This is a genomic window from Kitasatospora fiedleri, assembly GCF_948472415.1.
Taxonomy (GTDB): Bacteria; Actinomycetota; Actinomycetes; order Streptomycetales; family Streptomycetaceae; genus Kitasatospora; species Kitasatospora fiedleri.
Window position 1 is genome coordinate 3,530,053 of sequence record NZ_OX419519.1, and the last position, 904,712, is coordinate 4,434,764.

General features: G+C 73.6%; 805 protein-coding genes, 23 tRNA genes, 3 rRNA genes, 1 other RNA gene, 22 pseudogenes and 2 riboswitches (2 of these 856 only partly in view). Of the genes and pseudogenes, 460 read left to right on the forward strand and 394 right to left on the reverse strand.

All coding sequences use genetic code 11. From position 1 onward, the window contains the following. Both sigJ and QMQ26_RS16325 read left to right on the forward strand, forming a co-directional pair. A protein-coding gene (gene sigJ / locus QMQ26_RS16320; RefSeq protein ID WP_282206153.1) for an RNA polymerase sigma factor SigJ crosses the window boundary here: on the forward strand, positions 1-37 show its 3' portion. 869 nt of this gene lie to the left of the window's left edge; only the last 37 of its 906 coding nucleotides appear in the window; its start codon lies beyond the left edge, outside the window; its stop codon occupies positions 35-37. Between the two features lie 61 nt (positions 38-98). Next, on the forward strand, positions 99-911 hold the full coding sequence (locus tag QMQ26_RS16325) for an SDR family oxidoreductase (RefSeq protein ID WP_282206154.1): 813 nt from the start codon (positions 99-101) through the stop codon (positions 909-911). Between the two features lie 54 nt (positions 912-965). Here the strand turns inward: QMQ26_RS16325 and QMQ26_RS16330 are convergent, their stop codons facing one another. Then, positions 966-1,811 carry an NAD(P)H-binding protein gene (locus QMQ26_RS16330; protein ID WP_282206155.1) on the reverse strand — a complete coding sequence of 282 codons (846 nt, stop codon included), beginning with the start codon at positions 1,809-1,811 and terminating at the stop codon, positions 966-968. 245 nt (positions 1,812-2,056) lie between these two features. Between QMQ26_RS16330 and QMQ26_RS16335 the strand changes: the two genes are divergently transcribed. Next, positions 2,057-2,386 carry a winged helix-turn-helix transcriptional regulator gene (locus QMQ26_RS16335; RefSeq protein ID WP_400684204.1) on the forward strand — a complete coding sequence of 110 codons (330 nt, stop codon included), beginning with the start codon at positions 2,057-2,059 and terminating at the stop codon, positions 2,384-2,386. 57 nt (positions 2,387-2,443) lie between these two features. On the opposite strand, the gene QMQ26_RS16340 is transcribed toward QMQ26_RS16335, so the two are convergent. From QMQ26_RS16340 to bldG, 12 genes are all read right to left on the reverse strand, one after another. After that, positions 2,444-2,520: transfer RNA gene (locus QMQ26_RS16340), tRNA-Thr, on the reverse strand. Positions 2,521-2,674: 154 nt separating this feature from the next. Further along, entirely contained in the window at positions 2,675-3,325 is a 651-nt protein-coding gene (leuE, locus tag QMQ26_RS16345) for a leucine efflux protein LeuE (protein WP_282206536.1), read from the reverse strand. A gap of 158 nt (positions 3,326-3,483) precedes the next feature. After that, positions 3,484-5,115, reverse strand: a complete 1,632-nt coding sequence (locus tag QMQ26_RS16350) for an alpha/beta hydrolase (RefSeq protein WP_282206156.1) — start codon at positions 5,113-5,115, stop codon at positions 3,484-3,486. Between the two features lie 384 nt (positions 5,116-5,499). Next, positions 5,500-6,243 carry a hypothetical protein gene (locus QMQ26_RS16355; RefSeq protein ID WP_282206157.1) on the reverse strand — a complete coding sequence of 248 codons (744 nt, stop codon included), beginning with the start codon at positions 6,241-6,243 and terminating at the stop codon, positions 5,500-5,502. 588 nt (positions 6,244-6,831) lie between these two features. Continuing rightward, positions 6,832-8,037: a DNA polymerase III subunit delta' gene (locus tag QMQ26_RS16360; RefSeq protein ID WP_282206158.1), complete on the reverse strand. Its 1,206-nt coding sequence runs from the start codon at positions 8,035-8,037 to the stop codon at positions 6,832-6,834. A gap of 181 nt (positions 8,038-8,218) precedes the next feature. Next, entirely contained in the window at positions 8,219-11,410 is a 3,192-nt protein-coding gene (gene tmk / locus QMQ26_RS16365) for a dTMP kinase (RefSeq protein WP_282206159.1), read from the reverse strand. Between the two features lie 78 nt (positions 11,411-11,488). Continuing rightward, entirely contained in the window at positions 11,489-14,383 is a 2,895-nt protein-coding gene (gene topA, locus QMQ26_RS16370) for a type I DNA topoisomerase (RefSeq protein WP_282206160.1), read from the reverse strand. Positions 14,384-14,846: 463 nt separating this feature from the next. Further along, positions 14,847-15,401, reverse strand: a complete 555-nt coding sequence (locus QMQ26_RS16375; RefSeq protein WP_282206161.1) for a hypothetical protein — start codon at positions 15,399-15,401, stop codon at positions 14,847-14,849. A gap of 200 nt (positions 15,402-15,601) precedes the next feature. After that, the gene (locus tag QMQ26_RS16380; RefSeq protein WP_282206537.1) at positions 15,602-17,095 is read right to left on the reverse strand and encodes a DUF7059 domain-containing protein; all 1,494 of its coding nucleotides are present in this window, start codon (positions 17,093-17,095) and stop codon (positions 15,602-15,604) included. A 176-nt stretch (positions 17,096-17,271) separates the two neighbouring features. After that, on the reverse strand, positions 17,272-17,997 hold the full coding sequence (locus QMQ26_RS16385) for a small secreted protein (RefSeq protein WP_282206162.1): 726 nt from the start codon (positions 17,995-17,997) through the stop codon (positions 17,272-17,274). A 309-nt stretch (positions 17,998-18,306) separates the two neighbouring features. After that, a complete protein-coding gene (locus tag QMQ26_RS16390; protein ID WP_100837541.1) occupies positions 18,307-18,723 on the reverse strand; it encodes an ATP-binding protein in 417 nt (138 codons plus the stop codon). A gap of 171 nt (positions 18,724-18,894) precedes the next feature. Continuing rightward, positions 18,895-19,236 carry an anti-sigma factor antagonist BldG gene (gene bldG, locus QMQ26_RS16395; RefSeq protein WP_100837540.1) on the reverse strand — a complete coding sequence of 114 codons (342 nt, stop codon included), beginning with the start codon at positions 19,234-19,236 and terminating at the stop codon, positions 18,895-18,897. Positions 19,237-19,458: 222 nt separating this feature from the next. Between bldG and QMQ26_RS16400 the strand changes: the two genes are divergently transcribed. After that, on the forward strand, positions 19,459-21,846 hold the full coding sequence (locus QMQ26_RS16400; protein ID WP_282206163.1) for a DEAD/DEAH box helicase: 2,388 nt from the start codon (positions 19,459-19,461) through the stop codon (positions 21,844-21,846). A 198-nt stretch (positions 21,847-22,044) separates the two neighbouring features. On the opposite strand, the pseudogene QMQ26_RS38290 reads toward QMQ26_RS16400, so the two are convergent. The 7 genes and pseudogenes from QMQ26_RS38290 to ssd form a co-directional block, all read right to left on the reverse strand. Next, positions 22,045-22,380, reverse strand: a pseudogene (locus QMQ26_RS38290) (Rv3654c family TadE-like protein); the annotation flags it as partial. 58 nt (positions 22,381-22,438) lie between these two features. Beyond that, entirely contained in the window at positions 22,439-22,774 is a 336-nt protein-coding gene (locus QMQ26_RS16410; protein WP_282206165.1) for a TadE family type IV pilus minor pilin, read from the reverse strand. 82 nt (positions 22,775-22,856) lie between these two features. Continuing rightward, the gene (locus tag QMQ26_RS16415; RefSeq protein WP_282206166.1) at positions 22,857-23,108 is read right to left on the reverse strand and encodes a DUF4244 domain-containing protein; all 252 of its coding nucleotides are present in this window, start codon (positions 23,106-23,108) and stop codon (positions 22,857-22,859) included. A gap of 163 nt (positions 23,109-23,271) precedes the next feature. Then, on the reverse strand, positions 23,272-23,859 hold the full coding sequence (locus QMQ26_RS16420; RefSeq protein ID WP_282206167.1) for a type II secretion system F family protein: 588 nt from the start codon (positions 23,857-23,859) through the stop codon (positions 23,272-23,274). Positions 23,860-24,334: 475 nt separating this feature from the next. Continuing rightward, positions 24,335-24,922, reverse strand: coding sequence for a type II secretion system F family protein (locus tag QMQ26_RS16425; protein WP_282206168.1), 588 nt, complete (start codon positions 24,920-24,922; stop codon positions 24,335-24,337). 585 nt (positions 24,923-25,507) lie between these two features. Beyond that, positions 25,508-26,749 carry a TadA family conjugal transfer-associated ATPase gene (locus QMQ26_RS16430; RefSeq protein ID WP_282206538.1) on the reverse strand — a complete coding sequence of 414 codons (1,242 nt, stop codon included), beginning with the start codon at positions 26,747-26,749 and terminating at the stop codon, positions 25,508-25,510. A 417-nt stretch (positions 26,750-27,166) separates the two neighbouring features. Further along, positions 27,167-28,264: a septum site-determining protein Ssd gene (ssd, locus tag QMQ26_RS16435; RefSeq protein WP_100837535.1), complete on the reverse strand. Its 1,098-nt coding sequence runs from the start codon at positions 28,262-28,264 to the stop codon at positions 27,167-27,169. A 707-nt stretch (positions 28,265-28,971) separates the two neighbouring features. On the opposite strand from ssd, the gene QMQ26_RS16440 reads away from it, so the two are divergent. Then, positions 28,972-29,736: an HAD family hydrolase gene (locus tag QMQ26_RS16440; protein WP_100838621.1), complete on the forward strand. Its 765-nt coding sequence runs from the start codon at positions 28,972-28,974 to the stop codon at positions 29,734-29,736. 465 nt (positions 29,737-30,201) lie between these two features. On the opposite strand, the gene QMQ26_RS16445 is transcribed toward QMQ26_RS16440, so the two are convergent. Next, on the reverse strand, positions 30,202-31,083 hold the full coding sequence (locus QMQ26_RS16445) for a Fic family protein (RefSeq protein WP_100837534.1): 882 nt from the start codon (positions 31,081-31,083) through the stop codon (positions 30,202-30,204). Between the two features lie 204 nt (positions 31,084-31,287). Here QMQ26_RS16445 and QMQ26_RS16450 point away from each other — a divergent pair, with 204 nt between their 5' ends. Both QMQ26_RS16450 and QMQ26_RS16455 read left to right on the forward strand, forming a co-directional pair. Next, on the forward strand, positions 31,288-32,274 hold the full coding sequence (locus QMQ26_RS16450) for an ATP-binding protein (protein ID WP_282206170.1): 987 nt from the start codon (positions 31,288-31,290) through the stop codon (positions 32,272-32,274). A gap of 418 nt (positions 32,275-32,692) precedes the next feature. Beyond that, complete coding sequence (locus QMQ26_RS16455; RefSeq protein WP_282206171.1) at positions 32,693-35,029, forward strand: SulP family inorganic anion transporter; 2,337 nt, start codon at positions 32,693-32,695, stop codon at positions 35,027-35,029. Positions 35,030-35,193: 164 nt separating this feature from the next. Here the strand turns inward: QMQ26_RS16455 and QMQ26_RS16460 are convergent, their stop codons facing one another. Then, positions 35,194-35,700, reverse strand: coding sequence for a C40 family peptidase (locus QMQ26_RS16460; protein WP_282206172.1), 507 nt, complete (start codon positions 35,698-35,700; stop codon positions 35,194-35,196). A 311-nt stretch (positions 35,701-36,011) separates the two neighbouring features. Between QMQ26_RS16460 and acs the strand changes: the two genes are divergently transcribed. Further along, positions 36,012-37,967 carry an acetate--CoA ligase gene (acs, locus tag QMQ26_RS16465; RefSeq protein WP_100837530.1) on the forward strand — a complete coding sequence of 652 codons (1,956 nt, stop codon included), beginning with the start codon at positions 36,012-36,014 and terminating at the stop codon, positions 37,965-37,967. A gap of 91 nt (positions 37,968-38,058) precedes the next feature. Here the strand turns inward: acs and QMQ26_RS16470 are convergent, their stop codons facing one another. Further along, positions 38,059-39,132, reverse strand: a complete 1,074-nt coding sequence (locus QMQ26_RS16470) for a serine hydrolase domain-containing protein (protein ID WP_282206173.1) — start codon at positions 39,130-39,132, stop codon at positions 38,059-38,061. Positions 39,133-39,473: 341 nt separating this feature from the next. On the opposite strand from QMQ26_RS16470, the gene nhaA reads away from it, so the two are divergent. From nhaA to QMQ26_RS16485, 3 genes are all read left to right on the forward strand, one after another. Continuing rightward, on the forward strand, positions 39,474-40,766 hold the full coding sequence (nhaA, locus tag QMQ26_RS16475) for a Na+/H+ antiporter NhaA (RefSeq protein WP_282206174.1): 1,293 nt from the start codon (positions 39,474-39,476) through the stop codon (positions 40,764-40,766). A 125-nt stretch (positions 40,767-40,891) separates the two neighbouring features. Continuing rightward, positions 40,892-41,362, forward strand: a complete 471-nt coding sequence (locus tag QMQ26_RS16480) for a phage holin family protein (protein WP_282206175.1) — start codon at positions 40,892-40,894, stop codon at positions 41,360-41,362. 77 nt (positions 41,363-41,439) lie between these two features. After that, a complete protein-coding gene (locus QMQ26_RS16485) occupies positions 41,440-42,408 on the forward strand; it encodes an alpha/beta fold hydrolase (RefSeq protein WP_404814133.1) in 969 nt (322 codons plus the stop codon). A 402-nt stretch (positions 42,409-42,810) separates the two neighbouring features. Here the strand turns inward: QMQ26_RS16485 and QMQ26_RS16490 are convergent, their stop codons facing one another. Both QMQ26_RS16490 and QMQ26_RS16495 read right to left on the reverse strand, forming a co-directional pair. Beyond that, positions 42,811-43,512: a metal-dependent hydrolase gene (locus tag QMQ26_RS16490; protein WP_282206177.1), complete on the reverse strand. Its 702-nt coding sequence runs from the start codon at positions 43,510-43,512 to the stop codon at positions 42,811-42,813. Positions 43,513-43,638: 126 nt separating this feature from the next. Further along, positions 43,639-44,823, reverse strand: coding sequence for a MarP family serine protease (locus QMQ26_RS16495; protein WP_282206178.1), 1,185 nt, complete (start codon positions 44,821-44,823; stop codon positions 43,639-43,641). Positions 44,824-44,976: 153 nt separating this feature from the next. Here QMQ26_RS16495 and QMQ26_RS16500 point away from each other — a divergent pair, with 153 nt between their 5' ends. Then, positions 44,977-45,768, forward strand: coding sequence for a DUF4389 domain-containing protein (locus tag QMQ26_RS16500; RefSeq protein ID WP_282206179.1), 792 nt, complete (start codon positions 44,977-44,979; stop codon positions 45,766-45,768). 77 nt (positions 45,769-45,845) lie between these two features. On the opposite strand, the gene QMQ26_RS16505 is transcribed toward QMQ26_RS16500, so the two are convergent. Next, a complete protein-coding gene (locus tag QMQ26_RS16505) occupies positions 45,846-46,556 on the reverse strand; it encodes an NUDIX hydrolase (protein WP_282206180.1) in 711 nt (236 codons plus the stop codon). Next, positions 46,553-47,416 (reverse strand): endonuclease III, encoded by an 864-nt coding sequence (nth, locus tag QMQ26_RS16510; protein WP_282206181.1) that lies wholly within the window; start codon positions 47,414-47,416, stop codon positions 46,553-46,555. Before nth ends, QMQ26_RS16505 begins: the two co-directional genes overlap by 4 nt. Positions 47,417-47,575: 159 nt before the next feature. Between nth and QMQ26_RS16515 the strand changes: the two genes are divergently transcribed. The 3 genes from QMQ26_RS16515 (at position 47,576) to QMQ26_RS16525 (ending at position 50,672) form a co-directional block, all read left to right on the forward strand. After that, a complete protein-coding gene (locus tag QMQ26_RS16515; RefSeq protein ID WP_282206182.1) occupies positions 47,576-47,842 on the forward strand; it encodes a heavy-metal-associated domain-containing protein in 267 nt (88 codons plus the stop codon). A 54-nt stretch (positions 47,843-47,896) separates the two neighbouring features. Next, complete coding sequence (locus tag QMQ26_RS16520) at positions 47,897-50,134, forward strand: heavy metal translocating P-type ATPase (protein ID WP_282206183.1); 2,238 nt, start codon at positions 47,897-47,899, stop codon at positions 50,132-50,134. 94 nt (positions 50,135-50,228) lie between these two features. Then, entirely contained in the window at positions 50,229-50,672 is a 444-nt protein-coding gene (locus QMQ26_RS16525; RefSeq protein WP_100837519.1) for an iron chaperone, read from the forward strand. 40 nt (positions 50,673-50,712) lie between these two features. Here the strand turns inward: QMQ26_RS16525 and QMQ26_RS16530 are convergent, their stop codons facing one another. After that, entirely contained in the window at positions 50,713-51,621 is a 909-nt protein-coding gene (locus tag QMQ26_RS16530; protein ID WP_282206184.1) for a hypothetical protein, read from the reverse strand. 136 nt (positions 51,622-51,757) lie between these two features. Here QMQ26_RS16530 and QMQ26_RS16535 point away from each other — a divergent pair, with 136 nt between their 5' ends. The 5 genes from QMQ26_RS16535 to QMQ26_RS16555 all read left to right on the forward strand — a co-directional run bounded on the left by QMQ26_RS16535 (position 51,758) and on the right by QMQ26_RS16555 (position 55,810). After that, on the forward strand, positions 51,758-51,967 hold the full coding sequence (locus tag QMQ26_RS16535) for a DUF4287 domain-containing protein (protein WP_100837517.1): 210 nt from the start codon (positions 51,758-51,760) through the stop codon (positions 51,965-51,967). Continuing rightward, complete coding sequence (locus tag QMQ26_RS16540) at positions 51,964-52,116, forward strand: hypothetical protein (protein ID WP_282206185.1); 153 nt, start codon at positions 51,964-51,966, stop codon at positions 52,114-52,116. Before QMQ26_RS16535 ends, QMQ26_RS16540 begins: the two co-directional genes overlap by 4 nt. A gap of 270 nt (positions 52,117-52,386) precedes the next feature. Next, positions 52,387-53,682, forward strand: coding sequence for a serine--tRNA ligase (gene serS / locus QMQ26_RS16545; protein WP_100837515.1), 1,296 nt, complete (start codon positions 52,387-52,389; stop codon positions 53,680-53,682). A 587-nt stretch (positions 53,683-54,269) separates the two neighbouring features. After that, positions 54,270-55,202 carry a diacylglycerol/lipid kinase family protein gene (locus QMQ26_RS16550; protein ID WP_318552277.1) on the forward strand — a complete coding sequence of 311 codons (933 nt, stop codon included), beginning with the start codon at positions 54,270-54,272 and terminating at the stop codon, positions 55,200-55,202. Then, positions 55,199-55,810: a phosphatase PAP2 family protein gene (locus tag QMQ26_RS16555; RefSeq protein WP_282206186.1), complete on the forward strand. Its 612-nt coding sequence runs from the start codon at positions 55,199-55,201 to the stop codon at positions 55,808-55,810. Before QMQ26_RS16550 ends, QMQ26_RS16555 begins: the two co-directional genes overlap by 4 nt. A 59-nt stretch (positions 55,811-55,869) precedes the next feature. On the opposite strand, the pseudogene QMQ26_RS16560 reads toward QMQ26_RS16555, so the two are convergent. From QMQ26_RS16560 to QMQ26_RS16590, 7 genes and pseudogenes are all read right to left on the reverse strand, one after another. After that, positions 55,870-58,439, reverse strand: a pseudogene (locus tag QMQ26_RS16560) (ATP-binding protein). A 108-nt stretch (positions 58,440-58,547) separates the two neighbouring features. After that, positions 58,548-59,156, reverse strand: coding sequence for a potassium-transporting ATPase subunit KdpC (kdpC, locus tag QMQ26_RS16565; protein ID WP_282206187.1), 609 nt, complete (start codon positions 59,154-59,156; stop codon positions 58,548-58,550). A 14-nt stretch (positions 59,157-59,170) separates the two neighbouring features. Then, entirely contained in the window at positions 59,171-61,258 is a 2,088-nt protein-coding gene (gene kdpB / locus QMQ26_RS16570) for a potassium-transporting ATPase subunit KdpB (protein WP_282206188.1), read from the reverse strand. Beyond that, positions 61,258-62,919: a potassium-transporting ATPase subunit KdpA gene (gene kdpA / locus QMQ26_RS16575; protein ID WP_100837510.1), complete on the reverse strand. Its 1,662-nt coding sequence runs from the start codon at positions 62,917-62,919 to the stop codon at positions 61,258-61,260. Before kdpA ends, kdpB begins: the two co-directional genes overlap by 1 nt. 1 nt (position 62,920) lies before the next feature. Next, a complete protein-coding gene (gene kdpF / locus QMQ26_RS16580) occupies positions 62,921-63,010 on the reverse strand; it encodes a K(+)-transporting ATPase subunit F (protein WP_014136735.1) in 90 nt (29 codons plus the stop codon). 295 nt (positions 63,011-63,305) lie between these two features. Then, positions 63,306-64,148 carry an NAD-dependent protein deacetylase gene (locus QMQ26_RS16585; RefSeq protein WP_282206189.1) on the reverse strand — a complete coding sequence of 281 codons (843 nt, stop codon included), beginning with the start codon at positions 64,146-64,148 and terminating at the stop codon, positions 63,306-63,308. Positions 64,149-64,604: 456 nt separating this feature from the next. After that, entirely contained in the window at positions 64,605-65,168 is a 564-nt protein-coding gene (locus tag QMQ26_RS16590; protein ID WP_282206190.1) for a universal stress protein, read from the reverse strand. A 243-nt stretch (positions 65,169-65,411) separates the two neighbouring features. Here QMQ26_RS16590 and QMQ26_RS16595 point away from each other — a divergent pair, with 243 nt between their 5' ends. Beyond that, positions 65,412-65,915, forward strand: coding sequence for a universal stress protein (locus QMQ26_RS16595; RefSeq protein ID WP_282206191.1), 504 nt, complete (start codon positions 65,412-65,414; stop codon positions 65,913-65,915). 52 nt (positions 65,916-65,967) lie between these two features. Next, entirely contained in the window at positions 65,968-67,206 is a 1,239-nt protein-coding gene (locus tag QMQ26_RS16600) for an amidohydrolase (RefSeq protein ID WP_404814134.1), read from the forward strand. Between the two features lie 153 nt (positions 67,207-67,359). On the opposite strand, the gene QMQ26_RS16605 is transcribed toward QMQ26_RS16600, so the two are convergent. Next, positions 67,360-68,865, reverse strand: coding sequence for an APC family permease (locus tag QMQ26_RS16605; RefSeq protein ID WP_282206193.1), 1,506 nt, complete (start codon positions 68,863-68,865; stop codon positions 67,360-67,362). 69 nt (positions 68,866-68,934) lie between these two features. Next, positions 68,935-70,155, reverse strand: coding sequence for an amidohydrolase (locus tag QMQ26_RS16610; RefSeq protein ID WP_282206194.1), 1,221 nt, complete (start codon positions 70,153-70,155; stop codon positions 68,935-68,937). A gap of 144 nt (positions 70,156-70,299) precedes the next feature. Here QMQ26_RS16610 and QMQ26_RS16615 point away from each other — a divergent pair, with 144 nt between their 5' ends. Both QMQ26_RS16615 and QMQ26_RS16620 read left to right on the forward strand, forming a co-directional pair. After that, entirely contained in the window at positions 70,300-70,956 is a 657-nt protein-coding gene (locus QMQ26_RS16615) for a GntR family transcriptional regulator (RefSeq protein WP_100837503.1), read from the forward strand. A gap of 146 nt (positions 70,957-71,102) precedes the next feature. Then, the gene (locus QMQ26_RS16620; RefSeq protein WP_033220149.1) at positions 71,103-71,777 is read left to right on the forward strand and encodes a Crp/Fnr family transcriptional regulator; all 675 of its coding nucleotides are present in this window, start codon (positions 71,103-71,105) and stop codon (positions 71,775-71,777) included. A gap of 149 nt (positions 71,778-71,926) precedes the next feature. Here the strand turns inward: QMQ26_RS16620 and QMQ26_RS16625 are convergent, their stop codons facing one another. The 5 genes from QMQ26_RS16625 to QMQ26_RS16645 form a co-directional block, all read right to left on the reverse strand. Then, positions 71,927-72,748 carry an MBL fold metallo-hydrolase gene (locus QMQ26_RS16625; protein ID WP_282206195.1) on the reverse strand — a complete coding sequence of 274 codons (822 nt, stop codon included), beginning with the start codon at positions 72,746-72,748 and terminating at the stop codon, positions 71,927-71,929. A 49-nt stretch (positions 72,749-72,797) separates the two neighbouring features. Next, the gene (locus tag QMQ26_RS16630; protein ID WP_100837501.1) at positions 72,798-72,989 is read right to left on the reverse strand and encodes a hypothetical protein; all 192 of its coding nucleotides are present in this window, start codon (positions 72,987-72,989) and stop codon (positions 72,798-72,800) included. Between the two features lie 121 nt (positions 72,990-73,110). After that, on the reverse strand, positions 73,111-73,953 hold the full coding sequence (locus QMQ26_RS16635; protein ID WP_100838618.1) for an NUDIX hydrolase: 843 nt from the start codon (positions 73,951-73,953) through the stop codon (positions 73,111-73,113). Positions 73,954-74,124: 171 nt separating this feature from the next. Beyond that, positions 74,125-74,589 (reverse strand): RidA family protein, encoded by a 465-nt coding sequence (locus QMQ26_RS16640; protein ID WP_100837500.1) that lies wholly within the window; start codon positions 74,587-74,589, stop codon positions 74,125-74,127. A gap of 2 nt (positions 74,590-74,591) precedes the next feature. Then, entirely contained in the window at positions 74,592-74,747 is a 156-nt protein-coding gene (locus QMQ26_RS16645) for a DUF4177 domain-containing protein (RefSeq protein WP_014136749.1), read from the reverse strand. Positions 74,748-75,005: 258 nt separating this feature from the next. Between QMQ26_RS16645 and QMQ26_RS16650 the strand changes: the two genes are divergently transcribed. Next, on the forward strand, positions 75,006-76,016 hold the full coding sequence (locus tag QMQ26_RS16650; RefSeq protein ID WP_282206540.1) for an ArsA-related P-loop ATPase: 1,011 nt from the start codon (positions 75,006-75,008) through the stop codon (positions 76,014-76,016). An 85-nt stretch (positions 76,017-76,101) separates the two neighbouring features. Beyond that, on the forward strand, positions 76,102-77,289 hold the full coding sequence (locus QMQ26_RS16655) for an ArsA family ATPase (protein ID WP_282206196.1): 1,188 nt from the start codon (positions 76,102-76,104) through the stop codon (positions 77,287-77,289). Positions 77,290-77,377: 88 nt separating this feature from the next. Here QMQ26_RS16655 and QMQ26_RS16660 read toward each other — a convergent pair whose 3' ends face one another. Next, positions 77,378-77,701, reverse strand: coding sequence for a WhiB family transcriptional regulator (locus QMQ26_RS16660; RefSeq protein ID WP_030919726.1), 324 nt, complete (start codon positions 77,699-77,701; stop codon positions 77,378-77,380). A 682-nt stretch (positions 77,702-78,383) separates the two neighbouring features. Between QMQ26_RS16660 and QMQ26_RS16665 the strand changes: the two are divergent. Then, positions 78,384-79,934, forward strand: a pseudogene (locus QMQ26_RS16665) (transglycosylase domain-containing protein); the annotation flags it as partial. 635 nt (positions 79,935-80,569) lie between these two features. Here the strand turns inward: QMQ26_RS16665 and QMQ26_RS16670 are convergent. After that, positions 80,570-81,025 (reverse strand): GatB/YqeY domain-containing protein, encoded by a 456-nt coding sequence (locus QMQ26_RS16670; RefSeq protein ID WP_282206541.1) that lies wholly within the window; start codon positions 81,023-81,025, stop codon positions 80,570-80,572. A 299-nt stretch (positions 81,026-81,324) separates the two neighbouring features. On the opposite strand from QMQ26_RS16670, the pseudogene QMQ26_RS38295 reads away from it, so the two are divergent. The 7 genes and pseudogenes from QMQ26_RS38295 to QMQ26_RS16700 all read left to right on the forward strand — a co-directional run. After that, positions 81,325-81,831: pseudogene (locus tag QMQ26_RS38295) on the forward strand (metallophosphoesterase); the annotation flags it as partial. Positions 81,832-82,188: 357 nt separating this feature from the next. Continuing rightward, positions 82,189-82,262, forward strand: a tRNA-Pro gene (locus QMQ26_RS16675). A gap of 132 nt (positions 82,263-82,394) precedes the next feature. Then, entirely contained in the window at positions 82,395-83,780 is a 1,386-nt protein-coding gene (locus QMQ26_RS16680) for a YDG/SRA domain-containing protein (RefSeq protein ID WP_282206197.1), read from the forward strand. A gap of 276 nt (positions 83,781-84,056) precedes the next feature. Further along, the gene (locus QMQ26_RS16685; protein WP_282206198.1) at positions 84,057-85,532 is read left to right on the forward strand and encodes an APC family permease; all 1,476 of its coding nucleotides are present in this window, start codon (positions 84,057-84,059) and stop codon (positions 85,530-85,532) included. Positions 85,533-85,587: 55 nt separating this feature from the next. Beyond that, positions 85,588-86,022: a hypothetical protein gene (locus QMQ26_RS16690; RefSeq protein ID WP_282206199.1), complete on the forward strand. Its 435-nt coding sequence runs from the start codon at positions 85,588-85,590 to the stop codon at positions 86,020-86,022. A gap of 10 nt (positions 86,023-86,032) precedes the next feature. Beyond that, on the forward strand, positions 86,033-87,391 hold the full coding sequence (locus QMQ26_RS16695; protein WP_282206200.1) for a dipeptidase: 1,359 nt from the start codon (positions 86,033-86,035) through the stop codon (positions 87,389-87,391). Positions 87,392-87,468: 77 nt separating this feature from the next. Then, positions 87,469-88,587 carry an aminopeptidase P family protein gene (locus tag QMQ26_RS16700; protein WP_282206201.1) on the forward strand — a complete coding sequence of 373 codons (1,119 nt, stop codon included), beginning with the start codon at positions 87,469-87,471 and terminating at the stop codon, positions 88,585-88,587. A 56-nt stretch (positions 88,588-88,643) separates the two neighbouring features. Here QMQ26_RS16700 and QMQ26_RS16705 read toward each other — a convergent pair whose 3' ends face one another. After that, positions 88,644-89,549: a LysR family transcriptional regulator gene (locus QMQ26_RS16705; RefSeq protein ID WP_282206202.1), complete on the reverse strand. Its 906-nt coding sequence runs from the start codon at positions 89,547-89,549 to the stop codon at positions 88,644-88,646. Positions 89,550-89,683: 134 nt separating this feature from the next. On the opposite strand from QMQ26_RS16705, the gene QMQ26_RS16710 reads away from it, so the two are divergent. Both QMQ26_RS16710 and QMQ26_RS16715 read left to right on the forward strand, forming a co-directional pair. Then, complete coding sequence (locus tag QMQ26_RS16710; RefSeq protein WP_404814182.1) at positions 89,684-90,040, forward strand: YybH family protein; 357 nt, start codon at positions 89,684-89,686, stop codon at positions 90,038-90,040. 193 nt (positions 90,041-90,233) lie between these two features. Next, entirely contained in the window at positions 90,234-91,451 is a 1,218-nt protein-coding gene (locus QMQ26_RS16715) for a L,D-transpeptidase (RefSeq protein WP_282206203.1), read from the forward strand. Between the two features lie 70 nt (positions 91,452-91,521). Here the strand turns inward: QMQ26_RS16715 and QMQ26_RS16720 are convergent, their stop codons facing one another. The 3 genes from QMQ26_RS16720 to QMQ26_RS16730 all read right to left on the reverse strand — a co-directional run bounded on the left by QMQ26_RS16720 (position 91,522) and on the right by QMQ26_RS16730 (position 93,693). Further along, positions 91,522-92,451: a GlxA family transcriptional regulator gene (locus QMQ26_RS16720; RefSeq protein WP_282206204.1), complete on the reverse strand. Its 930-nt coding sequence runs from the start codon at positions 92,449-92,451 to the stop codon at positions 91,522-91,524. 100 nt (positions 92,452-92,551) lie between these two features. Continuing rightward, positions 92,552-93,121: a GNAT family N-acetyltransferase gene (locus QMQ26_RS16725; protein WP_282206205.1), complete on the reverse strand. Its 570-nt coding sequence runs from the start codon at positions 93,119-93,121 to the stop codon at positions 92,552-92,554. Continuing rightward, entirely contained in the window at positions 93,118-93,693 is a 576-nt protein-coding gene (locus QMQ26_RS16730; protein ID WP_282206206.1) for a helix-turn-helix domain-containing protein, read from the reverse strand. The genes QMQ26_RS16725 and QMQ26_RS16730 overlap by 4 nt, the downstream gene beginning before the upstream one ends. A gap of 721 nt (positions 93,694-94,414) precedes the next feature. Here QMQ26_RS16730 and QMQ26_RS16735 point away from each other — a divergent pair. Next, complete coding sequence (locus QMQ26_RS16735) at positions 94,415-95,197, forward strand: SURF1 family protein (RefSeq protein WP_282206207.1); 783 nt, start codon at positions 94,415-94,417, stop codon at positions 95,195-95,197. 22 nt (positions 95,198-95,219) lie between these two features. Here the strand turns inward: QMQ26_RS16735 and QMQ26_RS16740 are convergent, their stop codons facing one another. Both QMQ26_RS16740 and QMQ26_RS16745 read right to left on the reverse strand, forming a co-directional pair. Next, the gene (locus QMQ26_RS16740) at positions 95,220-95,864 is read right to left on the reverse strand and encodes a hypothetical protein (protein ID WP_282206208.1); all 645 of its coding nucleotides are present in this window, start codon (positions 95,862-95,864) and stop codon (positions 95,220-95,222) included. A gap of 31 nt (positions 95,865-95,895) precedes the next feature. Continuing rightward, positions 95,896-97,719, reverse strand: a complete 1,824-nt coding sequence (locus QMQ26_RS16745; RefSeq protein ID WP_282206209.1) for a S9 family peptidase — start codon at positions 97,717-97,719, stop codon at positions 95,896-95,898. A 151-nt stretch (positions 97,720-97,870) separates the two neighbouring features. Between QMQ26_RS16745 and QMQ26_RS16750 the strand changes: the two genes are divergently transcribed. Further along, a complete protein-coding gene (locus QMQ26_RS16750) occupies positions 97,871-98,446 on the forward strand; it encodes a DUF6197 family protein (protein WP_282206210.1) in 576 nt (191 codons plus the stop codon). Positions 98,447-98,516: 70 nt separating this feature from the next. Here the strand turns inward: QMQ26_RS16750 and QMQ26_RS16755 are convergent, their stop codons facing one another. Further along, on the reverse strand, positions 98,517-99,350 hold the full coding sequence (locus tag QMQ26_RS16755) for a helix-turn-helix transcriptional regulator (protein ID WP_282206211.1): 834 nt from the start codon (positions 99,348-99,350) through the stop codon (positions 98,517-98,519). Positions 99,351-99,548: 198 nt separating this feature from the next. Here QMQ26_RS16755 and QMQ26_RS16760 point away from each other — a divergent pair, with 198 nt between their 5' ends. Continuing rightward, positions 99,549-100,307, forward strand: coding sequence for an SDR family oxidoreductase (locus QMQ26_RS16760; protein WP_282206212.1), 759 nt, complete (start codon positions 99,549-99,551; stop codon positions 100,305-100,307). Between the two features lie 75 nt (positions 100,308-100,382). On the opposite strand, the gene QMQ26_RS16765 is transcribed toward QMQ26_RS16760, so the two are convergent. The 9 genes from QMQ26_RS16765 to ffs all read right to left on the reverse strand — a co-directional run bounded on the left by QMQ26_RS16765 (position 100,383) and on the right by ffs (position 108,315). Next, positions 100,383-100,976, reverse strand: coding sequence for a hypothetical protein (locus QMQ26_RS16765; protein ID WP_282206213.1), 594 nt, complete (start codon positions 100,974-100,976; stop codon positions 100,383-100,385). Beyond that, the gene (locus tag QMQ26_RS16770) at positions 100,955-101,557 is read right to left on the reverse strand and encodes a hypothetical protein (protein ID WP_282206214.1); all 603 of its coding nucleotides are present in this window, start codon (positions 101,555-101,557) and stop codon (positions 100,955-100,957) included. Before QMQ26_RS16770 ends, QMQ26_RS16765 begins: the two co-directional genes overlap by 22 nt. Beyond that, positions 101,550-102,077 carry a SigE family RNA polymerase sigma factor gene (locus QMQ26_RS16775; RefSeq protein WP_199847139.1) on the reverse strand — a complete coding sequence of 176 codons (528 nt, stop codon included), beginning with the start codon at positions 102,075-102,077 and terminating at the stop codon, positions 101,550-101,552. Before QMQ26_RS16775 ends, QMQ26_RS16770 begins: the two co-directional genes overlap by 8 nt. A 269-nt stretch (positions 102,078-102,346) precedes the next feature. After that, positions 102,347-103,630 carry an aspartate kinase gene (locus QMQ26_RS16780; RefSeq protein ID WP_100837464.1) on the reverse strand — a complete coding sequence of 428 codons (1,284 nt, stop codon included), beginning with the start codon at positions 103,628-103,630 and terminating at the stop codon, positions 102,347-102,349. Between the two features lie 260 nt (positions 103,631-103,890). Further along, positions 103,891-104,562 carry a DUF5063 domain-containing protein gene (locus tag QMQ26_RS16785; protein ID WP_100837463.1) on the reverse strand — a complete coding sequence of 224 codons (672 nt, stop codon included), beginning with the start codon at positions 104,560-104,562 and terminating at the stop codon, positions 103,891-103,893. Next, positions 104,555-105,154 carry a recombination mediator RecR gene (gene recR / locus QMQ26_RS16790; RefSeq protein WP_100838613.1) on the reverse strand — a complete coding sequence of 200 codons (600 nt, stop codon included), beginning with the start codon at positions 105,152-105,154 and terminating at the stop codon, positions 104,555-104,557. The genes QMQ26_RS16785 and recR overlap by 8 nt, the downstream gene beginning before the upstream one ends. A gap of 282 nt (positions 105,155-105,436) precedes the next feature. Then, positions 105,437-105,751 carry a YbaB/EbfC family nucleoid-associated protein gene (locus QMQ26_RS16795; protein WP_370447598.1) on the reverse strand — a complete coding sequence of 105 codons (315 nt, stop codon included), beginning with the start codon at positions 105,749-105,751 and terminating at the stop codon, positions 105,437-105,439. A gap of 196 nt (positions 105,752-105,947) precedes the next feature. Continuing rightward, entirely contained in the window at positions 105,948-108,155 is a 2,208-nt protein-coding gene (locus QMQ26_RS16800; RefSeq protein ID WP_282206215.1) for a DNA polymerase III subunit gamma and tau, read from the reverse strand. Positions 108,156-108,218: 63 nt separating this feature from the next. Continuing rightward, an RNA gene (gene ffs, locus QMQ26_RS16805) (signal recognition particle sRNA small type) lies at positions 108,219-108,315 on the reverse strand. Positions 108,316-108,444: 129 nt separating this feature from the next. Here ffs and QMQ26_RS16810 point away from each other — a divergent pair. The 5 genes from QMQ26_RS16810 to QMQ26_RS16830 all read left to right on the forward strand — a co-directional run bounded on the left by QMQ26_RS16810 (position 108,445) and on the right by QMQ26_RS16830 (position 112,109). Continuing rightward, positions 108,445-108,529 (forward strand) — tRNA-Ser (locus QMQ26_RS16810). Between the two features lie 100 nt (positions 108,530-108,629). Continuing rightward, positions 108,630-109,193, forward strand: a complete 564-nt coding sequence (locus QMQ26_RS16815; protein WP_282206216.1) for an SMI1/KNR4 family protein — start codon at positions 108,630-108,632, stop codon at positions 109,191-109,193. A gap of 42 nt (positions 109,194-109,235) precedes the next feature. Next, positions 109,236-109,505, forward strand: a complete 270-nt coding sequence (locus tag QMQ26_RS16820; protein WP_449768974.1) for a type II toxin-antitoxin system Phd/YefM family antitoxin — start codon at positions 109,236-109,238, stop codon at positions 109,503-109,505. Next, the gene (locus tag QMQ26_RS16825; RefSeq protein WP_282206217.1) at positions 109,502-109,768 is read left to right on the forward strand and encodes a Txe/YoeB family addiction module toxin; all 267 of its coding nucleotides are present in this window, start codon (positions 109,502-109,504) and stop codon (positions 109,766-109,768) included. Before QMQ26_RS16820 ends, QMQ26_RS16825 begins: the two co-directional genes overlap by 4 nt. A 253-nt stretch (positions 109,769-110,021) precedes the next feature. After that, the gene (locus QMQ26_RS16830) at positions 110,022-112,109 is read left to right on the forward strand and encodes a histidine kinase (protein ID WP_282206218.1); all 2,088 of its coding nucleotides are present in this window, start codon (positions 110,022-110,024) and stop codon (positions 112,107-112,109) included. A 21-nt stretch (positions 112,110-112,130) separates the two neighbouring features. Here QMQ26_RS16830 and QMQ26_RS16835 read toward each other — a convergent pair whose 3' ends face one another. Further along, positions 112,131-112,739 (reverse strand): response regulator transcription factor, encoded by a 609-nt coding sequence (locus QMQ26_RS16835; RefSeq protein ID WP_100837437.1) that lies wholly within the window; start codon positions 112,737-112,739, stop codon positions 112,131-112,133. Positions 112,740-112,824: 85 nt separating this feature from the next. Between QMQ26_RS16835 and QMQ26_RS16840 the strand changes: the two genes are divergently transcribed. The 5 genes from QMQ26_RS16840 (at position 112,825) to QMQ26_RS16855 (ending at position 119,556) form a co-directional block, all read left to right on the forward strand. Beyond that, positions 112,825-113,559 (forward strand): ABC transporter ATP-binding protein, encoded by a 735-nt coding sequence (locus tag QMQ26_RS16840; RefSeq protein ID WP_282206219.1) that lies wholly within the window; start codon positions 112,825-112,827, stop codon positions 113,557-113,559. Continuing rightward, positions 113,559-115,394: an ABC transporter permease gene (locus QMQ26_RS16845; RefSeq protein ID WP_318552246.1), complete on the forward strand. Its 1,836-nt coding sequence runs from the start codon at positions 113,559-113,561 to the stop codon at positions 115,392-115,394. The genes QMQ26_RS16840 and QMQ26_RS16845 overlap by 1 nt, the downstream gene beginning before the upstream one ends. 26 nt (positions 115,395-115,420) lie before the next feature. After that, entirely contained in the window at positions 115,421-116,014 is a 594-nt protein-coding gene (locus QMQ26_RS37475; RefSeq protein WP_318552247.1) for an FtsX-like permease family protein, read from the forward strand. Positions 116,015-116,440: 426 nt separating this feature from the next. Then, positions 116,441-118,894 (forward strand): helicase C-terminal domain-containing protein, encoded by a 2,454-nt coding sequence (locus QMQ26_RS16850; protein ID WP_282206220.1) that lies wholly within the window; start codon positions 116,441-116,443, stop codon positions 118,892-118,894. Positions 118,895-119,148: 254 nt separating this feature from the next. Then, positions 119,149-119,556 carry a carboxymuconolactone decarboxylase family protein gene (locus QMQ26_RS16855; protein WP_282206221.1) on the forward strand — a complete coding sequence of 136 codons (408 nt, stop codon included), beginning with the start codon at positions 119,149-119,151 and terminating at the stop codon, positions 119,554-119,556. 217 nt (positions 119,557-119,773) lie between these two features. On the opposite strand, the gene QMQ26_RS16860 is transcribed toward QMQ26_RS16855, so the two are convergent. The 3 genes from QMQ26_RS16860 to QMQ26_RS16870 all read right to left on the reverse strand — a co-directional run bounded on the left by QMQ26_RS16860 (position 119,774) and on the right by QMQ26_RS16870 (position 121,096). Further along, complete coding sequence (locus QMQ26_RS16860) at positions 119,774-120,055, reverse strand: type II toxin-antitoxin system RelE family toxin (protein WP_282206222.1); 282 nt, start codon at positions 120,053-120,055, stop codon at positions 119,774-119,776. Positions 120,056-120,061: 6 nt separating this feature from the next. Continuing rightward, on the reverse strand, positions 120,062-120,331 hold the full coding sequence (locus QMQ26_RS16865) for a type II toxin-antitoxin system Phd/YefM family antitoxin (RefSeq protein WP_282206542.1): 270 nt from the start codon (positions 120,329-120,331) through the stop codon (positions 120,062-120,064). Between the two features lie 90 nt (positions 120,332-120,421). Further along, positions 120,422-121,096, reverse strand: coding sequence for a hypothetical protein (locus QMQ26_RS16870; RefSeq protein WP_282206223.1), 675 nt, complete (start codon positions 121,094-121,096; stop codon positions 120,422-120,424). Positions 121,097-121,204: 108 nt separating this feature from the next. Here QMQ26_RS16870 and QMQ26_RS16875 point away from each other — a divergent pair, with 108 nt between their 5' ends. Next, positions 121,205-121,840: a TetR/AcrR family transcriptional regulator gene (locus tag QMQ26_RS16875; RefSeq protein ID WP_282206224.1), complete on the forward strand. Its 636-nt coding sequence runs from the start codon at positions 121,205-121,207 to the stop codon at positions 121,838-121,840. A gap of 320 nt (positions 121,841-122,160) precedes the next feature. On the opposite strand, the gene QMQ26_RS16880 is transcribed toward QMQ26_RS16875, so the two are convergent. Beyond that, complete coding sequence (locus QMQ26_RS16880) at positions 122,161-122,382, reverse strand: hypothetical protein (RefSeq protein WP_100837429.1); 222 nt, start codon at positions 122,380-122,382, stop codon at positions 122,161-122,163. A gap of 449 nt (positions 122,383-122,831) precedes the next feature. Between QMQ26_RS16880 and QMQ26_RS16885 the strand changes: the two genes are divergently transcribed. Together QMQ26_RS16885 and QMQ26_RS16890 are read left to right on the forward strand one after the other, a co-directional pair. Further along, positions 122,832-123,035, forward strand: coding sequence for a cold-shock protein (locus QMQ26_RS16885; RefSeq protein WP_030918248.1), 204 nt, complete (start codon positions 122,832-122,834; stop codon positions 123,033-123,035). 315 nt (positions 123,036-123,350) lie between these two features. Then, complete coding sequence (locus tag QMQ26_RS16890) at positions 123,351-124,760, forward strand: DEAD/DEAH box helicase (RefSeq protein WP_282206225.1); 1,410 nt, start codon at positions 123,351-123,353, stop codon at positions 124,758-124,760. Positions 124,761-125,147: 387 nt separating this feature from the next. Here QMQ26_RS16890 and QMQ26_RS16895 read toward each other — a convergent pair whose 3' ends face one another. Continuing rightward, entirely contained in the window at positions 125,148-126,029 is an 882-nt protein-coding gene (locus tag QMQ26_RS16895; protein ID WP_282206226.1) for a ketopantoate reductase family protein, read from the reverse strand. A 199-nt stretch (positions 126,030-126,228) separates the two neighbouring features. On the opposite strand from QMQ26_RS16895, the gene QMQ26_RS16900 reads away from it, so the two are divergent. The 3 genes from QMQ26_RS16900 to QMQ26_RS16910 all read left to right on the forward strand — a co-directional run bounded on the left by QMQ26_RS16900 (position 126,229) and on the right by QMQ26_RS16910 (position 129,839). Continuing rightward, a complete protein-coding gene (locus QMQ26_RS16900) occupies positions 126,229-127,173 on the forward strand; it encodes a LysR family transcriptional regulator (protein ID WP_100837426.1) in 945 nt (314 codons plus the stop codon). A 77-nt stretch (positions 127,174-127,250) separates the two neighbouring features. Then, on the forward strand, positions 127,251-128,441 hold the full coding sequence (locus QMQ26_RS16905) for an LVIVD repeat-containing protein (RefSeq protein ID WP_282206227.1): 1,191 nt from the start codon (positions 127,251-127,253) through the stop codon (positions 128,439-128,441). Between the two features lie 243 nt (positions 128,442-128,684). Beyond that, on the forward strand, positions 128,685-129,839 hold the full coding sequence (locus tag QMQ26_RS16910) for a metallophosphoesterase (protein WP_404814183.1): 1,155 nt from the start codon (positions 128,685-128,687) through the stop codon (positions 129,837-129,839). A gap of 7 nt (positions 129,840-129,846) precedes the next feature. Here the strand turns inward: QMQ26_RS16910 and QMQ26_RS16915 are convergent, their stop codons facing one another. Next, positions 129,847-130,773: a LysR family transcriptional regulator gene (locus tag QMQ26_RS16915; protein WP_282206228.1), complete on the reverse strand. Its 927-nt coding sequence runs from the start codon at positions 130,771-130,773 to the stop codon at positions 129,847-129,849. Positions 130,774-131,050: 277 nt separating this feature from the next. Between QMQ26_RS16915 and QMQ26_RS16920 the strand changes: the two genes are divergently transcribed. After that, entirely contained in the window at positions 131,051-132,988 is a 1,938-nt protein-coding gene (locus tag QMQ26_RS16920) for a lamin tail domain-containing protein (RefSeq protein ID WP_282206229.1), read from the forward strand. Positions 132,989-133,154: 166 nt separating this feature from the next. Then, positions 133,155-133,847 carry a DUF6882 domain-containing protein gene (locus QMQ26_RS16925; protein WP_282206230.1) on the forward strand — a complete coding sequence of 231 codons (693 nt, stop codon included), beginning with the start codon at positions 133,155-133,157 and terminating at the stop codon, positions 133,845-133,847. A gap of 4 nt (positions 133,848-133,851) precedes the next feature. Here the strand turns inward: QMQ26_RS16925 and QMQ26_RS16930 are convergent, their stop codons facing one another. Then, the gene (locus QMQ26_RS16930; protein ID WP_282206231.1) at positions 133,852-134,634 is read right to left on the reverse strand and encodes a helix-turn-helix domain-containing protein; all 783 of its coding nucleotides are present in this window, start codon (positions 134,632-134,634) and stop codon (positions 133,852-133,854) included. Between the two features lie 254 nt (positions 134,635-134,888). On the opposite strand from QMQ26_RS16930, the gene QMQ26_RS16935 reads away from it, so the two are divergent. The 3 genes from QMQ26_RS16935 to QMQ26_RS16945 all read left to right on the forward strand — a co-directional run bounded on the left by QMQ26_RS16935 (position 134,889) and on the right by QMQ26_RS16945 (position 137,426). Beyond that, on the forward strand, positions 134,889-135,557 hold the full coding sequence (locus QMQ26_RS16935; RefSeq protein WP_282206232.1) for a DUF4097 family beta strand repeat-containing protein: 669 nt from the start codon (positions 134,889-134,891) through the stop codon (positions 135,555-135,557). Positions 135,558-135,648: 91 nt separating this feature from the next. Next, positions 135,649-136,653, forward strand: a complete 1,005-nt coding sequence (locus QMQ26_RS16940; RefSeq protein WP_282206233.1) for an ATP-binding cassette domain-containing protein — start codon at positions 135,649-135,651, stop codon at positions 136,651-136,653. After that, positions 136,650-137,426 (forward strand): ABC transporter permease, encoded by a 777-nt coding sequence (locus QMQ26_RS16945; RefSeq protein ID WP_100837418.1) that lies wholly within the window; start codon positions 136,650-136,652, stop codon positions 137,424-137,426. Before QMQ26_RS16940 ends, QMQ26_RS16945 begins: the two co-directional genes overlap by 4 nt. A 497-nt stretch (positions 137,427-137,923) precedes the next feature. Here QMQ26_RS16945 and QMQ26_RS16950 read toward each other — a convergent pair whose 3' ends face one another. Both QMQ26_RS16950 and QMQ26_RS16955 read right to left on the reverse strand, forming a co-directional pair. After that, complete coding sequence (locus QMQ26_RS16950; protein ID WP_282206234.1) at positions 137,924-138,760, reverse strand: hypothetical protein; 837 nt, start codon at positions 138,758-138,760, stop codon at positions 137,924-137,926. After that, positions 138,757-139,347, reverse strand: coding sequence for a SigE family RNA polymerase sigma factor (locus QMQ26_RS16955; protein WP_282206235.1), 591 nt, complete (start codon positions 139,345-139,347; stop codon positions 138,757-138,759). Before QMQ26_RS16955 ends, QMQ26_RS16950 begins: the two co-directional genes overlap by 4 nt. Before the next feature lie 213 nt (positions 139,348-139,560). Between QMQ26_RS16955 and QMQ26_RS16960 the strand changes: the two genes are divergently transcribed. Further along, entirely contained in the window at positions 139,561-140,787 is a 1,227-nt protein-coding gene (locus tag QMQ26_RS16960) for a serine hydrolase domain-containing protein (RefSeq protein WP_282206236.1), read from the forward strand. Positions 140,788-140,940: 153 nt separating this feature from the next. Here the strand turns inward: QMQ26_RS16960 and gap are convergent, their stop codons facing one another. From gap to QMQ26_RS16985, 5 genes are all read right to left on the reverse strand, one after another. After that, positions 140,941-141,939 carry a type I glyceraldehyde-3-phosphate dehydrogenase gene (gene gap / locus QMQ26_RS16965; RefSeq protein WP_100837414.1) on the reverse strand — a complete coding sequence of 333 codons (999 nt, stop codon included), beginning with the start codon at positions 141,937-141,939 and terminating at the stop codon, positions 140,941-140,943. Between the two features lie 138 nt (positions 141,940-142,077). Continuing rightward, complete coding sequence (locus QMQ26_RS16970) at positions 142,078-143,034, reverse strand: GlxA family transcriptional regulator (protein WP_100837413.1); 957 nt, start codon at positions 143,032-143,034, stop codon at positions 142,078-142,080. A gap of 144 nt (positions 143,035-143,178) precedes the next feature. Further along, positions 143,179-143,850, reverse strand: coding sequence for an NAD(P)-dependent oxidoreductase (locus QMQ26_RS16975; protein WP_100837412.1), 672 nt, complete (start codon positions 143,848-143,850; stop codon positions 143,179-143,181). Between the two features lie 36 nt (positions 143,851-143,886). Then, complete coding sequence (locus QMQ26_RS16980; RefSeq protein ID WP_282206237.1) at positions 143,887-144,789, reverse strand: sigma-70 family RNA polymerase sigma factor; 903 nt, start codon at positions 144,787-144,789, stop codon at positions 143,887-143,889. Positions 144,790-144,955: 166 nt separating this feature from the next. Further along, on the reverse strand, positions 144,956-145,570 hold the full coding sequence (locus QMQ26_RS16985; RefSeq protein ID WP_282206238.1) for a DinB family protein: 615 nt from the start codon (positions 145,568-145,570) through the stop codon (positions 144,956-144,958). 168 nt (positions 145,571-145,738) lie between these two features. Between QMQ26_RS16985 and QMQ26_RS16990 the strand changes: the two genes are divergently transcribed. Both QMQ26_RS16990 and QMQ26_RS16995 read left to right on the forward strand, forming a co-directional pair. Continuing rightward, positions 145,739-146,725 (forward strand): helix-turn-helix transcriptional regulator, encoded by a 987-nt coding sequence (locus QMQ26_RS16990; protein ID WP_282206239.1) that lies wholly within the window; start codon positions 145,739-145,741, stop codon positions 146,723-146,725. Beyond that, on the forward strand, positions 146,722-147,102 hold the full coding sequence (locus QMQ26_RS16995; RefSeq protein ID WP_100837408.1) for a MerR family transcriptional regulator: 381 nt from the start codon (positions 146,722-146,724) through the stop codon (positions 147,100-147,102). The genes QMQ26_RS16990 and QMQ26_RS16995 overlap by 4 nt, the downstream gene beginning before the upstream one ends. 57 nt (positions 147,103-147,159) lie before the next feature. On the opposite strand, the gene QMQ26_RS17000 is transcribed toward QMQ26_RS16995, so the two are convergent. Next, positions 147,160-147,735: a TetR/AcrR family transcriptional regulator gene (locus QMQ26_RS17000; RefSeq protein WP_282206240.1), complete on the reverse strand. Its 576-nt coding sequence runs from the start codon at positions 147,733-147,735 to the stop codon at positions 147,160-147,162. 106 nt (positions 147,736-147,841) lie between these two features. On the opposite strand from QMQ26_RS17000, the gene QMQ26_RS17005 reads away from it, so the two are divergent. Further along, positions 147,842-148,816: an NADP-dependent oxidoreductase gene (locus QMQ26_RS17005; RefSeq protein WP_282206241.1), complete on the forward strand. Its 975-nt coding sequence runs from the start codon at positions 147,842-147,844 to the stop codon at positions 148,814-148,816. A 40-nt stretch (positions 148,817-148,856) separates the two neighbouring features. On the opposite strand, the gene QMQ26_RS17010 is transcribed toward QMQ26_RS17005, so the two are convergent. Genes QMQ26_RS17010 through QMQ26_RS17035 form a run of 6 tightly spaced genes read right to left on the reverse strand, consistent with a single transcriptional unit; the run spans position 148,857 to position 152,166 of the window. Continuing rightward, a complete protein-coding gene (locus QMQ26_RS17010) occupies positions 148,857-149,387 on the reverse strand; it encodes a hypothetical protein (protein ID WP_282206242.1) in 531 nt (176 codons plus the stop codon). Then, a complete protein-coding gene (locus tag QMQ26_RS17015; RefSeq protein ID WP_282206243.1) occupies positions 149,372-150,064 on the reverse strand; it encodes a hypothetical protein in 693 nt (230 codons plus the stop codon). Before QMQ26_RS17015 ends, QMQ26_RS17010 begins: the two co-directional genes overlap by 16 nt. Beyond that, positions 150,061-150,354, reverse strand: a complete 294-nt coding sequence (locus QMQ26_RS17020; RefSeq protein WP_199847011.1) for a helix-turn-helix domain-containing protein — start codon at positions 150,352-150,354, stop codon at positions 150,061-150,063. Before QMQ26_RS17020 ends, QMQ26_RS17015 begins: the two co-directional genes overlap by 4 nt. Next, entirely contained in the window at positions 150,351-151,091 is a 741-nt protein-coding gene (locus QMQ26_RS17025; RefSeq protein WP_282206244.1) for a hypothetical protein, read from the reverse strand. The genes QMQ26_RS17020 and QMQ26_RS17025 overlap by 4 nt, the downstream gene beginning before the upstream one ends. After that, entirely contained in the window at positions 151,088-151,378 is a 291-nt protein-coding gene (locus QMQ26_RS17030; RefSeq protein WP_100837403.1) for a hypothetical protein, read from the reverse strand. The genes QMQ26_RS17025 and QMQ26_RS17030 overlap by 4 nt, the downstream gene beginning before the upstream one ends. Beyond that, positions 151,375-152,166 (reverse strand): hypothetical protein, encoded by a 792-nt coding sequence (locus tag QMQ26_RS17035; protein ID WP_282206245.1) that lies wholly within the window; start codon positions 152,164-152,166, stop codon positions 151,375-151,377. The genes QMQ26_RS17030 and QMQ26_RS17035 overlap by 4 nt, the downstream gene beginning before the upstream one ends. A 267-nt stretch (positions 152,167-152,433) precedes the next feature. Here QMQ26_RS17035 and QMQ26_RS17040 point away from each other — a divergent pair, with 267 nt between their 5' ends. Next, complete coding sequence (locus tag QMQ26_RS17040; protein WP_282206246.1) at positions 152,434-153,120, forward strand: cyclic nucleotide-binding domain-containing protein; 687 nt, start codon at positions 152,434-152,436, stop codon at positions 153,118-153,120. A gap of 7 nt (positions 153,121-153,127) precedes the next feature. On the opposite strand, the gene QMQ26_RS17045 is transcribed toward QMQ26_RS17040, so the two are convergent. Continuing rightward, on the reverse strand, positions 153,128-153,604 hold the full coding sequence (locus QMQ26_RS17045) for a DUF3307 domain-containing protein (protein WP_282206247.1): 477 nt from the start codon (positions 153,602-153,604) through the stop codon (positions 153,128-153,130). A gap of 254 nt (positions 153,605-153,858) precedes the next feature. Between QMQ26_RS17045 and QMQ26_RS17050 the strand changes: the two genes are divergently transcribed. Next, a complete protein-coding gene (locus QMQ26_RS17050) occupies positions 153,859-155,358 on the forward strand; it encodes an amidase (protein WP_282206248.1) in 1,500 nt (499 codons plus the stop codon). Between the two features lie 212 nt (positions 155,359-155,570). Then, the gene (locus tag QMQ26_RS17055) at positions 155,571-156,689 is read left to right on the forward strand and encodes a TolB-like translocation protein (protein ID WP_282206249.1); all 1,119 of its coding nucleotides are present in this window, start codon (positions 155,571-155,573) and stop codon (positions 156,687-156,689) included. Positions 156,690-156,779: 90 nt separating this feature from the next. Here QMQ26_RS17055 and QMQ26_RS17060 read toward each other — a convergent pair whose 3' ends face one another. Together QMQ26_RS17060 and QMQ26_RS17065 are read right to left on the reverse strand one after the other, a co-directional pair. Then, positions 156,780-157,373 carry a hypothetical protein gene (locus tag QMQ26_RS17060; protein ID WP_100837398.1) on the reverse strand — a complete coding sequence of 198 codons (594 nt, stop codon included), beginning with the start codon at positions 157,371-157,373 and terminating at the stop codon, positions 156,780-156,782. 28 nt (positions 157,374-157,401) lie between these two features. Then, the gene (locus tag QMQ26_RS17065) at positions 157,402-157,911 is read right to left on the reverse strand and encodes a SixA phosphatase family protein (RefSeq protein ID WP_282206250.1); all 510 of its coding nucleotides are present in this window, start codon (positions 157,909-157,911) and stop codon (positions 157,402-157,404) included. Positions 157,912-158,021: 110 nt separating this feature from the next. On the opposite strand from QMQ26_RS17065, the gene QMQ26_RS17070 reads away from it, so the two are divergent. Beyond that, positions 158,022-158,516, forward strand: coding sequence for an FBP domain-containing protein (locus tag QMQ26_RS17070; RefSeq protein ID WP_282206251.1), 495 nt, complete (start codon positions 158,022-158,024; stop codon positions 158,514-158,516). Between the two features lie 6 nt (positions 158,517-158,522). On the opposite strand, the gene QMQ26_RS17075 is transcribed toward QMQ26_RS17070, so the two are convergent. Together QMQ26_RS17075 and QMQ26_RS17080 are read right to left on the reverse strand one after the other, a co-directional pair. Further along, entirely contained in the window at positions 158,523-159,044 is a 522-nt protein-coding gene (locus QMQ26_RS17075) for a YbhB/YbcL family Raf kinase inhibitor-like protein (RefSeq protein WP_100837395.1), read from the reverse strand. A gap of 251 nt (positions 159,045-159,295) precedes the next feature. Then, a complete protein-coding gene (locus QMQ26_RS17080) occupies positions 159,296-160,141 on the reverse strand; it encodes an alpha/beta hydrolase (RefSeq protein WP_282206252.1) in 846 nt (281 codons plus the stop codon). A gap of 94 nt (positions 160,142-160,235) precedes the next feature. Between QMQ26_RS17080 and QMQ26_RS17085 the strand changes: the two genes are divergently transcribed. The 3 genes from QMQ26_RS17085 to QMQ26_RS17095 all read left to right on the forward strand — a co-directional run bounded on the left by QMQ26_RS17085 (position 160,236) and on the right by QMQ26_RS17095 (position 162,762). Then, complete coding sequence (locus QMQ26_RS17085) at positions 160,236-161,399, forward strand: hypothetical protein (RefSeq protein ID WP_100837393.1); 1,164 nt, start codon at positions 160,236-160,238, stop codon at positions 161,397-161,399. Positions 161,400-161,532: 133 nt separating this feature from the next. Continuing rightward, positions 161,533-161,829 carry a type II toxin-antitoxin system VapB family antitoxin gene (locus QMQ26_RS17090; protein WP_014136828.1) on the forward strand — a complete coding sequence of 99 codons (297 nt, stop codon included), beginning with the start codon at positions 161,533-161,535 and terminating at the stop codon, positions 161,827-161,829. Positions 161,830-162,054: 225 nt separating this feature from the next. Next, the gene (locus tag QMQ26_RS17095) at positions 162,055-162,762 is read left to right on the forward strand and encodes a LytR C-terminal domain-containing protein (RefSeq protein WP_282206253.1); all 708 of its coding nucleotides are present in this window, start codon (positions 162,055-162,057) and stop codon (positions 162,760-162,762) included. A gap of 104 nt (positions 162,763-162,866) precedes the next feature. On the opposite strand, the gene upp is transcribed toward QMQ26_RS17095, so the two are convergent. Beyond that, entirely contained in the window at positions 162,867-163,502 is a 636-nt protein-coding gene (gene upp / locus QMQ26_RS17100; RefSeq protein ID WP_100837391.1) for a uracil phosphoribosyltransferase, read from the reverse strand. 156 nt (positions 163,503-163,658) lie between these two features. Between upp and QMQ26_RS17105 the strand changes: the two genes are divergently transcribed. The 8 genes from QMQ26_RS17105 (at position 163,659) to QMQ26_RS17140 (ending at position 168,749) form a co-directional block, all read left to right on the forward strand. After that, positions 163,659-163,907: a hypothetical protein gene (locus QMQ26_RS17105; RefSeq protein ID WP_100837390.1), complete on the forward strand. Its 249-nt coding sequence runs from the start codon at positions 163,659-163,661 to the stop codon at positions 163,905-163,907. Between the two features lie 283 nt (positions 163,908-164,190). Next, a complete protein-coding gene (locus QMQ26_RS17110) occupies positions 164,191-164,751 on the forward strand; it encodes a tRNA adenosine deaminase-associated protein (RefSeq protein WP_282206254.1) in 561 nt (186 codons plus the stop codon). 29 nt (positions 164,752-164,780) lie between these two features. Further along, positions 164,781-165,329, forward strand: a complete 549-nt coding sequence (tadA, locus tag QMQ26_RS17115) for a tRNA adenosine(34) deaminase TadA (RefSeq protein ID WP_404814136.1) — start codon at positions 164,781-164,783, stop codon at positions 165,327-165,329. Between the two features lie 52 nt (positions 165,330-165,381). Next, positions 165,382-165,471, forward strand: a tRNA-Ser gene (locus tag QMQ26_RS17120). 527 nt (positions 165,472-165,998) lie between these two features. Continuing rightward, positions 165,999-166,139 (forward strand): hypothetical protein, encoded by a 141-nt coding sequence (locus QMQ26_RS17125; RefSeq protein ID WP_282206730.1) that lies wholly within the window; start codon positions 165,999-166,001, stop codon positions 166,137-166,139. Between the two features lie 240 nt (positions 166,140-166,379). Then, the gene (locus tag QMQ26_RS17130) at positions 166,380-166,673 is read left to right on the forward strand and encodes a Dabb family protein (protein ID WP_100837373.1); all 294 of its coding nucleotides are present in this window, start codon (positions 166,380-166,382) and stop codon (positions 166,671-166,673) included. Positions 166,674-166,876: 203 nt separating this feature from the next. Then, a complete protein-coding gene (locus QMQ26_RS17135; protein WP_282206255.1) occupies positions 166,877-167,734 on the forward strand; it encodes an RNA polymerase sigma factor SigF in 858 nt (285 codons plus the stop codon). Positions 167,735-167,888: 154 nt separating this feature from the next. Further along, entirely contained in the window at positions 167,889-168,749 is an 861-nt protein-coding gene (locus QMQ26_RS17140; protein WP_100837371.1) for an RNA polymerase sigma factor SigF, read from the forward strand. A gap of 42 nt (positions 168,750-168,791) precedes the next feature. Here QMQ26_RS17140 and QMQ26_RS17145 read toward each other — a convergent pair whose 3' ends face one another. Then, entirely contained in the window at positions 168,792-169,640 is an 849-nt protein-coding gene (locus tag QMQ26_RS17145) for a tyrosine-protein phosphatase (protein WP_100837370.1), read from the reverse strand. Between the two features lie 104 nt (positions 169,641-169,744). After that, a complete protein-coding gene (locus tag QMQ26_RS17150) occupies positions 169,745-169,945 on the reverse strand; it encodes a hypothetical protein (protein WP_282206256.1) in 201 nt (66 codons plus the stop codon). A gap of 150 nt (positions 169,946-170,095) precedes the next feature. Here QMQ26_RS17150 and QMQ26_RS17155 point away from each other — a divergent pair, with 150 nt between their 5' ends. Continuing rightward, positions 170,096-171,052 (forward strand): aldo/keto reductase, encoded by a 957-nt coding sequence (locus QMQ26_RS17155; RefSeq protein ID WP_282206257.1) that lies wholly within the window; start codon positions 170,096-170,098, stop codon positions 171,050-171,052. A gap of 72 nt (positions 171,053-171,124) precedes the next feature. Here QMQ26_RS17155 and QMQ26_RS17160 read toward each other — a convergent pair whose 3' ends face one another. The 3 genes from QMQ26_RS17160 to QMQ26_RS17170 all read right to left on the reverse strand — a co-directional run bounded on the left by QMQ26_RS17160 (position 171,125) and on the right by QMQ26_RS17170 (position 177,196). Then, positions 171,125-172,087, reverse strand: coding sequence for a C40 family peptidase (locus tag QMQ26_RS17160; RefSeq protein ID WP_282206258.1), 963 nt, complete (start codon positions 172,085-172,087; stop codon positions 171,125-171,127). Then, positions 172,084-173,466 (reverse strand): SPFH domain-containing protein, encoded by a 1,383-nt coding sequence (locus QMQ26_RS17165; protein WP_282206259.1) that lies wholly within the window; start codon positions 173,464-173,466, stop codon positions 172,084-172,086. The genes QMQ26_RS17160 and QMQ26_RS17165 overlap by 4 nt, the downstream gene beginning before the upstream one ends. Before the next feature lie 211 nt (positions 173,467-173,677). Further along, positions 173,678-177,196, reverse strand: coding sequence for an Ig-like domain-containing protein (locus tag QMQ26_RS17170; protein WP_282206260.1), 3,519 nt, complete (start codon positions 177,194-177,196; stop codon positions 173,678-173,680). A 299-nt stretch (positions 177,197-177,495) separates the two neighbouring features. On the opposite strand from QMQ26_RS17170, the gene QMQ26_RS17175 reads away from it, so the two are divergent. Together QMQ26_RS17175 and QMQ26_RS17180 are read left to right on the forward strand one after the other, a co-directional pair. Beyond that, positions 177,496-177,912 (forward strand): globin family protein, encoded by a 417-nt coding sequence (locus QMQ26_RS17175; protein ID WP_159073142.1) that lies wholly within the window; start codon positions 177,496-177,498, stop codon positions 177,910-177,912. A gap of 10 nt (positions 177,913-177,922) precedes the next feature. Next, positions 177,923-179,122: a globin domain-containing protein gene (locus QMQ26_RS17180; RefSeq protein ID WP_282206261.1), complete on the forward strand. Its 1,200-nt coding sequence runs from the start codon at positions 177,923-177,925 to the stop codon at positions 179,120-179,122. Between the two features lie 105 nt (positions 179,123-179,227). On the opposite strand, the gene QMQ26_RS17185 is transcribed toward QMQ26_RS17180, so the two are convergent. The 3 genes from QMQ26_RS17185 to QMQ26_RS17195 form a co-directional block, all read right to left on the reverse strand. Continuing rightward, a tRNA-Arg gene (locus QMQ26_RS17185) sits at positions 179,228-179,303 on the reverse strand. A gap of 34 nt (positions 179,304-179,337) precedes the next feature. After that, a tRNA-Arg gene (locus QMQ26_RS17190) sits at positions 179,338-179,413 on the reverse strand. Between the two features lie 195 nt (positions 179,414-179,608). Beyond that, positions 179,609-179,699 (reverse strand) — tRNA-Ser (locus tag QMQ26_RS17195). 201 nt (positions 179,700-179,900) lie between these two features. Here QMQ26_RS17195 and QMQ26_RS17200 point away from each other — a divergent pair. Continuing rightward, positions 179,901-183,260 carry a PAS domain-containing protein gene (locus QMQ26_RS17200; RefSeq protein WP_282206262.1) on the forward strand — a complete coding sequence of 1,120 codons (3,360 nt, stop codon included), beginning with the start codon at positions 179,901-179,903 and terminating at the stop codon, positions 183,258-183,260. A gap of 7 nt (positions 183,261-183,267) precedes the next feature. Here the strand turns inward: QMQ26_RS17200 and QMQ26_RS17205 are convergent, their stop codons facing one another. Next, positions 183,268-184,821, reverse strand: a complete 1,554-nt coding sequence (locus tag QMQ26_RS17205; RefSeq protein ID WP_282206263.1) for a sensor histidine kinase — start codon at positions 184,819-184,821, stop codon at positions 183,268-183,270. Continuing rightward, positions 184,814-185,491, reverse strand: coding sequence for a response regulator transcription factor (locus QMQ26_RS17210; protein ID WP_282206264.1), 678 nt, complete (start codon positions 185,489-185,491; stop codon positions 184,814-184,816). The genes QMQ26_RS17205 and QMQ26_RS17210 overlap by 8 nt, the downstream gene beginning before the upstream one ends. A gap of 136 nt (positions 185,492-185,627) precedes the next feature. Here QMQ26_RS17210 and QMQ26_RS17215 point away from each other — a divergent pair, with 136 nt between their 5' ends. Continuing rightward, complete coding sequence (locus QMQ26_RS17215; RefSeq protein WP_282206265.1) at positions 185,628-186,401, forward strand: PepSY domain-containing protein; 774 nt, start codon at positions 185,628-185,630, stop codon at positions 186,399-186,401. 27 nt (positions 186,402-186,428) lie between these two features. Here the strand turns inward: QMQ26_RS17215 and QMQ26_RS17220 are convergent, their stop codons facing one another. From QMQ26_RS17220 to QMQ26_RS17230, 3 genes are all read right to left on the reverse strand, one after another. Then, positions 186,429-186,980, reverse strand: a complete 552-nt coding sequence (locus QMQ26_RS17220; RefSeq protein ID WP_282206266.1) for a DUF4396 domain-containing protein — start codon at positions 186,978-186,980, stop codon at positions 186,429-186,431. Positions 186,981-187,122: 142 nt separating this feature from the next. Further along, positions 187,123-188,793 (reverse strand): long-chain fatty acid--CoA ligase, encoded by a 1,671-nt coding sequence (locus QMQ26_RS17225; RefSeq protein ID WP_282206267.1) that lies wholly within the window; start codon positions 188,791-188,793, stop codon positions 187,123-187,125. Positions 188,794-189,019: 226 nt separating this feature from the next. After that, positions 189,020-190,096: a DUF1906 domain-containing protein gene (locus tag QMQ26_RS17230; RefSeq protein WP_282206268.1), complete on the reverse strand. Its 1,077-nt coding sequence runs from the start codon at positions 190,094-190,096 to the stop codon at positions 189,020-189,022. A 281-nt stretch (positions 190,097-190,377) separates the two neighbouring features. Here QMQ26_RS17230 and QMQ26_RS17235 point away from each other — a divergent pair, with 281 nt between their 5' ends. Further along, positions 190,378-191,262 (forward strand): EamA family transporter, encoded by an 885-nt coding sequence (locus tag QMQ26_RS17235; RefSeq protein WP_100837356.1) that lies wholly within the window; start codon positions 190,378-190,380, stop codon positions 191,260-191,262. A 251-nt stretch (positions 191,263-191,513) separates the two neighbouring features. Here QMQ26_RS17235 and QMQ26_RS17240 read toward each other — a convergent pair whose 3' ends face one another. Both QMQ26_RS17240 and QMQ26_RS17245 read right to left on the reverse strand, forming a co-directional pair. Further along, the gene (locus tag QMQ26_RS17240) at positions 191,514-191,846 is read right to left on the reverse strand and encodes a hypothetical protein (RefSeq protein WP_282206269.1); all 333 of its coding nucleotides are present in this window, start codon (positions 191,844-191,846) and stop codon (positions 191,514-191,516) included. A gap of 587 nt (positions 191,847-192,433) precedes the next feature. Beyond that, positions 192,434-193,834, reverse strand: a complete 1,401-nt coding sequence (locus tag QMQ26_RS17245; RefSeq protein ID WP_404814137.1) for an FAD-binding oxidoreductase — start codon at positions 193,832-193,834, stop codon at positions 192,434-192,436. Positions 193,835-193,915: 81 nt separating this feature from the next. Here QMQ26_RS17245 and QMQ26_RS17250 point away from each other — a divergent pair, with 81 nt between their 5' ends. The 6 genes from QMQ26_RS17250 (at position 193,916) to QMQ26_RS17270 (ending at position 200,215) form a co-directional block, all read left to right on the forward strand. Next, positions 193,916-194,137, forward strand: coding sequence for a hypothetical protein (locus tag QMQ26_RS17250; protein ID WP_159073139.1), 222 nt, complete (start codon positions 193,916-193,918; stop codon positions 194,135-194,137). 929 nt (positions 194,138-195,066) lie between these two features. Then, on the forward strand, positions 195,067-195,231 hold the full coding sequence (locus tag QMQ26_RS17255) for a hypothetical protein (RefSeq protein WP_282206270.1): 165 nt from the start codon (positions 195,067-195,069) through the stop codon (positions 195,229-195,231). Positions 195,232-195,235: 4 nt separating this feature from the next. Next, positions 195,236-195,934 carry a helix-turn-helix domain-containing protein gene (locus tag QMQ26_RS17260; RefSeq protein WP_282206271.1) on the forward strand — a complete coding sequence of 233 codons (699 nt, stop codon included), beginning with the start codon at positions 195,236-195,238 and terminating at the stop codon, positions 195,932-195,934. Between the two features lie 162 nt (positions 195,935-196,096). Next, positions 196,097-197,302 carry a response regulator gene (locus QMQ26_RS17265; protein WP_282206272.1) on the forward strand — a complete coding sequence of 402 codons (1,206 nt, stop codon included), beginning with the start codon at positions 196,097-196,099 and terminating at the stop codon, positions 197,300-197,302. Between the two features lie 479 nt (positions 197,303-197,781). Further along, positions 197,782-198,504 carry a TIGR04255 family protein gene (locus QMQ26_RS38300; RefSeq protein WP_404814138.1) on the forward strand — a complete coding sequence of 241 codons (723 nt, stop codon included), beginning with the start codon at positions 197,782-197,784 and terminating at the stop codon, positions 198,502-198,504. Between the two features lie 709 nt (positions 198,505-199,213). After that, positions 199,214-200,215: a hypothetical protein gene (locus QMQ26_RS17270; RefSeq protein WP_282206273.1), complete on the forward strand. Its 1,002-nt coding sequence runs from the start codon at positions 199,214-199,216 to the stop codon at positions 200,213-200,215. Between the two features lie 283 nt (positions 200,216-200,498). On the opposite strand, the gene QMQ26_RS17275 is transcribed toward QMQ26_RS17270, so the two are convergent. Together QMQ26_RS17275 and QMQ26_RS17280 are read right to left on the reverse strand one after the other, a co-directional pair. Further along, on the reverse strand, positions 200,499-201,188 hold the full coding sequence (locus QMQ26_RS17275; RefSeq protein WP_282206274.1) for an HAD family hydrolase: 690 nt from the start codon (positions 201,186-201,188) through the stop codon (positions 200,499-200,501). Beyond that, positions 201,185-201,697: a hypothetical protein gene (locus QMQ26_RS17280; protein WP_282206275.1), complete on the reverse strand. Its 513-nt coding sequence runs from the start codon at positions 201,695-201,697 to the stop codon at positions 201,185-201,187. The genes QMQ26_RS17275 and QMQ26_RS17280 overlap by 4 nt, the downstream gene beginning before the upstream one ends. A gap of 240 nt (positions 201,698-201,937) precedes the next feature. On the opposite strand from QMQ26_RS17280, the gene QMQ26_RS17285 reads away from it, so the two are divergent. Continuing rightward, positions 201,938-202,561: a site-specific integrase gene (locus tag QMQ26_RS17285; protein ID WP_282206276.1), complete on the forward strand. Its 624-nt coding sequence runs from the start codon at positions 201,938-201,940 to the stop codon at positions 202,559-202,561. Positions 202,562-202,664: 103 nt separating this feature from the next. Here the strand turns inward: QMQ26_RS17285 and QMQ26_RS17290 are convergent. Together QMQ26_RS17290 and QMQ26_RS17295 are read right to left on the reverse strand one after the other, a co-directional pair. Next, positions 202,665-202,750: transfer RNA gene (locus QMQ26_RS17290), tRNA-Ser, on the reverse strand. A gap of 61 nt (positions 202,751-202,811) precedes the next feature. Continuing rightward, complete coding sequence (locus tag QMQ26_RS17295) at positions 202,812-204,563, reverse strand: S1C family serine protease (protein WP_282206277.1); 1,752 nt, start codon at positions 204,561-204,563, stop codon at positions 202,812-202,814. A gap of 409 nt (positions 204,564-204,972) precedes the next feature. On the opposite strand from QMQ26_RS17295, the gene QMQ26_RS17300 reads away from it, so the two are divergent. After that, the gene (locus tag QMQ26_RS17300; RefSeq protein ID WP_282206278.1) at positions 204,973-206,325 is read left to right on the forward strand and encodes a purine-cytosine permease family protein; all 1,353 of its coding nucleotides are present in this window, start codon (positions 204,973-204,975) and stop codon (positions 206,323-206,325) included. A 72-nt stretch (positions 206,326-206,397) separates the two neighbouring features. On the opposite strand, the gene QMQ26_RS17305 is transcribed toward QMQ26_RS17300, so the two are convergent. Next, positions 206,398-207,429: a medium chain dehydrogenase/reductase family protein gene (locus QMQ26_RS17305; protein WP_282206279.1), complete on the reverse strand. Its 1,032-nt coding sequence runs from the start codon at positions 207,427-207,429 to the stop codon at positions 206,398-206,400. Positions 207,430-207,685: 256 nt separating this feature from the next. Between QMQ26_RS17305 and QMQ26_RS17310 the strand changes: the two genes are divergently transcribed. The 4 genes from QMQ26_RS17310 to QMQ26_RS17325 all read left to right on the forward strand — a co-directional run bounded on the left by QMQ26_RS17310 (position 207,686) and on the right by QMQ26_RS17325 (position 211,243). After that, entirely contained in the window at positions 207,686-208,342 is a 657-nt protein-coding gene (locus tag QMQ26_RS17310; RefSeq protein ID WP_282206280.1) for a TetR/AcrR family transcriptional regulator, read from the forward strand. A 131-nt stretch (positions 208,343-208,473) separates the two neighbouring features. Next, a complete protein-coding gene (locus tag QMQ26_RS17315) occupies positions 208,474-209,349 on the forward strand; it encodes a glycerophosphodiester phosphodiesterase (protein WP_282206281.1) in 876 nt (291 codons plus the stop codon). A gap of 290 nt (positions 209,350-209,639) precedes the next feature. Beyond that, positions 209,640-210,191 (forward strand): ATP-binding protein, encoded by a 552-nt coding sequence (locus QMQ26_RS17320; RefSeq protein WP_282206546.1) that lies wholly within the window; start codon positions 209,640-209,642, stop codon positions 210,189-210,191. A gap of 74 nt (positions 210,192-210,265) precedes the next feature. Beyond that, positions 210,266-211,243, forward strand: a complete 978-nt coding sequence (locus QMQ26_RS17325; RefSeq protein WP_100837347.1) for a DUF5926 family protein — start codon at positions 210,266-210,268, stop codon at positions 211,241-211,243. 271 nt (positions 211,244-211,514) lie between these two features. Here the strand turns inward: QMQ26_RS17325 and QMQ26_RS17330 are convergent, their stop codons facing one another. Continuing rightward, entirely contained in the window at positions 211,515-212,177 is a 663-nt protein-coding gene (locus QMQ26_RS17330; RefSeq protein ID WP_100837346.1) for a bifunctional DNA primase/polymerase, read from the reverse strand. A 395-nt stretch (positions 212,178-212,572) separates the two neighbouring features. Between QMQ26_RS17330 and QMQ26_RS17335 the strand changes: the two genes are divergently transcribed. Both QMQ26_RS17335 and QMQ26_RS17340 read left to right on the forward strand, forming a co-directional pair. Next, a complete protein-coding gene (locus tag QMQ26_RS17335) occupies positions 212,573-214,087 on the forward strand; it encodes a PP2C family protein-serine/threonine phosphatase (RefSeq protein ID WP_282206282.1) in 1,515 nt (504 codons plus the stop codon). Between the two features lie 193 nt (positions 214,088-214,280). After that, positions 214,281-215,771, forward strand: coding sequence for an aminopeptidase P family protein (locus QMQ26_RS17340; RefSeq protein WP_282206283.1), 1,491 nt, complete (start codon positions 214,281-214,283; stop codon positions 215,769-215,771). A gap of 67 nt (positions 215,772-215,838) precedes the next feature. On the opposite strand, the gene QMQ26_RS17345 is transcribed toward QMQ26_RS17340, so the two are convergent. The 3 genes from QMQ26_RS17345 to QMQ26_RS17355 form a co-directional block, all read right to left on the reverse strand. Next, entirely contained in the window at positions 215,839-217,119 is a 1,281-nt protein-coding gene (locus tag QMQ26_RS17345) for a hypothetical protein (protein ID WP_282206284.1), read from the reverse strand. Next, positions 217,116-217,919 carry a SigE family RNA polymerase sigma factor gene (locus tag QMQ26_RS37480; RefSeq protein WP_318552248.1) on the reverse strand — a complete coding sequence of 268 codons (804 nt, stop codon included), beginning with the start codon at positions 217,917-217,919 and terminating at the stop codon, positions 217,116-217,118. The genes QMQ26_RS17345 and QMQ26_RS37480 overlap by 4 nt, the downstream gene beginning before the upstream one ends. A gap of 98 nt (positions 217,920-218,017) precedes the next feature. Next, positions 218,018-219,262 (reverse strand): hypothetical protein, encoded by a 1,245-nt coding sequence (locus QMQ26_RS17355; RefSeq protein ID WP_282206285.1) that lies wholly within the window; start codon positions 219,260-219,262, stop codon positions 218,018-218,020. Positions 219,263-219,816: 554 nt separating this feature from the next. On the opposite strand from QMQ26_RS17355, the gene QMQ26_RS17360 reads away from it, so the two are divergent. Beyond that, a complete protein-coding gene (locus QMQ26_RS17360) occupies positions 219,817-220,833 on the forward strand; it encodes a helix-turn-helix domain-containing protein (protein WP_100837340.1) in 1,017 nt (338 codons plus the stop codon). 67 nt (positions 220,834-220,900) lie between these two features. On the opposite strand, the gene QMQ26_RS17365 is transcribed toward QMQ26_RS17360, so the two are convergent. From QMQ26_RS17365 to QMQ26_RS17390, 6 genes are all read right to left on the reverse strand, one after another. Beyond that, positions 220,901-221,674 carry a MerR family transcriptional regulator gene (locus QMQ26_RS17365; RefSeq protein ID WP_100837339.1) on the reverse strand — a complete coding sequence of 258 codons (774 nt, stop codon included), beginning with the start codon at positions 221,672-221,674 and terminating at the stop codon, positions 220,901-220,903. Between the two features lie 112 nt (positions 221,675-221,786). Beyond that, positions 221,787-222,203 carry a PPOX class F420-dependent oxidoreductase gene (locus QMQ26_RS17370; protein WP_199847134.1) on the reverse strand — a complete coding sequence of 139 codons (417 nt, stop codon included), beginning with the start codon at positions 222,201-222,203 and terminating at the stop codon, positions 221,787-221,789. A 42-nt stretch (positions 222,204-222,245) separates the two neighbouring features. Then, the gene (locus QMQ26_RS17375) at positions 222,246-222,668 is read right to left on the reverse strand and encodes a MarR family winged helix-turn-helix transcriptional regulator (RefSeq protein ID WP_100837337.1); all 423 of its coding nucleotides are present in this window, start codon (positions 222,666-222,668) and stop codon (positions 222,246-222,248) included. A 53-nt stretch (positions 222,669-222,721) separates the two neighbouring features. Next, positions 222,722-223,828: a YhgE/Pip domain-containing protein gene (locus QMQ26_RS17380; RefSeq protein ID WP_282206286.1), complete on the reverse strand. Its 1,107-nt coding sequence runs from the start codon at positions 223,826-223,828 to the stop codon at positions 222,722-222,724. A 183-nt stretch (positions 223,829-224,011) separates the two neighbouring features. Continuing rightward, positions 224,012-224,335, reverse strand: coding sequence for a thioredoxin family protein (locus QMQ26_RS17385; protein ID WP_282206287.1), 324 nt, complete (start codon positions 224,333-224,335; stop codon positions 224,012-224,014). Between the two features lie 22 nt (positions 224,336-224,357). Continuing rightward, entirely contained in the window at positions 224,358-224,774 is a 417-nt protein-coding gene (locus QMQ26_RS17390; protein WP_282206288.1) for a MerR family transcriptional regulator, read from the reverse strand. Positions 224,775-224,856: 82 nt separating this feature from the next. On the opposite strand from QMQ26_RS17390, the gene QMQ26_RS17395 reads away from it, so the two are divergent. From QMQ26_RS17395 to QMQ26_RS17405, 3 genes are all read left to right on the forward strand, one after another. After that, positions 224,857-225,657 (forward strand): GNAT family N-acetyltransferase, encoded by an 801-nt coding sequence (locus tag QMQ26_RS17395; RefSeq protein ID WP_100837333.1) that lies wholly within the window; start codon positions 224,857-224,859, stop codon positions 225,655-225,657. Positions 225,658-225,863: 206 nt separating this feature from the next. Beyond that, on the forward strand, positions 225,864-226,217 hold the full coding sequence (locus tag QMQ26_RS17400; protein WP_100837332.1) for a YciI family protein: 354 nt from the start codon (positions 225,864-225,866) through the stop codon (positions 226,215-226,217). Next, entirely contained in the window at positions 226,214-227,455 is a 1,242-nt protein-coding gene (locus QMQ26_RS17405; protein ID WP_282206289.1) for an RNA polymerase sigma factor, read from the forward strand. The genes QMQ26_RS17400 and QMQ26_RS17405 overlap by 4 nt, the downstream gene beginning before the upstream one ends. 72 nt (positions 227,456-227,527) lie before the next feature. On the opposite strand, the gene QMQ26_RS17410 is transcribed toward QMQ26_RS17405, so the two are convergent. After that, positions 227,528-228,727, reverse strand: a complete 1,200-nt coding sequence (locus QMQ26_RS17410) for an ROK family transcriptional regulator (protein WP_282206290.1) — start codon at positions 228,725-228,727, stop codon at positions 227,528-227,530. Positions 228,728-228,888: 161 nt separating this feature from the next. Here QMQ26_RS17410 and QMQ26_RS17415 point away from each other — a divergent pair, with 161 nt between their 5' ends. Further along, positions 228,889-229,116: a hypothetical protein gene (locus QMQ26_RS17415; RefSeq protein WP_282206291.1), complete on the forward strand. Its 228-nt coding sequence runs from the start codon at positions 228,889-228,891 to the stop codon at positions 229,114-229,116. Positions 229,117-229,160: 44 nt separating this feature from the next. On the opposite strand, the gene QMQ26_RS17420 is transcribed toward QMQ26_RS17415, so the two are convergent. Genes QMQ26_RS17420 through QMQ26_RS17430 form a run of 3 tightly spaced genes read right to left on the reverse strand, consistent with a single transcriptional unit; the run spans position 229,161 to position 232,395 of the window. Then, positions 229,161-230,429, reverse strand: coding sequence for a sugar ABC transporter permease (locus QMQ26_RS17420; protein ID WP_282206548.1), 1,269 nt, complete (start codon positions 230,427-230,429; stop codon positions 229,161-229,163). Positions 230,430-230,476: 47 nt separating this feature from the next. Beyond that, positions 230,477-231,259: an ATP-binding cassette domain-containing protein gene (locus tag QMQ26_RS17425; RefSeq protein ID WP_100838600.1), complete on the reverse strand. Its 783-nt coding sequence runs from the start codon at positions 231,257-231,259 to the stop codon at positions 230,477-230,479. 32 nt (positions 231,260-231,291) lie between these two features. Then, positions 231,292-232,395, reverse strand: a complete 1,104-nt coding sequence (locus tag QMQ26_RS17430; protein ID WP_282206292.1) for a sugar ABC transporter substrate-binding protein — start codon at positions 232,393-232,395, stop codon at positions 231,292-231,294. A gap of 221 nt (positions 232,396-232,616) precedes the next feature. Between QMQ26_RS17430 and QMQ26_RS17435 the strand changes: the two genes are divergently transcribed. Beyond that, positions 232,617-234,140 (forward strand): LCP family protein, encoded by a 1,524-nt coding sequence (locus QMQ26_RS17435; protein WP_282206293.1) that lies wholly within the window; start codon positions 232,617-232,619, stop codon positions 234,138-234,140. Positions 234,141-234,176: 36 nt separating this feature from the next. Here the strand turns inward: QMQ26_RS17435 and QMQ26_RS17440 are convergent, their stop codons facing one another. Then, positions 234,177-234,722, reverse strand: coding sequence for an RBBP9/YdeN family alpha/beta hydrolase (locus QMQ26_RS17440; protein ID WP_282206294.1), 546 nt, complete (start codon positions 234,720-234,722; stop codon positions 234,177-234,179). Positions 234,723-235,214: 492 nt separating this feature from the next. Between QMQ26_RS17440 and QMQ26_RS17445 the strand changes: the two genes are divergently transcribed. From QMQ26_RS17445 to QMQ26_RS17470, 6 genes are all read left to right on the forward strand, one after another. Beyond that, positions 235,215-236,483 (forward strand): sensor histidine kinase, encoded by a 1,269-nt coding sequence (locus QMQ26_RS17445; protein WP_282206295.1) that lies wholly within the window; start codon positions 235,215-235,217, stop codon positions 236,481-236,483. Beyond that, the gene (locus QMQ26_RS17450; protein WP_033250356.1) at positions 236,480-236,881 is read left to right on the forward strand and encodes a roadblock/LC7 domain-containing protein; all 402 of its coding nucleotides are present in this window, start codon (positions 236,480-236,482) and stop codon (positions 236,879-236,881) included. The genes QMQ26_RS17445 and QMQ26_RS17450 overlap by 4 nt, the downstream gene beginning before the upstream one ends. Beyond that, entirely contained in the window at positions 236,878-237,258 is a 381-nt protein-coding gene (locus tag QMQ26_RS17455; RefSeq protein WP_100837323.1) for a DUF742 domain-containing protein, read from the forward strand. The genes QMQ26_RS17450 and QMQ26_RS17455 overlap by 4 nt, the downstream gene beginning before the upstream one ends. Next, on the forward strand, positions 237,233-237,844 hold the full coding sequence (locus QMQ26_RS17460) for a GTP-binding protein (protein WP_100837322.1): 612 nt from the start codon (positions 237,233-237,235) through the stop codon (positions 237,842-237,844). The genes QMQ26_RS17455 and QMQ26_RS17460 overlap by 26 nt, the downstream gene beginning before the upstream one ends. Positions 237,845-237,859: 15 nt before the next feature. Then, entirely contained in the window at positions 237,860-239,176 is a 1,317-nt protein-coding gene (locus QMQ26_RS17465) for a cytochrome P450 (protein ID WP_282206296.1), read from the forward strand. A 312-nt stretch (positions 239,177-239,488) separates the two neighbouring features. Then, the gene (locus tag QMQ26_RS17470) at positions 239,489-240,508 is read left to right on the forward strand and encodes a tryptophan dimethylallyltransferase family protein (RefSeq protein ID WP_282206297.1); all 1,020 of its coding nucleotides are present in this window, start codon (positions 239,489-239,491) and stop codon (positions 240,506-240,508) included. A 298-nt stretch (positions 240,509-240,806) separates the two neighbouring features. Here QMQ26_RS17470 and QMQ26_RS17475 read toward each other — a convergent pair whose 3' ends face one another. After that, positions 240,807-242,096 (reverse strand): flavin-containing monooxygenase, encoded by a 1,290-nt coding sequence (locus QMQ26_RS17475; RefSeq protein WP_100837319.1) that lies wholly within the window; start codon positions 242,094-242,096, stop codon positions 240,807-240,809. 265 nt (positions 242,097-242,361) lie between these two features. Here QMQ26_RS17475 and QMQ26_RS17480 point away from each other — a divergent pair, with 265 nt between their 5' ends. From QMQ26_RS17480 to QMQ26_RS17495, 4 genes are all read left to right on the forward strand, one after another. Next, positions 242,362-245,688 (forward strand): BTAD domain-containing putative transcriptional regulator, encoded by a 3,327-nt coding sequence (locus QMQ26_RS17480; RefSeq protein ID WP_282206298.1) that lies wholly within the window; start codon positions 242,362-242,364, stop codon positions 245,686-245,688. Positions 245,689-245,845: 157 nt separating this feature from the next. After that, entirely contained in the window at positions 245,846-246,505 is a 660-nt protein-coding gene (locus QMQ26_RS17485) for a pyridoxamine 5'-phosphate oxidase family protein (protein WP_282206299.1), read from the forward strand. 115 nt (positions 246,506-246,620) lie between these two features. Beyond that, complete coding sequence (locus QMQ26_RS17490; protein WP_282206300.1) at positions 246,621-247,877, forward strand: MFS transporter; 1,257 nt, start codon at positions 246,621-246,623, stop codon at positions 247,875-247,877. Positions 247,878-248,014: 137 nt separating this feature from the next. Further along, entirely contained in the window at positions 248,015-249,010 is a 996-nt protein-coding gene (locus QMQ26_RS17495) for a quinone oxidoreductase family protein (protein ID WP_282206301.1), read from the forward strand. Between the two features lie 357 nt (positions 249,011-249,367). On the opposite strand, the gene QMQ26_RS17500 is transcribed toward QMQ26_RS17495, so the two are convergent. The 3 genes from QMQ26_RS17500 to QMQ26_RS17510 all read right to left on the reverse strand — a co-directional run bounded on the left by QMQ26_RS17500 (position 249,368) and on the right by QMQ26_RS17510 (position 254,661). Next, the gene (locus tag QMQ26_RS17500) at positions 249,368-250,117 is read right to left on the reverse strand and encodes a transposase family protein (protein WP_282206302.1); all 750 of its coding nucleotides are present in this window, start codon (positions 250,115-250,117) and stop codon (positions 249,368-249,370) included. 1,217 nt (positions 250,118-251,334) lie between these two features. Continuing rightward, positions 251,335-252,615, reverse strand: coding sequence for an RNA-directed DNA polymerase (locus QMQ26_RS17505; RefSeq protein WP_404814139.1), 1,281 nt, complete (start codon positions 252,613-252,615; stop codon positions 251,335-251,337). A 960-nt stretch (positions 252,616-253,575) separates the two neighbouring features. Beyond that, on the reverse strand, positions 253,576-254,661 hold the full coding sequence (locus QMQ26_RS17510; RefSeq protein ID WP_318552249.1) for a tetratricopeptide repeat protein: 1,086 nt from the start codon (positions 254,659-254,661) through the stop codon (positions 253,576-253,578). A gap of 57 nt (positions 254,662-254,718) precedes the next feature. On the opposite strand from QMQ26_RS17510, the gene QMQ26_RS17520 reads away from it, so the two are divergent. The 7 genes and pseudogenes from QMQ26_RS17520 to QMQ26_RS17550 all read left to right on the forward strand — a co-directional run bounded on the left by QMQ26_RS17520 (position 254,719) and on the right by QMQ26_RS17550 (position 260,291). After that, complete coding sequence (locus QMQ26_RS17520) at positions 254,719-254,889, forward strand: hypothetical protein (RefSeq protein ID WP_318552250.1); 171 nt, start codon at positions 254,719-254,721, stop codon at positions 254,887-254,889. Positions 254,890-254,951: 62 nt separating this feature from the next. Continuing rightward, on the forward strand, positions 254,952-255,620 hold the full coding sequence (locus QMQ26_RS17525) for a DNA cytosine methyltransferase (protein ID WP_282206551.1): 669 nt from the start codon (positions 254,952-254,954) through the stop codon (positions 255,618-255,620). A gap of 56 nt (positions 255,621-255,676) precedes the next feature. Further along, positions 255,677-256,956, forward strand: a pseudogene (locus QMQ26_RS17530) (replication initiator). Continuing rightward, positions 256,949-257,173: an excisionase family DNA-binding protein gene (locus QMQ26_RS17535; protein WP_282206305.1), complete on the forward strand. Its 225-nt coding sequence runs from the start codon at positions 256,949-256,951 to the stop codon at positions 257,171-257,173. Before QMQ26_RS17530 ends, QMQ26_RS17535 begins: the two are co-directional and overlap by 8 nt. Further along, positions 257,173-258,326: pseudogene (locus QMQ26_RS17540) on the forward strand (tyrosine-type recombinase/integrase). The gene QMQ26_RS17535 and the pseudogene QMQ26_RS17540 overlap by 1 nt, the downstream one beginning before the upstream one ends. Before the next feature lie 574 nt (positions 258,327-258,900). Further along, on the forward strand, positions 258,901-259,347 hold the full coding sequence (locus QMQ26_RS17545) for a DUF6932 family protein (RefSeq protein ID WP_404814184.1): 447 nt from the start codon (positions 258,901-258,903) through the stop codon (positions 259,345-259,347). Further along, positions 259,344-260,291 (forward strand): hypothetical protein, encoded by a 948-nt coding sequence (locus QMQ26_RS17550; protein WP_282206307.1) that lies wholly within the window; start codon positions 259,344-259,346, stop codon positions 260,289-260,291. Before QMQ26_RS17545 ends, QMQ26_RS17550 begins: the two co-directional genes overlap by 4 nt. 417 nt (positions 260,292-260,708) lie before the next feature. Here the strand turns inward: QMQ26_RS17550 and QMQ26_RS17555 are convergent, their stop codons facing one another. Together QMQ26_RS17555 and QMQ26_RS17560 are read right to left on the reverse strand one after the other, a co-directional pair. Continuing rightward, complete coding sequence (locus tag QMQ26_RS17555) at positions 260,709-261,467, reverse strand: protein phosphatase 2C domain-containing protein (protein ID WP_282206308.1); 759 nt, start codon at positions 261,465-261,467, stop codon at positions 260,709-260,711. A 7-nt stretch (positions 261,468-261,474) separates the two neighbouring features. After that, positions 261,475-262,242, reverse strand: a complete 768-nt coding sequence (locus QMQ26_RS17560; RefSeq protein WP_282206309.1) for a GntR family transcriptional regulator — start codon at positions 262,240-262,242, stop codon at positions 261,475-261,477. A 197-nt stretch (positions 262,243-262,439) separates the two neighbouring features. Between QMQ26_RS17560 and QMQ26_RS17565 the strand changes: the two genes are divergently transcribed. The 5 genes from QMQ26_RS17565 to QMQ26_RS17585 are packed head-to-tail and all read left to right on the forward strand — an operon-like array spanning position 262,440 to position 265,918. Beyond that, complete coding sequence (locus QMQ26_RS17565) at positions 262,440-262,955, forward strand: hypothetical protein (protein WP_282206310.1); 516 nt, start codon at positions 262,440-262,442, stop codon at positions 262,953-262,955. Next, the gene (locus QMQ26_RS17570) at positions 262,952-263,164 is read left to right on the forward strand and encodes a hypothetical protein (protein WP_282206311.1); all 213 of its coding nucleotides are present in this window, start codon (positions 262,952-262,954) and stop codon (positions 263,162-263,164) included. The genes QMQ26_RS17565 and QMQ26_RS17570 overlap by 4 nt, the downstream gene beginning before the upstream one ends. After that, positions 263,161-264,585 carry a replication initiator protein RepSA gene (repSA, locus tag QMQ26_RS17575; protein ID WP_282206312.1) on the forward strand — a complete coding sequence of 475 codons (1,425 nt, stop codon included), beginning with the start codon at positions 263,161-263,163 and terminating at the stop codon, positions 264,583-264,585. The genes QMQ26_RS17570 and repSA overlap by 4 nt, the downstream gene beginning before the upstream one ends. After that, positions 264,570-264,791: an excisionase family DNA-binding protein gene (locus QMQ26_RS17580; protein ID WP_282206313.1), complete on the forward strand. Its 222-nt coding sequence runs from the start codon at positions 264,570-264,572 to the stop codon at positions 264,789-264,791. The genes repSA and QMQ26_RS17580 overlap by 16 nt, the downstream gene beginning before the upstream one ends. Beyond that, on the forward strand, positions 264,791-265,918 hold the full coding sequence (locus QMQ26_RS17585; RefSeq protein ID WP_282206314.1) for a tyrosine-type recombinase/integrase: 1,128 nt from the start codon (positions 264,791-264,793) through the stop codon (positions 265,916-265,918). The genes QMQ26_RS17580 and QMQ26_RS17585 overlap by 1 nt, the downstream gene beginning before the upstream one ends. Before the next feature lie 78 nt (positions 265,919-265,996). On the opposite strand, the gene QMQ26_RS17590 is transcribed toward QMQ26_RS17585, so the two are convergent. Beyond that, positions 265,997-266,070, reverse strand: a tRNA-Gly gene (locus tag QMQ26_RS17590). A 157-nt stretch (positions 266,071-266,227) separates the two neighbouring features. Here QMQ26_RS17590 and QMQ26_RS17595 point away from each other — a divergent pair. Together QMQ26_RS17595 and dcd are read left to right on the forward strand one after the other, a co-directional pair. Next, complete coding sequence (locus QMQ26_RS17595; protein ID WP_100837305.1) at positions 266,228-266,449, forward strand: hypothetical protein; 222 nt, start codon at positions 266,228-266,230, stop codon at positions 266,447-266,449. A 71-nt stretch (positions 266,450-266,520) separates the two neighbouring features. Further along, positions 266,521-267,096 (forward strand): dCTP deaminase, encoded by a 576-nt coding sequence (gene dcd, locus QMQ26_RS17600; protein ID WP_100837304.1) that lies wholly within the window; start codon positions 266,521-266,523, stop codon positions 267,094-267,096. A gap of 67 nt (positions 267,097-267,163) precedes the next feature. Here dcd and QMQ26_RS17605 read toward each other — a convergent pair whose 3' ends face one another. The 4 genes and pseudogenes from QMQ26_RS17605 to QMQ26_RS17620 form a co-directional block, all read right to left on the reverse strand. Further along, positions 267,164-268,057: an alanyl-tRNA editing protein gene (locus QMQ26_RS17605; RefSeq protein ID WP_282206315.1), complete on the reverse strand. Its 894-nt coding sequence runs from the start codon at positions 268,055-268,057 to the stop codon at positions 267,164-267,166. A 131-nt stretch (positions 268,058-268,188) separates the two neighbouring features. Further along, positions 268,189-268,698: a Yip1 family protein gene (locus tag QMQ26_RS17610; protein ID WP_282206316.1), complete on the reverse strand. Its 510-nt coding sequence runs from the start codon at positions 268,696-268,698 to the stop codon at positions 268,189-268,191. 698 nt (positions 268,699-269,396) lie between these two features. Beyond that, positions 269,397-270,470 (reverse strand): annotated as a pseudogene (locus tag QMQ26_RS17615) (sugar phosphate nucleotidyltransferase); the annotation flags it as partial. 320 nt (positions 270,471-270,790) lie between these two features. Further along, a complete protein-coding gene (locus QMQ26_RS17620) occupies positions 270,791-273,004 on the reverse strand; it encodes a (Fe-S)-binding protein (RefSeq protein ID WP_282206317.1) in 2,214 nt (737 codons plus the stop codon). Between the two features lie 306 nt (positions 273,005-273,310). Between QMQ26_RS17620 and dnaK the strand changes: the two genes are divergently transcribed. The 5 genes from dnaK (at position 273,311) to QMQ26_RS17645 (ending at position 278,773) form a co-directional block, all read left to right on the forward strand. After that, positions 273,311-275,158: a molecular chaperone DnaK gene (dnaK, locus tag QMQ26_RS17625; protein WP_100837299.1), complete on the forward strand. Its 1,848-nt coding sequence runs from the start codon at positions 273,311-273,313 to the stop codon at positions 275,156-275,158. Then, entirely contained in the window at positions 275,155-275,745 is a 591-nt protein-coding gene (gene grpE, locus QMQ26_RS17630; RefSeq protein WP_100837298.1) for a nucleotide exchange factor GrpE, read from the forward strand. The genes dnaK and grpE overlap by 4 nt, the downstream gene beginning before the upstream one ends. Positions 275,746-275,883: 138 nt before the next feature. Further along, complete coding sequence (dnaJ, locus tag QMQ26_RS17635) at positions 275,884-277,032, forward strand: molecular chaperone DnaJ (protein WP_100837297.1); 1,149 nt, start codon at positions 275,884-275,886, stop codon at positions 277,030-277,032. 7 nt (positions 277,033-277,039) lie between these two features. Then, a complete protein-coding gene (locus tag QMQ26_RS17640) occupies positions 277,040-277,564 on the forward strand; it encodes a heat shock protein transcriptional repressor HspR (RefSeq protein ID WP_282206318.1) in 525 nt (174 codons plus the stop codon). A 207-nt stretch (positions 277,565-277,771) separates the two neighbouring features. Next, the gene (locus QMQ26_RS17645) at positions 277,772-278,773 is read left to right on the forward strand and encodes a hypothetical protein (protein WP_159073133.1); all 1,002 of its coding nucleotides are present in this window, start codon (positions 277,772-277,774) and stop codon (positions 278,771-278,773) included. Between the two features lie 26 nt (positions 278,774-278,799). On the opposite strand, the gene QMQ26_RS17650 is transcribed toward QMQ26_RS17645, so the two are convergent. Then, positions 278,800-278,955 carry a hypothetical protein gene (locus QMQ26_RS17650; RefSeq protein WP_159073132.1) on the reverse strand — a complete coding sequence of 52 codons (156 nt, stop codon included), beginning with the start codon at positions 278,953-278,955 and terminating at the stop codon, positions 278,800-278,802. Between the two features lie 405 nt (positions 278,956-279,360). Between QMQ26_RS17650 and QMQ26_RS17655 the strand changes: the two genes are divergently transcribed. Then, positions 279,361-279,969, forward strand: a complete 609-nt coding sequence (locus QMQ26_RS17655) for a hypothetical protein (protein ID WP_030905655.1) — start codon at positions 279,361-279,363, stop codon at positions 279,967-279,969. Between the two features lie 50 nt (positions 279,970-280,019). Here QMQ26_RS17655 and QMQ26_RS17660 read toward each other — a convergent pair whose 3' ends face one another. The 6 genes from QMQ26_RS17660 to QMQ26_RS17685 form a co-directional block, all read right to left on the reverse strand. Then, positions 280,020-280,991 (reverse strand): helix-turn-helix domain-containing protein, encoded by a 972-nt coding sequence (locus QMQ26_RS17660; protein WP_100837295.1) that lies wholly within the window; start codon positions 280,989-280,991, stop codon positions 280,020-280,022. A 15-nt stretch (positions 280,992-281,006) separates the two neighbouring features. Next, entirely contained in the window at positions 281,007-281,999 is a 993-nt protein-coding gene (locus tag QMQ26_RS17665) for a helix-turn-helix domain-containing protein (RefSeq protein ID WP_282206319.1), read from the reverse strand. A 144-nt stretch (positions 282,000-282,143) separates the two neighbouring features. After that, positions 282,144-283,133, reverse strand: coding sequence for a LuxR C-terminal-related transcriptional regulator (locus QMQ26_RS17670; RefSeq protein ID WP_282206320.1), 990 nt, complete (start codon positions 283,131-283,133; stop codon positions 282,144-282,146). Next, positions 283,126-283,962, reverse strand: a complete 837-nt coding sequence (locus QMQ26_RS17675) for a LuxR family transcriptional regulator (protein WP_282206321.1) — start codon at positions 283,960-283,962, stop codon at positions 283,126-283,128. The genes QMQ26_RS17670 and QMQ26_RS17675 overlap by 8 nt, the downstream gene beginning before the upstream one ends. After that, positions 283,947-284,324 carry a hypothetical protein gene (locus QMQ26_RS17680; protein WP_282206322.1) on the reverse strand — a complete coding sequence of 126 codons (378 nt, stop codon included), beginning with the start codon at positions 284,322-284,324 and terminating at the stop codon, positions 283,947-283,949. Before QMQ26_RS17680 ends, QMQ26_RS17675 begins: the two co-directional genes overlap by 16 nt. Before the next feature lie 688 nt (positions 284,325-285,012). Next, positions 285,013-286,113 carry an SLAC1 family transporter gene (locus QMQ26_RS17685; RefSeq protein WP_282206323.1) on the reverse strand — a complete coding sequence of 367 codons (1,101 nt, stop codon included), beginning with the start codon at positions 286,111-286,113 and terminating at the stop codon, positions 285,013-285,015. A gap of 70 nt (positions 286,114-286,183) precedes the next feature. Between QMQ26_RS17685 and QMQ26_RS17690 the strand changes: the two are divergent. From QMQ26_RS17690 to QMQ26_RS17705, 4 genes and pseudogenes are all read left to right on the forward strand, one after another. Beyond that, positions 286,184-287,112, forward strand: a pseudogene (locus QMQ26_RS17690) (LysR family transcriptional regulator). Positions 287,113-287,288: 176 nt separating this feature from the next. Next, positions 287,289-289,892 (forward strand): ATP-dependent chaperone ClpB, encoded by a 2,604-nt coding sequence (gene clpB, locus QMQ26_RS17695; protein WP_282206324.1) that lies wholly within the window; start codon positions 287,289-287,291, stop codon positions 289,890-289,892. Positions 289,893-290,083: 191 nt separating this feature from the next. Continuing rightward, positions 290,084-290,620 (forward strand): annotated as a pseudogene (locus tag QMQ26_RS17700) (YbjN domain-containing protein); the annotation flags it as partial. 155 nt (positions 290,621-290,775) lie between these two features. Next, a complete protein-coding gene (locus tag QMQ26_RS17705) occupies positions 290,776-291,945 on the forward strand; it encodes a pyridoxal phosphate-dependent aminotransferase (protein WP_282206325.1) in 1,170 nt (389 codons plus the stop codon). Between the two features lie 59 nt (positions 291,946-292,004). On the opposite strand, the gene QMQ26_RS17710 is transcribed toward QMQ26_RS17705, so the two are convergent. The 4 genes from QMQ26_RS17710 to QMQ26_RS17725 form a co-directional block, all read right to left on the reverse strand. Next, entirely contained in the window at positions 292,005-292,712 is a 708-nt protein-coding gene (locus QMQ26_RS17710) for a hypothetical protein (RefSeq protein WP_282206326.1), read from the reverse strand. Positions 292,713-292,747: 35 nt separating this feature from the next. Next, on the reverse strand, positions 292,748-293,068 hold the full coding sequence (locus tag QMQ26_RS17715) for a hypothetical protein (RefSeq protein WP_282206327.1): 321 nt from the start codon (positions 293,066-293,068) through the stop codon (positions 292,748-292,750). Positions 293,069-293,133: 65 nt separating this feature from the next. Further along, complete coding sequence (locus tag QMQ26_RS17720; protein WP_282206328.1) at positions 293,134-294,141, reverse strand: hypothetical protein; 1,008 nt, start codon at positions 294,139-294,141, stop codon at positions 293,134-293,136. Continuing rightward, positions 294,138-294,731 (reverse strand): WXG100-like domain-containing protein, encoded by a 594-nt coding sequence (locus QMQ26_RS17725; RefSeq protein ID WP_282206329.1) that lies wholly within the window; start codon positions 294,729-294,731, stop codon positions 294,138-294,140. The genes QMQ26_RS17720 and QMQ26_RS17725 overlap by 4 nt, the downstream gene beginning before the upstream one ends. A 432-nt stretch (positions 294,732-295,163) precedes the next feature. Between QMQ26_RS17725 and QMQ26_RS17730 the strand changes: the two genes are divergently transcribed. The 4 genes from QMQ26_RS17730 (at position 295,164) to pyrE (ending at position 299,189) form a co-directional block, all read left to right on the forward strand. Continuing rightward, a complete protein-coding gene (locus QMQ26_RS17730) occupies positions 295,164-295,811 on the forward strand; it encodes a DUF2617 family protein (protein ID WP_282206330.1) in 648 nt (215 codons plus the stop codon). A gap of 36 nt (positions 295,812-295,847) precedes the next feature. After that, a complete protein-coding gene (locus QMQ26_RS17735; RefSeq protein ID WP_404814140.1) occupies positions 295,848-297,587 on the forward strand; it encodes a spermine/spermidine synthase domain-containing protein in 1,740 nt (579 codons plus the stop codon). A 149-nt stretch (positions 297,588-297,736) separates the two neighbouring features. Next, a complete protein-coding gene (locus QMQ26_RS17740) occupies positions 297,737-298,618 on the forward strand; it encodes a CoxG family protein (protein WP_100837282.1) in 882 nt (293 codons plus the stop codon). A 34-nt stretch (positions 298,619-298,652) separates the two neighbouring features. Beyond that, entirely contained in the window at positions 298,653-299,189 is a 537-nt protein-coding gene (gene pyrE / locus QMQ26_RS17745; protein WP_014136939.1) for an orotate phosphoribosyltransferase, read from the forward strand. Between the two features lie 170 nt (positions 299,190-299,359). On the opposite strand, the gene QMQ26_RS17750 is transcribed toward pyrE, so the two are convergent. Beyond that, a complete protein-coding gene (locus QMQ26_RS17750) occupies positions 299,360-300,082 on the reverse strand; it encodes a DedA family protein (RefSeq protein ID WP_100837280.1) in 723 nt (240 codons plus the stop codon). Positions 300,083-300,349: 267 nt separating this feature from the next. On the opposite strand from QMQ26_RS17750, the gene fbaA reads away from it, so the two are divergent. The 4 genes from fbaA to QMQ26_RS17770 all read left to right on the forward strand — a co-directional run bounded on the left by fbaA (position 300,350) and on the right by QMQ26_RS17770 (position 304,026). Then, positions 300,350-301,372 (forward strand): class II fructose-bisphosphate aldolase, encoded by a 1,023-nt coding sequence (gene fbaA / locus QMQ26_RS17755; protein ID WP_100837279.1) that lies wholly within the window; start codon positions 300,350-300,352, stop codon positions 301,370-301,372. Positions 301,373-301,515: 143 nt separating this feature from the next. Further along, positions 301,516-301,941, forward strand: coding sequence for a DUF3151 domain-containing protein (locus QMQ26_RS17760; RefSeq protein WP_100837278.1), 426 nt, complete (start codon positions 301,516-301,518; stop codon positions 301,939-301,941). A gap of 255 nt (positions 301,942-302,196) precedes the next feature. Then, entirely contained in the window at positions 302,197-303,066 is an 870-nt protein-coding gene (locus QMQ26_RS17765; protein ID WP_282206331.1) for a DUF3152 domain-containing protein, read from the forward strand. Between the two features lie 99 nt (positions 303,067-303,165). Next, on the forward strand, positions 303,166-304,026 hold the full coding sequence (locus tag QMQ26_RS17770; RefSeq protein ID WP_282206332.1) for a nucleic acid/nucleotide deaminase domain-containing protein: 861 nt from the start codon (positions 303,166-303,168) through the stop codon (positions 304,024-304,026). Between the two features lie 4 nt (positions 304,027-304,030). On the opposite strand, the gene QMQ26_RS17775 is transcribed toward QMQ26_RS17770, so the two are convergent. From QMQ26_RS17775 to purS, 4 genes are all read right to left on the reverse strand, one after another. Further along, positions 304,031-304,843 carry a maleylpyruvate isomerase family mycothiol-dependent enzyme gene (locus QMQ26_RS17775; RefSeq protein WP_282206333.1) on the reverse strand — a complete coding sequence of 271 codons (813 nt, stop codon included), beginning with the start codon at positions 304,841-304,843 and terminating at the stop codon, positions 304,031-304,033. A 78-nt stretch (positions 304,844-304,921) separates the two neighbouring features. Next, positions 304,922-307,177, reverse strand: a complete 2,256-nt coding sequence (gene purL, locus QMQ26_RS17780; RefSeq protein ID WP_100837275.1) for a phosphoribosylformylglycinamidine synthase subunit PurL — start codon at positions 307,175-307,177, stop codon at positions 304,922-304,924. Continuing rightward, on the reverse strand, positions 307,177-307,854 hold the full coding sequence (gene purQ, locus QMQ26_RS17785; RefSeq protein WP_100837274.1) for a phosphoribosylformylglycinamidine synthase subunit PurQ: 678 nt from the start codon (positions 307,852-307,854) through the stop codon (positions 307,177-307,179). The genes purL and purQ overlap by 1 nt, the downstream gene beginning before the upstream one ends. After that, positions 307,851-308,108, reverse strand: a complete 258-nt coding sequence (gene purS, locus QMQ26_RS17790) for a phosphoribosylformylglycinamidine synthase subunit PurS (RefSeq protein ID WP_100837273.1) — start codon at positions 308,106-308,108, stop codon at positions 307,851-307,853. Before purS ends, purQ begins: the two co-directional genes overlap by 4 nt. Before the next feature lie 410 nt (positions 308,109-308,518). On the opposite strand from purS, the gene QMQ26_RS17795 reads away from it, so the two are divergent. From QMQ26_RS17795 to QMQ26_RS17825, 7 genes are all read left to right on the forward strand, one after another. Continuing rightward, the gene (locus QMQ26_RS17795; RefSeq protein WP_014136949.1) at positions 308,519-308,836 is read left to right on the forward strand and encodes a histone-like nucleoid-structuring protein Lsr2; all 318 of its coding nucleotides are present in this window, start codon (positions 308,519-308,521) and stop codon (positions 308,834-308,836) included. 151 nt (positions 308,837-308,987) lie between these two features. Then, a tRNA-Gly gene (locus QMQ26_RS17800) sits at positions 308,988-309,060 on the forward strand. A 54-nt stretch (positions 309,061-309,114) separates the two neighbouring features. Next, positions 309,115-309,187: transfer RNA gene (locus QMQ26_RS17805), tRNA-Gly, on the forward strand. 238 nt (positions 309,188-309,425) lie between these two features. Further along, a complete protein-coding gene (locus QMQ26_RS17810; RefSeq protein WP_282206334.1) occupies positions 309,426-310,421 on the forward strand; it encodes an ABC transporter ATP-binding protein in 996 nt (331 codons plus the stop codon). Then, positions 310,418-311,290, forward strand: a complete 873-nt coding sequence (locus QMQ26_RS17815) for an ABC transporter permease (protein WP_282206335.1) — start codon at positions 310,418-310,420, stop codon at positions 311,288-311,290. The genes QMQ26_RS17810 and QMQ26_RS17815 overlap by 4 nt, the downstream gene beginning before the upstream one ends. 36 nt (positions 311,291-311,326) lie before the next feature. Further along, on the forward strand, positions 311,327-312,571 hold the full coding sequence (locus QMQ26_RS17820) for a sensor histidine kinase (RefSeq protein ID WP_282206336.1): 1,245 nt from the start codon (positions 311,327-311,329) through the stop codon (positions 312,569-312,571). After that, positions 312,568-313,182 (forward strand): response regulator transcription factor, encoded by a 615-nt coding sequence (locus QMQ26_RS17825; RefSeq protein ID WP_282206337.1) that lies wholly within the window; start codon positions 312,568-312,570, stop codon positions 313,180-313,182. Before QMQ26_RS17820 ends, QMQ26_RS17825 begins: the two co-directional genes overlap by 4 nt. A gap of 43 nt (positions 313,183-313,225) precedes the next feature. Here the strand turns inward: QMQ26_RS17825 and QMQ26_RS17830 are convergent, their stop codons facing one another. The 4 genes from QMQ26_RS17830 to purD form a co-directional block, all read right to left on the reverse strand. Further along, positions 313,226-314,125, reverse strand: a complete 900-nt coding sequence (locus QMQ26_RS17830) for a phosphoribosylaminoimidazolesuccinocarboxamide synthase (protein ID WP_282206338.1) — start codon at positions 314,123-314,125, stop codon at positions 313,226-313,228. 58 nt (positions 314,126-314,183) lie between these two features. Continuing rightward, complete coding sequence (locus QMQ26_RS17835) at positions 314,184-315,725, reverse strand: N,N-dimethylformamidase beta subunit family domain-containing protein (protein ID WP_111555439.1); 1,542 nt, start codon at positions 315,723-315,725, stop codon at positions 314,184-314,186. 163 nt (positions 315,726-315,888) lie between these two features. After that, a complete protein-coding gene (locus QMQ26_RS17840) occupies positions 315,889-317,388 on the reverse strand; it encodes a hypothetical protein (protein WP_282206339.1) in 1,500 nt (499 codons plus the stop codon). 485 nt (positions 317,389-317,873) lie between these two features. Continuing rightward, a complete protein-coding gene (gene purD / locus QMQ26_RS17845; protein ID WP_100837266.1) occupies positions 317,874-319,118 on the reverse strand; it encodes a phosphoribosylamine--glycine ligase in 1,245 nt (414 codons plus the stop codon). 492 nt (positions 319,119-319,610) lie between these two features. Between purD and QMQ26_RS17850 the strand changes: the two genes are divergently transcribed. Continuing rightward, positions 319,611-320,396: an SLATT domain-containing protein gene (locus QMQ26_RS17850; protein ID WP_400682873.1), complete on the forward strand. Its 786-nt coding sequence runs from the start codon at positions 319,611-319,613 to the stop codon at positions 320,394-320,396. A gap of 61 nt (positions 320,397-320,457) precedes the next feature. On the opposite strand, the gene QMQ26_RS17855 is transcribed toward QMQ26_RS17850, so the two are convergent. The 3 genes from QMQ26_RS17855 to QMQ26_RS17865 all read right to left on the reverse strand — a co-directional run bounded on the left by QMQ26_RS17855 (position 320,458) and on the right by QMQ26_RS17865 (position 322,988). Continuing rightward, complete coding sequence (locus QMQ26_RS17855) at positions 320,458-321,105, reverse strand: hypothetical protein (RefSeq protein ID WP_111555435.1); 648 nt, start codon at positions 321,103-321,105, stop codon at positions 320,458-320,460. A gap of 44 nt (positions 321,106-321,149) precedes the next feature. Beyond that, positions 321,150-322,046 (reverse strand): GntR family transcriptional regulator, encoded by an 897-nt coding sequence (locus QMQ26_RS17860; protein WP_318552251.1) that lies wholly within the window; start codon positions 322,044-322,046, stop codon positions 321,150-321,152. A gap of 144 nt (positions 322,047-322,190) precedes the next feature. Continuing rightward, the gene (locus QMQ26_RS17865; protein ID WP_100837262.1) at positions 322,191-322,988 is read right to left on the reverse strand and encodes a carbon-nitrogen family hydrolase; all 798 of its coding nucleotides are present in this window, start codon (positions 322,986-322,988) and stop codon (positions 322,191-322,193) included. A 159-nt stretch (positions 322,989-323,147) separates the two neighbouring features. Here QMQ26_RS17865 and QMQ26_RS17870 point away from each other — a divergent pair, with 159 nt between their 5' ends. Continuing rightward, positions 323,148-323,975, forward strand: a complete 828-nt coding sequence (locus tag QMQ26_RS17870; RefSeq protein WP_282206340.1) for a maleylpyruvate isomerase family mycothiol-dependent enzyme — start codon at positions 323,148-323,150, stop codon at positions 323,973-323,975. 10 nt (positions 323,976-323,985) lie between these two features. On the opposite strand, the gene QMQ26_RS17875 is transcribed toward QMQ26_RS17870, so the two are convergent. Both QMQ26_RS17875 and QMQ26_RS17880 read right to left on the reverse strand, forming a co-directional pair. After that, a complete protein-coding gene (locus tag QMQ26_RS17875; RefSeq protein ID WP_282206341.1) occupies positions 323,986-325,371 on the reverse strand; it encodes an MFS transporter in 1,386 nt (461 codons plus the stop codon). Positions 325,372-325,436: 65 nt separating this feature from the next. Then, positions 325,437-326,657, reverse strand: coding sequence for a M64 family metallopeptidase (locus QMQ26_RS17880; protein ID WP_282206342.1), 1,221 nt, complete (start codon positions 326,655-326,657; stop codon positions 325,437-325,439). 267 nt (positions 326,658-326,924) lie between these two features. On the opposite strand from QMQ26_RS17880, the gene QMQ26_RS17885 reads away from it, so the two are divergent. Next, the gene (locus QMQ26_RS17885) at positions 326,925-327,188 is read left to right on the forward strand and encodes a helix-turn-helix domain-containing protein (RefSeq protein WP_282206343.1); all 264 of its coding nucleotides are present in this window, start codon (positions 326,925-326,927) and stop codon (positions 327,186-327,188) included. Positions 327,189-327,249: 61 nt separating this feature from the next. On the opposite strand, the gene QMQ26_RS17890 is transcribed toward QMQ26_RS17885, so the two are convergent. The 4 genes from QMQ26_RS17890 to QMQ26_RS17905 form a co-directional block, all read right to left on the reverse strand. After that, complete coding sequence (locus QMQ26_RS17890; RefSeq protein WP_282206344.1) at positions 327,250-328,698, reverse strand: dihydrolipoamide acetyltransferase family protein; 1,449 nt, start codon at positions 328,696-328,698, stop codon at positions 327,250-327,252. Between the two features lie 14 nt (positions 328,699-328,712). Further along, entirely contained in the window at positions 328,713-329,687 is a 975-nt protein-coding gene (locus tag QMQ26_RS17895; RefSeq protein WP_370447637.1) for an alpha-ketoacid dehydrogenase subunit beta, read from the reverse strand. Next, positions 329,687-330,838 carry a pyruvate dehydrogenase (acetyl-transferring) E1 component subunit alpha gene (pdhA, locus tag QMQ26_RS17900; protein ID WP_233533769.1) on the reverse strand — a complete coding sequence of 384 codons (1,152 nt, stop codon included), beginning with the start codon at positions 330,836-330,838 and terminating at the stop codon, positions 329,687-329,689. The genes QMQ26_RS17895 and pdhA (QMQ26_RS17900) overlap by 1 nt, the downstream gene beginning before the upstream one ends. Positions 330,839-331,069: 231 nt before the next feature. Further along, on the reverse strand, positions 331,070-331,195 hold the full coding sequence (locus QMQ26_RS17905; RefSeq protein ID WP_282206731.1) for a hypothetical protein: 126 nt from the start codon (positions 331,193-331,195) through the stop codon (positions 331,070-331,072). On the opposite strand from QMQ26_RS17905, the gene QMQ26_RS17910 reads away from it, so the two are divergent. Together QMQ26_RS17910 and QMQ26_RS17915 are read left to right on the forward strand one after the other, a co-directional pair. Next, on the forward strand, positions 331,151-331,810 hold the full coding sequence (locus tag QMQ26_RS17910; RefSeq protein ID WP_100837255.1) for a response regulator: 660 nt from the start codon (positions 331,151-331,153) through the stop codon (positions 331,808-331,810). The genes QMQ26_RS17905 and QMQ26_RS17910 overlap by 45 nt on opposite strands. 153 nt (positions 331,811-331,963) lie before the next feature. Then, positions 331,964-332,953 (forward strand): phosphotransferase enzyme family protein, encoded by a 990-nt coding sequence (locus tag QMQ26_RS17915; protein WP_282206345.1) that lies wholly within the window; start codon positions 331,964-331,966, stop codon positions 332,951-332,953. Between the two features lie 14 nt (positions 332,954-332,967). Here the strand turns inward: QMQ26_RS17915 and QMQ26_RS17920 are convergent, their stop codons facing one another. The 5 genes from QMQ26_RS17920 to QMQ26_RS17940 all read right to left on the reverse strand — a co-directional run bounded on the left by QMQ26_RS17920 (position 332,968) and on the right by QMQ26_RS17940 (position 339,129). Beyond that, positions 332,968-334,668 carry a protein kinase domain-containing protein gene (locus QMQ26_RS17920; RefSeq protein ID WP_282206346.1) on the reverse strand — a complete coding sequence of 567 codons (1,701 nt, stop codon included), beginning with the start codon at positions 334,666-334,668 and terminating at the stop codon, positions 332,968-332,970. A gap of 180 nt (positions 334,669-334,848) precedes the next feature. After that, positions 334,849-336,171, reverse strand: a complete 1,323-nt coding sequence (locus QMQ26_RS17925) for a protein kinase domain-containing protein (RefSeq protein WP_404814141.1) — start codon at positions 336,169-336,171, stop codon at positions 334,849-334,851. 103 nt (positions 336,172-336,274) lie between these two features. After that, complete coding sequence (locus QMQ26_RS17930) at positions 336,275-336,895, reverse strand: bacterial proteasome activator family protein (protein WP_100837252.1); 621 nt, start codon at positions 336,893-336,895, stop codon at positions 336,275-336,277. A 91-nt stretch (positions 336,896-336,986) separates the two neighbouring features. Next, positions 336,987-338,042: a hypothetical protein gene (locus QMQ26_RS17935; protein ID WP_282206347.1), complete on the reverse strand. Its 1,056-nt coding sequence runs from the start codon at positions 338,040-338,042 to the stop codon at positions 336,987-336,989. Positions 338,043-338,145: 103 nt separating this feature from the next. Further along, positions 338,146-339,129 (reverse strand): NAD(P)H-quinone oxidoreductase, encoded by a 984-nt coding sequence (locus QMQ26_RS17940; RefSeq protein WP_282206348.1) that lies wholly within the window; start codon positions 339,127-339,129, stop codon positions 338,146-338,148. 200 nt (positions 339,130-339,329) lie between these two features. Between QMQ26_RS17940 and QMQ26_RS17945 the strand changes: the two genes are divergently transcribed. Further along, a complete protein-coding gene (locus QMQ26_RS17945) occupies positions 339,330-340,388 on the forward strand; it encodes a potassium channel family protein (RefSeq protein ID WP_404814185.1) in 1,059 nt (352 codons plus the stop codon). Positions 340,389-340,470: 82 nt separating this feature from the next. Here the strand turns inward: QMQ26_RS17945 and QMQ26_RS17950 are convergent, their stop codons facing one another. From QMQ26_RS17950 to QMQ26_RS17965, 4 genes and pseudogenes are all read right to left on the reverse strand, one after another. Next, positions 340,471-341,715: a molybdopterin molybdotransferase MoeA gene (locus tag QMQ26_RS17950; protein WP_282206350.1), complete on the reverse strand. Its 1,245-nt coding sequence runs from the start codon at positions 341,713-341,715 to the stop codon at positions 340,471-340,473. Then, positions 341,712-342,038, reverse strand: coding sequence for a DUF6457 domain-containing protein (locus tag QMQ26_RS17955; RefSeq protein ID WP_318552252.1), 327 nt, complete (start codon positions 342,036-342,038; stop codon positions 341,712-341,714). Before QMQ26_RS17955 ends, QMQ26_RS17950 begins: the two co-directional genes overlap by 4 nt. Before the next feature lie 365 nt (positions 342,039-342,403). After that, positions 342,404-342,994 (reverse strand): annotated as a pseudogene (gene mobA / locus QMQ26_RS17960) (molybdenum cofactor guanylyltransferase); the annotation flags it as partial. A gap of 66 nt (positions 342,995-343,060) precedes the next feature. Beyond that, entirely contained in the window at positions 343,061-343,984 is a 924-nt protein-coding gene (locus tag QMQ26_RS17965) for an MBL fold metallo-hydrolase (protein WP_282206351.1), read from the reverse strand. A 197-nt stretch (positions 343,985-344,181) separates the two neighbouring features. Here QMQ26_RS17965 and manA point away from each other — a divergent pair, with 197 nt between their 5' ends. Continuing rightward, positions 344,182-345,375, forward strand: coding sequence for a mannose-6-phosphate isomerase, class I (gene manA / locus QMQ26_RS17970; RefSeq protein WP_282206352.1), 1,194 nt, complete (start codon positions 344,182-344,184; stop codon positions 345,373-345,375). 73 nt (positions 345,376-345,448) lie between these two features. Here manA and QMQ26_RS17975 read toward each other — a convergent pair whose 3' ends face one another. Continuing rightward, positions 345,449-346,000: an HD domain-containing protein gene (locus tag QMQ26_RS17975; RefSeq protein ID WP_100837247.1), complete on the reverse strand. Its 552-nt coding sequence runs from the start codon at positions 345,998-346,000 to the stop codon at positions 345,449-345,451. A gap of 105 nt (positions 346,001-346,105) precedes the next feature. Here QMQ26_RS17975 and QMQ26_RS17980 point away from each other — a divergent pair, with 105 nt between their 5' ends. Then, a complete protein-coding gene (locus tag QMQ26_RS17980; protein WP_282206553.1) occupies positions 346,106-347,317 on the forward strand; it encodes a GNAT family N-acetyltransferase in 1,212 nt (403 codons plus the stop codon). A gap of 55 nt (positions 347,318-347,372) precedes the next feature. On the opposite strand, the gene QMQ26_RS17985 is transcribed toward QMQ26_RS17980, so the two are convergent. Beyond that, entirely contained in the window at positions 347,373-348,908 is a 1,536-nt protein-coding gene (locus QMQ26_RS17985) for a hypothetical protein (protein WP_100837246.1), read from the reverse strand. Positions 348,909-349,168: 260 nt separating this feature from the next. Further along, the gene (gene dnaB / locus QMQ26_RS17990) at positions 349,169-350,716 is read right to left on the reverse strand and encodes a replicative DNA helicase (protein ID WP_404814186.1); all 1,548 of its coding nucleotides are present in this window, start codon (positions 350,714-350,716) and stop codon (positions 349,169-349,171) included. A gap of 537 nt (positions 350,717-351,253) precedes the next feature. Between dnaB and QMQ26_RS17995 the strand changes: the two genes are divergently transcribed. Then, positions 351,254-352,603, forward strand: a complete 1,350-nt coding sequence (locus tag QMQ26_RS17995; protein WP_282206354.1) for an MATE family efflux transporter — start codon at positions 351,254-351,256, stop codon at positions 352,601-352,603. Positions 352,604-352,740: 137 nt separating this feature from the next. Here the strand turns inward: QMQ26_RS17995 and rplI are convergent, their stop codons facing one another. The 4 genes from rplI to rpsF form a co-directional block, all read right to left on the reverse strand. Continuing rightward, complete coding sequence (gene rplI, locus QMQ26_RS18000; protein WP_100837244.1) at positions 352,741-353,187, reverse strand: 50S ribosomal protein L9; 447 nt, start codon at positions 353,185-353,187, stop codon at positions 352,741-352,743. Positions 353,188-353,204: 17 nt separating this feature from the next. Further along, positions 353,205-353,441, reverse strand: a complete 237-nt coding sequence (rpsR, locus tag QMQ26_RS18005; protein ID WP_033214207.1) for a 30S ribosomal protein S18 — start codon at positions 353,439-353,441, stop codon at positions 353,205-353,207. A gap of 66 nt (positions 353,442-353,507) precedes the next feature. Continuing rightward, entirely contained in the window at positions 353,508-354,110 is a 603-nt protein-coding gene (locus QMQ26_RS18010) for a single-stranded DNA-binding protein (RefSeq protein WP_282206355.1), read from the reverse strand. Positions 354,111-354,211: 101 nt separating this feature from the next. Beyond that, complete coding sequence (gene rpsF / locus QMQ26_RS18015) at positions 354,212-354,502, reverse strand: 30S ribosomal protein S6 (RefSeq protein WP_030457607.1); 291 nt, start codon at positions 354,500-354,502, stop codon at positions 354,212-354,214. Between the two features lie 235 nt (positions 354,503-354,737). Here rpsF and QMQ26_RS18020 point away from each other — a divergent pair, with 235 nt between their 5' ends. From QMQ26_RS18020 to QMQ26_RS18030, 3 genes are all read left to right on the forward strand, one after another. Beyond that, the gene (locus QMQ26_RS18020; RefSeq protein WP_100837242.1) at positions 354,738-355,055 is read left to right on the forward strand and encodes a hypothetical protein; all 318 of its coding nucleotides are present in this window, start codon (positions 354,738-354,740) and stop codon (positions 355,053-355,055) included. 188 nt (positions 355,056-355,243) lie between these two features. Further along, positions 355,244-356,362: a lipid II:glycine glycyltransferase FemX gene (locus QMQ26_RS18025; RefSeq protein WP_100837241.1), complete on the forward strand. Its 1,119-nt coding sequence runs from the start codon at positions 355,244-355,246 to the stop codon at positions 356,360-356,362. Between the two features lie 118 nt (positions 356,363-356,480). Next, positions 356,481-357,512, forward strand: a complete 1,032-nt coding sequence (locus QMQ26_RS18030) for an alanine racemase (RefSeq protein ID WP_282206356.1) — start codon at positions 356,481-356,483, stop codon at positions 357,510-357,512. 134 nt (positions 357,513-357,646) lie between these two features. Here QMQ26_RS18030 and QMQ26_RS18035 read toward each other — a convergent pair whose 3' ends face one another. Both QMQ26_RS18035 and QMQ26_RS18040 read right to left on the reverse strand, forming a co-directional pair. Continuing rightward, positions 357,647-359,209 carry a glycosyltransferase family 87 protein gene (locus QMQ26_RS18035; protein ID WP_100838588.1) on the reverse strand — a complete coding sequence of 521 codons (1,563 nt, stop codon included), beginning with the start codon at positions 359,207-359,209 and terminating at the stop codon, positions 357,647-357,649. 106 nt (positions 359,210-359,315) lie between these two features. Further along, on the reverse strand, positions 359,316-362,063 hold the full coding sequence (locus tag QMQ26_RS18040; RefSeq protein WP_282206357.1) for a transglycosylase domain-containing protein: 2,748 nt from the start codon (positions 362,061-362,063) through the stop codon (positions 359,316-359,318). Positions 362,064-362,359: 296 nt separating this feature from the next. On the opposite strand from QMQ26_RS18040, the pseudogene QMQ26_RS18045 reads away from it, so the two are divergent. Further along, positions 362,360-363,021: pseudogene (locus QMQ26_RS18045) on the forward strand (helix-turn-helix transcriptional regulator). A gap of 145 nt (positions 363,022-363,166) precedes the next feature. Continuing rightward, positions 363,167-364,249, forward strand: a complete 1,083-nt coding sequence (locus tag QMQ26_RS18050; protein ID WP_100837238.1) for an inositol-3-phosphate synthase — start codon at positions 363,167-363,169, stop codon at positions 364,247-364,249. 87 nt (positions 364,250-364,336) lie between these two features. Here the strand turns inward: QMQ26_RS18050 and QMQ26_RS18055 are convergent, their stop codons facing one another. Further along, the gene (locus QMQ26_RS18055) at positions 364,337-366,154 is read right to left on the reverse strand and encodes a peptidoglycan-binding protein (RefSeq protein ID WP_282206358.1); all 1,818 of its coding nucleotides are present in this window, start codon (positions 366,152-366,154) and stop codon (positions 364,337-364,339) included. 164 nt (positions 366,155-366,318) lie between these two features. Between QMQ26_RS18055 and QMQ26_RS18060 the strand changes: the two genes are divergently transcribed. Beyond that, a complete protein-coding gene (locus QMQ26_RS18060; protein ID WP_282206359.1) occupies positions 366,319-367,611 on the forward strand; it encodes an MFS transporter in 1,293 nt (430 codons plus the stop codon). Between the two features lie 93 nt (positions 367,612-367,704). On the opposite strand, the gene QMQ26_RS18065 is transcribed toward QMQ26_RS18060, so the two are convergent. Then, positions 367,705-369,141, reverse strand: coding sequence for a CCA tRNA nucleotidyltransferase (locus QMQ26_RS18065; protein ID WP_404814187.1), 1,437 nt, complete (start codon positions 369,139-369,141; stop codon positions 367,705-367,707). A gap of 262 nt (positions 369,142-369,403) precedes the next feature. Here QMQ26_RS18065 and QMQ26_RS18070 point away from each other — a divergent pair, with 262 nt between their 5' ends. The 7 genes from QMQ26_RS18070 (at position 369,404) to trxA (ending at position 380,286) form a co-directional block, all read left to right on the forward strand. Beyond that, positions 369,404-371,779 (forward strand): DUF6049 family protein, encoded by a 2,376-nt coding sequence (locus tag QMQ26_RS18070; RefSeq protein WP_282206360.1) that lies wholly within the window; start codon positions 369,404-369,406, stop codon positions 371,777-371,779. Between the two features lie 51 nt (positions 371,780-371,830). Further along, positions 371,831-374,317 (forward strand): murein biosynthesis integral membrane protein MurJ, encoded by a 2,487-nt coding sequence (gene murJ, locus QMQ26_RS18075; protein ID WP_282206361.1) that lies wholly within the window; start codon positions 371,831-371,833, stop codon positions 374,315-374,317. Between the two features lie 287 nt (positions 374,318-374,604). Continuing rightward, positions 374,605-376,842, forward strand: coding sequence for a protein kinase family protein (locus tag QMQ26_RS18080; protein WP_282206362.1), 2,238 nt, complete (start codon positions 374,605-374,607; stop codon positions 376,840-376,842). 128 nt (positions 376,843-376,970) lie between these two features. Further along, a complete protein-coding gene (gene sigM / locus QMQ26_RS18085; protein WP_282206363.1) occupies positions 376,971-377,792 on the forward strand; it encodes an RNA polymerase sigma factor SigM in 822 nt (273 codons plus the stop codon). After that, the gene (locus QMQ26_RS18090; RefSeq protein ID WP_282206364.1) at positions 377,789-378,742 is read left to right on the forward strand and encodes a hypothetical protein; all 954 of its coding nucleotides are present in this window, start codon (positions 377,789-377,791) and stop codon (positions 378,740-378,742) included. The genes sigM and QMQ26_RS18090 overlap by 4 nt, the downstream gene beginning before the upstream one ends. 153 nt (positions 378,743-378,895) lie before the next feature. Beyond that, complete coding sequence (trxB, locus tag QMQ26_RS18095) at positions 378,896-379,864, forward strand: thioredoxin-disulfide reductase (RefSeq protein ID WP_100837232.1); 969 nt, start codon at positions 378,896-378,898, stop codon at positions 379,862-379,864. A 95-nt stretch (positions 379,865-379,959) separates the two neighbouring features. Further along, positions 379,960-380,286: a thioredoxin gene (gene trxA, locus QMQ26_RS18100; protein WP_014137010.1), complete on the forward strand. Its 327-nt coding sequence runs from the start codon at positions 379,960-379,962 to the stop codon at positions 380,284-380,286. A 144-nt stretch (positions 380,287-380,430) separates the two neighbouring features. Here trxA and QMQ26_RS18105 read toward each other — a convergent pair whose 3' ends face one another. The 9 genes from QMQ26_RS18105 to rpmH all read right to left on the reverse strand — a co-directional run bounded on the left by QMQ26_RS18105 (position 380,431) and on the right by rpmH (position 387,117). After that, the gene (locus QMQ26_RS18105; protein WP_100837231.1) at positions 380,431-381,048 is read right to left on the reverse strand and encodes a GNAT family N-acetyltransferase; all 618 of its coding nucleotides are present in this window, start codon (positions 381,046-381,048) and stop codon (positions 380,431-380,433) included. Positions 381,049-381,165: 117 nt separating this feature from the next. Next, entirely contained in the window at positions 381,166-382,233 is a 1,068-nt protein-coding gene (locus QMQ26_RS18110) for a ParB/RepB/Spo0J family partition protein (RefSeq protein ID WP_100837230.1), read from the reverse strand. Beyond that, a complete protein-coding gene (locus QMQ26_RS18115; RefSeq protein WP_100837229.1) occupies positions 382,230-383,222 on the reverse strand; it encodes a ParA family protein in 993 nt (330 codons plus the stop codon). Before QMQ26_RS18115 ends, QMQ26_RS18110 begins: the two co-directional genes overlap by 4 nt. Before the next feature lie 309 nt (positions 383,223-383,531). Continuing rightward, positions 383,532-384,308 carry a 16S rRNA (guanine(527)-N(7))-methyltransferase RsmG gene (gene rsmG / locus QMQ26_RS18120; protein WP_100837228.1) on the reverse strand — a complete coding sequence of 259 codons (777 nt, stop codon included), beginning with the start codon at positions 384,306-384,308 and terminating at the stop codon, positions 383,532-383,534. Between the two features lie 139 nt (positions 384,309-384,447). Then, a complete protein-coding gene (locus QMQ26_RS18125) occupies positions 384,448-384,969 on the reverse strand; it encodes a Jag family protein (RefSeq protein WP_100837227.1) in 522 nt (173 codons plus the stop codon). 57 nt (positions 384,970-385,026) lie between these two features. Continuing rightward, positions 385,027-386,217 (reverse strand): membrane protein insertase YidC, encoded by a 1,191-nt coding sequence (gene yidC, locus QMQ26_RS18130; RefSeq protein ID WP_404814142.1) that lies wholly within the window; start codon positions 386,215-386,217, stop codon positions 385,027-385,029. A gap of 3 nt (positions 386,218-386,220) precedes the next feature. Next, complete coding sequence (gene yidD, locus QMQ26_RS18135) at positions 386,221-386,535, reverse strand: membrane protein insertion efficiency factor YidD (protein ID WP_100837226.1); 315 nt, start codon at positions 386,533-386,535, stop codon at positions 386,221-386,223. Beyond that, positions 386,532-386,960, reverse strand: coding sequence for a ribonuclease P protein component (gene rnpA / locus QMQ26_RS18140; RefSeq protein WP_282206366.1), 429 nt, complete (start codon positions 386,958-386,960; stop codon positions 386,532-386,534). The genes yidD and rnpA overlap by 4 nt, the downstream gene beginning before the upstream one ends. Positions 386,961-386,979: 19 nt before the next feature. After that, positions 386,980-387,117 carry a 50S ribosomal protein L34 gene (gene rpmH / locus QMQ26_RS18145; protein ID WP_043915359.1) on the reverse strand — a complete coding sequence of 46 codons (138 nt, stop codon included), beginning with the start codon at positions 387,115-387,117 and terminating at the stop codon, positions 386,980-386,982. A 429-nt stretch (positions 387,118-387,546) separates the two neighbouring features. Between rpmH and dnaA the strand changes: the two genes are divergently transcribed. The 14 genes and pseudogenes from dnaA to QMQ26_RS18215 all read left to right on the forward strand — a co-directional run bounded on the left by dnaA (position 387,547) and on the right by QMQ26_RS18215 (position 404,163). After that, positions 387,547-389,418, forward strand: a complete 1,872-nt coding sequence (dnaA, locus tag QMQ26_RS18150) for a chromosomal replication initiator protein DnaA (protein ID WP_282206367.1) — start codon at positions 387,547-387,549, stop codon at positions 389,416-389,418. A gap of 1,235 nt (positions 389,419-390,653) precedes the next feature. Next, complete coding sequence (gene dnaN, locus QMQ26_RS18155) at positions 390,654-391,784, forward strand: DNA polymerase III subunit beta (protein ID WP_100837223.1); 1,131 nt, start codon at positions 390,654-390,656, stop codon at positions 391,782-391,784. Positions 391,785-391,928: 144 nt separating this feature from the next. Next, positions 391,929-392,804 carry a phosphogluconate dehydrogenase (NAD(+)-dependent, decarboxylating) gene (gene gnd / locus QMQ26_RS18160; protein WP_100837222.1) on the forward strand — a complete coding sequence of 292 codons (876 nt, stop codon included), beginning with the start codon at positions 391,929-391,931 and terminating at the stop codon, positions 392,802-392,804. 36 nt (positions 392,805-392,840) lie between these two features. Further along, a pseudogene (recF, locus tag QMQ26_RS18165) lies at positions 392,841-393,976 on the forward strand (DNA replication/repair protein RecF). 67 nt (positions 393,977-394,043) lie between these two features. After that, positions 394,044-394,556 carry a DUF721 domain-containing protein gene (locus QMQ26_RS18170; protein WP_099901154.1) on the forward strand — a complete coding sequence of 171 codons (513 nt, stop codon included), beginning with the start codon at positions 394,044-394,046 and terminating at the stop codon, positions 394,554-394,556. Positions 394,557-394,829: 273 nt separating this feature from the next. Then, positions 394,830-396,821, forward strand: a complete 1,992-nt coding sequence (gene gyrB / locus QMQ26_RS18175; RefSeq protein WP_282206368.1) for a DNA topoisomerase (ATP-hydrolyzing) subunit B — start codon at positions 394,830-394,832, stop codon at positions 396,819-396,821. 37 nt (positions 396,822-396,858) lie between these two features. Next, on the forward strand, positions 396,859-399,459 hold the full coding sequence (gene gyrA / locus QMQ26_RS18180) for a DNA gyrase subunit A (protein ID WP_100837219.1): 2,601 nt from the start codon (positions 396,859-396,861) through the stop codon (positions 399,457-399,459). Between the two features lie 147 nt (positions 399,460-399,606). Beyond that, positions 399,607-400,254 (forward strand): DUF3566 domain-containing protein, encoded by a 648-nt coding sequence (locus QMQ26_RS18185; protein ID WP_282206369.1) that lies wholly within the window; start codon positions 399,607-399,609, stop codon positions 400,252-400,254. Positions 400,255-400,479: 225 nt separating this feature from the next. Continuing rightward, positions 400,480-401,862, forward strand: a complete 1,383-nt coding sequence (locus tag QMQ26_RS18190; RefSeq protein ID WP_282206370.1) for an SAM-dependent methyltransferase — start codon at positions 400,480-400,482, stop codon at positions 401,860-401,862. A 16-nt stretch (positions 401,863-401,878) separates the two neighbouring features. After that, positions 401,879-401,952, forward strand: a tRNA-Ile gene (locus QMQ26_RS18195). Between the two features lie 284 nt (positions 401,953-402,236). Beyond that, positions 402,237-403,271 carry a hypothetical protein gene (locus tag QMQ26_RS18200; protein WP_282206371.1) on the forward strand — a complete coding sequence of 345 codons (1,035 nt, stop codon included), beginning with the start codon at positions 402,237-402,239 and terminating at the stop codon, positions 403,269-403,271. Between the two features lie 90 nt (positions 403,272-403,361). Further along, entirely contained in the window at positions 403,362-403,751 is a 390-nt protein-coding gene (locus QMQ26_RS18205) for a DUF6191 domain-containing protein (RefSeq protein ID WP_318552253.1), read from the forward strand. A 100-nt stretch (positions 403,752-403,851) separates the two neighbouring features. Next, positions 403,852-403,980, forward strand: coding sequence for a DLW-39 family protein (locus QMQ26_RS18210; protein WP_282206372.1), 129 nt, complete (start codon positions 403,852-403,854; stop codon positions 403,978-403,980). A gap of 110 nt (positions 403,981-404,090) precedes the next feature. Beyond that, positions 404,091-404,163 (forward strand) — tRNA-Ala (locus tag QMQ26_RS18215). Positions 404,164-404,237: 74 nt separating this feature from the next. Here QMQ26_RS18215 and QMQ26_RS18220 read toward each other — a convergent pair. After that, on the reverse strand, positions 404,238-405,161 hold the full coding sequence (locus QMQ26_RS18220) for a DUF5324 family protein (RefSeq protein ID WP_282206373.1): 924 nt from the start codon (positions 405,159-405,161) through the stop codon (positions 404,238-404,240). A 163-nt stretch (positions 405,162-405,324) separates the two neighbouring features. Here QMQ26_RS18220 and QMQ26_RS18225 point away from each other — a divergent pair, with 163 nt between their 5' ends. Next, complete coding sequence (locus QMQ26_RS18225; RefSeq protein WP_100837213.1) at positions 405,325-405,852, forward strand: peptidylprolyl isomerase; 528 nt, start codon at positions 405,325-405,327, stop codon at positions 405,850-405,852. A 226-nt stretch (positions 405,853-406,078) separates the two neighbouring features. Beyond that, positions 406,079-406,885: a rhomboid family intramembrane serine protease gene (locus QMQ26_RS18230; RefSeq protein ID WP_282206374.1), complete on the forward strand. Its 807-nt coding sequence runs from the start codon at positions 406,079-406,081 to the stop codon at positions 406,883-406,885. Between the two features lie 263 nt (positions 406,886-407,148). Here the strand turns inward: QMQ26_RS18230 and crgA are convergent, their stop codons facing one another. Then, positions 407,149-407,403 (reverse strand): cell division protein CrgA, encoded by a 255-nt coding sequence (gene crgA, locus QMQ26_RS18235; protein WP_100837211.1) that lies wholly within the window; start codon positions 407,401-407,403, stop codon positions 407,149-407,151. A 154-nt stretch (positions 407,404-407,557) separates the two neighbouring features. Between crgA and QMQ26_RS18240 the strand changes: the two genes are divergently transcribed. The 5 genes from QMQ26_RS18240 to QMQ26_RS18260 all read left to right on the forward strand — a co-directional run bounded on the left by QMQ26_RS18240 (position 407,558) and on the right by QMQ26_RS18260 (position 411,163). Continuing rightward, positions 407,558-408,328: a DUF881 domain-containing protein gene (locus QMQ26_RS18240; RefSeq protein WP_404814143.1), complete on the forward strand. Its 771-nt coding sequence runs from the start codon at positions 407,558-407,560 to the stop codon at positions 408,326-408,328. Positions 408,329-408,553: 225 nt separating this feature from the next. Then, positions 408,554-408,724, forward strand: a complete 171-nt coding sequence (locus QMQ26_RS18245; protein WP_014137037.1) for a hypothetical protein — start codon at positions 408,554-408,556, stop codon at positions 408,722-408,724. Positions 408,725-408,782: 58 nt separating this feature from the next. Beyond that, positions 408,783-409,445 (forward strand): aminodeoxychorismate/anthranilate synthase component II, encoded by a 663-nt coding sequence (locus QMQ26_RS18250; protein ID WP_100837209.1) that lies wholly within the window; start codon positions 408,783-408,785, stop codon positions 409,443-409,445. 5 nt (positions 409,446-409,450) lie between these two features. Next, on the forward strand, positions 409,451-410,410 hold the full coding sequence (locus QMQ26_RS18255; RefSeq protein ID WP_282206375.1) for a class E sortase: 960 nt from the start codon (positions 409,451-409,453) through the stop codon (positions 410,408-410,410). Between the two features lie 18 nt (positions 410,411-410,428). Beyond that, positions 410,429-411,163, forward strand: a complete 735-nt coding sequence (locus QMQ26_RS18260) for a class E sortase (protein WP_282206376.1) — start codon at positions 410,429-410,431, stop codon at positions 411,161-411,163. A gap of 85 nt (positions 411,164-411,248) precedes the next feature. Here the strand turns inward: QMQ26_RS18260 and pknB are convergent, their stop codons facing one another. The 6 genes from pknB to QMQ26_RS18290 all read right to left on the reverse strand — a co-directional run bounded on the left by pknB (position 411,249) and on the right by QMQ26_RS18290 (position 419,570). Then, positions 411,249-413,285, reverse strand: a complete 2,037-nt coding sequence (gene pknB, locus QMQ26_RS18265) for a Stk1 family PASTA domain-containing Ser/Thr kinase (protein WP_282206377.1) — start codon at positions 413,283-413,285, stop codon at positions 411,249-411,251. Positions 413,286-413,603: 318 nt separating this feature from the next. Beyond that, the gene (locus tag QMQ26_RS18270; protein WP_100837205.1) at positions 413,604-415,061 is read right to left on the reverse strand and encodes a penicillin-binding transpeptidase domain-containing protein; all 1,458 of its coding nucleotides are present in this window, start codon (positions 415,059-415,061) and stop codon (positions 413,604-413,606) included. Next, positions 415,058-416,563, reverse strand: coding sequence for an FtsW/RodA/SpoVE family cell cycle protein (locus tag QMQ26_RS18275; RefSeq protein WP_100837204.1), 1,506 nt, complete (start codon positions 416,561-416,563; stop codon positions 415,058-415,060). Before QMQ26_RS18275 ends, QMQ26_RS18270 begins: the two co-directional genes overlap by 4 nt. Positions 416,564-416,597: 34 nt before the next feature. Continuing rightward, positions 416,598-418,109, reverse strand: a complete 1,512-nt coding sequence (locus tag QMQ26_RS18280) for a PP2C family protein-serine/threonine phosphatase (protein ID WP_282206378.1) — start codon at positions 418,107-418,109, stop codon at positions 416,598-416,600. A 45-nt stretch (positions 418,110-418,154) separates the two neighbouring features. Beyond that, complete coding sequence (locus tag QMQ26_RS18285) at positions 418,155-418,679, reverse strand: FHA domain-containing protein FhaB/FipA (protein ID WP_100837202.1); 525 nt, start codon at positions 418,677-418,679, stop codon at positions 418,155-418,157. A 12-nt stretch (positions 418,680-418,691) separates the two neighbouring features. Then, on the reverse strand, positions 418,692-419,570 hold the full coding sequence (locus QMQ26_RS18290) for an FhaA domain-containing protein (RefSeq protein WP_282206379.1): 879 nt from the start codon (positions 419,568-419,570) through the stop codon (positions 418,692-418,694). Positions 419,571-419,922: 352 nt separating this feature from the next. On the opposite strand from QMQ26_RS18290, the gene QMQ26_RS18295 reads away from it, so the two are divergent. After that, positions 419,923-420,006 (forward strand) — tRNA-Leu (locus QMQ26_RS18295). Positions 420,007-420,142: 136 nt separating this feature from the next. On the opposite strand, the gene QMQ26_RS18300 is transcribed toward QMQ26_RS18295, so the two are convergent. Further along, complete coding sequence (locus QMQ26_RS18300) at positions 420,143-421,384, reverse strand: sensor histidine kinase (protein WP_282206380.1); 1,242 nt, start codon at positions 421,382-421,384, stop codon at positions 420,143-420,145. Next, complete coding sequence (locus QMQ26_RS18305) at positions 421,381-422,049, reverse strand: response regulator (RefSeq protein ID WP_282206381.1); 669 nt, start codon at positions 422,047-422,049, stop codon at positions 421,381-421,383. The genes QMQ26_RS18300 and QMQ26_RS18305 overlap by 4 nt, the downstream gene beginning before the upstream one ends. A gap of 188 nt (positions 422,050-422,237) precedes the next feature. Here QMQ26_RS18305 and QMQ26_RS18310 point away from each other — a divergent pair, with 188 nt between their 5' ends. Both QMQ26_RS18310 and QMQ26_RS18315 read left to right on the forward strand, forming a co-directional pair. Next, the gene (locus QMQ26_RS18310) at positions 422,238-424,019 is read left to right on the forward strand and encodes a phosphatidylglycerol lysyltransferase domain-containing protein (RefSeq protein WP_404814144.1); all 1,782 of its coding nucleotides are present in this window, start codon (positions 422,238-422,240) and stop codon (positions 424,017-424,019) included. A 316-nt stretch (positions 424,020-424,335) separates the two neighbouring features. Then, positions 424,336-424,995, forward strand: coding sequence for a hypothetical protein (locus QMQ26_RS18315; RefSeq protein WP_282206382.1), 660 nt, complete (start codon positions 424,336-424,338; stop codon positions 424,993-424,995). A 19-nt stretch (positions 424,996-425,014) separates the two neighbouring features. Here the strand turns inward: QMQ26_RS18315 and QMQ26_RS18320 are convergent, their stop codons facing one another. Then, complete coding sequence (locus QMQ26_RS18320; RefSeq protein WP_282206383.1) at positions 425,015-427,738, reverse strand: SpoIIE family protein phosphatase; 2,724 nt, start codon at positions 427,736-427,738, stop codon at positions 425,015-425,017. A 216-nt stretch (positions 427,739-427,954) separates the two neighbouring features. On the opposite strand from QMQ26_RS18320, the gene QMQ26_RS18325 reads away from it, so the two are divergent. From QMQ26_RS18325 to QMQ26_RS18345, 5 genes are all read left to right on the forward strand, one after another. Continuing rightward, on the forward strand, positions 427,955-429,076 hold the full coding sequence (locus tag QMQ26_RS18325; protein ID WP_282201996.1) for a rhodanese-like domain-containing protein: 1,122 nt from the start codon (positions 427,955-427,957) through the stop codon (positions 429,074-429,076). A 79-nt stretch (positions 429,077-429,155) separates the two neighbouring features. Next, positions 429,156-429,782 (forward strand): DUF5819 family protein, encoded by a 627-nt coding sequence (locus QMQ26_RS18330; protein WP_159073126.1) that lies wholly within the window; start codon positions 429,156-429,158, stop codon positions 429,780-429,782. Further along, positions 429,779-430,855, forward strand: a complete 1,077-nt coding sequence (locus tag QMQ26_RS18335; RefSeq protein WP_282201997.1) for an HTTM domain-containing protein — start codon at positions 429,779-429,781, stop codon at positions 430,853-430,855. Before QMQ26_RS18330 ends, QMQ26_RS18335 begins: the two co-directional genes overlap by 4 nt. Before the next feature lie 35 nt (positions 430,856-430,890). Then, entirely contained in the window at positions 430,891-433,035 is a 2,145-nt protein-coding gene (locus QMQ26_RS18340) for an FUSC family protein (protein ID WP_282201998.1), read from the forward strand. Continuing rightward, positions 433,032-433,688: a TrmH family RNA methyltransferase gene (locus QMQ26_RS18345; protein WP_282201999.1), complete on the forward strand. Its 657-nt coding sequence runs from the start codon at positions 433,032-433,034 to the stop codon at positions 433,686-433,688. The genes QMQ26_RS18340 and QMQ26_RS18345 overlap by 4 nt, the downstream gene beginning before the upstream one ends. 18 nt (positions 433,689-433,706) lie before the next feature. Here QMQ26_RS18345 and QMQ26_RS18350 read toward each other — a convergent pair whose 3' ends face one another. The 4 genes from QMQ26_RS18350 to QMQ26_RS18365 all read right to left on the reverse strand — a co-directional run bounded on the left by QMQ26_RS18350 (position 433,707) and on the right by QMQ26_RS18365 (position 440,548). Then, a complete protein-coding gene (locus QMQ26_RS18350) occupies positions 433,707-435,050 on the reverse strand; it encodes a peptidoglycan-binding protein (protein ID WP_282202000.1) in 1,344 nt (447 codons plus the stop codon). A 311-nt stretch (positions 435,051-435,361) separates the two neighbouring features. Beyond that, positions 435,362-436,468, reverse strand: coding sequence for a hypothetical protein (locus QMQ26_RS18355; RefSeq protein WP_282202001.1), 1,107 nt, complete (start codon positions 436,466-436,468; stop codon positions 435,362-435,364). Between the two features lie 250 nt (positions 436,469-436,718). Continuing rightward, a complete protein-coding gene (locus QMQ26_RS18360; protein WP_282202002.1) occupies positions 436,719-438,884 on the reverse strand; it encodes a protease pro-enzyme activation domain-containing protein in 2,166 nt (721 codons plus the stop codon). 188 nt (positions 438,885-439,072) lie between these two features. Continuing rightward, the gene (locus QMQ26_RS18365; protein ID WP_282202003.1) at positions 439,073-440,548 is read right to left on the reverse strand and encodes an FAD-dependent oxidoreductase; all 1,476 of its coding nucleotides are present in this window, start codon (positions 440,546-440,548) and stop codon (positions 439,073-439,075) included. A 128-nt stretch (positions 440,549-440,676) separates the two neighbouring features. Here QMQ26_RS18365 and QMQ26_RS18370 point away from each other — a divergent pair, with 128 nt between their 5' ends. Next, positions 440,677-441,924 (forward strand): glycosyltransferase family 2 protein, encoded by a 1,248-nt coding sequence (locus QMQ26_RS18370; protein WP_318551972.1) that lies wholly within the window; start codon positions 440,677-440,679, stop codon positions 441,922-441,924. A gap of 1,618 nt (positions 441,925-443,542) precedes the next feature. Here QMQ26_RS18370 and paaN read toward each other — a convergent pair. Both paaN and QMQ26_RS18380 read right to left on the reverse strand, forming a co-directional pair. Further along, positions 443,543-445,237, reverse strand: coding sequence for a phenylacetic acid degradation protein PaaN (gene paaN, locus QMQ26_RS18375; protein ID WP_100837189.1), 1,695 nt, complete (start codon positions 445,235-445,237; stop codon positions 443,543-443,545). 180 nt (positions 445,238-445,417) lie between these two features. Continuing rightward, the gene (locus QMQ26_RS18380; protein ID WP_100837188.1) at positions 445,418-446,683 is read right to left on the reverse strand and encodes a glycosyltransferase family 39 protein; all 1,266 of its coding nucleotides are present in this window, start codon (positions 446,681-446,683) and stop codon (positions 445,418-445,420) included. 149 nt (positions 446,684-446,832) lie between these two features. Between QMQ26_RS18380 and QMQ26_RS18385 the strand changes: the two genes are divergently transcribed. Both QMQ26_RS18385 and QMQ26_RS18390 read left to right on the forward strand, forming a co-directional pair. Then, the gene (locus tag QMQ26_RS18385) at positions 446,833-447,936 is read left to right on the forward strand and encodes a glycosyltransferase family 2 protein (protein ID WP_282202004.1); all 1,104 of its coding nucleotides are present in this window, start codon (positions 446,833-446,835) and stop codon (positions 447,934-447,936) included. A 47-nt stretch (positions 447,937-447,983) separates the two neighbouring features. Continuing rightward, on the forward strand, positions 447,984-448,568 hold the full coding sequence (locus tag QMQ26_RS18390) for a TetR/AcrR family transcriptional regulator (RefSeq protein ID WP_100837187.1): 585 nt from the start codon (positions 447,984-447,986) through the stop codon (positions 448,566-448,568). 73 nt (positions 448,569-448,641) lie between these two features. Here the strand turns inward: QMQ26_RS18390 and QMQ26_RS18395 are convergent, their stop codons facing one another. After that, complete coding sequence (locus QMQ26_RS18395) at positions 448,642-449,109, reverse strand: Lrp/AsnC family transcriptional regulator (protein ID WP_233533760.1); 468 nt, start codon at positions 449,107-449,109, stop codon at positions 448,642-448,644. A 147-nt stretch (positions 449,110-449,256) separates the two neighbouring features. On the opposite strand from QMQ26_RS18395, the gene pdhA (QMQ26_RS18400) reads away from it, so the two are divergent. The 4 genes from pdhA (QMQ26_RS18400) to QMQ26_RS18415 all read left to right on the forward strand — a co-directional run bounded on the left by pdhA (QMQ26_RS18400) (position 449,257) and on the right by QMQ26_RS18415 (position 454,694). After that, a complete protein-coding gene (pdhA, locus tag QMQ26_RS18400) occupies positions 449,257-450,426 on the forward strand; it encodes a pyruvate dehydrogenase (acetyl-transferring) E1 component subunit alpha (protein ID WP_282202005.1) in 1,170 nt (389 codons plus the stop codon). After that, entirely contained in the window at positions 450,423-451,430 is a 1,008-nt protein-coding gene (locus tag QMQ26_RS18405) for an alpha-ketoacid dehydrogenase subunit beta (RefSeq protein WP_282202006.1), read from the forward strand. Before pdhA (QMQ26_RS18400) ends, QMQ26_RS18405 begins: the two co-directional genes overlap by 4 nt. Continuing rightward, positions 451,430-452,746 carry a dihydrolipoamide acetyltransferase family protein gene (locus QMQ26_RS18410; RefSeq protein WP_404813915.1) on the forward strand — a complete coding sequence of 439 codons (1,317 nt, stop codon included), beginning with the start codon at positions 451,430-451,432 and terminating at the stop codon, positions 452,744-452,746. The genes QMQ26_RS18405 and QMQ26_RS18410 overlap by 1 nt, the downstream gene beginning before the upstream one ends. 241 nt (positions 452,747-452,987) lie before the next feature. Beyond that, positions 452,988-454,694, forward strand: a complete 1,707-nt coding sequence (locus QMQ26_RS18415) for a globin domain-containing protein (RefSeq protein WP_282202007.1) — start codon at positions 452,988-452,990, stop codon at positions 454,692-454,694. A 41-nt stretch (positions 454,695-454,735) separates the two neighbouring features. On the opposite strand, the gene QMQ26_RS18420 is transcribed toward QMQ26_RS18415, so the two are convergent. The 3 genes from QMQ26_RS18420 to QMQ26_RS18430 form a co-directional block, all read right to left on the reverse strand. Next, a complete protein-coding gene (locus QMQ26_RS18420) occupies positions 454,736-455,263 on the reverse strand; it encodes an NUDIX domain-containing protein (RefSeq protein ID WP_100837183.1) in 528 nt (175 codons plus the stop codon). Between the two features lie 269 nt (positions 455,264-455,532). Next, on the reverse strand, positions 455,533-458,514 hold the full coding sequence (locus tag QMQ26_RS18425; protein WP_282202008.1) for a S53 family peptidase: 2,982 nt from the start codon (positions 458,512-458,514) through the stop codon (positions 455,533-455,535). A gap of 271 nt (positions 458,515-458,785) precedes the next feature. Next, complete coding sequence (locus tag QMQ26_RS18430) at positions 458,786-459,160, reverse strand: phage holin family protein (protein ID WP_100837181.1); 375 nt, start codon at positions 459,158-459,160, stop codon at positions 458,786-458,788. A gap of 93 nt (positions 459,161-459,253) precedes the next feature. Here QMQ26_RS18430 and QMQ26_RS18435 point away from each other — a divergent pair, with 93 nt between their 5' ends. From QMQ26_RS18435 to QMQ26_RS18445, 3 genes are all read left to right on the forward strand, one after another. Further along, a complete protein-coding gene (locus QMQ26_RS18435; protein ID WP_030463001.1) occupies positions 459,254-459,571 on the forward strand; it encodes a cupin domain-containing protein in 318 nt (105 codons plus the stop codon). A gap of 56 nt (positions 459,572-459,627) precedes the next feature. Continuing rightward, positions 459,628-460,284, forward strand: coding sequence for a thiaminase II (tenA, locus tag QMQ26_RS18440; RefSeq protein WP_282202009.1), 657 nt, complete (start codon positions 459,628-459,630; stop codon positions 460,282-460,284). A 165-nt stretch (positions 460,285-460,449) separates the two neighbouring features. Beyond that, positions 460,450-460,650, forward strand: a complete 201-nt coding sequence (locus tag QMQ26_RS18445; RefSeq protein WP_100837179.1) for a DUF5326 family protein — start codon at positions 460,450-460,452, stop codon at positions 460,648-460,650. A 52-nt stretch (positions 460,651-460,702) separates the two neighbouring features. Here QMQ26_RS18445 and QMQ26_RS18450 read toward each other — a convergent pair whose 3' ends face one another. The 7 genes from QMQ26_RS18450 to QMQ26_RS18480 form a co-directional block, all read right to left on the reverse strand. Next, a complete protein-coding gene (locus QMQ26_RS18450) occupies positions 460,703-461,596 on the reverse strand; it encodes an NAD-dependent epimerase/dehydratase family protein (protein WP_282202010.1) in 894 nt (297 codons plus the stop codon). A gap of 52 nt (positions 461,597-461,648) precedes the next feature. Further along, positions 461,649-462,692, reverse strand: coding sequence for a cytochrome P450 family protein (locus QMQ26_RS18455; protein ID WP_282202011.1), 1,044 nt, complete (start codon positions 462,690-462,692; stop codon positions 461,649-461,651). 92 nt (positions 462,693-462,784) lie between these two features. Then, complete coding sequence (locus QMQ26_RS18460) at positions 462,785-464,260, reverse strand: AMP-binding protein (RefSeq protein WP_282202012.1); 1,476 nt, start codon at positions 464,258-464,260, stop codon at positions 462,785-462,787. 220 nt (positions 464,261-464,480) lie between these two features. Beyond that, positions 464,481-465,221, reverse strand: a complete 741-nt coding sequence (locus tag QMQ26_RS18465; protein ID WP_282202013.1) for a glycosyltransferase family 2 protein — start codon at positions 465,219-465,221, stop codon at positions 464,481-464,483. Further along, complete coding sequence (locus tag QMQ26_RS18470) at positions 465,218-466,225, reverse strand: 3-oxoacyl-ACP synthase III family protein (RefSeq protein ID WP_282202014.1); 1,008 nt, start codon at positions 466,223-466,225, stop codon at positions 465,218-465,220. Before QMQ26_RS18470 ends, QMQ26_RS18465 begins: the two co-directional genes overlap by 4 nt. A 170-nt stretch (positions 466,226-466,395) precedes the next feature. Continuing rightward, on the reverse strand, positions 466,396-467,907 hold the full coding sequence (locus QMQ26_RS18475; RefSeq protein ID WP_282202015.1) for a flotillin family protein: 1,512 nt from the start codon (positions 467,905-467,907) through the stop codon (positions 466,396-466,398). 185 nt (positions 467,908-468,092) lie between these two features. Beyond that, positions 468,093-468,293: a hypothetical protein gene (locus tag QMQ26_RS18480; protein WP_282202016.1), complete on the reverse strand. Its 201-nt coding sequence runs from the start codon at positions 468,291-468,293 to the stop codon at positions 468,093-468,095. Positions 468,294-468,533: 240 nt separating this feature from the next. Between QMQ26_RS18480 and thiC the strand changes: the two genes are divergently transcribed. Continuing rightward, entirely contained in the window at positions 468,534-470,330 is a 1,797-nt protein-coding gene (gene thiC / locus QMQ26_RS18485) for a phosphomethylpyrimidine synthase ThiC (RefSeq protein WP_282202017.1), read from the forward strand. Between the two features lie 130 nt (positions 470,331-470,460). On the opposite strand, the gene QMQ26_RS18490 is transcribed toward thiC, so the two are convergent. Beyond that, positions 470,461-471,099, reverse strand: coding sequence for a hypothetical protein (locus tag QMQ26_RS18490; protein ID WP_282202018.1), 639 nt, complete (start codon positions 471,097-471,099; stop codon positions 470,461-470,463). Positions 471,100-471,321: 222 nt separating this feature from the next. Between QMQ26_RS18490 and QMQ26_RS18495 the strand changes: the two genes are divergently transcribed. Further along, complete coding sequence (locus QMQ26_RS18495; RefSeq protein WP_282202019.1) at positions 471,322-471,855, forward strand: NUDIX hydrolase; 534 nt, start codon at positions 471,322-471,324, stop codon at positions 471,853-471,855. Here QMQ26_RS18495 and QMQ26_RS18500 read toward each other — a convergent pair whose 3' ends face one another. Continuing rightward, positions 471,856-473,166, reverse strand: a complete 1,311-nt coding sequence (locus QMQ26_RS18500) for a hypothetical protein (protein ID WP_282202020.1) — start codon at positions 473,164-473,166, stop codon at positions 471,856-471,858. Between the two features lie 180 nt (positions 473,167-473,346). Here QMQ26_RS18500 and QMQ26_RS18505 point away from each other — a divergent pair, with 180 nt between their 5' ends. From QMQ26_RS18505 to QMQ26_RS18520, 4 genes are all read left to right on the forward strand, one after another. Next, positions 473,347-473,835, forward strand: a complete 489-nt coding sequence (locus tag QMQ26_RS18505; RefSeq protein ID WP_282206559.1) for an ATP-binding protein — start codon at positions 473,347-473,349, stop codon at positions 473,833-473,835. Between the two features lie 184 nt (positions 473,836-474,019). Further along, the gene (locus QMQ26_RS18510; protein ID WP_282202021.1) at positions 474,020-474,187 is read left to right on the forward strand and encodes a hypothetical protein; all 168 of its coding nucleotides are present in this window, start codon (positions 474,020-474,022) and stop codon (positions 474,185-474,187) included. An 81-nt stretch (positions 474,188-474,268) separates the two neighbouring features. After that, positions 474,269-475,462: a JmjC domain-containing protein gene (locus tag QMQ26_RS18515; RefSeq protein WP_282202022.1), complete on the forward strand. Its 1,194-nt coding sequence runs from the start codon at positions 474,269-474,271 to the stop codon at positions 475,460-475,462. After that, the gene (locus QMQ26_RS18520; RefSeq protein WP_282202023.1) at positions 475,396-476,193 is read left to right on the forward strand and encodes an aldo/keto reductase; all 798 of its coding nucleotides are present in this window, start codon (positions 475,396-475,398) and stop codon (positions 476,191-476,193) included. Before QMQ26_RS18515 ends, QMQ26_RS18520 begins: the two co-directional genes overlap by 67 nt. Here the strand turns inward: QMQ26_RS18520 and QMQ26_RS18525 are convergent. Continuing rightward, positions 476,181-477,008 (reverse strand): hypothetical protein, encoded by an 828-nt coding sequence (locus tag QMQ26_RS18525; protein ID WP_282202024.1) that lies wholly within the window; start codon positions 477,006-477,008, stop codon positions 476,181-476,183. The two genes, QMQ26_RS18520 and QMQ26_RS18525, sit on opposite strands and share 13 nt — an antisense overlap. Positions 477,009-477,386: 378 nt before the next feature. Here QMQ26_RS18525 and QMQ26_RS18530 point away from each other — a divergent pair, with 378 nt between their 5' ends. The 3 genes from QMQ26_RS18530 to QMQ26_RS18540 all read left to right on the forward strand — a co-directional run bounded on the left by QMQ26_RS18530 (position 477,387) and on the right by QMQ26_RS18540 (position 480,148). Continuing rightward, positions 477,387-477,881, forward strand: coding sequence for a hypothetical protein (locus tag QMQ26_RS18530; RefSeq protein ID WP_282202025.1), 495 nt, complete (start codon positions 477,387-477,389; stop codon positions 477,879-477,881). Positions 477,882-478,158: 277 nt separating this feature from the next. Continuing rightward, positions 478,159-478,848, forward strand: coding sequence for a TetR/AcrR family transcriptional regulator (locus tag QMQ26_RS18535; RefSeq protein ID WP_282202026.1), 690 nt, complete (start codon positions 478,159-478,161; stop codon positions 478,846-478,848). Between the two features lie 85 nt (positions 478,849-478,933). Beyond that, entirely contained in the window at positions 478,934-480,148 is a 1,215-nt protein-coding gene (locus QMQ26_RS18540) for a M20 metallopeptidase family protein (protein ID WP_199847002.1), read from the forward strand. Between the two features lie 40 nt (positions 480,149-480,188). Here QMQ26_RS18540 and QMQ26_RS18545 read toward each other — a convergent pair whose 3' ends face one another. Continuing rightward, a complete protein-coding gene (locus QMQ26_RS18545) occupies positions 480,189-481,184 on the reverse strand; it encodes an Lrp/AsnC family transcriptional regulator (protein WP_282202027.1) in 996 nt (331 codons plus the stop codon). Positions 481,185-481,305: 121 nt separating this feature from the next. On the opposite strand from QMQ26_RS18545, the gene QMQ26_RS18550 reads away from it, so the two are divergent. Further along, positions 481,306-482,709 (forward strand): MFS transporter, encoded by a 1,404-nt coding sequence (locus QMQ26_RS18550; protein ID WP_282202028.1) that lies wholly within the window; start codon positions 481,306-481,308, stop codon positions 482,707-482,709. A gap of 25 nt (positions 482,710-482,734) precedes the next feature. Here QMQ26_RS18550 and QMQ26_RS18555 read toward each other — a convergent pair whose 3' ends face one another. From QMQ26_RS18555 to QMQ26_RS18570, 4 genes are all read right to left on the reverse strand, one after another. Next, positions 482,735-483,022 (reverse strand): hypothetical protein, encoded by a 288-nt coding sequence (locus QMQ26_RS18555; RefSeq protein WP_100837169.1) that lies wholly within the window; start codon positions 483,020-483,022, stop codon positions 482,735-482,737. Continuing rightward, positions 483,019-483,183 carry a hypothetical protein gene (locus tag QMQ26_RS18560; RefSeq protein ID WP_282202029.1) on the reverse strand — a complete coding sequence of 55 codons (165 nt, stop codon included), beginning with the start codon at positions 483,181-483,183 and terminating at the stop codon, positions 483,019-483,021. The genes QMQ26_RS18555 and QMQ26_RS18560 overlap by 4 nt, the downstream gene beginning before the upstream one ends. A 333-nt stretch (positions 483,184-483,516) precedes the next feature. Next, the gene (locus QMQ26_RS18565) at positions 483,517-483,714 is read right to left on the reverse strand and encodes a DUF397 domain-containing protein (protein WP_100837167.1); all 198 of its coding nucleotides are present in this window, start codon (positions 483,712-483,714) and stop codon (positions 483,517-483,519) included. Continuing rightward, entirely contained in the window at positions 483,711-484,574 is an 864-nt protein-coding gene (locus QMQ26_RS18570; RefSeq protein WP_282202030.1) for a helix-turn-helix domain-containing protein, read from the reverse strand. Before QMQ26_RS18570 ends, QMQ26_RS18565 begins: the two co-directional genes overlap by 4 nt. 278 nt (positions 484,575-484,852) lie before the next feature. On the opposite strand from QMQ26_RS18570, the gene QMQ26_RS18575 reads away from it, so the two are divergent. Beyond that, positions 484,853-485,257: an ATP-binding protein gene (locus tag QMQ26_RS18575; RefSeq protein WP_282202031.1), complete on the forward strand. Its 405-nt coding sequence runs from the start codon at positions 484,853-484,855 to the stop codon at positions 485,255-485,257. Positions 485,258-485,276: 19 nt separating this feature from the next. Here the strand turns inward: QMQ26_RS18575 and QMQ26_RS18580 are convergent, their stop codons facing one another. The 3 genes from QMQ26_RS18580 to QMQ26_RS18590 all read right to left on the reverse strand — a co-directional run bounded on the left by QMQ26_RS18580 (position 485,277) and on the right by QMQ26_RS18590 (position 488,926). Beyond that, positions 485,277-486,230 (reverse strand): hypothetical protein, encoded by a 954-nt coding sequence (locus QMQ26_RS18580; RefSeq protein ID WP_282202032.1) that lies wholly within the window; start codon positions 486,228-486,230, stop codon positions 485,277-485,279. A 233-nt stretch (positions 486,231-486,463) separates the two neighbouring features. Continuing rightward, the gene (locus QMQ26_RS18585) at positions 486,464-487,612 is read right to left on the reverse strand and encodes a metallophosphoesterase (RefSeq protein ID WP_282202033.1); all 1,149 of its coding nucleotides are present in this window, start codon (positions 487,610-487,612) and stop codon (positions 486,464-486,466) included. Between the two features lie 156 nt (positions 487,613-487,768). Continuing rightward, entirely contained in the window at positions 487,769-488,926 is a 1,158-nt protein-coding gene (locus tag QMQ26_RS18590) for a LacI family DNA-binding transcriptional regulator (RefSeq protein ID WP_100837163.1), read from the reverse strand. A gap of 287 nt (positions 488,927-489,213) precedes the next feature. Here QMQ26_RS18590 and hisC point away from each other — a divergent pair, with 287 nt between their 5' ends. The 12 genes from hisC to QMQ26_RS18650 all read left to right on the forward strand — a co-directional run bounded on the left by hisC (position 489,214) and on the right by QMQ26_RS18650 (position 506,449). Further along, entirely contained in the window at positions 489,214-490,290 is a 1,077-nt protein-coding gene (gene hisC, locus QMQ26_RS18595) for a histidinol-phosphate transaminase (RefSeq protein WP_282202034.1), read from the forward strand. 414 nt (positions 490,291-490,704) lie between these two features. Next, positions 490,705-492,087: an efflux RND transporter periplasmic adaptor subunit gene (locus QMQ26_RS18600; protein WP_282202035.1), complete on the forward strand. Its 1,383-nt coding sequence runs from the start codon at positions 490,705-490,707 to the stop codon at positions 492,085-492,087. Continuing rightward, complete coding sequence (locus tag QMQ26_RS18605; RefSeq protein WP_100837160.1) at positions 492,087-492,869, forward strand: ABC transporter ATP-binding protein; 783 nt, start codon at positions 492,087-492,089, stop codon at positions 492,867-492,869. Before QMQ26_RS18600 ends, QMQ26_RS18605 begins: the two co-directional genes overlap by 1 nt. Next, entirely contained in the window at positions 492,866-494,068 is a 1,203-nt protein-coding gene (locus QMQ26_RS18610) for an ABC transporter permease (protein ID WP_282202036.1), read from the forward strand. The genes QMQ26_RS18605 and QMQ26_RS18610 overlap by 4 nt, the downstream gene beginning before the upstream one ends. Before the next feature lie 32 nt (positions 494,069-494,100). Beyond that, on the forward strand, positions 494,101-494,754 hold the full coding sequence (locus QMQ26_RS18615; protein WP_282202037.1) for a DUF5666 domain-containing protein: 654 nt from the start codon (positions 494,101-494,103) through the stop codon (positions 494,752-494,754). A 147-nt stretch (positions 494,755-494,901) separates the two neighbouring features. Beyond that, entirely contained in the window at positions 494,902-495,663 is a 762-nt protein-coding gene (locus tag QMQ26_RS18620; RefSeq protein ID WP_282202038.1) for a response regulator transcription factor, read from the forward strand. Position 495,664: 1 nt separating this feature from the next. Next, positions 495,665-497,128 (forward strand): sensor histidine kinase, encoded by a 1,464-nt coding sequence (locus QMQ26_RS18625; protein WP_282202039.1) that lies wholly within the window; start codon positions 495,665-495,667, stop codon positions 497,126-497,128. 342 nt (positions 497,129-497,470) lie between these two features. Next, on the forward strand, positions 497,471-499,012 hold the full coding sequence (locus QMQ26_RS18630) for a cytochrome ubiquinol oxidase subunit I (protein ID WP_282202040.1): 1,542 nt from the start codon (positions 497,471-497,473) through the stop codon (positions 499,010-499,012). A gap of 11 nt (positions 499,013-499,023) precedes the next feature. Further along, the gene (cydB, locus tag QMQ26_RS18635) at positions 499,024-500,031 is read left to right on the forward strand and encodes a cytochrome d ubiquinol oxidase subunit II (RefSeq protein WP_100837155.1); all 1,008 of its coding nucleotides are present in this window, start codon (positions 499,024-499,026) and stop codon (positions 500,029-500,031) included. Between the two features lie 35 nt (positions 500,032-500,066). Continuing rightward, the gene (cydD, locus tag QMQ26_RS18640) at positions 500,067-503,561 is read left to right on the forward strand and encodes a thiol reductant ABC exporter subunit CydD (protein ID WP_282206560.1); all 3,495 of its coding nucleotides are present in this window, start codon (positions 500,067-500,069) and stop codon (positions 503,559-503,561) included. Between the two features lie 79 nt (positions 503,562-503,640). Then, positions 503,641-505,431, forward strand: a complete 1,791-nt coding sequence (locus QMQ26_RS18645) for a sensor histidine kinase (protein ID WP_282202041.1) — start codon at positions 503,641-503,643, stop codon at positions 505,429-505,431. An 85-nt stretch (positions 505,432-505,516) separates the two neighbouring features. Next, positions 505,517-506,449, forward strand: a complete 933-nt coding sequence (locus QMQ26_RS18650) for a DUF72 domain-containing protein (protein ID WP_282202042.1) — start codon at positions 505,517-505,519, stop codon at positions 506,447-506,449. 30 nt (positions 506,450-506,479) lie between these two features. Here QMQ26_RS18650 and QMQ26_RS18655 read toward each other — a convergent pair whose 3' ends face one another. Then, complete coding sequence (locus tag QMQ26_RS18655) at positions 506,480-507,292, reverse strand: HAD family hydrolase (RefSeq protein WP_100837152.1); 813 nt, start codon at positions 507,290-507,292, stop codon at positions 506,480-506,482. 95 nt (positions 507,293-507,387) lie between these two features. Next, a pseudogene (locus tag QMQ26_RS18660) lies at positions 507,388-508,068 on the reverse strand (LLM class flavin-dependent oxidoreductase); the annotation flags it as partial. A gap of 636 nt (positions 508,069-508,704) precedes the next feature. On the opposite strand from QMQ26_RS18660, the gene QMQ26_RS18665 reads away from it, so the two are divergent. The 3 genes from QMQ26_RS18665 to QMQ26_RS18675 all read left to right on the forward strand — a co-directional run bounded on the left by QMQ26_RS18665 (position 508,705) and on the right by QMQ26_RS18675 (position 512,995). Further along, the gene (locus tag QMQ26_RS18665) at positions 508,705-509,136 is read left to right on the forward strand and encodes a hypothetical protein (protein ID WP_404813917.1); all 432 of its coding nucleotides are present in this window, start codon (positions 508,705-508,707) and stop codon (positions 509,134-509,136) included. A gap of 330 nt (positions 509,137-509,466) precedes the next feature. Then, positions 509,467-511,902, forward strand: a complete 2,436-nt coding sequence (locus QMQ26_RS18670) for a tetratricopeptide repeat protein (protein WP_404814188.1) — start codon at positions 509,467-509,469, stop codon at positions 511,900-511,902. 205 nt (positions 511,903-512,107) lie between these two features. Then, positions 512,108-512,995, forward strand: a complete 888-nt coding sequence (locus QMQ26_RS18675) for an LLM class flavin-dependent oxidoreductase (protein ID WP_282202044.1) — start codon at positions 512,108-512,110, stop codon at positions 512,993-512,995. A gap of 94 nt (positions 512,996-513,089) precedes the next feature. Here the strand turns inward: QMQ26_RS18675 and QMQ26_RS18680 are convergent, their stop codons facing one another. Next, entirely contained in the window at positions 513,090-514,079 is a 990-nt protein-coding gene (locus QMQ26_RS18680; protein WP_282202045.1) for a hypothetical protein, read from the reverse strand. A gap of 470 nt (positions 514,080-514,549) precedes the next feature. Then, a pseudogene (locus tag QMQ26_RS18685) lies at positions 514,550-514,786 on the reverse strand (LLM class flavin-dependent oxidoreductase); the annotation flags it as partial. Between the two features lie 61 nt (positions 514,787-514,847). Between QMQ26_RS18685 and QMQ26_RS18690 the strand changes: the two are divergent. Both QMQ26_RS18690 and QMQ26_RS18695 read left to right on the forward strand, forming a co-directional pair. Further along, the gene (locus QMQ26_RS18690) at positions 514,848-515,096 is read left to right on the forward strand and encodes a type II toxin-antitoxin system CcdA family antitoxin (RefSeq protein WP_100837150.1); all 249 of its coding nucleotides are present in this window, start codon (positions 514,848-514,850) and stop codon (positions 515,094-515,096) included. Next, a complete protein-coding gene (locus QMQ26_RS18695) occupies positions 515,093-515,494 on the forward strand; it encodes a DNA-binding protein (protein WP_282202046.1) in 402 nt (133 codons plus the stop codon). The genes QMQ26_RS18690 and QMQ26_RS18695 overlap by 4 nt, the downstream gene beginning before the upstream one ends. Before the next feature lie 48 nt (positions 515,495-515,542). Here QMQ26_RS18695 and QMQ26_RS18700 read toward each other — a convergent pair. Next, positions 515,543-515,728: pseudogene (locus tag QMQ26_RS18700) on the reverse strand (LLM class flavin-dependent oxidoreductase); the annotation flags it as partial. Between the two features lie 192 nt (positions 515,729-515,920). On the opposite strand from QMQ26_RS18700, the gene QMQ26_RS18705 reads away from it, so the two are divergent. Both QMQ26_RS18705 and QMQ26_RS18710 read left to right on the forward strand, forming a co-directional pair. Further along, positions 515,921-516,577 carry a DUF433 domain-containing protein gene (locus QMQ26_RS18705; protein WP_282202047.1) on the forward strand — a complete coding sequence of 219 codons (657 nt, stop codon included), beginning with the start codon at positions 515,921-515,923 and terminating at the stop codon, positions 516,575-516,577. Beyond that, positions 516,574-517,035, forward strand: coding sequence for a DUF5615 family PIN-like protein (locus QMQ26_RS18710; protein ID WP_282202048.1), 462 nt, complete (start codon positions 516,574-516,576; stop codon positions 517,033-517,035). The genes QMQ26_RS18705 and QMQ26_RS18710 overlap by 4 nt, the downstream gene beginning before the upstream one ends. 65 nt (positions 517,036-517,100) lie before the next feature. Here the strand turns inward: QMQ26_RS18710 and QMQ26_RS18715 are convergent. After that, a pseudogene (locus QMQ26_RS18715) lies at positions 517,101-517,340 on the reverse strand (LLM class flavin-dependent oxidoreductase); the annotation flags it as partial. A gap of 65 nt (positions 517,341-517,405) precedes the next feature. On the opposite strand from QMQ26_RS18715, the gene QMQ26_RS18720 reads away from it, so the two are divergent. From QMQ26_RS18720 to QMQ26_RS18735, 4 genes and pseudogenes are all read left to right on the forward strand, one after another. Further along, the gene (locus QMQ26_RS18720; RefSeq protein ID WP_282202049.1) at positions 517,406-517,687 is read left to right on the forward strand and encodes a hypothetical protein; all 282 of its coding nucleotides are present in this window, start codon (positions 517,406-517,408) and stop codon (positions 517,685-517,687) included. Beyond that, a complete protein-coding gene (locus QMQ26_RS18725) occupies positions 517,684-518,076 on the forward strand; it encodes a type II toxin-antitoxin system VapC family toxin (protein WP_282202050.1) in 393 nt (130 codons plus the stop codon). The genes QMQ26_RS18720 and QMQ26_RS18725 overlap by 4 nt, the downstream gene beginning before the upstream one ends. Before the next feature lie 330 nt (positions 518,077-518,406). Continuing rightward, positions 518,407-518,574 (forward strand): annotated as a pseudogene (locus QMQ26_RS18730) (IS5/IS1182 family transposase); the annotation flags it as partial. Between the two features lie 238 nt (positions 518,575-518,812). Further along, positions 518,813-520,285: an MFS transporter gene (locus QMQ26_RS18735; RefSeq protein ID WP_282202051.1), complete on the forward strand. Its 1,473-nt coding sequence runs from the start codon at positions 518,813-518,815 to the stop codon at positions 520,283-520,285. Positions 520,286-520,747: 462 nt separating this feature from the next. Here QMQ26_RS18735 and QMQ26_RS18740 read toward each other — a convergent pair whose 3' ends face one another. The 5 genes from QMQ26_RS18740 to QMQ26_RS18760 all read right to left on the reverse strand — a co-directional run bounded on the left by QMQ26_RS18740 (position 520,748) and on the right by QMQ26_RS18760 (position 526,472). Beyond that, the gene (locus tag QMQ26_RS18740; protein WP_159073122.1) at positions 520,748-521,212 is read right to left on the reverse strand and encodes a hypothetical protein; all 465 of its coding nucleotides are present in this window, start codon (positions 521,210-521,212) and stop codon (positions 520,748-520,750) included. Next, a complete protein-coding gene (locus QMQ26_RS18745) occupies positions 521,212-525,039 on the reverse strand; it encodes an RHS repeat-associated core domain-containing protein (RefSeq protein ID WP_282202052.1) in 3,828 nt (1,275 codons plus the stop codon). The genes QMQ26_RS18740 and QMQ26_RS18745 overlap by 1 nt, the downstream gene beginning before the upstream one ends. After that, on the reverse strand, positions 525,036-525,197 hold the full coding sequence (locus tag QMQ26_RS18750; protein WP_282202053.1) for a hypothetical protein: 162 nt from the start codon (positions 525,195-525,197) through the stop codon (positions 525,036-525,038). Before QMQ26_RS18750 ends, QMQ26_RS18745 begins: the two co-directional genes overlap by 4 nt. 142 nt (positions 525,198-525,339) lie before the next feature. Further along, entirely contained in the window at positions 525,340-525,588 is a 249-nt protein-coding gene (locus tag QMQ26_RS18755) for a DUF7683 domain-containing protein (protein WP_282202054.1), read from the reverse strand. A gap of 158 nt (positions 525,589-525,746) precedes the next feature. Continuing rightward, positions 525,747-526,472: a WXG100-like domain-containing protein gene (locus QMQ26_RS18760; RefSeq protein WP_282202055.1), complete on the reverse strand. Its 726-nt coding sequence runs from the start codon at positions 526,470-526,472 to the stop codon at positions 525,747-525,749. Between the two features lie 210 nt (positions 526,473-526,682). Here QMQ26_RS18760 and QMQ26_RS18765 point away from each other — a divergent pair, with 210 nt between their 5' ends. The 12 genes from QMQ26_RS18765 (at position 526,683) to QMQ26_RS18820 (ending at position 537,898) form a co-directional block, all read left to right on the forward strand. Beyond that, complete coding sequence (locus QMQ26_RS18765; protein WP_282202056.1) at positions 526,683-527,543, forward strand: Crp/Fnr family transcriptional regulator; 861 nt, start codon at positions 526,683-526,685, stop codon at positions 527,541-527,543. Positions 527,544-527,889: 346 nt separating this feature from the next. Next, positions 527,890-528,081 (forward strand): hypothetical protein, encoded by a 192-nt coding sequence (locus tag QMQ26_RS18770; RefSeq protein WP_100837137.1) that lies wholly within the window; start codon positions 527,890-527,892, stop codon positions 528,079-528,081. 155 nt (positions 528,082-528,236) lie between these two features. After that, the gene (locus tag QMQ26_RS18775; protein WP_282202057.1) at positions 528,237-528,848 is read left to right on the forward strand and encodes a hypothetical protein; all 612 of its coding nucleotides are present in this window, start codon (positions 528,237-528,239) and stop codon (positions 528,846-528,848) included. A gap of 224 nt (positions 528,849-529,072) precedes the next feature. Then, complete coding sequence (locus QMQ26_RS18780) at positions 529,073-530,236, forward strand: hypothetical protein (protein ID WP_282202058.1); 1,164 nt, start codon at positions 529,073-529,075, stop codon at positions 530,234-530,236. 253 nt (positions 530,237-530,489) lie between these two features. Next, positions 530,490-531,344, forward strand: coding sequence for a hypothetical protein (locus QMQ26_RS18785; RefSeq protein WP_282202059.1), 855 nt, complete (start codon positions 530,490-530,492; stop codon positions 531,342-531,344). Between the two features lie 34 nt (positions 531,345-531,378). Then, positions 531,379-532,275, forward strand: coding sequence for a hypothetical protein (locus tag QMQ26_RS18790; RefSeq protein WP_282202060.1), 897 nt, complete (start codon positions 531,379-531,381; stop codon positions 532,273-532,275). After that, positions 532,272-533,063, forward strand: a complete 792-nt coding sequence (locus QMQ26_RS18795) for a hypothetical protein (protein ID WP_282202061.1) — start codon at positions 532,272-532,274, stop codon at positions 533,061-533,063. The genes QMQ26_RS18790 and QMQ26_RS18795 overlap by 4 nt, the downstream gene beginning before the upstream one ends. After that, positions 533,060-534,115 (forward strand): hypothetical protein, encoded by a 1,056-nt coding sequence (locus tag QMQ26_RS18800; RefSeq protein WP_282202062.1) that lies wholly within the window; start codon positions 533,060-533,062, stop codon positions 534,113-534,115. The genes QMQ26_RS18795 and QMQ26_RS18800 overlap by 4 nt, the downstream gene beginning before the upstream one ends. Positions 534,116-534,321: 206 nt before the next feature. Beyond that, positions 534,322-535,350, forward strand: a complete 1,029-nt coding sequence (locus QMQ26_RS18805; RefSeq protein WP_100838571.1) for an ABC transporter ATP-binding protein — start codon at positions 534,322-534,324, stop codon at positions 535,348-535,350. Then, positions 535,347-536,243, forward strand: a complete 897-nt coding sequence (locus QMQ26_RS18810; protein ID WP_100837129.1) for an ABC transporter permease — start codon at positions 535,347-535,349, stop codon at positions 536,241-536,243. Before QMQ26_RS18805 ends, QMQ26_RS18810 begins: the two co-directional genes overlap by 4 nt. Positions 536,244-536,252: 9 nt before the next feature. Continuing rightward, positions 536,253-537,170 (forward strand): ABC transporter ATP-binding protein, encoded by a 918-nt coding sequence (locus tag QMQ26_RS18815; protein ID WP_282202063.1) that lies wholly within the window; start codon positions 536,253-536,255, stop codon positions 537,168-537,170. A gap of 11 nt (positions 537,171-537,181) precedes the next feature. Continuing rightward, the gene (locus tag QMQ26_RS18820; protein WP_100837127.1) at positions 537,182-537,898 is read left to right on the forward strand and encodes an ABC transporter permease; all 717 of its coding nucleotides are present in this window, start codon (positions 537,182-537,184) and stop codon (positions 537,896-537,898) included. Between the two features lie 86 nt (positions 537,899-537,984). Here QMQ26_RS18820 and QMQ26_RS18825 read toward each other — a convergent pair whose 3' ends face one another. After that, on the reverse strand, positions 537,985-539,241 hold the full coding sequence (locus QMQ26_RS18825; protein ID WP_282202064.1) for a CynX/NimT family MFS transporter: 1,257 nt from the start codon (positions 539,239-539,241) through the stop codon (positions 537,985-537,987). Positions 539,242-539,318: 77 nt separating this feature from the next. Continuing rightward, entirely contained in the window at positions 539,319-540,038 is a 720-nt protein-coding gene (locus tag QMQ26_RS18830; protein ID WP_282202065.1) for a FadR/GntR family transcriptional regulator, read from the reverse strand. 340 nt (positions 540,039-540,378) lie between these two features. Here QMQ26_RS18830 and QMQ26_RS18835 point away from each other — a divergent pair, with 340 nt between their 5' ends. Further along, entirely contained in the window at positions 540,379-542,187 is a 1,809-nt protein-coding gene (locus tag QMQ26_RS18835; RefSeq protein WP_282202066.1) for an LCP family protein, read from the forward strand. Between the two features lie 100 nt (positions 542,188-542,287). Here QMQ26_RS18835 and QMQ26_RS18840 read toward each other — a convergent pair whose 3' ends face one another. From QMQ26_RS18840 to QMQ26_RS18880, 9 genes are all read right to left on the reverse strand, one after another. Then, positions 542,288-543,103: an HAD family hydrolase gene (locus tag QMQ26_RS18840; RefSeq protein ID WP_100837123.1), complete on the reverse strand. Its 816-nt coding sequence runs from the start codon at positions 543,101-543,103 to the stop codon at positions 542,288-542,290. A 28-nt stretch (positions 543,104-543,131) separates the two neighbouring features. Next, on the reverse strand, positions 543,132-544,409 hold the full coding sequence (gene serS / locus QMQ26_RS18845; RefSeq protein ID WP_282202067.1) for a serine--tRNA ligase: 1,278 nt from the start codon (positions 544,407-544,409) through the stop codon (positions 543,132-543,134). Between the two features lie 698 nt (positions 544,410-545,107). Next, positions 545,108-546,043: a prephenate dehydratase gene (pheA, locus tag QMQ26_RS18850; RefSeq protein ID WP_100837121.1), complete on the reverse strand. Its 936-nt coding sequence runs from the start codon at positions 546,041-546,043 to the stop codon at positions 545,108-545,110. A gap of 150 nt (positions 546,044-546,193) precedes the next feature. Then, positions 546,194-547,489: an iron uptake transporter deferrochelatase/peroxidase subunit gene (efeB, locus tag QMQ26_RS18855; RefSeq protein ID WP_404813918.1), complete on the reverse strand. Its 1,296-nt coding sequence runs from the start codon at positions 547,487-547,489 to the stop codon at positions 546,194-546,196. Beyond that, positions 547,486-549,531 (reverse strand): copper resistance CopC/CopD family protein, encoded by a 2,046-nt coding sequence (locus QMQ26_RS18860; protein ID WP_282202068.1) that lies wholly within the window; start codon positions 549,529-549,531, stop codon positions 547,486-547,488. Before QMQ26_RS18860 ends, efeB begins: the two co-directional genes overlap by 4 nt. A 6-nt stretch (positions 549,532-549,537) precedes the next feature. Next, a complete protein-coding gene (locus QMQ26_RS18865; RefSeq protein WP_100837118.1) occupies positions 549,538-550,011 on the reverse strand; it encodes a copper chaperone PCu(A)C in 474 nt (157 codons plus the stop codon). Then, positions 550,008-550,688 carry an SCO family protein gene (locus QMQ26_RS18870; protein WP_282202069.1) on the reverse strand — a complete coding sequence of 227 codons (681 nt, stop codon included), beginning with the start codon at positions 550,686-550,688 and terminating at the stop codon, positions 550,008-550,010. Before QMQ26_RS18870 ends, QMQ26_RS18865 begins: the two co-directional genes overlap by 4 nt. 122 nt (positions 550,689-550,810) lie before the next feature. After that, positions 550,811-551,539 (reverse strand): YcnI family copper-binding membrane protein, encoded by a 729-nt coding sequence (locus tag QMQ26_RS18875; protein ID WP_282202070.1) that lies wholly within the window; start codon positions 551,537-551,539, stop codon positions 550,811-550,813. Positions 551,540-551,679: 140 nt separating this feature from the next. Continuing rightward, the gene (locus QMQ26_RS18880) at positions 551,680-552,507 is read right to left on the reverse strand and encodes a hypothetical protein (RefSeq protein ID WP_282202071.1); all 828 of its coding nucleotides are present in this window, start codon (positions 552,505-552,507) and stop codon (positions 551,680-551,682) included. A 229-nt stretch (positions 552,508-552,736) separates the two neighbouring features. On the opposite strand from QMQ26_RS18880, the gene QMQ26_RS18885 reads away from it, so the two are divergent. The 6 genes from QMQ26_RS18885 (at position 552,737) to QMQ26_RS18910 (ending at position 557,494) form a co-directional block, all read left to right on the forward strand. Further along, entirely contained in the window at positions 552,737-553,417 is a 681-nt protein-coding gene (locus QMQ26_RS18885) for an ATP-binding protein (protein WP_282202072.1), read from the forward strand. Positions 553,418-553,554: 137 nt separating this feature from the next. Further along, entirely contained in the window at positions 553,555-554,793 is a 1,239-nt protein-coding gene (locus QMQ26_RS18890) for an MFS transporter (protein ID WP_100837114.1), read from the forward strand. A 127-nt stretch (positions 554,794-554,920) separates the two neighbouring features. Next, positions 554,921-555,310, forward strand: coding sequence for a YciI family protein (locus tag QMQ26_RS18895; RefSeq protein ID WP_282206563.1), 390 nt, complete (start codon positions 554,921-554,923; stop codon positions 555,308-555,310). A gap of 109 nt (positions 555,311-555,419) precedes the next feature. After that, entirely contained in the window at positions 555,420-555,653 is a 234-nt protein-coding gene (locus QMQ26_RS18900; protein WP_159073119.1) for a hypothetical protein, read from the forward strand. A gap of 124 nt (positions 555,654-555,777) precedes the next feature. After that, positions 555,778-556,419, forward strand: a complete 642-nt coding sequence (locus QMQ26_RS18905; RefSeq protein ID WP_100838569.1) for a TetR/AcrR family transcriptional regulator — start codon at positions 555,778-555,780, stop codon at positions 556,417-556,419. A gap of 160 nt (positions 556,420-556,579) precedes the next feature. Then, complete coding sequence (locus tag QMQ26_RS18910) at positions 556,580-557,494, forward strand: alpha/beta fold hydrolase (protein ID WP_282202073.1); 915 nt, start codon at positions 556,580-556,582, stop codon at positions 557,492-557,494. Positions 557,495-557,689: 195 nt separating this feature from the next. On the opposite strand, the gene QMQ26_RS18915 is transcribed toward QMQ26_RS18910, so the two are convergent. Continuing rightward, on the reverse strand, positions 557,690-557,914 hold the full coding sequence (locus QMQ26_RS18915; RefSeq protein WP_100837110.1) for a DUF5302 domain-containing protein: 225 nt from the start codon (positions 557,912-557,914) through the stop codon (positions 557,690-557,692). Between the two features lie 88 nt (positions 557,915-558,002). After that, positions 558,003-558,134 (reverse strand): hypothetical protein, encoded by a 132-nt coding sequence (locus QMQ26_RS18920; protein WP_282202074.1) that lies wholly within the window; start codon positions 558,132-558,134, stop codon positions 558,003-558,005. Positions 558,135-558,277: 143 nt separating this feature from the next. Here QMQ26_RS18920 and QMQ26_RS18925 point away from each other — a divergent pair, with 143 nt between their 5' ends. Further along, positions 558,278-559,099 carry an integrase gene (locus QMQ26_RS18925; protein WP_282202075.1) on the forward strand — a complete coding sequence of 274 codons (822 nt, stop codon included), beginning with the start codon at positions 558,278-558,280 and terminating at the stop codon, positions 559,097-559,099. 7 nt (positions 559,100-559,106) lie between these two features. On the opposite strand, the gene QMQ26_RS18930 is transcribed toward QMQ26_RS18925, so the two are convergent. From QMQ26_RS18930 to QMQ26_RS18950, 5 genes are all read right to left on the reverse strand, one after another. After that, positions 559,107-559,655 carry a maltokinase N-terminal cap-like domain-containing protein gene (locus QMQ26_RS18930; protein WP_282202076.1) on the reverse strand — a complete coding sequence of 183 codons (549 nt, stop codon included), beginning with the start codon at positions 559,653-559,655 and terminating at the stop codon, positions 559,107-559,109. 75 nt (positions 559,656-559,730) lie between these two features. Then, complete coding sequence (locus QMQ26_RS18935; protein WP_282202077.1) at positions 559,731-560,387, reverse strand: class I SAM-dependent methyltransferase; 657 nt, start codon at positions 560,385-560,387, stop codon at positions 559,731-559,733. A 95-nt stretch (positions 560,388-560,482) separates the two neighbouring features. Then, positions 560,483-561,064, reverse strand: coding sequence for an excalibur calcium-binding domain-containing protein (locus QMQ26_RS18940; protein ID WP_282202078.1), 582 nt, complete (start codon positions 561,062-561,064; stop codon positions 560,483-560,485). Between the two features lie 185 nt (positions 561,065-561,249). After that, positions 561,250-562,209 (reverse strand): pirin family protein, encoded by a 960-nt coding sequence (locus QMQ26_RS18945; RefSeq protein ID WP_282202079.1) that lies wholly within the window; start codon positions 562,207-562,209, stop codon positions 561,250-561,252. A gap of 140 nt (positions 562,210-562,349) precedes the next feature. Further along, positions 562,350-562,838: an SseB family protein gene (locus QMQ26_RS18950; protein ID WP_100837105.1), complete on the reverse strand. Its 489-nt coding sequence runs from the start codon at positions 562,836-562,838 to the stop codon at positions 562,350-562,352. 213 nt (positions 562,839-563,051) lie between these two features. On the opposite strand from QMQ26_RS18950, the gene QMQ26_RS18955 reads away from it, so the two are divergent. Together QMQ26_RS18955 and QMQ26_RS18960 are read left to right on the forward strand one after the other, a co-directional pair. Further along, positions 563,052-564,881: an acyl-CoA dehydrogenase gene (locus QMQ26_RS18955; protein ID WP_100837104.1), complete on the forward strand. Its 1,830-nt coding sequence runs from the start codon at positions 563,052-563,054 to the stop codon at positions 564,879-564,881. 290 nt (positions 564,882-565,171) lie between these two features. Beyond that, positions 565,172-566,473: a M18 family aminopeptidase gene (locus tag QMQ26_RS18960; RefSeq protein WP_282202080.1), complete on the forward strand. Its 1,302-nt coding sequence runs from the start codon at positions 565,172-565,174 to the stop codon at positions 566,471-566,473. Positions 566,474-566,524: 51 nt separating this feature from the next. Here QMQ26_RS18960 and QMQ26_RS18965 read toward each other — a convergent pair whose 3' ends face one another. The 4 genes from QMQ26_RS18965 to QMQ26_RS18975 form a co-directional block, all read right to left on the reverse strand. Then, positions 566,525-568,345: an NHL domain-containing thioredoxin family protein gene (locus tag QMQ26_RS18965; protein WP_282202081.1), complete on the reverse strand. Its 1,821-nt coding sequence runs from the start codon at positions 568,343-568,345 to the stop codon at positions 566,525-566,527. Positions 568,346-568,389: 44 nt separating this feature from the next. Next, entirely contained in the window at positions 568,390-569,391 is a 1,002-nt protein-coding gene (locus QMQ26_RS18970) for a Fic family protein (protein WP_282202082.1), read from the reverse strand. 276 nt (positions 569,392-569,667) lie between these two features. Continuing rightward, positions 569,668-569,919 carry a hypothetical protein gene (locus QMQ26_RS37485; RefSeq protein WP_318551979.1) on the reverse strand — a complete coding sequence of 84 codons (252 nt, stop codon included), beginning with the start codon at positions 569,917-569,919 and terminating at the stop codon, positions 569,668-569,670. Then, the gene (locus QMQ26_RS18975; RefSeq protein ID WP_318551980.1) at positions 569,916-570,413 is read right to left on the reverse strand and encodes a phosphotransferase; all 498 of its coding nucleotides are present in this window, start codon (positions 570,411-570,413) and stop codon (positions 569,916-569,918) included. The genes QMQ26_RS37485 and QMQ26_RS18975 overlap by 4 nt, the downstream gene beginning before the upstream one ends. A 105-nt stretch (positions 570,414-570,518) precedes the next feature. Between QMQ26_RS18975 and QMQ26_RS18980 the strand changes: the two genes are divergently transcribed. From QMQ26_RS18980 to QMQ26_RS18990, 3 genes are all read left to right on the forward strand, one after another. Further along, positions 570,519-571,313: an aminoglycoside 3'-phosphotransferase gene (locus QMQ26_RS18980; protein WP_282202083.1), complete on the forward strand. Its 795-nt coding sequence runs from the start codon at positions 570,519-570,521 to the stop codon at positions 571,311-571,313. A gap of 69 nt (positions 571,314-571,382) precedes the next feature. After that, on the forward strand, positions 571,383-571,874 hold the full coding sequence (locus tag QMQ26_RS18985) for an LURP-one-related/scramblase family protein (protein WP_100837097.1): 492 nt from the start codon (positions 571,383-571,385) through the stop codon (positions 571,872-571,874). Positions 571,875-571,968: 94 nt separating this feature from the next. Beyond that, the gene (locus tag QMQ26_RS18990) at positions 571,969-572,391 is read left to right on the forward strand and encodes a DUF350 domain-containing protein (protein ID WP_100837096.1); all 423 of its coding nucleotides are present in this window, start codon (positions 571,969-571,971) and stop codon (positions 572,389-572,391) included. Between the two features lie 88 nt (positions 572,392-572,479). Here the strand turns inward: QMQ26_RS18990 and QMQ26_RS18995 are convergent, their stop codons facing one another. Both QMQ26_RS18995 and QMQ26_RS19000 read right to left on the reverse strand, forming a co-directional pair. Further along, complete coding sequence (locus tag QMQ26_RS18995; RefSeq protein WP_282202084.1) at positions 572,480-573,763, reverse strand: adenylosuccinate synthase; 1,284 nt, start codon at positions 573,761-573,763, stop codon at positions 572,480-572,482. Between the two features lie 105 nt (positions 573,764-573,868). After that, positions 573,869-574,390 carry a hypothetical protein gene (locus tag QMQ26_RS19000; RefSeq protein ID WP_282202085.1) on the reverse strand — a complete coding sequence of 174 codons (522 nt, stop codon included), beginning with the start codon at positions 574,388-574,390 and terminating at the stop codon, positions 573,869-573,871. Positions 574,391-574,434: 44 nt separating this feature from the next. On the opposite strand from QMQ26_RS19000, the gene QMQ26_RS19005 reads away from it, so the two are divergent. The 3 genes from QMQ26_RS19005 (at position 574,435) to purM (ending at position 577,715) form a co-directional block, all read left to right on the forward strand. Then, the gene (locus tag QMQ26_RS19005) at positions 574,435-574,734 is read left to right on the forward strand and encodes a hypothetical protein (protein WP_282202086.1); all 300 of its coding nucleotides are present in this window, start codon (positions 574,435-574,437) and stop codon (positions 574,732-574,734) included. Between the two features lie 229 nt (positions 574,735-574,963). Continuing rightward, on the forward strand, positions 574,964-576,544 hold the full coding sequence (gene purF / locus QMQ26_RS19010; RefSeq protein ID WP_100837094.1) for an amidophosphoribosyltransferase: 1,581 nt from the start codon (positions 574,964-574,966) through the stop codon (positions 576,542-576,544). A gap of 94 nt (positions 576,545-576,638) precedes the next feature. Beyond that, positions 576,639-577,715, forward strand: a complete 1,077-nt coding sequence (purM, locus tag QMQ26_RS19015; RefSeq protein ID WP_100837093.1) for a phosphoribosylformylglycinamidine cyclo-ligase — start codon at positions 576,639-576,641, stop codon at positions 577,713-577,715. 157 nt (positions 577,716-577,872) lie between these two features. Here purM and QMQ26_RS19020 read toward each other — a convergent pair whose 3' ends face one another. Together QMQ26_RS19020 and QMQ26_RS19025 are read right to left on the reverse strand one after the other, a co-directional pair. Further along, complete coding sequence (locus tag QMQ26_RS19020) at positions 577,873-578,109, reverse strand: DUF3073 domain-containing protein (protein WP_100837092.1); 237 nt, start codon at positions 578,107-578,109, stop codon at positions 577,873-577,875. Between the two features lie 371 nt (positions 578,110-578,480). Then, positions 578,481-579,623, reverse strand: coding sequence for a Glu/Leu/Phe/Val dehydrogenase dimerization domain-containing protein (locus QMQ26_RS19025; protein WP_282202087.1), 1,143 nt, complete (start codon positions 579,621-579,623; stop codon positions 578,481-578,483). 162 nt (positions 579,624-579,785) lie between these two features. On the opposite strand from QMQ26_RS19025, the gene QMQ26_RS19030 reads away from it, so the two are divergent. Next, positions 579,786-580,724, forward strand: coding sequence for a hypothetical protein (locus QMQ26_RS19030; protein WP_282202088.1), 939 nt, complete (start codon positions 579,786-579,788; stop codon positions 580,722-580,724). A gap of 530 nt (positions 580,725-581,254) precedes the next feature. Beyond that, positions 581,255-581,461, forward strand: a complete 207-nt coding sequence (gene bldC, locus QMQ26_RS19035) for a developmental transcriptional regulator BldC (protein WP_030459248.1) — start codon at positions 581,255-581,257, stop codon at positions 581,459-581,461. 395 nt (positions 581,462-581,856) lie between these two features. Here the strand turns inward: bldC and QMQ26_RS19040 are convergent. Continuing rightward, a tRNA-Asp gene (locus QMQ26_RS19040) sits at positions 581,857-581,930 on the reverse strand. Between the two features lie 115 nt (positions 581,931-582,045). Continuing rightward, a complete protein-coding gene (gene hrpA / locus QMQ26_RS19045; RefSeq protein WP_282202089.1) occupies positions 582,046-586,020 on the reverse strand; it encodes an ATP-dependent RNA helicase HrpA in 3,975 nt (1,324 codons plus the stop codon). Positions 586,021-586,294: 274 nt separating this feature from the next. Here hrpA and QMQ26_RS19050 point away from each other — a divergent pair, with 274 nt between their 5' ends. From QMQ26_RS19050 to QMQ26_RS19060, 3 genes are all read left to right on the forward strand, one after another. Continuing rightward, positions 586,295-586,639 (forward strand): WXG100 family type VII secretion target, encoded by a 345-nt coding sequence (locus tag QMQ26_RS19050; protein ID WP_100837088.1) that lies wholly within the window; start codon positions 586,295-586,297, stop codon positions 586,637-586,639. A 79-nt stretch (positions 586,640-586,718) separates the two neighbouring features. Beyond that, positions 586,719-587,855, forward strand: a complete 1,137-nt coding sequence (locus QMQ26_RS19055; protein WP_282202090.1) for an NlpC/P60 family protein — start codon at positions 586,719-586,721, stop codon at positions 587,853-587,855. Between the two features lie 146 nt (positions 587,856-588,001). Beyond that, positions 588,002-588,439, forward strand: coding sequence for a PGPGW domain-containing protein (locus tag QMQ26_RS19060; protein WP_100837086.1), 438 nt, complete (start codon positions 588,002-588,004; stop codon positions 588,437-588,439). Positions 588,440-588,575: 136 nt separating this feature from the next. Here QMQ26_RS19060 and QMQ26_RS19065 read toward each other — a convergent pair whose 3' ends face one another. From QMQ26_RS19065 to QMQ26_RS19080, 4 genes are all read right to left on the reverse strand, one after another. Continuing rightward, complete coding sequence (locus QMQ26_RS19065) at positions 588,576-589,259, reverse strand: oxygenase MpaB family protein (RefSeq protein ID WP_100837085.1); 684 nt, start codon at positions 589,257-589,259, stop codon at positions 588,576-588,578. After that, entirely contained in the window at positions 589,256-590,488 is a 1,233-nt protein-coding gene (locus QMQ26_RS19070; protein ID WP_100837084.1) for an MAB_1171c family putative transporter, read from the reverse strand. Before QMQ26_RS19070 ends, QMQ26_RS19065 begins: the two co-directional genes overlap by 4 nt. Then, complete coding sequence (locus tag QMQ26_RS19075; RefSeq protein ID WP_282202091.1) at positions 590,481-590,957, reverse strand: hypothetical protein; 477 nt, start codon at positions 590,955-590,957, stop codon at positions 590,481-590,483. Before QMQ26_RS19075 ends, QMQ26_RS19070 begins: the two co-directional genes overlap by 8 nt. A gap of 95 nt (positions 590,958-591,052) precedes the next feature. Next, entirely contained in the window at positions 591,053-591,490 is a 438-nt protein-coding gene (locus QMQ26_RS19080) for a helix-turn-helix domain-containing protein (RefSeq protein WP_158585451.1), read from the reverse strand. 483 nt (positions 591,491-591,973) lie between these two features. Here QMQ26_RS19080 and QMQ26_RS19085 point away from each other — a divergent pair, with 483 nt between their 5' ends. After that, on the forward strand, positions 591,974-593,005 hold the full coding sequence (locus tag QMQ26_RS19085; protein WP_100837081.1) for a glycosyltransferase family 2 protein: 1,032 nt from the start codon (positions 591,974-591,976) through the stop codon (positions 593,003-593,005). Between the two features lie 24 nt (positions 593,006-593,029). Here the strand turns inward: QMQ26_RS19085 and QMQ26_RS19090 are convergent, their stop codons facing one another. Beyond that, on the reverse strand, positions 593,030-593,329 hold the full coding sequence (locus QMQ26_RS19090) for a hypothetical protein (RefSeq protein ID WP_282202092.1): 300 nt from the start codon (positions 593,327-593,329) through the stop codon (positions 593,030-593,032). A gap of 175 nt (positions 593,330-593,504) precedes the next feature. Here QMQ26_RS19090 and QMQ26_RS19095 point away from each other — a divergent pair, with 175 nt between their 5' ends. After that, on the forward strand, positions 593,505-594,083 hold the full coding sequence (locus QMQ26_RS19095) for a TetR/AcrR family transcriptional regulator (RefSeq protein ID WP_282202093.1): 579 nt from the start codon (positions 593,505-593,507) through the stop codon (positions 594,081-594,083). Positions 594,084-594,167: 84 nt separating this feature from the next. On the opposite strand, the gene QMQ26_RS19100 is transcribed toward QMQ26_RS19095, so the two are convergent. The 6 genes from QMQ26_RS19100 to QMQ26_RS19130 form a co-directional block, all read right to left on the reverse strand. Beyond that, a complete protein-coding gene (locus tag QMQ26_RS19100) occupies positions 594,168-594,515 on the reverse strand; it encodes a VOC family protein (RefSeq protein WP_282202094.1) in 348 nt (115 codons plus the stop codon). A 190-nt stretch (positions 594,516-594,705) separates the two neighbouring features. Beyond that, a complete protein-coding gene (locus QMQ26_RS19110; protein ID WP_282202095.1) occupies positions 594,706-595,251 on the reverse strand; it encodes a Uma2 family endonuclease in 546 nt (181 codons plus the stop codon). A 161-nt stretch (positions 595,252-595,412) separates the two neighbouring features. Next, positions 595,413-595,486: transfer RNA gene (locus QMQ26_RS19115), tRNA-Phe, on the reverse strand. Between the two features lie 27 nt (positions 595,487-595,513). After that, a tRNA-Asp gene (locus QMQ26_RS19120) sits at positions 595,514-595,587 on the reverse strand. 42 nt (positions 595,588-595,629) lie between these two features. Then, positions 595,630-595,702 (reverse strand) — tRNA-Glu (locus QMQ26_RS19125). Positions 595,703-595,853: 151 nt separating this feature from the next. Beyond that, a complete protein-coding gene (locus tag QMQ26_RS19130) occupies positions 595,854-596,195 on the reverse strand; it encodes a metallopeptidase family protein (protein ID WP_100838566.1) in 342 nt (113 codons plus the stop codon). Positions 596,196-597,240: 1,045 nt separating this feature from the next. Here QMQ26_RS19130 and QMQ26_RS19135 point away from each other — a divergent pair. Together QMQ26_RS19135 and QMQ26_RS19140 are read left to right on the forward strand one after the other, a co-directional pair. After that, positions 597,241-599,598 carry a DEAD/DEAH box helicase gene (locus tag QMQ26_RS19135; RefSeq protein WP_282202096.1) on the forward strand — a complete coding sequence of 786 codons (2,358 nt, stop codon included), beginning with the start codon at positions 597,241-597,243 and terminating at the stop codon, positions 599,596-599,598. A 131-nt stretch (positions 599,599-599,729) separates the two neighbouring features. Continuing rightward, positions 599,730-600,551, forward strand: coding sequence for a TIGR02452 family protein (locus tag QMQ26_RS19140; protein ID WP_282202097.1), 822 nt, complete (start codon positions 599,730-599,732; stop codon positions 600,549-600,551). A gap of 64 nt (positions 600,552-600,615) precedes the next feature. On the opposite strand, the pseudogene QMQ26_RS19145 reads toward QMQ26_RS19140, so the two are convergent. From QMQ26_RS19145 to QMQ26_RS19155, 3 genes and pseudogenes are all read right to left on the reverse strand, one after another. Continuing rightward, positions 600,616-600,913, reverse strand: a pseudogene (locus QMQ26_RS19145) (hypothetical protein). A 256-nt stretch (positions 600,914-601,169) separates the two neighbouring features. Further along, positions 601,170-601,868: a tyrosine-protein phosphatase gene (locus QMQ26_RS19150; protein WP_282202098.1), complete on the reverse strand. Its 699-nt coding sequence runs from the start codon at positions 601,866-601,868 to the stop codon at positions 601,170-601,172. A 179-nt stretch (positions 601,869-602,047) separates the two neighbouring features. Then, a complete protein-coding gene (locus QMQ26_RS19155; RefSeq protein WP_282202099.1) occupies positions 602,048-602,812 on the reverse strand; it encodes an SDR family oxidoreductase in 765 nt (254 codons plus the stop codon). A gap of 136 nt (positions 602,813-602,948) precedes the next feature. On the opposite strand from QMQ26_RS19155, the gene QMQ26_RS19160 reads away from it, so the two are divergent. From QMQ26_RS19160 to QMQ26_RS19170, 3 genes are all read left to right on the forward strand, one after another. Beyond that, positions 602,949-603,563, forward strand: coding sequence for a transglutaminase-like domain-containing protein (locus QMQ26_RS19160; protein WP_282202100.1), 615 nt, complete (start codon positions 602,949-602,951; stop codon positions 603,561-603,563). A gap of 247 nt (positions 603,564-603,810) precedes the next feature. Further along, positions 603,811-604,623: a nucleotidyltransferase domain-containing protein gene (locus QMQ26_RS19165; RefSeq protein WP_282206564.1), complete on the forward strand. Its 813-nt coding sequence runs from the start codon at positions 603,811-603,813 to the stop codon at positions 604,621-604,623. Further along, a tRNA-Lys gene (locus tag QMQ26_RS19170) sits at positions 604,579-604,651 on the forward strand. Before QMQ26_RS19165 ends, QMQ26_RS19170 begins: the two co-directional genes overlap by 45 nt. 693 nt (positions 604,652-605,344) lie before the next feature. Here the strand turns inward: QMQ26_RS19170 and QMQ26_RS19175 are convergent. Beyond that, positions 605,345-606,691 (reverse strand): transcriptional regulator, encoded by a 1,347-nt coding sequence (locus QMQ26_RS19175; protein ID WP_282202101.1) that lies wholly within the window; start codon positions 606,689-606,691, stop codon positions 605,345-605,347. A 161-nt stretch (positions 606,692-606,852) separates the two neighbouring features. On the opposite strand from QMQ26_RS19175, the gene QMQ26_RS19180 reads away from it, so the two are divergent. The 10 genes from QMQ26_RS19180 to QMQ26_RS19225 all read left to right on the forward strand — a co-directional run bounded on the left by QMQ26_RS19180 (position 606,853) and on the right by QMQ26_RS19225 (position 615,888). Further along, positions 606,853-607,068, forward strand: a complete 216-nt coding sequence (locus QMQ26_RS19180) for a hypothetical protein (protein ID WP_282202102.1) — start codon at positions 606,853-606,855, stop codon at positions 607,066-607,068. Positions 607,069-607,197: 129 nt separating this feature from the next. Then, complete coding sequence (locus tag QMQ26_RS19185; protein ID WP_282202103.1) at positions 607,198-608,031, forward strand: aspartyl/asparaginyl beta-hydroxylase domain-containing protein; 834 nt, start codon at positions 607,198-607,200, stop codon at positions 608,029-608,031. Between the two features lie 40 nt (positions 608,032-608,071). Then, entirely contained in the window at positions 608,072-608,944 is an 873-nt protein-coding gene (locus QMQ26_RS19190) for a hypothetical protein (RefSeq protein WP_282202104.1), read from the forward strand. After that, the gene (locus tag QMQ26_RS19195) at positions 608,941-609,540 is read left to right on the forward strand and encodes an SLOG cluster 4 domain-containing protein (RefSeq protein ID WP_282202105.1); all 600 of its coding nucleotides are present in this window, start codon (positions 608,941-608,943) and stop codon (positions 609,538-609,540) included. The genes QMQ26_RS19190 and QMQ26_RS19195 overlap by 4 nt, the downstream gene beginning before the upstream one ends. Further along, positions 609,537-610,088, forward strand: a complete 552-nt coding sequence (locus QMQ26_RS19200) for an orotate phosphoribosyltransferase (protein ID WP_282202106.1) — start codon at positions 609,537-609,539, stop codon at positions 610,086-610,088. The genes QMQ26_RS19195 and QMQ26_RS19200 overlap by 4 nt, the downstream gene beginning before the upstream one ends. Continuing rightward, positions 610,085-610,753: an HAD family hydrolase gene (locus QMQ26_RS19205; RefSeq protein WP_282202107.1), complete on the forward strand. Its 669-nt coding sequence runs from the start codon at positions 610,085-610,087 to the stop codon at positions 610,751-610,753. The genes QMQ26_RS19200 and QMQ26_RS19205 overlap by 4 nt, the downstream gene beginning before the upstream one ends. Before the next feature lie 226 nt (positions 610,754-610,979). Next, positions 610,980-613,670 (forward strand): alanine--tRNA ligase, encoded by a 2,691-nt coding sequence (alaS, locus tag QMQ26_RS19210; protein WP_282202108.1) that lies wholly within the window; start codon positions 610,980-610,982, stop codon positions 613,668-613,670. A 126-nt stretch (positions 613,671-613,796) separates the two neighbouring features. After that, on the forward strand, positions 613,797-614,405 hold the full coding sequence (locus tag QMQ26_RS19215) for a hypothetical protein (RefSeq protein ID WP_282202109.1): 609 nt from the start codon (positions 613,797-613,799) through the stop codon (positions 614,403-614,405). Positions 614,406-614,469: 64 nt separating this feature from the next. Further along, positions 614,470-614,901 (forward strand): hypothetical protein, encoded by a 432-nt coding sequence (locus tag QMQ26_RS19220; protein ID WP_282202110.1) that lies wholly within the window; start codon positions 614,470-614,472, stop codon positions 614,899-614,901. Between the two features lie 126 nt (positions 614,902-615,027). Continuing rightward, positions 615,028-615,888, forward strand: a complete 861-nt coding sequence (locus QMQ26_RS19225; protein WP_282202111.1) for an abortive infection family protein — start codon at positions 615,028-615,030, stop codon at positions 615,886-615,888. 89 nt (positions 615,889-615,977) lie between these two features. Here the strand turns inward: QMQ26_RS19225 and QMQ26_RS19230 are convergent, their stop codons facing one another. Further along, a complete protein-coding gene (locus QMQ26_RS19230; RefSeq protein WP_282202112.1) occupies positions 615,978-616,526 on the reverse strand; it encodes a GNAT family N-acetyltransferase in 549 nt (182 codons plus the stop codon). A 1,070-nt stretch (positions 616,527-617,596) separates the two neighbouring features. Between QMQ26_RS19230 and QMQ26_RS19235 the strand changes: the two genes are divergently transcribed. Together QMQ26_RS19235 and QMQ26_RS19240 are read left to right on the forward strand one after the other, a co-directional pair. Beyond that, the gene (locus QMQ26_RS19235; protein ID WP_282202113.1) at positions 617,597-619,084 is read left to right on the forward strand and encodes a NaeI family type II restriction endonuclease; all 1,488 of its coding nucleotides are present in this window, start codon (positions 617,597-617,599) and stop codon (positions 619,082-619,084) included. 87 nt (positions 619,085-619,171) lie between these two features. After that, positions 619,172-619,282: transfer RNA gene (locus tag QMQ26_RS19240), tRNA-Ser, on the forward strand. A gap of 369 nt (positions 619,283-619,651) precedes the next feature. On the opposite strand, the gene QMQ26_RS19245 is transcribed toward QMQ26_RS19240, so the two are convergent. Then, positions 619,652-620,971 (reverse strand): PP2C family protein-serine/threonine phosphatase, encoded by a 1,320-nt coding sequence (locus tag QMQ26_RS19245; RefSeq protein ID WP_282202114.1) that lies wholly within the window; start codon positions 620,969-620,971, stop codon positions 619,652-619,654. A 217-nt stretch (positions 620,972-621,188) separates the two neighbouring features. On the opposite strand from QMQ26_RS19245, the gene QMQ26_RS19250 reads away from it, so the two are divergent. From QMQ26_RS19250 to QMQ26_RS19270, 5 genes are all read left to right on the forward strand, one after another. Beyond that, complete coding sequence (locus QMQ26_RS19250; protein ID WP_282202115.1) at positions 621,189-621,620, forward strand: ATP-binding protein; 432 nt, start codon at positions 621,189-621,191, stop codon at positions 621,618-621,620. A gap of 139 nt (positions 621,621-621,759) precedes the next feature. Then, positions 621,760-622,188 carry an ATP-binding protein gene (locus tag QMQ26_RS19255; protein WP_282202116.1) on the forward strand — a complete coding sequence of 143 codons (429 nt, stop codon included), beginning with the start codon at positions 621,760-621,762 and terminating at the stop codon, positions 622,186-622,188. Positions 622,189-622,320: 132 nt separating this feature from the next. Next, positions 622,321-622,662 (forward strand): STAS domain-containing protein, encoded by a 342-nt coding sequence (locus QMQ26_RS19260; RefSeq protein ID WP_282202117.1) that lies wholly within the window; start codon positions 622,321-622,323, stop codon positions 622,660-622,662. A gap of 131 nt (positions 622,663-622,793) precedes the next feature. Further along, positions 622,794-624,173, forward strand: a complete 1,380-nt coding sequence (locus QMQ26_RS19265) for a PP2C family protein-serine/threonine phosphatase (protein ID WP_282202118.1) — start codon at positions 622,794-622,796, stop codon at positions 624,171-624,173. Between the two features lie 34 nt (positions 624,174-624,207). Next, a complete protein-coding gene (locus QMQ26_RS19270) occupies positions 624,208-624,516 on the forward strand; it encodes an STAS domain-containing protein (protein WP_282202119.1) in 309 nt (102 codons plus the stop codon). 110 nt (positions 624,517-624,626) lie between these two features. On the opposite strand, the gene QMQ26_RS19275 is transcribed toward QMQ26_RS19270, so the two are convergent. Next, the gene (locus QMQ26_RS19275; protein WP_282202120.1) at positions 624,627-625,238 is read right to left on the reverse strand and encodes an NADPH-dependent F420 reductase; all 612 of its coding nucleotides are present in this window, start codon (positions 625,236-625,238) and stop codon (positions 624,627-624,629) included. Between the two features lie 155 nt (positions 625,239-625,393). Further along, on the reverse strand, positions 625,394-627,010 hold the full coding sequence (locus QMQ26_RS19280) for a hypothetical protein (RefSeq protein ID WP_282202121.1): 1,617 nt from the start codon (positions 627,008-627,010) through the stop codon (positions 625,394-625,396). Between the two features lie 26 nt (positions 627,011-627,036). On the opposite strand from QMQ26_RS19280, the gene QMQ26_RS19285 reads away from it, so the two are divergent. The 3 genes from QMQ26_RS19285 to QMQ26_RS19295 all read left to right on the forward strand — a co-directional run bounded on the left by QMQ26_RS19285 (position 627,037) and on the right by QMQ26_RS19295 (position 629,505). Then, the gene (locus QMQ26_RS19285) at positions 627,037-627,915 is read left to right on the forward strand and encodes a glycosyltransferase family 2 protein (RefSeq protein ID WP_282202122.1); all 879 of its coding nucleotides are present in this window, start codon (positions 627,037-627,039) and stop codon (positions 627,913-627,915) included. Positions 627,916-628,031: 116 nt separating this feature from the next. Continuing rightward, positions 628,032-628,451 carry a (R)-mandelonitrile lyase gene (locus tag QMQ26_RS19290; protein WP_282202123.1) on the forward strand — a complete coding sequence of 140 codons (420 nt, stop codon included), beginning with the start codon at positions 628,032-628,034 and terminating at the stop codon, positions 628,449-628,451. A 250-nt stretch (positions 628,452-628,701) separates the two neighbouring features. Then, entirely contained in the window at positions 628,702-629,505 is an 804-nt protein-coding gene (locus QMQ26_RS19295) for a response regulator transcription factor (protein ID WP_100836957.1), read from the forward strand. 212 nt (positions 629,506-629,717) lie between these two features. On the opposite strand, the gene QMQ26_RS19300 is transcribed toward QMQ26_RS19295, so the two are convergent. The 3 genes from QMQ26_RS19300 to QMQ26_RS19310 all read right to left on the reverse strand — a co-directional run bounded on the left by QMQ26_RS19300 (position 629,718) and on the right by QMQ26_RS19310 (position 632,695). Further along, on the reverse strand, positions 629,718-631,001 hold the full coding sequence (locus QMQ26_RS19300) for an MFS transporter (RefSeq protein ID WP_111555069.1): 1,284 nt from the start codon (positions 630,999-631,001) through the stop codon (positions 629,718-629,720). Between the two features lie 88 nt (positions 631,002-631,089). After that, complete coding sequence (locus QMQ26_RS19305; protein ID WP_100836955.1) at positions 631,090-631,509, reverse strand: cupin domain-containing protein; 420 nt, start codon at positions 631,507-631,509, stop codon at positions 631,090-631,092. Positions 631,510-631,681: 172 nt separating this feature from the next. Beyond that, positions 631,682-632,695, reverse strand: coding sequence for a Fe(II)-2OG oxygenase family protein (locus QMQ26_RS19310; RefSeq protein WP_100836954.1), 1,014 nt, complete (start codon positions 632,693-632,695; stop codon positions 631,682-631,684). Positions 632,696-633,178: 483 nt separating this feature from the next. Between QMQ26_RS19310 and pdhA (QMQ26_RS19315) the strand changes: the two genes are divergently transcribed. From pdhA (QMQ26_RS19315) to QMQ26_RS19325, 3 genes are read left to right on the forward strand one after another with little or no spacing between them, the layout of a single operon-like run. Continuing rightward, the gene (gene pdhA, locus QMQ26_RS19315) at positions 633,179-634,312 is read left to right on the forward strand and encodes a pyruvate dehydrogenase (acetyl-transferring) E1 component subunit alpha (RefSeq protein ID WP_282202124.1); all 1,134 of its coding nucleotides are present in this window, start codon (positions 633,179-633,181) and stop codon (positions 634,310-634,312) included. Between the two features lie 16 nt (positions 634,313-634,328). Further along, entirely contained in the window at positions 634,329-635,294 is a 966-nt protein-coding gene (locus QMQ26_RS19320) for an alpha-ketoacid dehydrogenase subunit beta (RefSeq protein WP_282206565.1), read from the forward strand. Between the two features lie 12 nt (positions 635,295-635,306). After that, positions 635,307-636,665, forward strand: coding sequence for a dihydrolipoamide acetyltransferase family protein (locus tag QMQ26_RS19325; RefSeq protein WP_282202125.1), 1,359 nt, complete (start codon positions 635,307-635,309; stop codon positions 636,663-636,665). A 58-nt stretch (positions 636,666-636,723) separates the two neighbouring features. On the opposite strand, the gene QMQ26_RS19330 is transcribed toward QMQ26_RS19325, so the two are convergent. From QMQ26_RS19330 to QMQ26_RS19345, 4 genes are all read right to left on the reverse strand, one after another. Next, positions 636,724-637,671, reverse strand: coding sequence for a LysR family transcriptional regulator (locus QMQ26_RS19330; RefSeq protein WP_100836951.1), 948 nt, complete (start codon positions 637,669-637,671; stop codon positions 636,724-636,726). 162 nt (positions 637,672-637,833) lie between these two features. Next, a complete protein-coding gene (leuD, locus tag QMQ26_RS19335; protein ID WP_282202126.1) occupies positions 637,834-638,421 on the reverse strand; it encodes a 3-isopropylmalate dehydratase small subunit in 588 nt (195 codons plus the stop codon). A 9-nt stretch (positions 638,422-638,430) separates the two neighbouring features. Continuing rightward, on the reverse strand, positions 638,431-639,831 hold the full coding sequence (gene leuC, locus QMQ26_RS19340; protein WP_100838558.1) for a 3-isopropylmalate dehydratase large subunit: 1,401 nt from the start codon (positions 639,829-639,831) through the stop codon (positions 638,431-638,433). Positions 639,832-639,866: 35 nt separating this feature from the next. Further along, positions 639,867-641,900, reverse strand: a complete 2,034-nt coding sequence (locus QMQ26_RS19345; protein ID WP_282202127.1) for an FAD/NAD(P)-binding protein — start codon at positions 641,898-641,900, stop codon at positions 639,867-639,869. Positions 641,901-642,319: 419 nt separating this feature from the next. Here QMQ26_RS19345 and QMQ26_RS19350 point away from each other — a divergent pair, with 419 nt between their 5' ends. The 5 genes from QMQ26_RS19350 (at position 642,320) to QMQ26_RS19370 (ending at position 648,873) form a co-directional block, all read left to right on the forward strand. Then, entirely contained in the window at positions 642,320-642,937 is a 618-nt protein-coding gene (locus QMQ26_RS19350) for a cysteine hydrolase family protein (protein ID WP_404813921.1), read from the forward strand. 5 nt (positions 642,938-642,942) lie between these two features. Continuing rightward, positions 642,943-644,115, forward strand: a complete 1,173-nt coding sequence (locus QMQ26_RS19355) for a pyridoxal phosphate-dependent aminotransferase (protein ID WP_282202129.1) — start codon at positions 642,943-642,945, stop codon at positions 644,113-644,115. Positions 644,116-644,197: 82 nt separating this feature from the next. Beyond that, complete coding sequence (locus QMQ26_RS19360) at positions 644,198-645,358, forward strand: LeuA family protein (protein ID WP_282202130.1); 1,161 nt, start codon at positions 644,198-644,200, stop codon at positions 645,356-645,358. Between the two features lie 234 nt (positions 645,359-645,592). Then, positions 645,593-646,951 carry a basic amino acid/polyamine antiporter gene (locus tag QMQ26_RS19365; RefSeq protein WP_404814190.1) on the forward strand — a complete coding sequence of 453 codons (1,359 nt, stop codon included), beginning with the start codon at positions 645,593-645,595 and terminating at the stop codon, positions 646,949-646,951. 245 nt (positions 646,952-647,196) lie between these two features. Beyond that, a complete protein-coding gene (locus tag QMQ26_RS19370) occupies positions 647,197-648,873 on the forward strand; it encodes an LCP family protein (RefSeq protein ID WP_282202131.1) in 1,677 nt (558 codons plus the stop codon). A gap of 66 nt (positions 648,874-648,939) precedes the next feature. Here QMQ26_RS19370 and QMQ26_RS19375 read toward each other — a convergent pair whose 3' ends face one another. Together QMQ26_RS19375 and QMQ26_RS19380 are read right to left on the reverse strand one after the other, a co-directional pair. Further along, positions 648,940-649,248, reverse strand: a complete 309-nt coding sequence (locus tag QMQ26_RS19375) for a hypothetical protein (RefSeq protein WP_282202132.1) — start codon at positions 649,246-649,248, stop codon at positions 648,940-648,942. Between the two features lie 180 nt (positions 649,249-649,428). Next, a complete protein-coding gene (locus QMQ26_RS19380; protein ID WP_282202133.1) occupies positions 649,429-649,599 on the reverse strand; it encodes a hypothetical protein in 171 nt (56 codons plus the stop codon). Positions 649,600-649,828: 229 nt separating this feature from the next. On the opposite strand from QMQ26_RS19380, the gene QMQ26_RS19385 reads away from it, so the two are divergent. The 3 genes from QMQ26_RS19385 to QMQ26_RS19395 all read left to right on the forward strand — a co-directional run bounded on the left by QMQ26_RS19385 (position 649,829) and on the right by QMQ26_RS19395 (position 651,194). Beyond that, on the forward strand, positions 649,829-650,686 hold the full coding sequence (locus QMQ26_RS19385; RefSeq protein ID WP_100836944.1) for a helix-turn-helix domain-containing protein: 858 nt from the start codon (positions 649,829-649,831) through the stop codon (positions 650,684-650,686). After that, positions 650,664-650,867, forward strand: a complete 204-nt coding sequence (locus tag QMQ26_RS19390; protein ID WP_282202134.1) for a DUF397 domain-containing protein — start codon at positions 650,664-650,666, stop codon at positions 650,865-650,867. The genes QMQ26_RS19385 and QMQ26_RS19390 overlap by 23 nt, the downstream gene beginning before the upstream one ends. Positions 650,868-650,990: 123 nt before the next feature. Then, positions 650,991-651,194: a DUF397 domain-containing protein gene (locus QMQ26_RS19395; protein WP_282202135.1), complete on the forward strand. Its 204-nt coding sequence runs from the start codon at positions 650,991-650,993 to the stop codon at positions 651,192-651,194. Between the two features lie 430 nt (positions 651,195-651,624). On the opposite strand, the pseudogene QMQ26_RS19400 reads toward QMQ26_RS19395, so the two are convergent. Then, positions 651,625-652,373, reverse strand: a pseudogene (locus tag QMQ26_RS19400) (transposase family protein). A gap of 527 nt (positions 652,374-652,900) precedes the next feature. On the opposite strand from QMQ26_RS19400, the gene QMQ26_RS19405 reads away from it, so the two are divergent. Beyond that, entirely contained in the window at positions 652,901-653,644 is a 744-nt protein-coding gene (locus tag QMQ26_RS19405) for a polysaccharide deacetylase family protein (RefSeq protein ID WP_282202136.1), read from the forward strand. An 81-nt stretch (positions 653,645-653,725) separates the two neighbouring features. Here the strand turns inward: QMQ26_RS19405 and QMQ26_RS19410 are convergent, their stop codons facing one another. Continuing rightward, positions 653,726-654,421, reverse strand: coding sequence for a hypothetical protein (locus tag QMQ26_RS19410; protein ID WP_282202137.1), 696 nt, complete (start codon positions 654,419-654,421; stop codon positions 653,726-653,728). Positions 654,422-654,720: 299 nt separating this feature from the next. Here QMQ26_RS19410 and QMQ26_RS19415 point away from each other — a divergent pair. The 23 genes from QMQ26_RS19415 to QMQ26_RS19525 all read left to right on the forward strand — a co-directional run bounded on the left by QMQ26_RS19415 (position 654,721) and on the right by QMQ26_RS19525 (position 680,850). Continuing rightward, a tRNA-Cys gene (locus QMQ26_RS19415) sits at positions 654,721-654,791 on the forward strand. Positions 654,792-655,126: 335 nt separating this feature from the next. After that, the gene (locus tag QMQ26_RS19420; protein WP_282202138.1) at positions 655,127-655,876 is read left to right on the forward strand and encodes a transposase; all 750 of its coding nucleotides are present in this window, start codon (positions 655,127-655,129) and stop codon (positions 655,874-655,876) included. Positions 655,877-656,405: 529 nt separating this feature from the next. Beyond that, on the forward strand, positions 656,406-656,708 hold the full coding sequence (locus QMQ26_RS19425) for a hypothetical protein (RefSeq protein WP_282202139.1): 303 nt from the start codon (positions 656,406-656,408) through the stop codon (positions 656,706-656,708). Between the two features lie 222 nt (positions 656,709-656,930). Beyond that, on the forward strand, positions 656,931-657,359 hold the full coding sequence (locus QMQ26_RS19430; protein ID WP_282202140.1) for an ATP-binding cassette domain-containing protein: 429 nt from the start codon (positions 656,931-656,933) through the stop codon (positions 657,357-657,359). After that, a complete protein-coding gene (locus QMQ26_RS19435) occupies positions 657,352-658,005 on the forward strand; it encodes a hypothetical protein (protein WP_282202141.1) in 654 nt (217 codons plus the stop codon). The genes QMQ26_RS19430 and QMQ26_RS19435 overlap by 8 nt, the downstream gene beginning before the upstream one ends. 687 nt (positions 658,006-658,692) lie before the next feature. After that, positions 658,693-659,694 (forward strand): ABC transporter ATP-binding protein, encoded by a 1,002-nt coding sequence (locus QMQ26_RS19440; protein WP_282202142.1) that lies wholly within the window; start codon positions 658,693-658,695, stop codon positions 659,692-659,694. Continuing rightward, a complete protein-coding gene (locus QMQ26_RS19445) occupies positions 659,694-660,488 on the forward strand; it encodes an ABC transporter permease (RefSeq protein WP_282202143.1) in 795 nt (264 codons plus the stop codon). Before QMQ26_RS19440 ends, QMQ26_RS19445 begins: the two co-directional genes overlap by 1 nt. A gap of 82 nt (positions 660,489-660,570) precedes the next feature. Further along, positions 660,571-661,518 (forward strand): ACP S-malonyltransferase, encoded by a 948-nt coding sequence (locus QMQ26_RS19450; RefSeq protein WP_282202144.1) that lies wholly within the window; start codon positions 660,571-660,573, stop codon positions 661,516-661,518. After that, complete coding sequence (locus QMQ26_RS19455; RefSeq protein ID WP_282202145.1) at positions 661,505-663,076, forward strand: class I adenylate-forming enzyme family protein; 1,572 nt, start codon at positions 661,505-661,507, stop codon at positions 663,074-663,076. Before QMQ26_RS19450 ends, QMQ26_RS19455 begins: the two co-directional genes overlap by 14 nt. Further along, a complete protein-coding gene (locus QMQ26_RS19460; RefSeq protein ID WP_100836936.1) occupies positions 663,057-663,299 on the forward strand; it encodes an acyl carrier protein in 243 nt (80 codons plus the stop codon). The genes QMQ26_RS19455 and QMQ26_RS19460 overlap by 20 nt, the downstream gene beginning before the upstream one ends. A 13-nt stretch (positions 663,300-663,312) precedes the next feature. Next, entirely contained in the window at positions 663,313-664,518 is a 1,206-nt protein-coding gene (locus QMQ26_RS19465; RefSeq protein WP_282202146.1) for an aminotransferase-like domain-containing protein, read from the forward strand. Beyond that, positions 664,515-666,854, forward strand: a complete 2,340-nt coding sequence (locus QMQ26_RS19470) for a lantibiotic dehydratase (protein ID WP_282202147.1) — start codon at positions 664,515-664,517, stop codon at positions 666,852-666,854. Before QMQ26_RS19465 ends, QMQ26_RS19470 begins: the two co-directional genes overlap by 4 nt. After that, positions 666,851-667,906, forward strand: coding sequence for a 2,3-diaminopropionate biosynthesis protein SbnA (sbnA, locus tag QMQ26_RS19475; RefSeq protein ID WP_282202148.1), 1,056 nt, complete (start codon positions 666,851-666,853; stop codon positions 667,904-667,906). The genes QMQ26_RS19470 and sbnA overlap by 4 nt, the downstream gene beginning before the upstream one ends. After that, positions 667,903-668,934, forward strand: a complete 1,032-nt coding sequence (sbnB, locus tag QMQ26_RS19480) for a 2,3-diaminopropionate biosynthesis protein SbnB (protein ID WP_282202149.1) — start codon at positions 667,903-667,905, stop codon at positions 668,932-668,934. The genes sbnA and sbnB overlap by 4 nt, the downstream gene beginning before the upstream one ends. Then, on the forward strand, positions 668,931-669,683 hold the full coding sequence (fabG, locus tag QMQ26_RS19485) for a 3-oxoacyl-ACP reductase FabG (RefSeq protein WP_100836931.1): 753 nt from the start codon (positions 668,931-668,933) through the stop codon (positions 669,681-669,683). Before sbnB ends, fabG begins: the two co-directional genes overlap by 4 nt. A gap of 61 nt (positions 669,684-669,744) precedes the next feature. Then, on the forward strand, positions 669,745-670,035 hold the full coding sequence (locus tag QMQ26_RS19490) for an acyl carrier protein (RefSeq protein ID WP_035864774.1): 291 nt from the start codon (positions 669,745-669,747) through the stop codon (positions 670,033-670,035). Positions 670,036-670,037: 2 nt separating this feature from the next. Beyond that, positions 670,038-670,580, forward strand: coding sequence for a 3-hydroxyacyl-ACP dehydratase FabZ (fabZ, locus tag QMQ26_RS19495; protein ID WP_233533710.1), 543 nt, complete (start codon positions 670,038-670,040; stop codon positions 670,578-670,580). Positions 670,581-670,624: 44 nt separating this feature from the next. Continuing rightward, positions 670,625-672,646 carry a GNAT family N-acetyltransferase gene (locus QMQ26_RS19500; protein ID WP_282202150.1) on the forward strand — a complete coding sequence of 674 codons (2,022 nt, stop codon included), beginning with the start codon at positions 670,625-670,627 and terminating at the stop codon, positions 672,644-672,646. A 35-nt stretch (positions 672,647-672,681) separates the two neighbouring features. After that, the gene (locus QMQ26_RS19505; RefSeq protein WP_282202151.1) at positions 672,682-673,710 is read left to right on the forward strand and encodes an aminomethyl transferase family protein; all 1,029 of its coding nucleotides are present in this window, start codon (positions 672,682-672,684) and stop codon (positions 673,708-673,710) included. Next, positions 673,710-676,040, forward strand: a complete 2,331-nt coding sequence (locus tag QMQ26_RS19510) for a beta-ketoacyl-[acyl-carrier-protein] synthase family protein (protein ID WP_282202152.1) — start codon at positions 673,710-673,712, stop codon at positions 676,038-676,040. The genes QMQ26_RS19505 and QMQ26_RS19510 overlap by 1 nt, the downstream gene beginning before the upstream one ends. 1,216 nt (positions 676,041-677,256) lie before the next feature. Then, the gene (locus QMQ26_RS19515; protein WP_282202153.1) at positions 677,257-677,856 is read left to right on the forward strand and encodes a 4'-phosphopantetheinyl transferase family protein; all 600 of its coding nucleotides are present in this window, start codon (positions 677,257-677,259) and stop codon (positions 677,854-677,856) included. Further along, positions 677,853-679,025 carry a hypothetical protein gene (locus QMQ26_RS19520; protein ID WP_282202154.1) on the forward strand — a complete coding sequence of 391 codons (1,173 nt, stop codon included), beginning with the start codon at positions 677,853-677,855 and terminating at the stop codon, positions 679,023-679,025. The genes QMQ26_RS19515 and QMQ26_RS19520 overlap by 4 nt, the downstream gene beginning before the upstream one ends. 49 nt (positions 679,026-679,074) lie before the next feature. Next, complete coding sequence (locus QMQ26_RS19525) at positions 679,075-680,850, forward strand: DHA2 family efflux MFS transporter permease subunit (protein WP_282202155.1); 1,776 nt, start codon at positions 679,075-679,077, stop codon at positions 680,848-680,850. Positions 680,851-680,875: 25 nt separating this feature from the next. Here QMQ26_RS19525 and QMQ26_RS19530 read toward each other — a convergent pair whose 3' ends face one another. The 5 genes from QMQ26_RS19530 to QMQ26_RS19550 all read right to left on the reverse strand — a co-directional run bounded on the left by QMQ26_RS19530 (position 680,876) and on the right by QMQ26_RS19550 (position 686,140). After that, positions 680,876-681,871, reverse strand: a complete 996-nt coding sequence (locus tag QMQ26_RS19530; RefSeq protein WP_100836923.1) for a helix-turn-helix domain-containing protein — start codon at positions 681,869-681,871, stop codon at positions 680,876-680,878. A 151-nt stretch (positions 681,872-682,022) separates the two neighbouring features. Next, positions 682,023-683,912 carry an AfsR/SARP family transcriptional regulator gene (locus QMQ26_RS19535; RefSeq protein ID WP_282202156.1) on the reverse strand — a complete coding sequence of 630 codons (1,890 nt, stop codon included), beginning with the start codon at positions 683,910-683,912 and terminating at the stop codon, positions 682,023-682,025. A gap of 173 nt (positions 683,913-684,085) precedes the next feature. Continuing rightward, a complete protein-coding gene (locus tag QMQ26_RS19540; RefSeq protein WP_282202157.1) occupies positions 684,086-684,286 on the reverse strand; it encodes a hypothetical protein in 201 nt (66 codons plus the stop codon). Between the two features lie 166 nt (positions 684,287-684,452). Then, the gene (locus QMQ26_RS19545) at positions 684,453-684,698 is read right to left on the reverse strand and encodes a hypothetical protein (RefSeq protein WP_100836920.1); all 246 of its coding nucleotides are present in this window, start codon (positions 684,696-684,698) and stop codon (positions 684,453-684,455) included. Between the two features lie 206 nt (positions 684,699-684,904). Beyond that, positions 684,905-686,140, reverse strand: coding sequence for an ROK family transcriptional regulator (locus tag QMQ26_RS19550; RefSeq protein WP_282202158.1), 1,236 nt, complete (start codon positions 686,138-686,140; stop codon positions 684,905-684,907). Between the two features lie 143 nt (positions 686,141-686,283). On the opposite strand from QMQ26_RS19550, the gene QMQ26_RS19555 reads away from it, so the two are divergent. The 6 genes from QMQ26_RS19555 (at position 686,284) to QMQ26_RS19580 (ending at position 692,731) form a co-directional block, all read left to right on the forward strand. Beyond that, on the forward strand, positions 686,284-687,594 hold the full coding sequence (locus tag QMQ26_RS19555; protein WP_100836918.1) for an ABC transporter substrate-binding protein: 1,311 nt from the start codon (positions 686,284-686,286) through the stop codon (positions 687,592-687,594). A 13-nt stretch (positions 687,595-687,607) separates the two neighbouring features. Beyond that, positions 687,608-688,588: a carbohydrate ABC transporter permease gene (locus tag QMQ26_RS19560; RefSeq protein ID WP_282202159.1), complete on the forward strand. Its 981-nt coding sequence runs from the start codon at positions 687,608-687,610 to the stop codon at positions 688,586-688,588. Beyond that, positions 688,585-689,427 carry a carbohydrate ABC transporter permease gene (locus tag QMQ26_RS19565; protein ID WP_100836916.1) on the forward strand — a complete coding sequence of 281 codons (843 nt, stop codon included), beginning with the start codon at positions 688,585-688,587 and terminating at the stop codon, positions 689,425-689,427. Before QMQ26_RS19560 ends, QMQ26_RS19565 begins: the two co-directional genes overlap by 4 nt. Positions 689,428-689,525: 98 nt before the next feature. Continuing rightward, positions 689,526-690,869: a GH1 family beta-glucosidase gene (locus QMQ26_RS19570; protein ID WP_282202160.1), complete on the forward strand. Its 1,344-nt coding sequence runs from the start codon at positions 689,526-689,528 to the stop codon at positions 690,867-690,869. Between the two features lie 225 nt (positions 690,870-691,094). Next, on the forward strand, positions 691,095-692,189 hold the full coding sequence (locus tag QMQ26_RS19575; protein WP_282202161.1) for a helix-turn-helix domain-containing protein: 1,095 nt from the start codon (positions 691,095-691,097) through the stop codon (positions 692,187-692,189). Next, a complete protein-coding gene (locus QMQ26_RS19580) occupies positions 692,186-692,731 on the forward strand; it encodes a hypothetical protein (protein WP_282202162.1) in 546 nt (181 codons plus the stop codon). The genes QMQ26_RS19575 and QMQ26_RS19580 overlap by 4 nt, the downstream gene beginning before the upstream one ends. Before the next feature lie 151 nt (positions 692,732-692,882). On the opposite strand, the gene QMQ26_RS38725 is transcribed toward QMQ26_RS19580, so the two are convergent. Further along, on the reverse strand, positions 692,883-694,577 hold the full coding sequence (locus QMQ26_RS38725; RefSeq protein WP_282202163.1) for a carbohydrate binding domain-containing protein: 1,695 nt from the start codon (positions 694,575-694,577) through the stop codon (positions 692,883-692,885). 235 nt (positions 694,578-694,812) lie between these two features. After that, positions 694,813-695,361 carry an RICIN domain-containing protein gene (locus tag QMQ26_RS19590; RefSeq protein ID WP_159073099.1) on the reverse strand — a complete coding sequence of 183 codons (549 nt, stop codon included), beginning with the start codon at positions 695,359-695,361 and terminating at the stop codon, positions 694,813-694,815. Positions 695,362-695,510: 149 nt separating this feature from the next. On the opposite strand from QMQ26_RS19590, the gene QMQ26_RS19595 reads away from it, so the two are divergent. Next, on the forward strand, positions 695,511-696,389 hold the full coding sequence (locus tag QMQ26_RS19595; RefSeq protein ID WP_282202164.1) for a phosphotransferase family protein: 879 nt from the start codon (positions 695,511-695,513) through the stop codon (positions 696,387-696,389). A 34-nt stretch (positions 696,390-696,423) separates the two neighbouring features. Here the strand turns inward: QMQ26_RS19595 and QMQ26_RS19600 are convergent, their stop codons facing one another. Both QMQ26_RS19600 and QMQ26_RS19605 read right to left on the reverse strand, forming a co-directional pair. Then, the gene (locus tag QMQ26_RS19600) at positions 696,424-697,851 is read right to left on the reverse strand and encodes an LCP family protein (RefSeq protein ID WP_282202165.1); all 1,428 of its coding nucleotides are present in this window, start codon (positions 697,849-697,851) and stop codon (positions 696,424-696,426) included. Continuing rightward, positions 697,848-698,360 carry a SigE family RNA polymerase sigma factor gene (locus QMQ26_RS19605; protein ID WP_100836909.1) on the reverse strand — a complete coding sequence of 171 codons (513 nt, stop codon included), beginning with the start codon at positions 698,358-698,360 and terminating at the stop codon, positions 697,848-697,850. Before QMQ26_RS19605 ends, QMQ26_RS19600 begins: the two co-directional genes overlap by 4 nt. Before the next feature lie 221 nt (positions 698,361-698,581). On the opposite strand from QMQ26_RS19605, the gene QMQ26_RS19610 reads away from it, so the two are divergent. Then, the gene (locus QMQ26_RS19610) at positions 698,582-700,348 is read left to right on the forward strand and encodes an ABC transporter ATP-binding protein (RefSeq protein ID WP_282202166.1); all 1,767 of its coding nucleotides are present in this window, start codon (positions 698,582-698,584) and stop codon (positions 700,346-700,348) included. Positions 700,349-700,529: 181 nt separating this feature from the next. On the opposite strand, the gene QMQ26_RS19615 is transcribed toward QMQ26_RS19610, so the two are convergent. From QMQ26_RS19615 to QMQ26_RS19640, 6 genes are all read right to left on the reverse strand, one after another. Beyond that, a complete protein-coding gene (locus tag QMQ26_RS19615; RefSeq protein ID WP_282202167.1) occupies positions 700,530-701,723 on the reverse strand; it encodes a S53 family peptidase in 1,194 nt (397 codons plus the stop codon). Positions 701,724-701,888: 165 nt separating this feature from the next. Continuing rightward, positions 701,889-704,291, reverse strand: coding sequence for a glycoside hydrolase family 65 protein (locus tag QMQ26_RS19620; protein WP_100836906.1), 2,403 nt, complete (start codon positions 704,289-704,291; stop codon positions 701,889-701,891). After that, positions 704,288-705,031 (reverse strand): HAD family hydrolase, encoded by a 744-nt coding sequence (locus QMQ26_RS19625; RefSeq protein WP_100836905.1) that lies wholly within the window; start codon positions 705,029-705,031, stop codon positions 704,288-704,290. The genes QMQ26_RS19620 and QMQ26_RS19625 overlap by 4 nt, the downstream gene beginning before the upstream one ends. Positions 705,032-705,105: 74 nt before the next feature. After that, entirely contained in the window at positions 705,106-705,573 is a 468-nt protein-coding gene (locus QMQ26_RS19630) for an SRPBCC family protein (protein WP_100836904.1), read from the reverse strand. Between the two features lie 56 nt (positions 705,574-705,629). Next, a complete protein-coding gene (locus QMQ26_RS19635; RefSeq protein ID WP_100836903.1) occupies positions 705,630-706,247 on the reverse strand; it encodes an SDR family oxidoreductase in 618 nt (205 codons plus the stop codon). Positions 706,248-706,306: 59 nt separating this feature from the next. Further along, complete coding sequence (locus QMQ26_RS19640) at positions 706,307-706,774, reverse strand: carboxymuconolactone decarboxylase family protein (RefSeq protein WP_282202168.1); 468 nt, start codon at positions 706,772-706,774, stop codon at positions 706,307-706,309. 50 nt (positions 706,775-706,824) lie between these two features. Between QMQ26_RS19640 and pdxR the strand changes: the two genes are divergently transcribed. Continuing rightward, entirely contained in the window at positions 706,825-708,255 is a 1,431-nt protein-coding gene (gene pdxR / locus QMQ26_RS19645) for a MocR-like pyridoxine biosynthesis transcription factor PdxR (RefSeq protein ID WP_282202169.1), read from the forward strand. On the opposite strand, the gene QMQ26_RS19650 is transcribed toward pdxR, so the two are convergent. The 16 genes from QMQ26_RS19650 to QMQ26_RS19725 form a co-directional block, all read right to left on the reverse strand. After that, the gene (locus tag QMQ26_RS19650) at positions 708,243-708,422 is read right to left on the reverse strand and encodes a DUF6126 family protein (protein WP_318551985.1); all 180 of its coding nucleotides are present in this window, start codon (positions 708,420-708,422) and stop codon (positions 708,243-708,245) included. The genes pdxR and QMQ26_RS19650 overlap by 13 nt on opposite strands. Positions 708,423-708,467: 45 nt before the next feature. Next, complete coding sequence (locus QMQ26_RS19655; RefSeq protein ID WP_282202170.1) at positions 708,468-709,073, reverse strand: helix-turn-helix domain-containing protein; 606 nt, start codon at positions 709,071-709,073, stop codon at positions 708,468-708,470. A gap of 241 nt (positions 709,074-709,314) precedes the next feature. Then, positions 709,315-711,027 (reverse strand): pyruvate dehydrogenase, encoded by a 1,713-nt coding sequence (locus tag QMQ26_RS19660; RefSeq protein WP_100838553.1) that lies wholly within the window; start codon positions 711,025-711,027, stop codon positions 709,315-709,317. A 96-nt stretch (positions 711,028-711,123) separates the two neighbouring features. Next, positions 711,124-711,381 carry a hypothetical protein gene (locus QMQ26_RS19665; protein ID WP_282202172.1) on the reverse strand — a complete coding sequence of 86 codons (258 nt, stop codon included), beginning with the start codon at positions 711,379-711,381 and terminating at the stop codon, positions 711,124-711,126. Positions 711,382-711,452: 71 nt separating this feature from the next. Next, positions 711,453-712,553 carry a cytochrome P450 family protein gene (locus tag QMQ26_RS19670; protein WP_282202173.1) on the reverse strand — a complete coding sequence of 367 codons (1,101 nt, stop codon included), beginning with the start codon at positions 712,551-712,553 and terminating at the stop codon, positions 711,453-711,455. Then, positions 712,538-713,953, reverse strand: coding sequence for a cytochrome P450 (locus QMQ26_RS19675; protein WP_282202174.1), 1,416 nt, complete (start codon positions 713,951-713,953; stop codon positions 712,538-712,540). Before QMQ26_RS19675 ends, QMQ26_RS19670 begins: the two co-directional genes overlap by 16 nt. Continuing rightward, entirely contained in the window at positions 713,950-714,546 is a 597-nt protein-coding gene (locus QMQ26_RS19680) for a GTP-binding protein (RefSeq protein ID WP_100836897.1), read from the reverse strand. The genes QMQ26_RS19675 and QMQ26_RS19680 overlap by 4 nt, the downstream gene beginning before the upstream one ends. After that, on the reverse strand, positions 714,524-714,868 hold the full coding sequence (locus QMQ26_RS19685) for a DUF742 domain-containing protein (RefSeq protein WP_282202175.1): 345 nt from the start codon (positions 714,866-714,868) through the stop codon (positions 714,524-714,526). Before QMQ26_RS19685 ends, QMQ26_RS19680 begins: the two co-directional genes overlap by 23 nt. Beyond that, a complete protein-coding gene (locus QMQ26_RS19690; protein ID WP_100836895.1) occupies positions 714,865-715,272 on the reverse strand; it encodes a roadblock/LC7 domain-containing protein in 408 nt (135 codons plus the stop codon). The genes QMQ26_RS19685 and QMQ26_RS19690 overlap by 4 nt, the downstream gene beginning before the upstream one ends. Further along, positions 715,256-716,581, reverse strand: a complete 1,326-nt coding sequence (locus QMQ26_RS19695; protein WP_282202176.1) for a sensor histidine kinase — start codon at positions 716,579-716,581, stop codon at positions 715,256-715,258. Before QMQ26_RS19695 ends, QMQ26_RS19690 begins: the two co-directional genes overlap by 17 nt. Positions 716,582-716,684: 103 nt before the next feature. Next, positions 716,685-718,850, reverse strand: a complete 2,166-nt coding sequence (locus tag QMQ26_RS19700) for a SpoIIE family protein phosphatase (RefSeq protein ID WP_282202177.1) — start codon at positions 718,848-718,850, stop codon at positions 716,685-716,687. Between the two features lie 160 nt (positions 718,851-719,010). Next, positions 719,011-719,235 (reverse strand): hypothetical protein, encoded by a 225-nt coding sequence (locus tag QMQ26_RS19705; RefSeq protein WP_282202178.1) that lies wholly within the window; start codon positions 719,233-719,235, stop codon positions 719,011-719,013. Positions 719,236-719,411: 176 nt separating this feature from the next. Beyond that, on the reverse strand, positions 719,412-719,603 hold the full coding sequence (locus tag QMQ26_RS19710; protein WP_100836891.1) for a hypothetical protein: 192 nt from the start codon (positions 719,601-719,603) through the stop codon (positions 719,412-719,414). Between the two features lie 30 nt (positions 719,604-719,633). Next, on the reverse strand, positions 719,634-720,218 hold the full coding sequence (locus tag QMQ26_RS19715) for a TetR-like C-terminal domain-containing protein (RefSeq protein ID WP_100836890.1): 585 nt from the start codon (positions 720,216-720,218) through the stop codon (positions 719,634-719,636). Continuing rightward, complete coding sequence (locus QMQ26_RS19720) at positions 720,218-721,087, reverse strand: alpha/beta fold hydrolase (RefSeq protein WP_282202179.1); 870 nt, start codon at positions 721,085-721,087, stop codon at positions 720,218-720,220. Before QMQ26_RS19720 ends, QMQ26_RS19715 begins: the two co-directional genes overlap by 1 nt. A gap of 163 nt (positions 721,088-721,250) precedes the next feature. Further along, positions 721,251-721,541, reverse strand: coding sequence for a YiaA/YiaB family inner membrane protein (locus QMQ26_RS19725; protein ID WP_100836888.1), 291 nt, complete (start codon positions 721,539-721,541; stop codon positions 721,251-721,253). Between the two features lie 227 nt (positions 721,542-721,768). After that, positions 721,769-721,932: riboswitch (cyclic di-AMP (ydaO/yuaA leader) on the forward strand. Positions 721,933-721,942: 10 nt separating this feature from the next. Between QMQ26_RS19725 and QMQ26_RS19730 the strand changes: the two genes are divergently transcribed. Next, positions 721,943-722,740 (forward strand): M23 family metallopeptidase, encoded by a 798-nt coding sequence (locus tag QMQ26_RS19730; protein WP_282202180.1) that lies wholly within the window; start codon positions 721,943-721,945, stop codon positions 722,738-722,740. 68 nt (positions 722,741-722,808) lie between these two features. Further along, positions 722,809-724,386, forward strand: coding sequence for an IS1182 family transposase (locus QMQ26_RS19735; protein WP_282206568.1), 1,578 nt, complete (start codon positions 722,809-722,811; stop codon positions 724,384-724,386). A 304-nt stretch (positions 724,387-724,690) separates the two neighbouring features. On the opposite strand, the gene QMQ26_RS19740 is transcribed toward QMQ26_RS19735, so the two are convergent. Continuing rightward, complete coding sequence (locus QMQ26_RS19740; RefSeq protein WP_282202181.1) at positions 724,691-725,503, reverse strand: hypothetical protein; 813 nt, start codon at positions 725,501-725,503, stop codon at positions 724,691-724,693. Positions 725,504-725,553: 50 nt separating this feature from the next. Between QMQ26_RS19740 and QMQ26_RS19745 the strand changes: the two genes are divergently transcribed. The 3 genes from QMQ26_RS19745 to QMQ26_RS19755 all read left to right on the forward strand — a co-directional run bounded on the left by QMQ26_RS19745 (position 725,554) and on the right by QMQ26_RS19755 (position 727,964). Continuing rightward, positions 725,554-726,123, forward strand: coding sequence for a GNAT family N-acetyltransferase (locus QMQ26_RS19745; protein ID WP_282202182.1), 570 nt, complete (start codon positions 725,554-725,556; stop codon positions 726,121-726,123). A gap of 230 nt (positions 726,124-726,353) precedes the next feature. Then, on the forward strand, positions 726,354-727,052 hold the full coding sequence (locus QMQ26_RS19750) for a sensor domain-containing protein (RefSeq protein ID WP_100836884.1): 699 nt from the start codon (positions 726,354-726,356) through the stop codon (positions 727,050-727,052). Between the two features lie 138 nt (positions 727,053-727,190). After that, entirely contained in the window at positions 727,191-727,964 is a 774-nt protein-coding gene (locus QMQ26_RS19755; protein ID WP_282202183.1) for a class I SAM-dependent methyltransferase, read from the forward strand. On the opposite strand, the gene QMQ26_RS19760 is transcribed toward QMQ26_RS19755, so the two are convergent. Next, positions 727,922-728,293 (reverse strand): MerR family transcriptional regulator, encoded by a 372-nt coding sequence (locus tag QMQ26_RS19760; protein ID WP_282202184.1) that lies wholly within the window; start codon positions 728,291-728,293, stop codon positions 727,922-727,924. The two genes, QMQ26_RS19755 and QMQ26_RS19760, sit on opposite strands and share 43 nt — an antisense overlap. A 78-nt stretch (positions 728,294-728,371) precedes the next feature. Here QMQ26_RS19760 and QMQ26_RS19765 point away from each other — a divergent pair, with 78 nt between their 5' ends. Continuing rightward, a complete protein-coding gene (locus QMQ26_RS19765) occupies positions 728,372-729,655 on the forward strand; it encodes an MFS transporter (protein ID WP_282202185.1) in 1,284 nt (427 codons plus the stop codon). A 268-nt stretch (positions 729,656-729,923) separates the two neighbouring features. Here the strand turns inward: QMQ26_RS19765 and QMQ26_RS19770 are convergent. The 3 genes from QMQ26_RS19770 to QMQ26_RS19780 all read right to left on the reverse strand — a co-directional run bounded on the left by QMQ26_RS19770 (position 729,924) and on the right by QMQ26_RS19780 (position 731,585). Further along, positions 729,924-729,997, reverse strand: a tRNA-Met gene (locus tag QMQ26_RS19770). A 141-nt stretch (positions 729,998-730,138) separates the two neighbouring features. After that, positions 730,139-730,212 (reverse strand) — tRNA-Met (locus QMQ26_RS19775). A 134-nt stretch (positions 730,213-730,346) separates the two neighbouring features. After that, the gene (locus QMQ26_RS19780; RefSeq protein ID WP_282202186.1) at positions 730,347-731,585 is read right to left on the reverse strand and encodes a PrsW family intramembrane metalloprotease; all 1,239 of its coding nucleotides are present in this window, start codon (positions 731,583-731,585) and stop codon (positions 730,347-730,349) included. A gap of 235 nt (positions 731,586-731,820) precedes the next feature. On the opposite strand from QMQ26_RS19780, the gene QMQ26_RS19785 reads away from it, so the two are divergent. Beyond that, a complete protein-coding gene (locus QMQ26_RS19785; protein WP_282202187.1) occupies positions 731,821-732,330 on the forward strand; it encodes a hypothetical protein in 510 nt (169 codons plus the stop codon). A 54-nt stretch (positions 732,331-732,384) separates the two neighbouring features. On the opposite strand, the gene trmB is transcribed toward QMQ26_RS19785, so the two are convergent. The 3 genes from trmB to QMQ26_RS19800 all read right to left on the reverse strand — a co-directional run bounded on the left by trmB (position 732,385) and on the right by QMQ26_RS19800 (position 736,068). Continuing rightward, positions 732,385-733,215, reverse strand: a complete 831-nt coding sequence (trmB, locus tag QMQ26_RS19790; RefSeq protein ID WP_100836879.1) for a tRNA (guanosine(46)-N7)-methyltransferase TrmB — start codon at positions 733,213-733,215, stop codon at positions 732,385-732,387. Positions 733,216-733,340: 125 nt separating this feature from the next. After that, positions 733,341-734,573 (reverse strand): L-2-hydroxyglutarate oxidase, encoded by a 1,233-nt coding sequence (gene lhgO, locus QMQ26_RS19795; RefSeq protein WP_282202188.1) that lies wholly within the window; start codon positions 734,571-734,573, stop codon positions 733,341-733,343. Positions 734,574-734,652: 79 nt separating this feature from the next. Continuing rightward, a complete protein-coding gene (locus QMQ26_RS19800; protein ID WP_282202189.1) occupies positions 734,653-736,068 on the reverse strand; it encodes an MFS transporter in 1,416 nt (471 codons plus the stop codon). Positions 736,069-736,733: 665 nt separating this feature from the next. Here QMQ26_RS19800 and QMQ26_RS19805 point away from each other — a divergent pair. From QMQ26_RS19805 to QMQ26_RS19815, 3 genes are all read left to right on the forward strand, one after another. Next, positions 736,734-738,815, forward strand: coding sequence for an asparagine synthase-related protein (locus QMQ26_RS19805; RefSeq protein WP_282202190.1), 2,082 nt, complete (start codon positions 736,734-736,736; stop codon positions 738,813-738,815). Positions 738,816-738,914: 99 nt separating this feature from the next. Beyond that, positions 738,915-739,412: a universal stress protein gene (locus tag QMQ26_RS19810; RefSeq protein ID WP_100836875.1), complete on the forward strand. Its 498-nt coding sequence runs from the start codon at positions 738,915-738,917 to the stop codon at positions 739,410-739,412. Between the two features lie 125 nt (positions 739,413-739,537). Next, complete coding sequence (locus tag QMQ26_RS19815) at positions 739,538-740,233, forward strand: DsbA family oxidoreductase (RefSeq protein WP_282202191.1); 696 nt, start codon at positions 739,538-739,540, stop codon at positions 740,231-740,233. Between the two features lie 182 nt (positions 740,234-740,415). Here QMQ26_RS19815 and QMQ26_RS19820 read toward each other — a convergent pair whose 3' ends face one another. Together QMQ26_RS19820 and QMQ26_RS19825 are read right to left on the reverse strand one after the other, a co-directional pair. Next, positions 740,416-742,413 carry a sigma-70 family RNA polymerase sigma factor gene (locus tag QMQ26_RS19820; protein ID WP_282202192.1) on the reverse strand — a complete coding sequence of 666 codons (1,998 nt, stop codon included), beginning with the start codon at positions 742,411-742,413 and terminating at the stop codon, positions 740,416-740,418. A 353-nt stretch (positions 742,414-742,766) separates the two neighbouring features. Then, on the reverse strand, positions 742,767-743,609 hold the full coding sequence (locus tag QMQ26_RS19825; RefSeq protein ID WP_100836872.1) for a TetR/AcrR family transcriptional regulator: 843 nt from the start codon (positions 743,607-743,609) through the stop codon (positions 742,767-742,769). A gap of 759 nt (positions 743,610-744,368) precedes the next feature. Between QMQ26_RS19825 and QMQ26_RS19830 the strand changes: the two genes are divergently transcribed. The 5 genes and pseudogenes from QMQ26_RS19830 to rrf all read left to right on the forward strand — a co-directional run bounded on the left by QMQ26_RS19830 (position 744,369) and on the right by rrf (position 752,797). Continuing rightward, positions 744,369-745,643, forward strand: a complete 1,275-nt coding sequence (locus QMQ26_RS19830; RefSeq protein WP_282206570.1) for an NAD(P)/FAD-dependent oxidoreductase — start codon at positions 744,369-744,371, stop codon at positions 745,641-745,643. Positions 745,644-745,929: 286 nt separating this feature from the next. After that, positions 745,930-747,153: pseudogene (locus QMQ26_RS19835) on the forward strand (PP2C family protein-serine/threonine phosphatase); the annotation flags it as partial. 546 nt (positions 747,154-747,699) lie between these two features. Continuing rightward, a 16S ribosomal RNA gene (locus tag QMQ26_RS19840) occupies positions 747,700-749,216 on the forward strand. A gap of 278 nt (positions 749,217-749,494) precedes the next feature. Next, positions 749,495-752,604: ribosomal RNA gene (locus QMQ26_RS19845) — 23S ribosomal RNA — on the forward strand. A 76-nt stretch (positions 752,605-752,680) separates the two neighbouring features. Further along, positions 752,681-752,797, forward strand: a 5S ribosomal RNA gene (gene rrf, locus QMQ26_RS19850). The 16S, 23S and 5S rRNA genes sit together here, the layout of an rRNA operon. Positions 752,798-752,878: 81 nt before the next feature. On the opposite strand, the gene QMQ26_RS19855 is transcribed toward rrf, so the two are convergent. Further along, complete coding sequence (locus QMQ26_RS19855) at positions 752,879-754,327, reverse strand: FAD-dependent monooxygenase (protein ID WP_282202193.1); 1,449 nt, start codon at positions 754,325-754,327, stop codon at positions 752,879-752,881. Positions 754,328-754,420: 93 nt separating this feature from the next. On the opposite strand from QMQ26_RS19855, the gene QMQ26_RS19860 reads away from it, so the two are divergent. The 9 genes from QMQ26_RS19860 (at position 754,421) to pstB (ending at position 765,072) form a co-directional block, all read left to right on the forward strand. After that, positions 754,421-755,071, forward strand: a complete 651-nt coding sequence (locus QMQ26_RS19860; RefSeq protein WP_100836868.1) for a TetR/AcrR family transcriptional regulator C-terminal domain-containing protein — start codon at positions 754,421-754,423, stop codon at positions 755,069-755,071. 114 nt (positions 755,072-755,185) lie between these two features. Further along, complete coding sequence (gene mshD / locus QMQ26_RS19865; RefSeq protein ID WP_282202194.1) at positions 755,186-756,106, forward strand: mycothiol synthase; 921 nt, start codon at positions 755,186-755,188, stop codon at positions 756,104-756,106. 285 nt (positions 756,107-756,391) lie between these two features. Next, a complete protein-coding gene (locus QMQ26_RS19870) occupies positions 756,392-758,878 on the forward strand; it encodes an RNA degradosome polyphosphate kinase (RefSeq protein ID WP_282202195.1) in 2,487 nt (828 codons plus the stop codon). A 112-nt stretch (positions 758,879-758,990) separates the two neighbouring features. After that, positions 758,991-760,064, forward strand: a complete 1,074-nt coding sequence (locus QMQ26_RS19875) for a CHAD domain-containing protein (RefSeq protein WP_282202196.1) — start codon at positions 758,991-758,993, stop codon at positions 760,062-760,064. Between the two features lie 53 nt (positions 760,065-760,117). Then, positions 760,118-760,624 carry an NUDIX hydrolase gene (locus QMQ26_RS19880; RefSeq protein WP_100838549.1) on the forward strand — a complete coding sequence of 169 codons (507 nt, stop codon included), beginning with the start codon at positions 760,118-760,120 and terminating at the stop codon, positions 760,622-760,624. A gap of 253 nt (positions 760,625-760,877) precedes the next feature. Next, entirely contained in the window at positions 760,878-762,023 is a 1,146-nt protein-coding gene (gene pstS, locus QMQ26_RS19885; RefSeq protein ID WP_282202197.1) for a phosphate ABC transporter substrate-binding protein PstS, read from the forward strand. A 174-nt stretch (positions 762,024-762,197) separates the two neighbouring features. Further along, positions 762,198-763,181, forward strand: coding sequence for a phosphate ABC transporter permease subunit PstC (gene pstC, locus QMQ26_RS19890; RefSeq protein ID WP_100836864.1), 984 nt, complete (start codon positions 762,198-762,200; stop codon positions 763,179-763,181). Further along, positions 763,178-764,254, forward strand: coding sequence for a phosphate ABC transporter permease PstA (gene pstA / locus QMQ26_RS19895; RefSeq protein ID WP_404813922.1), 1,077 nt, complete (start codon positions 763,178-763,180; stop codon positions 764,252-764,254). Before pstC ends, pstA begins: the two co-directional genes overlap by 4 nt. A gap of 41 nt (positions 764,255-764,295) precedes the next feature. Further along, positions 764,296-765,072 (forward strand): phosphate ABC transporter ATP-binding protein PstB, encoded by a 777-nt coding sequence (pstB, locus tag QMQ26_RS19900; protein WP_111554838.1) that lies wholly within the window; start codon positions 764,296-764,298, stop codon positions 765,070-765,072. A gap of 148 nt (positions 765,073-765,220) precedes the next feature. Here the strand turns inward: pstB and QMQ26_RS19905 are convergent, their stop codons facing one another. Both QMQ26_RS19905 and QMQ26_RS19910 read right to left on the reverse strand, forming a co-directional pair. Then, positions 765,221-766,216 (reverse strand): inorganic phosphate transporter, encoded by a 996-nt coding sequence (locus tag QMQ26_RS19905; RefSeq protein WP_282202198.1) that lies wholly within the window; start codon positions 766,214-766,216, stop codon positions 765,221-765,223. Between the two features lie 5 nt (positions 766,217-766,221). After that, a complete protein-coding gene (locus QMQ26_RS19910; RefSeq protein ID WP_100836861.1) occupies positions 766,222-766,842 on the reverse strand; it encodes a DUF47 domain-containing protein in 621 nt (206 codons plus the stop codon). Between the two features lie 253 nt (positions 766,843-767,095). Between QMQ26_RS19910 and QMQ26_RS19915 the strand changes: the two genes are divergently transcribed. Beyond that, positions 767,096-767,449: a metal-sensitive transcriptional regulator gene (locus QMQ26_RS19915; protein WP_282202199.1), complete on the forward strand. Its 354-nt coding sequence runs from the start codon at positions 767,096-767,098 to the stop codon at positions 767,447-767,449. Positions 767,450-767,519: 70 nt separating this feature from the next. Here the strand turns inward: QMQ26_RS19915 and QMQ26_RS19920 are convergent, their stop codons facing one another. Both QMQ26_RS19920 and QMQ26_RS19925 read right to left on the reverse strand, forming a co-directional pair. Further along, on the reverse strand, positions 767,520-767,777 hold the full coding sequence (locus QMQ26_RS19920; protein ID WP_282202200.1) for a hypothetical protein: 258 nt from the start codon (positions 767,775-767,777) through the stop codon (positions 767,520-767,522). A 138-nt stretch (positions 767,778-767,915) separates the two neighbouring features. Next, entirely contained in the window at positions 767,916-768,746 is an 831-nt protein-coding gene (locus QMQ26_RS19925; protein ID WP_100836859.1) for a LolA-like protein, read from the reverse strand. Between the two features lie 159 nt (positions 768,747-768,905). On the opposite strand from QMQ26_RS19925, the gene QMQ26_RS19930 reads away from it, so the two are divergent. Further along, on the forward strand, positions 768,906-769,106 hold the full coding sequence (locus QMQ26_RS19930; RefSeq protein WP_282206706.1) for a hypothetical protein: 201 nt from the start codon (positions 768,906-768,908) through the stop codon (positions 769,104-769,106). Positions 769,107-769,157: 51 nt separating this feature from the next. On the opposite strand, the gene QMQ26_RS19935 is transcribed toward QMQ26_RS19930, so the two are convergent. Continuing rightward, positions 769,158-769,910, reverse strand: a complete 753-nt coding sequence (locus QMQ26_RS19935) for a phosphatase PAP2 family protein (protein WP_282202201.1) — start codon at positions 769,908-769,910, stop codon at positions 769,158-769,160. 172 nt (positions 769,911-770,082) lie between these two features. Then, positions 770,083-771,141: a C40 family peptidase gene (locus QMQ26_RS19940; protein WP_282202202.1), complete on the reverse strand. Its 1,059-nt coding sequence runs from the start codon at positions 771,139-771,141 to the stop codon at positions 770,083-770,085. Between the two features lie 250 nt (positions 771,142-771,391). On the opposite strand from QMQ26_RS19940, the gene QMQ26_RS19945 reads away from it, so the two are divergent. The 6 genes from QMQ26_RS19945 to QMQ26_RS19970 all read left to right on the forward strand — a co-directional run bounded on the left by QMQ26_RS19945 (position 771,392) and on the right by QMQ26_RS19970 (position 778,864). Then, complete coding sequence (locus QMQ26_RS19945; RefSeq protein WP_014137435.1) at positions 771,392-771,739, forward strand: hypothetical protein; 348 nt, start codon at positions 771,392-771,394, stop codon at positions 771,737-771,739. Between the two features lie 128 nt (positions 771,740-771,867). Further along, positions 771,868-772,686 (forward strand): hypothetical protein, encoded by an 819-nt coding sequence (locus QMQ26_RS19950; protein WP_282202203.1) that lies wholly within the window; start codon positions 771,868-771,870, stop codon positions 772,684-772,686. Then, positions 772,676-773,959 carry a hypothetical protein gene (locus QMQ26_RS19955; RefSeq protein WP_282202204.1) on the forward strand — a complete coding sequence of 428 codons (1,284 nt, stop codon included), beginning with the start codon at positions 772,676-772,678 and terminating at the stop codon, positions 773,957-773,959. Before QMQ26_RS19950 ends, QMQ26_RS19955 begins: the two co-directional genes overlap by 11 nt. Before the next feature lie 7 nt (positions 773,960-773,966). Further along, entirely contained in the window at positions 773,967-775,538 is a 1,572-nt protein-coding gene (locus QMQ26_RS19960) for an SCO6880 family protein (protein WP_100836854.1), read from the forward strand. A 26-nt stretch (positions 775,539-775,564) separates the two neighbouring features. After that, positions 775,565-776,911, forward strand: coding sequence for an ATP-binding protein (locus tag QMQ26_RS19965; protein ID WP_100836853.1), 1,347 nt, complete (start codon positions 775,565-775,567; stop codon positions 776,909-776,911). A gap of 144 nt (positions 776,912-777,055) precedes the next feature. Then, positions 777,056-778,864, forward strand: coding sequence for a bifunctional metallophosphatase/5'-nucleotidase (locus QMQ26_RS19970; RefSeq protein ID WP_404813923.1), 1,809 nt, complete (start codon positions 777,056-777,058; stop codon positions 778,862-778,864). A 77-nt stretch (positions 778,865-778,941) separates the two neighbouring features. Here QMQ26_RS19970 and QMQ26_RS19975 read toward each other — a convergent pair whose 3' ends face one another. From QMQ26_RS19975 to QMQ26_RS19995, 5 genes are all read right to left on the reverse strand, one after another. Next, positions 778,942-780,345, reverse strand: a complete 1,404-nt coding sequence (locus QMQ26_RS19975; RefSeq protein WP_282202205.1) for a sensor histidine kinase — start codon at positions 780,343-780,345, stop codon at positions 778,942-778,944. Between the two features lie 59 nt (positions 780,346-780,404). Then, a complete protein-coding gene (locus QMQ26_RS19980) occupies positions 780,405-781,178 on the reverse strand; it encodes a response regulator transcription factor (RefSeq protein WP_100836852.1) in 774 nt (257 codons plus the stop codon). Between the two features lie 112 nt (positions 781,179-781,290). After that, positions 781,291-782,511, reverse strand: coding sequence for a S1C family serine protease (locus QMQ26_RS19985; RefSeq protein ID WP_282202206.1), 1,221 nt, complete (start codon positions 782,509-782,511; stop codon positions 781,291-781,293). An 89-nt stretch (positions 782,512-782,600) separates the two neighbouring features. Continuing rightward, the gene (locus QMQ26_RS19990; RefSeq protein WP_100836850.1) at positions 782,601-783,653 is read right to left on the reverse strand and encodes a LacI family DNA-binding transcriptional regulator; all 1,053 of its coding nucleotides are present in this window, start codon (positions 783,651-783,653) and stop codon (positions 782,601-782,603) included. Positions 783,654-783,779: 126 nt separating this feature from the next. Next, positions 783,780-784,511: a response regulator transcription factor gene (locus QMQ26_RS19995; protein ID WP_100836849.1), complete on the reverse strand. Its 732-nt coding sequence runs from the start codon at positions 784,509-784,511 to the stop codon at positions 783,780-783,782. A gap of 677 nt (positions 784,512-785,188) precedes the next feature. Here QMQ26_RS19995 and QMQ26_RS20000 point away from each other — a divergent pair. From QMQ26_RS20000 to QMQ26_RS20020, 5 genes are all read left to right on the forward strand, one after another. Beyond that, on the forward strand, positions 785,189-785,434 hold the full coding sequence (locus tag QMQ26_RS20000) for a MoaD/ThiS family protein (RefSeq protein ID WP_100838544.1): 246 nt from the start codon (positions 785,189-785,191) through the stop codon (positions 785,432-785,434). A gap of 123 nt (positions 785,435-785,557) precedes the next feature. Then, positions 785,558-786,229 (forward strand): LmeA family phospholipid-binding protein, encoded by a 672-nt coding sequence (locus QMQ26_RS20005; RefSeq protein WP_282202207.1) that lies wholly within the window; start codon positions 785,558-785,560, stop codon positions 786,227-786,229. A gap of 510 nt (positions 786,230-786,739) precedes the next feature. Continuing rightward, positions 786,740-787,573: a sulfurtransferase gene (locus QMQ26_RS20010; protein WP_100836847.1), complete on the forward strand. Its 834-nt coding sequence runs from the start codon at positions 786,740-786,742 to the stop codon at positions 787,571-787,573. Between the two features lie 39 nt (positions 787,574-787,612). Next, entirely contained in the window at positions 787,613-787,903 is a 291-nt protein-coding gene (locus QMQ26_RS20015) for a DUF1416 domain-containing protein (protein WP_014137449.1), read from the forward strand. Positions 787,904-787,980: 77 nt separating this feature from the next. After that, complete coding sequence (locus tag QMQ26_RS20020) at positions 787,981-788,262, forward strand: DUF3099 domain-containing protein (protein WP_100836846.1); 282 nt, start codon at positions 787,981-787,983, stop codon at positions 788,260-788,262. On the opposite strand, the gene QMQ26_RS20025 is transcribed toward QMQ26_RS20020, so the two are convergent. Beyond that, the gene (locus QMQ26_RS20025) at positions 788,256-788,618 is read right to left on the reverse strand and encodes a DsrE family protein (RefSeq protein WP_100836845.1); all 363 of its coding nucleotides are present in this window, start codon (positions 788,616-788,618) and stop codon (positions 788,256-788,258) included. The two genes, QMQ26_RS20020 and QMQ26_RS20025, sit on opposite strands and share 7 nt — an antisense overlap. 242 nt (positions 788,619-788,860) lie before the next feature. Here QMQ26_RS20025 and QMQ26_RS20030 point away from each other — a divergent pair, with 242 nt between their 5' ends. From QMQ26_RS20030 to ygfZ, 3 genes are all read left to right on the forward strand, one after another. Beyond that, positions 788,861-789,445, forward strand: a complete 585-nt coding sequence (locus QMQ26_RS20030; RefSeq protein WP_100836844.1) for an FABP family protein — start codon at positions 788,861-788,863, stop codon at positions 789,443-789,445. Between the two features lie 85 nt (positions 789,446-789,530). Further along, complete coding sequence (locus QMQ26_RS20035; RefSeq protein WP_100836843.1) at positions 789,531-789,977, forward strand: Fur family transcriptional regulator; 447 nt, start codon at positions 789,531-789,533, stop codon at positions 789,975-789,977. Between the two features lie 10 nt (positions 789,978-789,987). Beyond that, positions 789,988-790,944: a CAF17-like 4Fe-4S cluster assembly/insertion protein YgfZ gene (gene ygfZ / locus QMQ26_RS20040; protein WP_282202208.1), complete on the forward strand. Its 957-nt coding sequence runs from the start codon at positions 789,988-789,990 to the stop codon at positions 790,942-790,944. 138 nt (positions 790,945-791,082) lie between these two features. Here ygfZ and dtd read toward each other — a convergent pair whose 3' ends face one another. Beyond that, positions 791,083-791,514: a D-aminoacyl-tRNA deacylase gene (dtd, locus tag QMQ26_RS20045; RefSeq protein ID WP_282202209.1), complete on the reverse strand. Its 432-nt coding sequence runs from the start codon at positions 791,512-791,514 to the stop codon at positions 791,083-791,085. A 347-nt stretch (positions 791,515-791,861) separates the two neighbouring features. On the opposite strand from dtd, the gene QMQ26_RS20050 reads away from it, so the two are divergent. The 3 genes from QMQ26_RS20050 to QMQ26_RS20060 all read left to right on the forward strand — a co-directional run bounded on the left by QMQ26_RS20050 (position 791,862) and on the right by QMQ26_RS20060 (position 793,764). After that, entirely contained in the window at positions 791,862-792,380 is a 519-nt protein-coding gene (locus tag QMQ26_RS20050; RefSeq protein WP_282202210.1) for an RsiG family protein, read from the forward strand. 60 nt (positions 792,381-792,440) lie between these two features. Beyond that, positions 792,441-793,391, forward strand: coding sequence for an asparaginase (locus tag QMQ26_RS20055; RefSeq protein WP_282202211.1), 951 nt, complete (start codon positions 792,441-792,443; stop codon positions 793,389-793,391). A gap of 151 nt (positions 793,392-793,542) precedes the next feature. Next, positions 793,543-793,764, forward strand: a complete 222-nt coding sequence (locus tag QMQ26_RS20060) for a dodecin (RefSeq protein WP_030458156.1) — start codon at positions 793,543-793,545, stop codon at positions 793,762-793,764. A 159-nt stretch (positions 793,765-793,923) separates the two neighbouring features. On the opposite strand, the gene QMQ26_RS20065 is transcribed toward QMQ26_RS20060, so the two are convergent. Then, entirely contained in the window at positions 793,924-794,415 is a 492-nt protein-coding gene (locus QMQ26_RS20065) for an inorganic diphosphatase (RefSeq protein WP_030458155.1), read from the reverse strand. A gap of 76 nt (positions 794,416-794,491) precedes the next feature. Here QMQ26_RS20065 and dacB point away from each other — a divergent pair, with 76 nt between their 5' ends. The 6 genes from dacB (at position 794,492) to folE (ending at position 802,586) form a co-directional block, all read left to right on the forward strand. After that, positions 794,492-796,102 (forward strand): D-alanyl-D-alanine carboxypeptidase/D-alanyl-D-alanine endopeptidase, encoded by a 1,611-nt coding sequence (gene dacB / locus QMQ26_RS20070; RefSeq protein ID WP_282202212.1) that lies wholly within the window; start codon positions 794,492-794,494, stop codon positions 796,100-796,102. Positions 796,103-796,423: 321 nt separating this feature from the next. Further along, positions 796,424-797,596 (forward strand): zinc-dependent metalloprotease, encoded by a 1,173-nt coding sequence (locus tag QMQ26_RS20075; RefSeq protein WP_100836838.1) that lies wholly within the window; start codon positions 796,424-796,426, stop codon positions 797,594-797,596. Between the two features lie 235 nt (positions 797,597-797,831). Then, positions 797,832-798,959: a tRNA lysidine(34) synthetase TilS gene (tilS, locus tag QMQ26_RS20080; protein WP_282202213.1), complete on the forward strand. Its 1,128-nt coding sequence runs from the start codon at positions 797,832-797,834 to the stop codon at positions 798,957-798,959. 78 nt (positions 798,960-799,037) lie between these two features. Continuing rightward, complete coding sequence (gene hpt, locus QMQ26_RS20085) at positions 799,038-799,577, forward strand: hypoxanthine phosphoribosyltransferase (RefSeq protein WP_100838543.1); 540 nt, start codon at positions 799,038-799,040, stop codon at positions 799,575-799,577. A gap of 223 nt (positions 799,578-799,800) precedes the next feature. Further along, on the forward strand, positions 799,801-801,843 hold the full coding sequence (ftsH, locus tag QMQ26_RS20090; RefSeq protein WP_282202214.1) for an ATP-dependent zinc metalloprotease FtsH: 2,043 nt from the start codon (positions 799,801-799,803) through the stop codon (positions 801,841-801,843). Between the two features lie 134 nt (positions 801,844-801,977). Continuing rightward, a complete protein-coding gene (gene folE / locus QMQ26_RS20095; protein ID WP_100836835.1) occupies positions 801,978-802,586 on the forward strand; it encodes a GTP cyclohydrolase I FolE in 609 nt (202 codons plus the stop codon). An 89-nt stretch (positions 802,587-802,675) separates the two neighbouring features. Here the strand turns inward: folE and QMQ26_RS20100 are convergent, their stop codons facing one another. After that, positions 802,676-803,857 (reverse strand): alpha/beta hydrolase, encoded by a 1,182-nt coding sequence (locus QMQ26_RS20100; RefSeq protein WP_282202215.1) that lies wholly within the window; start codon positions 803,855-803,857, stop codon positions 802,676-802,678. Between the two features lie 391 nt (positions 803,858-804,248). Here QMQ26_RS20100 and QMQ26_RS20105 point away from each other — a divergent pair. The 7 genes and pseudogenes from QMQ26_RS20105 to QMQ26_RS20135 all read left to right on the forward strand — a co-directional run bounded on the left by QMQ26_RS20105 (position 804,249) and on the right by QMQ26_RS20135 (position 810,487). Beyond that, positions 804,249-806,092: pseudogene (locus QMQ26_RS20105) on the forward strand (phosphatidylglycerol lysyltransferase domain-containing protein). 137 nt (positions 806,093-806,229) lie between these two features. Continuing rightward, on the forward strand, positions 806,230-807,096 hold the full coding sequence (folP, locus tag QMQ26_RS20110) for a dihydropteroate synthase (RefSeq protein ID WP_100836832.1): 867 nt from the start codon (positions 806,230-806,232) through the stop codon (positions 807,094-807,096). A gap of 2 nt (positions 807,097-807,098) precedes the next feature. Further along, entirely contained in the window at positions 807,099-807,599 is a 501-nt protein-coding gene (locus QMQ26_RS20115) for a nuclear transport factor 2 family protein (protein WP_282202216.1), read from the forward strand. Between the two features lie 164 nt (positions 807,600-807,763). After that, positions 807,764-808,123: a dihydroneopterin aldolase gene (gene folB / locus QMQ26_RS20120; protein WP_100838542.1), complete on the forward strand. Its 360-nt coding sequence runs from the start codon at positions 807,764-807,766 to the stop codon at positions 808,121-808,123. Positions 808,124-808,158: 35 nt separating this feature from the next. After that, entirely contained in the window at positions 808,159-808,758 is a 600-nt protein-coding gene (gene folK, locus QMQ26_RS20125; RefSeq protein ID WP_282202217.1) for a 2-amino-4-hydroxy-6-hydroxymethyldihydropteridine diphosphokinase, read from the forward strand. A 122-nt stretch (positions 808,759-808,880) separates the two neighbouring features. Next, positions 808,881-809,378 carry a DUF3180 domain-containing protein gene (locus tag QMQ26_RS20130; protein WP_282202218.1) on the forward strand — a complete coding sequence of 166 codons (498 nt, stop codon included), beginning with the start codon at positions 808,881-808,883 and terminating at the stop codon, positions 809,376-809,378. Between the two features lie 104 nt (positions 809,379-809,482). Further along, positions 809,483-810,487 (forward strand): hypothetical protein, encoded by a 1,005-nt coding sequence (locus QMQ26_RS20135; RefSeq protein ID WP_282202219.1) that lies wholly within the window; start codon positions 809,483-809,485, stop codon positions 810,485-810,487. Between the two features lie 63 nt (positions 810,488-810,550). Here the strand turns inward: QMQ26_RS20135 and QMQ26_RS20140 are convergent, their stop codons facing one another. Further along, a complete protein-coding gene (locus QMQ26_RS20140; protein WP_282202220.1) occupies positions 810,551-811,126 on the reverse strand; it encodes a TerD family protein in 576 nt (191 codons plus the stop codon). A gap of 112 nt (positions 811,127-811,238) precedes the next feature. Then, entirely contained in the window at positions 811,239-811,730 is a 492-nt protein-coding gene (locus tag QMQ26_RS20145) for a hypothetical protein (RefSeq protein WP_100838541.1), read from the reverse strand. A gap of 62 nt (positions 811,731-811,792) precedes the next feature. Between QMQ26_RS20145 and arfB the strand changes: the two genes are divergently transcribed. Next, the gene (gene arfB / locus QMQ26_RS20150) at positions 811,793-812,221 is read left to right on the forward strand and encodes an alternative ribosome rescue aminoacyl-tRNA hydrolase ArfB (RefSeq protein WP_100836825.1); all 429 of its coding nucleotides are present in this window, start codon (positions 811,793-811,795) and stop codon (positions 812,219-812,221) included. 7 nt (positions 812,222-812,228) lie between these two features. Here arfB and QMQ26_RS20155 read toward each other — a convergent pair whose 3' ends face one another. After that, on the reverse strand, positions 812,229-812,780 hold the full coding sequence (locus QMQ26_RS20155) for a flavin reductase family protein (protein WP_282202221.1): 552 nt from the start codon (positions 812,778-812,780) through the stop codon (positions 812,229-812,231). A gap of 223 nt (positions 812,781-813,003) precedes the next feature. Here QMQ26_RS20155 and QMQ26_RS20160 point away from each other — a divergent pair, with 223 nt between their 5' ends. Both QMQ26_RS20160 and QMQ26_RS20165 read left to right on the forward strand, forming a co-directional pair. After that, a complete protein-coding gene (locus QMQ26_RS20160; RefSeq protein WP_282202222.1) occupies positions 813,004-814,791 on the forward strand; it encodes a GGDEF domain-containing protein in 1,788 nt (595 codons plus the stop codon). Between the two features lie 77 nt (positions 814,792-814,868). Beyond that, the gene (locus tag QMQ26_RS20165) at positions 814,869-815,846 is read left to right on the forward strand and encodes a carbohydrate-binding protein (RefSeq protein ID WP_100836823.1); all 978 of its coding nucleotides are present in this window, start codon (positions 814,869-814,871) and stop codon (positions 815,844-815,846) included. Between the two features lie 46 nt (positions 815,847-815,892). Here QMQ26_RS20165 and QMQ26_RS20170 read toward each other — a convergent pair whose 3' ends face one another. The 4 genes from QMQ26_RS20170 to QMQ26_RS20185 form a co-directional block, all read right to left on the reverse strand. Next, positions 815,893-816,747 carry a class II fructose-bisphosphate aldolase gene (locus QMQ26_RS20170; protein WP_282202223.1) on the reverse strand — a complete coding sequence of 285 codons (855 nt, stop codon included), beginning with the start codon at positions 816,745-816,747 and terminating at the stop codon, positions 815,893-815,895. A 94-nt stretch (positions 816,748-816,841) separates the two neighbouring features. After that, positions 816,842-818,017, reverse strand: a complete 1,176-nt coding sequence (gene nagA, locus QMQ26_RS20175; RefSeq protein WP_100836821.1) for an N-acetylglucosamine-6-phosphate deacetylase — start codon at positions 818,015-818,017, stop codon at positions 816,842-816,844. Beyond that, entirely contained in the window at positions 818,014-818,946 is a 933-nt protein-coding gene (locus tag QMQ26_RS20180; protein WP_100836820.1) for an ROK family protein, read from the reverse strand. Before QMQ26_RS20180 ends, nagA begins: the two co-directional genes overlap by 4 nt. Before the next feature lie 180 nt (positions 818,947-819,126). Beyond that, positions 819,127-820,050 carry an SIS domain-containing protein gene (locus tag QMQ26_RS20185; protein ID WP_100836819.1) on the reverse strand — a complete coding sequence of 308 codons (924 nt, stop codon included), beginning with the start codon at positions 820,048-820,050 and terminating at the stop codon, positions 819,127-819,129. Positions 820,051-820,218: 168 nt separating this feature from the next. Here QMQ26_RS20185 and QMQ26_RS20190 point away from each other — a divergent pair, with 168 nt between their 5' ends. The 4 genes from QMQ26_RS20190 to otsB all read left to right on the forward strand — a co-directional run bounded on the left by QMQ26_RS20190 (position 820,219) and on the right by otsB (position 823,637). Then, positions 820,219-821,007, forward strand: coding sequence for a DeoR/GlpR family DNA-binding transcription regulator (locus tag QMQ26_RS20190; protein WP_100836818.1), 789 nt, complete (start codon positions 820,219-820,221; stop codon positions 821,005-821,007). A gap of 184 nt (positions 821,008-821,191) precedes the next feature. Then, positions 821,192-822,454 carry an extracellular solute-binding protein gene (locus QMQ26_RS20195; RefSeq protein ID WP_282202224.1) on the forward strand — a complete coding sequence of 421 codons (1,263 nt, stop codon included), beginning with the start codon at positions 821,192-821,194 and terminating at the stop codon, positions 822,452-822,454. 60 nt (positions 822,455-822,514) lie between these two features. Further along, positions 822,515-822,745, forward strand: coding sequence for a DUF3263 domain-containing protein (locus QMQ26_RS20200; RefSeq protein ID WP_100836817.1), 231 nt, complete (start codon positions 822,515-822,517; stop codon positions 822,743-822,745). A 46-nt stretch (positions 822,746-822,791) separates the two neighbouring features. Continuing rightward, positions 822,792-823,637: a trehalose-phosphatase gene (gene otsB, locus QMQ26_RS20205; protein ID WP_282202225.1), complete on the forward strand. Its 846-nt coding sequence runs from the start codon at positions 822,792-822,794 to the stop codon at positions 823,635-823,637. 80 nt (positions 823,638-823,717) lie between these two features. On the opposite strand, the gene QMQ26_RS20210 is transcribed toward otsB, so the two are convergent. Next, on the reverse strand, positions 823,718-825,184 hold the full coding sequence (locus QMQ26_RS20210; RefSeq protein WP_282202226.1) for an alpha,alpha-trehalose-phosphate synthase (UDP-forming): 1,467 nt from the start codon (positions 825,182-825,184) through the stop codon (positions 823,718-823,720). 108 nt (positions 825,185-825,292) lie between these two features. Continuing rightward, a pseudogene (locus tag QMQ26_RS20215) lies at positions 825,293-826,254 on the reverse strand (glucosyl-3-phosphoglycerate synthase). A gap of 174 nt (positions 826,255-826,428) precedes the next feature. Further along, positions 826,429-826,556: riboswitch (SAM riboswitch) on the forward strand. A 17-nt stretch (positions 826,557-826,573) separates the two neighbouring features. On the opposite strand from QMQ26_RS20215, the gene thrC reads away from it, so the two are divergent. The 7 genes from thrC to QMQ26_RS20250 all read left to right on the forward strand — a co-directional run bounded on the left by thrC (position 826,574) and on the right by QMQ26_RS20250 (position 832,262). After that, on the forward strand, positions 826,574-827,854 hold the full coding sequence (gene thrC, locus QMQ26_RS20220) for a threonine synthase (RefSeq protein WP_199846992.1): 1,281 nt from the start codon (positions 826,574-826,576) through the stop codon (positions 827,852-827,854). 40 nt (positions 827,855-827,894) lie between these two features. Then, positions 827,895-828,173, forward strand: a complete 279-nt coding sequence (locus tag QMQ26_RS20225; protein WP_100836812.1) for a MoaD/ThiS family protein — start codon at positions 827,895-827,897, stop codon at positions 828,171-828,173. Positions 828,174-828,755: 582 nt separating this feature from the next. Beyond that, positions 828,756-828,962 (forward strand): cold-shock protein, encoded by a 207-nt coding sequence (locus tag QMQ26_RS20230; protein WP_014137493.1) that lies wholly within the window; start codon positions 828,756-828,758, stop codon positions 828,960-828,962. 323 nt (positions 828,963-829,285) lie between these two features. After that, positions 829,286-830,908, forward strand: coding sequence for a chaperonin GroEL (gene groL / locus QMQ26_RS20235; RefSeq protein ID WP_100836811.1), 1,623 nt, complete (start codon positions 829,286-829,288; stop codon positions 830,906-830,908). 121 nt (positions 830,909-831,029) lie between these two features. Beyond that, positions 831,030-831,680 (forward strand): Uma2 family endonuclease, encoded by a 651-nt coding sequence (locus QMQ26_RS20240; RefSeq protein ID WP_282202227.1) that lies wholly within the window; start codon positions 831,030-831,032, stop codon positions 831,678-831,680. A 22-nt stretch (positions 831,681-831,702) separates the two neighbouring features. After that, the gene (locus QMQ26_RS20245; protein WP_100836809.1) at positions 831,703-832,065 is read left to right on the forward strand and encodes a hypothetical protein; all 363 of its coding nucleotides are present in this window, start codon (positions 831,703-831,705) and stop codon (positions 832,063-832,065) included. After that, positions 832,062-832,262: a DUF4031 domain-containing protein gene (locus QMQ26_RS20250; RefSeq protein WP_404813924.1), complete on the forward strand. Its 201-nt coding sequence runs from the start codon at positions 832,062-832,064 to the stop codon at positions 832,260-832,262. Before QMQ26_RS20245 ends, QMQ26_RS20250 begins: the two co-directional genes overlap by 4 nt. A 116-nt stretch (positions 832,263-832,378) precedes the next feature. On the opposite strand, the gene QMQ26_RS20255 is transcribed toward QMQ26_RS20250, so the two are convergent. After that, positions 832,379-833,008, reverse strand: coding sequence for an HD domain-containing protein (locus QMQ26_RS20255; RefSeq protein WP_282202228.1), 630 nt, complete (start codon positions 833,006-833,008; stop codon positions 832,379-832,381). A 164-nt stretch (positions 833,009-833,172) separates the two neighbouring features. On the opposite strand from QMQ26_RS20255, the gene QMQ26_RS20260 reads away from it, so the two are divergent. The 5 genes from QMQ26_RS20260 (at position 833,173) to QMQ26_RS20280 (ending at position 838,817) form a co-directional block, all read left to right on the forward strand. After that, a complete protein-coding gene (locus QMQ26_RS20260) occupies positions 833,173-833,874 on the forward strand; it encodes an ABC transporter ATP-binding protein (RefSeq protein WP_100836807.1) in 702 nt (233 codons plus the stop codon). Further along, positions 833,871-836,576, forward strand: a complete 2,706-nt coding sequence (locus QMQ26_RS20265) for an FtsX-like permease family protein (RefSeq protein WP_282202229.1) — start codon at positions 833,871-833,873, stop codon at positions 836,574-836,576. Before QMQ26_RS20260 ends, QMQ26_RS20265 begins: the two co-directional genes overlap by 4 nt. A gap of 113 nt (positions 836,577-836,689) precedes the next feature. Continuing rightward, complete coding sequence (locus tag QMQ26_RS20270; protein WP_404813925.1) at positions 836,690-837,019, forward strand: PadR family transcriptional regulator; 330 nt, start codon at positions 836,690-836,692, stop codon at positions 837,017-837,019. Next, complete coding sequence (locus QMQ26_RS20275; protein WP_282202230.1) at positions 837,016-838,017, forward strand: hypothetical protein; 1,002 nt, start codon at positions 837,016-837,018, stop codon at positions 838,015-838,017. Before QMQ26_RS20270 ends, QMQ26_RS20275 begins: the two co-directional genes overlap by 4 nt. A gap of 113 nt (positions 838,018-838,130) precedes the next feature. Further along, the gene (locus tag QMQ26_RS20280; RefSeq protein WP_282202231.1) at positions 838,131-838,817 is read left to right on the forward strand and encodes a copper homeostasis protein CutC; all 687 of its coding nucleotides are present in this window, start codon (positions 838,131-838,133) and stop codon (positions 838,815-838,817) included. Between the two features lie 78 nt (positions 838,818-838,895). On the opposite strand, the gene QMQ26_RS20285 is transcribed toward QMQ26_RS20280, so the two are convergent. Then, a complete protein-coding gene (locus tag QMQ26_RS20285) occupies positions 838,896-841,082 on the reverse strand; it encodes a HelD family protein (protein WP_282202232.1) in 2,187 nt (728 codons plus the stop codon). A 316-nt stretch (positions 841,083-841,398) separates the two neighbouring features. Between QMQ26_RS20285 and QMQ26_RS20290 the strand changes: the two genes are divergently transcribed. Beyond that, positions 841,399-841,563, forward strand: coding sequence for a hypothetical protein (locus tag QMQ26_RS20290; RefSeq protein ID WP_158585433.1), 165 nt, complete (start codon positions 841,399-841,401; stop codon positions 841,561-841,563). 82 nt (positions 841,564-841,645) lie between these two features. Here the strand turns inward: QMQ26_RS20290 and QMQ26_RS20295 are convergent, their stop codons facing one another. Further along, the gene (locus QMQ26_RS20295) at positions 841,646-843,274 is read right to left on the reverse strand and encodes a DNA repair helicase XPB (RefSeq protein ID WP_100836801.1); all 1,629 of its coding nucleotides are present in this window, start codon (positions 843,272-843,274) and stop codon (positions 841,646-841,648) included. 237 nt (positions 843,275-843,511) lie between these two features. Between QMQ26_RS20295 and QMQ26_RS20300 the strand changes: the two genes are divergently transcribed. Beyond that, positions 843,512-843,889 carry a recombinase family protein gene (locus tag QMQ26_RS20300; RefSeq protein WP_404814191.1) on the forward strand — a complete coding sequence of 126 codons (378 nt, stop codon included), beginning with the start codon at positions 843,512-843,514 and terminating at the stop codon, positions 843,887-843,889. Here the strand turns inward: QMQ26_RS20300 and QMQ26_RS20305 are convergent. From QMQ26_RS20305 to QMQ26_RS20315, 3 genes are read right to left on the reverse strand one after another with little or no spacing between them, the layout of a single operon-like run. After that, positions 843,868-844,113 (reverse strand): hypothetical protein, encoded by a 246-nt coding sequence (locus tag QMQ26_RS20305; protein WP_282202233.1) that lies wholly within the window; start codon positions 844,111-844,113, stop codon positions 843,868-843,870. The genes QMQ26_RS20300 and QMQ26_RS20305 overlap by 22 nt on opposite strands. Next, positions 844,110-844,298 carry a hypothetical protein gene (locus QMQ26_RS20310; RefSeq protein WP_282202234.1) on the reverse strand — a complete coding sequence of 63 codons (189 nt, stop codon included), beginning with the start codon at positions 844,296-844,298 and terminating at the stop codon, positions 844,110-844,112. The genes QMQ26_RS20305 and QMQ26_RS20310 overlap by 4 nt, the downstream gene beginning before the upstream one ends. Continuing rightward, positions 844,285-844,473: a hypothetical protein gene (locus QMQ26_RS20315; protein WP_282202235.1), complete on the reverse strand. Its 189-nt coding sequence runs from the start codon at positions 844,471-844,473 to the stop codon at positions 844,285-844,287. The genes QMQ26_RS20310 and QMQ26_RS20315 overlap by 14 nt, the downstream gene beginning before the upstream one ends. Before the next feature lie 336 nt (positions 844,474-844,809). On the opposite strand from QMQ26_RS20315, the gene QMQ26_RS20320 reads away from it, so the two are divergent. Beyond that, positions 844,810-845,367 carry an XRE family transcriptional regulator gene (locus QMQ26_RS20320; RefSeq protein WP_318551991.1) on the forward strand — a complete coding sequence of 186 codons (558 nt, stop codon included), beginning with the start codon at positions 844,810-844,812 and terminating at the stop codon, positions 845,365-845,367. A gap of 458 nt (positions 845,368-845,825) precedes the next feature. On the opposite strand, the gene QMQ26_RS20325 is transcribed toward QMQ26_RS20320, so the two are convergent. Further along, positions 845,826-845,996: a hydrophobic protein gene (locus tag QMQ26_RS20325; protein ID WP_100835002.1), complete on the reverse strand. Its 171-nt coding sequence runs from the start codon at positions 845,994-845,996 to the stop codon at positions 845,826-845,828. A gap of 150 nt (positions 845,997-846,146) precedes the next feature. On the opposite strand from QMQ26_RS20325, the gene QMQ26_RS20330 reads away from it, so the two are divergent. From QMQ26_RS20330 to QMQ26_RS20340, 3 genes are all read left to right on the forward strand, one after another. Further along, positions 846,147-846,320, forward strand: coding sequence for a CsbD family protein (locus tag QMQ26_RS20330; RefSeq protein WP_100836795.1), 174 nt, complete (start codon positions 846,147-846,149; stop codon positions 846,318-846,320). 301 nt (positions 846,321-846,621) lie between these two features. Continuing rightward, positions 846,622-847,158 carry a hypothetical protein gene (locus tag QMQ26_RS20335; RefSeq protein ID WP_282202236.1) on the forward strand — a complete coding sequence of 179 codons (537 nt, stop codon included), beginning with the start codon at positions 846,622-846,624 and terminating at the stop codon, positions 847,156-847,158. 112 nt (positions 847,159-847,270) lie between these two features. Beyond that, positions 847,271-847,552 (forward strand): hypothetical protein, encoded by a 282-nt coding sequence (locus tag QMQ26_RS20340; protein ID WP_033250540.1) that lies wholly within the window; start codon positions 847,271-847,273, stop codon positions 847,550-847,552. A gap of 16 nt (positions 847,553-847,568) precedes the next feature. Here QMQ26_RS20340 and QMQ26_RS20345 read toward each other — a convergent pair whose 3' ends face one another. Continuing rightward, positions 847,569-850,061: a helicase-associated domain-containing protein gene (locus QMQ26_RS20345; protein ID WP_282202237.1), complete on the reverse strand. Its 2,493-nt coding sequence runs from the start codon at positions 850,059-850,061 to the stop codon at positions 847,569-847,571. Positions 850,062-850,291: 230 nt separating this feature from the next. Between QMQ26_RS20345 and QMQ26_RS20350 the strand changes: the two genes are divergently transcribed. After that, complete coding sequence (locus QMQ26_RS20350) at positions 850,292-851,251, forward strand: hypothetical protein (RefSeq protein ID WP_282202238.1); 960 nt, start codon at positions 850,292-850,294, stop codon at positions 851,249-851,251. Positions 851,252-851,348: 97 nt separating this feature from the next. On the opposite strand, the gene QMQ26_RS20355 is transcribed toward QMQ26_RS20350, so the two are convergent. Continuing rightward, a complete protein-coding gene (locus QMQ26_RS20355) occupies positions 851,349-852,386 on the reverse strand; it encodes an ABC transporter substrate-binding protein (protein WP_282202239.1) in 1,038 nt (345 codons plus the stop codon). A gap of 193 nt (positions 852,387-852,579) precedes the next feature. On the opposite strand from QMQ26_RS20355, the gene QMQ26_RS20360 reads away from it, so the two are divergent. After that, positions 852,580-853,185: an HAD family hydrolase gene (locus QMQ26_RS20360; RefSeq protein ID WP_282202240.1), complete on the forward strand. Its 606-nt coding sequence runs from the start codon at positions 852,580-852,582 to the stop codon at positions 853,183-853,185. A gap of 30 nt (positions 853,186-853,215) precedes the next feature. On the opposite strand, the gene QMQ26_RS20365 is transcribed toward QMQ26_RS20360, so the two are convergent. Next, positions 853,216-853,491: a hypothetical protein gene (locus QMQ26_RS20365; RefSeq protein WP_100836789.1), complete on the reverse strand. Its 276-nt coding sequence runs from the start codon at positions 853,489-853,491 to the stop codon at positions 853,216-853,218. A 171-nt stretch (positions 853,492-853,662) separates the two neighbouring features. Here QMQ26_RS20365 and QMQ26_RS20370 point away from each other — a divergent pair, with 171 nt between their 5' ends. Together QMQ26_RS20370 and QMQ26_RS20375 are read left to right on the forward strand one after the other, a co-directional pair. Beyond that, positions 853,663-854,796, forward strand: coding sequence for an alpha/beta hydrolase (locus tag QMQ26_RS20370; protein ID WP_282202241.1), 1,134 nt, complete (start codon positions 853,663-853,665; stop codon positions 854,794-854,796). Positions 854,797-855,121: 325 nt separating this feature from the next. Next, complete coding sequence (locus tag QMQ26_RS20375; protein WP_282202242.1) at positions 855,122-855,505, forward strand: cold-shock protein; 384 nt, start codon at positions 855,122-855,124, stop codon at positions 855,503-855,505. A 7-nt stretch (positions 855,506-855,512) separates the two neighbouring features. On the opposite strand, the gene QMQ26_RS20380 is transcribed toward QMQ26_RS20375, so the two are convergent. From QMQ26_RS20380 to QMQ26_RS20395, 4 genes are all read right to left on the reverse strand, one after another. Beyond that, positions 855,513-856,364 carry a 1,4-dihydroxy-6-naphthoate synthase gene (locus QMQ26_RS20380; RefSeq protein WP_100836786.1) on the reverse strand — a complete coding sequence of 284 codons (852 nt, stop codon included), beginning with the start codon at positions 856,362-856,364 and terminating at the stop codon, positions 855,513-855,515. Position 856,365: 1 nt separating this feature from the next. Further along, entirely contained in the window at positions 856,366-857,046 is a 681-nt protein-coding gene (locus QMQ26_RS20385) for a futalosine hydrolase (RefSeq protein WP_100836785.1), read from the reverse strand. Positions 857,047-857,057: 11 nt separating this feature from the next. After that, on the reverse strand, positions 857,058-857,594 hold the full coding sequence (locus QMQ26_RS20390) for a hypothetical protein (protein WP_282202243.1): 537 nt from the start codon (positions 857,592-857,594) through the stop codon (positions 857,058-857,060). A 130-nt stretch (positions 857,595-857,724) separates the two neighbouring features. Continuing rightward, positions 857,725-859,068, reverse strand: coding sequence for an MFS transporter (locus tag QMQ26_RS20395; protein WP_400682707.1), 1,344 nt, complete (start codon positions 859,066-859,068; stop codon positions 857,725-857,727). Between the two features lie 597 nt (positions 859,069-859,665). Here QMQ26_RS20395 and QMQ26_RS20400 point away from each other — a divergent pair. Both QMQ26_RS20400 and QMQ26_RS20405 read left to right on the forward strand, forming a co-directional pair. After that, positions 859,666-860,541, forward strand: coding sequence for a DUF3027 domain-containing protein (locus QMQ26_RS20400; protein ID WP_100836783.1), 876 nt, complete (start codon positions 859,666-859,668; stop codon positions 860,539-860,541). Between the two features lie 260 nt (positions 860,542-860,801). After that, positions 860,802-864,089, forward strand: coding sequence for a sacsin N-terminal ATP-binding-like domain-containing protein (locus tag QMQ26_RS20405; protein ID WP_404813926.1), 3,288 nt, complete (start codon positions 860,802-860,804; stop codon positions 864,087-864,089). Between the two features lie 38 nt (positions 864,090-864,127). Here the strand turns inward: QMQ26_RS20405 and QMQ26_RS20410 are convergent, their stop codons facing one another. Continuing rightward, complete coding sequence (locus QMQ26_RS20410) at positions 864,128-866,599, reverse strand: HAD-IC family P-type ATPase (RefSeq protein WP_282202245.1); 2,472 nt, start codon at positions 866,597-866,599, stop codon at positions 864,128-864,130. 84 nt (positions 866,600-866,683) lie between these two features. Further along, positions 866,684-867,019: a DUF2530 domain-containing protein gene (locus QMQ26_RS20415; protein ID WP_282202246.1), complete on the reverse strand. Its 336-nt coding sequence runs from the start codon at positions 867,017-867,019 to the stop codon at positions 866,684-866,686. Between the two features lie 218 nt (positions 867,020-867,237). Here QMQ26_RS20415 and QMQ26_RS20420 point away from each other — a divergent pair, with 218 nt between their 5' ends. From QMQ26_RS20420 to QMQ26_RS20430, 3 genes are all read left to right on the forward strand, one after another. After that, positions 867,238-868,701 (forward strand): NCS2 family permease, encoded by a 1,464-nt coding sequence (locus QMQ26_RS20420; protein ID WP_100836780.1) that lies wholly within the window; start codon positions 867,238-867,240, stop codon positions 868,699-868,701. Between the two features lie 121 nt (positions 868,702-868,822). Beyond that, positions 868,823-869,023 (forward strand): type II toxin-antitoxin system VapB family antitoxin, encoded by a 201-nt coding sequence (locus tag QMQ26_RS20425; RefSeq protein ID WP_282202247.1) that lies wholly within the window; start codon positions 868,823-868,825, stop codon positions 869,021-869,023. Next, positions 869,020-869,439 carry a PIN domain nuclease gene (locus QMQ26_RS20430; protein ID WP_282202248.1) on the forward strand — a complete coding sequence of 140 codons (420 nt, stop codon included), beginning with the start codon at positions 869,020-869,022 and terminating at the stop codon, positions 869,437-869,439. The genes QMQ26_RS20425 and QMQ26_RS20430 overlap by 4 nt, the downstream gene beginning before the upstream one ends. A gap of 97 nt (positions 869,440-869,536) precedes the next feature. Here the strand turns inward: QMQ26_RS20430 and QMQ26_RS20435 are convergent, their stop codons facing one another. Genes QMQ26_RS20435 through QMQ26_RS20445 form a run of 3 tightly spaced genes read right to left on the reverse strand, consistent with a single transcriptional unit; the run spans position 869,537 to position 871,284 of the window. Next, positions 869,537-870,055 carry an NUDIX domain-containing protein gene (locus tag QMQ26_RS20435; RefSeq protein ID WP_282202249.1) on the reverse strand — a complete coding sequence of 173 codons (519 nt, stop codon included), beginning with the start codon at positions 870,053-870,055 and terminating at the stop codon, positions 869,537-869,539. 52 nt (positions 870,056-870,107) lie between these two features. Next, positions 870,108-870,575 carry an NUDIX domain-containing protein gene (locus tag QMQ26_RS20440; protein WP_282202250.1) on the reverse strand — a complete coding sequence of 156 codons (468 nt, stop codon included), beginning with the start codon at positions 870,573-870,575 and terminating at the stop codon, positions 870,108-870,110. After that, a complete protein-coding gene (locus tag QMQ26_RS20445) occupies positions 870,562-871,284 on the reverse strand; it encodes a DUF5919 domain-containing protein (protein WP_282202251.1) in 723 nt (240 codons plus the stop codon). The genes QMQ26_RS20440 and QMQ26_RS20445 overlap by 14 nt, the downstream gene beginning before the upstream one ends. A gap of 215 nt (positions 871,285-871,499) precedes the next feature. On the opposite strand from QMQ26_RS20445, the gene QMQ26_RS20450 reads away from it, so the two are divergent. Further along, positions 871,500-871,886, forward strand: coding sequence for a hypothetical protein (locus QMQ26_RS20450; protein WP_282202252.1), 387 nt, complete (start codon positions 871,500-871,502; stop codon positions 871,884-871,886). Positions 871,887-871,981: 95 nt separating this feature from the next. Further along, positions 871,982-872,230 carry a hypothetical protein gene (locus QMQ26_RS20455; protein ID WP_282202253.1) on the forward strand — a complete coding sequence of 83 codons (249 nt, stop codon included), beginning with the start codon at positions 871,982-871,984 and terminating at the stop codon, positions 872,228-872,230. A 115-nt stretch (positions 872,231-872,345) separates the two neighbouring features. Here QMQ26_RS20455 and QMQ26_RS20460 read toward each other — a convergent pair whose 3' ends face one another. Further along, positions 872,346-872,840, reverse strand: coding sequence for a hypothetical protein (locus QMQ26_RS20460; RefSeq protein ID WP_282202254.1), 495 nt, complete (start codon positions 872,838-872,840; stop codon positions 872,346-872,348). A 184-nt stretch (positions 872,841-873,024) separates the two neighbouring features. On the opposite strand from QMQ26_RS20460, the gene QMQ26_RS20465 reads away from it, so the two are divergent. The 3 genes from QMQ26_RS20465 (at position 873,025) to QMQ26_RS20475 (ending at position 875,858) form a co-directional block, all read left to right on the forward strand. Next, positions 873,025-873,570 (forward strand): DUF1707 and FHA domain-containing protein, encoded by a 546-nt coding sequence (locus QMQ26_RS20465; RefSeq protein WP_111554768.1) that lies wholly within the window; start codon positions 873,025-873,027, stop codon positions 873,568-873,570. Positions 873,571-873,719: 149 nt separating this feature from the next. After that, positions 873,720-874,154, forward strand: coding sequence for a MarR family winged helix-turn-helix transcriptional regulator (locus QMQ26_RS20470; RefSeq protein ID WP_100836774.1), 435 nt, complete (start codon positions 873,720-873,722; stop codon positions 874,152-874,154). Between the two features lie 138 nt (positions 874,155-874,292). Beyond that, positions 874,293-875,858 (forward strand): MFS transporter, encoded by a 1,566-nt coding sequence (locus QMQ26_RS20475; RefSeq protein ID WP_449768960.1) that lies wholly within the window; start codon positions 874,293-874,295, stop codon positions 875,856-875,858. A gap of 2,566 nt (positions 875,859-878,424) precedes the next feature. Here the strand turns inward: QMQ26_RS20475 and QMQ26_RS20485 are convergent. Beyond that, on the reverse strand, positions 878,425-879,012 hold the full coding sequence (locus QMQ26_RS20485) for a GNAT family N-acetyltransferase (RefSeq protein WP_282202255.1): 588 nt from the start codon (positions 879,010-879,012) through the stop codon (positions 878,425-878,427). Between the two features lie 62 nt (positions 879,013-879,074). On the opposite strand from QMQ26_RS20485, the gene thpR reads away from it, so the two are divergent. Beyond that, positions 879,075-879,635, forward strand: a complete 561-nt coding sequence (thpR, locus tag QMQ26_RS20490; protein WP_282202256.1) for an RNA 2',3'-cyclic phosphodiesterase — start codon at positions 879,075-879,077, stop codon at positions 879,633-879,635. A 31-nt stretch (positions 879,636-879,666) separates the two neighbouring features. On the opposite strand, the gene QMQ26_RS20495 is transcribed toward thpR, so the two are convergent. Further along, complete coding sequence (locus QMQ26_RS20495) at positions 879,667-881,436, reverse strand: glycoside hydrolase family 35 protein (protein WP_282202257.1); 1,770 nt, start codon at positions 881,434-881,436, stop codon at positions 879,667-879,669. A 667-nt stretch (positions 881,437-882,103) separates the two neighbouring features. Between QMQ26_RS20495 and QMQ26_RS20500 the strand changes: the two genes are divergently transcribed. Both QMQ26_RS20500 and QMQ26_RS20505 read left to right on the forward strand, forming a co-directional pair. Further along, positions 882,104-883,225, forward strand: coding sequence for a ParB N-terminal domain-containing protein (locus QMQ26_RS20500; RefSeq protein WP_282202258.1), 1,122 nt, complete (start codon positions 882,104-882,106; stop codon positions 883,223-883,225). After that, positions 883,218-884,081, forward strand: coding sequence for a DUF6551 family protein (locus QMQ26_RS20505; protein WP_282202259.1), 864 nt, complete (start codon positions 883,218-883,220; stop codon positions 884,079-884,081). The genes QMQ26_RS20500 and QMQ26_RS20505 overlap by 8 nt, the downstream gene beginning before the upstream one ends. A gap of 750 nt (positions 884,082-884,831) precedes the next feature. Here QMQ26_RS20505 and serC read toward each other — a convergent pair. Next, complete coding sequence (gene serC / locus QMQ26_RS20510) at positions 884,832-885,956, reverse strand: phosphoserine transaminase (protein WP_100836769.1); 1,125 nt, start codon at positions 885,954-885,956, stop codon at positions 884,832-884,834. 228 nt (positions 885,957-886,184) lie between these two features. Next, a complete protein-coding gene (locus QMQ26_RS20515) occupies positions 886,185-887,285 on the reverse strand; it encodes a citrate synthase 2 (protein ID WP_100836768.1) in 1,101 nt (366 codons plus the stop codon). 516 nt (positions 887,286-887,801) lie between these two features. On the opposite strand from QMQ26_RS20515, the gene pdxH reads away from it, so the two are divergent. The 6 genes from pdxH to fxsT all read left to right on the forward strand — a co-directional run bounded on the left by pdxH (position 887,802) and on the right by fxsT (position 897,584). Further along, entirely contained in the window at positions 887,802-888,425 is a 624-nt protein-coding gene (pdxH, locus tag QMQ26_RS20520; RefSeq protein ID WP_100838536.1) for a pyridoxamine 5'-phosphate oxidase, read from the forward strand. A 267-nt stretch (positions 888,426-888,692) separates the two neighbouring features. Then, entirely contained in the window at positions 888,693-888,866 is a 174-nt protein-coding gene (fxsA, locus tag QMQ26_RS20525) for an FxSxx-COOH cyclophane-containing RiPP peptide (RefSeq protein ID WP_100836767.1), read from the forward strand. Positions 888,867-888,899: 33 nt separating this feature from the next. Then, the gene (locus QMQ26_RS20530; RefSeq protein WP_282202260.1) at positions 888,900-891,281 is read left to right on the forward strand and encodes an FxsB family cyclophane-forming radical SAM/SPASM peptide maturase; all 2,382 of its coding nucleotides are present in this window, start codon (positions 888,900-888,902) and stop codon (positions 891,279-891,281) included. Next, positions 891,278-892,123, forward strand: a complete 846-nt coding sequence (locus tag QMQ26_RS20535; RefSeq protein ID WP_282202261.1) for an aminoglycoside N(3)-acetyltransferase — start codon at positions 891,278-891,280, stop codon at positions 892,121-892,123. The genes QMQ26_RS20530 and QMQ26_RS20535 overlap by 4 nt, the downstream gene beginning before the upstream one ends. 102 nt (positions 892,124-892,225) lie before the next feature. Beyond that, positions 892,226-893,479, forward strand: coding sequence for a TIR-like protein FxsC (locus QMQ26_RS20540; protein WP_100836765.1), 1,254 nt, complete (start codon positions 892,226-892,228; stop codon positions 893,477-893,479). A 106-nt stretch (positions 893,480-893,585) separates the two neighbouring features. Continuing rightward, positions 893,586-897,584, forward strand: a complete 3,999-nt coding sequence (fxsT, locus tag QMQ26_RS20545) for an FxSxx-COOH system tetratricopeptide repeat protein (RefSeq protein ID WP_282202262.1) — start codon at positions 893,586-893,588, stop codon at positions 897,582-897,584. Positions 897,585-897,644: 60 nt separating this feature from the next. Here the strand turns inward: fxsT and QMQ26_RS20550 are convergent, their stop codons facing one another. The 3 genes from QMQ26_RS20550 to QMQ26_RS20560 form a co-directional block, all read right to left on the reverse strand. Next, positions 897,645-898,514 (reverse strand): alpha/beta fold hydrolase, encoded by an 870-nt coding sequence (locus QMQ26_RS20550; protein ID WP_282202263.1) that lies wholly within the window; start codon positions 898,512-898,514, stop codon positions 897,645-897,647. Between the two features lie 16 nt (positions 898,515-898,530). Next, on the reverse strand, positions 898,531-899,493 hold the full coding sequence (locus QMQ26_RS20555) for a DUF4231 domain-containing protein (RefSeq protein ID WP_100836763.1): 963 nt from the start codon (positions 899,491-899,493) through the stop codon (positions 898,531-898,533). Between the two features lie 189 nt (positions 899,494-899,682). Further along, positions 899,683-900,432, reverse strand: a complete 750-nt coding sequence (locus tag QMQ26_RS20560) for a sugar isomerase domain-containing protein (RefSeq protein WP_100836762.1) — start codon at positions 900,430-900,432, stop codon at positions 899,683-899,685. A 201-nt stretch (positions 900,433-900,633) separates the two neighbouring features. Between QMQ26_RS20560 and QMQ26_RS20565 the strand changes: the two genes are divergently transcribed. Further along, a complete protein-coding gene (locus QMQ26_RS20565) occupies positions 900,634-901,332 on the forward strand; it encodes a metal-dependent transcriptional regulator (protein WP_100836761.1) in 699 nt (232 codons plus the stop codon). Between the two features lie 627 nt (positions 901,333-901,959). Here the strand turns inward: QMQ26_RS20565 and QMQ26_RS20570 are convergent. Then, on the reverse strand, positions 901,960-902,670 hold the full coding sequence (locus QMQ26_RS20570; protein ID WP_282202264.1) for a bifunctional DNA primase/polymerase: 711 nt from the start codon (positions 902,668-902,670) through the stop codon (positions 901,960-901,962). Between the two features lie 255 nt (positions 902,671-902,925). Between QMQ26_RS20570 and QMQ26_RS20575 the strand changes: the two genes are divergently transcribed. Continuing rightward, a complete protein-coding gene (locus QMQ26_RS20575; RefSeq protein WP_030910841.1) occupies positions 902,926-904,302 on the forward strand; it encodes a tetratricopeptide repeat protein in 1,377 nt (458 codons plus the stop codon). A 191-nt stretch (positions 904,303-904,493) separates the two neighbouring features. Continuing rightward, positions 904,494-904,712: the beginning of a hypothetical protein gene (locus tag QMQ26_RS20580; protein ID WP_282202265.1), read on the forward strand. 303 nt of this gene lie beyond the right edge of the window; only the first 219 of its 522 coding nucleotides appear in the window; it begins with the start codon at positions 904,494-904,496; the stop codon falls past the right edge of the window.

Here is a 904,712-nt window from a genome sequence, read left to right on the forward strand (position 1 = left end):
CGCGCGACGGCACCGCGCGCTGTCACAGAACGGCTGACCGCCCGGTTCCTACCAGGGAGAGCCCCACTGCTGCCCCCTCCCCGGAAGGAACCCGGACCATGAACGACCTCGCCACCCCCTCCGCCCCCTCCCCTCTCCCCTCCGCCCCCGACCGGCCGCTGCTGGTGACCGGCGCGACCGGCGTCCTCGGCCGCGAGGTGCTGCGCCACGCCCTCGCCACCGGCCGTCCCGTCCGCGCCCTCACCCGGCGCACCACCCCGCCCACCGACGCCGACACCCACTGGCACACCGGCGACCTGACCGCCGGCACCGGCCTGGACGAGGCGTTCGCCGGCGTCGACGCGGTGATCCACTGCGCCAGCGACCCGCGGCACCCGAAGAACGACCTGCCCGCCTTCCGCCACCTGCTGGCGGCCGCCCGGCGGACCGGCGTCCGGCACGTCGTCAACATCTCGATCGTCGGCGTCGACCGGATTCCGATGGCCTACTACCGGATCAAGCTCCAGGGCGAGCAGCTCCTCGCCGGGTCCGGCCTCGGCTGGACCACCCTGCGCGCCACCCAGTTCCCCCAGCTCCTGGACGGCATGCTCCGCCCGCTCGCCAAGCTCCCCGTCCTCCCGATGCTCTCCCGCACCCCCGTCCAGCCCGTCCACCCCGCCGAGGTCGCCGCCCGCCTCGTCGAACTCGCCCTCGGCGACCCGGCCGGCTCGGCCGCCGACTTCGCCGGACCCGAGATCCACCCCGCCACCGACCTCGCCGCCGACTGGCTCCGCGCCCGCGGCAGCCGCCGCCGCGTCCTGCCCCTGCACCTCCCCGGCCGGGCCGGCCGCCTGCTGCGCGAGGGCGCCCTCACCTCCCCCGGGCACGCCTGCGGCACCCGCACCTGGGCCGAGTACCTGGCCGAACGCTAGCCCCCCAGCCCCTGCCCGCCCTTCCTCTTCTCCCTCCCCCTCCTTCTCCCTCCCTCACCGGAAGGCGGGGCGGGCGTCCGCGGCCCAGGCGGCGAAGCTCCGGGCGGGGCGGCCGAGCACCCGCTCGACGTCCGGGCTGACCCGCTGCTCCTCGGCGAGCGGCGAGCCGAGGACGTCGAGGGTGCCGTCGACCACTTCCTCGGGCATGAAGCGGGCCAGGTGCGCGCGGGCCTGCTGCCGGGTGAGCTCGACGAACGCGACCTCCTCGCCGAGGACTTCGCCGAGCGCCGCCACCTGCTGCCGGGGCGTGACCGCCTCGGGTCCGGTGAGGACGTACACCCGCCCCTGGTGCCCGTCCTCCCGCAGGGCGGCCGCCGCGACCGCCGCCAGGTCCGCGGGGTCGACGACCGGCAGCGCGACGTCCGCGAACGGGGCGTGCACCGTGCGCCGGGCGCGGACGCCGTCGACCCAGGCGTACGCGTTGGAGGCGAACCCCCCGGCCCGCAGGATGGTGTACGCCAACCCGCTCTCCCGGACCGCGAGTTCGAACTCGCGGAGCCGGGCGTGCGAGACCGCCGCCGGCCGGGTCCCGGCGACCTGCGAGGAGAGCAGCACCACCCGCCGCACCCCCGCCGCCCGCACCAGCCCCAACAGCTCGGCGGCCGGCGCACCGGGGCCGTTGAGCTCGCCGGCCAACAGCAGGAACAGCGCGTCCGCCCCCTCCAACGCGGGGGCCAGGCTCCCGAAGTCGGCCAGGTCGGCGGCCCGGTGGACGACCCCGGCCGGGAACCCGCCGTCCGGCACCCGCCGGGAGACCGCGGTGACCCGCTCCCCCGCCGCGGCGAGCAGGCCGACCAGCGGACGGCCGACGTTCCCGGTGGCTCCAGTGACAACGATCATGAACGTGCTCCTCGGTCCGTCAGGGCCCAAGTCCCTTGCTTGAGCGGCCTTTTCGGCCACGACCCGAAGCTAGCACCGGAAAGATACTAGGTACCTAGAGGAAACCGACCCCCTTCGCCCCTCCCCGCCCTACAGTGGGTACCCGCAGCAGAGCGACCGACGAGAGGGCGTACACGGTGGCCACCCGGAACGGACCCACGACGGACCGACCCCCCACCGAACACGGCAGCACCCAGCCCTGCCCGATCACCCCGGTGCTCGACATCGTCTTCAGCCGCTGGACCACGCCGATCCTCTGGACACTCCACCACTTCGGCCGCCAACGCTTCGTCCAACTGAACCGGAACATCGGCCCCATCACCGCGAAGGTCCTCACCCAACGCCTACGCCAACTGGAACGCGACGGCCTCGTCACCCGCACCTACCACCCGGAAGTCCCACCCCGAGTCGAATACGAGATCAGCGAACTCGGCCGCAGCCTGGCCCCCCTCTTCGCCGCCCTCACCGACTGGTCCCACCACCACCTCCCCGAAGTCGAACGCGCCCGCACCGCCTTCGACACGACCACCCCCTGACACCCCGGCCCGCAACGGGAAAAGCCCGGACCGCAGCGAACTGCGATCCGGGCTTCGTGGAGCCGCCTATGGGATTCGAACCCATGACCTACGCATTACGAGTGCGTTGCTCTGGCCAACTGAGCTAAGGCGGCACCGCTGCCGGTAACCCGGCCCGGTGAGGGCAAGGGTCGCATCGGCAACGCGCGCCAGTCTACACAGTTTCCGGGGGTGATCCGTACGCGCCCACCGGGCGGGCGGCCCGGTGGGCGGCCTCGGCCTGCGGCCCCGGCGGGGCGGGGGTCGGGGTCAGGCGGAGGAGGCGGCGAGTTTGGCGGCGAAGCCGGCGAAGAGGACGGCGACGGCGGAGGTGAGGCCGGCGGAGAGGCGCTTGCGGCGGCGGAAGGCGTTGGCGAGCGTGGTGCCGGTGAAGATCAGGAGGGAGAGGTAGAGGAAGGAGAAGGCCTGGAGGATGCCGCCGAGGAGCGCGAAGGAGAGGACGGGGGCGCCGTAGGAGGGGTCGACGAACTGGGTGAAGAAGGAGAGCAGGAAGAGGATGGCCTTCGGGTTGAACAGGCTGACCATCAGCGCCCGGCGGAACGGCCGCTCGGCGTCCTCGGTGGCGCCGTCCTGGTCGGGGGCCGAGGCGAGGGCGCGCTCGCGCCACATCTGGCGGGCGGCCCGCAGCATGCCGTAGCCGATCCACAGCAGGTAGGCGGCGCCGCCGAACCGGACCACCGCGAAGACCGCGGGGTTGGCCCGGAGCAGGGAGGCCGCGCCGAGGGCGGTGAGGCTGATCAGGACGAGGTCGCCGAGGAAGACGCCGCAGGCCGCCCGGTAACCGGTGCGGACGCCCTTGCGGGCAGCGACGGAGAGCACGTAGAGGGAGTTGGGTCCGGGCAGCAGGACGATGGCGAGCGCGCCGAGGACGTAGGTGGCCAGGTCGTGGACTCCGAGCACTGCGGTCTCCAGGGGGCGGGTGAAGCGGACGGGGGCGGGACGCCGAAGGGGCTGCGCCATGGTAGCCGCCAGCCCCTTCACGCGTGGACACTCCTGACGGGCTCCAGCCCGGAGAACGCCCCGCGCCCCGCACCCCGCACCCCGGCTCCACGTCCCGCTCAGTCCTTGCAGACCTTCCCGTTCGCCGGCGCCTCCCCGCCCAGCAGGTAGCCGTTGACCGCGTCGTCGATGCAGGCGTTCTGCCGCTGGTACGCGGTGTGCCCGTCGCCCTCGTAGGTGAGCAGCCGCCCGGCCTCCAGCTGTCCGGCCAGCGACTGCGCCCAGGCGTACGGGGTGGCCGGGTCCCGGGTGGTGCCGACGACCACGATCGGGTCGGACCCGGCGGCCCGGACGGTGTGCGGGGCGCCGGTGGCCCGGTCCGGCCAGTAGCCGCAGCCGAGCGCCATCCAGGCCATGTCGCGGCCGAAGTGCGGGGCGGCCTTCCGGAAGGCGGGGAGGGCGGCGGTGACCGCGGCCGGGTCGGCGAACGGGGCGGGCAGGTCGAGGCAGTTGACGGCCATGTTGGCGTACATCAGGTTCTCGTAGCTGCCGTCGTCGCCGCGCCCGTAGTAGCTGTCGGCGAGCTTGAGCAGCGCGCTGCCGTCGCCGGCCAGGGCGGTGGTCAGGGCCTCACGCAGGTAGGACCAGAGCGATTCGGCGTACATCGCCTCGGCGACGCCGGTGAGCGCCTGGGCCTCGGTCAGCGGGCGGTTCTGCTCGGTCGGCAGCGGCTCGGCGTCGAGCTGCGCGAACAGCGCGTCCAGCTTCCGGCCGGCCTCCTCGGCGCTGTGGCCGACCGGGCAGTCGTCGCGCTTGGCGCAGTCCTCGGCGAACGCCGTCCAGGCGGTCTCGAAGCCGCCGGCCTGGGTGAGGTTGCCGGTGGCGGCGTCCAGCGAGGGGTCCATCGCGCCGTCCAGGACGACCTTGCCGACCTTGCTCGGGAACAGGCCCGCGTACGTCGCGCCCAGGAAGGTGCCGTACGACTTGCCGACGTAGTTGAGCTTCCGGTCGCCGACCAGCGCCCGCAGCACGTCCATGTCGCGGGCCGCCTCCACGGTGGAGACGTGGCCCAGCAGGTCGCCCGCCTGCGCCCGGCAGCCGGCCGCGAACTCCTTGTCGGCGGCCACCAGCGCGTCGGTCTCGCCCTGGTCGTCGGGGGTGAGGTCGGTGGCGGTGTACGCGTCCATCCGCGGGCCGGTCAGGCAGGTGATCGGCGCGGACCGGCCGACCCCGCGTGGGTCGAATCCCACCAGGTCGAAGCTGGAGCGCACGCCCGCGTCGTAGCGCCCCGCGACCCGCTCGGTGTAGTCGATCGCGGAGCCGCCCGGCCCGCCCGGGTTGAGCAGCAGCGAGCCGATCCGGTGCCCCGTGCCGCCCGCGGGCTTGCGGACCGCGGACAGCTCCACGTCGTGCCCGTCGCCGGGGTGCGCGTAGTCCAGCGGCACCTTGAAGGTGGTGCACTCGAACCCGGAGTCGCACGGCTTCCAGCTCAACTGCTGTGCGTAGTACGGGGCCAGCGCGGCCGGCACCTCGACGGGCAGCGGCTCCAGCGGGGTGGCCCCGGGCGTGGGGGCGCCACCCGTCGCACCACCCGTCGCGCCGCCCGCCACGCTGTCCGCCGAGCGGCCCCCGGCACCGGACGGCGTGCCGGACGCGGCCGGGTGCCCGGACGTACAGCCCGCCAGCAGCAGCGACACGGCGGCGGCCAGCGCGACGGCGGCGGCCGGCCGGCGGGTCCGGGCGACTCTCATGACGGTGGGTCCTCTCCCCTGGGAACGGCGCGGCGGCCGGGGCCGACACCGGGAGGCCGAGCCTAGGCCCTGTCCGGTCGATCTTGCCGGATCAGCGCGCGGCGTCGGGGGCCCGGCTGGGAGTGCCGGCGGAACGCCCTCGTACTGGGTGTACTTGGGTGTTTCGCCGGTGCTTCCGAGGGGGCACCTCCCAGCCCCCCTTGGGGCTGGGAGAGGGATGCCCGGCGTCGCGCGCCCGGCAAGATCGGCCGGACAGGGCCTGGCCGCCGGCACCGCCAGGCCCGGCGACTCGCCCACCCACCACCGCGGCCGGCCGATCGCCGCACCGCCGATCGCACCACAGCCCCCCGTCCGACGGCGCGACCCCGCGCCCGCCGCCGACCGCTACTTGGCGAGCTGCTCCGCCAGGTACTGCACCGCGACCCGCACCAGCCGCAGCCGCTCCCGCTCCGGCGTGTAGTCCTGCACCACCTCGGACGTCCGCACCTCGGCCCGCGACCTGGCGTCCCGCAGCGCCGCCTGCACCGCCCGTCCGGACGCCAGCCCGGCCGCGTCCCGCTTCGCCGCGGCCAGCAGCAGCCGCCCGCCCGCCGCCCCGGGCGCCTCCGCCGCCGCCCCGGCCAGCGCCCGGGCGTCGTACCGGCCGGAGACCGCCGCGGCCGCCCCGTACAGGTCGGGACGGGCCAGCCCGGCCGCCGCCGCGCAGGGCGCGCCGCCGTCCACGCCGAGCACGCTCCACGTCGCGGGGCCGGCCGGCAGGGTGCGGAAGGCCGCGCCGACGGCCGCCCGCAGCGCCGCGTCGTCCGCGACCGCCTGCGGGGCGGCGGCCACCAGGTCGCAGGGGTGCCCGGTGCCGCCGGGGGCCTCGGGGGCGACCACCACGAACGGGCGGGCCTTGCCCTGCTGCACCGCCGACGCCACGCCGTCGAACACGTCCGGCAGGTCGGCGTCGGCGGTGTGCCCGGGTGTCCCGGAGTGCAGCACGATCACCGGGAACCGGTCCGCCGGGTTCTTCCCGTACTCGGCGGGCAGCCACACCCGCACCGCCCGCGCCCGCCCGTCCGGACCGGGCACCGCACCCTGCACCAGCTCCCCGCCCGCCACCTTGCCCACCGACGCGAACGCCACCGCGGACGCCGTCGCGGGCGCCGTCGCAGAGGCCGCAGGCGACGGCACCGCCGCGGGGACGACCCGGCCGCCGCCAGATCCACGCTGCCCGCGGGCCGGTCCGCCGCCACCACCGCCACGGCCCGCCCCGCCTCGCCCCGCTCCCCCAGCAGCACCGCCACCCCGAGCGCGCTCACGCACATCAGGCACAGCCCCGCCGCCCCCGCCCGCACCAGCACCGGCCGCACCTCCGCCGCCAGCTCGTACGTCTGCGCGGACCGCAGGTCCCGCCAGCGCACCATCGCCGCACGGGCCAGCCAACTGCCCGCCACCGCGGCCACCAGCAACAACAGGACCAGGAGCGAACGGGGCATGGGGACGCACCACCTCGGGGAAGGACCGGCCGCCGGACGCGAGCGCGTGGTCAGTGCACAGGGTGCAAGACCACGCGTCCCCTCGCCCGAGGGCGGTACGGGCGTCTCCGCACGTTCACTCGAACGAGCGACGGCCGGACGGCCCCACCGCATCCCTTCAGCACCTCATCGGCGCCCCCGCAGCACCCCGCCGCACCCCCCGCAGCACCCCGAGCGCCAAGGCCACCCCGCAGGTTCAGCCCGCCCGCAGCGCCACCGTCATCGCCTCCACCGCCAGCAGCGGGTCCACGTTCCGGTCCAGCGCCCGCCGGCAGGCCAGCACGGCCTCGATCCGGCGCAGCGTGTGCTCCGCCGTGCCCGCCCCCGCGACCCGCTGCAGCGCCGGGCGCTGGTCCTCGTTCGCCAGCTCGCCGACCGCGCCGAACTGCAGGGCCAGCACGTCCCGGTAGAAGCCCAGCAGGTCGCCGAGCGCCACGTTCAGCGTCTCGCGGCGGGTTCGGGTGGCCCGGCTCTTCTGCCGCTTCTCCAGCTCCTTGACCGCCCCGGCCATGCCGCGCGGGGCCCGGCTGCCCTCCGCCGCGCCGTACGCGGCCCGCAGGTCCTCGCTCTCCCGGGTGTCCTGGGTCTCGGCCAGCGCCTCGGCGTCCGCCTTCGCGGTGTCCACCAGCCGCTGGGCGGCGGCCAGGCAGCCGCCCAGGTCGGCGACCTCCAGCGGGATGCGCAGCACCTCGGCCCGCCGCGAGCGGGCCTGCTCGTCCACCGCGAGCCGCCGCGACCGGTCGATGTCGCCCTGCCCGGCCAGCGCGGCCAGCCGGGCCGCCTCCGGCTCCACCCCGTCCCGCCGGACCAGCATGTCGGCGACCGCCTCCGCGGCGGGCGTGCGCAGCACCAGCAGGCGGCAGCGCGAGCGGATCGTCGGCAGCACGTCCTGCACGGACGGCGCGCACAGCAGCCACACCGTCCGCGGCGAGGGCTCCTCGACGCCCTTGAGCAGCGCGTTCGCGGCCGCCTCGGTCAGCCGGTGCGCGGCGTCCACCATGATCACCGACCAGCGGCCGCCGGTCGGGTAGCTCGCCGCCCGCAGCACCAGCTCGCGCATGTCGCCGACGCCGATCGACAGACCGTCCGTCCGCACCTGCTTCACGTCCGCGTGGCTGCCCGACAGGACCGTGTGGCAGCCGTCGCAGAAGCCGCAGCCGGGCGTCCCGCCGAGCTCCAGGTCCGGGCTGGTGCACTGCAGCGCCGCCGCGAACGCCCGCGCCGCCGTCACCTGCCCCGCCCCCGGCGGGCCGGTGAACAGCCAGGCGTGCGTCATCAGCGAGGCGTTGCCCTCCGCGGGCCCGCCCCGCCCCGCCAGCACGCTCGCCCGGGCCGCCCGCGCCGCCGCCTGCAGCTGCTCGACCACCCGGTCCTGGCCGACCAGGTCGTCCCACACACTCACGCCGCGCTCCTCCTCGCCGATCCCGCCCCGCCGAGCCTAACCCCGCCCGCGGACAGCACCGACGCGCCGACCTGGAACCCGGGCCCGGAACGCAGGGGCGCGGGGAACCGCGCGGGGAACGGACCCCGCGCGGTTCCCCGCGCCCCTGCTCGCACCACCGTCCCGTCCACCCGGACGGAACCTAGTCCTTGCGGCGCCGCCAGCCGCCCTTCTTGGGCTGCTGCTCGTCCTGGCCGGGCTCGGGCTCGGCCACCTCCCAGCGGGCCCACTCCTCGCGGGAGCCGAGCAGGCTGTCCGTCAGGCTGGGCAGGTCGTCGAGCGGGGTCTCCTCCGCCCACTCCGGCCGGGGCCGCAGCTCGCGGGTCTGCGCGGAGTCGGGCTCGTCCCGGAACATCCCCCTGGGCGCCTGCCGGGCCGGGTCCGCCACCGGCAGCACCGCCGTCTCCTCGACGCCCCCGACCTTCGGCAGCACCGCGGTCTCGTCCGCCGCCGGCCGCCCGGCCGCCCCGGCCCCAGCCCCCGCGCCGGACCCGGACCCGGAGCCGGAGCCGGAGCCGGACCCGGAACCGGGACGGGAACCCTTCGGGCCGGCCCCCTGCACCCCGGGCTTGGGCAGTTCCCGGGTGGTCTCCACGTCGGACTCCACCTTCGGCAGCACCGCCGTCTCGTCCACCGGAGCCGCAGTCGGAGCAGCCGGAGCGGGCGCAGCCGGAGCCGGGGCCGCCGGGGCCTCCGCCGCCGGCGCGGCAGCCGCCTCCGCCGCCGCGGCCCGCCGCGCGTCCTCCGCCCGCTGCAGCGCCTCCTCGGCGCGCCGCCGCTGCTCCTCCCGCTGCAGCTCGCGTTGGCGCGCGAACTCGGCCCGGGCGGCCTCCTCCGCCGCGGCCTCGCGCGCCGCCGCCTCCGCCGCCTCGGCCCGCGCGGCCTCCGCGGCGCGCCGCTCGGCCTCCTCCCGGGTCCGTCGCGCGGACTCCGCCTCGGCGGCGATCCGGGCGTCCTCGGCGGCCTGGCGCGCGGCCTCGGCCTGGACGCGGGCGGCCTCCTCGGCGGCAAGGCGGTCCTTCTCGGCCTGCTCGGCGCGCAGCTGCTCCAGCAGGGCGAGGCGCTTGCGCTCGGCCTCCTCGGCGGCCTTGCGGGCGGCCTCGGCCTCGGCGGCGCGCCGGGCGGCCTCCTCGCGGGCCTTGCGCTCCTGCTCGGCCTTGGCGGCCTTCTCCTGGCCGGAGAGCGGCAGCTCGCGGTCGAGCCGGTGCCGGATCGCGGTGGTGACGTTGGCGGCGGGCTGGGTGCCGTCGACGACCAGGTAGCGGGCCGGGTCGGCGGCGGCCAGCGCCAGGAAGCCGGAGCGGACCCGCTGGTGGAACTCGGTGGGCTCGGACTCCAGCCGGTCGAGCGCCTCGGTGAAGCGCTCCCGGGCGGCCGTCGGGTCGACGTCCAGGACGACGGTCAGGTCGGGCACCAGCCCGCCGGTGGCCCAGCGGGAGATCCGGGCGACCTCGGTGGCGGCCAGGTCGCGGCCGGCGCCCTGGTAGGCGATGGAGGAGTCCATGTACCGGTCGGTGAGGACGACCGCGCCGCGCTCCAGCGCCGGGCGGATGACGTTCTCGACGTGCTCGGCCCGGTCGGCGGCGTAGATCAGCGCCTCGGCCCGGTGCGACAGGCCGGTGTTGCCGACGTCCAGGACGAGGGCGCGCAGCCGCTGCCCGATCGGGGAGCCGCCGGGCTCGCGGGTCAGGACGACCTCGTGGCCCTTGGCCCGGATCCACTCAGCGAGGGCCTGCGCCTGGGTGGACTTGCCCGCCCCGTCGCCGCCCTCCAGCGCGATGAAGTAGCCCTGGCCGGCGGCCCGGTGCGGGGCGATCTCGGCCCGGCCGCGGACGGCCTGGGCCAGCTCGCGGCCGAACGGGACGACGCCGCGCTGGTCGTCGGTCCTGAGCAGGACGACGGCGGCCAGCGCCAGGGTCAGCAGCCCGGCGGTGGAGACCGCGAGCGCCGCGCCGTCGTGGATGAAGGTGAAGCTGCCGCGGCCGACCTCGCCGAGGGCGACCTGCCCGTACGCGGCGGCCAGCAGCGGCATGCCGATCAGCGCGGCGCCGACCACGGCCCGCAGGACGGCGTACAGGTGCTCGGTGACCTGGCCGAGGCGGATCTCCTCGATCTCCTGGGCGAGCAGCCCGCGTCCGGTGGCGATGACCACACCGGCGGCCAGGCCGGCCAGCACGGTGAACAGCAGCACCAGGACGAAGTCGAGGACCAGCCCGGCCAGGATCAGCGCCACGCCGGAGGTGACCAGGCCGAGCGCGAGCAGCCGGCGGCGGGACAGGCCGGGCAGGGTGGCGCGGCTGAGCCGGATGCCGAGCGCGGGGGTGCCGGCGGCGGCCAGGACGAGCAGGCCGTAGCCGATCGGTCCGGCCAGGTGCTCGCCCGCGGTGAGCAGGCCGAGCGCGGTGACGCCCGCCATCGAGGCGTAGGCGGCGGCGATCGAGAAGGTGAAGTAGGGGGCGGAGCCGGTGCGGCCCTTCTTCAGGGACGGGCCCGGGGTGGCGTCGACGGGCGCGCGCAGGCCCCGGAGCGGGGAGCGCGGCGCGGCGGTGGCCCCGGCCGGGAGCTCCTGGAAGTACAGCAGCGCGGCGTTGGCGACGAACAGGGCGGTGGTGCCGAGCGCGGCGACGGTGAGCTGGTGGTCGCGCAGCCAGTCCAGGCCGAGCGCGGCCAGCACGTTGTTGAGCAGCGTGAAGCCGATCAGCCCGGCGGCGGCCAGCGGCAGGGCGGCCCAGCCGGTGCGCAGGTCGAGGGTGCGGACGGCGTCCAGCGCGGCGGCGGACGGCGGTCCGGGCTGTTCGGGGACGGCCAGCAGGCCGGGGACGGCGGCGGCCTTGCCGATCGTCCAGACCCGTTCGGCGGCGCCGGCCAGGAAGGCGGTGCCGAGTAGCGGCCAGATCGCCGAGCCGGGCGTCCAGACCGCCCACCAGGGGGCGAGTCCGATCAGCAGGGCGCGGGCCAGGTCGGCGCCGAGCAGGCTCCAGCGCCGGTCGAGCTTCCCGCCGACCAAGGCGTGCACCGGGCCGAGCAGGACGGCGCCGACCAGCCCGGTGGCCAGCAGCCGGGCCGCGAACACCGCGGCGACGGCGAGCGCGAGCGCCCGGTAGCCGTGCCCGAACTGGCCGCCGAGCACGGCGGCCAGCACGGTGAGCGGCACCAGCACCAGCAGGGTCAGCCGGTCGGCGGCACCGCCGAGCAGCTGGGTGGTCCACAGCTTCCGGTAGGGCCGGAGCCGGAGCAGCGCACGGGCCCGTTCACCGGGCGTCCCGGCGGGGGCGACCTCCGGGAGGCCGGGGGCGGCGGTGCGTGCGGTGGGGGGCAGCTCCTCGCTCGTCATACGGTCAGCGTAGCGAGTGCGGGTGCCCGTCCTTGACGGGCCCGCCCGAATTCGAACAGGCCCGTTACGGAGTGTCCGTCAGCTCTCCTCGGAACCGGCGTCGGCAGCGGCGGACTTCTCGCCCGCCGCGGCCCTGGCGGTGGTCTTCTTCGCCGCCGTCTTCTTCACCGTCGCGGTCTTCTTCGCGACGGTCTTCTTGGCCGCGGTCTTGGCCGCCGCGGTCTTGGTGGCCGTGGCCTTCTTCGCCGTCGTCGTCTTCTTCGCCGGGGCCTTCTTGGCGGTCTTCTTCACCGGCCCGCGGGCGCGCTTCTCGGCGAGCAGCTCGTACGCCCGCTCGGGGGTGATGGTCTCGACCTCGTCGTCCTTGCGGAGCGTCGCGTTGGTCTCCCCGTCGGTGACGTACGGGCCGAACCGGCCGTCCTTGACCACCACCGGCTTCTCGCTGACCGGGTCGTTGCCGAGCTCCTTGAGCGGCGGCGCGGCGGCGGCCCGCCCGCGCGCCTTGGGCTGGGCGTAGATGGCCAGCGCCTCGTCGAGGGTGATGCTGAACAGCTGGTCCTCGCTGGTGAGCGAGCGCGAGTCGGTGCCGCGCTTGAGGTACGGGCCGTAGCGGCCGTTCTGCGCGGTGATCTCGTTGCCCTCGGCGTCGGCGCCGACCACGCGCGGCAGCGAGAGCAGCTTCAGCGCGTCCTCCAGCGTGACGGTGTCCAGGTCCATCGACGCGAACAGCGAGGCGGTGCGCGGCTTGACGGCGTTCTTGCCGGTCTTCGGGGTGCCCTCGGGCAGCACCTCGGTGACGTACGGGCCGTACCGGCCGGCCTTGGCGACCAGCGGGTTGCCGCTGACCGGGTCGGTGCCGAGCTCGCGCTCGCCGCTGGGCTTGGCGAACAGCTCCTCGGCCAGCTCGACGGTCAGCTCGTCCGGCGGCAGGTCCTCGGGGACGTCGGCGCGCTGGCCGGTCTCGCCCTCGACGGCGGCGGGGCGTTCCACGTACGGGCCGTAGCGACCGACCCGGAGCACGACGCCGTCGCCGACCGGGAAGGAGCTGATCTCCCGGGCGTCGATCGCGCCGAGGTCGGTGACGAGCTCCTTGAGGCCGCCGAGGTGGTCGCCGTCGCCGTTGCCCGCGTCGGCAGCGGCGCCGACCGCACCGACGTCCGCGCCGCCGGCCGCGCCCGCGCCGAAGTAGAAGCGCTTGAGCCACGGCACGGACTCGGCCTGGCCGGCCGCGATCCGGTCGAGGTCGTCCTCCATCTTCGCGGTGAAGTCGTAGTCGACCAGCCGGCCGAAGTGCTTCTCCAGCAGGTTGACCACCGCGAAGGACAGGAAGGACGGCACCAGGGCGGTGCCCTTCTTGAACACGTACTTGCGGTTGATGATCGTGTCGATGATCGAGGCGTAGGTGGACGGGCGGCCGATCTCCCGGTCCTCCAGCTCCTTGACCAGCGAGGCCTCGGTGTAGCGGGCCGGCGGCTTGGTGGCGTGGCCCTCGGGGGTGAGCCTCTCGGCGGCCAGCGGGTCGCCCTCGGCGACCTGCGGCAGGCGGCGCTCGCGGTCGTCCAGCTCGGCGTTCGGGTCGTCGGCGCCCTCGACGTACGCCTTCAGGAAGCCGTGGAAGGTGATGATCTTGCCGGAGGCGGAGAACTCGGCGTCCCGCCCGTCGGCGGCCCGGCCGCCGACCTTCACGGTCACCGACTGGCCGACCGCGTCCTTCATCTGGGAGGCGACGGTGCGCATCCAGATCAGCTCGTACAGCCGGAAGTCGTCGCCGCCCAGCCCGGTCTCGGCGGGCGTGCGGAAGCGGTCCCCGGACGGGCGGATCGCCTCGTGCGCCTCCTGCGCGTTCTTCACCTTGGCGGCGTAGGTGCGCGGCGCGGACGGCAGGTAGTCGGCCCCGTACAGCTGGGTGACCTGGGCGCGGGCCGCGGTGATCGCGGTCTCCGACAGCGTGGTCGAGTCGGTGCGCATGTAGGTGATGAAGCCGTTCTCGTACAGCTTCTGCGCCACCTGCATGGTCCGCTTCGCGCCGAAGCCCAGCTTGCGGCTGGCCTCCTGCTGCAGCGTGGTGGTGCGGAACGGCGCGTACGGGGAGCGGCGGTACGGCTTCGACTCGACGCTGCGGACGCTGAACGCGGTCTGCTGGAGCGCGGCGGCCAGCGTGCGGGCGGCCTGCTCGTCCAGGTGCAGGGTGGTCGCGGCGCTCTTCAGCCGCCCGTCCGGGCCGAAGTCGCGGCCGGTGGCGACCCGCTTGCCGTCGACCGAGACCAGCCGGGCCCCGAAGGACTCCGGGTTGGCCGCGTCGGCGGCGGTGCGGCCGGTGCCGAAGGTGCCGACCAGGTCCCAGTACGAGGCCGAGGTGAAGGCGATCCGCTCGCGCTCGCGCTCGACCACCAGGCGGGTGGCCACCGACTGGACGCGGCCCGCCGAGAGCTTCGGCATGACCTTCTTCCACAGCACGGGGGAGACCTCGTAGCCGTAGAGGCGGTCCAGGATGCGGCGGGTCTCCTGGGCGTCGACCAGGCGCTTGTTCAGGTGCCGCGGGTTGCGCACGGCCTCCTGGATGGCGTCCTTGGTGATCTCGTGGAAGACCATCCGGTGCACCGGCACCTTGGGCTTGAGCACTTCCTGCAGGTGCCACGCGATGGCCTCGCCCTCGCGGTCCTCATCGGTGGCGAGGAAGAGCTCGTCGGACTCCTTGAGCAACGACTTCAGCTTGGTGACCTGGGACCTCTTGTCCGGGTTCACCACGTAGATGGGGGCGAAGTCGTGGTCCACGTCGACGCCGAGGCGGCGCACCTCGCCGGTGTACTCGTCCGGGACCTCGGCGGCCGTGCCGGGCAGGTCACGGATGTGACCGACACTGGCCTCGACGATGTAGCCGGGCCCGAGGTAGCCCTTGATCGTCTTGGCCTTGGCCGGCGACTCGACGATGACGAGTCGCTTGCCGTGCGCGGTCTCGCTGCTCGGGGACACCTTCGCTCTTCTCTCCCGGTCGTTTACCAAAGCTCCTGGGCTGCCGCAGCGCGACAGCTCCCGGGCTGCCGCAGCGCGACGGCCCCACCAGCGGAGTGTGACCGTACCCCGGCCACCCTTGTCAAACGGACGGAACCTGCTTTTTCACCGGCAAGGCCGACCGACGCCACTCGAACGGTAACCCGGCGACCGGCCCCGGGGCATGTCTTTCCCCGGCAACCACGCCTTCCACCGGGTCCGAACGGCCCGCCCCCGAACGGCCGGAACCCACCCCGGAGCGGCCCGATCCGCCCCTCACCCGCCGTCCGGAAACCGCTCGGGAACCGTCCGGGAGTCCGTCGGGAACCCGTCGGGAACCGCCCGGACGGTGCGCGGACACCAAGCGGAAGAGCGCGCTCCGACACCGGCGGGGACGTTCTACGGACAGCCGGCCGGGACGCTCCGCGGAGGCCGGCCGGCAGCGTCAGCGCAGCGCCAGGGCCAGCAGCGTCAGGCCCCCGGCCAGCGCGGACGTGGCGAGCAGCGCCCAGAACAGGTCGGCCGGCAGCGAGGGCAGTTCCTCGTGGGCGGCCAGCACCACCCGGTCCGGACGACGCGGGTCGTAGGCGACCTGGACGGCCGCGCCCGGGATCAGCCGGGCCGGGCGGCGCAGCGGCGTGTTGCCGCGCGGCCGGGCCAGCACCAGGCGGTGCGCCCCGTCCGGCGCGGCGAGCGGACGCAGTTCGTGAACCGTACCCGCACCGGCGTCGGCCACGACCGCGAGGTCGGCCGGGAGATCGGCCGGGAAATCGGCGGCGAGACCGGCCCGGCCGCCGGGCGACGCCACCGGGTAGGACAGCAGCGGGCTGCCGTCCATCGCCGCGGCGGGGTCCGGATCGGCGACCACCTGCGCGGTGGCGGGCACCCCGTACCGACGCAGGCGGTGGCGAAGACGCAGTTCCACGGCGCACCACAGCAGCAGCGCGCTCCCGAAGACCGTCAGGACCGCCCCGCCCACCAGCGTCGTCGGCGTCTCCACCCCGGTCCTCCCCCGCGCGTCCACAGCCTGTGGACAGCACCCTGGCACCCGGTGGACAACCGGCGGCGGACGCCCGGAGTACGCCCGGCCACGGGTGGGGAACGGCGAGGTGAACCCGCCCCGGGTCCGGGACGGGTCTCCGCACGACTCCGTGGGACTCCGCGGGGCGGCGCCGCGACAGCGGGTCGCGGCCCGCGGGCTCAGCGGACCGGCTCGACGAACCCCTGCTCGGTGAGCAGCCGCAGCGACTCGGGCACCCGCTCGCGCAGCTGCGCCGGGTCCTCGCCGAGCAGTTGGGCGATCGCGTCGACGATCTCCCCGGCGGCCAGGGTGCCGTCGCAGACGCCGACGAAGCCCGCGCCGACCGTGTCGACCTTGGTGGCCCGCCGCATGCCCCGGTTGTGCCGGAGCACCACGTGTTCCGGGTCCTCCGAGCCGGGGTCGCCGATCTGCTCCTGGACCACCTCGTCGGCGAGCAGGTAGCGGGCGGCCAGCAGTCCGGCGTCGTCGTGGGCGCGCAGGAAGTCCTGCCGGGCGAACCACTCCTCGATGTGCGGGCCGAGCGGCTGCTCGACGGGGTGCGGCCACTCCTCGATCCGCACCACGGGGTCGGTCGCGCCGGAGGCCCGCAGGGTGATCCAGCCGAAGCCGATGCCCTCGACGCCGGCCGCCTCGAAGTCGTCCAGCCACTCCTCGTACCGGGCGGCGTACTCCTCGCCGCGGTGGTCGCCGCCGTCGCGCAGCCACAGCTCGGCGTACTGGGCGACGTCCTGCACCTCGCGCTGCACCACCCAGGCGTCCAGGCCGGTGCCGGCCACCCAGCCGGCCAACCGGTCGCGCCAGTCCTCGCCCTTGACGTGCTGCCAGTTCGCCAGCAGCTGGCAGTAGCCACCGGGCGCCAGGTGGTCGGCCGCGCCGCGGACCACGCTGCGGCACAGCTCGTCGCCGGCCATCCCGCCGTCCCGGTAGGTGAACCGGCCGGCCGGGGAGATCACGAACGGCGGGTTGGAGACGATCAGGTCGAAGCGGCGCTCGCCGACCGGCTCGTACAGGCTGCCCCCGGCGGTCTCGACCTGGTCGAAGCCGGAGAGCGCGGCGGTCAGCCGGGTGAAGTGCAGGGCGCGCGGGTTGAGGTCGGTGGCGGTGACCCGCTGGGCGTGCCGGGCCGCGTGCAGGGCCTGCACGCCGGAGCCGGAGCCCAGGTCGAGCACCTCGCGGACCGGTCGGCGCACCGTCAGGTTGGCCAGCGTGGTGGACGCCCCGCCCACCCCGAGCACCAGGTCGCGCCGCTCGACCCCGGCGGCCGTCCGGCCCGAGCCGATCCCGCCCGCGCCGCCGACGGCGCAGCCCAGGTCGGAGACCACCCAGGCGTCGGCGCTGGGCAGCCCGGCGACCTCGTCGGCGTACGGCCGCACGTCCACGGTGGCGCGCAGGTCGTCGCCGTCGGCGGTCAGCCAGCCGTCGGCCAGCAGGGCGTCGACCGGCAGCGCGGCGGCGGCCGCGGCCCTGGGCACGGCCCGTTGCAGCAGGAACAGCCGCACCAGGGTCTCCAGCGGCGAGCCGCCGCAGGTCGCCCGCAGCGCGGGGACGGCCTCGCTGCGGGCCAGCGCCGCGTACGCGGTCGGGCCGAGCAGGTCCAGCAGTCCGTCGGCGGTGAAGGAGGCGCTCAGCAGCGCCTCGCGGAACTCCGCCATCCGGCCGGAATCAAGAACGGGGCTGTTCGTCACCCCGCCATTCTCCCCCGTCCCACGCGAGGATCGCCCCGCCCGCCGGTCCGGGTCCGCCGGTCCGGGCACGCCGGTCGGGGCGCGTCGGTCGGGGCGCGTCGGTCGGGGCGCGTCGGTTCGGAGCGGTGCGGACCGACGAGGTGTCAGCTCTTGGCGGGCGAGGGCGAACCGGACGCGGCAGCGGACCCGGACGCGGTCGACCCGGACGCGGCGGACCCGGACGGGCTGCCGGAGGCCGCCGGGTCGGCCGGGGAGGCGCTGTCGCCGGGGGCCGCGGTGCCGGTCGCGCCCGCGCCGCCGGTCGCCGCGGCGGACGGGTCGGCGGACGCGCCCGTTCCGGCGGCACCGGCCTTGCAGCCGGGCTGCTTCTTCATCGCCTCGCCCAGGCCGCCGCTCTGCAGGGTGGCCAGCGCGGAGGTGGACACCTGGGAGAGCTGCTGCACCTGGTCCCCGACGCTGCGCAGGCCGTCCGCGAACTTGGCCTGGTCCGCGCTGGTCAGCCCGTCGAGCTTCTTCTGCGCGTCCAGGTAGCCCTGCGCGACCTGCTTCAGCTCGTTGACGGCGTCCTGCTGGACCTTCGCCCCGTCGTCGATCTTCGGCGCCCCGGCCTTCTGGACCGCGTCGGCCAGCTGCTGGTTGGTGGTGGCGAGCGAGGCAAGGTCGGCCGAGAGGCGTTTCTGCAGGTCGACGGGGGCCTCGCCCTGCTTGACGTCCGCGGTGTCCGCGAGGGCCGCCTTGGACTGCGCGATCGGGTCCTTCGCGCCGTCGCAGACGCTCTTCGCCCAGCCGTCGAGTTTCGCCGACGAATCGTCGGCGGAGCAGCCGACCGCCGCCAGCGCGAACAGCACGCCGAGCACGGGGACGGTCACCAGTCGCTTCTTCACCGGGGCCCTTTCGGTCACTGACACCCGGCTCCGGGCATCGCCAGCGAACCTACACGCCCACCCGGACCGCCCCGGTGGGAAGGCCGCGACCCACGGCATCCGCGCAGCTCAGCACCTGCCCGGGAACGACGAAGCACCGCCTCGCTCGATCTGCCGAGGCGGTACGTACGACGGACCGGACAGCGCCACCTGAACGAACAGCGCTGCCGGAACGGACCGGGCCGTCCGAACGGACCCGGTGGGCGGACGACTCGATGGGCGGACCAGCCGGCGGACCGGCCTCCCGGTCCCCCATCAGACCGAGACGGACACCGGGGTGACCGGCCAGCTCATCCGGATCACACCGCCGTCGGAGCCGTTGCCGACCTCGACGTCCTCGACCAGGCCGGTGATCACCGCGAGGCCGAGCGCGTCCTCGTCCTCCGGGTCACCGCCCCCGGCGGAACCGGCGGCGTGCGCCGGTCCGGCCTCGTCGGCGACCTCGATGAGGAACCGCTTCTCCTGCTCGGTGAGCGCCACCCGGACCGCGCCGCCCATGCCGTTGCGCTGGTGCAGCGCCACCGCGCGCGAGCAGGCCTCACCGACGGCGAGGCGCAACTCGTCGAGCACCGACTCGTCCACCCCCGCGCGTCTGGCCACCGCGGCGGCCACCAGCCGGGCGGTGCGCACGTGCTCGGGAAGCGCGCTGAATCGAAGTTCGACGGTTGCCATGTCTCCCCTCCGGGGTTGCTCCACCGCCGCCGGGCACACCGGCCCGCACGGCGGAGGCGGGGGCGCCGACCACGCCGGCCGGGCAGGGCGACGGGCCCGGCCGACCGGCGACGGTCGATCGAAGTGATGCGGTGGGAGCGGCCGATGGGAACGGCCGACCGACGGGAGACGTCAGTCGGTCGCCGCGACGGCCTCGTCCACCGAGTTGTGGATCGGGAACACCTTGGTCAGACCGGTGATCCGGAAGATCTTCAGGATGCGCTCCTGGTTGCACACCAGGCGCAGCGAACCCTCGTGCGCACGGACCCGCTTCAGGCCACCGACCAGCACGCCGAGACCGGTGGAGTCGAGGAAGTCGACGCCCTCCATGTCCACGACCAAGTGGTAGTTGCCCTCGTTGACGAGCTCGACAAGCTGCTCGCGCAACTTGGGCGCGGTGTACACATCGATCTCGCCGCCAACCTCGACGACCGTGCGATCGCCGACAGTACGGGTCGACAGGGACAGGTCCACGGAACCTCCAGCACCTTGCCTTGCTACGTCATTGCGATCTTCAACCCAGCGGCTGCCACCGCAGGGTCGCAGGACCAGGGCGCGGCGAACCGGCAGGTCGGAGCCTCAGCGTTGCGGCCCTCGGCCATGCGGCCGTCACGGGCCTCATTCAACCACCTGCGGCCACGGCCGCACGATGGTTAACAGCGATTCTCCGTCACGCCGGTGACACACTGGGTCTTCATGCCGCCCCGCCACCACCAGCCCGAGGCCCTGCTCACTGCCCTTTCCCACGGGCGCGGCAGGTCTGACCGCCTCACCCATACGGAGCACCTGCCCGCCCGAGCGGCCCGGTATGCGCCTTGGCCGGAAGGAATCCGGCAGGAAGTCGTCGCGGCGGCCTCCGGGCTCGGCGTGGTGCTGCCCTGGGCGCACCAGGCGGAGGCGATGGACCTGGCCGCCGCCGGGCGGACCACGGTGATCGCCACCGGTACCGCCTCGGGCAAGTCGCTGGGCTATCTGGCCCCGCTGCTGAGCGACCTGCTGACCGGCACCGAGGCCCGCAACGGGCGCGGCGCGACCGCGCTGTACCTGGCCCCGACCAAGGCACTGGCCGCCGACCAGCGCCGGCGCGCCGCCGAACTCGTCCCCGACCGCGTCCGGGTGGCGCTGTACGACGGCGACACCCCGCCGCAGGAGCGCGAGTGGGTCCGCCAGTACGCGTCCTACGTGCTGACCAACCCGGACATGCTGCACCGCGGCATACTCCCGGCCCACCCGCGCTGGTCCTCCTTCCTCAAGGCGCTGCGGTACGTCGTGGTCGACGAGTGCCACACCTACCGCGGCGTGTTCGGCTCGCACGTCGCCCAGGTGCTGCGCCGGCTGCGGCGGCTGTGCGCCCGCTACGGCTCCGAGCCGACCTTCCTGCTGGCCTCCGCGACCACCGCCGAACCGGCCGTCACCGCCGAGCGGCTCACCGGCCTGCCCGCCACCGCCGTCACCGAGGACTGCTCGCCGCGCGGCCCGCTGGTGTTCGCGCTGTGGGAGCCGCCGCTGACCGAGAACGTCGGCGAGCACGGCGCGCCCGTCCGCCGCAGCGCCACCGCCGAGGCCGGGTACCTGCTGACCGACCTGGTGCACGGCGGCACCCGCACGGTGGCCTTCGTCCGTTCCCGGCGGGCCGCCGAACTGGTCGCGCTGCAGGCCCAGGAGCAGCTCGGTCAGCCGCTCGCCGCCCGGGTCGCCGCCTACCGGGGCGGCTACCTGGCCGAGGAGCGCCGGGCCCTGGAGCGCGACCTGCACACCGGCCGGCTGCTCGGCCTGGCCTCCACCTCCGCCCTCGAACTCGGCGTGGACGTCTCGGGCCTGGACGCCGTCCTGCTGGCCGGCTACCCCGGCACCCGGGCCTCGCTGTGGCAGCAGGCCGGGCGGGCGGGCCGGGAGGGCCAGGGGGCGCTGGCGGTGCTGATCGCCCGGGACGACCCGCTGGACACGTACCTCGTCCACCACCCGGAGGCGCTGTTCGCCACCCCGGTGGAGGCCACCGTCCTCGACCCGGACAACCCGCACGTGCTGGCTCCGCACCTGTGCGCGGCCGCCGCCGAACTCCCGCTCACCGACGCCGACCTGGAGTTGTTCGGCCCGTCCACCGCACCGCTGCTGCCGGTGCTGGAGCGGCGCGGCCTGCTGCGGCGGCGCTCGGACGGCTCCTGGTACTGGACCCGCCGCGAGCGCGCCGCCGACGGCGTCGACCTGCGCGGCAGCGGTGGCAGCCCCGTGCAGATCGTCGAGGCCGACACCGGGCGGCTGCTCGGCACCGTGGACGCCGAGGCCGCGCACACCACCGTGCACACCGGGGCGGTCCACCTGCACCGGGGTGCCACCTACCTGGTCCGCGAGTTCGACCTGGAGTCCTCGGTCGCCCTGGTCTCCCCCGCGAACCCGCCGTACACCACCTCCGCCCGGGACGTCACCTCCATCTCGATCCTGTCCACCGACACCGTCGAGGAGTGGGGCGAGGCCCGGCTCGGCTTCGGCTCGGTGGAGGTCACCAACCAGGTCGTCGGCTACCTCCGCAAGCGGATCTCCACCGGCGAGGTCCTCGGCGAGAGCAAGCTCGACCTGCCGCCCCGCACACTGCGCACCCGCGCCGTCTGGTGGACCGTCACCGAGGACCAACTCCTGGACGCACTCGTCCCGTTCGACCAGCTCCCCGGCGCGGCCCACGCCGCCGAGCACGCCTCCATCGGACTCCTCCCGCTGTTCGCCACCTGCGACCGCTGGGACATCGGCGGCGTCTCCGTCCCGCTGCACCCCGACACCGGCCTGCCGACCGTCTTCGTGTACGACGGCCACTCCGGCGGCGCGGGCTTCGCCGAACGCGGCTTCCGGCGCGCCGTCGAGTGGCTGACCGCCACCCGGGACGCCATCGCCGCCTGCGAGTGCGAACGCGGCTGCCCGTCCTGCGTCCAGTCCCCGAAGTGCGGCAACGGCAACGAGCCGCTCGACAAGGCCGCCGCGATCCGCCTGCTCACCGTCCTCCTCGCCGGCGCCCCGACCCGAGTCACCGCCCCGACCCAGGCCACCGCCCCGGACGGCGCCAGCGAGGAGGGACCGGTCGAGAACGGCTGACCTGCCGCCCGCGCGGACGCCCACCTGCACACCTGCCTGAACTCCCGTCACCGTGCTTCCCGGGCGCGCTCGTTGCCGCGACGGTTCCCGTCCTACGGTGAACGCCGCCGCGTCGGCCCCCTCGCCCCAGGCCCAGACCGGACCCGCCCGAGCACGGGCCCGGGCCGGGGGCAGCGGCACCGGGACGCCGTGGATCGGGACCTGGACCACCACCTCCACCGCGTCCTGCCCTGGGAGGACCTGGCAGGAGACCAGTTCGGCCCGCTCCTGGGCCCGGGTCAGTTCCGCGGCCCGTCCGCAGCCGCCGTCCTCGTCGAGCAGCAGCTGGTCGGCGGCGGCCAGGGCCGCGAGATCGGCCGCCGACTCGGCGCGGTGACGGGCGGCCACCACCGTCCCCAGCATCAGGCAGGCCGAGAACACCGCCACCCCGAGCGACCCCAGCGCCACCAGCCACACCGTCGCCGAACCGCGGTCGCCCACCGTTCCCGGTGGCGCGCCGCTCCCTGGCGCTCGTACCCGCACCCTCACCTGCATGAGCCGTCTCCTTCCGTTCGTTGCCGGCTGCCTCCACCGGCGGCCTCCACCGACTGCCTCAGCCGTCGGCCGGCACGTCCTCCCGGGCGCCGACCGCCGTGGCCGTGAGCCGGACCGACAGCAGGGCGGCGAGGCGGCCCGGGCCCGGGCAGGGGGCCTCGACGGTGGCCCGGGCGGTGGTGGCGTCCAGGTCGATGGCGACCTTCGCCCCGCGCGGGGCCGCGGCGGCGGCCTGGGCCAACGCGTCGGTGTCGCCCCGGGCGGCGGCCCGGGCGCCGACCCGGGCCGCGTCCACGCAGCGGATCTGGACACCGGCCGCCACCACGCCCCAGGTCAGCATCGCCGCCAGCAGCACCAGGGCCGGAAGCCCGACCGCGGTCTCCGCCGTGACCATCCCGCTGTCCGCCGGTCTCCGGTCAGTCGGTCTGCGGTCAGTCGGTCTCTGGTCAGTCGGCCTCCGGTCAGTCGGCCTCCGGTCAGACCGCATGCAGGGCCCGTTCGAGGATCTCGGACAGCGCTCCGGAGACCGTGCCGCTGGTCACCACCTTGTAGAGCACGGCGGCGAAGGCGCAGGCGGCAACGGTGCCGATCGCGTACTCCGCGGTGCTCATCCCGGCGTCCGGCGGACCGTCCGCCATCCTCCGGTAGCGGTGCCGGAACCAGCCCCCGCACCTGCGGACGGCGAGCAGCACGGCAGCGGGCCGGGCGGCCTCAACGAGCTTCTTCATGGTGAAATCCCTTTCTCTGACAGTGGATCGGCCGCAGGACCGACCTGGTTCGAACCAGCCGGAGAGCCGCAGAGGGCTCAAGAGCACGACAGGAGCGCGACGGGAGAGCGGCGGGAGGGCGCCGCGAGGGCCCCGGGGAGGCCGCACGCCCGGACGGCGCTGCTCACAGGCGCTGGGAGAAGGCGGCGGTCAGTCCCGTGACCACCGGCACCACCCCGATCAGCACGAACGCGGGCAGGAAGCAGAGCCCGAGCGGTGCGGTCGCCAGCACTCCGGCCCGCCGGACCCTCGCGTGCGCCGCCCGGGCGGCCGCTGCCCGGTGGGACTGGGCCAGACCCGTCAACGTGGCGGCCGGCGGGGTACCGCTGAGGCTGGTGCGGGCCAGGCAGCGGGCGAGCGGCGCCAAGGGCGGGCAGTCCGCCGCCAGTTGCTCCCAGCAGCGCTCCGGCCCCGCCCCGAGCGAGAGTTGGGCGGCGACCGCGGCCAGGCGATCCCGCATCGGGGCCGGCACACTGTCCGCGACGGCGGCGACCGCCCCGGCCGGGGAACCGTTCGACCCGAGGCAGGCCGCCAACAGCTCGGCGGTCAGCGGGAGCTGACGGACCAGCCAGTCCTGCTCCGCCGCCTGCCGGCGCCCGTCCGGCGACCGCACCCGGGGCAGCAGCCGCCAGGCCGCCCCACCGGCCAGCAGACCCACCACCGGGCCCGCCCAGCCGCCGACCAGCGCCCCGGCCGAGATGCCCAGCAGCACCGCCAGCGGCCGATCTCCCGCCAGCCACCCGACCGCCCGCCGTACCCCCGCCGCCGCCCGCCCGCGTCGCCCAGCCCGCCCCGCAGCGGCCGACACCGCCGGAACGCACCGCTCGACCCGCCGACGGACCACTCGCCACCGCACTGCTGCCAGCACCTCCCCGGCCAGCCCGGCAACCGCCGCCGGCGCCAGAACCGCCATCACGTCCACCTCGCCTCCCGCACTCGTCGCCACCCGCACCGAACCCCTGGATCGCCCCGCACCCGCACCACCCCGCGCCGTCCTCGCTCCCTGGCCACGCCCGCCCCTCCCGATCCGCCCGAAGGACTCCCCGCCCCGGTGCCGGCACGGCGACCCAGGGCCGCACCGCGCCATCCGCCGGCCGCCGCCCTCCTCGCCGACCAGCCGTCAACCACCTCGCTGCCGTGGCCCGTCGAAGCCTCCGGCTGAGCCCGAGCCTCCCGTCCGCAGGCCGTCACCACCCGACCGGTCCCGCCGTCGGCGACTGCGGAGCCACAAGCCGGAGGTCGCCGCGCGTCCGGGAGATCCCGCAACTGGCGGTAGCGGGACGGGACGGTCCGGGGCGGGCCGGGGCGTCCTCGGCGGAGCGGACGATCCGGGCCGTCCAGAGGACCCCCGCCGTCTCCAGGGCCGCCCCGACCAGCAGGCCGAGCAGGCCCACCGGGGTGTGCAGCAGGACGTGGACGGGGTCCGCCCCGAGTGCCGCACCCAGACCGAGACCGACGGCTGGCAGGGCGGCGAGGACGGCCATCGTGGTGCGTGGGCCTGCGAGTTCGCCCGCGATCTCCTCGCTGAGGGCCCGTTCGGCCCGCAGCGCGTCCGCGACCTGCTCCAGTCCGTCTGCCAGCCCGGTGCCGCTCTCGGTGCTGACCTGCCAGCAGGCCGCCATGGCCGCCGCGCCCTCCCCGCCCGGCAGTTCGGCCACCAGGCGGAGCGCCGCGGGCAGGTCCGCCCCGTAGCGGCCCGCCGCCAACCGGGCCGCGGGCTCGGCACCGAGGCGGCGGCCCCAGTCGGGGGCGGCCCGGGCGAGGACGGCGTGCATGGCCTGCTCGGGGTGGCACCGCTGCGCAGCTCGGCCGCCAGCCCGGCGGACAGGTCGATCACCGCCGTGGCCCGCCGCCGGGCCGCCCGGGCCGTGCGCCGCCCCGCCCGCCAGCGCCGGAGCGGGAGCACCCCGCAGGCCGCTCCGACCACCGGGAGCACCGAGGAGGTACCGTGCCCCACCACCGCCCCGAGCGGGAGCAGCAGCAGTTCGGGGACCAGCCAGCGCGGTCGCCGACGCCGCCACAGCGCCCGCACCCGCCCCAGCCGGCCCGACGGCCCACCCCGGCCCCGACGCCCGTGCAGCACCCGCCGCACCCGGCCGCCACCGCACACCCGGCGGCGCACCCCGAGCAGCCAGGCCGCCACGAGCACCCCGCCGATCGCCCCGGCGGCCACCCCCAGCAGGGCCGCCGCACGAGCCGCACCACCGGGACGGAACACCCCCGCCAGCACCCCGGACGCTCCGAGTGCCTCGACCGAAACGGTCATCACAGCCTCCTGATCGCGGAGCGCAGCAGGCGCCACGCCACCACCCCGAGCACGCACAGCGCGATCACCCAGACGCACTCCAGCCGACCCGCCGTCATGTCCCCTCCTCCGCAGGCTCGATGGCGGTAGCCTCCGGGCCCGTCCCGCCCCCGGCCCCGGTCCCGGCGGCCTCCGGGTGGGGCGGGAGGTCGAGGCCGCGTTCGGCGCACAGCTCCCGCAGGCGGGGCCAGCCGGGGCCGGGGCGGGCCCGGCCGTCGCGCTCGAAGTGGACGGCGGCGGCGGTGCTGGTCAGGCCGTCGGGCCCGCCGACCAGCAGGTGCAGCCCGGTGACCCGGCGACGGCCGTCGGCGCGGTCCCGGCCGAGGTGGACGACCGCGTCCAGTCCGGCCCGGAGCTGGCTGTGCAGGGAGTGCCGGTCGAGGCCGGCCAGCGAGCCGAGGGCCTCCAGCCGGGCGGGCACGTCGGCGGCGGTGTTGGCGTGGACGGTGCCGCAGCCGCCCTCGTGGCCGGTGTTCAGGGCGGACAGCAGGTCGACCACCTCGGCGCCGCGGACCTCGCCCACCACCAGCCGGTCGGGCCGCATCCGCAGCGCCTGCCGGACCAGGTCGCGCAGGGTCAGCTCGCCCAGCGACTCCTGGTTGGGCGGGCGGGACTGCAACCGGACCACGTGCGGGTGGTCCGGGCGCAGTTCGGCGGAGTCCTCGGCGAGCACGATGCGCTCGTTGCCGGGGACGAGGCCGAGCAGGGCGGCGAGCAGGGTGGTCTTCCCGGTGCCGGTGCCGCCGGAGACCAGCAGGGAGAGCCGGGCCCGCAAGATGGCGGCGAGCAGGTCGGCCCCGGACGGGGGCAGGGCCCCGGCGGCGACCAGTCCGGGGAGGGTGAAGGGCTCGCGACGGCTGGTGCGCAGCGAGATGTGGGTGCAGTCGGCGGCGATCGGCGGGAGGACGGCGTGCAGCCGGGTGCCGTCGGGCAGCCTGGCGTCCACCCAGGGGCGGGCGTCGTCGAGGCGGCGTCCGGCGGCGGTGGCGAGGCGGTGGGCGAGCCGACGGACGGCGTCCGCGTTCGGGAAGCGCACCTGGGGGGCGCGTTCCAGACCGTGGCCGCGGTCGACCCAGACCTGGTCGGGGCCGTTGACCAGGACGTCGGTGACGCCGTTCTCGGCCAGCAGCGGGTCGAGCGGGCCGGCGCCGACGATCTCGGAGCGCAGGCTGCGCACCGCGTTCAGCACGTCGGCCCCGCCGAGCGGGGGCCCGGCGGCGCGCAGCGCGGCGGCGACCGACCCGGCGGTGGGCGGCGCGCCCGCCTCGGCGAGCCGAATCCGGACGGCGTCCACCAGGTCGGCGGCCCCGTCCTGGACCGGTCCGGTGAGTCCCGCGACGGGAACGGTCGGCGGCCCGTCGTCCGCCGGGGCGGTGGGCGGCTTCCGGCGCACCAGGTAGCGCACCGGCGGGGCCGACCGGCCCTCGGGGACGGACCCGCCGTCCCCGGCCGGGAGGACGTCCTCCACGGGCCCTGACGGGGCGCCGACGAGGCTGCGGGGCCGCGGTACGGCGATCCGGCGGTGGGCGCGGGCGATCGGCCGCCGGACGGTCCGCCGACCGCCCTGGTGATCGTCCGGGGCACGGCCGTCCTCGGCACGGACGCCCACGGCATCCAGACCGACGGCGCCCGAGTCGACGGCCCGGGAGTCGATGGCGTCCAGGTCCACGGCGCGGGAGTCGATGGCGTGCAGGCGGTTGGTCATGGTCGCTCCTCAGGCCGCCGCGACGGGCGGCATCGCTTCGGTCAGGAATCGCCCGCAGAACCGGGCGAGCGGCCCGCGCTCCCGCAGGCCGGGCGGGGTGCCCCGTTCGACATCCAGGGCGAGGCCGGGCTCGGGGGCCAGCTCGCCCGCGAGCCGCAGGTGCAGGCCGCGGGCGACGCCGGCGGCGGTGAGTCCGGACGGGCCTGGGGTGCGGACGACAGCCCGCAGGTCGGTGAGCCGTATCCGGACGGCCGCGGCGACCCTGCCGGCGGCTGCCAGGGCGCGCAGTTCGGCGGGGACCACGAGCAGCCCGGTGTCGGACTGTTCGAGGGCCTGGGCGGCGGCCGCGTCGAGTTGTCTGGGCAGGTCGAGGACGACCAGCCCGCCGCGCCTGCGGGCGGCCGCCAGCACGCTGCGCATGGCCTCGGCGGGGATGGCCAGGGTGTCGGACCTGTCCCAGGACAGGGCGCTGAGCCGGTGCGGCTCGGGCAGCGCCTTGGCCAGCTCGGTGCCGCTGATCCGGCCGCGGGAGGCGGCCAGGTCGGGCCAGCGCAGCCCGTCGGCCTGCTCGGCGCCGAGCAGTACGTCGAGCCCGCCGCCGAGCGGGTCGCCGTCGATCAGCATGGTGCGGTGCCCGGCCCGGGCGGCGCAGACCGCGAGGGCGCAGGCCAGGGTGGAGGCGCCGGCGCCGCCGCGCCCGCCGAGCACGGCGACGGTGAGGGCGGGTGGCCCGACGCCCTCGGTGGCGTCGGCGATCCGGTCGAGCAGCCAGGGCTGCGCGTCCGGCAGGAAGAGCACGTGCTCGGCACCGAGCCGGACGGCGCGGACCCAGACCTCCCCGTCGTCGAGGTCGAGGCCGAGCAGCAGGACGCCGGGCCGGCGGGCCAGGCCGGCGCACTGCTCGGCGAGGTCGTCGCCGACCAGCACCAGCGGGGCGTCCGCCCACAGCCGGGCGGGCGGCGGGACGCCGAGCAGCCGCGGTTCGGCCCCGGCGGCGGCGCACAGACGGGTGAGCTGTTCGGCGAGCGCGGCGTCGCCGGTGAGGACGAGCGGCCCGGACGGGGGCTCGGGCGCGGTGGCGTGCGGGTCGGTGACGGAAGCGGACAAGGCGGCCTCCCGTGGTGCGGGGACGGTCTGACGGCGCGTCGGACGCGGTGGCCCGGACGGGCTCCGCGTGGCGGCGCGGACACCACGGTGCAGGACGGCGCGGAATGCGTTAGTCGACTTCCGATTGCCTGTGGATAACTCGCCCCTGTGGATAACCGAGGTCACTCGGACGGGGGCTAAAGCAGTTCGGAATTGACGCTTCGGGTATGTCGATATGACACTCACACAACTACGCAGAGTGACAAAAACTTGGGGTGCGAAGAACCCTCGACAACGGCTCCGGAGCCGCTGGAGCACCCCCCGCAACCACCGGCACCACCACTCCCTGCAGGCTCAACTGCCTACGGAAACGGGCCCGGACATGCGACGACCCCCGCCGGGGGGGAGAGCGGGGGTCGTCTATCCACGGCCCGGCTCGGGGGGGAGGAGCCGGACCGGGTTAGCACGGTCGCGCGAACGATCCGTGACTTCCATGGTGTACCCGACCGGCCAGAAACACAAACCCGCACGCCCGCGGGTCCACCGAATGGCCCTCCCTTTTGTCCGCCCCTCTATCCTCGGTTCCCGTGGACACCACCGAGAACGCCGACTTCGCCGACCGCGACGCCGCTGCCGGGCCCGACGCGGGCGCCGGAACCGGCCACCGCGCGGACCGGGGCGGCCACGACGCGCCCCGCACCGCCGCCTTCTTCGACCTCGACAAGACGATCATCGCCAAGTCCAGCGCGCTCGCGTTCAGCCGCCCCTTCTACCAGGGCGGCCTGATCAACCGCCGCTCGGTGGTGAAGAGCGCCTACACCCAGTTCATCTTCCTGGTCGGCGGCGCGGACCACGACCAGATGGAGAAGATGCGGGCCTACCTGTCCTCGCTCACCCGCGGCTGGAACGTCCAGCAGGTCCGGGAGATCGTCGCGGAGACCCTGCACGGCATGATCGACCCGCTCATCTACGACGAGGCGGCCTCGCTGATCGAGCAGCACCACGCGGCCGGACGGGACGTGGTGATCGTCAGCAGCTCGGGCTCCGAGGTGGTCGAACCGATCGGCCAACTGCTCGGCGCGGACCACGTGATCGCCACCCGGCTGCACGTCGAGGAGGGCCGCTACACCGGCGAGATCGAGTACTACGCGTACGCCGAGAACAAGGCGGCGGCGATCCGGGAGCTGGCCGAGCGGGAGGGCTACGACCTGGCCAACTGCTACGCGTACAGCGACTCCTCGACCGACCTGCCGATGCTGGAGGCCGTCGGCCACCCGGCCGCGGTCAACCCGGACCGGGCGCTGCGCAAGGAGGCGGCGGCCCGCGAGTGGCCGGTGCTGGCGTTCAGCCGGCCGGTCGAACTGACCCGCAGGCTCCCGGAGTTCCACGCGCCGAGCCGCTCGGTGGTGGCCGCGGTGGCGATCGGCACGGCGGTGCTGACGGCCGGGGTGCTCTGGTACAGCGCGCGGCGGCGGCGTCCGGCGGCGGCCTGAACGGCGGCGGGTCCGACCGCCGCCGGGTTCGCCAAATCGGACAAACCTCTACGCAAACCCGTAAAGAACCTGTTTTCGGGTTCCTCTTTCGGCGGATCTGAGGTAGAAATGGGGTACGGCCCGCGAGACCCGGTCAGGACCCCAAGAGGTCGAACCGACAACGCAGTTAAGGCCCCACGGACCGATGTACGGACAACCGGGCACCCACATGCAGCCGACCCGCTGACGGGCCGCCGCACCAGGCGAACGGGCACAGGACCCCGCCTGATGGGCATAGAAACGGTGCATGCACTGGTAACCCGGTCTCCGTACCAGCGGCGACGCCCGGAAGTCTCGGGCGTCGCCGCAACTGCGTTCCGGGACCGGTGGGTTCCGGAACCGACGGATTCCGGCACCGCGCGGGGCCGGCCCGCACCCGGGCAGGACCGCGCCGAGGCAGGACCGACCCGCGTCCGGGCGGGGCCCTCAGACCATGCCGCGCTGCATCGCCTCGCACACCGCGGTGCTCTCGCGCACGCCCAGCCCGAGCCCGGCGGCGCAGTGCACCAGCCAGCGGGACACGCCCTCAGGGGTGCCCTCCAGGTAGCCGAGCAGGGCCTGCCGGTAGGCGGCGGTGCCGAGTTCGGCGAGGCCGACCTCGGCGGGGCAGATCGCCTTCGGGTCGAGGCCCTCTGCGGTCAGCACGATCCGCTGGGCGGCCCGGGCGACCAGCCCGTTGTGGGTGCCGAACGGGCGCAGCGCGAGCAGTTCGCCGTGCACGACGGCGGCGACCACCAGGGCGGGCGCGCCGCCGGTGGGGCGTTCGGTGCGGGCGGTGAGCAGCCCGGCGAGCTGGTCGAGGCGGGCGGCCGTCTCGGCGGGCGGGGGCGGCGGCGGGAGTTCGCCGACCGGGCCGGCCGGGGCCTCGCCCTCGGTGGCGGCGACCTCCCGCGGGAACAGCGGCGCGGCCTCCTCGCCGTCGCGGCGCGGGCGGCCGGCCGCGGGGTCGCCGTCGCCGACGGCGAGCAGGTGGAGCCGGGCCAGCACCTGGAGCGGGGAGGTGCGCCAGACGCTGAGCAGCTGGCCGGCCTCGGCGGACAGGCGGAGCGCGGCGCCGACCGTGCGGGCCTCGGGGTCGGCGCCGAAGTCGGTGCGGCGGCGGACCTCCTCCAGCGGCCAGTCGGCGCCGTCCAGGGCGGCCGAGGCGCGGGCGCCGCGCAGCGCGGACTCGGAGGTCACCTCGCCCGCCCGGCGCCGCATCACGCGGTGCCCGTAGAGGCGGTCGACGTTCTTGCGCACTTCGGCGACGGCCTCGGGGACCCCGGCGAGCTGGGCCAGCGGGGCGAGCGGGTCAGTTCCTGTGGTCACCTACCCGAGAGTAATGAATCCACCGGGCGACCGGGAGGCAACCCCCGGGTCACCCTTTCGTGGCAATCCGCCTTTCCCTCATGTGCGCCACCCCAAACCACCGCTAGCATGTCCACTAATCGGTGACGATAACGGTTTCCAACAAGCGCCGGGGCCGCCAGGCCCCCACGGACACCACAGAGCCAGAGAGTCGGAGACTCAGAGATGAAGATCGCCTTCGTCGGCAAGGGCGGCAGCGGCAAGACCACCCTGTCCGCCCTGTTCATCCGCCACCTGGCCGCCGTCGGCCGCCCGGTGCTCGCCGTCGACGCCGACATCAACCAGCACCTGGGCCCGGCCCTCGGCCTGACGGACGCCCAGGCCGCCGCGCTCCCCTCGCTGGGCGCCCACCTGCCGGAGATCAAGGAGTACCTGCGCGGCGACAACCCGCTGATCCGCTCCGCCGAGGAGATGATCAAGACCACCCCGCCCGGCCCCGGCTCCCGGCTGCTGCGAATCGTCGAGGAGAACCCGGTGTACGAGGCCTGCGCCCGCCCGGTCGCCCTGGACGAGGGCTCGGTCCGGCTGCTGGCGACCGGCGCGTTCACCGAGGAGGACCTCGGGGTGGCCTGCTACCACTCCAAGGTCGGCGCGGTGGAGCTGCTGCTCAACCACCTGCTGGACGGTCCGGACGAGTACCTGGTCACCGACATGACGGCCGGCTCCGACTCCTTCGCCTCCGGCCTGTTCACCCGCTTCGACCTGACCTTCCTGGTCGCCGAACCCACCCGCAAGGGCGTCTCGGTCTACCGCCAGTACAAGGAGTACGCCCAGGACTTCGACGTCCACCTGCGGGTGGTCGGTAACAAGGTGCAGAGCCCGGACGACCTCGCCTTCCTGCGCCGCGAGGTCGGCGAGGACCTGTACGCCTGCTTCGGGCAGTCCGGCTGGGTGCGGCGGCTGGAGCGCGGGGACGAGCCGCCGCTGCGCGAGCTGGAGCCCGCGAACCGGGAGGTGCTGGCCCGGCTGCGGACCGCCGCCGACGCCGCCCACGGGCTGCGCGACCCGCGCCGGTACAGCGCCCAGGCGGCCCGCTTCCACCTGCGCAACGCGGAGAGCTGGGGCAACGCCAAGGTCGGCGCCGACCTGGCCGACCAGGTCGACCCGGACTACGTGCTGGGCGCCGAGCGGGCCAGCACCGCCGGGGTCTGAGCCGGCACCTCGCTCCACCGCCCCGAGGGGCCGGTCCGCCCAGCCCGGCGGACCGGCCCCTCGTGCCTTCCCGCCGGGAAATTCCCGACCGGTCCGGGCGCCACACGATGTGGTGAACGCCCCTATTTGTACTGGCACTCGAAGCACACGCTGTGCAAAGGTTCCATTACTCTCGGTTTACCAACTCTTGAACCACCGGACGCCACGGGCCGTCGCCACCGCGCCCCAGGCCCCGCCGCACCCCGCAACGCCACACCTCGCCGCACCTCGCAACGCGCCGCCACGCACGCTCCACACGGCCGCGCCGCCACCCCGCCGCACCCGCCACACCCGCTGTGACCCACGACAGCCGATCCGACCAGACCCACCGCCGGACCTGACTGCGTTCGTTCCCCCGGAAGAAGACGGGAAGACACCCATGACACTCGACGTCTCCAGCGCCCCCACCGCCTCCGACACCACCGACCACGCCCCGCCGCCGCACGGCGGCACCCCGGGCCGGGTCCGCGTCCTGCTGGCGCACGACCTGCCCGCCTCCCTCGCGGTGTTCCTCATCGCGGTGCCGTTCTCGCTCGGCATCGCGCTGGCCACCGGCGCCCCGCTGACGGCCGGTCTGGTCGCCGCCGCGGTGGGCGGGCTGGTGGCCGGCTTCCTCGGCGGCACCCACCTCCAGGTCAGTGGCCCGTCCGCGGCGCTGACCGTGGTCACCGCCGGGGTGATCGCCCAGTACGGCTGGCCGACCGCCTGCCTGGTCACCGTCGCCGCCGGCCTGCTGCAACTGCTGCTCGGCTCGCTGCGGGTGGCCCGCGCCGCGCTCGCCGTCTCGCCCGCCGTGGTGCACGGCATGCTGGCCGGTGTCGGCGTGACCATCGCGATCGCCCAACTGCACGTCATCCTCGGCGGCACGCCGCACAGTTCGGCCCTGGCCGACCTGCGCGCGCTGCCCGGCGAGCTGGCCGGTCCGCACCTGCCCGCACTGATGGTCGGCCTGCTGGCGCTCGCGATCCTGTACGGCTGGCCCCGGCTCGGCCGACTGCCCGGCGCGGCCGGCCGGATCGGCGCCCGGCTGGCCCGGCTGCCCGCCGCGCTGGTCGCGGTGGCCGCCGCCACCGCGCTGTCGCTGCTGGCCGAGCTGCGGCTGGCCCGGGTCGAGCTCCCGGTCTGGGAGCACCACCAGTTCTTCTCGCTGCCCTCCTCCGCCCTGCTGTCCGACCACTGGGCGGTGCTGCTCGGCCTGGTGCTGACGGTCACCGCGGTGGCCGGCGTGGAGTCGCTGCTGTCCTCCGTCGCGGTCGACCGGATGACCCGCCGCCGCGGCGACCTGGACCGCGAGCTGCGCGCCCAGGGCGCGTCCAACCTGTTCTCCGGGCTGCTCGGCGGCCTCCCGGTGGCCGGCGGCGCCGTCCGCTCCACGGCCAACGTGCAGGCCGGGGCGGCCACCCGGGCCTCCGCGGTGCTGCACGGCTGCTGGGTGCTGGTCGCCGCGCTCGCGCTGACCGCCGGGCTGCGGCGGATTCCGCTGGCCGCGCTGGCCGCGCTGGTGCTGGTGGTCGGCGTGCAGATGGTGAGCTTCGCGCACATCCGCCGGGTGCACCGGCACCGCGAGTTCCCGGTGTACCTGGCCACCGTGCTCGGAGTGGTGCTGCTCGGCGTCCCGCTCGGGGTGGTGCTCGGCGGCGCGGTGGCCATGCTGCTCGCCCTCTACCGGCTGACCCGCGCTCACGTCGACGTGCTGGCCGAGGAGGACGGCTCGTACACCGTCCGCACCCACGGCCCGCTGACCTTCGCCGCCGTCCCCAAGCTGAGCCGGGCGCTGACCCGGATTCCGGCCGGGGCCCGGGTGACGGTCCACCACGACGGCTCGTTCCTGGACCACGCCGCCTACGAGGCGCTGCACGCCTGGCGCACCGGCCACCAGGACTCCGGCGCGCAGGTGGCGATGCTGACCGAGCGCCGGCCGAACGACGTGCTGGACCCGGACGGCACCGTCCGCGCGGGCAGCTCCCCCGGCCCGCACCGCTGCCGGGCCTGGACGCCCTGGGTCGGCCACCACTGCATCGAGCAGAACGAGGACGACCCGCACGTCCGCCTGCTCGACGGCGTCCGCGGCTTCCAGCAGCACACCGCCCCGCTGGTCCGCCAGGAGCTGGCCCGCCTCGCCCGGGACGGCCAGACGCCCTCGCAGCTCTTCCTCACCTGCGCGGACTCCCGGATGGTCACCAGCATGATCACCAGCTCCGGCCCCGGAGACCTCTTCACCGTCCGCAACGTCGGCAACCTGGCCCCCGCCCCGTACGAGCCGGGTGCCGCCGATGACTCGGTGGCCGCCGCCGTCCAGTACGCGGTGGAGGTCCTGGAGGTCGCCTCGATCACGGTCTGCGGGCACTCCGGCTGCGGCGCGATGAAGGCCCTGCTGGACGGCGTCACCGAGGCGTCCGGCCCGCCCACCGCGCTGGCCCGCTGGCTGCGCAACGGCCGCAGCTCGCTGGACCGCCTGCGGCGCGCCCCCGCCGAGTTCGAGGGCCGTCCCGCGGCGGACGTGGTCGAGCAGCTGTGCATCACCAACGTGGTGCAGCAACTCGACCAACTGCTGGCCAACCCGGCGGTGGGGCGCCGGGTCGCGGACGGTTCGCTGCGGCTGGTCGGGATGTACTTCGACTTCGCCACGGCCCAGACCTACGTGCTGGACGCCGCGACCGGCCGGTTCACCCCGGTGCACGCGCGGGTGGAGCCGGAGCAGGACCTGGCCGCGTAGGAGGCGCGAGCCGCCGGTACGAGCCGCACGCTACGCGCCGGACGACGCGTGCGGCCGCGAACGCCCGCAACGACGGAGGCCCGTCACGACGGAGACCCGCAACGACGGAGACCCGTCACGACGGAGGCCCGCGGGAGCGGTCGGCCGCTCCCGCGGGCCCGGCGTCACCGCAGCAGCCGGACCAGATCGGCCGGGGTCACGTAGCCCGGCCAGCGGTGGTCGGTGAAGAGGTGCACGCCGGCGTCCTGGTAGCACTGGTCGACGAGTTGGGAGCAGATCATGTGCCGGGTGGTGGCGACGAAGCGCCGCAGCGGGGGGCCCGCCGGGAGGTGCAGGCGGACGGCGGCGAGGGCGAGGTAGTCGGCGAAGCTGTAGGGGGTGCCGAGGTAGGAGTGGGCGGCCGCGGTGATCGCGGCGCGCTGGCCGTCGGTGAGCGGTATCCGGCCGGTGGACCAGCGCGCGGGGACGCCGTCGTAGCCGGAGAGCGGTTCGAGCCGCGCCCCGCCGGGCTGGGCCTCCAGCAGGCGGTCGTCGCCGAGGTAGACGAAGGCGTGCTCGTAGTCGGCGAATCCGTCGCCGTTGAGGAACTGGCCGATCCGGATCAGGCGGCCGATGGCGCCGTCCATCCGGACGACCGCGAAGTCGCCGGGGAGGGGTGGGGTGGCGGTCATGGTGGTACCTCCATCATGGTTGCTCAGAGTGATGGAGTAGGCACTCTCAGTGGAGTGCCGGTCGACGGGGGCGTCAAGGCGCCGTGCGGGATTGACCGGCGCGAGGGGCGGGAAAACGTGGTGGGGACCGGCGGAAGCGCCGGGGCCGCGCCCACCTGGGGCGGAGTCCTGATCCGGTCAAAGGTCTACACCAATTTCCCGGCAGCACTTGTCAACGGAGCTGTCGGCCTGGTGAGCTGTGCGCTGGGACACACGGGACAATCCCTCCGCACGGGGTTCCCCGGCATTTGAGACTCGATGAGGAGTGCGCGTTGAGCAACGAGAGCCTGGCCAATCTGCTCAAGGAGGAGCGGCGTTTCGCCCCGCCCGCGGAGCTCGCCGCCTCCGCCAACGTCACCGCCGACGCCTACGCCCAGGCCTCCGAGGACCGGCTGGCCTTCTGGGCCGAGCAGGCCCGCCGGCTGAGCTGGGCGGTCGAGCCCACCGAGACCCTGGACTGGTCGAACCCGCCGTTCGCCAAGTGGTTCGCCGACGGCAAGCTGAACGTCGCGTACAACTGCGTGGACCGCCACGTCGAGGCGGGCCACGGCGACCGGGTCGCCATCCACTTCGAGGGCGAGCCCGGCGACAGCCGCGCCATCACCTACGCGCAGCTCAAGGATGAGGTCTCCAAGGCCGCCAACGCCCTGCAGGAGCTCGGCGTGGCCAAGGGCGACCGGGTCGCCGTCTACCTGCCGATGATCCCCGAGGCGGTCGTCGCGATGCTCGCCTGCGCCCGGATCGGCGCGGCGCACTCGGTGGTCTTCGGCGGCTTCTCGGCCGACGCGGTGGCCTCCCGGATCAAGGACGCCGACGCCAAGGTCGTCATCACCGCCGACGGCGGCTACCGCCGCGGCAAGCCCTCCGCGCTCAAGCCGGCCATCGACGAGGCGCTGACCAAGGTCGACGGCGTGCAGAGCGTCCTGGTCGTGCGCCGCACCGGCGAGGAGGTGGCCTGGACCGAGGGCCGCGACGTCTGGTGGCACGAGCTGGTCGACGGCCAGTCCGCCGAGCACACCCCCGAGGCGCACGACGCCGAGCAGCCGCTGTTCATCCTGTACACCTCGGGCACCACCGGGAAGCCCAAGGGCATCCTGCACACCTCGGGCGGCTACCTGACCCAGGCCAGCTTCACCCACAACGCGGTCTTCGACCTCAAGCCGGAGACCGACGTCTACTGGTGCACCGCCGACATCGGCTGGGTCACCGGCCACTCGTACATCGTCTACGGCCCGCTCTCCAACGGCGCCACCCAGGTGATCTACGAGGGCACCCCGGACACCCCGCACCAGGGCCGGATGTTCGAGATCGTGCAGAAGTACGGCGTGACCATCCTCTACACCGCGCCGACGCTGATCCGCACCTGGATGAAGTGGGGCGACAACATCCCCGCCCAGTTCGACCTGTCCAGCCTGCGGGTGCTGGGCTCGGTCGGCGAGCCGATCAACCCCGAGGCGTGGGTCTGGTACCGCGAGCACATCGGCGCGGGCCGGACTCCGATCGTCGACACCTGGTGGCAGACCGAGACCGGCGCGATCATGATCAGCCCGCTGCCGGGCGTCACCGAGACCAAGCCGGGCTCCGCCCAGCGCGCCCTGCCCGGCATCGCCGCCACCGTGGTGGACGACGAGGCCCGCGAGGTGCCCAACGGCTCCGGCGGCTACCTGGTGCTGACCGAGCCGTGGCCGTCCATGCTGCGCACCATCTGGGGCGACGACCAGCGCTACGTCGACACCTACTGGTCGCGCTTCGAGGGCCGCTACTTCGCCGGCGACGGCGCCAAGAAGGACGAGGACGGCGACATCTGGCTGCTCGGCCGGGTGGACGACGTGATGCTGGTCTCCGGCCACAACATCTCCACCACCGAGGTCGAGTCGGCGCTGGTCGGCCACCCGGCGGTCGCCGAGTCCGCGGTGGTCGGCGCGACCGACGCCACCACCGGCCAGGCGATCGTGGCCTTCGTGATCCTGCGCGGCACCGCCACCGACAGCGAGGAGCTGATCGCGGACCTGCGCAACCACGTCGGCCGCACGCTCGGCCCGATCGCCAAGCCGAAGCAGATCAAGGTGGTCTCGGAGCTGCCGAAGACCCGCTCCGGCAAGATCATGCGCCGGCTGCTGCGCGACATCGCCGAGGGCCGCGAGGTGGGCGACACCACCACGCTGGCCGACTCCTCGGTGATGAACCTGATCCAGTCCCAGCTGCCGGCCGCCGGCTCCGAGGGCTGATCCGCCACCGCCCCGACGGGCCGGGCCCCGATCCGCACCGCGCGGATCGGGGCCCGGCCCGTCGGGCATCCGGGACCGGTCGGCCCCGGGGTCAGACCGCCAGCGCCCGCAGCGTGTCGTACGCGGTCTGCGCGAACCGGCGGCGCCCGGTGGCCAGCGGGCCGGCCAGGGCGACCAGACCGGTCTGCGCGGCCCGGTCGAAGCCGACGAAGGCGGTGCAGCGGCCGGTGGAGCCGTTGTGGAAGACCACCTCGGCGTCCTCGGCCGGGCGGTGGTGCCAGCTCAGGCAGACCCGCTGCCCGGAGCCGCGCCGGGAGACCCGGGGCAGGCACACCTCGCGCAGCGCGGTCCGCAGGCTCGCCGCCGCGCCGGTCCGCTCGGGGATCGGCACCGCGTCCACCGCCAGGTGGGCCTGGAGGTAGCGCAGCATGTCGTCGGCGGTGGAGCGCAGGGCCGCCGCGCCGGGCAGCGCCGGGATCTTGAACGAGGGTATCCAGCGGCCGCGCCGGTAGCCGGTGGTCTCGTCCCGGCCGGTGCCGCAGGAGGTGTCGAGCAGGCCGAGCGGTTCGCAGACCCGCCCGGTGAGCAGCTCCTGGTAGCGCTGCCCGGCGGCCCGCTCCAGCACCAGGCCGAGCAGCCCGGCGCCGAGGCTGGAGTAGCGGACCCGGGTGCCGGGGGTGCCGCGCACCGGGGTGCGGGGCAGCGCCCGCAGCAGGTGGGCGGCGCTGAACGTGGCGTACGGGCTGGTGAACCAGCGGGGCACCGCGGCGGGGGCGAGGCCGACCGGCAGCCGGGGCAGTCCGGAGGTGTGGGTGGCCAGGTGCAGCAGGGTGATCGGGCGCTCGTGCGGGTAGCCGGGCAGCGCCTCGGCGGGCAGGTAGCGGTCGATCGGGTCGTCGTAGCCGACTTCGCCGCGGGCGACCATGTCGGCGAGCAGCAGGCCGGTGAAGGTCTTGGTGACCGAGCCGAGCTCGAACCGGGTGTCGGCCCGGACGGGGCGCTCGCCGGCCCGGTCGGCGTAGCCGCGGCAGGCGACGGTGCGCTCGGTGCCGCGGATCACCGCGACGGCCATGCCGCCCTCGGGCGCGCCGGCGGCGAACAGCGGGCGCAGCAGGCGTTCCAGGTCCGGGTCGGCTAACGGAGGCTGGGCGGTGTCGGCGCCCACGGCTCCTCTCGTTTGGGGACCCACGGCCTGCACCGGTATGGGTTCGGCTTCCTGACTGGGCATCGGCTCTCTCCATGACGGGGCGGGCCACCCGGACGGCGGCCCGCTTCTGCGGCCGACCCTAGGAATGCGGCGGGTGGTCCGCATCCGGACGAACCCATCCGGGTCGGCGCGCCGCGGGCCGGCGCCGGACCGGCATACAGTGGGACGAACCGGCGGCCCGCCTGTCACGCGTCGTAGGATGTCAAGGAAACGTCAGGATCTGAGGCGCGCCGGGAAGTCTGGTCGGCACCGCACCACCCGTGTGTCCGCGTGCCGCCCGCCTCAGGAGGTCCCCCGCCGTGACCGGCCCGTCCGACGACCGCCGTCCGTTCCTCGGCCTGCTCTCCCTGCCCGAACGCCGCTACCTCGCCGACGCGCTGCGCACCGAGACGGTCGGCGGCGTGCTGCTGCTGGTGGCCGCGGCCTGCGCGCTGGTCTGGGCGAACGTCTGGCCGCACGGGTACGAGGCGGTGCTGGAGCACACCGTCGGGCCGAGCGGGCCGCTGCACCTGGACCTGCCGCTGGAGGCGTGGGCGCAGGACGGGCTGCTGACGGTCTTCTTCTTCGTGGCGGGCATCGAGCTGAAGCGCGAGTTCGTGGCCGGGGAGCTGCGCACGCCGAGCGCGGCGCTGCTGCCGGTGGTGGCGGCGGCGTCCGGGGTGCTGCTGCCGGCGCTGCTGTTCACGGTGGTCAACGTGGCGGCGCCGAACGGGCACCCGGCGGGCTGGGCGATCCCGACGGCCACCGACATCGCCTTCGCGCTGGGCGTGCTGGCGGTGGTGGGCAGTCACCTGCCGTCCGCGCTGCGGGCGTTCCTGCTGACCCTGGCGGTGGTGGACGACCTGATCGCGATCCTGATCATCGCGGTCTTCTACTCGTCCGGGATCGAGTTCTGGGCGCTGGGGGCGGCGCTGGCGGGCCTGGTGCTGTTCTGGTTCCTGCACCGGCGCGGGGTGCGCGGCTGGTGGCTGTACGTGCCGCTGGCGGTGGTGATCTGGGCGCTGATGCACGAGAGCGGGGTGCACGCGACGGTGGCGGGCGTGGCGATGGGCCTGCTGCTGCGCTGCCACCGCGAGGAGGGCGAGGAGCAGTCGCCGGGCGAGCGGATCGAGCACCTGGTGCGGCCGCTGTCGGCGGGGCTGGCGGTGCCGGTGTTCGCGCTGTTCGCGGCGGGCGTGCCGGTGTCGGGGAAGGTCCTGGGCGAGGTGTTCACCCAGCCGGCGCCGCTGGGCATCGTGATCGGCCTGCTGGTCGGCAAGTCGGTGGGCATCTTCGGCGGCACCTGGCTGGCCGCCCGCTACACCCGGGCCGTCCTGAACCCGCGGCTGACCTGGTCCGACATGGTGGCGCTGGCCACCGTCGCGGGCATCGGCTTCACGGTGTCGCTGCTGATCAGCGACCTGGCCTTCCCGGACGACCCGCACCTGGCCGAGCTGTGCAAGGAGGCCGTGCTGGTCGGTTCGCTGGTCTGCGCGGTGGTCGGCACCCTGCTGTTGAAGCGGCGCAACCGGTACTACCGGCAGCTGTGCGCGGACGAGGACCGGGACGAGGACGGCGACGGAATCCCCGATGTGTACCAACAGCAGGGGTGACACGCCGTCCGGCGGGTACCCGGAGTGGTGCCCGACTCGCCGGTAGGGGCATGATGCTGAGCTGACACACCCGTGTGTGACGCTCGCTCAGGACGCCTCACCAGCCCGTTGAACGGAGACCGCCGATGGCCGCAGGAGCCGCACCCCCGAACGGCCGCACCCCGCACGAGGGCGAGCGGACGATCGGCGAGCTGTTCGCCGACGCCAGCGCCGAGCTGTCCAGCCTGGTGCACGACGAGATCGCGCTGGCCAAGGCGGAGATCAAGGCCGACGTGGTGCGCGGCGGGATCGGCACCGCGGCCGGCGTGGTGGCGGGCGTGGTCGCGCTGGCCTCGATCCCGATGTTCTCCTTCGCCTTCGCCTGGGGCCTGCAGGCGCTGGGCATCACCACCGGCTGGTCGTTCGCCATCGTGGGCGGGGCGTACGTGCTGATCGCGCTGCTGCTGGCGTTCCTGATGGTCCGGTACTTCAAGAAGATCCGGAAGCCGGAGCGGACCATCGCGGGCGCCCAGGCCACCGCCGAGGTGCTGAAGAACGCCAAGCCCCGGCCGGCCACCAAGGAGGAGATCGACCGGGCGCTGGGCCGGACCCAGTGAGCACCGGCCGGTAACGGTTGCGCGCGGGCATGGGCGGCGGGCGGGTACGAGGGGTGCGGATGTGACAGGCTGCGGGTATGTCGTTGGACCAGAAGCCCGTGGATGAGTCCGCTCCCGTTCCCGTACCGCCGGTGCCCGGGGAGCCGTGGAGCGTGCGCTCGGCCGGGCCGTGGACGCACCGGGACGTGGCGGCGAACGGCGCGCGCTTCCACATCGCCGAGGTCGGCGAGGGCCCGCTGGTGCTGCTGGTGCACGGCTGGCCGGAGTACTGGTGGGCGTGGCGGCACCAGCTGACGGCGCTGGCCGCGGCGGGCTTCCGGGCGGTCGCGCTGGACCTGCGCGGCATGGGCGGCTCGGACCGCACCCCGCGCGGCTACGACCCCGGCAACCTGGCGCTGGACGTCACCGGCGTGATCCGCTCGCTGGGCGAGCGGCAGGCGCACCTGGTGGGGCACGCCACCGGCGGCACGCTGGCCTGGGTGGCGGCGGTGATGCGCCCTTCGGTGATCCGCAGCCTGACGGTGGTCTCGGCGGCGCACCCGCGGCACCTGCGCCGGGCGCTGCTGACCGACCGCAAGCAGATCGCCGCGTTCGAGCACGTGCTGGGCTTCCAGCGGCCGTGGATTCCGGAGCGCCGGCTGGTCGCGGACGACGGGGCGCTGGTCGGCGCGTACCTGCGGGAGTGGACCGGGCCGAACATGCTGCCCGCGGAGGCGGTGGCGGCGTACCGCCGGGCGATCCAGGTGCCGAGCACCGCGCACTGCTCGATCGAGCCGTACCGCTGGCTGATGCGGTCGATGGCGCGGCCGGACGGCATCCAGTTCGCCCGCCGGATGAAGAAGCAGATCACCGCGCCGGTGCTGCACGTGCAGGGCGCCTCGGACCCGGTGCTGCTGTCGCGGACGGCGCTGGGGGCGGGCGAGTACGTGTCGGCGCCGTACCGGTGGCGGCTGCTGCCGGGGGTCGGGCACTTCCCGCACGAGGAGGTCCCGGAGGAGTTCACCGCGGAGCTGATCGAGTGGGTCCGCCGGCACGACGGGTCCTGAGCGGCGGCGGCCCAACCGGCCGCCGATCCGGCCCAGTTGGCGACGTTCATATGACAAGCGCATAGGCCAGTCGGCGGTCCCGGAGGCGGTTACTCCGGGCGGCCCAGGGGAATCCCTCCGGTATGACCTGGATGCCCGATCGAGAAGCCCAGCCGCGCCGAGGCCGCCGTGGCAGCAGCAGCTCGCAACAGCACGTCCCGCAGCCGGAGTGGCCCTACGAGTCCGCCGGGCGGACGCCACGCGGAGCGGGGTACCGGCTCGGCATTCCGAAGATCATCGGACGGCGCGCCCGCTGGGTCGGCGCCCGGCTCCGCCGGGAGGGGTGAGCCGCCCCGGAGCACCGCGAACGGCCGGGGCCGGCCCGGAGGGGTCCTCCGGGCCGGCCCCGGCCGTTGCGCGCGCTCAGCTCAGCACGGTCGGCGAGATCGTGGTCGACCAGAGCAGCAGCGCGAACGTCGCCAGCGTCATCACCGGGACGAGCACCTTGGTCTCCACCTTGTTGCCGGTGCGCTTGATCAGCACCACCTCGTAGCGCTCCTTGTGCGGCCACAGCAGCGGCGCGCCCTGCTTGGTCAGGCAGTCGCCGAGCAGGTGCGCCAGCGTGCCGAGGGCCACCGCGTACGGCAGCCAGCCCGGGGCGCTGGGCAGCCACTCGAGCATGCCGAAGGTGCCGAGCGCGGCCAGGCCCATCACGGTGATCCAGGACTGCGGCCCGTCGCCCGGCGGGTGCAGGTGCAGCGACTGGATCGCCATGGCGAGCAGGAAGAACGTCAGGCCGATGGTGAAGTTGCGGCCCAGGTAGGTGATGCCGGCCCAGCTGCCGCCGCCCATCAGTGCCACGAACAGCAGCGAGTGGGTGGCGTGCCGGTGGCCGCCGGAGATCAGCGCGACGAACCGGCACAGCAGCTTGGAGATCGGGCCGAGGAAGTTGGCGATGGTGCCGTCGTGGTGGTCCAGGTCCGGCAGGAGGGCGGCGCCCGCGCACAGCACGGTGCCCATCAGCACGTCGGCCGGCTGGAGGTGCATGTTCAGCACCGGCGGGAGGAACGGCGCGGTGGCCGCGAACAGCAGGGCGCCGCTGACCGCGTGCGAGTGACCCATCATGACGTGTGTCCGACCTCCCGTGGGCTCCCGTCCAAGGCGGCCCGGGATTGGGCCGATCGGGTGAGCTGGGCCGACGCTACCAGGAGCGGCGGACGGACCGTCAGAGTGGTTTCGGCCCCGGAGCGGTCACAGCGCGCAGCCCTCGGTGCTGACCTTTCCGCTGGCGGTGGCACCCTGCGTGACGTCGTCCTTCACCTCGGCGGCGGTCAGCACGTACCCGGTGTCGGAGCTGTCCAGCGACTTGGCGAACACCACCCCGTACACCTGGCCGTCCGGGGTGAGCAGCGGGCCGCCGCTGTTGCCCTGGCGGACCAGCGAGCGCACCGAGTAGACGTCCCGGACGACCTGGCCGCGGTGGTAGATGTCCGGGCCGTTGGCCTGGATGCGGCCGCGGATGCGGGCGGGCTGGACGTTGAACGAGCCGTTCTCGGGGAAGCCCGCGACGATCGCCGAGTCGTTGGAGCGGGCCTCGCCCGCGAAGGACAGCGGCGGGGCGTTCAGCTTCGGGACGTCCAGCACCGCGATGTCGCGCTGCCAGTCGTAGCGGACCACCGTCGCGTCGTACAGCTGGCCGGCGCCGCCGATCTGCACGGTCGGCTCGTCGACGCCGCCCACCACGTGGGCGTTGGTCATCACCCGGTGCGGGGCGAAGACGAAACCGGAGCCCTCCAGCGTCTTGCCGCAGGAGGTGGCGGTGCCCAGCACCTTCACCAGCGAGCCCCTGGCCCGCAGCACGCCCGGGCTGTCGGCCAGCGCCGGGTCGGGCGGCTCGACCTCGGTGATCGGCTCCTGCTCGAACGGGTTGAACACCTGCGGGAAGCCGTTGCGGGCCAGGTCCTGGCTGAGGTCGGAGAACCAGTTCGGGGCGTCGCTGGGCAGCGCCCGCTGCACCGTGCCCAGCACCTTCGAACTGCGCACCTGCTTGGAGACGGTGGGCAGCGAGGTGCCCGCCAGCGCCGAGCCGATCAGCCAGGCCACCAGCAGCATGGACAGCACGTTGACCAGCGCGCCGCCGACCGCGTCCAGGGTCTTCACCTCGGCCCGGCCGATCCGGCCGCGCAGCTTCCACCCGAAGTGCGTGGTGACCGCCTGCCCGACCGCGGCCAGCACGATCACCACCACCACGGCCACCACCGAGGCGGTGGTGCCCGGCGAGAGGTGGCGCAGCAGCAGCGGAAGCAGCTGGACGGCGACCAGTCCGCCACCCAGGAAGCCCAGCACCGACAGCGCGCCGACCACGAACCCCTGCCGATAGCCGGAGACGGCGAAGCCGAGCGCGGCGGCGATCAACAGCAGATCCAGGACGTTCACCCGAATACCCTCCCACGTCCCGCCGGGCGGGGGACACCGGTCCCCGGCCGTCGCCCGATCGGGTCAGTCCGGCGGGCAGCGCGGCCGGAACGGTTGGGACCGTCTGACCATCCGACCTTCCGCGCAGCCGACCAGGGAACAGGGAGCCGAACCATGGAACGACCCAGCTGGGACGTGCCGGTCGTGGACCGCACCGAGTTCCAGCCCGCCCTGGACGTCCCGCCCCCCGGGGCGCAGAACCGGCTCACCGTGCTGCTGCGCCTGCTGCTGCTGGTCCCGCAGTACGTGGTGCTGTGGCTGCTGTCGATCGTCGCCTTCGTGGTGGTGGTGATCGGCTGGTTCGGCGCGCTGTTCGCCGGGCGGCTGCCGCGGTTCGCCGTCGGCTGGCTGAGCGGGTACCTGGCGTACGACACCCGGGTCTACGCCTCGACGCTGCTGATCACCGACCGCTACCCGCCGTTCCGGTTCGACGCCCCCGACTACCCGGTCCGGATCGAACTGCGGGCCGGCGGGCCGCTGAACCGGCTCGCGGTGTTCTTCCGTCTGCTGCTGGCGATCCCCGCCGGGATCGTCCAGGGGCTGCTGCAGAGCGGCTGGTGGGCGGTGTCCTTCATCAGCTGGCTGGTGGTGCTGGTGCTCGGGCGGATGCCGCGGGCGCTGTTCGAGGCCACCGCCGCGGTGCTGCGCTACCGGATGCGGTTCGAGGCGTACCTGATGATGCTCACCGCGGCCTACCCCAAGGCCGTGTTCGGCGACCCGGCCGACTCCGAGCCGGTGCGCTCCGCGACCCGGCCGCTGGTGCTGACCGGGGCCGCGAAGGCGCTGCTGGTGATCTACCTGGTGCTCGGGGTGATCGGGTCGGCGGCGAGCTCGGTGACCACCGACTGGGACTCCTACGAGGACGACGGGGGCACGGTGTCGACCATGGCGCCGCTGCCGCGCTGAGGGGCGCTGCCCGGGGGACCGCCCTTCAGGGGTCCTGGCGCGGCCGGGACCTCAGGGGTCCTGGTGCGGCCGGGACCTCAGGGGTCCTGGCGCGGCCGGGACAGCGCCACGGCCTCGGCGGAGAGCTCCACGGTGCGCTGGGTGTCCCAGGGGCGCTCCAGGCCGCTGAAGTGCAGCACCCGGTCGATCACGCCCGCGGTGAACCCCCACACCAGGCGGCCGGCCACCTGGAAGGCGGGCCCGGTGAAGCCGGACGGGTGCCGCAGCCGGGCCCGGTTGGCCGGGTCGGTCAGCTCGGCCAGCGGCACCCGGAACACCGCGCCGGTCTCCGCCGGGTCGACCACCGCGACCGGCGACTCCTCCCGCCACCAGCCCAGCACCGGCGTCACCACGAAGCCGCTGACCGGGATGTACAGCGCGGGCAGCCGGGCGAACAGCTGCACGCCCGACGCGTCCAGGCCGGTCTCCTCGACGGCCTCGCGCAGCGCCGCCGCGAGCGGGCCGCCGCCCGCCGGGTCGCCGTCCTCCGGGTCCAGCGCGCCGCCCGGGAAGGACGGCTGCCCGGCGTGCGAGCGCAGGCTGCGGGCCCGCTCGATCAGCAGCAGGTCCGGCCCGGCCGAGCCCTCGCCGAACAGCATCAGCACCGCCGACGGGCGACCGCCCTCGGCGGGCGGCAGGAACCGGCTCAACTGCTCGGGCGCCGCCCGCTCGGCGGCCTCCCGCACCGGCAGCAGCCAGGCCGGCAGGCCGTCGCGGACCAGCGCGGGCGGGGTCGGGAAGGTCGTCATGCCCGCCCCCGCGCGGCCGGCCGGGCCTCGGGGTCGGTGTCCGGCAGCGGACGGCCGGCGGCGACCTCGGCGCGGGCCGCGGCCTCGCCCGGGAAGTCCGCCGGGGGGCGCAGGCGCTGGCCGGGCTGACCGGCCAACTCGTACTTGAGCAGCTTGCGGGCCCGCTCCGGGTCGGTCTCCCCGATCCCGTACGACGGGCACAGCGGCGCGATCGGGCACGCCCCGCAGGCGGGCTTGCGGGCGTGGCAGATCCGGCGGCCGTGGAACACCACCCGGTGCGAGAGCATCGTCCACTCCGACTTCGGGAAGATCGCCATCACGTCGGCCTCGACCTTCTCCGGGTCCTCCTCGGCCGTCCAGCCGAAGCGGCGGGCCAGCCGCCCGAAGTGGGTGTCGACGGTGATGCCGGCCCCGCCGAACGCGTTCCCGATCACCACGTTGGCGGTCTTGCGGCCCACGCCCGGCAGCGTGACCAGGTCCTCCAGCGCGCGCGGCACCTCGCCGTCGAAGCGGTCGCGCAGCGCGATCGACAGGCCGATCAGCGACTTCGCCTTGGCCCGGAAGAACCCCGTCGGCCGGACGATCTCCTCCAGTTCCTCGGGGACCGCCGCCGCGAGGTCCTCCGGCGTCGGGTACTTCGCGAACAGCGTCGGGGTGGTCTGGTTCACCCGCAGGTCGGTGGTCTGCGCCGACAGCACGGTCGCCACCAGCAACTGGAACGGCCCGTCGAAGTCCAACTCCGGGTGCGCGTACGGGTACAGCTCCGCCAGCTCACGGTTGATCCTCCGGGCCCTGCGCACCATCCCGAGGTGCGTCTCGGGCTTCTTCCGCGGGGCCTTCGCGGCCTTGCTCTCTGCCATGCACGAAGGCTACGCCGAAGCGGCCGGGCCACGGCCGGGAATCGGCCGCGCCCGGCCGCGGAGGGGGCAATGTTTGCTCTGGATACCCCCCAGGGGTATAACTGGGGGCATGAAGCCGATACCCCCCATGGGTATCGGAGGACCACACCGGAGGTTTCCGTGTCCTGCTGCTCCAGCGAAGGCACCTGTTCGACCACCGCGACCGCGCCGGTCGCCGTCACCACCGTGTTCACCGTCGCCGGGATGAGCTGCGGCCACTGCGAGCGGGCCGTCGGCGCGGCGGTCGGCGCACTGGTGGGGGTCCGGGGCGTGCGGGTCGACGTGGCGGGCGGGGTGGTGAGTGTCGACTGGGACGGCGAACCGGACGAGGCGGCGGTGGGCGCCGCGATCGACGAGGCCGGTTACGAACTGACCGGCCGGGTCTGAGCGACCGGCCGCGAGAGCCCGGCTCCGGCCGGGGAGAGAACACGAGGAGCCCTGATGACCACCCAGACAGCACCCGCCTCCACCCAGGTGGAACTCCGCATCGGCGGCATGACGTGCGCGTCCTGCGCCGCGCGGATCGAGAAGAAGCTCAACCGGATCGACGGCGTGCAGGCCAGCGTCAACTACGCGACCGAGAAGGCGCGGGTGGACTTCGCGGGGCCCGTGGAAGTCGCCGACCTGATCGCCGCCGTCGAGGCCACCGGCTACACCGCCGCGCTCCCCGAGCCCCCGGCGGCGGCCGGCGACGGCGGTGAGCGGGCCGACGAACTGACGCCGCTGCGACAGCGGTTGGTCACGGCCGTCGTGCTGGCGGTGCCGGTGATCGCGATGGCGATGGTGCCCGCGTGGCAGTTCGACGACTGGCAGTGGCTGTCGCTGACCCTGGCCGCGCCGGTGGTGACGTACGCCGCCTGGCCGTTCCACCGGGCCGCCTGGACCAACGCCCGACACGGCGCCGCGACCATGGACACCCTGGTCTCGATCGGCACCGGCGCCGCGTTCCTGTGGTCGGTGTGGGCACTGTTCCTCGGGGACGCGGGCATGGCCGGGATGCGGCACGGCTTCGAGTTCACCGTCGCCCGCTCGGACGGCGCGTCGAACATCTACCTGGAGGCGGCGGCCGGCGTCACCGCGTTCGTCCTGGCCGGACGCTACTTCGAGGCCCGGTCGAAGCGGACCGCGGGCGCCGCGCTGAAGGCGCTGCTGGAGCTGGGTGCGAAGGACGTGGTGGTGCTGCGTGGGGGCCGGGAGGTCCGCGTCCCGGTCGGGCAACTCGCCGTCGGGGACCGCTTCGTGGTGCGCCCCGGCGAGAAGATCGCCACCGACGGCACCGTGATCGAGGGCAGCTCCGCCGTGGACGCCTCCATGCTCACCGGCGAATCCGTGCCCCTCGAGGTCACCGTCGGGGACACCGTCACCGGCGCCACCGTCAACGCGGGCGGCCGACTGGTCGTACAGGCCACCCGCATCGGCGCCGACACCCAACTGGCCCGAACGGCCAGACTCGTCGAGGACGCCCAGAACGGCAAAGCCGCCGCCCAACGCCTGGCCGACCGGATCTCCGCCGTCTTCGTACCCGCCGTCATCGTCCTGGCACTGGCCACCCTGGTCGGCTGGCTCCTGGCCTCCGACAACCCCACCCAGGCGTTCACCGCCGCCGTCGCGGTCCTGATCATCGCCTGCCCCTGCGCCCTGGGCCTGGCCACCCCCACCGCCCTCCTCGTCGGCACCGGACGCGGCGCCCAACTCGGCATCCTCATCAAAGGCCCCGAAGTCCTGGAGAACACCCGCAAAGCCGACACCGTCGTCCTCGACAAGACCGGCACCGTCACCACCGGACAGATGACCCTCCTCACCCTCCACACCACCGAAGACACCACCGAGGACCAGGCACTACGACTGGCCGGCGCCCTGGAACACGCCTCCGAACACCCCATCGCCCGCGCCATCGCCACCGCCGCCCGAGAGCGGTTCGGTGAGCTGCCCGCCGTCGAGGACTTCCAGAACCTCCCCGGCCTGGGCGTGCGGGGCACCGTCGAGGGACACGCGGTGACCGCCGGACGCGCCACCCTCCTCGACACCCCCCTGCCACCCGCCCTCGCCACCGCCAAAACCACCGCCGAACAAGCCGGACGAACCGCCATCACCCTCGCCTGGGACGGCACACCCCACGCCCTGCTGGAAGTCGCCGACGCCGTCAAACCCACCAGCGCCGAAGCCGTCACCCGACTACGCGCCCTGGGCCTACGCCCCATCCTGCTCACCGGCGACAACCAGACCACCGCCGAAGCCGTCGCCGCCCAGATCGGCATCCCCGCCCACGACGTCCACGCCGACGTCCTCCCCCAGGACAAAGCCGCCACCATCCGACACCTCCAACACCAAGGCCACACCGTCGCCATGATCGGCGACGGCGTCAACGACGCCGCCGCCCTCGCCCAAGCCGACCTCGGACTCGCCCTCGGCACCGGCACCGACGCCGCCATCCAAGCCGCCGACCTCACCCTCGTCCACGGCGACCTACGCACCGCCGCCGACGCCATCCGCCTCGCCCGCCACACCCTCACCACCATCAAAGGCAACCTCTTCTGGGCCTTCGCCTACAACACCGCCGCCCTCCCCCTCGCCGCCACCGGCCTCCTCAACCCCATGATCGCCGGAGCCGCCATGGCAAGCTCCTCCCTGTTCGTCATCGCCAACAGCCTGCGACTACGCAAGTTCCGAGCAGCCTGACGGGGCCGGAGCCGATCAGTTTCCGAGAAGCCCCGGCGGCCGTCCCGTCCCTACGATCGAGAGCGACGGAGAACGGGAAACGGGAGGACCGGCCATGGCGGAGAAGCACGAGGGTTTCACGGCGGACGAGCGCGCGGCGATGAAGGAGCGCGCCAAGGAGCTGAAGGCGGAGTCCAAGCGGGCGTCGGCGGCGGCGAAGGCGGCCGAGGCGGAGAAGGACCTGCTGGAGAAGATCGAGGAGATGCCGGAGGCGGACCGGGTGCTCGCCCGGCGCTTCCACCGGATCGTCACCGAGGTCGCGCCGCAGCTGGCTCCGAAGACCTGGTACGGCATGCCCGCGTACAACAACGCGGACGGCAAGCCGGTGTGCTTCTTCCAGAGCGCCGCCAAGTTCAAGTCTCGCTACGCGATGATCGGCTTCAGCGACAACGCCAAGCTGGACGACGGCGCGATGTGGCCGACCTACTTCGCGATCGCCGAGCTGGGCGAGGCGGAGGCGGCCCGGATCGGCGAGCTGGTCGAGCGCGCGGCCTCCTGACCGACCGGCGACGGCGGCGCCGTGGCGCGGGCCCGTCCCGCTACCCCTGGTACGCGCGCAGGGTGCGCAGGGCGGCCAGGGTGACGCCCGGGCGGGCCTCGTTCTCGGTGGCGGCGGACCAGCGGGCCCAGGTGATCGGCCAGCCGCCGTCGGGGAGTTGGGCCGCGGCGAGGTGGTCGAGGCCGCGTTCGGTCTCGGCGTCGGTGAACCAGGCCCGGGCCAGGCTGTCCGGGGTGGGCGCGTAGTCGTGCGGGAGGTGGAACTCGCCGGGCGCGTAGCCGGGGGCGAGCCGGACCTGCTCGGGGCGGTCCGGGTCGAGCAGGACCAGCCGCTGCCGGCGCACCGACTCGCCCAGCCGGGCGGCCTGTTCGGCGGCCCAGGCGCGGTCCGGGGCGGCGTCCAGGAAGCCGACGGCGGTGATCACCTCGTACGGGTGGGTGCGGTCGATCGCCTCGATCGCGCGGCGGCAGAAGTCCGCCGCGCCGGTCAGCCAGGGGTGGCGCAGCCCGGCCCGGAGCAGCGGGGCGGCGATCTGGCCGGTGGCGAGCAGGTCGGCGGGCGGGTCGTCGGCGACCGGCAGGAAGGGCGGGTGCGGGTAGCGGCGCAGGCTGGGCAGGACCGCCGGGACGCCGCCGTCCGGGGTGGTCGACGCGGCGGCCCAGTCGCAGAGTTCGGTGCCGCGCGGGCCGGCCAGGGCGTCCGCCTCGGCGAGGACCCGGGCCGCCGCGCCGGCGGCCAGCGGCTGGGCGGCGGGCCCGCGGACGTCGGGTTCCAGCCCGTACGCCCAGCCGCCGCCGGGGGCGCGGTAGGCGTCCAGGGCGGCGAGGACGCCCGCCGGGTCGGGGGCGTCGCCGAACAGGTGGGCGAAGCGCCGCTGTTCGAGGACCCGGCCGGCCGTCCACAGGTAGCCGGCCGCCCGGTCGATCGTGCCGTCGTCGATGCGTGCCATGGACCGACCGTACGGGGCGGGAGGAACTTCGGCGCGGACCGATGAGTTCCGCCGGTGCGCCCCGTCCGTCCCTGTGACGGCAGCACGCAGCGTGCGGCGCGGCGAGCGCGGCACGCGGAACGGACGGAGCGACGAGATGAGCGTCAAGGGACCGGCCAGCTACTTCCCCTCCATCGAGCAGAAGTACGGGCGTCCGATCGCCGAGTGGCAGCGGTTGATCACCGACTCGCCGCTCACCAGGCACATGGAACTGGTGGCCTGGCTGAAGACCGAGTACGGGCTGGGCCACGGCCACGCCAACGCGCTGGTCGCGCACACCCTCGCCACCGCGGGCGATGAGCGGTGAGCACCCGGCGGGGAGGCGGCACGACCGCGTACGTGGCCTCCGCCGACGGCACCCGGATCGCCCACCGGGCCGTGGGGGACGGCCCGGCCGTGGTCGTCGTGGGCGGGGCGCCGGGGCCGCTGGTGGCCGAGTTCATCGCCCGGGGCTGAGACCGGGGGCGGGGGCCGAGGCAGCGAACTGCGCGCAGAAAGCCGGAGTCGAGGCGGGTCCGGGGCCGGGGTGGGGCGCGAGTCGGCGGGGCGGCCACCGGCTCCGGGAAGTCCTCGGGACCGTCCCCGCGCGGCGGGGCGGGCGCCGCCCGGGGCGGGTCCGAAAGGCGCTGTGACGGTTTCCCCGCCCCTGCTACGGTCGGGGCGAATCCACCCGCTCCACCCGCTCCACCCGTCGCAACCCCCGCAACCAGAGGAGAACCGACTCCGATGCATGATGCCCGCGTCCTGATCGACCTGGGGGACGAAGCCGTCCGGCTCCTGGCACGTCGCGGCTACCGGCTCGACCTGTCCGCGCTGGAGGCGCTGCAGTCCCGCCGCAACAGCGGCATCCAGGCCGGTGACGAGTTGCGGGCCCGCTCGAAGCAGGTCGCCCAGGAGGTGCAGCGCACCGCGAAGCAGGGCGGGGACGTCACCGGGCTGAAGGAGACCGCCCGCGCGCTGAAGGAGCAGGTGCAGCAGAACGAGGCGGAGCTGGAGCAGGTCCAGCAGGAGCTGACCGACCTGCTGCTGACCGTCCCCAACCTGCCCGACGACGAGGCCCCCGACGGCTTCTCCGACGAGGACGCCCGCGAGCTGCGCCGGGTCGGCGAGCCGCAGCGCTTCGACTTCGCGCCCAAGGACCACGTCGACCTCGGCGAGGCCATGGGCATCATGGACTTCGGCCGGGCCACCAAGCTGTCCGGCTCGCGCTTCAGCGTGCTGCGCGGGGCCGGTGCCGCCCTGGAGCGGGCGATCGTCGCCCTGCTGCTGGACGTGCACACCCGCCGGCACGGGTACGTCGAGCACTCGGTGCCGTACCTGGTCAACCGGCGCACCATGACCGGCACCGGGCAGCTGCCGAAGTTCGAGGAGGACCTGTTCCGGACCGGCGTCGCGGACCGGGACCTGTTCCTGATCCCGACCGCCGAGGTCCCGCTGACCAACCTGTACGCGGACGAGATCGTCCCGCCGGCCGAACTGCCGCTGGCGCTCACCGCGCACACCCCGTGCTTCCGCTCGGAGGCCGGCTCGTACGGGCGCGACACCCGCGGGCTGATCCGGCTGCACCAGTTCTCGAAGGTGGAGATGGTGCGGATCTGCGCCGCCGAGCAGGCGCGGGAGCAGATGCTGCTGATGGTCTCGCACGCCGAGTCCTGCCTCCAGGAGCTCGAACTCTCCTACCGCGTCGTCACGTTGGCGGCCGGGGACACCGGTTTCTCGGCGCGCCTGACGTACGACCTGGAGGTGTGGCTGCCCAGCCAGGACACCTACCGGGAGATCTCCTCGGTGTCGGACTTCGGCACCTTCCAGGGCCGCCGGGCCGGCATCCGCACCCGGGACGAGAAGGGCAAGCCGACGCCGGCCGCCACCGTCAACGGCTCGGGCCTGCCGCTGGGCCGGACCATCGCGGCGGTGCTGGAGCAGCACCAGCAGGCCGACGGCTCGGTGCTGCTGCCGAAGGCGCTGCGCCCCTACCTGGGCTTCGCCCGGATCGCGGCCGACGGCACGCCCGTCGAGGAGTAGCAGCACCACGGGGAACGGGGGCACGGGTGGCGCGCGGCGGACTGCCGCGCGCCACCCGTGCGTTCGGGCCCGGCCGCGCGTCCGGGCTCACCCGTGCGGCGTCCGGCGGGTGCTGCCCAGGGATGCGGCGCGCCGGGCGGGGTAGCTGACGTGACGTTACCGTCGGTGGCATGGGAGAGGCGGCGAAGGTGGCGGGGCAGGCGAAGGCGGTGTGGCTGGCGCGGGCGGGGATCGGGTGCGGGCTGGCGGCGGTGCTGCTGCTGGCCGCCGGGGCCGGGCTGCGCGGGGCGCTGGTGGTGGCGGTCGGGGTGGTCGCGCTGGCGCTGATGGCGGTCGGGGTGTGGTGGGCGCTGTCGCGGCGCGGGCCGCTGCGCTGGCTGGGGGTGCTGCTGGCGGTGGCGGCCCCGGTGGGCGCGGTGCTGCTGGTGGTGCTGACCGTGGGCGGCGGCAGCTGGCCGTGGGTGCTGGGCGCGGTGGCGCTGTGGGCGGTGGGCCTGCTGCTGTCCCGGGCGGCGCTGCGCTCGGCCCGGCACACGAGGGAGATGCCGGAGCGGGAGGTCGAGCCGCCGCGCAGGCCGGTGCTGATCATGAACCCGAAGTCCGGCGGCGGGAAGGTGGCGGAGTTCCACCTCGCGGAGCGGGCCCGGGAGCTGGGCGCGGAGGTCGTCCTGCTGGACCCGGAGGACCACCAGGACGTCACCGAGCTGGCCGAACGGGCCGTCGCGGACGGCGCCGACCTGCTGGGCGTGGCGGGCGGTGACGGCACCCAGGCGCTGGTCGCGCAGGTCGCGGCCCGGCACGGGCTGCCGTTCCTGGTGATCTCCGCGGGCACCCGCAACCACTTCGCGCTGGACCTCGGCCTGGACCGCGACGATCCGGCGCGCTGCCTGGACGCGCTGACCGACGGCGTGGAGCTGCGGGTCGACCTCGGCGAGGTCGCGGGCCGGGCCTTCGTCAACAACGTCTCGTTCGGCACCTACGCGGAGATCGTGCAGAACCCCGAGTACCGGGACGCGAAGGCCGCCACCGTCCTGGCGATGCTGCCGGACCTGCTGGTCGGCTACACGGGCGCGAAGCTCGCCGCCGAGGCCGGCGGACAGCGGCTGGAGCGCCCGCAGGCCGTCCTGGTCAGCAACAACCCGTACGACGCGGGCAACCTGATCGACCCCGGGCGGCGCTCCCGGATGGACCGGGGCGCGCTGGGCGTGCTCGGCGTCAAGGTGGACGGCGCGGCCCAGGCCGCCGACCTGGCGCTGCGCGGTACGAACGCGGAGGGGGTGACGGTGCTGGTCGGCCGCGAGGTGCGGGTGACCGCGGACGTGCCGACCATCCCCGTCGCGGTGGACGGCGAGGCCCTGGAACTGGAGGTGCCGGTGCGCTGCGTGATCCGCCCCGGTGCGCTGCGGGTCCGGGTGCCGCGCGACCGGCCGGGCACGGCAGTCCCGGTACCGGCCTTGAAATGGAGCCGGCTGGCGCACCTGGCGTCGGGCCGGACGGATGCGAACGGTGGTGTGCAGTGAAGGCGTTGACGCGGTGGGTGCTGGCGGGACAGCGCGTGGTGGCGGACTTCTCGGCGGTGGACGAGGCGGTGTACGTCGCGGTGGCGGCGACCCCGACACCGACCCTGGACGAGCGGCTGCGGCAGCTGTCCACGGCGGCGAACCACTCCAAGATCTCGATCGCGGTGGCCTGCGGGATGGCCCTGGTGCCGGGGCGCCCGCGCCGGGCCGCGCTGGTCGGCCTCGGCTCGGTGGCGGCGGCCTCGGCGGCGGCGAACCTGCTCGGCAAGTCGCTGGCCCGGCGGCCGCGGCCCGACCGGGTCCGCGGGAAGGTCCCGGAGGCCCGGCACGTGCCGATGCCGGAGTCGGCGTCCTTCCCGTCCGGGCACACCGCCTCCGCGTTCGCCTTCGCCACCGGGGTCTCCTCCCAACTGCCCTGGGCGGCGGCGCCGCTCGGCCTGCTCGCCGCGACGGTCGGCTACTCCCGGGTGCACACGGGCGTCCACTACCCGGGCGACGTGATCGCGGGCGCCCTGTTGGGTACCGTCGCGGGCAGCGTGGTCGCGGGCCTGGACGGGTGGGTCCCGGGGGCGTTCCGGCCCCGCGGGCAGGCGCAACCGCGCGGGTAGACGCAGCCGCGCGGGTAAACGCGTCGCGGCCCGCCGCCCGGTCAGCGGACCGCCCCGGGTCAGCGGGCCGCGGGGAGGGTGAGCAGCACGGTGGTGCCGCCGCCCGGGGTGTCCTCCAGGTCGAGGGTGCCGCCCATCGCCTCGGCGAGGCCCCGGGAGAGGGCCAGACCGAGGCCGGTGCCGGCGGTGTTGTCGGTGTCGCCCAGGCGCTGGAAGGGCAGGAAGACCCGGTCGCGGTCGGCCGGGGGATGCCGGGTCCGCGGTCGACCACCCGGATCTCGACCTGGTCGGCGTGGCTGGAGGCGGCGACCAGGACGGGGACGCCCGGCGGGGTGTGGCGCAGGGCGTTGGCGATGACGTTGCCGAGGACGCGGGCGAGCAGCGGCGGGTCGGCGAGGACCGGTGGGACGCCGTCGGTGGCGGCGGTGACCGGGGCGGGGGCGCCGGGGACGGCGAGCGCGTCGAGGGCGGCGGGCAGGACCTCGTCCAGGCGGGTGGGGCGCAGGTGCGCGGTGAGGGCGCCGGCCCGGAGCCGGCTGAGGTCGAGCAGGTCGTCGACCAGGCGGGCGAGCCGGTGCAGGGACTCGTCGGCGAGGTCCAGCAGTTCGGCCCGGTCCGCCGGGGAGAAGTCGACGTCGGGGCTGCGCAGCGAGCCGACCGAGGCGAGGGCGGCGGCCAGCGGGGTGCGCAGGTCGTGGCCGACGGCGGTGAGCAGGGCGGTGCGCATCCGGTCGGCGGCGCGGATCGGTTCGAGTTCGGCGGCGGCGGTGGCCAGCCGGTCGCGTTCGAGGGCGGCGGCGAGGTGGGCGCCGAACGCGGCGAGGACGCGCTGGTCGGTGTCGGGCAGCCGGCGCCCGGTGAGGACCAGCACGGCGTCCGCGCCGACGCCGAACTCGCTGGCCTCCGCGGCGGTGGCGGGAGCCGCAGCGGTGGCGGGAGCCGCGGTGTCGGGAGCCGCGGTGCCGTCGGCCGCGGTGCCGTCGGCGCGGGCGAGGACCTCGCCGGTGGCGCGGTCGAGCAGGGCGGCGGAGTCCAGGCCGAACGAGGTGCGGGTGCGTTCCAGCAGGTCGGGGACGGCGTCGGTGCCGCGCAGCACGGAGCCGGCCAGGGTGGAGAGCGTCTCGGCCTCGGCGGTGGCGCGGGCCGCCCGGGCGGTCTGCCGTCCGGCGTGGTCGACCACGGTGGAGACGCAGAGCGCGACGGCGGCGAACACGGCGAGTGCGATGAGGTTGTTGGCCTCGCCGATGGTGAAGGTGTGCACCGGCGGGATGAAGTAGTAGTTCAGCAGCAGCGCGGCGGTCAGCGAGGCCAGCAGCGCGGAGAGCGCGCCGCCGAGCAGCGCGACGGCTACCACGCCGAGTTGGAGGGCCAGCGCGTCGGTGGTGAGGTTCAGCGCGGTGTGCGCCCGGGCGAGCCCGGCGGTCAGCAGCGCGGGCACGGCGAGCCCGGCGGCGTACCCGGTGAGGGTGCGGCGGCGGGAGTGGCGGCGGCCCAGCGCGGGCAGCCGGCCGCGGCCGGTGAAGGCGTGGGTGACCAGGTGGACGTCGATGTCGGCGGAGCGGGCGACGGTGGTCTCGCCGATGCCGGGGCCGGTGAGGAAGCGGGCGGTCCGGCCGCGCCGGCTGGTGCCGAGGACGAGCTGGGTGGCGTCCCGGGCCCGGGCGAAGGCCAGCAGCGCCGCGGGGATGTCGTCGCCGACCACCACGTGGTAGCTGCCGCCGAGGGACTCCACCAGCTGCCGCTGCTCGGCGAGCCGGGCCGGGGAGGCGCCGGCCAGGCCGTCGCTGCGGGTGACGTGCACGGCGAGCAGGTCGCCGCCCGCGGCCCGGTCCGCGATCCGGGCGGCGCGGCGGATCAGGGTGACGCCCTCGGGGCCGCCGGTGAGCGCGGCCACGATCCGTTCGCGGGTCTCCCAGACCCGGTCGATGCGGTGGGCGGCGCGGTAGTCGCGCAGTCCCTCGTCGACCCGGTCGGCCAGCCAGAGCAGGGCGAGTTCGCGCAGCGCGGTCAGGTTGCCGACCCGGAAGTAGTGGGCGAGCGCCGCGTCGACCTGCTCGGCCCGGTACACGTTGCCGTGGGCGAGGCGGCGGCGCAGGGCCTGCGGGGCCATGTCGACCAGTTCGATCTGGTCGGCGCGGCGCACCACCGCGTCGGGGACGGTCTCGCGCTGCGGGACGCCGGTGATCCGCTGGACGACGTCGTTGAGCGACTCCAGGTGCTGGATGTTGACGGTGGTGACCACGTCGATGCCCGCCGCGAGCAGTTCCTCGACGTCCTGCCAGCGCTTGGCGTGCCGCCCGCCGGGGACGTTGGTGTGGGCGAGCTCGTCGACGAGGGCGAGTTCGGGGCGGCGGGCCAGCAGCGCGTCCAGGTCGAGTTCGGCGAACTCGGCGCCGCGGTGGCGCCGCACGGCGGGCGGGAGCCGTTCCAGGCCGTCGAGCAGGCGGGCGGTGCGCGGGCGGTCGTGGGTGTCCAGCCAGCCGACCACCACGTCGGTGCCGCGCTCCCGGCGGCGGTGCGCCTCGTCCAGCATCCGGTAGGTCTTGCCGACGCCGGGGGCGGCGCCGAGGTAGACCCGCAGCCGGCCGCGCCGGCGGCCCTCGGGGTGCGGCCCGGGGTCAGCGGTCATGGCGGCTCCTCTCGGCGGCGGGGGGTCGATGGCGGTCGGCGGGGACGCGGCGGGCCGGCCCGGACGGGGGAGCGTCCGGGCCGACCGGTCCAAGAGACTGACGGTTCGTCACTTGACGGCGGCGACCGCCTGGTTGAGCCGGAGGACGTTGACGCCGGGCTGGCCGAGGAAGCCGAGCGAGCGGCCGTCGGTGCACTCGCCGATCAGCTTCCGCAGGGTGTCGGCGGGGACGCCGCGGGCGGCGGCGACCCGGTCGACCTGCTCCTCGGCGTAGGCGACCGAGATATGCGGGTCGAGCCCGGAGCCGGAGGCGGTCAGCGCGTCCGGCGGGACGGTGGCCGGGTCGACGCCGTCGAAGGCGGCGACGGCGGCCCGGCGCTCCTGGACGGCCTTCAGCAGGTCGGCGCTGTTCGGGCCGAGGTTGGACGCGCCGGAGGCGGCCGGGTCGTAGCCGCCGGCGGACGGGCGGGGCTGGAACCACTTCGGGTCCGGCCGGGCCGGGTCGTCCTCGCCCGCCTTCGGCAGGTCGAAGGACTGGCCGAGCAGGCTGGAGCCGACCGGTCTGCCGTCGGACTCGACGATCGAGCCGTTCGCCTTTGCCTGGAAGGCGAGTTGGCTGATGCCGGTGACCAGCAGGGGGTAGGCGAGGCCGAGGATCACGGTCATCACCAGCAGCATCCGCAGTGCGGTGAGGTGGGTGCGCACGATGGTGGGCATGGGTCTGGCCTCTCTCAGCTCAGGCCGGGGATGAACCGGACGATCAGGTCGATCGCCTTGATGCCGACGAAGGGGACGACCAGGCCGCCGATCCCGTAGATCCCGATGTTCCGGGACAGCAGTGAACTCGCGCCGCTGGGGCGGTACGTGACGCCGCGCAGGGCGAGCGGGATCAGGCCGACGATGACCAGGGCGTTGAACACCACCGCCGAGGTGATCGCGGACTGCGGGCTGTGCAGGCCCATGACGTTGAGGCGGCTCAGGCCCGGGTAGACCCCGGCGAACATCGCCGGGATGATCGCGAAGTACTTGGCCACGTCGTTGGCGATCGAGAAGGTCGTCAACGCGCCCCGGGTGATCAGCAGTTGCTTGCCGATCTCGACGATCTCGATCAGCTTGGTGGGGTTGGAGTCGAGGTCCACCATGTTGCCGGCCTCCTTGGCCGCCATGGTGCCGGTGTTCATCGCCACGCCGACGTCGGCCTGGGCGAGCGCCGGGGCGTCGTTGGTGCCGTCGCCGGTCATCGCGACCAGCTTGCCGCCCTCCTGCTCCGCGCGGATCAGGGCCAGCTTGTCCTCGGGCGTGGCCTCGGCGAGGAAGTCGTCCACGCCCGCCTCCTCGGCGATGGCCCGGGCGGTCAGCGGGTTGTCGCCGGTGATCATCACGGTCCTGATGCCCATCCGGCGGAGCTCCTCGAAGCGCTCCCGCATGCCTTCCTTGACCACGTCCTTGAGGTGGATCACGCCGAGCACCCGGGCGGGGGCGGCGCCGGACCTGGTGGCGACGACGAGCGGGGTGCCGCCCGCCGAGGCGATCGCGTCGACCAGCGCGGAGACCTCGGAGCCGACGCCGCCGCCGTTCTCGCGCACCCAGTGGGACACCGCGCCCGCCGCGCCCTTGCGGACCTGGTGGACGCCGTCGGCCTCGGCCAGGTCGACGCCCGACATCCGGGTCCGCGCGGTGAACGGCACCCAGGTGGCGTGCGTCAACTCGCCCTGGGCGCGGGCCCGCAGGCCGTGCGCCGTCTTGGCGAGCACCACGATCGAGCGGCCCTCGGGGGTCTCGTCGGCGAGCGAGGACAGCTGGGCGGCGTCCGCCAGCTCCTCGACCGTCACGCCGGGCGCGGGCCGGAACTCGGCGGCCTGCCGGTTGCCGAGCGTGATGGTGCCGGTCTTGTCCAGCAGCAGCGTGTTGACGTCGCCCGCGGCCTCCACGGCCCGGCCCGACATGGCGAGCACGTTGCGCTGCACCAGGCGGTCCATGCCCGCGATGCCGATCGCCGAGAGCAGCGCGCCGATGGTGGTCGGGATCAGCGCCACGATCAGCGCCACCAGCACGATGGTCGGCTGCGGGGCCCCGGCGTAGGCGGCCATCGGCTGGAGGGTGACCACCGCGATCAGGAAGACGACGGTCAGCGAGGCCAGCAGGATGTTCAGCGCGATCTCGTTCGGCGTCTTCTGCCGGGACGCGCCCTCCACCAGGGCGATCATCCGGTCGATGAAGGTCTTGCCCGGCTCGGCGGAGATCCGCACCACGATCCGGTCGGACAGCACCCGGGTGCCGCCGGTCACCGCGCTGCGGTCGCCGCCGGACTCTCGGATCACCGGCGCGGACTCGCCGGTGATCGCCGACTCGTCCACGGACGCGACGCCCTCCACCACGTCGCCGTCGCCCGGGATGACCTGCCCGGCCTCGACCACCACGTGGTCACCCAACTTCAGTGCGGTGCCCGGGACTTCCTCCTCGGCCCGGACGGCGGGCCAGTCGGTGAGCCGACGCGCCACGGTGCCGGACTTGGCGCGGCGCAGCGTGTCGGCCTGCGCCTTGCCGCGGCCCTCGGCGACCGCCTCCGCCAGGTTGGCGAAGACCGTGGTCAGCCAGAGCCAGCCGGTGATCGCCCAGCCGAAGACGGACGGGTCGGCGATCGCGGCGACGGTGGTGACCACCGAGCCGACCTCGACCACGAACATCACCGGGTTCTTCACCATCACCCGGGGGTCGAGCTTGCGCACCGCGTCGGGCAGCGCGGCGAGCAGCTGTTTCGGATCGAGCAGGCCGGCCGCGGCCCGGTGCGGGGCGGGTTCAACAGTGCTGGTGGACATCAGTGGAGACCTTCTGCGATCGGCCCGAGGGCCAGGGCCGGGAAGTAGGTGAGGCCGACGACGATCAGGATCACGCCCGACAGCAGGCCGACGAACAGCGGCTTGTGCGTGGGCAGCGTGCCCGCACTCGCCGGGACGGGCCGCTGCCTGGCCAGCGAACCGGCCAGCGCGAGGACGAACACCACCGGCAGGAACCGGCCGAACACCATCGCCAGGCCCAGCGCCGTGTCGTACCAGGTGGTGTTCACCGTGATGCCCGCGAACGCCGAACCGTTGTTGTTCGCGGCCGAGGTGAACGCGTACAGCACCTCGGAGAAGCCGTGCGCGCCGTCGTTCAGCATCCCGGCCCGCTCGCCGGGCAGCGCGATCGCGGTGCCCGCGCCGATCAGCACGATCGCCGGGGTGGTGAGGATGTACAGCGAGGCGAACTTCATCTCCCGGCCGCCGAGCTTCTTGCCCAGGTACTCGGGGGTGCGGCCGACCATCAGGCCCGCCACGAACACCGCCACGATCGCCAGCACCAGCATCCCGTACAGGCCGGAGCCGGTGCCGCCGGGCGCGATCTCGCCGAGCATCATGTTGAAGACGGTCAGCCCGCCGCCGAGCGGCGTGAACGAGTCGTGGAAGGAGTTGACCGCGCCGGTCGAGGTGAGCGTGGTGGACGCCGCGAACAGGCCGGAGGCCGCGATGCCGAACCGCTGCTCCTTGCCCTCCATCGCCGCGCCGGCCGCCTGGAGCGCGCTGCCGGAGTGCTGGTGCTCGAAGAAGGTGACCAGGGCCGCCGAGGCCACCCAGAACAGCGCCATCACGGAGACGATCGCGTAGCCCTGGCGGTGGTCGCCGACCATGGTGCCGAAGGTGCGCGGCAGCGCGAAGGCGATCACCAGCAGCAGGAACACCTCGACCAGGTTGGTGAAGCCGGTCGGGTTCTCGAACGGGTGCGCCGAGTTGGCGTTGTAGAAGCCGCCGCCGTTGGTGCCCAGCAGCTTGATGACCTCCTGCGAGGCCACCGGCCCGCCGGGGATCGGCTGCGAGCCGCCGGTGAGGGTGGTCACCTCGTGGAAGCCGTGGAGGTTCTGCACCACGCCGCCGGCCACCAGCACCAGGGCGAAGAGGACCGCGAGCGGCAGCAGCAGCCGCAGCGAGATCCGGGTCAGGTCGACCCAGAAGTTGCCGACCCGGTCGGTGCGGTGGCGGGTGAAGCCGCGGATCAGCGCGGCCACCACCGCGATGCCGACCGCCGCCGAGACGAAGTTCTGCACCGCCAGCCCGGCCATCTGCACCAGGTGGCCCATCGCGGCCTCGCCGCTGTACGACTGCCAGTTGGTGTTGGTGGTGAACGAGACGGCGGTGTTCCACGCCTGGTGCGCGTCCATCCCGGGCACGCCCAGGCTCAGCAGCAGGTGCGTCTGGAGCCGGATCAGCCCGTACAGGAACAGCACCGACAGCACCGAGAACGCCAGCACCGAGCGCAGGTACACCGGCCAGCGCTGGTCGGCGTCGGCGTCGACGCCGACCACCCGGTACAGCGCCTTCTCGGCTCTCAGGTGGCGGGCGGAGGTCAGCAGCCCGGCGATGTGGTCGCCGAGCGGGCGGTAGCACAGGGCCAGCGCGCCGACCAGGGCGATGGCCTGCAGCCACCCGGCAGGAGTGGGGCCCATGTCAGAACTTCTCCGGGTGGATCAGCGCGAGGACGAGGTACCCGACCAGCGCGGCGGCGACGAGGAGACCCGCTATGTGCTCGGCGCTCACAGCTTCTCCACCCCCCGGGCGATCAGGGCGATGACGGCGAACACGGCGGCCGTGACACCGACGTAGAGCAGGTCTGACATGGCATCCACCAGGGTGGCTCGGAACGGTGGCCGGCGCTTTCGCCGACACCCCGAGCCAAGCAGCGGAACCGGCCGTCACCGCCGTTCCTGACGCGCCCCATACGGCCGCCCGGGCCGCCTTGACGCCGCCTTGACGGCTCCCGACCACCCCTGCCGCCGCCTTGACGGCTCCCGGCGCCGCCCGAGCCCGGTGCCTCGCGCCCCGGCGGCCACCGCTACCCCGCGAAGGGCGCCGCCAGCTCGGTGAGGGCCGCGCCGAGCGGGCGGTCGATCCGGATGTCGGCGAGGTCGTCGCCGCGGGTGGTGCCGCGGGTGACGATGGCCACCGGCTTGCCGGTCTTGGCGGCGTGCCGGACGAAGCGCAGGCCGGAGAGCACCGCCAGCGAGGAGCCGAGGACCAGCAGGGCGCGGCCCTCGTCGACCAGGCGGTAGCAGTGCTCGACCCGGTCCTTGGGGACGCTCTCGCCGAAGAACACCACGTCCGGTTTGAGCACGCCGCCGCAGGCGGTGCAGGGCGCGACGGTGAACGAGGCGACCAGGTCGTCCGGCAGCTCGACGTCGCCGTCCGGGTTGATCCGCGAACCGGCGTCCCGGAAGGCGGGGTTGAGCGCGGCGAGGCGCTCGTCGAGGGCGGTGCGGGCGGTGACGGCGCCGCAGTCGAGGCAGATCACGCGGTCGAGGCCGCCGTGCAGTTCGACGGCGTCGGCGGTGCCCGCGGCGCGGTGCAGGCCGTCCACGTTCTGGGTGATCACGGCCGAGACCCGGCCGGTGTCGCGCAGCCGGGCCACCGCGAGGTGCCCGGCGTTCGGGCGGGCCCGGGCGATCACCGCCCGGCCGGCGTGGCTGCGCGCCCAGTAGCGGCGGCGGGCTGGCTCCCCCGCGACGAACTCCTGGTACGTCATCGGCGCCCGGTTCCGGCGGACGCCGTCCGGCCCGCGGTAGTCCGGGATGCCGGACTCGGTGGACAGCCCGGCCCCGCTCAGCACCACCACGTCGCCGCCGGCCAGCAGCCGGGCCAGCGCGGGAAGCCCGTCCTCGTGCACGCTCATGCCGTCCATTGTGGAACGCCCGCGCCGGAACCGGCGGAGAGCGGCGGAGAACGGGGGCGGAACCCGGCGGCCCGGGCAGTACCCCCACGCACCGCCCGGGCCGCCCCGGGTGCGGACGCTCCGGCCCCCACAGCCCGAACTTCCGCTGCCTCCTTTGTACGTCGATCCACCACCCGGACAGAAGAAGCGCACGGACCTTTCTCGGGAGCGCTTCCACGGCCCGCCCGCGCCCCCGCGCGTTCCCGCCCCCCGGACCGGACGCGGCCCGGACAGTGCCCCCACGCACCGTCCGGGCCGCGCCCGCCCCCCGTTCGCGGCGGCCGGGCCCCCACGGCTCCGGCCGCCGCCGCTCGTCGTCCCGCAGCGCTCACGCGGCCCGGCGGAGGGATGCCGACACCGCCGGACCTCCCGCCGCAACCGCCGCAACCGCCGCAACCGCCGGACCCACCGCGTCCGCAACCGCGCTCATCCCCGCCCGCCCCGCCGCCGCCCGGCACCGCCCGCGCACGCGTCCGCGCCGACCAGTCCGCGCAGTTCGGCGTTCACCCGCCGTCGGCTCAACCCGTGCAGCGCCAGGGCGAGTTCGGGCCTGGGCACCACCAGCACCGGGCAGCGGGCCTTCCGCACGCAGCGGGCCGGGAGGGGGCCGCGCAGTCCGCGGTGCCACCAGGAGCCGGCCGGGCCGAGCACCAGCAGGTCGCCGGGCCGGTCCGCGGCGGCGAGCAGGGCGGCGGCGGGTTCGCCGCGCACCGTCCGCGCGGTGAGCGGCACCCCGGGATCGGCCCCGCCGAACGCCTCCGCCAGCGCCGCGGCCAGGTTCTCCTCGGCGGCGGCCCGGACGGCGGACAGCAGCGGCGGGCAGGGCGAGCGCCGGTGCCCGAACTCGCCGCCGGGCGGTTCCCAGGCGTGCAGCGCCAGCAGGTGCGCGTCCGGCCCGGCCCGCCGGGTCTCGGCGACGGCGCGGTGCAGCGCGGCCAGGCTGCCGAGCGACCCGCTGACTCCGACCACGATGCGCACCGGCTGTGCCATCCCGTCCTCCGTTCCCTTCCGGCCCGTCGTCCCGTTCGGTCCGCCGCGGCCGTTCCGCCGGGTGCGCGGGCCCGGCCTTCCGGTCGCCGGGCCCGCGTCCCGGTACCAGCAGACCCGGGCGGACGGGCTCCGGGCCGCGCCTTGACACCTCCCTGACGTCCACCGCCGGTTTCCCGACGCCGCCTTGACGCCCGGCCGCCCCGCCCGGGCGTTCACTGGAGGGAGGACGAGGAGGAGACGGTCATGGCGCAGTGGCGGGAACCGCGGGTGGTGGTTGGCGTGGACGGTTCGCCGGGCAGTCTGGCCGCGCTGCGGCGGGCGGTGCCGGAGGCGGCGGCCCGGGGCGCGGTGCTGGTGCCGCTGCTGGCCGGGCGCCCGCCGGACGACGCGGCGGCCCGGCGGCTGCTGGACGCGGCGCTGCGGCAGGCGGCCGGGGGCTGGCCGGACGGGGTGGTGGTCCGTCCGGTGGTGGCGTCCGGCCCGGCGGGTGCCGCGCTGGTGGCGGCGGTGGGCGGCCCGGGCGACCTGCTGCTGCTCGGCGCGGACGGCCGCCACCACCACCGCCACGGCCTGCCGCACCTGCGCGGCCCCCGTACCGCGCACCACTGCCGGGCCCACGCGCCCTGCCCGGTGCTGACCGTCCCCGCCGACCGCCCGTCGCCGCCGGCCCTGCCGACCCCGCTGCCCGCGCCACCCGGGCCCGGCGCCCCGGACCCCGCCCGGCGGGCCGCCGTCCGGGCAGCATGAATCGTCAACTCGCCTGTGCAGCAAGCGAGTTGACTGACCGCCCGGAAGCGGTTTGATTGGTGCCGGACAGAGCCCTCAGCACCACCCCGGGAGCGCCACCATGCACGTCACGCTGTTCCGCCAGGTCCGCCCGTTCGGCGGACCAGTCACCGACCTGGTCGCCGTGGACGGCGTCCTGGCGGCCGGGCCGCCCGCGGGCGCCCGCCCGGTCGTGGTGGAGGGCGGTGGCCGGATCGCGCTGCCGACCCTGGTGGACGCCCACCTGCACCCGGACAAGACCGGCTGGGGCGAGCCCTGGTACAGCCGCCGCCCGGCGCACGGCCTGCCGGAGTACGTGGCCGGCGACGTCGAGCTGGCCGCGCACCAGCGGTCCCCGGTCGGCGTGCGCGCGCACCGCCTGCTCGCCCACGCGGTGACCCGCGGCACCCGCGCCGTGCGCGCGCACGTGGACGTCGCCCCCGCGTACGGCCTGGCCGGGGCGACCGGCCTGCGCGAGGCCGCCGAGCGGCTGGCCGGGAAGCTGGACGTGCAGTCGGTGGCGTTCCCGCAGCACGGCGTGGTGCGCACCCCGGGCACGGCGGAGCTGCTGACCGCCGCGGCCCGCGAGCGCCTGGTGGACGCGGTCGGCGGCATCGACCCGGCCGGGTTCGACGGCGGCGGCGCGGACGGCCGCGAGCAGTTCGACCTGCTGTTCGGCCTGGCCGAGCGGTACGGCGTGCTGCTGGACGTGCACCTGCACGACCTCGGGGCCACCGGCCTGGGCCCGCTGCGCGCGCTCGCCGCCCGGACGGTCGCCGCCGGGCTGCGCGGCCGGGTGACGGCCAGCCACGCGTTCTGCCTGTCGGAGCTGTCCGCCGCCGAACTCGACCGCACCGCCGACCTGTTGGCGGACGCCGGGATCGCGCTGACCACGGTCGCCCCGTCCGCGCACCAGGTGCTGCCGTTCCGCGCGCTGCGCTCGCGCGGGGTGCGGGTCGGCCTCGGCTCGGACGGCGTCCGGGACTCCTGGAGCCCGTACGGCAACGCCGACATGCTGCACCGGGCGCACCTGCTGGGCTGGACCACCGACGCCCGCACCGACCGGGAGCTGACCGACTGCCTGGAGCTGGCCGCGCACGGCGGCGCCGAGCTGCTGGGCCTGCCCAGGGCCGACCTGGCGCCCGGTTCCCCCGCCGACTTCCTGCTGGTGGACGGCGAGTGCGTCCCGCAGGTGGTGGTCGACCTGCCGCCGCGCGAGCTGGTGGTGAAGGCCGGCCGGGTGGTCGCCGAGCACGGCGCGCTGGTCGCCTGACGCCCGCCGCGACGGCGGTGGCCGCCCGCCCGGGGCCGCCACCGCCCCGCCCGGAGCCGCCGCCGGCGCAGGGGCCGCCGCCGGGACCGGAGCACGCCGCGGCGGCGGTGGCCGCCCCCGCGCCGGGGCCGCCACCGCCGTCCGCCGGCCCGCTCAGTCGCGTTCGACGTCGACCTCGGTCAGCCGGGCGAACCGCTCCGGGTCGGTGCGCCGGATTCGCCGGGCGACCAGCCAGCCGGCCGCCGCGACCACCGGCAGCGGCACCAGCAGCAGCCAGTTGACCAGCCCGGTGCGCCCGGTCAGCAGGTCGAAGTTGAACAGCGCGAGCACGCTGAGCACGGCCAGCCCGGCCGCCGCCAGCAGCGGCGCCCAGACCACCCGGAACGCGGACATCCCGCGCCGGTCGGTGCGGAAGAACGCGAACACCGCGACCGCCGCCAGCGCCTGCATCGCCATGACCCCGAGCACGCCGACGCTGTTCGACCAGAGCAGCACCACCAGGTACGGGTCGACCGCGAGCACCGCGCCCAGCCCGATCACCAGCGCGTTGAACACCGACTGCACCAGCACCGCCGTCCCCGGCGAGCCGGTCCGCGGCGAGACCCGCCCGAGCGGGCGCGGCAGCAGGCCCTCGCGGCCCAGCGCGTACAGGTAGCGGGCGGCGGCGTTGTGGAAGGCCAGCGCGGAGGCGAACGCCGAGACGATGATCAGCACGTGCATGGTGTCCGACAGCCAGAGGCCGACGAAGCGCTCGGCGGCCCGGAAGGTCAGGTCGGGGCCGCCGTCCGCGCGGGCCCGGGCGACCGCGTCGTCGGTGCCGTACGCGCCCATCACGATCCAGGTGCCCAGGGCGTAGAAGACCGCCAGGAAGCCGATCGCGACGAAGGTGGCGCGCGGCACGGTGCGGGCCGGGTCGCGGGCCTCCTCGGCGTAGATCGCGGTCGCCTCGAAGCCGGTGAAGGCGCCGATCACCAGCACGAACATGCCCGCCACCCCGGCCTGGGTGAGCAGCGACGGGTCGAAGGAGACCGGGTCGAGCGCGGCCGTCCCCCGGTCGGCCAGCACCCCGCCCTCCATCAGCAGCAGCGACAGCACCTCCAGCACCAGCGCCACGCCCAGCACCTTCGCCGACAGCGTGACCTTCAGCCAGCCGAGCACGCCGACCACCAGCACGCACGCCCCGGACAGCAGCCACCACGGCACGTGCGCGCCGGTCCGCTGTTCGAGGTGCCCGGCCGCGAAGTAGCCGAACGCGGCGGCCACGCCCGGGGTGATCAGGTTGTAGCTGACCACCGCCACGTAGGCGGTGACCACGCCGAGGGTGCGCCCCAGCCCGCGCGCCACGTACGCGTAGAACGCGCCCGCGTTGCGCACGTACCGGCTCATCGCGGTGAACCCGGCGGCGAACAGCACCAGCAGCGCGCCCGAGATCAGGTACGCGGCCGGCGCGGACGCCCCGCCCACCCCGATCGCGAACGGGGCGATCCCGGCCAGCACGGTCAGCGGCGCGGCGGCGGCGACCACGAAGAACACCAGGTCGGTGGTGCCGATCAGGCCCTTGGCCAACCGGCCGGACGGGTCGGGCGGGCCGGAGGAGCCGGGCGGTCCGGGCGGCTCGGCCGGGGCGGACGCCCGGGCGGCGGAGGAGCTGAGTGTCATGGTGGGGGTTCCTTCCGGGATGCTGCGCAGGTGCGTGGGGGGTGACCGCGGCGTGAGGGGGTGGCCGCGCTACTGCGAGGGGCCGCCGAGGCGGTCCAGGACGGTGCGGCCGCGGTGCAGCACCAGCAGCCGTTCGGGGTGCGCGGCGACGGCCTCGGGCACCGAGCCCGCGGCGACGGCCACCAGGTTCGCGGGCCGCCCGGCGGCGATCCCGTACTCCGCGACGCCCAGCGCCCGGGCGGCGTGGCCGGTGGCGAACTCCGCCGCCAGCGCGAGGTCCTGATCGGTCATCAGCTCGCCCTGGAGCCCGATGACCGTGGTCCGCTCCAGCATGTCGCCGGTGCCGTACGGCCACCACGCGTCGCGGATGTTGTCGGAGCCGGCGAACACCAGCACGCCCAGTTCGTGCAGCAGCTTCACCGGCGGCATGCTCCGGGCCGGGCCGTTGGTCATCACCGCCACCCCGGCCGCCGCCAGCGCCCCGGCGGTCCGGGCCAGCTCGGGCCCGGCCAGCTGCCCCAGGCAGTACGCGTGGCTGACCGCGACCTTCCCGCCCAGGCCCAGCGCCGCCGTCCGGTCGGCGATCGCCCGCAGCTGCGCCGCGCCGGCCCCGCCGCCGTCGTGCAGGTGGATGTCGACGCCCGCGCCGTGCCGCTCGGCCAGGTCGAACACCACGTCCAGCTGGCCGTCCGCGTCCCGGTCGAAGCCGAACGGGTCCAGCCCGCCGATCAGTTCGGCGCCCTCCCGCAGCGCCGCGTCCAGCAGCCGCGCCACCCCGGGCTCGGCCACCACGCCGCTCTGCGGGAACGCCACCAGCTGCACGTCGATCAGCTCCCGGACCCGTTCGCGGGCCTCCAGCACCGCGTGCAGGTGGTCCAGCCCGGTGTCCGGGTCGACGTCCACGTGCGAGCGGACGAAGCCGGTGCCGAGCGCGGCCATCCGGCGGGCCAGTGCCTCCGCCCGGTCGGCCACCGGCGTCCGCCCGGCCACCTCGCGGCGCAGCGCCCGCTCGGCGGCGATCTGCCCGCGCAGGGTGGACGTCGGGCGGTGCGGCTGCCAGGGCGCGCCGAGGAAGGTCTTGTCCAGGTGGGCGTGCCCGTCGACCAGCGCGGGCAGCAGCAGCGCCCCGTCCAGCGCGGCCTCGCCGGCCCCCGGCTCGATCCGCTCGCGCCCGGCCGGGACGGGGGTGAGCGCGGCGATCCGGCCGTCCGCGATCCGCAGGTCGGCCCGGGAGCCGTCCGGGAGGGTGGCGTCCAGCAGCAGCTGCGGCCCCGGGGGGAGGGTGGTCACGGGCAGGCTCCTGGGCTCGTCGGGGGCGGTGAGCGGCCAAGCTATCTGGTATACCGAATACCAGACAAGAGGGGAGCCGGAACCGATCTGGAATGATCTGGTCCACTGCCCGCTCCGTCCGCCCGCTTCCGCCTGGAGCCCCCGATGACCGACACCCTCGGCGACGCCCACCAGTCGCTGGCGGACCTCGTCTACGTCCAGCTGCGCGAGCGGATCATCGAGGGCGAGTACCCCGCCGGGCAGCGCCTGGTCGAGCGCGAACTCGCCGACGGCATGGGCGTTTCGCGGATACCGGTCCGCGAGGCCATGCAGCGCCTCGAACGCGAGGGCTTCCTCACCGTCCAGGCCCGCCGCGGCGCCGTCGTCGCCGACTTCGGCCCCGCCGAGGCCGAGCACTTCTTCGCCGTCCGCGAGTCCCTCGAAGCCCTCGCCGCCAGCCTCGCCGCCCGGCACGCCACCCCCGCCGGCATCCGCGGCCTCGAACGCGTCCTGGCCCGCACCCGCAAGGCCGCCGCGGCCGGCCGGCTGCGCGAGACGGTCAGCCTGAACGCCGACTTCCACCGCGAGATCGTCGAACTCTCCGGCAACCCGCTGCTGCGCGACATGATGGCCCCGCTCGACGGCCGGCTGCGCCGCCTGTTCCGGCTCACCTCCGACGTCGAGACCAGCCTCCCGATGTGCACCGAGCACCAGCAGCTGCTCGACGCCATCAAGGCCCGCGACCCGGAGACCGCCGCCGCCCTCGCCCGCCACCACGTCGCCGGCACCCGCGCCTTCGCCCGCCAGGCCCTCGGCGGGTAGCCCGCCGAGACGGGAAACGCCCACCCGAACTGCGCGAATGGCCGCGTAGGCCCCACCTCGGCACACCCCCTCCTCATATGATCGGAGCGACATGCGTCATCCTTGGTGGTGAGTAGCACTGCCCAGACACCAGCAGGAGGAAGCTCGTGGACGACGTTCTGCGGCGCGCCGCGCTGTTCGCGGCACTCGACGACGACCAGGCTGCCGAGCTCCGCGCTTCCATGACCGAGGTGACGCTCGCCCGCGGCGAGTCGCTGTTCCACGAGGGCGACCCGGGCGACCGGCTCTACGTCGTGGTCGAGGGCAAGGTCAAGCTGCACCGGGCCTCCCCCGACGGCCGCGAGAACATGCTCGCCGTGCTCGGCCCCTCCGAGATGATCGGCGAGCTCTCGCTCTTCGACCCGGGCCCGCGCACCGCCACCGCCACCGCCCTCACCGAGGTCAAGCTCCTCGGCCTCGGCCACGGCGACCTGCTCCCGCTGCTGCACGCCCGCCCCGAGGTCTCCATCGCCCTGCTGCGCGCCATCGCCCGCCGCCTGCGCCGCACCAACGACGTGATGTCCGACCTGGTCTTCTCCGACGTGCCCGGCCGGGTCGCCAAGGCCCTGCTCGACCTCTCCCGCCGCTTCGGCGTCCCGTCCGACGAGGGCATCCACGTCGCGCACGACCTCACCCAGGAGGAGCTCGCCCAGCTGGTCGGCGCCTCCCGCGAGACGGTCAACAAGGCGCTCGCCGACTTCGCCGGCCGCGGCTGGCTCAAGCTGGAGGCCCGCGCGGTCGTCCTGCTCGACGTCGAACGGCTCTCCCGCCGCTCGCGCTAGCCTCGCGCACCCGGACGCACCGCGAGGCCGCGACGGACGGCAGGTTCACCTGCCCCCGTCGCGGCCTCGCTCCGCGTCGGCCCCGGGTTCAGCGGCGCCCGCTGGACGCGGCGCCCGCTGGACGCGGCGCCCGCTGGATGCGGCGCCCGCTAGATCAGGCCCCGGTCCTCCAGGTACATGAGCTGCGCGCGCACCGACAGCTCCGCCGCGGGCCACAGCGCCGGGTCGACGTCGGCGTACACCCGGGCGACCACCTCGGCCGCCGTGCGGCAGCCGTCCTCGACCGCGGTCTCGACCTGGGCGAGCCGGGACGCCCGGTGGGCCAGGTAGTACTCGACGGCGCCCAGCGCGTCCGCGAGCACCGGGCCGTGGCCGGGCAGCACGGTGCGCACGCCGTGCTCGGCGGCCATCGCGTGCAGGCTGCGCAGCGAGTCGAGGTAGTCGCCCAAGCGCCCGTCGGGGTGGGCGACCATCGTGGTGCCGCGGCCCAGGACGGTGTCGCCGGTGAGGATCGCGCCGTCCGCGGGCAGGTGGAAGGTCAGCGAGTCGGAGGTGTGGCCGGGGGTGGCGACCACCCGCAGGTCGAGGCCGCCGACGTCGAGGCGCTGCCCGCCGTGCAGGCCCTCCTCGCCGAACCGCAGCGCCGGGTCGAGGGCGCGGACGGCGGTGCCGGTGAGTTCGGCGAACCGCGCGGCGCCCTCGGCGTGGTCGGGGTGGCCGTGGGTGAGCAGGGTGAGGGCGATCCGCTTGCCCTGCCGCTCGGCGGTGTCGACGATCCGGCGCAGGTGGGTCTCGTCGAGCGGGCCGGGATCGACCACGGCGGCCAGCTCGGAGCCGGGCTCGGAGAGCAGCCAGGTGTTGGTGCCGTCCAGCGTCATCGGGGACGGGTTGGGGGCGAGCACGCACTGGGCGCGCGGGGTGGCGACCCCGCCGACGGTGTCGGCGGGGTCGCCCGGCAGCAGGCCGCTCACGCGGCGTCCTCGGTGGCACGGCGGCCCGGGGCCGCCCGGTGGGGTGCGCTCATACGGCGTCCCTTTCGACGAGGCCGAGCCGGCGCGACGGGAGCGGGCGGTGCAGGGCCCGTCCGGGCAGGTCGCGGGTCAGCAGGCGGGCGGTCTCCGCGGGTGCGCTGCCGTCGCAGGCGGCGGCCCGGGGGGTGACGGTGCGGACGGGGGTGGCCGAGGTCCGGCGAGCCACGTCGTTGTGGGCCATCGGAGTCTCCTTCCGAGGTCGGAGCAGTCGGTGCGGTTGCTGGTCGACGGTACGGGCCGACGCGCGGACGGCCCGGAAGCGGTCCTCCCGGCGGGGCCGGTGATCGCTCCGGGGAAGGTTCTCACGCCGGGAACACGCCGTCGATAGTCAGCTCGTCATACCCGTCCCAGCGCACCGTCATGCGGTCCCCGACCACCTCCGCCCGGCCCAGCACCCGCTCCACCCGCCGCCCCGCCGCCACCGCCGTCGCCTCGGCCGCGGTGCGCAGCGGCAGCAGCTCGCGCAGCACCGTGACGGTCGGCGGCAGCATGCCGAACTCGCCCGCCTCGAACCCGGCCACCGCCTCGGCGGGGGTCAGCCAGGCGACCCGGTCGGCCTCGCCGACGGTGTCCGCGGCGGCCTGCCCGGGCGGCAGCGCGGCGACGAAGAACCAGGCGTCGAAGCGGCGCTCCTCGAACTCCGGGGTCACCCAGCGCGCCCAGGGCGCCAGCAGGTCGCTGCGCAGCACCAGCCGGTGCGCGGTCAGGAACTCGGCCAGCGAGACCTCGTGCCGCTCCAGCGCGGCCCGCTCGGCCGCCCAGTCCCGGGGCTCGACCAGCGTCCGCCCGTCCGGCCCGGCCAGCAGCACCCCGGCCTCCTCGAAGGTCTCCCGGACGGCCGCGCACAGCACCGCGCAGGCGGTCGGCCCGTCCACCCCGAGCCGCTCGGCCCACCGCTCGACGGACGGCCCGGCCCACGGCGGGCGCACCTCCCGGTCGCGCGGGTCGACCCCGCCGCCCGGGTAGGCGTACATCCCGCCGGCGAAGGCCATGGTGGCCCGCCGCCGCAGCAGGTACGCCTCCGGCCCGGCCGGGCCCTCGCGCAGCAGCACTACGGTGGCGGCGGCCCGGGCCGGGACGGGGGTGAGCTCCCCGGCGGCCAGGGCGCGGATTCGGGCGGGCCAGGACGGCGGCATCTCCAGCATGTTCACGGATGTTAACCGCCGCCGCCCCGCCCCGGAACAACCCGCCGCCGCCCGACGGCCGGGCGCCCGGCACCTCGCCGCCCAGGTGCCCGGCGTCCGGCGCCCCCGCCGCCCGGCACGCGAAGGGCCCGCCACCGCGGAAGCGGTGACGGGCCCCGGCCCGCGCCCGGATCAGTCCCGGACCCGGACCGTCAGCTCGACCTCGACCGGCGCGTCCAGCGGCAGCACCGCCACGCCGACGGCGCTGCGGGCGTGCACGCCGCGCTCGCCGAAGACCTTGCCCAGCAGCTCGCTGGTGCCGTTGACCACGCCGGGCTGCCCGGTGAAGTCGGGGGCGGAGGCCACGAAGCCGACCACCTTGACCACCTGTTCGACCCGGTCCAGGTCACCGACCACCGACTTGACCGCGGCCAGCGCGTTCAGCGCGCAGACCTGCGCCAGCTCCTTGGCGTCCTCCGCGGTGACCTCGGCGCCGACCTTGCCGGTCAGCGGGAGCTTCCCCGCGACGAACGGCAGCTGCCCGGAGGTCAGCACGTGCACGCCGTCGCGCACCGCCGGGACGTACGCGGCGACCGGGGCGGCGACCTCGGGCAGCGTCAGCCCGAGCTCGGCGAGCCTCTGCTCGACCTGGCCCATGACTACTCCTTCTCGCGCTTGAGGTACGCGACCAGCTGCTCCGGGTTCGGCCCGGGGACGACCTGGACGAGCTCCCAGCCGTCCTGGCCCCAGGTGTCGAGGATCTGCTTGGTGGCGTGCACGAGCAGCGGCACGGTGACGTATTCCCACTTGGTCATGGGGGTGACTCTAGCCGCCCGGGCCGGTGTGAGGTGGGACACAAAGCGGGCATGATTCGCCGGGGTGCCCGGGATGCTCCCGGCATCCGGAGCGCTCGCTGGTTACCCTCGCGGTGAGGGGTGCCCCGGGGCCCCGACCGAGAGCGACGGACAGCGACGGACAGCGGCGGACGGAGAGCGGGCGTGGCGGGCACCAGCGGTACGGCGGGGCCGACCGAGCAGGCAGCGCCGCGCGAGCCGGACTGGGAGGGCGTCAGGCTGCACGTGGTCAGCGGCAAGGGCGGCACCGGCAAGACCACGCTGGCCGCCGCGCTGGCCCTGGCCCTGGCCGCCGACGGGCGCCGCACCCTGCTGATCGAGGTGGAGGGCCGGCAGGGCATCGCCGAGCTGTTCCAGATCGCCGCGCTGCCGTACGAGGAGCGCCGGGTGGCCACCGTGACGCCCGCCCAGCTCGGCCTGCCCGGCAAGGGCCACGGCGAGGTGCACGCGCTGGCGATCGACACCGAGCAGGCGCTGCTGGAGTACCTGGACATGTTCTACAAGCTGGGCCGGGCCGGGAAGGCCCTGCAGAAGGTCGGCTTCGTGGACTTCGCCACCACCGTCGCCCCGGGCGTGCGCGACGTGCTGCTCACCGGCAAGGCGTGCGAGGCGGCCCGCCGCAAGGGCCCGGACGGCCGCCGCCGCTACGACGCGGTGGTGATGGACGCCCCGCCGACCGGCCGGCTGACCCGCTTCCTGAACGTCAACTCCGAGGTGGCGGGCCTGGCCCGGATAGGGCCGATCCACTCCCAGGCGCAGGCGGTGATGCGGGTGCTGCGCTCCCCCGAGACGGCGGTGCACTTCACCACCCTGCTGGAGGAGATGCCAGTGCAGGAGACCGTGGACGGGATTGCCGACCTGCGCGAGTCCGGCCTGCCGGTCGGCGGCGTGCTGGTCAACATGGTGCGCCCGCCGATACTGGACGCGGCGGCGGTGGCGGCGGCCGACGGCGACCACCGCGAGGAGGTGGCGCTGGCCCTCGGCGAGGTCGGCCTGGGCGGGCGCTCGCGCAAGCCGGAGACCGTCCGGGCGCACGTCGAGCCGCTGCTCGACCCGCTGCTGGAGCAGGCCAGGGAGCACGCCGAGCGGGTCGAACTGGAACGCGCCCAGCGCGCCGACCTCCAGCAACTGCGGCTCCCCACCTACGAGTTGCCGCTGATCGGCGAGGGCATGGACCTGGCCGGGCTGTACCGGCTGGCGGGCGAGCTGAAGCGGCAGGGAGCGGCGTGAGCACGGTGGACGGCACGAGCACGGCGGACGGCACGAGCACGGCGGACGGCACGAGCACGGCGGACGGCGCGAGGCAGGGAGCGGCATGACCGGGCTGGACATCGACACCCTGATCGACGACCCGGAGACCCGGATCGTGGTCTGCTGCGGCTCCGGCGGCGTCGGCAAGACCACCACCGCCGCGGCGATCGGCCTGCGCGCCGCCGAGCGCGGGCGACGCGTCGTGGTGCTGACCATCGACCCGGCCCGCCGGCTGGCCCAGTCGATGGGCCTGAGCGAGCTGGACAACACCCCGCGGGTGGTCAAGGGCACCCGCGGCGAGGGCGAGCTCCAGGCCATGATGTTGGACATGAAGCGGACCTTCGACGAGGTCGTGCTGGCCCACGCGGAGCCCGAACGCGCCAGGGCGATCATGGAGAACCCGTTCTACCAGTCGCTGTCGGCCGGTTTCGCGGGCACCCAGGAGTACATGGCGATGGAGAAGCTCGGCCAGCTCCGGGCCGAGGACCGCTGGGACCTGATCGTCGTCGACACCCCGCCGTCGCGCTCCGCGCTGGACTTCCTGGACGCCCCGAGCCGGCTCGGCTCCTTCCTGGACGGCCGGGTGATCCGGCTGCTGACCGCCCCCGCCAAGGTCGGCGGCCGCTCCGCGATGAAGTTCCTCAACGTCGGCGTGGGGCTGATCAGCGGCACCCTCGGCAAGATCTTCGGCGCCCAGCTGCTCACCGACATCCAGACCTTCGTCTCCGCGACCGACTCGATGTTCGGCGGCTTCCGCGAACGCGCCGACCGCACCTACCAACTGCTCAAGGCCGAGGGGACCGCGTTCCTGGTGGTCGCCGCCCCGGAACGGGACGCGCTGCGCGAGGCCGCCTACTTCGTCGACCGGCTGGCCGCCGACGAGATGCCGCTGGCCGGCCTGGTGCTCAACCGGGTGCACTCCACCGGCGCCCCGCAGCTCACCGCCGAACGCGCGCTGGCCGCCGCCGAGGCCCTGGAGGAGAACGGCACGCCGCACGCCACCGTGGCGGCCGAGACGCTGGCCGCCGGGCTGCTGCGGCTGCACGCCGAACGGATGCAGGTCATGACGAGGGAGCGGCGCACCCGCAACCGCTTCGCCTCGGTCTACCCGGACGTGCCGATCGTCGAGGTGGCCGCCCTCCCCGGCGACGTCCACGACCTGGACGGCCTGCGGGCGGTCGGCGAGCTGCTCGGCACCCCCACCGAACAACCTGCCGAAGCACCCGCCGGACCGCGGGAGCCCACCGGGTGAGCCCGGCCCGAAGCCCGGCCCGCAGCCCGGACCGTCGAGCCTGCCGGGCGGGTCGACGACCCGCCCGCCACGGCCTCCTGACGGAGCCTCAGACCGCCTGGGCGTAGTCCCGCAGGACCACCCCGGTCGCCAGCGACTCCTCGTACTCGGTGCGCGCGGTCTCCAGCAGCCGGCGCCAGGAGTCCACGGTCGGCCGCCGGCGCAGCAGCGCCCGCCGCTCGCGCTCCGTCATCCCGCCCCAGACGCCGAACTCGACCCGGTTGTCGAGCGCGTCCGCGAGACACTCGGTGCGCACGGGGCACCCGCTGCACACCGCCTTGGCGCGGTTCTGCGCCGCCCCCTGCACGAACAGTTCATCCGGATCGCTCGTGCGGCACGCCGCCTGCGCGCTCCAGTCGTCCACCCAGCCCATCCCGGCGCCGTCCTCTCCCGATTCGGGGCTCCCCCACGGCGGCAACGGCATATTCACCGTTGCCAGTTGAGGACGTTACGGAAGAACGGCACAGCGCAACAGCCCCTGTATGCCCAATCTCGAATGACCCAATTGGACTATGGGTGTCCAGCAGCTCACTCGTTGGAGTGATTGCAGGTCGGGGGGCTTGCCGGGGCCGGAAGGGGCGTTTTCGTCACGGTGCGCGACAGCGGCCCGCCGCGCATCCGCCCGGATCACGGACAGAACGCCGCGAATCGGACAAAGCTCATCACTCACAAGAGTGATGACGATGGACAGAGCGAAGCTGTCGCAGTTCTGTGACAAGCGTAGGCGAACACCTGCCCCCCTGTACGGGATTCCGACACGTAGGGTTCTCTCCATGGCACCCACGCGATCCACCGGCTCCCTGATGGACAAGGCAGGCAACGGCGTCAAGTTCCTCGGCGGCTCGATCCTGGCCGGCGTCCTGGTCGCCGGCATGGCGCTGCCCGCCGTCGGAGCGTTCGGCCTGACCGCCAAGGACACCGCCGACTCGTTCGACAACATCCCGGACGACTTCAAGCAGCCCACCCTCTCCCAGGCGTCGATGATCTACGACGCCAAGGGCGGCCTGATCGCCAAGGTGTACGACCGCGACCGCACCATCCTCACCGCCGACCAGATGGCCCCGGTGATGCGCCAGGCCCAGGTCGACATCGAGGACGCCCGGTTCTACGAGCACGGCGCCGTCGACCTCAAGGGCGTGCTCCGCGCGATCACCAAGAACGCCGAGTCCGGCACCACCGCGCAGGGCGCCTCCACGCTCACCCAGCAGTACGTGAAGAACGTCTTCGTCGAGCAGGCCGGCGACGACCAGGCCGCCTTCCTCGAAGCCACCAAGAAGAGCCTGGGCCGCAAGATCCAGGAGCTCAAGTACGCCATCAAGCTGGAAGAGGACCTGAGCAAGGACCAGATCCTCACCAACTACCTGAACATCACGTTCTACGGCCACCAGGCGTACGGCGTCGAGGCCGCCGCCAACCGGTACTTCAGCAAGAGCGCCAAGGACCTCACCGTCCCCGAGGCCGCGATGCTGGCCGGCCTGGTGCAGAACCCCACGGCGTACGACCCGATCGCCCACCCGCAGGCCGCGCAGACCCGCCGCAACACGGTGATCAACAAGCTGCTGGAGTACAAGCACATCACCCCGGAGCAGGCCAAGGCCGCCCTGGACGCGCCGCTCGGCATCAAGTACTCCGAGCCGCAGAACGGCTGCATCACCGCCGACCAGGGCATGGGCTTCTTCTGCGACTACGTGCGCCACGTGGTCAAGCAGGACCCGGCGTTCGGGGCCACCGCGGCGGACCGCCAGAAGCTGTGGTCGCAGGGCGGGTTGAAGATCAACACCACCATCGACCCGGACAAGCAGAAGGCGATGTACAACGCGGTCACCAAGAAGGTCTACGTGACCGACCCGGTGTCCTCGGCCGGCACCATGATCGAACCCGGCACCGGCAAGATCCTCGCCATGGCCCAGACCCGCCCGTACGGCCTGGACACCTCGAAGAACCAGACCGTGCTGAACCTCAACGTCGGCGCGTCCATGGGCGGCGGCAACGGCTTCTCCCCCGGCTCGACCTTCAAGCCGATCGTGGCCGCGGCCGCGCTGGAGTCCGGCGTCCCGATCAGCCAGGAGTACCCCTCGCCCTACAGCATGGAGTACCCCAGGATGACCACCTGCGAGGGCACCACCCACGACCCGCAGACGCTGACCAACGAGTCCACCAGCGAGCACGGCCCGTACAGCCTGCAGATCGCCATGCAGAAGTCGGTCAACACCTACTTCATCCAGCTCGAACAGCAGATCGGCCTGTGCCCGGTGAAGCAGATGACCGACAAGCTCGGCCTCGGCACCCTGGCCAACGGCAGCAAGATCCAGCAGGTCGCCTCGATGACGCTCGGCACCCAGGAGGTCAGCCCGCTGCAGATGGCCACCGCCTACGCCGCGTTCGCCGCCCGGGGCCTCTACTGCTCCCCGGTCGCGATCACCTCGGTGACCAACGGCGAGGGCAAGGAACTCGGCGTCCCCGGTGCCAACTGCACCCAGGCGATGTCCCAGACCACCGCGGACGGCATCAACACCCTGCTGCTCGGCGTGACCGAGAAGGGCACCGGCTCCGCCCTCGGCCTCGACGACGGCCGCCAGATCGCCGGCAAGACCGGCACCACCGACAACCGCTACGCAGCCTGGTTCACCGGCTACACCCCGAACCTGTCCACCTCGGTCTGGCTCGGCGGCGTCGGCGGCAACGTCTCGATGCGCAACATGCGCATCGGCGGCCACCCCTTCAGCGCGGTCTACGGCTCCGACGGCCCCGGCCCGATCTGGCAGATGGCCATGAACGACGCCCTGGACGGCAGCCCCGTGTCCAGCTTCCAGAAGGTCGACATCCCGCAGCCCAGCCAGCCGTCGTCCACCCCCAGCGACACCCCCTCCGCCCCCTCCGGCGACAACGCCACCCAGACCGGCAACACCACCCCCAACACCGGGAACCCCGGCAACCCCGGCAACACCGGCAACACCGGCAACACCGGCCTCCCCGGCTGGCCCACCGGCGGCGCCACCAACGGCGGCATCAGCCTCCCGCCGGGCGTCATCGGGGGAACACCGGCAAGCCCGGCCGCCACTAGCCGCGGCGGCCCCCGGAACGCACCGCCTGTCGCCGGAACGCGCGAACCGCCCGCGAGGAATCCTCCTCGCGGGCGGTTCGGCGTTCACGGCCCCCGTCAGCCCGTCAGCTCTTCAGCTCTTCGGACTGCTCCTCGGGCTGCTCTTCAGACCGCTCCCCCAGGCCCCTCCCCCGGCGCTCAGCCGGCCAGGGCGGCCTTCACGGCGGCGGCCACCCGGCCGCCGTCCGCCTTGCCCTCCACCTGCGGGCGCACCAGCTTCATCACGGCGCCCATGCCCTGCGGGCCGCTCGCCCCGGACTCCGCCACCGCGGCGGCCACCACGGCCGCCAGCTCCTCGTCCGTCAGCTGCTTCGGCAGGAACTCGGCCAGCACCTCGCCCTCGGCCCGCTCCCGCGCCGCCTGCTCGGCCCGGCCGGCGCCCTCGAAGGCGGTCGCCGCCTCCCGGCGCTTCTTCGCCTCCCGGCCGATCACCTGCTGCACCTCGTCGTCGGACAGCGCGCGCTTCTCCTCGCCCGCCACCTCCGCGCTGGTGATCGCGGACAGCGTCAGCCGGAGGGTGGACGAGCGCAGCTCGTCCCGTGCCTTGATCGCAGCCGTGAGGTCCTCCTGCAGCTGCTCCTTGAGCGTCGTCATGCGGTCGATTCTGGCACCTGCCCCGCCCCGCCGCCGCTCCTTTACCCTCCGCCCCGCTCCTGACGCCCCGTCGGACCGCTCCACCCCCGGGTGCCCGTCCGTCCGTTCGGCCCGTCTGCGACCATGGACCGATGCGACCGCTGTACTCCGTCCCGCTCGGTGTCGCCGCCACCGGCGCCGCCTGTCTCGTCTACGCCGCCGGGTACGAGGTCCGCTCGTTCCGCCTGCGCCGCGTCGAGGTCCCGATCCTGCCCGCCGGCGCCCGGCCGGTCCGGGTCCTCCAGGTCTCCGACATCCACATGGTCAACGGCCAGGCCAAGAAGCAGCGCTGGCTGAAGAGCCTGGCCGGCCTCCGCCCCGACCTGGTCGTCAACACCGGGGACAACCTCTCCGACCCGCTCGCGGTCCCCGCCGCCCTGGACGCCCTCGGCCCGCTGATGGACTTCCCCGGCGTCTACGTCTTCGGCTCCAACGACTACTACGGCCCCACCCCCAAGAGCCCCACCCGCTACCTCAAGGCCCTCCGCAGCGGCGTCCACGGCCTCAACAACCCCGACGGCAGCGGCCGCCGCGGCATCAGCGGCGCCGTCCACAACCCCTGGCAGAAGCTCCGCGACGGCTTCGACCAAGCCGGCTGGCTCAACCTCAACAACGCCCGCGGCCGCCTCACCGTCGCCGGCCTCGACATCGAGTTCACCGGCCTCGACGACCCGCACATCCGCCACGACCGCTACGCCGCCGTCGCCGGCGGCCCCTCCCCCGACGCCGACCTCTCCCTCGCCGTCGTCCACGCCCCCTACCTCCGCTCCCTCGACGCCTTCACCGCCGACGGCTATCCCCTGATCCTGGCCGGCCACACCCACGGCGGCCAGCTCTGCATCCCCTTCTACGGCGCCCTGGTCACCAACTGCGACCTCGACACCGACCGCGTCAAGGGCCTCTCCACCCACACCACCCCCCACCACCGCTCCTACCTCCACGTCTCCGCCGGCTGCGGCACCAACCGCTACACCCCCCTCCGCTTCGCCTGCCCCCCGAAGCCACCCTCCTCACCCTCACCCCCGTCCCCCGCTGACCAGCCCCGAAACCGGATTTCGTCTCTGGCCCCACCTCCTGTAGAGTTCTACTCGTTGCGCCGGACACGGAAGGCAACACCGCAGGACCGGGGTATAGCGCAGCTTGGTAGCGCGCTTCGTTCGGGACGAAGAGGCCGTGGGTTCAAATCCCGCTACCCCGACTTCGTAAGTGCAGGTGAGGGCCCCACTGGAGAGATCCGGTGGGGCCCTTCCTCGTTGTGCGCGCTCGCCCGGACGGCTCGGGTTCCGGGCGGCGCCCACCTTCGGGGGACCGAGAGGGGATGCGATACCTGATGGCGAAGCACCTGGACGATGTCCGCTCGGCCGTGGCCGGTCTCCACATCGACCGGTCCTCCGGCCAGCCCGCTCGACACCAGCCGATCACCCTGCTCTGGGCGATGGGCCGGGCAGCAACGGGACGGGCGCGGCTGCTGCCGTGGAAGGACGCCAGCTCCGACCTGAAGCGACTCCTGAAGGAGTACGGTCGCCCTGGGTCCGACCCGGCGCCGCAGTACCCGTTCGTGGCCCTCCGGAACTCGGGCCTGTGGCAACTCGACGGTGTCGTGGGCGAGGTTCCGGTGGCACGGGGCTCGAAGCTGCTGCCCTGGCTGAACTCCCAGAACCCCCGGGGCGGCCTGGAGGGTTGGGTGTACGACCTCCTCGCCGACGACCCGGAGGCGCGGCGTCTGGTGACCGACGATCTGGTGTCCCGGTTCTTCGAGGGCGAGGCCCCGCACGGCCTGCTGCGGGACACCCTGCTGCTGGGTCCGGTGTTCGACGGCTTCGGGCCGGTCCCCGGCGTCAAGGCGGGCACCAGCTTCGCCAACCGTGCGGCGCTTCACCGCGCGCAGGTGCACCGGCCGCTCCAAGGCGGCATCTGCGGGACCGGGGAGAACGGTGCCGAGTCCATCGTCGTGTCGGGTGGGTATGAGGACGACGAGGACCTCGGCGACACGATCATCTACACGGGCCAGGGCGGTCGTGACGAGCGCACCGGACAGCAGGCGTCCGATCAGCAGCTCACCCGGGGGAACGCGGCCCTCGTCACCAGCAGGACGGCGGGACGGCCCGTACGCGTCGTCCGCGGGGCGAGCGGCGATCCACTGCACTCCCCTGCGTCCGGGTACAGGTACGACGGGCTCTACCTCGTCGACGACTACTGGTCCGAACGCGGGCAGTCCGGTCACCTGGTCTGGCGTTACAGGCTGGTCAAGCTGCCCGACGAACCGCTCCTGCCCGGTACGTCCCTCCCCGTTCCGACCCAGCCCGTTCTGCCCCTCCCCGTGCCGGCTGGCCAGGAGACGTTGACGCGCGTCGAGGCGTCGTTCATGCGCATCGTCCGGAGTAGCGCCGTCGCGAACTACGTGAAGCGGGCCCACGATTTCTCCTGCCAGGTGTGCGGCATCCGCCTGGGGACACCGACCGGCGCCTACGCGGAGGCCGCGCACATCCAGGGGCTGGGGCGACCGCACAACGGTCCCGACATCGCCTCGAACGTCCTGTGCCTGTGCCCCAACCACCACAAGCTCTTCGACTTCGGCATGCTGGCCATCGCCGACGACCTGGCGATCACCGACCGGTCCACCGGGCAGGTCATCGGCCGGTTGCGCGAGATTCCTGCCCACCAGATCGAGCGCCGCTTCTTGGCCTACCACCGTGAGCATCACGCCCCGGCCTGAAACCGCTCGCCGACGGGCGAAGCCGCAGTAGGGGCGTGAACGGCAGAGGGGTCCGTCCGGTCGACCGGACGGACCCCTCTGCCGTTCACGGGTCTTGTCCACAAGCTGCGGACAGTGCAAGGACAGGGACGGGTGATGGGGTGTCAGGTGGCGGCATTGGGCCGTTCCGGTGAGGGGGAGGGGGTGGTGACGGGCTATCGGATGCGGGGTGGGGGCGGGGGCCCGAGGGTGGGGGGGCGGGCTCCGGTGGGCGGGGTCGGCGGGAGGAGGCGCTGGATGAGCGCGGCGGATGTGCCGAGTCCGGAGGGGGCGGCGGCGGTTGCGGGGAGGCGGGTGAAGGCGGTGGCGGCGCCCAGGATGACCTGGGTGACGTTGGCGCTGATGACGACCAGTTCGGTGGCGAGCCTGCGGTCGTCGCCGACGATGGCGGTGTACGGGCTGGCGTGCGTGTTCCTGTACGTGGTGCCGGCGATCGTGTTCCTGCTGCCGACGGCGCTGGTCTCGGCGGAGCTGGCGTCGGGCTGGGAGGGCGGGGTCTACAACTGGGTGGCCCAGGGGCTGTCGAAGCCGTTGGGGTTCCTGGCGGTGTGGTGCCAGTTCGCGATGACGATCTTCTACTACCCGAGCCTGCTGGCGTACGTGGCCAGCACGATCGCGTACGTGGTGGACCCGAGTCTGGCCAGCAACGGGCTGTACACCGCGATCGTGATCATGGTGCTGTACTGGACCGGCGTGTGGGTGTCCTCGCGCGGGACGGACGCGGTGGCGGGCCTGGCGTCCTGGGGGCTGATCATCGGGACGCTGATCCCGGGCGCGCTGCTGGTGGTGCTGGGCTTCGTGTTCCTGGGGCAGGGCAACGGCTCGGCGGCGCCGATGTCGGCGGACCACCTGCTGCCGGCCTGGACCGGCCTGGCGAGCCTGGTGCTGATCGTCAACAACTTCCTGAGCTACTCGGGCATGGAGATGAACGCGGTGCACGTCTCCTCGCTGAAGAACCCGGGCCGGGAGTTCCCGCGCTCGATGTTCCTGGCGGTCGGCCTGGTGCTGCTGATCTTCATCCTGCCCGCGCTGGCGATCAGCTGGGTGGTGCCGGCCGACCAGCTGTCGCTGACGGCGGGCGTGATGCAGGCGTTCGACGCGTTCTTCCAGTACTTCCACATCGGCTGGCTGACGCCGCTGATCGCGGTCGGCCTGGTCGCGGCCTCGCTGGGCGGCATGCTGACCTGGCTGGCCGGCCCGTCGAAGGGCCTGCTGATGATCTCCCGGCAGGAGGGCTACCTGCCGCCCTCGCTGCAGAAGCTGAACAGCCACGGGGTGCAGCAGAACATCCTGGTCGCGCAGGGCGTGGTGACCACGGCCATCGCGCTGATGTACGCGCTGATCCCGAACGTCTCCAGCGTGTACTGGATCTTCTCGGTGATCACCACGCAGGTGTACCTGATCGTCTACCTGCTGATGTTCCTGGCGGCGATGCGGCTGCGCCGGCTTCAGCCGGACCACCCGCGCGGCTACCGCGCCCCGGCGCTGGGGGTGCTGTGCGTGGTGGGCCTGCTGGCCTCGGCGGCGGCGATGGTGATCGGGTTCGTGCCGTCCTCGCAGTTCGGCGGCGGCAGTGTCTGGGCGTACATCGGGATCGTCGGCGGCGGTCTGCTGCTGCTGGGCGTGATCGTCCCGTTCGGCTTCCTGAAGGCCAGCAAGCCCGAGTGGCGCGACCCGGCGGCGGCGGCGGCCATCGAGGAGGAGGCGGCGTGAGCGGGCGGAGCGGACGGAGCGTGAGCGGACGGAGCGGACGGAGCGAGGTGGGCGGATGAGCACCCGGATGGCTTCCGAGCACAGGTGGATCTACGTCGGCGCGGTCGTGGTGCTGGTCGCCATGGTGGTGATCGGGCTGCTGACGTTCACCCAGCAGCACGCCACCAACGAGTCGTACCGGAAGGCCGACGAGCTGATCACGAAGCTCCAGGAGAACGACTACCCGACGCCGGACCGCGGCCAGGTCGCCCGCACCCTGGGGACCGACGGCGGCGCGGTGTGCCAGGACCCGGCGAGTGCGCTGAAGACCGGCTTCCAGCGGCTGCAGATGTCGAACGGGGCCGCCGGGCCCGGGCAGCGGCCGGTCATCGTCGCCGCCCGGACGGTGCAGGCGGAGGCGCTGGTGCTGAGCGTCTACTGCCCGGACCGGTTGGCCGACTACCAGGAGAAGATCAAGGACATCAAGACCGATGAAACGGTCCGGAACTGAGGGGGAGCAGATGAGCACCGACACCGAACTCGCCGCCCGGATCGCGGCGTTGATGCCGCGGGCGAAGCGGGACCTGGCCGAGCTGGTCGCCATCCCCTCGGTCGCCGACCCGCGGCAGCAGCCGCCGGAGAAGTGCCGGGAGGCCGCCGAGTGGGTGGCCGCCGCGTTCACCGAGGCCGGCCTGCGGGACGTCCGGCTGGCGGAGACCCCGGACGGCAGCCACGCCGTCCTCGGGCACCGCCCGCCGCCGCCCGGCGCGCCGACCGTGCTGCTGTACTGCCACTACGACGTGCAGCCGCCGCTGGACGACTCCGCCTGGACCACGCCCCCGTTCGAGCTGACCGAGCGGGACGGGCGCTGGTACGGGCGCGGCACCGCGGACTGCAAGGGCAACGTCGTCATGCACCTCACCGCGCTGCGGGCGCTCGGCGACGACCTGCCGGTCGGGATCAAGCTGGTCGCGGAGGGCTCGGAGGAGCAGGGCACCGGCGGCCTGGAGGCGTACGTCCCGCAGCATCCGGAGGACCTGCACGCGGACGTGCTGCTGGTGTGCGACACCGGCAACGCGGCGGTCGGGGTGCCGACCGCGACCACCTCGCTGCGCGGCCTGGCGAACGTCGTGGTGACGGTGCGGACGCTGGCGTCGGACATGCACTCCGGGATGTTCGGCGGCCCCGCCCCGGACGCGCTGGCCGCGCTGATCCGAACCCTCGACTCGCTGCGCGACGCCGAGGGCGGCACCCGGATCGACGGGCTGGAGAACGGCGGGACCTGGGAGGGCGTCGGCTACGACGAGCAGCAGTTCCGCGCGGACGCGGGCGTGCTGGAGGGCGTCGGCCTGACCGGCTCAGGGACGGTCGCGGACCGGCTGTGGGCCCGTCCGGCGGTGACGGTGCTGGGCATCGACTGCGCGCCGGTGGTCGGCTCGGCGGCGGCGATCCCCGGCACCGCCCGGGCCCGGGTCAGTCTGCGGGTACCGCCCGGCATGGACCCGGGCGCCGCGCAGGACGCGCTGACCGCGCACCTGGTGGCGGCGGCGCCGTGGGGCGCGCGGGTCACGGTGGAGCCGGAGTCGAAGGGCTCGCCGTTCAAGGCCGCCACCGACGGCGCGGCGTACGGGGCGCTCGACCGGGCCGCGCGGGAGGTCTACGGGAAGCCGCTGTCCTTCCTCGGGCAGGGCGGGTCGATCCCGCTGTGCAACGTGCTGGCGGCGCAGTACCCGGAGTCGGAGCTCATCCTGATGGGGGTGGAGGAACCGCGCTGCCTGATCCACGCGCCCAACGAGAGCGTGGACCCGTCCGAGATCGAGCACATGGCCCGGGTGGAGGCGCTGTTCCTGCGCCACTACGCGGCCGCCGCCCGCCGCTGACCGCCCGCCGCTGACCGCCCGCCGCCGACCGTCCGCCGCTGACCGCCCACCGCTGACCGCCCACCGAGAGGGAGCACATGCCCGAGCCGTTCACCACCGCCGACTTCCAGGCCCGGATGGCCCGCGCCGCGACCGCCGCCGCGGACGCCGGGCTGGCCGGACTGGTCGTCACCCCGGGCCCCGACCTGGCCTACCTGACCGGCTACCGGCCCACCGCGACGACCGAGCGGCTGACCGCCCTGGTGATCGCGGCCGGAGCCGAACCGGTCCTGCTGGTACCGAAGTTGGAGCGCCCGGACGCCGAGGCGGCACCGGGCGCGGAGGCCGTCCGGATGGCCGACTGGACGGACGGCTCCGACCCGTACGCGGCGCTCGCGCCGAACCTGGACGGCCGCGGCCGGTACGGGATCTCCGACAACGCCTGGGCGATGCACCTGCTCGGACTCCAGCAGGCGCTGCCGGGCAGCTCGTACGCGGCGCTGACCGACGTGCTGCCGATGCTGCGGGCGGTGAAGGACCACGACGAGCTGGAGCGGCTGGCCGCGGCCGGGGCGGCGGCCGACCTGGCGTACGGGGAGATCCTGGGGATGCCCTTCGTCGGGCGGACCGAGAACCAGGTGGCCGCCGACCTGGCCGCGCTGCTGATCAAGCACGGGCACAGCCAGGTCGACTTCACCGTGGTCGGCTCCGGGCCGAACGGGGCGAACCCGCACCACGAGGCCGGGGAGCGGCTGATCCGGCGCGGCGACACCGTGGTGCTGGACTTCGGCGGGCTGAAGGACGGCTACGGCTCCGACACCACCCGCACCGTCTTCGTCGGCACCGAGCCGCCCGCGGAGGTGCTCGCCGTCCACGACCTGGTGCGGCGGGCCCAGCAGGCCGCGTTCGACGCCGTCGCGCCCGGGATGACCTGCCAGGACATCGACCGGGTCGCCCGGAAGGTGATCACCGACGGAGGGTACGGCGAGTACTTCATCCACCGGGTCGGCCACGGCATCGGGCTCACCACCCACGAGCCGCCGTACCTGGTCGAGGGCGAGACCCAGCCGCTGGTGCCCGGGATGTGCTTCTCGATCGAGCCGGGGGTCTACCTGCCGGGGAAGTTCGGCGTCCGGATCGAGGACATCGTGACCGTCACCGAGGACGGCGGGCTGCGGTTCAACGGCACGCCGCACGAACTGGCCTTCGTGAACTGAGGGGCTGAGGGGGGTGGGACGGGAAGGGCCGCCGGAGTGCCTCCGGCGGCCCTTCGTCACGCCGAGAGCTGGAAGGCGCGGCGCAGCGCGGAGAGCAGGGCGCGCAGGGCCGGGGGCGGGGACGGGCGGTTGACCAGGGCGAGCAGCGCCGGGGTGGTCAGGCCGCGGACCGGGACGGGGACCAGGGCCGGGAAGGCCGCGGCCATCGAGCGGCTGAGCACGGCCACGCCCAGGCCCCGGACGGCCAGGTCGGCGATCGCGGTGGCGGCGCCGGCCTCCAGGACGATCCGGGGGGTCAGGCCGCGGGCGGCGCAGTCCCGGTCCAGGACGGCGCGCAGGCCGGTGCCCCGGGGCATGCAGACCAGCGGGTGGGTGAGCAGTTCGGCGAGGGTGGGGCCGTCCTCGCCGCCGTCCCCGTCCCCGCCCCCGTCCAGCAGGGGGTGGCCGGGCGGGACGGCGGCGACCAGGGGTTCGCTGACCACCACGTGCGCGTCCAGGCCGTCGGGCACGGGCGCGGGGCGGCCGATCAGGGCGAGGTCGAGGGCGCCGGAGCGGACGGCCTCGGTGAGGTGCTCGGAGTCGTCCTCCAGCAGGGCGAGTTCGACGCCGGGGTGGGCCCGGTGGAAGGCGGCCAGGCCGTCGAAGAGCGGGGTGAGGGTGCAGCCCGCGACCATGCCCAGGCGCAGGCTGCCGCGGACCAGGTCGGTGACCTCGCCGACCGCCTGCCCCACCGCGCGGGCCGCGGCCAGCGCCTGCCGGGCGTGCTCCAGCGCCGCCTTGCCCGCCACCGTGAGCGTCACCACCCGGGCCGAGCGGTCGAACAGCTCGGCGCCCAACTCCCGTTCCAGCTGCCGGATCTGGGCGCTCACCCCGGACTGGCTGATGTGCACCCGCTCGGCGGCCCGGGTGAAGTTGCGCTCCTCGGCGACCGCGACGAAGTACTCCAGCTGCCTCAGTTCCATGCGTACTGATTCTAGGCGTAATGCTTCTAGTAGCGAGCAGAACCAGCTGTTGGACTTCTGGTACGGGTGGCGGAAGGCTGGAGGCACCGCAGGACGACGACCAGGAGGCAGCGGTGAACGCGTACGAGAAGGCGATGCGGCCCGAGGACCTGACCCGACTGTTCGTGGAGCGCTCCAACGCGGGCGACGCCGCCGGGGTGGCCGCGCTGTACGAGGAGGACGCGGTGATGGCCTACCCGCCCGGGCAGTTGACGGTCGGCCGGGCCGCGATCCAGGCGCTCTGGGAGCGGGTCCTCGCCCACCGGCCGCAGTTCACGCCCGAACCGCCGCTGCCCACGCTGGCCGCGGACGGCATCGCACTGACCGCCACCCCGCCCAAGGACGGCGCCGGGGCCCGCGCCCAGGTGGTGCGGCGGCAGCCGGACGGCAGTTGGCTGCGGCTGCTGGACCAGCCGGAGTTCCAGCGTCCGGACGGCGAGGGCGAGGGCTGACGGCGGGCGGCGGGCGGCAGGCGGCAGGCGGCAGGCGGCAGGCGGCTGGGACTGACGGCGGGTGGCCAGGGCCGGCGGCCGGCGGTCGTGCGGAATCGTGACACTTCTCGGGGCCGGCGGCCGAAACCCGGGTGCCCTTCGGTGCGTGTACCTCTTCCGGAAGACCGGATGGACCGGTTGGAGGGGGGCCGTCGTGCGACGGGTTTCGATGATGGGCGCGGTGCTGAGCGGGGTGCTGCTGCTGGCCGCGTGCAGTGCCGGCGGGGGCGGGGGCGTGGACACCGGTGCCGGGGGTGACTCCGGCGGGGCGGGCCGGGGCGGGGAGAGCGGTTCGGCGCGGGCGAAGGCGTCGGCGGCCGTGCTGTCGATCGAGCCGGGGGACGGCGCGAAGGACGTGGCCCCGGGGGCGGTCAAGGTCTCGGTGGCGACCGGCAAGCTGACCGGCGTCACCGTCACCGACCAGGAGGGCAAGCCGGTCGAGGGCGCCCTCGCCCCCGACGGCCTCACCTGGGCCCCGGTCACCGGCGGCCTCTCGGTCGGCTCGACCTACCGGGTGAACGCCGAGGCCACCGACGCCGACGGCGTGGCCACCGCCGCCACCAGCACCTTCAGCACCCTCGTCCCCAAGAAGACCACCAAGGTCGAGGACAACGTGGTGACCGGCCAGGACTTCGGCGTCGGCATGATCATCTCGGTCGACTTCGGCGGCGTGAAGGTCAAGAACAAGGCGGCGGTCGAGCAGGCCATCGTGGTCGAGGCCTCCGACGGCACCCAGGTCAGGGGCCACTGGTTCGAGAACGACACCCGGCTCGACCTGCGCCCCGCCGAGTACTGGAAGCCCGGCACCACCGTCCAGGTCCACCTGCGCACCAAGAGCGTGGAACTGGCACCCGGCGTGTACGGCGCGACCCAGCGCGACGAGCACTTCACCATCGCCCGCTCCCGGATCAGCGAGGTCGACGCCGCCGCCCACCTGATGGTGGTCAAGGAGGACGGCAAGCCCGACCAGACCATCCCGATCGTCGCCGGCACCGACGACAACCCGTCCTGGAACGGCACCATGGTCATCTCGGCCAAGAGCCGGATGCAGAGGATGACCTCCGAGGGGCAGGTCGGTCTCAAGGGCCCCGGCTACGACACGGTGGACCCGCACGCGATGCGCCTGACCTCCTCCGGCACCTACCTGCACGGCAACCCGGAAGCCCGGGGGGTGGCCGGCCACGGGAACATCAGCCACGGCTGCATCGGCATCCCCGACACCCCGGAGGGCGACGAGAACTCCCCCGCCGGCAAGGTCTACGCCGCCTCGAAGATCGGCGACGTCGTGATCGTCCGGAACTCCGTCAAGAAGCAGCCGCTCGACCCGGCGAACGGCCTCAGCGGCTGGACCCTGCCCTGGTCGCAGTGGTGACCCCGACCCCGGTACAGCGAGCGGCTTGGCGGTAGGCGGCGGTAGGCGTCAGGCAGGCGTCAGGCAGGCGTCAGCGGGTGCGGCGGCGGTAGTCGGCCGGGGTGATGGCCAGGGTGCGGGCGAAGGCCCGGCGCATCGCCTCGGCCGAGCCGTAGCCGCAGGCCCGGGCGATCTGCTCGACGCCGTCCCGGGTGTCCTCCAGGCGGCGGCGGGCCGCCTCCAGCCGGGCGTCGGCCACGTAGCGGCCGGGGGTGACGCCGACGTCCGCGGTGAAGACCCGGGCGAACTGGCGCGGCGACAGCGAGGCGCGGCGGGCCAGCGCCTCCACCGACAGGTCAGCCTCCGGGTGCTCGGTGATCCAGCGCTGCACCTCGCGCACCGGGTCCCGTTCGGAGAGCTGCGCCGACAACTGGACCGAGAACTGGGCCTGGCCCCCGGGGCGGCGCAGGAACACCACCAGCTCCCGGGCCACCGCCAGCGCGACCTCCCGGCCGAGGTCCTCCTCGACCAGGTGCAGCGCCAGGTCGATGCCCGCGGTGACCCCGGCCGAGGACAGGAAGCGACCGTCCCGGACGTAGATCGGCTCCGGGTCGACGGTCAGCTCGGGGTGGCGGGCGGCCAGCGTCGCGCAGTGCCGCCAGTGGGTGGTGACCCGGCGGCCCGCCAGCAGGCCGGCCGCGGCGAGCAGGAAGGTGCCGGTGCAGACCGAGACCACCCGCCGGGCGTCGGCGGCGAGGGCGGCGATCCGGGCGGACAGCTCGGGCGCGACCTCGCCGCGCGCGCCGGCCCCGCCCGGGACCAGCAGGGTGTGCGCGGGGGCGGCCAGGTCGAGGTCGGTGTCGGGCAGCAGGGTGAGACCGCTGCTGGTGCGCACCGGACGGCCGCCCGGCGAGGCGGTGGTGACGCGGTAGCCACCGCCGTGGAACACCTCCAACGGGCCGCTGACGTCGAGGCTCTGCACCCCGTCGAACAGGACGAGCAGCACACTGCGGGTCGGCATGGCCCCATGCTGGCGGGCGGGGGCGGTGGCAGCAAGGACACGTACCCCACCTTTTCTGCCATCGAGCGGCGGGTGCTGGACGCGGGGTGCGGGGTGCGGGTCAGTGGCCGGCGGGGTGGTCGAGGCGCTTGTAGTAGTAGGTGGTGTCGGCGAGCGTTCCGTCCGGGGTGGCGGCGTGGGCGGGGACGGTGCCGAAGGCGGTCCAGCCGGCGGTGCGGTAGAGGTGTTCGGCGGGGCTGCCGGTCTGGGTGTCGAGCAGGAGCAGGGTGGTGCCGGCGTCGCGGGCGGCCCGCTCGGCGTGGGCCAGCAGGCGGCGGCCGAGACCCGCGCCGCGGGCGGTGCGGTGGACCAGGAGCTTGGCGATCTCGGCGCGGTGGCGGCCGTTCGGCTTCTCCTCGCGGATCAACGAGACGGTGCCCAGGACCCGCCCGGCGGCGTCCTCGACCACCCAGAGCAGCCGGGTGCCGGCGGCGACGGACGGACGCAGGCCGTCCCACCAGGCGGCCGCCTCGTGGTGGGCGATGCGGTCCAGGAAGCCGACCGAGGCGCCGCCGGCCACCGCGTCCAGCAGCAGGTCGGCGAGGGCGTCGCGGCGGGCGTCCAGGGCCTCGGGGGTGAGCAGCAGCGGGGTCGGGCTCTGGGTCGGGCTCTGAGTCGGGGGCGGGGTCATGGCAGCACCAGGGCGATCAGGTAGCGGACGGGGTGGGGGCCGGGGCAGTGGAAACCGGAGGTGCCGTGCAGGCGGTAGCGGAGGCAGTCACCCGCGGCGAGGTGGTGCACGGTGCCGTCCAACTCCAGGTGCAGCTCTCCGTCCAGTACCCACAGGTGCTGCTCCAGGCCGGGGACGGGCGGGGCGTCGTAGGAGATGACCGCACCCGGCGGGAGGGTGCCCTCGACCAGCTCGGCACGTAGCCCCGGGTGCGGCGGCGAGACGGAACGCCGGACGAACCCGGTGGCCGGGTCGTGCCAGCGCGGCTGGTCGACGGCGCGCAGCAGACCGGGCGGCTCGGCCTCCACCTCGGCCAGCAGTCGGGAGACGGTACGGCCGTACGCGGCACAGAGCCGGCCGAGCTGGGCGGCCGTGGGGCTGAGCTCGGCACGCTCCAGCCGGGACAGCGTGGAGCGGCTGACGCCACTGCGCCGGGCGAGCTCGTCCAGCGACCAGCCCCGGTCGGCGCGCAGGGCGGCGAGCCGGGCGGCCAGGCGGTGGTCCTCCTCGCCCGGGAGGTCTTCGTTTCTCACATCAGGGAGGATATCTCGGATAGGAGAGGAGGGGTGGGGCGGGGTGGGGTACGCCCGAGGACCGACCGCAGGTCGGCGCGAGACAGGGCGGTGAGCGGGACAGGGCGGTGAGGCGGGACAGGGGGCGGGGCGGACGGTCGACCGAGGCGGGCAGCGCCGGGGTGGTCGGACCGCCGACGGAGGCCCGCGCCGGGGAGGCTGCGGCCACCGGGTGACCGGGCCCGGCCGCGCCGAGGCCCCGAGCGGTCGCGGGCCGCGCGGCGGTGGTGCAAGGCCGGCACGCGGGCCGGCGCGCAGGCCCGGGCCGGGGCGTCCGGCGGCAAGAGGATGACTCTCCCGCCCCGGAAGGCGCCCCGGCGACAGGCGGCAGGGGCCGTGGTGCGGGCCGGCGCGCAGGCCCGGGCCAAAGCGTCCGGCGGCAGGACGGTGGGTCTCCCCTGCTGAAAGATGCCGCCCGGGAAAGGGGCGCGGCAGCGGGCGGCACAGCCGTAGTCGCGGTGCGGGCCCGGGCCGGGACGTCAGACGGCAAGAGGATGACTCTCCCGCCCCGGAAGGGGCCCCGGCGACAGGCGGCAGGGGCCGTGGTGCGGGCCGGCGCGCAGGTCCGGGCCGGGGCGTCCGGCGGCAGGGCGGTGGGTCTTCCCTTCCGGGAGCGTCGCGGCGGAGGGGGTGGTGGTGACCCGCGAGCGGGGGAGATGTCAGGAGTGGTTACCGTGGTGGGGTGTACCGGTTCCTGCTCAGCCCGCGGTGGCTCGTCGGCACGGTCGTCGCGGTGGCGGCGATCGTGGTCTGCCTGATGCTGGGCACCTGGCAGCTGGACCGCTTCGAGTCCCGGGTCTCGACCCATCAGGAGAACGACCGGGCGGCGGCCGCCTCCGCGCGGGCGGACGTGCAGCCGCTGGCGGCGGTGCTGCCGGACGGGGCGGCGAAGGTCGGCACCGACACGGTGGGCCGGGCGGTGCGGGTCACCGGCACGTACGACGGCGCGCACCAACTGCTCGTGCCGGACCGGACGGTGGACGGGCGGCAGGGCTCCTACGTACTGACGCCGCTGGTCACCGACGGGGGCCGGGCGGTGGCGGTGGTGCGCGGTTGGGTGGCGGGCGACCCGGGGGCGGTGCCTGCGGCGCCGGGCGGGCAGGTCAGTGTGACCGGCCGGTTGCAGGCCCCGGAGAACAGCGGCAGCGGTGGCGCGGTGGCGGGCGGCCTGCCCGCCGGGCAGCTCGGCATGATCAGTCCGGCCACCCTGGTGAACGTGCTGCCCTACCCCGTGTACGACGGCTGGGTCGCGGCGGACGACGTCCAGGCCGGGCTGACGGCGGTGCCCACGGTGCAGCCGCAGGGCGGGGACGGACTGAGCCTGCGGGCGTTCCAGAACCTGGGCTACACCCTGGAGTGGTTCGTCTTCGCCGGGTTCGTGGTGTTCATGTGGTTCCGGCTGGTGCGGCGCGAGGCGGAGGCCGCCCAGGACCGGGCCCTCGGACTGGACCCGGTCCTGGACTGACCCGCCGCCGGTCGGTGCCCCGTCAGCGGGACTTCGACGGCGACGGCGCCGCGGCCGGGGGCTTCGACGGCGGCCCGGTCGGCCGCCCCGTCGCGGGGGCGCTCGCGCCCGGGGTGCCGCACGGCACCGGCGGGGCCGCGGCGACCGCCCCGGTGCCGGTGGGCGCGGGCGAGGGCGTGCCGGTGACCGGGGTGGCGCAGTCGTCCTCGAAGTCGCCGCCCACGATGCCCGGCGCGGGCGACGGGTTGCCGCAGTCGTCGACGTAGTCGTCGGTGCGGGTGGAGCCCGTGGTGCGGTGGTGGTAGTGGTGCACCACCGTGCCGCCGCCGCTGTAGTGGGTGACGCCGGAGCCGCTGGAGCCGGTGGTCTTCTTGGAGCCGGAGCTCGTGGAGCCCTTCGAGCCGCGGCTGCTGGAGCCGCCCTTGGAACTGCGGCTGCCACCACCGCTCTTGGCCAGCACGACACTGCCGGTGTCGGCACCGGCGAGCACCAGCCCGCTGCCGGTACCGGTACCGCTGTCCGTGCCCGCGAGCGTGAGCCCGGTGTCGGCGATGACGGCTCCCGCGGCCTGGACGCAGTCGCGGCTCCCGCTGTTCGACGAGCAGCCGGCCGCGGTCAGCAGGACGGCGCCGACCGCGACGACGGCCAGCGCGGCGCGTCCACCCATCAGTTGTCCCCCTCGTCCACCGGGCCGCAGCTCACCGGACGGTGCCGGGCGCCAGGTGGCGCCGGACGAAGTCGATCTCCAACCGGAGCTGCTTGATCCGCTCGTCGACGACCAGCGAACCGTGCCCGGCATCGTAGCGGTACACCTCGTGGACCTTGCCGAGCTCCTCCAGCCTCCGGACGTAGTTGTCGATCTGCCGGATCGGGCAGCGCGGGTCGTTGAGGCCGGCCGAGAGGTAGACCGGGGCCTTGACCTGCTCGACGTAGGTCAGCGGGGAGGAGGCGCGCCAGCGTTCCGGGACCTCCTCGGGGGTGCCGCCGAACAGCGTCCGGTCCAGGGACTTGAGCGCCTCCATCTCGTCGTCGTACGCGGTGAGGTAGTCGGCGACCGGGACGGCGGCCAGGCCGAGCGTCCAGTGGTCGGGCTGGGTGCCGAGGCCGAGCAGGGTGAGGTAGCCGCCCCAGGAGCCGCCGGAGAGCACCAGCCGGTCCGGGTCGGCCAGGCCGGAGGCGACCGCCCAGTCGCGGACCGCGCCGATGTCCTCCAGCTCGATCAGGCCGACGCGCTCGGTGAGGGCGTCGGTCCAGGCCTGCCCGTAGCCGGTGGAGCCGCGGTAGTTGACCCGGACGACGGCGAAGCCGTGGTCGAGCCAGGCGGCGGGCCCGGCCGCGAAGGAGTCGCTGTCGTGGTGGGTCGGGCCGCCGTGCACCTCGAACACCGTGGGGTGCGGGCCCGGGCCGGACGGGCGCTGCACCAGGGCGTGCACCCGGCCGCCGGGGCCGTCCACCCAGACGTCCTCGACCGGCACCGAGCCGGGCGGGACCGGGCCGGGGGCGCGCAGCACCACCGCGCCGGAGGTGGAGCGCACCGCGGACGGCTCGGCGGCCGAGGACCAGAGGAACTCCACCGTGCCGTCGGGGCGGGCGGTGGCCCCGGCGACGGTGCCGCGCGGGGTGTCCAGCCTGGTCAGCTCGCCGGCCGCCAGGTCGTACGAGAACAGCTCCGAGCGGGCCTCGTACTCGTGCTCGATCAGCAGCGAGCGGGCGTCCGGCCGCCACTGCGCGGACAGGTCGCCGGGGAACGGGCGGCCCCGCTCGTCGCGGAGCCGCAGCTCGGTCTCGGTGCCGGCCGCGACGTCCCACAGCATCGGCTCCCAGCGGCCGGTGCGCTGGTGGGCGACCAGCAGCCGGGTGTCGCCGGGGGCGGGCGCGAAGCCCAGGCAGGCGACGCCGCGCGGCTCGGCCCGGCCGGTGACCTCGTCGAGCTCGGCGACGGTGGCGCCGTCCGCCAGGCGCAGCACCCGGATCGCCGAGTGCATCGCGTCGCCGTGCTCGGTGTGGTCGACGGCCAGCAGGGTGCTGTCGTGGGAGAGGTCGCCGACGCCGCCGTACTCGGCGTGGTGGTAGACCACCTCGGGCTCGGCGGCGCCCGGGCGGCGCAGGTACAGGGTGGTGCCCTCGTCGTCGGTGGAGGTGCCGACCACCACGGTGCCGTCGCGGCCGAGCGCCAGGCCCGCCGAGTACGCGGCGGGCACGCCCGGAACCGCCTCCTGGTCGGGGCCGCCCGCGAAGGGCTGGCGGCGCCAGACCCCGAACTCGTCGCCGTCGGTGTCGTCGAACCACCAGATCCACTGCCCGTCGGGGGCGAGTTCGGCGTCGGTGGTGCCGTTGGGCCGGTCGGTGACCCGGCGGTGCTCGTCGGTGGAGCGGTCCCACGCGTACACCTCGTAGGTGCCGGTCGCGTTGGACACGTACAGCGCCCGGTCGGGTGCCTCGTCCGCCCAGTCGGGCAGGGAGACCCGCGCCGCCCGGAACCGCTGCTCCCACTCCGGAACGACGTTCGTCTGCTCGTTCATGTCCTCATCCAACCCGATGCCGGGGGTGATCGGAACGGATCGGCGCGGCGGACGGGATCGGTTCGGACACGAAGCTGGTGCGGTGCGGGGGCTGACGGGCTATCAACGGTACCGTGACAAACACGGACATATCGACCGGAGGAGCCTTCCCGTGACCGTCCCCGCGCCCCCGCTCGACCGGCTCGACGCGCGCGAACTCGCGCGGGAGCTGGGCCTGGTCGAGGAGATCGAGCAGTACCTGGCCGGGCTGCCCGGCCGGTCCGGACCGGTCGTCCCGCCGGTCCCCGGGGCCGCCGCCCCGGCGCCGTACCCGCCCGGCGTCCACGGCAGCGTCCGGCAGCCCTGGAACCACGGGCACCCGCTGCCCCGCCGCTCGCTGCTGGAGCTGCTGGCCCGCCGCCCGGCCCGCCCGGCCGAGGTCACCGTCGCCAGGCACCTGCGGCTGACCTCCCGCTACCTCGCCGAGGCGGGCTGGACGCAGGGCGCGCTCTGGGACGACCGGGGCCGGGTCTGCCTGCTGGGCGCGCAGACCGCCGTCCTGGCGCACGGCTACGGCAGCGCGTACACGGTGCGCCGGGCCCGCGCCCAGGTGATGGAGGTGCTGCACGCCACCGGCCGCCCCGTGCCCTCCCCCGACGTGTGGAACGACCGCCCGGGCCGCCGCCAGGCCGAGGTGCACGCCCTGCTGGAGCGGGCCCGGGCCCGCGCGCACGCCCTCGGGATCTGACCGGCCGCGGCGGGCCCGCCGACAGCCGCGCGGTCAGCGGGCCGGGCCGGGCCGGGCGGTGCGGTCTCGGTCAGCGGCCCGGGCCCGGCCCCGACGGTACGGCCGCGGTGAGCGCCGCCAGCCGCTCGGCGGTCACCGAGCCCGGCTCGACGGTGTAGACGACCAGCAGCAGCCCCGGCTCGCCGGGCGGGGCCAGCGTCTCGTACCCGAAGTCCAGCTCCCCGGCCCGCGAGTGGCGCAGCAGCTTGTGCCCGGACGCCTTCTCCCGGACGCCGTGCCGGGCCCACAGCTCGGCGAACAGTGGACTCCCGGCGGTCAGTTCGGCCAGCAGCGCGGCCAGGTCGGGGTCGTCGGGGTACCGGGCCGCGTCCAGCCGCAGGTGGGCGACGGTCTCGGCGGCGACCCGCTCGAAGTCCCGGTAGAGCCGCCCGCCGGCCTCGGTGAGGAAGGCGTGCCGGGCCATGTTGCGTTCGCCGGGCGGCAGTTCGGAGAACCCGAGCACCGCGTCGGCCGGGGCGTTCCAGGCCGGGACGTCCATGCAGCGGCCGAGCACGAACGCCGGGGTCGCCAGCGCGTCCAGCACCAGCCGCAGCCCCGGCCGGACCTGCCGGGGCGGCCGCCGGGACGACCCGCGCGGCGGGTGCGCCAGGGCGTGCAGGTGGCCGCGCTCGGTGCCGTCCAGCCGCAGCACCCGGGCCACCGCGTCCAGCACCTCCGCGGAGACGCCGCCGCCCCGGCCCTGTTCGAGCCGCACGTAGTAGTCGACGCTCACCCCCGCCAGCTGCGCGACCTCCTCGCGGCGCAGCCCCGGCACCCGGCGGCGCCGCCCCAGCTCCGGCAGGCCCACGTCGGACGGCCGGATACGGCCCCGGCGCTGCCGCAGGAACTCCCCCAGTTCGCTCATGCCCCGACGATACGTCCGGGGCGCCGGCCGCCGCGAAGGTGGTTCTCCCGGGCCCAGGAAGAACAGCGCCCTGGGTGGCCCCGCCGTCCGCGACCAGACTCGTCCCGTCGGCAGGACGACGCGGCCCGCGGCCCCTGAACGCCGCGCACGGGCACGCCGGCACGCCGGCACGGACTCGATTCGAGGAGAGCGATTCCCATGGGTTACCCCGCACTGAACGGTCGGACCGCGGTCGTCACCGGCGCCGCCAGCGGCATCGGCGAGGCGATCGCCCGGCAGCTGGCCGCGGACGGCGTCCGGGTCGCGCTGCTGGCCCGCCGGGCCGACCGGCTGGCCGCGCTGGCCGCCGAACTCGGGCCGCAGGCGCTCGCGGTGGCCGCCGACGTCACCGACCAGGGCTCGGTCGACGCGGCGCGGCGGCTCGTCCACGACGCCTTCGGCCGGGTCGACCTGCTGGTCAACGCGGCCGGCGTGATGCTGCCGAACCCGATCGGCGACGGCCGGGTCGACGAGTGGTCCCGCATGATCGACACCAACCTGACCGGCGCGCTGCGGATGATCCGCGCCTTCGGCCCCGACCTGGTCGCCGCCGCGGCGGCCGGGGCCACCGCCGACCTGGTCGACATCTCCTCGATCGGCGCGGACGTGGTCTTCCCCCACTACGCGGTCTACGGCGCCACCAAGGCCGCGCTGACCCAGCTCTCGGCCGCCCTGCGCAGCGAGTACGGCCCGCGCGACGTGCGGGTCACCAACGTCGAGCCCGGGCTGACCGACACCGAGCTGGGCACCCACATCGACAACCCGGGGCTGGGCCCGGACGGCCAGCTCGGCGAGATGTTCGACGCGATCGGCGCGCTCGCCGCCGCGGACGTCGCCGACCTGGTCGCCTACGCGGCCAGCCGCCCCCGGCACGTGAACCTGCGCCAGCTGGTGGTGCTGCCCACCCGGCAGGCGTGACCGCAGCACACCGGGACGGCCCGGGCGCGCACCGGGACCGGCACTCCGGGCGCGCACCGGGACGGCCCCGGCGCCTCAGGGCGTGGCGCTCGGCGAGGGCTGGCCGGCGGGGCCGGGGGCGGGCTCCGGGCCGGTCCAGTAGACCGTGCCGCCGCAGCCCGCCGGCAGCGTGGTGCCGACGGGGCGGCCCGCGGCGGCGGTGATCGGGTCGGGGGTGTAGCCGAGCGCGAAGGCGGCGGCCGGCGGGGGGCCGGCGGTCGCACCGGAGCTCGGGTCGGCGGTCGGGGTCGGGTCGGCCGCGACGGCGGCCCGGGTCGGCCCGGGGGCCGGGTCGGCGGCGGCGACGGCGGTGTCGGTGCCGCCGCCGGGCAGCGCGCCGCCGCTGGCGGCCGGGGTGGGCTGCGGCGGCCCGGCCGGGCCGGTGGGCGAGTCGGAGGCGGTGGGGCAGCGGGTGGGCACCCAGGCGAAGCGCACCAGGTACGAGCCGCCCGCGCCGAGCAGGACGTCGGCGGGCAGCGCCGCCGGGTCGGGCAGCGAGCCGGCCGGGTCGCCGACGCTGTGCGCGAGCAGGTGGACGCCGCTCGCCCCGGTGCCCAGGGCGAGCGTGCCTGGGCCGGGGAGCCGGCAGGTGCGGGTGCCGGTGTTGGTCAGCCGGAACCATCCGTACACCTTGCCGCTGTCCGGGTCGGCGGCGGCCTGCTGGACGTCGGCCCGGCCGAGGTCGGTGCCGGTGCAGGCCGGTGCGGCGGCGGGCGAGCTGCCGGGCCCGGCGGCGGCGGACGGGTCGGCGGAGGCCCCGGGGCCGGTCGCGGCCGGGTCGGCGGGGGCAGGGCGGCGGTGGTGTGCGGGTGGCCGGGCCGGCTGTCGGGCGTCCTGGTCGGGCTGCTGCCGGGGCCGGGCGCGGCCGGCCCGCCGGTGGAGTCCCCGGACAGGCTGAACGGCTGGGTGGCGTTCACCACCGGCAGCGCGGCGATGGCGGCGGCCAGCACCACGGCCCCGCCCACCGCGCGTCGGCGCACGGCGCGGCGGCGCGGTACGGCGGCGCGCAGCCGGGGCAGCGCGCCGGGTTCGGGTTCGACGGCGGCGACGGCCCGGTGCAGCCGCTCGCGGAGCCGGTCCTCGGTCAGGGCCCCGCTCGGCGCGCCCCCGGGGAGGGTTCCTTCGCTCGGCTCGCCCTCGCTCGGCGCGCCCTCGGAAGGGGCTCCCTCGGGGAGGGCGCCATCGGGGAGGGCGGGCCCGTCCTCAGTCATCGCCCTGCTCCATCCGCACCCGCAGGGCGGCGAGCCCGCGCGACCCGTACGCCTTCACCGAGCCGATGGAAATGCCGAGCACCTCCGCGACCTGAGCCTCCGTCAGGTCCGCGTAGTAGCGCAGCACCAGTACCTCCCGCTGACGGCGTTGCAACCCCCGGAGCGCGGCCTTGAGTTCGTCGCGCTCCAGCGCATCGTAAGCCCCCTCTTCTGCACTGGCCATGTCAGGCATGGGCTTGGGCAGCAGCCGGAGGCCGAGCAGGCGGCGGCGCAGGGTCGACCGGGACAGGTTGACCACGGTCTGCCGCAGGTAGGCGAGCGTCTTCTCGGGGTCGCGGACCCGGCGCCGGGCGGCGTGCACCCGGATGAACGCCTCCTGCACGACGTCCTCGCAGGAGGACAGGTCGTCCAGCAGCAGCGCGGCGAGCCTCAGGAGGGAGCGGTAGTGGGCCCGGTAGGTGTCGGTGAGCTGGTCGACGCTGGCCCCGGTCGCGTCCGCTGCCGCCGCGGCAAAGCCCATCCGACTACCGCCCCGCCGGGCCGCCCCGGGCAGGGCGGCCGCCACCGCCGCCCCGGTCACGTTCATCACGATGGTTGGACACACGATCCCCTGTCCTGGTTGCCCCGGCCCGGGGGCATTCTTGCGGGAAGAGGAATCCCCCTCCCGAGCGCACTGGCTCCGAAGGGGGATTCTGGCAGACCCGGCGGACGGGCCGGGTCCGCTTCACCCGTCCCGCACACAACCGTTGCGGTGTGGGTATCCGGCGAACCCGGACGGGCCGCGCCGTCTCAGCGGCCGGTGCCGCCGTAGACGACCGCCTCGTCGCTCTCGCTGTCCAGGCCGAACGCGGTGTGCACGGCGCGGACCGCCTCCGGCACGTCCTCCGCGCGGGTGACCACCGAGATCCGGATCTCCGAGGTGGAGATCAGCTCGATGTTCACGCCCGCCTCGGAGAGCGCCTCGAAGAACGTCGCCGTGACGCCCGGGTTGGAGCGCATGCCGGCGCCGACCAGCGAGATCTTGCCGATCGCGTCGTCGAAGCGCAGCGACTCGTAGCCGATGCCCTCCTTGACCCGGTTCAGCGCCTCGATGGCCTTCTGCCCCTCGTGGGTGGGCAGCGTGAAGGAGATGTCGGTCAGGCCGGTGGCCGCGGCCGACACGTTCTGCACGACCATGTCGATGTTGACCTCGGCGTCCGCGATCGCGCGGAAGATCCGGGCCGCCTCGCCCGGCTTGTCGGGCACGCCGACGACGGTGACCTTGGCCTCCGACGTGTCGTGGGCGACTCCGGAGATGATGGCCTGCTCCATCTCGCCCCCTTCGGGCTTCTTGTTCGGGTTGGTGCCGCTGACGATCGTCCCCGGGAGACCGGAGAACGACGATCGTACGTGAATCGGGATGTTGTAGCGCCGCGCGTACTCCACGCAGCGGTCGAGCAGCACCTTCGAGCCGGACGAGGCCAGCTCCAGCATGTCCTCGAAGGCGATCCAGTCGATCTTGCGGGCCTTCTTGACCACCCGCGGGTCGGCGGTGAACACGCCGTCCACGTCGGTGTAGATCTCGCAGACCTCGGCGCCCAGCGCGGCCGCCAGCGCCACCGCGGTGGTGTCCGAGCCGCCGCGGCCCAGCGTGGTGATGTCCTTGGAGACCTGCGACACGCCCTGGAAGCCCGCCACGATCGCGATGTTGCCGTCGTCCAGGGCGGCCCGAATCCGGCCCGGCGTCACGTCGATGATGCGCGCCTTGTTGTGGGTCGAGTCGGTGATCACGCCGGCCTGGCTGCCGGTGAACGACTGGGCGTCGAAGCCCAGCGTCCGGATCGCCATGGCCAGCAGCGCCATCGAGATGCGCTCTCCGGCGGTCAGCAGCATGTCGAACTCGCGGCCGGACGGAATAGGGGTCACCTGTTCCGCGAGCTCGATGAGTTCGTCCGTGGTGTCACCCATCGCGGAGACCACGACGACGACCTCGTGGCCGGCCTTCCTGGTGTCCACGATGCGGCGGGCGACGCGCTTGATGCCTTCGGCATCCGCGACGGATGAGCCGCCGTACTTCTGCACGACAAGGCCCACGGGGGCTCCTCGACTTGGGGTGGTAGGTCGCGGCCAGTCTAACGAGCAGGGGTTCTCCGGCCGACGCTTTCCACATCGTGAGATGCGGATATCGAACTCTGGTCACCGCCGACCGGCAGGTCTGCGGGCCCCGGCCGCCCGCCCCGAAGAATCGCCGCCCGGGCACCGCCCGCCACCCGGAATCTTCGCCTCCGGGGTGCCGGTGACAGATGCGTCACACCCGGAACGCCCGGAGGCGGGCCCCCGCGGACCGCGCGGGCCTACAGACCGAGTTCGGCCGCCATCAGGTCGCCGGCCTGCTGCTCCAGCTGCTCGTCCGTCAGCCCGTCGTCGTCGGTGTCCGCGCCGTCCGGCACCGCGCCCAGCGGCGAGTCCAGCCGGACGTGCGCGATCAGCGACTGCAGCGCGCGCAGCACCGCCGAGCAGGTCGAGCCCCAGTTGGACAGGTAGGAGAACTGCCACCACCACAGCGCCTCCGAGACCCGGCCCTCGCGGTAGTGCGTCAGCCCGTGCCGCAGCTCGCTGACCACGCCCGCCAGGTCGTCCGAGATCCGGAACGCGCTCGGCTTCTCCGGCGGACCGTACGGGTCGAACACCTCGTGGTAGACGTCGATCGGCGCCAGCAGCTCGGCGAGCCGCTCGCGCAGCTCCACCCCGTCCGGCTCCGGACCGGTGTCCGGCTCGAAGCGGTCCTCGGGCAGCACGTCCTCGATCGCGCCCAGGCGGCCGCCCGCCAGCAGCAGCTGGGAGACCTCCAGCAGCAGCAGCGAGATCGCACTGCCCGGCTCGTCGCCCTTGGCGACCTCGGTGACGGCCAGCACGAAGCTCTCCACCGAGTCCGCGATCTGCACCGCGAAGTCGTCCGGGGCCTCGGTCCGGCCCAGCGGGCCCGGCAGTCCGGACAGTTCAGAGGTGTCGGTTCGGTCAGACATCGAGCAGTCGTCTCCCTTCGAACGCCCGGCCGAGGGTGACCTCGTCGGCGTACTCCAAGTCCCCGCCGACGGGCAGTCCGCTCGCCAGCCGGGTGACCTTGAGGCCCATCGGCTTGCACAGCCGGGCCAGGTAGGTCGCGGTCGCCTCCCCCTCCAGGTTGGGGTCGGTGGCCAGGATCAGCTCGGTGACCGTGCCGTCCGCGAGCCGGGTCATCAGCTCGCGGATCCGCAGGTCGTCCGGGCCGACCCCCTCGATCGGGCTGATCGCCCCGCCCAGCACGTGGTAGCGGCCGCGGAACTCGCGCGTCCGCTCGATCGCCACCACGTCCTTGGGCTCCTCCACCACGCAGATCACCGCGAGGTCGCGGCGCGGGTCCAGGCAGACCCGGCACCGCTCGGACTCCGCGACGTTGCCGCAGACCGCGCAGAACCGGACCTTCTCCTTGACCTGCTGCAGCGCGTGCGCCAGCCGGCGCACGTCCACCGGATCGGCCTGGAGGATGTGGAAGGCGATCCGCTGGGCGCTCTTCGGACCGACCCCGGGCAGTCTGCCCAGTTCGTCGATCAGGTCCTGCACCACGCCCTCGTACACCGTCACGCCTTCCTTCGACCGGGGTCCGGGGTTCGCACTCCGGTGCCTTCTCCGGTGCCATCATCCAACGAATCGGGCACCGGACACACCGCCCGACGCCCTACTGGCCCATAAATCACACAACCCGTTACCGGGGGTTCCCGGCCGTGCGCCCGGCGTGCACGCCCCGGCGGGTCCGCGGGTCCACAGGTCTGCAGGGAGGGGCGGGTGCCCGTCAGCGGCAGGCGGATACCCTCCGGAACGGACCGAATGCCCTCCGGGGACGAGCAGATGCCCTCGGTGTCAGAACGGCAGGCCGGGGATGCCGCCGCCGCCCAGGCCCTGGGTCAGCGGGCCCATCCGCTCGGCCTGCAGCTTCTGTGCCGCCGCGGCGGCGTCGCGCACCGCGGCCACCACCAGGTCGGCCAGGGTCTCGGTGTCCTCCGGGTCGACCGCCGCCGGGGAGATGGTCAGCGCGACCAGCTCGCCCGCACCGGTCGCCGTCGCCTCCACCAGGCCGCCGCCCGCAGAACCGGACACCCTCGCCTCGGCCAGCTCCTGCTGCGCCCGGGCGAGGTCCTCCTGCATCTTCTGCGCCTGCTTCAACAGCTGCTGCATGTTCGGCTGCCCACCAGGGAACACGGGACTCTCCTCGATCCGTCGACACTGCACACACCGGCGCGCACCCGGCCGAAACCGCCCGCACCGGCACCTCGCCCCCGAGCCTACGCGGCCGTCCGTCGGCCCCACGTCAGTTCTCGTCCGCGGTGCCGTCCGCCGTCCCGCCCGCTGTCCTGCCCGCGCGGGTCGGCGGTCAGTTCGGGCGGTGGTGGATCTCCTCCAGCACCGTCGCGCCCAGCTCGCGGACGATCAGCTCCTGGGCGGAGAAGACGTCCTCGTTCAAGTCCGGGTCGTCCTCCTCCGGGACGTCGTCCTCCGGCGCCACGGCGGGCGGGGCCTGCACCGGCTGCGGCCGCTGCTGCTGCTGTTGCGGCTGCTGCCGCTGCGGCGACGGCGGCTGCGGCTGCGGCTGCACGGGCGGGGCCTGCACCGGGGCGGGCGCCTGCTGGACCGGGGCGGCCGGGGCCGGAGCCGGGGCCTGCGGGGCGGGGGCCGACCACTGCTGCTGCGGCTGCGGTGGCTGCGGCTGGACGGCCGGACGCGGGGCCGGGGCGCCCCAGCCGCCGACCACGGGGGCGGGCGGGGCCGCGGACTGCCCGGCCGGCGGGTTCGTCGCGCCCGACGGGTCGACGATGCACTCCACCCGCCAGTCCACGCCCAGCGCGTCCGTCAGCGCCTGCCGCAGCACCTCGTCGCTGTGGCTGCCGACGAAGCTGTCCCGGGCGCCCGCGTTCACGAACGACACCTGGAGGGTGCTGCCGTCGAACCCGGCCACCTGACCGTTCTGGCTCAGCAGGATCCAGGTGAACCGGCGGCGGTTCTTCACCGCCTCCAGGATCTGCGGCCACATCTGCCGGATCTGGCCCGCGCCCTGCTGCGCCGCCACCGAGGGTTGCACGCCGATCGGCGGCTGGACGGGCACGGGGGCCGGGGCGGGCGCGGGTGTGGGTGCGGGTGCCGCCGGGGCCGGAGCCGGGGCCTGGGCCGTCGGGGCCGGGGCGACGGCCTGGTGCTGCGGCTGCTCACCGGGCGAGAAGCTGCGCGGGATCGGCCAGGCGCCCGGAGCGGGACCGGCCGGCGCGGGGGCCGGCGGGGACTGCGGAGCCGGCGCGGGCTGGACGGCTGCGGGCGCCGGGGCCTGTTGCTGCTGGGGCTGTTGCTGCTGTTGCGGCTGGGACTGGGGCTGGGGTTCCGGCGCGGCGGCCATCGGCTGGAACGCCACCGGGGCGGCGAAACCGCCCGTCGCGGCGCGGCGCTCCAGCTTGTCCAGCCGGGCCTGCACCGAGAGCTCGTCCCCGTACGCGCCGGGCAGCATCACCCGGGCGCAGATCAGCTCCAACTGCAGCCTGGGCGCGGCGTTCCCGCGCATCTCGGTCAGGCCGGTGTTCACCAGGTCCGCGGCGCGGCTCAGCTCGGCCGGGCCGAAGCGGTCGGCCTGCGCCTGCATGATCGCGATCCGGTCGGCCGGGGCGTCGATCAGGCTCTTCTCCCCCGCGTCCGGCACCGTGGCCAGGATCACCAGGTCGCGCAGCCGCTCCAGCAGGTCCGTCACGAACCGCCGCGGGTCGTGCCCGCCCTCGACCACCCGGTCGACCACCTGGAACACCGTCGCGCCGTCCTGCGCCACGAAGGCGTCCACCACCTCGTCCAGCAGCGCCGCGTCCGTGTAGCCCAGCAGCGACGTCGCCATCTGGTACGTCACACCGGCCTCGCCGGCGCCCGCCAGCAGCTGGTCCATCACCGACATCGAGTCGCGCACCGACCCGGCGCCGGCCCGCACCACCAGCGGGAACACCGCGTCCTCGACCTCGATGGCCTCCCGCCCGCACACCTGCGCCAGGTAGTCGCGCAGCGTGCCCGGCGGCACCAGGCGGAACGGGTAGTGGTGGGTGCGGGACCGGATCGTCCCGATCACCTTCTCCGGCTCGGTGGTCGCGAAGATGAACTTCAGGTGCTCCGGCGGCTCCTCCACCACCTTCAGCAGCGCGTTGAAGCCGGCCGAGGTCACCATGTGCGCCTCGTCCAGGATGAAGATCTTGTAGCGGCTGTGCACCGGCGCGAAGAACGCCCGCTCCCGCAGCTCGCGCGCGTCGTCCACACCACCGTGCGAGGCGGCGTCGATCTCGATCACGTCGATCGAACCCGGCCCGCCCGTCGCCAGGTCCTGGCAGGACTGGCACTCCCCGCACGGCTCCGGGGTCGGCCCCCGCTCGCAGTTCAGACAGCGGGCCAGGATGCGGGCGCTCGTCGTCTTCCCGCACCCGCGCGGCCCGCTGAACAGGTACGCGTGGTTGACCCGGTTGTTGCGCAGGGCCTGCTGGAGGGGGGAGGTCACGTGCTCCTGCCCGATGACCTCCGCGAAGGTCTCGGGGCGGTAGCGGCGGTACAGGGCTAGGGACACACCCCCGAAGATATCGGGACCAACCGACAAACGCCGCCGCCCACCCGCCAACACCCCACGAAACGCAAGGACCCCTCGCGCACCCGCCAGAGCCCTCCTACCCTTGCTGCCTTCCGGCCCTGGGGGAGTTCAGAGAGATAGCGCCACGCGAGGGGCTGCCCCAAGAGTAGCGGATCCCGACCCCCACTCCCCCCACCCACCCCCAACTCCGATCCCCAGGCCCACCCCCACCACCCACCTGCGAGACCGTGGTCGCAACCACCCCTCAACGTGTACTAAGCTCTCCCACGGAGGATTCGCCTAGAGGCCTAGGGCGCACGCTTGGAAAGCGTGTTGGGGGCAACCCCTCACGAGTTCGAATCTCGTATCCTCCGCAGGTCAGAGGGCCCGCACCGTTCACCGGTGCGGGCCCTCTGCATTTTTGTCCTCTCCGCGGCCTCTGCCTGTCGCTGCGTAGCGCTGCATTCCGGGCTCATGACAGCGCAGGACGATCGGGACGGCGCACGGGTCGAGGCCGCAGACGACACCTCGACGCTCATCGCGCGCGTCCGGGAACGAGCGCAGCAGGGCAGGGGGGAATTGCCCGCACGGGCCGGGGCCGGTGAGATCGCCGCGGCCGAACGCGAACTCGGCTTCCCGCTGCCGCCGTTGCTGGCACGGCTGTATCAGGAGGTGGCCAACGGCGGCTTCGGCCCTGACTGCTTCCTGTTCCCGCTGATCGGCGAGGGGCGGACGGCGGTCGCCGAGTACCGCCCCTGCGCATACTGGCCGCGGGGCCTGTTGCCGATCCTGGACTGGGGCTGCGGCATGTACGCCGCGGTGGACTGCCAGGACCCCGAGACGCCGGTCCTGCTCTTCGAGCCGAACGCCGACCCTGACGACTGGGCCGAGGCGTGGTTCACGGATTCACCCTCCCTCGCGAAGTGGTTGCGCTCCTGGGTCGACGGCACCGACTGGTGGGAGAAAGAGGTCATGCCGGCTGCAGATGCGCCCGAACCCCAGCCCTGGCCCGACGCCGCGAGACGGTTTTCCTCCTAGCCCGAGCCAGCGGCGTACGTTATTCTGTACGCCATGAAGACGATGAGCGCGACTGAGCTCCGCAGCAACCTCGCCGCCGCCCTCGACTCCGTCGAGGACGACGCCGAGGAGCTCATCATCACCCGAGCCGGCCACGAGCCGCTGGTCGTGGTCTCCCTGGCTGAGTACGCCTCGCTCCGCGAGACCGACTACCTGCTGCGGTCTCCTGCCAACGCCGAGCACCTGCGCCAGTCCCTCCGGGATTACCAGGAAGGCCGGATGCAGAGCCGCGAACTGATCGACCCCGAGGACGTCACCGAGCAGTCCGCGTGAAGATCCGGTTCACTGACGGCGGCTGGGCCGACTACCTCTACTGGCAGGCGAACGACCGCCGCCTGCTCAAGCGCATCAACCAGTTGATCGAGGACATCCGCCGCAACGGCCACGAAGGCATCGGCAAACCCGAACCACTGCGCCACGAACTCGCCGGGGCGTGGTCCCGTCGGATCGACCAGGAACACCGCCTGGTCTACGTCCTCGACGAGCCGGCGGACACCGTGTGCATCATTGCCTGCCGGTACCACTACAGCAAGTAGTCCTGCAGGGCCCGCTGGTCTCAGTTCTGGTCTCATTCATGCCCGTCCACCAGGGTTCATCCGCTTCAGCTACGACCGCTCCGACACAGGCCAGGACGGGTTCGTACCGCACCGAACAGCGGTGAGGAGAATGGGAGAGCGCGTTGGGGGCAACCCCGCACGAGTTCGAATCTCGTATCCTCCGTCGGCCGAAGGCCCGGACCGTTTCGACGGTTCGGGCCTTCGTCGTGTCAGGCCGCGTACGATGCGCCGGGTGGAGGGGGAACGCGGGCTGGTGGGGCGGCGGTTGGTGGGGGCGGTGGCCGTGGCGCTGGTGCTGGCCCATCTGCTGAAGGGGGTCGGGCGGGCCGCTGCGGAGCCGGTGGTGGGGGCGGTGGTGGTGGGGGTCTGCCTCGGGTTGGTGGGGTTGCAGTCGCGGCACACCCGGAAACTTCCCGGGTGGGCCGGGTGGGCGACCGTGGAGGTGGGGGTCGGGTTCCTCGCGGTGGGGCCGCTCGGGGTCTCGGTCGGTCTGCTGTGCCTGCCGGTGGCTTCGTCGCTGTTGGAGCGGCGTCGGGTGCTGCTGGCCCTGCTGGCGGCGGGGGCGGTGCTGGTGGAGGCGGTCCGGGCCCCGGGGGTGCGGGAGGCCGTCGACCTGCTGCTGACGGTCGCCCTGGGCGGCAGCATGCTCTACGCCGTGACGACGTTGGCGCTGCTGGCCGGCCGGGTCCACGACACCCGGCTGGAACTCGCGGCCTCCGCGGTCACCGGCGAGCGGCTGCGCATCGCGGCCACGATGGGGAAGGGGTTGGACCCGGGCATGGCCGCGATCCGGGCGGCCGCGGAGCGCCGGAATCCGGCGGAGCTGGACGGGTTGATCGGCGTGGCCCGCCGGACGCTGGCGGCGGTCCGGGCCGCCGCCGCCGAGCTGCGCAGCCTCTCGCTGGCGCCGGAGGCGGCGAGCGCCCGCGCCCTGCTGGCTTCGGCGGGCGTCGCGGCCGAGCTGCGGATCGGGCACCGCGAGCCGCTGGGCCCGGCCGGGACGGTGCTGGCGACGGTGCTGCGGGAGGCGGTCACCGCGGTGGTGCGGGTCGGGGACGCCCGGCGGTGCGAGGTCTCGACCGAGGAACGGGCCGGGCGGGTGGTGCTGCGGGTGGTCAGCGACGGCGTGCCGACGGCGGCGCTCGGCGCGGACCTGCTCGACGACCTGGCGGGGCGGGTGCGCGCGGTCGGCGGCCGACTGGCGGCGGGGCTGGAGGCCGACGGGCGCTTCGCGGTGGAGGCGTCGGTGCCCGCGACGCCGGCCTCGCCCGCCGTGGACCCGCCGGAGCTGCGGACCGCCCTCGGCCTGTACTGGTTCGTGCTCGCCGTGTTCTGCGCCAGGGCGTTGATGTTCGTCCCCGGCCCCCGGCTGGCCCTCGGGGCGGGATGCGCGGCGGTCTTCTGCGCCTTCCAGGTCCGCTTCTCGATCCGGGACGCGACGCGGCACGCCCGCGCCGCGCTGCTCGCCTCCGCGGTGCTGGCCCTGCTGCCGCTCCCCTGGCTGGGGCGGAACTGGATCGGCGCGGCCGGCATCCTGGCCGGTTCGCTGCTGATCGCCCTGCCGCTGCGCGCGGGCGCGGCGCTGGCCGGCGCGGTGGCGGTGTCCGCCGGGGTCCTCGGTGGCGGCGGCGCGGCCACGGTGCCGCTGACCGCCGTGAGCGTGCTGATCACCTGCGTGGTGGTGTACGCGGTGCTTCGCCTGGTCCGGCTGGTGCGGGAGTTGGAGCGGACGGCGGACGGGCGGGCCCGGGCCGCCGTCGTCGCCGAGCGGCTGCGTGCCGCCCGGGACCTGCACGACCTGCTCGGGCACGGCCTGACCGCGATCCTGCTCAAGGCCGAGCTGGCCCGGCGGCTGGCGGACACCGATCCGGTCCGCTGTCGGGCCGAGCTGTCGGACATCGTGCGGCTGGCCGAGCGCGGCCGGGCCGAGCTGGGGACGGTGGCCGCCGACGGCCCCCGGCTGTCGTTCACCGCCGAACTGGCTTCGGCGGCGGCGGTGCTGGAGGCCGCCGGGATCACCGTGGAGCTGGAGGACGGGCCGGTACCGGACGCGGCGGGGGCCGTGCTGGCCGTGGTGCTGCGCGAGGCCGTCACCAACGTCCTGCGGCACAGCCGGGCCCGGTACGTGCGGATCGCCGTCTCGGCGGCCGGGGAGGTGGTGCGGCTGGAGGTGGAGAACGACGGCGTCGGGGCGGACGTCACCGCGCCCGGCTCCGGGATCGGCGGGCTGACGGTCCGGCTGGCCGGGGCGGGCGGCACCCTGGCCGCCGGGCCGGAGGACGGCTGGTACCTGCTGCGGGCCGAGGTGCCGCCGCGTTGAGCCGCGGGGGGCCGGCGGCGGTCAGAGCCAGCCGGCCTCGCGGGCGATCCGGACGGCGTCCGTGCGGTTGCGGGCGTTCAGCTTGCCGACGACCGCGGTCAGGACGTTGCGCACCGTGCCGGTGGACAGGTGCAGGCGCGCGGCGATCTCGGGCGGTTCGGCGCCACCGGCCAGTTCGCGCAGGACGTCGTTCTCGCGGGGGGTGAGCGGGTTGTCCGCCAGGTCCCAGGCCGCGACGGCCAGGGCCGGGTCCAGCACCCTTCCTCCGGCCGCCACCCGGCGGATGGCCGCGACCAGTTCGGCGGGCGGCGCGGTCTTCAGCAGGAAGCCGTCGACCTTCGCGTCCAGGGCCCGGCGGAGCAGCCCGGGACGGGCCAGCGAGGTCAGCATCAGCGTCCGGCAGGCCGGCAGCTTCTCCTTCAGCGCGGCGGCCGCCTGCAGGCCGTCCGTCCGGCCCGGCATCTCGATGTCCAGGACCGCCACGTCGGGGTGGAAGGCCAGGGCCCGGGACAGCACGTCGTCCGCCGAGTCGGTCTCCGCGACGACCTCCAGGTCGGGTTCCAGCCCGAGGAGGGCCACCAGTGCCCCGCGCACCACGTGCTGGTCCTCGGCCAGCAGGAGTCTGATCATGGCCCGACCCTACCCGTGACGACGTCACGGGTACCGCGTGATCCCTTCCCTGGGAAGGGAGTTCGCGGGCCGGGAGGCTGGAGGCATGAGCGAAGCGATCACGTTGGACGCCGTGAGCAAGGTCTACGGCAAGGGGCGGGGCGCGGTCGCCGCGCTGCGGGAGGTGACGGTGCGGCTGCCGAAGGGCGGTTTCACCGCGGTGATGGGGCCGTCCGGTTCGGGCAAGAGCACCTTCCTGCACTGCGCGGCGGGCCTGGACCGCCCGACCGCCGGGACCGTCCGGCTCGGCGGCACCGACCTGTCCCGGCTGAGCGAGAAGGAACTGACCGAACTGCGGCGCGAGCGCGCGGGGTTCGTGTTCCAGTCGTTCAACCTGGTCTCCGCGCTGACGGTCGAGCAGAACATCACGCTGCCGCTGCGGCTGGCCGGGCGCCGGGCCGACGCCGGACGGCTGGCCGGGCTCGTCCGCCGGGTGGGCCTGCAGGAGCGCACCGGCCACCGGCCGGGCCAGCTGTCCGGCGGCCAGCAGCAGCGGGTGGCGATCGCCCGGGCGCTGGTCTCCGGTCCCGAGGTGGTGTTCGCCGACGAGCCCACCGGCGCGCTGGACACGATGACGGCCCGTGAGGTGCTGGTCCTGCTGCGGCAGACGGTCGACGAGTTCGGCCAGACCCTCGTCATGGTCACCCACGACCCGGTCGCCGCGTCCTACGCCGACGAGGTGCTGTTCCTGGCCGACGGGCGGGTCGCCGACACCATGACCGGGCCGACCGCCGCCAAGGTCGCCGACCGGATGATCCGGCTGGGGGCGTGGAACCGATGATGCTGGGACTCGCCCTCGCCACCCTCCGGCACCGCCGGGCCGGGTTCGCCGGCGCCTTCGTCGCCCTGTTCTGCGCCGCGGCCCTGGTCTGCGGCTGCGGGACGCTGCTGGTCACCGGCCTGGTCGGCACCGTCCGGCCGGAGCGCTACGCGGCGGCGCCGATCGTCGTGTCCGGCGACCAGGAGGTGCACGCCGTCGTGGACAAGGGGAAGGGGAAGACCAAGGAGAAGGCCAAGCCGATCGCGGACCGCGCCTGGGTGCCGGCCGCCCTCGCGGAGCGCGTCGCGGCGCTGCCGTCGGTGCGGGCCGTCGCCACCGAGGTGACCTTCCCGGCGCTGCTGCCCGGCGGCCCGGACCGCGGTTCGTGGGGCCACGGCTGGGAGTCCGCGCCGTTGGCCGGTCTCGCCCTGGCCGCCGGCCGGGCGCCCGCCGCCGACGACGAGGTGGTCCTCGACGCGGACACCGCGGCCCGGGCGCACCTGTCGCCCGGCTCCGCCACGGTCGTCCGGGTTCCCTCGGGAACGCTGGACGTGCGGGTGGTCGGGGTCACCGGGCGGGGCTTCGACAGCCAGGCCGCGGTCTTCTTCACCACCGGCCGGGCCCGTGCGCTCGCCGGCCACGACGGGCTGGTCAGCGCGATCGGCGTCTTCCCGTCCGCGCCGACGGCCGCCGCCGACGTCCGGGCGCTGCTGGCCGGCGTCCCGGGCGCGGTGGTCCGCACCGGCGACGACCGCGGGCGGGCGGAGTTCCCGGACGCCGCCGGGGCCGGGGTGCGCCTGGTCAGCACGGGCGCCGTGCTGGCCGGCACCTCGCTGCTGGTCGCCCTGCTGATCGTGGTCGGCACCTTCGGCCTGTCGATCCAGCAGCGGCAACGGGAGATCGCGGTGCTGCGGGCGGTGGCCGCGACCGGGCGGCAGGTCCGGAAGATGATCGGCGGCGAGGCGCTGGTGCTCGGCCTGTCCGCCGGAATCCCGGGTGCCGCCGCCGGTCTGCCGCTGGGCGGTTGGCTGCACGGCCGGTTCGTCGCCCTCGGCGTCGTCCCGGCGAACCTGCCCGCGGTGTTCTCGCCCTTCCCGGCACTGGCCGCCGCGGCCGTCACGCTGCTGGCGGGCTGGGTGGCGGCCCGGATCTCGGCCCGGCGGGCGACCGCGATCAGGCCGGTCGAGGCGCTCGGCGAGGCGGAGTCGAAGCCGCCGCGCCCGGCCGCGGTCCGGATCGGCTTCGGGGTGCTGGCCACGGCCGGCGCGACCGTGCTGACCGCCCTGCTGACCGTCCTGCACTCCGACCAGGCGTCGACCCCGGTCTGCTTCCTCGCCGTGCTGCTGTGGTGCACGGCGCTCTCGCTGCTCGGTCCGCCGGTGGCCGGGGCCGGGACGGCCGTCCTGTCCCTGCCGCTGCGGGCGTCCCGGATCGGCGGCTGGCTCGCCGTCCAGCACCTGCGGGCCGGGGCGCACCGGCTGGCGTCGGTGGTCGTGCCGCTGACCCTGCTGATCGCGATGGCCTGCACCATCCTGTTCACCCAGGCCACCACCGAGCACGCGGCCGCCGCCCAGCGCGAGCACGGCAACACCGCCGACTTCGTGGTCGGCCCGCACGCTCCGGCCTCCGCCGCCGAGGCGCTCGCCGCAGTGCCGGGCGTCCGGACGGTGACCCGGGTCCTGCACAGTCAGGTCCGGGACGGGCTCACCAAGCGCGGCGTGCAGGCCGTCACCCCGAGCGGCTGGCCGACACGCTGGACCTCGGCGTCACCGCCGGTGACCTCGACCGGCTGGCGGACGACACGGCGGCGGCCGCGGACGGGCTGGGCTACCGGCTCGGCCAGCACATCCGGCTGACCCTCGCCGACGGCACCCCGGCGGAGGTGACGGTGGTCGCGCTCTACGGCCGCGGCCTCGGCTTCGGCGACCTGACCCTCGCGCACCACCTGGTCGCCGCCCACGTCGACGTGCCGCTGGACGACGAACTGCTGGTCAGCGGTGACGGCCTGACCCGGCAGTCGCTCACCGCCGCCCTGCGCGGCGACCCCGGGCTCGGGGTGCTCGACCGGGCCTCCGCCGCCGCGACGAACCGGACCGGCGCGCAGATCGGCTACGTCACGCTCGGGCTGATCGTCACCTTCGTGGCCATCGCCGTCGTCAACACCCTGGCCATGGGCATCGCCGACCGCCGCCACGAGTTCACCGCGCTGGCCCTGGCCGGTGCCACCCGCCGCCAGATCCGGCGGATGCTCGGCTGGGAGACCGCGGTCGCCGTCACCCTCGCCACCGCCCTCGGCCTGGCCGTCGCCCTCGCGGTGCTCAGCACCTACGCCGAGGGCATCACCCGCGGCACCGCCGGGGCGGCCGTCCCCCTCCCCGAACTCGCCCTGGTCCTCCTCGGCGCCACCTCCCTCGCCGCCCTCGGCACCTGGCTCCCCGCCCACACCACCCTGCGCCGACCGCACCACCGGCCCTGAAGGGACCCCGGCGGGCAGCACGAGCCGGTCCGCGGGGCCGGTCCCTGGTCCGGGTTCCGGTCCCGTTCACTGGCGATGCACGGGAGTTCTACCGGAGAACCGAGGTGCCGGTAGGGGATGACCCGCTCGGACTCGGTCGGCCTGGGGCCCTTGGGGGTGACGGCGCTGCGGGGTACGTGGAGGGCGTGGAGATCCGGGTCTGCGCCGGCTCGACGCCGGGCCCCGCTGCCGCCGGGGTGGAGGCACGGCACGGGCCGGGGCGTCGGTGCGCTGGGGGCCGGGCGGGGCGGCCGGGGCGCGGTGGTGGTTCCGGGCTTCGTCGTACTCCGCTCGCGGTGGTGCGCCATGCTTGGGGTCGCGGGCGGGTCCGGGAGGGTGGGGCGGCCCGGTGAGGTGAGGTGTTCCGTCGGTGGGGAGGGTGGGCCGGTGCTGGCCGAGTGGTTGTACGGGCTGGAGACGGCCGGGCTGGAGCGGGTGCTGGTGGCGCGGCCGGATGCCGCGGTGGCGCCGGAGCCGCGGTCGGTGGGGGAGTTGGCGGAACGCCTTGAGCGTCCGGCGTCGGTGGCGTTGGCGTTGGCGCGGCTGACATTGCCTGCTCTGCAGGTGGCGGAGGCCGTCGTCGCGCTGGCGTCCGGGTCGCGGGGGGAGTTGGCCGGGCTGCTGGACGCGGTGGACGGCGACCGCGCCCGCGGACTGGACGCGGTGCTGGAGGAGTTGGCCGACCACGCCCTGGTGTGGCCGGCCGGCGAGGGGCTGTTGCGGACGGCGGCGGCGCTGCGGAACGCGTGGGGTTCGCCCCTGGGACTCGACGCGCCGCTCGGGCGGCTGTTCGCGGGATCGGCCTCCGACGAGCTGGGCCGCGTGCTGGCGAGGCTCGGCGTCCGGCCCTCGGCCGGCCGGAAGGCGGCGCGGCTGGCGGCGCTGGTCGACCACCACAGCGATCCGGCCCGGGTCGTCGCGCTGGTGGCCGGGGCTCCCCCGGTGACCCGGGAGCTGCTCCGGCGGCGGGCGCACGAGGCCGCGGACCGGTCGGGCGCCGTCCTGTTCGGGGGCCCGCCGCCCGGTGCCCGGCCCGGTGAGCGGTGGGCGCTGGAGCGGGGGCTGCTGGTCGAGGACCGCTACCGGTACGGTCCGGCCCGGATGCCCGCGGAGGTGGCGCTCGCGCTGCGCGGCACCGACTGGCACGCCCCGTTCGCTCCCGTCCCGCCCGAGGTGCGGTCGGCGCCGGTCACCGGCTCCGGCGTCGAACGGGAGGCTTCCGCCGCCGCGATGGCGTTCACGGCCGGTGCCGTGGCCGTGCTCGGGACGTGCGCCACCGCGCCGCCTGCCCGGCTCAAGTCCGGTGGGATCGGCGCCCGCGAGCTGTCCCGGATCGGCAGGGCGGCGCGGTGCGAGGAGATCGTGGTGCGCCTCGTGCTGGAGGCGGCGGGCGCGGCCGGCCTGCTGGCCCCGGACGGCGACCGGGTGGCGGCGACCGCGTCCTACGACGCCTGGGCCGAGCAGGACCCGGCCGGCCAACTCGCCGTACTGCTCCGGGCGTGGTGGGCGCTCCCGCGGACCCCCGGCGGGAGCCGCGACGAGGACGGGAAGTCCCTGCCGGCGCTTGCCGGAGCACCGCCCTGCCAGGGCTGCGTCCAGGCCCGGCACGGGCTGCTCGCGGCCGCGGCGCGGCTCCCGGCCGGCGAAGGCGCGGTGCACCCGGCGGACCTGGGGGAACTGCTCGGGTGGCTGCGCCCGCTCGCCGACGGACTCCCCCAGGACGGCACGCCGTTCGCCACCCTGATCCGGGAGGCGGAGCTGCTCGGCGTGCTCGCGCTCGGAGCGGTGTCCCCGCTCGGGGCGGCCCTGCTCGCCGTCACTCCCGGCGCTCCCGAAGCCCTTGACGCCGCCGGAGCCCTCGACGCCCTCGACGCCCTGGCCGACGCCTGCCGGCGGCTGCTGCCCGCCGCCAGCGCGACCGCCCGCTTCGGCAGCGACCTGACGGCCGTGGTCGCCGGCACCCCGACGGCGCGCCTCCGTACGCTGCTGGACTCCGCCGCGGACCGGGAGAGCGCCGGCGCGGCGTCCGTGTGGCGGTTCAGCACCGGGAGCGTCCGCCGGGCCCTCGACGCCGGCCTCAGCGCCGACGTCCTCACCGCCGACCTGTCCGCCGCCGCCGGCGGGCCGCTCCCCCAGCCCCTCTCGTACCTGGTGCACGACACCGCGCGCGGCCACGGCCGGGTGCGCGTCGCCTCCGCCGCCTGCGTGGTCCACGGCGCGGAGCCCGCCCTGCTGGCCGAACTGGCCGCGCACCGCGGGCTCTCCCGGCTCGGCCTGCGGCAGCTGGCGCCGACGGTGCTGCTCAGCCGGACCCCGCCGGACGAGACGCTCGCGGCCCTGCGCGCCGCGGGCTACGCCCCCACCGCCGAGGAGCCCGACGGGTCCGTCCGCATCGAGCGGGCCCGGCGGCAGCGGGCGGCGAGCCCCGTTCCGTCCCCGCGCCCGCCCGGCGGCAGGCCCCGTACCCGGCGTGCGGCCGTCCCCGCCGCGGGCGGCCGGACGGGCGTCGACCTGCCGGCCCTGGCCGCCCGGCTCAAGGACGCCCCGCAGGACGTTCCGGAGCCCGATCCCTGGGACGGCCGCCCGTACCACAGCGACACCGAGGAGATCATCGCCGGGACCGCCCGGAACCTGTCCTTCACCGACGCCCGCCAGCTGGCCCACGCCGTCGACGAAGGGCGGCGGATCACCGTCGAGTACACCGCCACCTCGGGCAGCACGACCGTCCGCACCCTCAGCCGGCTCGAACTCGACGCGCCCTACCTCCGGGCCTGGTGCCACCTGCGGGACGACGAGCGGGTGTTCACCCTCTCCCGCATCCACGGCGTGATGCCCGGGTAGGCCGGGCAGCCCGGGCGGCCCGGGGCGAGGTGGCCGGGGTCGGCGTCAGTCGGGCCGGTTCCGGGCCGTCAGCTGCTCGCGGAAGGTGGGGCAGGTAACGATGTCGGCCCGGACGCGGCGGCTGCCGCGCACCCGGTGGTGGCGGTCGAGGAGAGCGCCGAGGCCGAGATCGCCGCCGCGGCGATCGGCGGGGCCGTGGACTTCCCCGCGGGCGCCCTGGCGGCCGTCCGGGCCTCGATCGCGCGGGTCGCGGCATGACCGACCGCACCTTCGCCGAGCGTTCCGAAGCGCTGCGGGAGCGCTACCGGACGACGTTCGGAGCCGTCCCGCCCGCCGTGGAGGACCGGCCGTGGCCGGCCCGGGACTTCGGGCGGCTCCCCACGGAGGAGGCGTTCACGGCGCTGCGCCACCTCGTCCTGGCCGACAGCCCGCTCGGCGACCGCGTCCAACAGCTGGTCCACTTCGGCCAGTTGCCGGCTCTCTGCCGGGCGGAACCGGCCCGGGTCCACGCCCGGGGCGCACTCCACGCGGGCGCCGGGATCGCCGACCTGATCGGGGTCGCGGAGACGGCGCTGATCACCTCGGGCACGCCGTCCTACGCGCTCGGCCTGGAGATCGCCGCCGAACTCCGGCCGGACGACGACCGCGGGCCGGTCCGCTGACCGCCGCACGCGGGTGAGACGCCCCCTCGGTGATCGGCGGCGCGTCGGTCGAGGGACCGGGAGGGGTTCGCCCTTCGAGGCCGCCGGTGCCCCGGATGCCTATCCTGGCACGGAGGAGGGGGAAGCCCGCCGGGGCGGCCACCCGCAGGTTCGGGTTCCGCCTCCGCCGGCTTCGCCGGGTGGCGCGCCGTTCGGAACCGGCGACACGTGCGGCTGGTCAGGGGAGCTGGCGGTAGATGTCGCTGCGGTGGCCCACGCCCAGGACCCAGATGATCAGTTGGCCGTTCTCCACGGTGTAGACCGCTCGGTGGTCGCCGATCCTGAGACGCCAGCGGGCCGCGTGCCCTTGGAGTGCCTTGACGTCGAACGCCGTCGTGTCACCGAGGTCCATCGCCCGCTGCAGGTCAGCGAGTCGGCGCAGGATGCGCAGGGCGTCGGAGCGCTCGATCTTCAGCAGGTCCCGCTGCGCGCGCGGGGTGAAGCGCGTGACGTGGCCCATCGGACGTCAGCCTTCCTGGCTGCGGAGGAGCGCCGCCATCTCCTCCAGGGAAACGGACCCCTGCAGGCCCTCCGCCTCCGACTCGTCGGCCAGCCGATTCAGCCAGGCATCCTCGGCAGCGTCCGCTATCCGACGGAGACGCCGGTACTCCTCGATGTCGATCACCACGGCCTCCTGCTTGCCGCGCCGGGTGATGATCGTCGGAGTCTCCTCGCGACGCGCCCGGTCGATGACGTCGGCAAGGTGGCTGCGGACCTCGGCCATGGACTCGATCATGGGCTCGCTCATGTAAGAAATGTATCAGGTGTACATCCGGGTGCTCCGCTGGATGCGGTGCCGTCCCCCGACCGGGGCGAGGTCAGGCCGTCAGGTCATCGGGTCGGCGGTCGGGCGGGTCGGGTGGAGCAGGTGGCGGACGGCCCGGATCGCTGCGGCGAGGGCGAAGCCGTAGACGGAGACCAGGCCGTGGCCGTTGTCCTGGGCGAGCCACATCGCGAGGCCGAGCACCGGGACGCCGGCGGCCAGGGCGATCTCCTTGGGCAGGCGGGTGCGGGTGAGGAGGGCGAGGGCCAGGGTGGCGCCCAGGAAGTAGGTGGCGCCGGAGCTCCCGGCGAAGTTGCGGGGGTCGGTGCTGGGGCCGTCGCCGAGGCCGAGCAGGACGTCGACCCGGCCGGGCAGCAGGACGCCCGCGAGGAAGAGGGCGAGGGTGAGCGGGCCGCCCCAGTACCACTGGGCGAGCGCGGCGACGGCGGCCAGGGTGAGGAGGTTCCACAGGCCGCCGAACAGGCCGCCGTTCTGCATGAACACCGAGGTGAGTTCGCGCCACCAGCCGGACTTCGCGGGGTCGGCGTCGAGCGCGTCCATCGCCCCGGACCACGTCAGCTGGAGCAGGACCCCGGCGACGGCGATCGCGGTGAGGGCGACCGCCGCCCAGGGGAGCGGCCGTCCGCGCAGGGTGTCGCGGCCGAGCACCGCGAGGCCGCAGTTGACCATCATGACCATCAGCGCGGCCGTGGTGACGTTGAAGACGATCGCCCCCATGTCCCGTTCCTCCCCCTGTCACGGCGTTTCCAACACCGTTCGAAAACCTGGTGGCGCAAAACTAGCACAGTTTTCGAACGGTGTTGGAAAACCTTGTACGGTGGGCCCATGAAGCTCACCAAGGAGCGCATCGTCGACGCGGGCATGGCCGTCTTCGCCGAGGTCGGCTACCAGAACCTGTCCATGCGCCAGGTCGCCGACCGCCTGGACGCCCACGCGGGCAGCCTCTACTACCACGTGCGCGGGAAGGAGGAACTGCTCGCCCTGATGGCCGACCGGGTCTGCCGCTCCGCCTACGACGCCGGCAGCGCGGCCCTCGCCGCCCTCCCGCCCGCCGCCGGCTGGCAGGACCGGGTCGCGACCCAGGCCACCGCCCTGCGGCTGAGCATCAAGCAGCACCCCGGCGGCGCCCAGCTCCTCGCCGAGAGCCCCGGCACGCTCAGCACCGGTGCCCTCGCCCTGATGGAACGCCTGCTGCGCACCCTCCTCGACGCCGGACTGCCCGCCGACCACTGCGCCGTCTGCGCCGACACGCTGCTCAGCCACGTCACCGGCTTCGTGCTCCAGGAGCAGAACCAGCCCGCCGCGCCGCCGTCCGTCACCGCCGAGCGCTACGCCGAGCTGTGCGAGCGGTTCCCGCTGCTGATGGGCCCGTCGATGCCGCGCCTAGGCCAGGACGAGAAGTTCACCCGGAGCGTGCGGCTGCTCTGCGCCGGTTTCGCCGCACCCGTCCGGGCGGAGTGAAGCCGGGCGGCATGAAACCCGGACGGCGGGAGAGAAGCCCGGGCGGCGGCAGGAAGCGCAGGAAGCCCGGGCGGCGGGAGATCCGGGCGGCGGGAGGCGCGGACCGATTCCCGGACCGTCGACTCCGGCGTCCGGAAAGGTTCGTGGCACGCCTGCGCGTCGGCACCGGTGGTGCTCGGTGCCGACGGTCGGCAGGTGACACCGGGGCCGTCTGGCTGCTCAACCGGCTCCGGCATCACAGGGCGCCTGCCCGTGCCGCGGCGGCCCAACCACGGCCGCCGCGAGGCGGACGGGCGGGCGGGCGGCGCGGGGGCGCCGGGTCAGAGGTTGAACATGCCGGTGAACGGCTGGACGACGCGCTCCTGTCGTGATCCGAAGTCGACCAGCACCGCGGTGTCGCCCTCGACGCCGATGACCCGGCCGAGGCCGTAGGCGTCGTGGGTGACGCGGTCGCCGACGGCGAAGTGCTTGCGCGGTGCTTCGGTCCTGGCTTTGAAGGGGCTGGTGGGCAGGTGCCGGCGGACTGCTTCAGATTTTTTCATCCACTCCAGTATGCGCCGCGGGGAACGGGGTTGGGCCTCCTCGGGCCACCCGAATTCTGCGGAGCCCGAAATTCCGGGTGTGTCGGACGACACTCCCGGGGGGCTCGGGCCCGGGAGCCGGCCGCCGGGGGGCGCCGCCGGGCCGCCCGGCGACCTGTAGTCTTCGCAACTCGACTCGGAGACAGTCCAGTTGACCGGATCGGCGGCCCGGAGGCGGTGACCCCGGGCGACCCGCCGAAAAACTGGCATGGAGATTTCCGCCCGCCGCGGCCCCCGGGCTGCTACAGTCGAGGTAGTTGCAGTAGTGGTTCCCATGAACTTTGTGTGCGCCTGCTCGCGTAGCGGGCGCATTTTTGTTTTCCGGTGTTTTTCCGGGCGGGCGCTCATCGCGGTGACTCGGCTTCCGTAACGTGCGGATGCCGGAAAGTCCCTTGAAGGAGATTTTTTACATGGCTAATGGCACCGTGAAGTGGTTCAACGCGGAAAAGGGCTTCGGCTTCATCGAGCAGGAGGGTGGCGGCCCGGACGTCTTCGCCCACTACTCGAACATCAACGCCAACGGCTTCCGCGAGCTGCTCGAGGGCCAGAAGGTCGAGTTCGACGTCACGCAGGGCCAGAAGGGCCCGCAGGCGGAGAACATTCGCCCGCTGTAGTTCCTACTGCCGCGGCACCCGCCCGGCGGCGAGGGGCCCGCACCGTGTGCATCACGCCCGGTGCGGGCCCTCGCGCGTTTCCACCACCCACCTCCGGCTGTTCCGGCCCGCTCCTGGCCGCCGACGGCCCTCCCGCGCGAACGCGCGGTAACACGCGGTGCCGTGTCCGAACCGGTGCCGCGTCCGAGCCGGTACCGGGCCCCGCGGTCCGGGGTTCACCGGGCCCCTGCGGTCCGGGGTCCGAGGTCTTCCGCTCCCGCCCGTTCGGTGAGCGCCGACCGCACGTCAGGCGCCGTCCAGAGGAAGGCCTCCCGCATGAACCGTTCGACCCGTCCCAGCCGCCCGCCGTTCCAGAACTCCGGCTCCCGGTCCGCCGCGGCGGGCGGTGCCGGACGTGAGTTCGCGATGCCGGTGAGCACCACTCCGGCGCTGCCGCCCGTCGAGTCCTTCGACCAGCTGGACCTGCCGAAGGAGCTGCTGTCGGTGCTGGCCCGGCGGGGCGTCACGGCGCCGTTCCCGATCCAGGGCGCGACGCTGCCGAACGCGCTGGCCGGCCGTGACGTGCTGGGCCGGGGCCGGACCGGCTCCGGCAAGACGCTGGCCTTCGGCCTGGCCGTGCTGGCCCGCACCGCCGGGCGGCAGGCCGAGCCGCGCAGCCCGCTGGCCCTGGTCCTGGTGCCCACCCGCGAGCTGGCCCAGCAGGTCGTCGAGGCGCTCACCCCGTACGCCCAGGCGGTGCGGCTGCGGCTGGCCACCGTGGTGGGCGGGGTGCCGGTCCGCCGGCAGGCGCAGGTGCTGAACCGGGGGGCGGAGATCGTGGTGGCCACGCCCGGCCGGCTGGGGGACCTGATCGAGCGCCGGCTCTGCCGGTTGGACGCGGTCGAGGCCACCGTGCTGGACGAGGCCGACCAGATGGCCGACATGGGCTTCCTGCCGCAGGTCACCGAGTTCCTGGAGCAGGTCGCCGAGGGCGGCCAGACCCTGCTGTTCTCCGCCACGCTGGACCGCAACGTCGACCGCCTGGTGCGGCGCTTCCTGAAGGACCCGGTCACCCACGCGGTGGACCCCTCGGCGGGGGCGGTCAGCACCATGGAGCACCACGTGCTGCACGTGCAGAACGCCGACAAGAACGCCACGATCGCGCACATCGCCGCCCGCGACGGCCGGGTGATCATGTTCATCGACACCAAGCACGGCGCGGACCGCCTGGTCGAGACGCTGCTGGCGAGCGGCGTCAAGGCCGCGGCGCTGCACGGCGGCAAGTCCCAGCCGCAGCGCACCCGGACCCTGGAGCAGTTCCGGTCCGGGCAGGTGGCCGCGCTCGTGGCGACCGACGTCGCCGCCCGTGGCATCCACGTCGACGGCCTCGATCTGGTGGTCAACCTGGACCCGCCCGCCGACCACAAGGACTACCTGCACCGCGGCGGGCGCACCGCCCGGGCCGGCGAGTCCGGCACCGTCGTCACCCTGGTCCTGCCCAACCAGCGCCGCGGGACGGCCCGGATGATGAGCACGGCCGGCATCACCCCCGTCACCACCAGGGTCCGGGCCGGTGACGAGGAGCTCACCCGGATCACCGGCGCCCGCGTCCCCACCGGCGTGCCGGTCGCGATCCCCGACCCCGTGGTCGAACGGCCCCGCAACAACCGGTCGACCGGCCGCAACCGCTACGGGCGCCCCGCCGGCGGAGCGCGCGGCGCCTCGCCCCGGCCGTACAGCGGGTGAAACCCGGCGGCGCCCGCCCCGTGGCGCCCGGGTGGCCGCTCGGCGCCGCTCGATGCGGGAACTCGGCGCCGCTCGATCAGGAACAGCGTGGCGTCCTCGCCGGCGTTGCCCGCCCCGGCGGGCCTTCAGCGCGTGCGAGAGGGTGCGCACCGTGGCCCGCACGCCGGAGCGTGAGCCCTCGGGCCGGCGTCGGCGGGCCCCCGGCCGACCCGCCGCCGGGCGGCGGGACCAGCGCCGACCGGCCGTAGTCCAGCAGCCGTTCCGGCTCCCGGCCGCCCGGCCCGACCGCGCCGCACCCGCCTCTTCGCACCGCCACCGCCACCAGCCCTGGGCCCGGCCGTCGCGTGGCCCTGGGCGCCGGGCGGGGCGGGGCGCCGGGCGGGGTGGTCAGGAGAGGGCGGCGACCAGCTGGGCGGTGGCCGGGGTGGGGACGCGGTGGGCGGCTCCGGCGCGGAGGACGGCTCCGCCGATGGCGTCGAGTTCGAGGGGGCGGCCGGCCTCGGCGTCGCGCTGCATGGAGGACCTCATCGTCGCCGGGAAGCGGTCGAAGAGGGCGAGCAGGTCCTCGGCGTCCGCCGGTGCCCCGGCCGCGCGGGCGACCGCGGCGACCTCGTCGAGGACGGTGAGCAGTTCGGGGCGGTGCCGGTCGCGGACGGTGCCGACGTCGGTGCGGTGCCGGGTGGTCAGCAGGGCGAACGGGGCGAGGAAGGAGAGCTTGTTCCAGAGCACCGTGCTCTCGTCCGGGCCGAGGGCGACGCCCAGTCCGGCCGCGCGCAGCGCCTGCGCGAACGGTTCGAGCCGCTGGTCCGGATCGGCGAGGACCAGGTTGGCGAACGGGCTGGTGTGGGCGATGCGGCCGGGGGCGGTGCGGGTGGCCTCGATCTGGATGGTGCCCGCGACGACCTCGGCGGCCGGGAAGCGGGCCCGGAGCACCACGAGGTGGTCGACGCCGTTGAGGAGCGGGACCACGACCGCCGAACCGAGCAGGTCGGCCGGGACGCGGTCGAGGGCCTCGGCGAGCGAGGTCTGCTTGACCGTCACGAAGAGGGCGTCGACCGGCTCGCGCAGCACGGTGTCGGCCGCCACCGCCGCGGTGAACTCCCCGTACTGCTCGCTGTCGACGTGCAGTCCGTCCGCGCGCAGGACGGCGGCGGTCCGGTCTCCGGCCAGGCAGACGACGCGGTGTCCGGCGCGGGCGAGCAGGGCGGCGAGCAGGCCGCCGACCCCGCCCGGACCGAGGACGGCGACGGTCGGCTTGCTGGTGCTCATGGATGCTCCTGGAAGTGCGGGAAGGGCGAGCGGTGGGGCAGGGGGTGGCGGGTCGACACCCGCCCGTGCCGGGCGCGTCCGGAGCGCGCGGTGGCAGCGGGCGGGTTGCCGCCCTGGGCCCGGAACGATCGTCAAACGTCCGGCGGTGCAAGTCAATCCATGGGTTTGCTGGGAGAGGGGCAAGCCTAGGCTTGGGTCTGTGACTCTTGACGATCTGCGGGTGTTCGGCGCGGTCTGCCGGAGCGGCTCGCTCAGCGGGGCCGCGCGTGACCTGGGGTGCACGCAGTCGGCGGTGAGCCAGCACGTGAAGCGGCTGGAGCGGGAGCTGGGCCTCAGCCTGTTCGAGCGGCAGCCCCGGGGGGTGGCGCCGACCCCGGCGGGGCGGCTGTTGCGGGGCGCGGTGACCGAGGGGCTGGGGCTGATCGACCAGGCGGTGCGGCGGATCGAGGAACTCGCCCGGGCCGAGGGCGGGTCGGTGCGGGTCACCACCGGGGCGACGACGGTGCGGCACTTCATGGCCGCGGCAGTGGTGGACTTCCGGCGCCGGTTCCCGCGGGCCAGCCTGGAGTTCCAGACCGAGACGTCCAGCCGCGGCTGTTTCGACGCGCTCGCCGCCGGGGCGGTCGACCTGGCCTGGATCACCCTGCGGCCGGCCGGCGGGGACGTGGAGCAGCGCGCCGTCGTCCACCTGCCCTGGTCGCTGGCGGTGGCGGCCGGGGACCCGCTGGCGGACCGGGCCCTGGTCGAGCCCGCCGACCTGCAGGACGTCCGGCTGATCGGGCTGCCGGAGAACTCGACCGCGCGCACCCAGCTCGGCGGGTGGCTGGCCGGGTCGGGCATCCGGCCGGTCTTCGACACCAGCGTCACGGACTGGGACACCGCGATCCTGCTGGCCGGACTCGGGCTCGGCCGGGCGGTCGTCCCCACCCTGCCCGAGTGGACCGGCCCGGGCCACCCCGACCTGCGGCTGGTCCCGATCCCGGCGCTGCCCCCGCTCACGGCGGGCTGGGCGGTCCGCCGCTGGGACGCCCTTTCCCCGCTGGCCCGGGCCTTCGCGGACACCGTCGCCGAGCACTGCGCCCGCCGGGACGGCCGGACGACGGGATGGGACGTACCCGTTGCGAACCCGTCGGCGCACGCCTAGCGTGAGGGGCCGTTGATCCGTCCACGGGGGAGAGATTCAACCTGATGGCCATTCAAGTCCAAAACGCCACAAGAGCCTTGATCGCGGCCGGCCTGCTGTTCACCGGCGTGCTCACCGCCGCGCCGCCGGCCACCGCCGCCGGCACCCTGACCGCGCTGACCACGATCCCGGCGTCCGACTTCACCCTCACCGCGGACTACCACCAGTACGACGCGCTCGACGCGGCGCTGGTCTCGACGCTCGGCACGAGCGCCGTGCACACGGTGATGGACAACGCGAACCACGACCGGCAGGGGCTGGCGTCCTCCTTCTCGGTCGCCGGGCTGTCCACCGGTTTCCGGTTCGACGACGGCGACGACGGCGACTGCCAGAGCCTCCCGCAGGGCATCACCACCAGCCGGGACGCGGTGGGCACCGCGAACAGCGGCACCTACGACGGGCACCAGCTGGTGCTGGTCAGCTGGTACACGGCGGACGCCTGCAAGGGCAAGCACCAGCGCAGCCGGATCACCCTGGTCGACTGGGACGCCACCTACCCCAACAAGTACCGCAAGATCCTGCTGGTCGAGCCGACCGGCACCCCGGCCGCGCCCAGCTTCAAGGACATCCCGATCCACGCCGGCGGGGTCTCCTGGTACGGCGACTACCTGTACGTCGCCGACACCGCGGTCGGCATGCGGGTCTTCGACATGCGCAAGATCCTGAACACCGACACCGGCGGCACCGCCGACCAGATCGGCCGCCAGTCCGGGTCGGTCTACTACGCGCACAACTACGCCTACGTGCTGCCCCAGGTCGGCACGGTCACGGCGCACACGTCGTCCTCCGTCACCGCGCTGGCGTGGTCGTCGATCTCGCTGGACCGGGTCAGCAAGTCGATCGTGACGACGGAGTACACCTGCCCGACCACCACGCCCTGCGCGGACTTCCCCGAGCGCGAGCCGCGCGCCGTCCGCTTCCCGTTCGCCCCGGGGGCCACCACCTTCGCCGCGACGACCACCGCGAGCCAGGCGCTCCGGCTGCCCTGGTACCACCTCAACGGCGTGGCCTCGCACAACGGCCGGTGGTGGTTCAACTCCTCGGGCGAGAAGAAGCTCTCCTACTGGACGCCGACCGCCGGGTCCTCCACCTTCGCCTGGGTGGGCGGCGGCGAGAGCCTCTCCTACTGGGAGGACACCACCGGGCCCGACCTGCTCTGGTCCCTCCAGGAGACCACCGGCAACCGCAACGTCTTCGCCGTCACCCAGGCCACCTACGGCGGCGGCTGAGCCTCCCCCGGCCCCCGCGCCGTCCCGGACCGCACCACCGGGCTACCGCCTCCCCCGCGCGTGCGCGAGACTCGGCATCACCCTCCCGCACGGAGCCCGCCCGGATCGTCTGCTGACCGGGCACGTGCCGGAGGGGCACGCACAGGAGGCGGCACGGTGGCGGAGAGCGGGACCCTGGACGGGGCGGACACGGCGGGCGGGACGGACGCCGCAGGCGGTGGCGGGCGGGCCCGGCGGGCGGGGGTGCGGCGGCTGGGCGTGCTGGTGCTGGTCCTGGTGCTGCTCTGCCTGCCGCCGTGGTGGACGCTGCTGGCCGCCGGGACCGACTGGCCGCTGCCGGTGGTGCCGGCGGGTACGGCGGTGCTGCTGGCCTGGATGGTCGGCTTCCCGTTCCTGATGGTCGCGGGCCACCGCTCGCGGGCGCGCGACGACCGGGCGGCCCGGATCGCGGACACCAGCCTGGGCGTGGTGTGGGTGCTGTTCACCTGGTCGGTGCTGGGCGGCCTGGTGGACCTGCTGCTGGCCGGGTTCGGCGTCGGCGGCACCGGCCGGGCCCGGGTGGTCGCGGCGGCCGTCGTCCTGGTGTCGGCCGGGCTGCTGGCCTGGGGGCACCACGAGGCGATGCGGGTGCCCCGGGTGCGGCGGCTGGACGTCCGCCTGCCGCGGCTCGGCGCCGGGCTGGACGGGACCAGGGTGGTGGTGCTGGCCGACACCCACTACGGGCCGATCGACCGGGCGGCCTGGTCGGCGCAGGTCACCGAGGCGGTCAACGCGCTGGCGGCGGACGTGGTGGTGCACGCCGGGGACATCGCGGACGGCACGCCCGCCCAGCGCCGGGAGCAGTCCGCGCCGCTGGGCGCGGTCCGGGCCGCGCTGGCCCGGGTGTACGTGACGGGCAACCACGAGTACGGCGGCGAGGCGCAGGGCTGGCTGGACCGGATGGCGGAGCTGGGCTGGGAGGCGCTGCACAACCGCCACGTGGTGGTGGAGCGCGGCGGGGACGCCCTGGTGCTGGCCGGGGTGGACGACGTCACCGCGGCGTCCTCCGGCGAGGACGGGCACCGGGCCGACCTGTCCGGCGCGCTGGCCGGGGCGGACCCCCGGCTGCCGGTGCTGCTGGTCGCGCACCAGCCCAAGTACGTGCCGCAGGCGGTGGCCGCCGGCGTCGACCTCCAGGTCTCCGGGCACACCCACGGCGGCCAGATCTGGCCGTTCCGGTACCTGGTCCGGCTGGACCAGCCGGTGGTGCAGGGCCTGAGCCGGCACGGGGAGCGCACCCAGCTCTACACCAGCCGGGGCACCGGTTTCTGGGGGCCGCCGTTCCGGGTGTTCGCGCCGAGCGAGATCACCCTGCTGACCCTGCGCGCGGGCGAGGGGACCGCCGGGACCGCCGGCTGACGGCGGTTCAGCGGGCCCAGGACGGGACCCAGGTACCGGCCGGGGCGGTCGTCGCGGCGGCGGCGAGGTGGGCGCGCAGCGCCGGGAGCGCGGGGTGCGGATCGTCCCGGTGGTGCAGCAGGGAGTGCGGGTAGACGGGGACGGGGTCGGTCACCGGGATGCGGCGCAGGCCGTGCCCGGTGGGCCAGACCAGCCGGGTGTCCTCGCCCATGAAGGTGGCCAGGGCGGGGGTGTCGGCGATGGTGTCGAGCAGCGCGTCGGAGCCGAAGTTGGGGCCGGTCGACTCGATGGTCAGCCCGAACTCGCCCGCCAGGGAGGCGTAGTAGGCGCCCCACTCGCTACCGGGGAGGATGCCGGGCATCCAGATCCGGTGTCCGGCCAGGTCGGCGAGCGGCACCGCGCGGGCGGCGGCGAGGGCGTGCCCGGGGCCGGTGAGCAGGTGCAGCGGCTCGTCGACGACCCGGACGGCGGTCAGGTCCTCGGGCAGCGGCCGACCGGGCATGGCGACGGCCCGGAAGGAGGCGTCGACGCTGCCGGAGCGGATCGCGGCGACGGCGCTCTCGATGTCGAGCAGCATCACGATGTCCAACTCGACGTCCGGGTGGGCGCGGTGGAAGTCCCGCATCAGCCGGGAGGCCGCGCCGCGCGAGTTGATCACGTCGACGCGCAGCGGGCGGCGGCCGGTGCGGACGGAGGCGGCGGCCCGGTCGGCGGCCCGCAGCAGTGCGCGGGCGTGCGGCAGGAACGCCTGGCCGTCGATGGTGGGTTCGGCACCGCGCGGGGTGCGGGTGAACAGCCGGACGCCCAGGTCGCGTTCGAGCCCGGCGATCCGCTTGGAGACGGCCTGCTGGGTGATCGCCAGGTCGGTGGCGGCCTTCTGGAACTGGCCCGCCTCCGCGACGGCGACGTAGGTGCGCACGGCTTCGAGGTCCACGGCGGGCCACCCTACCGAACAACGGACGGTTGTGGGCCGGTCGGTCTCCGGCGGTCCGGGCGCGGGTGACGCGGCAGCGGGACCAACCGCCGTTCGTGCGGTGGGCGGCCGGGCGCAGCCGGGGCCGGTGGCCGGTTCCGGGCGGTCCGGCGGCCCCCGAACCTGGCGTTCCGGCGGGGAGCGTCCGGGATTCAGCCGCCGTACACGCGGTCTCCACGTCGGGTCGCCAGAGTTCCGGCCCGTGCCTAACTCACACTCGCGTGTCGGCGTCGCCTCCGTGTGCGCCGCGTCCCTGACGTTCTCCGGGCTGATCGCCACCGGGCTGATCGTCGCGCAGCCCGCCGCGGCGGCCGACCCGTCCGGCTACCAGAACGTGCGCATCAACGAGGTCACCTCCAACGGCAACGACACGGTGGAGCTCTACAACGGCGGCCCGGCGGCGGTGAGCATCAGCGGCTGGAAGATGTCCGACGACGGCTTCTCCCCGCAGTCCTTCAGCCCGTCCGCGAGCAGCATCCCGGCCGGCGGCTTCGTCACCTTCAACTCGCCCAAGGGGCTGGGCGACTCCGACAAGGTGGTGCTCTACACGGCCGGCGGCACGGTGGTCGACCGGGTCGACTGGGCCACCGACAAGGCCAAGCCCGCGATCGCCCGCTGCGGCGGCGACGGCACCGGCGGGTGGGTCACCGCCACCACCGCGGCCACCTTCGGCTCCGCGAACGCCGCGGGCTGCCCGGCCTCCGTGCCCGCCGCGAGCCGCATCCGGATCAACGAGGTCGGCTCGGACGGCTCGGACACCGTCGAGCTGTACAACGGCGGCACCAGCGCCGTCAGCATCGGCTCGTGGAAGTACGTCGACGGCGACACCTCGCACTCCGCCGCCTCGATCTCGTCCTCCTCGCCGAGCGCGACCAGCATCCCCGCGGGCGGCTACGTCACGTTCAACTCCACCATCGGGCTGGGCGACAACGACGCGCTGTTCCTGCTCGACGGCAGCGGCAACACCGTCGACTCGGTCACCTGGGCGACCGGCGGCGCCAAGCCCTCCGACGAGCGCTGCGCCACCGGCTTCCAGACCTCCGCGAACGCGACCTTCGGCGCCGTGAACTCCTGCGCGGGCAGCACCCCCGGCGGCGGCACCGGCGGCACCCCCACCGGCCAACTGCTCGGCGGCGGCGGCTCGCTCACCAGCGGCTGCGCCCCCGAGGCGCCCGGCGGCACCGGCGCCAAGCCCGCCGGCACGCCGGCCTGGCCCGGCGGCCCGGACGTCACCATCGCCGACAACGTCTGTGCGTTCACCACCTCCACCGGCCCCGAGGGCCGGGACGTCAGCGGCCTGGCCTTCGACCCGGCCAACCCGTCCGTGCTGTGGGCCGCCAAGAACAAGAACTGGCTGTACAAGCTGGTCAAGAGCAACGGCAAGTGGGTCCCGGACGCCACCTGGAGCGCGACCGGCAAGCAGATCCGCTTCGCGGGCGGCACCGGCGAGCCGGACTCCGAGGGCCTGACCGTCGGCCCCAACGGGCACCTCTACGTGACCTCCGAGCGCGACAACACCAAGAACACCGCGCCCAAGGACACCGTCCTGGAGTTCGACCCGAACGCCGGCGGCAGCACCCTGACCCCGCTCCACCAGTGGGACATGACCTCGCAGTTCCCGCAGCTCGACACCGGCAGCAAGGACGACGCCAACCTCGGCTTCGAGGGCGTCGGCTACGTCCCGGACAGCTGGCTGACCGCCAACGGCTGGACCGACCCGCTCACCGGCTCCGCCTACAACCCGGCGAACTACCCGCTGCACGGCGCCGGCCTGTTCTTCGCCGGGCTGGAGTACGACGGCACCCTGCACGTCTACGGCCTCAACTCGAACGGCACCTTCACCACCTTCGGCACCGTCTCCACCGGCAAGCCGGGCGTGATGGACGTGACCTTCGACGCCGGCACCCAGCGGATCGTCGCCACCTGCGACAACACCTGCGGCGAGACCCACACCTTCCTGAAGGTCAACGCGAGCGGCGCGATCGTGCCGGACGTGACCTACACCAACCCCGCCGTCATGCCGGTCGACAACCTGGAGGGCTTCGCCCTCGCGCCGACCTCCACCTGCGCCAACGGCTTCCGCGAGGCGGTCTGGAGCGACGACGGCATCTACGGCTTCGGCTCCGGCAGCTCCTCCTACGGGCACGCGCTCTACAGCGGCACCTTCCCCTGCTGAGCACGCCCCGTCCCGAGCGCACCGCCTCCTGAGCACACCGCCCTCCGAGCAGACCGCCTCCTGAGCAGACCGGGCCCCGACCGCGCAGCACGCCGCGGCCGGGGCCCGCCGCCCGTGACCGGGGACCGGGGCCCGCCGCCCGTGACCGGGCCACTAGGGTGTCCGGATGGCCACGACCTTCACCGAGTCCTTCCTGCGCGCCGCCGAGCCGCACGCCGCCTGGGGCGCCGAGCAGTTGGAGGCGCTGGAACGGGCGCTGCCGGCCGCGCCGTGGACGGCCGACCTGAGCGAGTGCGCCTACGAGACCGGCGGCCGGACGCTGCGGGTGGGCCTGCTCGGGACGTACGACCCCGCGGGGCGGTCCTGGCTGTGGGGCTGGGCCAATCCGGGCTTCGGCGGGGCGCCCGTGACGGCCGCCTCCGCCCGGGTCGCGGAGTTCGGACGGGCGTACAGCGTACCGGAGTTGGCCGAACCCGAGGTCGACCTGTCCGGTTTCGCCGACCCGCGGCACGCGGCGGAGGCGCTGGCCTTCACCGGCATGGGCGTGCTCGGCGCGCCCGGTTACATCGGGCAGGAGGCCGGGCCGCAGACCCGGGTGTACTTCGTGCCGGAGGACCCGTCACTGCCGCCGGCGCCGCTCGACCCGGTCACGGTGCCGCGCTTCCTGCTGACCGGCGCGGGGCTGTTCGGGCACGACGCCCGGGCCGTGGTGCGCGGTTACTTCTGGCACCACGGCGTGCCGGTGGCGGAGGGCCCCGACCTGATCACCGCCCGACTGCCCGACGGGCGCGACCTCCGGGTGTCGTTCGACCCGCTGGGCCGGATCGCCTCCGTCGAGGGCTCGGTGGGCGGCCGCTGACGGCTCAACTGCGGCTGCCCGCAGGGCCGTTCGCCGGATCGTCCGCGGGGCCGCCGGCCGGGTCGTCCGGTTCCCGGACGGGCTTGGTGAACAGCACGTCGCGGCCCTGGTCGGCGGCGCGCAGCAGCATCTCGGAGAGGTGGTCGAGGAACCGGGCGATGTTCTCCAGCCGCGTCCCGGCCGGGCTGGTCGAGCCGAGCACGACGACGCCCTGCCGGGCGGTGGCGGCCACCGCGGCGTTGGCGTGGGCGCTGGCCACCGCGGACTGGTACCAGATCTCGTCGTCCACCACGTAGCGCTCGCGGCGGCGCTCGTCGCGCTCCCGGCGGACCATCGACTGCTCGTCCAGGAAGGCCACCGCCTTGGAGACGGACGCCGGGCTGACCTGGAGGCGCTGGGCGAGTTCGGTGGCGGTCAGGCTGCCGGAGTCGGTGAGCAGCAGCGCGGCCAGCACCCGGGCGGGCATCCGGCTCAGGCCGGACTGCATGAAGACGGTGGTGATCGCCTCCTCGAAGGCGTCCACCGCGCCGGGGTCGCGCCCGTCGTCGGGGCGGTCGGCCAGGTGCGGGTCGCGGGGCAGCGCGGCCCGGCGGTGGGTGCGGTGCTCGGTGGCCCGCTGGGCGAGGTCGGCCCGGTAGCCGGCCGGGCCGCCGTTGCGCATGACCTCCCGGGTGACGGTCGAGGTCGGACGGTCGAGCCGGCGGGCGATCTCCGCGTAGGCCAGGTCGTCGGCCAGCCCCAGCGCGATCTGCTGGCGCTCCTGCTGGGTGAGCCTGCCTCCCGGCATCGGGGGCCTCCTTCTGCGGTGCGTGACGTTGCCGCGCCCAGCATAGCGTTCACCGTCATCCCATTGCAACGAACACCACTCCTGACGTTGCGTTATCTCCAGGCCCATTGCAATGATTTTCCCGCTCTCACCTGCACCGATGGCGTTTGATTGCAACAAGCTTGTTGCTAGATCAATGAACGCAACGTAGCGTTTCCAATGTCAGAAACGAAGCGGCGCCGCACCGGTACCGCACCGCGAGCAGGGAGCACACCATGCAGAAGTTCGACACCGCCGCCCCGGTCACCGTCGTCCTGGACGTCCCGGCCGGGTTGGTCCGGTTCATCGCCGCCGACCGCACCGACACCGTGGTCGAGCTGCGCCCCGCCGACCCGGCCAAGGGCCGCGACGCGAAGGCCGTCGAGCACACCGAGGTCGGCTACGCCGACGGCGTGCTGCGGATCGTCACCGACTCCGCCGCGCACCGCCTGCTCGGCCCGTCCGGCGCGCTGGAGGTCACCGTGCAACTGCCCTCCGGCTCCACGGTCGAGGCGAAGAGCGCGGACGCCCGGCTCCGCGGCGTCGGCCGGCTCGGCGCGGTCACCTTCGAGAGCGCCCGGGGCTCGGTCAAGCTCGACGAGGCGTCCGCCGCCCGACTCACCCTCCAGGACGGCGACATCGAGGTCGGCCGCCTCACCGGCCCCGGCGCGTTCAGCACCCAGCGCGGCGACCTGACCGTCACCGAGGCGGTGCGCGGCGCGCTCGAACTGACCACCCGGTCCGGCTCGATCGCGGTCGGCGTGGCCCGCGGCGTCTCCGCCTCGCTGGACGCCGGCACCGGCCACGGCCGGATCGACAACGCGCTGCGCAACGCCGACGACGTCCCGGCGGTCACCATCCGCGCCACCACCGCGCACGGCGACATCTCCGCCCGCACCGTCTGACCCGCCGCCGCGCCGCTCAGCCCAGCCCAGAGCCCAACCCAGCCCAGCACCGCCGTCCCCGCACCGACCCCCACACCCCCAGGAGCACCCCATGACCGGCCTGGCCATCGCGGCGAACGGGCTGCGCAAGTCCTACGGCGACAAGAGCGTCCTGAAGGGCGTCGACCTCGCCGTCCCCACCGGAACGGTCTTCGCCCTGCTCGGCCCGAACGGGGCCGGCAAGACCACCGCCGTCAAGATCCTCTCCACCCTGGTCACCCCCGACGCCGGGGAGATCACCGTCGGTGGCCACGACCTGGCCACCGAGGCCCAGCGGGTCCGCGCCGCGATCGGCGTCACCGGCCAGTTCTCCGCCGTCGACGGCCTGATCACCGGCCGGGAGAACATGCTGCTGATGGCCGACCTGCACCGCCTGCCCAAGGCCGAGGGCCGCCGGGTGGCCACCGAGCTGCTGGCCCGCTTCGACCTCACCGACGCCGCCGACAAGCCCGCCTCCACCTACTCCGGCGGCATGAAGCGCCGCCTGGACATCGCGATGACCCTGGTCGGCGACCCCCGGATCATCTTCCTCGACGAGCCCACCACCGGGCTCGACCCGCGCAGCCGCCACGGCATGTGGCAGATCATCCGGGAACTGGTCGCCGGCGGCACCACCGTCCTGCTCACCACCCAGTACCTGGAGGAGGCCGACCAACTCGCCGACCGGATCGCCGTCCTGCACGACGGCGTGATCGCGGCCGAGGGCACCGCCGAGGAGCTCAAGCGCCTGGTCCCCGGCGGCCACGTCCGGCTCCGGTTCACCGATCCCGCCGCCCACCGCGCCGCGGCCGACGCGCTCGCCGAGGCCGCCCGCGACGACGAGGCGCTCGCCCTGCGCGTGCCCAGCGACGGCAGCCAGCGCGCCCTGCGCTCGGTCCTCGACCGGCTGGACGCCGCCGGCGTCGCGGCCGACGAACTCACCGTCCACACCCCCGACCTCGACGACGTCTTCTTCGCCCTGACCGGCGCCCCCGCCCTCCCGGCCCAGACCGCCGCCCCCGCCGCCCCCACCGCCCAGGCCGCTTCCGCCGCTTCCGCCAAGGAGAACGCACGATGAGCCAGCTCGCCCTCGCCGTCCGCGACTCGTCCACCATGCTGCGGCGCAACCTGCTGCACGCCCGGCGCTACCCGTCGCTCACCCTGAACCTGCTGCTCACCCCGGTGATGCTGCTCCTGCTGTTCGTCTACGTCTTCGGCGGCGCGATGAGCGGCGGCCTGGGCCGCTCCGCCTACGTCACCTACCTGGTGCCCGGCATCCTGATGATGACCATCGGTTCGACCGTGATCGGCACCGCCGTCTCGATGGCGACCGACATGAACGAGGGCATCGTCGCCCGGTTCCGCACCATGGCGATCCACCGCGGCTCGGTGCTGTTCGGGCGGGTGGCCGGCAGCGTGCTGCAGTCGGTGGCCAGCGTGGTGCTGGTCGGCGCGGTCGGGGTGGCGATCGGCTTCCGCTCGCACGACGCGAACCTGCTGGAGTGGCTGGCCGCGTTCGGCCTGCTCGCCCTGGTCGCCCTGGCGCTCACCTGGATCGCCGTCGGCATGGGCCTGGGCAGCCCCAACGCGGAGGCCGCCAGCAACGCCGCGATGCCGCTGATCCTGCTGCCGATGATCTCCAGCGCCTTCGTCCCGCTGCACTCGATGCCCGGCTGGTTCCAGCCGGTCGCCCAGTACCAGCCGTTCACCCCCGCCATCGAGACACTGCGCGGCCTGCTGCTGGGCACCGGCATCGGCAACAACTGGTGGATCGCCCTGCTGTGGTGCGCGGCCCTCACCGTCCTCGGCTACCGCTGGTCCCGCGCCCAGTTCGACCGCGACCCGCGGTAACCACCGCCCGCACCACACCCCCGGAGCCCTTCCGGCGGCACGTCGAACCACCCGCACGGCAACGCGGTCGCCGCGGCGCGGGAAGGTGGATGACGAGCCGTCGGAAGGGCCGTTCCGCGTGCGCGCCCCGCACGCCTGCGGGCCCGTGACCGCCATCGCCGCTGCCGCGTGTGCGGGGGGACGGTGGGAGACGGGTGGCGCGGAGGGCGCTGCGGTGCCGGGGGTCGACCGCCCGGACGCCCGGGGTCCGCGGATCGCGGCGCTGCCGCGTGGTGCGGCGCGGCTGTGGCCGCCGCCGTTCCGGACCTGGTGCGAACTGCGAGGAAACGAACTGCACGAGCTGCGCGAGCTGCACGAGCCACGTGTGGTGCGGGTGCCGACCGGACCTCAGTGGTCGGCCGGGGCGTCGGGCGTCGTCATCCGCCACCGTCGGCGTCCGCTCCCGGTCGGTGGCCCGCCCCGGGGGCGGTGGTCCGCCCCGTTCCGGGTCAGGTGGTTCAGTGTCCGGCGGCCCCCTGCGTCCAGACCGGGTCGAGGACGAGGGCGGTGAGCGCCTCGCCGTTCAGCACCGGCGGCCCGGTGTACAGGTCCTGGCCGTGCCCGGGGAGCGGGACGTTGCCGGACTCGGCCGCGATGACGGTGCCGTCGGTGCGGTACAGGTCGGCCCGCCACACCTGCGGGAGGTCCGCCGGCGCCGGCGCGAGGGAGAGCACCAGGGTGCTGCCGTCCGGCTGCCGGGTGGCGGAGCAGCCCGGCAGGTTGTTGCACGGGTCGGCCAGCTGCCCGGTCCCGTTCGGCAGGTGCATGATGCTGAGCTGCACGGTGCCGGTCTTCGTGCCGTTGGTGACGGTGTACCCCGCGCCGATCGTCTCCGGCAGGGGTCGGCTCGGCGCCGGGGTCCCGCCCTGGAGTTCGGCCAGCCTCTTCCGCTCCTCCGCGTCGGCGCCCGTGCTCCGGCTGTCGACCAGCGTCGGCCGGCCGTCCGCGTGGTACCCGGTCGGGAAGCGGCTGCTGAGCAGGTCGGCGATCTCCGCGGGCGTGGTCGGCCCGGTACGGACGGTCGACGCGGAGAGGGAGGCGGACACGGAGGCCGTGCCCTGGCCGGCCGGGCCCACCGCGGCTGTGCTCGACGGGCCGCCCGCGAGGGCGGTCGCGCCGAACACCGCGACCGCGGCCACCGCGGCGGCGCTGCCCGTGACGGCGGCGAGCCGCAGCCCCCGGCGGCGGCGGCCGCGGTGCAGCAGCTCGGCCACCGGGGCCGGTCCGGCGGTGCCGTGACGGCCCGCCAGGTCCCGCAGCGCGCGGGACATCTCCTGGTCTTCGATGTCGTTCATCGTGTGATGTTCTCCTGCTTCTTCGACTGGATCAGCTGGGTCGCCCGGACCGGCGCCCAGTCCGACGGCCGGTCCGACGGCCGGTCCGACGACCGGTCCGCCGGGCGGACCTCCGACAGGGCGGTGCGCAGCCGGGCCACCGCCCGGAAGTGCTGGCTCTTGACGGTGCCGACCGAGCAGCCGAGGATCGCGGCGGTGTCCTTCTCCGACAGGTCCTCGAAGTGCCGCAGTACGACCACCGCCCTCTGGCGGGGCGGTAGTTCGCGCAGCGCCCGGTACAGCTCGTCCGAAGCCTCCGGCGCCGTCGGACCCCCGTTGGGGGCGTCCGGCGGTTCGGCGATGAGCAGTTCCCTACGACGTCGCCGCCACCAGCTGATGTGGTTGTTGACCAGCATCCGCCGCAGGTAGGCGTGCGGGTCGTCGGTCCGCATCCGGCGCCAGCGCACGTACAGCTTGACCAGGCAGTCCTGGAGGAGTTCCTCCCCCCGGTGCCGGTCACCCGCGATCAGCGTCGCGGTGCGCAGGTGCCGGGGCCAGGCGGTCCCGACGAAATCGGCGTAGGCGTCGTCCTCGGTTTCTCGACTCACACCGACCAGACGTCCGGGCCCGGCGGAAAGGTTGTCAGCCCCGCCGACGAACTGCGGCCCGGGCCGCCACCGTCCCGGGGTCCGGCTCGGGGCCCGGATCGGGGCCGGTTCGGGGTCGGTTCGGGGTCCGTCCCGGATGGCCCGGCGCGGCCCGAGCGGAAGACTCTTTCACGTCAGCGGGCAAGCAGCGCAGGGAAGTTGGGGAGGCCGGGGATGAGCACGAGGATGATGGGACGCGAGCTGGCGGGCACGGCCGCGATCAGCGCGCTGGTGGTGGCGCTCGGCGAGGCCGCCCCGTCCGGTGCCGACCCGTCCGGTCCCGGGGCGTTCGGCGCCGGTCCGACCGGGCTGGACGCCGCCGCGCTGCGGGCCTCGATCGCCGACCCGTCCGGCGCCGGGCTCACCAGCGCCGTGGTGCGGGTCGGCGGCACCGGCGGCCACTGGACGGGCACCGCGGGGACGGGCGACCCGGCCACCGGGCGGCCGGTGCGGGCGGACGGCCGGTTCCGGATCGGCAGCATCTCCAAGGTGTTCACCGCCACCGTGCTCCTGCAACTCGCCGCCGAGCGGCGGATCGACCTGGACGGCACCGTCCAGCGCCACCTCCCCGTGGCGCTGCCGGTCGGCCACCCGCCGGTGACGGTGCGCCAGCTCCTGAACCACACCAGCGGGCTGCCCGGCGGCAGCGAGCCCGGCGGCGGCGACGACGGCAGCGCCGCCTGGTTCGTCGCGCACGCCGCCGACCACTGGACCCCGCAGCAGGTGCTCGACTCGCTGGCCGGCCGGCCGGCGCAGTTCGCCCCCGGCACCGCCCAGCAGTACAACGGCGTCAACTACTTCCTGGCGGGCCTGCTGATCGAGCGGGTCACCGGCCGGAGCTTCGCCCGGGAGGTCACCGACCGGGTGCTGCGCCCGCTGGGCCTGCACCGCACCTCGGTGCCCGACGCGGCCGACACCTCGCTGCCGGACCCGAGCGCGCACGCCGTGCTCGCCGTGCCCCGGCCGGACGGCGGCACCGACCTGGCGGACGTCACCCGGCAGAGTCCGTGGCCGTGGGCCGAGGGTGGCATGGTCTCCACCGCGCCCGACCTGGAGCGCTTCCTCACCGCGCTGCTCGGCGGTCGTCTGCTGCCGCCCGCCCAGCAGGCCGAGCTGTTCACCGTCCCGGACGTGCCGAACTTCCGGGGCCCGGGCCTCGACCTCGGCACCACCGGCGGCCGGGCCTGCCTCAGCGCCGGCCTGATGCGCCTCTCCCCCGCGCCCGGCCTGGTGCTGTGGGGCAAGACCGGCAGCCGCCCGGGCTGGACCAGCGCCGTGTTCGCCACCCGGGACGCCGCCCGGACCCTGGTGTACTCCTTCACCCCGACCTCCCGCCGGGGCGCCCCGTTCACCGCCCAGTACCGGGTCGCCGCCGCCGCGTTCGGCCTGCCCGCGCTGTGAACGGCACCCGGCGGCCGGAGCGCCCGGCGGGCGGGAACGGCGGAGCGCCCCGCGGACGGGAACGGCGGAGCGCCCCGCGGACGGGAACGGCGGACGGGGCCCGCGCCGCCGTCGCGGCGGTACGGGCCCCGTCCGGGGCGGTCAGCGGGCCGGTCAGCCCGCGGCGAGCAGCTCCAGGGTGTCGATGACCCGGTTGGAGAAGCCCCACTCGTTGTCGTACCAGGCGACCACCTTGACGTGGCGGCCGTCGACCCGGGTGAGCGCCGAGTCGAAGATCGAGGAGGCCGGGTTGCCGGTGATGTCGGAGGAGACCAGCGGGTCCTCCGAGTACTCCAGGACGCCCGCCAGCTTGCCCTCGGCGGCCTCGCGGTAGGCGGCGAGCACCTCCTCGCGGGTGACGTCGCGGGCGACGGTGGTGTTCAGCTCGACGATCGAGCCGACCGGGACCGGCACCCGGATCGAGTCGCCGGACAGCTTGCCGTCCAGCTGCGGCAGCACCAGGCCGATCGCCTTGGCGGCGCCGGTGGTGGTCGGGACGATGTTGACGGCGGCGGCGCGGGCCCGGCGCGGGTCGCGGTGCGGGCCGTCCTGGAGGTTCTGCTCCTGGGTGTAGGCGTGCACGGTGGTCATGAACCCGTGCTCGATGCCCGCGAGTTCGTCGAGGACGGCGGCCAGCGGGGCCAGCGCGTTGGTGGTGCAGGAGGCGTTGGAGACGATGGTGTGCGCGGCCGGGTCGTAGGCCCCGGTGTTGACGCCGTAGGCGAGGGTGACGTCGGCGCCGTCGGACGGGGCGGAGACCAGCACCTTCTTGGCCCCGGCGGTCAGGTGGGCGCGGGCGGCCTCGGCGGAGGTGAAGCGGCCGGTGGCCTCCAGCACGATGTCGACGCCGAGTTCGGCCCACGGCAGGTCGGCCGGGTCGCGCTCGGCGAGGACCTTGATCCGGCGGCCGTCGACCACCAGGGTGTCGCCCTCGACGGTGACCGGGCGGCCGAGCCGGCCCGAGGTGGTGTCGTAGGCGAGCAGGCGGCCGAGCGCGGTGGGCTCGGTCAGGTCGTTGACGGCGACGACCTCCAGCTTGCTGTCGCGCTCCAGCAGGGCGCGCAGCACGTTGCGACCGATGCGGCCGAATCCGTTGACGGCGATGCGGGTCATGGGGTGGTGCCCTTCTCTGCGGCTCTCGCCCGCTGTTCCGGCGGGGCTGACCACTCCACTGTCGCTCGCCGGGAGGGGAGGCGGTAGTGGCACCCGTGCCATGGTGCGCAAGGATCGCGCCAAGCCGGGCAGGGGTGCTCACTCGCCCTTGGCGAAGGTCCGCCGGTACTCGCTGGGCGTGGTCCCGAGGATCTGCTGGAAGTGCGCGCGCAGGTTGGCGCCGGTGCCCAGGCCGGTCTCGGCGGCGATCCGCTCGACCCCGTAGTCGGAGCGTTCCAGCAGCTCACGGGCCAGGTCGACGCGGGCCCGCAGCACCCACTGCATCGGCGTGTAGCCGGTGTCCTCGACGAAGCGGCGGGAGAAGGTGCGCGGCGAGACGGCGGCGTGCCGGGCCAGCGCCCGCACGGTCAGCGGCCCGCCCAGCCGGTGCAGCGCCCACTCCCGGGTGGCCGCGAACCGCTCGCCGACCGGCTCGGGCACGCTGCGCGGCACGTACTGGGCCTGGCCGCCGCTGCGGTACGGCGCGGCGACCAGCCGGCGCGCGGTGTGGTTGGACGCGGACACCCCGAGGTCGCTGCGCAGCACGTGCAGGCACAGGTCGATGCCGGACGCGGCGCCCGCCGAGGTGAGCACGCTGCCCTCGTCGACGAACAGCACGTTCTCGTCCACCCGCACCCCGGGGTACTTGGCGGCCAGCGCCCGGGTGTAGTGCCAGTGCGTGGTGGCCCGGCGGCCGTCCAGCAGGCCGGTCGCGGCCAGTGCGAACGCCCCGGTGGAGATCGCCGCCAGCCGCGCGCCGCGGGCGTGCGCGGCGCGCAGCGCGGCCACCACGGCGGGCGGCGGGTCGTCCCGGTCGGGGTGCCGGTAGCCGGGCACGAACACCGACTCGGCCCACTCCAGCGCCTCCAGCCCGTGCGCCACGTGGTACGAGAGGCCGTCCCCGCCCGCGACCAGGCCGGGCGCCGCCCCGCACACCCGCACCTCGTACGGCATGCTGCCGCGGGTGGAGAACACCTGCGCCGGGATTCCGACGTCGAGCGGTTTGGCACCGTCCAGGACCAGCACGGCCACCCGGCGCAGACGAGGAGTCGACACCCGCCCAGGGTAGGCGGGTAGGCGCGTCCCGGCGGCACGGCGGCGACGCGGCGGCGGCACGGCGGCGTCCCGACGGCGTGGGCGAGGCGTGGCGGCGTCCCGACGGCGACGCGGCAGGGTCCCGGCGGGCCGGGAGGCGTCCGGTCAGTCGGCGATCCCGAGGACGCGTCCGACGGTGTCGGGGTCGTCGATGCTGCGCAGCATGCAGTGCGCGACGTCGGCCCGGGAGATCTTCGACCCGCCGCGCAGGTTCCGCCCGTAGGCGATCCGGTAGTCGCGGGTGAGCGGCTTGTCGGTGAGCTGGGGCGGGCGGACCACCGTCCAGTCCAGGCCGCTGGCCAGCACCACGTCCTCCATCCGGGCCAGGTCCGCGTAGTGCGCCCGCAGCACCCGCTTGACCAGCGGCGTCAGCACGTACCGCATCACCGGGCCCTCGCCCGGGTCGTGCCGGGGCGGGTGCGGGCGGCCCGGCGAGGGCACCGTCCCGATCGGTGCGGCGCTCACCACCAGCAGCCGCCGCGCCCCGGTCTCCCGCATCGCGCCGACCAGCGCCCGCGTCCCGCTCTCGGCGACCCCGACGCCGGCCTTCCCCACCGCGCCGAGCCCCGACAGCACCGCGTCCGCGCCCGCCACCGCGTCCCGCAGCTCCGGCGCCCCGGCCGTCGCCAGGTCCGCCCGCACCACCCGCACCCCGGGCCGCTCGCCCAGTTTGGCCGGATCTCGCACCACCGCCGTCACCTCGTGCCCGGCCTCCAGCGCCTGCGCCAGCAGGTGCCGCCCGATCCCGCCGGTGGCGGCCACCACGGTCAGCCTCATCGCCCTCTCCACCTTCCCGATCATCCTGACGTTCCGTCAATTTCCTTCTTGAACACCGGTATTGGCACCGCTCAGCTTGTCCGGGTTGGTCACGAAGTAGATGTCCGTGACCTGCTCGCCGTCCGCCGAGAGGTCCAGCACGAGCACCGCGAACGGCGCCTCCCCGACGAACAGCACCGCCGACGGGTCCCCGTTCGCGGTGGCCCACCGGACCCGGATGCCCTGCGGGGCCCGCGCCGAGCCGCCCACCAGCAGCCGGGCGACCTGCCCCCGGCCGCGCACCGGGCGCGGCCCGGCCGCGGTCGCCTTGCCGCCGCCGTCCGCCCAGAGCGTGACGTCGGGGGCGAGCAGCCGCAGCAGCCCGTCCAGGTCCCCGCCGCCGACCGCGGCCGCGAACCGCTCGGTGGCCTGCCGCCGCAGCGCCGCGTCCGCCCGGTACCGGGGCCGCCGGGCCCGGACGTGCTCGCGGGCCCGGTGGGCGAGCTGGCGGACGGCGGCGGGGCTGCGCCCGAGGATCTCGGCGGTCTCCGGGTGGCCGTAGCCGAACACCTCGTGCAGCACGAACACCGCCCGCTCCAGCGGGGTCAGCGTCTCCAGCACCACCAGCAGCGCGATCGACACCGCCTCGGCCCGCTCCCCCGGGTCTTCCTGCGCCGGGGCGATCAGCGGCTCGGGCAGCCAGGGCCCGAAGTAGCTCTCCCGCCGCCGGCTGATCTCGGCCCGCCGGGCGAGCGCGGTGTTCACGGCGGTGCGCACCAGGTACGCCCGCGGGTGGACCACCGGCCCGGCCTCGGCGGACCGGTACCGGCCGGACCAGGCCAGCCAGGTCTCCTGGAGCACGTCCTCGGTGTCGGCGACCGTCCCCAGCAGGTTGTAGACCATCGAGAACAGCAGCTCCCGGTGCCTGGTGAACACCTCGGTGGCCTCGTCCGTCGTCACGCCCGTCTCCTCTCCGCGGCTGCATCCCGAGAGTGTCAGCACCGCCCGGGTGTGACACGGAGCCGGAAGAAAAACCGGACCGAGTACGGGGACGGGGACGGCCCGCGCCCTGACGTGGTGCCGTCAGCGGCGCGGGCCGTCCCCGCGGCGGGGCCCCGGCGAGGGGTCAGCCCATGCTCTTCTGCCCGTCCAGCGCCTCCCGGATGATGTCGGCGTGCCCGGCGTGCTGCGCGGTCTCGGCGATGACGTGCAGCACGGTGCGCCGGGCCGACCAGCTCGTGCCGGGGGCGAACCAGGGCGCCGCGGGCAGCGGGTGCGAGACGCCCAGGTCGGCCAGCCCGGCCAGCATCTCGTCGGTGCCGCGGGCCGCCGCCTCGTACGCGGTGAGCACGCCGAGCAGGGTCTCGCCGGGCAGCAGCCGGAACTCGTCCGTGCGGGCCTGGATGTCGGCCTCGGTGAAGGAGCTGAAGTCCGGCATCGCCGAGGTGCCCCGGACGATGAACGCGGCCCACTGCCGCTCCACCGAGGTGACGTGCTTGATCAGGCCGCCGATGGTCAGCTCGCTGACGGTGGTGCGGCGGGACGCCTGCTCGTCGTCGAGGCCGCGGGCGGTCAGCCGCAGGAAGTGCCGGATGGCGCGCAGCTCCGCGATCAGGTCGGCGTGCTCGCCGGTCGGGCCCTCGGCGGTGGCGGCGGGGTACTGGCCGACCGCGGTCTCGACGGCCTCGGTGGTCTCGACGGCCTCGGTGGTCTCGGTGGTCTGCGCGGTCTCGGTGCTCATGGTGGTCGCCTCTCCGAAGTGCGGTGCTGTCGCGGTGCCGGTGCGGTGCGGACGGGGTGCGCCCGGGTGCCTCGGGCCGGCTGCCCGGCGCGGTCCCCCTCGCTCCGTGTTCCACGCTACGGAGCATTGCGGTCACCTTCCGTCCGCAATTGCCGGAGGATGGGACCCATGGCCGACACCAGTGCCCGCACCCTGCGCCTGCTCACCCTGCTCCAGTCCCACCGCTACTGGCCGGGCGGGGAGCTCTCCGCCCGGCTCGGCGTCTCCGCCCGCACCCTGCGCCGCGACGTCGACCGGCTGCGCGAGCTCGGCTACCCGGTGGAGGCCCGGCGCGGCGTCGACGGCGGCTACCAGCTGGCCGCGGGCGCCGCACTGCCCCCGCTGGTGATCGACGACGAGGAGGCGGTCGCGCTGGCCGTCGGCCTGCAGGCGGCGGCGGACGGCGCGGTGGAGGGCATCGCGGAGGCTTCGGTACGGGCGCTGGCCAAGGTGGTCCAGGTGATGCCGGCCCGGCTGCGCCGCCGGGTGGAGGCCCTGCGGGCCGTGACCGTCCCGGCGAACTGGCGCGTCGACACCACCGCCCCGATCGACCCGGACGTCCTCACCGCCGTCGCCCTGGCCTGCCGGGACACCGAACGGCTGCGCTTCGGCTACCGGGCCGCCGACGGCACCCCCACCGAACGGCACGCCGAACCCTACGGCCTGGTCCGGCTCGGCCGCCGCTGGTACCTGGTCGCCTACGACCTCACCCGCCAGGCGTGGCGCACCTTCCGCCTCGACCGCCTCTCCGCCCCCGCCGCCACCGGCACCCGCTTCCTGCCGCGCACCCTCCCGGCCGCCGACGCCGCCGATTTCGTCCGGGCCGGGCTGCAGGGCCAGCCCCGCCCGCACCGGGTCGAAGCGGTGGTGGACGCCCCCGCGGCGACGGTCCGGCAGAAGCTCGGCACCTGGGCCGAGATCGAGGAGGTGGACGCCGGGCGCAGCCGGGTGCGGATGGACGCCGACGCCCTGGAGTGGCCCGCGATGGCCCTCGGCTCGCTGGGGGTCGACTTCCGGGTGGCCTCCCCGCCCGAGCTGTCCGCCCTGCTGGCCGCCTGGGGCGAGCGCTTCACCCGCTGCACCGGCGGCAACGAGCAGGCAGAATCGGGGCGGTGACGACACAGCAGCTGCTCACTCCCGCCGAGGCCGCCGAACGCTCGGGGTTCAGCCTGGACACCCTGCGCTACTACGAGCGGATCGGCCTGCTCACCTCCATCACCCGCGCCACCAGCGGCCACCGCCGCTTCAGCCCCGACGACATGGGCTGGCTGGGCATCCTGCGCTGCCTGCGCGACACCGGCATGCCGATCGCCGACATGCGCCGCTACGCCGAACTCGCCCGCGCCGAGGGCCCGGACGGCCTGCGCGGCCGGATCGAACTGCTGGAACGGCACGACACCGCCGTCCACGACCAGATCGCCCTGTTGGAGCGCCAGCGCACCCACCTGCGCGACAAGATCGACTACTACCGCAGCGTCCTCGCCGCCGACTGACGCCCGGGTCGGACCGCTCCCCTCGGACCGACCGCTCCCCTCGGACCGGCAGCCCCCTCAGACCCGGAGCCCGTCCACCACCAGCCCGAACAGGTGCTCGCTTCGCTCGGCCAGTACCGGCGCCTGGTCGGCGATCCAGCTGACGGCGTTGGCCAGCGCGAACAGGTCGGTGCCGGTGACGTCCGCCCGAATCCGCCCGGCCCGCTGGGCGGCGGCCAGCAGCCCGCCCCCGGCCTCCCGCATCGCCGTGCAGCTCGCGTGCAGCGGCGAGGCCGGGTCCCGGAGGGTGGCCAGCAGCGTGCCCGGCAGGTCCCGGTAGGCGCCCGCGCCCGCGCAGAACTCCCGCAGCCAGTCGACCAGCGCCGCCTCCGGGTCGTCCTGGTCCGCCGCCAACTCACCGGCCCGGAGGGCCAGTTCCTCGAAGCGCCGGGCGAGCAGCGCCTCCAGCAGCGCCTCCCGGTTGGGGAAGTGCCGGTAGAGCGTGCCCAGTCCGACCTCGGCCCGCCGGGCGACGTCCCGCAGCGAGGCCCCGGCGCCCTGTTCGACGAGCACCTGCGCGCCGGCCTCCAGCAGCCGGTCCCGGTTGCGCCTGGCGTCCGCGCGCGGCGCCCGGGCGGTCGGCTCAACAGACATGCCACATCCCGTCGTTGACATTCGGAGCGCTGCTCCGTTTAACTTTCCGGAGCAGCGCTCCGTATTCTACGGCAGCGCTCTCCGACCTGCGGAGGGGGAGACACCCATGACGATCGACAGCATGTGGGCGGTACGGCTGCACGCCTTCGGCGAGCCCGAGGTGCTGGTCCGCGAACGGGTGCCGCGCCCGGTGCCCGGCCCCGGCGAGGCCCTGGTCCGGGTGCACGCGGCGGGCGTCAACCCGCCCGACTGGTACGCCCGCCGGAACTTCGACAACATCCCGGCCGAGTTGCGCCCGCCGCTCACCCTCCCGCTGATCCCGGGCAGCGACATCTCCGGCACGGTCGCCGCCACCGGCCCGGGCTCCGGCTGGCAGGTCGGCGAACGCGTCCACGGACTGGTCAACTTCCCCGGCCGGGGCGCCGGTTACGCCGAGTACGCGACCGCCCCGGACGCCCACCTGGCCCGCCTGCCCGACGCCCTGGACCACCCGACCGGCGCCGCCCTCCCGATGGCCGGCCTGACCGCCTACCAGTACCTCACCCAGCTGCTGCGCCCCGCGCCGGGCATCACCGCCGTGGTCAACGGCGCGGCCGGCGGCGTCGGCCACCTCGCCCTGCAACTCCTCCGGGCGGGCGGCGCCGGCCGGCTGATCGCGGTCGCCTCCGGCCGCCACCGGGACTTCCTGCACGAGCTGGGCGCCGACCGCTTCGTCGACTACACCGCCGGGCCGGTCGCGGACACCGTCCGGGACGCCGACCTGCTCCTCGACACCGTCGGCGGCCCGGACGCCCACCGCCTGCTCCCGGTCCTGCGCCGGGGCGGCCGGGTCGCCCCGGTCTTCCTCGGCGACTACCGCCGCGAGCACGCCACCACCGAACTCGGCCTGACCTTCAACGACCGCTTCTGGCAGGTCCGTTCCAGCGGCGAGGACCTCACCGCCCTGGACGCCCTGGTGGCGGCCGGCACCGTCCGGGTCGCCGTCACCGCCGTCTTCCCCCTCGCCGACGCCGCCGCCGCCCACCGCCGCGCCGAACAGGGCCACCTGCGCGGCAAACTGGTCCTGCACGTCGCCGACTGACGCCCGCCCCGGCCCGCCGCAGGTCGGCTACGCAGGCCGGCTACGCGGTCCGGGCGTCCCGCTCCCGGACCGTCACGGCGCCCCGGCGCTCCCAGCCCTCCGCCCGGACCACCACCTCCCCGATCCGGTCGACCGCCCGGGCGATCTCCTGCGCCGGGTGCCGGAGCGGCGCGCTCATCCCGGCCAGCACGGCCAGCAGTGCCCGGAACTGTTCCAGCCCGGCCAGCCCTTCGCGGATCGCCCCGGCCAGGCCCACCAGCTCGCCGAGGAACGCGTCCGCACCCGGCACCTGCCCCGGCACCTCCCCCGGTGTCGACGCGGTGCGGAGCAGGTCCAGCACGGAGCCCACCGCCCGGTCGATCTGCTCCACGTGGACGGCGAACCGGTCCGCCCGCTCCCGCAGTTCACCCGCCGGTGCGGCCAGCGCCGCCGCCATCCGCCCGGTCACCGCGAGGCCGACGGACCCGGGCGCGTCCGGGCTCCACGCGTGCCGGACCTGCGGGCCGAACCGCTCCATCACCTCCGCAAGGTCGTTGATCGAGCGGGTCAGCGCGTTCACGTCCTCGCCCACCACCCCATGTCCGCCTCCACGGCGGCGAACCGCCCGAACCGCCCGGGACCATCCGGACCATCCGAACCGCCCGAACCGCCCGAACCGCCCGAACCGCCCGAACCGCCCGGACCGCCCGGGTCGAGCAAGCCGTCCTCGCCGAGCACCCGCCCGGTACCGCCGAGCACCCCCGCCGGGGCCGGAATCCCGAACCCGGCCCGCAGCCCGGCGCGCAGCGCCCGCTCCAACTCCTCGCGCGCGCCGGCCAGTCCGCTCCGGCTGCGCTCGAACCGGATGGTCCGGATCAGCACGAGGTCGAACGGCGGACGCCCGTGCTCACCGAGTTGGACGGTCGGCCGCCCCAACAGGTGCCGGATGCCCAGCTCGTCCATGACGTGCGGGTCCCCGCCCGTGACGTCGGCGACCACCACGTCGGCGTGCATGACGTACCGGCAGACCTGCTCGGTGGTCCCACCGGGCCGGGCGGTCGGGTCGGCCCGGGTCGGCCGCAGGCCGACGCCGTTGCAGGCGGGCAGCACGACCTGCTCGTAGACCTCCAGCGCCTGCTCGTGGGCGAGGCGCTCCGGGCTCCCGTCCTCCTGGTCGCGGTCGCCGACCGGGCCGATGACGAGGCAGCTCAACGCGGCTGCTCCGGCCCGGGCGGGCCGGGCGGGCTGGGCGGGGCCGGTGACGGTCATCCGCGCCCCTCCGGGTCGGCGTCCCGGGCGGCCGCGTACTGCGCGCCGCGCCGCAGGTCGTCGGCGTGGACCGGGACCTCCTCGATGCCCAGGGCCCGGAGCAGGCCGGCCGTGGGGATGCGGTACTGCCGTCCCGGGCGCAGCACCGGGCAGGGGAAGTCCTGCTCCCTGAGGCGGCGGTATACCGTGGCCGGGCAGAGCCCGAGGACGCGGGCCGCGGTGCGCACGTCGATCGTCAGCGGGAGGTCGAACACCTCGCTGAACCGCATGCCGCCCTGGACACCGCTCATCGCGCCGCTCCGGCCGGGCGCAGCGAGAGGGTGCCGACCACGGGGCCGCGCGGCCGGCGGGCCCGTCCCGCCACCTCGGCCAGGCCCATCCGTTGGGCCAGCGCGCCGAGCCGTTCCCCCTCCCGGACGGCGGCCGAGACGGTGGAACCGAGTTGCGCCGCCGACCGGTCCGGTGGGCTGATCGCCGACTCCCGTTCAGGTTCCCGTAGTTGTGCGTCGGCCGATGTCCCGTCGCGCAGCGCGTACCGGTCGGCGATCGCCGCCGCGTCCCGGCTCGGACGTTCCGGCCGGGCCGATTTCGCGGCGGCCCAGGCCCGGCCGGCGGCCCGGCCGAGCAGTCGGCGGGACGCCTCGGGGTGGTCGGGGTCGACGTCCGGGACGGCTTCCAGCAGGCCGGCGACGGCTTCGGCCTCGACGTCCCTGCGGTCCGCGGCGAGCCGGTCGGAGACCTTCCGGACGGTGCTCCGCAGGGCCGGCGAGAGCAGCCAGACCAGGTAGGTCGACCACTCCCCCTCCGGCCGTTGGGGGCGCTGGGCGAGCCGGATCGCCCGGGCCCACACCGCGCGGCCCTCCTCCGGGCCGGGCCGGTAGGCGAGGTCGCGGGCGGCGGCCGGGTCGAGCAGCCTCCGGTCCCCGGCCGGGCCGGGGACCTCCAGCCGGAGCCGGCGGTCCGGGTCGGGGTGGAGCACCCGGTGGTGGATGCTGTCGAGCAGGCCGGTGAAGGCGAGGGTCGTCATGGGTCGGTTCCTTTCGCTGTGGGCTCGTCGGTCGGACGGCCCGGTGGGGGCACGTGTCGGTCGAGGAGGTCGGCGGTGGCCCGGGTCACCCGGGCGAGCCGGCCCGCCGCCTCGCCCAGCCCGATCCGCACCAGGGCGCCGAGGCCGGGGAGCACCCGCACCTGCCCGATGTAGACGTGCACTTCGCCGATGTCCCCGCCGACCGCGAGGCCGCTGCCGACCTGCTGGTGCCCGCAGTTGACGCAGGCGCCGACGGGTTCGTACGCCGATCCGGGACCGTCGGTCACGGGCGGTGGACGATGGTGAGTCCGCCGTACACGTCCCCGGCGACGGCGGTGCCGTTCCCGACGGTCTGGCTGAGCCGCGCCCGGCGGGGGAAGTGCCACGGACCGTCCGGACCCCCGCCGGCCCCGGTCCCGGTCACCGCCCCGGCCCCGGTCACGGCCCAGGTTCGGGTGCCGGGCCCGCCGCCCGGGCCGCCGCCCGAGGGCGAGGGGACGTGCAGCCAGGCCGTCTGCCGGAACGCCGCCTTCCCGTTGACCGTGGCCTCCACCCGGGTGCACGCTCCCGGCCGCAGCTTGCTGTAGCCGCCGACCAGGACGTCCTGGTACACCCGGTCGGAGAGGACCGCGACCAGGTGGGTGACCGCGGGGTCGGACTCGTCCAGCGCCCGTTTGAGCGGTTCGCTGTCCAGCAGCCGGTGCAGGTCGTTGCGGGCGGTGCCGTTGGCGTCGGGCGGGGTGCCGTCGATCGTGACCGGCCCGAGGTGCAGGCTCATCCGCAGCCGCACCGGCGCGGTGCGGCAGCGGGCGTTGTAGGTGGCGGCCGCCCGGTCCAGGGCGGGGACGAACCAGTCGATCACGGCCGGGAGGTGCCCCGGTGGGAAGCCCATCGCGAGCCCGTCCCCGCGCGGGGCCAGGAACGACCGCTCGTCGAGCACCTGCCGGAGCCCGGCCTCGACGAAGCTCTCGTCGACGAGTTCGGCGATCAGCCGGCTCGCCCCGGGCTGGGCCAGGGACGGCAGTTCGGAGAACCCCTTCGCGTCGAACGCCGCCATCCCCTGGGCATCGGGCATCGGCACGGTGGCGTTTCCGGGGGCGGGTGGTGGGGTCGGCACTGGCACTCTCCTCTGGTCGGCGGAGCGGGGCTCCACACGAGGATGTGCGGCGGGGGCCCCGGCCGTCCGTTCCCGGGATCGAAAAATCCGTGACGCAGCTCACGAATCGCCCGGATGCCCAGATATCGGACGCCTGTCCGGTTGCCAGTCAAACCGCGATCCGGCCCTTAGCCCGTTCGGAAACTCGCGCGCACGGATCGCCCGGGGCCCCATAACCTCCCCCGCATGCACCGGACGCTCCCGCCCTCTCCCTCCTTCGAATTCGGCCCCTGGCGTGCGCTGATCGGCGAACCGGCCTGGCAGGCCGTGACGACGAGGTTCGAACAGGTCCGCAGCCTGCCGGGCCGCCGGCTGCTGACCCAGGGCGAGCCCGGCCCCCACCTCGTGGTGCTGCTGGAGGGCCTGGTCTGGGTCGAGCAGGGCACCCGGCGCGGCGTGCTCTCCTGCCACCTGCGCGGGCCGGGCGACCTGCTCGGCGAGGCTTCGCTGTTCAGCGAACCGCGCACGGCCACGGCCGTGACGCTGACGGAGTGCCGGCTGATCCGGGTCCGGAGCGGCGACCTGTACCGCCTCCTGCACCGCCCCCGGCTCGACACCTCGGTCGCCGCCCTGCTCCACCAGCGCCAGCGGATCGACCAGTTGATGCGGCAGTTCGAGGACCCGCTGACCCGTCTGGCGGTCGGGGTGCACCCGGCGGTGCGGGTGGTCGACGACGCCCGCCGGGAGTTCCGGGCGACCAGGCTGACGCTGAGCACCGCGAAGACCAGCCGCTGGCTGGGGGTCCGGCAGGCGTCCCTCGTCCAGGCCCGCAGCAGGAGCGAGTTCACCCAGAACTTCGCCAGCCACCGCGGGGCGCTGGAGGTGCTGCGCCGGGACTGGATTCTGCGGACCGCGTCCCTGGTGTGCCGCTGACCCGCGCTCACAGCCGGGTGACCAGGACCGCCGCGACCAGCAGCGCGGCCTTGTGCAGCGCCTGGTCCGCCAGGTACATCCCGTTCAGCCCGGCCGTCCGCAGTTCGGCGAAGGCCGCCGAGCCGACGTGCCGCAGCAGCCAGCGCACCGGCCAACGGCGGTCCAGCCAGGCGTGGGTGGTCATCGACCAGGCGAGGGCGGCGACGGTCCCGGTGGGCGACAGCGGCAGCGGGACGAACAGCCGCACCAGCGCCAGCACGGCCGCCATCACCAGGTGGTACTGGACGACGTGGGCCAGGCAGGCCCGCCACCCCCGGCGGGGGTCCGCACCCGCGGCGACCTCCGCCGGGGTCGGCGCGGCCTTGTGCGCCGCCTGGTGGTCGGTCTGCCCGAGGACGTGGTCGGCGAGGGCGTGGCCGGCCGAGAGGACCGCCCACACCGCGCCGAAGACCGCCACCGTCCCGAGCTGCGCGGCCCCGTTCACCGGGCACCGCCACGGCCCCCGCGGGCGGGCGCGCCCGCGGCGGTGTCCCGGACGTCGCGCCCTGTCGTGTCGTGCTCTGTCGTGTCCTGCTCTGTGACGTCGTGCCCTGTCATGTCGTCCCCTGTCATGTCGTCTCCTGTCATGTCGTCTCCTGTCATGTCGTCTCCCGGTGCCGGGACCCGGCACCGGGTCCGGTGTCGGGGTCTGGGCAGCGGAGCTACTCGGCGGTAGGGTCACCGGCACGCTCGGGCTGGGTGATCTCGGAGGTTGCGGTGGAGTACGGCGAGTACCGGCGGCACGACGCGGTGGGGCTGGCCGCGCTGGTGGCGGGCGGGGAGGTGAGCGCCGGGGAGCTGCTGGAGGTGGCGATCGGGCGGGCCGAGCAGGTCGGCGGGCGGCTGAACGCGATCGTGCGGCCGATGCACGAGGTGGCCCGGGAGCGGGCGGCGGGGCCGCTGGCCGGGCCGTTCGCGGGGGTGCCGTTCCTGATCAAGGACCTGATCCAGGACTACGCGGGCCTGCCCACCGGCAGCGGCTGCCGGGCGCTCCAGGACACCCCGGCGACCGCGCACAGCGAGTCGGTGCGGCGCTGGCTGGACGCCGGGCTGGTGGTGTTCGGGAAGACCAACACGCCGGAGTTCGGCAGCAAGGGCGTCACCGAGCCGACGGCCACCGGCCCGGCCCGCAACCCGTGGGACACCGGGCGGACCCCGGGCGGCTCCTCCGGCGGCTCGGCCGCCGCCGTCGCCGCGGGCGTCGTCCCGGTGGCGGGCGCCAACGACGGCGGCGGGTCGATCCGGATACCGGCGGCCTGCTGCGGCCTGTTCGGCCTCAAGCCGGGCCGCGGCGTCGTCCCGGCCGGGCCCGCCGCGGCCGAGCACCTGCACGGCGCCGCCACCGACGGGGTGCTCTCGCGCAGCGTCCGGGACAGCGCCGCGATGCTGGACGTGCTGGCCGGCGCCCCCGACCCGGCCGGCCCGTACCTGCCGCACCGCCCGTCGACCCCGTACGCCGAACTGGCCCGCCGCGCCCCGGGCCCGCTGCGGATCGGCTTCACCACCCGCTCCCCGCTGGGCACCGCGGTGCACCCCGAGGCGGTCGCCGCCGTCGCGGACGCCGCGGCCCTGCTGGAGGGGCTCGGCCACCACGTCGAGGAGACCGACACCGGCATCGACGAACGCGGCCTGGCCCTGGACTTCCTGGCCATGTGGGCCACCGAGACCGCCGCCACGGTGGACGCCGTCAAGCGGCTCACCGGCGCCGGGAACGCGGGCTTCGAACTCGACACCCACGTGCTGGCCGCCGCCGGCCGCCGGATGCGCGCCCCCGCCTCCTACGCAGCCCACCAGCGTTGGAACCTGTACAACCGCCGGCTCGCCGCGTTCCACACCCGGTACGACCTGCTGCTCACCCCCACCCTCGCCCAACCGCCGGTCCGCATCGGCGAGTTGGACACCCCCGCCGCCGTCCGGGCGCTGGCCCGGCTGCTGCTGCCGCTCGGCCTGCTGGGCCTGCTCAGCCGGACCGGGGCGTACGAGGAGGCGGTGATCACCAACCTGGCGCCGGTCCCGTTCACCCAGCTCGCCAACATCACCGGCCGCCCCGCCGCCAGCGTCCCGCTGCACCGCACCCCGGACGGCCTGCCGCTGGGCGTGCAGTTCGTGGCGCCGCTGGGCGGCGAGGGCACCCTGCTCGCCCTCGCCGCCCAACTGGAGTCGGCCCGCCCCTGGGCCCACCTGGAGCCCGCGCTGTGACCGGCCGGAGAGCGGAACGGCCGGGCGGCGGAACGCCCGGCGGCGCACTCGGACGTGTCCGAACGCCTGTTGCCCCGCGGTGACAATTCGCGCACCCCGCGAGGTCATTGGGCGGTGAGACTTGAGTCATCGCCCCGGACGACGGAACGGAAGAACCGGCGGGGGCCGACCCACCGATCACCACCGACCACCGTTCCTGGGGGGAACCATCCATGTCCGTGCGCGCCCGCCTCCGCCGCTCCTCCGCCGTCGCCCTGGTCTCCGCGATCACCGCCGGCTCCGCCCTGCTGCTGACCGCCTGCGACCCGTCCGGCGACAGCACCGGCGCGCAGCCCGCCGGCGCCGCCCCGACCCGCACCGCCTCGACCGCCCCGGCCGGCACCGCGAGCGCCACCCCGACCACCCCGGGCACCCCGGCCAGCGCCACCGCCTCCGCCGCCCCGTCGGCCCCGGCGAGCGCCACCGCGTCCTCCCCCGCCCGGCAGCAGCCGTCCGCCACGCCGACCAAGGCCGCCGCCGTCAACCGCACCAAGGGCACCGGGCTGACCGTCAGCAACGGCACCCGCTACGTCGTGATGGACGGCGAGGTGGTCGACTTCGGCACCGTGGTCCGCGACCTGGCCTGGTCCCCCGACGGCAAGCGCGCCGCCTTCATCGACGGCAACGGCAACCTGGAGACCTCCGACCCGGACGGCGGCCACCAGGTCCTGGTCGCCCGGGCCCCGGCCGGCGTGACCTGGTCCCACCCGACCTGGCAGGTGTTCGTCCCCAGCGAGAACGACGCCGCCATGTACCTGCAGCCCAAGAACAACCTGCAGTTCACCGCCGAGGACCACGGCACCCTGCGGCTGCTCACCGTCCCCGCCAAGGGCGGCACCCCGCAGCAGCTCAGCCTGGGCAACTTCAGCGACGACGGCGCCAAGCCGCTCCCGGACACCGGCAACCTGTGGCCGAACGGCGCCGGGCGCTACGGCTCCTCGACCTACGCCAACCGGAACGACGGCCAGGTGTACCTCCGCGACGACTACCTGCGCCAGCAGGGCGGCGCCGTCACCAAGGGCTCCCAGCCCGACCTGTCCGACGAGGGCGACCTGGTGTTCGTCCGCTCCGTCGACGGCCACGACCACCTGTTCACCAAGACCGGCGGCTACGACGGCCCGGAGCGCGACCTCACCCCGCAGGCCACCGCGGACTACACCGAGCCGGTCTTCTCCCCCGACGGCAAGACCGTCGCCTTCCGCGCCCCCGACGGCATCTACACCGTCCCGGCCAAGGGCGGCGCCCCGGTCAAGATCTCCGACACCGCCGGCCTGCCCGCCTACCGCGGCTGAGCCACCCCCGCCCCCGCCGGGGGGCACCACCGAGCCGTCCCGGTCCACGAATTCAGGGTCCGCGGACCGGGACCTCCACAGGATCGCCCGCTACCGGGCGATCCTGGCCAACTCCTCCTGGAGATTCGGCAGTTGCTGGTCCGCGTCGTCGTGCGGCAGCCACTCGACCGGGTCGAGGAAGCGGAACACCACCCGGCTCGGGGTGATCGCGTACTCGTACTCGGCGAAGCCGACCACCGCGCCCAGCCCGCCCCGCGCGGTCCCCCGCAGCACGTGCGCGGTGAGCTCGTCCGGGGCGTCGCCCTGGACGGCCGACACCCGGCGGCGGGCGTTCGAGCGGGCCAGGTACGGGCAGACCATCGAGGCGTACAGCATGCACGCCCGGTGGCCGGGGCCCTCCATGGTGGGCGCCATGTTCCGGTAGGGCCGGCCGGCCGCCAGCGCCTCGCCGATCGCCGCCGCCTCGGCCCCGCCGACCACCCGCCACACCGTCCCGCGCGGCATCAGCGTGTTGCACACCGAGCACAGCCGCTCCCGGGCGCAGGCCGCGGACCGCTCGTAGTCGGTCAGCGCGAACTGCGGCGTCCCGTCCTCCCACGGGGTGATCGCGGGCACCGGGTAGCCCCGCCCGTCACGCGGGCGGGCCGCCACCGCGGGCGGCTTGGGAACGAGGTCGAAGCGCATGGCCCCATCCCTATCACGCCCCCCGCGCTCACCCGCGGGGCACCGCGTACTCGACCAACTCGGCACCGCCGGGTTCGAGTTGCCCCCACTCCCCGGGCACGTCCAGCACCGCGACCCCGGCCGTGGAGAACTTCTCGCGCACCCGCTCCAGCGCCTCGCCCCCCGGCTCCGCGGCCAGCGCCAGCACCAGCTCCCGCACCTCGGGCCGGTGCCCGACCAGCATCACCGTCCGCACCACCGGGGGCAACTCCCGCAGCAGCTCCACGAGTTCACCCACCTCGGCGCGGTACGCCCGCGGCTCCAGGACGAGTTCGGGCGCGCCGCCGAGCTCCGGCTCGGCCAGCTCCCAGGTCTGCCGGGTGCGCACCGCGGTGGAGCACAGCACCCGGTCCGGCACCAACTCGTGCTCCGCCAGCCACCGTCCGGCCGCCGCCGCGTCGGCCCGGCCGCGCTCGGCCAGCGGCCGCAGCTCGTCCGGGACGTCCGGCCAGTCCGCCTTGGCGTGCCGCAGCACGATCAACCGCCGCTGTTCCGTCATCCCCCAGTGTGACCCGATCCGCGAACCGCACTCCACCGGACGCGCGGGCCGGCCCGGTACCGGCGGAAAACCGGACGACACCCCGACCCCGTCCGGCTGGCGTCGGGGGCATGCGTGCCCTGACCGAGCCCGAGATCCGGGCGTCCTTCGTCAACTGCTCCAAGGGCGAGGCCAAGCGGCTCCCCGTCCCGCGGGGCTTGGCCGAGCTGCGCTGGGACGACCTGGACTTCCTCGGCTGGCGCGACCTCGGCGCCCCCGACCGGGCCTACCTGGTCGCCGAACTCGACAACCGGCCGGTCGGCGTCACCCTCCGCTCGCCGAACGTGAAGCGCAGCCTGACCCGCACCAACGTCTGCTCGGTCTGCATCACCGCGCACGCGGGCAGCGGCGTCTCCCTGCTCACCGCCCCCCGCGCGGGCGCCGCCGGCCGGGACGGCAACTCGGTCGGCACCTACCTCTGCGCCGACCTGGCCTGCTCGCTCTACGTCCGCGGCCTGCGCCGCCCGGCCACGGTCAGCCGCCCGGACGAGTCGCTCCCCCTGGAGGAGCAGATCGCCCGGACGACCGCCAACCTGACGGCGTTCCTCCGCCAGATCCTGGCCTGACCGGCCTCACGGCGCCGACTGGTACTCCACCGTCAGCACGCCCCGTCCGAGCGCGTGCGCGGTCAGGTGGAACCCCACCTGCGCGGCCGGCGTGTCCGGCCCGACCCCCAGCGTCGGCACGTCCAGCGCGTGCACCACGAACACGTACCGGTGCGCCGGCCCGGGCGGCGGCGCCGCACCGTCGTACCGGTGCCCCGGGAAGTCGTTGCGGACGTGGAACGCCCCACCGGGCAGCCCCCCGTCGTCCGCCCCCGCGCCCCGCGCCAGCCCCGTGGTCCCCGCCGGCAGGTCCACCGCCAGCCAGTGCCACCAGCCCGCCGCGGTCGGCGCGTCCGGGTCGTAGCACGTCACCGCGAACGACCGCGTCCCCTCCGGAGCCCCCTCCCAGGACAACTCCGGCGAAACGTTCCCCGCCGCGTGCACGTGCGCGTCCGGCATGACCCCACCGTCCACCAGATCCGCACTGCGCAGCTCGAACGCCGGAACCGGCGGCAGGAAGTCGTACGGAAGCGGAATGCGCCCGGTCATCGTTCACCGTCCTCATCGAAGGTGTGGAAACTCCCCCGGCAGTCTACGGAGCCCCACCCCACCACGGGTGACACCACCTCAACCCGCCGCAGGCGCACCTCCACCCCCTCAAGCCCCCCTCAGCCCCTCAACTCCGCCACAGCGCCTCGACCGCCGCCGCCGCCCAAGCTCCATCTCCACCTTCCCCACCCCGGCACCCCGCCCCCGAGCCCGCCGCAGGCGCACCCCCACCCCCTCAAGCCCCCCACCCCTCAACCCCGCCACAGCGCCTCGACCGCCGCCCCCAGCACCGTCTCCACCTTCCCCAGGTCGAAGACCAGGTCGAAGTGGTTGCGCCCCCCGACCAGCAGCTCGTGCACCGGCACCCCGTTCTCCCGGGCCGTCTCCGCGAACTCCGCCTGCTGCCGCCCGAACTCCCCCGTCTCGTGCTCCCCGAGCGCGAGCACCACCGGCGGCAGCGCCGCCAGCGCGTCCGGCGCGGCGTACAGCGGGCTGAGCCGGCGGGCCCGGTCGAGGTCCAGGCCGAGCGGCTGGTTGACGTAGCTGAGGGTGACGGGTTCCAGGTCGTAGACGCCGCTGAGCAGGGCCGCGCCGCGGATTCGCCCGCGCAGTCGGGGGTCGAGCAGGGCGCTCGCCGCCAGGTGCGCTCCCGCGGAGCTGCCGCTGAGCACGACGCGGGCGGGGTCGGTGCCGAGTTCCGCCGCGTGCTCGACCAGCCAGAGCACCGCGGTGGTGACCTGTTCGGTGATCTGCTCGACCGTCCACTGCGGGGCGAGCCCGTAGCCGACGGCGGCGAACGCGGTGCCGTGCGGGACGAGGTCGAGCGCGGGGAAGACCGAGTCCTCCTTGCCGAGCTCCTGCCAGAAGCCGCCGTGCACGAAGACGTGCAGCGGCGCGCCGGGGCCGGCCGGGAAGAAGTCGAGCCGTTCGGGTCCGGCGGTGCCGTAGCGCAGCTCACGGTGCCCGCCGAGTTCCTGGTAGGCCCGGCGGCTCTGCGCCGCGTACGCCGCGAGTTCGGCGTCGAAGTCCGCGGCCTTGGTGCTGGGCGAGTACTCCCGGTCGAGTTCCCGCTGGTCGAAGCCCCGGTAGACCGTCATGCCGCCGCTCTCCTCACCCAACCAGGTATAGACCAATACGGGAGCGCACGGTTAGCGTGGTCACTCCCCGTACTTCCTTCTCCGGAGTTGCCCCGTGGAGACGTCCGTCCTCGCCTTCGCCACCGACCTGCTCGACGAAGGGGCCGACACCTTCTTCGGCAACCTTACCGACCGGGCGGGCGTCGGCGGCGTCACGCTGGCCTCGGTCTACCACGAGGCGCGCGACGTCTTCCCGCACAACCCGCGCCGGGTGCTGCGCTACCTGGAGCCCGGTGCCGCGTACTTCCGCCCGGACCCGGCCCGCTGGGCCGGCCGCCGGCTCTCCCCGCTGCCGTCCACCGCGATCGGCGCCCGCGACCCGTTCGCCGAGGCCGCCGAGGAGACCCGCCGCCGCGGCCTGAAGCTGCACGCCTGGACGGTCTTCTGCCACAACGACCGGCTCGGCTTCGCGCACCCCGACTGCGCCCCGGCCAACGCCTTCGGCGACCGCCACCTGACCGAGCTGTGCCCGGCCAACCCGGAGGTCCGCGAGTACTGCCGCACCGTGGTCGAGGAGCTGGCCCGGTACGGCGTGGACGCGATCCGGGCCGAGTCGCTGCACTTCCACGGCCTGGCGCACGGCTACCACCACGAGCGCTACTTCGAGGAGCTCGGCCCGGTCACCGAGGCGCTGCTGTCGGTCTGCTTCTGCCCGCACTGCCTGGCCGCCGCGAACGCCGCGGGCGTCCCCGCCGAGCACGTCCGCGACACCGTCCGCACCGAGCTGCGGGCCCGCCTCGCCGACGAGTCGCGCGCCCTGGCGCCCGCCCCGCTGGACGAGCTGGCCGGCGGCGCCTTCGCCGCCTACGTGGACGCCTCCGCCCGCACCGTCACCTCGCTCGCCGCCGAGCTGGCCGCCACCGCCGCCGCGCACGGCATGCGGCTGACCTTCATGGACGGCGGCGGCCCCGGCACCGGCTGGCTGTCCGGCATCGACCTGCCCGCCCTCGCGGGCGCCGCCCACCAGATCGAGACGCTCGGCTACGCGAGGACCCCGGAGGAGGTCCGCGAGAAGGTCGCCGCCTTCGCCCTGCACGGCGTGCGCCCGCAGGACATGGCGGTCATCCTGCGCCCGATGGCCTCCGACTGCGACGGGCCGGCCAACCTCGCTGCCAAGATCGCCGCGCTGCGCGAACTCGGCGTCCCCGAGGTCGAGTTCTACAACTACGGCCTGATGCGGCTGTCCTCGCTGGACCGCATCGGCCAGGCCCTGCGGTGAGGTCCGGCCGCCGCGCCGGACGACCGGAATGCCCGGTTCGCACACCTGAGGACCGTTCCGTCCCCCGGCTCGGTCAACGCACCGTTCGCCCCGCCTGCTGCGCCCGGAGCGTCCCGAACGGTAGGCTTTCCGTGTGATCTTCAAGCGCATCGGCAACGGGCGGCCGTACCCGGATCACGGCCGGACCAGCACCCGCCAGTGGGCGGACGTCGCGCCGCGTCCGGTGCGGCTGGACCAGCTGGTGACCACCAAGGGCCAGTTGGACCTGGAGACCCTCCTCGCGGAGGACTCCACGTTCTACGGGGACTTGTTCGCCCACGTGGTGAAGTGGCGCGGCGACCTGTACCTGGAGGACGGCCTGCACCGCGCCGTCCGGGCCGCCCTCCAGCAGCGGCAGGTCCTGCACGCCCGCGTGCTGGAGATGGACTGACCGCACGCCGTCCGGGAACATCCGGAACCATTCCGGGGCGCGGCGCAACCGGTGTCGGTACCGGTACGTCCTTTCGAGTGCCGTCATCCCCCGGATGATGATCATCCAGTACCTGCGCACCCGTTGTCGGATTAGTCTGCTGACTACAGCGGTTCCGCGGTCCGTTCCCACGGCCGCCCCGCGGTCACCGGCACCCCACCCTGGCACCTATGGGGGAGACAGACCATGAGCATGTTGACTCCCCGGGGTTTGAAGGGGAAGCAGTACCGCGTCACCGGAAACGCCTACCCCAGGCTCAGCCGGCCCCCGCGCCGCGGCCGGAAGGTCGCCATCGCGCTGGGCGGCGTCCTCGCACTGGGCCTGGTCTCGGTCGGCGGCGTCCAGCTCTACGACGTCTTCACCGGCAAGAACGCCAAGAACGCCGCCGCCCAGGCGTGCGCCACCTCCTCCGGCAAGCCGCTGGCCGCCCCGGAGGGCTCCCCGTCGGCCGCCGCTCCCGCTCCCGCCGCCGCGGCCGCCGCCGTCTCCGGCGCCCCGGCGCCCGCCCCGAGCAGCACGGCGGTGCCGCAGCCCGCCGCCGTCACGGTGAACGTCTACAACGCCACCGACAAGGCCGGCCTGGCCGCCCGCACCGCCGACGAGCTCCGCAAGCGCGGCTTCGTGGTCGACAAGGTGGGCAACGCGCCCGCCGCGCTCGACAAGAAGGTCCCCGGCACCGCACAGATCCTCAGCGGCCCCGGCGGCCTCGGCGCGGCCACCCTGCTGTCCTCCCAGGTCGCCGCCGCGACCGCCACCGAGGACACCCGGGCCGACGCCACCGTCGACTTCGTCATCGGCGACACCTTCAGCGCCCTCGCCGACCCGGCCCAGGCCGCCGCCGCCCTCGCCGAACTCACCAAGCCCTCCCCCACCCCGGAGCCCGGCCACTGCTGAGCCCCGGCGCTCCCGCGGCAGCACGGCGGAGGTCCGGCCGGAGGCGGAACCCCCGCCCCGGCCGGACCTCCGCCGTTCCTACCGCCCTACGGCCCGTACCGTCCTCAGCCGGCCGTGCCGTACAGCCGGTCGCCCGCGTCGCCCAGCCCCGGCACGATGTACCCGTGCTCGTTGAGCCGCTCGTCGATCGCCGCGGTGACCACCGTGACCGGCCGCCCGGCCAGCTCGCGCTCCATCACCGCGACGCCTTCGGGCGCGGCCAGCAGTACCACGGCGGTGACGTCGGTGGCGCCCCGGTCGAGCAGCATCCGGATCGCCGCGACCAGGGTGCCGCCGGTGGCGAGCATCGGGTCGAGGACGTAGATCTGCCGCCCGGAGAGGTCGTCCGGCATCCGGGTCGCGTAGGTCGACGCCTCCAGCGTCTCCTCGTTGCGCACCATCCCGAGGAAGCCGACCTCGGCGGTGGGCAGCAGCCGGGTCATGCCGTCGAGCATGCCGAGGCCGGCCCGGAGGATCGGGACGACCAGCGGGCGCGGGTAGGAGAGCCGGGTGCCCCGGGTGACGGCGACCGGGGTGGTGATCTCGACCGTGTCGGTACGGACGTCCCTGGTCGCCTCGTACGCGAGCAGGGTCACCAGCTCGTCGGTGAGCCGCCGGAAGGTCGGCGAGTCCGTGCGCTCGTCGCGCAGGGTGGACAGCTTGTGGGCGACCAGCGGGTGGTCGACGACGTGGAGACGCATGACACCAACGGTAACGGGCGCGAGTACGTGTGTACGACTCCGTACGAACCGGGACGACCGGGATGGCCCGCCGGAACGCCCGCGGTCCGTCCGCGGTCACGGAACTCGGGCCGCTCCTGTGGTATCGGCGGGGCCGATCTGGGAAAGTCGGAACCTATGAAGAGCAACCCGACGCGGGCATCCACCGCCGGCGCGGGCGGGTCAGGCTCGACAGACGAGTCCCGTCCGGAGTCAGAGAACGGCGCGCAGAGCGCCGCGGAGACCGACGCGGAACGGCGCAAGCGCCGGGCCGTGTTCCTCCGCGAGTTGGCCGAGGCCCGGGAGTTGCGGGCCCGGGTGCAGCCGAGGCGGACCAAGGAGCGCCGGATGCGCGAGGCGATGCGGATGCGCACCTTCCGGACCTGACCGCCGGGGGCCGCGCCCCGCACCGGAGTTGCGCCCCGCGCGGCCCCGGACGCCCCCTCCGCGAGGGGCCGGGCGGTCAAGACCCGCGCCCTGAGCGGCCGGAAGCCGACCATTCCGACACGACCTGCGAAGACGCGCTGCCGAACACTCCCCGCAGCGGCGGCCTTTCTGTCACGATGCGGTGGGACGGTCCGAACAGCGGACCTCCTTCTGGCGCGGGGGCGGCCGGACCGCACCCGCCCGAGATCGCCGACAGCCGAGACCAATCTTGGGAGTGTCCCTGGTGGCGTACTTCGCTGCAGTGCTTGCTCGCACCGGTGCCGGGTGGGATGTGAGCGAGACGGAACTCGACGACGTAGAGACCCTGGCCGACCTGACCGACCTGGCCCGCGAAGCGGCCGAGGACGACGACACCGTGCTGGTCTTCATCGAGCAGGAGGACGCGTGGTTCGCGGTCCTGCGCATCGACGGTGAGGACGACCCGCGGATCTTCGTCTCCGACGCGGCGGCCGCGGCGCGCAGTTCGTACGGCGCGGTGCTCACCGACGAGTTGATCGAACAGGACGGGGAGGCCGACTTCGACGACCTCGACGGTCTCGTCGCCGGGCTCGACGACGAGGACGCCGAGGACGGCGCGGTCGCCGAGGACGAGGACGAGGAGCCGGCCGGCGGGCGGGGCGCGAGCCCGATCGGGCCGATCGGCGACCCCGAGCTGCTGACCGAGTTCGGGATGACCGCGGCCGACCTGCTGGAGCTGGCCGGCGAGGGCGCCGCGCCCGGCGACGCGCTGGGCGAGATCGCCGAGGCGCTGGGCTGCGGCGAGGTCCTGGAGGCCGTTCGGTAGCGGCGGGCCCGGTGCCCGACACTGGGTCCATGCAGCCCGTCCCCGCCCCCCTCACCGACCCCGCCGACCCGGGCGAACGGCCGCGGATCGCCCCGCTGCCCGCCCCCGAACGCCCCGACCCGGTCCGCGACCGGTGGCGGGGCCGGATGCGCCTCGCGATCGAGGAGGCCGCACTGGCCACCGCCACCGGTGACGTCCCGGTCGGGGCGTTCGTCCTCGGACCGGACGGCACCGTGCTCGGCCGCGGCCACAACGTCCGCGAGGCGGTGGGTGACCCCACCGGCCACGCCGAGGTGGTGGCGATCCGGCAGGCCGCCCGAACCGTCGGGGAGTGGCGCCTGACCGACTGCACCCTGGTCGTCACCCTGGAGCCCTGCACCATGTGCGCGGGCGCGATCGTCCTCTCCCGCCTCGCCCGCGTCGTCTTCGGCGCCCACGACCCGAAGGCCGGCGCGGCCGGCTCCCTCTTCGACGTGGTCCGCGACAACCGCCTCAACCACCGCCCCGAGGTCGTCGGCGGCGTCCTCGCCGACGAGTGCACCGCCCAACTGCTGGCCTTCTTCGACACCCGGCGCTGAGCCCCCGACAACGGATTTCGCCCCGCCTCGCCGATCCGGTAGAGTTCCCCTCGGTAGCGTGTCCGAGCGGCCAAAGGAGCACGCCTCGAAAGCGTGTGTGGGGGCAACTCCACCGTGGGTTCGAATCCCACCGCTACCGCCACTGAGCAGGAAGAACGAAGGGCCCGACCGGCTTCCGGTCGGGCCCTTCGTCGTGTTGAGGGCGGTTCCGGCCCGAGGGGAAGCGGGCGGAGCGGCGAGAGGCTCCGCACTCCCGGGCGGTTGACCACCGTGCCCATCGGGAGTGCGGAGCCTGGACGGACCTCGCGGTCCGCGGTGGGGGCAGCAGCTCCGGGGGGACGAGCTGCCGCCCCTGGCGGAGGTCCCACAACCGGGTCCGCGTCGGGGGAAGCCGCGGGGCCCGGTCCCACAGCGGGGACCTCCGGATCGCCGTACCGGGGATTCCTGCCAGATCCTCGGTACATCAACCATCCTGCCGCGCCGCCCCGGTGGGGACATCCGGAGAAAGCCCCGTCCGCGCGGGACCTTCGTCCCCGCGGGTGAACACGTCCCTCACCCGTTGCGCCGTCCGGTGGATAAGCTGCCGGGTGGCAGGGCCGTGCGGGGAGAGGACGGCGGCCCGACTCAGGGAGGCAGGCCCGTTCGATGGCTCAGGCGAAGAAGGTGGCCATGTGGATCCTGGTCGTCTTCGTCATCTACACGATCATCACCTCACCGGAGCGCTCGGCGGACCTGGTGAAGTCCGGGTTCGTGGGCATCTCGGACGCCGCCAGGGCGGTCGGCTCGTTCATGACCGGACTGGTGCGCTAGGCCCTGTCCAGCCGATCTTGCCGGGCGCGCGACGCCGGGCATCCCGGCTGGAAGCACCGGCGAAACACCCGAGTACACCCAGTACGAGGGCGTTCCGCCGGCACTCCCAGCCGGGCCCCCGACGCCGCGCGCTGATCCGACAAGATCGGCCGGACAGGGCCTAGTACCGTTGCGGGGTCCGTCCGTCGGGGGCGCGCCCGCGACCTGGCGCGCCCCCTCCCACCCGCGAGGAGCGGCATCGTGATCCGGCACCTGGTCCTGTTCAAGCTGAACGAAGGCGTCACCAAGGAGGACCCGCGGGCCGTCGCGGGCGCCGCGGCGTTCGCCGAGCTCGGCGCGCTGATCCCCGAGCTGCGCGAGTGGGAGTGCGGCTGGAACTTCGCCGAGCGGGACATCGCCCGGGACTTCGCGATCAACAGCCTGGTCGCGGACCGCGCGGCGCTGGCCGCCTACCTGGGCCACCCGGCCCATCAGGCCGCCGCCGCGCAGTGGCGCGAGTTCGCCACCTGGGTGATCGCCGACCTGGAGGTCTGAGCCTCCCCCGCCATCCATCGCACACGCACGACCCGGTGGCCCCCGCTCTCCGCCCGCGGACGGGGGCCGCAGCACACTCCGCCGAATGCTGGACGGTCCGTCAACACGCCTCCATCGGGTGCTTGCCCGGCCACAGAGCGACTTGTGATGCTATGACCGGTTTTGCCGGAAATTGGCGAGGTGGTTGACGAGGGAGGGGTGACGTGTCCGTACGGACGCAGCAGGGCAGTGCTCCGGAGGACCGGACCGAGGACAGGCCGGACCCCGTCGAGCTGGCCTCCCGCCGCCCCGGCACCCGCGGCGCGGTGGACGTCCGCACCCTCACCCGCATCCTGTTCGAACGGCTCGCCGAACTCCCGGCCGACGCCCCCGAGCGCGCCCGGGTCCGCTCCGCCCTGATCGAGATCAACATCCCGCTGGTCCGCTACGCCGCCACCCGCTTCCGCAGCCGCAGCGAGCCGATGGAGGACATCGTCCAGGTCGGCACCATCGGCCTGATCAACGCCATCGACCGCTTCGACCCCGAGCGCGGCGTCCAGTTCCCCACCTACGCGCTGCCCACCATCCTCGGCGAGATCAAGCGCTACTTCCGCGACAACGTCCGCACCATGCACGTCCCGCGCCGGCTCCAGGAGCTCTGGGTGCAGGTCAGCGGCGCCATGGAGGAGCTGACCGTCACCCACGGACGGGTCCCCAAGGTCCCCGAGATCGCCGCCAACCTGCGCATCCCCGAGGAGGACGTCCGGGCCTGCCTGGACGCCGGCCGCGCCTACAACGCCGCCTCCCTGGAGGCCGCCCAGGAGCACGAGGGCGGCCTCGCCCTGCTCGACCGGCTCGGCTACGAGGACTCCGCCCTCACCGACGTCGAGCACCGCGACATGGTCCGCCACCTGCTGGTGCAGCTCCCCGAGCGGGAGCGCCGGATCATCATGCTGCGGTTCTTCGCCAACCTCACCCAGTCGCAGATCTCCACCGAACTCGGCATGTCCCAGATGCACGTCTCCCGGCTGCTGTCCCGAATCCTCTCCCGGCTGCGCACCGGCAACTCCTGGGAGGAGTGAGTCGTCCCTGTTGCCGCGTGTCACCGGCGGGTGACGAGTCGCGACGAACGGGTTTGCCGGGGCCGGTGGGCCGGTATTGAGCAGTCAGACCCGTCAGCCGGGAACCACTGCGCGGTGGCGACCGTTCGACAGCCAGTCACAAGGGGGTGGGCGCGTGTTCACAGAACCGGGCAGTGCGGTCATCGAAGTCGAGGCCGAAACCGTCGCCGTACCGATCCCGGCCCAGGCCGGTCCCGCCGAGGCCCCCGACCGGGCCCTCGACACCCGCACGCTGTCCCGCACGCTGTTCCGCCGGCTCGCCGGGCTGACGGCCGGCAGCGCGGAGCACACCTACGTCCGGGACACCCTGATCGAGCTCAACCTGCCGCTGGTCCGGTACGCGTCCGCGCGCTTCCGCAGCCGCAACGAGCCGATGGAGGACATCGTCCAGGTCGGCACCATCGGCCTGATCAAGGCCATCGACCGCTTCGACCCGGACCGCGGCGTCGAGTTCCCGACCTTCGCCATGCCCACCGTGGTCGGCGAGATCAAGCGCTTCTTCCGGGACACCAGCTGGTCCGTGCGCGTCCCGCGCCGCCTCCAGGAGCTGCGCCTGGCCCTCACCAAGGCCGGCGACGAGCTCTCCCAGCGCCTGGACCGCTCCCCCACCGTCCCCGAACTCGCCGCCTACCTCGGCGTCTCCGAGGACGACGTGGTCGAGGGCCTCGCCGTCGGCAACGCGTACACCGCCAGCTCGCTCGACTCCACCCCCGCCGAGGACGACGGCGGCGACGGCCCGCTCGCCGACCGCCTCGGCTACGAGGACCTCGCCCTCGAAGGCGTCGAGTACCGCGAGTCGCTCAAGCCGCTGCTCGCCAAGCTCCCGCCGCGCGAGCGCCGCATCATCATGCTCCGCTTCTTCGGCAACCTGACGCAGTCCCAGATCGGCGAGGAGATCGGCATCTCCCAGATGCACGTCTCCCGGCTGCTCACCAAGACGCTCGCCCACCTCCGCGAGGGCCTCACCGCCGAATAGGCACCCGGCAGGGGCCTCCGCCGGGCCCCTGCCGGCCCGCCGCTAGACGGTGCAGGCGGCCCGGAGGGCGGCGAGGTGCCGTTCGGTGAGGCCCAGCCCGTCCTGCCAGAAGTGCTCGAAGCCGGACCAGCCCAGGGCCAGTTCCTCGAAGGCCGCCTCCAGGTAGACCGCCTCCGCGCGGGCCAGCGGCTGCATCAGCGGGTCGACCCGGGCGATCAGGGCCGCCGAGCGGTCGTTGGTGAGCAGGTAGTCCGCGAGGACGGTCTCGCGGTCGACGCCGAGCGCGGTGAGCAGCAGCGCCGCCGTCCAGCCGGTGCGGTCCTTGCCGGCGGTGCAGTGGAAGAGCACCGGCGCGCCGTCCGCCTCGGTGATCAGCCGCAGCACGGTGGCGAAGCGGGAGCGGGCGACGGCGTCGGTGACGAACCAGCGGTACATCGAGGTCATCATCGCGGTGCCGCGCCCGTCCCCGAGGACGGCGTGCATCGCCGTCGGGTCGCCGGTGCCCAGCGCCCGGCGCAGTTCCACGTACAGGTCGAAGTCCGCGGAGAACACCGGCAGGTGGTGCAGGGTCGGTCCGAGCCCGTCGGCCGACGGCACGCTCAGGGTGGCCGCGGCGTCCACCGGCAGCACGGCCTCGGCCAGGCCGGGGACGAGGTCGGCGCCCAGGTGGCGGACCTCGTCGAGGCTGCGCAGGTCGATGACGTGCCGCAGCCCGATCGCGCCGAGCAGCGCCCGGTCGGCCTCGCCGAGCCGGCTGAGCGCCTCGGTGCGCAGCAGCGCGCCCGGGCGCACGGTGCGGCCGTCCGCGGTGCGGTAGCCGCCGAGGTCGCGGGCGTTGACGGCGGCGGCCAGGCCGAGGCTTCTGGCGGTCTCGGTGGACGGCGCGGTCACGGGTGCCTCCTCGCGGCGGTGCGGCGGACCCGGTCAGTCTAGGCACGCCGGGCACCGGGGCCGCCGGTGGTGTCCGGTCGGCCCCGGGCGGGCGGGCGCGGGCGCTACTTGACGGCCAGCCAGATCACGGCGGCGACGACCGCCAGGGCCACGATGGCCCCGATGACGATCACCGGGGTGCGGCTCGACGAGGAGCTGCTGCCGTAGGTGGTGACGGTGCCCGGGGCCTGCGGGGCCGGGGCCTCGTCGACGAACGCCCGGAACATCTGGGTCGAGCCGGCGGGGTCGTAGTCGTTGTCAGCCATGGAACGGGACTCTAGCCCTCCGGGGCCGCCCGCCGACACCCCGGTCCCCGTCCCGGGCCCGGTCTGCACGGACCTCTCACCTCGGCCGACCGGGAGGTGAACGCGCGGCCTCCCGGAATCAAGCCGGACCCGGACGGGTTGTCCTCCGTCATGACCAACAGTGAAGCCCCCCGGGTGACCCTCGGCCCCTCCGACCTCGCCGTCTCCCCGCTGGCGCTCGGCGGCAACGTGTTCGGCTGGACGGCCGACGCCGCGCAGTCCTTCGCCGTGCTCGACGCCTACGCGGCGGCGGGCGGCAACTTCATCGACACCGCGGACGTCTACTCGGCCTGGGCGCCGGGCAACTCCGGCGGCGAGTCGGAGACGGTGATCGGCGACTGGCTGCGCAGCCGGGGCAACCGCGAGCAGATCGTGGTCGCCACCAAGGTCGGCTCGCTGCCCGGCCTGGACAACCTGCGGGCCGACACGATCAAGCGCGGCGCGGAGGCTTCGCTGCGCCGGCTCGGCGTCGAGCGGATCGACCTGTTCTACACCCACAAGGACGACCTCGACACCCCGGTGGAGGAGATCGTCACGGCGCTCGACGAGCTGGTCCGCGCGGGCAAGGTGCGCGAGGTCGCCGCGTCCAACATCGGCCCGGAGCGGCTGGCCGCCTCGCTGGAGTTCGCCGGGCGCGAGGGCCTGGCCACGTACGTCGCGGTGCAGCCGCACTACAACCTGGTCTCCCGGGACACCTACGAGGGCCCGCTGGCGGACGTGGTCGCCGCCCACGGCCTGTCGTCCGTCCCGTACTACGCGCTCGCCTCCGGCTTCCTGACCGGCAAGTACCGCCCGGGCACGGTCGTCGACTCCGCCCGCGCCCAGGGCGCCGGCCGCTACCTGGACGACCCGCGCGGCCCCCGGGTGCTCGCCGCCCTGGACGAGGTGGCCGCCGCCCACGGCACGCAGGTCGCGACGGTGGCCCTGGCCTGGCTCGCCGCACAGCCGACGGTGGCCGCCCCGCTGGCCAGCGCCCGCACGCCGGAGCAGCTGCCCCCGCTGCTGGCCGCCGCCTCGCTCCGGCTGACCGACGCCGAACTCAAGCTGCTCTCCGAGGCCTCCGCCTGACCCCCGCCCCGGCACGCACCGGCGCCCCTCCCACCGACGCAGCGGGAGGGGCGCCGGCGTCTTCCCGGGCGCTCAGTAGCGGCCGAGGAAGTCCGGGTAGTAGCCGCTGGTGAGGCGGGAGACCCGGACGTTCGTCCCGGGGCGCGGGGCTTCGACGTACGTGCCGTCGCCGAGGTAGACGGCCACGTGGTGGATGCCGGAGGCCCGGTCGTTGCTGGACCAGAACAGCAGGTCGCCGCGTCGCAGTTGGCCGGAGCCGATCGGGGTGGCGGCCCGGTACTGGTCGGCGGCGACCCGGGGGGTGGAGATCCCGGCCCGGCGGAACGCCTGCTGGACCAGGCCCGAGCAGTCGAACCCGTCGGGTCCGTTGCCGCCCCACACGTACGGTTTGCCGACCTGCGCCAGCGCGTAGGACACCGCCGCCTCGACCCCGCTCGCGGCGGGTCCGTCGGACTGCTCCGCGGACTGCCCGGCGGGGGCTGCGCTGTCGCCGGTCCGGGAGACGTAGACGTCGTAGTGGCTGGTGTAGCGCCACTCGCCGGCCGCGTTCCTGAACCAGTAGACCTTGCCGTCCCAACCCTGCCGGATTCCTCCGGAGGACTGCGCCGGGGCGGACTTCGACGGCTGGGGCTGCGGCTGCGCGCCCTTGGCGCCGCCGGTGCGGTCGAGGTAGACGTCGTACCACTTGGTGTAGCGCCACTCGCCGGCCGCGTTCTTGAACCAGTAGACCTTGCCGTCCCAGCCGGGGCCGGACGGTGCGGGCACGGCCTGCGCGGCGGTCGCGTCGAGGCCGAGACCGGCCGCTCCGGCGCCCGCCAGCACGGTGCCGGCCAGCAGGGTCGAACGCACGGCCCGGTGTATTCGGCCCGCCCGCTCGGCCGCGCCGGACCCGCCGGTGCGGGCCGCCGGCCGGGCGCACGGGGCGCAGCGGCAGGTCGGGGCACCGTCGGATTCGGCGAAGCCCAGCAGCGGGGCCCCGGAGAAGTCCGGAAGGTCGGTGGGGTCGGTGGATATCGAGGCGAGCGCGGTGGTCACGCGGGTTTCCCTTCCTTGCGGTTCGGGCGGGCGGCCGGGGCGGGCACCGAGGCGGTGACCCCGGCCGGGGCGACGAACGCGACCAGCAGCTGCTCCATCAGGGCGCTGCGCGCGCTGTCGTCCAACTCGTGGGCGGTGGCGTGCTCCAGGCGTCGCACCGCGAGCGCCGCGGCCTCCACCGCGTCGTCCACCAGGACGGTCCGCAGCCCGGCGTCCAGGTCGGCGAGCCGGCGGCGGCGCATCGACTCGGCGACCTCCGGCGCGTAGTCCAGGGCCAGCGGCTGCACCGAGTAGACCTCGACCCCGGCCGGGGCGGTCTCGGCGGCCAGCGCCCGGGTCAGCTCGTCGGCGAACCACTGACCGTCGCGCAGCGCGGGGCCCGGCGCGGAGTTGGAGTCGCACGGCAGCAGGGAGGCGGTTCGGGTGAGAACGGCCTGCACCTGCTCGCGCAGATACGTTTCGTGTTCGGCGATGCCCAGCGTCACCCGGGCGGTGTCCTTGACCCGCCAGACGATCAGCAGCCGCACCACCAGCGGCGTCCCGGCCCGGTCGGTGACGTGCACCGGCTCGCTGCGCCAGTGCCGCAGCCGGACGTCCACCCGGCGGCGGCGCAGCAGCGGGTTCACCCAGAGCAGGCCGGTGCGGCGGACGGTGCCCCGGTAGCGGCCCCAGCGGGTCAGCACCCGGGTCTCGCCGCCCGGGTTGGACAGCATCCCGCCGAGCGCGGCCAGCATCACCAGCCCGATCGCGCTGACCGCGGCGACCGTGCCGTCGTCGACCGCGGCCCGCCCGCTGTCCAGCGCGGCCGGGCCGCGTAGGTCGGGCACCCCGGCCAGTCGCGGGAGCGCCCCGGCCCGGGCCAGCACCAGCAGCACCCCGGCCGCCCCGGCCAGCAGCACCAGCAGCGGCAGCCAGCCCGGCAGGGCGAAGGCGCGCCGCTCGCGCAGGGACTGGTCCGCGCGCGGCGGGCGGCGGTGGGTCGCGGCCTCCGCCGCCGGGGGCGCCGGCGGCTGCTTCGCGGTGGCCGCGCTGAGCCGGCGGAGCCCGCCGGGGACCGCGCCGCGCGGACCGGTGGCCGCGGCTGCGGGTTGGGCGGCGGCCGGTTCGGCGGCGGGGCGGGGCGCGGGCGGGAGCACGGACGGCTCGTCCGCGCCGACCGGCACCAGGCGGGCCGGGTCGACGGCCGGGTTCACCACCGGGAGCGGCTGGGTGGCCGCGCATCGGTCGGGGTCGTCCTCGACCGGCGGGGCGGCCGTGATCAGCGGTTTGGCGACGGCCTTGGCGACCGCCTTGGTCAGCTGGGTCGCACCGACCGGGGGCTGGGGTGCGGCGGGGGGCCAGGAGTGGGGTCGCGGCGACGAGTCGCGGGTGACGTCCATGCACGTGTCCTAAGGGTCAGTGTGGCGCGCAACGGGCGGCCCGGATCTGACGGGCAGTGCCAGACTCAGGCTAGGTTGATAAGTCATCAAATGCGACATTTAGCAGGCAGTGTGTCGGTCTGTCCGCTATGCGGATGCGCGTCGGCCCGCCCGCCCTGAACTGCGGGAACGAGCGGGCCGACCGGAGATCGGAACCGGACCGGACGGTCCGTCAGCGACGCCGGGTACCACTCCCCCGGCCGAACACCCGACGAGTCAGCAATCCCACGCCCGCCGCGACCAGCAGCGCCCCGCAGGCCAGCCCGCGCCACCCGGTGGCCGCCGCCCGGTGCGCCGCCGCCACCACGTCCGGCGGCGGCGCGGCCGGCGTCCGCGACTGCGGCGGTGCCTGCACCGCCTCGTCCGCCGGATCGTCCGGGGCCGAGTCCCCGTCGGCCTCCGGCCCCGAACCCGGATCGGGAGCGTGAGCAGGATCGGAAGCGAGGGCTGACGGGGCGTCGGACGACGGGGCCGGCGCCTGGACGGACGGGGACGCCGAGGGCGAGAGCGGCGCGGAGGCGGGAGCGGGCCCGGCCGGGGCCGGGGACGGCGGGGCGGACAGCACCGTCACGTCCGCCGAGGCCCGCCGGGTCGCACTCGGCGCCACCGGCGGCAACGGCGTGCCGACCGGGGGCGTCGCGACCGGCGGCGCAGTCGTCGCGGGCGGTGCGGTCGCGGGCGGCGCGACCCGGCTCGGCGTGGCCGTCGCGGGCTGCACCGGCCGGGCAGGCGCCCCGGGCGGCACGGGCACCGGGGCGACCTGACCACCCGTCGGGTCGGCGGTCGGCGGCACCGCGCCAGCGTGCGCCTCGGACGGCGAGGGCGTGGCCGGGACGCCGGGTGCGCTCGGCACGTCCGGGAGGACGCTCGGCGAGGGCGGGGCGGAAGCGGTCGACGCGTCCGGGGTCGGCACGACGATCGGCACCAGGTCGGACGGCACCGGCAGCGTCAGCTCGGGCTCGACCGCCTTGTCCGCCCCCGGCGCGGACGCGGACGCCGACGCGAAGGCCGACGCGGAGGTCGACGCGCTCGGCGACGGGGCGGACGTGGGCGTCGGGCTCGCGTCCGCACCGGCCGGGACACCCGTCGGCGGGACCACGATCGGCAGCACCTCGGGCGGCACCGGCGCGTCCGGCACCGCCGGGGAGGACGACACCGCGGGCGAGCCGGAGGGCACAGCGCTCGACGGCGCGCCGGACGCGGAGGCCGACGCGCTCGGCGACGGGGCGGACGTGGGCGTCGGGCTCGCGTCCACACCGGCCGGGACGTCCGTCGGCGGGACCACGATCGGCACCGACACGTCCGACGCCGCCGGGGAAGGCGCTGCGCTCGACGGCAGGTCGGACGCCGACACGGACACCGACGCCGACGCGCTCGGCACGTCCGCCGCCGCCGGCGACGCGCTCGCACTCGCACTCGGCTCCGCACTCGGGCTCGGGCTCGCGCTCGCGCCCCCGCCTGCCGTCGCGGCGAGGTGGACCGGGACCGGGTCGCCCGGGGTGCCGTTGCCCGCGGGGTCGGTGGCGGTGGCGAGGAGGGTGAGGTCGCCGGGGGTGAGGTCGCGGGCGGGGGTGCAGGACCAGGTGCCGTCGGCGGCGGTGACGGCGCTGCAGATGGTGGTGCGTTCGTCGCCGTGGCCGGTGGCGGCGGTGACGGTGACGGTGGTGCCGGGCTCGGCGCGGCCGGTGATCCGGGGGCGGGCGGTGTGCAGGAGTTCGCCGCTGCCGGGGGCGGTGAGCTGCGGGCGGTCGGGGGCGGCGGTGTCGACGGTGAGGGCGACCGCCTTGCCGTCGGAGCGGTTGCCGGCGCCGTCGGCGGCCCGCGGGGTGAGCTGGTAGCGGCCGTCGGCGAGGTTCTCGACCGGCAGGCAGGACCAGGTGCCGTCGGCGGCGACGGCGGTGGAGCAGAGTTCGCCGCCGTCCCGGCCGGGGGTGCCCGCGGTGACGGTGACGGTGGAGCCGGGTTCGCCGAGGCCGGTGAGCAGCAGGCCGGGGTCGTTGGTGTAGGCGGGCAGGGTGAGGACGGGGGCGGTGGGCGGCGTGGTCCGGACGGTCAGCCGGAACTCGTCGCCGCGCAGCACCATGCCGCTGCGGGTGGTCTCCACCGGCACCAGGGTGTGGGTGCCCTCGGTGAGCGGCTGGTCGGGGCGGCAGTTCCAGGAGCCGTCGTTGCCGGCCTTGGCGGTGCACAGGGTGGCGCCGTTCTCCTGGACGGCGATGCTCGCCCCGGCGACCGCGCCGTCGCCGCGGAACTCGGGGCGGGGCTCCCGGGTGGTGCTGCCGGGGATGGGCAGGCCGACCTGGGGCTTGGCGGCGCCGATCGCGATGCCGACCTTCTGGTCGACGACCTGCCCGGAGTCGGCGAAGCCGCCGGGGGTGACGACCTGGGCGCCGCTGCGGGCCAGCCGCAGCCGGACCCAGGTGTCGCCGCCGGTGGCCCCGGCCGGGACCTGCCACTCCAGGGCGGTGCGGTCCGCCCCGGCGGGGACCTCGGTCTGCACCCGCTCCAGCGGGTCGAAGCGGCCGTTGTGGTCGAAGTCGATCCAGCCGGCCAGGACGGCGGGGCCGCTGCCCGCGTTGACCGGCACGTCCAGGTGGTAGGAGCGGCCGACGGCGGTCTCGGCGGGGAAGCTCAGCGTGGGGTCGGCGCCCTGGTACTCGGCGCGGCCGGGCTGGAGCAGCGGCGGGGGCGGGCTGGCCCAGGGGCTGCGGCGGCTCTCCCCGCCGTCGATCTCCACGCTGGGGGCGACCGGCCCGGCGTCGGGCGCCGGCGGGGGCGGGCTCGCGGGCGGGCCGGGCTGGAGCGGCCGCTCGACGGTCTGGGCCAGGCCGGGGCGGGCCCGGGTGGCGGTGGTCGCGGCGTCCTGCCCGAGGAACAGGTCGGAGACCAGGTGGGAGACGTTCCCGTAGTCCTGCGGGGCGCTGCCGAGGCCCTCGTCGAGGGTGACGGTGTACGCCTGGCGGAGCGGGGCGGGCGGGGTGGTGGAGCCGTTCTCGGCGGTGGAGCGCTGCTCGACCCGCAGCGACACGGTCGAGACGGTGCCGGCGAGTTCGAGGGTGCCGGTGCCGTCGACGCTGCCGTCCGGCCCGGCGTCGGGGGCGGGGGCGAGCTCGCCGGAGCCGACCGCCCAGCCGCGCCAGCCGGTGCGGCCGACCAGGGCGGGGGCGGCGGGGCTGCCGCCGGTGACGGTCAGCCGGGTGCTGGTGCCGGTGCTGCCGTCCTTCGACGTGGCCTTCCCGGCCAGGCCGCTGACGTGCAGTCGGGGGTTGCGGACCGGGCGGGAGAAGGAGAGCTGGAGGGTGCCGAGGGTGTGCCAGGAGCCGTCGGCGCCGGGGCGGCGCTCGGCGGCCCGGAAGGTCTCGGCCGGATCGCCGGGGCGGATGCCGTCGGTGTAGGGGCTGCCGCTGTCGCCGGGGCGGTCGGCGAGCCGGCCGGGGGCGGTGTCGACGCTCACCCCGGGGACGGCCGCGTAGTCGAACTGGACGGTGAGGCCGGAGGGCAGGACGGCGCGCCGCTCGGCGGACCAGGCGTCCGGGGTCTGCTGGGCGGCCGTCGGCGGGATGCCCAGGCCGGTGAGCAGCCCGGTGGCGATCAGGGCGGCGGTGCGGCGGCCGATGCGGGGGCGGGCCCGGTCACGGTCGGCCGGGCGGACGTCGGGGGCCGGGGCCCGGTGCGGGAACTGTCGGCACATCCGGCTCTCCTCTCGGTGTCGTCGCCCCCCGGAATCGCGGTCCGATCGCCCTGCACCCGAATGGTCATGACGATCCGACAAAAGGTAATCACGATCTGGTTTCGGTCATACCGCGACACCTGCTCATTTCCGCCGACACCACCCGATTGGCGGCCACTCGGTCAGCAGTGTCTGGATACCCGCCCGACTCACCGTCAACTCCCGCGAACGGGAACCAATCGGGCACTACCGCCCACTGGTTGACTTCCCGTCAGCCATCCCTGTTCGAATTGGTGGGTTTATCAGTAGAGTCGGCGGGCGTGACAATCGATCCCACTCTCATCAAGAGCAGCTTCGCCGTCGTCGAGCCCCACGGCAGCGAAGTCACCGCCTACTTCTACACGCACCTGTTCGAGCACAACCCGGATGTCCGCAAGCTCTTCGCCGAGCACATGAACGAGCAGCAGGACCGCCTCTGGGCCGCGATAGGCACCCTGGTCGACCGGCTGGAGGACACCGACACCGTGGTCAACGTGCTCCAGGGCCTGGGCCGCCGGCACGCCGGCTACGGCGCCCTCCCCGAGCACTTCCCGGCCGTCGGCGGCAGCCTGCTCGCCGCGCTCGCGCACTTCGCCGGCGACGCCTGGACCCCGGAGGTCGAAGCCGCGTGGACGGCGCTCTACGGCGTCATCACCGAGGTCATGAGCGCGGCGCTGACCGAAGAAGCCACGGGCTGAGAGCCCCCCGGTGGCCTTCGACCCCGCGGTCATCCGCGCCAGCTTCGCCGTCGTCGAGCGCCGCGCCGATCAGCTGACCAAGTTCTTCTACGCCCACCTGTTCACCAACAACCCCGGTGTCGAAGAGCTCTTCCCGGCCCGGCTCGCCGAACAGCGCGACCGCCTCTTCGCCGCGCTCACCCAACTCGTGCTGCGGCTGGAGGACCCGGAGAAACTCACCGACTACCTGGGGGCGCTCGGACGCGACCACCGGAAGTTCCAGGCCGCCCCCGAGCACTACCCCGCCGTCGGGGCCAGCCTGATCGCCGCGCTCAAGCACTTCTCCGGCCACTACTGGACCCCCGAGATCGAGAAGTCCTGGATCGAGGCCTACACGGCCATCTCCCAGGCCATGATCGACGCCGCCGCGGCCGTCCCGGAGTCCACCCCGCGCTGGTGGAACGCCGAGATCACCGGCCGCCGCCGCGCCGCCCCCGACCTCGCGGTGCTCACCCTGCGGCCCGACCGGCCGTACCCGTACACCGCGGGCCAGTACCTGACGGTCTGCTCCGACCGCCGCCCCCAGGTCTGGCGGCCCTACTCCGTCGCCTGCGCCCCCCGTCCCGACAACACCCTGGAACTGCACGTCCGCCGGGTCCCCGACGGGGCGGTGTCCACCGCGCTGGTCGACGAGGCCCGGCTCGGCGAGCGCCTGCGGATCGGCCCGCCGCTGGGCGACGCCGTGCTCGCCCCCGGCTCCGACCGGCCGCTGCTGATGGTCGCCGCCGGCACCGGCTGGGCCCCGGTCAAGGCCCTGCTGGAACAACTCGCCCAGGACGGCGGGCGGCCCGCCACGGTCTTCGTCGCCGCCCGCGGCGACCAGGACCAGTACGACCTGGACGCCGTGCACGCGATGGTCGGGGAACACGCCTGGCTGCACGCCGTGCTCGCGGCGCCCGGCCCCGGTGCCTCCCGCCACGAGGCCGCCCGGCTGCTGCGCGAGGGCCTGCGCGAGTACGGGGACTGCTCCGGCCACGACATCCACCTGTCCGGCCCGCCCGACCTCGTCCCCGCCGTCGGCGCCCAACTCCTGGAACAGGGCGCCGAACCCGGCCTGCTCCGGCACGACCCCGTCACGCCCACCTTCAACCGCAGCCGCCCGCTCACCCCCGCGGAGTGGTTCCTCGAAGAGCGCGACGTGCCCTGGATCAACCGGACCGAACTCGGCTGACGCCGCTCCCGCCGCCCCCCGGACACCACAGCGGGGGGCGGCGGGACCGGCGGCACCCCCCGCGAGCACGACGAAGGCCCCGGGCGGGAACCCGGGGCCTTCGGCTGGTGCGCTCAGCAGGATTCGAACCTGCAACCTCTTGATCCGTAGTCAAGTGCTCTATCCGTTGAGCTATGAGCGCTCGGACGGCCCCTTGCGGAGCCGCGAGCGGAGTTTGGTGCGCTCAGCAGGATTCGAACCTGCAACCTCTTGATCCGTAGTCAAGTGCTCTATCCGTTGAGCTATGAGCGCTCGCCCCGGCGGACTGGCCTCCTGGGCGGTGCGGGGACAACATTACATGACCGTCGACCTGGGGCGAAATCGATTGCCGACGGCCCGGCGACCCGGCGGCGGGGGCCCCGGACCGCGCCGGCCCCGGACAACGCGCGCAGGACCCGGACAACGCAGGAGCCCCGCCGGTCAGTGACCGACGGGGCTCCCGGTGAGCGGAGGCGGAGGGATTTGAACCCTCGATGGACGGTAAAGCCCAAACCGCATTAGCAGTGCGGCGCCATAGACCGGACTAGGCGACGCCTCCAACAGCCGGACCACCACCGGCACTCCGGCGCGTTCCGTGCGACTGCGATGATGCCACAGCCGACGGCCCCGGCACCAACCACCACAACGATACTGGCCGGGTCGTCCACGGCGCAAAGAAGAATGAGATACTTCCCTCTCCGAGGAGAGCCAGAGCCGCCCGTCGCAGCGGCGGCACGAAGCCGTGAGGAGACCTGTCGACGTGAGCAGCAGGCCGACCCGAGGCGCTGCTCGCCTCGCCGCGATACTCGATGCACTGCCCGACCCGCTGCTGCTGGTGAACAGCAACGGCACCGTGGTCGACGTCAACAAGGCCGCCGTGGAGAGCCTGCAGGCACCCGGCACCTCGCTGGTCGGAATGGGCGTGCTGGACCTGCTGCCGGAGTTCGACCCCAGTCGTATCCCCGGTTCCATGCGGCCCCCCGCGAGCGAGACCGAGAGCCTGGACCGACCGGTCCGAATGACCGCACGGCGCACCGACGGCACCGCCTTCACCGTCGAGGTGTCCGGGAACGACTTCACCGACGAGGGCGGCGGGGAGGCGCACGGCTTCCTGTCCTTCAACACCAACGACCAGGGACTGCTGCTGCTCCTGGTCCGTGACATGTCGGCCCGGCTCGGCGTGGAGTCCGAGCTGCGCCGCCAGCACAAGCAGACCGAGATGATCCTGCGCGCCGCCGCCGAGGGCGTCCTCGGCGTCGACCTGGAGGGCCGCGTGGTGCTGGTCAACCCGGCCGCCGCGCACATCCTGGACTTCCGGGCCAGCGAGCTCGGCGGCCGCGAGCTGCACCCGCTGATCCAGCACTCGCAGCCCGACGGCAGCCCGCTCGCCGCCGAGAGCTCCGCGCTGATGGACACCCTGCACTCCGGCCGCAAGCACCGGATTCGCGACACCGTGCTGTGGCGCAAGGACGGCCGGCCGGTCACCGTCGACCTGACCACCGCCCCCGTCCGGGACGGCGAACAGCTGGTCGGCGCGGTGATGACCTTCACCGACCGCACCCGCGAACTCGCCCTCGCCGCCCGCAACGAGCACCTCACCGCCGTCCTGGAGAGCGAACTCGGCGGGGCGCTCACCGCGCTGCACGGCCGGATCGACGCACTGGCCGCCGACCCCGCCGGACAGCTCTGGCCCGAGGCCAACTGGACGCTGCGCCGGCTCGCCGACGAGTGCCGCCGGTTCGGGAAGCTGATCGACGGCGTGCTGGAGCACCAGCGCTTCGAGGCCGCCGCCGACCGCGGCAAGGCGTCCCTCGACCGCGAGCGGGTCGGCCTGGACGAGGTCGTGCAGCTCGCCGTCGACCGGGCCGGGGAACTCGTCGGGCCCGGCCGGGTCCGCTACTCGGTGCACGCCGCCGCCGTGAAGGTGCTCGCCGACCGCGAGCGGCTCGCCCGGGCGCTCGCCCACCTGGTGGCCGACGTCAGCGGCGTCACGCCCGTCCCCGGGCCGGCCCGGACCGAGGGCGAGGGCCCCGCCGGGGCCTCGTTCGCCGGGCCCGCGCCGGCCGGCGAACAGCCCCCGATGGTGGTGCTGGCCGCCGCCCGGCGCGGCGACGTCGCCCGGATCGAGGTGCGCGGCCCCGCCCGCAGCTCCAGCGCCGTGCACCTGCCGATCGCCCGGGCCGCCGTCCAGCGGCACGGCGGCGTGCTCCAGCGCCACGACCTGCCCGACGGGGGCGGCGCCACCTACGTGGTGGAACTGCCGCTCGACCCCGACGGCGACGCGTCCGGCGGGCCGGACAAGCAGCAGCACGTCCCCAAGGACTCCGACACCGCGATGATCCCGGACCTGCCCGGGCAGGCCGGTCCGGCGGGTCCGGACGCTCCGGCCGAGGGCGGGGCGTCGGGCGGCCCGGCCGCTGCGGGCACCCCGGCGGCCTCGGGCGCCTCGGGCGCCGGGGCGCGCGCCGACGACACCCAGGGCTCCGGCCGCCGCCGGGCCCGGGCCGCCGAGGCGCGCGAGGGCCGGGACGCGCCGGAGCAGCAGGCCCCGCGCGGGCCGATCGCGCTCGGCGCCGGGCCGGCCGCGGACGACACCTCCGGCGGCGGCGCGATCGCCCTCGGACCGGCCGAGGGCCCCGAGGGCGGCGCCCGCCCCGGGCGGCGGGCCCGCCGGGCCGCCGCGCAGGCCGCACCCGGCGACAGCTCCGGGGCGCTGCACATCCCCGGCGTCCCCGACCCCGGGACGCCCGTCTACCCGGGCCTGGAGAACGCGCTGGCGGCCGCCACCCCGGAGCCGGTCACCCCGACCGCCCAGCCCACCGGACGCCGGCGGCGGCTCGCGCTGCCCGCCGACACCGCCCAGAGCGCGGAGGAGGTCACGGCGGTCCTGCCGCCGGTTCCCGCCGCCGACCCGGCCCCGCCGACCGCCCCGGCCGCACCGGCCCCGGGCGCAGGGGTGCCGGACGCCGTGCCGTCGAACGGCGCGCTGGAGGTCGCCCGCCCCGCCGCCGCGGCGCTGCCCGCCGGGGCGGACGCCGCCCCGCAGGCCCCCGAGCCGGTCGGCAGCGGGCTGGGCGAGCTGCTGCCGCCGCGGCCGATGGGCGGTTTCCCGGCCGCGTTCCCCGGCGCTCCGGTGCCGGGCCAGGCACCCGCCCAGAACGCGCTGCCCGCCGGTGGGAGCAGCCCGTCCGCGGTCGACCCCGTCCTGCTGAACGGCCAGCGCCTGGGCGGGACGGCCCCGCAGGGCGGGCCCGGCGAGGGCGGCGGCCCCGGGGCGGCCCTGGCGCTGCCCGGCGGACCGGGCGGCGCCCCCGTCGAGGGGCGCACCCCGCCCCGGCCGATGGCCGAACTCGCCCGGGCCAGGGACCTCCCGCAGGACGGCCCGCGCCCGCTGCTGGTGTGGCCCGAGCCCGACCCGTCCACCCGGGGCGCGCTGGAGACCCGGGGCTTCCGGCCGGTCGTCGTCGCCTCCCGCGAGGAGGTGGACGCGCAGGTGCCGCAGGCCCCCGCCGCGCTGTTCGTCGACCCGCTGACCGGCCCGATCACCCGCACCGCGCTGCAGTCGCTGCGCACCGCCGCGCTGGCCGGGCGGGTGCCGGTGCTGCTGGCCGCCGGCCTCGGCCAGGCCACCCGGGACGCCGCGTACGGCGCCGACCCGGCGGTGCTGCTGCGGGCGCTCGCGCCCCGGGACGGCGAGAACCACGCGGCCCGGGTGCTGCTGGTGGAGTCCGACCCGGAGGTCGCGGCGGCGTTGGTGGCCAGCCTGGAGCGGCGCGGCATGCACGTCGAGCACGCCGCCGACGAGAACGAGGCGGTGGCCCGGGCCAGCAGCCTCCAGCCGAACCTGGTGGTGCTGGACCTCCAGCGGATCGAGCGCCGCAACCTCGGGCTGCTCGACTGGCTGCGCGCCAACGACCGCCTGCACCGCACCCCGCTGGTCGTCTACACCTCGGCCGACCTGGACCCGCAGGCCCGGGCCGGACTGCGCACCGGCGAGAACGTGCTGTTCCTCGCCGAGCGCTCCACCACCGAGGACGTGCAGGGCCGGATCGTCGAACTGCTGGCCAGGATCGGCGCGTTGGGCCAGTTCGCGGGGGCGGGTAGCAGCACCTCCTCCTGACGGAGCGTCAATCGCCTCCTCCGGGCGGCCCGGCCAATGGGAGGCGGGCCACCAGGCGGGCGCCGTGCGGCGATCCGGCGGCGCGCAGGGTGCCACCGTGGTGCTCGGCCAGGTCGCGGGCGATGGCCAACCCCAGCCCGGCGCCGCCGAGTTCGCGGCTGCGGGCGTCGTCGAGCCGGGTGAAGCGCTCGAACACCCGCTCCCGGTCCGACTCCGGGATGCCCGGGCCGTCGTCGCGCACCTCCAGCACCACCTCGTCCGCCGCGACGGACAGCTCGACCTCCACCCGGCCCGCGGCGTAGCGCTGGGCGTTGTCGACCAGGTTGGTGAGCAGCCTGGCCAGCCAGGTGCGGTTTCCCAACACCCTTGCACCAGTCGTTAGTTCTGACTGAATCGGGACGCGGTCGGCCGCCCGGTCGGCCAGCACGTCGGCGAACAGCAGGTCCAGGTCCAGGAGCCGGGTGGCGACCGGGTCGGCGGCGTCCAGCCGGGCGAGCAGCAGCAGGTCCGCGGCCAGGTCCTGGAGGCGGACGGTGTCCTGGAGGGCGTCGGCGAGCAGTTCGGGCCACAGCTCCGGATCGGGGTGGGCCAGGGCGACCTCCAGCTGGGTGCGCAACACCGCGATGGGGCTGCGCAGTTCGTGCGAGGCGTCGGCGATGAAGCGGCGCTGGCGCTGCCCCGCGTCCTCCAGCCGGTCCAGGGTGGAGTTGACGGTGACGGCCAGCCGGGAGACCTCGTCCCCGGTGCGCGGCACCGGCACCCGGCGGTGCAGGTCGTGGCCGGTGATCTCGGCGACCTCGGAGCGGATCGCCTCCACCGGGCGCAGCGCCCGGCCGGTCACCCGCCAGGTCACCAGCGCCACCAGGGCCACCAGCAGCGGCAGCGCGACGGCGAGTGCGACGGCGGCGGTCCGGCCGGCCGCCTCCACGGTGCCGGTCGGGGCGGCCGCGTAGACGGTGAGCTCCCCGTCCGGACCGGTGACGGACACCGAGACCACCTGCTGCTGCGGGTCGCGCACCAGCTCGCCGACGTCCGCCGCGCCGTCCCGGGGCACGCCCCGCGGCCGGTACGGGAAGGGGCCGTCCGGCGGCTGGGGCACCTCGGGCAGCGGGGGCCCGGGCACCGGGCCGCCGAAGGGGACCACCAGGTCGGGTGTGGTGGAGATCAGCCGCCCGTCGGAGTCGACCACTCGGATGGTCCCGCCGGAGCCCACGATGAACTGCGGCAGGTGCTCGTGCTCCGCCAGCGCGGCCACCTTGGACGCCTGCCGGACCGCGGACTGCTGGACGTCGCGGACCAGGTTGCTGTGCAGCACGTCGAGCAGGGCCAGCGCGGTGCCGCCCAGGGCGAGGGCCACCACGGCGGTGGCGGCGAAGGTCGCCCGGGCCCGCACCGAGCGCGGCAGCAGGCGGCGCAGGCCGCGCGGGCAGCGCAGGACACGCGGGCGGCGGAGGACACGCGGGCGGCGGAGGTTGCGCAGGCGGCGCAGGCCGCGCAGGCGGCGCAGGCCGCGCAGGCGGCGCAGGCCGCGCAGGCGGCGGGCCCTCGTCCGGTCAGCCACCGTCCACCGCCAGCCGGTAGCCCGCCCCGCGCACCGTCCCGACCGCGCTGCGGCCGAACGGGGCGTCGATCTTCCGGCGCAGGGCGCTGATGTGCACCTCCACGATGTTGGGGTCGCCGTCGAACGCGGAGTCCCAGACGCTCTCCAGGATCGCCCGCTTGGACACCACCCCGCCGGACGCCCGGGCCAGGCACTCCAGTACCGCGAACTCCCTTGTGGTGAGCCGCACTTCGACGCCCGCCCGGGTGCAGGTGCGGCGAGCCGGGTCGATCGCCAGGTCGCCGAACTCCAGGGTCTGCGGCAGGCGGCGCCCGGTGCGGCGGACCAGGGCGCGCAGCCGGGCGACCAGCACCACGTACGAGAACGGCTTGGAGAGGAAGTCGTCCGCGCCGGTGTCCAGGGCCTCGGCCTCGTCGAGTTCGCCGTCCTTGGCGGTGAGCATCAGGATCGGGGTGTCGTCACCGGCCGCGCGCAGCCGGGCGCAGACCCGGTAGCCGTTCAGCCGGGGCAGCATGATGTCGAGCACGATCACGTCGTAGTCGTGCTCGGTGGCCAGCCACAGCCCCTCCTCGCCGTCGTGGGCGAGGTCCACCGCGAAGCCCTCGGCCCGCAGACCGCGTTGCAGCGTGGCGGCCAGCCGCCGTTCGTCCTCCACCACCAGTACGCGCATGGGGGACAGCGTCGCAGGCGGCCGGCGTAACCGGCCGGGCGGCTTCAGCCTGGCTTCAGGAGGGCGGCGGCATGCTGGGCGCCCGGCCGGACGGGATCGGTTCCCGGCCGCGTTCCCAGGAGGGGGTCCCACCCGCATGTCCGAATCGCAGCCGCAGGCAGAGCAGGTACAGCAGGTCCAGCAACCGGAGCAGGCAGAGGAGTTGGAGCAGCCGCAGCAGTCGGCGCGGACACGGCGGTCGACGGGATCGGAGCCGGTCGACCTGGGCAAGTCGCCCGCACCGGAGCCGGAGCCCGCGCCGGGCCCCGCGCCCGCGCCCCGGCGTCGTCCGCTGCGGCTGCCGCGGCGGCGCGGGGTGCGCCGGGTGCTCGGGGCCGCGGTGGTGGTCGTGCTGGGCGTGGTGGCCGTCGGCGCGGGGGTCGCGCTGGAGCGCCGCCACGAGCGCGGGGTGCCCGTGTTCGACCGCGCCCACGCCGGTCGGGGTCCGGTCCGCGTCCCGGACGTCCCCGGCCTGCCGGACCTGCCGGGCCTGCCGGGCCGGGCCGGGAAGTTGGTGGTCCGCGGCGAGGACGGCTCCGTCCAGGTCATCGGCGGGGACGGGGCGCTGCGGCCGGGCTCCCCGGTCGTCCCGGACGGCGCCGGACCGGACGGCAGCGGCCCGGTCGGCAACGGCCCGGTCGGCCGGCTCGCCCCCGCCGCGCTGCCCGCCGTCCCCGCCGACCAGGCCCTGGCGAAGGCCGTCGCGGCCGTCCCGAACGGCAAGGCGGCCACCCTCGCGGTGGTCCCCCGCGAGGGTGGCGGCAGTTCCTGGTCGGTGGAGGTGCTCGGCCCGGACGGCGTCCGGCACCTGGTGACGGTCGACGGCGCCGACGGGTCGGTCACCGGCAACACCGTCGCCGCCGGGCGCTGAGCGGCCGGGCCCGGCCCGGGGCCGGGGTCAGTGGTAGGCGTGGACCACCGCGTGGCCCCGGCCGCGGCCGATCAGCCAGCGGTTGACCGGGACGGTGACCAGGAAGGCCAGCACCAGGGAGCCGGCCAGCGACGCCCAGAACAGCGCCTGGCCGAGACCCGCGTCCATCGCCCCGGGAACGGTCACCATGACGCCGTTGTCGATCAGCTCCATGACGATGATCGACACGGTGTCGGCGGCCAGCGCGACCTTCAGCGCGGCCCGGAAGGGCAGACCGGCCCTCCGCACGCCCCGCATGGTCAACGCGTAGCCGAACACGAAGGCGAGCGCGGTCGACAGCACCACGGTCGCGCCGTTGTGCAGGCCGAGGCCGACGCCGATCACCTGGCCGAGCACCTCGCCGATGGCGCAGCCGGTGAGGCAGTGCAGGGTCGCCTGCGCGGCGGTGCGCCAGCCGCTGCCGCCGCCACCGCCGTGCCCGGGGTGCGCGCCGTGCCCGGGGTGCGCGCCGTGCCCGGGGTGCCCGGGGTGCGTGTGCGGGGCGTGCTGCGCGTGCCCCTGGTGCGTGCTGTGCTCCATGACGGCCCTCCTGCTCCGAACCGGTGGGTTCCTCCGATCGCAAGGAACGTCATACCCCCAGGGGGTATTCCCCACCGGCCTCCGGAGCATTCCGCGGAGGGCCGTCCGGATGGTCCCGCGGCAGTGCGGCGTCGGTCCGGCGTCAGCCCTTGTCGGCCTTGCCGAGCACCGTCACGTCGAGGCGCTCCGCCGCGTAGTCCGCCCGGATCACCTTCTTGTCGAACTTGCCGACCGAGGTCTTCGGCACCGACTCGATCAGCGACCAGCGCTCCGGCAGCTGCCAGGAGGCGACCCGTTCGGCCAGGAAGGCCCGCAGCTCGGGCAGACCGGCCGTGGCGCCGGGCCGCAGCACCACGGTGGCCAGCGGGCGCTCGCCCCACTTCTCGTCCGGGACGGCCACCACCGCGGCCTCGGCGACCTCGGGGTGCGCCATCAGGTGGTTCTCCAGCGCGACCGAACTGATCCACTCGCCACCGGACTTGATCACGTCCTTGGCCCGGTCGGTGAGGGTCAGGTAGCCGTCGGCGGTGATGGTGCCGACGTCGCCGGTGCGCAGCCAGCCGTCCGGGCTGAACTTGTCCTCGGGGGACTCGGCCTCGTGGCCCGCACCGCCGAAGTACGCGGCGGCGATCCACGGCCCGCGCACCTCCAGTTCGCCCTCGGCGGCGCCGTCGTGCGGCACCGGCTCGCCGCCGGGGCCGATCAGCCGGGCCTGCACGGAGGCCGGGAAGACGCCCTGGGTGACCCGGTACGCCCACTCGTCCTCGCCGGTGACGCCGGCCGGCGGGTGCGCGACGGTGCCCAGCGGGGAGGTCTCGGTCATGCCCCAGGCGTGGATCACCCGGATGCCGTGCCGCTCCTGGAAGGCCCGCATCAGCGCGGGCGGACAGGCCGAGCCGCCGATGACGACGGTCTCCAGGGTGGAGGTGTCGTAGTCGCCGGCGTCCAGCTCGTCCAGCAGACCGGTCCAGATGGTCGGGACGGCCGCGCCGAAGGTCGGCTTGACCCGGTCGATCATCTCGGCGAGCGGCTTGGGCTGCAGGAAGCGGTCCGGCATCAGCAGGCTCGAACCGGTCATGAACGCCGCGTGCGGGATGCCCCAGGCGTTGACGTGGAACATCGGCACGACCGGCAGCACGGTGTCGCGGGCGGTCAGGCCGAAGCTGGAGGCGGCGATGATCTGCATCGAGTGCAGGTAGATCGAGCGGTGGCTGTAGACCACGCCCTTGGGGTCGCCGGTGGTGCCGGAGGTGTAGCAGAGCGCGGCGGCCTGCTTCTCGTCGATGTCGGTCTGCCACGGGTAGTCGGTCGGCCGGCCGGCGATCAGCGCCTCGTACTCGTGCACCGTCCCGTCGAACCCGGCCAGCAGCGCCGGGTCGTACGCCCCGGACACCACGATGTGCTCGACCGTCCCGGCCAGCTGCGGCAGCACGGCGGCCAGCAGCGGGAGCACCGTGCCGTTGACGATGATCACCCGGTCCGCGGCGTGCTTGACGATGTAGACCAGCTGGTGCGCGGGCAGCCGCAGGTTCAGGGTGTGCAGCACCGCGCCCATGGACGGTATGGCCAGGTACGCCTCCTGGTGCTCGGTGTTGTTCCACATCAGCGTCGCCACGACGCTCCCGTCCGTCACCCCGAGCTCGTCGCGGAGGGCGTGGGCGAGCTGTCCGGCCCGGGCACCGATCTCGGCGAAGGTCCGCACCACCGGGCCGTCCTCGGTCCAGGTGGTGACGGTCGACCGGCCGTGGATGGTGGAGCCGTGCTGCAGAATCCGGGCAACCGTGAGCGGAACGTCCTGCATCGTGCTGTACACGCGGGTCCTCCTTGACCGGCCGGCACGTTGCTACCCGCAGGTAGCAAGCGATTTCTCCGATTCTTTCCCCGGTACGCCCCCGCTGTCAGTAGTCGCAACCGAGATGAGACCGACCCCGCAGGTCGCGGGGCGTGCGGGGCGGGTGGCCGTGCGTGCTTCCGGCTGCTTCCGGCTACTTCCGGCCGCCCCTTGCCACCCCCGGCTCCTCAGCGCTGCCCAGCGCTGCTCAGCGGGCGACCGGGGCGTCCACCTGGTTGCGGTCGATGGCCAGTGCGACGCCGCCGTAGCTCTCCTGGGCGTTGCCGTGGTGCTGGTGAATCCGGGAGTGGCCGACCCACAGGTCGTCGCCGAGTCGGCCCGCGCCGTCGGTGGTGGTGGCCCGGTCGTCCCAGTTGGCGTACCAGACCGCGTCCGGCAGCGGGCCGCTGCCGGCCCGGGCGGCGGCGGCCAGGTCGGCCACCCCCGAGTTGGTGGAGGAGTAGAAGCCGGAGCGGAAGCCCGCCCGGTGCAGCGCCTGCGTCCAGGCGACGGTGAAGTCCATCACCGCCTGGCTGCACGCCGGGTTGCCGCTCGGGTACGCCTCGATGTCCAGGTAGATAGGCGTACCGGTGCGCAGCCCGAGGTTCTTCACCGCGCGCACCGCCTCGGCCGCCTCCTCCTTGCCCTGCTGGACCGCCTTCGCCGGGTCGATCCGCTGCGCCTTGTTGCTCGGCGCCATGCACGGGGCCTGCCGTCCGACGTGGGTGGGGATCAGCTGCCAGCCCATCTCGCGGACCTCGCTCACCCAGGCCGCCGTCAGCCGGGACTGGCCGCAGGCCCGCTGCCGTCCGCTGGTGTAGATCCCGACCGCGCCGTACGGGGAGGTGCCCCACCAGGCGCGCATGGTCTCCACCGGCGGCGCGGAGCAGGCGTCGAACCCGGCGCCGGTGAACACCTCGGCGGGCAGCGGTTCCCGGCGCGCGCCCAACGGATCGGCCAGCAGCGTCCGGCGCAACCGGACGGGCGGTGCCGCGGAGGCGGTCCGGGCCTCGGTCCGCGCCTCGGTCCGGGCCTCGGTCAGCGCGGCGGCCTGGTGCGCCACCGCGGGCAGTTGCCGGGTCGGCGGTTGCTGGGCGGCGAGTTCGGGGGCGAGCGGCTGGGGCTGCCGGGGTGCGGAGACTGAGGTGGAGGTGGAGGCGGGGGTGGGAGCGGGGGCGATGGCGGCGGTCGGGCCGGTCGTCGGCATTCCGACGGCCCCCTGGTCGGTGGCGAGCAGCAGGACGAGTGACGCGGCCGTCAGGGCCGCGGGGCCGAGGTAGCGCACCCTCCAGAACTACTGACGGGCCGTCAGCCTGCCCGGCAGGACACGCCGTCGCCGTCGCCCGGTCACCCGGGTGGCTCTGTGGCGACACTCATCGGTAACCGTCTTTGACCATTTCCACTCCTTACGCCAGACTCGATCACATGCCAGGCACGTCCCTCACCGTTGAAAGCACAAGCGAGCTCCCAGGTGTCGCCTCCGTTTCGAAGGTCGACTCCGGTTCCGGCCGGGCACGGGCGGGCGGCCTGCGTCGCCCCGGCGTACGACGACCGGACGTGCGACGGGTGCACGGTGTCCGGCAGCGGCTGGGGCGCGTCCCGGCTCCGGTGCTCTGCCTGGTGTCGATGCTGGCGGTGCAGCTCGGGGTGGCGGCGTCCAAGCCGCTGTTCGGGGTGCTGGGGGTGGCGGGTGCGACCTTCCTGCGGATCTCCTTCGCCGCCGTCGTGCTGCTCGCCGTCACCCGGCCCCGGCTGCGCGGCCGCAGCCGGCGGGACCTGGCGATGGCCGGACTGCTCGGTGTCGCCTCCGCCGGGATGACCCTGCTGTTCGCGGGCGCCGTCGACCGGCTGCCGATGGGCACCGCGGCCACCATCGAGTTCCTCGGCCCGCTGGCCGTCGCCCTGGTCTTCGCCCGCCGCGCCGGGCACGTGCTGTGGGCGGCGCTGGCCGCCGCCGGGGTCGCCCTGCTCACCCTGCTGGGCGGCGAGGGCGGCTCCGGCCCGGGCGGCCTGGACCCGGTCGGCCTGGCCTGCGCGTTCGGCGCGGCCGCCTGCTACGCGGGCTACATCCTGTTCACCGACAAGGTCGGCGCGGCCTTCAAGGGCTTCGAGGGCCTGGCGGTGTCGTTCACCATCGGCACCGTCGTGCTGGCCCCGTTCGGCGCCGCCGAGGCGGTGCGCGGCCTGTCCGGTTCCGACTCCCCCGGTCTGCTGCTGCTCGCCGTCGCGGGGGTCGCGCTGCTCTTCCCGGTGCTGCCGTACGCGCTGGAGATGACCGCGCTGCGCCGGATGTCGCAGCGAGTGTTCAGCGTGATCGTCAGCCTCGACCCGGCGGTCAGCGCCCTGGTCGGCCTACTGGTGCTCGGCCAGGTGCTGGGGCTGCCGCAGGTGCTGGGCATCTGCTGCGTGGTGGCCGCGAGCGTGGGGGCGACGCTGACCGCGCGCCGCTGAGCCGCGCTGGGCCGCCGGGTGGCACTGGACCGCTGAGCCGCCGGGCGGCACGGCCCCGGCCGGACCGGGCCGGGACGCGCCTCGGGGGCGCGGCAGGCGCCGTGTGGCGGTGCCGCGCCCCCGAGGGGTTGCGATCGTCGTCCGTTGTACGCCCCGAGGCGGTGACCCTTTCCACTCCCGGGTGCTCCGGCGGTCCGTGCTCCGTCCGGTCCGGCGCCCCCGCCGGTCCGTGCGCACCTCCCGCCGGGAGGTCAGTACGAGTAGACGGGCGCGAAGACGAAGTTGAAGTTCTTGTTGGACTGGTCGGCGTAGACGACCCCGGTGTTCCCCTTCACCCCGAGGGTGTTGTTCTGGTTCGACGCACCGGCACCGGTCGCCGTCTGCTGGGTGGAGTTGTAGTTGCCGTCGACCGGTCCGAAGATGTTGCCGCTGCCGAAGTCCGAGACCACGCCGCTGTTCGAGCCGTGGCCGGCAGCCGCACCGTTGTCGGCCGCCGCGGCACCCGCCCCGGCCAGCAGCAGACCTGCTGCGAGCGGGACGGACGCGACCAGCGCGGCCAGGCGTGTGGTGCGGAAGCGCGCCATGGGATTCCCTCCGTTGGTTCTTGCGGGTTATTGCGAGCTGGAAAAAGGTGTTCCGGAGTTCGCGGCCAGACGAGGCTCCGGGGGCTGCGACGCCGAGGGACAGACTTCCGCAACAAATCGACAAAGCACCAGCACCACTGAGCCTTTTCCCCCATTAGCGTGACGCGGCGGCATTGGCGCATAATCCCGATCCGATCGGTTCGTCGGCAGACACACCGCCTGTGAAATGGCAATTCGCCCGGACGGCGGGAGCCGTACCGCCGTCCGGGCGGGGGCGCGGCGGCCAGTTTCCGGCGAGTCGCGCGAGCCCCGGGGCGCACGAACGGTCCGGCCACGCCCCGCCGAGGTCGCGTGACCGCACAAAGTCGATATTCAGCCACTGCTGAAATTCCTCATACCATCCGGATGCCACACTATGATGGTCGGGTAAATGGCAGGCGAATTTCCCGACCATCATCTTGTGATGATCGGGAAATTTCCTCTGCGGCTGGGGGTCGGGAGTCGAAGCCGGAACCCGGCCGACCGGACGGACGGCCGAGCGACCGGACGGACGGACGACTGAGCGGACGACCGAGCGGCCGAACGGGTCAGAGCATCTTGCCCGGGTTGAGGATGCCCAGCGGGTCGAACGCCGCCTTGATCTGGCGCTGCAGCTCCAGCCCGACCGGGCCCAGCTCCCGGGCCAGCCACTCGCGCTTCAGCAGGCCGACGCCGTGCTCGCCGGTCACCGTCCCGCCCAGTTCCAGGCCGAGCGCCATGATCTCGTCGAAGGAGCTCCGGGCCCGGGCCGTCTGCTCCTCGTCCTTGGCGTCGAAGATCACCACCGGGTGGGTGTTGCCGTCGCCCGCGTGCGAGACCACGCCGATGGTCAGCCGGTGCCGGTCGGCGATCTCGGCGACGCCGTTCAGCATGGCGGCCAGCGCGCTCCGCGGCACCGCCACGTCGTCGATCATCGTGGTGCCCATCCGCTCCAGCGCGGGCAGCGACAACCGCCTTGCCTGGAGCAGCAGTTCGGACTCCGCCCGGTCCTCGGCCGGCACCACCCCGGTGGCCCCGGCGGCGGTGCACAGCGACTCGACCTCGGCCAGCCGCTCGCGCTGGTCCGGGCCGTCGAAGGCGACCAGCAGCAGGGCCCGGGTCGACTCCGGCAGACCCATCCGCGCCATCTCGTTGACCGCTCGGACGGTGGTGGCGTCCATCAGCTCCATCAGCGAGGGCGCGTGTCCGGCCGCCATCACCTCGCACACCGCCTGTCCGGCGGCGTCCACCGAGTCGAACTCCGCGGCCAGCACCAGCTGCGGCCCCGGTGCGGGGCGCAGCGCCAGCACCGCCTCGACCACCACGCCCAGGGTGCCCTCCGAGCCGACCAGCAGCCGGGTCAGGTCGTACCCGGCGACGCCCTTGGCGGTGCGCCGCCCCGTCCGCAGCAGCCGCCCGTCCGCCAGCACCACGTCCAGGCCGAGCACGTACTCGCTGGTCACCCCGTACTTCACGCAACACAGGCCGCCGGCGCCGGTGCCGATGTTGCCGCCGATGGTGCAGGACTCCCAGCTCGACGGGTCCGGCGGGTAGGACAGGCCCAGGGCCTCGGCGGCGCGGGACAGCTCGGCGTTGACCACGCCCGGCTGCACCACGGCGATCCGGTCGACCGCGTCGAGGTGCAGGATCCGGTTCATCCTGGTCAGCGACAGCAGGATGCAGCCGTCCACCGCGTTCGCCCCGCCCGACAGTCCCGTCCGGGCACCCTGCGGCACCACCGGGACCCGCAGCTCGGTCGCCGTCCGCAGCACGAACCGCACCTGCTCGACCGTCTCCGGGAACACCAGCACCGCCGGTTCACCCGCCGCGCAGAACCCGGCCATGTCCCGCGCGTACGCGGCCGTCACGTCCGGATCCACCGCCACCGCACCGTCCGGCAGCCCCGCGCGCAGCCGTTCGACCAACTCACTCACGGCAAAGACCTCCACTCGCCTCGTCCACACGCCCATCCCACTCCCCCGGCCCCGGCCGGACAACCGCCCCCGCCGCCCCCTGTCGCGCTGTCGGTCGGCTCCGGCACCCTGGTACCCATGCGCGCACCACGGATCCAGTGCCCCGACTGCGACCGACCGGTCGCCCTGATGCCCACCCGCCGTACCGGTTACGGCGTCATCCACGACCACAAGCGCGACCGCCGCTCGCTCAGCCTCTGCACCGGCAGCATGCGCCAGCTCCCGCTCAGCGAGGCCACCCGGTGGCAGGACGCGCTCCCCGGCCTCCCCGTCCCGGACGAGCCGCCGACGCTGTTCTGACCCCGGGCGGCCTCCGGGCGGCCCCCGGGCGGCGGGCGGGTCGTGCCGGGGGGACGGGTCGTGTTGCCGTAGGGCGTTCCCGGGAACACCGGGCCGGGCCGGTCACCTGCCGTACCGGCGGGCGTCCGGGCGGGGCGGTTCGGGAGGGGCCGCGTGGTCGGCCGGAAAAGGCGGCAGGTGGCGCACCTGGCGGCACACCACCTGCGGCGAGCGGGGGCGCGGCAACGCCGTCCGCTCGCAGTCCCCGGAGGTGTCGGTGGAGTCCGCGTACGCCTAGGGAATGTCCAGTGTTGCGCAATGGCAACACCGTGCGGGGGAAGACTCACATGCGACGCTGGCCACCTGCAATCGGGATCTGGACAAGTCCGCATCAACCGGCGGGCAGTGTGTATCTGATGGTTCAAAATGCTAATGTTCCTCCCCCTTCGGGCTCGGGTGTACAGCCGGGACGCGAATCGTGCCTGGTCAGGACATTCAGTGAATGAACATGCCGCCCTTTCCGCCCGGGGTGGCACCCCGGCGGCACCCGGTGTTTCCGCCCCGGCGATCCGGTCGAAACCCGATCCTCAGGCTGCCTGCCGACTGGACGGCCTTGCAACAAAAGCGAGTTGACAACCATCGGCCGTCCGGGCGACCACCGGACGGGGTGGGATGATTCATCCGCCGCCGAATCGGGAGTCGGCAAACTCCCGGTCGATCGACTGCGGCCCGGACCGCGAGGTCCCGGTGGAGTCCGCCCCTTTCGGCTAGGAGAGAACCCCTTGCACCAGCGCATTCCCGCCGTCACCGCCTGCGTGGGGACCGGCGCCCGGCCCGTCGCCGGTTTCGGAAGTCCCGGCGGTTCCGGCAGAGCCGGTTCGTCCGGCGGCTCCGGTGGTTTCCGTGGCTCCGGCTCCTTCGGCGGCTCCGGGATCTCCGGGGTCGAAGCGGTGATCGTCATCGTGCTGACCGTGGCCGTCGTCGTCCTCGTCCGCTCGGGTGCCGCCGCCGAGAGCGTGCTGGCCCTGCTCGGCGGCGTCGGCACCGTCTCGACGGGCGTCATCGTCTCGGTGCGGGCCGGTCGGCGCCCGCGTCTGGTCGCGTTGGAGGGCTGATCCGGTGGGACGCCCCGAGCGGCCCGTCACCGAACGTACGAAGGAGTCCGCGGCGCTGGCGCAGTACCTGCGCCAACTGCGCCGGCGCGCGGGCCTCACCTACTCCCAGCTGGGCGCGGCCACCGGGCTGACCGCCTCCCGGCTCTCCCGGGCCGCGAGCGGCGAAGCGGTGCCGCCGCTGGAGGTGGTGGAGGCGTACGTCCGCGGGTGCGGCGCCGACAAGAAGGAGCTGGCGGCGGTCCGGACCCGCTGGCGGGCCGCCCGCCAGGCCGAGGCGCCGCCGCCGGTGGACCGGCCCCGTGACATCAGACTGGTCGACACCCCGAGCGAGTTGTGGGCCGCGATGGTGCACCTGCACCGCCGGATCGGACGCCCGTCCCTGCGCCAGCTGGAGAAGCGGGCCGGCGGGCTCGGCCAGCTCCCGCGCAGCACGCTCAACCTGGTGCTCCGCCGGGAGATGCCCCCGTCCCCCGTGCTGCTGGACGCCTTCGTCCGGGCCTGCGGCGTCCCGGCGGCGGACGCCGTGCACTGGGCCGGCGCCTGGAGCCGGGCCTACACCCCGCGCAGCTCGGCCGTGATCCACCCGGAGCCGCGGGACGCCCGCTTCCCGCACCCCAGGGGGCCGGCGCCCGCGGCCCGCCGGAGCCCCCTGGCCGCCGCGGACGGGACGGCCCCGCTCGTCGGCTCGCCCCGGCCGGACTGACCGGGGCGCCGCCGCAGGAGCAGCGCGTCGCAGCACGGCACAGCGCGTCCGAGCGCGTCCGAGCGCGTCGCAGTACGTCCGAGCAGAGCAGGTACGAGCACGTCGGAGAACACGGGCAGGCCCGGCACCGACCGGGCCCGGGCCGTGCGGAGGAATGAAGACATGGGCGATCTACAGCCCCTGGACGACAAGCTCAACAAGCAGTGCCGGGAGTTCGCGGAGGCGCTGCGCGAACTGTTCGCCCAGCTCTCGATCTCGCTGCGCCGCTGTGCCGTGCGCTGCTGCGTCAGCCCCGGCACGCTCTCGCGCTACCTGTCGGGCACCCGGATCGCCCCGCAGGACTTCATCGACGACCTGGTCCGCGAGATCGAGCGGGAGCACGGCACCCGGATCGAACCGGCGGCCCTCGAACGGCTGCGCCTGCTGCGCCGGGCCGCCGTCCGGACCACCGACTCGATCAGCCAGGCCGTGCACCAACTGGAGGACCAACTGAAGGCCGCCGACGCCCGGGCCCGCTCCACCTCCGCCCGCCGCGAACGGCTGGACAGCGCGCTGGACGACCAGCGCGGCCTGCTCGCCGACCTGGACCGGCGCCTGAAACGCCTGGAGGCCGACCACCGCGCGGACGGCGGCCCGACCGCGCTCCCCGCCGAACGGGACCTCCCCGCCGAGCGCGACGTCCTGGCCGAGCACGGCCTGCTGACCGAGCACGGCCTGGTCACCGAGCGCGACCTGCTGGCCGAGCGCGACCTGCTCGTCGCCCAAGTAGCCGACTTGATCAGCCAATTGGAGGAGGCCAGGGCCCAGGTCGCGTTCGCCGAGATGCGCTGCGACCTGCTGGAGCGCCAACTCGCCGTGGTCGACACCCAGCGCGGGGCCGCCCTGCCCGGCCCCGAACTGGTCACCCTGGTCGAGCCGCACACCGCCCCGCCGCTGTCCGGCACCACCACCCCGCCCCCGAAGGTCCTGCTGGTCGACGACAAACGCCCCAACCTGCTCGCCCTGGAAGCCGTCCTCGGCACCTCCGGGCACCAGGTGGTCTCCGTCTCCTCCGGCCCCGAGGCTCTCAAGGCCCTGCTGGAGACCGACGTCTCGGACTTCGCGGTGATCATCCTCGACGTCCAGATGCCCGGCATGGACGGCTACGAGACCGCCGCCCACATCAAGCGCCGCGCCCGCACCCGCGACATCCCGATCATCTTCCTCACCGCCGTCGGCAACGACCCCGAGTACTCGATGCGCGGCTACGCGGCCGGCGCCGTCGACTTCATCGTCAAGCCCTTCGACCCCTGGGCCCTGCGCGCCAAGGTCGCCGTGTTCGTCGAGCTCTTCCTGGAACGCCGCCTCTACGCGGCCCCCCGCGACTGACCCCCACCCGCGCGTACCAGCCAGGTCGGACTCGGAAAACACGCCGGGGCGGGTACCGACTGTCCGTTAGTACCCGCCCCGGGCCGGTATGTCATCCACCGCAGCGGAGGGTGTGGGATTTGAACCCACGGTGGCGCGAAGCCACGACAGTTTTCAAGAACGTCCGGACAGCGTTGCGCTACACCCTTCTGAGCAGCGCAAGAGCGTTGCCGGGACAAGAGGAGCAGACACACGTTCCACATATGTTCCAAGAGCCCAAGCCTCGCTCGCCAGAGCGAGGCTCCAGTCGGCGTCTGCGTCCTCTTCGTCCCGAAGCAACTCGGAGGGCCAGAGAGATCCCCATGGCCTAGGGCCGGCCGCGCTACCTCGTAAACCTGGACACAGGGTGAGACTAAAGGGGCGTATGGTACACCCGAGCGGGCGACTAACGCCACCAACCCCCGTGACGAAGGCCGCGAGTGTGAAGTAGAGTGTGAAGCATGGGTACCGAGGGAGTACAGCAGCTGAGCAGTCCGTTTGGGGATGAGCCTTGCGATGACATCCCTCTCCAGGCCGCGCCATTGGTAAGAGTGTTGTGCCAGTTGAGGTTTGATCAGCTTTCAATCCTCACCTCAAATAACGCGGCAGATGAGTTTGCAACGTGCCTCAGCGACAACTACCCCTACATGGAGAGAGCCGTTGAGTTCAATATGCTTGTTGGCGGCGGAAGTGTCGCTCCTCAGGCTACGCAAACTCCCGTGTGGCGCCTCCGCTCGGCCGACAGACTGAAGACAGTCACCCTTATAAATGGCTCCATCTCCTTGGAGACTTCAAAGTACCTGAGTCGAGATAAGTTCATCGGGGAGCTATCTAAAGTCGCGGCCGCCTTGCAGAGGGTGGCCCGAGTGCCAAGCTATTCACGAATTGGCTTCCGATTCACTAATCAAATTATCGGCGATTCATCGCTCGCCGACCTCCCCAATCTCGTGCGCCCAGAAATCCTCGGAATCTCTGGATTCAAGTTCGGTTCGGGCGGATCGCTTGATCACCTACTCTCGCAGGCTGCTTTTACAGTCGGGCCCGGGAGTGGCCTCCTTGTTCAATGGGGGAACTCCCTCCAAACGCTGGGTTTGATCCGACCCTTCAGCTTGTCCCTGAGCGCTCATGGGTTTTTGATATGGACTCCTTTAAGCAGGACGCCAAAATTTCTCCTGCCTCTGTAGATATCGAAACTGAGCTACTAGCTCTCTGGGAACGCGCTTATCGTTTCTTCCGCTGGGCGGTCACTCCGGATTTCCTGGACCGGTTTGGCGCCAAGAAGAATTAGGGGGATATCGTGACCATTATTGATGGCCCGGTCATGGCAATCGAAGTTCCCCAGATGAAACATTCACCGCCAGCAAGTCGGGTTTGGGTTCCAGGGTTGCTTCTGGCCGCCTCTATCACTACGTCGACCTTTATTGGCAGCCCGGCAATTAATGCTGCCTCTATTATTGATCAGACAACGGTTCCTGTTGTTATCGTTGAAGGCAGTTCGCTGACAACAAGTACGACAGTTGCGCCGGCAAACCCTACTGCTGACGCTGCGGACCTCATGCGTGAAATCCACGGTCAGAGCGGCCTAACCTGGGAGCAATTGGGTAAGGCGCTCGGCGTTAGCCGCCGTTCCGTTCATTCATGGGCGTCTGGCGCTCGAATCAATGGACGCCATCTAGAGGCCCTTCGGGAGTTTTCCCAGATTGTCAGGAGCGCACCAAGCCGCACCCCCGAAGCAACCCGCGGATGGCTGTTGGGGATCGGACAGGACGGACCGAGCCCTATCGAGGCATTTCAGGCGAAGCATCGTAGCTCTGCCGCCCCTGTCGTTGGAGTCGGATACAATCCGGCAGAGCTGCTCGGAGGCGCTCAAGCTGACTAGGAGGCGGGCCGCGCATGACCACACAAGCCAGCAAGGGTGTGGACAACGCGCCGGAAAACGATGCGGATGCAAGGCATGTTCCCGACCTGAGCGGATACTCACAAGGTGATGTAGTGAGCTTGCCTGCGCTGCCAGTAATGGAAGATTCCGGTCAAATCACCTCCATTGAAACTCCGCATGGCGCCGTGATCTTGACGCAGACTTGCGACCTCGTGCTAACGGACCGTCCTACAGTCCACCTGGCTCCCGTTGCCCACTTGTCTGAGGGGGCTGCCAAGTTGGCGCGGAGTGGGAGGCAGCCTAGTTTGGTCCATATTCCCGAATTGGGAGAGCATGCCTTTGCGGACCTGACGTTTATTGGAACGCTCAGGAAAGGTGCCATTACTGACCTCCCCAAAACTTCCGGCGTAAAGTCTGATGAAGACGTCAGGAAATTTGGACAGCGTATCGGTAGGCGATTTAGCAGGTTCGCTTTTCCAGACTCCGTGGTGCCATGGATTCGCCCTCTTAGGGCAATTGTTGAGAGTCGACACGGAAAGGCTGCCAGCCCTGCCGGATGGGCCTTGGATCGAGTAGCCACCCTTAGGCTCGAATCGTTTAATGGGTGGATTGAACCACCCTTTGAAATTACTCTATGCATCGTATTGGAGCCCAGAGTATTTCCGACTTTCCCATCCGACTACGAGCCTAAGCTCAGCAAAGAACTTGACATTTGGCTCCACGGGGCCGTCGGTGAGATCGCCCTGAAGCGTAAGCATGGCGAGATCGCTGAGCGGTTGATGAAAGGTGGCGACGCCATCGACCCTGACTCCAGGTGGTGGCTATGGAGCGCTCTCGCGGATGCTTGGGCCAATCTTTGCATCCCGCCCGCCGGATCAGATCCTGAAGTACTTTCCGCCGTCGATGGCGGTGAATTTAGCGCAGATATTCTAAGCGCTGACGAATTTCCCTATTCTCGACTTAGGCGCACAGAAGAAATCGATCTTGATCATCTTTCGCTGCCCCTGCCGATCTAGTAAGACTCTTGCTCGACGCGAGAGGCGGTAATAGCAAGTGGGTAAACTTGTAAAGCCGCGCCGACAGTCTCGGCGGGGTTCTGGGCTCGATTCTCCTCTGTCGTCTGTCCGCAAACGTGGACAGACGACAGAGGAGCGGGGTGAAGGCAGGAGCCGTCGGCGAGCGGCTAGGCCCGTGCGCTGGCATGCCGTGCGCCTTGATGAGGTAGCGAAAGTTGTAACATCCTCGCTGCCCATGGGCTAAGCGTTTGTACAATCCGCAGCGCTGACGATCCCGTTCCTTCTACGCTCCGGCGCTCAGGACACTCGCGATGAAGTCCATGGAATCGACCACCGCGAACGCACCAGCGGCTTCGAGCCGTTCGCGCTTGCCAGGCTTATTGGCGTAGCCGATGGTGCCGACTCCCGCCGCTAGCCCGGCTTCGACGTCGCGCGTCGCGTCACCCACGAAGATAAAGTCTTGGGCCTCGCTGCCACTCATGGCTTCGAGAAGGAGCCGTGGACTTGGCTTCATCGATGCCGGATCGCCCGGTGTGCGACCGACCGTCCGCGTGACGTATCGCGTGAGGTCATGCGCGGCAAGGTAGGACTCAATCGCCGCGGTCGCATTGTTGCTGACGATCGAGACCGCTCGTCCGGACTCGGCGCAGGCCCGGAGTACTGCCTCGCCACCGGGGTTCGGCCGGCCGGACTGCACGGCCCCAGTTTCGAGCAGCTCAAGTCGCCGGTCGGCGGGCGAGACAAGATCCGGGCGGTGCTCCGCGACCAGGCGGAGCAGGGCCAGCGGATCGGTCTCGACCTGACCTTGTTCCGGCATCTTCCACCCGAGAACCTCCAGCCCTTCCTGGAGGCTCTGTGCCACGTCGGGCGCGGGGCAGCCCGCGAACACGGAGCAGACCGGGCCGTCGAAGTCGAGCAGCACGTGCTTGACCGGGCGGAGCAGGTCCGCAAGGGATGCGTTCGTCTCTGTCACGGCTGACGCTCGTACGCGATCGTGGACCAGACGCTGTCGAACCAGGTCTGGGCCTGCTGGACGTACTGGGACCCGAGCGACGAGCCGTCGGGGCCCATGGCGTGGTGGAAGAGGGTGGTGTCCTTCCCCGTGACGTCGAAGAACGTGTGCGAGTCGCCACTGATCGCCACGGTCCGCTCGCGCAGCGGGTAGAAGCCAAAGAACGCCTCGGCCCGGTTCAGGATGTAGAGCTTGAACAGGCTCGACGCCCTGTGCACCTTGACCTCGACGCTGGCGGACTGGACGAGGCCGAGTTCCGCCAGTACCTCGACGGAGTGAGCGATGCCCTTCGCGTTGGTGAGGGCGATGTCCCGGGCCCGCTCGCGGAGGGCCGCCTCGTCCTGGAGGCCGTCGACCAGCACCGGGACGGCCATCGGGGCGGAGGTGTCGGGCAGTAGCAGGCGCACCGCGATGAATTCGGGCGCGAGCCGGCCGCTCCGGACCTTATAGAGCGGGTTCGACCAGGGCATTGTGCAAAGTCTCGCTGGAGAAGCCAGCGAAGTCGAGCATGATGTGCTTCTGCTCGAAGGCGGCTTCGAGGTGCGGCCGGAGGCCGACCGGGAGGGACGTCCGCTCCCTGACGAACGAGCCGCTGCTCTGCCGGGTGACGATGAGCCCTTCCTGCCTGAGCAGGTCGAGAGCCTTGTCGACGGTGCCGCGGGCTAGCCCAAGTCGACGCCGTCGCCACGCTCGGCGTCCGCGGCAGGCACATGTCGACGCTGTACGGAGCCATCAACTGGATCGCCACCCGTCCGTCCGAGGCGGTGAACCTGCGCAAGGAGGACTGCTACCTGCCGGCCGACGGGTGGGGGTCGGCCGTGCTGGCGAAGACCTCGCCGCGGGTCGGTTCGCGGTGGACGGACGACGGCAAGACGTACGGGGAGCGCGGGTTGAAGCACCGGGCCCGGAACTCCACCCGGACGGTGCCGATCCCGCCGATCTACGTGCAGCGGCTGCGCGCGCACATCGAGGAGTTCGGGCTCGGGCTGGACGGGCGGCTGTTCCAGTCGGCGACCGACGGGCTGGTGTCCACCAAGGAGTACTCGGACGTATGGAAGGAAGCCCGGGAGTTGGTCCTGACGCCGCAGCAGGTGGACACCCCGCTCGCCGAGACCGCGGGCAAGCTGCGGGCGACGTGCGTGTCGGGCTGGATCGTCTCCGGGGTCGACCCGGCCGAGGTGGCGTACCGGGCCGGGCACAGCGTGGCGGTGCTGTTCCACTTCTACGCCAAGGTGCTCAACGGCCGGCGGGAGCAGGCCAACGAGCTGATCAAGAAGTTCCTGAGCACCGAGTACGGGCTCGAATCCGGCCCACGGCTGGCCCACGAAGGCTGACCGGAGGCGGCACAGCGGCGGGACAGGCTGGCACGGAACGACTCAGGGCGGGTACCGGAGAAGTTCCGGTACCCGCCCTGAGCTGGGGGTTTACCCACCTGCGCGGAGGGTGTGGGATTTGAACCCACGGTGGCGCGAAGCCACGACAGTTTTCAAGACTGGTCCCTTAGGCCGCTCGGGCAACCCTCCTCGGCGGAGGCCAGCCTAACGGGTCGGGGCCGGTGGGGTGCACCCCGTTTCGGGGTGGGGGTCAGTTGTCGCCCTTGCGTTCGCCGAGGGTGACGGTGGTCTTGGCGGCCTTGCCGTCGCGCTTGTACTCGACCTCGACCTTCTCGCCGGGCTTGTGCGTCCAGATTTCGCTGACCAGGGTCGGGCCGCTGTCGATGGCGATGCCGCCGAGCTTGGTGATGACGTCGCCCGCCTTGAGGCCGGCCTGGTCGGCGGGGCCGCCGGGGGTGACGGCGGGGGTGCCCTGGACGGCGGCGGTGGCGATCTGGGCGCCGTCGCCGGTGTAGGAGTCGTTGCGCAGGACGCCGAGGATCGCGTAGACGGGGGTGCCGTCCTTGATCAGGGTCTGGGCGACCCACTTGGCCTGGTTGATCGGGATGGCGAAGCCGAGGCCGATGGAGCCGGCCCGGCCGTTGCCGCTGGTGTTGGACTGGATCGCCGAGTTGATGCCGATCACCGAGCCGGAGGCGTCGAGCAGCGGGCCGCCGGAGTTGCCCGGGTTGATCGAGGCGTCGGTCTGCAGGGCGTTCATGTAGGACGCCTGGGCGCCGGTCTCGTCGCCGGAGGCCACCGGGCGGTCCTTGGCCGAGATGATGCCGGTGGTGACGGTGCCCTCCAGGCCGTAGGGGGCGCCGATGGCGATGGTGGCGTCGCCGATGGCGACCTTGTCGGAGTCGCCGAGCGGCAGCGGGGTGAGCTTGTCGGTCGGCGGGTTGTCGAGCCGGACCACCGCGACGTCGTAGCCCTCGGCGCGGCCGACCACCGAGGCGCTGTACGAGGAGCCGTCGGAGAACTTGACGGTGAGCTTGCCGCCGCTGGCGGCGGGGGCGACCACGTGGTTGTTGGTCAGGATGTGGCCCTCGGTGTCGAAGACGAAACCGGTGCCGGTGCCGGACTCGCTGGAGCCCTCGGCCTTGATGGTGACGGTGGACGGCAGCGCCTTCGCGGCGATCCCGGCGACCGAGTCGGGGGCCCGGTCGAGGTTCTGGTGGGTGTTGCCGACCGCCACGGTGGTGCTGTTGCGGCTGGCGCTGGAGCCGCCGCCGTTCTTGCCGTTGTCGGCGACGGACGCGCCGATCGCGCCGCCCGCCAGGCCCGCCACCAGGGCGACGGCCGCGACCAGGGCGATCAGCGAACCGCGCTTGCGCTTGCCGGGGCCTCCGGCGCCGGGCTGCGGCGCCCCCCACGGCGCGCCGGGCCCGCCCGCGCCGCCCGCGGTGTCGCCGCCGGACGGGTGGCCCCAGCCGCCGACCGGGTGGCCGGCGCCGAACGGGTGCTGCGAGTGCTGCGGCGCGCCGGGGTCACCGGGCGTGCCCGGGCCACCCGGGGCACCCGGGGCACCCGGGGCACCCGGTGCCTCCTGGAGCAGCGGCACGGGGGCGACGGCCGGGTTGACCGCGGTCTGCGCCTCGTCCGGCCGGCCGTACGGGTTGACCGGCTCGGCGACCGACCCGTACGGGTTCTGGAACGGCGGCGGCGCGTCCACCGGGACGGCGGGCGCGGCGGGCGCGGCGGGCGCGGCCGGGGCGGCGGTCCGCGGCGCGTCGGGCACCTTGCCGAGCTGGATGGTCTGCTCGGCCGGGGCGGGAGCCGGGGCCTGGCCCGGGGCCGGGGCCTGGGGCAGCACCGGCGGCGGGGCGTCCAGGTAGGCGGGGGCGGGTGCGGGGGCGGGTGCGGGGGCGGGCGTACCGGAGCCGGCGGCCACCGCCTCGGTGCCGGCGGGCTCGGCGGCCTTCTCCGGCGGGGTGGTACCACTCGCGTGCTCGGTGCTCACGGACGACCTCCATCGCTGAACAGAACCTTCGGTCGCGAACCGCGGCGCTGGGGGCACGGCTCGCAACCTCGGTGCACAGTTTTTCCTATACCGGATTCGGACACCGTAAGCGGGCCCCTGAAGAAATGATGAGAAGCCTTAGGCGGCTCTGACATGCACATCAATGGTCCCGCGATGCGGACGCCCGTCCCCCCGGTCTTGGCGTTCCCTCGCCCGGAGGCTAGCCTGTCGCTCCTGTAAACCGAAGAACGTCGCGGGAGCTTGGACCAGCCAGGCTGAGAGTGCGCCGGTTCGACCGTAGGGCATGGCGGTGACGCCACCACGGGCGAGGGGGCGCTGACCGCCGGAACCTGTCCGGGTAATGCCGGCGTAGGGAGTATCGGCCATGACGGCTGTTCCGTCTGCCCAGATGTCCGACCGTGCCGCCGAGGCGCGGTCCGAGGCCCCGCTCACCCTCGACACCGCTCCGCCGCGCACCCTGGACTTCCGGGCGCTGTTCGCGCTGTGGGCCAACCTCGGGGTCAGTCTGATCGGCTTCACCAGCGCCGCGACCGTGCTCGGCGAGCCGGGCCACCAGCTGGGCTTCACCGCCGCAGTGACGGCGATCCTCGCGGGCACCACGATCGGCACCGCGATGCTGGCGGTGGCCGCCCTGGTGGGCGCCCGGACGGGTGCCCCGGCGATGGCGGTGCTGCGCGGGCTGTTCGGCACCCGGCTGTCGTACGTGCCGACGGTGCTGAACATCGTGCAGTGCGTCGGCTGGGGCGTGTACGAGCTGACGGTGATCGCCTGGGGCGCGCAGACCGTCTCCGGCACCGAGGGCTGGCGCTGGCTGTTCGTGCTGCTGGCGGGCGTGCTGACCACGGTGCTGACGATCTGGCCGCTGGGCGCGATCGCGGTGCTGCGCAAGTACGTGGCGGTCGCGGTGGGCGTGGCGATGGTCTACTTCACGGTGCAGTTCGCCCGGACGGGCTTCCCGGACCCGGGCGCGGGCAACTGGGACGGCTTCCTGGGCGCGACGGACGCGGTGATCGCGGTGTCGATCTCCTTCGTGCCGCTGGCCGCGGACTACACCCGGCACGCGCGCAGCTCGGCGAAGGCGTTCTGGGGGACGTTCTCCGGCTACACGGTGGCCCAGGTCTGGTGCTACGTGCTGGGCGTGGTGGCGCTGCTGCAGTCCGGCGGCGACGCGAACCGGATCTTCGAGTCGTTCACCGGCGTGGCGGCGGGCTGGGCGTTCCTGCTGGTGCTGGTGCTGCGGGAGACCGACCAGTCGTTCGCGAACGTGTACTCGACGGCGATGTCGATCCACAACCTGTGGCCGCGGGTGGACCGCCGGGTGCTGACCGGCGGGATCGGCGTGCTGGTGACGGTGCTGGCGCTGCGGATCAAGGAGTTCACCGACTCGTACTACGGGTTCCTGGGCCTGATCGGCTCGGTGTTCGTGCCGCTGTTCGCGGTGCTGGCGGTGGACTACTTCCTGGGCGCGGGCCGACGCGGCTGGAACACGGCGCAGGACGCCCCGGCGCGCTGGGTGATGCTGCTGCCGTGGGTGGTGGGCTTCGCGGTGTACCAGTTCCTGGCCCCGTCGAAGATCGGCGGCTGGTGGACCGGCCGGTGGGAGGACCTCCAGCAGTTGGTGCACTTCACCCCGGCGGCGTGGTCCTCGGCCTCGCTGTTCTCCTTCCTGGTGGCGGCGCTGGCCACCCTCGCGGTGACCGCGCTGGAGCGCCCGCGGGCGGCGGCGGAGCCGCGGGGCTGACGCCCGGGCCGGACCTGCCGGGACCGGGCCGGACCTGCCGGGGCCGGGGCGGCGTGGTGCGTCCGGGAGCGGTCAGGGGACCAGCACCACCTTGCCGGTGACGGTGCCGGACTCGGCCAGGCGCAGGGCCTCGGCGGCGGCGGTGAGCGGGAGGCGGGCGGCGAGCGGCGCGGTGAGGTCGCCGCGCCGCAGGGCGTCCAGGACGGCGGTGAGGTCGGCGCGCAGCCGGGCCCGGAAGCGGGCGGGGCGCAGGGAGCGGCCGGCCCAGATGTTGTAGAAGTGCGCGCGGCGGCCGTTCGGCAGGGCGTTCCACCACCAGGTGCGGGCGAGGACCTTGATCACCGGCCACTGCTTGGAGCCGGTGTCGTCGCGGGTGGCGGCGCTGCCGTAGGCCACCAGGGTGCCGCCGGGGGCGAGCAGCCGCCACGAGTCGAGGACGCTGCGGCCGCCGACGTGGTCGAAGACGGCGTCGACCCCGCCGGGGGCGAGGCGGCGGACCTGGGCCGGGACGTCGCCGGTGCGGTAGTCGACGGGGGTGACGCCCAGGGCGCGCAGCGCGTCGTGGTGCCGGACGGAGGCGGTGCCGATCACCCGGGCCCCGGCGGCCAGCGCGAGTTGGGCCAGTAGCTGGCCGACGCCGCCGCCCGCGCCGTGCACGAGGACGGTCTGCCCGGAGCGGACCCGGGCGTGGCGGTGCAGCAGCTGCCAGGCGGTGATGCCGTTGACGACCGCGGTCTCGGCCTCGGCGGGCTCCAGGCCGGCCGGGACGTCGACGGTGTCGGCCGGGTCGAGCAGGACGTGGCTGGCCCAGCCGCCGGTCTTGACCAGGGCCGCGACCCGGCGGCCGACCAGCCCCGGGTCGGTGCCGGGCCCGGTGGCCGCCACCGTGCCGACCAGGTCGTAGCCCGGGACGAAGGGGAACGGCGGCTGGTCGTAGTAGCGGCCGCGGCGCATCTGCTGCTCGGCGAAGGACACGCCGGTGGCTTCGACCGCGACCAGCACCTGCCCGGGGCCGGGCTCCGGCAGCGCGGAGCGGCGGACCTCCAGGCCCTCCGGCTCGACGACGCCGGGCAGGACGATCTCTACGAGCTGTTCGCTTCGCATGGTGGTCTCACTTCCGATAGTGGCAGTTACTAGAGTTACAGGTTCTAACAACAAACGTTGTAGCACTATGCTTCCGCGAGAGTCAACAGCGAACGCGATAGGGTCTAACCAAACGGACAGGGTGAAACCCAGCCGCAGAACACGGGGTCGGTGCGCTGGGCGTGGAGCACAGAGCACTGAGCACTGAGCACGGAGCGCCGAACGAGGGACGCGGAACGTACGCCCCAGCCACCGCCCACCGAACGAGAGGAACCCCATGGAGACCGGCACCCCCCGGGAGCGCTACCGCGCCCAGGTCCGCGAGGAGGTCAAGCGGCACGCCCGCGCGCAGATCGCCGAGGCCGGCGCCTCCGCGCTCTCGCTGAACGCGATCGCCAAGCGGATGGGCATGAGCGGACCGGCGCTCTACCGCTACTTCGCCAACCGCGACGAGCTGATCACCGAGCTGATCACCGACGCCTACCGCAGCCTCGAACAGGCCCTGCGCGGGCCGGCCGAGGCGGGTGCCGACCTGCCCGAGCTGGCGGGCGCCCTGCGGCGGTGGGCGCTGGCCGACCCGCAGCGCTACTTCCTGCTGTACGGCACCCCCGTCCCCGGCTACCACGCGCCGTCGGAGACCACCGCCATCGCCTCCTCGATCATGACCGCGCTGCTGGACGCCGCCGTCCGGCACCAGACCCCGGCGGTCGATCCGAGCCAGGCCGACGCCCGCCTCTACACGCACCTGGCGCACCACCACGCCTGGGCCGGCGACCACCCGGCCCCGTCCCACGCGCTGCGCCGGGCGCTGGTGTTCTGGACCAGGCTGCACGGCGTGCTCTCGCTGGAGCTGGCCGGCCACTTCACCGGCATGGAGCTCGACGCCGAACTGCTCTACACCGCCGAGGCGGAGACCCTCGCCGGACCGCGCTGACCCGCCCGGCCCCCGCACGCCCCCACCCCTGCACCGTCCCGCCCTGCACCACCCGTCGGCGGCCGGTTGTTCACCCGCCCGTCGCCGTGCCGGAGGACGGCCGCCATCCGGTGCCGCGTACGGTGGTTCACGTGGACACCCAGCACAGCACGGCCGGTTCGCCCGCCGTTCCGATCGACCGCACCGCCGTGAAGGTGATCGCCCACCGGGGCTCCTCCGCAGCCCTGCCGGAGCACACCGAGGCGGCCTACCGGCGGGCGCTGGAGGAGGGTGCGGACGGGCTGGAGTGCGACGTCCGGGTCACCGCCGACGGGCAGTTGGTGTGCGTGCACGACCGCACGGTGAGCCGGACCTCGGACGGGCAGGGCGTGGTGTCGGCGATGACGCTGGCTCAGCTGTCCGCGCTGGACTTCGGTTCGTGGAAGCACCCGGAGCGGCCGGAGCCCAGCCCGGTGCTCACCCTGGAGCGGCTGCTGGAACTGGTCGCGGACGCCGGGCGGCGGGTGGAGCTGGCGATCGAGACCAAGCACCCGGTGCGGTACGCGGGCCGGGTGGAGGCCGAACTGCTGCGGATGCTGGGCCGGTTCGGACTGCTCCCGGCCAGCCCGGCCGACCCGGCAGGCGCGAGCGGCCCGGCAGGCGCGACCGACCCGGCAGGCCCGGCAGGCGAGACCGAGTCCGCGGTGCGGGTGATGAGCTTCTCCGAGCTGGCCCTGCACCGGGTCCGGCGGGCCGCCCCGACGGTGCCCCGGGTGTACCTGTGGGAGCGCCGGCTGCCGGTGCTGGGCCGGACCAGGGCGCTGCCGGGCGGCGCGGCGATCGCCGGTCCTGGCATCGAGCTGGTGCGGCGCGACCCGGGTCTGGTGACGGCGCTGCGCCGGGCCGGGCACCGGGTGCACGTGTGGACGGTGGACCGGCCGGAGGACGTCGAACTCTGCCTGGAACTGGGCGTGGAGGCGTTGATCACCAACCGCCCGGCCGAGGTGCTCGCCCAGCTCGGCCGCTGAGCCGGTCCCGGCCCGGGCACAGGCAGAAGCCCAGGCCCAGGCGCAGGCACAGGCACGGGCCAGGTGGCCCCCCGTCGCCAATCGCGTGACAGAAATACCGAACGGGGTATTTCCGGACGTGTTTCCCACAGATCGTCACAACGGAACGTGAGGTCCACCTCACCTTTTGCCCACTGTCCGTGCGGATGTCGTTAATACCGCCATCGGATCGTCGAACGCCCGTTTCCGACGCATTACCTGCGGGCATCCATCCCTCGGCAGAAGCTGAAGGAGGTCCGGGGGTGGCGTTGATGGTGGCGCGAGCTGTGCCAGTTCAGGCCGGGTCGACCTCATCGGCCATGGCGGTTCCGCACGGTCCGGCCAGCGTTTCGGCCGCGCGGCGCAGGCTGCGCGGCGATCTCGGCGACCGGTCGCTACCGGAAGCGGTGATTGACGACGCGGTGTTGATCCTCTCCGAACTGCTCAGCAATTCCTGTCGGCACGCGAGACCGCTGGAACCGGTCCCGGACACCGCCGGCGGCGCCGTCGGGGGCACCAGCGGGGGCACCGTCGGAGGCGCCGGCGCCACCGCCGGGGAGGCCGCGGAGAACGGTACGGTGCTGGTGAGTTGGCAGATGCGCGGCGACGGCCTGCTGACCCTGGAGGTGACGGACGGCGGGGCGAGCACCCGGCCGATCCCGGCCCGGCCCTCGGTGACGGCGCACGGCGGCCGGGGCCTGAGCATCGTGGGCGAGCTGGCGCAGGACTGGGGGGTGCGGCACGCACCCGGTCAGGTGACGGTGTGGGCCCAGCTGTCGGCGTTCGGGCAGGTCGCGGGCGGCGGGCGGCGGCGGAGCGCCTGAGCGGCCCGGGCGGTCGGTTCCCGGCGAAGTAGGCTGCCCGATGCAACGTCCGACGTCTCCGGGAGAGCCGCACCATGGCCAAGAAGGCCGCGAAGAAGCAGCCCAGCCAGTCCACCGCCGTCGAGGGCGAGGTCCCGGTCGTCGGGGCGCGCGAGGCGTGCCCGTGCGGCTCGGGCCGCCGGTACAAGGCCTGCCACGGCCGCCAGGCGGCGCACGCGGTGCAGGAGTTGGTGCACCGCCCGTTCGAGGGCCTGCCGGGCGAGGCCGACTGGGTGGCCCTGCGCGAGCTGGTCCCGGCCGCCACGGTGCCGCTGACGCTGGCCGCCGGGGTGGCGCAGGAGGCCGTCGGCGAGGTCCCGTCGGTGACGCTGGCGACGGTGCTGCCGCTGGCCTGGCCGGCGCTGCGCCGTCCGGACGGGTCGATCCTGCTGGGCCTGCAGACCCAGTCCTCCTCCGGTGACCTGAGCCGCGACCTCGCGGACGCCCTGGAGCTGGCGCTGGCCACCGAGCCGGGCACCCCGGTGCCGGCCCGCCGGACCAACCCGGGCGGCCGCCGCCTGCAGGAACTGCTGGACACCACGGCGGCGTTCGTCCCCGAGGTGCACACCGGCTTCGAGTTCTGGCTGGAGGACGCCGAGGCGGCGACCGGCGAGGTGGCGGCCTCGCTGGAGCGGGCCAACGCCTCCGCGATCCCGACCGAGAAGCTGGCCGGGGTGGACTCCGCGTACTGGTGCGGCACCCCGGACAAGAACCACCTGCGCTGGGTGATGGACGTCCCCGAGGAGCAGTTGCTGGACGCGCTGGCCCGGCTGTCGGCGGCCGGCGACAGCTCGCTGGGCGAGGGCACCAAGCTGGTGGGCTCGTTCCGGGCGCACGGCCTGACCGTCCCGGTGTGGGACCTGCCGCTGGAGATGACCGCGTCCGACGTGGAGAAGCCGGCCGTGGAGTTCGCCGGGAAGCTGGCCGCGGTGCTGGCCGCGCCCGCGCCGCTGACCGCGGAGGAGCGCCGGGCCCGGGCCAACTTGGTGAGCCGTCAGATCACCCTGAACTGACCGGAAGCGCCTCGGAAACGCCCGGCGGCGGCCCCCGGGGCGTCCCGGACACGACCTGAACGCGACCTGAACGCGACCCGGAAGTGACCCGGGTCACATTTCCGCCGCTGTCAAAGTCCTTTCCGCGTGGACAAATTGGCGCGGAGCCGGATCTTTGTTACTGTTTGAACAGTCCGACCGCTGGTGCATCCCCCGTCGCCAGCGGTCGGACATTTCTCGTTCAGGGCCGTACCGCACAGCCTAACTGACGGGACATCATCAAAAAAGCCGGTCAGGGCTGCGGCAGCGCCACCGCGCTGGCCGTGATCAGCCCGCCCAGCAGCGTCCCGACCTCCGGCAGCCAGGGCCGCCCCGGCCCCGGCCGGCGCACCCAGTGCACCGGGCCCGCCGCCGTCCGGGACGGCGGCAGCACCAGGTAGCCGCCCGGCCCGTGGTAGCGCAGCGCGCCCGGCACCCAGGGCCGTTCGGCCAGCAGCCCGCCCAGTTCCGGCAGCGTGTACGGCGCGGTCAGCAGCACGAACCGGTCCGGCGTGCCGAGCACCGGCCCGTACGGGACGCCGATCTCGTCCAGGTGCCGCAGCAGCCACGGTCCGGCCGGCCGCGGCAGGCTCACCGCGCCCAGCGCCCGCCCGGTCGCCGCCAGCACCGGGGCGCCCGGCGCCCGGCGCTCCCACCACCAGCGCACCATCCGCGGATCGGTGGTGGCCGCCTCCAGCGGCGGGTCGTCCGGGTGTCCGCCGGGCACCGCGCAGGACCGGTCGGCGCACGAGCACGGGCCCGGCGCCCCGCGCAGCGCCCGGGCGCCCGGCAGCACCGGCCAGCCGCACCCCTCGGCGGCCCGCAGGGCGGCGGCGAGCGCCAGTGAACGGCTCCGGCGGCCCGGCCACCACCGGCCGACGCGCTCCGGCAGCAGCTCTCGGCGGGGTGGGCGCATGGCGGCTCGTTCCTTTCCGCGTCCATCGGGGCGCACGGCACGGTCGGTGCGATCTTCTGATCGTTCGGATCGGCGTGGTCGGGGTGCGGGCGGTACGTGCGCCGGTACGTGTGCGTCCCGGTTACCCGCCGCTGGAACGAGAATCCCCCATACGTCCGGATGGACGCGGCCGGGCGGGCCCCGGTTCCACCGTACGAGTGAGTGCGCGCGGCCCCGGGTGGCGCCCCGGCGGCCTGCGCATACGATCCCTGGCACGTTCGGCCCCGCACTCCTGGACATGCCCCGATCGGCCTGTGTACAAGTGGGGGAAACATGCCGACTAGTGAGTAAAGACATCATTTCGGTCGGTCTCGGTGGTCCTGCGTGACACGTTCCGGATTGTGGGGAGTTGCGACATGACCGACGTCCACCCGTTGACGTCCCCGGCGCCCGCCGCCACCGCGCTGCCGCCCGCCCCGCCCGCCCCGACCGCTCCGGCGGCCCCGGCGGTCGGCCCGGTGCAGGCGGTCGACCCGACGCGCGCCGCCGGTCCCGTGCAGGCGGTCGGTCCGGCGCGGACGGCCGACCCGGAGAACGCCGTCGACCCGGCGCTGCTGCCGGAGTTCGGCGAGGCGCCCTCCGCCGACCTGCAGGACCGTTTGGCCGGATGGCTGTCCGATTTCACCAGCCTCCAGGAGCACCTGGAGCTGCTGGCCCGGGCCGACGGCCTCACCGGCACCCTCGACGCGCTGCTGGACTCCGGCGCGGCCCTGCTCGGCGCCCGCCGCGGCCTGGTGGTGACGCTGCCGCCCGGCGCGGACCGCCAGCCGGCCCGACCGGTCGGACTCGGCCTGGACCGGGCGATGCTCGGCGCGCTGGAGACCGTCCCGGTCGAGCACGGCCCGTTCGCCGGGCTGCTCGGCCACCCCGGCCCGGACGGCCGCCTGCTGATCGCCGACCTGGCCGCCGACCCCGCCGTCGGCCCCCGCTTCCGCGAGGTCGCCGAGCAGCTCGGCCTCGGCGCCTGCTACGCGCTGCCGCTGGCCACCGGCCCGGCGGGCGCGCTCGGCGCCGCCGCCTGGTTCTACGACGAGCCCGGCAGCCCCGACGAGCGCCGCGAGCACCTGGCGCGCCGCTACTGCGAGTTCGCCGCCCCGCTGCTGGCCCGCCAGCTGGAGGCGGACCGGGCGGTGCGCGCCGCCGAGACGCTGCGCCGCTCGCTGCTGCCCGGCCACCTGCCCGCCCTCGCCGGACTGAAGGTGGCGGCCCGCTGTGTGCCCGCCGCGCTGGAGCGGGCCGCGAACAGCGACTGGTACGACGCGGTCGCGCTGCCCGACGACACCGTCGGGCTGACCGTGGGCAGCGTGCTCGGCGGCGGCCCGGGCGCCGGGCCGGGGGCGGGTGCCGACGCGGCCGCCGCGATGGGCCGGGTGCGGTCCGCGCTGCGCGCCTACGCGGTGCTGGAGGGCGAGGACCCGGTCTCGGTGCTCGGCGACCTGGAACTGCTGCTGAAGACCACCGAGCCGACCCGCTCCGCCACCGCCGTCTACGCCTGCGTCGACCCGGCCGAGCGCCGGATCGCGCTGGCCGGGGCCGCCAACTGCCCGCCGGTGCTGCTCACCCGGTACGGCGCGAACTTCGTGGAGACCTCGCTCTCCGCGCCGCTGGGCATGCTCAGCTGCTGGGAGGCTCCCGGGGTGGAGCTCACCGCGGAGCGCGGCGACGTGCTGGTGCTGTACACCGAGGGCCTGGCCCGCCGCTTCGCCCCGAACCTGCACGCCGGGCAGAGCGCGCTGCGCCGGGTCGCCGCCGACGCCCCGCGCGACGTCCGGCTCGACCCGGACCGGCTCTGCGCCCACCTGCTGGAGCGGGCCGGCGGCGGGGAGCCCGGCGGCGACGACCTGGTGCTGCTGGCGGCCCGCTTCGAGTAGCCCGCCCGACCGGGCCGGACCCCGGCACCCGGACGCACCGGCGGGAACCGCGGAGCGGACGTACCGGCGGGAACCGCGGACCGGACGCCCTTCCTCCGTTCGAACGGCCCTACGTACCATGGGGGCGACATCCGCCCGCACGCCCCGCGACCCGGGGACGGGCGGGCGGCAGCGCGCGCGAGGAGGCGACGTAGTGACCGAGGACCGCAGCCCGGCGGTGGCCGAGAACCCCGAGGGGTCCGCAAAGGGCGAGGAGGAGCCGGTCAAGAGCCGCAAGAACGGCCTGTACGACGGGACCTCCGACGAGCTGGCCGCGTCCATGCGCACCGGCTGGGCGGACACCGAGCTGCGCGGGCTGGCGCCGGACGTCCAGGCCCCGTACGCGGCCGAGCGCCGCGCCAAGCTCTCCGCCGCCTTCCCGGGCGAGCGCCTGGTCGTCCCGGCGGGCAACCTGCGCACCCGCGCCAACGACACCGAGTACGCCTTCCGCGCCGCCAGCGAATACGTGCACCTGACCGGCAACCGGACCGAGGACGCCGTCCTGGTCGGCGAGCCGGTCGACGGCGGCGGCCACGCGTTCGCGCTGTACCTGCTGCCGCGCTCCGACCGGGAGAACGGCGAGTTCTGGCTGAGCGGCCAGGGCGAGCTGTGGGTCGGCCGCCGCCACTCGCTGGCCGAGTCCGAGCAGCTGTACGGCCTGCCGGTGCGGGACGTCCGCACGGCCGCCGAGGAGCTGGCCGCCGTCACCGTGCCGACCCGGATCGTGCGCGGCTACGACGTGGCCCTGGAGGCCGCCCTCGCCGAGCAGCTCGACGAGGCGAAGGACGACGAGCTGAAGGTCTTCCTGTCCTCGCTGCGCCTGGTCAAGGACGAGTGGGAGATCGGCGAGCTGCGCGCCGCCTGCGACGCCACCGTCAAGGGCTTCACCGACGTGGTGCGCGAGCTGGACCGGGCCGTGGCCACCTCCGAGCGCTGGATCGAGGGCACCTTCTGGCGCCGCGCCCGGGTCGAGGGCAACGACGTCGGCTACGGCACGATCGCCGCGGCCGGCCCGCACGCCACCACCCTGCACTGGGTGCGCAACGACGGCGACGTGCGCCCCGGCGAGCTGCTGCTGCTGGACGCGGGCGTGGAGACCCACACCCTCTACACCGCCGACGTCACCCGCACCCTGCCGGTCAACGGTCGGTTCAACCCGCTCCAGCGGAAGATCTACGACGCGGTGTACGAGGCCCAGGAGGCCGGCATCGCCGCGGTGAAGCCGGGCGGGCGGTTCCGCGACTTCCACGACGCCGCGCAGCGGGTGCTCGCCGCCCGCCTGCTGGAGTGGGGCCTGATCGACGCCTCGGTGTACGACCTGGAGAAGGTCCTGGAGCTCGGCCTGCAGCGCCGCTGGACGCTGCACGGCACCGGCCACATGCTCGGCCTGGACGTGCACGACTGCGCGCACGCCCGCCGGGAGGACTACGTGGACGCGGTGCTGGAGCCGGGCGTGGTGCTGACCGTCGAGCCCGGCCTGTACTTCCAGGCCGACGACCTGACCGTCCCCGAGGAGTACCGCGGCATCGGCGTCCGGATCGAGGACGACATCCTGGTCACCGCCGACGGCAACGAGAACCTCTCCGCGGGCCTGCCCCGGCAGGCCGACGAGGTCGAGTCCTGGATGGCCTCGCTGACCTCCTGACGCCCCGCCGCCCTGCGACGGTGCCCCGCCGGAACTCCCCGGCGGGGCACCGTCGTTCCCGGCCCGGTCAGGGCAGCAGCACGTCGAAGCTCTGCGTCCCCACGTCGCCCGGCCCGGCGGCGACGGCCGCCCCGGTCACCGACAGCGGGCCGGAGTCGTCCTCGCCGGCGAAGGTGAGCCGGTAGCGGACGGTGCGGCTCTCGCCCGGGGCCAGCGTGAAGGCCGCGGCGGCCCCGGAGCCGGACGCGTCCGCGGCGAGGCCCGGCAGCTTCGTCCAGCGCTCCCCGTCGAGCCGCTCGGCGACCAGGTCCGCGGCGGCGCCGTGGTACAGCCCGGGGTCGGCGGTCAGCCGCAGCTCCGGCTGCACGGTGTAGGGGACGGCGCCGAAGTCGGTGTAGGTGATGGTGAAGGGCTGCTGGAAGCCGGGCTGCCGCCGGGTGTCGAGCACCTGCGGCAGCGAGACGTCGACCTTGACGTCGTTGGGGTGCGGCCGGCCGGCGCCCGGGGTGAGCGCGCCGATGTCGAGGCTCTGCGCCAGCTCGGTCAGGGCGTCCCGGTAGTCGTCCGCCAGCCCGGCCGCGACCAGGTAGACCTGTTCCGCGTGGAAGCCCCACACGGTGGCGTCGAAGGCGCTGCCGTTGCCGCAGTCGACGTGCCAGGTGACCTGCCGGGCGACCCGGCCGCCGAGCGTCACCACCTTCCGGTCGGCGGCCCGTTGCGGCCCGGCGGCCCCCGTCAGCTCGCCGGGGTGGCCCCAGACCGGGCAGCGCCCCAGGCCCTTCCAGCCGTCCTCCGCGTCGAGCCCGTACTCGGTGGGCCAGGCGGTGCCGTCCCGGCCGCCGCCTGCGGAGACCAGCCGCACCCCGTACGGCAGGCAGTCGCCGGGCTGCTGGGTGGGGCTGCCCGGGCTGAGCAGGCAGAGGCCGTCGGCCGGGTCCTGGTCGGGGACAGTCCAGCCCGCCGGGAGGGTGAAGCCGACGCCGTGGAAGACCCGGTGCCGACCGGTCGGCGGGGCGGCCCCCTGGTCGACGGTGCCGGCGGACGGTTCGGCCGGGGCGCTGGGTGCGGGGGACGGTTCCGGGGAGGCGCTGACCCCGGCCGCCGGGGCGGGGGCGGGGCGGTCCACCGGCCGGTCGGTGCGCAGGCTCAGCCAGCCGGTCAGCGCGGCGGCCAGGGCCAGCGGAAGGGCGACCGTCAGCACCGGCCGCAGGTGGCGGGGTCTGCGGCGGGGCGGCTCGGCGGGGCGCAGGCCCCGGGGGGTGACCTGGGCGGCCCGGGCCGCGAGCGCGGCGCGCAGCAGCTGCTCGACCGGCCGTTCGGGGGTGCGGTCCTTGTCGCTGGTGCTCATCCGGCTTTCTCCAGGTGTCGCTCCAGGGCGTCCAGGGCCCGGCTGGCGGTGGACTTCACGGTGCCCCGGGCCAACCCGAGGGTTTCGGCGATCTGCGTCTCGGACAGGTCCGACCAGTAGCGCAGCACCAGCACCTCGCGCTGCCGGGCGGTGAGTTCGCGGAGCGCGGCGAGCACCCGGCGGTGCTCGTCGTTGAGCACCGCGCGGTCCTCGGCGGACGGCTCGTCCGCCTCGTGCGGCGGGACGTAGGCGCGGGCGGTGCGGCGGCGGCGGAGCACCGAGCGGGCGCCGTTGACCACCGAGGTCCGCAGGTAGCCGAGGGCGTTGTCGAGGTCGTCCATCCGTTCGCCGTACTTGCGGTACAGCTCGGTGAAGGCGTCCTGGACGACGTCCTCGGCGACGTCCTGGTGGTCGACCAGCAGCACCGCCAGCCGGACCAGGGGGAGCCGCTGGGCGTGGTAGAGCTCGGTGAGGGTGGGCCGTTCGCGGTCGTCGCCGCTCCGGCCGCCGGGCAGCGCGCGGAGCGCGGGCGGCTCGGCCGCCGGGCCGGCGGCGGACTCGGCAGCGGTCTCGGTGCGCGGCTGGGCGGTGGGCTCCGCGGCGCTCCCGGCGGCCCCGGCGGGCGGCTCCGCGGCGGGCTCGCGGACGCCGAACAGCGTGGTGCCGGTCAGGGTCTTCCCGGGCGGCGTGGTGCCGGGCAGGGCGTTCCCGGGCAGCGCGGTGCCGGGCAGGGCGCGCAGCAGGGTGCCCAGCAGGCCGCGCGTCGGGCGGCCGATCGGCGGCAGGATCGCGATCGACATCGTGGTGTTCCGTTCCCCCCTCGGAGGCGGCGGGGCGGGGTGCCCCGCCGCCGGTTCGGTCCTGGTGACGTTGTGGCGGCGGCGGGTTCGGTTCAGCCCTACCGGCGGAGCTCGGTCTCGTGCTGCTCGGTGGTGGCGCGGTGGCCGTCGGCGGTGCCGTCGGCGACCACCAGCAGGCGGGTGAGCCGCGGGTCGGCGCCCGGGGCGACGGTGATCCGGAAGGTCGTCGAGCGGCTCTCGCCGGCGCCCAGTGCGGCCGGGAAGTCGTCGGGGGCGAGGCCGACGCCGAGCCGCTCGCCGATGCACGCGTCGACCAGTTCGACCGGTGCCCACGCGCCGCCGTGCAGCCACTCGACCTTCAGGTCGGCGGCGGACGGTTGCGGGCCGTCCCCGGCGGCGTCGAACAGGGCCAGCCCGGCGAGGGCCCGGGCGGCCGGGAGGGCGGAGCCGGTGAGCTTGACGGTGACGTGGAACTGGCCGGGGGCGGGCGCGGGCAGGTCGGCGGGAGCGGTGTCGAAGGCGGCGGCGGGGCGGCGCGGGTCGGTGACCTCGACGTCCTGCACGGCCCGGGCGACCAGGGTGGTGTCGCCGTGGACGGCGTCGGCCTCGACCGGCAGCGTGCCGGGGCCGTCGCCCGCGTCCAGCCGCATCCGGTAGGTGAGGGTGCGGCTGGCGCCGGGGTCCAGGGTGAACCGGGCGTCCTTGCCGGTGGTGGCGTAGTCGGTGCCGGTGCCCTGGGAGAGCGGCAGGTCGGTCCAGCCGGACGGGTCCTGGCGCTGCAGGGTGCCCTCGGCCGTCGGGGCGATGACGGCGCACCGGGCGCCCGGGTAGAACCGGGTGGCGACCACCGGCTGGAGGTCCTGGTAGCTGCGGTCGGTGCCGTTGCGCCAGGTGACGGTGAAGGTGAGCGCCTCGCCGCCGGCCTGGACGGGGTGGCCCGCGAGGCCGTCGAAGGAGATCGACAGCTTCCCGTCGCCCTTCTTCTCCGCCGCGGCCAGGACGCCGGTGCCGTCGGCCCAGGCGGAGTCGCCGTCCGTCCCCGGGTCCGACTCCGGGTCCGCCGGGGTCGGCGCGTCCGCCGCGTCGGCGGTGGCCGGGGCGGTGGGGGTGCCGGTGGCGTCCGGGACCGGCGCGGCGTCGGGCGCGGTGTCCACGGCCGGGGCGGGGGCGGCGGCGCGGGCCGCGGCGGGCGCGGCGCCGTCGTGCCGGACGGGGCCGCAGGCGGCCAGTCCGGCGGCGGTCAGCAGGGTGAGCGGGACGGCGGTCCACCGGCGGTGCTTGCGGCCCCAGCCGGAGTTCAGCCGGACATTCTTCGCAAAACGGATGTCGGTGGACGCGTTCATCTCAGTTCCCCCCGGGGCGGTGACGGTGACGGTGAGCCGGGACGGGAAGCGCCTCTCCCCCGAGCGCGCCCTCCTCACCCCTCACCCTGATGGACGCCCAGCACGGCGGGAGGTTGCGGACGGACGCGAAGTTTTTTCACCGCCGCCGGAGCCGCGCACCGCCCGCGGCGCGCCCGCGGCGAAGCCCCCGGCCGGTCCGTCCGGCGGGGGCTCCGTCGTGCTCAGTGGCGCCGGCCCCAGCCGGAGCGGGCGGCGCGGATCGGGAGTTTCTTCTCATAACGGGCGAAGGAGGACATGGACATCTGACGCTCTCCGGACGTGGTGGTGGAAGAGGACGGGGAACGGCCGCACCGGGCCCCGATGTGATGACTCCTCATCCTCCCGGGAGGTTGTCTCCCGATTCCAAAGGTTTTCCGCCGCCGCCCGCCCCCGTCCGTTCAGCTTCCGCCCCCGTCCGTGCGCACCCGCCCACCCCGCCGCCGCTCCCGGCGCCCCGCCCGGGCGGACGGCTACACTCGGCGCGAGTCCGCCGACGGCCGCCCCGGGAGCACCAGATGGCCGAGCCCGTACCCCTCACGATCGGAAGGCGCCCGGCGCCGGTGCACACCGTCGCGGTGTACGCCTTCGCGGGCATGGCCCCGTTCGAACTCGGCGTGGTGGTCGAGGTGTTCGCGCTGGCCCGGCCCGAGCTGGCCGGGCTGCTGGCCGCTCCCTGGTACGACGTGCGGGTGTGCGCCGAGCGGCCGGGCCACCCGCTGGAGGCGGTCGGCGGGTTCTCGCTGACGCCCCGGTACGGGCTGGAGGAGCTCGCCGCCGCCGACACCGTCGTGGTGGTCGGGGTGCCCGATCCGCTCGGCGACGTCCCGCCCGCCGTGGTCGCCGCGCTGCGCACCGCGCACGCCCGCGGCGCCCGGGTGGTCTCGATCTGCTCCGGCGCCTTCGCGCTGGCCGCCGCCGGGCTGCTGGACGGCCTGCCCGCCACCACCCACTGGCGGTACGCGCCGGAACTGCGCCGCCGCTACCCGGCCGTCCGGGTCGACCCGGACGTGCTGTACGTCGACAACGGCCGGGTGCTGACCAGCGCGGGCAGCGCCGCGGGCATCGACCTGTGCCTGCACCTGGTGCGCCAGGACCACGGCGCGAAGGTCGCCAACACCGTCGCCCGCCGCTTCGTCGTCCCGCCGCACCGGGACGGCGGGCAGGCGCAGTTCATCGAGGCGGCGGTCCGGCCGGTGGACGAGCCGGAGGACGGGGTGGCCCGCTCGATGCGCTGGGCGCTGGACCACCTCGCCCGGCCGCTGACCGTGCCGCTGCTGGCCCGGGCGGCCGGCATGTCCGACCGCTCGTACCTGCGGCACTTCACCGCCCGCAACGGGGTCAGCCCGATGCGGTGGGTGGCGATCCAGCGGATCGCGGCCAGCCTGCCGCTGCTGGAGTCGCCGGAGGGCAGCGTGGAGGAGATCGCCGCGGCGGTGGGCTTCGAGTCGGCGGCGACCTTCCGCCACCACTTCGGCCGCACCATGCGCACCTCGCCGACCGCCTACCGGCGCACCTTCGGCCGGGCCGCCTGACGCCGCGTCAGCCCTCCCCGGCCCCGGACCTCCCCGGCCCGGCCCGGCCCGGTCCCCCCGGTGCGGCTCAGCCCTCCCGCTCCAGCCGGTCCGCGTTGGCGTGGATCGCGTCCCGCAGCCACCGGGCGAGGCCCGGGGCGAGCTTCTCGTACGTCTCGGTGAACCGCGGGTCGGCGAGGTACATGTCGCCGAGGCAGCGGTGCGTCTGCGGGCCGCAGTCGTAGAAGTGCCGGCCGATGTGCCGCCGGTGCTGCTCGGCGACGGCGGTCGCCTGCTCGCCGTCCGGGGCCGCGCCGGCGGTGAACGCCGCCACCAGGGCGTCGTTGATGCCGTCGGCCTCGGCCTTGATCCGCTCCCAGTCCGCCTTGGTGTAGCGGGCGGTGCGCCGCTGGGACTGCTTCCAGGCGTCGGTGGCGCCCCAGCGCTGCTCGGCCTCGCCCTCCCAGTCCTCCTGGTAGTCCGCGCCGAACACCTCGAACTTCTCCTCCGGGGTCAACTGGATTCCCAAGGTCCTCGCCTCCATCGCTCGTTCGACCGCCGCGGCGAGTTCCTCCAGCTTGCGCATCCGGTCGCCGATCAGCTCGCGCTGCCGGCGCAGGTGCTCGCTCGGGCCGACCGTCCGGTCGTCCAGGATCGCCGCGATCTCCTCCAGCGGGAAGCCGAGTTCGCGGTAGAACAGGATCTGCTGCAACCGGTCCAGCTCGGCCTCGCCGTAGCACCGGTAGCCGGCCGGGGTGCGGCCGCCGGGCACCAGCAGGCCGATCCGGTCGTAGTGGTGCAGGGTGCGCACCGTGACCTTGGCGACCGCCGCCAGCCGGCCGACCGAGTAGCCCTCGTCCATCGCGTTCCCTCCTTCCCGCCGCTCGTGCGACCAGCCTGCGGCCTGACGCGACGTGAGGGTCAAGCGCGGTCCGCAGGCGACCGGACGGCGGACGGACGGACGGCCGGCCGGTTCAGTCGGCGATGCCGCTCTGCGCGACGACCTTGCCGATCCGCAGCCGGACCAGCAGCTCGCCCGGGACGCCGTTGCGGGCGGCGTACTCCTCGGCGCGCTGCTCGCCCATGTAGCGGGCGGCGATCCGGCCCGCCCAGTGCCGGACCTGGTCCGGTTCCTCGCTGACCGTCGCCACGCCCTCGACCAGGACGAACGCGAACGGCGGGCGGTCGTCGTCCACGCACAGCGCGGCCCGGCCGTCGCGGAGCAGGGTGCGGCCCTTGACGGTGTCCCGGCCGGTGTTGAAGACCAGGTCGTCGCCGTCGAGCAGGAACCAGATCGGGGCGAGGTGCGGGCGGCCGTCGGCCCGGGTGGTGGCGAGTTTGCCGGTGCGGGTGCCGTGGGCGAGGAAGGCGCGCCACTCGGGCTCGGTCATGGTGGGCATGGCCGCCATCCTCGCAACTCGCCCCGGGGCCGCCTACTCGGACTCGCCGTAGCGGACCAGGTAGGCGGCGAACCGGTCCAGGTCCTCGTCGCCCCAGGAGGTGAAGCGCTCGGTGAAGGCCCGCCGCCGCTGCTCGTACGCCTCCGCCAGCAGCTGTTCGCCGGCCGCCGTCAGGTGCAGCAGCTGGCCGCGCTGGTCGTCCGGGTCGGCCTGGCGGCCCAGCAGCCCGAGCCGCTCCAGCGCGCCGACCTGGCGGCTGACGGTGGACTTGTCGAGCATGAAGTGCGACGCCAGGTCGGCGGCCCGGCAGGAGCCCCGCTCCTTGACCAGGTCGAGCATGCTGTAGGTGACCAGCGAGAGCTCGGGGTGCAGCTGGGCTGCCTTGTGGCGGGCCCGGCGGGCGAACGCGGTGAGCTCGCGCTGGATGGTCTCCAGCGCGGCGTCGCGGTCGGGCATGGCGTGGCTCCTTCGTCGTGCGGTGTTGCCGACCACGGTAGGGGCAGCCGTGCTCAGACGCCGACCGCCTCCTCCATCTCCTCCTCGGCCGGGTCCTCGGCGGACTCGTCGGCGGACTCCTCGGCGGACTTCGCAGTGGGCTCCGCAGCAGGCTCCTGCCCGGCCGGCCGCCCGGTGGCCCGGTCCCGGCGGCGCTCGGTGCGGGCGGCCAGGACGAGCAGCGCCGCGCCGGCCGCGAGCCAGCCGAACAGGGTGGCGACGTGGCCGCCGAGCCCGGCCCGGCCGCCGAAGTAGACGTGGTCGCGGACGCCCTCCAGGAAGCCCGCGCCGTTCCAGAAGGAGTGCAGGGCGCCGTAGAAGCCGTTCTGCAGCTCGGGCTGGAAGATGCCGCCGGAGCTGGTGAAGTTGAGCATCACGAACAGCGCCATCATGGTGAGCGTGGTCCACCGGCCGAGGAAGGTGTGCAGGGCGGTGCCGATGGCGACGATGCCCGCCGAGTACAGCCAGCTCATCGCCCAGACGCCGAGCAGCCCGTGGTCCACCAGGTGGAAGACCGGTCCGGCCAGCGCCGTGCCGAGCAGGCTGACCACCAGCGCCACGCCGAGGCCGAGCAGCGCCCGCACCCGCATCGCCAGCACCGCGCCGGCCGCGCCGAGCACCGCGACCGAGCCGTAGGAGCCGATGCTGAGCGCCACCAGCAGGAAGAACAGGCCCTGCCCGGTCGGGTCGCCGGCCGGCAGCGGGGTCAGTTCCTGGACGGTCAGCGGCTTGCCCTGGTGGGCGGCGACCTGGGTGAACACCTTCTCGGCGGCGGTCGCCGAGGTCTCCGAGCCGGCGGTGGCCACCAGCAGGGTGGGCGCGCCGGCGTCCGGCACGTACGCGGCGGCCAGGTCGCGGTCGAGCAGCCGGTGCCGGGCGGCGTCGGTGTCGGCCACGGTGGTGACGTCCAGTCCGTCGCCGGCCGCGTCCTTCAGGGTCTGCGCCAGCACCTGGGCCTGCGGGCCCTGCCCGACCACCGCGACCGGCAGCTGGTGCGGGGCGGGGGCGTGGAAGGCGGAGAGGTACGCGATCCCCATGCCCAGGCACATCAGCAGCGGTGTGACCAGGTGGGTGAGGACGTGCCGCAGGGCGGGGCGGGGCACCGCTGACAGCGAGGACATCACAGCTCCATGGTTGGCAAGTACAACTAGTATTTGGTTGCACTTTACAACGCAAGTGTGCTTCGCATCCATCCCCCGCCCCGCCCTGTGGCCCACCTCACCCCGGCGCGACGCCCTCCTCACCCCCCGACGCGGCACCCTCCTCACCCCCCGGCGCGGGGCCTCACGGCAGGTCGTCGGGCCTCACAGCAGGTCGTCGAGCTCCCGCAGCAGCCGGCTCTTCGCCCGCGCCCCCACCAGCGACCGCACCGGCTCGCCGTCCCGGAACACCATCAGCGTCGGCATCGACAGCACCCCGTACGCGTTCCGGGTCTCCGGGTTCGCGTCCACGTCCAGCGCCACCACCGCCAGCCGGCCCTCCTGCTCCACCGCCAGCTCCGCCAGCACCGGCGCCAGCTGCCGGCACGGCGGGCACCACTCGGCGGTGAACTCCACCAGCACCGGCCCCGGGGCCGCCAGCACCTGCTCGGCGAAGTCCCGGTCCGTCACACTGCGCACGCCACCCATCACGTCCTCCTGTCGGTCGTCGTCACTCCTCGGTGCGGACCAGCTCGCAGCGCGGCTGCCCGTCGGCCTCTCCGGCCAGCGCGTCGCGGGCCGCCTCGGCCTGCGCCAGCTGTCCCGCCAGCACTTCCCGGACCTCGTTCAACCGGGCCACCACGGCGTCCAGTTCGGCCAGCTTCGCCCGGTACACCTCCAGCGAGGCCGGGCACGAGTCACCCGCCGGATGACCCGCCCGCAGGCACTCCACGAACGGCCGGGTCTCCTCCAGCTCGAACCCGAAGTCCTGGAGCACCCGGATCTGCCGCAGCAGCCGCAGGTCCTCCTCGTCGTACGCCCGGTACCCGTTCCCGCCGCGCCGCGCGGGCAGCAGCCCCCGCGACTCGTAGTACCGCAGCGCCCGGGTGGTGGTCCCCGCCCGCCGTGCCAGCTCGCCGATCCGCATGCCACGACGCTAGACCTTCACCCCGGCGTCAACGCCAGCCCCTTCCGCTGTCGGCCCCCGCGGTGATCGTTACGCTCGCCCGATGACCGAACCGACCACGGCCCTGCTCGCGGCCTACGACGAGCACATGCGCGGCCTCGGCGCCCGCGCCGAGGGCGAGACCCACGAGAGCGACGGCCCGCTGCTGCGCAAGTACGGCGGCTTCCGCGGCTTCGTCACCTCGCCCCGCCCCGACCTCGGCCTGCGCGGCGACGAACTCGACGCACTCATCGCCCGCCAGCGCGAGTTCTTCGCCGCCCGCGGCGAGGCGGTCGAGTGGAAGACCCGCGGCCACGACCTCCCCGCCGACCTCCCGGACCGGCTGGCCGCCGCCGGATTCGTCGCCGAGGAACCGGAGACCGTCCTGATCGGCCTCGCCGCCGAACTCGCCACCCCCACCCCCGCGCCCGAGGGCGTCACCCTGCGCCCGGCCACCACCGCCGCGGACATGCGGCGGATCGCCGCGCTGGAGAGCGAGGTCTGGGGCGAGGACTGGTCCTGGCTGGCCGACGACCTCACCGCCCGCGCGGGCGACGCCGAGGGCTTCCTCGTCCTGGTCGCCGAGACCGATGCGCCCCGCCCCGAGCTGGTCTCGGCCGCCTGGCTCACCCGCACCCCCGGCACCGGGTTCGGCGGCCTGTGGGGCGGCTCCACCCTGGCCGCCTGGCGCGGCCGCGGCATCTACCGCTCGCTGGTCGCCCACCGCGCCCGCTGGGCCCTCGACCACGGCATCCGCCACCTCCAGGTGGACGCCTCCCCCGACAGCACGCCCATCCTGCGCCGCCTGGGCATGCACCCCGTCACGACCACCACCCCGTACGTCTGGACCCCGCCCGCCGCCTGACCCCGCCACCCGCCCACCCACCACCCACCACCCGGCGCGCGGCAGCGGGGGCACCGCGCGCGGCGGGCGGCGGCTCGGCGGCTCGGCGAGCGGCTCGGGAAGATTTCCGCGGAGAAGTTCCGGCAGCATGTAGAGAACCCGCTCCCCCGCTCCGACCACTGGACGCAAGCACGACACCGCACGAACGAACCGAGGAAGTGGTCCCCGTGAAGTACCTGCTGATGACGTACGGAAACCAGGAGAAGTGGGACTCGCTGCCGGCCGAGGGCTGGACCGAGGCGATCGCCCAGCAGGACGCGTTCAACAAGCGCTACCAGGAGAGCGGCGAGCTGATCGGCGCGTACGGGCTGAACGACGCCGCGACCTGCCGGATGGTGGGGCGGAAGGACGGGCTGCCGGTGGTCAGCGACGGCCCCTACCTGGAGACCAAGGAGTACATGGCGAGCTTCTACCTGCTCGACGTCGACAGCGACGAGCGGGCGCTGGAGATCGCCGCCGACATGCCGTGGGCCGACCGGGAGCCGGTGGAGCTGTGGCCGATCCTGCACGAGGCCAAGTGAGTCCGACCGCTCCGGCCGACCAGGACCTGCTGCGCGCGCTCGCGCCGCAGGTCCTGGCGGCGCTGCTGCACCGCCACGCCGGCGCCTTCGACGCCTGCGAGGACGCGGTGCAGGAGGCGCTGCTCGCGGCGGCCGAGCAGTGGCCGCGGGAGGGCCGCCCGGCCAACCCGCGCGGCTGGCTGGTGACGGTGGCCGCGCGCCGGCTGGTGGACCTGGTCCGGGCCGACCGGGCCCGCCGGGAGCGGGAGGAGCGGCTGTTCCTGGCGACCCCGCAGTCCGAGCTGCTGGGCCGCCCGGCGGACGCCGACCCCGACGCGGACCGGGACGACTCGCTGGCCCTGCTGTTCCTGTGCTGCCACCCCGCGCTGACCGCGCCGAGCCGGATCGCGCTGACGCTGCGCGCGGTCGGCGGCCTGAGCACCGCGCAGATCGCGGCGGCGTTCCTGGTGCCGGAGGCGACGATGGCGCAGCGGATCAGCCGCGCCAAGCAGACCATCCGCGCCTCCGGGCTGCCGTTCGCGCTCCCGGCCCCGGCCGAGGCGGACGGGCGGCTGCGCGAGGTGCTCCAGGTGCTCTACCTGGTCTTCAACGAGGGCTACACCGCCACCGCGGGCCGCGACCTGACCTCCCCCCGGCTGTCCGAGGAGGCGATCCGGCTGACCCGGCTGCTGCACCGGCTGCTGCCGCAGGACGCGGAGGTGATGGGCCTGCTGGCGCTGATGCTGCTGACCGACGCCCGGCGCCCGGCCCGGACCGGCCCGGGCGGCGAGCTGGTGCCGCTGGCCGAGCAGGACCGCGGCCGGTGGGACGCGGCGGCGATCGCGGAGGGCACCGCCCTGGTCGAACGGGCCCTGCCGGCCGGCCGGGTGGGCCCGTACCAGTTGCAGGCGGCGATCGCGGCCCTGCACGACGAGGCGCCGGACGTGGCGGCCACCGACTGGCCGCAGATCCTGGCCCTGTACGACCTGCTGCTCCGGGTCGCCCCCGGCCCGGTGCCCGCGCTGAACCGGGCCGTGGCCCTGGCCGAGGTGCACGGACCGGATCTCGCGCTCAAGGAACTCGACCTCCTGGCAAGCGAGTTGGACCGCCACCACCGCTACCACGCGGTCCGCGCCGAACTCCTCGCCCGCACCGGCGACCCCGCCGCGGCCGCCACCGCCTTCCGCCGCGCCGCCGCCCTGGCCCCCACCCTCCCGGAACGCCGCCACCTCAGCGAACGCGCCGGCGCCCTCTCCTGAGCGCTCCGCCGGGGCGTCCCCGCAGCCGGGCGGCCGGGCCGCCCGCCCGGCCGGGTCGCTCAGCCGGGCCGCTCAGCCGCCGACCGCGACGGCGACCGCCGCGTCGATCGCGCCGTAGAGCTCGGAGCGCAGGCCGAGGCGGCTGGTCCGGATGTCGACGGCCTCGGCCACGGCGGGCTGGGCGTAGCGGTCGACGGATTCGCGGATGCCGTGGACGAGGGGGGCGCCGGTCTGGCCGAGTTCGCCGCCGATGACGATGGCGGCGGGGTTGAGGCAGTTGACCAGGTCGGCGAGGACGCGGCCGATGGTGCGGCCGGCTTCGCCGATCACGCGGGCGGCGGCGGGGATGTCGGCGAGCCGGTCGAGCGGCGGGAGGTCGACGTGTTCGCCGGGGCGGGCGCCGGGGGCGAGGACGTGGGCCAGCCGGCGGCGGACCTCGGTGATGGAGACGACGGACTCCAGGCAGCCGCGGTTGCCGCAGCGGCACCAGGTGCCGGTGTCGGGGAGCTGGATGTGGCCGATCTCGCCGGAGATGCCGCTGGCGCCGCGGTAGAGGCGTCCGTCGAGCAGGAGTCCGGCGCCGATGCCGGTGGACGCCTTGACGTAGATCAGGTCGTTGACGGTGCCGCCGGTGCCGTGGGCGCGTTCGCCGCGGGCGCCCATCTCGGCGTCGTTGCCGACGGTGACGGGGCGGCCGAAGACCCGGCCGAGTTCGGCGGCGGGGTCCATGCCGATCCACTGGGAGAGGGTGGAGGGGGCGCGGACCACGTTGGTGCGGGTGTCGAGGGCGCCGGGGATGCCGGCGGCGATCGCGGTGATCCCGTCGAGGCGGTGTCCGGCGGCGTCGAGGGCCTGTCCGGCGAGCGTCTCGGCGGCCTGGAGGACCTCGCGCGGGTGGTTGTCGACGTCGAGGTGGGCGGTGGCCTCGCCGAGGACGGTGCCGGAGGTGTCGGCGACGGCGGCGGTGAGGTGGGTGTGGCCGAAGTCGAAGGCGAGCACCAGGGCGTGCGCGCGGCGCAGGCTGACGGCGGCGGCGCGGCGTCCGCGTCCGGCGGCGGGCGGGCCGGCGGCGGCGGTGGTGGTGGCGTCCTCGCTGACGAGCCCCTCGTCGAGCAGGTCGGTGACGGCGCTGCTGACGGCGGAGCGGGAGAGCCCGGTGAGCCGGCTGATCTCGGCGCGGCTGAGCGTGCCGTGCTCGCCGAGGACGGCGAGCAGGGTGGCCCGGGTGCGCAGGCGGCGGGCCGAGGGGGCCGGGGCGGCGGGGGCTGTCATGCACGGAACGGTAGCGGACTCTCCCCTCAATTTCACCGCTGAACGGATTATTTGACAGCCTGCTCGTCCTCTTGACGGACGAATTGGCCTATACCTATGGTCTAGGGCAGTAGCAACACCTCATGTGCCGGTACGTGGGACGCGCCGGGAGAGGAAGGCCGATGAACGCCATCCAGAGCCGTCATCGCTGGTGCGTCGAGATACCGCACGCCAACGAGATCCGCTCCGGCCGCCACCTGTTCATCGTGGACGCCGCCGCCGAGGAGGACGCCCGCCAGGAGGCGATCGAACGCGCCGAATCGGCCGAGGCCCGCAGACACCGGCGCGACGCCGACCTGGACCTGGCCCAGGTCACCGTGGTCCACCTGGGACTGCTCCGCACGCACTGATCCCCCGACGGCCCGCCGGCCGCCGGGGGATCCGCCGTCGCGCCTCAGGCCCGCCCGGCCGACTTCTGGGTCCGCCGCGCCAGCGAGTCGATCACCACCGCGGCCAGCAGCACCGCACCGGTGATCATGAACTGGATCGCGTTGCTCAGCCCCTGGATGTTCATCCCGGACTGGATCGAGCCGATCACCAGCGCACCGAGCAGCGCCGACCAGGTCGAACCGCGCCCGCCGAACAGGCTGGTGCCGCCGATCACGGCCGCCGCGATGGCGTTCATCAGCAGGTTGCCCCCGCCGGAGGTCTGCGAGGCCGACTGGATCTGCGCGGCCAGGAACAGGCCGCCGATCGCCGCCATGGTGGAACAGATCATGAAGACGGTGATCCGCACCAGGGACACGTTGATGCCGGCCCGCCGGGCGCCCTCGATGTTCCCGCCCAGCGCGAACACCTTCCGCCCGTACGGGGTGCGGCGCAGCACGAACTCCAGCACCACCACGAAGACCACGAAGACCAGCAGCGCCAGCGGCAGCCCCTTGTAGCGGTTGAGCGTCCAGGCCACCAGGAACCCGACCACGGCCAGCGCCGCGCTGCGCACCAGGATGTCGGTGAGCGCCCGGTAGGGGACGCCGGCCGCCCGCCGCCGCCGGGCGTCCAGCAGCGAGGAGCCGAGGAACAGCACCACGCCGGCCGCCGCCAGTCCGTAGGCGGCGATCTGCTGCCCGTAGATGGTGGAATACAGCCGCGAGACGATGTCCTTGCCGGACAGGTTGACGGTGCCGCTGGCGCCCAGGACCTGGAGCATCAGGCCGTTCCAGCCGAGGTTGCCGGCCAGCGTCACGACGAACGCCGGGACGCCGACCTTGGCGAAGAACAGGCCCTGCACCAGGCCGACCACCGCGCCGCCGACGATCGCGGACAGCAGCGCCAGCCACTGGTTGACGCCGTGCGTGACGTTCATGACCGCGAAGATCGCCGCGCACAGGCCGCTGACCGAGCCGACCGACAGGTCGATCTCGCCGAGCAGCAGCACGAACACCACGCCCAGCGCGATCATGCCGGTGCCGACGATCTGCTGGGAGAGGTTGGACAGGTTCTGCGCCGACAGGAAGCTGCTGTTCAGCGAGCCGAACACGGCCCAGATGACGATCAGCGCGACCACCACCGGGGCCGAGCCCAGCTCGCCGCTGGTCAGCCGCCGCCGGAACTCGATCAGGTAGCCCTTGAGGCCCTCCTGCCGGACGATCAGCCGCGGGTCGACGGCCGGGGTGGCCTCCGCGGCCACCGGGACGGGCGCGTTGACGCCGCCGGTCGGCATGGCGTCCTCGGGCAGCCGGTGGTGTTCGGGCTCCGGGGTGTCCCCGCTCATCGCTCGCCTCCCTCACCGCGGGCCTGCCGGCGGGTCACGGCGTTGTCCGTGGCACCGGTGATGGCCGAGATGATCTGCTCCTGGTTGGTGGAGTGCTTGTCGAAGACCCCGTTGTTGCGGCCCAGCCGCAGCACCGCGACGGTGTCCGCGACCGCCATCACGTCGGCCATGTTGTGGCTGATCAGGATCACCCCGAGGCGCTGGTCGCGCAGCCGCTCGACCAGGTCCAGGACCTGCGCGGTCTGCTCGACGCCGAGCGCGGCGGTCGGTTCGTCCAGGATCACCACCTTGGGCGAGCCGATCAGCGCCCGGGCGATCGCCACCACCTGGCGCTGGCCGCCGGAGAGCGAGGCGATCGGGATGCGCACGCTGGGGATGCGGATCGAGAGCGAGTCCAGCAGCTTCCGGGAGCGCTGCTCCATCGCGACCTCGTCCAGGACCAGTCCGAAGTGCTTGATCTCCCGGCCGAGGAACAGGTTGCCGACCACGTCCAGGTTGTCGCAGAGCGCGAGGTCCTGGTAGACGGTGGCGATGCCCAACTGCTGGGCTTCCTGCGGCCGGTGGATGGACACCGGCCGCCCCTCCCACTCGATCACGCCCTCGTCCGGCTGGTTGACCCCGGCGATGGTCTTCACCAGCGTCGACTTGCCGGCGCCGTTGTCGCCGACCAGCGCGAGCACCTCGCCGGCCCGGACCTCCAGTTCGATGCCGGTGAGCGCCTGGACGGCGCCGAACCGCTTCGAGATCCCCCGCAGTGCCAGTACGGTCTCACCCGCCACCGCGACCACCTCCTCTTCCGGTCGGGGGCGGTCTACTGGATTCCGGCGGCCTGGCAGGCCGAGGCGTAGTCCGGGGTGCAGATCTGCTGCGCGGTGTACAGGCCGTCGGCGATCACGGTGGACTTGATGTTGTCCTTGGTGAGCACGACCGGGGCGATCAGCAGCGAGTCGACCTTGGTGCCGCTGCCGTTGGTCGAGGTGGTCGGCTTGAGCGAGGACCCCAGGCTCTGGCCCTGGGCGAACTGCACCGCCATCTCGCCGGCCGCGTCCGCCTCCGGCTTGTACGGCTTGTAGATCGACATCGTCTGGGTTCCCGCCAGAATCCGCTGCACGGCGTCGAGTTGGGCGTCCTGGCCGGTCAGCGGGACGTTCAGGTTGGCGGCCTTGAGGGCGGTGGCGATGCCGGCCGCCATGCCGTCGTTGGCGGAGTAGACGCCCACCACGTTCGGGGCGCCGATCGCGGTGATCGCGGCGGCGGCCTCCTGGTTGGCGGTGTTCGGGTCCCACTGCGGGGTGTCGTACTCCTTGCCGATCTTCAGCTTGCCGTCGATCGCGCTGTGCGCGCCGGCCTTGAAGTCGGCGGCGTTCGGGTCGGTCGGCGAACCGTTGATCATGATGATCTGGCCGCTGCCGGCCTTGTCGCCGACCGCCGTGACCAGCGCCTCGCCCTGGAGCTCGCCGACCTTGTGGTTGTCGAAGGAGACGTAGGCGTCCACCGGGCCCTGGGCGAGCCGGTCGTAGGCGATCACCTTGACGCCCGCGTCGTGCGCCTTCTGCACCGAGGACTGGATCGCCTTGGAGTCCACCGCGTCCAGGATCAGCACCTGGTCGCCCTTGGTCAGCGCGGTGTCCACCTGGGTCTGCTGCTGCGTCGCGTCCTGGTTGGCGTTGTAGTAGTCGATCTGCGCGTTGGGCGCCAGCGACTTGATCTTCGCCTCGATCAGCGGGCGGTCGAACTGCTCGTACCGGGTGGTCTTGGACTCCGGCAGCAGCAGGCCGATCTTCACCGCCTGGTTCGCGCTGCCGGAGGAGCCCGAGGAGCCGGACGACTGCTTGGCGCTGCCGCAGGCCGCCAGGCCCACGGCGAGCGTGGCCGCGGTGGCCGCGACGGCGATCCGACGGAGACCGGTGTGCATGATGCCCTCTTCCTGTCGATGGCGCCCCCGTCACCGAGTGTGAGAACGGTTGGCGTCCACCACGATCGGGGTTGCTCCGAGCGGGTGGCGGGGCCCGCGGCGGGCAAGCGGGGCGGGAGGGCGCGGGCAGGGTGCGACGGCACCCGTCCGGGTTTGTATGCTTCGCTCGGCCTCTACAGCCCTGTAGAAGTTCGGCCGGCGGCAACGGGTGAGGGGGCGTCATGTCCGTACGCAACGAGAGAACCGGCCACGACGGCGGCCGCGGCCGGCGAGGGCGGCGGATCGCCCTGTGGGCCACCGTCGGCACCGTCTCGCTGGCCGTCCTGGCCGGCGGGCTGCTGTACCACCGGCTCAACGGCAACCTGAGCACCTTCGGCGGCGACGGCGTCAGCCGGGACCGGCCGCCCGCCGCCGGCGCCGACGCCGAGGGCCGCACCCCCGTCAACCTGCTGCTGATCGGCTCCGACACCCGCTCGGGCGGCAACCAGGACCTCGGCGGCGGGGAGGACGGCGGCGCCCGCTCGGACACCGCGATCCTGCTGCACGTCTACGCCGACCACCGGCACGCCGTCGGGGTCTCCCTCCCGCGCGACTCGCTGGTCGAGATCCCGCCCTGCCTGCTGCCCGACAAGACCTGGACCCCGGACCGGCCCAGCGCGATGTTCAACAGCGCCTTCTCGGTCGGCGACACCGAACAGGGCAACCCGGCCTGCACCCAGAACACCGTCGAGAAGCTCACCGGCCTGCGGATCGACCACACCCTGGTGATCGACTTCCAGGGCTTCGCCGACATGACCACCGCGGTCGGCGGCGTCGACGTCTGCCTGCCGCAGGCCGTCCACGAGGGCGACCTGGACCCCCACCTCGGGCAGCGCGGCAAGGAACTGTTCAAACAGGGCCACCAGACCGTCTCCGGACAGGCCGCGCTCGACTACGTCCGCATCCGGCACGGCCTCGGCGACGGCTCCGACATCGGCCGCACCAAGCGCCAGCAGGCCTTCCTCGCCGCGCTGATCAGGCAGGTCAAGGCGCAGGGCATGGACCCCACCACCCTGCTGCCGCTGGCCGACGCCGCCACCAAGGCGCTCACCGTGGACGAGGGACTCGGCTCCGCGGGCAAGCTGGTCGACTTCGCGATGTCGCTCAAGGACGTCGACCTGCACGACGTCAAGTTCCTCACCGTCCCCTGGCGCTACCAGGGCGAACGGGTCGCCCTGGTGCACCCCGACGCCGACCAGCTGTGGGCCGCGCTGCGCTCCGACCGCACCCTGGACGGGCAGGACGCCTCCGCCTCGGCCTCTGCTTCCGCCTCCGCTTCGGCCTCCGCCGAACCCGTCTCCGCCGCCTCCGCCGGCCCCGCCGCGGTCGACGGCGCCGGTATCCGGGTCGCGGTCCACAACGGCACCGACACCGCCGGGCTGGCCACCCGGGCCGCCCGGGTCCTGGAGGACTCCGGCTTCACCGTCACCGGCCGGGCCGACGCCGCCTCCCGCACCCACCGCGGCACCCTGGTCGAATACGGGTCCGGCGAGAAGGCCGCCGCCGAGAAGGTCGCCGCCCTGTTCCCCGGCACCACCCTCCAGCCCGGCGACCGCGCCGGGATCACCCTCACCCTGGGCGCCGACTACGCGGGCACCCCCGACCCCACCACCGCCCCACCGGCCCCCACCGGCCCGCTGCCCACCAGCGTCAGCCAGGCCCGCTCCGCCGACGAGGACGCCTGCGCCGACCTCACCTACGGCTGAACCGCCGCCCGCACCGCCGTCGCCGGTGTTCCGGCGTCAGGCGGCGGGCGGGAGCAGGCGGGTGAGCAGGCGGCGGCCTTCGGGCCAGTCGCCGAGGTGGGAGGCGGCGTTGATGTGGCCGAGGTCGCCGGCTTCGACGAGGTCGGCGCCGAGGGCGGTGGCGGTGGCCCGGGCGTGGGCGGGGGTGGCGTAGGGGTCGTCGCCGCTGGCCACCAGGAGGGTGCGGAAGGGGAGCGGGGCCGGGCGCGGGTGGTGGTAGCCGGTGGCTTCGGCAGGGAAGGCGGGGCCGTGCGGGTCGGGGGCGGCGACCAGCAGCGCGCCGGTGACGTCCGGGTCGGCGTGGTCGGCCGCCCATTCGATCAGGGTGGTGCAGCCGAGGCTGTGGGCGACGATCAGCTTGGGGCCGGGGGTGCCGCGCAGGGTGGCGTCCAGGTCGGCGACCCAGGCGTCGCGTTCGGGGTGGTCCCAGGAGTCGTGCTCGACCCAGACGGTGCGGCGGTCGGCGGCGTGCCAGTGGTGCTGCCAGTGCCCGGGGCCGGAGTTGCCGATGCCCGCGAGGTGCACAAAGGTGACGGATTCCATGGAGACCTCGTGCTCGGCGCCGCGGACCGGCGGTCCGGCGGCGCGGGAAGGACCGGGAGTCGGCGCTGACCCCGCGGGAGGAGGGGTGGATCGTGTGTCCGCACCTTAACGGCAGGTTGCGCGGCGTGGCGGTCTCGTGCGGGCGCCGACCGGAGGGCAGTATGAAGCGCTTCTTGACGCGGTGTCGGAAAAACCCGGAAACTCGCGCGTTGCTCCCGCCCCGGAGACCCACCCTGTGGTAAACGGCCCGGTGGGAGGCGGTGGAACGACCGCGGGGGGCCGGTCGGACCGGGTACTGACGATCGATCAGGGTGCTGACCTGGGGTTCCAACTACCCTTGTCCACCCCGGAGCAGACGGGCCTTCACGCCTGGCCGGACGACCGTTCACCTGTTCGCCCGATGATACGATCATCCCGCTTGGGGGAGCGGCGGGTTCACCCTGCGATGACGGGGATTCAGCAGTCGGCCGCCAGTCGCCTGAAGAGAGTCTTATGACGAAATACACAGCGGACCCGTTGCTCTGGGTTCTCTTCCTCGTCCTGGCCGCCGCGGTCCTCATCGTGGTCCGCCAGCGCAAGGCAGCAGCGGCACTCCGACAGGAGATCAACGGGCTCCGGGAGCACTACACCGACCTGGAGCACCACTATACGCAGTCGGTCGCCTCCGCTCAGGAGCAAGCGGACGAGGCAACCAAAACGGTATTGAAGTCCGCCATGCGGACGCTCCAGGGCCTCGCGGCGGAGCAGCAGTTGATCCTCTCCCGGCTGCAGGACAAGTACGGCGAGTCCGTCATGCTGCAGGACCTGCTGGAGGTCGACCACACCAACTCCCAGTTCGGCCGCCGCGCCCAGTCCATCGCCGTCCTGTGCGGCGGCTGGCTCGGCCGCCACCGCGACGTCGCCTCGGTGTACGACGTGGTGCGCTCCGCCCAGGGCCGCATCCGCCACTACCGCCGGGTGGAGATCCTCTCCCAGGTGGACTTCGGCATCTCCAGCCGCGCGGTGGAGCCGGTCGCCCTGGCGCTGGCCGAGCTGCTCGACAACGCGACCTCGTACTCCAGCCCCGACACCGTCGTCGAGATCAACATCCGCACCGTGCCCAAGGGCGTGGTGATCGTGGTGGACGACGCCGGCGTCGGCATGAACGACGAGGAACGGGCCCGCGCCGAACGGCTGCTGACCACCGAGCGGGTCACCGGCGTCAGCGGCCTCGGCAACCCGCCGCAGTTCGGCCTCGCCGTGATCGGCGTGCTCTCCGAGCGCTTCGGCTTCGAGGTCTCGGTGGACTCCACCTCCCCCTACGGCGGTGTCCGCTCCGTGCTGCTGCTGCCGCACGAGCTGCTCACCAACATGCCGGAGCGGCGCGCCCAGCCGCCCGCCCCGACCGTCCAGGCGGCCGTCCAGAGCCAGGCACCCGCCCCGGCCCCGGCGCCCGTCCCCGTGGCGCGACCGGCAGCGCAGCCGGCCGCGCTGCCCGCCGCGGTCCCTCCCGCGGCGACCGAATCCTTCGGCTCCACCGAGGACGGCCTGCCGATCCGCCGCCGCAAGCGGCCGATGGCGATCGTCCCGACGAACGAATCCGCCCCCTACGGCGCGCCCGCAGCGCCCGCCGCCCCCTCGTCCCGTTCCGGGGCGCAGACCGCGGCGATGCTGGGGGCTTTCCAGCGCGGCACCAGGTCCGGTCGCGCCACCCAGCGGGACGACGCGAACCAGACGACCAGCACCCGCGGTGCAAGCAGTGAAGGGCATGAGTTCTCGTGAACGACGATCTGTCTTGGATGCTCGACAGCGCGCTGGAGATCCCCGGGGCCCTGCACGCGGTCCTGATCTCCGCCGACGGCCTGCTGATGGCCCGCACCAGGGACATCGACAAGGACAACGCCGACCGGGTGGCCGCCGCGATGAGCGGCGTCCAGTCGCTCAGCCGCTCGCTCGGCTTCTTCTGCGACAACCCGACGCAGCGCTGGCAGCAGACCCTGGTCGAGTTCGACGGCGGCTGGGTGTTCCTGATCTCCGCCGGTGACGGCGCCTACCTCGGCGTCTCCGCGCTGCCGGACGTCGACATGCAGGACATCACCTTCCGGATGCAGCAACTCGTGGGCCAGCTCGGCAAGTTCCTCGCCGCGCCGCCCCGCGAGGACATCGGGGTCCGCAGGTGAGGGGCGGCGGCGAGGACTTCGAGTTCGAGCCTGCGGATTTAGTCCGCGCCTACATCATCACCAAGGGGCGGGAGCTGCCCGACGAGCAGCAGCTGTCCCTGATCACCCTGGTCACCGCCACCCCGGAGGAAGGCCGCCGCCCCAACCGGCTCACCCCGGAGGAGGAGCGGCTGCTGGACATCTGCTCGGCCGGCTACCTCTCGGTCGCCGAGGTGGCGGGCCACACCCGGCTGCCGCTGGGCGTGGTCCGCATCGTCCTGGCCTCGCTCACCGAGAGCGGCCACCTGATGACCCGTCCGCCGGTCCCGAGGGCCCGGAACGCCGACAAGGACCTTCTGGAGGAGGTGCTCAATGGGCTTCACCGCAAGTTCGGATGACCGGGGCGTGCTGACCACCGACGACTACGTCGCCGGAGGTGCCACCCAGACCGCCGTGAAGATCCTCGTCGTCGGACACTTCGCCGTCGGCAAGACCACCTTCATCGGTTCGATCTCCGAGATCGAACCGCTCTCCACCGAAGAGACCATGACCCAGGCCGCCGAGGCCGTCGACGACCTCAAGGGCGTCAAGGGCAAGACCACCACCACGGTCGCCCTGGACTTCGGCCGCCTCACCCTCAGCGAACGCGTGGTGCTCTACCTGTTCGGCACCCCCGGGCAGACCCGCTTCGTCCAGATGTGGGAGGACATGGCCCGCGGCGCCCTCGGCGCGCTGATCCTGGTCGACCCCGAACGGCTCGCCGACTCCTTCCCCGTGATCGACCTGATCGAGCAGTACGGGCTGGACTACGCCATCGCCGTCAACCACTTCGACGGCAACCCTGAGCGCGCCGAGAAGGCGCTGCGGGAGGCCCTCGACCTGCTCGACGAAACCCCGGTCGTCACCTGCGACGCGCGCAACGAGAAGTCGTCGGCCGCCGCACTCACCACTCTCGTCCGCTATTTGCTGGACCGCGCCAGCTAGGAGCAATACGCAGCCATGGACGCTCACTCTTCCGCCCCGGTACCCCCGCCCGGGTGCCCGGCCCACGGCGGCCGAGTGCCGCTGTACGGAGCCGAGTTCGCCGCCAACCCGCAGTCGTACTACGACTACCTGCGGCACTACGGCCCGACCGCCCCGGTCGAGCTGGCCCCCGGGGTGAACGCCACCCTGGTCACCGAGTACTCGGCCGCCCTGCAGCTGCTGCAGGACTCCGCGACCTTCCGCAAGGACGGGCGGCGGTGGCGCGAGCTCAACGAGGGTGTCGTCCCGATGGACAGCCCGGTGGTCCCGATCCTCATGCACCGGCCCAACGCCATGTTCGCCGACGGCGCCGAGCACCTGCGGCTGCGCCAGGCCATCACCGACACCATGGCCCGGATCGACTCCCGCCGGCTGTCCCGGGTCACCCAGCAGGTCTCCGACTTCCTGATCGCCCAGTTCGGCTACCGGGGCTCGGTCGACCTGGTCGGCGGCTACGCCCGGCAGCTGCCGCTGTTCGTCTTCAACGAACTGTTCGGCTGCCCCGCCGACATCGGCGACCGGGTGCTGTTCGGCATCACCGGCATGTTCGACGGCATCAACGCGGAGCAGGCCGCCGAGGTGCTGTACGGCGCGGTCGGCGAACTCGTCGCGCTCAAGCGCAGCCGTCCCGGCGAGGACGTCGCCTCCTGGCTGATGCAGCACCAGGCGCGGCTCACCGACCAGGAGGCCGTGCACCAGCTCGCCCTGCTGCTGGCCGGCACCGACCCGGAGGGCAACTTCATCGGCTCCACCCTGCACCGGCTGCTCACCCACGACGCGTACGCCCACCAGGGCGGCCTGATCGACGAGGCGATCGACGACACGCTGTGGGAGAACCCGCCGTTCGCGAACCTCGCCCCGCACTACCCGGCGATGGACACCGAGTTCGCCGGCGAGCAGTTCAAGGCCGGCGACCTGATGCTGGTCTCGTTCGCCGCCGCCAACCGCAGCCCGATCCTGGCCGGCGAGCGCCAGGTCGGCAGCCGGGCGCACCTGGCCTGGAGCGCCGGCCCGCACGCCTGCCCCTCCAAGGACTCGGCGCGGCAGATCGCGATGACCGCGATCGAGAACCTGTTCAACAAGCTGCCGGACATCGAACTCGCCGTCCCCGAGGCCAGCCTGAGCTGGCGTCCGGGCCCGTTCAACCGCGGCCTGGTCGCGCTCCCCACCCGGTTCAGCCCGGTCGAGCCGGCCCGTCCGGTGCCCGCCGCCGCGCCGGCCCGGCCGGTGGCGGCCAAGACCCCGGAGAAGACCGGACGGTGGAGCCAGTTCCTCAACTGGCTGTCCAAGTGATCTTCACGACAGTACTCATGTCACTTGCGTCGCATGAATATTGATCGGCTCGGGTATTCAGCAGCGCAATTGCCTCCGCCATATGCGGTTGCCCGCTGACCGAGAACAGGAGGGTGTCGTGGAGAGAGCCTCCAAGGACGCCTGGGCTTCGTACACCGCCCCCTCGCACCCGCCGATACCCGGCGGCCGGGGGGGCGTCGGGCGTCTTCCGTGCCCCCCGGCCGGCGTGACCGGCCTGAACGAACTGCTGCCCCCGCCCAAAGCCGCCACCCGCACCATCGGCTCCCACGCCGCCAGACAGCTGCTCGCCCTGTGCGAACTCGCCGGACTGGACCGCCGGGAGTCCGCCGCCTACACCCGGGCCGTCAACGCCGCCCTCGGGCCGGTCGCCGACCGCTCCCTCGACCTCCCCCCGGCACGCCGTCGTTCCTCTCCGACGACCACACCCCGGTCGAGTTCTCGCTCTCCTTCTCCGCCGACCGCGCCCCCACCCTGCGGGTCCTCTTCGAACCCGCCAGCGGCTTCGGCACCCCCGCCGAGAGCAGCCGCCTCGCCCTGCGCGCCCTGCACGGCCTCGCCGGACACTGGGGCATCTCCACCGAACAGCTCGACACCGTCACCGACCTGTTCCTCCCGGACGAGCCGCAGGGGGCGTTCTCCCTGTGGATCGCCCTGGAGCTGCTCCCCGGCGGCACCCCCCGGATGAAGGCCTACCTCAACCCGGCCGCCAACGGCGCCGCCCACGCCGAACGCACCGTCCGCGCGGCCCTGCGCCGACTCGGCCACCACCACGCCGACAGCGACCTGCCCGAAGGCGACCAGCTGCTCTTCCTCGCCCTCGACCTCGGCGACTGGCCCGAACCCCGGCTCAAGATCTACACCACCCACCACGGACTCACCCCCGCCGCCACCGGCACCCTCGGCCGGATGCCCGGCGGCCCCGGCCCCGCCGAACTCGAGTCCTTCCTGCGCACCGCCGCCGGCATCACCCCCGACACCAACCCCCGGCTCACCCTGCGCCCCGTCCAGACCTGCCACGGCTACACCGACACCACCGGCGTGCCCAGCGCGTTCACCGCGTACGTACCCGTCCGCGACTACGCCCGGCACGACGGCGAGGTGCTCGACCGCGCGGTCGTCCTGCTCGACCGCTACGGCATCGACCCGACCGGACTCCGCAACGCCCTCGGCGCGCTCACCCCCCGCCCGCTGGAGGACGGCGTCGGCCTGATCTCCTACCTCGCCCTGGCCCACCAGCACGGCCGGGCGCCCCGGATCACCGCGTACCTCTCCTCCGAGGCGTACCGGGTCCGACCACCGAACGTGCGCTGACGCGGCCGGCCCGAACCGGCTCCCGGCGGCCGTCCCCTCCCCTGTGACTGCCGCACCGCACCGCGTCCGCGGCCGCTCCGGCGCTCACGCCCACGTTCACGTCCGTACCCGCATCCCCGGCGCCGCTCCTTGCTCTTCCCGTGCTCCTCTTGCTCTTCCCGCTCTTCGTTCCCGCTCTTCGTCCCTGCTCCTGCCACCGCCCGGCGGGGCCGCAGGCGGAACCGCCCGTGGGACCGCACGCCCACGAGCGACTCCGCACCCTCACTGCGGCCTACGCCTCGCGCAGGCCCCGGACTGCCTACGCCTCGCGCAGTTCACGGAGGTACGAGCCGACGTCCACCTGGATCGAGGACCCCGTCGACATGCCGTACCGGCGCTCGATCCCGGCCAGGTGCCCGTCGATCTCCTTCCGCATCACGTCCGCCGCGGGCAGCACCGCCTCCCCCGTCAGCAGCCGCGCCACCCACTGCGCCTGCGCCTCCACCAGCCGGGTGATCGACCCCACCGGGCGGATCAGGCCCAGGAACAGCAGCCCCGGCAGCTCCGGCGCCACCACCCGGCGGTACAGCCGGACCGGACCGGTCGCACCGGCCGGGTGCCCGTCCGGCAGGAACGGGAACCGCCAGTCGAAGCCGGTGCAGAACACGATCGCGTCCGCCTCCGTCCAACTCCCGTCCGTGAAACGGACGGTGGAGCCCTCCAGCGAGGCGATGCCGGGCTTCGGCAGCACCGCGCCGTGCCGAATCCGGCTCAGGATCTCGTCCGAGATGGTCACCGCCGAGGAGAAGATCCGGTGGTCCGGCTCGGGCAGGCCGTAGTCCGACATCCGGCCGCGCGCCACCTCCAGCGCCTGCTCCACGAACTCCCGCTGCTCCTCCAGCGACTTGGCGGTGAACCAGGGTGCCTCGGCGATCAGGTCCACCGATATGCCGTGCAGCTGCTTGGGTATGACGTGCAGGCCGCGGCGGGCCGAGAGCACCGTCCGGGCCGCGTGCCGGGACAGGTCGGCCGCGATGTCCACCCCGGACGCGCCCATGCCCACCACGACCACCCGCTGGCCGGTGAAGTCCCGGCCGTCCATGAAGTCCATCGAGTGCAGCATCGCCCCGGTGAAGGACTCCGCGCCCGGCGGCAGCGGGTTCGGCATCGTCGGCACGTTGTGGTGCCCCGAGGCCACCACCACCTGGTCGAACGTCCGCCGGGTCTCCACCCCCGCGGCACCGCGGCTGACCACCGTCCACACCCCGTACGCGTCCTGACGCACCGACAGCACCTCGGTGCGGAACTCGATGTGCGGCAGCAGCCCCGCCCACTCGGCGAACTCCCGCAGGTACGCCGCCACGTCGCTGTGCCGCGGGTACAGCGGCATCTCGTCGGACATCGGGAAGGCCGCGAACCCGGTCAACTGCTTGGCACTGTTCAGGTGCAGCGCCTGGTACGCCGGACCCGGCTCGCCTGCCGACGGCCGACGCCAGATCCCGCCCACCCCCGGGGAGCGCTCCAGGCAGACGAAGTCCAGCCCGCGCTCGCGCAACGCGTACGCCGCCGCCAACCCCGACAGCCCCGCGCCGATCACACAGACACCCACTGCGACCTCCATGAATCGCTCAGCCGATAACTCGCCGCTCCCCAAACAATCTTGACCCTCCAGCATAAGCAGGGCACACAATGCCCCCAGGGCCGCCACCGGCCCACCACGCGCGCGGCGGGGGACGACGCGGGCTCCGGGGGTGCGGCCCCACCGGGAGGGCACCGCCGGGAGGGCACCGCCGGGACGGCACCGCCGGGTGCGCCTTGCCCGGAGCGGCGGGGCCCCTCCACACTGATCGTCCGGGGACGAGGGGGCGGGCGGCATGGCGGAGCACGGGTCGGCCGACCGGTCCGCCTTCGGTCCGCTGCTGCACGCGCTGCGCACCCGGGCCGGGCTCAGCCAGCAGACCGCCGCCGCCCGCGCCGGACTCAGCACCCGGGCCCTGCGCGACCTCGAACACGGCCGGGTCCGGCAGCCCCGCGAACGCACCCTGCACCGACTCGCCGACGCCCTCGGCCTGACCGCCGCGCAGACCGCCGAACTGCGGTCCGCCGCCACCGACCTGGGCACGAGCACCGGTGCCGGAACCGGCGCAGGAACCGGCACCAGCGCCGGCACCGGCTCCCGCTCCGACTCCGCCGGGAGCGGCCGGACGACGCTGCTGCTGCTCGGCCCGCTCGCCCTACGTCACGGCGGCGCCGACGTCCCGATCGGCAGCCCCGCCCTGCGCCGCCTGCTCGGACTGCTCGCCCTCACCCACCCCGGCGCCGCCACCCGGCAGGAGATCACCGACACCCTGTGGCCGTCCGGACCGCCCGACTCGCAGCAGAGCCTGCTCCACACCCACATCGGCCGACTGCGCCGCCTCCTCGCCCCGAACGCCCCCGACAGCTCCGACAGCCCCGGCAGCTCCGACGACCCCGACCGCCCGGACCGCCCGGACCGCCCCGGCATCGTCCGCACCCCCACCGGCTACCGGCTCGACCTCCCCCGCCACCGCACCGACCTCGGGCGGTTCGACGACCTGCTGGCCCGCACCACCTCCCTGCGGAACGCCCCCGACCCGGACACCGCGCACCGGGACCTCACCCGCGCCCTGCGGTGGTGGCGCGGCCCCGTCCTCGCCGACGCCGACCCGGCCCTGCGCCGCCACCCCGCCGCGGTCGCCGCCAACGAGCGGCGAATCCGCGCCGCCCTGCTGCACGCCGACACCGCCCTGCTGCTGCACCGCGCCGACCAGGCCGTCCACCCGCTCCGGGAGCTGGCCCACCTCGAACCGCTCCACGAGGGCCTGCACGCCCGGCTGATCCTCACCCTCGCCGCGAGCGGCCGCCAGGCCGCCGCCCTCGACACCTACACCCGCCTGCGCACCCGCCTCGACGAGGAGCTCGGCGTCACCCCCGGCCCCGAACTCCACGACGCCCACCTGCGCGTCCTGCGCGGCCAGTTGCCCGCCCGGGCGGCCGCTCCCCCACCGGCCCGGCCCCCGTCCGGCCCGGCGCCCCTCCCCCCGCCGCCCGCCCAACTCCCTTCCGTCCCGGGCCGGTTCGTCGGCCGCCGCCGGTACCTGCGCGAGCTCGACGCCCTGCTCCCGGCCGTCACCGCCACCCCGGCCGGGCCCACCGCCCCGTACCCGCTCGTCACCGTGGTCGGCCCGCCCGGCATCGGCAAGACCGTCCTCGCCACCCACTGGGCGCACGAGCACCGCGACCGCTTCCCGGACGGCCAGCTCTTCGCCGACCTGCACGGCCACTCCACCCGGCCCGCCGCACGCCCCGCCGACCTCCTCGCCCGCTTCCTGCGCGCCCTCGGCACCCCGCCCGACCGGCTGCCCGCCGACCCGGACGAGGCCGCCGCGCTCTACCGCACCCTGCTCGCCGACCGCCGCCTGCTGATCGTCCTCGACGACGCCCGGGACGCCGCACAGGTCCGCCCCCTGCTCCCCGGCACCCGCGGCTGCGCCGTCCTGGTCACCAGCCGCAACCGCCTCACCGGCCTGCTGGTCGGCAACGACGCCCACCGCCTCACCCTCGACGCCCTCGACCCGGCGGAGGGCACCCGGCTGCTCGGCACCGTCCTCGGCGCCCCCCGGATCGCCGCCGAACCGGCCGCCGCCCGCCGCCTCGTCCACGCCTGCGGCGGCCTCCCCCTCGCCCTCCGCCTCGCCGCCGCCCACCTGGCCGCCGCCCCCGACAGCCCCCTCGCCGACCACGCCCCCGCCCAGCCCGACGCCGACCTGCTCGCCCGCCTCGACCTCGCGGACGACCCGCACACCGGCCTGCGCGCCGCCTTCGACCGCTCCTACCGCGCCCTCCCCGCCCCCGCCCGCCACCTCTTCCGCCTCCTCGGCCGGGCCCCCGCCCCCGGCCTCACCACCCAGGCCGCCACCGCCCTCGCCGCCACCACACCCGCCGAGACCGCCGCCCTGCTGGCCCGCCTCACCGACGCCCACCTCGTCCGGGAACAACCCCCCGGCCACTACCGGCTGCCCGGCCTGCTCCACCCGTACGCCGCCGGGCTGCCGGCCGAACGAGGGTCCGACGTCGATCAGTCGGCTGACGCCCACCCGCTGCCCGACCCTCCGAGCCCGGCCGACCCCGATCAGCCGACCGGTCCCGCCCGACCGGCCGACCGCGCCCGGCTGTCCGCCGCCGCCGTCCGGGCCTGCGAAGCCGGACAGCTCACCGCCGCACGGCAGTTGACGGAACGCCTGCTCCCACCCGTCGCGCCGCCCCTCCCCTCGTCCCCGTCCGCCGGGCCGCACCCCGACGACATCACCGTGCTGGGCCTGATCTGCTGGAAGCTCGGCCGCCTGTCCGAGGCCGCCGAGCACTTCGCGCACGCCGCCCGGCTGCTCGGCCCGGCCGCCACCGGCCTCGACGGGCCGGCCGACCGGGAGGCCGTCGCCCGGACCAACCTGGCCGTGGTCCAGCGGGCGCTCGGGCGCCCCGGCGAAGCGATCCGGGTGATCGGCGAGACCCTGCCGGTGCACCGGCGGCACCGCAACCGGTTCAGTGAGGCCGTCGCGCTGACCTGCCTGTCCTCCGCCCACACCGACCTCGGCGACCACGCCACCGGGCAGTTGCTCGCCCACACCGCGCTCGCCACCGCCCGCACCGTGCGCAACCGGGCCCTGGAGGCCAACGCCCACCTCGCCCTCGCCGCCGCGCACGCCCGCGCCCACCGTCCCGCCGAGGCGGCCGCCGGCCACCGCGAGGCCCTGCGCCTGGCCGAGGCCGCGGGCGACCGCCACCCGCAGGCCGCCGCCCTGGCCGGCCTCGCCGCCGCCCTGCTCGCCACCGACCCGCGCGCCGCGCTGCGCACCGCCGAGCACGCCCTCGTCCTCGCCCGGGAAGCCGAGTTCCGGGTGCCCGAGGGCGACGCCCTCACCGTCCTGGCCCGCGTCCGGGTCCGCCTCGGCGACCCGCGGGCCGCCCTCGCCCTCGGCGCCGACGCGCTCGCCCTGCACCGCGCGAGCGGCCACCGCCCCGGCGAGGTCCGGGCCCACCTCACCCTCGCCCTGGCCGCCACCGCGCTCAGCACCGGCACCGGCACCGCCGACGCCGACGCCAGCGCCGCCGACGCGGTCCGGCACCGCCGGGAGGCGCTGCGGATCGTCCGGGCGGCGGGCGGCACTTCCCTCCGCTGAACCGGAAGTTCCGCGAAACTTCCGCCCCGCGCACATCACCGCAGCTGAGCGCCCCGCCCTGCCCGTCCCGCCCTCTGGTCCCGCTCCGGCCGCCCGGACAGCCCGGCTCCTTACGGTGAAAACCCCACCGCACCGGACCGAATCCCGAGGTGACACCTTGAGCCGCTACGACCGACTCGCGTACACCCCCGCCGTACGCCGCCTCCAACAGGAGATGGGCAGCGCCGCCGCGGCCGACCGCCGCCTGCGCGCGCCGGGCGACGGACCCGAGCCGTTCACCGACACCGAGACCTCCTTCGTCCGCGGCATGGACGGCTTCCTGTTCGCGACGGTCAACGAGAACGGCTGGCCGTACCTCCATTTCCGCGGCGGCCCGCCCGGCTTCGTCCACGTCCTGGACCCGCACACCCTCGGCTACCTGGACGTCCGCGGCAACCGGCAGTACCTGACCACCGGCAACCTGCGCGGCGGCGACGGCCGGGTCGCCCTGTTCTTCCTCGACCACGCCCGGCAGGCCCGCCTCAAGGTGTTCGGCCGCGCCACCGCCGTCCCCGCCGACCACGATCCCGCCCTCGCCGCACGCCTCAGCACCCCGCGCACCGACGGCCGGATCGAACAGCTCGTCACCATCCGGGTCGAGGCGCACGCCTGGAACTGCCCCCAGCACATCACCCCGCGCTTCACCGAACACGAACTCGCCGACGCCCTGGCCCCGGTCCGCGACCGCCTCACCCGCATGGAACGGCTGGAACAGGAGAACGCCCTGCTGCGCGCCGAACTCGCCCGCCACACCGCCGCCCCCGCCACCCCTTCCTGACCCGCCACCCCCTCCTGACCCTCCCTCCCTCCTTCCTTTCCCCTCCCTCCCTCCCTCCCTCCTTCCCCCTCCCTCCTCCCTCCTCCCTCCCTCCGATCGAAGGACCGACCCCGCCGTGCCCGCCGTACCTGCCGGCCTGACCGACCGCCCCGCGGCCGTGGCCTCCGCCGAACCCGCCATCTGGTCCCGCAACTTCCGCCGCTACTTCACCGCCCGCAGCGCGGGCCTGCTCAGTTGGGCGATGCTCCCGGTCGCCGTCTCCGCCGGTCTGCTCTCCGCCGGCCACGGCCTGGACACGGCGGGCTACGCGATGGCCTTCCTGGTCGCCCCGTTCGCCGGCCTGGTGCTGTTCGGCGGCGTCCTCGCCGACCGGTTCACCGCCCGCCGGATGATGATCCTCGCCGACCTGGCCAACCTGGCCGCGCACGTCCTGCTCGCCCTGCTCTTCTGGCACGGCATCGACCACCTCTGGCAGCTGTACGCCCTGCTCGCGGTGGCCGGTACCGCGAACGCCCTGTTCCAGCCCGGCGCCTCCTCGACCGTCCCGCTGGTCTCCCGCGACGTCCAGGGCGCCAACGGCGTCCTGCGCACCTCCGAGGCCGCGACCGGCCTGGGCGGCCCCGCGCTGGCCGGCGTGCTGGTCGGCTTCGGCTCCACGGGGTGGGTGATGGCGGTCTCCGCCCTCGCGTACGCCACCAGCGCCGCCTGCCTGTTCGCACTCCGCCTGGGACCCGTCCCCGCCCCGCCCGCCGACCGCTCGCTCTGGCGCAACCTGGCCGTCGGCTGGCACGAGTTCCGCTCCCGCAGCTGGCTCTGGGGCGTCGTCCTGATCTGGATGTGCTACGCCGTCCTGGCCTGGGGCCCCCAACTCTCCCTCGCCGCAGGCATCGTGGTCCCCGCCCACGGCCCCACCGCGTTCGGCCTGATCAACTGCGCCCTCGGCGCGGGCACCGTGGCCGGCGGCCTGCTCGCCATCCGCTACAAGCCCCGCCGCCCCCTGGCCGCCGGCGCGGTCGCCATGTTCGCCTACCCCCTCTACCCCCTCGCCATCCTGCTGCACGCCCCGGTCTGGCTGCTCGCCGCCGCCCAGGTCCTGGTCGGCACCGGCATCGGCGTCTGGGGCGTCATGTGGTCCACCGCCGTCCAGACCCAGGTCCCCGGCGAGGTCCTCAACCGCGTCCACGCCTACGAAGTCGCCGGCTCCGTCGGCCTCTACCCCCTCGGCTCCGCCCTGGTCGGCCCCGCCACCCACGCCTTCGGCACCTCCCACGTCCTCGCCGCCGGCACCCTCGTCGCCGCCCTCACCCCCCTCGCCCTGCTCCTCACCCGCCCCATCCGCACCCTCCCCCGCGTCCCGGACCGCCCGGCCTGACACTTCCACACCACTCTTCCTCAGAGGAGTTGAGCTCCCGTCCGGCAACCCTTTCACCAGGAATACCGGGCTGCCCCACGGGGTTCCCGTCCCCACACGGCCCGCATCGGGGAGGGCCGCGATCGAGGGGGCACCAGGTGCGAGCCGTCGGATTCCGGGTCAACGGAGGCGTCGAAGTACTGGAGGAGCTGGACCTGCCCGAGCCGGTACCGGCCGCCGGCCAGGTCACCGTGCGGGTCGCCTTCGCGGGCGTCAACTTCGCCGAAGTCCAGCACTGCCGGGGCGAGTTCGGCGCACCGGACGGACCGCACGGGGTGGACGTCCCGGGCCTGGAGGTCGCCGGTACGGTCAGCGCGCTCGGCCCGGGCGTGACCGGCCTGTCCGTGGGCGAGCCGGTCGCGGCGTACCTGCCGTCCTTCGGCGGCTACGCCGAACTGGCCGTCGCGGACGCACGGTTCACCAGGTCACTGCAGACCGCCGCCGGCGAGGTCGACCCGGCCCACGCGGCGGCCCTGCCCTGCGTCTACCCCACGGCCTTCGGCATCCTCGACGACGCCGGCCGACTCCGCCCCGACGAGGACGTCCTGATCCACTCCGCCGCCGGCGGCGTCGGCTTCGCCGCCGCCCAACTGGCCCGGGCCCTGGGTGCCCGACGGGTGTTCGGCACGGTCGGCTCGGCCGAGAAGATCCCGTACGCGCTCGGCCTCGGCTACGACGACGTCTTCCTCCGCGACGACTTCACCACCCCCCTGACCCAAGCCACCGAAGGCCGGGGCGTCGACCTGGTCCTCGACCCCGTCGGCGGCCCGGTCCGCGAACAGAGCCTGACGGCACTGGCCCCCTTCGGCCGCCTGGTGGCCTACGGAGACCTCGGCCGCCACGAGAGCTGGACCACCTCCGTCCGAGACCTCTGGAAGTCCAACCGCACCATCGCCGGCTTCAACATCGGCGACCTGGCCCGCCGCTCCCCCCACCGAATCGGCGACCTCCTCACCGAAGCCCTCCACCTCCTCGCCACCGGCCGGATCGACCCCGGCATCACGGAGACCTTCCCCCTGGCAGAAGCCGCCAAGGCCCACCGCCGCCTGGAAACCGGCACCGGAAAGGGCAAACTGCTCCTCGCACTGCACTGACCCCCCCGGGTCGCCGACCCGGGGCCTCCTGCCGAAGCGGGCAACCAGACGAGCCATCCGGCGGTGGCAACCGCCCGCCCCCAGCCCCGGCGGGGTTCTGGGCTCCGCTCCCGCTCTCGGACCTGCCGTGTGCGCGGCTGGGCTACCGCCGACGCCGGACGAGGACCGGCGAGCGGGACCGGAAGATCGCCGACGCCGACGACACGGACGCCGAGACCACCCGGCAGCCCGGCAGAGCCACCGCCGTCCTCGGAGCAGGAAAACGAAGAAGCCCCAGGTCGTTGACCTGGGGCTCTCTGCTGGAGCGGGTGGCGAAAATCGAACTCGCGCTCTAAGCTTGAGAATCAGTGAGCCTTTTCAGCGTTGAAGCTCAAGGGTGAGGACGGCCTTGGCTGCTGACGTCAGCCAGTTCGGGCTGCATCGTGCGTGCTGGAAGATTCGCCAGCGTTTGACTGTGGCTACGCCGCGCTCGACTGGGTGGCGGAGCCGGGCGTGAGCCCGGTTCAACGACCGCTGTGCGGGGCTGAGGTCCTTGCGGGCGGGGCGTCTGGCCGGTATGGCGAAGGTGCCGCCGGCGCCGGTGTACGCCATGTCGGCCAGCGCCGGGATGCGGAGTCGGACGCAGGTCTTCACGATGCGGTGGGTGCGGGCGGCGGTGAGGTCGTGGGTGCGGCCGGGCAGGGCGCGGGAGATCCACACGAGCTTGCCTGTCGGGCCGGTGATGACCTGGTGGTTCACGCCGTGCCGGCGGTGCTTGCCGGAGTAGTTGGCGCGGCCGTCGCCGACGCGGTCGCACTCGGCAAGGGTTCCGTCGACCAGGACGTACTCCGCACCGGCGTCGCGCAGGGCCCGGGTCAGACCGGGCGCCTTCCGGGCCAGCAGGTCGGTGACCTGGTGGACATAGGCGTGGGCGGTGCCGACGCTGATCCGAAAGCCGGCCGCAATCTGCGCAAGTGTGTCGTGCTTGCGCAGGTAGACCAGTGCGATCAGGGCGCGTTGGGAGGGACGGAGTTTGCAGCGGCGGTCACCCTCGCGGGTGACGATGAGCATGGTGACCCACTCGACGAGGGCGTGCGGCAGGTCCAGTGCGGCAGGATAGGTGACCAACGAGGCTTCCTGGCTGGTTGCTTGAGACGTGAGACATCTCGATCAACCGCCTGGGAGCCTCGTTCGTTCTGCTCTCGTTCCCACCGCTGGACCGTCACCCGATCGGCTGCCGCCCTGAAAAGGCTCAGTGGCCCTCAGCGCCGAATCGGCCCTGTGATCTGCGAAAACGAATCCGAACGACCCTGCTGATGCGGCCTGCCCTGACCGCCGTTTACCGGGCCTGACCGCCTGATCTGGTGCGCACCTGGTGCGCTCTGGAACCCGTCAGTGCCAACCCGTCGGGTGGTCAGGAGCAGTCGGCATCCGAGGCATCCCGCTCTGTAGTTCAGCTGCATCCCTGGCTCTGTCTGAGGGCGGCCCGACTTTGAGGTCGGGACCTAGCCGGCAGTCAGGCTCTGCTATCAAGAGTGACACCAGCCTGTCATCTCGGCCGCCCCCAGACGGCCGCAAGTGCCGCGGGCCGAAAGCCAGGCCGGCCCCGCCGGGACACCCTCGACTAGCCGTTCCGTCATGGTGACCACTGCACCCGCGCTAACCGTTTCGAACACCTGACCAGAAAAGCATTGCGGCTGAGCCCGGATTTTCAGCCAGTCATTGAACGAGAAGCTAGCGGGGAAATCCTCGCGTCACCCCGTCCACGGCCAGAATGAACTCCCGACATGCGATGGCACAATCTCTAATGCAATTCCGATAGCAAATTATCTTATTTCCGTTAAATGAATAGCCTTGACTCGATAGCCCTTGAAGCATTTTCTTGACTTCTTGAGAGTTTCTGAGCTGCTTCTCGGTAAATTCGCCGCGCCCATGCGCTGAGGCGTTTCTCAGCGTGATCAAATGCTGGAATGAAAGCCATTCACCTATGGCCCTCAGATCAATCCCGAGGCAGTCCCGCGAGAAGGCAAGGGCATTGGGCCACGTTGAGTCCATATTAGATTTATTTTTTTCGAAAAGGCTTTTGAGCATGGCGCTCCCAGTAGCCTGGACATGCGCCTCGGAAATATCTCGTATTCTACCGAACGTAAAATACTCACATTCGGCAACAATCCGAGATAGGTATGAAAGGGCTTGAGTGCTCGTGGCTGCATCGAGACTATCGCGACTAGTTACTCGCAGATTGCCCTGAATGTCTCGCTCATCAATCGAAACTGCAACAGATTCCCAATCGCCACAGATATTCATTACGGCTCTACAGGCGCTCTCGGCCTCGATAGAGAGACCTACTGGATACATCTCACCCCCCAGTTGCCTGCAAGGATATCGATCTTCGATGTGCGGGCGAACCTTGCCCTATGGGAGTCAGAAATTCCGTCTACGCCAGCAAGCGCGGCAGCAACATAGGGCGCCCCCAGGGACCGAGTGTTCTCATCCGCGGCGGTCCATTGCTCCTTCGAGAGGATCCGATGCCGAGCACACGTCCAGAGAGTGACGCTCCGGACAAACTCCGACCTATCGGAAAGCAAGCCTGTCAAAAACCCAGAAAGAGCAGCGGAGCTTGCGTCCGATGATTTTAGTTCCAGGCTAGGAGCCTGCAGCATCCAGGCGATCCATAGCTGTTGCCACCGATTGGTTGGAGCAGACCTTATTATTTCAGCCGCGGTTTCTCTTACTCCCACTGGATTGCGCACGGCGACGGAATTCATGTATCGACAGACTGACGGGGTGAGCTGCGGCTCTCGGATCAAAACGTCAGAGACATAGGGGAGTCCAGCTTCCTCCTGGAAAAACTCCAGGATATCAACCGACTTGCGAACTAGCTTATGCCTCTCACGAAGCCCGCTATGCTCAAGAATTGCGTCACCCTCCTCCGAAGCATAGTCAGCCAACAACTGAATCGCTGCACCCACGTAAACTTCATCTTCGCCCGGAATATTCAGTTCGTCGTCATCATCATTATCGTCAGAGTAGGGATCCCATGCCGTAAGATTCTCAATCACCGCTGAGCGCGCCGCATTCTCCTCCGCCAATGGCTCATTAAGGAGTTCTGCATATCTCCCCAACGACAGGACGTGAGTCTTCCAGTCGTTTAGGGACAAGCCGAGATTGCGTGATTCCTCATGCATGGCATCGAGGGCCTGTATGCATTCGAGGTGAGATCCGGCGCCAATTCTGAAGTCATCTGCATATCGCCATACTTGAAATCCCCTGCGCACCATGCTGCGATGCAAGTTGTCAACCAGAAGTTCACCAAGTCGCTTACTTGGCTCACTCATCTGGGGGATTCCAACTCCCCTGCCAAATAGAGAGCGCCAGAACCCCGAAAGAACCTGAGATACCTCTCTGCGCCCACTGCGGCTTACTATCTCCCGGGTAATTAGCTCGTGATCGATCGAGGAAAAATAGTTCGCAATATCCACTTTCACTACGAATTCTACTTTTTCTGCATGGATGGGCCCTTCTTCGAAAGAGGTGAAATCCTCTCCACTTCGCTTGTAACTTGGAAGATCATTCACAAGAAGGTCCACGATAGACCGGTAGTAAACCCTCTCCCGGATAGGCATGATGTGAATCGGGCGGCGCCCATGGCGCCACTTGCTGGCCGTAATTAGATCCGCATATGGATCTTCTAGGCCAGCCTGCGTCACACCCTTCAAATAATCCGCATATTCCGCCCCATCATCACATGGGAAAGACTCATCAATCAGCTGCCTTGGAGCCAGGTCAGGCTGCCAACCTCGTTCTTGCGCTAGAGCCGCAGCGAAATCCAGCTCTCGCATCAAAGACTCGGAAGGATTAACCACAAATGCCCCCTGATGTGGGATCTTGGCGAGCTGGACATAGCTTGCGTAGTATAAGAGCGCAAGCTGATCGGCGTCTCACATTTGACTGCGGCCGGGCCCGGTTGGCCTCGCAAACGGAGGATCCTCATCGACGGCTAAGCCAGGCCGCTGAACTTAGCCACTCTCCTCGGGAGAGCGGCGGGTGCGCCCGACCTGCTGCCTGCTAGTCCCAGATGTGCCACGAATCAACCCGGGGGGCCGTCAATCCTGCGGCTCTCCGCTCGATCAGGCACCGCTGGAGGAGACGGACTCTGCCGCCCGCGGCAGCATCCGGCCTGAGCGGGGTGGTTCCCTCCTCGATCGGGCAGCTTCGCCGCACCCGGGTTCTCCAGGGGCCGCCAAGGCTCACGTCCGTGACGCTTGCGCTTGGCCTTGGCGGCCCCTGGAGGTTCCGGGTACGCCCTTGGGTGACCGGTCGAGGAGGGGGCCGTCCCGCGTCCCACACCGATCACCACGACGAAGGTGCACCTTCGATCCCGCCGGCTTCCCCCCCTCCGAGAGAGGGCCCAAGGTTTGGGGCGGAGCCCCAAGGGCTTCACGGCACGATCGCTACAGCCGCGCGCCCGGCGGAGCCGGGCCGGAGCGGGGCGAAGACAGGAGCCTCAGCCCGGCGGTGAGCCGGGGCGCGCGCGGCGAGCGGTAGCGAGCCACCTTGAACCCGTAGAGAAGGTTTTTACTCACTCACCCTCTGGCGTCAGCTCGCTCCGCGAGACTGCGAAGCTCCGGCGTCGCCGACCGGCCCGCAACGAGCAGCAGCTCCTGAACGGTGGCACGAGCCGTAACGTGGGTGTGGATCAGGTCCGGTGACAGCTCCTCAGCCTGGAGCAAGGCACTCAGCGCTTCGCCAAGCTGCCGGCGCTGCGTGTAGGCCCGCCCAAGGTCCAGCAGGAGCCTCGCCTGCCGCTCAGCCGAAAGCCCGGACGCGTCGATCCTCGTGCCGACATCGATGGCCTCGCCGGCGTCCCCGAGGTCGACCGCAATGGAAACGGTCTGGATCTCGACGTTGGTCGGCCCGAACTCCAGGTTGAAGTCGTTGCGGTCCTCACCGAGCTTGCGGGCCATCTTCCGGGCATGGTCAAGCTCCTGGCGAGCACGTGCACGGTCCCCCGAACGCGCACTGGTCAACGCCAGCACAAGGTGAAGCGAGCCTGCGACGGACAGAGCTTCAGGGCCGGCGTCGCTGGTCCGGAGATACCGCTGCAGCGCATGGAGCGCGGTCGTGGCCGCATGGTCGGCCTGGTCGTAGTGCTTCAACCGTACGAACGCTTGGGCCAGGCGGAAGACACCGGCGAACACATCCAAGGGCTGTCCGGACTCTTCCGCCGCCCGGATGGAACGGTCCGCCGCGATCCAGGCGGCATCGCCCTCGTCCTGGCGGACGAAGGCTGCCGAGAGCGCTTGGTAGGTCCGGCTGAGCTGCCCCCAGAGTTGCGGGCGCTGGTCGACCGGGGCCGTGCGGGCAGCACGCTCGATACGTGAAAGCAGCGCGCCCAGGCTCCTGCTCAGTTCGGTGAACTGGTTGTTGTGGGTCAGCTCCCACACCCGATCGACGGCGGCCCGAAGCTCCTCGACGGTGACCGGCGCTTCAGCGGGGTCAACCACCAACAGCACCTCGGGGACCGGGTGACCCGAGATCAGAAGGCGCGCCCCGGCCCGCCTCTGCGGCACCTGCTCCGGCTTCGCCAGCGTCGCCATCGCCACCGGCCTGCGCCTGCCCGACGGCTCCCGCGACACCGCCCCGGTCACCTGCCCCACCTGCGAGGGCACCGGCACAGTCTCGACCCCGGTTCGGCGCGCCCTCACCACCGCCCGGCACTGACAGCCGTGGGCGCCCGCTTCGACTGGTCCGACAAGAAGCACTGGTCCCCACGCGCCGAACCCTGCGGCATCTGCGAGAAGCCGACCAACCTCCGCTCCGACCGCGGCAAGCCCGCGCACAAGGTTTGCGCGGAGAGCTGGACCGACCAGCACAGCAAGCCCGTTCCGCAGTCCTGACCCGCTCCGCCCCGGGACCGTGACCGCACCGGCCCCGGGGCCCCTCGCAGGAGGTGAACCCGATGCTCCACCAACTCCCCGACCGCCCCGCCAACGGCCTGCGCGTCCTCGACCTCTTCTGCTGCCAGGGAGGCGCCGGCATGGGCTACCACCTCGCCGGCTTCGACGTCACCGGTATCGACCTCGCCCCGCAGCCCCGCTACCCCCTGGCCTTCCGCCAGGCCGATGCCCTCGCCTACCTCGCCGAGCACGGAACGGAGTTCGACCTGATCCACGCCTCCCCGCCCTGCCAGCGCTACACCAACGCCCAGAAGATCCGGGGCAACGAGCACCCCGACCTCATGCAGCCCCTGCGGGACCTGCTCACTGCCACCGGCAGGCCGTACGTCATCGAGAACGTCCCCGGCTCACCGCTGCTCGCCCCGGTCGAACTCTGCGGCTCGATGTTCGGCCTCCGGACCTACCGCCACCGCCTCTTCGAGACCTCGTTCCCGGTCGCTGCGCTGCACCACCCCCGCCACCTCGCCCCCAACGCCAAGATGGGCCGCCCCGTCCGCGACGGCGAGTTCATGCACATCGTCGGCAACTTCTCGAACGTCCCCCTCGCCCGCGAAGTGATGGCCATGCCGTGGGCGAGCCGTGACAGCCTCCGCGAAGCCATCCCGCCCGTCTACACCGCCCACATCGCCGCCCAGTACCTCGCAGGCACCCGGACGGCGGTGGCCGCTTGACCGCCCTCACGCCCCCGCCTGTTGCCGATCTGACCGTCTTGGCCTCCCTCGGCACCATGCCCGCCCTGATGCGGCAGCTCGCCGGGCTCGGTGGCTGCGGACGGCCCATCCGCCTCGAGGGCCACCGCACCGAGGTCCACACCGGTACCGGCGAGATCCTGCACCACCTCGACTCGGCCGCCCTGGCCGCCAGCCACCTGCTCGTGCGCTGCAACAACCGCCGCACCACCCGCTGCCCCGCCTGCGCCGAGACCTACCGGCGCGACACCTACCATCTGATCACCGCTGGACTGACCGGCGGCAAGGGCACTCCCACCACGGTCACCGCGCACCCCCGGGTCTTCGCCACCTTCACCGCCCCCGGCTTCGGCCCCGTCCATAACCGCCCCGCCACCGGACGCTGCCGCTGCGGCACCCAGCACCCAGCACCCAGCACCCGGACAGCACAGCCGAGTTGGGCACGCCCCTCGACCCGGACACCTACGACTACCGGGCGGCCGTGCTCTGGAACGCCCACGCCGGAAAGATCTGGGCCCGGTTCTCGATCTACCTGCGCCGGGAAGTCGCCAAGCGTGCCGGCCTGACGCAGCGTGAGTTCCGCAAGCACGCCCGGATCTCCTTCGCCAAGGTCGCCGAGTACCAAAAGCGCGGAGCCGTCCACTTCCACGCCGTCATCCGGCTCGACGGCCCCGAAGGCGGCAACACCCCGCCCCCCGCCTGGGCCACCCCCGATCTCCTCGCCGACTCCATCCAGGCCGCCGCCGCCGTGGTCCCCGGCCCCGTCCTCGACGGCACCGCCTACACCTTCGCTTTCGGCAAGCAACTCGACATCCGCACCATCAAGTCAGCCGACTTCGCCACCGGCACCGCGCTTACCGAACGCGCCGTCGCCGCCTACATCGCCAAGTACGCGACCAAGGGAGCCGAGAGCGCCACCGGCACCCTCAACCGCCCCGTCAAGCTGCTCTCCGAACTCGCCCACCTGGACATCTCCGAGCACGCACGCCGACTCATCCGCACCTGCTGGACCCTCGGCGGACGGCCCGAGCTTGAAGGCCTTCGACTCCGGGCCTGGGCTCACATGCTCGGCTTCCGGGGCCGCTACTCCACCACCCTCGGTGCCCTCCGAGAAGCCCGCGCCGCATGGCGCCGCGCCCAAGCTGCCGCCACCGAACCGCCCATCCCCACCGACACCGACGACCCGACGGCCGAGCCGACCACCCTCGTCCTCGCTCACTGGACCTTCGCCGGCGTCGGACTCACCCCCGGCGAACGCTGGCTCGCCGAAGCCCTCACCCCCGCCCCCGGAACCGAAGGAGAACCCACCCATGCCTGACCAGCTCCTCACCCTGGGGGAGGTGGCCAAGCTGCTCGGGACCTGGGAGACCAGCGGCGAGCGCTTCCCCCGCCGTCTCGTTGCTGAGCGCCGCATCCTCTTCGTCAAGGTCGGCCGCCTCGTCCGTATCCCCGAATCCGCCGTCACCGCCTACATCGCCTCGCGCACGATCCAGCCGATCACCGCGCGCCGCACCGGCCAGAGGCGGGCCGCCTGATGGCCAACAAGAAGGGATACAAGCGGAGCTTCGGCTCGGTTCGCCAGTACCGAGCCGGTCGGTGGACCGCGTCTTACCTGGCACCTGACGGGCTGGAGCAGCGCTCTCCGAAGACCTTCGAGACGAAGAAGGAGGCCGAGACCTGGCTCTCCCAAGTGGAAGCCGACCTGACCCGGGGCGACTGGCGCGACCCGAACGCGGGCAAGGTGGCATTCGAGGAGTACGCGCTCCAGTGGGTCGAGGAACGTGGTCTGGCTGCGACCACGACGGGCCTCTACCAGTAACTTCTGAAGAAGCACATCCTCCCGACCTTCGGGGCCTGGGACCTGGACGAGATCACACCCCCGCGTGTGCGCACCTGGCGGTCCGAACGGCTTGCTGCGACGGGCCCCACCGTGGTGGCCAAGTCGTACCGCCTGGTCAAGGCCATCCTGAAGACTGCGGTCGATGACGAGTTGATCCGGCGGAACCCGTGCCGGATCAAGGGCGCGGGCAAGGAGTCCGCGCCCGAGCGGCCCACCGCGACGATCGAGCAGGTGGACGCCGTGGCTGACGCCATGGGCCGCGCTGGCGTCTGATGGTCTACATCGCCGCCTACGGCCCGGCCCGCCCCGAGGAGTTGGCCGAGATTCGCCGGCACGACGTGGACCTTGAGACGGTCGGCATCCGGGTGCGCCAGGCCGCCCCCGAGCTGACCAACGGCAAGCGCGTCCTCGGAGACACCAAGTCCGACGCGGGCCGGCGGTTCATCGTGCTCCCCGGCTTTCTCCGCATCGAGCTGGAGCGGCACCTGAACTGGTACGCCGAGAAGGAGCCGGACGGGCTGCTGTTCGTTGGCGAGCGGGGTGCCCCGTTCCGGCGCTCGACCTTCGGGCGGAAGTGGCGGGCTGCCCGAGCGAAGGTGGGTCTTCCGTCGGATTTCCGGTTCTACGATCTGCGCCACACGGGGCACACGCTCGCTACCCGCTCCGGGGCAACGCTGAAGGACACCATGGTCCGCGCCGGCCAGTCCTCCGAGCGCGCCGCACTGATGTACCAGCACTCGGACCTCGACCGGCAGAAGGAGATCGCAGACGCCTTGGACGCGCGTGTCCGGGCCCGTCGAGAGGCAGCTCGGGAGGCATCTAGTGCGGATCTGGTGCAGGACTCCTGAATAGGTCTAGACAATGAAGAAGCCCCAGGTCAGTGACCTAGGGCTTTACTACTGGAGCGGGTGACGAGAATCGAACTCGCGCTCTAAGCTTGGGAATCTCGCTGCTCGTCCAAGCCGATAGGTGGTCTTACCTGCAGCTATGGTCTCGCTGGCCCTCGCCGTGGCACCGTGGCTGGGCATCGCTGATGACCGCCATTCACCGCTTCTCCCCGCCCGTTGAGGCACGGTTGGGGCACAGCGGCAGGTGCCGAGACTGCCGCTCGCGGCCAGCCGGGACAGCTGCCGGCCCACTGGAAAACTCTCACAGCCGCTCGGCTCGCCGCGTCGGAGCAACGGCCCAAAGTGCCGGTTGTCACAGGCTGGAGATAGAACGGCATCAGGTCTCCCGCCGCCACCAACGATGCCTCAGTCCATTCACTGCACGGGGGGTTGGCTACGCGGCGTGTCCGACTAGACTCAGTCCCCAATCTGTCGCCGAGGTCCGGGCAGGGCCTGTGGAGAGGGGACCAAGATCCTCACGCTCACCTCCGACGGTCGGCTTCCAGCTGGGCGTCACCCCGCCACTCTCACCGAGATCGAGGACCTGTTCGTCACTCGCGCCCCTCACAGCGAAACGCGCAAGCGGATCTTCGATGCCTTCGCTCTGTACTTCACGCTGGTGCAGGACCTCATCGGGCGCGGGACACTGTGGGTGAACGGAGGCTTCTGCACCCACAAGGAGGAACCGCCCAAAGACATCGACCTTGTGATCATCGCCAATCCCGAAGACATCCAGCACTTCGGACAGGCCGAGGAAGAGCGACTCGTTCAACTGCTGACCCTGCAGGGAGTGAACGTGGGCATGCCGCAAGCCTTCAGCCCTCGCGTTCAGCCCATGGGGGGACTGATTGATGCCTTCTTCATCCTGTCGGAGGATTTTGACGCGGTGAAGATGTGGGACACTCTCTGGTCGAGCGTTAAGGGCGCCGACGGAAATATCATCGAAGGGGCCACGAAGGGATATTTGGAGGTGTCGTGGTGAAAGGCGATCTCCGCAGCATGCATGCTCGGGCAGTGCAGGCAATCCAGGACGACTCCCCCTTGGCGAATATTCGCCGCGCATCCCTCCTTGCGGCCTCATACAGGTTTTCTGAGATTTCTTCTGCCGAAGCCGATACAAGCTCCGTTGTATGCCTTTACCTGGCCGACGAGAACTCTCCCAGTCATGCCGTATCCGCAAACGATGCCTCGAATTACCTCAGGAGGCTGCAGCGCGCGGTAGCGCGGCTCGCTAAGGCCAGGCGGGGCCGGCGGGCGGATGTCTCTCGACTGTTTCCCGCAGACCTCGCCTTGGCTCGGCTGAATGTCGCGGCCGCGACCCTTGGGTCCCTCAACATCGAGCTCACGCCAGACAAGCCTGACGTTGAAGACAACCAGCTCCCGACACCGGGTCCTTCCTGGGCCGAGATTGGCATCGCCGAGCTGATCCACGCTCTCCCTGACCCTGACGAGAGCGAAGCCGCCATCGACTCCCTAATCGGGGCATCCCCTGTTGTTAAGCGGGCGGTTTCCGATTTGGTTGATGGCCTAAATGGCGCCGACATCACCCTCGGAATTTCCCTTCGCAAGGGCGGAAAAATCTCTGCCAGCTCGCGAATCACATCCGAGCAGGCGCGAGAAATTAAGCGCCGCCTGGATCAAGCCCGAGAGGATCGCTATATTGTTCGAATTCTCGGACGGCTGGACGGCCTACGCACTCGGCGCCAGCTCTTCTATTTCGAGACGCGAGCGGGAAGCGAAATTCACGGATTCGTCGAAGAGTCGCTAATTAATGCGGTTAAGCAGAACATCGACAAAGAAGTTGAGATCACCGTTGAAGTGACAATTCAGCTGACTCAATCAGGGAAAGCAAGTCAGCGCCACTACCGTCTTGTCGCAATCGGCGGCGTGGAAGCCGAGCTCCCCGGCTTGGGTCCCGAGCAGTAGATGTGTGGCGGCTGCCCAGCGCTGCGGGTGGTGGAGCGGTTTTGGCCGGTGTCCTGCCTGGTCTGGGTCCGAGCATGATCGGGGGGCCGTAAGCTGTTGCGACTCGGTCAGGGCTCTTTGGGCCTGACCGCAATCTGGCCGAGTGGCCCCCCGGTCTTGCTCGGTGCGGGGCCCGGTCCTGGCAGGTGGGTAAAACCGTGGAACCGCCCGCCCCCAGCCACGGCGGGGTTGGGGGCCTCTGCCCTCGCTCTCGGACTTGCCGCGTGCGCGGCTGGGCCGCCGCCGGAGCGGGGCGAAGACAGGAGCGTCGGCGAGCGGCCAGGCCGCGCGCTGGCGCGCCGTGCGCGCCTTGATGAAGTAGCGAAACTCGATGAAGTAGCGAAACTCGTAACAGCTCTACTACCTCTGCCTTTTGATCTACTCCCCGCCGGGCTCGGGCTGGCCGTAGACGGCTGTGGCGTCGTCGTGGCGCTTGCCCCGGAAAGTGCCCGGCTCGGTGGCCAACTCGGCGTCGCGGATGGCTTGGACGGCCTGTTCGGGGCCCTGCTTGGCGAGCGTGTCCAACAGCCGCTCCCAGGTCCAGCCGTAACGCTCCACGAGCCGCGAGACGCCGTCGGTGACCATGCCGAAGCTCTCGACGTCCGCCAGGGGGAAGCTCGCCGTGACGGCGCGGTCCGCGGCTTCCGGCTTGGTGCTGGCGACCCAGAAGCCTTCGTCCGTGTTGCGCAGGACGCTTAGGGAGTCGCGGTCGTAGGCGGGCAGGTGCGACGTCCGGTCGTCGAACACGGCCGTCACCTCGCCGCCGTGGGTGCGGACCACGATCGGGGAGTCCGCGAGGGTGAAGCAGTCCAACCGCCCGTTGTGCTCGCGCACGATGGCGACCGTGCTGGACGGGCTGTTCGGGTTGGTGAGGTCGCACTCCGCGTGTAGGCCCCTGGTCCGGACGATCCCTTCGCGCAGTACCTCGGTGAGGTCGAGCCCCGGGTTCTCGATCAGTACGCAGGCGAGTTGGCCGCCGAGACGACCCACCAACCACGACACGCTGTGCTCGCACCCGGACGGAAGACCGCTGGCCGTGGCGCCGTCCAGGACGATGACGAACCGCTCGGCGGCAAGGATGAAGTCCTCGTTGGCCTGCACGTCTGGACTCGGCTGGCAGGTGTAGCTGATCTGCACGGTGCTCCTACTCGGGGGCGGGGAACTCGTAGGCGAAGACGTGGCGGTCCGCTGCCATCACGGACTTGAAGACCTCGACGGGGGTCTCCTCAGCAAAGGCGATCCGGTGCAGTTCGGCAACGGGCGTGCCGGGGACGAGACGCAGGGCGGCGCTCTCTTCGGGCGTCGGCATCCGGGCCTCTATCTCCTCGCGGAACTTGGTGAGCCGGTACCCCTTCTCCTCCAGCCGCTTGTAGCTGCCGCCGGGGCCGGTGTTCTCCTCGCGGATGGCCGTCCCCTCCACGTCGTCCAGCCGGAAGTAGCTGTCGGCGAGTTGGGTGGGGTAGTTCTCGATCCAGGTGCGCCGGCGCCGGACGAAGACCAGCGATCCGGGCTCGATGCCGAACCACTCGGCGACCCACTTCGGGGCCTGGACCTCGGCGAGCTCCAGCATCTCCTGGCGCCACTGGAGGCCGGCGGATTCCACCTCGGCCTGGAACGCTGCCTTGCCCGAGTCCCGGTGGTGGCGCGCGAAGCGGTCCGAACCGACTCGGATGATCGGCGGCTTCTCCCGGACGAAGACGCCCTTGCCGCGGACTCCGACAACGAGTCCTTCCGCCTTGAGAAGGGCCACCGCCTGGCGGGCGGTCTGGGGAGCGATCCCGAACTCGGCCACGATCTCGCGCTCGGACGGCAGCGCTGCACCAGGGGCCAGTTCACCACCGGTGATCCGGTCGCGCAGGGAGTCCGCGATCTGCCGCGAGGGCGAGCGAGGGTCAGTGGGATTGATGCTCATGACGTCAGAGTAGCGCAGTTCCCTAGTGAGGTATTGACCCTGAGCGGACAGAGGTCTAACTTCTAATCACTACCTCACTAGTGAGGCAGTGATCTAGACGGCAGGTGGCTGCCGTCATCACGCCATGCTCGGGAGCGGCGCACCTACCGCCAAGCAGAGCCGCCGCTCCCGGCTTCCCTCGAAAGGGAGACACCATCATGCCCGCATCACTGCGCGCCGTGCCCGCCCTCGCCGCCGACCCGCTCGCCGACCTGTGCGTCTCCGAGCTGGGAGTGGCGCTGTACGTGTCCTCGCTCGTGATCGACCGCACGGTTAACACCGACCCCGCCGCGCTCATCGACTACGCGGCCGAAGGGCTGGAGCTGCTGGGCATCGAGCGGGTAACCGAGTGGGGACGACGGCTCACCGGGTTCTTGTGGCTGTACGGGAAGGACTTGGAGACCCCGGCCGTCCTTGCCGACCACCGCTCCCGTTTCCCCTCCATGCGCCGTATCCGCAAGTGCCACAGCCTCGGCTGGCTGGTGGGCCGGTACCTGAATGACCGCCACCCCGAGCGCCTGGAGCCCGGCCACTTCCCGGCCGTGCGGCCCCTGATCAACGCGTGCCCCTGCGAGGGCTCCGGCACCCTGACGCTCACCAGCGGGCACCCCTCCTCCTGCCCCGCGCACGACGGCCCCGCCGCCGTCGCGCCGCTGCTGGCGGTGGCGGCATGAGCGCCCTGCTGTCCTGGTCCGAGCTGGACGAGCCCCACCGCGACCGTTGCCCCCGCTGCTCGGCTCGGGTCCCGGCCTGGCGCTGGGTGCGCGTTGACGGCCTGCGGGTCCTGACCCACGACGGCACCACCCTCTGCCCCGCCGACCCCACCTTCGGCACCCTCACCGGCCCCGACCCCGTCGCCCGTCCGCTGGCGGTGGCCGCGTGACCCGCACGCTGCCCGACGGGGCGGACCGCCTCGCGTTAGCGGACCTGGCCCGCCTCACCTCCCGAGGCGACCTCCCCAAGCTCGCCGAGCAGATCCGCCGCACCGGCGGCTGCGCGAACCCGATCCACCTCAAGGGCTTCCGCACCCTCACCCACGCCCCCACCGGCGCGGTGTGGCACCGCTACTCCACCGACCACGAACCCGGCCACCGACTCAAGGTCGCCTGCGGCAACCGACGCGCCTCCCGCTGCCCGGCCTGCGCCCGCACCTACTCCGCCGACACCTTCCACCTCATCCGCGCCGGACTCGCCGGAGACGACACCAAGGGCGTCCCGGAGACGGTGCGCACCCACCCCCGCGTGTTCGCCACCCTCACCGCCCCCAGCTTCGGGCCCGTCCACAACCGGCCCGACAAGGGCATTTGCCGCTGCGGCTCCGCCCACCCGGCCGCCTCGCCGCTCCTGGGCACCCCGCTCGACCCCGGCACCTACGACTACGCCCACGCCGTCCTGTGGAACAACCACGCCCCCGACCTGTGGCGGCGCTTCACCGTCTACCTGTTCCGCACCCTGGCCAAGATGGCCGGACTCACCCAACGCGACTTCCGGGAACAGGCCAAGGTCTCCTTCGGCAAGGTCGCCGAGTACCAGCGACGCGGCGCCGTCCACTTCCACGCCGTGATCCGCCTCGACGGACCCGACGGCCCCGACACACCCCCGCCCCCCTGGGCCACCGTCGCACTCCTGGATGCCGCGATCCGCGCCGCCGCCCGCCGCGCCGGCGTCCCCGTCGCCGCCGCAGGCAACCAGCCCGCCCGCGTCCTCAAGTGGGGCACGCAGGTGGACGTCCGCCCCATCGGGGTATTCGCCACCGGGGAGATCTCCGAACAAGCCGTCGCCTCCTACGTCGCCAAGTACGCCACCAAGAGCGCCGAGACCACCGAGACCGTAGACCGCCGCATCCTGGAACGCCACGAACTCGACCGGCACCAACTCCCGCCCCACACAAGGCGGTTGATCGAAGCCTGCTGGGACCTCGATGCGCTCTACCCCGAACGCCTCCTCGCCCACTGGTCCCACATGCTCGGCTTCCGGGGCCACTTCTCCTCCAAGTCCCCCACCTACTCGACCACCCTCGGCGCCCTGCGCCAGGTCCGCGCCGACTACCGCGCCGAACAGGCCCGCGCAGACCTCCGCGAACGCCTCCTCGCCCAGGGGCTCCCGGACCTGGACGACCTGCCCGAGGCCGAAACCCTCGTCGTCGCCCACTGGGCCTTCGCCGGAGCAGGCAACTCCCCGGGCGAGTCCATGCTCGCCGCCTCGATCGCCCGGGACCTGAACGAACGCTGCACCACCGACCGACAGGAGCTGCACGCGCAACTCGCGCGAGAGGGGGAGGAACTGGCATGGACCGACTGCTGACGGTCAAGGAGGCCGCCGAGGTGCTGGGCACCTGGGAGACCAGCGGGGAGCGCTTCCCCCGTCGCCTCGTCGCCGAACGGCGGATCGCCTTCGTGAAGGTCGGCCGTCACGTCCGCATCCCCGCGGCTGCCCTCGCCGAGTACATCGTCGCCAACACCGTCCAGCCGGTCACCCGGCGGACCCGACGCATGCGGGCGGTGGCCTGATGGCGGGCAAGCGCCGGCAGTTCGGCCGGATTCGGAAGCTGCCGTCCGGGCGTTTCCAGGCGCGGTACCTCGACCCGAACGGTGTGCTCCGCCCGGCACCCGAGACGTTCGAGACCAAGATGGACGCCGATGACTGGCTGGCCGAAGTGCAGACCTCGATCCGCAAGCAGGACTGGCGCGACCCGGACGCCGGGGCGGTCAACTTCGCCGAGTACGCCGAAGCGTGGATCACCGAGCGCGGGTTGATGCCGACGACGGAGGAGCTGTACCGGCGCCTGCTCCGGCTGCACCTGGTCCCCGCCCTCGGCGCGTGGGACCTGGACGAGATCACGCCCCCGCGCGTCCGGACCTGGCGGGCCGAGCTGCTGACCAGCGGCAAGGCGACCACCACGGCGAAGGCGTACCGGCTGCTCAAGGCCATCATGGCGACGGCGGTCGACGACGAGCTGATCCGCCGCAACCCGTGCCGGATCAAGGGCGCGGGGAAAGAGAGCGCGCCCGAACGCGGCACCGCTTCCATCGAGAAGGTCTACGAGCTGGCCGAACTGGTCGGGTCGCGCTGGCGGTTGATGGTGCTGCTGGGCGCCTTCACCACGCTCCGCCCGGAAGAACTGGCCGAGCTGCGGCGATCGGACCTCGACCTGGTCGCGGGGACGGTCCGCGTCCGGATGGCGGCCCCCGAGCTGAACACCGGCCGCCGCGCCCCGGGCGACACCAAGACGGAGGCGGGCAAGCGGACCATCACGATGCCGGCCGCGATGCTCCCGGACGCCCGGCTGCACCTGGAGCTGTTCGCGGAGAAGGAGCCGGACGGCCTCCTCTTCGTGGGTGAACGTGGGGCCCCCTTCCGACGCACCAGCTTCGGACGCATCTGGCGTGCGGCCCGGGTGAAGGCGGGCCTGCCGGGCTTCCGCTTCTACGACCTGCGGCACACCGGCAACACCCTGGCGGCCTCGACCGGCGCCAGCCTCAAGGAGCTGATGGCCAGGATGGGGCACGCCTCGGTCCGGGCCGCGCTGATCTACCAGCACGCGACCAGCGAGCGGGACCGGAAGATCGCCGACGGCATGGACGCCGAGATCGCCCGGCAGCTCGGCGAGGGCACGGACCCCTCGGAGCGGGCATAGGGCACGCCGGGGACACGTGATCCCGGAATTGGTCCAGACAACGAAGAAGCCCCAGGTCGCTGACCTGGGGCTTTCTCATGGAGCGGGTGACGAGAATCGAACTCGCGCTCTAAGCTTGGGAAGCTCATGTTCTACCATTAAACTACACCCGCAGCCGACGGCCCGTCAGTGACGGCCCGATCAAGGACCACTGTACCCCATGGTGCGGGGCGGTGAGCACAGGGTTCCGGTGGCGGCGAGCCTGGGTGGGTGGTGTCCGGTAGATCCCCTAATGTGACGCTGTCGGCGGAGAGTGCGGGAAGGGGACCGATGGAGCAGCGCACCGTGGTTCGTTGTGTCGAGGGGCACGTGTTCAGTACGGCGGCGTTTCCGATGCAGCATCTGCAGGCGGGGCGGTTGGGGCCGGGGCGGTTGTTGCGGTGTCCCGGGTGCGGGCGGTTGCGGAGTTCGGTGCCAGCGGACGTGTCGGAGCTGTCGGCGGACGAACTGGCGCGCGGGCTGCGGCTGGTGGCGGTGGAGTCGCTGTCGTAGCGGGTGGCCGGAGCGGTCCACGGGGCGGGCGCTTTTGGGGCGCCCGCCCCGTGGCACGTACGCTCGGGGGCGTGCTGCTCTCCGACAACGACATCCGTGCCGAGATCGACAAGGGGCGGGTCGTGATCGACCCGTTCGAGTCGTCGATGGTCCAGCCGTCGAGCATCGACGTTCGACTGGACCGGTTCTTCCGGGTCTTCGAGAACCACCGCTACCCGCACATCGACCCTTCGGAGGAGCAGCCGGACCTGACGCGGCTGGTCGAGCCGGACGGGGACGACGCGTTCATCCTGCACCCGGGCGAGTTCGTGCTGGCGTCCACCTTCGAGGTGATCACGCTGCCGGACGACGTGGCCTCGCGGTTGGAGGGGAAGTCGAGCCTGGGGCGGCTGGGGCTGCTGACGCACTCGACGGCGGGGTTCATCGACCCGGGGTTCAGCGGGCACGTGACGCTGGAGCTGTCGAACGTGGCGACGCTGCCGATCAAGCTGTACCCGGGGATGAAGATCGGGCAGCTGTGCCTGTTCCGGCTCTCCTCGCCGGCCGAGCACCCGTACGGCTCGGCGCGCTACGGCTCGCGGTACCAGGGGCAGCGCGGCCCGACGCCGTCCCGCTCCTACCTGAACTTCCACCGCACCCGGATCTGAACGGACGTGCGGACGAGGGCCGGCCCCGACGGACGGGGCCGGCCCTCGGCGTGTGCGGGGGCGGGCGTCAGGCGCGGACGGGGGTGGTGACGGCGACGAGTTCGGTGCCGTCCGCGGTGAGGGTGAGTGCGGTGCACAGGCCGGTGAGCTGGCCGAGGTGGTGCAGGTGGGTGCCGCCGCAGGCGATGGCGGCGGGGCCCTCGGGGAGTTCGGCGTGCCAGCGGCGGCGGGCGGTGAGTTCGGGGCCGGGGGTGTCGATGCCGACGGGGGCGTCGGCGGCGACCCAGGCGGCGAGCCGGGCGTTGACGTCCGCGGTGAGGGCGGGGAGGGCGTCGGCGAGGGCCGGGAGGGCGTCGGTGGCGTCGACGGTGAAGCCCTTCTTCTTCAGCGACTTGCCGATCCGGTAGGTGTCGGTGCTGGCGGTGGTGTCCATCACCGAGCCGTCCATGGCGAGGCTGTCGAAGTCGGGGTGGCCGAGGGCGTCGGTGCGGCCGGGGTCCTTGCGCCAGCGCGGGGCGAGGGCGGCGTTCAGGGCGAGGGCGAGCAGGTGGCAGCCGGTGTGCGCGGCGGAGAGCGCGGCGCGGCGTCCGGCGTCGACGGCGAGCTGGGCGGTGCGTCCGACGGCCTCGGGTCCGAGCGCGCCGGCGGGCAGCACGTGCAGCACCAGCCAGGACCAGTCCTCGTCGCCGCGCCGGACCGGGATGTCGGCGCCGACCGCGAACTCGCCCGCGGGCCCGGCCGCGCCGGTGAGGCAGTCGACGACGGGGTGCGCGGTGCCGTCGACGGTGAGGGTGCCGTGGTCGGCGGGCTGGTCGGGCCAGGTGTGGTCGACGGGGTGGAACGGGGTCGCCGCGGTGACCACCGCGGTGCGGCCGTCCGGCAGGGCGTGCACGGCGAGGACCGGCGACTCGCCGGTCACCTCCCCGGCCGGAAAGCTGACGTGGGTGGTGGGCAGGCTCATGCGCGGGCTCCGGACGGGGTGCGAGGGTGGGTCGAACACCTCACCCTACAAACCCGGTCGGACCGGGCCGGACGCCCAGCCCGGGGAGGGGGTCCGGCCGAATCCGGGGCTCCGGGCCCGGGCGCTGCGCCTCAGCCCAGGGTCGGCAGCTTGATCAGCACCAGCAGCGCCAGCAGCTGCACCGCCGCCGCGCCGGCCGCCTTGCCCCAGGGCAGGTCGTGAATCCGCCGCACCATGGTGGTCAGCAGGACCGCGCAGCCCACCCAGGTCGCCCAGCCGACCACCTGCACGACCGGGTTGCCGGCCGGCAGGAAGAGGGCGAGCAGCAGCCGCGGGGCGTCGGTGGTCCAGCTGATCAGCGCGGCCAGGCCGACCGTGGACTGCCAGGGGCCGTCGCCGCCGGACTGCCGGGCCAGGACGTAGGTGACCGCGGAGAGCACCCCGCCGGCCAGCGTGAAGGCGACTGCGGCGCCGCCGATCGCCCACAGCGCGACCGCGAAGGTGGAGTGCACCACCTGGTCGTAGGTGGAGTCGAGGGCGAACACCGCGAGCACGCCGTACAGCAGCGACACGCACAGCGCGGGCAGCCACACCTGGTGGTCGCGCATCCGGTCGAAGGTGGCGCCGGGGCTGCGGTACATGCCGACCAGCAGCTGCCGCCAGGGCAGCCGGGGCCCGCCCGCGTGCGGCGCGGCCTGGCCGCCGGCCCGGTAGACGGCGACGTTGTCCGCCGCCCCGGGGGCGTAGCCGCCCGGCTCGGGGCCGTCCGGGTGGTGGCCGTAGCCGTAGCCGTCCTGCCCCGCCGGGTGGCCCGGGTGGCCGCCGTACCCGTCGTCGTAGCCCTGGCCGTCGTAGCCCTGGCTGTCGTAGCCCCGGCCGTAGCCGTCGTCGTACGGGTACGGCTGCTCACCGTAGGGCTGGTCGCCGTAGGGCTGCTCGCCGAGCGCGAAGGCCCTGGTGTGGCCGGGGCCGGTCGCCGGGGCCGGTGGGCCCGGGGTGCGGGGCGGTGAAGTACTCGGGGGCGCCGGTGGGCGCGCCGGGGTACGGGTCGCCCTGGGGGGTGCCCGGTGCGGGTGCCGTCCAGCGCTGCCGGGGATCGGCGCCCCGTCCGTCGTCGTGTCGATTGCCAGCCACGCCTCGACGGTACCCGCAACGGCTGACCCACCGTCGGGTGATCATGGCGGTGGGGCCGGATTGCAGCCGTCCTGTGACGGTGCGCCCGGATTCGGCCCGACGTGTTCCGGCGGAGTCCGAGCGGGAGGGCTCAGCCGGTGACGCCGGCGCCGGGCGCGTGCACCGCGGCGGCGTTGCTGAGGCCGGCCTCGCAGCCGCCGGGGCCCGCCGACAGCCGGACGGCGCCGACCGGGAGCCGGGTGCCGCAGGCGATCCGCAGGCCGGACGGGAGCTCGTTCTCGGCCTCCAGGACGGCGCCGTCGCCGATCACCACGCCGTCCAGCGAGCAGCGCTCACCGACCTCGGCGTAGGCGCCGACGATGGAGTCCCGGACGTACGCGCCGGCCTCGATCCGGGCGCCGGGCAGCACCACGCTGCCCTCGACGATGGCGCCGGCGGCGACCCGGGCGCCCTCGGAGACCACGGTGCCGGAGCTGAGCACGGCGGCCGGGTCGACGTGCGAGCCGGGCAGCAGCAGCGCCTCGCCGGTGGGGCCGGGGACGGCCGGGGAGTCGACCTTGCCGAGCACCAGGTCGGCCGAGCCGCGGACGAAGGCCCCGGGGGTGCCCAGGTCCAGCCAGTAGGAGGTGTCGACGACGCCGCGCAGCAGCGCGCCGGTGGCGAGCAGTTCGGGGAAGGTCTCGCGCTCGACCGAGACCTCGCGGCCGGTCGGGATGCGGTCGATCACCGAGCGGGTGAAGACGTAGCAGCCCGCGTTGATCTGGTCGGTGACGATCTGCTCGGGGGTCTCGGGCTTCTCCAGGAAGGCGAGCACCCGGCCGTCCGGGTCGGTCGGGACGAGGCCGAAGGCGCGCGGATCGGCCACCCGGGTGAGGTGCAGGGTGACGTCGGCGCCGGAGGCGCTGTGCCCGTCGCGCAGGGCGGCGATGTCCAGGCCGGAGAGGATGTCGCCGTTGAAGACCAGCACCGGCTCGTCGGGGCCGCAGGTGAGGCCGGTGGCGGCGTTGCGGATCGCGCCGCCGGTGCCCAGCGGCTCCTCCTCGGTGAGGTAGACCAGTTCGATGCCGTAGGGGCTGCCGTCCTGGAAGTGGTCGACGAAGACCTCGGCGAGGTAGGAGGTGGCGAGCACCACGCGGGTGACGCCGGCGGCGGCGGCCCGGGCGAGCTGGTGCGCGATGAACGGGACGCCCGCCACGGGCAGCATCGGTTTCGGCGTATGGGTGGTCAACGGACGGAGGCGGGTGCCCTTGCCTCCGACCAGCATGATCGCCTGGGTCATGGTGCTGTCTCCCGTGGTCGAATTCCGGCGGCCCGGCACGACAGGGTCCGGTGCGCTCGCTCGGTGAACTGGCCGGGGCGGCGTGCCATGGCCTCCGACGGAACCGGTCCTTCCCGCGGTTCCGTCGCACACTCTATTTGCTCGAACATCGCCTGAGTGCCACCACCCCGGTCGATCGTGCGTGCGGATCGGCGCTCCGGGGCCGGGCCGCGGCCCCGGTGCCGTACTCCGGTCCGGACGCGGCCGGACCCCGGGGCCGCGACGGGCGCCCGGGGTCCGGGTGGTGCGGGGGTGCAGGTGGTGCAGGTGGTGCGGGGGTGTCAGGCCTCGACCGGCTCCGCCTCGGCGGCGGGGGCGGCCTTGACCGACTCCAGCAGCAGCTGGGCGACGTCGACGACCTTGAGGTGCTCCTTGGCCGCGCCCTCGTTCTTCTTGCCGTTGACCGAGTCGGAGAGCATCACCAGGCAGAACGGGCAGGCGGTGGAGACGATGTCCGGGTTCAGCGACAGCGCCTCGTCCACCCGCTCGGTGTTGATCCGCTTGCCGATCCGCTCCTCCATCCACATCCGGGCGCCGCCGGCGCCGCAGCAGAAGCCGCGCTCCTTGTGGCGGTGCATCTCCTCGTTGCGCAGGCCGGGCACCCGGCCGATGATCTCGCGCGGCGGGGTGTAGACCTTGTTGTGCCGGCCGAGGTAGCACGGGTCGTGGTAGGTGATCAGGCCCTCCACCGGGTTCACCGGCAGCAGCTTGCCCTCGTCGATCAGGTGCTGGAGCAGCTGGGTGTGGTGGATGACCTCGAAGTGGCCGCCGAGCTGCGGGTACTCGTTGGCGATGGTGTTGAAGCAGTGCGGGCAGGTGGCGACGATCCGCTTGGTGGGGGCGTCCTCCAGCGCGGCGTTCAGGGTCTCGACGTTCTGCGCGCCGAGCATCTGGAACAGGAACTCGTTGCCGAGGCGGCGCGGGGAGTCACCGGTGCAGGTCTCCTCCTTGCCGAGGATGGCGAACTTCACGCCCGCGGTGTGCAGCAGTTCGGCGAACGCCTTGGTGGTCTTCTTGGCCCGGTCCTCCAGGGCGCCGGCGCAGCCGACCCAGTAGAGGTACTCGACCTCGGCGGGGTCGATGTCCTCGCCGATCACCGGCACCTCGATGCCGGTCTCCTTCTTCAGCTCCTTGACCCAGTCCAGCCGGGCCTTGGTGGCCAGGCCCCACGGGTTGCCCTTGTTCTCCAGGTTCTTGAGCATCGTCCCGGCCTCGGTCGGGAAGCTGCTCTCGATCATCACCTGGTAGCGGCGCATGTCGACGATGTGGTCGATGTGCTCGATGTCGACCGGGCACTGCTCGACGCAGGCGCCGCAGGTGGTGCAGGACCACAGGACGTCCGGGTCGATGACGCCGTTCTCCTCGGCGGTGCCGATCAGCGGGCGCTCGGCCTCGGCCAGGGCGGCGGCGGGGACGCCGGCGAGCTGCTCGGCGGTGGCCTGCTCCTCGCCCTCCATGGACTTGCCGCCGCCGGCCAGCAGGTAGGGCGCCTTGGCGAAGGCGTGCTCGCGCAGGCTCATGATCAGCAGCTTGGGCGAGAGCGGCTTGCCGGTGTTCCAGGCCGGGCACTGCGACTGGCAGCGGCCGCACTCGGTGCAGGTGGAGAAGTCGAGGATGCCCTTCCAGGAGAAGTGCTCGACCTGGGAGACGCCGAACACGGCGTCGTCGGCCGGGTCCTCGAAGTCGATCGGGGCGCCGCCGCTGGTCATCGGGCGCAGCGCGCCGAGCGCGGTGCCGCCGTCGTCCTCGCGCTTGAAGTAGATGTTGAAGAAGGCCAGGAAGCGGTGCCAGGCGACGCCCATCGAGGGGTTGACGCCGATGGTGATCGCCCAGGCGAAGGAGATGCAGATCTTCAGCATCGCGAACAGGTAGACCAGGTTGACCAGGGTGCCGTGCGCGGTGCCGTGGAAGGCGGCGGCGATCGGGTACGAGACCAGGTAGGCCGGGTCGTAGGAGTCGACGCCCTCCAGGGCGCCCTCCAGGCCGCGCAGCATCATGATGCACAGGCCGATGCCGAGGATCGTGTACTCGACGTAGAACGCCTGCCAGGCGATCGAGCCGGCGAACCGGGACTTGCGGCCGGCCCGGGAGGGCAGGCTGAGCAGGCGGATCACCATCAGGGTGAGGATGCCCAGGGTGGTGAGGGTGCCGATCAGCTCGACGAAGATGTTCCACGGCAGCCAGTGGCCGATGACCGGGAGCACGAACTCGGCGTCGAAGAGCTGCCCGAAGGCGTTCACCAGGGTGAGCACCAGCGAGAAGAACCCGACGGCGACGAACCAGTGGGCGACGCCGACGACGCCCCAGCGGTTCATCCGGGTGTGGCCGAGGAACTCCTTGGCCACGGTGGCGACCCGCTGCGCGGGCTGCCCGAATCGGGTGCCGTCGGCGGAGCCGGTGCGCACCACCTTGTAGATGTACAGCGCCGCACGGGCGGCGAGCGCGGTGCCGATCACGAATGTGACCAGCGAGATGACGATCGCTGCTAGCTGCATCGGCTCTCCGTCTCCAGCGGCTCTGGTCCGAGTCTTCCCTTGGGTCCCCCCGCAGATTGTACTGGTCGGTAACTTGCAGGGTCGACGCGCCGGACATTACCGCGCGTTAACACTCCGCCAGAAGATGTTCAAGGTATGGCGGCAGTCACTAAGCCCAGACTCACCCGTCCGGAGCAGCCGCCGGACCCCTCGCGACATAAGCGCTCAGTAAAGTTGAGCGACACGGACTCAAAGCTGTTGACGCCGCCCGATCGGTCGTGCATCCTTGAGTCCGTACTGCTCAACTTCTCCTCGGAGGTATTCACGATGGCACGCGCGGTCGGCATCGACCTCGGTACGACGAACTCCGTCGTCAGTGTTCTTGAGGGCGGTGAGCCCACGGTCATCACCAACGCCGAGGGCGCTCGGACCACGCCGTCCGTCGTCGCCTTCGCCAAGAACGGCGAGGTGCTCGTCGGCGAGGTCGCCAAGCGGCAGGCGGTCACCAACGTCGACCGCACCATCCGCTCGGTGAAGCGCCACATGGGCACCGACTGGAAGATCGGCATCGACGGCAAGGACTTCACGCCGCAGCAGATCTCCGCCTTCGTCCTGCAGAAGCTCAAGCGGGACGCCGAGGCCTACCTGGGCGAGACGGTCACCGACGCCGTCATCACCGTCCCGGCCTACTTCAACGACTCCGAGCGCCAGGCCACCAAGGAGGCCGGCGAGATCGCGGGCCTGAACGTCCTGCGCATCGTCAACGAGCCGACCGCGGCCGCCCTGGCCTACGGCCTGGACAAGGACGACCAGACCATCCTGGTCTTCGACCTCGGCGGCGGCACCTTCGACGTCTCGCTGCTGGAGATCGGCGACGGCGTGGTCGAGGTCAAGGCCACCAACGGCGACAACCACCTCGGCGGCGACGACTGGGACCAGCGGGTCGTCGACCACCTGGTGAAGGTCTTCCACTCCGGCCACGGCGTCGACCTGTCCAAGGACAAGATGGCCGTCCAGCGCCTGCGCGAGGCCGCCGAGAAGGCCAAGATCGAGCTGTCCTCGTCCTCCGAGACCTCGATCAACCTGCCCTACATCACGGCCTCCGCCGAGGGCCCGCTGCACCTGGACGAGAAGCTCACCCGCTCGCAGTTCCAGCAGCTCACCTCGGACCTGCTGGACCGCTGCAAGGTCCCGTTCCACAACGTGATCAAGGACGCCGGCATCCAGCTGTCCGAGATCGACCACGTGGTCCTGGTCGGCGGCTCGACCCGCATGCCGGCCGTCGCCGAGCTCGTCAAGGAGCTGACCGGCGGCAAGGACGCCAACAAGGGCGTCAACCCGGACGAGGTCGTCGCCATCGGCGCCTCCCTGCAGGCCGGTGTCCTCAAGGGCGAGGTCAAGGACGTCCTGCTGCTCGACGTCACCCCGCTGTCCCTCGGCATCGAGACCAAGGGCGGCATCATGACCAAGCTGATCGAGCGCAACACCACGATCCCGACCAAGCGCTCCGAGATCTTCACCACCGCCGAGGACAACCAGCCCTCCGTGCAGATCCAGGTCTACCAGGGCGAGCGCGAGATCGCGGCGTACAACAAGAAGCTCGGCATGTTCGAGCTGACCGGCCTGCCGCCGGCCCCGCGCGGCCTGCCGCAGATCGAGGTCACCTTCGACATCGACGCAAACGGCATCATGCACGTGGCCGCGAAGGACCTCGGCACCGGCAAGGAGCAGAAGATGACCGTCACCGGCGGCTCCTCGCTGCCGAAGGACGAGGTCAACCGCATGCGCGAGGAGGCCGAGCGCTACGCGGAGGAGGACACCAAGCGCCGCGAGGCCGTCGAGACCCGCAACCAGGGCGAGCAGCTCGTCTACTCGACCGAGAAGTTCATCGCGGACAACGCGGACAAGCTCCCGGCGGACGTCAAGACCGAGGTCGAGACCGCCATCGGCGAGCTCAAGGAGACCCTCAAGGGCGAGGACGTCGCGGCCATCCGCACCGCCACCGAGAAGGTCTCCACCACCGCCCAGAAGCTCGGCGCGGCGCTGTACGCGCAGGCCGACGGCGCGGGCGCGGCGGCCGGCGCGGCCGGGGCCGGCGAGGCGGGCGCCAAGGAGGACGACGTGGTCGACGCCGAGATCGTCGACGACGAGAAGCCCAAGGGCGGTGCGGCATGACGGAGAAGCCGCAGGGCGAGCAGCCCGGCGACGACTCCGCCGCCGAGGAGGCCGTGCTCAAGGCAGCCGAGGAGGCCGTCGCGGGTGCGGGTGCCGACGAACTGGCCGCCGCCAAGCGCGAGGCCGGCGAGCGCACCGCCGACCTGCAGCGGCTCCAGGCCGAGTACCAGAACTACCGCAAGCGGGTCGAGCGCGACCGGGCCACCGTCCGGGAGATCGCGGTCTCCAGCATCCTGGAGTCGCTGGTCCCGGTGCTGGACGACATCGGCCGGGCCCGCGAGCACGGCGAGGTGACGGGCGGCTTCAAGTCGGTCGCCGAGTCGCTGGAGACGGTCGTCGCCAAGCTCGGGCTGCAGCAGTTCGGCAAGGAGGGCGAGCCCTTCGACCCGACCATCCACGAGGCGCTGATGCACAGCTACTCGTCGGACGTGACGGAGGACACCTGCGTGCAGATCCTCCAGCCCGGGTACCGGATCGGCGAGCGGATCATCCGCCCGGCGATGGTCGCGGTCGCGGAGCCCCAGCCGGGCACCCAGACCACCGGCGAGCCGGACGGCGACCAGGCTGACGGCCCGTCCGACAGCTGAGTAGAGTCCCCGTGCGCTGCGGAGTCGTACGTCGTCCAGTACGACGGCCGGCTCCGCAGCGCCGTATCACGGCACCGCACCGCGCGGTGCCGGCAGGCAACAGAACTTCGGGATTCCGGGAGGTGGCGGTCAAAGGCCATGAGCGCTAAGGACTACGTGGAGAAGGACTACTACAAGGTCCTCGGCGTGCCCAAGGACGCCACCGCCGCAGAGATCAAGAAGACGTACCGCAAGCTGGCCCGCGAGTTCCACCCGGACGCGAACAAGGGCGACGCCAAGGCCGAGGAGCGCTTCAAGGACATCTCCGAGGCGTACGACGTGCTCTCCGACGAGAAGCGCCGCAAGGAGTACGACGAGGCCCGCTCGCTGTTCGCGGGCGGCGGCTTCCGGCCCGGCGGGGCGGGCGCGGCCGGGGGCTTCGACTTCGGCGACCTCTTCAACGGCGGGAGCGGCTCGGGCGGCGGCGGGATCGGCGACGTGTTCGGCGGCCTGTTCAACCGCGGCGGTCGGCAGACCGCCCAGCCGCGCCGCGGGGCCGACGTCGAGACCGAGGTCACGCTGAACTTCGAGGAGGCCGTGGACGGCGCGACGGTGCCGCTGCGGATGACCTCCCAGGCCGCCTGCCGCGCCTGCGCCGGGACGGGCGCCAAGGCCGGCACCACCCCGCGGGTCTGCCCGACCTGCGTCGGCGCGGGCACCGTCAGCCGGGGCCAGGGCGCCTTCGCGCTCTCCGAGCCCTGCCGGGACTGCAAGGGCCGCGGCATGATCGTCGACGACCCGTGCACCGTCTGCCACGGCAGCGGCCGGGCCTCCTCGGCCCGCACCATGCAGGTGCGCATCCCGGCCGGGGTGCAGGACGGCCAGCGAATCCGGCTCAAGGGCAAGGGCGCCCAGGGCGAGCGCGGTGGCCAGCCCGGAGACCTGTACGTCACGGTGCACGTCGACCCGCACCCGGTGTTCGGGCGCAAGGGCGACAACCTCACGGTGACCGTGCCGGTGAGCTTCCCCGAAGCCGCGCTGGGCGGCACCATCGAGGTGCCGACCCTGAACGGTCCGGCCGTGAAGCTCAAGCTGCCGCCCGGCAGCGCCAACGGCCTGACCATGCGGGCCCGGGGCAAGGGCGCCACCCGCAAGGACGGCACCCGCGGCGACCTGCTGGTCACCGTGGAGGTCTCGGTGCCCAAGCACGTCGACGGAGACGCGCTGACCGCACTGGAGCAGTACCGCGAGGCCACCGCCTCGGACGACCCGCGAGCCGCCCTGTTCAAGGCGGCGGAGGGAGCGTGAGACCCCGATGAGTCCCCATCCCGACAGCAGCCGCGACGGCACCGGCCGGATCGGCCCCGGCCCCGGCCTGGGCGAGGGCCTGCCCGGCGGCGGCCGCCCCCGCGCCGCCGCCCCGCCGTACGTGCTCACCGAGGACACCCCGGTCTACGTCATCTCGGTGGCCGCCGAACTCTCCGGGCTGCACCCGCAGACCCTCCGCCAGTACGACCGCCTCGGCCTGGTCAGCCCCGACCGCACCGCCGGCCGCGGCCGCCGCTACTCCGCCCGGGACATCCAGCAGCTGCGCGAGGTCCAGCGGCTCTCCCAGGACGAGGGCATCAACCTGGCCGGCATCAAGCGGATCATCGAGCTGGAGAACCAGGTCGCCGCCCTGCAGTCGCGCGTCAGCGAACTGGTCGACGCCCTGGAGAGCGCCGCCGCCACCCTCCAGCAGCGCGAGGCCGCCGTGCACGCCTCCTACCGCCGCGACCTGGTCCCCTACCAGCAGGTCCAGCAGTCCAGCGCGCTGGTGGTCTGGCGGCCCAAGCGCTGAGCGCCCGGCACCGAGCCGCCGACACCCCTCCCGTTCGGGGGGTGCCGGCGGCTTCCGCGTCCTGTCAGAGTTCTTTTCCGGAGCGCCGCCCGCCTGTCCGCAGTCCGGTAATCCGAGGGGGATCGGGAGACCTTCGCTCTATGATGCGGGCCGGAGGGCACGCGCCGGATCCACCAAAGGCCCCAGCTCAGGCAAGGAGTCATGGACATGAGCACTGAGCGGAGGAACCCCGCCGCAGCCCCTGGCCTTTCCCCCGAGGCCCGGGCCCTCTACACCCGGGCCGTGCAGAGCGGCGGGAAGCTGACCGGGCGCCACGCCCTCCCCGCCGACCGGGACGACCCCGCGCTGCACGAACTGCTGGACGTCGGGCTCCTGCAGCCCGAGGTGGGCCCGGCCGGGACGTACGCGGTGAAGGACCCCCAGCAGCTGGCCGAGGCATTGTCACTGGGCTTCCAGCTGGAAGCCACCAGAATCCTGCACCGCTCGATGGCGACCACCCAGGCCCTGCAAGAACTCCACCAGGAGTACCTGGCCTACATCGCGCACCCCGAATCCGGCGGCGCCATCGAATACGTCCAGGGCCGGGGGAACATCAACGAAAACCTGGCGGCGATCATGGCCAGTGCGTCGAATGAAATGCTCACGGCACAACCCGGCGGGGGCCGCGGCGAGGACGCCCTGAAGATAGCGATCGCCCGCGATATGGAATTCGTGGAACGCGGCGGGACGATCAGGACCATCTACCAGCCGAGCGCCCGCTATTCGAACCCGACGATCAGCTACGTCCAGGCGGTGACCCAAGAAGGTTGCCAGGTGAGAACACTGGACGAGGCCTTCGCCAAGCTGATCGTGATCGACCGGAAGGTCGCCGTGATAACCGTCGGCGACGAGCAGAACCGGGACCGCGCGGCCTTCGTCCGGGACGACGCCGTCATCGACTACATCGTGGGCGTCTTCCACAGCCAGTGGGAACGCGCCATCCCCTTCACCGGCGGCCACGAAATACCGCCGCAGGTGGTGTCCAGCATGCGCAAGCAAATCATCCGCATGATGCTGGAGGGCATCGCGCACCGCACGATCGCCCGGCGCATCGGCCTCAGCGAGCGCACCCTCGCCCGCCACATCGCCGAAATGCGCGAGGAGTACGGGGTGGAGACGCTCTTCCAGCTCGGGTGGAAGATCGCACAGGCCGAGGGGCCGACGGGCTGAGCTCGGCGGCCCCTCGACGCCGGGGCCTACCAGTGGCTGTCCATGTCCGCCACGAGGGCCTTCTGCACCACAGTGGTCTCGGAGGCGCTCCAGTAGGAGTCCGCGCTCGCCGGGCCGGCTCCGAGAAACACAGTGATGCCCAGCAGAACAGCCGCGATCAGGATACGACGGACCTTCAGCACAACATCACTCCTTTCGGGACAAATCCATCGCGAGCATCGCCCGCTCGAACGATGGTCGCACCAATTTCCGACATATGATTCCCCATCAACCGCCCTCACGTCACCCCACCCCCCTCATCATGCCGAGGATCGGCCGCTGAAATGTGCATGTCGGCGCGCACGAAGGGGGGCCGCGGGCCGAGGTGTCATCTATCCGCCAGGCAGCCAGATGCCACCGTGCGCCAGTGGACTCGTTGACACCCGGCGATGGACGATCAGCTAGTCGTAACCGCAGTAGCACAATCCAGCGCGTCCACCGCACCGGCCGCCGAACCCGGAGCGCGGCAATCTCCGGGTCCTCAACCGCCGTTCCGACGGACAGGGGGCATCGGACCCGACGGCCGAATCACCACACCCGGAGTCGACATGAGTGAGCACCACCTGCAACACCGCGCCGAGGGGCGCCGCGCACGCGTGTTCCTGGCCGCGCCGCTGATGCGGCTGACCGGCCCGGCGGACAGTGTGGTGACGCTGGCCAGCCGGACCAGGCTGACCACGCTGCGCAGCACGCTGCTGGACAGCGGGGCCGCGGTGTACAGCGCGCACCACAGCGACGCGTGGACGGTGGCCGGACGGGCGCCGGAGCAGCGGGTGCCGTCGGACTTCCGGGCGATGCAGAGCGCGGACCTGGTCTTCGCGTACGTGGGCGCCCCGCTGTCGGCCGGGGTGAGCCTGGAGCTCGGGTGGGCGTCGGCGCTGCGCAAGCCGATCGTGCTGCTGGTGGACGAGGCGATCACGCACAACCCGTTGATCGCCACCATCGAGCAGGTCTCGCCGGTGCTGCCGCTGGTCTTCGACGACACCTGGTCGCAGGAGGCGCTGCACCACACCGTGGAGACCGCGCTGGACTGGGCCGGGATGGCGCTGTCGCTGCGCGGCGGCTTCTGGACCGCGCCCGGCGACCAGTTCCCGCGGCCGCGCCGCGAGCACACCGGCCCGTACGGCTTCTGGTCCCCGGAGATCGCCACCGGCTGACGGCCCGCCCGCCCCGCGCCACCGGCCCGCCCGCCCGTCCGCTCCCCCGGTCACCCGGCTCCCCGCATCTGCCAGCCCAGCTGGAAGAGGGTCTCCGCGCCGTGGAGTTCGCGCAGCCGGGAGATGTGCGCGGCGACGGTCCGCTCGCCGAGGCCCAGCCGGGAGGCGACGGCCTTCTGGGTCAGGCCCCGGGCGAGCAGCCGGCCCACCTGCTCGTGGACCGGCACCGCGCTCTCGTCCGCGCCCCCGTGCTCGGCGGAGCGCCACTGGACCCGCTCGGCCCGCTCCCAGTCCCGCTCGAAGGCGGCGACCAGGAACGCGACCACCGCCGGGTCCTCGATGAAGGCGGCACTGGAGTCGTCGGCCGACGCCGGGACGACGGCGATCCGGCGGTCGAAGACCAGCAGCCTGCTGAACGGTTCGCTCAAGGTGCGGAACCGGCCGCCCCAGCCGGTCACCCTCTCCGCCCAGCGCACCGTCGGCCCGTCCAGCAGCGCGGTCGGCTCGTGGACGGTGCGGACGGCCGCCCCGCGCTCCAGGAAGCGGCGGGTGCGCTCCGGCGACCGGTCCAGCAGGGGGGTCGACCCGGTCCCGCCGGGGTGCAGGGACAGTTCCTCCTCGCGCGCCTCGTCCGCCAGCCGCCGGACGCGCTGCCGGATCTGCTCGGTCCGCTCGACGTGCTGCACCACGCTGGAGCGGTCGGCCCGGCGCGGGGTCGCGTCGTAGGCCTGGGTGAGGTCCTCCAGCAGCGCGGGCAGCTCCTCCGCGCGCAGCAGCATCCGGGTGCCCTCGGCGCGCAGTCGGGCGCTGATCCGGTCGCCGACCGCCCGCGGGTCGGCCGCCGTCAGCACCTGCGCGGCGGCGTCGTGCACCAGCAGCCCAAGCTCCAGCAGCCGCAGCACCCCGGCCGGGTCCTGCTCGACCGCCTCCCGGAACGCCACCCGCCCGCCCTGGTCCAGGACCTGCTGGTAGAGCCGCTGCTCCGCCTCGCTCGGCAGGGCGACCGGGTTCGCCTCGCTCACGGGTCCCGCTCCTTCTCAGCCGTCCGCGCGGGGCGCTGCCCCCGGCGGCGCGGCGGGTCGTCCGGACGCCCCGCGCAGCTGCCAGCCCAGCTGGAACAGGGTCTCCGCATCGTAGAACTCCCGCAGCCGGGCGATGTGCCCGGCCACCGTCCGCTCCGAGAGCCCCAGCCGGGAGGCGATCGCCCGCTGGGTCAGGCCCGCGGCTAGCAGGTCGGTGAGTTCGGGCGGCACGCCCGTCCCGCGCGGGCGGCCGGCGGCGGCGTGCCAGTCGACGGTCGCGGCGCGGGCCCAGTCGCGCTCGAAGCGCTCGACCAGCAGGGCGACCAGGACGGGGTCCTCGACGAAGGCGGCGCTGGAGTGGTCGGCGGCGGCCGGGATGACGGCCACCTTGCGGTCGAAGACCAGCAGCCGGGTGAACGGCTCGTCCAGGACCCGGATGCGTTCGCCGAGGTCGGTGACGTCGGCCGCGTAGGAGGCGGTGGGCGGGTCGGCGAGCGCGCCGGGCGCGTACAGGGTGCGCAGGGCGATGCCGGCGTCCAGGTGGGTCCGGGTGAGTTCGAGGGACTGCCGCAGGAACTGCCGCGGACGGGCGCCGCCGGGCTGGGCGGCCAGGATCTCCTCGCGCGTCTCGGACTCGACCTGGAGGATGCCGTGCCGGATCTGCTCCACGTCCCGGACGTGGTGCACCACGCTGGAGCGGTCGTCCCGGCCGAGCGCCGACTCGTAGGCCAGGCTGAGCGGTTCGAGCAGCGCGGGCGTCTCCTCGGCCCGCAGCAGCAGCCCGGCCCCCTCGGCCCGCATCCGGGCGCCGAGCCGGCCGACGGCGGTGCGCGGGCTGACGGCGGTCAGCGACTCGTCGACGGCGTGGTGCACCAGCAGTCCGAACTCGACCAGGCGGTGCACGGCGTCCGCGTCCAGCCGCGCCGCCTCGCGGAACATCATCCGGCCGCCCCGGGCGAGGACTTCGCGGTACAGGGCGCGTTCGGCGTCGCTCAGCAGGGGGTTCACCTCGTTCCCTCCCGCACCGGCCGGCCGGTGGCGGTGCGCGGGTCGACGGCGGTGGGCCGCTCGCTCCCATCGTGCTGGACCGGCGGCCCGGGGGCGAGCAGCCGCGCGGGGAGGGGGGCGGGTCCGGGCCGGGGCGGCGGGGTGTCAGGCACCTGGCTTCTCCCGCCGCATCAGCCAGCCGAGTTGGAAGAGCGTCTCGGCGCCGTGCAGGTCGCGCAGGCGGGAGATGTGGCCGGCGACGGTGCGCTCGGACAGGCCCAGCCGGGAGGCGATCGCCTTCTGGGTCAGGCCGGCGGCCAGCAGGCGGCCGACCTGGGCGGAGGCGGTCCGGGCGGGGTCGCTGTCCAGGAGGCTGTGCCAGGGGACGCGTTCGGCGCGGGCCCAGTCGCGTTCGAAGTTGGCGACGATCATGCCCACGGTGGCGGGGTCGGAGAGCACCGCGGCCCGGGAGAAGTCCTCGGCGGCGGGCACCACGGCGGTGGCCCGGTCGAAGACCAGGGTGCGCTGGAAGGGCTCGTCGAGCAGTCGGACCTCGCCGCCGGCCCTGGTGACGGTGGCGGCGTAGCGGATCACGGCGGGCTCGGTGAGCACGGTCGGCTGGTAGAGGGTGAGGATGCGGCAGCCGCGGCGCAGGACCGGCAGTTCCTGGCGCAGGGACAGTTCCAGGGCGGCGGGCAGCGGCTTCCCGGGCTGCGAGGTCAGGGCCTCCTCCCGGCAGGCGGAGCCGAGTTGGGCGATCCGCTGACGGATGTGCTCGCGTCCGGTGATCTGGAGGTCGGCGGGGACGGGTCCGGCCGGGCGGGGCACGCTGTCGTAGGCGGCGATCAGCGGTTCGAGGTCGGCGGCCAGGCGTTCGGCCCGGTTGAGCAGGCGGGTGGCCTCGGCGTTCATCTCGGTGCCGAGGGTGTCGGCCACGAAGCGGGGGTTGACGGCCAGGTAGGAGCCGTCGTGGCCGTCCAGCATCAGCAGGCCGGTGCGCAGCAGCCCGGCGAGGGCGGGCCGCTGCGGGGCGGGGAGGGCGTCGGCGGCGACCCGGCCGCCGGCTTCCAGGACGTCCAGGTAGAGGCGCCACGCCTGCGCGTCGATCGGCCCGCAGGCCGGAGCGGGGGCGGTGGCGGGGGTCGGGTCAGCCACGTCCGCCGCCGCCTCTCATCAGCCAGCCGAGCTGGAACAGGGTGCCGGCCCCGTACAGGTCGCGCAGGCGGGAGATGTGCCCGGCGACGGTGCGCTCGGACAGGCCCAGGCGGGTGGCGACGGCGCGCTGGGTGAGGCCCTGGGCGAGCAGGCGGCCGACCCGTTCGGTGATGGCGCGGGTCAGGGTGCGGCTGTCGAGGCCGTGCCAGTGGACCTGCTCGGCGCGGGCCCAGTCGCGTTCGAAGCCGGCCACCAGGTAGGCGATCGCGGCGGGGTCCTCGACGAACGCGGCGCGGCTGTGGTCCTCGGCGGCGGGGATCACGGCGATCCGCCGGTCGATGACGATCAGCCGGAGGAACGGCTCGTCCAGGACGCGGAGTTGGGCGCCGTGCTCGGTCATCGTGGTGGCGTGCCGGACGGCGCTGTCCTCGGTGAGCGCGACGGGCTGGTAGAGGGCGCGCAGGGTGGCGCCCCGGCTGAGCATCCGCCGGTCCTGGGTGTGGGCGAGTTCGAGGACGGCGGGCGGGCGCAGCCCGGGCTGGGCGCTGAGCAGTTCGAGGCGGCAGTCCGAGACCAGTTGGGCGATCCGCAGCCGGATGCCCTCCTGGCCGTCGATGTAGACGGCCTGCCTGGTCCGGTCGGCGGGCCGGGGGACGGCGTCGTAGGCGCGGGCGAGCGGGTCGAGCGCGGCGGGCAGCCGGCCGGCGTCGAGCAGCAGGCGGGTGGCGCGGGAGCGCAGGTCGGCGCCGAGGCGTTCGGCGACGGCCCGCGGGCTGACCGCGACGTAGCAGCCGTCGATCCGGTTGGGCAGCATCAGGCCGATCGCCACCAGCTGCTCCAGCAGGGCCTGTTGGCGCTCGGGGGTGAGGTCGGTGCCGAGCGGGGGCGGCGCGTCCAGCGGGATGCGGCCGCCGGCGGCGAGGACGGCCAGGTAGAGCCGGGTGGCGTCCTCCTCGGGCAGTCCGGCGTCCGGGTCGAACGGGGGCCGAAGGACAGGCCGCCGAGGGGGTGTTCGCCGGGGGGCGGGATGTCGGGGGACGGGCCGTCGAGGGAGGCGTCGCCGCAGGCCGGGTCGCCGAGGGACGGGCCGTCCGGCGTGCCGGGGACGCCGGGGGTCACGGGTGGGGCCGACGTCACGGGTGCGCCGGACCGGTCGGTGTCCGGATCGGACTTCGGGTGGTCCGCTGCCACGTCGAGCACTCCCTGCCGTGTTCCTCCGTTTGCGGATGATGATCCCAGAGGGCCGTCGGGCTCGACGGCGGGAGTCACCCCCGCGGGCCGGGCGCGCCCCCCGGGCCGGGTGCCGTCGGCACCCGGACCCCGGAGGACCCGCTCGTGTCACGCCAGCGTCATGGCGCTTCGGCGAGGCGGAGCAGCAACGCCTCGCCGACCCGGTCGGGCAGCCACCACCACACGTGGCGTCCCGGCCGGTGCTCTTCCCCCCGTTGCGCAGATGCGTACGCACCTGTCGCCCCCACGCGAAGAGCAAGTCGCCGACTCGGGCTGCGGCTGCCCCGGACGACTTGGCGTGTCTACACCCTCACAGCGGCGCGCACTCCGAACAAGTGCTCTCCGGCTGCAGGTTCCCGCAAGTGCAGGAACATGCAGCAAACGCCCCGGCCCGGTGCCCGGAATGGCGCTCTCCCCCTATTGCCCCCCTCTCCCGAACAGGCATTCGAAAAGGGGTGGAGAGAGGCCCTGACCGGGGGCGTCGCGGCCGGGCGGAATGTCACTGCCCGGAACGGGAATTCGGCAATCCTCCGCCGAACCCACCGATCCGGAATCCACTGCGTCGAATATCGGCCGGGCCCGAACGTCCCGCCCGGCCCGCCGCTCCGGCCGCCCGCGAGGACCCGGCGGGCCTCAGAGCAGGCGGGCCTCAGAGCAGGCGGCCCGCCCGCAGGCCGCCCGCGGTCCGCGCCAGCGCCACCGCCCAGGCCGCGAGCAGCAGCAGGTAGAGCCCGGCGGCGAGGGCGGTGAATCCGCCGAACCCGGTGTGCCGGGCCAGCGCGGTGGTGCCGGTGACCAGGGTGCCGACCGGGAAGGTGAAGGCCCACCAGGTCATCGCGAACGGCATCCCGGCCCGCAGGGCCCGCAGGTTCGCGGCGAGCGCCACCGCCAGCCAGAGCAGCGCGAACCCCGTCACCGTGACGCCGTACACCTCGGCCAGCGCGCGGGCCGCCGCCCCGGCGCCGGGGCCCGCGCCGGGCAGCGCGAGCGGCAGCGCGTCGGCGAACTGGTGGACGGCGGTGGTGGACTGGCCCAGCGGCCCGAGCACCAGGAACAGCGACGGGGTGAGCACCAGGGCGGGCAGCTTGCTGTGCAGCAGCCCGCCGAGGACCACCGGCAGCAGCGCCAGGGTGGCCAGCAGGCTGGCCCCGAACATCGCCACGCACCCGTACAGCAGCGCCTGCCGGGGCGCCCCCGCGGGCAGGTGCGGCACCAGCGCGGGGCCGAGCGCCGCGGACACCATCGGCGCGACCACCGGCAGCAGCCAGGTCGGGTTGGCCTCCAGCGCGGACAGCCGGTGCCGGGTGACCATCAGGTACGGCAGCCCGGCGGCCACCGCCAGCGCGTACGCGGTGCCCGCCGTCCACAGCAGCGCGTCCAGCGCGAGCGCGGCCGGCTCGCCGAGCACCGGGCCGCCGACGGTGAGCGCGCCGTAGCCGACGGCCAGCAGGGCCATCGGCGGGCAGCCGTAGAAGACGGCGGCGGACGGGTCCGCCAGCAGGGTGTGCCGGGCCTGCTCGCGGTGCCGGGTCAGGTGGACGGCGCGGCCGGCCAGCAGGGCGGCCAGCATCAGCAGCGAGAGCGTCCAGACCGCCTCGGCGAAGGCGGCGCGGCCGGGGACGTCCACCGGCAGCGCGGCGGCGGCGTTGCCGGTGATCGCGGTGCCCATCACGGCGGCGTACCAGTGGGGTCCGAGCCGGGACAGGTCGGGGGTGCGCAGGGTGGTGCGCGGCGCGAGGAGGGTTGCCATGCCTCCACCGTCCCCGCGCGGGCGGGACGGCGGTAGCGAGCCGCCCGCTATGAGGACATAGCCTGGGCCTATGGCCCTCTCCCCGCACGTCCCGGAACTCGGCGCCCTGGAGCTGCTGCTCGCCGTGGCCCGGCTGGGCAGCGTCGGGCGGGCCGCCGCCGAACTGGGCGTCAGCCAGCCCGCCGCCAGCGCCCGGATCAAGGGCATGGAACGGCAGATCGGGGTGCCGCTACTGGAGCGCTCGCCGCGCGGCTCCCGGCCCACCGAGGCGGGCCGGCTGGTGGTCGAGTGGGCCCGGCAGGTGGTCGAGGCCGCCCAGGCGCTGGACGCCGGGATCGACGCGCTGCGCGGCCGCCGGGACGCCCGGCTGCGGGTGGTGGCCAGCCTGACCGTCGCCGAGTACCTGATGCCGGGCTGGCTGCTGGCCCTGAACGAGGCCATCCCGGGCACCGCCGTCACGCTGCGCACCGCGAACTCGCACGACGTCGCCGCCCAGGTGCTGGCCGGCGAGGCCGACCTGGGCTTCGTCGAGGGCACCTCCACCCCGCCCGGCCTGTCCGGCGCGGTGGTGGCCGCCGACCGGCTGGTGGTGGTGGTCTCCCCGAGCACCGCTGGGCCCGCCGCCGCACCCCGGTCACCGGCGCCGAGCTGGCGGCCACCCCGCTGGTGCTGCGCGAGGTCGGCTCGGGCACCCGGGAGGTGCTGGAGGAGGCGCTGGCCCCGTACGGCGGCCCGGCCGCGCCCCGGCTGGAGCTGGCCTCCTCGACGGCGCTGAAGGCGGCCGCGATGACCGGCGCGGACCCGGTCTGCCTGAGCGAGCTGGCGGTGACCGAGGAGCTGGCCACCCGCCGGCTGGTCGCCGTGCCGCTGGCCGGACTGGAGCTGCAGCGCCCGCTGCGCGCGGTCTGGCCGGCCGGCCAGCGCCCGGCCGGGCCGGCCCGTGAGCTGCTGGGGCTGACCCGGGCGCCCGGACCGGGCCGGGCCGTCCGGAAGGGCTGAGCGGGGGGTCGGAAGGGCTGAGCGGGGCCGGAAGGGCTGAGCGGAGCGGCCGGACCGCCCGCCCGGACGGGCTGAGCGGAAACCCTTCGTAAAACCTGAGCGGAATACGCTCAACTTAGTGCATGCTGTACTCAGCAGACTCGTACCAGTCCCGAGACGAGAGGGGTATGCCCGCAGTGGACGCCAGTAAGTTCACCAGCAAGACGCAGGAGGCCCTGTCCTCCGCCATCCGGCAGGCCAGCGCCGCGGGGAACCCGGACGTCAAGCCGGTGCACGTCCTGCTGGCCCTGCTCGACCAGCCGGAGGGCCTGGCCCGCCCGCTGCTGGAGGCCGTCGGGGCGGACGCGGGGCGGATCGCCGCCGCCGCCCGCCAGCAGGCCGCCGCACTCCCGGCCGCCCAGGGCTCCACGGTCGCCGCGCCGAACCTCGCGCGCGACACCCTGGCCGTGCTGGAGGAGGCCGGTCGGCGCGCCACCGACCTGGACGACCAGTACGTCTCCACCGAGCACCTGCTGGTCGGCCTGGCCGCCGAGGGCGGGCAGGCCGCCGAGCCGCTCCGGCAGCAGGGCGCGACGGCGCAGGCGCTGCTGGCCGCGTTCAAGGAGGTCCGGGGCAGCGCCCGGGTCACCTCGCCGGACCCGGAGGGCACCTACAAGGCCCTGGAGAAGTACGGCTCCGACCTGACGCAGGCCGCGCGGGACGGCAAGCTCGACCCGGTGATCGGCCGCGACCAGGAGATCCGCCGGGTGGTGCAGGTGCTCTCCCGGCGGACCAAGAACAACCCGGTGCTGATCGGCGAGCCCGGCGTCGGCAAGACCGCGGTGGTCGAGGGCCTGGCCCAGCGGATCGTCGCGGGCGACGTGCCGGAGTCGCTGCGCGGCAAGCGCCTGGTCGCGCTCGACCTGGCGGCGATGGTCGCGGGCGCGAAGTTCCGCGGCGAGTTCGAGGAGCGGCTCAAGGCCGTCCTGAACGACATCAAGGCCTCCGACGGCCAGGTGATCACCTTCATCGACGAGCTGCACACCATGGTCGGCGCGGGCGCCGGCGGCGACTCCTCGATGGACGCGGGCAACATGCTCAAGCCGATGCTGGCCCGCGGCGAGCTGCGCATGGTCGGCGCCACCACGCTGGACGAGTACCGCGAGCGGATCGAGAAGGACCCGGCCCTGGAGCGCCGCTTCCAGCAGGTGATGGTCGGCGAGCCCAGCGTCGAGGACACCATCGCGATCCTGCGCGGCCTCAAGGGCCGCTACGAGGCGCACCACAAGGTGGAGATCACCGACGCCGCGCTGGTCGCCGCGGCGACGCTGTCCAACCGGTACATCACCGCCCGCTTCCTGCCCGACAAGGCGATCGACCTGGTGGACGAGGCCGCCTCCCGGCTGCGGATGGAGATCGACTCCTCCCCGGTGGAGATCGACGAGCTGCAGCGCGCGGTCGACCGGCTGCGGATGGAGGAGCTGGCGCTGGAGAAGGAGTCCGACCCGGCCTCGGTCGAGCGGCTCGGCCGGCTCCGGCGCGACCTCGCTGACAAGCAGGAGCAGCTGAGCACCCTCAACGCCCGCTGGGAGCAGGAGAAGAAGTCGCTCAACCGGGTCGGCGAGCTCAAGGAGCGCCTGGACGACCTGCGCGGCAGCCTGGACCGCGCCCAGCGCGACGGCGACTTCGAGCGCGCCTCCAAGCTGATGTACGCCGAGATCCCGGCCGCCGAGCGGGAGTTGACCGAGGCGCAGGACCGCGCGGCGGACGAGCCGAACACCAGCATGGTCAAGGAGCAGGTCGGCCCGGACGACGTGGCGGACGTGGTCGCGTCCTGGACGGGCATCCCGGCCGGCCGGCTGCTGGAGGGCGAGAGCGCCAAGCTGCTGCGGATGGAGGAGGAGCTGGGCCGCCGCCTGATCGGCCAGCACGAGGCCGTCCGCGCCGTCTCCGACGCGGTGCGCCGCACCCGCTCCGGCATCGCCGACCCGGACCGCCCGACCGGCTCGTTCCTCTTCCTCGGCCCGACCGGCGTCGGCAAGACCGAGCTGGCCAAGGCCCTGGCGGACTTCCTCTTCGACGACGAGCGCGCCATGGTCCGGATCGACATGAGCGAGTACGGCGAGAAGCACTCGGTCTCCCGCCTGGTCGGCGCCCCGCCCGGGTACGTCGGCTACGAGGAGGGCGGCCAGCTCACCGAGGCGGTCCGCCGCCGCCCGTACAGCGTGGTCCTGCTGGACGAGGTGGAGAAGGCCCACCCCGAGGTGTTCGACGTGCTGCTCCAGGTGCTGGACGACGGCCGCCTCACCGACGGCCAGGGCCGCACGGTGGACTTCCGCAACGCGATCCTGATCCTCACCTCCAACCTGGGCTCCCAGTACCTGGTCAACCCGGCCACGCCCGAGGAGCGCAAGAAGGAGCTGGTGCTGGAGACGGTGCGGCAGTCCTTCAAGCCGGAGTTCCTGAACCGGCTGGACGACATCGTGGTGTTCGACCCGCTGGGCACCGAGGAGCTCAGCCGGATCGTCGACCTCCAGGTCGCCGCGCTCGCCCGCCGGCTGCGCGAGCGCCGGCTCACCCTGGACGTCACCCCGGCCGCCCGGGACTGGCTCTCGCTCACCGGCTACGACCCGGCGTACGGCGCCCGGCCGCTGCGCCGGCTGGTGCAGTCCGCGATCGGCGACCAACTGGCCAAGGAGATCCTCTCCGGCCGGGTGCACGACGGCGAGACGGTGGTGGTCGACCACGACGGTTCCTCCGACCGGCTCAGCGTCGGTCCGCGCGCCTCGCTGGAGAAGTGACGCCCCGTCGGTGGGCGGGGCCCCGCCCGGGCCCCGCCCACCGGCCCGCACCGGCCGCGCCGCGGTCGGCGGGGACATGATCACGCGGCGGAGTGCACCCTGTGCCGCGGGCCCCGAATGAGGCAGGATGGAGACCAGGAGAGGCGGCCCCCCATCGGCAGCCGACCGTGCACCGTGAAAGGGACATCCCCGTGAGCATCGACCCGTCGTCCATCCCGTCCTTCGGCCTGCCGCAGCCGCCGCAGGGCGGCGGCCAGCCCGGTGGCGCTCCGGCCGGGCCGCCGCCGGTGATCGTCCCGAACCAGGACCTGGTCGCCCAGCTGCTCGACCAGATGCAGCTCAAGCACGTGGTGGACGAGGAGGGCGACCTCACCGCCCCCTGGGAGAACTTCCGCGTCTACTACATGTTCCGCGGCGACCACAAGGAGCTGTTCGCGGTCCGCGCGTTCTACGACCGCCCGTTCCCCCTGGAGCAGAAGCCCGAGATCCTCGCCCTGATCGACGAGTGGAACCGGGAGACCCTGTGGCCCAAGGTCTACACCCACACCCACGACGACGGCGTGGTCCGGCTGATCGGTGAGTCCCAGATGATCGTCGGCAACGGCGTCAACCTGGAGTACTTCGTCGGCACCACCGCCAACTGGACCCAGGCCGCGGTCGGCTTCGAGCAGTGGATGGTCGAGCAGCTCGGCGACCAGGCCAAGGACGCCGACGGCGACGCCGCCCCGAGGACGGCCCGGCCGACGAGGGCTGACCCCTCCCCGCAGCGCCCCGGACGGGCCCGCCACCCCCACCCGGGCGGCGGGCCCGTCCGCACGACCGCCCACCCCCGCCGCGGGCCCCTGGATGATGGGGCCCGACCACCGTCTGTGAGGAGCCACCGATGAGCACCAGGCCGCTGCTGAACCGCCGGCTGGCGGGCATGGGGACCACGATCTTCGCCGAGATGTCCGCGCTGGCCACCGCCACCGGCTCGATCAACCTCGGGCAGGGCTTCCCGGACACCGACGGGCCCGAGGAGGTCCGCGAGGCCGCCGTCCGGGCGCTGCGGGAGGGCCACGGCAACCAGTACCCGCCGGGGCCGGGCGTGCCCGAGCTGCGGCAGGCGGTCGCGGAGCACCAGGAGCGGTTCTACGGGCTGGCGTACGACCCGGACACCGAGGTGCTGGTGACCGCCGGGGCCACCGAGGCGATCGCCGCCGCCATGCTCGCGCTGCTGGAGCCCGGCGACGAGGTGATCGCCTTCGAGCCGTTCTACGACTCCTACGCCGCCTGCATCGCGATGGCGGGCGCCGTCCGCGTCCCGCTCACCCTGCGCGCCCCCGCCTTCCGGCCCGACCTGGACGAGCTGCGGGCGCTGATCACCCCGCGCACCCGGCTGCTGCTCGTCAACACCCCGCACAACCCGACCGGCACCGTGCTCACCCCCGAGGAACTGGCCGGGATCGCCGAACTCGCTCTCGAACACGACCTGTTGGTGGTCACCGACGAGGTCTACGAACACCTGGTCTTCGCCGGCGCCCACCACCCGCTGGCCGCCCTGCCCGGCATGCGCGACCGCACCGTGGCGATCTCCTCGGCCGGCAAGACCTTCTCCTTCACCGGCTGGAAGGTCGGCTGGGTGACCGGCGCGCCCGCCCTGGTCTCCGCCGTCCGCACCGCCAAGCAGTACCTCACCTACGTCTCGGCGGGCCCGTTCCAGTACGCCGTCGCCGAGGCCCTGCGGCTGCCCGACGGCTACTACGCGGACTTCCGCGCCGACCTGCACCGCAAGCGCGACCTGCTCGCCCGGGGGCTCGCCGCGGCCGGGTTCCGGGTCTTCGAGCCGCAGGGCACGTACTTCGTCACCACCGACATCACTCCGCTGGGCGAGAAGGACGGCATCGAGTTCTGCCGGGCCCTGCCCGAGCGCTGCGGGGTGGTCGCCATCCCGAACGCCGTCTTCTACGACGACGCCGAGGCCGGGCGCAGCCAGGTCCGGTTCGCCTTCTGCAAGCGGGTGGAGGTGCTCGAAGCGGCGGTCGAGAGGCTGTCCGGCCTGCGCGGGCGCTGAGGGCCGCGCCGGGCGGCACTCCGGTTCCGCCCGCGGCCGCCGGGGCCGCCCCGGCGGGCTCAGGCCGGGGCGAGGGGCATCGCGTCGAAGCCGTCGAAGAGGTACGCGTAGAGCTGCCCGAGGTAGGCCGTCAGTTCCCGCTCGTCCGGGAACGGGACGTAGGTCAGCGCGTACCACTGGCCGACCGTCAGCGGGCGGTTCCTGACCAGGTGCAGCAGGCCGGCCCGGATCACCTCCCGGTAGTCCGGCCACGCCGCGTCGAAGGTCTCGCGCAGTTCGCCGAGGTCGTCGACGGCCTCCACTCCCAGGGCTCCGGCGCAGAAGTGCACGAAGCGGCGGTCCACCCCCGGTACGTCCAGCCCCAGTTCGGCCAGGTCGACCTTGGTCGGGTCGATCCGCCCGCCGGGGTAGGGGTAGACCGTGGTGTTCCACAGGTCGTCCTCCTCCACCGGCCCGGCCGGGCCGGTGCCCGCGGCCGGGCGGTAGACGCCGTACAGCAGGCCGAGCGTCAGGAAGTCGGCGCGGACGTAGTTGATCTCCCCGTCGGGGCCGTAGGGCTCCTGCGGGTCGATGGCGAATGCCGTGGCCTTTCCCGCGCAGTTCAGGAAAGGACCGTAAACGGCCTCGAACGGCAGGATCGGGGAAAGGTCGCGGGTGGCCAGGGCCGTCGCGCGGAGCGCGTCCTCGGCCTGGACCAGTGATTCCTCGGAGTCGAAGCGGCTCGCCCACGGACCGGTGCGGGGCGGCAGCTCGTCACGGAGCGGCATGGGGACAGGACTCCTTCTTTCGGCCCGTCGGGGAGTCAGGGGGCCGGAGCGATCGGCGGTTCGGCGCGGTCACCGTAGAAATACGCGTGGACGTCCGCGAGGAATGCGTAGAGCTCGTCCTCCGACTGGAACGGGTACCGGGTGAGGCTCCACCACTCCTTGATCGACGCGGGCCGTCGTTCCAGGAGGTAGTCGAGGCTCGTGCGCAGCCGGGCCGCGTACGGGCTGCCGTCGCGCGCCGAATCGCGGTACACCGCGATGTCGTCGATCAGTTCCGGGTGGAAGGCGTTCCGGTAGAACTCGCGGAGCCGCTCGTCCTCGTGCCAGCCGGGAATCTCCCAAGCCGTCCAGCTCATCAGAATTCACCGCATTCCACTGGTGCCGCCACTTCGACCGCCGCCACTTTCGACGGGACAGAATATCATAGCCCTTGCCCCCGGTGCCGGTTGTGCTTGAATGCCGGTTCCGGGAACATCGTGTGGAGTTTGTGGCCGCCATTCCCGTCCGGCTCGTAGACCGCCTTGATCTTGGCGTCCTTGAAATTGACGTCCCTGTAGTTGATCGCCCCGTCGTGGGCGATCGGATTCTCCGGGTCGACGTAGTAGCCGCGGAATTTCCCGGTGTGCCCGCCCGGCCCCCACGCCTCGTGCGGGGAGAACTCGATGACCTGGCGGTCGGTGCGGGTGGGGTCGAGCCTGGAACGGGCGTAGTGGTCCGCGTAGACGAAGGACTCCTCGTCCCTGAAGGCCGTGGAGTAGCTGTCGCACTTGTGCTTGTGCGGGGCGCCGCGGTCGCCGTCGTAGTAGAGGTCGGGCGGGGACAGCCTGGTCCTGGCGTCCGGGCCGTGCAGCGGGTCGATCTTGTTGGTCGACTGGACGTAACCGGTCACCCTGTCCTTGGCCACGGTCTGCGCGTGGGCCGGGCCCTGCATGACGGGGGTGCCCAGGCGATCCTTGAGCTGCTGGTCCGTCACCTTCAGGTGGCGGCCCACGCCGTGGCCCTGGCCGTCGAGCTCGTCGACGCGCTCGCCGATCCGGCGGTGGTAGAGCCGGCGCAGCGGCTTCCTGCCCGGTACGGACTGGCCGGGTTCGAGCTTGACCTTCTCCTTGGAGAGCGAACCGCCCGCCTCCTTGAAGCCCTTCTGGACCGCCTTCTCGGCGTCGTCGAGGTTCTTCTTGGTGATCTCCAGGCCGCGGCCGATGGAGCGGTGGCCGCCGGCCATCGCCTTCGACATGTCGCTGATCATCGAGTCGATGACCGGGCGGACCGCCTTGTCCACGACCTGACCGAGCTTGCCGCGCCCGAGGACCCGGCCCCGGGTCCTGGCGTCCAGGTCGCGCGAGTGCCGCTCCACCTGGTTCGCGTGCTCGTGGGCCCGCTTCGCGGCCTGCGCGAGCGCGTCCGGATCGGCCCTGAATCCCCTGCTCACTTGCCGCCTCCCGCGCCGAGCGCCGCCTCGACCCCGTGGAACACCAGACCGGAGACCGCCTTCTCGATGGCCGCCTGGAAGGGCTCGACCGCCATCGAGACCAGCTGTCCGACGACGACGTCCTCGATCTCCTGGATGATCGCGTTGACGATCCGCTTGCCCGCCTCGACGATCGCCGCCTCCGCGGCGGCGGCGATCCCGAAGGTGGCGACCGCCGCCGCCGCTGCCGCCGCCATCTCGGCGGCCATCGCCACCAGCTGGGCGATCACCACGCCCTTGGCGACGATCACGGCCTCGGCGGCGGCCTCCAGGGCCGTCGCCAGTACGCCGCAGCAGTCGATCAGCACGGTCATGTGCCCGGCCGAGGCATGGCTCCAGCGGGTCAGCATGGCCTCGTAGCCCGCGCCCTCGTACGCGCCGCCGAGGTTCTTCAGCAGCACGTCCGTGTCGTCGTGGGACTCCGCCATCCCCTGGCCGAACTCCCGGACGTGCTGAGCCCATTCGCGCAGCTCGTCCTCGTCCACGTCAGGCCAGTTGAGCCCCATCAGGTCCATGATCCAGACGAGTTCCGACGGCAGGTCGATCGACAACGCCCAGCCCCCCGTTCGAACAGACGCTTGCCATGTTCGGTGCCGCCACCGTAGACGCACCTGCCTCCGGTTCGGTTCCGGCCCTCCCCGCCGTCCGGTGCGGGGGGCTCCCCGGGGCGGGTGGTGCGGGAAGTGCACGACCGGCGTGCACGGCTTGCGATACCGGCGCAGAAGCGCACGGTGGGCAGAGTACAACCCGGGACCGATCACACCCAGTCGGGCACGGGCCCCAGAACGGTGAATGAGTGCCAAACATGGGTAAATCCCTGACGGACCCGGAGAATTCGTGCTTCTCTGCTGCTGAATCTCCAGCCGGAATCCTTCCTTCCACGGTCGGCAGCGCCCCGGATCGGACAGTCTCGAACAGCCTCACGGATGAGGGCGGACTCCGGTCACAGGGGGCGCGCACGGAGCTGAAACGCGGAGCCGAGCATGCTCACCACCCTGCAGACCTCCTACACGGACACCCGCGCCGGCGACCTGGCCTGGCAGCTGGGCGGCGAACCGCTGCCCGCGCTGGCCGTCCGCGACCTCAGACTCGACGGCGCCTGCGGTGCCCCGGGCGGCCTCCGGGGCTCCCTCCAGCTGCGGCTGCTGGGCGCCTCGCACCAGGTGGTGCTGGCGGCCGGCCCGGGCGACTGCCTGGAGACGGTGGCCTGCCTGCCGGGCCGCCGCACCCCGCTGCCGGCCCGGGTCGCGGAGCAGGTGGCCGGCTGGGAGTACGAGTTCGCCGCCCGGATCGAGGAGCTGCCGCCGTACGTGTTCGAGGCCCGCGCCCAGGAGCTGCTGGCCCTGGTCGAGGGGCACCCGCGGGCGCTGGCGGGCGTCTTTCCCGGCGATCCGAGCGCGTTCACCGCGCTCGTCGCGCACTGCGAGGACCGCCGGGTGCACTGGCGGACGTGGCACGCCTACCCGCAGGAGGGCCGGCTGGTGTGCACCCGCTCCTCGCTCTCGCTGCCCGGCGACGGCCCGCTCGCGGCGGCGGGAGCGGTGGCGGGAGCAGCGGTGGGGACGACGGCGGGAACCACGGCGGGTGCGCCGGCGGGAGCGGCGGCGGGAGCGGCGCAGGTCGGCTGGTGACCTGGCGTCAATCCGGCACCCCGCCCTGTCCCCCGGATGGGTGCAGCCATTCACCCGGGCTCTCGCCTAGCGTTCATTCATGATCAACCACCCGGTCGGACGACCCGCGCAGCCGGGTCCGGACGCCACCTCGCCGCCGACCCCGACCCCGCCCGCGGCCGATCCCCGGCCCGCCGTCCCCGCGCCACGGGCCCCGGGGGCGCGGTCCGGGCCGGCGGCGCCATACGGCCGGCGCTGGCCCCCCGCCCGGCCCGGGTCCTGGTGCTGCTGGCCGCGTTCGTCTGCGCGGCCTGCGGCCTGGTGTACGAACTCGAACTGGTCGCCCTCGGCGGCTACCTGCTGGGCGACTCGGTCACCCAGACCTCCGTGGTGCTGTCGGTGATGGTGTTCGCGATGGGCGTCGGCTCGCTGCTCGCCAAGGGCCTCACCCGCCGCCCGGCCACCTCCTTCGCCCTGGTCGAGTACGCGCTCTCCCTGGTCGGCGGCCTGTCCGCGCTCGCCCTGTACTGCGGCTGGGCCTGGCTGCACCAGCCGCGCGCCACCCTGGTGGCGCTGATCGCCACCACCGTGCTGATCGGCCTGCTGATCGGCGCGGAGATCCCGCTGCTGATGACGCTGATCCAGCGGATCCGGCAGGAGCACGCCGGCCGCGCCGTCGCCGACCTGTTCGCCGCCGACTACGTGGGCGCGCTGATCGGCGGCCTGGCCTTCCCGTTCGTCCTGCTGCCCGCGCTCGGCCAGGTCGCCGGGGCGCTGCTGACCGGCGCGGTGAACGCGGTGGCGGGCGCCGCCGTGGTGCTCTGGCTGTTCCGCGCCGAGCCCGCCCCGCGCACCCGGCTGCTGCTGTGGACCGGCTGCGGCCTGGTGCTCGCCCTGCTCGCGCTGGCCGCCGCCTGCACCGGGGCGATCGAGCGCGCCGCCCGGCACGCGCTGTACGGCGGCCCGATCCGGTTCGCCGCCCAGAGCCGCTACCAGGAGATCGTGCTGACCGGCGGCGCGGACGCCCCGCCCCGGGTGCCCGCGCAGCGCGCCGCGCCGCCGCTGGAGCTGTTCCTGGACGGCCGGCTGGCGGTCTGCGGCCCCGACGAGTACCGCGACCACGAGGCGCTGGTGCGCCCCGCGCTGGCCGCCGGACCGAGCGGCCGGGTGCTGGTGCTGGGCGGCGACGGCCTGGCGCTGCGCGAGGTGCTGCGGCACCCGGCGGTGCGCAGCGTGCTGGTGGTGGAGCGGGACGCCCAGCTGCCCGCGCTGGCCCGCCGGGACGCCGCGTTCGCCGCGCTCACCGAGCACTCCTTCGACGACCCGCGGGTGCGGCTGGTGCAGGCCGAGCCGATGGGCTGGCTGCGCGGGTCCGCCGAGCGGTTCGACGTGATCGTCTCGGACCTGGACGGCGAGGCCGCGGGCGGCAAGTACCGTTCCCTGGAGTTCTTCGGCCTGGCCGCCGGGCGGCTGGCCCCCGGGGGTCGGCTGGCGGTCCGCGGCGGGGCGCCGGACGCCCCGGCCGGCGGACTGTGGGCGGCCGAGTCCGGGCTGGCCGCGGCGGGCCTGTCGGCCGTCGCCTACCAGGCCGGCGCGCCGTCCGCCGAGGACTGCGGGGGGTCCGGCCCGGCGGCGGCCTTCCTGCTGGCCGCCCGGACCGCCCCCGCGCTGGGCCTGGCCCCGGACGCCCCGGCCCCGCGCTCGCTGACGGTGCCCGGGCTGCGGGCCGCCGAGGCCCGGCTGGCGGCCGGCCGCCCGTCCCCGCTGCCGCCGCCGCACACCCTGCTGGGGCCCTGAACCCGCCCGACCGGCCGGGGAGTTCGCCGCGCGCGCCGGGCGGCGGGGGCGGCCGGGGCCGGGGCGCGGTGCGTCCATTGGCAGGTTGGTCGGCCCGGCTTCGCGTGGAGGGCTCGGCACGGCGGCGGGCGGTCGGTAGGCTCGCCGGTATGGAGCATGAGGTTGTCGTCCCGCTGCCCGCCGAGGTGGTCCGGGAGGCGCTGCTGGACCGCGAGCTGGTGGCCCGCTGCGTGCCGGGGCTGAGCGCGGTCGCGTCGGCGTCCGCGCCCGCGGGGGCCGACAGCCGGCTCAGGATCAGGGTCGCCGGGTCCACCATCACCTTCGCCGGCCGACTGACCGTGGACGGCTGGCGGGACGGCGCGCTCGCCCTGCGGCTGAGCGGCGAGGAGATCCGCGGCGCGGCCCCGGCGGCCGCCGGGCTGCGGATCACCCTGGCCGAGCGCCCCGGCGAGACCGCGATCCGCTTCGCCACCGAGCTGACCGCCTCCGGGCGGCTGGCCGGTTTCGACGCCGAGGCGCTGGAGTCGACCGGCCGCCGGCTGATCGACCGGGCGGTGGCGGCGCTGGTCGCCGAGCTGTCCGAACCCGCCGAGCCGGACGGCGACGAGGCGGACGACGACCCGTCCGACGGCGCGACGGTGGTCTTCCTGGACGACCGCGAGCGCGGCCAGGACCTCGACGACGACCTCTCCGACCTGATCTCCTTCGACGACGCGGACGACCTGCCCGCCCCGGTGCCGGCCGCCTCCCGCCCCGAGCCCGGGTACGACCAGGAGGGCGCCCCGGTGCGGCGCAGCATCGTCGGCCGCTCCGCCGAGGAGGTCGACCACGCCCCGCCGCACGGCCGGTACGCGCCCGCCCCGCCGGCCCACAGCGCCCGGGCCCGGGCGGCCTCCCGCTGGGGCGGCGCCGAGCCGACGCTGCTGCCCGGCGCGGTCGGCGAGCGCAACGCGCTGCCGTGGATGATCGGCGGCGGGGTCGCGCTGATCGGCGGCGCGGTGGTGCTGGTCCGGGCCCTGCGGCGGCGCTGAGCGCCCCGGTGGGCACCCACTAAGCTGGCTGTCCATGAGCAACGACCGCGACGCCCTGCTGGCGCAGATCAAGGACAAGGCCGTCGTGCACGGCAAGGTCACCCTCTCCTCCGGCCGGGAGGCCGACTACTACGTCGACCTGCGCCGGATCACGCTGGACGCCGAGGCGGCGCCGCTGGTCGGCACGGTGATGCTGGACGCGGCGGCGGACCTGGAGTTCGACGCGGTGGGCGGCCTGACCCTGGGCGCCGACCCGGTGGCCGCGGCGATGCTGCACGCGGCGGCGGCCCGCGGCCGCAAGCTGGACGCGTTCGTGGTCCGCAAGGCGGGCAAGGCGCACGGCCTGCAGCGCCGGATCGAGGGCCCGGACGTGAAGGGCCGCCGGGTGCTGGCGGTGGAGGACACCTCGACCACCGGCGGCTCGGTGCTGACCGCCGTGGAGGCGCTCCGCGAGGCGGGCGCCGAGGTGGTCGGCGTCGCGGTGATCGTGGAGCGCGGCGCGGCCCCGGCGATCGCCGAGGCGGGCCTGCCGTACGTCACCGCGTACACCCTGGACGACCTGGGGCTGTGAGCCCCGTTCCGCGTTCCACGTGGAACAACGGCGAGGGCCCCGACCACCGGAAGGTGGTCGGGGCCCTCGCCGTTCGCCGGGGCGGTCGGTCGGCCGTGGCCTCCGCGGCCGGCCGGTCGTCGCCTTCGCAGGCCGGTCGGTCGGGCGGGCGGTCGGGCCGGTCGCCGGGCTCAGTGCTTGCGGTGGCGGCCGGTGGGCACCGGCTCGTGCTCCGGCGCGACGGCGCCCGCGGCCGCGGCGGCCTTCTTCTTCTTCCGCTCGCGGATCACCTCGACGAAGATCGGCGAGACCGAGATCAGGATGATCAGCGCCATCGCCGGCAGCAGGTACTTGTCGATCACCGGGGCGAGCTGGTCGCCGGTGAAGTAGCCGATCAGCAGCATGGTCTCGGTCCACAGCACCGCGCCCACGACGTTCCAGACGAAGAAGGTCTTCGCGGGCATCTGCAGGGTGCCGGCGACCGGGTTGAGGAAGGTCCGCACGATCGGGATGAAGCGGGCCATCACCACGGCCTTGGCCGGGCCGAACTTCTCGAAGTACTCCTCCGCCTTCTCCACGTACTCGGGGCGCAGGATCTTCGAGTTCGGCTTGTCGAACATGCGCGGGCCGACCTTCCGGCCCAGCAGGTGCCCGAGCTGGGCGCCGACGACGGCGCAGATCGGCGCACCGACCAGCAGCAGGGCGATGTTCATCTGGGCGCCTTCGCCGAGCACCTTGTCGGCGGCGCTGGAGGCGGCGACACCGGCCAGGATGAGCAGCGAGTCACCGGGGAAGAAGAACCCGACCAGCAGGCCGGTCTCGGCGAAGATGATCGCCAGGATCCCGATGGCGCCGACGGAGGCGACGAGCGATTTGGCGTCAAGGACGTTGACGGCGAGCTGGATGTGTTCCACGCGCGCAGGATAGCCCGTACCGCTTTGCGAAGCCTTAACCGGCGGCCTCCGGAGCGGGGCGCGGGGGCGTCCGCCCGGTCGGCCGTCCCAAGTGGCGGGCCGCTGGGTGTGTCCCCGGGGGGAGTCTGGGAAGATGGCCGAGGTGTCCGGCCCGCGGTCGAGCTGCCACCCTCATCGCTCGTACCGCATCGATGTCGTGAACCACAGGCGTATCGAGCCTTCGGACAGCGTCGTCCGATCGCCCCACACCGACAGGAGCGGATTCGCATGCCCATCGCAACTCCCGAGGCCTACAACGAGATGCTCGACCGGGCCAAGGCGGGCAAGTTCGCCTACCCGGCCATCAACGTCACCTCGACGCAGACCCTGCACGCCGCCCTGCGCGGCTTCGCCGAGGCCGAGAGCGACGGCATCATCCAGATCTCCACGGGTGGTGCGGAGTTCCTGGGCGGCCAGTACAACAAGGACATGGTGACCGGCGCGGTCGCGCTGGCCGAGTTCGCGCACATCGTCGCGGCCAAGTACGACATCACCGTGGCGCTGCACACCGACCACTGCCCGAAGGACAAGCTGGACGGCTACGTCCGCCCGCTGATCGCGATCTCCGCCGAGCGGGTGGCCCGCGGCGACAACCCGCTGTTCCAGTCGCACATGTGGGACGGCTCGGCCGAGACCCTGGCCGACAACCTGGCCATCGGCCAGGAGCTGCTGGCCCAGGCCGCCGCCGCCAGGATCATCCTGGAGGTCGAGATCACCCCGACCGGCGGCGAGGAGGACGGCGTCTCGCACGAGATCAACGACGAGCTGTACACCACCGTCTCCGACGCGGTGCGCACCGCCGAGGCGCTCGGCCTGGGCGAGAAGGGCCGCTACCTGCTGGCCGCCTCGTTCGGCAACGTGCACGGCGTCTACAAGCCGGGCAACGTGGTGCTGCGTCCGGAGCTGCTCGCCGACCTGCAGGCCGAGATCGGCAAGCAGTACGGCAAGCAGGACCCGTTCGACTTCGTCTTCCACGGCGGCTCCGGCTCCACCGAGCAGGAGATCCTGACCGCGCTGGAGAACGGCGTCGTCAAGATGAACCTCGACACCGACACCCAGTACGCCTTCACCCGCCCCGTCGTGGACCACGTGTTCCGCAACTACGACGGCGTGCTGAAGGTCGACGGCGAGGTCGGCCGGAAGAACACCTACGACCCGCGCACCTGGGGCAAGCTGGCCGAGGCCGGCATGGCCCACCGCGTCACCGAGGCCGCGCAGCAGCTGCGCTCGGCCGGCAAGCGCATGAAGTAAGGCGACCGGGCGCCCGCGCGTCCGGGCGTCCGCCGTCGGAGCCCCCGCCCCGTCCCCGTCCGCGGGGGGGAGCGGGGGCTCCGCCGTTCCGGTCCGGTCCGCCCCGGTCACCCGGCCGGGTCCGGATGGCAGACTGGCACACCATGGAGATGCACAAGAACCTGCTCGACGGCCCCGAGCCGACCCTCCTGCCCGAGGAGGAGCAGCCCTACCGGATGCTCGCCGAGGAGTCGGCCTCGCCGACCCAGGTCGCCGCCGAGTACCCGGCGTTCTGCCTGGCCTGGGCGATGCTCGCGGACGACGCCTTCGCGGCCGGCCGGACGGTGGAGTCCTACGCCTACGCCCGCACCGGCTACCACCGCGGCCTCGACGCCCTGCGCCGCAACGGCTGGCACGGCCACGGCCCCGTCCCGTGGGAGCACCGCGGCAACCGCGGCTTCCTGCGCTGCCTGGCGGCGCTCGCCCGGGCGGCCGGAGCGATCAAGGAGACCGAGGAGGAGGCCCGCTGCTGGCAGTTCCTGAAGGACAGCAGCGCCGAGGCGTACACCGTGCTCAAGCAGGAGCACTAGACGCCCGCACGCCGTCCCGGACGGGCCGTCCCCACCGCGGGGGCGGCCCGTTCCCGTCCGGGGACCGACGGGCCGGTACGCGCCGGTACGCGCCGGGGAGGGTGCGGGAGCGCCGGGCACCGCCGTGGCCGGTCACGGCCGGATCGGGGCGGGGCGGGAACCAAGCGACGCCATACCGCGTATGTAGACGGTACGGCACGGGTGTGCGAACGCACCGCCCGCGCCGCCCCGTCGTCGCCCCGAGGGAACCGCCAGATGCGCGCAGCCCACCGAACGCCACGCCGCCGCGCCCGCCGCCGACCGGCCCTCGCCCTGGGCTGCGCCACGGCCCTGGCCGTCCTGGGCACGGCCGGGTACGCCGCCCTGCGGCTGGACTTCCGGCAGCACCCCGCCGACACCGCGACCACCCAGGCCCGGGCCGTCCCGCCGCTGGCCGCGTCCCCCGCCTCCCCCGCGCCGTCGGCTCCCCCACCCGCCGCCGACCCGCCCCCGACCGACCCGCCACCGACCGACCCGCCACCGACCGACCCGTCCCCGACCGGCGCGCCACCGGGGATCGTCGTCCACGGCGGCGGCGTCTTCACCACGGCCACCGCCACCAGCGGCCGGGTCGGCACCGGAGCGACCCTGCGCCGCTACCGGGTGGAGGTCGAGGACGGCATCGGCATCGACCCGGACGCCGCCGCGGCCACCGTCCAGGCCATCCTGTCCGACCCGCGCGGCTGGACCGCCGACCGGCGCGACAGCTTCCAGCTGGTCTCCTCCGGCAGCTACGACTTCACCGTGAAGATCGCCTCCCCCGACACCGCGGACGCGGTCTGCGCGACCGGCGGCCTCGACACCCGGGGCGAGGTGAACTGCGACGTCGGCAAGCAGGTGGTGGTCAACTCCAAGCGCTGGCTGACCGGTTCGCCGCAGTTCGACGGCGCCCTGGACGACTACCGGGCGCTGATCGTCAACCACGAGGTCGGCCACCGGATCGGCCACGGCCACCAGACCTGCCCCGGCCCGGGCAAGCCCGCCCCCGCGATGATGCAGCAGATCTACGGCCTCAAGGGCTGCGTCGCCAACGCCTGGCCGTACGACGCCCGGGGCACCTACCTCGACGGCCCGTCCGCTCCCTGAACCCCGGCACCCCGCAGTGCCCGCGGGCGGCTCACTAAGCTGGCGGCAGGAGGCCCGCCGGACCCCGTCGGCCCCCGCGACCCGATCGACCGGAGCACCATGACCACCGACCTCGCCCAGCGCCTGCTCGACCGCTTCGGACCGGACGGCCTGCACCGCCCCGACCCCGCCGCGCTCGCCGCCACCGCCGTCCCCGCCGGGGCGGCGGCGCTGCTCTCCGGCGCCGGCCTGCCGCTGCGGGTCGGGCCGTACTTCACCGCCGACCCCGACCGTCCGCTCCGGCTCGCCGACTGGGCCCGCGCGGCCGGGCTGTCCGCGGACGGGCGGCCCGAGGCGGACTGGGCGCGGCTGGGCAGCGACCGCGGCGCCGAGCTGTGCGTGGACGGCGAGGGCCGGGTCCGGGCGGTGTACCTGGCCTTCCGGGGGCCGTCCGTCCCGGTCGACACCGGCCTCGGCGCGTTCCTCGACAACCTGTGCACGCTGGAGGAGAACCTGCGGGCGCTGGCCGGGGCCGAGCGGCCGGACGAGGTCTTCCGGCTGTTCTCGGCGGCGGAGGGCCGGATGCGCGGCACCGACCTGCGCGCCTTCGAGAGCGACGAGCAGTGGTGGCCCCGGGTGCTGGAGGACGTCCGGCACACCCGGGGCGTGCCCGGCTCCGCGGCGTTCACGGTGCGCGGGCCGGACGGCGAGCCGCGGGTCGTCACCGCCCACGGCTCGCTCGCCCGGCACGCCGAGGAGGAGCTGTGGGAGCGGCTGGCCGCGGCCGGGGTCGACCCGCGGGACGTGGTCGAGGTCTACACCGAGCTGCAGTCCTGCGTGCTGCCCGGCCACTACTGCGCGCTGTGGATGGCCCGGACGTTCCCGAACGCCGAGTTCACCCACAGCCACGACTACGGCGACACGGGGGCCGAACGCGAGGCGGGCGTCCGGGAGTTGGCCGCCGCGCTGGCCGAGGGCTGAGCCCTCAGCCGAGCACCGGCAGGTAGCCGCTGAGGTCGCTGCGCTCGCCGCCGGCGGTGAGCGCGGTGTCGACGGCGTCGGCCCAGGCGATCCGGCCGGTGGCGAGCCGGACCCAGGTCAGCGGGTCGGTCTCCACCACGTTCGGCGGGGTGCCCCGGGTGTGCCGGGGGCCCTCGACGGCCTGCACCACCGCGTACGGCGGGATGCGCAACTCGACGGCTCCGCCCGGTACCTGGACGGCGAAGGCGTCGGCGAGCAGCCGGGCCGCGGAGGCCAGCGCGAAGCGGTCGTGCGGGAAGGGGTCGAGGCCGAGGGCGGCGGCCAGGTCGTCGCCGTGCACCACGGTCTCGACCAGCCGGGTGACCAGGAAGTCGGCCAGGGCCATCGGCCCGAACCGCATCGGGATGACCAGGTCGGGCCGCCGCCCGTCCGCGCTGTCCAGGGCCTTCCACAACTCGCCGATCTGCCGGTCGAGTTCGCCGGACACCTGGGCGGCGTCGCCGGAGAACTGCTCGGCCACCAGCTCGACGGCGGTGGCGTTGACGGCGGTGGCCGCGGTCCTGGTCCGGGACGCCCAGTGCAGCGGGGTGATCGGGGCCTGCGGCGGCAGCGGGTCGTGCAGGTGCAGCGGCACCCAGCTGACCACCATGCCGAGGTGGGCGACGAGTTCGCGCACCCGCCACTCCCCCAGCCGGGTGGGCCGGGCGAGCTGCCCGTCGTCCAGGGCGCGGACGGCAGCGGAGATCGCGTCGAGCTGCCCGGTGAGCGCGGCACGCACCTTCACCGGGTCGTAGGTTCGGGTCTTCACGGTGGGCATGCCCCGCAGCGTACAAAACGCCGCGGGGCGGCCGGCCCGGCAGTACCGGACCGGCCGCCCCGCGGGGTTGACGCACCGTCAGGCGAGCAGCGCCTCGATGACGCCGGTGTGGGCGTCGCGCAGCTCGGCCAGGGTGACGGTGAACTGGCCCTGGACCTCCAGCGCCTCGCCGTCGACCACGCCGATCCGGGCGGCGGGCAGGCCGCGGGCGCCGCACATGTCGTTGAACCGGAGCTCCTCGCTGCGCGGGACGGCCACCACGGCACGCCCGGCGGACTCGGAGAACAGGAACACGAACGGGTCGACGCCCTCGGGGACGACGACGCGGGCGCCGTTGCCGCCCTTGAGGCAGCTCTCCACCAGGGCCTGCGCGAGACCGCCGTCGGAGAGGTCGTGCGCGGCGTCGACCATGCCGTCGCGGGAGGCGGCGATCAGGATCTCGCCGAGCAGCCGCTCGCGCTCCAGGTCGACCTTGGGCGGCAGGCCGCCGAGGTGGCCGTGCACGACCTGCGACCAGGCGGAGCCGCCCAGTTCGTCGGCGGTGTCGCCGAGCAGGTAGAGCAGCTGGCCCTCCTCGGCGAAGCCGACCGGGGTGCGCCGGGTGACGTCGTCGATGACGCCGAGCACCGCGACCACCGGGGTCGGGTGGATGGCGACGTCGCCGGTCTGGTTGTACAGCGAGACGTTGCCGCCGGTGACGGGGGTGCCGAGCACCTGGCAGGCGTCGGCCAGGCCGCGGGTGGCCTCGGCGAACTGCCACATCACGTCCGGGTCCTCGGGGGAGCCGAAGTTGAGGCAGTCGGAGACCGCGAGCGGCTTGGCGCCGCCGGCCGCGACGTTGCGGTACGCCTCGGCGAGGGCCAGCTGGGCACCGGTGTACGGGTCCAGCTTGGCGTAGCGGCCGTTGCCGTCGGTGGCGACCGAGACGCCGAGGTTGGTCTCCTCGTCGATCCGGATCATGCCGGAGTCCTCGGGGGTGGCGAGCACCGTGTTGCCCAGCACGTAACGGTCGTACTGGTCGGTGATCCACGCCTTGGACGCCTGGTTCGGCGAGCCGGCGACCTTGAGCAGCGCGTCCTTCAGCCCGGCGCCGTCGGTCGGGCGGGCCAGGCGCTCGGCGGTCGGGGCGTCGGCCTGGAGCGCGTCCTGCCAGGACGGGCGGGCGAACGGGCGGTGGTAGGTCGGGCCCTCGTGGGCGACGGTGCGCGGCGGCACGTCGACCACCAGCTCACCGTGCCAGAAGATCTCCAGCCGCTCGCCGTCGGTCACCTCGCCGATGACGGTGGCGATGACGTCCCACTTCTCGCAGATCTCCAGGAAGCGGTCGACCTTGCCGGGCTCGACGATCGCGCACATGCGCTCCTGCGACTCGCTCATGAGGATCTCCTCCGGCGAGAGCGTGTGGTCGCGCAGCGGCACGGTGTCCAGCTCGATCCGCATGCCGCCGGTGCCGGCCGAGGCCAGCTCCGAGGTGGCGCAGGACAGGCCGGCACCGCCGAGGTCCTGGATGCCCGCGACCAGGTCCTCCTTGAAGATCTCCAGGGTGCACTCGATGAGCAGCTTCTCCTGGAACGGGTCGCCGACCTGGACGGCGGGGCGCTTGGCCGGGCCGGTCGCGTCGAAGGTCTCCGAGGCGAGCACCGAGACGCCGCCGATGCCGTCGCCGCCGGTGCGGGCGCCGTACAGGATGACCTTGTTGCCGGGGCCGGACGCCTGCGCGAGGTGGATGTCCTCGTGCTTCATGACGCCCACGCAGAGCGCGTTGACCAGCGGGTTGCCCTGGTAGCAGGAGTCGAAGACGACCTCGCCGCCGATGTTCGGCAGGCCCAGGCAGTTGCCGTAGCCGCCGATGCCCGCGACGATCCCGGGCAGCACCCGGCGGGTGTCCGGGTGGTCGGCCGCGCCGAAGCGCAGCGGGTCCATCACGGCGACCGGGCGGGCGCCCATCGCCAGGATGTCGCGCACGATGCCGCCGATGCCGGTGGCCGCGCCCTGGTAGGGCTCGATGTACGACGGGTGGTTGTGCGACTCGACCTTGAAGGTGACCGCGTAGCCCTGGCCGACGTCCACGACGCCGGCGTTCTCGCCGATGCCGACCAGCATCGCGTCGTTCTCCGGGGCCTTCTCGCCGAACTGCTTGAGGTGGACCTTGGAGCTCTTGTACGAGCAGTGCTCCGACCACATCACCGAGTACATGGCGAGTTCGGCACCGGTCGGGCGGCGGCCCAGGATCTCCCGGATTCGCGCGTACTCGTCCTGCTTGAGGCCGAGTTCGGCCCAGGGCTGGTCCGCGTCCGGGGTCTGTTCGGCGTTCTTTACCGTGTCGAGGCTCATCAGGCGTTCACCAGCTGCTTCAGGACGGAAGTGAAGAAGCCCAGGCCCTCGGTGGTCGGGCCGGTGAGCGGCTCCACGGCGTGCTCCGGGTGCGGCATCAGGCCGACGACATTGCCGGCCGCGTTGGTGATGCCGGCGATGTCGCGGTACGAACCGTTCGGGTTGACGTCCAGGTAACGGGCCACGATCCGGCCCTCCGCCTCCAGTTCGTCGAGGACGTGCCCGTCGGCGACGAACCGGCCCTCGCCGTTCTTCAGCGGAACGACGATTTCCTGGCCGGCCGAGTAATCCCGGGTCCAGGCGGTGTCGGCGTTCTCGATGCGGAGCTTCTGGTCGCGGCAGATGAAGTGCAGCGAGTCGTTCCGGGTGAGCGCGCCGGGCAGCAGGTGCGATTCGCACAGCACCTGGAAGCCGTTGCAGATACCGAGGACCGGCATTCCGAGCTTCGCCTGCTCGATGACGGTGTCCATCACCGGCGAGAAGCGGGAGATGGCACCGCAGCGCAGATAGTCGCCGTAGGAGAATCCGCCGGGCAGGACGACGGCGTCGACCTGGTGGAGATCCTTGTCACGGTGCCAGAGGGCGACCGGCTCGGCGCCGGCCAGCCGGACCGCGCGCTGGGCGTCGCGGTCGTCGAGGGAGCCGGGGAAAGTGACGACGCCGATACGGGTGGTCACTTGGCGTCCCCGTCCTCGATCCGGACGGTGAAGTCCTCGATCACGGTGTTGGCGAGGAAGGTCTCGGCGGCCTCGCGGATGCGGGCGAGCGCGGCGTCGTCGACCGGCCCCTCCAGCTCCAACTCGAAACGCTTGCCCTGGCGGACGTCGGCGATCCCGGCGAACCCGAGACGCGGCAGTGCACGCTGCACCGCCTGGCCCTGGGGGTCGAGGATCTCCGGCTTGAGCATGACGTCGACTACGACGCGTGCCACTGGCACTCCCGGTGGTGATTGCGTGAAGGCGGGGGAACTCCAGACTACCTGGGCTGCGGGGCCCTCTTGCGGGCCACCAGCGGCAACGCGCGTAGACCAACACCCCTTACGCCCCAAGGGCAACCGGCCCCGGGCGGCTCCGGCGCGCACCCGATTTCGCCGGTTTAATCCCGTCTCCGGCGGGCGGGTATCCGCTCCGGAGGGAAGCACGTGAATATCCAGAAAAAAGGAATCCCCAACTCTACGATTTCACCGGCCTTCGGGTGCAGAATAGGGCGACCGGCAGCCGAACGCGCCGCATCTCGGCGCGGGCTCCCCTGCCCGCCGGCGGATGCCGCGATCCCGGCCCAGCGGACCGGCGGGGCATCCGAGACCCCCGACGGCCGAATTGCCCGAGAGGATTGACACCCATGGCTCAGCGTGTAGTCGTCACGCTCTCCGACGATCTGGACGGCGGCACCGCCGCGGAAACCGTTCACTTCGGCGTGGACGGGAAGTCGTACGAGATCGACCTGTCCGCCGACAACGCGGAAAAGCTGCGTGAGGCCCTCGCCCCGTTCGTCGCCGCCGGTCGCCGGCAGAGCCGGAGCGGAAAGTCCTTCCGCCGCACCGCGCTCACCCCGGACCCGGCCGCCGTGCGCGCCTGGGCCCAGTCGAACGGGCACGAGCTGCCCGCCCGCGGCCGCATCCCGAAGCACGTCTACGAGGCGTTCGCCGAGAGCAACTGACCGTCGCCACGGGCCCGTTCCGGGCCCGCCGGCCTTCCCCGGCCGCACCGCCGGGGAAGGGTGGGGCGAGCAGGCCGATTGATGTTGTAGAGTATTTCTCGTCGCCGCAACCGGGGGAACCCGAGCGGGGCGGCCGGTGCCCAGGCACCGTGCGGACGTGGCTCAGTTGGTAGAGCATCACCTTGCCAAGGTGAGGGTCGCGAGTTCGAATCTCGTCGTCCGCTCGCAGTCAGCGTGAACAGACTGGTGCAGTAACGTGCGGTACAACTCCATATCCTGCGGACGTGGCTCAGTTGGTAGAGCATCACCTTGCCAAGGTGAGGGTCGCGAGTTCGAATCTCGTCGTCCGCTCCGGTTCCGAAGGCCCCCCTCCACCGAGGGGGGCCTTCGGCGTTCCCAGCCCGCTCCCGCTCCCGCTCCCGTCCCCGTCCCCGTCCCCGTCCCCGTCCCCGTCCCCGTCCCCGCTCTCGCTCTCGCTCTCGCTCTCGCGGGCACCCTGACATTTGTCACCGCCGACCCGTGCGGACGCACCGGCGCGCGGTGACGGCCCGCACTACTGCCCGGCCCCGGCCGCCGGGAGGCTGGAGCCATGACCGACACCAGCCGTTCCCGCCCCGCCGTCGAGGCCCGCGGGCTGCACCGCCGCTACGGACCGTCCGGCCCGGCCGGGTTCGAGGCCGTCCGCGGCCTGGACCTCGACGTCGCCCCCGGCGAGCTGTTCGCCCTGCTGGGCACCAACGGCGCGGGCAAGACCTCCACCCTGGAGGTGCTGGAGGGCCTGGCCGCGCCCAGCGGCGGCGAGGTCCGGGTGCTCGGCCTGGACCCGCTGCGCGAGCGGGCCGCGCTGCGCCCGCGGATCGGCGTCATGCTCCAGGAGGGCGGCTTCCCCGGCGAACTGACCGTCGCCGAGACCGGCCGCTGCTGGGCCGGGCTGACCACCGGCGCCCGCGCCGTCGACGAGGCGCTCGACCTGGTCGGCCTGCTGCCCCGGCGCGCGGTGCGGGTCAAGCAGCTGTCCGGCGGCGAGCGCCGCCGACTGGACCTGGCGACGGCCCTGCTCGGCCGCCCCGAGGTGCTGTTCCTGGACGAGCCGTCCACCGGACTGGACCCGGAGGCCCGGGCCGCGGTGTGGCGGCTGATCCGTCAACTGCGGGCGGACGGCACCACGGTGGTGCTCACCACGCACTACCTGGAGGAGGCCGAGGAGCTCGCCGACCGGCTGGCGATCATGCACCACGGCCGGGTGGTCACCGGCGGCACGGTCGCCGAGGTGCTGGCCGCCCACCCGGCCCGGATCAGCTTCGAACTCCCCGAGCGCACCGGCCCGCACGCCTCGCTCGACCTGCCGGTCCTGCCCGGCGCGCGGCCGGAACTCGACGGCCGCCGGGTGCTGCTGCGCACCCCCGACCTCCAGGGCACCCTGACCGAGCTGCTCGGCTGGGCCGCCCGCCACCGGGTCGAGCTGGCCCGGCTGGACGCCCGCAGCGCCTCGCTGGAGGAGGCGTTCCTCGCCGTCGCCGCGTCCGGCGGCCCCGCCCCCGCCGCTGCCCCCGCCCGCCCCGAGACCGCCGGACGTGCCGCATGACCACCGCCGCCCCCACTCCCGCCGTCCCCGCCGGGCGCACCGGCCCCACCGGTCCCACCGGCCCCGCCGCCGCCCGCCGCTCCCCCGCTGCCCGGCTGCTCGCCCTCGGCCGGGCCGAGGTCACCCTGCTGAGCCGCAACCGCACCGCCCTGTTCATGGCCCTGGTGCTGCCGCTGGTCCTGGTCGGTTCGCTCCGCTCGGCGCTGCGGGCCGCCGCCGAGCGCACCGGCGGGCTGGACGTGAACGCCAACCTGGTGACCAGCTCGATGGGCGTCGTCCTGCTGATCGTCGTCTACTGCAACCTGACCACCGCGTACACCGCCCGCCGCACCGACCTGGTGCTGAAGCGGCTGCGCACCGGCGAGGCCGCCGACGCCGAGATCCTGCTCGGCACCGCGCTCCCCTCGATCGGGCTGGCCCTGCTCCAGTGCCTGCTGCTGGCCGTCGGCGGCGCGGCCGCGCTGCACCTGCGCGCCCCCGCGAACCCGCCGCTGGTGCTGCTCGGACTGGTCCTGTCCGCGACCCTGCTGACCGCCCTGGCGGCGCTGTCCAGCGCGGTGACCAGGAGCGTGGAGACGGCCGGTGTCACCACCCTGCCGCTGCTGCTGGTGGCGCAGCTCGGCTCCGGTCTGCTGATCCCGCTGGAGTCGCTGCCGGACGGGCTGGCGGACGCCTGCCGCCTGCTGCCGACCACCCCGGCCCTGCAACTGGTCCGGACCGGCTGGTTCGGCACCGACGGCACCGGCCCGTCCGAGGGCTTCCTCGGCAGCTGGGGCCCGGCCGCGCCGCCGCTGCTGCTCTCCCTGGTCTGGGCCGCCGCCGCGGTCTGGGCGGCCGGCCGCTGGTTCCGCTGGGAGCCGCGCCGCTAGATTCTCCGGAGCCGTCGAGAAACGAGGAACCGAGCCGTGCGGGTCAGCCGACCACGACCGGTCCGCCGCTGGCGGGCCCTGTCCAAGCCGCAGCGCACCGAGCTGTACATGCGCTGGTCGCTGTACGCGGTGGCGGTGCTGCAGGTGTTCGCGGTGTACGGCCTGCTGGGCAGCGCGTACGGGCAGCGGCGGGCCTCGGCCGTCGAGCTGCGGGTCGAGGTGCCGGGCACGCTGCTGGCGGCGGCGCTGAACGTGGTGCTGGTGCGCACCGGGCTGCCCGCCTACCTGGGCCGCCGCCCGCACCCGTACGGCTGGGCGGCGGTGTCGGGCGCGGTGTCGGCGGCGCTGTCGGCGGCGACCCTGCTGCTCGGGCCGCGCCCGCTGGACGGGGCGGAGACGTCCACGCCGGTGGCGGTCGTGACGATGACCTTCTGGATCGCCACCGCGGTCCTGGCCCTGCCGGTGCTCCGGGCGGTGGCGGCGGCGGTGGCCGGCCTGGCCGCGGTGGCGGTGGCGCTGCTGGCGGCGGGCGAGCCCGCCGGGTTCGTGCTGGGCGTGCTGCTCGGCTGCCTGATCGGCTCGGCGACGGCCGGGGCCACCGCCCGCGGCTCGGCGTGGACCGCGAAGGTGGTCTGGGAGCTGGACGGGGCCCGGGAGACCCAGGCCCGGCTGGCGGTCGCCGAGGAGCGGCTGCGCTTCTCCCGGGACCTGCACGACGTACTGGGCCGCAACCTGGCCACCATCGCGCTGAAGAGCGAGCTGGCGGTGCAGCTGGCCCGCCGTCAGCGCCCGGAGGCGGTGGACCAGATGACCGAGGTGCAGCGGATCGCGCAGGACTCGCAGCGCGAGGTCCGCGAGGTGGTGCGCGGCTACCGCACCGTCGAGCTGCACACCGAACTGGCCGGCGCCGCCTCGGTGCTGCGGGCGGCGAACGTCGACTGCCGCACCGAGCTGTCCGGCGCGGACCGCCTGCCCGCCGGGGCGCAGTCGGTGCTGGGCTGGGTGGTGCGGGAGGCGGCGACCAACGTGCTGCGGCACTCGGAGGCCGCGAACTGCCGCTTCCGGCTGCGGGTCTCCGGCGGGACGGCGCTGCTGGAGGTGGAGAACGACGGCGTGCCGGCCGTCCCGCCGCCGCGCGCGGAGGGCGCGGGCAGCGGGCTGCGCGGCCTGGGCGAGCGGCTGGCCGCGCACGGCGGCACCCTGACCGCGGCCGGCAGCGGCCCGGGGCGGTTCCGACTGACCGCCGAACTACCGACCACAGCGGGGGGAACCACGTCATGACCGGTCCGGTGCGGGTGCTGCTCGCGGACGACGAGCACCTGATCCGCGGCGCGCTGGCCGCGCTGCTCGCCCTGGAGGACGACCTGACGGTGGTCGCGGAGGCGGCGTCCGGCCCGGAGGCGCTGGCGATGGCCGCCGCGCACCGCCCGGACGTGGCGGTGCTGGACCTCCAGATGCCGGGCCTGGACGGCCTGGAGGTGGCGGCCGAGCTGCGCCACCGGCTGCCGGAGTGCCGGGTGATGATCGTGACCGGGCACGGCCGTCCCGGGTACCTGAAGCGGGCCCTGGAGGTCGGGGTGCGCGGCTTCCTGCCCAAGACCGTCTCGGCCTCCGACCTGGCCGGCATCATCCGCACCGTCCGGGCGGGCGGCCGCTACGTGGACCCGGAGCTGGCGGCGGAGGCGATCAGCGCGGGCGACTCCCCGCTGACCCCGCGCGAGACGGACGTGCTGGAGCTGGCCGCGGACGGCTCCCCGGTCGCCGAGATCGCCGAGCGGGCCCGGCTCTCCCCCGGCACGGTGCGCAACTACCTGTCCTCGGCCGCGGGCAAGCTCGGCGCGGAGAACCGGCACGCGGCGGTCCGGATCGCCCGCGAGCACGGCTGGCTGTAGGAGGCCCCGGGCGGGGACCCCCACAGCCGGCCGCGGCGGCGGGTCACTTCCAGTCGAGGCCGGTGAGCTTCTCGTACGCGTCGAGGTAGCGCTGCCGGGTGTGCGCGACGACCTCGTCGGGCAGCCGGGGCGGCGGGTTCTCGCTCCGGCGGTCCCAGCCGGAGGCGGGGGAGGTCAGCCAGTCACGGATGATCTGCTTGTCGAAGGACGGCTGGTCCTGGCCGGGCTGCCACGCGTCGGCGGGCCAGAAGCGCGAGGAGTCGGGGGTGAGCACCTCGTCGCCGATCACCAACTCGCCGCCCAACAGGCCGAATTCGAACTTGGTGTCGGCGAGGATCAGGCCGCGCTCGCGGGCGATGTCGCGGGCCCGGGAGTACACCGCGAGGGTGGTCTGGCGCAGGGTGGCGGCGAGTTCGGCGCCGATCCGGCGGGCGGTCTCCTCGTAGGAGACGTTCTCGTCGTGCTCGCCGACCTCGGCCTTGAGCGCGGGGGTGTAGATCGGACCGGGCAGTTCGGAGCCGTTCTCCAGGCCCGCGGGCAGGCCGATGCCGCACACCGTCTGGTCGGCCCGGTACTCCTCCAGCCCGGAGCCCGCCAGGTAGCCGCGGGCGACGCACTCCACCGGCACCATGTCGAGGCTGCGGCAGACCAGGGTGCGCCCGGCCCAGTCGGCGGGGGCGCCCTCGGGCGGCTCGGTGGAGACGACGTGGTGGGGGACGATGTCGGCGATCCGCTCGAACCACCACAGCGAGAGCTGGGTGAGCACGCGGCCCTTGTCGGGGATCTCGTTGGGCAGCACCCAGTCGTACGCGGAGGTCCGGTCGCTGGCCACCATCACCAGGTTGCCGCTGCCGTCCCGGTACAGGTCGCGCACCTTGCCGGTGTGCAGGTGGACCAGGCCGGGCACCTGGACCGGCTCGGGCTTGGTGACGAATCCGCTCACGCTCAGTCAGTCCTCACAGCTGGGGGGCTCTGCGGGCGAGTCTTTCACGCCGGTGCGGTCAGGAGTCGGTTCGCCCCTCCTTGCAGAGGTGGTCCAGCAGGTTGGCGGTGGCCCGCTGGATCCGCTCGTCGGTGTGGCCGGGCCGGTCCAGCGCGGGCGACCAGGCGAACGTCCCGGCGGCGAACACGTAGGCGCCGCTGGGCGCCCGGTAGAGCGAGGTCTCCTGGTGGGTGGCCCGCCCGGCGGCGTCCCGGTACGGGGAGTGGGCGAGCAGGACGCGTTCGGTGTGGGCGGGCAGCGGGACCTTCGGGTAGTAGCGGTCAGCCTCCCCGGCGACCAGGTCGGGCAGTTCGTCGCCGTCCGCCAGCCCGGTGCCCTGCCACAGCCAGTGACCGGTGTTGCGGGCCACCAGCGGCACCGGCGCGGGCACGCTGCCCGCGTACTGGATGCCCAGCAGGTGCTGCTCGGGCTCCCCGGCGTCCCGCCACAGCGCGGACGCCGCGCCCGGCACCCCGGCGGCGGGGTGGTCGGCGGCGACCCGCTGGCGCTTGCGGCAGTTCAGCAGCCGGGACGGTTCGCCGTTCGGCCCGGCCGACAGCTCGACCCGCCAGTACACGGCGTTCGCGGACAGGAAGACCAGCGAGGTGCCGCCGTCCCGGGCCCGCTCGGCGGCCCGCCGCATCGGCTCCGACCAGTACTCGTCGTGCCCGGGGAAGACCAGCGCCTTGTAGCGGGAGGCGTCCACCAGCCCGGCGTGCAGGTCGGTGGCGGTGGCGTAGCCCAGGTCGTAGCCGTAGCGCTCGGCCCAGCGGATGAAGTCGTAGGCGTGCCCGACGTGCAGCGGCAGCCCGGCCCCGGCGTGCGGCCGGTCGAAGGAGACCGTGACGGCCGCCTCGGCCTCCCCCACCAGGTGCCCGGCGCCGTCCCAGGCGTGGTAGAGGCTGGCCCCCAGGTGCCCGTCCTCGGGGAACAGGTTGTACGCCTGCCAGGTCACGTCGGGCAGCACCAGCAGCAGGTCGGCCGGGGCGAAGTCCCGTACGGTGAACGGGATGTGGCTGCGGTGGCCGCCGTCGGCGGTGGTCAGCACGGCGACGTACGCGCCGGAGCGCCAGTCGGCCGGGACCTGCAGCCGCCAGGACTGCCACCAGTGGTGGCAGGAGACGGTGCGGTCGGCGACCATCGGCGCGGGCTGGGCCAGGCCGGAGATCAGCGGGCTGGAGTACACCTGGCGGGCGCCGTCCCCGGCGTCGTGGCCGATCCGGTAGACGTCGACCTGGAACTCCTGCGGCGGGTTGACCGTCACCCGGAAGTCCACCGCGCCGCCGGGGCGCGCGGTGCCCGCCGAGGCGAAGCCCTTGATCTGCCGGCGCACGTCGTCCGCGTTGCGCGGGCCGCTGACCGCCGGGCGGGGCCGGGCCGGGCCGTCCACCGGCCGCTGCCCGGGGGCGTCCACGCTCACGTACCAGGGGACCACGCCCTCGCCGTCGGCCAGGTAGTGGTCGGGGCTGCGCAGCCAGGGCAGCGGGCCCTGCCCGAACGGGTCGGACACCCCGTGCGCCAGCGTGCCGGACTCCCACCGGCGGTTGGATTCCGTCCCCACACGCCCTCCCCACCCCTTCGCCCATCCACCGAGGGTTTGGCAATTGCCATGCGGATGTGCGTGCGGACCAGCACACCACAGTTGGACGGCGAAGCGTCACCCCACCGTAGCAATTGGTACGGATGAAACCCGGTTTCCCGGGACACTCCCGAACCGTCCCGGTTCAGCCCGAAAGTCGGACCGGTCGTTCCAGTCGGACCCCGGCCCGCTCCAGCCAGGCGCGCAGCGGACCGTCCTGCCCGTCCTCGACCGCGCGGGCCACCGCGGGGGCCAGCTCCGCCCGGGGCGCGGCCGGGCAGACCAGGACCGGCCCGTCCAGCCAGTCCAGGCCGGGGGTGGCGGTGCCCGCGTCCACCGCGGCGCAGCAGACGGTGGCGGTCAGGTGCTCGACCAGCAGGTCCCGGCCGCTGCGCACGGGGGGCAGCGGGGGCGCGACCCGGGCGGCGCGCGCCACCTGGCCGGCCAGCGCGGCGGCCAGTTCCTCGGCCTCGCCGGCGGCCAGCCGGGCCAGCAGCTTGTCCAGCGCCGGGCCGGTCTGCGGGCGGTCCTCGCCGAGCGCGGCCTGGAGCGCGGCGGCCTGGGCGCGCCAGCCCCGGTCGACGACCTGCCGCGGGTAGTCCTCCCAGTCGAGCGGCTGCCAGCCGTCGGCCGGCTCCTCGTGCAGCAGTTCGGCGGCCAGCCGGGAGACCCGGGTGTCGACCAGGCCGGGCTCCTCCAGCAGGTCGCAGGCGGGGCGGTCGCCGAGCCGGTTGCCGTAGTCGTCGGCCAGCCGGTCGCGGCGGGAGAGCTCGGTGAGCGCGGAGACCACGCCGGCGTTCAGGTGCGCGGGGTGCAGGCCGAGCCGCCAGGCGGGCAGCGCGACCCGGGTGAGCAGCCGGTCCCAGCCCGCGTAGGCCAGGCCGACCTGGGCCTGGGCGGCGATCCGCGGCCCGTAGTCGACGGCCCGGGCCTGCTCGGAGGCCCAGGCGGCCGCGGCGTGCTCCAGTTCGGCGGAGTGCTCGCGGCAGGCGCCGAGCAGTCGGCGGTCGACCGGGCCGGTCAGTGCGGCGGGGCCGCGGCGGCGCTCGCCCAGTGCGGCGTCCAGGGTGCGCAGCCAGCGGCGGGCGGCGGCGATGTCGGGGTCGGCGGCCGCGGCGGTGCCGGCCACCACGGGGGCCAGCAGGGCGCGCAGTTCGGCGGCCCGCATCCACCACAGGAAGGGGGAGCCGATCACCAGCACCGGTGCGGCGGGGCCGGTGCCGCGGCCGGGCCGGCCGGCCGGGTGCGGCTCCTCCAGCCAGCTGTCGCAGTCGGGGGTGAGCGCGATCGCGGCGGGCGCCGGGACGTCCAGCCGCTCGGCGAGCTCCTCGATCAGCCGGTACAGCTCGGGGGCGTCCGCCCGGGCCAGCGGCACCGCGGGGGTGACCGGTGGGACGGCCCGGCGGTGCGCCGCGGCGACCAGCGCGGCCAGTGCCAGGGTCAGCGCGGCGACCGCGCAGACCGCCCAGCGGATGCCGTCCCAGAGCGGGGCGTCCGGCGACCCGGGGGCGCCTATCCGTCCGGTGAACCGCCCGGCCAACAGCACCACCGCGCAGGCGGCGGGCAGCGCGGCGGCGGCCACGGCCCGTCCGCGCAGACGCAGGACGGCCTGGGCTCGTGCGCGTGCGGTGTCCACTGCAGCCATCGCCGCGGCACCCCCTTCGCAGCCGACTCGACTCGATCAATTCCGGTACGGGAAGCGGCGGATGCCGAACCCGGTGGTGCGACTCGCGTGGCGCTCTCCTGCCAGTCTCGACGCCCCGGTGCGGGCGGGTGTTCCGGAAGTCCGGCGATTCCACCCGTCCTGGTGACACCGTGTCGGGGCGCGCCACCGCTCCCAGCATCCCCCCGGCGCGTCGGCGCGACGAGCCGCGTCCGCGCCGGTGCCCCCGCCCCGGCGCGATGCAGCGCACCCTAAGGCCCGCGCTCGCGCCCCGTCAGCAGGATGCCCGCGCCATCACCCGAAGGGCTGGTTTTCCGGTCGCGGCGCTGACCGCGACGACCTCGGGAAACGCCGCGGGGCGCTGCGTCCGGACGGGTCGGTCCGGGCGCAGCGCCCCGCGGGCGGGTCCGGCCGCCGAGCGGCTGCCGGGACGGCTGCCGGGCGGCAACCGAACGGGTACCGGGCCGCTACCGGGCGGCCTCGGCGGCGATGTCGGTGCGGTGCTGGGCGCCCTTGAAGGAGATCTCGGCGACGCCCGCGTACGCCTTGGCCCGGGCCTCGGCGAGGTCCGCGCCGACGGCGGTCACCGACAGCACCCGGCCGCCCGCGGTCAGCACCTCGCCGGCCGGGCCGGACCTGGTGCCGGCGTGCAGCACGAACGCGTCGCCGCCGGCCTCCGCCGCGGCCAGGCCCTCGATCGCGTCGCCGGTGCGCGGGCTCGCCGGGTAGCCCTCGGAGGCCATCACCACGGTGACCGCGGCCTCCTCGGACCAGCGCAGCGGCTCCAGCTCGCCGAGCGTGCCGTTGGCGGCGGCGAGCAGCACGCCGGCCAGCGGGGTGCGCAGCCGGGCCAGCACGACCTGGGTCTCCGGGTCGCCGAAGCGGGCGTTGAACTCGATCACCCGGGTGCCGCGCGAGGTCAGCGCCAGGCCCGCGTACAGCAGGCCGGAGAACGGGGTGCCGCGGTGGCGCAGCGCGTCCACGGTGGGCTGCAGGACGGTGTCCAGCACCTCCTGGACCAGGCCCTCGGGGGCCCACGGCAGCGGCGAGTAGGCGCCCATGCCGCCGGTGTTGGGGCCCCGGTCGCCGTCCAGCGCGCGCTTGAAGTCCTGCGCGGGGACCAGCGGGAGCACCGTGGTGCCGTCGGTGATCGCGAACAGCGACACCTCGGGGCCGTCCAGGTACTCCTCGATGACGACCCGGTCGCAGGCCGCGGCGTGCTCCAGCGCGGCGGCGCGGTCCTCGGTGACCACGACGCCCTTGCCGGCCGCCAGGCCGTCGTCCTTCACCACGTACGGGGCGCCGAAGGCGTCGAGCGCCGCGGCGGCCTCCTCCGGGGTGGTGCAGACGTAGGAGCGCGCGGTGGGGACGCCGGCCGCGGCCATCACGTCCTTGGCGAACGCCTTGGAGCCCTCCAGCTGGGCGGCCTCCTTGCCGGGGCCGAACACCGGGATGCCGGCCGCCCGCAGCGGCTCGGCGACGCCGGCCACCAGCGGGGCCTCCGGGCCGACGACCACCAGGTCGGCGCCCAGCTCCCGGGCGAGCGCGGTGACCGCGGCGCCGTCCAGCTGGTCGACCGGGTGCACCGCGGCGACCCGCGCGATCCCGGCGTTGCCCGGGGCGCAGTGCAGCTCGGAGACAGCCGGGTCTTGGGACAGTGAGCGGCACAGGGCGTGTTCGCGGGCGCCGGTTCCGATGACGAGGACCTTCACGCCTGCCAAGCCTAGTCGGTGGCCGGTTCCGTCCCGTCGGCGGCACCGGCGGAAGCTCCAGGTGCCGGGCCGGTCGACGCCCGGTGACGCGCGGGAAGCACGAGAGCCGCTCCGGGCAGGCAGTCCGTCACACCGGCGACCCCGGCCCGCCTCGCTCGGACGGGTGAAATCCGGCCGCCCGCCGCAACCCTCCCACCTCGCCTTCCGGAGGTGAAATCACATAACGATCACTGCGGAAGCGCCCCCACGGTAAGCCATTTGGCGGTAAGAAGTGCTGTTGGACCAGGACCCGGCCGCACCGCCGGGCACGGCACCATGGGCGGTTCCCAGACCCGCGCGCGGCGCCACGGGTCCGCACCGCCACGCAACGAACCGCCGGTTCCGCGCGCCGACGGCCCGACCTCCGGGCCGCTCGGGTCCCGTCCCGTCAGTCCCGCCAGTCCCGGTGCCCGCCGGGCCTCCGCAGTCACCCCGCCACAGGGAGCGCCACAGGTGAGCCAGCCGGAAATGCAGCCCGAGGAGAGCCCCTGGGGCAAAGAGGTCGCCGACGACGACCAGTCCGTCCCGGGCTCCGGCGGACGGACCCCCACCCGCCGCCGGGCCGACCTGAGCGCGCGCCAGTTCCCGCTCGGCGACTGGGGCGAGCCCGCCGAGCGCCTGGAGGAGCTCTACCGCTGGTCGGAGGAGCGCGCCGTCGAGGCCATCGACTGGTACCGCCGGGACCGGGTCTGGAAGCGCCGCTGGGCCCGCCTGCTGCGCTTCTCCGCCACGGTGTTCGCGGTCGGCGGCGTCACCGCCCCGCTGGTCTCGCTGACCGGCGAGCTCCCGCACGCCGTGGAGTGGGGCTACACCGGCCTCGCCCTGGCCGCCGCCGCGCTGCTGGCCGACCGCGCCTTCGGCCTCACCTCCGGCTGGATGCGCGACGTCTCCACCTCGCAGGCCCTGCAGCGCCGTCTGGAGGCCTTCCAGTTCGACTGGGCCTCCGAGTGCGTCCGGGAGGTCCTGGGCCCCACCGAGGGCACCGCGGGCGAGGCCGCCGAGCGCTGCCTGGGCGTGCTGCGCCGCTTCTGCGAGGACGTCTCCGACATGGTCCGCAGCGAGACCTCCGAGTGGATGCTGGAGTTCCGGGCCGGCATGAGCCGGCTCCCCACCCAGGCCCCCGGCGCCTGGGGCGGCCGCAGCGAGGGCGGCTCCAACGCCCAGGTCCGCGTCCTGCCGCCGCCGGGCACCCGGCCCACCATGCCGCGCCAGCGTCCCCCGGAGGGCCCCCTGCGGTGAGCCGGGCCGGGGCCCGGGCCCGGGCGCAGGCCCAAACGCACGCTCGGGCTCGGGCTCGGGCTCAGGCGAAGACGATCATCGAGCCCTGGGTGACGCTGCGGGTGGCCGCCGCGTAGAGGCCGGACCAGGCGTGCCGTTCGCGCGCGTAGGGGTGGAAGTCGTCGATCGGCGGCCCGAAGGGCTGCTCCAGCTGGGTGGGGCCGAGCGGGCGGGTGGGCACCGGGGGTTCGAGCGGGTCGATCCCCAACAGCGGTGCGACCGCCTGGAGTTCGCTCAGCAGCCCGTAGGAGGAGCCCAACGGCCCGCCCGCGGCGAGGAGTTCGTCGGCGACCAGCGGGGTCTGGAACTCCATCGGCAGGTAGGCGCCCGCGTGGTCGAAGTGCCAGACCAGGTGCGACTGTTCGGCGGTGGCCTCGAACATCTCCAGCAGCTGCTCGTAGTCGCTGCCGAGCGCGTCCACCGGGGTCACCTCGAACCCGGTGAGCCCCAGCAGGTAGGCGCGGCGCAGGAAGTGGAGCGAGTCGTAGTCGAACGCGGCTATCGCCTCGACGTCCCCGGAGAAGCCCGGGACGTACGGGTGCACCGGGACCGGCGGCAGGCCGTGCTGGGCGAGCACGGCGTCGTAGCGGTCGAGGTCCTCGCGGAACGGGTTCTCGGGGCTGTGGGAGAGCACGTCCACGAGCGGGACGAGCCAGAGGTCGCAGGCCATGGGCCGGCTCATCCTCTCGGGTGGCGGGGCAACGGGCCCCAACCCTACCGGCCCGGGGCGGGCTCCCCGCTGCCCGGGCGGAACGGCCGGGCGAACCGGCCGGGCGGCACGAAGCGGGGCATCGGCACCCGGCCCAACCCGACGGCGGCGGAGGCCGGTTGGGGGGCGGCGCCGGGCGGCCGCTCGACCGTCGCGGCGGGGGCCGGGACCACCGGTTCGCGCAGCAGCCGGAGCACCGCGACGCCGTCGAGCGGCTGGCCGAGCCGCCGGGCCAGCAGTTCGACGGTGAACAGGTTGTAGTCGTTGACGATCCGGTGCGCCCCCTGCCGGTCCCGGGACTCGATCCGGTCGACGAGTTCGCCGTGCCGGTCCCAGCAGACGCCGGCCAGCTCGCCGCCGGCCCGCAGGTGCGGGGCGGCGAACATCCAGGACTGGATTCGCAGCCAGCCCAGGTAGTCGGCGATCCGGTCGTTGCACAGCACCCCGGCGGCCTCCTGCCAGAACCGCAGGTCGCAGCCGACCAGGACGTCGAGCTGTCCGGCCCGGGCGGCCCGGGCGGCGGCGTCGGCCCGGCGGCGCAGCGAGGCCAGCCGGGACCAGTCGTAGCCGTGCGGCCGGCCGGACAGGTGGCGCAGCGCGTTGTCGGTGAGCAGGGTGCGGGCCTCGAATATCTCCAGGAAGTCGTGCCAGGTGAACTCGGGGACGGTGAAGCCGCGGTGCGGTTCGCTGACCAGCAGGCCCTGGGCGGCGAGGTCGACCAGGGCCTCCCGGGCGGGGGTGGCCGAGACGCCGTAGAGCTCGGCGATCTCCTTGACGGTGAAGTTCCGCCCGGCCGGGAGCCGGCCGGCCATCATCTCGTCGCGCAGGGCGTCGGCGATCTGCTCGCGGAGGCTGTTGCGCCGGATCAGGGCGCGCCCGCGCCCGGCTTCCGCAGCGGTCATGGCCGACCCCTCTCCGTGCCGCGCGCCCTCATGCGGCCGGAATCCGGCACACAAAACGCGCACAGAGTACCCCGGAATGGTCAATCCGGACCAAGGGCACGGAGAAATCCGCCCCCTCGGCGGCGGACCGGCGCCGGGGCGGCGTCAGCGCTGCACGGGGGCGGGGATGCCGAGCAGCCGGTCCCGGTGGACCGGGAAGTCGGCGCGGCACTCGGCGACCAGGGCGGGGTCGAAGTCGACGGTGAGCACCTGCTCGTCCGGCCCGGCCTCGGCCAGCACCCGGCCCCAGGGGTCGACCACGATGCTGCGGCCGGCCTGCTCGACCCCGCCGTGGGTGCCGGCGGTGTTGCAGGCGAGCACGAAGGACTGCTCCTCGACCGCCCGGGCGCGGGCCAGCAGGGTCCAGTGCTCGGCCCGCCGGGCCGGCCAGGCGGCGGGGACCACCAGCAGTTCGGCGCCGGCGTCCAGCAGGGCCCGGAACAGCTCGGGGAAGCGCAGGTCGTAGCAGGTGGCCAGGCCCAGCGCGGCGAAGCCGGTGTCGGCGGTGACGATCTCCTGCCCGGCGCCCATCACGACGGCCTCGCCGCGGTCGAAGCCGAAGCGGTGGATCTTGCGGTAGGTGCGGGCGAGCTCGCCGTCGGGGGCGAACAGCAGCGAGGTGTTGTAGATCGGGCCGTCCGGGTCCCGTTCGACGATCGATCCGGCGTGCAGCCAGCAGCCGACGGCCTTCGCGGCGGCGGACATCGCCTCGGCGGTGGGCCCGTCCAGCGGTTCGGCGCCCGTCGGCCAGGCGTCGTACGCGAAGCCGCCGACCGGCCACAGCTCGGGCAGCACCACCAGGTCGGCGCCGTCCTGGGCGCGGACCAGCGCCGCCGCCCTGGCCCGCCGCTCGGCGGCCGGCTCGGCGTCCGACACGGCGAGTTGGATCAATGAAGCGCGCACAGTACCACCGTCCACGACAAGAGTCCTACGATCGTCACCCGAAAGCGCTGCCCTGCTCTCACCCGGCAGCGTAACGTGCCGTATGCGCGTCCGTGCGGAGGTCTCGGCAGCCCGGACGACGTGGGACGACGCAAGCCGACGGAGGGGCCGGAGATACCCGTGACGGACAAGCAGGCCGTGCAGGCGTACACCGACGCGTGGACGCAGTCGATCGAGTCCATATCGGAGCTGCTCGCCCCGTTGCCGACCAACGCCTGGAACCGGGCCACCGAGTGCCCCGGCTGGTCGGTGCGGGACGTCGTCTCGCACGTCATCGGCATCGAGTCCGAGCTGCTCGGCGACCCGCGCCCGATCCACGCGCTGCCGCGCGACCTGCGGCACGTCACCGACGAGTTCACCCGGTACATGGAGCTGCCGGTCGACAAGCGCCGCTGCTGGACGCCGGTGGAGATCACCAGCGAGCTGGAGTACACGGTGATCCGCCGCTCCCGGGCGCTGCGCAACGCCCGCCACGAGCCGAACGACCCGGTGCGCTGGCCGGCCGGCCCGCTGGCCCGGGACGTCCCGTACGCGACGCTGCTGCGGATGCGGGCCTTCGACGTGTGGGTGCACGAGCAGGACCTGCGCCGTGCGCTGCAGACCCCGGGCAACCTGGACTCCCCGGCCGCGGTGGTCACCAGGGACTGGCTGATCGAGTCGCTGCCCAAGCAGGTCGCCAAGGAGGCGGGCGCCCCGATCGGCACCACGGTGGCCTTCGACGTGGCGGGCGCGCTGCCCTTCCACCGCACCGTGCGGGTCGGCCCGGACGGCCGGGGCACCGTGGACGACTCGGTGGTGCTGGCCCCCGAGGTGCGGCTGTCGATGGACTGGCAGACCTTCGTCCGGCTGTGCTGCGGCCGGGTCCGCCCGGAGACCGCGATCGTGAACGTGATCGGCGACCGGGAGCTGGGCGACCGGGTGCTCGCCCACCTGGCGAGCACCCCCTGAGCCGGAGCCGCTACCGGACCAGCTTGCGGCGCAGCCGCAGGATCATCGCGGTTCCGAGCAGCAGCGGCAGCAGCTGGAAGCAGAACGCCAACTGGTAGGCGTGCGCGCTGTAGCTGTCGCTGCCCGGGTCGGCGAGCGCGTCCAGCAGGACGCCGATGCCGAGCAGGGTGATCATCGAGCCGATGAAGCCGCCCATGTTGGCGATGCCGGAGGCGGTGCCCATCCGCTCGGCGGGGTTGTACGCGCGGGCGTAGTCCAGGCCGATCAGCGAGGCCGGGCCGTTGCTGCCCATGACCAGCATCAGCACCACCAGCAGCCAGGTCGGCGGGTGCCCGTGCGGCCAGGCCAGGGTGGCGGTCCAGCAGAGCGCGGTGACGGCGAGCACGGTGAACGCGATCGGCAGCCGGGAGGCGGCGGTGCGGGAGACCAGCCGGCCGAACAGCAGGCCGAACAGCATCCCGCTGAGCACCAGCAGGCTGAGCATGCCGCCCGCCCCGGCCCGGGACATGCCCTGCCCCTCGACCAGGTAGGGCAGCCCCCACAGCAGGCCGAACGCGGAGGCCGGGAACGCCGTGGTGAAGTGCACCCACATCCCGAGCCGGGTGCCGGGCTCGGACCAGGCGGCCCGGATCTGCTGCCCGACCGGCAGCCGCAGGCTCTCGTGCCGCACCGGCGTCGGCGCTCCGGGCGGGGCCTCCTTGAGCAGCACCAGCACGACGGCGAAGACCAGCACGCCAGTCAGCGCGATCGTGCCGAAGGTGGCGCTCCACCCGGCGGTGTGCAGCGCCTGGGCGAGCACCACGGTAGTGACCAGGTTGCCGCCGGTGCCGATCAGGCCGGTGAGCTGGACGACGAACGGGTTCCGGGCGGCCGGGAACCAGCGGGCGGCGACCCGCAGCACGCTGATGAAGGTCATCGCGTCGCCGCAGCCGAGCACCGCGCGGGAGGCCAGCGCGGGCGCGAACGCGGTGGAGAAGGCGAAGGCCAGCTGCCCGGCGCTCATCAGCGCCACGCCCAGCAGCAGCACCCGGCGCGGGCCGATCCGGTCGACCAGCAGGCCGACCGGGACCTGCATCCCGGCGTACACCAGGACCTGCAGGATGGAGAAGGTGGACAGGGCGGAGGCGCCGATGCCGAACCGGGCGGAGGCGTCCAGCCCGGCCACCCCGAGGCTGGTGCGGTGCACCACGGCGAGGACGTAGACGGCGACGCCGAGCGACCAGGCGAACCAGGCGGCGCGTCCGCCCGGCGGGTGGAAGACCTCGTCCGCGGCGGTCCGGGCGGCGGGAGCGCCGGGGACGGCGGCGGCAGCGGCGGTGTCGGCATCGGCGTCGGCGGGTCGGCGGGGAGCGGGTGCGGACAGGGACGGTGCGGTGCGGGCGGGGTCCACGCTCATAGTGCTACCAGGCTAGTCATCCCATGACCTGATCTCTGGCCCGGGGTGGTCCGGGACGTCCGGTTTCAGCCGGTGAGCGTCCAGCTCTCGGTCCGGGTCATGTACCGCTCGCGGAAGCCCTCGTCGCGCACCCAGTCGGTGGTGTCCCGCACGGTCGCGGTGACGGTGTGCCGGCCGCCCGGCTCCAGCGCCAGCTCCCCGGTGTCCAGCCAGGTGCCGTCCGCGGTGCTCGGGTCGACCGGCTTGCCGTCCAGGGTCCAGCTGATCCGCAGCTGCCGCGGGCCGGTCAGCGCCAGCGGACGCACGTGCAGCTTCGGGCGTCCGGAGACCGGGCCGGAGGCGGGCTCGGGCTCGTCGGCCGGCTTCACCCGGCGGTACAGCTGCTCGATGATCGCCTCCCGGGAGGGGAGGTTGTAGGTGCTGCCGAGGGTGCGCATCACCGAGTCGGCGGTCGGTCGGTACAGGCCGTTGGAGCTGCGGTAGGTGCCGATCACCCCGGCACCGTCCGGCGACTCGGCGCCCAGCCAGTGCCACCACTTGGTCTTCTCCCGGAGCATCTCCTCGGCGTCCACCGTGGACAGGTTCGGGTAGTCCGGGTCGTTCGGGGCGGAGTCGTACTCGTCGCCGAGGGTGCCGACGGTGTGGCCGATCTCGTGCTGGATGATCCGCCCGGCGTCCGGGCTGCCGCCGGACAGCGTGGTCACCCCGGTGCCGCCGGCCCCGCCGTACTCGGTGGAGTTGGCCAGCGCGATCAGGTACTGCGGGCCGCCGCCCTGCCCGGCCCAGCGGGCGGTGGCGTCCTCGTCCGCGCAGAGCAGGCGGGCGGTGCCCTCGCACCAGAAGTGCATCCCGAGCGGGGTGGCCGGGTCCTTCCCGGCGCTCTCGGTCTCCGCGATGCCCGCCACCGGGGAGACCACGTCCACCCGCCGTATGTTGAAGAACCCCTGGTAGGTGCGGAACGGCTCGATCTCCAGCAGCGCCCGCCAGGCCCGGTCCGCCTGCTCGTGGAAGAGCTGCTGCTGGGCGGAGGTGTAGCCGTCGCCGAGCAGCACCAGGGTGATCCGGTTGGCCGCGTCGCCGGTCAGCCGCAGGTCCACCGAGGGCGCGCCGGGGGCCCGCAGGTCGGGGCGGGCGGGCGGCGCCGGGCGGTCCGGGCCGGGCGGCGGGCCTATCGCGGTCGAGGGCGCGGGCGAGACCAGCTCCACCGCGGCGGGCAGCACGGCGGCGGCCACCAGCAGCAGGGCGGCGGCGGAACGCATCACGGGGCCGGGAGCACCAGTCGGCATACGCGGGAGTCCTCGCTGCGACGGTCACCCGGCCTGGCTGCGCGGGTGGTTTGATCGCACACACGTACCCGTCCGGGCCGCGGGCCCGGCCCGGGCGGCGCGAAACTCCCTCGGGCGGCCCAATGCGCGACCCGCCCGGAGCGGCCCACCGATTCCCCCAAGTACCGACCAGTGTGCCGGAGTTGGGCAACCGGCCGGTGGCCCGGCCGACCGGCGGACGGGCGGGATACCCTGCCGAACGGGGGAACGACAAGGGGGAAGCACCGCATGGAGACCCAGCAGCGCACCGACCCGCGCGCGGCGTTCGGACGCGCCCTGCGCGGACACCGGCGGGACGCCCGGCTCACCCAGGGCGAACTCTCCGCCAAGGCCGGGCTCGGCGTCCGCACCCTGTCCGACCTGGAGCGCGGCACGTCCGGCCCGCGCCCCGCCACCGCCGCCCTGCTCTGCGCCGCCCTCGGCCTGAGCCACCCGGACGCCGAGCGCTTCCACGCCCTGGCCCGGGCCGGCTGGCGCGCCACCCGGGGCTGACCGGAACGGCCGCGGGCCCCGCTCCGGCGTCCGGAACGGGGCCCGCGGGGGCGGGGGCGGCTCAGCCCCAGGTGATCAGGCGCTTCGGGTGCTCCAGGACGGCGGCGACGTCCGCCAGCACCCTGGAGCCCAGCTCGCCGTCGACCAGCCGGTGGTCGAAGGAGAGCGCCAGCGTGGTGACCTGCCGGGGCACCACCTTGCCCTTGTGCACCCAGGGCAGCTCCCGGACCGCGCCGAAGGCCAGGATGGCGGCCTCGCCGGGGTTGAGGATCGGGGTGCCGGTGTCGACGCCGAACACGCCGACGTTGGTGATGGTGATGGTGCCGCCCGCCATGTCCGCCGGAGAGGTCTTGCCCTGCCGCGCGGTATCCACCAACTCGCCGAGCGCGACCGCCAGTTGGGAGAGGGTGCGGGAGCCGGCGTCCTTGATGTTCGGGACGATCAGGCCGCGCGGGGTGGCCGCGGCGATGCCGAGGTTGACCGCGCCCCAGACGACGATCTCCTGGGCCGCCTCGTCCCAGCTGGCGTTGACCTCCGGGTACCGCTTGACGGCGGTCAGCAGCGCCTTGGCGACCAGCAGCAGCGGGCTGACCCGCACCCCGGCGCCGAGCTCGCCGCTCTCCTTGAGCCGGCGCACCAGCTTCATCGTCCGGGTCACGTCGACCTGGACGAACTCGGTGACGTGCGGCGCGGTGAACGCGGAGGCGACCATCGCCTGCGCGGTGGCCTTGCGCACGCCCTTGACCGGCACCCGGACGTCCCCGGACGCGTCCGGCACCGGCCGCACCGGCGCGGCGACGGCCGGCCCGGTCGGCTGGACCGCCGGGGCCGCCTGGACGGGCGGGTCCGCGACCGGCTCGACGGCCTTCCCGGCGGCGGTGTCCGCCGCGGCGTGCACGTCCTCGCGGGTGATCACGCCGTTCGGGCCGGTCGGCACCACGGCGCGCAGGTCGATCCCGAGGTCCTTGGCGAGCTTGCGCACCGGCGGCTTGGCCAGCGGGCGCTCCCCCTCGACGACGGGAGCGGCGGGCGCGACGGACGCGGCGGCCACCGGCTCGGGAGCCGGGGCGGCGGGCGCGGCCGGCGCGGGCGCGGTCGGCGCGGCCGTGCCGTTGCTGCGGCGGGTCCGGCGCTGCGCCGAGCCGGTGCGCGGCCCGTAGCCGACCAGCACCTCGCGGCGCTCCGGCTCCGACTCGGCCTCCGCGGCGGTCGCGGGCGCGGGCACCACGGGCGCAGCGGCGGCGGGCGCGGCGCCCGCGACCGCCACCGCGATGATCGGGGTGCCGACGTCGACGGTGGCGCCCGCCGGGAAGTGCAGCGCCTCGACCACGCCGGTGAACGGGATCGGCAGTTCGACGGCGGCCTTGGCGGTCTCCACCTCGCAGACCACCTGCCCGTCGGTGACGGCGTCGCCCGGCTTCACGTACCAGGTGAGGATCTCGGCCTCGGTCAGGCCCTCGCCCACGTCGGGCATCTTGAACTCGCGGAGCGAGTGAACACCAGTGGTCATCTTCGCTCCCCGGCTCAGAAGGCGAACGTGCGGTCGACGGCGTCGAGCACGCGGTCCAGGTCGGGGAGGTAGGTCTCCTCGACGCGCGACGGCGGGTACGGGGCGTGGTAGCCGCCGACCCGCAGGATGGGTGCCTCCAGGTGGTAGAAGCAGCGCTCGGTGAGCCGGGCGGCGAGCTCCGCGCCCAGGCCGAGGAAGACCGGGGCCTCGTGCACGACGATGCCGCGGCCGGTGCGCTTGACCGACTCCTCCAGGGTGGCGAAGTCGATCGGCGACAGCGAGCGCAGGTCGACCACCTCCAGCCGGCGGCCGTCCTCCTCGGCGGCCTTCGCGGCCTCCAGGCAGACCTTGACCATCGGCCCGTAGGCGATCAGCGTGGCGTCGGTGCCGGGCCGGGCGATCCGGGCCGCGTGCAGCGGCAGCATCGGGTCCTCGCCGACCTCGCCCTTGTCCCAGTAGCGGCGCTTGGGCTCCAGGAAGACCACCGGGTCGTCCGACTCGATGGCCTGGCGCAGCATCCAGTGCGCGTCGTGCGCGTTGGACGGGCTGACCACCCGCAGGCCGGCGGTGTGCGCGAAGTACGCCTCGTGCGACTCGCTGTGGTGCTCGACCGCGCCGATGCCGCCGCCGAACGGGATGCGCACGGTGACCGGCATCTTCACGTGGCCGAGCGCCCGGGCGTGCATCTTGGCGAGCTGGGTGACGATCTGGTCGAAGGCCGGGTAGACGAAGCCGTCGAACTGGATCTCGACCACCGGGCGGTAGCCGCGCAGCGCGAGGCCGATCGCGGTGCCGACGATGCCGGACTCGGCGAGCGGGGTGTCGATCACCCGGTCCTCGCCGAAGTCCTTCTGCAGGCCGTCGGTGATCCGGAAGACGCCGCCGAGCTTTCCGATGTCCTCGCCCATCAGGACGGTCTTCGGGTCGCTCTCCAGCGACTTGCGCAGCGCCTCGTTGAGCGCCTTGGCGATGCTGAGCTGGCCGGCCATCAGTGGTGCTCCCCACCCTCGAAGGAGGCGGCGTACGCCTCGTACTCGGCGCGTTCCTCGTCCACCAGGGCGTGCGGCTCGCTGTAGACGTGGTCGAAGATCAGGGTCGGGTCGGGGTCGGGCATCGAGCGGACGCCCTCCCGCACGCGCAGGCCCAGCTGCTCGCTCTCGGCCTCGACCCCGGCGAAGAACGCCTCGTCGGCGAGGCCCTGCTTCTCCAGGTGGGCCCGCAGCCGCAGGATCGGGTCCTTGGCCTTCCAGGACTCGGTCTCCTCGGACTGCCGGTAGCGGGTCGGGTCGTCGGAGGTGGTGTGCGCGCCCATCCGGTAGGTGAACGCCTCGACCAGGACCGGGCCCTGGCCGGTGCGGGCGCGGTCCAGCGCCCAGCGGGTGACCGCGAGGACGGCCAGCACGTCGTTGCCGTCGACCCGGACGCCGGGGAAGCCGAAGCCGGCGGCGCGGCGGTAGAGCGGGATGCGGGTCTGCACGGCGGTGGGCTCGGAGATCGCCCACTGGTTGTTCTGGCAGAAGAACACCACCGGCGCGTTGTAGACCGAGGCGAAGGTGAAGGCCTCGTTGACGTCGCCCTGGCTGGAGGCGCCGTCGCCGAAGTAGGCGATCACCGCGTCGTCCGCGCCGTCCTTGGCGATGCCCATCGCGTAGCCGGTGGCGTGCAGGGTCTGCGAGCCGATCACGATGGTGTAGAGGTGGAAGTTCTTCTCGTTCGGGTCCCAGCCGCCGTGGTTCACGCCGCGGAACATGCCGAGCAGGTTCAGCGGGTCGACGTCGCGGCACCAGGCCACGCCGTGCTCGCGGTAGGTGGGGAAGGCGTAGTCGCCGGTGCGCATCGCGCGGCCGGAGCCGACCTGGGCCGCCTCCTGCCCCAACAGCGAGGCCCACAGGCCCAGTTCGCCCTGGCGCTGGAGCGAGGTGGCCTCCGCGTCGAAGCGCCGGACCAGGACCAGGTCCCGGTAGAGCGCGCGCAGCTCCTCGGGCGTCACGGTGAGCGGGAACTCCGGGTCGTCGACCCGGTCGCCCTCCGGGGTGAGCAGCTGGACGAGCTCGGGTTCGGCGGTGGCGCCGGCCCGGGCGGGGTCAGGGACGCCGGGGGCGGCCTTCTTGCGCGCCCTCGACGTGCTTTTGACGGTCACGTTCACTCCTCGGTCTGTCCGGCCACCCGGGGTCGCCGGCGGCCGGTCCGGTCGCCTCCCCGGCTCGCGCGCGTGGGTGTGCGCACCAGTGCGGGCAGGCGGTGTTCCCTTTCCGACGGCGTCCTCACGAGAACGTTACCCAGCGGCGCCCTTTGGCGCGCTTGCGCTAGGACGTCCTAGTTGTTCCCCGGCGGGGGTGACCGCAGGTGTGGCGCGGTCCGCCCGTTCCGGTCAGGACACCAGCGCACGGTATCCGGGCACGGGCCGCTGCGAAAGGGGGTAACCGGCATCGATTTGTGCGACGCTTTGCAAATGACTGATAACGGACATATCAGGGTTTTTCTCCTCGATGATCACGAAGTGGTCCGGCGCGGCGTGCACGACCTGCTCTCGATGGAGGGCGACATCGAGGTGGTCGGCGAGGCGGGGACGGCGGCCGAGGCGCTCAACCGCATTCCGGCGGTCCGTCCGGACGTGGCGGTGCTCGACGTCCGGCTCCCCGACGGCAACGGGGTCGAGGTGTGCCGGGAGATCCGCTCCCAGGACCCTTCGGTGAAGTGCCTGATGCTCACCTCCTTCTCCGACGACGAGGCGCTGTTCGACTCGATCATGGCGGGGGCCTCCGGATACGTCCTGAAAGCGATCCGCGGCACCGACCTGCTCTCCGCGGTGCGCGACGTCGCGGCCGGCAAGTCCCTGCTCGACCCGGTGGCCACCAGCCGGGTGCTGGCCCGGCTGCGGGACGGCGGCGAGAAGGAGGACGAGCGGACCGCCCAGTTGACGAAACAGGAGCGCCGCATCCTCGACCTGATCGGCGAGGGGATGACCAACCGGCAGATCGGCAACGAGCTGCACCTGGCCGAGAAGACGGTGAAGAACTACGTCAGCAGCCTGCTGGCCAAGATGGGCATGGAGCGCCGCACCCAGGCCGCCGCCTACGTCGCCCGCCGGCAGGCCGACCAGCAGCACTGAGAGCAGATTCGCACACGCTGTGTCAAGCACCCATCACGCCGAGTAATAGGCTCTGTGCGTGACGGACGGTCAGACCATCTCCCTCGCGCCGGCCCGCCCGGACGCCACCGCTCCCCCGTCGGAACCCTCAGCCCCCCGGTCGCGCACGCCGCCGTGGCCGGAGTCCTGCGCGCCTACCGCATCCCGCCGCCGCTCGCGGTGGAACCGGTCGCGGAGGGCCTGCTCAACCGGGGCTACCGGATCACCACCGCGGAGGGCGGCTACTTCCTCAAGTGCTACGTCGACCGGGCCACCGCCAACCGGTCCGCGATCACCGCCCAGCACCGCGCCACCACCGCGCTGGCCGCCCGCGGCCTGCCGGTGCCGGCCCCGCTCGCCGACACCGGCGGCCGCACCGTCACCGCGCGCGGCGGACGGCTGTTCGCGCTCTACCCGTGGGTGGCCGGGCACCACCGGCACGGCACCGGCCTCGACCCGGCCCGGTGCGGCGAACTCGGCACCCTGCTGGGGGTGTTGCACGGCACGCTGGCCGAGGTGTGCGCCCCGCTGCGGCAGCCCGCCGGGGTGCTCAGCGCCGAGGTCGAGGAGACCGAGCGGATCGTCGCCGAACTCCGCGCGCTGGCCCGCGCCCACCGCCCCTACGACGCCTTCGACCGGCAGGCCGAACAGCACCTGGCCCAGCGCCTGGACCTGCTCGCCGCCCACCGCCACCGCCGCCCCGGCCCGGCCGACGCCCCGCCCACCGGCTGGACCCACGGCGACTTCCACGGCCTGAACGTGCTCTACCGCGGCGACACCGTCAGCGCCGTCCTGGACTGGGACAAGCTCGCCCCGCACCCGGTCGCCGAGGAGGCCGTCCGGGCCGCCACCCTGCTGTTCAACGACCGCGCCACCGGCGTCCTCGACCTGCCCCGGGTCCGCCACTGGGCCCGCGCCTACCGGGCCACCGGCGCCGCGGACGCCGAACAGGTCGCCCGCGCCGTCCACCGGGTCTGGTGGGAGCGGCTGAACGACCTGTGGATGCTGCAGTGGCACTACCAGCGCCGCGACCACCGCGCCGACCCGCTGTTCCCGGCGGCGGCCGGGCAGCTGGCCTGGTGGTGCGAGGAGTACGAGCAGGTCATCGACGCGTTCGCCAACTGACCTGCCCGCAGCACCTACTGGACGGGTGGCAGCCCTCCGACGGCCACTCCGGTGCTGGACGGGTTCGCGCTGGGCGAGTTGGAGGCGGGGGTGCTGGCCGACTCGCTGGGCTTGGTCCCGGTCGCGCTGGCCGAGGGCGACGCCGACGACGAGCGCGACGGGCTGGCCGAGGGCGACGCCGACGGGCTGGTCGAGGGCGAGGCGGACGGCGAGTACGAGGGGGTCGTGCTCTCCGACCGGCTGCTGCTGCTCGGGGTGCGGCTGGGCGCCTGGGTGGTGGGCTGCTCGCTCGGCTGGTCGGTGGCGTGGGTGCTGGCGCTCTGCACCGGCGCCGTCGGCCGCTGGTCCTGCGGGCCCTGCGGGTGGTCGTCGTTGGCGGTCAGCGCCAGCGCGACCCCGATGGTGGCGGCGAGCACCAGCGCGACCGCGCCCAGCACCCAGCCCCACGGGTTGCGCCGCCGCCCCGGTTCCTCGTCGTCCTCCCGGCTGCTGCCGCCGCCCCCGCCGGCCCCGACCGCCGCCGGGTAGGGCGACGCGGGCGTCCGGTAGGCCGAGGTGACCTGGTAGGGCAGCGCCTCGGTGGCGGCCGTCCCGGCGACCGGGTTCATCGGCTCGGTGAGCGAGGCGGAGCCGGTCGGCGGGGTGGCGTCCCAGGCTCCGGCCCCGGCGGCGGCCGGCCCCGCCGCGGCGGCCGGGTGGCCCGCGCCGGACGCGCCGTGCATCTGCCGCAGCGCGTGCTGCAGGTGGGCGCGGAACTCGTCGGCGCTCTGGAACCGGTCGTCCGGGTTCTTCTCCAGCGCCCGCAGCACCAGCCCGTCCAGCTGCGGCGGCACCCGGTCGTTGGCCCGGGACGGCGGCACCGGCGCGTCCTGGACGTGCTGGTAGACCACCGACAGCGGGGTCTCGCCGACGAACGGCGGCCGCAGGGTGAGCAGTTCGTACAGCATGCAGCCGGCCGCGTACAGGTCGGAGCGGTGGTCGACGGACTTGCCGAGGGCCTGCTCGGGCGAGAGGTACTGCGGGGTGCCCATCACCATGCCGGTCTGCGTCATGGTGGTGGCGCCGCCGGCCAGCGCCCGGGCGATGCCGAAGTCCATCACCTTGACCGCGCCGGTGGTGGTGATGATGACGTTGGCCGGCTTGATGTCCCGGTGCACGATGCCGTGCCGGTGGCTGTAGGCCAGCGCCTCCAGCACCCCGGCGGTGATGATCAGCGCCTGGTCGACCGGCGGCGCCTCCTCGTCCACCAGCAGCTCGCGCACGGTGCGGCCCTCGACCAGCTCCATCACGATGTACGGGGTGGACTCCCCGCCGTGCTGCTCCTCGCCGGTGTCGTAGACCGCGACGATCGAGTGGTGGTTGAGCGCCGCGACGGCGTGCGCCTCGCGGGTGAAGCGCAGCCGGGCGGTGTCGTCCTCGGCGAGCTCCGAGCGCAGCAGCTTGACGGCGACGGTGCGGCCCAGCCGGATGTCCTGGGCGGCGAACACCTCGGCCATCCCGCCGCGGCCCAGCCGCCGGGTCAGCCGGTAGCGGCCCTCGCCGACGGTGGGGAACGGAACGGCGCTGCCGCGTGCGGGAGTTCGGGGGCCGGTCGGGAACACCTCGGTGGGTCCGGTGGCCTCGTCCGGGCGGCCCGCGTCCCCGTCCCGGGCGTCCGCCCCGGGCACCTCCGGCCGCTGGTCCCCGTCGTCGTCCGGTCGTTCGCTCTGACCCATCGCTCCTCGCCCCGGGCACCCGCTCGGCGCGCGCTCGCCCTGTCGGTTCTTCTTCAGCACGCTACCGTCTCGCGCCCTTCGGCGTGGAACGGGACGGCGCACGCGGGGGTGGCTTCGGGTGGCGCGAGCCCGTCAGCACCCCGGTTCGAGTACCGTGTCGGTCGACTGCGCCCGACGCCGTCAGGAGTTGCCGGCGCTGGCCACCACGACCATCAGGACGATGAACGCCAGCATCAGCACGCCGGCGATCACGCAGATCACGACCGCGGCGGTCGAGCAGCCGTTGCGCTCGTTGACCGGCGCCGCCGGGTACGGCATCGGCGGCGGGGTGTGCGCCTGGGCCGGGAAGGGCCCCGGCGTGCTCTGCGGGAACGGCTGCTGGAAGGCCGGCTGCGGGAACGGCGGCGGGGTCTGCGCGGCCTGCGGGAACGGCTGCGGGGTGGGCACCGCGTACGGCGGCGGGGTCTGCGGCCCGGGCGCCGGCCGGTAGGGCTGCTGCACCGACGGTGGACCGGCCTGCGGACCGGGCACCGGCGGGAAGTTGGTCAGCGACGGCGCGGCGTGCACCGAGCGCGGCCCCTCGCCGATCACCAGCGGGGTGGACGCCTGCAGCGGCGTGTTGCCGCCGCCCCGCTCCCCCGCCAGGATGCGCTCCACCTCCTCGCGCATCGCCTCCGCGGTCGGGAACCGGTGCGCCGGGTCCTTGCGCAGCGCCCGCTCCACCAGCGCGTCGATCCCCGGGGTGACCGCCCGGTTCAGCGTGGACGGCGCCGGCGGGGTCTCCTGCACGTGCTTGTACGCGATCGAGAAGGCCGAGTCGCCGTCGAACGGCAGCTGCCCGCTGAGCAGTTCGAACAGCATGCAGCCCACCGAGTACAGGTCGGACCGGGCGTCCACGCTCTTGCCGAGCGCCTGCTCGGGCGAGAGGTACTGCGGGGTGCCGACCACCATGCCGGTCTGCGTCATCGAGGTGACGCCGGACTGCAGGGCGCGCGCGATGCCGAAGTCCATCACCTTGACGACGCCCTTGCCGGACACCATCACGTTGGCCGGCTTGATGTCGCGGTGCACCAGCCCCTGGTCGTGCGAGGCCTCCAGCGCCGCCAGCACCGCGGCGGTGATCTTCAGCGCCTGCTCGTTGGGCATCGCCCCGAGGGTGGTCACCTGCTCGTCCAGCACGTCCTTGAGCGAACGGCCCTCGACGAACTCCATGACGATGTACGGCGTGGTCGACCCGTCCGCCGCGACGTCCTCGCCGGAGTCGAACACCGAGACGATGTTGGTGTGCTGGAGCCGGGCCACCGCCTGCGCCTCGCGCCGGAACCGCTCCTTGAACGAGGCCTCCCGGCCCAGCTCGGTGTGCAGCGTCTTCACCGCGACCTGACGGTCGAGCACCGTGTCGTGGGCCAGGTGGACGGAGGCCATGCCGCCCTGCCCGAGCATCCGCTGCAGCACGTACCGGCCGTGCCCGAGCGAGTACCCCTCGGTGGTGCCCTCAGTCATGGTCCCAGCTCCCCCTCGGCGCGCGGTACTTCCGGACACCGGTCAGGGTAGCGGTTCGGGGCCGCGCCGAAGCGCGGCCCCGACAAGGCCACCGTGGGTAGGGCTACAGGTACGGACCGGAGCGAATCCCGCGGCCCGGGCCGCCCTCCTCCGGGTCGCCCTCCGCGCCCTGCAGGCCCGGGGGCAGCGCCCGCCGCATCTGCTCCAACTGCGCCCGCGCGGCCATCTGCTGGGCGAACAGCGCGGTCTGGATGCCGTGGAACAGGCCCTCCAGCCAGCCCACCAACTGCGCCTGGGCGATCCGCAGTTCGGCCTCGGTCGGGATCGTGTCGTCGGCGAACGGCAGCGACAGCCGCTCCAACTCCTCGACCAGCTCCGGGGCCAGGCCCAGCTCCAGCTCCTTGATCGAGCTGGCGTGGATGTCCTTCAGCCGCGCCCGGCTCGCCTCGTCGAGGGGCGCCGCCCGCACCTCCTCCAGCAGCTGCTTGATCATGCTGCCGATCCGCATCACCTTCGCCGGCTGCTCGACCATCTCGGTCACCGGCAGCTCGCGCGGCTCGTCGTCCCCGTCGCCCCGTCCGAGCCCGCCGGCCGGCGCGGTGCCCACCGCCATCCCGTCCGGCCCGACGATCAGCACCTTCGGACTGTCCTCCGGCCTCCCGTTCGCCGCCTGTGCCGCCAGGAAGGGCTCCTGCTGAGACCGCTCGTTCATCGGGTTGGTCATAGCTCCTTCATATGCTTCGTCCGCTACGGAGGTCAACGAAGCCGGACCGCCGATCGTCCCGCCCCGTCCGCTCCGTCTCACCGCTGTCGGCCTAGCGCCTACGCAGCCTCAGCCCGATCAAACCCAGACCCAGGCCGATCATTCCCAGCCCGGCGCCCAGCGGGAGCAGCCGCAGGGACGGGTCGTCCCAGTGCAGCGGCGGCACGGCCGGCACCACCGGCCCGGCGGCCAGCGCCCCGCCCGCGGCCTCCGAGGGCGTCCCCGGGTCGGCCGTTCCCGCCTCGTCCGGCAGCGCCTCGTCCTCCGCCGGGTCCGCGGCCGGGCCGCTCCGGCCGGGCGGTGCCGCCTCCGGCGCGGGCGCCGCCTGCCGTCCGGCGCCGCTCCCGCCCGGCCGGGTCGGCGGCGCCGGCCGGACCGGGGAGGCCGCCACGGTCGCCGTCCCGCTCGCCTCCGCCGTCCCGCCGTCCGAGGGCTCCGGCGACGGCGGGAGCGGCGGCACCACCGCCTGCTGGTGCCGCCCGTACCCGGGCACGGGCGGGGAGGAAGGGGAGGGAGCGGCGGGCTCGGGCTGCTCCGCGGGGCCGGGGGACGCCGTGGGCGAGGGCGTGGGCACGGCGGACGGTGCGGTGGACGGCGCGGCGGACGAGGGGGCCGGGGCGGCCGGGGCGGCCGGGGCAGCTAGGGACGGCTCCGCCGACTCGACCGGCGCGGCGGGCGCGGCCGGTCCGGCCGGTTCCACCGGGACGGCCGGAGCCGCGGGGACGCCCGGCGCGGCCGGAACGGTGGCGGTGGCGGTGCGGGTGGAGGCGGCGGTCGGGGCGGCCGTCCCGGGGACGGGGGCCGGTGCGGGCGGCCCGGATATCGCGCCGCCCGGCGCCGGGCTCACCGGTAGCGCCGCGGCCCCGGCCGCGAGCCCGGCCACCTGCTCGCGCACCGCGTCCAGCTGCGCCCGGGCCTGTTCCCGGGCCGCGTCCAGCTGGGCCTGCGCCTGCTGCCGCGGCCCGGCCGCCGGGTCGGCGGCCAGGGCCGGGGCGGCCAGCAGCAGCGGGAGCGCCACCCCGGTCAGCGTCGCCCAGCGGCGCAGCGCGGGCGGGCAGGCGGTGGCACGGGCCGGAACGGCGGAGGCGGGGCGGTGGCGAGCGAGCATGGAAAGCAGGTCCTCCCGACGGCCGCCCGCAGCGGGGTGCGGGCGGAGGCGGAACAGCTTGTGACCAGACTCACATACTCGGACAATCCGGGCATGTCGACCGTCAGTCGGTGGCCTCCGGCACCTCCAGGACCACCTTGCCGACCTGGGCGCCGGACTCGACCACCCGGTGGGCCTCGGCGGCCTCGGTGATCGGCAGGACCCGGTCGACCACCGGGCGGACCGCGCCCGCCTCGACCAGCGGCCAGACGTGCTCGCGGACGGCGGCGACGATGGCGGCCTTCTCGCCGAGCGGGCGGCCGCGCAGGTTGGTGGCGACCAGGGCGGCCCGCTTGGCCAGCAGGGTGGAGAGGTTGACCTCGGCCTTGGCGCCGCCCTGCAGCCCGATCACCACCAGGCGGCCGTTGACCGCCAGGGCGTCGATGTTCCGCTCCAGGTACTTGGCGCCGATGATGTCGAGGATCACGTCGGCCCCGCCGAGCGCGGTCAGCTCCGCGGTGAAGTCCTGCCGGTGGTAGTCGATCAGCAGGTCCGCGCCGAGCTCGGCGCAGCGGGCCAGCTTCTCGGGGCTGCCCGCGGTGACCGCGACCCGGGCGCCGACCGCCTTGGCCAGCTGGATCGCCATGGTGCCGATGCCGCTGGCGCCGCCGTGCAGCAGGACGGTCTCGCCGGGGCGCAGGTGGGCGACCTGGAACACGTTGGACCACACCGTGCAGGCCACCTCGGGCAGCGCCGCCGCCTGCTGCGGCGTCAATCCCTTCGGCACGGGCAGCAGTTGGCCCGAGGGGACGGCCACCCGCTGGGCGTAGCCGCCGCCCGCGAGCAGGGCGCACACCTCGTCGCCGACCGCCCAGCCGGCCACCCCGGGGCCGACCTCGACGATCCGGCCCGCGCACTCCAGGCCGGGGTAGGGGGAACTGCCGGGCGGCGGATCGTAGAAGCCCTGGCGCTGTAGCAGGTCGGCCCGGTTGACCGCGGTGGCGGCGACCTCGACCAGCACTTCGCCGGCCGCCGGGACGGGATCGGGTACCTCGGCCCAGACCAGCCGCTCGGGGCCGCCGGGCTCGGGAATCGTGATGGCTCGCATGGCCGCCACGCTACGCCTCCCGCTCCCGCGCACCCCGCCCCCCTCGCCGTCAACGGACAGCCCGTCAGGGCCCCGGGGGCGGACCGGACAGGGTGGCGACACTCCGGCCCCGCCGTCACCCCGGGACGGCCCGACCCCCCATCCTTGTCCCTGTGCCGAAAACCACCCCGCCCCAGGACCCGGGTGCCCGACCGTCCTTCCTGACGCGCAGTCTCTTCCGGGACGCGGGCACCGACGCCACCGACCCCACCCGACGGATCGCCCTCCCGTCCCGGCCCGGCCGGCCGCCGACGCTCCAGGTCGCCCGCCGGCTGCTGCTGGCGCTGGGCGTGCTGGTGGCCACCACGCTGATCGTGTACGCGGACCACGCGGGCTACAACGACAACGCGGACACCTCGGTCAGCCTGCTCGACTCGGCGTACTACGCCACCGTCACCCTCTCCACCACCGGGTACGGCGACATCACCCCGGTGAGCGACGGCGCGCGGCTGGTGAACATCCTCGTGATCACGCCGCTGCGCGTGGTCTTCCTGATCATCCTGGTCGGCACGACTCTCGAAGTGCTCACCGAACGCACCCGCCTGCAGTGGCGGATCGAACGCTGGAGGCACACCGTGCGGGACCACACCGTCGTCATCGGCTACGGCACCAAGGGCCGCAGCGCCGTGGACACCCTGCTGGGGCAGGGCGTCCCGAAGGAGTCCATCGTGGTGGTCGACCCGCAGCTCAAGGCCGTCGAGCAGGCCACCCACGACGGGCTGGTCGGCGTGCTCGGCGACGCCACCCGGGCCGCCACCCTGATCCGGGCCGAACTGCCGCGCGCCGCCCAGGTGGTGGTCGCCCCCGAGCGCGACGACACCGCCGCCCTGGTCACCCTGACCGCCCGCCAGCTGAACAAGGGCGCCACCGTGGTCGCCGCCGTCCGCGAGGACGAGAACGCCCCGCTGCTGCGGCAGAGCGGCGCGGACGTGGTGGTCACCTCCTCCAGCTCGGCGGGCCGGCTGCTGGGCATGTCGATGCTCAGCCCCAACGCGGGCGCGGTGATGGAGGACCTGCTGACCTACGGCAACGGCCTGGACGTCACCGAGCGCCCGGTCACCAAGGCCGAGGCCGGACGCAGCCCGCGCGAGCTGGACGACCTGGTGGTGGCGGTGGTCCGTGGCCGCCGGGTGCTCAACTACACCGAGCCGGAGGCCGCGGTGCTCCAGCTCACCGACCGCCTGATCGTCATCAAGCAGGGCACCCCGGTCACCCACTGACCCGGGGCGTGCGGGAGGGGGCGGTGTTCCACGTGGAACACCGCCCCCTCCTCGCGTCCGCCCGCCCGCCGGATTCCGGGGCTCAGGCCGCGGGCAGCGCCAGCACCTCCGCGTACTCCCCCGCCGCCAGGCCGCCGGGCGGGACGACCGCCAGCGCCTCGGCCCGGGCCAGACCGCGCAGCATCGCCGGGCCGTCGTGCGGCAGCGGGGCCAGCCCGGCGGCGGTCCGGCGCACCGGGTGCAGCCGGGTGTCGACGGGATGGCCGGGCAGCGCGGCGGCCAGCGGCTCGACCGGACCGGCGACCGGCGCGGTCCGGCCGGACAGCGCGTGCAGCAGCGGCAGGGCCAGCGTGACGGTGCCCGCCACCGCGGCCAGCGGGTTGCCGGGCAGCCCCACCAGGTGACGGCCGCCGGGCAGCGCCGCCAGCAGCATCGGGTGCCCGGGCCGCACCGCCACCCCGTCCACCAGCGGGTGCCCGCCGGTGGCCTCCAGCGCGGCGTGCAGGAAGTCCACCGGCCCGGCGGCGGTGCCGCCGGTGGTGAGCACCAGGTCCGCGGGCGAGTGCCGGATCGCGTCCCGCAGCAGCCCGAAGTCGTCCCGGACGTGGCGGCTGCCGAGCAGTTCGGCCCCCGCCCCGGCCAGCCAGGGCGGCAGCAGCGGACCGAGCGCGTCCCGCACCCGGCCCGGGCCGGGCAGCCCCGCCACCAGCAACTCGTCGCCCAGCACCAGCAGTTCGACGGTCGGACGGCGGTGCACGGCCAGCCGGTCGTGCCCGGCCGCCGCGGCCAGCCCGAGCACCGCCGGGGTCACCGGCAGCCCCGCGGGCAGCAGCTCCTCGCCCCGGCCGCACTCCTGCCCGCGCGGCCGGACGTCCTGCCCGGGCACCACCTCGCCACGCAACTGGGCGGTGCCGTCCGGACGTTCGGTGAGCACGCCGTGCTCGCGCCGGAGCACCCCGGTGGCGCCCGGCGGCACCTGGGCACCGGTGGCGATCTCCACCGCCGCGCCGTCCGCCAGCGGCGCGCACGGCTGCCCCGCCAGCACCCGGCCGGACAGCCGCCACGGCCCCGGACCGGCCACCGCCCAGCCGTCCATCGCCGAGGTGTCGAAGGCCGGCAGGTCGGTGAGCGCCGCCAGCGGCTCGGCCAGCGTCCGCCCCGCCGCCGCGGCCAGCTCCACCCGCTCCACCGGCAGCGGCCGGGCCACCGCCGCCCGCGCCGCGTCCCGGGCCGCCCGCCACGGACACCCGCGCAGGGTGGCCGCCACCGAGGTCAACCGGACGTCACCGGCCGGGTCCACCGTCCCCATCCCCGCCGGCCCGCTCATCGCCCGTCCGCGCCGTCGGCCGCCGGGGTCGCCGGGGCAGCCGGGGTCGCCGGGGTCGCCGGGGCGTCGGCGTCGTCAGCGGCAGCCGCCCAGCGCTCGGCCAGCGCCACCGCCTTCGCGTTCGCCTCGGCCACCGCCGCCGCGCCGCCACCGGCCTCGGCCGCCGCGTAGCCGACCAGGAACGCGGTGAGCGGCGCCGCCGGCCGCTCGACCCCGTGCGCGACCACCCGGGTCATGTCCAACAGCCCGCGCACGTCCACCGCCAGGTCCACGCCCAGCTCGGCAGCGGCCGCGGCCATCCACTCGTCCAATGTGCGCTCCATGACGCCCATGCTGCCCGATCCGGGCACTCGCCGACCGCTTCCCCGGTGAGCGCCGCACGTCGTTTCGCTCACCCCCCGCCCCCACCCGCCGTGAGCACTCCGCCGGAGCCGGCCCCGCACCCCGTACGGTCACAGCCCGCAGGCGGCTCCGGCCGACCACCCTTCCCGCACCCGCCACCGGACCCGAACCCGAACCCGCCGAAGCCCGCCGGCGGACCCGGCTCCGCGCTTCTCCCGCCGCCCGACCCCGCATCCCGGACGGCCCCGGGCCGCAGGCGGCTCCGGCCGGGTGCCGCAGGGTCGAGGAGGCCGCCGCCGGTCCCGCCCGTCGTGCGCGGGCCCCGTCCCCCGCCTTCTCAGGACTCCCCGGTCTCCCGCCCCGCCCGGTCGCGGGCCGCGGCCAGCTCCGGCCAGGTGTCGCAGTCGAAGGAGGCGTGCGCCGGGTCGGGCAGGCGGGTCAGGCGGAGCGGGGCGAGCAGGTGGCGGAGCGGGCGGCCGGACGGGTCGCCGAGGGCGGTGAGCGCCGCGCTCAGGGCGCTGGTGCGGTAGGCGGCGGCCAGCGGCTGGTCGCGGCCGTCGGCGTCGACCAGCAGGGCGCCGTCCGGGCCGCCGTCCCCGTCGAGCGCGGCCAGCAGCCGCCCCACCGTCGGCCGGTCCAGGAACGGCAGGTCGGCGGCGAGCAGCAGGACCCGGGGCGCGGTCACCGCGGGCAGCGCGGCGGCCACCGCCGCCAGCGGGCCGCCGCCCGGCGGGTCCTCGCGCAGCCAGCGCACCCCGGCCCGCTCGGTGGGCCGCTCGGGGCCGACCACCAGGACCCCGCGGGCGTCCGCGCAGGCCGCCAGCACCCGGTCCAGCAGCGGGCGCCCGCCGACCGTCAGGGCGGGTTTGTCGATCCCGCCGAGCCGTCGCCCCGCCCCGCCGGCCGCCACCACCGCGTCGTACCCGTTCCGCGTCACCCCCGCAGTATCACTCCCCGGCCGCCGCTCCCCCGGGGCCGCTCCCCCGGCGCCGCCCCCGCGGGATCACTGGTCGTCGCCGTCGACGATCTCCGCGTCCACGATCCCGTTGTCCTCGTGCGGGACCTCCCGCCGCGCGACGTTCGCGGCCGCGCCGTGCTCCAGGATGGCCGGCAGGGTCAGGCCGCCGTAGCGCTCGTTCACCGCGGCGGCCAGCGCCTCCGCGTCCTCGGGGTGGTCGTGCAGCGCCTCGTCGAAGTCGCGCAGGTAGCCGGCGGTGAAGGCGAGCACCCGGTGCGCGGCGTCGTCCATGCCGGGGGCGCGGTGCCCGGCGATCACCCGGTCCACGCCGAGGTCGGCGATCCGGACCAGGTTCTGCGACCACTGGTCGCGGGCGTCCGGGTCGGTGTCGGCCGTCCAGACGTGGGTGCCGTTGTAGACGAAGTCGCCCGCGACCACGGTGCGGATGCTCGGCAGGTGGGTGATGGTGGAGCCCGCGCTGTCGCCCTGGCCCAGCTGCAGGACCCGGATCAGCTGGCCGTCGATCATCAGCGGGCGCGGCAGCAGCGGCGCGGGCAGCAGCGGCTGGTCCGGGACGTCGTCGCCGTACACCGGCTTCCACTGCGCGACCTTCGCCGCCGCGGTCCGCCCGATGCCCTCCACCACCGAGGGCGCGGCCAGCAGCTGCGCGGCCGGGAACAGCCGCAGCACCTCCTCCGCGCCGAAGTAGTGGTCGGGGTGCTGGTGGCTGACCACGATCGCCAGCAGCTCGCGCCCCTTGCCGGCGATCCACTCGGCCAGCTCGCGCCCGGCGCTGCGGGTCAGCTGGGCGTCGACCAGGATCGCCGTGCGCTCGCCCATGATCAGGCTGGAGGTGGCGAAGAACGCGCTCTCCGGGCCGGTGAAGACCTCGACCTCCAACGGGCGGACGGCCGGTGCGGCGTCCATCCGGTGGCCGGGGGCGCTCTCGTCGGACGGTGACGCGGTCACGGCTGCTCCCCTGGTCGGTGCGGCGGCGGGCGCGGGCCGGCCCGTCCCGTCCAGCCTGGCCGGAAGGCCCCCGCGCCGCCGGGTGGGCGCGCCCAGGAGGGTGATCACCGCAACCCCCGGCCCGCCGCGGGCGTCGACTATTGTCGTTGGTCCCCGGCCACCGGGCACCTCGCGCACACACCATTCCGGGAGCACTGATGGACCGGCTCGACAACACCGTCCGCGACTACGCCTGGGGTTCGACCACCGCCGTCCCCGAGCTGCTCGGACGGCCCGCCACCGGTGCGCCCCAGGCCGAGCTGTGGATGGGCGCCCACCCCGGCGCGCCGTCCCTGGTCGACCGCGGCGACGGCCCCGTCCCGCTGGACCGGCTGATCGCCGCCGACCCGGTCGGCGAACTGGGCGCCGCCTCCGTCGAGCGGTTCGGGCCGACGCTGCCGTTCCTGTTCAAGGTGCTCGCCGCCGCCCTGCCGCTCTCCATCCAGGCCCACCCGACCAGGGCGCAGGCCCGGGCCGGGTACGCCGAGGAGGAGGCCCGCGGCATCCCGCTGGACGCCCCGGAGCGGAACTACAAGGACGACAACCACAAGCCCGAACTGATCTGCGCGCTCGACGAGTTCGAGGGCCTGTGCGGCTTCCGCACCCCCGCCGACGCAGCCGCCCTGATGGCCTCGCTCGACGTCCCCGGGCTGGCCCCGCTGATCGACCTGCTGCGCACCGAGCCCGAACCGGAGGCGCTCGCCGGGGCACTCGCCGGGGCGCTCGGCCTGACCGGCGCCGCGGGCCGGGAGACCGTGGCCGCCGTCGCCCGCGCGGTCACCGCCGCCGCCCCCGCCGACCCGACCGGCGAGCTGGCCGGGTACGCCTTCGCCGCCGCCGAGCACCCCGGCGACCCCGGGCTGGTCGCCGCCCTGCTGCTCAACCACGTCCGGCTCCAGCCCGGCGAGGCGCTCTACCTCGGTGCCGGGCTGCCGCACGCCTACCTGCGCGGCACCGGCGTCGAGATCATGGCCAATTCCGACAACGTGCTGCGCTGCGGCTTCACCCCCAAGCACGTGGACGTCCCCGAACTGCTCAGGGTGGTCGACTTCCGCGGCGGCCGCCCGGAGATCCTGCGCCCCGCGCCCGGCCCGGACGGCGAACGGCACTACCCGGTGCCGATCGACGAGTTCCGGCTCTCCCGCTACGAACTCACCGACCGCCCCGCCACCCTGCCCGGCGACGCCCCGCAGATCCTGCTCTGCACCGCAGGAACAGCCGAACTTGCCTCGGGCGGACGGACGTTGACGCTCCACCGGGGCGAGTCCGCGTTCCTGCCGGCCGACGGCGCCGCGACGCTGCTCACCGGCCCCGGCGCGACCGTCTTCCGCAGCACCGTCACGCTCGACTAGCGCGGCCCGGGCCGGGATCGGGCCCGGGACCGGCCCAGCCCCGGACCGGAACCGGACCGGGAGCAGCACCGGCTCAGACCGGGAAACGCCCCTGGTACGCCAGCCGCGCCCCGGCGTCCGCGCCGATCGCGGTGAGCAGCTCGTCCAGGGCCAGGAACCACGTCCAGCGCTCCCCGCCGCCCGCCCGCGCCAGGGCGTCGACCAGCAGGTCCTCCAGCTCCGGGACCCGCTTGTCCTTCCACACCTTGTCGGCCACGCAGACCAGCAGGTCCTCGGCCGTGGAGGACGGGCCCCAGTCGGCGTGCCCGGCCGCGAACCGGGCCAGCTCCGGGGCCACCCCCGCCGCCAGCAGCAGCTCCCGCCCGGCCGGCTCGTGCGCCGAACCCGGGCCGGACAGCTCCGAGCGGTGCACCGCCTTCCCGATGTCGTGGGTGGCCGCCCCGAACAGCACCGCCTCCCGGTCCACCGCCAGCTCCGGGCAGCGCTCCGCCGCCCAGTCCGCCAGCCGCGCCGCCACGTCGTGCACCAGCCGCAGGTGCGCCACCAGCCGCGGCGGCGCCCCCGCCCCGGCCAGCAGCTCGGCCGCCCGGTCCGGCAGCGGCAGCAGTTCCAGGTCATCGTCCATGGCGGGCGACCCTACCCGACCCCGTTTAATCCCTTGACCGTGGACGGGCGAGCGGGCTGCACTGGCCCGGACAGGCGACGGCGACCGCGGAAGGCGGCGGCATTGATCGACATCCGGCCCACCACCGAGCAGGACCTCGATCTCTTCGTCGAGACCATGCACGCCGCGTTCGGGATGTTCGTCGACCCGCCCGACGGGGACGGCGGCGGCGTCTGGTGGTCGGCGTTCGAACCGGAGCGCGGCCTGCTCGCCCACGACGCGGACGGCCGGCCGATCGGCACCGCCGGGGCGTACACCTTCGAACTCACCCTCCCCGGCGGGCGGATCGTCCCGATCTCCGGGGTGACGGCCGTCGGCGTGCTGCCCTCGCACCGGCGGCGGGGCGTGCTCACCGCGATGATGCGCCGCCAACTCGCCGAACTGCGCGGACGCGGCGAGGTGCTGGCCGTGCTGCTCGCCTCCGAGTCGCTGATCTACCGCCGCTTCGGCTACGGGCCCGCCACCTACACCCAGCGCTACACCGTCCCCCGGCAGCGCGCCGCACTCGCCCCCGCCCGGGCCGGGGCCGCCGGGGCCGGGGCGGTCGAACTGCTGCACCGCGACAGGGCGGTGCCGCTGCTGGAGCAGGTCTACGACGACTACCGGCGGCTGCGCCCCGGCTCGGTCTCCCGCCCGCACCGCTGGTGGGAGCGCGGCGCGGGCCAGCCCCCGGTCGCCCGCAAGCCCCGCTACGTCGCCCTGCACCGGGACGCCGCCGGCCGGCCCGACGGGTACGCCAGCTACCGCGTCGAGGAGGGCCGCTCCCTGGTGGCCGACGAGACCGTCGCCGCCACCGACGCCGCGTACGCCGCGCTGGCCCGCTACCTGCTCGGCCACGACCTGGTCGAGCAGGTGGTGTTCCAGCACGTCCCGCCCGACCACCCGCTGCCCTGGCTGCTCGCCGACTACGGCGCCGGCCAGCCCGGCAAGCACACCGACTGGCTCTGGGCCCGGGTGCTGGACGTGCCAGGCGCGCTCACCGCCCGCGGCTGGAGCACCGACGGCACGCTCGTCCTCGACGTCGACGACCCGTTCCTCGGCGAGCACCACCGCCACCTGCTGACCGTCCGCGACGGCGAGGCCACCTGCGTCCCCACCGACCGCGCCCCCGACCTCTCGCTCGACATCAGCGACCTCGGCTCGATCCTGCTCGGCGGCACCGCCCCCAGCACCCTCGCCCGGGCCGGCCACCTCCGCCCCCACCACCCCGAAGCCGCCGCCCGCGCCGACGCCCTGTTCCGCGCCGACCGCGCACCGCACTGCCTGCACTGGTTCTGAGACGCGGCGGAGCCCCCGCGGACGAGGTCCGCGGGGGCTCCTGGCCGATCGGGGATCAGTTCTTGCTGTAGAAGCCGAACATGTCGACGATCAGGTCGGTCTGCGAGTAGGCGACGTTCCAGAAGTCGACCAGCCCGGTGCTGCCGACGCTCGCCTGCACCAGGTTCGGGACGGTCTGCCCGGCCTTCCAGTTCAGGGACGAGGAGTTCGGCACCGACGGCCAGTTGAAGTAGCCGCCCTCGTAGGCCGCGATGGTGTTCGGGTCCTGCGCGACCGACAGGTGGCCGTCGCCGTGGGTGTTGGTGACGGTCGCGTTCAGCGCCCAGCCGGTGATGTTCGGGTCCCAGGAGCCGAGGTCGAGCAGCGCGTAGTCGTAGCCGTAGCTCGCGTTGTACGGGTAGAGCGGAGTCGACTGACGGGTGTCCAGCAGGCGGTCGGGGTCCACCGGGACGTACGCGCTCTGGCTGTTCGCCGTGTAGTAGCCGACCACGTCCACGATCACGTCCGACGCCTTCCAGGCACCGTTCTGGACCTGGATCCTGCCGTCCGGGCCGACCGGCACGATCACCGAGTTGGCCACGGTCTGGCCGGCGGTGAAGTTGACGTTCGAGGCGGTGGGGAGGGACTGCCCGCTCGGGTACACCGTCAGGTGGCCGTCGCTGCCCGGGTTGGTGACGGTGACGTTCAGCGCCACGGCGGTGAACTTGTTGTCCGGCACCTGCGCGTTGGTCGGGATGGTCACCGGCACGGTGCCGTACGCGGCCACCTTGCCGCTGTTGCGGGTGTCCAGCAGGCGCTTCGGGTCGACCGGGGTGTAGCCGGAGGCCTGGCTCTGGGTGAAGTACCCGGTCACGTCGGCGATCAGGTCGACGCTGCCCCAGCCGCCGTTGTACAGGTCGACGTAGCCGTTGGCCCCGACCGGCGCGATCACCAGGTTCGGAACGGTCTGGCCCGGCAGGTAGTTGAGGTTCGACGTGGTCGGCCGGGCGTCGCCGTCCCCGTAGACCGTGACGTGGCCCTCGGTCCCGGGGTTGGTGACGGTGACGTTCAGCACCACCGCGGTGACCCCGGCCGGGATGGAGCCGTTGCCCGCGATCTTGATCTTCGCGGTGCCGTACGCCGGGACCTTGGCGCGCGGAGCGCCGGTGCCGTCCCGGGTGTCCAGCAGACGCGTCGGGCCGTACGCGGTGTACGAGTTGCCCGCGGTCGCGAGGCTGAGGTTGCCGCTGGCGGTGTTGCCGGAGCCGTCGGTCAGCGTGACGCTGATGGCGTAGGCGCCCAGCTTGTCGTAGACGTGCGTCTGGGTGACCGTGGTGGCCGAGTAGACCGCCACCGAGCTGCTCTTGCCGTCGCCCCAGTTGATGGTGGCGGTGAGCGGCCAGCTGTCGCTGGTGGCGGAGATGTCCAGGTCGATGCCGTGGGCGGACGACTGCACGGCGTGCAGCGCGGCGCCCAGCGAGTTGTTCGCGGCGGTCAGCGGACCGGCCTGCGACTGCGCGCCACGCGCCTGCGGCGCGGCGGACTTGCTGCCCGAGACCGACCCGTCGAAGGTCTGGAAGTCGGGCTTGGGCGCCTGAGGCGCGGCGTGCACGCCGGCGGCCTTGGCGGAACGAGCGGGAGAGTCCGAGTCGGCAGCAACGGCCTGGCCCGGAACGAACGCGAGACCGGCGGCAACAGCAGCGGCACCCGCGAGAAAACGGCGATAAGACACCGACACCCCGAAGAAGAAGAAAAGTGAAGATCCGATGAGAGGCTCGCTCAGCGTACAGATCCCACCCTGTTCGAACAATCTCCTTTTTCCCGTTCCCGCACGGGCTTTGGCGGTATGCGGACAAAAAATTCGACGGCCTGTCAGGTCACATCGCGAGTCATGTCGACAAAGCGGGAATAGTGCCCCTGGAAAGCGACGGTAATGGTCGCAGTTGGGCCGTTTCGGTGCTTTGCCACGATCAGGTCGGCTTCACCGGCCCGCGGCGACTCCTTCTCGTACGCGTCCTCGCGGTGCAGCAGGATCACCATGTCGGCGTCCTGCTCGATCGAGCCGGACTCGCGCAGGTCGGAGACCATCGGCTTCTTGTCGGTGCGCTGCTCGGGGCCGCGGTTCAGCTGGGAGAGCGCGATCACCGGAAGCTCCAGCTCCTTCGCCAGCAGCTTCAGGTTCCGGGACATGTCCGAGACCTCCTGCTGCCGGCTCTCCGCCCGTCGCGACCCGCCGGACTGCATCAGCTGCAGGTAGTCGATCACCACCAGCCGCAGGTCGTTGCGCTGCTTGAGCCGCCGGCACTTGGCCCGGATCTCCATCATCGACAGGTTCGGCGAGTCGTCGATGTACAGCGGCGCCGCACTCACCTCGGGCATCCGCCGGGCCACCCGCGTCCAGTCGTCGTCCGTCATGTTCCCCGACCGCATGTGGTGCAGCGCCACCCGTGCCTCCGCCGACAGCAGGCGCATGGCGATCTCGTTGCGGCCCATTTCGAGCGAGAAGATCACGCTCGGCAGGTTGTTGTGGATCGAACAGGCCCGCGCGAAGTCCAGCGCGAGCGTGGACTTGCCCATGGCCGGGCGGGCCGCGATGACGATCATCTGGCCGGGGTGGAGGCCGTTGGTGAGCTGGTCGAAGTCGGCGAAGCCGGTGGGGACGCCGGACATCTGGCCGGAGCGGGAGCCGATGGCCTCGATCTCGTCGAGGGCGCCTTCCATGATGTCGGCGAGGGGGGCGTAGTCCTCGTTGGTGCGCTGTTCGGTGACGGCGTAGATCTCGGCCTGGGCGGCGTTGACGATGTCGTCGACGTCGCCCTCGGCGGCGTAGCCCATGCCGGCGATGCGGGTGCCGGCCTCGACCAGGCGGCGCAGGACGGCGCGTTCGTGGACGATCTCGGCGTAGTACTCGGCGTTGGCCGCGGTGGGGACGGAGTTGACCAGGGTGTGCAGGTAGGAGGGGCCGCCGACGCGGGTGAGCTCGCCGCGCTTGGTGAGTTCGCCGGCCACGGTGATCGGGTCGGCGGGCTCGCCGCGGGCGTAGAGGTCGAGGATCGCGCCGTGGATGAGTTCGTGGGCGGGGCGGTAGTAGTCGGCGGGCTTGAGCACCTCGACGACGTCCGCGATGGCGTCCTTGGAGAGGAGCATGCCGCCGAGCACGGACTGTTCGGCCGCCAGGTCCTGCGGGGGGACGCGTTCGAAGCCCTCGCCGCCGAAGCCGCCCTCGCGGTCGCCGTCCCGGTCGCGGCGCTCGCCCTTGGCCGGGAAGCGGTCGCCGCCCTTGCCGCCGTCCCGCCGCTGGGACCCTCCGCCGGAGCCCCCGGAGCCGCCCGAGCCGCCGGAGCCCTCGCGGCCGGCCGGGGCGCCGGAGCGGCGGGAGACCGGGAGGCGGTCGCCCGGGACGTCGGGGAAGGCGTCCAGCGGGAAGGCGTCGTCGGACGGCTGCCAGTCGTCCTCCGGCGGCGGGGCGTCGTGGTCTTCGTACTGGGGGCCGGTCACGCGTGTTCCCCGATCAGCGAGCGGTGCGAGTTGGTGCGGGCCTGTCCGGTGGGGCGCGTTCCTTCCTACGCCACCGAGCCGACAGTTCCGGCCGTGTGCGGGCGGTGTCGCGCGGCCACCGGGGTCTGGTCCGGAGCCACGGTACGGGGGGTCGGGCGGTTGTTCAAAGGCGGTTATCCACAGGGGGTGTGGATAACTGTCCGCAGGCTGTGGGTAACTCCGCCAAAGCTGTGCACAACCCTGTGGACACCACTGTGGATAACCACACGATCACCCTGGCGGGACATCGCTGACCTGCGGTGACTCTCCGCACAGCCTGTGCATGAGAAATTCTTCACACAGCCGGGGTCCGAGCCGGGGGCCTGTTCGAGAGACCGTTCGAGCCGGGGTCCGTCCACAGGGAAAGTAAGTGTCACAGGACACCTACAACCATTACCTGTGGATGAGTAGGCTGAGCCCATGCCCGTCCGACCGCCCACCGCCCGTCCACCCGCCGCCGACCGTCGCCGCCACGACCGGGAGATCCTCGCCCTGGCCGTCCCGGCCTTCGGCGCCCTGGTCGCCGAACCGCTGTTCCTGATGGCCGACTCGGCGATCGTCGGCCACCTCGGCACCGCCCAGCTGGCCGGCCTGGGCGTCGCCTCGGCCGCGCTCACCACCGTCGTCGGCGTGTTCGCCTTCCTCGCGTACGCCACCACCGCCGCGGTGGCCCGCCGGATCGGGGCGGGCGACCGGCGGGCCGCCGTCCAGCAGGGCATCGACGGGATCTGGCTGGCGCTGGTCCTCTCGGCCGGCCTGGTGGTGCTCATCCTGCTGCTCGCCCCGCAGGCCGCCCGGCTGCTCGGCGCCTCCGCCACCGCCGGACCGCACGCCGTCACCTACCTGCGGATCAGCGCGCTCGGGGTGCCCGCGATGCTGCTGGTGCTGGCCGCCACCGGCGTGCTGCGCGGCTTCCAGGACACCCGCACCCCGCTGCTGGTGGCGATCGGCGGGTTCACCGCCAACCTGCTGCTCAACCTGGGCCTGGTGTACGGCGCCGGCCTCGGGGTGGCCGGCTCCGCCTGGGGCACCGTGATCGCGCAGAACGCGATGGCCGCGGTGTACGTGGCGGTGGTGGTCCGCGGCGCCCGCCGGGAGGGCGCGGCGCTGCGGCCGGACGCCGCCGGCATCCGCGCCTCGGCCCGGGCGGGCGGCCCGCTGCTGGTGCGCACCCTGAGCCTGCGCGCGGTGCTGGTGCTGGCCACCGCGGTGGCCGCGCACCTGGGCGACGCCGAGGTGGCCGCCCACCAGATCACCATGACCGTCTGGTCCTTCGTGGCCTTCGCCCTGGACGCGGTGGCGATCGCCGGGCAGGCGATCATCGGCCGCTACCTGGGCGCCGGCGACCTGCCGGGCACCCGGGCCGCCACCCGGCGGATGGTCGAGTGGGGCCTCGGCGCGGGCGTGCTGTTCGGGCTGCTGATGGTGCTGGGCCGCCCGCTGTACGTCCCGCTGTTCAGCTCCGACCCGGCCGTGCGGGGGCAGCTGTCCACCGCGCTGCTGCTGGCCGCGCTGACCCAGCCGGTGGGCGGGCTGGTGTTCGTCCTGGACGGGGTGCTGATGGGCGCGGGCGACGGCCGCTACCTGGCGTGGGCGATGCTGGCCACCCTGCTGCTGTTCGTCCCGGCGGCGCTGGCCGTCCCGGCGCTGGGCCTGGGGCTGGCCGGGCTGTGGTGGGCGATGAACCTGTTCATGCTGAGCCGGGCCGCGTTCCTGGCCGGCCGGGTGCGCACCGGCCGCTGGATGGTCACCGGCGCGGTCCGGGCCTGAGGACGGCGCCGGGAACCTGGCCCGGCAACGGCCCCGGAACGGCCGGAGGGCCGGACCCCGTGGAACGGGGTCCGGCCCTCCGGGTGCCTCGCGGCGTGCCCTGCGGCACGGGCGCTACGGCACCGCTACGACTGCGTTCAGGCGGCGACGACGTTGACGTCGAGGTTGGCCTGGACGTCACCGTGCAGCTTGACCGAGACCTTGTGGGTGCCCACGGTCTTGATCGGCGAGGCGATCGCGACGGCGCGCTTGTCCACGGCCGGGCCGCTGGCGGCCTTGATGGCCTCCACGACGTCGGCCTGGGTCACGGAGCCGAACAGGCGGCCGGCCTCGCCGGAGCGAACGGCCAGCTTGACCTGCAGGCCCTCGAGCTTGGCCTTGACCTCGTTGGCGGCCTCGAGGGTCTGGATGGCGTGGATCTTCCGGGCGCGACGGATGGCGTCGACGTCCTTCTGACCGCCCTTGGTCCAGCGGATGGCGAAGCCGCGCGGGACCAGGAAGTTACGGGCGTAGCCGTCCTTGACCTCGACGATCTCGCCGGCGCTGCCGAGGCCGGGGACCTCGTGAGTGAGGATGATCTTCATTCTTCGGTCACCCTCTCTTAGCGCGCGGTGGAGGTGTAGGGCAGCAGGGCCATCTCACGGCTGTTCTTCACGGCCGTGGCGACGTCACGCTGGTGCTGGGTGCAGTTGCCGGTGACCCGGCGGGCACGGATCTTGCCGCGGTCGGAAATGAACTTCCGCAGCAGGTTCGTGTCCTTGTAGTCCACGTACGTGGCCTTGTCCTTGCAGAAGACGCAAACCTTCTTCTTCGGCTTGCGAGCAGGCGGCTTCGCCATTGTGTGCTCCGTTAAGTACGAGATCTGTCAGCGTTGGCGGACCCGCGGGGGCCCGCCAAGCACCGCTTAGAACGGGGGTTCTTCCGAGTAGCCGCCGCCGGAGTTTCCACCCCAGCCGCCGCCGCCCTGGTTGGACGCGGGGGCGCTGGACGCCCACGGGTCGTCGGACGGGCCGCCCTGGCTGCCGCCGCCGGGGTTTCCGCCCCAGCTGCCGCCGCCCTGGTTGCCGCCGCCGAAGCCGCCGCCACCCTGCTGGCCGCCGCCGCCGAAGCCGCCGCCACCACCGCCGCCCGGACCGCCGGTCCGGTTGGCGCGGGTGACCTTGGCGGTCGCCGAGCGCAGGCTCGGGCCGACCTCATCGACCTCGACCTCGAAGACCGTCCGCTTCTCGCCTTCCTTGGTCTCGTAAGACCGCTGGCGCAGTCGGCCCTGCACGATCACGCGCATGCCGCGCTGCAGCGACTCGGCCACGTTCTCCGCCGGCTGACGCCAGACGTTGCACGTGAGGAAGAGGCTCTCGCCGTCCTTCCACTCGTTGGTCTGGCGGTCGAAGGTGCGCGGGGTGGACGCGATGCGGAACTTGGCCACCGCGGCACCCGACGGGGTGAAGCGCAGCTCGGGGTCGTCGACGAGGTTGCCGACGAGGGTGATGACGGTCTCGCCTGCCATGTGGTGATGACCTCTCGGAAAGGAGTTCTGCGGTGCTCGTCAGCGGTGTTCCACGTGGAACACCGGACGTGAGCCCTCCGGCGCGGACGCCGGAAGTGGGCTCAGTGGGTGTCCGGGCGCAGGACCTTGGTCCGCAGAACCGACTCGCTCAGGCTGAACTGGCGGTCGAGCTCCTTGACGACCTCGGGCGTGGCCTTGAGGTCGATGACCGAGTAGATGCCCTCGGACTGCTTGTTGATCTCGTACGCCAGGCGACGCCGGCCCCAGGTGTCGACCTTCTCCACCTTGCCGCCGCTGGTGCGGACGACGTTGAGGAAGCTCTCGATCAGGGGGGAGACAGCGCGTTCCTCGACCGAGGGGTCGAGGATGACCATCACCTCGTAGTGACGCATGTGTAACCCACCTCCTTTGGACTCAACGGCCACGGCATTTCCGTGGCAGGAGGGTTGTGCGCGTCGGCACCGGTGGGTCCGGGCATGCGAACACGCCCCTACACCAGTGCAGAGGGGCCAGCCTACCGGGTCAGCCGACCGGCGGACAAAACAGTTGGCCGCAGCGGTTGTCACTTCGGTCACATCGGCCGCAATCTGGACAGAACGAACGTTCCTCTCCCGGGAGGTGGGTCCCATGGCACAGGCCGTCCCCAGGCCGCAGCACCGGTCGCAGTTCACCCTCAACACCGACGGACACCCGCACCCGCGGGAGAACGCCCTGGTCGGTGTGACCGTCCTGCTCGGGGTGATCGCCTTCGTCACCTCGTTCTTCCACCACCTGCACCTCCTGACCTCGTGGACCGGCCTGTTCGGGGTGCTCACCGGACTGGCCGGGCTGTTCCTCTCGGTGACCACCGCCGAGCGCTTCGCGGTCGTCATCGGCACCGGCGCGGCGGCGTTCGGCCTCTTCCTCGGCGTGGCGCACGGCGGCCTGTTCGGGGGCGTGTGGTGACCTCCCCCCGGCGCGGGGCGGGCTGAGTCCGCCTCCCCCCACTGGGCCTCCGATGCCCTCCCGGCGTAGTACCTGTATCAGCGGGTGCCGCCGGGAGGGCATCATCATGTCGGGTCGGTTCCCGGTCGAATCGGACCATTCGGACGATAGGGTCACCATGGGGGGATCCACGAGGAGGAGCACGGAGCATGAGCCTGCGGCTGCGGACGATCACACGCGAGGAACACCTGGCCTTCGTGCAGAGCCGGCCCTCGGCCAGCCACATGCAGGTGCCCTCCTGGGCGGACGTGAAGGCGGAGTGGCGCGCGGAGAGCCTGGGCTGGTTCGACGCCTCCGGCGAGCTGGTCGGCGCCGGGCTGGTCCTCTACCGCCAGCTGCCCAAGGTGAAGCGGTACCTGGCCTACCTGCCGGAGGGGCCGGTGATCGACTGGTTCGACCAGGACCTCGACCGCTGGCTCAAGCCGATGCTGGCGCACCTGAAGTCGCAGGGCGCCTTCTCGGTGAAGATGGGCCCGCCGGTGGTGGTGCGCCGCTGGGAGGCGCCCACCATCAAGGAGGCGATCGCCGGCGACCGGGCCAAGCGGCTGCGCGACGTCGAGCCGGACTTCACCGAGTCCCGCGCCCTGGAGACCGCCGAACGGCTGCGCCGCTCCGGCTGGCTGCAGGGCGAGGACGGCGGCGCCGGCTTCGGCGACGTCCAGCCCCGGTACGTCTTCCAGGTGCCGCTGGGCGGCCGCTCGCTGGACGACGTCCAGCGCGGCTTCAACCAGCTGTGGCGGCGCAACATCAAGAAGGCCGAGAAGAGCGGCGTCGAGGTGGTCCAGGGCGGCTACGAGGACCTCGCGGTCTTCCACAAGCTGTACGTGGTCACCGCCGAGCGGGACCACTTCACGCCCCGGCCGCTCTCCTACTTCCAGCGGATGTGGCAGTCCCTCACCGCCGAGGACCCGAACCGGATGCGGCTCTACCTCGCCTACCACGAGGGCGAGCCGCTGGCCGCCACCACGATGCTGGTGGTCGGCGAGCACGTCTGGTACTCCTACGGCGCCTCGGCCGACCACAAGCGCGAGGTCAAGCCGTCCAACGCGATCCAGTGGCGGATGATCCGGGACTCCTACGCGCTCGGCGCGAGCGTCTACGACCTGCGCGGGATCAGCGACACCCTGGACGAGGACGACCCGCTGTTCGGGCTGATCCAGTTCAAGGTCGGCACCGGCGGCCAGGCCGCGGAGTACCTCGGCGAGTGGGACTTCCCGCTCAACAAGCTCCTGCACAAGGCGCTCGACCTCTACATGTCGCGCCGCTGAGCCGAACGGCCGGGTCGGCGGGCCGCCGCCCGCCGACCCGCCGCCGACCGGTCGCCCGACGGCCGGTCGCCGGTCGCCCGCCGGCGCGCCACCCGAAGAACACCACGGAGAGAACGCGATGACCCTGACGATGTACGTGGACACCGGCCGCTGGCGGGCGCACCAGCGCGGCCTGCTGGCCGAGTTCGACGGGCTCGTCCCGGTCGCCAAGGGCAACGGCTACGGCTTCGGCAACACCCGGCTGGCCGCCGAGGCCGCCCGGCTGGGCGTGCCGACGCTGGCGGTGGGCACCACGGACGAGGCGGCGGCGGTGGCCGGCGACTTCCCCGGCGACCTGCTGGTGCTCACCCCCTACCGGGCGGGCGAGCCCGAGGTCGAGCTGCCCGCCGGGCGGGTGGTGCGCACCGTCGCGCACGCCGAGGCGCTGGCCGCGCTGCCCGGGGGGACCAGGGTGGTGATCGAGTGCATGACCTCGATGCGGCGGCACGGTGTCGCGGCCGGTGAGCTGACCCGGCTGCCGGTGGGGCACCTGGCGGTGGAGGGTTTCGCGCTGCACCTGCCGCTGGACCGGCCGGACGGCAGCGACCCGGTGGACGAGGTGTCCGGCCTGGTCCGGGCGATCGGTGAGGCCGGGCTGCCCACCGGCACCGTCTACCTCAGCCACCTGTCCGCCGCGGACGGGCCGCGGCTGGCCGAGCGGCACCCCGGCACCGCCTTCCGCTCCCGGATCGGCACCCGGCTCTGGCTCGGCGAGGTGGAGGCGCTCTCCTCCCGGGCCACCGTCCTGGACGTCACCCCGGTCTCCCGCGGCGAGCGCTACGGCTACCGGCAGCACAAGGCCCCCTCCGACGGCCACCTGCTGGTCGCCACCGGCGGCACCGCGCACGGCGTCGGCCTGGAGGCCCCCAAGTACGTGCACGGGGTGCTGTCCCGGGCCAAGGGGCTGGCCCGGGCCGGCCTGGCCACCGTCAACCGGACGCTGTCGCCGTACTCCTGGCAGGGCAAGCAGCTGTGGTTCGCCGAGCCGCCGCACATGCAGGTGTCGATCCTCTTCCTGCCCGGCGAGCTCAAGCCGCCCGCGATCGGCGACGAGCTGTCCCTGACCGTCCGGCACACCACCACCCACTTCGACCGGGTGGTCGAGCGCTGAGCCCGCCCCCGGGGCCCGGCCGAACGCCGGAGCCCCGCCCGCCGTGACGGCGGGCGGGGCTTCGGCAGCTCCGGGGCTTCGGCGGCTCCGGGGCCGGGCGGCCGCCCGGAGGACTCACCGGGCCGCCTCCCGGGTCACTTCTCGGGCCGGGGCTCCGCGCCGAGCTCGACGACCGGCTCCGGGTCCTTGCTCAGCCAGTCCGAGCGCGGCGCGTACGCGGCGTAGGTCTCCTCCTCGCGCAGGCCGCGGGCGGTGCCGAGCACGAACCGGTCCGGGGCGCCGTCCAGCACGCCGCCCGACGGGTCGTCGCTGCCGTCCCAGCGGACCGGGTCGTGCTCCGGGTGGAGGATGTCGCGGACCACCAGGTAGCAGAGGTACAGGGTCCCGACCAGGTGCAGGGCGATGGCGAAGTGGTACCACTCCTGGTCGATGCCGTGGTGCTTGCCGTCGCCGTTGTAGGCCAGGAACGACCAGACGCCGAGGAAGTACAGCACCTCGCAGGCCTGCCAGAGCAGGAAGTCGCGCCAGCGCGGCCGGGCCAGCACGGCCAGCGGGATCAGCCAGAGCACGTACTGCGGCGAGTACACCTTGTTGGTCAGCACGAAGGCCGCCACCACCAGGAAGGCCAGCTGGGCGAAGCGCGGGCGGCGCGGGGCGCTGATCGCCAGCCAGCCGACCGCCAGGCAGCTGAGCACCAGCAGGACGGCGATCCAGGTGTTCAGGGTCTCCAGGTTCCGGCCCTTGCGGATGCCCTGCATCAGGATCAGCCAGAACGAGCCGTAGTCCTCCCGGCGGGTCTGGCTGAAGCTGTAGAAGGTCAGCCAGCCCTTCCAGTTGGCCAGCATGATCGGCAGGTTGACCACCAGCCAGGCCCCGGCCGCGCCGCCGAACGCCTGGCCGAACTCCTTCCACCGGCCGGCCCGCAGGCAGAGCACCAGCAGCGGGCCGAGCAGCAGCACCGGGTAGAGCTTGGCGGCGGTCGCCAGGCCGATGAAGACGCCCGCCCAGACCGGCCGGGAGCCCGACCAGTAGGCCATCGCCACCGCGGCCAGGGCCACCGCCAGCAGGTCCCAGTTGATGGTGGCGTTCAGCGCCAGGGCCGGGGCCAGGGCGAACAGCAGCGCGTCCCACGGGCGGCGGCGCTGGGTGCGCGAGGTGGCGACCACCGCGACCACCGCGCAGATCATCAGCATCCCGGCGTTGACCATCCAGAACCACTGCTCACGGCTCATCAGGTCGCCGCTGTGGGTGGTCAGCCAGGCCGCGACCTGCATGAACAGGCCGGTCAGCACCGGGTACTCCAGGTACTGCATGTCCGGCGAGCCCTGCGGGATCGGGTCCAGGTACGGGTGCAGCCCGTCGGCGAAGCCGCGGCCGGAGAACAGGTGCGGGATGTCGCTGTAACAGGCCTTCGTGTACTGGGTGGTGGCGCCGTGGAACCAGCCGTCGTTGTAGCACGGGGCCTTCTGGAACAGGCCCAGCACGTAGACCGCGATCACCGCCAGCGCGAGGAACTTGGCCGGCGTCCACCAGGACACCCCCAGCAGCGCCCGCCGCCCGGGCGGGCCGCCGAACAGCTCGCTGCCGGCCTCCGCGACCGGGTCCTCGTCCGCGGGCACCACCACGGTGTTGGGCAGCGGACCGTCGGCCTGCGCGGGGCCGGGCGGCGAGGTCTCGTCACGAAGGCTGGAGGTCATGGCCGACATACTGCCGCACCGTTCCGCGCAATCGAAGAGGGGCACGGGATCGCCCTCGCGATCCGTGCCCCTCTGCGGTGTTTGTGCCGGGGTTCCGGCGGGCGGCTCAGCCGGTGCCGGTGCCCGGGCCGCCGTTGCGGCCGCTGGTGGTGCCGGTGGTGGTGCCGGTCCCGCCCGCTCCGTTGCCCCCGTTGCCCCCGTTGCCGCCGGTGCCGGTGCCGCCGGCCGCCCCGGAGCTCGGGGAGGAGCTGGGGCAGAAGCCGAGCAGGCAGTCCGGGCTGGAACTCGCGCTGGAGCTGGGCTTGCCGGACGGACGGCCGGTCGGGCGCTGGCTCTCGGTCGGCGACGGGTCGGCGGTCTCGGTGGGCACCTCGGCGGTGGGGCTGGTCTCGGTCGACGGGGAGGTCGAGGGAGAGGCCGAGGCCGAGGCGGTGGCCGGGGCGCCGGAGGAGTCGACCTCCTGGCCCCAGGGGGCCGGGGCGGTGAAGCTCCGCGGGTTGCCCGGGCCGATGATCTTCATGTAGCGGGTGAAGATCTCGGTCGGGAAGTCACCACCGTGGATCTCGCTCTTGCCGCCGGTGCCGTCCAGCGACTCCAGGCCGGTCTGCTTGGCCACGTCCTCGCGCCACATGCTGACCGCGGTGGTCAGGCTCGGGGTGTAGCCGATCCACCAGGCCGACTTGCTCTTGTCGGAGGTGCCGGTCTTGCCGGCCACCGGGAAGCCCAGCTCCGCGGTCTTGTTGCCGGTGCCGTTCTTCGCCACGTTCTGCAGCACGTCGGTGATGTTGTCGGCGACCGCCGGCTCGATGACCGTCTTCAGCACCGGCTTGTCGAAGTTCGGCAGGTCCTTGCCGCGGAACTGCACGCCGGTCACCGAGTACGGGTCGGCCTGCTGGCCGTGCGCCGGGAACACCGAGTAGGCCGCGGCCATCCGGATCGCGCTCGGCGTCGAGGTGCCCAGCGGGAGGGTCAGCGTGTTGGCCGGCGACAGGGTCTTGTCGTCGTGCAGGCCGAACTTGATCGCCATCGCCCGGACCTTGTCGCCGCCGACGTCCTGGCCGAGCTGGACGAACGGCACGTTGTACGACCACTGCATGGCCGTCCGCAGCGTCACGTAGCCCTTCTTGCCCGGGTCGCTGTTGCGCTGGTGGTAGGGCTGGCCGTCGTCGCCGATCGCCTTGCTGCCGTCGGCGCGGTAGATCTGCGCCATGTCGTCGGCCAGGTAGCGGGAGTCCGGGTTGATCTTGGCAGGCTTGCCGTCCGGGCCGTTCTTGGTGAGGACGCCCTCCTGCATCGCGGTGGCCAGCACGATCGGCTTGAAGGTCGAGCCGACCGGGACGCCGGCCGCGTCGGCGTTGTTGGTGAAGTGGCCGTTCTCGATGCCCGGGCCGCCGTAGATGGCCACGATCGCGCCGTCACCGGGCACCACCGAGGCCGCGCCGATCTGGACGTTGCGGTCCAGCTCCTTGTTGGCCGGGTCCAGCCGGGCCGCCTCGAAGTCGTCCACGGCCTTCTTCAGGGCGTCGACCTTGTCCTTCTGGAAGGTGGTGTGGATCTGGTAGCCGCCGCGGTCCAGGGCCGGCGTGGTGATGTCCGGGTCCTTGTTGGTGACGTACTGCTTGGCGGTCTCGACCAGGTAGGAGACCTCGCCGGTGGTCTTGGTGGCGGTCTTCACGTCGATCGGCTCGGGGAAGTCCTTGCACTTGGCCCGGTCGTCCGCGGACAGCGCCTTGGTGGTCACCATCCGGTCCAGGATCCAGTTCCAGCGCCCCACCATGCGCTCGTGGTTGGCCGCGCTCAGGCTCGGGTCGTACAGGCCCGCGCCCTTCAGCAGGCCCGCCAGCATGGCGCCCTGGCAGACGTCGATCTTGCTGGCGTCCACGCCGTAGTACGCCTGCGCGGCCGCCTGGATGCCGGTCGCGCCGCGGCCGAACCAGCTGGTGTTCAGGTAGCCGGTGAGGATCTGGTCCTTGGTCTTCTCGCCGTTGACCTTCAGGGTGATGAAGAATTCCTTGGCCTTGCGGGAGAGCGTCTGGTCCTGCGACAGGTAGACGTTCTTCACGTACTGCTGGGTGATGGTCGAACCGCCCTGGGTCTCGCCGCCGGTGGCCATCTTGTAGACGGCGCGGGCGATGCCCTTCGGGTCGATGCCGGAGTCGGTGCGGAAGGTGTCGTTCTCCGCCGCTATGACCGCGTCCTGGGCCGGGCGGCTGATCTGGGAGAGCTCGACCAGCTGCTGGTTCTCGTTGCCGGTGCGGGCCATCTCGGTGCCGTCGGCCCAGTAGAAGACGTTGCTCTGGATCTGCAGCGGGGTCTTCTCGTCCGGCACCTGGACCAGCGCGTACGCGGCGCCGACCGCGGCCACGCCGCCGCCGAAGAAGACCAGGAACAGGGTCAGCACCTGCTTCCAGGACGGCAGCCAGCGCCGCAGGCCCGACTTGCCGAACCGCGGGTAGTCGATCAGCCGCTTCTTGCCCGGCCGACCGCCCCGACCGGCACCGCGGCCGCCGGGCGGACCGCCCGCGGTGCCGCCACCGCCGCCGCCCTTGCGGGACTGCTTGCGCATCTCCGCCCGGGTCAACCGGGGCTGCTCCGCGGTCTCCCGCGCGGCGCGCCGACCGCCCTGGCCGGGGACCTGCCCGGGCCCGGGGCGCCCGGGGGCGCCGGAACGGTTCGGCCCGGCCGCCCGCCCCGGGGCCGCGGCCCGTCCGGGACCGCCCGCGGGGCCGCCCCGCCCGTACTCGGGTGCGCCCTCGACCGGGTAGCCGTACGCGTACGGCCGTTCGGAGTCCGACCGCCGCGGCGGCGGTTGCTCGCCCCCGGGGTTGGCCGACCTGCGCCGGTGTTCGCTCATCTCTCCGCAGCTCCTCGGTCAGGGTGCACAGGCGAAAGAGTACGGCGCTCCGAAAGCCACCTAATCGGGCATTGGAAGCCAACCCGGACGAACCGACCGCGATTCATTACACGCCCGTTGCCCAACGGCCTTGTGATCCCAGTTACGCGTGCCCCTCTTGCTCCTTCCGTGACCCAGGGTTACTGTTGCCGATATATCGAGCCGATACATCGGCGCGACACATCGGTTCGGCATACACTGCCGGACCGGGGCCCGCATCCGGCGAGCAGGAACCCTCACGGAAGGAGGAAGGCGGCATGAGCCGACGCTCCGGCGTCCTCGAATTCGCCGTCCTCGGCCTGCTCCACGACGCGCCCATGCACGGGTACGAGCTGCGCAAGCGGCTCAACGTCCTGCTGGGCTCGTTCCGGGCCTTCTCGTACGGAACGCTCTACCCCTGCCTGAAGAGCCTGGTCGCCCAGGGCTTCCTGGTGGAGGACAACCCGGACGTCGAGTACGTCCCGGCCACCGCGCTCAACGGCAAGCGGTCGAAGATCGTCTACCGGCTCTCCCCGAGGGCAAGCAGCGCTTCGAGGAACTGCTCGCCGACACCGGGCCGGAGGCCTGGGAGGACGAGCACTTCGGTGTCCGGTTCGCGTTCTTCGGCCAGACCGACCGGGCGGTCCGGATGCGCGTGCTGGAAGGCCGCCGCAGCCGGCTGGAGGAGCGGCTGGAGCGGATGCGCAGCTCCGTCTCCCGCACCCGCGAGCGTTTCGACGACTACACCCTCGAACTCCAGCGCCACGGCCTGGAGTCCGTGGAACGCGAGGTCCGGTGGCTCAACGAGCTGATCGAGACCGAGCGGGCCACCAGAACCGGACGCGGCACCGCGTCCCCGCACACTTCGGACGGCCGTGGTCCGGCCGACGGGTCCTCCGACCCGCCCGGGCCACCGTACGACCGCCCGGGGCGCTCCTGACCGGAGCGCTGCACCACCGCGCCGGCCCCGCCGCCCGCGGCGAGGCGTGGGCGCCCCGTGCGCCCGATCAGACAGTCAGAACAGATGTGGAACGAGGTCGCCGCCACAGCACGGCGGGCCTCATGAGATTCAGGGAGCAACCGGAATGGGTTCGGTTCGCGTAGCCATCGTCGGCGTGGGCAACTGCGCCGCCTCGCTGGTGCAGGGTGTCGAGTACTACAAGGACGCCGACCCGGCCGGTAAGGTCCCCGGCCTGATGCACGTCCAGTTCGGCGACTACCACGTCAAGGACGTCGACTTCGTCGCCGCGTTCGACGTGGACGCCAAGAAGGTCGGCTTCGACCTGGCCGACGCCATCGGCAACAGCGAGAACAACACCATCAAGATCTGCGACGTGCCGCCGACCGGCGTCACCGTGCAGCGCGGCCACACCCTCGACGGCCTGGGCAAGTACTACCGCGAGACCATCGAGGAGTCCGATGAGGCTCCGGTCGACGTCGTGCAGATCCTCAAGGACCGCCAGGTCGACGTCCTGGTCTGCTACCTGCCGGTCGGCTCCGAGGACGCCGCCAAGTTCTACGCCCAGTGCGCCATCGACGCCAAGGTCGCCTTCGTGAACGCCCTCCCGGTGTTCATCGCCGGCACCAAGGAGTGGGCCGACAAGTTCACCGAGGCCGGTGTCCCGATCGTCGGCGACGACATCAAGTCGCAGGTCGGCGCCACCATCACGCACCGCGTGATGGCGAAGCTCTTCGAGGACCGCGGCGTCGTCCTGGAGCGCACCATGCAGCTGAACGTCGGCGGCAACATGGACTTCAAGAACATGCTCGAGCGCGAGCGCCTGGAGTCCAAGAAGATCTCCAAGACCCAGGCCGTCACCTCGCAGATCCGCGACCGTGACCTGGGCGCCAAGAACGTCCACATCGGCCCGTCCGACTACGTCGCGTGGCTCGACGACCGCAAGTGGGCGTACGTCCGCCTCGAGGGCCGCGCGTTCGGCGACGTCCCGCTGAACCTCGAGTACAAGCTCGAGGTCTGGGACTCCCCGAACTCGGCCGGTGTCATCATCGACGCCGTGCGCGCCGCGAAGATCGCCAAGGACCGCGGCATCGGCGGCCCGATCCTCTCCGCGTCCTCGTACTTCATGAAGTCCCCGCCGGTGCAGTACTTCGACGACGAGGCCAAGGAGAACGTCGAGAAGTTCATCCGCGGTGAGGTCGAGCGCTGAGCGCCGAGCGCTGAGCACCGGCTGACGTGACGTCAGGTCCGACCGGAGGGCCGTCCCGCTTCGTGCGGGGCGGCCCTCCGGCGTCGGTCAGGACCAGGCCGCGTTCCAGGTGGCCGGGCCGACGACGCCGTCCACGCCGAGCCCGTGGCGCTGCTGGAAGGACCGGCAGACCTGGGCGGAGGCGGGCCCGTACCAGCCGTCCGCGGTGATCGACCAGCCGCGGTCGGCCAGCCGGCGCTGCCACGTCAGGACGTCGTCCCCGTGCAGCATCGGCGTCTGCACCTTGAGGTACCGGCCGGGCCAGCGCGGCGGGCCGGACGGCGGGGTGGTGGCCTGCCCCGAGGTGCGGGCCGCCGGGACGCCGCCGAGCGCCGGGTCCGCGGAGACGGTCCCCTCCGGGAAGGCCGGGACCCCGTAGCCGTACGGCGAGCCGGGGCCGCGGCGCGGGCGGGACTTGAGGTAGACGCCGTCGCCCTCGGTGGAGCCGCTGTCGTTGGTGTTGTGGGTGGGGATGAAGTCGTCGGTGACGAACAGGCGGGAGGGCGCGGACACCGCGATGCACTGCACCTCTTCGTCGCGCACGTACTCGACGGAGACGACCCGGCGGGCCCACGCGGCGTTCCGCGGGACGAAGCGCTCAACCTTGCGGGGCGTCCTGAACGGGTTGAAGTGCGGCATGTCGACGTTCTGCACGCGGTACGCGTCTTTGGCAGGGGTGCGGTTCGGCTGCCGGGGCGAGGTGTGGTGCGCGTTGCGCTCGACGTTCACCGCGGCCCGGCCGCCGAGCGAGCGGACGAGTTCCTGAACGTCCCTGGCCAGGCGCTCGGAGGCCGAGGTGAACTCGATCCGCCCCCGGGCGTCGATCGTCCCGCCGGTGTCCATCAGTCCTTGCAGGAGCGCCAGCCGGTCCTTGATGCCGGTCCTGCGGTAGCGGGCGGGCAGGAACGCGTGCGGGGCCTCGACGCCCATCAGGCCGAGCGCGCGCAGTTCCTCGATCAGCTGGTTCCCGCCCCGGCCTCCGGTTCCGATGATCCGCCAGTTCCCTTCCACCGCGCGCTCGTTGGCGATGTGCGGAACCAGCCGGTGACCGTCCGGGAGGATCGAGCGCAGTTCGGCGAGGACGTCGGGGTCGGTGTGGGGGAAATGCAGTCCACCGCCGCTGGTGCCGCCGGCCCCGACGAGCAGTCCGAGCAGGTACGGGTCGATCGGGAGCGGCTCACCGGTCTGCCGGTACTCGACGGGTTCGAGAAGGGGGACGCGCACCCGGGAACCCGGACGGGAGACCAGGGCCGCGAGTTCCAGGGTCGTGACCACCCTCGGGCGGGCCCGGCCGTCGATCCCGATCTGCCAGAGGTGCTCCTCGCACGCCTCGGCAGCGGACCCGTCCTGGAGGGTGATCCGGTGCACGGGGCGGATGCCCTTGGGGTGGACGCCGGTGACCCGGGAGGGCCGCCCCTCCGGGTCCACGACGGGGTCTCCGACCCGCAGGTCGCCCATCCTCCGGTAGCCGGTGGGGGTGAGCACCCCGGCGTGCAGCGGGAGGGCGTTCCCCTCCACGGTCCGGATGGTGTCGGCGTCGTAGGCGACCACGACGCCGGTGTGGCTGCCGCCGCCGGGGCCGAGGTAGAAGGGGCCGCCGAGGACCGGGTACTCGGACCAGCGGTGGCGGTCGCGCCACCAGGCCACGGCGGTGAGGCAGGAGGCGGTCATCGGCCAGAGCCCGTCCATGCCGGCCCGGTGGGCGGCCCAGGCCTCGAAGGTGGCGCACCAGGGCTGGCCGTCGGACCACTCCAGGCCGGGGGTCTCGGTGCTGTAGCGCTGTCGGTTGTTCCAGGTGCCGTCGGGGTCTCGGCCCTCGTGGCGGCCGACCTGGCCGAGCAGAAGGGCGGCGAACTCGTCACGCATGGGAGCCTCCCGTTGTTCCGAGGTGGTTCTTCCCTCCCGGGCTGGTCAACGAGCCTGCGACACGCAGGTCATCGGTAGTGCGGAAGCACGCGGGGGCGTCCGGCCGCCGCACTGCCGACGGATGTTTCACGTGGAACCGACGGACCTCGTGGCACCCTTGGCGGGTGATCACCGAACGGCCCCCGCGGGAGGCCCCCCTGCTCGGGCTGCTGCGCGGCCGAGGTTTCCGGCAACTGCTGACCGTCCGGCTGCTCTCGCAGCTCTCGGACGGGGCGTTCCAGGCCGCGCTGGCCGCCTCGGTGGTCTTCTCGCCGGAGAAGCAGTCCTCCCCCGCCGACATCGCCGCGATCGCGGCGGCGACGCTGCTGCCGTTCTCGGTGGTGGGCCCGTTCGCCGGGGTGCTGCTGGACCGCTGGCGGCGCCGGCAGGTGCTGCTGACGGGCAATCTGATCCGCGCGGTGCTCGGCCTGGCGACGGCGGCCCTGCTGCTGGGCGAGGCGCCGAAGTGGGCGTTCATCTCGGCGGCGCTGGTGGTGACGGCGATCAACCGGTTCATCCTGGCGGGCCTCTCGGCCTCGCTGCCCCGGGTGGTGGACCCCGCACGGCTGGTCACCGCCAACGCGGTGTCGCCGACCCTGGGCGCGGTCGCGGCGGCCACCGGTGCGGGCGCCGGTTTCCTGGTGCACCTGGTGGTGCCGGCCGGCCCGCGCGCGGACGCCCTGACGGTGACGCTGTCCGGGCTGCTGTACCTGTCCGCCGCCCTGGCCGCGCAGCGCATCCCGGTCGACCGGCTGGGCCCCGACCAGCTGGACGGACTCCCCCCGCTGCGCGAGACGCTGGCCGCCACCTGGTACGACCTGCTGGCCGGGCTGCGGCACCTGGTGCGGGACTGCCGTCCGGCGGTGCGCGCGCTGGCCGCGGCGACGCTGACCAAGTTCTGCTTCGGCGTGCTGACCGTCGTGGTGCTGATGCTGTCCCGGTACACCTTCAACAGCGCCTCGGACGAGACCGGCGGCCTGGCCAGCCTGGGCTGGGCGGTCGCGATGTCGGCGGCGGGCATGTTCCTGGCCGCGGTGGTCAGCCCGTGGTGCACCCGCAGGCTCGGCCTGAACGGCTGGGTGACGACCTGTCTGGTCGGCTCCGCGGTGCTCGTCCCGGCGCTCGGCCTGCCCTTCCGGGAGGTCCCGGCGATGGCCGCGGCGCTGCTGCTCGGCCTGACCACCCAGAGCACCAAGATCTGCGCCGACACCCTGGTGCAGGAGTCGGTGGAGGACGAGTACCGCGGCCGGGTGTTCGCCGTCTACGACGTCCTGGTGAACGTGGCGTTCGTCGCCGCGGCCGCCGTCACCGCCCTGGTCCTGCCGCTGAACGGCCGTTCGGCGACGGTGATGCTGGGCCTGGCGGCGCTGTACGCGCTCGGCGCGGCGCTGTACTTCCGCTCCTCCCGCCGCCCCTGACGGGGTACCGGCCGCCGGAGCCGGGAGGATCAGGACGCCGCGGTCCTCGGTCGGCCAACCGCCCGCCGGGGAGGGGCGATCGACCGACCGGGGTCAGTCCTGCGGCTGCTCGGCCCACCAGGCGCGCAGCGCGGCCACCGCGTCCTCGTGCGCCATCGGGCCGTGCTCCAGGCGCAGTTCGAGCAGGTGCTTGTAGGCGCGGCCGACCGCCGGGCCGGGGCGCAGGCCGAGCAGTTCCATGATCTCGTTGCCGTCCAGCGCGGGCCGGATCGAGTCCAGCTCCTCCTGGGCCTGGAGGGCGGCGATCCGCTCCTCCAGCGAGTCGTAGGTGCGGGCCAGCGCGGCGGCCTTGCGCTTGTTGCGGGTGGTGCAGTCGGAGCGGGTCAGCTTGTGCAGCCGGGACAGCAGCGGGCCGGCGTCGGTGACGTAGCGGCGCACCGCGGAGTCGGTCCACTCGCCGCCGCCGTAGCCGTGGAAGCGCAGGTGCAGCTCGACCAGCTTGGCCACCTCGTTGACCAGCTCGTTGGAGTACTTGAGCTCGCGCATCCGCTTGCGGGTCATCTTGGCGCCGACCACCTCGTGGTGGTGGAAGGAGACCCGGCCGTCGGACTCGAAGCGGCGGGTGCGCGGCTTGCCGATGTCGTGCAGCAGCGCGGCCAGCCGGAGCACCAGGTCGGGGCCCTCGGTCTCCAGCGCGATGGCCTGCTCCAGCACGGTCAGCGAGTGTTCGTACACGTCCTTGTGTCGGTGGTGCTCGTCGCTCTCCAGGCGCAGCGCCGGCAGCTCGGGCAGCACGAAGTCGGCCAGGCCGGTGTCGACCAGCAGGCGCAGGCCCTTGACCGGGTGCTCGGCGAGCAGCAGCTTGTTCAGCTCGGCCTGGACGCGCTCGGCGGAGACGATGGTGATCCGCTCGGCCATCGCGGTCATCGCGGCGACCACCTCGGGCGCCGGGTCGAAGTCCAGCTGGGCGGCGAACCGGGCGGCGCGCATCATCCGCAGCGGGTCGTCGGAGAAGGACTCCTCGGGGGTGGCGGGGGTGCGCAGCACCCGGGCCTCCAGGTCCTCCAGGCCGCGGTGCGGGTCGACGAACCGCCGGCCGGGCAGGTCGACCGCCATCGCGTTGACGGTGAAGTCGCGGCGCACCAGGTCCTGCTCGATCGAGTCGCCGTAGCTGACCTCGGGCTTGCGCGAGGTGCGGTCGTACGCCTCGCTGCGGTAGGTGGTGATCTCGATCAGGAACGAACCCTCCGGGGTGTCCTTGCGGGCGCCGACGGTGCCGAACGCGATGCCCACGTCCCAGACCGCGTCGGCCCAGCCCTTGACCAGCTTGAGGATCTGCTGCGGGCGGGCGTCGGTGGTGAAGTCGAGGTCGTTGCCGAGCCGGCCGAGCAGGGCGTCCCGGACCGACCCGCCGACCAGCGACAGCCGGTGGCCGGCGTCCTCGAAGCGGCGGGCGATCTCGTCGGCGACCGGGGAGACCCGCAGCAACTCCTGCAGGCCGAGGGTCTGCGCCTCGGTCAGCCCCGGCAGGGCGACCCGGTCGGCGGAGCTGGAATGATTGGCGCTGGACGCATTGGCAGTGGACACGGCTCACAAGGGTACGTGCCCGGCCTGCTCCGCCGCCCTCCCGTTTCGCTCCCCCGGTCCGTCCGGCAGCTCCCGGGCCGCAGCACTGCGGCCCGGACGGCGTCGTTACCATGCCGGTGGACGCTCCCGGTGGGGGACCGCCCGGCCGGGTCGGCCGCGGCGGCGCGCGGAGTGATCGAGACGATCGGGAACGGCGAGGACGCGCGTGGACGAGCGGACCGGGCGGAACGCGGCAGTGGCGGCGCGTCGCGGACGGTGGACGGGCCGGCTGGCCAGGGGCGCCGCCGCCCTGCTGGCGGGCGGACTGGTCGGAGCGCTCTGCGCCGCCCCGGCGGCGGCGGCCCCCGGCCTGCTGCCCGCCGCGGCGGCCGAGTACCCGGCGGTGGTGCGGGTCGACGCGCTGTCGAAGCAGGTCGCGTCCGAGAACTCGACCGTGGTCGTCACCGGCACGCTCACCAACTCCGGCACGTCGACGTTCAAGGCGCCGACCGTGAAGGTGCGCCAGCCGCAGGCCCGGCCGATGAAGACCCGCAGCGAGATCGCCATGGCGGCGTCCCGGACCACCCCGAGCACCCTGGACGGCATCTCGCTGGACAGCCCGGCCCAGGGGCTCCAGGACCTGGAGCCCGGGAAGAGCGAGGACTTCTCGCTGTCGGTGCCGGTCTCCGCGCTGAAGGTCGGGGAGACCGGCACGTACGAGCTGGCGGTGGACGTCTGGGGCAGCACCGGCGACGAGAAGGCCCACCCGCTGGGCATCGCCCGGACCTTCCTGCCCTACCAGGGCAAGGAGTCCGCCCAGCCCTCGCAGCTGGCCGTGGTCTGGCCGCTCACCCACGCCCCGGTGCTGGCCGCGCAGACCATGGCGGACGCCGACCAGACGCCGGTGCTGCGCGACGACACCCTGGCCGCCGAGCTGACCGGCGACGGGCGGCTGAACCGGCTGGTCGGCCTCGGCTCCGAGCTGACCGGGCTGACCTGGGCGATCGACCCGGACCTGCTGGACACCGTGTACGCGATGACCAAGCCGTACCGGGTGCAGAAGCCGGGCACCTCCGGCGAGTCCGCGAGCGAGGAGAACACCGTCCCGGGCACCGGCCGGGACGCGGCGGCGGCCTGGCTGGCGAAGCTGCGCACGGTGCTGGCCAAGCCGAACACCCAGGTGCTGTCGCTGCCGTACGCCGACCCCGACCTGGCCTCGATCGCGCACCACGGCGCGGGGCTGGCCGGGATGGACACCGCGCTGCGCAAGGCGGTGACGGCCGGTCAGATCACCGCCGAGGCCCGGCTGTCGGTGGACGCCGCCTCCGACGTGGCCTGGCCGTACCAGGGCCTGCTGGACCAGCGCACCGCGGCGGTGGCCGGGGCGGCGGGCGGCCGGGTCCTGCTGGTGGACGGCAGGTCGCTGCCGGACTCCGACAAGCTGTACTACACCCCGAACGCGGCCCGCTCGATCGGCAACGGGCAGACCGCGGTGGTCGGCGACTCCGTGCTGTCCTCGCTCTTCCAGTCCGGCCTGGGCTCGGCCGGCGACCGCGCCTCGGCCGTGCAGCACTTCCTCGCCGAGACACTGACCATCGCCCTCCAGGAGCCGGAGCACCCGCGCGGCCTGCTGGTGCTGCCGTCCCGCTCGCTGACCGGCGACGCCGCGCAGGCCCTGCACGACGCGGTGCTGGGCGCGGTCGGCGGCGGCTGGGTGGCGCCGACGGTCCTCCAGAAGGTCGCCGAGCAGAAGCCCGACCCGGCCGCGAACGCGTCCGTCCCGCAGTCGTACCCGGACGAGGCGGCCGGCAGCGAGCTGTCCGCCGACGAGCTGACCGCCACCATGCAGCTCCAGGACGGCGTGGACCAGCTGATGATGATCCTCACCGAGCCGGAGCGGGTGCGCGGTCCGTTCAGCGCCGCGATGGTGCGCGCGATGTCCACCGAGTGGCGCGAGCAGCCGAAGGCCGGCACCGAGTTCCGGAACGGGGTCCGCAGCTACCTGGACAACCTCAAGTCCGCGGTCCGGGTCCCGAAGAAGACCGTGGTGACCCTGCCCGGCGACAACGCGACGCTGCTGGTCAGCGTGCGCAACGGGCTGACCCAGTCGGTCGGCAACCTGGAGCTGAAGATCACCTCGGCGCAGCCGAACCGCCTGCGGGTCGACTACCCGATCCAGCCCGTGGTGATGGACGCCGGCACCAGCCGCACCTTCCGCTTCCCGGCCGAGGCGCAGGTCAACGGCCCGGTCCAGGTGACCGCGCAGCTGTGGACCACCGGCCCGGACGCCCGGCCCTACGGCGAGGCGGTCGAGTTCACCGTCGACGTCACCTCGGTGGCCAGCGGCGTGACGTACGTGATCGCCGGCGGCACCGTGCTGATGGTCCTCGCCGGGGTCCGGTTCTACCTCCAGCGCAAGAAGCGCCGGGCGGCCGGCGAGGTCGACGAGGACCCGGACCGTCCGGCCGAGGGCCCCGCGGACGGCCCCGGCGGCGGCCCCGCGGGCGCGCCGCGGGACGCCGGGCGGCCCTCCGACGCGGACCCCTCGTCCGCCGCCGGTGACACCGATCGGGTCGCCGGTGATGAGAAGGTGGATCACTAGGCCGCCCCACCCCCCGGGCGCCGTCCCCCCTCTCTGACGTGGATTGGTGGCATGAACGAGCGGAGCGAGCGAGCAACCAAGGACCAGGGCGGAGGCCGACCCCAGGACCGGGCGGGCGGCCCCCGCGCCGCCGCCCCCGCGGAGCCGGCCGCCGACTGGTACGTCGCCAACACCTACGCCCACGACCCCTACGCGCCCGGGGCCTTCGGGAGCACCGACCCGTACGGCGCGATCGACCTGCCGGGCGCCGGGCCCGACGAGACGGACACCCCGGAGGGCTCGGCCGCGGTGCCCGGCCAGGGCGGCGGCGACTCCGAGGCCACCCGGCAGCTGACCGCCCCGGCCCCGCGCTGGGCGTCGATCGCCGCCGAGCTCGCGGCGGAGGCGGGCCCGGAGGCCCCTGCGGAGGCCCCCGCCGACGACGCTCCGGCCGCACCCGCCGGTGGCGCCCCGGCCGGAGCTCCGGCCGCGCCCCCGGACGGGGTAGGCGTGGACGGGGCGGGCGTGGACGGGGCGGGCGCGGACGGGAAGCCGTCCGGTGCGCGCTGGCGGATCGAGCCGACCCCCGAGCCGGTCGGCGAGTACGTCGGGGTGGACTCGCTGCTCTCGAGGACACCCGCCGGCGCCGAACCGCCCGAGGACCCGGACGGTGCCCAGGACGGCGCCCCGGACGGCAGCACGGAAGACGACGCGGACGACGGCCCGGACGGCGGCGCGGCGGGTCGGCACCCGTACGTGCCGCCGATCGAGTTCGACCCGCCGCTGTCCGAGGAGGAGGCGGTGATGCAGGCCGACGCGGCCGTGCTGGAGGCGGACGCCGCCGCCGCACCGCCGACCGCCGCCACCACCGCACCCCCGTCCGCGCCCGCCCCGACCGCGGGCGACGGCGGCGCGGGCCGGGTCTCCGGGCTGCTGAACTCCAGCGCCGTGATGGCGGCCGGCACCCTGGTCTCCCGGGGCACCGGCTTCCTGCGGACCATGGTGATCGCCGCCGCGATCGGCGTCGCCTCGATGGGCGACTCGTACAACGCCGCGAACACCCTGCCCACCCTGCTGTACATCCTGATCGGCGGCGGCGCGCTGAACGCGGTGTTCGTGCCGCAGCTGGTGCGCAGCATGAAGAACGACGAGGACGGCGGCACCGCCTACGCCAACCGGCTGCTCACCCTGGTGGTGACCGGCCTGGCGGGCGTGGTGTTCGTGGCGGTGCTGGCCGCGCCGGTGCTGGTGCAGCTGATCTCGCACGCGCTGATGCGCGACGCGGCGAGCGCCGACACCACGGTGGCGCTGGCCCGGTACTGCCTGCCGACCATCTTCTTCATGGGCGTGCACGTGGTGATGGGCCAGATCCTCAACGCGCGCGGCCGGTTCGGCGCGATGATGTGGACGCCGGTGCTGAACAACGTCGTGGTGATCTTCACCTTCGTGATGTACATCGCGGTGTACGGCACCTTCCAGCACACCGAGGTCACCCCGCGGTCGATCTCCCCCGAGGGCGTCCGGCTGCTCGGCATCGGCACCATGCTGGGCCTGGCGGTGCAGGCGCTGGCGATGATCCCGTACCTGCGGGCGGCGGGCTTCTCGTTCCGGCCCCGGTTCGACTGGCGCGGCCACGGCCTGGGCAAGGCCGCCCGGCTGGCCAAGTGGACCTTCCTGTTCGTGCTGGCCAACCAGGCGGGCTTCCTGGTGGTCACCCAGCTGGCCACCGCCTCGGGCCGGACCGCCGAGGCGGAGGGCCACCTCGGCGTCGGCCTGGCCGCCTACTCCAACGCGCTGCTGATCTGGCAGCTGCCGATGGCCGTCATCACCGTCTCGGTGATGAGCGTGGTGCTCCCCCGGCTCTCCCGGGCCGCCGCCGACCAGGACTCCGGCGCCGTCCGCGACGACCTCTCGTACGGCCTGCGCACCTCGGCGGTGGCGATCGTCCCGGCGGCGTTCCTGTTCCTGTCGCTGGGCCCGGTGATCGGCTCCTCGATCTACGGCCTGGGCAACGGCGGCGCGGTCGCCCACGGCACCACCGCGGTCGGCTACATGCTCTCCGCGTTCGCCCTCGGCCTGATCCCGTACTCGGTGCAGTACGTGCTGCTGCGCGGCTTCTACGCGTACGAGGACACCCGGACGCCGTTCTCCAACACCGTCTGGGTGGCGCTCACCCAGGCCGCCACCGCGGTGCTGTGCTGGCTGGTGCTGCCCGCGCAGTGGGCGGTCACCGGCATGGCGCTGGGCTACGGCCTGGCCTACGCGGTCGGGGTGTTCGTCGCGGTGCCGAAGCTGAAGGCGAAGGTCGGCGACCTGGACACCGCCCGGATCACCAAGACCTACGTCCGGCTGGCGATCGCCTCGCTGCCCGCCGCCGCCGTCGGCCTGGCCGTCGAACTGCTCGCCCTGCAGGTGCTGGACGGCTGGATCGGCAACGTGCTGACCCTGCTGGTCGCGGGCGGCGCGCAGCTCGCGGTCTTCCTGGTGCTGGCCCGGAAGATGCGGGTCGAGGAGCTGAGCGCCCTCACCGGAATGGTCCGCAGGCGGCTCGGCCGCTGAACCGCCCGCGCTCCCCCGGTTGACCGGACGTCAACCCGGACGAGGACGAACCGTCGGAACCTCAGTACGCTTTGCCTGGGCCGGAGTCGGGGCACACCCCCGGTTCCGGCCCATTCGTCTGCTGTTCCGCCGGAAGTGGGCAATCGGGCAACCTCCCGCCACTCTCAGAGGTCGTACCCGACGTCCGGTAGTGGGCACAATTGACCCTGCACGGCCGACCGCTCCGGTACGGAGCCATCGACCGTCCTGGGATGGACCGGGGCGACACAAGGGGAGGCAGGACCACGGTGGCTGACGGCACCAAGGCGATCGTCGACACGTCCGAGGCGGACGGGGCGGCGACCGAGGCCGCACCGGCGGCCGCGGAGCGCGACGCCGGCTCCGAGCGCGGGTCCGAACACGGCTCCGACCACGACTCCGACCACGACTCCGACCACGACTCCGACCGCGGCCCGGCCGCCAAGGGCCCGGCCGGGAGCACCCCGGTCGGCGCGGTGCGGGCCGCCGCCAACGGCTCCGCGAAGGCCGGGGCGAAGTCCGGCACCAAGCCGGGCGCGAAGACCGAACCGAAGGGCGGCACCAAGCCGGGCGCGCGGACCGAACCGAAGGACGGCGACCGCGCCAACGGCAAGAGCACCGCGAAGGCGGACCCGAAGACCACCCCGCTGCGCGCGGCGGCCCCGAAGAGCGCCCCCGCCTCCCCCGGCGTCTCCCCCGCTCCCGACGCCCCGGCCGCCCCCGGTACCCCTGCCGCCCCCGCCGCCGAGCCGGCACCGGCCCTGCCCGCCGAAGCCACCGCCCCGCTCTCCGCCCAGGAGATCGACGCCGAGCTGACCGCCCAGGGGGCCCGCCCGGAGCGCCCCTCCCGCACCCGTGGCGTGCGCCGCCCGCTGCCGCCGGTCGAACCGTCCGAGCCCGCCCCGGCCACCAGCACCGAGACCCTGGACGCCGACACCGCCACCCTGCCCACCGTGCTGCCCGCCCCGCAGCGGCACAGCGGCGACAAGATCGGCGCCCGCTACCGGCTGGAGGAGTGCATCTCCGAGTCGGAGACCTTCACCAGCTGGCGCGCCGTCGACGAGAAGCTCCGCCGCGCCGTCGGCGTCCACCTGCTCGCGGCCGGCCACCGCCGCGCCAAGTCGGTGCTCACCGCCGCCCGCAGCGCCGCCCTGCTCGGCGACCCGCGCTTCGTCCAGGTGCTGGACGCGGTGCAGGAGGGCGAGCTGGTCTACGTCATCCGCGAGTGGCTGCCCGGCGCCCGGGACCTCGGCGAGCTGCTGGCGGACGGCCCGATGGAGCCGTACGACGCGTACCAGATGGTCCGCCAGGTCACCGACGCGATCGCCGCCGCCCACCGGCGCGGCCAGGCGCACCTGCGGCTCACCCCCAAGTGCGTGCTGCGCACCGACGGCGGCCAGTACCGGATCAACGGCATCGCGGTGGACGCGGCGCTGCGCGGCCTGCCCGCCGAGGACGCCGAACTGACCGACGTCCGGGCGATCGGCGCGCTGCTGTACGCGGCGCTCACCCACCGCTGGCCCTACCCGGAGGACCGCTACGACCTCCAGGGGCTGCCCAAGGACCTCGGCTGCGTCCCGCCGGACCAGGTCCGGGCGGGCGTCCACAAGGGCCTCGCGGAGCTCGCCGCCCGCATCCTGTGCGAGCAGCCCCCGCACCACAAGGAGCCGATCACCACCCCCGCCGAGCTGGCCGCGGCGATCGACCTGATGCCGAAGATCCGGCAGCCCGAGCAGCCCGTCCCGCCCGTACTGCGCGCCCTGCCCGCCGCCCGGCCGCGCTACGCGAGCAGCGCGCCGACCCAGGCGCTCCCCCGCACCGAGCCCGCCCCGGCGCCCGGGCCCGTCCCCGCCGCAGCCCCCGCCCCGCGCCGCCGCGGGCTGCGCCGCCTGCTCAAGTGGACCGCCTCGCTGGTCGCGCTCTCCGCGGTGGCGGTCGGCTCCTGGCAGCTGGCCCAGTACGTCAACCACCAGGACACCGCCACCGGCGGCCGCAGCACCCCCGCGCCCGTCCCGGCCGGCGTCTCCCCCGCCCCCGCCGGGGAGAAGCTCACCATCTCCGCGCTCGCCCCGTTCAACGCGTTCGGCGACACCAAGGACGAGCACAGCAGCGAACTGTCGAACGCCACCGACGGCAACCCGGCCACCGCCTGGACCACCCAGCGCTACAACGACCAGTTCGGCGGTGCCTACCGGCCCGGCACCGGCATCCTGATCGACCTCGGCTCGGCCCGCGAGGTCGACTCGGTGGACGTCCAGTTCATCGGCGACACCAAGGCGGAGCTGAAGGCCACGCCGGGCGGCACCAACAGCGCCCCGAACGCCGACGACGCGGGCTTCCGCAGCTTCGGCGCCTCGATCGCCTCCGGCTCGGGCAGCAAGGTCGCCCTGAAGCCCGCCAAGCCGGTCACCACCCGGTACCTGCTGCTCTGGCTGACCAACGTCCCGACCAACGACGACGGTGGCGGCTTCCGCGGGAAGGTGGCCGAAGTCCAGGTCAACGGCTGACCGCTGCCCCGGACCGCCGCCCCCGGATGCCGCCGGACACCGCGTACCCCTTGATCCGCTCCGGCGCATCCCCAACGATGTGACCCACGGCCGCCGGAGCGGACGGCCGAACCGCAAGGAGGGGGCGGATGGCCGAGGAGCCCACCGACGCCGAACTGCTCGCCCGGCACACCGCGGGCGACCCGGACGCCTTCGGGCTGCTGGTGCACCGCCACCGGGACCGCCTGTGGGCCGTCGCGGTGCGCACCCTCGGCGACCGCGAGGAGGCCGCGGACGCGCTCCAGGACGCCCTGGTCTCCGCGTTCCGGGCCGCCGCCGGGTTCCAGGGCCGCTCGGCGGTCACCACCTGGCTGCACCGCATCGTGGTCAACGCCTGCCTGGACCGCGCCCGCCGCTGCGCGGTCCGCCGGGCCGAGTCGCTCGACCAGCGGCCGGACGGCACCGCGGAGCGCGCGCTGGGCGCCGCCGAGGGCGCGGAGAGCCACGCGGTGCGGGCCGAGACCCGCCGCGAGGTGGCGGACGCGCTGGCCGAACTGCCTGCCGAACAGCGGGCCGCCCTGGTGCTGGTCGACATGCAGGGCTACCCGGTGGCCGAGGCCGCCGAGGTGCTCGGCGTCCCGGTCGGCACCGTGAAGAGCCGCTGCGCCCGCGGCCGGGCCCGGCTGCTGCCGCTGCTGCGCCACCTCGGTCCGGGCACCGTTCCACGTGGAACCGAACCGGACGTCCGCCCCGCGGCCGTTCCACGGGGAGCGGCCGCCGCGTCCGCCGGTGTTCCACGTGGAACCGGCCCGGACCGGCGTCCTCCCGGTGTTCCACGTGGAACACCGGCGGGCCCGGACGGCGGCGGCACCGCCCCGCCCGGCCCCCGCGGCGGGAACCCGAACCCGCCCTCCCCCGTCCCATCCACGGATTCCTCGCCCGCGCTGGAAGGAGATGCGACCCCGCGATGACGCCGCACCCGCCTTCCGAGCACCCCGACCCGGACGCCCTCGCCGACCTCGCCGAGGACCTGCTGCCGCCCGAGCGGGCCGCCGCGCTGCACGCCCACCTGGCCCACTGCCCGTCCTGCGCCGAGGACTTCGCGGCCCTGTGCGGCCTCCCCGCGCTGCTGGCGGACGCCCCCGCCCCCGCCCTGCCGCCGGACGTCGCGGACCGGCTGACGGCCGCCCTGGCCGCCGAGTCCGCCGCCCGCACCGAGCGCCACCCGCAGCCGCCCGCACCGGCCGTCCCCAACGCCCCCGCCGTCCGCACCGCTTCCGCCCCGCCGCGCACCGCCGCCCCGGCCGGCTCCCCGTCCGGTGCCACCGGCCCCGGCCGCCCGGCCCGCCGCCGCCGTCGCGGCGCCCGGCTGCTGCTCGCGACCGCGGCCGTCGCGGTGGCGGCGCTCGCCGTCGGCCTGGGCGGCTCGCTGCTGGGCCAGGACACGGGCCGGCAGGACAGCGCCGCCAGCCGTTCCACCGCCGGCCGTTCCACCGCGGCCGACAGCCCGGCCCTCGCCGACGGCTCCCGGCCGACCAACACCGCCGGGACGGCCGGCACCACCGGCACCACCGCGCCCCAGCAGGTCGCCCCGGGCGGCAGCGGTGCGGAGGACGGTCCGGAGTTCACCGCCGACCGGCTGCCCGCCCAGGTCCGGCAGCTGCTGGAGGGCAGGGCACCGCACCAGCTCGGCCAGGCCACCTCCGACGGACCGGCCGCGGCCCCGTCCTGCGCGCTGGAGGCCGCCGGGCACCCCGGCGAGCGGCCCGCAGCCACCGGCCCGGGCCGCTACCAGGGGCAGCCGGTGCTGGCCCTGGTGTTCCGCCCGCCCGGCGGCGGCGGGCCGCTGGACGTCTACCTGGCCACCCCGGACTGCCCCGGATCGACGATCCTGCTGCACAGCTCTGTCCCGGCCCCCTGATTCCTCGCCCGGCCGGTCCCCGCGCGCCCGGAGCACGGGCGGTTGGTGCGGCCGGGCCTGGGAATGCGGGAGACTGGTGAGTCGTTGTCCGGGGCGGCGGAGCAGACCGCCCTCCCCCGCGCGAGCGGGACGCCAGGCAGACCAGGAGATGCAGTGAGCGACGTCCGAAACGTGATCATCATCGGTTCCGGCCCGTCCGGATACACCGCTGCGCTGTACACCGCGCGTGCTTCCCTCCAGCCGCTGGTGTTCGAGGGCGCGGTCACCGCGGGCGGTGCGCTGATGAACACCACCGAGGTGGAGAACTTCCCGGGCTACCGCGACGGCATCATGGGCCCCGAGCTGATGGACAACATGCGGGCCCAGGCCGAGCGCTTCGGCGCCGAGCTGGTGCCGGACGACGTCGTCGCGGTCGACCTGACGGGCGAGATCAAGACAGTCACCGACTCCGAGGGCACCGTGCACCGCGCCCGCGCCGTGATCGTCGCCACCGGCTCGCAGCACCGCAAGCTCGGCCTGCCGAACGAGGACAAGCTCTCCGGCCGCGGCGTCTCCTGGTGCGCGACCTGCGACGGCTTCTTCTTCCGCGACCAGGACATCGCGGTGGTCGGCGGCGGCGACACCGCCCTGGAGGAGGCGACCTTCCTGTCCCGCTTCGCCCGCAGCGTCACGGTCGTCCACCGGCGCAACTCGCTGCGCGCCTCCAAGGCGATGCAGGAGCGCGCCTTCGCCGACCCGAAGATCACCTTCGCCTGGGACAGCGCGGTCGAGGAGATCCACGGGGACCCGAAGCTCTCCGGCCTGACCCTGCGCGACACCAACACCGGGGACTTGCGCGAGCTGGCCGTCACCGGCCTGTTCATCGCCATCGGCCACGACCCGCGCACCGAACTGTTCAAGGGCCAGCTGGACTTGGACGCCGAGGGCTACCTCACGGTGGACGCCCCCTCCACCCGCACCAACCTCCCCGGCGTCTTCGCCGCGGGCGACGTGGTGGACCACACCTACCGCCAGGCCATCACCGCGGCCGGCACCGGCTGCTCCGCCGCGCTGGACGCCGAGCGCTACCTGGCCGCGCTGGCCGACGCGGACGAGGCCCCGGCCGCCGCCGTCGCGGTCTGACGCCCAGCCAGGTCCGCCCGGGCGGGAGCAGAAACAGATCCGCCCCCGTCGTTGTTATCACTGACGCACCTCTCCTCCGACCCCAAGGAGTTCCCGTGGCCGGCGCCACCAAGGAAGTAACCGACGCCACCTTCGACGCCGAGGTCCTCAAGAGCGACAAGCCCGTCCTCGTCGACTTCTGGGCCACCTGGTGCGGCCCGTGCCGCCAGGTCGCCCCGGTTCTGGAGGACATCGCGGCCGAGCACGGCGACAAGCTGACCGTCGTCAAGCTCGACGTGGACGCCAACCAGGAGACCGCCGCGGCGTACAACGTGATCTCCATCCCGACGCTCAACGTGTACAAGGGCGGCGAGCTGGTGAAGACCATCACCGGCGCCCGTCCGAAGGCCGCGCTGCTGCGCGAGCTGGCCGAGTACCTGTAGGCCCGACCGTCACCGAGGCGGCCCGGACGGAGACCCCGTCCGGGCCGCTTCGCGTCTCCGGGGCCGTCCGGGGCTTCGTCAGGAAGCCCTGAGCGCCGGAGCCGTCGCCCGGGCGCGGGCGTCCCGGTGCGGAGAACGGCTCCCTCAGAGCGGCCGGAGCGCCGGTTCCGGCCGCCGCCCGCCGAGCAGCCGCTCCAGCGCGCCCTCCACGTCGCCCTTCCAGGAGAGCGTGGTGCGCGCCTCCAGGCGCAGCCGCGGGTACCGGTGGTGCGGCCGGACGGTCTTGAAGCCCACCGCCAGCAGGTGGTCGGCGGGCAGTACGCAGCTCGGCACCTCCCGCCCCTGCGCGCCGAACGCCTCGATCGCCCGGAAGCCGCGCCGGACCAGGTCCTTGGCCACCGACTGCACCAGCACCCGGCCCAGACCCTGCCCCTGGAAGTCCGGCAGCACCCGGGCGACCATCAGCTGCACCGCGTCCGGCGAGATCGGGCTGGTCGGGAAGGACTGTCCGCGCGGCACGTAGGCGGGCGGGGCGTAGAGCACGAACCCGGCCGGGCGGTCGTCCACGTAGGCGACCCGACCGCAGGAGCCCCACTCCAGCAGCACCGCGGAGATCCAGCCCTCCTTCTCCAGCTCCCCCTTGCCGGCGTCCTGCGCGTCCCGCCCGCTGACCGGGTCGAGCTCCCAGAAAACACAGGAGCGGCAGGTGTTCGGCAGATCCGAGAGGTTGTCCAGCGTCAGCGGAACGACCCTCCGTCCCACGCCCGCACCTCCTCCTCCAGGCGGAAACCGTCCAGACCCCAGTCTGCTCCGCCCAACGGAACGGGTGCACGTTTCACGTGAAACATGCACCCGTGGTTCGCCGTCCGGGACCGCCGGTCAGGACAGCGACAGGCCCTGCTCGCCGGGGGCCAGGCTGTCCAGGATGCGGTTCAGGTCCTCGACCGAACCGAACTCCAGTACCACCTTGCCCCGGCCGAACTTGCCGTCGCGCTGCGCGACCTCGACCTTGACCCGGGTCTCGAAGCGGTCCGAGAGCCGCCCGGCCAGCTCGTCGAAGGCCGGGGAGGGCAGCTGGGCCGCGCGCGACGGGGCCTTCTTCGGCTTCGGCTCGGTGCCCGCCAGCAGCTGGGCCACCTCCTCGGTGCTGCGCACCGACAGCTCCTCGGCCACCACCCGCTCGGCCAGCTTCTCCTGCCGCTCCGCGTCCGGCACCATCAGGATCGCCTTGGCGTGCCCCGCGGTGATCACCCCGGCCGCCACCTTCAGCTGCACCGAGACCGGCAGCTTCATCAGCCGCAGCGTGTTGGAGACGTGCGAACGGGACTTGCCGACCCGGCTCGCCAACTGGTCGTGGGTGCAGGCGAAGTCGCGCAGCAGCTGGTCGTAGGCGGCGGCCTCCTCCAGCGAGTTCAGCTCGGCGCGGTGCAGGTTCTCCAGCAGCGCGTCCAGCAGCAGCTTGTCGTCCTCGGTGGCCCGGACGATCGCCGGGATGACGTCCAGCCCGGCGATCCGGGAGGCCCGCCAGCGGCGCTCACCCATGATCAGCTCGTAGCGCTCCGGACCGGTCTGACGGACCACCACGGGCTGGAGCAGGCCGACCTCCTTGATCGAGGCGACCAGTTCGGCGAGCTTCTCCTCGTCGAACACCTCGCGCGGCTGGCGCGGGTTGGGGCTGATCGACTCCAGCGGCAGCTCGGCGAACCGGGCGCCGTTCACCGGGGCCAGCGCCGCCTCCAGGACGCTGCGGCGCTGGTCACCGGCCAGCTCCCGCAGGCTCTCCGCGGCGGCCTTGGCCGCCACCGTGCCGCGGTCGGTCGGCACCACCGGTGCCGCTGCGACGGGCGCGGCCTCGGCCGGCTCGGCCGGAGCTCCCCCGGCGGCCGGCTGGGTCGCCGGGATCAGCGCCCCCAGACCCCTGCCCAGACCCCTGCGCGTGCCACTCACCGGTTGCCCTCCATCGAACTGTGCTGTGCCGTCGGCGCGGACGTCTCCCCGCCGCTCTGCGGCGGAACGACCGCCGCGTTCGCCCGGTGCCGACCGACCGTCGGCTTGGCGACCTCGGCCCGCAGCGCCAGCTCGCGGGCCGCCTCCAGGTAGGAGAGCGCGCCGGTGGAGCCGGGGTCGTAGGACAGGACGGTCTGCCCGTAGCTGGGGGCCTCGGAGATGCGCACCGACCGCGGGATCGCGGTGGCCAGCACCTCCTTCTCGAAGTGCGCCCGCACCTCCTCGGCGACCTGCGCGGCCAGCCTGGTCCGGGCGTCGTACATGGTGAGCAGGATGGTCGACACGTGCAGCGACGGGTTCAGGTGCGCCCGCACCAGCTCCACGTTGCGCAGCAGCTGGCCCAGGCCCTCCAGCGCGTAGTACTCGCACTGGATCGGGATCAGCACCTCCTGGCCGGCCACCATCGCGTTGACGGTGAGCAGGCCCAGCGAGGGCGGGCAGTCGATCAGGACGTAGTCGAGCGGCTGCTCGTACGCGGCGATGGCGCGCTGCAGCCTGCTCTCCCGGGCGACCAGCGAGACCAGCTCGATCTCGGCGCCCGCCAGGTCGATGGTGGCCGGGCAGCAGAACAGCCCCTCCACGTCGACCACCGGCTGCACCACGTCGGCCAGCGGCTTGCCCTCGACCAGCACGTCGTAGATCGACGGCACCTCGGCGTGGTGGTCGATGCCGAGCGCGGTCGAGGCGTTGCCCTGCGGGTCGAGGTCGATGACCAGCACCCGCAGCCCGTGCATGGCCAGCCCGGCAGCCAGGTTGACGGTGGTGGTGGTCTTGCCCACCCCGCCCTTCTGGTTGGCGACCACCATCACCCGGGTCGCGGCGGGCCGGGGCAGCGCCTCCCCGGTGTGCCCGGCAACCGGGACGGCGGCGGACGCGGCCCGTGCGACGGGGGTGTCATCCACCTGATCGACGATCTCCGACTCCTGCATGGGGGTCAGTGTTTCACGTGAAACCGGGGCCGCGACAGTCACCTCCGGATGACTGTCCCGGGTCCGGTTGCGGTCTTGATCCAGTACGCCGGAGAGCAGGAAGCGACGTTTCACGTGAAACACGATGCCCGGAATGTCATGATCCGCCGGGCCGACACTCCGAGCCCGTCCGAACCGAAACGGGGCGGGCGGCCTCTCGGCCACCCGCCCCGAACACCAGTGCCAGCCCGGCCCGGCGGTCCCCGCCGCACCCGCTCCGGCCCGGTCCCGCCGGCACCCGCTCCGGCCCAGCGCCGTACCCGCTCCGGCTCAGCGCCGCCCGCGGCTCCCGCCGCGCCGCCCGGTGCTCTCGCCGCCCTTGCCGCCGCGTCCGGCCCGGGCCGCCCTGGCCCGCCGGGTGGCCGCCTTGACGCCGCCGGGGCTCTCCCCCGCCTCCACCCGAACCACCCGGGTCGGAGTCACCAGCACGCCCTCGCCGACCCCGATCACCGACCACTTCACCGCGCCGAGCCGGGCCAGCGCCGCCCGCGACTCCGCCAGCTCCTGCTCGGCGGTGTCGCCCTTCAGCGCCAGCATCTGGCCGTAGGGCCGCAGCAGCGGCATGCCCCAGCCGGCCAGTCGGTCCAGCGGCGCGACCGCGCGGGCGGTCACCACGTCCACCGCCAGCTTGCCGATCGTCTCCTCGGCCCGGCCTCGCAGCACCGTGACGTTCTCCAGACCGAGCTCGCGCACCACCTCCTCCAGGAAGGTGGTGCGCCGCAGCAGCGGTTCCAGCAGGGTCACCGACACGTCCGGCCGGGCCAGCGCCACCGGGATGCCCGGCAGCCCGGCGCCCGAGCCGACGTCGCACAGCGAGACCTCGGCGGGCAGCAGCTCGGCCAGCACCGCGCAGTTGAGCACGTGCCGGTCCCACAGCCGGGGCACCTCGCGCGGACCGATCAGCCCGCGCTGCACCCCTGCGGTCGCCAGCAGCTCGGTGTAGCGCACGGCCAGCGGCAGCCGATCGCCGAAGATCCGTCCCGCCGCCTCCGGTGCCTGACCCGGCCCCTCCAGCGGCGCCTCGGACTCCGTGCCGTCCCTGTCCATCTCTGCCTCTCCGCTCACCGTCGAATCCACCCGCCCTACCAGCACTGTTCCACGTGAAACACCACTCCGCCGCAGAGCCGACGACCCCGCCCGCGCGAGGCGGGCGGGGTCGGACGCCGGAACGGCAACACCACCGGCGTCAGGCCGGCAGCACGACCACGCAGCGCTGGGGCTCCTCGCCCTCCGACTCGCTGCGCAGCCCCGCGGCGGCCACCGCGTCGTGCACCACCTTGCGCTCGAACGGGGTCATCGGCCGTAGCTTGACCTGCTCGCCGGTGCCCTTGACCCGCTCGGCGGCCTCCGCGCCCAGCTCCGCGAGCTCGGCCCGCTTGCGCGCCCGGAAGCCCGCGACGTCCAGCATCAGGCGGCTGCGCTCACCGGTCTCCCGGTGCACGGCCAGCCGGGTCAGCTCCTGGAGCGCCTCCAGCACCTCGCCGTCCTGGCCCACCAGCCGCTGCAGCGTCCGGTCGTCGCCCTCGCTGACGATGGAGACCAGCGCCCGGTCCCCCTCGACATCCATGTCGATGTCGCCGTCCAGGTCCGCGATGTCCAGCAGACCCTCCAGGTAGTCGGCGGCGATGTCACCCTCGTGCTCCAGACGCGAGAGGACGCTCTCACCGGCCGGGGCGGTGTCGACGGCGGAGGTGGTGCCATCCGTCACAGGTGGACTCCTTCGGAAACGAGGCCCCCGGGTGGGGCCGGGAACGAGGGTGGGTGACTACTTCTTCTTCGGCCGCTGGCCGCCCTGGCCACCGCGCCGCGGCTGCTGGCGCTGGCCCTGGCCCGGCTGGGCCCCCGGCTTCGACCCGCCCGCCTTCGTACCGGACTTCCCGGCCGACGCGGCCCCGGCCGGGGTGGCTCGCGGCTCGTCCGCCGCCGTGTCCTGCCCGTCCTGCCCGTCCTGCGCGTCCGGGTGCTCCCCGGTGTGCGCCTGGTGGGTCGTCGCGGACGCCTGCCGCTGCGCCTTGCTCTGCTTGCGCGGCTGCTGCCGGCGCACCTGCACGCTCTCCTCGACCGCCGCCTGGGCGTCGGCCGCCGCGCCGCCCTTGGAACCGCCCTTGAGCATCGCCGCCAGGCCGGCCTTCTGGATCGAGCCGTCCGGGTTGATCCGGCCCTGCTTCTTCAGTCGGGCCTGGCGCTCGTCCCACGCCTTGCTGCCCGGCGTCGGGTTGTTGCGGATCACGACCAGCTGCTGGCCCATCGACCAGATGTTGGTGGTCAGCCAGTAGACCAGCACACCGACCGGGAAGTTGATGCCCATCACGGCGAACATCACCGGGAAGACGTACATCAGCATCTTCTGCTGCTGCATGAACGGCGTCTTGACCGACAGGTCGACGTTCTTGGTCATCAGCTGGCGCTGGGTGACGAACTGGGACAGCGACATCAGCACGATCATGACCGCGCAGACGATCTGGATCTGGATGCTGTCCGCGCCGACGAACTTGGCCGACAGCGGGGCGCCGAAGATGCGCGCCTTCTGGGCGCTCTCCAGCAGCGGCGTGTCGATGACGCCGATCGTCTTGTCGATGGCGATCGAGTGGAGCACGCCGTAGAGGGCGGTGAAGAACGGCGCCTGCACGAGGATCGGAAGGCACGAGGAGAACGGGTTGGTGCCCGCCTCCTTGTACAGCTTCATCATCTCTTCGGACTGGCGCTGCTTGTCGTTCTTGTAGCGCTCCTGGATGGCCTTCATCTTCGGCTGGATCGCCTGCATGGCCCGGGTCGCCTTGATCTGCTTCACGAAGAGCGGGATCAGGCAGATCCGGATGACGACCACCATCATCACGATGGACAGGCCCCACGCCAGGCCGCCGTCCGGATCGAAGACGTGGCTGAACAGCGAGTGGAACTGGACGATGATCCAGGACACCGCTGTGTAGAGGGGACTCAGAAAGCCGAGGATCACCGGTCAGACTCCTTGGACATCGGGCTTCGCCACCGGCTCCGGCTCGGCGGTCCCGCTCGTGGGGTTCAGCAGATTGCGCAGCCGGCGGTGCCACACCGGGTGCTTTCGCGGCGGAACATGGTCGACCCCACCGGGAGACCAAGGATTGCAGCGCAGGATGCGCCAGACGGTCAGCCAACCGCCCTTGATCGCGCCGTGGACGCGAACCGCCTCGTACCCGTAGCGCGAGCACGAGGGGTAATAACGGCACACCGGACCGAGCAGCGGACTGATGGTCCACTGGTAGAGCCTGATCAGGCCCATCAGCAGGTACTTCATCGCCCTGTTCCCGTCGGGGCACTGCCGGTCGGTTCGGACCTGAGCAGGCGGCGGAGCGCCGCGTCCAGGTCGTGTTCGAGATCCTGGTAGGGAGCCGTCGCCGCAGCCGGCAGCGCCCTTACCACTATCAGGCTACCTGCGGGGAACCGGGACAGGCGCTCTCGGACCAAGTGACGCAGGCGACGCTTGACCGCGTTGCGGACCACGGCCGGCCCCACGGCCTTGCTCACGACGAAACCCGCACGCGCCGAAGGGGACCCTTCGGCGACGTGCGGGTGGAAGTCGCTGTTCCGGTCGGCCCCCGTGTCGGGCGCCGCCTCTCTGTGGAGGTGGACGACCAGCAGGGGCCGACCGGCGCGACGACCGCGTTTCACCGCGGTCGTGAAGTCCTGGCGCCGCCGCAGCCGATTCTCGGTGGGCAGCACTGCAGACCCTCTGCGCGGATCAGGCGGACAGGGCGCTGCGGCCCTTGGCGCGACGCGACGCCAGGATGGCGCGGCCGGCGCGGGTACGCATGCGCAGCCGGAAGCCGTGGGTCTTGGCGCGACGACGGTTGTTCGGCTGGAAGGTGCGCTTGCTCACTCGGGGGCTCCTGGGGTGAATCGTAGGATGACGGGGAGTCGCTTGGCCGTCACCGTGCGTCCGCGCGGTCTCCCCTTGCACTGGGAAATCCGGACCCCGACACCCAGATCTGCTGGGCTGGGACCACCACGGCGCCCGTGCTGCGCGCGTCATGGAAGCGGGCGGACCCGCGGACATGCGGCAGCGGCCATCGACAACTCGACCTGGTTACGGTACGCGGGAGCGGGTCCGAGGGTCAAACCAGGTGGCCGCCACGCCGTTACCCACAGCCTGTGGACAGAAACTTGAATCAGCTCTGCGCGCTGACTACCGTTGCAGGACTTGTCTCTTTTGTTCTCCGCCCGTGGCCGCCCCGGTGAGGCGGCACCCGGGCCCCCCGTCCTGACCTGCCTGGCTCCCCCTGCTCGGGGAACGAGAAAGCGTGTACCAGTGGCTGATGTCAACAGCGATCTCGTCCTGATGTGGTCGAGGGTCGTCGAGCGACTGGTCAGCGACAGCGATGTCGTGGAGAAGGACAAGAACTGGGTGCGGCGCACCCAGCCGATGTGGATGATGCACGACACCGCCCTGCTCGCGGCGCCCAACGAGTTCGCCAAGCAGGTGCTGGAGGGCCGGCTGCTGCCGCAGCTGACCGAGGCCATCTCGCAGGAGTTCGGCCGCCAGGTGCGGATCGCGGTGATGGTGGACGCCACCGCCGCCCCGGCCGGCGAGCCCGACCCGGAGTCGGACCTCGACCACGAGCCCGTCCCGGAGTGGCCGCACCCGCGCCCCGAGCCGTCGTACCCGGCGCACGCCGAGCAGCCCTACCCGGTCCGGGCCGAGCAGCCCTACCCGGGCGGCGGCCCCGGCTACCAGCAGCCCGGGCCGCCGCCCGGGAGCTGGCCGGGCCGGGGCGGGGACGACTACCAGCGCTCGGCGTACCCGTCCCCCGGATACCCGGCGGCCGAGCCCTACCGGACGCCCGCGCAGGCCCCGTACCGCGACCACCAGCCCGGCGCGGAGGCCGGCGGCTGGGGGGAGCCGGCCCCGATGCCCGAGCGGCGGCCCGACCCGGCCCCGCGGCGCTCGCACCGGCCGGGCCCGGACTCGGCGCAGGGCGACCTGTTCGGCGGGGCGCTCGGCTCCCCGGACGAGGACCGGCCGCGCCAGGGCGGCTCCCGGCGCGGCGCCCGCCCCGCCGCGCAGCAGCACGCCCAGGTCGAGCGGACCCCCGGCGTCCCGGCCCCGCCCGGCGCTCCCCCGGCCGGCGGCCCGCGCAAGGAGGAGCCGAACGCCCGGCTGAACCCCAAGTACCTGTTCGACACCTTCGTGATCGGCGCCTCCAACCGCTTCGCGCACGCCGCGGCGGTGGCGGTCGCCGAGGCGCCCGCCAAGGCGTACAACCCGCTCTTCGTCTACGGCGAGTCCGGGCTCGGCAAGACCCACCTGCTGCACGCCATCGGGCACTACTCGCGCAGCCTGTTCCCGGGCACCCGGGTGCGGTACGTGAGCTCGGAGGAGTTCACCAACGAGTTCATCAACTCGATCCGGGACGGCAAGGCGGACGCGTTCCGCAAGCGCTACCGGGACATCGACATCCTGCTGGTCGACGACATCCAGTTCCTGGCCAGCAAGGAGTCGACGCAGGAGGAGTTCTTCCACACCTTCAACACCCTGCACAACGCCAACAAGCAGATCGTCCTCTCGTCGGACCGGCCGCCCAAGCAGCTGATCACCCTGGAGGACCGGCTCCGCAACCGCTTCGAGTGGGGGCTGATCACCGACGTCACCCCGCCGGAGCTGGAGACCCGGATCGCGATCCTGCGCAAGAAGGCGATCCAGGAGCAGCTGAACGCCCCGGCCGACGTGCTGGAGTTCATCGCCTCCCGGATCACCCGGAACATCCGGGAGCTGGAGGGCGCGCTGATCCGGGTCACCGCCTTCGCCAACCTGAACCGGGCCCCGGTGGACCTGGAGCTGGCCGGCATCGTCCTGAAGGACCTGATCCCGGGCGGGGACGAGGACGCCGGGCCGGAGATCACCGCGCAGGTGATCATGCAGCAGACCGCCGCGTACTTCGGGCTGGGCGTGGAGGACCTGTGCGGCTCCTCCCGCAGCCGGGTGCTGGTGACCGCCCGGCAGATCGCGATGTACCTGTGCCGGGAGCTGACCGACCTGTCGCTGCCGAAGATCGGCGCCCAGTTCGGCGGCCGGGACCACACCACGGTGATGCACGCGGACCGCAAGATCCGCTCGCTGATGGCCGAGCGCCGGTCCATCTACAACCAGGTCACCGAGTTGACCAACCGCATCAAGAGCTAGCTAACAAAACCGGGATGCCGCGGGAACCGACCGGACCGAGGTCGGCTCGAAGGCTCAAAAGCCTTGAGCATAGCGGTAGTTGACGCATCCAAGGGGAGTCGGGCCAAGGCGGCCCGGCTCCCCTTTCGGCTGCCCGGAGGGTTGGCCGGACGACCGGAGCGTTACCCGGACGAGTGGTGCGCGTGCGGCGGGGAGCACTCGTCCGGGTGGCCGAGCCGCCCTTCGGCGGACTGCGGCGGGGGCCCTGTAGTAGGGGCGGGCCGCGGGCGGCCGATCGAACGCGGCGGTGCCCGCCCGGCCGGCCGAATCCGTTCGGTCGGGGCCGGCCCTGGGCCGAACGGGGGTGTGGAAGGGCTTCCGGCGGGGCAGAAACACCCGGAACGGCCCCTTGCGCGGGCCCCTCGCACCGGCGAACGTTTGCGCGCTGAATCGAACGGTTCGGGTGCGCACCCCCGGTTGTCCACAGGAACGGGTGGGTTTTCCCCGTCCACAGGGTGCACAGCGGCCGGTTATCCCGAGGTTCCTCCACAGCCCCGACCGGGCTACGCTCTTCCGCGCAGGTCAACCCCCTGGGGACTTGTGCACAACAGTTATCCACAGCCTGTGGAGAACTGAGGGGCCGTCAGCCGGTCCACGGAGTTATCCACCGGCTGTCCACAGGAATGGGCGAGTTATCCCCAGGTTTTCCACAGCTGTGTCCACAGTTCGGCAACATCAACTCACCCGTCACCCCTGCGTGTGAAAGGCGTCACGTGATGTTGATCCGGGCCGGTGGATAACTCCCCCGTTTTCTGTGGAAACAGCTGTGGATAACCTGTGGATACTCAGCGTGCCCTGTGGATTACTCTCCGCTGTCCACAGGAGGGCCTGGTTGTCCACAGCCGCCATCCACAGGGCCTGTGGACAAAATCTGGCCGCTGACCTGCGAAAACGGGGTTATCCACGGTATCCACAGGCCCTACTACTACTGCTACACATAGAGAGCTCGGAACTTGATCAACAGTGGGGGTGGCCCGAATCTGTGGACAACCGGGCCCCGACATTTGTTCGGCCCGCTTGTGCCCATCTGCCCCGGCTGTCAGCCGAGTACGTCAGACTGTCCTTCGGCAACCGGGAGCAGGACGGGGCGGAGCTGATCCGCCCGACCGGTCGCCGAACGGGATCAGACGATCGACAGCACGGGCCGGCGGTACCGGCCGGCCGTGCGGCGAGATGCAGCCAGGAGGCGGTTACCGGTGAAGTTCCGGGTGGAGCGTGATGTCCTCGCGGAGGCGGTGGCCTGGGCTGCCCGCAGCCTCCCCGCGCGGCCGCCGGTGCCGGTGCTGGCCGGCCTGCTGCTGACCGCGCAGGAGGGCACCCTGGCGCTCTCCGGTTTCGACTACGAGGTCTCCGCCCGGGTCGAGCTGGAGGCGGACGTCGAGGAGGCCGGCACCGTCCTGGTCTCCGGCCGCCTGCTGAACGACATCTCGCGCAACCTGCCGAACCGCCCGGTGGAGATCTCCACCGACGGCGCCCGGGTCAGCGTGGTCTGCGGCAGCTCGCGCTTCACGCTGCCGACCCTGCCGGTCGACGAGTACCCGGCGCTGCCGCAGATGCCGACCGCCACCGGCACCGTCCCGGGCGACGTGTTCGCCTCGGCGGTCAGCCAGGCCGCGGTCGCCGCCGGCCGCGACGACACCCTGCCGGTGCTCACCGGCGTCCGGGTCGAGATCAACGGCAGCGGGATCACCCTGGCCGCCACCGACCGGTACCGCTTCGCCGTCCGCGAGCTGCTCTGGAAGCCCGAGCAGGACGACATCAACGCGGTCGCGCTCGTCCCCGCCAAGACCCTGCAGGACATCGCCAAGTCGCTGGGCAGCGGCGACCAGGTCACCATCGCGCTGTCCGCCGGCGGTGCGGGCGAGGGCCTGATCGGCTTCGAGGGCGCCGGCCGGCGCACCACCACCCGCCTGCTGGAGGGCGAGTTCCCCAAGTTCCGGTCGATCTTCCCGACCGAGTTCTCGGCGGTCGCCGCGGTGCAGACCCAGCCCTTCCTGGAGGCGCTCAAGCGCGTCTCGCTGGTGGCCGAGCGCAACACCCCGGTCCGGCTGAACTTCGAGCAGGGCGTGCTCACCCTGGAGGCCGGCTCGGGCGACGACGCGCAGGCCACCGAGCGGATCGACGCCGACCTGGAGGGCGACGACATCTCGATCGCCTTCAACCCCGGCTACCTGGAGGAGGGGCTCAAGGCGATCGACGCCGGCTACGCGCAGCTGAGCTTCACCACCCCGACCAAGCCGGCCCTGCTCACCGGCAAGGCCGCGGTCGACGCGGAGCCGGACGAGGCCTACCAGTACCTGATCATGCCGGTCCGCCTCTCCGGCTGACCGGCCACCCGTCCACCAGGGGCGCGAGGGGCGACCGCCCCCGCGCCCCTGTGGCTGCCCGGCGCTCCCTCCCCGTCGGCGTAGGCTCAGTGGGTGCGGCAACGGCGCCGCCATCAGGCACGACACCACAGTGAAGGACTTGTCATGGAGCTCGGCCTCATCGGTCTCGGCAAGATGGGCGGCAACATGCGCGAGCGCATCCGCCGCGCCGGCCACACCGTCACCGGCTACGACCGCAACCCGGACCTCGCCGACGTCGACAGCATCGAGCAGCTGGTCGCCAAGCTGGAGGCGCCCCGCGTGGTGTGGGTGATGGTCCCGGCCGGCGGCCCGACCCAGGAGACCGTCGAGCGCCTGGCCGACCTGCTCTCCCCCGGCGACGTGGTGGTCGACGGCGGCAACTCGCGCTGGACCGACGACGTCAAGCACGCCGAGCTGCTGGCCGAGAAGGGCATCGGCTTCGTCGACTGCGGCGTCTCCGGCGGCGTCTGGGGCCTGGAGAACGGCTATGCGCTGATGTACGGCGGCGAGGCCGCCGACGTGGCCAAGGTGCAGCCGGTCTTCGACGCGCTCAAGCCCGAGGGCGACTTCGGCTCGGTGCACGCCGGCAAGGTCGGCGCCGGCCACTTCGCCAAGATGGTCCACAACGGCATCGAGTACGCGATGATGCAGGCCTTCGCCGAGGGCTGGGAGCTGCTGGAGGCGGCCCCCGAGGTCACCGACGTGCGCGAGGTGTTCCGCAGCTGGCAGGAGGGCACCGTCATCCGCTCCTGGCTGCTCGACCTGGCGGTCCGGGCGCTGGACGACGACGAGCACCTGGCCAAGCTCAAGGGCTGGGCCGCCGACTCCGGCGAGGGCCGCTGGACGGTCGAGGCCGCGATCGACCACGCGGTGCCGCTGCCCGCGATCACCGCCTCGCTGTTCGCCCGGTTCGCCTCCCGGCAGGACGACTCCCCGCAGATGAAGATGATCGCCGCGCTGCGCAACCAGTTCGGCGGCCACGCGGTCGAGTCCAAGTAAGCACCCCCGGACAGAAGGCGAGCGCAGTCCACCGTCATGCACGTCGCGCACCTGTCGCTCGCCGACTTCCGTTCCTACGCCCGGGTCGAGGTCCCGCTCGACCCGGGCGTCACCGCGTTCGTCGGCCCCAACGGGCAGGGCAAGACCAACCTGGTCGAGGCGGTCGGCTACGTCGCCACCCTGGGCAGCCACCGGGTGGCCACCGACGCCCCGCTGATCCGGCTCGGCGCCGAGCGGGCGGTGATCCGGGCGAACGTGGTCTCCCAGGGCGGCCGTTCCACCCTGGTCGAGCTGGAGCTCACCGCCGGCAAGGCCAACCGGGCCCGGCTGAACCGCTCCGACAGCGTCCGCCCGCGCGACGTGCTGGGCGTGCTGCGCACCGTGCTGTTCGCCCCGAGGACCTCGCCCTGGTGAAGGGCGACCCGGCCGAGCGCCGGCGCTTCCTGGACGAGCTGCTGACCGCCCGGGCCCCCCGGCTGGCCGGGGTGCGCTCCGACTACGAGCGGGTGCTCAAGCAGCGCAACGCCCTGCTGCGGACCGCCGCGGCGGCCCGCCGGGCCGGCGGCGGCAAGGCCGCCGACCTGGCCACCCTGGAGGTCTGGGACGGCCACCTGGCCCGGTCCGGCGCCGAGCTGACCGCCTTCCGCATCCAGCTGGTGGCCGCCCTGCAGCCGCTGGTCGCCGAGGCGTACCGCCAGCTCGCCCCCGGCGCCGGCGACACCGTGCTGGAGTACCGCTCCTCCTTCGAGGGCGAGCTGCCCACCAGCCGCGAACAGGCCGAGCAGCAGCTGCTGGAGGCCCTGCGCGGGACGCGCCGGCAGGAGATCGAGCGCGGCCTGACCCTGGTCGGCCCGCACCGCGACGAGCTGCTGCTGCGGCTGGGCCCGCTGCCCGCCAAGGGCTACGCCAGCCACGGCGAGTCCTGGTCCTACGCGCTGGCGCTGCGGCTGGCCTCGTACGAGCTGCTGCGGGCCGAGGGCGGCGAGCCGGTGCTGGTGCTGGACGACGTGTTCGCCGAGCTGGACGCCCGCCGCCGGGACCGGCTGGCCGAGCTGGTGGCCGGCGGCGAGCAGGTGCTGGTCACCGCCGCGGTGGCCGAGGACGTGCCGAAGGCGCTGCACGGGGCCCGGTACGGCGTCTCGGGCGGCACAGTGGACCGGCTGACCCCGTGAGCCCCGGGAACCACGTACCCTGGGCGGCTCGTCGGAGGAGTCGTCCACAGCCTGGGGAGGGAGCGTGATGGCGGAGGGGTCGGAGCTTTCGGGGGTGGACCTGGCCCGGGTGGCGCTGCGCGCGGCCAAGGAGCAGGCCCGGCAGCGCGGGGAGCAGGTGCGCGAGCGGCGGGAGGCCAAGCGGACCGGGCTGCGCAGCGGTGCCCGCGCGGACGGCCGGGACCCGGTGCCGCTGGGGGCCGCGCTGAACCGGCTGATCACCGAGCGGGGCTGGGAGGCGCCCGCCGCGGTGGGCGGGGTGATGGGCCGCTGGTCGCAGATCGTCGGGCCGGACATCGCCGCGCACTGTGAGCCCAAGTCGTACGCGGAGGCCGAGGCGGTGCTCACCGTGCAGTGCGACTCCACCGCCTGGGCGACTCAACTCCGGCTGCTGGCGCGGCAGTTGGTGGCCCGGCTGAATCACGAGCTGGGGCACGGCACGGTCCGGGTGATCAAGGTGCTGGGGCCGGACGCCCCGGTGCGCGGTTACGGGCGGTTGCGCGCGCCCGGCAGCAAGGGCCCGGGTGACACCTGGGGCTGACCCCGGTGCGGCGGACCGGGATCTTCCGGAATCGCTGGCGGCCCGTCCAGGCGCTCTGAGCCCCCCTGGCGAGTATCGGGACACGTCCCGAGGGGATTCAGGGCGGCACATCTGCCCTCAGAGGCTGCCAAACGCCCCTCTCTGTCGGTCGTACCGGTAGACTGAAGCGTAAACACCGTTGCGTGGAGCAACAGAGTCGAAACGCCGTGGTCGCACACCTGCCCGGGCAAGCGGGGAGGGGCGCGGCCCGCGCTGTGCCAGAGAGGGCGCTTCGTGGCCGATTCCGGCAACCCCAGCCAGACCCCAGACCCGTCCGACCAGAAGGCCTACGACGCCAGCGCGATCCAGGTGCTGGAGGGCCTCGACGCCGTCCGCAAGCGCCCGGGCATGTACATCGGCTCGACCGGTGAGCGCGGCCTGCACCACCTCGTGTACGAGATCGTCGACAACTCCGTCGACGAGGCGCTGGCGGGCCACGCCGACACCATCGGCGTCACGATCCTGGCCGACGGCGGCGTGCGGGTGGTGGACAACGGCCGCGGCATCCCGGTCGGCATCATGCCGGGCCAGGACAAGCCCGCCGTCGAGGTCGTGCTGACCGTGCTGCACGCGGGCGGCAAGTTCGGCGGCGGCGGCTACGCGGTCTCCGGCGGTCTGCACGGCGTCGGCATCTCGGTGGTGAACGCGCTCTCCACCCGCCTCGCGGTGGACATCAGCACCGACGGCGCGCGCTGGACGCAGGAGTACAAGTCCGGTGCCCCGACCGCCCCGCTGGTCCGGCACGAGGAGACCTCGGAGACCGGCACCACGGTCACCTTCTGGGCCGACCCGGACATCTTCGAGACGACCGTCTACTCCTTCGAGACGCTCTCCCGGCGCTTCCAGGAGATGGCCTTCCTCAACAAGGGCCTGACGATCGTGCTGACCGACGAGCGCCCCGAGCACCTGGACGAGGAGGGCAACCCGCTCTCCGTCACCTACCGGTACGACGGCGGCATCGCGGACTTCGTGGCCCACCTCAACTCCCGCAAGGGCGAGCCGGTCCACCCCTCGGTGATCGACTTCGAGGCCGAGGACAAGGACAAGACGATCTCGGCCGAGATCGCCATGCAGTGGAACTCGTCCTACACCGAGGGCGTGTACTCGTTCGCCAACACCATCCACACCCACGGCGGCGGCACCCACGAGGAGGGCTTCCGGTCCGCGCTCACCGGTCTGATGAACCGGTACGCGCGCGACAAGAAGCTGCTGCGCGAGAAGGACGACAACCTCTCCGGCGAGGACATCCGCGAGGGCCTGACCGCGATCATCTCGGTCAAGCTCGGCGAGCCGCAGTTCGAGGGCCAGACCAAGGACAAGCTCGGCAACACCGAGGCCAAGACCTTCGTGCAGAAGGTGGTCAACGAGCACCTGGCCGACTGGCTGGACCGCAACCCCAACGAGGCCGCGGACATCGTCCGCAAGTCGATCCAGGCCGCCAGCGCCCGGGTCGCCGCCCGCAAGGCCCGCGACCTGACCCGGCGCAAGGGCCTGCTGGAGTCGGCCTCGCTGCCCGGCAAGCTCTCGGACTGCCAGTCCAAGGACCCGGCCGAGTGCGAGATCTTCATCGTCGAGGGCGACTCGGCCGGCGGCTCCGCCAAGCAGGGCCGCGACCCGCGCACCCAGGCGATCCTCCCGATCCGCGGCAAGATCCTGAACGTCGAGAAGGCCCGGATCGACAAGGTGCTGCAGAACACCGAGGTCCAGGCGCTGATCTCGGCCTTCGGCTGCGGCATCCAGGAGGACTACGACGCCGAGAAGCTGCGGTACCACAAGATCGTGCTGATGGCCGACGCCGACGTCGACGGACAGCACATCCGCACCCTGCTGCTGACCCTGCTGTTCCGCTTCATGCGCCCGCTGGTCGAGTCCGGGTACGTCTACCTGGCGATGCCCCCGCTGTACAAGATCAAGTGGGGCCGGGACGAGTTCGAGTACGCCTACTCCGACCGCGAGCGCGACGCGCTGATCGCGGCCGGCGTCGAGGCCGGCCGCCGGCTCCCGAAGGACGACGCGATCCAGCGCTTCAAGGGCCTCGGCGAGATGAACGCCGAGGAGCTGCGCGTCACCACCATGGACGCCGCGCACCGCCTGCTGCTCCAGGTCACCCTGGAGGACGCCGCCCGCGCCGACGACCTGTTCTCCGTCCTGATGGGCGAGGACGTCGAGGCCCGCCGCTCCTTCATCCAGCGCAACGCGAAGGACGTCCGCTTCCTGGACGTCTGACGTCCGCCCAGGATCGTTGAAAGGAAACTGACCACCAGTGGTCGACGACAACCGTCCGGACGGCGGCGAGCAGCCCGCGGACAGCACCCTCCTCCCCGCCCAGAGCGGCAACCGGGTCGAGCTCATCGAGCTCGAGACCGAGATGCAGCGCTCCTACCTCGACTACGCGATGAGCGTCATCGTCTCGCGCGCCCTGCCCGAGGTCCGCGACGGCCTCAAGCCGGTGCACCGCCGGGTGCTCTACGCGATGTACGACGGCGGCTACCGGCCCGAGAAGGGCTACTACAAGTGCGCCCGCGTGGTCGGCGACGTGATGGGCAACTACCACCCGCACGGCGACACCTCGATCTACGACACCCTGGTCCGCCTCGCCCAGACCTGGTCGATGCGGATGCCGCTGGTCGACGGCAACGGCAACTTCGGCTCCCCGGGCAACGACCCGGCCGCGGCGATGCGCTACACCGAGTGCAAGATGATGCCGCTGGCGATGGAGATGATGCGCGACATCGACGAGGAGACCGTCGACTTCGCCGCCAACTACGACGGCCGGCAGCAGGAGCCGACCGTCCTGCCCTCGCGCATCCCCAACCTGCTGGTCAACGGCGCCACCGGCATCGCGGTCGGCATGGCCACCAACATCCCGCCGCACAACCTGCGCGAAGTCGCCTCCGGCGCGCTCTGGGCGCTGGAGCACCCCGAGGCCGGCAACGAGGAGCTGCTGGAGGCCCTGATCGAGCGGATCAAGGCCCCCGACTTCCCGACCGGGGCGCTGATCGTCGGCCGCCGCGGCATCGAGGAGGCCTACCGCACCGGCCGCGGCTCGATCACCATGCGCGCGGTGGTCGAGGTCGAGGAGATCCAGGGCCGCCAGTGCCTGGTGATCACCGAGCTGCCGTTCCAGGTCAACCCGGACAACCTCGCGCTGAAGATCGCCGACCTGGTCAAGGACGGCCGGATCGCCGGCATCGCCGACGTCCGCGACGAGTCCTCCTCGCGCACCGGCCAGCGCCTGGTCATCGTGCTCAAGCGGGACGCGGTCGCCAAGGTCGTGCTCAACAACCTGTACAAGCACACCGACCTGCAGACCAACTTCGGCGCCAACATGCTGGCCCTGGTCGACGGCGTGCCGCGCACCCTCTCGCTGGACGCCTTCATCCGGCACTGGGTCGCCCACCAGATCGAGGTCATCGTCCGCCGGACCACCTTCCGGCTGCGCAAGGCCGAGGAGCGCGCGCACATCCTGCGCGCCCTGCTCAAGGCGCTCGACCAGATCGACGCGGTGATCGCGCTGATCCGCGCCTCGGAGAGCGCCGAGGCCGCCCGCACCGGCCTGATGCGGCTGCTCGCCATCGACGAGCTCCAGGCCAACGCCATCCTGGAGATGCAGCTGCGCCGGCTCGCCGCCCTGGAGAGCGCCCGCATCCTCAGCGAGCACGACGAGCTCCAGGCCAAGATCAACGAGTACAACGCGATCCTCGCCTCGCCCTCCCGGCAGCGCGAGATCGTCTCCGAGGAGCTCACCGCGATCGTCGAGAAGTACGGCGACGAGCGGCGCTCCACCCTGATCCCCTCCGACGGCGACCTCTCGATCGAGGACCTCATCGCCGAGGAGGACATCGTGGTCACCATCACCCGCGGCGGCTACGTCAAGCGCACCCGCTCCGACCTCTACCGCTCGCAGAAGCGCGGCGGCAAGGGCGTGCGCGGCGCGCAGCTGAAGCAGGACGACCTCGTCGACCACTTCTTCGTGACCACCACCCACAACTGGATCCTGTTCTTCACCAACAAGGGCCGGGTCTACCGCGCCAAGGGCTACGAGCTGCCCGACGCCGGCCGCGACGCCCGCGGCCAGCACGTCGCCAACCTGCTGGCCTTCCAGCCGGAGGAGCACATCACCCAGGTGATGGCCGTCCGCACCTACGAGGACAAGCCGTACCTGGTCCTCGCCACCCGGGGCGGCCTGGTCAAGAAGACCCCGCTCAAGGACTACGACTCCCCGCGCTCCGGCGGCCTGATCGCGATCAACCTGCGCCAGGACGAGGAGGGCCGGGACGACGAGCTGATCGGCGCCGAGCTGGTCTCCGCCGAGGACGACCTGCTGCTGATCTCCCGGAAGGCCCAGTCGATCCGCTTCAAGGCGACCGACGAGGCGCTGCGCCCGATGAGCCGGGCCACCTCCGGGGTGAAGGGCATGTCCTTCCGCGAGGACGACGAACTGCTCTCGATGAACGTGGTGCGGCCCGGCACCTTCGTCTTCACCGCCACCGACGGCGGGTACGCGAAGCGGACCACGGTTGACGAGTACCGTGTCCAGGGACGCGGTGGTTTCGGTATCAAGGCGGCGAAGATCGTCGAGGGCCGGGGCTCGCTGGTCGGCGCCCTGGTCGTCGAGGAGACCGACGAGATCATGGCCATCACGCTGTCCGGCGGCGTGATCCGGACCAGGGTTTCCGAGGTGCGTGAAACCGGACGTGACACCATGGGCGTCCAACTGATCAACCTCGGAAAGCGCGACGCGGTGGTGGGCATGGCCCGCAACGCGGAGGCGGACGAGGAGGAGGGCGCGGACGAGGCCGTCGACGAGGCGGAGTCCGCGGCCACCGAGCAGGACGCGGACGGCGCGCCCGCCCAGGGCTGACGCACGGACGCGCACCGTGGTGCCCGCCCCGCCGGTGGCGGGGCGGGCACCACGGTCTGACCGCGGGCCACCGGGGTACGCGGAGCACGAGCACAACACGGACCAGGGCGGTGCGATCGCCCTGGCGGACGGTTCGGGAGGACCACGGTGAGCGGAGCCACGGGTGCTGGAGGTGCCACGGGCGGCCTGGCGGGCGGGCCGGGCGGAACCGCCCAGCAGTCCTACGGGGGCCAGACCCCGCCTCCCCCGCCGAGCGCGCCGCCCGCGGGCGGCTTCTCCCAGCCCACCACCTACGCCAAGGGCCAGCCCACCCCGCCGCGCGGCACCCGCGTCCCGGGCGCTCCCGGCACTCCCGGCGCCCCCGGGCAGAGCGGCGGCCAGCCCCGCCGCCCCGGCCCGTCCGGCGGCGGCACCGGCCGGACCCGCAAGGCCCGGCTGCGGGTCACCAAGGCCGACCCGTGGTCGGTGATGAAGGTCAGCTTCCTGCTCTCGCTGGCCCTCGGCGTGATCATCATCGTGGCCGCCGCGGTGCTCTGGATGACCCTGGACGGCCTCGGCGTCTTCTCCTCGCTGAGCAGCACCCTGAAGGACGTCACCGGCAGCGGCGGCGACAGCTCCGGCGCCTTCGACCTGATGGACTACATCGGGTTCGGCAAGGTCATGCTCTTCACCGTGCTGATCGCGCTGGTCGACATCGTCCTGATGACCGCGCTGGCCACCCTCGCCGCGTTCATCTACAACTCGGCGGCGGGCTTCACCGGCGGCATCGAACTGACCCTCGCCGAAGAAGACTGATTCCGCGTCAGCCAGGCGGAATTCCCGGGGCCCCGGAGGCTGTTGAAGCCTCCGGGGCCCTTCGTCGTCCCCGGTGCAATCGGGTGACCGCCCGGCGTGCCGGGGCCGCGTTCCGGCCCGCAGTGCAGAGACAGGTGGAAGAACGGGAACGGTCAGCGGGCCGCCCGGCCGCCTCCGGCGGTCACCGGGCGTCCCGGACGGGAACGACTGGTCGGAGGGGCCGTCATGGCGCAGCACGCACAGCAACTGGTCGACGCGGTGGAGGGACTGATCGGCCGTCCGATCCCGCTGCGGGTCCGCGCCTGGGACGGCTCCGAGGCCGGCCCGTCCGGAGCCCCCACCATCGTCCTGCGCAACCGCCGCGCCCTGCGCCGGCTGCTCTGGTCCCCGGGCGAGCTCGGCCTGGCCCGCGCCTACGTCTCCGGGGACCTCGAAGTCGCCCCCGACACCGACCTGTACGAGGTGCTGGCCGCCGTCTCCTCCTTCGCCGAGGACCGGGACGCCCCCCGCCCGCAGGTCGGCCCCCGCCAGTACCTCGGCGCCCCCGGCCGCCGGCTGCTCGGCACGGCCCTGCGGCAGGGTCTCCTCGGCCCGAACCCGGCGCCCCCCGCCGAGGAGGTCGGGCGCCGCCGCGGCCGGCTGCACAGCCGCCACCGGGACCGCGCCGCGATCAGCCACCACTACGACGTCGGCAACGACTTCTACCGGCTCGTCCTCGGCCCCACCATGGTCTACTCCTGCGCCTACTGGGAGCCCGCCGCCAAGAGCCTGGAGGACGCCCAGACCGCCAAGCTCGACCTGATCTGCCGCAAGCTCGGCCTGCGCCCCGGCACGCGCCTGCTGGACGTCGGCTGCGGCTGGGGCTCGCTGGTCCTGCACGCCGCCCGCCACTACGGCGTCGAGGCGGTCGGGGTCTCCATCTCCACCGAGCAGGTCGCGCTGGCCCGGCAGCGGGTCGCGGAGGCCGGTCTCGCCGACCGGATCGAGATCCGGCTCCAGGACTACCGGGAGATCCCCGACGGCCCCTTCGACGCCATCTCCAGCGTCGGCATGGCCGAGCACGTCGGCTCCGCCCAGTACCTGGTCTACGCCCGCCACCTGTACGGCCTGCTCGCCCCCGGCGGCCGCCTGCTCAACCACCAGATCGCCCGCCGCCCGCTGCCGCCCGGCGAGGCGTACCGGCTCTCCCCCTTCATCGACCGCTACGTCTTCCCCGACGGCGAGCTCTCCCCCGTCGGCACCACGGTCTCCCGGCTGGAGCAGGCCGGCTTCGAGGTCCGCGACGTCGAGGCCCTGCGCGAGCACTACGGCCGCACCCTGCGCGAGTGGGTCGCCAACCTGGAGGCGCGCTGGCCCGAGGCCGTCGCCCTGGCCGGCCGCGGCCGGGCCCGGGTCTGGCGCCTCTACATGGCCGCCTCCGCCGTCTCCTTCGAGCAGAACCACATCGGCGTCAACCAGGTCCTCGCCGTCCGCCCCACCCCCGTCGGCGGCTCCGGCCTCCCCCCGACCCGCCCCGAGTGGCTCGCCGAGTCCGCCGAGCCCGCTGAGCAGCACCGTCCGGAGGAGGCCCGGGATACGGATTTGGGAGATCGGCCGTCGGTCCGCTAATCTTTCAGTGCGGCAAGGGCCTATAGCTCAGACGGTTAGAGCGCTTCCCTGATAAGGAAGAGGCCACAGGTTCAAGTCCTGTTAGGCCCACCGGCGCGAAGGCCCCGATCACCTGGTGATCGGGGCCTTCGACGTGTTCCGCCCCGTAACCTCCCGCCCGCCCGCTCGTTATGCCCGGTGCGCAGAGGCAACACAGGGTGAGCTGACTCGAAACTGATGTGAAGTCGGGGATGGCCGGGCGACAGAACCGGCCATTGGGTGACGTGGGACGTAACGCGACCTCTGCTCCGGCCGGCGGATGATCCGGCCCCGCCCGCCCCGGGCGATCGGGCGGTTCCCACGTCATGTCTTCTTCCACCCTGTGAGGCACTCCCATGTCCATGGAAGCCGCGCTGCTCGAATCCAGGACGCTCCGAAGCGGCCTGTGCGAGCGCACCGAAGTCCTCGACGAGGTCAAGGCCCTCGTCCTGCTGCCCGACGGGCTGTACGTCACCACGCGGATGGTGGCGGACTACTTCGAGGTCGGCGAGAACATCATCCGAGCGGTGGTCCGACGCCACCGGCAGGAGCTGGAGAGCAACGGGTACACCGTCCTCAAGCCTGTGGATAACTTCGAGGACCAGAGTTACAAGAAGTACTTCTGGCAGGTCAGCGGCCCGCAGGAGGCCGACCGGCAGTCCGGTGAGGCCGGGCGACCGGCGTACCCGGCCGAGGACCCCGAGGACCAGAGTTTCATGATGAAACTCTGGCAGGTCAGCGGTGCCGAAGGAGGTGAAGGGAGCCCCCGCGCGGAGGCCCCCCGCTGGTCCCCGCCTGTGGACAGCCCCTACGGCCGTCCCCAGGGCGGCGGCAACGGCGTCGCCCTCTACTCGCGGCGGGCCGTTCTGAACGTCGCGATGCTGCTGCGCGACAGCGAGGTGGCCCGGCGGGTGCGCGGGCGGCTGTTGGACGCGGTGGAGGCGGCGGCGCGGCCGGTGGTGGTGCCGCCGGTGGTGCACGCGTTCCGGGCGCGGCCGTGGCGGCGGTGGAGCGAGCTGCGGTGGGACGAGTACGAGGCGGGGCGGCGGGACCCGGCGGTGGAGGACTGGCGGCGGCGGATCGACGGGATGGAGCCGTTCGAGTCGCACCGGCCGGGGGAGTTCGAGCCGGTGGTGCCGGGGTACGCCGAGGAGCCGGAGTTCGCCTTCACGGCGGAGGACCTGCCGGCCGTAGTCTCGGGGCTGGTGGTCTCGGCCGGGTCGATCGAGCGGCGGCTCGACGCGCAGGGGCTGCTGACCACCGCGCTCGGTGAGCGGACCTCCCGGCAGGAGGCCCGCCTGGACGGGCTGGACACCCGGCTGGACGTCCTGTCCGCGGACGTGCGGGCGGTCCGGCGCGAGCTGGCCCGGCTGCGGCGGCGCAAGCGGTAGCCGGTACGCGGTGGCCGGTAGCCGGTCGCAGGAGTACGGGGGCGCGTCGTCGGGCGGGAACGGCGGCGCGCCCGGGCGCGTTCTCGGGGCATGGGGTTCTTCTGGGCGATGAGCCTGCCGGGCCTGGTCTGCGCGCTGGTGGCGCTGGCCTGCGTGGACCAGCTCGCGCTGCGGGCGCGCCGGAGCCGCTGGGTGCCCTGGCGCGGGACGGGGCGGGAGGGCCAGGTCTCGGCGACCGGGTTCGAGCAGCTGCACGCCCAGTTCGCGGCCGGTAAGCAGGCCGAGCTGGAGCAGCGGAGGACCACGCTGATGCTCCGGGACGAGGAGGGCGATGCCGCTCCGCCGCGTTCGACGGTGGACCTGGACGGCGGGGTCGCGGTGATCCGGGCCGAGCGTTCGCAGTCGGACGATCGTACTGATGTCGGTGGGTCAAAGCCGGTGGCGGATCGGTCGGTTGGCGGTGGCGGGGGCCGCTCTTGAAGGGGTTACCGGTGTGTATCATCGGCCCCAGGGCGGTCTGCACCCTGGCCGCTGGTTCGTGCTCCTACATCCAAGTAAGCAAGAAGGACGAGGTCCCGCGGTGAAGAAGCTTCTCCTGGTCGCCCTGGTCGCCCTCGGCGGCTTCTTTGTCTACCGTCAGGTCCAGGCGGACCGTGCCGAGCAGGACCTGTGGACCGAGGCGACCGACCCGGTCCCCGCCGACCGCTGAGCGCCGACTGACGAAGTCTTTCTCGGACCGGCCCGCGGAGCACGGGCCGCGGCCGGTCCGAAACCCGCGTGGGCGGCTGCCCGGGAGCGGGTAGGCTGTCCCCGTTGCTCGGGGCCTTAGCTCAGTTGGTAGAGCGCTGTCTTTGCATGGCAGATGTCAGGGGTTCGACTCCCCTAGGCTCCACAGTCGACGAACGGCCCCCGACCTGGTGAACAGGTCGGGGGCCGTTCGCGTGCCCGGGGACTTCCGGGGCGGGGTCAGTGCGGCTTGCGCGGGTCGTGCGGCTTGGGGTGGTCGTCGTCGGCGTGCTCGTCCTCCGACCGGGAGGCGACCTCCGGGTCGGCCGGTGCGCCGGGCTCGTCGAGCGGGACGGAGCCGTTGAGCACCGCGCCGCCGACCGTGCCGCCCACCGGGCCGCCGGCCGCGCTGCCGGGAGCGGTGGGCGCCGTGGAGTCCGCGGCGGCCGTGGTGCCGGTGGCGGCCGTGCCGGAGGGGACGGGGGAGAGGGTGGGCGCGGCAGCCGGAGCCGGGGGCTCGGTCAGCCACTCGGGGTTGTTCTGCTTGCGGTACCACTGCCAGGCCAGCACGCCGGTGCCGATGGCCAGGGTGCCGGCCACCGCGAGGGCGGTGGCCCAGCCGTTGCGGTGCTGCTTCTTGGCGTTCTTGGCGGCCAGCTTGCTGATCTCGGCGGAGCTGACGTGGCCGTGCAGGGCGGTGACCGCGGCGGCGCCGCGGGTCTGCGCCTCCAGGGCGATCGGAGTGATGTTCTCCTTGGCGGCCTGGAAGGTCTCGGTGACCTTGGGCACCACGGTGGCCCGGGCCTGTCCGGCGGCCTGGCCGGCCGACAGCTTGGCGGTCAGGGCGGCCTCCTGGGCCCGGTGTGCGGCCCGGAGCGCGGCCTTCTGGGTCTCCGGGGGGAGGCTGGCGAAGGCGTGCTCCAGGTGCGGTGCGACGTACTTGGCGTACTGCACCCGGGCGGTGTGCGCGGCCTGGCCGGCTCCGACCTTGGCCTGGGCTCCGGCGGCGGCGGCCTTGGGGCCGAACGCCTCCAGCTTGGGGCCGAGCAGCTGCTTGGCCTCCTCCGCGTAGTGCAGCGCAGCCTCCTTGGCAGAAACGGCGTAGGGCGCCACGGCGTCCTTCGCCCGTCCGGCGGTCTCGCGCGCGGTGTCCGTACGGCTCACGGGCTTCTCCTTCTCGGCGGGTGTCCGGCGTCCGGTACGCACCTTTCCACCTGCTAGGAGATCATGCATCGGGCTTGCCGACCGGGCACCTCCGGCTGAGCCGTCCGCGAGCCGCGTGGGATGATTCATCAGATAGTCAGGCAAGAGAGAAGAAGGTACTGCTGTGGCCGAGGAACTCACCGCCACCCTGAAGACCAACCGCGGTGACATCGTGGTCAAGCTCTTCCCGAACCACGCGCCGAAGACCGTCGCCAACTTCGTGGAGCTGGCCGAGGGCACCCGCGAGTGGAAGAACCCGGAGACCGGTGAGCTGGCCGCCGCGCCGCTGTACGACGGCACGGTCTTCCACCGGGTCATCGAGGGCTTCATGATCCAGGGCGGCGACCCGCTGGGCAACGGCACCGGCGGCCCGGGCTACAAGTTCGGCGACGAGTTCCACCCCGACCTCTCGTTCGACCGCCCGTACCTGCTGGCGATGGCCAACGCCGGCCCGGGCACCAACGGCTCGCAGTTCTTCATCACGGTCGCCCCGACCAGCTGGCTGAACCGCAAGCACAGCATCTTCGGCGAGGTCGTGGACGAGGCCAGCCGGAAGGTCGTGGACGAGATCGCCACCACCGCCACCACCAAGCCGTACGACCGCCCGGTCGAGGACGTGGTGATCGAGCAGGTCGTCGTCTCGCGCGGCTGATCCGCACCCGGCCGCCCCGCGGGGCGGCCCCCGCGCGCCCGTGCGCGCAGTAGCCTGGGCGGTCCCGGCGGTGCCCCGTTCCGTACGGCGGGGGGCGGCGCCGGGACCGTTTCGTTGAGGAGGGACAGCGGCGATGCATCCGGAGGAGCCCGTGCGGCCGACGTCGGCGGACGGCCGGGGGAGCGGGTTGCCCCGGTGCCACCGGCACCCCGAGCGGGAGACGGGGGTGAGCTGCACCAGGTGCGGGCAGCCGGTCTGCCCGGAGTGCATGGTGCCCGCCTCGGTGGGCTTCCAGTGCCCGGACTGCGTGCGGGGCGAGGCCGGGCAGCAGGCCCGGCAGCAGCCCCGGACCACGGCCGGCGCGCTGCTGACGCTCGGCGACGGGGCGCTGGTCACCAAGGTGCTGATCGGCGTCAACCTGCTGGTGTTCCTGCTCACCGAGTACGTCGACCGGGTCTGGCAGTTCCGGCTGGGGATGGGCAGCGGGGCGGACGCGTTCGGGACGCGGATCGGCGTGGCCGAGGGCCCGGGCCAGTGGTACCGGCTGGTCAGCGGGATGTTCGTGCACGCCGGGGTGATGCACATCCTGATGAACATGTTCTCGCTCTGGGTGCTCGGCCCCCAGCTGGAGCGGGTGCTGGGCCGGTGGCGCTTCCTCGCCCTCTACCTGCTGTCGGGGGTGGCGGGCAACGCGTTCGGCTACCTGCTGGACGGGGCGGACATGTTCTCGGTCGGCGCCTCCGGGGCGATCTTCGGCCTGCTGGGCGCGACCGCGGTGCTGTTCCGGGCGAACCGGGTGCCGATGCAGCCGGTGATCGCGCTGCTGGTGGTCAACCTGGTGCTCACCTTCACGCTGAACAACATTGACTGGCGGGCCCACCTCGGCGGCCTGGTGGCCGGGGTCGCCATCGGGGCCGGGATGATGTCCGCCCCGCGGGAGCGCCGGAGCCTGGTGCAGGGGCTGGCGCTGGCCGGGGCGGTGGCGGCGATCCTGCTGATGCTGCTGGTCGGGACGGCGCGCCTGCCGGGGTGAGGTTGTGCACAGTCGGCGGGTGCCGGGGCGCGCCCGTCGATTGGATTTCCCGGCTCTACGCGCGTTATCCTGCTGCGTTGCGAGTTATCCACAGGCTGGGCGGAGTTTTCCCCAGTGTGGACAACCCTGTGGATAAACGTTCGGACGCTCCCGTCGGGGTCCGGCCCGCCCCGGCCGCGGACAGCCCGGACACCGCCCCGGCGCGCTGTCCGGGGCGGTGCGGGTGGATCAGGCCGGGTTCCGCCGGGCGGGCGGAGCCGGCGTCACTTCCACTGGGTGGAGACGCCGAAGCCCGCCGCGATGAAGCCGAAGCCGGCCAGGATGTTCCAGTTGCCCCAGCTGCTGATCGGCCAGTTGCCGCTGGTCACGTAGTACGTGACGATCCAGACCAGGCCGACCAGGAAGAACACCAGCATCAGTGGTGCCACCCAGCTCCGGCCGGAACTGATCTTCACGGCCGTCGCGGTGCTCGGGGGCGGCGTGTAGTCGGCCTTCTTGCGGAGTCGAGACTTCGGCACGAGGGGCTCTCCTGTCGATGCGCTGTGACCGCGCGGGTGGGTCAGCGTGGGCGGGCGGCAAATGGCGGGCCGGTCCGTACGGTTGATCCTCCGCACATGCCACCGGCGTCCGTTAGCGTAGTGGCTCGCCGGGTCGTAAGGAGATAAGGGTACGGTGCCTGATTCCACGATTTCTTCGCCCTCCCCGGCTTCGGGGCCCCGTCGTGGGCGAATTGTCGGATGTGCCCTGACCTGCACCGTCTTCGCGCTCGCCGGGCTGCTGTTCTACGTCAGCGCGCAGACCGCGCACGGCACCGACCTGCGCACCGACAACTCGCTGCTGAAGCTCAGCGACGTCATACAGCAGCGCTCCACCCAGAACCAGCAGCTGGCGGAGCAGGTCTCCGCCGACCGGGACCGGGCCGACCGGCTGGCCCGGGAGCAGGGGCAGAGCCCGGACGACGCGGCCCGGCTGGCCGAACTGCAGCGGGCCGCCGGGCTGGACCCGCTGCGCGGGCCCGGGCTGACCGTCACCCTGGACGACGCCCCGCCGAACGCCACCGCCCGCATCCCCGGCGTCCCCGAGCCCGGCGTCAACGACCTGGTGATCCACCAGCAGGACATCCAGGCCGTGGTGAACGCCCTGTGGCGGGGCGGCGCGGAGGGCATCCAGGTGATGGACCAGCGGCTGATCTCCACCAGCGCGGTGCGCTGCGTCGGCAACACCCTGCTGCTCCAGGGCCGGGTCTACTCGCCGCCGTACGTGATCCGCGCGGTGGGCCGGACGGAGGCGCTGCGCGCCGCGGTGGACGCCGACCCGACCATCCGCAACTACCTGGGCTACGTGACCGCCTACGGGCTGGGCTGGAAGGTCCAGGAGAGCGGCGAGCTGACCCTGCCCGGGTACACCGGCTCCGTCGACCTGCGCTCCGCGGAGGCCCCCTAGCGCCCTAGCGCCCTAGCGCCCTAGCGCCCGCCCGCCCGCGCGTCCGGTCCCGGCCGGGACCCGCCGGGACCGGCGCGGACCCGGCCAGGACCTGACCGGAACCCGTTCAGGATTCGTCCGGAATCCGCCCCGGACCCGCCGCGACCGCCCTGTTGCGCGGATACCCTCCTGGGCCGGGCGGACGGGCGTCTACGCTTGTGCCGACCCGAAACACCGAGGAGCACCATGTACGGCTGGATCTGGCGGCATCTTCCGGGCCCCGCGCCGGTCCGTGCGCTGATCGCCCTGCTGCTCGTCCTCGGGGTGGTCTACGTCCTGTTCCAGTACGTCTTCCCGTGGGCCGAGCCGCTGCTCCCCTTCGGGAACGTGACGGTGGACCAGGGCGCCGGCGGCTGAGACCGGCACCGTTCCGACTCCGTCCGTCCCCCGACGCACCCGTACCCCAGGAGTAGCGATGACCCCCGCCGGCCGAGCGCCCCGGATTCTCGTGGTCGACAACTACGACAGCTTCGTGTTCAACATCGTCCAGTACCTGTACCAGCTGGGCGCGGTCTGCGAGGTGGTCCGCAACGACGGGCTGACCGTGGCCGACGCCCGGCCGCGGGCGGGCGAGGAGGGCTACGACGGGGTGCTGCTCTCCCCCGGGCCCGGCACGCCCGAGGAGGCCGGGGTGTGCGTGGAGATGGTGCACCACTGCGCCCGGGTCGGGCTGCCGCTGTTCGGGGTCTGCCTGGGCCTGCAGTCGATCGCGGTGGCGCACGGCGCGGTGGTCGGGCGGGCGCCCGAGCTGCTGCACGGCAAGACCTCGCCGGTGCTGCACGAGGACGGCGGCGTGTTCGCGGGCCTGCCCTCGCCGCTGACCGCCACCCGCTACCACTCGCTGGCGGTCGACCCGGAGACCGTGCCCGCCGAGCTGGTGGTCACCTCGCGCACCGACAGCGGCGTGATCATGGGCCTGCGGCACCGCGAACTCCCGATCGAGGGCGTCCAGTTCCACCCGGAGTCGGTGCTCACCGAGGGCGGCCACCGGATGCTCGCCAACTGGCTCGCCGCGTGCGGCTTCCCGGAGGCGGTGGGCCGCTCGGCCGGGCTCGCCCCGGTCATCGGACGGAGCTGACGCCGGTGACCGCCGTGCGCCCGGAGGGGGGCGTCCCCGAGGAACTGGGGGAGCCGGGGGACTGGAGCGTCTACGAGACCCCGGCCGAGCAGACCCTGAAACTGCGGCTGCCGCCCGCCCCGGCGGCCGAGCCGGTGCCCCCGCCGACCGGCGACCGGGCGGCCCGCCGCCGGGCCGCGGCCGGCTCGTCCGGCCTGCGCGCCCCGGGCACCGGGCGCCGCCGGGCCACCGGGCGGCCCGCCGGGCCGCGGCCGCCGCGCCCGAAGGAGCGCAAGCGGGTGGTGCTGGCCCGGCTGGTGGGGGAGCTGTTCATCACCCTCGGCGCGGTGATGCTGCTGTTCGTCTCGTACCAGCTGTGGTGGACCAACGTGCTGGCCGACCGGGACGCCGGGGCCGCCAGCAGCAAGCTGGAGCAGCAGTGGGCCCAGCAGCCGGCCGCCCCGACCGACGGGGGCGCCGCCCCCGCCCCGCAGCCCACCGCCTTCCAGCCCGGGCAGGGCTTCGCCATCATCCACGTGCCGAAGCTGGGCCTGGACTACCCGATCGCCGAGGGCACCGACAAGCAGAAGGTGCTCGACCACGGCCTGGTGGGCCACTACGCGGGCACCGCGATGCCGTCCGACCAGCAGGGCAACTTCGCGGTCGCCGCGCACCGCACCACGCACGGCCAGCCGTTCCGGAAGATCGGCCAGCTGGTGCCGGGCGACAAGATCGTGGTGGAGACCGCGACCGCCTACTACACGTACGAGGTGGCCGGCGGCATCCCGGAGACCCCGCCGACCAATGTGACGGTGCTCCAGGCGGTCCCGAAGGGCTCGCCGTTCACCGGGCCGGGCCGCTACCTCACCATGACGACATGCACGCCGGAGTTCAGTGCCCGGGGAAGGCTGATCGTCTTTGGCAAGATGGTCGAGGAACGGCCGAGGAGCCAGGGCCAGCCGGAGGCGCTGACCGGGCGACACTGAGCAGCGAGGCACGGCACCATGGGCACAGCCATGCGGGGCGGTCGTAGGCGGCGCGGACGGGCGGCGGTGGCCCTGGGGCTGCTGGGGGAGCTGCTGATCACCCTGGGGCTGGTGCTGGCGCTGTTCGTCGGGTACTCGCTGTGGTGGACCGACGTGCTGGCCGACCGGACCGCCGGGCACGCGGGGGACCGGCTGCGGCAGACCTGGGGCGTCCCGGCCGCGCCCCCGGCGGACGGCGCGGCCGCCGCGCCGGTGCCGCAGTACGCGGCGGGGGACGGGGTGGGCTTCCTGCACGTGCCGGCCCTCGGCCGGGGCGACCAGACGCTGATCCGGATGGGCACCACCGCGGAGGTGCTCAACGAGGGCGTGGCCGGGGTGTACGAGGAGCCGTACCGCTCGGCGATGCCGTGGGACGCCGAGGGCAACTTCGCGCTGGCGGCGCACCGGGACGGGCACGGCGCCAAGTTCCACGACCTGGACAAGGTCGCGGTCGGCGACCCGGTGGTGGTGGAGACCCGGGACGCCTGGTACGTCTACCGGGTCGCCGGGACGCTGCCGCAGACCTCCAAGTACGACGTGGGCGTGGTGGCGCCCGTCCCCGAGGGCTCGCCGTTCACCGGGCCGGGCCGCTACCTGACGCTGACCACCTGCACGCCGGTGTACACCTCCCGCTACCGGATGGCGGTCTGGGCCCAACTGGTCCGGGTCGACCCGGTGGACGCGCGGCGCACCCCGCCGCCCGAGCTGCGCTGACCGCCGCCGGGTGCCGGAACGGCCGAGGGGCCGCGCCGTTCACTGCGAACGGTGCGGCCCCTCGGCGTGGTCCCGGGCGCCGGTGCTACGGCTTCGGGTCGTTGGACTTGTCCGGCGCCTGCGTGAACAGGGTGACCTTGTCACCGGGGTTGAGCGGGGTGCCCGCCGGGACGTTGGTGTTGACCACGGTGCCGTTGGGGTCCTGCGAGCCGACCAGGGCGTAGCTCAGGCCGAGCTTGGTGAGTTGGTTGATGGCGTCGCTGACCTTGACGTTCTGCAGCGGCGGCATCGTCACCTTGTCGGCCTGCTTGCCCACCACCAAGGCCACCTGGCCGCCCTGCTTGAGCTGGCCGTTCTTCGGGTTCTGGTCGAGGACCTGGCCCACCTGGGTGCTGTCGGTGACGGGCTTGGTGGTGATCGTGAAGTTGAGCTTGGCCTCGGTGAGGGCCTGGGTGGCCTCGTCCTGGGCCTTGCCGACCACGTTCGGCACGTTGACCTTCTGCTGGCCGGAGGAGACCGTCAGGGTGACCGTGGCGCCCGGGGCGGCCTTGCCGGTGACGTCCTGCGAGACGACCTTGTCCTGGTCGATCTTGTCGTCGTTGGCGTAGGTGGTCTTGACGTCGAAGCCCTTGTCCTTGAGCGCCTTGGTCGCGGCGTCCTTGGCCTGGCCGGTGACGTCCGGCACGTCGACCTGGGCCGCGGCGGCGGCCAGGTGCACGGTGATCGTGCCGGAGGCGGACATCTGGCCGGCCGCGGCGGGCTCCTGGGTGCAGACCTGGTCCTTCTGGACCTTGGTGTCGGCGCAGGTGGCGGCCGGGTCGCCGGCGACCACCTTGAGGGTGGCGTTCTGCGCCTTCGCCGCGTTCTCCGCGTCGGCCAGGCTCAGCCCGGCCAGGTTCGGGACGGTGGTCTTCCCGGCGGCCTTGTCGCCGGTCTTCACCATGGACTGCACCACGAAGAACGCGCCGACCAGGACCAGCACCGCCGCGACGGCCAGCACGATCCAGGAGGTGTTGCTCTTCTTCGGCTGCTCCTCGCGCCGCCGGCTGCCGCGACCCTCGTAGCCGCCGTCGTCCCCGCCGCCGTAGCCGCCGTCCTGGTAGCCGCCGTACGGGGCGGGCTGCTGGTTGCCGACCGGCGGCAGCACGGTGGTCGGGCCGCCCTGCTGGGGCAGCACGTTGGTCTGGCCGTACGGGTCGTACTGCCCGCCGCCCTGGTCGTAGCCGTAGCCGTAGCCGGCCGCACCCATGCCGTAGGCCGCCTGCTGGGCGGCGTTCACCGGCAGGCCGTCGAGGAAGCGCTCGATGTCGTCGCGCATCTCGTCGGCGGACTGGTAGCGGTAGTCGCGCTCCTTGGCCAGCGCCTTGAGCACGATCGCGTCGATCTCGGGGCGGACCTCGGGGTCGTAGGAGGACGGCGGGGCGGGCTCCTCGCGGACGTGCTGGTAGGCCACCGCGACCGGCGAGTCGCCGACGAACGGCGGCCGGACGGTGAGCAGCTCGTACAGCAGGCAGCCGGTGGAGTACAGGTCGGAGCGGGCGTCGACGGTCTCGCCCTTGGCCTGCTCGGGGGAGAGGTACTGGGCGGTGCCGATGACCGCGGAGGTCTGGGTCATCGTCATGCCGGCGTCGCCCATCGCGCGGGCGATGCCGAAGTCCATCACCTTGACGTTGCCCTGCCGGGTCAGCATCACGTTGGCGGGCTTGATGTCGCGGTGCACGATGCCGGCCCGGTGCGAGTACTCCAGGGCCTGCAGGATGCCGATGGTCATCTCCAGCGCCCGCTCGGGCAGCAGCCGCCGCCCGGTGTGCAGCAGTTCGCGCAGGGTGGAGCCCTCGACGTACTCCATCACGATGTACGGGATGGAGATCCCGTCGATGTAGTCCTCGCCGGTGTCGTAGACCGCGACGATGGCCGGGTGGTTGAGCGAGGCCGCGGACTGCGCCTCGCGGCGGAACCTGGCCTGGAAGGAGGGGTCGCGGGCCATGTCGGTGCGGAGGGTCTTCACGGCCACGGTGCGGCCGAGCCGGGTGTCGTGCCCGAGGTACACCTCGGCCATGCCACCGCGCCCGAGGACGCCGCCGAGTTCGTACCTGCCGCCTAGGCGACGAGGCTCTTCCATATCTCCGACCCTCTCCCCCACCGGCAGGTGAGGATGTGACGTAGGTGTCCCCGCACGCTCTCTTCGGACGCGGCGGCCGCCGCCGCGGTTGCACGGCTCCGGCCACGGTCTCCGGCTGCGGGTACACCCGCTGCTGGCGGATACGCTACCGGGCCGACCTGGGCGGGCCCGCGCGGACCGTCAGCTGAGACCGGACCGATATCGACCAGGACCGTCCCATTGTGACAATTCCGGCCGCCGATCGAGGACCGGCGGCCGGAATGTGACGCATGCGACCGGGCCGCTCCGCAGCCCGCTTCCCGGGCCCGGTCGCCGGGCCTACTTGCCGAGGGCCGCCTGCATCATCGACTTGGCGATCGGCGCGGCCAGCGAGCCGCCGGAGATCTCCGAGCTCTGCGCCGCGCCGTCCTCGACCACCACCGCGACCGCGACCTGCTTGCCGGCGGAGTCCTTCGCGTAGGAGACGAACCAGGCGAACGGCTTGCCCGCGTTGTCCTGGCCGTGCTGCGCGGTGCCGGTCTTGCCGCCGACCGTCACGCCCGGGATGGCCGCCTTCTTGCCGGTGCCCTCCTTCACCACGCCCTCCATCAGCTGCTGGAGCTTCTGCGCGGTGTCCGGCGAGACGGCCTGGCTCAGCTGGTGCTCGGAGTGGGTGGAGATGGCGTGGCCCGCCGAGCCCTCCTGGGCGACCAGGTAGGGCTGCATCAGCGAGCCGTTGTTGGCGACCGCCGCGGCCACCATGGCCATCTGCAGCGGGGTGGCCCGGGTGTCGTGCTGGCCGATGGCGTCCATCGCGGTGCCGTCGGGGGAGGAGCCGCTGGGGTAGTAGCTGGCGGCGGCCCGGACCGGGACGTCCAGCTTGTCGTTGTTGAAGCCGAACTTCTCGGCCTGCGCGCGCAGCGCGTCCTTGCCGAGCTCGGCGCCGATCTTGCCGAACACCGTGTTGCACGAGATGGCCATCGCCGAGGCGAGGGTGGCGTTCGTGCAGGGCTCGTCGGGGCTGTCGTTGACCAGCGGGGTGCTGGTGCCCGGCAGGATGTACGTCTCCGGGGTGTCGGTGGTGTCCGTGGGGTTCTTGAACTTGCCGGTCTCGAACGCGGTCGCCGCGGTGACCAGCTTGAACGTCGAGCCGGGCGGGTAGGTCTGGCGCAGCGCCCGGTTCAGCATCGGCTGGTTCGGGTCGTTCTGCAGCGCCGTCCAGGCCGCGGAGTCGCTGTCGCCGCCGCCCGCGAAGGTGCCCGGGTCGTAGGACGGGGTGGAGACCAGCGCCAGGATCGCCCCGGTGCGCGGGTCGATCGCCACCGCGGCGCCCTTGCGGTTGCCCAGGCCCTCGAAGCCGGCCTTCTGCACCTTCGGGTCGATGGTGGTGACCACGTCGCCGCCCTGCTTGGGCTTGCCGGTCAGCATGTCCAGGGTGTTGCGGAAGAACAGCCGGGAGTCGGTGCCGGAGAGCACCGGGTCCTCCAGCTTCTCCAGCTGGCTGGAGTCGAAGATCTGCGAGGAGTAGCCGGTGACCGGCGCGTACATCGGCCCGTCCACCCAGGAGCGCTTGTACTTGTAGCGCAGGCCGTTGACGAAGTCGGACTTGGTGACGGGCTGGCCGGCGACGATGATGTTGCCGCGCGGGTAGGCGTACCGGTCGTACTTCACCCGGTCGTTGTGCGGGTTGCCCGCCCAGGCCGAGGCCTGCACGCCCTGCACCCAGTTGACCCGGACCATCAGCGCCAGCACCAGGACCAGGCAGAAGATCGACACCCGGCGGATCGGCTTGTTCACGAGGACGCTCCCCTGCTCTGGTCCGGCGCGCCGTACCCGGGCGGCCCGTACCGGTCGGGACCGGCCGGCTCCGGGATCGCCGGGGCCGGCTCGGCGGTCGGTTCGGCGGCCGGGCGGCGGGCGGTGTCGCTGATCTTCATCAGGATGGCGATCAGCGCCCAGTTGGCCACCACCGAGGAACCGCCCTGGGCCAGGAACGGCATGGTCATGCCGGTCAGCGGGATCAGGCCGGTGACGCCGCCCGCGACCACGAACACCTGGAGCGCGAACGCCGAGCTCAGGCCGACCGCGAGCAGCTTGCCGAACGGGTCGCGGGCGGCCAGCGCGGTGCGCAGGCCGCGCTGCACGACCAGGCCGTACACCAGGAAGATCGCCATCAGGCCGGTCAGGCCCAGTTCCTCGCCGAACGAGCCGAGGATGAAGTCGCTCTTCGCCGCGAACTGGATCAGCCAGCTGCGGCCCTGCCCCAGGCCGGTGCCGATGGTGCCGCCGGAGCCCAGCGACATCAGGGTCTGGCCGATCTGCTCCGAGGACTGCTTGGGCGGGTGCGGCCCGAACGCCGCCATCGGGTCCAGCCAGGCGTTGATCCGGGTCTTCACGTGCGGCTCGCTGGTGGCCACCACCGCGGCGCCGCCGAAGGACATCAGCAGACCGAAGACGATCCAGCTGGTCCGCTCGGTGGCCACGTACAGCATCACCACGAACAGGCCGAAGAACAGGAAGGACGAGCCGAGGTCGGTCTCGAACACCAGGATCAGGATCGACAGCAGCCAGACCACCACGATCGGCCCGAGGTCGCGGCCGCGCGGCAGGTACAGGCCCATGAACTTGCGGCTGGCCAGCGCCAGGGCGTCCTTCTTCACCATCAGGAAGCCGGCGAAGAAGACGGTCAGGATGATCTTGGCGAACTCGCCGGGCTGGATCGAGAAGGACCCGAAGCGAATCCAGATCTTCGCGCCGAAGTTCGCGTCCTGGGACGGGAAGAAGGCTGGCGCGGCCAGCAGCACCAGCGCCACCACCATCGAGATGTAGGTGTAGCGCTGCAGGATCCGGTGGTCCTTGAGCAGCCACATCACGCCAATGAACAGCGCGATGCCCAGGCCCGACCACATCAGCTGGTTGGTGGTCGCCGGGTAGTTGTTGCGCAGCAGGTCGCCGGCCTTGTCGAGCCGCCAGATCATCACCAGGCCGAGCCCGTTGAGCAGCGTCGCCAGCGGCAGCAGCAGCGGGTCGGCGTACGGGGCGAAGCGGCGCACCGCCAGGTGCGCGAGGCCGGCCAGCACGCCCAGGCCCAGGCCGTAGGCCAGGATGTTGGCGGGCAGCGTGCCGTCCATCGCCAGGCCCACGTTGGCGTACCCGAAGACCGGGACGGCCACCGCGAAGGCCAGCATCAGCAGCTCGGTGTTGCGCCGGTTCGGCACGGTGTCCGGGGTGCCGCGGCCGGTGGCGCGGCGGCGCCCGGTGGCGGGCGTGCGGCCGCCGCTCACGTCGAAGGTGCTCATGCCTGTGTGAAACCCCCCGGGTTCGCCCGCGGCCCTACCGGGCCGGGCAGGACGCGGCGAGCTGCTGCTCCTGTTCGGTCAGCGGCGGCGCGGACGGCTCGGTGCCCTCCCCGGTGGCCGGGGCGGTCGTGGACTCGGCGACCTTCTTGCAGACGGCGGCCTGCGCGCGCAGCGCGTCGACCTGCTTCCGGGCGTCGGCCAGGCCGTCGGCCTGGATCTTCTTGGCCACCTGGTCCTGCTGGTAGGCGGGCAGGTACTTGAGTTCGACGTCGGTGAACGGCTGGTAGACCGAGCTGAGCTCGATGCCGGCCAGGTTCTGGTCGAGGCCGCGGTAGACCGCGACGTGGCCGTCCTGGACGCCGACGTAGTACTGGTCCTGGCTCCACTGCCAGGCGAAGAACCCGCCGGCGCCGAGCACCGCGAGCACCAGCACGCCGATCAGGGTCAGCTTCAGGCCGCGCTTCTTCTTCCGGTGCTCGGCCGGGGCGTCCTGGTCGAACTCCTCGCCGGCCGCGCCGTAGCCGCCCTCGCCGGCCGCGAAGCCGGCCCGGGTGAAGTCGTCCGCCGGGGCGCCGTAGCCCTCGGGGGGGCCGAAGTCGCCCGCGGGGGCGCCGTAGCCGGGCTGCTGCTGCTCGTAGCCGCCCTGGTAGCCCTGGGCCGGGCCGAAGGCGCCCTGCGGGGCCGGGCCGCGACCGAGGCCGGCGGCGCGGCCGGCCGGGGTGTCCAGCAGCTGCGGGTCGTTGTAGTGGTGCGGCTGGTTCTCGGCGACCGCGCCGACCACCACCGGGGCCTCGACGGCCTGGCCGCTGAGCTGGTCGGTGGCGCCGACGTCGATCACGTCGGCGACGATGCAGGTGATGTTGTCCGGGCCGCCGCCGCGCAGCGCCAGCTGGATCAGCTCCTGGACGGTCTGCTCGGGCGCGTAGTAGCTGCCGAGCGTCTCCTCCAGGGTCTGGTGGCTGACCGGGCCGGACAGGCCGTCGGAGCAGATCAGGTACCGGTCGCCGGCCCGGACCTCGCGGATCGACAGGTCGGGCTCGACCTGGCCGCGGCCGTCCAGGGCGCGCATCAGCAGCGAGCGCTGCGGGTGGGTCTCGGCCTCCTCGGCGGTGATCCGGCCCTCGTCGACCAGCCGCTGCACCCAGGTGTGGTCCTGGGTGATCTGGTCGAGCCGGCCGTCGCGCAGCAGGTAGGCCCGGGAGTCGCCGATGTGCACCTGGCCCATCCGCTGGCCGTCCCAGAGCAGCGCGGTGAGGGTGCAGCCCATGCCCTCCAGCTGCGGGTCCTGCTCGACCATCTGCCGCAGCCGCTCGTTGGCGGTCTGCACCGCCTCGTTGAGCAGGCTCAGCAGGTCGGCGCCGGGGTGCGGCTCGTCGAGCCGGACGATCGAGCCGAGGACCTCGGAGGAGGCGACCTCGCCGGCCGCCGCCCCGCCCATGCCGTCGGCCACCGCGAGCAGCCGGGGCCCGGCGTAGCCGGAGTCCTCGTTCCCTTCACGGATCAGGCCCTTGTGCGAGCCGGCGGCGAAGCGCAGCACGAGACTCATGCTGTCCGGGCCCTCCTTCGGGTGGAGCTGGTCCTCATGCGCTGACTACTTCCGCAGCTCGATGACGGTCCTGCCGATTCGGATCGGCACGCCGATCTGGAGCGGCGTCGGCGTGGTGAGCCGCTGCCGGTCGAGATAGGTGCCGTTGGTGGAGCCTAGATCCTCCACCGTCCACTGCCCAGCCTGATCGGGGTAGATCCTGGCATGGCGGGAGGAGGCGTAGTCGTCGTCCAGGACGATGGTGGAGTCGTGCGCCCGGCCCAGCGTGACGGTCTGGCCCTGCAGGGCGACGGTCGTCCCGGCCAGCGACCCCTGGGTCACCACCAGGTGGGTGGGCTGGCCGCGGCGCTGCCGGGCCTGCGCCTGCTGGGCGGCCGGGGCGGGCTGCCCCTGCGGCCCGCGGCCCGTCGCGGCCTGGGCCGGCGCGGGGGCGGGGGAGCGCTGGGCGGTGCGCGCGGCGCCCTTGGTGGTGAACAGGTCGCTGCGGATCACCTGCACCGCGACGATGACGAACAGCCAGAGGACGGCGAGGAAGCCCAGCCGCATGACCGTCAGGGTCAGATCAGACATACCGGCCCGCTTCTACCCTTCGACCTGTCGGTAGACGATGGTGGTCGACCCCAGGACGATCCGGGAGCCGTCGCGGAGCGTAGCGCGCTGGGTGTGCTGCCCGTCCACCACGATGCCGTTGGTGGAACCCAGGTCCAGGACCATCGCGGGCGTACCGGGGCGGATCTCCGCGTGCTTGCGGGACACCCCGGGGTCGTCGATCCGGATGTCCGCCTCGGTGGAGCGCCCGAGCACCACCGCGTTCTGGCTGATCTGGTGCCGGGCGCCGTTCACCTCGATCCAGCGCCGGGTGCCGGCGCCGCCGTGGCCCGCGCCGGGGAAGGGCCGGACGTTCCCGGCCGACGGGGCGGCGGACGCCGCGGGCGGCATCGCGGGGGGCGCGGGGGGCGGCGGCGGGGCGCCGTAGGGCGCGGCGGACGCGCCCTGGTGCCAGGGCGCGCCGGGCGCGGGCGGCGTCGGCGGGCGGCCGTACCCGGGCTGGGCGGCGGACGGCGGGGCCGGGGCCCGCTGGGGCTCCTCGGCGGCCAGCGTGCGGCTGCGCACCCGGTACAGGCCGGTGTCCAGGTCGTCGGCCTTCTCTAGGGCGACCTGGAGCGGCCCCATGAAGCTGTACCGCTGGGCCTCCGCGTACTCGCGGACCATCCCGGCCAGCTCGGTGCCGAGCTGGGTGGCGTAGGGGCTGAGCCGCTCGTGGTCATGCGGGCTGAGCTCGACGATGAAGTCGTTCGGGACGACCGTGCGGTCCCGGTTCCAGATGGTGGCGTTGTTGTCGCACTCGCGCTGCAGGGCACCGGCGATCTCCACCGGCTGGACCTCGGACTTGAACACCTTCGCGAAGGTGCCGTTCACGAGACCTTCGAGTCGCTGCTCGAACTTCTTCAGGACTCCCACGGGGCACCCCCTCTCAGGGCGTCGGACGGGCCGGTTCGTCGGCTGGAAAGCGGTACTTCCGTACTGATCGTATCCACGCCCGGCCCTTCCGTACGGTTCCCCGGCTAGGTCGCGCCCGGAGGGGTACCCGCCGGACGGCCCGCTCACGCGTTCGTCCGGCCTCCGGTTGCGGGCCGGGCGGGCCCGTGCGGGGGGCCGGGCGGAATGGATTCGCAGGTGCGGCGTGGGGCGTGCTAATGTTTTCCATGTCGGAAGGGGCGCCCGAGAGGGAGCCGAACGGAAGACCCCGAGAGATGCGGTAAGCTTCTCGACAGGTCGGAAGAAGCGGTAAGCAACTGAAGACAACACCCATGCGCGGGTGGCGGAATAGGCAGACGCGCTGGATTCAGGTTCCAGTGCCCGAAAGGGCGTGGGGGTTCAACTCCCCCCTCGCGCACAGTGAAGCCCCGCAGGTCCACGGACCTGCGGGGCTTTCTCGTTCTCCGGTGGTGACGGCCCGGAACGGTTCTCGCGGCTCCTCACGGCTCCCGCGGTTCTCACGGCTCCCGCGTTTTCCGTGGCTCCCGCGGTTCTCAGGGAGCGGGCAGCACGGCGTGCAGGGCGTAGCCGCCGTCGGGGGTGGCGGCGGCGGTGAAGGTGCCGCCGAGCAGGGCGGCGCGTTCGCGCAGGCCGATCAGGCCGTGGCCGCCGCCGGGCAGCGGGGCGTCCTGGCCGGGGCCGGTCGGGCGCAGCGGCGGGGGGCCGTTGCGGACCTCGACGTGCAGCCGGCCGCCGCGGGCGGTGACCCGGGCGGTGACCGGGGCGCCGGGAGCGTGCTTGCTGATGTTGGTGAGGCCCTCCTGGACGGTGCGGTAGGCGGCCCGTTCGACGGCCTCGGGCCAGTTCCGGCGGCCCGGGTCGAGGCGGCTGGTGACGGCCAGGCCGCTGCCCTCGATCAGCCGGGGCAGGTCGGCCAGGGTGGGCTGCGGGGCGAGCGGGGTGCCGGGGCCGCCGGCGGCGCGCAGCACGCCGACCATCTGGCGGAGTTCGTCGAGGGTGCGGACCGAGAGTTCGCGGATGGTGCGGGCGCCGTCCCGGGCGGCCGGGTCGGTGCTGGAGACCTGGAGCGCCCCGGCCTGGATCGAGATCAGGCTGACCTGGTGGGAGACCACGTCGTGCATCTCGCGGGCCAGCCGGGCGCGTTCGGCGGTCAGCACCTGTTCGGCGAGCAGCCGGCTCTCGCGCTGCCGGCCGGCGGTGAGCTCGGTGACCCGCTCGGCGAGTTCGCCGCGGGTGCGGGCGAGCATGCCGAGGGCGGCCGGTCCGGCGCCGAGCATCACCGACTGGATGCCGTACAGCGCGTTGTCCCGGCTGAGTTCGAACAGGCCGGGGTCGAAGGGCCAGTGGAAGAACTCGACCAGGGCGAAGGCGGTGGCGCAGGCGACCGGGACGCCGGGCCGGGGGCGGGCGGCGGCGACCGCGTAGACGGCGGTCAGCGGGGCCAGCCAGATCTCGTTGAAGAACGCGCCGGGCAGGGTGAGCAGGGCCACCGTGAGCGGGAGGCGGCGGCGGGCCAGCAGGGCGGCCACCGACAGCGCGGAGAGGGCCAGCTGCCAGGGCGCGGAACCCTTGGCGACCAGCGCGGAGTCCATCGCGGCGAGCAGCACCGGGGCCAGCAGGGTGGTGCGCGGGGAGCGCAGCCAGGCGCGGGCGCGGGCGCGGGCGCGGGCTCGGACCGGGCGGCGCGGCCCGGCGGGCCCCGGGGGCGTCGGGGGCGCTGCGGTCCCGGGGGGTTCCGGGCGGTGTCCGGGGGCCGCGGCGGCCGCGGGGCTCACTCCCCGTCCCTCCGCTCGCGGACCAGCCCGGCGCGGTGGGCGATGACGGCGGCCTGGACCCGGTTGGCGGCGCCGAGCTTGGCCAGGATGGCGCTGATGTGGTCCTTGACGGTGCCGGTGCCCAGGAACAGCCGGTCGGCTATCTCGGCGTTGGACAGGCCCTCGCCGAGCAGCGCCAGGACGTCGAGCTCGCGCCCGGTGAGCCGGCCGGTGAGGTCGGCGGCGGCGGTGTCGGGGCCGCCGCCCTCGACGTAGCCGCTGATCACGGTGCGGGCGACGGTCGGGGAGAGCACGCTGCCGCCGGCCGCGAGCACCCGGACGGCGTGCACCAGCTGCTCGGGGGCGGTGTCCTTGAGCAGGAACCCGGCCGCCCCGGCCCGCAGCGCGGTGCCGATGTGCTCGTCGGTGTCGAAGGTGGTGAGCATGGCGACGGCGGGCGGGTCGGGCAGCGCGCGCAGCCGGCGCAGCACGCTGATGCCGTCCAGGTCGGGCATCCGGACGTCGAGCAGGACGACCCGGGGGGCGAGTTCGCGGGCCAGCTGCTCGGCCTGGCCGCCGGAGCAGGCGCCGACCACCTCCAGGTCGGGTGCGGTGCCGACGATCAGGCCGAGCCCGGAGCGGACCAGCACCTCGTCGTCCACGATTAGGACCCGGGTCGGCGGCATGTCTCTCCCTGTCTCTCCCCGGTGGGGGGCGGTTGGGGGCCGGGGCGGTCCGGCACCCCCGCCGATCGGCGGGGGTGGGAATCCGCTACCGGATTCACGCAATTCTCATCCGGGCTGGGCAACCATGGAAATCGGGGTCGAGTGCGCCGAACCGCGAGCGGATGCGCCCCTGTGATCGATCGTCTGGAATGGTTGCTGTGTCCACTGTGAAGACGGCTTCCCCGGCCGTGTCCCCCTCCCGGGGCGAAGGCCCCGGCCCGCTGGCACGGTGGCGGCTCAGGGCCGCCGCGTCGACGGTCTGGTACCTGCGGCTGGTGGCCCTGCTGAACCTGGCGGCGGTGCTCTCGGTGCCGTTCCGGGACCAGGTGCAGCGTCACAACGAGGGGGAGTTCTTCACCCCCTACCTGATGACCGCCGGCCTGACCTCGATGCTCCTGGCGCTGTTCCTGGCGGTGGCGATGCGCCGCCGCAAGCGGGCGGCGTGGATCTTCAACACCGGCCTGGCCGGGTTGACGTTCCTCGGCTACCTGGCCTGGATGGCCTGGGGCGACCGGTACCGGGACCACCCGTGGAACTACTTCTCGATCGTGCTGACCGGCCTGTTCCTGGTCGCGCTGCTGTTCTCCCGCCGGGAGTTCACCTCCAAGGGCGACCGCTCGAACCCGAAGACCGCGGCCGCCGCGGCGGTCGGCGGGCTGCTGCTGGGCGGGCTGATCGGCTCGCTGCTGGTGCAGCTGACCAACGAGGTCGCCGGCGCGGGCTTCGGGACGCGGTTCAGCTACGCGGTGCACCGGATGATCACGCTGACCCCGTCGGAGCGGGTCCTCGACGTGGTCTCGGTGCCGACCTGGGTGAACGCGGCGATCAACGCGATGAGCGCGGTGCTGTTCCTGTTCGTGCTGTACGTGGCGTTCCGCTCGCCGCGCGGCGAGGAGCTGCAGAGCGACGAGGACCAGAGCCGGCTGCGCGAGCTGCTGGACCGGCAGGGCGAGCGGGACTCGCTGGGCTACTTCGCGCTGCGCCGGGACAAGGCGGTGGTGTTCTCGCCGTCCGGGAAGGCGGCGATCGCCTACCGGGTGGTCGGCGGCGTCACGCTGGCGTCCGGCGACCCGATCGGCGACCCGGAGGCCTGGCCGGGGGCGATCGACGCCTGGCTGGCCGAGGCCCGCGAGCACGCCTGGGTGCCGGCCGTGATGGGCGCCTCCGAGGAGGCCGGGGTGATCTACGCCCGGCACGGGCTGGACGCGCTGGAGCTGGGCGACGAGGCGATCGTCGAGCTGGACGAGTTCTCGCTGGACGGCCGGGCGATGCGGGTGGTCCGGCAGGCGTACAACCGGGTCAAGCGGGCCGGCTACACGGTGCGCATCCGCCGGCACGGGGACATCCCGGAGTGCGAGATGGCCGAGCTGGTGGCCAAGGCCGACCACTGGCGGGACGGCGCGACCGAGCGCGGCTTCTCGATGGCGCTGGGGCGGCTCGGCGACGCGGGCGACGGGCGCTGCGTGATGCTGGAGTGCTTCGACGGGGACGGCGAGCTGCGGGCGCTGCTGAGCTTCGTGCCGTGGGGCGCGCACGGCCTGTCGCTGGACCTGATGCGGCGCGACCGGGACAGCGAGAACGGCCTGATGGAGTTCATGGTGATCGAACTCCTGCAGCGCGCCGGAGAGGTCGAGCTGGAACGGGTGTCGTTGAACTTCGCGATGTTCCGGTCGGTGTTCGAGCGCGGTTCGAAGCTGGGCGCGGGCCCGGTCCTGCGGCTGTGGCGCTCGGTGCTGGGCTTCTTCTCGCGCTGGTGGCAGATCGAGTCGCTGTACCGGGCGAACGCGAAGTACCGGCCGATCTGGGAACCGCGGTACCTGCTCTTCGAGAAGAGCGGCGAGATTCCCCGGATCGGCATCGCCTCGGCCCGCGCGGAGGGGTTCATCACGGCCCCCACGATGCCGGCGCTGTTCCGCCGCCGGCACGGGTGAGGAACGCTTCCCGGCCGGGAACGGCCCGGGAGGGGGAGGTCCCTCCGCCGGGGGGCGGAGCGGGCCCGGGGTCAGCCTCCGGGAGGAGGCCGGGAATGGTCTCCGGGGCTGATGCCGCGGTTCGGCCCGGTGCGTAGGGTCGGAGTCGGGGAGCAGAAGAGAAATCGACGGCGGAAGTCGGCACGGAATCGGACGGGAGAGCCGGGACGTGGAGCAGATCACCCGCGCGGGGGGCGTGCGGTCGGGGCTTTGGGCGGTGTTCCGCCGGGCCGCGGTCGCGGAGTGGGGGGAGCTTTTCGCTTCCGTGAAGGAGCGGGTGGCGCGGCGGAGGTTCGCCGCGGTGCCGCTGGCGACCGCGGCGACCGCGCTGGTGCTGCTGTTCTCGGTGGTCCAGCACCTGCCGGGCGGGGACCGGCTGGTCTCCGACATCGGGGTGGTGAAGGCGGCGCTGCCGCTGGACGTGTCGCTGCTGCGCACCCCGCTGTCGCTGTACGTGCCGGCCCTGGACCTGCCGGTGTGGGGGGCGCTGGCCCAGGTGTTCCTGGTGTTCGGGGCGGCCGAGATCGTGCTGGGGCGGCGGCTGACCCTGGTGGTGGCGTACGCCTGCACCCTGGCGGGCACGCTGTTCGCCCGGGTCGGGGTGGCGCTGGGCCCGCACCACGCGCTGGGCTTCCCGCGCTGGGTGGCGTACGTGCGGGACACCGGGCCCTCGGCGGCGGTGGTGGCGTTGGCCGTGGTGGTGGCGCTGCGCTGCCGGGCCTGGTGGACGGGCGGGGCGGTGGCGCTGTCGATGGTGGTGGAGGCGCTGCTGCTGCCGAACCTGGCCGGGCTGGAGCACCTGGTGGCGATCAGCACCGCGGTGCTGATCGCGGTCTGGGTCGAGGTGTTCGGCGACTACTGGCCGCGGGTGCTGACCGGGGTCGGCGCGGCGGCGGCGGTGGCCGCGCAGGGCCGGGCCAGGGCGGTGGCGTCCTGACCCGGCGGGCGGGCGGCGGTCAGCCGCGCGGCAGCGGCATCTCGAAGTAGACGACCTTGCCGACCGCCTTGCGGGCGGTGCCCCACTTCTCGGACAGCTTGCTGACCAGGTTCAGGCCGCGGCCGTGCTCGGAGAACGCGTCGGCGGGCTCCAGCGAGGGCAGGTTGTGGTTGTCGTCGCTGACCTCGACCAGCAGTTTGTCGACCCGGATCAGCTGCAGCTGCACTTCGGCCCGGGCCACCCGGACCGCGTTGGTGACCAGTTCGGACACCAGCAGTTCGACCGTCTCGGAGAGCGCGGTCAGCTGCCAGGCGGCGAGCTGGTCGCGCACCAGGCTGCGGGCCCGGCCGACCTCCAGCTCGGTGACGCCGAGCTGCCAGGTGGCGACCTCGGTCGGCGGGACGCCGTCGAAGCGGGCCACCAGCAGCGCGATGTCGTCCTGCCGGTCGTCGGAGTGCAGGGTGTTCAGCACGGTGTCGCAGGCCTCGTCGGGGGTCTGCTTGGGGTCGATCAGGTTGCCGCAGAGCGCCGCCAGGCCCGCCCCTATGTCGCCGCCGCGCACCTCGACCAGGCCGTCGGTGCACAGCACCAGCATCGAGCCGTCCGAGACGTCGATCTGCTTGGTCTGGAACGGCACCCCGCCGACGCCGATCGGCGCGCCGGAGGGCAGTTCCAGCAGTTCGCCGCGGCCGTCGGGGTGCACCAGCACCGGCGGGACGTGGCCGGCCGAGGCGAGTTCGCAGGTGCGGTTGATCGGGTCGTAGACGGCGTACAGGCAGGTCGCCAGGTGGTCGTCGCCGAGCTTGTGGGCCAGGTTGTCGAGGTGGCGCAGCAGCTGGGCGGGCGGCAGGTCGAGGGCGGCCAGGGTCTGCATGGCGGTGCGGAAGCGGCCCATCGCGGCGGCCGAGTGCAGGCCGTGGCCCATCACGTCGCCGACCACCAGGGCGACCCGGCTGCCGGGCAGCTGGATGGCGTCGAACCAGTCGCCGCCGACCTCGGCCTTGCGGTCGCCGGGCATGTAGCGGTGGGCGATCTGGACGCCGGGAATCCGCGGCGGGCGGGTCGGGATCATCGAGCGCTGGAGCGTGGTGGCGACCTTGGACTCGGCGCGGTGCAGCCGGGCGTTGTCCAGGGAGAGCGCGGCGCGGGCGGCGACCTCCTTGAAGGTGTCGGCGTCGGAGCGGGTGAACGGGGTCCGGTCGGAGAGCCGCAGCAGCTTGAGGATGCCCAGCACGGTGCCGCGGGCGGACAGCGGCAGCACCAGCATCGAGCGGCCGACCACGGCCGGCTCCAGCTCGGGGCCGCCGAGCGAGGCCGCGTAGTCGACCGCGACGTCCGGCGAGATCAGCGGGACCAGCACCGGCTGGTTCTCCTGCAGGGCCAGGCCGGGCGGGGTGGAGCGCGGCATGGCCAGCAGCGCGCCCTCGTCCAGGACGTGGCCCCAGCACGGCGAGGCGGCGTTGAAGGTGCGGGCGACCCGGCGCAGCATGGTGGCGTCGTCGGGCGCCCCGACGGGCAGCTCGGAGTCGGAGATCAGGCCGTCGAGCAGGTCGACGCAGGCGAAGTCGGCGACCCGGGGGACCAGCACCTCGCACAGTTCGCGGGCGGTGGTGTCCAGGTCCAGGGTGGTGCCGACCTGGCTGCCGATCGAGGCGAGCAGCGCCAGGTCGCCGTCGTCGGGCAGCCCGCGGACCACCTCCACGCCGGTGCCGGAGCCGGCCGTCCGGCTCGGCGGGACGACGGCGGGCGCGGCGGGCGCGGGCGCGGGCGCGGTGGTCGGGTCGGTGACGGTGGTCGGGTCGGTGACGGCGGTCGGGTCGGTGACGGCGGTCGGGTCGGGGGCGGCTGCGGGTTCGATGACGGGGCCTCCCGGGTCCGGGCGGTGGGCGGCGGCTTCGCGTGGTCCGGGGACGGTGCGGCCGGGCCGCGGCGCGTCCCGATGGGCGGTCGCGGGCCCGGCGGCCGGGGGGCGCGACCCGGCGGCGCCCGGGGCGCCCGGGTGCGGCGGCTCCGCGGCGCGGCGGGCGGCGCGCTGCTGCGCGGTGGGGTAGCGGCGGCCGATCCCGGCGGCGGCCCGGGCGGTGCCGGCGCCCTCCGGGGCGGACGGCAGCGGGACCACGGGCAGCACGGCCGCGCCGTCCACCCGCAGCGCGGGCGGCCCGGCCTGGGCGAGGGCGTCCAGCAGCCGGCGGCGGCGCTCGGCGGAGCCCGGCGGGAGCAGCGCGGCGAGCGCCTCGGCGCGGCCCGGGCCGGGCAGGGCGAAGGCGGCGGCGACCTGCTGCGGGCGGGCCGCGGCGGGCGCGGCGGCGTACGGGACCAGGCGCTCGCCGAGGGCGATCCGGGGGCCGGCGGCGCGCAGCGGGCGGGCGTCGACGGCCAGCACCAGCAGCGAGCGGCCGACCGGCTCGACCAGCGGGTAGGCCCACCACAGGACGTCGCGCAGCCGCTCCTCGCGGTCGTGCACGGTCATCGGCCCGGCCCACGGGCCGTCCAGGACGAGGTCGTCCAGGGTGTCGAGGGCGTCGCAGCGCTGGGCCGGGCCGGAGCCCTCGGGGCGGGGTTCGACCGCGGGCAGCAGGCCGTGCGCGGTGCGGCCGAGGGCGACCTCGGCGCGGTGGCCGAACAGTTCCTCCGCGGTGCGGTTCCACAGCGCGATCCGGCCGTCCGGGTCGACCAGCACGGCGGCGACCCGGAGCAGGGCGACCACTCCGGCCGGGGGTGTGGGATCGGGCTGGTCCACCATGGGTATCGGTCTGCCCCTTTGTTGTGCTAGCTGCTCCTCCTGGCCGGTGCGCGCGTCCTCGCACGCGCCCTCCAATGAAGCACGGAGATGCCGGGGGCAGGTAGCCAATCGGGCAGATTCGTCAGTATCAGTTGCGTGTCGTCCGCCGCGCGCCCCCGGGAGTGCTACCGGTGTCACCCGGTCGGCGGTGTGCCGGGCCCCGGTAGGGTGGCCAGGGTGAGCGTACCGAGCGTCGAGGTGTGGGCGGACCCGGAGCGGCAGGACCTGGAGGAGCGGGTCGCGGCGGCCGAGTTGGCCTGGCTGACCCTGGACGTCGACGTGGCCACCCTGCGGGTGGAGATCGACAACTTCGCGCTGGCCCACCACCAGCTGCTGGGTCCGCTCTACGCCGAGCTGGACGAGCTGGACGCGCTGATCGCCGAGTCGGTGGCGGTGCTCAGCGGCGACCCGGAGGACCTGCGGCGGGCCCGGGAGGCCCGGGAGCGGGTCGAGCCGCCGGAGGAGCGCGGCCCGCGCGAGGGCGAGCCGGAGGCCCGCCGGGTGCGGCCCGGCAAGGAGGCCCAGCGCACCTACCGCGAGCTGGTCCGCCGGGCCCACCCCGACCTGACCACCGACCCGGCCGAGCAGGAGCGCCGCTCGGGGTTCATCGCCCGGGTCAACGAGGCGTACGCGCTGGCCGACGCCGAGGGGCTGGAGCGGCTGGCCGAGGAGTGGTCCACCTCCCCGGACTCGGCGCCCGCCGCGGACTCGCCCGACCGGCTGGCCTGGCTGCGCCAGCGCCTGGAGTGGCTGACCGGCCGGATCACCGCGCTGGCGGTGGAGCGGGTCCGGCTGGAGCGCACCCCGATGGGCGAGCTGCTGCTGCTGCGGCCCGAGGAGCCGGAGCGGCTGCTGGAGGAGCTCGCCGAGCAGCTGCTGGCCACCGCCGCGGACCGGCAGGCGAGACTGGCCGCGCTCCTGCCCGACAATGGGCACCACCAACCGTCCCACGCACCCCAGGAGACCGCCCCGATGTTCGCTCAGCTGCCCACCGCCGACGCCGCCTCGGTGCCCGCCGACGCCGTCCTGCTCGACGTCCGCGAGCAGGACGAGTGGGACGCCGGGCACGTGGAGGGCGCGCTGCACGTCCCGATCGGCCAGGTGGTGGCCCGCCTCGACGAGCTGCCCGAGGGCCGGCTGTACGTGATGTGCCGGGTCGGCGGCCGCTCCGCCCAGGTGGTGCAGTACCTGGTGGCGGGCGGCCGGGACGCGGTCAACGTGGACGGCGGGATGTTCGCCTGGGAGGCCGCCGGGCGCCCGATGGTGAGCGGGACCGGCCGGGAGCCGTTCGTCCTGTAGCCCCCGTGGTCCGCCGCGGGGCGGTGCAAGGGCTCCGACCCCTGTTCGAACGCGTGGGCGGTGCGGCAGGATGTCGGCCGTGCGCGTCTGGTCCAAGCCCGCCCGGGTGGTGCTGGTGGTCGCCGGGGTGGGGCTGGGAGCCTGCGTCCTGGCGTTCCTCGGCGCGCTCTTCCTGGCCGTGGCGCCCGCCAACTCGGTGTCGAAGGAGTACCGCTCCGAGCTGGACGCGGTGGTCTACCCGGAGTTCGAGCAGAACTGGAAGCTGTTCGCGCCGGACCCGCTGCAGCGCAACGTCGCGGTGGACGCCCGGGTGCGGACCATCGGCCCGGACGGGCAGGTGGCCACCGGCGAGTGGCACGGGCTGAGCGCCGAGGACTGGGCGGCGATCCGGCACGACCCGGCGCCCAGCCACCTGGACCAGAACCTGCTGCGCCGGGCCTGGGACTTCTACGAGTCCACCCACGGCGAGGGCGACGCGCCCGCCGCGGCCGGCAGCCGCGGCGAGCTCGCCGAGCAGTACCTGAAGCGGATCGCCCTGCAGCGGACCGGGCCCGGCGGCGACCGGGTGATCCAGGTCCAGCTGCGGGCCACCGTCACCGCGGTCGCCCCGCCGCCCTGGAGCGGCGAGCAGGTCGACACCGCCCCGCACGCCCGCGAGCTGCCCTGGTGGCCGGTGCAGGCCGAGGACCGGCAGGGCCTGTGGTGACCGGCGCGCCCGCCGCGGTCCGGGCCGCGCTGCCGCGCCTGCTGACCACCCTCGCCCCGTACCAGGCCGCCGTGGTGCGGATCGGCACCGCCGGCACCTGGGGCGGGTACCTGCTGCGCGAGTGGCCGCACCGGCGGGTGCTGTACGGGGACCTCTCGCCCTGGTCGGCGGAGCTGAACGGCCGGCTGCTGGCCGACACCCACGCGTTCACGGCGCTGTCCTGGAGCGACGGCCGCTGGTGGTTCGAGGCGGTGTACCTGCTGGCGCTGCTCTCGGCCGGGGCGACGGCGCTGGGCTGGCGCACCCGGGCCTCCTCGGTGCTGTTCGCGCTGACCGTGCTGTCGCTGCAGAACCGCAACGTGTTCCTCGGCGACGGCGGCGACAACCTGGTCCACCTGATGGCGATCTACCTGGTCCTCACCCGCTGCGGGACGGTCTGGTCGCTGGACGCCCGCCGCCGGGCCCGCAAGCCCGGCCGGGACCCGGCCGGGTGGAGCGAGCCGCGGGCGCTGGCCGACGCGCTGGCCGCGATGCTGCACAACGGCGCGATGCTGGTGATCGCCGTCCAGGTGGTGCTGGTGTACGCCACGGCCGGCTGGTACAAGGTCCAGGGCTCGCGCTGGCAGGACGGCACCGCGGTCTTCTACCCGCTGAAACTGGAGTACTTCGCCCCCTGGCCGGAGCTGTCCGGGCTGCTCGGCGGCAGCCTGCTGGTCACCTTCGCGCTGACCTACGGCACCGTGGTCATGCAGGTCGGCTTCCCGTTCTCGCTGGCCGCGCGGCGGCTGAAGAACGTGCTGCTGGCGGTGATGGTGGTCGAGCACCTGGCGATCGCGGTACTGCTGGGGCTGCCGTTCTTCTCGCTGGCGATGATCTCCGCGGACGCGGTGTTCCTGCCCACCGCGTTCCTGCTGGCGGTCCAGGGACGGCTGGCCGGCCGGCGACGGGCACGGGAGGCGGCGGCGGAGCGGGAGCCGACGGACGGGCCGACGGACGGGCCGGCCGACGAGCCGACGGACGGTCCGGCCGGCGGCGGGTCGGCGGCGGAGCGGGCCGGGGAGCCGACCGCCTGACGGGCCGAGTGCCGAAAAGTCGATAAGCTCGCGGTATGTCCTGGTTCACGGCCCTGCGCGACACCGCGCGGGCCGGGCTGACCGTGGACCGCTCGCTGACCAACCCCAGGCGCGCGCTGCGCGGGGCGGTGGCCGCCGCGCTGGTGGTCTTCCCGGCGCTGTTCCTGTACGGGCCCGCGCAGGCGACCTCGGCGGCGATGGGCGCGTTCATCGCCGGCACCGCGACCTTCCAGCGCTCGTTCCGGCCGCGCGCCTCGCTGGCGCTGGCGGCGGCCGCCGGGCTGGGCCTGTCGACCTTCCTGGGCTACGTCGCGGTGGGCATTCCCGGCGCGTTCCCGGTGGTGCTCGCGCTGTGGGCGTTCGGCGCCGGGCTGGCCTGGGCGATCGGGCCGACCGCGGGCGTGGTCGCCGCCAACACGCTGGCCGTGATGATGGTGGTGGTGCAGCTGCCGGTCTCGGTGCCCACCGCGGTCGAGCACGGGCTGCTCTGCTCGGTCGGCGGCGCCGTCCAGGCCCTGGTGGTGACGGTCTGGCCGATCGACAGCTGGCGGGCCCAGCGCGACGCGCTCGCCGACATCTACGCCGGGCTCGGCGACTACGCCCGCCGGCTGCGCCACGACCCGGTGGCGCAGGTCGACCCGGAGCCGTTCATCGTCGGGCGGCAGGCCGCCCGGCTGACCGCCCGGCAGGCCAGGCGCCGCCCGCCCGAGCTGCGCGGCCTGCGCACCATCGCCGAGCGAATCCGCCCCGCGCTGGCCGCGCTCGCCGACCCCCGGGTCGGGGCCGCCGAGGAGGGCGCCGAGCGGGACCGGGCCCGCGAGGTGCTGGCCGCCGCCGCCGACGTGCTGGACGCGCTGGCCCGGGCGATCCGCAGCGGCGACCCGGTCCGGCTGCCCAGGGACACCCCCGGCCTGGCGCTGGCCCGCCCCGGCAGCGGCGAGGACCTGCTGCGCGGCGCCGCCCGCCGCTCGGCCCGCCGGCTGTCCGGCCTGCTGGGCCGGGCCGCCGACCGGCTGGACCGGCAGGACCGCACCACCGTGCAGTCCCGCACCGCGCCCACCACCACCGGCCTGCGCCGCCCGCCGCTGGTCAAGGTCGCGCCCGCCGCGCTGGCCACCGTCGGGCGGCAGCTGCACCGGCACTCGGCGATCTTCCACCACGCGGCGCGGATGGCCGTGGTGGTCACCTCCGCCTACCTGGCGTCCCGGCTGCTGCGGATCGAGCACGGCTACTGGGCGCCGATGACCTCCGCGATGGTGATGCGCCCGGACTTCGCGCAGACCTTCAGCCGCGGCGTGGCCCGGGTGGCCGGGACGGCCGCCGGGGTGCTGCTCTCCACCGCGGTGGTGCAGCTGTTCGACCCCGGGGACTGGGTGCTGGCGGTGCTGGCGGTGTGCTGCATGGGCCTGGCCTACCTGACCATGCGCACCGGGTACGCGGTGATGACGGTGGCGATCTCCTCGTACGTGGTGTTCCTGCTCGGCCTCCAGCCCGGCGACCCGGTGAAACTGGCCGTGGACCGGGTGTCGATGACGCTGCTGGGCGGTTTCGTCGCGCTCGCCGCGTACGCGCTGTTCCCGACCTGGCAGACCGCCCGGCTGCCGGAGCGCCTCGCCGAGTGGCTGGCCTCGGCGGGGCGGTACGCGGCGGCGGTGTTCGGCGCGTACGGGGACCCGGCGGGCGGGCGGGCCGAGCGGGAGGTGCGGCCGGCGCTGCTGGACGTGCGGGAGGCCCGCAGCGAGATGCTGGCGGCGCTGGACCGGGCCGAGGTGGAGCCGGTGCGGCACTCCGAGCAGGTGCCGGAGCTGAGCCGCAAGCAGTTCGACAAGGCCCGCTCCGCGGTCGGCATGCTGGACCGCTCCACCGTCCTGCTGGAGGCCCACCTGCCCGGCGAGGACGCCCCGCCGGTGCCCGGGGCCGGCGCGTTCGGCGAAGAGCTGCGGGACGCCACCGCGCTGGCCGCCGCCTCGGTGCTGCTCGGCCAGGACGTCGACTTCACTCTGCTGCGCGAGGCCCACCGGACCTGGGACCACCAGCTCGCCGCGCTGCCCCGGGACGACCGGATCGACGTCGTCCGGGCCGGGGCCCGGCTGGTCATGCAGGCCCTGACCGAGCTGGAGCGCGCGGTGCGGACGCGGCCGCAGCCGGCCCGCCCGGAGCCCGTACCGTTGGGGGCGTGAGCGACACCTCGGTGCCCCAGTCGGGCGCGCAGTACGACGACCTTGGCGACGACCGGGAGATCGGCGTCGGCCCGCACCCCGAGCCGTGGCCCGACGACCCCCGGCTGGACCCGGAGCTGCTGGCCGCCGGGGACCGCCGCAACGTGGTGGACGGCTACCGCTACTGGCGGCACGAGGCGATCGTCGCGGACCTGGACACCCGGCGGCACGGCTTCCACGTCGCGGTCGAGAACTGGCAGCACGACTTCAACATCGGCTCGGTGGTGCGCACCGCGAACGCCTTCCTGGCCGGTGAGGTGCACATCGTGGGGCGGCGGCGCTGGAACCGGCGCGGCGCCATGGTCACCGACCGCTACCAGCACGTGCGCCACCACGGCTCGGTGGCCTCGCTGGCCGGGTACGCCGCCGAGCGCGGGCTGCCGGTGATCGGCATCGACAACCTGCCGGGCGCGGTGCCGCTGGAGACCTTCCGGCTGCCCGAGCGCTGCGTGCTGCTGTTCGGGCAGGAGGGGCCGGGGCTGACGCCCGAGGCGTGGGAGCACGCGGCGGCGGTCTGCTCGATCGCCCAGTTCGGCTCCACCCGCTCGATCAACGCGGGGGCCGCCGCCGCGATCGCCATGCACGCGTGGGTGCGGGAGCACGCCGCGCCCTGAGCGCGCTCCCGCCGGGGGTCAGGCGAACAGCAGCTTCCAGGTGTGCGGGCCCGGGTAGCCGTCGGCCTCGGCGCCCGTCCAGCCCTGGGCGCGCTGGAAGGCGGCCACGTTGAGGCGGTCGGCCTCGCCCCAGTCCCGGCTCGGGCCCTCCCGGTAGGCGGCACCGTAGCCCTTGCGGACCAGTTGCCGGCCGAGCAGCAGCACGTCGTCGTTGACCTGCCCAGGGCCGAACCGGCCGGCACCCGGGAAGGGCGGAGCGGGCGGGGCGGGCGGGGTGGTCGGAGCGGTCGGTGGCGGCGGGGCGGGGGTGCCGGGGGCGGGCACGGGCGCACCGGGAGCCGGGGTGCCGGGGGCGGGCGCGGGGGCGGTGGCGGCCGGGGCGGCCGGGGGGATGTCCTTGCCCTTGTGGTGCACCAGCAGGTCCCAGGTGTCCTTGCCGGGGTAGCCGTCGGCCTCGGCGCCGCGCCAGCCCTGGGCCAGCTGGAACGCCTCGGTGGCCTGCCGGTCGGCCTCGCCCCAGTCGGGGCTGGGGCCCTCGTGGTAGAACCGCCCGCCGCCGCGCTCGACCAGCATGGTGCCCAGCCGCGTCACGTACGGGTTGACCTTCCCCGGCCCGAACGTGTCCGCCCCCGGGAAGGCGTCGGCGTCCGGCGCGGGCATCGGCTGGCTCAACCCCTTGTAGCGGTACGGGAGGTAGCCGCTCGCGTTGCTCCAGTACGCGTACGGGGTGCTGCGCTCGGTGGTGCCCGGGCGGGTCTGCTCCAGGGCGGTGTACCTGGTGCGGGCGGCGTCCAGCCAGCCGCCGAACAGCACGGCGTGCGAGCCGCCCTGCGGGTCCTTGGGGTTGTTGTAGATCAGCGCGTCGCCGGGCTGGAGGTCGTCCTTGGTGATCCGGTCGGCGAAGTCCGGCAGGGTCCAGGTGGTCTGGCTGCTGCCCAGGCCCCAGGCCATCGACACGAAGCCGGAGCAGTCCTGGCGGTAGCCGTCGGACCAGTACGTGCTCATGCTGTACGGCACTTTCCGGGCCACCCAGGCCCGGGCCCGTTGCAGGATCTCGGCCCGGGTGGTGGCGGGCTGGGCGGATATCGAGCGTCTGGGCTGGACTTCGGCGCCGTACGGGCCGGCCACCCCGCCCTGGGGCGAGTCGGGTATCGACGGGCTGCTGTCGGTGCGCGGCGCGGCGGTGACGCCGGCCGTCCCGGCGCCCAGGACGCCGCCGACGGCGGCCAGCAGGAAGGCCGCGCGGCGCGCCCCGCGGGCGGAGCACCGGCCCGGTCGGGCGGCGAGCGAACGGGCCAGGCGGCGGTCGGCGCAGCCCGGACAGCCGCAGGAGGCGTCCGGCTCGACATCGCTGAACTCCATCAGCACGGGGTCCTGCCTTTCCTCGGTGAGTGGGACTCACGTTCCCCGCGGGGAGCGGTGCGGACCACCCGATGGGCGGTCCGGCAGGGCGGTTCGGGTGAACGGCCGCACCGCGGGGTCGGGCGTGGCGGGGCCGGTCACGACCGGTGGGAGGAAAGGGGTGAAACGGAGGAAAGCGGATGAAACCGAGGTAAATGTGACGAAGTGGAACGAAAGGGAGCAAACGGGAAGGAAAGGGAAGGATGGGGAAGGAAGCGGAGGGAAGGGGAGGGCGGGACGGAGCCGCGCGGGAGCCCGACCGGGCGCCGCGACTACTCCCACTGCCAGCGGATGCCCACCTGGCCGGGCTGCTGGTCGGCGGTGAGGACGTGGGCGCTGGCCGAGGCGCCGATCCACAGCGGCTCGCGGTGGCGGTCGACCTCGGCGCCGGGGGCGCGGTCGAAGCGCTCGCACTGGACGGGGACGGTGGCGGGGTCGAAGTGCACCTGGAGGACGTACTCCCGCACCGGCGCGGCGAAGAAGCGTCCGTAGTCGATGGTGGGGCCGGAGTCGGGGATCTGCACCTCGTACTCCAGGACGGTGGAGTCGCCGAGGCCCAGCGGCCGGTCGAGCAGCAGTTCGGCGACCAGCAGCCCGCTGAGCGGGCGGCGGCGGACCCGGCCGAGGCGGGCGTGCCGGACGGAGGTGATCTCGGGGCAGGTCTGGACGCCCTCGTCGGCCTTGTGGACCACCACGTGCCGGGTGACGCCGTCCACGGTGGCGCGGACCACCTGGCGCATCCGCAGCAGGTGGCCGCGGCGGGAGGCGTCGACGTAGTAGGCGTCGTGGATGGACTGGCGCTCCAGCTGGCCGGCCGGCGGGGCGTCGAGTTCGGCGAAGACCTCGGCGAGTTCGGCCTGGCCGGGCCAGACCTGCTCGACCCGCAGGCCGTCGGGCGCCGGGCCCTGGGTGACCCAGCGGCCGCGCGGGCGGGGCGGGCCGAGCAGCGAGGTGAGCGCGGCGTGCCGCAGGCCGAGCAGTTCCTCGAGCAGGTGGACGGCGCGCAGCGAGGTGGCGCGCTCGGGCTGGCTGCGTCCGCGCCGCCAGTAACTGAGTGTGGTGACACTGACCCTGACGCCCTGTTTGGCCAGGGCGGCCCGGATTCGGTCGAGGCTGAGCCCGCTGGTCTCGATGGCGGCGTTGAGCACGTCGGCGAAGCCGCTCTGCAGGACCGGCGGGACGGGTATGCCGGTCGGCGGGGCGCCGAGGCCGGTCGGCGTGCTGCCGAGGCCGGCCGACGGGACGGACACGCCCACCGGCGGGGTGCCGACGCCGACCGGCGACTGCTCGCCGCCGCCGCCCGACGGCGGCCGGCCGCTGTGCTCGCGCTGGCCGACCAGCCGGAGCCGACCGGAGTGCTGAGGTTGTTGTGAGCCCATGCGACACCCTTCCCACCCGGCGGGTTCGGCGGGTCCGCCCCCCGGCCCCACGGTGCGTCGGCGGGGCGTCGGTGGTGCGCCGCCGAGCGTGTGGGAACCCTATTGAGGGTTGAGAGGCTACGTCATCAATCAGGACATATGACAGTGGTCACGACAAGTATTTCGCGGGCGGAGCGAATCGGAAACACTCCTGACACACCGGTGCCGGGAGACCCTGGGCGGGTCTCCCGGCACCGGTGCCGACAGGGGGTCAGGACACGTTGAGCGCGGTGTCGTCGAGCACGAAGGAGGTCTGCAGCGAGGAGTCCTCCACGCCGTTGAACTTCACCGTGACGGTCTGTCCGGCGTACGAGGACAGGTCGATCGTCTTCTGCGCGTAGCCGGTGTTCTTGTCGAGGTTGGAGTACGTGGCGACGGTGGTGCCGTTCACCGAGACGGTCAGCTTGTCGTACGCGGTGCTGCCGGTCTCGGCGGTGTCGACGTGCAGCCAGAAGCTCAGCTTGGCGGTGCAGCCGGACGGGACGGCCACCGACTGGGAGAGGCTGTCGGTGTGGCTGGAGCCGTAGCCGTCCAGCCACGCCTTCCAGGAGCCGCCGTGGGCGGCCTGCGAGCTGGAGTTGTTGACGACGCCGGAGCTGGCGGTCCAGGGGGAGGCGCTACCGGTCTCGAAGCCGGGGTTGCCGAGCAGCTGGGCGGCGGTGCAGGAGCCGGTGGGCGGCGGGGTGGTGCCGCCGGAGCCGAGCAGGGCGGCGGCCAGGCCGTCGGCGATCGGGGTGCCCCAGCCGGTGACCTGGTCGTAGCCGGCCTTGGTGGAGAAGTCCTGGTTCTTGCCGCTGGTGACGTCGTGGAAGGCGCTGCCGTACGACGAGGAGTTGGTGATCGCGTAGATCTTCGGGTTGGCCTCGCCGAGCACCGGCTTGGTGGCGGCCTTGGCCTTCTGGTTGTACAGCGCGGCGAAGCCGGACCACAGCGGGGCCGCCGCCGAGGTGCCGCCGTAGACCTGCCAGCCGGGGCTGCTGGTGCCCTGGGTGTAGATCGCGAAGCCGCTGTTCGGGTCGGCGTTGGAGGAGACGTCCGGGACGGTGCGCTGGGTGCCGGTGACGTTGGTGCCGGTCTGCCAGCTCGGCTTGGCGAACTGGGTGGAGACGCCGCCGCCGGCCGTGGACCAGGCGCTCTCCGAGCTGTAGGTGGTGCCGGAGACCTTGAGGTTGGTGCCGCCGACGCCGGTGTTGTACGGGCTGGAGGCGGGGAAGTCCACCGCCTTCACCGAGGAGCCGGAGTCGGAGCGGGTGCAGTCCCGGGAGCCGTCGTCGCCGGAGGCCGAGAAGATCGAGATGCCCTGGGCGGCGGCCTGCTTGAAGGAGTTGTTCACCGCGGTCATCGAGGAGGCGGTGGTGTCCGGCTCGCAGGAGCCCCAGGAGATGGAGATGACCGAGACCCGGTTGTCCGAGACGATCTTGGCGGCCATGTCGATCTCGCCCTGGTCGCTGTTGGGCGCCTCGTACACCAGCTGGGTGGCCTTCGGGGCGACGCCGCGGACGATCTCGGAGTCCAGCTCCACCTCGCCCTGGCCGTCGCCGGGCTTGGAGTCGTAGTTCGCGCCGTCCACCGAGACGGTGCTGACCGTCGGGCCGGACAGGCCGAACTGGCTGTCGTAGGTGGCCAGGTTGGAGGACTTGTAGCCGTCGAACTCCCAGAGCGCGACGGTGGAGCCGGTGCCGTCGGCGCCCAGCTGGTTCAGCCGGTAGGCGCCGTCGTAGCCGGAGGGGCCGAAGCCGGAGGGGGTGGCCTGCGGGGTGGCGGCGCCCGGCTTGGCGATCCGGGTGGTGCGCACGGTGTGGTCGTTGAGGCCGCTGACGCCCTCGACCACGCCGGCCAGCGCGGCCGGCACCGAGGCGGCGGCGTCGTTGGCGAAGAAGGTCCGGCCGCTCTGCTGCGGGTCGGTGTACGTCGACTCGTGGGTGCCGAACGCGGCGGCGACCTGCGCGCTGGTGCCGGTGGCGTTCACCACCTGGCGGTTGTCGCTGACCGAGTCGACCTTCAGGCCCTGGGCGGTGAGGAACGCCCGGACCTGCTCGACGTCGGACGCGGTCGGGCCGAAGCGCTCGGTGAATTGCGCGGGCGTCAGGTAGTGGCCGTATTCGGCGGTGCCCGGGGTGGCGACCGCGGCCAGGAAACGGTCCAGTTCGGCGGTGTTGCGCAGTTTCAGCGAGACCGCCACGGATATCCGGCGGTCGGCGGGGACGTCACCCTGCTTGTGGGAGCGGGCGACCGCGGGGGTCACGGTCTGCGGCAGCGCCACCCGGGCGCTGGCGTTCGGCGTCGGGGCGGCCTGGGCGGTGGCGCTGCCCAGGGAGACGGCGGTGAGGGGAAGGACCGCGAGGGCGGCGGCAAGGGCGAGCGAGCGGGGTCGCACGGGCTCCTCCGGAATATCTGGCGGCGTTCCGGGTTTCGAAAACGCTCGCCAGAATCTCTCAGAGAACTCCCGGGAAAAGGCCCATGGCCGGGCAATTGCTTATTAAAAAACAGTCAACTGTGAAAGGGTGGGGGAATTCAGTTTATGAACCGAATTCCCTTTCCGTGGGGGGTGGGCACAACTGAATGTCAGGGGCGGCCCAGCCACTGGCCCAGCGCCGCCCGCAGCTCGCCCCGGGTCGGGTCGGCGCAGGCCCAGGCCGCGTACCCGTCCGGACGGACCAGCAGCACGGTGTCGCGCAGCTTGCCGTGCGGGTCGGCGGGGGCCGCGGTGACCACCCGCTCCGCCCAGGAGTCGGCCACCGACAGCTCGTCGTTGCTGATCAGCACCGCCTTGCCGGAGCGCAGCGCCTCGTGCAGCCGGGCCGGGCCGCCGGGCGCGTCCACCGCCAGCCGCAGGTCCGGGACGCGGCGGCCGACCAGCGGGTGGGCGCCCCTCTCGGCCGGGTAGGCGTACCCGATGCCGGAGACCTGCTTGGCGCCCGACTCGGCCAGCGGGCCCAGGTGTCCGGCCGCCGCGCCGAGCGCCGAGCGCAGCGCCCGGGCCGGGGCGTGCGCGCCCTGGGCGAGCCGGACCAGGGCGCCGGAGGAGCGCAGCGCCGCCCGGCCGACCGGGTGGCGCTCGGTCTGGTAGGTGTCCAGCAGGGCGTCGGGGGCCCAGCCGCGGACGGCGGCGGCCAGCTTCCAGCTCAGGTTGGCGGCGTCCTGCAGGCCGGTGTTCATGCCCTGGCCACCGGCCGGGGAGTGGCAGTGCGCGGCGTCCCCCGCCAGGAAGACCCGGCCGGAGCGGTAACTGGGCACCTGCCGCTCGTCGCTGTGGAAGCGGGAGGTCCAGCGGGTCTCCCGCACCCCGAAGTCACGGCCCATCACCTCGCGGAGCAGGTCGGAGAGTTCGGCCGGTTCCACCGGGTCGGAGTCCGGCGCCTGGTGCTCGCGGCTCCAGCCGATCACCCGGTACCAGCCGTCGCCGAACGGGGCCAGGAAGGCGAACCCGGCCTCGCCCGCGCCGGCCGTCAGCGGCTCGTCCGGCTCCCGCTCCAGCCGGACGTCGGCCAGCATCACCGAGCGCACCGCGGACTCGCCGGGGAACGGGACGCCCAGCAGGTCGCGCACCGCCGAGTGCACGCCGTCCGCGCCGACCGCGTAGCGGGCCCGGAACGACCGCTCGCCCCCGGCGGTGCGGGCGGTCAGCGTGACGCCCCGGCCGTCCTGCCGCAGGCCGGTCACCTCGGTGCCGCGGCGCAGGTCGGCACCGGCCTTGACGGCCCGCTCCCGCAGCACCCGCTCGGTGTGGTACTGCGGGGTGACCAGCACGAACGGGAAACGGGTGGGCAGGCCCGCGAGGTCGACCCGGAGCCGGCCGAACACCTGCAGCGAGGGCACCGCCCGGCCGGTGGCGATCAGCTCGTCGGCCAGGCCGCGGGCGTCCAGCAGCTCCAGGGTGCGGGCGTGCACGGCGAACGCCCGGGTCAGGTTCGACTCCTCGGCCCGCTTCTCGAGCACCGTCACCCGCAGGCCGGCCGCCGCCAGGTCGCCCGCCAGCAGCAGGCCGGTCGGGCCCGCGCCGACCACCAGCACGTCCGCGGTGAACTCCGTCTCGGACATCCGTCTCTCCCGTCGTCTTGCCGCAGAGGCCGGTGGTCACCGGACCGGAGTCCACGTCGCCCGGGTTCTCAGCGCGCTCTCAGGCTGCCATCATCGCGGGCCCATCAGGGGCTGTGAACCTCCTTCCCATGACACAGCCAGCGATGCGCCCGGCCCTCCGCCCCGCACTCCGCCCCGCCCCGGCGGCCGACGGCCGGGAACGGGCCGACGCCGTGGTGCGGACCAGGCTCGTGGAGATCGTCGTACCCGTCTACAACGAGCAGCACTCGCTGGAGCGCTGCGTCCGTGAGCTGCACGCCTACCTGTCGGAGACGTTCCCCTACGACTACCTGATCACCGTGGCGGACAACGCCTCGGTCGACGGCACCTGGGAGGTCGCCACCGCGCTCGCCGCGGAACTCGGGCCGGTGCGCGCCGTGCACCTGGACCTCAAGGGCCGCGGGCGGGCGCTGCGGCAGGTGTGGGGCACCAGCACGGCCGACGTGGTGGCGTACATGGACGTCGACCTGTCCACCGGCCTGGAGGCGTTCCTGCCGCTGGTCGCGCCGCTGCTGTCCGGGCACAGCGACCTGGCCATCGGCAGCCGGCTGCACCGGGGCTCGGCGGTGGTGCGCGGCCCGAAGCGGGAGTTCATCTCGCGCACCTACAACCTGCTGCTGCGGGCCACCATGGCGGCCAAGTTCTCCGACGCCCAGTGCGGGTTCAAGGCGGGCCGCACCGAGGTGGTCAAGCGGCTGCTGGAGCAGGTCGAGGACAACGCCTGGTTCTTCGACACCGAACTGCTGCTGCTCGCCGAGGCGTCCGGACTGCGCATCCACGAGGTGCCGGTGGACTGGGTGGACGACCCGGACAGCCGGGTCGACATCGTCCGCACCGTGCTCGACGACCTCCGGGGCATGGCCCGGGTGGCCCGGCGGACCCTGGCCGGCCGGGGCAGCGTCGACCTGCCGGACCGGGTGCGCCGGGCCCAGGTCCCGCCGGGGCTGGGCTGGCAGTCCGTCAGCTTCGCGGTGATCGGCGGCCTGTGCACGCTGGCCTACCTGCTGCTCTTCCTGGGGCTGCGGCAACTGGCCCCCGCCCTGGTGGCCAACGCGCTGGCCCTGGCCGTCACCGCGGTGGCCAACACCGCCGCGAACCGGCGCTTCACCTTCGGGGTGACCGGACGCCGGGACGCCCTCAAGCACCAACTGGAGGGCGGCCTGGCCTTCCTGGTCGGCCTGGCCCTGACCAGCGGCGGCGTCGCGGTCCTGCACGCGGCGGCCCCGACCGCCGGGCCCGGGGTCGAGCTGGCGGTCCTGGTGGCGGCGAACGCGGCCGCGACGCTGGTGCGGTTCGTGCTGCTGCGGGTGTGGGTGTTCAACCCGAGGCGCGCGTAGGGGTCTTCAGCAACTCCCTGTCCTCCTCCCCTCCGGACAGGGCACGGACCCGGACGCCGTTGTGGGGCGGCGTCCGGGCCCGCTTCTCGCGTGGCGGCGGGGAACCGGTGCAGAACGGGACCTGTGGCTCGAGGGCCACGGCCACGAAGGCACCGTGTGGACGGACGACGCACAGGGCTCCTGAGACGCAGAAACCCCCGGAAGAACCGGGGGCCCGCGAGAGCGAGATCCCCTGAGCGCTCTCCAGGACCACATGGGACCTCGCACGACCATGCTCTCGGAGACTGCTCCGTCCGGCACGTGGTGGCACCGCCGACGGCGCCGAGGGCCTCCGGGCCCGCTACCTCGGCTGATCGCGGGATTCCGGGGGCCGGGACGGGTGGGTGGGTGCGGATGCCGTAGGCGTCAAATGTCTTGTGAGGAATGGCGTTTGACGATCGATCATGATCGGGGGAGGGCGGGAGTGACCGTTTGTCGATCATGTCGGTTTTCGGCTGGTACGTGTGCTACGTTCCCCACCAAAAGCAGAAAAGTTTGACCCCGGCGGTGCGCCAACACCCCGGGGCCTGACAACAGGAGTCGTACCTCCCGATGCGTGTTCATCGTAGCGCCCACGCGCGCAATTTCACCGTGCTGCCCAATGCGGTGTTGCAGTACCGGCAGCTCTCCTACACCGCCCGCGGTCTGCTCGTCGACCTGCTGTCCCGGCCGGACGGCTGGCGGGAGGACGGGCGGCAGATGGCGGACAGCAGTCCGCAGGGGCGGAAGGCGATCTACCAGGCGCTGCGGGAACTGGCCCGGGCCGGGTTCTACCGGGTCGAGAAGAGCCGGCTGCCGGACGGGACGGTCGTCAGCGAGAACCACGTCTACGACACCCCGCAGCTCCCGCCGCTCCCGGGTGTCACCTTCCCGGGCTCCGGTGCACCAGTCACCACCGGGGGTGGAGCCCTTCCAAAGGACCGGTACCAAGAACCCTCCCTCCCGGCCGAGGCGGCCGAGCCGACCGGACCCGCCGGGTCCGTCGGGCGGGGGGAGGCGGCGGAGCCGCCGCCGGTGCCGGACGAGCGAGTCCGCGAGGCGGCCGCCACGCTGTTGCGGGTGATCCGCCCGGAGCCGCGCCTGCGGCTCGGCCGGGCCGAGGCGGAGGAACTCGCGCCCCTGGTCGCCGGGTGGCAGGAGCGCGGGGCGAGCGCCGCCGACCTCGCCGCCGCCCTGCTGCCCGGCCTGCCCGTCCCGCTGCACTCGGCGGCCGCCGTGCTCCGCAACCGCCTGGAGCGCAAGATGCCGCCCGAACCCGCCGCCGCCCGACCGGCCGCGGCCCGCTACGCCGAGTGCGCCGGCTGCCACGACCCCGTACCCCGACCCGGCATCTGCGCCCCCTGCGCGGGCCTCGTCCCCGGCCGGTCGCGGTCGGTGGCGGAGCGGCGGCCACCCGGGCGGGGGCCGCCCGGGTCCGGGACGCGATGCGTGCCGCCAGGGCCGCGCTGCCGGTGCTCCCGTTCGGCCTGCCCGCGACGTTCACCGGATAGCCCCGGGCCGGCCCCGCGAGCGGTTCGACCACCCGGCTCCGGTGGCGGAGCCGTCCGGGCCGGGTGGTCGAACCCGCTCCGGCGGGCCGTTACTTGCGGACCTCGACGGTGCGGAACCGGGAGGCCACGAAGGCGGCGTCGCAGTAGGCCGCGTTGGCGGCCGGGTTGGCGCCGGTGCCGTGCAGGTCGGAGAAGGCGGCGGTCTGGTTGACGTAGACGCCGCCGGTGAGGTTGAGCGAGAGCGAGACGCCGGCCTCCAGGCAGGCGTCCACCAGGGCGGTCTCGACGGCGGGGTCGGTGGTGTAGGCGCCGGCGGTCATCGCGCCGTGCTCGACGGTGGTGCGGCGCAGCAGTTCGACGGCGGCGGCGGTGGACTCCACGGCGACCGCGAAGGCCACCGGGCCGAAGCACTCGGCCAGGAAGCGGGCCCGGTCGTCCGGCTTCTCGGCGTCGGCCTTCACCAGGGCGGGGGTGCGGATGGTCGCACCCGGGAACTCGGCGGAGGCCACCACCCTCGGGGCGAGGGCGAGTTCGCCGTACTCGCCGCCGGCCGCGGCGGCGCTGCGGGCCAGCACGCCCGGGTTGACCACGGCGCCCAGGAGGGCGGCGGCCCGGGTGTCGTCGGCGAGCAGGCCCTGGACGGCGGCGGCCAGGTCGGTCACCACCTGCTCGTAGGAGCGCTCGCCGTCCTCGGTGCGGACGCCGGTGCGCGGGATCAGCAGGTTCTGCGGGGTGGTGCACATCTGGCCGCTGTACAGGCTGAGCGAGAAGGCCAGGTTGTCCAGCATGCCGCGGTAGTCGTCGGTGGAGTCCAGCACGACGGTGTTCACGCCGGCCTTCTCGGTGTAGACCAGCGCCTGCCGGGCGTTGTCCTCCAGCCAGTCGCCGAAGCCGGTGGAGCCGGTGTAGTCGATCAGCTTCACCTCGGGCCGCAGGGCCAGCACCTTGGCGATCGCGGAGCCCTCGTGCTCGGCGGCCAGGCAGACCAGGTTCGGGTCGAAGCCCGCCTCGGCGAGCACCTCGCGGGCGATCCGGACGGTCAGCGCCAGCGGCAGCACGGCGCGCGGGTGCGGCTTGACCAGCACGCCGTTGCCGGTGGCCAGCGAGGCGAACAGGCCCGGGTAGCCGTTCCAGGTCGGGAAGGTGTTGCAGCCGATCAGCAGCGCGGTGCCGCGCGGCACCGCGGTGAACTCCTTGGTCATCACCAGGGGTTCGCGCTTGCCCTGGGGCTTGGTCCAGCGCGCCGAGCGGGGCAGCCGGGTCTGCTCGGCGTACGCGTACGCCACCGCCTCCAGGCCGCGGTCCTGGGCGTGCGGGCCGCCGGCCTGGAAGGCCATGCCGTACGCCTGGCCGGTGGTGTGCATCACGGCCTGCGCGAACTCGGGCGTGCGGGCGCTGATCCGGGCCAGGACCTCCAGGCAGACCGCGGCCCGCTCGGCGGGCGACGCCTTGGCCCAGCCGGGCCGGGCGGCCTCCAACGCGGCCAGCAGCGCGTCCGGTTCGGCGTGCGGGTAGAGCACGCCCAGTTCGAGGCCGTACGGGGAGGTCTCGCCGCTCACCGGCGTGCCGCCGCCGGGGTGGCCGGGGAGGTCGAACTCCCGCCCCAGCAGGGCCTCGAAGGCGGCCTTGCCGTCGGCGACGGCGTTCTCCCCGTACGCCTTGGGGAACTCCGGGTACGGCGACCAGTAGTCGCGTTCGGCGATCGCGGCCAGGGCGCGGTCCAGGGTGTCCTGGTGGCGGGCGAGCAGTTCGGCGACCGGCAGGGCGGGGGTCGCAGCGGACATGGTGCGCTCCTCACGGGGGCGGGGCGGGACGCTCCTCAGCGTAACCGAACGATCGGTCGGTGCAAGGCCCCCGGTCCGCTCCCGGTCCGGTCCGCCGTCGGGGCGGTCGGGCCCGGCGGCCGGACGCGCGACGGCCGCCCCCGGGAGCCGGGGACGGCCGTCGTGGGGGTCGGCCGCGCTCTACGGGATACCCAGTTCGAACAGCACGTACCCGGCGTACCAGCCGGAGGCCAGTGCGACGGTGCCCAGGGTGGCCGCCAGCGAGACCCGCGACAGCCGCTTGAGGCCGACCGCGATCGGGAGGAAGAGCGGGAAGCAGGGCAGCAGGTAGCGGGAGGTGTTGCCGAAGATCTGCTGGCTGCCGAGCACCAGGACCAGGGTGATGCCGGTGTAGACGAGCAGGAAGACCGGCGGGCGCATCCGGACCAGCAGGAAGACGAGTATCGGCAGCGAGAACACCAGGAACAGCGCGATCAGGTCCTCGGTGGGGTAGCCGAAGATGTAGTCGTGCTGCCCGAACAGCAGGTTCCGGAGCACGTTGCCGGTGTGCTTGCCCCAGTCGAAGAAGTGCAGCCAGGCCCCGCGCTGGAGGTCGAAGTAGGCGGTCCAACTGCCCATCCGCCAGCTCGCCCAGGCGAGGTAGCCGACGAACCCGAGCGGGGCGATCACCAGCGCGGCCAGCGGGCCGAGCACCCCGTCCCGGCGCTTCCAGAGCGCGATCAGCGCGGCCACGCCGACCGCCGCGGCCAGCGCGGCCGAGGTCGGCCGGTTCAGGCCCGCGACGAACGAGGTGACGCCCGCGGCCAGCCAGTTGCGGGTCATCACGAAGTAGCAGGCCCAGGCGGCCAGCGCGACGAACAGCGAGTCCGAGTAGACCGCCCACTCGACGCCCGAGCCCGGGAACAGGCCCCAGACCGCGGCCGCGATCACCGCCGCCCGGTGGCCCGCGAGCAGCTTGGCCACCGCGTAGATGCCGGCCGCCGCGACGAACGAGGACAGCACCGAGACCACGATGCCCGCGCCCAGCGTGTTCAGGCCGGTCACCGCGGAGACCATCTTGATCATGCCGGGGTAGAGCGGGAAGAACGCGACCGAGTTCTGCTCCAGCGTCCACGGGCCGGAGGTGGACGGCAGCAGCTTCGGGTCGTAGCCGTTCAGCGCGACCTGCTGGTACCACCAGCCGTCCCAGCCGCCGAGCACGTCCCAGACGTGCTTGCCGCCGCCGAACCGCGGGTCCTTGGTCAGGTACTCGCCGGACCAGGACAGCAGCCACATGAAGGAGGTGAAGGCGATCAGCCGGACCGCCGCGAACACCGCCAGGGCCGGCCCGTACTCGGCCAGGACGTGCCGCAGCCAGGCCCGCGGGCCGGGCGCGGGGGCGCCGCTCTCCACGGGCGGATCGGGTCGCTCGGCCACTTCGGTGTCGGGGCTCGCTGCCATCGCCATCAGGTCCTGTCTGGGTCTCGGGCCCCGCCGGGCCGCCCGGATTCTCGGGCGAGCCTACGGCACGCACCACTGGTCCGTACCTGACGGGACGGCACGTGGCTACACTCCCCACCATCGGACGGACGTCACCCACTCGGCGGGAGAAACTGATGACTGCAGCGGCTCAGGAGGGCACCCTGCTGTCGGTGGTCGTCCCGATGTACGACGAGGAGGACGCGCTGCCCGCCTTCGCGGCCCGGATGCGCCCGGTGCTGGACGGCCTCGGCGCCCGCTACGAGGTGCTCGCGGTGGACGACGGCAGCACCGACAAGACCGCCGCCCTGCTGCGCGACCTGTCCGCGGACTGGCCCGAGCTGCGGATGGTCCGGCTGCGCCGCAACAGCGGCCACCAGGCCGCGCTGACCGCCGGTCTCGACCACGCCGTCGGCGCCTACGTGGCCAGCATCGACGCCGACCTCCAGGACCCGCCGGAGAAGATCCCCGACATGCTGGAACTGGCCCGCCGCGAGGGCCTGGACATCGTGTACGGGGTGCGCGAGGACCGCTCCACCGACACCGGCTTCAAGCGCTGGACGGCCGGCGGCTACTACTGGCTGATCCGCCGCCTGGTGGGGCGGCAGGTGCCGTCCAACGCCGGCGACTTCCGGCTGCTCAGCCGGGAGGCCGTCGAGGCGCTCCGGGAACTGCCCGACCAGCAGCGGGTCTACCGGCTGCTGGTGCCCTGGCTGGGCTTCCCCAGCGGCGAGGTGCGCTACGTCCGCGAGGAGCGGGTCGCCGGGAGCACCAAGTACCCGCTGACCAAGATGGTCCGGCTCGCCCTGGACAGCATCACCGGCTTCTCCGCCGCCCCGCTGCGGCTGGCCACCTGGCTGGGCACCGTCGCCTTCTTCACCTGCCTGCTGCTGCTGGCCTTCTGCCTGACCGTCTACCTGGTCGGCGCCACCGTGCCCGGCTGGACCTCGCTCTTCGTCGGCCTGCTGTTCATCGGCGGGGTGCAGCTGATCTGCGTGGGACTGCTCGGCGAGTACGTGGCCCGGATCTACAGCGCGGTGCAGCGCCGGCCCGCCTACTTCGTCGCCGAGGACACCGCGGGGCCGGCCGGGCGGACCGCCGCCCGGCCGGCGGTCCGGTCGGCGATCAGGCCCGAGGTCCGGTCCGAGGCCAGGCCCGAGGTCCGGTCCGAGGCCAGGCCCGAGGCCAGGTCCGAGGCCAGGTCCGAGGCCGTGGACGGCACCGGGCGGGCCGGGGTCTGAGACCACCCGCCGGGGCGGGCCGCCGCGGCCCCGGGGATACTCGTGGCATGGCCGATCACTCCCCGCGCGCCGCCTACACCGTCGACTCGCTGCTCGCCGTCACCGTGCGGGTCTTCAACGAACGCGGCTACGACGGCACTTCGATGGAGGACCTGTCCAGGGCCGCCGGGATCTCCAAGTCCTCGATCTACCACCACGTGCGCGGCAAGGAGGAACTGCTGCGCCTCGCCGTCGGCCGGGCGCTGGACGCGCTGTTCGCGATCCTCGACGAGCCGGCCGCCGTCGCGGGCCGCCCGGTGGACCGGCTGGAGCACGTGGTGCGCCGCACCGCCGAGGTGCTGCTGGCCGAGCTGCCGTACGTGACGCTGCTGCTGCGGGTGCGCGGCAACACCGGCACCGAGCAGTGGGCGCTGGAGCGGCGGCGCGACTTCGACCACCGGGTCGCCGAGCTGGTGCAGGACGCCGTCACCGCCGGACAGCTGCGCGCCGACGTCGAGCCCCGGCTGGCCACCCGGCTGCTGTTCGGCACGGTCAACTCGCTGGTGGAGTGGTACCGCCCGGGCCAGCGCGGCACCGAGGCGCTGCCCGACGCGGTGGCCCGGTTCGCCTTCGAGGGGCTGCGCGCCCGCTGACCCGCTGGCCCGCTGGCCCGCTGGCCCGCTGACCCGCTGAGCGCCCGCCGGACGCCGGCCGGCCCCGGCCCCGTTACGGGCCGTCCGCCGGGATCTGGTCGGTCTCCTCGAACACCAGCATGGTGCGGGTGCCCAGCACCTCCGGGATCGACTGGATGCTGCCCAGCACCAGCTCGCGCAGCGCCCGGTTGTCCGCCGTGTGGACCAGCATCAGCACGTCGTCGTCGCCGCCGACCAGCGCGATGTGCGCCACCCCGGGCAGGCGCAGCAGTTGCTCGCGCACGGTGCGCCAGGAGTTCTGCACGATCCGCAGCGTGACGTACGCGGACGCGGCCTGCCCGGCCTTCTCGTGGTCGACCCGGGCGGTGAAGCCGCGGATCACGCCGTCCTCGACCATCCTGGAGATCCGGGCGTACGCGTTCGCCCGGGACACGTGCACCCGCTCGGCCACCGAGCGGATCGAGGCCCGGCCGTCCTGCTGCAGCAGCCGCAGGATCGACCGGTCCACCCGGTCGAGTCTGGACACCTGTTCAGCCGACATGGCCCCCCATCCCTCGTGATTGGACGTGCTGGCCCCAGCAGACCTCCCTTTCGGCCGACTGTCCACCGTCTTGACGGGGATATGGTCAAGATGACCAGACGACCGAACAATCGGTAGGGAGCCCCCATCACCCCGGAGGTGCCCGAGATGACCGTCCTGGACCACAGGAAGCAGGCCGCCCGAGCCGGAGCGGCCGACCCGGCCGACGTGCCCGGCTGGCGGCCCGGCGCCACCGCGCCCCGCACCGACCCCGCCCCGCTGCTGCCCGACGCCGAGCCGTACCGGGTGCTGGGCACCCCCGCCGCCGAGGCGGCCGACCCCGGCCTGCTGCGCGAGCTGTACCGGCGGCTGGTGGCCGGCCGCCGCTACAACCAGCAGGCCACCACCCTCACCAAGCAGGGCCGGCTCGCCGTCTACCCGGCCTCCACCGGCCAGGAGGCCTGCCAGGTGGCCGCCGCGCTCGCGCTGCGCCCCGCGGACTGGCTGTTCCCCTCCTACCGGGACACCCTGGCCGTGGTCGCCCGCGGCGTCGACCCGCTGGAGGCGCTCACCCTGCTGCGCGGCGACGCGCACACCGGCTACGACCCGCGCGCCACCCGCACCGCCCCGCTCTGCACCCCGCTGGCCACCCAGGTCCCGCACGCCGTCGGCCTGGCGCACGCCGCCCGGCTGGCCGGCGACGACACGGTGGCGCTCGCCCTGCTCGGCGACGGCGGCACCAGCGAGGGCGACTTCCACGAGGGCCTGAACTTCGCGGCCGTGCTGCACGCCCCCGTGGTGTTCCTGGTGCAGAACAACGGCTACGCGATCTCCGTCCCGCTGACCCGGCAGTCCGCCGCCCCGACCCTGGCCCACAAGGCGGTCGGCTACGGGATGCCCGGCCGACTGGTCGACGGCAACGACGCGCTCGCCGTGCACCGGGTGCTCACCGAGGCCGTCGAGCGGGCCCGCACCGGCGGCGGCCCGACCCTGGTGGAGGCGCTCACCTACCGGGTCGAGGCGCACACCAACGCCGACGACGCCACCCGCTACCGGTCGGCCGAGGAGGTCGACGCCTGGCAGGCGCACGACCCGGTCCGGCTGCTGGAGGACGCCCTGCGCGGGCGCGGCCTGCTGGACGAGGACCTGGTCGCCGACGCCGCCGAGCGGGCCGAGCAACTGGCCGCCCGGATGCGCGCCGAGTTCCACACCGACCCCGAGCTCGACCCGATGTCGCTGTTCGCGCACGTCTACGCCGAACCCACCCAGCAGCTGCGCGAGCAGGCCGCCCGACTGGCCGCCGAACTCGCCGCGGAGGCCGAGGTGCACGGCCGATGAGCACCGCCACCCGCGAGCAGTCCGGCCTGCGCACCGGCACCATGGCGCAGGCCCTCAACCTCGCGCTGCGCGACGCGCTGCGCGCCGACGACACCGTGCACGTGCTCGGCGAGGACGTCGGCGCGCTCGGCGGCGTCTTCCGGATCACCGACGGCCTGACCGCCGAGTTCGGCCCCGACCGCTGCCTGGACACCCCGCTGGCCGAGGCGGGCATCCTCGGCACCGCCGTCGGCATGGCCATGTACGGGCTGCGCCCGGTGGTCGAGATGCAGTTCGACGCCTTCGCCTACCCGGCGCTGGAGCAGCTGTTCTCGCACGTCGCCAAGATGCGCAACCGCACCGCCGGGAAGCTCCCGCTGCCGATCACCGTCCGCATCCCGTACGGCGGCGGCATCGGCGGCGTCGAGCACCACAGCGACGCCTCCGAGGCGTACTACGCGGCCACCCCCGGCCTGCACGTGGTCACCCCCGGCACCGTCGCCGACGCGTACGGGCTGCTGCGGGCCGCGATCGCCTCGGACGACCCGGTGGTGTTCCTGGAGCCCAAGCGGCTCTACTGGGGCAAGGACGGGTGGGACCCGGCGGCGGCCGTCGAACCGATCGGGAAGGCCGTGCTGCGCCGCCCCGGCAGCTCCGCGGTGCTGGTCACCTACGGGCCCTCGCTGCCGGTCTGCCTGGAGGCCGCCGAGGCGGCGAAGGCCGAGGGGTGGGACCTGGCGGTGCTCGACCTGCGCTCGCTGGTGCCGTTCGACGAGGCCACCGCCTGCGAGGTGGTCCGCTCGCTGGGCCGGGCCGTGGTGGTGCACGAGTCGGCGGGCTTCGGCGGGGCCGGGGCGGAGATCGCCGCCCGGCTGACCGAGAAGTGCTTCCACCACCTGGCCGCGCCGGTGCTGCGGGTCACCGGCTTCGACGTCCCGTACCCGCCGCCGATGCTGGAGCACCACCACCTGCCCGGGGTGGACCGGATCCTGGACGCCGTCGCCCGGCTCCAATGGGAGGAGTGATGGCGGTGCCCGTGGTCCGCGAGTTCACGCTGCCCGACCTCGGTGAGGGGCTCACCGGGGCCGAGGTGGTGCGCTGGATGGTCGAGGTCGGCGAGGTGATCGCCGTCGACCAGCCGGTGGTGGAGGTGGAGACCGCCAAGGCGGTGGTCGAGGTGCCCTGCCCGTACGGCGGGGTGGTGACCGCGCGGTACGGCGAGGTCGGGCAGGAGGTGCCGGTCGGCGCGCCGCTGGTGACCGTCGCGGTGGCGCCCGCGCCCGGGGACGCCCCGGCCGCCGAGCCCGCGGTGGAGCGCCCGCTGGTCGGGTACGGGGTCGCCGAGACCCGGCGGGCCGGACGGCGGCGGGTGCTGCCGGGGGGCGCGCCCGCGTCCGCCGCGCCCGTCGCGTCCGTCGCGGTGGTCGAGCCCGTTGCGGTGGTCGAGCCCGCTGCGGCTCCGGCTCCGGCGGCGGCTCCGGCCGTGGTGGCGGTGATCTCGCCGCTGGTGCGCCGGATCGCCCGGGAGCACGGGCTGGACCTGGCCGAGGTGGCCGGGAGCGGGCCGGACGGGCTGGTCATCCGGCGGGACGTGGAGCGGGCGATCGGGGCGACCGCCGCGCCCGAGCCGGTCGCCGTTCCACGTGGAACCGATCCGGACGAGGAACTGGTGCCGCTGCGCGGGCTGCGCCGGGCGGTGGCCGAGAAGCTGACCCGCAGCCACCGGGAGATCCCGGCCGCGACCTGCTGGGTGGACGCCGACGCCACCGAACTGATGGCGCTGCGCGCCCAGTTGAACCAGGTGCCGGGCCCGAAGGTGAGCGTGCTGGCGCTGCTGGCCCGGATCTGCCTGGCCGGGCTGGAGCGCTTCCCCGAGCTGAACGCGAGCGTCGAGGGCGAGTCGGTGCGCCGGTACCGGGCCGTGCACCTGGGGTTCGCGGCGCAGGGCCCGCGCGGCCTGCTGGTGCCGGTGGTCCGGGACGCCCGGCGACTGGGCACCGAGCGGCTGTCCGAGGAGCTGGCCCGGCTGACCGGGGCGGCCCGGGAGGGCACCCTGGCCCCGGCGGAGCTGACCGGCGGGACGTTCACGCTGAACAACTACGGCGTGTTCGGGGTGGACGGCTCGACGCCGCTGCTCAACCACCCCGAGGCCGCGATGCTCGGGGTGGGGCGGATCGCCCCCAAGCCGTGGGTGCACCAGGGGGAGTTGGCGGTCCGCCAGGTCACCCAGCTCTCCTTCACCTTCGACCACCGGGTGTGCGACGGGGGCACGGCGGGCGGCTTCCTGCGGTTCGTCGCGGACTGCGTGGAGCGCCCGGGGACGCTGCTGCGGGCGCTGTGACCTGCGGGGGGCGCGCCGTGACCTGCGGGGGCGCGCCGTGACCCGCGAGGGCGTGCGGTGGTGCGCGGGGGCGCGCCGTGAGGTCCGGCCGGGCTCCACGGGGGCGCCGCCCGGCGGGTGAGGGTAGCGGGTGGACGGCCCGGATGTCCGGGGTTCGCCGGATTCGTCGGATGAGCTGTGCGGTCGGTGTCACTGTGCTGGGGCGTCAGTACACAGGTCGATCGGAAGCGAAACGATTCTCTTGAGCGCTCGTCAGCTCGTCCGGGAGAGCAGGCCGTCGAAGGTGGAGGCCGGCCGGGGCACCGCGGCCGGTCCCGTGCCCGCCGGTGCCGAGCCCGCCGCCGCCACCCCGTCCGCCCCGGCCGAGCCGGCGGACGAACCCCCGACCGCCCTGGAGCAGCGGGAGCCGTCCGACCCGGCGGAGCAGCCCTCCGCCGGGTCGGGTCCGGCCCCGGAGCCCGGGCCGTTCCCGGCCGCGTTCCCCGCCGCCTCCGGGCTCCCGTTCCCGCTGGGGCCGGTGCAGCCGCCGCGTCCGGCGGAGCCGGCCGCCGCCACGGGGCCGGCCGGGCTGACCCCGGTGCCGGCCGTGCCGGCGAAGCCGACCTGGGCGCCGACGGTGCCCGCACCGGCACCCGCGGTGGTGCCGGTGCCCGCGACGGCCGTCCCGGTGCCGTTCGAGCCGCCGTTCCGGCAGGAGCCGGCGCCGAACCGGGTCGGTCCGGACGACCGGTGGAGCCGGGCCTGGGGCGTGCCGGCGGCGGTCGAGCCACCGCCCGCGCTGGAGCCGGCCGGGGCGGACGCGCCGCCGGTCCAGCCGCCGGGGCCCGAGGACCTGGTGCTGGTGCGGGCCTGCCTGGCCGCGGTGGCGCCGGACGCGGACCGGGCGATGGCGCACTTCCACGCGCTGCTGTTCCTGCGCCACCCGGAGCTGCGGGCGATGTTCCCGGCCGCGATGGACGAGCAGCGCGCCCGGCTGTTCCAGGCGCTGCGGCTCTGCGCGTCCCGGGCGGGCGACCCGGAGGAACTGCGCGGGTACCTGGGCCCGTTGGGGCGGCGGCACCGCACGTACGGGGCGCTGCCCCGGCACTACGCCTCGGTGGCGGACTGCCTGGTGGCGGCGCTGGCCCGGTACGGCGGCAGCGGCTGGGACGAGCGGACCGAGGCGGCCTGGCGGCGACTGCTGGCGCTGGTGGCCCGGCTGATGGCGGAGGGCGCGGACGAGGAGGCCCGTTCGGCCCCGCCGTGGTGGCAGGCCGAGGTGGTGGAGCACCGCCAGGCCACCCGGGACGTCGCGGTGCTGACGCTCCGTCCGGACCAGGCGTACCCGTTCCGGGCCGGGCAGTGGGCGGCGGTGGAGACGCCGTGGTGGCCGCGGGTGTGGCGGCCGTACTCGTTCGGCTCGGCGCCGCGGCCGGACGGGCTGCTGACGCTGCACGTGAAGGCGGTGCCGGCGGGCTGGGTGAGCAACGCGCTGGTGCACCGGGCGCGGCCGGGCGACGTGCTGCGGCTGGGGGCGGCGGAGGGCGCGATGACGGTGGACCACGCGGCGGGGGAGGACCTGCTGTGCCTGGGCGGCGGCACCGGGATCGGGCCGATCGCCGCGCTGGTCGAGGAGGTGGCCGAGCGGGGCGCGGCCGGGCGCCGGGTGGAGGTGTTCTACGGGGCGCGGCGGGCCGAGGAGCTGTACCGGCTGGAGGAGCTGCGCGAACTGGCGTCCGTACACTCCTGGTTGAGGGTGCGTCCGGTGGTGTCGGAGCAGCCGGGCGGGCCGGTCGGGGCGCTGGTCGGGGACCTGCCGGAGGCGGTGGCCCGGTACGCGCCCTGGCGCGGCTTCACGGCGTACCTGAGCGGCCCGGCGGCGATGGTGCGGTCCGGGGCGGCGGTGCTGCGGCGCTGCGGGGTGCCGGAGGGGCGGGTCCGGCACGACCTGGCGGTGCGGGAGGACTGACGGGGTGGGTGAGGTGGCGGGGCGGGTGAGGTGGCGGGGGTTCAGCCGAGGTCGGGGGCGAGCAGGGCGCGGACGCCCTCGATGTTGGCGGCGAGGTAGGCGCGCAGGCTGGGCGGCACCACGTTGACCGAGGTGACGCCCTCGCGGGTGAACGGGACCCGGACGACCGCGTACTCGCCGTTGGGCCGCTCGACCTCGGGGCCGTGCCGGCGGGACTCGTCCAGCCCGGCGAGCCGGCAGACGAAGAAGTGCTGCACCTTGACGCCGTGCGGGTGCGCCGGGGTGCCGTCGTCGTGGTGCGACTGCGCCACCGTGTCGACGAAGGCGGGCACCACGTCGGTGACCTTGCCGCCCAACTCCTCGTCCACCTCGCGGTGCAGGGCGGCGACCACCGTCGGGTCGGTGGGCTCGACGCCGCCGCCGGGGGTGATCCAGTACGGGTGCGGGGAGCCGGGGCGGACCCGGCGGATCAGCACCAGCGAGGCGGGCGCGTGCGGGTCGTCCGGATCGACGTCCAGCAGGATCGCGCGGGCGGTGCGTTTGACGACAGGACGGACCGGGCCCGACATGGCTGCCACCTCCGGGGCGCGAGCGTTGTGCGGGAGTCTCCCGCGCGGCGGCGGGCGCGAAACTCGCACACGGGGACGAATCGGAGGGATCTGTTCCGCCGGCCTCGCCACCCCGGCCTCGCCACCCCGGGCACGAGAACGCGGGCACGAGAACGCGGGCACGAGAACGCGGGCACGAGAACGCGGGCACGAGAACGCGGACCGGCCCCGGAGCACGTTCCGGGGCCGGCCCGCGAGGGGAGGAGCCGGCGGACGGCCGGCTCCCGGGCTCAGCTGTAGTAGCCGAAGACGTCGACGATGACGTCGGTGAAGCTCCACGAACCGTTCTTGATCATCACGCGGCCGTCCGGGCCGACCGGCACGGTGACCATGTTCGGCACGGTCTGGCCCGCCGACCAGTTCAGGTTCGAGGTGTCCGGCGCGCTCTGCCCGGAGGGGTAGAGGGTCAGGTGGCCGTCGACCCGCGGGTTGGTGACGGTCACGTTCAGCACCACGGCCTTGGCCTTGGCGAGCCGGCCGTCGCCGTCCAGGTTCAGGGCCCGGATCTCGTCGGCGCCGAACGGCCAGCTGTTGGTGCCCTGGCCGACCCGGCTGTCGAACAGGCGCTGCGGGGTGGTCGAGTGGAACGACGCGCCCCCGTTGGCGCCGAGGAAGCCGAAGACGTCCACGATCACCTGGGCGGAGCCCCAGGAGCCGTTGTTGACGCTGATCGAGCCGTCCGCGCCGAGCGGCACGATCACCTGGTTGGCGACCGTCCGGCCCGCCGTCCAGTTCAGGTTGGAGGTGCTCGGCAGGGTGGTGCCGGACGGGTAGGCGGTCAGGTGGCCGTCGGTCCGGGTGTCGGTCGCGGTCACGTTCAGCACCACGGCCTTCGTCCCGCTCGGGGCGCCGAGCTGACCGCTCGTCACGGTGCGGGTCGCGTAGGCCGCGAGCGCGCCGCCGGAGGAGCGGGTGTCCAGCGCCCGGGTCGGGCCGGAGGGCAGGTAGGTCGAGCCGCCCGCGGTGCCGTAGTAGCCCTGGACGTCGACGATCAGCTGGGCCTGGCCCCAGGCGCCGTTGTAGAAGCGGACCTTGCCGTCCGGGCCGACCGGCACGGTGACCAGGTTCGGCACCGTCCGGCCCGCGGTCCAGTTCAGGTTGGAGGTGCTCGGGCGGGCGCCGCCGGACGGGTAGACGGTCAGGTGGCCGTCGGTGGTGGGGTCGGTCACCGTGACGTTCAGCACCACCGAGGTGACGCCGTTCGCCGGGATGCCGGCGCTGCCCGCGATCTGCACCGCGGTCTCGCCGTAGGCGGCCAGCGGGGCGCCGCCGCGGGTGTCCAGCAGGCGGGTCGGGGCGACGGCGTTGAACGCGCCGGCCGGGCTGCCCGGGAGCTTGGCGCACAGCTGCGCGAACAGCTTGTCGGCGCGCGGGGTGCCCAGGCCGGTGGCCAGGTCGTAGCCGGTGCCGGCCTGGTAGAGCGGGCCGGTGTAGCCGGAGGCGCCGACCACGTTGTTGCCGGTGACCGGGTCGTACAGGCCCGGCGTGCTGCCCAGCTTGTACAGCTGCGGGTTGAGGAAGCCCAGCGGCCCGGCGGCGGCGCACTTCGGGTCGGCGTTCGCGTGCGCGGTCATCGCCGCCCACAGCGGGGCGGAGAAGCTGGTGCCGCCCATCAGGTCCCAGTACAGGGTGGTGGAGTCGGCGTGGGTCAGCGTCAGGTAGCCCTGGTTCGGGTCCGCCAGCGCGGAGACGTCCGGCACCTGGCGGCAGGACCGGCCGGCCGTTGCGTTGCAGAGGTTGGCGTAGCCCGGGCCGGAGAACCCGGACTGGTAGCCGGTGGCGCTGTCCACCGACCAGACGGCCGAGACGCCGCCGCCGCCGGCCCCGCCCCAGTAGCCGCCGCTCGCCGGGGTGTTCCACACCGACTCGGTCGGGGTGTTGTACGGGTCGGAGACGCTGGTGCCGCCGACGGCGGTGAGGTACGGCTGCGAGGCCGGGAACGATACCGCCAGCCCCGACTGGGGGCGGCCGTGGTCGTCGGTGCAGCCGGTCGAGCCGGAGTCGCCGGAGGCGGCGAAGACCGACTGGCCCTGGGCGGCGGCCTGCTGGAGGATCAGGTTCTGCGCCTGCTCGGAGGCGGAGTCCACGTACGGCTCGCACAGGCCCCAGCTGATCGAGACCGTCTGGGCCCGGTTGTCGGTGACGATGCGGCGCAGGCCGGAGTTGAGCTCCCGGATGCTGGCGTCCGCGGGCTGGTAGACCAGCACGTCCGCGTTGGGGGCCAGGCCGATCACCGTCTCGATGTCGAGCGCGGTCTCCACGCCGACGTTCGCGCCGGGGGGCTGCGTGGGGCCGCCGTCGACCTTGACCCGGCTGACGTTGGTGCTGGTGCCCAGGCAGCTCTGGTACCCGGCGATCGCCCGGTCGTCGAACTCCTCCAGGGCCAGGATCGCCACGGTGGCGCCCGCGCCGCCGTTGCCGAACGCCTGCTGGTAGGTGTTGAGCGTCAGGGTGTCCGGGGTGTTGTAGTCGATCATCGGCCGCAGGCCGGCGTTGGTCAGCTGGTCCTTGATGCCGGAGCAGACGAAGGGCTGGCCGCCGACGTAGGACGGCTTGAGCTGCCGCTCGGTGGCGGGTGCCTGCCGGGGCTGCTCGATCACCTTGCCCGCCGGGCGGCTCATCGACACCGCGCCGGCCAGCGAGTTCAGGCCGGTGACGCCGAGCACCTTCGCGGCGGCCCGGCCGGAGACCTTGGGGGCCTCGGTGTTGCTGAAGGCGGCGCTGCCGTCGGCGAGCGCGTAGCCGGCGAAGTCGGTGGCGAACGCCTTGCGGGCCTGCGCCACGGTGGCCTCGACCGGGATGGTCAGGCCGTCGTCCTCGACCGCTCCGGGCCGCAGGCCGGCCGCGGTGAGCTCCGCGGTGACGGCGGCCACGTCGGCCGGGGCGGCCCCGAAGCGGCCGGCGAACTCGCCGGTCCGCAGGTACTGGTGGTAGAGCGGGGAGCCCGGGGTGGAGACGGCGGTGACGAAGTCCTCCAGCGCTCCGGGGTCGCGCGGGCGCAGGGTCACGCCGAGGTCCAGCACGGTGCTGTCGGCCGGGGCGGCGGTGCGGGTGGCGCCGCCGGGGACGGTCGGCACGCGGCCGATCCGCTGGTCGGGCTGGGGGCTCGCGGCGTGGGCGGCGGTCGGTGCGACCAGGCCCAGGACCACCGACGCGGCGGCGGCGCCCGCCAGGGCGCGGCGTATCCGCCCGCGGGGAGGGGCAGTTGGCATGCGGTTCTCTCCAGTGCCATTCGTCCGGCGGTCGCGTGCGCGGCCGCCATGCAGTGGCGGACCGGTCGCACGGCCGGGTGTCGAGGCAGCACGGAGGTCGTGAAGGCAGCGGAGAGGACGGCGCGGACGCCGTGGAACCCCCCGAAGCTCGCGCCCCGGGCGACGGGGCGGTCAGCTCACCGGCGGACAGTTATACCAGTCGGGAACGGACGTTCGGCAACGGGGTTTCCTCCTCGGGCGGCCCGGTGCCGGTGGGCCGCCCGCAGGGTGTTCAGTCGTCGTTGAGCGCCAGGCTGAGGCCCCAGGACACCAGGCTGATGATCAGCGCGCCGAGCAGCGCGGACCAGAAGCCCTCGACGTGGAAGTCCAGGCTCAGCTTGTCCGAGGCCCAGGAGGTCAGCCAGAGCATCAGGGCGTTGATCACGAAGGTGATCAACCCCAGGGTGAGGAAGAACAGCGGTAGCGAGAACAGCTTCACCAGCGGCTTGATCAGGAAGTTGATCACGCCGAAGACCAGCGCCACCGCGACCACGGTGAGCGTCTTGTGCTGCCAGTCGTCCCCCGAGAGCGTGATCCCGGTGACGATCCAGGCGGCGACCCAGATGGCCACCGCGTTGATGAGCGTTTTGATCACGAAATTCTTCATGTTGCGGATGGTGGCAGGCCCGGACGGCCGCGCGGAAGCTCCCCGCGCCGGTGTTGTTGAATGGGGCCGGACCGGGAGAGGAGCCGAGCCCCGATGAAGCTGTTCCGGCTGGACGAACTCGACGCCGAGCGCGCCGGGAGCGACGGCGCGTACCTGCGCTTCCTGAAGCAGCCGACGATGTCCGCAGGCCTGTACGCGCTCTCCCCCGGCGACACCGACCCGCAGACCCCGCACGCCCAGGACGAGATCTACCTGGTGGTCAGCGGCCGGGCCGAACTCACCGTCGGCCGGGAGACCGCCACGGTCGGGCGCGGCAGCGTGGTGTTCGTCCCCGCCGGGACCGAGCACCGTTTCCACCACATCACCGAGGAACTGCGGGTGCTGGTGGTCTTCTCCCCGCCGGAGGACTGACCGTCCGGCCGGAGGACCGACCGCAGCACCGCGCCGTTCCGGTAGGAGGACCACCCGTGAAGCTCACCGACGAACTGTGGACGGCCGCCGAGCCGACCTACCGCCGGATACTCGACCACCCCTTCCTGCTCGGCCTCGCCGACGGCACCCTCCCGCGCGCCGCGTTCCGCCACTTCGTCGTCCAGGACGCCCACTACCTGCGCGACTACGCCCGGGCGCTGGCCGTCTGCGCCGCCAAGGCCCCCGGCGACGACCAGGTGCTGGCCTTCGCCCACGACGCGGTCGGCGCGATCGCCGCCGAGCAGGACATGCACGGCGAGTTCATGGGCGCGCTGGGCGGACCGGACGTCGACGACGAACCGGTGCTGCCCACCACCCGGGCCTACACCAGCTACCTGCTGGCCACCGTCTACGGCGGCTCCTTCGCCGAGGCGCTCGGCGCCGTGCTGCCCTGCTACTGGATCTACGCCCGGGTCGGCGAGGAGCTGGCCCGCCGCTCCTCGCCCGAACCGCTCTACGCCAAGTGGATCGCCGCGTACGGCGACGAGGAGTTCCAGACCGTGGTGCGCCGCGTCCTGGACCTCACCGACCGGATCGGCGAGGAGCTCTCCGCGACCGAACGGCGGCGCGTGGTCAGGCACTTCACCACCACCTCGCGCTACGAGTGGATGTTCTGGGACGCCGCCTGGCGCGGCGAGACCTGGCCGGTCTGAGGGTTCTCCCCGGCGCGGAGTCAGGGAAGGATCTCCGGGTTCTCTCCGGGCCGCCGCCCCTCGATTTCGGATCTCCGCGCCGCCTACGATCGAAGTGTCGAGATCGAGGGAGCGGGAACGCAGCCGGAAACACCGGCACCGACCCCGAGGGGAGAAGGTACGGACATGGCCGAGCTCTGGAAGTCGCTGCCCTCGTGGGTGCGCAACATCGTGGTCCCGATCCTGCTGCTGGTGATCGCCTGGAAGGTCTTCTGGACCATCGTGGGCGTGGTGGCCGGCATCGTCGGCTTCGCCATCAACGTGCTGGTGCTGGTCGGCATCGCCGCGGCCGTGGTGATCCTGATCAAGAAGGCCGCCCGGAACTAGTCCGTCGGCCCACCGGCCGGGGGGATGATCAGCCGGTGGGGCGGCCAGCCGGTCAGCCGGTGAGGCGGGAGAGGTAGTCGTCGAGGTCCCGGCCCGGGGTGAAGCCCCGGGACCGGGACTTCCGCGTGTCCAGCACCACGCGGTGCGCGAGCTGGTCCAGCGCGTAGCGCGTCACCTGCGGGCGGCGGCCGACCGCGAGCGCCGCCAGCCGGGGCGGGACGTGCAGCAGCCGGGCCCGGCGGCCGTGGGCCGCGAGCACCCGGCGCAGCGCGGCGTCCCGCCGGTACGGGGCGCGGTCGGCGACGTTGTACGCCCCCGGCGGCCAGTCGGCGGCGGCCAGGCACGCCGCGGCGAGGTTCTCCACCGCGGTCAGGCTCAGCTCGACGTCCCCGCCCGGCAGCGGCAGCACCCCGTACCGGACGGCGGCCAGCAGCCGCGGCACCAGGTGCGGGTCCCCCGGCCCGTACACCGCTCGCGGGCGCAGCACGACGGCGCCGGCGGCGAGCGCCAGGGCGTCCGCGCGGGCCTTCGTCCGCCCGTACGCGTTCAGGTGGCCGGCGGCGGTCGGGTGCTCCTCGGTGACCAGGGACCGGTCGGGGCGGGGGTCGTAGACGCTGGCGCTGCTCACGAACACGAAGGGCGTCCCGGCGGCGGCCTCCAGCAGACGCCGGGTGGCCCGCACGTTGACGGCGTACTGGTCCCGTTCGGCGGGGGAGCCCGGGGGGTGGTCGCCGACGGCCGCCGCGCAGTGCACCACCAGGTCCGCCGCGCGCAGCTCGGGCGGGGCGGAGGTGTCCGCGGCGGCGTCCCAGCGGACGTGCGCGCCGTGCCGGGCCGGACGGCGGCCGAGGGCCAGCACCCGGTGGCCCCGGGCGGTGGCGAGCGCGGCGAGGTGCGCGCCGCAGAAGCCGGTGGCGCCGGTGAGGGCGAGGGTCAACGGGGGCACGGCGGTCCTTCGCGGATGGCGGGTGGCGGGTGGTCGTGGGGTTGACGGGTGGTCAGTCGCGCGGCGGGCCGATGACGCAGGTGCGGTAGGAGGGCAGGGCGCTGCCGGGGTGCGGGGTGGTGCGCAGGGCGCGGGGGCGGTGCGGGGCCAGGGTGCTCAGCAGGGTGGCGAGTTGGGCGCGGGCGAGGGCGGCGCCGGGGCAGGTGTGCGGGCCGAGGCCGAAGGGCGCCAGGGTGGCGTGCGGGTGGGTGGGGGTGTCGTGCTGGGCCTCGGCGGCGTGCCGGGCGACCAGCAGCAGGCGGTCGCCGCGGCGGACGCGGTGGCCGAGCACGGTGGCGTCGGCGGCCGCGGCGCGCGGGAGGACCGGGGACGCGGCGGTGCGGCGGAGCAGTTCGGCGGCCAGCGCCGGGGCGTCGTCGCGGGCCAGGTCCCAGAGCCGCTCGCGGGCGCACCAGGCGACGGCGCGCGGCAGGGCGGCGAGGGTGGTGTTGACCGCGGCGACGGCGAGCATCGCGTCGCGCGGGTCGGGCAGCAGCCCGCTCAGCCGGTCGGCGGCCGTGCGGGCCCGGCGGGCGCCGCCCGGGCGGGGCAGCAGGGCGGGCAGGTGCGCACGGGCGGTGGCGGCCGCGGCCCGCTCCGCGGCGAGCGCCAGCCGCACCGGCGGGGCGTCGCTGCCGGTGAGCGCCGCGGCGGTGGCGCCGGCCAGTTCGCGGACGGCGGGGACGAGGTCGACGGGCCGGTCGAGGCCGCCGAGGTGCCGGTCCAGGACCCGCTCCCAGACCGGGCGCAGCGCGGCCACCCCGGCCGGGCCCAGCAGGGCCGTCAACTCCCGCCGGGCGGTGCGGTGTTCGGCCCCCTGCTGGTCGAAGAGCAGGCTTCCGCCGGTGAGCCGGGCGGCGGTGCCGCCGGTGGTCCGTTCGGCCGTCCGGTCGAGCGGGACGCGGGTGAGGACCTCGCGGTAGGCGTCCGGGTGGTGGATCAGCACGGTGCGGCCGAGCCGGAGCACCGGCCGGTGCCGGGTCGCGGCGAGCAGCGCGAACAGCAGGGGGTGGCTGCGCAGGTAGACCGTGCGGTCGGCGCGCCGGGCGGCGGTCAACTGGCCCTCCGGGGTGGGGTGTCGGCGGTGCGGCGGGCGGCGGGCGGCGGGTGACGGTGCTGGTGTCGGCGGGGCGGGCGGGTCCGGCGGGGTCAGCGCGCCCGCCCGGCCGGGTGGTCGGCGAGGCGGCGGGCGCACTGGCGGGCGGCCGCGGCGCGGTCGGGTTTGCGGGAGCGGCCGGTCAGCGGGACGGGGCCGAGCAGCAGGGCGTCGGGGCGGGCGGTGCCCATCCGGGCGAGCGGGGCGTGCAGGTCGGCGCGCAGCCGCCGGGGGTCGGCACCGGGACGGGGCTGGACCAGGGCGACCAGGCGCTCGTCGCCGTCCGGGCCGGGAACACCCACCAGGACGGCGAGTTCGACGTCCGGCAGGTGCAGCGAGGGCTCGTACAGGCCCGGGTAGATGTTCTCGGCGCGGCGCAGCACCATGTCCTTGAGCCGACCGGCCAGCACGATCCGACCGGCCGGGTCGAGGCGGGCCCGGTCGCCGGTGCGCACCCACGGGTCCGGGTCCTCGCCGAGGTAGCGGTCGCGGGCGGCCGGGGCGGCGAGCAGCAGTTCGCCGTCCGCGCCGAGCCGGGTGCGGACGCCCGGCAGCGGGTGGCCGAGCAGGTCGCCCGGGCCGTCGTGGGCGCTCTTGTCGCGCTCCTCGACCGCCGCGGCCGGGAACAGCTCGGTGAGCGCGTACACCCCCCAGGCCTCGTCCGCTCCCGCCTCCTTGGCCCGGCGCAGCAGCGCGGCGTCGGCGGGCGCGGACCCGGTCCAGACCCGGCCGGTGAGCCTGGTCAGGGGGCGCAGCCGGGGCGGCGTCAGGTAGGTCTCGTCCGGGGCGAGCCGGTCGATCTGGCGTTGCAGCACGGCGGTGCGGCGGGCCGGCAGCGCGACGACCGCCCCCGCGGCCAGCGCCGGGACCAGCACGAACGTCGTCCCGCCGAGCACCGTCCGGCCCGGGCGGGGGCGCACCAGCGCGTCCACGGCCCGCATCCCGGCGGCGAGCGAGGCCCGCGAGTGCACCACCGCGCGCGGGGCGGACGTGGTGCCCGAGGTGAACACCACCACCGCGTCGCCGTCCCCCTCGTACGGGTCCGGGGCGGGCCCCGGGTGCCCGGCCAGCGACCGGGCGCACCACGGGTGCCGGGGGCCGACGGTCGCCACCGGGCCGAGCGCCCCCAGCGGCGGCAGCTCCAGCCGGGCGCGGCGGGCCAGCGGACGGGCCCACCCGGCGACGGCCTGCGCGGCCGAGTCGGCCAGGATCAGCGCGGGCGGGGCCAGCGCCAGCCGCGCCCGCAGCACCTCCGGCCCGGCGCCCGGGTCCAGCACCGCGCTGCGCAGGCCCAGCCGGTGCGCGGCCAGCAGCACGGCGAGCGCCCGCGGCCCCGGGCGCACCGCCACCCCCAGGGTGTCCCCCGGCCGCAGGCCGTGCCCGTGGTGCAGCGCCGCGGCGTACCCGTCCGCGAGCGCGGCCAGCTCCGCGCACCGGGCGAGCACCCGGGGGCTGCCGCGGCGGGTGCTGGTGAGCAGCGCCGGGCGCGAGGCGCCTTCGCGCAGGGTGCGGGCGAGCTGGTCGAGCACGGGGGCTCCTCTTCGCGGGCGGGCGGGCGGGTGCACGGGCGGACGGGGAACGGACGGGAGGGGGAGGGACGGGAGGTCCGCGTCAGGGGCCCGGGAACGGCGGGCTCACGGCTGCCGGCGGGCTTCGGCGTGCGGCGCGGCTCGGACCCGCCGGTCCCCGGGCCCCGACGCGGACCTCGCCGTCTCACCGCACCTCGCCGTCTCACCGCACCTCGCCGTCTCACCGGACGTCGACGTCGCGGTGGCCGGCGCCGCGTTCGAGGTACCAGCGGGCGGTGCCGCGCAGGCCGTAGGCGCGGATGCGGCGGGTGGAGTTCTGGACGACCATGTCGGGGCGGCGGACGATCGCGGTGCTGTGGCGGCGAATCCGGTTGATGAAGGCGCGGTCGGTGGGGGAGGGGCGGCGGGGCATGCCGCCGGTGGCGAGGTAGAGGTCGGCGGTGATGGCCATGTTGTTGCCGGCGTGCATGCGGTAGGGCGTGCGGTAGCCGTGGCGGCGGCGGTGGGCGGGGCGAATCCGGCCGAAGAGGGCCCCGAGGGCGACCAGGGCGCGGAAGACGGCCCGTCCGAGCGGGCCGTGTTCGTCGCGGCGGGCGGTGACGCGTCCGCAGACCAGCCCGCCGGAGGCCCGCATCCCGGCGCGGGCGGCGCCGGCCCAGCCGGGTTCGGGCAGGCAGTCGGCGTCGGTGCGGGCGAGCAGGGTCGCGCCGTGGTCGATGGCGTGGCGGAAGCCGGTGTCGACGGCGCAGCCGACGCCCTTCTCCGGTTCGACGAGCAGGTGGACGGGGAAGGGCGCGGTGCGGGCGAAGGCCAGCACCTGTTCGCCGGTGGTGTCGGTGGAGCCGTTGTCGACGACCAGCAGGGTGAAGTCGCGGTCGTGCTGGGCGGCGAGGGCACGCAGGGCGCCGTCGATCCGGGCGGCCTCCTGGTAGGCGGGGACGATCACCCACAGCTCGGTCACGACTTCTCCCAGACCATCGTCATCAGGCTGACGCCGCCGCCCAGGCCGACCATCAGCACCCGGTCCCCGGTCTCCAACTCGGGCATGATGCGGTCGAGTTGGACGCCTATCGTGGCGGAGGCCAGGTTGCCGAGTTCGGGGACGGTGACGACCAGCCGGTCGGCGGGCACGCCGGTGAGCTCCACGAAGCGCTCCAGGTAGGGCAGGGTGACCTGGTGGACCAGGACCCGGGCGTAGGCGTCCCAGCCGAAGCCGGTGCGGGCGGCGACCCGGGTGAGGATGTCGGCGCCGATCCGCTCGAAGACGCCGCGCAACTCCTTGCCGCCGCCGCGGAAGTAGCTCCACTCGTCGCCGCGCGGGTGGCGCGAGCCGCCGCCGGGGATGCCGCCGACCTGCCAGTGCTCGGAGGCGGTCTGGGTCTCCACGTCGAGGATGCCGCCGCGCTCGACGCGCTCCACCAGGACGGCGGCGCCGCCGTCGCCGAAGGTGTACCCGGCGAAGCCGTCGCGGAACTCGGCGAGTCCGGAGGGGTCGCGGCGCATCGCCCGGCTGGGGGTCTCGCCGGTGACCACCAGGGCGCGCCGGGCGCGGCCGGCCAGGATCATCGCCCGGGCGGTGTCGATGCCGTTGAGGAAGCTGTTGCAGGCGTTGGAGACGTCCAGCGCGTGGGCGCGGGAGCCGAGTTCGGCCTGGACGAGGTGGGCGGTGGCGGGTTCGCAGACGTCCCGGGAGGCGGAGGCGAACAGCAGCAGGTCGAGGTCGGCGGGTTCCTGGCCGCGGGCGGCCAGGGCCCGGCGGGCCGCGCCGAGGGCGAGCGTGGAGGGGTGCTCGTCGGGCCCGGCGAAGCGGCGGGTGCGGATGCCGGTGGCCTTCTCGAACATGCCGTCAGGCAGCGGGAGGCGGGCGCCGGCCGCCACCTCGTCCTGCAACTGCCGTGAGGTCACGGTCCGTTGCGGGAGGTGGGAGCCGACGGCGGTGATTCCGACGCGGGGCAGCAGGTCCATGCTCCGATGCTGGCGCGGCGCGGTGGCCGGGGCGTGAGTACGGGTACTCAGCTGCTGCCCGGGATTGCGGAGACGATGCGGCCCGTACGGCGGTGGTGCCGCCGTACGGGCCGGGTGGCGCGGGTGCGCCGTGGCACGTCGTGGTGCCGGTGGTGCTCCGGTGGTGCGGGTCAGTCGCCGCTGCCGGACTGGACCGGGATGACCTGGGTGGCCGGGGCGCGGTCCGCCGGTGCCGCCGGGTCGGCCGGGTGCGCCGAGGTTTCGGCAGTGGCCGCCGGGGTCATCGTGGTGAGCAGCTGGCGGGCCAGGCCGAGACCGGTGCCGCCCATGGTGAGCGCCTTGGCGAACATCTCGGACATGCCCTCGGCGCCGTTCAGCAGCACCATGTGCTCGACGTTGCCGAAGGCGTCCGCGCCGGCCCGGACGATGGCGGGCCAGTTCTCGGCGAGCTGCTGGGCGACGACCGCCTCCTGGTTCTCGGCGAGGGCCGCGGCGCGGGCCTTGATGCCCTCGGCCTCGGCCAGGCCCTGGGCCCGGGTCGCCTCCGCCTCGGCGAGGCCCTTGGCCCGGGCGGCCTCCGCCTCGGCCAGGCCCTTCGCGGCCTCGGCGGCGGCCTGGGCCTCACCGGTGGCGCGGGTGGCCTCGGCGGCGGCCAGGCCGCGGGCCCGGGTGGCCTCCGCCTCGGCGGCGGCGGCGACCTTGACCCGGTTGGCCTCGGCCGCGGTCTTCAGGTCGGTCTCCCGGGAGAGCGCCTCGGCGGCCGAGATCCGGGCGTCGCGGTCGGCCTCGGCCTTGGTGCGGGTCTCGTACGCGCGGGCGTCGGCGGGCTTGCGGACGTCCGCCTGGAGCTGCTGCTCCTTGCGGTGCGCCTCCAGCTCGGCGACCTTGGTCTCCTGGACCACGACCTCCTGCCGGGCGGCGGCCTGGGCGAGCGGCCCGGCCTGGAGCGCGCGGGCCGCGGCGGTGTCCATCTCGGCCTGGTAACCGGCCTGCTGGATACCGGAGTTGCGCGTCGCCTCGGCCTTGCGGGCGAACGCCTCCTGCTCGGCCTCGGTGGCCCGGCGGTCGGCCTCGGCGGCCGCGATCCGGGCGTCGCGCTGGACGGCGGCGGCGTGCGGGGCGGCCAGGTTGGTGATGTAGCCGGTCGGGTCCAGGATCTCCTGGATCTGCAGCGAGTCGATGATCAGGCCGAGCTTCTCCATCTCGATGCCCGACGCGGAGCGGGTCTCCCCGGTGAGCCGCTCGCGGTCCCGGATCATGTCCTCGACGGTCAGGCCGCCGACGATGGAGCGCAGGTGGCCGGCGAACACGTTGTGCACCCGCTGGCCCATCATCTTCTGCTGGTCCAGGAAGCGGCGGGCGGCGTTGGCGATGGACACCGGGTCGTCGCCGACCTTGAAGATGACCACGCCCTTGACGTGCACCGGAATGCCCTGCGAGGTCACGCACTCGACGTCCAGCGCGGCCTCGTTGAGGTCCAGCGACAGCCGCCGGACCACCTGGACGCCGGGCAGCACGAAGGTGCCCCGTCCGGTGACCACGCGGAAGCCGAGGCCCTCGCCGTGCTTGGAACCCGAGATGACCAGCGCCTCGTTCGGTTCGGCGACCCGCCACATCATTTTGAAGAGCACGACCAGGACCAGCAGCCCTGCGACAACGGCTCCGACGATGCCGATCAGCATCGCGATCTCCCCCTTCGTGGCACACCGGTCCGTGGCTGCGCTGGGTGGTGCAGTTGTGGGCGCGGAACCCGGTGGCAGCCGCATTCTCCGCCTGCCGTGATCGCGGGGGAAGGGGCCGCGCCAGCGGGAGCGCCCACTGTCTCGAAACCGTTGCGCGGGGTTTGCCCGGGCTTGGTGAGGCGCCGTCAGTAGGGCTCGACGTACACCGTGCGCGGTGGCTGGTAATCGACCACGACCACCATGGTGCCCGGCTCCAGCGGCTCGCCCGGCACCGCCCGGTACGCCAGGAACGCCTCGCTGCCCTGGCGTTCGGGAACGCGCACCATCACCTCGCCCACCAGGCCCGCGCCGATCCGTCCCGTCACCCGCCCCACCAGTCCGATCACCCCGGCGATTCTTCCACCCCGCGAGCGGCCCGGACAGGCCGGTGACCGGAGGCGCCCTGGACCCTCCGCGTCCGGTGCCCTACGGTGAGCAGCGAACGCGGGCGGCGAACGCCCGCGCGGAACGGGAGCTCGGAGCACCGGGCTGAGAGGGCGCTGACGGTACGCGGGCCCGCGTACCACCTGCTGCGCCGACCGCAGGAACCTGACCGGGTAATGCCGGCGTAGGGAGTGGAAGGTCGCATGACCACCTTGAGCGAGCACACGTCCGTCCAGCAGCCGGCCGCCACCGGGTACCCGACCCCGGCCTGGCGCAAGGCGTACCACCAGGGCAGCCGACCCGACCTGCGGGTCCCCTACCGCGAGGTCCACCTCACCGACGGGCGCACCGTCCCGCTGTACGACACCTCCGGGCCGTACACCGACCCGTCCCACCCCACCGACGTCCGGCGCGGGCTGCCCGCGCTGCGCGACGCCTGGGTCCGCCAGCGCGGCGACGTCGAGGAGTACGAGGGCCGCGAGGCCCGGCCCGAGGACGACGGGATCAGGCATACCGCCCCGCGCGGCGGCGACCTGCGCAACCTGGACGCCGTCTTCCCCGGCCGCCCGCGCCGCCCGCTGCGCGCCCGCGACGGCGTCGCCGTCACCCAACTCGCCTACGCCAAGAGCGGGTTGATCACCCCCGAGATGGAGTTCGTGGCGATCCGGGAGGGCCTGGAGCCGGAGTACGTCCGCGAGCGGGTGGCCGGCGGACGGGCCGTCATCCCGGTCAACGTGAACCACCCCGAGGTCGAACCGGCGATCATCGGCACCGACTTCCTGGTGAAGATCAACGCCAACATCGGCAACTCGGCGGTCACCTCCTCCATCGAGGAGGAGGTCGAGAAGATGACCTGGGCCACCCGCTGGGGCGCCGACACCGTCATGGACCTCTCCACCGGCCGCAACATCCACACCACCCGCGAGTGGATCCTGCGCAACTCCCCCGTCCCGATCGGCACCGTCCCGCTCTACCAGGCGCTGGAGAAGGTCGACGGCCGGGCCGAGGACCTCAGCTGGGAGGTCTACCGCGACACCGTGCTGGAGCAGTGCGAACAGGGCGTCGACTACATGACCGTGCACGCCGGCGTGCTGCTGCGGTACGTCCCGCTCACCGCCCGCCGCAAGACCGGCATCGTCTCGCGCGGCGGCTCGATCATGGCCGCCTGGTGCCTCGCGCACCACCGGGAGAACTTCCTCTACACCCACTTCGAAGAACTCTGCGACCTGCTGCGCGCCTACGACGTCACCTTCTCGCTCGGCGACGGCCTGCGCCCCGGCTCGATCGCCGACGCCAACGACGAGGCCCAGTTCGCCGAACTCACCACCCTCGGCGAACTCGGCCGGATCGCCCGGGCCAAGGACGTCCAGGTGATGATCGAGGGCCCCGGGCACGTCCCGATGCACAAGATCCGCGAGAACATGGACCTCCAGAAGGAGATCTGCGACGAGGCCCCGTTCTACACCCTCGGCCCGCTGACCACCGACGTCGCCCCCGGCTACGACCACATCACCTCCGGCATCGGCGCCGCGATGATCGCCTGGTGGGGCACCGCGATGCTCTGCTACGTCACCCCCAAGGAACACCTCGGCCTCCCCGACCGCGACGACGTCAAGACCGGCGTCATCACCTACAAGATCGCCGCCCACGCCGCCGACCTCGCCAAGGGCCACCCCGGCGCCCAGCTCTGGGACGACGCCCTCTCCGACGCCCGCTTCGAGTTCCGCTGGGAGGACCAGTTCAACCTGGCCCTCGACCCGGAGACCGCCCGCGCCTTCCACGACGAGACCCTCCCCGCCGAACCCGCCAAGACCGCGCACTTCTGCTCCATGTGCGGTCCCAAGTTCTGCTCGATGAAGATCAGCAAAAGCATCAACGAGAAGTTCGGCAACGGCGCCGCCTCGCCCGAGTACGACGAGGCCGCTGCTGAGGGCATGAAGGCCATGTCCGAGGAGTTCAAGGCCCAGGGCAACAAGGTCTACCTGCCGATGGCGGACTGACCGCATGCACTGCACTCGATGGGGCCAGGAGCACCGTTCAGCTCCTGGCCCCACCGAGCTGCGTCACCCGCTCTGAGACCTGCAGAGGGCTTCCCGGAACGGGCCGGCTCGCCACGACGATCCAAAGACCTCAACCGCCGAAGAGGTGGTAACCAGCCGTCTCTTGCTTTCTGTTCGTCATCTCGCGGATGCCCGTGTCGGCTGCGTCGAGCAGCCTGGCGATACCCACCATCACGTTGTGGAAGTGACGGATGTGGATGCGGGAGATGCCATCAAGGGTGGGGTCACCGCTGTTGCGGACCGGATAGCGGAAGTGCTCGGAACTCGGGTCCATGCCGTGCAACTGGAGGAGCACACGCTCCGTGTTGTCCAGCTCCGCTTGGCCGTCGCCAGGGAACGAACGCTCCAAAAGTGGCCGTGCCCGACGCCACAAGACCTCGATGCTGTGGCTCCGCATCAGCTCGTGCGGCTCATCGAGGTAGACGCTCGCCAGCTCGATCAACGCCTTGAGATGAAGCTCGACGTAGTGGCGCCAACACATCAAGAACGGGTAGATCAGCGTGTCCTGGTTCCGCCCGCTGGACACGACCTGGTCTGCAATGACCTCAGCGGCGTTCGCGTAGCCGCGAAGGTAGCCGAGCCAGCGGTTCCGGGGGAAGTCGAGACAGGCAACCGCTTCCCAGTCGGGCTCCTCGCGCAGGAGGTCAGCCTCTGCGTGAGGCCATGCAGGCGGATCCACAAAGCTCATCATCTCGTCGGATGCGTCCATGCGTGCGAGTCTCCTCGGGCTCCCCGAACGGTGCACCCGATTTCACAGTCAAGCTGCTACGGAAAAGCAGTGCCTGGGAGCAAGATTCACGCCCGAGTCGGCGCTTCGCAGGACACCGGCAGCGGAGCGGGTATTCGTCAGGGTGACGCGAATTTGATCGATCCCGTCGGCCCGGTGACCTGGGTCTGAGATGCTGATGGTCCGTCGAGAGGGGCCGCAGCGATGCAGTGGAAGATCCACGGGGAACGTCCGATCTACGAGAACCCTTGGGTGAACGTGTGGTTGGTCGACGTTGAGCAGCCGGACGGGAACCGCTGGGAGCACCACGTACTCAAGCTGCGGCACCTGGCGGTCGCCGCGGTGGTGAACGACCGGAAGCAGGTGCTGATGATGTGGCGGCACCGGTTCATCACCGACTCGTGGGCCTGGGAACTGCCCATGGGGCTGATCGAGGCGGACGAGACCCCGGAGGAAGCTGCGGCGCGTGAGGTGCTGGAGGAGACCGGCTGGACGGTTGACGAGGTCAAGCCGCTGATCTACGCCCAGCCGGCCAACGGCATCACCGACTCGGAGCACTTCGTGTTCCGAGCCAACGCGATCGAGTACGCCGGGCCGCCGAGCGAGCGCAACGAGTCGGACCGGATCGAGTGGATTCCGCTGTCCGAGCTGCGCGGCATGATCGACCGGCGCGAGATCGTCAGCAGCGGTTCGCTGGTCGGCTTGCTGTACCTGCTCCTTGACGAGGCCGGACTGTAGTCAGGAAGTCAGCTCCCGGATGCGGGCCGACAACTCGGCCGCCGACCGCACGGAGCGGTAGGGCGTCAACGACTGGCGGAACTCCTGTAGGTGGGCGAGCACTCGCGGAGATGCCACCTCGAACGCGAGGGTAAGGGATTCCCCGGCGGTGGTGCACGCTAATTCGACCTGTTTGCGCTGGAGTTGGGTGCGTGCCAGCCAGAAGGAGTGAAAGGCTCGGCCGCGCAGGTTGGCGGACGGCTCGCTCCGTAGGGCTTCCTCGATGAGGGGTTCGGCTGCTGCCGCGTCGCCGAGTTGGCCCAGCGCGATGCCGGCGTCGACGGTGAGCTTCGTCCGGTCGAAGTACTGGACCCATACGGGGTCGTCGTCGGTCTGGTCGATGCGGTCGAAGTGCCAGCGTGCGTCATCGATCGCTCGGTGGGTGGCCTCCTGGTCATGCGCGCTGGCGTGGCCGAAGGCTTCCCGCATGGCCAGCATCGCCATCAGCCTTGGGGTACCGCCGTCGAGCCGCGCGCTGTCCTGCGCGGCTCTGGCCAGGGTGATCGCTTCGCTCGCCTTGTCCTCGTAGGTGGCTTGGAGACTGAGGCAGGAGAGCACGTTGGCGATGAACGGACGGTCTTCGATCACTCGTGCCAGACGCAGAGCTTCGGCGAAGTAGCTCCGAGCGGTGCTGTACTGCCGAGCGTCGAAGTAGGTCCAGCCGGTGAGGCGTGCGAGTTCGGCCGCGACGCCGTGCAGGCTGCGCCGGTAGTGGGGATCGGCCGTATCGCGCAGGATGCCCAGTACGTAGCGGAGTTGGCCCATGACGGCGGGGCGTAGGGCTTCGCCGCCGTGCTCGTCGTCGCGTCGCCAGTAGTCCTCGATGGATGCCTGCAGGGAGCGGAGCACCGTCGGCGTGACCCTGGTACTGGCAGCTAGGGCGAGGATGTCGTCCAGTTCGGGGCTCGGTAGCGCGGTGCCCGTGAACGGAGCCGCCGGCCGACCGGACAGGGCTGCCACCGGACGGACCTCGGCCTTCGCGTGCTCCCAAGCTTGCGGAGCAAGGCCGACCATGTGGCCCGGGATGCGGAGGCCGTCCGCGATCCTCTCGATGACGGTCATGTTGGTGATCTCCCGGCGGCCTGCCATGACCTCACCGACACGACTGGGCGTCAACTCGCAGGCCCGCGCGATCCGGGACGCGTGATAGCCGCCTTTGGCCTTGGCCAACCGGAAGATCGTGGTGAAGTCGCGTTCCGCGCACGCCGTAACCATCTCGGGATCGGCAAGCAGACGGCTCGGCAGCCCGGATGACAGCCTGGATTCAGTCATGTCCGGTACCCCCGGCACCCGCGAAGATGATCACTCGGTGTCACTTGGCATAACTGACCGCGAGTTTACCCATGATGGGTAATCACCCTGCCCTTATTTCGAAACTGCCGGCCCGGCAATCCTGAGAGTCCTCCGGGGCAAGCCCGGGGAACAGAACGAGACGGAGGGCGGTCCGTGCTGATGAGCTCGGTCATCACTGCCGCGCTGCCGACGCCGCAGACGTGGGAGGTCGAGCCCGAGTTGGCCGTTGTCCCGTCAACGCGCCGACCAATCAGGGGGATTGCGGAACAGTGGCGGGTACCGCTGTCCGCTGACGCGCTACAGGATGTTGAACTGTGCGCCAGCGAGGTGCTTACCAATGCTGTCGAGCACACCAGCGCCCGCTTCCGCATCACCGTCCGCTGGACCGGTGAGCGCCTGCGCGTAGAGGTCGCGGACAGCAGCTTCCGTCCGCCCGATCCCGACGCCGCCACTGACAGGACCACGGGCGGACGTGGTCTGGCCTTGGTCGAGGGGCTCGCGCATTCGTGGGGCTGGTACCCCGAGGGCTCCGGCAAGGTCGTGTGGTTCGAGTGCGCGGCTGACCAACTGGTGACGGGGCACGCGCGACTCAGGGTGCTCGTCCACGCCGCGCAGGTTCGAACGGACCTGGTCGAGCGGACCGTCTGAGCACCATCAACCTCCAGCTGCCTGTGCTGAGCCCGGTCGGGTGGACCGGCGGCGTCGGCCGGGTCATCCCCCTTCGGCCGGCGCCGTCCACGGCTCCAACCCCAAGTGCCCAAGGCACACGGGTGATTCACCTCAGATATTCCACCCGGACCCGGGTGGGAACCCGAGAAGGAAGGAGCACCACATGGAAGAGAGCAGGAAGGCGCTACCGGAGAGGAGCGGGCTGCTGGTCGCGGTCGAGGGGTTGACCGCTGTCCAGGACCGCTACGACAGCCTCCGCTCCGACAACGCCGGATCCTCCGGCGACGCGCCGTGGCCCGGCGGTGACGGCAACCTGACCGACGTCGAGTAGGACCCGGTCACTCCCGGGGCGGGAGCCCTGCACCGTGCGGGCTCCCGCCCTCTCATCCAGCACACTCCTATGGAGGTAGCAGTGGAACACCGCCTGGTCACCGCCATCGAGACGGCGCTGAGCTGGAACAGCTCCGAGCCGATCGGCACCGGCTTCGCGCTCGGCCGGATCGAGGACGACTCGCTCCTGTCGCGCATCCTCACCCCGAACAAGCTGCTCGACATCGCCATGCGACGCAGCCTCGACCGGCCGCAGTTCAGGGCCTTCCAGAAGGGCGAGGAAGTCCACCCGGCCGTGTACTTCACCGACACCGTCAGCCCGCGCGGCCAGTCCGTCCCGATGACCAACATGCACCGCCTCGGCGACCTGCTCCGCGACGGCGCGACGCTCATCATGGACCAGGTCAACGTCTTCGACCCCACCATGGAGGCCACCTGTCGCGCCTTGCAGTGGTGGGCTCACGAGCGTGTGCAGGTGAACGCCTACCTCACCACCAACGACTCCTCCGGGTTCCCGCTGCACTGGGACGACCACGACGTGATCATCGTCCAGCTCTCGGGCGAGAAGGACTGGGAGGTCCGCGACACCTCACGCACCGCGCCGATGTATCGGGACGCCGATCCCAACAACACCCCGAGCGACATCGTGATCTTCAATGGCACGCTCCAGGCCGGCGACGTCATGCACATCCCGCGCGGCCACTGGCACCAGGCCACCCGCACCGGAAGCGGCACCGGCCACAGCCTCCACGCCACGTTCGGCATCACCAAGCGCACCGGTGCCTCCTGGATGGCCTGGCTGGCTGACTGGTGCCGCGAGCAGGAGATCTTCCGACACGACCTCGACCGCGCGGGCTCCGGTAGCGGCGCGCTGATGGAAGCCGCCACCCGCCTCGTCGGCCGGCGCGGCCCGGAAGACTTCCTCACCGCCTACGAGCAGCAGGCCACTCCCGGGCGCCACGTGCCCTTCCTCGGGATCTTCGGCCCGCTCGACACCGTCGTGTGCACCACCCACTTCCCGCCCTGGATCACGGAACGCGGGAACGCCGTGCAGGTCACGGCGGCCGGGAAGAAGCTCACCTTCGCTGTCAAGGCTCTGCCCGCCCTGCGGTTGCTGCTCAGCGGCCGACCGGTCCCGCTCGCACAGGCCGCGGCGACTGCCGGGGACGAGATCCACGAGCTTGCCGAGATCCTGATCAAGGAGGAGCTGTGCGCCCCGCTGACCGACGAACTGTCCTCGGGCTACACCGGTCTCGTCACCGACGCGATCTTCTGACCGGCGCCCTGGACCTCGGCATCACCGCACTCGACACCGCCTCGAACTACCTCGGCCACCGCTCCCACCGCGCCCTCGCGGCGGTCGCCGGTGACCTGCTTCCGAAGTTCTCGATCTCCACGAAGGTCGGCTACTTCGAGGACGGGCACAGCCTCGACCCGGTGCGGTTACGGGGCGCTGTCGAGCGGGCTGTGACGGAACTGGGCCGGGAGCCGGACACAGTCCTCCTTCATAACCCCGAGCACTCCGCTCCGAACACCGAGACACTGATGCGTGCTTGCTCGCTCCTGGCCGAGGCGGCAGCCGATGGGCGGTGCGGGGCCTGGGGGCTCTCCACCTGGGACCCGCGACCGCTGATAGGTCTCGACCTGCCCCGGCCGGACGTCCTCATGGTCCGCTCCGGTCTCCTGGTCAGTAGCGGCGTCCTCGACGCGGCCGAGGCTCTGGTGACCGGTTGGCGGCCAACAGCCGTGTGGGGCATGAGCCCCTTCGGCGGCAGTGCTACTGCACGCATCTGGGAGAAGATCGACCCGAGGGTGTTCCTGCGGGCACCGGACGCCACACCGATTCAGGCGGCGCTCCGAGTCGCCTTCGCCCTCCCGAAGGTGGCGGCGGTGGCTGTCGGCACCGACGACGCGGAGCACCTGCGAGAGCTGGTCGGCGCCACCACCTACGAGATCAACACTGATGTTGTCCGGGAGTACCGACGCCTTCTGCGTCAGGCCGCCTGAAGCTCCCTCACCATGTGCTCCGCCACCGTGCGGGCACCCTCACGGCGCGGGTCCTCGGGATGAGAGTCCGGCCCGAGGATCTTCGCCGCGACGAACAACGTCATCAGCTTGCCGTCCCGGCTGGCGAAGTCGTCGCTTCGCTCGGCACGGACGCGGTCGGCCAGCGCCGGGACCGCAAGCGAGGCAGCCCACAGCGTTGACGCGTCCAAGCCACGGGGGGCCATTCCCCAGTCCTCCCAGTCGAAGACGCAGAACTCCGGCGCCGTCACGTTCGCCCAGTTCAGATCGGCGTGCGCAGGACGCCACTCGCTCACCCGAGTGTCGACATCCGGGAAGACCTGACGAATAGTCTGGTCCACCAGGTTCTGAGTGATCGTCTCGGTGTCCGGCGTCGCGATCCGGTTCGTGTGCTGGCCGGCGAGGGCATCGAGTGAGGCGTTGAGCCCCGCCCACCAGGCGGGGGAAAGTTCGGGTGCCTCGGCCATAACAGCGGACCCCACCGGAGCGGAGGGCAGCCACTCGGTCTCATCGGCCCGCCACATCACCGGCTCGACCTCGTCCCGCCAGGCGACGCCGGTCAACCACGCGGGCTTCGCGATCCCGCTCAACGCCTCGGCCGACGGGGTGCCGTCCCCGCCCTGGACACCGATCCGGTCCAGCCCCCGTCGCTCGATGCGAACCCACGTGCCACGATCTGTGCCTGCCCCCACGGACCTGCGCTTGCGGACTACCGTGGCCCGGTCGAGCCGCGCCGCCAACGCTGCTTCAACACGCTCCAGCACCTCATCCACCGATACCCGGCGCAGATCCGTCATGGGGCGACGGTACCGATTCTCAGCAGAGTCGGGAGTCGCTTGACGGGTTCCGTTCGCCCCGGAGAATCGGGCAGCGGGGAGCCTGGACGCACGGCGGTCAGCCATCGGCCTTGACCTGTGCGCTTCGGCCTGGCGTCTGGCTGGGGTCCTTACCGGCCCTGGTATGCCGCTTGTTCGTTCCTTGCGCCGCCAGCGGGGCTGTCCATAGCGGGGCGCGAGACAGGAGCGGCGGGCGGCAGCGCGGCGGCGCGCGGTCCGCCTCTGGCGGTCCGCCCTTGACCGGTCCGCCCTTGACCGGCGCGGTGCTCCGGCCGGTGCCGGTGTCGGTCGTGCCTGGTCTACTTCCGGCTGACGGACGACCGTGTGGGGAGGAGACCCGTGGGCGTGCTGACCGACTACTTCCGCGCGGCCGATGCGGCTTCGGTCGTGCGAGCGCTGGAGTGCGCCGACGATCGCCTGCTCGTCGGCGGCGGGGACCCGCACTTCGACGGGGTCGAGGCCAAGCGCCTGGATCCGGACCTCGTGCTGGGGGAGCTGATCGCCGCCGTCCGCCGAGTCCCCTGGAAGGCCGGCCTGGTGGCCGATCGGCCGGTCTGGCCGACCACTCCGGCGCCCGGACCGGGCGGCCCGCAGGGCGAGGACGACCCCTGGGCCACGGGCCCGTGGGTGGTGGAACTCGACACCGCGGTCCGGGACACCCTGGCAGGAGTGAGTGACGCGGACGTGCCGGCGATCGTCGCCAGGTGGGTGCGGGCGGAGGAGCTCCACCCGGCCGACGCCGACGACATGCAGCCGCTGGCCGAGGAGTTGATCCGGCTCGCCAGGCGCGCCCGCGCGGCCGACGAGCAGCTCTACTGCTGGATCTGCCTGTAGGCGCCGGGAGGGTCGCGCTCCGCTCCGGCCACTGCTCGAAGCCGATGCGCAGGCCGGCGGCGGAGCCGGCGGTGCGGCGCGGACGCTTCATGGGGCTGGTTGTGGCAGCTGGGTCGTGCGTGCGGGACGAATCGGCTTGTACGGCAAGGGTGTTCGGTGCGAAGTGGCTGTCGCGGGTCGGGGGCGGCCGAGGGGGCGGCAGCCGTCGTGCCGGTCGTGCCCCCGGACGGTACCGATCGGTGCCGCTGTGCGCCGACCACCCACTAGCCTGGGCGACATGGCCACCCGTGCGCGCGCCCGTCTGCTCGACACCGCCGAGGCGCTGTTCTACGCCGAGGGCGTCCGGGCGGTCGGGGTGGAGCGGATTCTTGCCGAGTCCGGCGTCGGCCGGGCCTCTTTCTACCGGCACTTCGCGGGGAAGGACGAACTGGTCGTCGCCGTCCTCGCCCGCCGCGACCGTGACTGGCGCGCGTGGCTGGCGGCCCGGGTCGCCGAGCTCGGGGGTCGGCCGCTCGACGTGTTCGACGCCCTGGCGGAGCGTTTCGCCCGGGCCGACTTCCGCGGGTGCGCCTTCATCAACGCCGTGGTCGAGAGCGCCGATCCGGGCAGTGCCGCCCACCGGGTCGCCGTCGCGCACAAGGAGCAGGTCATCGGGTACGTCGCCGGGCTGCTCGGCGACGAGGGGTACCGGCCGGACGGGGTCGTCGGCCTGGCCCGGCGGCTGGTCCTGCTGATGGACGGCGCGACCGTCACCGCCCTGCGCGAGGGCACCCCCGCCCCCGCCGCCGAGGCCCGGGAGATCGCCGCCGCCCTGCTGACCGCCGCCGCGTCCGGCGGTGCCGCACCGACCACCGCCGCACCGGCCGCCACCGCCGCACCGACCGCCACCGCCGCACCGGCCACCGCCGCCGCACCAGCCGCCGTCGGGCTGGAAGATCCGTGCGCGGCACCCGCCGCTCGCGGGTGATCCGTGCGTCCTGGCCGGTCGGAGGCCCGCCGGGGCGAGGATGCGGGAGAACCGCCCGCTCCCCGTCCACCCAGGAGGCGTCCCCATGCCGGCCGACGTTCACCCCCCGCTCGACGAGCTGCGCCGCGCCGCCGCCGCGCTCCGCCCCGAACTCGTCGACCTGCGGCGCGCCCTGCACCGCGACCCCGAGATCGGACTCCACCTGCCCCGCACCCGGGCCCGGGTCCTCGCCGCCCTCGACGGCCTCCCGCTGGAGATCACCCTCGGCGAGCGGCTCTCCTCCGTCACCGCCGTCCTGCGCGGCGCCCGCCCCGGCCCGGCCGTGCTGCTGCGCGCCGACCTCGACGGCCTGCCGGTGCAGGAGAACACCGGCCTGCCGTACGCCTCGGAGAACCCCGGCGCGATGCACGCCTGCGGCCACGACCTGCACACCGCCGCGCTGATCGGCGCGGCGAGACTGCTCGCCGCCCGCCGCGAACAGCTGGCCGGCAGCGTGGTGTTCATGTTCCAGCCCGGCGAGGAGGGCGGTGGCGGCGCGGCCCTGATGGTCGAGGACGGCGTCCTGGACGCGGCCGGTGAGCGGGTCGTCGCCGCGTACGCCCTGCACGTGGGCGCCGCGCTGCTGCCGGCCGGCTACGTGGCCGGGCGGCCCGGCCCGATCATGGCCGCCTCCGACACCCTGCGGGTGGTGGTCCGCGGTCGCGGCGGCCACGGCTCCAGCCCGCACCTGGCCACCGACCCGGTGCCCGCCGCGTGCGAGGCCGTCCTGGCCCTGCAGACCATGGTCACCCGCCGTTTCGACGCCTTCGATCCGGTCGTGCTGACCGTCGGCACCTTCCACGCGGGCACCGCGGAGAACGTCATCCCCGACGAGGCCGCCTTCGGCGCGACCGTCCGCTCCTTCTCCACCGCAGCCCGCGAGCTGGTGCTCGCCGAGGCCGTCCGGGTGGTCCGCGGCATCGGCGAGGCGCACGGCTGCCAGGTCGACGCGGTGGTCGAGCACGGCTACCCGGTGACGGCCAACGACCCGGCGGAAGCCGCGTACGCGGAGCGGACCGTCCGTCAACTTCTGGGTGAGCAGAGCTACTTCGAGATGCCGCGCCCGCTGGCCGGCTCCGAGGACTTCGGCGTCCTGGCCGAGCACGTCCCCGCCGCGTACGTCATGGTCGGCGCCTGCCCCGCGGACGCCGACCCGCTCACCGCCCCCTACAACCACTCCGCCGAGGCCCGCTTCGACGACGGCGTCCTGGGCGACGCGGCGGCCCTGCTGGCGGCGCTGGCGCTCGGCAGGACGCGGTGAGTCGGCAGGACGCGGTGAGACCGCCGATGGCGCCGCCCGGTCAGGGCTCGATCGGGACGTAGTCCGTCCGGCGGCCGTCCGGGGTGAGGAGGTGGCCGACCAGCTTGAGGGTGCGCAGGGTGACGTGGCGGTCGTGGACCCGGATCGCCGGGTGGTGGCGGGCGAGGTCCTGTTCGATCCGGCGCAGGTCGGGGAGCTGGGGGGCGATCAGGTAGAGGGCGAGGTTCGCGGGGCCGACGGTGACGGCGCACATCCGGGTCTGCGGGAGGGCGGTGAGGCGCCGGGCGGCGTCGGGCAGGTCGGCGGGCGGGACGTCCAGCCAGAGCATCGCGCCGACCGGCTGGCCGGTGACCCGGGGCGAGGCGTCGCAGCGCAGCACCGCGTGGCCGCCGGCCCGCAGTTCGGCCAGGCGGCGGCGGACGGTGGTGGCGGGCAGGCCGGTGCGGGCGGAGAGCTCGGCGTAGGGCATCCGGCCGTCCGCGCCGAGCGCCCGGATGAGTGCGAGGTCCTCCTCGACCCGCCGGTCGGCGACCGGGCGGGCCGCGCCGGGCGGCGGGGCGGCGATGGCGCGGCGCTGTTCGGCGTCGAGCGCGCCGTTGGAGAAGCGGCTGCCCTCGACCAGGGTGCGCTCGACCAGGGTGGTGCGGGTGCGCAGCACGCCGGGGACGCTGCCGAGCCGCTCCAGCAGGTAGCCGGTGAGGGCGGCGTGGTCGTACGCGGCGACGGTGAGCAGCAGGTCGGCGTCGCCGGTGACGAGTTCGATGCTGGCGGTCTGCGGGTGCCGGGCGAGGGCCGCGGCGACCTCGGTGACCCGGTCGGCGGGGCAGTCGACCCGGACCAGGGCGGTCAGGCCGCGGCCGATCCGGTCGGCGGAGGGGTAGCAGGTGACCCAGGCGTCGCCGTTCGCGGTCAGCCGGGCCCAGCGGCGCGACAGGGTCGCGGGGTCGACGCCGAGCGGGGCGGCCAGCCGGGACCAGGGGGCGCGCGGGTCGACCCGGAGGGCGTCGACGAGCGCCAGGTCGAGTTCGTCGATCATGGCTGATCCTTGCGCGGGGTCGGCCGCAGGAACGGATTCGTGCGCGGGCGGGGCGGTGGCCTCCAGGTTAGCCATCCTTGCCGCCACCCCCACCACCCTCCGCACCCCCACGGAACCGCCGATGACCGCCACCGCCGCCCGCCCGTCCCGTCCCGCGCCGTCCGCCGCGCCGTCCGCCGTGCCGCTGCTGGCCCTGGTGGAGTTCGCCAGCGGGGTGCTCCAGGGCGGGTTCCCGATCCTGCTGCCCCGGCTCGGCGAGCACCTCGACCTGCGCGCCTCGGACCTGAGCCTGGCGCTGGGCGTGGAGTTCCTGGTGTCGGGCGTCGCGGTGCCGCTGACCTCCCGGCTGGGCGACCTGTACGGGCACCGCCGGCTGCTGCGCGCCACCGTCCTGCTGACCCTGCTGGGCTTCACGGTCACCGCGCTCGCACCGGACCTGCCGGTGCTGCTGGCGGGCCGGGCGCTGTCCGGCTTCCTGGCCTGCTGGCTGCCGCTGGAGTTCGCGGTCCTGCGCGACCGCCTCGGCGAGGAGCGCGGCGGCCGGGCGGTCGGGCCGCTGGTGGGCGCGCTGACGGTCGGCTCGACGCTGGGCGCGCTCGCGGTCGGCGGCCTGGGCGCCGACCCGGCGGCCACCCGGCCGCTGCTGTGGGCGCTGGCGGCGCTGCCGCTGCTGGCCCTGCCGGTGGTGTGGCGGCTGGTCCCGGAGTCGGAGACCCGGGCGGCGGGCCGGATCGACTGGGCGGGCGCGGGCCTGCTCTCGCTGGGCCTGACCCTGCTGCTGGCGGGCCTGGGCGCGAGCGGGGTGCTGCCGGCCGCGGTGGTGCTGCCGCTGCTGGTGGCGGGGGCGCTGCTGCTGGCGCTGTTCGTCCGGCAGGAACTGCGCGCCGCCGAACCGATGGTGGACGTCCGGCTGCTGGCCCGGCGGGCCACCGCGCCGGTGTTCGGGCTGAGCTTCCTGCTGGGCTGCGCGCTGTACGGGGCGCAGGGGCCGACGCTGGCGTTCCAGGCGGCGGAGCCCGCGGAGACCGGCTACGGGCTGGGCGCGGTCCCGCTGGTGCTCGGCCTGCTGGTGCTGCCGCAGACGGTGGCGGCCACCCTGGGCGCGGTGACGGCCCACCGGCTGGTCCGCCGCCACGACGCCCCCGCCGTGCTCGGCTCCGGTTTCGCGCTGTGCGCCGCGGGCTACGGGGCGATCGCGCTCGGGCACGCGGCGGCCTGGCAGTTCGTGCTGGGCGGCGCGCTGGCCGGGTACGGGGCCGGGCTGGGGCTGAGCCTGCTGCCGGCCCTGCTGATGCGGCGCCTGCCGGCCGACCAGACCGGCATCGGGACGGGCGTGTACAACACCCTGAAGTCGCTGGCGGGCGCGGCGGCGGGCGTGGTCGCGGCGGCGGTGCTGGACCACCTGGTGCTGCGCGCCGAGGTGCCCGCGGAGGGCGCGTACACCCTGGTCTGGACGGGCTGCGCGGTGCTGTGCGCGCTGGGCGTGCCGGTGGCGCTGGCCCTGCGGGCGCCGCGCGGCCGGTGACCGGGTCGCGCGGTCGGTGACCCGGTCAGGCGGTCGACCGGTGCGCGGCCGGTACGGGGTTCAGCGGCCGGTTCGGGTCCGCGCACAGGACGCGCCCGCCCAGCACCCCGTCCAGCCGGCCGGTCTTGACGGCGTCGCACAGGTCGGCCCACTCGTCGGGCGGGAGGACGAGCAGGCGGCGACGGCGGTCGGCGGCCAGCGTCAGGAAGACGCCGTCGCTGGACTGGGCCAGCAGCAGGCCCTGCGAATCCTCACCGACGGCGTACCACAGCAGGGTGGGGTGATCGGCCGAGTAGTGGTCGACGAGTTTCAATCCGTTGGCACCTTGTCCTCGGAGGTCCGGTCGACCTCGGCCCAGATCCTTTCCCAGCCGGCCTTGGTGCTGTGTCCGAACCGGTCGCCCCGGGAGAGGACCCGGAGCAGCGCCATCGTCAGTTCGGCGGACGCGGCGGACGATTCGATCCTCAGGGTCACCCGGACGACCCCGCCCCTCAACCGCACCGAGGCAGCGGGACGCCCGCTCAACCTGTGCAGGGCGTCGGCGATCCACTGGACCCGGAGACCGGCGGAACTCCCTTGGTGCGTCACGGTGTTCGGACCTGACGGAGCAGGAGACCGCGTCCCGTTCCGGGACGGGCCGGAGGTGGGGCCCATCGAAGACATGGCTGCGCTCCGACTCATCGGCGGCCCGGCTGGCTGCGATGGGCGTAACCGTAGACCTACTCTCCGTTGAGTAGCAAGAGTGCTCCATTAATGGGACAAGCCCCCGCCGGGCGGGCGGGGGCTGGCGGCGGAGCGGGCCGGGCGCTACGCGGAGAAGTCGCCGTGGTGGTCGAACTCGCCGGCCCGGGCTCCCTTGAGGAAGGCGGCGAACTTCCGCGGGGTCGTACGGATCACGACGTCGCCGGTGTCGGACTCGCGCACCTCGACCACCCCGTCCAGGGTGCGGACCTCGACGCACTCGTGGGAGTTCCCGCTGAAGGTGGACTTCTGCCAGTTGTTCATCGTGCCTTGCCTTTCAGTTCCTTTGCGATGCGGTGGATGAAGTCCCGGGACTCCTGCGGGGAGAGCGCGACCTCCGCCACCTCGGCGATCATCTTGCGGTAGGCGTTCAGATCGGCCTCGGCATGGATGAACAGGGTTCTGTGGGTGAGGTCGACCTGCACCGTGTCCAGTTCGGGGACGACGCCGGTGATCAGGCGCAGGTCCTCCGCCTGTCCGGGAAAGGTGTCCACGTCGAACGGGACCACCCGGACCGTGATGTTGGGGCGTTCGGAGTCCTCCAGCAGGCTGTCGAGCTGCGCCCGGAGCACTGCGGGGCCGCCGAACCGCATCCGCAGCGCGGCTTCGTGGATGAAGGCCGTGCAGGGCTTCTCCCCGCCCACGCTCATGCTCTGCCGCTGAATCCGGAACGCCGTGCGGAGGTCGATCTCGTGGCGGGGGAGCGACGGCCTGGCCCGGGCGAAGATGGCGCCGGCGTACGCGACGGTCTGTAGGAGACCCGGGATGTACGTGATCGCCCAGGACACGGAACCGCCGGAGTGCCACTCCATCTCGGCGGTGTCGAGGAACCCCGCCGACAGCTTGCCCCGGTACTCGTCCCACCAGTGCCTGCCGCGGTCCTGCGCCATGGTGACCAGGGCGTCGACCAGCCGGGAGTTGTCGCACTTGCTGGCGGCCGCCCAGGAGCGGAGCCGCTCGGCGCTGATGCCCGCCTTGCCCGACTCCATCTGGGAGATCTTGGGCGGGTCGGTGCCCAGCGCCGCCGCCATGGCCTGCGGGGTCATGTCCGCCTGCGTGCGCATCTTGCGGAGTTCGATGCCCAGCCGCTGCTGGCGCACGGTAGGTGACATTCGGGGTGGCATGCGTCCCTCTCCTGGCGGGTGTTGCCAGTGTGCCGCACCGCCTCGGAGCGGGTCCACCTCGATAAAAGGCGGTGGAGCGGCTACCCCCCGTAAGAGTGAATCGAATTCGGGCGGGTAGCAAGATTGGCCCCCGCTGCCCTACGGTGGCCCTGCGTCACCCACTGACCACCTGTCAGCGCGGTTCGAAGTGCACCTCGGCCACGCCCGCGCGTCGGCCGGAAGGCAGTCCACGAACCGCAGTCGGTGAGCCCACGGACACCAGGGGACTGGAGCCTGCCATGCTCGAAACACCCGTACCACTGCCGCCGGACGACGCGCACTTCCGGTTCGACCTGCACCCGCCGCCGGCTCCGGCCGGGATCGGGATCACCAGGCGGCTGCTGCGGGACGCCCTGCGGGCGCTCGGCCGCGACGACTGGGCGGCCTGCCTGGTCCTGTCCGAGCTGCTGACCAACGCGGTCCGCCACGGAGGCGCGCCGACGGTGCTCATCGAGCTGCGCGCGGGCCGGCTCCTGATCACGGTGTCCGACCCCTCCGCCGTGCTGCCCCGCCGACGCGACCCCGGGCCGGAGGAGGGCGAAGGCGGGCGGGGGCTCGGGCTGGTGGCGGACCTGGCGGTCGACTGGGGCGTCGAGCCGATGGGGCGGTACGGGAAGGCGGTCTGGGCCGAGGTGGCGGCCTGACCCGGGCCCGTCGGCGGGGTCAGACCTCGTTGGGGCCGGTGAAGCCGGGGCCGTCGGAGCGCGGGCGGCCCTGGTCGTCGGTGAGGCCCTCGGGGCCGGGGCTGGTGAAGTCGGGGGAGGAGTAGCCGGGTCCGGTGAACTCGGCCGCGCGCGGGCGGCCCCGGTCGTCGGTCAGCCCTTCGGCACCGGGGCTGGTGAAGTCGGGGGAGGAGTAGCCGGGTCCGGTGAACTCGGCCGCGCGCGGGCGGCCCCGGTCGTCGGTCAGCCCTTCGGCGCCGGGGCTGCTGAAGCCGGGGCTGGAGTACGCGGCGCTGCTGTAGCCGGGGCTGTGCAGGTCGGGCGGGGCGGTGCGGGCGGACGGGAGCGGGGCGGACGCGGGGGCGGCGGTCAGGTTGGCGTGCAGCCAGGGCAGCAGGGCGCGTTCGCGCAGCGCGGTGCGCCAGGTCTCGCGGGCCTCGGCGAGGTCGGCGTGCTGCTGGGGGTCGGCGTTGCCGGGGGCGGCGGAGGAGTTGCGCAGGGCGGTGAGGACGAGTCCGGCGCCGCCGATGAGCAGGGCGCCGGCCGCGACGGCGAGGGCCAGGACGCCGGCGGTGACGGTGGAGCGGCCGAGCACCAGGTCGGGTGCGGCGGCCCGCAGCAGCCAGCCGAGCAGCAGCAGGACGAGTCCGGCGGCGCCGGCCAGCACGGGCGTGAGCACGGTCAGGACGGGGAACAGCCCGGCCCCGGCGGGCGGCGCGGTGCCCGGGTGCTCGGCGAGCGCGGTGCGCAGCGCCAGGTAGTGGGCGTACTCGGCGGCGGCGGGTGCGGCGACGCGGTCGGCGTCGGCGAGCGCCTTGGTGTGGAGCTGTTCGGCGGTGAGGTGGACGCCTGGTTCGGCGAGGGCCCGGCGTACGCCGGTGTCGCGCAGCGCTTCGCCGAGCAGGCGCGCGAAGTCGGCGCGGTCCTCGGCGAGCAGGCGCGGGGGGTTGCTCATGGGAGGGGTACCCCGTTCCGCGAGGTCGACTGAGGTCAGTGGCCTCGATGGTAGGGGTGCGCGGGAGCGGGCCGACAGCCTCTTTCCGGAACTTCCGTTCCTTCAGCCCCCTGGTGCGGGCGTGCAGTTGACGTTCAGCTGTTCAGTGACCCGGCCGTTCGGCCGTGGGCCCGTTCGGCCGTGGGCCCGTTCAGCCGCGGGCCCGTTCAGCCGCGGGCCCATCCGGCCCGGGGTCAGTTCAGCGGCAGCCGGGCGACCAGCAGCCGTCCGTCCATGGTCACGCCGCCGTCCATCGCGATGGCCAGCTCGTCGGCGTAGATGTAGGGGCCGGGGACGTGCGGCGGGGTGCCGTCCTCGGGCTGGTCGCCGGTGAGGTACGGGATCGGGCTGTGGCCGTGGACGACCCGGTAGCCGCCGTAGACGGCGAGCAGTTCCTGGGCGGCCATGGTGCCGGCCTGGCCGCGGAAGGCGAAGCGCTTGGTGAACTTGCGGAAGGCGTCCCACCACTCGTCGATGCCCTCGTCGGCGAGCAGGGCGTGCACGGCGTCGTTGACGTCGGCGATGGTCTCGCCGTACTCCAGGTACGCGGTGGTGTCGGAGTGCAGCAGCAGGTGGCCGTCCTCCAGGGCCATCGCGGGCAGCCGGGACAGCCAGCTGATGTGGTGCGGCTGCAGCCGCTCCAGGTCGTGCTGCTGGCCGCCGTTGAGCCGCCAGGCGGCGAGGAAGGAGGCGGTGCCGGCGGTGGACTGGACGGCCTCGTCGCCGTAGCGGGAGGCACCGAGGAAGAGCAGTTCGTGGTTGCCCATCAGGGCGCGGCAGTAGCCGCCGGCCGCGGCGGCCTCGGCGGCGAGCTGCATGACCAGGTCGATCACGCCGATGCCGTCGGGGCCGCGGTCGGTGAAGTCGCCGAGGAACCAGACCCGGGAGCGGCCGGCCGACCAGTGGCCCTCGGTGTCGATCAGGCCCTGCTGGTGGAGGGCGGCGAGCAGTTCGTCGAGGTAGCCGTGCACGTCGCCGATGACGAACAGCGGGCCGGGGCCCTCGCCGGGCTCGGGCTGCGGGTACGGGAAGTGCACCTCGACCGGCTGGGTGTCGATCGGCGGGCCGAGCTCGATGGTCGGAGGGTCCTCGTGCGGGGCCTGCCCGGTGGGCACGTAGTGCCCGGGGGCGGGGGGCGCGTCGGCGCCGAACTGGCTTGCGGGGGCCCAGTGCTGTTCCAGGTAGCGGGCGCCGCCGAAGGTGCTGTACGTCTCCTCGTACGGGTAGCCGGCGGGTTCGGCCGGTTCGAAGTAGGAGCCTTGCGGGAGCACGTCGAGGTCCTGGCGGGGGCGGAGGCCCGAGTGCGGGTGCTCGGGTTCGCGGAAGAGGTCCTCGGGTGTCATTCGCCCATCATAGGAAGCGCACTCTCCTGCCGTCCTCACCTGGTCGGTATCCGATTTCCGTGGACCCGCCCGCCCCGCCCCGCGGCGGCCGTCCGGCCGGTCCGGTACGTCCCGTTCGGGGCGGGTATCGACCGGTGCGGGAGGGCGGTCCGGCGCCTACACCTCGCCCGGCGGCCGGGGCGGACTGACGGTGGTGCGCGGGGTGCGGCGCTGCGAGGAGGCCCGGACGATCAGCTCGGTGGGCATCAGGGTGCCGGGCGGCGGGCCGGTGCCGGCGGTGCGGTAGCGGGGCGGGAAGAGCCGGCCGGGGGCGGTGCCGGTGCCGGCGTCGACCCCCTCGATCGCGTCGATCAGCAGGTTGACCACGGTGGTGCCGATCCGACGGGGTTTCAGCGACAGCGTGGTGATGGGCGGTTCGGTGTTGGCGTACACGTCGGACTCGCTGCAGCACACCAGCAGCAGGTCGTCCGGGACGCGCAGCCCGTAGCGCCGGGCGGCGGCCAGCAGGTCGGTGCCGTTCGGGTCGAACAGGCCGTACACCGCGTCCGGTCGGTCCGGGCGGGCCAGCAGCCGGTCGGCGGCCACCGCCCCGGCGGCCGGGTCGTGGGCCGGGTACGCCTCGTACACCGGCTCCTGGCCGACCCGGTCGCACCAGGCGAGGTACGCCTCGGTGGAGAGCCGGGTGTAGGTGTCGGTGGAGGTGCCGGTGAGCAGGCCGATCCGGCGGGCGCCCGCCTCGCTCAGGTGCTCCAGGATGCCCAGCACGGCGGCCTCGTGGTCGTTGTCGACCCAGGCGGTGACCGGGCAGTTGCCCGGCTTGCCGTCGGAGACCACCGGGACGCCGGACCGGTACAGCTCGGTGACCAGCGGGTCCTGGTCGGGCGGGTCGATCACCACCGTGCCGTCGAGCGCGATGTTGCTCCAGACGTCGTGCCGGGAGGAGGCGGGCAGCACGACCAGGGCGTAGCCGCGGCCCAGCGCGGCGCTGGTGGCGGCCCGGGCCATCTCGGCGAAGTAGGCGAACTCGGTGAAGGTGAACGGCTCTTCGCCGTACGTGGTGACGGTCAGGCCGATCAGGCCGGACCGCCCGGTGCGCAGGGTGCGGGCGGCCGCGGACGGCCGGTAGCCGAGCCGCTCGGCGACCTCGCGGACCCGGCTGCGGGTCTCGTCGGGGAGTCGGCCCTTGCCGTTCAGGGCGTCCGAGACGGTGGTGATGGACACGCCGGCGGCCGCCGCGACGTCCCGGATGCCGGCCCGCTCCAGGCGCCGGGACGCGGTGGCCCGTCGACCGTTCTGGTTGGCTGCTGCTGTCATGGCGGACCGATCGTATGGCGCATGACGCCGTTCCGTGACCGCTTCGCTACCGGACGTTGGAGATACGTTTCTCCATGAACGGCTCCGGTGAACGCCCTTCGATCACCGCCGTTTTCCGGCCCGGATACCTCTGACATGTGCCAAAGGAACCCGGCAGAATGGCTGAACTGCACCCGTAACCCGGACGAGCATCTCACCCGCACGGGTGAGGGCGGTCGGTATCGTTCACGGCACCCGACCGGGGGCGGAACGTCGCCACCGCCGAGGAACAAGAAACGGAGAACCCCGTGGTTCAGCGCGAACACGGCCCCCGCCTGCGGTCCAGCCTGGACGGCATCCCCAGCTACAAGCCGGGCAAGCCCGCCGGAGCCGACGCCTTCAAGCTCTCCTCCAACGAGAACCCCTACCCGCCGCTGCCCGGCGTGCTGGAAGCCGCGATCGCCGCCGCGGGCGACTTCAACCGCTACCCCGACATGGCGGTCAGCGGCCTGGTCGCCGAACTCGCCGAGCGCTTCGGCGTCCCCGCCGAGCACGTCGCCACCGGCACCGGCTCGGTCGGCGTCGCCCAGTCCCTGGTGCTCTCCACGGCCGGCCCCGGCGAGGAGGTCGTCTTCGCCTGGCGCTCGTTCGAGGCGTACCCGATCATCACCCAGGTCGCCGGCGCCATCCCCGTGCCCGTCCCGCTGACCGCCGACGAGGCCCACGACCTCGACGCGATGCTCGCCGCGATCACCGACCGCACCCGGCTGGTCTTCGTCTGCAACCCCAACAACCCGACCGGCGCGGCCCTGCACCGCGAGGAACTGGTCCGCTTCCTGGACGCCGTCCCGGCGCACGTCCTGGTGGTGCTGGACGAGGCGTACCGCGAATTCATCCGCGACGCCGACGTCCCCGACGGCATCGAGCTCTACCGCGACCGCCCCAACGTCTGCGTGCTGCGCACCTTCTCCAAGGCGTACGGCCTGGCCGGCCTGCGGGTCGGCTTCGCGATCGCCCACGAGCCGGTCGCCGACGCGCTGCGCAAGACCGCCGTCCCGTTCGGCGTCAGCCAGCTCGCCCAGGACGCCGCGGTCGCCTCGCTGCGCGCCGAGGACGCCCTGCTGGAGCGGGTCGAGGACCTGGTCGCCGAGCGCACCCGGGTCACCGCCGCGCTGCGCGCCCAGGGCTGGACGGTCGTCGACTCCGAGGCCAACTTCGTCTGGCTGCGCCTGGGCGACCGCACCCTCGACTTCGCCGCCGCCTGCGCCGAGGCCGGCGTGGTGGTCCGCCCGTTCGCGGGCGAGGGCGTGCGGGTCTCGATCGGCGAGGTCAGGGGCAACGACCTGTTCCTGGCCGCCGCGGAGGCGTTCCGCAAGGAGCTCTGACCCCTCGTCGGGCGGCGGGGCGGGCGGCGCGGTCGCCCGCCCCGTCCGGCCGGAAGGACTCCCGGCGGCCCGCGCACCGCGCTCCCCGGGCACGGGCGCTCCGACGGGCAGGCGTACCCCGGCCACTTCGCGGGCAGGCGTACCCCGGCCACTTCGCGGGCAGGCGTACCCCGGCCACTTCGCGGGCAGGCTCACCGACCGGAGCCCGGTACGGCGGGACCGGGCGCCCGCGTGAAGCACTGACGGGACTTTGCTGGGAGCTCGCCGGGAGTCCGGTCAAGAGCTGGGGGCCGTCGGGTAGGGCACCGGCCCCCGGGCGGGAGGTGTGGGGGCGTTTGTCCGGATCGCCGCACCCAGCCCGCTCCCAGGATTCGCACAGGGCGGCGCAAGAGCACCCGACGATGCTTCTGCGCCATGAAGGTGCTTCCGCGACGGCGTGGGGCCGTCCTCGTCAATTCCGCGCTCGGCGTGGCCCTGCTCGGCGGGGTCGCCCTGGCGTACGTCAACCTGGACAGCGGCACCAGCAAGGCCGCCACCAGTTCCAAGGTCAGGACCGCCACGGTCAGCAAGGGAACGGTCCAGGCCACCGTGTCCGGATCGGGCACGCTGTTCTCGCCGTCCGACGCCGGGCAGGACTTCACCACCGGCGGCAAGCTCACCGCGGTGAAGGTCGCGGTCGGCGACGCGGTGAAGAAGGGCCAGGTGCTCGCCACCGTCGACACCGCCGCCGCCCAGCAGCAGGTCGACCAGGCGCAGGCCGCGCTCAACACGGCGGAGGCCAACCTGACCAAGGCCGAGGCGGGCGAGACGGTCACCACCACGGTGGCCGGCTCCTCGAACTCCGGCCGCAGCACCGGCTCGGGCGGCTCCAGTGGCTCGGGCGGCTCCGGCGCGAGCACCCAGAGCGCCCCGCAGCCGACCACCACGACCACCGTCAAGGTCGACCAGGCGCAGGTGGCCTCCGCCCAGCAGCAGGTCGACAACGCCGAGGCGACGCTCACCAACGCCAAGGACGCGCTGGCCGGCACCACGCTCACCGCGACCACCGACGGCACCGTCGCCTCGATCTCCGGCAAGGTCGGCGACACCGTCTCCGGCACCGGCTCCTCGGGCGCGTCGAGCTCCTCGGGCGGCTCCTCCGCCGGCTCCTCGTCCGGCGCCAAGACCTCCACCGGCAGCGGCAGTTCGGGCAGCACCCCGTCCGGCTTCATCGTGCTGACCAACCCGACCGGGATGGAGGTCACCGCGAACTTCTCCGAGCTGGACTCGCTCAAGCTGAAGAAGGGCCAGGCGGCGACCGTCACCCTGAACGCGCAGTCCGACACCAAGCTGGACGCCACCGTCCTGTCGGTCAGCTCGCTCCCCTCCAGCTCCACCAACGGCGCCGTGCAGTACGGCGCGACGCTCCAGATCGGCGGCGACACCTCGACCCTGCGCACCGGCCTGAGCGCCACCATCTCGGTGACCACCGGCTCCGCCGAGGACGCCCTGTCGGTGCCCACCGCGGCCCTCCAGGGCACCGGCAGCAGCCGCACCGCGACCGTGGTGCACGACGACGGCAGCACCGAGCGGGTGCAGGTCGCCGTCGGCATCGAGGGCGACAGCACCGTGCAGGTCACCGAGGGCCTGACCGAGGGCGAGAAGGTCGAGCTGACCTCCACCACCGCGGGCACCGGCAACGGCTTCCCGTCCGGCCAGTTCCCCGGCCTGGGCAGCGGCGCGGGCGGCTTCGGCGGCGGCGGTGGCACGGGCGGCTTCGGCGGCGGCACCCGCGGCGGCGCCGGAGGCACCCGCTGATGCGCACCGCCAAGCCCCCGGTGATCCAGATCCGCCGGGTCACCAAGTCGTACGGCCACGGCGACGCCGTCGTGCACGCCCTGCGCGGGCCGATGACCGGCGGCGGCGAGCCGCTCGGCGTCGACCTGGACATCGCGGAGGGCGACTACGTCGCGGTGATGGGCTCCTCCGGCTCCGGCAAGTCGACCCTGATGAACATCCTCGGCTGCCTGGACGTGCCCAGCTCCGGCCGCTACCTGCTGGACGGCACCGACGTCGGCCACCTCGACGAGGGCCAGCTCTCGCTGGTCCGCAACCGCAAGATCGGCTTCGTGTTCCAGTCGTTCAACCTGGTGCCCCGCACCACCGCGCTGGCCCAGGTCGAGCTGCCGCTGGCCTACGCGGGCGTCCGGGCCGCCGAGCGGCGCCGCCGGGCGATGGCCGCGCTCAACCTGGTCGGCCTGGCCGAGCGGGCCGGGCACAAGCCCAACCAGCTCTCCGGCGGCCAGCAGCAGCGCGTCGCGGTGGCCCGGGCGCTGGTCACCGCGCCCGCGATGCTGCTGGCCGACGAGCCCACCGGCAACCTCGACAGCCGCTCCACCGAGGAGGTGCTGGGCATCATCGACGGACTCAACGCGCTCGGCCGCACCGTGGTGGTGATCACCCACGAGGACGAGGTGGCGCTGCACGCCAAGCGGGTGGTCCGGCTGGTCGACGGGGCGATCGTCTCCGACGTCCGGCAGGCCCCGGTCGACGGGCCGCCGCCCGCGCTGGCCGTCGCCGCCGCGGGGGTGGTCGCGTGATCGCCTGGCAGATGCTCCGCTTCGCGGTGGCCGGCCTGGCCGCCAACAAGGTCCGCTCCGCGCTGACCATGCTCGGCGTGCTGATCGGCGTGGCCTCGGTGATCCTGCTGCTCGCGGTCGGCAACGGCTCCTCGGCGGCGGTCAAGGACTCGATCACCTCGCTCGGCACCAACTCGCTGACCGTCTCCTCCTCCGCCTCGCGCGGCGCGGCGACCGCGGCCAAGAAGCTCACCGTGGACGACGCCAAGGCGCTCGCCTCGGCCACCGACGCCCCGTCCATCAAGTCGGTCGCCCCGGTGGTCACCACCAGCGGCACCGCGCTGTACGGGAACGTCTCGTACCAGCCCGGGCAGATCGTCGGCACCTACCCCGCCTACTTCGAGACCTCCAACCTGAAGGTCGACAAGGGCGACTACTTCTCCGCCGACGACGTGCTGAACTCCCGCAAGGTCGCGGTGCTCGGCTCGACCACCGCCAAGGAGCTGTTCGCGAACGAGGACCCGGTCGGCAAGAGGATCACCATCGGCGGCACCCCGTTCACCGTGGTCGGCGTGCTCGCCACCAAGGGCTCCAGCGGCTTCAACGACCCCGACGACGTGGTGGTCGCCCCGCTGCCGACCGTGCAGAACGCGTTCACCGGCTTCGGCTCGGTCAACCAGATCCTGGTGCAGGCCGGCTCCGCCGAGGCCACCACCGAGGCGCAGTCCGACATCACCCGCATCCTGATGGGCACCCACGCCATCAAGGACGCCACCAAGGTCGACTTCCGGATCAGCAACCAGACCTCGCTGCTGAGCGCCCGCGAGTCCACCGGCAAGACCTTCACCGTCCTGCTCGGCGCGGTCGCCGCGATCTCGCTGCTGGTCGGCGGCATCGGCATCACCAACATCATGCTGGTGACGGTCACCGAGCGGACCAAGGAGATCGGCATCCGCAAGGCGCTCGGCGCGCCCCGGGCGGTCATCCTCGGCCAGTTCCTCGCCGAGTCGACCCTGCTGTCGGTGATCGGCGCCGGGCTCGGCGTGCTGGCCGGGATCATCGGCTCGCACTTCTCGGTGGTCGGCATCAAGCCGGTGGTGATCCCCGAGTCGGTGTTCGGCGCGTTCGGCATCGCCGTCGCCATCGGACTGTTCTTCGGCAGCTACCCCGCCAACCGGGCCGCCTCGCTGCGCCCGATCGACGCCCTCCGGCACGAATAAGCCCTCCGGCACGAGCAAGAAGGAGACTCCCCATGTCTGACGACCAGGAGCTGCTGGCCACCGCGCCGGACGCCCGCGACATCACCGCCGAGCTGGCCGCGCCACCGCGCCGCAAGCTCCCCTGGCCGACCCTGGCGCTGGCCGGCTGCGTCATCGCGGTGCTCTCCTTCGCGGGCGGCGTCTGGTACCAGAAGGACAGCGGCACCGGCGGCGGCACCGCCGCCAACCGGGCGGGCGCCTCGAACGAGCGCTTCCCCGGCGGCGGCACCGGCCGCGGCGGCTACGGCGGCGGGTACGGCGGCGGCCAGAACGGCCAGGCCGGCGGCGCCGGCCAGTTCCCCGGCGGCGCGGCGGCCGGCTTCACCCGCGGCACCGTGAAGTCGGTGGACGGCAACACCGTCTACCTGACCGAGGCCAACGGCACCACCGTCAAGGTCACCACCCAGGACTCCACCAAGGTCACCACCACCAAGGAGGGCAAGGTCGGCGACCTCCAGCCCGGCCAGACCGTCACCGTGACCGGCAGCAAGGCCGACGACGGCTCCTACAACGCCACCCAGCTCACCGAGGGCAACGCGGCGGGCGGCTTCGGCGGCTTCGGCGGCGCCCGGGGCGGCGGTAACGGCACGGCCACCGGCGGTGGCAACGGCGGAGGGTCCGGTACCGGTTCGGGCACGAGCGGATGACTAATCCAATCTTCATTCACTTTGCGTAGCCTGGCCGGGCTAGGGTCTGTCTGACGGTGTCCGTTCGGTCGAACCCCGGCGGGCACCGCGGACAGGCCCCGTGGTGTCCGGGGTGGCCCATTCGTCCGGCCGGGAGGCGGAGCAATCGTGTCAGGCGCAGTGCAGTCGAACCCGGCCGCGGCGACCCAGGTCGGCGGCGAGCCGTTCCTGCTGGTGGTCGACGACGAGCCGAACATCCGCGAGCTGCTCTCGGCCAGCCTGCGGTTCTCCGGCTTCCGGGTGGCCTCCGCCGCCACCGGCCAGGAGGCCCTGGACGCGGTCGCCGCCGAGCGCCCCGACCTGGTCGTCCTGGACGTGATGCTGCCCGACCTGGACGGCTTCACCGTGGTGCAGCGGCTGCGCGACCAGACCCAGTGGCCGCAGAGCCCCGAGCACGTCCCGGTGCTGTTCCTGACCGCCAAGGACGGCACCGGCGACAAGGTGCAGGGCCTGGCGGTCGGCGCCGACGACTACGTCACCAAGCCGTTCAGCCTGGAGGAGCTGATCGCCCGGATCCGGGCGATCCTGCGCCGGGCCGGCGGCCCGGCCGACGACGGCCGCCTGGTGGTGGCCGACCTCACCCTGGACCCGACCGCGCACGAGGTGACCCGCGGCGGCGTCCCGGTCTCGCTCTCGCCCACCGAGTTCAAGCTGCTGCACTACCTGATGGCCAACGTCGGCCGGGTGGTCTCCAAGGCGCAGATCCTCGACCACGTGTGGGCCTACGACTTCGGCGGCGACCTGTCCATCGTCGAGTCGTACATCTCCTACCTGCGCCGCAAGCTCGACTCCGGCCCGGTGCACGGCCCCAAGCTGATCCACACGGTGCGCGGCATCGGCTACGCGCTGCGCCGCCCGCCGAACAGCTGAGGTGGCCCGCTTCTCGCTGCGCGTGCGCCTGCTGGTGCTCGCGCTGCTCCTGGTCACCACCGGCCTGGTGGTGAGCGACACCCTGGTGCTGGGCACCGTCCGCGGGCAGCTGGTGGACCGGGCCGACGAGCAGCTCGACCGGTTCGCCGAACCGCTCTCCCGCCGCCCGCCGAGCCGACAGACCACCGCCTCGGTGTTCAGCAGCACGCAGACCGCCGGCCGCCGCTCCGGACAGAGCCTGCCCAGCGAGTACGTGGTGCGCTACCTGGCCGAGGACGGCTCGGTGCTGTCGGTGATCCGGCAGCCGCTGAGCGACTCCGACCCGGCCCCGCAGCTGCCCGCGCTGGACCGCACGGGGCTGACCGACCGGCTGGACGAGCCGTTCACCGCCTCCGGGCCGAAGGCCGGCGAGTGGCGCTCGATGGTGCTGCCGCTGCAACGCGCCTCCGGCACCGACCTGGCCGCCCCCAAGTACGTGCAGGTCGCGGTGCCGCTGGCGGACGTCCAGTCCACCATCTCGCACCTGCGCACCACCTTCCTGACCATCGGCGCCGCGGTGCTGGCCGGCCTGGCCGGGCTCGGCGCGCTCGCGGTCCGGGCCGGGCTGCGCCCGCTGCGCCAACTGGAGGCGGGCGCCCAGCGGATCGCCGACGGCGACCTGTCGTACCGGATGCCGGACCTGCCGGTGCGCACCGAGGCGGGCCGGCTGTCCGCCGCGCTGAACGGGATGCTCACCCACATCGAGACGGCGTTCGCCGCCCGGGCCGCCTCGGAGCAGCGGATGCGCCGCTTCGTCGCGGACGCCTCGCACGAGCTGCGCACCCCGCTGGCCGGCATCCGCGGCTTCGCCGAACTGCACCGGATGGGCGCGCTGCAGGACGTGGACCGGGCGATGGACCGGATCGAGTCGGAGGCGGTGCGGCTGGGCGCGCTGGTCGAGGACCTGCTGATGCTGGCCCGCCTGGACGAGGAGCGCCCGCTCAACCTGGCCCCGATGGACCTGCGCACGCTGGCCGCCGACGCCCTGCACGACCTGACCGCGCTGGACCCGGGCCGCCCGGTCGCGCTGACCGGCCCGAACGGCCAGGGCGCCCCGCAGCCCGCGCCGGTGCTGGGCGACGAGGCCCGGCTGCGCCAGGTGGTGACCAACCTGGTGGGCAACGCGGCCAAGCACACCCCGTCCGGCACCGCGGTGCGGATCGGGGTGGGCCGGGCCGAGGGCGCCTGCCTGCTGGAGGTCGCCGACCGGGGTCCGGGCCTGACCGAGGAGCAGGCCGCCCTGGTCTTCGAGCGCTTCTACCGGGCGGACGCGGCGCGCACCCGCCGGGCCGGCGAGGCCGGGGGATCGGGCCTGGGCCTGGCGATCGCCAGCGCCCTGGTGTCGGCGCACGGCGGCGAGCTGACCCTGCGCACCGCGCCGGGCGAGGGCGCGGTCTTCCGGCTCTCGCTGCCGCTGCAGCGCTGAGGCCCGGGCCGCCGAGGTCCGTGCCGCCGAGGTCCGTGCCGCTGGGACCCGGGCCGCGCCGAGGTCGGGCGGCGAGCTGACGCCCGGTCAGGGCGGGCGGTGTCAAGCGCCGTTCGGTACACCCGGGCTGCCCGGACGCTGCTTGTGGGGGGTCGGCCGGACCCCGGATCATCGGCGTGTCCGAGAACACTCCACCCCCGTGCTTCCGCACCGATAAGCATCATGGATACTTCCCTTGTGAACGTGTTCACGTTCACAAGCGGACAAGCTTGGGTGGGTATGGTGCGCCCGGGTGCAAATATGCCTTCCGTCCGTTATGTGCACACCCCGAGAGAGGGCGCAGTGGACCTAGCAGTCGCTCACGAGACCATCTCGCGATGGCAGTTCGGCATCACCACCGTCTACCACTTCCTCTTCGTGCCGCTCACCATCAGCCTGGCCTCGATCGTGGCCGGTCTGCAGACCGCCTGGGTCCGCACCGGCAAGGAGAAGTACTTCCACGCCACCAAGTTCTGGGGCAAGCTCTTCCTGATCAACATCGCCATGGGCGTGGTCACCGGCATCGTCCAGGAGTTCCAGTTCGGCATGAACTGGTCCGACTACTCCCGCTTCGTCGGCGACGTGTTCGGCGCCCCGCTGGCGATGGAGGCGCTGATCGCCTTCTTCTTCGAGTCCACCTTCATCGGCCTGTGGATCTTCGGCTGGGACCGGCTCCCGAAGAAGATCCACCTGGCCTGCATCTGGCTGGTGGCGATCGGCACCGCGCTGTCCGCCTACTTCATCCTGGCCGCCAACTCCTGGATGCAGCACCCGGTCGGCTACAAGATCGACCCGGCCACCGGCAAGGCCCAGCTCACCGACATCGTCCGGGTGCTGACCCAGAACACCACCGTGGTGCAGGTCTTCCACACCCTCACCGCCTCCTTCCTCACCGGCGCCGCCTTCGTGGTCGGCATCGCCAGCCACCACCTGTGGCGGGCCAAGCGCGGCAAGCAGCCCGACGGCCGCAAGACCGCCGCGATGCGCACCTCGCTGCGGGTCGGCCTGGCCATCGCGGTGGTCGCCGGCCTGGGCACCGCGATCAGCGGCGACACCCTCGGCAAGGTGATGTTCGAGCAGCAGCCGATGAAGATGGCCGCCGCCGAGGCCCTGTGGGACACCCAGGCGCCCGCCCCGTTCTCGGTGTTCGCGGTCGGCGACGTCTCGCAGGGGCACAACTCGGTCGAGCTGGAGATCCCCGGGATACTGTCCTTCCTCGCCCACAACGACTTCTCCTCCCCGGTGCCCGGCATCAACGACACCGCCGCCGCCGAGGCCGCCCGGTACGGCGGGCAGCCGGACGACTACATCCCCAACATCTTCGTCACCTACTGGGGCTTCCGGCTGATGATCGGCTTCGGCATGACGTCCTTCGTCGCCGCGCTGATCGGCCTCTGGACCACCCGCCGGAGGTTCTGGCTCGCCCCCGAGCACCGCACCGGCGAGGACGAGCCGCCCAAGCTGATGCTCACCAGGAACCGCGAGATGAGCGTCTTCTTCACCCGGTGGAGCTGGCGGATCGGCATCCTCACCATGGGCTTCCCGCTGCTCGCCAACAGCTTCGGCTGGATCTTCACCGAGATGGGCCGCCAGCCCTGGGTGGTGTTCGGCCTGATGCGCACCCGCGACGCGGTCTCCCCCAACGTCACCGTCGGCACCCAGCTGGTCGGCCTGACCACCCTCACCGTGCTGTACGCGGTGCTCGCCGTCATCGAGGTCAGGCTGCTCGCCAAGTACGCCGCCGCCGGGCCGAACACGGCCGAGCAGCCGCCCGCCAAGGACCCGACGCTGCGCGGCCCCTCCGACGACGAGGACGCCGACCGGCCCCTCGCCTTCGCGTACTGAGGACGGATCACATGCACCTGCACGACCTCTGGTTCATCCTGATCGCCGTCCTGTGGATCGGCTACTTCTTCCTGGAGGGCTTCGACTTCGGGATCGGCGTCCTGACCAGGCTGCTGGCCCGGGACACCACCGAGCGCCGGGTCCTGATCAACACCATCGGCCCGGTCTGGGACGGCAACGAGGTGTGGCTGCTGACCGCGGGCGGCGCCACCTTCGCGGCCTTCCCCGACTGGTACGCCACCCTGTTCAGCGGCTTCTTCATCCCGCTGCTGCTGATCCTGGTCTGCCTGATCGTCCGCGGCGTCGCCTTCGAGTACCGGGCCAAGCGCGAAGACGCCCGCTGGCAGCGCAACTGGGAACTGGCGATCTTCTGGACCTCGCTGCTGCCCGCCTTCCTGTGGGGCGTCGCCTTCGCCAACATCGTGCACGGCGTCGACATCGACCGGGACAAGAACTACGTCGGCACGCTCTGGGACCTGCTCAACCCGTACGCCCTGCTCGGCGGCCTCACCACCCTGGTGCTGTTCACCTTCCACGGCGCGGTGTTCGCCTCGCTCAAGACCAGCGGCGACATCCGGGTCCGGGCCCGCGCCCAGGCCACCGGCCTCGGCCTGGCCACCGCCGTGCTCGCCGCGGTCTTCCTGGTCTGGACGCAGCAGCACTCCGGCAACGGCTGGAGCCTGGCCGCGCTGGTGGTCGCCGTGCTCGCCCTGCTCGGCGCGCTCGGCGCCAACCGGCTGGCCCGCGAGGGCTGGGCGTTCACGCTCAGCGGCCTGACCGTCGTGGCCGCCGTCGGGATGCTCTTCCTGGCGCTGTTCCCCGACGTGATGCCCTCCACCCTGGACGGCGCCTGGTCGCTGACCGTCACCAACGCCTCCTCCTCGCCCTACACGCTCAAGGTGATGACGGTCGTCGCCGTGGTCTTCACCCCGCTCGTGCTGCTCTACCAGGGCTGGACGTACTGGGTGTTCCGCCGCCGGATCGGCGTCCAGCACATCCCCGCCGCCGCGCACCACTGACCGCAGGAGCCGAACCCATGGACCGCCAGCAGCGGATGCGCCCGATCGACCCCCGGCTGCTGGCGCACGCCCGCACCACCCGCGCCTTCCTCGCCGGAACCGTCCTGCTCGGCGGGGCGGGCGCGGCCCTGCTGGTGGCCCAGGCCGGGCTGATCGCCACCCTGGTGGTCGGGTCCTTCCAGCACGGCCGCGCCCCGCTGTGGGGGCCGCTGCTCGGCCTGGCGGCGGTCTCGCTCGGCCGGGCGCTGGTCGCCTGGCTCACCGAACTGACCGCCCACCGCTCGGTGGCCGCCGTCAAGTCCACCCTGCGCCGCCGACTGCTCGACCACGCCACCGCGCTCGGCCCCGGCTACCTCGCCGGCCGCCGCACCGGCGACCTGACCACCCTCGCCACCCGCGGCGTCGACGCCCTCGACGACTACTTCGCCCGCTACCTCCCGCAGTTGGCGCTCGCCGTGGTCGTCCCGCTGGTCGTGCTGGCCCGCGTCCTCGGCGCCGACTGGGAGTCCGCGGCGATCGTCTGCGGCACGCTGCCGCTGATCCCGCTCTTCATGATCCTGATCGGCCACGCCACCCAGGCCCGCACCGACCGCCAGTTCGCCGGACTCGCCCGGCTCTCCCACCACTTCCTCGACGTGGTCGCCGGACTGCCCACCCTGAAGGTCTTCGGCCGGGCCCGCGCCCAGGCCCGGGCGATCGGCCGGATCACCGAGGACTACCGGCGGGCCACCCTGCGCACCCTGCGGCTGGCCTTCGTCTCCTCCTTCGCGCTGGAACTGCTCTCCACCCTCTCGGTCGCCCTGGTCGCCGTCTCGATCGGCTTCCGGCTGGTCGACGGCACCCTCGACCTGGAGACCGGCCTGCTGGTGCTGGTCCTCGCCCCCGAGGTCTACCTGCCGATCCGCCAGGTCGGCGCCCTCTACCACTCCAGCGCGGAGGGCCTGGCCGCCGCCGGACGGATCTTCGAGGTGCTGGAGACCCCGCGGCCGGCCGACGGCACCCGCCCCGCCCCGGCCCCCGCCGACCTGCGGGTCGAGCACCTGACGGTGCGCCACCCCGGCCGCGGCGGCGACACCCTCACCGGCCTCTCGCTGACCGTCCCGGCCGGGCGCACCACCGTCCTCACCGGCCCGAGCGGCGCCGGCAAGACCACCCTGGTGCACGCCCTGCTCGGCTTCGTCCGCCCCGACGCCGGCCGGGTCCTGATCGGCGGCCAGGACCTCGCCGAGACCGACCCCGCGAGCTGGCACGCCCAGGTCGCCTGGGTCCCCCAGCACCCGCAGCTGTTCGCCGGGACGGTCGCCGAGAACGTCCGCCTCGCCCGCCCCGACGCCACCGACGACCGGCTCGCCGCCGCCCTCGCCGCCGCGCACGTCGACTTCGCCGCCCCCGGCACCCGGCTCGCCGAGAACGGCCACGGCCTCTCCGCCGGCCAGCGCCAGCGCCTCGCCCTGGCCCGCGCCCTGCTCGCCGACCGGCCCGTCCTGATCCTCGACGAACCCACCGCCCACCTCGACCCGGTCACCGAGGCCGCCCTGCTCGACACCCTCCGCGCCCTCGACCGCACCGTCCTGCTCGTCACCCACCGCCCCGCCCTGATCGCCCTCGCCGACCACCACGTCCACCTCCCGGGCCCGGACGCCGTTCCGCCGGCGCCGGGCCGGGGGCGCGCGGAGGTGCGCGAAGCGGGAGGCGGAGTCCTCCGGCACCGGAGCGGCCTGCCGCTCGAAGGGGCGCCCGCCCGGCAGGGCGCGGACCACGGGGCGGAGGCCGCGTCGGAGCCCGGTCCGACCGCCGCCACCCGCGTCCCCCGGTTCTGGCTCGCCGTCCTGCTGGGCGCGCTCGCGCTGGGCTGCGCCGTCGCGCTGATGGGGACGTCCGGCTGGCTGATCTCGCGGGCCTCGCAACTGCCGCCGGTGCTGTACCTGATGGTCGCGGTGACCTCGGTGCGGGCGTTCGGGATCGGGCGGAGCGTGTTCCGGTACGCCGAGCGGCTGGTCGCGCACGACGCGGTGCTGAAGGCGCTCGGCGGGGTGCGGACGGCCGTCTACCGCCGACTGGAGCGGCTGGCCCCGGCCGGGCTGCCGCAGTTCCGGCGCGGCGACCTGCTCTCCCGGCTGGTCGCGGACGTGGACGCGGTGCAGGACTTCCACCTGCGCTGGCGGCTGCCGGCCGCCGTCGCCGCCGTGGTCTCGCTCGGTGCCTCGGCGGCCCTGGCCGCGTTCCTGCCGGCGGCGGGCCTGGTGCTGGCGCTCGGGCTGCTGCTGGCGGGTGCGGCCGTCCCGGCGCTGGAGCGCCGGATCTCCGGCCGGACCGAGCGCCGGCACGCGCCCGCCCGCGGCGAGCTGGCCACCGCCGTGCTGGACACCCTGACCGGCACCGCCGAGCTGACCGTCGCGGGCGCGCTGCCGCGCCGCCTGGGCGCGGCCCGGGACGCGGACCGGGCGCTGACCCGGCTGGCGGCCCGCTCGGCCGCCGCGAGCGGCCTCTCGGCGGGCCTGGTGGCGCTGGTGTCGGGGCTGACGGTGGTGGCGGCGTCGGCGGTCGGGGTGCGCGCGGTGGCGTCGGGGGCGCTGCCGGGGGTGTGCCTGGCGGTGGTGGTGCTGACGCCGCTGGCCGCGTTCGAGGCGGTGGCGGGGATGCCGACGGCGGTCCGGTTCCGGGAGCGGGCCCGGGCCTCCCGGGAGCGGCTGGCGGAGGTGCTGGCCGCGCCGCTCCCGGTCCGCGAGCCGGACGCGCCGCGGCCGCTGCCGGACGCCCCGCTGCCCGTCGTGGTGAGCGGTCTGGCGGTGCGCTGGCCCGGCGCGGAGCGCGACGCGCTGCACGGCGTCGACCTGGAACTGGCCGCCGGGCGCCGGATCGCGGTGGTCGGGGCGTCCGGGTCGGGCAAGACCACGCTGGCGCAGGCGCTGCTGCGGTTCGTCGAGCCGTCGGCCGGGGCGGTGCTGCTGGCGGGCCGCACCGACACCCGGGAGCTGGCGGGCGAGGACGTCCGCCGGGTGGTCGGGCTGTGCGCGCAGGACGCGCACGTCTTCGACAGCTCGGTCCGGGAGAACCTGCGCCTGGCCCGGCCGGACGCCGACGAGGCCGCGCTGCGGGCGGCCCTGGCGCAGGCCCGGCTGCTGGCGTGGGTGGACGGCCTGCCGGAGGGCCTGGACACCATGGTCGGCGAGCACGGCGCGCGGCTGTCCGGCGGCCAGCGCCAGCGCCTGGCCCTGGCCCGGGCGCTGCTCGCGGACTTCCCGGTGCTGGTGCTGGACGAGCCCGCCGAACACCTGGACGTGGCCACCGCGGACGCGCTGACGGCCGACCTGCTGGCGGCCACCGCGGGCCGCACCACCCTGCTGATCACCCACCGGCTGGCCGGCCTGGACGACGACAGCGTCGACGAGGTGCTGGTGCTGGACGCCGGCCGGGTGGTCGAGCGCGGCCGCTGGTCGGAGCTGGCGGACCGGCCGGGCGGGCGGCTGGCCGCGATGGTGGAGCGGGAGCGGGCGGGGGAGCGGCCGGGGGCGCGGGTGGCGGCCTGAGACCGGGCGGCGGGTTCGCGCCGGGTGCCGCCGCCCCGAAAAAAATGGACGAACCATGACATACGGGCACACTGGTCCCATGCAGACGCCGGAGGAGCCGGCCGCCACGGGCGGCCGGCCGCGCATCCCCGAGATCTCCTCGCTCGGGCTGGACACCCTGGTCACCGAGGTCTCGGAGCGGCTCCGGTCGGCCGCCGCGGTGACCGACCGGATGCAGCGGCTGCTGGAGGCGGTGGTGTCGGTCGGCGCGGGCCTCGACCCGCACGCCACGCTCCAGCGGATCGCGGCCGGCGCGGCCGAGCTGGTGGACGCGAAGTACGCCGCGATGGGGGTGGTCAACCCGCACGGCAGCGGCCTGTCCGACTTCATCCACATCGGCGTCGACGAGGGGACGGCGGCCGAGATCGGCCACCTGCCGACCGGCCGGGGCATCCTCGGCGCGCTGATCGACGACCCGCGTCCGCTGCGGCTGACCGACCTGTCCACCGACCCGCGCTCGGTCGGCTTCCCGGACCACCACCCGCCGATGGTGTCCTTCCTGGGGGTGCCGATCCGGGTCCGCGGCGAGGTGTTCGGCAACCTGTACCTGACCGAGAAGAAGGGCGGCGGCTCGTTCACCCCCGAGGACGAGCAGGTGGTGCTGGCGCTCGGCGCGGCGGCGGGCGTGGCGATCGAGAACTCCCGGCTGTACGAGCAGGGCCGCCGCCGGGAGCGCTGGATCACCGGCGCGGCGGCGGTGACCACCTCGCTGCTGTCCACCGACGAGGCGCAGATCGCGCTGACGGTGGCCGCCGAGCAGGTCCGCGAACTCGCCGAGGGCGCGCTCGGGATGATCCTGCTGCCGGCCGGCGAGGACCGGATGCGGGTGGCGCACGCCTCCGGCGAACGGGCCGACCACCTGACCGGCGAACTGCTGCCCGAGCACGGCTTCGCACCCCTGCTGCTGGCCGGCGAGGCGGTCTACCTGGACGACCTGGCGACCTCGCCGCAGACCGCCTCCGACACCCAGTTCGACCGGCTGGCAAGGGAGTTCGGGCCGTCGATGGCGGTGCCGATGGTGTCCGCGGGCCGGGTGCTGGGCGCGCTGTGCGTGTGGCGCGACGCCGGCACCCCGCCGTTCACCGACACCGAGCGGCAGCTCTCCCAGACCTTCGCCTCGCAGGCGGCGCTCGCCCTGCGGCTGGCCGAGTACCAGCGCAACCAGCAGCGGCTGGCGGTCTTCCAGGACCGCGACCGGATCGCCCGCGACCTGCACGACCTGGTCATCCAGCGGCTCTTCGCCACCGGCATGATGCTGGAGTCGGCCGCCCGCCGGGCCGCCGTCCCCGAGGTGCGGGAGCGGATCGGGCAGGCCGTGGACGAGCTGGACGCCACCATCCAGGAGGTCCGCACCACCATCTACGCCCTCCAGCACGGCGACACCGACGACCGGCCGGACACCCTGCGCACCCGGGTGCTGCGCGAGGGCAGCCAGGCCGCGGCGGCGCTCGGCTTCAAGCCCACCATCACCTTCACCGGCCCGGTCGAGAGCCTGGTCGGCGAGAAGACCTCCCGCCAACTCCTGGCCGCCCTGCGCGAGATGCTCTCCAACACGGCCCGGCACGCCCGCGCCTCCCGGGTCGCCGTCGAACTGGACGCCACCGTCCACCTCGGCGAGGACGGCCGCCCGATCTCCGCCGCCCCCGCCCGCACCGGCCCGCCCGGCGTCCTGCTCACCGTCACCGACGACGGCGTCGGCATCCCCGACGGCGGCCGCCGCTCCGGCCTGCGCAACCTCACCCGCCGCGCCGAGGCCCTCGGCGGCGACGCCTGGCACGAGCCCGGCCCGCACGGCAAGGGCACCCGGGTCCGCTGGACGGCCCGCCTCTGACCCGCCCCCGACCCGTCCCGGCAGTGCGGGCCGACCCGCCCGGACCGGGTTGTTAGGCCAGGCCCGGACGGGGAAGGCGCGGTCCATGGGAGAGATCCGGGTCGGCGCCTGTTCCTGGACGGACAAGGAGCTGCTGGCCAGCGGCTGGTACCCGAAGGGCCGGCGCGACGCGGAGGGCAGGCTGCGCCACTACGCGTCCCGGTTCCCGCTGGTCGAGGTGGACGCCACGTACTACGCGCTGCCCAGCACCCGCAACAGCGAGCTGTGGGTCGAGCGCACGCCCGCCGGCTTCCGCTTCGACGTGAAGGCGTTCTCGCTGCTCACCGGCCACCCCACCCGGTCGGCCGCCATGCCCGCCGACCTGCGGCCGGCCCTGGCCCGGAAGGACGACCCGGAGCTGCTGGACGAGGTGTGGGCCCGGTTCGCCGGCGCCCTCGAACCGCTGCGTCGGGCCGGCCGCCTCGGCACCCTGCTCTTCCAGTTCCCGCCGTGGCTGGCCCCGGACGAGCAGTCCCGGGCGCTGCTGCGGGCCTGCCGGGAGCGCACCGCGGGGTGGCCGGTAGCGGTGGAGTTCCGCCACCCGGACTGGTGGCGGCCGGAGCTGGCCGCCGCCACCTCCGACCTACTGACCGAGCTGGGCACGCCCGCCGTGGCCGTGGACACCGCGCAGGGCCTGCCCACCTCCGTCCCGCCGGTCGCCCCGGTCACCTCCCCCGACCTCGCGGTGGTCCGCCTCCACGGCCGCAGCCCGGCCTGGGGCACCGGCTCGAAGGAGGACCGCTTCCGCCACGACTACACGCCCGACGAGCTGGCCCCCTGGGTGGAGCGCGTGCACGCGATGGCCGAACGGACCCGGGAGGTGCACGTCCTGTTCAACAACTGCTGCGCCGACGCCGCCGTCCGGGCCGCCGGGACGATGGCGGGCCTGCTGGGCCTGGACCCGGTACCCGACCCGGACCGGGCGGAGGACCGGGCGGAGGAGCTGACCCTGGACCTGGGACTGGACCCGGACGGGTGACCGCTGCGGGCGCGACCGCTCCGGGACGGGTCAGATCAGTGTCTCGATGATCGCCGCGACGCCGTCCTGCTCGTTGCTGACGGTGTGCCGGGCGACCGCGGCCAGCACCAGCGGGTGGGCGTTGGCGACGGCGTACGACTGGCCGGCCCAGGCGAGCATCTCCAGGTCGTTGGGCATGTCGCCGAAGGCGACCACCTCGGCGGCCTCGATGCCCTGCTGGGCGCACCAGCGGGCCAGGCTGCTGGCCTTGGTGACGCCCGGGGCGCTGATCTCGACCAGCGGGATCGGACTGGAACGGGTGACCTCGGCGAGCGGGCCGACCGCGGCCCGGGCCCGGTCCAGGAACTCGTCCGGGGCCAGGTCGGGGTGCTTGCCGAGCACCTTGAACAGGCCGTCGACCTGCCCGGCGGCGAGCAGCTCCGCGGCGGTGCCGACCGGGTGCTCCTTGTCGGACTCCCACATCACCACGTTGTACCCGGGCTCCCGGGCGAAACCGTCCGGGAACTCGAACGCGAAGGCGGTGCCGGGCAGTTCGGCCCGGATCAGGTCCGTCACGGACAGCGTCCGGGCTGGGTCGAACGGGTAGGTCTCCAGCAGTTCCCCGCGCCGGACGTCGACCACCGCGCCGCCGTTGGAGCAGATCGCCACGCCGTGGCCGCCGATGTGCGCGCCCAGGTGCTGCATCCAGCGCGGCGGCCGCCCGGTGACGAACACCACCTGCACCCCGGCGGCCTCGGCGGCGGCCAGCGCGGCGGCCGTCCGGGTGGTCACCGTGCCGCCGGAGCACAGCAGGGTGCCGTCGAGGTCGGTGGCGATCAGGCGGGGGCGCGGAAAGGCGGTCATCGGTCCATCTTCGCGCACTCGCCCGGCAACCGGACCCGCCCGGGAACGCGACCCGCACGGGTCCGGACCCGCCCGCCCGATCGACCGCCCGCCGCTCAGCCCAGCTGGGCCAGGCCCTCGGTGGCGATCTTCTCGAAGATCGCGAGGTCGTTGGCGAAGATCGAGTCCGGCACCGGCCAGTGCACCACCAGCTCGGTGATGCCCAGCTCCCGGTACGTCCCGGCCCAGTCGACGAACGCGTCCACCGACTCCAGCGGCTTCTCCGCCGTCGAACCCTGGAGCAGCACCTTCTCCAGCTCCCCGACGTCCCGCCCGGCCGCCTCGCACGCCGCCGCCAGCTTCTCCACCTGCCGCGCGATCACCCCGGGCGCCTGCTCCACCGGCACCTCCGCCGGCCCCTTCGGGTCCCCGTACGTCACCCAGCCCTGCCCGTACTCGGCCGCCAGCCGCAGCCCGCGCGGCCCGGTCGCCGCCACGTAGAACGGCACCCGCGGCACCTGCACGCACCCCGGGACGTTCCGCGCCTCCACCGCCGAGTAGTACGTCCCCTCCCGGGTCACCGCGTCATCGCGCAGCAACTCGTCCAACAGCCCCACGAACTCCCCGAACCGGTCCGCCCGCTCCCGCGCCGACCACGCCTCCTGCCCCAACGCCGTCGCGTCGAACCCGACCCCGCCGGCCCCGATCCCCAAGGTCAACCGCCCCCCGGACACGTCGTCCAGCGTGATCAGCTCCTTCGCCAACGTCACCGGATGCCGGAAGTTCGGCGAGGCAATGGAACTGGCACCTATGGTCGCCAGTGGCTGGAGCGCGGCAGCATTCCGGCCGACTTGGCCCAGGTCCTGCTACCCGGCCTTCCCGCGACCGTGCACTCCCCGGTCGGCGTGCTCCGCAACCGCCTGACGCGCAAGATGCCGGCCGTGCACACCCTTGAGCAGCCCGCTGTCGCGCCTTCGTACGCGGAGTGCGCTACGTGCCACGACCCGGTACCGCGGCCGGGTATCTGCCGGGCCTGTGCGGGCCTCGGAGCGCGGGTGGTCGCGGTGGGTGGGTGGTCGCGGTGGGCGGTGATGCTGCCGCAACGCCGGGTGGCGGGCCCGAGCTGCCCTGCTCGCGGTGGTGAGCCGTGGGCATCTGGCCAGCGCGACAGCGTAAGGGCGGCACCTTGCCACCGATCGCTGTTGCAAGGGAATTGGGGTCACTGTTGACATGCTGTGCAAGCGACGGCAACGGGCAGCTTGATGTCTTCGACGGAGGAGGGGTGGGGCCGACTGGTGGAGCGGAGTGCGTCCGACGCGCCTTCCGCAAGCCCTGTGCGTTACGTAACCGATCGGGTAGTTGAAGCGTTCTACCCACAGATGCAGCGAGGCGCTTCAGCCTGCTCGGACGCGAGAGGTACCGGAGCGATGGACGTGGCAACGATCACGGAGGCTGCGGGAACAGCACTGGTAGGGGCGATGGCCACAGATATGTGGCGGAAGGCCGTGGACGGCGTCACGGCTCTGTGGCGGCGCGCGTACCCGGACCGGGCCGAGACGGTCGCCGCAGAACTGGAGCAGACGCGTCGGCAGGTGCTGGCCGCTCGTCAAAGCAATGACGAGCGGGCCCTTCAAGACCTCCGTATTGGTTGGCAACTGCGTCTGGCGCAGTTCCTTGATCTGGAGGATCACCAACTCGCCGAAGAGTTGGCTGCACAGCTTCATCGTCTCGTCGAGGAAGAACTCAGGTACGCCGCCGCTCCGAGCGAACGCAACTACACCAACAAGGTTGAGATGAAAGCCGTGGCGTTCGGAAGAAGTCAAGTCAACCAGGTGGCAGGGAACCAATACAACTACGGGGACTGAAATACGGCACCATTTACGCAGGTGCCGGCAGTGGCCGATTGAGCGGAGAGAATTTTGCGTCACCGGGACAGTGATGTCCTTCGCATCAGACAGCAAGCTTCGGCGTCTGGGGCATCTAAGCTCTACCAGACCGCAGGTCCCCAAGTGGTTATTGAAGGAGGCCTGAACGTCTACCCAAACGCTGATCGCCCTGCCGACAGTTCCCCCGTTTCTCTCACACCTCCTTTCAAGCTTCTCCCGCACTGCCTCCACGGACGGGACGCTGATTTGCAAAACCTGGGAGGAGAATGCGTTCAGGATGCTCTCGGACGTTTGACCGTGCTACACGGCATGGGTGGAATCGGTAAGACGGCGGTAGCTCTCTCCCTGGCGCGAAAACTTCGGGGAAAAGGCGTACGCGTCTTTTGGATTTCAGCCGCGAGCCCATTCAGTGTGCGCGAAGCAATGCTGCAGATTATGATCCGGCTCGGCGCTGAAGAATCCCTAGTGCGGGAGGCAGCCCTCGGACACGTCAATGTCGCCGATGTGATGTGGGAGGAACTCGAAGGAAGCGAGGTGCCATGGCTTTTGGTCTTCGACAGCGCAGATGACCCGGGCCGAATTGAGAACGAGTTGGGCCCAGCGTGGCTGAGTTCATCACCTTCTGGATCTGTCCTCGTCACATCTCGCCAAGGAAGTCGCGGCTTCTGGCCCTGCGATGTCAATCTGATGAAGCTGGATCCACTGAGCCCGACTGCCGGAATAGATATGCTTCTTGATCTGACTGACGAAAGAGAGGCGGTGATCCAACAGCGCCAACAAGCAGAGCTTCTGGCGGCTCGCTTGGGCGGAATTCCGCTGGCCTTGCGCCTGGCCGGCTGTTACCTATCTCTTCCTTCGTCCACCATCCGAGGATTCGAGGATTACCGGGCAGCCTTGGACAAGGACTTTAAGGCTGTTATCGACCGAGCGGCTTCCACGTCCCCGGAGCTATGGCCGGAAGGTGAGCTGCGCAGTCTCATTATGCAGACCTGGGAGATCTCCCTGGATGCACTGGAGAAACAGGGAATCCCCCAGGCCAGGACCGTCATGCGACTGCTCTCCTGTTGGGCGAGTCAGCCTTTTCCCATCAAGCTGCTTTCCGCGAAGATCCTCGCTCGCACGAACGGTTCGCGATTCGGATACTGGGACGAATTAGTTCTCGAGAGAACTCTCAATGCTCTTAATGCCCTTGGACTGGTCGATGTGGTCTGCGAGAGCCCCGAGTGGTTGACATCCCCTGGCGGCGGCTTCTATCACCAAGATGGTCCGCCTACTGGACATCACTGCATCGTGGTTCATCCGCTTGTAGCCGAGGTGAATGCAGCACAGCTCGATCACTCAGAAGATAGCGGTCGGGTGTGGGCCGCAGCTGTTCGGTGCCTGGGAATCGTCCGGGGCATGTGGACGGAGGATCCAAGACAGCTGGGCTTTTGGCAGCTGATCATCCCTCATTTGCTGGCCGTGGCCTCCCGCCTGCCCGATGAGTCTGCTGATCTATTCAAAGTCATCGTGGATATCCAGGATTGGTTCAGCCAGTACCTGCGAGTATCCGGCCAGTATGAGGTCGGCTATAAGCTTGCGAGCGTCTCGCATTCAAGGATCAGTGAGCTTCGGCTGCCCGACAAACTCCGTTTTCTCTCCGGGTATATCTGCGCAGACTGGTCGTGGCAGACATCGCGCCTGGAGGAGGCCGACGAGCTGATCAAGGAGGCTTGTTACCTGGCTGGGCAGGCTGCCGGCCCTGAGAGCTACCAGGTGCTCGTCGCCAACGGGCTTCTCGTTGCCATTCAGGTAGAACGAGGCTTTTTCAAAGAGGCCGAGAAATTGGCACGCGAATCCACCTTGGCGCTAGATGGACGCCAGCTTCACCAGCTCTCCGCCCAGGCGTATCATCATCTCGCTACTATCCTCAGGGAAACTGGGAAACTGGAAGAAGCGGAGGAGAATTCTCGCCTTGCAGTACGCCTATGCGAGAGGATCCCCGGATTTCCACCGTACACCAAAGCGGTAATCCGCCATGAGCTTGGAGTAATTCTCTGGCATCGGGGTCGGCTAGATGATGCACTCAAAGTGTTGACGAAAGTCCATCAAAGCCAACGTGGATTCCTGGCTCCTTGGCATCCATCCATTCTGGTCACGCGCTACGATATTGCATCCATTAATGCCATTCAGGGGAATCTCATGAAAGCCTTGATGGAATTTATGGCAATCTATCTGACCGAGAAAGACTTCCTTGGCGAAAGGCACTACGCGACTCTCCAAACCAAGCATCAGGTGGCCCAGATCATGGTACAGCTGGGAGAGCTGGAGGCGGCCGAGACAATTCTGGCTGAGATCGAGATCGAACGCTGCTCCGGGAAACTTGAAACGCGTCACATGGATGTTCTGGCAACTCGCCACGAGTTGGTCCACATCAAGGCTCAGCGCGGTAATCATATCGGGGCATCGCAGGAGTGGCGGGAAATCCTCGAAGAGGAGCGCAGGCATCTCGGGGTGGAACATCCGTCCACACTTCGGACCCACTTCAACTGGGCAATCTGTTGGGCTGCATTGGACAGGCAGGCTATCGCTCGGATCGAAATAGGTAAAGTCTTGATGGCCCGGCGCCGCACCCTAGGTGCCAAGCACCATGAAACGCAGCAGGCCCGCCAGACGCTGGAATCCCTGATCCGCTCGCCGAGGGCGATCTGGCGGTTCGATAGGCAAGCACGGCGTCCGTTCCCGCGAAGCAGGACGAGCGGATAGGTGCCACGATTTCCAAGGAACCAGAGCACGGGAGCACACGGCAAGACCCACACCGTGCAGGCTCCCTGGCCACTGTGGCCTCAGTCGTTGCCGTTCAGACGTGTTGGCTTCCCCCGTGCCACGATGTAGGGGTGCAGCCCGTCCCTGGGCTGTAATGCTCGCCGCCCATGGGATGGTCTCTGACCAGTCCCGTATGGTCGATGGCATGCGTCTGAGCACAGTGATCCTCCCCATCCACCGGTGGAACAAGGGACAGAAGATCTGGCGTCGAGCTGAGGACCTCGGCTTCCACGCCGCGTATACCTACGACCACCTGTCTTGGCGGAGCTTCCGGGACGAGCCGTGGTTCGGATCGATCCCGACGCTGACAGCGGCAGCGACGGTCACCGAGCGGCTCCAGTTGGGCACCCTCGTAACGTCACCAAACTTTCGCCACCCGGTGACGTTGGCGAAGGAGCTAATCACGCTGGACGACGTGTCGGGCGGGCGGCTGACGCTGGGGATCGGGGCCGGCGGGGCCGGGTTCGACGCGACGGCGCTGGGGCAGGAGGCGTGGTCGCCGAAGGAGCGGGCGGACCGGTTCGGCGAGTTCCTGCCGCTGCTGGACGAACTGCTGACGCACGACGCCACCACGCGCGAGGGCGCATACTACTCGGCGGTGGAGGCGCGGAATATCCCCGGGTGCGTGCAGACGCCGCGGGTGCCGTTCTATGTCGCGGCAACTGGCCCGCGTGGGCTCCGCCTGGCCGCTGAGTACGGGCAGGGCTGGGTCACGTACGGCGACCCGCGCGGCCCGGCGGACGTACCGGTCGAGCAGGCTCCCGAGGTGATCGCCGCACAGCTGGCGAAGCTGACCGTCGCCTGCGAGGCGGCGGGCCGCGACGTCCGCGAGCTGGAGAAGGTCCTGCTCCAGGGCTCGACAGCCGAGAAGCCGCTGCAGTCCGTAGCCTCCTTCGTCGACTGGGCCGGCCGCTACCAGGAGCTGGGTATCACCGAACTGGTCATTCACTGGCCGGTCCCGGACTCGATTTTCGCCAACGACCTCGCCGTCTTCGAGAAGATCGCCACCGAGGGCCTCGCCCAGCTGGGGTGATCAAGGATTCGTCTCGTGTGGTTCGCGCCGCTGGGCGGAACCTGTCCGCCAACGGCCAATCGGTTGATGGCCGTTGGCGGACAGGCAACGATGCTCAGCTATCGCGGCCCTGGGTGACCACGAACTCCGTTTCATCGAGCGTCGCGCCGACGCTCGACTCGGCCCACTTGGCGAGAAGGTCCGCGCGTTGCTCGACCTTGTCCAACAGGTCGGTCAGCTGGGCTGCATCCGGCGACGTGGGTAGCTCGCAGCGAATCGCCGCGATGGTAGTCGCGCTGCCCTCCTCGTCGGCAGGGTCATCAGGTTCCCAGCAGCCGATCTCGATCTCCCAGGAGTCGTCCTTCTTGCTGCCGGGCTCCGGCGCATGGACCGACATGTAGTAGCCGTCCGAATCGTACGGCTCCGTGAAGATGCTGAGAGGGGCGTAATCCAGTGTGGCCTGCTCGCTGGAGCATCGGGAATAAGCGGTGACCATCACACGTAGGTCCTCGATGGCCTGCTTACGCTCCTTCGGGGAGAGCCCCTTTTCGAGCAGATCCAGTTGCTTCCGGACCTCCCGGCTCAGCATTCGCATCCCGCCGTCATGCGCCACGAACGGGCGACCGAACTCCCAGCATCGCCGGGTCGCCGTCTCCGGCGCGGGGATCCCCTCTGCGTACTCGGCCATTGCATCGCGCAGTTCACGTGCCTCCGTGGCCAGTTCCGCGTCGACCGCGATCAACACAGGCGGGGGCACGGCTGTCACAGCGTCATCCAGATCGGACAGCGCCTGGTGGAGCTGCAGGCAGGTGTACTCGTACCACAGGCTGTGCGTGCCACTCAGGAGAGCGGCGCGCGTGTCCCGGTTGGTAAGCGCGCCGAGGTGCGTTCGCGGGTAGTCGTTGAAGCCGCGATCACGGCGATCGTAAACACTCAACGGGACAGTGGCCAGGGCGGAGATCCGGTTGAGCGCATCGACGATCGGTGCCGCGAGAGCAGGGCTGCTCAGGCTCGTCACAGTGGACGATGCAACCCCGTCCGGGGCCTGATAGGTCGCAAGGATCTGCGATTTCCCGCGGTTCGCATGCTGGGAGTAAATGGTCACAGTGGCACCTTTCGACCACCGTGCTGATGGCAGCCCGCTGGTCACGTGAGTTACGGGGGAAGAAGGCGGTGGCGAGGGTGCTTTCCGACGCTCCGTGCCTTGAAGAAACCAGCGGTGGTCCAGGCGCTGTCCCGGACTCCTTGCCGCTCTCACCGTAGCGCACTTGTGGTGAGCGACCGTCGGATCTTCCAACTTCTGAGAAGATAAGCGACTTTGACCACCAGGAAGGATCCGTTCCGGTTCAGCCAGGTCGACCTCGCTGGGGCAGCCTTCTCCGCTCGAGAGACAGGCGGCGCTGTCGACAAGGACCGACCCACGCCGCTGGGTCGACGGCTGCCGCCAAGTCCGCCCTGGCTACTGGGCGGCTTAGGTCGCCCGTCAGGCGAGATCCGCTTTCCATCCAGGTGCGCCCTGACGGGCCCAGGGGTCACAGCGCGTGGGTTCCGGGTCGTTTCCGCAGGTCAGGCTGCGATAGGTGAAAAAGAGTTGATCGAGGTCACCAGCGTCCCCAGCCGAATCCGCTCCGTCGCCGTGGCGGCAGCCGTCAACGTCGGCACCGACCCGAACCACGGCTCCTCCCGGAAGCTCCGCCAGCTCAGGTGGTCGTACGTGTAGGCCGCGTGGAACCCGAGCTCCTCGGCCCGCCGCCACACCTGCTGCCCCTCGCTCCACCGGTGGATGGGGAGGATCACCGTGCTCAGTCGCATGGCCTGACACTATGCCGCCGAAGACCGGCCGAAGTATGCATACCGGCAGTATGCTTGCTTCATGGCGGCTACCACACGCATCACGGTCACCCTGCCCACGGAGCAGGTAGCCGAGCTGAAGAAGCTCACGGACAACGTCTCCGGCTACGTCGCGGAAGCGGTGGCCCGGCAGATCAGGCATCAACTGGTCGCGGAAGAACTCCGTCAGTACGAGGAACAACACGGCGCGTTCACGGAAGAGGAGCTCGCTGCCGCGCACGCAAGGATCTTCGGTTCATCCGAGCCGGGCAGCGGAGCGGCTGCCGCGTGAGTGTGCGGATCGAGACCGTCGTGCTGGACTCCGAGGGAATGTCCGCCTGGATCTCGCAGGACCGGGGCGTGCTCGCGATGATCAAGGCTTTCCACTCGATGGGGGCCGGCCTGGTCATCGGCGCCAACACCATCGTGGAGATCTCGCACGCCAGGACGAACACCGCCCGCCTGGACTGGGTGCTCTCGCAGGTCAGGATCGAGCCCGTGACAGAGCGCGCGGCCAGAGCCTCCGCGGCGCTTCTCAAGCAGGCGGGTCTGCACGGTCACAAGTACGCCATCGACGCCACCGTCGCCGAAATGGCACTCCGTCAGCCAGGTCCGGTGGCCATGGTGACCTCGGATGTCGACGACATGGCCAAGCTCTGCGGTGACCGGGTTCGGATCATCGCGATCTGAGCCGGCAGCAGGTCAGGGCGTTCATGGCTGCGTTCCCACAGGTCAGTGCGTGATGGGTGAACGAGGCTTGACCGAGGTCACCAGCGTCCCCAGCCCGATCCGCTCGGTCGCCGTGGCCGCCGCCGTCAGCGTCGGCACCGACCCGAACCGGGGCTCCTTCCGGAAGCTCCGCCGGTTCAGGTGGTCGTACGTGTAGGCCGCGTGGAACCCGAGCTCCTCGGCCCGCCGCCACACCTACCGCCCCTCGCTCCACCGGCGGACGGGGAGGATCACCGTGCTCAGTCGCATACCGCCGACCCTACGCGTTCACTGCATCGGCGATCCGATCTGCAGTGAGTCGCTGGGTCGGGTGAAATCGTGGCAGTCGGGCCGGTGCTACGGGACCATGAAGTACGGTTCGGTCGACTGCCGAACGAGGCCAGGGAGGTGCCGCAGTTGTCGTATGAGCCGAAGCTCGCTGCTGCGCTGTCCGGCGCCACTCTGCGCCAGTTGTCGCATTGGCGTAGGGCCACAGCGGGGCGCGGAGCCGTGCTGGTACCGGAGCTTTCAGCCTCTCGGCCGATCCTCTACTCCTTTCGGGACGTCGTGGCCCTCCGCGCATGCGTCCATTTGCGTCAGGACACCTCGCTCCAGAAGATCCGGCGTGCGCTGGACACCCTGCGCGACGGTCTCAACGAGCATGAACACCTGTCGCGTTACCGGCTGGTGGCCAGTGCCGACACCATCTACCTGGCCGCTCCGGATCACGCTGTGGACTTGGTGCAGAAGCGCGGCAACCTGGTCATCCACGAGATGGTCGACGTACTCGCCCCGTTCTACCGCAATGGCCGCCAGATCCCGAGCCTTCTGCAGCCCAGAGAGCACCTGTCGGTGGATCCGCTGGTCCGTGGCGGCGAACCCGTGATCGAGGGAACGCGTGTCCCTGCTTCGGAAGTCGCTGCTCTGCTGAAGGACGGTGTCCCTCCGGAGTCCGTCGAGGACTTCTACCCCGGTGTCACCGCGGCAGCTGCCCGCGACGCTGCCGACTTCACCGCTTATGTAGACAGCTACTCGGATGAAGGATTTCGGCAGGCTGCCTCTTGAAAATCCTGCTCGATGAGAACGTCCCCTTGCCTTTGGCGCGCATGGCCCAGTTGCTGCTGAAGCAACACGACATTCAGCACGTGGCAGAGATCGACGGCTGGGCAGGTACCAAGGACATCGAGCTCTACGCACGCGCGGCCTCAGCAGGCTTCCAGGTTGTGATCACCAACGACACCAAGCAGATGGCTCGTCCGCTGGAGGTCGTGGCGATCGCCGAGTCGGGGCTGCACAGGATCGAGTACCGCCACAATCACAAGCACGGGGGCCTCGTCGGCCTGGGTGCTGCTGTCGCCACTGTCTGCGCAGGCCTACCCCATGCGCTGACCGAGCTCGAACACGCAACGGGCCAACTTCTGCTGTCCCTCACTTCGATCGACCCGTCGCATCAGAGTCGACTGCGAATCGTGAACCCCGCCACGGCTCCTCCGAAGCACTGGCCAACGGCCGGAGGCGTGTGAGCAGCTGGCCGCTCGAACAGACTCCACGCCGAACGGGCGCGACTTCGGACTTTCCCAGCTCAGCCCGTGATGGGTGAACGAGGCTTGACCGAGGTCACCAGCGTCCCCAGCCGAATCCGCTCCGTCGCCGTGGCGGCAGCCGTCAACGTCGGCACCGACCCGAACCACGGCTCCTCCCGGAAGCTCCGCCGGCTCAGATGGTCGTACGTGTACGCCGCGTAGAAGCCGAGTTCCTCGGCCCGCCGCCACACCTGCCGCCCCTCGCTCCACCGGTGGACGGGGAGGATCGCCGTGCTCAGTCGCATGCCGGCGGCCCTACGGGCAAGGCTGACCGCCGACATCCTCACACACCATGTACTACAGTTTTCCCATGACTGCACCACGCTCCGGCAAGACACGAGTCACCAGCGTCTCCCTGCGCGCCGAGACCTTGGAAGCCATCCGTGCCCGCGCCGGCAAGCAGGGCATCTCCTCCTACATCGAGGAGGCCGTGCAACGGCAACTCCAGCGCGAAGCCATCGACGAGTACATCGAGGCCGCCGAAGCCGATCACGGACCGGTGGACCCGGCGGAGGTGACGGCCAGGGCCGAGCGCATCCGTGCGCACCATGCCGCTCATCGCGCAGACTCCGCCCCGGCGGATGTCGCGTGAGCGGCACGCTCGTTCTCGACAGTGAGGCTCTCTCCAAGCTGTCCCGGCGGCACCGCGACATGACTGTGTGGTTGGACGTCGCCCGCACCCTGGATCTTCTGGTGGTGACGAGCGCAGCCACTCTGGTGGAGGCGCGCGATCCCAAGGTGCCGCAGGCGGCGTTCGACCATGCGCTCTCCCTCGCCAAGGTGCGGCCCGTCACGGAGGAGATCGCGCGGGCGGCGAGCAAGCTGCTGACAGCTGAGGGGCTGCACGGCCACAAGTACGCCATCGACGCGATGCTCACAGCCACCGCGCACGCGGAACACGGCGACGTGACCGTGGTGACCAGCGATGTCGATGATCTACGCCGCCTGTGCCACCGCCGCATCGCGGTCGAGCCGATCTGACGTCTTCGCACGAAGGCGGCGCGCGTCCGGATTCGCTACACGGGCGAGACCCGGGAAGCAGCCGAAGCCGGCGCACGAGACGAGCGGTCGTTGGGGCTCGACGACTGTTCCCCCGAACAGTTGAAACTCCGAACGCTGCTGGCGCTGGGCCTGTTCAACAGGAGCATTGATCTCACTTCACCAATTCAGTGGGGCTTGCACACGCTTACCGCCTGCACGCGGCCGGCGCTCGCAGAAAGGGGCCACAGACGGGGACGAACCGGAAGGTCCGGGCCGCTCGCAGACGCGCCACGCCCTCGGCCGGTCCCGAGGTGGGCTGACCACCGAGGTCCACCCGCCTTCGGTAAGGAGATCCACCGTGACCGCAACGTGGTCCAACGGGGCTTCGCCCGGCGGAAGCAGTTCCGCGCGATCGCGACCCGGTTCGACAAGCTCGCCGACCGCTACCGCGCCGGAGTCGCCCCGGCCTCACTGATCATCTGGCTCCGCGCACCAGCCGGATGATCATTTGTCGGACGCGCCCTGGAAGCCCTGGTGGCCGCCCGCCCCCGCTGTCGGCGGACTGTCGGCGGGCTGTCAGTGGGATGACAGCGGCCTGTCGGCGCGCTCCCGCACGCTCTGAGGAGACGGGCGGCAGCGCCACGGCGGCAGTGCGGACGGCATCGATGCACCGCGACACCCGCCCTGACACTCACCCCGACACCCGCCCTGACACCCGTCCCGAGAGGAGGCCGCCATGACCGGCACCGAAACCACCGCCGTCGCCCCAGCAGCGGCGCCGCGCACCTACCCGTCGCTGCGCGCGGCATGGATTCCGCTGGCCGCGCTCTGCCTGGCCTTCTTCGTCGAGATGGTGGACAACACCCTGCTCTCGATCGCGCTGCCGACCATCGGCCGGGACCTGGGCGGCGGCACCACCGCCCTCCAGTGGGTGACCGGCGCGTACTCGCTGACCTTCGGCGGCCTGCTGCTGACCGCCGGATCGATGGCCGACCGGCTCGGGCGGCGGCGGGTGCTGCTGGTCGGCCTCGCCGCGTTCGGCCTGCTCAGCCTCGGCGTCGCCGCCGTGACCGGCACGGGGCAGCTGATCGCCCTGCGCGCCGGCCTCGGCGTCGCCGCCGCGGCGATGGCGCCGATCACCAACTCGCTGGTGTTCCGGCTCTTCGACGACGCGGCCCTGCGGATGCGCGCGATGACCGTCATGATCGTCGTCGGCATGTCCGGCTTCGTGCTCGGCCCGCTCCTCGGCGGCACCGCGCTGGCCCACGTCAAGTGGCAGTGGCTGCTGCTCGTCAACGCCCCGATCGCACTGATCGCCGCCATCGGCGTGCGCCTGGGCGTCCCCGCCGACCGGCCCGAAGACCTCACCCGCGACCGCCTCGACCTGCCCGGTGCGCTCCTCAGCGTCGCCACTATCGGCCTCGCCTGCTACGCGCTCACCAGCGGCGTCGACCACGGCTGGACCTCCGCCCCCACCATCGGCTCGATCCTCGGCGCCCTCGCTGCCGGCCTCGCCTTCGTCTGGCACGAGCGCCGCACCACCGCCCCCATGCTCGACCTGAAGCTGTTCACCAACGGCACCGTCCGCGGCGCCGCCATCGCCCAGATCGGCACCGCCATCGCGATGGCCGCCGTGATGTTCGGCCTGATCCTGCACTTCCAGTACGCCTACGGCTGGAGCCCGGTGCGGGCCGGCCTCGCCAACCTGCCGATCATCGTCACCATGCTCGCCGCCACCCCGCTGTCCGAATGGCTCGCCAAGCGCTTCGGCCACCGCATCGCCTGCCTGGTCGGCGCCGCCTGCCTGGCCGGCTCCCTGGCCGGCCTCGCCTGGGGCGTCTCGCACGGCTATGCCGCCATCGCGGTCTGCATGGTCGTGATGACGATCGGCCTGCGCACCGTGATGACGATCTGCGCCATCGCCCTGGTCGAGAAGATGCCCGAGAACCGCACCTCGATGGGCACCGCCCTCAACGACACCGCCCAGGAGGTCGGCAGCAGCGTCGGCACCGCCGTCGTCGGCACCCTGATCGCCGCCCTGGTCACCACCCGGCTCCCCGCCGGCACCTGGAGCAACACCCTCGTCCACTCCTTCTTCCACGGCGAACGCATCACCTACGCCGTCCTCGCCGCCGTCGTCGGCCTCGTCACCGCATTCGGCGCACTCACCCTCACCGACTCCCACAGCACCGAAGAGCACTCCGCCTGACCCCTCCGGTGCTTCGACCGCGACCGGCGCCCCGCCCCTCCCGGCGGGGCGCCGGTCGCGATCGGATGCGGGCCCGGGGCAGCCGGTCCCCGGGGGCGAGGCCCCGCCCGGCGAGCCGGTCGAGCGGGGTGCAGCCGTAGCCGCCGCCGTCAGCGTCGGCAGCGTTCCGGACCTCGATGGCGGCCGGGCCGTCGTAGCGGTGGGGGGCGGCGAAGACGGAGGAGGGCGGGTAGACCGGGTCACCCGTGTCTCCTTGTGGGCCGAGACGCTGGAGGCGATTCGCGCACGCGCCGGGAGGCAGGAGGTCTCCTCGTACATCGAGGAGGCCGTACAGCTCCAGCGCGAAGCCATCGACGAGCACACCGCCAGAGCCGCTGCGACGTTGATCAAACAGGTGGGGCTGCACGGTCGCGAGTACGCCGTCGACGCCACTGGCGCCGGGACGGCGCTCCGTACGGTCGATCAGTTGCCCGGCGCCTTCCCGGGGACGGGGGTGGAGCGGACCAGCCAGACGTCGTACTCCTCGGTCGTCACGCCGCAGGAGGTGTGGCCGTCGCGTGCCATGGCGACGAACTCCGGCTGCTGCGGGCCGTCGGTGAGGTGCGCGGCCAAGTGCGCGTCGTCGTTCCAGCGGACCAGGGCCCAGCCGAGGCGGCCCATGCCGTGGCCTCCGACGTGGATGAGGAACGTCCCGTCGGGGGCGAGCAGTTCGGACTCCCGCGAGAGCCGGAGCCAGTGCTCGTCGACCTGCGCGGCCCAGTCGGAGGTGCTGAGCGGAACGGTGGCGTCGGGTTCCACGAGGAAGCCGGCGACCGACTGCCAGACCTCGCCCGGGGACGGCAGACCGGCCTCGTCCGGCGCGCCGAGGACGGTGAGACCGGCGGCTTCCAGCAGTAGCCTTCTCGCATCCTCGGAAGAGGCCGGCATTATTTCCTCCGGTAGAAGAAGTGGTGGTCTCCGCCAGGTTTGTTCATCTTACCGTAGCGCTCCATCCTGGTGTAGCCCTCGGGTGAGTTGTCCCAGCCGAAATTGACCAATTCCCGGGTGTCGTCGTACTTGGGTTTTCCGGCGTGGAAGTGCAGGCCGGCGGGGTCGTGGGTGTGCTCCACGACCACGCGGGAGCCGTTTTCCGTCTCGAATTGACGGAAATTCCCCCAGTGCGTGGGATCTTCGGAGTAGACATGTCCCGGCATGTTGCGGTACCGCTTGTCCCCGACCACCTTCCATTCCGCGATCGGTTCTTCCCCGTACGGAACGCCCGCCAGGTCGAAGGCCGCGCGCTCGGCCTCCTCGCGAGAGTCGAAGGGGTTGCTGTGCTCACCCCGCGGCGGTCCCTGGTGGCCCTGGTGGGGGGACAGGCCGAGCGGGTCGCACCAGGTGTGCGGGTTGGCGACGTAGGCGTCCGGGTTCGGGCCGGGGATCAGTCCCAGCGGATCCGGCGTCAGGTACCGGGCGGTCTCGGGGTTGTAGTAGCGGTGGACGTTGTAGTGGAGGCGGGTCTCGGGGTCGAAGTACTGGCCGGGGAAGCGCAGCGGCGTGTAGGTGGTGCTGTCGGACGGCCAGGTGGTCTGCCCCCAGAGGGTGGGAGTGGCGCGCCAGGCGATCGACTCGGCGGCCGGGTCGATCAGTTCGGTGGGCGTGCCGATCAGGTCGGTGACGATCGCGAAGAACCGCCGGTCCACCCGCTCCGCCGTGCTGATGGTCTCGGTCTGCGTGAGCGGACGGATACCGTGGTGCTCCCAGCTCAGGGTGTGCGGACCCGGGAGGTAGGGCGCGGAGGTGGTCTGCTCGGCGAGCACCGGGCCGTCCCAGGTGAAGTCCGTGCGCTCCCCGGCGCTGCCGGAGGTGGCGGTCCGCTCCTTGGCGATGCGGCGGCCGAACGGGTCGTAGCGGTACTGCCAGCGGCTGCCGTCCGGGGTGGTGACCTCGGTCAGCCGGTCCTCGGCGTCCCAGGTGTAGTGCCAGGCGTCGGGCTTGCGGGAGAGCCGGGTGACCCGGCGCACCGTGGTGCGACCTGCGGCGTCGTACTCGAAGGCCGTCCGGCCCGCGGTGGAGATCAGGGTGCCGGAGTAGGTCCGCTCACCGACGGCCGACCGGGTGGTGTCGGTCGCGGGCCACGACGCGCGGGTGACGTTGCCGGCCGGGTCGTAGGCGTAGCTCTCCTCCCACTCCGTTCCCCGGACGGCCGTGACCCTCCCGACCGGGTCGAGGTCGAAGGCACGGGGCCCGCCCCACAGATCCTCGACCGTCACGAGCGAGCTGTCGGCGCGGTAGCCGTAACCGCGTTGCTGCAGGGTGCGGTCGGCCGTACGGGCCGACTGCCCGGTCATCCGGTGCCTGGAGTCCCACTCGCTGGTCAGCACGAGCCGCCGGTCGAAGGTCCGGTGGGTCTCACGGCCGGCCGGGTCGTAGCCGAACGTGATGCTTCCGTCCGGGGTGTCCAGCGCCGTCGCGCGGCCTGCGCCGTCGTACGTCCAGGTTCCGGAGCGGCCGGTGGGGGTGGTGCGGCCCGTACGGCGGCCGAGGACGTCGCGGGTGATGCGCAGGGTGCGCCCGTTGACCGTCTCCTCCATGAGGTTGCCGAGGGCGTCGACCGTGCGGACGACCGTCGCGTCGGTGTTCTCCGCCCGCACCAGGTGGCCCGATCCGTTGTACGCGTAGGCCGTCTCCCGGCCACCGGCGTTCTTCCGGACCAGGTGGCCGGTCAGGTCGTAGGAGTACGCGGTGACCGTGCCGAGCGAATCGGTCACCGCGGTGACCTGCCCCACGGCGTCCAGCCGGTATGTCAGGGTGCGGCCCTGGTAGTCGCGTTCGCCGGTCAACCGCCCCGCGGCGTCGTAGTCGTAGTGCCAGGTCCGGCCGAGCCCGTCGGTGACCGCGATCAGCCGCATGTCGGCGTCGTGAGTGAAGGCGACGCGGGCACCGTCGGGAGTGGTGCGGGCGGCGAGCGTCTCGAAGTGGGTGTACTCGAACGCGGTGGTCAGGCCGAGTTGGTCGGTGTGGGTCAGCGCGTTGCCCTCGCCGTCGTACGTCCAGCGCTCGGTGCTGCCGTCCGGGCGGGTCCGCTCGGCCAGGTCGCCCTCGACCGTCCAGCGCGACCGGACGGTGCCGCCGAGCGGGTCGGTGATCGCCACGACCCGGCCGAAGGCGTCCCGGTCGTAGCGGATCACCGCGCCGGTGGGGTCCGTGACCTCGACGGGGAGACCGGCGGGGTCGCAGCGCACTCGGGTGGTGTGGCCCAGGGCGTCGGTCGTGCCGGCGAGGTGACCGAGCCCGTCGTAGGCGTACGTGGTGGTGGCGCCGAGCGGGCTGGTCAGGGCGGTGCGCAGGCCGTTCTCGTCGTACGCCTGGTACCAGGTGGCGCCGCCGGGTTCGGTGATCGTGACCGGAAGGCCGAGGAGGTCGGCGTACTGCGCGGTGGAACGCCCGCCGTCGGGGCGGGTGACGGCGGTGAGGTCGCCGGCGCCGTCGTACTCGTAGCGGGTGGTGCGGCCGAGCGGGTCGGTCTCGGCGAGGAGGCGGTCGTGGTCGTCGCGTTCGTACCGGGTGGTGTGGCCGAGGGGGTCGGTGACGGCGGTGATCTGGGCGTGGTCGTTGACGGTGTAGGTGGTGGTGTGGCCGAGGGCGTTGGTCTCGGTGTGGGTGCGCAGGCCGGTGGCGGGGTCGGGGTCGCCGTAGGTGAAGGTGAAGCGCAGGGCGCCGGTGGTGCCGCCTTCGTCGACCACGCGGTCCAGGCTGTCGTACCGGTAGACGTACTGGGAGCCGTTGCGGTCGGTCCAGGAGGTGAGGCGGCCGGTGGCGTCGTTGGTGAAGCGCATCGGCTTGCCGCTGGAGTTGTAGGCCGCGGCGAGGTGGCCGTCGGTGTAGCTGTAGCGGGTCAGCAGGGCGTCGCCGCCGTTGTCCCCGGCGCCCGCGAGGCGCAGGGCGGTGATGCGGTCGTTGTCGACGGTGACCAGGAGCCGGTAGCCACCGGAGTGGGTGATCGAGAGCGGGACGCCGTCGGGGTCGTAGGCGAGGGCGTAGTGGCGGCCGTGGCGGTCGCGGACCTCGGTCAGCAGGGCCTCGTCGCCGTCGGGGGTGGGGGTGAAGGTCTTGACCAGGCCGGTGGCGGGGTCGGTGACGGTGAAGCGGCCGTGGACGAGGCCGAGTTCGTGGCGGGAGCCGGCCGAGGCGTGCACCGGGTCGCCGGGCCCGGGGTGCGGGTACGCCTGGGTGATCCGGTCGGGGCGGACGTGGACGACGCCGTGCTCGTCGATCTCCAGCCGCTCGTCGAAGGTGCAGATCCACCTCGGGCCCATCCAGCGGCCGGTCCGCAGGCCGGAGTCGAAGCCGCGGGTGAACCGCAGCGGCAGCGAGCCGGGCAGACTCGCGTCGACCTGGTCGATGTACATCCGCCCGGTGGCCATGTCGACGGGCTCGCCGCCACCGCACCGGGTGTCCAGCGGGCGGCCCTCGGTACGCGGGCTCCTGACCTGCTCGCGCCCCCGGCCCCCGGGGTGCGAGGTGCCGTCCTTTCCGCGCCGTCCACCGCCGGAGCGCGGGTGCGGCAGGCCGTCCTTGCCCTCGCCCTTGAGGATCTTCTCCAGGTCCTTGACGTGCTTCTCCTCCACGTCCCGGACGTTCTTGGCGACCTTCTTCAGGTTGTCGCCGGCCTTCCGGTAGAAGCCCTTCAAGGCCTTCCCGGCGTCCTCGGCCAGCGTCTTGCCGAGCTTCTGGGCGCCGTGCTCCAGCGCCTTGACGATCTGGTTGCTCATCCGGAGCCCACCGCCGCCCGGTACGAGGACCCCGCGCCCTGCGCGGACCCCCTCGCGTGCGGAGCGAACTCACCCACCTCGCCCGCGTGTACCGTCGGCCGGTCGATCCCGATCACCGACAGGAACGACACCACCTCGCCCGGCAGCTCGATCGCCACGCCAAGACCTCCCCCGAAGACGCCCGCACATCCGTGCGACCGTAGCCACGGCCGCACACCGGGAAGGAGGGACTTTCCGAAACCTTGACCATGGAGGCGCGCGGGCCGACGGCGCACGGCCGTGCGTACGCCGTCCCGAGGGTCAGTGGACTCCCCGGGAGTCGTCCTGCGCTTCGAGGAAGTAGGCGATCCGCTCGGTGTCCGTCCGGACGCCCAGGAGCGCGGAGACCGTCGCGAGCCGGCTCTCCGGGAGCGGGAAGGACGACCCGACCAGGTCGGGGTGCGGTCCGACCAGCCGGGCCGCGTCGTCCTCGGTGAAGCTCGCGGGCAACTCCCACTCCACCACCAGCGAGTCGCTGCTCCGGTCGAATCCGAGTACCGCCCAGGTCATTTCACGCCCTTCCGTCCTGGGCCGGGGCCCCTGAGCCGCCGGCCTCGCGGGAGAAGGACTCCAGCGCCTGGCCGGCGTCCCGGTGCTCGGCGGGTGTCCTGCCGGGTCTCCGGGCGCCGTGTTCGGGGGCTCCGACGATCCGGTCGCCCACGCGAAGCTCACTCGAAGCTCACTCCCGCGATCTTCGACTGGAAGACCTGGGCGTGGCCGGCGACGGTCTCGGCGTGGTCGTGCATCGTGCGGGCGTGTTCGTCCAGGGCGTCGGGGTCGATGCGGAAGCCGGTGCCGCCCGCGCCGGCGGCGGAGACGCCGAGCGCGCCTTCGGCGGCCTGGAAGACCATGCCCTGGACGGCGTTGGCGACGGTGTCCACCAGCGGGTTGATGGCGGCTTCCACCACCTGGCCGATGACGTACTGCTCCAACTGTTGTTCCAGGTAGTTGATCAGGCGTTTGGCGGCCTCCTCGATCAGGAGGACCGCGGCTTCGGCCGCGCCGAGGGTGGCGATCGCGGCGGCCTGGTCGGCGACGAACGCGGCGGCCAGCGCGACCAGTTCGGCGATGGTCTCCACCTTCATCGCCACGATCACGTCCGCCGCCGCGTCCAGTGCCTGCGCCACCACGTGGCAGGCCCGGACGAGTTCGTTCAGGTGCTGGTCGGAGACGGCCGCCCACTTGGTGAGCAGCGCCTCGTAGGAGGCGCCCTCGTAGGCTTGGCCCAGTTGCTGGACGGTCGCCGTGGACTGCTGGTGCGAGGCGTCCACGTTCTCCGCGAACTCCCGTACGTGGCCCGCGAACTCGCGGACCTTGTCCTCGTTCACCGTCGGCCAGTTGATGCCGATGATCGAGAGGAAGTCCACCACCTCGCCGGGCAGTTCGATCGCCACGCCAAGCCCTCCCCCGAAGACGTCCGCACATCCGGGCGACCGTAACCACGGGTGGGCGGGCGGGAGGGGGATTTTGCGCAACGTTGACCGCGCGCACCGGGCCCGCGCGTACGGTGGTGCCGGCCGTCGGCGGTCCGGGGCGGCACGTTCCCAGCGGGCCCGCTCTTTGGGAGCATGGACCGGACCGGCCCCGGACCGCGGAGGTGCTGCGTGAACACCGGTGCACCGCCCACCGACGACACCCCCGGCGACGGCGTCGGTGACACCCCCGGCGACAGCGTCGCCGACGCCACCGGTGACCGCGTCGACGGGACCGTCCGGCCCGCGGGACGCGAACGGCGGCGGGCGGCCGACGCCGTCTGGCCGACCGGCTCGTACCTGGGCCTGCTGTCCGCGCCGTCGCGGCGGCTCCTGCTGCGGGCGGGGCGGGTGGCGTCCTACGCCCCCGGCGAGGTCATCCTCCGGGAGGGGGACAGGGCCTCCCACCTCCTCCTGATCGAGAAGGGGCTCGTCAAGGTCACGTCCACGACCCGGGAGGGGCACACCAGCCTGCTCGCCATCCGGGCCGCGGGCGACGTGGTCGGGGAGCTCGCCGCGATCGACGGCGCGCCCCGCTCCGCCACGGTGACCGCGGCCCGGGCGGTGCGGGCGCGCGCCATCCAGCACGGCGAGTTCGTGCGCCTCTTCCGCGAGCAGCCGCAGATCGCCCTCGCCCTGGTGGCGGCCGTGGCGGGCAAGCTGCGGGCGGCCACCAGGGCCCGGGTGGACACCGGGGGCTACCCGCTCCAGGTGCGCATGGCGCGGGCGCTGGTGGAACTCGCGGAGACCTACGGGGAGCCCGCGGGCACCGGGATCACCATCACCGTCCCGCTGAGCCAGGAGGACCTGGCCGCGCTGATCTCCTCGTCCACGGCGGGGGTGACGCGGTCGCTCCAGCACCTCAGGAAGAACGGGCTCATCGACACCAGCTACCGGCGGCTGACCGTCATGGACCTGGACGCGCTCAGCGAGCTGGCGGTGCTCTCCCGCCCGGCCGACGGGACGGCCACCGGGCTCCCGGCGGGGACGTAGCCGCGCTACGCCGGATCGACGACCGGCACCTGGACGTGCGCAGGTGGGAGCTGCGGGCTACCACCCCCGCGGCTCCACCCACGGTCGCACTGCGGCGGGCTCGGCAGGAGGACCCGGCGACAGCCTGATCAGGGTAGATGCCCGGGCCGGGCCAAGACCTGCTCAAAGTAGAGAGTCTGACGCCCTTTCCGCACTCCGTTCCGAGCCGCCCGAAGCCCTGGAGCCCGGAACCTCCGGCTCGTAGCGTGGACTCCACCGGCCGCCCGCAGGACGCGGCGCCCCCTACCAGGGCGTCCCGGGGCCGCCGGCACCCAGGGCTCGGCAGACACCCCTTCCGGGAGGCAGTTTGGACACCAACATCTGGATCGCGGCGGCCGGCGCGGCGGTCGCGCTGGCCGCCCTCGGCCTGGCGGGCTTCGCCGTCGCCAGGATGAGCAGGAGCGCCCCGCTCAAGGTGGCGGTCGTGATCACCGCGCTGGCCGGACTGATCGCCGCACTTCCGCCGCTGATCGCCGCGTTCGCCTCCTTCAAGGTCTAGCGGTGACCGGACAGGGGCGCCCGCCCTCCAGGGCCGGCCGCGGACGGGGGTGCCGGAAACAGCCGGCACCGCCCCGCGAGGCCGGCCGCGGCGGGGAGGCGGCGCCCCTGCTACCGGAACGGCTGCACACCGAACCGTTCCGCCTGCTGCGGGAGTTGGGCCTCCCGCCCGAGGACCTGCTGATCGCCGGGAGCGCCCCCCTGTACGTCCGGGGACTGCGCGACCGGATCGGCGACCTGGACGTGGTGGCGCGGGGCGAGGCGCTGCGGCGGGCCCTGCTGCTCGGCGAACCGGAACCGGCCCCGTTCGACGGTGCCGTCTCGGTCCGCCTGCTGGGAGGGCGGCTGGAGATCACCGACAGCTGGTTCACCGGCCTCCTCGGCGGCGTGGAGGAACTGTTCGACCGGGCGGAGGAGATCGGCGGCCTCCGCTTCCTGGGCCTCGCCGACACCGCCGTGTGGAAACGCTGGCTCGACCGCCCGAAGGACCGGCTGGACCTCCACGGCCTGGACCTCCACGGCCTGGACCTCCACCGCCCGGACCTCCACGGCCCGGACCTCCGCGGCCCGGACCCCCACCGGCCGACCGGTCCGGCCGGGCCGACCGACCCCGGCCCCCGCCGGTCCGGCCGGTTCCATCGGCCCCGACCGGGCTGCTCCGCCCCCGGCGCCGACGAGGACCGGGACGAGCGGGGCGGGCGCGACACCGGGTCCGGGCCCGGACCGGATCAGTGGGGTGCCTCGGTGGTGGTCCGAACCGGGCCCTAGGCTCGGTGGCGGAGCCCGAAGGACGGGACCGGAGCCATGGAGGGGTACGGATGAGCGGGGACGGCGGCAGTCCGGGTCAGCAGCACGGCGGCGGGCAGCCGTACGGGCCGGGGGCCCACGGGCCGGGTGCCCAGGGGCCGGGCGGCGGGCCGGGGTACTGGCCGGGGTACGGACAGCCGGGGGGCCGCCCCAACGGGGGCTGGGGGCAGAGCCCCTGGGGTGCCGTGCCGGTCGCGCCGAAGCCCGGGGTGCTGCCGCTGCGCCCGCTCGCGTTCGGGGAGATGTTCAGCGCCGTCTTCGACACCGTGCGGCGCTACACCGGCGCGCTCTACCTGCCGCTCGCGGCGGTCACCGGCGTCCTGGCGGTGCCGATGGTGGTGGTGTCGGTGCTGCTGGCGGGCCGGCTCGGCGACGCCTACAACGCCCTCCCGGACACCTCGCTGGGCGAAGAACCCACCGGCGACCAACTGTGGGCCCTGTGCTGGCCGCTGCTGGTGGTCTTCGGGCTGATCCTGCTGCTGGGGATCGCGCAGTACGTGATCGCCGGGCCGCTGGCCACGGTGGTGCTGCGGGCCGCGACCCTCGGCCGGCGGATGACGGCCGGTCAGGCCTGGAAGGAGGCCCGCCCCCGGCTCGGGGCGGCCGTCGCCTCGATGGCGCTGCTGTACGGCCCGCTGCTGGTGCTGAACGTCCTGCTGGTGGGCCTGGCGGTGGGGCTCGGCACCGCCACCGGCAGCGCGCCGCTGCTCCTGCTGCTGCTCCTGCTGAGCGCGGCCGTCGGGGTCGCCGGCGTCTACGCGGTGGTGCGGCTGGCCCCGCAGGTCCCGGTGCTGGTGCTGGAGGACGGCACCCCGAAGGGGGCGATCGGCCGGGCCTGGCAGCTCAACCGGGGCAACTGGTGGCGCAGCTTCGGCCTCACCGCGCTGGTCATCGCCATCGGCCGGGTCGCGGCCGGGGTGATCAGCTACCCGCTGACGATCGTCCTGTCGGTGCTGGTACCGCTCAGCTCCGTCGACTTCGAGGGCGAACCCGCCCGGCTCCAGTTCAGCCACGGCACGATGACCGCCGTGCTGGTGGGCTACTCGCTGCTGGTGCTGTTCGGCACGCTGGCGACCGGCCCGCTGGTCCCGCTGGTCAACGGCGTGCTCTACATCGACCGCCGAATCCGCAACGAGCGCCTGGACATCGCGCTCGCCGAGGCGGCCGGCGTCCACTTCGCCGAGGCGTACGGCTACCCGCAGTCGGCGCCGTCCCAGCCCGCGCCCGCCCAGCCCGCGCCATCCGCGCCCGTTCCGTCCCAGCCCGGGGCGCCCGCCGAGCCCGGGGCGGCGTCCGAGCCCGGGACGGCGTCCGAGCCGTCCGCCGGGGAGGGGCCGGCGGGGCGCTGAACCGCCCCGGTTCCGGGTTGCGGTTCAGTCACGGGCTGTCCGATTGGCCGTGGATTACGGCGATTGGTCGGCGGAACCGTGTTGTTGAGGGCCACACAGGTCTCACATAATTCGTGCACCGCGCAATGACGAACGCGTTCGGGCCGACCGGGGGGACGGCCCGCGCCGCTGCGCGGGCCGCCATGTGAACCCTGGGGGGAGACCCTTGTCCGTTCCCGAACCGTCCCCTGACCGGGACCTGACCCCGAATCCGGTGCCGGCCCCGACGGCCCCGCCCGGGCCGGAGCCCGAGCCCGCCGCGGAGCCCGCGCCCGCGCCCGCCGCTGAGGCCCAGGAGGCCCAGGCGGCCCCCGCCGGGCCCCCGCGCCGGCTGCCCCGGGCGGCCGGGGTGGTGCTGTCGGTGGCCGGGCTGCTCGCGGTGACCGCGGCCAGCGCGGCCGTCACCGTCGCGGTGGGCCGGCCCGACCGCTCCGGGCACGTCGCGGCCGTCGCGGCGTCCCCGTCGGCGGCCCCGAGCCCGTCGGCCACGCCGAGCCCGACCCCGACGCCGTCGGCCGCGCCGACCCCGTCGCCGACGGTGGCCCCGCGTCCGGCCAGCACCCTGCGGGGCAGCGTCTCGGGCGGCAAGCACAGCGGTGACCTGCGGTACTTCCTGCTGCCCGTGCCCGACGACGCGGACCCGTACGGCTCCCCGGACGGCGCGATGATGAGCATGGCGGACCTCCAGGCCCAGTACAGCAAGGACGTGGACATCAAGGCGGTCCTCGACTCCTGGGGCTTCAAGGAGGCGGCCACCCGCACCTACCGCACCCGGGACGGGAAGTCCGAGGTCCGCACCGACCTGCGGCGCTTCGGCCGGGCCGACCGGGCGCAGGGCTTCGCCGACAACACCAGTTACGACCAGCCCTCGTTCGGCGTCGACGGGGTGTCGAACGCCAGGGGCTACGTCTTCAAGCCCGAGCAGCAGGCGTACACCGGCGAGCTGGTCGGCATCGGCGTGGTCGGCGACGTGGTCTACGAGGTCACCGTCCAGGTGCAGGGCGACCCCGACAAGGCGCTGCTCGCCGACGCCATGAAACGTGCGCGCGACCGCCTTGCCAACGGCTGACGGACGTCCCGAACCCTCTTTCCAGGAGCACCAGTTGAGCACCGAATCCGCGGACGCGGCGGAGCCCGGGACGGCCGCTGCCGAGCCGACCGCGCCACTCGCGCCGACCGTCCCGCCCACCTCACCCACCTCACCCACCTCACCCACCTCACCCGTCGACCCCGCCGCCCCCGCCGCCCCCGGGTCCGACCTGATCGAGTCGGGCCGCCCGGACGCCGAACCCGTCCGCGGCAGGCGGCGGTTCGGCGCGGGCGCGCTGGTCCTGGCCGCGGTGCTGGTCGGCCCGGTGGTCGGCGCCGGGGTGGGCTACGCGATCCAGGCGTCCCGGCCGCCGACGCCGCTGCCGGCCCTCACCGCGCCGAAACTGACCTACCCCGCCGAGCGGGTGGACGCCGCGGCGCTGGCCGCCGCCGGTCCGCCGCCGCTCGACATCGACGGCGACCTGCGCAAGCTGCTGGTCGAGCCACCGTCGGGCAGCACCGACCTGACCGGCGAGGACGGCGACGGCGACGGCTGGCTGTCCCCGGCCGACCGGGCGGAGACCTTCGGCGACAGCGAGCAGATGTTCGTCCGGATGCTCGGCAACGGCTTCCGCCGCGCCGCCGCGGTGCGCTGGAAGACGGGCGAGGACGTCTACCAGGTGATGCTGGTCCAGTACGTGCCCGATTCCGTGGTGCAGGCGATCACCGGGATGATCCCGAGCTCCACCGCGGACATGGACGTGTCGAAGTTCCCGGGCAACGACGAGAGCGTCCTGCTGATCGCCAAGCAGCCCTCCACCTACGCGCGCAGCACCGAGACGTACCACTACGGCGAGGCGCTCGCCCGCAAGGGCACCGTGCTGATGACCGTCCAGGTCTACGCCGAGAAGCCGGTGGACCGGGCGCAACTCGAAGACATCGCCAAGCGCCAGTGGGAGCGACTCGCGTGACCGACATCGAATCCCCCGGGACGGACGCCCCGGTGAAACCCCGCCGACGGGCCCCGAAGGCGGTCGCCGCGGTGGTCGCGGCGGCGCTGCTCGGCGTCGGCATCGGCGAGGTGGTGATCCGGGTGCACTACGGCGACGAGCCGGCCGCGCCGGTCGCCGCCGCGGCCGCCGCGGCCGCCGTGGCCCCCACGCCCTCGGCGAGCACGCCCGCGCCGTGGGGCGCCAAGTCCAACGGCAACCACTTCGGCAGCCTGCGCGACCTGCTGCTGCCGGTGCCCGACGGGTACCGGCTGGGCCCGGACTACAAGGACCTCGGCAACGACGACGAGTTCGGCGGCGCGGACCTGGCCCGGGCCCAGGAGGAACTGCTGGACGAGGTCCCGGAGAAGTACCGGGGCCGGTTGAAGGACGCGCTCTCCACCCTGCATTTCACCGGCATCGGGGTGCGCAGCCTGGCCCGGTTCGACAACCGGCTGATGGCGGTGCTGAAGCTGACCCGGTTCAACCAGCAGACGGTGTCGGAGCAGAACGCGCTGTTCGGGGCCCTGGTCGACGACAGCGACCTGTTCCGGCGCGGCCCGGACGTGCCGGGCCACCCGGACGCGCGCTGCGCGCTGCCGGCGCTCCGGGCCGGCGACCAACTCGACTACGTGACCTGCTACTCGGCCGAGGGCGACCTGCTGGTGCAGCTGCGGGTCTCGGGCGTGGCACCCCTCGACCAGAACAAGGTCGTGGACCTGTTCCGCCAGCAACTGGACCGACTGGCCCGACCGGGAGCCGCCGCATGAGCAGTGACACCACCCCTCCGCAGCCGGCCGCCCCCGCGGCCCCCGCCACCCCGCCCCCGCCGCCGCCCGCGCAACCGCTGGACCCCTGGGCGCCCCCGGCCTCGGACCCGTTCCAGCCCCCGGCCTCGGACCCGGACCCGGCCCGGGCGCGGACCGGCTCCGACCGCCGACGCGGGTGGCAGGTCGGCGCGGCGGTGCTGCTGACGCTGGTGACCGGCGCGGCGACCGCCGTGCTGGTGACCCTGCCGGACCGCACCGACGTCCCGGGCCTGGCCACGCCGAACGACGGCCGGTACGCGTTCCCGGAACTGACGCTGCCTCCGCTGCCCGCGGGCGCCTCGGCCCCGTCCGACTACAAGGTCAGGACGCACGCGGCGGACCTGCGGGGGCTGCTGCTGCCGCTCCCGCAGGGCGCGGTCGCCACCGGACCGTCGGCCGACCCGTCGGCCGCCATCTCGTCGGCCGCCCCCTCGTCGAGCGCCTCCCCGGGGACGTCCGCGAGCGCGTCCGCGTCCCCGAGCGCCGCCGCGACGGCCTCCGGCGCACCGTCCGCGACGCCGTCCGGGACCGCGTCCGGGACCGGGACCGCGTCCGGGCCGGCCCTGCCCGCGGTGGCGGGCCGCTGGATTCCGTGCGACCGCGACGCGATGCTGGCCAAGGACGACGCGCACACCCTGCGGCTGACCACGGACGCCTGCCGGGGCGCCGCCGCCCAGGGCTGGACCACCCCCGACGGCACCCGCACCGAGCTGCGGCTGTTCCACTTCGGGACGGGCGACGAGGCGGCCGACTACTTCGCCGGCGCGACCCTGATGACGGGGACGAAGGACATCGCGTCCTGGCACCTGGACGCCGGCGGAAAGTACCCGATCGCCTTCGGGCAGGTGGACGTCCGGCTCTCCGACGAGCAGGCCCACGGGATGCCCACCGGCCGGGTCGGCTGGGTGCAGAGCGGCGACGTGGTGGCGATGGTCCAGCTGACCAACCCGCAGGGCGTCCCGGTGCAGGCGTTCCGGCAGGTGGTCGCCCTGCAGAGCAGCATGCTGTCCTGAGCGCGGCCCGGGCGGGCCGTTCCGACGGGGACGGCGCCCTGACGCACCGTCGGGCGCCGCTCGGACACCGCTCGGGCGCCGCTCGGGCACCGGCCCGCCGCCCCGTCCCCTAGGGGGCGGGGCCGGGCGGTCATCCCGTGGGGGGAGGGAAGCCCGGCTCCCCAGCGCATTCCGCGGGCCACCGGTGCACGGCTACGTTGGTGACCGTGTCCACAGTCATCAAGACGGACGGCCTCACCAAGAGGTTCCCCCGGGTCACCGCGCTCGACCGGCTCACCGTGGAGGTGGAGCCGGGCGTGGTCGGTCTGGTCGGGGCGAACGGCGCGGGCAAGTCCACCCTCATCAAGATCCTCCTCGGGCTGTCCCCGGCCACCGAGGGCACCGGCCAGGTGCTCGGCCTGGACATCGCCACCCAGGGCCCGGCGATCCGCGAACGCGTCGGCTACATGCCGGAGCACGACTGCCTGCCGCCGGACGTGTCCGCCACCGAGTTCGTGGTGCACATGGCCCGGATGTCCGGCCTGCCCGCCGCCGCGGCCCGCGAGCGCACCGCCGACACCCTGCGCCACGTCGGCCTGTACGAGGAGCGCTACCGCCCGATGGGCGGCTACTCGACCGGCATGAAGCAGCGGGTGAAGCTGGCCCAGGCGCTGGTCCACGACCCGCAGTTGGTGCTGCTGGACGAGCCGACCAACGGCCTCGACCCGGTCGGCCGGGACGAGATGCTCGGGCTGATCCGCCGCATCCACTCCGACTTCGGCATCTCGGTGCTGGTCACCACCCACCTGCTGGGCGAGCTGGAGCGGACCTGCGACCACCTGGTGGTGATCGACGGCGGCAAGCTGCTGCGGTCCTCCTCCACCGCCTCGTTCACCGGCACCACCCAGCTGCTCGCCGTCGAGGTCACCGACCACCCGGTCGACCGCGCCTTCGACGCCGACGCGGTGCTGCGCGAGCGGCTGACCGCGGCCGGCCTGACGGTCCGCGCCGACGGCAGCCGCATCCTGCTGGTGGAGATCGCCGGCGACGAGACGTACGACACCGTCCGCGACACCGTGGACGACCTCGGCCTCGGCCTGATCCGGCTGGAGCAGCGCCGCCACCGGGTCGCCGAGATCTTCAGCACCCGGTCCGACGAGGACGAGACCCGGTCCGACGAGGCCGAGCCGGGCGAGTACGGCGAGTACGGCCACGACACGTACCAGGCCGCGGCCGCAGGAGGCGAGCAGGCATGACCACCCCCGCCGACGCCCACAGCGGCGTCATCCACGACATCGGCTACCGCCCGTACACCGGACCGCGGTTGGGCCGCCGGTACGCCACCCGCTCGCTGTACGTGCAGAGCCTGCGGGCCGCGTTCGGCCTGGGCCGCTCCGGCAAGTCCAAGGTGCTGCCGTTCCTGCTGCTGGGCGGGATGGCCGCGCCCGCACTGGCGATGCTGGCGATCGCGCTGTTCGCGCACCTGGACAAGATGCCGATGGACTACGCCGACTACCTGGCCACGTTCGTCGTCCTGCCGCAGATCTTCCTGGCCGCGCAGGCCCCCGTGCTGATGTCCCGGGACCTGCGGCACCACGTGGTGCCGCTGTACTTCTCCCGCCCGGCCACCCGCGGCGACTACGTGGCGGCCAAGTTCGCCGCGATGTTCAGCGCGCTGATGATCGTGCTGTCCACGCCGCTGCTGCTGCTGTTCGTCGGCGCGCTGCTGGCGAAGTTCCCGCTCGGCGACAACCTGCTGCACCTGCTGTACGGCCTGGTCGCGGCCCTGCTGTACGCGCTGCTGTACGCCTCCCTCGGCCTGCTGATCGCCGCCGCCACCCCGCGCCGCGGCTTCGGCGTGGCCGCGATCATGGGCGTCCTGATGATCACCCGGGCGCTGGCCTCGATCGTCTACGCGCTCAACGGCGGCCTCGACCCGCTGCGGTCGGACTCCGCCGCCTGGGCGTTCCTGATCTCGCCGTCCCAGCTGGTGGAGGCCCTGGCCAACCGGCTCTTCGGCCTGGGGACGGACAGCGCCACCGTCCTGCACGCCCCCGGCGCGGCCGGCGCGGCGGTGTTCGCGGCCGTGCTCGTCGCACTCACGGCCGGCGGCTACGCGCTGATGCTGCGCCGCTACCGGAACGTCTGAGAGGCAGCCATGGCCGTCATCACCATCGACAAGGTCTCCCGCTGGTTCGGCAACGTGGTCGCCGTCAACGACGTCACCATGACCATCGGCCCCGGCATCACCGGCCTGCTGGGCCCCAACGGCGCCGGGAAGTCCACCCTCATCCACATGATGAGCGGCTTCCTCGCCCCCTCCTCCGGCACCGTCGCCCTCGACGGCACCCCGATCTGGCGCAACCAGGAGGTCTACCGGGAGATCGGCCTGGTCCCCGAGAAGGAGTCGATGTACGACTACCTGACCGGCTGGGAGTTCGTCCTCGCCAACGCCGAACTGCACGGCCTGGCCGACCCGGGCGCCGCCGCCGAACACGCCCTCGCCCTGGTCGAGATGGAGTACGCCCAGGACCGGCACACCGGCACCTACTCCAAGGGCATGAAGCAGCGGGTCAAGATGGCCTCCGCGCTGGTCCACGACCCCTCGGTGCTGCTGCTGGACGAACCGTTCAACGGCATGGACCCGCGCCAGCGCCTGCACCTGATGGAGCTGCTGCGCCGGTTCGGCGCCGACGGGCGCACCGTGCTGTTCTCCTCGCACATCCTGGAGGAGGTCGAGCAGCTCGCCCGCCACATCGAGGTGGTGGTGGCCGGGCGGCACGCCGCGTCCGGCGACTTCCGGGAGATCCGCCGCCTGATGACCGACCGCCCGCACCGCTACCTGGTGCGCTCCAGCGACGACCGGCGGCTCGCCTCGGCGCTGATCGCGGACGGCTCCACCGCGGGCATCGAACTCGACGCCGCCGAGAAGGCCCTGCGCATCCAGGCGATCGACTTCCAGGGCTTCACCACCCTGCTGCCCAAGGTCGCCCGCGAGGCCGGCATCCGCCTGTACACCGTCTCCCCGGCCGACGAGTCGCTGGAAAGCGTTTTCTCGTACCTGGTCTCGTCCTGAAGGGCCCACCGATGAACACCACCGTCGCCCGGCTCACCGCGCGCGGCCTGTTCGGCCGCCGCCGGGTCCTGGTCCTGCTGGCCGTCCCGGTCCTGCTGCTGGTCCTGGCCGTGATCGCCGGCAACAGCACCCTGGACGAGCTGGACCTCGCGCACAGCGTCCTGGGCAGCCTCGCCCTGGGCACCCTGGTCCCGATCACCGGCCTGATCGTCGGCACCGGCGTGATCGCCACCGAGATCGAGGACGGCTCGATCGTCTACCTGCTCGCCAAGCCGCTGCCCCGCTGGAAGATCGTCACCACCAAGCTGGCCGTCGCCGTCGCCAGCACCTGGCTGCTCTCCGCCGTCCCCACCTACGTCGCCGGCCTGATCCTGTACGGCCCCGGGGACGACGTGGCGCTCGGCTACGGGGTGGGCGCGCTCGCCGCGGGCGCCGCCTACAGCGCGCTGTTCCTGCTGCTGGGCGTGCTCACCCGGCACGCGGTGATCGCCGGCCTCGCCTACGCGCTGATCTGGGAGTCCCTGATCGGCAACTACGTCGAGGGCGCCCGCACCCTCTCGGTCCAGCAGTGGGGCCTGGCCCTGACCGAGGCGGTCGCCGCCGACGGCACCGTCACCGCCCCGGTCGGCCTGACCACCGCTGTCTGGCTGCTGGTCGTCGTCGCGGCGGGTGCCACCGCCCTCGCCTCGGTCAAACTGGCCGGACTCACCCTCGGCAGCGAGGAGTAGGCCCGGCGGCACCGGGCCGCGGGCCCCGGACACGCGGACGGGCGGGAAGGTCGACGACCTTCCCGCCCGTCCGCGTGTCCGCCCCGTCACACCGTCCGGTTGCGGCCCGCGCCCCAGCCCGCCACCGCCGCGACCGCGGCCAGCACCAGCATCACCAGCAGCGTCGCGTCCCAGCCGCCGGTCAGCTGGTGCAGCGCGCCCGCACCCACCGGGCCGGCCGCCGCCACCAGGTAGCCCACCGCCTGGCTCATCCCGCCCAGCCGGGCCGCGCCCGGCACGCTGTCGGTGCGCAGCACGATGAACGCCAGGCCCAGGCCCAGCGAGCCGCCCTGCGCCAGGCCCAGCACCGTCGCCGAGAACCAGGCCCCGGACACCGGCGCCAGCAGCAGCCACAGCACGCCCGCGCCGTTCAGCCCGGCCATCACCAGCGCCAGCCCGCGCTGCCGGGTCATCCGGCCCGCCGCCAGCGGCACCAGGAACGCGCCGACCACCTGCACCAGGTTGCTGAACGCGAACACCAGGCCCGCCTCGCCGCGCGGCATCCCGTGGTCGGCCAGGATGGTCGGCATCCACGCCACCAGGGTGTACACCAGCAGCGAGGAGATGCCCATGAACACGCTGATCTGCCAGGCCAGTCCGGACCGCCACGGGCTGGTGCCGGACTCCTCCGACCGCGCCGCCGGGGCGACGGGGGCGACCCGCAGGGGCACCGTCCGCTCCTGACGGGCCTTCAGCACCTGCGGCAGCCAGGCCACCGCGGCGACCAGCGCCAGCACCGACCAGGCCCCCAGCGACGCCTGCCAGCCGCCGCCCAGCGCGTGCTCCAGCGGCACCGACAGCCCGGCGGCCATGGTCGCGCCGACCAGCATGGTGGTCGAGTAGACGCCGGTCATCGCCGCGGCCCGCTGCGGGAACTCCCGCTTCACCAGGCCCGGCATCGACACGTTCAGCACCGCGATCGCCACGCCGATCACCATGCAGCCCGCGTACAGCGCCGCCACCGAGGGCAGCACCCGCAGCAGCACGCCCGCGCCCAGCGCCAGCACCGCGCCCAGCACCACCCGCTCGGTGCCGAACCGCCGGGTCAGCCGGGGCGTGAGCGGCGCGCCCACGCCCTGGAACAGCACCGGCACGGTGGTGATCAGGCCGCTCGCGGTGGCGGACAGGCCGAAGGCGCGCTGGATCTCCGCGACCATCGGCGACACCGCGGCCAGGCAGGCCCGCATGTTCAGGGCCACCAGCACGATCCCGGCCAGCAGCAGGGCGGGGTGGGCGTACGCGGCGGCGCTTCGGCCGCCGGCCTTCTGGTCGAGGACGGGCGGCACGGTACGGGTGACCGACATGGCGGGGCTGACTCTCTGTGCGGGGGGAACGGGGAACGGGGAAGGGACGGAACCGGGTCGACCGGTCCGACCGGGCGTCACTTCCGGGCGGCGATCTCGGCGAGCAGCTGCTCCACCGCCGCCGTCGGCTCCGCCAGCAGCGCCCGGCAGGCCGCCTCGGCCCGCTCCGGGTCCCGGCTCTCGATCGCGTCGACCAGCGCCGCGTGGGTGGCGATCGCCACCTCCGGCATCTCGTGGTCGCCGAACGCGGTGCGCATCGACTCCCGCACCGAGGCCCCGAAGTACCGGTAGACCTCGGTCAGCGCCGGATTGTGCGCCGCCTCCACCACGGCGGTGTGGAACTCCAGGTCGTGCTCGACGGTGGCCTCCCGGCCGGCCCGCTCCGGGTGCGCCGCCATCACGGCGGCCTCCCGCTCCAGCGCCGCCCGCATCCGGGCCAGGTCCTCCGCGGTGTGCCGCTCGGCGGCCAGCCGCGCCGCCTCGGTCTCCAGCGCGGCCCGCACCTCCAGCACGTCCCGCACCCCCGACCGCTGCACCCCGCGCAGCACCGACGCCGGGTCGCTCGTCGACCGGACGAACGTCCCCTCCCCCTGCCGCGACACCAGCATCCCCGCGTGCACCAGCACCCGGATCGCCTCCCGCACGGTGTTGCGCCCCACCTGGAGCCGCTCCGCCAGCTCGTGCTCGGTCGGAATCCGCGCCCCCACCGGCCACACCCCGGACGCCAGTTGCTCCCGCAGCTGCTCGATCGCGGCGTCCACCAACGACCGCCGCCCCGCCGCCTGCAACCCCTCCACGCCCGGGCTCCTCTCCGTACGCACCGACCGACCGACGCCGGTCATCCTACAACCCCTTGCCCGGTCATCCTACAACTGGCCGGTCCCGCGCCTCCCGGCCCCGCGCGCCCACCGCCGGGGCGGGTGGGTCGTGCGCGGCGTTGTGCGTCTCACACCCGGGGCGGGAACCGGCGGTCCGCGTACTGGCGTTCCATTGCTCGGAGTGGTGCCCCGGGCGGTGACTCGGAAATGATCCCTTTGTATGCTCCGCTCTCCGGCTTCATCCGTCCGCCGCGCCGATCCGGGCGGACGGCGCGGTGGCAGAGGCGCCCGACGGCAGCCTCCGGTGAAGGGTGCAGGTATGACAGGCCACAGGGCGGGGTCGTCGGGCGAGGACCCCGGCTGGTGGGAGAACCTCCCGCCGCAGGGGGACACCTACCGGCAGGACGCCCCCCGGCGCGACGACGCACCCGCGCCGACCGTTCCGCGCCGCCGTTCCCCCGACCACGACAGCGCCGCCCCCGCCCGGGGCCGCGCCGAGGCCCGCCGGGCCGCCCAGGGCCGCGCCGGAGCCGCTGGCGGCACCGGCGGCGGTGGCAGTGGCGGCGGTGCCGGTGGTGGCGGCGGCGGACGGGCGGAGGCCCGCCGGGCCGCGCAGGGCGGCGGTGGCGGCCGGGCCGCCGCCCAGGGCCGCCGCAAACCGCCCCGCCGGACCAAGCGGATCGTCGTCTGGAGCCTGGTCGGCACCAGCCTCGCCGTGGTCGGCACCGGAGGCTTCCTCTACTGGCGGCTGAACGCCAACCTCTCCTCCTGGGACAGTGCCGGCGTCAGCGAGAGCCGCCCGCCGGAGGCGCAGGCCGACGCCAACGGCAACAAGCCGATGAACATCCTGCTGATCGGCTCCGACTCGCGCGACGGCGCGAACAAGGACCTCGGCGGCGGCGACGAGGGCGGCGCCCGCTCCGACACCACGATCCTGCTGCACGTCTACGCCGACCACAAGCACGCCGTCGGCGTCTCGTTCCCCCGCGACGCCCTGGTCGACATCCCCAAGTGCATGCTGGCGAACAAGAGTTGGACCAAGCCCCAGACCGACGCCATGTTCAACAGCGCCTTCTCGGTGGGCAACTTCAAGGACGGCAACCCGGCCTGCACCCAGAACACCGTCGAGCAGCTCACCAACCTCCGGGTCGACCACACCATCGTGGTCAACTTCGAGGGCTTCGCCGCGATGACCAAGGCGGTCGGCGGCGTCGAGGTCTGCCTGCCCAACGACATCTACGAGCGGGACATCAACCCCAACCTGCCCCGCAAGGGCAACCTGGTCTACCCGAAGGGCGTCCAGAAGGTCGAGGGCCAGGCCGCGCTGGACTACGTCCGGCTGCGCCACGGCATCGGCGACGGCTCCGACGTCGGCCGGATGCAGCGCCAGCAGGCGTTCCTCTCCTCGCTGATCAAGCAGGTCAAGGCGAACGGGATGAGCCCGACCAGCCTGTTCCCGCTGGCCGACGCCGCCACCAAGTCGCTGACGGTGGACGAGGACCTGGGCAGCGTGCAGAAGCTGACCGACCTGGCGATGACGCTCAAGAACATCGACCTGCACGACATCAAGTTCCTCACCACCCCCTGGCACTACCAGGGCGAGCGGATCGGCCTCAACCACCCCGAGGTCGACCAGCTCTGGGCCGCGCTCAAGGCCGACCGCACCCTGGACGGGAAGGACGCCAGCGCGGGCACCGCCGCCCCGAGCCCCGACCCGGCCACGCCGCCCGCCACCTCGGCCCCGCCCGCGGACGGCACCGGCGTGAAGGTCGCCGTCTACAACGGCACCACCACCGGCGGCCTCGGCACCAAGGCCGCCGCGACCCTCAAGGCCGCCAACTACACCATCACCGCGACCGGCAACGCGGCCAGCCAGAACCACGCCACCACGGTGGTGCAGTACGGCTCCGCCGGGCAGAAGGCGCACGCCGAGGCGGTGGCCGCGCTGTTCCCCGGCTCGACCGTCGAGGCGGGCGGCGGCGCGGGCGTCACGCTGATCCTCGGCAAGGACTACGCGGGCACGGCCCCGGCCGCCGGCGCCACCGACCCGGGCCCGGTCGCCTCCCAGGTCGCCGAGAACGCCCGCTCGGCGGACGACGACGCCTGCTCCAACGTCAGCTACGGCTGACCGGACGGCAGGTGACGGCAGGTCACGGCAGGGCAGTACGGACGGCGGAGGGGCCGGGCGGACGCCCGGCCCCTCCGCCGTCCCCGCGGGGCGGTGCGGCTCAGCGCAGCCCGAACACCCGCTCCAGCACCACGGCCACGCCGTCCTCGTCGTTGTCGACCGTCACCTCGTCGGCCACCGCGCGCAGCCGCTCGTGCGCGTTGCCCATCGCCACGCCGTACCCGGCCCAGTGGAACATCGGGACGTCGTTGGGCATGTCGCCGAAGGCGATCGTCTCGGCGGCGGTGACGCCCAGTCGGCGGGCGGCCAGCGAGAGGCCGGTGGCCTTGGTCAGGCCGAGCGGGAGGAGTTCGACGATGCCCGCGCCGGCCATCGTGATGCCGACCAGCTGGCCGGCCACCGACCAGGCGGCCTCGGCGAGCTGGTCGTCGGTCAGCTCGGGGTGCTGGATGTAGAGCTTGCTGACGGGGGTGGCCAGCAGCTGGTCGGGGGCGACCGGGCGCAGCGGCAGCTCGGCGCCGATCCGCAGCTTGTAGCCGGGCCCGGCGAGCACCTCGCCGTCCAGGCCGTCCTGGTTGGCGGCGACGGCGAGCGGGCCGACCTCGGCCTCGATCTTGGCGAGGGCGACCGCGGCCAGCCGCCGGTCCAGGGTGACGGAGGTGATCAGCTTGTGCGCGCCCGCGTCGTAGACCTGGGCGCCCTGCCCGCACACCGCTATCCCGTCGTACCCGATCTCGTCGAGCACCGGCCTGGTCCAGCCGGCCGAGCGCCCGGTGACGATGATGTGCTTCGCCCCGAGCGCGGTGACCGCGCCCAGGGCCGCGCGGGTGCGGGCGGAGACGTTCTCGGCGCTGGTGAGCAGCGTCCCGTCGAGGTCGGTGGCGACCAGCCGGTAGGGCAGGGGTGCGGTGCTCATGGCGCGGGGTGCTCCTGGGAGAGGGGCGTTACTTGGTGACGGGCTCCAGCACGGCCTTCCCGCCGAGGAAGGGCCGCAGCGCCTCGGGGAGGACCACCGAGCCGTCCGCCCGCTGGTGGTTCTCCAGCAGCGCGACGATCACCCGGGGGACGGCGACCAGGGTGCCGTTGAGGGTGGCGAGCGGGCGGACGCCGTCGGCGTCGCGCATCCGGATGGAGAGCCGGCGGGCCTGGTACTCGGTGGTGTTGGAGGTGGAGGTGACCTCGCGGTACTTGCCCTGGGTCGGCACCCACGCCTCGATGTCGAACTTGCGGGCGGCGGAGGCGCCGAGGTCGCCGGAGGCGACGTCGATCACCCGGTAGGGCAGTTCCAGCGCGTTCAGGAAGTCCTTCTCCCACTGGAGCAGGCGGCGGTGCTCGGCCTCGGCGTCCTCGGGGGCGGTGAAGACGAACATCTCCACCTTCTCGAACTGGTGGACCCGGATGATGCCGCGGGTGTCCTTGCCGTAGGTGCCGGCCTCGCGGCGGAAGCAGGAGGAGAAGCCGGCGTAGCGCAGCGGGAGCCGCTCGGCGTCCAGGATCTCGTCCATGTGGTACGCGGCGAGCGGGACCTCGCTGGTGCCGACCAGGTAGCGGTCGTCGTCGGCGAGGTAGTACACGTTCTCGGCGGCCTGGCCGAGGAAGCCGGTGCCGTCCATCGCGGCGGGGCGCACCAGCGCCGGGGTGATCATCGGGGTGAAGCCGACCGCGGTGGCCCGCGCCATCGCCATGTTGACCAGGGCCAGCTCCAGCAGCGCGCCGGGGCCGGTCAGGTAGTAGGAGCGGGCGCCGGCCACCTTGGCGCCGCGCTCGGTGTCGATCGCGCCGAGCAGCTGGCCGAGCTCGACGTGGTCGCGGGGCTCGAAGCCCTCGGCGGCGAAGTCGCGCGGGGTGCCGATCTCCTCCAGCGTGACGAAGTCCTCCTCGCCGCCGACCGGGGCGGCCGGGTCGATCAGGTTGGCCAGCGCGCGCTGCAGCCGCTCGGCCTCCTCCCGGGCCTCGCCCTGCGCGGCGTCGGCGGCCTTCACCTCGGCGGCCAGCTCCTTGGTGCGGGCCAGCAGGGCGGCCTTCTCCTCGCCCTTGGCGGCGGCCACCAGCTTGCCCAGCTGCTTCTGCTCGGCGCGCAGTTCGTCGAAGCGGGTGCCGGACGCGCGGCGGCGTTCGTCGGCGGAGAGCAGGGCGTCGACCAGGTCGACGTCCTCACCACGGGAGCGCTGCGAGGTGCGCACTCGCTCGGGGTCGTCACGGAGCAGGCGAAGGTCGATCACGGGCTCCAGCCTACCGGTGGGCGGGGGGCGCTCCGGGACGCCGCCCGGCTCGGCCGGGGGCGGGTTCCGGCCGGTGCGCGGTGTGCGGTGGTCCGTGGCGTTCTGTCGGGGAATGCGGCATCCTGCCCCGGGCCGCCGGGGGAGGGGTGCGGAGCGGCCCCGTCCGGCCTGGGGATAACCCGGCCCCGCCTGTGGATAACCCCGGTGGACAACTCCGCCGGGGGCGGGTTATCCACAGGTTCCGGGCCGGGCCTGTGGACAGCGGGAAACCGAAGGTCCGCAGGCGTCCGAACCGGGAATTCCAGGTTTCAAACCTCGATTCGACTTCCCGAGTGAGGGAATTCGCTCGCTCGCCCAGGTGATTTGTCGGCGCGAGGGCGACTCTGGTCCGATAAGTCCACTCCGCACCCCTAGCAGATGATCTGACCGGTGCTGGGGGTTTCTTTACCGGTTTGTCGACTCGCCCCGGGCCCTGTGGATAACTGCCCGTCAGCTGGGGACAACCGCCCCTGTGGACGCCGACCGCCGCCCTGTGGATGAACCGCCCCGCCCGCCCCCGCCCGCGCGGCGCCCGGCCGCACCGCCGGTGAACGGCGCTCGGCCGGGCAGGTGACGTGCGGGCAGGTCGGAAATGAACGGAACGGGACGGCGCACTGTCCCGTCCGGCCGGAATCGCACCCCCGCGCCGGGGGGCGCGCTCAGAGCTCCCCGCGCCCGTCCAGGCAGCGCGACAGCCAGTCCGCGGCGTTCGCGAAATCCAGGTCCGAGGTGCCGGCCCGCAGCGGCGCGGAGGTGCCCTGGTCGGCCCGCGGGTAGGAGCCGAGGAAACGCACCTGCGGGCAGATCCGCTTCAGGCCCATCAGCGCCTCGCTGACCCGCCGCTCGCTGAGGTGCCCCTCGCAGTCGATCAGGAAGCAGTAGTTGCCCATGCCCTCGCCGGTCGGCCGGGACTCGATCCGCATCAGGTTGATCCCGCGCACCGCGAACTCCTGGAGCAGCTCCAGCAGCGCGCCCGGGTGGTCCTCCGGCAGCCACACCACCATCGAGGTCTTGTCCCAGCCGGTCGCCGAGGACACCCGCCCCGGACGGCCCGCCAGCACGAACCGGGTGGTCGGCGCCGCCGCGTCGTGGATCTCGTCGGACAGCACCTCCAGCCCGTACAGCTCGGCGGCGAACGCCCCCGCCACCGCCGCGTCGTAGCGGCCGTCCTGGACCAGCCGGGCCGCCTCCGCGTTGGACGCCGCCGACTCCCACTGCGCGTCCGGCAGGTGCGCGGCCAGCCAGTGCCGCACCTGCGGCTGGGCCACCGGGTGGCCGCTGACCGTCTTCACGTCCGACAGCGCCGTGCCCGGCCGCACCAGCACCGCGAACGAGATCGGCAGCAGCACCTCGCGGTAGATCATCAGCGGGCTGCCGTTGATCAGCTCGTCGCTGGTGGTGGTGACCGCGCCGTCCACCGAGTTCTCGATCGCCACCATCGCGCCCGCGGCCTCGCCCGCCCGCACCGCGTCCAGCGCCGCCGACACCGACGCCATCGGCGTCAGCTCCCGAGTCCCGGCCTCCGGCAGGGTGCGCAGGGCGGCCTCGGTGAACGTGCCCGCGGGCCCGAGGTAGGTGTAACGGGTCGCCGACATGACCGCCTCCGAACGAGCAGCGAGTGTTGCGCGGCCCGAAGGCCGATCCGCCTTCACCCTAGCCACTTCCGCCGCCCCGCCCGGCCCCGTTCCGCACTCCGGGCAGCCGGCCCGGCTCGCCCCGGGCGGCGGCCCGCGCCCCCGGCGGGCTCAGCCCTCCAGCAGCGGCTGCCCCACGTACCCGCCCTCGGGCGCGCCCGGCGGCACCGCGAACAGCGCGGACGCCTCGTGCCGCAGGTAGCGGGAGAGGCCGTCGCCGCGCGCCAGCCGCTGCTGCACCGGCACGAAGCCGCGCGCCGGATCGGCCTGGTACGCGGCGAACAGCAGCCCGGCGTCGGGGGAGCCGTCCGGCAGCAGGCCGTCGTGGAAGGAGAAGCCGCGGCGCAGCATCGCCGCCCCGCCGTTGGAGGCCGCCGCGGCGACCCGGACGTGCGCGTCGGGGGCGATCGCCAGGGTGCCGTCCGGGTGGGTGGCGGCCAGGTCGACGGGGGTGCGCTCGACGGCGTCCGGCCCGCCGGACAGCGGGGCGCCGTCGCTCTTGCGGCGGCCGACGATCCGCTCCTGGCGCTCCAGCGGCAGGGTGTCCCAGCCCTCCAGCAGCATCCTGATCCGGCGCAGCACGGCGTAGCTGCCGCCGGCCATCCAGTCCGGGCCGGTGGCGAACACGGTGGCGGCGAAGCCCTCGTCCTGCGGGCGCGGGTTGTTGGTGCCGTCGACCTGGCCCATCAGGTTGCGGCCGGTCATCGGGTGCGGGGTCGCGCCGGGCGTCCGAGCGAAGCCGGACATCAGCCAGCGCGGCGCGGCCAGCCCGGTGGCCAGCCGCACCAGCACCCGCAGCGCGTGCACCGCGACCAGGGCGTCGTCGGCACCGACCTGCACCCACAGGTCGCCGTCGGAGCGGGCCGGGTCCAGCGCGTCGCCGGGGAAGGCGGGCAGCGCGGTCAGCGCCTCGGGGCGGCGGTCGGCCAGCCCGGCCTTGTCGAACAGGGTGGCGCCGAAGCCGAAGGTGACGGTCAGCGAGCCGGGCCCGGCGTCCAGCGCGATCTGGTTCTCGCCCTCCGCGGCGGGCTCGCCCGCGGCCATCCGGGCCGCCGCCGCCGACCAGCCGCGCAGCAGCGCGGCCAGCCCGTCCCGGCGGGTGCTGGACAGCAGGTCGAACGCCGCCCACTCGACCCGGGCCTGGGCCGGTTCGACGATCCCGCCCTGCCGCGCCCCGTGGAACGGCACCCGGGCCCCGCCCGGCGCGGCCCCGGCGCCCGCCGCCGGGGCCTGCGCCGAGGCCCGGCCGCCCCACGCCCCGCCGGCCGCGCCCACCGCGAGCCCGGCCCCGGCCCCGCCGAGCACCGCCCGCCGGGACGGCCCCCGCACCGCCCCCGGCGCGGCGGCCCGCTCCGGCGCGGCGGCGGGCGGCCGCTCGGCGGTGCCCGGCCGCTCGGCGGTGCTCACTGGCCGACCTTCAGCTGCTGGGTGGCCGTCACCTGGTCGATGTCGGAGGAGCGGACGGTCACCGACACCACCCACACCCCGCCCAGCGGGAGCTGCGCGGTGCCGCTCCAGCTGCCGGCGCCCTGCGGCTGCAGGGTGACGGGGAGCGGGCCGAGGTCGCGGTCGGGGAGGGTGAACGCCAGCTCGAGCTCCGGGACTTCGGCTGGCTGCCCGGTGGAGTCGGTGAGCTTGAGGGTGACCGCGTTCGGGCCGGTGCCGACCGGGTCGACGGTGACGGTCGCGGTGCCCTTGGCGTTGGGCGTGCGGCCGCCGGTGTCGTACGGGAGCTTCAGCTCCGCGGTCCGCCCGGGCGCCGCCGGGGCCCCGGCGGAGGGGGCGGTCGCGGGCGCGTCGGCGGCGGCCTGGGCGACGCGTCCGGGCGGGGAGTTGGTGAGCAGGGTGGTGACCACCAGGACCAGCACGGCCACCGAGGTCTCCACCACCACGCTGCGCCGTAGTCCGGCCCGGGCCGGGGAGCCCCCGCCGGCCCGCTCGCCCCGGGCGCGCACCCGCAGCGCCCGCTGCCGGGCGAGCTGGGCGGCCCGCTCCGGGTCGCCGCCGCCGACCGCGGCCCTCACCGGCTCGGCGTCCACCGGCTCGGCGTCCACCGCGTCCGGGTCGGCGGCCCCGCCGACCGCCGCGACGGACGGCGTCTCGTCGGCGGTGCGCAGCCGGGCCGTCCAGGCGCGGGAGATCCAGGCCACGCCGAGCATCGCGGCCACGCAGCCGACCTTGACCAGCAGCAGCCGCCCGTACGAGGTGTCGACCAGCGCGCTCCACGAGCCGAGGCCGCGCCAGGACTGGTAGACGCCGGTGGCCACGAGCACCGCGACCAGCCAGAACGCCAGCCTGGAGAAGCGCTCGACGGCGGCGGCGGGCAGGCCGTGGCGCAGGCCGACGGCCAGCACGGCCAGGCCGCCGAGCCAGCCGGCCATCGCCAGCAGGTGCAGGGCGGCCAGCGGCAGCGCGAGGGCGACCTGGATGCCGACCGAGGAGTGGTCGGCGCCGACCCAGGTCGCGGACAGCGCCAGGGCGAGGGCGAGCCCGGCCAGGCCGAGGCCGAGCCGGGTGTCGCGCTGCGGGCGCTCGGCGGCGGCCCGCTCCAGCCGGCGCAGCTCCGCCTCCTCCTCGTCCTCGGGGTCCTCGGGTGCCTCGGGCTCCGGGGCGGTGGCGGGCTTCGGCTGCTGCACCCCCAACTGGCCGACCAGCAGCGACAGGAAGACGCCCGCGGCGGCCAGCAGCAGCAGCCGGGCGGCGAGCGCGGTGCCGATCCGCTCGTCCAGGGTGGCGCGCACCAGCGACAGGTCGAAGGACTGCCCGAGGCCGGTGCCGCGCTCGTACGGGCCGCGCAGCATCAGCACGGCGACGGTGGACAGCAGCAGCCCGATCCAGCCGGTCATCAGCAGCCGCTGCACGCCGCGCACGGCCGCGCCGCCGGGCCAGACCGCGATCACGAACGCGGCGGCGCCGGCCAGCAGCGCGAACCCGAGGTAGGCGACGGTGCGGGCGGTGCCGTAGGCGAAGGCGACCGCGCCGTCGGCCTCGGCGCCCTGCACGGCGGCGGCGTTGACCGAGGTGTCGGAGGGGGCGCCGATGGAGAAGGTGAAGGCGCCGCCGACCGGGTGGGAGTCCTCCGAGACGGCCCGCCAGGCCACCGTGTAGGTGCCGTCGGCCAGGCCGGGGCGCAGCCCCACCCGGGCGGTCGACTCCTTGCCGTCGACGTGCTCGGGCTTCCCGTCGTCGACCGCCTCGCCCCGCGGGTCGAGCACCCGCACCGAGTCCGCGGCCAGCGAGACGCCCTCGCTGAAGGTCAGCGTCACCGCGGCGGGCGCGGTGGCCACCACCGAGCCCCGCTGCGGGTCGGTGCCCTCCAGGCTGGCGTGCGCGGACGCGGCCGTCGCCCCGCCGAGCACCAGCCCGAGCGCCGCCACCAGCACCGCCAGCAGCGCGCCCAGCCGCCGCCTCGCCCCTGTCACCACGTGCGTGCCCCTTCTCGTCGCCATCGCCGATCAGCTACCCGGACGGTACGTCAGCGGTTTCACCGGGACCTTGACCACGACCCGGCCCGCCTTGGCGAATTCCAGGTCCAGTTCCAGCTCGTCGCCCAGCGCGGGCCGCCTGGCCCAGTCCATGATCATCAGGTGTGCGCCGCCGCGGGCCAGGTCGAGGGTGCCGCCGGCCGGCACGTCCATCGCCGCGACCGGCTCCATCGAGGTGTCGGTCGAGCGGTGGATGGTCACCGACCCGGCGGCCGGGCTGCTCACCCCCACCAGGGTGTCCGCGCCGCCGCTGTTGCGGACCGTCAGGTAGCCCGCGCCCATCCCGTCGGGCGTGGCGGGCAGCGGTATGTACGGGTCCGCGACGGTCAGCCGCGGCGCGCCGCCGGGCCCGTCGGACTGGTGCGCCACCGCGACCGCGCCCACCGCCAGGGCGGCGGCCAGCCCCGCCCCGACCAGCGCGCCGCGCCGGAACGCCCGGCTCACACCGCCACCCCGTTCGCCATCAGCTCCAGGTCGTGCCGGTAGACGTCGATCGAGGTGCCCGCCATGTACAGCAGGTGCGCCTTGTCGTCGCCGGGCAGGAACGCCAGCACCTGCGCGCCGTGGGTGGAGGTCACCGCGCCCTTGGCGTCCACCACCGGGTCCTCGACCAGGATGCCCAGCGGCTTGGCCGCGGCCTTCACCTTCGCCAGGTCGCCGGTCATCCCGACGAAGTCCTTGCCCATCGAGTCCAGCCAGGTCCGCAGCACCTGCGGGGTGTCCCGCTCCGGGTCGGTGGAGACGAACACCACCGCCAGCTTCGCCCGCTGCTCCGGGGTCAGCTTCGACATCGCCACGCCGATGTCGCCCATCGTGGTCGGGCAGACGTCCGGGCAACTGGTGTACCCGAAGAACAGCAGCACCGTCCGGCCCGCGGTCCGCGCCCGCAGGTCGTACGGCTGCCCGGAGGTGTCGTCCAGCACCAAGTCCGGCTTCTCGAAGTTCTTGCTCAGCACCGTGCCCTGGTACTGGCTGGTCGACGCCTTCCTGCTGACCTTGGCCGCCCCGGTGTCCTGCGCGTCTCCTCCGGACGAGGAGCAGGCGGACAGCGCGAGCGAGGCGCCCAGGACGAGGGCGGCGGCGGTCAGGAGCCGGGGGCGGGTGCGGCGGAGGGAGACCAAGGGACTTTCCTGTTCGTGCGGGGAGCGGGTGGTGCGCGGGAGCGGGCGCGCGGCGGCGCCGGGTGCGGCGAGGGGCCGGGATGGGGCCGCCGGACGTGCGGCGGCCCCGCCCCGGCGGGGCGTCAGGACTGCGCGGAACGGCGGCGCAGCCCGGCCGCGCCGAGCGCCGCGCCGACCACGCCGACCACGATGCCGACCACGCCCAGCGTGCGGGCGGTCGAGTCGGAGGACTTCGCGCCGGACGCGGCCTCCTGCTTGCCGGTGGAGTCCGCCGAGTGCTGGTCGGCGGCCATGGCGGTGGCGCCCGCGGCCTTGGTCAGCTTCAGCGCCGGGGCGGGCTTGGACGGTTCGGGCTGCCCGTCCTTGGCCTCCTCGATCCAGCGGACCACGTCGCCGTTGTCGTAGGTCTGGAGCGCCTTGAAGACCAGCGTGTCGGTGTCGGTCGGCAGCGCGCCGAGCGAGACCGCGAAGTCCTGGTACTGCCCGGGCGCGATCTTGGTGCCCTCGTTGGCGGTCCAGGTGATCTTCGAGACGGCCTCGGTGATCTGCTGGCCGTGCGAGTCCAGCGGCTTGTCGAGCTTCGACTTCTCCAGGACGGCGGTCCAGCCCGGGACCGGCTGGGTGCGCACCGAGGCCATCGGGTGGTCCAGCGGCAGGTTGACCTCGACCTTCACGGTGGAGGCGGTGTCGCTCTCGTTCGGCACCCGGAACGCCACGGCGCTGTAGCCGCCCTGCTGGACACTGCCGGGCTGGACGGTGACGTGGGCGAAGGCGGGCACGGCGGACGCCAGCAGGGCGCCGGCCGCCACCACGAGCGCGCCGAGGGAACGACGGGCGGGAAGCGAACGCATCAGGGGACTCCTGAGGAGAGGGGCCGCGCGGCGGTGCGCGCCGGCCCGGTGGGGGAGGTGCGGGAGACTCGGCCGGCCCGCTCAGGGCGCGGGCACGGCGGCAGCGGCGCGCGCCCGAGCCCCGGTTCCCCCGGGCCCGGTCAGCGCGCGAACGCCACCGCGGGCGGTCCCCGGCGCGGCAGGCTGTGCCGCAGCACCGCCGCCACCGGCAGCGGCCAGTCCTCCGGACACCCGGCCCGGCGCGGCGCGGCCGGGCGCTCGGCGCCCAGCAGCAGCGCCGTCAGCAGCGCCACCGCGCGGCGCACCGGCGCCGCCCACTCCCGGGCGGTCAGCGCGGCCGTCCGCACCAGCCGCCACAGCGCGGCCTCGCCGCGCCGCAGCCACCAGCCCGCGACCAGCGCCGCCGCCAGGTGCCCCAGCAGCATGCCGGGGGTCAGCCCCAGCCAGCCGGACGCGTGCGGCGCGGCGGCGGCGACCACCGCCTGCGGGTCCAGGCCCGCGGCGCTCACCACCTGCTCCGGCGTGGTGTCCAGCGGGACGACGGTCAGCCCGTTGCCGGGCGTGTCGTCGCACAGCAGCCGGCCCGCGGCGACCACCAGCGGGTCCGTGGAGCCGTTTCCGGCCATCTGCGCGTGCGCCATCGCCCGGCCGCCGCCCAGCCCGCTCCCGAAGGAGTGGAACAGCAGGTGCAGGCCCAGTTGCCCGGTGCCCAGCCCGGCCGCGATCGCCCCCAGCGGGCGTTCCCGCCCGCCGGCCAGCGCCGCCACCGCGCACACCGCGGCGAACCCCAGCACCAGCGTGTCGGGTGCCACCGCGCCGCCCGCCCGGACGTGCCCGAAGGCCGCCACCAGCGTGCACACCAGCGCGAACGGCACCGCCCGCAGCAGCCGCAGGTCCCAGGCGGCCGTCGGCACCCGTCCAGCGGGCGCGGCGGCGGCCCGGCGGGCGGCGGCGGTGGGGTCGGTCATGGCCGGGCCATCATCTCACCGCCTACACCCGGTACCGGGGCAGGGTCGGCAACCCGTCGCGAATGGCGGGAAACCGCCCGGCGCACTCACCGGCCACGCGCTGATCGGCACACCCGGCGGGGCCGGTCCATCCGCCGAACGGGCGGGCTTCGCTCGTGCGGACGGTTCACCGCGCACGGCCGAGGAGATAGCTAGTTGTATGTGGAGCCGCAGCCAGGAGGGATCTCCCGTGGACATCTGGTGGACTCTGCACCTCAAGCGCGACCCGGCCAGCGTGCCGCTCGCCCGCCGCATCCTGCTCGGCGCCATGGACTCCGCCGGAGTCGACCCGCAGATCGCCTTCGACCTCGGACTGGCCCTCACCGAGGCGTGCGCCAACGCGGTCGAACACGCCGTACCCGCCCACCCGGGGGACACCTTCCAGGTCACCGCCTCGCTCAGCGGCGACCTGCTGCGGATCGAGGTCGCCAACGCCTGCCCGGCCGCCCCCGCCGCCCCCGCCGCCGCGTCCGAGCCCGCCCCCGCCGTCGCGCCCGTGGCCGCCGAGCGCCCCGGCCCGCGCCCGGCCGCGCCGCGCCGCCCCGCCGCCGACCGGCCCGGCCCGCGCTGTCGCACCCGCCGCGGTCGGGCCTCCGTCCCGGCCCGGGTGCTCGCCGTCCGCCGCCCCGCCGCGGACCGCCCCGCCCCCTACGACACCCACGTGCTGCCCCCGCTGCGCCCCGCGCTGCCGACCCCGGTCGCCGACACCATCCCCGACCTGGACGCCGAGTGCGGCCGCGGCCTGTTCCTGATCCACGCCCTGGCCGACCGCGTCCAGCTGCGCACCCACCCCCTGCGCGGCGCCACCGTCAGCTTCGACAAGATCCTCACCCCGCGCCCGACCGCCCCGCTGCTGCGCACCGCCTCCTGAGGGCCCGTCCGGCCGACCCACAGCCCGTCCCAGGGCCCGTCCCAGGGCCTGTCCCGCGGCCCGTCTCATGGCCCGAAACCCGCTGGCCGAGCGCCCCGGAACTCCGGTTAAGGTCTAGACCGGCCACCGGAGGGACCATGACCACCACTGCCGCGGAGCCGCGCTCCGCACCTCGTCGCGCGCTGTCCCGGATGGGTCAGGCCCTCCAGGGGCGGGACTTCCGCATCTGGTTCTACGGCCAGCTGACGTCCGCGTCCGGCACCCTCGCGCAGGGCGTCGCACTGTCCTGGCTGATCTTCGAACTCACCCACAACGCCGTCTGGTTGACCGTCCTGACGGCCTGCACCTGGGGCCCGACGCTGGTCCTCGGCCCGTGGGCCGGCGCCCTGGTCGACCGCTCCGACCGGCGCCGCCTGCTGCTGCTCACCCAGGGCCTGATGATGGCCGTCGGCCTGACCCTGGCCCTGGTCACCGCCGTCGGCGGCGTCCACCTGTGGGTGCTGCTGGCGCTCGCCACCTGCACCGGGCTGATCGCGACCGTCGACTCCCCGGCCCGCCAGGTCTTCGTGGTCGACCTGGTCGGCGCCGGTTCGGTGGCCAGCGCGGTCGGCCTCTGGGAGGTCGCGCTCAACGCCTCCCGGGTGATCGGCCCCAGCATCGCCGGCGCGCTGCTCGCCACCAACGGCCCGGCGTTCTGCTTCGCCTTCAACGGCCTCGCCTACGCCGCCCCGATGATCGCCCTGATCAAGCTCCGCCCCGCCGACGGCGGCCCGCGCCGGGAGGTCGTCCGCGGCCCGCGGGCGAGCGCCCGCGAGGGGCTGGCCTACGCCCGGCGCTCGCCGATCGTCCGCGGCCTGCTCCCGATGTCCGCCGCCAGCGGCCTGATCTTCGCGATGAACCTCACCCTCCCGCCGCTGGTCAGCCGCTCCCTGCAGATGGGCGGCGGCGGGTACGGCCTGCTGATGGCCGCGTTCGGGATCGGCGGCCTGCCCGGCGCGCTGCTCGCCGCCTCCGCGCCCGAACCCACCCCGCGCCGGGTGCGCACCCTGGCGCTGATCACCTCCGTCGCCGTCCTCGGCACCGCGCTGTCGCCCGACGCCCTCGTCGCGGTGATCGGCATGGCCGCCGTCGGCCTCACCTCGATCTGGTTCATCGCCACCGCCAACACCCTGGCCCAGCTGCGCTCCGCCCCCGAGATGCGCGGCCGGGTGATGTCGCTGTGGGGCAGCGCGATGACCGGCACCCTCCCCTTCACCGGACTCGCCGTCACCTTCGTCGCCCAGCACGTCGGCGCCCGGGTCGGCTTCTGCGTCTCCGGCACCGCCCTGCTGCTGGCCACCCTGGCGGCCTGGCGGGCCCTGCGCGCCACCGACTGAGCCCCGCGGGCGCAGTACGGTGCCGGGACGTCGGGGCCTCGGGATGTCGAGAGCGGCGTCCCGGCTCCGACCCCGGTACGGAGGACGACGAACCAGCCGCGCCCCGAGGAGCCCCGCCGTGACGTACATGCTGCAACTGCACTTCAGCCAGGACGACACCCCCGTCCCGCCGATCCCGACCTGGGACGCCGGGGCCGCCGCCGCGCACGTCGCGCACATGCGGCGGGCGGTGGCCGACCTGACCGCCACCGGCGAACTGGTCGAGGCCCGCGGCCTGGCGGCGCCGGAGACCGCCCGGATCGTGCGGGCCGCCGACGGGGCGCCCGCCGTCACCGGCGGGCCGTTCCCGGACCGCAAGGAGTTCCTGTTCGGCTGGTGGATCGTCGACTGCGCGGACGAGGCGCGGGCGGTCGAGATCGCGGCCCTGGTCTCCGCCGCGCCCGGGCACGACGGGAGGCCGATGAACATGCCGGTCGAGGTCCGCGAGGTGCTGCCGGAGCCCCCGGCCGGGGGCTGAGCCGCGCACGCCGGGGCGAGGGGCCCGGGCGTGCCGGGGGAGGGGCCCGGGCGCGGTACCGTCCGGGGCCGAATTGCCGGAGCGGTCCGGGCGACGGACCATGGTGATCATGATGCATCAGATGCGCGCCGAGACCGGCCCGGACGGTGCCACGGACTCCGTGGTCAGCTGGCACATCGTCCGCAACGCGGACCTCATCGCCCTGTGCGGCAAGGAGCTCGCCGCCACCGCCCCCGTCGAGGAGGCCACCCGCTGGACCCTCGACCCCGACCGCAACTGCCACACCTGCGGGGCGCTCTTCCTGCGCGAGACCCCGTACCTGCCGGACGAGCACACCGGCTGACGGCCGCCCCGGCGTACGCTGGCGGGTGTCCCCGACCCGCCCCGCCGGAGGTGTTCCCGTGGCCGCCAGCCCCTCCACCAAGGCCGCCCCCGCTGCGACGGTCCCCGCTGCGGCCGCCCCGGCCGTGGCCGTCCCCGTCGAGGTCTCCCCGGAGGCCCGCTCCACCGACGGCCGGGTCCAGCGCGGCAACGAGACCCGGCGGGCGGTGCTCGGCCGGGCGGTGCAGATCGCGTCGGTCGAGGGCCTGGAGGCCCTGTCGATCGGGCGGCTGGCGGCGGACCTGGGGCTGAGCAAGAGCGGCGTGTTCGCGGGCTTCGGTTCCAAGGAGGAGCTCCAGCTGGCCACCGTCCGGGCGGCCCGGCGGATCTTCTACGACCGGGTGGTCACCCCGGCGCTGGAGCGTCCGGAGGGGGCGGCCCGGCTGCTGGCGCTGTGCGAGCACTGGCTGGACTACTCGCGCGGCCGGGTCTTCGCGGGCGGCTGCTTCTTCTACGCGGTGACGGCCGAGTTCGACGCCCGGCCCGGCCCGCTGCGCGACGCGCTGGCCGAGTCGGCGCTGGAGTGGGAGGGCCTGGTCGCCGACCTGGCCCGGGCGGCCGACGCGTCCGGCGAGCTGCCGACGGGCACCGACCCGGTGGAGCTGGCCCTGCTGCTGACCGCCCTGATGGAGAGCGCGAACAGCCTCGCGGTGCTGCACGACGACCCGTCCCGCTACGACCGGGCGGCGCGGACGATCCGCCGTCTGCTCGGCTTTCCCACGGCCTGACCGGCGGGTCCGTCCTCCCCGGCGCTTCCCAGCACTTCCCGGCGCTTCCCGCTCTGCCCCGCCCGTGACCGCCCCGCCCCGTGACCGCCCCGCCCGGCTCCGGCGCGGGGCTTCTTCTCATCCACAAAACTGCACGAACGATCGTGCTAACATCCTGCCCATGGCAGCCACCGCTCTCCTGCGCACCACGCTGAACGCCACCTCCCTGGTCGCCACCGCCCCGCCGGGCCGCGTGGCCTACGAACTCTTCCGCCGCCCGGTCCGCCGCAGCCGGGTGCGCACGGCGGAGCGCGAACTGCACGACCGCGCCACCACCGAGGAACTGACGGTCAACGGCAAGCGGGTCCGCGCCTACCGCTGGGGCGACGGCCGGCGGCCGGTGCTGCTGGTGCACGGCTGGCAGTCCCGGGCGTCCCGGTTCGCGCCGTACGTGCGGGGCCTGCTCGACCTCGGGATGAGCCCGGTCGCCTTCGACGCGCCCGGCCATGGCGACTCCGCGGGGCGGGCCACCACGATCCTGGAGTACCGCGAGCTGATCGGCCGGCTCGCCGAGCGGCACGGCCCGTTCGAGGGCGCCGTCGCGCACTCCTTCGGGGTCTGCTGCACCTTCCTCGCGATGGCCGAGGGCGTGCCGGTCGGCCGCCTGGTCGCCGTCGCCGGGGTCGCCGAATTCGGCTTCCTGGTCGAGGGGTTCACCGCCGGCCTGGGCCTGAACGACCGCCTCAAGGCGGACCTCGCCCGGCGGATCGAACGCGTCCTGCTGCCGGACGCCGGGGACGTCTGGCGGCGCTTCGACGCCACCCACCGCCCCGAACGGGTCGGCGCGCCGATCCTGGTGGTGCACGACGAGGGCGACGAGGTCGTCCCGCTCCGCCAGGCGCACCTGCTGCGCGCGGCGTACGGCGAGCGGCAGCTGCGCCTGATCACCACCCGGGGCCTGGGGCACCGCCGGGTGCTGTCCGAGCCGACGGTGGTCGACAACGCGCTGGCCTTCCTCGCCGAGCCGCTGCCGGCACCGGCACCGGCACCGGCGCCTCGGCCGCTGCCGGTCTCGCCGACCGCGCCCGCGGCCTGACCGCGGCCCGGCCGCCGGACCCGACCGCGCCCCCGACCGCGTCCGGCGGCCGGTCGGGGGACGCCGGCCGGTCGGGGGACGCCGGCCGGGCGGGAACGCCGGACGGGCGGGAACGCCGGACGGGCGGGAACGCCGGACGGCCGGTCCCGCGCTCCGTGCGCGGGGCCGGCCGTCCGGGTGCCGGGCGGGGTCCGCTCAGCCGCCGCTCTTGCGGCGGAAGGTGCGCTTGCCGCCGGCCGCGCCGTGGGTGCCGTGGATCTTCGAGTCGCCGCCGGGACCGCCGGCGGCGTTCCGGTTCTCGTTGCCCTTGCGCTGGAGCGCGGCCAGGAACTTGGCCTTCTGGTCGTCCGGGGCGGCGGCCTCGGCACCGGCGGTGGCGTCCGGCGAGGGCTCGGCGGCCGGGGCGGTGTCGCTGCTCATGGGGGGACCTCCTGGGCGGAAGACGGGTGTACTGAGTGCCCACCCTGTCATGCCGACGGGGGGTGCTGTCAGCCGATGTCGGTGTCCGTCAGCCCTGGCGCGCCGCGCCGTGCCCGTGCCGGCGGTCCTCGCGGTACTCCAGACCGCCCATCATGAACAGCAGGGTGAGGACCGGGAAGCCGATCGAGGCGATCACCAGGACGAAGAACTGCCAGACCATGGGGTGCTCCTGTTGCCGGGGCCGGAGGCCGGGACACTGCGACTGATTGGCACACTTTCGTACCATTATGTCCGAATCATTCCGCGAAGCGATCACGGTCGTCCCCCTGTTCGAGGCCGGGCCCCGGCCGCAGACTGGTGGGCATGCGGGTAGAGCTGGCAGTCGACGCGCGCCGCCCCGACCGGGCCAACGAGGACTTCGCGGCCGCCACCCCGGAGGCCCTGGTCCTCCTGGACGGCTCCAGCGCCCCGGACACCCTGCGGTCCGGCTGCACCCACGGCATCGCCTGGTACGTGCGCCGCCTCGGCGTCCACCTGCTGACCAGGCTCACCGACCGGACCGACCGCCCGATGGCCGACTGCCTGGCCGACGCGATCGCCGGGACCGCCGCCCTGCACGACGGCGCCTGCGACCTGACCGACCCGGCCACCCCCGCCGCCATGGTGGTCGCCGCCCGGCTGCGCGGCGACACCCTGGAGTACCTGGCGCTCGGCGACTCCCTGCTGGTGCTGCACCTCAAGGACGGCCCGCCCCGGGTGATCGGCGACAACCAGCGCTTCCCCGACGGCGAGGCGCTGCGCCGGCAGATCTGGTCCACCGTCCCGGGCACCGCCGAACGCGCCGCGCTCTACCTGCGGTACGCGGTCGCCGTCCGGGCCGCCCGCAACACCGGCCGCGGCCCGTGGATCGCCGCCGCCACCCCGCACGCCGCCGCGCACGCCGAGACCGGCGCCGTCGCCCGCGCCGACCTGCACGGCGTGGCCGCCCTCTCGGACGGCGCCGCCCGCTACACCGACCGCCTGGAACTGGGCAGTTGGGCCGACGCGCTCCGGCTGCTCGCCCAGGACGGCCCGGCCGAGCTGATCGCCCAGGTCCGGGCCGCCGAACGCTCCGACGCCGCCTGCCTGCGCTGGCCCCGCAGCAAGGCCCACGACGACGCCGCCGCGCTCTACGCCGCGCTCTGAACCTCCGTCAGGACCGCCCGTCCGCCACGAACACCGCCCGCAGCGCCGACCCGTCCGGCGCGGTGTACCCCGCCACCACCTGGCCCGCCACCGGCTCCCCGGCCGGCTCCAGCACCCGGCGCACCACCGGCACGACCTCGCCCGCCACCGGCGCCACCGCCACGCTGCCGTCCACCGCGTCGCTCTCGCCCTGCATCTGCGGCACCGCCTCACCGCGCAGCATCCGGGCCAACTCCTCGCGCACCACAGGGTCCTGGGCACCGTCGTAGAACCAGCGCGTCCCCAGCACCCCGTGCTCCGAGACCCCGATCAGCGCCCCGGCCGGCGCCCCCTCCAGCGGCGCGCCCCGGTACGCCATCGGCACCAGGTAGGCGTCCCGGCCGTCCGTCACCACCATCAGCTCGATCCCCACCTCCCCCGCCGGATCGTCCAGCCGGAACCCCCCGGCCCGCACCAGCTCCCCGCCCCCCGGACGGAACCACTCCTGCTCCGGCAGCCACTTCGCCAGCAGCTCCAACTTGCCCGGCTCCAAGGTGGTGCGGTGAATCGTCGCCATGCCGTCCTCCCGGTCCTGCGGTCAACGTCACCCCCCACCTTACGAACCCCCGCCCAGGACTGACCGGACGCCCGGTCAGCCCCCGTCCGGGACGGGGGCGGTGGCGAAGGCGTGCAGCCAGGTCAGGTCGCGGTGGCCGGGGCCGTACCGCTCGGCCTCGTGCGAGCGTTCGACGGCGGCGACCCGGAAGCCGGCGGCTTCCAGCAGCGCGGTGACGCGGGCCGCGGACTGGTAGCGGTAGAAGCGCGACGCGTCGCTGCTGAAGCGCTCGATGACCTCCTCCTCGCCCTCGCCCTCCTTGAAGCCGGCGAACAGCGCCCCGCCGGGGGCCAGCACGCGGCGGAACTCGGCCAGCGCCGCGCCGACGTCGTGGTCCTTGAGGTGCAGCAGCGTGGCCTGGCACCAGACGCCCGCGAAGTGCCGGTCCGGGAAGGCCAGCCGCCGGGCGTCCATGACCCGGAAGTCGAGCTCCGGGTGGCGCGCCGCGGCCCGGGCCACGAACGCGGGCGACAGGTCGACGCCCCGCGCCCGCAGCCCGCGGGCGGCGAGCAGCCCGGTGTCCCGCCCGAAGGCGCAGCCGACGTCCAGCACCCGCCCGGCCGGGTCGGGCAACAGCCGGACGAACGCGTCGAGTTCGGCGTCCGGCAGCATCCCGGCGGTGGCCCATTCGTAGCGCTCCGGGTCCCGGTCGTACGCCCGGATCGTCCCGCTGAGGTAGTCGTCCTCGGCCACGCCCGCCACCCTTCCCGCACCCGCGCGGACGCCCCGCGCGCCACCCCTCCGGACGCGTTCCGCGCCCGGAGGGGTTCCCCGCGGCTGCTTCTCGGCTACTTCTCGCAGGCGATCCCGTCGCCGTCCCGGTCGAGCGCGGAGCGGTAGCCGGGGTCCCCGCGGTGCAGCGGCGCGGCGCCGGCGGCCTTCGCCTCCGTGCAGTTCTTGTAGTACGCCGCGGCCTGCTCGGTGGTGTGCTCCGGCTCGGGGGTGGGCTCCTCGGGCTGCGGCTGCGGTGCCACGATCGGCGGCGGGGTGGGCGTCGGCGTCTCCGGGGTCGGCGTCGGCGTCGGTGTCGGGACCGGTTCGGGCGCGCTGGTGACGGCCTCGGGTGTGGGGCTGGGGGTGTCGCTGGGGGTCGGGCTGGGCGTCGGTGACGGGCTGGGGGCGGCCGAGGCCGTGGTGGCCGCCGGGACGGCTGTGTCCTGCTTCGGGTCGCTGATCGCCCCCAGCCAGGCGAGGGACATGAGCACGCACCACACCGTCAGCAGCACCTTGGCCCCGAGGTGCACGCGACGCGAACGCCAGAGCATCACCGCGGCGACCGGCGGCAGGAACACCAGCAGCGCGATCCGCGCCCACCGGTTCCCCGCCGTCCGCTGCTTCGACGTGGACGCCGGTGTCTGGTACGGATTCACAGATGTGTTCCTCGGGTGATCGGATGTGAACGGGACGCACACATCGTCCCGTCCCGCCCTGTCGCCGCGTCCGGGTTCGGCATGGCCGTGATCAAAACGGAAGCAAACGGTCCGAGGGGAGCCGCCGGACCGGATGCGCGAAGCCCGCGTGAGCGAGTCACGCGGGCTTCGGTGGTGTGACGCCGTCAGTTGGCGTCGGCCGGGACGGTGCCGAGGCGGCCGGCCTGGAAGTCCTCCATGGCCTGCTGGAGTTCGCGGTGGCTGTTCATCACGAACGGGCCGTACCAGGCGACGGGCTCGCGGATGGGGAGGCCGCCGAGCAGGACGAACTCGAAGGTGGCGGAGCGGGAGTCCTGCTTCTCGTCGGCGCGGATGGTGAGGCTGTCGCCGTCGCCGAAGACCACGGCCTGGCCGGTGTGGAAGGGCCGCCGCTCCGGGCCGGCGGAGCCGCTGCCGGCCAGGCCGTAGGCGAGGGCGTTGAAGTCGGCGCGCCACGGCAGGGTGACCTGGGCGCCGGGGGTGAGCGAGACGTGGGTCATGGTGATGGGGGTGTGGGTGGCGCCGGGGCCCTGGTGGCCGTCGACCTCGCCGGCGATGACGCGGATCAGCGCGCCGCCGTCCTCGGAGGTGAGCAGCTTGACGCTGCCGCTGCGGATGTCCTGGTACTTCGGGGTGATCATCTTGTCCGAGGCGGGCAGGTTGACCCAGAGCTGGAGGCCGTGGAACAGGCCGCCGGACATCACCAGCGACTCGGGCGGGGTCTCGATGTGCAGCAGGCCGGAGCCGGCCGTCATCCACTGGGTGTCGCCGTCGGTGATGACACCGCCGCCGCCGTGCGAGTCCCGGTGGATGAAGGTGCCGTCGATGATGTAGGTGACCGTCTCGAAGCCGCGGTGCGGGTGCCAGGGGGTGCCCTTGGGCTCGCCGGCCTCGTAGTCCACCTCGCCCATCTGGTCCATCATGATGAACGGGTCGAGGAACTTGGTGTTGATCTTGGCGAAGGCCCGGCGGACGGGGAAGCCCTCGCCCTCGTAGCCCTCGGGGGCGGTGGCCACGGTGAGGACCGGCCGGGCGGTGCTGTGCACCGGGTCGGGACTGGTGACGCGCGGCAGGGTCAGCGGGTTCTCGACGGTCACGGCGGGCATGTCGGCCTCCTTAGGCGGGTCTGTGGCCTACGTCCACCACAGTAGTTCAATCATCAACCACTCGCAAGGTTGAACATTGAACTACTTGGACGCATTCCCGCCCGGCGGGAAATGGAGGAGGAGGGGAGGGGGAGGAGGGGTCAGCCGTACATGCGGCGCATGGTGAAGTCCACCATCTGCTCGACCGCCCGCGCGTCGAAGACCATCCGGTGCTCGCCCTCCATGTCGAGGGCGAAGCCGTAGCCGGTGGGCAGCAGGTCGAGGATCTCCGCGCCGGTCACCGAGAAGTGCTTGGACTCCTTGCCCGCGTACCGCTTCAGCTCCTTGAGCGAGCTGAACATCGGGATGACCGGGGTCGGGGTGTTGTGCAGGGCCAGGAAGCCGGGGCGGTCGCCGCGCGGGCAGTACACCTTGGAGGTGATGAAGATGGCCTGGAAGTCCTCCACGGGCATCGCGCCGGTGGTGAAGGCGCGCACCGCGTCCGCGAGCGAGGGCGGCGAGGGCTCGGGGTAGAGCGACTGCTGGGCGGCCTGCGGGTCGCCGTACCCGGGGCCGGGCATGCCGGACATCCCCTGCTGCGTCTGCTGCTGGTAGGGGTCCTGGTAGGCGCTCTGCTCGTAGCCGTACACGGGGACAAGGCTATCGGGCCGCGCCCCGCTTGGGGGCGGGTGATCCGCACAATCCGGCCCGGGGGGCCATTGTGGGACGTGACCACGTTCATAGCTCCGTCACGTCAGGGGGCTTGAACAAGTTACCAACCGGTAGCATCATGGGGCGTACTGGTGGGTAAGCGGTGCGCCGGAAGCGGCCGCCCGTGGAGCAGACGAACCGGAGAAACGGTCATGGGTCACTACAAGTCCAACCTGCGGGACGTGGAGTTCAACCTCTTCGAGGTGTTCGGCCGCGACCAGGTGTACGGCACCGGTCCGTTCGCCGACATGGACGTCGACACCGCGAAGAACATCCTCAGCGAGATCTCCCGGCTGGCCGAGAACGACCTCGCGGCCTCCTTCGTCGACACCGACCGCAACCCGCCGGTGTTCGACCCGGAGACCAACACGGCTCCGATCCCGGAGACCTTCAAGAAGAGCTACCAGACCTTCATGGACGCCGAGTGGTGGCGCCTGGGCATCCCGGAGGGCATCGGCGGCCAGGTCACCCCGAACTCCCTGGTCTGGGCGTACGCGGAGCAGGTGCTCGGCTCCAACCCGGCGATCTGGATGTACTCCTCCGGCCCGGCCTTCGCCGGCGTCGTCTACGACGAGGGCACCGAGGAGCAGCAGAAGGTCGCCCAGCGGATGGTCGAGGGCCTGTGGGGCGCCACCATGGTGCTGACCGAGCCGGACGCCGGCTCGGACGTGGGCGCCGGCCGCACCAAGGCGGTCAAGCAGGAGGACGGCTCCTGGCACATCGAGGGCGTCAAGCGCTTCATCACCTCGGGCGAGCACGACATGTCCGAGAACATCGTCCACCTGGTGCTGGCCCGCCCCGAGGGCGGCAAGCCGGGCACCAAGGGCCTGGGCCTGTACATCGTGCCGAAGTTCGACTTCGACTGGGAGACCGGCGAGCTCGGCGAGCGCAACGGCGTCTACGCCACCAACGTCGAGCACAAGATGGGCCTCAAGGCGTCCAACACCTGCGAGATGACCTTCGGCGCCAAGCACCCGGCCAAGGGCTGGCTGCTCGGCGAGACCGTCGATGGCATCCGCCAGATGTTCAAGATCATCGAGTTCGCCCGGATGATGGTCGGCACGAAGGCCATCGCCACCCTGTCCACCGGCTACCTGAACGCGCTGGAGTACGCCAAGGAGCGCGTGCAGGGCGCCGACATCTCGCAGTTCATGGACAAGACCGCGCCGCGCGTCACCATCACCCACCACCCCGACGTGCGCCGCTCGCTGCTCACCCAGAAGGCGTACGCCGAGGGCATGCGCGCCCTGGTGCTCTACACCGCCTCGGTGCAGGACGACATGCTGGCCGCCCGCCTGCGCGGCGAGCACGACGCCGCTGCCGAGCGCCTGAACGACCTGCTGCTGCCGATCGTGAAGGGCTACGGCTCGGAGAAGTCCTACGAGCAGCTGGCCCAGTCGCTGCAGACCTTCGGCGGCTCCGGCTACCTGCAGGAGTACCCGATCGAGCAGTACATCCGGGACGCCAAGATCGACACCCTGTACGAGGGCACCACCGCCATCCAGGGCCAGGACTTCTTCTTCCGGAAGATCGTCAAGGACGGCGGCCAGGCGCTGACCGCCGTCAACGAGCAGATCACCAAGTTCCTGGCCGCCGGCGAGGGCGGCGCCGAGCTGGCCGCCGAGCGCGACCTGCTGGCCAAGGCCGCCGGCGACCTGGAGGCCATCGTCGGCACCCTGATCGCCGACCTGTCGTCCGTCGAGCAGGACGTCAAGAACATGTACAAGGTGGGCCAGAACACCACCCGCCTGCTGCTGGTCTCCGGCGACGTGGTGGTCGGCTGGCTGCTGCTGCGCCAGGCCGCCGTCGCGCTCGCCAAGCTGGAGGCCGGCGCCTCCGAGAAGGACGTGCCGTTCTACCGCGGCAAGGTCGCCGCGGCCAAGCACTTCGCCCGCACCGTGCTGCCGACCACCGCCGCGCAGCGCCAGATCGCCGAGAACATCGACAACGAGCTGATGGAGCTGGCCGAAGAGGCGTTCTGACCCGGCGCCCGCCACAGGACCGCCCGACCCACCCTCACGCCGCGGGGCCCGGTACTCCACCGGGCCCCGCGGCGTTGTCCGCTCCGGGGGGCGCTCGGAGCCGCTTCCGGGGCGCTCCGGGGCCGCTCCGAGCCGCTCCGGAAGGGCCCGGCCGCGGTGCCGGGTCGCGGCCCGTTCACTGTTGTGTCACCGTTGCGGACTTCCCGCGGTCCTGTCCGTGTACGGGCATATGCTCATGGTGCGGACCGGCAACCCCACCAGGCCCGCCCCGCCCTCTACCCAGGAGCAAAATGTCGACCGTCGCCCGAACGGCCCACTTCGACCGGAAGCACACGGACGACCTGATCGCCTTCCTCGCGGCCTCTCCCTCGCCGTACCACGCGGTGGCGAGCGCGGCCGAGCGGCTGGAGCGGGTCGGCTTCCGCCGGGTCAACGAGACGGACGCGTGGGACGGCGACGGCGGGGGCCGCTACCTGGTGCGCGGCGGCGCCCTGATGGCCTGGTACGTGCCGCCGAACGCGACGGCCGCGACCCCGTACCGGGTGGTCGGCACCCACACCGACTCGCCGAACCTGCGGGTCAAGCCGGTCCCGGACACCAGCTCGGCCGGCTGGCGGCAGATCGCCGTGGAGATCTACGGCGGCGTCCCGCTCAACACCTGGCTCGACCGGGACCTCGGGATCTCCGGCCGGCTCGCGCTGCGCGACGGCACCACCCGCCTGGTGCACCTGGACGAGCCGCTGCTGCGGGTGCCGCAGCTGGCCATCCACCTCGACCGCGGGGTCAACGACGGCCTCAAGCTCGACCGCCAGCGCCACCTGACGCCGATCTGGGGGATCGGCGGCACCACCGAGGGCGCCCTGCTGGAGTACGTCGCCGGGAAGGCCGGGCTGGACGCCGCCGACGTGGCCGGCTGGGACCTGATGGCGCACGACGTGCAGCCGCCCGCCTACCTGGGCCGCGACCGCGAACTGCTGGCCGGGCCGCGGCTGGACAACCAGCTGTCCGTGCACGCCGCCACCGCCGCGCTGGCCGCCGTCGCCGAGGCCGGCGCGGACCTGCCGTGCATCCCGGTGCTGGCCGCGTTCGACCACGAGGAGACCGGCAGCGAGTCCGACACCGGCGCGCAGAGCCCGCTGCTGGGGAACGTGCTGGAGCGCTCCTGCCACGCCCGCGGCGGCACCCTGGAGGACCGCGCCCGGGCGCTGGCCGGCACCGTCTGCCTCTCCTCCGACATGGGCCACGCGGTGCACCCCAACTACAGCGAGCGGCACGAGCCCGGCCACCACCCGATGCCCAACGGCGGCCCGATCCTCAAGGTCAACGTCAACAACCGGTACGCCACCGACGGGGTCGGCCGGGCGGTGTTCGCCGCCGCCTGCGAGAAGGCCGGCGTGCCGTGGCAGTCCTTCGTCTCCAACAACGCGATGCCCTGCGGCACCACGATCGGCCCGATCACCGCGGCCCGGCTCGGCATCACCACCGTCGACTGCGGCATCGCGGCGCTGTCCATGCACTCCGCCCGCGAGCTGTGCGGCGCGGAGGACCCGCACTACCTGGCGAGCGCGATCAAGGCGTTCCTGGAGGGCTGAACGGCATCCCGGACGACGGGGGCGGGCCGACGGCCCGCCCCCGTCCGCGTCTCACTCCATCCCGGCCAGCACCAGCGGCAGCCGGCTCGCGCCGCCCGCCACCAGCTTCACCGGCACCCCCCAGTCCTGCTGGTGCACGTGGCAGGCCGGGTACTCGACCGCCGGGTCGTCGTCGCAGGACGCCGCCATCGCCGAGACGTGCAGCACGCCCTCGGCCACCTCGCCGGAGAGCACCAGCTCGCGGCCGAGCGCGCTGTCCGCGCCCGCGCCCGACACCAGCAGCTCCGGCGGCGTCGCGCTGACCAGCAGCCGGGTGGACGGGCCGTAGCGCTCGTCCAGCTTCTGGCCGGTCGGCGCGGAGAACACCACGTCCAGGCGGAACGCGCCCGGGGCGACCTCGGTGGCGGCCCGCCGGGTGCGGTGCGCGACGGCCTCGACCCGGACCGCCTCCTCGGGCAGCCGCAGCCTGGTCAGCCGGTGCCGGGCGGACTCCACCACCACGATGTCCCCGTCCACCACCACCGCGCCGGACGGCTCGCGCAGGTCGGTGGCCAGCGTGCTGACCTCGCCGGACACCGGGTCGTAGCGGCGCAGCGCGTGGTTGTAGGTGTCGCTGACGGCCACCGAGCCGTCCGGGAGCACGGTGACGCCCAGCGGGTGCTGGAGCAGCGCCTGCCCGGCCGCGCCGTCCCGGTGCCCGAAGTCGAACAGACCGGTGCCGACGGCGGTGCGCACCTCGCCGGTTCCACGGGAAACCCAGCGCAGCGCGGAGGTCTCCGCGTCGGCCACCCACAGCCGCTCGCCGTCGGCCGACACCGCCAGGCCGGACGGCTGGGCGAACCACGCCTCCGCGGCCGGACCGTCCACCAGGCCCTCGTTGGTGGTGCCCGCCGCGACGGCGACCGTCCCGGCCACCGGGTCGAAGGACCACAGCTGGTGCACGCCCGCCATCGCGATCCACACCCGGCCGTCGAAGAACGCGACGTCCCACGGCGAGGACAGCTCCACCTCGCGGGCCGGGCCGGCGGTCGGCGAGCCCTGCCACCACTGCTTCCCGGTACCGGCCAGCGTGGTCACCCGGCCGTCCGCCAGCCGGACGCCGCGCAGCACGTGGTTGACGGTGTCGGCCACCACCACGTCGTAGCCCAGGTCGAGGCCCGCCGGCACCAGGGCCAGGCCCTGCGGCTCGCTGAACCGCGGCTCGACCCCGTCCACCAGCCCGCGCACGTCGTCACCGATCCGCCGCACCACCCGCTCGCCGTCCTCGGCCAGCTCCACCAGCGCGTGGTGCCCCGAGTCCGCGACCAGGTAGTGCCCGTCCGGCAGCCGCACCGCCTTCCCCGGGAAGCGCAGGTCCCCCGCCTCCGGCTCGGGCGCCACGTACGGCCCGTCACCGCGCCGCAGCGTCCCCTTCGCCGCGTGCTCGACCTCCAACTCCTCCACCAGCTTCGCGATCGCGTGCGCGTGCCCCTCCCCGGCGTGCTGCGCGACCACGTACCCCTCCGGGTCGATCACCACCAGCGTCGGCCAGGCCCGCACCGCGTACTGCTTCCACGTCACCAGCTCCGGATCGTCCAGCACCGGATGGTGCACCTCGTACCGCGCCACCGCGTCCACCACCGCCCGGTGGTCGGCCTCGTGGACGAACTTCGGCGAGTGCACGCCGACGATCACCACGGTGTCCCGGTGCCGCTCCTCCAACTCCCGGAGCTCGTCCAGGACGTGGAGGCAGTTGACGCAGCAGAAGGTCCAGAAGTCCGCGATCACGATCTTGCCGCGGAAGTCGGCCAGCGACAGGTCCTTGCCGCCGGTGTTCAGCCATCCGCCCTTGCCCACCAGCTCGGGGGCCCGGACGCGTGCACGAGAAGTCATAGTCACATCCAACCCCACGGGGTGGCAGGAACATCCCGCCGGACTCAGGTCTCGCTGTTCCGGGGCCTCCGCTGGTGCTTGGCGGCCCGGTAGGCGTCCACGGATTTCCGGGACGAGCGCCACACGCCATCGGGCCCCTGGACGGCGTTGAGCCGGCCGCGCTGCGCCGCCTGACGCAGCGCGGCCAGGGAGTGATCCGCGTCCACGAGGGCGGCGAGCGGCACGAGCCGTGCGGGGCCGGCCACGTTCGGCACGATGAAACGGTTGAGGTTGTCCTCCATGGCGCGGGCGATCAGTTCGCCGAGGGACCCGGCGTCTCCCGCGTCCGCGCGGCGGAGCGCAGCCAGGTAGGTCTCCCGCTGGCGCTTGAGGACGATGATGGGCGGATACCCCAGCCGTACGAGAACGAGGTTCATCACGAGCCGGCCCGTGCGTCCGTTGCCGTCGAGGAACGGGTGGATGCGCTCGAAACGGTTGTGGAGAACCGCGAGGATCTCGGGCAGCGGTTCGCCGAGCGCTTCCCGGCCCTCGATCCGCCTGCCGAAGGCGCAGACCTCGCCGACCCATTCCTCGACCCGGGCGGGGACGAGCGGCCACTTCGGGGGAGTCATGCCCTCCGAGAAGGCGGCGATGTCGTGTTCCCTGAAGTTGCCCGGGCTCTCCCGATCGCTCGCCTCGGGATGGGGCGCAACGTCCCAGACCGGCGTCATCGCGACGTGGTGGATGTGGCGGACCTCGGCGATCGTGACCAACCGCCCGTCGTGCCACGCGTCCGGCTCGAGGGCCTGTCCGTACACCCACCTGGCGGCGTCGGCGTAGCCCTGGACCTCGTTGTACTCCTTCAGTGGCTTGGCGCCGACCGCCCGGCCCTGGTCGAGCAGCGCCTCGACCTCCCGCAGCACGAGCGTGTTGCCCTCCAACGCGGTCGAGTGGTGGGCCTCCTGGTGCCAGATGTCGTCCCAGATGTCCTGGGCCTCCCGGGGGCTGGGCAGCCCGCCGAAGCGCTCGTTCAGCTCTGCCAGTGCCCGGTCCAGGCGCTGGTACACCGTGCTGCGACTTGGCCTGCCCCGGCCTGCCATCAGGCGCTCCCGAGAGTTGATACATGCCGACTTTGGTTAATTGAACTTATCAACTCCGGGCGCTGGTCCCGGCCCGATCGTCGGAGCGTCCTCCGGAGGAGTGACGCTCCTCCGGCCCCCGAACTGCTGGCGGGGTGCCGTCGGTCGGTGGGGACGGCGGTGTGCCGGGAGGAACGGTCCGGCCCGAGGCGGCCTTGACCGCGAGTGGGACGGACTCGCGCCGCAGGGGTTCGGGGGCCGGTCCTAGGGTGTCGCCGCTGCCGCTGCCGCTGCCGCCGCCGCCGCGCAGGCGCGGACCAGGGCGACGGCCGCGTCCAGTCGTCCGTGGTCCGCGGCGTCGAGCATCGGGTCGGCGGCGCGGCGGGCGCGGGCGGTGGTGAGGTGGTGGGTGGTGAGCGGGGGGAGGCCGTGGAGGAGGGGGACGAGAATGGCGGGGGCGGCGGCGGTGTGTGCGGGCAGGCCGAGCAGGGCCTGGGCGAGGACGACGGCGCTCATCGCGGTGTCCAGGCCGGGGTCGCCCTCGGTGGCGGTGGCCCAGTCGATGACGACCGGTCCGCGGGGGTGAGCAGGACGTTCTCGGGGTGCAGGTCGAGGTGGAGCACCCGGTCGCCGGGGTGGGCGGCGGTGCGGGGCGGGACGGCGTGCAGGCGGCGCAGCAGGTCGGCGAGCATCCGGCCGGCGGCGTCGGGGGCGAGTGCGCCGGTGGTGACGGCCTGCGCCATGGTGGGGCCGTCGAGCCGTTCCATCAGCAGGTCGGTGGGCCGTTCGCCGGGCCACGCGGCCGGTACGGGGTAGCCGTGCCCGGCGAGGTGGGCCATCAGGTCGGCCTCGCCCCGCGCGTCGGCCCACGCTCCGGCCCCGGCGCGGTAGCGGCGCAGCACCCGCCCGTCGGGCAGCGCGAAGACGTCCGCGGTGCGGCCGGTGCCGAGCAGCTCGCCCGGTGCGCCCGGTGCGGCCGCTTCGACGGGTCCGCCGGTCGTTTCGGACACGTGATTCCCCCGTTCCTCGTGCCGGTAGGTACGTCCGGCGCCCCGCCGCCGGTTCCCGGCCGGAACCCGGGTGACGCCGCGCCGCCCGCGCGCGACAATGGCCGGATGATCGCCTACGTACCCGGGGACGATGTCGAAGTACCGCCTGCCGTGGTCGAGTTGGCCGCCGGTGAGCCGGTCGTCGCGGTGTGGCGCAACGAGCTGCACGGCCTGACGTTCCGGCTCGGCGACGGGCCGGGGCGGCGGTTCGTGAAGTGGGCGCCGGCCAACAGCCCGGCGGACCTCGCGGTGGAGGCCGAACGGCTGGGCTGGGCGCGGCGGTTCACCACCGTCCCGGAGGTGCTCGCGCTGGGCGGCGGCGAGGCCGCGGGCGGCCGCTGGCTGCTGACGGCGGGGCTGCCGGGGCGGTCGGCCGTGGACGAGGTGTGGAAGCGGGACCCGGCGACGGCCGTCCGGGCGATCGGCGCGGGCCTGCGGGCCTTCCACGAGGCGCTGCCGGTGGCCGGCTGCCCGTACGACTGGTCCGCGCCGGGCCGGGTGGCCCGCGCCGCCGCGCTGCGCCGCGACCCGGCCGACTGGCACCCGGACCTGCGCCACCACGGCACCGTGGAGCGGGCGCTGGCGGTGCTCGCCGACCCGCCGCCGGTGGACGTCGAGGTGGTCTGCCACGGCGACGCCTGCGCGCCCAACACCCTGGTCGGCGCGGACGGCCGCCCCTCGGGCCACGTCGACCTGGGCGCCCTCGGCACGGCCGACCGCTGGGCGGACCTGGCGGTGGCCACCTGGAGCACGGTGTGGAACTACGGCCCGGGCTGGGAGCGTCCGCTGCTGGAGGCGTACGGCGTCGCGCCGGACGCCGAGCGGCTCGCCTACTACCGCCTGTTGTGGGACCTGGCGTAGCGGCCGGTGGCACCATGTCGGGTGCCGCCCGACGGCGGGCCGGCGAGCACCAGACGAGGAGTCGGGGACATGGGTCGGAAGTTCGTGGTCAAGGAGCGCCTCTTCGCGGTCGGCGACGACTACTGGGTCGAGGACGAGCACGGCGAGAAGGCGTTCCTGGTGGACGGCAAGGTGCTGCGGATGCGCGACACCTTCGAGTTGCAGGACACCGCGGGCAACACGGTCGCCACCATCCGGGAGAAGGTGCTGACCGTCCGCGACGCGATGAAGATCGAGAACGCGGACGGGGACGTGGTGGCGACCGTCCGCAAGAAGCTGTTCACCCCGTTCCACGACAAGTACCACGTGGAGCTGGAGAACGGCGGCGAGTACGAGATCCACGGCGACCTGATCGACAAGGAGTACACCGTCAAGGGCGACGGCCACCGGCTCGCCGAGGTCTCCCGCAAGTGGTTCCGGATTCGCGACACCTACGGCGTGGAGATCGAGGACGGCGTCGACGTCCCGCTGATGATCGCCGTCGCGGTCTGCCTGGACCGCCTGGTCGAGCACAACGACTGAGCCTCGGCCCCGGTCGGCCGCCCGCCCCGTGCGCTATGTTGTGCCGGTCCTCGGCACGGGGCCGGCGGCCGGACAGGCAGGAGGGGCGGGACGCATGAACGACATCCTTCACCAGCTGGGATACGCGTCCGCGTACGGTGCGGTCGGGCTGGTCCTGCTGCTGCTCGGCGTGCTGCTGGTCGACCTGCTGACGCCCGGCGAGCTGCGCCGGCAGATCTGGATCGAGCGCAACCGGAACGCCGCCGTGGTGCTCAGCTCGGCGCTGCTGGCGATCGGCGCGATCGTGTTCACCGCGGTGATGTCGACCTACCAGGAGTTCGCCAAGGGCCTGGCCGCGGCGGCCGTGTTCGGCCTGTTCGGCCTGGTGCTGATGGCCGTCTCGTTCTGGGTGCTGGACCTGGTGACGCCCGGCCGGCTCGGCGAGCTGCTGGTCGACCGGGAGCCGCACCCGGCGGTCTGGGTGACCGCCTCCACCAACCTGGCCGTGGCGGCGATCGTCTCCGCCGCCATCTACTGACGTCCGCCGGCGGCCCGCCCGGCCGCCACCGCGTGCGAGAGGCCCGGCACCCCCGCTCGAACGGGGTGCCGGGCCTCTCGCGCACGTCCTACAGGAAGGAGTTGATCTGGATGGTCTCGGTCCGGCCGGGGCCGACGCCGATCGCCGAGATCGGGGCGCCCGACATCTCCTCCAGCGCCTTCACGTACGCCTGCGCGTTCTTCGGCAGGTCGGCGAAGGACTGCGCCTTCGAGATGTCCTCGCTCCAGCCGGGCAGGTTCTCGTAGACCGGCTTCGCGTGGTGGAAGTCCGACTGGTTGTACGGGAGTTCCTCGACCCGCCGGCCGTCGATCTCGTACGCCACGCAGACCGGGATCTGCTCCCAGCCGGTCAGCACGTCCAGCTTGGTGAGGAAGAAGTCGGTCAGGCCGTTGACCCGGGTCGCGTAGCGGGCGATCACCGCGTCGAACCAGCCGCAGCGCCGGTCGCGCCCGGTGGTGACGCCGCGCTCGCCGCCGATCCGGCGCAGCGCGTCGCCGTCGGCGTCCAGCAGCTCGGTCGGGAACGGGCCCGAGCCGACGCGGGTGGTGTACGCCTTGAGGATGCCGATGACCCGGTCGATCTTGGTCGGGCCGATGCCGGAGCCGGTGCACGCGCCGCCCGAGGTCGGGTTCGACGAGGTGACGAACGGGTACGTGCCGTGGTCCACGTCCAGCAGGGTGCCCTGGCCGCCCTCCAGCAGGACGACCTTGCCCGCCTTCAGCGCCTCGTCCAGGACGAGGGTGGTGTCGGCCAGGTACGGCTTGATCTTGTCGGCGTAGCCCAGGTACTCCTCGAGCACCAGCTCGGCCGGGATCGCGCGCCGGTTGTAGAGCTTGACCAGCAGCTGGTTCTTGTCGTGCAGCGCCGCCTCGATCTTCTGGCGCAGGATCGACTCGTCGAACAGGTCCTGGACCCGGATGCCGACCCGGTTGATCTTGTCGGCGTAGGCCGGGCCGATGCCGCGGCCGGTGGTGCCGATCCGGCGCTTGCCGAGGAAGCGCTCGGTGACCTTGTCCAGCGTCCGGTGGTACGGGGTGATCAGGTGGGCGTTGCCCGAGATCAGCAGCTTCGAGGTGTCGATGCCGCGCTCGTCCAGGCCCTTGAGCTCGGAGAGCAGCACGCCCGGGTCGATCACCACGCCGTTGCCGATCACCGGCACCACGTTCGGGCTGAGGATGCCGGAGGGCAGCAGGTGCAGGGCGTACTTCTGGTCGCCGATGACCACCGTGTGACCGGCGTTGTTGCCGCCCTGGTAGCGGACGACGTAGTCGACGGAGCCGCCGAGGAGGTCGGTGGCCTTCCCCTTGCCCTCGTCTCCCCACTGGGCGCCAACGAGCACGAGTGCCGGCACAGGCGTACACCCCTTCCGGTTGGGGCATCCTGCGTAGACCGCAGTCTGGCCCGAGATGGACGAAGCCCCTGGCGCAATGGCGCAAGGGGCTCTTGCACCGAGAGATTACCTGAGGAAGGACCGGTCGTGTCGTCGCTGTCCACGCCCGTATCCCGCCCCCCGGCGGACGCCGAGCGCCCCGGGCCGCTGCTGGTGCTGCTCGATCCGTCGGCCCGGGAGGCCGACGGCGAATCGGTGCGGATCGCCAAGGACGTGCTGTGCGGCGGCGCCGACGTGAAGGTCGCGCTGCCCGAGAGCCCGTCCGAGCTGGACCGGGTGCTCGCCCACCGGGGCCGGCGCCGGGCCGTGGTGATCGGCTCCGACCAGGCGCTCCAGCGGGTGCTCCAGGCCCTGCACCGGCAGCGGGAGTTGGACGCCGACCCGGTCGGGCTGGTCCCGGTCGGCGGCCCGGTGGCTACCGCCACCGCCCGGCTGCTCGGGGTGCCCGCCGAGCCGGTGGCGGCGGCCCGCGCGGTGCTGGCCGGCACCGCCCGCCGACTGGACCTGCTGCTCGACGACGGCGGCGGCGTGGTGCTCGCCGAGGTGCGCTTCACCGGTCCGGGCCGCCCGGGCCGCGGGGGTCCGCACGGCCGGCGGGCGGGGAGGGCGGCTGGCGTTCGCTATGGGCGAAATTGGCTGCGACCGAGCAGGCGAGCCCGGCCGGCCCGGAGGAACTGCGCATCGAGGCCGACGGCCGGCTGCTGGCCGACGTGCACCAGCGGGTGCGCCACCTGCGGGTGGCCGTGGTCGACGGCGCCATGGAACTCGCCCTGGACCTCGACGGCAGCCCGCTGCGCCACCGGACCGACCGGCTGACCGTCGCGGGGCGCGGCTTCGGCTACGAGGCGGACGGCTGCCCGGTCGGCCCGGTCCGCCACCGCACCTGGACGGTCCGCCCGGCCTCCTGGCGGTTGCTGCTGCCCGCCGCCTGATCGCCCGCCCTCGCGGCCCCCGCGGCCCCCGCAGGCCCCCCGCCCGCCCCGCGATCACCCAGCGTGAGCAGGCTCACGTTCGACCCGCCCGTCCACTGTGCGAAAGCCTGATGACAAGGGCGTGAAGGTGGCCACCCGCTGTGCGGAAAGCTGGTAAGAGGCGGTGTCTACGCGCGTACCAGGAGGCTGCCATCAGGCCGTTCGCCCGGGCTGCCCTAGACTCGGAGACGTGCCACGTGGTGACGGACGACTCAATCACGACCTGCTCCCCGGCGAGAAGGGCCCCCAGGACGCTTGCGGCGTCTTCGGGGTCTGGGCCCCCGGCGAGGAGGTCGCGAAGCTCACGTACTTCGGCCTCTATGCCCTGCAGCACCGCGGACAGGAATCCGCGGGCATCGCAGTGAGCAACGGCTCCCAGATCCTCGTCTTCAAGGACATGGGACTCGTCTCCCAGGTCTTCGACGAGACCTCCCTGGGGTCGCTGCACGGGCATATCGCCGTCGGACATGCCCGCTACTCGACCACCGGGTCCTCGGTCTGGGAGAACGCCCAGCCGACCTTCCGCGCGACCGTCCACGGCTCGCTGGCCCTCGGCCACAACGGAAACCTGGTCAACACCGCCGAACTCGCGGCGATGGTCGCCGAACTGCCGGGCGAGGAGCACGTCTCCCGCTCCGGCCGGACCGCGGCCACCAACGACACCGACCTGCTGACCGCCCTGCTGGCCGGCCACCCGGACCTCACCATCGAGGAGACGGCCCGCAAGGTCCTCCCCGGGGTGAAGGGCGCCTTCTCGCTGGTCTTCATGGACGAGCACACGCTCTACGCCGCCCGCGACCCGCAGGGCATCCGCCCGCTGGTGCTCGGCCGGATCGAGCGCGGCTGGGTGGTCGCCTCCGAGACCTCCGCCCTCGACATCGTCGGCGCCAGCTTCATCCGCGAGGTGGAGCCCGGCGAGCTGATCGCCATCGACGAGAACGGCATGCGCACCTCGCGCTTCGCCGAGGCCAAGCCCAAGGGCTGCGTCTTCGAGTACGTCTACCTGGCCCGCCCGGACACCACCATCGCCGGCCGCAACGTGCACCTCTCCCGGGTGGAGATGGGCCGCAAGCTGGCCGCCGAGGCCCCGGTCGAGGCCGACCTGGTGATAGCCACGCCCGAGTCCGGCACCCCCGCCGCGATCGGGTACGCCGAGGCCAGCGGCATCCCGTTCGGCTCCGGCCTGGTGAAGAACGCCTACGTGGGCCGCACCTTCATCCAGCCCAACCAGACCATCCGCCAGCTCGGCATCCGGCTCAAGCTCAACCCGCTCAAGGAAGTCATCCGGGGCAAGCGCCTGGTGGTCGTGGACGACTCGATCGTCCGCGGCAACACCCAGCGCGCGCTGGTGCGGATGCTGCGCGAGGCCGGCGCCGCCGAGGTGCACATCCGGATCTCCTCCCCGCCGGTGAAGTGGCCGTGCTTCTTCGGCATCGACTTCGCCACCCGCGCCGAGCTGATCGCCAACGGCCTCTCGGTCGAGGAGATCGGCCGCTCGCTGGGCGCCGACTCGCTGGCCTACATCTCGATCGACGGGATGATCGAGGCCACCAAGCAGCCCAAGGACCAGCTCTGCCGGGCCTGCTTCGACGGCGAGTACCCGATGGAGCTGCCCGACCCGGCGCTGCTCGGCAAGCTGCTGCTGGAGGCGGAAATCGCCGGCGGCCAGGCCAAGCAGCCCGTCCGCGGCGGCAAGCAGACCAGCGACCTCGACGGCGTGCAGTCGCTGCTGGGTGGCGCCGGCGCGGCGGACGCGCTGCGCCGCCCGTAACCGTGCGCACCGCCCCCGGCGCCGGACGCCGGGGGCACCCCGTCCCGGCCCCGGCCGGGGAGGCAGCACCACCACTTCGAAAGGGCCACACCAGGTGACCAGCAACGAGACCGGGGCGACCTACGCCGCCGCGGGTGTCGACATCGAGGCCGGCGACCGTGCCGTCGAGCTGATGAAGCAGTGGGTGAGGAAGAGCAACCGGCCCGAGGTGGTCGGCGGGCTCGGCGGCTTCGCCGGGCTGTTCGACGCCTCCGCCTTCAAGCGCTACGAGCGCCCGCTGCTGGCCACCGCCACCGACGGCGTCGGCACCAAGGTCGCCATCGCCCAGGCCATGGACAAGCACGACACCATCGGCCACGACCTGGTCGCCATGGTCGTCGACGACCTGGTGGTGTGCGGCGCCGAACCGCTGTTCATGACCGACTACATCTGCGTCGGCAAGGTCGTCCCGGAGCGGGTCGCCGCGATCGTCAAGGGCATCGCCGAGGGCTGCACGCTGGCCGGCTGCGCGCTGGTCGGCGGCGAGACCGCCGAGCACCCGGGCCTGCTCGGCCCGGACGAGTACGACGTCGCGGGTGCCGGCACCGGCGTGGTCGAGGCCGATGCGCTGCTCGGCCCGGACCGGGTCCGGGCGGGCGACGTGGTGATCGCGATGGCCGCCTCCGGCCTGCACTCCAACGGCTACTCGCTGGTGCGGCACGTGCTGCTGGAGCGGGCCGGCTGGTCGCTGGACCGCCGGGTCGAGGAGTTCGGCCGCACCCTGGGCGAGGAGCTGCTGGAGCCGACGCGGATCTACTCGCTGGACTGCCTGGCGCTGACCCGGGCCACCGAGGTCCACGCCTTCTCGCACGTCACCGGCGGCGGCCTGGCCGCCAACCTGGCCCGGGTCATCCCGGACGGCCTGCACGCCCGCCTCGACCGCGGCACCTGGTCGCCGCTGCCGGTGTTCCGCACCGTCGCCAAGGTCGGCGCGGTGCAGACGCTGGAGATCGAGAAGACCCTGAACATGGGCGTCGGCATGGTCGCCGTCGTCCCGCCGGAGTCGGTCGACGCGGTGCTCGCCGTCCTGGAGGACCGCGACGTGGAGGCCTGGCTGCTCGGCGACGTGGTCGAGCGCACCGCCGAGCACGACGGCGGCGCCGCGCTGTACAACTCCTACGAGTCGTTCTGACCCGAGGCACGGTGAGGGGCCCCGCCGCACCGCGGTGGGGCCCTTCGCACGCCCCGTCCGCCCCACCCGCCCCGCGCCCCGGGGCGCGCTGCGGCGGGACGCCGAAAACCGGCCCGGCGCTCACGGGGAGCGCTCGGACCGGCCGGGTCGGAGGGCGTTACGCGCGACGACGAGCCGGAGGGGTGTCCTCTTCCTCGTCGTCGTGGTTGTACTTGTCCGCGTACGCCGCGTAGGGGTCGTCCTCGTCGTCGTCCTCGATCGGCTCAGGCTCGATCGCGGTCGACGGAGATACACCCAGCTCATTCGACAGACGGTTTGCGTCGAACCCGCCGCTGTTGTACTTCAGCTCGCGGGCGACCTTCGTCTGCTTGGCCTTGGCCCGGCCGCGCCCCATGGGTCGACCCCCTCAACGGTGGGGCTCACGGCCCCGAGTCTGACACGTGTTGATGATCAGGTCCGGCCTGCCCGAAGTGGGAGACCGTCCCTTGGAGCATTAACGGTACCTGTTTCCGCCGCCGGACGGTACGTCGCCGGTGTGACGTGGCGCGCACCCGAACCCCTCCGAACCAGGTCCGCCCAGGTCAGAGGGGAATTACGGGGCTTTCGCAGGCTGTCCGACCCAGGGCCGGTCCCGTCGTTCCTGCAGAGATTATCCCCCGAAGGGGGCGCGGCATCGCCCGATCGGGGGACGGACTGAGAATCCGGTTCCACATCGTGATGCGCGGGGCCGGGCGGCGCCGGCCCCGCGCGCACGGGCGGTCCGGGTCAGCCCCGGCGGGCCCCCGGGAGCAGCACCGAGCGCAGCGCGCCGATCTCCCGCATCCGCTTCTCGGCGAGCCGGTCGGCGGCCACCGCGGGCGGGACGCCGTCGGCGGCGGCCCGGGTGAAGATCTCCAGGGTGGTGTCGAAGATCCCCGTCGCCTTGGTCTTGGCCCGGTCGAAGTTGAAGCCCTCGATCTCGTCGGCGACCTGGATCACGCCGCCGGAGTTCACCAGGTAGTCGGGCGCGTACAGGATGCCGCGGTCGGCGAGGTCCTTCTCGACGCCCGGGTGGGAGAGCTGGTTGTTGGCCGCGCCGCAGACGACCGCGGTGCCGGCCGCGCCCAGCGCGGCGACGGTGTCGTCGGTGAGCGCGCCGCCGAGCGCGCAGGGGGCGTAGACGTCAAGCGCGGAGGCCAGCAGGGCGCCGGTGTCGGCCACCACCTCGACCTCCGGGTGGGTGGCCCGGACCCGGTTCACGGCGGCCTCGGAGACGTCGGTGACGACCACGGTGGCGCCGTCCGCGACCAGGTGGCCCACCAGGTAGTGGCCGACCTTGCCGACGCCGGCCACGCCGACCCGCTTGCCGCGCAGGGTGGGCCGGCCCCAGCGGGCCTGGGCCGAGGCCCGCATGCCCTGGAAGACGCCGAAGGCGGTCAGGATCGAGGAGTCGCCGGCGCCGCCGTGCTCGGGCGAGCGGCCGGTGACGAACTCGGTCTCCCGGGCCACCACGTCCATGTCCCGCACGTAGGTGCCCACGTCGCAGGCGGTGATGTAGCGGCCGCGCAGGGACTGCACGAAGCGCCCGTAGGCGCGCAGCAGCGCCTCGTTCTTGACCTTCTCGGGATCGCCGATGATCACGGCCTTGCCGCCGCCGAGGTCGAGCCCGGCGAGGGCGTTCTTGTAGCTCATCCCGCGGGAGAGGTTCAGCGCGTCCTGGAGCGCCTCCTCCTCGGTGCCGTACGGGAAGAAGCGGGTGCCGCCCAGGGCCGGGCCGAGGGCGGTGGAGTGGATGGCGATGATCGCCTTGAGGCCGGAGGAGCGGTCGTGGCAGAGCACGACCTGCTCGTGCCCCTCGCCGTCCCGGTCGGTGCCGAAGACCCGGCTCAGCACGCCTGGTGCGGTGTGCGTGGTGTGTACGTCGGTCACGGTGGTGACTCCAGTAAGGATGGCCCGCGGCGGTGGTGCGGGCGTCTGAGTGGAAGCCTAGCCTCGGGAACACCTTCGAATCCGCCCTTCGGGGGCCCCCGGAGGACAACGACCGAAGCCGTCCGCGCGACACCCTGACGGTTCCCGCGGGCGCGTGCGACGATGCCGGGCGTGACCGTCTGGCGCACGACCGTGCTTCCTCCGTACACCGCGCAGCTGCGGGTCTACGAGCCGCTGGCCGCCTTCCCCGAGCCCGACCGCGCCCGCTGGCAGGCGTACGCCGCCGAGCACGGCCCCGACGCCGAGGGGCCGGGGCGGCCGGTGACCGCGGCGGCGCTGGCCGAGCAGCGGGCCGCGCTGGCGGGCCTGGCGGCCCTGACGCCCCGTCCGCTGCCCGCCCGGGAGGACGGACGGGCCTTCGTGCGGGCGCTGGACGGGGTGGTCTACGTCTGCCCCTGGACGACCCGGCTGCGCAGCTGGCTGGCGCTCCAGGAGCTGCAGCGGACGCTGCCCGCGCACCTGGTGGACACCGTGCTGCCGCCGGCCCTGCGGACGGCCGCGGAGGCGGACCGGGCGCGCTGGCAGCAGGAGCACCCCGACGCCCGGCCGTGGATCGCCTCCAGCCGCTGGGAGGTGCCGCTGCGCTGGTTCCTGCCGTTCGGCGAGGAGGACCGCCGGCACGTGCCGGCGGGGGAGTACGGCTCCTCGGGGGAGGGCGAGCGGCCGGAGCCGGCCGCGCTGTTCTACCTGACGCCGATGGTGCAGGCCCGCCGCCGGGTGGCCCGGGCCTACCGGCTGCTGCGGAAGGGGGCTCCCCCGGCCGAGGGCCGGGGGAGGGCGCCGGGCGGGCCGCTGGCGGACGGCGCGGAGGAGGTCGGGCGCTGGCTGGAGGAGTTCCACCCGCGCTCGCTGGTCGAGCTGGACTACGGCGGCCTGGCCCGGCTGCTGGGCCCGCGGGCGCTGGCCGAGGAGCGCTCGGTGGGCGAACTGGCGGACGGGCTGGGCGCCCTGCGGGCCGGGGACACCGCGGCGGCGCTGCGGGCCTACGAGGGGCTGACGGCGCGCTGGCGGCGGGTGCTGGCGCTGCGGCAGGCGTCCTGAGCGGGCCGTGGCAGGTCCGGGCGGCGTGGGGGCGGCGTGGGGGCGGTGTGGGGGCGGGGCGGCCGGGGGAGGTGACGGGGCGTCAGAAAATTGCCTCTGGCCGAACTCCGGCGACCGGGGGAGGATGGTCCATACCATTGGCGCGGTTACCGGGACCATGGTCCCGGATCGGGTCAATCCCCACGGAACGTGATACTACTCACCGTTGACGCGAACTCAGACCTATATGCCAAAATGGGACAACCAGCCCAAGCTCACTCAGGCGTGCCGCACCGTGACCGGACGTCACCGCTGCGTGACTGTCCGCTATGGGGTGGTCCGGGGCCTTCCGTCGCTCTTGAACCCGTGAGGGGTCAATTTTGGCGGTTTGGCCGATGGGGCTGGACGGATGGTGTAGTTGTAGACACCAGGACAAGCCGTTCGTCCTATAACCGACTCGGCCCGTCCGTGCCATTTCGGGCATCGGGGGCCAAGGTGCAGAATTTGAAGGATAGAACCGCCCTGGTTCGGTTCTCCCGAGGAGGCCGCTCATGACCGCTCGTACCCCTGACGCCGAGCCCCTGCTGACGCCGGCAGAGGTCGCCACGATGTTTCGTGTGGACCCGAAGACCGTGACCCGCTGGGCCAAGGCAGGCAAGCTCACGTCGATCCGGACTCTCGGCGGCCACCGCCGCTACCGCGAGGCGGAGGTGCGTGCCCTGCTGGCCGGTATTCCGGCCCAGCGCACCGAGGTCTGATCCCCCCGTTCGTTCCGGCAGCCCCCCGACTCCGCCGGGTCGGGGCGCGGCCGACAGCTTGAGGGCCGCCGCCTTCCGACTCCGCCGGGTCGGAAGGGGCGGCCCTCCGGCATGTCCGGGGCCGGTCCGCGGGGCGGGCGGGGGAGGGGGTGCGGGTGCTCCGGAAGGGGTTCCGGGCGGAATCCGGCATTCCCTTTCGGATGATCATCGCAGGGGGGCGTAGCCGGGAAAGGCAGTGCAATTTTATATATTAAATCAGGGCGCTTTGCGGAGATGCTCCCGAAGTGGCATCTCAAAAGCCGTCCAGTGACGGTCGTCACAGTCGCGCGCCTTGCGCCGGGCTCCGGAAACGCGATAAGGCCCGGAACCATACGGTTCCGGGCCTTACGCTACTGCGATCCCGACGGGACTTGAACCCGCGACCTCCACCTTGACAGGGTGGCGAGCTAACCAACTGCTCCACGGGACCAGTGTTCTGATCCTTGCCCGCCTGCTCTCGCCTGCGAACAAGACAGACTGTACTGCATGGCGACCCCCCAGGTCGAACCGGCTCCGGAGCCCCCGGAGCCGGCTCCCGACCCGCCTCAGAGGGACGCCGCGGCGGCCTCCATCGCCTTGAGGATGCGCTTCTCCGACACCGGGCTCGGCGTGCCCAGCCCCTGGGCGAAGAAGCTCACCCGCAGCTCCTCGATCATCCAGCGCACCGCCCTGATCTCCGGCGACGGCTCCCGGCCCGCCGGCACCTTCGCCAGCAGCTCCCCGTACGCCTGCTGCACCGCCTGGACCTTCACCAGGTTCTGCAGGTCCCGCTGCGGGTGGTTGGGCAGCGCCTCCAGGCGGCGGTCCACCGCCAGCAGGTAGCGCTTCAGGTCGCCCAGGCGCTGCCAGCCCGTCCCGGCCACGAAGCCCGGGTGCACCAGCGAGGCCAGGTGCAGCCGGACGTCGTTCACCGCGGAGAGCAGCACCGGGCTGGAGACCGACTTCAGCCGGGTCGACGCCTTGTGGAAGGCGATCAGCGCCGACGCGGTCTTCAGCGTGGTGTCCGCCGACAGCTCGTACAGGTCCGCCCGGACCTTGTCGTACAGCGCCCCGAACGCCTCCGCCTCCCAGACCACCCCGCCGTTGAGCTCCATCAGGCGGTCGGTCGCCGCCGCCACGACGTCCTCGAACAGGGCCTGGACCGACCCGTGCGGGTTGTACGACAGGGCGAGCTTGGCCTGGTTGCCCAGCCGGCCCTGGATCGGCTTGGCCGGGGAGTTCACCCGGAGCATCAGCAGCCGGCGGGTGCCCGCCCACATCGCCCGCTGCTGGGCCTCCGGGGTGTCGAACAGCTTGATGCCCACCGAGGCGCCCTCGTCCACCAGCGCCGGGTAGGCGCGCAGCGAGTGGCCCCGGGAGCGCTGCTCGAAGGTGCGCTGGAGGACCGGCAGGTCCTCCGGCCAGGCGGTCAGGCCGGTGCGCTCGATGCCCCGGCCGGAGGCGGCGCTGGAGAGCGTCGCGGACAGCTTCGGCCGGAGTTCGCGCCGCAGCTCCTCCAGGTCCTTGGACTCGGCGAGCTTCCGCTTGCCGTCCACCACCCGGAAGGTCACCTTCAGGTGGTCCGGGACGCGCTCCTCGTCCCACGCCTCCGGCGGGATCGGCAGGCCCGACATCCGGTGCAGCACCCGCTCCAGCGTCGGCAGCAGCGGCTCCCGGCGGTCCGTCAGCTCGCGCATCGCGGCCCGCGCGTAGTCCGGGGCCGGGACGAAGTTGCGCCGGACCGCCTTCGGCAGCGAGCGGATCCAGGCCGTCACCAGCTCCGCCCGCAGGCCGGGGATCTGCCAGTCGAAGCCCTCCGACACCACCTGGTTGAGCACCGCCAGCGGGATGTGCACCGTCACGCCGTCCGCGTCGCTGCCCGGCTCGAACTGGTACGTCAGCGGCAGGCGCAGCTTGCCCTGCTGCCAGAAGTCCGGGTAGTCGGCCTCGGTGATCCCGTCCGCCGAGTCGTTGATCAGCATCGACTTCTCGAAGTTGAGCAGGTCGGGCTGGTCGCGCCGGGTCTTCTTCCACCAGGCGTCGAAGTGCCGCCCGGAGACCACGTCCTCGGGCAGCCGGGCGTCGTAGAAGTCGAACAGGGTCTGGTCGTCCACCAGGATGTCCCGGCGGCGGGCCCGGTTCTCCAGCTCCTCGACCTCGTCGAGCAGCTTGCGGTTCTCCGCGAAGAACCGGTGGTGGGTCTCCCAGTCGCCCTCCACCAGCGCCGAGCGGATGAACAGCTCCCGGCACAGCTGGGGGTCGATCCGGCCGTAGTTGACCTTCCGCTGGGCGACGATCGGCAGGCCGTACAGCGTGACCCTCTCGTACGCCAGCACCGCGCCGGCCTTCTTCTCCCAGTGCGGCTCGCTGTAGCTGCGCTTGATCAGGTGCGCCGCCAGCGGCTCCACCCACTCCGGCTCGATCTTCGCGTTGATCCGCGCCCACAGCCGGGAGGTCTCCACCAGCTCGGCCGACATCACCCAGCGCGGCGGCTTCTTGAACAGCCCCGAGCCCGGGAACACCGCGAACCGGGCGCCGCGGGCGCCCGCGTACTCGCGCTTCTCCGCGTCGAACAGGCCCAGGTGGGAGAGCAGGCCGGAGAGCAGCGCCTGGTGGATCCGGTCCGCGTCCGGTTCGGCGTCGTCGAGTGGCTCGTCGATGGTGACGCCGAGCTGCTTGGCGATGGTGCGCAGCTGGACGTAGACGTCCTGCCACTCCCGTATCCGCAGGTAGTTGAGGAACTCGGACTTGCACATCCGGCGGAACGCCGAGGAGGACAGCTCCTTCTGCTGCTCCCGCACGTAGCGCCAGATCGACAGGTAGGACAGGAAGTCGGAGGTCTCCGACTGGAAGCGGCGGTGCCGCTCGTCGGCGGCCTGGCGCTTCTCGGCCGGGCGCTCGCGCGGGTCCTGGATGGAGAGCGCGGCGGCGATCACCATCACGTCGCGGACGCAGCCGAGGCGGTCGGCCTCCAGCACCATCCGGGCCATCCGCGGGTCGACCGGGAGCTGGGCGAGCTTGCGGCCCAGCTCGGTCAGCCGCTTGCGGTGGTCCTTCTCCTCCGGGTCGAGGGCGCCCAGCTCGTGCAGCAGGTTGACGCCGTCCTTGATGTTCCGGGAGTCCGGCGGGTCGAGGAACGGGAAGGCGGCGATGTCGCCCAGGCCGGCCGCGGTCATCTGCAGGATCACCGAGGCCAGGTTGGTGCGCAGGATCTCGGCGTCGGTGAACTCGGGGCGGGAGAGGAAGTCCTCCTCCGAGTACAGCCGGATGCAGATGCCGTCCGAGGTGCGGCCGCAGCGGCCCTTGCGCTGGTTGGCGCTGGCCTGGCTGACCGCCTCGATCGGCAGCCGCTGCACCTTGGTGCGGTGGCTGTAGCGGGAGATCCGGGCGGTGCCCGGGTCGATCACGTACTTGATGCCGGGGACGGTCAGCGAGGTCTCGGCGACGTTGGTGGCCAGCACCACCCGGCGCTGCGAGGAGCGCTGGAACACCCGGTGCTGCTCGGCCGAGGAGAGCCGGGCGTACAGCGGCAGGACCTCGGTGGACTTGAGTCTCAGCTTGGTCAGTGCGTCGGCGGTGTCGCGGATCTCGCGCTCGCCGGAGAGGAACACCAGGACGTCGCCGGGCCCCTCGGCCTGGAGCTCCTCGACGGCGTCGCAGATGCCCTGGATCTGGTCCCGGTCGCGGTCCCGGTCGTTGCCGTCCTCGTCGTCGAGGTCTTCGTCCTCGACCAGCGGGCGGTAGCGGACCTCGACCGGGTAGGTGCGGCCGGAGACCTCGATGATCGGGGCGCCGTCGAAGTGCGCGGCGAAGCGCTCCGGGTCGATGGTGGCGGAGGTGATGACCACCTTGAGGTCGGGGCGGCGGGGCAGCAGCTGCTTGAGGTAGCCGAGCAGGAAGTCGATGTTCAGGCTGCGCTCGTGCGCCTCGTCGATGATCAGGGTGTCGTACTGGCGCAGGTCCCGGTCGGTCTGGATCTCGGCCAGCAGGATGCCGTCCGTCATCAGCTTCACCAGGGTGTCCTGGCCGGCCTGGTCGGTGAACCGGACCTTCCAGCCGACCGCCCCGCCCAGCGGGGTGTCCAGCTCCTCGGCGACCCGCTCGGCGACCGTGCGGGCGGCGATCCGGCGCGGCTGGGTGTGGCCGATCAGGCCCTGGACGCCGCGGCCCAGCTCCAGGCAGATCTTCGGGATCTGGGTGGTCTTGCCGGAGCCGGTCTCGCCCGCCACGATCACCACCTGGTGGTCGCGGACGGCGGCCAGGATCTCGTCCTTCTTCTGCGCGACCGGCAGCTCCTGCGGGTACCGGATCACCGGCACCGCCGCCCGGCGGGCGGCCACCCGGGACTCGGAGCGGTCGAAGTCGGAGGCCAGCTCGGTCAGCACCTTCTGCCGGCCCTCGGCCGACCTGACCTTGCGGGTGCCCTCCAGGCGGCGGCCGAGGCGCTGCGCGTCGCGCAGCATCACGCCGGGCAGCCGGGCGGCCAGCTCCGCGAACGTGGGGGCGGGCTGCTGGGCTACGGGAGAACTCACTGCGGGCATCCCTCTAGGTTGCAAAAAGTGGGGGCCGGGGCGCACCTCGGTTTTCGAGCACATCCAGTGTCACAGGCCGGGCGGCCGGACCGCGAACAACCGGCCCGCCCCGCGTCCGGCCCGCCGCCGCCCGGGTCCGGCCGCCGCCGCCCGGCCGCTGCGCCGGTTCCGCCGACACCCGCCCGCTTCCACCCCGTACCCGCCCGTTTCCCCCGGGGCCGGTACTGACTAGCCTTGGGGGAACAGGCTTTCGGGGAATCCACGGGGAAACAGGGGGACGGTCATGGATCTGTGGGGAGACGTCAAGCACCTCGCCGGTGACGTGGTCAAGGTCGGCGAGGACATCGTCATGGCTCCGGCCGAGATCGCGCACTGGGCGCTCGGCAAGATGTTCGGCGACGCCGACGCCGAGCTGAACAAGATCGCCCAGGAGCTGGCCGAGCTGAGCAAGCAGGTCGACGGCCTCGGCCGCGAGGTCAGCGCGGTGCTCGGCGGGCTGACCTGGCACGGCGCGGCCGCGGACGCCTTCGTCTCGCACGCGCAGGGCCGGGTCCGCGAGCTGAACTCCGTCGCGGACGAGCTCGGGCAGCTCGGCGACTCGGTCAAGCAGCTCGCCAACGTCCTGTAGCGCCGACCGACCGTCGACCGACCGCACCGCACCGGGCCCGACCGCTACGGGCCGGGCCGACCACAGGGGGAACAACACGATGGCGGGGAACGAGTTCGGCTTCCAGCCGGGCGAACTGCTGAAGATCCAGCAGGACTTCACGCAGGTCAACCAGCGGATGCAGGAGATGGCCGGGCAGCTCGGCCACATCAAGGCGACCGTCGCGAAGGCGGCCGCCACCGACGTGTTCTCGGGCGGGATCATGGGCGTCCTCGGGGCCGGCCCGATCCTGGCGGAGGTGGCCCGGGACGTGCAGGCCATCAACGCGCGGGCCGAGGCGCTGATGAAGACCAAGGAGCGGCTCACCAAGGAGCTGGGCGAGGACGCGGCCAAGATCAAGCAGCTGATCACCTCGTACGAGGAGGTCGAGCGGAAGATCGCCGAGGACCTCAAGCGCAAGCACTCCGAGGAGACCGGGCCCAAGTCGCCCGGCACCGGGATCGACAGCGTCGACAACGGCAAGGGCGGCGCAGGCAGCGGCGGCAGCGGCGGCCACACCGGGCAGCCCTCCTCGCCGCACACCGGGACCGACGGCGGCGGTGGCGGGACGGGCGGCAGCGGCGGCCACGACACCAGCGGCAACGACGGCTCCGGGATCGTCAGCGGCCCCGGCGGCAAGCACGACGGCCCGAAGCTCAAGGACCGCTCGACCGGCGACTGGAAGACCAGGATCGTCAACGGCAACAGCTGGGACGCCTGGTCCGACCACCGGCACCCGCGCAACGGAGAGGGCGGCGGCGCCAAGGCCCAGCCCAAGCTGGACGGGGTCTCCGACGAGCGCAAGGCGATGGTGGAGCGGGCGATGGAGCGGGTCAAGCGCAAGCTCGGCTACAGCCAGGGCGCCGTCACCAACGGCTACCGGGTCGACTGCTCCGGCTTCCTCTCCGCCGCCTGGGGCCTGCCCGGCCCCGGCACCACCACCGGCCCGCTGATCAGCGAGTCGGCCGGCATCGCCCACCACATCGCCCGCAAGGACCTCCAGCCGGGCGACGCCCTGGTCGTCCACCACACCAGCGGCGACCACGAGCAGCACGTGGTGCTGTTCGGCGGCTGGGCGGACGCGGCGCACACCCGGGCGATCATCCTGGAGGACTCCGGCAGCCAGGGCTGCGTCTCGCACGAGGAGCCGATCTCCAAGCTGGCCGAGTACACCCCGATCCGCAAGAACGGGATGTGACCCGCCGTCGGGGCGCTCCTCCCGTCCGCCCGGCCGTCCGTCCGGTCGGACAGGAGCGCCCCGACGCGTGTCCCGAGGCGTGCCCGGGCGGCCGGGGGCGGTGTCGGGGCACCGGGAACCGCGGGCCGTCCGGTTAGGGTGGGCTGATGAACCAGCAGCAGCGGCCGGGATTCGAAGCGGACCCGACGGAGGTCCACCCGGTGGCCCGGGTGCTCTTCGCGGTGGTCGGCGTGGCCCTGATCGTGGTGGGCGTGGTGCTGCTGGTGCTGCCCGGCCCGGGCATGCTGCTCCTGCTGGCCGGCATGGTCCTGGTCGCCCGCGCGGTGCCCGCCTTCGCCCGCTTCGTGGAGCCGGTCCGGGTCAAGGCCATGCAGGGCGTCGAGGCGAGCGTCGCCTCCGGCTGGCGGATCGCCGGCTCGGTCCTCGCCGGACTCGGCCTGATCGCCGCGGGCGTCGTCGCCGGGCTGGTGCCCTCGCTGCCGCTGGCCGGCTGGGCGACCGGGTCGAGCCTGATCCTGTCCGGCCTGATCCTGCTCGGCCTGCTGGCCTGGAGCTACCGCCGGGTGCACGGCCCGCGCCGCTGAGCGACCGCGCAGTGCTGCCCGGCCCGGCCCGCGCCGCTGAGCGACCGCGCAGTGCTGCCCGGCCCGGCCCGCGCCGCTGAGCGACCGCGCAGTGCTGCCCGGCCCGCTGCCGGGCGTCTGCGCGCGTGCCGTCCCGTCAGCGCAGCAGGCGGAAGGCGAGCCGGGCGGCCGCGCGCAGCGGCAGGGGCGGGCGGGGGACGGCGAAGGCGGCGCGCAGCGGGGGGTCGAGGAGGGCCGCGGCGAAGGCGGGGGCGTGGCGGGCGAGCGGGCCGGGGAGGCGGGCGGCGAAGACCGGGGCGACGGCCCGCCAGAGCTGCCGGCCGGCCTCGCTGGGGGCGAACCGGGCGGTTTCGAACTCCCGCATCCAGGCGGCGGTCTCGGCCAGGGTGGGCCCGGGGAGCGGCGGCAGGCCGAGTGCCCCGGCGAGCGCGGCGGCGAAGGCGGCGGCCGCCTCGCGTTCGGCGGCGGTCCCGGCCGCGTACGTGACCGGGCAGACGGTGAAGCAGGCCAGCACGTAGCGCATCAGCTCCGCGTCCACGCCGGGGAGGCGGTGCAGCGCGGCGAGTGCGGCGACGGTCTCCCGGCCCGCCGGGCTGTCCACGCCGTGGCCGATCAGGGCGAACATCATGGCGCCGGTGGCCTTCGCCCGGGCCTTCGGCGCGGACGCCAACTTCCCGGTGCCGGACAGGACTTCGGCGATCTCGGGGACGGCGAAGGTGCGGACGAAGCCGAGTGTCAGGCCGACCCGGGCGCGCTGCGGGCGCCGGTGCAGGACCAGGGCGGCGAAGGCGTCCCGGGCCGGTGGCGGCGGGGTGGTCACGGGAGGGGTTCCAGGGCACGGTCGAGCAGCGGGGAGCGCAGGTAGCAGGCGACCAGGACCAGGTGGGCCCGCTCCTCGGCCGGGTCGGTGTCCAGGCCGGGCAGCGCGGCCTGCTCCTCGCGGGGGCGGGGCGGGGTGCCGGCGGCCAGGGCGGCGACGGCGGAGCGCAGCGCGGCGGCGACCACCAGGGCGTCCCGGTGGCTCCGGGCGAGCGAGGCCCGGCCGGCCAGCCGCCGCGCGGCGTCCACGGCGGCGGGGTCGACGAACGGACGGAGCGTCAGCTGTCCGTCGCGGATCTCCAGCCCGCGCCGGGTGGTGCGCCACTCCAGGTCGCGCAGGGCGGCGCGTTCGCGCCAGGCGGGGGAGGGCGGGCCCTCCAGGGCGAGGCGGCGGTCGGCGCGGTAGACCAGGTCCCAGAGCGGGCGCAGGGCACGGAAGTCGCGGCGGCGGGCGGCCCAGGCGGCGCCGGCCGGGCCGGCGAAACCGCAGGTGATGCCGATCGCGCCGAGGGCGGCGAAGGCCGGGCCGAGGGCGGTGCTGAGCCACTCGGCACCGCCGACGCCCGCGTAGGCGAGGGCGATCGCGGCGAGCTTGCACAGCACGTAGCCGCAGGCGGTGAGCGCGCCGAGGGCGAGCAGCCGGATGCCGCGGCGCAGCCAGCCCTCGGGGAGCCGGGCGGCGTGGCCGAGGCAGACCCGGCCGATGTCGATCAGCGCGTAGGCGAACAGGCCCTGGTAGAGCGCCAGGAACAGCGCGGTGGCGGTGCGCGGGGCGAAGGTGGTGTCGAAGGTGAGCGGCGTCTCGGGCCGGTACGGGCCGCCGGCCAGGAAGAGCGCGGCCAGGACGGGGACGAGCGCGGCGAACACCGCGGCGCGGCGGCGCACCAGCTGCCGCAGCCGGTCGTCCAGCGGCGCCCAGATCAGGGCGCCGGCGCGCTCCTCGGGCGGGGTCCAGACCAGGGCGAGCACCACGGCGGCGGCGGAGAAGCCGACGATGCCGAGGTAGACGAACAGGGTGGCCAGGTTGCCGACGCCGGTGAGGTGCCCGACCGCCCGGTACAGCAGCGGGGAGGCCAGCAGGAAGGCGGTGGCCGGGGAGGCGATCGCCAGGGCGACCACCAGCAGCCCGAACGACGGGTCGCGCCGCCAGGCCCGCAGCTTCAGTGCGGCGACCAGCCAGGCGGCGCTGCCGATACCCAAGTAGACCAGGTTGTACGGCAGTTCAGACATGCTGTCCTTTGCGGTGCTCCAACGCGGGGGCGAGCTGCGAGGTGGTGCCGGCGCCCGGGGCGAGCACCAGGAGGCGCATCAGCTCGGCGCCGAGCACCTCGGCCTCCTCCTCGGCGGCGTCGTCGTAGTGCGAGCGGCCGAGCACCAGCCGGAGCATCTCCGGGTCGATGGTGGGCAGTTCGACCCGGGCGGTGTCCGGGTCGAGCAGCGCGGGCTCGGTCAGGTGGCCGCACAGCAGGTGGGCCAGTTCGTGGCAGACGATGTGCGCCCGGTGCAGCCCGGAGGTCTCCTGCTCGACGTGGACGACGTCCTCGGCGGGCAGGCGCTCGACGAAACCGGAGGGCTCGCCGACCCGCATCCGGCGCGGGGCGATCCGGATCGGACGCCCCAGGTGCGCCGAGACCGCGTCGCACAACTCCTCGACGGTGCTCAGCGGCGGCAGGCGCAGGTCGCGCGCGACCGCCCGCATCCGGCGCCGGGTCCGGCCCAGTCCGCTTCCCACACCCCGCACGTCGACCCCTTCCGGCAGCCGCCAGTGTCCCAGCGGCACCTGCTGGCGCTCCGTCACGTCACCGGGCCGGCCTCGTCCGGCTGCCCGTCGGTCAGGCCCACGGCCCGCCGCAACTGCTCCACAATAGTGAGTGCGGCGTCCTGCATCTCCGGCGGCAGCCCGGCCGCCCGCATGGCGATCCGCTCGACCCTGGCGTCCCGCAGCGCCTCGATCTTGCGCAGGTCCTGCTCCACCGCGCGGGCGGTCTCCGAATCGGAGAAGTAGTCGAGCGGGACGCCGAAGAACCGGGCGATCCGGACGGCGTTCTCCAGGCTCGGCTTCTGGGAGCCCTTGCGCAGGTTGCCGATGTACGTGCCGCTCAGGCCGGTGCCTTCGGCGATCTCACTGTCCCGCCAGGGACGGCCGAGGTCCTTGGGGTAGATCACCGCTATCAGGCGCCGGAAGCGGCTGGCGAAGTCCGGGACTTCGGCGCGGGGGGTTTCCTGGGGCATGTGCCGGATCATAGAGGCTCCTTACCCCCGGGCGTATCCCTCGTCCGTCCTGTTCTGCACGATCGTTGGGGAATCGGTGCCCGAACCGTGGCGGTCGGCCGTCCGACGCTCCGGGCCGTCGTTGAAAAATCCACGATAGTTGACACACCGTGGACTCGGTCGGCAGGATCGGCATCCGGATGCTCGGGCGCCGTTGCCCCACGGGGGTGGGCAGCGGCGCTCGGTTGTTCGGCTGCCCGTCGCGGCGCCCTCCGTCCGGTGGTCGGTTTTGCCCTCGGCTTTACCGTCCGTTTTGTCGCGCTTTTCCGCCGCCCTTCCTGAGGAAGCGCTGCGGGCGCGGAATCGGAGCGAATTCCTCCGCTACTTCCGCGCCATCTGGCGTTTCCCGCAACGTTGTCGGGGTCGGATACGCTTCGCGCGTTCGCGCCCGGCGGCATTCCTGTCGGCCAATCAGGGTGCCCGTTCCGAAAGGCCGCGCAGCCGATGGCACCCCGTCTCTCCGTCGTCGTCCCGGTGTACAACGTCGAGCGCTACCTCGCCGCCTGCCTGGACTCGATCGCCGACCAGACCTTCAGCGACCTCGAGTGCGTCATGGTCGACGACGGCTCCACCGACACCAGCGCCGCCATCGCCGAGCGGTACGTCGCCCGCGACCCGCGGTTCCGGCTGGTCCGGCAGGAGAACCAGGGGCTCGGCGCCGCCCGCAACACCGGCGTCCGCCACCTCGCGCCCGGCACCCGCTACCTGGCCTTCGTCGACAGCGACGACGTGGTGCCGCCGGACGCCTACCGGCTGATGGTCGACACCCTGGACGCCACCGGCTCCGACTTCGCCACCGGCAACGTGCTGCGGCTGCGCACCGCCGGGCTGGAGCCCTCGCACGTCCACGTCCGCCCGTTCGCCGAGACCCGGCTGCGCACCCACGTCAGCGAACTGCCCGGCCTGGTCACCGACCGCACCGCCTGGAACAAGGTCTACCGGCGCTCCTTCTACGCCGCCGCCGGCCTGGACTACCCCGAGGGCATGCTCTACGAGGACGCCCCGGTCAGCGTCCCGCACCACTTCCTCGCCGAGAGCGTCGACGTGCTGTCCGAGCCGATCTACCACTGGCGGATCCGCGAGGACGGCGACAGCTCGATCACCCAGCGCCGCACCGACCCGCGCGGCCTCGCCGACCGGGTCCGCTCCATCGAACTCGTCCGCGCCTGGCTGCTCGACCGGCCCGAACCCGCCTTCCGCGAGCACCTGCGGGCCTACGACCACAACACCCTGGTCGAGGAGATCCCGATGTTCTTCTGGACCGTCCCCGACGGCGACCAGGAGTACCGCTACGCCTACCACCGCCACGTCACCCGGCTGGTCAGCGCGATAGGGGCCGACCGGATCGACGCCCTCCCGCCCTTCCTGCGCCTCAAGTACCGCCTGACCGTGGCTGGCCGGGTGCACACCCTCGCCAACGTCCAGCGGATGCACCGGCGGGTGCGCAACACCCGCAAGGCGATGCGCCGGCGGTAGGGGCCGTCCCGTCTCCGGGCGCGCTCACCGCCGCAGCAGGGCCGCGCGGGCCTTCAGCAGCGCCGGGACGAACAGGTACACCACGGCGGGGACTACCAGCCCGGTCAGGACCAGCACCCGCAGCGGCACGGCCAGGCCCGCCAGCGAGGGGCCGAGCAGGACCTGGACGAGCGTGATCGCCGGGTAGACGGCCAGCCAGGTGATCAGGGCGCGGACGTGGACGGAGGGGAGCGCGGGGCGCGGCGGCTCCGTGGTGACGGTGGTGGCGGCGGCGGTCGCGGCGGTCGCGGTGGTGGCGGGGCGGGTCAGGGCGGTGGTCGGCATGGTGCACTTCCTGTCCGGTCGGCGGGCGGTCGGCTGGCGGTCGATGGGCGGTCGGTGGAGCGCACGGGGTCCGGACGTCGGGCCCGGTGGTGGCACGAAGGTATCCAACTGGTTGGTTGGGGGTCAACTATCCAGTTGGTTGGAGAGTGCCGGCATCGCGCCCTACGCTGTCGGCATGACCCAGGACCCGCCCTCCACCAAGCAGCGGCTGCTCGCCGCCGCCACGGAAGAGTTCGCAGCCCACGGCATCGCCGGCGCCCGCGTGGACCGCATCGCGGAACTGGCCGGCGTCAACAAGGAGCGCATCTACGGCTACTTCGGCAGCAAGCAGAAACTCTTCGACCAGGTCGTCGCCCGGGCCCTGGACGAACTCGCCGAAGCCGTCCCGCTCCAGCCCGGCGACGACCCCGCCGAGTACGTGGGCCGGGTGTACGACTTCCACCGGGCCAACCCCGCCCTGGTGCGGCTCTCCCTCTGGGAGGGCCTGCACTACCGCGACGGCGCCCTGCCCGGCGAGGCGCGGCGCTCCACCCACTACGAACGGAAGGTCGCCGCGCTCGCCGAGACCTTCGGCGCCGAGGCGTCCCCCCGGGTCGGGGCCTGCCTGCTCAGCCTGATCGGCCTGGCCGCCTGGCCGGTCGCGGTGCCCCAGATGGCCCGGCTGCTGGTCGGCGCCGGCCCCGACATCGACCTGCGCGCCCACGTGGTGGAGTTCGCCCGGCAGGCGGTCGCCGGCTCCCTCCCGAACGCCTGACCGGCCGACGCCCGTCCTCCCCGCCCGCCGGTGCCCCCGGAGCGAAGGCCGCTCCGGGGGCACCTGGCTGTCCCGCCCTCCCCGTCACGCCGCGGCGGCGGCCCGCCACTCGGTGAACTGCACGGTCACCCCGTTCGGGTCGGTGACCTGGAACAGCCGCTCGCCCCACGGCTCGTCGAGCAGCGGCAGGGTGATCTCCACCCCGGCCTCCCGCAGCCGGGTCTCGGTGCCGGCCGCGTCGTCCACGGTGAACGCCAGGATCAGCCCGGCCGCGTGCTGGTCGCGGAGGCCCTCCAGCAGCACCTCCAGGCCCCGGCGCAGGAGGACCACGTTCATGCCGGCGTCCGGGTGGCCGAGCGAGACGAAGCCGTCGCCACCCGCGTCGGCACCGCCGCCGGCCAGGCCCAGGGAGGCGCCTACCACACCGACCACGCCTACCAGTTCGGCCTCCCCCGCGTCCTCGACGGCCTGGCCGCCCTGATCGAACCGCCGCCCCGCCAGGGCGCGCGGTCGCGATCGTCCCGGGAAGCCGCATCCCCGGGAGGAGGCTCCGGCCGAACGCGACCCTGCCCGGACGCCACGAGAGGCGGGCACATGACTTTTCAGGCCGAGCCGGGGTGGGTCAGTACGGCAGCAGGTCGCGCGTGACCAGGTCGAAGCCGAACGGCTCGGGGATGGACAGCGTCTCGCCGAACTCGATGTCCTCGCGGCGGTGGTACCTCGTACCGTCGGGCCGACTGAAGAGGGTGACGGTCCGCTGTCGGGCGTCGACCAGCAGGTACAGCGGGATGCCCATCAACGGGTAGTCGCGGACTTTCCCCACCCAGTCGTTCTCCGGGTTCGAGGGCGACACCAATTCGACCGCGATCGCCGCGAGTTCGGCCGACACCTGGTTCTCCGACGTCTCCAGTGCCTCGCCCGGCAGGTAGGTCAGGTCCGGGTTGCGGCTCTTGCCCGCGTCCGGCGAGACCAAGTCGGTGTTCTCGCTGGGCAGCAACTCCAGCGGCGCGTGCGCGTCGAACTGCCTCCGGACCACCAGCAGGTTGCGCTGGTGGATGCCCGAGGCACCCACCGTCATCACGAGGGTGTCACCCGAGAGCTCCACCTTGAAGCCCTCCGGCAGGCTCCGACGGGCCTCCTCCAGCAGGGCGAAGTGCTCCGGTTGCACGAGGGCTCCTCACGGGACGGGCCGATCGGCGGTTCCAGGGTAGGCCCAGAAGTGAAGGCACCACGCTCTCCCCGCAGCCTGCCCCGGAGCGACGGAGACCGGACGGTCCGGGCAACGCGAGAGGCCCCGGAGCCTGTGCTCCGGGGCCTCTCGTCGAACTGTGGCCAGGGCCGGGGTCGAACCGGCGACCTTCCGCTTTTCAGGCGGACGCTCGTACCAACTGAGCTACCTGGCCGTACTGCACCGCCTCTTGCGAGACGAGCGATCCCGACGGGACTTGAACCCGCGACCTCCACCTTGACAGGGTGGCGAGCTAACCAACTGCTCCACGGGACCTCGTGCGGATTGCTCCGCACAGGACCTTACTACGGTACTGCGTACCCCCAACGGGATTCGAACCCGTGCTACCGCCTTGAAAGGGCGGCGTCCTGGGCCACTAGACGATGAGGGCTTGCGGCCCTTCCGGCCGGATCATCCGGCGTTCGGGGACGTCGAGAAGCATATGGGATGCCGGGCGGGAACGCCAAAACGGTTTCCGGTGGTCGGCGCGGCGGGGCGGGGTGGCGGCGACCGCGGTGGGGGAGGGGAGGGCGAGGGGGAGGTCAGGACCAGCCGAGTTCGTGGAGTTCGTCGTCGTCGAAGCCGAAGTGGTGGGCGACCTCGTGGATCACGGTGGTGCGGATCTCGTCGACGGCCTGTTCGCGGGTGTCGCAGTGGCGGAGGGTGGGGCCCCGGTAGACCATGATCCGGTCGGGGAGGACGCCGGCGTACCACTCGCCGCGTTCGGTGAGGGGGATGCCTTCGTAGAGGCCGAGCAGGTCGGGGGTGGCGGGGTCGGGTTCGTCCTCGACGAAGACCGCGACGTTGTCCATCATCGCGGCCAGTTGCGACGGAATCTGGTCCAGCGCGTCGGACACCAGTGCCTCGAACTCGTCCCGGGTCATCTCCACGCGTCCCATTGTCGGAGTTCCGCTGACGGCGCGCCAGATCATCCGCGGGACGGCGGCGTGTTCGGCGGCGTGTTCGGCAGGCGGGGAACGGGGGAGCGGGGCGGGGGAGGAAGGGGCGCAGGGGGGCGTGGGGAGGGGGCGGGAGCCGGTGGGGTGGTACCCGTGTCCAGGCGGGGCGGACGCGCGTTGGGCACCGGGAACGGTGGCGGCCCCGGGTGGGTCGTGCGGGAGGTGGCTCGATGGTGGTGGGTTGGCCGGTGCGTCGGCGGCGGACGGCGGCGGGTTCGGTGGCGGCGGCGCTGGCCGTGCTCGGGCTGAGCGGGTGCATGGCGGTGGGCGCGGACGCCCCGGGCGGGAGGACGGAGGTGAAGCCGTCCGGGACGGGGGTGCCGGCGAGTGCCCGGCCGGGCGGCGGGCAGGGCGCGCGGCAGACCGTCCAGCACGGGGAGCACGGCGGGGCGTTGAGCCTTGACGGCGCGTCACCGGGTGCGTCGTCGGCCGCGGGGGTCCCGGTGCCGGGTTCCACGCCACCGCCGGTGTCGCAGGGCGTGCCGGGTGCGCCCGTGCAGGTGCCGGCGGCGTCGGCGAGCGGGGCGGCCCCGTCCGGGACGGCGAGCGCGCCGGTCTCGGCCCCGTCCAGCCCGCCCGCCGGCAGTGGCGGCAGCGGTGGCGGTGGGACGGGCGGCTCGCCGAGCCCGCAGGGCAGCCCGTCGGCGCCCTCGCACTCGGCCGGGCCGTCGGCGACGCCCAGCGGCGCGGGATCGGAGGGGCCGAGCGAGTCGCCCTCGGCGCACTGAGCGGGCGGGGGAAGCCGGGAGGGCCGATCGGGCCTTCGTTCGAGGTGCTGACCAGGGGATTTGCCTCTGATCCCCAGGTTCCCCTATGGTGGTAGATCGTTCGTTTGATCCTATTTGGCTGGCGCTCCTCATACACCTTTGAGCGCCCTTGGCGCGTTCCGGCGATCCGTGGCTGACCGCATAGAGGCGGTTTTTCAACAGACCCCCGGACTTTGGCGCGTGCCACTTCCGGAAGGTTTTGCATGTCTCTCGTTGACGACGCCCGCTTCGCCATGCCCGCGAACGGGTCCGACGCCGACTCCCTCGACACCGACACCGACACGCTGGACGCGGAGCTCGCCGAGCTGACCGACGTCGACAGCGACCTCGACGCGGACACCGACGCCGCGGACGACACCGACGCCGACACCACCGCTGACGCGGACACCGACGCGGACGCGGACGCGGAGCCCACCATCACCTTCGGCGACCTCGGTCTGCACGACGACGTGGTCCGGGCCCTCGCCAAGCGCGGCGTCACCACCCCGTTCCCGATCCAGGCCGCGACCATCCCGGACGCGCTGGCCGGCAAGGACGTGCTGGGCCGTGGCCGCACCGGCTCCGGCAAGACCCTGAGCTTCGGCCTCCCGCTGCTGACCCGCCTCGCCGACGGCGAGCGCACCAAGGCGAAGCACCCGCGCGGCCTGATCCTGGTCCCGACCCGCGAGCTGGCCATGCAGGTCGCCGACGCGCTGGAGCCGTTCGGCTCGGTGCTCGGCCTGCGCCTCAAGGTGGTCTGCGGCGGCACCTCGATGTCGAACCAGATCTACGCGCTGGAGCGCGGCGTCGACGTCCTGGTGGCCACCCCCGGCCGCCTGCGCGACCTGATCAACCGCGGCTCCGCCAAGATGGACGAGGTCGAGATCGCCGTCCTGGACGAGGCCGACCAGATGGCCGACATGGGCTTCCTGCCCGAGGTCACCGAGATCCTCGACCTGGTGCCGGCCGGCGGCCAGCGCCTGCTGTTCTCCGCCACCCTGGAGAACGAGATCGACAGCCTGGTCAAGCGCTACCTGAAGAACCCGGTCACCCACGAGGTCGACCCGTCGGCCGGCGCCGTGACCACCATGACCCACCACATCCTGGTCGTGAAGCCCAAGGACAAGGCGCCGATCACCAACGCGATCGCCGCCCGCAAGGGCCGCACCATCATCTTCGTCCGCACCCAGATGGGCGCGGACCGGGTCGCCCAGCAGCTGATGGAGGCCGGGGTGAAGGCCGACGCGCTGCACGGCGGCATGACCCAGGGCGCCCGTACCCGGGTCCTCGGCGACTTCAAGGACGGCTACCTCAACGTGGTCGTCGCCACCGACGTCGCCGCCCGCGGCATCCACGTCGACGGCATCGACCTGGTGCTGAACGTCGACCCGGCCGGCGACCACAAGGACTACCTGCACCGCTCCGGCCGCACCGCCCGGGCCGGCCGCTCCGGCATCGTCGTCACCCTGGTGCTGCCGCACCAGCGCCGCGGCGTGTTCCGGCTGATGGAGGACGCGGGCGTGGACGCCTCGCGCCACATCCTCGACCACGCCTTCGACGCCGAGGTGGCCCGGATCACCGGCGCCCGCTCGCTGGTCGAGGTCCAGGCCGAGAGCGCCTCCGGCATCGCCGGTGCCGCCGAGCGCGAGGTCGCCGAGCTCACCCGTGAGCTGGAGCGCGCCCAGCGCCGTGCGACCGAGCTGCGCGAGGAGGCCGACCGGCTGTCCGCCCGGGCCGCCCGCGAGCGGGCCGAGCTGGGCATCGAGGACGAGGAGCCGGCCGTCGAGGCCGACGCCGAGGCCCCCGTCGCGGCGGTCGCCGCCGCCGAGGCCGAGCCGGTGACCGAGGAGCGCGCCCCGTCCTACCGCGACGCCCGCAGCAGCGAGCGCCCGGCGTACAACAACCGGGAGCGCGGCGAGCGCGGCGACCGTGAGCGTGGCGGGTTCAACCGTGACGACCGCGGTGACCGTGGTGGCCGTTCGTTCGGTGACCGTGAGCGTGGCGGGTTCAACCGTGACGACCGCGGTGACCGTGGTGGCCGTTCGTTCGGTGACCGTGAGCGCGGTGGCTTCAACCGTGACGACCGCGGTGACCGTGGCGGCCGTTCGTTCGGTGACCGTGAGCGTGGCGGCTTCAACCGTGAGGAGCGGGGCGGCCGTTCGTTCGGTGACCGTGAGCGCGGTGGCTTCAACCGTGACGACCGTGGTGCCCGTTCCTTCGGCGACCGTGAGCGTGGCGGCTTCAACCGTGACGACCGCGGTGACCGTGGCGGCCGTTCGTTCGGTGACCGTGAGCGCGGTGGCTTCAACCGTGACGACCGCGGCAGCCGTTCGTTCGGTGACCGTCCGGCGCGTCCCTTCGGCGACCGGGACCGTGGCCAGGCCGCTGGCGGCAGCCGTCCGTTCGTGCGGCGTGACGACCACCGCACCGGTGGGCGCCCGCAGGGTGGCGGCTTCAACCGTGACGACCGCGGTGGCCGTTCGTTCGGCGACCGGGACCGCGGCGAGCGCGGTGGCTTCAACCGTGACGACCGCGGCGGCTTCAACGGTGGCGGCGACCGCAAGCCGCGCTGGAAGAACTGACGCGCCGCAGGCCGGCTGATCCGGGCCCGTTCCACTTCGGTGGGGCGGGCCCGTCCGCGTTCCCGGGGGTGTGGCCGGGCAGGGGCGAAAATCGCTGGTGGGGGCGGGAGTTGGGGATTAGCGTGCCCGGTATGAGCAGCAGGCAGCGGGCGATGGCCGCGCAGAACGAGGAGATCGCGGACCGGGGCGAGTACCGGAGCCCGGGCGGCGCGGTGGTGCGGATCGCCGCGGAGCTGGCCGAGGCCCGCGCCGGGACGGTGTCCTACCGGGCGGACGAGGAGTTCGGGCCCGGCCCGGGGCCCGTCCGCGTTCCCGACGTGGTGGTCGAGGTGACCGGCGAGGGCAGCATGCAGGCGGCCCGGCGGCTGGTCGCGGACGGCGGGCGGAGCGTCGCGGTGCTGAACTTCGCGTCCGCGCGCAACCCCGGCGGCGGCTACCTGCGCGGGGCGAAGGCCCAGGAGGAGGACGTCTGCCGCTCCTCGCTGCTCTACCGCTGCCTGCTGGAGGCCCCCGACTACTACGAGGCGCACCGGGCCTCCACCGACCTGCGCTACAGCCACCGGGTGATCTGGTCGCCGGGCGTGCCGGTGATCCGGGACGACCGCGGCGAACTGCTGGAGCGCACCCACCGGGTCGGCTTCCTCACCTCGCCCGCGCCCAACGCGGGCCAGCTGGCGCTGCGTTCGCCCGGCTGTCCGCTCGACCTCGGCCCGCTGCTGGCCGAACGGGCCGGACGGGTGCTGGCCGCCGCCGCCCGGCACGGCGCCCGCGAACTGGTGCTGGGCGCCTGGGGTTGCGGGGTGTTCCGCAACGACCCGGTGGAGGTGGCGGCCGCCTTCGGGCAGGCCCTGGACGAGTGGGGCGCGGCCTTCGACCGGGTGGTGTTCGCGGTCTGGGACCGCAGCGTCCCCTCCGCGAACCGGACGGCGTTCGAGGACCGCTTCGGCCGCTGAGCGCTGCCGCTGGTGGGCGGTGCCGTCGTCGGGCGGTGCTGTCGTTGCGTGGTGCCGCCGGACCTCAGTCGCCGGTGGCCAGCGCGGAGGCCGCGGCCACCACGCCCGTCACCGTCAGGACGGCCGGCCAGGCGCCGATCTTCTTCGCCAGCGGGTGCGAACCGCCGAACGCGGCCAGGTACAGCGTGGTCAGCCCCGCCGCGGCCGGCACCCCGAACGCCGCCCCAGCGCACCGCGGCCGTCGCCCCGGCCGCCGCCAGCACGGCACCGCCCCACTCCCGGCGCCCACTGAACCGGGCGGTCGCGTACCCGCCGACCAGCCCGGTGGCGGCGACGGCGGCGGTGGCGGGGAAACGTGCCATGGGACGGGCTCCTTCACGACTTCACGACTTCGGGACTTCGGGCACTTCACGACTTCGGGACTTCAGGGCTTCGTGCCACCACGCCCGTCCGACGACGGACCGGACGCACCGGTGGACGTACGGGTGGGCGCTCCGCCCACGGTAACGCTCCTAACGAGCCGCCCCCCGCCCGGGGAACGGCGGCCGGAGCAGCCGGGTGGCGGCGCGTGGTGCACGTGGTGCGCGGGCGTGCGGTGGACGGGCGTGCGGTGGGCCGTCAGGACGGTCCCAGTGTGCGGAGGGTGGCGAGGTCGGCGTCGGTGGCGCCGTGGTCGCGGAGGTAGGCGGTGAGGGAGCCGTGGCGGGTGGTGGCGTGGGTGAGGGCGGCGTGCAGGTGGGCGGCTTCGACGGGGCGGGAGAGACGTTCGACCCCGGCGGCGTCGAGGTAGGGGACGGGCCCGAGGTCGAGGCCGAGGCCGGCGTTGGAGCGGAGGAAGTCGGTGGTGACGGCGTCGAGCGGGAGGCCGGCCAGGGTCTGCAGGACGGCGACGGTCAGGCCGGTACGGTCCTTGCCGACGGCGCAGTGGACCAGCAGCGGGGCGCCGGTGGCCAGCGCGCGGACGGCGGCGGCGATGGCGATGCCGCCGGTCTCGGCCATGAACGGGTAGAGCGCGGACTGGTCCTCGGGCCACGCCCGGTCGGTGGTGGCCGGGTCGGGCAGCATCGGCAGGTGGAGGTAGGTGGCGCCGTCGGGCAGCCGGTCCGGGTACAGGGCGACCTCGGCGGCGCTGCGCAGGTCCAGGACGGTGCGGATGCCGAGTTCGGTGAGGCGCCGCAGGCCCTCGTCGGTGAGGTGGTGGAGGGTGGCCGAGCGGTAGAGCAGCCCGGGGCGGTAGACGCCGGACCCGGCGTCGCGGAGGTTGGGGACGTCGGGGATGTCGAGGAACGGCGCGGCGGCGATCTCGGTCTCGGTCATGCGTTCCACCGTAGGGGCAGGGGCGGGCGCCGGGCCGGGGCGTTCACCGAACCGGTACCGGGAGCCGTGGAGCCGGAACCGCGCGTCCGGTGGCGGGAGTTGTGGGAGCTGTAGGAGTCGTGGGGGCCCGGCGGTCGGCGGCCGGTGGTGGGCGGCCGGCGGTGGCGGTGGCGTGGCGGTCAGCGGCCGCCGGCGGCGTCCAGGAAGGCGCCGGTGATGTACGAGGCGGCGGGGGAGAGCAGGTACAGGATCGCTTCGGCGATCTCCTCGGGCTGCCCGCCGCGCCCCATCGGGAGGTTCGGGCCGACCCGGTCGACCCGGCCGGGTTCGCCGCCGAGGGCGTGGATGCCGGTGTGGATCAGACCGGGGCGGACGGCGTTGACCCGGATGCCCTCGGCCGCGACCTCCAGCGCCAGGCCGGTGGTCATCGAGTCCAGCGCGCCCTTGGACGCTGCGTAGTCGACGTACTCGTTCGGCGAGCCGAGCCGGGACGCCGCCGAGCCGACGTTGACGATCGCCCCGCCCCGGCCGCCGTACCGGGTGGACATCCGCCGCACCGCGGCCGCCGCGCACAGGAACGGGCCGGTGATGTTGGCCGCCCAGATCCGGTTCAGCCGGTCCTCGTCGAGCTCGTCCAGCCGGCACTGCCGCTCCAGCGTGCCGGCGTTGTTCACCAGCGCGGTGAGGGTGCCGAGTTCGCGGTCGACGGTGTCGAACAGCTCGATCACCCCGGCGGTGTGCGAGACGTCCGCGCGGACGGCGAGCGCGGTGCCGCCCGCGGCCCGAATCCGCTCCACCACGGCCTCCGCGGAGCCCTGGTCGCTGCGGTAGTTGACGCACACCCGGTAGCCGCGCCCGGCGGCGAGCAGCGCGGTGGCCGCCCCGATGCCGCGCCCGCCGCCGGTGACCACCAGCACCTCGTCCAGCACCTCGTCCTGCGCCATGCCGACCGCGCCTCCGTCCTTCGTCCCGAGTCCCGCGTCCCGCGTCCTTCGTTCACGACAGGTGTCGCCGCCGACGCTATCCCATCGGGTGAAACCCCTTTGCGGGCCGTGCGGTCGGGCGCCGAGCATCACTGCCATGGACCTCTCCGTCTCCCCCCACGGCCCGCTGCGGGTCGAACTGCCGGACCCGGCCGAGTATCTCGCCGCCGACCGGGTCGTCGACCACGACCACCCCGCGATCGTCCGGCTCGCCGCCGAACTGCGGCGGGCGGACCCGGTGCGGACGGCCGAGGCGGCCTTCGAGTACGTCCGCGACCGGATCGACCACTCGGCGGACGTCGGCCACTGGTCGGCCGCCTACCGGGCCTCCGACGTGCTCGCCGCGGGCAACGCGATCTGCCACGGCAAGTCGCACCTGCTGGCCGCGCTGCTGCGCGCCAACGGCATCCCGGCCGGTCTGTGCTACCAGAAGCTGGAGGTGCTGCACGGGCTCAACGGCGTTCTGCTGCCAGGCAGTTCGTGGTGGGTCCGACTGGACGGCCGGGGCAACCGGAACGGCGCGGACGGGCACTTCGCCACCACCCCCGCCGAGGAGCGCCCCGCCTGGCCCAGCGACCCGGCGCTCGGCGAGCACCACTACACCACCGTCCACGCGGCCCCGCCACCCGCCCTGCTGGAGGGCCTGCGCCGGGGCGTGCCGGGGTCGGTCGGCTACGGCTACCTGCCGCTCGAACTACCGGACGGCGGCTGAGGGTTCGGCCCGTACCACCCCTCCACCCCTCCACCCCTCCCTCCCGTCGGGCCGAGCGGCGAGTCGGCCGGTCGGTCTGTACGCCGGGTTCCGTCTCCCCGCGCTCCCCCGCGACCGGCCCGGCGGAAATCGTTGGCCGGGGTGGGGCGGCGCGGGCGAGACTGGGGGCCGGGCCGGGCCGCACCCGCCCGCACCCACTTCCGTCCGCACCCACTTCCGTCCGCGACCGCCGGGGAGGCGTCCGCCCGTGAACGTCCTGCTCTCCGGCATCGTCGGCTCCACCGCGTACGGTCTGGCGCACGCCGGGTCCGACCTCGACCGGCTCGGCCTGTTCGCCGCGCCCACCACCGCCTTCCACGGCCTGCACCGGCCCGCCGAGTCGCACGTCACCACCCGGCCCGACCGGACCCTGCACGAGGCCGCCAAGTGGTGCCGCCTGGCCCTCAACGGCAACCCGACGGCCACCGAACTCGTCTGGCTGCCCGAGGAGTTGTACGAGGTGCGGACGCCGCTCGGCGAGGAGCTGATCGGCCTGCGGACGTCCTTCCTCTCCGGCCCGGCGGTCCGCGGCGCCTACCTGGGCTACGCCGACCAGCAGTTCCGCAAGCTCACCACCCGCGACCGCACCGACCCGGCCGGCCGGGCCCGGGCCGCCAAGCACGCCCGGCACCTGGTCCGGCTGGTCCGCCAAGGCGTCGCCCTGCACGAGACCGGCCACCTGGAGATCCGGCTCCCCGACCCCGAACAGGTCCGCGCCCTCGGCGAGCGCTACGCCGACCGCCCCGAGGAGGCCGCCCCCTCCTCGCCGACGCCGCGGCCCGCTTCGACCGCCCCGGCGTCCTCCCCGACGCCCCCGACGAACGCCCCGTCGAAGCCTGGCTCCACCGCGTCCGCGCCGCCCACCTCCCCCCACCCCGACCCGCACGACCCGCCCGGCAATCCGCTGGCCCTCCCCCACCGAGCACCAGGTAGGATCACCCCGGCAGGCGCTGTCCCCCGGGTCCACGCCTGCCGCGGGCCGCTAGCTCAATTGGCAGAGCTGCGGACTTTTAATCCGTAGGTTCAGGGTTCGAACCCCTGGCGGCCCACCTGGAACGTGGCGGTCACACCGCCTCCGACCTGCAGCGCAGCACTCCAACCCATTCGAACGGTTGGGGTGCTGCTGCGTGTCCGGGGTATCTGCGTGAGCGGACTGCCGGACAGGGCCGAGGGCGTGACAAGCCGCTCGAACATATCGGTGACCTTGCCGGGGTGCAGGCCAACCCCCGTCCTCAGCGAATCGGGTCCGCACTACCCCGAGATAGCTGCCACGCCCCTGGGGCAGACGCAGGCGCCCAACCGAACACCTGCCCGCGATCGACGTACAGCACGTTCTGGATCTGATTGTGCGGGCCCCACCCAACGTTGCCCGTCACCAGGACGAACGCACCGGAAGGGACGTGCCAGCCCTCGAACCAGGCGTCTTGGAAATACCCCGACTCGCACCACCGGACCTGTGCCTTCGACCCTCGCCGGGCTCGCTGGTAGACATTCATCACCTGCAGCATGCGCACACCTGCGGACCGGTGGACCTCCTGGGCGCGCAAGAGCTCCCCCATTGAGCGGCCAGGGTCGCCTGCTCACGGCGACGGCGTCCCCGTGATACCAGGACCGCGAAGACCGTCACCCCGATAACCAAGATCAGGGCGGGAAGGTACGGAGCCACGTTTGTCATGGCGCTATCTGTACCCGAATAAACCATTCGTGCACAATCCGCATTGCGGCTACGGCTTGGTCCTGAGTCAGGCGGCCATCGCGGGCAGCGCGTGCAGGCGCTCCCGGAACTCGGCGACGGCGGGCTCGGTGGCGTGCGACTTGAGGTAGCCGTCGAACTTGGTGAGGCGGCTGACGGCGCGGACGGAGTGGACCTGGGTTTCGAGGAGACCGAGGCCGCGGTTGGCGGCGTCGAGGGCGCCGTCGAGGTCCTTGCCGGCGAGGCGGGCGGTGGCGAGGCGTCCGGCGCGGACGGCCTGGTCGCGGGGGACGGCGTGGTCGATGGAGGAGGCGAGGGCGCTGGTGGCGCGGTCGACCTGGCCGGCGCGGAGCATGATCTTGCCCTCGGTGGAGCTGAGTTGGGCGTCGCCGTACCAGGAGAGCCAGCTGGGGAGTCGGTCGCCGCCGTTCCGGGCCCAGAGGTCGTGGGCGCGGTTGAGGGCGGAGCCGGCCTTCTGGTGCCGGCCGTCGCGGGACAGGCTCTCGGCGTGGTGGAGTTCGAGGTAGCTGCGGACGCCGGGCTGCATCGTCGCGGGGGTGTTGGCGAGCGCGGTCTCGACCTGGGCGACGCGCTCGGCCGGGTTGCCGGCGTCGGAGAGGTGGACGCCCATCTCGGCGAGGAGGAAGGCGCCGAGGGCGTCGTCGCCGATGGTCTTGGCGGCGCGGAGGGCGCCCAGGTAGTACTGCTGGCCGGCCGAGCGCAGGCCGCTGTCGTAGGCCATCCAGCCGGCGATGTAGTTGACCTGGGCGGCGAGTCCGAGCAGGCGGGCTTCGACGGATTCGGTGTGGCGGCCCTGCTTGAGCAGGGCGGTGATGATGGCGAGGTCGCCGCGGGCCTGCTCGATGAGGCGGGCGCCGCCCATCTGGGCGTCCAGGGTCTGGAGGGTGGCGACCCGGGCGTCGAGGGTGTCGACCATGGAGTCGGTCACCTGGTCGCCGCTCAGGGCGGAGGCGAAGGCGGGGGAAGCGGCTGCCCAGCTGGCAGCGACAGCGGCCATGGAGGCCCCAGTGATGGTGAGAAAGCCGCGCCGATCCATATGACCACTCCTGACCAGTTCCACCAGTACGTCCACGGTACCGGCCTTTGTCCAGGGCGCCGTGATGCCGGTCACCTCCCAGACGGGGAGCCACCTCGGCCACGGATTGGCAACCAGCGTAAGGGGGTTGACGCCGAGCAGGTCGGCCAGAACGTACTGCGCGTCCGGCTCGGGCTCCTGGCCCTGCTCCCACTTCCACACCAGCGTCCGGTTGGTCGCCAGGTGGATCTTCAGCTTGGCGCCGTGGTCGCACATCAGGCGTGCGAACTGGATCTTTCCCCATCCGCGTAACCGCATCAGGTGGGTGAGCGGATGGACCGCCAGAACGTCTGAGTGCATCTCAACCCCCAGCGATTCATGACCTGTTGGTGAGCGTACTGCTACCCGCTGTGGCCGGGGCCGCATCGAGGAGAAACCCCTCAGAAACGTTCCGGGTTGCACGCCGGCGCGGCGACGCTGTACCGGCCCGCACGGCACCGGCACGAGGAAGGGGGAGAGCCGTGAACGCAGTTGAGAGCCCGTACGCGTCCCGAGGAGGAAGGCACCGGGGAGAGCGGCACGACCCGGTGGGAACCGCGCTCACCTTGCTGTGGGGGTTGGGCCACGTCGTGACGATCCTGCTGGTCGTGATCGCCGCCGACCACCAGCTGAGCACCGAGCACCCGGGTGCTGCACCGCCCGTGCGCGTTCTTCCTGACCACAGCCCGGCTGCCTGAGCGCGAGCCCGCACCACTGCTGCGGTCCGACCACGTGGACGGCGAGCGGCTCCGAGCGGCAGGCCCGCCCGAACTGCCCCGTCCACCTGCACACCGGCCCCACCGCGGGCCGGCAACGGGAGGGAACCGATGGAGAGCACACTCACCGCGCTGGCCGGGCAGATCGCCCAGCTGGCGTCCGTGGACGCCGCCCAGTGGGAGCGGATGCGCCACGAAGCACTGACTGCCCAGGCCCCCTGGAAGGCGGAGTACGGCGCCTACCAGTCCGGGGGCTGGTGGACCACCTCGCTGATGAACGCCTCCGGTGACGCCGCCGACGTCAGGATCGGCGACTGCGCCGCCCGCCCGACCGAGCTGCTGGAGCGGATGCCCGCCACCGCCGCGTACCTCGCCGACCTCGGGCTGAACTACATGTGGGTGCGGCTCGCCCGGCTGGAGGGCAACGCCTTCCTCTGGGAGCACCGCGACTACGACGAGCTCGACCAGGTCGAGCGGCACCGGCTGCACATCCCGCTGCACACCAACAGCTCCGCCTTCCTGGTGACCGGCGGCACCAAGGTGCACCTGGCCGGCGGCCGGATCTGGCGGCTCACCCCGACCTACCCGCACGGGGTGTGCAATCTGCTCGGCCCGGACCGGATCCACCTGATCGCCGACGTCTACGCGGACGAGGCGTACCAGCAGTTGGCCCGACGTCCCTCGCTCCACCCGGCGGTCGCCGCCGCGCTGCCCGCCGCCAGTCGGACGGTCCTGGCCGAGCGCCTGGAGACCGCCCGCACCATGGCCCGGCTGGGCTACACCGAGGCGGCCGAGCGGATGCTGCTGCGGCTCTTCTACACCTACGCGCTGCCCGAGGGGGCGGCCTACGACCTGATCGCGGAACTGCACACCTCTCTCGGCGACTTGGCGGCCGCGGCCCGCTGGACGGCGGCCAAGTCCCGCCTCCTCGCCCTGTCCGCCTGACCTGCCGCCGACGTCACCGAAGCTCTGGAAGGAGAAGTACATGCCCACCCTGCAACTGGCCGAGATCACCCAGGCCAACCGGCCCGCGCAGCTGCCGCTGCTGTCGAAGCTCTCCGACACCCTGGCCGCCTCCCCGGCCGTCACCCACCTGATGGTGCGCGGCTCGCTGGCCCAGGGCACCGCCGACCGGCTCTCGGACGTCGACTTCGTGGTCGGCGTCCGCGACGGCCAACTCCCTTCCTTCGTCCAGACGCTGGACGTGCTGATGTCCGTCGAGGCGGGTGCCCTGCTGCCCGGCTGGCGGGACACGATCGTCGCCGACCTCGGCGGGGTGGGGACGGTCTTCCTCGTCCCGGACGAGGGCCGGCTCCACCAGATCGACCTGTACCTCGTGCCCGCCTCCCGCGTCCCGCGCCTGCGGGAGACGGTCAGCACGGCGGTCATCCTCGACCGCGCGCCCGAGCCGGCGCCCGCGCAGGACATCGCCGTGGCCGAGAGCTACGTGCACGCGTTCCTCGCCCGGCCGCGCACCTGCGGCGAGCTGCTGATCGAGCACCTGGTGCTGGCCGTGCTCCTGCACAAGCGGATCAAGCGCGGTCAGCGGTTCGTCGCGTACGTCGAGTGGCACCGGCTGCACACCGCGACGAAGGACCTGATCAAGGCCGCCCTCGCCCCGGCGTCCAGGTTCTGGGGCTGGTACCAGCTGCGCGAGGAGATCGCCGCGACCCCGATCGGCCGGGCCTGCCTCGGCGACCTGGACGCCGCGATCAGCGGCCCGGCGATCCCGCTGGCGGCCGACGTCGACGCGGCGGTCGAACGCGTGCTGGGGCTGGTGGAGCGCGCCTGCCCGCAGGCCCTCGACGGGCTGCACGACGCCGTCGCCGCGTACCGCACCTACCAGGAGCTGGCGTGAACGCACTCCACCTCGCGGGCCCGGCCACCGTCCGGGCCCGCGAGGGTCTGACCGCCGTGTTCTTCGGCGGCGTCGTCCCCGCCTCGGCCGAGGAGGAAATGCTGGCCGAGGAGATCGGCCGGACGCTCGGCGGCACCGGGTACCAACTGCTGCACGGCGGCTACAACGGCCTGATGGAGGCCGCCGCCCGCGGGGCCGCCTCGCAGGGCACCGCCGTCACCGCGGTCACCCTGATCGGCAAGCACGACGAGTGGGGCGCGTTCAACCCGCACGCCACCATGTCCGTCCACCTGCCCGACCTCGGCGCCCGGCTCAACCACTACCTGGAGAACGCCGACCTGGTTGTCGCGATGGGCGGCGGCGTCGGCACCCTGCACGAGCTGACCGCCGCGCTGTACTACGCCACCACCGTCCGCCCGGTGCCGGTCTGCCTCGCCGGAGCGGCGGCCCTGCGCCTGCTCGCCTTCCTGCGCGGCGAGAAGTGGCTTTTCGAGACGCCCACCCGGCCGCTCGGCTTCCTGTACACCGCCGAGAGCGCCGAGGAATTCCGGGCCCTGCTCGGCGCGCTCGACGCCAGCCCGATCGGAGGAGCATGACCACCCGCCGCACCGAGGCCGGCCTCGCCGCCCGGCTCGCCGAGACCGCCTGCGTGAGCGCCCCCTTCAGGCTCTCCGACGGCACCCAGCTGAGCACCTACTTCGACGAGTTCCGTCTCGCCTCCGACCCGGCGCTGCTGCGCGACACCGCCAGGGCGCTGGCGCACCTTGTCCCTGTCGATGCCCAGGCCCTGGCCGGCATCGAGCTGGGCGGCATCCCGCTGGTCGTCGCACTGTCGGCCGCCACCGGTCTGCCCGCCGTCTTCGTGCGCCGTCTGCCGAAGCTGTACGGCTCGCACCGGCAGATCGAGGGCACCGACATCACCGGCCTGCGCACCGTCCTGGTCGACGACGTCGTCCGCTCCGGCAGCCAACTCCTCACCATGGCAAGGACGCTGCGGATGGCCGGCAGCCCGGTCACCGACGCGATGTGCGTGCTGGAGCGCCCGCTCGGCGGCCGGGCGGTGCTGGCCGAACACCGGGTCACCCTCCACCCGTTGCTCACGGAGGCGGAGCTGCCAGTGCGGCACTCCAGCGGTGCCGCGTGAGCCGCGCCGTCCTCTTCGACCTCGACGGCGTGCTGCTGGACAGCCGAGACGCCCTCCTCGCCACGCTGGCCGGGTACGCGATGACGGTGCTCGGACGGCGGGTCACCACCGCCGACCTGCCCGCCGGCGCACACCTCGCCCCGCGCGACCAGGTGCTGGCGGCCCTCGGCCTCGACGGGCCGCTCCACGAGGAAGCCTGGGACGCGGCCACCGCCACCGCCGGCCTGCGCGCCGAGCCCTTCCCGTTCAGTGTCGGGACACTCGCCGAGCTGCGCGCAGCCGGTGTGGCCACCGGGCTCGTCACCCTGCGCAGCCGCCGCCGGGTCGACTGGCTGCTCCCGCCTGACCTGCTGGCTCTGCTGGACACGGTCGTCTGCTTCGAGGACGCCCCGCCCAAGCCCGCGCCCGACGGGCTGCTGCTCGCGCTCGACCGGCTCGGTGCCGACCCGCGGGAGGCCGTGTTCGTGGGTGACACGGTGCTCGACGTGCGCGCCGCCTGGGCCGCGGGCGTCCGGGCCGTCGGCGTCGGCTGGGGCTACACCGAGCCCGAAGCCCTGGCCAGGGCGGGTGCCGAGGTGGTGATCCACCAGCCCGGCGGACTCGCCTCCGCGCTCCTCCTTCTGACGGGTGACCGGCAGCCGAACGACTACGCCAAGCGATCTTGACGCCGGACCCGCTACTGTTGGTTGCGCAGTCGCAGCGGACCGTTGCGTCCGGTCGTGGCTGCGCCACCTCAGAGCGATGGTCTGGAGTCATGGTCTACACCGTGGGGGCGCGAGCTATCTGCGCCGAGCTGGAGAACTGAGAACCACTCAGTCCTCGTTCTCGGCCCGGCTCGGCGTGTGAACACCCCCCACCTCTCCCACGACTCCCCGTGAGGGCCATACCGCCATGCGCTCGACGCAGATCCGCTCCACCTTCCTGGACTTCTTCACCTCCCGCGGCCACCGCCAGGTCCCGTCCAGCCCGCTGATCCCCTCCGACCCGACGCTGCTACTGGCCAACGCCGGCATGAACCAGTTCAAGCCCTACTTCCTGGGCGAGGTCACCCCGGAGTACCCGCGCGCCACCACCATCCAGAAGTGCGCCCGCACCTCCGACATCGACAACGTCGGCCGCACCAACCGGCACGCCACGTTCTTCGAGATGATGGGCAACTTCTCCTTCGGTGACTACTTCAAGGCCGACGCCATCGCCTTCGCCTGGGAACTCCTCACCCAGGGCTGCAACTTGGAGAAGGACCGGCTCTGGATCACCGTCTACGAGGACGACGACGAGGCCGAGCGGCTCTGGCGCCGGATCGGCGTCCCCGCCGACCGGATCCAGCGCCTGGGCATGGAGGACAACTACTGGTCGATGGGCGTCCCCGGACCGTGCGGGCCCTGCTCCGAGGTCAACTACGACCGCGGACCGGCCTTCGGCCGCGAGGGCGGCCCCGCCGTTGACGGCGAGCGCTACATGGAGATCTGGAACCTCGTCTTCATGCAGTACCAGCGCGGCGAGGGCGACAAGAAGGGCGACTTCCCGATTCTCGGCGAACTCGCCCAGCAGAGCATCGACACCGGCCTCGGCCTCGACCGCCTCGCCGCGATCCTCCAGGGAGTCGAGAACGTCTGCACCACCGATCTGCTCCTGCCCACCCTCAAGACCGTGCAGGAACTCGCCGGCCGTGACTACCCCGGCACCGGCGAGCAGAAGACCTCCTTCCAGGTCGTCACCGAGCACGCCCGCTCGATCGCCTTCCTGATCGCCGACGGCGTGCTGCCCGCCAAGGACGGCCGCGGCTACGTCCTGCGCCGCCTGATGCGCCGCGCGATCCGCCACGCCCGACTGCTCGGCATCGACGGCCCGGTCCTGCCCGCCACCACCGCGAGCGTCATCGGCAACCTCGGCGACGTCTGGCCGGAACTGCGCGCCCAGTCCGCGCTGATCGAGCAGGTCGTCGCCGCCGAGGAGGAGTCCTTCACCCGCACCCTCACCCAGGGCACCCGGCTGCTGGACGCCGCCATCACCCACACCCGCACCAGCGGCTCCACCTCCCTCGCCGGGGACACCGCCTTCGAACTTCACGACACCTACGGCTTCCCCGTCGAGCTGACCGTCGAGGCCGCCCGCGACGCCGGCCTGAGCGTCGACGAGGACCGCTTCGCCGCCCTACTCACCGAGCAGCAGCAGCGCGCCAAGACCGGCGGCAAGGCGAAGACTGCCGAGGCCCTGCGCCGCCAGGACACCTACCGCGAACTGTCCGCCCGTCACGGCCGCACCGACTTCGTCGGCTATGACCGCCTCACCGCGGAGGCCACTGTCCTCGGCGTGATCGCCGACGGCCTCCTCGCGTCCGGTGCCGAGCAGGGCCGGACGGTCGAGGTGGTGCTCGACCGCAGCCCGTTCTACGCGGAGTCCGGCGGCCAGGTCGGCGACACCGGCACCGTCCGCACCGCCGACGGCGCCGTCCTGCAGGTCCTGGACACCAAGCTCGGCCTGGAGGGCTTCCAGGTCCACACCGTGCGCGTCCTCGACGGCGAACTCCGCAGCGGCCAGGCCGTCGAGGCCCTCGTCGACGGCCCGCGCCGGGACGCCGTGGCGCGCTCGCACTCCGCCACCCACGTCCTGCACGCCATGCTCCGCCGCACCCTCGGCGACCACGCCCGCCAGCACGGCTCCCTCGTCGACGCCGGACGGCTCCGCTTCGACTTCTCCCACTTCTCCGCCCTCGACCCCACCCAGCTCGCCGCCCTCGAAGCCCTCGTCAACGACCACCTCCTCGACGACCCCGACGTCCGCGTCTGGCACGCCACCCGCTCGGAAGCCGAAGCCGCCGGAGCGACCGCCCTGTTCGGCGAGAAGTACGGCGACCACGTCCGCATCGTCGACATCGGCGACTTCTCCCGCGAACTCTGCGGCGGCACCCACGTCGGCCACGGCTCCAACGCCGGCCCCGTCCGCATCCTCGGCGAAGCCTCCATCGGCTCCAACCTCCGCCGCATCGAAGCCCTCACCGGCCGCGACGCCCTCACCTACTACGACACCGAACGCCGCCTCCTCGACGAACTCGCCACCCTCCTCGGCACCCGCCCCAAGGACGCCCCCGAAGCCCTCCGCAAGCGCCTCGACGCCCTCGCCACCGCTCAGCAGGAACTCGGCCGCCTCCGCGACACCGAACTCCGCACCCGCGCCCAGCAGCTCGCCGCGGTCGCCCGCACCGTCACCGGCGGCCGGATCGTCACCGAAAAGGTCACCGGCCTCGGCCCCGAAGAACTCCGCACCCTGACCACCCACACCGCCGACCTCCTGGGCACCGACCGCGCCGTCGTCGTCCTCGGCACCGAACACGACGGCAAGGCCCTCCTCGCCGCCGCCATCACCCGCACCCTCCACGCCACCGGCACCCAGGCCAGCCGGATCCTCGTTCTGGCCGCCCGCACCGTCGGCGGCGGAGCCGGCGGCAAGGGCCCAGTCGCCAGCGCCGGCGGACGCCACACCGGGGCGCTCGACGAGGCCCTCGCCGTTGCTGGCCAGGAGGCTGCACAACACCTTGACCGCTACGGGTCGTCCACCGTCGCCGAGGTTCTCGGCCGCTGAGCATGTCCACCAGGCCGTCGAGCGCCCGATCTCCTTCCGGACGGGCGCTCGATCGCGTGGGCGACCCGGCGGACGACGCTTTCGGGCCGCCGAAACTCGGTGGACGATGCCACTACCGTGGAACACATGGGCTGGTCGCTGGGATACCTGACACCGCGTGAACCAGAGCTGCTGGAAGGGCTATTCATGTCGTCCGGCCGAGCACTGCACTTGGCTAACTCGTTCGAGGCGAAGTGCAAGTACGTGCTGCGCATCGGCAACATGGTGAAGACGTACGAGGCCGATCCAGTGGCGACCCTGCAGGACGCCATCGCGGCGCTGCCGGCGGACAAAATGCTCGGCGAGACTCTGCGCGACCTGGGGCGTCATTTGGCGCACGCCAGGTCATGGGACGTGAACGTGCTCGACAAGGCTCGCAAGGCCCGCAACTTCATTGCGCATGAGGGTGCTGACATCGGTCACATGAACAGTGCGAGTGCGCGCAGAATCCTTGATCGCGTGTCGCTTCTGCGAACGGCCGTAACGGATCTGACTTTGGGTGACAACGTCGTCTCGCAGTGGGTGTTCGGGATCGAGGAGCCCCGTGCCCCGTTGCCCGTGTATCTCATTGAGGCGTACCCGCAGATGGTTGACGACTGGGTGTTCGGGCACTTCGGCGAACTGCTCAGCACCGACAGCCCGGCCGAGCAGGGTACGGACAGCCAGCTTGGCGACGCTCCGGCCGTAGGGGAGTAGCGCGCAAGCGGCCGACCTCCCCGTTTTCCGGCGCGGAACCGCCAGTGCTCCGTACAGTTGCCACATGTCCTCTGATGAACCCCCTGCGATGACCCAGCAACTGATGCTGGTCGAGTACCCATCAACCATGCGCCTGTCGCAGTCGAGCACCCCCGGAGGCCGCAGCTCTCTCGCGCGGAATGAAGAGAACGACCTCAAAACCCATGCGGTGCTCTTCCCCGCAGACGCCGAGATCGATCGGATCAGAGCCGAAGGTGTCCAGGACGGCTACGCGGACGGTTCCCAGGTCGGCCTGGTAGTGGGTGCCGCCGTAGGTGTCGCGGTGACATACCTGGCGTTGAAGGCCGCTCCGCATGTCAAAAACCGGTTTGTCGAATTCAAGGCCAAGCTGGGGCGGAAGCCTGAGATTGCCGTCGAGACCCTTCCTGAAGAAGCTCGACCTGAGACCGGGGCGACTTGTAGTGGGAGCCGAGGCCCCGTCGCCACGATCGAGTAAGTAACCCCTCAGCGGCCGACCGGCTAAGGATCTGAGACTTGCTGGGCAGGCTGACCGCGCCTGGAGCAGCAGCTGTTCTTGGGAAAAGACCGTGACGGCGTGGGGGTCTGCTCCTATCGTCAGTCCATGACCGTCACCACACGGCGGGAGCTGGTGAGCCCCGCAACGCGCAACGCGTTCCGCTCTCTGGCCACGGACCTAACCATCCGGATCGTGGCAGAGCTGTGGGAGGATCACGGGTTTGCGCCCATTCCACCGAAGGAGCTGCGGTACCAGGACTCGGGGCAGCGGCGAACCGAGTTCATGCTGTACGCGGAGGGTGTGGACTGGAGTGATCCAAACCATGTTCGGCGCGCGCTTTTGGTCTTCGAGGACTTCATCCGTGCCTATCGGAGCCCGGACGATCAGGGGACACCGAAGTGGCTGGACGACATCAGAGTCCGCTTGGAGCGGGACGGCTTCGCCCTCGACGCTCAGGGAAGGATCTCCTGGTCCAACCCGCCGGTGCTGGTCCGCGACCTCAGCGCTCTGAGCGACGCTTCAGGTATCACGATCGAGCTGGAGCGCATTCGGCGGGATCTGACCACTGACCCTCATGGGGCCATCGGTGCGGCCAAGCAGCTCATCGAAGCGACGGCGAAGACGGCTCTTCGGGAGCTGAACATCGAGGTCGACAAGAACGCCGTGCTGCCCGCTCTGATCAACGCAGTCCAGAAGGCGCTGAACCTCGATGCCGCCTCGGCTCCTGACGGACCCGACGGGAGCAAGTCCGTGAAGAAGATTCTTTCGGGGTCGGTGAATATCGCTATCGGTGTTGCCGAACTGCGCAACCAGGGCTTCGGCAGTGGTCATGGGCAGGCGAGTGCACCGTCCGGACTCGGAGTGCGCCACGCTCGCCTGACGGTCAATGCGGCTGTGACCTGGTGCGAGCTGATTCTCGACACGCTTTCGGACCCCGGTGCTCCGTGGCGTAGGGCCAAGGTCTGAGCAGTCCCAAGGAGGATTGCCGTGAAGCTGGCCGACTGCTCCAGCGTCCTGAGAGCGCTGAACTTCTCTCCAGGAGGGCGTGTGGTGGGTCACGAGTCGCGAGCTCCCGTGCCTTCTCGACTCGGCAGTGAGCCCTTGGAAAGGTCATGCAGGAGCACGACGCTCTCGTAGTTGGTCACGTCCCACCGCCAGGTGCTGATCGGGACGTATCCCCGTCGGCGGTACCAGGCGACCAAGTTGGCTGCCTCGGCTGAGGTGTCGATGACCACCGAGGTCGCCCCGAGAGCGGCGATCCGTTCCTCGGCCACTGTCAGCAGTCGCTGTCCGAGACCGGACCCCCGGTACGCAGGATCCACCGCCAGTTGCCAGAACGAGCCCGCTCCGACCGGAGCCGGGTACCCGTCCGGTACCTCGTACGGGGCCGTCAGCGTCACGGTTCCCACCAGCTCCGACCCCTGCACGGCCAACCAGCACTCACCCTTTCCCAGGCGGCTGACTGTGTCCGCTACGGACTGGTAGGAGGCGAAGAAGACTCGCCCGGCAGCAGCGTGCTCGGCGTAGGCGCGGTGGAGCAGGCGCGTCAGGTCTTCGACGGAGTCGCTCCCGACGAAACGCCGCACCACAAGGGAGTCATGCACGGTGAGTGGTATCGCCGTACGAGCCGATGGTCTAGTCACATGATCAAGTGTCGGCCGGGCAGTGGCAGATCGCTTGTCGGGCGTCGGATCCTGGCAGCGCGGGAGGGCCTTGGCGTGGCCGGCCAAGAGGCGGTAGGTAGCGCGCCAGATGGGCGTTCCTGCATGAGTGATGCGTGAGCAGGCCCCGTGGTGGTACAGCCCCTTCGGCACCGGACAGGCCGCCACCGTGCGGGCCCGCACGGTGGGGAAATGACAGCAGGCAGGCGGCCCCAACCCACCGAATCACAAGCCAGGTCGGACATACGTCACCGTCGGTCACCGGTTGAACGTGTACCGCTTCCGACTCGAGCCCGGCGAGGGCTACATCGCCCCCACCGGACTGCTGCCCCACGACGGCTCCACCGAATGACCGACTTGTCGGGCTGTATCGACAAGGGATACAAGACCTCGTCCAAGGCGGGCCGATGGTGTCGATCTCCAGGAGGGTGGGCAGGTTGGCTACCCATTCGTTTCCTCGGCGCTCCATTCGCCCCGCGTATGGGTGATCCTCCGGCTGGCCGTCTGCCGAAGCCGTGTGCCCGCCTACTCTGCAAGATCGGCAGTGTCGTTGTTCCCGCGGGGTCTCGGGGCGCGTGCGGCCGAACCGTCGGCGATCCTATGACGGTCGTCGCACGAATCCGCTCGGAGCTCTCCTGCAGGACGGCTCAAGGACCGGGGAGGTGGTGACTCCTTCCGACCGGGCTTCCGCCACGTGCTGTGGAGCAGAGCCAGAGCCGAAGCCACTACGCTGATTTGTTCGGGGCGGACCCCCAGCGCGACCAAGGCGACCGCGGTGGCCAGGATGGACAGGAAGGCGATCAGGTCCACCAGACGGTGACCTCGCATCGGTGCTCTCCAGGTGCTTGGTTGAATCCCGCCGGCCGTGTGCGGGTGTGCTGCACCAGCATCCGGGAAGGACTTGCCCGGAGCCATTTGATAGATTTGTACATACGATCAAAGCATGTACTAAGCAATCAAATGGGGGAGTTTTGGCACCACCCGGGCGACGTCGGGGCCGGCCTTGGGCGCCGTTGACAGCAGACCTGGACGCCGACACGACCGAGCTCCTACGGGTTCTGCGGGAACTCGTTGACCGCAGTGGGATCGGTCTCAGGGGCCTCAGCGCGGCGCTAAGGCCCGAGCACTTCAAGGGTGCCGAGCCACCGCGCTACTACGCGGTGTCCCGCTGCTTGACGGGGGACGGCATCGGTAACGCAGGCCCGCTCATCTCGGCCATCGTCGAGATCTGTGCGACGCCAGAGGAGCGGGAGGCGAAGGCGGCACAAGTCGAGCGCCTGAAGGTCGCCTCCCGTGCCGCGTCCCAGACCCGTCGCAAGGCGCCCAAAGCGCCTGCCGCGAAGGCGACCCGGTCATGGGAGGCCGCCGAACTGGAGGCCGCCCGAAGCCGCATCATCGAGCTTCACGAGGAGCTGGCGGCTGCGCGCAGGCGTGCCGAGGAGAGCGAGCGCTCGCTGGCCCTGCTGCTCGGCATGTTCGGACGTCCGTGGGGCGTTTCGGCAGACGGGTTCAACCCCCAAGCCGTTCCGCAGACTGACGCCCAGGATCCTCCGCCCAAGCGGCCACACGCTTTCGAAGCGGGTCTCGACGTGCCAGTTCTGACCCGCTCCCGGTCAGAGGCCGCTCGGATCGAGACGGTCGCTGCAGAGCTGCGCGCACTCGACCCCAGGGGCGAGCGGATTGCCGGGGCGCTGCGCACTGCCATGGACGAGATTCTCGACGGTCAGCACACCGGTCGCTATCAGCTGTCTCAGCTTCATCGAAGTGAGAAGAGCTACCTCGGCACCAAGGTCGAGATCGTCCTGGCGAACGCCCTGGGCCTCGAACCCGGAGAACAAATGGATCTCTCCGTAGCTGGCTGCGAGGTCGACCTGAAGTTCACGATGGGTCGCCACTGGCTATTCGGAGCCGAGCAGGTCGGCCAGGTGTGCCTGCTGCTTCAGCTGGACGAGGCCCGGTCCGAATGGAGTGCCGGCCTGCTCCTAGTAGAGGAAGACCTGCTGCTTCCGGGAGCGAATCGAGACGGTAAGCGGCCCCTCTCTCGCCCCGGGCGTGAGTCCATCCAGTGGCTGTTCCACCGAATGGCACTGCCACACAACACTCTGCTCGGCCTCGCCCCGGGCCAGGTGGCTGCCATTCTGTCCTACCGGTCTGCCCAGGAGCGGGTGGTGGAGCTGTTGCGCACGGCACAGCACCGGCGGATCAACCCCGCGTCGATGGCCACCGTGGCAATGCAGCCGGACTACATGAAGCGGGTGCGGGACGTTCGCCCCCGGCTGGCCCAGGAAGGCATCGTCGTACTCACGCGGCACCACCAGCAGTCGGCTCTGGCCCTGGGGCTGCCAGTTCCCGAGGGCGGGGAGGTTGTTACCGCCAGGCTCGCCCCGATTGGAGAGGGCGAGCCCGACGCCGGGTCCATCGAGCTCGACGGCAGCCGCTGGGCGCTCGCCCGTCCAGGAGACCCAGTGGTGCCACTGCCGGGTCCTCCCCAGGCACACTGAGCGCCCTACAGGATCGATCTGCGTGAGCGATGCGTGAGCGGACTGCGTGGCACAGCCGGTCCGACGCCGGACAGGCCATCACTGCGGGGGCCCGTACGCTGCAGAAATGACAGCACGTAGGCGGTCCCAACCCATCGAATCACGAACCAGGTCGGACTTTTAATCCGTAGGTTCAGGGTTCGAACCCCTGGCGGCCCACCCGACTTGAGGCCAGGTCAGACACCGTCTGACCTGGCCTTCTTCGTGCCCGGAGCGGTTCGGGGCCCGCTCGGTCCTCTCGAAGTGGTGCCTGGAATGCCTGAATTATGGACCGCTGCGGGGACGGTGCGGGGACGACGCCCCCGATCGCCCCCTCGGACCCCCTTTCCACCCACGCCCGCCCCCGTCCAGCCGGGCCCATCTGCGGGCCTGGACATCACTCCGCGTGAGGTTGGGACGAGGGGAACCGCAGTCGGTAGGGCCGGGGTTGGAGCACAATGGGTGGGCCGCTGGCCGATCGTCGATGTGCGGGCCGTGGAGCAGACTTGTATCTTGCTCGGCTGGTCCACAGGAGTCTTCCAGTTCCGGTCAGGTCGACCGGGCTGTGGTCGGTGTGGGGCTGTCGGTGCCGGCTACGGGGAGGCGCAGGGCGAGGAGGGCGACGTCGTCGGTGGTGTCGGCGGCGAGGCCGGTGAGGAGTTCGTCGAGGAGGGTGTCGGGGTCTTCGCGGGCGAGGGCGGCGGCGTGCTGGCGCAGGCGGGTGAAGCCGTGGTCGATGTTCTCGCCGCGGCGCTCGATCAGGCCGTCGGTGTAGAGCAGGAGGGTGGAGCCGGCGGGCAGGGTCTCGGTGGCGTTGGTGCGGGGCAGGCGGGTGGTGACGCCCAGGAGGTGGCTGCGGCCGCCGTCGAGGTAGCGGGTGTCGCCGTCGGGGGTGACCAGCAGGGGCGGGGGGTGGCCGGCGACGGCGTACTCGAGTTTCCAGGGGCCGCCCTCGGGGCCTTCGAGGATGGCGTAGACGCAGGTGGCGGTGGTGCCTGGGTAGAGGGTCTGCTGGGCGAGGTCCATGCGCTGCAGGATCTTGTCGGCGGGTTCCTGGCGGTCGCAGGCGATGCCGCGCAGCATGTTGCGCAGCTGGCTCATGGTGACGGCGGCCTTGAGGTCGTGGCCGGTGACGTCGCCGATGATCAGGGTGGTGTGGCCGGTGGGCAGCACGAAGCTGTCGTACCAGTCGCCGCCGACCTCGGCGGTGGCGTGCGAGGGGGTGTAGCGGGCGGCCATCTGCAGGCCGTTGGTGGTGGGCAGGTCGGGGAGCAGGGAGCGCTGGAGGCGTTCGGCGATGCTGCGGGTCTCGCGGTGCAGGCGGGCGTTCTCGACGGCGAGGCCGACGCGGTGGGCCAGGTCCTCGATCAGCGGCAGGTCCTGCTCGGTGAACGAGGGGTGCTGCGCGGTGCGGGTGAGGGTCAGGGCGCCGAGGACCTCCCGGTGGGCGCGCAGCGGCGCGAGGACGGCGCTGGCGGCGCCGGTCAGCAGGTCGGCCTGTTCCTCGTCCCACGGGTCGGCGTCGTCGGGGGCGAGGTCGGCGCCGGTCAGCAGCAGGGGACCGGCGCCGCGCAGCACGCGGGCCAGCGGGCCGGCGGCCGAGGCCGGTGGCTCGGTCAGCAGTACCAGTTCCTCGCGCGGCGGCGGGCTGGTGGGGGTGCGGGTGACGCAGACGCGCTCGATGCGGCCCTTGGCGGTCAGCAGGTCGATGGCGCACCAGTCGCCCAGCCGGCGCGCCGCGATCCGCGCCACCCGGCGCAGGCCCTCGGTGGCGTCCAGGGTTCCGGCCAGGGCCGTGTTGACGTCGGCCAGCACCGTCAGCCGGTCCAGTGCCTGCTGCAACACCGCGTCCACGTCGTAGTCGTCCACCCCCACGCCTTCCCCCGATCGACCGGTCCGAGCACAGCCGCGGCCCGGATGCCGTCGCCCGGCCCAGCGATCCGCCCCCGCGACCACCGCCGGGCGGTCGGCGCGGTCGAGAAACCCGGCCGAGGGAGAGTGGACAGGGAGGGTTGGGGCAGTCGCCGTGTCAGCACCCTCCTCCCTTTTGTGCCGTCAGGCCGCGCACCGATCCGAGGTCACCGTCATGCCGCACCCCGCCCCGCATCCGCCCGCGGACAGCAGCCGGGAGGAACGTGTACGGGCGACCGGCGTACCGGTGTGGACGGCGGGGCGGGCGCGGGAGGCGGTGAGCCGGGCGCTGGCGGGCACGGCGGGGGCGATGACGGACCGGGAGGCCGATGCGCGGCTGGTGGTCACCGAGCTGGTCACCAACGCGATCTGCCACGCGGGCGGCGTCACGGGCTTCGAGGTGCGGGTCGAGGACGGGGGTTCGCGGTTGCGGATCAGCGTCGAGGACGCGGACGGCCGCCACCCGCACGGCGACTTCGCGGCGCTGCGCGACCCGTCACGCCCGGGCGGCCGGGGCTGGCCCATCGTGCAGCTGCTCACGGACGTCTGCGAGGTGCGCCCGCTGCCGGGCGGCGGCAAGCGTGTCAGCGCCACCCTGGCCCTGTAGAGCCCTCACACAAGGCGGCCCGGCACCCGGTCCGCGCCGGTACGCCCGCACCGGGGCGCGTACGATGCGGGGGACCGGCCGTGCGCGAGGCCGACCCCGAGGAAGACGCAAGAGCCGGGACGAGCGGGAGGCGACGGGCGTGGCGCACGGCGCGGAGCAGCACTGGCGCATCGCGTTCGGCCCGGACGTGAAGCGGCCGGTGACGTGGGGGATGGCCCGTCTGCGCGAGGTGCTGGACACGCTGCCCGCCACCGCGCTCAAGGGCGACCGCTACCGCGAGAACGTGCTGCTGGTGGCGTGCGAGCTGCTGGCCAACGCCCAGCGGCACACCCCCGGCCCGACCGCCTTGGATGTGCGCGCCGAGGACTCCGGGATGCCCGGCCCGGCGCGGATGACGGTGGCGGTGACGGACTCGGGCACCGGCATGCCGGTGGTGCGGCCCTGGCGGCCGGAGCAGCCCAACGGCCACGGGATGCACATCGTGCAGCGCCTCGCCCAGAAGTGGGGCGTGGAACCCCTCCCGGGCGGCAAGACCGTGTGGGTCCTGCTGAGCGCCCCCGAATCCTGACACCGGCACGAGTCGGCGGTGCCCCGCCTGCCGCAGCGGCCGGATTCGATTCCACCGCCCGTCACCACCGGGTTCCCGTCCCCTATTGTTTGTCACGACGCAACGGTTCTCAGGGAAGGCGAAGGGGTGGCCATGATCGACGACGAGGCGTTCACCGTCACCGTGTACGACAGCGACGCCGGGCCGGTCCTGGCCTGCGCGGGCGAACTCGACCTCGACACGGCACCGCAGCTGACCGCAGCCCTGGAGCACGCACTGGCCGCCCGCCCCGCGGCCCTGCACATCGACCTGAACGACGTGGACTTCATCAGCAGCTCCGGCCTCAACGTCCTGCTGCACGCCCGGATGGACAGCGAGGCCGCCGGTTGCGCGCTGTGGCTGACCCGGCCCTCGCAGGCCGCCACGCACCTGCTCGACATCACCGGGGCCGGCAAGGTCTTCACCGTCACCGCGGACCTCCCCGCCGTCCGCTGACCGCACCGCCCGCGACCGCGGCGCCCGCGACCGCACCGCCCGCGACCGCACCGCCCGCGCGTCGGGCGAGCACCCGGGCGGTGCTACGGGCGGGCAGCCGCAGGCCGGCCGGGCGCGGAAGTGTGTTTCGCTTGAAGACGGCAGGCATCAAGGGACGGCGGGAGGTGGTGGCGGTGGAGTACCGGAGCGGGGTGCGGGCGGACGGCCTCCCCGCGGCGCTTTCGGACCCGGCGCGGCTGCGGGCGGTGGCGGCGACCGGGCTGATGGACACCGGGCCGGAGGAGGTCTTCGACGACCTCGCCTCGCTGGCCGGCCGGATCACCGGCGCGGGCCGGGCGTTCGTCACCCTGGTCGACGCCGAACGTTCGTTCTGGAAGGCGTGCGTCGGCGTGGACCTGCCCGACCTCGCCGACCGGCAGGGCCCGCTGAGCGAGAGCTACTGCCCCTTCGTGGTCGGCAGCGGCGAGCCGTTCGTCGTCGCCGACGCCGCCCACGATCCGCGCACCGCCGACCACCCCGCCACCACCCCGATGGCGATCGGCGCCTGGGCCGGTCAGCCCCTGCTGGATGCCGACGGGCACGTGCTGGGCACGCTGTGCGTGATCGACACCGAGGCCCGCGCCTGGTCGGACGCCGACCTCATCACCCTGGCGACGCTGGCCCGCTCGGTCTCCGCGGAGATCCACCTTCGCCAGGCCCTCGCCGCCGCCCGGGCCGCGCACCGGCGCTCCGCCGACCTCGCCCACACCCTCCAGGCCGGCCTGCTCCCGAACGCGCTGCGCACCGTGGCCGGGCTGGAAGCCGCCGCCTCCTACCTGCCCGCCTCCCGCCGCGACGACCGCACCGACATCGAGGTCGGCGGCGACTTCTACGACCTCTTCCCCACCCACGCGAACAACTGGGCCGCCGTGATGGGCGACGTCTGCGGCAAAGGCGTCCAAGCTGCCCAACTCGGCTCCATGGCCCGCCACACCATCCGCGCCGACGCCACCGACACCCGCACCCCCGCCCACCTCCTGGGACGCCTGCACAACGCCATGGCCGCCCAGGACGCCGACCGCTTCCTCACCTGCGCCTACGCCGCCTTCCACCTCACCGAGACCGGCGCCGCCGGCACCCTCGCCCTCGGCGGCCACCCCCCGGCCCTGATCCGCCGCACCGACGGCAGCGTCGAACAGCTCGGCGAACCGGGCACCGTGATCGGCGTCCTGCCCGCACCCGACGTCCACTTCACCGACGTCCCCTTCACCCTCGCACCCGGCGACCTGCTGCTCCTCTACACCGACGGCGCGATCGAGGCCCGCCCCCGGCCCGGCACCCACCCCGACCAGGCGGGCGCCATCTTCGGCGAGGCCGACCTCGCCCAGTCCCTGGCCGGCACCCGCCACCTGGACGCCGCCGCCACCATCGCCCACCTCACCGCCGTCCTGGAGAACCAGCACGGCGGCTGGTCCAGCGACGACACCGCCCTGCTCGCTCTGCGCATCGACCTCGACGGCCTGGCCCGGTGAACGCTCCGGCGGATTCGAACGGCACGACCTGCTGGTGGTCCACGCCCCCTTCCCCACCGCCTACGTCCTGACCCTGCGCGGCACCGTCGACGCGAACGCGGGCGAGGACCTCGAAGCCGACTTCGCCCGGGCCACCTCCTGTGGCCTGCGCCTGATCGTGGACCTCGGCTCCCTCGAACACGGCGACGAGACCCTGCTCGGCCTCCTCCTCGACGCCCGCCCCACCGGCGGCCTCGACCTCGTCGGCCCCCTCAGCCCCTCCCTCCAGCGCCGCCTGCACACCGCCGGCCTCGCCGACTGGTTCACCATCCAGCCCACCCTCACCGCCGCCCTCCACCACTGAACCCCGGGCCACCTGGTACGGACGGGTCCCCAGTGCGGCCGCGCCCGGGTCCGGCCGAGCTACCTCGGGGTGTGCGGACTGTCAGTCGGTCCGGTCGGGTCAGCGGTGGGTCACAGGGCCAGGAGGTCCCGGTTCAGGCCGTTGAGGGGGCCGCCGGTGTCGAACAGGGGCGCGCCCTCGGTGAGGGTGCCGGTGTCGACGGCTTGGAAGCCCGCGCTGTCGGCGAGGTCGGCGACCTTGCGCTTGGCGCCGGAGTGGTCTCCGGCGAGCAGGACGATCCGGCGGCCGCCGTCCACGGCGGGGTCCTCGGTCAGGGCCTGGGCCAGGTAGGTGTTGAAGCCCTTGACCACGAGGGCGCCGGGCAGGAGCCGGGCGACGGTCTCGGTGGGCGGCACTCCGTCGGTGTCGGCGACCTCCAGGCCGCCGGCGGCGTTCTGCCGCAGCGGGTTGAGCGGCACCAGGACGGTGCGGCCCTGCCAGGAGGGGATCGAGGCCGCGGCGCTCTCCTTCTGGTCCCACTGGACGGCCAGCACCACGACGTCGCCGAAGTCGGCGGCCTCCTGGGGTGTCCCGGCCGAGGCGTTCGCCCCCAGCTCGCCGACGAGCGGCGCCAGCGCCTGCGGCCCCTGGTTGCCCGACACCATCACCTGGTGGCCCGCCCGGGTGAAGACCTGGGCCAGAGCCGTGCCGAGACGACCGGCACCAATGATTCCCACGTTCATGGCCTCACGCTCACACACCCCGGCCGCACCCACACCCCGAGGCCCCGCTCCCTGTTCCACCCGGGTGCGCGGCCGTACCGCCGGGCTCAGCTCTACTGGTCAACGGTTCGGGCCCCGCAGCAGCCGTAGCCGCCTTGTCCTGGACCCGTCGATGATCACGCGAGGGCGGCGGCGCGGTTCTTCCAGCGGTCCTCGTCGCGGCGGTCGCGCAGGGCCGAGAAGGCCCAGGGGGCGAGCCGGGGGGCCGGTACGGCGGCGACCTGCTCGGCGCGGTGGAGCAGCCCGCGGGTGCACCGCTCAGCGGTCCAAACGGTGACCTGGGCGTGCGGGCCGACGGGGTTGACGCCGATCTCGCCCTTGGGCCCGCAGGCCGCGTTGTAGGGGAGGGCGGTGCGCCGGCCGTTCCAGTGGGTCCACGCCTCGGCGGCCTTCTCCTGTTCGAAGAGCTGGTAGAGCTGCGGGTAGCGGTCCAGGAGGCGGACCTCGCGGAAGAGGAGCTGGCCGAGCAGCGGGGCGGCCGCGGTGCGCAGGTCGTCGGTGCCCGCGCCGGTGAAGGCGAAGGTGGTGGCGTCGGCGGCCGGGGTGAGGGCGGTGGCGGTGAAGCGGTGGGCGAGGCGGTCGCGGACGAAGGCGGCGGCGCTCTGGGACAGGCCGGGTTCGATGCCGTCGATCAGGTCGAGGAGGCGTTGGTGGCCGGGGCGGAAGCGGCCGACGTCGAAGAGGGCGCCCATGGTGTCGACGGCGGTGAAGGCGAGCTGCTTGTAGAGGTGGTTGTTCATCTCGCCCAGTTCGGCGCAGTTCTTCGTCGCGGTGCTGGTGGAGTGGAGCATGAGGTACTCGGCGGCGGTCTCGAAGCAGAGGTGGCCGAGGTAGGGCATGACCGTGACGGCGGCGGCCAGTTGGTCGAGGAACGGCCCGGCGTCGGGGCGGGTGCGGCCGGTGGCGGCGGCGGCGAGCATCAGGTCCAGTAGGGGTGCGGCGGCGCGCACCCGGTCGGTGACGGACCGGGTGACCTGGTGGGCCTCGGCGCGGGTGAGGGCGTGGCGGTGGCGGTCGAAGGCGCGCAGGTGGCCGCTGGTGCGGATGGCGTCCAGGGAGCGGGTGAGGTGCAGCAGGTGCACGGGTCGGCCGGTGGCCAGGGCGGTGAGCATGGCGTTGCCGTCGGGCCGCAGCAGGTGCAGGTCGGGCCACCAGCGGGTGGCGGGCAGGCGGTAGCGGTCGAGGGCGTCGGCGGCCTTGAGCAGGTCGACGGCCGTGCGGTGCTGTTGGTAGGCGGCGCGTTGCTCGGGGGTGGAGGCGTGGTGGGGGACGTCGTGGAGGGCGACGGCGGTGACCGCCTCGGGGCTGGGTGCGTGGCCGAACGCGGCGCTGAGGTCGGTGGGGTACCGGGTGAGCCAGTGGGCGGCGCGGGCGCCGTGGCCGGCATCGGTGCGGTCGTTGCGGCGGCGGCAGTCGTGGCAGGACGCCGGGGCGGCGAGCGCGAACGCCCGGTCGGGGCCGAGAAGTTGGACGAGGACGGCGACGCGGGCGCCGTGCAGCACGCCGTGCAGGGACGTCGCGCTCTCCGGCCGGGCGAACCAGGTCGGATCCGGTACCAGCGGGGTCGCGGGGTGTGGCAGTCTGGGCCGCGCACCCGGACCGCCCGGCCGCCGGCCGGCGATCCGCGCGAGCGTCGGCCGGTCCATCGTCCGGTGGTCGGGCAGGCGGCCCGCGGCCGCCGGCTCGTGCAGCGGCGGCCGGTCGTCGCCGGAGGGTGTGGTCGGAGAGTTCATCGAGTCCTCGAAGGGTCGGGTCGGACATGGGCGTCACGTTGGGCGTGGTGGTGCTGACGATGGGGAACCGGCCCGCCGAGCTGGTGGCGCTGCTGGAGTCGGTGCGGGCGCAGGAGGGTTCCGAGTCCGGGGTGCGCACGGTGGTGCTCGGGCAGGGCGCCGAGCTGCCCGAACTCCCTGAGTGGGTGGACGCGGTGGAGCTGCCGGAGAACCTGGGCATCCCGGGCGGGCGCAACGCCGGCGTGGAGCGGCTGCGCGAACTCGGCGGCATGGACGTGCTGGTGGTGCTGGACGACGACGGGCTGCTGCCCAGGACGGATACCTTCCGGCTGGTCCGGGAGGCGTTCGAGCAGGACCCGCGGCTGGGCATCGTCTCGTTCCGGATCGCGGACGAGACCGGGTTCACCCAGCGCCGCCACGTCCCCCGCCTGGGCACGTCCGACCCGATGCAGTCCGGGCCGGTGACCACGTTCCTCGGCGGCGGCCACGCCATCCGGATGGCCGTGGTCGACCAGGTCGGGCTGTTCCCGGCGGAGTTCTTCTACGCGCACGAGGAGACCGACTTCGCCTGGCGGGCGCTGGACGCCGGATGGCGCATCGACTACCGCGCCGACCTGGTGCTCCAGCACCCGCGCACCGACCCGGCCCGGCACGCCTCCTACTACCGGATGACCGCCCGCAACCGGGTCTGGCTGGCCAAGCGCCACCTCCCGGCACCGCTGGTGCCGGTCTACCTCGCTTCCTGGATCGGCTACACCCTGCTGCGCCGCCCGCCGGTGGACGGCCTGAAGGCGTGGTGGGGCGGCTTCTTCGAGGGGGTGCGGGTGGCCTGCCCGCCGCGCCGGCCGATGCGGTGGAGCACGGTGCGGCGGATGGCGCAGCTGGGCCGACCGCCGATCTTCTGACGGCCGGGCCCGGCCGGTGCCGGGCGCGGACCGGAACAGCAGGGGGAACGCGTCAGCTCCTCCGGTCGCCCGTATGCTCCGATCCGCCCCGTCCGTACGAGAGGAAGGATCACCCCGTGGAGTTCGTCACCCCTGGGCCCACGAGCAAGGGCCCCCGGGACCGTTTCAACGGTGATGTCTGGTTCGACGCCATCCGGGTCGGCCGGGAGCCGTCCCGGCTGTGCGCCAGCATGGTCCGTTTCGCCCCCGGTGCGCGCACCGCCTGGCACCACCACGCCGTTGGGCAGACCCTCCACGTCGTCGCCGGCGTCGCCCTGATCGGCACGCGTGACGGCACCGTCTTCGAAGCCCACCCCGGGGAGACCGTCACCTGCCCGCCCGGCGAGGAGCACTGGCACGGCGCCGCTCCCGACCGCTTCATGCAGCACCTCGCCCTGTGGGACGCCACCGCCCCCGACGACGACCGACCCGAGATCACCTGGCTCGAACACGTCACTGACGAGCAGTACGGCGCCGAACGCACCCGCAGCCGCTGATCACGGGGCCCGCGCCGTCGCTCCGGCCGTCACCGCGCTGCGCCGGAAGCCGGTTGACGGGGCATCAGTCCACGGCGGTGGCGGGCCGGGGCGGTGGCGGGGGCGGATCGGCCGGACACAACTTTTTCACGACGGCTTCGTGTGCGGGCGCTAGGCTGGCGGGTCGAAACGTTATCTCAGTGCGATGCGATCCGGGGGGCGCTGAACCGTGATCAAGAACGACTCAGCTCTACGGCAGGTGGCACGCGTCATGACGACGGTGGCCGAGCCGCCGGTGGCGGCCCCGCGGGCCGATGACGACTGGGTGGTCGACGTCGAGCAGTTCGAGCCGAGAACGAGCGTACTGCTGGCGGATCACGACCCGATCTCGCGCCGGGTGCTCGGGACGGTGTTGCGGGACGCCGCGCAACTGGACTACCTGCGGTGCGTGGACAGCCACCGGCCGATCCACGAGTGGTCCCGGCTGGCGCTGGCCGACGTGGTGGTGCTGGTGGTCGGCCCGCAGGACGAACCCTGGTCGGTGGTGCGGCAGTTGGTCGGGTGTCAGGTCAAGGTGCTGCTGATCGGCACGGACTGGAGCCGGTGGCGGGTGGACGCGGCGTTCGCCGCCGGGGCCACCGGGTGCCTGGTCAAGGACACCGAGATCGCCCGGCTGGCCAGCGCGACCCGGGCGGTGGCGTCCGGGCACGTGGTGCTCTCCCCGCAGGTGCTCGCGCAGGTGCTGGAGACCCGGCGGCTGTCCTCGGTCGGGTCGCCGTCCGGCCCGGCGCCGGGGGAGCCGCGACCGCCCGGGACGGAGAACCCGGACCGGCTGCTGCGCTGCCTCACCAAGCGCGAGCGCGAGGTGCTGGAGCTGCTGGCCGACGGCCGGTCCACGGCGGAGGCGGCCGGGGTGCTGAAGCTCTCCGCGGCCACCGTGAAGAGCCATGTCTCGCACGCGCTGGCGAAGTTGGGGGTGCGCAACCGGCTGGAGGCGGTGCTGCTGATGCAGCGCGGCCGGGCGGCCCGGCAGGCACGGTTGCAGGCCCCGCCGGACCGGGCGCAGGGTGCCTGACGGCGTTCCTGCGCGCGGTCCGGACGGGGCCGCCCGGGACGAGGCCGGGGAGACTGTCCCGGGGTTTCGGGGCCGTGTCGGGCACGGCGGGTGAGGAGGGCAGGGAGGGCAGGGAGGGTACGGCGAGTACGGCGGGGACGGGCGGCCAGGGCGCGGCGTACGGCGGGCGTCCGGCCGACTGGGTGCCGCGCGGTCCGCGCCGCGCCGCGGTCTCAGGCCGTGGCGAGCGGGCGGCCGACCGACTTGCCGGGGGCCAGCGGCGCCGCCAGCAGCGAGGCGACCGCGACGGCGATCCAGACCACCGTCCAGGAGGACACCCCGAGCAGCAGCGGGATGAGCATCGGGGTGACGAAGGCGCCGGTGAACGCGGTGGTGTTCTCCAGGCCCAGCGCGGTGCCCGCGCGTTCGGCCCCGGCCATGGCGGCGATCTCGGTGTAGGCGACGCCGTGCCAGGCGTTGGCGACCATGCCGCCGATGGCGAGGGCGGCGGCGGTCCAGAAGGTCGGGGCGTGGGCGAGGACGGCCGCACCGGCCATCAGGACGCCGGCGATCACGCCGACCGCCCGGACGTAGCTGCGCCGGTTCTTGTTCCGGTCGGTGTAGCGGCCGCTCCAGACCCGGATGGCCGCGCCGCCGATCTGCGCGGTCAGGATGGTCGCGCTGGCGGCGAACAGGCCCGCGTGCTTGGCGTCGTGCAGGAAGACGCCCGCGAAGGAGAGCACGGCGATCTGCGGCATCGTCAGCAGCGCGCTGGCCAGGGCGAGCCGCCAGCAGTCCCAGCGGACCAGCGGCGAGCGGGTGTCCTGCGGGGCGGCGGCCCGGGCTGCGGCGCCCCCGGCGGCCGGGAGGTCCTCGGGGGAGTGCAGCCAGCGCCAGGTGGCGGCGGCGGTGACGAAGCAGAACAGCGCGAGCACGCCGTAGACCGGACGGAAGCCGTAGGAGGAGGCGAGCCAGGGCAGCAGCGCGGCGCCGATCGCGCCGCCGGCCGGGATCGCGGTCTGCCGGATGCTCATCGCGAAGCCGCGTTCGCCGTCGCGGAACCAGATCATCACGGCGCGGCCGGAGGAGCCGTTGACGCTGCCGCCGAGCAGGCCGACCAGCAGCAGGCCGGCCGCGAGCAGCCCGATGGCCGGGACCGAGCCGCCGCCGGGCACCACGAAGACCGCCATCAGGGCCAGCACGGCACCGGTGGAGAGCAGGCCGGTCAGCAGGATCTTCCGGTCGCCGAACCGGTCGGTCAGCAGGCCCCAGAAGATCTCGGAGACCGCGACGCCGAGCAGGGTGGCGCCGAGGACGAAGCCGAGCTGGCCGGTGGTCAGGTGGTAGTCCGCCCGCATGGTGGTGCCGGTGACCGGGATGCCCGCGAAGCTGGCGGAGAAGCTGGCCTGGGCGGCGACGCCGAGGCCGAGCACGGTCCAGCGGTGCTTGGGGCCGAAGCGGGACGGCGGTGCGGCGCCGGATTCCCCTCGGTCGGTAGCCGTAGGGACGACGGTCACAGGAACTCCTCGGAACTCGGATGTCGGGGGTGGCCGGCGGCCCGCCGAGGCTGCGTCGGGGGCGGGCCGCCGGCCGGTGGTGGTGCCGTCAGACCGGCTGGACGGGCTGCTCCCACACCACCAGGGCGATGCAGCCGTTGGCGCTGCGCGGGGCGTGGACGCTGTCCGGCTTCATCACCAGCAGGCTGTTCGCCGGGTAGACGCCCTCGTCGGTCTCCAGCTGGCCGCTGCAGATGTAGATCAGCTCGTAGCCCGGGTGGCGGTGCGGCTTGGCCGCGGCGCCCGGCAGGTAGCGGACGATCGCGGCGGCCGGGCCGGCCGGGCCGGTCTGCTCGGTGGTGTAGAGGCGGTGGATCTCGGCGCCCACCCGGCCGTCGGTGAGCAGCGGCTCGAACTCCAGCTCCTGGAAGTCGAACCTGCCGCCGGCCAGCTCGGTGAACAGCACCGGCAGGCACTCGGCCAGCCCGTTCTCGGCCACGGCGCTGTCGGCGAGGGCGTTGTCGGTCATCTGCGCGGTCTCCTGGTGAAGTCGTTGGCTGCGGGAAAGAACTGACTGCCCGTCAGGCGCGATCGGACGGGATCGGGCAGGCTCGGGCGCGATCGGACGGGACCGGGCGCGATCGGGCAGGCTCGGACGGGATCGGGCAAGCCCCGGCGCGATCGGACGGGATCGGGCGCGGTCAGGCGCCGTCGCCGACCCGGCCGGGCACGCCGTCGATCCAGCGGTCGGTGTGCCGGTCGGCGGCGGCCTGGTCGCGGAAGGCGTAGGACTTGAGCAGCCAGCGGCGGCGGGCGGCCTCGGGGTCGTTGATCTCCATCTTGTCCCGGCTGTGCAGGCCGTCCTGGTTGGCGAAGGTGAACAGGTCGCCGGTGAGGATGCGGTGCCGGGTCTTGTCCGCGCGGACCAGCGCGTTCTTCAGGGCCAGCAGGGCCACGATGGCCTGCGGCGGGGCGTCGGGGGTGACGGTCGTGGTGGTGTCGAGGTAGCGGAAGCTGTGCTCGTTCTCCAGGACCGCGTGCACGTCCGAGACGGACAGGGCGCCGTTGTTGTCGCGGGAGAGCACGTCGTACGGGGTGATGAAGTACGGCTGCCGCAGCACGTCCTGCTGCTCCGGGGTGAGGTTCGCCAGCAGCTTCCGGCCGTCGACGAAGCCGGTGTAGATGTAGTCGCGGTCGGGGCAGCGCATGCCGAGCAGGGAGATGTAGTCGGCGCGGACCGGGTGCGCGGTGCGGTCGTTGTGGAAGACCAGCTCGCTGTCGCTGAAGCCGGTCTGCAGGCCGCTGTAGCGGTTGATGGCGATCACGTCGACGAAGAAGTCGCCGTTGAAGCGGGTGCCGTAGGAGAGCAGCGGCGTGCGCACCAGGTGGCCGAACAGCGCCAGGAACGCCTCGGAGACGAAGGTGGTCTTCTTCGCGTGCTTGTCCGCGATCGGGTCGTCCAGGTCGAGCTCGGGTATCTCCCGGTCGAGCGGGCAGTTGCGCAGGACGTGGGCGACCGCGGTGCCGGATTCCCGGTCGAGCCGGATGCGCTCGCAGACCTCGGTGAAGAAGGCCGGCACCTCGCCGCGGTCGATCAGGTCGTGCACGGCGGCGGAGAAGGCGAGATAGTCGCGGTACGGCTGCTTGTCGACGGTGGCCAGGACCGCGAACAGCTCCTCGCGTTCGGCGTCGGTCATCGTGTACAGCGGTTGCATTGCGGTCTCTCCCTCTGGACGAATCTTTTTGGGCGCGTGGGACCGTGCGCGCTGCCAGTCTCGCCCGGGCCCGCGCGCGGGGAATCGGCCGGACGGCGGAGTCCGCCGAACTCGCCTCCGCCATCGCGGTGGTCGGAACTCCACTTAAGTTGAGTCGGCGCGCATTCCACCCCGAAAGGGGTGGTGCAAAGGCGCATTTCGACTCTTACCCCGGGCGATACCCGGGGGGTACGGTGACGGGTGTCCCGGGCACCCGCGGCTGGACCCAGCGGAAAACTGTGGTGCTCAAGGGGATTCGGATACTGTCGGTGCGCCGAAGGGCGGGCCGAGAAACGCCGGTCGCCAGGGACATCGTCACCCCTGGCCCGGTCCCGGCGCGCACATCCCGTGCGCCGCGCAGGCGCAGGGGATACCCCTCCCTGCCGGCGGCAGGGAACTCCCGACACCGGCCGATCCCGTTGTCGGACAGACGAAGGAGCACACGTGGTAGCACAGGGCAAGACGGGCAGGTCCCGGCCCGCTCGGGGGAAGGCGGCCGACAGCAGGGCCCGCGACCCCGAGATGGTTCAACTCCTCACCCCCGAGGGCGAACGGGTCGAGGACCCCCGGTACTCGGTGGACCTGTCGGCGGAGGAACTGCGCGGACTGTACCGGGACATGACGATGACCCGGCGGTTCGACACCGAAGCGGTCACCTTGCAGCGCCAGGGCGAACTGGGCCTGTGGGCCCCGATGCTCGGCCAGGAGGCCGCCCAGATCGGCTCGGGCCGGGCGACCCGGCCGGACGACTACGTCTTCCCCTGCTACCGCGAGCACGGCGTGGCCTGGACCCGCGGCGTCGACCCGCTGAACCTGCTCGGCATGTTCCGCGGCGTGAACCACGGCGGCTGGGACCCGAACGAGAACAACTTCCACCTCTACACCATCGTGATCGGCCCCCCGCTGCTGCACGCCACCGGCTACGCGATGGGCATCGCGAAGGAGGGCGCGGATGCCGCGGTGCTCTCCTACTTCGGCGACGGCGCCTCCAGCCAGGGCGACGTGGCCGAGGCCTTCACCTTCGCCTCGGTCTACAACGCCCCGATCGTGTTCTTCTGCCAGAACAACCAGTGGGCGATCTCCACCCCCACCGAGAAGCAGACCCGCACGCCGATCTACCGGCGCGCCGCGGGCTGGGACTTCGAGGGCGTCCGGGTGGACGGCAACGACGTGCTGGCCTGCCTCGCAGTCACCCGGGCCGCGCTGGAGCGGGCCCGCTCCGGCCAGGGCCCGATGCTGATCGAGGCGTTCACCTTCCGGATGGGGCCGCACGCCACCTCCGACGACCCCACCCGCTACCGGGAGAGCTCGCTGCGGCAGGAGTGGGAGGCCAAGGACCCGATCCGCCGCCTGCGCACCTACCTCACCCAGAGCGGCCAGGCCGACGAGGAGTACTTCGCGCAGGTCGACCGGGAGGCCGAGGAGCTGGCCGCGCGGGTCCGCGAGGGCGTCCGCAGCATGCCCGACCCGGACGCCGACGCGATCTTCGCGCACGTCTACGCCGGACCGCACGCCCTCGTCGACGAGGAGCGGACCGAATTCGCCGCGTACCAGGCCGCGTTCGAGGAGGGGAACTGAGGTGACCACCACCACCCTGTCACTGGCCAAGGCCCTCAACGAGGCGCTGCGCACGTCGCTGGAGGACGACCCCAAGGTCCTCATCCAGGGCGAGGACGTCGGCCGGCTCGGCGGCGTCTTCCGGATCACCGACGGCCTGCAGAAGGACTTCGGCGAGGACCGGGTCACCGACTCGCCGCTCGCCGAGTCCGGCATCGTCGGCACCTCGATCGGCCTGGCCCTGCGCGGGTTCCGCCCGGTCGTCGAGATCCAGTTCGACGGCTTCGTCTTCCCGGCGTTCAACCAGATCGTCACCCAGCTCGCCAAGATGCACGCCCGCTCGCTGGGCAAGGTGAAGCTGCCGGTGGTGGTGCGGATGCCCTACGGCGGCGGCATCGGCGCGATCGAGCACCACAGCGAGTCCCCCGAGGCGTACTTCATGCACACCGCGGGCCTCAAGGTGGTCTCGCCGTCCAACGCCTCGGACGGGTACTGGATGCTCCGCCAGGCGATCGAGAGCGACGACCCGGTCATCTTCCTGGAGCCGAAGCGGCGCTACTGGGACAAGTCCGAGGTGGACCTCTCGGCGCCCGCGCTGCCGCTGCACCGGGCGCACGTGGTCCGGGAGGGCGGCGACCTGACCGTCGTCGCCTACGGCCCGATGGTCAAGCTCGCGCTGGAGGCCGCCGAGGTCGCCGCCGAGGAGGGCCGCTCCCTCGAGGTGGTGGACCTGCGCTCGCTCTCGCCGATCGACTTCGACACCGTGCAGGCCTCGGTGGAGAAGACCGGCCGGCTGATCGTGGTGCACGAGGCGCCGGTCTTCACCGGCCCCGGGGCGGAGGTCGCGGCGCGCATCCAGGAGCGCTGCTTCTACTCCCTGGAGTCGCCCATCCTGCGGGTCGGCGGCTACCACGCGCCCTACCCGCCGGCCCGGGTGGAGGAGGAGTACCTCCCCAACATCGACCGGGTGCTGCTGGCCGTCGACCGCTCGCTCTCCTACTGAGGGGGCGGCCCGATGACGAAGACCACCCAGCGCTTCCGCGAGTTCGCGATGCCCGACGTCGGCGAGGGCCTCGCCGAGGCGGAGATCCTCAAGTGGTACGTCCGGGTCGGTGACGCCGTGGTCGACGGCCAGCCGGTCTGCGAGGTGGAGACCGCCAAGGCGGCGGTCGAACTGCCCATCCCCTTCACCGGCGTGGTCAGCGAGCTGCGCCACCCGGAGGGCAGCACGGTCGACGTCGGCGCGGTGATCATCCTGGTGGACACCGCGCCCGCGGCGACCGCCCCGGGCGCCGACGCTCCGGCCGCCGACGCCCCGGCCCCGGCCCGGCAGCCGGTCCTGGTCGGCTACGGGGTCGCGCCCTCGGGGACCGCCCGGCGGCGCCCGCAGGCCGAACGCCCGCAGGACGGGCGGCGCCCGGCGGGCGGGGCCCCGGCGGGCACCGCGCGTCCGGAGCGGCCCCGGGCCAAGCCCCCGGTCCGCAAGCTCGCCAAGGACCTCGGGATCGACCTGCGGACGGTGCCCCCGACCGGCGTCCACGGGACGGTCAGCCGGGAGGACGTGCGGGCGGCGGCCGAGGCCGCCGTCACCGCCGCCGCCACGGCCGTCACCACCGCCGTCGAGGCGGCTCCGGCCGCTCCGGCGGCCCGGGCCCAGGCCGTCCCGGTGGCGCCCGGCGACCGCCGGGTGCCGGTGACGGGTGCCCGCCTGGCCGCGGCGCGGGCGGCGGTCGCCAGCGCCTTCACGGCCCCGCACGTCACCGAGTTCGCCACGGTCGACGTGACCCGGACGGTGAAGCTGGCCGACCGGATGCGGCGGGACCCGGAGCTGGCCGGGCTGCGGGTGACGCCGCTGCTGCTGGTGGTGCGGGCGCTGCTGACCGCGGTGCGCCGCCACCCGGAGATCAACGCCGCCTGGGACGAGGAGCGCCAGGAGATCGTCCACCGGCGGGCGGTCAACCTGGGCCTCGTGCTCGGCTCGCCGGACGGCCAGGTGGTCCCGAACGTCAAGGACGCCCAGGCCAGGACGCTGCCCGAGCTGGCGGGGGCGCTGGAGGAGCTGGCCGAGGCGGCCCGCGAGGGCCGCACCGATCCGGCGGACCTGCTCGGCGGCACCGTCACGGTCTCCGACCTCGGGGCCTTCGGCGTCGACACCGGCACCCCGATCCTGAGCCCCGGGGAGTCGGCCGTCCTGGCGGTCGGCGCGATCCGGCTCCGGCCCCGGGTGCACAAGGGCGCGGTGGTGCCCCGGCAGGTCGTCACGCTGGCGCTCTCCTTCGACCACCGGCTGGTCGACGGCGAGCTGGGTTCCAGGGTGCTGGCGGACGTGGCCGCCGTCCTGGAGCACCCGAAGCGCCTGATCACCTGGGGCTGAGCCGCCCCGCGCCCGCGGGCCCCGTTCCGGACGCCGGAGCGGGGCCCGTCGGGCGGGTTCACGGGACGCGCACCACGCCCATCGGGCGGGCGGTGTTCTGCGGCCCGACGCCGACGGTGCCCGGGGGCAGCGTCCAGTCGCGGTTGCCGGCCAGTGCCCGGGCGGTCGAGACGAAGGCGGACACCGCCTGGAAGTTGCGCACCAGCGGGCTGATCCCGATCGCGAGCTTGCGCCGGACGGCCGGGGCCAGCGGCACCGCGCGCAGGGCCGGGGACATCGGGAGCATGGCGAGCGAGGGCAGCACCGTCACCCCGTGGCCCTCGGCCACCATCGCCAGCAGGGTGTTCAGGTTCTGGACCCGGTAGGAGACGTTCGGCTCCAGGCCCACCGCGCGGAACAGCGAGCGGACCAGCCCCTCGGTGTCGCCGTGCGGCATCAGCAGGGGTTCGTCGGCCAGTTGCAGGATGCGCACGCCCGCCGCGGACCTGAGCCGGTGCCGGGCCGGCAGCACCGCGTACAGCTGGTCCTCCAGCAGCGGGTGGGTCTTGAGGTCCCGCTTGGGGAGGGTCACGATGCCCACGTCGACGGCGTACCCGCGCAGCCACTCGGAGATCCGGAGGTCGGGCCCCTCCTTCAGCTCGATTTCGAGCTCCGGGTAGCGGCCGCGGAATTCCGTCATCAGGGCCGGGAGCAGGCGGCAGGCGAAACTCTGGCTGGTTCCTATCCGTATGCGGCCGGAAGGCTCCCTGGCCGCGCTCCCGGCCACGTTGCGCATCTGCTCGGAATGGAGCATGACGGCCCGGGCGTGGGTGAGCACCCGGTGTCCGGAATCGGTCAGTTCGATGCCTTTGCGGTCGCGGTGCATGAGACCGACGCCGAGTTCCGACTCCAGGCCGGCAATCGCGTGGCTGACCGCGGACTGGCTGACTCCCAGCGCTCTCGCGGCACCGGTGAAACTCCCGGTGTCCACGACTGCCACAAAGGCGGCGCACTGGGACAGTTTCACGTCCGGGCCCCCGTTCCCGTGTCAGCAGCAGGGCGGTGCTGCCAGGTTGTTCGACCCTAGCATGTTCGAAAATGGAAACAACTGTCGATCTGTTGGCGTGTGTATTTTGTGAATTCCCACGGGAAATGATCGGCTATGGCGCTTTCGCGCACTTCAGCAACGTCAGCACGTGGTCGGCAGGGCCGGCCGCCGGTTCTTCTCGTACGCCTCGATCTCGTTCTCGTCACGCAGCGTCGCGTCGATCGGGTCCAGGCCGGCCAGCAGCCGGTCCCGGGCCTCCGTGTCCAGTTCGAACGGGTGGACCCGGTCGCCGCAGCGCAGTTCCAGCGCCTCCAGGTCGACGACGAGCGGGACCGCCGGGTCGGCCTCGACCGCCTCCCACAGCCCGGTGACGACGGCGCTCGGCAGGACGATCGTCAGCAGGCCGTTCATCAGCGAGTTCCCGCGGAAGATGTCGCCGTAGCGGGGGGCGACCACGACCCGGAAGCCGTAGTCCTGGAGCGCCCAGACCGCGTACTCGCGGGACGAGCCGGTGCCGAAGTCGTTGCCCGCGAGCAGGATGGTGGCGCCCCGGTGCTCGGGCCGGTTGAGCACGAAGCCGGGGTCGTCGCGCCAGTCGGCGAACAGGGCGTCGGCGTGGCCGTCACGGTCCGTGCTGGCGCAGAACCGGACCGGGATGATCTGGTCGGTGTCGACGTCGCTGCGGCGCAGCGGCACCGCGGTGCCGCGGTGGACGGTGAACTTCTCCATGACGGGTCCTCAGAGGTCGGCGGGGGAGGCGAGCCGGCCGGCCACGGCGGTGGCGGCGGCGACCGGCGGCGAGACGATGTGGGTGCGCGAGCCCTTGCCCTGCCGGCCCTCGAAGTTGCGGTTGTTGGTGGAGGCGGCGCGCTGCCCGGGCAGCAGCCGGTCCTCGTTGAGCGCGGCGCACATCGAACAGCCCGCGCCGGCCCGGAAGTCGGCGCCCGCCTCGGCGAACACCCGGTCCAGGCCCTCCTCGACGGCCTGCCGGCGGACCTGCGCCGAGCCGGGGACGATCATCAGGTGCAGGCCGTCGGCGACCTTGCGGCCGGCCAGCACCCCGGCGGCGGCCCGCAGGTCCTCGATCCGGCTGTTGGTGCAGGAGCCGATGAAGACGGTGTCGACGGGGACGTCGCGCATCGCGGTGCCGGGCGCCAGGTCCATGTACGCCAGGGCCCGTTCGGCCGCCGCGCGCTCCTCCGCGGTGGCGAAGCCGGCCGGGTCGGGCACCGCGCCGTCCAGCGGGACGCTCTGGGCCGGGTTGGTGCCCCAGGACACGTACGGGCTCAGGGTGGTGGCGTCGATCACCACCTCCCGGTCGAAGACCGCGTCCGGGTCGGTGCGCAGCGACATCCAGTGCGCGACCTCGGCGTCCCACTCCGCGCCCTGCGGCAGGCCGGGGCGCTGCCGCAGGTAGGCCAGGGTGGTCTCGTCGGGGGCGATCAGCCCGGCCCGGGAGCCGGCCTCGACGGACATGTTGCACAGGGTCATCCGGGCCTCCATCGAGAGCGCGGTGATCGCCTCGCCGCGGTACTCGATGATGTGGCCCTGGCCGCCCGCGGTGCCGATCTCGGCGATCAGCGCGAGCACCAGGTCCTTCGCGGTGACCCCGGCGGGCAGGGTGCCGGTGACGGTCACCGACATGTCCTTCATCGGCCGCATCGGCAGGGTCTGGGTGGCCAGCACGTGCTCCACCTGGCTGGCCCCGATGCCGAAGGCCAGCGCGCCGAAGGCGCCGAGCGTGGTGGTGTGCGAGTCGCAGCAGACGATCGTCATCCCGGGCCGGACCAGGCCGAGTTCGGGCGCGATGACGTGCACGATGCCCTGCTGCGGGTCGCCCAGCCGGTGCAGCGGGATGCCGAACTCGGCGCAGTTGGCGCGCATCAGCTCGCTCTGCCGGCGCCCGTTCGGGTCGGTGATCAGGCGGTCCAGGGCGAGCGTCGGGGTGTTGTGGTCCTCGGTGCCCAGGTTGAGGTCGGGCCGGCGGACCTTGCGGCCGGCCGCCCGCAGCCGGTCGAAGGCCTGCGGGGTGTTCACCTCGTGCAGCAGCTGGAGGTCGATGTAGAGGAGGTCGTCGCCGGCCGGCTGGCGCCGGACGACGTGCTGCTGCCAGGTCTTCTGCGCGAGGGTCGTGCCCATGCTGCTGGTGTGCTCCCGGTCGTCGGTCATGGTGGTCAGCGGCTTCCGGCGCCGGCGGGGACGGCGGACTCCCGTACGGAAGTGTCCCCGGCGGGAGCCGGTTCGGCGGCCGGTTCGGCGGAAGGTCCGGCGGCGGAAGGTCCGGCGGCCGGTTCGGTGACGGCCTGTTCGGCGGCAGGTTCGGCGGCCTGCTCGGTGACGGGCCGCAGCGCGTCGCCCGCGATGGCGTCGGCGTCCTGGACGAAGTCGGTCCAGAAGCCGGGGCGGCTGCTGCCGCCCTGCATGAACCAGCGGGTGTGCTCGGTCGGGATGCCGAGCACGTACAGGCCCGGGTCGGGGCGGCCGTCGCGCCCGACCGGGTGGAACGGGCTGCGGGTGACGGCCACGCCGCCGGTGTCGAAGACCTCGTCGTCCAGGTCGTTCAGGTAGCTGGTGAGGGTGCCGCGCTCGACCAGTCGCCTGGTCAGCTCGGCCGGGTCGGACCGCAGGTCGGGCACCGGGACCCGGGCGTCGATCACCGTGTCGACGGCGGTCTCGGAGCCGGGCACCTGGGGCGAGTGGACGGCGAAGCGGCCGGTGTCCGGGCGGGTCTCGAAGCGGGTGTCGGGCCCGGGGACGCGCAGCACGCCCGCCTCGACCAGCGCGACCACCTGGCGCAGCCGCCGCAGCGGGGGGCCGGCGGCGAGGAAGGAGACCCGGGGGACGAACCACTCCAGGAAGTCGGTGCGGTGCGAGCGCGGGGTGAGCCCGGAGAAGTCGACCAGGGCCCGGACGATGCTGCGGGTGTCGCGCAGCACGTCCAGGGCGGCCTTGACCGGGGAGCCGACGTTGCCCTGCTCGGCGTGGTCCAGGTCGCGTCCCACCGCGGCCAGCAGGTCGGCCTCGAACTCCCCGTCGTCGGCGTAGCTGCGCCGGTGGAACGGGCGGGCCACCTCGTCCAGGTCGATCGGCGGCAGTCCGGCGACCCCGTGCCGGGCGGCGATCGCCGCGACGTCGGGCACCCCGGCCTCGGCGGCCCGGAGCACGTCGGCCACGAAGGCGTCCTCGCCGCCGGCGCCGCGCCCGCGCAGCACGGTCGCGTACTGGACCAGGTGGACCTCGGCGAGCAGCCACGGCACCGCGTGGGCGGCGAAGTCGACGCGCTCCCCGGCGCAGGCGGCCCGGACCCGGTCCAGGGTGAACAGCCGGGTGGTGTAGCGGTGGTCGTGGTGCTTCTGGTTGCGGCCGCGGGCGAGCAGCGGCAGGCCGCTGCGGGAGCCGGCCACGATCAGCGGCTCCGCGCCGCTGGGCTCGTAGCGCAGGCCCGGCCCGTCGGTCTCCACGAAGGTGCCGCCGCGCCCCTCGGTGAGGGCCGCCATGACGTCGTAGAAGGACAGGCCCAGGCCGAGGACGCCGACCGGCGACCCGGCGGGGATCTCGTCGAGCGGCATGTCGGCGGCGGAGTCGCCGCGGATGTAGCGCAGCGCCGGGTGCTCGGCGGCGAAGTCGGCGAGCCGCTTCTGGAGCCCGGAGAGTTCGGGCCGGGTGTGGCCGGTGGTCAGGGCGACCCGGTCGGCGCGCAGCGCGGTGCCGTCCGCGAAGGTCAGCCGGTAGCCGTCGGCCAGCCGTTCCAGGTCGGTGACCTCGCCGCGCACCCGGTGCAGGGTGGCGTGCGGCGGCAGGTTCTCCTCGACCGTCCGCAGCACGAACTGCATGTACTCGCCGTGGAGCCGGCGCGGCGCGTAGCTGTTGGGGCCCGGGTGGTCCGGGCGGTGCTCGGCCCACCACTGGGCCAGCGACGGCCCGGCGCCGGGGCGGGCCGGTCCGTCGTCGGGCGGGCCGGAGAAGGAGGAGACCTCGTCGGCCACGGTGTTCATCAGGAACCAGTCGGGCTGGTCGGTCCGCCAGATCCGGCCGGTGCCCACCTCGACGGCGTCGATCAGGTGGATCTCCACCGGCCGGTGCGCGGGCCCCCCGGCCAGCCGGGCGGCCAGCCGCTCGACGATGCTGAGCCCCCGCGGGCCGCTCCCGATCAGTGCGATCCGGTGCGGGGCCGTTCCGGCGGAGTTGGTGGTGGCGCGGTCCTTCATGTCACCCCTGCAGCCTGTGGTGAAAAATTCACCAGAAATTGACCCGAGATATGGTGGGCGCCCGTCCGGCGGACCGGCTGGTCCGCGGGTTATTTATCGGCGACCGCAGTGCGCGATCAACGCTAACCGGCTCCGGCCGGGAAATGCAATGTCAATGGATTCATGCTTCGCATCGATTTTGCTCATGGATGGAGCACGGCCGTCCGCCGTGGCATACGTGCAGGTGGGATGGGTTGAAGGTGGCCCGTGGCGGGCGGTTCGGGCGGTCGGCGGGACGGGTTTGACACGGGGTTCACATAACAATCTTGACGATCTTGGAACGGTTGGTTCTAATGGCGGAGGTATTGACCCGGGTTTCGTTGGAGGGGTAATCGGTGGGCCGATCGGCGCTTCTTGTACTCGATCTGATAAATGAAATCGTGCATCCGCGGGGGAAATACGGCGCGGAGGGGTACCAGCAGCAGGTGGCCGACCGCCGGGTGCTGGAGAACGCGGCCCGCGCGATCGAGCGGGCCCGCGCGGCGGACGTCCCGGTGATCTACGTCGTGGTCGGCTTCACCGCCGGCTACCCCGAGTGGCCGCCCGGCTCGCCGATCTTCCGGGCCGCCAAGCCCGACGGCCGCCTGCTGCTCGGCGACTGGGCCACCCAGGTGCACGACGCGGTGAAGCCGGCCGAGGGCGAGCCGGTCATCGCCAAGCACCGGATCAGCCCGTTCCACGGCACCGGACTGGACCTCCTGCTGCGCACCCTCGGGGTGGACACCCTGCTGCTGACCGGCGTCTCCACCGACATGGTCATCCTGGCCACCGCCCGCGACGGCCACGACCGCGACTACCGGGTCAAGGTCCTGGAGGACGCCACCGCCGCCGACGGCCCCGAGATGCACCGGGCCGCGCTCACCGTGATCGCCCGCTGCGCCGAGATCACCACCGTCGACGAGGCGCTGGCCGACGAAGCGCTGTCCGACGGGGCACCGGCCGCCGGGGCACCGGCCGACGGGGCGCAGGCCGCCGGGGCGCCGGGGGCGAACCGATGAGGAGCGTGGCCCGCCGCTTCGGCCGGATCGAGAAGTCCGCGACCTTCGCCGTGCTGGAACTGGTGCAGTCGCTGCGCGCCCAGGGCGTCAAGGTGCTCGACCTGGGCGGCGGCGAACCCGACTTCGACACCCCCGCGCACATCACCGCCGAGGGCGCCGGCGCCCTGGCCGGCGGCTTCACCCACTACACGGCCAGCCGGGGCATCCCCGAACTGCTCGCCGCGATCTCCCGGAAGCTGGCCGAGGACAACGGCGTCAGCGTCGACCCGGCCACCGAGGTGATCGTCACCCCGTCGGCGAAGAACGCGCTGTTCACCGCCCTGACCACGCTGCTGGACCCGGGCGACGAACTGCTCGTCCCGACGCCGGGCTGGGTCAGCTACCACTCGATGGCGCACCTGATCGGCGCCGTCCCGGTGGACGTCCCGCTCGACGGCGACGACGGCTTCCGGATCACCCGCGAGCTGCTGGAGCGCCGGATCACCGACCGCACCAAGGTCATCCTGGTCAACACCCCCAACAACCCGACCGGCCGGGCGCTGGACGCCGCCGAGGCCGAGGCGGTCGCCGCCGTCGCGGACGAGCACGACCTGTTCGTGGTCTCCGACGAGATCTACGAGAAGATCGTCTACGGCGGGACCAAGCACGTCAGCCCGGCGAGCCTGCCCGCAGGTGCCGGGCGCACCCTGCTGGTCAACGGCTTCTCCAAGGCGTACGCGATGACCGGCTGGCGCCTGGGCTACGTCGCCGGACCGGCGCCGGTGATCTCCGAGATGCTCAAGGTGCAGCAGCACTCGGTGGGCTGCGCCGGCTCGTTCGTGCAGCGCGGCGGCCTGGCCGCGCTGACCGGTCCGCAGGACGCCGTCCAGGCGATGACGGACGAGTACGCGGCCCGGATGGAACTGATCGTCGCCGGGCTGGACTCGCTGCCCGGCGTCAGCTGTCCCCGGCCGGAGGGCGCCTTCTACGCCTTCCCCGACATCCGGGGCACCGGCTTCGCGAGCTCGGCCGAGTTCGCCACCTGGCTGCTGTCCGAGGCCGGCGTCGCGGTGATGCCCGGATCGGCCTTCGGCCCCGGCGGGGAGGGCCACATCCGGCTCTCCTTCGCCACCTCGCGCGAGGTCATCACCGAGGCGATCGACCGGATGGCCACCGCGCTGCACCAACGCCGTCGGTGACACCGCCGACCGGCCCGAACCGGTTCCGCAATTCCGAGACGTCACCCACTGCCGCGACGCAGTGCGGGAAACGGGGACAACCATGAACGAGAACGTGCGGCGGATCTCCTTCTTCGACACCACTCTGCGCGACGGCGAGCAGGCGCCCGCCAACGCGATGGGCCCCGAGGACAAGCTCGACCTCGCGCTGCGGATCGAGGCCCTCGGCGTCGACCGCATCGAGACCGGCTTCCCGGCCTCCTCGCCCAGCGACTTCGAGGCCACCCGGCTGATCTCCAAGCACCTGACCAGGGCGCGCTTCACCACCTTCTGCCGGGCCGTCGCCGGGGACGTCCTGGCCGCGGTCGAGGCCGGCGGCACCGCCAACCACCAGGTGCAGGTCGCCGCCACCGGCAGCGACCTGCACCTGAAGTACAAGCGGCGGATCACCCGGGAGCAGGCGATCGAGGAGGTGGTCGAGTCGGTGCGGCTGGCCCGCTCCTACGGCGTCGAGTCGGTCACCGTCGGCATCGAGGACGCCAGCCGCGGCGAGGACGACCTGCTGCGCCCGATGACCGAACGGGCGGTCGAGGCCGGGGCGACCGGTTTCGTGGTCGCGGACACCTCCGGCGCGATGACCCCGGACGGGTACGCGGCGCTGATCCGCCGGTTCCGGTCCTGGGTCCCGGCGGAGACCTGCATCGCCACCCACTGCCACGACGACTTCGGCCTGTCCACCGCCAACGCGCTGGCCGGCCTGCTGGCCGGCGCCGACGAGGTCCAGGCGACCCTGGGCGGCGTCGGCGAGCGGGCGGGCAACACCCCGCTGGAGGAGATCGCGGCGATCCTCGCCTACAAGGAGGACGAGACCGGCCTGCGCACCGACATCGACCTGGCCGCCATGTACGGGGCCTACACCGTCCTGCGCCGGGTCATCCGGCTGGAGGAGCCGCGCAACAAGGCGATCTTCGGCACCTACGCCTTCGGCACCGCGGCGGGCATCCACCAGCAGGGCGTGCTGCGCAACCCGGCCACCTACGAGTACGTCGAGCCGGCCCGTTTCGGCCGCACCCGCTCGGTGCTGATCGGCCGGCACTCCGGCCGGACGGTGCTCCGGCACCTGCTGGAGCAGCTGGGCCTGGAGCCCGACGACGCGCGGCTGGAGGAGCTCTACCGGGTGCACATCGCCGAGCGGACCGACGGGGACTGCGAGGACCTGGAGGTCATCAAGGAGCGCCTGCGCCAGGAGCTGCTGTCGCAGTAGCCGCCGCGTCGGCCGCCGCGCGGGCGGGCGCCCGGGGGCGCATACGGGTGCACAACGGTGCCGAACGGACATCCGGTTGGTAGCGTTCCGCCCGCGGCGGCGGCCTCCGGGGCCGCCGGGCCCCGAGCGGGAGGAGCGGCGCGGGTGGCGGCGGAGGAGACGGCACGGGAGACGGCGGCGGCGGTCCGGGGACCGGCGGCGGGCACGGCGAGGCTGTCCCGGCGGACGCTGACCATGCTGGTGGTCGGCTCGATGGTCGGCGCGGGCGTGTTCTCGCTGCCGGGGCGGTTCGCGCAGGAGACCGGCGTGCTGGGCGCGCTGGTCTCCTGGCTGATCGCCGGGACGGGCATGCTGATGCTGGCGCTGGTGTTCCAGGCGCTGGCGGTGCGGCGGCCGGAACTGGACGCGGGCGTGTACGCGTACGCGAAGGCGGGCTTCGGCGAGTACCTGGGCTTCTTCTCGGCGTTCGGCTACTGGGCCAGCGCCTGCGTCGGCAACGTGACGTACTGGGTGCTGATCATGTCGACGGTCGGGGCGCTCGTCCCGGCGCTCGGGGACGGCGACACCTGGCTCGCGCTGCTGCTCTCCTCGGCCGGGCTGTGGGGGTTCTTCCTGCTGGTGCGGCGCGGCGTGCGGGAGGCCGCGACGGTCAACCGGATCGTCACCGTGGCCAAGCTGGTGCCGATCCTGGTGTTCGTGGTGCTGGCGCTCGCCTGCTTCCGGGCGGACGTGTTCGCCGCCAACGTCCGGGGCGCCGCCGCCACGGGCTCGCTCTACGACCAGGTGCACGGGACGATGCTGGCCACCGTGTTCGTGTTCCTCGGGGTGGAGGGCGCCAGCGTCTACTCCCGGCACGCGGCGCGCCGTTCGGACGTCGGCCAGGCCACCGTGCTGGGCTTCCTGAGCGTCTTCGCGGTGTTCGCCTCGGTCACCGTGGTCTCCTACGGCCTGCTGCCGGCGGACCAGATCGCCGCGCTGCGGCAGCCCTCGATGGCGGGCGTGCTGGCGGCGGCGGTCGGCACCTGGGGCCAGGTGCTGGTCAGCATCGGCCTGGTGGTCTCGGTGCTGGGCGCGTACCTGGCGTGGACGCTGATGGCCGCCGAGGTGCTGTTCGTCGCGGCCGGGGACGGGGACATGCCGCGCTTCCTGGCCCGGACCGGCGCCCGGGACGTGCCGGTGCCCGCGCTGCTGCTGACCAGCGTGCTGTCGCAGCTGATGCTGGTGGTCACCGCCTTCTCCGACGACGCCTTCGACTTCGCGCTCGACCTGACCAGCACGCTCGGCCTGGTCCCGTACCTGCTGGCCGCCGGGTACGGGGTGCGGGTGGCCCGGCGGGACCGCGCGGGCCCGGCCGCGCTGCTGGTGGCCGGGCTGGCCACCGCGTACACCGCGTTCCTGGTCTACGCGGCGGGCTGGACGTACCTGCTGGTGTCGTCCGTCGTCTACGCGCCCGCCACCGTGCTGTTCGTGATGGCCCGCCGCGAGCAGGGCCGCCGGCTGTTCTCGCCGCGCGAGGCGGTGGTGCTGGCGGTGTCGGCGGCCGGGGCGGTGCTGGGCGTGGTGGCGCTGGCGGCGGGGTGGATCAGTCTGTGACCCCGCCGGGGCGGTGCGCGGGAGAAGTGTTCGGACGGACCGTGAAACACCCGGACCCGGTCGCGCATCTATAGGGGGGAGAGCCCGGAACGGCCGGGCCACGGGGGTGCGATGTGATACGCGGACAGGCCGAGGCCGCCGAACCGGCGGAGGACGGGTCCGAAGGCGCGGTGCCCCGGCAGCGGGAGGGCGGCCGGGCGGCCCGCCGACGGGCGGGCGCCTCCGCGGGGCCGGTGTCCGGCCCGGTGTCCGGCCCGGTTTCCGGTTCGGGTTCCGGCCCGGCGACGGGCGGGCGGGCGGCGCGCCGGGAGGCGGCCCGCCGCCCGGGACGGCGGGGACGCCGGCGGCTGCGGCGCTGGCAGAAGGCGCTGCTGTGGACGGCGGTCGGGGCGGTGGTGCTGACCGCCGGTGCGGGCGGCTACCTCTACTACCGGTTCAACGCCAACATCAAGCAGGCGCCGCTGTACGCGGGCGAGGAGGGCGACGCCGGGCACGAGGTGGCGGACGCCTTCGGTCGCACCCCCATCAACGTGCTGGTGATCGGCTCCGACTCGCGCGCCGACCCGGAGGACTGCACGATCGGCGGCGCCGACTGCGGCAGCGGCGCCAACGCCGACGTCAACCTGCTGCTGCACGTCTCGGCGGACCGCAGCAACGCGACCGTGATGAGCATCCCGCGCGACCTGCGGACCGACCTGCCGGGCTGCCGCGACGCGGCGGGCAAGACCGTGTTCAAGGCGCAGCGCGGGCTGATCAACGCCACTCTCCAGGGCGGCCCCGGCTGCACCGTGGCGGCCGTCCGCAAGCTCACCGACCTCCCGATCGACCACTTCGTGCAGGTCGACTTCAGCGGCGTGATCAAGATGTCGGACGCGGTGGGCGGCGTCCCGGTGTGCGTCAGCGACAACGTCTACGACCCGTACTCGCACCTCAAGCTGACCAAGGGCGAACACACCCTCCAGGGCATGGCGGCCCTCCAGTTCGTCCGGACCAGGCACGGCTTCGGCGACGGCACCGACACCGGCCGCTCCTCGGCCCAGCACCTCTTCCTCGGCTCGATGATCCGCCAGCTCAAGGGCGCCGGGACGCTCACCGACCCGGGCAAGCTGCTCTCGCTCGCCGACGCCGCCACCAAGGCGCTCACCGTCGACCCCGGCCTGGACGGCATCACCAAGCTGGTCGGTCTCGGCCAGGACATCAGCAAGGTGCCGTCCGAGCGGATCACCTTCACCACCATGCAGATCATCCACGACCCGGCGGACGACAACCGGCGGCTGATCGGCCCGGGCGCGACCGAGCTGTTCCGGGCGATCAAGGACGACCGGTCGCTCAGCGGCGGCCCGCAGCCCGGGGACGCCGCCTCGTCCGCCACCCCGTCCGTCCCGTCCGCCCCTGCCGCGTCGTCGGCGCCCCCGGCCGCGACCGGACCGGCCCGCGGCGGGATCACCGTCGTGGTGCGCAACGGCACCGGCGTCACGGGCCGGGCCGGAGCGCTCGTCGAGGCGCTGCGGCAGGCCGGTTTCGCCAAGGGCACCACCACCGGTCCGAAGGTCACCGCCGAACACAGCGCGGTGACGTACCCGGCGGGCAGGGAGGCCGAGGCCCAGCAGGTCGCCGCCGCCCTCGGCCTGCCCGCGAGCGCCGTCCGGGCCGGGGAGGGCAACTCGATCGAGCTGCTGATCGGCACCGACTGGCCCACCGGCACCGCCTACCCCGCCGAGACCGGCACCACCACCGCGCCCGCACCCCCCGCCGACCCGTCCGCCATCCTCAAGGGCGCCGACGCCAGCACCGCCGACGACACCAGCCGCTGCGCCCAGGTCGGCCACGAGGGCACCGTCGAACTCCCCGGCTACCGGGGCCAGATGACGCCGGTCCAGGCGTACGAGCGCAGCAAGGGGGTCCCCGACTCGGCACCCTGACGGACCGTCACATTCGGCTGCGGCGACCGGGCGGGCCTTCGGACGGAGGGCCGGGGCGGGGGGTTCTCACCGTCCGGCAGGAGGGGCCGTGCCGTCGGTGGGGGGCAGGTGGACCTCGCTCCACACGCTCTCCTGCACACCGCCGCCGCCGTCGCGCGAGGTGAGGGAGCGGCGGTGGCCCCAGCGGTCGCCCAGCGCGAGGGCCGCCAGCACCCCGTACTCGTCCGGCGCGGGGCCCTCCAGGTGCAGTTCGATCCGGTACCCGCCGGGGGTGGTGCTCAGCCGCGCCTTCCCGCCACCCGCCCGCGCCAGCCGCTCGGCGATCGTCCAGGCGCGCTGCTGCGACACCTTGGCGGCGGCCTCCCGGTCCGTCATGGGCGGGACGCGGTGGACGAGGGCGGGAGGGGGAGGGGCGCGGCGGACTCGGCCGGTTCCGAGGTCCGCTCGGGGTCGTCGGACCCCTCGCGCAGGGAACGCCGGAGGGTGGCGACTTCCTCCAACGACTGTCCGGTGTACAGCACTTGATTCCGTTCGGTGGGTGAGGAGAGAGGGGGTTCAGGCCGCGTCCGGCTCCTGCGCGGTGCCGCTGCCGATGCAGCGCGGGCACCCGCAGGCCGGCCAGGTCAGCGTGGAGCGCGGCGCGGGCAGCAGCGGTTCGTCGGACGTCCGGAACGAGACCTGCTCCCGGCTGCCGTCCGCCCGCACCGTGTAGACGCGGATCGTCATCCCCGGCTTCGGAGCGGGGCTGCCGTCGGACGGGCCCTCGGCTGCCGTCGATGGGATGAAGGGGTCTGGCTGACAAGTCGTCATGATCGTTGCTCCGTGGGGAGATTGCCGTCCGCTTCGGTCACTGTCTGTGCCTCAAGCGTTGCCGGGCGGCGCTACCCTCGACAAGGAGCACGGTGTTGCGGACCTGGGCAGGGGTCCGGCACGGAACAAGGAGGAGGCTGGACGGATGGCCTGGCAGGAACGGGACCTTCAGCCGGACCTTTCGCCCCGGCACTTCTACGGCGCCGAGATCCGCCGCCTCCGCAAGCTGCACGACAACATGTCGTTGGAGGCGCTGGGCAACATCCTCATGTTCTCCAAGGCGCACCTGTCGCGGATCGAGAGCGGCGCGTCCAAGCCGCCGGTCGGCCTGTCGGAGAAACTGGACATGGCCTTCGGGACGGACGGACTGTTCTGCCGCCTCTACGAGATGGCGAAACGGGAGCCGTTCCCCGACAAGTACAGCGCGTTCCACAAGCTGAACGAACGCGCGGTGGAACACGCCTCGTACTCGCTGTCGATCCCCGGTCTGCTCCAGATCGAGCCGGTGATCCGGGCCATCATGTACGCGGGTGGATCCAGCCCGTCGGACGCTGAGATCGAGAGCTGGCTAACCGCTCGACTCGGGCAGCAAGAACGACTCTGGGCCGAACCGGTGGCGTGCGAGTACTGGTTCATCCTCGACGAGTACGCGCTGCGACGTCCGATCGTCGGTCCGGAGGCGATGGTGGAACAGCTCTCCGTGCTGCTGGCTGCCGGTCGGCGCCGCAATGTGACGATCCAGGTGCTGCCGTTCAGCGCCGGTGTGCACTCGCGGGTCGGCGGCTCCTCGCTGATCATGCTGACTGCGCCCGACGGCTCGATGGTCGCCTATGAGGAGGGCGATCGTTGGGGACGTCTGCACGATGATGTGGTGACCGTCGTGAGTCGCAGGAAGGACTACGATCTGTTGCGGGCTCAGTCCCTCTCTCCACGGGACTCCGAGGCCGTGATCAGTTCCGCCCTGGAAGGATTCGCTGAGGATGCACCCCGACGGCACGCCTGAGAACTGGGTCAAGAGCAGCTACAGCAACCAGGACGGCGGCGCCTGCGTCGAGGTGGACGCCAACCGCCCGGGCACCGTCCGCGACTCCAAGGACCCTGACGGCCCGCGCCTGCGTTTCACGCCCGCGAGCTGGGACGCCTTCGTCACCGCCGTCGTGGCAGGCGAGTTCGGCCACCTCTGAACCGAAACACCTACGGCGCTCCGCGGTTCACGGTCGAACCGCGGGGCACTTTTCTTGGACGGGGCCCTGTCGACCGGGGCCCTGGGTCTGTGATCCCGTCCGTCCTGGAAGGATTCGCCGAAGATGCACTCCGACAGCACGCCTGAGAACTGGGTCAAGAGCAGCTACAGCAACCAGGACGGCGGCGACTGCATCGAGGTGGACGCCAACCGCCCGGGCACCGTCCGCGACTCCAAGGACCCCGACGGCCCGCGCCTGCGTTTCGCCCCCGCGAGCTGGGACGCCTTCGTCACCGCCGTCGCGGCGGGTGAGTTCGGCAACCTCTGATCCGAAACGCTCACGGGGCACCGCAGTCCATGGCCGGCTCCAGCGCGGGCGCGGCCACAGGACCGTTACCGGTCGACCGTCGCAAGGCTGGCAGCAAGCACCACTTGATCGGCGACGGCGGCAGCATCCCGCCAGCCTGACCGACCACCCCGCGAATGACCCGACGACCTGCGCGACGACAGCGAACTCCGATCGCCGAAAACCGCGCACACACCGGATGCTGTCGGCCGTCTCCCGCCGAGGCGAACCCGACATCATCGGCTCCGGCGAGCTTCGCCACGCCGTCGAGCGGGCCTTCGCCCACCTCCACTCGCTCAAGCGCCTCGCCGTCCGCCGGGAGAGACACCTAGACCTCCACGGCGCTTTCGCCTCACTCGCCTGAGCACTCATCTGCCTGTGACGCCTCAACCGACAGGCACAGTGAGCCTTTTCAGCGTTGAAGCTCAAGGGTGAGGACGGCCTTGGCTGCTGACGTCAGCCAGTTCGGGCTGCATCGTGCGTGCTGGAAGATTCGCCAGCGTTTGACTGTGGCTACGCCGCGCTCGACTGGGTGGCGGAGCCGGGCGTGAGCCCGGTTCAACGATCGCTGCCGGGGCTGAGTTCCTTGCGGGCGGGGCGTCTGGCCGGTATGGCGAAGGTGCCGCCGGCGCCGGTGTACGCCATGTCGGCCAGGGCCGGGATGCGGAGTCGGATGCAGGTCTTCACGATGCGGTGGGTGCGGGCTGCGGTGAGGTCGTGGGTGCGGCCGGGCAGGGCGCGGGAGATCCACACGAGCTTGCCTGTCGGGCCGGTGATGACCTGGTGGTTCACGCCGTGGCGTCGGTGCTTGCCGGAGTAGTCGGCGCGGCCGTCGCCGACGCGGTCGCACTCGGCAAGGGTTCCGTCGACCAGGACGTACTCCGCACCGGCGTCGCGCAGGGCCCGGGTCAGACCGGGCGCCTTCCGGGCCAGCAGGTCGGTGACCTGGTGGACATAGGCGTGGGTGGTACCGACGCTGATCCGAAAGCCGGCCGCAATCTGCGCAAGTGTGTCGTGCTTGCGCAGGTAGACCAGTGCGACCAGGGTGCGTTGGGAGGGACGGAGTTTGCAGCGGCGGTCACCCTCGCGGGTGACGATGAGCATGGTGACCCACTCGACGAGGGCGTGCGGCAGGTCCAGTGCGGCAGGATAGGTGACCAACGAGGCTTCCTGGCTGGTTGCTTGAGACGTGAGACATCTCGATCAACCGTCTGGGAGCCTCGTTCGTTCTGCTCTCGTTCCCACCGCTGGACCGTCACCCGATCGGTGGCCGCCCTGAAAAGGCTCACTGGGTCTACCGTGCTGGCCTGGGGCCGGTGCGGGCCCTGCGGTCAGCGTCCCTGCGCAGGCGGGGTGTACGGCGCGGGCGTGCGCAGCTCGTCGGATTCAGGCAGGAAGCACGTCTCCGTGAGGACTTCGTGCAGGAACAGGACCGCTCCCCGGGGGCAGCGGTGGGATCTCGCTCGCTTCTGCTGTGTTCCTCACTGCGTGGTCTTCTTCGCGATGGGCTGGCGCCGTGGTCCACGCGCGGTGCGGCGTTTTCTCCTGTCCCCGCGCATGGGGCGGGACTGTTCGCGTTCGGGTGAAGAATTGCCTGGAATTGGGTCGACTGCTCGGAAAGTGCCGGGGGGACTGCCAGACTGCGTTCTCCATCACCGGCCGCCGGAAGAGCGACAGCGGGAGCAGTCATGGAAAAGGTCGACGAGGGTTTCTCCAGCGGCGCGTTGGAGCCGGTGGGCAGCGGTCCTTTCCCGTGGACGTTGATGTACCACTCCGTGGCGCGGGACGAGGACGACCCCTACCTGATCACTGTGAGCCCATGGCGGTTTCGTCAGCAGATCCGCTGGCTCGCGGCGCGTGGCCTGCGGGGGGTAGGGGTCGGCGCGCTGATGCGCGCCCACGCCCTCGGGCGGGCTCGGGGCTTGGTGGGGCTCAGCTTCGACGACGGCTACCGGGACTTCGTGGAGCAGGCGGTTCCCGTGCTGGAGGAGTACGGCTTCACCGCAACGGTGTACGTGGTGGCGGGCAAGCTCGGCGGCCACAACGACTGGGATCGTGAAGGACCCCGCAAAGCGCTGATGTCCCCCCGTCAGGTCCGGGAGGTCGCCGCGGCGGGCCTGGAGATCGGCTGCCACGGCCTGACCCACTGCCGGCTGGCCGGTCTCGGCCGGCGGGAGCTGGTGGCGCAGGTCGCCGACAGCCGGGCCGCTCTGGAGGACGTGACAGGGGATGAGGTCGCGGGCTTCTGCTATCCGTACGGGTCGTACGACCGGGCGGCGGCGGAGGCGGTGGGAGAAGCAGGCTACGGCTACGCGTGCGCTACCGGCCGCGGCGGCGACGACTGGCTCACCCTGCCGCGCTGCTACGTGGGCCAGCGGGACGGGGCGGTCCGCCTGGCCGTCAAGCGAGGTCTGCACCGCTGGCGGAGCTGACGGGCGGCCTGCGCGGGCGGTGCACCGAAAACCCCGCCCACTGGGAACGGCCTTGAGGCCGTTCCCAGTGGGCGGGGCGGGTCACCGCTGCGGGGAACCGGACAGGCGGAGCCAGGACTCGTGCCACAGCAGGGCGCACTGCCGGTCACAGCCGATCGCGGCCATGGGCCCGCCGTCGCAGCGCAACCCGGTGAGGGTGAACCAGCGGCCCCCCACCGGGCGCTGCCACCACGCCAGCGAACGGTGGCTCACTTCGTGAGCGGCGAAATCTTCTCCGACATGCCGCTCCATGCCGGGCTGGAAGGGAACGCCGTGCAGCCGGCCGCGTCCGTCCAGGGTCGCCCGGATCTCGGCCAGGCTGCGGACAGTGGCCCGCAGAGCCGCCGACCGGTCGGCCGGGGCCGGAGTCGGCGCGGCGGCGGGCTCCACCCACTCGTCCCGGAAGAGCAGGGAGCAGTCCAGCCCGCACCCCTGGGCGCCGTCAGCGCCGTGGCAGGTGGCCCCCGCGAGGGCGACGGTGCCAGACAGCCGCCGGATCCGGTAGTGGTCGTCGACCATCCGCCGCACCACCCGTTCCACCTGGTACATGCCGCCGCAGAACGACCACTGGCTGCCGGTGAACCACAGGCCGCGGTGGCAGTCCTTCGCGTCCAAGGTGGCCCGGATCTCCGATGCCTCCTTGACACGGACCCAGTCCCCCTCCCGGTACCGGGAGGGCCGCCCCGGAGCCGGGACGTCGCCCCGGTCCTGCCGCCGCTGCTCATGGGCGATCCGCAACCGCCGCACCGCTCCCAGCGGGGGAAAGTCGCGCAACGGGAGGCTCTTGTACTGACAGCGTTCCTCCACGCGGACCGCCGACTCCCCGGGCGGCGCGGTTCGGTGCTCCTCGGTGGTCATAGCTGACGTCCCATCGGTCGGAATTTATCGAACCAGATTAGCGCTTTCCGCTCCGGAGCCGGGCCCGCCACAATTGACGCCCCTATTCATTTGATCCACCTAATACTCTCTCCGGGGGAAATCGGGCCGCACGATCCGCTGTGGAAATGCAAACGTGCAATGATTATTCCGTCAGGCCCGGTGGAGTGGCCGAGAGGCGAGGCAGCGGCTTGCAGAGCCGCGCACGGAGGTTCGAATCCTTTCTCCACCTCAATAGCATGCATTCCCGGCGGCGCCCGATCCAGCGCCTGCCTTTCCGTAGCGGTGCGAAGCCATGGCTGGCCGCGGCTGGACGTGATCGAGTCGCACGCCGTGGCCGACGCCAGATCTTGCCCAGGTCGGCCGGCAAGCATCCGCCCCTCTGCCCCCGCATGCCGATGCCGCAGGTGCCACCAAAGGCGAATCCCCGCCACTGTGAATGAGCCTTTTCAGGGCGGCCACCGATCGGGTGACGGTCCAGCGGTGGGAACGAGAGCAGAACGAACGAGGCTCCCAGACGGTTGATCGAGATGTCTCACGTCTCAAGCAACCAGCCAGGAAGCCTCGTTGGTCACCTATCCTGCCGCACTGGACCTGCCGCACGCCCTCGTCGAGTGGGTCACCATGCTCATCGTCACCCGCGAGGGTGACCGCCGCTGCAAACTCCGTCCCTCCCAACGCGCCCTGGTCGCACTGGTCTACCTGCGCAAGCACGACACACTTGCGCAGATTGCGGCCGGCTTTCGGATCAGCGTCGGTACCACCCACGCCTATGTCCACCAGGTCACCGACCTGCTGGCCCGGAAGGCGCCCGGTCTGACCCGGGCCCTGCGCGACGCCGGTGCGGAGTACGTCCTGGTCGACGGAACCCTTGCCGAGTGCGACCGCGTCGGCGACGGCCGCGCCGACTACTCCGGCAAGCACCGACGCCACGGCGTGAACCACCAGGTCATCACCGGCCCGACAGGCAAGCTCGTGTGGATCTCCCGCGCCCTGCCCGGCCGCACCCACGACCTCACCGCAGCCCGCACCCACCGCATCGTGAAGACCTGCATCCGACTCCGCATCCCGGCCCTGGCCGACATGGCGTACACCGGCGCCGGCGGCACCTTCGCCATACCGGCCAGACGCCCCGCCCGCAAGGAACTCAGCCCCCGGCAGCGATCGTTGAACCGGGCTCACGCCCGGCTCCGCCACCCAGTCGAGCGCGGCGTAGCCACAGTCAAACGCTGGCGAATCTTCCAGCACGCACGATGCAGCCCGAACTGGCTGACGTCAGCAGCCAAGGCCGTCCTCACCCTTGAGCTTCAACGCTGAAAAGGCTCAGTGATCGTGTTAGGAGCTCTTCGGGCCCGTGATGTCTGCGGAGCCATGGGCCGCATCACGATGATCATCCCCGTGACCTGCCGACTCATCGAGGAGAATATCCCGACCCAGTGCGGAACACGAGTGCTGGCGCAGGGGCGGGGCACCCAGCCGCAGGACGAGGCCCAGCGCGCGGGGTGGCTTGATTCAGCGGTCTCAACGACAGTTTTCCACCATTTTCGCCGCAGGAAGCTCACTCTGTGTGTAGACGAATGGCGTCCTGCCAGTTTGCTCACGTCGAGTGCGCCTTGGTTTGCCCGAGCAAATACGGACAGAGTTGCCCACGGCGAGTAACCTTCTGTAATCGATTGGTCATGGCCTTGTGAACATTCGGTCTTTGTGCTGCGACCGCCAACCCTGGAGGATCAGTCGCGCAGCCAGTCAGGCCATGCCTGGCGCGGCCGTAGACAGATCGGGGCTCCGACGCTGGAACGTCGGAGCCCCGTCCTCGCCACGCTCCTAAGGGAAAAGGAAGAAACACATGGCGAAGCTCAGCAACCCCATAACTCGAGTCCGTTCCGTCGCGCCCAAGGCGGCTGCCGTCGTGGGCGTTTCGGCGCTCGCGTTTATTGGCTTCATGCCGACCGCGCAGGCGTCGTCCGGCACGAGCAACAATGTGCTCGGATGCTACTCCACGTGGGGCAACACGGGAACCAACGCGCACTGCTTCAACGTCACCCTGGGTGGCACCTTCCAGAACTTCGCCGCCTGCAACGTCGAGGCCGACAAGTACGCGTACCTCAGCATCTCGCAGGGCTCCACGGCCGCCAACTGGGCCAGCTGAACTGCACCTGGAAGATCGACTACTCCGAGATCTCCTACCTCGGCTGATTTCCGGCAACGTTCTGAGTGACCGTGGCATACCTTCCATGCCACCCATGGCCGGGTGCCGGCGTCCCGTCGACGCCGGCACCCGGCTTGGACCGATGAGAGGCGAAACGTGCAGGTCGTAGTGAAGGCGTCCGGGCTGGGCCAGGGATATGGCCGGAAGAGGGTGCTGGCGGGGATGGACCTCCAGGTCAACGCTGGAGTCCTCGGCCTGCTGGGTCCGAACGGGGCGGGCAAGACAACACTGCTCCGCACGCTCGCGACCATTGCTCCCCCTGCGGAAGGAACCCTGGAGATCTGCGGGCAGCAGATATCGATGTGGGAAGCGGCCGAAAGCATTTCGATCAGCATCATCACGGCGACTCTTCCGGCCGGCTGTCAGCCCACGGCCCCGGCTGCGGCGCAGAAGTACTTCACCGCCGCGTTCGAACTCGCGACCTGGCTCGACGTCCGCATGACAGGAGGCGGCCAGCCGGCGAACGTCCATGGTGGTCCCCCGGGAGTGGACCGGGCCGCAGTTGCTGCGGTCGCCACACAACCGGAGTCCGTGCAGACGGCGTGGGTCCGTGACCGCCTTTCCACCGTTCGGAGCACCGACTGTGGTTGAGCGTTTCGACATGATCTGGCGGTATCTGCGACTGCATCGTGTCGAGGTGCTCTGCCTGGGTCTCCTCGCCACCTGCACCACCAGCGTGGTGGTGGGGTCCCTGGTAGCGGTGCTTCCGTCCAGCGGCCCCAGCGGGACGGTCTCCATCCCGCTCCGCAGCTACATCCCGCTGACATCGGTCGTTATCGCGCTCAGCAGTCGCCACAGCGCCATGGCGGACATGGACACGGCCGGATCGCACTGGCTGAGGCGTTCCGAACTGCTTTACACCGGTCTGGTGGCGACACTCGCGGTCGTGCTCACCGGCGTCACGGAGCTGTTCGTTTCCACCCCGGAAGTGGCCGTGGTCCTTTCCCGCGCCGCTGTGATCTGGGCCGGCCTGGCCGTGCTGTCGGGTCGGCTCTTCGGGTGGTTGCTGTCCTGGATCCTGCCAGTCATCACCCTGTTTCCACTGACCTACCTGGCCGAGGACGGGAACGGCGACGATCGCTGGTGGGACTGGACCCAGCAGGAAGCGGCAAGTTGGCCGTGCTGGGCACTGGCCGGAGCAAGCACGCTGATTGCGGTGTGTGCGATGACGGCGACCCCGTGGCGAGTCACCGCACTTGCCGGACGAGTCCTGGGAAGGCAGCAGCACGGCGGTTGAACAGGACGGAGAACTCAGGGCGGAGAACTGGCGGGCCGACTGGTGCTTCGATGTCAGCGAGCGGTTCGTGAGCCGAGGCGAGGGCATCGGGCTTGACGAGGCGCTTGAGCTGGTGGACTCGGGCGAAGGCCCGCTCGACGGCGTGGCGGAGCTTGCCGGGGCCGATGATGTCGGGCCCGACCCGGCGGGAAGTGGCCGGCAGGGTACGGCGGTTGCGCGGTTTTCGGCGGTTGAGGTCCGTTGTCGGAGCACTCGTCGTCGCGCAGGGCGTCGAAACGTTCACGGGGGTGGCCGGTCCGGCCGGCGACCAGCGGGATGCCGTCGCCGTCGCTGATCAAGTAGTGCCCGCTCCCGGTCTTGCAGCGGTCGACCGGCGACGGGTCTGTGGCCGTACGCCCTTCTTCGCGCGCACGCGATAGGCGCCCACGCGGGCCCACGCCCCGACGGCCCGCGCCTGCGCTTCGCGCCCGCGAGCTGGGACGCCGTCGTGGCAGGCGAGTTCGGCAACCTCTGACCCGAGACGCGTGCGGTGCCCTGACCGCTCGCGGGGCGGGTGGGGTGGGTGTTCGGGCGGGTGCGGGAGGGGATAGGGGGCCGATAGGCCGGTCGGTTCGGGGGGATAGGGGCGGCCGGGAGAGTGGTGCTCACCAGGAGGCGAACCTCCGCCGAACCGTGAGGACCCGGATGATGATCGATTACCAGAACCGAACGACGTCGAGGGGGACGGCGTCCGATCCCCTGGCCGCTGAACTGACCGGCGTCGTCAAGCGGTTCAGCAATGCCAAGGGCGAGGTGTTCACCGCGGTGAACGGGCTGGATCTGCGGATTCGGCGCGGCGAGGTGGTGGCGTTCCTCGGCCCGAACGGTGCCGGCAAGACCACCTCGATCGACATGCTGCTCGGGCTGACCCGCCCGGACGAGGGAGAGGTGCGGCTGTTCGGCACCGACCCGGAGCAGGCCGTCCGGGCCGGCCGGGTGGCGGCGGTGCTCCAGTCCGGTGGGCTGCTGCCGGACCTGACCGTCGAGGCGACCGTGCACATGCTGGCCTCGCTGCACCCGGGCTCGGACCCGGAGCGCTGCATGGCCCGGGCCGACATCACCGAGCTGCGCGCCCGCCGGGTGGCGGCCTGCTCGGGCGGTGAGCAGCAGCGGCTGCGCTTCGCGCTGGCGCTGCTGTCCCGGCCGGACTTCCTGGTGCTGGACGAGCCGACGGCCGGCATGGACGTGGTGGCCCGGCGGAACTTCTGGGCGGCCGTCCGGGAGGACGCGGCGCGCGGCATGACGGTCATGTTCGCCACCCACTACATGGAGGAGGCGGACCAGTTCGCCGACCGGGTGGTGATGATCGACAAGGGCGCGGTGGTGGCCGACGGCTCCGCCTCCTCGATCCGCTCGGCGATCAGCGGCCGGACCGTCTCGGCGGTGCTCAGCCCGTACGAGGCCGCCCTGGTGGCCCGGACCCCCGGGGTGCGCTCCAGCACCTCGCGCGGCGAGCGCACCTACTTCACCTGCACCGACTCGGACGCCCTGCTGCGGGTGCTGGTCGGCGAGACCCAGGCCCGGGACGTCGAGGTGGCGCCGCGCAGCCTGGAGGAGGCCTTCCTGGCCCTCACCGAGAACGCCCGCGAGGCCCGCGAGGCCCGCGCCGCCACTACCACCGCCGCCACCACCGCCAAGGAGAACGTCTGATGGCCGCCGTCACGGCGCCCGCCGCCCCCCGCACCTCGGTCTTCAACGGGGTCAACCCGACCTTCGTCCGCTACGAGCTGCGCCGCCGCTTCAACCGCCAGACCACGATCTTCACGGTGCTGCTGCCCGCCGTGCTCTACCTGGCGCTGTTCCGCACCGCCCCGTCCGGCGGGGCCGACCTGCCGCACGGCAACTTCGCGGCCTGGATGATGATCGGCCAGGCGGTGTACGGCGCGGCCACCGCGGCGGTCAGCTCCGCCGCCACCATCTCGGTGGAGAAGTCGGTCGGCTGGATGCGGACCATCGCGATGAGCCCGCTCACCCCGCCGGGCTACCTGCTGGTCAAGGTGCTGTGCTCGGTGCTGATGGCCGGGGTGCCGGTCGTCATCGTGGGCGCGCTGGGCGCGCTGACCGGGGCGCACGCCGACGCGAACGTGTGGGTGGTCTCGCTGCTGGTGGCCTGGGTCGGGTCGGCGGTGTTCGCCGCGCTCGGCATCGGGATGGGCCTGGCGATGAAGCCCGACGTGGTGATGCACATGCCGGGCCTGACCATGACCGCGCTGGCCTTCCTGGGCAACCTGTTCATCCCGCTCGGCGGCACCATGCTGGAGGTCTCCCGCTACACCCCGATGTACGGGGTGGCGACGCTGGCCCGGTACCCGCTGAACGACGGCTTCTCCTTCCACGGGGAGCACTCCAGCGTGGCCGGCGCGGTGTTCAACCTGCTGGCCTGGTTCGCCGGGTTCTCGTTCCTGGCGATCCGCCGCTTCCGCAAGTCCACCGGCCGCCCGTAGCCGGGACCGCACAGCTCCGTCATCCACGCATCCGGCGCCCGCCTCCCGGGCGCGGGCCCCACCCGAAAGGGGGTTAGAACACATGTTCGCATTCATCGCGCCGGGCCAGGGCTCCCAGACCCCGGGCCTGCTGGCCGCCTGGCTGCGCGACCCGGCCACCGCCGAGCGGGTGCGGGCCTGGTCCGAGGCCGCCGACGTCGACCTCGTCCAGCTCGGCACCAAGGCCCCGGCCGCCGAGATCGCCCGCACCGAGCACACCCAGCCGCTCCTGGTGGCCGCCGGACTGCTCGCCCACCACGCCCTCCGGGACGCCGTCCCGGACGGCGCCGCGGTGGCGGCCGGCCACTCGGTCGGCGAACTCACCGCCGCCGCGTACGCCGGGGTGCTGAGCCCCGCCGACGCGGTCCGGCTGGCCGCGGTCCGCGGCCGGGCGATGGCGGTGGCCTGCACCGAGGCGCCCACCTCGATGGCCGCCGTGGTCGGCGGCGAGCAGAGCGAAGTCCTGGATCGAATAGGAGAGTTGGGCCTGTACGCGGCGACCTTCAACGGCCCCGGCCAGATCGTCGCGGCCGGCCTGGCCGACACCCTCGACCAGCTCGCCGCCGCCCCGCCGGCCGGCGCCACCGTCAAGCGGCTCAGCGTCGCCGGCGCCTTCCACACCCCGTACATGGAGTCGGCCCGGCAGTCCTTCGAGGAGGCCGCCGCCCGGGTGCCGTTCGCCCGGCCGTCCCACCCGCTGCTCGGCAACGCCGACGGCGCGGCCGTCACCGACCCGGACGAGATCCGCCGTCGGCTGGTCCGGCAGGTGGTCAGCCCGGTCCGCTGGGACCTGTGCCTGCTCCAACTCGCCTCCGTGGCACCGGAACTGACGGTGTCGCTGCCGCCCGCCAAGACACTGGCGAGCATCCTCAAGCGCCAGCACCCCGAGCTCGACGTCCTGTCCGTCACCACCGCCCGGGACGTCGCCCGGGCCCGGGAGCGGCTGACCGCCCCCGCCGGCCGAGGAGTGTCCGCCCATGCCGGTGTCTGACCTGCTCGAGTACCCGCTCAGCGAGCGGGCCGACCACCCCGCCGTGATCGACGCCCAGGGCACCCTGGACTACCGGGAGCTGGGCACCGCCGTGGAACGCGCCGTCGGCTGGCTGCGCGGCCAGGGCATCGCCCCCGGCGACCGGGTGGTGTACGCCGGAGGCAACGACCGGGCCTTCCTGGCCCTGTTCTGGGCCACCCTGCGCACCGGCGCCGTCTTCGTCCCCGTCCACCCCGAACTGACCGACCACCAGGTCGACCACATCGTCGCCGACAGCGGCGCCGCCCTCGCGGTCTGCCGCCCGGCGGCCGGCCGCCGGGCCGCCCGCACCGTCGAGGTCGGCCCGGCCTGGCAGCAGGTGCTCGCCACCCCCGCGGACCCGTACCGGGCCGAGGTCGACGAGGACGCGGTGGCGCTGCTGATCTACACCTCCGGCACCACCGGCCGCCCCAAGGGCGTGGTCTGCCCGCACCGCCAGATGCTCGCCGCCGTCGACGCCGTCAACGCCTGCCTCGGCTACGAGGAGCAGGACGTGGTGCTCTGCCGGCTGCCGCTCTCCTTCGACTACGGCCTCTACCAGGCCCTGATGTCCGCCCTGGTCGGCGCCACCCTGGTCCTGGCCCGGCGCAGCGAGGACATGGGCCTGCTGCGGCTGATCGAACGCACCGGCGTCACCGTCGTCCCGCTGGTGCCCTCGCTGGCCCAGATCCTCACCCTGCTCCAGGGCAAGCTCCACCGGCCCACCAGGGTCCGGCTGTTCACCAACACCGGCGCCCGCCCCGGCCGGGCCGTCACCGCCGAACTGCTGGAGCTGTTCCCCGGCTCCGAGTTCGCCTCGATGTACGGCATGACCGAGTGCAAGCGGATCTCCATCCTCGACCCCGAGGAGTACGCCGAGCACCCCGACTCGGTCGGCCCGGCCATCCCCGGCGACCGCATCCGCATCCTGGCCGCCGACGGCACCGAGCTCGGCCCCCGGCAGACCGGCGAGATCACCGTCTCCGGCCCCACCGTGATGGCCGGCTACTGGGGCATCCCGCTGGACGAGCAGAGCCGGTTCGTCCGCCGCCCCGACGGCACGCTGGAACTGCGCACCGGCGACAAGGGCTGGCTCGACGAGGACGGCCGGCTGTACTTCGTCGGCCGCGACGACGACATCATCAAGCGCCGCGGCATGCGGATCGCCCTCACCGAGGTCGAGGACGCCGCCGAGCGCATCCCCGGCGTCAGCGCCGCCGTCGCGCTGCGCCCCGAACCCGAGGGCGCCCCGCTGCTGCTGGCCGTGCACGGCACCCTCCCGCCGGAGCGGGTCCGGGCGCTGCTGGCCGAGCGGCTCGACCACAGCCGGATGCCCGACCAGGTCGTCCCGATCGCCGCCGTCCCGCTGACCGCCAACGGCAAGCCCGACCGGGCCGCCGCCAAGCGCCTGGTCGAGGCCGCCGGGAGCGCCGCGAGCACCGCCGACGCGCCGGCCGCCGTCCCGCCGATCGCCGCGAGCACCGCCCCCCAGACCACCACCGCATCCCCGAGGAGCAGCCATGAACCAGTCGCAGTTTGACCAGCTCGTCGAACGGACCTGCTCGGTGCAGGTCACCGACTCCGAGACCCCGCTGGTGGACCTGGGCGTCGACTCCCTGCACACCATCGCCCTGCTGATGGCGATCGAGGAGGAGTTCGGCTTCGAGGTCGACCCCGACGCCCTCGCCGACCCGGCGCTCGCCTCCCCGGCCGGCCTGCTGCGCTACGTGCACGCCAACACCGCCGCCCCGGCCGGGATCTGAGGACCGAACAGCCATGTGGACCGACACCAGACCCCCGGCCGAGATGCCGAAGCTGTTCGAGCGGGGCGCGGACGTGATCTCCCTGGCCGGCGGACTGCCCGACCTGGACGTCCTGCCGCTGGCGGAGATATCCGCCCAGCTCGCCCGGCTCGTGCGGCTCGGCGGCAAGCTCGCCCTCCAGTACACCACCCCGCACGTCGCCAAGGCGCTCGTCCCCGCCGTCGCCGACCTGATGGCCCGGGAGGACGGCCGGGCCGACGCGGAGAACCTGATCCCCACCAGCGGCTCGCAGATGGGCCTGACCGCCGTCGCGCTGGCCCTGGGCGCCCCCGGCGACACCATCCTGGTGCAGACCCCCGCCTACCCCGGCGCCACCGCCGCGTTCCGCACCGCCGGCCTGCGCCCGCACGCCGCGGCCGAGGACGCCGACGGGATCGACCCGCAGCGGCTGCGCCGCGACGTCGCCGAACTGCGCGCCGCCGGGCACACCGTCCGGCTGCTCTACACCAACCCGACCTTCCAGAACCCCACCGGCGCCACCCTCGCCGTCCCGCGCCGGGCCGAGGTCCTCGCCGCCTGCCGCGAGCTCGACCTGCTGCTGGTCGAGGACAACCCGTACGGGCTGCTCGGCTTCGACGGCACCACCACCGCCCTGTTCCAGTCCCTCGACCCGCAGCGGGTGGTCTACCTCGGGACGTTCTCCAAGATCTTCGCGCCCGGCCTGCGCTCCGGCTGGATCGCCGCCCCCGCGCACCTGCGGCACGACCTGGCCCGGGTCGCCGAGATCATCTCGCTGTCGCCCTCCGCGCTCGCCCAGGGCGCGCTGGCCGCCTACTACTCCCGCTCCGGCTGGAGCGACCTGATCGACCGCTACCGGGACGGCTACCGCGAGCGCTGCGCCCTGATGGCCGACGCACTGGACGCCGAACTCGGCACCGACAGCCCCTGGCACTGGCAGCGCCCCGCCGGCGGCTTCTACCTGTGGCTGCGCCACCGCGACCGGGCCGACGCCGGACCGTACGCGCGGGCCGCCGCCGACCGCGGCGTCTCGGTCGTCCCCGGCGGGCACTTCTCGATCGACGGCGAGCACGCCGACGGCCTGCGGCTGTGCTTCAGCAACGTGCCCCGCAAGAAGATCGCCGAGGGGATCGGCCGACTGGCCGCCGCCCTCACCGAAACCCCCGCCGCCGCCCGCGAGCTGGCGGAGGTGGCCGGATGACCGCGCCCGCCGTCGAGGCCCCCGCCGCCGACTGGGCGGACTTCGGCCCGCGCCACCCGCTGGCCGGCACCGACTGGAAGGTCTGGGGCGTCGGACTGCTGCGCAACGCCGGCTTCCCGGTCTCCGGCCTCGACCTGATCGGCGGCACCCGCGCCCCGGCCGCCGCCGCCGCGCTCGCCGCCGGCCGCGCCACCGAGGACGAGTTCCGCGCCGCCTACACCGCCGACACCGACCACGAGGGCGCCGCCCTCGCCGCCCTCGCCACCGACCCCAAGCTCCGCCTCGCCATCGCCTGGCAGAACCGCACCGTCTTCCGCGTCCTCGACTCGCTGGCCGCCCCCGGCGGCAAGGAGACCAAGCGCCGCCAGCGCGAACGCACCCTCGCCATGTACTGGCTGCGCTACTGCGCCAAGGCCGACACCATCGGCTTCTTCGGCCCCGCCGCCTGGATCGGCGTCGGCCGCACCGACCGCGCCGTCACGATCGAGAACGGCCCCGGCCTGGTCGCCGCCACGCACACCGCGCTGGAACGCTGGACGGTCGCCGCGATCGCCGACCGGATGGCCGAACAGCCCGGCGCCCGCTGGTGGTTCCCGCCGATGCTCCGCCCCGACGTCCACCTGGACGGCGAACAGCTGGTGCTCCCCACCCGCAAGGTGCTGCGGCTGCGCCCCGAGGAGGCCCAGGTGCTGCGGCTCGCCGACGGCGACCGCAACGCCGAGCAGATCACCGACCTGCTGGTCGCCGAACACGGCTGGGACGCCGCCACCGCCCGCCCGCGGGTCGAGAAGACGCTGGGCCGGCTGCTGCGCCAGCGCGTGCTCGGCTGGGACGCCAACATCCCGGTCGACGTCCGGGCCGAGGAGGTGCTGCGCCGCCGGGTCGCGGCGATCGGCGACCCCGCCCTGTTCGTCCGCTACGACGCGGTGCTCACCGAACTCGCCCGGCTCAAGGACGCCGTGCACCGGGCCCGGACCGCCGAGCAGCTGGTCGAGGCGCTGGACGCGCTGGACGCCCACTTCGTCGAGGTGACCGGCCAGGCCGCCTCCCGCGAGGAGGGCAAGGCGTACGCCGGCCGCACCCTCAGCTACCAGGACGCGCTGCGGGACTGCCGGATGGAGCTCGGCCGGGACTTCCTGGACGGCATCGCCCGCCCGCTCGCCCTGGTCGCCGACGCCGCCGACTGGTTCGGCAACCGCCTCGCCGAACTCGTCGAGGCCGAGGTCGCGGGCTTCGTCCGCACCGCCGCCGGCCGGCTGCCCGCCGGCGCCCCCGTCACGCTGGCCGACGTCTGGCCGCAGACCCTGGCGCTGTTCTGGGGCGAGCACGACCACCCCGTGCAGCAGGCCGTCCGGGAGCTCGCGCTCAAGTGGCGCGAGGTGATCGGGGAGGCGCCCGAGGGCGCCACCCGGATCGACCTGGCGGTCGACGCGATCGCCGACCGGGCGCGGCAGGTCTTCGCCACCGGGCCGGTGCGCTCCCCGCACCTGGCCGTGCACAGCCCGGACCTCCAGGTGGTGGCCCGCTCGGTGGACGCCGTCAACGCCGGCGAGCACCTGGTGGTGCTCGGCGAGATGCACGCCTGCCTGGCCACCCTCGACCTGCCCTTCCTGGACTGGACGGCCGACGGCGGCTCGGTGCGCGACAAGGTCAACCGGGCGATCGGCGCCGAACGGCTGGTGCCGCTGCTCCCGGTCGGCTGGAAGCGCAACAGCGGACGGATGGTCCCCGCCCCGATCGGCGAGGGCGACCGGCTGATCGGCTTCACCCGCGCCCCGTTCGACCGGCGCGACCGGATCGAGCCCGCGGTCTCCATCACGCTGGCCGAACAGGACGGCACCGTCACCGCGACCACCGCCGACGGCCGCTCCCGCTCGCTGTCCGAACTGCTCGCCGCGCTCATCTCGATCATCGCCTGCGACGCCTTCAAGATCGGCCTGGACCGCCCGCACGCCCCCCGGGTCACCCTGGACGACCTGGTGCTGTTCCGGGAGACCTGGCGGCTGCCGCTGGCCGGCCTGGCCCTGCCCGCCAAGGCCGACCGGCACCGCGACTACCTGGCGGTGCGCCGCTGGGTGACCGACCGCGGGCTGCCCGACCGGGCCTTCGTCAAGTTCCCCGAGGAGACCAAGCCCTCCCTGGTCGACTTCACCAGCCCCGTGCTGGTGCTCTCCTTCGCCAACCTCGTCCGCCGGGCGCTGCAGGCCGACCCGGACGCCGGGGTGACCGTCAGCGAGCCGCTGCCGGCCACCGAGGAGTCCTGGCTGCCCGACGCCGACGGCGAGCGCTACGTCAGTGAGCTGCGGCTCCAGATCAGCCGAGAGGTGCCCCAATGACCGTGCTCGTCCCCGACGGCGCCACGGTGCGGGCCCGCCCGCACCGGCCGTCGGACCCCGACATCGTCGCCACGATCGGCGGAACCCCGCTGGTGGCGCTGGACCGACTCTTCCCGCCCGCCCGCTTCCAGGTGTACGCCAAGTGCGAGCGGTTCAACCCCGGCGGCTCCATCAAGGACCGCGCCGCCAAGTCGATGGTCGAACAGGCCATCGCCACCGGACGGATCGTCCCCGGCGTCTCCACCGTGGTGGAGTCCTCCTCCGGGAACCTGGGCATCGCACTCGCCCAGCTGTGCAACTTCCACCGGCTCGGCCTGGTCATCGTGGTCGACCCGCGCACCACCCCGCAGAACCTCGCCATCATGCGGGCCTACGGCGCCAAGGTGGAGGTGGTCGAGCACCGCGACCCCGCCACCGGCGAGTACCTGCCGGCCCGGATCGCCCGGGTCCGGCACCTGCTGGAGACCGTCCCCGACGCCTGGTGGCCCAACCAGTACGCCAACGAGGACAACGCGCGGGCCCACCGCACCACCATGCGCGAGATCGTGGACGCGCTGCCCGCCGCCCCCGACTACCTGTTCCTGGCGGCCGGCACCACCGGCACGCTGCGCGGCTGCGCCGAGTACATCCACGACCAGCAACTGCCCACCCGGGTGGTCGCGGTGGACGCCGTCGGCAGCGTGATCTTCGGGCCGCCGCAGCCCTGGGAGTCCTCCCACCAGCGCACCATCCCCGGCCACGGCGCCGCGGTCGTCCCCGCCCTGCTCAAGCCGGGCCTGGCCGACCGGGTGGTCAAGGTGACCGACTCGGAGTGCATCCGGGGCTGCCGCAGCCTGCTGGGCCAGGAGTCGATCCTGGCCGGCGGCTCCTCCGGCGCGGTGATCGCCGCGATCGGGCAGTCCGCCTCCTGGATCGAGCCCGGCGCCACCTGCGTGGCCGTCCTCCCGGACGGCGGCGACCGCTACCTCGACACCATCTACGACGACCAGTGGGTCGAGACCTACCTCCGGCAGTACCTGCCGCCCACCGAGCAAGAGAGAGGGACGACATGAGGATACTCGGCCGGGAGGACGTCCGGAACGCCCTGGCGGGCCTCGACGCCACCGTCGTCGACCTGGTCCGCAACGCCTACGTGCTGCACGGGCAGGGCAAGTCCGACCTCCCCTTCTCGACCTTCCTGCGCCCGCTGCACCGCTCCGACTCGCGGATCATCGCGCTGCCCGCCTACCTCGGCGGACCGGCCCCGGTGATGGGCCTGAAGTGGATCTCCTCCTTCCCGGAGAACGTCAAGCGCGGGATGCAGCGCGCCAGTTCGCTGTGCATCCTGAACGACCTGGAGTCCGGCTACCCGCTCGCCCTGATGGAGGGCAGCCAGATCTCCGCGGTGCGCACCGCGGCCGGCGCGGCGCTCGCCTCCGGCCTGCTGAACGCCGGGCGCGAGGTCCGCACGGTCGGCCTGGTCGGCTGCGGCACCATCAACCAGCGGGTGGTGCACTTCCTCGACCAGGTGCACGAGGAGCTGGAGACCGTCCTGCTCCAGGACGCCTTCCCGGAGCGGGCCGAGGTGTTCGCCGCCGAACTGGCCGCCGCGTACCCGCACCTGACCTTCCGGGCGGCCGGCCTGAGCCGGGTGCTGGGCGCCGACACGGTGTCGATCGCCACCACCGACTCCTCGTACTGGCTGGACCTCGCCGACCACCCGCAGCGCCCGCACGGGCAGGTGGTGCTGCACCTGTCGCTGCGCGACCTGTCGGTCGAGTCGGTGCTCGGCGCGGTCAACGTGGTCGACGACGCCGAGCACGCGATCCGCGAGCAGACCTCGCTGCACAAGGCCGAGCAGCAGGCCGGCCACCGCCGCTTCGTCACCGCCGAGATCGGCGCGCTGCTCGACGGCACCGCCGAACTCCCGTCCGGCGCGCGCACCGTGGTGTTCTCCCCGTTCGGGCTGGGGGTGCTCGACCTGGCCGTCGCCGAGGCGGTGCTGACCGCCGCCGAGAAGGCCGGGCTCGGCACCGAGGCCGGGGGCTTCGACCCCGGCACCCACACCGTCACCTCCAACCTGACCGGGAGCGCGGCATGACCGGCCTGTTCACCGAGGGCACCCGGGCGATCGTCACCGGTGCCTCCCGCGGCATCGGCGCGGCCATCGCGCTCCAGCTGGCCGAGCACGGCTGCGACGTCGCGCTCAACTACCGCTCCAGCGCCGGGAAGGCCGAGCAGCTGGCGGAGAAGATCGAGGGCCTGGGGCGCCGCGCGCTGCTGGTGCGGGCCGACGTCTCGGACGAGGCGCAGGTCACCGCGATGTACAAGGAGATCCGCACCGCCTGGGGCGGGGTGGACGTCGCGGTCCTCAACTCGGGCATCACCGCCGACGGGCACTTCGCGGCGATGAGCGCCGCCAAGTGGCAGGAGGTGATCTCCACCAACCTGACCGGGGCGTTCCTGACCGCCCGCGAGGCGACCAAGCAGATGTACGCCTCCGGCGGGGCGATCGTCTTCATCGCCTCCACCTCCGGCATCGCCGGCCGGGTCGGCCAGGCCAACTACGCCGCCTCCAAGGGCGGGGTGATCGCGATGGCGAAGACCCTGGCCTACGAGGGCGCGCCGAAGAGCATCCGGGTCAACGTGGTCGCGCCGGGCTTCATCGACACCGACATGGTGAAGAAGGTGCCGCGCGCCCAGCTGAAGGAGGCCGCGGCGGCGATCCCGCTGGGCCGGATGGGCACCCCGGAGGAGGTCGCGCAGGCGGCGGTCTTCCTGGCCAGCCCGGCGGCCTCGTACATCACCGCCAAGGTGCTCACGGTCGACGGCGGGATGCTCTACAGCTGACCGCCGCCGCCCTCCGTAATCGAACTGACGTTCCATCAACCCACAGAGAGAGGCAGTCCCCATGTCCACCGCCACCTTCGAGGACGTCCGCACCCAGGCCGAGCAGCGCCTGGAGAAGAACCTGAAGATCAAGTCGATGATCATCGACCGCCTGGGCCTGGACGCCGAGGCCGAGGTCGTCTCCGACAACCAGCCGCTGTTCGGCCGCGGCCTGGAGATGGACTCGCTGGACACCCTGGAGATCGTCGTCATGATCAACAACGAGTACGACGTGCTGATCAGTGACGACGACTTCGAGGCCTTCGGCTCCATCAACGCCCTGGTCGACTTCATCGAAGCCCGCGAGGTCTGACCGTGGCCACCGCACCCGCCCCCGCCCGGGCCGCCGCGCCGGCCGCCCCGGGCAAGGAGAAGCCGAAGACCTTCGCCTACTCCTCCGACGACATCAAGCGGATGCTCCCGCACCGCTGGCCGATGCTGATGATCGACCGCGCCTACGACGTGGTCCCCGGCGTCTCCGGACGCGGCGTCAAGAGCGTCTCGGTGAACGAGCCGTTCTTCGCCGGCCACTACCCCGACCACTCGATCATGCCCGGCGTGATGATCGTCGAGGCGATGGCCCAGCTGGTCGCCGTGGTCTACGTCGCCGAACTGCTGGAGGCCCCGGCCCCCGCCGCCGGGGACGCGCCCGCCGACCCGTCGGCCAGCGTCGGCTACCTCGGCTCGATCAGCTCGATGAAGTTCTCCCGGCTGGTCGTCCCCGGCGACCAGCTCACCCTGGAGGCCAAGCTCGGCCAGAAGCTCGGCGGCCTGCGCTCGGTCTCGGTCCGGGCCTCGGTCGGCACCGAACTCGCCGCCGCCGGCTCGCTGATCGTCACCACCGAGCGCAAGGGCTGACCCGGCGCCGCCCCACCGCACCAGCACAGACAAGGAGGTGTGCCATGTCCATCACGATCCGCCCCTACCAGGAGGGCGACGCGCACGACATCGCCGAGCTGTACAACCGGCACCGCGACAACCCCAACCCGGTGGCGGGCGGGATCACCGGCGCCGAACTGGAGCGCGAACTCGCCGAACGCGACACCGCGACCTTCCTGATCGCCGCCGAGGACGGCCGGGTGGTGGGCACCTTCGGGCTGTTCCACAGCACCGGACGGCGCTCGGCCCGGGCCGGCGAACTGATCGCCGACATGTTCTTCGTCGCCCCGGCCTACCGCAACGGCGTCATCACCGGACGCCTGTTCACCGAGGCCGTCGAGTGGATGATGCGCTGCGGCTGCCTGGTCCTGCGCCTCACCGTCAACCCGGCCAACACCGTCGCGTTCAAGCTCTACCGGCGGGTCGGCTGCGTCTCCGTCGGCGAGACCGTCCCCGGCGAGGACGGCAACGTCGAACTGCACAACTACATCCCGCTGATCCTGCGCAGCGTCTTCCACGACCTCGACCCCGAGGCCGTGGCGGAACTCGGCAAGCTCAGCAGCTTCGGCAACGTCACCGACGGCCGGGACGGCGAACTCCGCTCCGACGTACGGGTGGTGGACGGAACCAGGACCGTCGCCTACGCTCTGGCCCTCGGCGGCTTCAAGCTCGCCGCCACCATCGACGTGGACCGCGGCCTGATGCTCGACGCGGCCCTCACCGGCCCCGACGGCACCACCCGGCCGCTGCGGATCGCCGAACCGCCCTACCAGGTCAAGGCCCCGGGCGACGGCCGGCCGCACCGCTTCGGCGACCACGGCCTGACCGCCGAGCTCGACGCCGCCGAAGGCACCCTCACCGTGCACGCCGAGGGCCACCACGGGCCGGTGTTCGCCTCCACCTGGCCCAGCGCCGAGGCCGACCGCTCGGCCGGCTGGCGCGAGGGCCAGGCCCGCGACCTGGAGATCGAGCCCGTCGAACACGGCGTCCGGGTCACCGAGCGCACCGGCGGCAACCTGGTCACCGGCACCCTCACCCTGCACCACGGGGTGCTGCGCCAGGAGTTCACGTACACCACCCGGCCCGGCCGGATCTTCCAGACCGTCGGACTGCGCCAGGGCGACTTCACCCTGACCGGCCCCGACGGCACCGCCGAAGAGCACCCGATCGGCACCGGCCTCGGCGTCCGCGACACCTCCGAGGTGGTCGCGGCCGCCCGCACCGCCCCGGCCGGCAGCGCCCTCGCCTGGACCGACGGCGCCACCCGGGTGGCACTCCCGGCCGGCCACCCCGTCCGGCTGATCACCACCACCCTGGTCGAACGCCACCTGGAGCCCGACGCCGACGGCACCGCCCGCCTGCGCACCGAGCTCGCCACCGGCCCCCGGGCCGCCGCGACCCGACCGGTCACCGGCGCCGAACCCCTGGACGGCCGGCGGAAGCTGACCGTCCAGGCCACGGCCGGCGGCATCACCGGCTGGACCGAGAACGGCACCAGGGTGCTGCGCAGCCCCGCCCCCCGCACCCGGCCCTTCGGCTGCAACCCGCGCTGGAGCGCCGGGGCGTGGGTCACCCGCGAGCACCACCGGCACAGCCTCGCCACCGGCCTCGGCTGGGGCGTCCCGACCGCCGACTGGGAGCAGAAGCACCCGCTCGGCCTGGCCGCCCCGCAGGAGCGGATCAGCTGGGAGGTCACCGCCCCCGAGCGGTCCGCCGAGCCGGTCCGGATCGACGTCCACGCCCCCGGCGCGGACGAGGAGACCGTCCTGTGGCTCACCCCCGACACCCCGGCCGACACCGCCGTGGTGATCGACTCCGCCGGCACCCGCCGGGAACTGGACAGCGCCGGCTTCCGGCAGGTCTGGGCCGCCGCCGCGGCGGTCCGGCTCGGCAGCGGCCACTGGCTGCACCTCGCCCCCGCGGGCGGGAGCCCCACCCAGGAGATCGTCCTGCGCACCACCTCCTCCGGACTGCTGATCGGCTGCGCCGCCACCGGCACCGAAGCCGCCTGGCAGCTGTCCGTCCACCCCGCACCCGCGCTCTGACACCCCGTCACTCCCCGAAAGGACACCGAAGAACCATGACCACCGCCCCCGCCCGCACCGCGCAGGACGACTACACCACCGTCCGCACCGCCATCGGCGCCTACCGGATCACCGCCCCGCTGGTCCGGGTCTCCGGCGGCGACCGCTACGAGTTCCTCGACCTGTTCCTGGCCAAGTCCAGCGAGTACGTCGAGCCGGACAGCGTCCGCGAGGCCCTGGCCCTGCACACCGACGGCTCGCCGTTCGCCGTCCTGCTGCACTTCGAGATCGGCGACGACTCCTGGCTGCTGCCCCGCACCCCCGTCACCGCCGAGCAGCTCACCGCCTACCTGGACGCCGTCGACGCCCCGTCCGACGTCACCGTCGAGGTCGCCCCCGAGGGCTGGGGCGCCAGCGCCTTCGAGGGCCCGCACGCCTGGGCCGCGGCCGCCACGTTCGTCGAGTTCGACATCTCCGGCCTGACCCTGCACGGCGTCACCGAGTCCGCCGTCCCCGGCGAGCCCGCCGCGCTGGCCCACCTCGCCCGGGTCGGCACCACCGGCGAGTACGGCTACCTGCTGCTCTCCAACGCCCCCGAGGCCGCCCACGCCGCCGTCGTCGAGGCGGTCACCGCCGAGAACGGCGCCGAGGTCGGCCCGCAGGGCCTGGCCCGGGTCCAGGCCGAGGCCGGGATGGCCGTCTACGCGGCCGGCTTCGGCGGACTGCCGGTGCACGAGGCGGACCTCGCCTGGATGGTCGACTGGAACCGGATCGGCGAGTTCCAGGGCTCCGAGGAACTGGTCAAGCCCACCTCCGAGACCGCCAAGACCACCGCCCTGGCCGCCCCGGCCGGCGCCGTCGTCCCGGCCGGCACCCCCGTCACCGCCGGCGGGCAGCGGATCGGCACCGTCGTCTGGCAGGCCCCGTCCGCCAACGCCGAGGAGGAACTGGTCGTCGCCCTGCTGGACGCCCCGTTCTGGGTCCCCGGCCTGGAGCTGACCGCCGACGACGCCGACGGCACCCCGCTGCGCACCGTCACCCAGCCCCGCGTCATCGCCCGCTCCCTCACCACCCGGATCCACTGATGACCGACCACACCACCACCACCGAGCGGATCGCCCTCACCGGGGTCGGCCTGATCACCGGCGCCGGCGACGACGCCGAGAAGAGCTGGGCCGCGATCTCCCAGGGCGTCTCCGGCATCAAGACCAACACCCTGTTCGACACCACCGAGCTGCTCACCGACTGGGCCGGCATGGTCACCGCCGAGCAGCCCGCCGACCTCGACCGCTGCTACGCACTGGCCGGCGCCGCGATCCGCGAGGCACTGCGCACCTCCGGCCTCGACCTGGACACCGTGGACCGCGACCGGGTCGCCGTGGTGGTCGGCTCCAGCCTCGGCGCGATGCCGACCCTGGAGAACGTCCACCGCGGCCTGGTCAAGGACGGCGAGCTGGACGCCCCGGCCGCCGCCGCCTCCCAACTCCCCTGCGTGGGCGACTACATCGCCGCCGAGTTCGACCTGCGCGGCCCGCGGATCGTGCTCTCCAACGCCTGCGCGGCCAGCGCCGTGGCCCTCGGCTACGCGGCCGAACTGCTCTGGAAGGGCGAGGTCGACCACGTCATCTGCGGCGGCGTCGACCCGCTGGCCGAACTCTCCGCGTACGGCTTCTCCGCCCTCGGCGCGCTCGACCCCGAGCCGTGCGCGCCGATGTCCGCCTCCACCGGGCTCACCCTCGGCGAGGGCGCGGGCTTCATGGTCCTGGAGTCCGCCGAACGGGCCGCCGCCCGCGGCGCCACCCCGCTCGCCGAACTCGGCGGCTACGGCCTCTCCTGCGACGGCTACCACCAGACCGCCCCCGACCCGAGCGGCAAGGGCGCCGCCGCCGCGATGGCCCAGGCCCTGCGCACCGCCGGGCTGGAGCCGCAGGACGTCGACTACGTCAACCTGCACGGCACCGGCACCCCCGCCAACGACGTCTCCGAGCCCAAGGCCGTGAAGCTGCTGTTCGGCGCCGAACTGCCGCCCGCCAGCTCCACCAAGTCGATGCTCGGCCACACCCTGGGCGCGGCCGGCGCGGTCGAGGCGATCGTCTCCACCCTGGCCATCGACCGGGGCGTCATCCCGCCGACCGTCAACACCCGCGGCACCGCCTCCCCGTTCGGCCTGGACATCGTCCCCGACAACGGGCGGCCCGCGCCGCTGGAGGTGGTCGCCTCCAACTCCTTCGCGTTCGGCGGCAACAACGCCACCGTCGTCCTCAACAAGCCCGGACGGCCCGCCCGTTCGGCCCGACACACCCAGCCCGTGCACCACGTCGTGGTCACCGGCGTCGCCGGACTGGCCGGCTCGGCCGGCTCCACCGCCGAACTGACCGCCGCCCTCGCCGAGGGCCGGACCGGCTTCGACACCCTGGAGCAGGTCGCCGGGATCGGCGAGCGCCCGATCGGCCGGATCGACGTCAAGGCCGTCACCAAGCGCCTCAACCCCAGCAAGGCCCGCCGGATGGACCCGCTCGGCGTGCTCGCCGCCGGCGCCGTCGGCGACCTGTACGAGCGCCACGGCAAGCCCTCCCGGGCCGAGGCCGAGGGCACCGGCATCGTCTTCGCCACCGGCTACGGCCCGGTCACCTCCGTCCTCAACTTCCACCAGGGCGTGCTGGAACAGGGCATCACCGGCGCCAACCCGGCGATGTTCGCCAACACCGTCGTCAACGCCGCCGCCGGCCACGTCGCGATGCTGCACCGCTACCGCGGCTACACCGCCACCATCGCCAACGGCGGCACCTCCTCCGTCCTCGCCCTCCAACTCGCCGCCCGGGTCATCGCCCGCGGCATGGCCGACCGGATCATGGTCGTGGTCGCCGACGAGTTCCCCGCCCAGGCCCTGGCCACCCAGGCCCGGCTGCCCGGATACGCGAAGACCGCGCACGTCGTCCCCGACGGCGGCACCGGCACCGTCCTCTCCGAGGGCGCCGCCGCGATCCTGCTCGAATCCGAAGCCTCCGCCGCCGCCCGCGGCGCGAGCGTCCTGGCGGACGTCCGCGGCTTCGGAGCCTCCGGCGAGTCCGTCGGCATCGGCCGGATCGGCCGCGACGGCGAAGCCTGGGCCCGCGCCCTGCGCGCCGCCCTCGCCGAGGCCGACTCCACCCCCGAACAGATCGACACCGTGGTCTCCGCCGCCTCCGGCTACCGCCTGGTCGACCTCGCCCAGCGCCGCGCCCTCGCCCTGGCCGGCCTCGCCGAACGCCCCACCCGCACCCCCAAGGCCCAACTCGGCGAGACCTACGGCTCCGCCGGCGCCCTCGGCCTGGTCGCCGCCCTCGCGGGCGACGCCCCCGCCGGACGCCTCCTGCTCTCCAGCTTCGCCTACGGCGGCTCCTACGCCGCCGCGGTCATCGACGCGAGGCCCTGATGACCCCCCTGCGGACACCCCGACCCCCCACCGCCCTCACCGCCAGCTGGTCCCTCCACCTGGGCCCGGCCCTGCACGCCGCCACCCGCCTCCCGGCGGGGGCGGAGCACGGCGGGGCGGGGGAGCGGTCGACGGAGCAACTCGCTCCGGCGGGAGAGTGGTTGGCGGTGGATGGTGTCGGCCGTGCCGTGGCGGGGTCGGGAGGTGGGCGTCCGGCGGTCGGCTCCGAGCCTGCGGCGGCCCCGCTGGGGGCTCAACTGGCCTCTTCGGTACGTACGGCGGCGAGTGGCGTCGGCCGTGCTGCGGCGGGGTCGAGTGGTTACCGTCCGGCGGTCGGTACCGAGCCTGCGGCGGCTCCGCTGGGGGTTCAACTGGCCTCTTCGGGAGGCGCGTTGGCGGTGGGTGGTGTCGGCGGTGCCGTGGCGGGGTCGGGTGGTGGCCGTCCGGCGGTCGGCTCCGAGCCTGCGGCGGCCCCGCTGAGGGTTCAACTGGCCTCTTCGGGAGGCGCGTTGGCGGCTCCGGGCCGGGCATGGCTCGGCTTCGGTGCCGGTCGCGTCATGGTGGCCGAGACCGAGTCCGCTGCCGGTGCGGCGGAGCGTGAACCCGCTCCGGTCGCTGGTGGGGAGCGGTCCGGTCCGGCGGGGCCGGGCGGTGGGTGGCCGGGATGGTCTTCGCCGTGCGGCGGTTGACGGCCCGGCTGGTGGGGACGGGACGGACGGCTCCGGCCCTCCCCGCCACCGGGTCCGCACCGCCGGCGGTGGAGGACGGGATCGCCGCCGCCTCTGCCACCACCCTCTCCGCCGCTGGCGTGGCAGTCCGGTCGGCGGTCCGGGGGGCCGGGTACCGCCCGGGGGTCGACGGCGGGTGGGCCGTGCCGGTCCCGGCCACCGTCGCCGCCCTCTCCATCTCCGCCCCCCTCTCCGTCTCCGCCCCCGTCTCCGCCGCTGGCGTGGCGGTCCGGTCGGCGGACCGGGGGACCGGGTGCCGCCCGGGGGTCGACGGCGGGTGGGCCGTGCCGGTCCCGGCCACCGCCGCTGCCCTCTCCATCTCCGCCCCCCTCTCTGTCCCCGTCTCTGCCGTCCCCGTCTCCGCCGCTGGCGCAGCGGTCCGGTCGGCGGTCCGGGGGGCCGGGCGCCGCCCGGGGGTCGACGGCGGGTGGGCCGTGCCGGTCCCGGCCACCGTGGCCGGCCGGGTGGTGTCCGGCACGGAGCGGGGGGTGGTCGACTGTCTCGTCACCCACCATCCGCGGCTGCCCCGGGACCGGATGGGCCACCGGCTGAACGACGCCGGGCGGTGGCTGATCGCCGAGGCGGTGGCCCACCTGTACGGAGTCCGGATCTCGCCGCGCGAGCTGGCTCGCGATGAGCACCGGCGGTGGAGCGTACCGGAGTTGGGCCTGACCGCCTCGGTCGCGCACTGCGCCGCGTACTCGACGGTGGCGCTGGTCGCCGGGCAGACCGTCGGGGTGGACCTCCAGGACCACCGGGACCGGCCGTTCGCCATGCAGTGGCTGGGCGCGCTGCTCGGCCGCCCGGACGGCGAGCCCGCCACCATGCGGGACTTCGCCGAGTGCGAGGCGTTGATCAAGGCGTCGCACCTCCGCAAGGAGACCTTCGCGGGCGTCCGGCTCCCGGACTGGCGGCCGGGTTGGCGCCCCACCAACGTCGGCCACCTGGTTCGCTCCACCGACCTCGGCGACGGTCTGCAACTGGCCCTGGCCACCGACGCCCCCGCGCAGGTCCGCTGGTGGTGGCAGCCGGAACCCGCCGCCCGCCCCGTCCGCACCGCCACCCCGAAACTGGAGCCCGTCGCATGACCCCCACCGCCACTCCCACCGCCGCCCCGGGGCGCGTCTACACCCGGCGGATCTCGCAGATCGAGCGCGGCTACCTGAACGCCAACGCCACCGGCACCCCGCAGCTGATCCAGATGGTGATCGAGGGCAGCGGGCGGATCGACCCGGCCGAACTCGCCGACGCGGTACGGAAGTCCACCGCCGTCAACCCCGGTCTCGCGGTGCGCCGGAAGGGCCCGAACTGGCGGGCCGACGACGACGCCCTGCCGCCGGTCACCGAACTGCCCGCCGGGGCCGGGTTCGAGCACCCGTTCTTCCACCGCGACCTGGACGTCGTCACCGGCCCGGTCTGCGAACTCGGCCTGGCGAACGGGCCGGTGACCCGGCTGGTGGTGCGGGCCAGCCACATCGTCACCGACGGCCGCGGGCTGCGGCACTGGATCGAGGACCTGTTCCGGGCCCTGCGCGGCGAGCAGCTCCTCGGCGCCGACTCCACCGTCGACGACACGCACTTCCGGGCCGCCGCGGCCCCCGTCCCGGCGGCGCCCGTCCCGGCCCGGGTGGAGGGCTTCCCGGCGATCCTCGGCCGGGGCGCGGCCGACGGCACCGCGCTGTGGCTGCGCCGCTCGATCGCGGCGACCCCGACCGCGGTGACCGCCCGGATCGGCGCCGCCGTCTCCCGGCTGCTGACCGCCGACACCGGCCGGCTGATCATCCCGGTGGACCTGCGCCGGCACGACCGCGAGGTGCGCTCCACCGCCAACCTGACCTCCCAGCTGGTGCTCGACCTGCACCGCGAGGACCGCTGGAACCGGCTGCACAGCCAACTGCTCGCCGCCATGCTCCGCAAGCGCGAAGTCGCCTCCCTGGAACGGGACTTCCTCCGCAACAACCCGTTCGCCAACTCGCTGCGCGAGGCCCAGGAGCTGGACGGCACCCGCTTCCCGTGCACCGCGATCCTCACCGACCACGGCCGGATCGACACCGGCCTGTACCGCACCGCGCACTTCCGCCCGACCGAGTACTACACCCTGCCGATGCTCGTCCCGTACGCCGAGATGTTCCTGAGCACCTGCCAGATCGACGACCGCACCGAGCTCACCCTGTCCTGCCGCAACCGCCCGGACGCCCGCCCGGCCGCCGAAGCCGTGCTGGACGAGGTCGAGCGCGCCCTGCTCACGGTCGACTGACCCGGTCCGGCCCACACTCCTCCTCCCCGCTGATGAAGGACCCGCGAAGATGCCCACCACACCCGCCCGCACCACGGTGAACGCGGCCAAGGGCAAGGCCCGCCGCAAGCCGGCCCCGGCCCGCAAGCCCGCCGCCACCACCGTCACCGTCACCAAGACGACCGCCACCGCCACCACCGCCACCAAGGCGACCGGCGCCAAGCCCGAGTCCCCCGCCCCGTCCCCGGCCGCGAAGGCCGCCGCCCCGAAGGCCACCGAGTCGAAGCACGCCCCGAAGGACGCGCCGAAGCCCGCCCCCACCGCCGTCGCGGCCGAGGAGGAGCCCACCCCCGTCGAGCAGGCCGCGCCCCCCGCCGGCCAGGCGCCGCCGCCCGCCGAGGCGCCGTCGAAGGCCGCGCTGCTCACCATGGTGATCGCGGTGGCCGGCGGCTTCATCGCGCTGCTGGACACCACCATCGTCAACGTCTCGATGCAGGAGACCACGGCCCGGTTCGGCGGCATCAACCAGGTGCAGTGGGTGGTGACGGCCTACCTGCTGGCGCTGGCGGCCGTGATGCCGGCCACCGGCTGGCTGGCCACCCGGTTCGGGACGAAGCGGGTGTTCGCCGCCGCGGTGACGCTGTTCGCGCTGGGTTCGCTGGGCTGCGCCGCCGCGCAGTCGCTGGACCAGCTGATCGCGGCGCGCGGCCTCTCGGGCGCGGCGGCGGGCGTGCTGACGCCGGTGTCGACGATCCTGCTGACCCGCGGGGTGCCGCGCGAGCACCTGGGCCGGGTGCAGGCGCTGAACGGTTCGGTGATGCTGATCGGTCCGCTGCTGGGCCCGACCATCGGCGGTCTGCTGGTGGGCTGGGGCGGCTGGTCGGCGGTGTACGTGGTGAACGTCCCGTTCTGCGCGGTGCTGCTGGCGGCGGCGCTGCGCTGGGTCCGCAAGGACGCGCCGCCGGCCGGGAGCGCCCGGCCGCTGGACGTGCTGGGCCTGGTCTCCTCGGCGACGGCGACGGTCTCCACGGTGCTGGCGATCCACGAGTACGCCGAGCAGGGCGCCCGGGCGAGCGCGGCGCTGCTGGTGCCGGTCGGCCTGGCGGTGCTGGGCGCGGTGGTCTTCGTGCTGCGCGAACTGCGGGCGAAGGCCCCGCTGCTGGACCTGCGGCTGTTCCGCATCCCGGTGTACGCGACCGCGGTGGTGAACATCTTCTGCCTGGGCTTCGTGCTGTACTCGCCGATGATGCTCATCCCGCTGTACTTCGAGGACGCCCGCGGCGAGTCCGCGGTGGCCACCGGCCTGCTGATGTCGACCGGCGGCCTGGGCGTGGTGTCCGCGGCCTGGCTGTCCCGGGTGCTGCTGCGCAAGATCGGCGGCGGCGCGACGGTGCTGATCGGCATCGGCCTGACCATGCTGGCGACGCTGCCGATGACCGGCCTGACCGGCACCACCCCGTACCCGCTGATCTGCGCGAGCCTGGTGGTGCGCGGCCTGGGCACCGGCCTGACCATCGTGCCGACGATGACCCGGGCGTTCCAGTCGATCCGTCAGGAGTCCATCCCGGACGCCTCCTCGCAGCTCAACCTGACCCAGCGGATCGGCGGCGCGCTGGCCATCGCGGTGGTCACGGTGGTGCTGACCGACTCCGCGAAGGAGCACCACGGCATGGTGCCCGCCGTGTTCGCGCACTCCTTCGGCTGGCTGCTGGGGGTGTACGGGGTGACGCTGCTGCCCGCGCTGGCGCTGCTCCTCGCGGACCTGCGGGAGAAGCGGGCGCAGGCCGCACCTGCGGCGCAGGCGGCACCGGCGGCACCGGCAGAACCTGCGGCGCAGACGGCCTGACGGCCCGTCGGCGAGACGCCCGCGGTCAGCGCGTGGCGGGGAGCCAGCCGTCCTGGACGGCGTGCACCCCGGCCTCGAAGCGGCTGCGGGCGTCCAGCCGTTCCATCAGGTTGGCGGCGAACCGGCGGGCGGTGCGCGGCGAGACGCCCATCCGCTTGGCGATCGCCTCGTCGGTGTGGCCCTGGGCGAGCATCTTGAGCACCGCGAGTTCCTGCGGCGGCATCTCGTGCGCGTCGAGCTTCGGCACGTCGCCGACCGGGATCGCGCTGTCCCAGACGCCCTCGAACAGGGCGCACAGCGCGGCCACCGTGCCGGCGCCGCGCAGCACCACCGCGCCGGCCCGGGCGTCCTCGGTGTCGATCGGCAGCACGGCCTGCCGCCGGTCGAAGATGATCATGCGGATCGGGAGTTCGGGCACCGTCCGGACCTGGCCGCCCTGCAGGTTCAGCCAGGTCACGTGGTCCAGGGTGGGCCGGTGGTTGCGGACGCTGTCCAGGTAGACCGTGCGCATCTGGACGCCGCGCTCCAGCAGCGCCGCGTTCGGCTGCCGACTGGCCCGCAGGTCCTCCTCGGTGTGCGCGCCGCCGGGGGCGAAGGTGGCCACCTCCTGGCGCACCGAGCCGGCCAGTTCGGCCAGCCGCTCGCGGATCGCCTCCGGGCCGCTCAACTGCTCCGAGGCGGCGTCGGTCGCGGTCGGCCGGAACGCCGAGCACTCCGCGATCAGCTGCGCGGCGGCGGCCCGGGAGGCTTCCACCCGCAGCTGCTGGGCGGCGAGTTCGGCCTGCTGGCGGGCCAGCAGCACCTCCATCGCGGTCTCCGGGCCGACCGCCCGGAACCCGATGCCCTCCCGGGCGGAGGGCTGCACCAGGGCCAGTTCGCTCAGTCGGTCGAGCCCCGCGCGCACTCTCTCCTCGGTGATGCCCAGCGACCCGGCCAGGGCGGCGACCCCGGACTGCGGTTCGGCCAGCATCCGGCGGTAGATGGATTCGGCCTCGGTGTCGAGTCCCAGTGCGTCCAGCATGAATCGATCCCCGTTTCGATCAGCGCCAGTAACGTTTGCTCGGGCTCAGAGCTTACTGATACGGGGCAACCACGCACTGACCGTCATGTTCCGGAGAGGTGACCGGACAGCGGACGCGGGACCGCCGGACCGGCGGCCCGGCGCCGGGGGCTCACACCGCGGCGGTCAGCAGCAGGCGGCCGACCAGCTCGGTGACCTCGGGCGCTCCGGGGACGGCCTCCGGGACGGCCCCGGGAACGGGCTCGGCCGGCGGCTCGGGCAGGGCCGAGGAGCAGTCCCGGATCAGGCTGTGGAAGGAGAACAGCGCCGACGCCTCCTGCCGGACCAGGTTGTGCTCGAACAGGACGTCCAGGAAGCACTCGGCCTCGTCCGGGCTCACCCCGGTCAGCGCCGCCGCCCGCTGCACGTCGAAGCTCTCCGCGCCCTGCCGGCTCATCAGCCGGGAGAAGCGCTGCTGCGCCCGGTCCAGGTACTGGTAGGAGGCGCGCAGCAGCGCCATCAGGTCCCGGTCCGCGGTGCGCAGGCAGCGGGCCCGCCGGGCCGGGTCGGCCAGCCGCTCCACTAGGTCCGCGACCGTCCAGGCCGGACGGTCGCGCAGCCGGGTCGCGGCGATCCGCACCGCCAGCGGCAGGTACCCGCACAGCGCGACGGCCTCGGCGGCCCGGGCGGGCTCCCGGGCCACCCGGGCCCGGCCGGCCACCCGGGCCAGCAGCTCGACCGCGTCGGACGGCGGCAGCACGTCCAGCGGCAGCGCCACCGCGCCGTCCAGGGCGCTGAGCTTGCGCCGCCCGGTCACCAGCACCAGGGTCTCCCCGGCGCCCGGCAGCAGCGGGCGCACCTGGGCGCTGTCCGCGGCGTCGTCCAGCACCAGCAGGCAGCGCCGGCCGGCCAGCCGGGCCCGCCACAGCGCGCTGCGCTCCTCCAGCGAGGCCGGGACCTCCTCGGGTCGCAGGCCGTCCGCCCGCAGCAGCGCGGCCAGTGCCCGGATCGGCGGCACCGGCGGCCGGGTCTCGTCGAAGCCGTCCAGCGCGGCGAAGAACTGGCCGTCCGGGAACTGCCCGGTCAGCTGGTGGGCGAGCCGCACCGCCAGGGTGGTCTTGCCGACCCCGCCCATGCCGTCGACGGCCAGCATCAGCGGGGCGCCGGGGGCCCGCCGGCCGACCGCCTCCAGCAGCAGGGCCGACTCGGCGGCCCGGCCGGTGAAGTCCGCCAGGTCGTGCGGGAGGCAGTTGGGGCTGCCGGGCGGCTCCTGCCCCCGGGCGGTCCGCGGCGCGGGCGGTTCGGCCGGCGCGGCGGCGGCGCCGTGCACCCCGGGGCCGTCGGCCAGGATCTCGGCGTGCAGGGCGCGCAGCCCGGGGCTGGGCTCCAGGCCGAGTTCGTCGGCCAGGAAGCGCCGCCCCTCGTCGTACACGGCCAGCGCGTCGGCCTGCCGGCCGCTGCGGCACAGGGCCGTCATCAGGCTCCGCCGCAGCGAGTCGCGCAGCGGGTACTCGGCCAGCAGCGCGGTCAACTCGCCTACCAGCGAAGAGGTTTCGCCGACCTTCAGGCGCAGTGCCATCAGGTCCTCGACGGCGGCGATCCGCTGTTCGTTCAGTTTCACCGCGGCGCTGGTCACCGCCGGGCAGTGGATTCCGGCGAAGGCCTCGCCGCGCCACAGGTCGACCGCGGACTGGAGCAGCCGGATCGCCTCGGCGAACCGCCCGTCCCGCTCGGCGGCCCGGGCCTCCCGGACCTTGCGGGCGAAGCGGTTGGCGTCCACCGCGTCCTCCGGGGCGGCCAGCCGGTAGCCGACGTCGGCCGTCACCAGCCGGTGCTCGCCGGCGGCCAGCACCCGTCTCAGGTCCCGGATGGCGTTGTGCACCTGGGGGCGGGCCGAGGTCGGCGGGTCCTCCCAGAGCTCGTCCACCAGGAAGTCCATCGGCACCACCCGGCCGACGTTCAGCAGCAGCAGTGCCAGGAGTCTCTGCTGCCGCATGCCCCGGACGTCCACGGGGACACCGCTCTGGCGGGCCTCCAGGGCGCCCAGCACCAGGAATTCCATCGTCCTTCACCCCCGTGAATCCGATTGGTCCGTCTATTCGCCGCTCGCCGCTCGCTGCTCGTGCGGTGCGGTCGCGCTGTGCTGTTGTGCCGACCTGCGGTCAGTCGGTGCGGTGCGGTGCGGTGCGGACGGGCCTCGCCGGCCCGTCGGCGGGTGCCGTGCGGCCGGTCGGCTCAGCCGCCCCAGGTGACGTCGCCCTGCGGGGAGGCGTTCGGGTGCGGGGTGGCGGTGGCGGTCGGGGTCGAGCCGACCTGGACGGTCCCGGCGCCGTCCGCGACGTTTCCGGAGAATTCCACGGCGCCCGCCGAAACGGTCAGGGCGGCGACGGCGACCATCACGGAAGCGGCGAACTTGGAGACACGGGTGACCAGCACGGAATTCTCCTCGAAAAGTGGTGGGGATTTCCCGGGATTCCCTCCCGGGTTTCCTGGCCGGGGCTCTCGCTCCCCCCGACACCTCCACTCTGCTCCCGCCGGCAGCGGGAGGGAACAGACTCCGGCTGGACGGAACATGCACTGACCTAAGCCGTCCAGGCCGACCTCAGTCGAAGTCCCACCAGGGGCCCGGAACCAGGGCCGCGCCCACGGCCAGCACGTCCACACCGGCCAGCTCGGGCTCCTCGCCGACGGCGCGCCCCAGCAGGGCGGCGGCCCGCTCCTCCGCCTCGGCCAGCCCGGCCGACAGGCTGAACACGCCCACGGTGACCTCGCCCGTCCCGTCCTGGTGGACGCTCACGTGCTCCAGGGCGTCCGCCTCGCGGGCGTGGGACTGGACTATTTCCGCCAAGCCCGGGGGAACTCCACCGCCGGCCGGCATTCGCAACCTCGCGTGAACCAGATACATGGTCCCATCTTCGTCCCCGCCGCTAAGTACCCGAACGACTTCCGGGTGGTCTCTTTATGCCGTGGCACAAAGCGTCCCGCCCGCGCCGGCCCGTGAGCGGGGCGGCGCGGGCGGGACGGGACGCGTGGGATGTGTGGGACGGGCGCCGGTCAGACGGCGGCGACCGCCGCGAGGTGGTCGGGCAGTTCGCCGCCGCTGTCCAGGAAGTGCGTCAGCGGCAGCGTCGCCGCGCCGAGCGTCACCGCGTCCGGACCGAGGTCGGAGAGGGTGATGGTGGTGCGGGAGCGGGGGAAGGACAGGGCGTAGCGGGTCGCGGCCTCGCCGATCGCGGGGAGCAGCCGGGGGCCGAGCAGCAGGCCGGCCCAGCCGCCGATGACGATCCGCTCGGGGTTGAACAGGTTGACCAGGTCGGCGATGGACGCGCCGAACAGCTCGGCGGCCTCGTCGAGCAGGGCGACGGCGCTCGGCTGCCCGTCCTCGGCGGCCCGCAGCAGGGCCGCCAGGCCGGCCTTCTCGCTGGTGTCGGGCACCGTGCCGTCCCAGCGCTCGACCAGCGCCTCGGCGCCGACGTACGCCTCCAGGCAGCCGCGGGAGCCGCACCGGCAGGGGCGGCCGCCGACGTGCACCTTGGTGTGGCCCCACTCGCCGGCCGAGCTGGTCGCGCCGCGGAAGCGGACGCCGTCGGCGATCACGCAGGCGCCGACGCCGGAGCCGAACAGGGCGACCACCGCGTGCCGGCTGCCGCGCCCGGCGCCGAACCACATCTCGGCCTGGCCGAGCGTCTTGGCGCCGTTGTCGACGTACAGCGGCAGCGGGGTGTGCTCGCGCAGCATCCGGCCGAACGGGACGGCGTCCCAGCCGAAGGTCTGGCCGTGCACGACGATGCCCGCGCCGGGGTCGGCGCCGGTGCCCTGCTCGACGATGCCGGGCACCCCTATCCCGATGCCGAGCACGTTCTCGGCGGCGACGCCGGCCGCGGCGAGCGCCTGGTCGAGGCCGCCGGCGATCATCCGGACCACCCGCTCGGGGTCGTGCGCGGCGAGCAACGGCTGGTCGGCCGAGGCGAGTTCGGTGAGCGCGAGGTCGAAGAGGGTGACCCGGACCTGGGTCTCGCCGATGTCGATGCCGACCAGGTGGGCCTGGCCGGGGGTGACCCGGAGCAGGATGCGCGGGCGGCCGCCGTCGGACTCGACCGATCCGCACTCCTCGATCAGGCCGTCGGCAAGCAACTCGCCCGTTACGTTGCTGACCGATCCGGCACTCAGTCCGGTCGCGGTGCCCAGCTCCTGGCGGCTCAGCGGACCGTTGAAGTACAGGTGTCGCAGTAGCGTGGAACGGCTGCTCCGGCGCAGGTCGCGAACGGTCTGCTTGCCTCGCGGTGTCATCGGCTTCCCTTCTTCGTTGCAGAATCTACGCCGTCGCGCCTCTTGACGTCTACTTTTCTCAGACGTTAAATCTCGGCGTGAAGTAAGCAGTTCTGACTGCCTCTTCACCCCCACGAGACGACAGCCCGAGAGGGGCTCCTCCCATGCGCACCCACCGGATCTCCGCCGCCCTCGCCCTGACCGCCGCGATCGTCCTGACCGCCTCCGCCTGCGGCGGCGGCGACAGCGGCAGCGGCGGCAACTCCAGCCCCAAGACGCTCACGTACTGGGCCTCCAACCAGGGCAGCAGCCTGGAGAACGACAAGCAGGTGCTGGAGCCCGAGCTGAAGAAGTTCGAGGCGCAGACCGGCATCAAGGTCAACCTCGAAGTCATCCCCTGGTCCGACCTGCTGAACAGAATCCTGGCCGCCACCGCGTCCGGCCAGGGCCCGGACGTGCTGAACATCGGCAACACCTGGTCCGCCTCCCTCCAGGCGACCGGCGCACTGCTCCCGTTCGACCAGGCCGCCTTCGACAAGATCGGCGGCAAGGACCGCTTCCTGGAGTCGACCATCGCCTCGGCCGGCGCCAAGGGCAAGGACCCGGCGGCCGTCCCGCTGTACTCGATGGCCTACGGCCTGTACTACAACAAGAAGCTGTTCCAGGCGGCCGGGATCGCCAACCCGCCCGCCACCTGGGAGGAGCTGGTCGCGGACGGCAAGAAGCTGACCTCGGGCGACAAGTACGGCCTGGCGATCGAGGGCGGCAACGTCTCGGAGAACGTCCACCACGCCTTCACCCTGGGCATGCAGCACGGCACCGGCTTCTACGACGCCTCGGGCAAGCCGACCTTCGACAGCCCGGAGGCCGTCGCCGCGGTCAAGCAGTACGTCGACTTCATCGCCAACGACAAGATCGCCGCCCCCGGCAACGCCGAGTACGCCGCCAACCAGTCGGTGACCGACTTCGCCACCGGCAAGGCCGCGATGCTGATGTGGCAGTCCGCGGGCGCCAACCTCAAGTCGCACGGCATGAACCCGGACGACTACGGCGTCGTCCCCGTCCCGGCCCCGGCCGGCGCCACCGGCGACAAGGCCACCACCTCGATGGTGGCCGGCATCAACCTGGCGGTCTTCAAGAACACCAAGAACCTCGACGGCGCCCTGAACTTCGTGAAGTTCATGACCAGCGACGAGGAGCAGAAGACCCTCAACGGCACCTACGGCTCGCTGCCGCCGGTGAAGGCCGCGCAGTCCGACGCCGCGTTCTCCACCCCGGAGCTCCAGACCCTCGCGGGCGTCCTGCAGAAGAGCGCCGCGCCGCTCCCGCAGGTCCCCACCGAGAGCCAGTTCGAGACCCTGATCGGCACCGCCGTGAAGAACCTGCTGGCGTCCGCCGCCGCGGGCAAGCCGATCACCGAGGCCACGGTCAAGGACGAGCTGTCCAAGGCCCAGCAGCAGATGCCGGCCAGCTGACGTGCCCGGGAAAGTGATCGACCGCCAGACCGCCGGACAGGAGGCCGCCCCGAAGGGGGCGGCCCCCGCCCCCCGGCGCACCCGCGCGAAGTTCGGGCGCAGCGCACTGCCCTACCTGCTGCTGCTCCCGGCCCTGCTGGCCGAACTGCTGATCCACCTGGTGCCGATGGTCACCGGCATCGTGATGGCGTTCAAGCAGCTCACCCAGTTCTTCATCCGCGACTGGGGCTCGGCGCCCTGGTCCGGCTTCGACAACTTCAAGGTCGCGCTGGAGTTCGACGCCCCGGTCGGCAAGGCGCTGCTGCACTCGTTCTGGGTGACCTGCGCCTTCACCGTGCTGTCGGTCGGCCTGTCCTGGCTGATCGGCGTCACCGCCTCGGTCTTCACCCAGGACGCCTTCCGCGGCCGCGGGCTGCTGCGCGCGGCGTTCATGCTGCCGTACGCGCTGCCGGTGTTCGCGGCCGTGATCACCTGGTCGTTCATGTTCCAGCGGGACACCGGCCTGATCAACCACGTGCTGCACGACCAGCTCCACCTGACCAGCGACAAGCCGTTCTGGCTGATCGGCGACAACAGCTTCTGGGCGCTGCTGACCGTCTCGGTCTGGAAGTCCTGGCCGTTCGCCTTCCTCACCCTCACCGCGGGCCTGCAGAACATCCCGCGCGAGCTGTACGAGGCCGCCGCGCTGGACGGCGCCGGCGTGTGGCAGCAGATCCGCCGGATCACCCTGCCCTCGCTGCGCCCGGTCAACCTGGTGCTGGTGCTGGTGCTGTTCCTGTGGACCTTCAACGACTTCAACACGCCGTTCGTGCTGTTCGGCAAGTCCGCCCCGCAGGCCGCGGACCTGATCTCGATCCACATCTACCAGTCCTCCTTCATCACCTGGAACTTCGGCCAGGGCTCGGCGATGTCCGTCCTGCTGCTGCTGTTCCTGCTGCTGGTGACCGCGGTCTACCTGTTCGCCACCAACCGCCGTCGGGGGGACGCAGAATGATCAACCCGCCCGCCTCCTTCCGCTGGCTGCGCCGGATCGTGCTGCTGGTGCTGGCCGTCTTCACCCTGACCCCGGTCGCGGTGATGCTGAGCTCCTCGCTCAAGCCGCTCCAGGACGTCCAGGGCCCGTGGCGCTGGATGCCCAGCCACCTGACCTTCCGGCCGTACATCGACATCTGGAAGACCGTCCCGCTCGCGAAGTACTTCACCAACTCGCTGATCGTCGCGGGCTCGGCCACCGGCCTGTCCGTGCTGATCGCGCTGCTGGCCGGCTACGCGGTGAGCCGCTACCGGTTCCGCGGCAAGAAGATCTTCACGATCACCGTGCTGTCCACCCAGATGTTCCCCGGCATCCTGTTCCTGCTGCCGCTGTTCCTGATCTTCGTCAACATCGGCAACACCACCGGCATCGCGCTGTACGGCAGCCGCGGCGGCCTGATCCTCACCTACCTGACCTTCTCGCTGCCGTTCTCGATCTGGATGCTGGCCGGGTACCTGGACTCCATCCCGCGCGACCTCGACGAGGCCGCCGCGGTCGACGGCTGCGGCCCGATCCGCACCCTCGTCCAGATCATCGTCCCGGCCGCCCTGCCCGGCATCATCGCGGTCGCCGTGTACGCCTTCATGACCGCCTGGGGCGAGGTGCTGTTCGCCTCCGTCATGACCAACGACCAGACCCGCACGCTGGCCGTCGGGCTCCAGGGGTACGCCACGCAGACCGACGTCTACTGGAACCAGGTGATGGCCGCCTCGCTGGTCGTCAGCCTCCCCGTGGTCGCCGGATTCCTGCTGCTGCAGCGCTACCTGGTGGCCGGTCTGACCGCCGGTGCCGTCAAGTGAGGCACCGTCAGGGTGCCGACAACTGACGCACCGACAGGGTGCCGACGCGTGACGCACCGCCCGGACCGCCGCCCCCTCACCCTCGAAAGGACCACCCCGTGAACCACCTCGACGCGCTGCCGGCCAACTTCCGCTGGGGCGCCGCCACCGCCGCCTACCAGATCGAGGGCGCCGCGAGCACCGACGGCCGCGCGCCGTCGATCTGGGACACCTTCTCGCACACCCCCGGCAAGGTCGACAACGGCGACACCGGCGACACGGCCTGCGACCACTACCACCGCTGGCCCCAGGACCTCGACCTGGCCAAGGGGCTCGGCCTGGACGCCTACCGCTTCTCCATCGCCTGGCCCCGGGTCGTCCCGCAGGCCGACGGCCGGGTCAACGCGGCCGGCCTGGACTTCTACGACCGCCTGGTCGACGGCATGCTGGAGCGCGGCCTCACCCCGTTCCCGACCCTCTACCACTGGGACCTCCCGCAGGCCCAGCAGGACCGCGGCGGCTGGCCCGAGCGCTCCACCGCCGAGCGCTTCGCCGAGTACACCGCGGTGGTCGCCGAGCGCCTCGGCGACCGGGTCCGCGACTGGTGCACCCTCAACGAGCCGCTCTGCTCCTCCTGGATCGGCCACCTCGAGGGCAAGATGGCCCCCGGCGTCACCGACCTCACCGCCGCCGTCCGCACCTCCTACCACCTGCACCTCGGCCACGGCCTCGCCGTCCAGGCGCTGCGCGCCGCCGTCCCCGGCGCCCGGATCGGCATCGTCAACAACCTCTCCACCATCGAGCCCGCCACGCAGTCCGACGCCGACCTCGCCGCCGCCCGGCGCGCCGACGGCCACATCAACCGCTGGTGGCTCGACCCGATCCTCGGCCGCGGCTACCCGCAGGACATGCTCGACCTGTACGGCGTCGAACTCCCCGTCCGGGACGGCGACCTCGACCTGATCTCGGCCCCGCTCGACTGGGTCGGCCTCAACTACTACTTCCGCCAGATCGTCGAGGACGACCCCACCGGCCCCGTCCCGGGCTTCCGCCAGGTCCCCGGCCCCAACCCCGAGCGCACCGCGATGGACTGGGAGGTGCACGCCCCCGGCATCGAGGAGCTCCTGCTGCGCCTCACCGAGGACTACGGCGTCCGCGAGATCTACGTGACCGAGAACGGCTCCGCCTACCGCGACACCGTCACCGCCGACGGCCGGGTCGACGACCCCGAGCGCACCGCCTACCTGGAGTCCCACCTCGCCGCCTGCGCCCGCGCCGTCGCCAAGGGCGCCCCGCTGGCCGGCTACTTCGCCTGGTCCCTGCTCGACAACTTCGAGTGGGCCTACGGCTACGACAAGCGCTTCGGCCTGATCCACGTCGACTACGACACCCAGGTCCGCATCCTCAAGGCCAGCGGCGAACGCTACGCCCAGCTCATCGCCGCCCACCGCGCCCGCGCCTGACCCCTACCCCGAACCCCAGGGCCCCGGAAGCACCCGACGCTCCCGGGGCCCTGCCGCGTTCACTCTCCACACCCCGCGGAAGGCCCGTTCAGCGGGTGACGGTACGCGGGTGCCGGACGCGGCGGCCCCGGAGGGCGACCTCGGCACCGTCCGCCTCTGGGGGGTGCCCACGCGTCGATGGGAAGAACCACGCGCCCGCGTCCGCGGTGTGCGAAAATCGCACACATGGAGACGATCGGGAGCTGGAACGAGATCGGCGAGCGGGTCGCGGAGGCCCGGCGGGCCGCAGGAGTGAGCCAGGGTGAGCTGGCCGCGCGGCTCGGCCTGGACCGAACCATGCTCGTGCGCATCGAGTCCGGTGAACGCAAGATCTCCGCCGTGGAGCTGTTCCGGCTGGCCGAAGAGCTGGGTGTTCCCGCCGCGCACTTCGTCACCCGTCCGCCGGCCCCGCTGGTCTCGCGGCGGCACGGTCTGGACGAGGACGCGGACGGCGCGAGCCGCACCAGATTCCGCTTCGACGCCCTCCTCGAGGCACACGCACGGGATGCCCAGTGGTTGATCGGCGCGGGCTTCCTCGTCCCTCCTCCGGCTCTCGCGCGGCCGGAAGGCCCGATTGATCCGGGTGCGCTCGCGGATGCGGCACGTTCGGTGATCGGCAAGCCCCACGGGCCGCTGGGCGGTATCGCCCGCGTCGCGGAGCAGTTCGGGCTGTACCTGCTCAGCGTCGACGTCGAGGGCGACGGAGCCTCCCTGCTCCTCGACGGTTTCGGGGTGGCCGTCGTGGGCGGCCGGGCTGCTCCCGGCAGACGCCGTTGGACCGCGGCACACGAACTCGGACACCACCTGCTCCAGGACGAGTACCACTCTGACCTCTCGGTGGCGGCCGGCCGGGACGAACGCGAAGAGCTCATCGACCGGTTCGCCGACGAGTTGCTGATGCGGGACGCGGACCTCGAAGAGGCGTGGCGGCGCCGAGCACAGGATGCCGCGCCGCGGAGCTTCCTCATCGAGATCGCGGCCCAGTACCGAGTCTCCTGGGGGGTCGTCGTGCGCAAGGCCGCCAGGCTCGGGCTCGTGTCGAGCGCGCAGGCACGCCAACTGCGGGCCGGTACCCCGACCCGGGGCGATCTCCTCGCTGTGCACGGGGCGGAGCCGGTCGAGGACCTGACCGTCGGTACCACCGGGCCCCGGTGGCGGAAAGCCGTCCTCGACGCCTGGGCCGGCGGCGACGTGACCGGTTCCCGCGCGGTGGAACTGCTGCACGGGGCGATCGCGGTCGACGACCTGCCGTTGCGCGCGCTGGAGGAACCCGCCCCATGACGGACACCGCGTTCGGCGTGCCCACCCTGGTCTGGGACGCTTCGCCCCTGTTCCACGCGGTCAAGGCCGATCACATCGACCTGTTGGCCGACTTCGCCCGGGAGTCGCAGGGCGTCCCCCGCCGTAATGTGACGACGGCGACCGTCGTCCACGAGCTTTCCCACGCCGACCTGGACGTCTCGGGCCTCGGCTGGCTGGAAGTGGTCCACGTCGACGGCCTCGACGAACTCGGTGCGCTGGTGCGCTGGATGGCGGTGGTCTCCGGCGAACGTTCCAACCAGGGCGAAGCCACCGTCCTGGCCTGGGCCGAGGTGCACGGCGCGACGGCGGTGATCGACGACGCCGACGCTCGCCGTGCGGCCCGGAAGCACGCCATGCCGGTCCAGGGTTCGCTCCGCGTCCTCGCCGATGCTCTGCGGGAAGGCCGGGTGACCGAGTACGCGGCGAACGCCTTCGCCGACGCGACGGCCGCCACCGGGGCGCGCTACCCGTTCGGGCCGGGCGGGTTCCTGTCCTGGGCGGGCCGGATGAAACTGCTCTGACAGCCGCGCCGGGGTCGCACCGTCGACCGGAGGCACGCGGTCGACGGGCCGCGTGGTGAGTCCGCAGCCGACGGGCCGCCGCGGAGAGCGGGCCGGGCCCCGGGAGCGTTCGGAAGCTCCCGGAGCCCGGTCGGCGGTCGGTGTCGGGGCGTCAGCGGCCCTGGAGGGACTTGACGTTGTCGCCGAAGGTCCAGCCCTTCGAGCCGTCCCAGTTGAGGGACCAGGTCATCAGGCCCTTCAGCTGGCCGCTGTAGGAGCCGTAGGCCTGGGAGACCAGGTTGGGGGCCATGTAGCCGCCGCCCGCGCCGGACTGGGCGGGGAGGCCGGGGACCTGCTTGTCGTAGGGGACCTTGACGGTGGTGCCCTGGATGGTCAGGCCGTTGTTGAGGCAGGTGGTCTGGGCGGTGAAGCCCTGGACGGTGCCGGCCGAGTAGGAGTCGCCGGAGCAGCCGTACATCGAGCCGTTGTAGTACTGCATGTTCAGCCACCACAGCCGGCCGTTGTCGACGTACTTCTTGATGATCGGCAGGTAGGAGCCCCAGATCGAGCCGTAGGTGACGCTGCCGCCGGTGACGTACGCGGTCTCGGGGGCCATGGTGAGGCCGAAGCCGGCCGGCATCTGGGCGAGGACGCCGTCGATGATCCGGATCAGGTTGGACTGCGAGGCGGACAGGGTGGTGATGCTGCCGCTGCCGGACAGGCCGGTCTCGATGTCGATGTCGATGCCGTCGAAGTTGTACTTCTTCAGGATCGGCACGATGGTCGCGACGAACTTGTCGGCCACCGTGCTGGAGCTCAGGTCGATGCCCGCGGTGGCGCCGCCGATCGACATCAGGATGGTCGCGCCGTTCGCCTTGGCCTGGCACATCTCGGCGGGGGTGGCCACCTTGACGCCGGTGTCCATGCCGTCCTGCCAGAGCACGGTGCCGTCGGAGAGGATCACCGGGAAGGCGGCGTTGATGACGTTGTAGCCGTGCTGGGCGATCCGGCTGTCGGTGATCGGGGTCCAACCGAGGCCCGGGTGCACGCCGTTGGAGGCGCCGTCCCAGTTCTCCCAGTAGCCCTGGAGCACCTTGCCGGTCGGCCGCGGCTTGGTGGCGCAGGTGGCGTCACCGGGCGGGTTGCTGGTCGGCGGCTGCGAGGTGGGCGGCTGCGAGGTCGGGGGCTTGGACGTCGGGGGCTGCGAGGTGGGCGGCTGGGACGTCGGCGGCTGGGAGGTGGGCGGCTGCGAGGTGGGGGCGCTGGCGGACGGCGACGGGCTGCCGCTGCCGCCGGGGCCGGTGAGCACCAGGTCGTCGGCGTAGAAGGCGGGTTGGCCGTACCAGCCGTGCACGAAGACGGTCACCGAGGTGGTGGAGGCGCCGGTGGAGAAGGTGGTGCTGAGCTGCCCGTAGGAGGCGTTGCCGGGGGCCCAGGTGGAGGCGTTCACGCCGGTGCCGGTGGCGCCGAGGTAGACGTAGCTGCCCTGGACGAAGCCGCTCAGGGTGTACTGCGCGTTGGGCTGCACGCTGATGGTCTGCGAGCACTGCGCGCTGTCCTGGCCGCTGGGGGTGGCCTTGAGCGCGGCGGTGCCGCCGTGCACCGGGCTGCTGACGACCGTCGCGCCGGAGCCGGCGGTGCAGGTCCAGTTGGCGAGCCCGCTCTCGAAGCCGGGGTTGGCGACTAGGTTGGCGACGTCGGCGGACGCGGTGACCGAGCCGGCCACGGCGAGGCCGGTGCCGATCACGGCGGCGGCGCTGACGCCGGCCAGCGACCGCTTCAGGACGCTCGGACCGGTTCGGGCGTGGCTGACCCGGGGCGCCTGGGCGGCGCGCTCCACGGGCGAGTACGACCTTCGACGGAACATGGTGATCCCTTCCCGCCGCACACCTGGTCATGGGCATGACCAGCGCTGTGGGGGCGCGATGCGCGGCTGTGGGTGAGGTGGGGACATGTGGGGGTTGTGCCCAGCCGGATCGTAGGAGCGGGGGCAGGGGGCGTCAATAGGTCTGGACCAATGGCGAGGGTCCGGACCACCCCGGCGAAGGGTCGTCAACTGCCCTTCCACCGGCGGGCCGGGGACGCCGCGGCCCGGCCGCCGGTCAGCCCGTCGCGGCCACGGTGAACGGCGCGGCCAGCACCCAGGTCTGGTTGGAGCCGCCGTGCGGCGCCCAGAGCGTCGCCGGGGCGGGGGAGACCGCCTCGTACGGGCAGTCCAGCACCATCCCGGTGCCCGCGTTCTCGATCCGGTGCGCCCGGCCGCCGTCCACCGCGACGACCCGCCAGCGCTGCCAGGCCGCGTCCGCGCCGTGCCGGTCGCACATCCGCACCGAGTCGCCGTCCTGCGCGCCCCGGCCGTCCAGCAGCAGGTTGTTGGCCGCCGAGACCAGCTCGAACTCCCCGTCCCGGTCGGTCGGCCCCAGCAGCCACAGCTGGTGCGGCTGCCCGTGCGCCCTCCACAGGTGCGCACGGGTGCCGTGCCGGGTGTGCAGCGCGGTGTCCAGCGCCAGCCCGCTGCTCACCGAGAGCACCAGGAACGGCCCCAGCGGCTTGCGGGCCCGGCGGCGGAACAGCGAACCCACGTCGTCCGTACCGATCTTCAGGAACGGTACGCCGATCTCGGCACTGACGCGGCGCTCTCCCGGTGGCATGGCCGCCATGCTAGGGCCTGCCCCCGGCCCCCGCGCCCCCGTACGCCCTCCCCGCCCGCCGAGCCCGCGGCGCACACTGGCAGCGGCCCCGGCCCGCAGCATCCGGCCCCCGGCCGGCCCCCGGACGTCGAACGGAACGAGCCCGAGACGTGGACTGCCGCACCCCCGCCGCCCTGCTGGCCGAAGCCTGCGCCGCCGCCGGGCGCCCGAGCACCGGCGCGCGGCTGATCCGGGCCGGCGAGAACACCCTGTGGCGGCTGCCCGGCGGAGTGGTCGCCCGGATCGGCCGCCCCGGCCAACTCGCGGTCGCGGCCAAGGAACTGGCCGTCGCCGACTGGCTGCACCGGCACCGGGTGCCGGCCGTCCGCCCGCTCGGCCACCCGGCCGCGCCGCTGGCGGTGCACGGCCGCCCGGTCACCTTCTGGCACGAGCTGCCGCCGCACCGCCCCGGCACCCCGGTCGAACTGGCCACCGCGCTGCGCCGCCTGCACCGACTGCCCCCGCCACCGGCCGGGTTGGGCGCCCTCGACCCGTTCGTCCGGCTCCCCGAGCGGATCGCCGCCGCCGCCCTCGACGAGCCGAGCCGCCGCCGACTGCGCTCCCGCCTCGCCGAGTTGCGCACCGCCTGGCGCGAACTCGCCCTCCCCGCCCGGCCGCCGCACCTCGTGCACGGCGACGCCTGGAGCGGCAACCTCGCGGTCACCGCCACCACCGCCCACCTGCTGGACTTCGAACGCACCGCGCTCGGCCCGGCCGAGTGGGACCTGACCACCACCGCCGTCGGCCGCCACACCTTCGGCACCGTCCCGCCCGGGACGTACGACGCGTTCTGCGCCGCCTACGGCGCCGACGTCACCGAGTGGCTCGGCTACCCGGTGCTCCGCGACATCCGCGAACTCCGGCTCACCTGCTACGCCTGGCAGCAGGCCGACGCCGACCCCCGCCACCGCGCCGAAGCCCGCCACCGGCTGGCCTGCCTGTTCGGCGAGCACGGCCCCCGCCCCTGGGGCTGGACGGCGCTCGACTGACCGCCCGCCGACCGCTGGCCCGCGCGCCCGGCCGTCAGTCCACGCAGGGCACCCCGCCCAGCTCGACCGGCTCCGGCAACAGTCCGGAGACCTGCGCGGACGGGTCCGGCGACGCCTCCACCCCCGCCGACCCCTTCGCCGCCGCCCCCGCACCGGCGTCCGCGTCCGCAACCGCCGCCGCCCCCTGGTCCGCCGACTCCGACTCCGGCCCCGCCCCCGGCCCCGACGGCGCGGGCGCGGGCGTCGCCGGGTCGTCCTCCAGCAGCTTCCGGGCCGCCCCCGGCACCCCCCGGAGCCGGTAGCCGTCGAAGACCACCGGCAGGGTGCGCAGGGTGCCCTTCCCGGCGGCCAGCGCCGGCACCTGGCGGACGAAGTCCACCGGGCTCCACCCCGTGTCGACCACCAGGTCCTGTTGCAGGGCCCGGTACAGCGCGGTGAGCTCGCCCGACTCGGCCAGCACGCCGCCGCCGCGCAGCTTCTCCACCACCCCGGCCAGGAACGCCTGGGCGCGCCGGGTGCGCTCGATGTCGGTGCCGGTGCCGACGCCGCGCCGCTGGCGGACGAAGGCGAGCGCCTGGGCCGGGTCCAGCTCCTGCCGCCCGGCCGGGAGCCGGGCCCCGCTCCACGCGTCGTCCACCGGGTGGTTCAGGCAGACCGGCACCCCGCCGAGGGCCTCGGCGGCGTGGTAGAAGCCGACCAGCGAGAGTTCCGCGTAGTGGTCCACCCGCACCGAGGTCAGCTGCTCCACCGCCCGGAGCAGGGCCTGCCGCCCGGCGCCCTGGCCGCGCGCCCACAGCTCCTGCTCGGACAGCCCGGCGTCGCGCTGCCGCTCCGTCGCGGCGCGCGCGGCGTCCGGGTAGACCTGGTCGAGCGGCACCTCCTCGCCGGAGGCCCCGGTGACGTAGACGTCCCGGGGCAGCGACAGCTGCCGGACCTCGCCGCCGCCCGCCGGGACGTGCACCAGCATCACGGTGTCGGTGGAGCCGGGGGAGCGGGACGAGCCGTGCAGTCCGTCGCGCCGCAGCGCGTCCGGGGCCGGCCCGCCCCCGGCGTCGACCGCGGTGTCCAGGCCGACCAGCAGGACGGTCACCCCGCCGGCCAGCGGCGGCGGCGCCGGGTCCGGGCCGGAGTGCGCCAGGTCCACCACGGAGGTCTTCTCCCCGGGCACGCCCCGCGGCACCGTCAGCACCCCCGCCCCGACCGCGACCGCCGCGGTCAGCACCCCCGCCAGCAGCACGGTGCGCCGCCGCCGGGCCCGCCGGCGCCGCCGGCCGGCCGCCAGCCCGCCGTCGACCAGCCGGGCCGTCACCTCCGGGCCCGGCCCGCCGCCCGTCAGCCCGAAGGCCGCCCCCAACTGCACTTCGAACGCCCCTTCCCCGTCCCGGTCGCCGCCCGCGCCGCGCGCCGTGCCGCTCGCCCCGCCGTCCACCGCACCACTCCGTCCGTCGCGTCCCGGGTTCATCGCGCCACCAGTTCCGCCAGGTCCCCGCCCAGCAGCCCCCGCAGTTTGGCCAGCGCCCGCGAGCACCTGGTCCGCACCGCCGCCGAACTGTCCTTCACGATCGCCGCGGTCTCCTCCACGCTGCGGTCCTCCCAGTACCTGAGCACCACCACCGCCCGGTCCCGGGGCGGCAGTTGGGCCAGCGCCTCGACCAGGGCCAGGCGCAGCGCCGAGTCCGGCCCGTCCTCGGCGACCTCCGGCAGGGCCTGGCTGGGCCGCTCGCTGCTGCTGCGCCGCCGCTGGTGCGTCAGGTACGCCCGGACCAGCACGGTCTGCGCGTACCCGGCCGGGTTGTCGATCCGGCCGGCCCAGCTCGGCCGGTGCAGCCGGTGCCAGTGCGCGTACATCTGCCCCAGCGTGTCCTGCACCAGGTCCTCCGACAGGTGGGAGTCCCCGCCGGTGAGGAAGTACGCCGAGCGGTAGAGCTGCCCGGACCGGGCCGTCGCGAACACGACGAACTCCTCCTCCATGGCGGCCCGCCGTCCAGCAGTGCCCACGTTCCGTCTCCCCTCGCCCTGATCCGCCCTATGACGGCGCGGGGGCACCGCGATGTTTCACCCCCGACCGGACCTGTTCGAAAAGTCGTCCGTCGATGGAGTATCACTGTCCGGTTGCGGACAGTCCGAGGGGCCCCGCCCGCTGGAAGGATGGGACGGCACCGCCCGTTCGCCCCCTGTCCTGGAGTTCCCCCATGGCCCTGCCCGACGGCTCGCTCAGCCACCGCTACCGCGGCGAGCACCCCGTCCGCACCCTGCTGTTCCTCTTCCGTCCCGACCGCGCCCGCGTCCTCGGCGCGGTCGGCGTCTTCTTCGCCAAGCACGCCCCCGTCTGGCTGCTGCCGCTGATCACCGCGAACATCGTCGACGTGGTGGTCAAGCACCGCGACGTCTCGGTGCTCTGGTGGAACTCCGCCGTCCTGCTGGTCATCCTGCTGCTCAACCTGCCGCTGCACATGCTGTACGTGCAGTGGATGCACGGCTCGATCCGCCGGATGGGCACCCGGCTGCGCTCCGCCCTGTGCCACCGGATGCAGCAGCTGTCCATCGGCTACCACTCCCGGGTCAGCGCCGGCGTCCTACAGGCCAAGGTGATCCGCGACGTCGAGGGCATCGAGACCGCCTCCCAGCAGACCGCCGACAACGGCCTGGCCGCGATCGCCACCCTGCTCGGCGGCCTGGTCGTCATCGCCGTCCAGACCCCGGCCTTCCTGCCGGTCTTCCTGGTCGTCGTCCCGGCCAGCGCCCTGCTGGTGGTCCGGCTGCGCGAACGGCTGCGCAGCCAGAACGAGTCCTTCCGCCGCGAGGTCGAGCAACTCTCCTCCCGCATCGGCGAGATGACCACCCTCATCCCGATCACCCGGGCGCACGGCCTGGAGCGCACCGCGCTGCGCCGGGTCGACCGCACCCTGGGCCGGGTCCTGGACGAGGGCCTGCGCCTCGACCTGCTCAACGGCCGCTTCGGCGCGATCTCCTGGATCCTGCTCAACGCGATCGGCGTCGGCTGCCTGGCCGGCTCCGCGCTGGTCGCCTACTACGGCTGGCTGAACGTCACCCCCGGCGCCGTCGTCATGCTCAGCGCCTACTTCTCCTCGCTCACCGGCTCCGTCACCACCCTGCTCACCCTCACCCCGCAGCTCGGCAAGGGCCTGGCCTCGGTCCGCTCGGTCGGCGAGGTGCTCCAGGCCCCCGACCTGGAGGAGAACTCCGGCAAGGCGGACGTCGCCGCCGTCACCGGCCGGATCGACTTCCAGAACGTCGGCCACAGCTACCCCGGCGCGGACGCCCCGTCCGTCACCGGCTTCGACCTGTCGGTCCGCCCCGGCGAGACCATCGCCCTGGTCGGCGCGTCCGGCGCGGGCAAGTCCACCGTCCTCAACCTGGTGATCGGCTTCCTGCGCCCCACCGAGGGCCGCATCCTGCTCGACGGCCGCGACATGGAGGAGCTCGACCTGCGCTCCTACCGGACCTTCCTGTCCGTCGTCCCGCAGGAGTCCATCCTGTTCGAGGGCAGCATCCGGGAGAACGTCACCTACGGCATGAAGGACGTCCCCGAGGAGACCGTCCTGGCGGCCCTGCGCGACGCCAACGCCATGGAGTTCATCGACCGCCTCCCCGACGGCCTCGACACCGTGGTCGGCGAACGCGGCGCCCGCCTGTCCGGCGGCCAGAAGCAGCGCCTGGCCATCGCCCGCGCGCTGATCCGCGACCCGCGCATCCTGATCCTCGACGAGGCCACCTCGGCGCTCGACTCCCGCTCCGAGTCCCTGGTCCAGCAGGCCCTGGCCCGGCTGGTGCGCGGCCGCACGGTCTTCGTCGTCGCCCACCGCCTGTCCACCATCCGCGGCGCCGACCGGATCGTCGTCATGCACGACGGCCGGATCGCCGAGATCGGCTCACACGCCGAACTCCTGCGCACCGGCGGCCCCTACGCGGGCCTCCAGGCCGCCCAGCTCGCCTGACCCGCAGTCTCCGGCGCGACCGGGGCAGGCACATCCAGGGGCCCGGGGAACCGCGCGGCAAGCCGAGCACGCACCGCCGGATCGCGACGCGGGACAGTGACTTGCACTGTCCCGCGACCTCGCTGACGTGCGACTTCCGCTGCGCGCGGTTCCCCGCGCCCCTGATCGTCCCCCCGACCCCTCACCCCTCCCGGAACGCCGCCACCCCGTCCGGGCTGCCCAGCCCGGTCGGTCCGTCGTACCCCGGCCCCGCCGTGCACAGGTACGCCGGGTCGCAGGAGTCGGCCGTCGCGCCGGAGGTGACGTCGTGCAGGGCGTCCGGGTGCCGGTACGGGAAGGACGCCGGGCGGCTGCCGGCCGAGGGCCGGCCGGCCAGGGCGTAGGTCGCGGCGATGATCGGGGCGGCGGCGGAGGTGCCGCCGTAGGTGTACCAGCCGTTGCCGCCGTAGCTCTGGTAGACGGCCACGCCGGTCGCGGGGTCGGCGACGGCGGACACGTCGGCGACGGTGCGGCGGTCGCAGCCGGGGTCGGTCTGCCAGTCGGGCTTGGGGAGGCGGCCGGAGCAGCCGCTCGCGGCGCCCTCGTCGGGGCCGGTGGACCAGGCGCTCTCGCTCCAGCCGCGCGGCGCGGTGCCGTCGGGCCGCAGGGTGGTGCCGCCGACCGCGACCACGTGCGGGGAGGAGGCGGGGAAGTTGACGCCGTAGCCGCCGTCGCCGGAGGCGGCGGCGATCACCACCCCGGGGTGGTCGAAGTACCGGCTGTCGTAGGCCGCCGCGTTGGCGTTCTCGGTGGTGCCCCAGCTGATCGACACGTACCGCGCGCCGAGCACGACCGCGGTGTTGACGGCGGTGCCGAGGTCGGAGACGGCGGCGCTGTCGGCCTCGACCAGGACGATCCGGGCGCGCGGCGCGACCGCGGAGACCATGGCGAGGTCGAGCGCGGTCTCCCCGGCCCAGGCGGTGTCGCCGCGGGGGAGCCGGGTGCCGCCGCGCTGGTCGGTCTTGCGGAAGCAGCCGCTGCCGGAGGTGCAGGCGGGCAGCCCGTAGCGCTCGCGGTAGGTGCCGAGGTCGGCCTCGGCGCGCGGGTGGTCGTACGCGTCGACGGCGGCGATGGTGGCGCCCTCGCCGCCGTCCGCGGGCAGCCCGTACGCGGCGCGCAGCTCGGCGGGCCCGTACCCGTCGTCGCCCGCGGTGGCGGTGGTGCCGGGCCTGATCACGCGCAGCGCGTCGCAGGAGGCGGTGTCGGCCCGGGCGGGGGCGGCGCAGCTGTGCACCCAGCGCGGGGCGGCAGTGGCGGCCGGGGCGGGTTCGGCGGCGGTGGCGGCGGTGGCGGTGAGCGCGGTGAGCAGGGCGGCGGTGAGCGCGAGGGGGCGCAACGGGGCCTCCGTTCGGGACGGCGGAACCGCGGGCGCCGGGGGTCTCCCCGCACCCGCCGGTTCACGGGGGGTGCAGGGAGTGTTGACGTGCCGTCCGATCGGTACACGCACGGTCACCCTCCCGGGGGAGGGCACCGGGCGGGCGGAGTGCGCCGAGCGCAGCGGCTACTCGGCGGGCAGGTGGTCGACCGCCCCCACCTTGACCCCGGCCTGGCCGTGCCGCCGGGCGGGGGCCCGGCCGGGCGGCTGGACGGGGCGCTCACCGGGGTCGCCGATCTTCGCGGTGGGCCGGCTGACCGGCTTCCCGGCCTCGACCCGCAGCTGCTCGTCGTCGTGCAGCACGGGCAGCACGCTGCCGCGCCGCAGCGTGTACGTGGTGGTGGCGTGGGTGATGTCGACCCGCAGCAGGTGTTCGCGCACGCTCATCGAGAAGCACAGCCGCTGGAGCCCGGCGGGCAGCCGGGGGCGGAAGGAGAGCTGCTCGGTGTGGTCGCGCAGCCCGCCGAACCCGGCGACCAGCGCGATGCAGGCGCCGGCCAGCGAGGCCATGTGCAGGCCGTCGCGGGTGTTGCCGCCGAGGTCGTGCAGGTCCATCAGGGCGGCTTCGGCGGTGTAGTCGTAGGCCAGGTCGAGCTGGCCGACCTCGGCGGCGATGACGGCCTGGGTGCAGGCGGAGAGCGAGGAGTCGCGGACGGTCAGGCGCTCGTAGTAGGCGAAGTTGCGGGCCTTCTGCTCGGCGGTGAACACGTCGCCGCGGACCTGCATGGCCAGCACCAGGTCGGCCTGCTTGACCACCTGCTTGCGGTACAGGTCGAAGTACGGGTAGTGCAGCAGCAGCGGGTACTTCTCCGGCGGGGTGGCCTCGAAGTCCCACGTCTGGTGGTCGGTGAACCCGTCGGCCTGCGGGTGCACGCCGATCTGCTCGTCGTACGGGATGAACATCTTGTCGGCGGCGTCGCGCCAGGCCGCCGCCTCCTCGGTGTCCACCCCGAGCAGCGAGGACTCGTGCCGGTACTTCAGCGCGGTGGCCGCCGCGTTCCACAGGTTCGACTGCGCCATCACGTTGGTGAACACGTTGTTGTCGGCGACCGCAGAGTACTCGTCGGGGCCGGTGACGCCCTCGATCCGGAAGTTGCCCTTGGCGTCGTGGTGGCCGAGCGAGCGCCACATCCGGGCGGTCTCCACCAGCAGCTCCAGGCCGTGGGTGCGCTCGAACTCGGTGTCCCCGGTGGCCCGGACGTAGCGGACCACGGCGGCGGCGATGTCCGCGCCGATGTGGAACGCGGCGGTGCCGGCCGGCCAGTACCCGGAGCACTCCTCCCCGCGGATCGTCCGCCACGGGAACACCGCCCCGGCCAGCCCGAGCTGGGCCGCCCGCTCGCGGGCCATCGGCAGCGTGGTGTGCCGCCAGCGCAGCGCCTGCTTGACCGCGTCCGGCAGGCAGTAGGTGAGCACCGGCAGCACGAAGGTCTCGGTGTCCCAGAACGAGTGGCCGTCGTACCCGGGCCCAGTCAGGCCCTTGGCCGGGATGGCCCGCTCCTCGCTGCGGGCGCCCGCCTGCAACACGTGGAACAGCGCGAACCGGACGGCCTGCTGGAGCTCGACGTCGCCCTCGATCTCGATGTCGTTGTCGCTCCAGAACCGGCCCAGGTACTCCTTCTGCTCGCTCACCAGCCCGTCCCAGCCGGTGTACCGGGCGGCGGTCAGCGCCGCCTCCACCTGGTCTCGGACGGCGGGCAGCGAGCGGGTCGCCGACCAGCCGTACGCCAGGTACTTGACCAGGCGCAGCTTCTGACCGGCGTTCAGCACCGTGGTGGCGGTGATCCGGGCCTGGTCGTCGGAGGACTCGGCGGTGGTGTCGATCCGCTCCGGCCCGTCGACCACGTGGTCCATCGCGGCGGCCACCCGCAGCCCGGAGAACCGGGTGCGGTGCACCAGCACGCCCTTGGTGCCGTCCGCGTGCTGCAACTCGGCGGCCAGCGGCGCCTCCAGCACCGCCGCCGCCCGCGGGTCGCCGTCGCCCGCGCCGCCCGGCAGCTGCTCGTTGGCGACCAGCTCGGACTGGAGCACGATCCGCACCGGCCCGTCCACGGCCTCCACCGTGTAGTCGACCGCGCAGACCGCCCGCTGGGTCAGCGACACCAGCCGGGACGAGGTGACCCGGACCGTCCGCCCGGCCGGCGAGGTCCACTCCGCCTCCCGGCGCAGCACGCCGTCCCGGAAGTCCAGGGTCCGCCGGTGGCTGCGCAGTTCGCCGTAGCGCAGGTCGAACGGCTCGTCGTCGACCAGCAGCCGGATCAGCTTGCCGTTGGTGACGTTGATGACGCTCTGCCCGGACTCCGGGAACCCGTAGCCGCTCTCCGCGTACGGCAGCGGGCGCAGCTCGAACACGCCGTTCAGGTAGGTGCCGGGCAGCCCGTGCGGCTCGCCCTCGTCCAGGTTGCCGCGCAGCCCGATGTGGCCGTTGGACAGCGCGAACACCGACTCGGCGCGGGCCTGCCCGGGCAGGTCCAGGCCGTGCTCGCTGATGCCCCACGGGTCGACGGTGAACAGTTCGGACGGGCTCACCGGTGCTCCTCGATCAGCTCCGACAGGTCGTCGACCACGATGCTCGCGCCGTGCTCGCGCAGCGCGTCGGCCTGGCCGGTGCGGTTCACGCCCACCACCGCGCCGAAGCCGCCGGCCTTCCCGGCCGCGACGCCCGCCAGCGCGTCCTCGAACACCACCGCGTGCTCCGGGGCGACGCCCAACTGCCGCGCCGCCGCCAGGAAGGTGTCCGGCGCGGGCTTGCCCGCCAGGTGGTCGCGGGCCAGCACGACCCCGTCCACCACCACCTCGAACAGGTCGTCGATCCCGGCGGCCCGCAGCACGTCCCGGCAGTTCGCGCTGGAGGACACCACCGCGCGCGGCAGCCCGAGTTCGCGCAGCCGGTGCAGGTACGCCACCGAGCCCTCGTAGGGCTGCACGCCCTGCTCGCGGATCAGCCGCAGCACCGTCTCGTTCTTCGCGCTGGAGAGCCCGTTGACCGTCCGGGTGCCCGGCGGGTCCTGCGGGGTGCCCTCGGGCAGCTCGATCCCGCGCGAGGCCAGGAACTGCCGGGTGCCGTCCTGCCGGGGCCGCCCGTCCACGTACCGGTCGTAGTCGCCGGGGTCGAACGGCTTGAACTCGCCGCCGGTGCGCGCCGCTTCGGCCCGCAGGAAGGTGTCGAACATGTCCTTCCAGGCCGCGGCGTGCACCTTCGCGGTCTGGGTGAGCACCCCGTCCAGGTCGAACAGGAAGGCCGTGATGCGGTCCGGAAGTCCCAACATGCAGTCAGTCTCACCCGTCCGGCCCGCTCCATGCCGGTCATCGCCCGATCCGGCGCGTCGCACCCGCCGCGCCCTCACTCCGCCTGCGCGTGCACCCCCGGGTGCGGGTGGCCGGCCGGGACGAACAGCGGCTGCGGGCGGCCGCTCTGCGCGTAGTCCTTCAGCCGGACGAGCAGCTCCGCCCACCGGCCCGCCGCCACCGCCACCGCCGGGCCGGTGTCCGCGGCCCAGCCCAGGTGGCGCAGCAGCAGCACCGACTGCCGCGGACCGTCCGGGTGGTCGAAGAAGTCCCAGGTCACCGTGGTGCCCTGCCAGGCCGGCGGGAACACCCCGACGCTGCGCCAGGCCACCCGCTCCAGGTCGGCCCGCTCCCGGCGCAGCCGGAACGGCCCCGGGGTGTCCGGCACCGGGAACAGCAGGTCCTCGCCGTCCCGCTCCACCTCGGTGGTCCACCAGGACGCCAGCCCCTCGCGGGTGTCCAGCGCCGCCAGCAGGCGCTCCCGGGACGCCGCGACGTCGACCTGCAGGGCGATCTCGGCCATCGCACTCACCTCACCCCCTCCACGATCCCGCCCGGCCCGGCGCCGGGCAACCGCGGTCAGGTCGTGAGCTCCAGGGTCTGGTGCACCGTGGTCTCGTCGTCCAGCAGCCGCACCAGGGTGTGCGCGACCTCGTCCCGGGACACCCGGCCGGGCCGGTTCGGCGGCGGCGCCAGGTGCGCGTGCCGCTCGGTGGGCCCGTCGGTCAGGCCGCCCGGGCGCAGCACCGTCCAGTCCAGCGGACGCTCCTTCACGGCCTCCTCGGCCGCCCACTTCGCCTTCAGGTACGCGTCGAACTCCGGCGTGACCTCCGGGTCCCCGATCCGGTCCAGCCCCATCGAGGAGACCAGCAGGTACCGCCGCACCCCGGCCCGGTGCGCCGCGTCCGCCAGCAGCACCGCCCCGGCCCGGTCCACGGTCTCCTTGCGGGCCGCCCCGCTGTCCGGCCCGGCCCCGGCCGCGAACACCACCGCGTCCGCCCCCGCCAGGTGCCCGGCCAGCTCCTCCACCGAGGCCCGCTCCAGGTCGCACACCACCGGCCGGGCCCCCGCCTCCTCCAGGTCCCCGGCCTGCGCCGGGTTCCGGATCAGCCCGGCGACCGTGTCGCCCCGGGCCGAGAGCAGCTTCGAGAGCCGCAACGCGATCTTTCCGTGCCCACCTGCGATCACCACGTCCATGGAACGCGACGCTACCTCCGGCCGGGGCCCCGGCCGGCCGGGACGCGCCGCCGGCCCCGCTACGGGCGGGGGGTCAGCCGACTGGTCACGCCGACCCGGTTGAGCGCGTTGATCGCGCTGATCAGACCGATCAGGTGGGCCAGTTCGGTCTCCGAGAAGTGCGCGGCGGCCTCGTCGAACACCCCGTCCGGGACGTGCGTCCGGGCGAGCAGGGTGACCGACTCGGTGAGGGCCAGCGCGGCGCGCTCGCGGGCGGTGAAGTACGGGGTCTCCCGCCACGCGGCCAGGGTGTCCAGCCGGTGCGGGCGCTCGCCGTTCGCGCGGGCGTCCCGCGCGTGCACGCCGAGGCAGAACGCGCAGCCGTTGATCTGCGAGGCGCGCAGGTTGACCAGTTCGGTGACCACCGGGTCGGCCAGGCCGGCGGTGGCGGCCCGGGAGGCCTCCAGCAGGGCGCGGTGGAACTCGGGGGCGCTGCGGTGCAGCAGGATGCGGGGAGCAGGGGCGGGAACGGTGGATTCGTCGGTCATGCCGCCCACCGTAGGCGCGCGGTGGACCGGCGGCGTGGTTCATTGGAGGGATGGATTCCTGGGCCACTTTCGGCGGCGACCTGCACCTCGACCTGGACGCCGGACGGGCCCGCGGCCTGGGCCTGCGCGCCGCCCTGGAGGACGCGCTGCGCACCGCCGTCCGCGACGGCCGGCTGGCCGCCGGCACCCGGCTGCCGTCCTCCCGGGCGCTCGCCGCCGACCTCGGCATCGCCCGCAACACCGTCGCCGAGGCGTACACCCAGCTCGCCGCCGAGGGCTGGCTGGCCTCCCGCCAGGGCTCGGGCACCGTGGTCGCCGGACGCGGCCCGCAGCCGACCCCGGCCGCGCCGCCGCCCGGCCTGCCCGTCCGGCCCGCGCCCCTGCACAACCTGCGCCCCGGCTCGCCCGACCTGAGCCGCTTCCCGCGCGGCGCCTGGCTCGCCGCGGCCCGCCGGGCCCTGGCCACCGCCCCGCACGAGGCGTTCGGCTACGGCGACCCGCGCGGCCGGATCGAACTGCGCCGCGCCCTGGCCGGCTACCTGGCCCGGGCCCGCGGCGTGCGCACCGACCCGGAGCGGCTGCTGGTCTGCACCGGCTACCTCCAGGGCCTGGGCCTGCTCTGCGCCGCCCTGCGCGAGCACGGCCTGACCGAGGTCGCCGTCGAGGAGTACGGCCTGCCGCCGCAGCACGCCGCGATCACCGCCCGCGGCCTGGCCCTGCGCCCGCTGCCGCTGGACGAGGGCGGCGCCCTGACCACCGGCCTCGACCGCACCGGCGCCGGGCTGGCCGTGCTCACCCCCGCCCACCAGTTCCCCACCGGCGTCCCGCTGCGGGCCTCCCGGCGGGCCGCCGCCGTCGACTGGGCCCGGCAGACCGGCGGCTACCTGCTGGAGGACGACTACGACGGCGAGTTCCGCTACGACCGGCACGCGATCGGCGCCATGCAGGCCCTCGACCCCGAACGGGTGGTGTACGCGGGCACCGCCGCCAAGTCGCTCGCCCCGGGCCTGCGGCTGGCCTGGCTGGCCCTGCCCGCCGCCCTGGTCGAACCGGTGGCCCGGCACAAGCGGCTGACCGACGGGCAGAGCGGCGCCCTGGAACAGCTCACCCTGGCCGAACTGATCGACTCCGGCGGCTACGACCGGCACGTCCGGCGCAGCCGGCACCTGCTGCGCCGCCGCCGCGACCGGCTGGTCGAGGTGCTCGCCGCCCGCGCCCCGCAGGTCCGGGTCACCGGCCTCAACGCCGGCCTGCACGCCGTCCTGGAACTGCCCGCGGACGGCCCCGGCGAGGACGAACTCCTGCGCCGCGCCAGGAAGTCCGGCCTCGCCCTGAACACCCTGGGCTGGAGCCTGGCCCCCGGCGCGACCCCCGCCCCGGGCCGGGCCCCCGGCCTGGTGATCGGCTACGGCACCCCGCCCGAGCACGCCTTCGAACCCGCCCTCGACGCGCTCTGCGCGCTGCTCCGTCAGCCCTTGTGACTGCCGACGTAGAACAGCAGGAACAGGAAGCCCACGAAGACGTGGCCCGACACGATGTAGATCCACACCCGGATCCAGACCCGGTTCGAGGCGCGGTAGCCCGCGTCGATGGTCTCGGCGTACTTCGGGACGGGGGCGTGGGCGGGGTGCTTCGCGGTGTCGGCCATGGCGGTCTCCTGACGGTGGTGGCGGACGGGGTGTGAAGACGGGGCCTAGATGCGGGGGGCGTCGCCCAGGCACAGCTCGCCGGCCGGGCTCTGCAACAGCGTGTGGACGAAGATCAGGTCGAGGCCGTCGGCGGTGTCCGCGGCGATCACGTGCGGGGTCATCGAGTCGAAGTGCGCCGAGTCGCTCGGCTCCAGCAGGTGGACCCGGTCGCCCAGGGTCAGCCGCATCCGGCCCTCGGTGACGTACAGCCACTCCTCGCCCGGGTGCACCCGCACTACCGCGTCCTGCGTGCTCGGCGGCACGTGCACCCGCAGCGCCTGCATCGCCCGGCCCGGCGCACCGGCCCGCCGGTACCCCCAGCCGCCGGCCCGCCCGGGCTCGATCCCGCCGCCCCGGATCACCGGGTCCGGCTCGCCGGGCTGCTCCCCGAGCAGCCCGGCCACGCTCGTCCCGTACGCCCGGGCCAGACCCAGCAGCACCGGCAGCGAGGGCTGCCGCCGCCCGGTCTCCAGGCGCGACAAGTAAGCTGGCGAGAGGCCGACCCGGGCCGCCGCGGCCTCCAGCGTCAAGCGGCTGGAGACCCGCTGCTCCCGCAGTCGCGCACCGAGGCCCGCGACCTCCTGGTCCTCACCGAGTGGGCTGTCCGTCATGCCCCCAGTGGACACCCTCCGTGCCCCGCAGGCAACAAACTTGCCTCCTAGGCAAACCCCCCGCGACCGCCCCTCATCCTCCCCACCCCCGCCCACCCCTCACCAGGGGCCGACCGTCCCTCCCCGGACAACCCCGGCCCCGCCCCCGAAGGCTGCCGGCGGCTCTCCTCTTCCCTGTCCTGCCGCCCGCAGGGCCTGTTCCCCTCTCATCCCACCTCTCCCTCGGCCCCCTGAAGGCCGCTCAGGGGCGCGGGATGTTACGGAGGTTGGAGCGGGCCAGGTCGATCATCTTGCCGACGCCGCCGGTCAGGACGGTGCGGCCGGCGGCGAGGGCGAAGCCCTTGAGCTGGGCGGCGGTGATGTGCGGGGGGATGGAGAGGGCGTTGGGGTCGGTGACCACGTCGACGAGCGCGGGGCCGGGGCGTTCCAGGGCGTCGACGAGCACCTCGCGGACCTTCGCGGGGTCGGTGACCCGCTTGGCGGGGATGCCGCAGGCGCGGGCGATCGCGGCGTAGTCCACGTCGCCGTTGTCGATCTCGGCCTCCGGGTAGCCGGAGACCAGCATCTCCAGCTTGATCATGCCGAGCGCCCCGTTGTTGAACACCACGGTCTTCACCGGCAGCCGGTACTTCGCCACGGTGAGCAGTTCGCCGAGCAGCATGCCGATCCCGCCGTCGCCCGACATCGAGACCACCTGCCGTCCGGGGAAGGCGAGTTGGGCGCCGATCGCGTGCGGCAGCGCGTTCGCCATCGAGCCGTGCAGGAAGGAGCCGATCACCCGGCGGCGCCCGTTGGGGGTGAGGTAGCGGGCGGCCCAGACGTTGCACATCCCGGTGTCGACGGTGAACACCGTGTCCTGGTCGGCGACGTCGTCGAGGACCGAGGCGACGTACTCGGGGTGGATCGGCCGGTGCTTCTCGATGCCCTTGGTGTAGGCGCCGACCACCGTCTCCAGGGCCTTGCAGTGCCGGTCCAGCATCCCGTCCAGGAAGCGGCGGTCGGTCTTGCGCTCCAGCAGCGGCAGCACGGCCCGCAGCGTGGCGGCCACGTCGCCGTGCACGGCGAGTTCCAGCGGGGTGCGGCGGCCGAGCCGGGTCGCGTCGTGGTCGACCTGGACGGTGCGGGCCTGCGGGAGGAAGGAGTCGTAGGGGAAGTCGGTGCCCAGCAGCAGGACCAACTCGGCCTCGTGCAGCGCCTCGTGGCAGGCGCCGTAGCCGAGCAGGCCGCTCATCCCGACGTCGTACGGGTTGTCGTACTGCACCCACTCCTTGCCGCGCAGCGAGTGCCCGACCGGGGCCTGGAGCACCTCGGCGAGGTGCATCAGCTCCTCGTGCGCGCCGCGGACGCCCGCGCCGGCGAAGACGGTCACGGTGCGGGCGGAGTTGAGCGCCTCGGCGAGCGCCTGGACCTGGGACCAGGGCGGGGCGGCGACGGCCTGCTCGGTGAGGAAGGCGCTGCTCCCGGTGGGGGAGGGGGCGGTGAGTGCGGCGACGTCGCCGGGGAAGACCAGCACCGAGACGCCCGGGGCGCCGAGCGCGTGCTGGATGCCGATCCGCAGCAGCCGGGGCAGCTGGGCCGGGTTGGAGAGCATTTCGCACCAGGTGCTGCAGTCGGTGAACACCCGCTCGGGGTGGGTCTCCTGGAAGAAGCCGGTGCCGATCTGCCCGGACGGGATGTGCGAGGCCAGGGCCAGCACAGGCACGCCGCTGCGCTGGGCGTCGTACAGGCCCTGGATCAGGTGGGTGTTGCCGGGGCCGCAGCTGCCCGCGCAGACCGCGAGCCGCCCGGTCAGCTCGGCCTCGGCGGCGGCCGCGAACGCCCCGGCCTCCTCGTTCCTGACGTGCACCCAGGAGATGCCCTCGGCGCGGCGGATCGCGTCGACGACCGGGTTGAGGCTGTCGCCGACCACTCCGTAGACGCGTTCGACCCCGGCCTGCCGGAGCACTTCCACCATCTGGTCGGCCACGCTGCCCACGGGATCACCTCACGCCAGGAACCACGGAAGAAACGGACATTCGCACCATAACGGTTCCGGATGTCCGGGGCGTGGCTACTGCCCGTCGACGGCCGCGCCGAGCGTCTCGCAGGCGCCGGTGGTGGAGTCGGTGAGCGGGCCGACCACCGGGTACTGGGCCAGGTCGCGGTGGCACAGCTCGGCGGTGGAGGGCAGGACGCCGTGGTAGCCGGCGTCCAGGCCCTGGGTCTGGCCGAGGCCGCCGGCCGAGGCGATCGGGGCGGCCTGGGCGGGGGCCTGGGTGAGCGCCAGTCCGGCCACGGACAGGACGGCGAGTGCGGTGAGCTTCTTCATGGCAGGTGCAACGAGGGCGACCCCCGCCCGGTCACGTGGACCGGCCGGGCGGGGGAGCCCGCCACGGCGCGTCAGCCGAGCCGGACCCGCAGGCTGCTGATGCCGTTGCTGACGAAGGACGGGATCGGCCGCGGGTCCGCGCCCTCGGCGAGCCGCAGCCCGGGGAAGCGCGCGAACAGCTCGCGCAGCGCGGTCTCCGCCTCCAGCCGGGCCAGCGCCGAGCCGATGCAGAAGTGCGGCCCGTGCCCGAGCGAGAGGTGCCGCAGCGGGGAGCGGGTCGGGTCGAAGCGGTCCGCGTCCGCCCACTGCTCCGGGTCGCGCCCGGCCGCCGCGTACGAGGCGAGCATCCCGTCGCCCTTGCGGATCACCACGCCCTCGCCCAGGTCGATGTCCTCCAGCGCGTAGCGCATCGGGAACTGGCCGACCGGGGAGTTCCAGCGCAGCGTCTCCTCGACCACCGCCGACCACGGCACGGTGCCGTCCAGCACCGGCCGCAGCTGCTCGGGGTGGGTGAGCAGGGCGTGCACCGCGTTGCAGATCAGGTTGAGGGTGGTCTCGTGGCCGGCCACCACCAGCTGGAGCAGGATGCCGATCAGCTCGGGCTCGCTGAGCCGGTCCTGGTCCTCGCGGGCGGCGATCAGCGCGGTGGTCAGGTCGTCGGCGGGCTCGGCCCGCTTCGCGGCGACCACGCCGGCCAGCAGCACGCCGATGTCCCGGGCGGCGGCCGCGCTGGCGCCGGGCGCGCCGGAGGAGCTGACCACGATGTCGGACAGCTCGTGCAGCCGGTCCTGCTGGTCCGGGTCCAGGCCCAGCAGCCGGCCGATGACGTGCATCGGCAGCGGGTAGGCGAACCGGGCGCGCAGGTCGACCCCGGCCGCCGGGTCCTGCGCGGCGGGCAGCGCGTCCAGCAGCTCGGCGACCCGCTGCCGGACGGCGGGGGCCAGCTCGGCGATCCGGCGCGGGGTGAGCGCCTGCGCGGACAGGGCGCGCAGCCGCCGGTGGTCGGCGCCGTCGGAGGTGGTCATCCCGGGCACGGTGACGAAGGTCAGCAGCGGCCAGCCCTCGGGCAGCCCGCCCTCCCGGTACAGCGACCAGTGCCCGACGCCCTTGCCGACCCGGGGGTCGGCCAGCACCCGCTGGAGGGCGTCGTGCCGGGTCACCGCCCAGACCACCACCCCACCAGGGAGCTCAACCTGCGTCGCAGGTCCGCGAGCGCGGAGCCGCTCGTTCTCGGCGTGCTGGTCTGCTCCGACGGGGTCGAGTCTGTAGGGGCAGACCCGGTCTGCGGCTGCGGCGTCCATGCGGTCCTCTCGGGCGGTGCGGGGCGGGGCGGGGTGAAGGCGCTGTACAGCACCGGCAGGCTGGTCAGGGCGCGCGACCAGGGCGACGGGCGCCAGGTCAACTCGTGCGCGGGGACGGCGAGCTGGAGGTCCGGCAGGCAGTGCAGCAGTGTCTCGATCGCGGTCTCGACGATCAGCCGGGCCGGGTCCTTGGCCGGGCAGACGTGCCGGCCCGCGCCCCAGGCCAGGTGGGCCCGGTTGCCGCTGAGGCCGTCCGGGCCGTGCGCCGACGGGTCGTCGTTGGCCCCGGCCAGGCCGAGCACCAGCAGGTCGCCCGCGCTGATGTACTGGCCGCCCAGCACGGTGTCCGAGGTGGCCCACCGGCCGGGGAAGTTCTGCACCGGCGGGTCGCGCCAGAGCACCTCCTCCAGGGCGTCCGCGACGGTCGCCCGGCCGCCGGTCAGGCTGGTGCGGAAGCGGCGGTCGGTGAGCAGCAGCCGCACCGTGTTGCCGATCCAGTTGATGGTCGGCTCGTTGCCCGCGATCAGGATCACCACCAGGTGGTGCACCACCTCCTCGTCGGTCAGCCCGACCGGGTGGGTCAGCAGCCAGGAGGTCAGGTCCTCGCCGGGCCGCTCGCGCCGCTGCCGCACCAGCGAGGCCAGCAGCGCGGCCAGCGCGGCGGAGGCCCGCTGCGAGTCGGCGTTGCTGTCCACCACCCCGGTGATCAGTTCGAGCAGGTGCGGGCCGTCCTCCTCGGGCAGGTCCAGCAGCTGGGTGAAGACCAGCAGCGGCAGCCGTCGGGTGAACTGGCCGACCAGGTCGGCGGTGCCGTCCGGCCCCCAGCTCTCGATCAGCGCCATCGCGGCGGCCTCGGTGGTCTCCCGCAGCCGCTTGTGGTCGATCCGGGCCAGGGTGTCGGCGACCGCGCTGCTCAGCCGCTGGTGCTCGGCGCCGTCCATGCTCTGCAGGGTGGGCCGCCACATGGTCATCGGCACCAGGTGCGAGTCCGGGCGCAGCCGGCCCTCCCGGGGCACCCGCCAGCCCCGCGAGTCCTTGGAGAACTGCTGCTCGTTGCGGGTCAGTTCGAGCATCTCCTGGTACCCGATGACCAGCCACGCCTCCACCCCGGGCTCCAGCTCGATCGGGGCGACCGGGCCGTGCTCGGCGCGCAGCCGGGCGTACAGGCCGTGCGGGTCGGCGGCGACCGCCGAGCCGTACAGCGCGGCACCGGCCGGGCGGCCGGTGTGGGGGCAGCCGGTGGTGGCCGCCAGGTGTTCGGGAACGGTCATGACAGCTCCAGGGCGCCCACCCGCAGGTGGTCGACGAAATCGATCAGCAGGCGGTGAGCGGCGCCCTGGTCACGGACGTCGCAGGTGAGGATCGGCACCCCGGGCAGCAGGTCGAGCGCGGCCCGCAGCTCCTCCTCCGGGTAGGGCGGGGTGTCGGGGAAGAGGTTGACCGCGACCGCGAACGGGATGCGCTGCTCCTCCAGCAGCCCGAGCACGTCGAAGGACTCCTCGATCCGGCGCGAGTCGACCAGCGCGATCGCGCCCAGCGCCCCGCGCGACAGGTCCTCCCACAGCGGCCAGAACCGCTGCTGCCCAGGCGTGCCGAACAGGTACAGCGCGAGCCGGCCGCTGAGCGTGATCCGGCCGAAGTCCAGCGCCACCGTGGTGGTCGACTTGTGCGGACGGCCGGTCAGGTCGTCCACGTCCTCGCCGGCCGCGGTCATCGTCTCCTCGGTGCGCAGCGGGTCGATCTCGCTCAGCGCGCCGACCAGGGTGGTCTTGCCGACCCCGAACGGCCCGGTGACCAGGATCTTCACCGCGCCCTGCACGCTGGGCGGCAGGTAGGTCGGCTCAACGGAGCTGACGGAGACCAACCAGCACCTCCTCGATCAGGGCCAGCGGTGCCCGCTCGGCCGGTCGTACGGGCGGCAGCACCTGGACCGCGCCCAGCTCCCACAGGTCGCCCACCAGCACCTTCAGCACGCTGATCGGCAGGCCGAGGTGGGCCGCCACCTCGGCGACCGACAGCAGCTGGCGGCAGATCTCCAGGATCTTCAACTGCTCCCGGTTCACCACCATCGGGTCGACCGCGACCCCCGGCACGGTCCGCACCAGGCTCTCGAACTCCAGCACGCTCCGGCCGGTCCGGCTGCGTCCGCCGGTGATGACGTACGGGCGTACCGGTCCGCGGCTCACCGCAGGTCCCCGGCGGCGCTCTCCTGCCGGGGCGCGGCGGTCAGGTGCTCGCCGATCCGCCCGACCAGCATCTGCATCTGGTAGGCCACCAGGCCCGCGTCCACCGACTCCCCGGCCACCACCGCGAGGTGCGTCCCGGCCCCGGCGGCGACCACGAACAGGTAGCCGCCGCCGTACTCGATGACGATCTGCCGGGTGCTGCCGTCGCCGAAGCCGGTCGCCACCCCCCGGGACAGCGACTGGAGCCCGGAGCAGGCGGCGGCCAGCCGCTCGGCGTCGTCCCGGTCGATCCGCGGGCTGCGGCCGATCTCCAGTCCGTCGTTGGACACCACGAGGGCGTGCCGGACCTCCGGTACGGAGACGATGTCGGCCAGCAGCCAGCCGAGATCAGTGTTGGTCGTCATGGGAGTCTCCCTGGGGGGAAGCGGGGAATACGTCGGGGCGGTCCGGGTCGGACCACCGGTCCTGCTGGGCGGCGGTGCGGCCGTCAGCGGTACCGCTCTGGAACAGCGACATGAAGGCCTGGGCCTCGCGGGCGGAGCGCGGCGAGACCGCCGGCTCCGCGGGGAACTGGTGCTGCGGGGCGCTGCCCCGCCGGTTGGTGCGGCGCGGCAGGGCGCCGCCGCGCGGCGGCCCCTCGGGGGGCTGGGCCGCGCCGGGGGGCTGGGCCGCCGCGGTCCGGGGGGTGACCGGGCGGACGGGCAGCGGGTCGGTGGCGCGGGAGCGCGGTTCGGGTGCGCGGTGGCGCGGCTCGGGCCCGGCGCGGCGCGGTTCGGGCGCCGCCACCGCCGGGCGGGCCGCGGCGCCCGGCAGGCCGTGCGGCAGCGGGTCGGTGAGCAGCGCGTTCGGCAGCAGCACCACCACCCGCACGCCGCCGTACGGGGACGGGGTGGAGTGCACGGTGACCCGGAAGCCGTACTGCTGGGCGAGCCGGCCGACCGCGGCCAGGCCCAGCTGCGGGACCTCGCCGATCCGGGAGACCTCCAGCGAGCCGCCGCCGGCCAGCGCGGCGGCGGCCTTGGCCACCGTCACGTCGGTCATGCCGACGCCGCAGTCGTCGATCTCGATCACCGCGCCGTTGTGCACCGGCATCAGCGTCACGTACACCTGCGAGCTGGGCGGCGAGTAGCGGGTGGCGTTGTCCAGCAGTTCGGCCACCGCGTGGATCAGCGCCTCGGCGGCGGCGCCGAGCACCGCGGTGTCCACCCGGCTGTGCACCACCACCCGCTGGAACGGCAGGATTCGGCCCTGGGCGCCGCGCACCACGTCCTCCAGCGGGACGGGCTCGGGCCAGGTCCGGCCGGCCCGCGAGCCGCAGAGCACGGCCAGGGTCTGGGCGAGGCGGGCCTGCTGGGCGGCGGCGTGGTCGGCCCGCAGCAGGCCGTCGAGCAGCACCGGGTCGTCGTGGGTGCGCTCCATCTCGTCCAGCCCGGCCTGCTGGTCGTGCGCCATCACCAGGATTCGGCGGGCCACGTTGAGGAAGGCCCGGCGGGTCGCCGCGTTCATCTCCTGCTCCTGCAGGGCGGCCTCGGCCCCGGCCCGGCGGTCGGCCAGCTCGGCGGCCAACTGCTGCTGGACGGACGCGAGTTCGTTCTCGGTGCGGGACAGCCGGGAGCGCAGGGCTCGGGTGACGGCGCGGGAGCGGGCAGCCGCCGCGAGGGCGAGGAGGGCGAGCAAGGAAGCTGCTGCCAGGCACCATTGAGTGGTCGTCACACGCGGAGTTTATGGTGGTGTTACTACTTGCGTATGAACGGTTCCAACTTCCGCCGTTCAGATTCCGTCAATTTCGGACAAGCCGGGCGGGTTCGGGCGGATCTCAGCTAGCGATCCGGTGCAGCAGCAGCAGCGCCACGTCGTCCTGCCGCACCGCGCGCTCGGTCACGTTCAGCGTCAGCAGGTCGGCCAGCCGCTCCAGCGCCCCCGGCCGCCCCAGCCGCCGGGCCCCGCCGGCCTCCGCCGTCCACAGCTCCAGCCCGCCCAGCATCCGCTGCACCGACTCGTCGTAGTCCTCGTCCCGGACCTCCACCAGCCCGTCCGTGTAGGCCAGCAGCGTCTCGCCCGGCTCCAACCGGGCCTCCACCAGCGGGTAGCGCACCTCCGGCAGCACCCCCAGCGGCGGGCCGCCCGGCAGCTCCAGCTCGGCTGCCCCGGCCGCCCCGATCCGCACCGGCGGCGGGTGCCCGGCCCGGGCCGCCCGCAGCAGGCCGCTCGCCGGGTCCAGCACCACGTACAGGCAGGTGGCGAACAGCTCGGTCTCCATCTCGGCCAGCAGCCGGCCGGTCCGCTCCAGCGCCGCCGCCGGGTCGTTGCCCTCCGTCGCGTACGCCCACAGCTGCCCCATCACCGCGGTGGCCTCCGCGTGGTGGCCCTGCACGTCGCCGATCACCAGCCCGACCAGGCCGCCCGGCAGCCGCAGCAGGTCGTACCAGTCGCCGCCGATCTGCATCCCCTCGGTGGACGGCAGGTAGCGCGCCGCCGAGGCGATCCCCGGCAGCGCCGGCAGCGAGCGCGGCAGCATCGCCCGCTGCAGCTCGCTGGCCCGCTCGTGGTGCACGTCGTACAGCCGGGCCCGCTCCAGCGACTGCGCCAGGATGCCCGCGAACGCCGAGTACATGGTGCGGTCCTCGCGGCTGAACGCCCGCTCGGTGGCGAAGGTGATCAGGCAGGAGCCGACCTGCCGCCCCGAGGCCACCAGCGGCAGCACCGTCCAGGCGGCCGGCTCCTCCGGGCCCCGGGGCTCCCGGTCCGGCTCGCTGAACAGCGGCGCGGCCCGGGCCAGCACGTGCTCCATCACCCCGCCCGCCAGGTCGTGCAGCCGGTTCAGTTCGGCCCGGTGCGGGCCGCCGAACACCGCCGGGGACACCGGCGTCAGCCGACCCTCGTCCACCAGGTCCAGCACCACCCCCGCCGCGCCCAGCGCCGGCCGGGCCACGTCGGTCAGCGCCGTGGTCACCTCCCGCACCGTCACCGCCCGGGACAGCGCCCGGGTCAGCGCCAGCAGCAGGGTCGACCGGGCCCCCGCCGCCGCGGCCGCCGCGGGACCGCCCGCCGGGTCCGGCCGCCACGCCCGCCCGGTCACCAGCCCCGCCGTCCGCACCGGCCGGCGGTGCACGTCCAGCATCACCTCGCCGACCTCGTCCACCTGCCGGGTGGTGCCGTCCGGCCGCACCACCCGGTACGAGACCCGGTACGGGCCGCCGACCGCCAGCGCCTCCGCCAGGGCGGTCTGCACGTCCGGCAGGTCCTCCGGGTGCACCACGTCCGCCAGGTCCGGCGCCCGCCCGGTCGCCCCCGGCGGAGGCAGGCCCACCACCCGGTACGCCTGGGCGTCCCACACCGTCTCGCCGGTCACCAGGTCCCGCTCGAACGCCCCGGCCCCCGCCGAACGCACCGCCAGCGACACCAACTGCCCGTCGGCGGGAGGGATCTCCGGCCGGGGCCCGGCCGCCGCCGGGTCGGCCGCGCGCACGTGGTCCAGCAGGTGCGCGAGCCGGTGCGCGACCACGTCGGCGAAGGTCTCCAGCAGCTCCACGTCCCGGCGCGGGACGGCCCCGCGGTGGGCCAGCGCGAGCGCCAGCGAACCCACCGGGTCCCCGTCCACCACCAGCGGCAGCACCGCCAGCGCGACCAGGCCGGTGCCCAGGCCCGCCGCCGCGTTCGGGTAGTCCGCGCTGGTCCGCTGCGGGCTCAGCAGCACCGGCTCCCGCCGCCGCAGCGCCAGCGCCACCGGCAGCTCGCCCGCCGGGTCCACCACGGCGTACTTGCGGTGCGCCCACGCGGGCAGTCCGTGCGAGGCGGTCAGCCGCAGCGCCCCGCCGCCGTCCAGCAGGTACAGCGCCGAGCCCTCGCCGGTGATCCAGGCCGGGCCCTCGGCCAGCAGCGCCGCCAGCAGCTCCGCCGCGCTCGACGCCCGCAGCAGCGCCCGTACGCACCGCAGCTCGGACCGGCTGGCGCGGCGCGGGGAGCTCTGGTCCTGGTCCATGGGAGGCGCCCGGCCCTTCCGGTCGACGTGCCAGTGCTGCCCATCCTATGGACGCACCGGGCAACCGGGCGCTTTCACGACACGTGGGACAGCACCGGCATTTCCGACATCCGGTCCGACATCCGGTCCGACATCCGGCCGCTACCGGTGCCGCCCGCGGCTACTGGCCGTCGACCTCGCCGTACCCGCGCTGCGGGCGCGCGGCGACCGGCCGCAGCGAGCGCAGCGAACGCGCCACCGCGATCCCGCGCAGCAGCGCGGTGCCCCAGCCCTCCCGCGGCGGGGCGGCCGCCGGGCGCGCGACGCCGGGCGCGCCGTCCGGCGCCGTCCGGGGAACGGGGATCAGCCCGGTGCCGGGCTCGGTGCGCTGGGTCGCCTGCGGCATGTCCTGGTCCTCCGTGCTTGTCGGTCACACCCGTGGAAGGTCTCCACGCGGTATGACTTCCCGACCGAAGGACAGTCTGACCCACCAGTGGTGTCGGAATGGTGGGCGTCAGGTTGCGAAAAGGTGTGGACGTCACGCCACCGGCGCGTTCCCCCGCGGACCGGTGGCCGCCCGGGTCACGCCCCGGGCTGCTCGGCGTCCGGCCGCACGGTGTCCCCGTCCAGCGGCAGGTCCGGGGCGGAGACGGCGTCCTTGAGCGGGCCGAGCCCGGCCCCGTGCTCCGGCGCCGCGTGCGCGCCGGGGGCGGTGAGGGAGGCGACCACGCCGACGGCGAGCGAGGCAAAGGCGAGCAGGCTGCGCTTCTTCATACCGGGTAGAACGCGGCAGCGCCCCGGAGGTCACGCGCCTTCCGCGCCGGGCCAGTTGGCCAGGCCCTCGACCAGCACGCCGGTCAGCCGCTCCAGCGTGACGTCCGTGCCCTCGGCGAGCCGGAACGCCCCCGCCGTGGTCAGCGAGGCGTACCCGTGGGCCGCGGCCCGCAGCGTCCGCACCGCGTGCACCGCCTCCGAGCCCGCCAGCCCGTAGCCGCGCAGCACCGCGAACAGCACGCCCACCAGCCGTTCGGCCGCCGCGGCCAACTCCGGGCCCGGCTCCGGGTCCGGCGCCTGCGGCAGCGCCGCGTACCGGCGGGGGTGGCGCAGCGCGTACCCGGCGTAGGCGGCGAGCAGGGCGCGGACCGCCGCGTCCCGGGAGTGGCCGAGGACGGCGGCGGCCAGGTGGTCGGCCAGTTCCCCGGTGGTGCGGACGGCGACCAGCCGGCGCAGTTCGGGCAGGCCCCCGGCGACGTGCTTGTACAGCGAGGGGGTGGCGACACCGGCCCGGGCGGCGACGGCGGCCAGGGTGAGCGCCTCGACGCCGCGTTCGTCGATCAGTTCGAGGGCGTGGTCCACCACGGCGGCGGTGGAGAGTCCGGCGCGGGGCATCAGCGGGCGGTCCCGTTCTCGTCGGCCGCCCCGGCCTGCCCGGCCGGCCCGCCCAGTCCGGCCAGGAAGGGCAGCAGGGCGTCGGCGACGGCCTGCGGGTGACTGGCCATCGGGTAGTGGCCGGCGCCGCCGATCATCACCGTGCGGCCGCGCAGCGCGGCGGCCTGCCGGTCGGCGACCAGCCCGGGCTGCGGGAAGTCCGGGTCCTTGTCGCCCATCAGCACCAGCGCGGGCACGTCGACCGCCGCGCACCAGCCGACCGGCGCGGAGTCGCCCCGCAGGTAGCCGCGCAGCGCGGCCTTGCGGGCGGGCTCGCGGAGCATCGCGGCCAGCCCGGCCCGGTAGACGTCGAAGTCGGCGGGCCGCTCGCCCTGGTAGTAGAACTTCTGCATCGCGCTCCACAGCCCGGGGAACGCGCTGACCAGCGGGGCGGCCAGGCCGAACAGCGCCTTCTGGAAGCCGTTCAGCGGCAGGTTCTCGACGAACGCGTCGATCAGCACCACACCGCCGGTGCGCCCGGGGGCGAGCGCGGCGGCCCGGACCACGCTGGCGCCGGTGTACGAGCTGCCGACCAGGACGGCGCCGCGCAGGTCCAGGTGGTCCAGCAGGGCCGCCAGGTCCTCGGCGATCGCGGCCGGGCTGTGGTCGGTGAAGCCGGTCGAGGACTCGCCCATGCCGCGCAGGTCCATGCTGACCACCCGGTGCCCGGCGGCGCCCAGCAGCGGGGCGAGGTGGCGGTAGACCGCCCGCTTGTCGAGCATGCCGGGCAGCAGGACGACCGGGGTGCCGGGGCCGGGGGCGTCGTCGTAGGCGATCCGGCCGTCGGTGACGTCGAGGTACCGGGTGGTGGTGCCGAGGGTGCTGTTCATCGCGGGCCTCCTGGCGGGCGTCCGGCGCTCCGGGCGCTCGGGGCCCGGCTCCTGCCGATAGCCATAAAGCTAAGGCTAATAGCCTTAGCCGTCAACTCCCGGTCACCGGCACGCCCGCGCCGCCCGCCCGTCGGGCGCCCGCATCCCGCCGGGTCCCGTCCCGTCAGATCCCGTCGACCTTGAACGGGTCGTGCTCGGCGAGCAGCTTCTCCAGCCGGGCCTGGTCGACCCGGCTGGTGAGCGCGCCCTCGTCCTGGCGGTCGCGGATCACCTTGGCCAGCGTGAACGCGGAGGTGATCTCGTAGAGCAGGCCGACGCCGAGGAAGGCGCGCATCCAGGCGCTGACCGGGAGGTAGGCGATCCCGAGGACGAGGGCGGCCGTGGCGAACGCGAAGGAGGCGACGGCCTGCAGGTAGTAGGCGGAGGTGGTGCGGTGCGGCACGGATGCGGTCATGGGGCCAGGGTCCCGCCGGGGGTGGCGGGGGGTCGTGAGTACGGATACTCAACCGCGCCGTCACGGTCCGTCATGTCCGGAACCGGGCCCCTTGGCGAACCGTCACAAATCGCCCATAGGGCATCAGGAAAGTTTCACTGCACCTCGGTAGGCGCTTGGAATCATGGGGTCCATAGGATTAACGTTTGATAACGCAGCGCGGTCGGCAACGCCGTAACCATGCGGCACCGTGCGCCACGCCTAATCCATCGGGCCCGCCCCCGCGGTCGGGCCCGGGAGCCGGGGAACCACGTTCCACCGGGGTGAATCGGGACGGCCCTGGGCCCGACCGTAGGAGACCTTCCACCTCCGAACCCGTCAGCTAACCCGGTCGGCGGCAGGGAAGGAAGGAGCGCGCCCCCGTGGCGTCGACCTACACCGAGAGCACCGGCACCCAGCTGCTCGACCACCCGGTCGAGACCGAACCCATCCGGCCCCGGCTGCCCCGCCAGGCCCGCGTCGGCGCACCGCTGCTGGGCGTCACCGCGATGACCGCCGCCCTCGGCGCCACCGGCCTCGCCGCCGCCCCCGCCCAGGCCGCCGTCCCGGCCCCGGCCCCCGTCGCCGCCGCCGACGAAGCCTCCGAGGGACTGCTCGCCGCCGACCCCGGCCTCGCCCTGGCCGCCCGCATCCTCCAGCAGGCCGACGGGCAGCGCACCGCCACCGAGGAGTCCGCCCGGGTCGCCGCCGCGCAGGAGGCCGAGACCAAGCACGCCGACCGCCGGGCCGAGACCGCGGCCGACCCCGCGGCCACCGAGGCCGGGGCCGAAGCCGTCCTCCCGGTCGCCGACTACCGACTGGCCGACCCGTCCGCCCAGCCGGGCGCGCACTGGGCCCACCTGCACACCGGTCTGGACTTCGCCGCCCGCACCGGCACCCCCGTCACCGCCGTCACCGCCGGCACCGTCACCTCGGCGGGCTGGTCCGGCACCTACGGCTACCGGGTCATCCAGACCCTCCCCGACGGCACCGAGCTCTGGTACTGCCACCTCTCCCGGATCGCCGCCCCCGCCGGCCGGGTCGCCGCCGGCACCGTCCTGGGGGCCGTCGGCGCCACCGGCAACGCCACCACCCCCCACCTGCACCTCGAAGTCCGCCCGGGCGGCGCGGCCCCCGTCGACCCCCTCCCCTGGCTGCACCACCTCGGCCTCCGGCCCTAGAAGACTGGTGAAGATCTTGAGTTCTGGTCTCGCCGCGCAAGCGGCGGGACCAGACTCGTTTCGTGGCGATGGGGGAATGGGCTGGAGAGACGGTCGGGCCGGATGTGTGGGAGACCTGCCGGGGCCTGATCCCGGCGGGCAGTGTGTTCGCGTTTCTGGCCGAGCACCGGGGCCGGCTGTTCCCGGCGGTGATGTTCGCGGACATGTACCCGTCGGCGAACGGCCGCCCGAGCATGCCGCCGCAGGTCCTGGCCACGGCGATCACGCTGCAGGCCCTGCACGGCCTGTCGGACTTCGAGACCGTGCAGGAACTGCGGTGCGACCTGCGGTGGAAGGCCGCCTGCGGGCTCGGCCTGCACGACACGGCGTTCGACCCGTCGCTGCTGGCCTACTTCCGCCGCCGACTGGCCCGCTCGGCGCGGCCGGAGCGGGTCTTCGAGGCGGTGCGCGAGGTCGTGAGGGCGACCGGCGTGCTGAAGGGCCGTCACCGCCGGGCGTTGGACTCCACCGTGCTGGACGACGCGGTCGCAACCCAGGACACCGTCACCCAACTCATCTCCGCGATCCGGGCGGTGATCCGCGAGGTCCCCGGCGCCGACGAGGCCGCAGCCGTCCGGTGCACCGCGCACGACTACCGCGATCCGGGCAAGCCCCGCATCGCCTGGAACGACCGGCAGGCCCGGGCGGACCTGGTGGACGCCCTGGTCGGTGACGCGCTCGGACTGCTCGGGCACCTGCCCGAGCGGCAACTCGGCGAGAAGGCCGCGAACGCGGCGGGCCTGCTGGCCCTGGTCGCAGGTCAAGACGTCGAGCCCGCCGACGATTGCGACGGCCGGGACGGACGCTGGCGCATCACCCGGGGAACCGCACCCGACCGCATCGTCTCCACCGTCGACCCCGATGCCCGCCACGTCCACAAGACCCGCAGCCACTACCAGGACGGCTACAAGGCCCACCTGGCCGTCGAGCCCGAGACCGGCCTGTTCACCGCCGTCGCGCTCACGCCCGGCAGCGGCAGCGAACACCACGAGGCCACCGTTGCGCTCGACCTGCTCGCCGACGAGGACGAACCGGTGGACGCCTTCGGTGACACCGCCTACTCCACCGGCCCCGTCCGTGAGGCGTTGCAGCAGGCCGGGCACCGGCTGTTCCTCAAACCCGCCCCGCTGAAGACCGCCGTGGTGGGCGGGTTCGGCCTCGACGACTTCGCCATCGACACCACCGGCGGCACGGTCACCTGCCCGGCCGGCCACACCGTCCCCCTGTCCGCACCGTCCGGGCGGAAGATGCAACGCAAGGCACTGTTCACCGACCAGTGCACCGGCTGCCCGCTGCGACAGCGGTGCACCACCGCCAAGGCCGGGCGGATCATTACCATCCGTCCCCACCAGGACCTGCTCGCCGCAGCCCGCCACCAAGCAGCCACCGACCCCGATTGGCAGGCCGCCTACCGACGCTGGCGGCCACCCGTCGAACGCGCCGTCGCCTGGCTCGTCGCAGGCGGCAACCGCCGGCTACGGCACATCGGCACGATCAGGAACAACGCCTGGCTCCACACCCGCGCCGCCGCCCTCAACCTCCGAACCCTGATCAACCTCGGACTCGACCACAACGGCACCACCTGGCACATCCCGGCCACCGTGTGACAGCGGCAGCCCAGATCACACCAAGATCTTCACCAGTCTTCTAGGCCCTGTCCGGCCGATCTTGCCGGGCGCGCGACGCCGGATCATCCCTCCCCCAGCCCCAAGGGGGGCTGGGAGGTGCCCCCTCGGAAGCACCGGCGAAACACCCGAGTACACCCAGTACGAGGGCGTTCCGCCGGCACTCCCAGCCGGGCGCCCGACGCCGCGCGCTGATCCGACAAGATCGGCCGGACAGGGCCCAGCCACCCGGATCGGCGCTCCCGCGCCCGGCCGCCCCGGCCCGCTCAGTGCTCTCCGGCCCCGCTCAGTACTCCTCGGGGGCCAGCTCCGGGAACTCCTCCAGCAGCAGCCGCGGCAGCCCCGGGACGGTCCACTCGCCGCACAGGTCGATCGCGGCCTGCGCCACCGCCTCCTCGAACTCCTCGAACGCGCCGGTGAGTTCGGCGGGCATCGGCAGCCCGCGGGCGTTCAGCTCGGCGAGGTTGCGGTAGCTGCGCCGCATCAGGCCCTGCTCCAGCAGCCGCCGGGCCCCGTCGGTGGAGACGCCGATCAGCAGCGGCCGTCCCGGCTGGTCCCAGTGGCCGTCCCCGTCCAGGCCGGGCACCCGGTCGAAGGCGGCGAAGCGCTCCTCCTCCGGGAGTTCGCGGAACGCCGCCAGCCAGGCCCGGACCGCACCGAGGTCCGCGGTCGGCACCCCGTCCGCGCGCAGCAGCAGGGCGTACAGCCGGGGCCAGGTCACCAGGTCGGAGCGGCGCAGCAGGGAGAGCAGCACCTCGCCCTGCCAGTCGGCCTCCGCGCGGAGCTTCTCCGCGCGCTTGGCGTTCAGCCGCCGGGCCGCCCGCTGCCGCTCGATCAGCAGCCGCACCGCCGCCGGGTACGCCGCCGGGTCGCCGTCCGGTTGCACGTACAGGTGGAGCTGCTCGTAGAGCAGGTGCTCCAGCACCGGGGAGGTGAGTTCGGGGAGGCCCTCGTGCAGCCGGGCCCCGCCCAGCTCCAGCAGGGTCAGCACGGTCCGCACCGCCGGCTCGGGCACCGGGTCGAGCCCCGCCCCGTCCGCCCAGCTCAGCAGATCGGCGGCACGGGTGCGGGGGAGCAGGTGCAGGTCGTCGTCGTCCACCCCGGTACGGTAGCCGGTCCCCGGACCGGCGCCCGGTAGGGTCGGCGGCCATGGAGACCCTCCGGCTGTGCGGCCCCCGGCTCACCCTGCGGGAGTACCGGCACACCCCGGAGGAGGTGGCCGCCCTGCACGCGGTGCACGGTGACCCCGAGACGGTCCGCCACCTCCCGTTCGGGGTGCGGGACTTCGAGGACCGCGCCGACCAGGTCGAGCTGTACCTGGAGACCGCCGAGGAGGAGCCCCGGACGCACTACCGGCTGGCCGTCGACGACCCGTCGGGCGAGCCGGTCGGCCAGGCCGCGCTCACCCGCGAGGACGGGCACGCGGCCCGGCTCGGCTGCGTCCTGCGCCGCGACACCTGGGGCCGCGGGTACGCCGCCGAGGTCACCGCGCTGCTGTGCGCGCTCGGCTTCGAGACCCTGGGCCTGTACCGGCTGGCGGCCCGCTGCGACCCCGCCAACACCGCCTCGGTCCGGGTGCCGGCCCGGGCCGGGTTCCGGTACGAGGGCCGGGTCCGGGCCGAGTCGCACCGGGACGGCGGGTGGCACGACGCGCTCCAGTACTCGCTGCCGGCCCCCGAGTGGCCGGGCCCGCCGTGGTCCGGGCCGCCGCGTCCGTAGCGCCTGTCGCGTTCGCTGCGTCCGTCGCGTCCGTCGCGTCCGTCGCGCCCGTCGGGCCCGGGGCGCCCGTCGGGTCCGGGGGAGAGCGGGCCGCAGGGCGGGACGGGGGTTAACCCCACCACGGATTCGGCAGCAGGCGTCATTACCCCGGCCGGGCCGCTGCGGCAGATTGGAGCACGTGCCCGGCACCGCCGACCGGCGGGGCCGCCCGACGACCCGAAGGACCGTGGATGTCCACCGCTGCGTACCCCGTCACCAGCCCCGGCGGCCACCTCGACCGGCCCGGGTTCTGGCGCGCCCCGTTCTCCCGGCGCACCTTCCAGCAGCTCGGCTACGCGCTCAGCGGGCTGCCGATGGCGGTGCTCGGCTTCGCCCTGGTCGTGCCGCTGTTCTGCGCCGGCCTCGGCCTCTCCCTCACCGTGATCGGCCTGCCCGTCCTCGCCCTGCTGCTGGCCGTCGCCCGCGGCCTCGGCGCCGCCGAGCGGCTGCGCATCCGCACCCTGCTGGGCGAGGAACTGCCCGCCCCGCCGGAGATCACCGTCCGCCGGGAGGGCGTCTGGGGCCGGATCACCGGCCGACTGGCCGACCCGGCGGGCTGGAAGGCCGCGCTGCACCAGTTCGTCATGCTCCCCTGGGCGATCCTCAGCTTCACGCTCTCGGTGACCTTCTTCTGCCTCGGCTGGTCGCTCGCCCTGTTCCCGGCCTACCAGTGGGTGTTCGGCCGCTACACCCCCTGGGACGGCTACCGGGTCGCCGACTGGCGCGACTCCCACGGCGTCCAGCACGTCTACGAGCTCACCGAACCCTGGCAGATCGCCGGCGTCTGCCTGCTCGGCCTGGTCTTCGTGCTCCTCACGCCGCAGCTGATCCGCGGCCTCACCGGCATCAACCGCTTCGCCGCCCGGGCCCTGCTCTCCGCCAACGACTGAGCCCGCGGCCGCCGGGACCTCCTCCCGCGTCGGCCGCACCCCCGGCACCGACTGGACGTGCGACACCCCCGGGCCCGTGGTCGGATGACCACGGGCCCGGGCCGCACCCCGGGCCCGTCGAACGTCCGGAGGCCCCGCATGTGCCCGACCACCCTCGCCCGGCCCTCCCGGCCCTCCCGGCCCGCGGAGGCTCCGCCGGTGCTGGTCACCTCCCGGCCGCTGGACGAGTACTGCGCCTGCTTCGGTCTCACCCGGGTCGGACTGGCCCGGCTGCCCGGCCCCGTCCTGGACTGCCCCGGCGGGGCCGCCGCGCTCGCCGCCGAGGCCCGTGCGCTCGGCTGCGAGGTGGTCGCCGCCGACCCGGGCTACGCGCTCGGCCCGCACCGCCTCGCCGCGCTCGCCGCCGACGGCCGGGCGACCATGGCCGCCGCCATCCGCCGCGACCCCCGCAGCCACCTGCCCGCCCTGCGCCGCCCCGAGAAGTACCTGCGCAGCTGGGACCGCGCCCGCCGGCTGTTCACCGCCGACGCCACCGCCCACCCCGACCGCTACGTGGCCGCCGCGCTGCCCCGGCTCCCGTTCGCCGACGGCACCTTCGCGCTCACCCTCAGCTCCTACCTGCTGTTCGCCTACCCGGCCGTCTTCGGCCCCGTCGAGCAGCTGCGCGCACTGCGCGAACTCGTCCGGGTCACCGCCCCCGACGGCGAGGTCCGGGTCTTCCCGCTGTACGACGAACGCGGCCGGCGCTGCCCGCACCTGACCGAACTGCGCGCCGCGCTGCGCCACCACCGGATCGCCAGCCGCGTCCTGCGCACCGGCTCCACCGGCCGGGTGCTGGTGCTGCGCCCGGCCCGCCCGCCGCGCCCCGGCTACCGCCCGGCCGCCCGCAGCGAGCGCACCGCCCCCAGGTAGGCGCCCACCGCGTCCCGGCTGCGGGCCAGGCACTCCGCCCGCTCCGCCAGCTGCCGGTACTCGTGCTCCAGCACCGCCAGCGTCTCCGGCGCGGCGTCCCGGACGTGGAACTGGCCGTCCGTCAGGCAGGGCAGCACGGTGCGGATGGTGCGGGTGGACAGGCCGGAGGCCAGCAGCGAGCGGATCTGTCGGACCCGCTCCACCAGCGGTTCCCCGTACTCCCGGTAGCCGTTCGCGGAGCGGCCCGGCTTCAGCAACCCCTGCTCCTCGTAGTAGCGCAGCAGCCGGGGCGCCACCCCCGTCCGGGCCGCCAGTTCACCGATCCGCACCGGCTCCTCCGTCCGCCGTCCCCGGCCCGCCGGAAGGACTTGACTCTCACATCGATGTCAGAGTTCGACCATACCCGCATGGCAACCACCCCGTCCGCGCCCCGGCTGCGCTGGTCCCCGCTGCTGGCCCTGGCCACCGCGGCCTTCCTCGGCATCGTCACCGAGGCGCTGCCCGCCGGCGTCCTCCCCGAGATGGCCCACGACCTGCGGGTCGGCGAATCCGCGATGGGCCAGTCGCTGACCGGCTACGCCCTGGCCACCGGCCTGTCCGCGATCCCGCTGGCCCGGGCCACCGCCCACTGGTCCCGCAAGCGCCTGGTGCTGGCCGCCGTCGCAGTGCTGCTGCTGGCCGACGCCGTCACCGCGCTCTCCCCGTCCTACCCGCTCACCATGGCCGTCCGGATCGCCGCCGGGGTCGCCGTCGCCGCGATCTGGGCCGAGCTCGTCGGCTACGCCCGCCGCCTGACCCCGCCCGCCCTGCACGGCCGGGCGATCGCCGTCACCGGCATCGGCGTCCCGCTCGCGCTCTCCCTCGGCATCCCGCTCGGCACCTGGTCCGGTCGGCTGATCGGCTGGCGGCCCACCTTCGCGCTGGTCGCCGTCCTCGCCGCCGCCCTGCTGCTGTGGATCACCGCCGCCGTCCCCGACGCCCCCGGCCGCCGCCCCGGCCGCCCCGAACCCGTCCGCGCCGCCCTGCGCCTGCCCGGCGTGCGGCCCGTGCTGTTCGTCACCGCCGCGTACGTCCTGGCCCACAACGTGCTCTACACCTACATCGCCGCGCTGCTCGCCCACTACGGCGCGGCCGACCGCCGCGACCTGCTGCTGCTCGTCCTCGGCCTGGCCGCCGTCGTCGGGCTCGCCGCCACCGGCGCGCTGGTCGACCGGCGGCTGCGGCGGCTCACGCTGGCCGCCGGCGCCGCGTTCCTCGCCGCCGTCGCCCTCCTGCTGCTGCCCGCGCCCGCCGCACCCCTGGTGCTGCTCGCCGCCGCGCTCTGGGGCCTCGGCTGGGGCGGCGCCGCCCCGCTGTTCCAGACCGCGGTGGCCGACGCCGGCGGCGAACGCGGCCAGACCCTGCTGGTCGCCACCTGGAACACCGCGATGGGCCTCGGCGGCGCCGTCGGCGGGCTGCTGCTCGACCTGGGCGGCCCCGGCGCGCTGCCTCCGTTCGCCCTCGCCCTGCTGCTGCCCGTCCTCGCCGTCACCGCGGCGGCCCGCCGCCACGGCTTCCCGCCCCGGCGCGGGGCGACGGCCCCCGGGACCCCCGGGAGCTCTCAGACCTTCGAGAACGCAGACGGCCCGCGGGCTGCTCCTCGGACCGTCCCGCTGGGGACGGCGACCGAGGCACCGGGGATGTACCGGTGAGCCCACGGGCCGGGTGACTGCTGGAAATTCGCCTGAGCCGGAGACCGAACGGCCTCACCGCTGCGCAGGCAGGGGCGGCTCTAGCGAGCAGCCACCTCACGCATCCTGAAAGAACTCAACTCAGGATCACCTCCTTTCAGTGTGCCGCCACCATAGGCACCGCCCGCCGGGAGAGGCAACGGATTTATCCGACCGACCTTCCGGACGAGCTCCGGGCGGACACGGCGAAGGCCCGGAGGCGTTGCCTCCGGGCCTTCGTGCTACTGAGTAGCGGGGACAGGATTTGAACCTGCGACCTCTGGGTTATGAGCCCAGCGAGCTACCGAGCTGCTCCACCCCGCGTCGGTAAACACGACTCTACCCCATCACGGGACGCACCCGTCACACCGGCGAACGGCAGCACCTCCGGACACACGGCGAAGGCCCGGACGGACACACGGCGAAGGCCCGGAAGCGATGCTTCCGGGCCTTCGTGCTACTGAGTAGCGGGGACAGGATTTGAACCTGCGACCTCTGGGTTATGAGCCCAGCGAGCTACCGAGCTGCTCCACCCCGCGTCGGTAAACACGACTCTACGTGAGGCCGGCGGGAAAGGGAAATCCATTTCCCGGCCGGGCATCCGCGCAGGTCGGGACAGCCCCTCGGCCGTCCGCGCCCGGCCCGGCCCGGCTCAGCCCGGCCCGGCCGCCGGTCAGTCCGGGCGGGACGGCTGCCGGGTGCGGCGGGTCTGCGCCCACACCGCGAAGCTGACCAGCGCGGCGAAGCACGGCACCATCACCAGCCCGTACACCAGCAGGAAGCCGTCCGTGCCCAGCCCGGCCGCCGCGTTCCACACCCCGTGCAGGCCCATCGCCAGCAGCGCGCCCGCCGGTGCGCCGAGCCGGGCCGACCAGCGCCGGCCGGTGGTCAGGGTGATCGCCAGGCCCAGCCCGGTCAGCGCGGTGAACAGCGGGTGCGCGAACGGCGAGAGCAGCGCCCGCAGCACGAAGGTGTGCACCGTCCCGTCGAAGTCCCGCAGGCTGGGCGCCCCGCCCTGCCCGATCGCGTCCAGCCGGGCCTGCCGGTCCGCGGTGAACGCCCGCCCCAGGTAGAGCGCGTTCTCGGTGAACGCGAACCCGCAGGCCGTCACCCCGCCCAGCACCGTGCCCGCCGCCAGGGTGCGCGGGGAGGACCGGGCCCGCTGGCGGCCCGCCGGGGCCGGGCGGAAGTGCGCCGGACGGCCGGGGCCCGGCCAGTGCCACAGCAGCCGGCGCCACCCGGCGCACGGGCGGTCCTGCTCGCAGCGGTGCCGCCGCCGCAACGGCAGCAGCAGCACCAGCAGCGCCGCGCCCTTCGCCAGCTCCTCGATCAGCGGCGTCGCGAACTCCGCGCCCAGGGTCTCCCCCCGGGCGCCCTGGTGGGCGATCAGGAAGTCGCTCGCCCAGCCGTTCGCCAGGATCGCCATCGTGGTCGCCGCGCACGCCCCCCAGGCCAGGCAGAACAGCAGGTGCCGCAGCGGCACCCGGGCGGTCTGGTTCAGCCAGGCCAGCGCGCCCAGCACGAACGGCAGCGGCAGCAGCGCCAGGCCCAGCCCCACCAGCAGCCCGGTCGTCCCGGTCTGCCGCTGCACCAGCCGCAGGATCAGCACCCCCGAACCCGCCAGCGCCAGCGCCGCCACCGCCGAGGACAGCGCCGGCCGCCGGAACGGCCACAGCCGCCACCACAGCGAGACCGCCGCCGCGGCGCCCGCGGCCGGGCCGCCCTGCTGCCCCGGGATGCGCCCGCTCAGCACCGGGCGCGGCGACCCGTCCGGGAGCAGGCCGCCGGACCGGCGCGCGGTCGGTTCCGGGAGCGGCCGAGAACCGGTGGGGGGCGTCGGAGGATCGGCGGCCAGGGCGTCGGCCCCTACGGACGGCCCGGAGGAGGCCCCGCCGCTGGGCGGACTGCTCACCTGCAGCAGGGTAGGCGAAGCCCCCGTCCCCGGGGGAGGGGTCGGCACAATCCGTACCCGCGAGGTGACCGATCGTCAGCGGAGCGGAACGTCCCCCACCGCCCGGCCGGGCCCGTGACATCCGTCATGCCGGGTCGGTGACGGCAGCTCCTGGGCCGGGACCGGGCCGCGCGGGCACAGTGGTGGCACCGCCGGGGAGCGACCGGGCGGCCGGGGACGACACGGGGGAGACACCATGAGCAGCATCGGGTTCGGGACGGCCACCGCCTTCACCGCGACCGGGGCCACGGAGACCGCCGGGGCCACGGAGACCGCCGGGACCGCCGACACCGCCGACGCCTCGCGGCCGAGCGTCGCGGAGATGCGGCTGCCGGTCTGGTTCTTCGGCTTCGAGGGCGTCCTCGCCGGGGCCTTCGACCTGCTGCGGGCCGCCCCCTCGGCCTGGCCCGCGCTGGTCCTGCTGGCGGCCGTCAACCTCGGCGTCTCGCTCACCCTGATGCGCCGGCGCCTCAAGCTCGCGAAGCTGCTGTGGCGCGGCAAGGGCACCCGCAACGTGGCGATCGGCCTGGTCGCCCTGCGACTGGGCAGCCACCTGGTGCTCGGCCTGCTCGGCACGGCGGTCGCCTCGACGCTCGGTCACGTGCTGTTCGCGCTGGCGATGAGCACGGTGACGGTCGCCCTGCTGGCCTACGTCCAGCGCACCGCGCTCATCGCGCTGGTCGCCGCGGGCAAGGCCACCGCCTGAGCGACCTGAGCGACCTGAGCGACCGCTCGGCGACCGCCGACCGCGGCAACCGGCTCAGCGGCGGCGGAACAGCAGGTCGTGCACCACGTGGCCCTTGGCCAGACCGGCCCGCTCGAACTTGGTCACCGGCCGCCACCCGGGCCGCGGCGCGTACCCGGGCACGCTGCCCGCCGGGTGCCCGTCCGGCTCCAGCCAGCCCGAACCGTCGCCCTCCGGGTGCAGGTTCTCCAGCTCCGGCGAGGCGCCCAGCACCGCCAGCATCTGCTCCGCGTACGGCTCCCAGTCGGTCGCGCAGTGCACCAGCGCGCCCGGGGCCAGCCGGGGCAGCACCAGTTCCAGGAACGACGCCTGGATCAGCCGGCGCTTGTGGTGCTTCGGCTTCGGCCACGGGTCCGGGAAGAACACCCGCAGACCGGCCAGCGAGGCGTCCGGCAGCATGTCGCGCAGCAGGATCACCGCGTCGCCCGCCGCGAGCCGGACGTTCTCCGAGCCGTCCCGCTCCAGGAACTGCAGCAGGTTGCCGTGGCCGGGGGTGTGCACGTCCGCCGCGAGGATGCCCGCGGACGGGTCGGCGGCCGCCATCGCGGCCGTGGTGTCACCCATCCCGAAGCCGATCTCCAGCGTCACCGGCCGGCCCGCGAACAGCTCCGGCAGGTCCAGCGGGGTCCCGTCGATCGCCAGCCCGAACCGCTCCCACCCGCGGTCCAGCGCACCCGCCTGCGCCTTGGTCATCCGACCACGGCGCGGCTGGAAACTGCGGATTCGCTGCTCGCGGTGCTGGGCCTCGGTGGCCTTGTGCGGGTACATCGGCGCGGGGTACGCCGCCGGGGCGGCGGAGAGCCGGGCCGACGCGGACAACTGGGGGCTGGGGGCGGAGGAGGTCACAATCGCACCAGTCTAAGGGAGCCCCCACGGGAGCCGGGATGGCTCGGACCGACAGGGCGGAGTCAGGGGCGCGGGGAGGGCCGCCGCCCTGGCCGGTGCACCGACCGGGGCGCGGAACCCCCCCGTCACCCCGCCTGGAGGGCCGCCACCGCTCGGCGGGCGACCTCGCGGCCGATGCCGAGCGAGGCCGTCGCCGCCGGGGAGGGGGCGTTGAGGACGTGGACGACCCGGCGGGTGGAGCGCGGGTCGGCGGGGTCGAAGCCGGCGAAGGCGAAGTCGTCGAGGAGGGTGCCGTCGCGGGCGACGGCCTGGGCGCGGACGCCCGCGGTGGCGGGGACGAGGTCGGCCTCGGTGACGGCGGGCAACAGGCGGCGGACGGCGGTGGTGAAGGCGCGCTTGGAGAGCGAGCGGTGGAGTTCGCCGAGTTCGTAGCGCCAGTGCCGGCGGGCGATCGTCCAGGTGCCGGGGAAGCGCACCGTCTCGGCGAGGTCGCGGGCGCTGAAGGTGCGCCAGTCGTAGCCCTCGCGGGCCAGCGCGGGCACCGCGTTCGGCCCGACGTGGACGTCGCCGTGGATGCCCCGGGTGAGGTGCACGCCGAGGAAGGGGAACGCCGGGTCGGGGACGGGGTAGACCAGTCCGCGCACCGACTCCCGCCGTTCCTCGGTCAGTTCGTAGTACTCGCCGCGGAACGGCACGATCCGCACCCCCGGGTCGTCGCCCGCCAGCCGGGCGATCCGGTCGCTGTGCAGTCCGGCGCAGTTGACCAGCACCGCGCAGCGGATCTCGCCGTGCGGGGTGGTGACGGTGACGCCGTCCGGGCGCCGGTCGACGCCCAGGACGGGGGTGTTCAGGCGCAGTTCGGCGCCGCGCTCGCCGGCGAGCGCGGCGTAGCGGCGGGCCACCGCGGGGTAGTCGCAGATGCCGGTGGTGGCCAGGTGCAGTCCGGCGATGCCGGTGACCTCGGGTTCGTGGGCGCGGATGCCGGCCGGGTCGAGCGCGGTCAGCGGGATGCCGTTGGCCCGGCCGCGGTCGGCGAGGGCGGCCAGCCGGGGGAGTTCGGCGGGGTCGGTGGCGACGATGAGCTTGCCGGTGACCTCGTGGGCGATGCCCTGCTCGCGGCAGAACGCGACCATCTCGCGGGCCCCGTCGGTGGCGTACCGGGCCTTGAGCGAGCCGGGCCGGTAGTAGACGCCGCTGTGGATCACCCCGCTGTTGCGGCCGCTCTGGTGGGCGGCGAGGGCGTCCTCCTTCTCCAGGACGGCGACGTCCGTGCCGGGGTGCTCGCGGGTGAGGGCGTACGCGGTGGACAGGCCGACGATGCCGCCGCCGACCACCAGGACCCGGACGTCGTGCCTCATCCCCGCCACCCTCCGCTCCGCGGACCACCGGCCCCCGCCCCGATGGTGCCACGGGCGGGGGCCGGTGCGGCGGTGCGCGTCAGGAAGTGGCCAGGACCAGCCTGGCGCGCTCGGTGAGGTCCTTGACCCGCTGCTCGTGCTGGTACGGCTCCAGGCGGCGCAGCAGTTCGACCATGTACTCGCGGCTGCGGTGCGAGGAGATCCGCCCGGCCACGTCGACGGCCCGCTCCCCGGCGGCCACCGCGGCGTCCAGGTCCCCCGCCTCGGCCTCGGCCATCGCGGAGACCACCAGCCGCAGGCCGTGCGAGCGGACGTAGCCCTCGGTCGGGCGGGCCAGCGCCTCGCGGGTGAACTGCCGGACCTTGGACGGGACGCCCAGGTCGCGGAAGCACTCGGCGGCGTCGGCGGCGAGGCGGTCGTAGGCGAAGAAGTCGATCCAGGTCGGGTCGGGGTCGCCGGGGCGGGAGCGGTCCAGCGCGGTCTCGGCGGCGGCCAGCGCGGTGGCGCAGGCCGGGGCGTTGCCCGCCTTGGCGTGGGCGCGGGCCTCGACCAGGTGGAAGAAGCTCGTGGTGCGGGCGGTGGCCAGGCCCCGGTTGCGCTCCAGGGCGGCCTGGGCGAGGTCGACGGCCTCGTCCGGGAAGGAGCGGTAGGCGGCCTGGAGGCTCATCGAGGCCAGCACGTAGCCGCCGAGCGGCACGTCCCCGGCCGCGCGGGCCAGCCGCAGCGCCTGGATGTAGTAGCGCTGGGCGGCCTCGTGCTGGCCGGTGTCGAAGGCCATCCAGCCCGCCAGCCTGGTCAGTTCGGCGGTGGCGCCGAACAGCGCCCGGCCGACCGCGTCGCTGTAGGAGGCGAGCAGCAGCGGGGCGGCCTCGACCCGCAGGCACTCGGGCACCATCGAGGAGCGCCAGTCGCCGCCGCCGTACTTGGAGTCCCAGCGGCGGGCCTCCTGGGCGGCCTCGCGGAGCTTCGCGGCGTCCGCGTGCCCGACCCGGTAGCCGGTCAGGTCGGGGACGGCCTCGCGGGCCACCGAGCCGTCGGCGGGCGTGATCAGCCAGCGCGAGACGGGCGTGGCGTACGCGGCGACCGAGAACGTCCCGGCCAGGCTGTCGCTCCACCGGCCGCCGCCGGGGCCGCGCCGCAGGTCCAGGTCGACCCGCCACAGCTCGGTGGCGGAGCGGACCGCCTCCGGGACCTCGCGCGGGAACTCCAGGCCCAGTTCGGGCGTGGGGTGCGAGTCGGCGAGGCCGATCTCCTCCAGCGGGACGGGGCGGCCGAGCTTGTTGCCGAGCGCGGTGGCGATCAGGTGCGGCACCGGGCGCTGCGGGACCATCCCCTTGGTCACCCAGCGGGCCACCGAGGTCTTGTCGTAACGGAGGGTCAGGCCGCGCTGCGCGCCCAGGTCGTTGACCCGGCGGGCGAGCCCGGCGTTGCTGATCTGGGCGAGCGCGAGGAGTGCCCCGAGCCGGTCGTTCGGCCCTCGTGAGCTGACGGTCATGGTGGCGGTGGCACCCCCTGGCGACGTCGTGCGCGGATGGCGGCGGGCCGCGGCGAACCGCCGTGGGCCACCGGACTGCTTGCACCTAGCGTAGTCGTCCGCGTTCCGACGGTTAAGAGGTCGCATTCCGGTTGGCGGGAACGCGCCGCGTCGGGGACCGGCGCCCGGACGCCCGCCGGACGTCCCACGGGCAGGTGCCGGACGCCCGTGCTCCGGTCCCGTGCCCGCATGCGCCACCCGTGCTCCCTGGCCGCAGCGGCAGGTGGGCGATTCGCTGGAGGCTGTGGATCGGCCCGCCGCCGAGGACCCGGCGGGCCGGGGGAAACGCTGCCTCAATTCCCCGCGGGCAGCTGCGCGTCCGGGAGGGCATGCGGATGCCCTCCCGGGCCGTGCGACGGCTTTCGGCCAACTTCGGCCGACCCGCGGCGGTCGCGGCCCTTCTCCGCGCCGCCGTTCCAGGCCACCGTCCGTGCGCCGGACGGGAGTTCGAGACCCGCACGGCCCGGGCCCCGGAGGGGGAGGCCCGGCCCGTGCGTTCCGCCGCGGCCCCGAAAGCCTGGCGCTCACCCGCCCCATCGGTGGCACGATGTCTCCTGACGGCGCGCCGACCCCGTACGTCCGCCCGGGGGTCCGCCGCGCGCCGCGGCACCACAGGTGGAGGCGCGATGCGGTGGCTCACCGGCTGGAGCGGCCTGACCGCCGCCGACCCGGCCCTGGCCGCGGTCCGCCCGATCGCCGGCACCCTGCTCTGGGGCGGCCCCGACCCGCTCTGGGCGGTCGGCGACTGGCGCCCCGACGAACTGCGGCTGGCCGTGCTCCGCCCCGGCGGCCCCGCCACCGTCCGGGGCGGGCTCGACCCGCACGACCCCGCCGACAGCGCCGACCGGGACACCCCCGCCACCCTGCGGCTCGCCGTGGCCGGCCGCTGCGGCGCCACCGACCGCGAACTCGCCGACGGCCTGGCCGCCGCCCGTGGCGGCGCGCTGCGCCACCTCACCCACTGGCCCGGCAGCTACACCGTCGTGCTGCGGGCCGGCACCCGCTCCACCGTGCTGCTCACCGACCTCGCCGGCGCCCAGCCGGTCTTCCACACCCCGTTCGCCGGCGGCACGGCCTACGCCACCGCCGCCCTCCCGCTCGCCGACCTGGTCGGCGCCCCCGTCGACACCGCCCACCTGGCCGCCCGGCTGGCCACCCCCGAGACCCCCGAGACGCTCGGCGACCGCACCCCCCACCGGGGCGTGCGCCGCGTCCCGCCCGGGCACGCGCTGGGCATCCGCGGCGGACGGCCCGGCCACACGTCCTACCTGGAGAGCGGGGCCGAGGAGCGCGCCGAGGCCCCCGCCGTCCGCGAACTCACCCGCGCCCTGCTGGAGGCCGTCCGCTGCCGGGTCCGCGCCACCGGGCCCGCCGACCGGCCCCGGCTCGGCGTCGACCTCTCCTACGGCACCGCCTCCGCCACCGTCGCCCTGCTGGCCGCCGCCGTCCCGCTGCCGCCCGGCCCCGGCGCCGACCCCGGGCCCGAACGGCCCGCCGCCCGCACCGGCGCCGTCAAGGGCTCCTGGGCCCGCCGCGCCGAACCGCCCGAACCCGAGACCCTCCCCGCCGTCACCCTCGGCGACCCCGACGGACCCGCCCTCGCCGTGCACGCCCCCCGCCTGCGCCACCTGCTCGTCCCGCCGGCCGCCCCCTACGCCGACCTCGCCGACCCCCTGGCCGGCCCGCTCACCGACGAACCCGGCCCCGCCCTGGTCCACGCCGCCCGGCACACCGCCGCCCACCGGGCCGGCGGCGCCGACCACCTCACCGGCCACGGTGCCCGCCAGGTCCTGGACGGCCACCCCGCCCGGCTCGCCGACCTGGTCCGGGCCGGCCGCTCGCTCGACCTGCTCGCCCCGCTCGCCGCCCTGGCCGGCGCCGACCGGGCCACCGCCGGCACCCTCACCGGCACCCTGCACACCCCCGTCACCGTGCTGCGCGCCGCCCGCCGCCTCGCCCGCGCCCGCTACGCCGACGCCCTCGACGACCTGGCACTCCAACTGACGCTCCGTCAGGAACCCGTTCCCGGAAGGACGGTGGGCCGCGCTCTGGCCGCCGACCTGGCCTGGCACCGCCCCGGCCCCGCCGCCCACCTGCTCGCCGACGAACCGCTCGCCGCCCTCGCCCAGCACCTGCGCACCGCCGCCCGCGGCAGCGCCCCCACCGAGGCCCCCGGCGCCCGCCGCGCCCGCCTCGCCCTGCACCGGCACGCCGCCCACTACCGCACCCTGGTGCACGCCACCGAACAGCGCGGCCAGCGCCTGCACGCCCCCTTCCTCGACAACCAGGTGGTCCGCGCCGCCCGGCTGCTCCCCGACGACCTGCGCCTGCAACCCGGCGCCCGGCACGCCCTGCTCGCCGCCGTGCTGGCCGGCACCGGCCGCACCGACCTCCCCGCCGACTGGGGCCGCGCCCCCGGCCCCGACCCGTACGCACCCGCCCGCCGCGGCCTGCGCGCCGCCGCCCCCGCACTCGCCGAACTCCTCGACCGCCCGCTGCTCGCCGAGGCCGGACTGCTCGACGCCCCCGCCGCCCGCAAGGCGCTCGCCGCCGCCACCGACCCCGCCGGGAACGCCCCGCCCGGCACCCTCGACGCCCTCGCCGACCTGGTCGCCGCCGAACTCTGGCTGCGCCGCCTGGCCGCCCGCCGCCCCGGCTCCTCCTGGACCGGCCTGCCCGCCGCGCCCCGCCCCGCCCTGGAAACCTGACCCCGGACCGGGTGCGCCTGCCCCGCCGCCGGCCGCCCGCCGGATAGCGTCGGGAACCCCCGACCCGCTCAGCCCCGAGCCCCTCCCGGAGCGCGCGCCATGACCGCCACCCTCCCCGTGCACCACGAGGCGCCGCCGCCCGGCGCCGCGATCCTCACCGGCTGCGACGGCTCGGACGCCGCGCTCTGGGCCCTCGACCGCGCCATGACCGAGGCCGAGGCGCACCACCTCCCGCTGTACGTCCTGGCCGCGGTCAACCCCTCGCCGACCGGCTACCCGCCGGGCATGGCCGACCTGGTCCAGGAGAGCATCGAGCGGCTGACCGAGAGCATGGCGGACGGCCTGCGCCGCTCCGTCGCCACCGTGCAGTCCGCCCGGACCCGCCCGTACGCCGGGCAGCTCGCCCTGTACGTCGTCCTCGGCAACGTGGTCGAGGTGCTGCTCCGGGCCGCCGACGGACGGCACACCCTGGTGGTCGGCACCCGCGGCAACGGCGGCTTCGGCCGGCTGCTGCTCGGCTCGGTCAGCACCGCGGCCGTGCACCACGCCACCTGCCCGGTGCTGGTCGTCCCCGCGCCCCCCGCCGAGGGGTCCTGAGCGGGGTTCCGGGCGGCAGGCACCTGACCGGAATGTCCGCGGATGGTTGAGCGTTCACCTTCCGTCGGACGGCCGCCCCCGGTCGTCCGGGAGCACCCGAACCGCCGGACAGGAGCCCGCCCGCCATGAAGGTCGAAATCTACTCGGACATCGCCTGTCCCTGGTGCTACGTCGGCAAGCGGCGCTTCGAGCAGGCGCTCGACCGGTTCGAGGGCAAGGACGGCGTCGAGGTGGTCTACCGCCCCTACCAGCTCGTCCCCGACGCCCCCGAGCAGGCCCGCCCGCACCGCGAGTGGCTCGCCGAGCGCTACGGGCCGCAGTCCCTCGCCATGGACGCCCGGATCACCGAGGTCGGCCGGAGCGTCGGCATCGACTACGACTTCGACGCCGCGCTGGAGGTCAACACCCTGCGCGCCCACCGCCTGCTGCACCTCGCCGAGACCGAGTACGGCCCCGCCGTCCAGGCCGCCCTCAAGGAGCGGCTGCTCAGGGCCCACTTCTCCGAGGGCGTCGATGTCGGCGACGTCGAGGCGCTCGCCGCCCTGGCCGCCGAGACCGGCATCGACCGCGACCGCGCCGCGGCCTACCTGGCCGGCACCGAGGGCGAGGCCGAGACGCGCGCCGCCCTCGCCGAGGCCCGCGCCATCGGCGTCACCGCCGTCCCGACCTTCGTCTTCGAGGGCCAGTGGGCCGTCCAGGGCGGTCAGGAGGCCGAGACCTTCCTCCAGGTCCTGCGCCAGGTCGAGGCCGAGACCGCCAAGCGGATCACCCCGCTCGCCCCGCCCGCCGACACCTGCGAGGACGGCGCCTGCGCGATCTGACCGGGCGCTACCGGGCGCTACCGGGCGCTTCGACCGGCACGGTGGCGGTGGGCTCCGGGCTGCGCTGGCCGGTGCGCTGGAGCGCCCGGGGCCGGCAGGCCGTCACCGACCGGCTCGGCTGACCGTCACGCCCGCCCGGCCGTCGCACCCGACTGCCCGGCCGCCCGGCCGAACCGCCGGGCTCAGCAGGTGATCCGGGCCTGCGCCCAGTCCGCCAGGTCGATCACCGGCAGCGAGCCGCGGACCGGGGTGACCACCAGGCGGATCGACGTCCGGCCGTCCAGCGGGACGTGCACCGGCACCGGGCGGTCGCCCGCGGACATCCGGGGGGAGCTCCACAGCACCTGCCCGTCCTCGTCCTGCACCGAGAAGACCGCCTCGCCGTAGCTCACGCCGAAGTCGTCCAGCCCCGCGACGGCGTCGAAGGACCGGCAGGCGCGGTTCAGGTCCACGGTCACCCGGGACGGCACCGGGGCCGCCAGCACGTGCGCGTAGCGGGTGCCGTGCAGCCAGGCCGCGGGCCGTTGCAGGACCTGGCCGCCGCGGACGGTCGGGGTGTCGGGGACGGCGCGCCGGCCCCGGTCCAGCGGCAGCTCGTCCAGCCAGAACTGGCGCGCGGTCACCACCGGGGGCGTCGGGGTGGGCGTCGGCGTCGGGCTCGGGGTGGGCGTCGGGGACGGCGGCGGCACCTGCCGCGGGGTCGGCGTCGGCGTCGGGGACGGCTTCGGCTTCGGCTTGGGCGTCGGGGACGGGGTCGGGGTGGGCTTCGGCGTGGGCGTGCGGCTCGGCGTCGGGGTGGGTGTCGGTGTCGGCGTCGGCGCGGGGGACGGCGTCGGACGCGGGGCCGGGGCCGGGGCCGGCGGGGGAGCCTGCGGTGCCGTGACCACCGGCGGGGCCGCCACCGCGGGCGCGGGCTCCGGCGAACCGGTCAGCGCGAACGCGGCGACCGCCGCCGCGACGACGGCGATCCCGGCCGCGATCCCGGCCTTCGCGGCGGTGCCGAGTCCCTCCCCGGCCGCTGCCGCCGCCCCGCCACCGGACGAACCGGCGCCCCCGGCCGCCCCCGCGGCCGTCGCCGCCCCGGTGCTCGCCGCACCGCCGGCCACCGCCGCGCCGCCCACGGCCGCCCCGGTGACGGCGGCGCCGCCGACCGCCGCGGCCGCCACCGCGAACCAGCCGCTGCCGACCCAGAGCAGCGCGCCGCCGGGCAGCACCGCCCGCAGGCCGTGGTTGATGTCGGCGAGCTCCAGGTACGCGGCGGTGCAGCGGGTGCAGTCCTGGACGTGCTTGCCGACCTCCGCCGAGGCGCGCTTGCGCAGCGAGCCGCGGGCGTACGCGCCGAGCCGGTTGGCGTACCCGGCGCAGCCGGACTCCTGGCTGCCGGAGACGTGCGCCTGGAGGAACGCGGCGGCCAGCCGGTCGCGCGCCCGGTGGGCCTGGACGGCGGTGGCGTTGGCGGTCTTGCCGAGCATCACCGCGACCGTCTTGGGCGACTCCCGCTCCACCTCGGTGTGCCAGAGCACCACCCGGTCGTCCTCGGGCAGTTCGGCGTACGCGCGCATCACCATCCGCTGGTCGGCCAGGGCCAGCGCCCAGGCGTCCGCGCCCGGGTCGGCGAGGTCGAACTCGACGGTGGCGGCGGAGGCTTCGGCGAAGCCGGTGAAGTCGTCGACCAACTGCTCCCGGCGGTCCGAGCGGGCCCAGGCGGCGGCCACGTTGCGCACCGCCGTCAACAGGTAGGCCCGGACGGCGAACTCGGGCCCCTTGCCGGCCTTGAGCGCCTGCAGGGTGCGGGCGAACACCTCGCCCGCCAGGTCCTCCGCGGTGAAGCTGTCCCGGCAGCAGGTCCGGGCGTAGCGGCGGACGGCGTCCGCGTGCCGGCGGTAGATCTCCTCGTACGCGGCGTCGTCCCCGGCCCGCACCAGGGCGGTCAACTCGGAGTCGGAGGGCGGCCGTTCGCCGTCCACCGGGTCGGCGGGGGCGGGCACCACGGCGCGGGACGGGAGCTCCTCGCCGATGAACGCCTCGGGGGCGACCCCGCCCCGTCCGGCCGGGGCCTGGCCGGGCACCCGGCCGGTCAGCGACTCGCGGGCCGGGCTGCCGCCCTGGTCCGGCACCTGGCCGGGCGTCTCCAGGCCGGAGCCGAACTCGCCCGCGTCGCCCTGCTCGTCGGGGTTCACCGGGCCCCGCCCCGCCGCACGGCGCACGGCCCGGGCCGCCCCTCGGATTCGACGGCGGTCACGGTGCGCAACGGGACAATGGCTCCAACCACGGGCAAAGAATGGCATAGCGCGGCGACCACCGGTAGCCGGGTCCGCCCCGTCCCACCCGTCCGGGCCGCCGCTCGCGGACCTGTTCGAACCTCGACCGCGCAAGCACCGCGCGTACCCGGAACGTTCCGCGCGCCCCCGGCCGGGGCGTCGCGCCGGGCGTCGGCCCGTCACCCGAACGGCGCGTCCCGGCCGCTCCCGGGAACCCGCCCGCCGGACGGGCGCCCGCACGGTGCGTCAGAACGACCGCGCACCGGGCGGGTTCAGGCCGCGCGCAGGCCCTGGAGCAGGATCTGCAGCAGCCGGTGCCCGGCCCCGCCCTCCGGCTCGCCCTCCCGCACCGGGACGGCCGCGGAGGCGTGCACCGGCACCGCGGCCGTCAGCACCAGCACCACGTCGGCCACCGTCACCCCGGGCCGCAGCTCGCCGGCCGCGCCCGCCCGGGCCACCAGCGCCGCCAGCAACTGCAGCAGCAGCCGCGGATCGGCGCTCTGCTCGCCCTCGGCGACCGGCGCGCCGCCGAACGCCCGCAGCTCGGTGCCGCGCTGCTCGGGCACCCGGCCGATCTCCTCGGCGTACCGGAACGCCTCCGGCGGCAGCAGCCGCCCCGCGCCGGAGGCCGCCGCCCGCTGCAGGAAGCCCGCCAGCGCGTCCCACGGGCCGGTCAGCCCGCCGTACAGCGACTCCCGGGCCTGCGCGGTCAGCCAGGACACCTCCTCGGCGGCGATCCGCTGGACCAGCACCTCCTTGCTGGGGAACCGCCGGTACACGGTGCCCACGCCGACCCCGGCCCGCCGGGCGACCTCCTCCATCGGGGCCCCGTAGCCGAGTTCGCCGAACACCTCGCGGGCGGCCCGCAGCACGCTCTCCAGGTTCCGCCGGGCGTCCACCCGCAGCCGCGAGCCCGCTCCGCGTCCGGACTCGCCCTGGCGTTCGCGTTCGCGCTCACGTTCGCGCTCATGTTCGCGTCCGCGCTCACGTTCACCGGGCGGAAAGGCGTACCGCTCCCGCTCGCCAGGACCGCGCTGCTCCGGCACCACGTCCACCGCGGCCCTCCCGAACGCCGCGACCGGCACCCGGCCCGCGACCTGATCCTGCTCCGACATGCCAAACCTCCCCCGGGGCACCCCGTCCCGGGTACCCGAACGGCTACTGCGCCCCCTGGTGTGCGCCGCCGACACCGGCCGTGGTCCGACGTCCGCGCACTACCTTCCCCTGATGGCTCCCGTGCAGTCGCGTCGACGCCACCAGGTCCAGGGCGAACGGACCGGCGCCATTGGCGGTCCGAAGCACAATCCGACCATAGTTCAAGGAAGTTCGCCGCAGAAGTGCACCACTGATCGCCCCGGACCGGTCCGACCCGGCCCCCACGTGCGGACAAATCCCCGCACGCCCCCGCCGCGGACCCACGTGAGACGAATCACAGCCCGATCATCGGGCCGGACGACGCCCCCATTCACCCCGACTTGCCTTCCTTTGCCGGACCTTGACGAGCCGTCAGTTCGAACTGCCCCGCTCCGCCCCGCTCCGACCCGCCGGCCGGGCGATCGGACGTGCGAACGGACGAAAGCCCGGGCGAACGGTCGGACGTACACATTCCCGCCCCCCGCCCCCGCTCTCCGCACCACCCCGCCCGCCCCCGCGGAAGACGCCCCGCCCGGCCCCGCAACCCCGGCGGCCCCCGCTTTCCCGGCCGGATTCGGACCGATCCGGCCCTGACTGTGGACAAGAGCCCACCACCGGGTGCGTCATAGGGGGAACGTGAAACGGGTCACAGCACCAGGGCCGGCCGGAGGTGCCCCATTCGAGTCCTGATCATCGGCGGAGGCTGCGCCGGACTGAGTTCCGCGCTGCGCCTCCAGCAACTGCTGCGCGACCGGCTGAGAACCCGTCGGATCGAACTGACGATCGTCGAACCGCAGCCCTACCTGACGTTCCAGCCGCTGCTGGCCGAGGTCGCCGCCGGCACCATCGACCCGCGCCACGTGGTGGTCCCGCTGCGCACCGCGCTCCCCGACTGCCGGGTGCTCACCGCCCGAGTCACCAGGATCGACCACGCCACCCGCACCGCCTGGGTGGACGCCGCCCCGCGCGGCGAACTCCGGCTGCCCACCGAAGTCCGCTACGACGTCCTGGTGATGGCCCCAGGCTCGGTCTCCCGCACCGCCCCCGTCCCCGGCCTCGCCGAGCACGGCATGGGCTTCGCCACCGTCGGCGAGGCGGTCGCCCTGCGCAACCACGTCCTGGAACAGCTCGACCTGGCCTCCTCCACCCGCGATCCCGAACTCCGCCACGCCGCACTGACGTTCGTCTTCGTCGGCGCCGGCTACGCGGGCGTCGGCGCCCTCGCCGAACTGGAGGACATGGCCCGCACCGCCACCAAGGGCTACCACAACCTCGACCCCGACGACCTGCGCTGGATACTGGTCGAGGCCAAGGACCGCATCCTCGGCGAGGAGACCCCCGAACTCGCCGCCCACACCCTCGCCGAACTGCGCGAACGCAACATCGACGTCCGGCTCTCCACCACCCTGGAGTCCGCCGCCGACCAGCGCATGCTGCTCTCCGACGGCAGCCGCTTCGCCGCCCGCACCCTGGTCTGGACGGCCGGCATCCGCCCCGCCCCCGTCCTCGCCCTCACCGACCTCCCGCTCGACGCCGCCGGCCGGATCACCTGCCTGCCCACCCTGCGGATCGCCACCCCCGACGGCCTCCCGCTGCCCGACGCCTGGGCCGCCGGCGACTGCGCCGCCGTCCCCGACCACACCGGCGAACCCTGCGCCCCCAACGCCCAGCACGCCCTCGCCCAGGCCAGACTGCTCGCCGAGAACCTGGCCGCGGAGCTGGCCGGCCGACCCCTCACCGCCTACCGGCCCGAAGACCCCGCCTGCTCCACCTCGCTCGGCCTGCACCGCGCCGTCGCCCACACCCGCCGCGGCACCCGCCTCACCGGCCGCCGCGCCTGGTGGCTGCACCGCGTCCGCCAGCTGCGCCGCCTCCCCACCCGGGAGCGCCGGATCAGGGTGCTGACGGACTGGCTGTTCGGCGGCCTCTTCCCCCGCGAGGTGGTCGCCCTGGGCACCATCGAGCATCCCCGGGCCGAGTTCGAGTCCGGCTTCACCACCGGCCCCGGCACCTGACGCCCACACCGCCTCAGTCTTCCTCCTCCGCCTTCTTCCTCCGTCTTCTTCCTCCGTCTTCTTCCTTCGCCTTCGCCCGTCGTACGGGAGTGCACCACCGGCGCGCACCTCACCGAACGCGCCGTACCGATGGCACGACTTCCGGAATCACCCCGGAGCCTGACAGGATCGACCCCGGTGGAACCATTACGGCGAGTGCGGACCCGCGTACGCATGGTGATCATCACACCGCAACTGCCCGCCGACCGGCACCACCTCCCATCAGTCCCCGAGGAAGCGGCCAACGTTGGACCTCATGCGCTGGAGCGCCCGGCTCACCGGAGCCGCCTGGCGGGCCACCCCCGCCACCGTGGACGAACCCGTCACCGTTCCCGCCCCGCGCGACCCGGCCGCCCCCTGCCCCGGCCCCCACGACGCCGAACAGCCCTACGACTTCCGCGACGTCCTGCGCCGGCTGCCCGCCCCCGTCGCCCTCACCCACGGCCCCCACCACCAACTCGGCTACGCCAACCGGGCCTACCGCGACCTGTTCGGCGCCCGCACCCCCGGCCGCCCCGCCGCCGAGTCGCTCCCCGAACTCGCCACCCTCGGCGTCCTCCCGCTGCTCGACCAGGTCCTGCGCAGCGGACGCCCGCGCAGCGTGAAGTCCCGCTGCATCCTCGGCCTCGGCGGCAACCGCTACTACAACATCGCCTGCGTCCCGCTCGGCCCCGACGAACACGCCACCCCCACCGGCGTCCTGGTCTTCGCCACCGAGGTCACCGACCAGGTCCAGTCCGCCGGCCGCCTCCGCGAAGCCGAACGCCGCCAACGCGAGGCCGCCGTCACCCTCCAGCACAGCCTCCTCCCGCAGAAACTCGAACAGCCCGCCGACCTCCACGTCGCCGCCACCTACCAACCCGGCGGAGCCGACGCCGCGGTCGGCGGCGACTGGTACGACGTCATCGGCCTCGGCGGCGGACGCACCGCCCTGGTCATCGGCGACGTCATGGGCCGCGGCCTGCGCGCCGCCGCCGTCATGGGCCAGCTCCGCACCGCCGTCCGCGCCTACGCCCGCCTCGACCTCCCCCCGCACGAGGTGATGACCCTCCTCGACGGCCTCGCCATGGAGATCGACGCCAACCAGATCGCCACCTGCACCTACGCCGTCTGGGACCCGGCCGCCACCACCCTCGTCTACGCCTCCGCCGGCCACCTCCCGCTCCTCCTCCGCAGCCCCGACGGCACCGTCCTGCGCGGCGAGGAACAGAACGGCCCACCCCTCGGCACCGGCGGCGCCGGCCACCTCTCCCACACCCTCCGCCTCCTCCCCGGCACCACCGGCGTCCTCTACACCGACGGCCTGGTCGAACGCCGCGACCAGGACATCGACCAGGGCATCGACCACCTCGCCCACACCCTCACCGGCCCGGTCAGCACCCCCGACACCGTCTGCTCCCGCCTCCTGCGCGCCCTGGGCGTCACCGCCGAGCACGACGACGACGTCGCGATCCTGGTCTTCCAGGTGCCGCCCGCCGGCACCACTTGATCCCGGGCCCCCAGGTATGTACAGTTCTTCGAGTTGCCTGACAGGGAGCACCGAGCACGCGTCTGCGTGGACGGTCCCGGGGCGGCCAATCCCCTGAGAAACAAACCGCTGCATCCGTGACGGGTCGCGTCTCTTTCGCGTCCCCGTTCGTATTCGGCGTGCGCTTTTTCGGAGATTGCGGCCGATTCGCTTTTCGGAGCGGGGATCGGCTAGAGTTTGAAACGTCGGAAGGGCCGTCAGGCCGCAGAAGACGAAAGCGAGTCGGGAAAGAGCACGAGCTCGGATCTGATAAGCTGGGAACACGAAAGAACGAAGCGCCCGGAGATGCGGCCGGAAGGCCGGTCGAAGGAAGCGTCCGTTCCTTGAGAACTCAACAGCGTGCCAAAAGTCAACGCCAGATATGTTGACATCCCCGGCCTCGACTCTGTTCGGGGTTGGAGATTCCTTTTGAAGTAAAACACTAGCGAGGACGCAGTGCGCGGGGCCGCCCTATTCCGGTGGTTGCCGTGCCGCTCTTTCGTGGAAGCATTCACGGAGAGTTTGATCCTGGCTCAGGACGAACGCTGGCGGCGTGCTTAACACATGCAAGTCGAACGGTGAAGCCCTTCGGGGTGGATCAGTGGCGAACGGGTGAGTAACACGTGGGGAATCTGCCCTGAACTCTGGGACAAGCCTTGGAAACGAGGTCTAATACCGGATACGACCTTCTCCTGCATGGGGGTTGGTGGAAAGCTCCGGCGGTTCAGGATGATCCCGCGGCCTATCAGCTTGTTGGTGGGGTAATGGCCTACCAAGGCGACGACGGGTAGCCGGCCTGAGAGGGCGACCGGCCACACTGGGACTGAGACACGGCCCAGACTCCTACGGGAGGCAGCAGTGGGGAATATTGCACAATGGGCGGAAGCCTGATGCAGCGACGCCGCGTGAGGGATGACGGCCTTCGGGTTGTAAACCTCTTTCAGCAGGGAAGAAGCGCAAGTGACGGTACCTGCAGAAGAAGCACCGGCTAACTACGTGCCAGCAGCCGCGGTAATACGTAGGGTGCGAGCGTTGTCCGGAATTATTGGGCGTAAAGAGCTCGTAGGCGGCCTGTCGCGTCGGATGTGAAAGCCCGGGGCTTAACCCCGGGTCTGCATTCGATACGGGCAGGCTGGAGTGTGGTAGGGGAGATCGGAATTCCTGGTGTAGCGGTGAAATGCGCAGATATCAGGAGGAACACCGGTGGCGAAGGCGGATCTCTGGGCCATTACTGACGCTGAGGAGCGAAAGCGTGGGGAGCGAACAGGATTAGATACCCTGGTAGTCCACGCCGTAAACGTTGGGAACTAGGTGTTGGCGACATTCCACGTCGTCGGTGCCGCAGCTAACGCATTAAGTTCCCCGCCTGGGGAGTACGGCCGCAAGGCTAAAACTCAAAGGAATTGACGGGGGCCCGCACAAGCAGCGGAGCATGTGGCTTAATTCGACGCAACGCGAAGAACCTTACCAAGGCTTGACATACACCGGAAACGTCCAGAGATGGGCGCCCCCTTGTGGTCGGTGTACAGGTGGTGCATGGTTGTCGTCAGCTCGTGTCGTGAGATGTTGGGTTAAGTCCCGCAACGAGCGCAACCCTTGTTCTGTGTTGCCAGCGAGTAATGTCGGGGACTCACAGGAGACTGCCGGGGTCAACTCGGAGGAAGGTGGGGACGACGTCAAATCATCATGCCCCTTATGTCTTGGGCTGCACACGTGCTACAATGGCCGGTACAAAGGGCTGCGATGCCGCGAGGCGGAGCGAATCCCAAAAAGCCGGTCTCAGTTCGGATTGGGGTCTGCAACTCGACCCCATGAAGTTGGAGTTGCTAGTAATCGCAGATCAGCATGCTGCGGTGAATACGTTCCCGGGCCTTGTACACACCGCCCGTCACGTCACGAAAGTCGGTAACACCCGAAGCCGGTGGCCTAACCCGCAAGGGGAGGAGCCGTCGAAGGTGGGACCAGCGATTGGGACGAAGTCGTAACAAGGTAGCCGTACCGGAAGGTGCGGCTGGATCACCTCCTTTCTAAGGAGCGCATAGCCGCTTGCGAGCGCATGTCTCGCACGGTTGCTCATGGGTGGAACGTTGACTATTCGGCACGATGGACGAGACGAGCGGTAGTACTGCTTCGGCGTGGAAAACGCATCGTCAGGTCATCGTGTCGGGCACGTTGTTGGGTCCTGAGGGAACGGCTTTGTCGTTGTCTCATGGATGCCGGCCTCAGGCGAGGCCTCCCGTGAGGGTGGTTGCGTGTGGGTGTCTGGTCGTTGTTTGAGAACTGCACAGTGGACGCGAGCATCTGTGGCCAAGTTTTTAAGGGCGCACGGTGGATGCCTTGGCACCAGGAACCGATGAAGGACGTGGGAGGCCGCGATAGGCCCCGGGGAGCTGTCAACCGAGCTTTGATCCGGGGGTGTCCGAATGGGGAAACCCGGCAGTCGTCATGGGCTGTCACCCATACCTGAACACATAGGGTATGTGGAGGGAACGCGGGGAAGTGAAACATCTCAGTACCCGCAGGAAGAGAAAACAACCGTGATTCCGGGAGTAGTGGCGAGCGAAACCGGATGAGGCTAAACCGTTGTGGTGTGAGACCCGGCAGGGGTTGCCATAGCGGGGTTGTGGGAGTGAGCTTGATCGGTCTGCCGGCCGGTCGGCGAGTCAGAAACCGTTGGTGTAGTCGAAGGACATGCGAAAGGTCCGGCGTAGAGGGTAAGACCCCCGTAGACGAAACATCAGCGGCTTGCTTGCTCATTTCCCAAGTAGCACGGGGCCCGAGAAATCCCGTGTGAATCTGGCGGGACCACCCGCTAAGCCTAAATATTCCCTGGTGACCGATAGCGGATAGTACCGTGAGGGAATGGTGAAAAGTACCGCGGGAGCGGAGTGAAATAGTACCTGAAACCGTGTGCCTACAAGCCGTGGGGGCAGTCCTTTGGGGCTGTGACTGCGTGCCTTTTGAAGAATGAGCCTGCGAGTTTGCGGTGTGTAGCGAGGTTAACCCGTGTGGGGTAGCCGTAGCGAAAGCGAGTCCGAATAGGGCACCCAGAGTTGCATGCCCAAGACCCGAAGCGGAGTGATCTAGCCATGGGCAGGTTGAAGCGCGGGTAAGACCGTGTGGAGGACCGAACCCACCAGGGTTGAAAACCTGGGGGATGACCTGTGGTTAGGGGTGAAAGGCCAATCAAACTCCGTGATAGCTGGTTCTCCCCGAAATGCATTTAGGTGCAGCGTCGCGTGTTTCTTGCCGGAGGTAGAGCACTGGATAGGCGATGGGCCTTACCGGGTTACTGACCTTAGCCAAACTCCGAATGCCGGTAAGTGAGAGCGCGGCAGTGAGACTGTGGGGGATAAGCTCCATGGTCGAGAGGGAAACAGCCCAGAACACCGACTAAGGTCCCTAAGCGTGTGCTAAGTGGGAAAGGATGTGGAGTCGCAGAGACAACCAGGAGGTTGGCTTAGAAGCAGCCACCCTTGAAAGAGTGCGTAATAGCTCACTGGTCAAGTGATTCCGCGCCGACAATGTAGCGGGGCTCAAGCACATCACCGAAGTCGTGTCATTGCAGCAATACTCCCAACGGAGGCTGTGATGGGTAGGGGAGCGTCGTGTGCCGGGTGAAGCAGCCGAGGAATCGAGTTGTGGACGGTTCACGAGTGAGAATGCAGGCATGAGTAGCGATACAAGAGTGGGAAACTCTTGCGCCGATTGACCAAGGGTTCCTGGGTCAAGCTGATCTGCCCAGGGTAAGTCGGGACCTAAGGCGAGGCCGACAGGCGTAGTCGATGGACAACGGGTTGATATTCCCGTACCCGCTTTGAAGCGCCAACGTCGAACCTCTTGATGCTAAGCCCGTGAAGCCGGCCCGGAGTCTTCGGACAAAGGGACGTGGTGGAGCCGGTGACCCAACGGGGTAGTAGGTGAGCGATGGGGTGACGCAGGAAGGTAGTCCAGCCCGGGCGGTGGTTGTCCCGGGGTAAGGGTGTAGGACGTTGCGTAGGCAAATCCGCGTGACACGAAGTCTGAGACCTGATGCCGAGCCGATTGTGGTGAAGTGGATGATCCTATGCTGTCGAGAAAAGCCTCTAGCGAGTTTCATGGCGGCCCGTACCCTAAACCGACTCAGGTGGTCTGGTAGAGAATACCGAGGCGTTCGGGTGAACTGTGGTTAAGGAACTCGGCAAAATGCCCCCGTAACTTCGGGAGAAGGGGGGCCATTGCTGGTGACGGGACTTCGCTCCCTGAGCTGGTGGTGGCCGCAGAGACCAGCGAGAAGCGACTGTTTACTAAAAACACAGGTCCGTGCGAAGCCGTAAGGCGATGTATACGGACTGACGCCTGCCCGGTGCTGGAACGTTAAGGGGACCGGTTAGTCTAGTTTCGACTAGGCGAAGCTGAGAACTTAAGCGCCAGTAAACGGCGGTGGTAACTATAACCATCCTAAGGTAGCGAAATTCCTTGTCGGGTAAGTTCCGACCTGCACGAATGGCGTAACGACTTCTCGACTGTCTCAACCACAGGCCCGGTGAAATTGCATTACGAGTAAAGATGCTCGTTTCGCGCAGCAGGACGGAAAGACCCCGGGACCTTTACTATAGCTTGATATTGGTGTTCGGTTCGGCTTGTGTAGGATAGGTGGGAGACTGTGAGACTCGGACGCCAGTTCGGGTGGAGTCGCCGTTGAAATACCACTCTGGTCGTGCTGGATGTCTAACCTGGGTCCGTGATCCGGATCAGGGACAGTGTCTGGTGGGTAGTTTAACTGGGGCGGTTGCCTCCTAAAGGGTAACGGAGGCGCCCAAAGGTTCCCTCAGCCTGGTTGGCAATCAGGTGTTGAGTGTAAGTGCACAAGGGAGCTTGACTGTGAGACTGACGGGTCGAGCAGGTACGAAAGTAGGGACTAGTGATCCGGCGGTGGCTTGTGGAAGCGCCGTCGCTCAACGGATAAAAGGTACCCCGGGGATAACAGGCTGATCTTCCCCAAGAGTCCATATCGACGGGATGGTTTGGCACCTCGATGTCGGCTCGTCGCATCCTGGGGCTGGAGTAGGTCCCAAGGGTTGGGCTGTTCGCCCATTAAAGCGGTACGCGAGCTGGGTTTAGAACGTCGTGAGACAGTTCGGTCCCTATCCGCTGTGCGCGTAGGAGTGTTGAGAAGGGCTGTCCCTAGTACGAGAGGACCGGGACGGACGAACCTCTGGTGTGCCAGTTGTCCTGCCAAGGGCATGGCTGGTTGGCTACGTTCGGGAGGGATAACCGCTGAAAGCATCTAAGCGGGAAGCCTGCTTCGAGATGAGCACTCCCACCTCCTTGAGAGGGTAAGGCTCCCAGTAGACGACTGGGTTGATAGGCCGGATATGGAAGCCCTGTGAGGGGTGGAGTTGACCGGTACTAATAGGCCGAGGGCTTGTCCTCAGTTGCTCGCGTCCACTGTGTTGTTCTGAAACAACGACCCCCGCGTCATGGCGGGCGGTGCACAGTTTCATAGTGTTTCGGTGGTCATAGCGTGAGGGAAACGCCCGGTTACATTCCGAACCCGGAAGCTAAGCCTCACAGCGCCGATGGTACTGCAGGGGGGACCCTGTGGGAGAGTAGGACGCCGCCGAACAATCTTTCAAGGAAAGGGCTCCAGCCTGATGGCTGGGGCCCTTTCTGCATTTCCGGAACGGAACTGGTCTCGGCCGCCGCGTCAGTCGGAGAGGCCGAGGAGGGCCAGGTAGGGGGCGAGGTCGGCGGCGTTCCGGGTGACGAGGCCGAGGTAGCCGTCGGGGCGGATCAGGTACAGGGTCGGGTGGTCGGTGGCGGGGCCGTAGGCGTCGTGGCGGAGGGCGCGGACGCCCGCGGGGACGGCGGGGGGTTCGGCGGCGGTGGCGATGAGGGTGGCGTGGGTGCCGCGCAGGGCGTCGAACAGGCGGGTGCCGTCGGGGAGGTGGGCGTCGGGGGCGCGGTCGCCGGCCTGGAGGGCGTCCTCGGGAGCGGACTCGCGGTGGTCGACGCTGAGCGGGCCGCCGCGGTAGCCGACGGCGAGTTGGTCGGTGTCCTTGCCGCGCTGGGCGCGTCGGCGGTCGGTGCCGGGCTGTCCGGCGAGCGGGCCGGCCCGGTGGATCGAGGTGCTGATGTCGAGGACGTCGGCGGCGACGGGCAGCCGTTCGGCCTGGTAGCTGTCGAGCAGGAGTTCGGCGTCGGCGTCGTGCCGCAGCAGGTGGGCGAGCTTCCAGCCGAGGTTGTACGCGTCCTGGACGCTGGTGTTGAGCCCCTGGCCACCGGCGGGGGAGTGGACGTGCGCGGCGTCGCCGGCGAGCAGCACCCGGCCGATCCGGAAGCGTTCGGCGAGTGCGGCCCGGGGCCGGAAGTCGGAGGCCCAGCGGATCTCGGTGACGGCGTCCGGGCCGAGGTGGGTGCGGGCGGCGACGACGGCCCGTATGCCGTCCGGGCTGGTGTCGGGTTCGCCGTCCTCGTACTGGGCGTACAGCTGGAAGTCGTCGGTGCCGGGCATCGGGCACAGGGCCAGGGGGCCGCCGGGGGCCTGCGGGAAGACGTGCCAGTGCTCCCGGTCGAGCCCGGTGAGCCGGAGGTCCGCGACGAGGGAGGGCCGGGGGTCGACGGTCTCGCCGATCATCGGGACGCCCAGGGACCGGCGGACGGTCGACCGGCCGCCGTCCGCGGCCACCAGGTAGCGGGCGGTGACAGTGCCGATTCCGGTGATCTCGGCGGTCACGCCGGTGTCGTCCTGGGTGAAGCCGGTCAGCTCGGTGCCGAACCGCACGTCGCCGCCGAGTTCCCGGAGCCGGGTGTACAGGATCTCCTGGGTGCGCCACTGCGGGACCATCCAGGTCTCGGGGTGCGGCACCTGCTCGGTCGCGGTGGCGGCCGGGGTCAGGGCGAACGGTTCCCCGGGCCGTCCGTCGGTCCAGGGCAGCATCGGGGGGTAGGGCCGGCCCGCGGCCCGGATCTCGGCGAGCACGCCGAGGTCCTCGAATATCTCCAGGGTCCGGGGTTGCAGTCCCTTGCCCCGGGAGCCGGGGAACAGCGCCGGGGCCCGCTCGACCAGCAGGGCCGGGACGTCGCGGCGGGCGAGTTCGCAGGCCAGGGTGAGGCCGGTCGGGCCGGCACCGGCGATCAGGACGTCCGGGTGCATCGCGCTCTCCTTAACGTCGTTAAGTTGGGATGGTTCCGAGCCTGTCCTTAACGGTGTTAAATTGTCAAGCGCCGAGAACCCGGAAGGCAGGCCATGGCACCGAAACTGGATCGCGCGCAGGTGGTCGACGCCGCCCTGCGGCTGCTCGACGAGGTCGGCCTGGAGGGCCTGACCCTGCGCCGGATCGCCACCGAACTCGACTGCAAGGCACCGGCGTTGTACTGGCACTTCGCCAACAAGCAGGCGCTGCTGGACGAACTCGCCACCGAGATGATCCGGCGCATGGTCGCGGCCGGCGAGCCGCCCGTCGCCGAGACCCCGTGGCAGCGGCAACTCGCCCTGACCTGCCGCACCCTGCGTCGCACGCTGCTGGCCCACCGGGACGGCGCCAAGGTGTTCAGCGGCACCCGGCTGACCGACTTCGGGCACACCGACCGCTTCGAGGGGCAGCTCGGGTCCTTCGTCCGGGCCGGGTTCACCCTCTCCGAGGCGGTCGAGGCGTACTTCACCGCGTACACCTTCACCGTCGGCTTCGTGATCGAGGAACAGGCCGTGCACCCGATGCCGGGCGAGCGGACGCCCGGCTACGACCCGGCCGACCGCGCCGAGCGGATCGGGCCGGACCGGCCGCTGTCCGCCGCCGCCGGCGCTGACCTGTTCACCGACTACGAGCGCCGCTTCGAGCGCGGCCTCGCCATCGTCACGGCCGGCATCGAGGTGCTGCACGCCGAGCAGCCGCGCTGAGCCGACGCCCCGACGCCCTGGCCCCGGCACCGGGCCCCGGCGCCCCGGCACCGGCGTCCGCCGCCGTCCCGGACTCCCCGCTGAACGCGGGGCGGAGAACGTAGGCTCGCCGGTATGCAGACTTCTGAGAACACGTCAGGCGAGGGCCGGGTCGAGCGGGTCGAGGTGCTGACGGAGGGGCAGGCCGGGGCGGTGCGCGAGCTGCTCGCGGCGGCGGCCGGGGCGGACGGGCGGGAGGCGGTCTCGGAGGCCGGCCGGCTGCGGATCAGGCCGGACAGCCCGCGCGAGGGCGTGCGGCACCTGGTGCAGTCGGCCGGCGGGGCGGTGGTCGGCTACGCGCAGGTCGAGGGCGAGCGGCCGGGGACGGTGGAGCTGACGGTGGCCCCGGCCGAGCGCGGCCGGGGCCTGGGCGGCGCGCTGGTACGCGAGGTGCTGGCCGGGGCCGACGGCGGGCTGGACTTCTGGGCGCACGGCGGCCTGCCGGCCGCCCGGCACCTGGCCGGGGCGCACGGGGCGGTGCTGGTGCGCGAGCTGCGGCAGATGCGGCGCACCGCGGCGGCCCCGGACGCGGTGCCGCTGCCCGCGGGCGTCGAGCTGCGGACCTTCGAGCCGGGCCGGGACGAGGCGGCCTGGCTGGCGTTGAACGCGCTGGCGTTCGCGCACCACCCGGAGCAGGGCGCGTGGACGGAGCGCGACCTGGCGGAGCGGATCGCCGAGCCGTGGTTCGACCCGAAGGGCTTCTTCCTGGCGGAGCGGGACGGCCGGCTGGTGGGCTTCCACTGGACGAAGACCCAGCCGGACGGACTGGGCGAGGTGTACGTCGTGGGGGTGGATCCGGCGGAGCAGGGTAATGGCCTGGGGAGGGCGTTGACGGCGGTGGGTCTGCGGCACCTGATCCTGGAGCGCGGCCTGCCGACGGTGATGCTGTACGTGGACGCGGACAACGCGGCGGCTGTCCGGGTGTACGAGCGGCTCGGGTTCGACGTCCACGAGGTCGACCTGATGTACCGGTGGGAGCCGTCCGGTCCGCGCTGAGCTGGGCGGACGCGGACGGGAGGGAGGAACCGCCGGCGGCCACGGGGGCGACCGACTCAGCTTTCCTCCTGGCCATGCGGTGTTTACCGTGGATTCAATCGGCGCCGCGAAGATCACAGAATGTCGTCCGTATTGCCGCGTCCGCGTCACCGCTCCACCCCCCGCCCGTCCGGGCGGGTTCCGGCGTCCCCGGGCGGGTGGACGTGGGTCGACGAGGACGAGCAGCCTGCGGAGTCATGCCCTTCGCCCCACCGGGGCCGCGTCCTGCAGGAGGAGCTGGAACCCATGAGCATCCCCCGCCCCGTCTCCGACTCGGCCGATCCGGCCGAGCGCAGCAGTGAGCAGAAGCCGGCCGTGCGGTCGGGTGTGAGGTCCGGGTCCGGCGCCGGTGCCGGTGGCGGCAGAGCCGCCGCCGGCAAGGACACCGGCGGCAAGGAGTCCGCCAAGGACGCCAAGGAGGCGAAGCCGCGTCCGGCGTCGGCGCGCGGCAGGACCCGGGCGGCCGGTGCCAAGGCGGTGGAGGCCAAGGCCCCGGCCGAGGCGTCCCCCGCGGTGCCGGCGGAGCCGGTGCGGGCCGCGACGGCGCTGCCCACGGCGGTCTCGGCGGCCTTCCCGGCGGGCACCGCAAGCGCCGCGGGCACCGCAAGCACCGCGAACGCCGCGAACGCCGCGGCCGACGGTCGGGGCCCGGAGGAGGCGGAACTGCCGCAGGGCCGGTTCCTGGACCGCGAGCGCAGTTGGCTGGCGTTCAACGAGCGGGTGCTGGAGCTCGCGGAGGACCCGAACATCCCGCTGCTGGAGCGGGCCAAGTTCCTGGCGATCTTCGCGTCCAACCTGGACGAGTTCTTCATGGTGCGGGTGGCCGGCCTCAAGCGCCGGATCGCCACCGGCGTGGCGCAGCGCTCGGCGTCGGGGCACCAGCCGCGCGAGGTGCTGGACCTGATCTGGCGCCGTTCGCGCGAGCTGATGGCGCGTCACGCGGCGACCTTCCAGCAGGAGGTGCTGCCGGACCTGGCGGCCGAGGGCATCGAGCTGGTGCGCTGGCCGGACCTGGCGGAGGCCGAGCAGGCCCGGCTGCACACGCTGTTCCGGCAGCAGATCTTCCCCGTGCTGACGCCGCTGGCGGTCGACCCGGCGCACCCGTTCCCGTACATATCGGGGCTGTCGCTGAACCTGGCGGTGGTGGTGCGCAACCCGGTGTCGGGGCACAAGCACTTCGCCCGGGTGAAGGTGCCGCAGTCGCTGTCCCGCTTCCTGGAGGCGTCGCCGCAGCGGTACGTGCCGCTGGAGGACGTGATGGGGGCGCACCTGGAGGAGCTGTTCCCGGGGATGGAGGTGCTCGCCCACCACGCGTTCCGGGTCACCCGCAACGAGGACCTGGAGGTGGAGGAGGACGACACCGAGAACATCCTGAAGGCGCTGGAGAAGGAGCTGATGCGGCGCCGGTTCGGGCCGCCGGTGCGCCTGGAGGTCGAGGAGTCGATCGACCCGTACATCCTGGACCTGCTGGTGCGGGAGCTGAACATCACCGAGGCGGAGGTCTTCCCGCTGCCCGGGCCGCTGGACCTGACCGGGCTGTTCGGGATCGCCGACCTGGACCGGCCGGAGCTGCGGTACCCGAAGTTCGTGGCGGGCACGGCGCGCGGGCTGACCGACGTGGAGTCGGCGACGCTGCCGGACATCTTCGGGGCGATGCGCGAGCGGGACGTGCTGCTGCACCACCCGTACGACTCGTTCTCCACCTCGGTACAGGCGTTCCTGGAGCAGGCCGCGGCCGACCCGCACGTGCTGGCGATCAAGCAGACGCTGTACCGGACCTCCGGCGACTCGCCGATCGTTGACGCGCTGATCGACGCGGCGGAGTCCGGCAAGCAGGTGCTGGTGCTGGTGGAGATCAAGGCGCGCTTCGACGAGCAGGCGAACATCAAGTGGGCCCGGAAGCTGGAGGAGTCCGGCTGCCACGTGGTGTACGGCCTGGTCGGGCTGAAGACGCACTGCAAGCTGTCGCTGGTGGTCCGCCAGGAGGGCGACACGCTGCGCCGGTACTCGCACGTCGGCACCGGCAACTACCACCCGAAGACGGCCCGGCTGTACGAGGACCTGGGCCTGCTGACGGCGGACCCGCAGGTCGGCGCGGACCTGTCGGACCTGTTCAACCGGCTGTCGGGGTACTCGCGGCGCGAGTCGTACCGGCGGCTGCTGACCGCGCCGCGCGGGCTGCGCGACGGCCTGGTGGCGCGGATCAACGGGGAGATCGCGCACCACCGGGCCGGGCGGCCGGCCTTCGTCCGGATCAAGGTCAACTCGATCGTCGACGAGGTGGTGATCGACGCGCTGTACCGGGCCTCGCAGGCCGGGGTGCCGGTGGACGTGTGGGTGCGCGGCATCTGCGCGATCCGGCCGGGCGTGCCGGGGCTGAGCGAGAACGTCCGGGTGCGGTCGATACTCGGGCGGTTCCTGGAGCACTCGCGGGTGTTCGTGTTCGGCAACGGCGGCGACCCGGAGGTGTGGATCGGCAGCGCCGACATGATGCACCGCAACCTGGACCGCCGGATCGAGGCGCTGGTGCGGGTCACCGACCCGGCGCACCGGGCCGAGCTGAACGGGCTGCTGGACCTGGGCGTCTCCGAGGAGACCGACTCCTGGCACCTGGGCGCCGACGGCACCTGGACCCGGCACGCGCAGGACGCCGAGGGGCGGCCGCTGCGCCACGTCCAGGACCTGCTGATCGACTCGCGCCGCCGCAACCGCGGCTCCGCCGCCGCGCGCTGAGCGGCACCCCGCCCGCGCCGGGAGCGTCCCGGCGCGGGCGGACTGCACGCCCCGGGGCACGCCCGGGGACCCCGGGGCAGGCCCGGGGAGGGAATCGGGGAGAGCCACAGCCATGACCGATGCGCCGACGACGGCCCCGGCGGCGCGCGCCGCGACCGCCGGGGAGGTCCTTGCCGGCTACCTGACCGCCCAGGCGGGCGCGTTCCTGCGCGCCCTGCCGCAGGCGGTCGGCGAGGCGGGGTCCAGACCGGCGGCGCTGCCGGCGTCGGCGCAGGCGGCGGCCGACCTGCTGCGGGCGGTGCGCCGGATCGGCGGGGCGCTGCACACCTTCGCGGCGGCGTTCGAGGCGCAGTGGGCGCGGGAGTCGCGCACCGAGCTGCGCTGGCTGCTCGACCTGCTGGACCAGGAGCCGGGCTACCAGCGGCGGGCGACCCGGCTGCTGGAGGCGCTGGACTCGCTGGCCGACACCTCCCCGGAGGGGGCGGGCATGCTGGCCGGGCACGCGGGCGCGCCCAAGGCCCGGGCGCTGCTGGAGCGGCAGCTGACGCTGGCCCGGAGCCGGGCGCACACCGCGCTGCTGCAGGAGCTGCGCTCGGCCCGGCTGCACGCGCTGGCGGACCGGATGACGCTGCTGGCCGGGGAGGTGCCGCTGGCGGCCCCGGCGGCCGCGGAGCCGGCGGCGGCGCTGCTGCCGGCGACCGGGGCGGCGCTGGCGGCGCTGCTGGGGGCGGGCGAGCGGCTGCCGTGGCAGCGGGCGGCGCGGGCGTACGGCGGGGCGGGGCTGCACCGGCTGGGGCCGGTGCGGGAGGCGCCGCCGGGCGCGGTGCCGGCGGCGCGGGCCCCGGCGGACGCGGACGCGGCGCTGGCGGCGGACGACGCGCCGTGGCTGCGGGCCCGGGTCCTGGTGAAGCGGGCCAGGTACGCGCTGGAGGTGTGCGGGGCGCCGGGCGCGGGCCTGGCGGAGCTGGACGGGGTGCTGGCGCGCCACCAGGAGGCGTCGGACGCGGCGGCGACGGTGGCGACGGCGGCACGCACGCCGCGGATCACCCCGGCGACGGCGTACGTGCTGGGGGTGGTGCACGCCGACCAGCGTTTGGAGGTGGAGGCGGCCCGGTACGCTTTCGGGCGCCAGTGGCCGGGGGTGGTGCCCGGGCTGGCCGGTCCGGTGGCGGTGCCGTCGGACTGAGCCCCCCGTTTCCCCGCCCCCTGTTCCCCGCCCGGATGGACCGCGTGCCGCAGATGCCCGACCGCCCCTCGGCGCCCGACCGTGCCCCGGCCCGGTCGGGCGGTTCCCGCACCGACCGCCGCCCGGCGGCGGGTCCCCGTTCGACGGTGCTGGCGGCGGGGGCGGTGCTCTGGGTGCCTGGGCCGCCGAAGAAGGGCGGCAAGGGGCGCAAGAAGCCGCGGATCGCGCTGGTGCACCGGCCGAAGTACGACGACTGGAGCCTGCCGAAGGGGAAGCTGGAGCCGGGGGAGGGCTGGCTGGCGGCGGCGCGGCGCGAGGTGCGGGAGGAGACCGGGATGCGCTGCGTGCTGGGGCCGGAGCTGCCGGCCCAGCACTACCTGGTGCAGGGCCGGCCGAAGGAGGTCCGGTACTGGTCGGCGGTGCCGGCGGGCGGCTCGTTCCGGCCCAACCGGGAGGTGGACCGGCTGGAGTGGCTGCCGCCGCGGCGGGCCCGGGAGCGGCTGACGCACCCGCGCGACCGGGTGCTGGTGGACGCGCTGCTGGAGCTGCTGCTCGGCTGAGCGGGGCCGCGGCCGTCGGGGTGGTCCGTCCGGGCCGTCCGGGTGATCCGGCCGCGCCCCCGCCGTGACGAAACCGTTACTACCTGCCGCAGTTTCCTGACGTCCCTTCGAGGTTCACTCCCCGTTCATGTGTGACCGGCTGACGCGTCACCTGTCCTGCCTAACTTCTGGGTTACCGGAGGGCCGAAAGGGCCCCGGACCACAGCAAAACCGGTCGTTCCGAGACCGGCATTGCCTCAGAAAGGGACACCCAGTGAACCTGCGGAACGGCCGCTCCAAGGCCCTCGCCATCGGTGCCGTCGCGCTCGTCTCCACGCTGTCGCTCTCGGCGTGCGGTACGGACGACAACACCTCGAACACCACCTCGGGCGCCTCCTCGTCCGCCGGTGGCTCGACGGCGGCCGCGGCCAAGATCGCCTGTGCCGACAAGGGCGGCCAGCTGCTGGCCGCGGGTTCGACCGCGCAGACCCCGGCCATCGACGTCTGGAAGGCCGCTTACAGCGCCGCCTGCTCCAGCGCCACCCTGACCTACGGCGGCGGCGGTTCCGGTGCCGGTGTGACCCAGTTCAACCAGGGCAAGATCGCCTTCGCGGGCTCCGACTCCGCCCTGAAGCCGGCCGAGGTCGACGCCTCGAAGCAGGTCTGCGCCGGCGGCCAGGCGATCGACCTGCCGATGGTCGGCGGCCTGATCTCGATCGTCTACAACGTGGACGGCGCCGACAAGCTGGTCCTGGACGGCCCGACCCTGGCGAAGATCTTCGACTCGCAGATCACCAAGTGGAACGACCCGGCGATCGCCGCCCTGAACCCGGGCGTCACCCTGCCGGACGCCGCGATCCAGGCGATCCACCGCTCGGACGACTCCGGCACCACCGCCAACCTGACCGGCTACCTGGCCAAGGCCGGCGGCGGCGCCTGGAAGTACCCGGCCGCCAAGACCTGGGCGGGCCAGGGCGGCCAGTCCGCGAACGGCTCCGCCGGTGTCGCGGCCCAGGTGAAGCAGGTCAAGAACTCGATCTCCTACGTCGAGCTCTCCTACGCCCAGACCAACAAGCTGACCAGCGCGCTGATCAACACCGGCGCCGCCAAGCCGGTCGAGGCCACCGCCGCCAACGCCGCCGCCACCCTGGCCGCCGCCAAGGTCGTCGGCACCGGTGCCGACCTGGCGCTGGACATCGACTACGCGACCAAGGCCGAGGGCAACTACCCGCTGACCCTGGTCACCTACGAGATCGTCTGCGACAAGGGCAACAAGGCCGACAGCCTGCCGATCCTGAAGTCCTTCCTGAACTACACCGTCAGCGACGGCGGCCAGCAGGCCATCGGCGCGGTCGGCTACGTGCCGCTGCCGGCCGAGCTCGCCGCCAAGGTCAAGACCCAGATCGACGCCCTGGCCTGAGCCCGGGCACAGCGACGACCCGGCCGGGCGGCCCCCCGAAGGAGGGGGGAGGGGCCGTCCGGCCGGGGTCCCCGTCGGCACGCACCACGCACCACCACCACGAGAACGTCCGGGGCACCGCCGCCATGGTGCCGCCCTCCGCGGGGCAGCGCCGCCAGACCGGAGTAAACGACCATGACTTCTGCACCCCCCGCCGACGCGCGGGGACGGACTCGACGGAGCCGGGGCGACAGCCGCCGCGGTGACAGCGTGTTCTTCAACCTCTCCCGGGGCTCGGGCATCCTGCTGCTGGTCATCATGGCCGCCATCGCAGGCTTCCTCGCCTACCGCTCGGTCCTCGCGCTGGGCAAGAACGAGGGCAACTTCCTCACCACCTTCGAGTGGACCCCGGACGCCGCGAAGCCGGTCTTCGGCATCGCCGTCCTCACCTTCGGCACCCTGGTCAGCGCGCTGATCGCGATGGCCGTCGCGGTCCCGATCTCGGTCGGCATCGCGCTGTTCATCTCGCACTACGCGCCGCGCCGGATCGCCCAGCCGTTCGCCTACCTGGTGGACCTGCTGGCCGCCGTCCCGTCCATCGTCTACGGCCTGTGGGGCGTGCTGTTCCTGGTCCCGCACATGGACGGCCTGACCAGCTGGCTGGACCAGTACCTGGGCTGGACGTACCTCTTCGGGCAGTCCATCGCGGGCGTCCCGCCGCGCAACCTGTTCACCGTCGGCATCCTGCTGGCGATCATGGTGCTGCCGATCATCACCGCGGTCACCCGCGAGGTGTTCCGGCAGGTCCCGCGGATGCACGAGGAGGCGGCGCTCGCGCTCGGCGCGACCCGCTGGGAGATGGTCCGCACCGCGGTGCTGCCGTTCGGCCGCCCCGGCATCATCTCCGCGTCGATGCTCGGCCTGGGCCGCGCGCTCGGCGAGACCATCGCGGTCGCCACCGTGCTCTCCACCAACAGCAAGCTGTCGCTGCACCTGCTCGACCCGGGCGGCGGCACCTTCGCGCAGAACATCGCGCTCAAGTTCAACGAGGCCCAGCCGCTGGGCCGGGACGCCCTGATGGCCTCCGGCCTGGTGCTGTTCGTCATCACCCTGCTGGTGAACGGCGCGGCCCGCATGATCATCGCCCGTCGCAAGGAGTACTCGGGGGCCGCCGCGTGAGCGCGATTTCGACCGTCACCGACGCCGCCCCGCAGCTCAGCCGCCGGCTGACCGCGGCCCGGCTGCCCCGCTGGGCGCCGGCCGGCGTCGCCGCCGCCTCGATCGCGGTCGGCTGCGCCCTCGGCGCCGTCGCCGGGCTGAAGAGCCACATCCAGTGGGGCCTGATCTCCGCCCTGCTGTTCCTGCTGGTCAGCTACGCCGTCTCGGCCTCGGTCGAGGGCCGCCGCCAGGCCAGGGACCGGTTCGCCACCTCGCTGATCTGGGTCTCCTTCATCTGCGCCGTGGTCCCGCTGGTCGCGCTGACGGTCTACACCGTCCAGCAGGGCATCGGCGCGATCGACGGCAACTTCCTCACCCACTCGATGAAGGGCGTCGTCGCCACCCTCAGCCCGGACGGCGGCATCTACCACGCCATCATCGGCACCGTCGAGCAGGTCCTGCTGGCGACCCTGATCGCCGCGCCGATCGGCCTGCTCACCGCCGTCTACCTGGTGGAGTACGGCCGCGGCCGGCTCGCCAAGGCGGTCACCTTCTTCGTCGACGTCATGACCGGCATCCCGTCGGTCGTCGCCGGCCTGTTCGTCCTCTCGCTCTGGAACATCGCCCTGGGCTTCGAGTACTCCGGCTTCTCGGGCAGCCTCGCGCTGGCGATCCTGATGATGCCGGTCGTGGTCCGCTCCACCGAGGAGATGCTCAAGCTCGTCCCGAACGAGCTGCGCGAAGCCTCGTACGCGCTCGGTGTGCCGCGCTGGAAGACCATCCTGCGGATCGTCCTCCCCACCGCCGTGGGCGGGATCACCACCGGTGTGATGCTGGCGGTCGCCCGCATCACCGGTGAGACCGCCCCCGTGATGATGCTGGTGTTCGGCGCCGACTTCATCAACAGCGACCCGTTCCACGGTCCGCAGCAGTCGCTGCCGCTCTACATCTGGCAGCAGTACTCGCAGATCAACAACGACTACGGCTACCAACGCGCCTGGGGCGCGGCCCTGGTGCTGATCGCCTTCGTGATGGGTCTCAACCTCGTCGCCCGGGGCATCGCGCGCTGGCGCTCGCCCAAGGGCGGGCACTGACACCGACTGACGTACGAACAGACGAGAGAAGACGAAAGACCATGGCCAAGCGCATCGACGTCAGCGGACTGTCCGCCTACTACGGCTCCACCCGCGCCATCGAGGACATCTCGATGACCATCGAGCCCCGCTCGGTGACCGCCTTCATCGGCCCCTCGGGCTGCGGCAAGTCCACCTTCCTGCGCACCCTCAACCGGATGCACGAGGTGATCCCCGGCGCCCGGGTCGAGGGCAAGGTGATGCTGGACGACGAGAACCTGTACGGCGCCAACGTCGACCCGGTCGCCGTCCGCCGCTCGGTCGGCATGGTGTTCCAGCGCCCCAACCCGTTCCCCACCATGTCGATCTACGACAACGTGGTGGCCGGCCTCAAGCTGGCCGGGGTGAAGAAGAAGTCCGTGCTGGACGGCGTGGTGGAGAAGTCCCTGCGCGGCGCCAACCTGTGGAACGAGGTCAAGGACCGCCTCAACAAGCCCGGCGCGGGCCTGTCCGGCGGCCAGCAGCAGCGCCTGTGCATCGCCCGGGCGATCGCGGTCGAGCCCGAGGTGCTGCTGATGGACGAGCCCTGCTCGGCCCTCGACCCGATCTCCACCCTCGCCATCGAGGACCTGATCGGCGAGCTGAAGTCTCAGTTCACCATCGTGATCGTGACCCACAACATGCAGCAGGCGGCCCGCGTCTCGGACCGCACCGCCTTCTTCAACCTGGCCGGCGTCGGCCAGCCCGGCAAGCTGGTCGAGCTGGACGACACCCAGCGGATCTTCTCCAACCCGTCGGTCCAGGCCACCGAGGACTACATCTCCGGCCGCTTCGGCTGACCGGCCCCGCGCGCCGTCCGCGCGAGGCCGCACGAACTGCTCCGCGGCGCTGCATGGCGGTGCCGCCGCGGAGCCAGCAGGAAGGGCCCGCCCCCGTGCTGTGGGGGCGGGCCCTCTCCGTCCGCGGCCGGCTACGACGCGGTGGGGGTCACAGGATCAGCAGGTTCACGACCCCGTACATCGCGGCGGCCACGATCGCCGCCGCCGGCATGGTGATGAACCAGCCCATCACGATGTTCTTCGCCACCCCCCAGCGGACCGCGCGGACCCGCTTGGTGGCGCCCACGCCCATGATCGCCGAGGTGATCACGTGGGTGGTGGAGATCGGCGCCGCGTAGACGAACGAGGTGACGTACATGACCGCGGAGGCGGTGGCCTCGGCGGCGAAGCCCTGCGGCGGGTCCAGCTCGATGATCTTCCGGCCGAGGGTGCGCATGATCCGCCAGCCGCCCGCGTAGGTGCCCAGCGAGAGCATCGTGGCGCAGGAGAGCTTCACCCAGATCGGGATGCCGTTCCCGGACTGGTGGCCGGAGATGGTCAGCGCCATCACCACGATGCCCATGGTCTTCTGGGCGTCCTGCAGGCCGTGCGCCAGCGCCATCGCCGCCGCCGAGGCGGTCTGCGCCACCCGGAAGTTGCGCTTGGCCTTGTGCGGGTTGGCCTTCCGGAAGATCCACAGGATCGCCAGCATCACCAGGAAGCCGCCGATCAGGCCGACGACCGGCGAGACGATCATCGGGATGATGATCTTGTCGATCACGCCGTGCCAGACCACCCCGATGCCGCCGGCCAGCGCCGCGCCCACCATGCCGCCGAACAGCGCGTGCGAGGAGGAGGACGGCAGGCCGAAGTACCAGGTGACCAGGTTCCAGGTGATCGCCCCGACCAGGGCCGAGAACAGGATCGCCATGCCCTTGCTGCCGGTCGGGGTCTCGATGATCCCCTCGGAGACGGTCTTCGCCACCCCGCTGCCGAGGAAGGCGCCCGCCAGGTTCATCACCGCGGCCATCGCCAGCGCCGCCCGGGGGGTCAGCGCCCGGGTGGAGACCGAGGTGGCGATCGCGTTGGCGGAGTCGTGGAAGCCGTTCGTGTACGTGAAGAAGAAAGCGACGCCGATGACGACGATCAGTGCTGCCATGTCCACGGAGGTCAGGACTCCTTGACGGCGATGGTCTCCACCGTGTTGGCCACGTGCTCGAACGCGTCGGCGGCCTCTTCGAGGACGTCCACGACCTGCTTGAGCTTCAGCACCTCGATCGCCTCGTACTGGCCGGAGAACAGGTGGGCCAGCAGCTTGCGGTGGATCTGGTCCGCCTGGTTCTCCAGCCGGTTGACCTCGATCCAGTACTCGGTCAGGTTCGACATCGACCGCAGGTTGGGCATCGCCCCCGCGGTCAGCTCGGCCGCTCGGGCCAGCACCTCGATCTGCTGCTCGACGCCCTTCGGGAGGGTCTCGATGTCGTACAGCACGACCAGGTCGACGGCCTCCTCCATGAAGTCCATGATGTCGTCGAGCGAGGAGGCCAGGTTGTAGATGTCCTCCCGGTCGAACGGGGTGATGAACGAGGAGTTCAACTGGTGGAAGATCGCATGGGTGGTGTCGTCCCCGGCGTGCTCGGCGGCGCGCATGCGCTCGACGATCTCCGCGCGGGCTGACACGTCCGAGCCCAGTAGTTCCAGCAGGAGCTTCGATCCGACGACGAGGTTCTCCGCGGCGGCGGCGAACATGTCGTAGAAGCTCGTCTCCTTCGGGGTCAGGCTAAAACGCACGGAAATCTCCGATGTGCGGGGTCGGTACTTGACGATGCTAGGCGCACGCGCCCCGCTCGTGGGCACGGGGTTGCCGACGCGCGCCCTAAGTGTGTCCCACGACACGCCGGTTTGCTCCCGCTCTGCAGGGGGATCTCTGTGCTGACGCCCGGACGGCGGAACACCCGGACGGTGCCGCGTGTTGGAGGATGGGGGTACCTCCCGGCCGAGGGCCGGGGGCGGGCCGAGCACCGAGACCAAGAGGGCGGACCGGATGACCACCATCGACACCCCGAGCACCGACCCCGCCCCGGCGGCCTGCCACTCCGCGCCCGGCGGCCCGCACGGGTACAGCGGCGAGAAGGAGGCGCACCTCAAGCGGCTGCGCCGGATCGAGGGTCAGATCCGCGGCCTCCAGCGGATGGTCGACGAGGACGTCTACTGCATCGACATCCTCACCCAGGTGTCCGCCTCCACCAAGGCGCTGCAGTCCTTCGCGCTCTCCCTGCTGGAGGAGCACCTGCGGCACTGCGTGGCCGCCGCGGCCGCCGCGGAGGACGGCGGCGAGGAGCTGAACGCCAAGGTCGCCGAGGCCAGCGCGGCCATCGCCCGGCTGCTGCGCACCTGAGCGGGGCCGCCGCGGTCGCCCGCGCCCGCGGGCCGGAACGCCGCGACCGCCGCCGCGGGCTGACGGCCGGTCAACGGCCCCGTTCCGGCGTCCGCTGCTGCGGCGCCCGCGCTTCCGGTGCCCGCGGCTCGGGTGCCCGCGGCTCCGGTGCCCGCGGCTCCGACCGGTCCGGTCCGCCGCGGGGGGCCAGCAGCACCTCGTCGATCTGCTCGGCGGCCAGCCGTTCCGCGCGGCTGGCCGAAGCGGCGATCATCAGCTCACCGGTCAGGTCGATCTCGTCCAGTGCGGTTCTGTCGTGGCCGCCGGTGCCGTTCTCCCCGGATGCCATGGCCTCCACCCCTTCCGCGCCCCGTCCGCCGCACCGCTCTGCCCGCCCCGTACCAGCGTAGGGAGCCGCGGGCCGGGCCACATGGCACGGACGGGCCATCTCTGCCGCCCGAAACGGGTGGGCCCGGGCGGCGGCCGGTCACTTCGGCGAGGGGCTGGCCTGCATCGAGTAGATGTCCCCGGCGGCGGGCTCGGCGGCCTCCACCGGCTTGCCGAAGTCGGCCAGCGACAGCGTGGAGACCACCTTGACCTGGTCCTTGGCCGCGGTGGAGCCGGCCACCCCGGCGAAGGTGAAGTTCTCCACCACCTTGTGCAGCCGGCCCCGGCCGTCCAGCCAGACCTCGTACGGGACCTCCTTCACCGTGAAGGTCTGGGCGGCCATCCGCAGGCCGTCCGCCCCGCGGCCGCCGGTCGCGTCGGCGGCCTTCGACAGGTCCAGGGTGCCCCGGTAGTGCTTGAGCTCCCCGCCGTCCGCCGCCTCGGTGCCGACCAGCTCGGCGCTCTGCGCGCCGCGCAGCGCGCCCGCCGCGGTGGCCGGGTCGGTGGCACCGGAGCTCACCAGGTTGCCGTCCGGGAGCTGGCGCACGTCCAGCCTGACCCACTTGCCCTCGGGGATCTTCGCGCCGCTGTTCTGCAGGTACACCGTGCCGGGCAGCACCACCTCGGTGATCTTCCCGGTGGTGGCGGCGCCGGGCGGCACGTCGATCTCCAGCCGGCCGATCCGCTTCACGTAGTCGTAGCCGCCGGTGCCGCTGAACACCGCCTTCTTGTCGGCGGACTCGGTGGTCAGCTCGGTGGTCGCGGTCACCGAGCCGGTGCGGCCGGTGATGTCGGCGGCCGAGCGGACCGCCGTCAGCGGGTCGGCGGAGAGCTGGTCGGCGGAGCCGGACCGGTCCTGGCCGCCGCCGCTACAGGCCGACAGCACCGTGACGAGCAGGGCCGCGGCCGCGGCGCGGTTGAGCTTCTTCACTTCTTCGACAACCCCCTCGGGCCCCGGATGACCCGGCAAGCAACCGCCCCGGATGGGCAGAGCGCTTGCCAGGCAAACGAGTTGGGGCGCGGAAGGTTACGCCGGCGTTCACCGGTCGGACGGGAGGCCGGGCCGCCCGGGCGGGATACCGTGAAGGACGTGGCAGATCAGCGCCCCGGAGCGCCCGACGGGACGACGCGGACCGACCACCCGGACGGACACCGGGTGGAGGTGACGGAACGCGGCTCGTTCAGCTTCGCCCACTGCGCCTGCGGCTGGTTCGCCCCCGGGCGGCGCTCCCGGGACAAGTCCCGGCGCGACGCCGCGGAGCACCTCGCGGACCCGGAGGGCGGCGGCTGAGGGCCCGGCCGGGCGAGACGGGCCGGCGGACGGACGCGGGCCGGTGCGGGGTCAGGCGGCGAGGTCGGACTCCGACCCGCGCTCCGGCTCGGGGTTCCGGTCCCGCCCGGACCGGCGGCCGGACCGGCGGGCGGCGGGCACGGCCTGTCGGCGGCGGCCGGAGTCCGCGGCGGCGGCGCGGGCCACCACCAGCGGACGCAGCGCGCCGCGGGACAGCGCGTGGCACAGCGGCACCAGCACCGCCATCGCGATCGGGGCCAGCAGCAGCACCACGGCGGTGGCCAGCGCGTAGCCGCCGAGCACGTCGGTCGGGTAGTGCACGCCGACGAACAGCCGGCAGAAGCCCTGCAGCAGGGCCAGCGCCCCGGCCGCCAGGCCGAGCCGGCGGTTGACCAGGAACAGCGCGACCGCGACGCCCATCGACATCGCCGAGTGGTCGCTGACGAAGGAGAGGGTGTCCTCCTTGCCGGGCACCAGCACGTCCAGCTCGGGGTGGGTGACGAACGGGCGGGGCCGGTCGACGAGCCGCGAGATCGGCAGGTTGGCCAGCTCGGAGACGGCCACGGCGAGCGGCGCCCACAGCACGCCGGCCACCGCGACCGGGGCGTCCGGGCGGCGGCGGGCGCTCAGCCAGGCGACCAGGCCGATCGCGGCCAGGCCGAACAGGATGCCGTACTCGGCCGTCCAGGCGACCAGCGAGTCCAGCCAGCCCGGGGCGTCCGCGGCCAGACCGTTGACGGCCTTGAGCAGGCCGAGGTCGGGGTCGCCCGAACCGGCTCCGGCGTCGGCGAGCAGCGTCGGCACGCCGCACCTCCCTGTCCGCTCTCCGCAGTGGTCCCAGATCGTGGTGCTTCCGGGTGCGGACGACCGGTAGCCTCCTCAGTCAACGCGATCAAGGCCGCCGCGGTTTCCCCCCAAACGCACCGTTATCCAAACTTGACTCACCGTCCACCGCGCATGCACATGCCGAGGCCGGTCAGCTCGCGGCGCCCGGCCCGCCGCCCCTGGTGATGGTGCCGTCGTTCGGGTTCCGGTCGGGCAGCGCGGCGGCGCCGTCCGGGGTGACCCGGGTCGCCCCGATGTAGTCCTTCTGCGCGATGGTGTCGTAGCGGACCTTGGCTCCGGTGTGCGGCGCGTCGATCATGTAGCCGCCGCCGACGTAGAGGCCCACGTGGTGGATGGTGCGCGGGTCCTCCAGGTCGTTGGCGAAGAACACCAGGTCGCCGGGGCGGAGTTGGTCCCGGGACGGGTGCGGCCCGGCGTACCACTGGTCGTTCGCCACCCGGGGCAGCTCGATCCCGACGGCGCGGAACGCCGCCTGCGTCAGGCCCGAGCAGTCGAACCGGCCGTCCTCCCAGCTCTGCCCGGTGCCGCCCCACAGGTAGTCGGTGCCCAGCTTGCTCTGCGCGAACCAGATCGCGCCCGCCGCCTCCTTGGACAGCGCCAGCTGCACGCCCGGGTCGGCCGGGGCGGTGAAGGACCTCGCCAGCGCCTGGATGCTGCGCACGTAGCCCTGGGTCTCCTTGTACGGCGGAATCCCGTTGTGCTCGATCACCGCGTACGGCCCGGCGTTGTACGCGGCCAGCATGTTGGCCTGCCGGTCGCCGGGCACCTTGTCCACGTCCCGGGCCAGCGCGCAGTCGTAGGTGGCGGCGGAGGCGATCGCGTCGAAGGCGTTCCAGATGTCCCGCGCGCCGTCGCCGTCGCCGTCCGTCCCGTACGTCGCCCAGGTCGACTCCAGGAACTGGGCCATCCCGTACGCCTTGGCCGGGCTCTTCGCCGACGGGTCGAAGCCGCTCTCCTGGTAGAGCTGGGCGGCCAGCATCGGCGCCGAGATCTCCGGGCAGAGCGCGCCCCACCGCTGGATCTGCGGCCGGTACGCGGCCGGCACCGTCCCGCCGGACAGCCCGAGGGACGCGGAGGAGCGCTCCGGCACCCCACTGGCCGCGTACGTCCCGAGGGTCACCACACCCACGAAACCGATCGCGAGCACCACCGTCGCGGCACCCGCCAGCCGAGCCTTCCGGAGCACCATCCCAGCACCATCCCGACGGAACGTCAGCGGCCATGTCCTGTTACGCAATTGCCCGGTGCAATCATCACAGATACCAAGGGCGGGCAGTATCCTCGAACCACCGGACATCCTGGCGGAACGTCCGGGCCAGCCACGGTCAATCCGCGAGAAGCAGCCAAGTCGACGTCATATCTGGCCAAGAACAGGCCCTGCCCCTTCGCTCGGCCGTGGTCCGGGGCCTTGAATTTTCCTGATCGGGCGGTGAGATGGAATGGACCTGAACGTGGACAGCACAGTGATCCGGTACCTGGCGGAGGACCCGCCCAAGAAGGCCGACATCGACACCATCATCGGTGGGATCGCCCCGGACTGGGGCCCGTTCGCCACCCTCGGCTCCTCGGCCCGGGTCATGGTCCAGGTCGTGATGGCGGTGGCGATCCTGGTCTGCCTCGCCATCGCCATCTGGGGCGCGGCCAAGCAGCGGATCGGCGCCACCGCGATGCGCGACACCTTCAGCGCCGAACAGGGCAAGGGGCTGATCGTCGCGGGCCTGACCGGCGTGTTCATCATCGGTTCGCTCGGCACCCTGTTCACCATTGTGTACGGCATGGCCATCTGACGAGCGGACAACTCCCCTCCGACCAGCGCTGATCCGGTCTGCCGCACCCCAGCCCCCGCACTTCCCCGCCGAGCAACCCGTCACGCCGCCGCGCGCCCCGCGCGGCGGCGCCCCACCAGGAGGGCCCCGTGCCGTTGTCCGACGACCAGCCGCACACCCGTACGCGGCTACCGGTCGCCGAACAGACCGCCCCCGCGACCGGCCGTCAGGCTCGGCCGCTGCGCACCCTCCTGACCGTCCTCGCCGTCGTCACCCTGCTGGTGGTCGCCGTCGCCGTCGCCAACCGGGACAAACCCCCGGTCGGCCGCACCGGCACCGGCACCTCCGGCGACCGCGCCCCCGGGGCCGCCGCCTCCCCCGACCGCACCGCCGCCAGCGGCCAGCAGCCGGTCACCACCACCTCCAACGGCGTCGGCACCGGCTACCCGCACACCGACCAGGGCGCGCAGTCCGCCGCCGCCAACTACGCGGTCGCCCTGGGCTCCACCGACATGTTCCGCACCGACAGCCGCAGCACCGTCCTGGCCACCATCGCCGACCCCACCGCCCTGCCGGCCCTGCAGAAACGCCTGGACCAGGCGTTCACGCCGGAGACGAACGCGCGCTACGGGCTGGACGCGCAGGGCCGCCCGCCCAAGGGGCAGACCTTCGTCAACCGGGTCGTCCCGGTCGGCACCCGCACCACCAACGGGGCCGACACCGCCACCCGGGTCGACGTCTGGTGCACCGGCCTGTACGGCCTGACCGGCGAGGGCTCCGTCATCCCGGTCACCCAGGACTGGTACACCCTGACCGTCACCATGCGCTGGACCGGCAGCGACTGGAAGCTCACCGACTACTCCCGCGCCGCGGGCCCCGCCCCCCTGCCGGGCGACCAGCAGGCGGCCACCGCGAAAGAGATCGCCGATGCCGTCCAGCAGTTCGGAGGGTTCCGCTATGCCCGCTGACGCGTCCAGACTGCGCCTCCTGCGCCGGGCCGGGACGCTCGGCGCCGCGCTGAGCGTCCTCCAACTCACCGCGCTGCTGGCCCTGCAGGGGGTCGCGGCCGCCGATCCGACACCGAGTCCCTCGTCCACCTGCGCCGCCCAGAACGTCCCGCTGCCCGGGGCGGGGAGCCAGTGCGCCCCGCCCGGGACCACCGTGATCCCCGGGACGGACGCCGTCTCCGGCGTCACCGATCCGCTGGGGTCGCTGGCGAAGGGCTGCGCGCAGGCGGCGGCCTGGGTGGTGCGGCAGTTGGCGGGGGCGATCGACGGGACGACGAAGGTCGACTTCACCAACGCGGCGTTCCTGCAGCAGTACGCGGTGGTGTTCGCGGTCTCGACGGTGATCACGCTGGTGCTGTGGCTGCTGGCGGTGACCAAGCGGGCGGTGCGCGGCGCGCCGCTGGGGCAGGCGTTCGCGGAGGCGGTCGGGTTCCTGTGGCTGACGGTGATCGCCTCGGCGTTCACACCGCTGATCCTGTACACGGTGGTGACCGTCACCGACGGGCTGACGGACGCGATCTCGGCGGGCACGAAGTCCGACACGGGCACCTACCTGGGCGGGTTCGCGGACACCCTGGAGAAGGGGAGCATCGGCGGCGGTCCGCTGATCCTGATCCTGGTGTCGCTGGTGGCGGTGCTGGCCGCGGCGGTGCTCTGGGTGGAGCTGGTGATCCGGGCGGCGATGCTGTACGTGGGCGCGCTGCTGGGGACGGCGGTGTACGCGGGCCTGGTGGACAAGCAGATGTGGAAGCACGTGCGCCGGTGGGCGGCGATGATGCTGGCGGTGGACCTGGCGAAGCCGATCGTGGTGATCATCCTGGGGCTGGCGGGCGCGGTGGCGACCGGTGCGGGGGCGGACGACGACTTCGGCCGGGTGCTGGCGGGGCTGGCGATCCTGTTCCTGTCGATCTTCGCGAGCGCGACGGTGTACCGGTTCGTGCCGGGCTTCGGCGACGAGCTGATGGCGATGCGGCGGGCCCGGGCGAGCGCCGTGCAGGCCGGCAGCGCGATGATCAACGGCCCGGCGAACTTCGTGAAGCAGGGCATCTCCACGCACGGTTCGCGCGGCGGCGCGGAGGGCGGGGGCGGCGGTTCCGGCTCCCCGGCCGGCGGTGGCGTGGCGGGCGCGGGCATCGCGGCGCACGCCTCCCGGCCCGCGAACCCGCCGCGCCCGGCGGCGCCGCCCGCGCAGGCCCAGGTCCAGGCTCCGGTCAACAACCCGAAGGGAGGGTGACGGGGAGATGAGCAGCGAACAGCTCGGCCAGTACGGCACCCAGTACGCCCATCAGCGCCGCAGTTACCTGATCGGCAAGGCGCGGCCGAACGCGCCGATCGGGCGCAACCGGGAGAACGGCGAGATCGTGCTGATCATCGCCGGCGCCGGCCTGGGCATGGTGTGGGGGCTGATCCCGAGCCTGTTGCCGCTGCGGATCGCCGGCCTGGTGGGCTTCCCGCTGCTGGCGATCATGGCGGTGTACGTGCCGTACCGCCGGCGGACGTTCTACAAGTGGGTGGAGATCAACCGGACCTTCCGGCGGACGGTCCGCAGCGGCCGGGCGGTCTGGAAGCCGGACGTGCACGAGGCCGGGACCAGGCTGGACGGGCGCGAGGTGGAGGTCGGCCCGCCGCCGGGGGTGGGGCGGCTGCGCTGGCTGACCGCGCCGTTCGGGCCGGACGAGATCGCGGTGCTGATGCACCTGGAGCGGCGGACGGTGACCGCGGCGATCGAGATCGAGGGCCCGGGCGTGGGCCTGCGCGACTCCGAGGACCAGGAGGCGCTGGTCGACCGGTTCGGGACGCTGCTCAAGCACGTGGCCAACGGCGACGGCTTCGTGACCCGGCTGCAGATCCTGGCCCGGACGCTGCCGGCCGACCCGGACGCGCACGCCAAGGACGTGGCGCGGCGCGGCGACCACAACGCGCCGCGCTGGCTCCAGGAGAGCTACGACCAGCTGCAGTCGATGGTGTCGACCTCCTCGGAGCAGCACCGGGCGTACCTGGTGGCGTGCATGCACTACAGCCGGGACCTGGCGGCCGAGGCGCACGCGATGGGGCGCACCGCGTACGGGCGGGGCGAGAAGCGGGCCCGCGACGACGACGGCCTGGCGACCGTGATGGCGCGCGAACTGACCGACATCTGCGCCCGGTTGGCGGAGGCGGACATCCGGGTGCGGCAGCCGCTGGGGCAGGCCCGGCTGGCCTCGCTGATCCACTCGATGTACGACCCGGACCACCCGATCGACCACATCCAGGCGATGAGCAGGCGCAACGCCTGGCCGGCCGAGCTGGACGCCACCCACCCGCAGTACCTGCAGGCGAAGACCCGCGAGGCGGCGACCCGGGAGCCGTGGTGCCACGCCACCGCGTGGATCAAGGAGTGGCCGCTGACCCCGGTCGGGGTGAACTTCCTGGCGCCGCTGCTGGTGCACACGCCGGACGTGATCCGGACGGTCGCGGTGACCATGGACCTGGAGCCGACCGACGTGGCGATCGAGCGGATGCTGACCGAGAAGACCAACGACGAGGCGGAGGCCAGCCGGGCGGCGAAGATGAACCGCACGGTCGACCCGCGCGACCTGGCGCACACCGGCCGGGTGGACCAGCGCGGCGACGATCTGGCCTCGGGCGCGGCCGGGGTGAACCTGGTCGGCTACCTGACGGTCTCCGCGCGCAGCCCGGAGGCGCTGGCCCGGGACAAGCGCACCATCCGGGCGTCGGCGGGCAAGAGCTACCTGAAGCTGGAGTGGTGCGACCGCGAGCACCACCGGGCGTTCGCCAACACCCTGCCGTTCGCCACCGGCATCCGCCGCTGACGCCGCTGACCCCCGGAGGCCCGTCGATGCTCGGCAAGCTCACCGATTCCTTCACCAGCACCCTGTTCGGCCGGGTGGAGACCACCCGGCTGCCGGTGCGCACCTCCAGCGGCCAGGCGCAGGCGGTGTACCTGCCGACCGCGGCGCCCGGCCTGGGCGACTCCGGGGTGATCATCGGGCGCGAGGTCTACAGCGGCAAGGGCTACGTCTACGACCCGTTCCAGCTGTACGGCCAGCAGCTGCCGGCCCCGCACTGGCTGGTGCTGGGGGAGTCCGGCAACGGCAAGTCGGCGCTGGAGAAGACGTACGTGCTGCGGCAGTTGAGGTTCCGCGACCGCCAGGTGGTGGTGCTGGACGCGCAGGGCGAGGACGGCGTCGGCGAGTGGAACCTGATCGCGAACGCGCTGGGGATAAAGTCCATCCGGCTGGACCCGCAGGCGGCCCTGGGCGGCGGCGTGAAGCTGAACCCGCTGGACCCGGCGATCACCACCAGCGGCCAGCTGTCGCTGCTGCGCACCATCATCGAGGTGGCGATGGGTCGCGGCCTGGAGGAGCGGGCCGGGTTCGCGCTGAAGGCCGCGCACGCGTACGTGCTGGCCACGGTGACGGACCGCCAGCCGGTGCTGAACGACATCATCGACACGCTGCGCAGCCCCGACCTGTCGGCGGTGGAGTCGCTGGGCGTGGAGGTCGGCGAGGTGCAGTCCTGGGGCCTGGACGTGGCGCTGGTGCTGGACCGGCTGGTCGACGGCGACCTGCGGGGCATGTTCGACGGCCCGACCTCGGCGGGCATCGACCTGGACGCGCCGCTGATCGTCTTCGACCTGTCGCACATCGACCGGAACTCGATCGCGATGCCGATCCTGATGGCGATCGTCGGGGTGTGGCTGGAGCACACCTGGCTGCGGCCGGACCGGGTGAAGCGGATCTTCCTGGTGGAGGAGGCCTGGCACATCATCAACAGCCCGTTCGTGGCGCAGCTGTTCCAGCGGCTGCTGAAGTTCGGCCGGCGGCTGGGCCTGTCCTTCGTCGCGGTGGTGCACCACCTGTCGGACGTGGTGGACGGGGCGGCCGCGAAGGAGGCGTCGGCGATCCTGAAGATGGCCTCGACCCGGACGATCTACATGCAGAAGGCGGAGGAGGCGCGGGCCACCGGCCGGGTGCTGGGCCTGCCGCGCTGGGCGGTGGAGATCATCCCGACGCTGTCGCCGGGCATCGCGGTGTGGGACGTCAACGGCAACGTGCAGGTGGTGAAGCACATCATCACCGAGGCCGAGAAGCCGCTGGTGTACACCGACCGGGCGATGACCGAGGACGCGGTGGCCGAGCGGGACCGCGCGGACCAGCAACTGGCGGCGCAGCCGCGGATCTGACGGCTCGTCGCGCGGGGTGACCGTCAGCTCGCGGAAACCAGCTCGTTACTTCCGGGTTCCTGACAGCTACGCGCGTTGACCCTAGGCTGCACCCAGACAACGCCAGGCCGCGCTGCCGCGGCCCCGACGGTCCAGGGGACAGCCATGCCCATTTCCGGTTCCACCGGCCGCCGCTCGACCGCCCTCGCGGTCGCCGCGGCCGCCGCCCTCTTCGGCACGATGGCCTTCCCGGCCGCCGCCGAGGCCCACGGCCGGGGCCACGACAAGCCCCGGTACGAGGACCTCCAGCTCCTCGCCATCAACGACTTCCACGGCAACCTGGAGCCCCCGGCCGGCTCCTCGGGCACGATCAACGAGATCGACCCGGCCACCGGCAAGACCGTCGCCACCCCGGCCGGCGGCGTCGAGTACCTGGCCACCGCGCTGCGCGACGCCCGCAAGGGCCACCCCAACAGCCTCACCGTCGCGGCCGGCGACATCATCGGCGCCAGCCCCCTGGTCTCGGGCCTGTTCCACGACGAGCCGACCATCGAGGCGATGAACAAGATCGGCCTCGACGTCACCTCGGTGGGCAACCACGAGTTCGACGAGGGCTCGGCCGAGCTGCTGCGGATGCAGAACGGCGGCTGCCACCCGACCGACGGCTGCTACGAGAAGGGCCGCAAGTTCAAGGGCGCGGACTTCCCCTACCTGGCGGCGAACGTCACCAACGAGAAGACCGGCCGGACGCTGCTCAAGCCGTACTGGGTGACGAACGTCCACGGCGTCAAGGTCGGCTTCATCGGCGTGACCCTGGAGGGCACCCCGAACATCGTCACCGCCGCGGGCGTGCAGGGCCTCAAGTTCGGCAACGAGGTCACCACCATCAACAAGTACGCCGCCGAGCTGAAGCGGCAGGGCGTCAACTCGATCGTCGCGCTGATCCACGAGGGCGGCCTGCCCGCCAGCAACGTGTACAACTACGACTGCGGCCCGGCCGGCGCGGGCGTCTCCGGCCCGATCGTGGACATCGCCCGGAACATCGACCCGGCCGTCGGGGCGATCGTCACCGGCCACACCCACAACTCGTACGCCTGCATGATCCCGGACCCGAAGGGCGTGCCCCGCTCGGTCACCAGCGCCGCCTCGTTCGGCCGCCTGTACACCGAGATCGACCTCAAGCTGGACAAGCGCAGCGGCGGCATCGTCCGCCCGACGGTCACCGCCGCCAACCACGTCGTGCGCCGCGACGTGCCGAAGGCGCCGGACCTGACCGCGCTGCTCGACCGCTACACCAAGCTGGCCGCGCCGATCGCCAACCGGGCCACCGGCTACATCACCGCCGACATCAACGGCCGCGGCTCCACCGCGCTGGAGAAGCCGCTCGGCGACCTGATCGCCGACGCCCAGCTGGCCGGCCTCTCGCCCGCCGACAAGGGCGGCGCGCAGGTGGCGTTCATGAACCCCGGCGGCATCCGCGCCGACCTGGTGTACAAGGCCACCGGCAGCGAGGGCGACGGCGTGGTGACCTACGGCGAGGCGTTCGCCGTCCAGCCGTTCACCAACATGATGCAGGTCAAGACGCTGACCGGCGCCCAGCTGGTGCAGGTCCTCCAGCAGCAGGTCTCCGGCGCCAACGAGGCCGCCCCGAAGGTGCTGCAGATCTCCTCGAACCTGCACTACACCCTCGACCTGAACCAGGCCGGCGCGGCCCGGGTGATCGTCGACTCGATCCGCCTGAACGGCGCGCCGCTCGACCCGAACGCGAGCTACCGGGTCGCCGCCAACGAGTTCCTGGCCGGCGGCGGCGACGGCTTCCCGGCCTTCACCGCCGGCACCGACAAGCTCGTCGGCGCCTCCGACCTGGACCTGTTCAACGCCTACCTGACCGGCCACAGCTCGGCGGGCGCGCCGATCGCCCCGCCGGCCGCCGACCGGATCAAGGTCATCGGCGTCGGCGAGGACAACAGCTGACCCCGGCGCGGCGACGGGGGCGGGGCACCGGCGGTGCCCCGCCCCCCACGCGTCCCCAGCCCGTCCTCAGCCCGTCCTCAGCGCGGCTCGGTCGGCTCGCCCGGCAGCACCACCACCGCCTGCGCCCCCGGCCCGCCGTGCGGGGCCGGGCCCAGCGAGACCTGCCCGCCGGTGTCCCGCACGGTCTGCGCCACGATCGACAGCCCCAGCCCCGAACCCGGCAGCTGACGCGAGGACGGCGACCGCCAGAACCGATCGAACACGTACGGCAGTTCCTCCGCCGGAATGCCCGGCCCGTGATCCCGGACCGTCAACCGGCCGTCCCGCAACGACACTTCGATCGTCCCGGCGGGCGGCGAGTACTTCACCGCGTTGTCCAGCAGGTTGATCACCGCCCGCTCCAGCGCCGCCGGGTCCCCGTGCACGTACCAGGGCCGCACGTCCGTCTCGAAGACCAGCGACGGCCCGCGCAGCCGCCCCCGCTCCAGCGCCCGCCCCACCGTCTCGTGGAACGGCACCACCGTCCGCACCGCCTCCGGGTTCGGCGTGTCCGGCCGGGACAGCTGCAGCAGGTCCCCGATCAGCACGGTCAGCTCCTGCATCTGCGCCTTCATGTTCCCCAGCATCCGCGCCCGCGTCTCGGCGGGCAGCGCCCGCCCCTGCGCGTCCGACCGGATCAGCAGGTCGACGTTGGTCCGCAGCGAGGTGAGCGGCGTGCGCAGCTCGTGCCCCGCGTCGGCGATCAGCCGGGTCTGCCGCTCGCGGGAGTTGGCGAGCGCGGTCGACATCGAGTTGAACGAGGTGGCCAGGCGGGCGATCTCGTCCTTCCCGCGGACCGGGATGGTGGTGCCGACCTCCTCGGTCCGGGCGATGTGCTCGACCACGTCGGTGAGTTGGTCGACCGGCTTGAGCGCGGACCGGGCGATCAGCCGGCCGGTGAAGCCCGCGCCGATCACGCCGAGCCCGGCGAGGCCGGCCATCAGCAGGGCGAGGCTGTTCAGGGAGCTCTCCACGCCGGAGGTCGGGAGTGCGGTGATCATGACGGCCGGCTGCTGCACGCCGTCCCGCCGGATCGCGGTGATGGTGAGCCGCACCTGCGCGGACTCGCCGTCCAGGTAGCTGCCCTCGCGGAACTGCTGCGGCCTGGGGGTCGACAGCAGCGCGGTGTCGTCCGACCGGATGTCGACCGCCTTGGTGGCGGAGCCGAGGAAGCACACGGTGCCGTCGGGCAGCAGGAACTGGTAGTCGTACTTCTGCGGGTTGAAGTGGTCGTCGCCGCCCCGGGAGGGGACCGTCGCCAGCCCCGCGGCCGCGGACGAGCCGCAGTACAGCGGGTTCTGCTGCCCGGGCGGCACGATCGGCGTCCGGGGCGCGCCCGCCAGGTTGTCGTGGACGTCCTGGTAGAGCTTCTCCCGGACGACCAGCCAACTGGCCACCGCCACCACCGCGATCGCCACCGCCACCGCGGCGGCCGTGAGCATGGCCAGCCTGCTCCGCAGCGGCTTGCCGCGGAACCACCCCGTGAGCCGGCCGATCGGTTTCACGCCGCGGCGCCGGTCGCGGCGCGCAGGGCGTAGCCGACGCCGCGGACGGTCTGGATGATCCGGGGCATGCCGTGCTGCTCGGTCTTGCGGCGCAGGTACATGACGTAGACGTCGAGGGAGTTGGAGGAGGGCTCGAAGTCGAAGCCCCAGACGGCCTTGAGGATCTGTTCCCGGGTCAGCACCTGGCGCGGGTGGGAGAGGAACATCTCCAACAGCATGAACTCGGTGCGGGTGAGCTCGATGGGCGTGCCGTCCCGGGTGACCTCGCGGGTGGCGGTGTTCATCCGCAGGTCGCCGAAGGCCAGCACCTCGCCGCCGTCCTCGTCGGCGGCGGTGCGGGCGGCGGCCTCCGCGGCGAGCGCGTTGCGGCGCAGCAGGGCGCGGACCCGGGCGAGGAGTTCGTCGAGTTCGAAGGGCTTGGCGAGGTAGTCGTCGGCGCCGACGTCGAGGCCGGTGACGCGGTCGCCGACGGCGTCGCGGGCGGTGAGCATCAGGACGGGCACGGTGTCGCCGCGGGAGCGCATCCGGCGGACGGCGGTGAGGCCGTCCATCCGGGGCATCATGATGTCCAGCAGCACCAGGTCGGGGCGGTCGCGTTCGACGGCGGCCAGGGCCTCGTAGCCGTCGGTGGCGGTGGTGACCTGGTAGCCCTCGAAGGCGAGGCTGGATTCCAGCGCGTCGCGCAGCGCGGGTTCGTCGTCGACCACGAGGACGCGGGCGCCGCCGCCCGGGGCCTCGGCGGGGGTGCGGTCGTCGGCGGGGGGAGTCATCGGCTCGGGGCCCTTTCTGAGTCCGGTGCGGTCCTGGCCATTGTCCGTCGGGTGGGACGGATCGGGGGAGACGGTCGACGGAGGTCGGTCGGAGGTCGGTCGGCGGAGGCGGTCAGACCGTCTTGCCGGCCTGCATCTGGGACAGCACCTGCTTGACGCTGTTGATCGGGATGGCGAAGCCGAGCCCGACGCTGCCGGCGTCGGAGCTGCCGCCGGAGCCGGAGCCGCTGCCGGAGTACATCGCCGAGTTGAGACCGATGACCTGGCCGGCGGTGTTGATCAGCGGGCCGCCGGAGTTGCCGGGGTTGAGCGCGGCGTCGGTCTGCAGGGCCTGGTAGGTGGCGGTGTCGGCGGAGGAGCCGGAGGAGCTTCCGGAGCCGGAGGAGCCGCGCCGGCCGGGCAGGTCGGGGAAGCCGAAGCCGCCGTTGTTGCTGGTGGTGCTCTCGTCGACCTGGACGGAGACCTGCCGGTCCTTGGCGGAGATGATGCCCGAGGTGACGGTGCCGGTCAGGCCCTCGGGGTTGCCGATGGCGACCACCGAGTCGCCGACGGCGGTGCTGTCGGAGTCGCCGAGGACGGCGGTGGTCAGGCCGCTGACGCCGGAGGCGGTGATGACGGCGGTGTCCAGGGACTTGTCGGTGCCGGTGACGGTGGCGGGGGCAGTGGAACCGTCCTGGAAGGTGACGGTGGCCTGGCCGCCGCCGCTCACCGCGCCGGAGACGACGTGGTAGTTGGTGAGGATCTGACCGTCGGCGGTGAGCACCACGCCGGTGCCGGTGGCGGTGCCGCCGCTGGTCTTGACAGTGATCTGCACGACGGCGGGGGAGACCGCGGCGGCGATCGCCGAGACGTTGGCGCTGCCGTCGGCGTTCGCGGAGACCGGGCGCACCAGGGTGCTGCTCGCGCCGGTGGTGCCGGAGCGGTCGCCGACCAGGGCACCGCCGCTGACGCCGCCGACCAGGGCGGCGATCGCGGCGACGGCGGTCACCAGGGCGAGCCGGCTGCGCAGCAGGCCGCGGCGGGCGCGGTGCCCGGCGGGCGGCTGCTGGTCGGCCCCGGCACCGGCCCCGGCTCCGGCTCCGGCGGTGGTGGCGTCCCAGGGCCCGGCGGCGGGGGCCGCGGGCGGCAGCGCCGGGTAGGCGGCCTCCTGGTAGGGCGGGTACGGCTGCTCCGCCGGGTGCGCCGGGTGCGCCGGGTGCGCGGGGTACGCCGAGGGGGTCGGGGGCACCGGGTACGCCGGGTGCGCGGGGACGGTGGGCGGCTGCGGCGGGAACCGGCCCGCGCCGCCGTCCTGGGGGTGGGGCTCCTGGGTGTTGCGGTGCTGGTCGCTCATGACGACCACGTTCCGCGCGGTTCATGAAGACCGGATGAGAGGGTGGTACAGGTTCCCCGAGAAGCGCGTCAGCTTCTCATAAAGCCTGGTCAGGCAGGAGATCCGGCCCGGTCGCCGGCGCAGCCGCAGGAACGCCGCACGACCAGGCGCGACGGGAACTTGCGGACCCGCTCGGTGTCGCTGCCGGGCACCATCAGCGAGTCGTCGAGGACCAGGTCGACGGCGGCCCGGGCCATCGCGTCCCGGTCGGAGGCGACGGTGGTCAGCGGCGGGGAGGCGAAGGCGGCTTCGGGGATGTCGTCGAAGCCGGCCACCGCGAGGTCCTCGGGGACGCGCAGGCCGAGCTCGGTGGCGGCCCGCAGCACGCCGATCGCCTGGTCGTCGGTGGAGCAGAAGATCGCCGGCGGGCGCCGGTCGGAGCCGAGCAGCTCCAGCGCGACCTGGTAGGCGCCGTAGCGGTGGAACGGGGCGTCCACCAGGTACGGCTCGGTGGGCAGGCCGTGCGCGGTCATGGCCAGCTCCCAGCCGGCCACGTGGTCGATCACCGGGTCGCCGGGGGCGGGGGACTCGACCGGGCCGCCGAAGCAGGCCACGTACGGGTGGCCGTGCTCCTCCAGCAGGTGGCGGACGACCAGTTCGGAGCCGCCGACGTCGTCGGTGACCACGGCGACGTCGTCGATCGCCTCGGGGCGGCGGTGCAGCAGCACCACCTTGGCGCCCTCCATGGCGGCGAACTCCTCGGCGGCGCGCTGCGAGGGGCCCTGGCTGACCAGGATCAGGCCGGAGACCCGCATCCCGAGGAAGGCCCGGACGTAGTGCACCTCGCGGTCGTCCACGTAGTCGGAGTTGCCGATCAGCACCAGCTTGCCGCGCTCGGAGGCGGCGCGTTCCACGGCGTGCGCCATCTCCGCGAAGAACGGCTGCCGGGCGTCGGGGACGACCATGCCGATCAGGTTGGTGCGCCGGGAGGCCATCGCCTGGGCGACCGAGTTCGGGCGGTACCCGAGCTGCTCGATCGCGGCGAGCACCTTCTCCCTGGTGGCCGGGGCGACCGGCCGGGGACCGTTGTTGATCACATAGCTGACGACCGCGGTCGAGGTGCCAGCCAGTCGGGCTACGTCGTCGCGCGTCACCTTGGCCACGGGGGGAGTCTACGCGGGTGGTTCGCCGCTCCGGCCCGGGGTGACACCTGGTGGGACGGCGGTTTCGGGAGCGATCCGGGCAAAGCCGGGCGAGTGTTTCCGCGGTGCGGCCCGCCCGGCCGTGCGTCAGTGCTCGCGGGTGGCGCCGGTGCGGTTCGGCTCGGCCCGCTCCGGCCCCTTCTCGGGCCGCTCGGGCACCACGAACCGGTAGCCGACGTTGCGGACGGTGCCGATCAGCTGCTCGTTCTCGACCCCGAGCTTGGCCCGCAGCCGGCGGACGTGGACGTCCACGGTGCGGGTGCCGCCGAAGTAGTCGTAGCCCCACACCTCCTGGAGCAGCTGGGCCCGGGTGAAGACCCGGCCGGGGTGCTGGGCCAGGTACTTGAGCAGCTCGAACTCCTTGAAGGTGAGGTCGAGGACGCGGCCCTTGAGCTTGGCGGAGTAGGTGGCCTCGTCGACCGAGAGGTCGCCGTTGCGGATCTCCATCGGGCTGTCGTCGGTGGCCGCGTTCAGCCGCCCGAGGGCCAGCCGCAGCCGGGCCTCGACCTCGGCCGGTCCGGCGGTGTCGAGCAGCACGTCGTCGACGCCCCACTCGGCGGTGACGGCGGCGAGGCCGCCCTCGGTGACCACCAGGATCAGCGGGCTGCCGATGCCGGTGGAGCGCAGCAGCTGGCACAGGCTGCGGATCTGCGGCAGGTCGCGCCGGCCGTCGACCAGGATCACGTCGGCGCTCGGGGTGTCGACCAGGGCGGACCCCTCGGCGGGGGCCACCCGGACGCTGTGCAGCAGCAGCCCGAGGGCGGGCAGCACCTCGGCGGAGGGTTGCAGGGCGTTCGTCAGCAGGAGCAGAGAACTCATACCCGGTTAGTCCCCTTTCCGGGTCGTCGCGGTCGCGGCCGCCTGGGAGAGCGGTGGCCGCGGTACAGGGTGGGGGGAACGCCGACCGGGTCGGCGGGGGCGTCGGCGGGCGGGGCGGCGGTGGCTCGCCCGAGGTCCCGCAACCCCTGGCGTCCCGCTGGTGCCCCGTCCATCGGCGTACCCTCCGGTCTGGTCCCGTCCCGGGGTGCGCACCTCGTCGTGCGGCCCGCGGCGGTGGCGTTCCGGCGGCGGGTGCGGGTGGGGCACCGTTCGCAAGAACGTCCGTATGGCGTCCTGAAAGCACGAAAGGACCCGGGGGCGACTCTGCCCGGATCCCTCATCGCGTTCGAGGATAGCCGACCGGCTGCGGCCTGGGGAGAGGCGCGGGCGGGGCGCGCGGCGGCGATCGGCGCTCCGGGCCGTGAGGTGCGTTGCTCCGGCGGGGCGGCGCGGCCCGGGGGGTTTGCCTCCGGGTGGGGGGAGCGCGCGATGATGGGGGCCGCACCGGCCGCACCGTACGTGTACCCCGATTCCACGGGTGGGCCGGCCGGCACCGGGCCGGCCGCCGTACCGGGCGAGGACCGTCGAGAGGGGTTGCCGTGACCGCGACCGCCGAAGCACGCACCGCCGCCGGGGAACCCGCCGCCGCCGGCTCACCCGGACGAGTGAGCGGGACGGTGCGTTACTGGGCCGCCGCCAAGTCCGCGGCCGGCCGGGCCGAGGAGGCCGTCGAGGCCGCGACGCTGGCCGGGGCGCTGGCCGCGGTGCGCGCCGCGCACGCCGACCGGCCGGAGCTGCTGCGGCTGCTGGGGGTGTGCTCGTTCCTGCTGGACGGCGAGCAGACCGGCGGCCGGGACCACGCCGAGGTGCCGCTGTCCGCGGGCTGGACGGTCGAGGTGCTGCCGCCGTTCGCCGGAGGCTGATCACCGGTTTCCCCGGCTGCCGTTCCGGAACTGGGGCATGCGTGCGATCGTCCCTATGTCCGTAGCCCGAATGCCGTTCGTCTCCGAACGGACGTCGGATCGACCGTCTGCTGGGGGAGTGCGATGCACGGCTCGGTGAAGTTGCTGATCGGCCTGGGGGTGGTGGCCGGCCTGCTGGTCGGCGCCGACCGGATAGCCGTCGGGGTCGCGGAGGACCAGGCGGCGGACGCGGCCGTCTCCTCGGGCTGGATGACCACCAAGCCGGACGTCAGCATCGACGACTTCCCGTTCCTGACCAGCGCGCTGGCCGGCGAGCTGGACAAGGTCACGATGAGCTCGGACGGGATGACCGTGACCGACGGCCGCGAGACGGTGACCATGCACGCCTTCCGGGCCGACCTGTCCGACGTGAAGTTCACCGACTCCTACCGGGGCGTCACCGTCGGGCACGGCGACGGCCGGGGCGTGATCGGCTACCAGGACCTGTCGAAGTTCATGGTGGGCGGCGGCCGGCTCACCCTGGCGTACGCGGGCCCGGGCAAGGTGAAGGCCGAGGTGCCGGGCGGCTCGGTCGAGGGCAGGCTGCGCAGCGACGGCAACCAGGTGGTCGTGGACAACCTCCAACTCACCGGCGCTGCCTCCAAGTTGAACGGCCTGGCCGGCGACCTGCTGAAGCCCCAGCGGTTCGCCCTGACCGGCCTGCCGACCGGCCTCGCCCTGGCCGAGGCCACCCCGGAGCCGGACGGCGTCCGGCTGAGCTTCACCCTCGCCCCCGGCACCACGCTCGGCCACTAGGCGCCTGCCGGGCGTCCGCTGGGCGAGACGGGCTGTCCAGGCCGGTTGTCGGAACGTCCCGAATCACCCGTCCGCCCGGTCCCCGCACCGGGCCCGGGGCGCTTCCGCCGGGGGCGGAAATCGGTAAATCCCACCATGCGGATGATCCGGTCTCAGCATTCGACACAATGATGACAGCGCCCCCTCCGAGTCCCTAGCATCGTGGTCATGAAGCGACAGGCGGACCTCACGAAGCGGCGGGCGGTAGACCACTGCCGCGTGTCGAGCTGCCTGTGTCGAATGCGCTGACCCGGCGGTCGCGCCCCGTACTCCCGGCACGTCCGCCCCGCTCCGACGCCGCGAACCGGTAGCCACGGGCACCGGTGCGTCCGGAGCGGCGAGAATCCCGCCGATCCACCCCGGCCGAAGCCGCACCCACCTCCGTCCCAGCATGCGGACAGATGTGCGGACGCGCACGGTCCGGAGCACTCCCGCAGCCTTCCGCCAACCGCCCCCGGATGGAGAACCCACATGAGCCGCAGCGACGTCCTGGTCGACGCCGACTGGGTCCAGGCCCACCTGGACGACCCGAAGGTCGTCATCGTCGAGGTCGACGAAGACACGGCCGCCTACGACAAGAACCACATCCGCAACGCGGTCCGGATCGACTGGAAGAAGGACCTCCAGGACCCGGTCCGCCGCGACTTCATCGACCAGGCCGGCTTCGAGGCGCTGCTGTCCGCCAAGGGCATCGCCAACGACGACACCGTGGTCCTCTACGGCGGCAACAACAACTGGTTCGCGTCCTACGCCTACTGGTACTTCAAGCTGTACGGCCACGGCGACGTCCGCCTGCTGGACGGCGGCCGCAAGAAGTGGGAGCTCGACTCCCGCGAGCTGGTCGTCGAGCAGCCCGAGCGGGCCGCCACCCAGTACACCGCGCAGCCGGCCGACTCCTCGATCCGCGCCTTCCGCGACGACGTGGTCAACGCGATCGGCAGCCTGAACCTGGTCGACGTCCGCTCGCCCGACGAGTTCTCCGGCAAGCTGCTCGCCCCGGCCCACCTCCCGCAGGAGCAGTCGCAGCGCCCGGGCCACGTCCCGTCCGCCAAGAACATCCCGTGGGCGAAGAACGCCAACGACGACGGCACCTTCAAGAGCGACGACGAGCTCAAGGCGCTCTACGAGGCCGAGGGCGTCGACCTGGCCACCGACACCATCGCGTACTGCCGGATCGGCGAGCGCTCCGCGCTCACCTGGTTCGTGCTGCACGAGCTGCTCGGCCAGGAGAACGTCAAGAACTACGACGGTTCGTGGACCGAGTACGGCAGCCTGGTCGGCGTGCCGATCGAGCTCGGCAACTGAGCTCCGGCTCGCACGACGGCAAGGACGAGGGAGACAGACATGTGCGGTGCGAAGGCCGGCGGCCCGGACCTGGCAGGAGTTGACGTGGCCAACGAGACGATCATCCAGGGTTCCGTGACCCGCAACGACGAGCCGGTCAACGGCTACGTGCGGCTGCTCGACGAGAACGGCGAGTTCACGGCCGAGGTCCCGACCTCGGCGACCGGGCAGTTCCGGTTCTTCGCCCGCCCGGGCAAGTGGACGCTGCGGGCCCTGGTGCCCGGCGCCACCGTGGACCGCCAGGTGGTCGCCACCCAGGGCGAGTTCACCGAGGTCGCGATCGCGGTCTGAGACGACCGCACCAGGCGGTGCACCGCGGGGCCCCGGCCGTCTTCAACGGCCGGGGCCCCGCGGCCTACCCTGGAGGGGTGCAGGCACATCGACGGCACGTGCGCTACTTCGTGATGATGGGCGTCTGCCTGACGCTGTTCGTCCTCGCCTGGGGCGTGGTGCGCTTCTGGTCGGTCGGCGCCGCCATCGGCATGTGCGTGGTCGCCATGGTGATCCCGCCGGTGGCCGCCGTCCTCGCCAACCGGCGCGACCGCGACGACGACTGGTGGAACGACCCGCGCTGGGACGACCCGCGCTGGGAGCGGCGCGGCCACGACCGGGACGCGCCGGACCGCGAGCCCCCGGAGGAGCGTCAGTAGACCAGCGCCCGGGCGTCGTCCGCCATTACCTCGGACAGGAACACCTGCGCGCCGGCGATCCGCACGCCCTCGATCACGTCGGCCTGCGCGATGTCCCGGCGCGCCGCGCACTGGGTGCACAGGGTGACGCTCCCGGCCGCCAGGACGGCCTCCAGCAGGTCCGGCAGCGGCGCGGAGTGCGGCAGCTCGAACTCGGCGGCCCTCCCGGGCAGGGCGAACCAGGCGGACTCGCCGGTCAGCCAGAGCGAGACCGGCACGCCGCTGGCGACGGCGACCGAGGCGACCGTGAAGGCCTGCGAGCAGCGTTCGGGGGCGTCCGCCCCGGCGGTGACCTTGATGACCAGCTTCTTCGACATGCCCCAGAGACTACGGGCGCGAGGGGCGCCGGATAGACTCGCGCCGTACCACAGCCCGTCGAACCCGCCCCTGGGAGCGCACCATGTCCGGTCTTGAGATCTTCTTCGACAGCCTGCTGGCTCTGATGGCCGTGCTGATCACCTGGTTCGCCATCTTCTCCGTCATGAAGCTCTACCAGGGCCAGCGCTGACGACTGCCGTACGGTTGACCCGGTAACCGTCCGACGACACCAGCCAGGACCATGATCGAGATTCCTTCCGACCTCCACCGCGACGTCGTCCCGCTCGCCTTCCTCCTCGGCACCTGGGAGGGCGCGGGCGTCCATGACTTCCCCGGCAGTGAGAAGTGCAACTTCGGCCAGGAGATCGTCTTCCGGCACGACGGCCGCCCCTTCCTGGAGTTCCGCTCCCGCACCTGGGTGCTGGACGAGCAGGGGGAGAAGGTCCGCCCGCTGGAGACCGAGCACTCCTTCTGGCGGGTGACCAGCAACCAGCACGGCACCAGCGGTGAGCGCGAGATCGAGGTCTCCTCGGTCCGCGACGACGGCACCGTGGAGATCTGGTACGGCAAGCTGCACGACGGCAAGCCGCAGATCGACCTGGCCACCGACGCGGTCGCCCGGATCGAGGACGCGGCCCCGTACAGCGGCGGCAAGCGACTCTACGGCCTGGTCAAGGACGAGCTGCTCTGGGTCGGCGAGAAGGCCGCCCCCGAGGTGCCGCTGCGGCCGTACATGTCCGCGCAGCTGAAGAAGGTGCTCAACCCGGCGCAGCTGATCCACGACATCAACGACCTGCCGGACGACGGGATCGCGTTCTTCCGCTGATCCGGCGTTCACGCACGGAGTGGGGACCGGCTCGGCGGCCGGTCCCTACACTTGTCATACGACCTCTCACCGGGCAGGGACACACGTGGCGAACAGCGAGAGCACCGACTGGAAGTCCGACCTGCGCGAGCGCGGCTACCGGCTGACCCCGCAGCGCCAGCTGGTGCTGGAGGCCGTCGACCTGCTCGACCACGCCACCCCGGACGAGATCCTGGGCCAGGTCCGCAAGACCGCCAGCGGCGTCAACATCTCCACCGTCTACCGGACGCTGGAGCTGCTCGAGGAGCTCGGCCTGGTCTCGCACGCGCACCTCGGCCACGGCGCCCCCACGTACCACCTGGCCGGTCGGCACACCCACCTGCACCTGGTCTGCCGGGACTGCGACCGGGTCACCGAGACCGACACCGAGATCGCCGCCCCGCTGATCGACAGCCTGCGCACCGAGCACGGCTTCGACACCGACCTCAAGCACTTCGCCATCTTCGGCCGCTGCGCGGACTGCACCGCCAAGCTGGAGGACGGGCAGCCGTAAGCTGGCGGGTATGAAGAGCCCGCTGCTTGCCCTGCCCGGCGCCGTCCCGGCCGAAGGTCCCGACGAGGGGGTCGCCGCCCACTACGGCGACCTGTTCCGCGAGCAGCGCGCGCTGGCCGCCGGGCGCGGCTTCACCGACCTGTCGCACCGCGGCGTCATCACCGTGACCGGCCCGGACCGGCTGGGCTGGCTGCACCTGCTGCTCACCCAGCACGTCAGCGAACTGCCGCCGCAGCGGGCCACCGAGGCGCTGGTGCTCTCCCCGAACGGGCACGTGGAGCACGCGCTCTACCTGGTCGACGACGGGGAGACCACCTGGATCCACGTGGAGCCCGGCGGCGCGCCCGCGCTGGTGAAGTACCTGGAGTCGATGAAGTTCTGGAACCGGGTCGAGGTCGCCGACGCCACCGAGCGGTACGCGGTGGTCTTCCTGCCGGCCGGCTCCACCGCCCCGGTCGAGCGCGCCGCCGCGGTGCGCGAACTGCCGTGGGGCCGTGACGTGTTCCTGCCGCGGGCCGAACTGGCCGCGGCGGCCGAGGAGTTCGGCCCGGCGGCGGGCGTCTGGGCGTACGAGGCGCTGCGGGTCGAGGGGCACCGGCCGCGGCTCGGCTTCGAGACCGACCACCGGACCATCCCGCACGAGGTGGACTGGCTGGACAGCGCCGTGCACCTGCAGAAGGGCTGCTACCGCGGCCAGGAGACGGTCGCCCGGGTGCACAACCTGGGCCGGCCGCCGCGCCGACTGGTGTTCCTGCACCTGGACGGCACCGAGGAGAAGCTGCCCGCGCACGGCACCGAGGTCCGGGTCCAGGGCCAGGAGCGGCCGGTCGGCTTCGTCACCTCCTCGGCCCGGCACCACGAGCTGGGCCCGATCGCACTGGCCCTGGTCAAGCGCAACACCCCGGTGGACGCGGTGCTGCTAGCCGACGGCGTCCCGGGCACCCAGGACGTGATCGTCCCGGCCTGAGGGGTCTTCGCTTCCGTGAGACCCTCTCGCCCTTGTGATGGGGTCTCGCTTATGCGGCCGCCTCTCACTTTCGGGATAGGGCCTTACTTTCATAAGGGGGCCTCACCCCTGTAGGGGGACCTCACTCCCGCGAGGGGATCAGACCTCCAGCAGGACGGTGAACGGCCCGTCGTTCACCAGCGACACCTGCATGTCGGCGCCGAACCGCCCGGTCGCCACCTCGGCGCCCAGCGTGCGTAGTTCGGCCACCACGGCGTCCACCAGCGGTTCGGCGACCGGGCCGGGTGCGGCGGCGTTCCAGGTGGGGCGGCGGCCCTTGCGGGCGTCGCCGTAGAGGGTGAACTGGCTGATCACCAGCAGCGGGGCGCCCAGCTCCGAGCAGGACCGCTCGGGGGTGCCCGGGAACAGCCGCAGCGTCCAGAGCTTGCGGGCCAGTTGGGCGGCCTGCCCGGGGGTGTCCTCGTGGGTGACGCCGACCAGGACGCACAGGCCCGGCCCCTCGATCGCGCCGACCTTCTCGCCGTCCACCATCACGGCCGCCCGGGCGACCCGCTGCACCACTGCTCGCATGCCGCCATTGTGCCGGTGCGCCCACCCCGGGGGCGCACGGCCTCCGGTTGCGCGCTGGGGTCGCGCATGGTGCGCCCCGATTCGTGCAGGTGAGCCGGTGGCGCGGATTCTTCGTACTAGCCAGGGGTGTTCGCCAGGGGGCCGTTCGGGTACTCGGGCGTGCGGCGCCGGGGCCCGGGGTGGCACGCTGTGCGACGGTCCGGGGCCACCCGGGCCCCGCCGGGGCGTCCGCCGTCCCGGCGAACCGCGTCACCCGCACGAGTGGCAGCGCCCGCCGGGGGGAACCCTGGAGGACGGGCGGCCCGTGCTACCGGCGGGCACTGGTACTACGGCAGGTGGTCGGATTGATGGACGTGAGCGCGGTCGACGGGTTGGCCGGCCTGGCCCTGGAGGAACTACGGGTGCTCCGCCGGGACGCGCTGGAGCAGGAGGCCGACCTGTCCTACCTGCGCCGCCTGCTCCACGGCCGGATGGACATCCTGCGGGCCGAACTCCAGCGCCGGGAGATCCCGCTGACGGGCGCGAGCGAGGCCCAGTGCGCACTGCTGGACCGGCTGCCGGCCATCCTCGCCGACGCCCCGTCCGCGACCCGCCGCCCGGCCCGGCACCTCACCCTCGGCCCGCCGCGCGGCGAGCGCTACCGGCGGGAGGCGGACGCCCTGATGGGCGACGTCCAGCTGGCCGACCTGTCCGCGCACGCCACCGCCGACCTGCTGGCCGCGATCGAGCGGCTCGACGTGCACCAGCGCGAGGTCTCCGGCCGCCGCCACGCGCTCCAGCGCACCGCGGACGACTGCGGGGCGGAGATCACCCGCAGGTACCGTGAGGGGGAGGCCCGGGTCGACGACCTGCTCAGCGAGCGCTGAGCGGGGCGGACGCGGCCGGGGTCCACCCACCCTCACCGCACCCGCCCTGGAGAACCACCCGTGTCGCAGTCCGCCCCGCCCGTCCTCGCCGAGGTCATACGCTCCGGCTTCACCGAGGGCCGCCACCGCGGTTCGCTGGTCCTGCTCGACGCCGACGGCGCCGTCGAGTACGCGCTCGGCACCCCCGAGCTGCCGGTCTACCCGCGCTCCACCGCCAAGCCCTTCCAGGCGGTGGCCACCCTGCGGGCCGGCCTCGACCTGCGCGGCGAACAGCTCGCGCTGGCCGCCTCCAGCCACTCCGCCGAGCCCTTCCACCGCGCCGCGGTCCGCAGGGTGCTGGCCGACGCCGGCCTCACCGAGTCCGCCCTGCGGCTGCCCGCCGACCTCCCGCTGGACCCGGTGGAGGCCGAGGAGCTGCTGCGCTCCGGCGGGGAACGCGCCCCGATCCTGATGGACTGCTCCGGCAAGCACGCCGCCTGGCTGGCCGCCTCCGCCGCCAACGGCTGGGACCTGGCGACCTACCTCGACCCGTCCCACCCGATCCAGGTGCTGGCCCGCACCGCCCTGGAGCAGGCCACCGGCGAGCCGGCCGCCCACCTGGGCACCGACGGCTGCGGCGCCCCGCTGCTGGCCGTCTCGCTCACCGGCCTCGCCCGCGGCTACCGCGCCCTGCTGCTGGCCGACCCCGGCACCGAGCGGCGCCGGGTCGCCGACGCGATGCGCGCCCACCCCGAGTACGTGGCCGGCACCCGCCGGGCCGACACCTGGCTGATGCGGGCGGTGCCCGGGGCGCTGTCCAAGATGGGCGCCGAGGCCGTCCAGGTGGTGGCGCTGGCCGACGGCCGGGCCCTGGCCTTCAAGATCGAGGACGGCGCGGAGCGCGCCCGCGGCCCGGTGCTGGCCGCCGCGCTGCGCCGACTGGGCGTCCAGGACCCGGTGCTGGACCGGATCGCCGCCGCCCCGCTGCACGGCGGCGGGAACGTGGTCGGCGAGGTCCGCGCGGCGTTCTGAGACCCCGTCGAGGCCCGGTCGAGCCTCCGTCGGCGCTGCGGCCGACCTTCCGCCGACGCCCCGTCGGCGGAAGCCGGGATGCCCGGGGCGGCGCTTCGGTGCACGGTGGACGGCGGGGGAGCCACCCGTCGCCGCACAGGGAGAGACCGCCATGACCGACCACACCTACCGGGTCACCGAGATCGTCGGGTCCTCGCACGAGGGCGTGGACGCCGCGATCCGCAACGGCCTCGCCCGGGCGAACCGGACGCTGCGCAACCTGGACTGGTTCGAGGTGGTCCAGGTCCGCGGCCACCTCAAGGACGGCGAGGTCGAGCACTACCAGGTCGGCCTCAAGGTCGGCTTCCGGCTCGACGACAACGACGGCGCCTGAGGACCGTCCGGGCGCACCGGGAACGCTCCGGGAACGCACCGGGAACGCTCCGGGAACGCAGCGGAAGCGCCACCGGGAAGCAGCAGGGGCGGGAGCCCGGAACTCCGGACTCCCGCCCCTGCGCGTGCGGTGCGGGCCACCCCCGAGGGGTGTCACGGCTCAGTGGCCGCCCTGCTCCTCCAGGCGCTTGATCGAAGCCGTGATCTCGGCCTCGGCCTCGGCGCGGCCGACCCAGTCGGCGCCCTGGACGGACTTGCCCGGCTCCAGGTCCTTGTAGACCTCGAAGAAGTGCTGGATCTCCAGGCGGTCGAACTCCGACACGTCCTGGAGGTCCTGGAGGTGCGACCAGCGCGGGTCGGTCGCCGGGACGCACAGCAGCTTGTCGTCGCCGCCGGCCTCGTCGGTCATGTGGAACATGCCGATGGCGCGGCACTTGATCAGGCAGCCCGGGAAGGTCGGCTCCTCCAGGATGACCAGCGCGTCCAGCGGGTCGCCGTCGTCCGCGAGGGTGCCCTCGACGTAGCCGTAGTCGGCCGGGTAGCGGGTCGAGGTGAAGAGCATGCGGTCCAGACGGAGCCGACCGGTCTCATGGTCGACCTCGTACTTGTTGCGCGAGCCCTTCGGGATCTCGATCAGGACGTCGAACTCCAACGGTTCCTCCAAGGGTTGGGACTGACAGAATCAAGTGTCTCCTACGGCGGGGTGTGCTCGGGAAAGGGGCCGGTCGGTGAGAGCAGGGACAGGGGCGGGACGCGGGCGCAGAGCCGCCCTGGCAGCCGCGCTGGGGGTGGTGCTGGCCGCCGGGACCCTGGCCGCCGACCCGGCCCTGGCCCAGCCCACGCCGGGTGCCGGGACGAGTCGGTCCGCCGAGGACGGCCACGGCCGGAGCGAGGGCCGGCCGGGCGGCGACGGCGTCGACCACGGCGACGGCAAGGGCGACGGGGGCAAGGGCGACGGGGGCAAGGGCGATGGCGGCAAGGGCGACGGCCGGCAGCACCGCGACGGCCGGCACCGGGCCGTCCCGGTCAAGGGCCCGGTGCTGGCCGAGGGCGACGCCGCCGACAGCAAGGCCCCGACCGGCGGCGGGCTGCGCACCGCGCTCGGCGGCACCGTCCAGGACAAGGCCCTGGGCACCCTGAACTTCGCGGTCGCCGACGCCGCCACCGGCGAGTTCCTGTTCGGCGCGCAGGAGAACACCCCGGCCACGCCCGCCTCCACCACCAAGCTCGCCACCGCGGTCGCCGCCCTGGCCCTGCTGCCCGCCGAGCACCGGATCGCCACCACCGTGGTCCGGGGCGCCGCCCCGGGCGAGATCACCCTGGTCGGCGGCGGCGACCCCACCCTCACCGCCCTGCCCGCCGACCAGGTCCGGATCGGCGGCCTGCCCGTCGACCCGGACAGCGCCCCCGCCTCGATGGCCGAGCTGGCCCACCGCACCGCCACCGCGCTCAAGGCCGCCGGCACCGTCGAGGTGCGGCTCTCGTACGACACCTCGCTCTACACCGGCCCGCTGCTGCACAAGGACCACGACGCGATGAACATCGCCGCGGTCACCCCGCTGATGGTCGACGAGGGCCGGATCGACCCGCGCTCGCCCGACGAGGCCCCGGCCCGGGTGTTCGACCCCGCCGGGCAGGCCGCCGACTCCTTCGCCGGCTTCCTCAGGGCGGAGGGCGTCACCGTGCAGGGCAAGCCCGCCGCGGCCACCACGCCCGCCACCGGGCTCGCCGGGACGGCCGCGGGTACGGCCACGAGTACGGCCGACAGCGCGACCGAACTGGCCCGGGTGGAGTCGCCGACGATCGGGCGGCTGGTCGAGCGGATGCTCACCACCTCCGACAACACGCTGGCCGAGGCGGTCGCCCGGCAGGCCGCGATCGCCGCGAAGCAGCCCGCCAGCTTCGAGGGCGCGGCGAAGGCGGTCAGCACCGAACTGGCCGGGCTCGGAGTCCCGTTGGACGGCGTGGTGCTCACCGACGGCAGCGGCCTGGCCAAGGCCAACCTGATCCCGCCGATCACCCTGGTCAAGCTGCTCGCCACGGCCGCCGCCCCCGCCCACCCGGAGCTGCGCCCGGTGATCACCGGCCTCCCGGTCGCCGGGTTCTCCGGCACCCTGGTGAACCGTTTCGGCGCGAAGTCCGGCGCGGCGGAGGCCGCCGGCATCGTCCGCGCCAAGACCGGCACCCTCCAGGGCATCAACACCCTGGCGGGCACCGTGGTCGACGCCGACGGTCGCGTCCTGGCCTTCGCCCTGATGACCCGCACCGACGCCGACCCCACCGCGGCCCGCGCCGCCGTCGACCGCATCGTCGCCAAGATCGCCGCCTGCGGCTGCTGACCCCGCCGGTCCGGCCGGGCGGTGCGCGGCTCCGGGGCGGTGGCGGGGTGGCTGTCTCCCGGGGCGGGCGCGGCCTCCCGCGGAAGGCTGCGCGAGGACCGGTCGCCGCTGACCTCGCGCAGTCCGGGTCGGACGGAGCTGCCCGACCGCTCGGACTGTCCGGCGTGCCTCCCCGGCGCGGGCGCACCGCCCTGCGGGCGGTGGGCCGGGGCCGGGTGCTCCCGGTGTCCGGCGGCGGCGGAGCGTTGACGGGGTGTCACGGCACGGAGCGGCGAGGGTGCGCGCCTCCCCCGGGCGGGGGTGAGCACGTACGGTGAAGGCATGACGAGCGCGAGCGGCAGTGCGGAGATGGTCGACTGGAATCTCGCCGTGGCGACCGCGGTGCGGCTCGCCCGGCCGGGGCCGCGGATCGGGCGGGACGAGGCCCGGGCGGCCGTCGCCGAGTTGCGCCGGCACGCGGCGGAGGCCGAGCGGCACGTGCGCGAGTACACCCGGATGGGGTCGACCGGGGTGGCGGGCACGCCGGTGCTGGTGGTGGACCGGCCGGGCTGGGTGCGGGCCAACGTGGCGGGCTTCCGGACGGTGGTGCGCCCGCTGACCGAGAAGCTGGCGGCCCGCCGGGAGGGCGGCGGCCGGGGCGCGGCGGCGGCCGGTTCGGCGGGGGCGAAGGCCACCGGGGTGGAGGTCGGCGTGGTGCTGGCCTTCCTGTCGGCGAAGGTGCTCGGCCAGTACGAGACCTTCGCCCCGGCCGAGCTGCCGAGCGCCCCGGACAGCCCGGAGGGCCTGTTCGACCAGCCCCGGCGCGGTCTGGCCGCCCCGCCCGGGCGGCTGCTGCTGGTGGCGCCGAACATCGTCCAGGTGGAGCGCGAACTCGACGTCGCCCCGCACGACTTCCGGCTCTGGGTGTGCCTGCACGAGGAGACCCACCGGACCCAGTTCACCGCGGTGCCGTGGCTGCGCGACCACATCCAGTCCGAGGTGCAGGAGTTCCTGGCGCAGACCGACGTCGACCCGGCGGCCTTCCTGGAGCGGCTGCGCGAGGCGCTCGGCGGCCTGCCGCTCCCGGGCCTGGGCGGCCGGCGCGAGGGCCGCGCGGGCCGGGAGGGCGCGCCCAGCGTGACCGACCTGGTGCAGACGCCCGCGCAGCGGGAGGTCCTGGCCCGGCTGACGGCGGTGATGTCGCTGCTGGAGGGCCACGCGGACGTGGTGATGGACGGGGTGGGGCCCGCGGTGGTGCCCTCGGTGGCGGAGATCCGGGAGAAGTTCCAGCGCCGCCGCGACCGCGGCAGCGGCCGGCTCGACCTGGCGCTGCGCCGGCTGCTCGGGATGGACGCCAAGCTGCGGCAGTACCAGGACGGCGCGGTGTTCGTCCGGGGCGTGGTGGAGCGGGTCGGGATGGACGGCTTCAACCGGGTTTGGACCTCGCCGAACACGCTGCCCACCAAGGAGGAGATCCACGACCCGGCGTCCTGGGTGGCCCGGGTCACCGGCTGACCGGCCCACCGGCCGGGCCCGTCCGGACCGGCCGGGCCCGGTCCCTCCGTCCGGGGAGTCGTACACCTGAAGCAGCCGTAACGTTTCTCCATTCACCCGTACGTGGGACGGTGAATCCGCCGTTGGCGCGGGTGGCGTGGGCGGTGGCCGGATTCTGCGACCATCTGTGAGCGCCTGGTGACCGAGAGCTGACAGGCGGCCGACACCACCCTCCCTCCGCCAAGGAGTGCCAACCATGGGCCCACACCCCGCTGTCGCGGCGATACGCCTCGCCGTCCGCCGTACCCTCGCCGAACTCGCCGCGGAGGCGGGTGTCGTCCCCGGCGGGCAGGCCCGCCCGCGGACGCCCGCGCCCGTGCCCGTGCTGGCCGGCACCGCGACGGTGCCCGGCACGCTGATCGGCAACGCCCGCCGGCACCCCTCCGGCCTGCCCCGCACGCCCGCCGCGCCAGGCTCCCCGCTGGTGCTGGTGGCGGTCTCCGGCGGCGCCGACTCGATGGCGCTGGCCACCGCCACCGCCTTCGAGGCCCCCAAGCTCGGCCTGCGGGTCGGTGCGGTCACCGTCGACCACGGCCTGCAGGCCGGTTCGGCCGAGCGGGCCGAGCAGGTCGCCGTCCGGCTGCGCGAGCTCGGCCTGGACCCGGTGGAGGCGGTCGCCGTCCGGGTCGGCCGCGAGGGCGGCCCGGAGAACGCCGCCCGGGACGCCCGCTACGCCGCACTCGACCTGGCCGCCGAGCGGCACGGCGCGCTCGCCGTCCTGCTCGGCCACACCCGCGACGACCAGGCGGAGACCGTGCTGCTGGGCCTGGCCCGCGGTTCCGGGGCCCGCTCGCTGGCCGGGATGCCCGCCCAGAAGGGCCGCTACCGCCGCCCGCTGCTGGAGCTGGACCGGGCCGCCACCCGGCGGGCCTGCGCCGCGCAGTCCATCCCGGTCTGGGACGACCCGCACAACACCGACCCGGCGTACACCCGCTCCCGGGTCCGGCACGAGGTGCTGCCGGTGCTGGAGAAGCACCTGGGCGGCGGCGTGGTGGAGGCGCTGGCCCGCACCGCCCGGCTGTTCCGCGACGACGCCGACGCCCTCGACCAGTGGGCCGCCCTGGCCGAGCGCGACCTGCGCTCCCCGGACGGCGCCCTGGACGTGGGCAAGCTCGCCGAACTGCCCCCCGCGGTCCGCCGACGGGTGCTGCGCCGGGCCGCGCTGCGCGCGGGCTGCCCGGCCGGCGACCTGTTCGCCCGGCACCTGGAGAGCGTGGACCTGCTGGTCACCGGCTGGCGCGGCCAGGGCCCGCTGCACCTACCCGGGGGCGTCGAAGCCGTGCGCCGGTGTGGCACGCTGGTGTTTCGGCGGCAGGGCGACTGAGCACGAACAGGTCGTACCGCCGCCGCCGAACCCAGACCCCGAACGTTTGAGGACGTATCCCCGGTGGACCAGAACGACATGGGCGCAGACCTCGCGAAGGTGCTCATCAGCAAGGACGAGATCGACGCCAAGCTGGTGGAGCTGGCCGCGCGGATCGACCAGGACTACGCGGGTAGGGACCTCCTGCTGGTGGGCGTCCTCAAGGGCGCCGTGATGGTGATGGCCGACCTGGCCCGGACGCTGCACAGCCAGGTCACCATGGACTGGATGGCCGTCTCCTCGTACGGGATGGGCACCAAGTCCTCCGGCGTGGTGCGCATCCTCAAGGACCTGGACACCGACATCGCCGGCAAGGACGTGCTGATCGTCGAGGACATCATCGACTCCGGTCTGACGCTGTCCTGGCTGCTCGGCAACCTGGGCTCGCGCGGCCCGGCCTCGCTCAAGGTCTGCACCCTGCTGCGCAAGCCGGACGCGGCCAAGGTGGAGATCGACGTCGAGTACGTCGGGTTCGACATCCCCAACGAGTTCGTGGTCGGCTACGGCCTGGACTACGCGGAGAAGCTGCGCAACCTGCCGTTCATCGGCACGCTCGCGCCCCACGTGTACGGCGGCTGAACCGTTCGGGCGACGGGTGGGAACAGTGCCCCGTTCCCACCCGTTGTGCGGGGGTAGGAAAATAGGCCGCACCGTGGTGCGATCCCGCCGGGACCGGGGGTCGCTGCGGTACGGTCCAATCAAACGCTCGTCTTACGAGCACATATCGGATGCGCCGAGGCCCCACAGCCGAGCAGCGCCCGTTGAACTGGCAGGAGGGACGGGGCGGTGACGCCCCGCATGGATGGACGTCAAGCGATACTTCCGTGCGCCGATCATGTGGGTCGTGCTGGCCGCCCTCGCCGTGTTCGCGTTGATGGAGCTCGTCTCGGATTCGAGCGGCTACAAAACTGCGGACACCGGGCAGATCGTCAGCGCCATCGACAACAACCAGGTGAAGTCGGCGCAGCTCACCACCGGTGACTCGAACCTCATCAAGATCCAGCTGCAGGACGGCCAGAAGCTGAAGGCCGGCTCGAACGGCAAGTCGCCGTCCGGCACCCGCTTCCAGGCCTCCTACACCGGCGAGCAGCAGGCCGCCGATCTGGCCAAGAACCTCCAGGACAAGTACGCCGGCGGGCAGATCGCCGACGGTTACACGGTCAGCCCCGAGAAGCAGTCGACGATCGTCAGCCTGCTCTTCTCGATGCTCCCGATCGTGATCATCGTCCTGGTCTTCCTGTTCCTGATGAACCAGATGCAGGGCGGCGGCTCCCGGGTCATGCAGTTCGGCAAGTCCAAGGCCAAACTGCTCACCAAGGACACCCCGAAGACCACCTTCGCGGACGTCGCGGGCGCCGACGAGGCGGTCGAGGAGCTCCACGAGATCAAGGAGTTCCTCCAGGAACCGGCCAAGTTCCAGGCGGTCGGCGCCAAGATCCCCAAGGGCGTGCTGCTGTACGGCCCGCCCGGCACCGGCAAGACCCTGCTGGCCCGCGCCGTCGCGGGCGAGGCGGGCGTGCCGTTCTACTCGATCTCGGGCTCCGACTTCGTCGAGATGTTCGTCGGCGTCGGCGCCAGCCGGGTCCGCGACCTGTTCGAGCAGGCCAAGGCGAACGCCCCGGCGATCATCTTCGTCGACGAGATCGACGCCGTCGGCCGGCACCGCGGCGCGGGCCTCGGCGGCGGCCACGACGAGCGCGAGCAGACCCTCAACCAGCTGCTGGTCGAGATGGACGGCTTCGACGTCAAGGGCGGCGTCATCCTGATCGCCGCCACCAACCGCCCCGACATCCTGGACCCGGCGCTGCTGCGCCCCGGCCGCTTCGACCGGCAGATCGCCGTCGACCGCCCGGACCTCCAGGGCCGGCTGGACATCCTCAAGGTGCACCAGAAGGGCAAGCCGATCGCGCCGGACGTCGACCTCTCGGCCGTCGCCAAGCGCACCCCCGGCTTCACCGGCGCCGACCTGTCGAACGTGCTGAACGAGGCGGCGCTGCTCACCGCGCGCTCCGAGAAGAAGCTGATCGACAACCAGACGCTGGACGAGGCGATCGACCGCGTCGTGGCCGGTCCGCAGAAGCGCTCGCGGATCATGTCCGAGAAGGAGAAGAAGATCACCGCGTACCACGAGGGCGGCCACGCCCTGGTCGCGGCGGCCTGCAACTACTCCGATCCGGTGCACAAGATCACCATCCTGTCCCGGGGCCGCGCCCTGGGCTACACGATGGTGCTGCCGGACGAGGACAAGTACTCGACCACCCGCAACGAGATGCTCGACCAGCTGTCCTACATGCTGGGCGGCCGGGCGGCGGAGGAGCTGGTCTTCCACGACCCGACCACCGGCGCCTCGAACGACATCGAGAAGGCCACCGCCACCGCGCGGGCCATGGTCACCCAGTACGGCATGAGCGAGCGCTTGGGCGCGATCAAGTTCGGCACCTCCGACTCCGAGCCGTTCCTCGGCCGTGAGATGGGCCACCAGCGCGACTACTCGGAAGAGGTCGCCGGGCTGGTGGACGAGGAGGTCAAGAAGCTGATCGAGACCGCGCACAACGACGCCTGGGAGATCCTGGTCGAGAACCGGGACGTGCTGGACAACCTGGTGCTCGAACTGCTGGAGAAGGAGACGCTGAACAAGGAGCAGATCGCCGAGATCTTCACTCCGGTGATCAAGCGTCCCCCGCGTCCGGCCTGGACTGGGTCGGCCCGCCGCACCCCGTCCACCCGGCCGCCGGTGCAGTCGCCGAAGGAGCTGGCGCTGACCAACGGCGCCGCGCCGACCGCGGGTGACCCGGTCGACATCGTGAAGCTCCCGCCGGTCGACGGCGGCCAGGTCGAGAGCTGATCGGGCCGACCACCCAGTTCGGAATGGATGCCGCGTTTCCGGGGTTTGTACCCTGGAAGCGCGGCATTCGTGCTGCGCCGACCCTCTTCACCCCCTTGACCGAGATTTTCCGACTGACGAGCAGCGAGGCACGCATGATCGATCCGGTGACGCTCGACGGTGGGTCCCCCGTCCGCGAGTTCGACCAGAAGCGGGCCGAGAACGCCGTCCGCGAGCTGCTCCTCGCCGTCGGGGAGGACCCGGACCGCGAGGGCCTGCTGGAGACCCCGGCCCGGGTGGCCCGCGCCTACCGGGAGATATTCGCCGGCCTGTGGCAGCAGCCGGAGGACGTGCTGACCACCACCTTCGACCTCGGCCACGACGAGATGGTGCTGGTCAAGGACATCGAGGTGTACTCCACCTGCGAGCACCACCTGGTGCCGTTCCGCGGCGTCGCGCACGTCGGCTACATCCCGTCCACCAGCGGCAAGATCACCGGCCTGTCCAAGCTGGCCCGGCTGGTCGACGTGTACGCCCGCCGGCCGCAGGTGCAGGAGCGGTTGACCAGCCAGGTCGCCGACGCGCTGATGCGCATCCTGGAGCCGCGCGGCGCGATCGTGGTGTTCGAGTGCGAGCACATGTGCATGTCGATGCGCGGCATCCGCAAGCCCGGCGCCAAGACGCTCACCTCCGCCGTCCGCGGCCAGCTGCGCGACCCGGCCACCCGCAACGAGGCGATGAGCCTGATCATCGGCGGTCGCTGACGCGCCGTCGGCCCGCTGACCGGGGCGCCACCCATACGGGGTGGCGCCCCCGGCACGTCTCCGGGGGCGCGGGGCCGGGGTTCGGGGGCTCAGGAGTGCGGCTCGCGGTCCGGCGGCGGGTCGAGATGGTCGCCCAGCCACTCCAGGGTGGCGGGCAGCTCGCGCCGCCAGGTCTCGAAGGAGTGCCCGCCGTCGGGCAGGAAGATCGAGTCCACCTTCAGCTCGGGGTGAGCCGCGGACACCTGCCGGGCCGCGGCCAGGAACCGCTCGGTGGCCGCGAAGTCGGCCTCGGCCCGGGTGGAGACCAGCAGCAGGTCGTTCCGCGGCGCGGGCAGGTTCTTCAGCCGCCAGGTCAGGTCGGACCGGCGGGCGGCGTCCTGGTCGCCGCGGAACAGGTCGCCGTCCGTCCAGCGGTCGTTCGGGACGGTGTAGTCGGCGTGCATCCCGGCCGCGGTCCGGAACGTGCCGGGGTGCCGCATCGCCAGCCGCAGCGCGCAGGACCCGCCGGTGGAGTAGCCGAACACGCCCCAGGAGTCCGCCGAGCGGCTGACCCGGTACGCGGAGCGGACCGCCGCCGGGACGTCCTCGGCGAACCAGGTCTCCGCCTTCGGCCCGCCCGGGACGTCCACGCACTCGGTGTTGCGCGGCGGGGCCACGGTCGGGCGGGCCATCACGATCACGGTCGGCGCCAGCTTCCCGGCGCGCTGCAGCTCGGCGGCGGTCCGCGGCAGCCGCAGCCCCTCGACCAGGTGCAGCGAGGGCCCGGGGTAGCCGGCCAGGGCGAGCAGCACCGGGAAGCGCTCGCGGACGTAGCGCGGGTTGAAGTACTCCGGCGGCAGGTAGACGAAGACCTGGTCGGACAGGCCGGAGGCGGGGCCGGTGATCCGTACCGAGTCGACCCGGCCGACCTCCTCGGGCGGCCCGGCGGGCAGCACCTCCTTGACGGTCTCCAGCCCGCCCTCGTCGGTGGGCCGCACCAGCTGCCCGGTCTCCGGCGCAGCCCCGGGCACCTGCGCGCCGACCGGCGCGAGCGCCGCGGCGCCGGGGTGCAGCAGGTCGTTCCAGGAGCTGTAGAAGCCGTAGGCGTTGTTCACCGACAGCAGCAGCACCCCCAGGACGGCCAGTTGGGTGACCGTCAGCAGGGCGAGCCGGCCGAGCACCGGCAGCGGGCGCTGCCGGGCCAGCCGGGGCCACAGCCACAGGGTGCCGAGCAGGGCGGCCGCGGCCGCCGCGGTCAGCGCGTACACCAACGTCCGGCTGGTCAGCTCCATGCCTTCCGGTCCCTCCTCGACTCCCGCACCGCCATCGTCATCTGACGGTCCGTCGGAAGCGATCCGGGGTACGCTGACCGGGCGTCGGAAGCCCGTGCGAATACGTGCCACGGGTGGGGGAACCGCCGCACTGGGCCGCGGCGTCCATCGGGATGCCGGACGCGCCGAACCGCCGGACAGGCGGTCACGGGTGCGGTCGGGCCGGGGCGCCGTGTCCCCCGGACCGATGAGCGCAACCGTTCGAACCGGGCCCCCGGCGAGCGGACCCGAACCTCCCGTGGACCGCGCTTGACGTGCGGATTGCCAGAAAAAGGAACAGTCATGAGAGTCCATCACGCCCCGGCTCCCGGAGTGCGCGCCCAGCGCCCCGGTGCCTCTAGGCTGAGTTTCCATGAGCGCTCCCGTGTCCGCTGAGACGACCCCCGACGCACCCCGCCCGCGCGGTCTGCGGGCGCTCCGCCACCAGGCCGCCGCGGTGCCGCGGGCCTGGCTGCCGGGGGCGGTCGGGTACGCCTGCCTGGCCATCGGCCTGATCGACATCGCCTGCGCGGTCTCGCCCAGGCTGCGGTTCACCAAGGTGCACACCGTGGTCGGCCAGCTGCCCGGCGGCACCACCACGCTGGCCGCCGCCGGCACCCTGATGGTCGGCGTGCTGCTGGTGCTGCTGGCGCACGCGCTGCGCCGCCGCAAGGCGCGGGCCTGGCGGGCGGTGTGCGTGCTGCTGCCGGTCGGCGCGGCGCTGCACCTGCTGCGCTGGCACCAGTTCGGGCAGGCCGCGATCTCGCTGGCGCTGCTCGCGGTGATGCTGGTGCACCGGCGCGAGTTCTACGCCAAGGCCGACCCGCGCACCCGCTGGCGCGCGGTGCTCAACTTCGCCGTGCTCGGCGTCGTCTCGGTGCTGCTCGGCCTGGTCGTGGTCTCGGTCCGCTGGAAGGCGGAGGTCGGCGACCCGTCGCTGTTCCAGCGGCTGGAGCAGGTCGGCTACGGCCTGTTCGGCTTCGGCGGCCCGATCCACTACACCTCCGACCGGATCGCCGACCTGGTCGGCTACTCGCTCGGCGCGCTCGGCCTGGTCACCGCCCTCACCACCGCGTACCTGGCGCTGCGCCCGGAGAAGCCCGAGCCCGAGCTCACCCCCGAGGACGAGCTGCGGGTCCGCGAGCTGCTGGCCCGGCACGGCCGGCGCGACTCGCTCGGCTACTTCGCGCTGCGCCGCGACAAGAGCGTGCTGTTCTCGCCGACCGGCAAGGCCGCGATCTCCTACCGGGTGGTCTCCGGCGTGATGCTGGCCTCCGGCGACCCGGTCGGCGACGTCGAGGCGTGGCCCGGCGCGATCAAGGTCTTCATGACGACCGCCCGCGAGCACGCCTGGGTGCCCGCCGTGATGGGCTGCTCCGAGGTCGGCGGCGAGGTGTGGACCCGGGAGGCCGGGCTGGACGCGCTCGAACTCGGCGACGAGGCGATCGTCGACACCGCCTCCTTCTCGCTCTCCGGCCGCGCGATGCGCAACGTCCGCCAGATGGTCAAGCGGATCGAGCGCAACGGCTACTCCTGCAAGGTCCGCCGGGTCGGCGACCTCACCCTCGACGAGAAGCGGCGGATCGGCGACGCGGCGGCCCGCTGGCGCGGCACCGACACCGAGCGCGGCTTCTCCATGGCGCTCGGCCGGTTCGGCGACGCCGGGGACGACGACTGCGTGGTCGTCACCGCGCACAAGGCCCCGAGGAGGGGGAGGCGGGCGCCGACGCCGCCGACGACCTGAAGGCGGTGCTGCACTTCGTCCCGTGGGGCGAGGACGGCATCTCGCTGGAGCTGATGCGCCGCGACCGGGAGGCCGACCCCGGCCTCAACGAGCTGCTGATCGTCGCCGCCCTCCAGGAGGTCGGGGCGATGGGCGTGCGGCGGGTCTCGCTGAACTTCGCGATGTTCCGCTCGGCGCTCGCCCGCGGCGAGCGGATCGGGGCGGGCCCGGTGCTGCGGGCCTGGCGCGGGCTGCTGGTGTTCCTCTCGCGCTGGTTCCAGATCGAGTCGCTGTACAAGTTCAACGCGAAGTTCCAGCCGAGCTGGGAGCCGCGCTTCCTGGTCTACCCGCACACCCGGGACCTGCCGCGGATCGGCTTCGCCGCGATGCAGGCGGAGGCGTTCATCACCCTCGGCATGCCGCGCTTCGGCCGCAAGCGGCAGCGCCAGAGCCTGACGGCGGAGCCCGTGGCGCAGTTGGGCAGGGCCGCGTAGGCGCGCGGCGGGGTCGCGGGGCGGGCGGGGGGTCGCCGTCCCCCCGCGACCCCGCGGCGGGTGCCGGGCCGGTCGCGCGGTTCCCCGCGCCCCGGTCGGCCACGTCCGGGGGAGTGGTTCCACCCGGTGCGTCGATAATGGGACGCATGAGCGAGAACGTCCCCGGTCTGCCCGTCCTTGAGCGCTGCGCGGTGATGGGGGTGGTCAACGTCACGCCGGACTCGTTCTCGGACGGGGGGCTGTGGCTGGACCCGGCGCGGGCGGTGGCGCACGGGCTGGACCTGGTGGCGCGCGGGGCGGACCTGGTGGACGTGGGCGGGGAGTCGACCCGGCCGGGCGCGGTGCGGGTGACCGAGGCGGAGGAGCTGCGCCGGGTGGTGCCGGTGGTCGCCGAGCTGGCCCGGGCCGGGGCGGTGGTCTCGGTGGACACCATGCGGGCGGGCGTCGCCGCGGCGGCCCTCGCGGCGGGCGCCCGGCTGGTCAACGACGTGTCCGGCGGGCTCGCCGACCCGGAGATGGCCGGGGTGGTGGCCGGCACCGGCGCGCCGTTCGTGGTGATGCACTGGCGCGGCCAGTCCGCGGACATGGACTCCCGCGCGGTGTACGGCGACGTGGTCGCGGACGTGGTGCGCGAGCTGACCGTCCGGGTGGAGGAACTGCTGGCCGCGGGGGTGAAGGAGGAGCAGCTGATCCTCGACCCGGGCCTGGGGTTCGCCAAGACCGGCGCCCACAACTGGGCCCTGCTGGGCCGGCTGGACGCGCTGACGGCGCTGGGACGGCCGGTGCTGGTGGCGGCTTCGCGCAAGCGCTTCCTGGGTACGCTGCTGGCCAACCCGGAAACCGGGGAGCTGCGCCCGGCGCGGCAGCGGGACGACGCCACGGCGGCGGTCTCGGTGCTGGCGGCGAGGGCGGGCGCCTGGGCGGTGCGGGTGCATGACGTGTCCGGCACGGCTGACGCCGTACGAGTCGTCGCGGCCTGGGAGCAGGCGGCGCAGAGGGGGTAGACGTGGCGGATGCAGTGAGTGGCGGCAACGACCGGGCGGCGGCGCCGGAGGCGGACGGGGAAGCGGTCCTGGCGGTCAACCAGGCGCTGTACGAGGCGCTGGAGAACGGCGACCTGGAGGCCGTCGAGACGATCTGGCTGGGGCCGGACGAGGCGGACGACAAGAGCGGGGTGTTCTGCGTCCACCCGGGGTGGCCGGCGCTGATCGGCCGGGCCCAGGTGACCCGCTCGTACATGCTGATCATGGCGAACACCGAGTACATCCAGTTCTTCCTGACCGACGTCGAGGTGGACGTGCAGGGCGACGTGGCCCTGGTGACCTGCACGGAGAACATCCTGTCCGGCGGCGAGCCGGAGGAGGAGGGCGAGCTGGGGCCGCTGGTGGGCGGCAAGGTGGTGTCGACGAACCTGTTCCGGCGGACGCCGGCGGGCTGGAAGCTGTGGTCGCACCACGGGTCGCCGGTGCTCACCAGCGGGGACGACGAGGACGACGAGGACGAGTAGCGCGGCGGCGTCAAGGGCCGCGGCGGCCGGTCCGATCGGGTGGGCGGACGGGGAGGCGGTCCCGGGCGGTCGGTGCTCGAAGGTAGATTCGAGGGGCGGCGGGCGACGGTGCCCGCCGTTCCCCGCCCCGGCGGGGCCGTCAGCTGGGAGCAGTGATTCTTTTGCTGGACCGCGTCACCCTGCGCGGGCTCCGTGCCCGGGGCCACCACGGCGTCTTCGAACGGGAGCGGGTCGAGGGGCAGACCTTCGTGGTCGACCTGACGCTGTTCCTCGACACCCGGCCGGCCGCCGCGGGCGACGACCTGACCCGCACCGCCCACTACGGCGTGATCGCGGAGGAGGTCACCGCGGTGATCGCGGGCGACCCGGTCGACCTGATCGAGACGCTGGCCCAGCGGATCGCCGACCAGTGCCTGCGCCACGAGGTGGTCGAGGAGGTCGAGGTCACCGTGCACAAGCCGGACGCCCCGATCACCGTCCCGTTCGACGACGTCACCATCACGATCCGCCGGGGCCGCGCCTGACCGCGCCCGGTGGAGCCCGAGCAGAGGGAACTCCATTGGCCACGACCGACCCGACCGCCACGCCGACCACGTTCGACCTGCAGGGCAGGGTGGACCGCGTGGAGTCCACCCTGCACGACTCCCGCACCGCCGCCGTCGCCCTCGGCAGCAACCTGGGCAACCGCCTGGAGACCCTCCAGGGCGCCGTCGACGCGCTGGCGGACACCCCGGGGGTGCGGGTGACCGCACTGTCCGCGGTGTACGAGACGGAGGCCGTCGGCGGCCCCGAGGACCAGCCGAGCTACTTCAACGCCGTCGCCGTGCTGCGCACCTCGCTGCCCCCGCGGGACCTGCTGGAGCGGGCCAACGCGGTGGAGGACGCGTTCGGCCGGGTCCGCACCGTCCGCTGGGGCCCGCGCACCCTGGACGTCGACGTGCTCGCCTACGAGGGCGTCACCAGCGACGACCCGCACCTGACGCTGCCCCACCCGCGGGCGCACGAGCGGGCGTTCGTGCTGGCGCCCTGGCAGGACGCCGACCCGGCGGCCGAGGTACCGGGCCGCGGCCCGGTCGCCGAGCTGCTGGCGGGCCTGGGCGGGGCCAGGGCGCAGGGCGTGCGGCTCCGCGCCGACCTGCAGCTGCGGCTGCCCGAGTAGCCCGCTCGGCGCCCGGGAACTTCCGGGCGCACGCGGGCGTAGCTCCCTGCGGGTGCGGCCGGGCCGGTACGGTGGCCTGGTCGTGCCCCCGCCGTCGTCCCACTGGAAGGAAGCCCGTCCGCGTGAAGCCGCTCCGTCTCCGTCTGCTGCTCGGCATCACCGCGATCACCGGGCTGCTGTCCTGGGGAGGCGCCCGGCTGTGGGACTCGCTGGACACGCTGCCCGGGGTGCCCGCCTACGCGCCGTACGTGCTGGCGGCGGTCGCCGTGGTGCTGCTGGCCGCGGCGCTCTCGCTGCGCTCGCGGCTCAAGGCGGTGCGCGAGCGGCAGCCCGGCGCCAAGGGCGTCGACCCGCTGCACGCGGCCCGGGCGCTGGTGCTGGGACAGGCCAGCGCGCTGGTGTCGGCGGTGGTGACCGGGATCTACGCGGGCGTCGGGGTGTTCCTGCTCGGCTCGCTGGACGTCGCGGCCCGCCGGACGCAGGCGGCCACCGCGCTGTTCGCGGTGCTCGCCGGGGCGGCGGTGATCGCGGTGGCGCTGTGGCTGCAGCACATCTGCAAGCTGCCCGACGACCACGACGACCCCGAGCACCCGCGCGGGACGGCCGCCTCTCCGCGCTGACGGGCCGTCACCGGGCCGTCGCCGTCCGTGCTTCTCGCGGACTGTCAAGGCCCGAATGGGGGGCGAGGCTGACAGCGCCGTGATGCGCACGCTAGTTTCTAGCCATGTCTCGCGGACGCCACCGTCATTCCTCCGTCCTCGGCCGGCTGCTGCCGCCGGTCGCCTCCGGTGTGCTCGTGGTCGCGGCGCTGGCCGCGCTGGTGGCCAGTCCGGACCAGGTGGTGGCCCGCTCGGTGGGCGTCGCCGCGGTCGTCGCGGTGGTCGGCCTGGCCCTGGTGCTGCGCCAGCGCGACCGGGCCGCCCGGACCTCCGCCCAGCTGGCCGTGGTGCGCCGGATGCGGGCCGAGGAGCGCTACGAGGAGCAGATCGCCGAGGCCGAGTACGCGGCCGAGGTCGCCGAGGAGCGCGCCACCCGGTTCGGGCGGCGGCTGACCGCGGAGAAGTCCCGGCTGGCCAAGGCCGAGACCGAGATCGCCCGGCTGCTGCGCGAGCGCGCCGTGATGGTCGCCGAGCAGGCCCTGAAGGAGGCCGAGGCGGCCCGCGAGGCCGTGGAGGCCGCCCGCCCCAAGCACCCCGTCACGCCCGCCTCCTACGTCCGCGCGCAGGCCGCGCTGCGGCACCTGGAGCGGCAGGCGGCGGTCGCCGAGGCGCGCCGCGCGGTGGACGAGCGGGCCCAGGTCGAGCTGCGCCCGAAGGTGCCGGAGCCGGTGCCGACGGCCACGGCCGCCGCGCTGCGCCCGGTCGGCCCGGCGCTGCCCGGGCCGGAGCAGCGCCCGGTCGTTCCCGCGCCGCAGCGCCCGCGGGCCACGGCGTTCAGCTTCTTCGGCCGCCCCGGCGCGGCCCGGGCCGCGCTGCGCTCCGGCGCCGCGGCCCCCGCGGTCGGCGACCTGGCGGACGTGGTGGGCGACGAGGCGCTGGCCGACAGCGAGCGCTACGCGGTGACGGCCGGCACCCCGGTGGACGCCGCGCAGCCGCCGCACCAGGCGGTGGAGCAGCCGCCGAGCCACCAGCACGCCGAGTCGGACACCGAGTCCGAGGTGGTCGACCTCACCGCGCACGACGAGACCGAGCTGCTGGAGCTGCCGGAGCTGCGGGCCGGCCGCTCCTGACCGGACCCGGTGCGCGAACGGCCCCCGGAGTCCTCCGGGGGCCGTTCGCGCGGTGGTGCCGGGTCAGACGTTGACGCCGAAGTCCTGGGCGATGCCGACCAGGCCGGAGGCGTAGCCCTGGCCGATGGCGCGGAACTTCCACTCGGCACCGTTGCGGTACAGCTCGCCGAAGATCATCGCGGTCTCGGTGGCGGCGTCCTCGGAGAGGTCGTAGCGGGCGATCTCGGCGCCGCCGGCCTGGTTGAGCACCCGAATGTAGGCGTTGCGGACCTGGCCGAAGCTCTGGCCGCGGTTGATGCCGTCGTAGATGGTCACCGGGAAGACGATCTTGGTGACGTCGGCGGGCAGCGCGGCCAGGTTGATGTTGATCGACTCGTCGTCGCCCGCGCCCTCGCCGGTGCGGTTGTCGCCGGTGTGCACGACGCTGCTGTCCGGGGTGCTGGTGTTGTTGAAGAACACGAAGTGCCGGTCCGAGTAGACCTTGCCTTCGCCGTTCAGGACGATCGCGCTGGCGTCCAGGTCGAACTCGGCGCCGGTGGTGGTGCGCACGTCCCAGCCGAGGCCGACGGTGACCGCGGTCAGGCCGGGGGCCTCCTTGGTCAGCGAGACGTTGCCACCCTTGGAGAGGCTCACGGGCATGGTCTGTGGTGTCCCTTCGGTCGGTTTTGCCCAGAGAACGCCGGACGGGCCGCGATTGGTTCCACCGGTTGGTGGACGGACGGTTCTCCCCCGGGCGGCGCTCGGGCCGTGATCAGATTCTCGGGTAACGGCCCTGCACGGTCCAGACGTTCGGGTTGTCGGCGAGCCCCTCGTGCAGCTCGGTCAGGTCGGCCAGCACGTCCTGCAGGAAGTCCCTGGCCTCGCGGCGCAGTTCGGCGTGCCGGACCACCAGCGGTTCGTCTTCCGGGCGCCAGGTCGCGGTGATCTCCACCCAGCCGAACCGGCGGGCGAAGCGCAGCAGTTCGGTGTTCTGGGTGAAGTCCAGGTCCTCGGTGCGCACCCGGGCCTCCCGGCTGCCCCGCGGGTCCTGGTCGAGCCGCTCGGCGATGTCGCACACCGCCCAGGCGAAGTCCAGCACCGGCACCCAGCCCCAGCGGGTCTCCAGCCCGGCGCCCTCGTCCGTCTCCAGGTACACGTCGCCCGCGAACAGGTCGTGCCGCAGCGAGCGGACCGACGCGGTGCGGTAGTCGGTCTGCGGGGGGTCGGGGAGGCGGGTGGACAGCGAGTAGCCGAGCTCGATCACGCCCGCCATTGTGCCCGCTTAACCAGGTGACGGGGGCCGGGGGCGGGCGGGATGATGGGCGCATGACTGAGCCCGTGCGCGTACGGGGCTCGGTGGTCGTCCCCGACGCCGAGCTCGTCTGGCGCTTCTCGCGGTCCTCCGGCCCCGGCGGACAGCACGTGAACACCTCCGACTCCCGGGTCGAGCTGCGCTGGGACCTCGCCTCCTCCGACGCGCTGCCGGCGGTGTGGAAGGAGCGCGCCCTGGAGCGGCTGGCCTCCCGGCTGGTGGACGGGGTGCTGGTGGTCCGGGCCTCCGAGCACCGCTCGCAGTGGCGCAACCGGGAGGTGGCCGCGGCCCGGCTGGCCGCGCTGCTGGGGGAGGCCACCGCGCCGCCGCCGAAGGCCCGGCGGGCCACCAAGCCCAGCCGGGGCATGGTCGAGCGGCGGCTGGAGACCAAGCGGCACCGCTCGGGGCTCAAGCAGGGCCGGGGCCGCATCCGCCCGGAGTGACGGGCCGTCAGCCCAGCTGCCGGTAGCCGCCGCGCAGGTACAGCAGCGGCCGTCCGGCCGGGGCCGGCACCTCGGCGGCCAGGACGCGGCCGAGCACCAGGGTGTGGTCGCCGGCCGCGATCCGCTGCTCGGTGCGGCACTCCACGGTGGCCAGCGCTCCGTCGATCAGCGGGGCGCCCGCGTGCGGGCCGCGGTGCCAGGCGGCGTCGCCGAACAGCAGCCGGTCGCTGAGCCGCCCCTTCATGGCGAACCGGGAGGCGAGCGCGCGGTGCTCCTCGCCGAGCAGCGACACCGCCCAGGTCTCGGCCCGGGCCAGCAGCTCGTCCATCCGGGAGTCGGTGCGGAGCGAGACCAGCACCAGCGGCGGCTCCAGCGACACCGACAGGAACGAGGTCGCGGTCATCCCCGCGTCCTCGTCGTCCTCGGGGTCGTGCACGGTCAGCAGCGAGACGCCCGCGGCGAGTTGGCCGAGGGCGGCCCGGAACTCCTCGGGGGTGGCGCCGGCCGCCGCGGGGGCGGGGGCGGCGGGGGCGGCGGGGGACTGCGGAGAGCTGTACACGTACCGCACGGTAGTCGCCGGTCGGGCGTGCCGGTATCGGGCCGTGGTCGTAGGTCCGCTCGGCCTTTGGTCGCCAACTCCTTGATCATTGTGTGATTTGAGTCACAGTCACCGGCTATTGCTGACCGAGCGTGCCTATCGCAGTGCTCGCTGTGATTCAGTTCTTCTGGCAATCGGACGACAACCTTTCAAGAACCATCCGAAGCAGCCGGGGAGCCCCCGCATGGAAGCCGAGTCGGAGCCCTACGTCCGCCTCGCGACCCTCCGCACCTTGCACCGGGTCGTGGCGGACCTCAACGCTGCCCGGAGCCTGGCGGGAACCCTGCAGGCGGTCGTCGAGGGCGCGGTCCACGGGCTCGGGTTCGACGCCGCCGCGGTCAGCCTGGTGCGCCCCGACGGCGACCTCGTGGTCGCCGCCGTCTGGGAGATCGAGGAGAACGCCTTCGGCGGCCCCACCGTCCTGCTCGGCCAGGTCGGCTCCCGCGAGTCCTGGGAGCGGATGCTCCAGGTCGCCGACCACTGGGGCACCCTGCGCTTCCTGCCGCACGACCGCGGCTGGGCGATCGCCACCGACGTCCCCACCTGGACCGGCGACGGCCCGATGCCCGTCTACGGCAACGACTGGCACCCCGCCGACGTGCTGCTCGCCCCGATGTACAGCGCCGGCGGCGACCTGCTCGGCATCCTCTCGGTGGACCGCCCGCGCAGCGGCAAGCGCCCCGGCGCCTGGACCCGCGAGGCGCTGGAGATGTTCTCCCTGCAGGCCTCCATAGCCATCGGCAACGCCCGGCTGCGGGCCGAGATGCAGCGCGCCCTGGCCCGGCTGGAGAAGGAGCAGCAGGCCCTGCGGGCCAGCGAGGAGTCCTTCCGGCAGGCCTTCGAGTACGCCCCCAGCGGGATGGCCATCACCGAGCTGCACGGCGACGCGATGGGCCAGCTCAGCCGGGTCAACGACGCCCTGTGCCGGCTGCTCGGCCGCCCCCGCGCCGCGCTGCGCCAGCAGCGCTTCGTCGACCTGGTCCACCCCGACGACCTCGACCTGCTGCTGCGCACCAGCGCCGAGGGCGGCCGTGCCGAGCTGCGGCTGGCCCGCCGGGACGGCGGCTACCAGTGGGTCTGCCTGCGCAACTCGGTGGTCGCCGACGCCGCCGAGGGCCCCAGCTTCCTGCTGACCCACGTCGAGGACATCGAGGACCGCAAGCGCCACGAGCTCCAGCTCGCCCACCGGGCCAGCCACGACGCACTCACCGGCCTGCCGAACGGCGCCGAGCTGCGGGCCCGGCTGGCCCGCCGGCTCTGTCCGGTCGCCCCGCCCCCGGCGATACCCGGCCAGGCGCCGCCCCCCGACGCCCCCCACCAGCCCTCCCACGCCGCCGCGGACGGCCGCCCGGCCCCCGGGGCGGCCGACGCCCTCGCGCACGGCTACGCGGCCCCCGACGGGCCCCTGGAGCGCGACCTGGCCGCCTTCCCCGACGACCGGCCGCCGTACCCCGGCGCCCCCGCCCACCACGTGCACGCGGTGGTCCCCGCCGAGCAGCCCGCCGGCGACCTGTGGCACGGCCACCGCCGCGGCGCCCCCGCCGGCGAGCGCGGCCTGGCCGTCCTCTACTGCGACCTCGACGGGTTCAAGCTGGTCAACGACCGGCACGGGCACAACACCGGCGACGCCGTCCTGATCGAGATCGCCCGCCGCCTCCAGCAGGTCGTCCGGGAGGGCGACACGGTGGCCCGGATGAGCGGCGACGAGTTCGTCGTCCTGGCCGACAACATCGGCCGCGAGGAGGCCAAGGAGCTGGCCGGGCGGCTGCGCGGGGCGATCCTGCCGCCGATGCGGATCGACAACCGGGCGGTGCGGGTCGGCGTCAGCCTGGGCATCGGCTGGGCCGGCTGCGGCATGAGCATCGACGAGGTGCTGCACTCGGCGGACGAGCGGATGTACGACGAGAAGCGCACCCGCGGCGGCGCCGCCCGCGGCTCGCGCGGCGAGCGCTCGCACCGTCGGGCGGGTTGAACCGCTTGGCCCCCGCTCAGCCGGGCCAGGTAGGGTGCCCTGGGTACAGAGACCATCCAGCTCCAGGGGAGTCGACCGTGACCACGCCCGGTGACAACGGCGCACCGCCCGAAGACGCGGTTCAGGACGACCCCTTCGCGTACCTCTACCGCCCGGCGGAGGGCGAGCAGCCCGTCGCGGAGCGGCCCCGCAGCGGCTACAGCCGCCCGATGGAGGTCGGCCGCGCCAGCTACGGCGAGCGCCCCGTCCACCCGCAGGCCGGCCCCGCCGGGTACGGCCGGGCCCCCGGGCAGCCCGCCGACCGGTTCGCCGGGTCGGAGCCCACCTCCGCGCTGCCCCAGCAGTCCCGCTACGCCGAGCGCTCCCGGCCCCGGCCCGGCGAGGAGAAGCCCGCGGGCCGCGGCAAGGCCGCGATCATCGGCGCCGTCGCGGTGGTCGCCGCGGTCGCCATCGGTGCGGGCGTCGCGCTCTCCACCGGCGACCCGGACGGCAAGCCGAAGGCCGGTGCCGCCGCCCAGTCCGCGCCCGCCGCCCCGTCCGGCGGTGCCACCGGTGGTGCCGCGGGCAGCGCCGGCCCCTCGGCCGACTCCTCGCCCAGCACCACCGCGCTCTCCGGCGGGACGGACGTCGCCGACGCCGCCGGCATGAAGCTCGGCGGCGGCAGCACGGTCGCCGGGCAGGTCGCGGGCGCGAAGGCGGCCGGCGGCAAGTACGTCGACGGTCTCGGCACGGTGGGCGCCTCGGTCTCCTGGGACGTGAACGTGCCCGCCGCCGGCACCTTCCAGATCTGGCTGCGCTTCAACAACAGCGGCCCGAACGCCACCGCCACCGTCGCGGTGGACGGCAAGCCGACCTACACCCCGATAAAGCTCAACAACTACAGCCCCGGCCTGCCGCCGGAGAGCTCCTGGTACTCCTCCTGGGTCAGCGGCACCGTGGCCCAGCCCGGCCCGCACACCATCTCGGTGACCTGCCAGGCCGACAACCAGTGCGGCTTCCTGCTCGACCAGATCGCGGTCACCCCGAACGGCACCTCGAAGGTCCAGGGCTGGTAGCCCGTCCCGGCCGGGCGCGGTGCGTCCGGCCGGAACGGCGCGCGGGTCAGCGGCCGGCGACCACCCGGGCCAGCTGTTCGACGGTCCGGGTCATCGCGTCGCGGGCGGCGGCCAGGCCGGGCCGGGGGTCGGTGGCCCGGGGGTGGGCGGCCAGGTGGGCGCGGACGGCCGGGGTGTAGGCGAGGTTGAGCGCCGTCCCGATGTTGACCTTCACCATGCCGGCGGCGACCGCCTCGGCCAGGGCGTCGTCGGGCACCCCGGAACTGCCGTGCAGCACCAGCGGGACGGGGACGGCGGCGGCCAGGGCGCGGATCAGCGCGTGGTCCAGGGCGGCGGTCCGGGAGGTCATCGCGTGCGAGGAGCCGACCGCGACGGCCAGCGCGTCGACGCCGGTCTCGGCCACGTAGCGGGCGGCCTCGTCCGGATCGGTGCGGGCGCCGGGGGCGTGCGCGCCGAGCGGGGGCTCGCCGTCCTTGCCGCCGACCCGGCCGAGTTCGGCCTCCACGTGCAGCCCGTGGCGGTGCGCCCAGGCGGTGGCCTCGGCGGTGGCCTTGACGTTCTCGTCGTGCGGCAGCGCGGAGGCGTCGAACATCGCGGAGGAGAACCCGGCGGCGGGGGCCGCGCGCAGCAGGTCGGCGTCCTCGACGTGGTCGAGGTGGAGCGAGACGGGGACGCGGGCGGCGGCGGCCACCTCGGCGCAGGCGCGGGCGATCGGCAGCAGCCGACCGCCGCGGTGGGCGACGGCGTTCTGGCTGAGCTGGAGGACCACGGGCGTGGCCGCGGCCTCGGCGCCGGCGGCGATGGCCTCGGCGTGCTCCAGGGTGATCACGTTGAAGGCGGGCAGGCCGCGCCGGTCGGCGACGGCGGCGGCGAGCAGGTCGGAGGTGCGGGCGAGCGGCAAGGGGTGCTCCCGGTGGGGTGAGTAGCGAGGCGCAGGTTCCGCTGCTCACCCCCGTGACCGGGAGGACCGGGACCGCCGGAGGGGCGGCGCCGGGTCAGGCCGGATTGCCGGCCCGGGCGAAGCGGTCCGCGCCGACGATCCACTCGCCGCGGCGCATCACCGCGACGAGTTCGTGACTGTCGGAGTCGAGGACGACCAGGTCGGCGTTCTTTCCGGCCTCCAGGGTGCCGATGGTGTCGCCCAGGCCGAGCAGCCGGGCGGGGACGGTGGACAGCGAGGTGACGGCCTGGTTCAGGGACAGGCCGAGGACGGTGACGGCGCGCCGGAAGGCGACGTCCAGGGTGAGGGTGGAGCCAGCGATGGAGCCGCCCTCGACCAGCCGGGCCACGCCGTCCTCGACCCGGACCTGGAGCGGGCCGAGCGGGTACAGGCCGTCGCCCATGCCGGCCGCGCCCATCGCGTCGGTGATCAGCGCGACGCGGTCGGCGCCGGCCGTGCCGTAGGCCAGCTCGACCACCGAGGGGTGCAGGTGGACGCCGTCGTTGACCAGCTCGACGGTGACCCGCTCGTCCTCCAGCAGGGCGACGATCGGGCCGGGGGCGCGGTGCTGGATGCCCGGCATCGCGTTGAACAGGTGGGTGGCGACGGTGGCGCCGGCGTCGATCGCCCGCAGGGTGACCTCGTAGTCGGAGTCGGTGTGGCCGACGGCGGCGATGATGCCGAGGTCGGACAGCATCCGCACCGACTCCAGGCCGCCGGGCAGCTCCGGGGCCAGGGTGAACATCTTCGTGTGGCCGCGGCCCGCGTCGGCGAGCTTGCGCACCAGCGCCGGGTCCGGGTCGCGCAGCAGGTCGGGGCGGTGGGCGCCGCACCGGTTGTGCGAGATGAACGGACCCTCGAAGTGGATGCCGGCCAGGACGCCGTCCTCGACGAGTTCGGAGAGCACCGCCGCCTGGCGGCAGACCTCGTCGATCTCGCCGGTGACGGTGGAGGCCATCGTCGTGGTGGTGCCGTGCTCCAGGTGCGTGCGGGCGGCGGTGAGCGCCTCCTCGGCGATCCCGGAGGCGTACGAGGCGCCGCCGCCGCCGTGCACGTGCAGGTCGACGAAGCCGGGGACGACGGTGTACCCGGTGAGGTCGAGGTCGTCCGGTTCCGCCTCGCCGCCGAGGCCCGCGATGCGGGTGCCCTCGACGGAGAGCCGGCCGGCGTCGAGCACGCCGCCGGGCAGGACCAGTCGGGCTCCGGCCAGTGCAGTACGGTCCGCGGTCACGCGGTCACCTCCATGGAGAGCAGATCCCAGGCGAGCAAGCCGGCGCCCAGGGACGCGGCGGTGTCTTTGAGCATGGCCGGAACGACCTTCGGGGGCATCTGGAAGGTCAGGCGCTCGGTCACCGCGGCGCGCAGCGGCGTGAAGAGCGTGTCGCCCGCCTCGGCCAGCCCGCCGCCGACGATCACCGTGGACGGGTCGAGCAGGCTCTGGGCCAGCACGATGCCGTCGGCGAGCGCGTCCACCGCCTCCTGCCAGACCTCGGCCGCCCGCGGGTCGCCGGCGTCGACGGCGCTCGCGCAGGCGGCGGCGTCGGCCTCCGGGTCGCCGCTGGCGGCGGCCCAGGCCCGGGAGACCGCGGAGGCCGAGGCCAGGGTCTCCAGGCAGCCGCGGGCGCCGCAGCCGCACTGCGGGCCGCCGGGGCGGACCACCACGTGGCCGATCTCGCCGCCGTAGCCGTGGGCGCCGGCCTCGATGGTGCCGTGGATGCCGATCGCCCCGGCGATGCCGGTGCCCAGCGCGATGAACAGGAAGCGGTCGACCCCCCGCCCGGCGCCGATCCGGCCCTCGGCCAGCCCGCCGGAGCGGACGTCGTGGCCGAGGGCGACCGGGATGCCGCCGAGGCGCTCGCCGAGCAGCTTGCGCATCGGCAGGTCCCGCCAGCCGAGGTTGGCGGAGAAGACCGCGATCCCGTTCCTCTCGTCGATCGTCCCCGGCACGGCGACGCCCGCCGCGAGGGGGGCGGCACCGAACCGGGTGCGGCCCTCCCGCGCCAGGTCGGCGGCGAAGTCGAGGATGGTGGCGACGACGGCGTCGGGGCCGTGCTCCCGCCCGGTCGGTCGGCGTGCTTCGAACAGCACGGAGCCGTCCTGGGCGACCAGCGCGGCCTTCATGCCGGTGCCGCCTACATCGAGTGCGATGACGTGCTTCACGGGGGACAGTTTCCCTTGGCCGGGTCTAAGAGGTCTAGTCCAGTTGCTCGATTGCTCTGGTCCTGAGAGGTGAGGTTTATCGCTCTTTGCCGTCTCCTGGGGGGTTTGCGTGTCGGGGTCGTGACCCGCGGTGCGGTCGGCGGGGGCCCGGCCGGGGCCCGGTCGGGGTCGGGCCGGGGGTCAGCCGAGCACGATCGAGCGGGTCAGGTTGCGCGGCTCGTCCGGGTTCAGGCCGCGGTGCTCGGCCAGCGCGACGGCCAGCCGGTGCACCCGGACCAGGTCGGCCAGCGGGTCCAGGCCGTCCGCTCCGGAGTCGGCCACCAGCCGGCCGCCGACCGCGCCGACCTCGTCCGCCAGGCCCGCCGGCAGCGGGCCGAACATCCAGGCGGCCCGGCCCGGGGCGGTGATCGAGATCGGACCGTGCCGGTACTCCATGGCCGGGTACGCCTCGGTCCAGGCGAGCGCGGCCTCGCGCATCTTCAGCCCGGCCTCCTGGGCCAGGCCGTTGGTCCAGCCCGCGCCGAGGAAGGAGACCTGCTCCAGTTCCACCAGCTCCCGCGGCACCTGCCAGGCCACCGCCCGCTCGGCGTCCGCGGCGGCCCGGTCGACGGGGGCGACCCCGGCCGGGAGGGCGTCCTCGCACTCCAGGTGGGCCCGGAGCAGGGCCAGCACGGTGGTGGCGAAGCGGGTCTGCACCACCGAGCGCTCGTCGGCGAAGCCCAGGTCGACCAGGTGGTCGGCGGTCGCCGCCACCGGCTGGTCCACGCAGGCGGTGATCGCGGTGCTCGGCAGGCCGGTGGCGGCCAGCAGCCGCAGCACCTCGGTGGTGGTGCCGGAGCGGGTGATCGCCAGCACCCGGTCGTAGCGGCGCCGGTGCGGGAACTCGGAGGCGGCGAAGGCGTCGGTCTCGCCGTGGCCGCCGGCCTCGCGCAGGGCGGCGTACGCCTGGGCCATGAACCAGGAGGTGCCGCAGCCCACCACGGCCACCCGCTCGCCGCGCCGCGGCAGGCCGGCCGGGCCGCTCGCCGCCAGCGCCGCGGCGGTGCGCCAGTTCTCGGGCTGGGTGGCGATCTCTTCGTCGGTCAGGGACAGGTACTGCGACATGGGTGCGGACTCCTTCGGCGGCCGACTGGACTGCGCATTGAGTGCGCAAAGCTGATTGATTTATAGCTGTTTCGAGCATGATTTTACAATGAGTGGGAGAGGGGTGAGGTGTGCAAAGCTTTCCCGACCGTGCGCGGAGCGCGCGGGCGAGTGCGGGAGGAGCGGACGGTGTCGAGGTACGAACGGTGGAACGCGCTACTGGAGTTGCTGGCCGAGCACGGCAAGCTGGAGGTCGAGGAGGCGGCCGACGCGCTGGACGTCTCGGCCGCGACCATCCGCCGCGACCTCGACCAGCTGGCCCGCCAGCAGATGCTCACCCGCACCCGCGGCGGCGCGGTGGCGCACAGCGTCTCCTACGACCTGCCGCTGCGCTACAAGACCGCCCGCAACGCCGACGCCAAGCAGCGGATCGGCTCCCTGGTGGCCGGCCTGATCGCCCCCGGCGAGGTGGTCGGCCTCAACGGCGGCACCACCACCACCGAGGTGGCCCGGGCGCTGGCCGTCCGGCCCGACCTGGCCGAGCACCCCGAGGGCGGCCAGAGCCTCACCGTGGTCACCAACGCGCTCAACATCGCCAACGAGCTGACGGTCCGTCCGCAGGTGAAGATCGTGGTCACCGGCGGCGTCGCCCGTCCCCAGTCGTACGAGCTGATCGGCCCGCTGGCGGCCCAGGTGCTCGGCGAACTCGCCCTGGACACCGCGGTGCTGGGCGTGGACGGGCTCGACACCGAGCACGGCGCGACCGCCCACCACGAGGGCGAGGCGGCGGTCAACCGGCTGCTCGCCGAGCGGGCCCGGCGGGTGGTGGTGGCCGCCGACTCCTCCAAGCTGGGCCACCGCGCCTTCGCCCGGATCTGCGGCCTGGAGGCGGTCGACACCCTGGTCACCGACGGCCAGGTGCCGCAGGAGCTGGCGGACGCCTTCGCCGACGCCGGGATCGCCGTCCTGACGGCCTGAACGCCCGGACGGCCCGCGCGCGTCGACGGCCCGACCGTCCGGATACCGGACGGTGGTGGCACCGGCGTTGCGCGGGGCGCAACGGGATCTGACACTTCGATAACTTCCGTCCCTACAGGTCTGGACCACTGCGCGCGGTAGCTGCCAGGGTCGCCGCTGTCACCCTCCTGAAGGCGGTACCCCCGTGAAGCGATCAGCGCTGCTCCCCCTGCCCCTCGTCGGATGCCTGCTGCTGGCCGGCTGCGGCGTCCTGTCCGGCGGGGGTGACGTGACGCTCGACCTGGTCGCGGCCGACTACGGCACCGACGCCTCCAACAGCAGCAGCGTCTACTGGAACAAGGTGGCCCGGGACTTCGAGGCCGCCAACTCCGGCGTCAAGGTGCACGTCGACGTGGTCTCCTGGGACGACATCGACAAGCACGTCGCCGACCTGATCGCCAAGGGGAGGACCCCCGACATCGTGCAGACCGGCGGCTTCGCCGACCAGGTCGCCGCCGACCGGCTCTACCCCGTCGGCGACGTGCTCTCCATGGAGGCCCAGGCCAACCTGCTGAGCTCGTTCAGCAAGGCCGGCCAGGTGCTCGGCAGCCAGTACGGCATCCCGTTCATCTCCTCCAGCCGGGTGTTCGTCTACAACAAGACCATCTTCGAGAAGGCCGGCATCACCGCCCCGCCCGTCACCTGGGACGACCTGCGCAAGGACGCCGACCTGATCAAGAGCAAGGTCCCGGGCGTCACCCCCTACGCGCTGCCGCTCGGACCCGAGGAGGCCCAGGCCGAGTCGATGATCTGGACGATGAGCGGCGGCGGCGAACTCTCCGACAGCGTCGGCAACTACACCATCGACAGCCAGCAGAACCGCGACACCTTCAAGTGGCTGCGCACCAACCTGGTCGACAAGGGCCTGACCTACGACGACCCCGGCCAGGTCAACCGGAAGGACGCCTTCGCCGCCTTCGCCAAGGGCCAGGTCGCCATGCTCAACGGCCACCCCGGGCTGATCAAGGCCGCGACCGACGCCGGCGTCCAGTACGGCACCTCCGCGGTCCCGCGCCGGAGCAAGGAGGTCAAGGAGGTCGCCTTCGGCGTGGCCGACTGGCTGATGGCCTTCAAGGCCAACGGGCACCGGGCGGAGATCAAGAAGTTCCTCAACTTCACCCTCTCCAAGCAGAACACCCTGGCCTTCGACGAGGAGTACAACCTGCTCCCGGTCACCCAGGACACCCTCGACGACATGTCCGCCAACCCCGCCCACCAGGACCTCGCGCAGTTCCTGCAGAACCTGCCCACCGCCAGCTTCTACCCCTACGGCGACCCGTCCTGGGACAAGGTCAGCAGCATGATCAAGCAGCAGATGGGCAAGGCCGTGAAGTCCGGCGGCGAGCAGGTGCTCGGCGAGCTCCAGACCACCGCCGTCGCGGAGGCCGCCAAGGCCCGGCAGGGCTGACGGACGGGGCCGGCGGCGCGCGGGGGCGGGGCCGACGGTTCCGGGGCATAGCCTGGACGCATGGCCGAACTGACCGAACGCGACCGGGCGGTGCTCGCCCTGGAAGCCCGCGGGTGGCGGACCGCCGGCGCCAAGGAGCAGGCGATCCGGCAGGAGCTCGGCATCTCCGCCACCCGCTACTACCAGCTGCTCAACGCCCTGCTCGACCGGACCGAGGCGCTCGCCCACGACCCGGTCCTGGTCAACCGGCTGCGCCGGGTCCGGCAGGAGCGGCGCGACGCCCGGCAGTGAGCCCGCGGGAGGGCTGCCGACCCCCGTCGGCGGGTAGCGTCGGGGCATGGGAATCGCCGAACAGATCACGACCGAGGCAGGGCGGACCGGACTGGCGGGCCTGCTCGCCGACCCGAAGTCCGCCGTGGTGGGGCTCGACTTCGACGGCACGCTCGCCCCGATCGTCGCCGACCCCGAGCGGGCCCGCGCCCATCCGGGCGTCGTGCCCGCCCTCTCCGCGCTCGCCCCGCTGATCGGCGCGGTCGTCGTGGTCACCGGGCGCCCGGCCGCGACCGCCGCCGCCTACGGCGGCTTCGCCGGCGCCCCCGGCCTGGAGCACCTCACCGTCCTCGGCCACTACGGCGCCGAACGCTGGGACGCCCGCACCGACGCCGTCACCGCCGCCCCGCCCCCGCCCGGGGTGGCCGCCGTCCGGGACGAACTCCCCTCGCTGCTGCGGGAGCTGGGCGCGCCCGAGGGCACCTTCGTGGAGGACAAGGAGCGCGCGCTGGCCGTCCACACCCGGCGCGCCCCCGAGCCGGACGCGCTGCTGGAGCGGCTGCGCGGCCCGCTCGGCGAGCTGGCGCGGCGGCACGGGCTGGTCGTCGAGCCCGGCCGGATGGTCGTCGAACTGCGCCCGCCGGGGATCGACAAGGGGGTCGCCCTGCGCGGCTTCCTGGCCGAGCGGGACGCGGGCCCGGTCCTCTTCGCCGGCGACGACCTCGGCGACCTCGCCGCCTACGCGGAGGTCGCCGCCCGCCGCGCGGCCGGCTGGCCCGGCCTGCTGGTGTGCAGCGGTCCCGTCACCGGCGAGCCGCCGGTCGCCGAACTCGCCGAGCGCGCCGACCTGGTGGTGGCGGGGCCGGCCGGGATCGTCGACCTGCTGAACGGGCTCACCGAGCTGCTGCGGTAGCGGGCGCGCGCACCGGCGGGGGCGCGGCGGTCTTTCCCGCGCCCCCGGTTCCGCGTACGCCGTGCGTTCAGGTCGTGCGTTCAGAGTGCCTTGAGCTGGTCCAGGAACCACTGCTGGGGCGGCAGGGCGGTGGCCGCGGCGGCGAGGCGCTTGCTGCGGTCGGCGCGTTCGGCGGCGGGCATCGCGAGCGCCTCGGCGAGGGCGTCGGCGGTGGCGACCACGTCGAACGGGTTGACGGTGATCGCGTCCTCGGCGAGCTCCGCGTGGGCGCCGGCCTCGCGGGACAGCACGAGGGCGCAGCCCCGGTCGGAGACGACCGGGACCTCCTTGGCGACCAGGTTCATGCCGTCGCGGATCGGGTTGACCAGGGCGACGTCGGCGAGCCGGTAGGCGGCCAGCGAGCGCGGGAAGTCGTCGTCGACGTGCAGCAGGACCGGCTGCCAGTCGTCGGTGCCGAACTCGGCGTTGACCTCCTCGGCGACGCGCCGCACGGCGGCGGTGTAGTCGCGGTACTCGGCGAGGTCGGTGCGCGAGGGGTAGGCGAAGGCGACGTGGACGACGTTGCCGAGCCATTCGGGGCGGGTGCGCAGCAGGTGCCGGTAGGCGAGCAGGCCGCGGACGATGTTCTTGCTGAGCTCGGTGCGGTCGACCCGGACGATGGTGCGCCGGTCGCCGACGGCCGCGCGCAGGGCGGTGAGGCGCTCGTCGACGTCGGGCCGGTGGGCGCGTTCGCGCAGGAACTCGCCGTCGGCGCCGAGGCCGTGCACGCCCAGCCGGGTGGTGCGGCCGGCGTGCGTGACGGTGAGTGCCTCGCGGTCGACGCGCGCGCCGAGCAGGGCCTCGCAGCAGTCGGCGAAGGCGAGCGCCCAGCGCCGGGTGAGGAAGGCGGCCCGGTCGGCGCCGAGGATGCCTTCGAGGACGGCGGCGGCGACGTCGTCGGGCAGCAGCCGGTAGTAGTCCGGCGGGGCCCAGGGGGTGTGCGAGAAGTGGCCGATCCGCAGGTCGGGGCGGAGGTCCCGGAGCAGCGCGGGGGCCAGCGAGAGGTGGTAGTCCTGCACCAGGACGGCCGCGCCGGGGGCGGCCTCGGCGGCGAGGGCCTCGGCGAAGGCGGTGTTGTACGCCCGGTAGGCGTCCCACTCGGTGCGGAAGTCGGCGTCGAAGGCGGGCTGCACGGGCGTCTGGTAGAGCAGATGGTGGACGAACCAGAGGGTGGAGTTGGCGACGCCGTTGTAGGCGCGGGCGAAGGTCTCCGGATCGATGTCCAGCATCCGGACGGCCTGTCCGCCGACGTCGTGGCCGGCCCGGTCGAGACGCCCGTCGGGGGCCTGCCGGGCGGCGGTGCGGTCGGCGTCGGAGAGCGCGGCGCAGACCCAGACCGCGTTCGGGTCGTCGATGGCGGAGAGCCCGGAGACCAGACCGCCGCCGCCTCTGCGGAGGGTCAGCGCGCCGTCGTCCTCCGTGCGGAAGGACACCGGGCCGCGGTTGGAGGCCACCAGGATCGGGGCGGCTCCGGACTGCTGGGAGCGTTCGGACACGTGATCGGCCATACAGCCAACCTTGCCGTGCGATCACCGGACCAAACCACTCGGCGCGGCCCGCGGCAGGTGAACAGTGGGGGGCGGGGCCGGCGGACCGCGCCGCCCGGGGCCGGGCGGTCAGCGGTCGCGGTACTCGGGGACGGTGGCCATCGGGGGCCGTTCGGTGGCCGGGACGGGGTGGGTGCGGGGGTGAAGCCGGCCGGGGTGCGGGTGTACTGGGTGAGCAGCGGGCGGACCAGGTCGGGGTCGGCCTTGAGACGGTGGGCGCGGTCCAGCCGCTCCAGGGCGGTGCGGTAGATGGTGGCGGCCATCCGGCCGAGGGCCTGGCCGTCCTGGTGCCGGTGGTGCCGCACGCCCACGTCGACCTGGGCCAGCGCGTCCAGCCCGGCCAGCTCCAGGGCGTCCACCAGCAGGCCGAGCTCGACGCCGTAGCCGGTCGGGAAGGGCAACCGCTCCAGCAGGCCGCGGCGGGCCGCGTACTCGCCGCCGAGCGGCTGGACGAAGCCCGCGAGCTGCGGCCAGTGCAGGCTGAGCAGCGGGCGGGCGACCAGCTCGGTGACCCGGCCGCCGCCGGCCGGGACGACGGCGCCGTCGGCCTCGAACGGCCGGTCGTACATGGCCTTGACCAGGTGCAGGCCGGGGTCGGTGAGCAGCGGGCCGATGATGCCGGAGACGAACGCCGGGTCGAACTCGCGCAGGTCGGCGTCGACGAAGCAGACGATCGCGCCGCTGGTGGCGAGCAGCGAGCGCCACAGCACCTCGCCCTTGCCCGGCTCGGCGGGCAGCCGGGGCAGCAGCGCGTCGCGGTGCACCACCCGGGCGCCGGCCGCGGCCGCGGCGGCGGCGGTGCCGTCCCGCGAGCCGGAGTCGACCACCACCAGCTCGTCCACCAGGGGGACGCGCTCGACCAGCTCGGCCCGGATCGCGGCGACGATCTCGCCGACGGTGGACTCCTCGTCCAGCGCGGGCAGCACCACGCTCACCGTGCCGGCCGCCCCGGCGGCGCGCTTGGCGGCCAGCAGCAGGTCGAGCGGCCGGTCGGCGGCCGTCCACGAACGGCGGCGCAGCCAGTCGGCCACCTCCGGCAGTACCCCGGGCTCGGGCTGCTCCGGCACGTCTCGCTCCCTGTCTCGGTTCGTCTCGGGTGTCGGACGCGGGGGTCGGTCCGAGCGGGCCTTCGGATACAGTCTTCGTATCGCGATCGCGCCTTCGCACCCGGGGGTCGCTCGCAGCGTACGACCACAACTTCACAGAGCTCATCCAGAGGGACTGAGGGAACGGCCCGTTGAAGTCCCGGCAACCCTCCCGCGCGGCCTGCAGGCCCGGCGGGACAGGTGCCAATTCCGTCCCGGACGCGACCGCGATCCGGGGAAGATGAGGAGAAAGGGCCTCGCCACCATGGCTGTTGACACCGCCGCACCCACCACCGTCGACCTCGGTCCGGCGACCGCGCTGTCCTGTCGCGAGTGCGGTGCGCGCTCCCCGCTCGGCCCGGACTTCGCCTGTCCCGAGTGTTTCGGCCCGCTGGAGATCGCCTACGACTACACGGGCTACGACGCCGAGGAGCTGCGCAAGCGGATCGAGGCCGGCCCGGCGTCGATCTGGCGCTACGCCCCGCTGCTGCCCGTCCCGGCCGACGTGGCCGGCAAGCCGAACCTGAACCCGGGCTGGACCCCGCTGGTCAAGGCCGACAACCTGGGCCGCGAGCTGGGCTTCACCGCGCAGCTGCACGTCAAGGACGACTCGGGCAACCCGACCCACTCCTTCAAGGACCGGGTGGTGGCCTGCGCGATCGAGGCCGCCCGGGCCTTCGAGTTCACCACGCTCTCCTGCTCCTCCACCGGCAACCTGGCCGGCGCGGTGGGCGCCGCGGCCGCCCGGGCCGGCTTCAAGTCCTGCGTGTTCATCCCGCACGACCTGGAGCAGGGCAAGGTCGTGATGGCCGGGGTGTACGGCGGCGAGCTGGTCGGCATCGACGGCAACTACGACGACGTGAACCGCTTCTGCTCCGAGCTGATCGGCGACCCGGCCGGCGAGGGCTGGGGCTTCGTCAACGTCAACCTGCGCCCGTACTACGGCGAGGGCTCCAAGACCCTGGCGTTCGAGATCTGCGAGCAGCTCGGCTGGCGGCTGCCCGACCAGATCGTCATCCCGATCGCCTCCGGCTCCCAGCTCACCAAGATCGACAAGGGCCTGCAGGAGCTGATCAAGCTCGGCCTGGTCGAGGACAAGCCCTACAAGATCTTCGGCGCCCAGGCCGAGGGGTGCTCCCCGGTCTCCGCCGCCTTCAAGGCCGGCCGCGACGTGATCAAGCCGGTCAAGCCGGACACCATCGCCAAGTCGCTGGCGATCGGCAACCCGGCCGACGGCCCGTACGTGCTGGACATCGCCCGCCGCACCGGCGGCGCGGTCGAGGACGTCACCGACGCCGAGGTGGTCGAGGCGATCAAGCTGCTCGCCCGCACCGAGGGGATCTTCGCCGAGACCGCGGGCGGCGTCACCGTCGGCGTGCTGAAGAAGCTGGTCGAGAACGGCCTGCTCGACCCGTCCAAGGAGACCGTCGCGATCAACACCGGCGACGGCCTCAAGACCCTCGACGCGGTCGCCGACGCCGGCATGACCGCCGTGATCCGCCCGACGCTGGAGTCCTTCCGCGCCGCCGGCCTCGCCACCGCCTGACCCCCAGCCGCAGGACACCCCACGCCCCGAGGAGCACCGCATGAGCGCCACCGTCCGCATCCCGACCATCCTGCGCACCTACACCGGCGGCGCCGCCGAGGTGACCGCCGAGGGCGCCACCCTGGCCGCCGTCATCGCGGACCTGGAGGCGCACCACGCCGGCATCGCCGCCCGGCTGCTGGACGACGGCGGCAAGCTGCGCCGCTTCGTCAACGTGTACGTGAACGACGACGACGTGCGCTTCGCCGAGGGCCTGGAGACCGAGATCAAGGACGGCGCCTCGGTGTCGATCATTCCGGCGGTGGCCGGCGGCTGCTGACCCGGCCCGCATTCCCGCAGCCGCCGCCCGGTCCGGAATTCAATTACCCGGACCGGGCGGCGGCTCCGTGCGTAACCGGGCGGCGGCTCCGTGCGTACCGCGGTCAATGGGCCGCGCACCTGCGGTTATCCCGTCCGGCGGGCCGCCGGAATTCCGCCGGAGCCCGGGGAGTAGAGTGCCGGGCAGGGCTGTTCCCCTCCCCGGCCCGGTTCAATCCTCGATTACCGCACCGCGCCCCGCCCGGCCGGGCCGCCTTCCGTCCCGCGCCCCGAGACGTGCGCCGGGCGGCTTTCCCCGCCTTCTGTCAGGCCGCCGTCAGAATTGTTCCGGCGTTTTGCGGTGACGCGTCCGTTATGTCCCGCCGCAATTGTCGGCGGATGCGCCTTTCGCCCGGGACATCCCCCGCCGGGTGGCGGGTTTCCCCGGAAATTGGGCCTGTTGCAGAGGGCGCATATCCGGATACATTCAGCCGCGACAGAGGCTGCGCCGTACGGGGGGAGTCCCCAGGCCGGTCTTCCAGACCTCCGGGTCCGCGTCCTGCGGATCTCTGAAGGGCCCAGCACAGCACAAGGGGAGTTCGGAATGGCTCAGGGCACCGTCAAGTGGTTCAACGCCGAGAAGGGCTACGGCTTCATCGCGGTCGACGGTGGAGCGGACGTGTTCGTCCACTACAGCGCGATCCAGATGGACGGCTACCGCACCCTGGAAGAGGGCCAGCGGGTCGAGTTCGAGATCTCGCAGGGTCAGAAGGGTCCGCAGGCCGACATGGTCCGCGCCGCCGGCGCCTGACGGCCCCGGCGGACCCGCACGCACCGAAACCGCAGGCCCGCCCCCGACGCGACGCGTCCGGGGCGGGCCTGCGGCCTTTCCGGGGCCGCCCGGACCGCCCGCGGGTTTCCCGGCGGGACGGTCGGCGGGGGCCGAATGGGCTTGCACTCGCCACCCCAGAGTGCTAATCATTGGCGTTAGCACTCACAGCGTGAGAGTGACAAACGGACCGGGCCGGTGAGGCCCCGGAAGCGGTAGGGGAAGGGACCCCCGCTCTCCTGGGCCGTCCGTCGCGGGCACCCCTTGGTCCGAGCAGTCGACCGTGTCCCGGAGGACCACTTCTGATGGCCAAGATCATCGCCTTTGACGAGGAAGCCCGCCGCGGCCTTGAGCGTGGCATGAACCAGCTTGCCGACGCCGTGAAGGTCACGCTCGGCCCCAAGGGTCGCAACGTCGTCCTGGAGAAGAAGTGGGGCGCCCCCACGATCACCAACGACGGTGTCTCCATCGCCAAGGAGATCGAGCTCGAGGACCCGTACGAGAAGATCGGCGCCGAGCTGGTCAAGGAGGTCGCCAAGAAGACCGACGACGTCGCGGGTGACGGCACCACCACCGCCACCGTGCTCGCCCAGGCGCTCGTCCGCGAGGGTCTGCGCAACGTCGCCGCCGGCGCCAACCCGATGGCCCTCAAGCGCGGCATCGAGAAGGCCGTCGCCGCCGTCTCCGACCAGCTGCTGGCCCAGGCCAAGGACGTGGAGACCAAGGAGCAGATCGCCTCCACCGCCTCCATCTCGGCCGCCGACACCCAGATCGGCGAGCTCATCGCCGAGGCCATGGACAAGGTCGGCAAGGAAGGCGTCATCACCGTCGAGGAGAGCAACACCTTCGGCCTGGAGCTTGAGCTCACCGAGGGCATGCGCTTCGACAAGGGCTACATCTCCGCCTACTTCGCCACCGACCTGGAGCGCATGGAGGCGAGCTTCGAGGACCCGTACATCCTCATCGCCAACTCCAAGATCTCCTCGGTCAAGGACCTCCTCCCGCTGCTGGAGAAGGTCATGCAGAGCGGCAAGCCGCTCGTCATCATCGCCGAGGACGTTGAGGGCGAGGCCCTCTCCACCCTGGTCGTGAACAAGATCCGCGGCACCTTCAAGTCCGTCGCCGTCAAGGCCCCGGGCTTCGGCGACCGCCGCAAGGCCATGCTCGGCGACATCGCCATCCTGACCGGCGGCACCGTGATCTCCGAGGAGGTCGGCCTCAAGCTCGAGAACGCCGGCCTGGACCTGCTGGGCACCGCCCGCAAGGTCGTCATCACCAAGGACGAGACCACCATCGTCGACGGCGGCGGCGACAGCGACCAGGTCGCCGGCCGGGTCAACCAGATCCGCGCCGAGATCGAGAACTCCGACTCGGACTACGACCGCGAGAAGCTCCAGGAGCGCCTGGCGAAGCTCGCGGGCGGCGTGGCCGTCATCAAGGCCGGCGCCGCGACCGAGGTCGAGCTCAAGGAGCGCAAGCACCGCATCGAGGACGCGGTGCGCAACGCCAAGGCCGCCGTCGAGGAGGGCATCGTCGCCGGTGGTGGCGTCGCCCTGCTCCAGGCCGGTGTCGCGTTCGAGAAGCTGGAGCTGGAGGGCGACGAGGCCACCGGTGCCAACATCGTCCGCGTGGCCCTGGAGGCCCCGATCAAGCAGATCGCCACCAACGCCGGCCTCGAGGGCGGCGTCGTGGTCGAGAAGGTCCGCAACCTGCCCGCCGGCCACGGCCTGAACGCCGCGACCAACGAGTACGTCGACCTGATCGCCTCCGGCATCATCGACCCCGCCAAGGTCACCCGCTCCGCCCTGCAGAACGCCGCCTCCATCGCGGCGCTCTTCCTCACCACCGAGGCCGTCATCGCCGACAAGCCGGAGAAGGCCGCCGCGGCCGCCGGCGGCGGCATGCCGGGCGGTGACATGGACTTCTGATCCGACCGCCGGTTCCCACCGGCCCGGATCGGTCAGTCTCACGCCGCGAGGGCGGCCTCCTTCGGGAGGCCGCCCTCGCGGCGTTCTCGCCGGGGTCACCCCTTCGTGGGACGCTGGGGCCATGGACGGTTTCGGCGGCTTCGGGCCCGACTACCTTGAGGGCGAACAGCGTCATGAGGAAGAGGGGAGGCCGACGATGGCGGTCATGGCGGTCGAGTCGGACCAGCAGTGGTCCTACCTGCTGGACACCTGGCGGGAGCTGGACGCCCCCGAGGGCTGGCGCACCGAGATCGAGGGAGGCCGGATCCAGTTGGTGCCACCGCCGAACATGGATCACAACGTGATCGCCGTGCTGATCAGCCGTGCGCTGATCCGACACCTGCCTGATGAGCTGGGGGTTTTCCAGACGGCGGGAGTGCAGATCGCCCGGTTGGAGAAGCTGTACATTCCGGATCTGCTCGTGGCCGGGATGGCGGACTTGCCGAAGGAGGGGCCGATGGATGCCGCAGAGGCGCTGCTGGCCGTCGAGATCACCTCGCGCAGCACGGCTCGGCAGGACCGGACGAAGAAGCTCTGGGGCTACGCGCACGCGCCCGTCCCGCTCTACCTGCTGATCGACCGCTTCGACCAGCCGGGGCCGACGGTGACGCTCTACTCCGAGCCCTCCGACGGCGCGTACGGGCAGAGCGTGCGGGTGCCGTTCGGCAAGCCGGTCGAGTTGCCCGAGCCGTTCGGGATCGAGCTGGACACGGCGGGCTTCCCGGTGCCGTAGCCGGGTGCGGGACAATGGGCGGATGGCCAGTAGTCCCGACCTCGAAACCGCCCTGCACAACGCGCGGGCGCTGATCCTCGCCGACCTCACCGCCCGGGACGTCGCCGACGCGGCGATCGTCTCGTTGGTGGAGGACGCCGTGACGCACCGCCGCTGGTGGCTCGAACAGTGGCCGGACGGGCGGGAGTTCGTGCTCGGGCTGATCGCGCAGGACGTGCAGGACGCGCTGTTGGAGTCGTACGGGCGGTGGCCGCTGTGCACCGCGTGCGCGGTGGAGGAGGACGACCCGCACGCGCTCGGGGTCGAGCCCGAGCTGGGGCCGGACCCGCACTGGGTGTGCGGCAAGCGCGGCGTGGTGGTGGCCCCGGTCGGGGGGCTGGTGTGATCCTCGTCGACCCGCCGGAGCGGCCCGGCCGCGGCAGGTGGCGGTCGCACCTGGTCGGTGACGTCTCGTTGGTGGAACTGCACGCCGTCGCCGCCGAGTCGGGCGCCCCGGCGGCGGGCTTCGAGCATGACCTCCCCCAGCCTCCGGCCGGGGGACCCCCTTCGGCATCCCGGCGGCCTGGTACGAACGGGCGCTAGCGCCGGGCGCGGTGCCGGTGCGGAGCCGGGAGCTGGTGGCCCGGCTGACGGCGGCGGGGCTGCGGGTGCGGAGGGCGCGCGGCTAGCGTCCGGTGCCGCACCGGTGCCGCGCGGGGTCAGCGTTCGAGGTCGGCGAGTTCCGCGTGCAGGTTGCGGCGGGCCGGGGCGTCGTAGCGGGCGTGGGCCTCGGGGGTGCGGTAGAGGGCGGGCAGGGCGAGGAGCTGGCGCAGGATCGCGGCGCGGCCCGCGCGGAAGGCGTCCGGGGGGACGAAGGAGTACTCGTCACGGACGGCGGCGGCGTAGGCGGCGTACGCCTCGGGCGGGCCGCCGAGGACGGCGAGGTCGGCGTCGCAGAGGACTTCGCCGTTGCGGTCGCCGGGGGCGGGGTGGTGGTCGGCGGTGAGCCGGACCAGGCGGTCGACCTCGTGGACCAGGGGTTCGGGCAGGCCGGCCTCGCGCAGGGCGCGGCGGGCGAGGGCGGCGCTGCGTTCCTCGTTCTCGGAGCGGTCGGGGCGGTAGACGGCGTCGTGGAACCAGGCGGCGAGGCGGACGGCGTCGGGGTCGTCGGCGTGGGCGGCGAGTTCGTCGACGCGGTCGAGGACGGCTTCCAGGTGGGTGGTGGTGTGGTAGCGGCGCTGCGGCTCGGCCCAGCGGGCGAGCAGGTCGCGGGCGTAGGGCTCGGGGTCGGCGGTGGCTCCGCAGCGGGTGAGCAGGTCGTGCCAGCGCGCGGACAGCGGTGCGGTCATGGCGGCCATTGTGCTCCCTCGGTCGGGGTCGTCCCGGTCGCGGTGGGCGGATGTGACCCAGCTTATATGTAGTTCACCGACTTATGACGCAGACTTGAGTCATCGCCGTCCGGCCGCTATACATACTCGGTATGCAAGACGTTCCGCTGTTCCGAGGGGGAGCCATGACCGGATCGAACGCGCAGGCCGTGCTGCGCCTGGAGGGGGTCGGCCGGGTGCACGGCCGGGGTGCGGCCGAGGTGCACGCGCTGCACCCGATCGACCTGGAGGTGCGGGCCGGGGAGTTCCTGGCCGTGATGGGCCCGTCCGGCTCGGGCAAGTCCACCCTGCTGGCGCTGGCCGGCGGCCTGGACCGGCCGTCCAGCGGGCGGGTGCTGGTGGAGGGCGCCCCGCTGGCGGGGCTGAGCCGGGCGAAGCTGGCCGACGTGCGCCGCCGCTCGGTGGGCTACGTGTTCCAGTCGTACAACCTGATCCCGTCCCTGACGGCGGCCGAGAACATCGCGCTGCCGCGCGAGTTGGAGGGCGTCCCGGCCCGCACCGCCCGCGCCGAGGCGCTGGAGGTGCTCGCCGAACTGGGCGTCGCCGAACTGGCCGACCGCTTCCCGGAGGACATGTCCGGCGGCCAGCAGCAGCGGGTCGCGATCGGCCGGGCGCTCTCCGGCGACCGGCGGCTGGTGCTGGCCGACGAGCCGACCGGCGCGCTGGACTCGGCGACCGGCGAGGCGGTGCTGGAGGTGCTGCGGACCCGCTGCGACGCCGGGGCGGCCGTCATGATGGTCACCCACGACGCGGGCCACGCCGCCTGGGCGGACCGGGTGGTCTTCCTGCGCGACGGCCGGGTCGCCGAAGAGGCGGTGCGCCGGTGAGCGCCCTGCGCGCGGTGCTGCGGATGGCCCGCCGCGACGCCTGGCGGGCCAAGGGCCGCAGCGCCCTGGTCGCCGCGATGATCGCGCTGCCGGTGCTCGGCGCGACCGGCGTGGACGTGGTACACCGCAGCGGGCAGCTGACCGCCGCCGAGCGCTCCGACCGGCTGATGGGCCGGGCCGACGCCCTGGTCGGCGCGTACGACCCGGGCCGGACGATCGAACAGGCGGTCTTCCCCGGCGACGGGGTCCGCACCCTGCCGCAGCGCCCGGACACCGCGCCCGACGCCGAGCAGCAGCGCGCCGCGAGCACCGAACCGACCGCCCTGCTGGGCGAGTTGCTGCCGCCCGGCAGCACCCTGACCCCGGCCCGCACCGGCCCGGTCGCCGCCGTGCGGAGCCGGGACGGCCTGGCCCCCGTCGACACCTTCGAGGCCGACCTGACCGGACGGCTCTGGCAGGGCCGGATCGACCTGGTCTCCGGCCGGGCCCCCGCCGCCCCGCACGAGGCCGCCGCCACCCGGGCCTTCCTGGAGACCACCGGCCTGCGGATCGGCGACACCGTCACCGTCCGCGGCCTGGAGTCCACCCCGTTCACCCTGACCGGCACCGTCGAGCACCCCGGCGACCTGAACGCCTCCGAACTGGTCGCCCGCCCCGGCGAGTTGTACCGGCAGCTGGACGAGGCGCAGGTGGCCGCCGGGCTCGCCCCGCAGACCCCGTCCGCCGAGCAGGCCGCCGCCCGCAAGGCCGCCTGGCTGGTCACCCTGCCCGCCGGGGCCGCGCTCGGCTGGGAGCAGGTCCGCGAACTCAACCGGTACGGCTACACCCTGACCAGCCGCCAGGTCGCCGCCCACCCGCCCGCCGAGGCGCTGGCGCGGCAGGAGGCCGTCGGCGCCCGGGACGAGCGCGAACGCACCCTGATGACCGCCGCCACCACCGCCGCGATGGCGCTGCTGGAGGTCGCCCTGCTGGCCGGACCGGCGTTCGCCGTCGGCGCCCGCCGGGCCCGCCGCCAACTCGCCCTGCTGGGCGCGGCCGGCGGCCGCCCCGGTCACGTGCGGGCCGTGGTGCTCGGCGGCGGCCTGGTGCTCGGCGCGGTCGGCGCGGCGGCCGGCGGCGTGCTCGGCGCGCTCCTGGTGGCCGTGCTGCGCCCCCGGCTGGAGGAGTGGGGCGGCAGCCGGTTCGGACAGCTGGCGCTGCGTCCGGCCGAACTGCTGCCGATCGCCGCCGTCGGCGTCCTCACCGCCGTGCTGGCGGCCCTGCTGCCCGCGCTCCAGGCCGGCCGCCGCGAGGTGCTGGCCGGGCTGACCGACCGCGACCCGGTGCGCCGGGCCTCCCGCTGGACGTCGCTGCTGGGCCTGGCCGCCGTCCTGCTGGGCGCCGCGCTGGCGCTGTACGGGGCGGTGGCCGGGCAGGTCGCCGGACCGCCGGTGCTGGCCGGGCTGAGCGTGCGCACGCTGTCCGTGCTGGGCGGCGCGGTGCTCGCCGAACTCGGCCTGCTGCTGTTCACCCCGCTGCTGCTCGCGCTGCTCGGCCGGCTCTCCCGCCGGCTGCCGGTCGGCCCCCGGCTGGCGCTGCGCGACGCCGCCCGGCACCGCTCCCGCACCGCGCCCGCGGTGGCCGCCGTGCTCGCCGCCGTCGCCGGGGCGGTCGCGGTCGGCGTGCACACGACCGGCGCGGAGGTCCAGGACCGGGCCGCCTACCGGCTGGAGCAGCCGGTCGGCTCCGTCCGGCTCGTCCTGCACGGCGACGAGCAGGCGATGTCCCAACTGCGCACCGCCCTGCCGCAGGACCTGCCGGACCTCGGCGAGCGCGCCGACCTCTACCAGGCGCAGTACGTGTTCTGCGAGGGCTGCAAGGGCCTGGTGTACGCCGCGGGCGGGCCCTCGCGCTACGACGCGGGCGACATCGGCCGCCCGCTGGTGGTCGGCGACACCGCGGCGCTGCACAACCTGCTGGCGCTGCGCGACCAGCGCGCGCAGGACGCGCTGCTCGGCGGGAAGGCCGTGGTCACCGACCCGTCCTACCTGCACGACGGCCGGGCCGTGCTGCGGATGCAGGGCAACGGGCAGCAGGTCACCGAGGTGCGGCTCGACGCGGTGCTGGTCGAGCGCCCGGCCGCGCAGCGCTACACGCCGGTGCTGGTCGCCCCCGACACGATCCGCCGGCTGGGCCTGACCGTCGAGCCCGCCGGGGCGGTCTGGCTGCCGTCCGTTCCGGTCGGCGAGCGGGCCGAGCAGCGCGGCGCCGCCACCGTGGCCCGGCTCGCCCCGCACGCGGAGTTCGGGGTGGAGCGCGGCTTCGTGCCGCAGGACAGCACGGTGCGGATCGCGCTCACCGGCTTCGCCGCGCTGGTGGTGCTCGGCGCGGCCGTGGTCTCCACCGCGCTGGCCGCCGCCGACGCCCGCCGCGAGCGCGCGCTGCTCTCCGCGATCGGCGCCCGCCCGCGCACCCGGCGCACCGTCGCCGGGCTGCAGGCCGGACTGATCGCCCTGCTCGGCGCGCTGCTCGGCACCGTCAGCGGCTTCGTCCCGGCGTTCGCCCTGCTGCGCTCCCGGGCCGCCGGGGTGCTGGGCGGCCCGGCGGTGAGCCTGGCCGACGTGCCGTGGACGACCGTCGCGCTGCTCGCCCTGGGCCTGCCGCTGCTGGCCGGGCTGCTCGGCGCGCTGCGCCGGGACGACCTCACCGGGTGGCGGGGGTGAGGCGGGGCGCCGGGCGGGGGCGGCGCGGATAGCCCGGCGGTCGCGGAGACGGCCGCCGGGGTGGCGCGGATAGTACGGTTGGCGATATATGTAGTCGTATGACAGAACGCGCCATGCAGGAACCCACCCTGCTGCTGCTCACCGCCCTCGCGGACGCCCCCCGGCACGGGTACGCGCTGATCCAGGAGATCGACGCGATCTCCGGGGGGCGGGTGCGGATGCGCACCGGCACCCTGTACGGCGCGCTCGACCGGCTGCTCCAGCAGGGCCTGATCGCGGTCGCCGCCGAGGAGATCGTCGACGGCCGGGCCCGCCGCACGTACGCGCTCACCGACGGCGGGCGCGGCCTGCTCGCCGCCGAGGCCGAGCGCCTGCGCTCCGTCGCCGCCGAGGCCCAGCGCCGCCTCGGCGGCGCCGCCGCACCCCGGGGGGCCACCGCGTGAGCGCCGTCGTCCCCGGCGGGCACCGCGCCGGTGTCGCCCTGCGCACCGTCCTCGCGCTGTACCCCGCCCGCTACCGCCGCGACCGGGGCGCCGAACTCGCCGAGGTGTTCGCCGACACCACCGCCGGGGCCGGGCGGCTGGCCACCGCCCGCGAGGCGTTCGACCTCGCCGCCTACGGCCTGCGGCTGCGCACCGGCCTCACCTCCACCGCGCGCGGCGGTCGGCTGCTGGCCGCCGCCGCCCCGCTGCTGGCCGGTACCCTGTTCGGGCTCCTCGCGCTCCCCGGCGACATGCGCTTCTGGCGGGTGCCGGCCGCGGCCCGGGCCGGGTTCGACGCCCCCTGGCGCCAACTGCCGGACAACCTCGCCCTGTTGGGCCTGGCCGTCGTCCCCGTGCTGCTGGCCGCCGCCGCGGCGTTCGGCGCCTGGCGGGCGGTCCGGACGCTGGCCGCGACCGTCGCCCTGCTCGCCGCCGTCCGGCTCGCGGTCGCGGCGTTCACCGCCCCCACCACCTGGGTGCTGCTGCTGGACGCCACCGCCCTGCTGCCCTACCTCGCCGCGGGCGCGCTGCTCCTCGCCGCCCCCGCCGACCTGCTGGAACGGCCCAGCCGCCTGCTGGTCGCGGCCGGGGCGGGCGCCGGACTGCTGGTGACGAGGGCTCAGGGCGGCTACGACACCTGGCACCTGATGGACGGGTGGATGCCGCTGCTGCTCCTGCTCGCCCCGCTGCTGCTGCTCCTGTGCGCCGCCCGCGAGCGGCTGCTGCCCGCGGCGATCGGCCTGGCCGTGCTGCCGCTGACCACCTGGTTCAGCCTGTTCAGCCTCTGGGAGCAGGTCGGCGGGATGTGGCGGCTGGCGCCGCTGGCGGCGGCCGGCGCGCTCGGGCTGCTGCTCACCGGGCAGGCGCTGTCGGCCGGCCGGGCGGCCCGCGAGGGACGGAACGGCCTGGACGGTCTGGACGGTCTGGATGGTCCCGGCGGGCGGGCGGAACTCTCCTAGCGGGACGAACGGTGCGCCAACGGGGCGCGGCCGGAACGCGATCGGCGGGAGAAGCGGGGCCGAACGGCGGCGGGGGCTCGCCCGCCGCCTGCCGATGTGGCAGGCTATCCGATATGTCTAGACCAATGTTCGAAGTCATCGCGCTGACCCCCCAGGACGCCCGGGCCGCCGAGTCGGGCGGCGCCGACCGCCTCGAACTGGTCACCGACATGGCCGCCGACGGGCTCACCCCCACCACCAGGGACTTCGCCGCGATCCGCGCCGCCGTCGACCTCCCGCTGCGGGTCATGCTCCGCATCCGCGACGGCTTCACCCCCGGCGACCTCGACGACCTGCTCGCCCGCACCGCCGCGCTGCGGGCCGAGGGCGCCGAGGAGTTCGTGCTCGGCTTCCTCACTCCCGACGGCGCGGTCGACCTCGCCGCGACCCGGGCCGTCGCCGAGGCCGTCGACGGCTGCCGCTGGACCTTCCACCGGGCGATCGACCACAGCGCCGACCGCTCCGAGGTCCGCGCCGCCGTCGCCGACCTCCCCGGCCTCGACACCTTCCTCACCTCCGGCGCGGCCGGCGGCGTCGACGCCGGCCGCGAGGTCCTGCTCGGCGAACTCGCCAAGTCCGGCGAGCCCGGCTACCGCCAGCGGATTCTGGTCGGCGGCGGCCTGCGCGCCGAGCACGTCCCCGAGCTGCGCGCCGCGGGCTTCGACGCCTTCCACATCGGCGGCGCGGCCCGCGAGGGCGGCTGGGCGGGTGCGGTCGACCCGGCGAAGGTCGCGCAGTGGCGCGAGCTCATCGGCACCTGAGCCGGTAGGGGCGCGGGGAACCGCGCCCCTGACCGCGCTGCGGCGGGTGCGGCGGTTCTCCCCGCGCCCCCTTGACCGCTAGGCCAGTTCGGCCGGCAGCGGCTGCGCGTGCAGCACCGTCAGGCCGGAGACCGCGCGGGTCAGCGAGACGTAGAGGCGGCGCAGGCCGGTGCGGTGGTCGGGCTCGCCCGCGACGATCGCGGCGGGTTCGTCGAGGACCACGTGGTCGTACTCGAGGCCCTTGGCGAGCGAGGCCGGGACGAGGGTGAGGCGGGCCTCGGCGGTGGTCTCGGTGCCGGGGTCGAGGAAGGGCAGCCCCGCGGCGGTGAGCGCCGCGGCGAGCGCCGGGACGCGGGCGTCCGCGGCGATCAGGCCGACCGAGCCCTCGTGGCCGAGCGCCGCGCGGCAGGCGGCCAGGACGGCCGCGTCCAGCCCGTCCGGCCCGTCCAGCCCGTCCGGCCCGTCCGGCCCGTCCGGCCCGTCCAGCCCGTCCGGCCCGTCCGGGACGTCCGGGACGTGCCGGAGGGCGAGCGAGCCGGGCAGGTCGCGGACCGAGGTGGCGGGGGCCAGGCCGGGGGCGATCGCGGGGAGCAGCCGGGAGGCGTAGGCGATCACCTCGCCGGGGACGCGGAAGCCCTGGGTCAGCTCCTCGACGTGCGCGCCGTCCTTGCCGAGGTGGTGCAGTGCCTCCGGCCAGCTGCCGGTGGCCCACGGGGTGGTGCCCTGGGCGAGGTCGCCGAGGACGGTCGCCGAGCCGGTGGTGCAGCGCCGGCCGACCGCCCGGTACTGCATGGGGGAGAGGTCCTGGGCCTCGTCGACGACCACGTGGCCGAGCGAGGGGGTGCGGTGCACCAGGTCGGCGGCCTCGTCGATCAGCACGGCGTCGGCGGCGGACCAGGGCGCGGTGCGGGCGGAGCGCGGGGGTTTGGCCCAGAGCAGGGCGGCCTGCTCGTCGGCGTCCAGCACGCCGTCCGCCGCGGCGGCCAGGAAGTCGGCGTCGCCGAGCAGCCGGTGCACCAGCTTGACCGGGTCGACGGCGGGCCAGCACGCCTTGACGGTGGCCTTGACCGCCGCGTTGCGGGCGACGGCGTCCTGCACCCGGTCGTCCGGGGCCTCGCCGCCCTGCTCCATCTTCACCAGCACGGCGTGCGCGATCCGCTGCGGCAGCGCCTCCAGGGCGGCCCCGTAGCGGATCTCCCGGGCCATCAACTCCCGGACGATCTCCTCCAGTTCGTGCGCGGGCACCCGCCAGCGGCGGGAGCCGCGGACGACCACGCAGGGCTCGGTGGGCAGCGTGATGCCGGCCCGCACCGCGGTGCGCAGGACGCGGGCCATCCGGGCGTCGCCCTTGATCCGGGCGGTGCCGGCGCTGTCGGTGCCGCGGACCTCGACGTGGCCGACCAGCTCCTGCACGGTGGCCTGGGCGACGTCCAACTCGCCGAGGGCGGGCAGCACCTGCTCGATGTACCGGAGGAAGGAGCGGTTCGGGCCGACCACCAGGGTGCCGGTGCGGGCCAGGCGCTCGCGGTGCGCGTACAGCAGATAGGCGACGCGGTGCAGGCCGACGGCGGTCTTCCCGGTGCCGGGGGCGCCCTGGACGCAGATGGTGCCGGTGACGTCGGCGCGGACGATCTCGTCCTGCTCGGGCTGGATGGTGGCGACGATGTCGCGCATCGGACCGACGCGGGGCTTCTCGATCTCGGCGGCGAGCAGCGCGGAGCGCAGCGAGGAGGGGGTCCCCCCGGCCGAAGGCTGGGGGAGGGTGTCGGCCTCGTCCGGGTCGGAGAGGTTCTCGTCCTCGTAGGCGGTCAGCTCGCCGCCGGTGTAGCCGAACCGGCGGCGCTTGGCGACGTCCATCGGCTCGGTGCGGCTGGCCCGGTAGAACGGCTGGGAGACCGGGGCGCGCCAGTCGATCACCATCGGGTCGCCGTCGGCGTCGTGCACGTGCCGGCGGCCGATGTAGAAGCGCTCGCCGCCGCCGCCCTCGGACTCGGACGCGCTGATCGCGTGCAGGTAGTCGAGGCGGCCGAAGAACAGCGGGGTGTGCGCGAGGTCGGCCAGCGCCTTGATCCGCTCGTCGACCTGCCGCTGCAGCACCTGGGCGGAGACCCAGGTGCCCGCCACGTCGCGCAGGTCGAGCGCTTCGACGTCCTCGCGCATCGCCTTCAGCGCGGCCCGGGAGGCGGCCAGGTGGGAGCGTTCGCGGCCGAGCGGATCGGTGTCGGCGGCGAGCGCGTCGGCGGGGGTGGGAGTGGGGGAGTGCACGGCGGACCTTCCCGGCCGCCCGGCGGAAGGGGGCGGCGGACTCGTCTGGGCTCACGGTGAAAGGACACCGGCCGGTTCCCGAGCGGCCGGCACTCCCACGGCTGCCGGAGACGCTGGCACCACGGTTCGGGAGGGGCAGACGGACGATCCTAGACCCGGCACCCACCGGGTGCGAATCCTTTTCCGGGCCCGTCCCCTGGGGGAGTCCCCCGGTACCGGGGTAGGGGGACGTACACCCCGGGAACGAGACGTGCCGCCGCGGGCCCGGGCCTTTGGGCCGATGCGCCCGCCCCGTTCGTGAACCTACCGTGGAGACATGAGGACCGAACGAGTGAACCCCCAGCTCAACGGCGTCCACGGCGCCCACCCCGCCGCGGAGCGCCGCCGCCACCCGGTGGCCAACGCCGTCCGCAACGTCGGCATCGTGCTCGACACCGCCGCGCGCGTGCTCTTCCTCGGGCGCGACGGCGTCAGGCTCTGACCGCGGGCCGACGAGCCGTGGCCCGACGAGCCGTGGCCCGACGAGCCGTGGCCCGACGAGCCGGCCGGCCGCGGGCCGGCGGCTACAGGTCGTCCGCGTCGACGATCCGGTACGCGTAGCCCTGCTCGGCCAGGAAGCGCTGGCGGTGCGCCGCGAAGTCCTGGTCGACGGTGTCCCGGGCGACCACCGAGTAGAAGTGCGCCGCGTGCCCGTCCGCCTTCGGACGCAGCACCCGGCCCAGCCGCTGGGCCTCCTCCTGTCGGGAGCCGAACGTCCCGGACACCTGGATCGCGACGGTGGCCTCCGGCAGGTCGATCGAGAAGTTCGCGACCTTCGAGACCACCAGCACGCCGATCTCCTTCGACCGGAACGCCTCGAACAGCTTCTCCCGCTGGGCGTTCGAGGTCTCGCCCTTGATCACCGGGGCGTCCAGCGCCTCGCCCAGCTCGTCCAGCTGGTCGATGTACTGGCCGATCACCAGGGTCTGGTCGCCCTCGTGCTTCTTCACCAGCCGCTCCACCACCCGGCGCTTGGTCGCCGTGGTCGAGCAGAACCGGTACTTCTCCTCCGGCTCGGCCGTCGCGTACGCCAGGCGCTCGGAGTCGGTCAGCGTCACCCGCACCTCGCAGCAGTCGGCGGGCGCGATGTAGCCCTGCGCCTCGATCTCCTTCCACGGGGCGTCGAACCGCTTCGGGCCGATCAGCGAGAACACGTCGCCCTCCCGGCCGTCCTCGCGCACCAGCGTCGCCGTCAGGCCGAGCCGGCGGCGGGCCTGCAGGTCGGCGGTGAACTTGAACACCGGCGCGGGCAGCAGGTGCACCTCGTCGTACACCACCAGGCCCCAGTTGCGGGCGTCGAACAGCTCCAGGTGCGCGTACACGCCCTTCCGCTTGGTCGTCATCACCTGGTAGGTGGCGATGGTGACCGGGCGGATCTCCTTGCGGGTGCCGCTGTACTCGCCGATCTCGTCCTCGGTCAGCGAGGTCCGCTTCACCAGCTCGTGCTTCCACTGCCGGGCCGAGACGGTGTTGGTCACCAGGATCAGCGTGGTCGACTTGGCCTCCGCCATCGCCGCCGCGCCCACCAGCGTCTTGCCCGCGCCGCACGGCAGCACGACCACGCCGGAGCCGCCGTGCCAGAACCCGTCCACCGCGTGCCGCTGGTACGGGCGCAGCTGCCAGCCGTCCTCCCGCAGCTCGATCGGGTGCGCCTCGCCGTCCACGTACCCGGCGTGGTCCTCGGCCGGCCAGCCCAGCTTCAGCAGCACCTGCTTGACCTGCCCGCGCTCCGAGGGGTGCACCAGCACGGTGTCCGGATCGACCCGGGCCCCCACCAGCGGCACGATCTTCTTCGAGCGCAGCACCTCCTCCAGCACCGGCCGGTCGGTGGTGGTCAGCACCAGCCCGTGCACCGGGTGCTTCTGCAACTGGAGCCGCCCGTAGCGCGCCATGGTGTCCGCGACGTCCACCAGCAGGGCGTGCGGCACCGGGTAGCGCGAGTACTTCACCAGCGCGTCCACCACCTGCTCCGCGTCGTGCCCCGCCGCCCGCGCGTTCCACAGCCCCAGCGGCGTCACCCGGTACGTGTGCACGTGCTCCGGCGCCCGCTCCAACTCGGCGAACGGCGCGATCACCCGCCGGCACTCCGCCGCCTGCGGGTGGTCGACCTCCAACAGCAGCGTCTTGTCACTCTGCACGATCAAGCAGGACACGCATACCTCCACGGTTAGGATCGCCGAGTGACCGACGCCACATCTGCCGCTGCCCGAGCCATGCCTCGTGCCCGTCGCCCGAAGGGCGTTCCGGCGGGCACTCCCGGATTGCGCGCAGCCATCCATGTTCGCCTATCGCGCGAGGCAGAGGAAACGACGTCTCCCGAGCGGTAGCGCGCCGGCTGCGAAGCGCTCTGCCGGGCCCGGGGCCGGACCGTCGTCGCCGTCGAAGAGGACATCGACGTCTCGGGCTTCTCGCGCGGGCTCGAACGGCCCGGACTCCGGCGGGTGCTGTCGAGGCTAACCGAACTGGACGTCGTCGTATTCTTCAAGATCGACCGCCTGGCCCGCTCCACGGTGGACCTCGCCGAGATCATGCGGATCACCGGGGCGGCCGACGTCGCGCTGGCGTCGGCGACCGAACCGCTGGACCTGACCACCTCCACGGGCCGCGCCACGGCGAAGGTGATCGCGATCTTCACCGAGCTGGAGTCCGACACCATCGGCATGCGGGTCTCCAGCGCCCACGGGCACCTGCGGCGAGAGGCTCGGTACACCGGCGGACGCGTCCCCTCCGTTCTTCGAGTGTCCGGTCAGGGCCGGTGCTGGCGGTAGACGGCCCACAGGTGCCCGCTGCCGTCGGCGAACCTTCGGTGCCCGTAGCGGTCGGACGCGCCCAGGACGGCAAGTACTTCCAGGTGGTCCAGGTCGCTGTCGTCGGAGTTCACCGGGAGTCTGATACGGATTCCTTCGGCGACTTCCGACACCTGCACTTCCGCGTCCGTCAGCGCCGCCAGCCGGGAGGCTGCCTCCCAGGCCCGCCGGGATGCCTCCGTCACGGTTCCTCCGTCCGGTCTTCCGGCGGGGCGAGCTCGCCCAGCCCGGTGATGCCCTCGCGCCCGTCCCGCAGATACCGGACGAACACGCCGCAGGCGTGCACCGCCATCACCCGGACCGGTTCGCCGGAGCGCCGGTCGTAGGCGGTTCCGCCCTCCCGGGGTGCCCACTGCTCAGGCGTGCTCATCAGCCCACCTCACCGCCTCGCCGAAGAACCGGAACGTCATCGGTTCGCCGTCCGGGCCGGCCACGCGGCGATCGGCGACGGTGCTGTCGGTCAGACCCCAGAGATCCGTCACCAACGCATCAGGTTCCCCCGTCACCGGTAAGACTCTGTAGCGCTGAAAGGGCGTGGCGGGCATGGGCCGCTCCTCCGTCCGGTCGGATCACGGCCTTACGATGGCTGACCCCCTCGGACGAATTCGCTGCGCTCCAAGGACAGTTGGGCTGTCGTGCCGCTAGGTTCTGGAAAGGCCCGGACGTCCACGGGGGAAGCCTTGAACACTGCCTTACGATCGGCTGTGTCCGCTGCCGGCCCCTCACCACGCCAGGTGGCGGGCCGGGTGGGAGTGTCAGGCAAGACCGTTGAACGGTGGCTGTCCGACGGTCGGCTGATTCCTCACGCCCGCAACCGCGAGGACGCCGCCGAGGCGCTGGGAGTCGACTCAACGATGCTGTGGCCGAAAGCAGTCCGGGATGTGCTCAAGTCCGGCCCGGACCGGGAGATCGTCCGGAGCTACCCCTACCGATCCTCCTGCCCCTCCGCCGTGTGGGGGGACCTGATCAAGGACGCCCGGACGGACCTCTACTTCGCCGGTTACACCAATTACTTCCTGTGGCTGGAACAGCCCAACCTGGTCGAGGGCCTGCGGCGGAAGGTGGAGGCCGGCTGCCGCGTCCGGTTCCTGCTGGGCGACCCGGACGGCGAAGTCACCCGCCAGCGGGAAGCGATCGAGGATGTGGCCCTGACGGTCTCCACGCGTATCAGGATCACCCTGGAGCACCTGGCCCGCCTCGGACCCCTGGAGGGCCTGGAAGCCCGCTTCTCGGCCCCGCAGGACGCCACGAACCACGTCAGCCTGTCCGTGTTCCGGTTCGACCGTGACGCCCTGGTCACGCCCCACCTCGCCCGCCAGGTGGGCCACGACTCCCCGCTGATGCACCTGCGCGCGCAGGAGAAGGACGGCATGTGGTCCCGCTTCACCGACCACGCCGAAGAACTCTGGGGACGCGGCACGCCCGTTTCGTCGGCCTGACGGACGGTGGGGCGAGACGGCCGCACTGCCAGCAGATCAGCCGCTCATATGCGGGTCAGGCTTGATCGCTTGCACGATCAGCGGTCCGTCGACGCCCGTGCATCCCCTTCCGAGCGGGCCGAATCTCCAGCGTGCCGCATCGGCGAGGCACTCAGGGGTCCGGCCCGGCGGTGGAACTGGGCGGTGGTGGTCGTCTGTGCGGAGTCGGCGGTGCGGGAGTGGCGGGGCGGGGCCCGGAGGTCGCGCTGGTTCAGGACGCGGAGACGGCCCCGCCCCGCCACGAAGGCGCCTAACCCGTGAATCGCCGTCGCATGCCTGCGGGCCCCGTTCGGCCGGCCGACGCGGGGTCGCGGTCCGGTGGCCGGTCCCGGAGGGGCGGGTGGGCGCACGGAAGCGGGCCCGCGCCGATGGGCGGGCCCGCTTCCGTGCCTGGTCGTCCGGTGCCGTCGTACCGCCGGTTACCAGCGATACCAGCGGCCGCGGCTGCCGCCGGCGTTGGTGCCGCGGGCGACGAAGCCCACCACCCAGACCACCAGCACGATGATCGCCACCCACCACAGGGCCTTGAGCGCGAACCCGGCGCCGAACAGGATCAGCGCCAGCAGCAGGACGAGAAGAAGGGGAACCATGGTGACCTCCACGCAGTCGTTGTCGGAGCGCCGGATGCCCCTGAGTCGGCCGAATATTCACATGAATCAGAACCGTCCGGGCGGGCATGCGCTGGGTCCGACACCACGGTGGGGGCACCGGGGTAGGCGAGCAGCAACGAGGAGGACGCGATGAGCACGGGCGACAAGATCGGGAACATGGCGGATAAGGCCAAGGGCGCCGTCAAGGAGACCACCGGCAAGGCCGTCGGCAACGAGCGCCTGGAGGCCGAGGGCAAGGCCGACCAGGCCAAGGGCGACCTCAAGCAGGCCGGCGAGCACGTCAAGGACGCGTTCAAGGACTGACCGCGGCCGTCCGCGACACGTGCGTGGGGCCCACCCGGCCGTCGGGTGGGCCCCACGCGCGTCCGCCCGCCGCGGACCTCGACGGCCCTTCGCGCGGGCGGGCGGACGGGGAGGGGCGTGGACGGTTCGGCACGCGCTCCCGGTGTGCGCCTGCTTCGCCCCTCCGCTCCCAGGGGGCGTCACCCGCCTCACCGGCAGCCGGGCGGCTGTCCCGACCGGTGACCGGCGGGAATGATGCCCGGAGAGGGACGGGAACGCCAACGGGGCGCCTCCGCCCCGCACCGGGAAGGAGCGCTCCACCATGCGCACGCACCTGAGGCGAACGCTCACCGCGCTGGCCGGCACCGCGGTCCTGCTGCCGGCCGGACAGATCGGCCCCGCGCACGCGGCTCCGCTCTCCACCCTGACCTGCGCCTCGACCTCCACCACCACCTACGACCCCCCGATCACCCTGAGCCCGACCACCACCACCCGCACCATCCACCAGGTGTACGGGCCGTGCATGGGCACCGGCGCCGCCGCGGCCGTCACCGGCGGCACCCACGACGACAGCAACGTCACCCAGCGCTCCTGCCTGCAACTGCTCGCGACCGCCCAGGTGTCCTGGACGATCCACTGGAGCAACGGGCAGCAGAGCACCGTCACCACCCAGCGCGTCTCCAACCTCGCCGGGGCGGTGTTCACCAACACCTTCACCGGCACCGTCACCAGCGGCCTGCTCGCGGGCCACGCCGTCGTGGAGACCATGACCTCCCCCTCCACCCAGATCACCGCCTGCACCCTGGGCGCCGGCAGCGTCAGCAGCCTGGGCGCGGTCCACACCCTGAACATCGTCTGACCGCACGGACTCCGAGGGCCGGACGGATCAGCCGGACGGACCGGGCGGACGGACCGGCCGGACGGGCCGGGCGGGGCAGTGACCTGCGGGGGGTTCGCTCGTTGGGCAGGGCATGATCAAGCCCAACCGATTCCTGGCCGGCCTGGCGCTCTCCGGCGCGGCCCTCGCCACCGCCCTCGGGGCGGCGCCCGCCCACGCCGCGGACACCGAGGCCATGGCCCTCGACCAGGTCGCCGACATCGGCCAGCCCGGTGGTCTGATCGGCACCGTCGCCTTCACCGGCACCGGCCTGCTGACGGGCGTCGAGCCGAAGATGCCGGACCCGCACGCGATCGTGGACGAGGCGAAGAAGCAGAAGGCGGAGGAGGACGCGAAGCAGGCCGCCGGCAAGTAGGCGGGCGCGGGGCGGGCTACTCCTCGACCTCGGCGACGCCGGTGATCCGGTGCAGGGCGAAGGTGCGGACCTCGTCGGAGAGGTGGTCGTAGGCGGTGACGAAGCCGCCCTCGACCTTGACGGGGTCGATGACGCGCTGGGAGGAGAGTCCCTCGGCGTTGATGTAGCCGATCCACATGCGTTCGTCGAGCAGGACGGCGGTCTGCAGGGCGGCGAGGGTGTCGGCGGCGGCGGTGCGCGGGACGGCCGCGCTCGCCGCGGGGCCGGCGACGGCGTCCTTGCGGACGGCGGTCGCGGCCCGGTCGCCGGCCCGGATGGCGCGGACGGCGGCGGCGAGCAGGGCGTCGTCGGGGCGGGCGGGGCCGTCCGGGACGGGCAGCGGCGGGGTGCGCGGCGGGGTGCGGCGGCTGTCGGGACGGGTGATCACGACGTCCCCCTCGGCGGACTCCGCGGCGGGCGCGTAGCCCATGGCGCGCAGGACGGAGAGCAGGGTCTCCGGCCCGGCCTGGGCGGCGAGCACGGTGGGGGCGAGCAGCCGCAGGCGCAGTTCGGCGGCGCGCCGGTCGGCGAGGACCTCGTCGAGCAGCCGGGGGTCGTCGCAGCGCAGGTAGGAGGAGGCGGCGCCGACCCGGAGGATGCCGTGCCGGCGGGCCACGTCGTCGATCAGGTAGGCGAGCGGCTGCGGGACGGGCGTGCGGGAGTGCTGGGCCAGGAACGCCCGCAGGTCGGCGGCGGTGCGTCCGGCGTCGAGGGCGCGGCGGACCGAGCCGGGGGTGAAGCGGTAGACGGTCGCGCCGCCCTTGGACTCGATGTCGGCGGCCAGCGCGAGGGCCTGGGCGAGCGGGGTGAGCAGCGGGCCGGGGGCGATCGCGGTGAGGTCGGGCTGCAGGATGACGTGGTCGAGCGGTTCGGGCAGCAGCGGGGCGAGGACGGGCGCCGGGTCGGTGCCGGCGAGCAGGGCGCGGGTGTGGGCGGCGAGGGCGCCGCGGCCGGTGGCGCCGAGCAGTTCGGCCTCGTGCAGGGTCCACTCGGCGAGCTGGTCGCGCAGGTCGCGGCCGTCCGCGCCGACCGGGCCGCCGCGCAGCGGGCGGTGCCAGCGCAGGGCGGGCAGCAGGGCGTCGGCGCCGGCGGCGGTGCCGGGCGGGAGTTCGGCGAGCCGGGTCAGGACGGCGCGGCGCACCGACGGGGCGAGGGTGCGGTCGAGTTCGGGGCCGAGGGCGGCGCGCGGGCGGCCCTTGCCGTCGGGGGTGCCGGTGAGGCGTCCGACCCGGGTGGCGGCGAGCCAGGCGCGGGCGAGCACGGTCCAGCGTTCGGCGGTGTCCTGCTGGAGCCAGGCGTCGTACCCGGGGGTCGGAGCCCAGACCTCGTCCGCCTCGCCGTCGGGGGCCAACAGCCCCGCGGTGTGGGCGAGTTCGATCCAGAAGGCGGCGTCCGGCTCGGAGCTCTCCAGCAGGGCGGCGGCCCGCTTGAGGTCGCGCACGCCCAGGCCGCCGGCCCGCAGGGTGGGCGGTGGGGTGAGGCTCCAGGCTTCGAGGAGTTCCTCGACCAGGCGGACGGCGGTGCCGGCCTGCCCGGCGGCGGTGCGGTCGGCGGTGGCCGGGTCGCGCGCGACGACGGGGTCGACGACGGGCGGGGCCGGGTCGACGCCGCGGTGGGTGCGTCCGCCGCGCAGGTGCAGGGCGAGTTCGCGGGGCAGCACGACGGAGCCGGGGCTGGAGGGCAGCAGCAGCCCGCGGGCGAGCAGCCACTCGACGGGGCCGCGGGCGTCCTCGGCGGTGACCTGCCGGGCGGCGTCCGGGACGGTGCCGGTGGGCGGGCCCCAGACCAGCCGTTCCAGCAGGCCGAGTGCGGCGGGCGGGGCCTGGTCGAGCAGCGCGCCCAGCCGCTTGCGGTCGCCGAGCAGGGCGGTGAGCGCGGCGACGGCGGTGACCGGGTCGGGGGTGGGCGGCAGTCCGGTGCCGGCCAGTAGCTGCTGGAGGCGGGCGGGCGACATGCCGACGGTGGCGTCGGCGAAGGTCGGGCCGAGGCCGGTGCGGCCCGGGTTGAGGGCGCTGGGGGCGAGCGCCTCCCGGACGGCGAGGACCAGGCGCAGCGCGGAGTCCGGGCCCCACAGCAGGGCCTGTTCGCGCAGCCGGGCGAGCGCGGCGGGCAGCGCGGCGGTGACGGCGGCCCGGTCGACGGGCGCGGCGCCGGGGTGCGGTTTGACCCGGGCGGGCCCGGTCAGCAGGTTCCGCACGGTGGCCTCGGACGCGCCCTCGGGGGCGGCGGCGATCGCCTCGGCGACCTGCAGGGTGAACCGGTCGAGCCGCTCCAGGGCGCGCAGCACGGACGCCCGGCTGGAGAGCCGCGCGGACAGCTGGGTGAGGTCGGTCGGCACCGGGTTCAGCAGGTCGGGGCGGGCCCGGAGCAGCGCGGCGACGGCCCCGTCCTCCCGGCCGCGGAGTTCCTCGGCCAGGGTGCGGGGTGCGGCGGCGCGGGTGCCACGCGGCGCGCTCTGCGGTGCGGTCATCCGGTCCAGACTAGTCAACGCCCCCCGTCGCGGCCCAGAACGGCGGTGGAACTCGGGCTGAACCGGTCCCCGCCCGGCGGTGCGGGCCGCACCGGGCCCGGGCGTCCGGGGCCCGGCGGGCCGTGCGCCGGGGGCGGACGGGGCCGGGCGGGGCTCGCTTCCGGCGGTCCGGGGTGGGTACCGTCTTGGTGGGCGGCGGGTACGTGGACGTGAGGGCGGGTGGCGGGGCGATGGCGGACGGCTCGTGGTGGCGCGAGGGCGGATCGGCGGACGGCTCGGAGGGCGGGGGGAGCGTGTACCTGCCCCGGCCGACGGCGGCCGCGCCGCCCGTCCCCCCGCCTCCGCCGACCCCTCCGGAGGTGCCGGCCCAGGCGCCGCCGAAACCGACGCGGGCACCGGCACCCGCAGCCGCACCGGCACCCGCACCGGCACCCGGACCGGCACCCGCACCCGCCGCGCCCGTCGAACCGGACAAGCCGAAGCCGCCGACCGGGGCGTTCGGGTCCGGCGGGGCGTTCCGGGCCGGGTCGTCGCCGTCCGAGGCCGAGCGGGCCTTCGCGTACTCGGAGAACCCGGACGCCCCGGACTTCGGGTTCGGGCAGCCCGGTTGGACCGCGCAGTACTTCGACCTGGCGGAGCCCGAGCCCGAACCGGACCCCGAGCCCGCACCCGACGCGGACCCCGAACCCGAGCCGCCCGCGCCCGAGCCCGAACGCCCCCGCCCCGGCCTGGGACGCCTCCTGCTGGGCGCGCTGTTCGGCAGGCCCCCGGCCGCGCCCGAGGCCCCGCCCGCCCCCGCGGTCGCGGCGGGCGCGGCGGGCGCGGCCGTCGGCGCGGCGGGCGCCCGCAAGCCCGCGCCGCTGCTGCTGCTCGGCGCGGGGCTGCTGCTGGCCGGGGCGGTGACCGGCCAACTGCTGGTGATGCTGCTCGGCTGGGCGGCGGCGTACCTGTCGAAGGGCTGGACCGACCTGATGAAGAAGTTCGCCGTGCTCGGCATCCCGCTGATCACGGTGACCGGCCTGACGGTGTGGAACTGGGGCCGCGAGAAGGGGCGTTGGGGCAGCGCGCTGGCCCCGGGCAGCGACGCGGGCGCCACCACCTGGGCCGCCGCGCCGACCGTCCTGCGGGCCGCGGCGGTGCTGTCGGCGCTGTTCGTGCTGGCGGTGGCGCTGCGCCGCCGCAAGGGGTAGCGCCGGGGCGGACGGGAGCGCGGGGCCGGGGTGGTGACGGCGGGTCGGGTGTTTCCCGGGCCGCTCCCCACCGCTCGGCCCCGTCCGTTGCGCCGGGTCAGTTCGCGCCGAGGACGTGCAGCAGTTCGGCGATCAGGAAGTGCGCGCCGGTGTAGCCGATGCCCTGGAACCACAGCTGGTCGTCGACCTGGAAGGCGCGGTGGGCGCGGACGGCGCCCAGGGCCCGCCAGGCGGGGGAGGCGAGGGCGGTGGCCAGGCCGTTGCGGGCGGGGTCGCCGTAGCCCGCGTACAGCAGCAGGTCGCCGTCGGCCGGGGCGAGCTGGTCGGGGGCGGCCTCGGTGTCGAAGCGGTCGGCGTCCTGCGGGCCGGGGCGGGGCAGGCCGAGGTCGGCCAGCACGCTGCCGGGGAAGTTCTGCCGGGCGTACAGCCGGACGGCGGGGGAGCCCTCGACGAACCGGACCAGGCTGATCCGCTGCCCGGCGGCCCCGGCCGCGGCGAGCGCGGCCTTCGCCTGGTCGACGTGCCGGTCGTACGCGGCGACCACGGCGGCGGCCTGCTCACGGCGGTCCAGGGCGGTGGCGTGCAGCTGGAAGTTCTCCTTCCAGGGGGCGCCGGTGGTCCGGGTGGCGACGGTCGGGGCGATCGCCCGCAGCGCCGGGAGGTGGTCGGTGTCGCGGGCCAGGTTGGTGAGGATCAGCTGCGGTCGCAGGGCGGTGATCGCGGCGGTGTCGGGCGCGGCCCCGATGCCGCCGACCACGGCGACCCCGGCGAGCCGGGAGGCGGGCCAGTAGCCGGGCGGCCCGGCGTCCAGCGGGGCCTTGGCGGCACCGACCGGGGTGATGCCGAGCGTCATCGCGGAGTCCAGCTCGGCGGTGTCCAGGGCGACCACCCGGCGCGCCCCGCCGGGCACGGTGACCGGCCCGTCCGCGGCGTCCACGGTGATGTCGGGGCGCGGGACGGGGCTGGGCGGCACCGGTGTCGGCGTCGGCGTCGGCGTCGGCGAACCCGTGCGGACCCCGTCGTCGTCGGCGGTGGGCAGCGGTGAGGCGGTGGGCAGGACGTGCGGGCCGCAACCGGTGAGCAGGGCGGCACCGAGCCCGGCGAGGGCGGCCCGGCGGGACAGCGGGGGTGGCACCTGGGACCTCCTCCGGCGGCACGGTCGGATGCCAGCCAGTATGTCCGCGATGCGGCCCTCCCCCCGGCTTTTGCGACCGGAAACCCCGCCACTACCCCGCCCGGGTGGCCCCGGCCCCACCACGAAGGCCCCCCACGAAGGCCCCACGAAGGCCCCACGACGAGGCCCGTGGAGTGCTGGTTAGGCTGGCCGCATGGCTCTCACCGTCGGTTTCGACCTCGACATGACGCTCCTCGACACCAGGCCCGGCATCAAGGCCACCTACGACGTGCTGGCGGCCGAGACCGGGACGGTCATCGACTCCGACCTGGTGGTGAGCCGGCTCGGTCCGCCGCTGGTGCGGGAGTTGGCCAACTGGTACCCGCCGGAGCGGCTGGACGCGGTGGTGGCGCGGTACCGGGAGCTGTACGTCGAGCACGCCATCGGGCCGGCGCGCGAGCTGCCGGGGGCGCTGGCCGCGGTGGCCGCGGTGCGGGCGGCGGGCGGGCGGGTGCTGGTGATCACCGGGAAGTGGGAGCCGAACGCCCGGCGGCACCTGGACGGCATCGGGCTGGAGGTGGACGTGCTGGTCGGCGACCTGTGGGCGGAGACCAAGGGCGAGGCGCTGCGGGCGCACGGCGCGGACGTCTACGTCGGGGACCACCTGGGGGACATCCGCGGGGCCCTGGCCGCCGGGGCCGTCGCGGTCGGCGTGGCCACCGGCCCGTACGGCGCCGCCGAGCTGGCCGCGGCCGGGGCGGACGCGGTGCTGGGCGACCTCACCGAGTTCCCGGCCTGGCTGGCCGGGCACCTGGGCTGAGCGGCCGGGGGACCGGGGGCCCGGGGGTCGCTACCCCGCGGCGGCGGCCTCCCGGGCGCGCCGCCGCCGGGTGTTGGCCCGGGCGGTGACGAACAGGCCGGCCAGGGCCACCAGCAGGCCCAGCGGCATCAGCATCGACAGCCAGTACGCGAACGTGGGCAGCCTGGTCAGGTCGAGGAAGAGCGGCACGAAGGTGGCGATGGTGGCCAGCATGCCGACGCCGAACACGACGCCGCCGACCCGGACCAGCAGGTCACCGGGGTCGGCGGGGCCGTCACCGGGACGGACACCAGGACGGTCGCTCACTCTCACCACTCCTTCGCGCGGACCACTCCCCCGATTGTCCCACCGCGCGCCCCCTCCGATCGGCGGGGGCGCGGCGACACACGTTCCGACTGAACGCTCAGGATTCCCAGGAATCCCTCAGGCATGCTGAGAAACGGCATCCGGAACGGGCGAGCGGGGGCGTGCGGGCACATGGGTCTGACCAGTCACAAGGTGCTGGCGCTGTCCGCGCTGCTCTCGGTGCTGGCGGTGGCCGGCACGGTGCGGCTCTGGCCCCGGCTGGCCGGGCGCGGCTGGCGGGCGGTGCTGGGGCGGCTCGCCACCATCGTCGGCACCCAACTGGCGGTGCTCTGCACGCTGGCCCTGCTGGCGAACAACTCCTTCGCGTTCTACAGCAGTTGGGACGACCTGCTGGGCACCGGCGAGGACGGCCCGGTGACCGTCCAGAACCAGCTGCTCGGCCGCACCCCGGGCGTGCAGCGGCTGGCCGCCGAGAACGTCCGCGACACCGGTACGACCGGCCGCGCCCCCGAGCAGGCCGGCCGGCTGGAGCGGGTCCGGCTGCCCGGGGCGAGCACCGGGCTGGCCACCGAGGGCTACGTCTACCTGCCGCCGCAGTACTTCCGGCCCGAGTACCGGGACAGGCGCTTCCCGGCGGTGATCGCCATCACCGGCTTCCCGGGGGACGCCAAGAACCTGGTCACCAAGCTCAACTACCCGTCCGTGCAGTTGAAGCTCACCGAGCAGGGCCGGGCCAGGCCGACCGTGCTGGTGCTGATGCGGCCCTCCCCGGCGATGCCCCGCGACACCGAGTGCGAGGACGTGCCGGGCGGCCCGCAGGCCGACCGGTACTTCAGCGCCGACGTGCCCGCCGCGCTGCGCACCTCGTACCGGGTCGCGGACGGGCCGGGCAGCCTCGGCGTGATCGGCAACTCCACCGGCGGGTACTGCGCGTTGAAGCTGGCGATGCGTCACCCCGGCGTGTTCGCCGCCGCGGTGTCGCTGTCCGGCTACTACCGGGCCGCCGAGGACCCGACCACCGGGGACCTGTTCGGCGGCGACCAGGCCCGCCGCGACCAGGCCGACCTGGAGTGGCGGCTGGCCCACCTGCCGGCCCCGGCCACCGCGCTGCTGGTCGGCGGCAGCCGGGAGGGCGACGGCGACTACCACGCCCAGACCGAGCGGTTCCTGGCCGCCGCGAAGGGCACCGCGACCAGGGTCTCGGCGATCACCCTGGACAGCGGCGGCCACAACTTCACCACCTGGTCCCGGATGCTCCCGGCCTCGCTCGGCTGGCTCTCCGACCACCTGGCGGACCCCGCCTGACCGGCCCGGCGTCACAGCGCGCAACTCCGTGCGCGCAAGGAGTTTCGACCCGCGCCGGCCCCGGGTATGCAGCCATCGCGCGGGCGGACCTGACGGATGGTCCACGAACGCCCGCCCGGCACCGATCGGGGGTGTGAGCCAGTGGAAGGCGCAGCAGGCGCGGGGCACGGCCACGCCCCGGTCCGGAATCCCGTCGCCGTTCCGGTGAACGCTGAGGGATCATTGCTCGACTGAGCGAAACCGGCCGCCCGTCCAGGGCGCCCGCCGCACATCCACCCGCGGCCCGACGGGGGCCGCACGCACCCGATACCGAGGACTGTTCGAGATGCCCACCGGCCAGGTCAAGTGGTTCAACGAGACGAAGGGCTACGGCTTCCTGTCGCGCGACGACGGCGGCGAGGTCTTCGTCCACACCAAGGCGCTGCCCGCGGGCGTCACCACGCTGCGGCCGGGCCAGCGGGTCGAGTTCGGCATCGCCGCGGGCCACCGCGGCGACCAGGCGATGAGCGTGACGCTGCTGGACGCGCTGCCCTCGGTGGCCGCCGCCCAGCGCAAGAGCGCCGACGACATGGCCCCGATCGTCCAGGACCTGATCACCAAGCTGGACAGCGTGCTGCCGGGCCTGCAGCGCGGCCGCTACCCGGGCAAGCCGGAGGGCCAGAAGATCGCCATGGTGCTGCGCGCCATCGCCGACCAGTTCGACGTCTGACCCGGGCTCAGGGGAAGGCCAGCGCGCCCGGGTCGACGGCGGGGACGAGTCCCTGCCCGGCGGCCCGGGTGAGCAGGCCGCGCACCGCCGCGTAGCCCTCCTCGCCGAGGTCCGCGGTGAACTCGTTGACGTACAGCCCGATGTGCTGCTCGGCGACGGCCGGGTCCATCTCCTGGGCGTGCGCCAGCACGTACGCCCGGGAGGCCGCCGGGTCCGCCCAGGCCGCGCGCACCGACGCCCGTACGGTGTCGGCCAGTTCGCGCAGCCGCTCGGCGCCCAGCGAGCGGCGGGCCACGATCGCGCCCAGCGGGATCGGCAGCCCGGTGGCCGCCTCCCACGCCTCGCCCATGTCGGCCAGGCGGTGCAGGCCGTACTCCTGGTACGTGAACCGGGCCTCGTGGATCACCAGTCCGGCGTCCACCTCCCCGGACCGGACGGCCGGCATGATCTCGTGGAACGGCAGCACCACGATCTCGCCGAACCCGCCCGGCACCGCCCCGGCCGCCCACAGCCGGAACAGCAGGTACGCCGTGGAGCGCTCGCTGGGCACCGCCACCCGCCGCCCGGCCAGCGCCGCCGCCTCCAGCGGGCCGGCCGTCAGCACCAGCGGCCCGCAGCCCCGGCCCAGCGCCCCGCCGCACGGCAGCAGCGCGTACTCGTCCAGCACCCAGGGCAGCTGCCCGTAGGAGATCTTCAGGACGTCCAGCTCGCCGCGCTCGGCCAGCCCGTTGGTGACGTCGATGTCCGCGAACCGCACCTCGGGCGCGTCCGCGCCCGGCACCAGGCCGTGCGCCCAGGCGTGGAAGACGAAGGTGTCGTTCGGGCAGGGCGAGTACGCGACGGTGAGCGGCTCGGCCATCTCAGACCTCCTGGAGCAGACGGGACAGCGGCGGCAGCGCCGCGAAGGCCCGCTCCAGGGCCGCCAGCGCCTCGCCGATCCGCCAGGCCGCGCGGTCGCGCGGTCCGACGGCATTGGACACGGCCCGCAGCTCACCGGCCGCGAGCCCGGACCGGGCGGCCGCCTCGGCCACCCCGAAACCCTCCATCGCCTCGGCCAGCGCCCGCGGGTGGCGCCCCCTCAGCGCGGCGGCGCGCTCGGCCGAACCGGTCACCGTGGACACCGTCAGCACCTCGCCGACCGCCCCGCCGGTGGCCCCGGCCAGCGCCGCGACCAGCGCGGGCGGCACCGGGTGCCGGACGGTGCCGAAGCCCAGCTCGGTGACGTCCGCGAAGCCGTCCGGCGTCTCGGCGCCCAGGTCGGCCGCCAGCACGGCGTCCGCCACCACCAGCGACCCGACCGGCGCCCCGGGCGCGAACCCGCCCGCGATGCCCGCCGACAGCACCAGCCGGTACCGGCCGCGGGCCAGTGCCGCCGCCGTGCCCGCCGCCGCGGCCGCCGGGCCGACCCCGGCCGCCAGCACCACGGCCCCCGAGCCCGGGCCGAGCCCGCGCCGCACCGCCTCGGCCTCCGCCTCCACGGCGACGACGACGAGCAGCCCGGCGGCGGGGCCGGGCTGCTCGTCGGTGCGCTCAGCGGTCATCGACCGGCGGTTCAGCTGTTCTTGTTGTCCAGGTCGAAGGCCCAGACCGCGTAGTACTCCTGGGACGTCTTGTCCTGCGAGACCACCGTCACCGAGGTGACGTCGTTGCTCGACATCAGGGCGCCGGCGCTCTTCGAACCCGAGTAGGTCACCCCGGTGAGGACCTCGCCCTCGGCACCGCCGGCCAGCGGCACCTGGCCGCTGGAGCCGCCGTTGGTCAGCGCGAACCAGCCCTTGTCGGCCAGCTCCCGGGGCACGCCGACGCCGATCTGGTCACTGGCGCGGACGTCCAGCTTCGGCAGCTTGTCGTCCTTGCGCGCCTGCTTGATGTCCGACAGGCACTTGGTGAGGTAGTCCTCGTCGAGCGGCTTGCCGTCGTTGTAGCAGAAGGGGGCGGCGGTGGTGGTCGAGGTGCCGACGACCATCGTCGCCACGTTCTCACGGGGCTTGCCGGCGTCGTTCGCCCAGTAGATACCGGTACCGAGGGAGGCGGCGCCGACGACGACGACGCCGGCGATACCGGCGATGGCACGGGTGCTGAGGCTCATGCGCAAGAGGCTACTCGCCTTCCGTGATCACATGACGCCGGGGTGCCCGAGTCGCCCGAGGTTAGGCCGTGCGCGGGCGCGCCGCGCACCGCCGGGAGCCGGGCCGGGACCGGGCCGCCGGGCCCGCCGCTCAGGCCACCCGGGGGCGGGCCGCCGACCGGTGCGGCCCGACCCGCAGCAGCGAGCGGAACGTCCACAGCAGCATCAGCGTCATCACCGCCGCGGCCACCGTCAGCCCCAGCACCGGGTTCAGCGGCAGCGAGATGCCCACCGCGCCGCCCGCCACCCAGCTCAGCTGCAACGCCGTCTCGGAACGGGCGAACGCCGAGGTCCGCACCGCCTCCGGCACGTCCCGCTGGATCAGCGCGTCCAGCGCCAGCTTGCCCAGCGAGGCCGACATCCCCGCGACGGCCGCCACCACCGTCACCGTCACCGCCCCGTACCAGAGCGCCGAGGCGCCCGCCGCCGCCGTCGCCAACGCCAGCACCGCCGTCACCGTCACCTCCGAGCCGCGGGTGCGCAGCCACGACCCCAGCACCGACCCCAGCGCGTTGCCCAGCCCGGCCGCCGCCGCGACCAGCCCCAGCGCCACCGTCCCGGGCAGGCCGCCCGGCGGGTCCTTGCGGATCAGGAACGCCAGGAACATCACCAGGAACCCGACCAGCCAGCGCAGCGCCGCCACCCCGCGCAGCGCCATCACCACCGACGGGCCGACCGCCCGCAGCACGCCCTTCGGCCGCGGCTCCTCCTGCGGCCCGGCCAGCAGCTGCGCCCGCTGCTCGCCCCGCGCCGAATCCACCTGGTGCGGCAGGTGGAAGGCCATCAGGGTGCCGATCACGAACACCACGAACGCCCCGCGCAGCGGCCACCCCGGCCCGAGCAGCTGGAGCAGCCCGCCCACCCCGCCGGCCACCAGCGTGGTCAGCAGACCCGCCAGCGTCACCCGCGAGTTCGCCTTCACCAGCGACAACTGGGCGGGCAGCAGCCGCGGCACCACCACGCTGCGCACCACCCCGTACGCCTTCGACGCGACCAGCACGCCCAGCGCCTCCGGGTACAGCGCCAGCCCGCCGCCGGTCACCACCCCCGCCATCACCCAGGCCAGCGCCGCCCGGGCCAGCATCGACATCGCCATCGCGGAACGGCGGCCGTTGGGCAGCCGGTCCAGCAGCGGGCCGATCACCGGGGCGAGTAGCGCGAACGGGGCCATCGTGATCAGCAGGTACAGCGCGACCCGGCCGCGGGCCTCGCCGGTCGGCACCGAGAAGAAGATGGTGGACGCCAGCGACACCGTGATCAGCATGTCGCCGAACGAGTTCAGGGCGTGCAGTTCGATCAGCTTCGCCAGGCCGGACTCGCCGGCGCCCTCCGCCGAGGTCGCCCGCCGGATCCGCCGCCCCGTCCCGTTCACCACCCGGCCGGTGCGGGCGCCCACCGCGGACGCGCCGCGGGCCCAGAAGCCGCGGGCCTTCACCGTCGGCCGGTCGGGGTGCGCGGAATCGACGTCCTCGGAGACGGTGTCCGCGGCGAGGGTGCTCCCGCCGGCGGTGCGGCCGGTGTACTCGGCGGGCCCGGGATTCTTCGAGAGGTCCGGGCCCGGCTGACGGGGCGTCGGACAGGGGGCATCGGCCTCCGGCTCACCGGGGGCCACGGGATGCTGCCGCGACACGGCGGACGCTCCCGAACGGCTCTCGGCCTGCTCGGGACGCGGCCCGTGCCGCAGCGGGTTCTCCTCCGCCACACACCCATCCTGCCCGAGAATCGCCGACCTAACGAGTGATTGTCCGGGCGTCGGCGCGCCCGTCCCCACGGCCCGGACTGTGCTGCACCACCGACCGGCGGGTAGCCTGCACTACGCGCATGCCCGGCCTCCCACAGGGGGGCGGCCGACCTGGGCGGCGCGGCCCGGCCACGGACCGGCCCCGGGTCTAGCAGAATGGACCGGCCCCGTGCTCGCGGGGGTCGCCCCCGAGACGTGGCAGCGGGAGCCGACGCGGGCCCGCCCACCGGGTGCTGCCGCGGGACCGCAGGATGACAGGACTGGGAGAGAACCGACGCCGTGAGTGCTGCGATGCGAAGCCGTACCCCTGACCGGCTCTGTGCAGAGGCCGTCGACCTCGCCCGCCAGGCAGTGGTGGACAGCGTCGGGGAGGCCGTCGTCGGCCCCCACGTGAAGGCGAGCGCGGACGCCGAGCGCGTCGTCACCCACACCTTCGAATGCCTCGACCCGGCCTACCGGGGCTGGCACTGGGCGGTCACCGTGGCCCGCGCCCCGCGGGCCAAGAACGTCACCCTCGACGAGGTCGCCCTGCTGCCCGGCGAGGGAGCCGTCCTCGCCCCGCAGTGGGTGCCGTGGAGCGAGCGCCTGCGCCCCGGCGACCTCGGCCCCGGCGACCTGCTCCCCACCGGAGCCGACGACCTGCGCCTGGAACCCGGCTGGACCGGCGAGGACGAACCCGCCCCCAACTCGGTGCTCGTCGAGGCCGCCGAGGACGACGTCCCGGCCGAGGACATCCAGCCGGCGCCCGCCCGCGCCAAGATCAGCGCGATCGCCGAGGAACTCGGCCTGGTCCGCCCCCGCGTGCTCTCCCGGCACGGCCTGCACCAGGCCGCCGAGCGCTGGGAGACCGCGTACGGCCCGCAGACCCCGATGGCGCAGTCCGCCCCCGCCTCCTGCGACACCTGCGGCTTCCTCGTCCCGATCGGCGGCTCGCTCGGCCAGGCGTTCGGCGTCTGCGGCAACGAGTTCGGCCCGGCCGACGGCCAGGTCGTCTCGCTCGCCTACGGCTGCGGCGCGCACTCCGAGGCCGCCGTCCTGCCGGCCCCGCCCGTCCCCAGCGAGCTGATCCTCGACGAGACGATCGTCGAACCCCTCCCGCTGCACCCCGACCGCACCTCCGGCTCCGTCGAGCCGGACGCGCCCGCCGAGGAGCTCGGCCACGCGTGACGCCGCGCGCCGAACGGAGCGGGCGGAACCGGGGGTGCGGGGAAGCAGCGCGCAGCGGAGGACGGACGCCGGCAAGGTCGCGGCGACGGGAATGACCTGACGTCACCTCGCGGCCTCGCGGTGCGGGCGGGCCCGTTCGCGCAGTCGCCCGCGCCCCGGTCGGGCGCGTCCCGGCCGCGGGTCCGTCGCATACGGCGCCGTCGGGGACGACTGGCAGAATGCCGACTCGTACGCGGACCACACGAAGGGCGGCTCGGCACGTGGAGTCTCGGATCATCGGCAGCGCGGCGTCCCCCGAGGAATCGGACGTCTTCGACACGGCCCGGCTGCGGCACACCGTGCTCGCGGCCTGGACGGCCGCGCCCGCCCGGTTCCGGGAGGACGCCAACGCCGAGGAGGAGCTCGCGCTCGGCGGCTACCGGGACCGGCTCGTCGTCGAACTCGCCCAGAACGCCGCCGACGCGGCCGCCCGGGCCGGGGTCACCGGCCGGCTCCGGCTGACCCTGCGCGACGGCGTGCTGGCCGCCGCCAACACCGGCGCCCCGCTGGACGCCGCCGCGGTCGAGTCGCTCTCCACCCTGCGGGCCTCCGCCAAGCGCGGGGACGAGCGGGAGGTGGTCGGCCGGTTCGGTGTCGGCTTCGCCGCCGTGCTGGCCGTCAGCGACGAGCCCGCCGTGCTCGGCCACCCCGGCGGGGTGCGCTGGTCGCTCACCGACGCCCGCGCGCTGGTCGCCGCGATCCCGCAGCTCACCGAGGAGTTGACCCGCCGCGAGGGCCACCTGCCGGTGCTCCGGGTGCCGTTCGCGGCCGAGGGCGAGCCCCCCGCGGGCTACGACACCGTGGTCGTGCTGCCGCTGCGCGACGCCGCCGCCGAGGACCTCACCCGCCGCCTGCTCGCCGGGATCGACGACGCCCTGCTGCTGACCCTGCCCGGCCTCGCCGAGGTGGTGGTCGACACCGCGGAGGGCGTGCGCACCCTGACCCGCACCGAACACCCGCCGCACCCCGAGCAGTTGCCCGCCGTCACCGTCACCGACGGGGAGCGCAGCACCACCTGGCAGACCGTCAGCGCCGCCGGCACCGCCGCCCCCGAACTGCTGGCCGACCGCACCACCGAGGAGCGCGCCCGCCCCTACTGGACGCTCACCTGGGCCGTCCCGGTCGACGAGCGGGGCCGCCCGCAGCGCCCGCGCACCGCCGCCGTGGTGCACGCGCCCACCCCCAGCGACGAGCCGCTCGGCCTGCCCGCGCTGCTGATCGCCTCCTACCCGCTCGACCCGACCCGGCGGCACGTCGCGCCCGGCCCGCTCACCGACTTCCTCACCGAGCGCGCCGCCGACGCCTACGCCGAACTGCTGCGCGCCCGCGGCGCCGACCCGGGCTCGCTGGACCTCGTCCCCGCCCCGCTCGGCCAGGGCGCCCTGGACAGCGCGCTGCGCACCGCCGTGCTGGAGCGGCTGCCCGAGACGCCCTTCCTGCCGCACCCGCCCGGCACCGAGGCGGGCACCCCCGCGCTGCGCCCGCGCGACGCCGTCCTGCTGGAGGGCGCCGACCACGAGGTGGTCGAGGCGCTCGCCCCGATCTTCCCCGGCCTGCTCCCGGCCGGCCTGGAGCGCCGCACCGAACTGCGCACCCTGCGGGTGCGCCGCGTCCCGCTCGCCGAGGTGGTCGACCAGCTCGGCGGCCTGGAGCGCGAACCCTCCTGGTGGCGCGGCCTGTACGCGGCCCTGGCCGGGGCCGACCCGGAGTCGCTGGGCGCGCTGCCCGTCCCGCTCGCCGACGGCCGCACGGTCACCGGCCCGCGCCGCGTCCTGCTGCCCTCCGACGCCGCCGACTGGGCCGGCTACGAGGGCTACCCCGGCGCGCTCGCCGAGGCGCTCGACCTGCTCGACCTGCGGCTGGCCCACCCCGACGCCGCCCACCCGCTGCTCGCCAAGCTCGGCGCCGGCACCGCCACCCCGGCCGGCGTCCTGGACACCCCCGAGGTCCGGGCCGCCGTCGCCCGCTCGCTGGAGGTCGGCGAGGACGACTACGACGCCGCCGTCGACCTCGCCGACGCCGTCCTCGCCCTGGTCCGGGCCGCCGCGCCCGCCCCCGGCGAGCACCCCTGGCTGGCCCGCCTGGCCCTGCCCGACGACGAGGGCGAACTCGCCCGGGCCGGTGAACTCCTGCTCCCCGAGAGCCCGCTGGCCCGGCTGGTGGACGAGGACGAGGCCGCCTTCGTGGACGAGGACCTGCTGGAGCGCTGGGGCCCCGAGGTCCTCGCCGCGGCCGGCGCGCTCACCGCCTTCGCCCTGGTGCGCGCCGAGGACGTCGTCCTCGACCCCGACGACCTGGAGCGCCTCGACCCCACCGCCCCCGCCGACCGGGCCGCCGGCGGCCGCCCCACCGGCCTGATCGACGAGGCCCCCGACGGCCTCGCCGAGTGGTGCGAGGACGCCCTGGAGGCCCTGCACGCCGACGACGCCGGGGAGTTGGGAGTCCCGCCGGTCGCCGCCGAACTGCTCGCCGTCCGCGACCTCGACCTGGTCGCCGACGACGCCTGGCCCGAGGCGCTCGCCCTGCTCGCCCGGCCCCCGTACCGGGACGCCGTGGTGGCGCCGGTGCGCACCCTGCTGCCCGACGGCAGCTACACCGACCTGCCCCCGTACACCGCCTGGTGGCTGCGCGACCACCCCGTCCTGGACGGCCGCGAACCGGCCGGCCTGCGCGCCGCCGGGGCCGACCCGCTGCTGCGCGGCCTCTACGACGAGGCCCGCACCACGCTCGACCCGCAGTTCCTGCACGCGCTCGGCGTGCGCACCACGCTGAACGCGCTGCTCGCCGAACCGCACGGCCCCGACGAGCTGATCGACCGCCTCACCGACCCGCTCTCCGAGGTCAGCCACCGTCAACTGCACGGCATCTACAGCCTGCTGGCCGCCCTCCCGGCCGAGCGCGTCGAACCGCTCGACGTGGTCCGGGCGCTGGCCCCGCTGGACGACGCCACCGGCCGCCGCGACGACCGCACCGTCATCGTGGACGCCGCCACCGCGGTCGTCGCCGACGCCCCCGACCTGGTCGAACTCCTCCACGACCACGCCGTGCTGCCCGTCCACCCGCTGCTCGCCCCGGCCCTGGCCGAGCGCCTGCACGTCTCGCTGGCCAGCGAGGTGGCCGGCGGCCGGGTCCTCTCCGAGGGGACCCTGCACCGCGTCCCCGCGGTGGTCCGCGAACTGCTGCCCGGCTGCCCCGCCGTCTACGAGGAGCACGAGGAACTCCTGGTCGTCGGCCCGGACGGCGAGGAGGCCCGCGTCGCCTGGCGCTGGGACACCGCCGCGACCGCCCCCGAACTGCCCTACGACCCCGAGGACGCCGAAGCCGCCGACGAGGACGACGAGTTCGACGTCCCGCCCGTCTCCGGCCTGCTGCACGCCGCCACCCCCGAGGGCCTCGCCGCCGGCCTGGCCTGGTCCGTCCACCAGTGGCACCGCCGCTTCGAGGTCCTGGCCGCCCTCACCGAACCCGACCGGGCGTACGAGCTGCTGGCGGCCCGCGACTACGAGTAGCCGTCCGGGGCCGGGGCCCGCCGTTCCCCGCCGGCCGCTCAGGGGTTCTTCTCGGCGAAGACCCGGGCGCTGATCTCCAGCAGGCCGCCCGCGATCAGGGCGATCGCCACGCCGGTCAGCGGGTCGCGCCAGCCGACCAGGTGGAGCTGGAAGAAGTCGGCGAGCCACGGCACCACCAGGACCAGCGCGAAGGCGCCGGACATGGTGCCGATCAGCAGCAGGCGCCACCAGGTGTAGGGGCGGGCGACGATGGCGAGCACCCAGACGGCCACGATGAAGAGGGTGAGCGTGGCGACCGAGGTGTCGGCCTTCAGGGTGGTCTCGTCGTCGCCGCGGGCCAGCGCGTAGGCGGTGAAGGTCGCCGCGCCGCAGACGATCCCGCCGGGGACGGCCAGCCGCAGGACCCGGCGGACGAAGCCGGTGCGGGCGCGCTCGTTGTTGGGGGCGAGGGCCAGGAAGAACGCCGGGATGCCGATGGTCAGCGAGGACAGCACCGTCGAGTGCCGGGGCAGGAACGGGTACGGGACCTGGGTGACCACCACCAGCAGGGCCAGCAGCACCGAGTAGACGGTCTTGACCAGGAACAGCCCGGCGACCCGCTCGATGTTGCCGATCACCCGGCGGCCCTCGGCGACCACCGAGGGCAGGGTGGCGAAGCGGTCGTCGAGCAGGACGATCTGGGCGACGGCCCGGGTGGCGTCCGAGCCGGTGCCCATCGCGACGCCGATGTCGGCGTCCTTGAGGGCGAGGACGTCGTTGACGCCGTCGCCGGTCATCGCGACGGTGTGGCCCTTGGACTGCAGGGCGCCGACCAGGGCGCGCTTCTGCTGCGGGGTGACCCGGCCGAAGACGGCGGTGCGGTCGGCGGCCTCGGCCAGCTCGGCGGGGTCGGTGGGCAGGGTGCGGGCGTCGGTCGCGGTCTCGGCGCCGGGCAGGCCGAGGTGGGCGGCGACGGCGCCCACCGAGACGGCGCTGTCGCCGGAGATGACCTTGGCCCGGACGTCCTGGGAGCGGAAGTAGCGCAGGGTGTCCGCGGCGTCCTCGCGCAGCCGCTGCTGGAGCACCAGCAGGGCGAGCGGTCGCAGCTCGGCGGCCGGGTCGGGGTCGTCCAGCGGCAGCGGGCTGCGGCCCAGCAGCAGGACGCGCAGGCCCTTCGCACCCAGCTCGTCGACCTCGGCGAGCGCGTCCGAACCGGCCGGGAGCAGCACGTCCGGGGCGCCGAGCAGCCAGCTGCCCTCGGTGCCGCCCGGTTCGAGCAGCTGGACGCCGCTCCACTTGCGGGCGGAGGAGAACGGGATCGCCTCCAGCACCCGCCAGCGGCCCTCCGGCGGCGGCCCGTACGCGTCGATGACGGCCCGCATGCTGGGGTTGGGGCGGGTGTCGGCGGCGCCGATCGCGCCGAGCGCCTCGGCCAGCACCGCCGGGTCGGCCTGCGGGGCCTGCCGGGGGGTGGCCAGCGGGCGGAGGTCGACCAGGTCCATGCCGCCCTCGGTGAGGGTGCCGGTCTTGTCCAGGCAGACGGTGTCGACCCGGGCCAGCCCCTCGATCGCGGGCAGCTCCTGGACCAGGCACTGCTTGCGGCCGAGCCGGACCACCCCGATCGCGAAGGCCACCGAGGTGAGCAGCACCAGGCCCTCGGGCACCATCGGCACGATGCCGGCCACCATCCGGCGGACGGCCTCCTTCCAGTCGTTGCGCTCCACCGCGAGCTGGCTGATCACCAGGCCGAGCGCGGTGGGGATCAGCAGGTAGGTGATGAACCGCAGGATTCGGTCGATGCCGGTGCGCAGCTCGGACTTGACCAGGGTGAACCTGCTGGCCTCCTCGGCGAGCCTGGCGGCGTAGGCGTCCCGGCCGACCTTGGTGGCGGTGAACGCGCCCGCGCCGGCCACCACGAAGGAACCGGACATCACGCGGTCGCCGGGGTGCTTGAGGACGGGGTCGGGCTCGCCGGTCAGCAGCGACTCGTCGATCTCCAGGCCGTCCGCCTCGGTGACGGTGCCGTCCACCACGGCCTTGTCGCCGATGCCGAGCAGCACGGTGTCGTCCAGCACGACCTCGCCGGTGCCGACCTGCACGGCGGCCCCGTCCCGGCGGACCTGGGGGCGGGCCTCGCCGATCAGCGCCAGGCTGTCCAGGGTCTTCTTGGCGCGGGTCTCCTGGATGATGCCGATCGCCGTGTTGGCCACGATGACCAGGCCGAACAGGCCGTCCTGGATCGGTCCGACGACCAGGATGATGCCGAACATCACCCCGATGAGCGCGTTGAACCGGGTGAACACGTTGGCCCGGACGATCTCCCGCACCGACCGGCTGGAACGCACCGGGACGTCGTTCACCTGGCCGCGGGCGACCCGCTCGGCGACCTCGGCCGCGCTCAGCCCGGGCTGGTACGCGCCGCCCGCGCCGGTGGGGTGCGCGCCGGGGGCCGGACCCGGGGCCCGGCCCGGGGCCGGATCGGGGTCCGGACCGGGGCCGTGCGCGGCGGTGCCTTCCGCTGAGTGCGTCATGGCACCGACTCTAGGTGGGCGGTTTGTCCGGTGCGTCCCGCCTCGGGGCGGTTTCGGGCCGGACGGGTGGCGCGGGCCGGGGCCTCAGCGGGCGGTTCCGGTGCCGCTCCCGGTGCCCGTGCCGTTGTCGCTGCCGCTGTCGCCGCCGGTTCCGGCCTCGGCCGCCTCGGCCGCCTCGGCGGCGCGGGCGCGGCGGATCGCGGCGCGGCGGGCGGTGCAGTACTTGAGGCCGATCAGGCCGAGCAGGCCGCCGGACAGGCAGATCCACGGCCAGGTGCCGTGGCCGTGGTCGGACAGCCGGGCCTGGAACGGCACCAGCACCACGAAGCCGGCGAACCACAGCGCCGTGCCGGTGCCGACGATGGCGACGTCGTTCCCCTCGAGGGGCGGGGGAGCGGAGCGCAGCGCGGTCTTGGGCATGGGCCCTAGCCTACGGGGCGGGCCCGGCGCTCCGGGAGAGGCGGTCCGGTCTGCCGCCGCCACCCGGAGTCGTCCGAACGTGATCGAGCGTGACCGTAATGGCCTCGCTCTACGCGCGAAGATGGCGCGTGCACGACCGGCGTCGACATACTGAAATGCCCCCACCCTGGCTTCCCCCCCCTGGCCTCCCCGGCCTCTCCCGATCGAGGACCCCCGACATGTCTCCGCAGGCCCAGTCGACCACCGCGTCGCCCGAGCCCTCCCAGAACCCGCCGCAGCCCCCGTCCGGCGCCCTGGACCGCTTCTTCAAGATCTCGCAGCGGGGCTCCACCCTGCCCCGCGAGATCCGCGGTGGTGTCGCCACCTTCTTCACGATGGCGTACATCCTGGTGCTCAACCCGATCATCCTGGCCTCGGCCACGGACATGAACGGCACCCACCTCAACGGCGGCCAGCTGGTCACCGCGACCGCGCTCACCGCCGGTCTGACCACCCTGCTGATGGGCGTCATCGGCAACGTCCCGATCGGCCTCGCCGCCGGCCTGGGCGTCAACACCATCGTGGCGCTCCAGCTCGCCCCCCAGATGACCTGGCCGGACGCGATGGGCATGGTCGTCCTGGCCGGCTTCGCGATCATGCTGCTGGTCGCCACCGGCCTGCGCGAGCGGGTCATGAACGCCGTCCCGCTCGGCCTGCGCAAGGCCATCGCGATCGGCATCGGCCTGTTCATCACCCTGGTCGGCCTGGTCGACTCCGGCTTCGTCTCCCGCATCCCGGACGCCGCCCACACCACCGTCCCGCTCCAGCTCGGCATCGGCGGCCACCTGCACGGCTGGCCCGTGCTGATCTTCATCCTCGGCCTGCTGCTCACCATGGCCCTGGTCATCCGCAAGGTGCCCGGCGCGATCCTGATCTCGATCGCCGTGATGACCGCCCTCGCGGTGATCATCCAGCAGTTCGCCGACCTCTCCGCCGAGACCTGGGGCCTCACCGTCCCCGCCTGGCCCGGCAACCCGGTCGCCACCCCCGACTTCGGCCTGGTCGGCCACTTCAGCCTGTTCGGCGGCTTCCAGCACGTCAGCGTCCTGACCGGCATCCTGTTCGTCTTCACCGTGCTGATGAGCTGCTTCTTCGACGCGATGGGCACCATCCTCGGCGTCGCCGACGAGGCCCACCTGCTCGACGAGAAGGGCGACCTCCCGGGCATCAACAAGATCCTGATGGTCGACGGCATCGCCACCGCCGCGGGCGGCGCGACCTCCTCCTCCGCCAACACCTGCTTCGTCGAGTCCACCGCCGGCGTCGGCGAGGGCGCCCGCACCGGCTTCGCCTCGATCGTCACCGGCGCGCTCTTCCTGCTCGCCCTCTTCCTCACCCCCCTGGCGACCATGGTCCCCGCCCAGGCCGCCACCCCCGCCCTGGTTACCGTCGGCTTCCTGATCCTGGCGAACTCCATCAAGGAGATCGACTGGTCCGACTTCACCATCGCGATGCCGGCCTTCCTGACCATCGTGATGATGCCGTTCACCTACTCCATCACCAACGGCATCGGCTTCGGCTTCATCACCTTCTGCCTCCTGCGCGTCGTCGCCGGCCGCGCCCGCACCGTCCCGATCGCGATGTACGGCGTCGCCGCCGTCTTCGCCTTCTACTACCTGATGCCGGCCCTCGGCCTGCTCTGACGCCGCCCGGCCCCACGACGGCCCTCCCCCGCGCCGCGGGGGAGGGCCGTCGGGCTGTTCGGTATCGGGCGAGGGGTGATCTCGACATCATGGGGGTCCGCCGGCTGACGGAAGGACGACCATGACGCGTACGGTCATCGACCTCGACGACGACCTGCTCGCGGAAGCCCAGCGGCTCTTCGGGACCTCCACCAAGGTCGCCACGGTGAACGCCGCCCTGCTCGAAGCGGTCAAGCTCGCCCGCCGGACAGAGTTCGCGGACGCCGTGGCCAGCGGGGAGTTCGACCTCCTCGTCGAGCCCGGTGACCGGGCGGTGGCGTGAGCCGGGAGCACTTCCTGATCGACAAGTCGGCCCTGGCGCGGTGGGGCAAGGCAGCCGTCCGCCCGGTGCTCGACGACCTCTCCCAGCGGGCCCTGCTCGCCGTCAGCCCGACGGTGGAGATGGAGGTGCTGTTCAGCGCCCGCACCCCGGCCGAGGCCGAGCGGCTGCGCCACCTGCTCCGCGGCTTCGACTACCTGCCGTGCCCCGACGAGGTGTGGGGCCGGGCGAAGCAAGTGCAGCAGCAGGCGTTGTTCCGCGGGAACCACCGGGCGCTGTCGATGGCGGACCTGCTCATCGCGGCCACGGCGGAGCGGCACGGCGTCAGCGTCCTGCACTACGACGGCGACTACGACACGATCTCGGCCATCACCGGGCAGCCCACCCGCTGGGTCGTACCGGCGGGGACGGCCGACTGATTCCCTGCCCGAGCGGCTGACGCCCTCCCCCGCCAACGGCATCGGCCCCGCCTCCTGCACGCCGTCGCGGGCCGCGCCCGCAAAGTCCCGGTCCGGTTCACCAGGAGTCGAGCGAGACGCCGGGGCCGTTCCGGAGGTAGCGGTGGAGGGCCGCCCCCGTGGTGGGGACGAACTCCTGCGGGAGGGCTTCGGTGCTCACCCAGGCGACCTCCGAGTGCTTCTCGGGCTCTCCGTTGTGGAGGCTGCCGGACCATTCGTGCGCGGCGAACACCACGGTCAGGAAGCCGTTGGGGGCCTCGACGCCCCGTGCTCCGCGGATGACGTGCACCAGGTTCAGGGCGTCGGGCGACACGACGAGTCCGGTCTCTTCGGCGAGTTCGCGCACGGCGGTCCGGGTGATCGGCTCGCCCGGCTCGTTCTTGCCGACGGGGAGGTCCCACATGCCCTGGGCGAACTTGGCCTTCGGGCCGCGCCGGAGGAGGACCACTCGTCGGGCCTCGCGGTCGTGGACGATCACCGCGGCGACCAGCAGTGTCATCGACTCGGTGGCGGGCTTGAGCGCGACGGACTGATCGGTGCTTGTCCGGTCCGCGGGTTCGGTTCCTTCCGGCGGCATGGCTGGCGGCCGGGCCGTTCCCTGCGGTCGGTTCGGCGCTGGTGGGCGGGGGTCAGCGGACCGCCGGGCCTCGTCCGGAGCGCCAGTCGGCGAGGCGTTTGCGGATGCTGGGGACCATGGGCAGGGCGTCCGTGTCGGCGGGGTCGAACCAGGCGACCTCGGAGGACTCGTCCGAGGTGCGGAGGTCGCCGCCGACCGGGCGGGCCAGCAGGCAGACGGAGAACTCCTGGCGCACCTCGCCGTCGTCGTAGGCGAAGACGTGGCCCGGGTTGGTGTACGTGCCCACGATGCCGGTGATCTCGACCCGGATGCCGGTCTCCTCGAAGGTCTCCCGGATGCCGCAGCCCGCCAGCGACTCGCCCAGTTCCATCCGGCCACCGGGCAGCGCCCACATCCCGTTGTCGACGCGCCGCTGGAGCAGGACGCGGCCAGCGTCGTCCACGACCACCACCGAGGCGGCCGGGACGAGGCTGTTGGCCTTCGGCGCGCGCGGGTCGTCCTCGTAGTCACGCCTGGCCACGCGGTGCCTCCTCCCAGATGTCGCGCCCACGGCCCCAGAGTTCCTCCACGTGCTCGGCGAACCGGTCGAACATGCCGTCGTCCTGCGCGCGCCGGAGGTGCATCATCGGTGAATCGTGACCGACCCGGCGGGCCAGGATCGGCGTCACGATCATCTCGTCGTCGAAGCGGAAGACCGAGAGGCTGACGTGCCCGGTCTCGAAGCGCCCCTCGACGTTCCCGACGTCCCGGAGCCGCTGCAACTCACTCATCGTCACGGCGATACGTGTGGACAGGGTGAGCGGAACGCCCTCCTCGGCTTCGCGGGCCTGCGTGACCGGGCTGTCCGGATCGCCGATCAGGAACCTAACCCGGCACCCGGCCAGGGCCTTGCGCCGCAGCGCGCCGGCCAGGTTCGCCTGCTCCAGCCAGAGGAAGTAGTTGGTGTAGCCAGCGAAGACCAGTTCGTGCTGCGCCTTCGTAATGAGTGAGCGCCAGAGCGACGCGGGTGCCGCCGACCGGTACGGGAAGACCTGGACGACCTCACGGTCCGGTCCGGTTCTGAGCGCCGAACGAACGGCTGTGGGCCACAACGTAGCTTCCTCCTCTCCCAGCGCTTCGCATGCCGCCCACCTGTGTCGGGCGCGGGGAACGCGGGCCGGGTTGACGATCCATCGGTTGACCGTCTTGCCGTCGACGCCGCACACCTCTGCGAGCTTCGCTTCGGTCATCTTGGCACTTGCCATCGCATGGCGGAGAGCGTGGTTCAAAGTTCACCCCTTGAGCCTGTGCGGGACGAGACGAAACGTACCGACGGAACGTCCCGAACGTCCCGCGAACGCAGTGGGAACGTCCGGAAAGACGGCAGATCATCTGAGAGTGACGGCGCGTTAACCAGAAGTGATCGCCGTTGGCCCATTCACTGTGAGAGACAGGTGAGCGACAAGTGCTGCACGCTGATGCGCCAATGGGTGCGAGGGGTGTGCTCCGGCGTTTCCTGCGGGAGGGGTTCGCGGAACCCGAGGCGGCAGCGGAGTTGTTGGGGCGGGCGTTTCGGATGGCGCGGTTGGAGCCGCCGCCGGGACTGTCGCCGGTGCGCCAGTCGGACGTGCCCAAGGAGTTCGTCGGTGCCACGCTGGGGTGCGCGGGGTTGCCGTGGATACGGCAGTTGGCCGAGTCGTTGCTGGAACTCGCCTTCCTCCGTGGTGAGTTGCATGCGGTGGTGGTGGCGTTTCCGGAGCTGGATCTCGGCAGTCTGTCGGACAAGTACCTGGAAGTCCTCAGGCTGATCACCCCGGACGGGGCACTGCACGTACTGGACGGTGTCTCGTGAGCAGCGGACAACCAGGTTATCCGGCGGAGGACTTGCGGCACCGGGCGTGGGCGGTGGCCGATCGGCTGGCGAAGGCTTGCGGCCAGGAGGTGAGGGTGGCGGAGATCCCCGGCGGGTACCGGGTCTCCGTCCGCCTGTACGGCGACGGGATCGACGACCGGGAAGTCCTGGACACCTTGGCCGCCGGCGACCGCTTCGGGCACTCCGGCTCCCACCGCCCGCAGGGCGACAGCCGGGACAAGGGTGCCGTGTGGTGCGAGGTGTACCTGGAACCGCCGCCACGCCCGGGCGTTGCGCGACCGGAGACCGTTCGGACCGGGTGTCACGGTAAGTGGCCGGAGTAGGGGTGGTCCCGCTCGAAGCCGCCAGGCCGGGCTGGCGGGCAGCGTTCGCGGGCGCTGTGGCCGGTGGGGAGTTCGGCCTCCTCGACGAGGCCGGGGAGGCTCGTCCGGCGTCCGGTCAGGGGAGGCGGCCGGTGCGGGAGGAGCCGGGGGGCCACAGGACGTCGACCGGTAGGCCGGCGGCCCGGGCGGTGGCGACCATGTCGGCCGTTCCGCCCGGGCCGTTGCCGGGGCGGCCGTCCCAGACCGCGATCAGGCGGTCGGCGAGGCGTAGCAGTCGGTCGTTGGCGGCGACGTACGCGGCCGGGTCGAGTCGGGCGGCGGGCAGGACCAGGACCCGGTGGGCGGCGGCCCGGAGGCGGTCGAAGGCGGCGCGGTCGGCCGGGTCGGTCGGTGGGGGCGGGTAGTCGGGGCCGGGCAGGACGGCGAGCAGGCGGGCGCCGCGGGCCAGGACGGCCTCCGCGAACAGGGTGTCGGCGCCCGGGGCGAGGCAGGAGACGCCGGTCAACTCCGCGGCGGGGTACGGCGCGAGGAGGGCGTCCAGGGCGGTGCGGACGGCGCGGGCGGTGTCCGGGGCGAGGTCGAGGTGCCCGGTCACGGCGATCACGGGCATGGCGGGCGCTCCCCGGGCTGGACGTCGGTGCTGTGCCGGATACTGCCAGGACGGCGGCCCGGTGGGCGGGAGTTGGCCCGGATCGGGCCGAAAACCGTCCGGCCGTACGGGAGTCGGGCCCGTCCTGCGGAGCGGGGCCCGCCGCGTGCTGGACAGTGCGGGTCGCCCGCCCGACAATCACGCTATGGCCGCTCAGGAGTTCAGCACCCAGCTCGCCCGCCCCTCGCAGGCCGAGCGGGACAGCGCGCTGGAACTGCTGCGGGACGGGGTCGGCAGCGGCCGGCTCTCGCACGACACCTTCATCCGCCGGATGGAACTGGTGCTGACCGCCCGCAGCCGCGCCGAACTCGCCGAGGTGGTCGGCGACCTGCGCACCTACGGGCCGGTCTCCCGGGCGTTGCTGCGCACCGTCGCCAGGGTCTCCGCGCTCCAGGTCCGGCTGCGGCAGACCTGGCACGCCGAGCAGCTGACCAGGCTGCGGCTGCCCGACCCGGGCGTGCGGCGGCTGCGGATCGGCCGGATGACCGGCTCCGACCTCCGGCTGGGCGACTCGACCGTCTCCCGGCGCCACGCCGAGCTGCGCTTCGAGGCCGGCGACTGGGTGCTCTACGACCTGGGCTCCAGCAACGGCACCTACGTCAACGACCGCCGGGTGGCCGGCGGCACCGTGGTCCGGGCCGGCGACCGGCTGCGCTTCGGACGGCTGGGCTTCCACCTCACCGCGGACTGAGCGCGCGCACCGGGCCGGGCGGAGCGGGCGGCCGGGCGGGGCGGAGCGGGCGGCCGGGCGGCCGGTGTCGAGTCGAACGGACGGACGCCTCGCGCGCGTGCGGCCGAAATCAATTTTCCTTAGACTCGGTAATGACGTAGGCTAAGGACATGCCCGAGATGTACGAGGACGACCTGCTGGCGGTCAGCCAGCTGCGGTCGGCCGCGATGCGCCTGGCCCGCCGGTTGCGACACCAGCGGGTCGAGGAGTCGCTGAGCCCCACCGAGATGGGGGTGCTCGGCACGCTCGCCCGCTGCGGCAAGGCGACGCCGGGCGAGCTGGCTCGCAAGGAGCACGTCCAGCCGCCCTCCATGACCAGGATCATCGCGATGCTGGAGGAGAAGGGCCTGGTGCGGCGCGAGCCGCACCCGGAGGACCGCCGGCAGGTGGTGGTCAGCAGTACGGAGCAGGCCGAGGAGATCCTCAACGAGTCCCGCCGCCGGCGCAACGCCTGGCTGGCCGGGCTGGCCGAGGGCCTCGACGCGGAGGAGTGGGAGCGGCTCAAGGCGGCCGCGCCCGTGCTCTACAAGCTGGCCAACCTGTAGCACCGCCCCGACCCCGTCCGACCCGTCCGACCTCGTCCCGGGTGAACGAAGGAGAACCGCATCACCGCAGGACCCACCAGTGCCACAGACCGCACCGCGACCGCCCGACCGGTCGCGGTGTGCCGAGGGGAGACCATCTTGACACCGCCGGCCGCCCGCGCCGCCGCGATCCGCACCGCGACCATCCGCACCGACCTCCGTACCGACACCCGGCGCCCGGTCACCCGCCCCGCGGGCCCGCGCCACGAAGAACCGCTCATCGACGAAGCGGCCGCCACCACCGGGGCGGCGCCCGCCGGCGCCCCCGCCGCGCAGAGCCAGGCACCCGCCTCCGCGGGCCTGCCGGGCAGCGGCGACGACGACCCCGACGAACGCACCGCGGCGGTGACCCCCGCCGCTTCGCCGGGCCGGTTCACCCGCCCGGGAGGGATGTTCTCGTCCCTGCGCATCCGTAATTACCGGTACTACTTCGCCGGCCAGGTGGTCTCCAACACCGGCACCTGGATGCAGCGCATCGCCCAGGACTGGCTGGTGCTCAGCCTCACCGGCAGCCCGTTCGCGGTCGGCATCACCACCGCCATGCAGTTCCTGCCGATGCTGCTGCTCGGCCTGTGGGGCGGCGTCCTCGCCGACCGGCTGCCCAAGCGCCGCCTGCTGATCGCGACCCAGGGCGCGATGGGCCTGCTCGCCGCCGTCCTCGCCGTGCTCACCGTCACCGGTGCCGTCACGCCCGTCGTGGTGTACTTGTTCGCGCTGCTGCTCGGCCTGGTCACGGTGGTCGACAACCCGACCCGGCAGGCCTTCGTCAGCGAGATGGTGCCCGCCAAGGACCTGGCCAACGCGGTCAGCCTGAACGCCGCCAACTTCCAGACCGCCCGCCTGGTCGGCCCCGCCGTCGCCGGCGCGCTGATCGCCGCGGTCGGCAGCGGCTGGGCGTTCGCCGTGAACGCGTTCTCCTTCGTCGCGGTCATCGGCGGCCTGCTCGCCATGCGCAGCAGCGAACTGCGCCCCGTCGAGCGGATCGCCCGTGAGCGCGGACAGCTCCGCGAGGGCCTGCGGTACGTCAAGGAGCGCCCCGAGCTGCTCTGGCCGATGGTGCTCGCCGGTTTCATCGGGACCTTCGGCTTCAACTTCCCGACCCTGCTCTCCGGTTTCGCGCACGACACCTTCCACGTCGGCGCGGGCGCGTACGGCCTGCTCAACACCGCGATGGCGGTCGGCTCGCTGACCGGCGCCCTGCTCGCCGCCCGCCGCGGCGCGCCCCGGCTGCGCCGCCTGGTCTTCGCCGCGTGCGCCTTCGGCGCGCTGGAGGTGCTGGCCGCGTTCGCCCCGGGCTACTGGACCTTCGCCCTGCTGCTCACCCTGATCGGCGTGTTCGGCCTGACCTTCAACACCTCGGTCAACTCGGCCCTCCAGCTCGGCACCGACCCCGAGATGCGCGGCCGCGTCATGGGCCTGCTGGTCCTGGTCTTCACCGGCGGCACCCCGATCGGCGCCCCGCTGGTCGGCTGGATCACCGCCCAGTACGGCCCGCGCTTCGGCCTGCTCGCCTGCGGCCTGGTCTCCGCCGCGGCGGCCGGCGTGGTCGCCCTGGTGCTCGGCCGGATCAGCGGCCTGCGCCTGCGCCTGGACCCGCACCCGGTGCGGACCCGGGGCCGGGTGTTCTCGGTGGTGCAGAAGGACGACCTGGCGACCGCCTGCTGACGGCAGGCCCTCTGGCCATACAAGTGAGAGCCAGGCGGTTTGTTGTTCCTGATTGCTTGGCATATAGGGCCTGCAGCAGCGAAGGATCTGTGAGACGCGACACCCGCCCCGCGTCTCAAATATTCTCATGCTGCCTCGGTGTCCTGTCTCTGCCGGGATCTCTTTTGGCTTCAATTGTGATGAGGCGCCGCGAAAAACAACATTGTTTTCCGTGGCGCCTCATCACAGGCCAGTCAGGCCTGAGGAATTATTTGCCAAATTTCGGCAGTGGAAAATCTGTACCTTCTCTAGATCTATCTCTGCCCGGTTCGCCAGTGGCGGTCCTGGTCAGATCCCCCTACGGGCCGAACGTCGTTATCCAGGCGCAGTACCACGGCATCAGGTCGGGGGTATGGCCAGGGCGGCATCCGACGAGGAATGCCTTTACCTGGGCCCATTGGAGTGGCGTCTCCGTAGAAATGATTCGATGGGCAGTGCTCTTCGGGATCTGAAATCCAGCCGCCCGAGCGTTTGCTTCGATAGATCGATATGAAAGACTTCCGGATTCGATGCGATACTTGCGAAGTGCGTTTTGGAACTGAAGGACCATGTGCGAGTATTCGGATTTTTCTACAGTGGGAAAATTTTTCTGCCGCACAATTCGAGACAATTCCTTCAAGTCTCGGATGCGAGCCCTGGTGCGAGCCATTTGGTTCTTTTCCCGGGCGGCATCCAGCAGTCGGTAGGCTTGTCGGAGTTGAGTAGATGTGCCGCCACAGGCCAGAACATATGCGCCCACGGTTTCGACGCGAGGGACACTGTCCCCGCCGAGGTCGGCGCGGGAGAAGGTTGATGCGGAGCAGTAGCGTCGACCGCCAGTCGCCTCAGCCATCTCTTTGTAAGTCATTTTTTTCCTGCCCGACCGAAAACGAAGGCGGCGGAGGAATTTTGCTAGCTCCTCCGCCGCTCCTGTGGATACTTCGGCCTTTGGGCGGCCAGCCACAGCTACCAGCTCAATCGCCAGCGGCTCCGGAGAGCGCGAGTGGTTAGGTATCCGGCTGCTGCGGTGATCGTTGATGTTTCCGCCGCAACCCAGGCCGGTGTGTTCGGCAGAATGGGTTGTAGTAGGATAATAATTACAATTGCCACCAGGATACCCATAGGGCCCACCGGAAGGCTTCCGTGGCGCCATCGAGGTGTGGCGGATCGGGACACAAAAACCCCTCTCTAGTCGGTTATGATAAGATTTTCGCTGGCTGCGCCACGCGCTGTTGAGCCCACATGCTCCCAACCTCAGCCATCTGTTTGCAAGTCATCCCCCGTTGGGGATACCCATGTCCCAGGCGTGCGAGTGAGTGTCGGTCGGTTCCCGCGAGGCGAAAATTTGAATCCTTGCAGTTCAGGCACGTTCCCTCGGATCCTATTAATTCGAAAATTTTGATCAGTGTCCCGGCTGGGATCGTTGCCAGGCTTCGGAGCAGACAAGTGGTGATCGTGGGAGTCTTGCCCCTGCCGGCCGTAGAATCGCGTCCTGACGTCTAGGATCTGTCCAGCCGATCATGTGACTTTCGCCTGGTGCGGTCGTTGGTTCGTCATGGGGCGGGATCTGACAGATGCCGAATGGAAACGGCTGCGGTCGGTCCCGCCGGTGGCGGTACCACCGGCGGGTAATCGACAGGATTCTGCAATGGATGCGGACCGGTGTGGACTAACGCGACCTGCCCGAGCGGCTCGGGTGGTGGAAGACGGTCTGCGAACGTCACCGGTTGTGGTCGGCAGCCGCGACGTGGGAGCGCCTGCTCCAGCAGGTCCAGGCCGAAGCGGACGCGGCTGGGACACCTCGGTCGAATCCACGATCGTCCGGACGCATCAGCACGCAGCCGGAGCCCGTACCGATCCGCCGCCGGCCCTCGCCTCAAAAAGGGGGCCGGGCCGGGAGAACGCCAGCACGAGACGCCCTGGCAGAGCCTGGCCACCCGCTTGGTGGAGGTGGTACCGGACGTGAGCGCCTGGGCCGCTCGCGCGGCGAGTTCAGCAGCAAGATCCGCCTGATTGGGGACAGCCACTGCCGCCCGCTGTCTCCTGTTCTTACCGTTGGTCTGCGGGCGGGCTGCACGCAGTTCGAGTCTGTACTGGAGAAGGTCCGCATCCTGCGGATCGTCCCTGGCAGACCTCGGAAGACGCCGGTCAGCCTGGCCTGCGACAAGGAATACAGCAACGGCCCGTGCCGCGCCTGCCTGCGTAGATGTGGCATCAGGCACGATCCCGGAGAAGGCCGACAGCCAGGTCGTTCGCCCTCGCAAGGGCTCGCACGGCAGATGGCCGCCCGGCTTCGACGAGGAGCGGAACAGGAAGCGAAACACCGTCGAGCGGGCCGTCAACAAGCTTAAGCACGCCAGAGCAGTCGCTACTCATTGCGACAAACACGGTTACGTCTTCCTCGATACCGTCACTGCGGTAGCCCTCGCCATGTGGCCCCACACATGACCGGCCGGACAGCTCCTAACACCGAGGCGCCGACTGAGGTAGGAGCTCCACCGTCCTGTTTTCCTTCAGGCAAGCTATGCGATCCTGGCCACATCACGCCTCAAGTCGTGCGCAGCTCCAGCAGCTGCCCGGGCCACGGGCCGGTCGGCCGGTCCTCGGTGAACGCGGCGGTGCGGGTGAACCCGAGCCGCTCGTACTGGGCGACCAGCCGGCCGTCGCCGCCCGCGTAGCAGTCCACCCGCAGCAGGCCGACGCCGCGCTCGCGGGCCAGGCGGCGGGCGTCCGCGATCAGGGCCGCCCCGACGCCCGCCCCGCGGTGGGCCGGGTCGGTCACCAGCCAGCGGACGAACAGCTCCGGCTCGCCCGCCGCCGGGAGGCCCGCGGGGGCGCGGTCGGCCAGCACGCAGATGCCGAGCGGGCCGCCCTCGCCGCTACCGCCCGCGACGCGGTAGGCGCCGCCGTCACCGCTACCGCCCGCGCCGTCGCCGCTACCGCCGTCGGGCCAGGCGATCCGGACCAGGTGCTCCGCCGTGACCCGCTCGGCCCGTTCGACCGCGCCCGGACGCCGCGACCAGGGCACCGGGCCCCACTGGTCGGTGCGGCCCCGGGCGGCCAGCCAGTCGACCGCGCCGTCGAGCAGGGAGAGCAGGACGGCGGCGGACTCCGGTCCTCCGGTACGGATGCGCATGCCCTTCTTTCTATCCGACGCTCCGGCCGACCCGCGGGCAGGGGGTGCGGCAGGATGACGGGATGAGGCTCTTCGTCGCCGTGAACCCGCCGGCCCGCGCCAAGCAGGAACTCGTCGACGCCGTACAGCCCCTGCGAGCCCTCCCCGGCGCGGACCGGCTGCGCTGGACCGAACCCGCCGGATGGCACCTCACGCTGGCCTTCCTGGGCGAGGTCCCGGCCGACGAGGTGGCCGCGCTGGAACGGGAGCTGGCCCGGCTGGCGAGCACCCACTCGGTGCACCGGCTGCGCCTGGCCGGGGCCGGCACCTTCGGCGAACGGGCGCTCTGGGCGGGCGTCGAGGGGGACGTCCAGGCCCTGCGCCGGCTGGCGGCGGACGTGCGGGCGGCGCTCGACGCCACCGACGAGGAACGCGGCTTCCACCCCCACCTGACCCTGGCCCGGGCCGCGACCACCCGCGGCCGCGGGCCCGACGGCCCGGGCGGGCCGCGGGCGCTGGCCGCCCCCCTGCGGGACTTCCGGGGCACGCCGTGGACGGCCGCCCGAATCCAGTTGATGCGCAGCGAGACGGGCTACGGCCCGGCCCGCTACACGGTGGTGGAGGGCTGGCCGCTGGGGGCGTGAACGCCGGGGGCGCGGGGCCGCGCGGCGGGTCTCAGCCCAGGTCCGGGGTATCGCGGAGGACGACGCGGGCGGGGGCGGTGGTGCCGAGTTCCAGCAGGGCGAGTGTGTTGGGGCCCGGGCGGAGGAGGGGCCAGGGGCAGTACAGGGCGTGCTGGGGGCCGCGGGCGTCGTAGCGGCCGAGCAGGAAGCCGTTGACCCAGAGGTAGCCGTGCCCGCCCTCGGGGACGGCGAGGAAGGCGTCGCCGGGGGCGTCGAGGTGGAGGGTGCCGCGGGCGAGGAGTTCCGGGGCGGGGGCGCCGGGGGACCAGGCGGCGGGTTCGGGGAGCGGGTCGAGGACGAGCGGCTCGGCCTGCCAGCCGTGCAGGTACTGGCGTTCGTGGCGGACGCCGGTGAGGCCCTTGGCCTCGCCGGTCTGCGGCCCGTAGTTGACCCGGCCGAGCGATTCGACCAGCAGCCGGATGCGGGCGCCGCCGCCCGCGGCGACCGGCTCGGCGGGAACGCCCCGTTCGAGCGAGGCGACGTGCTCGCCGTCCACCCGCAGGGCGGCCCGGTCGCACAACCCCTCGACGGTGAGCGGGAGTTCGGGGCTGAGCGCGGGCACCGTCGCGGTGTAGCGGACCAGGCCGTGCTCCAGCCCGAGCTCCTCGAACGACGGCGGCACGGGGGCGGTGACGGCGGGCCCGAACGGCAGCTCGGCGCACTCGTCGAGGAGCACCTCGCGGGCCGCCAGCAGCGGTGCGGGGGCGGGCAGTGCGGGCTCGCGCTCGTCCAGGTAGCGGACGAGTTCCGGCTGCTCGGCGGCGAACTCGGCGATGACCTGCCGGAAGGCGTCGAACTTGGCGGTGGGCAGGCCGCGTTCGTCGAGCGGGGCGTCGTAGTCGTAGGAGGTGGTGGTCGGCTGGTAGGGGGAGTGCGTCCAGTCGGTGGAGTTGAACGGCGGGTCGGCGTGGTTGGCGCCGGCGGTGGTGCCGAAGTTGGTGCCGCCGTGGGCCATGTAGAGGTTGACCGAGCCGCCGGCGGCGAGCAGGCGGCGCAGCGTGTCGGCGGCGTCGGCGGCGTCCCGGGTGTGGTGCGGCTCGCCCCAGTGGTCGAACCAGCCGTTCCAGAACTCCATGCAGAACGGCGGGTCCTCGGGGCGGTGGCGGCGCAGCACGGCGAAGGCGCCCTCCGGGTCGGAGCCGAAGTTGACGGTGGCCAGCACGCCGGGGACGGTGCCGGCCGCGAGCAGGTGGTCCTCGGGGCCGTCGGAGGTGAACAGCGGGACGGCGATCCCGCGCTCGCGCAGCCCGCGGGCCAGGTGGTCCAGGTACGCGGCGTCGCCGCCGAACGACCCGTACTCGTTCTCGACCTGCACCATCAGCACGCCGCCGCCGGGGCGGCCCCACTGCCGCCCGACCACCTGCGGGAGCAGCGCGTCGAAGTAGGCGTCGACGGCGGCCAGGTACTCCGGGTCGCTGCTGCGGACCCGCCGGCCGAGCCGGGCGGTGAGCCAGCCGGGCAGCCCGCCGTTGTCCCACTCGGCGCAGATGTACGGGCCGGGCCGGACGATCGTCCACAGCCCCTGCCGGTGCGCCTCGTCGAGGAATGCCCCGAGCTCGTCCAGCCGCGCGTACCGGCCGGGCGCGGGCTCGTGCAGGTTCCACGGCACGTACGTCTCGACCGTGTTCAACCCCATCGCCCGCACCGCCGCGAGCCGGTCGGCCCACTGCTCGGGGCGGCTGCGGAAGTAGTGCACCGCGCCGGACAGGATGCGCAGCGGCCGCCCGTCGAGGCGAAACCCGGTCGAGTCGTAAGTGAGCATGCCCCCAGCCTGCCCAACCGTAACGAGCCCAGCCATCGGCGGAGCCCAACAGCGTGTCGGTTTCGTCGGCGCACCGAAAGAAGAGAGGCACAGCGGAGCGTCGATAAAGCACCATCTGTGGCCTGTCGACAGAGTTGCACCAGGACGGCTGCCGGTGATGATCGGCACCAGCAGGTATGTGTATTTCGTGATGCCGACCCAGTGAAGTTGGATCACTGGGCACGGGGTAGAGATGACTGCTGGGAACTCTTCGTGGGCTTCACTGGGACTGACTACCGCCGGCACCTTGGGCTGGTGTGGGGCATCGCCACAAAGCGGACGACGAGGGCGGCCGCTGACATCTTTGCGACATGCTACGGAGTCCTGTCAGTGTGTGTCAGTAGCAGCGCGATGCATGCGCGCCAATTGCATCGATACTGGGCTGGCCGGGCATGCAAGGCTGCAGTAGCTGGAACGCCGATCTTCCACTGCGGCTGTGGGACATGCCGGTAGACCGGAACGGCCGTTGGGGCGCTGAACTGGTCCGTTCAGGCCCTGGACAAGCGAGTCTGAAGGCGTATGCGCAGGTGGTGCAAACGACAGGCGACCATATAGCCGGCATCAGAGCGATTCGCCTAGGTGTTCGCTCTCGGTCCTCCCGGGAGCGTAGCTATCGGGTGACAACCACATGGGCTCAGGTGCGGTATGTGACGATTCATTTGCTGGGTACCGAACGCAAGTTCAATCAATCGATAAAATCGAACAATTGATCCGAATTGGCCCTGTCGGCGGACCCGAGACAATGCTTATTATATTTTTTCACGCATTATTCTCCGGTTGCGCTGCCTGGGTGGATCGGATAGCTTTCTTTCTCATGGCGGATGGATTAAACCGTCTTGTGGGAAGGGTGGAAGTGGAAAGTTTGGATGTCGCCATCAGTGATCTCTCGGTGACGAGGCGGCCCCATGGTCGCGGAAACCTGCAGCCGCTGGTGGCTTCCATCAGGAAATGCGGACTTCTGGAGCCGTTGCTGATCGGCCCGGACGGGGTGCTCCTGAGTGGGTATAGGCGGCATGAGGCCAGCATTGCAGTCGGGCTCGAAACGGTCGAATGCGTTCGCATTGCTGACGTAGTAGAGGCATGTTCGATTGTTCGCGAACATCTTCTTCGTGTGCCATGTGAAGGGGCGGTTCCGATGACTGTCAGGGAGCGCATGGATCTGGCGATGAGCCTACACTCCCTTCCGAAGCCCGATGTGGACTTCTCGATGGACTTTACATATGACACCCATGTAGCTCCTGCAGTCGGCCTTTCATCTAGAGTTTACTGGAGAATTCGGTCGACCATCGGAAAATCCAATGAAAGTGCAAGCGAGCCTGGTTCTGATGCTTTGCGGGCGCGCAAGGTCTTGTCTCTCATGTTGGAGGCTGTCGATTTCGAGTTTGCGGGCTGGTCTTCGGCGAAGGTTGTCGCGCATTTGCATGGACTCCTGCGGAGTGGGGGCGAGATTCCGAATTCATTGGATAATATTGCTCCGAGGGTTGGTAGGGCGAGTTTCTCCCACTGGGCCCCCCTGCCGGAGCAGCCAAGTGATTATATTGCAGGGAGTGGCGCGACAAGCATTAGGTCTTGTGCGGACATCAGGCGTGCGGTGGATGCCCTATCGGGTGTTTGTGTTGGGCTTTCCGGGGTTGTGGAGGTGGGGGAAATGGGCAAGGGGGATCGCGACTATCTTGTACGAGAACTGAAAACCTGTAAGCGAGTGTTGATTCATATGCTAAAGATCATGCAGGGGGTTTCGGATGTCTAGTGAAAAGGGCGGGTCGAAGGTGGCGCTGGCCGCCGAGTCAAAGATTGAGATGTTGATGCCGTCGATGGTGACGACAGATGGACGAGTCAATACTCGTCCTATCGATCGATCTTGGGTGAAGCGAAAGCTTCGCGAGGGATTCGACGTGAAGCGCCTTGGTGTTCCGACTGTGTCGCAACGTCCGGACGGTGAGTATATTTGGCTGGATGGACAGAATCGCGGGTCGCTATGCGTGGCTGCAGGGTGCGGTGATGTGCCGATCAACATGAAGGTCTTCCGCGGACTTTCTCTGCGAGAGGAAGCGGAACTCTTTCTCGGACTGAACGACAATCGCCGGGTTCAGCCTATTTACAAGTTCATGGCGGAATATACGGCGGGGAGGGAGGAGGCTGTGGAGATCGTTGAAATTGCAACTGGTCTCGGATGGTCGGTCTCCGATGGCGGAGCGCCGAATTCCATTCATGCCGTGGCTGCGCTCGGTGCTATTTACCGCTCCACCCCGGATCGCCCCGGGCGAACCCTGCGGGACGTTCTGGCCATCATTGCGAAAGCATGGGGGTACTCGCCGGATGCTGTCAATGCACACATCATCACCGGGCTCGCCTCGGTGTTGAACGACGCCGAGGGAATCGATCACGCGACGCTGGTCAAAAAGCTCTCTAGTCATGGTGGGGGGCCGACCAGCATCCTGGGCAAGGGGCGAGGTTTGCGTGAGGCTGTCAACTGCCGTGTCTCGGAGGGCGTTGACCAAGTCATCCGTGGCATTTACAACGCTGGTAGGCGGGGTCGGTCCCATCGATTGGAGACTTGGAACGCGGCGGTTGCCCGACGAGGAGCGGTCCAGGAACAGCTGTGAGAACAACCAGGGACTGAACCTTCAAGGTGATTCCGCCCGGCGGTGGTGTGTACAGGCCGATCGACAGCTTGCCGGCAGGTAAATGTTCGAGGGGGTGAAACCTGAGGTGTGGGCCGGCTCTGGTGGGGGCGTGTGTGAGGCGGTGCGTTCGACCGACTAGTCTCGGTGTGTGGACCCGAAGACCCGTATGCGTATCGTCACCGGCGCGTTCGTTCTATTGCTCGCTGTAGTGATCATCAGTGCGATTGTGCAGAAGTAGCGGAAGCAGCGGACCTGCTTGCCCGGACAGGGGGGTGCACAGTTGGCCAGACCATGTCGGGACTCGCGCTGCCCGGCAGCGGTATCCCCGATGGGTGAGGCGCTGCGACATGTCGGCGTCTCTGGTGTGGATCAAGTACACCACCCGGAGACTGTTGAACGAGGTCGTCGAGGCAGCGGCTTCGGCTACCGCAAAGGCTTCTCTTCGGGCGTGAAGCGGTGGTAGAGCGAGCCCTGGCCAGGCCTGAAGACCCGCATGGGTGACGTCGTAGCCCCGCAGGCCGTAGACACTCGGCGGTGGCCTTCAGAAGGCCCACCGCGAGCAGATCCCATTCCTGCTCCGTATGGGTAGGAACGCTGGAATTTGGAGGAGCCGGTCCTCTTTCTATGGCGGAGAATCCAATCGACAGGAGAGCTCTGTTGGCGCGTTGCTCCAAGATGCGTCAAAGCCCCGGACCCTCGCAGGCCGGGGCTTTGACGGAGGCGGGCGGGTCAGTCGTTCAGGTGCTCGACCACGTAGTCGATGGCGCCGGTGAGCTTCTCGACGTCGGCCGGGTCGACGGCCGGGAACATCGCGATGCGCAGCTGGTTGCGGCCCAGCTTGCGGTAGGGCTCGGTGTCCACGATGCCGTTGGCACGCAGTGCCTTGGCGACCGCGGCGGCGTCGACCGAGTCGTCGAAGTCGATGGTGCCGACGACCTGGGAGCGCTCCTCGGGCTTGGCCACGAAGGGCTGCGCGAAGGAGGACTTCTCGGCCCAGGAGTACAGGATCGAGGAGGACTCCGCGGTGCGGGCCACCGCCCAGTCCAGGCCGCCCTGGCCGTTCAGCCACTCCAGCTGGTCGGCCAGCAGGAAGAGGGTGGAGATGGACGGGGTGTTGTACGTCTGGTCCTTCGAGGAGTTGTCGATCGCGGTCGGCAGGTCGAAGAACGGCGGGACGTACCGGCCGGAGCCGGCGATCTCCGCGGCGCGCTCCAGCGCGGCCGGCGAGAAGGTGGCCAGCCAGAGGCCGCCCTCGGAGGCGAAGGACTTCTGCGGGGCGAAGTAGTAGACGTCCGTCTCGCGGATGTCGACCGGCAGGCCGCCGGCGCCGGAGGTGGCGTCGACCAGGACCAGCGAGCCGGCGTCCGCGCCCTCGGGGCGGCGGATCGGCATCGCGACGCCGGTGGAGGTCTCGTTGTGGGTGAGGCCGTAGACGTCCACGCCCGCCTCGGCGACCGGCAGCGGGTGGGTGCCCGGGGCGGTCTTGATCACCGTCGGCTCGGCCAGCCACGGGGCGGCCTTCACGGAGGAGGCGAACTTGGAGGAGAACTCGCCGAAGTCCAGGTGCTGCGACTTCTCGCGCACCAGGCCGAACGCGGCGATGTCCCAGAACGCGGTGGAGCCGCCGTTGCCGAGCACGACCTCGTAGCCCTCCGGCAGCGAGAACAGCTCGGCGACGCCCTGGCGGACGCGCTTGACGATGTTCTTGACCGGGGCCTGGCGGTGGGAGGTGCCCAGCAGGGAGGTTCCGGTGGCGGCGAGGGCACTCAGGGCCTCGGGGCGCACCTTGGAGGGGCCGCAGCCGAAGCGGCCGTCGTTGGGCAGATTGTCGGCGGGGATCTGAATCTGAGCCACCCCCGCAGCCTATCCCCCGGACGCGCGGCGGCGGAACGCCCGTCCGGCCGCTGAGACGTGATCTTGCCCGCCCCGGACAGCCCGCACCGGGGCGCGTGACCCCTGGTCAGGGGGCGTGCGCTCGCCCGGCGGCGGACGTGTCCGAACTGACGCTCCGTCAGCTTTTCACCCGGAAGTGGCTCCGAGGGCGGCTCCGGGAGCGGTTGCGGGAGCGGTTCCGGAGGCGGGTCAGCCGCCGATCTGGTCCCAGCCCTCGATCTCCTGCGGCTTGCGGGAGCTCGGGCCGATGTAGCGGGCGGCCGGGCGGACCAGCCGGCCGGTGCGCTTCTGCTCCAGGATGTGCGCCGACCAGCCGGCGGTGCGGGCGCAGGTGAACATCGAGGTGAACATGTGCGCCGGGACCTCGGCGAAGTCCAGCATGATGGCGGCCCAGAACTCGACGTTGGTGGCCAGGACGCGGTCCGGGCGGCGGTTGTGCAGCTCCTCCAGCGCGGCCTTCTCCAGCGCCTCGGCGATCTCGTAGCGCGGCGCGCCGAGCTCCTTGGCGGTGCGGCGCAGCACCCGGGCGCGCGGGTCCTCGGCGCGGTAGACCCGGTGGCCGAAGCCCATCAGGCGCTCGCCCTTGTCCAGGGTCTTCCGCACGTAGGCGGCCGCGTCGCCGGTGCGCTCGATCTCCTCGATCATGCCGAGCACCCGGGAGGGCGCGCCGCCGTGCAGCGGGCCGGACATCGCGCCGACCGCGCCGGACAGCGCCGCCGCGACGTCCGCGCCGGTGGAGGCGATCACCCGGGCGGTGAACGTGGAGGCGTTCATGCCGTGCTCGGCGGCCGAGGTCCAGTACGCGTCGACGGCCTTGACGTGCTTCGGGTCCGGCTCGCCGCGCCAGCGGATCATGAACCGCTCGACGATCGTCCCGGCCTTGTCGATCTCGCGCTGCGGGACCATCGGCAGGCCCTGGCCGCGGGCCGACTGGGCCACGTACGACAGCGCCATCACGGCGGCCCGGGCCAGGTCGTCGCGGGCCTGCTCGGCGGAGATGTCCAGCAGCGGCTTGAGGCCCCAGACCGGGGCGAGCATGGCGAGGGCGGACTGCACGTCGACCCGAATGTCGCCGGAGTGGACCGGGATCGGGAACGGCTCGGCGGCCGGCAGGCCGGGGGCGAACTTGCCGTCGACCAGCAGGCCCCAGACGTGCCCGAAGGAGACCTGGCCGACCAGGTCCTCGATGTCCACCCCGCGGTAGCGCAGCGCCCCGCCCTCGCGGTCGGGTTCGGCGATCTCGCTCTCGAAGGCGACTACACCCTCAAGGCCGGGTACGAAATCCGACATCAGAACGGCTCCTTCAGTGATCCGACGCGGCGGGCGGCCATGGTGGGGCGGCACGCCGGTGGCCGATGGTGGTTGGCACTCGGTGTCAGATTGTCAGGCACGGAGTGCATTGCGCCATACACCGTGACGGTGATGTTTCCCCCACGGGCCGCTCGAACCCCTGTCGGCTCCGGCTTCCTCGACGGATTTTCGGGACGTCCCGGGCACCAGCCGGACGATTTCCCGCGCAGTGGGCCGTGGAGCGGTGGCGAGCCACCCTATCCCCAGCCGTTCGCCCGGACGCAGCGGCGCCCGGCGCTTGTCGTACGGGATGATGGAGGGGTGCCTACCGCGGAACGCCACCCGAACGCCGAGCCGAGCGCCCCGTCCCTGCCCGCCGGGCCTGCCGGGCCCGCCGGCTCCGCCGCGCCTGCCGGCTCCGCCGAGCTCGCCGAGCCCACTGCGCCCACTGCGCCCGCCGCGCCCGTCGCGCCGACCGGGCCCGCCGGGGAGCGGCCCGGGCCGGACCCGTCCGTGATGCGCGAGCACTACCGGCACGCCGGGCTGGCCGAGGAGCAGCTCGCCGACGACCCGTACCAGCAGTTCACCCGCTGGTTCCACGAGGCGGGCGAGGCGGGCGTGGCCGAGCCCAACGCGATGGTGCTCTCCACCGCCGACGCCCGGGGGGTGCCCTCCGCGCGCACCGTCCTGCTCAAGGGCTACGACCGGCGCGGCTTCGTGTTCTTCACCAACTACGGCTCCCGCAAGGGCACCGACCTGGCGGCCAACCCGAACGCCGCGCTGCTCTTCCCGTGGATCACGCTGGCCCGCCAGGTGATCGTCGCCGGCCGGGTGGAGAAGGTCGGCCGGGACGAGACCGCCGCCTACTTCCGCACCCGCCCGCACGGCTCCCAGCTCGGCGCCTGGGCCAGTGAGCAGTCCAGCCCGGTGGCCGACCGCGAGGTGCTCGAACAGCGCTACGCCGACCTCGCCGCCCGGTACCCGGAGGGCGAGGGCGTCCCCGTCCCGCCGTTCTGGGGCGGCTACCGGGTCGTCCCGCGCAGCGTGGAGTTCTGGCAGGGCCGGGAGAACCGCCTGCACGACCGGCTGCGCTACGTCGCCACCGCCGACGGCTGGCAGGTCGAGCGGCTCTTCCCCTGACGGGCGCCGGTTCCCCAGTTCGAGTCCCGATAGCACGGGCGGTCGAACGGCGGTACCGCCGAACGGGCGAAAACGCGTCGGCTGATCCTCCCTCAACTGCCGTACGGGGTACGGTCGGCGGTGCCGATCGCGGGTTTTCGAGCGGGGGTTGCCGGTAACCGGCGGGGGCTATGCTGTGCATCGGTGTCAGGCCGCAGTGACTCACGACACTGTCTTCCGGCTGCGGCGATCCCCCGTCCGCACGCCTCAGTGAAGAAGGCAACGCCGATGACCACTGCCCTCGCCGAAGACCTGACCGAGCCCCGGGTCGCCCTGGAGCGCGCCGCCCTGGCCGACCTCGCCGCGCTGGACGCCGAGGACCTCACCGCCCAGATCGCCCGGGTGCTGCCGGACGCGGCGGCCCGCCAGGTGGCGGTGGCCGCGTTCCAGTCGTCCATCTGACCGTACGGGAACAGCCGAATCGGTTCGCCCGCGATGTCCGCCACCGTGCCGTTCAGCCAGTTCGTGCTGAAGGTCCACAGCCGCTGTGACCTGGCCTGCGACCACTGCTACGTGTACGAGCACGCCGACACGAGCTGGAGCCGCAAGGCCAGGGCGGCCTCGGACGAGGTGCTGGAGCGGACGGCCGGACGGATCGCGGAGCACGCCAGGACCCACCGGCTCCCCGCCGTGCACGTCGTGCTGCACGGCGGGGAGCCGCTGCTCGCCGGTCCGGACCGGCTGCGCCGGGCCGCCGAACTGCTGCGGGCCGCCCTGCCCGCCGGGTGCGCGCTGGACCTGCGGATCCACACCAACGGGGTGCTGCTGAACCGCCGGTTCTGCGAGCTCTTCGCCGAGCAGGACATCAGGGTCGGGGTCTCGCTGGACGGCGACCGGCTCGCCAACGACCGGCACCGTCGCTTCGCGGACGGCCGCTCCAGCCACGCCAAGGTGCTGGCCGCGCTGGCCCTGCTGCGCGAACCGGAGTTCCGGCACCTGTACGCCGGGCTGCTGTGCACCGTCGACGTGGCCAACGACCCGGTCGCGGTGTACGAGGCGCTGGTCGCCGAACAGCCGCCGCGGATCGACTTCCTGCTGCCGCACGCCACCTGGGACCACCCGCCGGCCCACCCCGAGGGTGCGGGGCCGACCCCCTACGCGGACTGGCTGCTGGCGGTCCACCGGCACTGGACCGAGCGGGGCCGCCCGGTGCCGGTGCGGATCTTCGACTCGGTGCACCGCACCCTGCGCGGCCGCTCCAGCCTCACCGAGTCGCTCGGGCTGGACCCGGCGGACCTGGTGGTCGTCGAGACCGACGGGACGCTGGAACAGGCCGACAGCCTCAAGACCGCCTACGACGGCGCGCCCGCCACCGGCTTCGACGTGTTCGCGCACAGCCTGGACGAGGTCGCCCGGCACCCGGGGATGCTGGAGCGGCAGTCCGGCCTGGCGGGCCTGGCGGGCCAGTGCCGGGCCTGCCCGGTGGTCCGCAGCTGCGGCGGCGGCCTCTACGCCCACCGATACCGGACCGGCGGGGGCTTCGACCACCCGTCGGTGTACTGCGGGGACCTCTTGAAGCTCATCACCACCATCCGCGACCGGGTCTCGGCCCGGGCCGCCGCGCCCGCCGAGCCGCGGCAGCCGCTGACCGACCGGCACCTGGACGAACTGGCCCACGGGCTCGGCGGCGCGGACGCCGTCACCGCCCTCGGCCAGGCCCAACTGGAGCTCTCCCGACGGCTGGTGACCGCCGCCGGGGCACCCGGGAACGACGCCGCCTGGCAGCTGCTGACCACCGTCGACCGCGCCGCGCCCGGCGCGCTCGACGCGGTGCTCGCCCACCCCTACACCCGGACCTGGGCGGTGCGCCGCCTGGCCCGGGACGGGCGCGGCGACCCGGGCGGGCTGGCCGAGCTGGCGGCCGCCGCCGCGGCCCGCGGGCGGACCGGGTTCGAACTGGTGCTGCCGGTCCGCGCGGGCTGGCTGCACCTGCCGACGCTCGGCCGGCTGCGGCTGGACGGCCGGACCGAGGCGGTGCTGCGCGGCGACGCCGACGGGCTGTCCTGCGCCGGGCACACCGTCCGCTGGGACCGGCCGGGCGACCACCTGTGGCAGCCCGTCCGCAGGGTCGCGCTGCCCGGCTGGACGCTCGCCCTGGAGGACACCGACCCGCGGCGCGACAGCCACCAGTGGCCCGCCGCCGACCGGCTCTCCGACGCCGAACTGCTCGACTGGACGGGCGCGTTGGGCGAAGCCTGGGAGCTGCTCGGCCGCGACCTGCCCGACTACGCGGCCGGCATCGCGGCCGGCCTGGGCACCGTCACCCCGCTCGCCCCCGGCCCGGACGGGCGCGACGTCAGCGCCGCCGCCCGGCAGGCGTACGGGGCGGTCGGGATCGCCCGGCCGACCACCGCTCCGGTGCTGGCGCTGCTGCTCGCCCACGAGTTCCAGCACGTCAAGCTCGGCGCGGTGCTCGACCTGTACGACCTGCACGACCAGGCGGACGACCGGCTCTACCACGCCCCCTGGCGGCCCGACCCGCGCCCGCTGGAGGGCCTGCTGCAGGGCACCTACGCGCACCTCGCGGTCGCCGCGTACTGGGCGGGCCGGGTGCGGGCCCACGACGGCCTCCGGGGCGACGACGCCACCGCCGCCCGGCTCCAGCTGGCCACCTGGCGGGCGCACACCGCCGACGCGATCGGGACGCTGGAGCGCTCCGGCTCGCTCACCCCGCTCGGGCTGCGCTTCGCCGCCGGGATGCGCGCCGCGCTGGCCCCCGCACTGGAGGTGCCGGTCGGCGCCGCCGCCGAGCGGGCCGCCCGGGAGGCCGCCGCCACGGACCCGGCCGCCCGGCAGGCCGCCGCGGGGCGGCGGTGACCGACACCGCGCTGCTCCGGACCGGACCGGGGCGCACCCGGCCGGAACCGGGGCCGCCCCGGTCGGTCGGGCAGCTGGCCGGCCAGCTGCGCGAGCTGGGCGTCCGGGAGGGCGGGACGCTGCTGGTGCAGTCCTCGCTGCGGGCGGTCGGGCCGGTGGCGGGGGGCGCGCACGGGGTGGTGCGGGCGCTCCTCGCGGCGCTGGGGGCGCGCGGCACGCTGGTCGTCTACACCGCTACACCCGAGAACTCCCGCACCTCCCCGTACTACCGGGCCCGGACCGCCGGCCTGACCCGCGCCGAGCTGGCCGAATACCACGAGCGGATGCCCGCCTGGCACCCCCGCACCCCCGCCTCCCCGACCGTGGGCCGGCTCGCCGAGGTGGTCCGGCAGTGGCCCGGCGCGCTGCGCAGCCCGCACCCGCAGACCTCGTTCGCCGCGCTCGGCCCCGCCGCCGGGGAGCTCACCGCGGTGCACCCGCTGGACTGCCACCTCGGCGACGAGTCGCCGGTCGGCCGGATGTACCGCGCCGGGGCCCAGCACCTGATGCTGGGCGCGCCGATGCGCCACTGCACCCCCCTCCACCTGCTGGAGTACTGGCAGCCGGACCGGCCGCAGCAGCTCTACACCTGCGTCCGGCGCACCGACGGCGCCGCGCGGGCGGTCGAGGAGTTCACCGCCACCCGGCTGGACGACGGGCACTTCGAGGAGATGGGCGAGATGCTGCTCCGGGAGCTGGCGGAGCTGCGGCAGGGCCCGGTCGGCGCCGCCCGGAGCGTCCTGCTGCCGATCCGGGAGGCGGTCGACCTCGCCGCCAACTGGTATTCGAACAAGCGAAGTTGAGACCGGATCAGATCAAGGCCCTATTCCATTCGGACCGCCGGTCTTCCTACACTTGAGTCCCTTTCGGGGGAACAGTGACAGGCGGGCTCGGGGGAGGCGCGTGTGAGCAGCGGTGCGGGCCAGCGCAAGGACGCGCCCAGGCCGTACTTCTTCCTCAGCTACGCGCACACCCCGCGGATCAACTCGCGCGGCGCCGCCGACCCCAACCTCTGGGTGGCCAAGCTCCACCAGGACCTGTGCGAGGCGATCCTGCAGATCACCGACGCGCCGTCCGGCCACCCGGTCGGGTTCATGGACCGCTCCATGCACCAGGGGCAGAAGTGGGCCGAGCGGCTGTCGCGGGAGCTGGCCACCTGCCGGGTGTTCGTGCCGCTGTACTCGCCGCGCTACTTCAAGTCCGAGGCGTGCGGCCGGGAGTGGCACCTGTTCACCCGCCGCTCGGTCTACCAGCGGCGGCCCACCGCGGAGCGGATGACCGGCATCGTCCCGGCGCTGTGGGTCTCGATGGAGCACTACCAGCTGCCCCGGGTGGCCGGGGAACTCCAGTTCAACCACGACAGCTTCGGCGCCGAGTACGCCACCGAGGGCCTGTACGCGCTGATGAAGATCGCCGCGTTCAGCTCGCAGTACCACACCGCGGTGTGGCGGCTGGCCCGGCGGATCGTCGACGTCGCCGAGCAGACCGTCATCCCGGCCGGGCAGGTGCTCGACTTCGAGTCCCAGCCGTCCGCCTTCGACCCGCCCGACAGCGCCGACCAGGTCCGGATCTCGGTCTTCTCCTACCGGGAGCGCGAACTGCCGCCGCAGCGCAGCCCGCTCTGCTACGGCGAGCAGCGCGCCGACTGGCAGCCCTACCGCCCGGACTCCTCCCGGCCGCTGGCCCAGGACGCCGCCGACATCGCCCGCGGGATGGGGTTCCAGCCCACCGTGCGGGAGTTCGAGGAGGAGTCCGAGCACCTGCTGACCGGCGAACGGCCGGCCGCCCCCTGCGTCCTGCTGGTCGACCGGTGGGCGTTCCTGGACGGGCGGCGCGCCGAGGCGGTGCGCCGGGTGGACCGGCGCAACCACGGCTCGGTGGCCGTCATCGAGCCGTGGAACCGCGGGGACCAGCAGAACCTCGACCACGAGCGGATGCTCGACGAGCTCGGCGACAGCGTGCTGACCGTCAGCCGCCGCTCCCGGCGGCGGCCCACCCTGCGCGAGGAGGCCGCGGTCGGCACGCCCGGCAGCATCGAGGAGTTCCGCGGCGAGATGGAGCGCGCCGTGATGCGCGCCTGCACCGCCCACGAGCAGCAGCGCCACCAGAGCCGCCCGGAGGACGGCCCGACCGACCGCAGACCCGGCATCGGGCCCTGAGCCGGGTCCGCGACGGCAGCAGGACACCGGGCGGTCGGGACTCCGACCGGTGAGCACGGCGTGCGGTACCACGACGGGCACCCAAGGGCCCGGGGGAGGGAACGTCATGACCGAGAGGCCGACGAAGGGCCCGCAGCACCAGTCGCCCCGCCGCGACACCACCGAGGACCGGCGGGGCCGGATCGTCACCTTCTACTCCTACAAGGGCGGCACCGGCCGCACCATGGCGCTGGCCAACACCGCCTGGATCCTGGCCGCCAACGGCCGCCGGGTGCTGGTCGTCGACTGGGACCTGGAGGCCCCCGGACTCGCCCAGTTCTTCCGGCCCTTCCTCAACCCCGAGGTGGTCGCCGCCACCACCGGCATCATGGACCTGTTCGGCGACTACCTGGAGGAGGCCCGCCGCCCGGTCGACCGGGACCCGGACTGGATCGAGGACTTCGCCCGCATCCACCCGCACGCCCTCTCGCTGGCCTGGCCGCACTTCCCCGGCACCGGCCGGATCGACCTCGTCCCCGCCGGGCAGCAGAACCGCGACTACTCCGTCGCCCGCCTCGACTGGGACCTGCTCTACGAGCGCTACGAGGGCCGCCGGTTCATCCAGTCGCTGCGCGCCGACATGAAGCGCCGCTACGACTACGTGCTGATCGACAGCCGCACCGGCCTCACCGACACCGCCGACATCTGCACCGTCGAGATGCCCGACGACCTGGTGGTCTGCTTCACCCTCAGCGACCAGTCGATCGACGGCGCCTCCCGGGTCGCCCGGGTGATCGAGGACCGCTACGGCGACCGCGGCATCCGCATCCTGCCCGTCCCGATGCGGATCGACGAGGGCGAGAAGGAGAAGGCCGACGCCGGCCGGGCGCTGGCCCGGGTCAAGTTCGCCGGCCTGCCCGCCGACCGCGGCGAGGCCGACCTGGCCCGCTACTGGGCCGGTGTGGAGATCCCCTACCGGCCGTTCTACGCCTACGAGGAGATCCTCGCCCCGTTCGGCGACCAGACCGGGCTGCCCGGCTCGATGCTCGCCGCCAACGAGCGCCTCACCAAGGAGGTCACCCGCGGCGAGGTGCTCGGGCTGCCGCCGATGCCCGAGGACCTGCGGCTGCGCTTCCTCGACGGCTTCGCCCGCCGCCGCCCCACCGCCCCCGCCGACCTGTACCTCAGCTACGTCCCCGAGGACCGGGCCTGGGCGGACTGGATCTCCGCGCTGCTCGCCGACGCCGGCTACCGGGTCGTCCCGCGCGACGTCGGCGCCGGGGCCAACCCGCGCGAGGCCACCGGCCGCGGCATCGACTCCGCGTACCGCACCGTCGCCCTGCTCTCCGCCTCCTACCTGCAGTCCCCGCAGGCCCAGGCGCTGTGGGACCGCACCGTGCTGGCCGACCCGGCCGGCGCCCGCCGCCAGCTGATCCCGGTCCGGGTCTCCGACGTCCGGCTCAACGCGCCCTACAACAACCGCAACCCGGTCGACCTGATCGGCCGCGACGAGGCCGCCGCCGCCACCGCGCTGCTGCGGGCGCTCGGCCGCACCGAGGCCGAGCTGCCCGAGCGCAGCCCCGGCGCGCCGCGCTTCCCCGGCACCAAGCCCACCTACTGGGAGGTGCCGCAGCGCAACCACTCCTTCACCGGCCGGGTCAAGGTCCTCGACGACCTGCGGGCCCAACTCGCCGGCGGCACCACGGCGGTGCTGCCCCCGCCGCAGACCCTGTACGGCCTCGGCGGCGTCGGCAAGACCCAGGTGGCGCTGGAGTACGCCCACCGGTACATGTCGCACTACGACCTGGTGTGGTGGATCGATGCCGAGCAGAGCGAGAACGTCGTCTCCGACCTCGCCGACCTCGCCGGGCGGCTCGGACTGCGGGTCGGCGACAACGTCAGCGAGGCCGCCCAGGCCACCCGCGACGCGCTCCGGCAGGGCATCCCGACCCCCAACTGGCTGCTGATCTTCGACAACGCGGACGAGCCCGCCGAGATCCGCCGGTTCTTCCCCGACGGCCCCGGCCACATCCTGGTCACCTCCCGCAACCAGGGCTGGTCCGGGCAGGCCGGCGTGCTCAACGTCGACGTCTTCGACCGCACCGAGTCCGTCGACCACCTCACCCGCCGGGTCCGCGGCCTGGCCCGCGCCGACGCCGACCGGGTCGCCGAGGCGGTCGGCGACCTGCCGCTGGCCGTCGAGGTCGCCGCCGCCTGGCTGGAGACCACCCGCACCCCCGTGGAGACCTACGTCAACCAGCTCAAGGCCGAGGCCACCAAGGTCCTCGCGGCCGGCGAGACCCCGGTCGACTACCCCACCCCGGTCGGCCTCACCTGGAACGTCTCCATCGCCCGGCTGCGCGAGCAGTCCCCCGCCGCGGTCCGGCTGCTCGAACTGTGCGCGTTCTTCGCGCCCGAGCCGATCTCGCTGCGGCAGTTCTTCTTCTCCGAGCAGATGCGGCTCGCCCTCCACCCGTACGACGAGGAACTCACCGACACCTTCCTGCTCGGCAAGGTGCTGCGCGCCGTCAGCCGCTACGCGCTGGCCAAGACCGACGCCGGCTCCGACTCCTTCCAGGTCCACCGGCTGGTCCAGGCCGTCGTCCGCAGCGGCATGAGCGAGAGCGAACGCAACCTCGCCATGCACCAGGTGCACCGCATCCTGGTCAACGCCCGGCCCCCGCGCGGCGACACCGACGACCCCGCCAACTGGCCGACCCTGGAGAAGATCTGGCCCCACCTCACCCCGTCCCGGGCCCAGGACTGCGACGAGCGCGAGGTGCGCGAACTGCTCATCGACCGGGTCCGCTACCTGTGGAAGCGCGTCGACCTCGACCAGGCCCTCCAGCTCGGCCACCAGCTCGACACCGCCTGGACCAGCCGCTCCGAGAACGAACCCGACCCGGTCGAGCAGAAGATCTGGCGCCGGCAGATCCTCAGCCTGCGCCTGCAGATCGCCAACGTGCTGCGCTCCCAGGGCTCCTACGGCGAGTCCCTGGCGCTCAACCAGGCCACCCTGCTCGGCCAGCGCGAACTGCTCGGCGAGCACCACCCGTACACCCTGATGACCGCCAACTCGATGGCCGCCGACCTGCGCTACCTCAACCGCTTCCAGGAGGCGCTCGCCCTCGACCAGGACACCTACGACCAGTTCGTCGAACTCTTCGGCGAGGACGACCCGCGCACCCTCACCGTCGCCAACAACCTCGCCATCGACCACCGCCTGGTCGGCAACAGCCTCGCCGCCCGCGACCTCGACCAGGACACCGTCGAGCGCAACGCCGCCGTCCGCGGCCCGCACCACCCCTACACCCTGGGCACCAAGTCCAACCTGGCCCGCGACCTGCGCGAGATGGGCGACTACAAGGGCTCGGTGGAACTCCTGCGGGAGGTCACCGAGGCCTTCGCCGACCTCCAGCAGTCCGACCTGCCCGAGGAGCTGCGCAACGCCAAGTCGCTGGCCGTCTCGCTGCGCCGGGCCGGCCAGTACACCGAGGCCCGGGAACTCACCGAACGCACCTACGAGCGCTACGTCGACCTGTTCGGCCCCGACTTCGCCGACGCCCTCGCCTGCCGGCTCAACCTCGCCGCCGACCACAGCGCCGCCGGCGACAAGGAGACCGCCCGCGACATCGCCACCGACGCCTACGAGGGCCACCGGCGGCTCTTCGGCGACCAGCACCCCTTCACCTTCGCCTGCGAGAACAACCTCTCCATCTACCTGCGCGGCTCCGGCGACATCGAGGGCGCCATCACCCACGGCCGCACCGCGGCGGCGGGCCTGGCCCGGGTGCTGGGCGACGACCACCCGTTCGTCCTCAACGCCATGATCAACCTCGCCAACGCGCTCGGCGAGAACGGCGAGCACCGGGAGGCGGAGGCGCTCGGCCGCACCGCGTACGACGGCCTGGTCAACCGCTACGGCGCCACCCACCCCGACGCCCTGGTCTGCCAGGCCAACCTCGCCATCACCCTGCGCGAGGCCGGCCGCCGCAGCGAGGCGGAGGCCCTGCGGATGCAGGCGGTCGCCGGGCTGGTCGAGCTCTTCGGCGAGGACCACCCGTCGGTGGTCGCGGCCCGCGGCTGGCAGCGCAGCAACCGCGACCTGGAGCCGCAGCCGCTGTGAGGACGGGCGAGGACGGGCTGGACGGGCACGCGCCGGCGGCGGCGCGCGCCCGGTGGCGCCCTACGCGTGGGCGGCCCAGCGGATCGCGTCGGTCATCTCCTTGAGCGCGCCGAAGTGGGCGGCGCCCGGTTCCAGGTAGAGCTGGGCGCCGGGGATGTGGTCGGCCAGCCAGGAGGAGTGGCCGACCGGGGAGAACCTGTCCTCGGCGCCGTGCCAGAGGCGGACCGGGGCGCGGATGCTCTCCACCGCGAAGCCCCAGTCGGCGATGAAGGCCAGCACGTCGTCGATCCAGCCGTCGGCGCCGTAGCGGAACGCCTGCCGGTAGGTCGAGTGCAGCATCCGGCGGATGCCGATGTCGGCGACCACGGTGCGGTCCGGCGGGGTCAGTTCGGGGACCAGGTTGCGGATCAGCTGGGCCGGGTCGCGGCGGATCACCCGAGACCGGACCTGGAACTGGCCGGCGATCCGGGGCTGACCCAACTCGGCCTGCCGGTAGGCGTGTTCGTTGGACGGGGTCATGCCCTCGAACCAGTCGAGGCCGTCCGCGTGGCGCGGAGCGAGCGAGACCTGGGTGGCCGCCCGGCGCACCCGGTCGGGCAGCAGCGCGGCGCAGGCGAGCGCGTGCGGGCCGCCGCCGGAGCGGCCGACCACGGCGAAGCGGTCGAGGCCGAGCGCGTCGGCGATGACGGCCACGTCGGTCGCGGCGGCGGCCACCGCACGGCCGGGCAGCCGGGTGGAGTCCCCGTAGCCGGGCCGGTCGAAGGAGATCAGCCGGACCCGCATCCGGGCCAGGACGGCGCTGCGCGGGGCCGGGCCGACCCGGCTGCCCGGGGTGCCGTGCAGCAGGAACACCGGCCGGCCGGACGGGTCTCCGGACGTCTCGACGGCGAGGACGCCACCGTCCGGGGTCTCGATCCTCCGTGTCGCCACGCGGCGGCCCTCCTGCTCAGCTGGGGATGTCGAGGCTGCGCACCTCGCGGCGCGCCTGCCAGGTGGTGTGCTCCCGGGAGATGGCGTCCTCGGCGTCCCGGGCGAGCCGGGCCCAGGTCTCCTCGGCGTCCGCCGCGTTCAGGTCGACGGAGGCCAACAGGGCCTCCACCTTGGAGAGTTCGGCCGCGGCCAGGGTGTAGGCGGCGGCCTGCGGACGGTACTGGCGCAGCTGGGCCCAGGCGGAGACCGAGGCGGCGACGGCCGAGATCGCGCCGAGCGCGTCGAAGCCGAACTGGCCGAGCGCGCGCAGCACGGCCAGCAGCAGGCCGAGCGCGGGCAGCACCACGGCGAGCCGGCCGACCCGGCGGGTGGCGTTGCGGCACTGGATCGCCTTGGCCTGGTACCACTGGCGCTGGCTCTGCACCCGCTCGCGCAGGTAGACCTCGCGGCGCACCGGCAGCGGCTGGTCGCGCAGCCGCTCCATGGTGTCGGTGATCTGCGGGTGGCGGGCCGGGGCGCGCCAGGTGCTCAGCTCCTGGGTGACCCCGGGGGAGACCAGTTCGGTGTCGAACTCGCCCAGGATGCCCGAGAGCTGGACGTCGTAGAGGCGCTCGGCGTCGGGCAGCTTGCGCGGCGGCGGCTGGTAGGAGTCGGCGCGCACCGCGTACTTCCACACCAGTGTCTTCACCGACTCGGCGACCGCCCGGCCGTCGTACCAGAGCCGCTGCGGGTTCTGCCGGGCGACGGTGAGGGCGATGAACAGCGCGCCCAGGTAGGCGAGGGCGGCGGCCCAGGCCCAGACCGGGCCGTCGGCGGAGCCGGCGAAGGCGGCGCCGACCAGCAGGAGCAGCTCCCAGCGGGAGAGCGCCACCGCCCGGGCCTGGCCCTGCAGGGACGCGCCGTCGGCGGCCCAGAAGACGCCCGGGAGCAGCTCCTGCTCCCGCACGAAGCCGATCGAACGCCCCGCACCAGCTGCCATCCCCGCCCCCCGCAGCGCAGTCCCACCGGTCTCGGGAGTCCTTCCCCGCGCCGGGTGAACTTACGCGAGCGGCAACGGAGTTGGCCGAATGGGGCGGTCGGCGGCGGGGCGGTGGGCTGGGCGGCAGGGCGGTGGGCCGGGTGGCGGGCCGGGTGGCGGGCCGGGTGGTGGGGCGGCCCGCCCGCGGGGTCACCAGGCGTAGAAGATCCGGTCCGCGTTGTCGGCGATCACCTTGTTGTTCCACTCGGTGCCGCCGTCCACGTTGCCGGAGCGGAACAGCGGCGGGGTGATGCCCCGGTCGGCGAGTTTGGCGATCGCGGCGGCCGTGACCGACTGCATCAGGGCGCTGGTGGTGATGGTCGACACCGAGCCGAACGGGGCGCCCGCGCCGGGGTGGTCGAGTTCGCCGTCGCCGATCCCGATCTTGCTGTCCAGCACCACGTCGCAGTTGTCCTTGAGGTAGGTGCCGGACGGGTGGTTGGAGGTGACCGCGCCGGGATAGGCCAGCGAGGTCACGCCGATCACCTTCAGGCCGCGGTCGCGGGCGTGCTGGGCCAGCTCGACCGGCATCACCTGGCGGCCGGAGAGCGAGATCACGAACAGCAGGTCGCCGCTGCGGGCCGGGGTGAGGTCGAGCGTGGTGGTGGCCAGCCCGGAGACCCGTTCCAGGGCGCTGCCCAGGTGCGCGGGCATCACGTTGACGCCGGTCATCCCGGGCACGTTGAGCAGGTTCATCACCACCAGGCCGCCGGCCCGGTAGACCACGTCCTGGGCGGCCAGCGAGGAGTGCCCGGCGCCGTAGGTGAAGATCCGCCTGCCGTGCTCGACGGCCTCGGCCAGCAGCTCCGCGGCGGCCTCGATGTTCTCCCCCTCCTCGGCGCGAATCCGCTCCAGGTGGGCCACGGCGGCGTCCAGGTACCGGCCGACCAGTTCGCTCATCTCTGCTCCGTCCGAGCTCGGTGGTGGCCCAGTGGTGTGGACCACACTGTGGAGAAAGCTACGGCGTGCACGGTGGCCCGTGCCTGACCCGGCTGTCAACCGGCGCGGAAAGGGGACGGGCATAGCGGGCGGGCGCGGCCGGTTGTCATTCCCATGCGTCAGAATTGGCGGTGAGGACACCGAAGAACGGAGCCAGGCGCGATGTCAGGGCTGATCGACACCACTGAGATGTACCTCCGCACCATCCTGGAGCTGGAGGAGGAAGGCATCACCCCGATGCGCGCCCGGATCGCCGAGCGACTGGAGCAGTCCGGCCCGACGGTGAGCCAGACGGTGGGCCGGATGGAGCGGGACGGGCTGCTCCAGGTCGCCGAGGACCGCCACCTCGAACTGACCGGCGAGGGACGCAAGTTGGCCGTCCGGGTGATGCGCAAGCACCGGATCGCCGAGTGCCTGCTGGTCGACGTGATCGGCCTGGAGTGGGAGCAGGTCCACGAGGAGGCCTGTCGCTGGGAGCACGTGATGAGCGAGACGGTCGAGCGCAAGGTGCTCGCCATGCTCGGCCACCCGACGCAGTCCCCGTACGGCAACCCGATCCCGGGCCTGGACGAGCTCGGCGACACCAAGGCCGAGGGCGAGGGCTACGACGCCGGGCTGATGACGCTGGAGACGGTCGCCGCCGCGGACGGCGCGGACGGGGCCGACGTGGTGGTCCGCCGGATCGGCGAGCCGATCCAGACCGACGGCGAGCTGATGCGCACCCTGCGCCGGGCGGGCGTCCGCCCGGGGGCGACGGTGCGGGTCGCCCCGGCCTCCGGCGGCGTGCTGGTCGGCACCGGCGAGAGCGCGGCCGAGCTCGGCAAGGAGATCGCCGCGCACGTGTTCGTCGTCCAGGCGTAGGACGTAGCGCGCAGGGCGCAGGACGTAGCGGAGCGCGAGAAGGCCGGGCGCAGAAGGCCGGGCGCACGGCGCGACGCGGGTCGCGGCACGGCGCACGGCGGGCAGGGCCCGGTGTCCCCACACCGGGCCCTGCGCGTTCCCTCCCGCTCCCCCTGCTCCCCTCCGGTCCCTCCCTGCTCCCCCTCCGGTCCCCACCCGTCGCGGGGTGGTCGTGCGCGGCTCCCCGGCCGCGCCCGGCCGTCCCCTTTCTTCCCGCCCCGGTCTCCCTCCCGCTGCCGCATCCGGCTTCCCCGTCCGAACGCCCTCCCGGCAGCCCCCCGCGCTCTCGGCCCGCCCGCTCCTTCCGCTCCGTCCGTTCCGTGCCGACGCTGAGGATGATCCCCTCGGCAACCGCGGCCAATCCTTGAGCGATGTCACCCGATCGGTGGGCTTCCCCCGTTGACCTGCGGGTATGACGACCGGTTCCGGAAGATCGCGCTCCGGACGGTCGCGACGGACGAACAGCGGGCCCGGCGGCGCACGAACGGCGGGCCCGGCCTCCGGATCGGGAGGCCGGGCCCGCCAGGGCCGCGCGGGGTGTCGCGCGGGCTGCCCCCCACCGGATCGGCCGGGGGCACGTTCGGGAGGTCAGCGCACCGCCGCCGCCGGGCGCTGCGCGGAGCGCGGGGCGCCGGCCTCGCGCCCGCAGGCGTACGCGAGCGGGCTGACCAGCTCCAGCGCGTCCGGCAGCCAGCGGTTCAGCGCGGACGGCGGTCGGGCCCACTGCGCGGACGCGTACCCGCCGACCCGGGACGGCGGGGCCACCACCCAGTCGCCCTCGCCGCGCGCCACCAGGTCGAGGCGGTCCGGGGACCAGCCGATCTGCCGGAGCATGTCCGGCAGCTTGCCGACCACCCCGGGCAGCACCAGGAAGTGCAGCCGCCGCCCGCTGCGCCCCGGCGCGGCCGGCACCGCCACCACCGGGCCCAGCTGCAGCCCCATCCGCTCCATCCGGGCCAGCGCCAGGCAGCCCGCCACCTCCGGCACGTCCAGCACGTCGAACGTCCGGCCGGTGGGCAGCAGGATCGAGGCCGCCGGGTTCTCCGTCCACCACTTCCGGACCACCCCGGGCCCGGCGCTCGCCCGGCCCCGCCAGTCGTCGCCGACGGGGTGCGCGCCGGGGAGCGCGCAGCGCTCCTCGCCGCACGAGCAGCGGGCCGGGCCGTCGCCGTCGCCGTCGAGCAGCCAGGCGCCCGGCGCGACCTCCCAGTGCCGGTCCTCGGCGTAGCGGACGGCTTCGATCAGCAGCGGCGGCAGGTTCGGTTCGGGGGCTCCCGGGGTGTTGTCCACGTGCAGCACAACTACCGTCCGTGAGTGCGGGTTACGGCCCGGGGCCGAACGCTTCGAACGGGGCGCGCCCTGTCACCCGGGACGGTGATCCTGGTCGGAAACCCTCGGCCGGACAGGGGCGGTAACGGGCGCAGTGGGGGCGCACAGGGGCATTCACCCGGGCGCGTGGGGAGCGGGTACGTCACCGTGGGTATTCCGCATGGTGTTGCACAGTCGTCGCCCTCCGGTCGGGTCCGGACGGCGTTGGGGAGGCGGAAAAATCCCATGGCCGCGAGACCACTCGTCGCACGAGAGCCGAACGAGCGTCTGCAGCAGCTGATCCAGGAGGCGGGCTGCTCCAACGCGGGCCTGGCCCGCCGGGTCAACCTCTGCGGCGCAGAACACGGACTCGACCTTCGCTACGACAAGACCTCCGTCGCCCGCTGGCTGCGCGGGCAACAACCACGCGGGCAGGCGCCCGCGGTGATCGCCGAGGCACTGGGCCGCAAGCTCGGCCGCGGCGTGACCGTGGACGAGATCGGCATGGCCGACGGCAAGAGCCTCAGCTCCGCCGTCGGCCTCCAGTTCGCGCCCAGCCTGGGCGCCGCGCTGGAGCAGATCTGCGAGCTGTGGCGCAGCGACGTCGGCAAGCGGGACTTCCTGGCCGGGACCACCGTCGCCGCCTCCGCCCTGGTCGAGCCCAGCCGGGACTGGCTGATCACCCCGCCGGACCCGGTGGTCGCCCGCACCGGCGGCACCCGGGTCGGCCTGGCCGACGTCGCGGCGATCCGGGCCACCACCCAGATGCTGGTCGACCTCGACCACCGCTTCGGCAGCGGCCACGTCCGCCCGGTCGTGGTGCACTACCTCAACAGCGTGGTCTCCGGCTTCCTCGGCGGCTCCTACCGGGACGAGACGGGCCGTCAACTCTTCGGCGCGGTCGCCCGGCTGACCGAACTGGCCGGCTACATGGCGGTCGACACCGGCCAGCCCGGCCTCGCCCAGCGGTACTACATCCAGGCGCTGCGCCTCGCCCAGGCCGCCGACGACCGCGGCTACGGCGGCTACGTGCTGGCCGCCTCGATGAGCCACCTCGCGGCGACCCTCGGCAACCCCCGGGAGATCGCCCAACTCGCCCGCGCCGCCCAGGAGGGCGCCCGCACGGTGGCCACCCCGACCGCGATGGCGATGTTCTACGCCGCCGAGGCCCGCGGCCACGCCCTGCTGGGCGACGCGTACGCCTGCGAGAGCGTCGCCGCCAAGGCGCTGGCCGCGATGGAGCGGCGCAACCCCGCCGACGACCCCGACTGGATCGTGCACTTCGACGAGGCGTACCTGGCCGACGAGTTGGCGCACTGCCACCGGGACCTCCAGCAGGGCGAGCGGGCCGAGCACTACGCCCGCACCGCGCTCGAACTGCACCCCGCGCACCGGGTCCGCCGCCGCGCCGTCGACCTGGTCCTGCTCGCCACCGCCCAGCTCCAGCAACGGGACCTGGAGCGCGCCTGCGAGACCGGCACCGAGGCGGTCCGGCTGCTCAGCGGGCTGCGCTCCAACCGGGGCGTGGAGTACCTGGACGACTTCCGCACCAGGCTGGAGCCGTACCGCGGCCACCGGGCGGTGCGGGAGTTCCACGCCCGGATGGACGGGGAGGCCGCGTAGCGCGGCCCGCGCCCCGGGCCCGCCCCGGCGGGCCGCGGAACGTGAAGTGACAGCACAGAACAGCAGCCCACGTAGTCACCTGTGCCGGTGAACCGGTACCGTGGCCTCGCAGTTGTGGTCCGCCGTCAGCAATCCGGCGGGGCAACCGAAAGGCCCGGGAACCCGGTGCCGTGCACAGGTGAGGAATCGCGTTGAGCCAGCGCCGCTCGTATCCCAACTCCGGCGAGTTCAATCTGGACGACCTGTTCCGCCCGGAGCCCGCCGCAGACGGCCAGGGCAGTCCGGCGCAGGCCGCCGCGCAGCCCCCGTACGCCCAGCCGCAACCGCCCGCACCCCCGCAGACCCCCGTCCCGCAGCAGCAGTCCGCGCCGCCGCTGGGCCAGAGCGGCAGCCCCGAGTACTGGGGCGCG

What these genes read in the sequence shown, in the direction of transcription:
- QMQ26_RS19665 (WP_282202172.1), bottom strand. Translation starts at nt 711,381, where the DNA reads ATGAAGAAGCTCACCGCACTCGCCGTCCTGTCCGTGGCCGGACTGGCG.
- QMQ26_RS18275 (WP_100837204.1), bottom strand. Translation starts at nt 416,563, where the DNA reads ATGAGCACCTTCGACGTGAGCGGCGGCCGCACGCCCGCCACCGGGCGC.
- QMQ26_RS19555 (WP_100836918.1), top strand. Translation starts at nt 686,284, where the DNA reads ATGCGCACCCACCGGATCTCCGCCGCCCTCGCCCTGACCGCCGCGATC.
- QMQ26_RS17430 (WP_282206292.1), bottom strand. Translation starts at nt 232,395, where the DNA reads ATGCACACCGGTCTCCGTCGGATCGCCGTCGCGGCCACCGCGGCCACG.
- QMQ26_RS18880 (WP_282202071.1), bottom strand. Translation starts at nt 552,507, where the DNA reads ATGACCGACCCCACCGCCGCCGCCCGCCGGGCCGCCGCCGCGCCCGCT.
- pdxR (WP_282202169.1), top strand. Translation starts at nt 706,825, where the DNA reads ATGGATTCCTGGGCCACTTTCGGCGGCGACCTGCACCTCGACCTGGAC.
- QMQ26_RS16815 (WP_282206216.1), top strand. Translation starts at nt 108,630, where the DNA reads ATGACAGCGCAGGACGATCGGGACGGCGCACGGGTCGAGGCCGCAGAC.
- QMQ26_RS18035 (WP_100838588.1), bottom strand. Translation starts at nt 359,209, where the DNA reads ATGACCTCCAGCCTTCGTGACGAGACCTCGCCGCCCGGCCCCGCGCAG.
- leuC (WP_100838558.1), bottom strand. Translation starts at nt 639,831, where the DNA reads ATGGGCACGACCCTCGCGCAGAAGACCTGGCAGCAGCACGTCGTCCGG.
- QMQ26_RS17285 (WP_282206276.1), top strand. Translation starts at nt 201,938, where the DNA reads ATGTCGACGCTGTACGGAGCCATCAACTGGATCGCCACCCGTCCGTCC.
- pheA (WP_100837121.1), bottom strand. Translation starts at nt 546,043, where the DNA reads ATGTCGGCGACCCGTTACACCTACCTCGGGCCCGCGGGCACGTTCACC.
- QMQ26_RS16615 (WP_100837503.1), top strand. Translation starts at nt 70,300, where the DNA reads ATGACCGACACCCTCGGCGACGCCCACCAGTCGCTGGCGGACCTCGTC.
- QMQ26_RS18495 (WP_282202019.1), top strand. Translation starts at nt 471,322, where the DNA reads ATGCAGTGGAAGATCCACGGGGAACGTCCGATCTACGAGAACCCTTGG.
- lhgO (WP_282202188.1), bottom strand. Translation starts at nt 734,573, where the DNA reads ATGAGGCACGACGTCCGGGTCCTGGTGGTCGGCGGCGGCATCGTCGGC.
- QMQ26_RS16875 (WP_282206224.1), top strand. Translation starts at nt 121,205, where the DNA reads ATGAAGCTCACCAAGGAGCGCATCGTCGACGCGGGCATGGCCGTCTTC.
- QMQ26_RS16520 (WP_282206183.1), top strand. Translation starts at nt 47,897, where the DNA reads ATGACCACCCAGACAGCACCCGCCTCCACCCAGGTGGAACTCCGCATC.
- QMQ26_RS17055 (WP_282206249.1), top strand. Translation starts at nt 155,571, where the DNA reads ATGTCCGTGCGCGCCCGCCTCCGCCGCTCCTCCGCCGTCGCCCTGGTC.
- QMQ26_RS18250 (WP_100837209.1), top strand. Translation starts at nt 408,783, where the DNA reads ATGACCCCCGCCGGCCGAGCGCCCCGGATTCTCGTGGTCGACAACTAC.
- QMQ26_RS17320 (WP_282206546.1), top strand. Translation starts at nt 209,640, where the DNA reads ATGGTGGCGCGAGCTGTGCCAGTTCAGGCCGGGTCGACCTCATCGGCC.
- QMQ26_RS20260 (WP_100836807.1), top strand. Translation starts at nt 833,173, where the DNA reads ATGACCGGATCGAACGCGCAGGCCGTGCTGCGCCTGGAGGGGGTCGGC.
- QMQ26_RS18955 (WP_100837104.1), top strand. Translation starts at nt 563,052, where the DNA reads ATGGGTCACTACAAGTCCAACCTGCGGGACGTGGAGTTCAACCTCTTC.
- QMQ26_RS18445 (WP_100837179.1), top strand. Translation starts at nt 460,450, where the DNA reads ATGGCCGAGCTCTGGAAGTCGCTGCCCTCGTGGGTGCGCAACATCGTG.
- QMQ26_RS20495 (WP_282202257.1), bottom strand. Translation starts at nt 881,436, where the DNA reads ATGCTCACTTACGACTCGACCGGGTTTCGCCTCGACGGGCGGCCGCTG.
- QMQ26_RS16660 (WP_030919726.1), bottom strand. Translation starts at nt 77,701, where the DNA reads ATGGGCTGGGTGGACGACTGGAGCGCGCAGGCGGCGTGCCGCACGAGC.
- QMQ26_RS16870 (WP_282206223.1), bottom strand. Translation starts at nt 121,096, where the DNA reads ATGGGGGCGATCGTCTTCAACGTCACCACGGCCGCGCTGATGGTCATG.
- fxsA (WP_100836767.1), top strand. Translation starts at nt 888,693, where the DNA reads ATGACCACTGCCCTCGCCGAAGACCTGACCGAGCCCCGGGTCGCCCTG.
- QMQ26_RS20135 (WP_282202219.1), top strand. Translation starts at nt 809,483, where the DNA reads ATGTCTCGCGGACGCCACCGTCATTCCTCCGTCCTCGGCCGGCTGCTG.
- otsB (WP_282202225.1), top strand. Translation starts at nt 822,792, where the DNA reads ATGGGAATCGCCGAACAGATCACGACCGAGGCAGGGCGGACCGGACTG.
- QMQ26_RS17705 (WP_282206325.1), top strand. Translation starts at nt 290,776, where the DNA reads ATGAGCACCAGGCCGCTGCTGAACCGCCGGCTGGCGGGCATGGGGACC.
- QMQ26_RS17580 (WP_282206313.1), top strand. Translation starts at nt 264,570, where the DNA reads ATGGACCGACTGCTGACGGTCAAGGAGGCCGCCGAGGTGCTGGGCACC.
- pyrE (WP_014136939.1), top strand. Translation starts at nt 298,653, where the DNA reads ATGAGCAACGACCGCGACGCCCTGCTGGCGCAGATCAAGGACAAGGCC.
- QMQ26_RS20280 (WP_282202231.1), top strand. Translation starts at nt 838,131, where the DNA reads ATGTCTAGACCAATGTTCGAAGTCATCGCGCTGACCCCCCAGGACGCC.
- QMQ26_RS19610 (WP_282202166.1), top strand. Translation starts at nt 698,582, where the DNA reads ATGGCCCTGCCCGACGGCTCGCTCAGCCACCGCTACCGCGGCGAGCAC.
- QMQ26_RS17735 (WP_404814140.1), top strand. Translation starts at nt 295,848, where the DNA reads ATGGGTGCAGCCATTCACCCGGGCTCTCGCCTAGCGTTCATTCATGAT.
- QMQ26_RS20385 (WP_100836785.1), bottom strand. Translation starts at nt 857,046, where the DNA reads ATGACCGCTGAGCGCACCGACGAGCAGCCCGGCCCCGCCGCCGGGCTG.
- QMQ26_RS17125 (WP_282206730.1), top strand. Translation starts at nt 165,999, where the DNA reads ATGTGGATCCTGGTCGTCTTCGTCATCTACACGATCATCACCTCACCG.
- QMQ26_RS19455 (WP_282202145.1), top strand. Translation starts at nt 661,505, where the DNA reads ATGCCGGTGTCTGACCTGCTCGAGTACCCGCTCAGCGAGCGGGCCGAC.
- QMQ26_RS17020 (WP_199847011.1), bottom strand. Translation starts at nt 150,354, where the DNA reads ATGAGCGGTGTCCAGGGCGGCATGCGGTTCAGCGAGGTGTTCGACCTC.
- QMQ26_RS18190 (WP_282206370.1), top strand. Translation starts at nt 400,480, where the DNA reads ATGGCGCAGCACGCACAGCAACTGGTCGACGCGGTGGAGGGACTGATC.
- QMQ26_RS17935 (WP_282206347.1), bottom strand. Translation starts at nt 338,042, where the DNA reads ATGCTCGCTCGCCACCGCCCCGCCTCCGCCGTTCCGGCCCGTGCCACC.
- QMQ26_RS19955 (WP_282202204.1), top strand. Translation starts at nt 772,676, where the DNA reads ATGCCCGCTGACGCGTCCAGACTGCGCCTCCTGCGCCGGGCCGGGACG.
- QMQ26_RS18565 (WP_100837167.1), bottom strand. Translation starts at nt 483,714, where the DNA reads ATGAACAACTGGCAGAAGTCCACCTTCAGCGGGAACTCCCACGAGTGC.
- QMQ26_RS19220 (WP_282202110.1), top strand. Translation starts at nt 614,470, where the DNA reads ATGTCCTCTGATGAACCCCCTGCGATGACCCAGCAACTGATGCTGGTC.
- QMQ26_RS17890 (WP_282206344.1), bottom strand. Translation starts at nt 328,698, where the DNA reads ATGACCACTGGTGTTCACTCGCTCCGCGAGTTCAAGATGCCCGACGTG.
- QMQ26_RS17035 (WP_282206245.1), bottom strand. Translation starts at nt 152,166, where the DNA reads ATGCCCGATGCCCAGGGGATGGCGGCGTTCGACGCGAAGGGGTTCTCC.
- QMQ26_RS20380 (WP_100836786.1), bottom strand. Translation starts at nt 856,364, where the DNA reads ATGGCCGAGCCGCTCACCGTCGCGTACTCGCCCTGCCCGAACGACACC.
- QMQ26_RS16530 (WP_282206184.1), bottom strand. Translation starts at nt 51,621, where the DNA reads ATGGCACGCATCGACGACGGCACGATCGACCGGGCGGCCGGCTACCTG.
- QMQ26_RS20270 (WP_404813925.1), top strand. Translation starts at nt 836,690, where the DNA reads ATGCAGGAACCCACCCTGCTGCTGCTCACCGCCCTCGCGGACGCCCCC.
- QMQ26_RS16845 (WP_318552246.1), top strand. Translation starts at nt 113,559, where the DNA reads ATGCTGGGACTCGCCCTCGCCACCCTCCGGCACCGCCGGGCCGGGTTC.
- QMQ26_RS17170 (WP_282206260.1), bottom strand. Translation starts at nt 177,196, where the DNA reads ATGTGCCGACAGTTCCCGCACCGGGCCCCGGCCCCCGACGTCCGCCCG.
- QMQ26_RS20345 (WP_282202237.1), bottom strand. Translation starts at nt 850,061, where the DNA reads ATGACCGCACCGCAGAGCGCGCCGCGTGGCACCCGCGCCGCCGCACCC.
- QMQ26_RS18355 (WP_282202001.1), bottom strand. Translation starts at nt 436,468, where the DNA reads ATGGGCTCACAACAACCTCAGCACTCCGGTCGGCTCCGGCTGGTCGGC.
- QMQ26_RS17025 (WP_282206244.1), bottom strand. Translation starts at nt 151,091, where the DNA reads ATGACGACCCTCGCCTTCACCGGCCTGCTCGACAGCATCCACCACCGG.
- QMQ26_RS18575 (WP_282202031.1), top strand. Translation starts at nt 484,853, where the DNA reads ATGCTCGAAACACCCGTACCACTGCCGCCGGACGACGCGCACTTCCGG.
- QMQ26_RS17710 (WP_282206326.1), bottom strand. Translation starts at nt 292,712, where the DNA reads ATGCCGCTCCGTGACGAGCTGCCGCCCCGCACCGGTCCGTGGGCGAGC.
- QMQ26_RS17815 (WP_282206335.1), top strand. Translation starts at nt 310,418, where the DNA reads ATGACCACCGCCGCCCCCACTCCCGCCGTCCCCGCCGGGCGCACCGGC.
- QMQ26_RS19745 (WP_282202182.1), top strand. Translation starts at nt 725,554, where the DNA reads ATGGAGACCCTCCGGCTGTGCGGCCCCCGGCTCACCCTGCGGGAGTAC.
- pstB (WP_111554838.1), top strand. Translation starts at nt 764,296, where the DNA reads ATGGCCAAGCGCATCGACGTCAGCGGACTGTCCGCCTACTACGGCTCC.
- QMQ26_RS18580 (WP_282202032.1), bottom strand. Translation starts at nt 486,230, where the DNA reads ATGAGCAACCCCCCGCGCCTGCTCGCCGAGGACCGCGCCGACTTCGCG.
- QMQ26_RS19785 (WP_282202187.1), top strand. Translation starts at nt 731,821, where the DNA reads ATGAGCAGCATCGGGTTCGGGACGGCCACCGCCTTCACCGCGACCGGG.
- QMQ26_RS17280 (WP_282206275.1), bottom strand. Translation starts at nt 201,697, where the DNA reads ATGCCCTGGTCGAACCCGCTCTATAAGGTCCGGAGCGGCCGGCTCGCG.
- QMQ26_RS18965 (WP_282202081.1), bottom strand. Translation starts at nt 568,345, where the DNA reads ATGACTTCTCGTGCACGCGTCCGGGCCCCCGAGCTGGTGGGCAAGGGC.
- QMQ26_RS20465 (WP_111554768.1), top strand. Translation starts at nt 873,025, where the DNA reads ATGGCCGCTCAGGAGTTCAGCACCCAGCTCGCCCGCCCCTCGCAGGCC.
- QMQ26_RS18050 (WP_100837238.1), top strand. Translation starts at nt 363,167, where the DNA reads ATGGGTTCGGTTCGCGTAGCCATCGTCGGCGTGGGCAACTGCGCCGCC.
- QMQ26_RS17370 (WP_199847134.1), bottom strand. Translation starts at nt 222,203, where the DNA reads ATGACCGAGCCCGAGTGGCGCGCCTTCCTCGCCCACGGCACCCGCACC.
- QMQ26_RS19590 (WP_159073099.1), bottom strand. Translation starts at nt 695,361, where the DNA reads ATGCCACCGGGAGAGCGCCGCGTCAGTGCCGAGATCGGCGTACCGTTC.
- QMQ26_RS18115 (WP_100837229.1), bottom strand. Translation starts at nt 383,222, where the DNA reads ATGCAGGAGTCGGAGATCGTCGATCAGGTGGATGACACCCCCGTCGCA.
- QMQ26_RS18985 (WP_100837097.1), top strand. Translation starts at nt 571,383, where the DNA reads ATGGGTCGGAAGTTCGTGGTCAAGGAGCGCCTCTTCGCGGTCGGCGAC.
- alaS (WP_282202108.1), top strand. Translation starts at nt 610,980, where the DNA reads ATGCGCTCGACGCAGATCCGCTCCACCTTCCTGGACTTCTTCACCTCC.
- QMQ26_RS17570 (WP_282206311.1), top strand. Translation starts at nt 262,952, where the DNA reads ATGAGCGCCCTGCTGTCCTGGTCCGAGCTGGACGAGCCCCACCGCGAC.
- nth (WP_282206181.1), bottom strand. Translation starts at nt 47,416, where the DNA reads ATGGCAGAGAGCAAGGCCGCGAAGGCCCCGCGGAAGAAGCCCGAGACG.
- QMQ26_RS18545 (WP_282202027.1), bottom strand. Translation starts at nt 481,184, where the DNA reads ATGATCGACGAACTCGACCTGGCGCTCGTCGACGCCCTCCGGGTCGAC.
- QMQ26_RS20225 (WP_100836812.1), top strand. Translation starts at nt 827,895, where the DNA reads ATGAGCGCCACCGTCCGCATCCCGACCATCCTGCGCACCTACACCGGC.
- QMQ26_RS17165 (WP_282206259.1), bottom strand. Translation starts at nt 173,466, where the DNA reads ATGGACGTCACCCGCGACTCGTCGCCGCGACCCCACTCCTGGCCCCCC.
- QMQ26_RS19070 (WP_100837084.1), bottom strand. Translation starts at nt 590,488, where the DNA reads ATGTCTGAACTGCCGTACAACCTGGTCTACTTGGGTATCGGCAGCGCC.
- QMQ26_RS18090 (WP_282206364.1), top strand. Translation starts at nt 377,789, where the DNA reads ATGACGCCGCACCCGCCTTCCGAGCACCCCGACCCGGACGCCCTCGCC.
- groL (WP_100836811.1), top strand. Translation starts at nt 829,286, where the DNA reads ATGGCCAAGATCATCGCCTTTGACGAGGAAGCCCGCCGCGGCCTTGAG.
- QMQ26_RS19550 (WP_282202158.1), bottom strand. Translation starts at nt 686,140, where the DNA reads ATGACACCGCGAGGCAAGCAGACCGTTCGCGACCTGCGCCGGAGCAGC.
- folP (WP_100836832.1), top strand. Translation starts at nt 806,230, where the DNA reads ATGGGACGCATGAGCGAGAACGTCCCCGGTCTGCCCGTCCTTGAGCGC.
- QMQ26_RS20425 (WP_282202247.1), top strand. Translation starts at nt 868,823, where the DNA reads ATGACGCGTACGGTCATCGACCTCGACGACGACCTGCTCGCGGAAGCC.
- QMQ26_RS20015 (WP_014137449.1), top strand. Translation starts at nt 787,613, where the DNA reads ATGTGCGGTGCGAAGGCCGGCGGCCCGGACCTGGCAGGAGTTGACGTG.
- QMQ26_RS16535 (WP_100837517.1), top strand. Translation starts at nt 51,758, where the DNA reads ATGAGCGTCAAGGGACCGGCCAGCTACTTCCCCTCCATCGAGCAGAAG.
- QMQ26_RS20485 (WP_282202255.1), bottom strand. Translation starts at nt 879,012, where the DNA reads ATGCGCATCCGTACCGGAGGACCGGAGTCCGCCGCCGTCCTGCTCTCC.
- QMQ26_RS19815 (WP_282202191.1), top strand. Translation starts at nt 739,538, where the DNA reads ATGAAGGTCGAAATCTACTCGGACATCGCCTGTCCCTGGTGCTACGTC.
- QMQ26_RS19625 (WP_100836905.1), bottom strand. Translation starts at nt 705,031, where the DNA reads ATGTTGGGACTTCCGGACCGCATCACGGCCTTCCTGTTCGACCTGGAC.
- QMQ26_RS16885 (WP_030918248.1), top strand. Translation starts at nt 122,832, where the DNA reads ATGGCTAATGGCACCGTGAAGTGGTTCAACGCGGAAAAGGGCTTCGGC.
- purL (WP_100837275.1), bottom strand. Translation starts at nt 307,177, where the DNA reads ATGAGCCTCGACACGGTAAAGAACGCCGAACAGACCCCGGACGCGGAC.
- QMQ26_RS17390 (WP_282206288.1), bottom strand. Translation starts at nt 224,774, where the DNA reads ATGCGGATCGGCGAGCTGGCACGGCGGGCGGGGACCACCACCCGGGCG.
- QMQ26_RS16880 (WP_100837429.1), bottom strand. Translation starts at nt 122,382, where the DNA reads ATGAAAAAATCTGAAGCAGTCCGCCGGCACCTGCCCACCAGCCCCTTC.
- QMQ26_RS16685 (WP_282206198.1), top strand. Translation starts at nt 84,057, where the DNA reads ATGAGCGCGGCGGATGTGCCGAGTCCGGAGGGGGCGGCGGCGGTTGCG.
- QMQ26_RS20530 (WP_282202260.1), top strand. Translation starts at nt 888,900, where the DNA reads ATGTCCGCCACCGTGCCGTTCAGCCAGTTCGTGCTGAAGGTCCACAGC.
- QMQ26_RS16745 (WP_282206209.1), bottom strand. Translation starts at nt 97,719, where the DNA reads ATGAACGAGCAGACGAACGTCGTTCCGGAGTGGGAGCAGCGGTTCCGG.
- tilS (WP_282202213.1), top strand. Translation starts at nt 797,832, where the DNA reads ATGGGCCCACACCCCGCTGTCGCGGCGATACGCCTCGCCGTCCGCCGT.
- QMQ26_RS19580 (WP_282202162.1), top strand. Translation starts at nt 692,186, where the DNA reads ATGACGGACACCGCGTTCGGCGTGCCCACCCTGGTCTGGGACGCTTCG.
- QMQ26_RS16605 (WP_282206193.1), bottom strand. Translation starts at nt 68,865, where the DNA reads ATGACACTCAGCTCCTCCGCCGCCCGGGCGTCCGCCCCGGCCGAGCCG.
- QMQ26_RS16425 (WP_282206168.1), bottom strand. Translation starts at nt 24,922, where the DNA reads ATGCACGCCGTCCTCGCCCGGGCCGCCCCCGACTGGGGCCGCCGCCTC.
- QMQ26_RS17595 (WP_100837305.1), top strand. Translation starts at nt 266,228, where the DNA reads ATGGAGCAGCGCACCGTGGTTCGTTGTGTCGAGGGGCACGTGTTCAGT.
- QMQ26_RS18170 (WP_099901154.1), top strand. Translation starts at nt 394,044, where the DNA reads ATGGCGGAGGGGTCGGAGCTTTCGGGGGTGGACCTGGCCCGGGTGGCG.
- QMQ26_RS19660 (WP_100838553.1), bottom strand. Translation starts at nt 711,027, where the DNA reads ATGGTGGAAGTGCTCCGGCAGGCCGGGGTCGAACGCGTCTACGGAGTG.
- QMQ26_RS18920 (WP_282202074.1), bottom strand. Translation starts at nt 558,134, where the DNA reads ATGGTCTGGCAGTTCTTCGTCCTGGTGATCGCCTCGATCGGCTTCCCG.
- QMQ26_RS16645 (WP_014136749.1), bottom strand. Translation starts at nt 74,747, where the DNA reads ATGACCAAGTGGGAATACGTCACCGTGCCGCTGCTCGTGCACGCCACC.
- QMQ26_RS17070 (WP_282206251.1), top strand. Translation starts at nt 158,022, where the DNA reads ATGCGTGCCCTGACCGAGCCCGAGATCCGGGCGTCCTTCGTCAACTGC.
- QMQ26_RS19500 (WP_282202150.1), top strand. Translation starts at nt 670,625, where the DNA reads ATGTCCATCACGATCCGCCCCTACCAGGAGGGCGACGCGCACGACATC.
- QMQ26_RS19440 (WP_282202142.1), top strand. Translation starts at nt 658,693, where the DNA reads ATGATCGATTACCAGAACCGAACGACGTCGAGGGGGACGGCGTCCGAT.
- QMQ26_RS19425 (WP_282202139.1), top strand. Translation starts at nt 656,406, where the DNA reads ATGGCGAAGCTCAGCAACCCCATAACTCGAGTCCGTTCCGTCGCGCCC.
- QMQ26_RS18205 (WP_318552253.1), top strand. Translation starts at nt 403,362, where the DNA reads ATGGGGTTCTTCTGGGCGATGAGCCTGCCGGGCCTGGTCTGCGCGCTG.
- QMQ26_RS16500 (WP_282206179.1), top strand. Translation starts at nt 44,977, where the DNA reads ATGGAACGACCCAGCTGGGACGTGCCGGTCGTGGACCGCACCGAGTTC.
- QMQ26_RS19755 (WP_282202183.1), top strand. Translation starts at nt 727,191, where the DNA reads ATGTGCCCGACCACCCTCGCCCGGCCCTCCCGGCCCTCCCGGCCCGCG.
- pdxH (WP_100838536.1), top strand. Translation starts at nt 887,802, where the DNA reads ATGCGCGAGCACTACCGGCACGCCGGGCTGGCCGAGGAGCAGCTCGCC.
- QMQ26_RS20370 (WP_282202241.1), top strand. Translation starts at nt 853,663, where the DNA reads ATGGGTCTGACCAGTCACAAGGTGCTGGCGCTGTCCGCGCTGCTCTCG.
- QMQ26_RS20350 (WP_282202238.1), top strand. Translation starts at nt 850,292, where the DNA reads ATGGCGGACGGCTCGTGGTGGCGCGAGGGCGGATCGGCGGACGGCTCG.
- QMQ26_RS18720 (WP_282202049.1), top strand. Translation starts at nt 517,406, where the DNA reads ATGACTGCACCACGCTCCGGCAAGACACGAGTCACCAGCGTCTCCCTG.
- thrC (WP_199846992.1), top strand. Translation starts at nt 826,574, where the DNA reads ATGGCTGTTGACACCGCCGCACCCACCACCGTCGACCTCGGTCCGGCG.
- QMQ26_RS19305 (WP_100836955.1), bottom strand. Translation starts at nt 631,509, where the DNA reads ATGACCGACAACGCCCTCGCCGACAGCGCCGTGGCCGAGAACGGGCTG.
- hrpA (WP_282202089.1), bottom strand. Translation starts at nt 586,020, where the DNA reads ATGCCCGCAGTGAGTTCTCCCGTAGCCCAGCAGCCCGCCCCCACGTTC.
- QMQ26_RS19075 (WP_282202091.1), bottom strand. Translation starts at nt 590,957, where the DNA reads ATGCGGGCGGTCGCGCGCGACCTGCGCCTGCCGCCGCTGAGCACCGTC.
- QMQ26_RS19345 (WP_282202127.1), bottom strand. Translation starts at nt 641,900, where the DNA reads ATGAAGGACCGCGCCACCACCAACTCCGCCGGAACGGCCCCGCACCGG.
- QMQ26_RS19690 (WP_100836895.1), bottom strand. Translation starts at nt 715,272, where the DNA reads ATGACGACCAACACTGATCTCGGCTGGCTGCTGGCCGACATCGTCTCC.
- QMQ26_RS19130 (WP_100838566.1), bottom strand. Translation starts at nt 596,195, where the DNA reads ATGACCCGGGACGAGTTCGAGGCACTGGTGTCCGACGCGCTGGACCAG.
- QMQ26_RS16990 (WP_282206239.1), top strand. Translation starts at nt 145,739, where the DNA reads ATGGCCGACACCAGTGCCCGCACCCTGCGCCTGCTCACCCTGCTCCAG.
- QMQ26_RS19970 (WP_404813923.1), top strand. Translation starts at nt 777,056, where the DNA reads ATGCCCATTTCCGGTTCCACCGGCCGCCGCTCGACCGCCCTCGCGGTC.
- QMQ26_RS19395 (WP_282202135.1), top strand. Translation starts at nt 650,991, where the DNA reads ATGCACTCCGACAGCACGCCTGAGAACTGGGTCAAGAGCAGCTACAGC.
- QMQ26_RS20375 (WP_282202242.1), top strand. Translation starts at nt 855,122, where the DNA reads ATGCCCACCGGCCAGGTCAAGTGGTTCAACGAGACGAAGGGCTACGGC.
- QMQ26_RS17345 (WP_282206284.1), bottom strand. Translation starts at nt 217,119, where the DNA reads ATGAGCACCAGCGACAAGGACCGCACCCCCGAACGGCCGGTCGAGCAG.
- QMQ26_RS16630 (WP_100837501.1), bottom strand. Translation starts at nt 72,989, where the DNA reads ATGGCCCACAACGACGTGGCTCGCCGGACCTCGGCCACCCCCGTCCGC.
- QMQ26_RS16585 (WP_282206189.1), bottom strand. Translation starts at nt 64,148, where the DNA reads ATGGACGGCATGAGCGTGCACGAGGACGGGCTTCCCGCGCTGGCCCGG.
- QMQ26_RS16925 (WP_282206230.1), top strand. Translation starts at nt 133,155, where the DNA reads ATGGCCACGACCTTCACCGAGTCCTTCCTGCGCGCCGCCGAGCCGCAC.
- QMQ26_RS20025 (WP_100836845.1), bottom strand. Translation starts at nt 788,618, where the DNA reads ATGTCGAAGAAGCTGGTCATCAAGGTCACCGCCGGGGCGGACGCCCCC.
- QMQ26_RS20360 (WP_282202240.1), top strand. Translation starts at nt 852,580, where the DNA reads ATGGCTCTCACCGTCGGTTTCGACCTCGACATGACGCTCCTCGACACC.
- QMQ26_RS17795 (WP_014136949.1), top strand. Translation starts at nt 308,519, where the DNA reads ATGGCTCAGCGTGTAGTCGTCACGCTCTCCGACGATCTGGACGGCGGC.
- QMQ26_RS16760 (WP_282206212.1), top strand. Translation starts at nt 99,549, where the DNA reads ATGGGTTACCCCGCACTGAACGGTCGGACCGCGGTCGTCACCGGCGCC.
- kdpC (WP_282206187.1), bottom strand. Translation starts at nt 59,156, where the DNA reads ATGCCCACCATCGTGCGCACCCACCTCACCGCACTGCGGATGCTGCTG.
- cydB (WP_100837155.1), top strand. Translation starts at nt 499,024, where the DNA reads ATGCACCTGCACGACCTCTGGTTCATCCTGATCGCCGTCCTGTGGATC.
- QMQ26_RS16450 (WP_282206170.1), top strand. Translation starts at nt 31,288, where the DNA reads ATGAAGATCGCCTTCGTCGGCAAGGGCGGCAGCGGCAAGACCACCCTG.
- QMQ26_RS16330 (WP_282206155.1), bottom strand. Translation starts at nt 1,811, where the DNA reads ATGATCGTTGTCACTGGAGCCACCGGGAACGTCGGCCGTCCGCTGGTC.
- QMQ26_RS20230 (WP_014137493.1), top strand. Translation starts at nt 828,756, where the DNA reads ATGGCTCAGGGCACCGTCAAGTGGTTCAACGCCGAGAAGGGCTACGGC.
- QMQ26_RS19980 (WP_100836852.1), bottom strand. Translation starts at nt 781,178, where the DNA reads ATGACTCCCCCCGCCGACGACCGCACCCCCGCCGAGGCCCCGGGCGGC.
- QMQ26_RS20200 (WP_100836817.1), top strand. Translation starts at nt 822,515, where the DNA reads ATGGCCGAACTGACCGAACGCGACCGGGCGGTGCTCGCCCTGGAAGCC.
- tadA (WP_404814136.1), top strand. Translation starts at nt 164,781, where the DNA reads ATGCAGCCCGTCCCCGCCCCCCTCACCGACCCCGCCGACCCGGGCGAA.
- QMQ26_RS17505 (WP_404814139.1), bottom strand. Translation starts at nt 252,615, where the DNA reads ATGCCTATCCGGGAGAGGGTTTACTACCGGTCTATCGTGGACCTTCTT.
- QMQ26_RS19605 (WP_100836909.1), bottom strand. Translation starts at nt 698,360, where the DNA reads ATGGAGGAGGAGTTCGTCGTGTTCGCGACGGCCCGGTCCGGGCAGCTC.
- QMQ26_RS19430 (WP_282202140.1), top strand. Translation starts at nt 656,931, where the DNA reads ATGGACCTCCAGGTCAACGCTGGAGTCCTCGGCCTGCTGGGTCCGAAC.
- dnaJ (WP_100837297.1), top strand. Translation starts at nt 275,884, where the DNA reads ATGAGCGCTAAGGACTACGTGGAGAAGGACTACTACAAGGTCCTCGGC.
- QMQ26_RS17730 (WP_282206330.1), top strand. Translation starts at nt 295,164, where the DNA reads ATGCTCACCACCCTGCAGACCTCCTACACGGACACCCGCGCCGGCGAC.
- QMQ26_RS19650 (WP_318551985.1), bottom strand. Translation starts at nt 708,422, where the DNA reads ATGGCCGACACCGCGAAGCACCCCGCCCACGCCCCCGTCCCGAAGTAC.
- QMQ26_RS17265 (WP_282206272.1), top strand. Translation starts at nt 196,097, where the DNA reads ATGGGCGATCTACAGCCCCTGGACGACAAGCTCAACAAGCAGTGCCGG.
- QMQ26_RS20210 (WP_282202226.1), bottom strand. Translation starts at nt 825,184, where the DNA reads ATGGCCGATCACGTGTCCGAACGCTCCCAGCAGTCCGGAGCCGCCCCG.
- QMQ26_RS17215 (WP_282206265.1), top strand. Translation starts at nt 185,628, where the DNA reads ATGTCCGAATCGCAGCCGCAGGCAGAGCAGGTACAGCAGGTCCAGCAA.
- QMQ26_RS18305 (WP_282206381.1), bottom strand. Translation starts at nt 422,049, where the DNA reads ATGCCGCCGACCCGGGTCCTAATCGTGGACGACGAGGTGCTGGTCCGC.
- QMQ26_RS19215 (WP_282202109.1), top strand. Translation starts at nt 613,797, where the DNA reads ATGGGCTGGTCGCTGGGATACCTGACACCGCGTGAACCAGAGCTGCTG.
- QMQ26_RS17760 (WP_100837278.1), top strand. Translation starts at nt 301,516, where the DNA reads ATGGAGATGCACAAGAACCTGCTCGACGGCCCCGAGCCGACCCTCCTG.
- arfB (WP_100836825.1), top strand. Translation starts at nt 811,793, where the DNA reads ATGACTGAGCCCGTGCGCGTACGGGGCTCGGTGGTCGTCCCCGACGCC.
- QMQ26_RS18320 (WP_282206383.1), bottom strand. Translation starts at nt 427,738, where the DNA reads ATGGTGGACCAGCCCGATCCCACACCCCCGGCCGGAGTGGTCGCCCTG.
- QMQ26_RS17155 (WP_282206257.1), top strand. Translation starts at nt 170,096, where the DNA reads ATGACCAACAGTGAAGCCCCCCGGGTGACCCTCGGCCCCTCCGACCTC.
- QMQ26_RS19285 (WP_282202122.1), top strand. Translation starts at nt 627,037, where the DNA reads ATGGGCGTCACGTTGGGCGTGGTGGTGCTGACGATGGGGAACCGGCCC.
- QMQ26_RS18505 (WP_282206559.1), top strand. Translation starts at nt 473,347, where the DNA reads ATGAGCTCGGTCATCACTGCCGCGCTGCCGACGCCGCAGACGTGGGAG.
- QMQ26_RS17040 (WP_282206246.1), top strand. Translation starts at nt 152,434, where the DNA reads ATGCACCGGACGCTCCCGCCCTCTCCCTCCTTCGAATTCGGCCCCTGG.
- fabG (WP_100836931.1), top strand. Translation starts at nt 668,931, where the DNA reads ATGACCGGCCTGTTCACCGAGGGCACCCGGGCGATCGTCACCGGTGCC.
- QMQ26_RS20565 (WP_100836761.1), top strand. Translation starts at nt 900,634, where the DNA reads ATGTCAGGGCTGATCGACACCACTGAGATGTACCTCCGCACCATCCTG.
- QMQ26_RS19735 (WP_282206568.1), top strand. Translation starts at nt 722,809, where the DNA reads ATGGGGGAATGGGCTGGAGAGACGGTCGGGCCGGATGTGTGGGAGACC.
- QMQ26_RS19530 (WP_100836923.1), bottom strand. Translation starts at nt 681,871, where the DNA reads ATGCTGGACGCACTGGGACTCGACACCGAGGCCGAATCCATCTACCGC.
- QMQ26_RS20420 (WP_100836780.1), top strand. Translation starts at nt 867,238, where the DNA reads ATGTCTCCGCAGGCCCAGTCGACCACCGCGTCGCCCGAGCCCTCCCAG.
- QMQ26_RS18535 (WP_282202026.1), top strand. Translation starts at nt 478,159, where the DNA reads ATGGCCACCCGTGCGCGCGCCCGTCTGCTCGACACCGCCGAGGCGCTG.
- QMQ26_RS18025 (WP_100837241.1), top strand. Translation starts at nt 355,244, where the DNA reads ATGAGCCTGCGGCTGCGGACGATCACACGCGAGGAACACCTGGCCTTC.
- pknB (WP_282206377.1), bottom strand. Translation starts at nt 413,285, where the DNA reads ATGGAAGAGCCTCGTCGCCTAGGCGGCAGGTACGAACTCGGCGGCGTC.
- QMQ26_RS17410 (WP_282206290.1), bottom strand. Translation starts at nt 228,727, where the DNA reads ATGACAGCCCCCGCCGCCCCGGCCCCCTCGGCCCGCCGCCTGCGCACC.
- QMQ26_RS17565 (WP_282206310.1), top strand. Translation starts at nt 262,440, where the DNA reads ATGCCCGCATCACTGCGCGCCGTGCCCGCCCTCGCCGCCGACCCGCTC.
- QMQ26_RS16785 (WP_100837463.1), bottom strand. Translation starts at nt 104,562, where the DNA reads ATGTCTGACCGAACCGACACCTCTGAACTGTCCGGACTGCCGGGCCCG.
- gap (WP_100837414.1), bottom strand. Translation starts at nt 141,939, where the DNA reads ATGACCCGCATCGCCGTCAACGGATTCGGCCGCATCGGTCGCAACGTG.
- QMQ26_RS19535 (WP_282202156.1), bottom strand. Translation starts at nt 683,912, where the DNA reads ATGGAATTCCTGGTGCTGGGCGCCCTGGAGGCCCGCCAGAGCGGTGTC.
- QMQ26_RS17975 (WP_100837247.1), bottom strand. Translation starts at nt 346,000, where the DNA reads ATGGACGATGACCTGGAACTGCTGCCGCTGCCGGACCGGGCGGCCGAG.
- QMQ26_RS16640 (WP_100837500.1), bottom strand. Translation starts at nt 74,589, where the DNA reads ATGGGCCAGGTCGAGCAGAGGCTCGCCGAGCTCGGGCTGACGCTGCCC.
- QMQ26_RS17480 (WP_282206298.1), top strand. Translation starts at nt 242,362, where the DNA reads ATGGCGGAGCACGGGTCGGCCGACCGGTCCGCCTTCGGTCCGCTGCTG.
- QMQ26_RS17080 (WP_282206252.1), bottom strand. Translation starts at nt 160,141, where the DNA reads ATGACGGTCTACCGGGGCTTCGACCAGCGGGAACTCGACCGGGAGTAC.
- QMQ26_RS16505 (WP_282206180.1), bottom strand. Translation starts at nt 46,556, where the DNA reads ATGACGACCTTCCCGACCCCGCCCGCGCTGGTCCGCGACGGCCTGCCG.
- QMQ26_RS19020 (WP_100837092.1), bottom strand. Translation starts at nt 578,109, where the DNA reads ATGGGGCGCGGCCGGGCCAAGGCCAAGCAGACGAAGGTCGCCCGCGAG.
- QMQ26_RS20330 (WP_100836795.1), top strand. Translation starts at nt 846,147, where the DNA reads ATGAGCACGGGCGACAAGATCGGGAACATGGCGGATAAGGCCAAGGGC.
- QMQ26_RS18690 (WP_100837150.1), top strand. Translation starts at nt 514,848, where the DNA reads ATGGCGGCTACCACACGCATCACGGTCACCCTGCCCACGGAGCAGGTA.
- QMQ26_RS19160 (WP_282202100.1), top strand. Translation starts at nt 602,949, where the DNA reads ATGGACCTCTCCGTCTCCCCCCACGGCCCGCTGCGGGTCGAACTGCCG.
- QMQ26_RS16820 (WP_449768974.1), top strand. Translation starts at nt 109,236, where the DNA reads ATGAGCGCGACTGAGCTCCGCAGCAACCTCGCCGCCGCCCTCGACTCC.
- QMQ26_RS18590 (WP_100837163.1), bottom strand. Translation starts at nt 488,926, where the DNA reads ATGACAGCAGCAGCCAACCAGAACGGTCGACGGGCCACCGCGTCCCGG.
- QMQ26_RS17440 (WP_282206294.1), bottom strand. Translation starts at nt 234,722, where the DNA reads ATGGAATCCGTCACCTTTGTGCACCTCGCGGGCATCGGCAACTCCGGC.
- QMQ26_RS18410 (WP_404813915.1), top strand. Translation starts at nt 451,430, where the DNA reads ATGGCGGTGCCCGTGGTCCGCGAGTTCACGCTGCCCGACCTCGGTGAG.
- QMQ26_RS19135 (WP_282202096.1), top strand. Translation starts at nt 597,241, where the DNA reads ATGTCTCTCGTTGACGACGCCCGCTTCGCCATGCCCGCGAACGGGTCC.
- QMQ26_RS18405 (WP_282202006.1), top strand. Translation starts at nt 450,423, where the DNA reads ATGAGCACCGCCACCCGCGAGCAGTCCGGCCTGCGCACCGGCACCATG.
- QMQ26_RS19310 (WP_100836954.1), bottom strand. Translation starts at nt 632,695, where the DNA reads ATGCAACCGCTGTACACGATGACCGACGCCGAACGCGAGGAGCTGTTC.
- QMQ26_RS20435 (WP_282202249.1), bottom strand. Translation starts at nt 870,055, where the DNA reads ATGCCGCCGGAAGGAACCGAACCCGCGGACCGGACAAGCACCGATCAG.
- QMQ26_RS17885 (WP_282206343.1), top strand. Translation starts at nt 326,925, where the DNA reads ATGGAGACCCAGCAGCGCACCGACCCGCGCGCGGCGTTCGGACGCGCC.
- sbnB (WP_282202149.1), top strand. Translation starts at nt 667,903, where the DNA reads ATGAGGATACTCGGCCGGGAGGACGTCCGGAACGCCCTGGCGGGCCTC.
- QMQ26_RS19870 (WP_282202195.1), top strand. Translation starts at nt 756,392, where the DNA reads ATGAGCATCCCCCGCCCCGTCTCCGACTCGGCCGATCCGGCCGAGCGC.
- QMQ26_RS18945 (WP_282202079.1), bottom strand. Translation starts at nt 562,209, where the DNA reads ATGCCCGCCGTGACCGTCGAGAACCCGCTGACCCTGCCGCGCGTCACC.
- QMQ26_RS19050 (WP_100837088.1), top strand. Translation starts at nt 586,295, where the DNA reads ATGGATCTGTGGGGAGACGTCAAGCACCTCGCCGGTGACGTGGTCAAG.
- QMQ26_RS17245 (WP_404814137.1), bottom strand. Translation starts at nt 193,834, where the DNA reads ATGGGCGTGTGGACGAGGCGAGTGGAGGTCTTTGCCGTGAGTGAGTTG.
- QMQ26_RS19060 (WP_100837086.1), top strand. Translation starts at nt 588,002, where the DNA reads ATGAACCAGCAGCAGCGGCCGGGATTCGAAGCGGACCCGACGGAGGTC.
- QMQ26_RS17075 (WP_100837395.1), bottom strand. Translation starts at nt 159,044, where the DNA reads ATGACCGGGCGCATTCCGCTTCCGTACGACTTCCTGCCGCCGGTTCCG.
- QMQ26_RS18875 (WP_282202070.1), bottom strand. Translation starts at nt 551,539, where the DNA reads ATGCGTTCGCTTCCCGCCCGTCGTTCCCTCGGCGCGCTCGTGGTGGCG.
- QMQ26_RS16705 (WP_282206202.1), bottom strand. Translation starts at nt 89,549, where the DNA reads ATGGAACTGAGGCAGCTGGAGTACTTCGTCGCGGTCGCCGAGGAGCGC.
- QMQ26_RS17855 (WP_111555435.1), bottom strand. Translation starts at nt 321,105, where the DNA reads ATGGCCTGCGACCTCTGGCTCGTCCCGCTCGTGGACGTGCTCTCCCAC.
- QMQ26_RS17150 (WP_282206256.1), bottom strand. Translation starts at nt 169,945, where the DNA reads ATGGCTGACAACGACTACGACCCCGCCGGCTCGACCCAGATGTTCCGG.
- QMQ26_RS18425 (WP_282202008.1), bottom strand. Translation starts at nt 458,514, where the DNA reads ATGCCAACTGCCCCTCCCCGCGGGCGGATACGCCGCGCCCTGGCGGGC.
- QMQ26_RS17930 (WP_100837252.1), bottom strand. Translation starts at nt 336,895, where the DNA reads ATGACCAACCCGATGAACGAGCGGTCTCAGCAGGAGCCCTTCCTGGCG.
- QMQ26_RS18645 (WP_282202041.1), top strand. Translation starts at nt 503,641, where the DNA reads ATGCAGACGCCGGAGGAGCCGGCCGCCACGGGCGGCCGGCCGCGCATC.
- grpE (WP_100837298.1), top strand. Translation starts at nt 275,155, where the DNA reads ATGACGGAGAAGCCGCAGGGCGAGCAGCCCGGCGACGACTCCGCCGCC.
- QMQ26_RS19280 (WP_282202121.1), bottom strand. Translation starts at nt 627,010, where the DNA reads ATGAACTCTCCGACCACACCCTCCGGCGACGACCGGCCGCCGCTGCAC.
- QMQ26_RS17335 (WP_282206282.1), top strand. Translation starts at nt 212,573, where the DNA reads ATGACCGACGTCCACCCGTTGACGTCCCCGGCGCCCGCCGCCACCGCG.
- QMQ26_RS16770 (WP_282206214.1), bottom strand. Translation starts at nt 101,557, where the DNA reads ATGACTGAGGACGGGCCCGCCCTCCCCGATGGCGCCCTCCCCGAGGGA.
- QMQ26_RS18280 (WP_282206378.1), bottom strand. Translation starts at nt 418,109, where the DNA reads ATGAGTCTCGTGCTGCGCTTCGCCGCCGGCTCGCACAAGGGCCTGATC.
- QMQ26_RS18740 (WP_159073122.1), bottom strand. Translation starts at nt 521,212, where the DNA reads ATGCCGGCCTCTTCCGAGGATGCGAGAAGGCTACTGCTGGAAGCCGCC.
- QMQ26_RS16960 (WP_282206236.1), top strand. Translation starts at nt 139,561, where the DNA reads ATGAGCACGAGGATGATGGGACGCGAGCTGGCGGGCACGGCCGCGATC.
- serS (WP_100837515.1), top strand. Translation starts at nt 52,387, where the DNA reads ATGCATGATGCCCGCGTCCTGATCGACCTGGGGGACGAAGCCGTCCGG.
- QMQ26_RS19140 (WP_282202097.1), top strand. Translation starts at nt 599,730, where the DNA reads ATGAGCAGCAGGCAGCGGGCGATGGCCGCGCAGAACGAGGAGATCGCG.
- QMQ26_RS18370 (WP_318551972.1), top strand. Translation starts at nt 440,677, where the DNA reads ATGACACAGCCAGCGATGCGCCCGGCCCTCCGCCCCGCACTCCGCCCC.
- QMQ26_RS17365 (WP_100837339.1), bottom strand. Translation starts at nt 221,674, where the DNA reads ATGGACGAGGGCTACTCGGTCGGCCGGCTGGCGGCGGTCGCCAAGGTC.
- QMQ26_RS16985 (WP_282206238.1), bottom strand. Translation starts at nt 145,570, where the DNA reads ATGAGCACCGAGACCGCGCAGACCACCGAGACCACCGAGGCCGTCGAG.
- kdpB (WP_282206188.1), bottom strand. Translation starts at nt 61,258, where the DNA reads ATGTCCACCAGCACTGTTGAACCCGCCCCGCACCGGGCCGCGGCCGGC.
- QMQ26_RS19725 (WP_100836888.1), bottom strand. Translation starts at nt 721,541, where the DNA reads ATGACCGCATCCGTGCCGCACCGCACCACCTCCGCCTACTACCTGCAG.
- QMQ26_RS17620 (WP_282206317.1), bottom strand. Translation starts at nt 273,004, where the DNA reads ATGCAGCTAGCAGCGATCGTCATCTCGCTGGTCACATTCGTGATCGGC.
- QMQ26_RS19805 (WP_282202190.1), top strand. Translation starts at nt 736,734, where the DNA reads ATGCGGTGGCTCACCGGCTGGAGCGGCCTGACCGCCGCCGACCCGGCC.
- QMQ26_RS18395 (WP_233533760.1), bottom strand. Translation starts at nt 449,109, where the DNA reads ATGTCGGCTGAACAGGTGTCCAGACTCGACCGGGTGGACCGGTCGATC.
- QMQ26_RS16725 (WP_282206205.1), bottom strand. Translation starts at nt 93,121, where the DNA reads ATGACCCCGCCCCCGACTCAGAGCCCGACCCAGAGCCCGACCCCGCTG.
- bldC (WP_030459248.1), top strand. Translation starts at nt 581,255, where the DNA reads ATGACCGCTCGTACCCCTGACGCCGAGCCCCTGCTGACGCCGGCAGAG.
- QMQ26_RS18420 (WP_100837183.1), bottom strand. Translation starts at nt 455,263, where the DNA reads ATGTCGGGCCCGGTCCGTCCTGTCGTCAAACGCACCGCCCGCGCGATC.
- QMQ26_RS17775 (WP_282206333.1), bottom strand. Translation starts at nt 304,843, where the DNA reads ATGCCCACCGTGAAGACCCGAACCTACGACCCGGTGAAGGTGCGTGCC.
- QMQ26_RS16940 (WP_282206233.1), top strand. Translation starts at nt 135,649, where the DNA reads ATGACCGGCCTGGCCATCGCGGCGAACGGGCTGCGCAAGTCCTACGGC.
- QMQ26_RS18020 (WP_100837242.1), top strand. Translation starts at nt 354,738, where the DNA reads ATGGCACAGGCCGTCCCCAGGCCGCAGCACCGGTCGCAGTTCACCCTC.
- QMQ26_RS18010 (WP_282206355.1), bottom strand. Translation starts at nt 354,110, where the DNA reads ATGGCAGGCGAGACCGTCATCACCCTCGTCGGCAACCTCGTCGACGAC.
- QMQ26_RS20500 (WP_282202258.1), top strand. Translation starts at nt 882,104, where the DNA reads ATGGGCTCAGGTGCGGTATGTGACGATTCATTTGCTGGGTACCGAACG.
- QMQ26_RS20325 (WP_100835002.1), bottom strand. Translation starts at nt 845,996, where the DNA reads ATGGTTCCCCTTCTTCTCGTCCTGCTGCTGGCGCTGATCCTGTTCGGC.
- QMQ26_RS19800 (WP_282202189.1), bottom strand. Translation starts at nt 736,068, where the DNA reads ATGACCGTCAGCTCACGAGGGCCGAACGACCGGCTCGGGGCACTCCTC.
- QMQ26_RS19960 (WP_100836854.1), top strand. Translation starts at nt 773,967, where the DNA reads ATGAGCAGCGAACAGCTCGGCCAGTACGGCACCCAGTACGCCCATCAG.
- QMQ26_RS17220 (WP_282206266.1), bottom strand. Translation starts at nt 186,980, where the DNA reads ATGGAGCACAGCACGCACCAGGGGCACGCGCAGCACGCCCCGCACACG.
- QMQ26_RS18605 (WP_100837160.1), top strand. Translation starts at nt 492,087, where the DNA reads ATGCGCACCGCCAAGCCCCCGGTGATCCAGATCCGCCGGGTCACCAAG.
- QMQ26_RS18245 (WP_014137037.1), top strand. Translation starts at nt 408,554, where the DNA reads ATGTACGGCTGGATCTGGCGGCATCTTCCGGGCCCCGCGCCGGTCCGT.
- QMQ26_RS37485 (WP_318551979.1), bottom strand. Translation starts at nt 569,919, where the DNA reads ATGAGCGCCGTCGTCCTCGCCCAGGCCCTGCTCGGCCTGCCCGCACAC.
- manA (WP_282206352.1), top strand. Translation starts at nt 344,182, where the DNA reads ATGGACCGGCTCGACAACACCGTCCGCGACTACGCCTGGGGTTCGACC.
- QMQ26_RS17385 (WP_282206287.1), bottom strand. Translation starts at nt 224,335, where the DNA reads ATGGGTGGCGTGCGCAGTGTGACGGACCGGGACTTCGCCGAGCAGGTG.
- fxsT (WP_282202262.1), top strand. Translation starts at nt 893,586, where the DNA reads ATGACCGAGAGGCCGACGAAGGGCCCGCAGCACCAGTCGCCCCGCCGC.
- QMQ26_RS18435 (WP_030463001.1), top strand. Translation starts at nt 459,254, where the DNA reads ATGAAGCTGTTCCGGCTGGACGAACTCGACGCCGAGCGCGCCGGGAGC.
- QMQ26_RS17095 (WP_282206253.1), top strand. Translation starts at nt 162,055, where the DNA reads ATGAGCATGTTGACTCCCCGGGGTTTGAAGGGGAAGCAGTACCGCGTC.
- QMQ26_RS20245 (WP_100836809.1), top strand. Translation starts at nt 831,703, where the DNA reads ATGGCCAGTAGTCCCGACCTCGAAACCGCCCTGCACAACGCGCGGGCG.
- QMQ26_RS19450 (WP_282202144.1), top strand. Translation starts at nt 660,571, where the DNA reads ATGTTCGCATTCATCGCGCCGGGCCAGGGCTCCCAGACCCCGGGCCTG.
- QMQ26_RS19375 (WP_282202132.1), bottom strand. Translation starts at nt 649,248, where the DNA reads ATGACGGACCGGGAGGCCGCCGCCAAGGTGTCGCAGCAGCGCGCCTGG.
- QMQ26_RS19715 (WP_100836890.1), bottom strand. Translation starts at nt 720,218, where the DNA reads ATGCCCCGCGCCGGACTCTCCACCGCCGCCGTGGTGGACCACGCCCTC.
- QMQ26_RS19385 (WP_100836944.1), top strand. Translation starts at nt 649,829, where the DNA reads ATGGCCTGGCAGGAACGGGACCTTCAGCCGGACCTTTCGCCCCGGCAC.
- QMQ26_RS19460 (WP_100836936.1), top strand. Translation starts at nt 663,057, where the DNA reads ATGAACCAGTCGCAGTTTGACCAGCTCGTCGAACGGACCTGCTCGGTG.
- QMQ26_RS18600 (WP_282202035.1), top strand. Translation starts at nt 490,705, where the DNA reads ATGAAGGTGCTTCCGCGACGGCGTGGGGCCGTCCTCGTCAATTCCGCG.
- QMQ26_RS18200 (WP_282206371.1), top strand. Translation starts at nt 402,237, where the DNA reads ATGTCCATGGAAGCCGCGCTGCTCGAATCCAGGACGCTCCGAAGCGGC.
- QMQ26_RS16695 (WP_282206200.1), top strand. Translation starts at nt 86,033, where the DNA reads ATGAGCACCGACACCGAACTCGCCGCCCGGATCGCGGCGTTGATGCCG.
- QMQ26_RS16525 (WP_100837519.1), top strand. Translation starts at nt 50,229, where the DNA reads ATGGCGGAGAAGCACGAGGGTTTCACGGCGGACGAGCGCGCGGCGATG.
- QMQ26_RS19920 (WP_282202200.1), bottom strand. Translation starts at nt 767,777, where the DNA reads ATGGCATCCGGGGAGAACGGCACCGGCGGCCACGACAGAACCGCACTG.
- pstC (WP_100836864.1), top strand. Translation starts at nt 762,198, where the DNA reads ATGACTTCTGCACCCCCCGCCGACGCGCGGGGACGGACTCGACGGAGC.
- QMQ26_RS16415 (WP_282206166.1), bottom strand. Translation starts at nt 23,108, where the DNA reads ATGAAGAAGCTCGTTGAGGCCGCCCGGCCCGCTGCCGTGCTGCTCGCC.
- QMQ26_RS16840 (WP_282206219.1), top strand. Translation starts at nt 112,825, where the DNA reads ATGAGCGAAGCGATCACGTTGGACGCCGTGAGCAAGGTCTACGGCAAG.
- QMQ26_RS20140 (WP_282202220.1), bottom strand. Translation starts at nt 811,126, where the DNA reads ATGCCCGTGAGCCTCTCCAAGGGTGGCAACGTCTCGCTGACCAAGGAG.
- QMQ26_RS18810 (WP_100837129.1), top strand. Translation starts at nt 535,347, where the DNA reads ATGACCACCCCCGCCGACGCCCACAGCGGCGTCATCCACGACATCGGC.
- QMQ26_RS19250 (WP_282202115.1), top strand. Translation starts at nt 621,189, where the DNA reads ATGCCGCACCCCGCCCCGCATCCGCCCGCGGACAGCAGCCGGGAGGAA.
- rplI (WP_100837244.1), bottom strand. Translation starts at nt 353,187, where the DNA reads ATGAAGATCATCCTCACTCACGAGGTCCCCGGCCTCGGCAGCGCCGGC.
- QMQ26_RS17325 (WP_100837347.1), top strand. Translation starts at nt 210,266, where the DNA reads ATGGCCAAGAAGGCCGCGAAGAAGCAGCCCAGCCAGTCCACCGCCGTC.
- QMQ26_RS16935 (WP_282206232.1), top strand. Translation starts at nt 134,889, where the DNA reads ATGCAGAAGTTCGACACCGCCGCCCCGGTCACCGTCGTCCTGGACGTC.
- QMQ26_RS17995 (WP_282206354.1), top strand. Translation starts at nt 351,254, where the DNA reads ATGCCCGTCCGACCGCCCACCGCCCGTCCACCCGCCGCCGACCGTCGC.
- QMQ26_RS18055 (WP_282206358.1), bottom strand. Translation starts at nt 366,154, where the DNA reads ATGCGTGACGAGTTCGCCGCCCTTCTGCTCGGCCAGGTCGGCCGCCAC.
- QMQ26_RS16895 (WP_282206226.1), bottom strand. Translation starts at nt 126,029, where the DNA reads ATGAGCACCAGCAAGCCGACCGTCGCCGTCCTCGGTCCGGGCGGGGTC.
- kdpA (WP_100837510.1), bottom strand. Translation starts at nt 62,919, where the DNA reads ATGGGCCCCACTCCTGCCGGGTGGCTGCAGGCCATCGCCCTGGTCGGC.
- QMQ26_RS18570 (WP_282202030.1), bottom strand. Translation starts at nt 484,574, where the DNA reads ATGCCACCCCGAATGTCACCTACCGTGCGCCAGCAGCGGCTGGGCATC.
- QMQ26_RS16930 (WP_282206231.1), bottom strand. Translation starts at nt 134,634, where the DNA reads ATGCCGGGAGGCAGGCTCACCCAGCAGGAGCGCCAGCAGATCGCGCTG.
- QMQ26_RS19675 (WP_282202174.1), bottom strand. Translation starts at nt 713,953, where the DNA reads ATGACCGTTCCCGAACACCTGGCGGCCACCACCGGCTGCCCCCACACC.
- QMQ26_RS17460 (WP_100837322.1), top strand. Translation starts at nt 237,233, where the DNA reads ATGGGCTTCACCGCAAGTTCGGATGACCGGGGCGTGCTGACCACCGAC.
- QMQ26_RS18930 (WP_282202076.1), bottom strand. Translation starts at nt 559,655, where the DNA reads ATGGCGACGATTCACCGCACCACCTTGGAGCCGGGCAAGTTGGAGCTG.
- QMQ26_RS16380 (WP_282206537.1), bottom strand. Translation starts at nt 17,095, where the DNA reads ATGGCGGAGTTCCGCGAGGCGCTGCTGAGCGCCTCCTTCACCGCCGAC.
- QMQ26_RS18890 (WP_100837114.1), top strand. Translation starts at nt 553,555, where the DNA reads ATGACCACCACTGCCGCGGAGCCGCGCTCCGCACCTCGTCGCGCGCTG.
- dtd (WP_282202209.1), bottom strand. Translation starts at nt 791,514, where the DNA reads ATGCGAGCAGTGGTGCAGCGGGTCGCCCGGGCGGCCGTGATGGTGGAC.
- QMQ26_RS18980 (WP_282202083.1), top strand. Translation starts at nt 570,519, where the DNA reads ATGATCGCCTACGTACCCGGGGACGATGTCGAAGTACCGCCTGCCGTG.
- QMQ26_RS16835 (WP_100837437.1), bottom strand. Translation starts at nt 112,739, where the DNA reads ATGATCAGACTCCTGCTGGCCGAGGACCAGCACGTGGTGCGCGGGGCA.
- QMQ26_RS17950 (WP_282206350.1), bottom strand. Translation starts at nt 341,715, where the DNA reads ATGAGCGGGCCGGCGGGGATGGGGACGGTGGACCCGGCCGGTGACGTC.
- QMQ26_RS17585 (WP_282206314.1), top strand. Translation starts at nt 264,791, where the DNA reads ATGGCGGGCAAGCGCCGGCAGTTCGGCCGGATTCGGAAGCTGCCGTCC.
- QMQ26_RS19965 (WP_100836853.1), top strand. Translation starts at nt 775,565, where the DNA reads ATGCTCGGCAAGCTCACCGATTCCTTCACCAGCACCCTGTTCGGCCGG.
- QMQ26_RS20185 (WP_100836819.1), bottom strand. Translation starts at nt 820,050, where the DNA reads ATGTCGCAGTACCTGTCCCTGACCGACGAAGAGATCGCCACCCAGCCC.
- QMQ26_RS19520 (WP_282202154.1), top strand. Translation starts at nt 677,853, where the DNA reads ATGACCCCCACCGCCACTCCCACCGCCGCCCCGGGGCGCGTCTACACC.
- QMQ26_RS19635 (WP_100836903.1), bottom strand. Translation starts at nt 706,247, where the DNA reads ATGGACGTGGTGATCGCAGGTGGGCACGGAAAGATCGCGTTGCGGCTC.
- QMQ26_RS17875 (WP_282206341.1), bottom strand. Translation starts at nt 325,371, where the DNA reads ATGAGCGTGGACCCCGCCCGCACCGCACCGTCCCTGTCCGCACCCGCT.
- QMQ26_RS19150 (WP_282202098.1), bottom strand. Translation starts at nt 601,868, where the DNA reads ATGACCGAGACCGAGATCGCCGCCGCGCCGTTCCTCGACATCCCCGAC.
- QMQ26_RS18860 (WP_282202068.1), bottom strand. Translation starts at nt 549,531, where the DNA reads ATGGCGACGAGAAGGGGCACGCACGTGGTGACAGGGGCGAGGCGGCGG.
- QMQ26_RS19825 (WP_100836872.1), bottom strand. Translation starts at nt 743,609, where the DNA reads ATGTCGGAGCAGGATCAGGTCGCGGGCCGGGTGCCGGTCGCGGCGTTC.
- dnaK (WP_100837299.1), top strand. Translation starts at nt 273,311, where the DNA reads ATGGCACGCGCGGTCGGCATCGACCTCGGTACGACGAACTCCGTCGTC.
- QMQ26_RS20310 (WP_282202234.1), bottom strand. Translation starts at nt 844,298, where the DNA reads ATGAGCACGCCTGAGCAGTGGGCACCCCGGGAGGGCGGAACCGCCTAC.
- QMQ26_RS20400 (WP_100836783.1), top strand. Translation starts at nt 859,666, where the DNA reads ATGCGAAGCCGTACCCCTGACCGGCTCTGTGCAGAGGCCGTCGACCTC.
- QMQ26_RS19155 (WP_282202099.1), bottom strand. Translation starts at nt 602,812, where the DNA reads ATGGCGCAGGACGAGGTGCTGGACGAGGTGCTGGTGGTCACCGGCGGC.
- QMQ26_RS17880 (WP_282206342.1), bottom strand. Translation starts at nt 326,657, where the DNA reads ATGCCGACTGGTGCTCCCGGCCCCGTGATGCGTTCCGCCGCCGCCCTG.
- QMQ26_RS17910 (WP_100837255.1), top strand. Translation starts at nt 331,151, where the DNA reads ATGACTGATAACGGACATATCAGGGTTTTTCTCCTCGATGATCACGAA.
- QMQ26_RS19365 (WP_404814190.1), top strand. Translation starts at nt 645,593, where the DNA reads ATGCTGGTGGTCGGCTCGATGGTCGGCGCGGGCGTGTTCTCGCTGCCG.
- QMQ26_RS38725 (WP_282202163.1), bottom strand. Translation starts at nt 694,577, where the DNA reads ATGTTCCGTCGAAGGTCGTACTCGCCCGTGGAGCGCGCCGCCCAGGCG.
- QMQ26_RS17300 (WP_282206278.1), top strand. Translation starts at nt 204,973, where the DNA reads ATGTCCGACCGTGCCGCCGAGGCGCGGTCCGAGGCCCCGCTCACCCTC.
- QMQ26_RS19720 (WP_282202179.1), bottom strand. Translation starts at nt 721,087, where the DNA reads ATGAACAGCACCCTCGGCACCACCACCCGGTACCTCGACGTCACCGAC.
- QMQ26_RS18585 (WP_282202033.1), bottom strand. Translation starts at nt 487,612, where the DNA reads ATGACACCCGAGGACCTCTTCCGCGAACCCGAGCACCCGCACTCGGGC.
- QMQ26_RS17560 (WP_282206309.1), bottom strand. Translation starts at nt 262,242, where the DNA reads ATGAGCATCAATCCCACTGACCCTCGCTCGCCCTCGCGGCAGATCGCG.
- QMQ26_RS17645 (WP_159073133.1), top strand. Translation starts at nt 277,772, where the DNA reads ATGAGCACTGAGCGGAGGAACCCCGCCGCAGCCCCTGGCCTTTCCCCC.
- QMQ26_RS16590 (WP_282206190.1), bottom strand. Translation starts at nt 65,168, where the DNA reads ATGGCACAGCCGGTGCGCATCGTGGTCGGAGTCAGCGGGTCGCTCGGC.
- QMQ26_RS16720 (WP_282206204.1), bottom strand. Translation starts at nt 92,451, where the DNA reads ATGCCGACCCGCAGTGTGCTGCTCGTCCTGTTCGACGGGGTGCAGAGC.
- QMQ26_RS16710 (WP_404814182.1), top strand. Translation starts at nt 89,684, where the DNA reads ATGCGGCCCGAGGACCTGACCCGACTGTTCGTGGAGCGCTCCAACGCG.
- QMQ26_RS19700 (WP_282202177.1), bottom strand. Translation starts at nt 718,850, where the DNA reads ATGGACCAGGACCAGAGCTCCCCGCGCCGCGCCAGCCGGTCCGAGCTG.
- QMQ26_RS16890 (WP_282206225.1), top strand. Translation starts at nt 123,351, where the DNA reads ATGAACCGTTCGACCCGTCCCAGCCGCCCGCCGTTCCAGAACTCCGGC.
- QMQ26_RS19945 (WP_014137435.1), top strand. Translation starts at nt 771,392, where the DNA reads ATGGACCTGAACGTGGACAGCACAGTGATCCGGTACCTGGCGGAGGAC.
- QMQ26_RS18960 (WP_282202080.1), top strand. Translation starts at nt 565,172, where the DNA reads ATGTCGACCGTCGCCCGAACGGCCCACTTCGACCGGAAGCACACGGAC.
- QMQ26_RS17270 (WP_282206273.1), top strand. Translation starts at nt 199,214, where the DNA reads ATGACCACACAAGCCAGCAAGGGTGTGGACAACGCGCCGGAAAACGAT.
- QMQ26_RS19655 (WP_282202170.1), bottom strand. Translation starts at nt 709,073, where the DNA reads ATGACGGACAGCCCACTCGGTGAGGACCAGGAGGTCGCGGGCCTCGGT.
- QMQ26_RS19465 (WP_282202146.1), top strand. Translation starts at nt 663,313, where the DNA reads ATGTGGACCGACACCAGACCCCCGGCCGAGATGCCGAAGCTGTTCGAG.
- QMQ26_RS16945 (WP_100837418.1), top strand. Translation starts at nt 136,650, where the DNA reads ATGAGCCAGCTCGCCCTCGCCGTCCGCGACTCGTCCACCATGCTGCGG.
- QMQ26_RS20100 (WP_282202215.1), bottom strand. Translation starts at nt 803,857, where the DNA reads ATGGAGCTGACCAGCCGGACGTTGGTGTACGCGCTGACCGCGGCGGCC.
- fbaA (WP_100837279.1), top strand. Translation starts at nt 300,350, where the DNA reads ATGCCCATCGCAACTCCCGAGGCCTACAACGAGATGCTCGACCGGGCC.
- QMQ26_RS20390 (WP_282202243.1), bottom strand. Translation starts at nt 857,594, where the DNA reads ATGAGCCTCAGCACCCGTGCCATCGCCGGTATCGCCGGCGTCGTCGTC.
- QMQ26_RS19765 (WP_282202185.1), top strand. Translation starts at nt 728,372, where the DNA reads ATGGCAACCACCCCGTCCGCGCCCCGGCTGCGCTGGTCCCCGCTGCTG.
- QMQ26_RS20030 (WP_100836844.1), top strand. Translation starts at nt 788,861, where the DNA reads ATGATCGAGATTCCTTCCGACCTCCACCGCGACGTCGTCCCGCTCGCC.
- QMQ26_RS17395 (WP_100837333.1), top strand. Translation starts at nt 224,857, where the DNA reads ATGACCGAACCGACCACGGCCCTGCTCGCGGCCTACGACGAGCACATG.
- QMQ26_RS17640 (WP_282206318.1), top strand. Translation starts at nt 277,040, where the DNA reads ATGAGTCCCCATCCCGACAGCAGCCGCGACGGCACCGGCCGGATCGGC.
- QMQ26_RS16325 (WP_282206154.1), top strand. Translation starts at nt 99, where the DNA reads ATGAACGACCTCGCCACCCCCTCCGCCCCCTCCCCTCTCCCCTCCGCC.
- QMQ26_RS17305 (WP_282206279.1), bottom strand. Translation starts at nt 207,429, where the DNA reads ATGCGAAGCGAACAGCTCGTAGAGATCGTCCTGCCCGGCGTCGTCGAG.
- QMQ26_RS19505 (WP_282202151.1), top strand. Translation starts at nt 672,682, where the DNA reads ATGACCACCGCCCCCGCCCGCACCGCGCAGGACGACTACACCACCGTC.
- QMQ26_RS18260 (WP_282206376.1), top strand. Translation starts at nt 410,429, where the DNA reads ATGGGCACAGCCATGCGGGGCGGTCGTAGGCGGCGCGGACGGGCGGCG.
- QMQ26_RS19470 (WP_282202147.1), top strand. Translation starts at nt 664,515, where the DNA reads ATGACCGCGCCCGCCGTCGAGGCCCCCGCCGCCGACTGGGCGGACTTC.
- QMQ26_RS18650 (WP_282202042.1), top strand. Translation starts at nt 505,517, where the DNA reads ATGGGAGAGATCCGGGTCGGCGCCTGTTCCTGGACGGACAAGGAGCTG.
- QMQ26_RS18915 (WP_100837110.1), bottom strand. Translation starts at nt 557,914, where the DNA reads ATGAGCAGCGACACCGCCCCGGCCGCCGAGCCCTCGCCGGACGCCACC.
- QMQ26_RS19275 (WP_282202120.1), bottom strand. Translation starts at nt 625,238, where the DNA reads ATGAACGTGGGAATCATTGGTGCCGGTCGTCTCGGCACGGCTCTGGCC.
- QMQ26_RS16865 (WP_282206542.1), bottom strand. Translation starts at nt 120,331, where the DNA reads ATGATCGAGTCCATGGCCGAGGTCCGCAGCCACCTTGCCGACGTCATC.
- QMQ26_RS16855 (WP_282206221.1), top strand. Translation starts at nt 119,149, where the DNA reads ATGACCGACCGCACCTTCGCCGAGCGTTCCGAAGCGCTGCGGGAGCGC.
- QMQ26_RS20415 (WP_282202246.1), bottom strand. Translation starts at nt 867,019, where the DNA reads ATGCCCAAGACCGCGCTGCGCTCCGCTCCCCCGCCCCTCGAGGGGAAC.
- QMQ26_RS16455 (WP_282206171.1), top strand. Translation starts at nt 32,693, where the DNA reads ATGACACTCGACGTCTCCAGCGCCCCCACCGCCTCCGACACCACCGAC.
- QMQ26_RS17375 (WP_100837337.1), bottom strand. Translation starts at nt 222,668, where the DNA reads ATGCCCGACCGCGACGCCGCGCTGGAGACCATCCAGCGCGAGCTCACC.
- QMQ26_RS16635 (WP_100838618.1), bottom strand. Translation starts at nt 73,953, where the DNA reads ATGCTGGAGATGCCGCCGTCCTGGCCCGCCCGAATCCGCGCCCTGGCC.
- QMQ26_RS19080 (WP_158585451.1), bottom strand. Translation starts at nt 591,490, where the DNA reads ATGCCCCAGGAAACCCCCCGCGCCGAAGTCCCGGACTTCGCCAGCCGC.
- QMQ26_RS17060 (WP_100837398.1), bottom strand. Translation starts at nt 157,373, where the DNA reads ATGCGCTTCGACCTCGTTCCCAAGCCGCCCGCGGTGGCGGCCCGCCCG.
- QMQ26_RS17330 (WP_100837346.1), bottom strand. Translation starts at nt 212,177, where the DNA reads ATGCGCCCACCCCGCCGAGAGCTGCTGCCGGAGCGCGTCGGCCGGTGG.
- QMQ26_RS37480 (WP_318552248.1), bottom strand. Translation starts at nt 217,919, where the DNA reads ATGTCGATCGCGATCCTGCCGCCGATCGGCCGCCCGACGCGCGGCCTG.
- QMQ26_RS18820 (WP_100837127.1), top strand. Translation starts at nt 537,182, where the DNA reads ATGAACACCACCGTCGCCCGGCTCACCGCGCGCGGCCTGTTCGGCCGC.
- QMQ26_RS16795 (WP_370447598.1), bottom strand. Translation starts at nt 105,751, where the DNA reads ATGCAGCAGCTGTTGAAGCAGGCGCAGAAGATGCAGGAGGACCTCGCC.
- QMQ26_RS18525 (WP_282202024.1), bottom strand. Translation starts at nt 477,008, where the DNA reads ATGACGGATCTGCGCCGGGTATCGGTGGATGAGGTGCTGGAGCGTGTT.
- paaN (WP_100837189.1), bottom strand. Translation starts at nt 445,237, where the DNA reads ATGTCCGCTGCGACCCCCGCCCTGCCGGTCGCCGAACTGCTCGCCCGC.
- cydD (WP_282206560.1), top strand. Translation starts at nt 500,067, where the DNA reads ATGCGCCCGATCGACCCCCGGCTGCTGGCGCACGCCCGCACCACCCGC.
- QMQ26_RS17005 (WP_282206241.1), top strand. Translation starts at nt 147,842, where the DNA reads ATGACGATCGACAGCATGTGGGCGGTACGGCTGCACGCCTTCGGCGAG.
- QMQ26_RS16700 (WP_282206201.1), top strand. Translation starts at nt 87,469, where the DNA reads ATGCCCGAGCCGTTCACCACCGCCGACTTCCAGGCCCGGATGGCCCGC.
- rsmG (WP_100837228.1), bottom strand. Translation starts at nt 384,308, where the DNA reads ATGGACAGGGACGGCACGGAGTCCGAGGCGCCGCTGGAGGGGCCGGGT.
- QMQ26_RS19325 (WP_282202125.1), top strand. Translation starts at nt 635,307, where the DNA reads ATGACGAAGACCACCCAGCGCTTCCGCGAGTTCGCGATGCCCGACGTC.
- QMQ26_RS19260 (WP_282202117.1), top strand. Translation starts at nt 622,321, where the DNA reads ATGATCGACGACGAGGCGTTCACCGTCACCGTGTACGACAGCGACGCC.
- QMQ26_RS16400 (WP_282206163.1), top strand. Translation starts at nt 19,459, where the DNA reads ATGCCGCCCCGCCACCACCAGCCCGAGGCCCTGCTCACTGCCCTTTCC.
- QMQ26_RS19810 (WP_100836875.1), top strand. Translation starts at nt 738,915, where the DNA reads ATGACCGCCACCCTCCCCGTGCACCACGAGGCGCCGCCGCCCGGCGCC.
- QMQ26_RS19575 (WP_282202161.1), top strand. Translation starts at nt 691,095, where the DNA reads ATGGAGACGATCGGGAGCTGGAACGAGATCGGCGAGCGGGTCGCGGAG.
- QMQ26_RS19175 (WP_282202101.1), bottom strand. Translation starts at nt 606,691, where the DNA reads ATGCACTCAGACGTTCTGGCGGTCCATCCGCTCACCCACCTGATGCGG.
- QMQ26_RS17610 (WP_282206316.1), bottom strand. Translation starts at nt 268,698, where the DNA reads ATGTACCGCAGCCCCGGCGCCACCTTCGACCGGATGCGCGACCACCAG.
- QMQ26_RS18910 (WP_282202073.1), top strand. Translation starts at nt 556,580, where the DNA reads ATGGCAGCCACCGCTCTCCTGCGCACCACGCTGAACGCCACCTCCCTG.
- QMQ26_RS17840 (WP_282206339.1), bottom strand. Translation starts at nt 317,388, where the DNA reads ATGGCTGCAGTGGACACCGCACGCGCACGAGCCCAGGCCGTCCTGCGT.
- QMQ26_RS19030 (WP_282202088.1), top strand. Translation starts at nt 579,786, where the DNA reads ATGCCGGGCGTGACCGTCTGGCGCACGACCGTGCTTCCTCCGTACACC.
- QMQ26_RS19390 (WP_282202134.1), top strand. Translation starts at nt 650,664, where the DNA reads ATGCACCCCGACGGCACGCCTGAGAACTGGGTCAAGAGCAGCTACAGC.
- mshD (WP_282202194.1), top strand. Translation starts at nt 755,186, where the DNA reads ATGCAGACTTCTGAGAACACGTCAGGCGAGGGCCGGGTCGAGCGGGTC.
- QMQ26_RS16755 (WP_282206211.1), bottom strand. Translation starts at nt 99,350, where the DNA reads ATGAGCGAACTGGGGGAGTTCCTGCGGCAGCGCCGGGGCCGTATCCGG.
- QMQ26_RS18755 (WP_282202054.1), bottom strand. Translation starts at nt 525,588, where the DNA reads ATGACCTGGGCGGTACTCGGATTCGACCGGAGCAGCGACTCGCTGGTG.
- gnd (WP_100837222.1), top strand. Translation starts at nt 391,929, where the DNA reads ATGGAGCTCGGCCTCATCGGTCTCGGCAAGATGGGCGGCAACATGCGC.
- leuD (WP_282202126.1), bottom strand. Translation starts at nt 638,421, where the DNA reads ATGGAGAAGTTCACCGTCCACCGCGGCACCGCGGTGCCGCTGCGCCGC.
- QMQ26_RS19200 (WP_282202106.1), top strand. Translation starts at nt 609,537, where the DNA reads ATGACCACCCGCCGCACCGAGGCCGGCCTCGCCGCCCGGCTCGCCGAG.
- QMQ26_RS19360 (WP_282202130.1), top strand. Translation starts at nt 644,198, where the DNA reads ATGAACGAGAACGTGCGGCGGATCTCCTTCTTCGACACCACTCTGCGC.
- QMQ26_RS17740 (WP_100837282.1), top strand. Translation starts at nt 297,737, where the DNA reads ATGGAGCATGAGGTTGTCGTCCCGCTGCCCGCCGAGGTGGTCCGGGAG.
- QMQ26_RS19185 (WP_282202103.1), top strand. Translation starts at nt 607,198, where the DNA reads ATGGAGAGCACACTCACCGCGCTGGCCGGGCAGATCGCCCAGCTGGCG.
- QMQ26_RS16390 (WP_100837541.1), bottom strand. Translation starts at nt 18,723, where the DNA reads ATGGCAACCGTCGAACTTCGATTCAGCGCGCTTCCCGAGCACGTGCGC.
- QMQ26_RS18550 (WP_282202028.1), top strand. Translation starts at nt 481,306, where the DNA reads ATGACCGCCACCGCCGCCCGCCCGTCCCGTCCCGCGCCGTCCGCCGCG.
- QMQ26_RS16680 (WP_282206197.1), top strand. Translation starts at nt 82,395, where the DNA reads ATGGCGAAGCACCTGGACGATGTCCGCTCGGCCGTGGCCGGTCTCCAC.
- QMQ26_RS19445 (WP_282202143.1), top strand. Translation starts at nt 659,694, where the DNA reads ATGGCCGCCGTCACGGCGCCCGCCGCCCCCCGCACCTCGGTCTTCAAC.
- QMQ26_RS19525 (WP_282202155.1), top strand. Translation starts at nt 679,075, where the DNA reads ATGCCCACCACACCCGCCCGCACCACGGTGAACGCGGCCAAGGGCAAG.
- QMQ26_RS16490 (WP_282206177.1), bottom strand. Translation starts at nt 43,512, where the DNA reads ATGATGGGTCACTCGCACGCGGTCAGCGGCGCCCTGCTGTTCGCGGCC.
- QMQ26_RS16670 (WP_282206541.1), bottom strand. Translation starts at nt 81,025, where the DNA reads ATGACGACGCTCAAGGAGCAGCTGCAGGAGGACCTCACGGCTGCGATC.
- QMQ26_RS19940 (WP_282202202.1), bottom strand. Translation starts at nt 771,141, where the DNA reads ATGGTGCTCCGGAAGGCTCGGCTGGCGGGTGCCGCGACGGTGGTGCTC.
- QMQ26_RS19705 (WP_282202178.1), bottom strand. Translation starts at nt 719,235, where the DNA reads ATGCCGCAGGCGACCCAGCGCACCGAGCCCGGCACCGGGCTGATCCCC.
- QMQ26_RS20160 (WP_282202222.1), top strand. Translation starts at nt 813,004, where the DNA reads ATGGAAGCCGAGTCGGAGCCCTACGTCCGCCTCGCGACCCTCCGCACC.
- QMQ26_RS18825 (WP_282202064.1), bottom strand. Translation starts at nt 539,241, where the DNA reads ATGTCGGTCACCCGTACCGTGCCGCCCGTCCTCGACCAGAAGGCCGGC.
- QMQ26_RS17435 (WP_282206293.1), top strand. Translation starts at nt 232,617, where the DNA reads ATGTCCGTACGCAACGAGAGAACCGGCCACGACGGCGGCCGCGGCCGG.
- QMQ26_RS17810 (WP_282206334.1), top strand. Translation starts at nt 309,426, where the DNA reads ATGACCGACACCAGCCGTTCCCGCCCCGCCGTCGAGGCCCGCGGGCTG.
- QMQ26_RS18990 (WP_100837096.1), top strand. Translation starts at nt 571,969, where the DNA reads ATGAACGACATCCTTCACCAGCTGGGATACGCGTCCGCGTACGGTGCG.
- QMQ26_RS19915 (WP_282202199.1), top strand. Translation starts at nt 767,096, where the DNA reads ATGACCACCATCGACACCCCGAGCACCGACCCCGCCCCGGCGGCCTGC.
- QMQ26_RS16480 (WP_282206175.1), top strand. Translation starts at nt 40,892, where the DNA reads ATGGCCGCAGGAGCCGCACCCCCGAACGGCCGCACCCCGCACGAGGGC.
- QMQ26_RS18470 (WP_282202014.1), bottom strand. Translation starts at nt 466,225, where the DNA reads ATGGACCTGCTGCCCCGCGTCGGAATCACCGCCGTCGGCTCCCACCTC.
- QMQ26_RS18925 (WP_282202075.1), top strand. Translation starts at nt 558,278, where the DNA reads ATGCGGGTAGAGCTGGCAGTCGACGCGCGCCGCCCCGACCGGGCCAAC.
- yidD (WP_100837226.1), bottom strand. Translation starts at nt 386,535, where the DNA reads ATGAAGTACCTGCTGATGGGCCTGATCAGGCTCTACCAGTGGACCATC.
- QMQ26_RS17465 (WP_282206296.1), top strand. Translation starts at nt 237,860, where the DNA reads ATGGACGCTCACTCTTCCGCCCCGGTACCCCCGCCCGGGTGCCCGGCC.
- QMQ26_RS16950 (WP_282206234.1), bottom strand. Translation starts at nt 138,760, where the DNA reads ATGAACGACATCGAAGACCAGGAGATGTCCCGCGCGCTGCGGGACCTG.
- QMQ26_RS16350 (WP_282206156.1), bottom strand. Translation starts at nt 5,115, where the DNA reads ATGAGAGTCGCCCGGACCCGCCGGCCGGCCGCCGCCGTCGCGCTGGCC.
- QMQ26_RS17420 (WP_282206548.1), bottom strand. Translation starts at nt 230,429, where the DNA reads ATGCCGACCGGCGGCGTCAACGCGCCCGTCCCGGTGGCCGCGGAGGCC.
- QMQ26_RS18840 (WP_100837123.1), bottom strand. Translation starts at nt 543,103, where the DNA reads ATGAGCACCGCACCCCTGCCCTACCGGCTGGTCGCCACCGACCTCGAC.
- rpsR (WP_033214207.1), bottom strand. Translation starts at nt 353,441, where the DNA reads ATGGCGAAGCCGCCTGCTCGCAAGCCGAAGAAGAAGGTTTGCGTCTTC.
- QMQ26_RS17240 (WP_282206269.1), bottom strand. Translation starts at nt 191,846, where the DNA reads ATGGCGCGCTTCCGCACCACACGCCTGGCCGCGCTGGTCGCGTCCGTC.
- QMQ26_RS17210 (WP_282206264.1), bottom strand. Translation starts at nt 185,491, where the DNA reads ATGCGCGTACTGGTGGTGGAGGACGAACGGCGGCTGGCCGCCACGCTG.
- QMQ26_RS18490 (WP_282202018.1), bottom strand. Translation starts at nt 471,099, where the DNA reads ATGGACGCATCCGACGAGATGATGAGCTTTGTGGATCCGCCTGCATGG.
- QMQ26_RS18385 (WP_282202004.1), top strand. Translation starts at nt 446,833, where the DNA reads ATGACTGCAGCGGCTCAGGAGGGCACCCTGCTGTCGGTGGTCGTCCCG.
- QMQ26_RS17765 (WP_282206331.1), top strand. Translation starts at nt 302,197, where the DNA reads ATGCGCGCAGCCCACCGAACGCCACGCCGCCGCGCCCGCCGCCGACCG.
- QMQ26_RS19640 (WP_282202168.1), bottom strand. Translation starts at nt 706,774, where the DNA reads ATGACCGACGAATCCACCGTTCCCGCCCCTGCTCCCCGCATCCTGCTG.
- QMQ26_RS17015 (WP_282206243.1), bottom strand. Translation starts at nt 150,064, where the DNA reads ATGACCGTCACCGGCCCCGCCCAGCCCGCCCGGCCCGCCCGGGCCGGA.
- QMQ26_RS18655 (WP_100837152.1), bottom strand. Translation starts at nt 507,292, where the DNA reads ATGACCGCCTTTCCGCGCCCCCGCCTGATCGCCACCGACCTCGACGGC.
- QMQ26_RS20560 (WP_100836762.1), bottom strand. Translation starts at nt 900,432, where the DNA reads ATGAGCGAACTGGTCGGCCGGTACCTGGACGCCGCCGTGGCCCACCTG.
- QMQ26_RS17250 (WP_159073139.1), top strand. Translation starts at nt 193,916, where the DNA reads ATGCGCGCACCACGGATCCAGTGCCCCGACTGCGACCGACCGGTCGCC.
- pdhA (WP_282202005.1), top strand. Translation starts at nt 449,257, where the DNA reads ATGACCGTCCTGGACCACAGGAAGCAGGCCGCCCGAGCCGGAGCGGCC.
- QMQ26_RS19985 (WP_282202206.1), bottom strand. Translation starts at nt 782,511, where the DNA reads ATGAGCGACCAGCACCGCAACACCCAGGAGCCCCACCCCCAGGACGGC.
- ygfZ (WP_282202208.1), top strand. Translation starts at nt 789,988, where the DNA reads ATGAAGAGCCCGCTGCTTGCCCTGCCCGGCGCCGTCCCGGCCGAAGGT.
- QMQ26_RS17380 (WP_282206286.1), bottom strand. Translation starts at nt 223,828, where the DNA reads ATGTCCTCGCTGTCAGCGGTGCCCCGCCCCGCCCTGCGGCACGTCCTC.
- QMQ26_RS20050 (WP_282202210.1), top strand. Translation starts at nt 791,862, where the DNA reads ATGGACGTGAGCGCGGTCGACGGGTTGGCCGGCCTGGCCCTGGAGGAA.
- QMQ26_RS18675 (WP_282202044.1), top strand. Translation starts at nt 512,108, where the DNA reads ATGCGTCTGAGCACAGTGATCCTCCCCATCCACCGGTGGAACAAGGGA.
- QMQ26_RS18615 (WP_282202037.1), top strand. Translation starts at nt 494,101, where the DNA reads ATGTCTGACGACCAGGAGCTGCTGGCCACCGCGCCGGACGCCCGCGAC.
- QMQ26_RS18380 (WP_100837188.1), bottom strand. Translation starts at nt 446,683, where the DNA reads ATGGCGATGGCAGCGAGCCCCGACACCGAAGTGGCCGAGCGACCCGAT.
- QMQ26_RS19490 (WP_035864774.1), top strand. Translation starts at nt 669,745, where the DNA reads ATGTCCACCGCCACCTTCGAGGACGTCCGCACCCAGGCCGAGCAGCGC.
- QMQ26_RS20575 (WP_030910841.1), top strand. Translation starts at nt 902,926, where the DNA reads ATGGCCGCGAGACCACTCGTCGCACGAGAGCCGAACGAGCGTCTGCAG.
- QMQ26_RS18040 (WP_282206357.1), bottom strand. Translation starts at nt 362,063, where the DNA reads ATGAGCGAACACCGGCGCAGGTCGGCCAACCCCGGGGGCGAGCAACCG.
- QMQ26_RS18430 (WP_100837181.1), bottom strand. Translation starts at nt 459,160, where the DNA reads ATGAAGAATTTCGTGATCAAAACGCTCATCAACGCGGTGGCCATCTGG.
- QMQ26_RS17770 (WP_282206332.1), top strand. Translation starts at nt 303,166, where the DNA reads ATGACCACCGACCTCGCCCAGCGCCTGCTCGACCGCTTCGGACCGGAC.
- QMQ26_RS19880 (WP_100838549.1), top strand. Translation starts at nt 760,118, where the DNA reads ATGCCCGACCGCCCCTCGGCGCCCGACCGTGCCCCGGCCCGGTCGGGC.
- QMQ26_RS19710 (WP_100836891.1), bottom strand. Translation starts at nt 719,603, where the DNA reads ATGAAGAAGCGCAGCCTGCTCGCCTTTGCCTCGCTCGCCGTCGGCGTG.
- QMQ26_RS17535 (WP_282206305.1), top strand. Translation starts at nt 256,949, where the DNA reads ATGCCTGACCAGCTCCTCACCCTGGGGGAGGTGGCCAAGCTGCTCGGG.
- QMQ26_RS18365 (WP_282202003.1), bottom strand. Translation starts at nt 440,548, where the DNA reads ATGTCCGAGACGGAGTTCACCGCGGACGTGCTGGTGGTCGGCGCGGGC.
- QMQ26_RS20290 (WP_158585433.1), top strand. Translation starts at nt 841,399, where the DNA reads ATGAGGACCGAACGAGTGAACCCCCAGCTCAACGGCGTCCACGGCGCC.
- QMQ26_RS19875 (WP_282202196.1), top strand. Translation starts at nt 758,991, where the DNA reads ATGACCGATGCGCCGACGACGGCCCCGGCGGCGCGCGCCGCGACCGCC.
- QMQ26_RS19995 (WP_100836849.1), bottom strand. Translation starts at nt 784,511, where the DNA reads ATGAGTTCTCTGCTCCTGCTGACGAACGCCCTGCAACCCTCCGCCGAG.
- hpt (WP_100838543.1), top strand. Translation starts at nt 799,038, where the DNA reads ATGGGCGCAGACCTCGCGAAGGTGCTCATCAGCAAGGACGAGATCGAC.
- murJ (WP_282206361.1), top strand. Translation starts at nt 371,831, where the DNA reads ATGAACGAGCGGAGCGAGCGAGCAACCAAGGACCAGGGCGGAGGCCGA.
- QMQ26_RS17525 (WP_282206551.1), top strand. Translation starts at nt 254,952, where the DNA reads ATGCTCCACCAACTCCCCGACCGCCCCGCCAACGGCCTGCGCGTCCTC.
- QMQ26_RS19055 (WP_282202090.1), top strand. Translation starts at nt 586,719, where the DNA reads ATGGCGGGGAACGAGTTCGGCTTCCAGCCGGGCGAACTGCTGAAGATC.
- QMQ26_RS16410 (WP_282206165.1), bottom strand. Translation starts at nt 22,774, where the DNA reads ATGGTCACGGCGGAGACCGCGGTCGGGCTTCCGGCCCTGGTGCTGCTG.
- QMQ26_RS17105 (WP_100837390.1), top strand. Translation starts at nt 163,659, where the DNA reads ATGAAGAGCAACCCGACGCGGGCATCCACCGCCGGCGCGGGCGGGTCA.
- QMQ26_RS17355 (WP_282206285.1), bottom strand. Translation starts at nt 219,262, where the DNA reads ATGAACGCGTCCACCGACATCCGTTTTGCGAAGAATGTCCGGCTGAAC.
- QMQ26_RS18800 (WP_282202062.1), top strand. Translation starts at nt 533,060, where the DNA reads ATGAGCAGTGACACCACCCCTCCGCAGCCGGCCGCCCCCGCGGCCCCC.
- sbnA (WP_282202148.1), top strand. Translation starts at nt 666,851, where the DNA reads ATGACCGTGCTCGTCCCCGACGGCGCCACGGTGCGGGCCCGCCCGCAC.
- QMQ26_RS20460 (WP_282202254.1), bottom strand. Translation starts at nt 872,840, where the DNA reads ATGCCCGTGATCGCCGTGACCGGGCACCTCGACCTCGCCCCGGACACC.
- QMQ26_RS18835 (WP_282202066.1), top strand. Translation starts at nt 540,379, where the DNA reads ATGACAGGCCACAGGGCGGGGTCGTCGGGCGAGGACCCCGGCTGGTGG.
- QMQ26_RS17360 (WP_100837340.1), top strand. Translation starts at nt 219,817, where the DNA reads ATGGCCGAGCCCGTACCCCTCACGATCGGAAGGCGCCCGGCGCCGGTG.
- QMQ26_RS19860 (WP_100836868.1), top strand. Translation starts at nt 754,421, where the DNA reads ATGGCACCGAAACTGGATCGCGCGCAGGTGGTCGACGCCGCCCTGCGG.
- QMQ26_RS18735 (WP_282202051.1), top strand. Translation starts at nt 518,813, where the DNA reads ATGACCGGCACCGAAACCACCGCCGTCGCCCCAGCAGCGGCGCCGCGC.
- QMQ26_RS20010 (WP_100836847.1), top strand. Translation starts at nt 786,740, where the DNA reads ATGAGCCGCAGCGACGTCCTGGTCGACGCCGACTGGGTCCAGGCCCAC.
- QMQ26_RS20340 (WP_033250540.1), top strand. Translation starts at nt 847,271, where the DNA reads ATGATCAAGCCCAACCGATTCCTGGCCGGCCTGGCGCTCTCCGGCGCG.
- tmk (WP_282206159.1), bottom strand. Translation starts at nt 11,410, where the DNA reads ATGACGAGCGAGGAGCTGCCCCCCACCGCACGCACCGCCGCCCCCGGC.
- QMQ26_RS20255 (WP_282202228.1), bottom strand. Translation starts at nt 833,008, where the DNA reads ATGACCGCACCGCTGTCCGCGCGCTGGCACGACCTGCTCACCCGCTGC.
- QMQ26_RS18285 (WP_100837202.1), bottom strand. Translation starts at nt 418,679, where the DNA reads ATGTCTGATCTGACCCTGACGGTCATGCGGCTGGGCTTCCTCGCCGTC.
- QMQ26_RS17310 (WP_282206280.1), top strand. Translation starts at nt 207,686, where the DNA reads ATGGAGACCGGCACCCCCCGGGAGCGCTACCGCGCCCAGGTCCGCGAG.
- QMQ26_RS20445 (WP_282202251.1), bottom strand. Translation starts at nt 871,284, where the DNA reads ATGACCGAAGCGAAGCTCGCAGAGGTGTGCGGCGTCGACGGCAAGACG.
- QMQ26_RS20410 (WP_282202245.1), bottom strand. Translation starts at nt 866,599, where the DNA reads ATGACGCACTCAGCGGAAGGCACCGCCGCGCACGGCCCCGGTCCGGAC.
- QMQ26_RS19630 (WP_100836904.1), bottom strand. Translation starts at nt 705,573, where the DNA reads ATGGCCGAGATCGCCCTGCAGGTCGACGTCGCGGCGTCCCGGGAGCGC.
- QMQ26_RS17955 (WP_318552252.1), bottom strand. Translation starts at nt 342,038, where the DNA reads ATGGAGCGCACATTGGACGAGTGGATGGCCGCGGCCGCTGCCGAGCTG.
- QMQ26_RS18540 (WP_199847002.1), top strand. Translation starts at nt 478,934, where the DNA reads ATGCCGGCCGACGTTCACCCCCCGCTCGACGAGCTGCGCCGCGCCGCC.
- QMQ26_RS19975 (WP_282202205.1), bottom strand. Translation starts at nt 780,345, where the DNA reads ATGCTCACGGCCGCCGCGGTGGCGGTGGCGATCGCGGTGGTGGCGGTG.
- QMQ26_RS20335 (WP_282202236.1), top strand. Translation starts at nt 846,622, where the DNA reads ATGCGCACGCACCTGAGGCGAACGCTCACCGCGCTGGCCGGCACCGCG.
- QMQ26_RS19565 (WP_100836916.1), top strand. Translation starts at nt 688,585, where the DNA reads ATGATCAACCCGCCCGCCTCCTTCCGCTGGCTGCGCCGGATCGTGCTG.
- QMQ26_RS19095 (WP_282202093.1), top strand. Translation starts at nt 593,505, where the DNA reads ATGACCCAGGACCCGCCCTCCACCAAGCAGCGGCTGCTCGCCGCCGCC.
- QMQ26_RS20315 (WP_282202235.1), bottom strand. Translation starts at nt 844,473, where the DNA reads ATGCCCGCCACGCCCTTTCAGCGCTACAGAGTCTTACCGGTGACGGGG.
- QMQ26_RS16690 (WP_282206199.1), top strand. Translation starts at nt 85,588, where the DNA reads ATGAGCACCCGGATGGCTTCCGAGCACAGGTGGATCTACGTCGGCGCG.
- QMQ26_RS18500 (WP_282202020.1), bottom strand. Translation starts at nt 473,166, where the DNA reads ATGACTGAATCCAGGCTGTCATCCGGGCTGCCGAGCCGTCTGCTTGCC.
- QMQ26_RS16550 (WP_318552277.1), top strand. Translation starts at nt 54,270, where the DNA reads ATGAACCCGAAGTCCGGCGGCGGGAAGGTGGCGGAGTTCCACCTCGCG.
- QMQ26_RS20005 (WP_282202207.1), top strand. Translation starts at nt 785,558, where the DNA reads ATGCACGGCTCGGTGAAGTTGCTGATCGGCCTGGGGGTGGTGGCCGGC.
- QMQ26_RS20060 (WP_030458156.1), top strand. Translation starts at nt 793,543, where the DNA reads ATGACCGACCACACCTACCGGGTCACCGAGATCGTCGGGTCCTCGCAC.
- thpR (WP_282202256.1), top strand. Translation starts at nt 879,075, where the DNA reads ATGAGGCTCTTCGTCGCCGTGAACCCGCCGGCCCGCGCCAAGCAGGAA.
- QMQ26_RS17445 (WP_282206295.1), top strand. Translation starts at nt 235,215, where the DNA reads ATGACGAAATACACAGCGGACCCGTTGCTCTGGGTTCTCTTCCTCGTC.
- sigM (WP_282206363.1), top strand. Translation starts at nt 376,971, where the DNA reads ATGGCCGAGGAGCCCACCGACGCCGAACTGCTCGCCCGGCACACCGCG.
- QMQ26_RS20505 (WP_282202259.1), top strand. Translation starts at nt 883,218, where the DNA reads ATGTCTAGTGAAAAGGGCGGGTCGAAGGTGGCGCTGGCCGCCGAGTCA.
- QMQ26_RS18390 (WP_100837187.1), top strand. Translation starts at nt 447,984, where the DNA reads ATGGCCGATCACTCCCCGCGCGCCGCCTACACCGTCGACTCGCTGCTC.
- QMQ26_RS16655 (WP_282206196.1), top strand. Translation starts at nt 76,102, where the DNA reads ATGACCGGGCTGGACATCGACACCCTGATCGACGACCCGGAGACCCGG.
- QMQ26_RS16975 (WP_100837412.1), bottom strand. Translation starts at nt 143,850, where the DNA reads ATGAGGCTGACCGTGGTGGCCGCCACCGGCGGGATCGGGCGGCACCTG.
- QMQ26_RS18670 (WP_404814188.1), top strand. Translation starts at nt 509,467, where the DNA reads ATGGGTGGAATCGGTAAGACGGCGGTAGCTCTCTCCCTGGCGCGAAAA.
- QMQ26_RS16740 (WP_282206208.1), bottom strand. Translation starts at nt 95,864, where the DNA reads ATGGGTGGACGCGCCGCGCTGGCCGTCGTCGCGGTCGGCGCCGTCCTG.
- upp (WP_100837391.1), bottom strand. Translation starts at nt 163,502, where the DNA reads ATGCGTCTCCACGTCGTCGACCACCCGCTGGTCGCCCACAAGCTGTCC.
- QMQ26_RS17715 (WP_282206327.1), bottom strand. Translation starts at nt 293,068, where the DNA reads ATGAGCTGGACGGCTTGGGAGATTCCCGGCTGGCACGAGGACGAGCGG.
- ftsH (WP_282202214.1), top strand. Translation starts at nt 799,801, where the DNA reads ATGGACGTCAAGCGATACTTCCGTGCGCCGATCATGTGGGTCGTGCTG.
- QMQ26_RS16775 (WP_199847139.1), bottom strand. Translation starts at nt 102,077, where the DNA reads ATGGGCTTTGCCGCGGCGGCAGCGGACGCGACCGGGGCCAGCGTCGAC.
- QMQ26_RS16485 (WP_404814133.1), top strand. Translation starts at nt 41,440, where the DNA reads ATGTCGTTGGACCAGAAGCCCGTGGATGAGTCCGCTCCCGTTCCCGTA.
- QMQ26_RS17605 (WP_282206315.1), bottom strand. Translation starts at nt 268,057, where the DNA reads ATGAGCCTGCCCACCACCCACGTCAGCTTTCCGGCCGGGGAGGTGACC.
- QMQ26_RS17895 (WP_370447637.1), bottom strand. Translation starts at nt 329,687, where the DNA reads ATGGCCGGCCAGCTCAGCATCGCCAAGGCGCTCAACGAGGCGCTGCGC.
- QMQ26_RS17000 (WP_282206240.1), bottom strand. Translation starts at nt 147,735, where the DNA reads ATGTCTGTTGAGCCGACCGCCCGGGCGCCGCGCGCGGACGCCAGGCGC.
- QMQ26_RS19380 (WP_282202133.1), bottom strand. Translation starts at nt 649,599, where the DNA reads ATGACGATCCGCGTCTACACGGTGCGGGCGGACGGCAGCCGGGAGCAG.
- QMQ26_RS16595 (WP_282206191.1), top strand. Translation starts at nt 65,412, where the DNA reads ATGGCGCAGTGGCGGGAACCGCGGGTGGTGGTTGGCGTGGACGGTTCG.
- folE (WP_100836835.1), top strand. Translation starts at nt 801,978, where the DNA reads ATGATCGATCCGGTGACGCTCGACGGTGGGTCCCCCGTCCGCGAGTTC.
- QMQ26_RS18895 (WP_282206563.1), top strand. Translation starts at nt 554,921, where the DNA reads ATGCTGCAACTGCACTTCAGCCAGGACGACACCCCCGTCCCGCCGATC.
- QMQ26_RS19750 (WP_100836884.1), top strand. Translation starts at nt 726,354, where the DNA reads ATGTCCACCGCTGCGTACCCCGTCACCAGCCCCGGCGGCCACCTCGAC.
- QMQ26_RS19225 (WP_282202111.1), top strand. Translation starts at nt 615,028, where the DNA reads ATGACCGTCACCACACGGCGGGAGCTGGTGAGCCCCGCAACGCGCAAC.
- QMQ26_RS19510 (WP_282202152.1), top strand. Translation starts at nt 673,710, where the DNA reads ATGACCGACCACACCACCACCACCGAGCGGATCGCCCTCACCGGGGTC.
- QMQ26_RS17685 (WP_282206323.1), bottom strand. Translation starts at nt 286,113, where the DNA reads ATGGCAACCCTCCTCGCGCCGCGCACCACCCTGCGCACCCCCGACCTG.
- QMQ26_RS20240 (WP_282202227.1), top strand. Translation starts at nt 831,030, where the DNA reads ATGGACGGTTTCGGCGGCTTCGGGCCCGACTACCTTGAGGGCGAACAG.
- QMQ26_RS18745 (WP_282202052.1), bottom strand. Translation starts at nt 525,039, where the DNA reads ATGAGCAACCAGATCGTCAAGGCGCTGGAGCACGGCGCCCAGAAGCTC.
- QMQ26_RS17655 (WP_030905655.1), top strand. Translation starts at nt 279,361, where the DNA reads ATGAGTGAGCACCACCTGCAACACCGCGCCGAGGGGCGCCGCGCACGC.
- QMQ26_RS17825 (WP_282206337.1), top strand. Translation starts at nt 312,568, where the DNA reads ATGACCGGTCCGGTGCGGGTGCTGCTCGCGGACGACGAGCACCTGATC.
- QMQ26_RS19090 (WP_282202092.1), bottom strand. Translation starts at nt 593,329, where the DNA reads ATGCCGACCACCGCCCTGACCCGCCCCGCCACCACCGCGACCGCCGCG.
- QMQ26_RS19405 (WP_282202136.1), top strand. Translation starts at nt 652,901, where the DNA reads ATGGAAAAGGTCGACGAGGGTTTCTCCAGCGGCGCGTTGGAGCCGGTG.
- QMQ26_RS18340 (WP_282201998.1), top strand. Translation starts at nt 430,891, where the DNA reads ATGTCCTGGTTCACGGCCCTGCGCGACACCGCGCGGGCCGGGCTGACC.
- rpsF (WP_030457607.1), bottom strand. Translation starts at nt 354,502, where the DNA reads ATGCGTCACTACGAGGTGATGGTCATCCTCGACCCCTCGGTCGAGGAA.
- QMQ26_RS20470 (WP_100836774.1), top strand. Translation starts at nt 873,720, where the DNA reads ATGCCCGAGATGTACGAGGACGACCTGCTGGCGGTCAGCCAGCTGCGG.
- QMQ26_RS19085 (WP_100837081.1), top strand. Translation starts at nt 591,974, where the DNA reads ATGGCACCCCGTCTCTCCGTCGTCGTCCCGGTGTACAACGTCGAGCGC.
- QMQ26_RS17925 (WP_404814141.1), bottom strand. Translation starts at nt 336,171, where the DNA reads ATGACTGAGGGCACCACCGAGGGGTACTCGCTCGGGCACGGCCGGTAC.
- QMQ26_RS16460 (WP_282206172.1), bottom strand. Translation starts at nt 35,700, where the DNA reads ATGACCGCCACCCCACCCCTCCCCGGCGACTTCGCGGTCGTCCGGATG.
- QMQ26_RS18310 (WP_404814144.1), top strand. Translation starts at nt 422,238, where the DNA reads ATGGTTGCTGTGTCCACTGTGAAGACGGCTTCCCCGGCCGTGTCCCCC.
- QMQ26_RS18900 (WP_159073119.1), top strand. Translation starts at nt 555,420, where the DNA reads ATGATGCATCAGATGCGCGCCGAGACCGGCCCGGACGGTGCCACGGAC.
- QMQ26_RS20555 (WP_100836763.1), bottom strand. Translation starts at nt 899,493, where the DNA reads ATGGCAGCTGGTGCGGGGCGTTCGATCGGCTTCGTGCGGGAGCAGGAG.
- QMQ26_RS19600 (WP_282202165.1), bottom strand. Translation starts at nt 697,851, where the DNA reads ATGAACCCGGGACGCGACGGACGGAGTGGTGCGGTGGACGGCGGGGCG.
- QMQ26_RS19855 (WP_282202193.1), bottom strand. Translation starts at nt 754,327, where the DNA reads ATGCACCCGGACGTCCTGATCGCCGGTGCCGGCCCGACCGGCCTCACC.
- QMQ26_RS18030 (WP_282206356.1), top strand. Translation starts at nt 356,481, where the DNA reads ATGACCCTGACGATGTACGTGGACACCGGCCGCTGGCGGGCGCACCAG.
- QMQ26_RS17920 (WP_282206346.1), bottom strand. Translation starts at nt 334,668, where the DNA reads ATGGGTCAGAGCGAACGACCGGACGACGACGGGGACCAGCGGCCGGAG.
- QMQ26_RS20515 (WP_100836768.1), bottom strand. Translation starts at nt 887,285, where the DNA reads ATGTCGGATTTCGTACCCGGCCTTGAGGGTGTAGTCGCCTTCGAGAGC.
- QMQ26_RS17860 (WP_318552251.1), bottom strand. Translation starts at nt 322,046, where the DNA reads ATGACCGCTGCGGAAGCCGGGCGCGGGCGCGCCCTGATCCGGCGCAAC.
- QMQ26_RS18475 (WP_282202015.1), bottom strand. Translation starts at nt 467,907, where the DNA reads ATGCTGATCGGCATCGTCGGAGCCGTTGTCGCAGGGCTGCTGGTCCTG.
- QMQ26_RS20075 (WP_100836838.1), top strand. Translation starts at nt 796,424, where the DNA reads ATGACGAGCGCGAGCGGCAGTGCGGAGATGGTCGACTGGAATCTCGCC.
- QMQ26_RS18510 (WP_282202021.1), top strand. Translation starts at nt 474,020, where the DNA reads ATGGAAGAGAGCAGGAAGGCGCTACCGGAGAGGAGCGGGCTGCTGGTC.
- QMQ26_RS19295 (WP_100836957.1), top strand. Translation starts at nt 628,702, where the DNA reads ATGACGACGGTGGCCGAGCCGCCGGTGGCGGCCCCGCGGGCCGATGAC.
- QMQ26_RS17940 (WP_282206348.1), bottom strand. Translation starts at nt 339,129, where the DNA reads ATGCGAGCCATCACGATTCCCGAGCCCGGCGGCCCCGAGCGGCTGGTC.
- QMQ26_RS19190 (WP_282202104.1), top strand. Translation starts at nt 608,072, where the DNA reads ATGCCCACCCTGCAACTGGCCGAGATCACCCAGGCCAACCGGCCCGCG.
- QMQ26_RS18815 (WP_282202063.1), top strand. Translation starts at nt 536,253, where the DNA reads ATGGCCGTCATCACCATCGACAAGGTCTCCCGCTGGTTCGGCAACGTG.
- QMQ26_RS17415 (WP_282206291.1), top strand. Translation starts at nt 228,889, where the DNA reads ATGAACGCCATCCAGAGCCGTCATCGCTGGTGCGTCGAGATACCGCAC.
- thiC (WP_282202017.1), top strand. Translation starts at nt 468,534, where the DNA reads ATGACCACCTTGAGCGAGCACACGTCCGTCCAGCAGCCGGCCGCCACC.
- QMQ26_RS38300 (WP_404814138.1), top strand. Translation starts at nt 197,782, where the DNA reads ATGGGTACCGAGGGAGTACAGCAGCTGAGCAGTCCGTTTGGGGATGAG.
- QMQ26_RS16860 (WP_282206222.1), bottom strand. Translation starts at nt 120,055, where the DNA reads ATGGGCCACGTCACGCGCTTCACCCCGCGCGCGCAGCGGGACCTGCTG.
- QMQ26_RS17065 (WP_282206250.1), bottom strand. Translation starts at nt 157,911, where the DNA reads ATGACGGAACAGCGGCGGTTGATCGTGCTGCGGCACGCCAAGGCGGAC.
- QMQ26_RS18350 (WP_282202000.1), bottom strand. Translation starts at nt 435,050, where the DNA reads ATGGAGTTCAGCGATGTCGAGCCGGACGCCTCCTGCGGCTGTCCGGGC.